This window comes from Leptolyngbya sp. NK1-12 (genome assembly GCF_032598965.1).
Lineage (GTDB): Bacteria > Cyanobacteriota > Cyanobacteriia > Elainellales > Elainellaceae > Elainella.
Map to the genome: position 1 here is coordinate 1,781,445 of NZ_CP053586.1, position 678,556 is coordinate 2,460,000.

Consider the following 678,556-nt stretch of genomic DNA (forward strand, 5'->3'; position numbering starts at 1 on the left):
CTGTGTTGCCTGACAGCGGCGTGACGATGGAATTGTCTTCCTCTAGGCCAAAGGACTCGGCAAATACTTTGACACCATTGGCGTGGGTAACGGCTCCAGCATTCGAGGTGCCCGTGAGCTGATCCTCCATGTGGCCCAAATAGACCCCGGCATTCGACATCTTGTCCCAGTTGAGTCGGCCATCTGGTCCCTGATCAATATTGCGCAAGGCCATGTAGTGGGAGGGACTAGTACCATCCGGGTGAATAAAGATGACATTGCCGGTTTCCTTCGTTGCCGCAGGTGCCGGTGCAGGTGCCGGTACGCGCGAGGGCAGTTCCGTATTGAACAGCGTCTCATACATCAGCTCATACATGCCGGTGTTATCCACCGTGGCGGGTAGTTTATCGGCATTCAACCCATGCGCTTTGGCGACGATAGAGCCACTGAAGTCGGGAGTACCCACCCAGCCAATTGCAAACGGCAGCACATCCCCATTGGCATCGGGAGCTGAGAGAAACGGCAGTGTGTTAGCCCCGGTTTGACCATCGAGCGACACCGAGCGGTCTTCGGTCGTGGGGTTATTATTGACAGTACCAACGGGTTCCCCAGCCTCACGGGGATCGCGGACCTGCAAACCACCCGCATCGCTGTCGGCAGCCGTTAACAGCAGAGTGTTGGGATAACGTTCCACAAAATCCAGCGCCACTCCAATTGCCGCATCAGCTCGCAATGTTCCTTCGATCGTTCCAGCCGCGTTGTTGTTGTTGCCAAAGTTGTCGCTTCCTTCTTCTTCCAGAATTGTCAGCGATCCATTGTCAAAATTAGGATGCTTTTCGGCCAGCTTTTGCGTCACTTCCAGCATTTCTGCTACTGTGGGCGCAGTTGGCAGGTAGAGGGGTCTAGCCTCTGGCGTTCCCAAGCCCAGCACTTCTTCGGGGCGGTCGTTGAAGGTGTGGAAGGCGGCAAACACGCCGAGCACTTTCGTAGGAGGCACCGGCGTTTTGGCGGGATCGAGCAAATCGTAGAGCTGTTCGCGGGTGTAGACTACGGTGTAGCCGTTGCTTTTCGCCAGTTCAATTAAATTCTCGGAAGGGCGACTGAGGGGATCGGTGCTGCGGGCATCGAGTTGCGCGGCGGTTTCATGGAAGCCATCGGTGCCAACGGGCAGCATATGCAGTTCGCCCCCGCCCAAAATGAAATCCACGCCTGATTCAATCACTTCTCTGGTGATATCAGCAACGCGTTGACGCGGCGGAATGCGTTTGCCATCTACAGTGAGTTCTCCCACCTGAGCTACAAAAGCAGCCGTGCCCGGTTCTGCGGCAAATCCAGACTGAATCAAAGCCGTGACTTTCTCAGCCTCAATCGCTTCTTCGACAATCGTTTTGCCCACCTTCCCCGACCGCGACACAACCGGAGAATTGTCATTCTTCAAACCAAAGGATTCAGCATAGACTTTAGTTCCAGTGGCATGGGTAACAGCACCCGCATTGGAGGTACCGCCCAATTGGTCCAGCATATGTCCGAGGTAGACACCGGCATTCGAGAGTTTATCCCAGTTCAATCTGCCGTCGGGTCCCTGGCTAACAAAGCGGGCAGCGCCATAGTGGGATGGGCTAGTACCATCTGGGTGGATGAAAATAACGTGATTACCTGTGGTCATAAAACCTCAAAAGGGAAACTTGGTGAATCAGTGTTCTGCTCAGGAATCGAATCGGTTGATGAATTGACGCAGAAAACCTTCCAACCACAAAAACGCGGTTGGAGGAACGAAAGCGATTAACCAAATTTGGAAAATCCTTAAAGTAGGTTTCTGCTAATTACGCTAAACGAAACGTTTTCAGAACTCCTTACTCCAGATCTGATTGCTACAAATAATCATCAAGATGCACCGCCGTCATCTAGAATTTCACAGCAACGTTAAGAATTTGCAAAGGGAACTTGCTCGCATTGGTTAAGAAATTAACGAAAGCTAACCTACATGAATTGTTTATGTTTCCTAAATACTTGGTTAAACGTTCAGTTAAGCAATGTTTAACCTCGTGTTTCATCCACTTTTGACTATTGAATCAAGAGAGTCAATTCAATAGATCACTGCTTTGAACAGGAGCGCAGATGTAGAAACCGTTGTAGCGTATTCGGTGCGCTTGTAGCGGTAATTGCGGTCGCGGTTCTCCTGCTCGGGTGAGACCACTTCAATCAGCAAGGCAGGCGGCAGCATATGCTCGATCAAAATGTGTCCACTTTGCACTTCGTAAAAGCGCAGCAAAAGTTTGACCAGTGTACTTTTACCTGAGCCGGTTGCACCGACAATCCCGATCGTTGCTCCGACTGGAACATGCAGAGACAAATGTTTGAGAACCGGATTGGGACCTTACTGGCTTTGGTACAGGTGAAATGAAGCAAATAGTCCGATAATTCTGTAGGGCAGACGTTTCCCTGCCCTCTGCCGTCTCTAATTCACCGCTGATTAAATTTTCGTTGATGCGGTTGCATTTATGGCGCAATCTCGGTAATGTATCAGATTAAGATTGTTGCTTCTCTGGGCACAATCCGGCTACCCAAAAATTTAGCCGTCGCCCCTAGCTGTTGACGCAGCACCAGGGCGACTAACCCCTTCGACTGTCGTCAGCAGTCTGGGAGGCTAGTGGAGTATTTTAACACTCCTTAGCCATCCTGCGCTGTGCTTGGCGGGGTGGCTAAATTTTTGGGGTTTCTTCCAACCCTAAAAATCCCAAGGAGTATCTTCATGGCAGATGAGTTTCTGTCCGATTTGCCGTTCCCAACGAATCCACCCACCCCTTCCTCTAGCTCAAATTTTGGTGATCGAGAGCGTTTACGGTTGATTCTGATTGGTTCTACCGAAGGCGTACAAGAAATGATTCACCGTCAGCATCAGGCCGGCATTGCCGATGCGGGGTCCTGGAGTCGCTTACTGCCGGTGCCCAACTCGGATGAGGTGATGAGTATTTTGCTGTTGTATCGGCGGCGGGGGTGAGTGGGGAGCTGCGGCTCGTGAGCCTCGCCGAACGAGAGGGAGATGGGGGAGTAGTTCGGCATGTCTTCGCCCCCTAAATCCCCCAATACTGGGGGACTTCCGATCCCCATTTTTGCTCAGTTCCCTCAGAATTGGGGGGCTAGGGGGCGAATCATACGCCCATTCAGGAACGGCTCGCAGTTCTCTCCCCAGTCCGTTTAGGAAGACTTCTGCTATGGGTCAGGAAATTCATGCCGTAGCAGAGGTGAATTATCTAACTGAATTGTGCTATTGGGGCTTGCGCTAAAATGACTGGTAGCGCTCTTCTTTAGGACAAAGCAAAATGATTGCCACCACTAAGCGATTCACGTTAGCAGAGTACCTAGCCTATGACCCTGGTGTCGAGCGGCGGTATGAGTTAGTGAACGGAGAATTAGTGGAGATGCCTTCAGAGAGTGATTTGAATAATGCCATTGCGATGTATCTGATTGGGGTTTTTATTCAAGTTGTTCCTGTGCTGCTCCTGCGTCGGGGAACGGAGATTGTGGTGAGTGGGGCGCGGGCAACAGCGCGTGTGCCTGATTTGCTGGTACTGTCTGAGGAATTGGCGTCTGCTCTGGCGGGGGCAAACCGCAGCATTGTGACAATGGATATGCCTCCCCCTGTGCTGGCAGTAGAAATCGTATCACCGGGCAAAGAAAATGAGGATCGGGACTATCGTTACAAGCGATCAGAATACGGCGCAAGAGGGATTACTGAATACTGGATTGTCGATCCAGAACGAACTCAAATCGTAATCTTGACATTGGTAGACGGACTGTATGAGGAGGCTGTTTTTCGGGGAGAGAACCGCCTAGTTTCCCAAGTGTTTTCCACGCTGGAGTTGACAGCAGAGCAAGCGCTTCAAGCAGGAGAGAACAGCCAGCAGAAAAAGTTTTAGAATTTTCACCTTGGATTCTATTCAAAATTCAACTGCTCCTAACAGTTTCAGCGTTGCTTTTTGCGCTGCCGTTAAGCCGGTCACATCCGTCAGGTTTAACCCTTCGTAGGGGCGAGCCGCCCGCAGCAGTTTCCATGTGGTGGGTGGATCGATTGTCCAAACTCGAATTGTTTCGTCTTCGCTGCCGGTCGCCAAATATTGCCCGGTGGGGCTGAAGCTGAGGGTTGGAACTGCTTTGCTGTGGCCAGACAGAGTCGCTATGGGTTTACCAGCTTTGATATCCCACAGAACCGCAACTGGATTACTACCGCCAATCGCCAGCAGCGTACTATCAGCACTGAAGGCAATCGTCAGTACCCGGCCTACTTCTGGGTTCAGAGTAACTTGTAACTGGGCTGACCCGTTGCGATCTCGCTGCCACAACCGCACCGTACCGTCATCGCTGCCGCTGGCTAATAGGGTGCCATCGGGGCTATAGGCGACGGCTTCTACTGGTTTGGTATGGCCCGACAATATATCTAAACATGTTCCCGTTGTCATATCCCACAGCCGCACGGTTTGATCTTCGCTACCGGTCGCAAGCTGTTGCGAATCGGGGCTAAAGGCAATCGTAAACACGCGACCTTCATGACCTTCCAATACGGCCAAACACTGGCCTGAGACCCATTCACCGCTGCGTCCTGCCGTGATTCTCCCCATTGTTATCTGCCCTGGTTCGTTGGCATAAACCGAGCTGACATCCCACAGTTTTACAATTCGGTCGCCGCTATTGCTAGCCAAGATCAATCCATCTGGGCTAAACACAACCAAACGCACGGCTCTGGTTTGGCCTCGCAGTGTTTTGATACAGCGTCCCACCTTACTGCCCTTTGCTGAAGCATCATGCGCGTCTACCTGCCAGAATCGAATCGTTTGATCATCACTGCCGCTGGCGAGAAGCTGGCCGCGTGGGCTGTAGCTGACGGACCAAACCCGGCCCGTGTGTCCTTCCAGGGTATGAATACAGCGTCCGGTTGCCAACTGCCAGAGCCGAATCGTATGATCTTCGTTGCCGCTGGCTAGTTGCTGCCCGTCTGGGCTAAAGGCCACCGACCAAACCCAGTTGTTATGGCCTTTCACGGTTTTTAAGCAGCGGCCTGTATCGACTTCCCAGAATTTGATTGTCTGGTCATCGCTACCGCTAACGGCGGTTTTGCCATCCGGACTAAAGGCCACCGTTAGCCCCATGCCCGTATGCCCTTCAAAGCTGCGAATCGGCTCCTCGGTGGAGATTTCCCAAAGGCGAATTCGGTCATCGCTGGCACTGAGAATAAACTGGCTATCGGGACTAAACGCTACCGACCAAGTGCGGCTATTACAGACAAACACCCGCTCACAGTCGCCTGTGCTCAAGTCCCAAAGGCGGATTGTTTGGTCATCGCTGCATGACGCTAACCACTGGCCGTTTGGACTAAACGTCAGAGAGCGAACCGTATCGGTATGGTCTTCTAGTACCTGCTGACAGAGGCCGGTTTGAGTTTGCCAGAGGCGCACGGTTTGGTCGCTGCTGCCACTCGCCAGCCATTCCCCGTCCGGACTAAAGGCAATCGTCCGCACGCCGCCTCGGTGTCCGGTAAAGGTGGCTAAACAGTCGCCGCTGATGCTGTCCCAGAGTTTGATTGTCTGGTCTTCGCTGCTGCTGGCAATCAGGTAGGAGTCGGTATCGTTGAGTTGAGGGGCAAAGGCCACAGCAAACACCCAGTTGGTATGTCCGGCTAATTCCTGCAAACATTCCCCCGTGTTAACATCCCAGAGGCGAATCAGTTTGTCTTCGCTGCTGCTGGCAAGCAGTTGGCTATCGGGGCTAAAGGCCACCGACCAAACCCAGTGATTTTGTTCTTCTTTGCAGGTGAACAACTGTTTGCCATCGGCCACCTGCCAGAGGCAAATTTCGCCGTCCGCGTCGCTCGAAGCCAGAAGCTGCCCATCTGGACTAAAGGCGACCGACAAAATGCTGCCTAGAGTTTGGGCAAACACCGATCGATCGATATGCGTCTGGGAAAAATCCACCTGCAACAGCGGCACATCTGGCAGATAGGCATGCCAGATCGGCAGTTCGGCAAAGCTGTAGCCAGTCAAGTCAGTACCCAACTGGCGAAACAGATTCAGCAAATTGCCACCCGCATATCCGGCGGTATTTTTGTACTCGCGTTGCAAATGCTGCAAGATTTGATTCAACTGAGCTTCAATCGCCGGGTTGCTGCGGTAGACCTCCATCAGCCGATCGATCAAGGGCTGCAAAATCACCCGGATCTGGCTGTCTCGTACATAGTCTTTCACGGGAGCTTTGATTAACGCATGGCGGATAAATAGAAATAAACTATCATCTACAATCTCTTGACACACTCGTTCAATTAAACGTTCTGTCACATATTCCATGATTACCGGCTGTTGCGTATAGTGATTCGCCGTTTTTTCAATTAACGAGCGCCAGCGCAAGATGCCAATTGCTTCGATTAGCTTGGATTTGGAAACCGCCGGAATTAGGTCAGCTTGCAGTTCTGCAATTAACATCGGTTCGCGGTTAATCGCCAGCCAGTACATGATGCCTTGCTCTAGATGCGAGAGGCGGTCAAACTGTTGCCCCAGCAAATAGCGAATGTCATCAAATACAGTGGTGCCTTCGGCTAAAAAGGCGGCAATATCGCCGTCAAACAGTTCCTGAATCGTGGTGGCAACCACCTTGAGCGCCAGGGGATTACCGCCATAGCGCCGCGTCAGTTCCTGCCAGTCGGTTGGAGTACCCGCAAAGCTACCCTTGGCTTGCAGAATTTTCCGCGCTTCCGCCTCGCTGATTCCGCTCAGGCGCATGGCCCGCACCGGCAGAGTTTCTCCCTCCAGCACCATCAACGGCCTGGGACTTTCGCGGCTGGTAAGCAACAAACAGCTCCGGTGGGGCAATTCGGCTAAGCGCTTAAAAATTTCGCCGTATCCTTCGTGTTCTGGACGAAAGTAACCCGAATATTCACCACTGCGTAAAATCGTTTCAGCGTTGTCGAGAATCAGCAAACAGGGAGCGGCCCGCAATTCTTGGATCAGGCGAGTCAAGCGGCCATTCAAATCTTCGGGTAAGTCTAGATCGGTTTCCGGCTGAGGCGACAAATAGCGCAGCCAATCGGCCAGCATTTCTGCGGCAGTAGGGGCGTTGCGCAGCGATCGCCAAATAATGTGTCGAAACGGCTGAGATTGAACTGTGGCTAACTGCTGAGCCAGCTTTACCGACAGCGAAGTTTTGCCAATCCCGCCCATGCCCAACAGCGAAACCACCCGGCAGCGGCTCTCGGTTAACCATTGCGTCAGGGTTTGCAGTTCCTCAGCGCGACCGTAGAAGCTGGAGACATCGATGGCGTCGCCCCAGTCGCAGTGGGTGGGAGGGTGAGGGGGTGAGGGGGTGAGGGGGTGAGGGGGTGGGGTGGGTGGGGAAGATGGGGGTGAGGGGGTTGGGTTGGGGTGGGGGTGGGTTTGTTGGTAGCGGCGCAGGACGGCTTGGATGTTGTTTTTGGTGACTTTTTCGCCAAAGGCGGTGGAGAGGAATTGCCAGAGTTTGGCGCCGACATCTTTGATGTAGCCGGTGTCGTAGCCCACATTTTCGGCAATTTCAGCGTAGGTTTGGCCGACCCAGCACTGCCGGAAGACAATTTCTTGCACATCGCTGAGATGCTCCTGCTGCAAGACTTGATCTAAAATTGCCAGCGCTTCGTCGGCAGTCATCGGTTCACTCCAAGGGCGGTTGTGATTGCAGGTTGGAATCCTTCAACTGCTGCAATCTTATCTGGAACGGTCCCATTTACGCTGCAATTACCGCCGCGGACGCAAATAACCAGAGCTGCCCCAATCGACCACTTCAAATTCACTGCCGGTACCGAGCCGCATCACCGGATTGGTAGTTTCGGGCGGCAGGGAGAGCAGATCCATTTTGCTATCGCCGTTGTAGTCACCGGCCCAGTTGTAGTAAAATCCATCGCCCCACTGGTTGGGTGTGCTGATTGTGGCACTGGTGAATTGGCTGCCGTCTGAGAGGTGCAGAAAGATTTGACCTTCGCGGGCTGAGGCGAGATCGGTGGTGCCGTCGCCATTGAAATCTGCGGCCCAGCTATAGCCATCGCCGCCCCAAGGTGTAGACACCGACCAGGTTTCCTCTCGAAACCCAACCGCATCAAACAGCCGCATTTTCATCTCGCCGCCCGGAAAGGCCGAGGCTAGATCCATAAAGCCATCGCCGTTGAAATCACCGGCCCAGTTAAAGCCATTGTCGCCCCAGCCGGGAGAGTCGATTGTAGAAGTTTTGAAGCCGTTGCCTTCGGAGAGATGAATGTAGAGATTGCTTTCTAGGGCAGAGACTAAATCAGTCAGGCCATCGCCGTTAAAATCTTCGGCCCAGGTGTAGCGACTGCCGCCCCAAGGAGTGGAAACCGACCAGGTATCTAGCTCCAGGCTTTCGCCGTTAAAAAAGCGCATCACCATCGTGCCATCCGGCAGAGCCGAAGCCAGATCGAGCAGGCCGTCGCCGTTGAAATCACCCGCCCAGTTGTAGCCGACCCCACCCCAGCGGGCATCGGTGGCGATTGTTAGCGTCTCGAAATCGCTGGGACCCGACAAATGCATGTACACGGTGGCATCGCGAGCCGTGACCAGATCGGTTTTGCCATCGTTGTTAAAGTCTCTGGCCCAGGTGTATTGCCGTGCGCCCCAAGGGGTAGTGATCGACCGAGCCGAGACCGTGAATCCGCGGCCAGACGAGCGGCGCACAATCAGCGTGCCATCCGGACGGGCCGAGGCCAGATCCGCTTTACCATCGCCATTGTAGTCGCCCACCCAGTTGTAGCCCGTATCGCCCCAGGGAGCCACCACCCGCTGCGCTACTGCGTCGGAGGACGCCATCCACAAACCAGCCGCCAGCGACAAGCTGAGCGTAACCCGAAAAAATTTGCTCGATTTCATAGAGAGTTTTTTATCTTCAATCAGCCAGTGGAGCGAACATTTTCTGACTGTAGCCTATTTAGGCAGCCCACATCGAGGATGCTTAGGTTGTCTTCAGAAAGCACGGTACAGTACCCCTGCACTCGACTCAGGGCCGGAGTTTCTCCTTGCTGCAAGCGGGCAATCGTAGCGTGAATCTGGTCCTGAAACGAGCTGTGGATCAGCCAATCCTGCTGGAGCAAATAATCCGACTGGGCAAACTGGTGATCGATGACCAGAAAGTCAATGCCATAGCGGTTCAACACGGCTTGGGTGGCGCTAAGGTCAGGGCTGTACTGCGCCCGCACTAAATCCACAATTCGCTGCTGCATGAGTTGATAAAAAGCCGGGTGATAGGCCAAGGCCAATTCCCGACTCACCAAAACCGACCGCAAAGTAAAGGCAGGCAGATTGTCGGCTTCGGGGGTGAGGGAGGCAATCAGGCTAGCTTTGGGCTGCTGCTGCAAAAACCGATAAAGCTGGGGATATTCGCCGCTAATCCAGCCTTGCCCAGACAAAAACAGCCGCGGCAGAGCCGGAACGACTGTGATCACAGCAATCCCCAGCAGTGCCAATCCCAGCTTGACCCAATCGCTGACGCGGAACTGCATTTTTCTCCGCCACCAGCACCAACCCGCTTCCAGCATCCGAAACAGCACCATGCCAGCCGCCACAGCCATGACAATCCGCAGACTGTAGAAAGTGTAGCGACTCGGTAAGTAGAGCCTGGGAAACAGCAAATGCGCCAGCAGAAATAACGTCAGCGACACCAGCAGCAGTTCCGCCAAGGGCCGCAGTTTAGGCACGTCAGGCGAATCCCCTTCGGGCCGCCAGCGCAGAAAGGGGAGCGCCACCCCAATCCACAAAATCGGCGGAAACAACGGCAACCGCAGCCCACTCGCGCCTCTGAGGGCAAAACTGAGCGGATCAACGCCGAAATACTCGCGCCGTCCCTGCGGGCCAAATTCCGGCATCTGCTGCATCTCAGCCGCACTCAACAGCGCCCCAAACTCCTGCGCCACCTGCTGCTGGTAGGGCAAAATCACCAGTACCGCAACTCCAACCGCCAGCAGTCCCCAGCCGATTCGACGTTGCAGCAGCACCAGCCCCAATTCCACCAGCACCAACTGCGGATAAACCCATCCAGTCAAGCCGATCAGCATCAGACAGCAGGCAAACCGTCGCCGTACCAGATAGTACAGAAACGCCGCCAGTAGCGGATAAACAAAGGCTCTGGGCGTAGCCGAGATCAGGTCATCCTTGAACCAGATATTTTGATTCAGCAGCAGAGTGGCCAGAAAAGCCACAGCCGGAACTGGCAGCAGAGCCAGGCTGAACTGAAACAGATAGACAGTGGTGATCAGCGCCAGCAGCGTCGGCAGCAGTTTAGCCAACAGCAGCGGTTCAATTCCCAGTTGCGCCATGCTCCAATAGAGGGCTTTAAATCCGCCCGCCTGAATCGTTTGATAGTAATGGGCTATTGCATCCTGCGGAAACAGATCTGGATCCATCCATTGCTGCAACCACACGATATGCAGCCGCGCATCGTCCTGAACTACATAGGCTTGACTCAGGGCAAAGTGAAGGGAAACTAACCCAAAGTAGAGCGGCACCAGCAGGCTGAGCCAAACCCAAAGACGATACGGCCAATTCTGCTTCAGCATGAAATTGATATTACTATGGGCTACCATAGCTGGCGAGAGCAGTTGTCAACATCGAAGCTGTGATTTATTTTGTGATTTATTTACAGTCACAACTTCTAACTTCTAATATCAAATCCGACTGAATGCGCTAATTTCAACGCTGGATTGCACAGGCGTTTTGGCACAATGCTGGATTGCACAGGCGTTTTGGCACAATGCTGGATTGTACAGGCGTTTTGGCACAATGCTGGATTGTACAGGTGTTTTGGCACAATGCTGGATTGTACAGGCGTTTTGGCAAAACGCCTCTACGCTTTTTATTCTTCATGTCTGCCACCCCCCACCCCCACCCCCCACTCCCCACCCCCATGCCCACCATCATCCACTGCCTGCGCCAACAAACCCAGGACCGACCCCAGCACCAAGCCTTTGTGTTTTTGCAAGACGGTGAAACCAAGGCCGTTAGCCTCACCTATCAGGAACTAGATCAGCAAGCCCAATCGGTGGCGAACTGGCTGCAATTGCATATCGCTAAGGGCGAGCGAGCGCTGTTGGTTTATCCCTACGATGCCGGTTTAGAATTTATCGCCGCGTTTTTGGGCTGCCTCTATGCCGGAGTAATTGCCGTTGCTAGCCATCCGCCCCGCAACCGCTCTGGATTAAGCGAACTCTACGGTCGTTTGGTTTCCGCATCGGCCAGCGTGATTCTCACCACGAGTAGTTTGATGCCCAAATTAAAAAACCAGCTCGCTGCCGCTGACTTCTCAACCGATTGCCACTGGTGCGCCACGAACCAACTGCCGGTTGCCCCTTGTGATTGGCAGCCTCCTGCTTCAGACAGCCTCGCCTTTTTGCAGTACACCTCTGGCTCAACGGGTATACCCAAGGGTGTGATGGTGACTCACAGCAATCTGATGCACAATCAACGGCTGCTGCAATTGGCCTTTGGTCATACGAATGAATCGATTGGCGTCGGCTGGCTGCCGTTGTTTCACGATATGGGGCTAATCGGCAATGTCTTGCAGGCGATTTATCTAGGAGCATCCTGTGTGCTGATGTCGCCGCTGGATTTTGTTCAGAAGCCGGTGCGCTGGCTCCAGGCAATTTCCCGCTATCAGGCCACTACCAGCGGTGCGCCCAATTTTGCCTATGAGCTGCTCTGCCGCAAAGTCACAGATGCCCAACTGGAGACGCTCGACCTCAGCCGTTGGCAAGTCGCCTTTACTGGAGCCGAACCTGTGCGGGCCGATACGCTGGAGCGGTTTAGCCAGAAATTTGGCGTCTGTGGATTTCAACGCCAAGCCTTTTATCCCTGTTATGGCATGGCGGAAGCCACGCTGTTTATTAGCGGCGGCAACAAGCAAACCTATCCTACGGTGTTAGGGTTGGAAATAGGCGCGCTAGAACAGCATCAAGTCAGGGTAGCATCGTCTGAATCGATCACGGGAGCAGAACGCTCGATTGTGAGCTGCGGCCACGCCTGGTTAGATACAGAAATTACCATTGTTGATCCAAATACCGGCCAGCGCTGTCAGCCGGATCAAATCGGGGAAATTTGGGTCTCTGGAGCTGGATTGGGTCAAGGCTACTGGAATCAGCCACAGGAAACCGAGCACACCTTTCGAGCACACCTACCCGATGCACCGGAAAGAACCTATTTGCGCACCGGTGATTTAGGCTTTCTTTACCAGAACAAACTATTTATCACCGGACGCTTACATGATGTGCTGGTGTTCTGGGGCTTTAATCACTATCCCCAACTGATTGAGCAAACTGTAGAAGCCTGTCATCCTGGTTTCCGTCCTGGCAGCAATGCTGCTTTCTCGATTAAGGTCAACAACGAAGAGCGATTGGTGATTGCTCAGGAAATTGAACGTAGTTATCGCGATCGCTTAACCATTACAGAAGTGGTTGAGTTGATTCGTTGGCGAGTATTCGAGGAACATTTTGTAGATGTCTACAGCATTCTGTTGTTGAAACCCGGATCTCTGCCCAAAACTTCCAGCGGAAAAGTGCAACGCTCGCTTTGTCGTATCCAATTCCTGAACAATCAACTAGAACTATTAGAGCAGTGGTCTCTACCAGCCGATAGCCCCAGTGACCCCACTTCAGTCATGGAGCGCTATTTCAACCTCGCCACTCATGTCAAGCGCTACACCGACCTGACAAAGGGTAAACTCCAGCGCTGGCTGCAACGGATGCATCAAGGAAAAGATTAACGCATCGAATCAACAGGTATATTCATTGTGACTCCAAAAAGAACGGAAAGAATCCGATTCAGATCGCTAGGAATTGCATAGGTGTTGATGTCTTTTTGAATCTGCTTGACCTGACGGTGTAGCAGCCCAAATTTCCAGGTATCACCGGTTGTAACGGTGCCATAGAGAATGGGAGCCGGTGAATCGGTCCATTGGTCAAGGGCGATCAGTTGGCGTTCGCGTAGCGTACCAGAGGTAGTCGCCCGTGCCGAGCAGTGGGAGATCTGACCGGGATGACAATACTCTGAGCATAAGTGATAATAATTTGCAATAGATTTCGGTGCTGAACTAGGCAGGTAGTGTATGGTCTCCGTCTCGCAACAGGCTTCGCAAGATTCTTCAACAGGGGAGGAATTCGTACAGACTGATCCGTTCGATCCTTTGGATGTAAGTTGGCTCCATCCCAGCGCGATTGGGCAGGGAACGATGCGAGCGATTCAGTTGCGAGAGGGATTGAAGCTGGAGATTTTGGATGTACCGTTGGGGTATGAGCATTCGGCTGCTGAGCCGGAGACGCTGTGTGATGGTTTAGAGTTCCATTTTCACATCCAGGGACACCATGAGGATGGGCTGACGCGGGTGGGCGATCACGAGTTTGGCATTTACGGAAGTGGATTGCACCCAAAGCACTGTCTGTATTCACCGGAGCAGCAATCCTTAGAGATATGGCTGTATGTACAGGCGGAGGTGTTGCGATCGATTTTGGCAGATGAATCGGGAGAGTTGCCTGGAGGGATAGCGCATTGGGTAGGGTCAGAGGATGAGCGGCGCTATGCAAGGGTCGGTAAGGTGACACCGCCGATGGAGCGGGTGCTGTGGGAAATTGTGCGTTGTCCCTGGCAGGGAATACCTAAGCGTCTGTTTCTAGAGGGGAAGGCGCTGGAGTTGTTGGGGTTTATGGTGGAATGGGAACAGTCCATTCAGGGACAAGAGACAGTGCAAAAGCTGCCTACGGGAATACGAGAGCGACTGCATTATGCGCGAGAGTTGCTGTTGCAAAACCTGCATGAGCCGTTGACTTTGGCAGAATTGGCACGGCGATCGCAGCTTAACGAGTGTACGTTGAAGCAGGGATTCAAGCAGGAATTTGGTATGACGGTGTTTGACTATTTGTTGGATTACCGACTAGAGCAGGCACGGGAAATGCTAGAACGGGGCGCGATGCAGGTGGCGGAGGTAATGACGGCGGTGGGACTGAAAAATCGTAGCTATTTTGCAGCGGCGTTTCGACAAAAGTTTGGGCAGAACCCCAAGCAATATCAACAACAGTTTTGGCATTTTCAGGCGAAAAGTTAGCTTTTTTGTGATTGATGATCTGATGAACAAGGCTGGATTTCGGATTGCACCGGAATTGATAGCTCACATTCTGACACAGTAGAGGATTTTTAATCGTTTAGCGTCCAAGAAAAATGCTGTGCCGTCTAGCGTTCAAAAAAACTTCCGTCTAGCGTCCTTTTTGCTTTTCTAAGACACTGCAAACCTGATATACCTCTTGATACTAATTCTCAAAAGTGTCGAGTGGTGTGAAGCAGTTATGCAACGTTGGCAACGGGTCGGATGGGCAGTGGTGGTTGCGGTCGTGGGAAATTCGGCTACGAGTACCACCGCGATCGCTGGGGAAGTTCAGAGCGAAGCAACGCCAGAGGTGCCAGTAGAGGTGCCAGTAGAGGTGCCAATTGAACCTGCTGCTACGACTGTCAGCGAGTGGGTTGCCCAAATCGAAGCTGCGCTGCTACAAATCACTAGAGTGCGCGTCGAGGTAACCGAAACCGGATTGCAGGTGATTCTGGAAACGGCAGATGGTTCTCTGCCAGTGCCGGAGACGCGATCGATCGGTAATGCCCTGATTGCCGATATTCCCAATGCCACTATTGCCGAAGAGTTTTCGCAGGCAGAGCCGATCGAGGGGATTGCGCTGGTGAGTGTGACCCAGTTACCAAATAACCGAGTGCGGGTTGCCATTACTGGAACCGATGTGCCGCCTGTGGCTGAAGTGACATCAGAGGCTCAAGGACTAGCGTTTGCGGTGACACTAGGGGATGCAGAAACAGCCACAGAAGAAGACGCGATTCAGGTGGTGGTAACGGGTGAGCAGGATGAAGGATACAACCCGTCTAACGCAACAACCGCAACGCGAACGGATGCGCCACTGTGGGATATTCCGCAAGCGATTACGGTTATACCACGACAGGTACTCGAAGACCGGAATGTGAGGACTGTAAATGAAGCAATACAAACCGTCCCAAGTGTTGTTGACGGTGGAGATATCTTTGGTTCGCCCGCAGGAGGTAGGCTGATTCGAGGATTTGATAATGGATTTTCAGCGGGAGGAACGGACAACTTACGCGACGGGGTTCCTGATGGGGGTTACATTGACATTGTTCCGATTGGAACGACCGAGCGGGTGGAAGTGCTCAGAGGTCCTGCTTCAATCCTATATGGAAATGTGGAGCCGGGTGGCGTGGTCAACCGGGTGACGAGGCAACCGCTCAGTGAGCCTTATTACCAGGTTGCCCTTGAGGTCGGCAATTATGGATACGTTCAACCCAGCATCGATCTCTCCGGCTCGCTTACTGCCGATGAAAATGTCCTGTATCGCTTGATTGCAGGCTACGAACGTTCAGACTATATTCAACCCTTTGTCGAAGAGGAACTGATCACGATCGCCCCTTCACTGACTGTGAACTTGGGAGATCAAACCAACCTCAATTTTTACTATGAATATGCTCGGTTTTTCTCGGATGCCCCCAAAACCGATGCGGCATTCTTGAGCGATGGTAGCTTGACACCGAGAGATCTGTACCTGGGTTATCCGATTCCGGGCTTGTACGCCATCACGACCCACAGATTGGGTTACAGGCTCAGGCATGAGTTTAGTGAGAACTTACAGTTGCGGCATAATTTCGCCATCTCACTAGCTGAGTTCATCGATAATCGTTCAGGTGCGTTGGATACTATCGAGGACGATCGCTTTTTTACCCTAGGAACTAGCGAAAATGAATCTACCCAAAACAGATATTTTGGACAGATTGACTTGCTGGCAAAGTTTGAGACTGGATCGATTGCCCACCAGCTTTTAATCGGCTTTGATGCTCGTCACATTGATGACCATTACACCGCTCTGTTTGATCCCAATGTACCTGTTTTCGACATCCGCAACCCAAACTACGACTACGCCCCTGACGAAGTGATTCCAGAGTTTGACAGACTTTCTCGGCTTACCGGCTATGCCGTTTATCTTCAAGACCAAATTGAGTTGAGCGATAACTGGAATTTACTCGTTGGCGGTCGCTACGATTGGCTCAGTAACGATACTCAAGGGGGTGAGCCTGGAGAGCTTAGCACTAGAGAAGGTGGGCTGATTCAGAATGACGGAGCCTTTAGCCCGCGCATTGGTATTGTGTATCAGCCCAGCGATGCGGTTTCGCTGTACGCCAGCTACAGCCGATCGTTTGCCCCAACCTTTGGAGTGAGCCGAGATGACAGTTTTTTTGAGCCAAGCCGAGGCACTCAGTATGAAGTTGGGGTTAGAACAGATTGGCTCGATCGTCGGCTTTCGACAACCTTAGCGGCGTACCAAATCACAAAAACGAATGTCACCACCGATGATCCCGACAATCCTGATTTTCAAATTCAGACGGGAGAACAACGCAGTCGTGGGATTGAGTTAGAGATTGGAGGAGAAATTCTGCCCGGTTGGAACATTATTGCATCCTATGCCTACACCGATGCCGAGGTGACGGAAGATACCGTTTTTGCAGGCAATCAAGTTGGGGGAGTACCAGAGCATCAAGCTAGCCTCTGGACGACCTATCAGATTCAGAGCGGCATTCTCGAAGGATTGGGATTTGGACTGGGGCTATTTTACGTGGGTGAACGACCGGGAGATGTGAGTAACACCCAAACGCTCGATAGTTACTTCCGCACCGATGCTGCGCTTTACTATCGACGCGATCGCTTCAATGCGGCAATCAATGTCAGCAATCTATTCGATAATGACTATGCCCTTGCAGGTAGTGGTGTCTTCGCTGTGAGAAACGAGCCATTCACCATCACTGGTTCCGTCAGTTGGAAATTTTAATTTGCCACTGGCATGGTTCTGTGCCTATGATGCGCTCGATCGCCACTGTTTTGACCGTTACGCTAGCACCCGATCAATCCTCAAAAACCATGACTCAATCGACCCTATTCATTTGCAAATCCTGCTGTTTCTCCGAAAACCACCCAGAAGACCAGCCCGCTGACGGTGCTACCCTCCTGCAACAGATCCAAACCGATCGGTCTAATCAGCCCGATCTGCACACCATTCGCATTCAACCCGTTGGTTGCCTCTGGGATTGTGGTCGTGCCTGCGTCGTTACCTACTCCGCCCCTCGCAAACCCGCCTACGTCTTCAGCAGCATCCCCGCAGCATCCCCGCAGCATCCGCCCCAAATCTCCTGCAATTTGCCCAACAATACACCGCAAGTAAAACAGGAAATATTCCCCACGAAAAATTTCCAGCAGTCCTACAAGAAGTTCCCGTTGTAAAAGTTCCTGCCATTACCCACGTAGCGATTGAGAGTGAATTGGAATAGCATGAGTCGCTTAGTCTCTCGTTGGATCAAGCCATTTCTCTTATTTGCTTTTCTGTCTTTTCTGTTAGCAAATTGTGTCAGCCCTGCGATCGAGCAGAACCTGACTACAATTCAACAGCCGGATACAACTTCAGAATGCCGCATGATTCAGCACCAATTTGGCGAAACCTGTGTTCCCCTGAATCCACAGCGGATTGTAGCGTTAGATCCTTTCATGAATCTCGATCCCCTGATTGCGCTCGGTATCAAGCCGATTGGTTATACATCTGACATTGGAGAGGGAAGAGAAATTATTGCTAGTGTATCAATCGATGATGTGAAAGGAGCCACAAATGTTGGCAAGTCAGATCAGCCTTCATTAGAGAAAGTTTTGCTGCTCAAACCGGATTTGATTTTAGCAACAGATCACCATCCGTATCCGTTGTTATCAGCGATCGCTCCCACTGTCCCAGTATCTCCGAACTTTGAGACACCAGCTAATGAAGCATTCTTTAAGGAGAATCTTCGCTATGTAGCCAGAGTACTTGGCAAAGAGACAAAAGCGGAGGAAGTTTTAAACCAATATCAGCAACGAATTAAAGAATTGCGACAACGCCTGAGAAACCAGTTGGAACAAATCGAAGTTTCCTTAATTTACTACAACAATGGTTATGTTTATAAACCTGAGAGAGGCCATGATGCAGGCACTGACGTTTTGATTGATACAGGGCTTCACTATAAACTTCCACCTTCTGGAGTGCCCTTCAGCATTGAAACCATTGAAGAATACGATGCTGATATCTTATTGATTGTGAGTTTTGAACAAAGACCTCTCAGCTTTTTTCTTCAACATCCCATCTTTAGTCACCTGAAAGCAGTCAAAACCAACCGAGCTTATCTGGTGCCTCCAGAAAGATGGGACACACGGGGCATTTTAGGAGCGAATCAAATACTGGATGATTTGTTTAAATACTTGCTCGACGATAGGTAAAGTCTGTATTTTATCAGGAATACGACTCTAGAGTACAGGAACAATTAGCTACTGCATCAAACAACTGCCAAGTTCAGGATATTGATGAAATATGCTATCCACACTCGCTAAAGATGCTTGATATTCCAGGGCTGTGGCGATAATAATGCGATCAAAAGGATCTCTATGAACCGAAGACAAATTAACTGCACGACTACATATCTCAGATGTAAGGGGAAACAACTCTATGCCTGACGGTTCTAAAGCTGCTTGAAACCATTGATTCGTAGAACAAGGTAGTTGCAATCGTCCACGACGTTGAGCCAAGGCTATTTCGTAACATGATACGGGTGAAATGCCAACCTGACTTGCCGTTTCGATTCTCTCTTTCCACTCAGATGGAAAATTCTCAAATGCCAGATTCACAAACCCAATCCACATATGAGTATCCAGAACAATCACCTCAGGCATTCCCAGTCTTGCTCATCAACTATAGGACTAACCAAATCACCTAAGATCTTAGCTTTACCCGCGATTGCAGCCGCAGGAACCCGGCGTGTTACACAAGGCACTGTCTCTTCTAAAACTGTCTCTTCTAAAACTGTCACAATGACACGAGCAGATGTGATGGGTGGTGCGTCAGACAACCACTTAACCTGACCGTTCTCATAGATCGCTTCGTAACTTTTTAGCATTATCCCTCTACCAACAAAAATACGTAAGAATGTCAACAAAATCTTTATTCTTCTCGCCGCAAGCTCTTTCACCTCTATCCCTATCTTTACTTTGCCAACCAACTTTGCACATCATCTAAGCTCGTGAAGTCCAGCAACGCCTCACCCAACTCTTCCACCTGTTCCAAAGACAGAGCCTCAACTTGCGATCGCACTACCTGAGGTAATTCCCCAACTCGTCGAGTCAGTTGGCGTATCACCAGCGATCGCTTCCCTTCTTCCTTTGCTTCCCGAATTGCCCGTGGTTCCTCAAATAAGTTTAATCCCAGCATTGCCCTAATCTCCGTTTGACTGAGTGCTGCAAACTTGTACATCATAATCGAGGTCACAATGTCTATTATGTCGCGCTTTTCCCTTGCCGTAAATTCCTCTTGCTCAGTTCTCGCCAGCAAATACCGTGCTGTTGCTGGAGCTTCCGCTTCATCCACGATCGTTAAGACCACTGCTGCCACAGAAAGCGGTAACGAGCGGACATCTCCCAACTCATTGAGGTAAATGTTCACCATTCAGCAGGGAACGGTGAGGATACACGTTGCTCTGTTCTGCACTGCGCGATGGATAAATCACTACCGCTTGCCAATCACAAAAGCGAGAACAGTTCCGGTAAAAATACAACAACGATTCACCAAATAGTCGCTCGTACAGGGTTTCATCTTTCTGAAACTGTATCTCACAAAAATAAATCACTCCTGGCTCTGGCTCTGGTGGCAAAAACACCCCATCAATTTCAAACTTTGGCTCTTTTACTGCCACCGAATCAAATCGATAGTCCTCAGCGTTACTCGGTCGCTCACCCAGCAGATCGAATAGCCACGCAGGTGAACGTTGAAACATTTGATAAAAGATTGGATCGCGTCGCATACTGCTTCCACTGCTGAACTTGAGCAAGTGTACGACAAAACATCCCTGTCAACACTCCCTAAACACACTTTATAAGCAAAGGAGCGATCGCTAACTCACAACCCACTACCGACGAATTGCATCTCGAAACGCCATCACTGCATCAAACTGTTCTTCAGGCTTCACATACTGCGCCAACAAATTGATATCTAAATCTGGCAGTAGTTCACTGGTTTTAATCAGCTCATATCCCATCGTTCGCAAATGATAGATCAGAAATTGCCCCGCCTGCCACTGCCAAACTTCCGTAACTCCCAAGCCTCGATAGATCTCCAGCTTATCGACCAACCCACTAGTGATAACCACTTCTATTGCCAAGTCAGGAAACTCCTGCTTTTGCCCCAAACAATAGCACTCATCCGGCTCTAACCCCCGCTGTTTCGCCGCCTTACGAAATGTTGTTCCTCATTTAAATCAGGTGATTGAGTTAGGAGAGAAGAATTCATAAAACTACGAAGAGGCTAGAGAAATTTCCTTTGCGTTACCTATATCAAAACCCTTAAACTGATGCAAATTAATGAGGAGTAATAACGTGAGAAATCGCCTCTATGCAATGTCCTATTCCGCCGCTCATACACTCGCTGGAAGCTTCCGCAATCCCATGTCCCGCATGGCTGACTGCATGACCAGCAGTCTGAAGCTCGTCTCCATCTGGAATGATACCCAACTCATAGCAGGTCAAATCTGCGTCCGGTACAGACTTTTCTGCCAATCTGCGCCGATTTCGATAAAAATCTGCACAGAAGTAGCCAACTCCCAACGCGGTAGATGAACCGATCAAGAGGGGAAGCAAAGGCATAGCAGGCACCTCATGACATTGAATACAACCCATTGTAACTTCACGAAGTCAAGCATCTACGACAATTGCGTCTCAGCCACTCCTGCGCCTACTGCAGTACGGTAAACCCTATCAGATCCAGATTGGAGGAGCGATTACCTGCTCCATCCTCAACACCATCTTCATCTTCATTTGTTCTATCCTTATCCCGAACCCACAGTTTTTTACTGTAGAGTGGTCTGGTGGATAATCTTAGCCTCGGCTTGTTTTCATATGGTCCATCGTCGCAAGTTGTATAAATTACTGGTTTTGAGTGCTGCTGTTGTGCTGTTATTGGTGCTTCCAGTACAGGCGGCAGAACGGATCTATTTCAACTATGGATTGCTGGGGCGTTCTGTGACGGTAGAGCAACTTGCGATTTTTGCCGAGACTGGCGAATTAGAAGGCAGTTTAGCTTTGCTGAAATGGTTGAATCCAGAACGACGCGCCCAAATTCAAGCCGTGTTGCAGCTTCGCTATCCAGTTGATCCGATCATGGTGGATCGGTTTGCCTACACTTCATCGGGAGAGCGGTTGTTTCGGGAACTGGGAGAGTTAATTCAGTCCGAGGCATACCAAAATGGTGCGAGAGGGTTGCGCAGTGCTGCGATTTTGGCAACAGCGAACCCTGACGGCGTCAGCATCATCGGCTTTTTGCAGCAGTTTCCCACCGATATGCGGATTGACTTGCAGCGAGTCTTAGCCTTTGCCCAGCGGGTGTCTGGCATCCTGAAGCAAACTCAGCAGGCCGTTGTCAGCCTGAATCAACAAACCGCTCAAGCAGCAAGCCAGGAATCGGGATTGAGCTTTGAGCAATTGCCCGATCTACGCCAATCGGGAAGTTTTGTCTATCAGAAACAATCGCTCGAGTTATACGATACTGAACGGCAGCGGCAAATTTTGGGAGATTTGTATTTACCCATCACGGAAAATACCGCAATTCCCGTAATTGTGATGTCAAATGGATTGGGAGCCGGACGCGATCGATTCGATGAGATTGCCCACCATTTAGCTTCGCATGGTTTCGCGATTGCTACGCTCGATCATCCCGGCAGCGACCGTCAACGACTGCGCGAATTCTACGCCGGACTGCATCGGGAAAACTTTGACGCGAGCGAATATCTGGACCGGCCCAAGGATATCAGCTTTTTGCTGGATCAACTAGAGCAGCTCAACCAAACCCAGTTGGGCCAACGGCTGAATTTAGAACGGGTTGGGATCTTCGGCTATTCGTTTGGCGGCAGTACGGCCCTTTCCTTGGCTGGAGCCGAGATTGATTTCGCCTATTTGCAGCAGGATTGCCAAACCGAAACGGGACTAGTCAACATTTCCTTGATCTACCAGTGCCGTGCTCTAGAACTGCCGCGAGATCCAGTAGCCTTAAAAGACGAACGAATTCAAGCCGCATTTATGTTTGTCCCGTTTGGCAAAAGTTTGTTTGGCACAACTGGTATGGCCGAAGTGACAATTCCCATTTTTTGGGAAGTCACCGATTTAGATATTTTGACGCCGCTAGTGGTGGAACAACTGCCAGCCTTCGCGGCCCTGACTACGACTCCCAGGTACCTGAGTGTGACCCAAGGTTTGCCCCATGCCCGTGTCACCTATGATATCCTCGGCCGGTTCACCGCTGCCAAAACTCCTTGGGAAGATCTCAAAGCGATTGCTCACAACTATCAAAACGCACTCAGTTTAGCATTTTTCAAAGTATATATAGAACAAGACGAGCGGTATCGTTCTTATTTAACTGCGGCTTATGCTAAAGCATTAACTCAAGCCCCCTATTCATTGAGCTTAGTGCAGACAATTGATGAAGAAATAATTCAGCCAGATAACTGACAAACTTTCACTTCGTTGTCATCCGCCCAAAACTTTATTGTTTACCTATCCGCCAGTTACGGTTTAGAAGTAGCTTCAGCCGTTGCCATACCATTAGTCTGATAATACCTATTCATTTCTCCTTCGCAATATGCCGTTGGGTATCCATGCTACTGTGCAGGATGCGGATTACCTCGATGCCTTTGTCTGCATGGCGGTAGAAGATAATATGGCGTCCAGCTGGATCGCTCAGGCAGCCGGGGCGCAGCTCATCGCGTTTTTTGCCAAGGGCAGGACGGTCATACTAAAACTGCTGCACGCAAACCGCATCGAGTAAAATCAGCTTCTCAGAAGCAGCTACCTGGCACTTGGGAATAGTCTGCAACAGCAGAGGTTGACTGCCCTGCTCTAGTTGTTGGGCAACTTGACGCACCAGATCCTGAAACGAACTGTGAATCAACCAATCTTGATTCAGATAGGCTGGCGTGAACGCAGATTGTCCAATCAGGAAAAAATCGACATCGTATTGTTCAACGAACCGAGACAAAACTGACGAATCTAGACTATATTGAGCATGAATTAAATCAATTACACGCTGTTGGAATTGTTGATAATAAATTGGGTGATGAGACAGCGCAAATTCTCGACCCACCAATGTGGAACGCTGCGTGAATGCCGGTAGATTGCTCGCCTCTGGATCTAGAGAAGCCACCAACGTCGATTGAGGTTGAGCCGCCAAATACTGATACAGCGAGGGAGCCTCGCCTATCACCCAACCCTGAAAGCGCAGGAAGAGAAACGGCAGAGCCGGAACCACAATCACCACAGCCGTCAGCAAAGCTGATAAAGTCAATACCCCTCGATCTCGCCTGGTTAACCGCGACTGAATGCGTTGTTTGTAGCGAAGCCAACGCCAGCCCGCATCTAGCAGCACTGTCAGCACAATAGCCGCCGCAATCGCCAGGATAATTCTCAGAGTATGGTAGGTATAGCGACTGGGAAAATGCAGCTTCAGCAGCAGCAAATGGGCCGCACCATACAAAATCAGCGAAGCCAGCAGCACCTGTCCTAGAATCTTCACCTGCTCGCTCACGGTCGCCATCAGAGGCCATTGAGAGCGTCGCAGCAACGGCAGAGCACATCCGGCTAAAATAATCGACGGAAACACCGGCACTCGAACCCCGCTATTGCCCAACAGCCAAAACTGCCAGCCGCTGACACCAAAATACTCATTGCGTCCCTGCAAGCCGTACTCTGGCATCATCCGCATTTGCTCGGCGGTAATCGCTCCACCGAATTTTGTCACGGTCAGCGCATAGGGCAACAGCACCAACCCCGCCGTCAGCAATCCCCAGAAAGCAAATCGGTAATCTGCCTTGGATTCCGACCATTGCCATCCCAATCTAGCCAGCCATCCCAACCGCATCCCCCATCGCTGAGAAGGTTGATCAGACCACCGCCACAACCGCAGCAGCAAAACTCCAAATTGCACCAAGACCAACTGTGGAAAGAACAATCCCTGTAATACAATTGTGACCAAACAAGGTAACAGAGATTGTCGCAGCAAATAGTACAGAAACGCCACAAAAATCGGATAGATAAACGCCCTCGGTGTAGCAGACACCAGATCATCATTCAGCCAAAGCTGCTGATTCAGAATTAAGGAAGCTAGAAACCCAGTCAAGGAAACCGGCAAAAGCTGATTACAAACTCCGAATAGATACACCGTGGTTACTAAACTGAGCACTAACGGCAAAACCTTAGCTAATTCAAGTGGCGCTATTCCCAGCTTCGCCACAACCCCATATAGAACCTTGTAACCAATGGGTGCAACGGTCGTGAAATACTCAGCAATCCAATCATTCGCAAACAGCCCAGCATCCACCAACCGCTGCAAAAACACCACATGCTGCCGCGCATCATCCTGCACAACATAGGGATAGCGCCATATATACTCCAGCGTCACCCCACCAAAATACAGCGCCACCGCCAAACTCAGCCCCAACCACTGCCACTTCCCCACCTCCCTCGTTCGGCGAGGCTCACGAGCCGCCATCTTCCCCACCTCCCCCATCTTCCCCACCTCCATGCAGGCCGATCCAAAATCCGCTCCTACCCCTGCCGCTGCCCAATCACTGCGTAAAACGGATCACTGCCTCCCATGCCCAGCATTTGCAGAAAACTCGACACCTGACTGGGCCGCATAATCACTTCCGCTGGGCCAAAGCCAGGAATCGCGGCAAAATAACCCTTTACCAGCTCGACCCGCTCCGCTTCAGAGCTATCCCGCCACGCCTGAATCGCTTTTTGGTAAAACATCCGATTCGAGAAGCTGACAATACAGATGCCGCCCGGTTTGAGAATCCGGTAGATTTCGGCAAACACTGCCTCTGGCAACTGCAAATACTGCACCGAAACGGCAATCAGCACCGCATCAAAGGATTGATCGGGTAAGGGCAGGAGTTGCTTTTGATTCAGATTTTGCACAAAGTAATGGTTGAGGCGCGGATTGCGAGCCAGTTCCTCTTCGTTGAGGCCATGACCCTCGACATGCTCAAACTCGATTTCCTCTGGCAAATGCGACACCCAGCTACTCATCAGGTCCAGGATGCGGCTGTGAGGCTGCAATCGCTCTCGGTACAGGTCAGTGAGCTGCTGAATAAACCCCTCATCCACATGGGTGACAAAGCGGGGAAAGTCATAGAATAGCCGGTCATCGGATTCATCAAGCTTAGTACGTTGAGCTGGTTGAAGCAGCATTGCAATCGATTTCACTCTACCCTTCTTAGTTTAGAAAAAATTGCGAAATATTAAGCCCTGCGCCCCGTTTTTTGTGACTTCCAGCAGGGAGGAAACCCCAACTGTAGCGGTACAGGTCTCCTCACTGTCGGGGCCAGAGCCGTCGCGGCACAATCAAAGCATGAAGGCAAAACGATTTGATACACACCGTTCACGAGGAAATCAATCTATGCTAGTTCGTTATTGGCAGCCTTGGCGCGAAATGGATTTAATGCGTCGTCAGTTTGATCAGTTGTTTAATGAGTTGACCCAACCGGTAGACAGCCAATCGCAGCAATCCTATCCAATCACCTGGAACCCAGCGATTGAACTGATGGATGCAGGCGATAACATTGTGGTTCGTGCTCAACTGCCTGGAATGGAAGCGAAAGATCTGAACGTTGAAGTCATGAAGGAAGCCGTGTCGATTGCCGGTGAGCGTCGTCATGAGCAAAAAACTGAAGAAAATGGCTTCTTCAAGTCCGAGTTTCGCTATGGTCAATTCCGCCGTGTTGTTCCCCTCCCGGTTGCCGTGCAAAACGACAAGGTCGAGGCTGAATACAAAGATGGCATCTTGACCCTGACGCTGCCGAAAGTTGAGGAAGTTCGCAACAAAGTGGTGAAAGTCGATCTGACAGCTTCAGAGCAAGCGGCTGCTTAGTGGGAGGCTGACGTTAAACGCGACTAAACAACGTCGGATTTTCATGTCGGATTTTCATGTCGGATTTTCATGTCGGATTTTAGGTGAGTGCGCAATCCTTGATTAACTGAGTATGACTTGGAGGTGGGAGTGTCCTGCCTCTTTTTCGTTTTTTAGCGTTGTTCAGTCTCAAATAACAGGAAAGCCTGGTAAGCCCCCCTACCAGGCAAACTTTCAATTACTTTACTCAAAGACTCAATTTCTGTAGATCGAGTTTCTACACAGACTTCCACAAAGATTGCTACACAGGGACACTCGCCATATACAGCGTTTCGACATTAACCCCTAGCTCTACTGGCTCTGCTAGTGTAATCCACCAATCTAGGTTTCGATACAGCACGTAGAGAAAAGGTGGCACCTGTTAGCAAATTGACTATAGACTGCGCAACTCGGCTTCTCCTTTCACTGTCTCCTACACGTCTTGTCTTTTACACGGCGCTATCAGTTCCCTCTATGGTTTTAATGTACAAGATTCGGAGTTCCATGGCTTCATCTGCCTATGTAACCCGATCGGATGATTTGAACCATTCCAAACTGCTATTGCTAAACAAGTCGCTAAACGAGTTGCAAAAGAAAACGGCCAGAGAAAGTAGATGCCTAAACAGAACCCAAGAACCCAAGAACTTGTTGACAACCATTGTTGACGCTGAGTTGTGCTTATCATCCTAAGCTGCATTATCCCAAGTTGCATCAATGGAGATCACAGGTTTCCTATAGCGAGAGGCGGAATTGCTTCATTTTAATGAATGGCTCAGCTCTGATAGCTGTTTCCATCATGATTTTTACCAAAATTCCGATCAATCTGCTAGCAATTTGACGTTTCTCAACGCCATCTGAAGAAATGTTTCTTGATGCGTAATAATGTTTGCATTCGCCTCCATCCCAGGCTGTAGTGAGCAGGAGCGATTCCCTCGCTGTAGGGCCATTTGGTCAGGATGAATCGTAACTTCATAATAAGATGCAGTTTGAGATGCAGTTTGAGCTAGAGAACTTCCGGCAGCTTCGGTTGGCGTGGGGGACAAGGCATCAGGAGAAACGGCGCTGACCGTGCCTGCTAAGGTTCCATAGTCTGGATAGGGGCAGGCTGGAATCCGCAATTGGACGGGTTGTCCAACCGCAATTTTGCTGATATTTTGGGTTGCCACTCTTGCCTTCACGACAAGAGCACCGCTGCGAGGCGCGATTTCCACCAACGTATCTCCAGCCTGCACCACTTGGCCTGGATTCCGCAGAGTTGAACGCAGCACCACACCGTCACTCGTGGCTCGAATTACCTGGCTCTGTAGCTCAGTTTCAACTTGCTTGAGCGCCTGCTGGTCCTCTAGAAGCTGGGTTTGCAGCTCGGCCCGCTGTTGAATTAGGGTCTTTTGTTCGCGTTGCAGAGTTGCCAGGGTCGCTCGTCCGCTAGCAGCAGCTTGGGCGATCCGATCTTGGGCAATCGCGACCGGAGCAGCACTCGGATTCAGAGCGGCTTCAGCACGGGCAACTTGGGCTTCGGCAGTGCGAACGGCGGCCTGTTTTTCCTCCAGCTGGAGTTGGGAAACGGCACCTGACTTAACCAACTGTTGATAGCGGCGCTGTTCGTTTCGGGCAAATTCGAGCGCGGCTCTGGCTGCGGCTAAATCGGCTTGGGTAGTCGCCTGCTGCTGACGATAAACCTGCTGATTCTGCTCCCGTTCTGATTGGGCCACCGCTACTTCCCGGTCGATTGCACTTGACTCGGCAACGATTTGGGTTTGCAGCAGCCGAATCTGGGCATCAATTTGACTGATCTGCACCTGTCGCTGCTGTATATTGCCCTGAAGCTGTTGTTTTCGCGTTGCTAATTCTGTGGGGTCGAGGCGAGCCAGCACGTCTCCCCGCTGTACCGTCTGATTTGGGGCAACCTCAATGCTGCTAATCCGGCCAGCTTGCCCAGCCTGGACCAATCGCACTTCTCCATCAGGACGGACGACTGCCGGAGCTTTGACGGTGACGTTGTATCGCAATAGGGCTGCCAACAGTAAGCCTAGCCCAAGCGAGCCGATTAGCACCGCACCACCCAAGCTCATCCAGCGGCTAACCGGCGGCAGAAATTCATCGGCTTTTACCGGACGCAGATAGGGCGAAGACTGAGAAGTCCGGCTTGTGGTTTGTGGGCTGGGCGGGATGGTGTTCTGCATGGGTTCGTTCTGCCTCGGTTTAAAAACACTGGATCAAATGAAAGTATGAAGGACTAAACATATAAGGTGACAAACAGACTTATGAACTTATGAACAGATAACGATTTTCTGCAAGCTTCTGCGAGCTTCTGCACCTGTAAACTTTGCATCTACAAACTTCTACAAACTTCTACAAACTAGCGCTGCAATCACTACAGCAGCACGGTTCAAGCCGCGATGAAATCTAGATGATCGCCAGCGATAGCCGCCAAATCGGTCAATCTGCCCTGTAGGTTTAGCTTGCCGTCTGCTAAAAACACGATCCAGTCTGCTTGGGTAATCACCTGCGGGCGGTGGCTGATCAAAATCGTGGTTTTCCCCTGCCGGTGCCATAGCAGTTTGTCGAGCAGTTCGGCTTCACTCACCGGATCTAACCCTGCTGTCGATTCATCCAGAATTAAAATTGGCGGCTCATTCACCAGAGCACGGGCAATTGCCAAGCGCTGTTGCTGCCCACCAGAAATATTGGAGCCAAACTCCCCCAGAATGGTTTGATATTTTTCGGGTAAGTGGCTGATAAACTCGTCGGCTCCGGTGATCTGACAGGCTTGCACAATCTGCTCGAACTGAAGCTGCGGATTGCCCATCCGGAAGTTCTCCAGAATCGAGCGGCTCCAGAAGTGGGCCGACTGGGGAACCAGCACCACCTGTTGCCGCAGACAGTCCAGTGCCAGGTCGGCCAAGTTATAGCTGCCGATCCGTACATTTCCCGATTGGGGCGAGTAGAGTCCGGCCAGTACCTTTGCCAGCGTGCTTTTACCGCAGCCTGATTTGCCAATCACAGCAATCACCTGCCCACCTGGAATTTGAATCGAGAAGTCCTTCAGCAACTCCACCCGGCCCGGATAGTGGAAGCACAAGTCGGTGCAGCTTAGATCCGCATCATCCGGCAGCGTCACCCAGGGCTTTTGGTCATCCAATGCTTCGGTTGGGGCTGTGATGACCTCTTGCAGGCGAGCGTTGGCGGTGCGCACTCGCACCCAATCATCAACTAAATCCACCAGTTCATCCATGAGGCCGACTACGTTGCGGTTGAGAGTTGTGAAGGCCAGAAGCTGGCCGATACTCAGCTCTTGATTGATGACGAGCAGGGCACCCAGCCCCAAGAGAATCGTACTGCCAATATCGGAGACTAATCGGCTGAAGCTGCTGTTGATAATACCAATTTGGGTCGTGCTAAACAGTAAATGAGCCAGACGACCAAAGCGGCTTTGCAGTTCATCCCAAAATTGAGGCGCGGCTGTGGTGGTTTTCAGTGTCAGGGCACCTTTGAATGCCTCTACCAACACACCCTGAGTTTCCGTTTCTAGCACCATCGCTCGCCGTGTTTTTTGTTGTAACATCGGCTGAAACACTACCGTTGACAGCACCATTATCAGCGCCACCAGCACCGCCACTAACGCCAATTTCCAGCTATAAAACAGCATTAGTCCCAAAGAGGCAATCGCAATCAACACCGAACTAGGCAAGCTAACAATCACTTGGGAAACTAGCCGGTTGATTTCTTCAATGTCGCGCAACCGACTCACCACTTCTCCACTGCGTCGGGTTTCGTAATAGGTCAGGGGCAATTGCAAAATTCGCTGTCCAAATTCCAGAACTAGCCCCAGTTCAAGGCGCTGAGCAAAATGGGCAATCAGGTGATCGGCCACGAGCGAGAGGCCACTGCGAATTACATACAAAATGATAATGGCGATGACGATACCGGTGAGGAGACGAGTATCTCCCTGAATCAACACATTATCAGTTAGAACCTGAATAAAGAACGGCGATGCTAACGACAGTAAACCAATTAGGGTGACGCAGAGCACTGCTTCTAGCAACATGACTCGATAGGGCCAAACCCGCCGCCACACCTGCTCAATTCCGCCTATCGGATCATCGACCTGAGCATAAAAGCGATTCGGATCGGGCTGCACCAACAGAATCACCCAATCCACCCAGCCGGCCAGCAGTTCATCTTCTGATAAATACCGCACACCGCTAGCTGGATCGGCAATCACGTATTTGGCTTTCCGCTTGCCGTACAGCACTACCCAATGATTGCCCTGCCAGTGAATGATCGCCGGTAGCGGCATCTGACTCAGGTGATGCAAAATTTCTTTTGAAGCCACTGCCGACCGCGCCATGAATCCCAACGCTTCTGAACCGCGCCGCAGCCCCAGCAAGGTTGTGCCCAACTGGCCAGTGCCCACCGCTTCTCGCGTCCGGGTCAGGGTAAAAGTGCGTCCGTAGTGTTTGGCAATTGAAGCTAAACAGGCGGCTCCACAATCGGCTTGGCTATGCTGCAAAACAAGCGAATAGTTCATCTCCTTGGCGTACTCTCGATTTTCGTAAGTCCTAACTCCAGAAATAATGAGTAAATCAGGTTTTTGCTTCCTGTCCATCTAACGCAGTGTAGAGATCCTGCCGCTGCGGGTTGAGATAGGGCCGCTGCCAGTCGATACCGTGCTGAGCAAATTGATGCTGGATCGCCCGCAGTCGGTTTGCTGGCGATTCATCCCCTGCTCGCCAAGCAGCCAACAGCGCCTCGGCCACCCACTGCAACCGATTCAGGCCAAACTCGGCAGGTTCGCTTTCCGGTTCCTCGGCCAATCCCAATCCCGCTGCTAGCGGTTTAGTGAACAGCGGTACGGCGGGCTGCAGCTGAGAGCGCACGCTTGGATAGATCGCTTGCAGCATCGGATACACCATGCCATACTGATGTTGCGCAATCTGTAAAACTGCCGCATCGAGCCGATTATAGGCATCTGGATCAGCCAACACTTTGAAGCTAAATGGAATGGCGAGGTGATTGAGTTGCTCGGTGAAGCAATCCAGCAGTTGAATTGCTCCGGCTGGCGTCACGTTGAAGTAGAGATCTAGAGCAGGTTCCGTCACCCAACCGCCATTGCCTACTGCAATGTAAAATTCGGCCTCGATCCGCCCCGCAGGCAGCCGCAGCGCTACCGCATCCTGTAATTCTGACAGCACATGAGCGCAGTCCTCTGGCTGGAGGTGAATGGTTAGCCCTGCTTTCTGTAACACCCGACTGCCATCTGCTTTCTGCCTTAGTACTTGCCATGCTGGATCAAAATAGCCTTCGCCATGATTGCTGGCCTCTAGCTGCTGATAAAACGGCAAATGCAGTCCCCGCAGCATATTGTTCTCTAGTTTGGTGAAGCTATCTGAAATAGAGACAGCAACCTGTTCGCCACTAAAGTAGAGATCGTACAGGTAATCGCGCAGTTGCATTCTTAAATACTGATGCTGTAGGTTGACAGGAAGCTGATTAAGACAAATCGACGATTCAAATAACTCGGAATTGCCGTAATTGGCATGAACCATCCAGCCATTCGAGTAAATTTGAATATGATTCACCAGATCATCCAAAATAGAGGCTTGCTCGAACGGTAAAGGTGGCTTAAAAGCGATAGGTTCAATCGATGAAATCGCTACAGGGGGGTTAACAGAAGCTAGCATTCGCTCATCGGTTGAAGCATTCGTTTCCAGTTGCTCAACTCGATCAACCCGATCAGTCGCCAGTAGCTCGTCAGCAGTGCAACCAAACACAGTTGGAATCGACTTAGTTGGCGTACACAACAACGTTTTAGCAACCTGAAGCATGCAAATTTCAATATTGCCAAACGGTTCGTGATAGTGCAGTTTAGCCTGGATCGCCTCAATCAGCTCAAATCCTGCGAACCGCATCACTCGCGGCAAGAAATCGGGAAATCGCTCCAGCACCTGAGGAAATTGCGCTAGATAGGCTTGGGTAAGGGCTGATAGGGAAGGATGCAGTTTTTCTAGCGGAGTGGTTGCGAAACGGAGAGCCAAATCCAAATCGATGCCTGCCTTGACGGTCAGACTCTTCAGCCACAGTTTGAGGTAGCTAGCAATCAACGCACCCAAATCAGCGGCAGGATCGCCCCAAACCGACTTTTCCCAATCAATCAAGCGAATTAAGGGCTGACTCAGGTTGAGCGACAGCGGCAGGCTAGTAGCTGGAGCCGCCGTTTCCCAGTCGTGCAACAGCAAAATGTTATTCAGCTTCAGGTCATTGTGAATCAGACAGCACGGCTCATAGGCGTCGTTTAACTCGGCAATTGCCTGAATCAAACTTTCGTAGCGCTGCACTAATTCATAAAATTTGAGCGCATCGGTCGAAGCAGCGGCAAACTGTTGATAGGTTAAGTATTCTAATCCGTACAGCAAATCCGGAACCTGCTCGTTTGCTTCGCCGTCAGAATTCGTGACCGTTGGCTCTAAACAGCGCTGATAGTCCTCCCGATCCAAAGTAGCTTGATGCACGGCTGCTACCGTCGCTCCTAAAGCTGCCGCTGCCACAACTGGAAAACTCTGCCGCCGGTGATAAAAATCGTCCAGATCAGAGTACTCGGTTAGGTAGTCAAAAATAGCAATCGAATCCTCTAGGTTGAAATCAATCATCCTAGAGAGCAGTGGACGAATAGACTGCAAGTCTGATTGCTTCATAAGTTGATGTATTTGCCACTCATGCAGTAGGTCTTTGTGGGTGCTGCCGTTCTGATCAAGTGGCTCTTGTTTAATTAAAAAATGGTGCTTATCAGCCAAATGAACTAGTAAATTAAAGTTCTTACAGCTTTTCGATTCTATTTGACTATCCGACTGTGATTCTCCATCACAAATTCCTCGTACTGTCAAATATTCAAATACGTTTTGGTTACTGAGTAAGAACACCATTTTCCTAAGCAAAATTCTAATTTTTCAATTTAAGCAATAGATCCAACAAAACAGCAAAATTTGACGGTTAACTTGCAACGTTTTTATCCAATTTTTCAGAAGCAGAGACACAGAATCTAAAGCTTTTTTAACCCCATTTCTGTCCTCTGCTTCTTGACAGTCAACCGAATTGACTTAACGTTTTTTGGCTGTGCTTGAGCCAATTCAATTACTAAATTGAATGGATTAACTCAGGCTCTAAGTCCGGCTCACACTCCGAGCGGGACGACGACGACGCGGACGACGACGTGGGCGACGACGACGCGGACGACTACTATTAGAACCTCTACCTCCAGTAATTACCGACTCATCTTCTTCAGAGAGCGCGCTTAAAAAACTCTCTGTCCCAAATAGTAGAGATGAACCGATTGGTTGCAGCTCGGATAAGTTGTTAGCCATTGCTAAAACTCCCTTCCTTTCAATCAACAACTTAAGGACAGTTACGCAAACATTTGTTTAAGCATTTGCTTCAAACATTTGCTTGTTGTCCTTACTTCCTTAGCTTAGTCTCCACTAATTTTATGTTCAATGTTTATGAGACCTTTCTCATCGTCTCCTTAATCTCATCTTAAAGAGTAAGTAATTCAACTTAATTAAAACCAAGATCAGGATGTTGTTGTTGAAGGGCGGCAACACCTCCTTTAGGTTTCATGTTTAATTATGTTGTTCTATTTATCTATATTGCTGAGTGATGGCAGTACCAACGTGGCAGATGAGGCTAGGTGGCGAATGTATTTAGACAGACAATTCTAATTCATACCGTGATGCTCTAATTGCTGTGAGGTTAAGTTCCTATACCTGTTTACCCAAATCCTCATGCAATAGTCGGTAGTGTCAGCCTAATTTAGCAAAATCCTACCAATGGGAGATGTTTTAAAAGTGTCAAATGTATCTGAATCTGAGAGATTGTAGAGAAAATCCCAAGGGACGGTGTAGGTTTGCCCAATCCCTCTTCAATTAGGCTCAATTAGGCGCTTCGTCATAAATTACTGTCCTACCACTGCTGCGAGTCGTTTCAACACCTGAAGCACCCGTTCCAAATCTCCTGGATTTTCCAGCACAAACTCCTGAGAGCGAGCATAGCGAGGATTCGCTTGCCAGACTAGCTTCAAAAAAACAAAGTTGCTGCCATTCGTCACTAGTCCATAGAGCGGGCGATCGTGGACTGGTGTTGTCAGCATATAGGATAAGACTTGGGGGATGCCTACCTTCAGTGAGAATTCTGCCCGTTTAGACTCAATCACCAGGAGCCAAAACTGTTCTTTTAGCACCAGCACATCCATCCGACCCCGAATTGTTAATTCCCCTTCTTGGGCCGTCAGTTCCACCTCATCTTCCGTGCTGACATAGAACGGCGGCAAAAACAAACCAGCCAGATCTAGTAGAGGAGCCACTACAGCCAGTTTGACCGTGTTTTCCAAAACCGATCGCTGGGTTAAGTTAGCAAAGGCTGCTCTAACTCGGTCTAGCCGCTGCTGCTCTGATGACGTCAGGGCTGGCAATTCCTGCTGCCATTCTAGAAACGCAGACGCAGACTCAATCTGCCGCAGACCGAACTCTGCTTCCAGTTGATATAGCGTTACCCGATCGGCTGAAATTGTTTGAACCATCGTTTGTTTCTATTCAGGTTTCAGCTAGCAACAAGCATAGCGCAGCCAGCACTCGACGCGGATTTCAAGAGTTTTCCAGAGTATTAGGCTATTTTTACTTTGTCCTTTGCGAGAGGACACTGCCGGTCTCTCATAAGGCAGGCTTACAACTCAGCCTTCTAAAGCTGCTGAAAAACCAAAAAATTGATGTCTTCCATGTCTTTTGGTCAATGCGGATGAAAGGACTTGAACCTTCACTCCGTGAGGAACTAGAACCTAAATCTAGCGCGTCTACCAATTCCGCCACATCCGCCAGCGTTAGTCATTCATAATAGCAAAGATTTGGAGCAATGAGGCAACCCGTTTTGCTGAATTCACCTGAGTCGTTTCTGCTTGCGGGCGACCTTCGGCTGATCGGGTGTTGAGGGCAAGTAAGTAGAACAACATAATTAAACATGAAACCCAAAGGAGGTGTTGTCGCCGCCCTTCGAGCGGCGACAACACTCTGATCTTGGTTTTAATTCAGTTGAATTACTTATCAGGTGGAGCAGTTTTGCAGCCTGTAATTTGATTTGATAATTGCACCTGCGGCATGTCTAACCTGACGAGCTAGCAGCAAGCCAGATCTTTCCGGTTGGTCGCTAGCAGTTGGACCGATTAGCGCTACAGTTTTGAGTTAATAACTTCAGTTGATCTCCGTATGCGCTCAAAAATTCATGGGGCAATTGCTGCTGGACACAGCAAAACCGTGGAAGCCGGGATGGAAATGTTTCGCTTGGGCGGCAATGCCTTTGATGCAGCCGTAGCTGCCGTGATGGCGGCCTTTGTCGCGGAACCCACGCTTACCTCACCGGCAGGCGGTGGCTTTCTGCTGGCCCATACCCAAACCGGAGACAACATTCTGTTCGATTTTTTTACCCAAACGCCGCAGCACAAACGGGAGTTGGCCACGGTTGATTTCTATCCCGTCGAGGTTAACTTTGGCAGCGTCACGCAAGAATTTCACATCGGGTTAGGCTCAATTGCTGTGCCGGGAACGATTGGTGGTTTGCTGCATGTGCATCGGCGCTTGGGTCAATTGCCGCTCTCGGTGGTGGTGGAACCGGCGATCCACTGTGCCAAAACCGGGGTGGAAATTAGCGCCTTCCAATCCTATTGTTTCAAGATTCTGGCCCCAATTTTGCTGAACACACCCGAATCACAGCGGCTGTTCGCGCCCCAAGGCAGGTTGCCCCAGCCCGGCGACCGCTTTACCCTACCCGACTTGGCCGAAACCTTGCATTACTTTGCTAAAGAAGGGGTGCGTGGCTTCTACGAAGGGGACATCGGCCAGCAACTAGCTAAAGACTGTCAGGAGCAGGGCGGTTATATTACTCGATCGGACCTTCAGCACTACCAGGTAATCGAGCGTCAGCCGTTAGCCACTACCTATCGGAGTCGCACCTTTCTGACCAACCCACCGCCGAGTTCGGGTGGTGCCCTGATTGGCTTTGCGTTAGCCCTCCTAGAAGCAATTGACCTCTCCCACCTGTCATTCGGCTCCTCTGAACATCTCAGCCTGTTGGCCCGCGTTATGCAGTTGACTAATTTGGCACGCCGGGATGGCTTTGATGCCAATCTTTACGAGGCTGAAGTGGCCGCAACGTTTTTGGCTCCCGATCATCTAGCCCAATATCGCCAGCAGCTCTTGCAGCAATGGGATTGGCCGATATCGAGTCTCAACAAATGGGGCAGCACTACCCACTTGAGTGTGATCGATAGCGAAGGCAATGCCGCCAGTGTCACCACTTCGAATGGCGAAGGCTCTTCCTATGTCATTCCCGGCACCGGCATCATGACCAACAACATGCTGGGAGAAGCCGACTTGCATCCGCAGGGGTTTCATGGCTGGCAGCCTGATGTCCGGATCTCATCGATGATGGCTCCAACAATGATTCTGCGGCAGGGTAAACCGGAAATTGTGCTCGGTTCTGGGGGATCTAACCGGATTCGTACCGCCATTTTGCAGGTTATTTCCAATCTGCTGGACTTTGGCATGAACGTCGAGCAGGCGGTCAGCAGCCCGCGCGTCCATTGGGAAGATGGCATCTTCAACTTAGAACCCGGTTTACCGACCGATAGTCAGGCAAATCAGCAGCTCAGCCTGAATCGGAGCCGGTTTCCCTTCAATGGTCAGCTTGAGCTGTGGCAGCAGCAAAACATGTTTTTTGGCGGGGTGCATGCCGTCACCCGTAACCTATCTGGCGAATTTTCTGGTGCGGGCGATCACCGTCGCGATGGAGCCATTTATGCTGGATGAAGCAGGGCTAGAGTAATGCCATGAAGTCCAAACAACTGGGGCGTAGCAACAAATCCATTCTCCGCTGGGTTGGAGGCGCGATTGGGGTGGCCGTTCTGCTCGATGTGCTGACGTTTTTGCTGGCAGAGGGCTTCTGGTTTCAAGAAGTGAATTATGTCCAGGTGTTTGCCACCCGCCTCTTCACGCAGGGCTGCATTGGCCTCGTTGTGTTTGCAGTCAGCTTGGGCGTGTTGTGGTGGAACCTAATCCTGGCTCAACGCTGGGCTTGGGGCAAACCAACAGCCGAGCAAGTGGCAGCCATTGATGCTGAATCCAGGACTCGACTCACCTTTCCCGGCCATATGGAAGTGAGGCAACTGTTGCCGTTGGTTTTACTCGGCAGCTTTATGGTAGCAGCCAGTTTGGCCTATTACGGGCAGGTGGCAATTAGCCATTGGCGGCCCCAGCTCGGTTTGCGTACAGCCAATCTACCCGTACCGCTCAAGTTTGACCATCAGGTGGTGTGGGAGCTGCTGCGCAGTTGGCAAGCCCAGCCCTGGCAGCTGATTGGGGTGGCGGCCATCATGGTGCTGCTGCTGGTCAGTCCCCAACTGATGCTGCGGGCAATTGCCGTTTTGGTCAGCCTCAGCTTTGCCCTGGTGTTGTCAGAACATTGGGACAAAGTGCTGCTGGCCCGGCATCGACTTCCCTGGCAGCAAACCGATCCGATCTTCCAAACGGACATTGGCTTCTTTATCTTTAGCTTGCCGGTTTGGGAGTTACTGGCGTTTTGGTTGGTTGGATTAGCGGTTCTAACCTCCCTATCGGTTGGGTTGGTGTATTTGTTATCGGGGGATAGCTTCAACCAAGGCTACTTCCCAGGGTTTTCGATTCCCCAGTTTCGGCATCTCTGCCGTTTGGGGGGTGGGCTGATGCTGGTAGTTAGCATCAGCTATTGGATCAATCGCTATCTGCTGCTCTATTCGCCCCAAGGCGCAACCTACGGTGCGGGCTACACCAGTGTAACGATTAGCCTACCGGCTTACACGGCCTTGAGTTTGCTGGCGCTACCGATTGCGCTCTGGCTATTGGCTCAAGGATTTGGTCTGGGTGGCCGCATTATCGAACAGCATCGACATCCCGTTGGCAATCGACTTGGCGATGGCCGTAGCTATTCTGCGGCTGGGGCACCTTCTAGCGTTGATTCTAGTCTCAAGCGCCGTTGGCCGAACTGGCGGAGGGATAACAGCTCGGTTCAAGCCTCAGTTCAAGCCAAGTACACCCCAAACAACGCTGGTCCCGATGCTCCACCGCATCACAATCAAGTCAGCCCCTCTTTGAAACGACGCTATCTGCGCCTACCAGAACGCATCTCCTATCCGCCCTCCCTGCGTCGGGTTTTGCTAGTGATTGGATTTTATCTGTTGCTGCTGCTACTGCTGAGTGGGGTTTTGCCGGTAGCGGTGCAGCAAATGGTGGTGCAGCCCAACGAATTGCAATTGGAGATGCCTTATATTCGCCGTACTCTGGCCCTGACGCGGCAGAGCTTTATGCTCGACCAGATGGACGTGCAAACCTTTGCTCCGGACAATAGTCTCAGCCTAGCCACCCTGCAAGAAAATAATTTAACCGTAGACAACATTCGCCTCTGGGATAAGCGCCCGTTGCTGGAAACTAACCGTCAGCTCCAGCGCATCCGACTCTACTACGAATTTGCCGACGCTGATTACGACCGCTATGAGCTGCCCACCGATGATGGTCGTGCCGTTCAGCAGCAGGTCCTGATTGCCGCCCGTGAACTCGATTACAATGCTGTTCCCACTGCCGCTCAAACCTGGATCAACCAGCACTTGATCTACACTCACGGCTATGGGTTTACCCTGAGTGCGGTCAATTCGGTGGGCGAAGGCGGCTTGCCCGATTACCTGATCAGCGGCATCGAATCGGCTGCCTCCGATCCGCGCCTTCGCAATAGTATCCCAGTGGGTAGACCCCGCATTTACTACGGTGAACTCACCAACACCTATGTCATGACCCAGACGCAGGTGCTGGAGCTAGACTATGCCAGCGGCAGTGACAACGTTTATAACACTTACGATGGCTGGGGCGGCGTCAGCATTGGCAATGTGGTGCAGCGACTCCTCTATGCCAAGCACCTGCGGGACTGGCGCATGATGTTCACCGATAACTTCACGCCTCAAACTAAACTGCTGTTTCGCCGCAACATCAGCGAGCGGGTTAAAGCGATTGCGCCGTTTTTACGCTTTGATAGCGATCCTTACCTCGTGGTGATCGATACGGGCAGTAAGCAGTGGCAACACAGCTATCGACCCCAGCCCGGAATCGTGGATGAGAGCCACCTCTATTGGATTATCGATGCCTATACCACCAGCAATCGCTATCCCTACTCGGATCCGCTAGGGAACGATTTCAACTACATTCGCAATTCAGTCAAAGTGGTGATCGACGCCTATCATGGCTCGGTTAACTTTTATATTGCCGATCCGCAAGACCCAATTATTCAAGCTTGGAGCCAGGCATTTCCCGGCATATTTCAACCCCTTGATGCCATGCCCACTGGCCTGCTCCGCCACATTCGCTATCCGCAGGACTTCTATCAGGTGCAGTCGAACCAGTTGATGACCTACCACATGACCGATCCGATTGTGTTTTATAACCGGGAAGACCAGTGGCGGGCACCGAATGAGATCTACGGCAACGAGCAGCAGTTGGTTGACCCCTATTACCTGATCATGAAACTGCCCATCGGTGACAATGAGGAATTCATTTTGCTGCGGCCTTTTACTCCGGCTCAGCGCAATAATTTGATTGCCTGGTTGGCTGCCCGTTCCGACCGCGAGCAGTATGGCAAAACTCTACTGTATGTGTTTCCGAAACAGGAGCTGGTGTTTGGACCAGAACAGATTGAAGCTCGCATCAACCAGGATCCGGTGATTTCAGAGCGCATTTCCCTCTGGAACCGGCAAGGCTCGCGAGTGGTGCAGGGCAATTTGCTGGTGATTCCGATTGAACGCTCGTTGCTGTATGTGGAGCCGATCTACCTGGTGGCGGAACAAACCCAATTGCCCACTCTGGTGCGAGTGATTGTCGCCTATGGCAGCCGCATTGCGATGGCCGAAACTCTGAATGGTGCTCTCAATGCAATCTTTACTGCCCCGCCGACCGAAACCCCGATTCTCCGCACAACCGAAGAGGTTCCCTTACCTTGAACCAACCTGATATCCACGCCGCTGGCTACTTAATTTATCGCGAATTGTAAAGTGGGTCATCCCAGCCATACACCTCATGCTGATGGCTAGATCGCTGGTCAGGCTCCGTTTGGGATTGCCGCAGGTGTGATGGGTTTAGGGGCGGAGACGCCGATCTTTCTGACGGACTGGTTGGGTGATTAGATTGGTAATCGGGAAACGGCGATGAACTTTGCAGTGGCGAGTAGCCCGAGGGAGAGCGAAACGATGGCGGAGGGGTTAATTGGCCCTGACTGGCTTGCTCTAGGGCTTGCTCAACTGCATAGGGCAAAGCTTCCCACTCCAGATAGTCATTGCGCAGCAGAAACCGCAGTTGCGTCAGGATTTCAGGCAGCGGCACGTTGGGCGATTCCAATGGGGTCGAGCTGCGGAGTGGATCGCGCCGAATAGCGGCCAGCGCTCGTTGCACCGCCTGTTTGATTGCAGCTCCGTGTTTTAACCGACCGCACTGAATTTGGTAGTGTAATCCTTTCTCGCTGGTGGCGTAGAGGGGAGGCAGTTGGTTCAGAGCATGGGCAACCCACTCAATCTGATTCACATAAGCCGCCACACGAGGAGAAAGCGAGTTGAACTGACGCACAACTTCTTCTTCAACTAACAACTCCATCACATTCTTATAAATCCCCATGACCATTTACCTCAGAGATTCTGATTAACATTTTTGAGAAGTTGTGCCTAATCGTTGACGCCCCTAATCCTATGCTTAACTTAAGCATAGGGGGCAGCAGTACTGTATCCGTTCTCCTTGGTAAAATTTTAATAAATCGTGGATTCAACGGTAGCCAATCGCTTCTCGATCCGCTAGCGTGCTGCCAGTCAGAACAGCTTCAGTTAAAGCATCAGATGCGGCTATCAAGTCGGTCAGTCACCCCCAACTCCTGTCTCCTGGCTTCTGGCTCCGAACTCCTGCGAACTCGCCGCAATCAATTTGCCAGAAATTTTGGCGAAGGAATGTTATAGATTCTTGTAAACTTGATAGGGACTGGCAACGAACCCGGTTTCCATCCGTAGTAAGGTTCGCAATCCAGGCTCCACTCTCAGGGGATACAAGAATTAATATGCGGATTCTGTTTGTTGCAGCAGAGGCGGCTCCCATTGCTAAGGTTGGCGGCATGGGAGATGTGGTAGGGGCACTGCCCAAAGTTTTGCGGAAAATGGGCCATGACGTCCGAATCTTCATGCCCTACTATGGGTTCCTGCCCGACAAGATGAAAATTCCTGAGAAGCCGGTTTGGAAGGGAACGGCAATGTTTCAGGAGTTTTACGTTTACGAATCGGTGCTGCCTGGAACGGATGTACCGCTTTATTTATTCGGTCACCCTTCCTTCATGCCCCGGCGCATCTACTTTGGCGAAGACGAAGATTGGCGGTTTACGCTATTTGCTAACGGCGCGACTGAGTTTTGCTGGAACTACGAATGGCGGCCTGAGGTAGTGCACTGCCACGACTGGCATGCGGGCATGATCCCGGTTTGGCTGCACGAAACGCCCGACATTAAAACCATTTTCACGATTCATAATCTGGCCTACCAGGGTCCCTGGCGCTGGCGCTTAGAGCAGATTACCTGGTGCCCGTGGTACATGGAAGGCCATAATGTGATGGCTGCAGCAGTGCAGTTTGCCGATATTGTTACCACCGTATCGCCCACCTACGCCGAGCAGATCAAAACCCCAGCCTATGGCGAAGCACTGGACGGGCTGTTGTCCTATATCAGCGGCAAAACCTTGGGCATTCTCAACGGCATCGACCGCGACCTTTACAATCCGGCCACTGACCGGGTAATCACCCAGACCTTTACGGCAGATACGCTCAATCAGCGAGCGGCTAACAAAGTGTCTTTGCAGGACGAGTTAGGGCTAGAAGTCAATTCTGGGGCGTTTTTAGTCGGCATGGTGTCTCGACTGGTGGAGCAAAAAGGCTTGGATCTGGTGCTGCAAATGCTGGATCGGTTCATTGCCTATACGGACGCGCAGTTTATCGTGCTCGGCACCGGAGACCGCTATTACGAAACCCAGCTTTGGCAAATCGCCTCCCGCTATCCCGGACGGGTTTCGGCCTATTTGCTGCACAACGACACGCTGGCTCGCCGCATCTATGCCGGCTCCGATGCCTTTTTGATGCCCTCTCGGTTTGAACCCTGTGGGATCAGCCAAATGCTGGCTCTGCGCTATGGCTGTGTCCCAATCGTGCGGCGCACAGGAGGCTTGGTAGATACGGTTGAGCACCATCAGCCCGCCAAAGGTGCTGGCACCGGCTACTGTTTCGACCGCTATGAGCCTCTAGATTTGTACACCTGCATGGTACGAGCCTGGGAAGGATTTCAGTACAAAGACTATTGGCGAGAGTTGCAAAAGCGCGGCATGGCTCAGGACTTTAGCTGGGAGAATTCCGCCAAAGAATATATCACTGCCTACCGCTGCATCCTCGGCATCTCCGAAGAAGAGCCTGCTGCCACCGCGGCCTCGACCTCAACCCAGCCGAAGGATGAAACACCAGAAGATCGTCGTCCTGAGTTGGTGAGCTAACAGACCCTATGACTGATACTTTCATGGCTCCAGCTTCGATTTCTGCCGATGCTCCCCCTGACCAAGACTGGTCTTTGCTGTTACAGCAGCTTTTAGATCGACAGTCGTTGACCACTCCTCAGGCTGCCACCCTGATGCAAGGCTGGCTGGATGAGACCATCCCATCGATTTTGTCAGGAGCGATTTTGGCGGCGCTGCAAATGAAAGGAGTGGCGGCCTCGGAGTTGGCAGGGATGGCGCAGGTGCTGCAATCCCAATCGCGCTCGAAAGATTTGCCCATCGCTGGGCTGCCCAACCCCCTGATCGATACCTGCGGTACGGGTGGCGATCGAGCCTCTACTTTTAATATCTCTACGGCAACGGCCTTTGTGGCCGCCGCAGCCGGTGTGGCGGTAGCAAAGCATGGCAACCGAGCCGCCTCTAGCAAAGTGGGATCGGCTGATGTGTTGGAAGCGCTGGGTGTCAATCTGGCTGCCGCTCCCGAACGGATCGCTGCTGCCGTGCAGGAAGTGGGAATTACGTTTTTGTTCGCTCCTGGCTGGCATCCGGCCCTCAAGTCGGTGGCTCCATTGCGCAAAACCCTGAAGGTGCGAACCATCTTTAACTTGCTGGGACCTCTGGTCAACCCACTGCCGATTACCGGTCAGGTGATGGGAGTGTTTGATGCTGCCGTGGTGCCAATCGTCGCTGAAGCCTTGCAGCAATTGGGCCGTCAAGAAGCGATTGTGCTGCACGGGCGCGAAAAGCTGGATGAAGTTGGGTTGGCAGATGCCACCGATCTGGCGGTTCTGTCGCAGGGGCAGATCCACTCGATGGCGCTTGATCCGCAGGCTCTGGGGCTAGGGACAGCATCGTTAGATCAACTGCGCGGTGGGGAAGTGGCGGATAATGCTGGTATTTTGCAGGCCGTTCTGCAGGGCAAAGGCACAGCCGCTCAGCAGGATGTGGTTGCGGTTAATGCCGCCCTAGCGCTGAAAGTAGCGGGTGTAGTCACGGCTGATGCGGACGATCCGACCGCTGTTTATCGTCAGGGCGTGTCGTTAGCGAAAGAGATCCTGGCAAGTGGAGCAGCTTGGCGAAAACTCGAAGAGCTAGTTGCTTTTTTACATGGGTAGAGGGTTGGGGCCAACAGCCTAGCTAACTTCTCTCGCGAGAATACTCTAGTCCTGCTTGGCCTCTCCCTTTCGACTACTGCACCGTGACCCAATTGCCTGTATACTTTCCCTGTATAGTTTTGTAAAGATTAATTGTCATTTTCTCTGAGTGAGGAGTGAAGATGTACATCGTGCAGATTGCCTCTGAATGTGCCCCCGTGATCAAGGCTGGAGGCTTAGGCGATGTGGTGTATGGGTTGAGTCGGGAATTAGAACTGCGCGGTCATACGGTTGAAATTATTCTGCCCAAGTATGACTGCATGCGCTATGACCATATCTGGGGACTGCACGAAGCCTATCAAGATTTGTTTGTGCCTTGGTACGATGGCGTGGTTCACTGCACGGTTTACTGCGGCTGGGTGCATGGACGGCTCTGTTTCTTTATTGAACCTCACTCTCAGGATAATTTCTTCAATCGCGGCTGCTACTACGGTGCGCTTGACGACCACCTGCGCTTTGCCTTTTTCAGTAAAGCCGCTCTGGAATTTTTGCAGCGCAGCCACAAAAAGCCGGATGTGATCCACTGCCACGACTGGCAAACCGGATTGGTGCCGGTACTGCTGTTTGAGATCTACAAATATCACGGCATGGAGTACCAGCGCGTCTGCTACACCATCCACAACTTCAAGCATCAAGGCATTGCGGGCGCAAATGTGCTCTGGGCTACTGGGCTAAATAATGAAGCCTACTATTTCCAGTACGACCGCTTGCAGGATAACTTCAATCCCTTTGCCCTCAACTTTATGAAGGGCGGCATTGTCTACTCTAACTTTGTCACTACTGTTTCGCCCCACCATGCCTGGGAAGCCCATTACGGTGAGTTCGGCTATGGCTTAGGGCATACGTTGCATGTGCATCAGCATAAATTTGGCGGCATTCTCAATGGGATTGACTACGATGTCTGGAATCCTGAAATCGACCGCTACATTCCCTATCAGTACGGTCAAGCCAACATTGACGAAAAGCTGAAAAACAAAAAGGCACTGCGCGAACGGCTGTGGTTGGCCCAGGACAATAAGCCATTAATTTGCTACATCGGTCGCTTGGATGATCAAAAGGGTGTGCATTTAGTCCACCATGCCATCTACTATGCCATGCACCGCAATGCTCAGTTTGTGCTGTTGGGGTCGGCTACGGAACCGGGTATCAACAATTGGTTCTGGCATGAGAAAAACTTCTTAAACAATAATCCCGATGTGCATTTGGAGCTTGGCTTCAACGAAGAGCTGTCCCATCTGATCTATGCCGGTGCCGATATGATCGTGGTGCCCAGCAACTTCGAGCCGTGCGGCTTGACGCAGATGATCGGTCTTAAATACGGTACGGTACCCATCGTGCGCGGTGTTGGGGGCTTGGTCAATACCGTATTCGACCGTGACCATGACCAGTTTCACAAACCGGAAGAGCGCAATGGCTATATGTTCTACCAAACCGACCAGCAAGCCCTAGAATCGGCAATGGATCGGGCCATTGGGCTATGGTACCACTATCCGAAGGAATTTCGTCAGCTTGTCAAACAGGGTATGGAATACGACTATTCCTGGAACCATCCCGGCGAAGATTACCTGAAAATCTACGATTTCATTCGCCATCGCTGAAAGAAACCGCGCCCCCGCTGGCTAATTTGCCTTGCATGGCTACACCGTTTTATCAGCCAATGTTTCTCTCGCCTGTTCAATTCAATATTCAGCTAAGCAGGACAAACAGGGGACTTATGCCCCCTGTCTAGTAGCTATTTTTAGAGCATGGTCTCAACTACTGGCAAAAGTGCGAAACTGGTAAAATTAATTGCTCTAATGGATAACTCCAATCATTAGACAATCTGATTCACCGCTCCTGACGTCGTTAAATCGAGAGGAGTTACATTCCTCACAATCGCAACCAAATTCTGGGTTAATATCGACCCATTTGTAAAGAATTGAGTGATGAATGTGTCGCTGACAACGCCATCTCCATCGAAGTCGCCTTGCAGGAAGGTGTAAGAGCCAACGGGATCGATCAGATTCAGCGTGTCACCTTCTCCCAGGTTGAAGTCTTGCAGGATTGCATAGGACTGGTCACCAGTGGAGGTCGGGAGCTGTTTGCCAGCCGTATAGTTAGACTGGAGGTTAAAGACATCGGCACCGACTCCACCAAACAGCGTATCCTTCTCAGGCACCGAAGAAACAACAGCGTCGCTATGGGTGTTGATCGTGTCGTCACCGAATCCACCAGACATGAAGTCGTCACCGAATCCACCTGTGATCTGGTCAGCGCCATCATCACCAAACAGGAAGTCGCCACCATCTTCGCCAAATAGGAAATCATCTCCTAATTGACCGTAGACTGTGTCAGCACCAGTTCCGGCATTGACGGTATCTTGGCCATCACCACCGAACACCCGGTCGTTACCAGCACCACTGGCAATTCCGTCATCGCCTAAACCACCGCGAATCAAGTCGTTGCCATTACCCGTTGTAATCCGGTCGTTGCCGTCACCACCACTAATGTCGTTGAAACCATTACCGGCATTGATAATGTCATCTCCAAGACCACCATTGATCACATCGTTACCAGCACCAGTCGTGATCCGGTCGTTGCCATCGCCACCGTCGATGTTGTTGTTGCCACCTTGGTCGTTAATGACATCATTTCCTGCACCAGCGCGAATCGTGTCGTTGCCTGTGCCGGTTGAAATCGAGTCGTTGCCATCTCCCGCTTCAATCGAGTTGTTCCCGCCCGTCAGATCACGAATGACATCATTTCCCCCATTGCCAATGATTACGTCATCAAACTGGGTGCCTATCAAGGTATCATTGCCGATTGTACCGATGATAGTTCTGCCTGTAGTCATAAAAGTTTCTCCTTTATCTACCTGCTAATGTTCAGGATAAGTGGTTCTACATCCACAAAGATGTAACGAGCGAATTGCCTCAACAACATCAGGAGAGATTCTTTAACCAAGGATGAATCGACAACACTTGGTCAAAGAATCGTACTCGCTGGGTAGCTAGTTATGAGGTGATTTTTGGTTTTGGTATATGCAGCCGGAAATGTATCGACAGCCACCAACTTATTGTTCTACCTAGCTGCTGAGTGGTCCGGAAAAAAATTAGCGCTGTCAATTTTTTTTGTAAATGGCCTTTGCGATATGCTTTTAGAGCCTTGCCTAGCATTACTTCTATCGAGTGGCAAGCGGCTAAATGCGTAAACGTTCTAATAATACTTGTTTTTTGTGAATCATTGCGAACATACAAGATGCAAAAACCGTAAAATTGCGCTGGTAGTTTTCTCGAAATAATCAAAGTTGATTATAGGCTGCATGAAAGTACTGATATAACAACTGCATCTGATATAGCAACTGTATTCGTATACATCCCATTGACGCCGCTTTGAATTTAGAGCGAAATCGAATCTAGATTGGCTACGCGAACTGCTTCAATTCAATTCAATTTGATATCAATTACTCCACTCACTTTTGCCATCACCATCCCCAGGTTCCAGCACCTCCCTTGAACGGTCCCACAATGTTGCTGGTAATCCAACCACCATAAAAATCTCCAGGTTGGGACTGCACGAGTTCCCCATCCACATAGCAGGACTGCATCCGACTGGGGTAGAAGGCAACGTAGTTTCTGATCCCAATAAAATCTGGGGTGGGATTGGGATAAAACCAGGCGGCATTTTCGGCCTGCTGATCGCCAACCTGAATGGTGTAGTAGGCAGCCTGCCCCTTCCATTCACAAAACGTCGAGCGGGTAGTGCGATGAAAATACTCCAGGCGAAGATCTTCCGGTGGGATGTAGTACGACGGCGGATGGCTCGTTTCCAGCACTCGTTTGGCTCGCTGTGTATCGGCGATCATCACATCATTGAATATCACCTGAATATGTTTCGAGGAATCCTCTAACCGAGGCGGACGCGGATAATCCCATACCGATTCCTGTCCAGGGCCAGGGGTAATTCGTTCGCGCACAGCATACTCCTTGCTTTACAACCGACTCTTACTAACCAGGGCAGTTCAACCAAAGCACTTTCACACTAGCAAGTAAAAAGCTACCCATCTATCCATCTACTCACTCCTCCGCCTATTCACTGCTCCCGTCAGATCAGCGATCGCTCCTGACCACTCGACTCTAGCGCATTAATTTGCTGGTTCAGCTCTCGAATCCGCCGTGACAGCAACCGAATAATGTTGACAGCGACACCAGGAGTTTCTTCTATTGCCTCATAGAGTTGCTGTTGGGTCAGCATCAAGCATTCACAGGGTTCTAGGGTTGTTACGGAAGCAGAACGGGGCTCGGCATCCAAAACAGCCATTTCGCCAAAACAATCTTCTTTTTTAAGTTTTACCAGCTCTCGGTCGCCGATGTGAACCCGGACCTGTCCCGAGGCCAGAATATAGAGCGAGCGGCCTTCGTCTCCCTGTTTCACAATCGTGTGTTTTGCTGGAAACGATAGCTCTTCCATGGTGGCAGCCAAGCGCACTAAAAAGTCGTCGCGCAGTTCTTTGAAGATGGGCACTTTCTGAATCAACAATAGCCGCTGAACGCTAGTGAGCATAGCAATGGAAGGACTTCAAATCAGCTCTAAGTCAGAATCGAAATTGGCAAGGATTCGTTCTGTTGCCTGAGGGCGAGGTTTTGGGTTAGGAGGTGGTTCAAGTCCCAATTCTGCCATCATTTGGCTAACTTGAGCGAATACAAGCGGGTCTGGATCGTTGTATAGAGCCGGCAAAACTTGACCCAGCGCCTTGGGCGAGGCTGCCCTCAGGTAGGCTAGCACTGCCTCTCGAACAAAGCCCGTGGGCGATCGCAAACAGGCTAGAGTCTGTTCGCCTGTCAATTTCCAGTGGGCGCGACGAGCCAGATGAAAGCAGCAGGCAATCACCCAGTCCGATAGGAAATGGCGCAGGTCCAGGAGATACCGCAATCGCTGCTGTGGCTTCATGGGCCGATAGGAAATGAATTCTGCCAGATAGCACAGTTTCTCCTGTTTTGACACGCTGTCCAAGATATGCAGTACGGTTTGCTTTTTGGGAATATCTAGCGTGTTGTCTAAAATTTCTAACCCGCGTGCCCGGTCGTCACGAGAGTCAGATTGTAGATTGAAGGCTGCTGCTCGAATTTTGTCAGAGTCGTATAAAAACTGCATCAGCAAAAATAAGCGCTCAATCGCATCGATTTTGCAGCCACGCAAAGCACGGTGCAACAGCTCAATTTCTTTCGCGGTCGATTTGGTAGCTAGGTCGAGGCGGGCGGCATAGATGTGAGCCAAGAACTGCAATTCCTGAATCATCAGGGTCTCAATCCCACTGCGGCCCAGTTCATCGGCCACCGCATCAATCCCTTGTTCTTGCGGCAGTCGCAGCAATACTTGCAGCAGTATTTTCCGGGTTGGTCCCCAGCTCGTCATTAGGCGCGTCACGAGAATATGGATGGCCTCTGGCGTCCCGATCTGCCCGATTGTGCTCCAAGCTTGATTCCGGATCACAGTCGGTTGATAGACATTGTCTGCTAACCGTTGCAGTAGCGGGATCGCATCATTTTCTAAACGGACGAGGGCCTGCTGAGCTGCTTCCCGGGTCGGCTGGTAGTACAGTCCCCGCAGCAGGGCCGGATAATAATCCTCGGCATGGGTGGCAGCAATCGCTTCTAAAACCGCACAGCGCACCGGCAGCGATTCATCTTGCAGCAGAGGTCTAATATACAAGCGCAACGACTGAAGATAAAGGGCATCGGCCAGCGCCAAGCAGCCCATCCGCCGCTCTTGCTCTTGCTTGTGGGTCAACATACGACGCAGAATATCGGTGGCTTCGGCCTTTTGCTGGGGATTGCCGAGGCGCAACATCAACGCCGTTGCCGTGCTGCGAACTACTGGATCAACATCGAGCTGGCAGTAGGGCCGCAACCGCTCTAGATTCGGGACTGGGTCAGTAAGCCAGAAGTAGCGCATTGCGGCAGCCAACACGTCGGGGCGAGACGCCTGTTCCATCAGTGTTTGGATCACCCCAGCATAGGCCGGATCGGGATACTTCAACATCACTTCCAGGCTGCGTCGCTGAAGTTCCGGCGATAGATTCAGCAGTTGAGGAGCCAGAATCGTACTAGCGGTTTTGGGATCGGTGCGAATCAGCAAATCGATATAGGCATCCTTGTCGAATTGGCTATCTGGACGATTCAGCACTTCCCTCAGCTCCCGCTTCAGCCGCTGGGCATCGACCTGAGATAGGCTCAATTTGCCCCAATCGGCGCTGAGTACCAGCACTTCCAGATATTTCGCCCGCATTTTATGTACCGTCAACCACCACAGCCCTGCCAGCAGAGCCGTACAGCCCAGAAACAGGCCACTTTGCCACTGTTGAGCTACAGCAGTTGACCAGGAAAGCTGACCTTGAAACAGCCAAATCACAAACAGCATGCTAACTCCAGTCAAGCCGGTAGCAAGTGGTTCGGCGATTCCCCTGACTTGAGACTGCACTCGACCCCGCTGCACCTCTGGCAACGGCTGAAACAGCACTGGGCTTGTACTAGCGACGAGGGTATAGCGCAACAGTTCATCTACAAACTTCAGCAGGATGACACCCACAAACAACGGCAGCAAGCGAGTCAGCGACAGGCCGCTCAGCAGCAAAATCAGCAGCGGCGGAAACTGAGCCACCCGAAAAATACCAAACCGCTCGATCATCCGCCCTGAGACAAACCATTGAGTAATCAGCTCCAAAATTCCCAAGCAGGCGCTAAACAAGGCAAGAAAATCAGCGATTGTTTCGACGCTGACGTTTTGTTCGAGCTGACTTAGGTACTGAAAATCGAGCAGCAGCGACAGGATTTGCAGCAGCACAAAAAATACAATCACCCAAATGATGTAGCGACGCAATGGCCCCTGCACTTGCCGGTTGGTAAAGTCGGGCGGTTTGTCACTAGTGCGCCGTCGGGATCCATCTGGAAAAAACTGTCGGTATATCTGTGTGAGATACAGCAAAATGGCGGCCCCACCGCACAGCATGGCTCCTGCTAACCAAATCACATTTCCTAAGCCAATCACGCTGCGCAGTAGGGGCAGGGAGAGACCACTCAAAACATCCGCTGCCAAAATACCGCTGCTAATCAACGGGTAGGTGCGCTTAATTTCTCGAATTGTAAAGAGCTGATTGGCCGTAATCGAGGTGTTGATTTCGTTAATCACATAAATTGCTTCCAGCCACAGCCGCATCAAAAAAATCGTATACCCTCCCAACAGGGCAGGATGCAGCTCCAAGCGAAACAAAAACAGCGGCACGGCCATCAACCCAGCGGTAATCACAATCACCTGCCGCAGGGGGAGCCACTTTTGCAGCCAAGCGTAGAGAAACCCAAACCCTGTGCCGATCCCAGCGCTGGCGATGTAGATCCAGGGCAAGGACTCAGCCCCATATTCACCCAAAAACAGCGCTGCCACGCTGACCTCTAGCCAGAGAATTCCGACTGAGCTGAGGGTATAGAAAGCGAACATCAAAAAGGTGCGCTCACTTTCCTCAGGGCGAAGATTCAACCAACTCAGCCATCTTCCCCCAGACCTTTGCCTCTTCTGCTGTGGAACGGGCGTCCGTTCTCGCTTCATGCAGCTCCGTTTCCTTCTTACATCTCTAAAGCACTTCAGTACATCATCCCCAGTAAATCAGATGCCGGTATAAGGGTACACCCCCAGCACCCTGATCTATTGTCTAATCAAAAACCGTTATTCTAACCGCGCCGTTGGGTTTGGTAATAGATTGCCCCTAAATTTTCCAACTCGATTTCTCAAGATTGAGCCGCAATAAAAAATTCTGCCCCAGCGTGCGAATTAGCATGAGGCAGAACTTACAAATTGAGCAAAGCGCCAGTTTGCAGCTTATTTTTGTAACTTGCTGCTGTAATTTACTTTTTAGGAGAGAGCATCATGATCATGTTCTTGCCCTCGCGCTTGGGAGCCTGCTGGATCTCCGCCACATTTTGCAAGTCATTCGCCATGCGCATCAGCAAACTCTCAGCCAGGTCGCTGTGCTGACTCTCCCGACCCCGGAACATGACAGTCGCTTTGACCTTATCGCCGTCACCCAGAAAGCCGGAGGCCCGCTTCACCAGTACCTGATAGTCATGATCCTCAATCTTATAGCGCATTTTTACTTCCTTGACATCGGAAGTATGCTGCTTCTTGCGAGCTTCTCTCGCCTTTTTCTCTTGTTCAAACTTAAATTTACCGTAGTCCATGATCCGACACACGGGCGGATCAGCCTTGTCACTCACGAGCACTAAATCCAGCTCTTTTTCCTCTGCGATCCTGAGGGCTTCGCGAGGAGCCATGATCCCCAACTGGCTCCCATCACTGTCAATCACGCGAATCTTCGGAAAGCGAATCCGTTCGTTGATCGTTGGTAAGTCTCGATTTGGTTTGGTCAGAGCCATGGGCAGTTGATATTTTTGCTGTTCTGTTTCAGTTAAGAATTGCGTTGCAGTTCGTAATTACAAATTGCTGAACGTTACTAAGGTTGAAGTAGATAACAAACATGTTAAGCCCCACCGCTAGAAGTGGAACTATAGATTTGTTACATGCTGTTATTCTAGCCACGTTGCCTGGCTTCCTGTCTAGCTTCGGGGAATGATTTAAGGTTTGGCGGCCAAGATGGGTAGGGGAGGTAGGGGAGATGCGGCTCGTGAGCCTCGCCGAACGAGGGAAGGTGGGGGAGTGAGGGGTGGGAGCTGTCGTTCGGTTAGGGAGATAAAGGGAAGGGTGGAGTAAGGATGCGATGGGTGAGGAACCTGTTTGGATTAGCAGAACTGTGTTTAGAGTCAGTTTGCCCGCTGTGCCAGCGATCTACGGCACGAGTGCTCTGTTGTGACTGTCAACAGCGGCTTTACTGCCTGCGCTTGGCTGGGTCTGAGCAAGGTTGGCAGCCGCCGCTACCAGTTTTAGCTTGGGGAGCCTATGGTGGCGCTCTGAAACGAGCGATTGCCGCCTTGAAATACGAGCAGCAAACCCGGTTGGCCCAACCTCTGGGGCATGAGCTGGCTCAGCTCTGGCTAAATTTTGCCGCGTCGAAGAAAAAATCGCTGATGGTAGTACCAATTCCGCTGCATGCCGCTAAACAGCAGCAGCGTGGGTTTAATCAGGCAGAGTTAATCGCAAAGGCATTCTGTCAACACACGGGCTTACCGCTACAATCCCACGGCCTCATCCGCAGTCGCAGCACCGAGGCTCAGTTTGGGTTGTCTGCCACTGCCCGCGAGCACAATTTGGCCGGAGCCTTTGAGCTGGGTGAACCGTTCAAGACAAAATCGCCACAGGCTGTGCTGCTGCTTGATGACATCTATACGACTGGAGCAACGGCGAGAGCGGCGGCCTACACATTGCGACGCCATCAGATTTCGGTCTACGGCATTGTGGTCGTGGCTAGGGCACTATCGTCTGTCAGGACAGAGGCTTAGAGGGGGTGAGCAATCGAACTAGTGGAAGCTAATTTTGTGGTGCCGAAGATAGGGGCTGGGTCGAGTCCGGCAATCTGCTGAAACTGCTCTGGCGTGATCGTGCTGACAATTGGCTGGTTTTCCCAATCCTTCAACCTACTGTGGGTGCGGATCAAGAACTCCATGCCTCGGGTTAGAGGCACCATCAACCATTGATCGATCAAGGTTTCCACCAATGCCAACTCAATCAACGCATGAGGATAAATTTGCAGCAACTCTTCTAGGTACAGATCAAATCGATGGTCCTCATTGCCGCCAAGCTGATAGCTATTGACGATGTGCTTCACGCGCTGCCGGTTTAGCTGTTCTCGAATTTCCATGCCCGCCAATCCGAACCAGATGTTTTTTTATCCTACCGGAGTCGTTGCCATTCGATGCTGAAAAAATCCCGTTTTTTTGTACAACGTAAAATTGTCGCCTGTGAAAAGATTTCGCCAGTGTAGGAAAGCTAGTCCTCTTGCTTGATGCTGGCTACTTCCTCCTAAATGTACTTCTCAAACATAATGCGTTGAGCTAACGTTTAGAGGGCACAGGTTTGCGGGCGCGGATTGAGAAGGAAAACTATGACCGGAGAAGAGTTGCACCAGCTATTGCTAAGTAAATGGGGCCGTTCGTTTGATGTGCAATTGCGGCGTACCCAGGGCAAGGTGTTTCTGCAAATCATGTGGAAGTATTTGGAGCAGGCGTCTTTTCCGATGACAGAGGCAGAGTACCTGGCTCATCTGGAGGAAGTAGCAACCTACATCAATGCCTGGGGCTGCACCGCGCAAGTGCAAAATTTTGTAACGCGAACTCGAGAACGTCCCCGCTTAGGCAAGGCTGTCAATATTCCTATTGACCTAGGCGAACGCGCTTCTGAGTGGATTGTAGAACAGTAGACGCAGCGAAATTTCAGGCTTACTTACACGATAATTTCACAATTGTATGTAGACAATGGCAGCCAAGAGCATTCTATTGCTCATTCTTCTTGATGACAACGATTAGGAGAGATACAGGTGACTACTGCCGTTTACATGACAATTTTTACAATCGCCGCTTTCAGCCTCGCCGTCTTGCTATTTGGCTGGAATGAAGACTAATTCTGCAGCTATGGAGAATAGCATCATGAAGCAATTGGCACTCTTTCCCGCTCCTGATCCGGCAAATCCTCTGGATCTTCTTCCTCGTCTGCAGGCAGCAGTGGCTCCTGAAGCGGGATTTCGGCAGCGTTGATCATGGCCCCCAAAAAGCGAATTTGGTCGGATTCGACGAATTCTCGCACTGTTTCATTCAACAGCCCTTCTTCGGTGTAGCCGGGACGGGTGACTAGGGCAATGCCGTCTGTATAGGGTTCTAGCAATAAGGCATCATTGCAGCGGTTAAGGGCAGGCGTATCAAGAATCACCAGATCGAAGCGTCCGCGCGCATCCTCTAGCAATCGCCGCATCTCGCTCGACTCTAGAATGGCTGCCGCATGGCGCTGGGGGCCGGCACTGGGCACTACATAGAGGTTCTCAATCTCTGGCACTAACCGAACACAGTCGCTTAGATTGCCGTAATAGCGCAGGGGTTCGACCAAGCTCTCGGGATCGACGGCCAATTTGAATGCCTGAACTTGGGAAGCGGCTCGCAGATTGGCTTCAATCAACAGCGTCCGTTTTCCAGCCCTGGCTGAGGCAATCGCTAGATTGTAGGCCGTTACCGTCTTACCTTCTCCGCCGATGGTGCTGGTCAACAGCATCACCTTCAGCGCTTTGCCGCCGCCGATCCGCCGTACCGTACTGCGCAGCCGTTCGTAGGCTTCTAGATACGGCGATCCCGGTTCAGCCACCACAGGCACCCAATCGGTTTCGTCTGGCAAGAGGGGTAGAATGCCCAGTACAGGGACTTCTTCTTGTTTAAGTGCACCCTGGACATCTTCCACGGTGTAGAAAGTAGAATCGAGCGCGCCCAACAGCAGCACCAATCCGGCCCCAACCAGTACGCCAACACCGCTACCCACCAGCAAAATCACCAGGCTACTCAGCCCGGTTTGAGGAATCAGTTCGGCTTGGGCTGGTTGCACCACCACCAAACTACCGACTGCCTCTTCCTGAGCCAACCGGGCATCGGCAAGGCGTGCCTGAATCTGATCGAAGAAAGTTTGTTTCAGCGCCACTTGCTGCTGCAACCGCTGTTGCTCAAGCTGCTTGTTGGGAATGCTGGAATACTCTTGCCGCAGCTCTTGTTCAGAGCGGGTCAAATTAGCGAGCTTTTGTTGCAGGGCATCTCGCTGGGTTTTCAGGTTGATCAGGTTCGTGGCTAGGGTTTGCCGGGCTGGATCCAGGCTGCTGGCTTGCCGAATTGCTTCACTGGCTCGTAGGGGAGCTGCTACTTTGCCACCGCCAATCACCTCGGTGACGCGCTGTTGTAGTAGGGTTTCATAGGAATCAAGCTGATTTTGCAACTCCACCATTGTCGGGTGGTTGGGGCGGAGGGTTTTGGCGAGAAGCTGCTGCTGCTGCTCAGCCTGGTAGATTTTGACCCGCAGATCGGCAAGGATGGGATCGGCACTGAGGGCCGAAGCAGCATAGGCTTCGTCGGGAGACATCCCGAGGCGTGATTGCAAACTGCGGAGTTGGGCGTCAATCCCGGCAATTTCTAGACGCAACTGGCGCTGCTGTTGCTGGCTGCTAGTCAAGGCTTGCAGGAGATTACCGCTTTCTGCCGATTGAATGGCGGTTCCTTCTCGCTGCACATAGCGCTGCAGATTCTGCTCGGCCTGTCGCAGTTCCCGGTCCACCTTCGGCAGAATTTGATTCAGGTTCTGGATAATCCGGTCGAGCTGCTGCGTATTGAACTGACGACTCTGCTCGACCATTGCCTCCATCAACGCATTGGTGACGCCAACCGCTCGCTCTCGCCTGCCGTCCTGATAGGACACTAAAACCCGCAGCCCCTGCCCTGACGAAGTTTTTTCTTTGGCGGGTGGCGTCGTGCCTTCAGTCATAGGACCATCGATCACTACACGGGCCTTTATCAGAATTTCCTCTGGCTGTACCGGGATTTGCTGGGTTTGTAAGCGTTGGGTCGTGATTGTCAGGACGTTTTCCGACAGCAAAATCTCCTTGGTCACAGCCTGCCCTTGCTGCTGGAGGGCGGCCCCCGTGGCCGAGAAGGTGTCAGGCGGAGCACTGTAGGTTAGCATGCCGCGCGCTTGGTAGCTCTCTGCCGGAGGCGATTGCATCGCTGCAACTACACCCGAAATGCCGCTGACTAACACAAAACCCGCTAAACCGGCCCACTTATGCCGCTCTAGCGCAATCACATATCGTTTAACAAAAGGGGGAATCATGGCTTTTACTCAATCTTTGGATGAACTTCCCGCAGGGGCAAACAGGTTGGATGCACTATCCACAAGCGATTGGAAAAATAGAACGAAACCCAAGATGTCTCGGAAGGGTTGGGTAAAGTTATTCAGCGCGTAGGTGACACGGGCTACGAAATTGCGTCCCACGACAATCACGTCATTGTGCTCTAGCATCGGATTCTGCGACTGATCGCCCATCAGAGCCTTTTTGCCATCTAGCTCCTGGCTCACAGCCTTTCCTTGTTGCACATCGAACCGGACTAGGGCAATGTTGCGCAGGTCGGCACTGCCAAGATCGAGGGAAAGCGTTGATATGGCATCGACAAAACTACTGCCATTTGGTAGCTGGACGCTGCCAATCGAGCCGCCGCCCCGTGCTCCAGTTGCGTAATTGAGGACGCGCACGTTGATTTGGGGCTGGGCCAGGGTTGAACGGGCAATCAGGTTGCGGTCGTAGTCAGCGTTGGCAGTTAAGGTTGGGACGACAATCGTATCGCCATCGGCCAATTGCAGGTCAGGAATCGGTGAGGCCGTTTGCAGCGGCGTAAACAGATCCACGTCTTTCTCGACAATCGACCCATCCACAAGCTGGCGACGCACTCGCACCGTCCGCAAATCGGCTCTTGTGGTGGCGCCTCCTGCCGACACCAGCGCTACCGAAAGTTGGGGAGCCGCCAACGGATACAAACCAGGGCGAACCACCTCACCCAACAACGTTACCTGCACGGGACGCTGAGCAATCAAAATCACATCCACCTGCGGATCAACAATGAACTGATCCAGGGCAATGCGAATTTGCTCCCGCGCTGCGGCGACCGTTAATCCTTCTAGCGTCATGGCTCCCACTAGGGGAATTAGCATGCTTCCTTCCAGATCAATCGTGTTTTGAAACGACAGGTCAGGAAAGCGCAGCACATTCACAAACAGCGTGTCACCCGGACCGAGCCGGTAGGCAGCAAAGGCATCTTGACCAGAATTTTCACCGAGTTCCGCATCAGGTGTATTCTCTAATAAACGCCGTCTGGCATCTTCTAATAGCGCACGAGTTGAGGCAGGTTGGGCGATCACAGGCATCGCTTGAGCAGCGACAGGAGCGTGCCACATCATCCCAAGCAGGATGCTCGGCAAAGCAGCTACAACACTGTATAGCGAGGATAGGGCACAGAGACTGAATCGAGATACAACGGGACGTAACAGGGTAACCATAGGGGCAAGGTCAACAAATTAGAAGCTTGACGGAGTTGTAAAAATTAAAATCGGAACAGCCCTGATCAAATTGGAAAGCTAAAACTAATTAATCAGTGAACTGAAGATAGATAGATCAATATACAAATGTAGACATGGAAATCGAGGTAAAACTGTCTGCCTGCCCAACTGTGTCGTTTCTTCGCAGCGATTTCATCAGCGTTGTTTGCACCAACTGAGCCAAAGCTTTGGCTTCCGCTTCTGCCGTCTCGATGTCCCCCAGCGGCTTAATCGGTATCTGGATGCTCACCGCTACCCAAGGTAAATGCTGGCGATGACGCAATTGCTGAAGTTGATCGGCCCAGAACCAGTGACTGGGAGCAGGATGGCCTCCATCTGGCCAAGCGTACCATTGCATCACCGCATCGGTTCGTCGCTGGGTCCAGCCGCGAAAGAATCGAGTCTTTACGGAGTAGGTTCGGTTGGGCTGAGATTGACTACCAGCGACGGGCAGCATAAATTCGAGTGTCTTGCGTGAATCAGCCGTCCACCGTCGCACTCCATTGATATCCATCCAATCCACCTGCGGCAAATCTCGTGCCCAGGTCTGGGGCCGTAACAATAGCCAAATGGGCTGTGAATCCACCTGCAAATTAACTTGTGAATCCATCTGTGAATCTACTGTGGCTGGAACAATTTCCTGCGCCGACCATTTGTGGCCGCCAATTTCGACGGTTCTTTGGCTGAGAGTTTGCCAACCCGGCAACGACAGACCGTTTTTTTGCATGTCCTTGAGTTGCTTGAGTTGGATGATTTCTGGTACTTTTTGCCAAGGCCATTGACTTGTCAAGTAGCTGGGAACTGCACCCGCTAAAGCAATTGCCAAAATCATTAAAACGACGAGTTGTTTGATCAAGGTTGATCGATAGAAGGAATCAAGTTGAGATGGCAGCATGATTTGTTTCGCTAATAATTTAAGCTTCTGACTCTAATGCATCACCTGATTCCGTTTCCAATGCAGGAATTAATTCATCTGTGACAACCCAATGATTGATTCCTTGCAAAAGAAGAAGTAAAAGCCCTAACATGGCGGTAGAATAAAGATCGCCGCCCCAACCATCGTGTAGCCAATCAAATGCCTGCGCCTGTCCAGTACCGTGAAAGAAGGTTAATAGCGTATTGCGAATAATGTTGGCCGTTACGCTCAGAGCAATCACACCGCTGTAGAACCAGATCACCTTGGTGCGAGACTTCCAGGCTCCAGTCCAGTAGAGTAAGATCAGGCCGACATACAGGCTAGTGAACAACATCTTGAGGCCAGCGCAGTAGGGTGCTACCTCAACAATCCGGTCATTCACAAACAGGTAGATCTGATCTACCCGCACTTCCATACCAATCTGGGACAAAATAAACCCAGCCATTCCAGCAATGAACTGTTGCAGCGGCAGCGTGTAGGGTGCTATCAGGTAGGGAATTTGATTCGGCGTTGCTAACAGAACCAACAGCAGCGAAAACGCTTGAAGCCGCAGACCCGGCACACCCTTGAACCACAGACAGAGACCAGCCAGGATGACAACCAGCGATAGATTCACCAAGTCAGTCAAATTACTCAGATAGCAGCCAACCCCAACCACCAACAGCCCTAATCCGGCCATGTGAGTTTGATTCGGTAACTGCTGCCATTGCTGTCGGTTTTGCCAGACTAGATAGGTCGCAAATGGCAAGCCAATCAACCCGTGGCTGAAATACTCATGCTCGGTGCTGATGCTTTTGTTGAGCCAGCCATCAACCCAGTGCAGTAGCAATGGAACATAGAGCAGCACCAATATTACCCCGATTGCTGTTTCAGGATAATGACGCTGAAAACGCTCAAAAATAAACACCAGCTTGCGGCTAATCTGCATGATTGTTCGGAGGCATTTGGCTTGATTGCAGCTTCCTTAGAATGCCCTAGAAATGCGATTGAGCAACAAGCTGGAGGAGGGTGTTGGGGGGGTCAGTTGGAAATCAACGAAGGTTCAACGCTGGAACTATCGGGTAGGCGCGTGTGGCTGAATTCAGCCTCAACAAGCGAGCCAATAGCGGATACCACTCGATGAATTTGCTCGTCTGTTAAGCCTGGATACATCGGTAAAGAAAGGATGTCTTGACTTAATGCTTCGGCATGGGGAAAATCACCTGCTCGGTGACCCAAGCAATGGAATGCCGGTTGTAAATGGCAGGGAATTGGATAGTGAATACCGGTTTGAATTCCCATTTCGGCCAGAGCTGTTTGCAGTGTCGTCCGCTCGATAGGGCTAGCTTCAGTAACCCGAATCACATAGAGGTGATAGACATGGCCCGCATCACAGTGATTTTCAATCGGAACAATGCCATATTCAGCTAATGGTTTTAGCAAAGCGTCATATTGGCGAGCAATCCGGTTGCGGTCACAGTTCCAGTCATAGAGGTAGGGTAATTTGGTTTTGAGGACAGCGGCCTGAAGAGTATCGAGACGGCTGTTAGTACCAAAGTCAGTATGAAAATATTTGCGAGTTGCGCCGTAATTACGTAGAGAGCGCATGGTTTGGGCAATGATTTCTTCTCGTGTCACCAGCATACCGCCATCCCCAAAACCGCCCAAATTTTTGCTGGGGTAGAAGCTAAATGCAGCAGCGATGCCAATGGAGCCAGCTCGATACCCTTCCCGTTCGGCTAGGTGGGCTTGAGCTGCATCTTCGAAAATCAGCACATCGTAGGTGCTTGCCAGATCCAGCAGTCTTCGCGGTGATACCATCTGGCCATAGAGGTGGACCGGAATAATTGCTCTGGTGCGGGTTGTAATTGCTTTTTCGGCAGCCATCAAATCGATCAAGGCTGTTTTAGGATCGCAGTCTACAAACACAGGTGTGGCTCCAGAGCGCAGTACACCAATCAGCGTCGCGACGAAGGTATTAGCCGGCAGAATTACCTCATCACCTTCGCCAATGCCGCATGCTTGCAGTCCCAGAGCAATGGCATCGGTTCCAGAGGCGACCCCAACCCCGCAGGTTGCGCCACAAGCAAGGGCAAAGGCAGTTTCAAACTCGCTCAAGGCTTGCCCTAAGACATAGTCTCCCTGGCGAATCACATCCTGAACGGCTTGCTCCAGCTTGGCTTGAATCGGCTGATGCTGAGCAGTGAGATCAACGAATGGAATAGTGGAATGGTGCATGGCGAAAACATTAACGCGACGGAGAGTAAAACTTGGAAAGAATTTGCCTAACTGCGGAACTATTTGGCTGGACGTTGGTTCGTTATCCCAGGCTGCATTATGGCAGGCATTGAAGGGAGGCTTACTTTAGTTATGCCGAATTATTTGTAATTTTTAATACTCGATAATAGTAAAGTCTTTGTGAAAATCGACATGGCGTTTGGTCTAGCCAAGATCTAAGCAAAACTGTTAATAGATAACTTCATCAACCTACTGAAAAGTACCTACTCAATCTGACGTCAGGCGCTAGAGTAGGCGGCGGTTTTGTCGTAATTTTGCTGGCAATTACCGTAATTTTTGATACTCTCAGGGATGCTGTGTTGATTGCAATCTACTGATTACAAGCCGTAGGCTGGTTCAACGTTGCTAGACCTGTTTGTGAGATGCGATTGTTAAGTTTCCGCGGTAGACGCTACCTAAAGACCCCCTAACGGCTTTCGAGTTCACTCGTTAGCTTAGGCAGATCCTCCAGCAGAAAAACGGTCATTTGACCGTTGTGGGGCTTGCCTTCTGGTGTTTGCACCGTTTCAACCCAGTAGCCGTAGCGTTCTCCCTGTCGTACTTCTCCCTGAATAAACCGCAGCAACGGCGCATTCTGACTTTCGGCTCGGCTCAGCATTTCAGTGGTCGGGTATTGATACACCACCTCAGCTTGTTGGTAATCCTGATACACCCCATCGCCATAGATAATGCCCAACGCTTCCTCCAGACGCGGCTGACTGACGCCATACACCATATCAAATAAGGTGATGCTTTCACTGCGGATAATGTCTCTGCGATCGCCGGATACAGCTCGACCTGGAGAAGTAATCGACGCTTTAAAGATAAATCGCCGAGAAGGACTGTCCGTTCTGCGGACTAGCAGGGTTTCGCCGGGGGCTGGTTGAATCGTCGGATTGGTTTGCATCCAGGTAGCAACCTCCGTCACCGTCTGGCCCGGTAAGGCTTTAACCGGACTGCTCAACAGCAGAACAATACCAACGGACAAACTTGACCACACTCCAACTTTGCTCATCACAGGCTTCCTTGGATCCGAGAAATTCGATTGCGATAGATACAGCGTTCTTCACTCATGTGAGGTATGAGGGGTGTGGAGGCTTCGCCCCCACGCAGGGGCACTGCCCTTGCACCCCGTTTTTCGTAATTCACCAGCCTGAAAAAGGCTGTAATGAAGTAGACAATAAATCATTGAATTATAGAGGTAGATTGCAGCCTCTCCAAGGGATGCTTTCATTGTTCCCGATTTTTGAGGCTGAATTCGATAGCGTCAGAAATGCTAATGGTTAGAAACCGCGTGTACACAGACAAAACTCGGCTTCGCGGGTTAAGGTAAACTGTTGAGATTGGCTGGTGCGCCTCTCAGTTTATGACTCGGTTCACTAGAGTGGCCGAACCTGTTTTAGCTGTCCAGGAAGCTATCCTTTTCCTCCTTGATTAACTTGATTAAAATTTCACTCTGAAGCTGGTATGGTTACTTTTTTGTTGGAAGTTGGTACTGAAGAACTGCCTGCGAGCTTTGTTAGCAGCGCCCTAGAGCAATGGCGTTCTCGCATTCCTGCCAGCCTATCCGCAGCGTTTTTGACTCCAACGGCGATTGAGTATTACGGCACACCCAGGCGCTTGGCCCTCTTGATTCAAGGACTACCCAACCAGCAGCCCGACCGGGAAGAAGAGGTGAAAGGCCCGTCGGCTCAGGCGGCCTTCAAAGACGGCAAACCCACCAAAGCAGCCGAAGGCTTCGCTCGCTCGCGGGGGGTGGAGGTAACGGCACTAGAAATTCGCTCTACCGATAAGGGCGATTTTGTGTTTGTGCGGCAGCAGATTCCGGGGCGGCCTATAGCCGAGATTTTGACCGAACTGGTTTCCGACTGGATTTTTGGCCTAGAAGGCAAGCGGTTTATGCGCTGGGGGGATGGTGACCTGCGGTTTCCCCGACCGATTCGCTGGCTGGTAGCGCTACTCGATCAAGCCGTGCTGCCGATCACGCTGGTGAATGGCTCCGAAAGCTGTAGCAGCGATCGGGTCTCTCAAGGCCATCGGGTGCTGCATTCCCAGCCTGTGATCATTCCCACCGCCTATGAGTACGCCGCTTGTTTGCGGGCCGCTTCGGTGGAGGTTGACCCGGCAGAACGCCAGCGCCAGATTGTCAGCCAAACTCAAACGGCAGCCCAGTCGGTGGGAGGCATCGCTTCAATCAATCCCGACCTGCTGGCAGAAGTGCGAGATTTAGTAGAATTTCCCACGGCAGTGGTTGGTAAGTTTGATGCTGAATTCTTGGCCTTACCGGCAGAAGTCATCATCACCGAAATGGAAAGCCACCAGCGTTACTTTCCGGTGCTCAAAGCCGCCGGTTCATCAGAGCTATTGCCCTACTTCGTGACGATTTCCAACGGCGATCCGGCCAAGTCTGACCTGATTGCTGCCGGTAACGAACGAGTGATTCGAGCGCGGTTATCAGATGGTAAGTATTTCTTTGACCTGGATCGCAAGCAGTCGCTAGAGAGCTACCTGCCTCGCTTAGAAACCGTGACGTTTCAGGAAGATTTGGGATCGGTGCGGGCCAAGGTAGATCGGATCGGGGCGATTGCAGCCCGAATTGCCGATCAGTTGCAGATCACGCCATCAGAGCGCACAACCATTCAGCGAGCGGCGCTACTCTGTAAGGCTGACCTCGTTACCCAAATGGTGGGAGAGTTCCCAGAGTTGCAGGGCGTGATGGGGCAGAAGTATGCCCTCAGTTCCGGCGAGTCTGCTGATGTAGCCAACGCCATTTTTGAACACTATTTGCCGCGAGGCGCAGGCGATCAGTTGCCCCAGAGCTTGGCCGGTCAGGCGGTGGGGATTGCCGATCGGCTCGATACGCTGGTGAGCATTTTTAGTCTCGGCATGATTCCTAGCGGCTCCTCTGATCCGTTTGCGTTGCGGCGGGCGGCTACTGCGATTATCAATATTGCCTGGGATGCCAATCTAGCTCTGAATCTGGATCAGCTACTGCAAGCCATCGTCACCGAGTTTGTTAGCAGTCATGCCAAGGCCAAGGTCGATGCTGCAACCCTGATCAACCAACTCAAAGAGTTTTTCCTCCAGCGGATTCGCACTCTGCTACAGGAGGACCGGCAGATCGACTACGACCTGGTAAACGCCGTTCTGGGCGAAAACGATGCCGAATACACCGATCGGGCGCTGCAAGATCTGCTTGATGTGCGGGATCGGGCTCAGTTCCTCCAGTCAATTCGGCAAAACAAAAAGCTGGATAGTATTTACGAAACGGTGAATCGGGCATCGAGACTGGCCGCCCAAGGCGAACTCGATACCCGCCAGCTCGATCCCAAATCCTTGATTGACCCCAAACTGTTTCAGCAGCCCTCGGAACAGGCATTTTATGAAGCGCTGGTTCAGCTCGTGCCGCAAACCCAATCCGCCCAAGCCGAGCGCAACTATCAAAAGCTGGTCGATGCCTTAGCTAAAATTGCCCCAGTTGTCAGCAACTTTTTTGACGGCGAGCAGAGCGTGTTGGTGATGGATGAGAACCTCAAAATTCGGCGTAATCGGCTCAATTTGCTGGGACTGTTGCGCAACCACGCCCGGGTGCTGGCTGACTTTGGGGCGATTGTAAAAAGTTGATAGGATTGAAGCTCTATGCCTAGCGCCTACGTGATTGGACTCGGACGTTCGGGAATTGCTGCGGCCCGGTTATTGAAGCGGCATGGATGGCAGGTGACCGTTAGCGATTCTGGTGATTCTGAGGCACTGCGGCAAATTCAGCAGGACTTAGCAGCCGAAGGGATTGTAGTGCAGCTTGGTGATCGCTTTAAGCCAGATCCAGCCCTAATGCAGCAGGTGATTGTCAGCCCTGGGGTCCCCTGGGATTTACCGGCGCTGAACGAAGCACGAGCCTTGGGAATTAAAACTCTTGGCGAAGTGGAACTGGCCTGGCAAACGTTGGCTAACACGCCTTGGGTGGGCATTACCGGCACCAACGGCAAAACCACAACCACGGCGCTAATTGCCGCCATCTTTCAAACTGCTGGATTGCAGGCCCCAGCCTGCGGCAATATTGGCTATGCCATCTGTGAGGTTGCGCTACAGGCGGTTTCAGAGGAATCCCCCAGCCCAGATTGGGTGATTGCCGAGCTAAGCAGTTATCAAATCGAATCTTCGCCTTCTGTAGCACCCCGGATCGGCGTCTGGACAACCTTTACACCCGATCATCTCAGCCGCCACTACACGCTCGAAAACTACTACAGCATCAAAGCTAGACTACTGCGCCAATCCGAGTATCAAATTTTTAATGGAGATGATCCCTATTTACGGCAAGTTGGGTCAAAAGATTGGCCGAATGCCTACTGGACCAGCGTTACCGGCAAAACCGAACTGCTAGCTCCAGGCGAGCGGGGAGCCTATTTAGAAAACGGTTGGGCTATCGTTCAAGGAGAACCGATTGTTCCCGTTGCGTCACTGCGGATGGTGGGCCATCACAACCAGCAGAATTTGCTGATGGCTGTGTTAGCTGCTCGTTTAGCTGGGATTGACCAAGCAGCGATTGTCGAGGCAATTCAAGCTTTTCCAGGCGTTGCCCATCGGTTAGAGCATATCCTGACCTGGAACGGGATTGATTTCATCAACGACAGCAAAGCCACCAACTACGATGCAGCTCAAGTGGGCCTATCAGCAGTGGCAGCCCCAGCCATTTTGATTGCCGGTGGAGAAGCGAAAGCAGGCGATGACAGCGCATGGCTGCAAACAATCCAAACTAACGCCGCTACTGTCCTGCTGATCGGGGATGCGGCTCCCAGCTTTGCCCAACGGTTGAACCAAATTGGCTACAGCGCTTATGAAATTGTGGAAACGATGGAGCGGGCAGTAATTCGCGCTGCCGAACTTGCCAAGGAACTGCAGGCAAAAGTCGTTTTGCTTTCCCCAGCCTGTGCCAGCTTCGACCAATACGCCAACTTCGAGCAGCGAGGCGATCATTTTCGGCAGCTTTGTCAGGAACGGCTGTAAGAGATCTCTGCTAATCTTTCGCCTCTGGAGCTTCACCCTGCTCAGGCGCAATCGGACTTGAAAACACATTATCAACCGCCAGGTTGAGCTGGTACTGGATGGGTTGAGTCGCTGTGTTAACCACCACAATCTCGTAATAGCCAGACTGGGGTAGGGTGCCGGTCCAGGTCAGATCAGCCGAGTCTTCCAGCAGCATTGGTAAATCGGCAGTGGGGCGCGGCAGGTAGATAGAGAGGGCACTGCTCTGGGCAGGAGCCTGCACATTCAGACGCATGATTTGTCCAGCAGACAGATTGGCAATGTAAACCCGGCCACTGCCGACTTCCAAACTATCCTGCTGCTGTTGACTAAAGGCTCCCGGCTCAAATTGAATGCGCGCTAGCGTTTTGCCATCTTGTAAAGCTTGAATCTGATCGGTCGCCATCGCCTGCCATACCTGACCGATCGGCTGATCGATAAACTCCTTGCCGCGCTGCTCCGGAAACAAATGGAAAAATTGAGCATCGGTTAAATCGTAGAGCGAACGGCTACCAACATAGAGCGGATTGATCTGCTGCTTCCATTGCTCGCGGTCGGCGTCGCTGTAGCGGCCTAATTTTTGGCGAGCTTCTGGGCTAAGGATCTGGGGCAACTGGGTGAGCCACTCATCGGCAATGGAGGCCCAAATGCTGCGCCATTTAGCATCTTCGTCTCGATCAGATAGGGGCTGTCCGGCTCGCTCAGGATGGCGTTCGTAGAAGGTGGCATCGGTGAGAGCGATCAAAAACCCATAGTCAACTCCAGCCGCCTCAGCCCGACGCTCCAGGGAATTCTGGGGATTCTGCGGCTCTGGTTGTACAGGGGGCGAATCGGGACGTTGAGACAGTAGGGCTAATAAGTCCTCGCGCCACCACCAGCCCGCTCCAATTAGGGAAACCAACGGCACCAGCCATAGCAGCATCAGCCAGCCGCCCGATTTGGAGCGAGGAGCAGGATTGGCAGGTGTAGGCGCAGCTTGAGTCACCTTGGTCGTAGGCGCACTGGTGGAGTTGGGTACGGAATCAGGACTAGAAGCCGGAGTGGATTCGGGAATGGACAGGATTGGAACCGCAGGGTCAGTTGATGGAGCCAACGCTCGCAGGACAGCTTCAGCCGAAGCAAACCGCTCCTCCGGATGCAGGGACAGCATGCGCGTCAAAATCTCGGTCAGGTCTGGACTAAGGGAAACAAGCGACTGCCAGGGCTGACTACGCCCACTCGGATCGAGAAGTTCGGCTGGCTCTTTACCACTCAGCAGCACTAAGGCAGTAACGGCTACGGCATACAGGTCGCTTTCGGGTGAAACTTGGCCTTGATGAATCTGCTCTGGCGGCGCGTAGCCCACTTTGCCCAGTCGAGTCAAAGGAGCGGCAGTTTCGGCAACGCTAGAGTTCACATAAGCCGAGGTCGCGGCGGCAGCGATTTGCTTCACGCCACCAAAGTCGATGAGCACCGGCAACCGATCGATAGTCCGTAAAATCAGGTTGTCTGGAGCAATATCGCGATGAATGACCCCCGCACTATGCAGGTATTGCAAGACCGGCAGCAGTTGAGCCAGTAATTGCCGAATTTCAAGCTCTGAAAAATAGATGCCTTGCTGACTGCGGGCCTCCAACAGCTGACGATAGGTGCGACCTTCGACATAATCCTGCACCAAAAACAGCCGATCATAGCCCTCGACGGCGGCCCGAAACAGTTCGCGAAAGCGCGGAATTTGGGGATGGTTGAGCCGGTAGAGCACACCCGCTTCTCTGGCAAACAGTTCTTCGGCCTTTGCTAGTGCATAGCTACCTTGCACCTGGGGAGCAAATTCCTTCAAAACACAAGCTTCCTGAAAGCGGTGAACATCCTCCGCCAAATAGGTACGGCCAAACCCGCCATGACCTAATTCCCGGACAATCTGATATCGCCCACCTAAGAGCAGCCCTGGTTGCGCCGCGACCGCTAGCTTCTCCCCACAGCTAGAGCAAAATTTGTTTTCTGGGGGGTTGAGGTGGCCGCGACTGCAATACTGAGGCATCATCGGTTGGGTCTCCTTGAAATAAGAATTCAGCCCTAGAAAACAATAAAAGCCATAATGGGGCTAAAGATCGGATTCAGTAGTTGGTACAACCCACTACTGTTAAAAAATCCATGAACCAGAATGCTCCTACCAGAGCACAAGAGCGTTTTACCAAAAATTTCTTAAGCAGCGAAGCGCTAAGTAGAATTCATCCACCCATCGTCTAGGTTGATAATACAAGGGCAGCAGAACAATCAGAACCCTGTTATTCCTTCAGCAGAATTCGAGTCGGTTCAGCAGGAGCTAGACCACATCAAACGCCGTTTACCAAGCTACAACCGAACTTGACGATCAGCGCATTCTGCAACTGGTCAGCCAGCTACCCGACAGCTATGCTTTCCTGGCAACGGCTCTCCGAACTTGGGTAGAAGAACTGCGTTTAGATATTTTGATTGGCCTACTTCAACCAATTCATGTGCAGTCTCTCGACGATGCCGGAGCGACTCGATAAAGACAGGAGTCCAGCCCAAGTCTACCGATTCCGGTCGCTGCGTGATAGAGTCGAGGAGTTTAGTGGCCCGATGGGTAGATGCCAAACTGAGCTGTAGTAGCGTAGCCTGCTATAAGCAATCGAGATAATCGTCTCGGTAGTTTGGCACTAGTGAACGGTTGCCTGTTAACTATTGCTAGCTGTTTGTTCACCTCCTAGGTTTTACTGTCGAATTCTTGCTGTCTAGTTTTTGCTGTGGTTGTTTATGCCCTTTCCCAGAGCAAGCGGTATTCTGCTGCATCCTACGTCCTTTCCGAGTCCTTATGGTGTGGGCGATCTTGGTTCAGAAGCCTATCAGTTCGTTGATTTTCTTGCCGAAAGCAAACAGCAGATTTGGCAGATTTTACCCCTCGGCCCAACTGGATACGGCGATTCGCCCTACCAGTGTTTCTCCGCGATTGCTGGCAATCCTCTGCTGATCAGCCCAGACCAGCTTCGAGCCGACGGGCTGTTGACGGATGAAGACTTGAGCAATCTGCCGGAACTGCCGCTAAAAATCGACTTTGGTTGGGCGCTGTATTTGAAACTGCCGCTGCTACAAAAAGCCTGCGCTGGCTTTCGCACCCAGGCTTCGGCTGAGCGGCAAGATGCGTTTGCCGAATTCTGTCAGACTAAAGCCGAGTGGCTGGATGACTATGCCCTATTTATGGCCCTCAAGGATGCCCACAATGGTGCGAGCTGGCATACCTGGGAACCAGAACTGCGGCTGCGGAAGCCCGATGCCCTAGAGTCGGCTCGGCAAACCCTGGCCCAGAAAATCTTTTTCCATCAGTTTCTCCAGTTCCAGTTCTTTCAGCAGTGGACAGCGCTAAAAGCCTACGCCAACGAGCGGCAAATCCAGATTTTGGGCGACCTACCCATTTACGTGGCCCACGATAGCGCTGAAGTGTGGGCGCATCCCGAAATTTTCCGGCTGGATGAAGAAACCGGCCTACCTGAACTGATGGCTGGCGTACCACCCGATTATTTCAGTGAGACGGGCCAGCTCTGGGGCAATCCGATCTATGACTGGCAGCGGCTGCAAGAGCAAGACTTTGGCTGGTGGGTGCAGCGGTTCCAAGCCATGCTGGAATGCGTTGATATGATTCGGATCGACCATTTTCGTGGCTTTGAAGCCTATTGGGCCGTACCTCAAGGCGAAACCACTGCCGTGCATGGCGAGTGGTTGCAGGCTCCGGGCCGCACTTTCTTTCGGCATCTCAACAAGGTTTTAGGAGAATTGCCGATCATAGCCGAAGATCTGGGTCTAATTACGCCGGAGGTGGAAGACCTGCGCGATGACTTTGGCTTTCCCGGCATGAAGATCCTGCACTTTGCGTTCGACTCCGGACCAGACAATCCCTATCTGCCGTTCAACTATCTCCGCAACAGCGTTGTCTATACTGGCACCCACGACAACGACACCACCGTTGGCTGGTTCAATAAACGTTCGCCTGAAGAACAGGAACGGGTACGGCAATATCTCGGCTGCACAAGTGGAGACGGCATCCACTGGGATCTGATTCGCTTGGCCATGAGTTCGGTCAGCGATCTGGCGATTATCCAACTTCAGGACTTGCTAGGACTGGATACCGACGCCCGCATGAACTCTCCTAGCCAGGAGTCGGGCAACTGGGGCTGGCGCTACTGGAGCGGTGCCCTCACGCCTGAGATTCGGGACAAACTCAAATTCATGACCGAAATCTATGGACGTGTACCCAAGCCGCCTGAGCAGTAGGGTTAACTCCTGCCGCGATGCAGATACAAAAAGGCTTCTACTTCTGCTGCGGTGGGCTGGGCTGAAATCGCTCCGGCTCTGGTGGTTGTGAGGGCAGCCACGGCGTTGGCATAAGTGACGATGGTGCGGGCCGAGTTGGGATCGTTCAAGGCTCGGATTCCTTGACGGCAAAGTTGATGAATGAATCCGGCCACAAAGCTATCTCCGGCTCCGGTAGTATCTTCTACTTCGACCGGGAAGGCAGGAACAGCACCCTGATACTCACCCAAAAAGTAGGTGCAGCCTTTAGCACCATCTGTTACTAAAACACCTTCTAGATTGCCGGTTTGTTCAGCGATGGCGCTAGGGTCAGCAGTACCAAACAGCCACTCGGCCTCTTCTACCGTCAGCTTCAGGAAGTCGATTTGGCTGATCAGCTGATGAATCCAGGGCTTGGCCAAACTCGGTTCGGTCCAAAACATGGGCCGCCAGTTTACATCGACCAAAATCTTGAGATAGTACTGCTCGGCCAAGTCCAGCGCCCGTTCGATTGCGGCACGGGTATCGGGATAGGACAACTCCAACGTTCCTAAAATCAAAAACTCAGCAGCTTCAAACAGCTCTACGGGCAGTAAGTCGGCTTGCAATTGGGTATCGGCAAACTCGGTGGTGGCACGCCCATGAAATCCAGCAAACTGCCGTTCGCCTCCTGGTAAGCGCAGCACTTCTACTTGCCGGGTTGGGGCGGTGGGGTGGTGCTGGATGCCGATGGTATTAACCCCTAGCATTTGGAGAACATCCACCAGCTTTTGGCCCAGTTCATCAGTGCCGACACAGCCAATGAAGCCAGCGGAAGTGCCCAGTTTCACCAAGGCAGAGGCCACGTTAGCAGGCGCTCCGCCCGGATAGCGTGTCCATGAGTGCACCTGAGCCGTTGATTCAGCCACCTGATTTGCCAAACAATCCCAGAGAATTTCCCCCAAACATAAGACACGCAGGCTCTGCACAATTTCTATCCTATTTTTCCTGAGGTTTTGGCCTCACTATATCATCGAGGCTAGGAGGCAAGTCTAGCAGGTGCTCAACGGCTTTGCTCACCTGCCGCAGGGTACTTAACTAACTGCAAAACCATCATATTGGCGCAGCAAGGGTGAGTGGTAAGCCAGCACAATATCTTTTCTAGGAATTCCACGTTCTACTAACTCATTAGCAACACCAACTTCTGTACCGTCATATTGAATCCAAATTTTTCCATTTTCAATATCAATATGGATCAATGGTCCGTAGATTCGACGTTCTTCAAGCCAACCTGCGCGGAGGAGTTGATAATGATCACGCTCCACATCAAACAGCAATTTCATTTGAATTTCACCGTAGGCAGGTTTGATCTGGCTATGTTCAGTCAGGACCTCTTGAATGATTTGTCGATAATGCTTCAGTTTATCCATCGGATGTTTCTAGTTTTAATGTTATAAATCACCAGCAAAATCTGCTGTTCCTCGATAATTTCTTCTACAAATCTGAGTCTGAAGAATTGATCGTAAATTTGGCTAGGTACAGCTAGATATAGCTTTCTGTCAGCTTCTTGGGCACGTAGGGCATGGCGATAGTTGCAATATTGCCCAACAGCCATATGAAATTCAGAAATAGCTGAAGGGTTAGTAAAACTTTTAACCTCTACAGCGATCTTTTCGGAATCTCGTTGAGCAGCAAGTAAGCGTTCGGCACCGAGATCGATTTGCATTTGCACATCACCGTAATCTATGGGAAAAGGATCATGGGTGATTTGCCATCCTTCTGCAATTAAAGCTTCCTTGACAATATCGTGGAACAGATCTCTTGCCATCACTCATCGCCCCAGGATCAAGCTTCATACAAGATTAGATGTTTGACGTCATAGTTTACTGATGAACTTATGCAAGCGAACTGAATGCAAGACTTGTGATTTTATGGCAAGGGATCAATCGGTCGTTCAGCTCTGGATAGGGGGTTTACAACGCGAGTAACCGCTTCCTGCAAAAAGGCTTTGACAAACTCGTCGCGGCGATTGAGGCGAAACTGTTCTTGCACCACTTCGGTCATGCCACCATCGCCCCATTGCTGATTTTGGCGAAAGTATTCGATGAAGCTTTTTCCGGCAATTCGCGTCAGATAGGCTGCCGTCACGCCCTGGATGGCCCGACCCACGAGAAACGTGGCCACATTGGTTTGCAGCGCCACCGAAAAGATCTCAATCGCACCTCGAACCACCCCCAAACTCACCAGTGTCTTAGCCAGCGACAAGGCCAACTCTCGACCCCGATCCAGATTCATCTCGCAGCCATACACTCGGCCCAGTTCCACCACCATCTGGGCATTGATCGCCGCCGTGGCCAGCAGGTCCACCACCGGCAAAGGCGTAGCCGCCACCACTCCCGCGCCAATCCACTGAAACCGATCAACAATCTTTTCGGCCTGCCGCTGTCGTTCGGCATCAATCAATCGCCGCGCCTCTTCACCCAGCCGCTGGGATTGCAGCAAAATGTTATCGGCAATCAGGTCTTCCCCTTCGGCCCACAGCACCTCTGCCATCCGCTGCAACAAGGATGAGATATCGGGTGCGGGTTGAACTACTGGGCCATCCGGTAGCCGCACTGCTTGGGGATTGGCCGCCACCGCAACTAGGTCCTGCGGCAAAATTAGCCCCTGGAACCGCTGATGCAACCGTTCTAGAATCTGCTGTTGATCCACGGCTGGATACAGATCGGTTTTGTTGAAGACCACGAGCAGTCGTTTGCCGATCTCTGCCAGCATTTGCAAGACCTGGTATTCGGACTGACGCAGATCGTTGTCGAGCACAAACAGCAGTAAATCGGCATCCGTAGCAATTTGCCGCGCTAGCTGCTCGCGTTCGCTGCCTAGCCCTCCGGCTTCCAGAATACCAGGCGTATCGACCAAAACAATTTCCCGTTCCAGTCCTTGCAGATGCAGTCGGTAGGTTTCGCCCAGTGTCGTGGTTCCCATGGCCGCCCCCACCTCACCGACAATCTCGCCGAATATGGCATTGATCAAAGAGGTTTTGCCTGCTGAGCCGGTCCCAAACACCACGACCTGCAAATCTCGCTGTACCAGATCCTGCTGGATCGCCCTGGACCGTTCTTGCAGCGCCTGCCGAGCTACTTCATCCTGAATTTGAGCGATCTGCTGCTGCAATGCATTCAGGGTTTCCTGGGCAACGATAGTTTTGTCTTCTGGTAGGGGAGGCAGGGGGCGCGCAGGTGGTTTGGGGCGTCCGAACAGGTAGAGGTAGTAGATCAATGCTGCAATTGCCGCAATCAGTGCTGCCACCAATAGGGCTAGCAGCAAACTGGCTAAGACTGGAGAAACCACAGCAAGACTCCAGTAAAGCCGCTGCAACGAATCAAATAACCACGCAGCCAAGGCCAGGGTGATTAGAACACTTGCTGCAATGGTGATCAAGCGGACCCGACGCATGGGCAATATTGGTCCCAACTGAAACAGCATAGCAGCGCGGAGTTAACAACTGCCGCAGTCAGCCACTATGCGCTATGATCTACTTTTCAATTCTAAGCGACGCTGAAATCGGAACTTGCTTCCCACTAGCCTCGGAAGTCATTACCATTTCTACGTCCACCACCGCCTTCTCGCGGTTTTGCCTTGTTGACGCGAATCTCCCGACCCAGCCACTCAGCGCCATCCAATTCTGAAATTGCCTGATCTTCCTGAGCTTCATCCTCCATTTCGACAAACGCGAACCCACGCTTCCTGCCAGTTTCCCGATCGGTGGGTAAACTAATGCGGCTGACCTTACCATATTCAGCAAAGACTTCCCGCAAATCTTCCTCAGTAGCCTGAAAAGACAGGTTGCCAATGTAAATAGTCACGATCCTCTCCAAACCATTCGATACAGGGGGCAGTCCGGAGAGAACTTAAGGAACGGTTAACCTAACCCTTATAAGCCTACAGCCGAGAACTGCTTTGCTCGTGATCATATCCGATCTCAAAGTCAATGACAGCAAAATGAAAAACATCTTTTTTTAAGATGTCTACAAAGTTAAATTCGCAGAATTTGCATTTGTAGCGATGGAAACTAGCCGAGGCCAAAGGTTGTAGCGATCTGGACTGTGACTGCTGCGCTCAACTATGGCGCTAAAAAGTGGATATTTGGTGGAGATCTGCACTGTGATCAACCGCCTACTGAGCGACTCGCCGCATATAGTCTCCCCAGAGTTGAGCTGCATCTCCACTGCTCGCCGAGGTCGGCGTATTGTCATCATTTCCAAACCAAATGCCGGTAGTCAAGCCCTGGTTTGGAATGTAGCCGACAAACCACAAATCGACATAATCGTTCGTTGTGCCGGTCTTACCCGCTTCTCCCAAACCGAGGAAGGCACCCCGCCCCGTTCCGGCCTGCACCACCCCTTGGAGAAGAGAAGTCATCGTATCGGCAATGTCGGGCTGCAAAACAGGTAAATTTGTCTCGGCATTTTGCTTGTAGTCGTAGATGACACGGCAGGTGCGATGGTCGTTGAAATCTTCGCAGTCGCTGCTGTCGAGGATGCGATTGATCGTGTGCGGCCGGCTTCGTACCCCCTGATTGGCCAGAACTCCATAGGCTCCGGTTAATTCTAGCAGCGTCACCTCGTTTTGCCCCAGCACCATACCAGGTACGGCCTCTAGGTTAGCGGTGATCCCCATACGCTGGGCAGTTCTCATCACCGTATTTAGCCCAACGTCTTGGGCAATGCGCAAGGCTACCACGTTTTCAGACCGGGCCAAGCCGGTGTACATATCCTGACTGCCTTCGCCCGACCGACAGCCTTCAAAGTATTGTCCTTGCCAGTTGAGCGGGGCACAGGAATAGAGCGTGCCGGGAGAAATACCTTGTTCTAGCGCCGCCGTATAGGCAAAGACTTTGAATGTCGATCCGGGTTGGCGATAGGCTTGCGTAGCGCGATTAAACTGACTTTGACGAAAATCGACACCACCCACCATTGCCAATACTTCGCCGGTTCCCGAATCTAGCGTCACCAATGCTCCTTGGGAAAAGCCCTTAGCAGCTCCGGTCGTAGCCACCGCATTTTGCAGCGAGGCTTCGGCCTCGGCTTGAATTTGCAGATCCAGGCTGCTTTCGACAATGAAATTACCTTCCTGGGCAAGCTGTTCCCCCAGCAGCGACTCCAATTCGGCAAACACCTCGCTATAGAAGTAGGGTGCGATTGTGCTTTCCAGTTCTTTGATTGCCTTGGGGTTGATTTCGATCCGCGAGCGGCGTGCCCGCTGGGCTTCTTCTTGGCTAACCATGCCCAGCACCACCATGCGGTTGAGGACGCGATCGCGCAATTCCACGGCGGTTTCGTAGTCCCGCACCGGGTTAAAGGCATTGGGAGCTGGCAAAATTCCCACCAAGGTGGCCGCTTCTGACAGGGTTAAATCCTTGGCTGATTTGCCGAAATAAAACTGGGCTGCGTCTTCAAAGCCATAGTTGCCGTTGCCGAGATAGACGCGGTTCAGGTAGGTGAGCATGAGGAAATCCTTGCTATAGAAGGTTTCCAGCTTTAAGGCCACCACCGCTTCCCGCAGTTTGCGCCCAGCCGAATCGGCGGTGCCGACGTAATCCCGGAAGATGCTGCGAGCCAACTGTTGCGTTACCGTACTGCCCCCCTCGCGGATCTCACCACCCCGCACGTTGGTGACCAGCGCCCGAGAGATGCCAATCGGATCTACGCCCAAATGCCAGTTGAAGCGGGAATCTTCAGAGGCAATCACCGCATTCGGCAGATAGGGCGAGAAGTCGGAGAGCCGCTTTAGTTCCAGATGGGCGCGGGTTTCGATGGCTCTCAATGGCGTTTCTTCATCGCGGGCATATACCACTACCGGACCCTGCACCGAGGCGGGCAACGGACGTACAGCAAACCGCTGCCATTCGATCCCAATCCACAGTGCCGTCAGGGCTGTCAGGCCGGTAAACCCATACAGCCCATAGCGAGCCGTCTGCACATACCAGGGTGGGGGATTGTGATACTGAATCCGCACGGCGGCGGCCAATTCCGGCGGCCCTAGGGTGAGCACATCGCCATGCCGCAAGGTCAGTTTAGTTAAGCGCCGCTTGCCGCGATAGATGCCGTTGGTAGAATTTTCGTCGCGCAGCACAAACGGGGCATGCCGCTGGCGTTGGTCTCGCGTCAGCGACATGTGTACCTGACTCACCACCGGATTGCGCACCACAATATCGCAGGACTTGGAACTGCGCCCCAGCAGATAGCGTTCGCCTAGCAACGGGTAAACATCGGCCTTCGGAGCATCGGCGTCCTGTACCCACAGTTCCGGCACTCTAGCATTGGGCTTGAGCTGGAGCTTCGAGAAATCCACCTTCGCCTGAACCGTGCGCACGGCCTGTGTAATCGCTCCCAGCAGCGTTTTGGGCGGTTGCGACGGGGGAGGTTGGGGGGTGGGTGGCTTGGGCGGTTGATTAGGCGGCGGTGATGTCATTGCGGCGCAGGAGTTTTGTCGAACAAACAATACACTCCGATCGCTCAGAGTTCCTGAAGAGTTCCCGAAATTTGCTCAAACTGAGCTACGGACTATTGCATCCTTTCAATTGTACTCATTGGAGTCGGAGACAAGCTCATCAGCCGAAGGACAGATTGCCATTCGCTCTCGCTGAGGGGTTGCGACAACAGCTCGACCTGAAAGCAAGCTTGGGCAGCGGCAGTCAAAGCTGCGATTAGGGGCAGAATCGGCTCAGGGGGTAAAGGTAACGCCAAGGGAGCCAGCTCTACACCAAACACATGCCGAAACAGGTCGGGATCAGTAGTTAGACGCATCGAGCCGTGCTGCAAAATCGCCTGCTGGCGTCGGAGTTGGGCACTGCCGATTAGCTTCACTCCATCAGAGGTGACTAAATCGGCTCCGGTCGCCGTGCCAAAGCAGTTGGGATTGTGGATATAGCCGCGCCCCACTGCGCCGTACTCCAGCTCAACGCCTAGGCTGCGCCAGCCCTGAATCAGGAATTCGCAAATCCTCTGGTAGCTCTGCATACGAGTACCCGCCAGCCCTGAGACAATCACCGCGTAGGTCAAGTCGCCTTGATGCAGGACCGCGCGACCCCCGCTAGGACGCTGTACCAGCTCAATCGGCTGATTGTTCCAGGTTAAATCCCGCCAGAAGTTGGGGTAGTGGCGCTGATGATAACCCAGCGAAATTGCAACTGGCTTCCAGGAATAGAAGCGCAGTGTCGGCGGATGCAACCCCAGCCGATGTTGTTCTAGCAACCAAGTATCGATGGCCATCTGAACGGCACCGGAGGCTGGTAGGCAGGGAATCAGCCGCCATTTGCTCAAAAGGGACATTCCTCTGAACCTAATCTCTAAACCTATTGAGCAGGAAACTCGGCTTGCAGCGCCTCATCGTTGTCGTCGGCAATCGTAGCCACGATCGTGATATTGCGCGATACCTCCGCCGGAGACAGTTCAGCCAGAGTGCGCTGAGCCGAAACCACGACCTGATCGCCCACAATGGCAAAGCGAGCTTCAAAGGTGCTAGTCCAGTTCATTTCCAGCAGCTTGCGCATGAGCTGAGCCTCATTTTGCACCGGCAGCTTCAACACCGACGACCAAACCGTCAGCGTGTCTTCATCGCTGGTGCCTGGAAGTTGAACAAACACTTCCACACTGCCGTACTTAAACTTCCACAGGTGGCCTTCCTCGGTATGGCTGACCATCGCGCTTTGGTCTTGTTGCAGGCTGGAAATCACGGTTTCGATCACTTCCACGTAGTTGACGGTGAAGCTTGCATCGTCTGACGTTCCGGCCTCAGTTGTTTCAAGCTCAAGTTCGTAGGCGCTCATAAGTCAGTGTTCCTGTTTCGCTGAATAGTTAGCTCAATCCAATTTGCAGATGGACAACTCGAAGATTGCCTACCCCAACTCTATCTTGGATGCCCTGAATCTGCTTTGGGTCTGGTGATTTTTTTAACCTTTTACAAAGAAATCTGCCCAGCCGCCAGAATCTACCCCAGGTGGAGTGCCTGATTTGAGGCAAGGCCGAGAGAATAGGGCTAAATCTAATCTTTAGACAAGTTATAAGCAGACTATGGCCTTAAAACTATCGGTCCCAACTCTCAACAGCCCCGAAGCCGCCAAAGCGCTGAAAGAAACGATTCTAACGACTGAACCGGATGCACGAGTCGAGGTTGATGCGAACGCAAAGATGGTAACGATCGAGGGCAAAGCGTCGGAAGAAACCTTTAAGCAGCTAATCACCGCCGCAGGGCATAAGATTGCCTAATTAAATAAATTAAATGAATGAATTAGCTGGCGGTTGAAACCGCATCTGTACAGGCAAAACCTGCCTGAGCGAGGTGTTTGGTCTAGTCCGAATTAAATATCCGGGCTAATTGCTCAAGCTCATAAAGGGGTCTGTTCAGAGATTTGGGTCAATCCAGCGTTTGACTTCGCACTTCTCCAGTCGCGAATCAATTGCGAGCTAATCGGGAAGCCTGCTGTAGGGGCAGCCTTCTCGCAGAGTAGCAGACGAAGCACAAGGTTCAGTGCACTGATAGTGCATTCTACAGTGTACTTGCTTCATTAGGCCGCAATTGATTCGCGGGCGGGTCAGGCCACTAAGCGACACAGAACCACTTGAAACATTTACAGATCCGATGGACACGCAATTCTGGACAGCCTCGCAACTTGCCCTCTAGCAATCTTCTTGACCGCTGTCACTTCAGATATTGTGTTGCGCTGTCAAGCGATTGAAGTAAGTAACTCCGGGTTAAAGGTTTTTTCAGACTTCAAGACCCCCTAGACAATGCGCATCAGCTTGTGCATCACCGCTCCCACCACCTGCATCTTGTTCTTGCCCCGCTCACGCAACTGTTCAATCTATCCCTGCATTGCACTACAACATCGAATTGCACTCAGCGCTCGAAAGTACAACGCTCGTCGTCAATGAGCATTACCAATTTTGCATAGTACGAGGTCTACCATGAACGAATGTGCCTGACTGCTTCGCCTGTGGAGCCAATCCTACATAAGCAGCTCATTGTCGAGCTGGACCAAACTCTCGCCAGTTGCTGATTCTCGCTAAGATTTGAGCACCACTAATCGTGGAAATCCCTTTGACATTCTTCAGTAACTTTAGCGGTTGCTTTAATGTTTCGTATTGCTCAATATGCTCTTCCATTTTCTGTTTCAGGCTCTGTTCCTATGTCCGTAAAAGCTTAATATGCAGCTCTATCTCCTCACGTAACTGAGCAATCGCTGTATCTAATCGATCCTGCTCTTGCACAATCATCTGCCGCAACGCTTCGAGCCGTCAGGTCAACTACTGGAGCTGTTCCGCTTCAAGAGCAAGCGATCTCCAAGCCGCAGGTTGCATTGCCTCACAAAAGCGAGCAATCGTTGCTCCATTAGCACTATCTGGTTTGGTGCGGCTCAACTCGCCTTGAGCAAAACCTTGAACCCGGTCAGGGTTGACGACGCTCATCCGATGCCCCTGCTGGTCAAGCTCGACGGCAATGGCTTGGCCGTAGGTATTGGTCGCCTCGAAGCACGCATGGACCTGATCGATGCCGTGGACACTCAACCACTCTCTCAATTGACTAAACCCCGATGGGCTATTGTTGACTACGCTCTTCTAAGGTTGAGTTTCTCCCTGCATCAGAGAAAGATGTAAGGTTGATTTGCTCACATCCATCCCAAGTATCGCCAAGCTAGTCATGGTGGGACTCCTGTTGTTAAATGCCTCTTGCCCGTTCTTCCCTTGCCAATGCGCTGAGTGGCTTCAAGGTTTGAAGTCCCTTTGATACTGGTTCAGCTTGTCTGGGCATCAGGCAGTTGCAAAACCAATTCGGGATCTAAAATCTAAGTTTCAGCATTCGCCGCGTAAGGGCATATCCACGTAAGGGCATATCCAGATTCACCGTTAGGTTCTGCTATCAGCTTGCGCCGATTGCTCTCAATATACAAGGGCTTATTGTTAGCCCATTGCCCCTTCCTTCAACAACACTTGCCCTATCCACAACGACCACACCATACTCAACAACAACACAATTATTCCTAGAGGTGGCACTACGCTAAGAACTCCCACTCCTAAGCCCAGGTAACACAAGCGATTGGATAGCTGCTGGCTCTTGAGTACTGTCCAACTCACCAACAAAAACCACAAACCACCTAAAGCCGATTGCGGGCTTTGAGCTGAAGATAGCGATCGACCAACTGCTCGCTGATTTGATTGGCTGGCGCATCCAAAACCAAGACGCCTTTTTGCTTCAGGGTGCCGAACGCCACCTGCCGCTGGGTTAACAGATCGAGAGCCACCGCGCGGGCATAGCTGCTAGAAATGTCTTGAGTCAGGTGGTTGGCCTGGGTATCGATCTGGGGATCGCGCAGCGTGACGCAGAAGGGCAGATAGCGCGGACTCAGTCGGGCCATTGCCGACAGCAATTCCGCAGAGGCAGTCTTATCTACCAAATCGGTGAGCAAAACAACTAGAGCACGGCGGGTTTGCTGCTGGGTGACAGTCGTAACCGCGCCTAGGTAATCTGGCTCCCGCAGGGTTGGCTGTAGAGGTGTCAGCCGGTCAATCAGCTTGTTGAGCTGGTTTTGTCCCCGCTCTGGCGGCACCCAAGTGTGAAGCTGCCGGTCAAACACCCCCACTCCCACCCGATCGCCTCGGTGCAGCCCAGCCAAAGCCAAAGCCAAAACGGCGTTCATTCCCCAATCAAATCGGGCCAACCCTTGAACCTGAGCCGTCATCAGCCGTCCGCTATCCAGCAAAATAATCAGTGTCTGCTCATGTTCTGGTTCTAGAACCCGCAGCAGCAACCGACTGCGCCGTGCGGTCGCCTTCCAATCAATCAAGCGTGGATCATCCCCGACGCTATATTCCCGCAGTTCGGCAAACTCTGTTCCCATCCCCAACCGCTGTGCCCGCTTCAGGTTACCGGTGGATTGTAGCGTCAGCCGAATCGAAAGCGACCGCAGGCCAATCAGATCGGGATAGACTGCAACCGCCTCTGCTTGTGCTACCGACCACTGATGCCATGCTAATCCCCAAGCTCCGAGCTGCCGCAGTTGGATCATGCCCCAGTTATACTCGCCGCGCTGACTGGGAAACACAGTGTAGGTCAGCTCCTCGTCACGATTTGCCGGTACACGAACATGCAGAACCTCAGGCATGGCTGTAAAAACCGGCGGGTAGTAGTCGCGAATCTGTAGCACTGCCGGACGATTCGCATGCAGCTTCAGGTAAATCGAATTGTGGCGGCCAATCGAGAGGCGGCCAATCGGCAATCGTTCTAGCTGGACTCGATCAGATTTAACTCGCCAACCGTCAATCAGGGCGAGCAGCAAAATCAAACCATCCCAAATGAGCATGAGCAAAATCGCAAATCCAAGCCATCCAGAACCAGTGATAGTACCAACAATGGCAACCACTAGGCCAATAACGGTACCTGACAGCAGCAGCAGATAAACGCGGCGAGAAGGAAACATGGCGAGACCAGAACGCATGATCTGAGATGACATCTAGCTCTGACAGCATCTAGGCCTGACGGCCAGGCTTGAACGAAGCATCCATACCCACCAGTTTTACCCTGCCTGCTGCCGACTTGTCTCTATCGATTCCAGCAAGACTCGGTCAGGTCATACCAATCCAGGCCACCTGTCGAGTAAACTGATCCTGCTGAGTAAATAGGCAAAACAAACGTAACCATAGACATCCAGCCTGCGGGCGGACCAGAAGTTCGCGCTACGGGTTTGACAAATCCCCCGGTTGACCTACTTCATTCTGCAACCCCCCATCTCCCATCTCCCATCCCTCATCCCTATGCCCGTAACCATCACCGTCCCTGCCACCACCGCCAACTTGGGTCCCGGCTTTGATTGCCTTGGTGCCGCCCTGTCGCTTTACAACCGGTTTGAGTTTCAGCCGCTCTATTCCGAAACCGCAACAGATGAGGTGTTGCAGATCGAAGTGACGGGTCTGGAAGCAGAGCGAGTCAAAACCGATGCGAGTAATTTGGCTTATCAAGCGTTTCAGCACTACTACCAGAAAATTGGGCAGCCCGTGCCGCCCGTGCATTTATCGATTGGGCTGGAAATCCCACTGGCTAGGGGGTTGGGCAGTTCAGCCACGGCGATTGTGGCAGGAATTGCGGGGGCCAATGTGCTGGCCGGTTCACCGCTAGAGGAAGCCGAGTTGATGGCAATGGCGATCGAGCTAGAAGGGCATCCAGATAATGTAGTTCCAGCCCTGAGTGGGGGTTGTCGCTTGGCGGCCTCTCGGGCTGACGCTAGCTGGGCAATATGCGAAGTGCCTTGGCATCCAGAGGTAGTGCCGGTGGTAGCCGTGCCTAATTTTGAACTTTCAACGGCTGAAGCTCGCCGCGTCCTGCCTTCCACCTACGACCGCCGCGATGCCATTTTCAATGCGGCCCATCTGGGCTTGCTGTTACGGGGTTTACAAACAGCAGAACCGGATTGGCTAGCGACAGCCCTCCAGGACCGCATTCATCAACCCTATCGGCAGTCCTTAATTCCAGGATACGAAGCGGTACAGATAGCCGCCCTTGAGGCTGGGGCCTATGGCATGGTGATTAGTGGAGCTGGACCCACTCTCTTGGCCCTGACCAATGCCGCTGCAGCTGCAGCCGTCCAAACAGCTATGAAAAAAGCTTGGGAAGATGTAGGTATCACTGCTGATGCCTATATCCTCCCAATTGACACCCAAGGAACCGTGGTAGCAGCCTAGGGGGCGTTTTCTTTTCTCTCTGTCTCTCCGTGCCTACTTGACGGACTATTTGACGGCCTACTGTATGGCTCCTCTACGGCCTACTGTTGATCTTCAACTGGATAGGCTCCTGCCTGCACCGCAATAGTTTGATCGCGCCCGTCGCGTTTCAGATCAATTTGCAGCGTGCTACCTACCTGGGTGGCTTCAACGATATTTTGCAGGTCGTCTGCGGTCGCTACATCCTGACCGTTGACCCGTTTTACCACATCGCCAGATCGAATGCCGGCCCGTTCGGCGGGGGAACCTTCCCTGACTCGGATGACCAGTACGCCCTGCTCGTCGCTAACGGTGAAGCCTGCATTCGGGTTGTTGTTTAGCTCTCGCTTGACTTCTGGAGTCAAGGTTGCCATCTGCACGCCCAAATAAGCATGTTCGGCCTTACCTTTGGTGACGAGCTGGTCAGCAATCCGCTGTACGGTATTCATCGGAATGGCAAAGCCAATCCCTTGAGCATCCGCTCGAATCGCAGTATTCATCCCGATCACTTCTCCCTGCTCGTTCAGCAAGGGACCACCAGAATTACCAGGGTTGATAGCTGCGTCAGTCTGGATGAAATCGACCCGCTTGTCAGGAATTCCGGCATCGCCGCTGGAACGACCCGTAGCACTGATAATCCCAACCGTGACTGTATTGTCGAGACCGAGGGGGTTGCCAATCGCGATCGCCCATTCTCCCGGCTGAATTTGGTCTGAGTCGCTGAGGGGAACGGTCGGTAAGTTGTTGGCGTCGATTTTCACAACCGCTACATCCGTCACCGGATCAACCCCAAGCACTTGGCCCTGCAGTTTGCGACCATCCTTCAGCGTCACCTCAACCGTATCTGCCCCAGCGACGACATGGGAGTTGGTGATGATCCGCCCATCTTGGCTGACGATGAAACCAGAACCGATCCCTTGCTCAACCCGCTCAGAGGGCTGGGATTCCTGTGGAAAACCCTGACCAAAAAAGTCGCGGAAAAACGGATCGTTGAAGCGTTCTGGCAATTGGCGGCTGGAGCTCACGGTACGGGAAGCGTCGATTCGCACCACCGCAGGCCCCACCTGCTTCACCACGTTGGTAATAAAGTTGGGATTGGTGGCGGCAGCTAGGGGAGCAACTCGGCCCGTCGGAGCAGCGGCAGTCGTCTGAGGAGCAGTAGCTGAAACGGGTGTTGCCGTTTGGGACGAGCGAGCCGTATTGGGATGCCAAGCCAAGTAGGAACCAGCCGTTGCGATTCCGGCCCCTACAAAAACTAGTCCTAAAGACCGGCCCAAGTTGGTGCGTGCGAAGCGAGCAAATCCGCGACTGAGGGATTTAGAACCAGAACGAGGTTGATTGGATTGAGGATAATTATCTGCGTTGTGATGATCAATGGTCATAGAAAAATACCTGCCAAAGGGGGAAATGAGTTGCTCAAGTTGATATTTCCTAAACAGTTCTTAGACAGCGTTGAGCAATCCGGATCAGGGCGCTAAAGAGCTAAAGAAAAGATAGGTTGAAAGCTCGACTGGATTGATGATTCCTACTCTAGAGTGGCCGTATGACGCGAGTGTGGCAGTTGGATTGCGCGGGCATGATTTCTGGCTCAGTCTTGTGTTCAGCCTTGCGCTCAGTTCTACACTCAGTTCTGCCCAAGGGTTTGGCCTAGCTAGCGGCCAAACCCGAATCGCTAGAAGGCACTTCTTCTAAACTTCTTCTAAAGGTTTTGCTGCCTCCAGTGAAGCTTCTACCGTTTTCATTTCCAAAATATCAGGTTCTAGCTCTAGGCCGCGCCGCTTCAACTGCGAAAAAATACGATAAACCTCTGTGTCCGCTGCTAGCTCTTGTCGGGAACAAGACTCATTCATATTGACTAGATTGTACTCAATATTCTCAGTATAGATGGCCGTCACAATCCGGAACATTTCGAAGAAATTGACCACCCACTGGCACTCTTCTTCCGAGTAACTAGAGTAATAGCGAATTAAGTCAGCGATGCGAGCTTCCAAGTGGGTACGGGCATAGCGGCAAATCAGGATAATTTTCAGCAAAACAATCACCAGCGTCAGCGAATTGCCCTGCGAAAGCAAAAGCACAAATAGGGCAGACGGCTCTTGATGATTTTCAGTGGTTAGGTATTCCAAGATTCGGTTTGCGGTTCGTAAAATCAAAGCACTAGTCACCGCTTTATCATCGTGATCCGTGTAGAGCGTACTTAATTTTTCAGAGAGCTGTGCTTTTAGAATGACAGCAAATTCGTCCTGCTCCACTGAAAAAATTAGATACTCCAACAAGCTTTGCTTAAACGATCGATAGGTTAAATTCTTAGTCTGGTTGAGAAAGATATGGGCAATATTGGGATAGCTAAAAAATCCTCGTTTTGCAACAATCCGTTTAATTAAACGAACCACTTCATCCCCCAAGCTGGTTGGATTTTGTGGCGGTTGCTCTCTTGGTGCGGCACTTTCCGATAGAGCTGTGTACATTGCCAGCTCAAATTTAAATTGCTCCTTGAGTTTCTTAGATAGATTTCTAGCGGCTTGTCGCTGCTCCAGCGGATTTTCTAAGTTGATATATTGAGGAACTAGCAAATAGGATGTATAGCGCTGACTCCAATGAATTTTTCCTCGGTCTTCATAGCGAGCAGCAAAGAGTTTAAGCTCTTGAAAATCGGCGCTAGCAATGAAGTTTCTTAGCCACTCTCGCAGACGTTTCAGAGTTGGTGAAATGGTGTATTTGTAGAGGATTGGATCCGAAAATAATTGCACCAGCTTTTGAATTGCTTCATGGTTGCGAGTTAAATCCCAATTGTTGATGAGAATATAGCAGCAGCGCTTTAAAGTATTGCGAAACTCGTGCTCCTGATTGGCAAACACGATTTCATATAAATAGGGCAGTGTGCTCGATCCGACGGTATCAGAATGATGGATAAATAGATGCTTGAATTCCTTTAAGACATCATCGGGCGCCCAATTTTTAACAATCTCCAACAGAAACTCATAGATGGCTTCTTGAGCTTTAGGAACATTACGTCGAGACTGATTCAGCTTTCCGAATGGTTGGAGTGACTGATTGGCTGTCAATTTGTCTCCCAATTTGTCTCCCAATTTGTCTCCGAACATAATGGCATTCACACTCATAACGCAGCAGGCGAGAGATACGGCCTGATCTCAAGTTCTGGATCGGGGCCAAGGGCAAGAATGGAATCGTCTGGAAGGGAACATCACAGGAGCATCGACTGAGCCAGGGGCCTCAGTGGATATCTGGTAGCAATTATGGACTGGATGACGGAACGATACGCAAATTCTTCAGGGTTTCAACAGTTCTGGTGAACTTGTTGGCGCTATGGTCCTGAGTGCAGGGCTGAAATGGCTTGCATTCAGGCTTTGGTGCGTACTAGTTCAATCCTGATCAATAGTGAATTGCACCTAGGTTCGTTACGCCAGATCGAGCTGGGCCTCTATGGCAAGAACTCAGTGAGCCAAGCAATCTATAGGCCACAGAAGCAAGTCTGAAGCCGAGTCTCTCTACAGACTAAGGTTGCTATCGTGAAAAACTGGGGGAAAAGGATAATGCGGCATAGGGGTACGCTCGACTCTGAGCAAAATCTGAGTAAAGTCATGGATTCGGTCATACGTGCAGGGGGACTCATCATGCCTAATGCGGGTATGAACTCAAAGTACTCTAACTCTAACTTTTGTGTCACTTTTAATACCTAAAGTTTACAGTCTCTTAATTCCTGCATCATCGTTTAAAGTCGCTCAACTTGATGATTTAACTAGACCTTACGGGGACCAGTTTTGCTAGCAACGACCAAGACAACTGTGCTGCTCAGCCTTACATGGAGGCATTCTAACTGCTTCTAATCAGTCCAATGTTTGCTATCAGGCTCTGTCAAACTATCTGTCAGAGCACCATGAAAGACAGGCTTCTAGCTCTAGTGGCTGTAAAATCTAACTTCCGTATTGCCGCAGAGCAAACACTGAAGTTTTCGTATCAATTATTACGTTAATCTTTCAAGTCTGTCTGCTGAAGTTGGCTGCAGCCAAACGACTGCATAGGTGAATCAGCCCAATTCTTGTTCAGCTCCTGGGCTTCGCGTGGGCATCCAACACAAACGACCTGCTCGCGGCAGGCAGCGTGTTGCACTCCCTCTACTATCACTCTCTATCATTGAATTTTGAATGGGGGCGGAGTGCAACATGCAGAGAAGCAGGCGCGGCTACTGGGAGCTGAGCTAAATCTAGGTCGCTTCAGTTGGTCGAGCTGGTCTGATAATGAATTTGAATCAAAATCTGGAATTCTATCAGCAGAATGGATTCGCCGTTTTGAGGTTGATTATTGGAATCGGCGGGAGAGGAATCAGCAATCCGAAACAACGTGGCGAACTGATTATCGAGTCATCTTCAACAAGTTGCCTGCTGATGAGGTGCTATCCCCAGAACTGCTCTTGAACGTCATCAATGACATACAGCCAGATTCGCGGCAGAGAAAGCGGGCGGTGCAGGTGTGTTCGGCGTTGGCGAAGTTTGCGGGGTTTCAGGCAGACTTCTCGAATCTGATTGGTTCCTATTCTCCTAGGCGTGTGAATCCGCGATTTCTGCCTTCAGATGCGGCGATTGTGGCGGCGAGGGATTCTGTGAGTAACGAGGCGTGGCGTTGGGTGCTGGGGGTGATTGCCTGCTATGGGCTGCGTCCGCATGAGGCGTTTCATATAGAGATGTCGGAGTTCCCTGTTCTCGAAGTTGGGGACATGACTAAAACGGGTGGCCGGATTGTTTACCCACTCTATCCTGAATGGGCTGAGGCATGGGAGTTAGATAAAGTGAAGCTGCCCAACTTTCAGAGAGTTCACAGTAACGCGGTGCTGGGAACGAATGTATCAGATGCGTTTCGGCGGCGTGGGATTCCCTTCCATGCTTATGACCTGCGCCACTGTTATGCGCGTCGCTGCTTTGAGTTCAGTTTGCCTCCTGATTTGGCGGCCGGTTTGATGGGTCATTCGGTGCAGATTCACATCAATACTTACAGGGCATGGATCGATCGGGCCACCTATCGTCGGGCGTATGATGCGCTGATTAATCGGGTTGGTCGTCCTTTGCCTCCGGTGATGTAGGATGCATCTGGGCGTTGACCTGCGCCTTGAGTTCTGCGGCAACTTCTTCCCACTGCTCACTAGGGGTGACGGCTTTGATGAGGTTTGCAATGGCCTCGCCTCATGGCTGATTTTTCTGGCCCCGGAGGGGCAGTGGGTCTTGTCCTTCTGGAACGGTGATGGCTCTCCGAGCCGTGCGGAGCACGATCGTGATTTTGATGGGGTTCATCTGAAAGCGGCTGGCGTTCCGCGAAGCTCCTGGACCGCGGTGAGGTTGATTTTGATGATGCGTCGATCGGAGTCTTGGCGGCGATCGTCGATCCAGTGAATCCCCTCTTGCCACTCACCCGATTTGATTCGGCGAAAGATGCTGCGGCGGGAGTAGCCGCGTCCGAGCATCCGTGCTGCCTCGTCAACGGTCACGAGTTCAGCATTACTCGGAAGGGGTTTAGGTTTGGGGGCGGTCTTCTTGCTCATGGTCTATTTGCGTAGCGTCTCCGTAGGAGAATGGTAGCTGTTTTGGGCATAGGTTCATCCGTTGGTTGTAGATAGGTGTTCCTGCGTTGATGGTTTTCTGACAGTCTGGATAGTAGCCGGCATCTAGACCGGGGAAGCTGTATCGGGTGGGTGCAGGTCATTGCGGAATTTTGCGGCTACTGCCCCTGGAGGGTGCTTGTCCTCATCGATTTCCTTGACTTCCTATCGGTGTGTTTGAGTCTTTGGCTAGCACTGCGAGAATATCCCCCATAGAACAGCGCTGATCAATCATCTGCTGCACGGCTGCTAGTTTGCGGACTGGGATATACTGTTTGCCTCGGTTGGTGCCCTGCTGCCAGCAGTAGTAATAGCTGGTGCTGGGGTTTTGTCGCTTCAGGTTACCCAGCCTCTCTTCAATCCAGCCTGAGGCTTTGCCTTTGGGTGAGTGTCGCCGTTGCTTGGTTGGCTCACGGGGTGGGGGTGGAAGCCGGTTCTGGGGGTAAGTCGCGTGGGTGCTCCTGCACATAGGCAGCGGTGTCAAATAATTCCATCGGCTTGGGCCTCTGATTTACCCTGCTGCTGGAGTCTGATATAGAGGGTGATTGCTTCTGCTATGAGTCGGTCATGGCTGAGGTGCGGGCAGTCTTTCACGGTTTGGGTGGCGAGTTTGTATAGCGGTTCTGGGATTTCGGCGGTGATGGAGATGGTGGTCATGGGTGAGGGTCCTCTAAGTTGATGCCAAGTTGGGCGGCGCGTTTTTTGAGGGCGAGGCTGATTGGCTGTCCTTGTTGCTGTTTGAGTTGCAGCAGTCCAATCAAACTTTTGCGTTCGTCAAAATTTTGGTCTGGGGATGGCGGCGGAATTGGGGTCTGTGCGGCTCGTTGCTGCCATTGCGAGAAGGCGTCTTCCCAGTGCTGTTTGTCGTGTTCCAGGATTTTGAGGGCGTAGGCTCTGGGGTTGCGGATGTGGCCGTTGCCGTTCAATGTCTGGATCACGAAATCGAGTAGCTCTCGCTCTGGGGTGGGGGGTGGGGGGAGTGAGAGCGTTTGATCCGTTTGATCAGTATGAATAGTATGAGGAGCTGTAGAAGCCTTACTGTGTCTGGATTTCGAGCGTCGATTGTTTCCTGTGGGCAACTCAGGTTTCCGACAGGATTCGGATGTTTTCTGTGCGACCTCGAAGTTTCCTGTGGGCAACTCAGGTTTCCTGTAGGAAACTTGTTTCCTCTGAGAAACTGGTTTCAGGCGAACTCTGACCCGGTCAGTTCCAGGTCGATGAAGCCTTTGTTTTTTAGGGATCGCAGTGATTTTGAGACGGTGCCTTTGCTGAGTCCGGTGGTCTGGGCTACGTCTACGATTTTTAGGTCAAGTGGGCGATCGGCGAAGGGGTTGAGGGTTCGCAGATAGTAAAGCAGGGTTAGCTCGGCGTATTTGAGTTGTTTGCAGTTGGATAGCCATTCGGCATGCGTTAGTCTGTAATGCAGGTTGGTGTCTGCATCCGGTTGGTGTTGGGCGTCTGACATCATCGGGTTACGAAGATTTTGTTTGGATTGCCCCGCTCGATTGCCGTCGATTGGGGCATTTTTACGGTTCTGCGGACGTGAACCATCGTGCTCCGCCCGGTACTGAGCACAGCTCAGAAAAATCGGAGAACCATCAGGCCGTCATGAGGGCTGCTCCTGCGGAGACGTTGCACGAGCGAGTTTGGCGGCGACGGTTTGCGCGGTGCGGTTGTCGTGTCGTCGCAGCTCGAACCCTCGGAGGACTTCGGATTTCTCCATGCCGAGCGCGGTGGCAATGATGCCTAGGTTGCGTTTGCTGATGTGGCGGTGATTGCTCCAGGCAGCGAAGTTGCTCGCGTCGATGCCGGTGAGTCGGGCTAGGTCGATCGCTCTAGCGTGGCGGATGTCTTTAGCGGTCAGGATGGGGTTCATGGCAGTTAAAATTTTTCCTGTTATAAGATTTCCGTTCGGATAACAAATTTAACGAACGTAATAAAAATAATACGATCGTGTGATTCCAGGTTTCAAGATGTTGTTATGAATTTCTGTAAGCTGTGATTAGTTAACGGATTATGTAACTCTCGATGCGATTTTCCGAGGCATTCCGGGAAACCTTGTTTAGGTTTGACATCAAGGGAGCTGATCTAGCGGCTAAGGCTGGACTCACGCCCACCCAGATCAGTAAGTTCAGGAATGGGGAGAATTTGCGAATCGATTCAGTGGAGCGAATTCTAGAGGCGTTGCCATTGGAAGCACGGGAATACATGCTGCTGCTGGTGCTTCAGCAACGAGAGGCGGATCACCTGCCGTTGCCGGTGACCGTTCGGCAGAGGCTCACGGCCGAAGCCAAATATCCTCCCCAGTTGAGTGAGGAGGAGGGATAATTCTCAGTGTTGAGTTTTGAGTTTTGAGTTGTTGGCGCAGCCTGTTCTAACTCAACACTCAAAACTCAAAACTCGGTTCGGCTGACTCACCGGAAGCCAACACTCAAAACTCAAAACTCAAAACTCAAAACTCAAAACTCAACTCAAAACTGTTCTAGGCTGAGGATTCCGGTGAGGATTTCTAGGATGGTGTTGAGGTCGTCGAAGAGGGTGTAGATTTGGGTGTCTTCGCTGATGCGGGTTTGGTTGAGGGTGCCGAATACCCAGATGTTTCCGGTGGTGACGGCTCCGTAGAGTTGGGGGAGGTTGGCCCACTGGCTGAATCCGATCATTTCGGTGGCGAGTTGGGTGAAGCCGCGGGTTAGATCGGCTTGTTTGGCTTCGACGACGAGTAGGGTGTGGGTGCCTTTGATGTAGTAGTCTACGAGGCCGCTGAATTGATCGGAGACTTGGATGGGGTATTCGATTCTTAGATCGAGTTCGAGGTGGTCGCAGACTTCGATCAGGATGGGGTAGACGAGGCTTTCTCGCCGGCTGGATTCGTTGGGGAGGCTGGTGCGCTTTAGGTTTTTTTGGAGCTGGCGTTCTAGGTCGGGGGCGTGGATGGGTTGTTTGGGTAGGTTGAGTGGGGTTTGTTCGTAGTGGTAGCCGAGTTCGCTGAGGATTTCTTGGCTGCTGTAGGGGAGGTCGAAGTAATCGCTGAAGGTGTAGCGGGGTTTAGTGAGGATTTTCATAAGAAAACTTACAGTTTTTTCCGAATGTAGAGTTCGAGTTCGATGCCGACTGAGGTGAGCAGCCGCATTAAGGTGGTGAGTTCGCAGGTTTTTTCGTTGAGAATTCGGACGAGCTGGCTGCGGCGTTGCACGGGTTTAATGGCTTTGCCGGTTTCGGTGGATTCGATTTCGCAGTAGGCCCTGACCAGTTCGATCAGATAACGATCGCCCCAGACGGTCTGAGCCTGGGAGATGATCGTATCAATGATGTGGCTGGCCTTTGCTCTGCTATCCATAGCTTCGATTAAATCTACAGATAGCATAGTAGCTTAGTCTTTGTCGTAGAGGTATGAGCCTAATCCAAATCGGGCGGCGGCTCTTCTGAATGCCATTGATTCCGCATTGCTCGATGGGTCGCCGTAGCTGCCGCAGTTGAGGTCTTCGGTTCCAGTGGCGCTTCGGGCCACGATGCCCTCAGAGGTGGGAATGGTGAGGGTTCCGTGGAGAAATAGTTTGCTGTCGGTGCTGTGGATTGAGTCAATCGACCAATGCCAGCCAGGGGCATATTTACTCAAAATCCGGTTTGCTTCGTACCAGGGGATGTAAATAATTTCCTTGTTGCCTTGTTTGCGAGTCGAGAGTAGTTCTTTGGGTAGTGGCCGGGACAGAGCGTATTCAATTTGTGTGATGGTCCATTGTCCTGGTTGTGTGGGTGGAGTTAGTTTCGAGTCGTTCATTTTTCTGTAGCTTATTAATTTGTTTGTTTGAGTTTACAGGTCGTTTTCTGTAGCCTATTGATTTGTTTGTTAGGGGGATTCTCCTGGTGTAAGTCGAAGAATCCCTGCGTTTTTAGAATGGACAGTTACAGTCGGGATCATCGGGGCTGTCTACGATGCCGAATGCAAAGTGCTGTTGGGGTTTGTAGTAGATGATTTCGCCGTTGGCATCAGTGGGTAAGCGGCGGATTGTGTCGAGCCATCCCCTCAGGTAGGCGGTGTCTTGGCGGCGTGGGAGCTGCCCGAAGCCGGCATCAGTGGAACCGTCGAGATAGCGTTCAGTTTTGAATGTTGAGTGTTGAATGTTGAGTGTTGAGTGTTGAGTGTTGAGTGATTGCTTCTAACTCAACCTTCGGTTCGGCTGACTCACCGGAAGCCAACACTCAAAACGCGGTTCGGCTGACTCACCGGAAGCCAACACTCTTTTTCGTTTAGCCAGTTTGGGATCTGAGATAGCCACCGCTGCCGAGGGCCGCTAGATAATGTTGCAGGGAGCTAAAGCCTAAATAGCTTAGGACCGAGTAGCCGTGTTTACAACAGCCTTTACTGAGAAACTGGAGCTGGTTGTGATAATCTTCGCATTCGCAAAACAAACCGCTTGGCGTAGCTTGCACGATATAGCTATAATTCTTTGTTTCATTCCGGACGGTGAATTTGTTTGGGGCTTGAAGCTGCTGTGTAACCTGCAAGGCACGGGCTTGAGCTTTACGCCACTCTACAAAGTGTTTTAGAAAAGCTTGCCGGGACATAAAACAAGCACGACGCCCTTTGAACACAACTAGGCAAACTTTCCACCACTTTTCAATTCGCACGACAGGAAATGTAGTGGCTAACATGCGACGAACAGCGGCGGCGGAATAGACCAAATTTAGGGAGGTGACCATGCCCTTATTCCAAACTCAACTAAACTAATTATAGCTTAAATAGCTTATTTCTAAGCTATAATTAGATTAAGTTTATGGATGGTGAGGCGATGAAAACCCAGATCTATATTTTGGAAACCGATTTTTCTGTCCCCGGAGGGGCAGTGGCCGGGGCGGCGATTCAGCTTTGTTTTCGGCAGTCTTCCACCGCTAGCGCAGTCGAAACTTGGCTATTGAATCGCTGGAATATTGAGACTAAATTTCGCCTTCATGGGGGGTGGTATTCAGCCACGTTTTTGACGGACCAGCCGGATCTGATTTGGGCGATGGCGAAACGAAAGGCGGAGCTGGGCTGTTAGGTTGGGTTCCGCCGCGACTGCGGCGCGGGGGCGTAAGCCCCCATGCACTGACTTCACGATTTGGGAGGGTCTAACCTTGCCACGATTTTGTGCAGATAGTAGCCTGTGGGACCAGAGGGCCTCAACGAACTAGAGCTGCGCCGGCGAAGGCCTCAATATTACCCACACCGGCGACCACCGACACGCGAGGGCCTAAACCACCCGCGACCCCCGCCAAACCGCTCGCAGCGAGCGAACTACAGCCGATGATGATACCCTTACCCCTTTCACTTTTCTCTCTCTAAACCCCCGGCACAGGCCAATTAGCATCCCGCGCAAGCCCCAACATTGCTGTACAGCGCCGCCTTCCCGTGCCAGGGCCTTGGTTCAAGTCAAGCTCCTAACCGATTTCCTCCTTGCCTGTGAGCAAGAGAATAGCTTGACGGCGAGAGGCGCTATAATCTCCGTTCGGCTTGCGCGTTAATCTGTTTACTTCAGTTTTAATAGTCTCGAATCATTTAGTTCAATGTCAATTCATCCATTACCATCGAAATCAACTAATCTGTAAAAAAAGACCCGCTCATGCAGGTCTAACCGTTGAGTTTGGCTTGTGCTAACTGCCCCTATGGGGACAGAAAATCGGTCACGAATGTAGCTTTGGATGCGGTGTCATCTTGGCGAGTTCTGCTTCGAGATCTGGCTCCGGCTGCTCAAACATTACAATGAGTGGGCAGCGATTGCCAGTGAGGCGCATCAGCCTCTGTTTCGTGTGTTCAGCTTCACCACGGGTTCTGTAGCGGCCCATGAGTTGGCTGCGCATATCGGGCATTTTCATGATCACCAGCCAATTGCCCTTGCCTTTACTGCTGCTCATCGCTGCACTCCTCTTCGTTCAAGAAAACCGCATCCCGTACTTCCTTCTCCAGCATTTCGCGTTCACTGCTACTGCCCGACATCTCGTTCACGTGCCATTGCAGCCCGTTGTTGAGCAGGACATATATCGTGCCGGTTTCTCGGTTGGTGATGTACCACGCCTCTCGGTCCATGGCCTGTCGCAGGTGATAGCCCAGGGCGTCGAGGCGGGGGTAAATAATCGTTTGAACTTGATCTTCGTGAGTCATTTTGGGTCCTCAAGATCTAAATTAGTAACCAAACGGTACCGTTTTGGAAACTAATTTATAACCAAACGGTTTAGTTTTGGTCACAAAACGCTGATATTTTGTAGAATGAATCAAGCTGTGTTAGAAGAAGTGGAAACCGTTTGGATACCAAAATGCCACCACGCAGTAAGAGAGATCGTCGTTTTCCGGTAGGTCTACCGATTGTGAAAGAAGTCAGGCTTAGCTTGTGGGCACATACGCGGGGAAAATCTAAAACCCGGATGGCGGAAGATATTTTGATTGACCGCGTCTCGAAGTCGGATAACTGGGATGAGGTTTGCCGTGATCTCAGAGTGGAAGCGGCGATTCGGAAAATTTCGGTTGAGGATCTGATTAAGGAGGTTTTGCGGGCAGACGGGTTTGATGGGGATGTGGATGTGGATGATGTGGATTGGGCCTGTTTGTTGGATGATGAAGCGGAGGAGGACGAGACGGGGGAACCGATGTGATGGGTGGGTTTCGTGTGGGGGCTGGACGGAAGTCGCAGTGGCGTCGGCCGACGAATCATCTTCGTCTGCCTGCGGAGTTTGAGGTGGAGTTGGTTGAGGCGGCTCGTAAGTTGGATGGGTCTGGGTCGCGGCTGGTCAGCTTGGATGACGTGGAGCTGGCGATGAAGCGAGTATTGATGGCTATGCCACCACCTAGGCGTAAAGCGGCGAATCGGTTGTTTAGGACGCTTTTGCGGCAGTTATAGCTACGTGCGGCAGGGAACCCAGAGTTGGATTTCAATTACGGTGTTGGTTTGGCAGTTTCGTCCGTGAGGAAAGACGACTGGGATTTTCATCTGTTCGCAGCGCTGCAAGAGTTCGTTGATGAATGCTTCATAGTCTTCCTGCATTGGTTTGTTTTCTCTCAGTATCTATCCTTAAATAGTTTCGCTTAAGTTCATGCAGAGTTTACCTAAATTTGCTTGAAACTCGGATCTCGTCAGGCTTTGAGTTGGACGAAGATGGAGTTATGAGTTGGGAAAAAGCCATGTTTGGTTTGGATGTTAGTTTGCTGATTGGAATTATTTCATCTGTAACTGGGGCATTAGCTTGGTATCGTTCCTTGACTAGATCGCAGTATGCCCGTGAGCGTGAGTATGCTCATATTCTGAATGCGCTGGAACAGAATCGAGCGAATATGCAGTTAATTCTGAATGAGGCTGATTTTGAATGATAGGTTGAGCCGTTTAGAGATTTTGATTCTCAAGAATTCCCATGCCTCGCAAATTTAACCGAGTGAGAGCGGCTTCTGTACTGGTTGAGGCTACGTTGAAGTCAGATAAGGAGGTCGCTCTAGCTTACGGTGTTAGTGTACGTGCGATTGAATATTGGCGGCAGCGATTGAAGCGGGATGAAGAATTGCAGCAGGAGTATCGGAGAATGGCACAGGTGAAGTTGGCGCAGTGGGTCAGTCAGATCCCCGATTCATTGGAATTGGCGATTGGGTTTATCAGCAGTGCGGCTCGTTCTGGGGATGTGCGTGATCCGAAGATGGTAGTGGCGATGTCGGGGGCAATCTCTGTATTGAGTGAAGTGCTGGTGGTACAGGAAAGTATTGCGGCGAGAAATGAGTCTGCAAGCTAGGGTGGAGCGGAAGTTAAAAGCGATTGATACGTTGTTCCCGCTCAAGGTGAAGGTGGATTGGCAGCCGTTTCCGGGGGCACAATCGTTGGCATATCATTGCCCTGCGGATGAGCTGTTTTATGGTGGAATGCCGTCAGGCGGAAAGACGGATTTGATATTAGGTCTAGCACTGACGGCTCACAAACGATCGTTGATTCTGCGGCGACGGGCGCTTGATTTGGCGGCGATCAAAGTCCGTTTTCAGGAATTAACGGGTCAGGTTCTGGGGAACGAAACTCGAATCAATGATTGTTATATTCAGACGGGTGGCTGTAAGGATGAGGGAAGTAAGTATAAGTATCAAGGTCAGGCGCATGATCTGAAATGTGTTGGGGCAGGCACTCTGGTCTGGATGGCAGATGGGACAAGGAAGCCGATCGAGTTCGTTACCGTTGGCGATCAAGTGATGACATTGGATGGCTCAAGGCGAGTCACGAAGCTGTATCGGCAGACGAAGCCAGCAGTTCTATTAAAGGTGTTTATTGAGGGTCAGCTTGTTGGCTCTCAGGTTCAGAGTTGTTCGCATGAGATATTGTTGTCATCCGGCTTGTGGGCTTCCCACGATACGTTTTTCGCTGCTCACCCTTTCGAGTCTTCTTCACCCACTCCACTCCGTTGCGTTCACAAATTCTCAGAATGGTTGCCGCTGACATCCGAACTGTTTTCATCAAATCTTTCAGTCCGATGTTTGGATCAGGTGCGGCTGCTAGAACAATTTCAATATCTCTTGGATGATCAAGCTTTGTTGGAGTTATTCGCTTGTAAGGATGGAGTAGCTCAGGAAAGCGATTGCGGATTGTCATGTGATGAACACCTAGCTTTCTTGCAGCACCTTTTATTGACCCGCATTCCTCTAGAGCTTTTATCAACTCGTCTCGATCGATTGGGCTTTTCATCGCTTCTGCAACCAGCTTGGCGTGATGGCTCCGATGTGCTTCCCGCGTCATTACCGCTAGGTTTGAGGGATCGTTGTTCGTTCGGTTGTGATCGTGATGGTGAACGACTTCGTTTTTCTGAAGGGGTCGTCCTAGTAGATCCTCGCCAATTAATCGATGTTGAGCGACATATCCCCAGTGATTCGCAAGAGGATGACCAGGGCATAACTCCCAAACATAGCCGCCATATGTGGTCGTATGTCCACCCTTATACGAAGGAAATACGTCAAACTGACCTTGCGGTGCGTGTTTCTTCAAATTGCGAAGATTACTTTCTCGGCTCGAAACCATTATTCGATTTGACTGTAGAGGATTCTAATCATTATATAACAGGGGCAGGCTTTGTGAATCGCAACTGTTTCGACGAAATCACTCAGTTTGTTGAAAGTCAATATCGCTATATCAAAATCTGGAATCGAACGGCTGATCCGAATCAGAAATGTCGCACGGTTTGTACGTTTAATCCACCGACTTCTCAGGAGCAGCGTTGGGTGTTAGATTACTTGGCTCCCTGGCTTGATCCGAAGCATCCCAAGCCGGCTCATAGTGGGGAGCTGCGCTATTACGTTTTGGGGGAAGAAGTGGATTCTGCTGATCCGGCTGAGGTGGTGAACGGTAAGGTGCGGCTGCTGGAGTCGCTCAAGAAATCGAGTAAATCTAAAGCGAACGCTGAGGAAGGCTAAATGGCGACGGATAATGAGTGGTTACGCTTGATTTATCTCACGGTCGCCAACTCTGGTGTGGTCACGCCTCTGGGTCCGAGTTCGGTTCAAGTCCAGGGCACAGCTCCGGACGGGTCCCCAGCAACGGGCAACCCGATTCAGGTGGCGGGTAACGATCCGAGCGGCAATTCTCAGGCTCTCTCGGTCAGTGCCAGTGGCGAGTTAATTCTGGATCAGGATACGTTGGTTTCGGCGCTGGAGAATTCCAATTTGGCGACGAATCTAGGCTCGATTGATTCGTCGCTGGAGGATCTCTATACGGCTCGTTTGACTCAGGCTCAGGTCCAGACGGCGGTTCAGTCGGCCTTGGATTCCAGCAGCGACGTTGAGGCGATTAAAACTGCCGTTCAAGCCCTTCGTCCTGGGAATAGCTCGAATCCATCGGTGGTGGCGGGAAGTTCTGGCTCGCCTTTTTTAACCACCCCAACTCATGAGATTCGCACATTTCCCGGCACGCCGTTTACTATTTCGGCTCAGAATTTCGTCAATTCGGGCTTCGCCTTTTCCTACTCGCGTCCGGTTTCACGGGTCCGGGTGCATTTCATTAATGACAATAATGCCGGGGCACGGTTGCGGATTAATCTCAATGGTGGCCAAGTCTTCACGGTTCTCTCACCGGGTGGTGTCCTGGATCTGGCGGGACCGCTGCCGAGTGGAAGCGTCAATGGCACCCTGACTGGCACCAGTGGGACTTCAGAAATTGGAGTGTTGGTGTTGCTCTATCCGAATGGCTTCGAGTTGTAGTAATCTCCTCATCGTTTCGGTTACAGTTTCGTCCACAATTTCGCAATGGTGGCTCTGAAAGTAACTCATAGCAAGTGATTCAGAATGGGGGCGGAGGGACTTGAACCCTCACGACTTATACAGTCAACGGATTTTCATCCTCTCACAGCTTTCGCTGTAACCCTCTGAGGTCTTGAGGATTGGACCCTCCCTTTACCCTCGCCTTTACGTTAGGGTAGCTCCCGTCGGGCCTCTGCACCTTCCGAACAAAAGAGTTTTGAGTTTTAAGTTTCGAATTTTGAGTTATTGCTTCTAACTCAACACTCGACACTCAAAATTGAGAACTCTTGTAACCGGCTTGGCTCAGGATTGCCATGTCAGATTGCTCTGAGTTAGGTTTCCCTGAATTTGAGAGCATTCACTTGACAGATTTCTCCATCAAGGCTCAGTTTTCCAAGTCCGCAGCGTCTACCATTCCGCCACGCCCCCGTGGCATATCGGCTTACTTGTAGGCAACTTGCAGCCAGACTCCCTATTATAGGACTTCTGTGAACTTCAGCACCAACTTGATCGGTTGAGATTGCTCTAAGATTCGCTGTAAGTCATTATTCTCAAGCACTCGAGAGGTCGGATAAACCCGAATCTACATTTCAACTCATAAACCAACTCAATAACAACTCAATAAAACAGTCATGCCCGCAGACAAAGCTCCTATTCAATCAGCTTGACCTGCTATCGCTAGAGTAATGGAGACAGCGGTGTTAGAAGCGTACACCTACACCGCCCTGGATCGAGGCTGCCGTATCGTTGCTGTTTTTGTAAGCATCGAAAGCAATAATCGCGTTACCAAACAGGACGACATTGCTATACGGGAAGGTGTGATCGATGCCGGGCTGAAGCACAAAGCTGGTTTGGTTCCCGACAGGAGATGCGCTTTCGTTACTGTCTTGAAATGCAGCACCCATGCCGATATAGGCATCGGTATGCCAGTTCAGCGGCACATCGTAGGAAACGGTTGGCACGAAGGCCGTGGTTTCTCCAATCAAGGCTTGAGCACGAATTGAGATTGGTACCTCTAAGAACTTATAGCGGACTGCAATTACGCCGCCACCGCTCCCTCCTTCTCCATTCGGGCCATCGGTGACGCCAAACGAGCCGCCAATACCGATATAGCTACCGTAAGCTGCTTGAGCCGCTGCCGGAGATGATGTAGAAACTATCGAACCGATGCCGATAGCAACACTGCTGAAGGCAACAGCCCCTAGCCAGCCCAATCGACTTTTTAATCGACTTTTCAAAGGTATTCGGTTGGTCATGAATTAAGCCTCCTCAGGAGTAACGAGACCAAGGCTCGATGATCCTCCAAACAATAGCTCAGCAAGCCTTAGAATTCCACTGATTCAGGGGTACAAACAGGTCATTTGAAGCAAAAATATATTAATATTTTTTATGAAAATAAAATTTATCGATAGCCCTGTCTAGCAACGGGTTAAGAAATTAGCCATGGAAGTAGGACTCAGGACGAGACCTGCTCAACTGAATTTTATAATTCATGAGAGAATATTTCTAGTGGTGCAGGGCTGAAATTTTGATTTTTGATTGAGGGGATCAGTTTTGCAGTTGAGTTTAATTCAATGGGAACCCTGAAGTAATTCTGGGTACTTTGCAAGGTAAACCTGCTGCTGGGGAAAACAGCAGGTGAACTCAGAAATTGTGTCAACAATTTTCCCGATGACAGCCAATCCCGATGGTAGCCAATACAGTCTTTGCTTCTGCAGCTTGGGTTTCAACAGAATTTGCTTGTACAAACTTACAGCCTTTTTCAGGCTAGTGAAGTACGAAAAACGGGGTGCAAGGGCAGTGCCCCTGCGTCGGGGCTTCGCCTCCACACCCCCCATGCCTCACATGAGTGAAAAACGCTGTAATTGTAGATGTCACCAGATGCAACTTTAGATTTGTAGATTGATCTAGTTTTAGCGAAGCAGTTTAACAAAGCAGTTTGGGGCCAGTTCGAGACAAGGCAGAAACATCTAAATTATCCTGGAGTTGTGCAGATTTATTGGGGAGGGGCAATGCGTCAGATTTTACTCATCGCTTCGGCAACAGTTTTAGGATTTGCGGCGGCTGGCTGTGATTTGTTTTCTGGATCAGGAGGCGATACTCCAACTGTTGAGGAATCTCCAGTTGTGGTTAGTCCGGCTCCGACAGCCAGTCCATCGCCTGGACAGGCATCTCCCCCAGCATTCAACCAACCAACAGTGCAACAGAAACCGAGGGGCATCTTACCTCCCGATCTGATTAGCTCAACCGACCCTAATCAAAGAGTCCAGCAAGTTCAGGGTGACCGTTCTGATCCGTTTGCGCTGCTGCCAACGACGCCATCAGTGCAACTGGCGGAAGGGGCTGCTCCTCCGACCCAAACTACAGCACCAACCGCGCCTGCTCCTACCGCGACCGGTGGGACTCAACCCCAAACCCGACAGACCGCCCAAGCCCCGCGCCCTGCTAGGACTGGTGGCGGTTCTCAAGCTCGTCCGGCGAATCGTACCCCTGCTAAACCAGCTCCGACTAGCCCAATCGCGGCGGCTCCTCCCCGGCCTCAGCCTGTTCTAGCCAGGGCTGTTGAGGTGACTGGCGTGGTGCAGATTGGCGATCAGGTCTATGCCATTGTTAATGCTCCCAATGAACCGACTAGCCGCTATGTGCAACCCGGACAGCGGTTGGCAGGTGGGCAGGTGTTGGTGCGCCGGATTGAAATGAACCGAGCGGAGCCAGTTGTGATTCTGGAGCAGAACGGCGTAGAAGTGGTACGTGCGGTTGGCGAAGGCGGCGCAGCTCCAGCAGATACACCAGCAGCAGCCACTCCGGCTGTTTCTAGTCCAACGACCTAACAAATCAGCGCTTTGGCCTAGCGTTTTGTTCTAGCGCTTTGGTAACGGTTCGCAATTTCTGGTCACGTCGAGTAACAAAACTTAAGCTGCGGGTAAATCGATCGCCACAACAGTCGTAGTACGCTGAAAAGCGATAGCTTAAACTGTTCCGGTGTTAGCCAACCGCTGAGGCCGGGATGGGAAAACGATTGATACCCCTAAAGGAAAAAACCCATGGTTCAACGTGGTTCTAAAGTCCGAATCCTTCGGAAAGAGTCCTACTGGTACAACCAAGTCGGTACAGTTGCGTCGATCGACCAAAGTGGCATCAAGTACCCCGTGATTGTCCGGTTTGATACGGTTAACTACACTGGCTACAGCGGCAATTCAGGTGGCGTTAACACGAATAACTTTGCGGAAGCTGAGTTAGCAGAAGTGGAAGCGCCCAAAGCGAAAGCTGCTAAGTCCTAACTCCCGTCGCTCCTACGGTAAAAGGGGACATCGAATTTTCTGTTGTGCCTGAACTTCCTGAAGTTGAAACGGTTCGGCAGGGTTTAAATCAAGTAACTCTGCAACAAATGATTCAGGGTGGGGATGTGTTGCTTGATCGCACCGTCGCCTACCCTTTTTCGTCTGCAGATTTTTTAGCCGGTTTGCGCGGCACCGCAATTACTCAGTGGCAGCGGCGGGGGAAGTATTTGTTGGCGGAGCTGGTGAGGAGGGATGGGGGAGATGCGGCTCGTGAGCCTCGCCGAACGAGGGGAGATGGGGAAGTAGGAGCAGCGGGTTGGTTGGGGGTGCATTTGCGGATGACGGGGCAGTTACTGTGGATGCATCAGGATGAGCTGGTGCAGAAGCATTGTCGGGTGCGGCTGTTTTTTCCTGCAGGGCGAGAGCTGCGGTTTGTCGATCAGCGGACATTTGGGCAGATGTGGTGGATTCCGCCAGAGCAGCGTCTGGAAGAGATTATGACCGGATTGGCGTTGCTGGGGCCAGAGCCTTTTTCGCCGGAGTTTTCGGTGGCTTACCTGATAGAGCAACTGCGGGGACGCAAGCGACCGATCAAGAATGCCTTGCTGGATCAGGGATTGGTGGCGGGGGTAGGCAATATCTACGCAGATGAGGCGCTGTTTTTGAGTGGAATTCAGCCGCAGGCGCTTTCAGCGAATTTGACGGTGGACCAAATCGAACGGCTGTACCGGGCCATTCTGAAGGTGTTGCAGGATAGCATCGAGGCTAGAGGCACCACCTTTAGTGATTTTCGTGATGTGTCGGGCATTAACGGTAATTATGGCGGCATTGCTTGGGTGTATGACCGTAAGGGTGAACCCTGTCGCGTTTGTGGCAGCGGGATTGAGCGAATTAAACTGGCGGGGCGCTCGGCCCATTTCTGTCCTCAATGTCAACGATGCTTGGATAACTAATTTGTTCAAACGGAGGTGCGCTCACGCTCTACCTAGGCAATAATAGCCAGCCGGGTGACTACGCCCTTGGGTAGAAGCTGCGAACGTGATAAATGCTATAAGCTATTGCTGGTTTTCGGACCTGTAAAACCTATGTTACATTACTACCAATTAGTTCACGTTTAATTTCATTGTTCACTTTGAGTAAGTCAGCTTAATTCAGACTTATCAGACGCAGACTGGTGAGTCTGGAGCGGGGGAACCAAACATTGGGGCGTATTTCCGTGATGGAAATGGACATCTCTCTGTCCTAGCCCGGCAGCTAACCTCGTAAGCATAGAGAGAAGACTGAGGCGAAGCATTTTCCACAAGAAATGTTTCATCAGTGTTCTTGGCTGGTACTGCTCAGTTCCTTGTACCTGCGAGTCACACTATGGCAATACAACTTAATCTTTCCGCGATTGCAGTCGCGGGGCAGATGGCGTGGCGTAAAGCGAAGCCTGTTCTGATTCGAGATACTATCGTCCTGCCAATGCTAGGGCTGCTGGGAATTCTAGTCCTCTGGTGGCTGATTGCCCTATTTAAGTCCGAGCTGATGCCCACACCCCTCGAGGCATTCGTCGCTAATTTGGACTACATTCTGCATCCTTTTTATCGTCGCGGCCCTGGAGATCTGGGGATTGGTTGGCTCTTGATTGCCAGCTTGCGCCGAGTGCTGCTGGGCTTTTCGTTGGGGGCACTGGTGGCGATTCCGGTTGGATTTTTGATTGGCATGTCTCGTCCGGCCATGTTGGCGATTAATCCGATCATTCAGATTTTCAAGCCCGTTTCGCCACTGGCTTGGCTGCCGATTGCTCTAGCAATTTTTAATTTGGCCGATCCCTCTGCGATCTTCGTGATTTTCATTACCTCACTGTGGCCCACGGTAATCAACACCGCTTTAGGGGTTTCCAGCGTGTCGCAAGACTACATTGATGTGGCGCGAGTGCTGGAAATGCCGCGCTGGAGACAAATATTCAAGATCATTTTGCCAGCCAGCTTGCCCTATATCTTTACCGGCTTGCGGATTAGCTTGGGGATTGCCTGGCTGGTGATTGTGGCAGTCGAGATGCTGACCGGCGGCATTGGCATCGGCTTTTTCCTCTGGGACGAGTGGAACCGGCTGAATTTAAGTTCGGTCTTTCTGGCGATTCTGGTAATTGGCTTGACGGGTCTGGTGTTGGATTACGTCATGAGCCGAATTCAGGCGCTGGTGACTCACCGCTCGGTGGCTCCCAACACGCTGTAGGAGGAGCAACCATGAGCAACATGAACCGACGGGATTTTTTGATCAGTGTGGGTGCGCTGGCCGCTGGCGTGGCAGTGTCCTCGAATGCGATCAATGTGAATCGGGCACCTCAGGTGTTATCGAGCGCTGCGTTGGCAATGGAACCAATCGTGGATCCCAGCACTTTGGAGAAACCGAATCTGAAGGTGGGCTATGTGCCAGTGAACGACTGTGCTCCCTTTGCCGTCGCCTGGGAGAAGGGCTTCTTCCGCAAGTATGGCTTGAACGTTACCCTCAGCCGCGAATCAAGCTGGGCCAACTCACGGGATGGGCTGATTTTTGGTCGTCTGGATGCGGCTCCAGTCGTGTCGGGGGCAGTGACAAATGCGCGCGTTGGAGCAGAAGGGGCACGCCATGCTCCGCTCTGTGCGGCGATGACCATTCACCGCCACGGCAATGCCATGACCATGAACCGCGCCATGTGGGAAGCTGGGATTCGCCCCTGGAAAGAGTACAACGGTGATTTAGAAGCCTTTGGCAAGGATTTTCGCCGCTATTTCGAGAATTTGCCCGGAGAGCAGCGAGTTTGGGCGGTGGTTCTAAGTTCAGCGATCTACGAATATTTTGTCCGCTATCTGGTGGCTGCGACTGGAATCAATCCCTATGAAGAGTTTCGGGTGATTATTATTCCACCGCCCCAGATGGTGACGAACATCCGCATCGGGGCGATGCAGGCTTACATGGTAGCCGAACCCTGGAATACGCGGGCGATTTCCGGGAACGAAGGCGTCGGCTTCACCTTTGCTCAAGGCAAAGAAATCTGGCGTGGTCATCCGGATCGGCTGCTGGGCGTGATGGAATCGTTCATCGACGAGAATCCCAAAACCTATCGCTCGCTGGTGAAGGCGATGATCGAAGCTTGTCAATATTGCAGCGATCCGGCCAACCGGGCGGAGGTGGCGGAGATTATTTCTCAGCGGTCCTTTACCGGCGCGAAACCGAAATTCACTCGTCCGGCAATTGTAGGCGAATACAACTACGGCGGCTTTGACAATCAACCGCGGGTTTCTAAATCCCTCGACACCACCGTGTTCTACGATTTGCCGGCTGATCTGCCCGCACCCGCCGGAGATCATTCCACCTTTTTGTGGCGCTCCCATAGTATTTGGCTGATGACCCAAGCCGCCCGCTGGGGACAAATTCCTGAGGTGCCAAAAAACGCCGAAGAGTTGGCGAGCAAGAGCTGGCGCACCGATTTGTATCGAGAGATTGCGGCAGAAATGGGCATCGAATGTCCAACCGAAGATTACAAAGTCGAACCGCCGGAGCTGTTCATTGACAGCAAGGGATTTGATCCGAGCGATCCGGTGGGCTATCTGAATAGCTTTGAGATTCGCGCCAATCGACCGCAGAAATTCTTCTTGTCTTAAAACATTTTTGTCTTAAAACAGGTTTCAACCTTAACCGCTCGAATGTTCCCAATTGTCCTTCTAGCCTTAGGAGCGAAGCATGATTAAATCACGATCTCAATTTGCTAATACGACTGATCCGCTAGCGCCAAATCGCTCTGAGTTTTTGGTGATCGAGAATTTGGTAAAAGCCTATCCCAAACCCGACGGCAGCGAAGCGGTGATTTTAGATGACGTGAATCTGACGATTGGGGAGGACGAGTATATCTCGATTATTGGTCACTCCGGCTGCGGCAAATCCACCCTGCTGAAAATTGTGGCTGGACTCGACCGAGCAACTGCGGGATCGGTGCAGCTGGAAGGGCGGGAAATCCGCAAGCCCGGTTCGGAACGGATGATGGTGTTTCAGCACTATTCGCTCCTACCTTGGCTGACGGTGCGGGAAAACGTTCGGCTGGCGGTGGATGAGGTGCTGCATAACGCCACGCGGGCAGAAAAAATCAGCATTGTGAATGAACACTTGAATATGGTGAACCTGATGGCGGCAGCGGATAAGTATCCTGATGAGCTGTCGGGGGGGATGAAGCAGCGGGTCGGGATTGCGCGGGCATTGGCGATTCGCCCCAAGGTGCTGCTGATGGATGAACCATTTGGGGCGCTGGATGCCCTGACGCGAGGCAAACTGCAACGCCAAGTGCTCGATATCTGGGAAAGCCACCGCCAAGCCGTGATGATGATTACCCACGATGTAGACGAAGCCTTGTACATGTCTGACCGAATTGTGATGATGACCAACGGTCCGGCAGCCAAAATCGGCGAAATTTTGGAGGTGCCGTTTCCCCATCCGCGCAATATGCAGGAGCTGCGAGAACTACCCGAGTACTACGAGTTGCGCAACCATGCGCTGAATTTTCTGGATCGGCATTTTAGTCAGGATGATTAGCGCAGGATCATCGCCTGGTTGACGATTTCCAGAAACCGCTGAATGCTGGGCGAGTGGTCATTCTGCCTCCAGGCGACAGCAATTTCGGCACAGGGCGCGGGTTCAGCGAGCGGTTTGTAGACCACTCCAGTCCGCTGCATATTTTCTAGCGACACGGGCACAATCGAGACGCCAATCCCGCCTGCCACCAGGCTGACAATTGTTTGCATCTGCATCGCTTCCTGTACCACGTTGGGGCTAAATCCTGCCTGCTGGCACAGGCTAATAATCTGGTCATAGGCGCGGGGCGACAAGGGACGCGGAAACAGGATAAATCCCTCATTCGCCAGTTGGGAGAGGGTGATCTGGGAGGCATCGGTCAGGGGATGGTTTTCCGGCAGGGCAACTACCATCGGCTCGCGCACAATTGTCGTGACTTGCAGGGCTTTGTCTTCCACCGGCGGACGCAAAAAGCCAATGTCGATCTTGCCGTCGCGCAGCCAATCGAGCTGTTCGTTGGTCGGCATTTCGTGTAGCTCTAACCGCACAGCCGGAACCTGACTGCGAAAGCGGCGCAGAATGACCGGCAGCACGTTATAGGCCGCTGAACTAACAAAGCCAATCACAAGCTGTCCCTTTTCGCCCCGACTCACCTGGCGTCCGGTCTGGATGGCCTGTTCAAGTTGATGCAACAGTTTGCGGCTTTCGGCTAAAAATACCTGTCCGGCTTCGGTGAGCTGCACCGATCGTTTGGTGCGGTGAAATAACTGAAATCCTAGCTCTGCCTCAAGCTGTTTAATCTGCTGACTCAGGGGTGGTTGCGCCATGTGCAGCCGTTCGGCAGCACGTCCAAAATGGAGTTCTTCGGCAACGGCAATGAAGTAGCGCAAATGGCGGAGTTCGATCATAAAGCAGCTAGAAGTGAGGCAAACCGTTCAGCCGTAGCCTACATTGGCTCTGCTTCGGAGGTATCGGAGTCGGGTTGGATTGAAAAATCGACACCTGCGTAAAGTTCCGCCATGTTCATTTCTACATCAACTGAAGCAAATCGCAGTGTTTCACTATCGGCTTCATAATCGCGCAACAGCCACAATCCCTGTGGCGTTTTGGTATAATTGCTCAATTTGAATTTCGTATTGATTGATCAAAACATATTCTTGCAGTTCAGGAATCGAACGGTAGTAGCGGAATTTATCGGTCCGGTCATATAGCTTTTTCCACTCTGGTAAGGTACGAGGGGTGTGGGGGCTTCGCCCCCACGCAGGGGCCGTGCCCCTGCACCCCATTTTTTGTACTTCATTAGCCTGGAAAAGGCTGTAGTCTTGGGTTGATTTGGACAACACTTCAACGATCAAGATGGGATTCGTAACCGTGTCGGTGCGGTTGGCATAATAAATTGGCGCTCCTTGGATCACCATGACATCAGGGTAGGTAAAGCGACGGTAGCGAGGAACCCACAGTCGCACATCACTGGAGTAAATGCGATTCCCTTGCGGGTGCAATATTGGTTTGAGCAGAATCAAGAGGTTTGTAATCAGCTCATTGTGGTTGGTTGATCCACCCGTCATGGGAACGATTTCTCCATTGTGGTATTCACTGCGAAACTCGGCGGTTTCCTCTAGCGCCAAATACGCTTCTGGGGTGTAGGTGCGAGCTTGCGTTGGCATGGTGACGCTCCAAATGCTTTTTCTTGATCGTACAGGTGCATGCTTGATTCAGTTTTTGTGCCAGTGGCTAGTTGCTTCCACAAGCTCATCTAGCGTGCAGTTGAGGGTTTCGATCAAAATTTTGACTTGCAGAAAACTAGGGCGGGGTTCTTTGACATTCCGTTCCCAATCGCTGACGGTTCCAACCGTTACGCCTAACTTATCAGCAAGCTGCCGCTGAGTCATCCCCGCGCGCTGCCTGAGCTTTGCTAGCGTAATTTTCTCGTCACCTGTTGCCATCTTAAGCTATTCGAGTTATGCTATGGCTGTAATGCTAGAGCGCTACTTCTACGGCATTACTTCAACTTAAAGAACTATAGGCGAGCCAAAAAGATTCGGCGTCTTCGCCAGAATTTCCTATGTCTAAAGTTTCTCACAACAGCATCCCATTACTGATTAAGGAGCTTCCTATGGCTTACCGTGATCGGCTGTATCCTTGGTGTATCGTGCGCCATCTGCCCAACGCTCAAAACGAAATAGTGGAGCGGTTTCGCCAGCGCGGGGAAGCCGAAGCCTATCTGCGTATCCTGAAGCAACTGTTGCCTGCCTCTGATCACAGTCTGATATTTGATCCGGCTGAAGATTCGCAGACCTCAACCAACAGTACCCATTACCCGCCGCAGGTTCAAGGTCAAGCCAGTACGGGTATTGTCTAGAGTTTGGTGATCGCGCTCCATTCTGTATTTGCTGTTGTAGTGGATGAGGTCGTCGAGTTCTTTGTCGGTGAATGCTCCAAAACCTTTTGGTGGCAGGCTAGGACGCGATCAACTATCATGGTCAGTCTCCTGCTGGGGCAGTAGGGGCAGCACAAACTCCAAAAGTTCAGGAATTCTAGATTGAGTCACTTCCCAAGTCAAATCTAAATCGACCTTGTTATAGTCATGCACTAACTTATCGCGCATTCCAGCAATTTGATTCCACGGTATTTCTGAATGGTCTTGCCGAAATTCTGGAGATAGCCGCTTGACGATTTCTCCGATAACGGTAATTTCATACAGAACAGCAAGATGAGTGCGTTTGTCTGCTGTAAATGATGATTGACTCAACCCTTGGATCAGTTCAGCTATGGTTTGGCAGGTTGTAGCAATGTCAACCAGGTAGGCTTGATCGCGATTCATAAATGACTCTAGCTGTATTTAGAATTTCCTGGCGGCGAATCCAGTTGGGGCTGGTTTCGACTGATTTTCTAGTCAGTAAATCTACTTTTCGATGACATAAATCTTCTAGCTCATACTGCATATCGACCAGATCTAATAGGCTAACTTTGGCATTGGGCTGGAAGGTGACCAGCATATCGATATCGCTGTTGGCATGAAAGTCGTCGCGTAAAACAGAGCCAAAAAGGGCAAGTTCACGGATATGGCGACGCTGACAAAATTCCGAGAGTTTGTCTGGGGTAAGGGCTAATCGTTCTTGTAGTTGAGGATTGAATGGAATAGTGTGCATCAGTCATCACCCTCGGAGTTTCTGTCCATACGGTATTTGCTGTCGTAGTGGATGAGGTCGTCGAGTTCTTTGTCGGTGAATGCCCCCGCAATCTTTTGGTGAACGATTTGTTATCTCACTAAGCAACTACATTTCGTTCACATTTCGTTTACTTTCCAATCATATGCAATGCCTCAATCCAAAATTTGGTTCTTGCTCAGCTAAGTTTTTATCGGTAGGGTGAGCCAAGATATGCGCCAGCCGTTCTTCGGTCAGGCGGACTTCTCGGTTCTGATAGTCGAGAAGGATGGGCACTGGATTATACCTCCACCTCTACAGTAATCGAGGTGTCGCAGCCTAAGGTCTCGACAACTTTGACGCAGGCGGTATATTTGCCCAGTGCGGGGGAGGTGTAACCCGCATCGCTGATGGTCAAATTGAGCTTTTTGAGGAATGGAATAGGCGTGATGGGTAGGGGAATGGGGGCGATTGTCCTGACGGATGCACCAAGGGCGATCGTGGGGATTCTTCACCCTGGATGAAGTACTCAAAGCGCTGCCCCAACCCAGGACCAAAGCGAGATAATAATTCAGATGAACTGCAAATGCCTTCAAAATTAGAAATGCAAACCGGCGGAATATAGCTAATACATCTGCCTAGGTTTCAGCCCGTGCTAACTTCGCCGTATCAATCTTTCGATATACGCTATGCCGTCTTAGCTGAAGTATGGTGATGGCACAACGATCTGGAGTGAAAAATTATGAACATGCTGCTGTACAACCTGCTGTTAGCTCAGGAAACGGTTCAGGTCAGCTTACGGCTGAATGGTTTGATCGCGTTGCTGGCTGGAATTTTGATTTTGTTAGTGCCGCGGCTGCTGAATCTAATTGTGGCAATTTACCTGATTTTGATTGGCTTAATTGAAGTGTTTGGGCTACGGTTCTAGCGGCTAGCCGAAAGAGAGACAGCCGATACAATAGGCTCAGCGAGAGAGCCAGGATATGAGTGCAGAAATTGAACGATCGGCAAGTGAGATGCAGAATCTGTACGAAGCAGACTTTTATGCCTGGACGCAGGAGCAAGTTCGCTTACTGCAACAACATGCCTGGACGCAGCTCGATGTTGCTAACCTGATCGAGGAAATCGAGTCGTTGGGTAGACAGCAGCGGCAGGAGTTGGTGAATCGTTTGGGCGTTTTGTTGGGACATCTACTTAAGTGGGAATTTCAGGCTGAAGCACGCAGCAAAAGTTGGTTCGCCACGATCCGCGAGCAACGTCGGGAGATTTTAGAGCTGCTGCAAGAAAATCCTAGTCTGAAGCCCTATTTGCCCGAAGCAATCAAAAAAGACTACCTGGCAGGAATTGATTTGGTTGTGCGCGAAACGCCGCTGCGCTATCGAGATTTGCCGTCAGATTGTCCCTACAGCTCAGAGCAAATCTTGGCAGAAACCTTCTTTCCAGGAGCATCAAGCGACCTCAGCGAGTGGCAATAGGCTGCCAAGAGGCTGATATTCTGAAAATATTAATTGCTAACTATAAATATATTGGACATCAGCAAAAGCCTCTTCTACTGTAGGAGTCAGTAAGGGCTTGCAGGTTATGAATGCAATCGATGCTCCAGTCCGGAGCTGGGATACCCATCTGTACGAGCAAAACCATGCGTTTGTCTGGCAATGTGGTGAGGATTTAGTTCGACTCCTGGCCTGGATCGCAGACTATCACCGCATTCGCATTGCCTGCTGAGAATACTGACACCGGCAATAAACTTTGCGATTCCATACGGGAATCAATGATGCACAAACCTGATTCGCTAAAATCAAAGATTGGGCTTCAACTGCCGTTCGATATATTTCGATTCTGAGAACACTGAGAACACGACACCTAATTACAGCTATGAGCAAAGGCACTTTATTTGACAAAGTCTGGGACTTACATACGGTTGGCACCCTTCCTTCGGGGCAAACGCAGCTGTTTATTGGTCTACACCTGATTCACGAAGTCACCAGCCCTCAAGCCTTTGCTATGCTGCGCGAGCGGGGGCTGCAAGTAATGTTCCCCGAACGCACCGTGGCGACGGTGGATCATATTGTGCCGACTGACAATCAGGCTCGTCCGTTCAAAGACGAAATGGCCGAAGAAATGATGCAGGCAATTGAGCGCAACACGAAAGAAACCGGCATTACTTTCTACGGGATTGGGTCTGGCAATCAGGGCGTTGTGCATGTGATTGCCCCAGAGCAAGGACTGACCCAACCGGGCATGACGATTGCCTGCGGTGACAGCCACACCTCCACCCACGGAGCCTTTGGCGCGATTGCGTTTGGGATTGGTACTAGCCAAGTGCGGGATGTGCTCGCCTCCCAAACTCTAGCCCTCTCGAAGCTGAAAGTCCGCAAAATCGAAGTGAATGGCACGCTGCCTTCAGGGGTTTATGCCAAAGACGTGATTCTGCACATTATCCGTAAACTGGGCGTCACCGGCGGGGTAGGCTATGCCTACGAGTATGCTGGCACTACCTTCGAGCAGATGAGCATGGAAGAGCGGATGACCGTCTGCAATATGTCGATCGAGGGCGGTGCTCGCTGCGGCTATGTGAATCCGGATCAGGTGACGTTTGACTACCTCAAGGGTCGAGATTTTGCTCCCAAAGGAGCCGATTGGGATAAGGCCGTGGAGTGGTGGACTAGCATTCGCAGCGATGCCGATGCCGAATATGACGATGTAGTGGTATTCGACGCCTCGGAGATCGCGCCAACGGTGACTTGGGGCATCACGCCGGGACAGGGCATTGCAGTCAACGAACCAATTCCGACGCCGGACAGCCTCGCCGAAAGCGATCGGGAAATCGCCGAAGAAGCCTATCGCTATATGGATCTGGCTCCTGGTACCCCGATCCAAGGCACCAAGATCGATGTCTGCTTTATTGGTAGCTGTACAAACGGACGGATTAGCGACCTGCGCGAAGCTGCCAAAATTGCCAAAGGCCGCCATGTGGCAGAAGGGGTGAAAGCCTTTGTGGTACCCGGATCAGAGCGAGTTAAGCAACAAGCCGAAGCCGAAGGGCTGGATCGAGTTTTTGAGGCGGCGGGCTTTGAGTGGCGGGAAGCGGGCTGCTCGATGTGTTTAGCAATGAATCCCGACAAGCTGCAAGGACGCCAGATCAGCGCTTCCTCTTCAAATCGTAACTTTAAAGGTCGGCAAGGCTCGGCGTCGGGACGCACGTTGCTAATGAGTCCGGCTATGGTAGCCGCTGCGGCAATTCAAGGGGCAGTCACCGATGTGCGGGAGTTGCTATGAAGACTGATACAGCCGAAATGACAAAAGAGCAGATCTTGCAAGAGTTAGAGCAATTGCCAAAGCCATTGTTAGCCAAGGTACTGGAGTTTGCTCGCACATTGCAACCAGTCGATCAGCATGCAGAAGCAGACTTAGAGTCAAGAATCTGGCAAGCTTATTTAGCATCTGAACGGGAGCGAAGGGAGGTTTATCAGCGCCTTGCAGACTCCTGAATTCCTCAGTCGAGATTCGGTTTTGAAAATTCACGCTAGACAGATTCAGCAATTTGGTGGCACAGCAGGAGTGCGGGATGAAGGGCTACTGGAGTCAGCATTAGCGCAACCTCAGGCCAGCTTTGGTGGTCAGCTTCTCCATCCCACGATTGCTGAACAGGCGGCAGCTTATCTGTTTCACCTGGCAATGAATCATCCGTTTGTTGATGGCAACAAGCGCACTGCCTTTGCGGTGATGGATACGTTTCTGCGGCTGAATGGCTACTCGCTCAATCTCTCAGATCAGCAAGCCTATGAGCTGGTGATTCAGGTGGTTGAAGGACGCTTGGACAAAACGGCCCTGAGTCAGCGCTTGCAGTCTGGGCTTGTTCGGGTGACTGATGATGAGCCATAAAGGGGAGTTGGGAACAACAGTATGACAACTGAGATTTTTGTCAGCACCGATATTGAGGCCGATGGACCCATTCCGGGCGTTTATTCTATGCTCAGCTTCGGGTCTGCTGCCTATCTGCCGGACAAAACGCTGGTAGACACCTTTTCCGCCAATCTAGAAACGGTGCCAGATGCCATCACCCATCCCAAAACCATGGCTTGGTGGCAAACCCAACCGGAAGCTTGGGCCGCCTGTCGTCAGGATTTGCAACCGCCAGAAATAGCGATGCAAAACTATTCAAAATGGCTGAAAGCCTTACCCGGACAGCCGGTATTTCTGGCCTATCCAGCCACGTTTGATTTCATGTTTATCCAGTGGTACCTGATTCGGTTTACCGGCGAAAGCCCGTTTGCCCAATCGGGATTGGACATCAAAACCTATGCGATGGCAATGCTGAAGACGCCCTATCAGGAGAGCAGCAAGTCGCAGATGCCAGATCACTGGTTCGATCCCGGTCTACCCCATACCCATGTAGCGCTCGACGATGCCAAAGAACATGGGGCGCTGTTTTGCAACATGCTGGCCGAAAACACAAGAGTTCAAACTAATTAAATTTCGAGTTGAGGTGAATTATGCAAAGTCAATCCACGAGTCAAATTCAATTGGTTTCTGGGCGGGCTGTACCGCTGGTGGGTAATGATATCGATACTGACCGGATCATTCCGGCTCGTTTTTTGCGCTGTGTCACGTTCGATGGACTGGGGGCGCAAGTATTTGCCGACGATCGGGCGCAGGCGAATGGTCAGCATCCGTTTGATCAGCCTCAGTATCAGGGAGCCGAGATTTTGGTCGTCAACCGCAACTTTGGCTGCGGCTCCTCGCGGGAACATGCCCCTCAAGCGATTGCCAAATGGGGCATCAAATCGCTGGTAGGCGAGAGTTTTGCCGAAATCTTTTTTGGTAACTGTGTGGCGATGGGCATCCCCTGCGTCACGGCAGCTCCAGCCGATGTTCAAACCCTCCAGGACTGGATCGCGGCTAATCCCCAAACTCCTATCACCCTAGATCTACAAGCAATGCAGGTGCAGTTCGGCGATTCGACCATTCCCGTTTCGATGGGAGAAGGTTCCCGCAACATGTTTCTCAGCGGCACTTGGGATGCCTGTGGACAACTCGTGGCCCAAGCCGAACAAATTCGCACCACAGCCAGCAAACTGCCTTATTTGGGCTGGGGACGGGCAAGTTAGGTGCGTCATACAGTGCGTCATACAGTGGACCCTATCAGCCCTATCAGTATCAGCCCTATCAGTAAGAGACTCGATCGTTTCGGATCAGGAAGCGTCCATCAAAGCGGATTGGCAGCGGATTACCAGACATAGGAGCTGTTGCTGATCCGGGTTGCTGGGCATGGATATGCAAATGTGGCTCATTGCTCACCCCAGAATTACCAACTTCACCCAACCGATCACCAACCTTAACCTGTGCACCGCTCTGCACTGTAAGACTGTTGGGACGGAAATGGGCTAACACCACATCCACATTACCGGTACCACCATTGCTAGTCTTTAAATTGTCACAGCGCAGAATCAAATGATTTCCAGCGAGATTAGAGCGGTCAACCTCAGGAACCGACATATCTGGCAGCCCATCAATCACGGTCACAAGTTTGCCTGAGCAAGGTGCTACGACTGGTTCACCGTAGATATGATATGCACCTGGATCGCGGGGTACGATCCCCTGTGCTCGCAGACCAAAGCGATCAATTTTGACAATATCCAGCCCGTAACTATTGCCTCGATAGGCACGGAAGCGGGGAATGGTTGGATTGAGTAGCTTCAAGTGGGCATTGAGCCGGATATCGCTGCCGCCGTTAACGATCAGATAGTTACCGTTGAGCAGAGGAAAGGCAAGCTCGACAGCAGTTTCTTCCGGTTGAAACCGACCCGCTAAGCTTTGTGCTGCTTCGTTCGCAGCATAAATTCCAAAGGCCACGAAACCAATAATGGCAATCCAAGCTAACCAAGCAGACGGCACGAGGCGGCGCGACTTGTAACGGCGAAGTCCGACAATCAGGGCAGCCACAAACAGTAGACCGTAAAGATAAGGCGTCCACCAGGGTGGAAAAATCCAAAGCCCGGTTCGAGCTAGGGCCAATAACCCAAGCGCTGTTGCAATAGCTTGCATCCAAAAACCAAGTAAACTCTGAGGTGGCACGATGGCAATCCAGCCAATCAGCAAAAGCGGCAGCAGCAACTGTAGCAAGATAATTGCAGCAAGCATACTGGCCGAACTCCTCGATCCTGTCTCCTGACAGAACCAATACAACATGGTATGAAATTCAGTATCGATCGTAGCGAAGCCTCTACTGGATGGGAACCGCCTACTAGTTCCACTAAGATGCATTTACTGAGACCGCGAAACAAAGCGATACCCCAAAGTTTTACTGGTACAGTTTTTGAAGCTAAGGGCAGATTCAGGGCATACTGGAGATCAGCCGGATCACGACTGGTTATCTCGACTCAAATCGGAGCTTATAGGTCTGCATTATACTTTCGTGGTCAGTAAAAAACCTTTACTTTTTTCTGACCTCCTTAATAAATCGATGTTGAAAATATAAGGTGCGTTTAGTTGGCTCCAAGGCCACAAATGTTACCCTATATCGGTAAATCCCAATCTGTCGATATTGTCATTGTCGAGCAGCCGGTTCGACTGAACTACCCCCTTTCACGGATTCTAGGGCTAAACCATGATTGAAATGAGAGTCGCTGGAATTGCCTTGGATGCGGTGTCCCGCCATCCGATTGTGCTCCTGAGAGATGCCTCCGAGCGTCGTCAGTTGCCGATTTACATCGGACAAGATCAAGCCAGAGCAATCATCAGCGCATTAGAAAACCAAACTCCTCCCCGTCCCCTCACCCACGACCTGATGGTAAACCTGATGGAAGAATGGGATATGGTGCTAGAGCGCGTTGTAATTCACTCCCTACAAGACAACACCTTCTACGCCATTTTGATGATTCGCCAAGGCGAAGTGAGAAAGGAAATTGACTCCCGCCCCAGCGATGCAATTGCAATTGCCCTGCGCACCAGAAGCCCAATTTGGGTGATGGAAGAAGTGGTGGCCGATGCCTCGATGCCGGTAGATCGCGATGCCGATGAAGCCGAACGCAAAGCCTTTCGGGATTTCCTCTCGAACCTACGCCCAGAGGATTTCAAACAAGGTGGCCGCTTCAGCAAGCGGGACGAGAGCTAGCAGGCCAGACGCCAATCTCCATGCGCTACCGTCGCTTTGGTCAAACCAATCTCCACCTGTCGGTGTTTTCCTTGGGCACGATGCGCTGTCTAGCATCGGAGGAAACGGCAGTACAGACGATTCGGCGAGCGGTTGAGCTGGGGATTAACCATCTAGAAACAGCCCAAGCCTATGGAAACAGCGAAATCTATTTGGGAACTGCCCTAGCGGATTTACCTGTGTCGCGCCAGCAGATCCACCTCACAACCAAAATTACGCCCACGCCCGATGCTGCTTCGATGGCTCGTGCGATTGATCGCTCACTGGACCGATTGGGAGTTGACCAGATTGATTGCTTGGCGATTCATGGGATTAATACCTGGGAGCATTTGGCTTGGATTGAAGATGAACAAGGCTGTATGCAGGCCGTTAGACAGGCGGTGGCTGATGGGCGAGTCAAGCATGTCGGCTTTTCGACGCACGCGCCTCTAGAAATTATTTTGCGAGCGATTGCTACCGACCAGTTCGAATTTGTCAACCTGCACTATTACTTCTTTAACCAGCGAAATCAGGCGGCGGTGGCGGCAGCGGCAGCGAAAGATATGGGAGTTTTTATTATCTCGCCAGCCGATAAAGGTGGGATGCTGTATCGCCCTCCGCAGAGATTGATCGATCTGTGTCAACCGTTCTCACCCCTAGAGCTCACCTACCGCTTCTTACTCAGCGATCCGCGCATCACCACTTTGAGTGTCGGGGCCGCCCATTCGAGTGAGTTGAATCTGTCGGTAGCGGGTCAGGACGGTGCGTTGACCCAAACAGAAACAGCCACTCTGGAACGGTTGCAAACCCATCTGGAACAAACGCTTGCCACCGAGCGATGCAGCCAGTGCTATCAATGTTTACCTTGTCCTGAAGATATCAATATTCCCGAAGTTCTGCGGCTACGCAATTTGGCTGTAGCTTACGAAATGATTGACTTCAGCCAGTACCGCTATCGCATGTTCGAGAATGCGGGCCACTGGTTTCCCGGAACCAAAGCCAACCGCTGCACCGACTGTGGCGACTGTTTGCCCCGCTGTCCGGAAAACCTGGCGATTCCTGACCTGCTGCGCGACGCCCATGCGCGTTTGAATGGGGAACCTAGGCGCAGACTGTGGCAGTGACTGCGGCAGTTTTCTATCTGCTAATGGATTTCTAAATGGTCTCTGTCCGCTTAGATCAAAAACAAAGAGACTACAAGCAGGTAGGCGCTGATGCATCCAACCCTAGAAGTCCGGTGGTTTTTCCGGGGCAGGTTACCTGAAGAATTCTACCGCTGGTTTCCCGAAGCAGGGGCCGATAAGCCCGAAACCCGAACCGATTGGTATCTCTATTCACCCGATCGCGGGTTAGGCATTAAGCTGCGGGAAGGCGGGTTAGAGATCAAGCAGCGGTTGGCAAATCAGGGTAAATCCAAGCTGGCAAAGCGAGTGCGAGGACGGGTAGAGCAGTGGCTGAAGTGGCACTTTCCGATTGAGCAAACAGCAGATGGCGCAATGGCTGAGTTGGGTGAATCCTGGATGCCGGTCGCTAAAAAAAGATGGTGCCAGCATTATGCCTTCACCCCAGATGGTGCGATTCAACGGGTAGATTCCGAAGATTCCGAAGAGTTGATGCAACAGGGCTGCACGCTAGAGCTATCCGAATTGCAGGTGTGGAATCAGGACTGGCATAGCCTTTGTTTTGAAGCCTTTGGTCCGCCGGAAATGCTGGATCAGATACTGACCAACACCGTTCAGCAGGTGCATCACGAGATCGGGCTGCCGGTTCTGAAGGCGCGTGATTCGTTTGGCTATCCGGCTTGGCTGCATTGGGTGCGACAGAAAGCGCCATAATGGGCAGCAGTATTTTCTGCTGGAGTAGGGCGCTTATTGTCCGGCATTCAGCACTTGGGTCGCTGTTAGCGTCAGCTCTGGGAAGCTAGGAGAAACAATGGCATCGCTATCTCGGAAAGTTCCAACTTCGCTATAGGTGCCGTTTTGCAGTTCTAGAACTGTGACCGCATGCTGCTGCGGATCGATCAGCCAGTATTCGGGAATGCCTCGGTCTTGATATTGTGCTCGTTTGGCGATGTAGTCCCGCTCGTACTGCAATTCACCGGGGCTGACGACTTCCACAACCAAAAGCGGCGGAGCCATCGACAAGCGAATCGTGTTGCGGCGTGCCAACTGCTGGATATGCTCTTCTTGAATAATTGTCAGGTCAGGATAACGATTTTTCGGTTCTCCCCGTACTTCTAGCTCTAGCCCATGCCCTCTTATCCGCCGGTAGCCGACAAACGGCAAAAATACAGTAAACAAAAAATTGGCAATTTCAACATTAAATCCGGCTTCGGGTGGCACTTCAATCAACTCTCCATTGAACAGCTCATACAGATAATCGGTACCATCGTCGTAGGCGAGGTATTCCTCAAAGCTTTGAAAGCGGGGTTTAGTCTGGAGCATGATCAGCTTTTCCTGGTCTATAGGGAAGGGATGCATCAGTAGTTCTCCGGCGTTAACACCTGCTGGGCCGTCAGCGTCAGGTCAGGAAAATTGGGTGAAGTAATGCGGTCCTGACCTCGAAAGGTGCCGACTTCACGATAGCTACCGTTCTGGAGTTCTAACAGGGTAATCATCTGCTGCTCTGGATCGATTAGCCAGTATTCCAGCACGCCCAAGGACATTTTTAAGGTCTTTAAAGCGTTGTTTGGCGCTTGAGTCATATTGCCTCTCAGCATGGCCTTTCTAGCTGTTCTAATCTTCCAGATTGTGGCGCTGGATTAGTTCCCTGGTATCATCATCTTCTAAAAATCAATCGATTGCCGTTCCTACAACTTTGTTCATTGCCGTTTCCTTGACGCCTGCAATCCGCTTCAACAGGCTGTAGACCTCCTGAGACACGGTAACTCTAATTTTTTGATCTGCTTTTCGAGGACTCATGCCGCACTCTAATCCGACTGCTAAAAGTAACGTTAGAGAAATTTTCGCAAATTGCTACCTGAGAACTGCGCTGTGGATCAAGATCTGGTAGGGTTTTAGGACACTGTTGTTTTATACCCGTAATCCAGGATGAGCGTAGCGTCATTAAAAGGTCGAGACCTGCTCAGCATGGCGGATCTGAGTGCCGCAGAAATTCATGAGCTGTTGGAACTGGCCGCCGATTTGAAAGCCGGAAAGGTCAATCTCCGCTGCCAAAACAAAGTGCTGGGGCTGCTGTTTAGCAAAGCCTCTACTCGCACTCGCGTCAGCTTTTCGGTAGCGATGTTTCATTTGGGTGGGCAGGTGCTGGATCTGAATGCCAGCGTCACCCAGGTTGGGCGCGGAGAGCCGACAGTTGATACAGCGCGTGTGCTCGACCGCTATCTGGATGTGTTAGCCATTCGCACCTTTGAGCAAGCCGAGCTAGAAACCTTCGCCAACTACGCCAAAATTCCGGTGATCAATGCCCTCACCGATTTGGAGCACCCTTGTCAGGTGTTGGCCGATCTGCAAACCGTGCAGGAAGAATTTGGCCAGCTAGCTGGCCTCACCCTCACCTACCTGGGCGACGGCAACAATATGGCGAACTCGCTGCTGCTCGGCTGTGCGCTCACGGGGATGAATGTCCACATTGCCTGTCCAGAAAACTTTCAGCCCGATGCGGCGATTGTGGAGAAGGCCAAGTCGATTGCAGGTGGCAAATCCGAAGTGCTGATCACCCGTGATCCAGAGGCTGCCGCCAAAGCAGCGCAGGTATTGTATACCGATGTTTGGGCCAGCATGGGGCAGGAAAGCGAAGCCGCCAGCCGCGTGCCCCTATTCCAACCCTATCAAGTAAACGACAGCCTGCTGAGTTTGGCCGATCCCAAGGCGATTGTGCTGCACTGTCTGCCCGCCCACCGAGGCGAAGAAATCACCGATGCCGTAATCGAAGGCTCCCATTCCCGTGTCTGGGACGAAGCTGAGAACCGAATGCATGCTCAAAAAGCTCTGCTAGCAAGCGTGTTGGGAGCAGAACGGCTTTAATAGAGTTTTGAGTTTTGAGTTTTGAGGTTTAAGTTTTGAGTTTTGAGTTTTGAGGTTTAAGTGTTGAGTTTTGAGTTGCGATATGGGTACCGGCATTGCGGCCAACACCAAAGTAGATGTTTTGAGTTCTAAGTTTTGAGGATTATCAAGCAGTTGATGGCTAATCCCATTTACCTTTGATTGGGCTACAGATCACCAAGCTCAACAGGCTAGATTGTGCAGGGTCCGTAACTCAAGACTACGTGCTCTGGTTCCGCTGATCGTTCGACTGATTTTTCTGGCCCCATAGGCTTTGACCTGAGCTGTGTCGAAGGCTTGACCTGAGCTGTGTCGAAGGCTTAGTGCTCACACCGAAGGCTCACCGAACGCGCACAGGCTACGCCACCAAACCTCAAAACTGGTATAAGTCAAATTGACTCAAGCGAACTTGGGCAGCAGTTAGATGCCTCAGTATTTTCTACCTTTTCTACAGCAGCTCGCAAAGCTTGATAGGGAACTGTCTTCTCAAAACTTGTTCCACCCCTTCACACCAACTCAAAACTCAAAACTCAAAACTCAAAACTGATCCAGCCATCCCCACACATCAATCGCTAGCCGCTGCCCTAACTGCAGGAACTGGCGAATCTGATCCAAACTCCAATCGGGCTTTTGGTTTGAGTTCTGCTGCCAGAGCCGGAGTTGGGGCAAGACGCGACGGTGCAAGCCTTGCAGATAGATTTCCTGCGCTCGGTCCACCGAGAGATGCAGATGGAAGCGGTTGCTCAGCTCCAGCAAGCGGTCGATCCATTGGAGATCGGCTTCGGCAGTGCTGGGATTGAAGTTGTGCAGCAGATGCCAGAGCGCCCGTAGAATCAACCGTTCCAAGGTTTGTTTGATCTGGAGTGGCTTGAGCTGGCAGCGCATGTGATCTGCTTCTGCGGCGATTGCCTCCAGTTCGGCTAAATGGCTGAGACAAAGTTGGGGATTGGTGGGCGGAAAATCGCTGGTTTCCCGATCCAAAGCCTGTAAGGTAACGATCGCGCGGTGGCTGATGGCAATCTCTGCAGCGACCTGCAACTCCTGAGGCACATCCAGCCCATCTCGGTGGAAGGCGGCAATGATGCCGTAGTTGTCGCGGTAGACCTGGGTGTAGAGCTGATCGAGACGAGTCAGGGTTTCCCGGCTGAGTAGGCGCATGATTTTGTGCCGCTCTTCGGCAAATAGGTCGCGCAGACTGTAGGATTGATGGCCCAGATAGCGGGTCATCGCCAAAATCATCTGAGCCGCACTCGCCTGCTTCAGGGTGTCAAACAAGACTTCTTTCATCTGGCTATAGGCGCGGCGTCCGCTGAAGGGCTGGATACAGCAGTGGAAATCCCAGCCGCCCAAATGCAGCACCGCAAACACCAATATCTTACGTTCGCGGGTCATCTCTGAAGTGAGCTGGATCTGGCCAACGGCTAGAGTAAGGGTGCCTAAGCGCTGAAGCTGATAATCAAGCTGCTGCACGGCATAGCAGTACACCCGCTGCTCAGGCGCATAGGCGGTAAACAGGGAAGTCATGGCGTAGTGGGCCGCCACCTGCTCTAGGCTGATTTGGGCCGGGATCACCAACTGGCGATAGACCTCTGCGCCATTCTGAAACAGATCCACATTGCTAGGAGCCGCCCCCAGCCGTTTGATAAACGCTTTCTCTAGCTGGACGCCTGCCACATCGCCGGCTAACTCTAGGGCACGGGCCGCGTAGCGCAAAATCTGGGTGCCTTCCGGACGGGAAATTTCATCGAAAAACCAACCGCAGCTTGTGTACATCAAGAGGGCATGGCGCTGCATTTCCAGCAGCCGCAGGGCATCGACTCGTTCGGCAGCGCTGAGTTTGTGGGATTGGTGCTGAGTCAGAAAACGATTGGTGCAAGTCGGACTGCGATCCAGGATCACCTGAATATAATGATCCCGAGCCTTCCAGGGATCCAGGAACAGCTTTTTGCCGTGCTCCTCATACACTTTGCTCAACTGATCCCGCAGCCAATCCAAGCTATCGCGCAACGGTCTGCGCCACTGCTGATGCCAACTGCCGCCCCCACCACAGCCGCAATCCTCCTGCCAGCGATCAACGCCGTGGGAGCAACTCCAAGCCGTGACGGGTTTTAGTTCTACTTCCCAGGCGGGCGGATTCAGACTCAGATAATGGGCAAAGTTGGTGACGGTCCAGCCGCGACGCGGAAATTCCTCGGTAAAAGCATAGGCCAGCGCCTTTTCGGTGCCGCCCTTGTGATGCCCGAAGGTTTCGCCATCGGTGGCGACCGCAATCAGTTGGGCGGGCTGATCCCCTCGTACCGCTTGGGCAATTCGCCCGATAAAGTGACTGGAGTTACTCAGCACATCGCTGAAGCCCATATCCCGGGAAATCGGACCATCGTAGAAGAAAATGTCGATGTAAGGGCGATCAGAAGAGTTTTGAGTTTTAAGTTTTAAGTTTTGAGTTGAATGAGCAGTAATGTGATCTTTTAACTGAGAACTCAATGCTGTAGAGCTTTGTTCCGAAAGGGTGAATTCAACATTTTTTTTCAAGTAGCAACGGTAGGGGCGAATCGGATCAATTTGGCTGCCGCCGACTTCAGTCCAGTGGGGATCGGGGTGGTCTGCGGTGGGCAGGGGACGACAGCGCTGGGCTTGGGACGGTGCCAGAATGATGAACTTGATGCCTTCAGCGACTAGGGCTTCCAGGGTGGCATAATCAACGGCGGTTTCGGCTAGCCAAATGCCTTCGGGATCGCGGCCAAATCGGGATTTGAAATCGGCTTTGCCCCAGCGAATCTGGGTGTATTTGTCGCGCTCGTTGGCCAGCGGCATGATCATGTGGTTGTAGACCTGCGCGATGGCGTTGCCATGACCGTTGAGGCGTTCGCAGCTTTTGCGGTCGGCTTCCAGGATGCGCTGATAGGTTTCAATGTCGTAGCGTTCTAGCCAGCTCATCAGGGTGGGGCCGATGTTGAAGCTGAGATACTCGAAGTTGTTGACGATCCCCAGCAGCTCTTCTCGGTCGTTCAGCACTCGCGCAAAGGCATTGGGACGGTAGCATTCGTGGTGAATCCGTTCATTCCAATCATGAAAGGGAGCGGCGCTGGGCTGGCGTTCGATCGCGTTGAGATAGGGGTTTTCGCGGGGTGGTTGGTAGAAGTGTCCGTGAACCGTGACATAGACGCCAGTGGCTGCTGTCTGCTCATTTGTCTGCTCATTCCAGACTTGAGATTTCAATGCTGAAGAAACAGAGTCAACAATTTCTACTTGGGGTTCTACTTGGGGATCATGGGTAGCTACAGCATCCACGCCTTGAGGTAGGGGAGCAAGGATATTTGCAAACTCTGAGTTGTGGTGAGAAGTCATGAATGTTTGTCCAAATGCAAAAATGGAAATGATAGGCAGAGCAATGGCAGGCAGAAGGTATTAAGCCTGCAAGGCAAGAATGACAATTCAGGAATTGATCACAAATCAATATTTAAGCAAAATTGATACAGCAATCGATACAGTATATTACAACCCATAGAGAAGAACCGGGGAAACTGCATAAAAGGATGTAGCCCTTGAGCCGATTGATTCTACGCAGCATCTAAAGAGCGCTTTTAATGTTGTAAAACTTTGGCAAATCTTCCAAATCTGGTCAATAGATTTTCTAGCTGGTTCTTCTAACTGGTTCTGAAAATTAGATGGGTGAGAGCCAGAAAATGTTGACTGATGTTTCTTGATGTTTCTTATGGAGAGTGACAAGTTCATCATTCCCAAAGCTGGCTAAAACGCATGTTGCCTTTTCCAGCCTGATGCTTTGCTTATAGTCCTCATTGATCTTAAACTAAACGACCCCTTCTGCTTGCGGATTAACGATTTACAACAAGAAGTATCGAAACTTTATTTTTTGCAATAAGCAATCTTGATTCGCTTATCCGAGCCTTTGAAAGGATCATGCCTCGGCTATCAGCGTTTTGATCTCAGTCTTTGGGGATCAACAGTGAGTACCACAGACCGAATGAATTGAATCTTTCTATAAGTAGGTAGGCTAAATTAATCTTCGCTCCACAATGCCGGGTCTCGACTCCGCTCAACCCTCTGCTTCCCGAAACGTTGCGCATTGAGCGGAGTCGAAATGCGTCTTCTCAATAATTGCGCCCACCTACTTAGACACAATTGATTTACACATAGCCAAATTTCTATAGACGCCATAGCCTAAAATCCGCATTTTGATCCGGATTGGCTGTTCTCTACTTCTTCTTGTGAAGAAGCCGTGAAGAATTCCTTGATTTAATTTCTCAAACAAGAACTCAAACAACTGTTTTTTATGCTGAGCTACAACTCAGTGTTTTAGTCTACAGCGAGTTCGATCGCTACGGCGTCTGTATTGGGTTTATATAAATAATGCTCTTTATAGAAACATAATGAGGTCGTGAGTTTCCATGTCTCAAGTTAGCGCACCATTGAATAACTTAGCAGGATTGATTTCAGCCACCAAAGATCAGGTTTCTTCTGATTTAGTGGGTGAAACAGTGATTCTCAACTTAAAATCTGGCGTCTATTTTGGACTGAATGAAGTTGGTACCACTATTTGGAACCTAATTCAACAACCGCGAACACTTCAGTCTATTCATACATCTCTTCTGGCGGAATATGATGTTGATTCCGAGCAATGTATGCAAGATTTGATCGCCATCCTGCACGATTTACAAGCTGCTGAACTAATTGAAATCACTCATGCAGACGTTGAATAAAGTTCTCCAGCTCAGTTCTGCCGAGCGGTGGCTGCTGTTTGAGACGCTAGTTTTACTGAATCTGATCCGATTGGGACTTGTATTTGTGCCATTTCAACAACTGCGTCGGTTGCTTGCAAGGGGCGTGGTTCGATCAGATCAATTAATGCACCGGGTTTCTCCAGAGCACATCGTTTGGGCGGTGAATGCCGTTTGTTCTCGCATAGCCAATAAGGCAAAGTGCCTAGCGCAGGCATTAACTACTCAGGGGCTGCTGTCTCGCTATGGCTATACCTCTGAGCTTCGGATTGGAGTGGCAAAAGATTGTTTTGGCAAGTTAGCTGCCCATGCCTGGGTTGAATATCAGGGGCGAATTGTCATCGGTGGAATACCCAATCTGCAAACCTTTACACCTCTGCCAGCCCTGGAGTTAGACCCATGAGCGGAATCGCAGGAATTTACTGTCTAGACGGACAGTCTGTCCAGCATAGTGATCTAGCGCGAATGACGGATGTTCTGTCCCATCGAGGACCAGACGGAGCAGAGATTTGGTGTGGCGGGTCAGTCGGGTTGGGGCATCGGATGCTGTGGACCACGCCCGAATCGTTGCTAGAGAAGTTACCGCTAGTGAAAGGAAATCTTACCCTTACTGCAGATGCTCGAATTGACAACCGAGAGGAACTGATTCCGGCATTGGGTTTTGCAAACTATCCAGTAGATAAGGTAACGGACAGCGATCTGATCCTGGCCGCTTACGAGAAATGGGGAGAGCAGTGCCCCGAGAAACTGCTGGGCGACTTTGCCTTTGTGATTTGGGATGGTCGAAACCAGCAGCTTTTTTGCGCTCGGGACCATTTTGGGGTGAAGCCGCTCTACTACTACCATCAGCCGGGCAAACTGTTTGCCTTCGCCTCTGAAATTAAGGCGTTGCTAAGTCTACCGGGCATGCCGTGCCAGATCAACGAAGTCAGGATAGCCGATTACCTCCTGCAACGTTACGAGGACAAAGCCAGCACGTTTTATCAACATATCTATCGTTGTGTGCCGGCTCACAGTCTGCGGGTTACGGCTGAGCAATTGTCGCTTCGTGCCTATTGGCGACTCGATCCGCATCGAGAATTGCGTTTGTCCTCAGATGAAGAGTACGCTGCCGCCTATCGAGAAATCTTTACCGAAGCCGTGCGCTGTCGATTGCGCAGTGCCTTTCCAATTGGCTCGATGCTGAGCGGCGGCTTGGATTCCTCATCTATTGTCTGTACTGCTCACTCTCTGTGGGATGTAACTAGAGGGGATTCTCTCAAAACTTTTTCGGCCATCTTTGATACGGTTCCTGAAAGTGATGAACGGTTCTACATTCAGACTGTGTTGGAGCAAGGGAACTTTGAATCTCACTATATTCATGGCGATCAGCTCAGTTTTCTTGACAGCATTACACTCACTTTACCTTGGCAAGATGAACCGTTTGATGCACCAAATTCTTTAATCAATCTCGAAACTTGGCGCATTGCTCAACAGCAGGGAGTTCGCGTCTTGCTTGATGGATTGATGGGAGACAATGTTATCTCGCACGGATACGCTTATCTGAATGAACTGGCTCGTACAGGACAATGGCTTACACTAGCTACTGAAATCCGAGCATTGGCGAAGCAACGCAACCGCTCACCTTGGGCACCTATACGGCGCTTTATTTGGAATGACGGCGTTAAATCTAATATTCCTCCTGCTCTACGACAACGCTGGCGACAATTGCGGGGATACCAGGAGCCTGTTTGGAAACCAGATCCACTGCTAAATCCTGAATTTACTCGGCAAGTTGGACTGAAAGAGAGAGTTCAAGAATTTGCTGCTGGCGAATGGCGAACTGAGCGTGAAAACCACCACCAAGAACTCAACAGTGGTTTTGTACCGCTGTCTATGGAAATGTTCAACAAAGGAGTTTCCGCTTATGCCATTGAAGCGCGATTGCCGTTTACCGATCGCCGCTTAGTGGAATTTTGTTTAGCCGTTCCAGCGAACCAGAAATTGCATCGCGGTTGGAGCCGGGTGATTGCCCGCCGAGCAATGGAAAACTGCTTGCCAAAGGCGATTCAATGGCGGCATGACAAAGGCGACCTCGGCGTCAATTTGATTCGAAGAATATTAACAGAACAAAGCAAATTTGAAGAGTTCATGCAAAACTATCCGGCGGAACTGGAAGCGTATATCGACATATCCACGCTGCGAAAAATCAGCCAGCAATTTCTAGCTCAAGGTGAACATTACCAGCCCGGTAAAATTCATCAACTCCTTCTAGTGATAACCCTGGCTCATTGGCTAAGATATGTCAAAAGTTCTGCTGGCTTAGTTCATGAAGCAGTATTTTTATCATGATGAGGAGGTGATAACACAACAAATAGGTTAATGACAACCCGTTCATTAAATTGGTCAATTCAGCACATAATTCTGAGGTACTACCATGCAAAAGAAACGCTATGCTAAGCCTGAACTCACTGTTCATGGTGATGTTGAAAAAATTACTCAGGGTGAAGGATCGGGACTTGTAGACCTTTTTGTTTACGGTCTCTCTGATCCAATCGGCAGACCTCCTAAAACAGGTAGCCGATGATGTAAATTTTTGAGTATTGTTAGTAATCTGAGTAATTCCTCTAGTTTATTAACAATTTCTCTGTTTCAATTTGCTCAATTTTCTAATAGTTTTCCAACTAAGTTATCAGTTGGAACGTCATAAATTTCCCTGTTGAATCACTCTAACATTTTGGTTCAACAGGGTTTCTTTAGAGGCTTTTCAACATTCCTAATACCATAAAACCTAATACCATAAAAGCATGTTTTCCTATACCGCTTACGGTTTGAATATTGCGTCCTATCTTCCTTTGCCGGAACTAACAGTACATGGAGGAGAGGCAGATGTTGCGATTCAACCCGGACCTGTGCAACATCCTGCCAATGCGGTTCGATCGGAACAATGTATTTGGGCGTCAAAGACCGAAGCCATCTTCCATTGGCATGACATCGGCACTTTTCTAGTCCGGAAAGGACGGGAAATTATTGTAGATGCCATTCCCGAAGTCAATTCCGATGTCCTGCGCCTGTTTCTGTTGGGGTCAGCCCTGGGAACCTTACTGCATCAGCGGGGCTTATTGGTGCTGCACGGCAGTGTGGTAGCTAAGGCGGGGAGTGCCCTTGCTTTTCTAGGGGAGAGTGGCTGGGGCAAATCCACCATGGTGGCAGCACTGTGCAAGCAGGGATATCATCTAGTTGCCGATGATGTGCTGGCGATCGGGTTTGATGACAGCAATCACCCTATCGTTTTTCCTGGCTCGCCCCAGGTGAAATTGTGGGCAGATGCCGTAACTTCTCTAGGAGACGACCCTGCTGCCCTGCCGAGAATTCGTTCGGAGCTTGAGAAATACGCGCGGCGATTCGAGCAGGGATTCTCGACCGAGCCTCAGCAACTCGCTCGTCTGTACATTCTGGGCGTTGGTGCTGCGCCTGAAATCGAACCAATTGCGGCTCAAATCGCATTTAAGGAGCTGATTTTTCATTCCTACGCCGTGCCGTTTTTGGGCAGCGCTTTCTCTAATTCGAGCCACTTTCAGCAATGCGCTCAATTGATCAACGCTATCCCCATTGCACGTCTGAAGCGGCATCGCTCGCTGCTAGCATTGCCGGAGATTGTGCAGCTAGTTGAAGCCGATGGTGCTGGTTATGCCCAGCGGGTTGCTGTTTAACATCGAAGATCCATGCCCAGAAAACGCCGCTCATCTATTTCATCTAATATTCTCTCTAATATTTCCTCTAAATTTGTCAGCAAACTGGACCGGCTCTCTTACCTGCCGGCAACCTTTCAGCTGATTTGGCAAGCTGCCCGTTATTGGACGCTGGCTTGGGTGATCTTGCTGCTGCTGCAAGGGTTACTACCAGCCGCGACTGTCTATCTGACCCGAATGCTGGTGGACGGTTTAGTTGCCGTAGTCGGGGCAGGCATTTCCTGGCAAGCAGTGCAGCCGGCGCTCCTCCCCATCCTGCTGATGGCGGCCACCCTGCTGTTAACCGAGGTGTTGCAGAATCTGATGGACTGGGTCCGCACGGGGCAAGCAGAACTGGTCCAGGATCACATTAGCGGGCTAGTGCACGAGAAATCCTATACCGTAGACTTCGCCTTTTATGAATCCTCTGACTACTACGACCGCCTCAGTCGCGCCACCAGCGATGCCAGTGGACAATCCCTGTCGTTGATCGAAAATGTCGGGAGTTTGCTGCAAAACAGCATTACTCTAGTGGCAATGGTGGCGATTCTGCTACCCTACGGCATCTGGTTGCCTGGGTTGCTGCTGATCAGCACATCGCCCGCTTTCTATGTCATGCTCCGCCTCAACCGCCGCTATCACCGCTGGTGGGAGCAAACCACAACCGATCGCCGTCGCCTGCAATACTATGAACTGCTGCTGACCAACAATGCTCCAGCGGCAGAAATTCGGGTATTCAATCTGGGACCTTACTTTGAATCTGCCTATCAGCGGTTGCGACGGCGGCTGCGACGGGAGCGGATGCAATTAGCCAAGCAACAAAGCCTAGGACGGATCGGGGCTGCGACACTTGCCCTAGTCCTCTCAGGCGGAGCACTGCTGTGGATGGGGCGGCAGGTTCTGCTAGGGGCTTTAACCTTAGGTGATCTGGCGCTGTTTTATCAAGCATTCAACAAAGGGCAAGGGTTAATGCGCTCGGTACTCAGCCATCTGGGGCAGATCTACAACAACAGCCTCTTTCTCAGCAATCTGTTTGAGTTTCTCAAGCTAGAGTCTCAAACGAACTTGCTTCCTGCAGACCCACCTCCAGTCGAGCTTTCGCCAATCCAAATTCAGCAGAGCGTCCGGTTTCGGAATGTGCGCTTTCGCTATCCGGGCAGCGATCGCCCGGTGTTAGACCAGTTCAACCTCACCCTACCGGTTGGTAAAGTCGTTGCAATTGTGGGTGACAACGGCGCCGGCAAAAGCACGCTCGTGAAGCTGCTCTGTCGCTTCTATGACCCTGAAGCGGGTGCGATTGAACTAGACGGTACCGACATCAGAACCTTTCCGCAGGCTGAACTACAGCGGTTGATTACGGTTCTATTTCAGTTCCCAATTCCCTACTTTGTTACCGCAGCAGAAAATATTGCCCTGGGCGATCAAACCGTTCCTGCCACCGCCGCCGCGATTGAAGCAGCCGCTCGCAGTGCTGGCATTCACGAACGCATCGGATACTTACCCCAAGGCTATGACACCCTTATGGGCAAGTGGTTTCCGGGCGGAGTGGATCTGAGCGGCGGTGAATGGCAACGGCTGGCGCTGGCACGCGCCTTTTTCCGCCGTGCCCCCCTCATCATTCTGGATGAGCCAACAAGCGCAATGGATCCTTGGGCAGAAGCCGACTGGCTAGACCGATTTCGGCAATTGGCGAATGGGCGCACCGCTCTCGTGATTACCCATCGCTTCACCTTGGCCATGCGGGCAGACGTGATCCATGTGATGCGGCAAGGGCAGATTGTGGAATCGGGCAATCATCAGGAGCTACTACAGCAGGGAGGACTGTATGCCCAATCCTGGAAAGCACAAATGGAAGCTTGTCCTCCGGCTCCCATCCGAAATTAACTCTCAATATAGTAAAAATGACACTAGACTCAGGTTTAACAGATTCATCAACGCCAGAAGCTGCAGAGGAGTAGTGGTGACCCGTGCCGTTCTGATGCCCAATGAGGTAGAAAAAGCCAAACGTTGATGACCATGGAAGAATACTCTGAAATCAAGCTTTTGCTGTGCTGTGCTCGTGTGCAAATGGACGCAACCACAGCAGCTCAGATTCCCGCCCTCCTCCAAGCTGGCATTGATTGGGATTTGCTGCTGCAAATAGCAGTGCAGCATGGCGTGGCACCCTTGCTGTATTGGAGTGTTAAGTCTGCCTGCCCAGATGCGGTTCCCCCTGCGATTCTCCAACGACTGCAGCGCCTGTTCCACATCAATGCCCAGCAAAACCTGCTGCTGACCCAGGAACTGCTGCGGCTCCTCAGCCTATTTGAAGCTGAGCAAATTCCGGTTTTGCCGTTTAAAGGTCCAATTCTTGCCCTAACCGTTTACAAAAACCTTTCGCTGCGCCAGATCACCGATCTGGATCTGCTGGTGGATAAGTCGCATCGCTCTCAAGCAATCGAACTGTTGATGGCGCAAGGCTATAACCTCCGGATTGAGGTGCCTTGGGAAACCCATCTGATTCGAGAAAACGAACTGTATAACATCGATTTACACTCAACCCTGGCTCCCAAACACCTCTCCTATCCACTGCAAAATCGAGAGGTGTGGCTGCATCTGGAACCTGGCTTGATTGGTGGAAAGCCTGTGAAGATGCTCACTCCCGAAATGGATCTCTTGATGCTGTGCCTGCATGGCACCAAGGAAGGCTGGCACCATTTGAACCGCATTTGCGATGTAGCGGAACTGGTGCGAACCAAGCCGCTGAACTGGCAGTTGTTGCAGCAGCAGACCGAACAGTGGGGAATGCGCCGACTCATCAGCCTAGGGCTATTGCTGGCTCACGACCTTTTGCAGGTAAGCCTACCGCAACCAGCAGCAGAGTGGATCGCTCGCGATCGGACAATGGGTTGTTTGGCTAGGAGTGTTAAGCAAACGCTGTTCAGTCCTGCCACTGGGCGAATTGGTGAAGTGGAGCGGAGCTTGTTCCACATCCGCACGCGGGAGCGGTTCCAGGATCAGTTTTGGAGCTGGTGGGGGTTGATGGAGCATTCAGGTTGGATTAAACCGACTGCTGAGGATCAAGCTTTCGTGCCATTGCCCCCTGCCCTTTCCTCGCTCTATTACCTGATTCGCCCATTCCGGGTGCTGAGAAAGTATGGAACAACGCTGCTCCGGTGATAGGGCATTCATCACCGCTCATCACCAAAAAGGAGCAAGGGGATAGCAACCACCCTGCTCCTCAAAAAACCTTCTGAGTTTCTAGCAAAACTCAGATTAGCAATCCCAACCTAGCAGTCATAGTAGAGCGCAAACTCGTAGGGGTGAGGCCGCAGCCGCATCGGGTTCACCTCGTTGTCGAGCTTGTACTGAATCCAGGTGTTGATCAGGTCTTCGGTAAAGACGCCGCCGGTGGTCAAGAAGTCATGATCTTTCTCGAGGCACTCCAGCGCATCTTCTAGCGATCCTGGCGTAGAAGGAATCTTCGCCAATTCTTCGGGGCTGAGGTCGTAGATGTCCACATCCAGCGGTTCGCCCGGATCGATCTGGTTCTTGATCCCATCGATACCGGCGCAGAGCATAGCGGCAAAGGCCAGGTAGGGGTTCGAGGTAGCATCCGGACAGCGGAACTCCAGACGTTTTGCCTTCGGGTTCGAGCCAGACAAGGGAATCCGCACCGAAGCTGAACGGTTGCCCTGCGAGTAAGCCAAGTTCACTGGAGCTTCAAAGCCTGGAACGAGGCGCTTGTAGGAGTTGGTGGTGGGGTTGGTGAAGGCGAGCAGAGCTGGAGCATGCTTCAGGATGCCGCCGATGTACCACAGCGCCATCTGGCTCAGGCCGGCATACTTGTCGCCACCGAACAGAGGCTGCCCATCCTTCCAGATTGACTGGTGCGTGTGCATCCCCGAACCGTTGTCGTTGAAGACTGGTTTGGGCATGAAGGTAACGGTTTTGCCGTACTTGCGGGCTACATTCTTGATGCAGTACTTGTAGATCATCAAGTTGTCAGCAGACTTGACCAGCGTATCGAAGCGGATGCCCAATTCGCACTGACCACCTGTTGCTACTTCATGGTGATGCTTTTCAATCGGTACACCGCACTCAGCCATCGTCAGCAGCATCTCACTGCGCATGTCCTGGGAGGTGTCGGTGGGAGCAACAGGGAAGTAGCCCTCCTTGTAGCGAGGCTTGTAGCCCAGGTTGCCGCCCTCTTCCTTGCGGCCCGAATTCCAGCGGCCTTCGACTGAATCGACGTAGTAGTAGCCTTCGTGCTGGTTTTGGTCGAACCGGACATCATCAAAGATGAAGAACTCGGCTTCAGGACCAAAGAAGGCAGTATCGCCAATGCCGCTGGCGGTAAGGTAGTCGAGGGCTTTTTGGGCGATCACGCGCGGGCAGCGAGAATAAGGTTCACCAGTCCGGGGTTCCTTAATGCTGCAAATGAAGCTCATGGTCGGCTCTTTCATGAACGGATCGATCCAAGCTGTGTCCGGATCGAGCACCATCGACATGTCCGACTCGTTGATGGCTTTCCAACCGCGGATACTGGAGCCATCAAACGCCACACCATCGACAAAGCTGCTTTCATCAATTTGGTTTTCGTAGACCGTCAAATGCTGCCAAATTCCCGGCAGGTCAATAAACTTGAGGTCAATCAGCTTGATGCCCTTCTCTTTAATCAAGCTCAAGACTTCTTGGGGGGTTGCCATGACTACTCCTTAAACAATCTCTTAGGCTGTCTCTTGATATGCACGCTTACTCGCAGAGAGTATTTACTCAAAGGGAGTAAAAATATTGGGCTGGCGCTTGGATTTGCACTGAAGCCGATCGTTGAAGCCAATATGATATAGATGCGACTTTACCCCATTGATTCAGCAGCAGCTCTCGACTCAGCGATTACCTTGCTCCAGCAGGAGGAAACATCCTCAACGAACCGGACTTCAATTCACCTGAATCATCCTAGGAACAGGCTTACACAGATTTTGTATTCAAAACTACAAATCAATCTTTTTACTTGATTAAACTTGCTCAATGGGTTATTGACCTAATCTGCCAAGTGGTACTGCCGGATGTGTAGGAGCGGTTGTTTAGCGCCTCAGCTGGTTGTAAATCGAGGTTTTGTGGCTTGCAGAACCGATGGCGCTGCTGTAACTACTCGTGAATCCCCAGGCTTACCAAGACAGTTAAGATAAGAATCTTTACAGTTCTTGGCTTGCTTCTCAGGTTTGGACGCAATTCTGTCAAACGCTGCATGATAAACTAAATGGCGATTGCCAGTCTTCATGTAGCCACATGTAAGGCATTAAAAATTAGGTCAGGGGGCAGGCATCTTGTCTGCGGTGGGCAAGGCGCTCATACTACAGCATCCCCGCTGATTTTTAATTTGTCTATGGCCTACAGGCAATCAAGACATAGTAAACAGACTACTGATAACAAAACTTGGGAGACGAAATCTGATGCGGGATGCGGTGACCAGCCTGATTAAAAACTACGACAGCACCGGTCGATATCTCGATCGCAACGCCCTGGATTCTCTGAAATCTTATTTTGAGAGTGGTACAGCTCGTGTGCAAGCAGCAGCCGTAATCAATGGTAATGCCGCTGCCATCGTCAAGCAGGCAGCGTTACGTCTGTTTGAGGATATTCCAGAGCTAATTCGTCCGGGTGGAAACGCTTATACCACTCGTCGCTATGCGGCCTGCCTACGCGATATGGACTATTACCTGCGCTACGCTAGCTATGCCCTAGTGGCAGGCAATACCGATGTGCTGGATGAGCGGGTGCTCTACGGTCTGAGGGAAACCTACAACTCACTGGGTGTACCGATTGGTCCGACCGTTGTTGGTATCCAGATTATGAAAGATATCGTTAGGGAACGAGTCGCTGAGGCCGGAATTGCCACCGATGCCTATCTGGATGAACCCTTCGACTACCTGACTCGCGAACTGAGCGAAACGGACGTTTAGACGAGCGAGTTGAATTAGCTAAATCAATTCATAACAATTCATGACAGGGATGCCAAAATAGGCCCCTGTTTTTTGTTGATTAAGGTTTTTTATTATGGGTCAGTTGAAACCTGAAACTCGGCATCTCTGCCACGTTATAGGCTTGGGATGATGCCATTAAAGCTGATCGAGCTGTTGTTTCAGTTCCTCCAGTTTCACATCAATTGCAGCACAGCTAAAACGAGGTTTTGAGGAATCAGAATCAGGAAGCTGAGGAGCAAAACCTAGTAACTGTGCTTTTATTGCTGCCAGTTCTGCATCAATATCACTGCCTGACTCTAGCATTGCCTAGACTGACCTAATCATGTGGATGGTTTGCCGAAGCTTAAGTATCCGAAGCTTAAGTATCCAATGCTGTGCGATAGGCGTAATGCAGCCGCTTGATGTAGTTCTCCATGCTAAACCGCTCCGCGTTAAGCCGACCTGCTTCGACGAGACTCTGCCGCAGATCCCTGTCGCCCAACAGAGTTTCGAGCTGCTTCGTAATATCCTTAACGCTGTAGGGATCGGCATAGAGGGCCGCATCTCCGCAGATTTCGGGTAAACAGGAGACGTTGGAGGTAATCACCGGGCAGCCGAAGTTCATCGCTTCTAGAGGCGGCAGACCAAACCCTTCGTAGAGGGAGGGAAAGACCAGACAATAGGCTCCGCTGAACAGATAGCGCAGGCTCTCCATCGTCACATATTCCAGCAGTTTCACCTTTTTCGTCGATTCTTTGTCATCGCTCAAGAATTGGGCCTTGCCCAGCTCATCTTCCCAGAGCCAACCCTTTTTGCCGACGATCACCAGCGGCATATCGGTGTCAATCGAGGCATAGGCGTCAATTAAGCGACCCACATTTTTCTTCGGCTCGATCGCGCCCACAAACAGAATGTAGTTTTGGTACTTTAGGCTGTAGCGACGCAGAAACCGGGCGATCTCAGCGTCGGTGGCTTCTAGCGGCTTGAGAGCAATTGGCTGGTAGGTAACGATGACTTTGGCGGGATCAACATCGTAGTAGGTGAGGATATCTTGCTTGGAGTGCTCGGAAACGGTGATCGTAACGGCAGATTCCTTCAAGGTATCTTTGATTTTGTTGTAGAAGATCTTCTTGCCGTCAAGGGTGGCGTAGGGCAATCGCAGCGGAATCAGATCATGGACAGTGGTAATTTTCTTCGCGCCCCGCACCTGCATGGGCAGCGGATAAGTGGCGTGCCAAATGTTTACTTTTTCCTCAACATTGATGCTAGTCGTCAACCGCAGGCGGTCGTATAGTCCATTCGCGAGGTCATAGCAGTAGGGCATACTGAACGATGTGGCGTACTTGAGGAAATCTTCGGTGTACTGCCCTTTCTTGACCACCAATCCGGCAAAGGACTTTCTACGCTTGGCCCGATAAAACGGAGAGGCTGATTTCAATAGCCATTTGGCTAAGCTTGGCCAGTCCTGTCGCCCGCCTTGATTGTCGAAGAAGAAGATTTCGTCGAGAATTTCGTTGTTTTTGTAGCCGCTGCGGCTGAGCAGAATGTCTACCTTAGCTCCGAGGCGATCCAGCGCTTCGAGCAGACTGAGACCATAGGTTTTGATGCCGGTGCCCTTGGTGAGTTGCAGGTTGAAGGCATCCACCAGAACTTTGACTCCGGCCAGGTTCAAGTCAGTCTCCAACTCTGGAGCAGGTGCTGTAACCCGTTGATTGTCGGTTGATAGTCCCATTCGCCATACTCCTGCAAAATAGCCACAGTGGTATATGATGCCATCTTTGGGGACGGGGGGGAATTGGAGATGGGGGGGTGAGGAGTGAGGAGTGGGGAGTGGGGAGTGGGGGGTGAGGGGCTTCGACGCGAGCGCTCAGCCGAGCGGTGGGGAGTCAGGAGGATTTTTGCTTTTGAATTCTTAATCTAGCTCTGTTATCGCTAGGAATTAGGAACCAAACTTTACCTAGCCTTAACTGATGCGGGAAATTCTGCTTCTGGCTCCTGAATAGGTCAACCGAATTATTTTTAGACTTACTAACCCGAGCGCTTTATAGTCAACACCCTCACCCCCTACCCCTCACCCCCTACCCCTCACCCCCTACCCCTCACCCCTCACCCCTCACTCCTGTCTCCTACAAAAACAACCTAATCACATCGCAATATATCCCGGAAGCTGTTGGATTCTGTTGAGCCAGGTGATGAGGTTGAGATAGGGAGATAAATCAATCTGACTGTCTGCGGCTCGGTAGATGTAGGGATAGCAGGCAATGTCGGCGATGGTGGGATGGTGGCATTCTAGCCACGGTTGATTTTCGAGATGCTGATCCATTACCTGTAATAGCTGCTTGGCTGTGCGCTCGGCTTTAGCTCGGTCGATTGGCACACCGAGTAAGAAGTGGCGTCTAAGAGCTGTGAGGCTATGTTCAATTTCGTTGGCGGCAATTGATAGCCATTGCATTATTTTAGCCATATATTCGGCGTCGATGGGCAGCCAGTTGTTATCGTATTTTCGGGCTAAATAAACTAGAATTGCCTGTGAGTCTCGAATATTCACGTTAACATCTACTAGAACAGGAACTTGTCCCATTGGGTTAAGCTGCAAAAACTCTGGTAAGCGGTGCTCTTTGGCGGCCAGATTAATGCCAATCCATTCGTAGGGCAGATCGAGCAATGATAGCATCAGGCGCACTTTGTAGACATTACCGGATTGGTGGGTACCGTATAGTTTGCGCGAAGATTCAGATCGTGGACTTGGAAGCATGATTGTGCGTGGTTGATTTTCAGCGATGGATCAAAGACTGCTCACCTGCATTATTATCCCTGAATGATGCGGCAACTACTCTGAATTCAGACGGTTCTCCGTCGCTGATAATTTGAGCGAAGTGCGTCACCCTATAAGAGTGAACTGATTTTGATGACACTGTGCTAAATTTAACGACTCAAGCATCGCCTGTTGAAGCATCTATGCGAGTATCGTCGCCAGTCACTTCAGGGGCGCAACCGCGTCTGTGGATGCCGGAGCGGGTTTTGGTGACGCCTGCGGCCCTAGAAGAACCTTGGGGTCAGCAGATTTTGCAGCGTGTAGAGAAGTTGGGTTTACCGATCAAGAAATTATCCCAGAATCGACTTACCGGACTGCGGGGCGAGGACGAGCGCCAGACCTACAGTATTTCTAAGCGCACTCTGGCCGTAGTGACAGCTCCTGCTAGCCAGATGAAGCTGAGTCCGATTCCGCCTTCGGCTGACTGGCAGTTTCATATCGCTGAGGGCTGTCCGGCCCACTGTCAGTATTGCTATTTGGCTGGCAGCCTGCAAGGGCCGCCGGTGATTCGAGTTTATGCCAACTTGCCGCAGATCTTGCAGAACTTAAGCAAGTATGATGCTTCGGGTACCCCGACGAGTTTTGAGGTGAGCTGCTACACCGATCCGCTGGGCATCGAGCATTTGACCGGCAGTTTGGCGGAATGCATTCGCTATTTTGGGACCCGTGAGCAGGGCTATTTGCGCTGGGTGTCGAAGTTTGATGCGGTGGATGAGTTGCTGGATTTGCCCCACAATAGTCATACTCGCTGTCGGGTGAGTGTGAATGCAGCTCCGATTTCCAAGCGGATGGAAGGCGGCACGGCATCGGTTCCAGCGCGCCTTCAGGCACTGCGACGGCTGGCTCAGGCTGGCTATCCGATTGGGCTGGTGATTGCGCCGATCATGCCGATTGAGGATTGGGAGGAGCATTACGACCAGCTCTTTAACCAGATTAGTGAAGCACTCGATTTTGACTGTGACCTGACGTTCGAGCTAATTTCTCACCGCTTTACGCCTGGTTCTAAGCAGGTGCTGCAATCCTGGTATCCCAATAGCCAACTCGACCTCGATGAACAGGGCCGCGTAATCAAGCGCAATAAGTTTGGTGGCATCAAGTATGTCTATGACGGCAACACGATGAAGACACTGAAGCGCTACTTTGAGCAGCAGATCGCTCACCGCTTGCCCAGCGCTGAGATTCTGTACTGGACCTAGGTTTATACGACGCTGTGTTGGATCAACTGCTACAACGTTTATGGCGTTTCCCGTTCCCTTTGGTATTACAAAGCCTCTGGCTTTGGACGGAAGTGCGGCAAAGAAGTGATGCAGAACTATACCCATGCGAAATCGATTTGGATCGATTTGGATCGATTTGGATCGATTTGAGTTAAGCCGAGCGTTACGCCTTGACTTGCTATCGCAATTGATTAAACGCTAGGCAGCAAAACAATGTTCACGCTCCGCAAAACTTAGCAATAAAGCGCAGCAATTTGTAAAGCGAACCTAGCTAATTGGCTAGCATCCTGTCGATCTAAGCGTGTCACAATACGGGTGCATCTACTTGCGTCTCTCGTTCTAGACTAAGCTTGCCTATTGTTCTATCTTGCTTCACCGAAACGGCTATGAACGACTCACCCGTCACGATCGATGTCATCAAGCAAGTCAAACCTGGCTGTGGGTCTGAATTTGAACAGGCACTGACTGACTTAATTACCGTCGCCGAGGGGTTTGATGGGCATCTCGGTGCGAATGTGTTCCGTACCGATTCAGAATATCGGATCGTGTTCAAATTCAATCATCTATCAAGTCTGCAACAGTGGGAAGCTTCAGCAATTCGCCGCAAGTTGCTCGATCGAGCCGAACGCTACACGCTTGGAGACAGTAATGTACCTGCACTGCTACGATCGCTGATCTCAACTGTGCTGCTATGAACCTTGATGACTTATGGAGTGATGCCGCGCCTGACCAAATTATTTGCAGCTTGGCTTTATCCCAAAACCTGAACAATCTTGGAGATCACCAATGACCATTTTAGTATCTGGTGCAACTGGAAACATTGGTGGAGAAGTTATCCGTCATTTATTAGAACGAAAAGCCTCAATCCGAGCACTCGTTCGCGATCGTCAAAAAGCAGCCAACCTCGAAGCACAAGGGGTTGAACTCGCACAGGGTGATTTCAACCAACCAGAGACGCTAGAGGCAGCCTTGCGAGGCGCTGAAACTGCCTTTCTGGTGATGCCGAATGATTCGCATCAAGTTCGACTCGAAGGTAATTTTATTGATGCTGCAACACGGGCTGGCGTTCATCATGTCGTTAAGTTATCCGTGCTGCGATCGGGCGAACTACCGAGCACCTTCCAACAATGGCATCGCCAGATTGAAGAACATCTCGAAGCATCAGGCATGACCTGGACTCATCTACGCCCGAATATGTTGATGCAAAACATGCGCTGGTTCATCGAAACGATGGTGCAGCAGGGTGCGTTTTATCACTCGATCGCAGGCGATACCCCAATCTCTCACATCGATGCCCGTGACGTTGCTGCCGTCGCTGCCCTTTGTTTGACTCAATCCGGACATGAGAATCAGGCGTATGCCCTGACTGGAGCAGAGGCGATTTCCTTTGAGCAAGTCACACAATACTTTGCGAGTGCCTTGAGTCAATCGCTGCAATTCATTCAAGTTGCACCTGCGGATATGAAAGCGGCTCGACTCGCTAATGGTGAACCCGAATGGTATTTAGATGCAGAAGCACAATTGTTTGAGTGTTGGCAATCAGGAGCGGGCGCAATGATCACTCCAACATACTCAGATCTGATGCAGCGATCACCAAATACCTTTGAATCCTATGCAAGAGAATACGTTCAGGCCCGCACGCAAAACTTCCAATCCCCTGCAGGAGCTTAGTCATGCAAACTGCTTTTGGACTCAACATTCCAATGACGCTCGAAGAGGTTTGTCATCCTGAAAGAATGGCGTTGCTAGTCTATGATATGCAGGTCGGGGTCGCGCAACAGTTACCTGGCGCGATTGAGTTTATTCAGCAAGTCAAACAAGTGGTTGAAGTCGCGCGATCGCACAAAATGCGAATCTTCTTCTCTCGTCACACCACACTCCCCAAGGAAATCGCCGGGGTCGCACAACTCAAAGGCGCGATGGCATTGCAGCGAGCAGCAACCGTTGCAGAGGTCGAACCCAATTTCTTACCTGAGTCTGCGGCTCATGCGATCGTGCCTGCTCTCTCTCCCTTACCGTCAGAAGTTGCATTCGACAAACTGATGCTATCGGCGTTTGTTGGATCGTATCTAGATTTGGCACTGAGAGATGCACGGATTGAAGCGATTGCAGTCGTCGGAGCCGTTCTCGAATTCGGAATTGAGCCGACAGTCCGAAATGCCGCAGATCTGGGCTATACAACAGTCTTGATTCAAGATGCCTGCTATTCGTTTTCGGAGCAAAATCGAGCGAGATCGCTGCAAAATCTTCAGTCTGCAAGTTTAATCACCGATAGCCATACCTTCAAGACCACCTTAGACCAAGTGCATGAAGTGCTATGAACCAGAAAGTTTGCGCGATCGGCAGTTCAGCAAGTTCTTCCAGCAATGCGGAGCAATCACAAAGGCATTTGCGGGCGAGAGAAGTACGAAGTCAAAAGCTGGATTGACCCAAAACTCTGAACAGACCCGACCTGGAGTGATGACCACAATTAGGCTGATCAGGAAAACCGTCAGCCAGCCAGCGAAGCATGTCATAAAACTACTCCAAAAGCGCCGCCTTCAAACTGCGACAGTAGGTTTCGATTGCCTGCAACCCATGCTCTGGTGATCCTTCGGCCAGCCGTTTGACAAAGGCGCTGCCGACAATCACCGCATCGGCTCCCCATTCCATCACCTGTTTCGCCTGACTGGGTTGAGAAATTCCGAAGCCGACCCCAATCGGTTTATCAGTCACGCCTCGCAGGTCGGTAATTAGCTCCTGGACGCGAGTTTCAACCTGGGTTCGCATCCCAGTGACGCCGGTGACGCTGACCAGATAGATAAAGCCTTGCGAGCGTGCGGCAATCTGGGCGATCCGTTCTTTTGGCGTCGTGGGGGCAACCAGCAGTGTAACTTCAATCCCGGCATGGCTAGCAGCCTCCAGCACACTCTCAACTTCCTCTAGCGGTAAATCCGGCACCACTAGTCCCCTGGCTCCAGAAGCGGCAATGTCTTTCAGGAAGGTTTCGACGCCGCGATTCAGGATTGGATTGTAGTAGGTGAACAGGATAATGGGCGCTTTGAGTTTGGGGCTGACGGTTTCCAGCATGGCCAGCACCTGCTCTAGGCGCGTACCGCGTTGCAGGGCGCGGGTGGCGGCAGCCTGAATCACCGGACCGTCGGCTAGGGGATCGGAATAGGGCACGCCCAGTTCAATCAAATCGGCTCCGCTGCGGTCGAGCAACTGAAGCGCCTGCGCGGTTGTTTCCAAATCGGGATCGCCGGCTGTAATGAAGGGAATCAACGCGCATTGACCCCGATCGCGTAGCGCGTCCATGCAGCTCGAAACTGAAACCATAGCTATAAAAATGCTGAGATGAGGATTGCACCAAAATCCTTTGGCCGTCCCTCATTGTACAGCGCCAGGGTCAGGACAGGCGAGGATATGCAAGCTATCCCTGCTGCTTTTCGGCTTCAACTTCGGCCTGGAGTTTCTCTAGCTCTTCCGGCGTCATTTCTTCTAAGCGCTTTTGCAGCACCGCATCTTCGTAATCCTTAAGCTGCTGATTGTAGGTCATGCGTTTGGTCAGCACGCGGGTCAGATAGGTGATCACCCAGACCATCAGGCCACCCACCAGCAGCACCTGACTCCAGATACCAGCATTGGTACTGTCTAGCCCCAACCGCTCCAGCAGCAGATAAATACCACCGCCCGCTAGAAAAACGGCCAGGCCGATATAAATTACATCAATTCGACGCATGAATCCCTTAGTTGGCTACTGATTGGCTAGCTCATTTGCCGAGGTTGGGGGCGGAAGTTGAGAAGAGGGCTGAGCAACAGCAAACCGGGGAAAAGCAAAAATACAAAGAAATACATCAGCAGCCGCTCCACCGACCGAGCCGTGTACCAGCGGCGTTGCAGGTAAAGATACAGCAAAGCAGGCAGGACCACAAGGTAAGCGCCACCCACGGCGAGATATAGCAGCGGTACAATCGGCAGAGTCATAGGCGTTTCCCAATTCAGCTCAACAATTCCCTCAAACTTTCTTTATCTTACCGTCTTCCGAAGCACTCGACGGCAGCGTCAAATCGCCAAAAAACTGATGGTATCAGTTAGACCGGCTTATAGGACTTATAGGAGCAGTCACCCTTGGGAATGCAAAGAATAGCTAAGCGGGCTTATCTTTCCCCTAGAGGCGTCTCAATATATAGATATGACTTACCCTCTGCCAGTCCCAACTACGATTGACTCGGAAATTGGCCCGGATGCATGCTGGCACGACCGAGTCCAGATTGCCCTGGCGATCGCCGACGAAGCCTTACTCAAATCGCTGCTCATCGACTGTACGCCGCCGCTCGTCCAAGCCCATCGGTTGGCTGGCGTGCGCTCCACGATTGGCGTGCCGGTCGCCGCAGACCGAGTGGCCGATGGCACGATTGAATTTGAAGAAGTTCACTGTGTGCTAGCCGAGTCGCTGGATCAGCTAGAGCAGGGCGTGGCCGAATACACGCGGCGCAACGGCAACGAACGCGGCTATCTGGATTTGACCCACTACGAGACGGAAACCCAGATCCTGGGGCAGTCGATGTCAATGACCCACGCGATTTCGTTGCTTTCCCATGCGGGCTACGGCGCTTCTCAGGTGAAGCATATTCTCAATTTGCCCTACGATGCTTGGTACAAATCCTGGTGGTACCTGGCCGACGAATGGGGCGAATTCACGATTCCGTTCTTGCGGCTGTTGCGCACCCGGCGCTATACCGACGGCACCTACACGCTGCAATACAAAGACTTCTTTGCCCAGGAGCAACCTCGCTGTTTCAAGAGCCGCAGTCAGCAAGTGCTGGTAGAAATCATGCCAGAGCAGCATCAGTTCTCGGCCACCCTAGCCAAGCTCAACTCGGCTCGTCAGCAAACCGGCATCACTCAAGCCCTGGTAATCTGTGACCGCATTTCGGACTTAGAGGCGCGGGGGTTTATCAGCCAGGGGATTAGCCTCTACGCAGCGCAGGAAATCGCTCTGCCGGTAAGGGCCAAATGTGACAGGTGTGCTACCCAGGATTGCCCAATGCGAGGTAAACCGGATTCGCCGGTGTTGTTGTGCCAGCGGTTTTGCCTAAACCCGGAGTAGCTAATCTCAAATCTGATTGATCCACCTGCGCTACTACGATGCGACAGCAAACTCTGTGTACTGCCTCATCTTGGGTTCATGGAATGCCAACACGATATCTTCTTTCGGAACCCCTTCACGCATTAAATCAGTTGCAATACCATCTTCGGTCCAATCCTCTTCGATCCAAAATTTACCATCCCGAATCCGAACATAGACTGTCATTCCAGTAACACGTTCTCCATGCTGCCAACCAAGATTCATCCAAATGTAATGAGCTTTAGCCTCATCCACAACCAAAAACGTTTCAATGTCTGAGTTGGGATGGCGGTTACTCAGTTCTACATACTCAGTCAAAATGCGCTTAATTAACGTTGGATACTCAGTTAATTTATCCATTGCAAAACCTCCTCTGTCTCTATGTCTACAACAATAATTGGAAGTTGATGCTTATTGAGAATGAATTGAGTTACATCCTGAGTAAGGAAAGTATTATAAGCAACCTTACTGACAGCGATATACAGCTTACGGTCTGGAGCTGTTTCCTCTATAAGATAGCGATAGATGTCATACTGACCAAGAACCTCTTTCAAATCTTTTATTTTTGATGTGCCAATAAAGCTTTTTACTTCCACAACCAGCTTCTGCCCATTCCGTTCAACCGCAATCGGACGTTCAGCACCAAGATCGGCATATAGCACAGTTCTTTGATATCGAATGACGTAAGGGTCATCTGTAATCAACCAGCCATCCTTAATGAGCGCGTTTTTTACGGCGTTATGGATAATATCTAACTTGGGCATAGATACAGTATAAGTCAGCTTAGTTATTGATCAGGATACAACTCCACGTAATGGAACCTGGCTAAACATCCATGAAATGCTGTATAGAAATTGCCCGCAATCTGGTTATGGTTGGGGGTACCGCCGGTTATGGTAATAATTTCACCGTTGATGTATTTGTGGCGCTCCTCTGAGTGCAGCTCCAGCTCTAAATCGTCTTCTGGTGTATAAGCTTGGATTCGCATTGCCATGAAGTCCCACGGTGCTGATGTGGCTGGTAATTGAATTTTGCTGCTTTCAAACCTTCATCTCAGCGACTCTAATGGATTCAGCCAAGCTAGAACCGTTTGCCTTAGTTGATTCAAATCGCGGTAGAACTCTTGTTTGAAAAACTGGCCGATGGCGTCGAAGGGGGTGAATTCCTTGCCAGCCTGCCAATTGATATCTTGACCGAGCGGCGTCAGGTGGTTGCCCCTGAGGATTTGAACGCTAGTGAGGTTAGGAAAACGCTCTAGCAAAACGCCGTGCAGAGAACGAGTTTGGTCAATGTCATCATTGGTGAATTTAATTAAAAGATTACGCGGCACCTGATATTGTTCTAGAATTAGCTGGTTAGTTTCTTCTGGCGAAGGCGTAAACTCAACATCGAATGCGGCGGCGAATTGAGGTGGCAACGGCGAGTTGAACTGAGAAGCCAATTGAGATGTGAATTTAGAAAACTGAGTAAATTGCTCAACTAACGGAATCGAGCGTTTTGCCGGATAGTTGTTAAAAGAAATCAAAATATTACCAGCCCGCTCCTGCGGGAACAAACTGCCGATCAGCAAATGCAGCTTGCAGCCCATACTGTGACCAATGCCGTAAATGGGCAAGTATTGGCGCAACACCTCGGTAGTCAGATAATCCAGCGCCAGGTTGGACATCCGCATCACCCGCTGGGCGATTGTAGTGTGATCCAACGTATTCACAAACGGGGTGGCGACAATCGCATATCCCTGGGCCGCCAATGCTTCGAGTATGGCTCGATAGGTGACTTGGGGAGCCGTTGCCACAAATGCCCCGCCCAAAAAATGAATAATCGCAATCGGACGCGGGGGTACCAACACCCAGTTACCGTAGATTTCCTGCCACTCCATAACCTGACCCAGCTCGGTTTACATATCTTTAATTTTAGAACTTCTGGGCTAGACAGGGGGTCGCTGAGAGTTGTTGAGAAACTCACACTAGAGAATGAGCTAGCCTGTATGGTTGAAAGCAACCAGTTTTTAGCAGCACTCTCACCTACAGAACCACGGGCAATGGAACCTTCAGCCAATTCTGCCGCTCTCTCTCCCACCAAACGAGCCTTACTGGCCTTGCAGCAGCTCCAAGCCAAGCTCGATGCCCTCGAAGCTGCTCAACAGGAACCGATTGCGATTGTCGGGATGGGCTGCCGGTTTCCGGGTCACGTAGAAACCCCAGCCGATTTTTGGCAGCTTTTGCAAACCCAACAGGACGCGATTACCGAAGTCCCCAACGACCGCTGGGATTTGGGCAAATACTATCACCCAGACCCCGACCATCCCGGCACGATGTTCAGCCGCTGCGGCGGATTTTTGCCGCATTTGCTGGAGTTTGATGCCGCCTTTTTTCGGATTGCCCCCCGCGAGGCAGTCAGTCTCGATCCGCAGCAGCGTTTGTTGTTAGAAGTGAGTTGGGAAGCGTTGGAACATGCGGGATTGGCCGCCGATCGGCTGGTGGGCAGCAACACGGGCGTCTTCGTCGGCATTTGCAGTATCGACTATTGGCAGCGGCTGCTGAACCGTCACCCCAGCGAGATCGACGCCTACCTGACAACCGGCAATACCCACAGCTTGGCCGCCGGACGGATTTCCTATGTGTTTGGCTTCACGGGTCCCAGTTTGGCGCTCGATACAGCCTGTTCCTCATCGCTGGTAGCAGTGCATACCGCCTGTCAGAGCTTGCGGCAGCGAGAGTGCGATTTGGCCTTGGCGGGAGGTGTGAATCGAATTTTGGAGCCAGCCAGCAGCATTAATTTTGCTAAAGCGCGGATGATGTCGATCAGCGGGCGCTGTAGAAGCTTTGATGCCGCAGCAGATGGGTTCGTTCGCGCAGAAGGGGCTGGCATCGTGGTGCTGAAACGTTGGCGAGATGCGGTGCGGGATGGCGATCGCGTCTGGGCGGTAATTTTGGGATCGGCGGTAAACCACGATGGGCGAGCAGGCGGCTTAACCGTACCCAATGGCTCAGCGCAGCAAGCGTTATTGCGACAGGCACTTCAGCAAAGTCGAGTTCAGCCAGCTCAGGTGAGCTACATCGAAACCCACGGCACCGGTACTCCGCTGGGCGATCCGATTGAAGTGAATGCAATTGGCGCAGTCTTGGCTGACTCGCGACCCCAGCCTCTCTATTTAGGTGCGGTCAAAACCAACATCGGTCATACCGAAGCGGCGGCTGGAATAGCGGGTTTAATCAAAACTGTGTTGGCACTTCAGGTCGAAGCAATCCCGGCCAATTTGCACTTTCAAACCCCTAACCCTCAGATTTCCTGGGCTGAACTCCCGGTGCAGGTGCCCACTCAACTCGTTCCCTGGACTCAAGGAACCATGCCTCGCATAGCTGGAATTAGCGCCTTTGGCTTCAGTGGGACGAATGCGCATGTCATCATGGCCGATCGACCACCGGATAGCAATTCTGTTTCTCCTGATAGTTCTCGTCAATCGGCAGAACTGGCTAACCCACCTTACTTGTTCACTCTATCGGCTCGAACAGAAACAGCTCTGCAACAGTTAGTAGAACGTTACCGTCAATATCTGCAAACACATTCCTCAATCTCGCTAGCCGACCTCTGCTACACCGCCAATCAGGGACGGGCACAGTTCAATCATCGACTGGCAATTTTGGCCGACTCGCTGCCCGATCTCCAGCAAAAACTGGCGCAAATTGGCACAGGTTCACTTCCAAGCAGCGTGTTTCAAGGTCGAGTCACCCAACCTGTTCTGTCATCAACCGACGATACCGCCTTTCCCGATTTGCAAAGCTTGGCGCAGCATTACGTGGCCGGAGCCTGCATCAACTGGACCGCTCGCGGCCAAACGGTTGTTTTACCCACCTATCCGTTTCAACGACAGCACTATGGGATTGAACCAACTTGATACAACCTGATACAAGAAACCTGATACAAGAAACCCGATACAAGGAACCTGATACACTGGGCAAGGGTCAACTGCTCGAGCCAGTTTTTAACTCGATAAATCCTTAAAATTGCGAAATCGCGCCTATGAGTCTTCTTCCGCCCCGCTTGCGTCTTGTTTACCTGTCTGCGCTGGTTTTGCTGCCCGTCCTGTTGCTACCCCTGAAGCTACTCGCTGAGACTCCTTTATCCCAGGTCGCTCGATCCCCTTCCCAACTAGTGGCGTTGACCAGTCAAGAGCAAGCGGCGCTGCGGCAGGGGCGAGTACTGCTGTCGGGCGATCAGGGCAACTACACGGCGCGAGTTATGGCCAACGGTTCGGTCGAAACAGCTTGGGCGGTCCTGACGGACTACAATAATTTCGCCAACTTTCTGCCCAGCGTCGAGTCGAGCCAACTGCTGGAAAGCAACGGCACCCAAAAAACCTTTGAACAGGTCAACGTGATTCGGATTTTTCCCATCACCCATCGAGAGCGGATTGTGATTGCCGCTTCCGAAACCTATCCGACCAAAATCAGCTTCAGCATGGTGGAGGGCGATCTGGAGAAATTGCAGGGAGCTTGGTACGTGACGGGAGCCGGCAGTCAGGTGATGATTACCCATCAGGTGATCGTGGAACCGGCCTCAAATCGCAGTTTGTTTTTCAATATATATAAGGACAATTTGCAAAAAACAATGGCGGCCCTAAAACAAGAGATCGAGCAACGGGGACGATGAGCTGGCAGCATGTGATTGTCACGGGTGGATCGAGCGGGATTGGCAAGGCAACCGCAGAGCTGTTTGCCAGTCGGGGTGCCCATGTGACGATTATTGGCCGCGATTCCAACAAACTAGCGCAGGCACAGGCTGAAATCGAGGCAAGGCGAACCCAACCTACAACCGTGTTGCCCCTTGCTGCCGATGTCGCGGATCGAGAACAGGCACAACAGGCGATGCAAACCGCAATTGCCCAACTGGGCGCACCCGATGGCTTAGTCACCTGTGCCGGAATGGCCCATCCGGGATACTTTCGGGAACTGCCACTGGAGATTTTTGAACACACAATGGCGGTTAACTATTTTGGTACGCTCTATTGCCTCAAGGCGGTGCTTCCGGCGATGGAGCAGCAGCGGCGCGGCCATGTGGCAATGGTGTCGTCGGGAGCGGGGTTGATCGGGATTTACGGCTACACGCCCTATAGCCCCAGTAAATTTGCCCTACGAGGTTTGGCCGAAGCAGTGCGGGGTGAGCTGAAAGTGTGGGGCATTCATACCTCGATTGTCTATCCGCCGGATACCGATACGCCTCAACTCGCCGCCGAAAATCGCACCAAACCGCCCGAAACCAAGCGCATCACCGCAACCGCAAAAACCTGGAGCGCAGCGGCGGTGGCCCAGCAGATTGTCAGCGGCATGGAGAAACGAGCCTTTGTGATTGCGCCCGGACAGGAGATGGCTGTACTGGCAAGATTACACAGCCTGATTGCCCCCGGACTCAACTGGTACTTTGACCGAATTGTGGCTGAAACCCGCTCCAGTCAGGACTGACAGCCTTTGATGAATTTTTTCCTTAAGAAAGTATAAATCAGCGTCCATTGTACTAAGCCTGTGATACACTGGTGCGTCATGCGGTTTTCCCGGAGCCAACGTTAGTAGACTCACTGAATTCCGTGATCTCCGTCATGGGTTTTCTACCCAGGAGATTTTAGACTCGCTAAACGAATAGACTACGATACCCCATCCATGCAATCCAGCCAGCAACAACGATTAATCGAATTCCTAGAGCGCGATTTGGCGATTCCCACGAGCGCCATTGCCATTGGCTTGCGTCATCAAGAACAATCAGTGCCGTTACCAGACAACCTGCTGCCCATGGTGTTGTGGCAGTACGGGTTATTGACGATCGAGCAGCTTGACCAAGTGTTTGAATGGCTAGAACATGCCTAGGCAAATGCCGCAATTGCTAATTATAGAGACTATTAAAATCCGTATTCACCCGCACGCCTGGTTGTGCGTCTATTCGCAGCTTTTGAGTGTAAATGTACTGTTGAACATTGCAAATTACGGCTTGATGAATTTCAAAGGCGCATAACTTGATGTGATTTTGAATCCTTTTTTGTAAACGCTCAAGACCATACTGTTGCTTTTGAGGATTGATAACTCTAGCAATATCGTTAGTATAAAGCGATGCAACATCGTTGAGTCGGGTCGATTCTGAAGCTGATTGATAGCTGGTTGATAGGTTGATAGCTGGTTGATAACTGGTTGATAAAAGAACGAACATCTTCTTCTAGAGCCGGGGAAAACTGAGACCGAAGGTATCAATGTGCTCCACGATTCCGTTCGACCGCACCATAATTACTTTTTCGTGCTGTCCGTTCAGTTTTAAGCATCCTGACTTAGATAATCTCAGTAGATCGAAAATGAGCCAGATTGCATCGTCATGCTTGGGTCAGTCCCCCTTTCCTGAGAGGCCCGCAGGGCTATAATGCCCCTAAACCCAGCGGGAATGCGCCTTCTGCGTAGAATAAGGGGGACTTCCAACCACGGCTGGCCCGATTTCAGTATGGGCATCGCCAATCTAAATTTCATTTCGGCACACCCACCCCTACTCCTAACTCCTAACTCCTAAGTCAACGGAAATTCCTCAAATTCCGCTAGCATGGACTATTGGCATCGAACGTTGAGCCAAACTGCCCTTCCCTACCTGCTCTATCCCAACCTGAACTATGAACTCAACCATCGCCCAACTCAAGGAACGCTTTGAGCAAGCCCTGGTAGCTGCCTTTGGCGACGAATTGGCTGGAACTGATCCGATCTTAGTGCCCGCCAGCAATCCTAAATTTGGCGACTATCAATCAAATGTGGCGATGTCTTTAACTAAGCGATTGGGGAAACCACCCCGCGCCATTGCTGAAGCAATTGTGCAGAATTTAGAGGTTAGCGATCTGTGTGAACCGCCCACAATTGCCGGTCCTGGTTTCATCAACCTCAACCTTAAGCTGACTTACTTAGAACAGCAACTGCGGCAGATGCAGGCCGATGCGCGGCTGGGGATTCCGCCCCTCAAGCAGCCCAAACGCACTATTGTGGATTTCTCTAGCCCCAATATTGCTAAAGAAATGCATGTCGGCCATTTGCGTTCCACGATTATTGGCGACTCGATTGCTCGGATTCTGGAATTCTTGGGCCATGACGTGCTGCGGATTAACCATTTGGGCGACTGGGGCACCCAGTTTGGCATGTTGATCACCCACCTGAAGCAGGCCTACCCCGATGCCCTTACCACTGCCAACGCCTTAGCCCTGGGCGACCTGACAACGTTCTACAAACAGGCCAAACAGCGGTTCGATGAAGACGAACAGTTTCGGGAGCAATCGCGCTTAGAAGTAGTGGCACTGCAAGCGGGCAATCAAGAGTCGCTCAGGGCGTGGCACCTGCTGTGTGAACAGTCCTTTCTCGCCTTTCAGGAAATTTACGATTTGCTCGATATCTGTATTACCAATCGAGGTGAATCGTTCTATAACCCCTTGCTGCCCGCCGTGGTGGAGGATCTGGAGGCAGCAGGGCTGTTGGTAGAAGATCAGGGAGCCAAGTGCGTGTTTCTGGACGGTTTTACCAACAAAGAAGGCAACCCTCTGCCGTTGATTATTCAAAAATCGGACGGCGGCTACAACTACGCCACAACCGATCTGGCAGCTCTGCGCTATCGCATCCAGCAGGACCACGCCGAACGCATTATCTACGTCACCGATGCAGGTCAGGCGAATCATTTCATGCAGGTGTGGCAGGTAGCCAGACGGGCCAACTGGATTCCCGATTCGGTAGAGCTAGTGCATGTGCCGTTTGGTGTAGTGCAGGGCGAAGATGGCAAGAAATTCAAAACTCGCTCTGGAGACACGGTGCGGTTAAAGGATTTGCTCGATGAAGCGGTGAGCCGTGCCCGCACCGATCTGGAAACCCGGCTGCAGGAGGAAGGGCGGCAAGAGTCGGAGGAGTTCAAGTCTCATGTAGCGGAAGTGGTGGGAATCAGCGCCGTTAAGTATGCCGATCTGAGCCAAAATCGCACCAGTAACTACATCTTCAGCTACGACAAAATGCTGTCGCTCCAGGGTAATACAGCACCCTATCTGCTCTATGCCTATGTGCGCATCCAAGGTATTAGCCGCAAAGGCGGTATTGACTTGAGCCAGTTTGCAACCGATTGTCCGATCGTGCTGCAAGAAGAAACCGAATTGGCTCTCGCTAAGCATCTGCTTAGTTTCGACGAAGTCCTGAGCGCCATCGAGGAGGATTTGATGCCAAATCGGCTCTGCCAATACCTGTTTGAACTGAGCCAAAAATTCAATCAATTCTATGATCGCTGTCCTGTCTTACAGGCCGAAGAGCCACAGCGCACCTCTCGCTTAGTTTTGTCTCACCTAACGGCCCGCACCCTGAAACAAGGACTGGCACTCCTCGGCATTGCCGTTCTAGAACGCATGTAGACCGGCTAGATCTTCTTCTAGATCTCCTTTGTGCTGCGGGCGGCCAGCACCCTGAGGGACGTTGGTTTCAGGAACAACCAGCTGACAAAGAAAAATGAGGCAGTAAACAACTGAACGATATCCAGCGCAGACAGGTAACCATCGGCGAATGAGGCAAAACTGCGGTCAATGATGCCAAAAATCCAGGACGAAATTCCCAGGAGCCAAATGCCGTTTCTCAAACTAGCCAGAAACGAAAGCAATTCAAAGGACGGACCAGTGTTCATAGATTTAGCTCCTTGGAATCGAAGAAATCGAAGTATGGTTGGTCTACAAGGCACGAGTCAACTTCAATCAGTCTTAAGCTCGCCTAGTCTTAAGCTTGCCTAGTCTTAAGCTCAACATCCCAGCGCCCTGCTTCGGCACCCCCTAGATTAAAGTTTAAGAAATATAAAACCTAGTTGACTTTGAACCAAAGTAATACATACTCTCAGCCGCAAGATGTATTCTGACTTACTTTCTCGAAAATAAAAATCGCTGCTCTAGAAATCACTGTCGTCGTACTCCCGCTCTTTATGCTCCCGATGCTCCCGGTGTCGGAAAAGAGTGGCCGGCTTGGTCTAGTACCAATACCCAGTCTTGGCCGCGACCATTCGTGGTTGGAGCAAAGGTTGTACTCGACGCCGACGGCTCATCCACTCTAAATGTATCGATCGATGTTGCTATTCCCTGGCGAGGATCGTACCAGGATGCATTCACCGAATCGCCTTTTAGTTTGGTCAGATCAACTTGAATCGGCTTACCCATCGGCGTATACAAAAATGCAAAACTGCTATCTCTGGCAATCGCCGCCCGGATCATCTCACCGCCTTCTCCTGGCTCTCCAGCGATTAGAGACTGATCCGGCACCAGTTCGGTGTAGGGGCGGGATTCAAACAGCCGGCGCAGATAGCCCATTTGGGTTGCACCCGGGTGGTTCAGTGCCTCTTGCCAGGGAGTTCTCGCCGCCGAGATGGGTCCGCGTCCTGGTTGCCACATTTGCCAGATATTGTGATTGCCGTAGGTGTGTCCACAGGCTCCCGCTAGCATTGACCAATAGGCTGCTCGCCGCACATCAAATTGATCAAACCAGCCATTGTCAGGATTCCAACCAATCGGATGATCTTCGTAGCAAGGCTCGCCGTCCAGGGTCGGTTTGACTGGCTGCAACCCATAGTTGGCTTCGGTCGTCTCATAGTTGGGAGTGTCGGCTTCGCTATGGCCCGACTGAAACATATTGAAAGCGAGCCAGTCATCTTGGTGGAACCAGAGAGCAGAATTACTGCCGCCAACCGGATGGTAGGTGATCAGATGACGACCCTGATCGCCTCGCTGCAACCCTTTAGCCATCGCTCGAATGATCGCGAAGTGCAGCTCGGTTTCTGGATTGCGATCGCCGCCTAAAATCCAAATGATCGGCTTGTCGCGATACCGTTCGCCCAGATACGCTCCGAAGATTTCAGCATTATCCGGGGTGAAAACCTCCGGACCGTTGCCCCATTTTTGGTTCCACTTATCGCCCCAGGTGGGCAGCATGCCAATATACAGCCCCAGAGCTTCTGCCTGATCGACAATGTAATCCACATGCCGAAAGTAGGCCTCGTTGGGCCGGGTAGGATCGTCATTTTGCAGGGGCTGGTGTCCTTCCGGGTTAGGTTGGCGTAACCCATCCAGCTCGGCCAACACCACAGCCTGGATCACCGTAAACCCTTTGCTGGCTCGATCCTGGAGATACAGAGTTGCCTCATCTCGATTCAGGCGGTGAAACAACTCCCAGGCCGTATCGCCCAAGTAGAAAAAAGGCAGCCCGTCAGCAGTGATCAAAAAGCGCTGGTTGGCATGAACTCGCAAGCTGGGGGTTGAATTAGAGGCGGCTGGAGTGCAGGCTTTAGCAAAGGAAGCCAGAAATGCGATGGCTGAAAGGCCAAGAAATTTCCGTCTGGACCAATGAAGGTTGGGTCTATTCATCCTGAATTCTGAAAAGTGGTGGTCAAAATTCTGATGCAGCCCTGTCTACCAAGTAACCTAGGCCAGTGTAGCCTGCTTGAGTGAGCCGCCGCCACCGATCCACTGCTACCCGCCTACCGCCATCTATCCTGACTCATCCGCCCAGAAAATTGAACAGCGTCGCTATCTGATCCACCACCCGACTGGCAAAATTCCACTTCGGTAGGCGAAAGCTAACGGGTTGAGGACGCAGGCGAGCATCAGCAGCAATCTGATAGTCCTGCGCTTCCAGAGCACGGGTAATGGCCAACATACGGCGCTGCTGATCGCGAGTGATGCGTTCGGGGGTGTTGCCTAAACCAGGAGCATTCCAGCGTTGGGTCTGCGGATCAAAAAACGACTGTACCCGCGCCCAGAGAATCGCATCCGCGCCTTGTTTTCCCATCCGGTGAGCTTCTGCCAGCCATTCGATATAGCCGTCCGTATCCAGCACAGCTTTGGGAGCTTGATTCGCTAAATCAATCGCGTTCAGAGTTTCTTCCAAGGTCAACTTCATGCCTCTGGTCGCTGCTTTTTCCTGGATGACCTGCGCCTGCTTTTTCAACCGTTTGAGCTGTTTAGCATCCGCCTCTTGGGGAGAAGCCGCCCCATGCTGATAGGAGAAGGTGCCCAGATTCCAGACGCCGTTTCCTGGATCGGAGTGGCCGTAGAAGCCGTCGGTGGATTTGCCGTCCGGTGTGCGTGTGCCTTCCGCATTGCCGACCGTCACCGCCACTAGGGAATCGGAATCGCCAGTGAACAGGTCGGATAGAGTGAATTCGGCTGGCTGTTTGGTTGAGGGAAGAGGGGGCGATGGGGGCGATGCGGCTCGTGAGCCTCGCCGAACGAGGGGAGATGGGGGCTGAACTGGGTGGGGAGTAAGCGGTTGATACGGCTGGGGAGGGGCTGGTTGAGTTAGGCCAAAATCTACCCCCAGATCGGTTGGGATTGGCGTGGCAAATTGAGTGGGGGAGGGGGCGGAGGGAGCGGATGGCGGCTCATGAGCGTTGCCGAACGAGGGAGGTGGAGGTAGGGGGGCAGCAGAGGATGGAGATGGAAGCGGCGGCGGCGGCAGTTCGACTGGTTTTTGATCAGCAGCGCCCACTGGCACATCTACGGCATGGGCAGGAATTTTGAGCTGATCGGGTTGGAACTCACGAGTAGGGGAGGCAGGGGCGGTAGAAACGGCAGGATTGAATTGGAGATCGGATTGCCGATCCGGAGCCGTTTGATTCACCGCAGCATTCCAGTTGGTAGGGTTGGGGTTGGCTAAGACAGCAGGAGTTTGGCTCAGCATTGCCGCTAGCCCTGCTAAACAGATCAACGCTTTATTCATGACGGGTTCAATAGTTGTTCCAAAATCGACTCAGAGGGTTCAACAATAGTCCAGGTGCCTTCCGGCAATTTCCTCAACGTAGCGAAGTGCAAATACTGTCCTGAACCAATCGCAGTTCCTTGCTTGACTTGACCCAGACGTGGCCGCTGTAGACCACACAGACGAAACAGATAGGCGGGGACATCCGGACTGGAAAACAACACACAATCTCTGACATTCGGCTGTACTCGACCATCGAAGGGAGCGTACACCTTTCCCCCATCCAGCTCAATCGAAATATCGCCCAGCCCTGCCGCAATCTGATAGTTGCCGACGCTATCGCCGGGCTGCAACTGCCAGGTTTGCTGAATTTGAATCGTTCTGGGAGATTCTGTCACCACGGGTCCGGTTGAACAACTCACGCTGGCACAACTCACACTGGCGGCTAGCACAATCGCGGCTCTCCGCCCGCGTCTGCCGACCCAATTCCAGCGTCCCATGCCAGCACTCCCTACCTCAGATTTAACCCTCCATATATAACAATTTTCTAGGGTTAAGGAGCGAGGTCAGTCGGAATGCGGTGAAGTTATCGCATGACTCGAAACTGATAACCAGCGTATTCTTCGCCTTCAAACAAAACCACCAGCCAAGTTTGCGGATCAAAGGCCAAGCGGTAAACGGATCGTTCGGCTGGCACGCCAGCTCGGATCTCTAGGTTAGGAAGCTGGCAGTAGGGCATCTGCAGAATATCGAGAACCGCTGTTTTGGTGCCTCGTTCCGGTATGGTCAAAAAGGATGCCAATTGCTCTCTAGAGATGGTGGCATCGGCATTCACGGTTCCAGCACAGTTTTCTGGACGGCGGTTGGCGCGTTCAAACGAAATACTTTCCCGCACATCCATCGTTAGACCAGCAATCACAGCCAGTGCGCCACCCATGAGAAACAGCCTCATGCCGAGCTGCTGATGGGGTTCAGGTCGTTTTTTCATCTTTCCCTCCGACCTTGGATTTCACGAATGATTTTGTAGATTCTTTTTCTAACGGTTTTGTCAATGGCCCTGAAAATGATTTAGTTGATGGCCTAGTCAATGATTTAGTCGGTGGTTTTGGATCCGCAGTGGGTGCCATCGAAGCAAAGCAGGAAACCACAAATAGCAGCCATGCGGCACCAAGTAGCAACGGGGTCATAATCTTCCTCCAAGTAATAGACCAATCATGATCGCGAACAACCGATAGCCCCAGGCAAATCCGCTCTGAGGCATGACCGTAGAACGGTAGGCAGCTAACAAGGCTGGTGTCACCATCACCAGCAGGCTCGGAACCCAGAGGACGGGATAGGTGGCTACAATCCAGTCCAGAAATACCCGTAGCAATGCTGACCCCACCACTAGGCTGGCCGCTTCTCGCAACGTAAACGGCGTTTCGGTAGCTGTCGCTCGTCGTCCTGAACCGCGGTATCTGGGACGGGCCGTTGAGGCGGGGTGTCCGATAAAAATTTGACCGATTGGTGCCATCACCAAACTTGCCACGCTGCTGATGATGCGGAGCGGCGTTGTGACTAACCACCACAGACTTTTGACTAGACTTTTAGCCAGTCTTTGAGCAAGGGTAAAAATCGGCGAACTTGATTTATGGCGACGTTGACGCAGGGATTGGGCCAAGGATTGAGCATCGCCGTCAGGCGGATGACTTGAAACGACCGGATCAATTGCGCGCGAGGTTAAAACCAGCGTTCCATTATCGTTAACTTCGACATAAGGAACTTCGGTTTCGAAATATTCACAAATTAGCTCATTCGTGGATCTACGTTTGGCCTGATTGGTGGATTCGTTCTGTTCCAGCTGCTCAGAAATTTGAATCAATTCCAGAATCACCATCTCTTGTTGCGAAGCAAGATGATTAATCTGCTTTGCCTTTTCTGCTAATAAATGGCGCATAGCATTCCTTTGGGATTGGGAAGCGGCTTGTGAATATTGAGCCTGTACTTGCTTAAATCGCCGTACCGTTCCCATTGACTGTTGCTGCAACTGCTCGACCGTATTTAATAGCTGGGAGGATAATGCTGGATTCACTGTTCGATTCTGATTAGGCAACGGAAAGCATTCCACTGAACGTCTCTGAGTCGTTTTCTGAGTAGGCTTCTGGGGTTTGCCTGCACTCGGCTGAGGAGTTGGGCGCACAATTGTGGGTGCAATCGTGGGTGCAATTGTGGGTGCAATGGGAGCACTCGGTGCTGCCGTCTCAGAAGATTGATCAGGCTGTAGCAAAGTTACGGATCGAGACGAATCTTGATCAGCTCGAATGGAGCGTAGCTCAGCCTCGATCGCTTTGATTTCTGCGTGCGACTGTCTCATAACTATTCCTGTGAAGGGGGGACTGCAAAACCTGGGATTAGACAAACCCAAATGAATGGTTAACTTGCGGTGACTGGGCCTCACCTGGCCTTTCTACTAAGGCACTCGGTCTGCTAGTACTCAGCACACTATATTTAGTACTTCTGTACTGCTCAATGTCCTAAATCCTATCACAAATAGTTCAACTGTACTAGTACAAAAAAGATTTTTCGCAGATTTTAGCTGACCTCGAATTTCCCACCCTGACTTAGAAGTCCAAGGATCCACCGCTACATTGCAAGCCGCAGCAGGGTTTCTAGCTGCATCGGGTCAATCCAAACATCTTCTGTGCGGGGATTGGGATACAGCAACTGATGCCAGAACACGCCCAATGGTGTACTACCCAGCAGGTAATAGTACTCCAACTGCATTAGATTACTCAGCAGCCAGTAGCAGGGATACACATAGTAGGGCGAGAACAGTTCAACGACCTTGGTTCCTGGTTGACAAAAGACGATATTGGTTAAACCACTACCGTGGATTGCCAGCACAACTTCAGCCTCAGCCAGCAGGGCAGCCTGTTGGGCTACCGATAGCATTTCTAGATGCACCGACTGAAATCCAAACCGCTCCAGAACCGGCCAGCAATCTGCTTCGTTAATCCAGCGGCGGTTCGCTGTACTTTGCCGACTCAGATATAGCCGTTTTCTCGAAGTTGGGCCGCAAGTTGGGCCGTTGGCAGCCGCAGCTCGGTTCGGTAAAAACTCCCGTCGCAGAAACTCACAGGCCCATCGCGGCATCCAGGCTGGAATGCCAGGAAACGACGGCACGATCAGACGGGTAGCTTGCAGGTGCAGCGCTGATTCAAGCGATAAAAGTTTGGCAGCCGGGATCCCCAACTGCTGCAAGGTTTCCTGCTGAAACGGCAGGTGATGACTGACTAGAAAATAATCGATCGCCTCAAAATCCATGCGGCTGCGGCGCAGCAGATCAATGCGCGGCAACACATCCAACATCCAGTGAAAGTACATGTTATCCGTCAGCCCCGACAGTACTGCTACCGTTGCGGTAACCGATTTGACGGGCGGCAGTGGGCAAAATCGAGCCGAATGACGACTGGGATGTTTGTCCGGGTGCCCCGGACTCAGCAGCGGAAACTCGACGGACAGATCGCCCAAGAGGTGACCATCGGCTGTAAACAAAGCCGTACTGCTTTGATCCACCGCAAACCAAACGCGCCCTGCTGGAATTTGGGCCACAAAACTAGCGGGCAGCGGCATAGCTCGGCCAAACCGAAAGCTGAAGTGCACCTCTGGATCGAGGGTATGGGGAGGCAAGAGTGGAATTGTACTAGCCGGATCCAGCGCCTGATAGCAATCAGATGGCTGAGTTGCGGCCCAGTCTTGTGTCGTTGTAAACAGGGGAGTTGGCTCCGCTGGCACAGAGGCTGGCAGGGCTGATGGAGGGGCTGGCCTAGTCTGGATAGCCTGCCGTTGCAGGATTGCCTGCACAGCGGCAGCGAATTGGCAAACTGCCGCTGGTTCATCGGTTGGAAGCAATAGCGTCTGTAACAGTTGGATATGCAGGGCTTGATTTTCATCGATCGTTTCATCGATCCGATCTGCTGGCAAGGATGGGCTCCAGGCGAGGTAAGTGGCGGCAAAATTTGACTGCTGCACAGCGACTCGAAGATGCTGCTGCGCCAGTTCGGGTTGCTTCAGACACAGCCAAGCCCATCCCAGATCGGCATGGAGCATCGGGCAATTGGGGTGCAGTTGGACTGCCTGCTGGAAGTGGGGCAGGGCAGTTTGCCAATCTTGTAAATAGCCGAAACAAATGCCCAAGCAATAATAGCTTTGCCAGTCCGGCGCTAGGTTGACTGCCTGCTGGGCTGCCGCAATCGCCTGCGGATAATCCCCCAGCTTTTGCCACACCTGACTCTGGTAGCGGTAAGGCTCTGCCCAGGTTGATTTTGTCCAGTTTGATTCTGTCCAGCTCGGCGAGACCCGGTTTGCCTCTGCCAAACTTGAGTGCATATCGATCGCCTGCTGCCACCATTGGATCGCTCCATCTAAATCACCCTGTAATGCCACTGCCCGTCCCAATAGCACATACAACTCCGGCTGATCGGACCGGATTTCTAGGGCTTGATGGCAAAGAATTTCGGCTAGATCGGGTCGGCGTCTTAGCTGCTGTAGAGCTTCGGTTTGCAACAAATGCTGTAGAGCAACGAGTTGTTCTGCTTCGTGGTCTGCCTCCAACCTCAGCATGGCCGTCAGCCAGACTGATTGAGCCTCGGCTTCGTTGCCTTGCAGCAAATGCAGTAGCCCTAGCCGCCAATAGGCAGCCAAAACTTCAGGATGGGCTAAAATTGCCTGTTCGCATGCAACAATCTCTTCGAGCCGAGCGGTCTCGTCACAATCTATGGACACATCTGAAAATGGCGATGGATCATTGGACATTGATGGAAGGCAGAGGAACTATTTGCAGGCTATACCATTTTAGATTTTGTCAAATTCTGGATTTTGAATTGATAGCCTTGCGGGCATGGCTGCGCTGAGGATGACAGAAGCTAAACAGCATAGTGATTTCAAGCAAGTGATTTCAAGCAGGCGATGTCAAGCCGCGTCTGTGGTGACGTTTTCTAGTGGTGTCGTTTTCTCAACGAGGGCAGATTAGTAGATACCATCAAAGACGTGATTACAGCAAATGAAAAATCACTCAGGAAAAAATCATGTTTCCCCAAGATGGCTCCGTTACACTACGATCAAGATTTCTGGATGGACTAGCCCCCAATCTGTTCAGATTACAAGCAATACGGACCAATCACAGACCGATCAAACAGCCGCTCAACTGTCACTTTTGCCTCTAGTTTTCTTTAGCCAATGGGTTCTCTAGCATTCTCATGCGGATTCGACACGGTATTTCGCCATCTTTCAAACAAATCGGGCTAGAGCGCACTTCGCTGCAACTGCGGCTGACCGTAGGTATCACCACGATCGCTCTGTTAGGTATTGGCAGCATTGGTACCTGGACAGCTTGGCAAATGCGAAAAATGCTGGTTGTTGATCACAAGGAAACGATGGCGACAGTGGCCACCCATGTGAGTCAACGGCTTGCAAAGACTGACCCTGATGCATGGCAGCCCGTTTTGGATGAGTGGGCGTCTCCGAATCTGTGGCTGGCTGCAAAGCGGTTCGAAGATGGTAAGGTACTGGCACGTTCTGGTCCTTTGGTTGATTTTGCCGCCAAGATGCCTGCTATACCGTGGGCGCAGACTTCCAGCAAACCAACCGTGCAGCGCATTGACGGTCGCCAGATCGTTCTCTGTCGTAAACCTGTGACTCGCACTGGGCAACTCTTAGGAGAACTGTATCTCGCCCGCGATGTCACCCATGATTACAATGTGCTCTCAACCCTGATCAACACCCTGCTGTTTGCCACCCTGCTAGCGCTCGCCGTGATTGCTGGACTGATTGCCATGTATATCCGCCGTTCGCTGCGCCCCCTGCGGCAAATGAACCAGATGGCTAGCGCTCAAGTGGGTAAGCCACAGCCGCTGTCCCTGCCCGCTCAGCCAGTGCCCGTTGAAGTTGAGGGATTTGTGCAGGCCATGAGCAGTCTTTACAATCAGTTGTCGGAAACCGGAGAACGCCAGCGGCAATTTACCAACAGTCTTTCTCACGAGCTGCGGACTTCCCTGAGTTTGATTCAGGGCTATGTGCAAAGCACCTTGCGGCGAGGTGACAATCTCACCCCAGCTCAGCGTGAGGCGCTAGAGATCGCAGCCTCGGAGACGCACCGCATGATTCATCTATTGAAAGATCTGCTCGACCTAGGCCGCATGAACAGCGGCAAGCTGGAATTGTGCCTGAAGCCAATTTCGCTGAACTCGGTTGTTGAGAGTGCAATTGAGCTGGTCGATCCAGAGCAACAGCGTTTAATTGAAGTCGAAGCTCCAGCCCCTGTGGTTGCCCACGCCGATATGGCCCAGATCAGTCGAGTCTTGATGCATCTGCTCAAGAACGCCATGCAGTATTCCAAGCCCGATCAGCCGATTCAACTCAAGCTATATCAAACCTCGGTCTGGGCCGTATTGCAAATTCGCGACTATGGTTGTGGCATTCCAGCCAGCGAACACTCCTCGATTTTCGATCCGTTCTACCGTGTAGAAGCCTCACGTTGCCGCAGTACGGGCGGAATTGGCTTGGGCTTAGCGATTGTTAAAGCCCTTGTGGAAGGTATGGCGGGCAAGGTAGGGGTAGAATCTACTCCCGGTGATGGCAGTACCTTTACTGTGAAACTGCCGCTCGCGCCTGAAGTGAATCAGCCTAAATCCTAACTCCACGATCGGCCATGAGCAAAATCCGGAAATCAGGAAAAAGGTTAACAGAATCGTTGATTGAATCAGCAAACCGCTATGCTTTTTCTCATTAGTCAACCCCTAGTCAACCAGTTATTAAATTCGTCATTAAATTATTTCGCCAAAACAATCCGTTTAGAAATAGCCAACTTATCTAGCTTTAATCCAACGTGATCACATCCGAGGACAACAATGACAGCAACAATTCTATTGGTCGAAGATGAAGAGAGATTGGCTCGGTTTATTGAGTTAGAACTTAGCAGTGAGGGTTACAACATCAACGTAGCCCATGACGGGTTAACTGGATTAACTATGGCCCGCGAAGCTCCGCCTGATTTGCTGATTCTAGACTGGATGATGCCCGGCATGACCGGATTGGAAGTTTGTCGGCGGCTGCGAGCTACTGGCAGCAAGGTACCTGTTATTCTGCTCACTGCCAAAGATGAAGTCAGCGATCGAGTCGCTGGCCTTGATGCCGGAGCAGATGACTATGTGGTTAAACCCTTTAGCATCGAAGAATTACTGGCCCGAATTCGCGCCCATCTACGCCGCAACCAGGAAGACAACCCCGATCTGCTGCAATTTGAGGATTTAACGCTGAATCGCCGCACCCGTGAAGTGTTTCGCAACGGCCGCACCATCGAACTGACAGCCAAAGAGTTCGATTTGCTCGACTATCTGCTCAGCCATCCCAGGCAAGTGATCACCCGCGATCAAATTCTCGAAAAAGTCTGGGGCTACGACTTCATGGGTGACTCCAACATCATCGAGGTCTACGTCCGCTACTTGCGTCTGAAGCTAGAAGAAAAGGGCGAAAAACGCTTAATTCAAACTGTGCGCGGTGTAGGGTATGTGTTGCGTGACTAGCAAACGTGACTAGCAAAACGGCGGTTCAAAATACGGGCGCAATCGCGAGCTGCCACATCCGATAGCCTCTAGCATTGAGATGAATTCCATCAGTCGTGAGCTGGGCTTGGAGATGGCCGTCTTCGTCTGAGAAGGCCGGTTGCAGGTTGACGAAATAGACGCCTTCCTGCTCGGTGAGGGCTTTGATGTTGTAGTTGAGCCGCCGGATCCGGTTAACCGGGATCTCTTCGAGGCGAGTTGGCAAAATGGAATGGATGTAGATTCGCGTATAGGGGTGGGAGGCGCGGATGCGATGAATGATTTGCCGCAGGTTTTTCAGAATTTCTCGGTTGCTAACTCCCTGCCGCAGATCATTGATACCAACCATTAGATAGATCGAGTCTGGATTCGTGCCATCGAGAACCGACAGCCGTTTTAGAACACCGCTGGTGGTGTCACCAGAGATGCCCTGGTTCAGCCAAAACCGATCGCGCGAGAGCTGCTCGGCTGGAAACCATTGGGCAATAGAATCACCCAGCAAAACCGTCAGCCGCTGGGAACCTTGCCCCTGAGTGACCGCTTTAGCTTCGTAGGCCAACAGCTTCAGCCAATCTTCGTAGCTAGGACGATAGGATGCCGTTTGCCAAACGGGTTTGAAACTGTCTGCGGGTAAGCGAGTGTACAGTTGCCCAGACCGGAGCGCGGCCAGACGCTGGGCATAGAGCTGACTGCCGGATGCAGGTTGACTGGGCGTTTGGATGGAAACTGATTTCGTCCCTGGGCTGAACTCGGGTCGATGGGCAGCGGCAACTGGTGTAACGGTGGTTGAAGCGGTGTTAGAACTACAAAGCTGATCTACGGTCGATCGGCGATTCAACAAGGCATCCCAGAACTGCTGGGGCGGTGTTGCTGGTTTCCAGCCGGGAACCTTGCCTTGCATCAGTAGGCTTGCCGTGAGAACACACAAATCACTCATCGCTAGACGCTTCTTGTCGATACGATTATGTGTATATTCACAGAGGCTTAGCTTGGCATCAGGAAGGTTGACAGTAAATTTACGGGTTTGCTCAGAAATATGTCACTTGTGTGAAATTTGGCCAAAGCAGTCGCCGCTCGCAGCACAAACCGCGACAATGATTTGCCTACAGCGTTTTATCACTCATGTGAGGTATAGGGGGGTGTGGGGGCTTCGCTCCCACGCAGAGGCACTGTCCCTGTACACCGTTTTTCGTACTTCACAAGCCTGAAAAAGGCCGCATTAAGAAAACAGGTCAACTCTAATCCAGGCCGAAGAGAGCAAAATACCAAGCAGCATCAGTAGTTGAATCTGCCAGGGTGCTACCACGATGGCAACGACCAAACTCACCAAGGCAACCGCCATGCAGCCAACTGCGACCTCTACAGACCTCGTTTGCACCTTCTCATAGAGAAAAGCAGACCCTAGCATAATCATCAAAGCCGTAATAAATCCCATTTCACCATCTCTCCTTCATCGCGTAGCGCCTCTAAAGCGCCAGGATGTCTGTTGAGAACTCACTGTTGAACTGTTAGGTCGAACTGTTAGGTTGAACTGTCAGGTTGAACGTTTAGGTTGACCGTTAGAACCTACTTCATCATTTGGCTGAAGGTTTGGCATAACTTTGGATCCATCTGAGGTAACCTCCTCTCCGGACTAATCGTTAACGAATCTCGTCAATCACCACTTCAGGTGTTGTGAATCACAACATATCACAAACTCAAACAACCTTGTAGAATCTTTAAGTCCGCCCGAAGAGATTTCATAAAGTTAAAAATCGTTGTCTGGTAGAAACTTAAGCAAAATAAGAAATAGTGCCCCTTAGTCCAGGACGATCATGCTTACCTATCTTTTAGCGATTGTGGTTGGTTTAGGTAGCTTCAGCCTCTACATGGCCGCCTTTTTCTTTCCAGAAGTGCATCGCAAATATGATCTGATCTGGAGTGGCGTGGGCATGTTCTATGCCTTGGTGCTATGGGTTTGTGCCGGGCGGATTACGGGCGGCGTGCTGTTGGGGCAAGTGGCAAGCGTGGCGCTATTGAGCTGGTTCGGCTGGCAGACCCTGAAACTACGACGCGAGCAAACTCCTACAGCCCAGCAAACCCAACTGCCAGAAGCTGCCACCTCTGCCTCAGAGGTGGTTCAACTCATGATTCAGCAATTGCGGGCTAACCTCCAGCAAAGCGCCGACCGCTCGCCTCTAGCTGCTCAGTTAAATCGCACCATTGATCGCCTAGAAGAAGGATGGATTGGGCTGAGTAGCTGGTTCAAAGCCCTCACCATTTCTCTAACGTCACCAGAGTCAAATCCCACCTCCCTAACTTCCAACAGCCAGAAGACGGTTCCATCTCGCGAGCCTTCTGCCGAGTGGGCCGAATTAGAACCCGAATCCTATCCCGATCTCGATACTATTGACGGAACCAGTGCGGAGCCGTCCTATCGGTTGGATGCCAGTAACTCGAAGAATGGCGAGAAGCGATGAGAGGACAGGAGTCGGGAGTCAGCAGGAGCAGGCGTTGGAAGTTAGAAGCGATCGTATTTTGCATGCTATTGCTAGACCTGTAAACATACTTAGCCTGTATGCAGGCTTTATTCATCGTTAAGTAAGACAACCGAATCATTCAGCAAAGTTTTCAACTCCGAAACAGGCAGTTAGGTACAACACCTGATATAACTCGTATCTTGCACCTCGACATATAAATGTTAAATCCTAGGAAATGCATGAGGAACTGGAGACGATATATTTCAAGCAGTAGTAGCAGCGTTGCGAAGCAAGACGAGAAATAATGCGTTGACTGAATTGAGAGATTTAATGGTCTAACGACAAGTTCAGCGGATTTTGAGAGCGGCAAATACTTTCGAGCCTCAACCAGAGTTTACAAATTTGCTCTCAAAATTTCGTTGCAACGACTTATTATGCCGCAATTGTACCTCTCAACTGAGGAATAAATTAAAATTTCCACCCCTTCCTCAGTCACAGCAACGGTGTGTTCAAACTGATGAAATTGCCTGCCAACACCATGTCCAACCATATCTCGAACAACTGAGGACCCATTCGCTTCAGCATATTCCTGGATTGCAGCACCGATATCACCAATTCTTGCACCGGGTTTAATCTCAAAGATTCCCCGCATCATTGATCGGTGAGTGACTTCAACCCATTTCCGGGCTATTGCTGATACCTTACCAACCAGAAATCTTTTAGACGTGTCGCCATGATAACCGTCTAGGATTGGCGTCACATCGATATTGATAATATCCCCGTCTTTAAGAATTTGCTTTGGGCTGGGAATTCCGTGACAAACCACTTCATTAATGCTGGTGCAAATTGCACCGGTGAAAGGGGGATGACATTGCTTCTTATTCTGTTACATAGCCCTTACATAGCCCTACTCGATGGTCGCCTTTGACAGTTCCACCCGTTCCCGGCTGGCGTTCCGCACAGTATCCACGATCTCAGCTAGCTTTTCAGCCGCTTTACCACTGCTAAGAATTGCTTTGGCTGCCCCAAACCCAGATTCTAGATCGGCGCAATAACCACATTGCCAGAGGTAAAAGCCACCGTTCCAGATCGCGGCATCCATCAAGTCACTGGGCTGGCCTTGTAGGACGGTTTGCATCGCGGCCACTAGTTCCGGAGTAGGCAACAGCGGCACTTCTAACCCGGCAAAACCATAATCGCGGGGATGGAGCAACAACCGCTCAAAGTTTGGTTCTGCGTCGGGTTGACTGAGGCCGACAATGCAGGTACGGTCGCGGGGTAGGTCACAGCTTCCTTCCAGTCCTTTCACCGTCATAAATCGCTGGGTACCGCGCAGGGCAAAGGCGGCTCGCGCCATTTCTTCGGTGGGCGGATGGACGAAGCCAGACACAAGCAGGGCTTCTCCGGCATAGGGGCACCAGAACAGCTCCACAGTTGCAAAGGGTGGGCGCTTACCAATTTGTTCCCGATAGGGGACGAGCGCTTCGGCTAGGGGAAAGTGAGTGGGCAGATAAACGAATCCCAGCAGCGTCTGGGCAAATACCTGCTGTACCTGATCGAGCGACAGCACCGTCCAGTCTACGCCCAACTCCTGCCAGATCTCTACCAGCGGCACTCCTTCTTTGGTGGGCATGCGTCGCCCGCCATGCATCACCACCGGGCAGCCCACTGCCGTTAGGATCAAAGCCGTTAGAGGCGATAGGGGCGAGGTCCGTGAGCGTCCATCATAGGGAATGCCCATCACCACCGCTGGGTAATTGGCCTGAATCGCCGTTAGTTTTGGCCCTAGCTGATCGTAGGCATCCAGCATCCCCGCCAGTTCTTCACCGGTGGGGCGTTTAATCCGATGGGCAATCATGAAGGCACCAATTTGGGCGGGTGTGGCCGTTTGCGTCAGCATCCAGTAGGTGGCGTTGGCCGCCTCAGTCCGGGTCAGGTTTTCGCTGGTGTGGGAACCGCTGCCCACTTTACGCAGCAGATCACGAAACGCATCACTCATTGGCAGTTAGGGAGGCAGTTAGGAGAAACAACAGCAGATAGAAAGATGGATAGAGAAAGGTAGTAGGAATTCAACCATTACACATGAAAGCAAAGTCAGAGCCAATCCTTAAACCAATCAAAGCAACGGATTGGTTTCTAGAGAGGCCAGAGGAGGTTGGGGCAGGGATTGATCGGCCAGCAGCTTTTGCACCAGCGAGCGAAAATGCTGAATCGGCGGGATTTCTAAGCGGTCCTGCGTGGTCACGAGCACCACTTCACGGCTCAAGTGGGGTTCTTCGGTGGGACGCACCGCCAGCGTCGGGTCATGGGCCACTTCCATCAGAGCCGAACGGGGCAACAGGGCAATGAATTCTCCCTGCCGCACCATGCCACGAAAGCCATCCAACGTGTTTAGTTCTACCAACGGCTTTAGATCTAGCGCATAGCGTTGAAACTGTTCTTGCACCAAGCGCTGCATGCCATAGCCGTCTTTAAACACCACCTGCGGATACTGGGCCAATTCTGCCCACGGCACCTGCTGATAACGGGTGAGGGGATGGGTAGCCGCCATTAGCACTTCAACTGGTTCTCGATAGAGTGGATCCACGACCATTTCGGGACTCGCAGTGAGAAACCGATTATTCATCACAATCGCCAAATCCACCAGTCCATCTCGCAGCACCTTCAGGGCGCGATCGCTGCCCAAGGACGTGACCCGCAACTGCACGGCTGGATAATCTTGACAGAATTTTTGCAGCACTGGCGGCAGAAACTGAGCCGAAACCGAGTGAATTGCGGCTACGCACAGCTCAGATTGACGGCCTTCTAGCAATTCAGACAACTCGTCGGTGGCCGTTTGCCATTCTTGACAAATCCGCCGGGCACGGGGCAAAAAGCGTTCTCCTGCCAGAGTGAGTTTTGCTTGCGAGGTGCGATGAAACAGCGGCAGGCCCAGTTCGGCTTCCAAACTTTGAATCTGGCGGCTAATTGTGGATTGGGTGACTCGGCATCGCTGCGTTGCCTGCTGAAAACTCCCGGTCTCAGCCACTGCCAAAAAAGCTTGCAACTGTTCCAGGCGCATAGAAAGTCCTCAAGGATAAAGGGGAGGAGAGACGGCTAGACCACTCTGCCCGTAGAGCTAAGGTAAGGGAATTGGAGGTGTCACTTCGTATCACCAATTACATCTTTTCCTCAGAGTAGCGCCTAGGGTCGCAAGAATAGGCGGCTTGTTACTGATCCACGCGAAGCCGATCAATTCGTGAACTAACTTAAATTATTGAGGGAAAAAATAATTTATTTGTAGCATGGGTTGAAATAACGCAATTCGGTTGCTCGCCTCGCTCGATCCAGGTCATTCGTTTGATGGCTCAATTGATGGTTCGATGCGATCAGTAAAGCTAGGGAACCCATCAATCGGCAAGCCCCACTCTGCGATCCGTTGCCGCAACCAGCCAGTCTTGAGCCAGCGTTCGACCGCTTGATTCACCTCTCGCCGCAGTTCATCGTACTGGCGGCCTTTGGGCATTGCAACCGCCAGAGCTTCAGCCGAAATCAAAGGCGAAATCAAATGATAATCAGGATGCTCCTGCACCCAGCCCGTCAGCACCGTGGCATCGGCAGCAAAGGCCGCGACTTGACCACTCTCTAGCAGCTCCTTGGCCGCTTGATAGGACTCGACCCCCTGCAACCGCACTGAGGGTAATAAAAAGCGAACCGCAGGGATGGTATCCGAACCGAACAAAACCGCCACGGTTTGCTGCTGCAAATCTCGCAGACTCTGAATCGCAACATCGCGGCTGACAAAGGCGGTGCCATCAATATAGTAGGGGCGGCTAAAATCCACCAAGCGCGAGCGAGCATCGGTAATCGACATCCGCGCCACTAGTAAATCTACTTCACCATTCAGCAAAACATCCAAGCGATCTTGATTCAACACTGGCTTCAGCACCACCTCGGCCTGATCGCCAATCAACTCAGCCGCCAGCTGACGGGCAATATCAATCTCAAATCCCTGCAACTGATTCTGGCTATCCTGAAAACCCAGCGGACGCAGATTATCCTTAACGCCCACAATCAAATAGCCGCGATCTCGGATCTGATCCAGCTCCGCCGCCTGCACCGCCACCCCGCCGTGTCCAGAGCCGAGCAGCGCCAGCAAAAAACCTACCTGCATCAGTCGTCTTGACGCCGCAAGTAGGTTGAGATTAATCAATCGTCTCAGCAAGTTAAATTCTATCCGGCATTCAAAACTGAGAACTTAAAACTCGGCTAGCCGTCAAGCCTTGCCAGCAATTTCCACCACTTTGCTGAATCCAGCCGGATCGAGCACGGCCATTTGCGCCAGCATTTTGCGATTGATCTGGACATTTGCCTTCTTCAAACCGCCCATCAGCTTGCTGTAACTCATGCCATGCTGACGAGCCGCGGCATTAATTCGAGTAATCCACAGCCGGCGAAAATCGCGCTTACGCTTACGCCGGTCCCGATAGGCGTTGCGCAGTGCCTTCATCACCTGCTGGTTTGCGGTGCGGAACAAACGCGAATGGGATCCCCGAAATCCCTTCGCTAGTTTAAGAATCTTTTTGCGGCGTTTCCGAGCAACATTGCCGCGCTTTACACGAGTCATGCTTCAACTCCAATACTTTAAATAGTTTTAAGTGTTAAGTGTTGAGTTTTGAGTTAAAAGCCAGACTAGCTATCTATTAACTCAAAATTCAAAACTTAGAACTCAAAACTTGATTTACAGTCCAGGTACGGGTGGCGGACAACAACCCGATCCCATAGAAATTAAGCTCTAAGTTTTAAGTGTTGAGTTAATGAGCAATTCCCTAACTCAAAATTCAAAACTTAAAACTCAACACTTTTATTTAGAGGTAGGGCAGCATCAACTGCACATTTTCGGCGTCGCGTTCGTTAACGACCACCAATCCAGTAATCCGACGCTTACGAGTCGCGGATTTGTGCTGCAAAAGGTGATTTTTGAACGCTTTCCGGCGTCTGAGTTTGCCGCTGCCGGTCTTTTCAAACCGCTTAGCAGCCGCCTTGCGAGTCTTGAGCTTGGGCATGGGTTTGCCTACAGTTGTTCAAATTTTGACACAGTCTACTATCTTACAATCGGTTCTGCTGTTACCGCAACGTTCTGAGTCATCTAACATCGCCTACTCCAACTGCTTGAGCAACTGACGAATTTGCCAACCTTGCTGAAGATCAAGCGCTTGGGGAAAGCTCAGCTCGATCGGCATCGCAGCACTGGCTTGCACCGCTCCATTTACCAGGGTCATCTGACGGGTGCCAATCGCGTCGATTTGGGCCAACAACTGAGCCGGATTGGGGTCGCTGGCAGTTTGACTCAAGACTACCCCAACAGGTACCGTCGATCGCCGCAGGGCCGCCAGTTCCGGAGGACAGTCATCGAGTTCAACCTTGAGGCTACGAGAACTCATTTCGGTAGCGATACCGGGATAGTACCGCTCGTTCCAGTAGATCTGCGCCGCGGCTCGGATTTGCTTACGAACCGGCGCACTCTTAGCGGGTTGGACCTCCCGGAAGACTCGACCGAGGCCGCTGATCAGGAACTGGAACGAGTGCAAGGGCCGATCCACCTCCTGCCGCTCTTGGGTATACCACTGATTCACATCAGAATAGAGGACCAGCACCAGCGCATCGTATTGACTGGGTGACACATCAACAAAATCCACAGCCAATAAGGTTTGATTGGCATCAGCAGGAATGCGGCGAATGATTTGACCCGTCAGCCGGACCCGTCGGCCAAAGTCGCCAATCAGCTCTAGCTCGACCACATCCGGCAGGTTGGGGTTGCCCTCGACTAGAATTTGGGCACCGCTTTCACTGACATCGAGGGTGGTGCCGCTGAGGCGGCTATCGTCGGTAGTTTGAATTTCTGCCGTGATCTGGCGGTGCAGACGATGGGCACGACGCAGTTGGGGCTGCTCTAGACCAACCAACAACGCGGTGCCCAGCAGCACCAGGTTAAACAGCGCCCAGAAGGCATTGATCACAGTTGCTTCGGTAAACTCAGGCCGCAGTACCAGCCAAAAGGGCACCGCCAGCAGCGACAGCACCAGCAGCAACACCAGCAAAAACGGGATGCGGGTCGAACTCCAGTCGAAATAGCGCTGAGTCACCGATACACCTTTGTCGGTGACGTTAAACCGCCCTAGCTTGGGGTTAATTACCGCCAGCATTGTCACCATGCCGTCCTGGAAGGCCATCGCGTATTCAAAAATCTCGTTCCAGAAGGAAAAGCGAGCGCCTTTATTAGTGATGTGGTTGGCATTCAGACCCAGCACAATGTGGGGAATCGCATAGGCCAAGGTTTCTACGCCCAAACCGCGCACCAAATTGAGGCCAAACAGCAAAAACAAAATCGGAGCCAGGGCATACATCAAACGGGGAAAGCCGAAGAAAAAATGGCTGGTGGCCGAGAAGTAGCAGAGCCGCTGCGGAATCGTCAGCTTTAGCTTGGGGTTAAACAAGGGATTTTCCAAGCGCAGAATCTGAGCCATGCCGCGTGCCCAGCGCACCTGTTGCCCAACATAGGAGGAAAACCGCTCTGGAGCCAGTCCCGCCACCATGATCTTGTCGTAGTAGACCGAGTCGTAGCCCTGGGAGTGTAGCCGCAGTGAGGTATGGCAATCTTCGGTGACGGTTTCCACCGCAATGCCGCCTACTTCCAGGACATAATCCTTGCGGACCACCGCCGCTGAGCCACAGAAGAAAGCCGCGTTCCAAAAGTCATTGCCCTTTTGAATCACCTTATAAAACAGTTCGTTGAGGGCAGGGATGCGGCCCTGGGTGAGCAAGTTGCGCTCAAACGGATCGGGGTTATAGAACCAGTGGGGCGTTTGCACCAGCGCTACTTTCGGGCTATAGAAAAAGCCCACAGTCTGCTGCAAAAACTGCCGCGACGGAATATGGTCACAGTCCAGAATCAGGATTAGCTCGCCTTGGGTCAGATGCATGGCGTGGTTGATGTTGCCCGCCTTGGCGTGGTCGTTGTTGTCGCGAGTAATCAGGGTGCAGCCCAGTTCCTGGCACATCAGATAGAGCTGCTCGCGCCGTTCCGGGAACTTGCGCCCGTCATCTAGAATGTAAACCCGCTTTTTGTCGGCGGGGTAATCGAGCGCCAGGGCCGCCAGGGCCGTTTTGCGCACAATCGCCACGTCTTCGTTGTAGGTAGGAATGTAGACATCGACGCTGAACAACTGAGCGGCTGGAACCCCACGAATATCAACGGGTTGCCGGTCCCGCAGCCGCAGGGTCTGAAAATAGGACAGCAGCAGGGTGGCAATCGCATACAGCTCCGCCGCAAACAGCAGCAAGCTAAAAAAGCCTTCCAACCAACTGTCTAGGTTCAGCGTGTAGGCCGTGCGGTAGAACAAGTAGCGCAGCGTCGTGACAATACTCAGCCAAGCCAAGATTAAATGCAGGTATTCGCTCACCCGCTGTTGGGGATGACGATGTTCAAACCGCAGCACCAGGGTACTAAACAGAATTAACCCCACTGCTAGCACCAATTGCTGCCAGAGTTGCAGCGGCGTCACGATTAGCGGAATCGACATCACCAGCAGCAGAATCACCAGCCAGAACAGATAGCGTTTGTCAGCCCAGGGCAACAATCGCTCTAGACCGTTCGGTAGAGCTTCCAATCGACGAATTAACCAAGGTGGACGATAGGACGGAGTAGTGGTCATAGCTCAACAGAATGAATGAATGGCTTAGACATCGCCGGAATTGGCAACCCGATTGAGGAAAAGCTGGGACAGAGCATAGAGCAACAGCGCCAAGCTCAGCATGCCGACCAGCAACAAGAACCAATAGTCTTGCAGGAACAGAATCAACTGATTAAACGAATTGCTTTGCTGAATCCGCTGGGGCGGCGCTTCTTCCAGGAATTTCAGGTTGTAGCCACTAGCGTCGTAGGGAGACGGATTCGGCTGGTTGCGGCTGACGAGCACCGTGTCGCCCCGAATTTGGGAGAATAACGGATCTTGCCGCAGTAGGGCTTGCACCTCTTGTAGTCCGGCTTCGGTTTGGGCGGTCAGGGCCAGCAGCACTCGCTCCCGATTCCAGGGCGAATTGTTCGATTTCAACACTCCTTCCTGATCGGGTAAGGCATACACTCGACTGCCGCCCCAAAACCGGCTAAAGGCTGCCGCCAGGTTGAAGCCCTGATCTTCTAGGGCTTCGGCAATCGGAAAGCGGCTACCCAAACCAATGCCAGCAATGTGCTGCTGATCGCGTACTGTTGGCGGTAGTTCGCCCGTATACACGTCGTATTTCACCGAATCGGCCTGACTGAGGCGACCCAAACGTTCGCTCAAGGCTAGCAAAGTTCCCACTTCGGCATCGTTAGGATTCGCAGGCAGCACCACAGCCATGCCAGACAAATCCTGCGGAGCGGTGAAGGGAAAGCCAGTTTTGAACAGCTTCAGGTCGGGTAGATTTACCACCGTGTCCCGCACTAGCTTGAAGCCGGTGTCGCCGTGCAGAGTCCCCCAGAGCTGCTGATCGGTCTCTAGGCCACAGACGCCCAGTTCTCTGGGATTCATGACAAAGTTGACGCTGAGGGTAGAATCGGGCTGGATCAGGTTTTCTGGCAAATTGACACGGAAGGTCTTTGGTCCGCCAACCGTGGAGTCGAGCCGCTTAGAACCAATCGTGACGCCGTCGATTTTTACCTCTACTGCCGAGGTGCGCGAGTTGACTTGGGGACTGTAGCTATAGCGCAGAAGCATGGTGCTGCCGCGCAGAAACCGATCGTCCGGCAGAGCACGGAAGGGAATGTTGATTGGGGGCGCATTGGTGCCCCGCACGGTGACATCCTGAAAGGGCTGGCGGTCGTATAGGCTCAGATCCTTGAGTTGAAACTCGTTTTTGGTCGGCAAATAGCCGGCCCAGTTGCGCGGTTCGGGTGTGGGCACCTCGCTGAGCTGGTCTACGGTCACGGCCTGCCCGGTGCCAATTTGCTGATCGCGGGACTGCACCAAAAACTGCACCGCCTGCCGCACGCCAGTAGCTCCGTTCCCCGTGGCGATCAAAACCGGAGTGCCTTTGTCCTTTAGCGTCGTCAGCATCAGCAACCCGACTTCGTTCGGCACCGGATTCTGATCTCCGTCAAGCAACTGACCGTTCTTCACGGGAAAGGGCAGCGACAGGGTGCTCAAGATTGGCTGCTCGGCGGGTGTGCCGATAACAATCAAGCGATCGTCCCGCTGGAGTTGGGCGGTGTCGTCGGCCAGGGTTGTTTTTAAGGGCCGGTAATCAACTTGACGGGCGGCGGCGGTTTGGAAGCGGGCGGTGGCGGTTAACCAATCGCTACTGTAGGTTTTGGGCCGCAGATAGGTGAGGTGGTTTGGCTCTAGACTGAGCGGATCGAGAAACGGAAACGGATAGCTGCTGAAATTGAGCGCCACTGGCTGAGGCCGGTAATCCAGCACCAGCTTAGAATCGGGCAGGATTTCGGTCCACAGCATTGGGTCGGCTGGGTTCGAGCAGGTTTCCGCGGTCTGCTGTTCGGCCAGCATCGAGATTTCGTTGTAGTCCTGGATCAGATTGGCCGGAATCGTGAAGGTGGCTTCGGCAAGCTGGGCATTTTTCCGGTCCAAATTAATGCTGCCAATGCTGGTATCATTCACCCGCACCAGTAGTTTTGATTTGTCTGGCAGCAGCGAGGGCGAATGCTGATAGCGCAAAATCACCTGGGCGTCTTCGATTTGCCAGTTGCGAGGCCGGGTAAAGCCGATGCGTGTCTCTGGATAGACGCCTTGCAGCCGTAAGCGATTGCCCACCACCGGACTGCGGTTAAACTCCATCACGTATTGGCTCAGCGGCTGGGTGGGTCTACGAGTGGCTCGCGCTCTAGGTTGGCTCGAAGGCTCGGCAGCAGGACTTTGATTAGACGGCTCAGACGAATCAGACGGAACAGACGAATCAGGAGCGACCTGAGCGGTTTGGGCTACTTCTGTCGAAGCTGGAGCGGGCGTAAAGGAAGCGGGTTCGTAGAGTGGATCGACCCTCACCCCCGACTCAGGATAATAAACGGGTGGCTCAGTCGATAGCTTGGGCAGCACGATCTGCGGCTGCGGTTGATTCTGCGGCTGGCTTTGGGATGCAGCGGTGTTTGCATTTACGGTCATCCCATTCAAGCTGACCCCAATAAACCCAATTACCGCCAACAGCGACAGTACTCGGCGAGAATGGCGTCCTGGACGGTTCCATCGTCGCTCTCCAGGCAAATTTGACAATCGATCAAAAAGGAAACGGAACATAGTCTTAGTTAGGATTTGCGTCAGTTTGTTAGCAAACGGTGGACTAGATAGCTGAACGAAAAGCGTGTAGGAGTAAATCGCGAAGAAATCTTGAATGCCCATTTAATGGATGCACCTATTGGATGCACACTCAGGCGCGAACCGGCCTGTTTAAGCACGAAACCAGTCGTCGGGCAGCGTTTCGACCGGAAACAGACCTAGCCAGCTCAGGTTCTGCACGTAATAGGCCGATTCGTTGTCCCAAAACCCGTTACGGTAGACCGGCAGCAGCTTTTGCTGATAGATCGCCTCGGCCAAGGCTGGATCTGTGACTCGAAAGGCGGCATAGAGCATGGCGTATTGGGCGGTGGATTCGTAATCCACCATTGGTTTGCCGGTCAGGTCGATTTGGGCCGGGATAGCCTGATTGGTTTGCCACTGCTGCTGCAAGGGCCGGAGCTGCTGCAAATATTGCTGAGCACGCGGTTCGTTAAACCAGGCAGCATCCAGCGCTACTCGCCACCAAACGCGGTAGGCATCAAACCCATAGCGGCTCGGCAGCTTGTCCGTCGGAGTTGGCGCTACAGTGCCCGTGGTCGGATTCAGCATCAGCCAATCGCTTGGTAGCCCAGAGGCCGACAGCGGGATGGCAGCCTGCAACACCCGATAGCTGCTGTCGATTACGCTACGCCAATCGCGCTCTGAATCGATTTGGGCAAACAGGCGAAAGGCATAGGGTGCAAAGTAGGACGGATTCAGGTACACCCGGTCAGGCTGGGGCTGAAAGGCGGTTTGCGGGCCGGGTAACAAATAGCGGCCAGATGGACTCGCCAGCGTTGACAAGCGCCACAGATCCTTCAGCTTTTGCCGAGCCAGATCGAGGTAGGGGGGATGGTTCCAGCGTTGCGCCGCGAAGATCAGGGCGGTGATGGCGTCAATATCTCCATCGCTGGCGAAGTTGCCGTCGATTAGCCCCCAGTTGCCATCTGGCTGTTTGCCCCACTTCCAGGCCCAGAGCAAATCCGAGCGGCTGCCATCGAGGTTACGGCGCTGGAGGTTGGTTTCAGACCATTGCAACACCCGGTCGAAGGTATCTCGGTCGTCGATCCAAACGGCTCGCAGCAGGGCGTAGGCTTGACCCTCGGAAGTAGAGCGGTCCTCGGCTTCCCGATCGATCACGCGCCCATCGCCCTGAATGAATCGGTCTCGGTAGGCCCACCAGCTCTGCTGAAACAGCTCGTTGTTGAGTTCGATGGTAAAACTGGACGGATTAGAACCAGCAGCAGTGCGCGAATCGGTCCTTCCACCCTGATTAGCGTTGTCTGGCAGCTCAAGCACACAACCAGACACCAATCCACCGATCAACAGCAAAACCGTAAACCTCTGTAAGATTGGCATGGCGTTATACCAATTCCCTAAACGACTACACATCAGATGCCGTAACTGTATGCACTGAATGGGTTTCACAAACGAATTGGCATTCCTCCTAATAGCGCTCCCAAGGCGGCTGAAAGCCGCGCTGCTGCAAGAAACCTTCCTCGATCCGCTGCTGTTGCACGGCCAGACTCGGATCCGGAGGGGTCTGCTGTTGCTGCAACTGTTCCAATTGCCGCAGGGCTGCCAGCCGTCTGCCGTTGACCACCTGCAAATCCACCAGCGCCACTTGGGCAACGCGATTGTTGGGTTCCAAAGCCAGCACTTCGTTGTACAGCCGAGCTGCCGTATCGTACTGCCGCTGCTGAAACCGCACACCCCCCAAGGCCGACAGCGCATCGACGTTGTTGGGATCTCGCTCTAGCAGGGTTTGGTAGGCTCGACCTGCCTGCCGCAAATCCCCCTGCTCCTGCGCCAATTGCCCCTGCACAAAGTAGACATTGGGATTGTCGGGGTCGCTGGCAATCAGCTGATCCACATATGCCTCAGCCGCTGCCGGATCGCGGGCTGCCAACACCTGCACATACCGCACCTGAATGCCGATGTCGTCTGGGTTGGTTTCCAGCAGGCTGACATAAAGCGATTCGCGCTGGGGGCTAGGCGGCAAGGCGGCCACGAGGCTAAAGAGTTCGGGCGGCGTGTCGCTAGCCGGTCGGGTAGTCGTCCACTGGTTCAGCACGGCTTCGGCTTCGGCTTCGGAAATCAAACCAGCCTGGTAGGCTAAACTGGCTCGGCCCAAGGGTTTCGCCGCATCTTGGGAATTGCGGGCAATCAGTTCGTCGTAGATCGCCACTGCTTCGGGCAGACGGCCCTGGGCTTGGCGAATTCCGGCTAACCCCTGTAGGGCGCTGTTGATGATTTCGGCATCGTCTGGATTGCTGGCAATCACAGCTTCATATCGGCTGGCGCTGGCTTCCAGGTTGCCCTGACGGCGATCGGCTTCGGCCCGCAGCAACTCACTCAAGAGGGCAGCATATTCATCGTCGGTGGTGCTGATATAGCGCTCTAGGGATGCTTCTGCGGCAGCATACTCCCCTAGCTGCACCTGCATTTGGGCGATCCGGTAATACAGGCGCGGTTCATTCACTCCTGCCTCTGCCAGAAATTCGTAATAGGGCAACAGCGAGGGATCGGGCGAATCTAGCCGCACCAGTGCGGTCGCGATTACACGCTGTTGAGAGCGGTCAGTAGGTAAGGGTTGGAGGGCGGCTTCTAGGCGGTCGCGTAAGCTGGCGTTCGAGATCAGGCCAAACTCGCGCTCTAGTATGGCCTCAGAAATTTGAAAACTGCGGTCGTTGGGCTGCTGCTGCAACAACTGCCGATAGACCTCTAGGGCATAGAGCCGTGCCTCTATCTGAGGAAACCCACTTAACACATCAGCAATTTCTCGCCCAATGCTGACGGTTAGATAGTCCCGCTCTTGCGACAGAATTTCTTGGAATAGGGGAATCGCCTGATCGGTGTAGGCATCATCGCCGCTGTAGCGCCCAATCGCAATCAGCGAACGGGCCAAAATCATGCGCGAATCCCGCCGACCTCGTAGCGGAGTCAACACCGCAATCGCCTCCTCAAGCTGACCGTTGGCCGCATAGTTGACGCTGAGTTCGGCCCGCTGACGAATCGTGACGCCATTCAGCTCCTGGGTTTGCCCCAGCTCCCGCTCCAGGATGGAAATCGCCGTGGCCGGATTGCCGGTTTCCCTCAGAGCCACCGCATAGGCCGTGGCCGCACTGCCAGTGATGACGCCACCAGTCGCTTGATAGCGCTCGAACAATTCCAGGCTGAGCGAATAGTCGCCGTTATAGGCATAGACCTGCGCCGCTCCCAGAATCACCTCCGGCGTCGGGTTGGCTGCCAGCACAATCTCATAGTCGGCAATCGCTGGCCCAAACCGGCCTTGATAGCCATACAGCAAGGCCCGCTGACTGCGAGCTTCCAAATCATTGGGATTCAGTTCCAGCAGTTGATTCAAAGCTTCGATGCCCCGGTCCTGCCATTCGATCCGATAGCCGCCCAGAATCCCCAGACTCAGCAGCGCCATGCGGTTGTTGGGGTCAAGCTCCAGCACGCGGTTGTAGGCTTGAAAGGCATCGTCGATTCGGCCCTGCCGCTGATAGGCCATCGCCAAACCCAGCCGCGCCTCTACCGATTGGGGATAGTCCCGCACCGCCTGTTCAAATACCGCAATGGCTTGATTCACCAGACCTTGATTCATCAGCCGATAGCCGTCCTGAATCGCCGCCTGGGCCATCGCGGGGGAAATCATCACCACCTGAGTCAGTGCCAGCGGTATGCCCGTTTGCAGCAGCAGGCCCAGCGTGCAGCTCAGACTAGCCCAAGCGCGCTTAGGACGATGTTTACGTCGCTTCATGCTCATCGCGTCCTCCGGGGGGGTACGAGGTCAAAGTCAGTCCGGATGCGGAAGCCAGCAATCGTTTCCGAGAATTCATCCAGCCCCTGGAAGGTGACGCCCAGCCGCAGCCAGGGCAATATCCGAAAATCGTAGAAAGCTTCAAACACGTCAGGATTGTCGCCATCCCGCAAATCGTTGTTCGAGAGCAGGCGGCCATAACCCAGCCCCAGTCGGTCATCCTCCATAAACAGATCCAGCAGGTTGATGCCGAAACTGTAGGTGGTGCCGCCCCGGTCCAGATCGCGGTTTTCGTACCAGCCGTAGCGAGCAAACAGGCCCAGATTAATTTCTGGAATGAAGAACTCGGCATTAAGGCCATAGGCATCTTCCCGGTCGCCATCCCGTGGCCCAAACTCACCGTTACGGCGCTGCAACTGAAAGATTTCTTCAAAGCCGGTATTAGCTCCAGCATCTTCCGCTGTAACATAGGTGCCGCGCACAATCAAGTTGCCCAACCGGGCACCAATTTCGCCGGCAAAGGCATTTAGCTCAAAGTCGCTGATGCTGCGATCCGAAGAAAATACCGCCGCCTTGGCCTCGACTTCATCGATGATCGTCCAGTTCACGACTGCCCCTTGCCGTGAGCCTAGCCCTGCTGCCGATAGGGCCGGGTTGGTAGCAAATACCGGATTAAAGAATTGCTGAGCCGAGTCCTTAGCGAAACTATTGCGATCAAAATAGGAAGTCAGGTCAATTTGACCCACGATTAGGCGCAGATTCGGATAGTTGGGTACTGATGCCGCCAGATACAGCTCGTTTACCTCTAGGCCATCGTCACCCGATTCGCTGAAAATCTCGCCTTCGGTAAAGTCGAGGCTACCGCCCACCTGCAACTCTGGCAAAATCGGATACACGCCCGTCACCCGCAGGCGAGCTGAGTCTTCATCGCCTTGAAACAAATAAACCCCTTGCAGTTGCAATGAAGGGGGAGTCAGCGCACGACGAGATTCTGTATCTGCTAATTCAGCAGCCGTTTGAGATTCAGTGGGTGGGGTCTGAGCAACAGGTGGTACGGCAGGCTCAGGAGTTTCACGGCTAGGGGTTACACCAGGAGTTGCAGGACTAGAGATAGGTGGTGGCGGCGGCACTTCGCCTGCCGTTCCCCTCGGATAGGTAGGGACAGGAAGGGGCGTGCGTGCTACATCGGGACGCGGATAGGCTGAGCGGGGCGGAATTGCAATGTCGGGTACAGGTGGGTTGAAGTCAAACTGCTCGGTGGGGTTGCAGTCTGCCAAACACTCCTCTGAGCTAACCATTATGGGCGCTATGGTTTGGCTCTCAGGCATAGCTTGCCCAACTCGATCAGATGCTTCAGTTGACTGAGCCGCTACCTCCCCCGAGACTGCTCCTGGCTGGTGCGGAAGCGGAGCCTCAGCTGCAGTCTGATTAACAGCGCTGTCAGGAGGTACCGATTCAGATCTGGCTAACCGGTTCAGTTCAGAGGATGAAGCTGGAGTATCTTGGGTGGCTTTAGCATCAGGTGAAATGCTGCTCGCCAATTCAGCAAAACCTGCGGTTTCTACATCGGTTGCAGGGTTAGCGTCTGCTGGCAAGGAGATGGCTACTACAGTAAATCCCAGGTAAACGACCCAGGAACTGATAGTCATCCAACCGTTGCAGAAAACGGTCTTAGACAGACTAGGCATGATTACTTTACAAAGTAGTAAGGTTAGGGCTTTGCGTCGGAATTGCTAGCAAACGTAAATCGGCTTTGCAACCCGAAGGAAAATCAAAAGGCAAACTAAATGCGTTTACACGCAGAGCGCTACTGTCCCGATAACCGAATCTAGTGGCTGAAACAGTGCTTGAGCATTGCATCGCCATTAGCAAAGGGTTCAAGCTAGGCTTAAAGCTGGTGCATGAGCCACCCGACCCCGTCTGCGGGTAGGTGATTAAAAACCATTCAGGTCAACCAACTTGCCATCCGTATAACCCTCAATATCTATGTCGTTCAATCATCTTTTTTCTCAATTCACGCTGCCTTTAACTCAGCTACGGCAGCTAATTTTGCTGATCGGACTGATGCTGACCCTGATGGTTAGTAGCGGCTGCACTGCACTCAACCGCCTCAATCCCAAACTGTCAGCTCCGCCCCTCGAACTATCGATTGTGCAAATTGAACCTAGAGGTGGCGGCAGCTATAGCGTTTCAGGAAACACAACCCTACCCGACCAGACCCGAATCACGGTTTCAGCCATTCGGTTGTTTAAGACCACAGCAGCTGGCAGTTCCAACTATGCGATCCTGGATCGGCAGATTGCAGTAGTAAACCAAGGCAGTTGGGAAACTCGACTTAACCTCTGGCAAGCGTCGCAGAACGGGCAATTTCAAGAAAGCTGGCAGGCCACCCGTGAACTCGACCAACGCAGCGATCCCGAACCTAGCGTGACATTTCTGGCAACTCTAGAGCCAGCCAATCAAGCAGCGACTCTACAGCAACAGGTTGAAGCCCTTGACCCATCGACACAAACCGCCATTGCACGCTTTACCACTGATGGAGAACTATATTTACAGGCCAGCAACACGCTGACCGTACCACCGCCACCAGGAAGGCCAGCAGACTCAGCCACAGAAACTTCATCGAAACCGATCCAGCCTCAGACAGTTAAACCCAACTCAAACTCAGCTGCATCTGAGAGCGGGCGGCAGCGTCAAATCGATACACCCCTTGCATCAGATGCATTTTTGCGCTGAGCCATGCCTCAAGTTGAAGTCTCAAACGCAACTTGAGAATGCTCATTTTTGCCTTCGCCGTTTGCGGAGTGGCCCCGCTGACGCCAGTTTGACCCTTCCGGCAAAAACCGTTCTAGACCAGAAGCTTGCAGGCGAGCCGGTGAAAATTTCAGCGTTTCAATCAACGTTTCTTGCTCATGGAGTTGCTGCTTCAGAGTAGACATCTCACTCTCAGCTAAATTCAGCTTGCGTGATGATTGACACCAACGCATCACGGCAAAGTTGGTGGCTCCAGCTCCAATACTCAGCGCCAACACCAAGCCCATGTAGGGTGCGGCTAGTTCTTTAAATTGTCCAGTAAAAACCGGCTTTCCTTCCAGCTGAATTGCAACCGGCTTAGAGCCAAGGGTAGCTAGGGGAATCGTCGCTGCCGCAAAAATTGTTCCCGCTAGGAGAACAGAGGACAGCAGATGCTTAGAAAAACTCATGGTTTATGCCTTGACGTGAATAGATTCAGACAAACTCAACTCCACATACTCCAGGGGTTCAATGCGACCCTTTACTCCACTATCAACAGCACACACGTTTCTGGCAGACTTTAATCCTTGATTCCGAAAGCATCAAACCCAGTTCTAGATTCCGTGATTTGACGTAAAGATTCTACCAAAGTTAAAGATTTTGTTTAAATATTTGATGAAAATTATTTGGATATTCACAGAGTTTTTTCCCTCCAAACCTCACAAGACTCAAGACTTTTCGGAAATTACGTACCCTGATACAACCGCCACTGAGGGGTCTCACCTCTCTTGCGTGTAATTTCACGGAATTATTCGCTTGATAAAAATTGATGGCAACCAGTTTCTCCGTACTCGTTCTGCACAAAGCCGAGTTGCCATCTCCCCCTATAGAGCTACCCTCACAGCTACCTTTACAGCCGCTACACCGATCCTCTAAAGTCCAAAAGCGAGTCACTTCACAAATCACGTGCTTTAGTGCTACCAATTGCCGCAATTTTTCTGTCGCTGTAGATCGTTAAGGAATTTATGGTGTTTGATTGGCTTGACCTCAGCCATTTCATTATGTTCGGCCTGCTGTTGGGATTTGCCGTTGCCCACAGTGGCCTTGCTGCCTTGCGCCCGCGCGGCGAGAAACTGATGGGAGCGCGGCTCTATCGGGTCCTGTTTGCATTGGTCAGCATTCCATCCGCTGGGGTGTTGATCGTTTTCTTCATTCAGCATCGTTACGATGGGCTGCGGCTGTGGAATCTTCAAGGAATTCCCGGCATGGAGTCTACAGTTTGGATTTTGTCAGCAGTTTCCTTCCTGTTTCTTTATCCAGCCACGTTTAATCTGCTGGAAATCGCCGCGATTCAAAAACCGCAAGTCCATCTCTATGAAACAGGCATTATCCGCATTACTCGCCATCCCCAAATGGTAGGACAGGTAATCTGGTGCCTTGCTCATTTGCTCTGGATTGGTACCAGCTTCATGGTTGTGACTTCAGCTGGTTTGATCCTGCATCACCTGTTTGCCGTTTGGCATGGCGATCGACGCTGGCGCGCCCGTTACGGTGAATCCTTTGAAATCTTGAAATCTCGCACTTCGGTTATTCCTTTTTTAGCGATCTTACAAGGGCGGCAAACCCTTGAGTGGAAAGAGTTTCTGCGTCCTGCTTATCTCGGGATCGCCTTGTTTATCCTGCTATTTTGGTGGGCACATCCAATAATCATTCGTGCGTCAGGCAGCATAGGCTGGTAGCATGATCCCAAAGCGAGCATTAAGAACTCTATAAAATAAACGAGGTGTCATGGCACTAGCAGTTAACGAACTGACCTTTAAACACGAAGTTTTAGCATCATCAACACCTGTTCTAGTTAGCTTCTGGGCACCTTGGTGCGGGGTCTGTCGTCTAGTAAACCCAATGCTGGCCGAGCTTCAGACTGAATGGGGCGGGCAAATTAAGCTCGTGAGTATTAATGCAGATGAGAATCTACGCTTGGCCAGCGCCCACAAACTCACTACCCTACCCACCGTGATGCTGTTTGATCAGGGCAAGGTGCTTTGCCGCTTGGATCAGTTCAAAGGGCGAGAAGATTTTCGCCGGGCTGCCACCGATTTACAGACAGTCTTGCAGCGAGTGATGTTGCGCTACAGCTATTCTGCTTAGCTTGGTTTACTAGAGTTGCTTAAAACACCAGATCCAAACCAAGATCCCGCAGATCGAAGCGGTAGAGAGCGCCATGATCGTGATCCCAGGTAGCAATCAGCAATCTATCTCCTTGCATTGTTGCGATAGCCGTAATCGCAGCCGGACTATGGATTGTGCCAATCTGTCGCCCTTCTTGATCCAGAAATACAATTCGCCCAGCGGCTTCGGCCACAATGTAGCCCCAGTCTGTTACCGCTAAAAAAGCAGGGGTAATTTCTACCCAGAGCCGTTTGACGCGATAGGGTTTGAGATCAATCAGTAGCAAGGCTCCGGCATGATCCGCATCGGCTGCCAGCAATTGATAGGGATTAGCAGTGAGAATTACTGTTTCCAAGCGCACAGCTAGAGGCAGCGAACCGAGCAACGCGCCGCGTCGAGTAAAAACGCGAATCGTGGTTCCGGCAGCTTGCTCCTGCTTGGAAGGGTCGGAGGCAAAAGCTGGAGGGTTAGTCGTAGCAATTGCTAAGTGGCGCAAGTCCAAGGGCAACAAGCTTGCAGATTGCATATCTGGCAGATGTAAGGCCACAGGTTGGGAAGCAACGGCAAAATTGGGGCGTTCTGCGATCCGTTGCCAGTGCAAGTGGCTTTCACCTACAGAAGAAACTATCGCCGCTAGCCAGCTTCCGTCTGAGCTAATCGCAACTCGACTGGGTTGCGGCCAAACGGAAATTGGTTGAAGCGACATGCGACCCTCGCTGGTCGAGGAAAATGGCAGCAGTTGGACTGCTTGTGCTGTCACCACAAAACACCCCTGAGGCCGTACCAATAGTTGCTCAATGGGTTCTCCACTGACCGTAGCAATAGGCTGAAACGGTTGTTCCGACTCAGTTGATGTTGCCGACAAACGGCCCCTTACCTGCTGAAGCTGGTGTCCAGCAGCTTGGTACACCACCCAAGAGGCAGCAGTGCCATCAGTCCAGTTGGCAGGTGGAGCCGCAGGCACCGTGTCTTCTGGCTGGACAACGGCAAGAACCGTAATTTTTTGCTTGAGTGGGGTTTGCTCCTGCGGCTGGAACTGGCACTCAGGGGGTAACTCCACTGTAAAAAACAAAGGCGTTGGCGCGATTGGCCAATCCATCCATGCCTCTGCTGACTCGGTTGAGGCTTCTGGTTTAGCAATTGCGTGGATTGCGGCTAGCATCTCGCTAGCGGAATGAAACCGGCGAGCCGGCAGCTTTTGTAAAGCTTGAGTAATCAATGGCTGCCAAACACTCGGAATCGTATCTGGCAGATGGAGGGGAGTGTTTAGATGGGCCGACATGAGTTGAGCCGGAGTGCCGGAAAATGGCCGATAGCCAGCTAGCAGTTCAAACAGCAAAATCCCGACCGAGTACAGATCCGACGCCACCGAATATTGACCATAAAACCGCTCTGGAGCCATGTAGGCCGGTGAACCCGTGTTGCCATCCTGCCGCACAATTTCACGACTCAGACGCGCAATGCCAAAATCCGAGATCCGAGCCGTCCAACCGCCTGCATGCACATGCAGCAAAATGTTTTCGGGTTTGATGTCGCAATGGACAATGCCGCGACTGTGGGCATGCTCCAACCCTGCTAACACATCTGCCACGATCTTCAAACTGTAGGGCACAGCTAGACGGGATTCTTCAGTCATTAATGTTCGCAAGGTTCCGCCTTCGCAGTAGTCCATTACCAGATAGCGCCCGGTTGCGGTGTGCTCCAGCGCTTGACAAGTAACGATATTGGGATGCTGCAAACTTAATAAAAATCGCAGTTCTCGCAGAAACTTATGGGTTGGGAACCGTTCATGAGCTAAACTTTTTAGCGCCACCAAGCGACCAGTCGGGCGATGCACTGCACAATATACCTGCCCGAACTGTCCCTGCCCAATCAGACCTAGCAGACGATACTTGGAACGCTTTATTTCGGTTTCTGATGGATGTAACACCTGTAGAAGCTATTGATCCAGGGTGAGAGCAGCATGTCCTCTCTACTCTCAAGAACCGACCCGCGCGTGCTTTCTTCTATTGTGCCTCGCTTTGAAGATTCTCGAAATTAGAGGTTTTAAGGCATTAGTTGCAAAGCCTCAAACCCACTCAGCAACTCATAGCCCAGACTGGCATATCTGCTGCATGATGGCATCGTGGTCTAGATGAGTCACCATTGTTTCCACCGGCTCTAGCCGCTGCGGCAGTCCCAGTAAAAAGCGATTACAGTCAGCTCCCATCGACTCACAGCTAGTTTGAACGCAGTGCAGTTCTCTACCCGTAAGGCGACTGAAGAAAGAGGCCAAAGCTCCTGCTTCTAAATAGCAGACCGGTTGATTTTGGCTAGGAGCCAGCCGCGCAAAGGCAGAATTCCAGGTTTTTACAATCAAGAATCCCCGCTGCTGATAGGTCTGATCCAGATCGATCTTGCCCCAACCATGCGCAATCCAGCAGGCTTGCAAGGCTTGCAGAAATTCGATCATGGCAACATCGGCAAGTGGTGTTCCATAGTAGCCGCTGATTTGTTCACAAAACCGGGTATAAAAACTTTTGCCCCACCATTTGCCGCAGTTAAACAAAACCAGTCGAGAGGCTTGGCCAGTCTCTTTGTCTAGCCCCGAATAGATCGCCTGGATTAGGGTTTCTGGCACTGCCAGCAGCCGATCACCCTGCCGGTTTTCCAGTAGACCTACCTCTAGGTCACCTCGGACATAAACATCAGGCGCATAGAAGTTACCCGGAATCCGGTTGTTTGTCAGAAGATCAGCAACAGAAATCATAGCAATTGAAAAAACTAGGAAAAACTATACACTCAAACCTCGACGCCCCGCGTTCAACGTCGCCCACCAGCGGGGTTCATTGATTGGGACAACAACGCTTCTTGCGCTAACGCCAGACCGGGACTAAGGTAGCCCATTTGCTTGGCCGTCAACATTTTCGCCAATTGCTGGTTCAACAAACGATAAAGCTTCGCATCAATTGTCTTTGTATCGTAAGCCTGTGCCAGCGGCCCCACCCAATCTAAAAACCGTTTCTGAATCAAGCTCTCATCGTTGATCAATAAACTCAACGCACAGTAGCGCAACATCAGCAGCGCATGTTTGATACAGCGTTCCAAATTCTCTTCCGACTCCTCAGGTAGAGCGGCTTGCAGTTGGTCAACAACCGCCTGCATAATCTCCAGCTCGCGGTCTCGTAGGTTGCGATAGGTGTCCAACCGCTCTGGCATGGAAGCAACATATTGGCTAATCAGCTTCAGCTCTTCAACTTTGAGATAGCGATTTTCTGCTTGATCAAAAATACTGGCAAGTTGTGGATGCATAAGCGTAGAAGGGCAAAGATGGACTATAGAGAGAAAAGGCTAATGCTAGCCAGTACGAATCTCACTCAAACAGGCTAGAACAAATCGCACTAGAACAAATCGGAAAAATCCTCCAGCGTAAACCCATTCGATTCTGAATTAGGCATTGGCTCGATTAAGGGTTGAGGCGTGGGTCTGGTGCCATCTCCAGCCCAGTTAAAGGCGCTGAAGAACTGGTCTACGGTTAAGAATAAACTGAGGGGCTGAGGGTCGGTTTGGGCATTTACTAGACGCAAATGCTGGATTTCTGGTGGCTGATCTTCCCAGTTGATTGAGCCAAAAAACTGCTGCACCGTTTGTTTCAGCCAAGCCTGCGGAGAGTGGGCAGCCGCACCATTAGTCTGGAGAAGGGCAGCCTGATTCATCGTAAGACCTCACCAGCTCGTAGACGTTTTTCAATATCGCGGGCTGTTGCCCCTTCATTCATCCAAAAAGCGGCAGCATCAATGCGATCCTGTCCGCCCAACAAAAACTTACAGTAGGTTTCGCCCATTGAGTAGCACTGAATCTCAATGCAGCTTAGCTGTTTTCGCACTAACTCAGTAAAGAATCCAGCGAACAAACCAGCATAGAGATAGCAAACTGGTTTACCCACATCACCTAGGGTGCGGGCCACGGCAGAGTCAAAAATGTTGATGAACATAAACCCCTGCTTGCGATCGCCCATATCGACTTCCCAACGCCCCCAGCCTTGAGCGGTGAAGGGCCACCACCAGGTTTCCAATAGAAATAGCAGATTGGTTTGGCGGATGTTTTGATCAAATTCTTTTTCAAACCATTTTTCGAAGAAGAAAGCATCTTTTTGGCCCCATTCGCAACCAATCGTATACATTGTGGCAGCCGAAGCATCTCCTACTTCCTCTTGCAGTCCCTCAACCAAACCCACAATAAAATCTTCAGTTGTGAGAATGTTTTGACTTCCGTTCCAATCGATAATGGTGCCTTTATCGAGATCGAATTGAAAAAAGCTACGAAAGTCGTAATGGTTGTGCTTCTTAGGGTGCTTATGCTTCGTGTCGTCGATAGCCGGTGCGATGCTCATAGGACGGAGTAGGGTGAAGGGGTAAAGAGTAAATCAACCTCAAATCATGGAGTAGCAAGATGGGGAAATAGCACTCAACCACTCTAGGCTCCAAACGTCAGGTTTATACCATCCAGCCAGCTAAGCTGTCGGGCCAAGAATCCGCCGGTTCGATTCCAGCAGAGGACAAACCAAGTTAGCCTGTGGCGGAGTGAGATGTTGTTTGATCACGTCTTGAAGTGCGCTGTACATGATGTCACAGACATGGGACTTGCCCAAGGAGCGCATAATCGTTTGTAGCCAAAGCAATAATTCCTCTTGCAGCGCGTCTGGATCATTCAGTAAGACGGCAAGGGCCGTAGCGCGTAATCCATAAACCAGGTCCCGAACACATTTGCGAGTTAGATCTTCCTGGTTTTTACCCACAAATACGCCAGGGTCAATGGCCCGCATCTTGACACAGGCTTGTTGCACAATTGTAGATTCCAGTTCCTGAAGCTTTTGATAGGTTTGGACACGCAGATTGAAGGAGCGGACATAGTCAATTACAAACGCTAACTCTGCATCGCTGGCGTATCGACCATCAAGCTCACGACTCAGGCGTTCAAGCTGGCTTAACATGAAAAGAATTTCTCAAGGTCAGAATCATTTAGGGGTTTAGTTCCACATCATAGAAGCAGAAACTGCACTCAGTATTCCCTCCGTTATCATTCTCAACGCAGCCGCAGTATTAAGTTTTAGCAGACTGCATTGAGTAGAATTAAGCATCGCTGCTATTGGAGAAGAAATCTCGGACGTTAAAGCTAGTGGTTTTTTCGATCTGCTTCAGCATCGAGCGGGTGATCAATTTACCTTCTTCCACCAGCACTTCCCCGGTAACAGGGTGGAGGAGATTTTGCTCAGCTCGCCGTCCGATCAACGCTTCAATATCCTGAATCGAATTGACATACATACCAGGCGGCAATTCGACCACAACTCCGTTCGATAAAACCCTAGCTTGACAGGCCAAACGGGAATTAGGCTGACAGGAGGTAATAATTTCTAGCGTCCGTTGCTCACGGCGGTTGATCGGCGTTAGGGCTTCCATGCCTTGCCTAACGTAGACATGACAGGTGGCACACATGCCACGTCCGCCACATTCGCGTAATACATCTAGGTCTTTGGAGATTAGAACCGATAGTAAATTGCCGTTGGTTTCCACCACGGTTTCTTGGGCAATCGGCTCTAGCCGGACAGTCTTTACCATGTAATGATGCTCCAGAGATCGAGGGAGATTGGGTCAACGAGGAGAGTCAAAGGGGACGAATAATAGGGCGTTTTGCTGCTCGTCCAGGGATTGCCGCACAATTTTGGCAAAATCGCGAATTACTTTAGAACAGCGTTCAATAAAGGCCGCGACCCAGGCTTGAATCTGGCGATGCTGCTCGCGAGTCAGCAAAGGTAGCCGCTCTGAAGGAGCCTGTACCGAGAAGGTGATTTGGGCTGAGCGCTCAATTTGAAAGTGATTCAGCCAGTCCACTGTCGGTCGAGTGGTCTTCCAATAATTCACAACAACCAGTGTGCCCAGATATTGACTCGTCAGTTGACTGAGGGCATTCATGGCCGCCAAAACATCCTTCAGGCTAGCAGATTGTAAACTAACCGACTGCAAACTAGCCGCCTGTAGACCGTCTTGGGCGCTAGAAGATGGCAAGTCTGGTAGCGCAGCGGCGCGCTCAAGAAATTCGGGTGAGTCTGTTGTTCTGGGTAATGCCAATTCCGGCGGCGTTGAAGGGGTATGCTCGCCTTCTGGCACTGCTGGCACTGCTGGCACTGACGGCACTGCACCTCCTGGGTTGGCGAGGGACTTAGGCGGGTCAATAGCTTCGGGGAAAGTGGAGTCTCCGGATGGGACTAGGGGATAGGAAGAAGGCGTAGCTGGAATCGGAAGTGTAACTATCGAGCTTGTGGCTAAAGCGCGAAATTCGCTAACTAGCTGCTGATTCTGCCCAATCTGCAATTCGAGCAACAACCGCCGTACCGCCTGGGTATAGGTTAGGGACGGCAGGTCAATGCCTGTTATCACCAACAGCGTAATGCCCTGATTCAGTTTGTGTAGATAAACTCGATGCAGGTGAAATTGAAATTCAAACGAATTGAACCCTTCCGGCGTGGTCTCCAGGACTTGCTGAATACTCTGGGCAATCGTGTGCTGCTGAGAGCTATCTAATCCAGCGTCAAACCCATGAAAGTATGGAGGTGCCGCCCCATCAATTAGAGCTACGCCCACAATTCCTGGTACATTCAAAAAATCCTGAATAACCTCCTGGTTCATAGGCGTATTGTCGAGTTTCCCCATCGACCTAAGATCCCCTATTCATTATGATTCTTTATAGCTAGATCTTTTGTCGAGTTCAGACGATTTCAGACTGATCGCAGCGGATCGGCTGCCGTTAAACCCAGGTTCTCCTGCATACTTGGTGTGTACTTCTTAAATTCTGGACAGTCTCCTCATGCTTTATTTGGGAAATGACCAGCGCAAGAGGTACAGTTGACCGAATGTTACGGCTCTCCTTCCATATTGGATTTAACAGCCATGTCTGATCTCCCTTTTACTTTGGATCAGTTACGCATTCTTAAGGCAATTGCTGCCGAAGGAAGCTTTAAGCGTGCGGCTGATAGTCTCTATGTTTCCCAACCTGCTGTCAGCCTACAAGTACAAAACCTGGAGCGGCAGCTTGACGTACCCTTGTTTGATCGCGGCGGGCGACGTGCTCAACTGACCGAAGCTGGCCATCTCTTACTGAGCTATGGCGATCGCATCTTGAGCCTGTGTGAAGAGACCTGTCGCGCTATCGAAGATTTACAAAACCTGCAAGGCGGCACCCTGATCGTAGGGGCGAGCCAAACGACGGGTACCTACCTGTTACCGCGCATGCTGGGTCTATTCCGGCAAAACTATCCGGATGTGGCTGTGCAGCTTCATGTCCACTCCACCCGGCGCACGGCTTGGAGCGTTGCCAATGGGCAGGTCGATTTAGCCATTATTGGCGGTGAGGTGCCGCCTGAGCTTCAGGACTCGCTGGAAGTGATTCCCTATGCGGAGGATGAAATGGCGCTGATTCTGCCCGTTTTCCATCCGTTTGTCCGCCTAGACCAAATTGAAAAAGACGATCTGTATAAACTGCAATTCATTGCGCTCGATTCCCAGTCCACGATTCGGAAGGTGATCGATCAGGTGCTAACTCGGTGCGGCATCGAAACTCGCCGGCTCAAAATCGAAATGGAGCTGAATACGATTGAAGCAATCAAAAATGCGGTGCAGGCCGGACTAGGGGCTGCTTTTGTTTCTATCTCAGCGATTGAAAAAGAACTGCAAATGGGCGTGCTGCATCGTGCTCGCATCGAAGGTGTAGTTGTCAACCGCACCCTCTCGGTCATCTATAATCCCAACCGTTACCGTTCCAAAGCTGCCGAAGCCTTTACTCGCGAGATTCTGCCCCAGTTTGCCACCTATGCCCCGCCGCCCGAAGATAGCCTAGAGCCTAAGCCAATTACAGAGCATCCCCTCCCGCTAGAGGTCACGCCCTCCCACCCAGGCACTAATTAAAGCCATTCCTGCTTTCTAGGCTCAGAATCGGCTAGGGCAATCATGCGCTAGAGACAGAATCCGCTAGGGATACGATCTAAATCTGCAAATGTTTGGTTGCGGTTTAGGCTAGTTTTAAGAAGCATCCAAGCAGACCAAGGCGAGTCGAATCAGAAGAGGCATTAGAAGCAGCACAGCACTCGTCTATTGCTCTGTTCAGGTAGGCTGATTTTGTCTTAGTCCAGGCTTAGTCCAGGCAATATTCATGGAAATTTTCTGCACTCGTCCGAGCTGTTCCCGACCGCTCAATCAGTTCCCTGATCTGGACGATCCCGCTAGGCTCAAAACCGTACCTCACAAATTTTGCACCGCTTGCGGTATGCCGCTGATTTTGGATAATCGGTATCTGCCGCTCAAGCTGTTGGGCAAAGGGGGATTTGGGGCTGCCTTTTTAGCCCGCGATCGACGCACGCCTGGAATGCGCTATTGCGTTGTCAAGCAATTTCAGCCCGCTGGCAATCCCACACCAGAACAACTCCGAGTTGCCCAAACCCTATTTGAACGAGAAGCAGAGGTTCTGGAAGACTTAGGAATTCGCCATCCCCAAATTCCTGATCTGCTGGCCTTCTTTCCGCTGGATGTGACTAGTCCGGGTGGTGGCCAATCCGAGCAGTTTTTCTACATCGTGCAGGAGTTTGTCGATGGGGAAGACATGGAAGCCGAACTGGCGCGACGGGGCCAATTTTCTGAAGCAGAGGTCTTAGAAATTCTGACCGAGATGCTGAAAATTTTGCAGTTTGTGCATGAGAACCATTCGATCCACCGCGACATTAAACCCTCGAACATCATGCGACGACGTGATGGCATGTTGTTCCTGCTCGATTTTGGAGCCGTCAAACAGGTGACTGCTGCTGCCGCCGCCAGTCAACCCGGTCGGGCCTCTACAGGCATTTACTCACTGGGGTTTGCTCCACCGGAACAGATGCGCGGTGATCAGGTTTATCCAGCAACAGATTTGTATGCCCTGGCCGTTACCTGCATTACGCTGCTGACGGGAAAACAACCAAATGAACTGCACGACACCTACAGCGACTCCTGGAACTGGCGCTCCTATGCTCAGGTGAGCGATCGGCTAGAGGCCGTCCTCAATCGCATGCTGTTGCCGACACCCAGCCAGCGGTTTCAATCCGCAAAAGACGTTTTGGCTGCGCTTCAACCCCTGCAATCCGCATCTCCTCCAGCCCAACCCGCTCCAACGGCTCCAACTCCCGGCAAAACGGCCCTGCAATCTCCATCCCCATCTATTCCACCAGCTTCTCAACCAGTGTCCCAACCGATCCAACCGTCCCGATCTGTTCCTAAACCAGCTCCGCCTACAGCCCAATCTCCACCGCCAATTCCAGCTTCACCTCGTTCGACCTTTACGCTGTGGGAGGTATTGTCTGGAGCAGCCTTTACTGGTTTTGAAGGAGGACTATTGGCGATTGCTACGGCCAGCTTATTGGGAACGATTGGTCTATCACCGCTGTTTTGGCTGATTTTGCTGGCGGTGGTTGGCAGTATAGTGTTTGCCCAAACTCGCCGCTGGATCGAAAAAATAGACTTGGTGATTGTTGCAGGTCTGACGCTGCTGCTGGTATGGTTTTTCCCGTTTAATCTGCTGCACCAAATTGTGCTGGTAGCACCACTTAATACCCTTGCTCAAACGTTGGGACTTGGACCACGCCTGATGGTGTTGCTGATCGCCGGCTTTGCTTGCCTAATTGCTGTTGCCGCTACAGCTACATTTCGTTTGGTTTACAATCTTCTGTCTCGACTGCTGTAACCTCTTCGACTAGCCAACTTCAAGCCCAATCTTTCAGATGATTAGGATAGAGTTTGAGCTAAACCTGGACCGAGTTGTATAGATCAAGGCGTCGATAAGCTTCATAAAAATTATAAAAATCGTATTGAATCCGGTTGAACCTATGTCTCGCAAAAACGAAACGCCTGTTCTCGTCCTTTCTCTGTTGATCACCCTGGGACTGATTGGTGGTGTCGCCTGGTGGTTTACACGGGGGCTATTCTCTGGGCAGAACGGCGCTCAATCCAATTCATCGCTCAACTCTCAAACCGGCAATGGTCAGGCATCCTTTACCGACCGATCGAGTACAGGAACCAGGGTGCTTAACCCCCAATCTGCCGCCGCCGAGAAGTTGGCCGGTGCTCAAGCGATGGCCAATCGCAACTACACCCAGGCCGTAACAGACTTTGAAGCGGCGCTGCAAACCAACCGCAACGATCCAGAAGCGCTGATTTATCTAAATAATGCCCGCATTGGTGATCAGAAAGCCTACACCATTGCTGTGTCTGTGCCGATGGCGACTTCTACCAATCCGGCCCTAGAGATCTTGCGTGGAGTAGCCCAAGCCCAAACCCAGATGAATCAAACTGGAGGCATGGGTGGCGTACCGCTCAAGGTAATGATCGTCAGTGATGATAACAACCCAACCGTGGCGCGACAGGTCGCGGATGCCTTGGTTAAAGAAACCGAAGTTCTGGGGGTAATCGGCCATTTTGGCAGCGAAGCTACTCTAGCCGCCGCTCCCATTTATGAACAGGGCAAGCTGGTGATGGTTTCTCCTACCAGCACATCGGTGCAGATTTCCAACGCAGGCAATTTCGTTTTTCGCACCGTACCCAGCGATCGCTTTACCGCAACGGCCCTATCTCGGCACCTCTTGAATAACCTAGGTAAACAAAATGCCGCGATTTACTACAACTCAGCCAGCGACTACAGCCGCTCCCTCAAGGACGAGTTTGTTACTGCGCTAACGAGCGATGGTGGGCAGGTGGTAGCTGAATTCGACCTGAGCAGTTCCGGCTTTAATGCGCTCGACACCGTCAAGCAGGCCAGTCAACAAGGTGCAGAAGCCCTAGTTCTGGCGGCCAATACCGCCACGCTCGATGCCGCCCTGCAAGTGATTGCCGTGAACCGTCGCACCCTGCCTCTACTGGGGGGAGATAGTATCTACAATCCCAAAACACTGCAAGTAGGAGGAGAAAATGCCGTTGATATGGTAGTCGCAGTTCCCTGGGTGCTGCTATCAAACCCCCAATCGGAGTTTGCCCGAACCGCCAAAACCCTCTGGGGTGGAGATGTCAACTGGCGAACTGCAATGGCCTACGATGCTACCCAGGTATTAGCCACAGCAATTGGAGCGAGTCCCGACCGTACAGGTGTGCAGCAGAGCCTCGCTAGTCCTGATTTTTCCTTAGCTGGTGCGACCGGCACAGTCCGATTTTTGCCGTCAGGCGATCGCAATCAGGCGATGCAGCTTGTAGTCGTGAAACCAGGAGAACGATCAGGTTACGGCTATGATTTCGTGCCGCTGCCTTAACGATTTTGTCATTCCTCGGCTCCTCTGCCGGCAGCCAGAACAATTACTCAGACTAGTTTTCGGATTAGTTACTGCGAGAAAGCGATTCAGAGGGCAAGCAAAGCAAGTTGTCACCGTAGGTGCGGATCAGACCCCGCTGCCGCAATTTGCCCATCAGACGGGTTACCGTGACACGAGTAGAGCCAATGGCACTGCCGATCTGAGCATGGGTGAGTGCCCAGGGCAAACAGTAGCCCTCTTCGCAAGGTTCGCCAAATTCTTCGATTAACAGCGTTAAAAAGCCCAATAGACGGTCAATGGTGCGGCGCTGACCAAGCGTACTAAGCCACAGCAGCTTACGCTGATGCTGATAACGAAAAGCATCGAGGACTTCTCGCCGGAAGTGGGGCCAGTTGTCTAAGTCGTGCCAGTACAACCAAATTACCGAGGTTTGATCGACATGGGCAAAGCTTTGAATCGTAAATGGTGATTGCGCCACAATTTCAAAGGGCTGGCCAGCACCCACAAATCCTAAAAACGCTTCTTCTGAATTAATTCTCGGTACTCGAGATGAGCCAGAAGTAGCGCTAACCTGAGCTTCTCCTACTAACCGTACCGCGCCTCGCTGCACTAGATAAAGCAAGCCCGCTCGCGTTGGAATTTTCTCATCCTTGCCGAAGGTGCGACAGCGATAATGCTCCTGTGCCCAGTCCAGAATGCGTTGCCAGGTCAGGAACGGACGAGAGGCTTCAGATGGCGATGGTGATGACACTGAGAACATAGGAGAGAGGGTTTACAACCAGTTGAGATGGGAGGAATCCGCACCAAGGCTAAAAGGCTAACTGGAGCAGCCCACCTCCCTGTTTTCTAATCAATTTTCTAATCAATCAATCAATCAGCGGACCTTAACTCAAGATTAGCTTAACTCTAGAATTTTTTAGAATTAAGACTCTACTAAGCTTAACTCTACAATCAATTAATGAAACAGAAAAACTACGGAGTTAAGAATACCAAATCGTTCCTAATAATTCCTATTATTTCTAAGCTAGCTCTTTCTAGACGGAGTATCCTCCCGTTCTTTGAAAAAGCAACAAACGTTTAGAATTTGGATCCCTGTTCAACTCCAGCCTTCAGCAACTCTCAGGCATTGGTGTGCATTCACGAACTCTACCTATCCTATATCCAGCCCTACGTTGGTTAATAGTTAATAGGCTACAAAAAAGTCTTGATTGGCAAGAATTGCAGTGCCGAGGCCCCAAGGGTTTCGACCAAGCAGCTACTTCTCTATCCCAGTCTCAGACCCAGTCACAGAGCTTGGGGGGCCAGTATTCTGAGTTTCAAGCCATACCACTGAACCGGATCAAACTTACTAATGAGCTAGCCAATGAGCTGGAATATGTTTCGGCCCTAGCCTTCAAGTTGCAATCGCTACAAGCCCAACCGGCTCTGCTTCTGGCTCAGAAAATTGCAGCCAACCTTGCCTTACCCACCTGGTTTGAGCCATCGAGTCCTGCAGCAAACCTCTGGACTGAACGGATTTGGCGGCACGTTGTGATCTCAGTGCGTCCGCCAGGGTGGATTCACCTGCGGTTGAAGCATGCGGGGGTAGCTGAATGGTTGCAGGGTTTGGCGAGTGACCCTGGGGGGGTGGGGAGTCAGGAGTTAGGAGTCAGGAGTCAGGAGTCAGGAGTCAGGAGTCAGGCCAGGAGTCAGGCCAGGAGTCAGGTTTGCCAGAGCGTCAGCCGACGGGAGTTAAGCGCCAGTGGGTTCGACCATCACGCTTCTGAGATTTTTGCGGCTATGCATGCTCATGCTCGTTGCTGCTCTCTATTGCGCTGGGCGGCTCAGGAGGAGTTAATTCAAATCGCCGTGGATGAGGCAAGGAGTGAGGCGGGAACTGAAGCTGTGCTAGAGCTGAAACAGCCGATTCCCTGGTTGGATGCGAATCAGATGCTGCGCGGTCAAGCGTCCGAATGGAACTTGATTCTGCAAATCAGCGACACCTTGGATAATTTGGCACAGCCTCAAACTGCTCGGCAGACATTGAAGGTTCTGGCTAATTTGAGCCAAGCGTTTCAGGTATTTCATGCTCAGAGTCGCATCTGGGGAGATGACAGACGGCGTGATCCAGCACCAGAGTTGGTACAAGTGCGGCTTGGCTTGATGTTGATTACCCAAAAAGTTTTGCATCATCTGCTAACGCAAAGCTTGAGCCTAAAACCGCCTAGCGATCTGTAAACCCCTGAACAAATAAACAAAGGTTATATTTCTGATGCAAAATATTTGTCACATCTATGCAACGTTGGCGTCAAACGGATGACAAAGACAATCAAGGTCTGTTATGCTTAGTGTCGTGTGAGGAGCGAACCAGCAAGGGCACCGAGACGAAACACGGTCAGTCGTCGGTGCCCTTTCTGATTTTTAAATCCTCTATCGAATCCTCCATCGAAGGCTGATATTGCTCTGAACTTAACCCTGAACTTAACCCTGAACTGAAGCCGGATTCAGACAGTGCGATCAGCCTGGGGAATGTAGCTGGCTACGACTCGGCCAGCCCCCCGCAACTGACGATAATAAGCTTGACTGACGGCATCCCCCTGTTCTGACAACACATCAATACCGATGCCGTTCCGTCCCTGATCTTTGCCAGAACTGTGAATGTAGTACCCCTCACCCAGGTAAAGGCCAACATGGGTGGCGCGGTCGGGCCGACCAAAGAACACCAAATCTCCTGGCTCTAGCTGGTCTAATTGAACGGGCCGGACGAAAGCTTCCTGCTGATAGGCATCTCTGGGCAGCCAAATGCCGGCTACCGCAAAGGCCGTTTGCATCAGACCCGAACAATCGTAGTTGGGTCCAACCGTACCGCCCCAGAGGTAGTGATTCGGCTGCATCATCGCTTGGTGCGTATAGGCAATTACCTGCGGTAATCGAGCGCGAATTTCTGCTTCTGTCAATACCAGGGGTTGATAGGTCGCTTCTGCCACCTCCAGTAAATCCAGATCTTCGGTGGCGATCCAACCCGGATAGTCATCTTCACAGAGCTGCACAGGAATGGCCTGAGCTTTGCTGTTCAGTTCTATCCCTGTCGCTAGGCGGAGTTGCCGTCCTGCCACCGCTTGGGTTGCTAAGCTTTGCAAGGCTGGAGCATCGTAGAGGTTGAGATTGCCCAGACAGTGATATTCCAGAAGCTCACCTGCCGCCAGCGCAGTTTGAATTTGCACTAAGGAAACCATCAGCAGCAACCATCCATCTCGCTAAACCAAACTTGAAGCGAAACGCGGCACAGAACTCACCAACGTAGCGCCCACGCTCGATAATAAAACTATTCGATCACACAATTCGGCTATCCATTAGGCTAGCTGCTAAACGAAGCCGCATCTCGGTTACTATGCTTTTTTTTCATCGCGACGAGGCGTTAAACCAACTGGGTGAACAAATTCTAAAAGCAACCTGGGCCACCTTTCCGGACCTGGCGCGCAATCAGATTGCCATGACCTGGATTGTGTACGACGAGCCGGTGCCGGTCAACACAGGCGGCGCACTGAGGCCCGAAGAGTTCTGGCGCTATCCGGTGCGGGGGTTTGCCTATCGCGGCTCTGAGTTGTTCTATCCAGCCAGCATTGTCAAGCTGTTTTACCTGGTGGCCGTGCAGGAATGGTTGGAGCAGGGCATGATTATGCCGTCGGCGGAACTGGACCGGGCGATTCGCGACATGATTGTCGATTCCAGCAATGATGCTACTAGTCTAGTGATGGACATGCTTAGCGGCACGACTAGCGGCCCAGAGCTGCCACCCGGACCGTTTGAAACCTGGCAATACCAGCGCAATATCGTTAATCGCTATTTTCAGTCGCTGAATTGGGTTGAGCTAGAAGGGATTAACGCCAACCAAAAAACCTGGTGTGATGGAGCCTATGGACGCGAGCAGGTCTTTTTGGGCGAACAGCGGCAAAATCGCAACCAGCTCACCACAAACGCCACAGCTCGATTGCTGCACAGCATTGTGGGCGGCGTCGCTGTCTCTTCAGCCCGATCTCAGGCGATGATGGCCTTGCTGAAACGCAGCCTTGACCCCGCCGATCTGGAAGCCAATTCAGAAAATCAAGTCAGTGGTTTTTTAGGCGCAGGCTTACCACAAACGGCGCAGCTTTGGTCGAAGGCGGGCTGGATGAGCCAGGTGCGTCACGATGCGGCCTACATTGAAATTCCCGGATTACGGCCCTATTTGCTGGTGGTGTTCACCGAAGGCAAGACCCAAAGCCAGAACGAGGCGCTGCTGCCCTTTGTGGCGCAACAAATAATGAAAGCGATGGAGACATTGGCTTAGTAACCAGAGGACTGACTTACAGCCTTTTTCAGGCTAGTGAAGTCCGAAAAACGGGGTGCAGGGACAGTGCCCCACACACCTCGTACCTCACATGAGTGAAAAACCCTATAAACCAGTTCTTAGTTTTGAGTTTTGAGTTACGGAACCTGCACAATCTAGCCTGTTGAGCTTGGTGATTTGTAGCTCAATCAAAGGGAAATGGTATTACTGACAAACCAGCGAGTTGAATACTTGATTGGCCTGCTCTGCTGCCCGATCTCCCAAGGCGGAAATCACGACAATGTGGCTTTCGTCGTCTAGCACCCGCTTTGCTTCGTACTTAACGGCAGGTAGAGGCGCAGCATCACTGGCAACCGTCAGGCTGCCCTGCTGGATTTCCACTGGCGTAATCATGCCGCAAACCGGCTTTTCTTCGGTGCGGGCCTCGTTAACCTGAAATGTGGCTGGGTCTTGGAAGGAGAAAGAAAAGCCTGAGAACAACTCGTTTCGCGGTTCGGGGCTGGGATTCGGCTCTTCGGTTGCCGTTTCTGGAGCTACGAGCGGCATCCGAGCTAGGAACAGCTCCACTGTCGGAATAGACTGAGGGGACTGAGGTGACGCCCCCGGAGACGTGGCTGGAGTCACCGTCGCAATGCTCGTCACCACCGCCATTTTGCCGCCGCCAATGTTGGTGCCAAAGAAGCCTCTGGAGCCGCCAGGAATCTCGTAGGTCATCAGACTCTGAGCAATCGCCTCGGCCCGTTCCGCATCAAAGGCATTGCCCAGCGCTTTGATTCCCAATCCGGCTAGACCTGCAATTACCAGCAGCACCGCTCCAGCCGTAATTGCCACCCCTTCCCAAATGCTGACCGGATATTCAACCGGTGTTTCTACAAAATCGTTCATTAGGTTACGTCGCTGAAATGCCACCAACAAGTTACGTTACGAACCTGAATCCCATTTCTTCTCCAGCTTACCCAGCCGCACTCTCTTTCACCCAGACTTGCATATTCAGCAACTGCATGGGGCCAAACTGGGTTGCCAGGGCCACGTCCGCCGCATCTCGCCCGTAGGCAATCGCAATTCGATTTCCGCGGGGCTGGGCTTGGGTGGCGTCGAAGGTATACCAACGGCCTTGAGTTTCATCGGTGGAGTTGAGTCCCACATAGGCTTCAAACCAGGCGTGTAAGTCCATTGGGTCGAGTTCGTGCAGATAGCCTACCACCATGCGAGCTGGAATATTGAGGCTGCGGCAGAGGGCAATTCCCAAATGGGCAAAGTCGCGACAGACACCTACTCGTTTTTCTACCGTATCCAGTGCCCAGGTTGAGGCATCGCTGGTGCCATAGGCATATTCGATGTTCTGCTGAATCCAACTACGGATGGCTTCCACCTGGTCGTAACCCGGAGCGCGATTCCCCACTATCTCTAACGCTAGATCTGCCATGCGATCAGCAGGACAGTAGCGGCTCGGCAGCAAGAATTGCAGCACACTTTCTGGCAGGTATTGCACTGGTACATACAGTGCTCCTGGTGCCACATCGATCGCGTCTGCCGTTTCGACTACAGCGGTGGACTTGACCTGAAACGGACCGGGAGGCACAATCAGCCGCTGACAGAGGTTGCCATAGCCATCGGTGTATTCGATCACGGGCACCATGGGGTTGAGTAGATACTCTTCCCGACTCACCCATTGCCCATAGCCGCTTCTGGGCCGCAGCATCAAAATTACCGGCGTGGGTACGCTAGCTTCAAACGAAATCTGACAGCCTGCTTCTAGCTGCATGGAGTCTCCTGATTCTGCTTCTGATTTGCAGGATAGCGAGTCCAGCGAAGCGGTGCAACGTCTTACTATCCTTGAGCAGCTTTAAGCTTTGCACAGAACAATAATTTTGAGGTTGGATGCAGTGAGCAGATTCGGTGAATCGTATAGTAGACAGGAATACTGAGAATAGCCAGTCAAAATCATAGATGAGCAAGCCTTCTCCTCAACCACCTGCTCAGCCAGATCCCAACCTTCCGGTATTAAAGACAACATCAGGTCGGTTCACTCAGCAAGTTTTAATGCATATTTGGGAACCCCTGGATGTTCTGGGACGAGCTTTGATGGGAGATTTGTGGCGAACCGTTTATCTCTCAGTCCAAGATGCAATTGCGCTTAGCACACTGCTTCAACTTCCTGGACTAGTAGGTCGCATCATTCTTGGTAAGGATTTCGCTAGTCTCGACGTATGCTGGCAAGAGAATGCGCTAGGAGTACTGCGTTATGCTTGTTTTATCATCGTCATTTCTGATTTTTTGCTGTGGACTGTTTTAGCTGGTCGAATCATAGGACGTTTTTGGGCGGATCTGCGAGAGTTATGGCGAGGCAATAGAAATGGCTCCAACCAACCGTAGGGAAGTGACGCTTTACGAAGAAGCCAAGACCGGTCTCAGGTCCTTAGTGCAGCAAACGGCAGTCGTCTTCATTGGCTTTGTTGTGATGTTGCTGCTGACTGGAGGTGCTCCATCTGGCTTTGTTGTTGCTCTGAGTTTTTGTCTCGGTACTGCTTTTGTGGCTTGGAAGGAGCAGAAGCGAATTTCTAGATTGAGATCAACTGAGGATAAGACTGCTGCGGGTTCACAGCCTATAAACATTCTCTCAGTCAATCATCAATCTGTGCGTAGAAGCAGTAAGAACAGCGGTACTAGACCCCGGACCAACTGGAGTACTTCTTCACAGTCAGGAGATACAAATACTCAATCTTCTAATTTCCCTGACAAAAAACGACTTCAGATACTACCTACGGGCGAAATAGTTGTCACTTCTATACAAGTTCAAAATCTTCTGATGCCTGCACCAAAAGAGTCAGTAGTTGAAGTTGCATCTGAGCTTCGGCGTCTACTAGAGCAATTTTCTCAGGCTGCCCCGAATAACACAGTATCTGAGCGGATGGTAGTCTTTACAAAAGTCATAGAAGAAATTGAAAGGCAGCCTCAGTTCAAACAGCAGTTGATCAAAGTGATGAAGTCGGGGGGAATAGAAGGCTTAAGAGAATCGATCGAATATCCTGATGTCAGCGTTTTATTGGCAGCACTAGAGACATACACCAATTCCTCAACGCAAATCGATTCCTAGGAACCGATCGAGAAAACGAGTTCGCCAGGTCAGCCGCAGGATAAAGCACCATTCGATCGCCACTAGGCCGATAAACAAATAGTGAATTGGGTCGAGCGGATAGAGTTCAAAAAAGCGACGCAGCGGCGGCACGGCTACAATCAGCAGATACAGCAGCAGCAGCAGCAGCGCCACGATGGTATAGCGCCAGTCTCCGCTCAGCGGCTCGCCTCCCACCCAAGCCCTTGTCGGCGGCTTCAGGAAAGGAATTAGCAGCAGTTCGCCCATCACCAAAATGGCCACTAGCGCACTGCGAGGAATGGCATGATTGACCTGGGCCAGGGTGGCTCCCGGCGGCAAATCCAACACCGCCACAACCAAGTAGAACAAATACACCAGCAGCGCCACCAGCGTCAGGGTGAGGGTGGCTGGAATCACGAAATGCAGCATCGAGCGGACCATACTGCGGCGCGGCAGCAGGCCCGGTTTGGCCCAGATCGGAATACACATCGTGGGGAAGCCGACCCCAATCAGCGCCACGATGGCGCTCTGTTTGTTTTGCAGCGGAAAGCTGTCCGTCACCAGCGCGATGGCAAAAATCAGCAGCGTCACGCAGAAGGTGCGCACCAGAAACAGCTTCAGCACATCCTGAATGCCGTTGCGAATCCGCTGCCCTTCCAGAAAGGCGCGAGGCAGAGCTGCAAACGAATCCTTCAGCAGCACAATGTCCGCCACGCTGCGAGTTGCCTTACTGCCGCTTTCCATCGCAATCGCCAAATTCGCCTGCTTTAGGGACAGTACATCATTGACGCCATCGCCAATCATGGCCACATAGCTGCCCAACTTGCGCAACTGCCGCACCAGCATCGCCTTTTGCTCTGGGCTAATCCGGCCAAACACAGTACAGGACTGGGCCGCCTGGGCGAATTGAGCACTATCCATCTGGGCGAGCTGCGCGCCAGAAATTACCGTGATATCGCCACTCAAACCAGCTTGTTTCGCCAGAGCCGCCACCGTTTGGGGATTGTCGCCAGAAATAATCTTGACGCGAATCCCAGCCTTGGCAAAGCCAGCCAGCGTTTCATAAGCTTCGGGACGGAGCTGGTCACTGAAGCGCAGAATCCCTAGCGGCACCAACTCCGACGGCAGTTGGGGCAGAAATTCGTCTGCATGCAGCGCGGTTGGATTAGGACTATAGGCAAACAGCACCACCCGCAAACCTTGCTCTACCCCAGACTGAATGTAGTCAGTCATGTCGGCACTCAGCAGGCCGGTGGTGGTCAGCAACACTTCGGGAGCACCCAGCAGATACACCCCCCGCCGATCGGCATCATCAAACGCAACCGCACTCCACTTGCGGGCTGAGGAAAAGGGGACTTCGGCTTTCAAATAGCGCTTTTGGCCCGGACAGGCGGCAGCAATCGCTTCGCTGGTGCGATTACTCGTACCCAGGTTGGCGGCAAAGTCACCCAATCGCTCGCGCAACTCAGCTTCTGAGATCCCAATCGGGTAAACCTCCTGCAAATGAATCTGGTTCGTGGTCAGCGTCCCGGTTTTGTCGAGGCAGAGCGTATCGACATTACTGAGCGATTCCACCGCATTTGCCTGCTGAATCAGCACATCCTGACCTACCATCCGCACTGCTCCTAAGCCATAGGCCAGCGTGATCGCCAGCAGCAGACCCGCCGGAACTAGGCCAGCAATCACCGCAAACCGCTGCACAATTTCGTTCACCGAATAGCTGCTGCTGAGGTAGCTAATGCCCACGAGCGTCCAAAGGAAGCAGGCAATCAGCATGAAAATCCGAATCACTACGTTAATCTCGACCTGCAAGGGCGTCAGCGAGCGGCGGAACATACGTGCCCCGGCCATTAGCTTGTAGGCCACGGTTTCGCTACCCACCTTTTGGGCCTCGTAGCACGCGGTGCCGCTAACGCAAAAACTGCCGGAATAGACCGGATCGCCCGTATGTTTGGGAATCAAATCCGACTCGCCCGTCAGCAGAGATTCATCCACCTCCATACGGCCCTCGCCCACCACCTGCCCATCCACCACAATCTGGTCGCCCGCCCGCACCAGCAGAATGTCACCCCGAACAATTTCACTGGGGTCAATTTGCCGCTCGCGGCCCTGGCGAATTACAGTCGCTTTGGGCCGGTTCAGCAGGGCAATCCGGTCGAGTTGGTGTTTGGCCCAGCTTTCCTGGTAAATATTGACCAAAACGCCGCCAAAAATCACAATGATCACCAAAATGCCATCACTGAATCGCCCCAGCCGAAACATCACCAGACTGATGGCAAAGAAGATGGTATTGATGACCGTGAAGAGATTTTCTTGCAGAATTTGGCGATAGGAACGGCTACTTTGCAGTTTGGCCGTATTCCCTTCTCCAGCGGCACGTCGTTTGATTACTTCACGTTCGCTGAGTCCGCTGAGTTCACTAACGCTAAGTTCATTAATGGTTTTACCTACAGGAGCGGGGCTGTCATCGACTGGGTTAGTCATGCATCACTCGTTGGGAGATCGATTCAGGGTTTGATGCAAGGTGGGAAGCATCAAGGGGATAATACGGAAAAATGCACTGCTCAATCCTTTATACAAGTATGCCCCCTGAAGTCGTTGAGATTCTCTCAGCCGATGAGCTGCGCCGTACCCTGACCCGCCTAGCTTCTCAAATTGTAGAGCGCTCAGGCGACCTGTCGAAGCTAGTGTTACTGGGCATTTACACTCGTGGCGTACCGTTAGCAGAACTGCTCGCGCGGCAAATTGAAACCCTAGAGCGGGTCTCCATTCCGGTTGGCTCGCTGGATATCACGTTCTACCGCGATGACCTTGACCAGATCGATCTGAGAACGCCAGAACGAACCGACATCCCGTTTGATCTGGCTGGCAAAACCGTCGTCCTCGTCGATGACGTGATCTTCAAAGGCCGCACCATCCGCGCTGCCCTCAATGCCATCAACGACTATGGCCGACCCGAACTGATTCGACTCGCCGTACTAGTCGATCGCGGCCACCGAGAAGTTCCCATCCACCCTGACTTCACCGGCAAAACGTTACCTACCGCCAAAGAAGAGAAAGTAAAAGTTTATTTGCAATCCACCGACGGACGAGACGGTGTCGAACTCATTAAGAGAAGGTTTGAGGTTTGAGGTTTAAGTTTTGAGTTTTGAGTTTTGAGTTTTGAGTTGGCTTATGGTGAGAGTTCAGCATGAGTACTGCACCTTTGGCTTAGCTCAGGTCTTAGTTTATTGGCTTGAACTGGGTTCAAATTAAGAAATTGTCCTTGGAGATGAAAGCTAATCTCGGATTTGGGGATGCTACTGAGAAATAAATGAACCTCGAAATCTTGTTTCGCACTAACTACATAACTCAAAACTCGATCCGCCTGACCACCGGAAGCCAAAACTCAAAACTCAAAACTCAAAACTCAAAACTCAAAACTCACTAAAGCTTCCTCCCCCCACAATCGTGACAATCTCTAGCCGATCGCCATCCTGGATTTGGGTTTCGCCCCAAAACTGACGGTGCAGAATTTCGCCATTGTATTCCACCGCCACCAAGCGGGGATCCATACCCAACTGTTCCAACAGGTCAGGCAGGCGAGTTTGAGCCGGACATTGCCGCGACTCGCCATTCACCTGTAACGTCACTAACTCACTCATTGCCTCTCCAGTTTATTTGACCGCCCGAATCGTCTGCACCCGCTGCATTTGCGAGACAAAGAACTGCGTCATCAGGGTGGGCTGCTCCGCCTCCATGATCGCCCGAACGACAGCAATCCGCTCTGCTCCAGCAGACAGCACCTCGGCCAGATTTTCCGCATTGATGCCGCCAATCGCAAACCAGGGCACTGTGGCATGTTTGACGGCATAGCGCACATACTCCAATCCAGCCGCCGCTCGACCGGCTTTGGTAGGCGTTTCGTAAACTGGACCGACACCAATGTAATCTGCCCCTTCTTCGATCGCCCGCTGCATTTCTTCTGGGTTAGTTGTGGAGCGGCCAATGATCCGCTGGGAGCCGAGCAACTGCCGCGCTAAGGCAATCGGCACATCGGTTTGGCCCAAATGCACACCGTCCGCCTCTACGGCAAGGGCCAGATCCACCCGGTCGTTGATGATGAACAGGGCATTATAGCGGTGACAGAGCTGTCTTAGCCTAGTGGCGGTGCTGATGCGGGTCAGGTCGTCTGCCGTTTTGTCCCGATATTGGACCAGCGTTAGCCCACCCTGGAGGGCCGCTTCCACAACGGCCAGCAGATTGTCAACCGGCGAAGTTACCAGGTAGAGATAGGACTGTTTGAGCTTTTGGTGCCGCTGATGGCCCGTCAGATTGCTTTCCAGCGTGTAGACTCGGTAGCGCATCTGCTTGCACGCGGTGGCCATTGGCTCGGAATAGAGTTTGCCGTATTCTTCCAGAACCCTCAGCGCCTCTTGGGTGCGGCAAAAGTTGCTGCGCAGCAGTTCGGTGATATTGGCTCGCTGCTGTTCGTTGGGATGGGTCAACTCGGTGCCCGGATCGTTCGGCGTGTCTCTAGCGGACCGAATCTCTTCTCGATGCCACTGGCCCAGTTCTTGCCGCAGTTGCTTGCATTCCTCAGTGAACTGGGCTTGATTGAGGCCAAAGCGACACCATTCCTCGATAATGCGCAGTCCTTCGCGGGCGCGGTCTAGATTCGCATCCAGAATCCGCAGAACCGTGGGTTGGCCTACCCCGATCGATTGAGGTAAGGAATCGAGTGGATTGGACTGATTGGTGGGTTGATTCACAGGTCCAGAATTTACAGGCAGAGAATTTACAGGAACAGTAGGTGGATAGGTCATTTGCATGACCGGCTTGGGCGAGCGGAAGAGTATATGTTTCATGCTACGTTACGAGCTGCGTGACGGTTGATCCTGACGAAGGTTGATTTTAGAAAAGCCGCTTTCAGGGAAAACAGCTTTAGCCAAAAAAATTTAGCGCAACTTGTTTCTGTCAGAGAAAAATCGTGCAAAATTTAGTAAATCTACTTGTATACGCTACGGAAAGGGTGAGAACAGCAATTTGTTGCAAAGTCACTCCAGGGTTAGCGTCTGCCAGTAGATCTCACATGCGTCACTGGTCAATTCATTCACCGTTGCCGCCGTTTTCTTTAATGGGTCTTAATGGGTCAGGAGCAGGTTCATGTCGTTGAGTTCTCCCCACCGCAATGGTCTACTGGTTTTTCAGCTTTTTTTCCAGCTTTTTGCCGAGTCCAGCTTTTTGCAGAACAACCTGCGCCACAACCTACGCCATACTCTGCACCACAGTCGATTGATGTCTCTTCTAGTCGGAGCGTCAACGGTGCTGCTGGTAGGGAATCGCCCAACCGCCGCTCTAACGCAAGCGCAGACCCATCCCAGCGCTGAGGTGGCCCAGCGAAACAGTAATCAAACTCCCACCACGCCAACCCAGCGAACGATCTGGGTGAATGCTCAAGCCGGCAATGATCACAAAGCCGATGGCAGCGAACAAGCTCCCTTTCGCACCCTGACCCGCGCCCTAGAATCCGCTCGCCCCAACACGGTGATCCAACTGGCGGCTGGCACCTACAGCACCGAGACCGGCGAAGTGTTTCCGATTGTGCTGAAGCCGGGGGTCACTGTTCAAGGCAACCCCGATCATCTAGGACAAGGTATCGTGATTCGTGGCGGTGGTTCCTACAGCAGTCCGACACTGGGCCGCCAAAACGTCACCTTAGTTGGAGACAATCGCGCCACGCTCACGGGCGTTACGGTCACTAACCCCACCATACGAGGACATGGATTGTGGATAGAAGCGGGAAGTCCTACCATCCGCCACAGCACCTTCATCAACAGCCGGAATGCCGGAGTGGTGATCACCGGCAGCAGCACAGCGATTGTCGAACATAATTTGTTTGTTTTGAATCGGGGCAGTGGTCTGGTGATTAGCGGTCATGCCCAGCCAGAGGTACGCCAGAACACCTTGCAGCGAACCGGCTCAGGCATCACGATCACAGAGAACGCCGCGCCCCAAATCGTCAGCAACCGCATTAGCCAAAACCGAGACGGCATCGTGGTCCAAGGCAACGCTCACCCACTCTTGCGCGGCAACACCATTGAGGACAACGACCGAGACGGTTTGATTGTGATCGCTCAGGCCCAACCCAACCTCGGCACCGATAAGGAACCCGGCAACAATTCCTTTATCAACAACCATCAGCACGACATTAATGCTCTGGCTACTAATCAAATTCTGCCAGCCTATGGCAACCAAATTGCCGCTGACCGCCTGACCGGAGAGGTCGATCTAACCGGCAAAGCTCCCTTGATAAGTGTCACAACTATCGCTTCAGCGGCAGACCGTCTTCCCGCCACTCAGGTGCCTCGTTCGCCCCAACCCTCAACCCGCTCACGGCCAACTCCAGCTCCCACTACAGCTAGCCAGACCACTGCTCCATCCCCTAGCCTGATTTCCAGCCTGCCACCCGCTCGGCCTCAACCGCAAACCAGTGATCAGACCAATCCTCAGAGTAGTTCTCCAGCCCAAGCGCAAACGAACCCGCCCATTAGTACTCTCAACAATTTCCTGAACCGTGGGCAGAGCAATCCTCAAACCAATGCTCAGACTAATTCGCGTCCGAATCGCTCGGTTGTTCTAGCGAGTGCAACAACTGCGCCAACCCGTTCAACCAACTCGGTACCGATTCCAGTCCCAGCACCTGAAACTACATCTCCTGCGGCAGTTCATCTTACTGTGCCACCGCCAGAACGCCCCAGCACCCAGTCTTCTATCTCAGCTTCTCGCCCTACCGGGAACCAATCCTTGAATCGAACCCTAGCAGCTTCAACCCAAACGGCCAGGGCAATCGAGATCGCCGTTCCCCCACCTGAGCGCCCGCAAACGGTGCCCACTACCGCCCCTCAAGTCCCACCTCAATTGGAAAATGTAGTCATCACGGCGGCAGCCAGTTTACCGCGTCAGAATTTTGCCGCAACGCGGCCTGCTGCTCCTAGTTTAGGAGGCACTCCCATCAATATTCCAGTGCCGCCGCCAGAACAGCGACAAATCTCGACGCGGACCGCTACCAGTTCTACCGCTACCAGTTCTGCTACTGGTGCAACCCGAATCTTGCCAGTACCGGCTGGAGAAATTCCTTTGGGCAATACGAGTGGGATGGCAAAAATCAGCATTGGCGATTCGAGCCGGAATGGCACGCTGTTGGCTCGGCATAATCTCCAATTTCGTGTGGTGGTTGAAACCGCAGATGATTCAGCCCAATCTTTGGTGCAATCCCTTGTGCCTGGAGCATTTGTCACTTCGTTTAATGGCCAGTCCGTAATCCAAATTGGAGCGTTTAGTAGCCGGGAAAATGCGGAAGCCGCGGTGGAAATGTTGAGTCGCAGTGGATTACGGGGTATTATTCAGCCAATGGAATAAAAGTCTCAGCAATTTGGTCTGAGTGCTCATCCTCGGGCAGACAAGGGAGAGCATTAATCCAATGGCTATTCGTAAACAGCATGATGCGCTCAGCGCTAGTTTCATGGTTCTGAGCTTTGCCACCGCAGCTCTGCTGATTGGCATGCAGATCACGGGTGAGCGAAGCAGAAGTGTGGCGACGAATTCTAGCTCTCGTCCTGCGACTAGCTCGACAGTGGCTCAGCGCACCCCTCCAGCTACGCAAACATCAACAGCCCAGAAACAGTCACAATCTGCCGCCCAGCCTAACTCCGCTCAAAGTGGCCTGGACCAGATTTTATCCGCCTCCCATCCGGTCGCACTGATGCGGCAGTCCCGGCTAGTGGTGGATTTGAGCGAACGCCAGGTTTCTCTCTACCAGGACGGCAGGTTGCAGGTCAGCTATGCCATTGCAGTGGGGCGAGAAGGTTGGGAAACCCCAGCCGGTGAGTTTCGGGTGATCAATATGCAGGAGAATCCGGCTTGGCAAAATCCGATTACCGGCGAAACCTTTGCTGAGGGTATAGACAATCCGCTCGGCTCTCGCTGGATCGGCTTTTGGACCGATGGTACCCATCAAATCGGCTTTCACGGCACCCGCCAGGAAGAGTTTATTGGACAGGCTGTGTCGCATGGCTGTATCCGAATGCGCGAGGCCGATATTCAGTCCCTTTATACCCAAGTGGCGATCGGCACTCCGGTAATTGTCCAACCCTGAAGGTTCGGCTCTCAAAAATCACTCAGCCCAGCCTTGAAACAGAGCGCCATCTAGGCACCATTTGCCGTCCTTGCGGATTACGGTTATCCCTCTCTGGTTCGGTTTTGCCCAGATAGGCGAAACGATAAACTAGAAGAGTAACAAATTTGTAACGTTTGGTTAATTTCAGTGGGTTAGCCATTCCGGGTCACTAACGAGTCACTAAGAAACTGGTTGCGATAGTTTGCCACTGGGGTGACACGGTTCCGGCTGAATGAAGAAATAGCTTACAGTCGCGGTTGACCCCCGAACCCAGCCAAAGCCGGTACGTTTCACATCAGCTTGGATAGGCGAGGGATTATGCTCAAAACATTGTCTAGGTTTATCAAACCGTTTATTAAGCCGGTAATTGCTGCAACGTTGGCGATTGTGCTCGTGTTTGGTCAGGCACAGGGCGCATGGGCTGCCGGTAGCGGTGGCCGGATTGGAGGCGGTGGCTTCCGCATGCCCAGTCGCACGGCACCCCCCAGCCGCACCTACACACCTTCTCCCGGTGGCTATGGCGGCGGTTATGGCGGCGGCTATTACTTTCCGGGCGGCGGATTTGGCTACGGCTATCCGTTTCTTGTGCCTACCTTTGGCATCGGTGGTGCCTTTACCGGGTTGTTTACCCTGTTGATCTTTATTTCTATTGCAGGCTTCCTGGTGAGGGCGTTTCGTTCTACCCAGTCAAGTGACGGCTTAGAGGGTTACAGCTCTAACCCAACCGTGTCTCTGACCAAGCTGCAAGTGGGCCTGCTGTCTCAAGCCCGCAGCTTACAAACCGACCTAAATCGGATTGCCGAAATGGCCGACACGGGTTCTTCCGAAGGCTTGGCCCAAGTGCTGCAAGAAACAACCCTAGCGCTGCTGCGGCATCCCGAATATTGGGTCTACGCGGGTCAGCAAAATCAGCTCACGTCGCTCCAGGCGGCTGAAAATCAGTTCAACCGATTGGCCTTGTCCGAGCGCAGCAAATTTAATGCTGAAACCCTGTCGAACGTCGATAATCTGCTGAAGCAGGCCGATGCGAAAGCAGCTCTGCCATCATCGGGTGAGTTGGCAACCCTGGATCAGGCTCCGGGCGAGTACATTGTGGTGACGCTGCTGGTGGCAACCCAAGGCAAGCTAGAACTGCCGCGGATCAACAGCTCGCAAGAGCTACGCCAAGCCCTCTCTCAACTCGGTTCTGTGCCTAGCGACAAGCTGCTGGCCCTAGAAGTACTCTGGACACCGCAGCAGGAGGGTGACACGCTGTCGTCAGACGAGGTGATTGCCCAATATCCGGATCTGGCCCTGGTGTAGGAGGCTTCTAGACCGATTAATCTAAATCTGAATCAAATTTCTAGATCGGAGTTGACTGGTTCAACTCCGATTTTTTCTATGTTTGGGCTAGCCTTGCCAACTCCCCGGTACCAATGGGCCAGCCGCGCCGGAGAAACGCCTAGAAAATAGGCTGCGATAATCAGTTGATTAATCAGCGTCGTGCGCCAAACGCCTAGAGTTTGCCATCTGCGTCCTGAGGTGATCACGGCTGCGGGAGCAATCGCAATTTTGCCGTAGCGCTGCAACCGTCGCACTAGCTCAAAATCTTCCATAATCGGCAGTTCTATAAATCCGCCTAGCTGCCGAAAGGTTTCTGCCGTCAGGAAAAGCGCCTGATCGCCGTAGGGCAACTGCAACAGTCGAGAACGCCACTTCACGGCCCATTCAATCCAGCGCAATCCCGGTTCCGGTCCAGCAATCTGCAGCTCAAATGCACCAGCAATAATTTCAGGCTGGGCTAAGGTTTGGCGCACGCAGGAAACAAATCCCGCAGGCAGAGAAGTATCGGCATGCAGAAACAGCAGCACCTCACCTGTGGCCGCCTTTGCACCTGCATTCATTTGTACCGCCCGCCCCTGAGCCGAACTAACCACTTTGGCGCCCATTGCCTTGGCTTGTGCAACCGAGTCGTCTTGGCTGCCTCCATCGACCACAATCACTTCCACGTCCTCCTCTTGAAGGGAACGCAGCGCAGTTTGGATGCGATTGGCCTCATTCAGCACCGGAATAATCACGGAAAGAAATAGCCGTTGGTCTGGCAGGATCGGCTCCGACGCTGCTTCTGGTTGTGACTGACTGACCTGCTGAACTACCTGCCAAATCGCTAAGTCTTCAGGCCGGTCCACGTCCGACAACATATCCAGATAAGCCACGGTTAAATTCAGCGACTCCGCGATCTGCACTGTCTGCTGCAAAACCAGTTCGCTACTCCAGGCAATTGTTTTGAATAATTGGGGCACAAATTGGCTCAGCCCAATCAGGTAATAGCCGCCGTCGGTAGCTGGTCCCAGCACCAGATCTCGCTGATACAAGGCACGAAATGCCTGTTCGAGCTTGGCCGCATCGAGTTGCGGACAGTCTGTGCCAATCGCCACCACCCGCTCCATGCCAGCCGCAAAAGCCGCTTGAATTGCATAAATTAATCGTGCGCCCAAGTCCTCGCCCTGCTGTGCTTGATAGTTCCATTCGCTACCTAGCCAGCTTTGCATCAGCAAGCGGTCCTCTGCTTCGGTTTCTGGCGCAGTTCCGGCAAACCAAATCTCGACTGTAACCGGATAGCTAGCCTGCAATTGTCGCACTTGCCCTAAGGTATGCTCGGTCATCTGGCGCTGGAGATCGGCAGCTCCTGTGGCTCCAAGGGCTGGAATTAAGCGCGTTTTGGCTTTGCCCGGTTGGGGATAGCGCGTGAAAATAATCAGACAATCGGGTTTAGTCAAGGTGCTGGTCAAGGTACTAGTCAAGAGAACTTTGGTTGAACGCATCCATCCCCATCATTTCATCTCTAGCTGGATCCTGGCTGGAAACGACATGAGAATTGGCTGAGAGGATTCAAGCTTCTCTACTGAGAACTGGTATAACTCACCTGTTCCAGCACCAACTGCTCGACCTCGCCCCGACGATACACCCAAGTGCCGTCCCGTTTGCGCCCAACAAACCGCGTGGAAGCGCCAGCCGCATCTAGTTTGACTTTGGCCTCCTCTGGTGCACAATTCAGCAGCTTAGCCGCCTCCTTTAACGGAATCACCTGGCGGGCAAACCGCGCTAGCAACACGTCATCCTCTTCGTTCAGCAGTTCGGTGAACAGCCGCTCAGCTAGCATCCAGCAGGCTAGCGTATCCGCCTCAGCCCGGTGGGAGCGACCCACATCAAACTGAAAATGCCTGACCAAATGGGGCAATTTCCGCGAAGGCAGATCCGGCAGCATCAACCGAGCCAGCTTGACCGTACAGAGTTGTTCTGTCTCAGGCCGGACAAATTGAATGCCCAATCGGTCAAACTCAGCTTGCAAAAACGGATAGTCAAACTCTAGATTATGGGCAGTCAACACACCGCGACTGAGCAACGGCAGATAGGGGGGCAACACCTCAGCCGCCGGAGGTGCCGCATCGACCATCGGCTGCTTGATACCCGTGAAGTGAGCCAGCCGCAGCGGAATCTGGGTCAGCGGATTGATTAGATCCGTTTGCTGAATTAACACCCCTTCTGCCAGCGTCGCCTGCAAGACCGACACTTCCATGACTCGATGCTGCCAAGCATGACGGCCCGTCGTTTCCAGATCAACAACGGTAAACATCTGCTGGCTCAGATTGCGGTAATAGGTCAAAAGCTGAGTGGATAGCACAATGCGCGATTATCGTGACAAGTCATCTTGCATCATAATGCAGAGTTAGGAACAGAGTTGACCTTCAACCCGATCACCCAGACCCCATGGTTTCGTTACAAGCAGTGTTTGATCATGTATACGAGCGAGGCCGATATGGTGCCCGAATTGATTATCATCAGCCGGTTCCATCGCCAAACCTATCAGAGGCCGATCAGCGGTGGGTCGATGAATTACTCACATCTGTTCGAGGCAGGTAAGTAGCCATCATGAACTGCGTATATGCTACCAATAAAAATCGGTGTTCGTTATTCGTTGTGCGCGAGGGAGAAGCAATCAACGGGGGACAACTGACGCGCAAATAGCGCGCGCAAATAACAAAGCAGCAGGAAGCGCATTGCATCAACGCCATTCCCACTGCTTTAACTTGTTCTACAGCTTCACTTTGTTTGAAGCTCTGCTGTTAACGGTTACTTTTTACCACTCACTACTGCGATGACACCGGCGCTTTCCGCTTCACGGGTTTCGGCTTCGGTGCTCCTGGCCGGGTTCTGGTTTCGTCTCCAGCTGGATCGTCTGTGTAACCATGCTCCACCCGCATCCAGCTTGGTCGGGTTTGGTCATAGGCCATTTGCAGCGCCGCCGCCGCAATGGTATGAGGTTCAAACTCTTCGCTGAGCTGGGCCACAATCGGCAAGAACGAGGCAATCCGCTCTCCAGCCAGCGCTTCCCGGAGCTGATCTTGCAGCTTTTGCAGATGGCGAGCCTCGATCTGGGCGCGAGTCGGAATGGTGCCGATTTCTAAGCGCTGACGAATATGGCGCTCGATGTCCCGCAGTTTGCGCTTATCGAGCGGGTGAATCAGCGAAATCGCCGTGCCTTCCTTGCCAGCGCGTCCAGTGCGGCCAATCCGATGCACATAGCTCTCCACACTGTCAGGCAAATCGTAGTTGATTACATGGGTCAAATCGTCCACATGCAGACCACGAGCCGCAATGTCGGTTGCTACGACCCAGCGCACCTGCCGTTGCCGGAAGCGCAGCAGTAACCGTTCCCGCTGAGACTGGCTCAAGTCACCGTGGTATTCATCAACGCTGTGTCCTGCCGCCTGAAGCTGACGAGTCAGTTCTGCTGCCGCCTTGCGAGTGCGGACAAAAATCAGGGCCGACTCTGGATCTTCCATTTCCAGGATCGGCTGTAAGGCTCTCGCCTTGGTCCAACCGCGTGGCACGATATAGACCAATTGATTGATTTTGGCCGGTGCCGCCTTGGGCTGCTCGACGTTGATCGTCACTGGCGAACGGAGGAACTTAGCGGCCAGTTCCCGGATCGAGGGTTCCATCGTGGCCGAGAAGAAGGCGGTTTGCCGCTCTGCCGGAGCTTGGGCCAGAATTTTCTCGACATCTTGAATAAAGCCCATATTCAGCATTTCGTCGGCTTCATCCAGCACAATCCAGCTCAGCTTGTTCAGCTTTAGGTCGCCGCGGCTGAGTAGATCCAGCACTCGTCCGGGCGTGCCCACAACGACCTGGACACCCTTCTGCAAGCGGCGAATTTGCAAATCAATCGACTGACCGCCATAGATGGGCAGCACATGCAGCCGCCGATCGTCGCTAAAGGTGCGAATCGACTGATAAACTTGGACCGCTAATTCGCGTGTTGGGGTCAAAATCAGCGCCTGCACAGCATGATTGTTCAGATCAATTTGCTCTAGCATGGGCAGCGAAAAGGCCGCCGTTTTGCCGGTACCCGTCTGCGCCAGACCCACCACATCTCGCCCGGAGAGCAGATGGGGAATGGCCTGTGCCTGAATCGGGGTAGGACTCGTAAAGCCTGCCTTTTCGAGATGACGCACACGCGCTTCTGACAGACCGAGACTATGAAAAGAGAGAGTCATTGAGGCTCCTTAGACAAGGTGAACAGTGGCGCGGAGTGCGCCTTTCAGTTGGGTAGGGGTATCGGCTACACGACCATAGAGGTCGTAAACATCTGCGTCCAAAATTTCGACTGGGACAATCGATCCCAAGCGAGCGTCGCCTTGGACGTAGACTAAACCATCGACTTCAGGAGCAAATCGGGCCGAGCGACCGACTAACTCCCCGGTATCTGGGTTCTCCTGCTCAATCAGAACATCGACCACGCGTCCCACTTCCGCCCGGTTTTTCTGGAGCGAAATGGGTTGCTGTACGGTCATCAGGGCATCGCGGCGTTCGTCCATCACTGCTTGAGGAAGCTGATTTGGCAAGTCATAGGCAGGCGTGCCCTCTTCTGGCGAAAAGGTAAACACGCCGACATGGTCAAACTCATGCCGCTGGACAAATTGCAGCAGATGCTGGAAGTGGTCTTCCGTTTCACCCGGAAAGCCGACGATAAAGGTGGTTCGCAACACGGCATTGGGGATCGCCGTCTTAATGCGTTCGATGATGCCATCGTTGACGCGCCCCTGCCAGGGCCGATTCATTGCCCGCAACACTTCGGGATGGGAATGCTGAAGCGGCAAATCGAGATAGGGCAAAATGTTGGGCGTTGACTGGATCGCGTCTAGCACTTTTGGCGTTAGGCCAGTTGGGTAGGCATAGTGCATCCGAATCCAGGGCACCTCGACCTTACCCAGGGCCAGCAGCAGTTCCGCCAGCTTTGGTTCGCCGTACAGATCCAAGCCATAGTTGGTGGTGATTTGGGAGATCAGAATAATTTCCTGGACCCCTTCCGCCGCCAACTGTTCCGCTTCGGCCACAATCGACTCAATCGAACGGGATCGCTGATTGCCGCGCAGATGGGGAATGATGCAAAACGCACAGCGATAGTCGCAGCCTTCGGCTACTCGCAGATAAGCAACACCTTCGGTGGTTGTGCGATAGCGAGGCGTGGTTTCATCGGCAATGTAAACTGGCTCAGCCGAAACTTCCTGCACCCGTTCGCCGGTTTCCGTTCGCTGAATCACATCCACAATTTTGTGATAGTCCCCTGTGCCGACTACGGCAACCGCTTCCGGAATCGCCTCCAGCAACTCCTGCTGAAAATGCTGCGCCATGCAGCCAGTAATTACCACTTTTTTATTGGCTTCGGCCAGCTCTACCAGGGTACGCACCGACTCTTCCCGTGCCGCCTGGATAAAGCTACAAGTGTTGACAATGACATAATCAGCCAGCTCTTCATTGGAGTCTACTTGATAGCCTGCCTCTACCAGCAGCCCCAGCATATGTTCGGTATCGATTCGATTCTTTTCGCAGCCTAAATGAGAGATGGCAATCGTTGGTTTGTTGCCCATGCAGTTAATCGTGTGATTGGAACAAAGAAGTCTAAGTTAATGAAACTGTAGCGATCGCGCCATCAACGGACTAGACTTTGTCCCTCGCTCACCCCAATTGGACCAATTGGATGAACACCGTTAACTGCAATCGCATCACTTGAGACGATCGTCAATAATCTTAACACAACCGTCAGCTTGAAGATAACATAACTACATAATTTCGATAGGTTTGGCTTGTTCGCATTTAGCGATTGGAGTCTGGCGATTGGAAGCAATTAGCAAGATTGACGATTGAAATCGCGGCATAAGACCAAGTCTATTTTTTGGGGTTGGAGACCACACAGGCAGGGTTTTGTCCGGGTAGATGCGGCTTGAAGTGTCATCAAACTGTCATCAAACTGTCATCGAATAGAGTTTGTCCCTCTATCAGGATAGAAGGGGTATGGATTGCTGTTAGAGTAAGTTTATAGAGGAGAACGGCAGTCGCTGCTTTTTTCCCATTTTGTTCACGCCATTCCTGAGTCCGAAACTGCAATAAACCTGTGGACTTAAAACAGATTTTCAAAACCGCGAATCCCATTGTTGGTGTTGTTCATTTACTGCCACTGCCCACCTCGCCACGCTGGGGAGGCAATCTTAAAGCCGTTATCGATCGAGCTGAGCAAGAAGCAACGGCTCTGGCATCGGGCGGCGTCGATGGCATCATAGTCGAGAATTTTTTTGACGCCCCCTTTCCCAAAGAGGCAGTAGATCCAGCCGTGGTTAGCGCCATGAGTCTAGTGGTGCAGCGGTTAATGCATTTAGTCACCCTGCCGATTGGGATTAATGTCTTGCGCAACGATGCCCATAGTGCAATGGCGATTGCGAGTTGTGTCCAGGCTCAGTTTATCCGCGTTAATGTGCTGTCGGGTGTGATGGCGACCGACCAAGGGCTAATCGAAGGACAGGCGCATCAGCTTCTACGCTATCGACGTGAACTGGGTAGCGATGTCAAGATTTTGGCCGATGTGTTGGTGAAGCACGCTCGTCCGCTGGGTTCGCCCAATTTGACGACAGCCGTACAGGAAACAATCGAACGCGGCTTGGCTGACGGCGTGATTCTGTCGGGTTGGGCTACAGGGAGTCCACCCAGCTTAGAAGATTTAGAGCTAGCCAGTGCTGCCGCGAACGGCACACCCGTATTCATCGGCAGTGGAGCTAGCTGGGAAAATATTCCTCGGTTGATTCAGGCCGCCGATGGCGTGATTGTCTCCAGTTCTCTAAAACGCCGTGGTCAGATCGAGCAGCCGATTGATCCGATTCGCGTTAGTCAATTTGTAGAAGCGATGCGCCGTAGCCTCTCATTGAAGCAACAAGCACCGTCTGTTGCTTCGTCAACCGTTGCCGTTCCTTCCTGAAGCCGTTCCTTCCTGAATTGGAAGCATGAATGGGCAAAACAGACCGTGGGAAAACTGAATAGAGTTGGAACATAGCGTTTGAATAACAGCTCACTTTTAAAAGTTTGAGGCAGAATAGCATCTAGGAATTGGGAAGCCAATTGCCATGTTGATGACGATTACGCTTGAACTTCTAGAAACGCTGAGCCAAAGCCTATGAGTAGCCGCACAAGGACAAGAAGCCGTATGAGTAGCCGTCGCAAATCGATCCCCTGGATTCATCGCTGGTCGCGTCCGATCATTGCGGGAATTGCCACGTTGGGATTGCTCAATACCGGATATCTGACCGCGACCAAATGGTTCGGTGGCGCAGCAGCCTGCCCCACCAGTGGGTGCCAGCAGGTTTTGTCAAGTACCTACGCCGAAGTGTTCGGATTACCGCTTTCCCTGTTTGGGTTTTTGGCCTATGCCGGCATGCTGGCGCTGGCGCTGATTCCCTATGCCGTCAGCCCTGAAAAGGATAAGCCTCTGCGGGTGGAACTGGAAAACTGGACCTGGTTGTTCCTGTTCTTGGGCGCAACGGCCATGCTGGTGTTTAGCGGCTACTTGATGTACATCATGGCAGCCAAGTTTATCGCGGTTTCGGGCTGGGGTGGGGTTTGCTATTACTGCGTAGCCTCGGCGCTGTTTGCCTTAGCGATGTTTGTCTTGACCCTAATTGGGCGAGAGTGGGAAGACTCTGGGCAGTTGGTGTTCAGTGGTTTGATTGTGGCGATGGTAACGCTGGTTGGCACGCTGGGCATCTACAACTTGGGCAACGCCAGTAGCACTGATGGTTCTTCTGAAACCACCTCTGCCTTTGCCACCACCACTACCTCTGGCCCCTCTGAAATCGCATTGGCAAAACACTTAACGGACACCGGAGCCAAGATGTACGGCGCGTACTGGTGCCCCCACTGCATTGACCAGAAAAAGCTGTTTGGCAAGGAAGCCGCTGCTCAAATGCCCTATGTGGAATGCGATCCGGCTGGTCCTAACTCTCAATCAGGCATCTGCCAAAGCAAGGGCATCAAGGGCTATCCGACTTGGGAAATTAATGGCCAAATGGTTTCCGGCACCCAAAGCTTGCAAAAGCTAGCCGAACTTTCGGGCTATCAAGGACCGCAGGATTTCAAAAACTAGAAAGCTTGACATAATTCACTCATATACTCATCCCCGGTTAGCCATTGGTCAATCGGGGATTGTTTTTGAGGAATAGCCAACCGGTGTAACAATCCTTTAGGAATCACCGTGCGAAGGAATACAGACTGGCAGCAGCACAGACCGTACCTTTAACAACATCTTTTGTTTCTTCTGATGCAATTTAGCCAGCATGTATACCACCGAAACATCCCCCCACAACACCGCCTTTACCCTGCCCCGTAACTGCACCTTTACTGAAAGCGATTGGCGCATCTTGGCCCCTTTTTGGTATCCGGTTGCTTTTTCTCACGAGATTACCGACAAACCCTATGCTGCCCGTTTACTCGACGAACGCCTTGTTCTATTCCGCGTCTCGGATGGTACGGTGGTGGCCGCCCGCGATATTTGTCTCCATCGAGGTGTGCCGCTCAGCTTGGGGTGGTTGGAAAACGACGAGCTGGTCTGTGCCTATCATGGCGTGCGCTATAACCAACAGGGCCAGTGCATTTGCATTCCGGCTGAACCCCATGCTGCCATTCCCTCGCGCCTGAAGCTGACTACATTTGCCGTGATGGAGCGCTATGGCTTGGTTTGGGTGCGGTTGGTAGACAATGGCGAGGTGCATTTTCCCGACCTGAGCGCATGGGATGATCCTGACTATATTCAGGTGTTACCCAATAGCGTCAACATCGATGCAGCAGCCGGTCGTCAGATGGAAGGGTTTCTAGATGTCAGCCATTTTGCCTTTGTGCATCAGGAATCCTTTGGTGAGCCTGACAATCCAGTTGTGCCCGATTATCCGGTTGAGCGGACCCCCCACGGGTTTCGGGCCAACTATGTCAGTACAGTCAGCAACTACCCGCATGGCCTCAAGCATCTCGCTCCAGAGGGTTTCCTTTGGCGCAGACTGTTCGAGGTGTGGTTGCCCTTTACTGCCAAACTGACCGTCACCTTCCCGAATGGGCTACTTCATATCCTGAATGCCGCTTCGCCGGTTTCAGCCCGCAAGACGTGCCTGTTTGTGCCGATCTGCCGCAACTTCGACAAGGATGCTCCTCTACAGGACACGCTGGATTTTAATCATCAGGTCTTCGGTGAGGACCAGGCGATGGTCGAGCAGCAGTATCCAGAAGATTTGCCGCTGCGGCTGCAAGACGAGGTTCACATTGCCGGTGACAAAAGCTCGATTACCTATCGCAAAGCGTTGTCTGCGCTGGGCTTGGGGTTAACATTCACGGCCTAACGGTTTGAGTGGCTTGAGTTGGCAGCGGCTTCACTCCAACTGATAGGACCGCCAAGATACTACCGTCACACCCGTCAAGACGAGAGCAATGGCCGGTGCCACACTGGGCAACCAACCGGCATGGGTGAATATGATAAAGGTTGTTCCAACCAGGACAATCAGCATCCCAGCCGTCCCCATAACAAACAGGAACGGATGCCGCACAAACCAGGCTAGACTACCGCCGACCATTGCCCAACCGCCAATCCACAGCAATTCTGCCCAGTCGGGCCAAGCCCAGATCAGAGGCGTACCGTCTAACGCCACACTCAGGATCTGGCTGACCATTTGGGCATGCACCACCACACCGGCCATCAGGTGCTCTTCCGACTTGCCGCTGCTGAAGGGCGTGTAGAACAAATCCTTACCGCTGGCTGCCGTGGTGCCAATCAAGACGACTTTGTCTTTTACCCAAGCGGGGTCTACTTGACCGTTCAAAACCTGCGTGAAAGTAACTTGACGAGCGGGAGGCTTGGGCGAGCGGTAGTTGAGCATCACCTGATATCCGGCGGCATCAAGCTGTTGATAGCCCCCAAAACTGGGGTTGAGCGGCCAAAAGTTTACGTCTCCAAGCTGCATCACCTCCGCAGAACGGTCGCTTCGTTTGGGGATCAAACCGCTTGGCTTCAAATAGCGGGTTGCCAATCGCAGTGAAAACGAGCTAAACCGCTGTCCGGCATTGGTGCCATACAGCAGGCTCCGTCTGAGCACATTATCTGGATCAATAGGAAAATCATTGAACCCCAGCCGTTCTGGAGGTACCCCAGCCGGAGGCGGAATATCAAACTTTGATTGACCGTTGCCCAGCTTCATGATGGTGATCACATCCGCAAACTGCAACTGCTGCATTAGCTCAGCATGACCCGGTTCCTGTGGCAAATCCCGGTGCAGATCCAAGCCAATCACTCGCGGCTGGTACTGACGCAATTTTTGAATCACCTGAGCTACATCCCGGTCGGAAGGCGTGCCTCGCCGCAGCGTTTGCAGGTCAGATTCAGTGATCTCGACAATCAGCAGCCGTGGGTCGATGCCAGCATCCGGACGCCAGCGCACCCATTGGTCGTAGACCGCCAGTTCGGGAGCCTCTAACCAGGCCATCTGCCGCAGTCCAGCCAATAGCCCTGTCACCGCCACAGCCGCTACCGCCACTATCTGGATGCCCTTCCTCAACTGACTGCGCCAATTTTTCACCGGACGCACCGGCGTATCCACAATCGTCCGGTCCATCTGGTCGGCAATCGGATGATGCAGCAAGGCCGTAGGCATCACCAGCGAAGAGGGCATCATCGTTGATTCCAGCGGAGCCTCCGCCAGCCGGTCGAGCGCTTGCAACACCTCCTGAGCCGACTGATAGCGCTGACTGAAGTGATAGCGCACCATTTTTTCCAGAATGCTTCGCAGACCTGAGCTGATCATCGCCTGGGTCTGCCAAAGCGGATCTCCCGTTTCTGGATCGGCCAAGAGCTGAGTCGGTTGGGTACCAGTCAGGGCTTGAATCACCGTCACGCCCAAAGCGTAGATGTCGCTGCAATAGCGCGGGCGTCCTGCCAACTGCTCGCTCGGCGTATAGCCCTGCGTCCCAATGCCGACCGTAAACTTCTGTTCGGTTTCGCTTAGCAATTGGGTACCGATTTCCTTCACCGCCCCAAAATCAATCAACACAAATTGGCCGTCTGCTTTGCGCCGAATCAGATTGCTGGGTTTGATGTCGCGGTGGATCACCTGCTGGGAGTGCACAAAGACCAAAATCCCCAAGACGTCGCGCAACAGCTCAATCGCCTCTGCTTCCGTCAGGCGATGGGCCGGAGATAATTCCTCGCTCAAGGGTTGACCGTCGATAAACTCCTGAACCAGGTAAAACTCGCCATTCTCTTCAAAAAAATTTAAGAAGGTTGGGATCTGGGGATGTTGTCCCAGTTGCTCCAGCATCTTGACTTCGGTATCGAACAAGCGTCGCGCAATGCTGAGAAACTGCTGATCATCTTTGACCGGCTTAAACTGCTTCACCACACAGCGCGGCAGCTCTGGGTTTTCAGTGTCTTCGGCCAGGTAGGTTTGACCAAACCCCCCCGCTCCTAACACTGAAACCAGTTTGTAGCGCTTCCGCAGCAGTGATTCCAGCATGAACCTCCCCTACCCGTTGATCATTGATTGTGGCACAGGGCAGGGGCTGGTGGGGTGAGGGGATAGGGGTAGGGGGTAGGGGGATAGGGGTAGGGGGTAGGGGGTGAGGAGATGGGGGTAATGGGGAATAGGAAGGTTGGTCATAGTAGCAGCAGTCAGGGAACTACTTCTGGGCTGGGTTGCATGGTTGGAACTTCGGTGGGCTGATTGCGCCATATTGCAGCCCGAATCCAGAGGAAGAACAGGATTAGCAGCAGCAGCACCCAAAAGTCTTTCATGCCAGAGCCACTTGGTTGCTCCTGAGCCGTTGGTTCAGACGCTTTGGAGGATTTAGAGGCCGCAGATTTCGCAGATTTCGCAGATTCTGAGGCCGAGGCAGGCACCGGTTCAAATGGCAGGAGAACGGGGGGTTTGGAGGCAGATTTTGAACTAGAAGCAGGAGATTGAGCCGAAGCCACCGCCAGCTCCCAGCGCGGATCTTTATCCAGAAATACGACCTGCACGGTTTCGCTCCGGATATTTTCAGCAATCCGCTGGGCTTCCTGATACCTGCTTTCTGAAGGAGGAGCCAAGCCAATAATCAACAGCTTGGGTTTATTCAGCAGCTTTTGATAGGCTACCCCTTGCCCATGCGCTTGGTACATTGCGCCGCGATTTAGGTATTTTTTAATCTCAATCACCATATCCGGCGTGACCAGATCGGCCCGCACTCCGTTACCACAGACGACTTCCCGCTCAAACGAGATGCCCTGCTGCTTCAGCCAGGTTTCGATGTATTGGCGAATATCTGCCTCTTGCTTTAGTTCCACAAGTCGCTGACCGTTAGTTCGCTATTCACTAGCTACAGCGTTTTTCACTCATGTGAGGTATGGGGGATGTGGGGGCTTCGCGCCCACGCAGGAGCACGGCCCCTGCACCCCGTTTTTCGTACTTCACTAGCCTGAAAAAGGCTGTATATGATTATTCACTCATTACAGCAAATTTCGTGAGCAAGATTTCGTAGTGCTGGTGTTTTACCTGATCTGCCGGGAGAGAGACGCTTGTACTGAGGGGCCTGAACAATCATGAGGTTAATCGACTGAATGGGATAGAGGCAATTTGATTTTTCCTGATCTGGGTGTGCAAAATCTGTAAGTATCCAGTACCACGCTGTATTCGTACCCTCGACCAATGAAAGCCTCTGCTGCACTGTTGTCAATTGGGTTGTTGAGTTCTGCTCTTATGACTGTCACCGTGATTGGCCGTCTAGCCTGGAACAGCCTGACTGAGGTCAGCGAATCAGCTCCGACCACTCCATCACGGTCAACCGTTGCTACAGCTCCGACCGCTGGACAGGTCGTCCAATCGCCTCAGGTGAATCAAGCAGTTAGTCAAGTTTCCCCAGCACCTACTGCTCCAGCTTCTAACGCTTCCAACGCTTCGACTGCCGCATCCAATCCTCTCTCACCTGCGGTCAACTCATCCCAAAACCCAGCACGCATCGCACCCTGGACCCAGCAAGAGAACGACTATTTGTTCGATCTATCTCAAGCCCTACAGCCGGTTGAGCATCATCGTCTCAGCGCGGCAGAGCAGTTGCAAGTAGCCCGCAATATTCAGGCTTGGGTCACGGCTGGAGCAGACTATTGGGGTGTGCGAGAACAGTTTGACCGCACCTACCGCCGTGCTATCGCCGGAGACTATGCCCACAATCGGGATGTATACATTCGCTTTGCCACGGCCTATTTTGCGCCAGAACTATTGGCTCGCGTGATGCAGCCGCCTAGGGTAGTCCGGACTCCTCCAGGGCCGCCCCTGTCAGTTTATCCAGGACCCTACCCAGTCGATCCCTATGCGGATCCCTACCTGTATCCGTACCCTGACCCCTATCTGCACTATTCCGATATACCTGATCTGGGCAGCCCTTACCCAAACGAAATCGCTCCCAATCCTGGCCCTAATCAAGCTCCACAGACTCCTCAATTGCCGAATCTCACCGAAGTGGCGCTGTAGCAAAGCACTAGAACTCCGGTTCAGGCTCAATGGGTTGGGGATAAATCGCCATCCAAGCGGTGGGGTAGGTTCGTGCGCCCAGACTCTCGGCCCGAATCCGGGCATAGTTGCCGCGTACCTCAACCACTTCCCAAATCGCCATCAGCTCGGCTCGCGATAGGTTTGGCTGAGCTTGTAACACGATCCAATTCCCTACCGCCACCGTTGATTGAGCTGATAAATTCAGCGGTTCATGGGCAGTGAGGTCAATTTCTGCCAGCGCATCCAGATCAGATGTTTCATCGCTTGAGTCAAACCAATCCTCTTCCAATTCCGACGAATCGATTAGGCTGAGGCTGGTACTTGCTTCAATTGGTTCACGATTAGGGCGCTGCAACGGTGCTTCATTTGGCTGGGCAGCACCAGCTCGCAATTGCTTCAGGCGCATGCGGGTAGGTTCTGGCGTGGCGTCCCAGACTTGCCGCTTTTGGGCAGGCGTCAAGGTTTCTAATAAGGCCAGTTCTTCTAGCGAATCAATCACCTCTAGCATGGTCAAGACCGTGTGCAAACTAGAGGCATCTAATAGTTCTTCTAATTCTTCGCTGTCTGGACTGGCATCCACTGTCGGGTTTGACCGAGCGTACTCAAGTTCTGACATACTCCTGCTCGGATTGATCCTAAAAAGCTTTGAATAAAGCAAAACCAAGACAGAGTGACGTTAAACACTCCCTTTTCCATCTTGACCGATCAAACCCGAAATGGACAGTCTAAATAGTACTTTTGTATTATTTTTTGAGTCCTTATCTAAATTTTGCTGCCAAACTTGAGCCGGTTTCACCAGTGACTACCCAGAGAGTCGCACGCGCCGCATCCCGCACTACTTTGCTGAGGGGTTCGGGTGAGCGGGCCGAGGGTACTGCGACGGGGCGAAAATCAATGCCGCGACTGCCGAGCACAATCTCGCCAATCACCTGAGCGCGACGCATGTGATAGTCCGAGGTGATTAGGTAAACGCTGCGAATATTGCGAGTTTTGAAATAGTCGGCCAGGGTGGTGAAGTTGGTGACGGTATCAACCGCTTGATAGTCTAGATGAATCCGATTGGGGTCAATGCCTGCCTCGGTAAACACCCACTCTGCATACTCTGGATTACTGCCAGAAGAGACCCAAATCGGCAGATCGGGATGCTGTTTGGCAAACTCAGCCGCAAACCGTTCTCGTTCTGCTGCTCCACCCAAGACCAAGACCGCCTCTGGTTCCCGCCATAAGCCTTCTACCCGCTGGTAGCCAAAGCCAAACAGCAGGAGTAGCGCCAGTCCTGAAACGAATCGACTGACGTGCCGAAAAGCCCGCTTTGGCCAAGCAGTTTTAGTTCGATGTGCGGCTGATCTCGATCGCATGAGTAATCGCTCGATGAACAGAAAGGAACAGATGCAAAAACACAGAAATAGCTTACAGCAACCTTCCAGATTTGAGCGCTCTATTCTTCATAAGAATTTGAATCATCGAAGGCCACGATTACTACGGTAATATTGTCTCGTCCGCCCCGTTCTTTTGCCGCGTTCACGAGGGCTAAGGCGGCCCGGTCACAGGCGCGGATAGTTTTGAGATGGGAGGCAATCAACTGGTCTGAAAGTTCTTCGGTCAGACCGTCGCTACACAGCAATAGCCGATCGTTGGGCTGCAAATCAAACGGCTGCACATCCACTTGCCGCACATCTTCCCGACCCAAACATTTCGACAAAATATGCCGCCAGGGATGAATCCGGGCTTGGTCCGGCGTCAAATCTCCCGACTTCATGGCGCGAGCCACCCAGGTATGGTCTTCGGTAATTTGATGCAGTTTGGCTCCCCGCAATCGATAGAGCCGCGAATCGCCAATATGGGCGCACCAGGGCTGATCATCTCGAAACATCACAGCTACAGCCGTCGTGCCCATATCGGCCCGCTCTGGGTGTTTGCTTTGGTCTTGCAAAATCTCGACGTTGGCCTTCAAAAAGGCGTTCTCTAGCAGCAACTGAGAGGATTCGTCCGAGTCCCAGTGTTCATTGAGATAGGTTTGAATGGCCTGCGTTGCGATGCGGCTGGCTTCCTGACCCCCTGCATGTCCGCCCATGCCGTCCGCCACGATAAAGAATCGACCCTTGGGATCGATAAAATAGTCATCTTGATTTACTGCGCGGAGAAGTCCCGGATCAGTCAGACCCGTGAATAAACGTTTCATAGCATGACCCTGGCATCGCAGATGGGGGTGATGTTAAAACATCCGATCCGCTCGATCAAGGCGAATCAGCAGCCGAATAAAAGCAATCGCTGAGATTAAAGCAGCTATAGCCGCCAGTATAGCTAACCAGATGTATTGATTCACCAATAAGATTGTGGCAGATAAGGTGAATGCCCCGATCAACAGGGTGTAGTTTGTCCCCATGTTGACTCCACTGATTCGGCGCAGAACGCGATCGGTTTCGGTGGACCGCACCCGGACTCGAATGTCGCCTCGCTCCAGCTTATCTAGCGTATCTTCAATTCGACGAGGCAATCCTAGGGCAGTGGTGCTGACCTGCGCCGCCTGCCGGCCAATTTCACCGAGCAATCCTTCCGAAATACTATTGCGTGAGCCATTGCCATTGGTCATAAGCTGCATTGCAAACGGTCTTGCAACCTCCATAAAGTTAAATTCTGGATCTAAGCCTTTGCCGACCCCTTCTAGGGTAGAGAAGGCCCGCATCACAAAGGTGAATGTAGCCGGGAAACGAAACGGCTGATCAAAAGCAATTTCGTAGAGATCATCGCTAATCGCCGCGACGGATTGCTCCTCAAACGGCTTATCCATAAAGTGATCGAGCATGTACTGCACTGAGCGTCGTACCGGCCCCATATCGTTGGCAGGAGCTAAAGCACCCAGATCAACCAGCGAAGCTACCACCTGCTCGGAATCCTTCTGGGCAATGCCGAAAAACAGATCCATCAGCTTTTCTCGTGTCACGGGCTGCACCCGGCCCATCATGCCAAAATCATAGAAAATCAGGGAGCCATCTGGACTGACAGCAATGTTCCCCGGATGCGGATCGGCATGAAAAAAGCCATCGTTTAAAAGCTGCTGCAAATAGGCTTGGGCACCCAGCTTCGCCAGGTTCTTCCGGTCTAGTCCAGCGGCTTCCAGCGCTTCATAATGGCTGATCTTGATTCCTGGCAGATATTCCAGTGTCAGCGCCCGCGGCGAGCTGTAGCGCCAGTAGACTCGCGGCACGCGCACCCAATCTTCGTCTTTAAAGTTGCGGCGAAAGGTATCGGCGTTGCGGCCTTCATTCAGGTATTCAATCTCTTCCCAGAGGATGCGGCAACACTCCTCGTAGATACCTATCCAATCACGGCCCCGGCCCCAACGAGGGTGGTTTTGAAAATAGCGAGCAATGCCTTTGAGAATTTGCAAATCGATTGTAAACAGCTTTTTTAAGCCGGGACGCTGCACCTTCACCACGACCTCAGCACCAGAATGGAGCTGGGCACGATGGACCTGGCCTAAGCTAGCTGCCGCAAGCGGAATCGGGTCAAAACTGCGATAGAGTTCTGGAATGGTTCGACCAAAATCTTGTTCAATAATTCTTTCAACCTGCTCGTAGCTAAAGGCTGGCACCTTATCTTGCAGCTTCGAGAGTTCTTCAACATACTCGATTGGGAACAAATCAGCCCGCGTCGAGAACATCTGCCCCACTTTGATAAAGGTTGGTCCCAAATCCAGTAGCGTCTCCCGAATCCAAACTGCGAGCTTGCGTCGCCGTTGCGCTTGGCTGTCTTCAGTCAGGCCGTTGGGATAGGTCCAGGCTTTGTTGTAGGCCCACTGAGCCGCCATCAGCTTCAGGACAAAGGCCCAGATGTCAATGTAGCGACGTTGGCGTGAGTAGTTCTCACGGTTCCAGCGATAGGATTTATCGCCATAGGATCGGATTCGATACTGTGCTTGGGCGTCGTCCATGTCAGTCAATTCAAGGGTACTCATCTGAGCCGGGGCAGCAGAACCCGTCGGTACTATGTCTGACTCAGATTCGGTCTCAGCTAGAGCAGGTATGGGGCGGTCGGAAAAAGCAGCCACGCAACTCCTTCAAACATCAGGTGAACCAAGCCAATTCGTGTTCGTAACTGTTCTAAAAGTGCCCTTAGGAAGAAAGGCGATTGCGATAGCGCTGTAGCTCCGCCCGCAGTTGGGCTGTTTCAGCCCGCAAATCATCAATCACTGCCTGGAGGTCTTCTGGTTTCCCGGTCGTCGTCAGCCCTGTACTACTGGTCGGTGTGCGTCCTTGCATAGCCAGCTCGGCTTCCCGATTGGCCCGCTCCATCACCTGAGTGGTAAATTGCCGTAACCGTTCGCGTTGCTCGGCGTCGAACTTACCTAATTCACCCAGGGCATTCGTAACTACGTTCTCAACTTCCTCGCCAATGGCTTCTGCGAAAGCTCGACCGACAAAAAAGGCATGAACTAGAGGGTTGTTCATATGAAAGAATTTTGAAGAATCTTATACAAGCTCAGCAAAGATTATAGCTTGCCTGTCCTTATCATGTTTGCTGGGATTGGGATAGACCCGCCCCAAAGCCGGGCAGACTTAAAACCGAATCAGCCAGTTGCTAGATTAAACTGACAGGCGCGGCTATTTCCCTGATCGTGACAATGAAACTCTTGGATCGCTTCACTCGTTGGTTAGAAACCCATTGGGTTAATCCAGCCTACAGCGGTTGGCTGCTGGGCGGGTTGGCCCTCTTCTTTTTTGCTGCCGCAACCAACACGATGGCAGGCTGGCTCTACGTGATCAGCGCGGTTATGGTTGCCCTATTGGCTTTGGCGGCCCTGTTGCCCGTACAAACCTTGCGCGGCATTCGCTGCCAGCGGGCGGCGATTCAACCTGTGAGCGTGGGGGAGGCATTGGTTCTAGAGCTAGTCGTCGAGAATCAAACCGCCCATGTCAAACCGTTGATTCAGGTGCTCGACGAATTGCCTGCACCATTGACGCCGATTCGCACCGCCATCGAACAAATTCCACCCCAAGACAGCTACCGTTGGGTGGTGGAGTTACCGACTCAGCAGCGGGGCATCTATCGCTGGCAAACCGTACAGTTCCGGACGGCTGCTCCTCTGGGATTGTTTTGGTGCCGCCGCAATCAAACCGTCAAGGCCAAGGCAATTGTTTACCCAACCGTGCTGCCGCTGACTCAGTGTCCGCTGATCGATGAGATGGGGCAGGACACCAATCAGCCAATCAGTAGCTACTACCAGTCCCGCTTAGCCACCGAAGGCATCACCCGCACGCTCCGACCATATCGTTGGGGCGACTCAACGCGGTTAATTCATTGGCGCAGCAGTGCCCGCTATGGTGAGCTGCGCGTCCGGGAGCTAGAAACCTATACCGGCGGTCAGGAGCTGGTGATTGGCCTGGATAGCGCTCTGGCATGGGATAGAGACTGGTTTGAGCAGGCGGTAGTAGCAGCCGCGTCTCTTTATTTCTATGCTTTGCGGCGGCAAGTCAACGTAGGATTATGGACAGCTGGCACCGGTTTACTCAGAAACGAACAGGTGGTGCTGGAGGCACTGGCAGCAATTCAGCCCAACGAATCCCGCACCTTTGAGCGCCCCCATTTGCCGCTCTTGTGGTTAACGCCATCTACCGCAGGTCTGTCGAGTTTACCCGCAGGCAGCCGCTGGCTTTGCTGGCAAGACCCCCCTAGCCTCAACCCTAGCGTTTCTTTCCCAGGCAAACTGATTCAACCCCAACAGCCCCTCCAGCCCCAGTTGCAAACCCCACTCACCCGCACCCCTAGGGACAATAACTCAAAACTCAAACCTTAAAACTCAAAACTCTTTCACCTCCCTCCCCCCTCCAGAAACAACCCATGAGCGAAGAGATGCCGCCAGAATTTTGGCAAGGAATCGAGGAATTTAATCAGCAGCAATTCTATGCCTGCCACGATACTTTAGAGGCCATCTGGATGGAAGCCGTAGAGCCTCAAAAAACCTTTTATCAAGGCATCCTGCAAATTGCAGTAGCGCTCTATCATTTAGGCAATCAGAATTTTCGAGGTGCAATCATTTTGCTAGGAGAGGGAATGAATCGCTTGCGACATTACCAGCCCAGCTTTGCCGGAATCGACGTGGTCCAACTGCTAGAGCAAAGCCGAGCGCTCCAAGCTAACTTACAAGCTAACTTACAAGCCAGCCTGCAAGCTCAGGAACAACGGTCGTCCGGTTCCCATCAAGACTTACAGGGAGATCTCCCTAGTCAGACTAGTCAGCCAATTCCGAATCTGCCGCAAATTCAACGAGTTGTTTCAGAAAGCTAGACTCGTAAGAAATTGCACACAGAAGCGCCACATAGACACCTTTACCTGCTCTATGTCAGGATAGAGGCTTAAAATTAATCGATCTGCGATCTGCAACAAGGTTCAATAAAACAAGTTCAATAAACAGGTTCAATAAACAAGTTCAATTGCCTGACTGGTAACGTTCCACCTCCTTCCCTCTGGTTAGCCCACTACTAGGCCACTACTGACACAGCTATGGTGTTATCTCGATTTCTCTCCTTACCCCATCTTCGCCGGATTGGTGCAGTCGGCTCTGTTTCGGCCCTGGTTGGTCTGGTTGCCAGCTCCACCGCACCCCCCTCAGCCATAGCGCAAGTCACCACACCCGGTCAGGCATTGACGTTACGGGCCGATGTGCAGGAGGCCAATGCGATTACCGGCGTGATTACCGCTCGCGGCAATGTGCAAATTAACTACCCAGCCCGTCAGATCCAAGCCACCTCGGTCCAGGCGCAGTACTACAGTCGGGAAAAGCGGATTGTACTGCAAGGCGATGTTTACGTTCTGCAAGCTGGCAACAGCCTCCGCGGTGAAACCGTTACCTACTTGATCGACGAGGGCCGCTTTGTTGCCCTGCCTGATAGCGGCCAGCAGGTTGAATCGATTTACTTAGTGCAAGATGCGCCTCCAGCTCAAGGTGTTTCTCCCCCTGGCGAACCGCCGTTTAATCCCAAACCCGAGTTCAAACCACCGATCAGCCCTCCATAGCGTCGATTAAGCTAACCAAGCTCAACCAAAAGTCCAATTGACGCAAAAGAGGGGTAACTGCCTTTGATACAATCGAAACCAATTCTTGCCTGCACCCGTGCTTTGGGAGTGAGTCCTTGAAGATTGTGCTGGAAAATATTCATAAGTCCTACGGTAAGCGAGTTGTGGTCAATCGGGTCCACCTCTCGATCGCCACAGGCGAAATCGTGGGCTTATTGGGACCCAATGGAGCAGGCAAAACCACCACGTTTTATATTGCCACTGGCCTGGAAAAACCCGACCAAGGGCGAGTCTGGCTGGATGACCGAGACATTACCGCGCTGCCAATGCATGAGCGTGCCCGGATGGGAATTGGCTACTTGGCTCAGGAACCCAGCGTGTTTCGCAACCTCAGCGTTCAGGACAATATTCTGCTGGTCTTGCAGCAAACTCACGTACCGTCCGAACTGCGCCACGAGCGCCTTCAGTTTTTGCTGAAGGAATTTCGCCTGGAAAAGGTAGCTCGCACCTTGGGTGTGCGGGTTTCGGGGGGAGAGCGCCGCCGCACAGAAATTGCCCGTGCTCTGGCCGCTGGCATCAACGGACCGGAATTCCTGTTTCTCGACGAACCCTTTGCCGGAATTGACCCAATTGCTGTGGCCGAAATCCAGCAGATCATTGCCCGCCTGCGGGAACGCCAGATGGGCATCTTGATCACCGATCACAACGTGCGCGAAACCCTGGCAATTATCGACCGAGCCTATATCATGCGGGATGGACAAATTTTGGCATCGGGCAGCGCTGAAGAACTCTACGCCAATCCACTCGTGCGGCAATATTACCTGGGTGACAGCTTTCAAGTTTAGCGGGGATTGGTTAAGGTTCAAGCCAAAGTTTACGTTTCAGCTGGGTGTTTTTGTTGGTAGGTGCTGTCTGTAAATTTTGTTTGGTTCGCTTTTAGTTCGTTCGCTCCTAATTTTGCTGCCTTTATGACGTCCGGCTTTCCGAAAACGCCTCGCCTTTCCTTTCCTCGCTGGCAGGGATTCCCCAATCTGCCGGTAATGGATCGCTACATTGCCACCGAACTAATCCCGCCGTTTCTGTTTGGTGTCGGGGCATTTTCTTCCCTGGGCGTCTCAATTGATGCGCTGTTCGAGCTGATTCGGCGGGTGACAGAGTCGGGTTTGCCGATTTCGGTTGCCGTGCAGGTGCTGCTGCTAAAATTTCCCCAGTTCATCGCCTACGCCTTTCCGATGTCGATTCTGTTGGCTAACTTGATGACCTACAGCCGTCTATCAAGCGATAGTGAGTTGACTGCGCTCAAAGCCTGCGGCGTCAGCGTTTACCGTATGATTTTGCCGGCTCTGCTCGTGTGTTTACTGGTAACGGGGTTGACCTTCGCGTTCAACGAGCTAATCGTGCCGTCGGCTAACTACCAGGCCACCCTGACGCTTGCCAGAGCACTCAACGATGAAAATCCATCCTTTCAGGAGCGCAATATTCTCTATCAGGAATTTAGGCAGGAAGAAGTAGATGGCGAAAAAGAAGATACGCTTTCCCGTTTGTTCTACGCCAAAGAATTTGATGGTGAACGAATGCGCGGCCTGACGATTCTTGACTTTTCTCAGGAAGGCTTAAATCAAATTGTCAGCGCCAAGTCTGCCACCTGGAACGGCAGCGAAAAAGCTTGGGACTTCCGCAATGGCACGATTTATGTCGTTTCACCTGATGGCTCCTTCCGCAATATTGTCAAATTTGAGGAGCAGCAGCTAAAACTACCTCGTGGCCCACTCGATCTGGCGTCCCAACCCCGCGACTACGACGAAATGAATATTGCTCAGTCGCTAGAGTATCTAGAGCTATTGCAGCAAAGCGGCAGTGAGGACAAGATCCAAAAGCTGAAGGTGAGAATTCAGCAGCGCTATGCCTTGCCCTTTGTCTGCGTTGCGTTTGGCCTCGTCGGGGCCGCCCTCGGCTCGCGGCTGGATCGGGGTGGACGCTCAACCAGCTTTGCCATCAGCTTGGTGATTATTTTCACCTATTATCTCTTGACCGTAATTTTCGGCTCTATCGCTCAACTTGGGATGATTACTCCCTTCTTGGGAGCCTGGTTACCCAATATCTTCGGCCTCACTGCCGCCTTTCTCTTACTGGCCCGCTCTTCTCGCTGAGCTGAGAGTACTCTGGAGTTGAGTCCATCGCGTCAGTGAACCGAGATTCAAGATTCCGCAAAGACCTCACACCCCCTGCTAGCTCGTTGTTGCTGCTGTCTACAATAGAGGGAGTCAGCGTTAGAGGCAGGTAGAGCAATGCCAACCCAACGATCATCGGCTACAATTCGTGCTCTGAAGGCGAAATTGCAAGTGCTTAGCAAACCCAGCGTCTGGGCAGCAGCAATGGTTCTAGGGCTACCGCTACTGTTTTTGGCGGACTACTGGCAACATCCAGAAAAATTCAGCCTCGCCACCTCCGGCGCTAATTCAAATACAGCCGGTGATATAGCTACCGATCTGGCCACCGAAACCGATGCGCTTCCAACCATCAGTGATGCCAGCACAATTCTAGACTTGCCGGATGCAACCGACCTTTCAGGAGCCAATGCCTTGCCCTCTGACGCATCCTCCCTGAAGGTGGATCTGCTGACTCGGCTACTATCCAGCCCATCCTCGAGTTCAGCCTCCAAGCCATCTGCTGCTCCCAAATCCAGGTCGAATTCGCAGCCACGCGCTAGCCGCAATCCCTTTACTGCAGGTTCCAGTCAACCTGCCACTGCTGAGTTAGATAATCTCTTTAGCGCCGATACGACTACACCTACCAATTCAGCATTTCCTTCACAATTGGGCACCAGCTCAGCTGCAAATTCAACTGCCGAGAATCCACTCCAGGTTGCGATTCAGCGCATCTTAGGTCAACCTTCAGCGAGCGAGCAAGCAGCCCCAGCTAATACTCAAGCGGATGTTCAGGCTAGTTCCGAGACCGAGGCAACCGCACAGACCGGTTCCAATTCAGCAACACCCGCTCCTACTGGTGGCCAAGGCTATGGGCAAGGCTATGGGCAACCCAGTTTTTCCCAACCCTCCTTCTCCCAACCATCAGGCTTTCAACCCTCCTACGTACCGCAGACCTCGCCTGCACCAGGCACTACTGGCTACACCCTACCGCCTGCCTTTAGAACTCCCACCAATACACCGGGCTTTTACCCCAACACAACTTCACCCAACTTCACTACACCGCAAATTGCCCCTACCGTACGAACTCAACCTATCCCCGGCAGCTACAGCGGCAGCTATGGCAGCACTCCCGGCTATGGTACGACCGCACCCAGCCCGTCCCCTAACTTTTCAGCGCCCAGTTCTTCAAACGCTCAGTCGCAGCAGGCTCCCTTTTCGGTGCCGCGCACACCGCCAGGGCAGTATATTGGCGGCGGCGAAATCAATACCTTCTCGAATCCGTAAAGTCTAGAAAAGTCTAGATGAGAGACCATCTCATTCCCCTGGGTAAGCTACCGTGTACACACAAGTCTCTCAGCCCCCTGAATCCCCCAATTTGGGGGATTTTGAACAGTTTGGTTGCCCCAGAATCTAGCCCTAACAGGCATTCAAGAAAGGGGGCTAGGGGGCGATTCGACAAGTGCCGACCTAGCTTTGATCACTGGTGTGTTAACCCATGTGTGTTACCCATGTGTGTTACCCAGTAGTCTGGGTGAGGGGAGGTGCCGGAAGTGGAGGGGGATCAGCCGTTTATGTTTGTCATCGGCTCAGGTTGAGCCGACCAATCACTCAGACAACCTGCTCAATCCTCGAAGTGTTTGATAATCGCTTCAGCAAATTCAGAACACTTGAGTGGCGGTTCCACTGGGGGTTCCATTAGGCGAGCTAGGTCATAGGTGACTTCCCGGTTCGAGATGGCGGCTCCGATGCCCTGCTTAATTAAATCTGCCGCCTCTTGCCAGCCCAGATACTCCAGCATCATCACACCCGAAAGAATCACTGAACCGGGGTTGATTCGATCCAGTCCCGCATGTTTAGGAGCCGTGCCGTGGGTGGCTTCAAAAATTGCGCAAGAGTCACCGATATTGGCTCCTGGACCCATGCCCAAACCACCAACAATCGCCGCTGCCGCGTCCGAGAGATAATCACCATTCAGGTTCATCGTCGCCAGAATCGAGTATTCATCCGGGCGGGTTTGGATCTGCTGAAAAATACTGTCGGCAATCCGGTCGTTTACCATCACCTTATCTTTCCACTGGCCGTTGCCGTGGGTCTCCCAGATCGAATCTAGAACTGCCTGCACCTCGGCACAGACCTTTTGCTTTTTCTCGTCGGTGAGGGCATCATAGCCCGGTTCAATTTGGCGGGCATTGTCTTCGATGCTGAGGTCGGATTTGCGTTCTTTGTTGCTGAGAATCCAGGATTCCCGTTCTGTGACGCATTCGGCCCGAAATTCGCTCGTCGCCAACTCATAGCCCCAGTCGCGGAACGCCCCTTCGGTGTACTTCATGATGTTGCCTTTGTGCACCAGCGTCACCATTTGCTTGGGTTTGGGCAACCGCAGGGCATGGCGAATGGCTCGCCGCACTAGCCGCTGAGATCCGGTCTTGCTGATCGGCTTAATGCCAATCCCCGCATCGAGGGGAATTTGCTTCTTGCCATGTTCTGGCGTGGCCGGAATCAAATCTTCATTCAGGATTTTGATCAGCCGTTCGCCGATTTCGCTGCCCTGCTTCCATTCAATGCCAAGGTAGATGTCTTCCGTGTTCTCTCGATAGACGATCACATCCAGCTTTTCCGGCGTTTTGTGGGGTGATGGCGTACCCGCATAGTACTTACAGGGACGAATGCAGGCATAGAGGTCAAAAATCTGGCGCAGGGCCACATTCAGCGAGCGGATGCCGCCTCCGATTGGTGTAGTCAACGGCCCTTTGATGGCAACACCATAGTCTCGAATTGCCGTCAGGGTATCTTCGGGCAAATACTGGTAGGTGCCATAGAGTTCACAGGCTTCATCCCCGGCATACACCTTGAACCAAACAATTTTGCGTTGACCGCCGTAGGCTTTTGCCACAGCCGCATCAAACACTCGCTGCGCGGCGGGCCAAATGTCTACCCCCGTCCCATCACCTCGAATAAAGGGAATAATGGGGTCATCCGGCACCACAGGCTCGCCATTGCTGAACGTAATTCGGGTTCCGGTGGTTGGGGGAGTAATCTTCTCGTACATAGCTGCGGCAGCTCCTGTTCAGCAGTGCAATAGTTCAGACAGTAGATTACCGGATCTCTAGCCCTAGAATGATCCGGTTTGAACAAAAGTGAGGTGAATCGCTCAAATCGATCCCATCTGCTAGGCTGAGAGACAACTGGCTCTGCCCTCACTTCCAGGTCTGATTGTCCCTTAACTGCGCCGATTCCTGCCGCTTGGTTCCGCCAAATCTAAAGTTTTGTTGAGATTGATATGATTGAGCAGGAGAAAAACCGAATTTTTCTGAAGATATGCTGCCGAGATCAGCCATGTTCAGCTTTTTTTGAGCAATCGAGCTGGTAAGGCGGGGAAAACCTAGTATTTGACGTTTATAGTCTAGGTTGTCGAGAGTCAGATGAAAAAAGTTTTAATCGTTGATGATGATATTACCTTAAGGACGGCGCTGACCCGCTATCTGCAAAATCGTGGCTACTCGGTGCAGGAAGCTACTTCCGGTGTCGAGGGATTAAATTTGTTTGAGCAAAACCCACCTGATGTCGTTGTCTCCGATGTGCTGATGCCAGAAATGGACGGTCTGGAATTTTGTCGTCGTCTGCGCGCCACCCGCTCCGGTCAGCTCGTGCCGTTTATTTTCCTCTCGACCCGCAAAGACGTAGACGACCGGGTGCAGGGGCATCAAATGGGAGCCGATGATTACCTGGTCAAACCGTTTGATCCAAAAGAACTGGTGGCCAAGATCGAAGCCCAGCTCGAACGCTCACGCCGCATCCACGCCGAAATCATTCGCCTGATGCAGCAATCCCATTTTGCCAATTCGGCCACTCCCCCTACCCCGCCGGAAGTACCACCCTCGCCGCCTCAGCCCCTGCCGCTGACTCCAGCCGAAGAGAAAGTGTTCTGGGAAGTGATTCAGGGCTTCACCAACAAACAGATTGGCGACCGGCTGTTTGTCAGTCCTCGCACGGTGCAAACCCACCTCAGCAACATTCTTAGCAAGCTGCATTTGGAAAGCCGCTCCCAACTGATTCGCTATGCCTTTGAGCGGGGCTACCGTCCGCCAGCCGAAAAATCGGAAGCAGACTGACCGCTGCCAAGGCCAATGCTGGTAAGACTGATTCGCGTCAGAGATTCATAATCCTCGGTAGGGCGGGGCATGCTTCCCTCTACAATGAAGATTGAATTGTTTCTGCTGAGAAACCCAAGCGGCGCTCCTGCCCAGACACTTTGCTGCGGATACCCTGAAGCCAGCTTTTTGTAGTTTCTGAATCATGCCTGACGTGCAGTCTTCTAACCTTACTTCTGCCAATTCTGCGGCTTCTTCTGATCCAGAAGTCACGGAATTTATCGCCAAGTTTCTTGACCGCCTCAAGTCGGAATCTCTGAAAAACCAATTGCAGCTCGTCGAAGAGTTAGCCAGCTCAGGCGAAGCTGGATTAGCGGTGCTGATGCGCTTTTTGCTCGACCGGCAGGAGCATCCCGGCATCATTGAGGGCAAAGTTTACCAAACCCTGGTGGCCGCAGAATCCACGACAGCCCAAACCTTTTTGCAAACTCACTTTCCCCAGGGGATTGTGCCCCTGCGTTCCGACCGGGGAGTGGACTATGCGCCGCTGCAAGCCCTGTTAGCCCAGCAAGATTTTCAGGCTGCCGACCGGCTGACGCTAGAGAAGATGTGCGAACTGGCAGGTCCGCAGGCCGTGCAGCGCAAATGGCTGTATTTCACCGAAGTCGAAAACTTTCCGGTCGTTGACCTTCAGACGATTAATTCACTGTGGCTAGTGCATTCTGAAGGCAAATTTGGTTTTTCGGTGCAGCGGGAGCTGTGGCTGGCCGCCGGCAAAAACTGGGAAAGGCTCTGGTACCAGATCGGCTGGAAAACCGGCAACAACTGGACCCGTTATCCACAAGAGTTTACCTGGAATCTGAGTGCACCCAGAGGCCATCTACCCCTTTCCAATCAACTGCGAGGCGTGCGGGTGATTGCCGCGTTGCTGTCTCATCCAGCTTGGGAGTAGGAAATCCGTCCCATGGCCTGCCCTGCTAACCAGCCGGTGGTCCAAGCACTCTGAAAATTAAACCCGCCAGTCACCCCATCGATATCGAGAATTTCGCCCGCGAAGTAGAGACCCGGACAGAGGCGGCTTTCCATTGTTTTGAAATCCACTTCCTTGAGGCGAACCCCACCGCAGGTAACAAATTCATCCTTAAACACACCTTTGCCTTGCACCGAGTACTGGCCCTGCTGAAGTTCCTGTACCAACTGGTGGATTTCCTGCTTCGACACCTCGGCCCAGCGCTGTTCAGAGGCAATCCCAGCTCGCATCACCAAATACTGCCAAAGGCGACGCGGCAACTCAAATTCGCTGTGGGCTACGACAGTGCGTTTGGGCTGCTGCTGTTTGAACTCGAATAGCTGCTGGCGCAGGGATTCGTACTGGTAGTGGGGCAGCCAGTTGACCTGTAGGGTGACTTGATAGCGCTGGTTGTAGAGTACTCTAGCTCCCCAAGCCGATAGTTTCAAGATGGCCGGGCCGCTGAAGCCCCAATGGGTAATCAAAAGAGCACCCGTTTGCTCTAGTGGCTTTTGATTAGGGAATCGCAACCGCACCTGGACCGACTCCACTGCAACCCCCGCTAAGGCCCGCAGATCTGGATCGGGAATCGTGAAGGTGAACAACGACGGAACGGGCGGTTCAATCGAATGACCCAGTGATTTGGCTAACTCATATCCCTTAGAACTGCTGCCGGTGGCCAACAGCAGCCGATCGGCAGTCAGCATCTGACCCGACTTGAGCTGTACCGCAAAGCCTTTAGCGTTTCGCTCGATGCTTGTGACCGGAGCGCCAGTGTAGATCTGCACTCCTTGCTGACGAGCTGTTTGAATTAGGCAGTCCATAATTGTGCCAGAATCATCGCTGATCGGAAACATGCGGCCATCGGCCTCGGTTTTCAAGACGACGCCATGCTTAGCGAACCAGGCCACAGTGTCCCGAGGCTGGAACCGACTGAAGGCTCCGCGTAACGCTTTTCCGCCTCTGGGATAGTGCTGCACTAAAGTAGCTGGCTCAAAGCAGGCATGGGTGACATTACAGCGTCCCCCGCCAGAGATCCGAACTTTGCTCAGCGGCTGATGGGCTTCCAGCAGCGTGATGTGAGTATGGGGATGGGCTTCAGCACAGGCAATTGCCCCAAAAAAGCCTGCGGCACCACCGCCGATAACAACAATTTGAAGTGATTGCAATCGATAAAAGTCCTAATACGTTCAGTCATTCAACGGAATCTGTTGTGATTCTATTGCTTGATTCTATTTAAATTTGCCGTAAAGATGTATGGCGCGAACTGGTGTAGGGAATACTAGCTATTAAGGTGTTGTTTGAAGGTCCGAATCGTGAGTTCGGCAGCGCCCAATCAATCCCACTGCAAGGCTACAACTAGCAGCAATCCAGGAAGATTTGAGCATGTCTCTAGAGAAACTCCAACCTGCAAATCCTCGTGATGTTAGCGTCTATGCTCCGTACTACCAAGGCCGCAAACGGAGTGCTTTACCCCTAGCAATTAGCCTATATCAAACTGGAAATTTAGAAGGATTTCGCAAAATCGAAGGTGGAGAAAGTATTCCCTTTATTGCAACCTGGAATATCTCTTCAATTCCGGCTGACTTGACTCGCTGCCGCATGCAGTTTGACGGCAACGCCGAGTTGAGCTACGAGGTTACAATGGCAAACTTCGAGTTTGTTGATTTCCTGATCGAAGTGCTGTTTATCTTCAAGAGCACACGAGTGGCTGATTTTTCCCAAGCCTTTTATCGGAAACTACTGCGGCTGGATGATTGAGTAGAAGTCATTCAACCCAATTAAACAATCAAGAAGTGTGGGCATCTTGCCCACCGCAGGCGAGACGCTTGCACTACAAACTGTTCAAATGATTAGATTGGCTTACTAATTGAGTCAAACTCGATACAACCGAGATCAGCCGGGGGTAGGAAGTTCTGTCCCCGGTTTGTTTTGCAAGCCATACTGGTTATTACAGGTATGGAGGGGTGATACTATCAAACGAAACGTTTTCTTGAGCTAGTCGTTAAAAAGCAAACGATTCCATCATCCTTTTCAAGTTACGTTAGTAAGTCAGTTTAAGTTAGGAGCAGAGATGTGCCAAAGTCCCCAAAGTTTCTCTTCGTTGGGTCATCTGAAGCATACAGCGGTAAATCAGCCATTGTTCTAGGGATCGCGCAGCAGTTGCAATCAAAAGGGTTGGACATTGCCTATGGGAAACCGCTGGGCACCTGTTTGACTCGCACCCAAACCGAGGTAATCGAAGAAGATGTGCTGTTTATGGCTAACACGCTCAATCTACCAAAAGAGCGAGTCTTGCCGATGCTGCTTCCCCTCGATGAGATTACCATTGCTGACTACATCAGCAGTGAAGGCCAACTCAGCTATCAGCAGCAGTTGCAATCCTATAGCCAATTCTCCGCCAGCGATTTAGTGGTGCTGGAAGGAGCCGGAACTCTACAAGAAGGCAAACTATTCGATTTAACGCTGCCCCAACTGGCCCAACGGCTAGATGCCTCAGTCGTGCTAGTGGCTCGCTACCATTCAGCGCTGATTCTCGATAGCCTGCTAGCCGCCAAACAGCAGCTTGGCTCTCACCTGATTGGCGTCTTGCTCAACGATGTTTTGCCCGATCAGCTCGAACGAGTCCACAGCCAAATCCAACCCTTTTTACAGCAGCAAGGGATTGAAGTTCTTGGTATCCTGCCCCGCAATGATCTTCTTCGTAGCGTGAGCGTGCGGGAGTTGGTACATCAACTGAATGCCGAAGTGCTCTGCCGCCCCGACCGGCTTGATCTGATGGTTGAGAGCCTCAAGATTGGTGCCATGAATGTCAATTCGGCCCTGGGGTATTTCCGCAAAGGTCGCAACATGGCCGTCGTCACCGGCGGTGACCGCACCGATATCCAGCTTGCCGCTCTAGAAACCTCAACTCAGTGCCTAATCCTAACCGGCCACCTGCCGCCTTCTTCTACCATCCTGACGCGAGCTGAAGACCTAGAGATCCCGATTCTCTCGGTCGATCTCGACACCCTCACAACCGTGGAAATCGTCGATCGCGCTTTTGGCCAAGTTCGTCTGCATGAGCCGATCAAAGTTCAGGCCGTCTATCAAATGATGGAAAAGCACGTCAATTTTGATCAGCTACTGACCAAGCTGGGTTTAACGCCGATTCCAACAGCCTAGTTCAATCAGTTTTGAGTTTTAAGTTTTAAGTTTTGAGTTTTAAGTTTTGAGCTTTAAGTTTTGAGTTGGGATCGGTCATTCAATCAAGTTGATCTCAACTCAAAACTCAAAACTTGATTTAGTCGCTTGTAACATCAGCAGGTTCAGCAGCGCCGGTTGCTTGGGTACCGTTAAAATAGGTTTCTAGAACCTGTCGCACCATTGGGGCTGCTACCTTACCGCCGCCACCACCTGAATTTTCGGCAAAGGCCACAACCACAATCTCTGGTTTATTGGTTGGGCCATAGGCTCCAAACCAGGCATGGGAGCGCCGGGGTGGATCCTCTGCCGTACCGCTCTTACCCGAGATCGGGGGCAGATTGGGCACATTAATCGCCTGACCCGTGCCGCCGGTAATTACCATGCGCAACCCTTCCTTCAAGACATCTAGCGTTACATCGCTGATATTGAGCGTTTCTCGCCAGTTTTTGGCATCTTCGTTGTCATACAACAGATGGGGATGGACGCGATAACCACCATTGGCTGGTACCGCAAACATAACGGCAACTTGAAGTGGACTCGATTGCAAATAACCTTGACCAATCGACATGTTAACCGTGTCGCCGGCGTACCAGGGTTCCTTGAGTTCAGCTTGTTTCCAAGTTTCATCTGGTACTAATCCCGCGGCTTCTTCTTTGGCAATTTCAATGCCAGTTTTTTGCCCGAACCCATAGCGTCTTGTCCACTGAATTAGATTGTTTCCACCCATGCCAAGGGCCGTTTGGTAAAAGAAGGTATCACTACTCCAGGCCATTGCTCCTCGAAAGTCTAGAGGACCAAATCCAGCCCGGTTCCAATCCCAGAATTGAATACCACCCACCTCTAGATAGGGAAAGGTGCTTAGCACTGTGTCTGGCGAGTATTTACCCGACTCAATCGCTGCGGTCGTGGTAACAATTTTGAAGGTGCTAGCGGGTGGATAGCCCTGGAGGGCACGATTCACAAACGGAAATTCTTCGCTTTGCAACTGCTGCCACTGAGCATCGGTAATGTAGGTCGAAAACAGATTGGGGTCAAAGGCCGGACGGCTGACCATTGCCAATACGGCTCCGTTGCGGGGATCCATCGCCACAATTGCACCCTTGCGGTTTCCCAAGGCTCGTTCAGCAGCCCGCTGAATGTCTAAATCAATTGTGAGCTGCACGTCATTACCGGCTCTGGCTTGTTTTTCACCCAAAATCCGTAACACTCGACCGGCACCATCCACCTCGACCTGCTGGCCGCCCCATTCCCCCCGGAGCTGCTTCTCAAAGGCCGCTTCTACGCCCATTTGTCCGATCACATCCCCTAAGCGATAGCCTTCATTCTGCTTTGCCTTCAGATCTTCGTCGGTCATTTCGCCCGTGTAGCCCAGCACATGAGCCGCCAAATCGCCATAGGGATAGTTGCGCACGGCTTCGGCCTGCACCTGAACGCCTTTCAGCTCTTGGCTAAACTCTGCCAATGCCGTCACCTGAGCTGGACTCAATCCCCTAGCTACCCGCACTAGCACTGGAGAACTATAGCCGGCCTGCTCTAACCGATCCTCAATGTTCTGACGGGGAATGTTGAGCAGCTTGGCAAGGCGGGGCAAAATCTGCTGCCATTCTTGCCGTGAGTTGGAGATTGGCCAGAGAAACACCGCATAGGACAAGCGGTTGCCTGCCAAAATCCGACCCTTGCGGTCCAAGATATTGCCTCGTTCTGGCTGGCGAGGAATCAGGCGAACCCGGTTGTTATCCGCTAGCTGACGATTGCGCTCGCCTTGAAATAACTGGAGATAGGCTAAACGGGTACTAATACCGCCCACCATCACCAGCGTCACAGCCAACATGACAAACAGCGACTGATAATGGCGGCCTACTGTGCGAGCGCTCGACTGTTTTGGTTGCTGCGAAAGGGGAGAATTTTGCGTCAGATTCATAAGCTAGCTAAAGCAATCACCAAACTCAGTTTTGGGAATTCAACGACGATGATGGTTGGGATACAAGAGTCAGAAGCCAGGAGTCAGGAGAGGGTCTGACAAGGAGCTATCAACGCTTGATAAGAAATTTGATGACACCGCTGGCGCACCAAATTTCTACTATAGAGTGGTTTCAAACCAATTGGTTCCGTGAATTGCATTTCACGACTGATTCAGCACGGCTTAAGTGCTGCACTCAAGCACTAAATTCAAGCATCAAATGAACGGGCTAGATTCTTCACTCCAGCAGTTTTAATTTCAGGAATTGGCTTAAATTGCCAGCCGAATTTAATCGAGGGTATGCTAAGGGACAAAAAGCAAAGGAGTGAAGCAGTAAGCAGTATGAGTAAGGCATTGATGCCATTGGCTGTGCCACTCCGCGCCACTTAAAACATTTCAGACTGTTTGAGGAGCGCCCTTTGAATCAACTCGTAGAACCAACTCGCAAAACTTAACCGGAACTTAACCTGAAACTTTGAGGGGAACTGGCTACCTATGTCTCAGACCGTTATCCAAAATCAAGATGTTGCTGAAACCGGTACCAAGCTTGATGTTGAACTGCGCAAAGTATTCAAGGTATTCAATGGTGAAACAGCGGTACGCGGCATTGATTTAGAGATTCATCAAGGCGAGTTCTTTAGCATTTTGGGACCATCCGGCTGCGGCAAAACTACCACGCTGCGCATGATTGCCGGCTTCGAGGAACCGACCGGCGGCGAGGTGCTGATTCGCGGCCAATCGATGGCGAACGTGCCGCCCTACAAACGTCCAGTTAACACGGTGTTTCAGAGCTACGCCCTGTTTGGACATATGACCGTCTGGGACAACGTGGCCTTTGGCCTGCGGTTGCAAAAAAGCAGCAAATCTGAACTACAAACGCGAGTCGGGGAAGCACTGCAGCTCGTAAAGATGGAAAACCTGGCACGGCGGTATCCGGCTCAGCTCTCAGGAGGACAACAGCAGCGGGTGGCGTTGGCGCGGGCGCTGGTAAATCGGCCTACGGTCGTTCTGCTAGATGAGCCACTAGGAGCCTTGGACCTGAAACTGCGCAAAGAAATGCAGATGGAGCTATCGAACCTGCATCGAGATTTGGGCGTCACTTTTGTGATGGTGACCCACGACCAGGAAGAAGCCCTCAGCTTATCGGACCGGATTGCCGTGATGAATCAGGGCCGAATCGAACAGATTGGCAGCCCCAGCCAAATCTACGAGTATCCACAAACTCCCTTCGTCGCCGACTTTATTGGCGATACCAACCTGTTTCAGGGGCAAGTTGAAGCTTCCTATCCTTCAAGTTTGCAGGTTGTTACCCCAAACGGGTTAACCATTCAGGTCAAGCCACAGGACAATGGGCAATTATCGCCCGGTGATTCAGTAGTGGTAAGCATTCGGCCTGAGAAAATCCATGTTAGCTCCGGTGCAGCCCCTGAACAGATGAATTACTACGATGGCGCGCTGAAAAACGTGATGTACATGGGCACCCATGTACACTATGTCGTGGAACTCAACAGCGGCGATACAGTAACCGTGTTTCAAACCAATCGAACCGTAACTCTGCCCAGCCTCAACTCCCCCGTGCGGATCTACTGGTCCGCCGCAGATTGTATTGCCCTGCCGGTTTAACTTGCGTGCTCGAAATGAACTAGAGTGAATGTGTACGTTACCCAGTAGGAGTTAGGAGAGAGTAATGCCTCCGACAAATCCCCAGAACTTTTCGGTTTCTGCGACCACCAGACGGCGGTTTCTGCAAGCTTCAGCCGCAGCCGTGTCAGGGATTGTCCTTTCCAACTGTGCCCGTAATCTATCCGGCTCGAATGCGCCAGGGACCGCTAGTCCCGAACAGACCAGTTCTAGCCCTAGCGATTCCACCCTCCGCATCTTCACCTGGGCTAACTACACCGATGATGAACTGCTGAAAAACTTTAAGGACAAAACCGGCATCCAGGCCATTGTCGAAACGTTTGATTCCAACGAAGCCATGCTGACCAAAATGCAGACGGGCGCTGGAAAAGCCTATAGCATCGTCTTTCCATCAGATTACAAGGTGGAAGAAATGATCAAAATGGGGATGCTATTGCCGCTCGACAAATCCCGCTTGAAGGGAACCGAGAACCTGATGCAAAACTGGCAAAACCCTGGCTACGATCCCGACAACACCCACAGTATTCCTGCGGTTTGGGGCACCACCGGCCTGATTTTCGACCCAGAAAAAGTCAGCAGCGAGGTCAAAGGCTGGGATTACGTTTGGGACAACGTGGACCAGCTGAATCGACGCCTCTCGATGATCAACGATGTGCGAGAAGTGTTTGGCGCGACGCTGAGGTATTTAGGCTACTCCTACAACTCCACAAAAGCCTCAGAAATTGAGGCAGCTTACGAGAAACTGCTAGAGCTGAAGCCCGCTATTGCTACCTTTTTGACAAACGGCTGGGAAGATCAGCTAGCGAGCGGTGATTTGGCCCTATCCATGGCCTATTCCCAAGACGCGCTGAATTTAATCCAAGAAAGCCCCAATCTAAAATACATCGTGCCTGAAAGCGGCTCATCGCTCTGGACTGACACAATGGTGATCCCCAAAACCGCTCCCAATCCCGATGCCGCCTACGAATGGATCAACTTTATGCTGGAGCCAGAAAATTCGGCCCGATTGGTAGAACGGCTAAAAATCTCGACCCCGAATCAAGCTGCCTACGAGAAACTGTCCAGTGACCTGCAGCAGAATGAAAATCTGTTTCCTTCCAAAGCAGTCCTTGCCAAATGTGAAGGCATCGTTCCCCTGCCTTCCGAAGTCACCGAACTCTACGACCGCTACTGGACGCAATTAACCAGCACTTAAAACTTTTCTCGCCTCTGCTGTCTATGTCACTGACCACCACACCTTCTGGTGCTGAACCTACTCGAGCGCGCTCAGGATGGCATCCAGCTAAGTTGATTCAGCCATTTGTGCTGCTGGCACCGGCAGGAATTTGGCTGCTGCTTCTGTTGGTGTTTCCGACGCTGTTAATTCTAGAACTAAGCCTGATTCCAGGATTTCGCTTGGGGCAGCCAGCCGGAGCCTATGGCCTGGGCAACTATCTGGAGATTTTTCAACCCGTTTATTTTCAGGTGGTGCTGCGGTCGCTATTCTTTGCGGTTGGCTCCACGCTTCTCTGCCTGCTGCTGGGATTCCCAGTTGCCTATTGGATTGCGATTAAAGCTCCCAGACGCTGGCGCAATTTGCTGCTGGTCAGCTTTATCCTGCCGCTGTGGACCTCTTCGCTACTGCGGGCCTATGCCTGGATCACAATCCTGCGACCGAGCGGATTGCTCAACTCGCTGCTGGGAGTGTTTGGCTTACCAGGGCAGGATTGGCTGAATCGTAGTCCAGCCGTGTTTATTGGCATGGCCTACAGTTTTTTGCCCTACATGGTGCTGATTCTCTATGCCTCGTTGGAGAGGCTGGATCGGCGATTGCTAGAGGCCGCGGCTGATTTGGGAGCTACTCCCCAGCAGTCGTTTTGGAAAATTACCGTACCCCAGACGCTACCTGGTATTGCTGCCGGCGGGTTACTGGTGTTTATTGCCAGCCTGGGCGATTTTGTGGTGCCAGAATTGCTGGGAGGTGCGTCCAGTATGACGGTTTCCCGCTTGATCTACAATCAATTTTTAGGCGCGACTCGCAATTGGGGCTTTGGTTCTAGCCTCAGCATAATCTTGATTTTGGCCGTTAGCATCGCGATCGCACTGTTGCTAAAGTATGGCGATCGCAGCTCGGCTCAACCCTAAAATTACCCCTCTCAATTTCTCCAGTTACCCAAGGAGCGTGATGTGACTTCTCTGCCTTCTCCACCCGGCTCAAAGCGTTCCTTTTCCTGGCAGTTTGTCATCACCCTACTGATGTACAGCTTCATGTACATCCCGATTTTAGTGCTAGCGTTTTACAGCTTTAATGCTTCGCGCTTTAGTTCTACTTGGGGTGGATTTAGCCTGCGCTGGTACAGCAGCCTGCTGAATGATTCTCGCATTCTCTCAGCCTTGGGCGACAGTTTGAGAGTGGCGATTTGCGCCGTGGTGATTTCGGCAGTAGTAGGTACGATGATGGCCGTTGGGCTTGCCAAGTATCGGTTTCCGGGCAAGGGACTGTACCGGGGTGTCTCTTACCTGCCGCTGATCATTCCGGATATTGCGATTGCAGTGGCGACGCTAGTGTTTTTGGTGTCGATTGGGGCCTCCTTGAGCCTCTGGACGATTATCGCCGCTCATATCGTCTTCTGCCTTGCCTATATTGCTGTTGTGGTCTCCACTCGGCTGACCGGACTCAATCCCCATTTAGAAGAAGCGGCTCTCGATTTGGGGGCAACGCCATTTCAAGCCTTTCTGAAGGTGCTGTTGCCCGAACTGATGCCCGCGATCTTTTCCGGCTGTCTGCTGGCCTTTGTCCTCAGTATGGATGATCTGCTGATTGCTAGCTTTACTGCTGGTGGGGGAGCCAACACACTGCCAATGGAAATTTTCAGCCGCGTCCGGACTGGTGTGAAGCCGGATATCAATGCCCTCAGCGTGATTTTGATTCTGTTTTCCGGGTTTTTGGCTTTCCTGTCGGAATACATCCGCTTCAAGAGCGAGCAGCGTCGGCTGAGACAGTAGCCCCATTCAGCAAGTTCATCAGGTATCAATAATAAAAAATAATAAAAATGGCACGATCAGCGAATGATCATGCCGGTGAATTTGGAGTTTTATGTCAGAAGCGTGAGGTGCTCAAACGTTAGCCAACCATATTGCCAAAGGTTTGCAACACGCCCGACTTAAACACCTCATAGATGATGTAGGCAAAAGCTGCACCGCCAATACCGCCAATCAGGAAGCTGCCGGCAAATTCACTCCAGCCTTCGGAGTGCTCTAGGCTAGCTGGAGGATTGGGATTAGTCACTGTGCCGATCGGCTTCTTGGGGTTTGAACCCGCATACAGCGACAAACAGACGGTGAGAATCACTACGAGAATCACCGCTTCAATTAACCCTACAACATCCGAGACGCCGGTATTGCGAAACTGGCTGGTGTAGGCAAAGGGGCCAAACAGTAGATAGCCGTGGGCCATGCCAACTTCCAAGCCGCGCCGCTGTGGGGACAAGCCCTTACGGTAAGCCGGCAGATTGTTGATCAGTGCCTTTGTAAAATCAGACGAATTGATTGGGGTAGCGAGATTCCCTACTTGGGGATCGCCAGCAGCACTCACCACTTCCTTGTTAGCTTGTGCCTGTACGCCTGAAGGCAAGTTTTGCATCTTGATTTATCTCCTCTCCAAAAGCGATTTATCTATGATTGGATGAAATGGCTTGAAATGGGCTTAAATGCCGCTAGGATCTTCCCGCTCGATATAGATGAACAAAAACGCCATGACGACTGCGGGAAATACCCAGCCGATGATAGGAACAAAAATGGAAGGCAAAAAAGAAGCTGCCATTAGTTCGACTCTCCTGGTTGAAACAACGAACCTTAGAGCCAAATTTACTGTGAATTGGCACCAAATACCTGACTGCTAAGAAATTTTAACAACTGTGATCTTTACTCAAGTTGATTAGCGATTAAATCTCCAGCCCGTCGAGGGAAAGCGGCGACAAATCGGGCGGCACAATCGGGCGCGTCAGGGTGACTTTGTCACTTTCTCGCTGGGTGGCGATCTCCACCGCAATCGCTTCGAACTGCACTTTGATGCATCCGGGCGGCACCATTACCTCGGTCCGAGCCATTTGATTGCCAAACCCGTCGGGTAGAAAATCAATAATCCAGCGCGGTGTGCCGATCAGTTCTCGCGTTTGCCGGTCTCGCAGCCAGAGTTTGACATACACCCTAGCCTCCAAACTGGGCAGCTTGACCGTAACGACAAAAGGCCGTCCGGCAATCATGTCTCCGGTAGGCAGCTGTAGACGGGGTGTTGGAATTGGTTCATCCTCAGGCAGCACCGGTCCCAATGGCGTTTCTGGTTCGGGAGTTGCATCCCCTGGGTAGGTTGGTCCCACTCGCTCATCCTCGACCACAATTTCCTGTGCCGCCAGCTCTGCGTCTAATCCCAGCGAGTAGGTAGGAACCGCCATTTCGGTTGGGGATAGGGAGAGGGTACTGGCACTGGCTTCATTCGACTCAAATGCACTCAAGGCAGCCGCAATTTCGGGATTGGTGGCTAACGCTTGCAGACGCTGGAGGAACCGATGTTGCAGATTCAACGCCCGGAACGAAACATCCTCTGGAGCAGTGGATAAATCAGCTGGTCGCGGTTGACGCTGTCGCCAAATCGGTACCCGTCCACCCAGGTCGTCCCAATTGAGGAATAAATCTGAGCCATCTAGCCCTGTCTCTGACGGCACCCTAGACTCCTGATCGGCTCGCTCAACATTCGACTCAGCCGTTGACTGAGCAGAAGCCTGTTCCGAGCCTGACGGTTCTGACGCTAACTGAGAAACCGATTCTGAGCCTGATTGATCCGCTTTCGCTGCATCTGAATCGGCTCGCTCTGAACCAAGCTGTAGCATTGGCTCCCCTTGCAGCAAATCAGCCGCCGACGTGGAAATCGGACTTTCTTCTGGCTTCAGATTTTGCTCAGGCTGAGGTGCAGTCTCAGGGACAGGCGGAGTGGCGTTGGCAGGAGTAAATGCAGGCAGTTGTAACGATGCATGGGTGCGGGTTGGGTCAGTAGGTCGGAGTTGGGGCGGTAACGGCTGTTGGGAAGAGCGCTGAAAGGTTTTGCTGGTCAGACGGTTCAACTCAACGGCAGGCACAGGCTCGGCAATTACTGGCATGGTCCCCGGCGGCAAGGTTTCTACATCCGGGAAGTCGTTGGCGATCGATTCGATCAGCTCATGCAGATCGGTGGTGACATTGAAGGAGTGAATCGCCAGCACCTGTTGGATTCCCTGAGCAGTGCCCCGGAAGATCAGCTCGCCCAGCACCAAATAGGTTTGGTAATGTTCCGGCAACGAAATTTGACCAGAGAAGGGAAAGGGAGGAACCCGGTTGTCAATCGGGTAGGCTTCATCCATTAAAATTGCCGAGGTCTGCGGATCGTAAAGCCGGACGCGCAGTTCGGAAATCGCGATGGATGCTGGAGGCAGATCGGCAAGAAACTCGACTCGACCGGTTAGATTCAGAGATTCACCCCGCTGAATCACAAAGGTTTCCTGCTCCAGAATCACCTGGAGTTGGGGCGCTAATCCGGCGGCCGGAGAGCTGAGTTCTGCCCGCTCGATGGCAGGTTCCGCTGCGCTATGGATTTCGCCAGTCTTGGCCTCATCCGTCAACGAGGTTTCGCTGGTCAAATCGCTGGTTAGATCGGTCAAGTTGCGGAAGATCGAGTCAACGAGCTGTTCTGACACCTGTTCAATCTGCTGTAGCGCTTGCGATAGGTCGGCAGCAGGCACGGCTGGCTGATCGAGGCTGGCTTCTGAACCGACGGTCTCACTAACAGGCTCACTAACAGGCTCACTAACAGGGGTTGGATTAACCTGTTCCTCTGGTGGACTAGCAACTGGTTGGTCAATTGATGGTACCGCTTCGGTTGCTGCCGCCAAGGGAGCCACCTCCGGAACGGGGGGCGACTCGACCTCAGGCATCGGATTGGCTTCAGCGACTGTCTGCACCGTTCCAGCAACGGCCTCATCGGTAGGTTTCTTCATCGTTTCCGTAGCAGTGCCCTGCCAGTCAGGGTTCCACTCATCGGCGGGCTGTTCTTGCGGCACCACATCCAACTGGACGGCATACTGCCAGTTTTCACCCATCATCTCGGCCATCACATCGCCAGTGCAACGCAACTCCCATAGGCCCGGTTGCAAGCGAGTAAAGGGCAAAATCACAATCAGGCCATCGGGATTGGTTTGGCTAGAGCGTTTGCGGACTCGGCGCACAGGGGGAGTTTCGGTCGTTGCATAATGAGTGACGCGAATCTCCGTCGCAGTATTGGCCCGGTGCGAGCGAGCCACGACGCGATATCGTCCTTCTAAGATTTCGACGCTGGGAGATTCCAAAGGTAACCAGGAGCGATCGCCTTCCTTCTGGATCAGAAATTCCCAAAACTCCATCTGAACCTCCGGTGAGTGGGGAGCTAAGCAGTGAATAGATAGCGATATAGCAAATCAAGCCAAACTAAATCAAGCCAAACCAGAACTACGACGCACACTTTATCACGAGACTTTGAAACACAGCCGTTAAATTTTTGCCTAAAACTTTGCCTGAAAGTTTGCCTGAAAGTTTGCTTGAAAATTTGCTTGAAAACCATCCGGCCCATTTCTGGCAATCTTGCATCCCTGACTTTGGGTTACAAGTCTACTGCATCTGCGACATCCCGCATACGGTAATCCATAAGCGGTCAGAAAACGATCAGAAAACGGCCAAAAGTTCTCACCCGATAGTCCTCACTACCCGACCCTGAATCGTTTGCCCCAGCCAGGGAGTGTTGCTAGAGCGCGACTTGAGCGTCTGTGGACTGACTTGCCAAGCTGGCTGCGGATCAAACAGCACCAATTCGGCTCTTGATCCTGGCTGGATCGGCGCGAGTGGCTGCTGTAAACACTGGGCTGGCTGATTGCTGAGCCACCGCCACAACTCCAGGGCCGACCATTCTCCGGTTGCTACAAATCCTTGCCATAACAGAGGCAGCGCCAGCTCTAAACCAATTGCACCGGCAGGCGACTCTGAGAAAGCCACGGTTTTTTCTTCGTAGGTATAGGGGCTGTGGTCGATGGCGATGGCATCTAGCACCCCATCCTTGAGGCCCTGGATTAAGGCCGTCCGGTCTGCTGGATTTCCTAAGGGCGGCTCTAGATGCAGGCTGGGGTCGTAGGAGCGAACTGCCTGAATGTCCAACAGTAGATGCATCCAGGTGGTGCTAGCAGTAATCGGCAATCCGCGCGCTTTAGCGGCGGCTATTAATTCCACGGCCCGCGCCGTCGATACCCGCATCAGGTGCACTGGCGTGCCAATCATCCCTACACATTCCAGCAACGCTGCCAACGGAGCAGTTTCTGCCATCACTGGGATGCCTGGTAGTCCCAGTCGCATCGACTCTCGGCCTTCTCGCACCACGCCATTCCCTGCCAGCGCCCGGTCGCAGCACCACAGGGCAATTGGTTTGCCCAATGCCTGCCCATATTCCAGGATCCGCCGGATCAACGCCCAATTTTGCAGTGGTTGTCCATCGGTAAAGCCAACAATATCAGTCGCAGCCAATTCTCCCAGCTCAACCATCTGGTCGCCCTTTGCCCCAAGGGTCAACGCGCCCCAACAGCGTACCTGAGCCACCTTATTACTAAGTTGAGCACGCACCCACTCCACCGCTGCCGGATTGTCGATTGCCGGTTGGGTGTCGGGGAGTAGATTGAGCCGCGTGAAGCCGCCTGCTGTGGCTGCTTGCAGCAGCGAATCCAGGGTTTCTCGATCTTCAAACCCCGGCTCACCGGAATGGCTATAGAGATCGACAAGGCCGTGACCCAGTATCAAGCCTGTGCAGTCCTGAATTTTGGTGTCAGCTGAGGTTTCGTGGATAGCAGACTCAATGGCGACAACTCCACTAGCCTCAATCAGGACATCAGCAACCCGGTCGGTATGGGTTAGAGGATCGAGCAGTCGAACTTGTCGCAGCAATTCACGAGTCATCAGAGCGCTCCTGCCGCCGTTTTATCCAGCACACCACCACCCAGGTGACTAGTAATGTTCATCGCCTGAATCGCAGGTTTGGCGTTGATGCCATGGGGATAGTCAATCACCGTGACTGCGCCATTGCCCTGCTTAAAGGTCCAGAAATGCTCCGGTCCCTGACCAACGAGAGCACAGAGGAGAGCTTTATTGACAGCATCGTGAGCCACCACCAGCGTGGTTACCGGACGATCGCTGGTCTGCTCAGGCGTGGTTGCCACAATTTGCTGCCAAGCTTCGATGGCTCGCTGCCATACCTGCTGTAGATTTTCGCCTTCAGGCATCTGCACCGTTTCGGGTGCCCGCTGCCACTGTTGCAACTCTCCTGGATAGGCAGCTTCAATTTCCGCTTCTAGCTTGCCTTCCCAGAGGCCATGGCTAATTTCACACAGCAAGGAGTTTAGCTCCAGCTCTACGCCCGGATGGCGTTGCAAAATGATTTCGGCTGTTTCTTTGGGGCGCAGCATCGGGCTGCTCACGGCTCGGTCAATTGGGATAGCAGCCAAAAATTCAGCGGCTTCACGCGCCTGCACCCGACCCTGATCGTTCAGCGGCACATCAATTTGACCTTGAAAGCGTTTGTCGCGGTTCCAGTCGGTTTCACCGTGGCGCACCAGCAAAAAGCGGGGACCTCGCTCACCTTTACGCCGTTTAGGCAAGGGTTGACCCAGATGAGCTGTCAGGTTCAGGGATTCCATTTGCACCGGATCGCCCAAGCCGTCCGCAAAATTTAGCACCGAGATGCCGCAGTTGGATTGATTAAACGATTGGTAATGCTCTGGTCCCAAACCAATCGCCGTGTTCACCAAACTGCGATTAATCCCGCTATGAGCCACAATCAAGATCGTTTCGTTCTGATGCTTGGGTAACACCGCCTGCCAAAACCGCCGCGCCTGTTCATAGAGAGCCGGAACCGGATAAAACTCCTGCACGCCTTCGGGGGTTTCCATCTCCATCTTCAGTTCATGCGGAGCTTCCAACCAGCAGCGGTAGCCCTCTGGAAACTGTGCTGCTACTTCATCAAAGCCGAGTCCTTCCCACTCTAGCAGGTTAATTTCCTTCAAATCGTCCGAAAGATATAGGGCTGGCGGCTGGTGACCATTGGTATTGAAACTGGATAAAATCAGCTCTGCGGTTTCTTTAGCCCGCTGTAACGGACTGCTATAGGCAGCGGCAAAGCGAAGATCCTGCAATGCGGCTCCTACCTGCTGGGCACCCATGCGACCCGCTTCGGTCAAGGTAGACAAATCACAATGACCTTGGACTCTCCGTTCTACGTTGAACGTACTTTCTCCATGTCGAACCAGAATGACGCGAGTAACCAGGGTTCCGTCCTCCGTTGAAGCTAAACATTAGAGCTAAAAAATCAACAAAATTTTACCTCTTTTGGGAGAGGAACGGGGGAGATAGGAGAGAAGGCTCAAGACAGCTTCATGCTTCTGTCCGGTAGATACGAAACGATTGATGCGAAACTATACAAGGAGCGCAGTCCATAACATCTAGGGAAATGGGATGACCGTATCACTGAAACGTCTATTCTTGGTCGCCATTACGCTGTTAGTCATTCCCCTGCTGGGGTTATCGCTTTGGAGCAGCTTAACCGAACCGCAAATCACTGACCGGCTCCAGCTTTACCAAACTGACTTATTGCTGCATGTTAATGAGTTGCAGGTTGATGACCCTCAGGATGCGAATCTGCTAGCCGCTCGCAAGGCCGTTCTGGGTAATGATCCGCTCAAAACTGCGCTAGAGCAATACCAAGACGTGCGCCAGTCAGCTGCTACCAATTTGCAAAAGTTTCAACAGCAGCTTCCTGCACCTGCAGCTTCCGACGACCCGATTGCCGCACCCACGGCTCCCATTCCCTCCACTCAGGATAAACTCCAAAATAGCCAAACCCTGACCAACATTCAAAAACAGTCCGACCTGCTCCAGCAGTTGGACCTGCGGATTGGACTGCTACAGGCAGACCAGGACAATATTCAGCCAGCCCTCGCCACTTGGGCTAAGTTGACTCAATCCGGCAATCCCCCTAGTCAATCTGCTCAACTGGCGAATGTGCTGACCGGTCTCTGGAGCGAACCGCCCCAAATTTTCCCAAACGCCGAAGAGTTATTGCAAAAACAGCTAGAAGGATGGTTTCGCTACAAAGCCCTATCCCGACTGTATCAACTTCAGCAGCGTACCGAAGCCCTGAATACGCTGGAGGATCAGGAGCAGCAGGTCGCCCAACAAACCCTGGTAAAACTCGCCTTGGTGAGCACAGTACCGACTTTGGGAGCGGTTATTGGCGTGGCCTTGATCGTTTGGCTGAGTATCCGCTGGCTGTTAGGAGCCGGGCAATCCCGCGAAACCACCGGCAGTCTGGCGTGGCAAGTGCCCTGGGATTGGGAAGTGATTGCCTGGGTGCTGATCGTCGGGTTCTTCTTTGCCGGACAAATTGCCATTCCGGGACTATTGGGAATCGGCAGCCGCATTCTGAGTCAGGTGGGGATCAGTGCCTCTTTAGCCGCTGTGGGTGGACGAGCGAAGGCTTTCTACACGCTCACGTATTATTTGCTCATGGCTGGCACCGGGCTGTTTGTGCTGTATCGCGCGGTCAAGCCTTTTTCTCCTTTAGCCAATGACTGGTTTCGCCTCACGGGTAAACGGAACTGGTTTCTCTGGGGGCTGGGCGGCTATTTTGTGGCGCTGCCGCTGATGTTTGCAGTGTCGTTGGTGAACCAACAGTTTTGGCAGGGGCAGGGAGGCAGCAATCCACTGCTACAAATTGTTTTAGAAGAAGGCGATCCAGTAGCGCTGCTAATTTTCTTTTTCACAGCTGCTGTGGCCGCTCCAATTTTTGAAGAAACCCTGTTCCGGGGATTTTTGCTGCCGTCATTGACCCGGTATTTGCCGGTCTGGGGAGCGATTGGCGTCAGTAGTCTGATTTTTGCGACAGCCCACCTCAGCCTGTCAGAAGTACTGCCGCTGACTACATTGGGCATTGTACTAGGCACAGTCTACACACGCTCGCGGGGGCTGCTAGCGTCCATGCTGCTGCATAGCCTTTGGAACAGCGTCACAATGATTGGTCTGTTCATTTTGGGCAGCGGCGTTGAGTAGAAAATTCGGCTGAGGCGGCACTAACTGCGCAAAGCGTTTGCTTGAACCACCGCCACGGCTCGTCTGCGGAAAGGTAATTTGGTTTCTCGTGGCTGCGGCTGCGGTTCCTTTGGCTGCACAGCTGTCTGCATCGCTAACAACTGCGGCACGGTGACAAACCGATAGCCCTGCTGCTGCAAGGCGGTAATTAACTGCGGTAAGGCTTGTACCGTAGGCGATTGGTTCGCTGATCCTCGATCGTGCAGCAAAATGATTCGGCCAGAGCGGGTGTTTCGCAGCACATTATCCAGCAACAGCGGCGCAGCCACCAGCGAATCCTGCGAATCAATCGACCAAAGCATGACGGCGTACTGCTTCTCTTGGGCATAGGATACCAGTTCGTTATCAAGGCGTCCGTCGGCTGGGCGAAATAGGCCCGTCTTGGTTCCTGTGATCTCGTGAATTAATTTTGCAGTTCGGTCAATCTCCGCCTTCGGGTCAGCCGCTTTACCGTTCTCGAGGGTGCGGTTCCAGCCCCGATTACCAATCGCATGACCTTCCTCGACCATTCGCCGCGCCAGTTCCGGCTGAGACTTCAAATTAACGCCAGCAACAAAGAACGTGGCTGGAATGTTGTACTCCTTGAGAGTATCCAGAATCTGCGCGGTGGTTCCCGCCTGCGGCCCGTCATCAAAGGTGAGGGCAATTACCTTTTCCGTCTCTGGCAAATCGACGTGAGAGACCACCTGGCCGCGAAATCGCTCCGGTACAACAAAATTGGTGTATCCCGGCGGAGAGGGTAGCCGGAGCATTGGCTCAGAACGAGGCGGATTGGCAGCAGCAATCGCGTTACTGGCACTTCCTGCTAGCATAGGCGCATCTTTAGGGGCTTCTTGAGACCATAACCGTCCCATTTCTCCATAAAACAAGCGATAGCCGATAAAAAAGCCTGCCAAGGTAATGCTGCTCATGAATAGCGAGCGAAAGGTTCTGAACTTAAGCTGATTCATTGCCTGCTGGTGCCGCAGAGTCACTTGCTTAGTCCGCCGCAGTCGCGCCGTTGCCGGAGAATTGATTTGCACCGAAAGCTGCCACAATATTCTGGAATCACCCGCCACGCGCGCCACAATCCGAACCCCGGAAATTACTTCAGAGTTGAGCGTCCACAATCGGTAGCAAATGAATCGTACCAGTCGGTCTCGTAGCCGCAAACAAGCCTCCCGCTGACGCGGCGTGCGGAAATCAACCAAAATTCTCAAAAACCGATCGGTGGCAGGCAATACCTGCACATCCACGCCTTGCGGGCTGAGAAAACTGTTCATCCAGTAGGTCAGGGCGCGACAATTGCCCGCCTGAGCTAACTCAAGTAGGGAAGGGTGACGGGTAGATCCTGAAGTAGTTGCGTGAGCCATGCTGTCCTTAAAATCAAATGCAAAGAGTTCAACTGAACCATGAACCAACGAAAAATTTGATGATCGCAAATTCTACTCATAATCCTCAAAAAGATCTCCAAATCTAGAGTGCAACAAGCAAAAAAATGTTAAAAACATCCTATAAATAGCGCCTACTGAATTTTGGAGTGGAGGCTAAAAATATCGCTAGAACGGTGCTTAAAGGACTGCAAGACAAGGCTCACAGCTTTGCATAACTGGTGAGGGAGTGTAGTTAGCAAGCACTGGGATGAAACATTTCTGTCACGTTTCTTTATTAACCTGTTCATCAATCGTCACCAGGTTGTACCAGTTCTTAGTTTTGAGTTTTGGTGGCGTAGCCTGTGCGTTTGGCGATAGCCTGCTGTTGGGCATAGCGCATAGTTTTAAGTTACGGAACCTGCACAATCTAGCCTGTTGAGCTTGGTGATCTGTAGCCCAGTCAAAGGGAAATGGTTTACTGGCCTAGCTTCCGGCTCTTGTCTCCTGGCAATGCCACGAAGTTACAGCCCAGATAGTGGCACACAGGGTCTAGTCACAGATTGTGATCAACAGCCATAACCGAGACAAGAGCTGGTAGAGAAGTCTCTTACACTCTATTCCTCACCTGACCCACGTTCTCACTCATCAAGTTTTTTCCAAGTCACAGACTCGATCAACGAACAAAGTCACCCGTAGCTGAGTCTCAAATTACTGTCCTGCTACTGTCCTGTAGCCAGAAAAAACTGTCCTACAACCAGAAAAATCAGGAGCATCTCTACTGGCGGTTGCAAACGGTGTGTTAAAGGAGTGGTGCATATGAAGAAAGAGCGGTTTCTCAGTGCTCTATCTTTGACCCTGTTGCTCACCAGTCTCAGTGCTGTAGCTCAGGTTCAACAATCGGTTGATCCGATTGCAGAGGTTACTGCCGCCGGCTGGATGAGTGCGTATCCAGATGGCAAATTTCATGGAGATGTGGTTTTAAGCCGCGCCGAACTGGCTAGCATTTTGGTCAAGGCGTTTCAACTCGATCGGCGTCAAGCGCTAGCTGAGCCAATTCAGCTCCAGGATGTGCCAAAAACCCATTGGGCTTATAACGACATCCAGACTGTTCTGCGCAATGGCATCATGGCGGGCTATCGGGAAGGCCGCTTTTTCCCGGAGCAGCGGGTTACGCGAGCAGAAGCGTTTTCCATCATTGCTCAGGCCCACGGCGTCTTTCAGTTTCCTGAGGACACTGTCAGCCAAATTTTATCGGCCTATCCCGACGCGGCTGAAATTCCCGTTTGGGCCAGAAAATCAATGGCAACGGCGCTTTATGAAGGGTTTGTCAACCTTCAGGCTGACCAGCAAATTGCACCTCTTGCTCCGATGACACGGCAGGATGTTGCCCACGCACTTAGTGTATACTTACGACGGCAACAGGCCCCAGCCGATTTACCCTGGCCCGCCAGTCCTCTCTGAACTCTGAGGCCACAACTCATCAGCCCAGATTTCATCGAACTTTAGCGAAATTTCAGCAGGATTTGCCCTTCCCTTAACCTACAATAGCGATCCCCTGCCTATGCTAGAGGCAACCCAGCTACCCAAAGTGCGACCTTTCGGTCGTTCCGTCTGAAAAGTTAGAAGGTGAAATCATGTCCACCTTGTTCGTATTCCGTTCACTGCTTTCCCAAACCTCTCCCTCCAACCCGTTACAACCCATTCGTCGCTGGATTGATAGCTTAGAAGTCCGCAATGTCAAGACCGCCCGCTGGATCGCTAAATTGATCCCGGCCCAATGCCCCTTCGAGCGAGATGTTAAACTCCTCGGTCGCACAATTGCTCATATTCCCCCTCTGTGCAAGCTCAATCCCCTCTATGAACAGTTTGTAACGCTACGATTTAGAGCACTCTGCTATCTGGCAGATGAATGTGGGGAAGATATCCGTTCCTACTGTTAGTTCTATTAGTCCTAACTGTCCTAACTGTTAGTCAACTCGTCAACCTCCTGGTAGTCAGTCTATTCATTGCCATTCCTTCCATCAAAAAGAGTGGCGATCCGACTTCTAGAACCGTTAAGTTAGGGATGGCAACTGTCTACGCTACCTCTGTAATCGTGAGTGTAGCTGCTGAGAGTTCGCCTCCCTTAGTTTTAGCTGGACAATTGATGAATTTGTTTGTGAAACTCCGCTTTGTCTTGGTGAGTCTGCCGCTGCTAGCAGGCTGTAATGGGCCTCAGCCATCCACGGTCGCCGAATCCCCTACACCGACCCCAACCATCAGCCCCAGCCCCGCTCCAGCCACACCTCAAAGTCAGCCAGACCAATCCCCCGCCACTGTCGCCAGTGAGACTGAAGATCGGCTGATCTCTCCCAGAGGAATTGGCGCAGCCCAATTAGGGATGTCCCTAGGCGAACTGAAGCAAAAACTGGGAACTGAAGCCGAATTTACGGTAGAATCGCCCTTTATTGTGGACTTTGACGCAATTGCCGTGCGTCAGGCTGGCGAAGTGCAGTTTTATATTCTTTACCTAGCAGGTCAGTCGTTTACCGACCAAGATGTCATTCAGGGCATTTTGACCGACAATGCCAAATTTCGTACTGCCGAAGATGTCGGGCCTGGCACTTTGATTGCTGACGCGGAAGAAATCTACGGTAACGTCACATTGTCCTACAACACAGACAACGAATCGCGGGAATATGCTCGCTTTGCCAATCAACCGGCTGGCAATCTGTCCTTCAGTACCGGTAACGGCAACGCTTCCTTAGCTGGGATCTATGCTTCGCCCACCAGTGATTACAATGAAACAGAGCAATTCAAGCCCGATGCTGCAATTCAATCCATTCTGGTGGTGTGCCTAACAGAAGACTGTGTTCAAACTTCCCCTAGCAGTTAACGAAAGAGTTAACTCTGCAGATTATGTCTCAGTTTTTCACTTCACTAGTTCTAGCTATCTGGATTAGTGCGATCGCCTTAATCGCAATCCAGAACGCCACTCCCATTTCTCTCCAATTTTTGAACGTCCAATCGGTTGAAATCCCGCTGGGGCTAATTCTAGCTTTCAGTACCTCGCTCGGTCTGATTGGGTCAGCCTTGGCAATTGGCATTTGGCGCTCTGGAAGCTAGCTCATTGACTACGGCTTTCCACTGCTTGACTACTGCAACGAATAAACCTGACCATCGATCAGCAGGTGGGTGATCCCCTTGGCCTGGAGGTAGGGGGAAACCTTCCGGAAAATGCGACCATCCGGCACTTTGATAATCCGCTGCATTCGTCTCAAAAACCGCTTTGCCACTCGATGATTATCAAAAATCGGCAGCGTTCGCTCCTGAACTTCGGCAGAAGAAATCTGCACCAGCTCCGAAAAATCCTTTAGAGGACGGGTGATCAGTTCCGATGAGCGATCGACCACCACGTAGCAGGTGCGAGGAATCAAGGCTTCAGTCAGGGGCAGAATTTGCAGTTTACCAGCGGGCTGTTTGGTGCCCAGGCTCACCAAGTCATCTTCCCCGTCTAATTCTGCCTCGTCAAACTCGTCATCGTCGAGGTCATCTTCTAGGTCATCGAGGTCGTCTTCTAGATCTTCGTCAAGGTCCTCGTCTAGTTCCCCATCTAATTCATCCTCTAGTTCATCCTCGTCCAGCTCTTCCTCAAATGCCTCAGCCGCAACCAGCGAAGCTTCTTGAACCGGGTCAAGACTTTCGGGCTGTAATTCTAATTCGCTGAGTTTTTTCGCGCCTGGAGCCAGATCGAGTTGGGAAAGATGGGCTGCAGAGGCAGCAAGCTGTTCTGCTGAGATCATGCCGGCTGTAGACCGTTTGCGCTGACGCCGTTGGGGACTGCCCACCACCTGCTCCGGCTCCGCAATCACGGGTTTGGTCCGTATTTCCGGCACTAGCAACTCCTCAGACAGACCGGGCAGCATGTCTTGGTCTGGTGACAGCCTGCCTGTCCCCTGTCGCTTCTTCTGCACCAAGGATTCATACTCCTGTTCCGGTAGACTCTGCTTCAAAATCCGGCTAATCGTACTGGTGCTGACCCCATACTGGGCCGCCAGCGACACGGTCGTCTCATCCGAGTGCCGATAGCGATCAAGAATTTCTTGCTTATCCAAATCAGACAATTTCTTAGCAGCCATGCCGGGAGTTCCAAACAGCGATGTCGTCAGCTCTCAAATTGTAGCAAGCACAACAGCGTGCCTTCCGCTTATTTCCAGCTTGTACTAACAGGTTTTGACAACTTTCTGACTAACTGCTGACAACTTTATGTCAAATTTGGCAATTCAGCGGCATGAATTAGTTTTTATGAGCGTCTACGTCGGGTTTGCCGCCGCGTGGAAAGGTCGTATTCCAGGGCCGCACCAATGGCAAATAGGCAACCGCTGAAAATCCAAAATACTTCCGGCAGAGCACCCGTTTGATAATCAGGAATGTAGTTGGTAGCGTAGTTGAACCAGATATCGGCGATATAGAAAGAGAAAGCCGCCAGAGCGATGAAGCGCCAAGAGAGCGAAAACCGTCCGCCCCAGAAGGCCAACAGCAGCGTTGAAGCCATTACCACCAAGATCACGTCTCCAATGATGTAAAGCCACTTCAAGGGAGCCGCAATCGGAGCGAGTTGTTCTTCCACAAACGTCACCCAGGTGGGAGCACCCGTCCCTGCCTCTGCTGGCACCTCAGGCACTAGTTCAGTAGCAGTGTCAAGAACTGCTATATCGGGCGGAGCCGTGGCCGAGATGATCGCAATCGCAACACCGCCAACGGCAATAATGGCTAGCAAAATCCACTGGAGAGGAGTCAAATTCAACTCTCTGGAAATCACTGCCCGCAACATACCCCAGCCCAGAAAGATGTAGGTGAGGATGAAAAATAAGTCACCCGGCGACACTTCCGGCTCTTGCCCCAGTGCCACCTCCCAGTAGGCCAGCAGCAAATTGCCAATAAAATAAGAAAACATCCCTAGCCCCAGAGCCAGCCAGACCGTACCACCGCTGACAATTTGACTACTGCGCCAATTGCGAAAGCACAAAACACCAGCGCCTAAAAACGCCATGTTTTCCATAATGTAGGTAATTTTTTGATACCATTCCGGACGCTCTGTCCCTGGCGCTGAAACACTAAATGTCAGGAAGAACAACAGAGCCAGCACTGCCCAAGCGGCAGCCGCCAAGACAACACTCTGGACTGATAGTAGGGACGGGCCACGCAAGGAGGTTTTCTTTTTCAAGGGACTGTTCCTCAAAAGGCTTTATATAGAGGGGGCACCAGGAACTGAACCACAAACCGGCCCAGGGACATGTGGCCAAAACTTAGACAGGCCATCAGACCGTTCCCAGCTAGCACCTAAGGCAAGGCAGTCAGTTTATGAAGCGCTCGCTAGCTTCACAGTGACTAGATTCAAAGCGAATAGAGGCTCGACAGTAGTCAATCATGTCTTGAGCATTACCCATTATGCCCAAAGTCGAAAAGCTAAATTCGTTTCCCGATCGGCTTTTGGCGAAAATTTAACCTGGACTGCCGATCGACTGCATCGCAGCCTGTTGACTACTGCCAAAGTTTGCCTGCTCCTGACCGCTTCAACCAAGTCAAAAAAAAGGCCCGTTCCTTTAACGGCATATCCTGTAAACTTTCCATTGCCCGCTCTACAAAATTACTATTGCCGAAATGCTGCTTCCCGAGGCGGTATAGTTCTTGCAGCAACCGATCGAGATGCACTTCTTGCCAAGCCGGAACCTGAACCAGGGCCAGTGGATCGGTCGTCAATAGTTGCTCTAACCCATCGGACGAATCTGCTTGAGGTAAGCGGTATTGCTGAAACACAGCCATCAGCTCTTTACGAAAGGCAGTGCTTTGCCTCGCACCCAGCAAATCCTCAATATCGATATACACAGCTTGCAGCAGTAGCAAACAAGCCTGCACACAGCAGGGCGGAATCACACCAGCCGTCTCCTGCACCTCTGCGGTCTCGGCATTGAGCTGTTCCAGCCGAATCTTACCCCAAACGCTGTATCGTTCTGGCTCTTCGAGTAAAACGCAGGCTTTGCCCCGGTTGTCGGTCAAATCTCGCCAGTAGGCGCGGGCTTCTTCTTCCTGAGCGGCATTGAACACGTTGATCAGACGAAACGTCTGTCCCTGATATTGGAGAATTGGAACCTGCTGATCTTTTTTGGGATGCTGAATGCTGTAGATCTCAACATCCTGCCGTTTCAAGATGAACATGGTGCGGTCAAGCAACTCCTAATCAGGATTGAAATGAGCCAGGAAATAAGCAGTTAATATCGGTGATATAAAGACTTGTTCCAGATGGTATGAGGTATAGATGCTATAGTGGTGCACGAGGGAAGCCAACCACACGGGGATTTGCCTCTAGGTTGCCCAAAATTTAGCCAAATTAGTCAAGTTTAGATTTAGTTGAGTTCAGATTAGTCCAGTTAAGTTAGTCAAATCATAACCGGCTAAACCATCACCAGCCTAGCTAACCTTTGACTGGTCGTCATCCTGATTCTGCTCCAGTAGCTCAGTGGATAGAGCAACCGCCTTCTAAGCGGTCGGCCACAGGTTCGAATCCTGTCTGGAGCGTTTGCATTGGTCTAGTCAAATGATCGAGTCAAACTTGGTCAAACCTCATGCAAAAAAGCGCTGTGATTTAAGCGAAAATACAGAATTGGGCTTCGGCATCAGGAAGCACCAGCGGAAGGAACGGTTGCCATGAAGAAATTAATCAAAGGACTGCGAGAGTTTCGGGCCAATTACGTTTCGACCCATCGGGAATTGCTAGAGCAACTTTCCCACGGGCAGAAACCACGAGTGTTGTTCATCACCTGCTCGGATTCGCGCATTGATCCCAACCTGCTGACCCAGACCGATGTAGGCGAGCTGTTTGTGATTCGCAATGCTGGAAATATTATTCCTCCCTATGGAGCGGCCAACGGCGGCGAAGGCGCTTCGGTCGAGTATGCGATCCATGCCCTTGGGATCGAGCAAATTGTAGTCTGCGGACATTCCCACTGCGGGGCCATGAAGGGGCTGCTGCAGTTGGGGAAACTCGAAGAGCAAATGCCGCTGGTCTATGACTGGCTCAAGCATGCCGAGGCAACCCGCCGTCTTGTTCTCGATAACTACAGCCACTACGACAGCGAAGAACTGCTCGAAGTGACGATTGCGGAAAATGTTTTGACGCAGATCGAGAACCTCAAAACCTATCCGGTGGTGCATTCGCGGCTGTACCAAAACAAGCTCAAAATCTACGGCTGGATCTATCTGATTGAAACCGGCGAAGTGCTGGCCTACGATCCCGAAAGTCACGCCTATCTGCCGCCTCAGAGTCAGCTCCCGGAGTACGAACTCGAAGAAGGACCACCTCGTGGCCAGTACCGCAAAACTCACGCACCTCCAGTAGCCTGCTCATTGCCATTTGCCGAGTCAGCCGAGCCGGTGATTTCGGGACCGGATGCTCTACGAGAATCGGAAGCAGCGTCAGAACCGCTGGAAATTCGTTCTAAGGCCGCAGCCCCTAACGGCAGGAATACAAAACCAGCAAACGCGCCAAACCGCGATCAGGCCGACCTGACACCGCTGTGGCTCTCACCAGAGCAAGCCGAACGCATCTACCGGGGTAGTACCAGTACCGCTAAGCGGTAGGAGTTCCGGTTTAGCATTGTATTCAATCAGCCCTTGAAAATTGCCTCTAGCAGTGGTTCGGCTCCAAATCGAATCGGATCGGTGCAGGGTAAGCCAGTTTCTTCCGCCGTTTGCTCGATTGCCTGTTGAGCTTCGGTGGGGCTGAGGTGGAAGGTGTTGAGCGCAATTCCAGCTACTCTAGCCGGGGCAAAGGCACCTCCAGCAGTAGCAACCGTTTCATACAGATCAATCACCTTCGGCAGCGGCGGAATCGTCACATGGGGAAAGCTCTGGATCTGGGTTTGTCCAGCTCGATGCACCAGGATCAAGTGGGTGGGTTGACTGCCGCGCATCAGCGGTAAGGTGGCCGTCGAGGCCGGATTGATGAACGAGCCTTGGCCTTCGATATGCAGAATGTCGTGATCGGCTCCGTATCGCATCACGATCTGCTCGACGGCTCCAGCCGCAAAGTCAATTCGCACTGCATCGAGGGGAATCCCATCGTGGCCCAGCATTAGTCCGGTTTGCCCAGTTGCCAAAAAGCGAGACTTGAGGCCGCGCCTCAGCGAGACCCGATTCAGCTCCAAACTGGTGGACATTTTGCCGACGCTCATATCGGTGCCCACCGTCAGCACCCGCAAACAAGGCAATAGCCGCGCCTGACCACTCCCCACGGTTAGACCCGCTGGTTCGCACCGCAGATCCCAGATCCAGCGGTTCGGATGCACCAGGGTTGCCAATTCTGGATCGGTCGCCATCAAGGTATGTAAGCCATTTACCACCGAAAGACCTGCGGCCACGGCTTGTTTCACTTCCTGCCACCAAGCGTCTGGTAAGGCACCGCCTGAGGGCGCAATCCCAATCACTAGGGCTGTCGGCTGATAGGCAAGGGCTGCTGCCACTGAAGCTACAATCGGAACTTGGCGCTCAATCCCAGTTATTTCCGGCAACGAACCACCTGCGCACTCGTGGTCAATCACCGCTACAATCGGCAACTCGCTGTAGCGCAACAGGGAGAGTCCGGTTTTGCCGCGAGACCCTTGAGTTCCTTCATGCAGCAAGATGGCAATGCGGTCGTCAGATGTTAGCACGCTGTACCCCCAGTCCTGGTAAATCGTTGGGCATGAGACAACCCGCCTGTAGCGATGCGCCCACGAACGGATCGTCCACTAGGTTAAGATGACTATCTAAATCTAGATGATCGGCATAGGCAGCGAGTTGGGCGGCGGCGGTGTTGGCTAAGGCACTATCGGAATAGCAGCCGAACATAATTTGCAGACCAAAAGCTTGGGCGGTGTGGACCATGCGCAGCGCTTCGCTGAGACCGCCCGATTTCATTAACTTAATGTTGATGCCATGCACCCGATCCGCTAAGGCCGGAATATCGCGGCTGGTAAAACAGCTCTCATCGACAAAAATCGGTAGAGGCGAGCGGGCATAGAGAGTAGGCAAATCGGCTTCCTGGCCGCAGGGCAACGGTTGCTCAATGTAGGTGACGCCCTGATCGGCCAACCAGTGGCTCATAGTCAGCGCATCAGCCAAGCTCCAGCCGCCGTTAGCATCAACGCTAAATTTCGCATTGGCGGGGGCAACGGATTGTACCGCCTTCAGCATGGCTTGATCCGCCTCAATACCTGCCGGACTGCCGAGTTTCACCTTCACGGCTTTTAGATCGGGCACCTGTTGCAGCCAGTTTTGCATCCGCTGTTGGGCGGCCTCTCGGCTGCTAATCCCAATCGTGACCGAGGTTGGACCAATCTGCTGCCGATCCAGTCCCCAAAGCTGCCAGAGGGGTAATTTCGCCTGTTTGCCTAACCAGTCATGCAGGGCTAGATCAATCGCCGTATGAGCCGCCGACAGCCGCAGTTTCGATGACAAGATTTGCTGGATCTTTTGTCGTTCTAGTGGTGAGTAAGGTTCTAATAACGCAGCCAGTGGCTGGAGTTCGGCCAGAATTGCCGCTGTAGATTGGGCTGGAGTAGCAACGGAGAACGGCGATGCCTCGCCCCAACCCTCGATGCCGTCCTGCTCGATCCGGACCCAGATATTTTCAGTTGCAGCCGTGGTGCCTCGGCTAATCGTCAGCGGTACTCGTTTATGCACCGCGAAGGTTTCAACAGCAATGCGCATGGGGTAAATACAGCCTCTGGCTCAGCTTATCAAGCTCAGTACTATAGAGTGATAGCAGCGAACTTGGCAACTCGTTCAGGTATCTGGCAACAATCCATGATATGATTCCCTCTAAACTTTCTGAAGGCGATTTAGACTACTTAAAGCTAGGCTGCTAGTTGAGCTATGTGTCTAGTTGAGCTATACAGCAAACGCTAGGGTTTCGCGAGCGACAGCGGTTGGGACTCGGTTGATAGGGTCAGTCCGCTTTCCAGGTAACGGTGGTGTGAGTGAGTCGGAGCAAATCCATGAAGTTATCAGTTGTTATCCCGTGTTACAACGAGCTGGGCACGATTGGCAGAGTGGTGCAGGCCGTCAAAGCTTCCCCGGTAAAAGATCTGGAAATCATTATCGTGGATGACTGTTCGACCGATGGTACTCGCGATCTACTGCATTCTGCGATCGAAGCCCAGGTGGATCAGGTGATTTATCATCCCAAGAACCGAGGCAAGGGAGCGGCACTACGGACCGGGTTTGCGGCGGCTACCGGAGATATTGTGGTAGTCCAAGATGCCGATCTGGAATATGACCCGCAGGAGTTTCCCGACCTGATCGCGCCGATTCTGGCCGGTAAGGCGGATGTGGTATTTGGTTCGCGGTTTGCCAGCGGGCGTCCGCATCGAGTTGTCTATTATTGGCACATGGTGGGCAACAAGTTTCTCACCACGCTCTCGAACATGTTTACGAACATCAACCTGTCGGATATGGAAACCTGCTACAAGGCATTCCGGCGCGAGGTGATTCAATCGATCCGCATCGAAGAAAACCGCTTTGGGTTTGAGCCAGAAATTACTGCCAAGGTAGCCAAAATGGGGTGCCGCATCTACGAAGTCGGGATTTCCTATTACGGTCGCACCTATAAAGAGGGCAAGAAAATTGGCTGGAAAGATGGATTTCGGGCAATTTACTGTATTTTGAAATACAATCTGTTCAGCAAACCCAGACCGATAGAAATCGATCCCTTTTCGGGTAGAACGCTTTACGACTCCCAAACCCTTTTGAAGTAGATGGGTATCAGTAAGCAGCTCCACCGTTGAGATCGGGCTGCTGAAATTGAGGTGCGCCCGTAAGCTGCAATTTTTGACAGGAGAGCATAGACAAGGTGAAGAAGTTTCCTGAAGCGGTCATTTGTCTATTGCTTTTTGCTGCCTGCGTGTTGGTTTACCAGCTCAACGGGCAGATTGGTCTTGCCTCGAATGACAACATTCCCCACACGCTGCTGGCCTTCAACTGGCTGGAAAACGGGACGCTCAACTTCGATAATTTCAGAGACAGTTATCTGTTTGTCGGAGAAACGAATACGCCTTACTATTTCTCGGAAGCGCCCAACGGTCATCTCACCTCGACCTACCCGATTGGCACCAGCATTGTCACCTTTCCGCTGTATCTGCTGTTTTTTATTTACCTGAAACTGGTCGGCTTGGTGCAGGCTCTGGGCGGTGACAGTTCGGCGCTGGCCCTCAACCTGACGGACGAAAGCTTTAATGAAACCAGGCATTTTTTCGGCAAACTAGCCGGCACTCTTTGTAGCGCGCTTTCAGTCGTTTTGTTCTACCTGAGTCTGCGGCTGAAGTTTAACCAACCCGTTGCCCTGCTCACAAGCTTTACCTACGCCTTTGCCACCACCACCTGGGCGCTGAACTCTCAAGATCTGCGGCAGCATACGGTTTCCAACTTACTGCTGACGGGCCTGATGCTGTGCCTGCTCAAAGCCAACCGTACTACAGGCCAGTCGCGCCATATTCTCCTAGTGGTGGCCGGATGCTTCTGCGGACTCTTGCCCAGCGTGCGGCTGACCAGCGCGATTTTTGCAGCAGCGGCAATTGTGTATAGCGTTTATATCTACCGCCGCGAGAGTATTTATCTGCTGCTGGGGCTGCCCTCGATTCTGCTGAACTGGATGTGGAACAGCTACTACTTTGGTTTGGCCAACTTTGGTCGGGGCGGTTACTCGCAACAGTTTGAGTCGGGAGCATCGTCCTACAATTTTTCGCCGCCGCATATCATCGAAGCCTTTTTTGGTCAGTTGATCAGCCCCAGCGATGGCCTGTTTATTTTCTCGCCAGTGCTGCTGTTAGCGATTCCCGGCTTCTATCTGGCATTTCGGGGCAGGACGGGAGCCGATGAGAAACTAGTGCTCTGTCTCGGCTTTGCCTGTATTGGGCTGTTTTTGCATTACTGCATCTATGCCCCTTGGGACGGCGGGGGAGACTCCTATGGGCCGCGCTTTCTCACTGATATTCTGCCGGTTGTCTGCTTTTTGGTGGGGTATAGCCTGGATGCCATCCTAGCCAAACTACCAGCCCGCTCGTTCCGGATCACTCCCCTACTGGCTGTTTTTTTGCTGACGCTGTTTCTCTCCACCGCCGTTCAATCCGTCGGAGCCTTTACCGATGTCTCTTGGGGCAAAGTGCCGTTGCCGCTAATCAACAACCCCCAGCGTCGCTGGTATCTCACCGATAGCCAAATCGAGCGGCATTCCAGAAATTTGATTGCCCAGATTGCCTCACCAATTCACGACTCAGAACTTTATTTGCAGCAGCTGAACGGCAAACTCGATCAACTCGAAACTATCAGACGCAACGGCACGATTGAAACGATTGGCGACCGCTGGACCGTGCGAACTGGGGCCAAACGAGTTCTGCGAGCCAGCTTGACGAATACGGGACAGTCCACGTGGTTCGGCTACCAGACAGGCTTAGAAGAACAGGGTGAAACCCGACTGTATCTGCGGATGTTTAACGCCGCCGGAAATCCGGTTCGCTTGAAACAAGATAATTTGTTTATCTCTGGCCGCCCCCAGCCCGGAGAGAGCGCTACTGCAATCGGGCAAATCATCGCGCCAACCAAGCCGGGAGACTATCGGGTTGTGCTGTGGCTGATAGCAGAAGGACTGGAAGAAGCCGTGGAAACCAAACCACCACTGCATGAATTCACCCTGACGGTGCTGCCGCGCCAAAAGAAAAACTGAGCCACACAAGTTCTTAGTTTTGAGTTTTGAGTTTTGAGTTTTGAGTTTTGAGTTTTGAGTTTTGAGTTTTGAGTTTTGAGTTTTGAGTTTTGTAAGTCCTTCGGACCGGCTTTACCAACGCGCAGCGTTTCCGTTCGCGCAGCGTTTCAGAAGGAAGAAGGAAGAAGGAAGGGTTTTGGATGGTGTGATCTATAGCTCGATTAGTAGGAAATGGTATTAGCGGTAATTAGAGATTTCTATCAAATTGCCATCCGGATCGCGCAGATAAATCGAATCCATCGGTCCAAGTGCTCCGGTGCGCGGCACAATCCCTGTTTCCAGCATCACCCTACAAGCCTGGATGTGCTCGATCACCTGGGACAACGGAGTTTGGGTGATAAAACACAGATCGGCTGAACCTACCGTAGGGTGGGCTGCCTTCGGCTCAAATTCCTGACCTGCCTGATGCAGATTCAGCTTTTGCTGCCCAAATTGAAGTGCCTTGCGATTCTCGCCAAAGGTGACTACCTCCATGCCTAAAACGGTGACATAGAATGCACAGGTAGCTTGAATGTCGCGTACTGTGAGCACTAGGTGATCAATCCGGTCGATGTTCATACACTCAAACTCAATGGCTCTACCCATTTTGGCTTACAACGAAGATTCTATGCCCCAGTCAACTCAGGCCAATCGGTTCTTAGCCGCTCGGCAGCATGACTTGGCGCTGGAAGTGGCGAATCGAGGGAAGTTAGCGATTGAGTCCTATTGGGCAGAAGTTGCGGTGACAACAGTACAAGCCTATCAAATGCATGAGTTTCATCCGCTGCATCCCGATCTGGAGCACCGGCAGCAAGCGATTCGGCATGGGCAGGAAACGCTAGCGCTAGCCGCCCAGCTCAAAGCACCGCGCATTCTCACCGTTTGTGGGTTCGGACAGGATATTGCCGATTCCCCGTTTGAACGCACGCTCGACTTTTTCGCAGAATTGGGCCAAGCCGCCAGAGAAAAAGGCATCGAAATCCTGATTGAACCCCTCAGCTCCAAACGGGCCGCTGCCATGACCGATCCGCACGAGATTGTCCACCTGATCGAAGCGCTACACCAGCCCGATGTATTTGCCCTCGCCCTCGACACTGGCCATTTACTGGATAGCGGCTTTGAGTTGAATCAGTTTTTTGCTCAGTGGCAATTTCCGATCCGCGAATTACAGCTCAAAGGACCAGCCTCCGCACCGCCGAATCCAACCCTGCCGCTGACGCAATGGCTACAATCGCTGCCCGCTTTGCCCGATGTCCTTTGTGTCGAGCATCGCCAGCCAGTTTCAGTAGCTGATTTTGAGCAAATTGTCGCTTGGCTGCGCCAGAGCATCGAAGTTCTGCTGTAGGTGGGACCGCTGTTGAGCCAAGAGTCGGGTATGGTGAAATGGAATTGCTTCAGTTCTGCTTATGGCTAGTTCCATTGCTTCTCGGTCCGCTCGCCTTCAGGGCTTTGTAGTCACGGCTGAGCAAATGACCCAAATCGAGTCACGGGTGTTTGCTGCCGGGATGCCGGTGGCGGCCTTGATGGAAAAAGTGGGCGGGCTACTAACCAACTGGATTCAGGCTCACTATCCACTCACTGCCATCAATCGGATTGGCGTTTTGGTGGGTCCGGGCCACAATGGTGGCGATGCCTTAGTGGTGGCGCGTGAACTGCACCTCAGGGGCTACGACGTAGTCCGCTACCAGCCCTTCAGTAAACTCAAAGACCTGACCCAAGCGCACGCTCAGTACGCCGATAGTTTAGGAATTGCCGTCACTCCGCTCGAAACCTTGCAGAACTGCGATTTAATCATCGATGGGCTGTTTGGGTTTGGCTTGACTCGCAGCTTAGAAGGTGAAATTGCCGCTGCAATCAATCAAATCAATCAGTGGCAGCGGCCGGTTGTCAGCATCGACTTACCTTCGGGACTGCACACCGACACTGGCGCAGTTATGGGAACCGCGATTCGGGCCAGCCACAGCCTTTGTTTGGGCCTCTGGAAGCGAGCCTTTCTCCAGGAAACCGGATTGGATTCCATTGGTGAGGCCGAACTGATCGACTTTGGTTTGCCGCTGGCTGATATTGAAGCCGTTTTAGGAAAACCAACCCTGCAGCGCATCACAGCCGATTTAGCCCTCAGCGGGCTGCCCTTACCTCGGTCGGCCACAACCCATAAATACAGACAGGGTCATTTGCTGCTGATCTGCGGTTCGCGTCAATATATGGGGGCTGCCATTCTAGCCGGACTTGCGGCTCGTGCCAGTGGTGTTGGCATGCTGACGATTGCCGTTCCCGAAACCCTGCGTCCGCTGCTGATTCCCCAACTGCCCGATGCCCTTGTCGTCGGCTGTCCCGAAACAGACAGTGGTGCGATTGCCGCTCTGCCCGAATCGATTGATCTATCCAACTATCACACGATTGCCTGCGGTCCGGGTCTGACAACTGCTGCCATTGCGGTGATCGAGCAAGTCCTGACCTCCGCTTGTCCATTGCTGCTAGATGCGGATGGCTTGAATGGTTTGGCGAAGCTCGGCCCCTCAGGACTGAAACAGCGATCTGCTCCAGCGATCTTGACACCCCACTTAGGCGAGTTCAAACGTCTGTTTCCCGACTTAGCCGACTCAATCGCGGATCGAATCGCGCTGGTTCAATCCGCCGCCCAGCAAGGCGGAGCCATTGTTTTATTGAAAGGAGCCAGAACCGCTATTGCCAATCCTCAAGGGCAGGTATGGTTAAATCCAGCCAGTACGCCTGCTCTGGCACGGGGCGGCAGTGGCGATGTTTTGACGGGTCTGATGGGTGGCCTCTTAGCCCAAGGTCAACAGCACGGTACTCCACCGGAAGCAAGTGTCTACAGTGCGGCTTGGTGGCACAGTCAGGCGGGATTGCAGGCGGCCCAACAGCGCACGGAGCTGGGAGTGGATGCCTCAACGCTGATTCAGTTTTTGATTCCAACTCTGTCTCAGTTCCAGGGTGATGCCGTCAAATCACCCGGTGAGGTGATCCAGAGAGGCGAAGTTCAGCCCTAGGTCGGCCTTCTAAAGTAAGGAAAGATAAGTGACGTTCATAACTAACCCAGCAGGGGCTGCTGGGTTTTTTGTTGTCAGTATTTGGCGGCAATGCCTTGAGTCACCCAGTCAGGTGAACCCAATAGACGAGCCTTAGTTCAACCAGGCAGATGAAGTACAACTCCAGGTCAGTCTCTTAGAGTAAGGAAAGATAAGTGACGTTCATAACTAACCCAGCGGGGGGCTGCTGGGTTTTTTCTTTTTTAAAATTCTGCCCAAAGCTCACACAATTCATCATCGACACTTTATATTTCTCCCCTCTGATTACACGGAGGCCAAATCAAGAGAATGATAGATTAGGGACGGCATCAAGAAATTCAACTAGAGTAATCCAACTAGGGGAAATAACTGTGGTGGTCACGGGACTGGGTGTTGTGATGAAGTTTGGTTTACTGGTAATTGCTCTCCTGCTATTAATTCCAAGCGCAGTCCTCTGGGTTGAATGTTTCGCTGCTTTGCTCCCAAATCGCCGAGCGGAACAACGGAGCAAGGCAAGACCCACAATCGCGGTTTTGGTACCCGCTCACAACGAGGCATTGGGCATTGCTCCTGTCCTGAAGCAGCTCCTAGCTCAACTGACGCCTACGGATCGGCTGATTGTGATTGCCGACAACTGCTCTGACGACACAGCTACCATTGCTCGCTCGGTAGGAGCTACAGTGATTGAGCGGCAAGATAGCGAGCGACGCGGTAAAGGCTATGCGCTGGATTATGGTCTGCAATTTTTGGCAGCGGCTCCACCCGATGTAGTGATTGTGGTAGACGCCGATTGTCTGGTGCAAACCGGAACGCTGGATCAGATTGCTGAAGCCGCTTTTATGTCTGGGCGTCCGACTCAAGCCGTGTATTTGATGGAACAGCCTGCTCAACCTCGGCCCAAGGATGCGGTTTCGGCCTTGGCGTTTCTGGTGAAGAACTGGGTCCGGCCTCAGGGCTTACATACCCTCGGTTTTCCGGGAATTTTAACCGGCACGGGCATGGCCTTTCCCTGGTCGGTAATTCGCAGCGTCTCGTTGGCTAGCGGCAACATTGTAGAAGACATGCAGCTCTCGATGGATCTGGCGATTGCCGGCTATCCCACTTTGTTTTGTCCAGAGACAAACGTGATTGGGCTGCTGCCTCAGCAAGAACAGGCGGCTAAAAGTCAGCGCACCCGCTGGGAGCACGGCCATCTGCAAACGATTCGCTCCCAGGTGCCCACTTTGCTTAAAGCAGCGATTCAGCAACGGCGTTTAGATCTGTTAGCGATTGCCCTCGATCTGTCAATTCCGCCCTTGTCATTGCTGGTGATGCTGTGGGTTGCTTTTACGGCACTGATCGGATTAGCAGGACTATTGACCGGCTTCTGGTTGCCCACTGGAATATTGCTGCTGGCCGGGCTGATGATTTTCACTGCCGTCTTAGCAGCTTGGTTGAAATATGGTCGCACCAATTTACCTGCTGCGACTCTATTGGCAGCTCCATTCTATATTCTCTGGAAAATTCCACTCTATTTTGCTTATCTCATCAAGCCCCAAACCCGCTGGGTTCGCACTAGCCGTGATCCGGCTGATTTGTCCAAGCCATAATCGTTGGATGTGAAATGACTAAATCACAGTCAATAGATAATTGCCCATAACTAGTAGAAATGAGGCTGCCATTTTTTAGCTCTATTTTAAAAATCCACTTGCCATTGTTCTTTGATTTGGCTGATCTATTCGTCTGTGATTCAACTGTTCCCTATTAATATTCACTTTATGGTCTCTACAACAACCGCAAATCAATTATGAAGACTAGGCAAAGCGGTGATTGGTATTCCTGTAGAATCCCGGAGACATTCGCTAGGATATTCTGGGCTGAAATGGGCTAGAGGAACCAAAAGAATATTCAGAGAGATTAGAAAATCAAGGTTTGAGACTTCGCTTATTAGCTTTTATGTCTTAGCTTCTCAATGATTTCATACAGTCAATAGTCAGCCAGTAACGATCTAATCGAGAGTCAGCAACTAGAGTGATGACAACACCGATGAACGGAAATAGGATAAATTCCATCAAATACCTTTCGTCAATTCTTTTTTATCCGGTTTGAACACAATACAGCAACCGGACTAAAAACGCTAATCAACGCACTGCTAACCATCAATGGTATTGCAATTTACTCAGATCAGGGTTCCACATAGTTAACTCATCAGCGAGGGATTTGATGAAGATTATTCCAACTGAAATTTCTGACGTATTGATCATTGAACCTCGTGTTTTTGGCGACGAACGGGGGTTCTTCTTCGAGAGCTTCAACGAAAAAGGATTTCAGGAAAAAACCGGTCTGGATATTCGCTTCGTGCAAGATAATCACTCGTGTTCTGCTCAGCATGTCTTGCGCGGCTTACACTATCAGATTCAGCAAGCTCAAGGTAAGTTGGTGCGCGTCATCTCCGGAGCCATCTTTGATGTAGCTGTAGATATTCGCAAAGGGTCTCCCACCTTTGGGCAATGGGTGGGCTGCGAGCTGAGTGCCGAAAATAAAAAGCAAATTTGGATTCCCGCCGGATTCGCCCACGGATTTCTTTCCCTAACAGACCGCACCGAAGTGTTGTACAAAGCCACCGATTTCTATGCCCCAGCCCATGAACGCTGTATTGCCTGGAACGATCCAGATCTAGCGATTGCATGGCCCCTGACCGCAGAGCCGGTTGTATCGACCAAAGATCAGGCAGGTTTACCCTTTAGGAGCGCTGAGGTATTTGCATGACGCGAATTTTACTGATTGGGCAGGACGGACAAGTCGGGCAAGAGCTGTTGAAAACGCTGGCTCCCCTCGGCGACGTGATCGGAGTGGGACGACAACAGCTCGATTTGGCCCAGCCAGACCAAATTTCCCAGCTTCTCGAAGCCGCCCAGCCGCAGCTGATCGTCAATGCCGCTGCCTACACCGCCGTCGATAAAGCCGAATCCGAGCCGGAACTAGCCCATACCGTCAATGGCACAGCTGTCAAACAAATGGCCGAGACCGCTCAGCGCCTAGGCAGACCTCTGATTCACATCTCCACCGACTATGTGTTTGACGGCAGCAAGAATACGCCCTATCTCGAAACCGATGCCACCAATCCAATTAGCGTCTACGGCCAGTCCAAGTTAGCCGGAGAAACCGCCATCCTGCAAGTGCGGCAGCAGTACCCCGACTTTCGCTATCTGATTCTCAGAACCGCCTGGGTTTATGGTGCTCTCGGCAAGGGGAATTTCGTCAAAACCATGCTGCGGTTGGGGGCAGAGCGGCAGGAGGTGCGGGTCGTGGCCGATCAGGTTGGAACTCCCACTTGGGCTGCCGATATTGCCAAGGCAATCACGGCCTTCTCACCACGATTGTTAGACCCAGCCCTTGACCTCAGCGGCATCTATCACTTCACCAACAGCGGCGTCACAAGCTGGTACGATTTTGCCCTTGCCATCTTCGAGGAAGCCAAATCCCTCGGTGTGTCGCTTCAGATTCAGCGCGTGGTGCCGATTACCACCCCAGAGTACCCCACTCCGGCCCAGCGTCCGGCCTATTCGGTGTTAGCCAATCAAAAGATTCAGTCCGTTCTCCAGTCCCCGGCCCCCCAATGGCGACAAAGCCTCCGGCAAATGCTCAGCGAACTCTACCTCAGCAATTAGTCCTCTATGAAAGCAATTATTCTCTCTGGCGGTAAAGGCACTCGTTTGCGTCCTCTCACCTACACAGGCGCGAAACAGCTCGTTCCTGTAGCCAACAAACCCATCCTCTGGTACGGCATCGAGTCGATTGTGGCGGCAGGCATCACTGAGATTGGCATCATCATCAGTCCGGAGACCGGCGAAGAAGTCAAGGCCAAAACTGGTAACGGAGAACGGTTTGGAGCCAAGATCACCTACATTCTGCAAGACAAACCGGCAGGACTGGCCCACGCCGTGAAAGTCGCCCAGCCGTTTTTGCAAGATTCCCCCTTTGTGATGTACCTAGGCGACAACTTGGTGCAGAGCGATCTGGGCTTGTTTTTAGAGCAGTTTCGGGCCGCAAATCTGGATGCGCTCACTCTCCTCTGTCCGGTCTCCAATCCCAGCGCCTTCGGGGTTGCCAAAGTAGACGAGCAGGGGCGGCTGCTACAACTGATCGAAAAACCCAAAAATCCGCCTTCCAACCTGGCATTAGTCGGCATTTATATTTTCTCGAACATTATTCACAGTGCCATTGCTTCGATTCAGCCGTCAGCGCGAGGAGAGTTGGAAATCACCGACGCCATCCAAGCGCTGATCGATCAGCAAAAGGCCGTAGAAGCACGGCAAATTCGCGGCTGGTGGCTCGATACTGGGAAGAAAGACGACCTGCTGGAAGCCAATCGGGTGATTTTGGACACCTGTTTGCAGTCCGAAGTGCTGGGTGAGATCGACGAAAAGAGCCAAGTTATCGGACGGGTGCAGGTTGGCCCCGGTTCTAAAGTGATTAACTGCACAATTCGCGGTCCGGTGACAATCGGCAGCAACTGTCATCTAGAAAATTGCTTTATTGGCCCCTACAGCAGCGTTGCGGATCAGGTGACGCTGATCGATGCCGACTTGGAGCACAGTGTAATTTTGCAAGGCGCGAAGGTCGAGGGCATTCACCACCGAATTGTTGATAGCGTGATTGGTCAGCGTGCCCATCTCAAGGAAGCCCCACGCCGTCCCAAAGCTTTGCGATTCATGATTGGCGATGATTGCCAGATCGAGCTGAACTAACCTGAGATTCACCGAGACTGGGTTCCTTGACATTGCTACTAGCTATTTCTACTAACACTGCCAAACACCACTGAAACGACTGAAACCTATGGCTTTTGAAGAAACGCTAACAAGAACTCCCCGGAAGCTGATTGTGACTGGAGGCGCAGGCTTTATTGGCTCCAATTTTGTCCACCACTGGTGCCAGACCTATCCCGGCGATCGAGTCGTGGTGCTGGATGCCCTCACCTATGCCGGCAACCGCAGTAATTTAGCCGGATTAGAAGGCAAAGCTAACTTGCGGTTTGTGGAAGGCGATATTTGCAACCGTTCCTTAGTGGATAATTTGCTTGTAGAAGAAGACATTGACACAATTGTTCACTTTGCTGCTGAGTCTCACGTAGACCGCTCAATTTTAGGACCAGGTGCCTTTGTGCAAACCAATGTCGTCGGCACCTTCACCCTTTTGGAAGCCTTTCGGCAACATTGGCTCAGTGCCGGACAGCCCAGTTACTACCGCTTCCACCATGTTTCAACCGATGAAGTCTACGGTAGCCTCGACCCAACCGATCCGGGCTTCAGCGAAACCACTCCCTATGCGCCCAACAGCCCCTATTCGGCCTCCAAGGCAGGCAGCGATCATCTGGTGCGGGCATACCATCACACCTACGGTTTGCCAACGCTAATCACCAACTGTTCCAACAACTACGGCCCCTACCACTTCCCCGAAAAGCTGATTCCCCTTATGTGTATCAACATTCTGATGGGGAAACCGCTGCCCGTCTATGGGGATGGTCAAAATGTGCGGGACTGGCTGTATGTCGGCGATCATTGCAGTGCTATCGATACGGTAATCCATAAAGCCAAGCCTGGAGAAACCTATAATATCGGTGGTAATAACGAAGTTAAGAACATTGATTTGGTGCATATGCTCTGTGAGTTAATGAACGAGCTAGCCCCCGATCTACCCGTTCGCCCAGCTCAGAATCTGATCACCTTTGTCAAAGATCGCCCTGGCCATGACCGCCGCTATGCCATCGACGCGACCAAAATTCGCACCGAACTGGAATGGACACCAGCCGAAACGCTTGAAACCGGGCTGCGGCGAACCGTTGAGTGGTTCTTGAATCATCAAGGCTGGTGGCAGCCGTTGCTCTCGGAGGAATACCAGGCTTATTATCGCCAGGTATACGCTGAGAGTAAATAAAACAGGTGTTTTATATCATCAATCCCAATGCGATGAGCGGCACCTCTGACAGCATCAAATTAACTTAACTAAGAACTGCTTTAATCATCAGAAAATAGGGCGCGACAAAATAGCCGTTCTATCTAATTGGTTCAAGAGGCAATATACCAGTAGCTTATTAGTAAATCCTGAACATGGAGGGTGAGCATGAACTTCAGGCAGAAGCGATTTGAGCTTAAGAAGGTTGTTTCTCGACCGATTGGTTGGGTGGCGCTATTTATGTTGGTTTTGTCTCTAGTGTTCGCCTGTTCCTCCCCAACAACTTCCGCTAGCTCCTCTGAGGTTTATGACTCCTCGCTGCAGTATGCGGCCACCGATCGGTTAGGGATAGGCACTAACCTGGGTGGCATTGCTGATTGGTCAACCGAAATGCCCTTCATTGATGCATTTAAATCAGCCCGCACCTGGATTACGCAATGCCAGCCCAACACTCCTTGTAGTGATAGCTGGGACACAAACGAATACGACAAGCTCGATCTCGATGAACATGGTTGGGTGAAAAGCTTGCCCAAGCCTGAAGATCCGCCAGAGTATAGCCAGGTTGCCACCCTGCTCCTACACGAAGTTGATCGCTATCCGGGTGGAAAATATGTCGTGCTCTATGAAGGCGAAGGCACGATTGAATATAAATATGATGCCCGGAAAGACGAAGCCGCCTCAAGACCCGGACGAGATGTGATTGATGTGACACCTTCTTCGCAGGGAATTTTATTGGTAGTCACTGCCACCGATCCCAACAAAACTGGTAACTATATTCGAAATATCCACGTTGTTCCCATCGAGTACGAAACCAGCTTTAAAGATGAAATTTTCAATCCGCTGTTTCTGGAACGTATCAAGAAATTTGGTGCAGTTCGCTTCATGGATTGGATGGTAACTACCAATTCTAAGCAACGTGAATGGAAGGATCGACCCCAGGTAGAGGATGCTATCTATTCCCCTGAAGGTGCCCCGATTGAGATCATGATTGAGTTAGCCAATCGGCTGCGGGTTCATCCCTGGTTCAACATGCCGCACCAAGCTACCGATGAGTATATGCGGAATTTCGCCCGACTGGTCAAAGAACGCCTCGATCCAAACCTTAAAGTCTATGTTGAATTTTCCAACGAAGTTTGGAACTGGATGTTTAGTCAGGCCACCTATGCGCTAGAGCAGGGCAAAGCGCGGTGGGGCGAGGATAAAGGTGATGCCTTCATGCAATGGTACGGGATGCGCACGGCTCAAATGGCCGACATCTGGAAGGAAACCTTTGGCGACCAGCGCGATCGGGTAATTGCGGTGATGGGCACCCAGACCGCATGGCTGGGCCTCGAAAATAGCGCCCTAGACTGCTCGCTCTGGGTAGCCGAAGGCAATAAACCCTGCTATCAGCACAACATCGATGCCTATGCCATCACCGGCTACTTTGACGGCAGCCTCACCTCCGACCAACACCAAAAAACTGTGGAATCTTGGCTAGAAACAAGCGATGGCGGCGTCAGCCAAGCCCTAACCCAACTCAAGCAGGGCGGCATCCTCAAGAACCCGCAAAATCCGCAGGAGACCCAACCAGACGGAGTGTTGGCAACGATTGAGCTGTTCAAATACCATCAACAGGTGGCTCAGCAGAAAGGCTTACAGTTGATTGTTTACGAAGGCGGCCAGCATCTGGTGAATTCTAACAGCGAAAAGCTGACCCAATTTTTCATCGAGCTGAATCGGCGTCCGGAAATGTATGACCTCTACACCACGGTGCTAGACGCCTGGAAACAAACCGGCGGCGGTATGTTCATGAACTATACAGATATTACCAAGCCTAGCAAATGGGGCAGTTGGGGCGTACTAGAGCACGTGGACCAAGAACATTCACCCCGCTATGATGCGTTGATTGATTTTATTGACAAGAATGGCTTGAGGTAGGAGTCAGAAGTTATTCTGTAGATATCGTGCTTACACCACAATGGAAAACAGAGTGAGACTAATAAGTAGAACAACATAATTAAACATGAAACCTAAAGGAGGTGTTGTTGCCGCCCTTCGGGCGGCAACAACACCCTGATCTTGGTTTTGATTAAGTTGAATTACTTAGCCTCAAACTGAGCCATCGCATTCCACTAGTTTTGACAAAATCGCTATCGCTAGAGCGCACGGGGTCACGGTAGATCTTTCGTGCCGCAATGCGTTTCCCTCAGCAGCGCTCAACGGTGTCATCGATGCCCATGGCTACGTCGAGCTTAGAAGAAACTTAAATTGAGAAACTATGAGATGATTCTGAGGTGAAATAGTGATGGGGTGAATCTCAACAGGACAACCTGTTTTTTGGGATTGGGCAGTGTGTCAAAGCAAACTCAGCCAGAAAAAGGATTTCCTAGTTCGCCTCAGCAGTATGAAGAGGGAAATGCATGAAGATCTGGCTATCAAGAATAGCAACGGTGACGTTGACAACTATTTTACTCAGTTTCAATGGCTACGGCAAAGCTGAGAGTAGCGATCAGATGGTAACGATTGATACGGGTACACTTAAGGGGACGGTAACCAACAATGTGCTCTCTTTCAAGGGGATTCCCTATGCAGCACCACCCGTAGGTAATCTGCGTTGGCGAGCGCCCCAGCTGGTTCAACCCTGGTCTGGTGTACGCCCAGCTACCGAATATGGGCATGACTGCATCCAACTACCGCTTCCCGGCGATGCAGCCGCTAGCGGTGGCCCCATGTCGGAAGACTGTCTGGTGCTGAATGTTTGGCGACCTGTTGCGATTGAACCGGATCAAAAACTGCCGGTTCTGGTCTGGATTCATGGCGGTGGTTTTCTCAACGGTAGCTCGGCTGCCCCCATCTATGATGGCAGCGCCTTTGCTCAGCAGGGGCTAGTGGTCGTCAGCTTCAACTACCGCTTAGGGCGTTTAGGGTTCTTTGCTCATCCAGCTCTCACCGCAGCAAACGAAGGGTCTCTCGGGAACTACGGCTTGCTGGATCAGTTGGCGGCTCTGCGATGGGTGCAGCGCAATGTGGCCGCCTTTGGTGGCGATCCGAGCCAAGTCACGATCATGGGGGAATCGGCAGGCGGGATTTCAGTAATGCACCACCTAACTTCGCCACAGTCGCAGGGGCTATTTCACCGAGCGATTGTGTTGTCGGGCGGCGGGCGTACCTATCTGGTAGGTTTGCGCAAGCTGAGTCAAAGCACTCCAGAATTGCCGTCTGCGGAGGAAAGCGGCCTTGAGTTTGCTAGAAGCGTTGGGGTTACTGGCACCGGACCCGAGGCATTGGCAGCATTGCGTGCCCTACCCGCCGAACAGGTGAATGGTGATATGAATATGGGCGCGTTACTGTCGAAACCACCGACCTATGCCGGCGGCCCCATCTTCGATGGTGACCTGATCACAACAACCCCAGGAGAAATTTTACAGCGAGGCGAAGGGGCAGACGTCCCCGTCCTGATTGGCACCACTAGCGCCGATCTGCCCGTCACCTTCCCGCCCCTAGAAAACCCGTTTTCCTACTTTGGGCCAGAGGCAGCACAGGCCATCGCTGCCTACAATCCCGATGGTACCTTGCCTCCAGAGGTGATCATTCCGACCATTGCCGTTGATATCACCATGCATGAACCGGCCCGCTTCGTAGCCCGACAGGTGACAGCAGCCGGCAATTCGGCTTGGCTCTATCGGTTTGGCTATGTGGCGGAATCTCTGCGTCCAGAGCAGCTCGGTGCCGAACATGCCAGCGAACAACCCTATTTGTTTAGTACGCTGGACGCTCGCTATGGTGAGGCCGTCACCGAGAACGATCGGGAAATGGCGCGGCTGTTTCACACCTACTTCGCCAATTTTGCCAAGTCCGGCAACCCCAATGGCGCAGGCTTACCTCCCTGGCCCCAGTACGACTCTACCAAACCCGATCTGATGCTGTTCACCCTCGATGCCAATGCCGTGATCCAACCCGATCCCTGGACCGAACGCTTAGATTTAGTTGAACGAGCCGCAGATGCTCAAAGCTCCCCGCCTAATGCTGTCCGTGACCTAGGCGGCACATCCTGGCAACTCGTGCAGTTCCAGAGCGGCGATATATTGTTTGGGAGAGATAGGCTTGGTTCTAGTTGATCTGCTCAACTGTCAAAAGACATGCTCACGTTTTGGGAACGGGCACTGACCGATGCCGCCCAAGCTGAAGGCTGAACCATGAGCCGCTACTGGACTAACTTTACCAAGAACTATCTAGCTTTCTTTTTCTGCAGCTTAGATGTTCCTGTCCCAAATCCTTTAGTGGATGCTGGAGGCAGCTTCGACGCCTTTGACCGTAGCCGTTCTGCATCAACATGATGACGCCGCTCGTAAGCCTCTGCCCGTGAGATCAGGCCCAGGTCTCGCTGCACATCAATCCAATCTCCACAGATAGAAACATCAACCCATTTGGCTGCATAGGCCCGCTCAATTTGGGGAGCTGTATCTTGAGCCTGCAAATCTATCAGGCAAGAGATGATCATCCCGTTGAATTCTCGGCTGTTTTTAGAAAACTGCTCAAGCCGCTCTACCAAAGCCACGATGCAGTCTTGCCGCACCTCTGGGTGAGCCTTACCCAACTTAACCAGGATATTCGCAGCTGTCCAGCGGCAATAGAAAGCATTCTCAGGGTTTGCCAGAAAGTCCTTGACCGGGGCAAGTACTGCCGGACCAATCAGCGCAAAAACCGCAGGCATCTCTTCTCTAAACCAGTCGCTGTCCTCCATTTGATTAAAGACAGACAGCAAGGGGTCGATGGCCGCCTCTGCCTTGAGTTGCCCCAGAGCGCGCCAAGCATGAACCGGAGCCCAAACCTCCAGGCTTTCTGAATTGGCCCAGTTGAGGTCTTGGTCGATTGCCATCTGAATTAGCTCAGGAATATGGTCAGCAGTCAAACCGAAGACTTCGGCATAGTCAGCCCACTTATTGCGCAAGCGCAGGTGTTTTTCTCCAAGCTGGAGCAGGGCGTCAACGAGAGGAGAATAGGTCACAGTTGAAATAGCTTGGCAAGATAGCTTTGCATTATAAATGCTAGCCCTAAGCAATCACAAAACACCCACATTTTGCCCTATAAAGCTGGAGGTGCGGCTCTAGTTGCTCAACCAGTCCCAAGCGACTCTAATCCGAGAGATAGACTTTTCCGTCATACTTCCGCTTAGCTCCACGTGGCCTTTGCGCTCCAGCGTAGAGCGCGCAGAGAGATAAATCTGTCTACTTGGGCACGTTAATAGGGCATGATTAATAGCTGGCACTGATAGCCGTAGTTCCTATGACAAGCGCCCCCTCCCCTCCCACCGCTCTGTACTGGCAGTACCTGAGTGGATTTTACCCCAACCTACCGCCAGAGGTTCTAGCCTCATTCACCACCTGCTGGGAACAAACCGTTTGGGATGATCCGCAAACTCCACTCGACTGCAACAATCTAGCTGTGATTGCCCTGATTGAAGCTGAGCAAGCTGAAGGAGACCTGAGGGCAATGGGGTTGGAAATGGCGCTGGCGGCGTTGATGCAGGGCGTTGAGATGGAACCTGGTCATCCGCTGTGTGTAGCGCATTTGGCTCTAGTGCGCAGTTTGATTGGGGAATCAGAAGCCGCATTTCAAACCGCATTTCCGGCCCTGATCGATCTGCTGCAATTTGCCTACACGGGTGAGGTATTTCCGCTGGGGCTGATCTACTGGCCACAAGGCGATTATCATCTGCTGGCCGACCCAACAACAATTGAGTCCATCTTCGCAGCGGCAACAGGGGCAGATCAGGCCATGCGGCTCTTAGCAGCCGTGCTTTGCCATTGTCAGCTCGTGTTCTATGGGGTGAGCGGCAAGCGGTTTTTGCAGCTGGCGGCCCAACTTATGCCCAACTCAGCCCGATTCAACCTGATGCTGGGATTAGCCCACCTGATGCAGCAGCAGTGGGAAGGGTTGCTCTACCTGCATCAAGCTCGCACCATTGCTCCTGAATTTGCTCCTGCGGTTCAGGCGCTCTATTTGGCCTACCGCCCCCTGCAACCAGAAGTAGCCGACTTTTGGCTACACCATGCACGGGAATTAGCCGAGGCACAACCTCAGTCGCTCGACTGGCGCTGGACCAGTCTCGATGCAAACAGTACCTTCACTTACCTGCCGTTTGAGCGCACGCTGTTAATGGCCGTAGAGCCGAATTTGCGCAGCATCGTCACCAGCGTTTTGTTAGCCGAAGCAGACTGGTTTGAGGCAGAAATGGAGTTTTGGCGCGAGCAGCTCCAGCCAGGGATGGTTGTGATCGATGTCGGAGCAAATGTTGGCGTATACACGTTCAGTGCTGCCCAGAAAGTGGGTTCCAATGGGCGCGTGTTAGCTGTAGAGCCGTTTTCTGGCTGCATTCGCTGTTTGCAGGAAACGCAGCGGCTAAACCAACTAGATTGGGTGACTGTTTGTGCCGGAGCCGCCAGCGATCATCACGGTACCTCCTATTTGGCTCTGCAAGCGGCCAGCGAACTGAATGAAGTTATTAGCGAAATTGATCCTACCCTGGGCGAAGCATTTGAAGCCATCACCTGCTTTCCTCTCGATAGCCTGATCGACTCCGAAGGAATTAATCGCTTGGATTGGCTAAAAATTGATGCGGAAGGCCATGAGATGCAGGTGTTAGCCGGCAGTGATCGCCTCTTAACCGAATTCGCTCCCGGCATTATTTACGAAAATATCGCTGGAGACAAGGGCAGCAACACCGAGGTTGCCGCTTATCTTCAGATCAAAGGTTATCGACTGTTTCGCTATCAACCCTATTTAAAAAATTTGATGCCAATTGAATCGCTAGAGCAATTACAAGGCAGTCTCAATATCATTGCGCTACCCAATCAATCCGGCTAATATCAAGTCGGATGAAACATCCGCACTATCGTAAGGGCGAAACATTTGCAAAATAAATCCAAGGCATAGCTACAGAGCTTCTGACGCAAATGCTTCGCCCCTACGCTGCCACATCTGCTCATAGGCGGCTTCCAGGTCACACGTAAACTGTTTGGCGTTCCAGAGGGGGGCTGTTTGGCGAGATTGCCGCAACTTCCAGGCAATGTTCTGCCGCAGGGCTACATCCGTACCCAAGCGAATTCCCCATTCAATATACTCCGCATCTGTCCAGGCGATTCCCTCAGTAATACCCGCATTCATCATCATGCCGTAGCTGTTGCGAGCTGCAAACTGCTGACCCACTTTGGTGACAATCGGAATGCCCATCCAGAGGGTTTCGAGCGTGGTGGTGGCCCCGTTATAGGGAAAGGTATCCAGCACCACATCAGCAATGCCCAAATTAGCGCGGTGGATTTCTTCGATGGGCACATGGGGCAAAAACCGCAGTCGATTGGCTGCAACCCCCGCTTCCTCAGCTATTTGCTCAAAGATAGCTTGTGTATTTTGCAGATTACCCAAGCCTTTGATTAAAAAATAGCTGTTCGGAACCTGGCTCAGGATCTGCATTTGCAAGCGAATGGTTTCGGGATGGCGTTTGACAATGAACTGGGAGCTAAAATAAACCACAGCATCAGCAGGAATATCCAGATCTTGGCGTCGCAATGTTGGCACTTCAACCTCAAAGCCATCCACCGCAATATAGGTTTGGGGTAATCGCCAGATTTGCTCACTGTAATAGTCTTGGGCATGGTCAGGCAGTACATAGGGGTCGGCTAGAAAATAGTCGATAGTGGGCAAGCCAGAGGCATCTAAGCCGAGCCAAGTCACCTGGATGGGGGCAGGTTTCAACGCCATCACCGCCATCGTCTGGTCGAACGTGAGGCTATCTAGATCAACCAAAATATCGATTTCATCAGCGCGAATCGTTTTAGCCGCTGTCATCTCATCGCTTGTCAAACAGCGCCACTGGTCGGAAGCATCCGCAAACCACTGGCCCGTAAAACCGCTGGCCTCGGTTTGCTGGTTGAAGTAGGTGTAGATCTCAAACCGTTCCCGATCGTGATGCCGAAAGATCCAGCGCGACAGCCAGCCTACCGAGTGGCGACGCAAACAGTTGGAGATGTAGCCAATCCGAAGCTTTTGGCGCTCGGTTCGGATCAGGGGCACCCGCGGATAGGGGCGATAGTCAGGCAGATGTTTCTCAACATAGGCATCGACCAACTGCTGACACGATCGCATGACTTGATTTTGCAGGCGGCGCACAGTCTGGGGATCATCCTGGAAATAGGGGTAAAAGAACAGACAAACGCTCAACAGCACCGATTCTGGCGTTTGATCCGGATCGATTTCGGGTTGCTCCAGCCACGTATGGAGTAAGGCCGTCTGCTGATCGAGCGCTGCTTTTGTCTCTGCCCATGCAGCTCCGGCAAACAGTAGCCCCCGCAGTAACAAGGCTTGGCTGATCAGCTTGTCTCGCAGTGTGGTCGAAACCCTAGACGCCTGTTGGGCAAACTCGATGCCCTGTTCGTATGCTGCTGCAAACTGAGCAATGGTAGCCAGTCGCCACAGAGGGTTGGGTCGATGCGGATCTAATTGCAGACAAAGCTCGGCATAGCGACGGGACAGAACCAGATCGGCAAACAAGGTAAATAACTGATGGGAGGTGGTCAGTAGCCGATCGCTTAACTCCTGGATTTGAGCTGTGGTCTGGGCCTGCGCCAAACTGGCAACGACCAATTCCCACACCTGCGGATGGTCTGGAAACTGGCCAAGGATTGGCTGAAGCACAGCTAACAGCAAATCAAAATCAACCTGAGATGCCTGAAGTTGAGCAACCAGTTCCAGATCAGCAATGCGTTCAGGGGTAAATTGTCCGGCCTGCAACAGTTGCCGCAGCAAGTGTAGTGAATGATTGGCCTGGTGGGGAGCCAACTCGCGAATGTGTTGCCGTAGTGCCCAAGCAACGGTAGGGCGGTCAAATTTTTCCTGCTGGTGGGCTGCTTGCAGAAGTATTTCGACTAGTTCGCAGATCCATGCTGCCTGCTGCTCTGGAGTTTCTGCCTCGGCTATCACCAGCGACCAGGTCAGCTGGGCTTCAGCCTCTTGTCCATCGAGCAGATAGGCTAGCCCCAACTGCCAGTACAGAGACGGTTGACCCGGATACAGTTCGATTAGCTGCTCATAGCAGGCCGCAGCCTGAGCGTACTGTTGTTGCGATAAATAGCTTTCTGCTTGTAACTGGAGTGGAAGATCGGAAGGAAGCATTTGTCACTTAATTCAGCCATCAGCTCGTTTGACCCAATTGAAATCAAGTATGCCCTGAAAGGGAAATCAAGAGTACTTTGACCCAGATCTTGCGCAAGGATCCAGATCTTGCACCAACCTGAGTCAAGCTAGCATCTCAATTTCTATCGCCAGAGTCATGATTTAATGCAGTTCTCGCTGGTATAGTTTAGAGCTGAATTAAAGTAGTTAGAGAGTTGAATAGTAGATACTAAATCAGAGGTAGGTTAGCGATTACAGTTAGTGTACCGTTAGTAATAACATAAAACTTTTCAACATGAATAACAAACAGACCAATAAAACCAAGCCAGATCATATTTCATCAAACGATACTGAGCCACAGGCCAAATCAGATCGTAAGCGGATTCTAACGGCTCCTCTCCCTGATCCAGTCACTAAAAATATTGAAGCTATTATTGCGCTACATACTCAAGAAGCGAGAGAGATTCCGACGCATGAGCGAATTCTGGAAAATATTGCTACCTTCTTTGGAAAACCGATCTTTTTGTACAGTCTATTGTTGGCTCTGGCTATTTGGGTACTAGACACGGTTTTTGAGCAGGCCCTCCCACTGGACTTACCACCCTTTACCTGGGCAGGGCACGGACTAGACGCAGCAGCCTTGCTGATTTCAACCGGAGTGCTAGTGCGGCAAACTCGGCAGGAAAACTTTGCTGAACAGCGTACCCAACTGATGCTACAGATGAACCTGCTTTCGGAACAAAAGATTGCCAAAATTATTTCGCTTCTAGAAGAGCTGCGGGCCGATCTCCCTGATGTTGCCGACCGCTATGATCCAGAAGCTGAAGTAATGCAGGAAGCGGCTGATCCGATTGCCGTTCTAAACGCCCTACAAGAAAACTTAGCGCGAGAACTCACACCAGATGGCTCGACTGAATCTGAATCTGAATCTGAATCTGAAGCACCAAAACTAGGAGAGCTTGAGTTAGATGGGATTGATCCTGTTGATCAGCGTGGGCATGCAGAAGAAGCCATCTAGCAATTCTTCCTCTCATCAAACCTTTAATGTTGTGCATTATACAGTCAAGATATGTCCAGCTATACCAAGCTGTAGAACGATTTAAATTGGAGCTGTAGTGAATTGTCTTGAAAAGCAGCTCGATTAGGTTTTCAGCAGCAAATCGATAGAGCCTAGCCATTTGTCCTCTGTCTTTAGAAGGAGATTGGCTCTGTAGCAGGATAGATGCTCCTGACGACTTATTTCCCGTATTATCACAATCGCAAGTAACAACTTCTACTTTACTCTGGAGTAAGCGAATATGTCCGAAACGAATGGCGTGATGATGCAGTACTTTCACTGGTACTGTCCTGACGATGGTAGCTTGTGGAATCAGCTCGCTGAATCTGCGGAAGAATTAGCAAAAGTTGGGGTTACGTCAGTGTGGTTACCGCCAGCCTACAAAGGCACCGGCGGCGGCAGTGATGTAGGCTATGGTGTCTATGACCTGTTTGACCTGGGCGAATTTGACCAGAAAGGCTCGGTGCGCACCAAATACGGTACTAAAGAAGAGTATTTGCGAGCTATTAAAGCCGCTCAAAAGGCTGGGATTCGCGTCTATGCCGATGTGGTTTTTAACCACAAATTAGGAGCAGATGCGCAGGAAGAAGCTGAGGCCACACCATTCCATCCAGAGAACCGCAACGAAACGATTGGGGAGTACCAAACGATCAAAGCCTGGACTCATTTTACTTTTCCAGGTCGCCAAGGCAAATACTCTACAATGGAATGGCACTGGTGGCATTTTGATGCTATTGACTACAACGTTTACAACGAGTCGGAGAACGCCATTTACTTATTAAAAGGGAAAGACTTTGATAATAACGTTGACCTGGAAAAAGGTAACTTTGATTATCTAATGGGTTGCGATCTGGACATGGATCACCCTGAGGTTTGCGCCGAGCTGAAATACTGGGGTGAATGGTATGTTGATACAACCGGCGTGGATGGGTTCCGATTCGATGCGGTCAAACATGTAGCGGCTGATTTTTTCCGGGAATGGCTGGATCACGTCAGTGACTATGCTAAGCGCGATCTGTTTGCCGTAGGCGAGTACTGGTCCTACGATGTGGAAGCCCTGCACAGCTTCATCGAAACCACCAAAGGCAGGGTGACGCTATTTGACGCCCCACTCCACTACAATTTTCACGTTGCTAGTCAATCGGGCAATGACTACGATATGCGTCAGATTTTCGACAATACGCTGGTACAACAGCAGCCCGCTCTGGCCGTAACGCTGGTAGATAACCACGACTCTCAACCCCTCCAATCACTGGAATCGGTGGTAGAACCCTGGTTTAAACCATTGGCCTATGCTTTGATTCTGTTACGCCGCGAAGGGTATCCCTGCGTCTTTTATCCCGATTACTACGGTGCCCACTACAAAGATATTGGCAATGATGGCAACGAGCATGAGGTTTGGTTAGATCAGCACCAGTTCCTGCTTGACAAGATGCTACACGCTCGCCAGACCTACGCCTACGGCGATCAATACGACTATTTCGACCACGCTAACTGTATTGGCTGGACGCGGTTAGGTACTGAAGCGCATCCCGGCGGCTTGGCTGTGGTGCTGAGCAACGGCGACGCAGGCAGTAAATACATGGAAGTCGGCCAACCCAACCGCACCTACATCGACATCACCGAACATATCGAAGAACCGATCACAACAAACGAAGAAGGCTGGGCTGAATTTCTCTGCCCTCCTGGTTCAGTCTCGATCTGGGTGCCGCAATCCTAGTAGATGCTGCATTCAGAGCAGGGAAGCAGGAAAGTAGGGAAGTAGAGGCGTTGCTGAATCGGCAAATGATGCCCTGCTCACGTTCCTGAGCGAGATGCTCACACTGTCCGGATCGTTGCCTAATAGTGCGAGCATCTTGCGGTTTCATATCGCCATTCAGTAATTCCAAAATAGATTAGGTAAAGGAGCGCCAGATGACACGCTCCTCCCCCTTCTCTACCTTCCCCATATCCCCTATCTTCCTACTCCAATCCGCTTCAACATCGCCAGATGCTTCTCCACCGGAGCAATCGTATTGGCAACAATCATGCCGCTCGCTGCAACTGCAGGTAAACCGATACCAGGAAAGGTAGAGTCACCGCAGCAATAGAATCCAGCTAGAGGTGTTGCGCCGGTCGGGAAAAAGCTTTTAGCTGCCGAAATGGCTGGGCCGTAAGAACCCCGATGGCGACGTAAAAAGCGTTCATGGGTCAAAGGTGTTCCTACCAGCTTCACTTCACAGCGCGACCGAATATCTGGAACAATCCGCTCTAGTGCTTGCCACATCACCTCAGCTCGCTGTTGCTTTTGTTCAGCATAGGCAACGCTGCGCCGATCCAATGTTTGCCACAAATCATAGGGTTCGTTACCAGGAGTGTAGACATGAATCACATGTTTACCAGATGGAGCCAGGGATGGATCGAGAATTGACGGAATCGAGACCAGCACCACATTCTGAGGAGCCGTAATGCCTTGGCTCCAGTCATTCACTACAATGTAGTGACAAGCCAAATCAGGCAGCCCTGCTGCATCAATGCCCAAATGCAGATGCATAAAGCTATCGCAATCAGGTGTAGCTTGGCGTTGGCGACGAAACGAGTCAGGAATGGCTTCGGCTGGTATCAGCTTCAGAGTATCCCAAACAGAGACATTAGAAACTACCGCTTGCCGTGCCCGCAAAATTTCCCCATTGCGCAACTTTACTCCAAGCGCACGTTGACGTTCAACTACAATTTGCTCTACATGGGCATTCAGCAACAGGGTGCCACCATGCCGCTTTAATCCCCGCACTAGAGCATTCACCAATCCCGCACTTCCACCCACCGGATAATCTAATGCAACCTGGGGACGGTACCAGTCAGCAAACATGAACGCTACCTCTGCAGCACTGGTGTCACTCGCCGGCAAACCAGAAAGCAAAAAGCAAAGTAGATTTAGCCAATTTAAGATAAACGGATCAGTGATTTTGTTGTCTATGATTTTAGTAAAGGCTCCGGTTAATTTCGTCATCTGCGGCGCATAACGAACTAGAGCTGGAGCAAACTGCCCTATGGTGCGGACGGCCTGCCAATCCCAGCGGAGAGCGGCAGGTGGAAGGGCAATGGCTGCAGCTTGGAGTGGTTCCATGATCTGCTGCAAATTTCGCCATTCGCTCACAGCCTGCCCGCCTCGCAGTCGCTGTAAAACGTCACAGAACTGATCGGCTCCTACAGAGGTGTCAAAATCTCCTTCGGGTAACCGGCAGCCCCAGGTCTCATAGGTAAGACAGGGCACTTCTTCTCCAATGGCGTCTAACACCTGCCGCAGCGGATTAGGAGACGGACTGGACAATCCAGAATAGAGCGACGGCCCCGAGTCAAACTTAAAGCCATTCCGTTCGAAGCCGTGGGCTGCACCGCCTGCAATCGAATGGCTTTCACACACGGTAACTTGGAAGCCATACTGAGCCAACAGAGCCGCACAGCTCAAGCCACCAATGCCGCTACCAATTACAATCACATCTGTTTGCATCGTTCCTGCCTAACCCTGCACTGAATGGGTTATAGCATGGTTGAGGACTAGGCGGATTGATCATTGGTTATTCGGTTAAGTAACCTTACTCAAACTTTGACAAACTTTGGTTCTGTACTCATCCGAACGAATTGCTTCCCATAATCCAATTGTGGCCGGTTCTGGCTCGGTGGCTAATTCTTGTTTCAGCAGCTTACAGCAGCGGTCATATTGCTGCAATGCCTCAGTACGCCGTCCCTGCTGTGCCAAAATTCGTATCAAGCACCGATGGGCGGCTTCGTTCCAGGGTTCGAATTGAAGCTGCCGCTGCACATGTTGCTGTGCTTTCTGGTAATTCTGCTGGTGTTCATAGTAGGCAACGAGTTTTATATAGGCGTTGCTCACTAACTCATGTAAGCGTTGATGCTTCAAGAGCATCCAGGTCTCAAAGGCTTCGCTGCTCGGTAGATGAATTTGTTCAAGAAATGGTCCACGATATAATGCAACAGCCCGTTCTAAACCAAATACGCTGGGCGGGCAAAGTTCGCTGGCTGGTTGGGAATGATTCAGATATCGATCAATTAACTGGGTAAAGATCGTAACATCCAGGCTATAATCCCCTACCGGATTAAACTGGATAGTATTACGTGTAGTCAGAAACAACGGTGAGGGAGCCGCTCTATCTTCTAACATGTGGCGTAGTGTAGATAAAGCTTTACGCAAATTGCTGCGAGCCTTTGACTCACCCTGTTCGGCCCACAACAACGCAGCGAGCCGCTCTCGGTGATGCGGATAATTTGGCTCGGTTGCTAAATAGGCCAATAGTGCTCGTACTTTCTCATAGGGAAATGTGACAATTGGCTGTTGATTTAGCGTCACCTGCATTGGTCCCAGCAATCCCAATCTCAGATGAGTCATGATGGTGTGTCTCCTGAGGAGCTAATGAGCAAATCATAGTTTAGGTTAAGAGATCTCAGAACTGAAACTGTAGTCGGTTTTTACGGGGAACTATCAGGGGTGCTATTAACTTTCAAACTTAAGATTAAACGATTGTATGAAACATGCAAGCCGGAAAAGGTCAGAAAAGGTCCTACAAATGGCTGCATAAATTGATAAAGTACCCATTTGGGTACCAGGAAAATTTTAGGTGACAGAGATTGCTTGGTTTGTTTAATCTAGGAACGTTAACAGCCCTGCATTCTGCAACAAAGATTTCAAAAGCGAGGCAAAGATTTTGCCAATTCACGCTGCTGTGAACGATGAATTCACGATCGATTGCTACGGTGGGGATAGCTCGAATAACCTATTACAGCAAAAACAAGGAGCGATCGCTCTAAATCAACACTTTGACATATTCAAGGAGAAATTCAAATGACCAGAGAACAACAGAGCGGTGGGGAAATTTCGTCACTCAGCCTGAATTTAGAATCTACACATAATGGTGGAGAAATTCCATCAGCGAATCTGGATTCAGTAACTATACATAACAATGAATACAATGGTGGAGAAATTCCATTAGCGAGTCTGGATTCAGCAGCTCCACAAAGCGGTGGAGAAATTCCATCAGCGAATTCGGATTCAGCACTCAGTAGTGTACCGCTTCAGGAAGTGAATGGCATTGAAACATCAAGTGGGTTGCAGTCAATTCTGGTGGAGTTGAAAGTACCGAGAAACCAAGAAATGGCTGCGATGCAATTAGTTCAAGAGAGAACAATTGCTAGCTTCCAAATGGATACAAATTACGACCCAATCCCGATGAATCCATCTCCAGAAATGGCAGTTCAGTTTGCCGAGGATGAGGAGATTATGATTGTGCGCGGGCAAATTGAAGCGAGCCGGATCCCGGAACTAGAAGCACAACCGAATGTGATTAAGGTCTACCGCGATACTCCGATTGCTCCTTTTATTAGTACATTGCCGGAACGACAGAGTACTCCACTAGTATTGTCAACCGCAGCCGCTGCAACCTGTCCGATTGGGACTTGCGATTGTGCTTCAGGAACTGCGAAGGGAACAATTGCCGATGTCGCGACCTACTTGGGTGTGGATCGGATTTGGGCAACTGGCCACCGGGGTGAAGGGATTGTGGTCGGCGTGGTGGATGGAGGAATTACGGCTGAAGGTCGCCCGGTGCTGGCTGGTGAAACCTCGCGTCGAATTCCACGAGTGATTGGCGGTTGGCCGACTGCGGACTGGGGTACACGGGCATCTGCCTGGAGTGAACATGGCAACATGTGTGCTACTGATGTTTTAGGCATGGCTCCGCAAGCGCGAATCTATGACATCCGAATTTCAGGCGGGTCTACCTCGGCCACTATTTCGGCAGCCTTAGCTGGGTTTCAATGGGCCATCAATCAGCACCGAGTCGATGGTACTCCCCACATTCTTAGCAACAGTTGGGGAATTTTTCAGGAAGCTTGGGACAGCGTCTATGCCCGCGATCCGAATCATCCCTTTACGCGAAAAGTAGTCGAGGCGATTAATCAAGGCATTCTGGTTTTGTTTGCGGCTGGTAACTGTGGTGGTACCTGCCCGGATGGTCGATGTGGTTCTGATTCGGGTCCCGGCAGAAGTATCTGGGGAGCCAATGGACACCCGATGGTGATGACTGTGGGAGCCGTGAACCGCAATGAGCAGTTTGTGGGTTACAGCAGCCAAGGCCCTGCTGCCTTAGATCCCCAAAAACCTGACTTTTGTTCAATTACTCACTTCCGGGGTTATTTTGGCAGTGACAGTGGCACCTCTGCGGCTACACCGATTGCGGCTGGCGTTGTCGCGTTGCTGAAACAGGCCAAGCCTGCTATGACTCAAGATCAAGCCAAGCATGCCCTTCGCAGTACCGCTAAGGATATTGGCGCTGCCGGTTGGGATCAGCATTCTGGCGCTGGCATTATTCAGGCTAAGGCTGCGTTTGACTACAGTCCGGCTCGCTTTAATGCGGTTTGGGTTAAGAGCAATCAGGATCGGGTTGCGGTGTGGGGTTGGGCACGCCAGCACTTTGATGGTCGCGCTAAAGAATTACATGCCCAAGGCTATAAGCTAGTTGACCTCAATGCGTTCATGTTGCCCGAAGGCGATCGCTTCAATGCGATCTGGGTGAAGACCAATGAAGATCGGGTTGCGGTGTGGGGTTGGGCACGCCAGCACTTCGATGGTCGCGCCAAAGAGCTACAGGCGCAAGGCTATCGCCTGGACAAGCTGAACGCCTTTGTGTTGCCGGGACAGGGGGAGCGCTTCAACGCCATTTGGGTTAGAAACAATGAGGATCGAACGGCAGTTTGGGGCTGGGCACGAGAGCACTTTGATGGTCGCGCCAAGGAACTGCATGCTCAAGGTTACAAACTGATCGATCTGAATGCCTTTATGTTGCCCGAAGGTGAGCGCTTCAATGCAATTTGGGTGAAGAACAATGAGGATCGGACAGCCGTGTGGGGTTGGGCACGAGAGCACTTTGATGGTCGCGCCAAAGAATTGCACGCTCAAGGTTATCGCTTGGTGACTCTCAATGCCTTCGTGTTACCGAATCGGCAAGGCGAGCGCTTCAATGCAATTTGGCGGAAAAGCAGCGAAGATCGTCCGGCCATTTGGGGTTGGGCACGAGAGCACTTTGATGGTCGTGCCGCCCAGATGCAGGCGCAAGGCTATCGCCTAGCCGATCTCAACGCCTTCGTGCTTTCCTAAGCTTGAACCAATGCACTGGTGAGGAGTTGTACCGCTGTGTTCCTTTGCTGGATCTCGTAGGAGAGCGACGACAGAGATCCAGACAGTGCAGACTGCATGACTCAGACGGTGTGGAGTTTTTGTCGCTTCCTCCACTTTGTCACCCCCAACGGCAGGCTAAACCCTGCATCAGAGCGGTCAGAGGTGGTGAACGTCTGATCAGACTTTGCAGCAACCGACTTCAATGGAGATAGGAGCATGCAACAAATCGAGAAATTGCAGTTTGGGTATTCTGATTTTCAGGAGCTTGTTAGAACTGGTACCAGTCTTTTTAGTTTAGGACAATCCACCACGCCATTAATCCGAAACAACTCCTCGGAGAGGCTTTTCGCTAACGTAGATTCCATCGGACAACTTACCGTTCGCTTCTCAGATTGAAACCAAGTGGTCGCTTCTTCTAACTGGCGTACTGAGTAGGTCTCGTTGGTCAGCATTCGGATTAGCAGGTTTTCCACAATCAAGGCTTGCGAATCACTTAAAACTAACATTATGTCCTCCTCTATCGTCATAGGAGCTTAGCCCAGATACCACTGTGATTTCTGGACATCTTTGTCGTTGTCAATAACATACGATGAACCGCGTAAAATCGTATGCTTGTTTAATCCTGAGAGAAAATCGAGTAAGCATCAATACTTACTTACTCGTGGCTAAAGGCAAGCGCAAACCAGAGGTTCGAGCCTATGTAGAGGAAGACTTAGATCGCCTGATAAAAACGATCGCAAGTCTAAGGGGTATCTCTGTCTCTGAACTGTTGAATCAGGCCATAGAGGTCTACCTGCAACTCCCAGAAATTCAAAAACTTGTAGAGCGCCATCGATTAGATCAAATCGAGGATGACTAGCCGGTCATGTGCGCCCTAGTTTCAGCAATGCCCATCCACCGCATTTTCTGGCATAGTTGAGTGGGATTGACGAGAGGGAACCGCCATGACCCAGGATGCAATCAATCAACCGCTGGCTATTAGCATTGGAGTTGCCGTACCGGAACAGGTCCAGTCGGTACCGTTGGTGGATTGGCTAAATCGAGCCGCTGCACAACCGACAGGGATCACCTATCTCCTACCTGATCAAACAGTCGTGACCCAGACCTATGCCGAATTGCGGTATCAGGCAGCCTCTGTGCTTCAAGGATTGCGGCGGTTGGGCTTACAGCCTGGAGATGCGGTGATTCTGCATTGTGCAGTCAGTTCCGCTCTGCTAACGGCCTTTTGGGGCTGCGTTTTGGGTGGCTTTGTGCCGGTGCCCTTGGCGGTTGCGCCCGACTACAGTGCTGAATCCAGTCAAATTCACGGAAAAGCAGCCCTTTTGCGCGATGCGATGACTCTGTTAGAAAATCCGCCCATCCTGACCGAGCAGGCGTTACAGCCTCAGCTTCAGTCATTCTGCCAGCGAGTGGATTGCCAACCTCGTGCGATCCTGACTCTGGAAGCCCTGTTAAACGAGACGCCCGCCACTGAATTTCATGCCGCCGATCCTGATAATTTGACCTTGCTGTTGTTCACATCGGGCAGTACCGGAACTCCGAAGGGCGTGATGCTAAGTGGGCGAAATCTGATGGTCAGCGTCTATGGCATGGCAACCGCGAATCGGCTCACATCAGACTCGATCAGCCTCAACTGGATGCCCCTGGAGCATGTCGCGAGTTTGGTGATGTTTCACCTGACGCAGGTGTATCTGGGCTGTGATCAAATTCATGTAGCAAATGAGCTGGTACTGCAACAGCCGCTGCGCTGGTTAGATTGGATCGACCAGTACCGGGTGACGCATACTTGGGCACCTAATTTTGCCTATAGCCTAATCAACGACCGCGCTGAGGAAATGCAGTCACGCGCTTGGGATTTGTCTTGTTTGCGCTGGATGGGCAACGGAGCCGAAGCGGTGGTAGGCAAAACGACGCGGCGATTTTTGCAGTTATTAACTCCCTATGGCTTGAATCAAACTGTAGTCAGTCCTGGCTATGGCATGTCGGAAACCTGCTCTGGAATTGTGCATTCGCATCAGTTTGCGCTCGATGTAACTTCAGATGAAGATACATTTGTGGATGTGGGTCTACCAATTCCAGGAGTGACGCTGCGAATTGTAGATGAAAACAATCAGGTATTACCAGAAGGGACAATAGGACGCTTGCAGGTGCAGGGATTGACGATAATGCAAGGCTACTATCGCCGCCCGGATCTGACCACAGCCGTATTCACACCAGACGGTTGGTTTGATACAGGCGATTTAGCCTTTTTGCGGGCAGGCCGCCTGACGATTACCGGACGCCAAAAAGAGGTGATTATCATCAATGGTGTCAACTACTACAGCCACGAAATCGAAGCGGCAGTAGAACAGTTAGAAGGCGTTGCCGTTTCCTTCACAGCGGCTTGTGCCGTGCGTTCACCGAATGATTCCACTGATCGCTTGGCAATTTTCTTCAGTCCGCTCACCGAATCCGTGGAGCCATTAATCAAAGCAATTCGGCGACAGCTGATGCAGACGATGGGCATCACACCGAGTGTGGTGATTCCGCTGCGGCGGATCGATATTCCCAAAACCAACCTCGGTAAAATTCAGCGACGGCAATTAGTCGAGCGATTCGCGGCAGGTGAGTTTGACTCGCTGGTGTCCTCGCTTGCTGCAACCACGGCTTCTCCACGAGATCAACCTCAGAATCAACTAGAGCGTCAGATTGCCCAAATTTGGCAGGATGTCTTGCGGTTGCCTGCTGTTGGTGTACAGGACAACTTTTTTGAGCTGGGCGGCAATTCGGTATTGCTAATGCAGGTGTTGCAGCGGTTACAGACCGAGCTAGTCCCCTCTCTGACTGCCGTTACCCTGTTTCAGTATCCTACGATTGCGGCATTGGCGCGCCACCTCAGTCGGGTTGAACCGCCGCGAATGAATCCGACAAAGCGGGCTACAGCCGTTGGTAACGCGGATATTGCTGTGATTGGCATGGCCTGTCGGTTTCCAGGGGCGAATTCAATCGAACAGTTTTGGCAAAATCTCTGTGATGGCATCGAGTCGATCACGTTTTTCAGCGATGCCGAGCTGTTGGCTGCTGGCGTCGATGCCAGTTTGGTGCAGCATCCCAATTACGTCAAAGCCAGCCCGATTCTCGATTGCGATATCACTGCCTTTGATGCCGAGTTTTTTGGCTACAGTCCCAACGAAGCTAAACTGCTCGATCCACAGCAGCGATTATTACTGGAATGCGCCTGGGAAAGTTTAGAAGATGCCGGATATAATCCCCTCGCCTATAAGGGTGCAATCGGCCTTTATGCCGGAGCCGCGATGAACACCTATCTGCTGAATCATGTTTATCCGAACCGCGATCAGCTCGATGCCAACGATTCGCTGCGGGTACTCAGTCTCAGCTCGATGGGCGGCTTTCAGCTCACAGTTGCCAACGACAAAGACTATCTCACGACCCGCGTTTCCTACAAGCTCAACCTGACCGGACCCAGCGTCAATCTACAGACAGCCTGCTCGACTTCGTTGGTGGCGATTCACATGGCGCGACAGAGTATATTGAATGGCGAATGTGATATGGCGCTAGCAGGTGGCGTGGCGGTGCATACGCCTCAACAAATGGGCCATCTCTATCAAGACGGCATGATTTTGTCGCCGGATGGTCATTGTCGCGCCTTTGATGCCCAAGCCGCAGGCACGGTTTTTGGCAGCGGAGTCGGAATGGTAGTGCTGAAGCGACTCGAGCAGGCGATTGCAGATGGCGATCGGGTATATGCCGTGATCAAAGGCTCGGCGGTTGGCAACGATGGCGGCCAAAAGGTTGGCTATTTTGCTCCCCAAGCGGAAGGACAAACTAGAGTAACGGCAGAAGCATTGGCGGCTGCTAATATCGATCCGACCACAATTGGTTATGTGGAAGCGCATGGCACAGGAACCGTATTAGGCGATCCAATTGAGATTTCTGGATTAACGCAAGCGTTTCGGCTCAGTACATCAAAGCGGCAATTCTGCACAATTGGTTCGGTGAAAACAAATGTAGGCCATTTGAATACAGCTTCTGGCGTTGTCGGCTTCATCAAATCGGTACTCTGCCTCTACCACAAGCAAATCCCGCCTAGTCTGCATTTTGCTACCGCCAATCCCCAAATCGATTTTGCCAATAGCCCCTTTTATGTCAATACTAAGCTAACACCCTGGAAACCAACCAATCATCCGCGTCGGGCTGGCGTCAACTCCTTGGGAATTGGCGGCACCAATGCCCATGTAATCTTAGAAGAAGCGAATTTAGAAACAAGCAATCAGCCTTCAGGCATTCCAGCCACAGACAAACCTTATGTCTTCACCCTGTCGGCTAAAACTGAAACAGCTTTGCGAGAATTGGCGCAGCGATATGTAGATCACATAGAAAGCAACCCCAATGTATCTTTGGCTAATCTATGTTTTACGACCAATGTAGGCCGAGCACATTTCGAGCACCGTCTTAGCTTTGTTACGACTTCTCTAGCAGAATTGCAGCAAAAATTGGCTCGAAAATTAACTGATTGGGCTACTACAGATATCGATATATTTCAGGCTCAAGTTGCTTCATCCAGTCAACCTAACATCGTCTTTTTATTCACTGGTCAGGGTTCCCAGTATGTTGGTATGGGACGGGAGCTGTATGAAACCTCGCCAGTCTTTCGGGACGCACTGGATCGGTGTGATCAGTTATTGCAGGCGGAGTTGGGTGAGTCGATTTTGGCGGTGATGTGGGGAGATGCGGCTCGTGAGCCTCGCCGAACGAGGGGAGATGCGGCTCATGAGCGTCGCCGAACGAGGGAAGATCGGTTGAGTCAGACGAGGTATACGCAGCCGGCTTTGTTTGTGTTGGAGTATGGGTTGGCGCAGGTGTGGTTGTCTTGGGGGGTGCGGCCTGGTGCAGTGCTGGGGCATAGTGTGGGCGAGTATGTGGCGGCTTGTGTAGCGGGGGTGTTTAGTTTGGAGGATGCGCTGAAGCTGGTGGCAACGAGGGGACGATTGATCCAATCCTTGCCGGCTGGAATTATGTGTGCAGTCATGGCAGATGAGGCGAGGGTAAATCAACTGATTGAGAAATTTAGAGATGAAATTAGTATTGCTGCCGTAAATGGAGCTGAGAATGTAGTGATTTCCGGCTCCGAAAACGCAATGCAGCGAGTTATGGCTGACCTGGAAACCCAGGGCATCAAGACCAAACAGCTCAATGTCTCCCATGCCTTTCACTCGCCGATGCTGCAACCCATCTTGGCGGAATTTGAGCAGGTTGCCCAGCAAGTTACTTATCATCTGCCCCAAATCGATCTAGTCTCTAACTTGACTGGTGAGTTCGCCACTGAAGCGATTGCTACTCCCGCCTATTGGTGTCAGCATCTTTGTCAGTCGGTACGTTTTGCGGACGGCATAGCCACTCTACACAACGCGGGTTATCAAATTTCAATTGAATGCAGCCCCAGTCCAATCCTAACCAGTATGGCCGAATCCCTAATATTCTCTGCTACATCACTGCTTCACCTCTACAGCCTTCACCCCAACCAACTCAACTGGCATTCTCTCTTGTGTAGTCTAGCCCAACTCTATGTACATGGTCTTTCTATTGACTGGGATTCTGTTCACGCGCCCCATCGCCACCAACGCATCTCTCTCCCCTCCTACCCCTTCCAACGCCAATCCCACTGCTTCCCCCTCCCTCTCCTATCTCCCCTCGTTCAGCGAGGCTCACGAGCCGCATCTCCCCACCCCCTCCTGGGCTACCGCATTCCTTCTCCCATCCAAGCTGCTCTATTCCAAGCAACAATTTCCCCCACATCTCCACCTTTTCTGCGCGATCATCAGGTCGATCAACGTATCGTTTTCCCCGCCGCTGCGTTTATTGAAATGGCGTTAGCGGCTGTACGCGCAAATTCAAAGATACAACCAAAATTGTCTTGGATTTGTTTGGAGAACCTGACGATACAACAAGCTTTGATATTAGCTGAAACGAGAACGGAAACACTCCAGTTGATTCTAGAACCTACAACTGACTTTAAGATTTATAGCTTGCAGCCCGATTTAGAGAATTGGCAACTGCACTGTACTGGATGCGGCACTCTCCTAAACGAATCTGAGTTCCCGCAGCCAATTGATCTTGAAACATTGCGATGCTCGTTTTCTGAAACCTATTCGGCAAGTGAACATTACCGCTACTGTCAACAGCAGGGATTGAATTATGGTAAAAGCTTTCAAGCGGTACAGCAGATTTGGTGGCGCGAAGCCGAAGCGCTAGGAAACATCCAGCTTCCTGTCTCAATTGCACCGGAACCCTATTATTTGCATCCGGTATTGCTCGATGCGGCCTTTCAGGTAATTGCGGCTACACTGCCGATAACGGCTCGATCTGCGACCTATTTACCCGTTAGCGTAGCTCGTCTGTCCTGGTTTAATCAGCCTGCTGAGCCTCAGATTTGGAGTCATGTCAAGCTTCTTCCTTGGCAAGCGGATTCCCAAATCACTTCAGAAAGCCCTGCCACTCTAATGGTCGATATTCAGCTTCTGAATGCAGCTGGGGAGCTAGTAGCCCAAGTTGAGGGCCTTACCTTGCAACGAAGCTGTGAAATCCATCAATCTACTCAGGTAATGTCTACATTGATATCCACACCAATGTCTACAACCAGTGCTTGGCAAAACTGGCTCTACCAAATCGAGTGGCGGCCCCAGCCTCAATCCACACAATCAGAATTTACCGATGTCGGCACATGGCTGATTTTTGCCGACCAGCAAGGCGTCGGTGCACAGCTCGCGGCACACTTGGCAAATCAAGCGCAATCATGCTATTTGGTCTATCCGCAGGGTTCTTCATCGACTCTAACTGAAACCACGCCCAGCTATTGCATCGACCTCACAGATCCCACCGCCTTCGAGCAATTGCTGGTCCAGGTCGGACAACCCATGACCCTAAAAGGCGTGATTTACCTCTGGAGTTTAGACGTCCATCCAGACCTCGAAATCGCCGCTGCCGTTGAGCAGAGCTGCCGTGGCGCACTCCACCTGATCCAAGCCCTAGCAACCGTCGTATTTCCCCAACCGCCCCACTGTTGGCTCGTCACCGCTGGAGCGCAGACCGTCGGCACCCGTCCCCTCACTGCTCCCGCCCAAACCTGCCTCTGGGGTCTAGCCAAAACCGCCATGCTAGAACACCCCGAACTTCCTACCATTTGCATCGACCTCGACCCCCAACACCTCAATCAAGCCCCCGTCAAACTCCTAGCCGAACTCCACTCCAGTCAACCCTACGCTCAAATCGCCTACACCCAAACCACCCGCTACACCGCCCACCTAGTCAACCTTGCACCCCCATCCCCCCTCGTTCGGCGAGGCTCACGAGCCGCATCTCCCCCACCCCTCCACCTCACCCTCTCCCAACGCGGCACCCCCGACCACCTCACCTGGCAGCCCACCCAGCGGCAGACGCCCCAACCCGACGAAGTGGAAATTCGCGTCCAGGCGACGGGATTAAATTTCCGCGATTTGCTGAATGCGTTGGACCATTATCCGGGCGAAGCAGGACCATTGGGGCTGGAGTGTGCCGGAGAAGTCGTGGCAGTAGGAACAGCGGTGCAGGACTTCAGGATTGGCGATGCGGTGATAGCAATTGCGCCGGGTAGTTTCAGTCAATATGTGACTGTGAAAGCAGCCTTGGTTGCTCTCAAACCAGACTCACTGGATTTTGCGGCAGCAGCTACCATTCCCACCGCATTTTTGACCGCCTATCATGCACTAATCGAACTAGCCCAACTGCAAGCCGGAGAACGAGTGTTGATTCATGCCGCGGCAGGCGGAGTTGGTCAGGCCGCAATTCAACTCGCGCAGCAAATCGGAGCCACTGTATTAGCCACCGCTGCTCCCAGCAAATGGGAATGGCTGCGCTCCCAAGGCATCCAGCAGGTCTACAGCTCCCGCGATCTAGACTTTGCAGATGCCATAATACACGATACGAATAACGCAGTCGTAGATGTAATTCTGAATAGCTTAACAAATGAATTCATTCCCAAAAGTTTAGCCTTGCTGCGTCCGGGCGGGCGCTTTGTTGAAATCGGCAAAACTGGAGTTTGGCAACCCGAACAAATCGCCGCCATTCGGCCTGATCTAGATTACTTCTTGGTCGATTTAGTCCAACAAACCCAAGACCATCCAGAGCAAATCCAAGCCATGCTGAGGCACCTGTTGCCCCAATTCGCCTCCGGCCAGCTTCACCCCCTCCCCCACACCCTCTTCCCCACCAACCGCACCATCGAAGCCTTCCGCTGCATGCAGCAATCCAAACATATCGGCAAGATCATCATCACCCACCCTCCCCACCCTCCCCATCATCCCCACCTCTCCATTCACCAAACCGGCAGCTACCTAATCACCGGCGGCTACGGCAGTCTCGGCCTCCAAATCGCCCGCTGGCTAATCGACCAAGGTGCCACCCACCTGATTTTAGTCGGACGCCACGCCCCCTCCCCCCCAGCCCAAGCCATTCTGCAAGAACTCCAACAGCGCGCCACGATTCACCTAATCCAAGCCGACATCAGCAACCCTACCGAAGCCAAATCCCTCCTCTCCCCTCGTTCGGCGAGGCTCACGAGCCGCATCTCCCCCATCTCCCCCATCTCCCCCACCTCCCCCACCTCCCCCCTACACGGCATCATCCACGCCGCCGGTCTGCTCGACGACGGGATTTTACTGCAACAAACCTGGGACCGCTTCCAGACGGTCATGGCTGCCAAAGTCCAGGGAGCCTGGAATCTGCACTGCCTGACGCGAGCTTGGCCGCTCGATTTCTTTGTCATGTTTTCGTCTGCCGCGTCGCTAATTGGTTCTGCCGGACAGGCCAACTATGCCGCAGCGAATGCGTTTCTAGATGGGTTAGCGGCAATGCGACAATCGCAAGGACTGCCTGGTTTGAGCATCAACTGGGGCGCGTGGAGTCAGATTGGCATGGCAGCGCAATTATCGTCTGAGCGATCGTTCGATTCGCAGCAGGGCATGGGGGCCATTGCGCCAGAGCAAGGATTAGCCGCGTTTGAGTATCTGCTGAGCCAGCCTGCCGCCCAAGTTGGAGTTTTGCCGATTGATCAGGCCAATTGGAATCCGCCGGCCACACCCCTTTTCGCGGAGTTCTCTGACCTTGCGCTAGTGAAAACGCCATCGGCATCTATGCAGTCACTTTTGATCGACCAACTCCGGGCAGCGCCCGCAGCGGAACGGCAGGTGATACTGATTGACTACCTCACGGCCCAAGCCGCCAAAATTCTGGGTGTCAGTCCGGCAGGAATTGATCCGCAGCAGGGCTTGTCAGAACAGGGCATTGATTCCCTCACCTCAGTTGAGCTACGCAACCAGCTCCAAACCCAGTTAAACTGCCGCCTACCGGCTACGCTCTTGTTTGACTATCCCACCATCGCGGCTCTGAGCGATTATTTGCCTCAAATGATTTTGCCTGCGTCGGGTCACCCAAGCGCTCCAGACAGTAAGCCACCAGCCGTGTTTGCAGTCGAGGCAATTGAGAACCTTTCCGAAGCCGAGGCCGAAGCCTTGTTGCTGCGAGAGCTAGACCGCCTCACGGATTAGGATTGGGCAACGCTAACGCAGTTCTGAGAGCCTCAATTTGGGCGGGTACGAGTTGGTAATAGATCCAATTGCCCCGGCGTTCTCGGCGCAGCAAACCAGCTTCATGCAGCACTTTCAAATGATGGCTGACTGTGGGCTGAGATAATCCCAGCGGTTCGGTCAGTTCGCAAACGCAGGCTTCCGCATTCGGTTGGGCGGCAATCAAACTGAGGAGTTGCAAGCGGGCCGGTTCCCCCAAAACGCGAAACAGCGCAGCAAGCTGTGCGGCTTCATCTGGTTGGATGCCGCTTGACAAGATGGGAGTACAGCAGACGAAAGGAAGGGCGGAGTGTTTGGCGCTTCTATTTTTCATATTTCTATATTGACATCTATCGATATCTTTACCAGAATATCGACATCAATCAATATTGATGTCTATCAATATAGGAGGAACCCCGATGTCTCGTGTACAGCTAGCCCTGAATGTGAGTGATGTCGATGCGGCTGTTGATTTCTACAGCAAGCTCTTTCAAGCCGAACCTGCCAAGCGACGCCCTGGCTATGCTAATTTTGCGATTGCGAACCCGCCGCTGAAGCTAGTGCTAATCGAGAACGCTCAGGCTGCCGGATCGCTGAACCACTTGGGGGTGGAAGTGGAAACTACCTCTGAAGTGACCACGGCAACCAATCGGCTCAAGGCGTTAGAGCTATTGACCGTCAGTGAGAATCAAGTGGACTGTTGCTATGCGCTGCAAAATAAAGTGTGGGTAGAAGATCCAGACGGTGCCCCTTGGGAAATTTATACGGTTTTAGCCGACTCCACGGCACAGAGAGAGATACAGCCAACTCCGGTTAATGTGCAGGAACCCAAAGCGTGCTGTTCTGGGCGCATTGCTTAATTGTTGCTTGATATTGTTGCTTGATTACGAATTCAAGGGGGCAGGTTCTTGCCTGTTCCCCATCCCCCTTTAGAATGGAAGCAGCGAACTCTTCGCAAAAGGTGAACTTACCCATCAACCAAGTTTGATTAATTCTCATCAATAAAATTTGATGCAAAAGCTAAATTCCTATTCCTCTAAATCGATTGCTGCTGGATTTCACGCCCTATCTGAGCCATTGCGCCTGCAAATTCTCGATTTGTTGCGAACCCAAGAGCTTTGTGTTTGTGAGCTGTGTGAAAAGCTAGATGTGCCCCAATCTAAACTGTCGTTTCACCTCAAAACTCTCAAAGAGGCGGGATTAGTACATGCACGTCAGGAAGGACGCTGGATTTACTATGGTTTGAATTTAGCGCAGCTTGTAGCAATGGAGCAGTACCTGGCCGAGTTTCGCCGCTTCAGCGTTTTGGCTCCGGCTCGACCCTGCGACGAGTAGCTGACTAGATAGTTTAGGCAGAATTTTTCAGTAAATTTAAATTTTTGTGTCACTTGCGGAGCGAGTAATCTGCAACACTTGACTCATCAAGTTTAATTGATGTATTAATATCTCAGCTTGCTATATGTAGGGCTTTACTTAGGCATTAGCTTCATTTCACTTCCTCTTCCCCTGCGGAGGCTGTATGGTGTTTCAACGGAATAAAACGTTTAGGATTCCAGTTTCCATAATTGCGGCTGGCCTGTTTTCTGCCTGTTCTACTCCCACTACAACGACACAAGGTACGGCTGAACCGTCGCCTGCTGACCAGGCCAGCGCACCCGCTGAACCTGCCGGACCTGCGGTTTCCACCCCCGATATTGAAGTTGATGGCTCCAGTACGGTCTTTCCAATCACCGATGCGGTTGCCAAAGAATTTCAAAAAGAGAATTCCAATGTAAACGTAAAGGTTGAGTTCTCTGGAACAACGGGTGGATTCAGGAAGTTCTGCGCTGGAGAAACCGATATCAGCAATGCGTCCCGGCCGATTAGCTCTGAAGAAATTGTGGCTTGCCGAGAAGCAGGCGTGCGCTATATCGAAATTCCCGTCGCCTTTGACGCATTGACGGTTGTTGTGCATCCTGAGAACACCTGGGCACAAACCTTAACGGTGTCGGAACTGAAAACGATGTGGGAACCTGTCGCCCAAGGCAAAATCACCAACTGGAACCAGATTCGCCCTGATTTTCCCGATCGTCCCCTCAAGCTCTATGGAGCAGGCACCGATTCGGGCACCTATGATTACTTTGCTGAGGTGATTACCGGCGGGTCGGATTTGCGTCCTGACTTCACCAGCAGTGAAGATGATGATGTTTTGGTGCAGGGTGTAGCCAGCGATCCAAACGCCCTCGGATTTTTCGGTTTCTCCTACTTTGAGCGCAATCAGGACAAACTAAAAGCGGTGGCAATTCTAGACGATACCCAAGGTCAGGCTAATCAAGCCGTTGCTCCCTCTCGCGAAGCTGTGGAGAACGCTACCTATGTGCCGCTATCCCGTCCGCTGTTTATCTATATCAATGGTCGAGCCTCGCAACAGAACGTAAATCTGCGCGATTTTGTCACCTTCTACATGGTCAATGCACCGCAGATTGTCGAGTCGGTTAACTATATTCCGATGCCGGGAGATGCCTATGAGATTGGAGCAGTTCACCTCTATAAAGGCGAGTATGGCACTGCCTATGACGGCAAACCCCAGCCCTATCTGACTATCAAAGAAGTGCTGCAAAAGGAACAGTCACTCTAAAAGACAAATGGGTAATCAATTGGAGAAGACGAAAATCATGTCTGGTTTTACAGACGAAGAAATAGGATGTTTCTTAGATAATTACTGAATCAGGCATAGTTATCTGTATTAGTGAAGCAAATCGGCCAGTAGAAAACCAGCATGAAATTGTTTACATCTCCAGAAGCTATCGCAGAAGGTATCGGTACATTTGTTTTAGTATTTGCTGGAACAGGTGCCGTCATGGTCAATCGAGTCAGCGATGGTGCAGTTACTCATCTGGGTATCAGTTTTGTGTTCGGATCTGTAGTTGCAGCGCTGATTTATGCCCTTGGTCATATTAGTGGAGCGCATTTCAATCCTGCGGTCACATTGGCCTTTTGGAGTAGTGGATTTTTTCCGCGCTATAAGGTAGTCCCGTATATTGTTAGTCAATGCGTGGGCGCAGTTCTAGCCTCGGTCATGTTGCGACTTTCCTTAGGATTGACCGCAAATATGGGAGCCACCCTACCGTTGAACGATAATTGGCTGCAATCATTCGTCCTAGAGCTAATTCTGACGTTTATTTTGATGTTCGTAATTTTTGGCTCCGGCTTAGACCGACGCGCGCCCATCGGCTTTGCCGGATTAGCGATCGGCCTAACAGTAGGACTAGAAGCCGCCTTCATGGGACCAATTACAGGAGCCAGCATGAATCCTGCCCGCTCTCTTGGCCCTGCCTTGGTTGCCTCGCTGTGGAATCATCATTGGCTCTACTGGGTTGCGCCCATTTTGGGTGCGCAGTTGGCTGCTCTCGTCTATGGGCACCTCTCGAATGGATTTCGAGATTTGAAAGATTAACGTTGAAAGAGTGATGTTTCGCTAAAACCACCAAAATCATGAAAAAAGTCATGTTTGTTTGCAAAAAGAACTCGGCTCGCTCCCAAATGGCGGAAGGTTTTGCTAAGACGCTGGGAGCTGGCAAAATTGAAGTCACTAGCTCTGGGCTGGAAGCCAGCCAAGTGCGCCCAGAAGCGGTTGCGGCGATGAAAGAGGTTGGCATTGATATCACCGATCAGTATTCCAAACCGTTGAGCGACTTCAAGGCCGAGGATTTCGATGCTGTGATTTCCCTGTGTGGCTGTGGCGTGAACTTACCGCCGGAATGGGTGACGCAAGAGGTATTTGAAGACTGGCAGTTGGATGATCCTGCTGAGCAACCAGAAATCTTTCCGCGCGTGCGCGATGAAATTAAACAGCGAGTTGAGAAACTGGTTGACACCTTGAGTGCGGCACCTGCAGCTTTCTGAATCCTGCTATGGCACAACCAGGTCAATCAATCGCAGACAACCTCTGGTGGGTGATTTCGGGCAAGCTGGCGGGAGTACGCAAACCTACTCCAGAGGAAATCGCTGAGCTGAAAGCTGCCGGCGTGGGAGCCATTGTTTCTGTGATGGACGATCCTGCTAATCTAGATCTCTATCAGCAGGCAAATCTTCCTTATCTCTGGCTGCCCACCAAGGGCGGGACAGCGCCCAGTCGCGAGCAGCTCCAGAAATTGCAGGATTTCGTCGATCAGCAAAACCAGCTCGGGAACGCTGTGGCAGTTCATTGCACCAGCGGCAGACGCCGGACCGGAACGATGCTGGCTGCCTACCTGATCCAATCTGGCTCCTCCTATGAGGATGCGATGCAGACCATCCTGCTGGTTAACCCCAATGTAGAACTGCGCGAGGCCCAAACTGAGTTTTTGCAAGACTTGGCGGAAAGAAGCTAAATCCATGACGAATTTTGATCACCCACCCAGAATCTTGTTTTTGTATGGTTCCTTGCGGGAACGCTCCTACAGTCGCTTGTTAGCGGAAGAGGCCGCTCGCATCATTGCGGAATTTGGCGCAGAGGTCAAGTTCTTTGATCCGCGCGAACTCCCGATTTATGGTAGCGTGCCCGATACCCATCCAAAAGTGCAAGAACTGCGGGCCTTGAGTCAGTGGTCAGAGGGACAAGTGTGGTCCAGTCCGGAAATGCATGGCAACATCACCGGGATTATGAAAAACCAGATTGACTGGATTCCGCTGAGTATTGGAGCTGTACGACCGACACAGGGAAGAACGCTGGCCGTTATGCAGGTGAGTGGAGGATCACAATCGTTCAATGCAGTGAATACCCTGCGCATATTGGGCCGCTGGATGCGAATGGTGGCGATTCCAAATCAGTCTTCGGTTGCTAAAGCTTATCAAGAATTTAACGAAGATGGAACGATGAAACCATCAAGCTATCGAGATCGGGTAGTTGATGTGATGGAAGAACTCTACAAATTTACCTTACTGTTGCGTGACAAGGTAGATTATTTGACCGATCGCTACAGTGAACGCAAGGAGAAAGGGGTTGAAGAAAGTATGAGCGAGATTGGCAAAGCGATCAATGGTGTTCACCTAGAAAGAATGTAATCTAGGGTGTGCTCGTATCTTGGAACGCTTCCAGTTAGGAAAGTTTCAATCTCTTTGACAATCGCTGCTTTAACCTTCTGACTGAAACTGGGTCAATAACCAGGCTCCTACCTGAGATTGATCGGTTGCTCGACTGCGACGCAGTGCTTCTTCTATAACGGCAATCGTTAACCCTGGTAAAACTTGCGATTCTCGAATTCGCCGACTGCCCTGATCGGCAATAGCATAGGCAAGAACCTGAGCATTCTGCACATCCAAGACCCAATATTCATCCACGCCCAGCTCTTCATACAGTGCTCGTTTCGTACCGACATCGTCCAGTAATGAACTCTTGGCAACCTCAATCACCAGATTTGGAGCAGGATATCGATCCAAATCGACAATTCCTGTACTCGATGGGATGGCTTGAGCGCGCTCACGAAGGTAATAGGACACATCCGGCTGACAGTCTTGCACGCCTGTTTGACGCAATGTTGTGGTATCTAGTCCCGTTGCTGGAATTCCCTTAAGTGTAGTGAACAGATTCACTACAAAAATAATGATCACATGATCCTTGCCATGCTCAAAACTGACCAGTAACATCTCGATTCGCATGTGTCCTTTGTAGTAATACCCCTTGGCCTGTTCATAAATGGGATCTGCAATGAGGCGAATATACTCGTCCCAGGAGGCAACAGTCCAGGTATCGGTGAATGGTCTGGTTTGTAAATTCCTCATTTCACACTACCGCTGCACATCATTTGATTTCATTGTATCCAGGTTGATAGATAGGGTTATTAACCCGAGACCAACTCATCCCCCCAATCAACAAGTTCTACGCCAAGCGTATTGCCTTAAAACACCGTTCCATCACTCACGATGCGAATTGGTGGCTCACCATTGGGTCTCAGGGAAGCGGCGATGCGGCGTCCTGCCGCCCAAGTGCCACCTTCCAACACTTTGGCTAAGGGTAATTCTGCCGCAGTTAAGTTTTGCCTTTGGCGAATGGTTGCGGCAATCTGGTCAAGCAGCACAACGGTTAGCGCCCGCCATTCTACGATTACCTCTGAGCTGGGGACATGGGGTTCACTGAGGACAATGGCCTGTTTGGGTTGCAGTAGGCCGAGATCAAGGCAGAGTCCGCCGTTGCGGTATTCAGCTAAGCCGGTGAGCTGATCCAGATCGGTGATTTCCAACCCTAGATCCTGCAAAGGTTCTAGCAGCGAGTAAGTGAGCCACTGGGACAGCTTGTGAAACGGTACGAGTTGCGAACCCAAGTCCGTATTTGATGAACCAGAATTTGGCAAACCAGAGTGCCGCCAAACATCACCCAGGTTCACTCCTGCAAGCGTGGTTCGTCCCGGCCAAATCTCGCTGAAGCCCAACAGCACCGCCTCGAATACGGTATGAGCAGGAAGCTGGCCCTGTGGCGCTTGGAGCAGCAAGTAGTCCACCAAGCCGCCCGGACGCCCCAGTTCACCAAACAGTTCTGGAGAGCGAGCCAGAACACGACCGAGCTGCTGCATTAACTGCAAGCGGCCCTCCAAGCCGACTAAGGGATTTGCTGCTGTGACCTGAAAGCCGTTTGCTAAGGTTTCTAAGGTCAACTGCTGCAGACCCACTGCATCAACTCGAAGCTGGTCTGGCTGGCTGGCAAAGCCGCCGTTCAAAAACAGACAATAGCTGGCAACCGCCAATCCTTCCGAGCGCTGAAAGGTTTGTCCAGTTTCGGTTTCTGTGTAGGTCCAGGTAGCGCCCGCGCCCGCATCCAGCAGCACACTCGTAACCGCCAAATCAAATTTGGCCCTGGCCTGTTCTAATGGCGGCAGGTGAGCCAGTTTCTGATCCAGTTGGGCCAATCGATCCACTCCCCCCGCCTGAAAATGCCGCCAGCGGCTATGGAACGGCACCTGCCAATCTGGATAGTTAGTCTGAATCTCTTGCGTCACATAATCTGCCACCGCACCCAGCCGCTCTAGATCGCAGCGAAAGTAAGCCAACCGATCCTGTAAGCAGAGTTCAAACAACTGGCCGCACCGCTCCCGAATCGCCTCAGTAGAGCGCAGATAACGAACTGCCGCCTGCTCCAGCGTCAGGTCCGACATCCCAGCCTCAAAATCAGCCATACCTACCCCTTCACTCCTCGTTCAGCGAGGCTCACGAGCTGCATCTCCCCTCGTTCGGCGAGGCTCACGAGCTGCATCTTCCTCATCCCCCTCACCGCGTCCCATACAACCGGTCCCCCGCATCCCCCAATCCAGGCACAATATAGCCGTGGTCATCCAGACGTTCATCGATGGCTGCCGTGTAGATGGGGACATCCGGGTGCTGCTCATGGAAATGCTGAATTCCTTCTGGAGCGGCCAGCAGGCAGACAAACTTGATCGAGGCGGGGTTCGCTTCTTTGAGGCGATCGACAGCTGCGACGGCGGAATTGCCGGTTGCTAGCATCGGGTCCACCACCAACATATCGCGGTGCTCGACATCGAGGGGCAGCTTCAGGTAGTACTCGACCGCCGTCAATGTGGTTGGCTCACGGTAGAGGCCGATATGGCCCACTTTCGCGGTGGGAATCAGCTCGATCATGCCGTCCAGCAAACCCTGCCCCGCCCGTAAAATCGAAACAATCACCATTTTTTTGTCGGCAGCCAGCATCGGAGCTTCCATCTCCGCCAGCGGCGTTTTGATCGTCTGCTTTTTTAGCGGTAAGTCTCGCGTCACCTCATAGGCCAGCAGCATGGCGATTTCTTTTAGCAGGCGGCGAAAATCTTGTGTATGGGTTTCGACCTGCCGCATGATCGTCAGCTTGTGCTGCACTAGGGGATGATTGATCAGGATGACTTTTTCGGATGAGGGATCAGAGGATGACGGATCAGATGACGTGACGGGCGGAGGATCGAATGGCATGGTAGAGCTAGGGGATGAAGGAACAGAAAAAGCGCGACCTGGCAGTCGAGCCAAGCTTAACCTAACCCAGCCGCCAGCCAAGGAATGTTACCAACGATGAAGTTGATAGAAATTAAGTTTAGAATACGATACATCGCTGTAGGGGTTGCACTGCACCATGACTGAAGATCTTGCCAAATCTAACGGGTCTAACGGTAAGCCTACTAAATCCAAGCACATCATCCTCACCTCTCACCAAGCGCGGGGCAGCACGGTGGTGCCGATCCAGTGGGGTGCTGTCGATCCGCAACAGCGAGGCCCGATCCTGGGGTCTCTCCGCAGCCCCAAACACCGGAACGTGATTGGCACCCATGCAGGCGCTTATGGCGTTTATCGGGCATTGGCGGTAGCCAGCGGGGTGCTCGATCCAACCCACAAGGCCGACCTGACGAATACGGCCCCCGTAGTCGAGATTGGTCCCCATCCGAGTTGGGGTGATCCCGATAAAATTGTCTCGCTCGATCCGTTTGGGGCGATGGTCGGCGAGGTGTTTACGGTCTACAGTGGCGAAGATTACGACATTTTCCCGACGATTGCCATCACCAAAGCCCACATCAACATCCCCGAACTGCGGGACGAAATTGCCGCAGGACGACTCCAAGTAGATGGTGCCATTCTTAAACCCGACGGGAGTTTAGTGGTGACAAAAGCGGCGATCGATCCGGTCTGGTATTTGCCGGGAATTGCCAAACGCCTGAACATCGAAGAATGGGAGTTGCGGCGGGTATTGTTTCAGCAAACCGGCAATATGTTCCCAGAACTGGTAACCCGTCCCGATCTGCATGTGTTTCTGCCGCCGATTGGCGGTACCACGGTGTACATTATTGGCGACACCGACGCAATTACCGACCCCAACCGGCCGCTGGCGGTGCGCGTCCATGACGAATGCAACGGCTCAGATGTGTTTGGCTCGGATATTTGCACCTGTCGGCCCTATCTGGTGCACGGCATCGAGGTCTGTATTCAAACCGCGCAGGAAGGCGGAGCCGGGATTATTATCTACTGCCGCAAAGAAGGCCGAGCCTTGGGAGAAGTAACTAAATTCCTGGTCTACAATGCCCGCAAACGTCAAGCAGGCGGCGACCGCGCTGATGCCTATTTCCTGCGAACCGAGTGCGTTGCTGGCGTCCAAGATATGCGCTTCCAGGAGCTAATGCCAGATGTGCTGCACTGGCTGGGCGTCACCCGCATCGATCGCCTGGTTTCGATGAGCAACATGAAGTACAACGCCATCACCAATGCCGGCATCGAAGTGGTCGAACGGATTCCAATCCCGCCGGAACTAGTTCCAGCCGATGCTCAAGTTGAAATCGAAGCCAAAAAAGCCTCCGGCTACTACTCTGACAGCGGCGTGCTGGCCGAGGATGAGTTGGCGCAGGTGAAGGGACGGACATATTGAGGGGTGGAAGTGTAAGAGTGTAGGGGGGTAGGGGGTGGGATACTGAGCAGGGTTGATTGTGAGGCATCTGGTGAGCGTAGTAACTAGTCACCGGCTGCGTTGGGTGGTTGAAGTCGTTTTTGAAACACCAGCGATTGCTTGATCATCCGGTAGCCCATGCGTTCGTAAAAACGGTGGGCCTGCTGACGAACTACATTCGAGCGCACCATTACTTCGGAGCAGCCTTGAGTCATGGCCCAAGCTTCGAGCTGGTGCAGTAACTGCCGTCCAATTCCGGTACCGCGAACAGTTTCATCCACCACGAGTCCCAAAATCACCACCTGAGTTGGTCCAATCAGCAGGGCACATCGCTGCCCATGAATCCAACCCACGACGCGATGCTGCTCAGCTACATAAACCTGATGGTCGGGATGGGACAAAACGGCAGCTAAATGCTGCTGCATCTGCTGAACTGTGACAGTGTAACCGAGTTGAGTGCAGAGTTGCGACAAAGATTCAGCATCGGCTAAACTGGCTACCCGCAGCATTATTGGCGTAGATTGGGAAAACTCTGGCTTCATTACTCGTCTCATGATTTGATTCATGACTTTTGATTCATGACTATAGCAGTCCTTCTATGGCTCCGTTTTTCCAGGTTCTCAACCCCAGACATTTGCTGCGTCAGTTGGCCATACCACTACTGTTGCAGTCCGGTCCACTCCCTTCTCGTACCAAACTTCCGGCTGGTCAAACCTTGACCTGGGGCACCACGTTTAGTCAATTGCAGTGCCGCTATCTGGGCCTCGACTATCGAGACGCCTTCCGGCAAATTTGCGATCTGGGCTTTAAGCAAATTCGCCTATGCAGCTATTGGAACGAGATTGAACCGCAGCAGAACCAGTATGACTTTTCGATCCTCGATTGGCTGCTGGAAGAAAGTGAGCAACGCGGGATTGGTGTAATTTTAGCCGTTGGCATGAAAGTACCACGCTGGCCAGAATTTCATTTTCCAGAATGGTTGAGTCAACGCTACGATATAGGTCCAAGTGAAATTGCTGTGGATCAGCGCAGTCCAGCCATAGCCGAACATACGATTCGCTTTGTGGATGCGGTGGTGAATCACATGCGTCATGCTAGTGCGATTCGATATTGGCAAATTGAGAACGAGCCGTTTACCCGCTTAGAAATTACCGGAGGACGGTTTCTCAGTTCCGAATTTGTCAGGCAAGAAGTGGAGCTGGTTCGATCGTTGGTCCTGCCCCAGCACAAAATTCTGCTCACGGGTTCAATCTCACTGCCCTTAGCCAATGCAGTTGAAGACGAAGTAGCGTTTCAGGATTGCCTCAGTCTGGCTGATGCAGTTGGAATCAATGTCTACAGCAAAGTGCCAATCGGACAAAGCCAGTATTACTTGGAACCCCAGCCGCCCTTTTGGCAAACCCTGCAAACTTGGCAGGCCCAGATCGTTGCGCGGGGCAAAGCAGCTTGGATCGCGGAAGCACAGGCCGAACCCTGGGAACCCAATCAACTCGTTGCCCTCCGGGGTATACACCATCCCAGTTGCTCACCAGCCCAGGCCAGGGCCTTAGTGCAAAGGCTATCGACGCTAGGTTACGGAACAATCCTGCTGTGGGGCTGCGAGTATTGGTATTGGCATGAGCGGCAGGGGCGTTCGTTTTGGTGGCAGGCGATGCGGCGGTTGCTTCAGTCGAATATTGGCGATACCTCTAAGAAAAAAGGGGAAAGGTAGGCTACCCTTTCCCCTGACCCCTTGCTTTCTCTAGGCAAACTTTAGGCAAACTTTAGGCAAACTTCTAGGCAAAGTACCCAGTCACAGGCAGAGCACCTGCCGTAGCATGGGCCGCAGGATTCGCAAGACCCGTGACGTTGACCACCAGATCGCGACTGCCGTTGAAGGCTCGCACGCTATCGTTCACCGACAGGTAGGTACTCTTTTTCCACTGAAACAATACGGCTTCATTGGCTTTCAGGTCCTGCTTACCAGCCGTTTTTTGGTTCTTGTCGGCATAGGCAGATTTGAGAGCCGCACTGAGATTATTCCCGTCCACCTTACCCGCATTAAACAGTCCTCTCGGACGCTGAGTAGTTGCCAGATTGTTGTCGTAATCGAGTTGGAGGCGGTCGCCTTGCAGCACGTTCAAGTCAGTGATGCGATCAAGTGAATTAACCCGCGATCCGGCAAAGGCATCGAGTTGGGTTGGGCCACGGTAAAGCACGCGATCGGCTCCGGTTCCAGTAGTGAGCTGGTCGGCTCCTAATCCGCCCGTGAGCAAATCGTTGCCTGCGCCTGCCAAAATCGTGTCTCTACCAGCGGTGCCTGTAAGCGTATCGTTGCCGGGAGTGCCGTTGATAGGATTGGCCGGACTGCTAGGAGTTCCCGGACCGCTAGGGTTACTGGGAGTACTGCCGACCGCGCCGAATTCAAAGGCGCCAATATCGGGCTGACCGTCGCGGGTAAAACCTCTGGCATCGGTTGAGGGAGCGCCACTGACGCCCGCATTGATTGCAGGACTCCCGGATAACAGGGCATGGGTTAATAAACCACCGCCATTGTCCTGAAGCGGACCGAGTTTGGGATCGATCACCCGCGCATTCGGCGTTACCCGATCGTCATTGGCCAGGGCATTTTGAATGTTGCCGCCTCCGTCGGTCAGCTCGCGGCTGGTATGCTGACGGATGTTCCAGGGGTTGCCGCCATTCAGGGCCGTATTTTTGTCAAAAATCGTGTTTTTTACCGTCACCGGGGCCGAGCTAGCCAAAATGCCACCGCCGACCCAGCCAGCCTGGTTGTTGGCAATTGTACTGTTGACAATCGTAGTCGCAGCATCATACAGCGCCATCCCGCCACCGTTTCGACCTGTATCATTTTGGGCAGGCGTAGTGCTAAATATTGCCTTGTTTCCAGAGAAGGTACTATTCGTGATTGTAGAGGGTGCTCCCATCATCCACAAACCGCCACCCTGATTGGTGGCGCTATTATTCACAAACGAGGTGCGATTTAGTGTTAGACCCTTATTCAAACCATTACTCAGCACCACCAAACCGCCACCATTACCGGCATTGCCGCGCGGCAGACCCTGGACCTGATTATTCCTAAAGCTGGTGGCTTCGATAATCACATTGTCCTGATTGCCGGTATAGAGATAGGCTCCGCCGCCTTCTCCCAAGCCGCGATTGCCTTCAAACACACTATTGACAATCCGAATCGTACCGGAAGCTTCGTTGACCGCGCTGGCTCGATCGGTAAAGAGAGCACCGCCATAGCCGCGCAGAAAACCAGTTGCTGAGCCATCGATAAATTTAGCCGTTGTGGTGCTGTTGTTGATAAATTTCGAGTTTTCAATCGTCAGTTTGCCGTTCAAGCTGTTGATCGCGCCGCCATTGATGCCTTGGTTGTTAGTGAAAGTACTATTGCGGACGATGAAATTGCCGGGACTGACAAAAGCAATTGCGCCTGCGCCTCGCTCGTCGTTGCCCTGAGTCGCCACATTGCCGTCAAATTGGCTGTTGATTACCGTCAGGTTGTTCTCCCATTTGCTAAATACGGCACCACCACCTTTATCAGCTCTGTTGCCCGTGAATTTAACATTTTCAACCGTAATATTCGCTTTGTGTTCTCCCAGAATCGCTCCACCTTGATCCGAAGTTTTACCATTGGCAAGCGACAAGTTTTTGATTGTGACGTTCGTAGGAAAGTCCTGATTGGAGTTGACCAACAGAATCCGAGAGGCATTGTTGCCGCTGATGGTCAAGTTAGCCGCTGTCGCTCCATTGATCGTCAGGTTTTTACCCGGTGAAATTTCGATCTGTCCGCTGGTTAAGCGAATCGTTTGATTGGCGAGGCTGGGAGCAAACTGAATCGTATCGCCAGACCGGGCAGATGCAATTGCCGCTCTCAACGATCCTGCACCACTGTCGGCGGTCGATGTAACCGTGATAATTGCCATGATCTATCCTTCTCAACAACTCGATAGACTTGAGCAAGCTCCGTCTGTACAAATGCAGAAGCTGCTCAAGGTCGTTTCAGATGCAAATCAGATCGGAATCAGCCGAGGGGCCGTTTCTTTGGGCAACCGCAAGGTACTAGAAGCTGATTTAACCCGTGCTGCTGCTGTCGTCTCATGCCACCTCAAACCATTCGCTCCAATCCCGCCTTGTGTGTTGGTTTCTATGATTAGTTTGCATGGGGCTTGTATAGCTTTTTCCACTCTGGTAAGGTACGAGGGGTGTAGGGGCTTCGCCCCCACGCAGGGACACAGCCCCTGCACCCATTTTTTGTACTTCATTAGCCTGGAAAAGGCTGTATACGGGATTTTGATAAGCAGAATGAGCATGATCAGACAAATGGCCCTGCGGTTGCTTCAGCAAACAGGTCTATAGACATGCTTCACTTCAGCTTTTCTGCGATTCAGGATGACAACCGGAAAAATTCTTGTGATGATGTGATGAATATTAAGTGACCTGAATCACTCGCAGTTGCGTCAACAGATCGATTTCCCAAACCTCTGGTGATATAGGTTACAGAATGAATATTTTATGTATAAAAAATTAGACGCATTTGTGATCTACATTACCGACGTTGTATCTGTCTTTTGATGGGATTCTTAAAAATTTCGGAAAAGATAGCATTTGTAAGCTGGATAGCATTCTTTTTCAAATCGAAAGACCTATTTTAAGGAAATCCAGAAAAACCAGGACAGGGAGCCGTATTCAGCCATGCTAGCACCACCCCATCGCACAAAAATTGTTGCTACGATCGGTCCCGCCAGCCGCTCACCAGAGATGCTCAAGCAAATGGTACAGGCTGGAATGAGTGTAGCCCGGTTAAATTTTTCCCACGGTAGTTACACCGATCACGCCCAAACCATCGCGCTGTTGCGTTCGGTGTCGGAAGAGTTGGATGCGCCGATCACGATTCTGCAAGACTTGCAGGGACCCAAAATCCGGGTGGGAGACCTGCCGGATGGCGCTATTAAACTCACCGCAGGCGAACTGCTCACCCTAGTCCCAATTGCCGAATTTACGCAGCGACCCGATACCGTTGGTATTGACTACCCGTTCTTGGCAGAAGAAGCCGAACCGGGCACCCAAATTTTGCTGGATGACGGCTTGCTAGAACTGCAAGTGAAATCGATCGTAGATAATGGCGTGCAGTGTCTAGTGATCAAAGGTGGATTGCTGAAGAGCCACAAAGGCGTCAATTTACCCAGCCTGAATCTAAAGCTGCCTTCCATGACCGAAAAAGACCAGCAGGATCTGGAGTTCGGCTTATCGCAGGGGATCGATTGGGTGTCGCTCAGCTTTGTGCGCCAGGCCGAAGATGTCCAAGCATTGAAACGATTTCTGGCAGAGCGCGGTCATACTGACCTGCCGGTACTGGCGAAGATCGAAAAACCCCAGGCTATCCAAAATCTGGAACCAATTCTGGGCGAATGTAACGCGATCATGGTGGCACGGGGGGATTTGGGCGTCGAAATTCCACCAGAGCGAGTTCCTAACCTGCAAAAGCAAATTATTCACCGCTGCAACCAGCTCGGCATTCCCGTGATCACCGCTACCCAGATGCTGGAAAGCATGATTCAAAATCCGCGTCCCACCCGTGCCGAAGTCAGCGATGTCGCTAACGCGATTTTGGACGGAACCGATGCGGTAATGCTGTCTGGCGAATCCGCCGTAGGAGCCTATCCGATCGAGGCCGTGGCGATGATGTCTCGCATTGCCCATGATGTCGAGAAAGACCTCAAGTTTGAAAACAATCCGGCGATTAAGAGCGAAATTCCCAATGCCCTCAGCGAAGCCCTGAACGCGATTGATGAAGTGTTGCATCTGAAGGCGATTGTCGCCCTCACCAGCAGTGGCGCATCGGCTCTACTGGCCGCATCCGAACGCCCCAAAGCGCCTGTTATTGCCGTCACCTCGAATGAGACTGTCTACCATCGCCTCAATTTGGTCTGGGGCGTCAAGCCACTGCTGATCGAGCAAGAAAAGGAAACCTTTGAGGAAGCACTGCATCAGGTGGAAACCTGTCTGCGTCAACGGCATTTGGCCTCACCCGGCGACCGGATTCTGGTAATGGGTGGCATTCCAATGCGGCAGGCGGGCGGAGCCAACTTCTTGAAAATTCACACAATTTCTGCCTAGATCGGTCAAAAAATAAGCACACAGGACGAATGGCAAATCATGGAAGCGTGCTACAAGGTGAGAAGCAAAATGGATATTCGCGACGCTGATTCATGACGCCGATCCATCAAGGTTAAATCATGGCTAAATTGATTCTAATTCGGCATGGGCAGAGCACCTGGAACGCGGCTAACAAGTTCACAGGCTGGGTCGATGTTCCCCTCAGCCATCAGGGCATGGAAGAAGCTCAGCGGGCTGCTCAAAAGCTGAAAAGCTATCCGATCGATGTCTGCTTTACGAGTCTGCTGATTCGCGCCATTCAAACCGGATTGATTTGCCTCGTCGAATCAGATGCGGTCCGCAAACAGGGCAAAAGTCCAGTGATTCACCACGAGGCGGATGATCCCGATTGGCATGGCTGGGACCAACACACAGGCAATCCAGAGGAAGAAATCCCGGTTTTTACCGCCCAAGCGCTAGACGAACGGTTTTACGGCAATTTACAGGGCTTAAACAAGGCCGAAACTGCCGCCAAGTATGGAGCAGAACAGGTAAGGCTATGGCGACGCTCCTATGCCGTGCGCCCTCCCGGTGGCGAAAGCTTGGCCGATACCGTAGCCCGGACGATTCCTTTCTTCAAACAGCGCATTTTGACCCACCTGAAGCAGGGCGATCACGTTTTGGTCGCCGCCCACGGCAACTCACTGCGGTCGATCATCATGGATCTAGATCAGATTAGCGAAACGGAAATTCCCCTGTTGGAACTGGCCACCGGCATCCCGATCATTTACGAAATCGATCAGAAGGGTAACGTGGTCAGCAAAGAAATTTTGGCGGATGACGCACCAGTTGTCGTGCCAGGGACTGCACCAGCTGTGTAGTTTCGCCTAATCCTTCTGGATTAGCGCCAACCGCAGCCCCAGGCCAATCAAAATCGCCCCCATCAGCCGATCCAACCAATGGGAAATCGAGACAAACCGTCGCTGAATCACTGGCTGAGACATCGTTATCGCAACACAGGCAAACCAGCCAAACTCAATTCCAGCCACCGTAGCACCATAGAGAATCTGCACCCATAAAGGCGTGTTGGGCTGAATAATCTGCGTAAACAGCGCTAGATAAAACAGCGTTGCTTTCGGGTTGAGTAAACAGGTGAACAACCCCATCCGAAATGCTGAACGATTGTTCAGCGCTACTTCCGGCTGTAGGGTTGATGCTTGCTGCGGTTTAGTCCGCAATGATTTGATGCCAATATAAACGAGGTAAATCGCGCCAAGCCATTTCAGTAGCGTGAACACCAAAATTGATTGAGAAATAACCACACCAATCCCAATCAAACAATAGGTCATGTGAATTAAATCGGCGATCGATAAACCCAATGCCGTATACACACCTGCCCGCCTAGAATGAATCAGACTATTCCGCAGCGTAATGAAAAAATTCGGTCCGGGGCTGATGATAACGAGACTAGCAATCACAAAAACAGTAATCCATTCAGTCATAGGTGAAAATACAAAATTAGGAATTAGAAGATCGATGTATAGCCGTCGCTGCAACAGTTAGGACAGAGATTAGGACAGAGATATTGTTGTGGGCGCGCTTTGCGCCCACCAACGTTCTATCTTTTCTGGCAACTACTATAGGTTACACTTTAGAATCCAGCAGTTTTGCAACAGAAAAAGGCTGACGAAACGAAAAGGCATAGGGCGTCGGACCCTGTTGACGCAGATATTCTAATCGTTCCTTGGCCTCCAAAACCGTGGGAATATGGCCCGCCGGAATCCACCAAAGCGCTACGGTAGGCTGGGGGACTGGCTCAAACCACTTGCGTCGGTCACGCATCGCAACCCCATGCTGGCTCCGATACACATACTCAAACAACGCTTCCAATGACTCCCAAACCGAGAGGTTAAACAGGATGCGCTCATTGTCGTAAGCCCGAAGGTCAGTCGCATTTCCAGCGTCGGTTTGCAGTCGCCACACAAACCCTGGACTGGCATCAGCAATCGCATTTACCGCTTCAAGTTGGGCAACAAAATCAGCCATGAGTGGATCGCTCAAGGGAGCACGCATCGTGGCAATATTAACTTGGGCAAGGTGATGGAGAGGCATTTTGTTGGGGGATGAATTTGGGGAGGAGGTGGGAGTCAGGGGTCAGGGGTCAGGGGGTTGCCAGTCCATGTAGGTTGAAAATTTGGCGTTGCTGAATTGGGGTATGAATCGTGGCGTTGCTGTAACGTTGGTAGCCCCCTAAATCCCCCAATGCTGGGGGACTTTGAAAGGTCCGGTTCCCCCCAGAATTGGGGGGCTAGGGCTTCAACGTGAGCTCAGCCGAACGGGGCAATTCATACCTCTATTCAGCAACGCCGAGAATTTAATTTGGTGATCTATAATCTGCAATGTAGGCGTCTCGTCCATGACCAGCAAAATGCTTGCATTCCAATTTCGTTCACAGCGCTGTATGCCGTTCATTCTGGCTCCTGACTCCTGACTCTTGAATTCTCAACTTTCGCCCCAAGCATAACTGAATCAAGTCGCCCGCAGTAGAGCCAATTTGCTCTAATTTGAGCAGTACCATTTTCGTCAGATAGGTTTTATGCTCTGGTTGCCGATTGACCGCAACTCTTCGACACCGCTGATTCGCCAAATTTATCTGGAATTGCGGCAGCAAATTTTGCAGGGAACGCTAACTGCCGGTCAAAAGCTTCCAGCCACGCGAGCTTTGGCAACCCAGTTAGGGGTTTCGCGGAATGTGGTGCTAGAGGCTTACGATCAGTTGATAGCAGAAGGCTATCTGGAGAGTCGAGCCGGATCAGGCACCTATGTAGCGCAGGGAGCCACTTGGTCGGTGTTGCCGTCCCAACCGAGATCAGAACCGGCCTCTGAACCAGATTCAGCCGATTGGATTGATTTTCGTTCTGGGATTCCTGACCTTGAACGGGTTCCTTCCAAGCTGTGGGGGCAGATCACTAAACAGGTTGGGGCAGCAGCAGCGGCTGAGGTGTTTGGCTATGGTTCACCCGAAGGGCGGCTCGAATTGCGTTCAACCCTAGCGGCCTATTTGCAACGAACTCGCGGCGTGATTTGCCAACCGGATCAAATTATTATCACTTCCGGAGCGGCGCAAGCCTTTGGTCTCGTGGCTAAACTGCTGGCGGCTCCAGGCGACACAGTAGTACTGGAAGATCCGACGCCTCCAGAAATTCGCCATATTTTTGCAGCCCAAGGGCTTACGGTACAAGCCGTTTCGGTAGATGAGCGGGGTCTACAAACAGACAAGCTCTCTGCCATACCAGAGCCTCGCTTTGTTTTGGTAACGCCTTCCCATCAATTTCCCCTAGGCAGCGTGTTGCCAATTCAGCGCCGCATCGAACTGCTCGAATTCGCTAGAACGACTGGCTGCACAGTAGTTGAAGACGACTACGACAGTGAATTTCGCTACGAAGGAACGCCCGTAAGTTCGCTACAGGGACTCGATCCAGAACGAGTAATCTATATTGGCACCTTCAGCAAAATTCTCGCACCTGCTCTGCGGTTAGGATATTTGGTTTTGCCGCCGGCCTACGTAGCTGCTTGCCGCGAGCTGAAGCGGTTGAGCGATTTACACACCTCTAGCCTGGAGCAGATCACCTTGGCCCAGTTCATCCAAGCTGGACATCTAGAAAGGCACATCGCCCGGATGCGCAAGCTCTATCGTCAGCGCCGTAATGTCCTGAGACAGAGCCTTTTAGAAAATTTTTCCGATTGCGTCAAGATTTTAGGAGACTCCACAGGTTTGCATCTCGTCGCAGATTTTAAGAATATTGAGTTTACAGCAGAAGTGATGCAGAGAATCAAACAGAAATATGTTAAGGTTTATCCAGTCTTAAACTATGCAATTGATCCAAATCAGCATTCTCAGAAAGTTGTTCTAGGCTATGGAAATTTATCAACTGACGCGATTCAAACTGGCATCGCTCGCCTCAATCAAGCAATCTACAGCACAGCTAGTACAATACAGTGAACTTGAAAGTAAACTTGAGGGTAAACTTGCGCTGATGCATAGCCTGTTCAATGCATATTTTCATTTTGCCTAGAAAGATTGATTTAGCCGGTAGCGATCCGTCAACTTAGACAGCAGCTTCCTAATTAGAAAACCGTAAGCAAGCGGTACAAGCCATCACGAGGCAAAGATTTGCGCCTGATCCTGAAACGCTTTGAACTCCAGCGCATTGCCACTCGGATCTTGAATAAACAGTGTCGCCTGTTCTCCAACTTCGCCCGCAAAGCGAATCTGCGGTTCAATCAAGAACTCGACTTGCCGTGATTTCAACTGCTCTGCCAACTCATGCCATTGCTGCCACTCTAGAATCAGCCCAAAATGGCGAACGGGCACCTGCTCTTTGTCCACCGGATTGGTTGTTGCCCTGCCGCACTCTTCTGGCTTCAAGTGAGCGGTGATTTGATGTCCGTAGAAGTTAAAGTCAATCCAGCGGTCACTAGTGCGGCCAATCGAGCAGCCCAATAGATCGGCATAAAAGGCGCGAGCCTCTGCTAAATTTGCCACTGGAAATGCCAAATGAAAGCGGGGGTAAGTCATAGATCCTAAAGAAGTTGATGTACAAAATTCATTCAAATTATTTCTTACTATTCTCAAAGCCCATCAAAACATTCACCACATTCGTACCAATTTCCTCAACTGCATATCCGCCTTCCATCACAAATAGTGTTGGCCTAGCCAAGCTCGCAATCCCCTCACCGATTTTGCAATAATCTTCACGCTTGAAGCGAAACTTTGAAATTGGGTCTTGTTCAAACGTATCGACTCCCAAAGAAACAACTACCACATCCGGGCCGTAGGCTTGAATATGCTGAATTGCATCCGCAAATGCGGTTTGATAACTAGCCCAGTCCGTTCCCCACCGCAGTGGATAATTTCGGTTATAGCCTTCGCCCGCACCGACGCCAACTTCATCCTCATAGCCTAAAAAGTAAGGATATTCCTGACTGGGATGGCCGTGTAGCGACAGAAAAAACACATCCGAACGGCCGTAAAAAATAGCCTGGGTGCCGTTGCCATGATGATAATCCACATCCAAAATTGCTACCCGCGCCGCACCTGCTTTGCGAAATGCCTCAGTCGCCACAGCCGCATTGTTGAAAAAGCAATAGCCGCCGTAGAAATCCCTGGCCGCATGATGGCCGGGCGGACGGCAAAGGGCAAAGGCAGATCGTGCACCCTGCTGCATCTGCTGTTGAGCCGTTAGGGCCACATTCACGGCGGCAGTAATCGCTCGCCAAGTTCCAGCCGTAATCGGCGTTCCGGCATCAAAGGAATAGTAGCTCAATTTACCATCAATGGTTTCGGGAACTCGGTCATGCCGCATCGTGCGAGTCGCCCAGTTCAGCGGTAGGGCATCATAATCACCGTGAGCCGCCAGCCATTCTGACCACGCGGTTTGCAAAAACGCCACATAGCCCGGATCATGGACCCGCAGAATGGGTTCCAGCCCATACTCTTGAGCTGGCAACACCGCTCCCAGCTTCGCCTGCTGCACCTGCGCCAACACCATCTCCGCCCGACGCGGATTCTCAAACGGCGGTAGCAACTTGCCGTCGATTAGCTCAAATCGAGCATCTTGATAGCGGTGATCCTGGCTGTAAATCGTCAGCATGAACCCTCGATTTTCATCCTTTTTGATTTTGTGACTTAAACCGTCCAGCCTCGAAGCTGCGTCTTTCCAGATGTTTGGTTTTGCGGCCACTGACCCGCTGACACCACATCCGAAAACTCGAGGGCTGCATTTCCCGCCGCATCAAGGCAATCACCTGCGGTTCACTCAAGCCAAACTGATGTTCAATAGCTTCAAATGGAGTGCGGTCCTCCCAGGCCATTTCAATCATCCGGTCAATCGTTTCGCTATCAAGCTGGGGCAACTTCATGGATTTGACTTCTTGCAAGAAATTTTGCTTCCATCCTATTCTAGGAAGGAAGAACGGCATCGTGGGTACGCCTTAGCCTGTATGAAGTCGCAGGAATTAAAACTAGAAGAGTTTTTGCGAGTCACACTAGCCGCAGCCGTGCTGGTGATTGGCAGCCGCTGGCTTTTGAGTAACACCTACCTGGGCAACTGGGTGCAGCAAGCCTGGATTGCCGGACAGCAACAAGTCGAAACCCTGATCCGCCAACGGCGCGCTAGCGGTGGTTACACTCCCCTCGGCACTCCCACCCCGATCATGGAAGCCAATCGCTCAGTAGTGATGCTGTCAGGTCGGCAGTCGATTGGTTCAGGCGTAATTCTCAACTCATCCGGTTTGGTGCTGACGAATAGCCATGTTGTCCGCAATGGAGGTAACCGCTGGGTCGTGCGTCTGTCCGACGAGCGGGAATTACCTGCCTACGTGGTTGCTACAGGTAGCCGCGATGCTGGCATTCATTACGATCTGGCGCTAGTACAAATTGAAGGTGCCAGTAATCTGACACCGGCTCGCTTTGCCGAAGATCGGCCCCAAGAAGGCGAACCCGTTTGGGCCATTGGTGCACCCTACGGACGGGCCGAAGTCATCACCAAAGGTGAACTGAAACGAGTCACCCGCGATGGCATTTTACTCACCAACACAGAAGTACATCCTGGCAATTCAGGCGGACCACTTGTAAATCAGACCGGAGAGGTGATTGGCATCAACACCGAAATTAACCCTTCGATGCCCGCTGATGCCACTACCGCCTCGATTTCAGTTCCTGTTGTTCAGGAGTATTTGCCAAGGTTAATGGAGTAAACGTTAATGGAGTAAACGTTAATGGAGTAAACGTTAATGGAGCAAAGATGCAGAGCTAGGGTGGCTTAAAAGGAAGGCCTCTAAACAACCAGTCAAGCCGTTGCCCAGACTGGAACCACCATTCAGCATCTAGGATCCGGCTTGAATTACCTGAAAGGAGCAACTGTTCAGTCTCTAGCTGAGAAAGCACCCGTTTGCTCCAATGACTATGCTGACAACCATGCCAATAACTTACATCAGCATCAGCACTTCCGTGAGTAGAACAATCAAAACCCGCATCTACTGTGGTATTACCATCATTAATCCCAGAATCTTCTATTTCTTGATCGCTAGAATCCACTAACTGCGCTGAATTACCATCTAGTACAGCTAATAAGTTTGTAGAATCTTGATCGCATGTTTGGACTGGTTCTATTCGGGTGTATTGGTCAGATGGATCTAAAGGGTTGTTAATCAGATCCTGATCCTCTGGAGCAACTAGAAAGTTTGGATGCCATAGATCTTTGTACCGATAGAGTGAAGCTCCTCCGATTCCGTATTGAATTAGTGCTTTAAATCTTGCTGTAGCTTGAGCTGGTAGAATATTCTGATTGAGCAGATCGGCAATAGCCTGTCTGATCCGTTCTTTTGTATTCTCAGATCGTTGTTGATTCCAGGTTAGAGATTGCTGTGATCCAGGTGATTCTGTGCTCTTTTGGTGTTGAGCATTGTTAATACAAGAACTAGTACCATAAGGAAAGTAGTGGCTATTTTCCACACATCTTGCCCACTCTGCGGCTCTATGTTCGATCTGATGTTGATGCTGACACCATTCTTGATATCCAGGAAGTGATCTGGCAACAGCTACGATTTCATCAACGAGCGATTGTCCAATCAAAGGTGTACTGCCTTCCAGGATATGGTGGAAGATGTAAGTTCGCATGGCAATCCGTCCGAGCAAATAGTTAGTCTGCCCGTAGCCGGTCCAACCTAATTCGATCTCCGCATTTAGATCGTTGAGAAACTTAGCAGCCTTGCCGGATATCTGGTACCGCTTGCGTTGGTTCTGCTTGAGAATCCGGCTGAGCAGTCGGGGTGGAATTTCATTGTGTTGTTGGCTGTTCTGCCATTGCTGCACAAAGTTGAAGCGATCCGTCCAAACAGGTTCAAAGTCCTGATTCAGCAAGTATGACCCCATCTGTAGCGGCAGCCGATGGGCATTAAATAAACTCGGTTTTCCTTGGGTGTTTGGGCTTCTGTGATTAGGAAAGACTTCTAGACAACCTGGTTTTACGCTAAAACCAGCATTCTCTAGTAAAACGGTGAGGGTTGCTCCCAGTTCCCAGGTTTTTTGAGCTGACTGAAACGGAAAGTAAATATGTAAACCACCGCTATAGCTAGACGTACAGATTAGAGAGCGAGTCAGGCCCAGCGGTTCGAGCACACCCAGAATCCGCCGCACCGCGAACCCGTCCCGATCTGGGTGATAAGGGCTGCCGGCATCGATATCCAGTAAGCAATACCGCGTTTTTACGCCAAAGCGAACGCCATAGAGATAGCTACTTTGATTTAACAGGCGATTCGTTAGGGGATGGCGGCTTTCGGTTTGCCAATGTGGTTTTGTTCCTGGTTCCGGATGGGGTGCGTAAATGTAATCAAATCGATGTGGAAATAAATCAAAGAAAGCCTGATTGCTCTCTTTGGCCAGACAAGGTTCTGGAGGTGAGGCTAGAAACATCCCACTCCACCTCCAGGTTCTGAAGAGGGGTATGCTGCTCTGCTAAACCCCCTAATTAATCGAAACAAAACGAACGACTCTATACCAGAGCCGAAAAAGTTGCTAGAATTTTCAGACATAACAATCCAAACCTCACTCACTCAAGTGAGGTACAACCAACTCAGAAACCCTTTAGCTAACTGTGGTAGGGAGGCCAGAGGGTTTTTTATTACGTTTCAACAATCTAAAGTCCGCCAATCTTCAATCCAGCAGTTCCAACAATCTCAAGGCAGGACGGACTCAACGAACCCAGAATTAGCGAAATTAACCACCTCCTAGCGCAAGCTTGATTCAGACTTAATCAGAATTGATGAGAGGTTAGCACCGAAAAATTTTGATCTCAACTGTTCCTGACGAACAATACGCCGGAGTAATAGCCTGATTCTTCGCCGGAGTTACAGGTATAAATTATCCGTCGGAGTTACGGGCTGAGGCTGGGTAATCCGCCAAAGTTACAGGTAAGAACGAGGCCAGCTTTCTGTGCAGTGGGGTATGATGAGTTGCCTTCTGCTCTGGATTGAACTTGATCCAAAATCTTGCGTTCCCTGACGCAAAAATCAACGCCGGAGTTACAGGCCGTATCTAAACCATCCGCGCGAGTTATAGGCTAAAACCATCCGCCGGAGTTACAGGATCAAGCGATCAAATCATCCGCCGGAGTTACAGGATCAAACGCTAGATGTAGCGTGTAGGGAAAAATGTTTCTGTTAGACAACTAGATGTGTGGGTTTACAAAAAGTACTGTAGGATCAGAGCACTACAGATAGGGTCAGCTCATCAGCGGTTCGTTGGGGCTGCTCGAAGCGGCTTGATATCTGCTGTAGTAAGTCTTGCCGTCCGGTTTGGTTTCTATGCAAAGTGCCCTAAAGCTCAAAGCCTCTACTCCTGGTGTTGAAAAATCTGCCTTTCCTGTTGATGGTCAGCTTTTAATGGTGTTGCCACGAGCTGCCGCTTCCATCAAAAATCCCGATGTGCATCTGCCCATTCTGCGCTCGGATGAAGAAGGCTATTATCTGGAAATGCAGGTTGAGGCGGATAGCAAGGAAACCAGCGAAGTCGCGGTAATTCGCCGAGTGCCGTTGGAAAACCTTTCGGCGGAGGAGTGGGAAGAGCTGAAGGCGCAGTATGCAAAGCTTGATTTGCAAGCCTGTACCGACCAAGGCATTAGCAAGGGGCTAGAAAAGATTCAGGACCGCAAAATCCAGCGGTTGTTTATGGCACTGCTCACTTTCCTGAATCCGCGTCAAGTGTCGATTGTGCTCTATCTCTACAAACTGGCGGCTCAACAGGGCAACGGTCCGATAGTTTCGTTTCGCTCGAATGATTTGCTGGAACGGCTGGGTTATACCCGCACCAAGGATGGAGGCTTTGCCTCCAAATTGCGTTCCCAGCTCAATCGCGATCTGGTGGCTCTGCACCGCACCGAACTCGTATTGGCCCAATCGCTGCAAAAGGGCAATCAGGTAGGGGCCAAAGTGATGATCAAAAGTGTACTGCGTATCAAGGATTACGAAATTGACAATGTCCCCAGAGATTTTGACCTAGCAAAAGCGGCAGACTATACCTATGAATTAGCCGACGCTTATACGGTCTCTTTGGAATTTTTTGATGGTCCCGGACGTACGGGGGATTACGTGCTGTTTGCCGGTGATATTGATATCAGTCAAAAGCTGGGCAGCAATGCAAAATGTGACTACAAAACTAAATTATTGATTTATCTAGCCAGCCGCATGAAGTGGGATGCGTTACGAGATGGACAGTACCTGATTATTTCTAAACAATATCTGTTCAAAAATCTGGATCTACTGGGCAGTAACTCGTCTCGAAATAATCAAATCTTTTGGCGCACGGTAGAAGAGTTGCGGCAAGATGGCTATATCTTGGGAGCACAGGAATTACCTGGGAAAAAACGTGCGAGCAGTATCCAGTTTCAGGTGAACCCAGAGAAGATTTCTTGTCATTATTAACCTATGCAGGCAGCCTAAGTTGGCTGCTGAACGCCAGTTGCATCGACCAAGGATAGCAATTTGGATTCAATCCTTTGCCTCCAATTACCGTTTTGATATTACTGAATTAACTCAACATTTAGCGTAGAAATAGACCAAGGTTTATTACCCCTAGCGCATATGCGTCTATCCAGGAATCAACGGTAATACTTTAGTTCTATAGTTTTTGGGTTAATTCACCTATAAAATTGCTTTCCCGTGAACATTTAAAAACTCACATTTTTGTTAAAAGAGACTGCAATTTCCGTAAAATTAATATCTAGTGTTGAAATTTTAGCTATAAGAGATGCATTCATCCATTTAATGCGTTTCGAGAGCAGTGGAGTCTCTGTTGGAAATGTTGCCTAGAATGATCGAACTAGGCGGCAGTGTGACTTTTGGAGTGGCTGGAGTATTTGTCGGATATTAGGTTGGACTATGAGTTCCAGTTAGGTGTAACTGTGAACCAGGATGGAGTTCCAGAAGGTAATATTTTATACTGCTTATAATAAGGAGTTAAGCAAAATTCCGGCGTTCGTTCCTGTAAAGTTCGTCAAAGGTCATATGAGCAAGTGTTCCTGTGGGGACTCCTGTAGCGGCAATTGCAGTGCGGGTCCTTGTATCAAGATTAATGATCTGCCAAAGGGAGAGCAGGTTGTTACTACGATCAAGCGTGAAGATATTCCAAAACCTCCGAAGAAGGAAACTACACCTCTGTGGGTGTATATTCTGATGGTTTACCTTGCCCTAATTTTTCTTTGGGCTTTGAAGGATAGCTTCCATTCGCCCTATCCCTATCCGCCTGATTCCCATTTACCGCCACCAAAGCCCTATCCACCTCCTTGCATTCCGCATCAAGATCCGTTCTGTCCATGAGGTCGGGGCGAAGCATTTGCTGATAGATCTATATGCTTGCACTCTAGACTATTTGGCAAATGCTTCGCCCTTACAGGAAGTAGAGGAGTTAGGTTAGCGTCCTGGGTGATGGACGGTTGTACCTTCCAGGGTGATAGTTCAACCATCAAACCCCACGAGCAAGCTAACTTACTCCCTACCCCCTACTCCCTACCCCCTACTCCCTACTCCCTACTACGCCACGATCTGAAACGCCGCTGCTGTCAACGCCGGGGCTGCTGTTGCAGCATTATTGTCACTGTCGATAACGGCCAATACTCCTCCATCACCAAAACCGCCAGCTGAGCGATTAGCGTTAAAGAAGAGGCGACCTGAACTGCGGCTGTAGACAATGCGTTTGCTGCTGGTGCTGGCCAGAGCATCGCGGCTAACGATCCCAATCGAGGTGGGAGAAATGCGGCCAAAGGACGTGCGGTCGAGCACAATTTTGTCCACCCCACGCTCAAAGTCGATGATCCGATCCAAACCAAAATCTTCGGCAGCAAAGGCTTTGCCAGAATCAAACACAAAGGCATCTTTGCCGGTGCCACCGCTGAGGAGATCATTGCCTGCACCGCCGTTTAGCAGATCATCGCCACTACCGCCGTTTAGCGTATCATTGCCACCGTTGCCGAAGATGCGGTCATTGCCGCTTTCACCCGCTAACAGTTCGCCGTCAGCGGTTCCAATTAGTTCATCATCCAGGTTAGGAGTCGGAGAAGGCGCTGGAGCCGGAGCCGGAGAAGGTGTCGGTGATGCAGTGGGTGATGCGGTGGGTAAAAAAGACGCCGGATTCAGATCGCCACTGCCAAACTTCTGAGTCCAGTAGCTGTTGTAGTTGATGGAACCAGTGTCGTTCGCTAAGTAGAAATAACCGACGCCCAGTTCTTTGTATGTACTATTTAACATATTGGCCCGATGTCCGGGACTGTTCTTCCAACCTTCCACTACAGCTTCTGGTGTGGTGTATCCAGCAGCAATGTTCTCCCCCATGCTTTGAGCTTCATAACCAACGGCTTTAGCTCGATCCCAAGGGCGAGAACCATTTTTGCCAGTATGAGAAAAATAATCTTGGTTCGCCATGTCTTCGGAATGGCCCTGAGCGGCAGCATTTAGCTCGGCGTTTAACTTCAATCCAGGTAAACCATTCTCAGCCCGAAATTGGTTGGTGAGTTCGAGTACACGGGTGGTGAAAGCAGTGTTGGTTGTCGCCATTATTTTTACTCCTTCTGATCAAATGAATTCAGCAAATTGATCCTCAAGCTGGTAAATTGCGTTTGCTGAGCTTGCTCTTACCGAGTTCAATCTTGCTGCCTGATCTAGCCGAGAAAATAGTTTGAGCAGAACACTGATTAACAGTACGAATTGCCATTTCACTTTCCGGAGTAAATGGGGGATGATTAATTTCTACAATCAATTCCAATCACAAATTTGTGATTCTCGATGACTTGTCAAAATCCCGTAAAAGTTCTGTAGTAATGCTGTTCTTTATAACTTGATTGTTGATGCTACTCGAAATGCTACAGAGACAATAATCGGTATAAAACTGGATGCAATCAGCGCCTTCATCGTTCCTTAAATATCACTTAAGAGCGAGCGCTTTATTTCATTCCTGTGAGATAGTCAGTGATCTGAAAACCTGCTCAGAAATACTGAGATTGGAGAATTGCTATGGACGTAAAAGCTGCTGTTGCATTGGAGGCTGGCAAGCCGTTGAGTATCGAAACTGTGCAGCTCCAGCCGCCCCAGGCTGGGGAAGTGCTAGTTGAAATCAAGGCAACGGGAGTTTGTCATACAGATGCCTTTACCCTCTCTGGTAGCGACCCAGAGGGCTTGTTTCCCACGATTCTGGGTCACGAGGGCGCTGGAATTGTGGTGGAAGTAGGGCCAGATGTTAAGTCAGTCAAGCCAGGAGACCACGTCATTCCCCTCTACACGCCAGAATGCCGCAACTGTGAGTACTGCCTTAGCGGCAAAACCAATCTATGTCAGGCCATTCGCACCACGCAGGGCAAAGGACTGATGCCCAACGGCACGAGCCGATTTGCGCTAAATGGCCAGATGGTGCACCACTACATGGGCACCTCAACCTTCGCCAACTACACCGTACTACCGGAAATTGCGGTTGCTAAAATTCGCGAAGATGCTCCCTTTGACAAGGTTTGCTACATTGGCTGCGGTGTCACGACCGGAATTGGTGCGGTGATCAACACGGCCAAAGTAGAACCGGGTGCAAATGTGGTGGTATTTGGGCTGGGGGGCATCGGTCTGAATGTGATCCAGGGGGCACGCATGGTGGGCGCAAACATGATTGTGGGTGTGGATATCAATTCCAGTAAACGAGCGCTGGCCGAAAAGCTGGGCATGACTCACTTCGTCAATCCTCAGGAGGTAGAGGGCGACTTGGTGCCCTATCTGGTAGATTTGACCAAGGGCGGTGCCGATTACAGCTTCGAATGTATTGGTAACGTCAATGTGATGCGACAGGCGCTGGAGTGCTGTCACAAGGGTTGGGGCGTCAGCGTCATTATTGGTGTGGCTGGAGCTGGGCAGGAAATTAGCACTCGTCCATTTCAGCTTGTGACGGGTCGAGTCTGGAAGGGGACTGCGTTTGGTGGCGCAAGAGGCCGCACGGATGTACCCAAAATTGTCGATTGGTACATGAATGGCAAGATTAACATTGATGACCTGATCACCCAGGTGATGCCAGTTGAACAAGTCAATGAGGCTTTTGACCTGATGCATCGCGGCGAAGGCATTCGCACCGTGTTGACGTTTTAACAGAATCTGGGCAGAATTCCACTCACTCAACTGAATGGTGATTTCAATGGAGCTTGTTAGTCAATACCGCTGCTTTGGCGGCACGGTGGGTTTTTATCAGCACACTTCGGCTGTCTGCAATAGCGAAATGAAATTTGCGGTCTATTTGCCGCCGCAGGCTGACTCGGAGCCAGTGCCAGTGCTGTATTACCTCTCTGGTCTTACCTGTACCGAAGAGAACTTTACTACCAAGGCAGGAGCGCAGCAGTTTGCGGCAAAGTACGGTCTGATCCTAGTCGTGCCGGATACAAGTCCGCGTAATACGGGCATTGCAGGAGAAAATGACGACTGGGATTTGGGCAGTGGAGCTGGCTTCTATGTCGATGCCACCGAAGCGCCCTGGAGCCGCTACTACAACATGTACAGCTATGTCACCCAAGAGTTACCGGCTCTGATGGCGGCCCACTTTCCGATTCAGGCTGAACGGCAAGGCATCTTTGGCCATTCGATGGGTGGACACGGAGCCTTGATCTGCGCCCTGAAAAATCCGCAGCAGTATGGTTCGGTGTCGGCCTTTGCACCGATTGTGGCTCCGATGCGCTGCCCTTGGGGACAAAAGGCATTCTCGGTCTATCTAGGATCTGACTCGTCAACATGGAAGGCTTACGATGCCAGCGAATTAGTGCTCTCTACTCAACTAGAGCATCCGATTTTGATCGACCAAGGGACTGCTGATTCGTTTCTGGAGAAACAGCTGATGCCAGAGCGATTTGAACAGTCTTGTCGCCAAGCAGGACAAGCGCTGACTTTGCGGATGCAGAGCGGCTATGACCACAGCTACTACTTCATCGCCACCTTTATAGAGGACCACATCCGCCACCATGCCGAACAGCTCTGGGGTTGACCCTTAACCTTCAAAAACCTTGGATTGAAATTTGATCACCTAAATTTGCTGATCGAAATTTGATCCAACTTCATCTGAATTACTAAATTAAAGTAGAACAACATAATTAAACATGAAACCCAAAGGGGGTGTTGTCGCCGCCCTTCGGGCGGCGACAACACCCTGATCTTGGTTTTAATTCAGTTGAATTACTTACTAAGCAGAAAGCCTGAGTACGTTATAGGTATCAATTGCCTCAGCTTGGAGCTGGGTAATCGCGTCGTGCAGGGCTTCTGGAACCGGCAGCCCCATCGTGGTCAGCATGGTTTTGATCCGATAACGCCAATCATGCCTCAGCATGCACTCCTGCTGGTTGCGTCTGGCATTGAGAGCCAGGGTGGTTTCATCGGCTAGTAGGGCCTCAAAGAAGGGAATCCAGTCTGTTGGACTATCTGGAATCTCGATCGTGCTGTTCTCCCAATCCATGAGTTCCTGAACGCCCTGCTCAAACGGTCGTTTGCCTACGATGGTGCAGCCTGCGGCCCAAGCTTCAAACCAGCGATATAGCAGCGGCGAGTGACCGTTGAACCGAGATAAACGGCTCGCTTCAAAGCAAAGGCTGATTTTGGAGCGGCTCAACAGCTTCCGCATTAGGGTGATATGCTCTCGTGGGTTCTCGACTTCTCCCGTTGTAAAGGTAGAGTGGAAGTACATCCGTTCGGTTGAGCCTTGGTTGAAGTGGGCCTGTAGACAGCGGTGAACTGCTTCGTTGCCGCGACCATAACTGATGATGTCAATCCAGCGGTGAGTGCCCGAAGCGTAGGATTTGGTGGTATTGGCTCCTAGGGGCAAAAATGTCGTGCTGATAGAGCTAATTTTGGAAATCTCAGTTGCTAACTCCTGGCTGATTACAAACAGATGATCTAACCAGGCTGCAATGGTGGGATCGAGCCAGGTTGGTTTAAACCCGTCGAGCAGGTAGGCAATCCGCAAATCAAATTGCTTCAGCAGTGGGGCAATCGTCAGCAGTGCTTGCAGAAAATTAGGCGTGAGGCCAATCACCAACAGTACATTCGTGCCTTGAGGTAGCGTCGGCAGATGCTGTAGTTTGTACCAGTGCTTCAGCAACCGATTCAATCGCAGCTCAAAGGGTTCTAGATTGTCTTCAGGAATACCAAGCTGATGCAGCCATTTCAGGGGAAAAATTTTTTCTGGATAAATCAGAGTTGGATTGAGTACTTCTGTCAGGGTTTCCTCAAGGCTGTGGTTAACCGACCAGCCAACATGGCTACCCTTATGCCCTAGTTCTGACAGAACAAATAAATTCATGCTTACCCTCGGTCAAGGCTAGATGCAAAATGGATAGGGAATAGGCAGCCATCAAAAGCAGCGAGAAAAGCAGCTCTGATTGTGAATATTGGCTCAACAGGGATACTCCTGGTTCCAGCGCCTCATATTTGGTTTCCTGCTCGAATTTAGCCTGAAAACTGGTTGAAGTGCTGCTGCCAGAAGAGATATTCGAGGCTGGAGGTTCGAATTTGCTTGCTGAAGAGCAATGGGCGACTTGCTCGAAACCTCGTCAGGTTTGAGAGCAAAATCGAAGTTTGGAACACTTTGGAACACTATTGATTTGTCTACTAATTATCTACGTCTACCCGCTCTTCAGATACGGAAAGTATCTAAAAGTATCAAGAAGGAGTGTATCCAAATCAGAGGAAGAGTTGGCCTAGCACTACCAGCTCCTTGAGTTCAACACACGAGACACCCTGATAATTTCCCACAACATGATTTGCAGAGTTTCAACATTCTAGTGGGGATCACGCAGGAAGAGCGTTTAAGCACTACCTCTTTATTCAAAATTGAAGTGTCAATAAAGAGATCGATTCTCAAATTGACATTTGCTCTAGATTGCTCTATCTGGCTCAGATGGGTGCTCCATTGACGCCGCTCTCCATTGATATAGAGCAGATCAATAGACTGCATAGAAATAGATCTAGCGTTGAGTGGGATTCAGTTGAGGATTGTCTGTATAGTTCACGGCTCGGTGAGCAATATCGCGGCGATAGTACATTCCTTCAAGCTGGAGGCACTCAATCGCGGCATAAACTTGCGTCAAAGCCTCCCGAATTGACGGGCCAACAGCAGTAACGCCCAAAACTCGCCCTCCATCGCTCACCACCTGCTGTTGCTTCAGTTTAGTGCCAGCATGAAATACGGTAGCCCCGGCTGTTTCGGCCTGACTGATGCCGCCGATCACATCCCCTTTGCGATAGCTGCCCGGATAGCCCTGGGCGGCCACCACTACACAAACGGCTGCTCCCGAATTCCAGCTCAAGGGTGGCAGTTGCTCTAGTTTTTGCTGGGCGCAAGCTAACAAAACTGCATCGAGTGGTGTTTCGAGTAAGGGTAAAACAGCCTGGGTCTCTGGATCGCCAAAGCGGCAGTTGAATTCGATCACTTTGGGATTGCCTTCTGGCGTAATCATCAACCCCGCATACAGGACACCCCGATAGTCGATGCCGCGTTTTCGCAGAGCCGCCAGGGTTGGCTCAAGAATTTCCTGTTGGATCCGCTCCATCAGAGCGGGTGAAATAATCGGAGCGGGGGCATAGGCTCCCATGCCGCCCGTATTGGGGCCAGTATCGCCTTCGCCAATTCGCTTGTGGTCTTGAGCAGGCAAAAGGGGCCGAATTGTGATTCCGTCGGTGATCGCTAGAACCGAAACTTCCTGTCCATTCAGGCATTCTTCGATCACAATTTGCTGTCCGGCAGCGCCAAACTGACCACCAAAGGCAGCTTCAATCGCTTCAATCGCTTCCTCAATCGTGGCGGCAACCGTGACGCCTTTTCCGGCGGCTAAGCCATCGGCTTTGATCACAATCGGGGCACCAGTGGTTTTGACATAGGCAATTGCCGGTTCTGCTGTGGTGAATACCTGAGCGGCGGCGGTGGGAATTTTAGCTTCTTGCATCAAGGCTTTTGCCCAAGCTTTGCTGGCCTCAATTTGAGCACCCGCCTGCGTAGGACCAAATACTGTTAGACCCTGACTTTGCAGGTAATCAGTGATCCCGGCGGCTAAAGGTGCTTCCGGACCCACCACAACTAGCCCAATATTATTAACCAAGGCAAATCGGCCAATGCCTTCAAAATCTGTGCTAGACAAGGCCAAATTGCGACAGCGGGGCAGTGTGGCTGTGCCGCCATTTCCTGGAATACAAAATACCTCTTGCACCCGTTCAGACTGCAAAAGCTTCCAAGCAAGGGCATGTTCGCGCCCACCGCTGCCAACTACCAAGACTTTCACGCTCTCACCCTCACTGGAACTGTGCTTGAAGTCGCAACAAAACTGCAACTGATTATGTCATACCATCGAGATGGTTCCCTAGTCAGGGCAATTGATTTTCCGGATTAATCCGGCCTTTTAACTCAGCTTATTCAATCAAAGCCCATTCAAGTTCATTCAAGACAAGCCCAATGCTACAACTTTGCTTTAGGTTCCTGCGCTATCGGCAGTTGAGTGTTCAAACAAGTCTAAAAAACTGGCGGCGGAGTATGGTAACGCTTGGATTCCTGCTGCCTCTGATTGGCTCTGTCAGCTATGCTCAAACGCCTTCTAACCTGGAACCCACCCCCGAAACCGCTCCTGAAAGTACCGAGACTACGCCATCTCCCTCCTCTCCCCCCTCTTCTTCTTCTCCGCCCCTCCCCCCCGCTCCCGTCCCGGATGGCACCGTCCTCAATCCCCTCGAACCCCAGCCCGATCCGCTGCTGCCAGAAATGGTGGTGGATCGGCCCCTCAATCCCCAGGAAAAAAATGTGCTGCGGGCGGCCTTGAATGAATTGCAAGCCCAAGCTGAAGCAAAATTACAGGCGGGTGATTTACCGGGGGCCTTGGAGCTATGGAATCGGGAATTGCGGCTGCGGCGGTATCTAGGCCCCGAAGAAGAAGTGGCTGCCCTGACGCGAGTTGGAGAAGTGGCATGGCGAGAAAGTCAGGCCACCGAATTGCGCTTTATTACCCTGCGGCTAGAGCAAATCGAGCAGGAAGTGTCGACTCAGCCGGAACCTAACTATGACCTGCTGTTGACCCTGGCCCAAGCCTACCAGACCGTGCGAGCGCGGAACCAGTCGGTAGCGCTTTATCAAAAATTGCTAGAGCGGGCTAAACAGCAGCAAAATACGGCTCAGCAGCAGCAAATTTTAACCGCCGTTGCCGAACAGCATCTTGGCTGGTTTGACTACCCCAACGCTGCCCTCGCCTACGAGGAGTTGCTGACCCTGGCCCGCTCAACTGGCGATCGAGCGACTGAAGTGACGGCGCTGGAAAAGTTGGCGTACATCTACAAACAAAACAACCAGCCGGAACTGGCGATTACTGCGCAGCAGCAGTTGGTGGAATCCTATCAAAAGCAAAATAACTTTGTGCCGATTCCGGCGCTTAAAATTGCCATTGCCGATAGCTATGTGCTGCTGAATCGGCCTGACTTTGCCGCTACAAATTACCAGGAAGCGTTTGCGGCGGCTCGCTCGGTGCAGCAATATGCCTATGCCAGTGATGCGCTCTCTAAACTGGCAACCCTCTATCGCTCGCTGAACCGCCTTGATGACGCCCTGATTGTTTACCAGCTCTTGCTGGATGTAGAACGCCAGTCCTACAACTCGTTTGGCATGATGACGACCTATGATCAACTGGGACAGCTCCACCGCGATCGGGGAGACAACCCTCAAGCGCTGGCGGCTTTTCAGCAGGGGTTGCAGATTGCTCAGCAGTTAAACTACAGGGTGGATTATTTCAATCAGCAAATTCAGCAGATCGCCCAGTAGATGATGCTGGTAATGTCGGTAATGTCGGTGATGAATGGACGGTTAAGCTCGGTTTTGAACTGGATCGCGCAGGAAGTCAATCACGACGGCTAAAAAATGTTCAAACTGAGCTACCTTCACTCGCTGTTGCATTTCGATGAACAGTTCAGGCCGCTGAGGCTGACTAACGAGCATGGTCAAGTAGACAGCGGAGGTGATTACAATCGCTTGAACCAGTTTATTCAGCATATTATTCAGCATGACAAACTCTCCTCTACCACAGCCCATATAATGCGCTCTAAAAACAAGTACGGGCATCCGCACTTCAACCCATTTTTAAAGTTGGCGATACTTAACTGCTTGCGGATAGCAGCTCAGAGAATACACGAGTCCTCCTCTTAAGTTTGCGATCATAGCGGATACAACGGGGGATTGACATTTTGATGATTAGGCCAATCGCTAATCAGATGGTCAATCAGAGGACTGAATCCAATTTTAGAATCCTTCAAAACCGAGAGTTCAGATTAGTTCAGACTTGCAGCAGGGGAATTCACCCGATAAGTTGAATAAGTAAGACACACATTTAAAACTTTAAAACCTCTTAGAAGCCTACATGTTTTCAGCCTCCAACCCACCCATTGCTGCCATCAGCGTTACCGAATTAGCAGAGCGGATGACAACCCAGCCTGGTCTCCAATTGATTGATGTACGTGAGCCAGATGAAGTGGCGATTGTCAAAATTGACGGATTTGTTAACTTGCCCTTGAGTCAATTCGCGAATTGGTCGGAACAGATTCAGACCCAGTTTGACCCCCATGCCGAAACTATTGTGCTGTGTCATCACGGAATTCGTTCCGCTCAGATGTGTCAATGGTTACAGCATCAAGGCTTTACCTGTGTCAAAAACGTGACTGGTGGAATTGAGGAATATGCGGCAGTTGTGGATTCCACCCTTGCTCGCTACTGAGGCTGACCCAAGGCTGACCCAAGGCTGAACTGAAGCTCGAAACAAGGCGCATGCTTTGCCGAAACCGAACAAACGGCACCCCAAAACCAGCTCAACCCGATTACAGTAGTGTCATAGGTGCTAGCATCACTGGTTCAGTAGGTTTGGATAGATCAATCTAAATCTGGCTGGATTTGAATTTAGAATCTGCTCGATAAATAAATCTGTTTATTGTTTCTACTATGTCCACGCCATTCAAGCTCAGCGCTCGTCAACAACAGGTGCTTGGAGCCACAGTTCGTCACTATATTGCCACTGCTCGCCCGGTAGGGTCTGAAGCGTTGGTAGACGAGTTTAATCCGCGAGTCAGTCCGGCTACGATTCGCAACGCGATGGGCTATCTGGAAAAATCTGGCCTGCTGTATCAACCCCACACGTCAGCGGGACGGGTGCCTTCAGATTCGGGCTATCGGATTTATGTGGATCAGCTCGTGACACCTTCAGATACGGTGGCGCGACAGGTGGATCAGATTCTGTCGGACCAGCTCAACTGGGAAGAATTGAGCATCGAAGCGCTGCTGCGGGAAGCGGCTCAGATTTTATCTACTTTGAGTGGCTACATTGCGCTGATCACGGTGCCCCAAACCAGTCAGTCCCAACTGCGCCATTTGCAGCTCGTGCAGCTCGATCCGGGGCGCGCCATGCTGATTGTTGTGTTGGATTCCTACCAAACCCAGTCCACGCTGATGTCGTTGCCCCAGCCAGATCCGGATCATGGCTCAGATCAAGCCAGTGATGCTGACCATCTTGACCGGGAACTGCAAATTCTCTCTAATTTCCTCACCGCTCATTTGCAAGGCCGCACGCTGGGCGAAATTGCCATCCTAGATTGGAGTGAGCTGGGCCGCGAGTTTGAACGCTATGGTGAATTATTGCGCACCTCAATGGCCGAACTGAACCGCCGCTGTCAGCTCTCGGTTTCCACCCAAATCCTGATTCGAGGCGTAGCTGAGCTATTGCGACGCCAGCCAGAGTTTTCAGAAGTGCAGCAGGTGCAAACAATCCTGCAGGTGCTAGAGTCGGAAACTGACCAGCTCTGGCCGCTGATTTTTGATACGACTGGGCTGGATGAGTCTGGCAGACGAGTTACGGTGCGGATTGGGGCAGAAAATCCGCTGGAACCGATGCGGACTTGCGCCTTGATTTCGGCCACCTACCAGCGCGGTTCGGTGCCTGTCGGCAGTGTGGGCATGCTGGGGCCGACTCGCATGGTGTATGAGAACGCGATTGCGATTGTGGAAGCAGCAGCCAACTACCTGTCTGAGGCGTTGAGTCAGGAGTAGGGGCAGCAGAGCGGCTGAAGTGCAAACTTGGCTTCAGAGCGGCTCACAATAATGCGGTAGTCTAGTAGATTGGACACGCTGTTTATCCCAGCGACATTACCTTGGTCACCATGTCTGAGCCATTACTAACTCCAGAATCCAACAGTGCTTCGACCAATGCCTCAACCGTGGCGAATGGGGCACCTGACGCAATGGCGGCCGATCGTAACGCCAAAGCCCGCCAGCTTCTGGGCATGAAGGGAGCGCAGCCCGGAGAAACCTCGATTTGGAAGATCCGCTTGCAGTTAATGAAGCCGATTACCTGGATTCCCTTGATCTGGGGTGTGGTTTGTGGCGCTGCTTCTTCTGGCCATTTCACCTGGACAATCGAGAATGTGCTGATTGCGGCGGCCTGTATGCTGCTGTCGGGGCCACTGATGACGGGTTACACCCAAACCCTAAATGACTTCTATGATCGCGAAATTGATGCAATCAACGAACCCTATCGCCCGATTCCCTCAGGGGCAATTTCGGTACCGCAGGTGGTAGCCCAGGTTCTGATCTTACTTGGAGCAGGAATTGTCTTGGCCTATGGGCTGGATGTTTGGGCCGGTCATGAGTTTCCTACCATTACCACAATCGCAATTGGCGGTGCTTTTCTGGCCTACATCTACTCGGCTCCCCCGCTAAAGCTGAAGCAAAACGGCTGGTTAGGGAACTATGCCCTGGGTGCGAGCTATATTGCGCTGCCTTGGTGGACTGGCCACGCCTTGTTTGGCGACTTGAATTGGACGATTGTGCTGCTGACCTTGTTTTATAGCTTGGCTGGCTTGGGCATTGCCGTGGTTAACGATTTCAAGAGCGTCGAGGGCGACCAGCAGCTTGGCTTAAAGTCCTTGCCGGTCATGTTTGGGATTACAACGGCGGCCTGGATCTGCGTTTTGATGATCGATGTGTTCCAATCAGGTATCGCTGCTTACTTAATGGGAATTGGTCAAAATCTTTACGCGGTGCTGTTGATCTTGCTGATTATTCCCCAGATTACGTTCCAGGATATGTACTTCCTGCGGGATCCGCTGAAGAACGATGTTAAATACCAGGCCAGCGCTCAGCCGTTTTTGGTTCTAGGCATGTTGGTAGCTGCTTTGGCGTTAGGACACGCAGGCGTATGATTACCCGATTTTTGCTGAAGCAGCAAGGCGCTGCGGTTGCGTTTTATCTCAAAAGAGACTAACTTTGGATGAAGTTATATCAAGGTTGGTTCATTTTCCGGCTATGATGCCCGATTTTTTGCCTTCCTAGCGGTATGGACAGGCGGTACAGACATCAGGTTTGCCCTATGCGACGTCCTAGGCAGCGAGGATTCCAGTGAGGACAACTCACGTGTAGTGGTTTGTGAGGCATTGCAGTGACAGACTTTCTAACTAAGCTGAGAGCAATCTCAAAATCCAATCGGAATTCTCCTACCCCTTCAGCGACTTCCGACTCGACCGATTCGTCTACTCAACCGAATGGGCATAAGTCCAATGGCCACAAGTCCCAGATGCGAGGAAAAAAGCTGGGGATGGTGTTGCCAGAGCGGGCGAGAACAAGCCTAGATGGGATTTGGCAAACTCTCAAGGAGCCTGGCTCTGACGGAAACCGCCCCCTCTATCAACGCTGGTGGGCTTGGGGAATTGTGGGTTTGGGTTTGGGCCTGGGCGGTTCAGCTATTGCGGCCTGGAGTGCCATTGAGGCAATCAATCGCGATCTCCCCAATACCTCGGATGTGCTGACCTATGTTCGGACTGGCTCCCTCACGATCAAAGCTGCCGACGGCACGATTTTGCAGCAAGTAGGTCCGGCAACCCGTGAGAAAGTCAGCCTGCAACGCATGCCGAAAGATTTAGCGGACGCGTTTATCGCGTCCGAAGATCAAGACTTTTATCAGCATAGCGGAGTAGACTACGATGCGATTGTTCGCGCTTCGTTAAGGAACGTATTGGCGCGGGATGTGGTCGAGGGGGGCAGTACGATCACGCAGCAGTTGGCGCGGATTGTGTTTCTCGATCAGGAGCGCAGCATTGGCCGCAAGCTAAGGGAGGCTTTACTGGCCCAGAAAATGGAGCGGGAGCTGAGTAAGGAGCAGATTCTGGAGCGCTATTTGAACCTGGTCTACCTGGGTTCGGGGGCTTACGGTGTGGCCGATGCCGCCTGGATTTACTTCAGCAAAACCGTCGATCAGCTCACTTTAGGCGAAATGGCGATGATTGCTGGCATGGCTCCTGCTCCGAGTGACTATTCGCCGTTGATTAACCCCGATGTAGCCCGTCGTCGCCGCGACATTGTGCTGGAGCGGATGTTTGATGTCGGGTTTATTACAGCCGCAGAAATGGAGGCAGCTAAAGCCAGCCCGATTGCGGTCAAACCGGGCGAGCAAAAGTATATCAAGAGCGAAGCGCCCTACTTCACCTCCTACATCCAGCAGCAGTTGCCTAACTATGTCTCGGCAGAAGAATTAGAGCTGGGCGGCCTCACGGTAGAAACCACGCTGAATCTAGAATGGCAAAAGCTAGCCCAGGAGACTGTCAATTACGCGATTGAAAATTACGGTCCGGGAGAGGCGTTTGAGCAGGCGGCTCTAGTCTCGATTGACCCGCGCACCGGCGAAATTAAAGCTTTGGTAGGTGGGGATGATTTCGGTAAGAGTCAGTTTAACCGCGCTACCCAAGCCCAACGTCAGCCTGGTTCTACCTTCAAAGCATTTGTCTATTCTGCGGCGATTGCGGCTGGATTCTCGCCTTACCGGGGCTACATCGACGGCAAATATGTGGTGGATGGGTACGAACCGCAAAACTACGGCAAGAACTATCGTGGCTCAGTGTCGATGAAAGACGCCCTCACTGCCTCGATCAATATTGTGGCGGTGAAAGTGTTGGTGGATGTGGGCTTTGATCCTGTAGTCGATCTGGCGACAAAGATGGGCATCAAATCCAATCTGCTGCCTGCCTACTCCTTGGCTTTGGGCACCTCAGAAGTGAACCTGCTGGAGCTGACAAACGCCTACGGTACCTTTGCGAATCAGGGCAATTACGTCGAAGCCCACGGCATTACCCGCGTCTATAACCGCTTTGGCAAGCTGATCTACGAAGCTGAATTCCAACCCCAACGTGCTCTAGATGCGGATAGCGCTTCGATCATGACCTGGATGCTGGAAGGGGTGGTGCAAAGTGGCACGGGACGCAATGCCTATCTGCCCGATCGCTCTGTGGCTGGCAAGACGGGCACATCAGAGAAGCGGCGCGATTTGTGGTTTGTGGGTTATATTCCCCAGCTTGTGACTGGAATTTGGTTAGGCAACGACGACAGCAGCCCTACGTGGGGCCAAAGCAGTACTGCCGCCCTCACCTGGTACGACTTCATGATTGAAGCGACCGAAGACATGCCGGTAGAAGAGTTTCCCGACATTCCCGATATTGAATCCCATGAGGGCAGTATTAAGGCCCAGCCTGTGAAGCCCAAACGGGTTTATGCCAGCGACAATCCTTATCCATCGGGCGGCAGCGGCAACAGTGAGGAATGGAGCGACAACGACAGTAGTAACCAAGGAAGCTGGAGTGATTCGGGCAGTGGTTATTCGTCAGACAGCTATTCGTCAGACTCCTATGATTCCTATTCCGGTGATGACTCCTCCAGCGACAGCTCTGGGTCGTCTAGTGAGCCGGCTCCAGCCGAATCAGCCCCTCCCCCGCCAGCCGAATCAGCTCCTCCGGCAGCCACGGCTCCAGCCGAACCTGCTCCCCCGCTAGCTCCCGTTGAACCTCCGGTTGCCGAACCTGCTCCGGCAGTTGAAGCCCCCATTATTGAGCCACCCCCACCTGCTCCGCCTCCAGTTCCCACCATTCCTGAACCCGCTCCCCCACCCCCGGTGGCTGCTCCGGCGACGAATCCCTAGCCTTCTCTACAATTTGCTGTTGCAGACAAGCTGACTGTGTCTCTACAGGTTTCCTTTACAGGGTCGGTTACGAATTCATCTACATAAGGGTTGAACTAGCAAATACCGATCAGGAGAGAGGTGAGAGCAATAGAGATGCGGTAGAGTGAATGCAGTACAGTATTAAAGAATGTAAAGGGAGCTGGGTTAAACATGACTCTACTTCTGCAAGTTGCAACCGGTGAAGCTTCTTCTTTCCCGTGGGCCTTCACAGCAGTTTACGTCGTTGGTTTCATTGCCGCTGTCACCATTGGTTCGATTGCCTGGTACAACTCAAAGCGTCCGCCGGGTTGGGAAGATAAGCAGCGCCCGGATGTGGTTCCTGAAGTCAACGCAGAAGATCCAAAGGTTTAGCTATCTAGTTCTCTTGGGTTTAAGAAACACATAGGAAACGAGATTAAAAGCTAAGCGCTCCGAGTAGGTTTGGCCATTTGACCCTAGCCACTTAATAAACCAACCTTGATAGTAGAGATGCCGTGAATGTATCTCTACTTTTTCATCGGTTTCTATTTTCTTGTTTTCTGTTCTTCTTGCTAGAACTGAGCGAGTGCTAGAACTGATTAACTAGAACTAATTAACTAGGACTAATTAAGCTAAGTGCATCTTCAGCACTGACTTGGGAGCACGCCGCACATTACAGCGAATCGTTTCATGCCCAAGGCGAGTGCAAGCTTCATAGCGATGGCAGCCTGAAAACCCGTAATACTTGCCATCTACTTCTAGTACATCAATCGGTTCCTGTAGCCCAATCTGCTGAATCGACTCCATCAGCGCCTTCACCTTTTCGGGGTCATTTTGCCGATAAAGCGGACGATTAATTTCGCGAATTGGAATGTCCTGAACTCTCATACCCAACGTTTGTCAACTACTCCTATATCATAATCATAACGAGTACGACTTGCAAGAAGGGCAGGTGTAGGATCCGAGACGCTTGCACTACAGATCGTTCAAATCAATTATTAGATTGACTGATTCAAATCCGACTAAACGCCCTAAATTTACCTAAATTTAAATGCCGCGTTGTACGGGCGTTTCGCCGAAATGCCTCTACGCGAACTCTGGCTGATCAACCGGATTTGATATGACTTAAGCATCTCCCCTCGCCGAACGAGGCTCACGAGCCGCATCTCCCTCACAAATACTCCGCCGGATCCACCGGCTCTCCTCCCAGGCGAACTTCAAAATGCAAATGCGGTCCCGTCGAGAGGCCAGTCGAACCTACCGCTGCGATCGGAGTCCCCCGCTGAATCACTTGCCCTTCTGAGACATAAACTTCACTGGCATGCCCGTATAGAGTTGTGACATTATTGCCGTGATCAAGCACGACGGTCTGACCATAGCCGCCGTACCAGCCCGCAAACAGCACCTTCCCCTGCATAGCAGCCCGAATTGGAGTGCCATAGTCAGCGCCAAAGTCAAGACCGCTATGGAACCGGGCGTAACCCAGAATCGGATGGATGCGATAGCCAAACCCGCTAGTCAAAATGCCATCGCAGGGATAGCTCAACAGTCCTTTGCCGCGCTTGAAGGGAATCCCAGCATTGAATGTGCCCAGCCGCTGCTGAATCAAAATGGCGATGTTATGAGAATCTTTAGCGAGCTGTTCTTCGGCGGCCTCTAGGGCTTTACGGTCTAGGCGCAGGCGGTTGATTAGCGCCTGTTGCTGTTTGGCTTCCTGCTGGTAGTCCAGTTTTTGCACTAGAAGTTGCTGAGTCAGCAGGGCAACCTCGTTTTTCTGGCTCTCTACCTGCTGGCGTTTTTGGTGGATGCTGTCGGTTTGGGCTTTTAATTTGGCGAGAATCTGGCGATCGGCTTCATAAACGCGGCGCAGTTGATAGCGGCGGTCGAGAAAATCGTTCAGGTCCTTACTTTGGAGCAACACGGCCCAGCCGTAGCTACCACGCTGCTGCTGCAAGAAACGCAATCGTCCGACTGTGGCGCGCTGCTGGATGCTGTAGGTTTTTTCAGCCTGCGTGAGTTCCTGTTCTAGGCGTTTGAGCTGCTGGCTTTGGAGCTGAAGCCGCTTTTCGTTTTTGCTGATTTCGGCAGCGGTGGCCTTAATGCTGCTCTGTAAACTGCTTAGCTCCTTTTGGGCCGATTTTTCCTGATGCTGGATGCGATCCTTCTGGTTATCGATATGCGAACGTTCGGTTTCAATTTTGCGCTGCTGCTGCTGGAGTTCTTCTAGCGAGCCGGTCGGTGAGGTTGAGGGAGATGGAGATGGAGATGGAGATGCTGGAGAAGGAGCGCTGGCATGAACCGTAGGACTGAACCAACTGGCGGACACCACCAGCAAACTGGCCAACGCAAAACTACCGATCAGAGTTAGAAGCCGGTTGAAACGAGATTTGAGGATCGGTTTTCTGCTAGCTTTCCAGCTATGAGCTTGGAGAGTGGACCAGATGGAGGTAAAGACTTTTCCAGTGGTAATCATGCTCAGCAATCTGCCCTAGTAGCCTTGATTGAATGGTTCAGGTGAACAGTATCAAGTTGGACTGAATCAAGTTGGACTGAGGGCAATTATGCCAAAGACTAGCAAAATCAAACCGGAAATTCTGTTTAACCATTTCAAGCGATTCGGGTTGAAGTGAGCGCGAAACAGGCTGACGCTACTGCTCAACATCAGCCACCAAAGCGCTGAACCCAAAAACACGCCCATCACCAGCACCGCAGCGCTAGCGTAATCTGCTTGATTGGTCGCTAATCCCAGCCCAGCAAACACGGCTACAAAGGAGATGATTGTCGCTGGATTGGTGAGGGTGAGAAACACGGTGGAACTGTAGGCAGCGAACAACCCCTTACCGCTGCGTTCGACAGTGGCTGCTGCTTTTGTGGGTTTAGACCGCATTGTTTTAATCCCCAAGTAGCAGAGAAACAGCCCGCCGATTAGCCTCAGCCAACCAGCCTGATTGACTAAAAACATAGAAATAAACGTCAGTCCAAATCCGGCGATAGCCCCATAGATCGCGTCGGCAGTGGCGGCTCCTAGTCCGGTCACTAGTCCCACCAGCCAGCCTTCAGCAAGGGCACGGCGGATACACAGGATGCCAATCGGTCCGACGGGCGCGGCGATGGATAAACCGATGATGAGGGCGCGCAGGAAGGAGGGGAGCATGGGTGAAGGGGTGAGGGGTGAGAGGGTGAGGGGCTTCGACGCGAGCGCACTGCCCCCATGGGGCCAGAAAAATCAGCCGAGCGGTGAGGGGCTTCGACGCGAGCGCACTGCCCCCATGGGGCCAGAAAAATCAGCCGAGCGGTGGGGGGTGAGATTTTTGTTTCTTAGCTTTGGGTTTTGTAGATGGGTAGGTTTGAGGTTTCTTTGACGGTGGAGAGGACGATGGTGGTGCGGGTTTTGAGGATGCCGGAGAGTCCTTTGATTTCGTCGCTAATTAGGCGTTCTAGGTCTTTGGTGTTGCGACAGCGGACTTTGAGCCAGTAGTCGTTTTCGCCGGTGACGTGATGGCATTCCTGTACTTCTGGGAGTTGCTGAATTTTTTGCAGAAAGGCGGCGCGATGGCGGGCATGTTCTAGGTCAACTGCGATGAAGGCGGTGAGTTCGCAGCCTACGGCTTCTGGGTTGATCTGGGCGGTGTAGCCCTGAATTACCTGACGCTCTTCTAAGCGTCGGACGCGATCGGCGGCGGCGGGGGCAGAGAGTTCTAATAGCTGCGCTAGTTCAGACCAGGTGATCCGTCCTTGGCTCATCAGGTATTGAATCACTTTTGAATCTATCTCATCTAAGCTCATAAACTTAATAAAATCAAGTTTGAAGTCAATAAACTTTAGTTTAATAGAAAACTTCTGTTTTGAACTTTGGAAGTAAAAGTTCGGCCTCTGTTGGTGGTCTGATGTAAACGGCGATTGGATGAAGTAGATTTACCGATTCGGGCTGTCAGAATAGGGAGAATTCCTTTACCTGCACGCCACGGATCAGGCAATTACGAAAGTGAGCGGCTTCAGGAGCGTTATCTTGCAAGTCAGGTGTTAGTTGTCAGGCGTATCGTTCGGAAGGTGTGGCTTCTCACAGTCGTGGTCTGTTTGGCTTCAGTGTGCAAAAACTTCAAGCAACAGACAGGTTTTGCCAAAATGGTTCGAGATTCCCCCAAAACTGGGGATTTAGGGGGCAAACAATCTGTCTACACACAAATAAAAAACACAGAGACTTATGCCCCTGTGTATTGCGTTTCAATAGTTTGAGAGATAACTTGAAATGCGCTTTTGGAGAGTTTTGTAGAAAACTTACGTAGAGAACTTACACCGACTTGCCGCAGGGCAGATTGCCCATGAATCGTGAGCCAAACCGCTCAGGCACTGCCTGAGCAGCGGAAGAAGCAATTGCGGTCATTGTGCTTACCTGTGAATGTTGAAATGTGAATGTTGAAATGTGAATGTTGCAAAAGAAGGTGAGGAAACCTCCTACAGTAACCGTAGGCAGCGACTGCAAGAGGTCATCGCGATACTGTCTGCGGACAGAAAACCTGTCTACCGACAGAAAAATCGGAAAGTGCCGACTTTCAGGTGGTAACGCTAGAGTTCCCTGGGCCAATTCGGCAATAACAGGCTGGATTTCTCCTGATTAATCTTCAGCTTCTTCACGCACTTCTAAGCTGCAAATCTCTACTAGTTTCTCCTTCTTGGGCAGCTTCACAGCACGGTCGCCCGGACCATCTTTGCCATAAAGCTTGACCTGCTCGACATCGATCCGCACTAGCCGATCCTCATCGGTTAGGACGGTGACGGCTGAATCGGGGAGGGCTGGAGCTGCGCCGATTAGGTGATCAGTTTTAGTCGTGAACTGCATTGCGTAGGTGCCCATATCGCCGCGCTGGCCGGGTCGCAGGCTGCGAATCTTGATGCGTTTGGCATAGCCGAGCGCGGTGACGATCAGCAGCTCATCTTCAGGATTCAGCACCACACAGCTCACCAGTTTTTCCTGTTTGGTTAAGCGCAGGGCTTGTTGACCTTGGGCAGCTCGGCCCATTACCGGCACATTCTCGTCGGTGACGGCCAAGCGCAGGAGTCGTCCGGTCGAGGTGGCGATCAGCAACTGCTCGTCGGTGACGGCCAAATTGGCAAACCGCAGTTCATCGTCGTCCTTCAGCTTCAGGGCAATCAGGCCGCGTCCGCTCAGGTTTTGGAATTCGCTCAAGGGCAGGCGTTTGATCCGGGCTTGGGCCGTCAGCATGATCAAATCCAGCTCGGCGGTTTCCTCAGACAGAATAAACTGGGCGGCAATCGTTTCTGGTGCGCCTTGCAGGGCCGCGGGCAGCAGACTGACGAGCGGCGTGCCCTTCGACTGGCGGGCGGTTACTGGCGGAATCTCGCCAATGCTGATCGTGAAGGCTTTGCCGCTGCGGGTTAGCACAAGCAGCTCCTGATCGCTGGTGGCTTCTTCCACCTGAATCACAAAATCTTGGCTATCGGACTCCTGCTCGGCTCGCTCTTGCCGCTTTTGGAAGGCTTTGGGGGAATAGCGGCGCACATAGCCTTTGTAGGTGAACTCCAGCACCACTTCCTGCTCCGCCGCTTCTTCGGCCACAATTTCGGCCAGCTTGGCGGTTTCCTCAGCCTGTTCTTCCTGGCTCAGCAAGCGAGTCCGACGCGGATCGGCGAATTTTTTCTTGAGGCTGCGCAAGTCTTTCTTCAGGGATTTGAGCAACTCTTTGCGATTGTCGAGCAGGCGCTGTAGCTCCTCCATGCGGGTAATCAGCGTGTCGTATTCGTCTTGCAGCTTTTGCCGTTCCAATCCGGTAAGGCGGCTGAGGGGCATCGACAGAATAGCGCTGGACTGGCGTTCGCTGAAGCCAAACTGCTCTTGCATCGTGATTTTGGCGGTACCACCATCGGGTGAGCGACGCAGAATTTCGATAATCGCATCCAGTTCTTCTAGAGCGTCTAGTAAACCTTCCAGCACATGGGCGCGACTCTCGGCTTTTTCCAGCTCGTGGCTATACTGCCGCGTCAGGGTTTCTTCTCGGAAGGTGAGGAACTGCTGCAACAGCTCCCGTAAAGGCATTTGCCGGGGTTGGCCGTCAGCGATAGCGAGCATGATTACGCCAAAGTTGATTTGCAGTGGCGTTAGCTTGTAGAGTTTGTCGAGGATCAGGGCGGGTTGGGCTTCGCGGCGCAGTTCAATCACCACCCGCATGCCGTCGCGGTCGCTTTCATCGCGGATATCAGCAATCCCTTCGATGCGGCCCTGGTTGACCAGTTCGGCTATTTTTTCAATCCAGCTTGCCTTGTTGACCTGAAAGGGCAATTCGGTCACGACTAGCGCTAGGCGACGATGCCGTCCCCGACCGAGGTAGATTTCCTCTAGCTTCGTGACGCCCCGCACGGTGATGCTGCCCCGCCCTGTGGTGTAGGCTTCCCGGATGCCGCTGGTACTAACAATTTCGCCGCCGGTGGGAAAGTCGGGAGCCGGAATCAGCTTGAACAACTCATCATCAGGCAGATCGGGCCGGTCGATCAGGGCAATTAACCCATCGATCACTTCACTTAAGTTGTGGGGCGGAATATTGGTCGCCATGCCGACGGCAATCCCCGAGCAGCCATTCAGCAGCAAAAACGGCAGTTGGGCTGGGAGGACAATTGGCTCCTGCTGCGAGTTGTCGAAGTTGCCAATGAAATCAACCGTTGCTTCGCCAATTTCGGTCAATAAGCCTTCGTTGCCGATCGGGGCCAGCCGGGTTTCGGTGTAGCGCATGGCGGCAGGCGGATCGTCATCCACGGAGCCAAAGTTACCGTGCCCTTGCAGCAGCGGATAGCGGCTGGAAAAGTCCTGCACCATCCGCACCAAGGCATCGTAAACGGCTTGATCGCCGTGGGGATGGTATTTACCCAGCACATCCCCGACGACGCGGGCGCATTTGCGATAAGGCCGGTCTGGAGTTAGGCCCAACTCATGCATGGCGTACAGAATGCGACGATGCACCGGCTTAAGGCCATCGCGCACATCCGGTAGTGCCCGTCCCACGATTACACTCATGGCATATTCCAGATAAGACCGCTGCACTTCGGCATGGAGGGCGGTGGGAATCACTTGCCCCGGCGAAAGAATGCTCAACTGATCAGCCATGAGTTCCGTTCCTTTTTCGTTACTTGACGCAGAGTTTTCAGGGGTTAGGGGTTGTCATTCCGGACAGGATGTCCTAGCGTGATATCACAAGCGGAGGACGCCAAATACATTTCACAGTAATTTCACAGTATTACTAAATTACCTAGCATCAAAAGAGATAAACCGTGTCCATCCTGAGATTATGAGATTAGGTAGGTAGGGTATAGATGTTATGAAAACGGTTCTGATTGTTGAAGATGACTTGATCAACGCGCGGGTCTTCTCCAAGATTCTGACAAAACGGGGTGGGTTGGAAGTTAAGCATACCGAGAACGTGGACGAGGTGATGAAAATTGCTCAGGCCCGTGAGGCGGATATTATCTTAATGGATGTTTCCCTCTCTCATAGCATCTACCAGGGCAAACCCGTAGACGGAATTAAAATTACCCAGATGCTGAAGGCCGATCCGCAGACCTCCAGCTTACCGATTATTCTGGTGACGGCTCACGCCATGGAGGGTGATCGGGAAAACTTCCTACAGCAAAGCGGGGCTGATGATTACATTTCCAAGCCGGTTGTCGATCATCAGCAGTTCGTTGACCAAATTATGGCACTGCTCCCCAAGGAATAGCTTTAAGGATAGTACATAGATACTATTTTGCCAAACTTTGCCAAACATTTGGGATTCTTGGCCCTCTAAATCCCCCTTCGCGAAGCATGTCCCAGGACGCATCACTGGGGGCTTCCGAACCGTTCTTATACCGTTCTTATTCAGTTGCGGGTGGGAGGACAGATAGACAGGCTGGGTGCGAAGACTCCGTGCAAAAACTCAAAGACTCAGAGACTCAAAGACTCAGAGACTCAAAGTATCAGGGCTTATCAGTCGTTCAAAGTTTCCTGGCCAACGCTAGTAGAATCAAATTGCTCAAAGTCCCCCAAATTGGGGGATTTAGGGGGCAGAAAGACTTTGAACAGGAGCCAAAGATCTGATTCATGTATAGGGCAGCCTTGAATGCCTTAAAGAGGGGATCCGCTTAACGGAGATCCCCTCTTATAGTTGTGAAGTTATAGAGTGTGGGCATCTTGCCCGTATGGCAGGTAAACTGCCGCAACAGCAACCTTTAATTCAGCATGCCCCCAAAGAAATCGAGGGTTTCCTTCAAGGCCACGATAAAGGCGTCGATCTCTTCCCGCGTGTTGTAGAAGTAGAGGCTGGCTCTGGCGGTGGCGGAAACACCCAAGTAGCGGTGTAGAGGTTGAGTGCAGTGGTGCCCAGTGCGGATGGCAATGCCTTCCTGGTCCAGCAGGGTGGACAGATCATTCGGATGGACGGCACCTGTAGTAAAGGCGGCTAGAGCGGCGCGGTTACTGGCGTCGGCGTTGGGTTTGGGGCCATAAAGCTGAACCTCTGGAATCTGCATCAGCTTCTCGAACAGGTAAAGCGTCAGCTCCTGCTCATAGGCGTGAATTTTGTCCATGCCAATGCGGGTGAGGTAATCCACGGCTGCACCCAGGGCAATCGCTTCTCCAATGGCAGGGGTACCGGCCTCAAATTTGTGGGGCAAATCGGCATAGGTCGAGTGATCGAGATATACATCGGCGATCATTTCACCGCCGCCCAGGAAGGGAGGCATCGATCTCAGCAGCTCTAGTTTGCCGTAGAGGAACCCAATGCCGGTCGGAGCGCACATTTTATGTCCGGAAGCGACTAACCAGTCACAGTCCAGCGCCTGCACATCGACGGGTAGATGGGGAACGCTCTGGCAGGCATCCAGCAACACTCTGGCCCCGTGGCGATGGGCGATGGCGGCAATTTCTTGCACCGGGTTGATGCAGCCCAGGGTATTCGAGACGTGAACCGTCGCGACTAGCTTGGTTTTGTCGCTGATGAGCGACTTGAACTGCTCTAGGTCAAACTCCTGGGTGTCAGTTAGCTCCACAAACTTGAGCACGGCTCCGGTCCGCTGAGACACGAGTTGCCAGGGCACCAAATTGCTGTGGTGCTCCATCACCGTCAGGATAATTTCGTCTCCGGGCATCAGCGTGTTCATGCCCCAACTGTAGGCCACCAGGTTAATTGCCTCGCTAGCATTGCGGGTAAAAACAATTTCATTGCGGCTAGCGGCATTGATGAACGCAGCCACCTTGTCGCGGGCCGCTTCGTAGGCGTCGGTGGCTAAAGCGCTGAGGGCATGAACGCCTCGGTGGACGTTGGAGTTATAGCCCTGGTAATAGTCCTGCAACGCTTCTAGCACTGCCGTTGGTTTTTGTGAGGTAGCGGCATTGTCGAGGTAGATCAGGGGCTTACCATATACTTGCTGATCCAGAATGGGGAAATCAGCACGGACTTGAGCAGCGAGTGTTCTTTCTTGAGTGAAGGTCATGGCAACAGCGGGGAGACTTGGGAGTTTTGAGTTTTGAGTTTTGAGTTTTGAGTTTTGAGTTTTGAGTTTTGAGTTAAAGCTGGGAGGTGAGGGTTTGGCGGAGGGATTCTAGGGGAATTTGGCTGAGAATTTCGTAGGCGAAGGCATAGACGAGCAGTTTGCGGGCGCTGCTGGCGTCGATACCGCGACTCTGGAGGTAGAATAGCTCATCGGTTTCGAGTTGGCCGACGGTGGCACCGTGGGTGCATTTGACATTATCGGCTACAATTTCGAGCTGGGGTTTGGTGTCTACTCTGGCTTTAGGCGAGAGCAGCAGGGTGCGGTTAAGCTGGCCAGCATCGGTGAGTTGGGCAGCTTTGGGCACAAACACCTTACCGTTAAAGATGCCATGTGCTCTATCGTCGATGATGCATTTGTGCACCTGGCGACTGGTGCCGTAGGGCTTGCTGAGGGCGATGGAACTGTGGGTGTCGCCAACCTGTTCGCCCTTGAGAACGGTGAGGCCGTTCAGGACCGTCTCGGTTTGTTCGCCGGTCTGGTAAATGTTGAGATTGTGGCGGGAGAGCCGAGCACCGAAACTGACGGCAGTACCGATGTAGCGGGAACTGCGAGCTTGGGAAACGGCGGTTTTACCGATATGAAATGCCGATTGACTATCGCGCTGGATCCGGGTGTGGGTGATCTGCGCGTTATCGGCCAGCCAGATTTCTGCCACTGAGTTGGTGAAGTAAACCGATTCGCCCAAGCTGATGTGGTCTTCGATCACGGTCAGGCTGCTGTTCGGTTCGGCGACCACCAAGCAGCGGGGCTGGATCAGGACTGGTTGACTGGCGGTAGAGACAAACAGCAAGTGAATCGGGCGGTCTACGACCAGATTTTTGGCCGCAAACACGAAGCCAGCATCGCTGAGTCCAGCCGTGTTGAGGGCGGTAAACACTTCCTCCGCACCGGACTGCTGCCCCAGGTAGGTTTGAAGCTGCTGGTCAGAAGCGCTGGACAAATTGCCGACCGTCAGTCTGGCTGGAAGCGCACCGAGATCGGATAACTCTGGGGCATAGAAGCCGTTCACGAACACGAGGCGAGCTGTGTCGGGCAGCACGAATCGGGCAATCGCGTCAGGGGTAACTGCACTGCGCTCGGCTGCCGCTAGCTCAACCGCGAGCAAATCGGATAAATCTGTGAACCGCCACTCTTCATCCCGCGTCGAAGGAAAGGTTTGCTCTTGCACCCGCAAGGCGGCATGGTCCCGCAAGGCTTGCAGTTCTGAAGTTTCGGTGACAGTCGATTGGGCCAGATCGAGCAGCTTGGTCAAATAGGTGGCCCGTGCCTGCGCTGCACTCGATACGGGCTTGCTGAATTCTAAATTGGCGGGAGAAACCTGGATACTCATGATGCCACTGCCTCCGCTTCTAGCACCCAGTCGTAGCCGCGTTCTTCTAGCTCCAAAGCCAACTCCTTGCCGCCAGTACGGATGATGCGTCCGTTGGCCATCACATGCACATAATCCGGCACGATATATTCCAGTAGCCGCTGATAGTGGGTGATGATCAGCATGGCGTTGTCTGGCGTCGAGAGTTGGTTGACGCCGTTTGCCACGATTCGCAGCGCGTCGATATCGAGACCCGAGTCGGTTTCATCTAGGATGGCGAGTTTTGGCTCTAGTACGGCCATTTGCAGAATCTCGTTGCGCTTTTTCTCACCACCCGAAAAGCCTTCGTTGACGCTGCGGTTCAAGAAACTGGCGTCCATTTTGACGATTTCCAGCTTTTGTTCTACTAAATCATCAAAGTCGAAGGCATCAAGTTCTTCGAGTCCGGCATGCTTGCGCTTCGAGTTGTAGGCCACCCGCAGAAAATCGAGATTGCTGACACCGGGAATTTCTAACGGATACTGAAAGGCGAGAAATACACCAGACCGCGCCCGCTCTTCTGGATCTAGCTCTAGCAGATTTTGACCCAGATAGGTGACTTCGCCGCCCGTGACCTCATAGTCGGGATGACCGGCCAGTACTTTCGAGAATGTGCTTTTGCCGGAGCCGTTCGGTCCCATAATGGCGTGAATTTCACCCGCCTTAATCTCCAGGTTCATGCCTTTCAGAATCGGCGTATTGTCTACATTGGCGGTCAGATCCTTGACCGATAGAATTGTCTCGCTGGTTTCAGTAATCACGTGCTTAACCTCTCAAACGACCTCTCAAACTGCGTTCCCTATTCCTGATCCAAATTTTGACTAGAGCATAATTGATTTCTATAACTGTCCGATTCGCTTCAGAATTCTGAATGCATCATACAAACTATTCGTTTGATTCCTGGTTGCAAACTGGTCTGAGGTGGCATACTGCCAGGTTTCGCCTCGGATCAATTTAACAAACATAAAATCACCGCCATTGGTTAAAAGACCGTAACTAGGGCGCTCTGGCTGAAAGCTTGCGATCATATAGGACAGGAGTTGGGCTAACCCTACCTCTAATGAAAATGAAAAGGACAATCGCTTAGATTCGATTATCAGCAACCAAAAGTTGTTCTTCAAAATAACAATATCGAGTGTGCCTCGAATGACAATGCCTTCATCTTGCTCTGAAATTTCGATAGAGCGTTCAGTTTTAACTTGAAAAGGCGGCAAGTAAAAGTCTGCTAAGAACAGCAAGGGAGCAACAATCACCATTTGGACAGGTCTCTCAAGCACAGGCAAAGCGTCTCGCAGATTTAAGTAACCCGCTTTCACCTTATCGAGGTACTGAATTTCAAACTCGGTCAGTTCGGGTAGGTTTTGCTGCCATTCCGCAAAAAACGACCTACTTTGGACCTCTGCCAAGCCAAAGTTATCAATTAAGTCCCGTAAGGTGACTGCCTGTGCTTGAAGAAGTTGAACCATTATCCGACTGAACCCTCTAACTTGAGCGCCAGCAGCTTGTCGGCTTCAACGGCAAACTCCATCGGCAGTTGGTTGAACACATCCCGACAAAAGCCGCTGATCATCATGGCGATCGCATCTTCCATGGAAATGCCGCGCTGAGCAAAGTAAAAGAGCTGGTCTTCGCCAATTTTGGACGTAGACGCTTCATGTTCCACCTTGGCGCTGTTATTTTGCACCTGAATGTAGGGGAAGGTATTCGCGCCTGCATTGTCGCCAATTAGCATTGAGTCGCACTGGGAATAGTTGCGCGCGCCTTCCGCCTTTGGCCCAATCTTGACCAAGCCGCGATAGCTGTTTTCGGAATGGCCTGCCGAGATGCCTTTAGACACAATCGTGCTGCGGGTGTTCTTGCCGATGTGGACCATCTTGGTGCCGGTGTCGGCCTGCTGCCGGTTGTTGGTCAGCGCCACCGAGTAGAATTCACCCACCGAATTGTCGCCCACCAGCACACAGCTCGGATATTTCCAGGTAATCGCCGAACCCGTCTCGACCTGCGTCCAGGAGATTTTTGAGTTAACACCCTGACACAAGCCGCGCTTGGTGACAAAGTTGTAGATGCCGCCCTTACCTTCGGCATCGCCCGCGTACCAGTTCTGCACGGTGGAATATTTGATCTCGGCATTGTCCAGCGCTACGAGTTCAACTACAGCCGCATGCAGCTGATTTGTGTCGTACATGGGAGCTGTGCAGCCTTCCAGATAGCTGACATAGCTGCCTTCTTCGGCCACAATCAGCGTCCGCTCAAACTGACCCGACTCGCCGTTGTTAATCCGGAAGTAGGTAGATAGCTCCATCGGGCACTTGACGCCCTTGGGGATATAGACAAACGAGCCATCGCTGAACACCGCTGAGTTGAGCGCCGCGAAGTAGTTGTCGGCCACGGGCACCACGCTTCCCAGATACTTCTGCACCAGCTCCGGATGCTCTTGCAGCGCCTCCGAGATCGAACAGAAGATGACGCCATGCTCGGCCAGTTTTTCCTTGAACGTAGTGGCAATCGAAACGCTGTCAAAAATCGCATCTACCGCCACGTTCGACAATCGCTTTTGCTCCGAGAGGGAAATCCCCAGCTTCTCGAAGGTTTCCAGCAGGGTTGGATCGACTTCGTCGAGGCTTTTCTTCTTCTCTTGCAGCTTGGGTGCTGAGTAATAGACGATGTTTTGGTAGTCGATTGGCGGATAGCCGACTTCGGCCCATCGAGGTTCTTCCATCTTCAGCCACTGCCGATAGGCTTTGAGACGAAACTCCAGCATAAATTCCGGCTCGTTCTTTTTGGCCGAAATCAGCCGAATTACATCCTCGTTCAGACCGGCAGGAATGGTGTCGGACTCGATCTGAGTGACGAAGCCGTACTTATAGGGTTGGTTAACAAGGGTGTTGACCGTGGTTGACATAGCGTTCTCTCAGCGTCTCAGCAAGGGGGAGTAAAGTTCTAAGTTTTAAGTTTTGAGTTTTAAGTTTTGAATTCTAAATTTTGAGTTTGGCGTTGATGTAGCTCGGTCTACTAACTCAAAACTCAAAACTCAAACCTGATTTCTAGTACTGGTTGGTAACGGCGCGGATTTGTTCGATGGAGATTTCCTGTTTGTCTCCAGCAAAGTCGTTGTCGGGCGTCAGGAACAACATGCAGTGACACTCTTTGCGCTCGCGCATCGGTACACAAGGGCAATTCCAGTAAGCAGCTTCAGCTTCGGCTTTTTTGTCTTCGTAATGACGGCAGGGGCAAAGCGGCGCACCTAGCTCGTCCTTGTGCTTAGCCAAACCTTCGATCACGACAGCGGTCACGCCAGGATCAACACAAAAAAAGGTTCCTGTCCGCTTGGCGTACTGCTCGGAGAAGTTCCGCATTGCTTCTAGGTTTTTATCGGTTGCTTGAGTCGTTTGAGTTGATGTGTTCATGAGAATCGGCGACAGGAGGACCAAATAGCTCGTATAATTAAAACAACTTACTTGTTGCTTTAGTCCATTGTAAAGTACTTTAGCAACAAAAAGGTTGTCAAAGTCAATTTTAGACTTTTCTGGTTCGGTTTTTTTGGCTTAAAGTTTTGTAAAGGCTTTGTTTTATCTTGTATCCGCCAGTCGCCCACGACCGCCTCGTGAATGACGATGACAGCTACTCAAAATCCTTCCACTAAAGACGATATCCTCAACTTTCTGCTCAAGCAGGGGCATGCCACTGCTCAGGAGTTGGCCGAGCACTTTGATATCAGCCCTCAGGCTGTTCGGCGGCACCTTAAGGATCTAGAAGAAGAAGGTTTGATTCAACATCAGGTTGTGCAGGCGGGCATGGGGCGACCGCAGCATACCTATGAGCTGAGCCAGAAAGGACGCGAACGACTGCCAGCCCACTATGATACCTTTGCCCTGTCGCTGTTGGATACGCTGGCTGAAACCGTCGGCAAAGATCAGGTGCGAGACATCCTACGCATGCAGTGGCAGCGCAAAGCCTACGAGTATCGCCAGAAAATTGGTGCGGGTTCCTTGCAAGAGCGGGTCGCCAAACTTGTAGAACTGCGTCAGGCCGAAGGTTATATGGCCGAGTGGCATCCGGTAGACCCCAATCCTCAAGAGGGTGCCTCCAGCTACATCATCACCGAGTACAACTGCGCCATCTCCCAAATTGCCGAAACCTTTCCCAGTGTCTGTGGCAATGAACTGGAAATGTTTGCCCTAGCGCTGCAATGTCAGGTCGAGCGCACCCACTGGTTGGTGAATGGCGAACATCGCTGTGGCTATCTGGTGCAGGAGAATGCGTGATTCCTGCTAATCTTCGACCCCCTAAGAGAGATTACCCAATGGATAAAGTAGCTCAATATCGTCAGCTCATTCAACAGCTTCTGATTCAACGAGCCAAACTGCGGGCACCAGATGATCCGGTTGTCTCCCAACCGATTTTTGATACTGAGCGCGATCACTATCAGTTGGTACATGTCGGTTGGAAAGACAACAATACACGCATTTACGGCTGTGTGCTGCATCTCGATATTATTGATGGCAAAATTTGGGTGCAGTATGACGGTACCGAGGACGCGATTGCAGATGATTTGGTAGCGTTAGGCGTTCCGAAGCAAGACATTGTGCTGGCTTATCATTCGCCTGCTTTGCGGCAGTATACCGAGTTTGCTGTCGGTTGAACAGCACTAGCTCTAGCAGAATTCAGAGCAAAATCGTTTGTAGCTCAATCCTGACTTCGGGAAACGCTAGCGGCGCGATGGCCTCTGTCGCTTCTAAAATTTGCTCGGATTGGTAGCTGTCGCCTTGAGGGTGGCGATAGACAATTACCTGCTGCTGCTTCAGATTGACAACCCAGTATTCGAGAATACCTGCTTGGGCGTAAATTTTGGCCTTACGATTACGATCTTGATTTAGCGTTGGGTCGGCAATTTCGATCGGCAAAAACACATCTTCAGGCGTGGGATGCCGATCGCGGTAGCGGTTTGGGTCGATGCGAACCACGGCAATGTCGGGTTCTGGTTCCGAATCGGGCGCGATTGTCAGCGGCAGTTGGGTTCTGATCCAGGCTTTGCCTGCAAACAACAAAACGAATTCATTGCCGAACGAGGACGTATTGGAAGCATGAGGCGGATCTTGCGGGACCATTTCGACAATTTGCCCATCGAGCAGTTCAACATGATCGTCTGAAGTGAGAATGCCAGCCGCAATCAGGCGATGGTACTCCTCAACGCTCCAACGCTTCAGAGGCAAGTCAAATAGAGATTCGGCAACCATAGTTCAAATTCGCCTACCTCCTTTATTTATAAGGGTAGAAACAGTACAAGCCCTTTCCATTCCTCTTGCTGACTACAATCAATAATTAGCATTAATTCATCAATTGCCTGTCTAATTGGCATCCGATCATTAATCACGAATAATCCAGCCATTTGTTGTCCCTGCAACAAGCGTTCATAAGCAAAATTCGGCATTGTTGCACGATCATGAGTTAAGACAATTCGTCCATTGTGTGCCGCCCAATCTAGAATTGTTGGGTCGTCTACTTCCTGCAAGCCAACATCCTGAACGCGCAACAAATCAAGATTGGGTTGACGAAGAAATAGTCCTCGAACAATATCGCCGTTAAAGTTTTCATCGCTCAGTAACCTTAACATAACAAGACTCAACAAGACTCAAAGCCTTTGTTGCCCTAAGAGTCTTGAGCGAATTAAACTCAGGTCTGGCTGAAGTTCTGATAGTCGTTGGCGAACAGAGTCTGCTAACTGCTCGCGCTCGTTCAAGTAAGATTCTATTTCCTGCTGGTGGCGAAGATAGTATCCAATCGTGGTGTAAACATCAGATAGCGAAAGTGTTGGGTATCGCTGCACAATAGATTCTGGAGATGCACCATCCTGAAATGCTCGGATGACCAACTCAAGTAGAACCCTTGAGGTACCAACTCGAATTGCCCCTGACTCATCAATTCTCAGCGGCGGGGCTTCACGTTCCAGAACAAAACTCACGATAATTCTTCCTGAATAAAGAAAACAGGATCTCAACTAGAACTGTTGCTCTAACTGCTTTAATTGTACCTATTACGCTGGTTTGCTTAAGCTGTTCGCGAGGATGGTGTGGAGCTAGAATAGCAAATTTTTGAGAGCTACAGTAATTTCGGGAAACGCCAGCGGTGCGATGGTATCGGTGGCTTCAAGAGTTTGCTCGGATTGATAAGTATCGCCTTGAGGATGACGGTAGACGATGATCTGTCGCTGGTTGAGATTGACAACCCAGTATTCCAAAATGCCAGCCTTGGCGTAGAGTTTGGCCTTATGGTGGCAGTCGTGGCTCAGCGTCGTGTCGGCAATTTCGATCAGCAAAAACACATCTTCAGGTGTGGGATGCCGGTCGCGGTAACGGTTTGGGTCGATGCGAACCACGGCAATGTCAGGTTCCGGTTCAGAACTAGACGAAAGGGTGATCGGAAGCTGCATCCGTATCTTGGCTCGTCCTGCGAACAGTGCTTTGAGATAGTCTGCCCCTTCATCGGTGGCAGAGGCATGAGGCGGATCTTGCGGGACCATTTCGACAATTTGCCCATCAAGCAGTTCAACATGATCGTCTGAAGTCAGAATCCCAGCCGCGATCAGGTGATGGTACTTGTCCACGCTCCAACGCTTTAGGGGGAGATCGGAGCTTGGCACCGTCCTATGGTCAGAAGAATCAGTGATCATGGCTAGACGCTCTCCATCGATGGAATCAGCCTATAAGCTCTACCTTACAATAGGCGTAACGGCTGGTTTCTTGAAGTTGCAAGCCGCATTTTGTGACTATGACCTCGACTCAAGCATCGCTGCAAGCGCTCTACGATCAAGACTTTGCCGCCTGGATTGAGGCGACTGTTGCCTGTCTGAAAGCACGCGATGTTAACAATCTAGACTGGAATCACTTGATCGAGGAGATAGAAGACTTGGGCAAGTCGCAGCGGCGAGAATTAAAAAGCCGACTTGGGGTTTTGCTGATCCACGTACTGAAACGCTGTTACATTGCTTTCCCAGAAGACCATCGCGGCTGGGGCAACACAATCGATGAGCAGCGTCGAGAGTTAGTTCTGCTGCTGGAGCAGTCTCCTAGTCTAAAGCGCTATCTCGCGGCTGAGTTTGATGAAGTTTGGACCTATGCCCTGCGTCAAGTTCGCAAGGATTATCCTGCCGTTGAGTTTCCTGATGATTGGCCGTTTAGCCGCGAAGTTGAGATGTTGCTGACTCAGGAGTTTTGGCAGAACTAGTGAACTCGCTGGGTCCGGTTTGAACGGGTTCAGAGTTTTCTGGATCAAACATGACATAGAAGGCGCCTTGCTTGACATAGCGCTGAAGAAACCGCACATGGGCCTCTGCGTCGGCTCGATGGTAGGTGCGGCCAAGTTCTTTAGGTTTGTGATCGGGAAAAATAGCGACGATGACCCAGGGGCGATGGGAGGTGTTCATAGCAGTTGAATTCTGTGAAGCGTTAGGACTGCTCTGAACAATAGGAAATTTGTAGGATTGGAGTCAATAGTTTTACTGGAATCTCTCCGGTAATGATCGATTGGCTTTCACCTGCAATAAGTTTTATGAATTTTCAAGTTGCTTGAGTACTTCCAAAAAAATATCGCGTTGAGCCTTGCCGCCCTCTTCCAGCATCCGCTTGATTGTCATAGCGTAGCTGAGGGTGTTTTCGTATTGAGCAGGCATTCCTGGAAACTCGATTCCAGATCCCCAACGCTCTACGGTGTCTTCTTCCAAGCCAATCACACGCGCAAGAAGCTTGACGCACTGTTTGCGATAGCCTCTGGCTCGTTCGTCTTCCTCGGTGGCATTGAACCAGAGACGACAAAACTGTCTAGGTTTCATTTGTTGCGGTAGATCATCGGGAGTGAAGCATAATCTACCTTGACGCTTTAACCGCAAAATTTCACACCTACTCAAGGGGAAGATTTACGGTTAATGTATCACTGATTTGCTAGAAAATAACTGGAAATATTCCGGTAAAAAGTTAAAATTATTGCTGCTTAAGAGATTTATTGTTGTAAGTCAAGCTTGATTCTTTGCTGATTTTATTCTGCATCTGCTCCATTTCCTCAAGCAGCCGCAGCTCTGAGAGCAAGGGAAGAAATCCTCAAAAGAAATTGGATAGCAGTGGTGGCAGAGGCTAAGAATAATGTTAAAAAACTCAAAGGGCGCAAACACTTCACTTGGTCGGTACATTGAGATCGTCGATTGTCTAAGTCGGTTGTCTAACAGGCAATTTGTCATGCCTAAAAAGATTCGAGAGTTAAACAGGAAAGGGAAGTCACACGAACTGGATTCATCCCTTTATGCCGGAAAGTTAACGATTTCTGGAAAAGACGGAGCAGATGCGAAACGATACCAGGAGCAAGCAGTAGAGCAGGCAATCAAACAAGTTAAGCGGAGTCAAGGCGATGAACAAATATAAGTATCAAATGGTAATCCAATGGTCTGATGAAGATGCTTGTTTTCTAGTTGGACTTCCTGATTTTCCAGGGCAGCGTTGGCGCACGCATGGAGATACTTACGAATCAGCCGTTGCTAATGGTATTGAAGCTCTAGAGGCATTAGTCTTAGCTTACAAAGCGACTGGAGAACCCTTGCCAGAACCGAGTCTCGCAGCTTGAGAGTACTGATGTAAAGCACTGATGTAATATTAATCTTTTCCTGAACTGTAACTCTCCTTTTCATACTCTGCTTTTCATACTCTGTGTGAGCTAGCCCTGCTCGGACGAATACAATTTAATTTAATTTAATGCTGATTAAATTCCAGAAGCTAGATTGGCGTTTACTTTAACAATGGCTAAAATCCCATATCTCTAGACTCAGGAGTCCGAATCTTTTGTCTTCAGCCTTCAGGAGGCATTATGAAACTCCACACCGTTGAGTCCAGCATGATTCAAGCATTCGGCTATGATGCCGAAACCAAGACGCTGCTAGTGATCTTCAATAGTGGCAAGACCTATCGCTATTTCAAGGTGCCGCCCAAGATATACAAGCAGCTTCTGGCCGCTGATTCAAAGGGAAGCTACATGCGCGATTTTGTGATCGATCAATACCCCTACGAGCTAGCGAAAAAAACGAGGCGGTGATCCCAATGGAAAAGGTGAACTTAGCGGAAAAGCTGGCGCTGTTTCACGACTACTGGCATCCGCGTGTAGTCGGCGAATTGAACGGGCAGCAAGTGAGGCTGGTCAAATTTCAAGGTGAATTTGTCTGGCACCAGCACGACCACGAAGATGAACTGTTTTTAGTGGTTAATGGTCAGTTTCGCATGGAGTTCCGTGATCAGACAGTGGAACTCCACGAAGGCGAGTTCATCATTGTGCCAAGAGGCGTGGAGCATCGCCCCGTGGCGGAGTCAGAAGTGTCTGTGCTGTTATTTGAGCCAGCGTCGGTGTTAAATACTGGAAATGTCAAGAACGAACGAACTGTTGCCGAACTGGAAACTATTTGATTATCTAAAGTAATAATGTCAGACTCTCAACTGCCGGAATTTCTCACGTTTGAAGAGGTGGCCGAGGTCGATAAAGCCTTGCTGACAGCTCAGGATAAATTTTTGGCGCGAGTAGCCCTCTACTCACTGCGGGTGCTCAAGCAAATTGCCGAGGTGGAGAATCTGCCCGTAGGAGCCGTCACCGATCAGCAGATTGCTGAATGGATTGCTGAAGATGCAACGTTACGGCAAGTGATTGGCAGTGATGCCTCGTTCCAGAATTTCTTCACCCAAATCGTGTTGTCTTCCCTGAAGCAATTGCAGCAGATTTCGCACGATACCGGCGTAATGCTGGACTCCTTGACCATTCCTCAAGTGGTGGGTTGGTTTGAGCAAGACGCCAAACGCCGATTGGAGCAAGGCTGTCTTTAGTAAACCGATTCAGTCCATGGCGGTTGAAACCGCTGCTATACCAACAAAATCGGCCTACGCTGACCAGCTTGGCTGGTTGGTACCCGCGTAGGCCGATTTTGTCTATGTAGAGGTGTTTTGACTGCCGTTGCTAATGAGATGCTAATGGGATTCAAACACTGGTTCAATTGGATCTAGTCGGAAAATTGACTCCAACTCATCTCGGTTGTTGCTGAGCGGATCGGGCATCGATCGATTTAAATAGATGGCGCAGATATCTTCGGGTAGGGCTAGCTCTAGCTGTTGGTAACTGTCGGCTAGTTCCTGCTGCACCTCCTGGGACGAGATGACTTCTCCCTCGGCTTGTAGATAGGCCGAAATCCGGGGTTCGCTCCAGTGAAACGTTTGCGCCATCAATATAATGAACCGCTGACGGGGAGTGAGACGATCCAGAGCTTGCTCAACAAAACACCAGAAGGGCGGTGAAGCCGCGGGCAGGGAGTAGTTAATCTCTTCTACGGCTGGCAGAGCGACCCGATTGATACAGAGAGCCGTAATTTGAATTAACCAGCTTTGCAACGAGAAGGTGGGGCTTTGGACGAGCTTGCCGTTTAAATCTAAGCCACCAAGCTCGTAATATAGGTGCCGCCAAGTCACGGCAAATAAATAGTTTGCTTGGGCCGGAGAGCGCACCGAGTGCTGGATCAGCGAATAGACAATTGGGCTGTAGCGACAAAAGATGGCCGTAAAGTACTTGCCACTCTCTGGATGGCGCTGAAACAGGGTTAACAACTCGCGGTCGCTATGGTGATGCAGCGTTTGCACAAGGGGATGATTACATTCAGGGAAGGAAGGAATCTGCATGGTTCTCGACACAAATCACCACAGAATAAACAGTCAGCCGCTAGACGCGACGAATAGCTCCACATCATACTGACAAGTGCAAAAAGTGACACATTTTTGGTAAAACTTGGTTCACCTCGGCAATTACGGATTTGTAATCGTTTTGGCAGGTAAAGAACTCTGCTTGGCAGCCTCTGATTTTTCTAAGTTCTGCTATAGAACTAACTTGATAGTGATGAGCAACCTCGTCAGAGCTTGACGAAACAATCAGCAGTTCAACCTCGGAGTCTTAAGACAGGCTTATGCTAATTAGCAGATCTTCTTGTCGTCCGGCAGACCATAAGGAAAACCATGCAACGGTATACTAAGGCTGGAGGCTAGCGAAAAAACTTCACAATAACTCAGTACGCCAGCCATACGGTCCACTCAGTTCAGCAAGAAACATGAGTCCAGGAATTGATCTACAAGCCAGCTTTATTGAACTCCTTGAAGGGTTTGGTCTGACGCCCGGTGTGGCCAAAATCGTTTGGATGCCGCTGCCGATGGTGGTGATTGTTGGAGCCGTCACGGTACTTGCGCTCGTCTCGACCTGGTTGGAGCGAAAAATCTCAGCCGCGGCTCAGCAGCGCATCGGTCCAGAATACATGGGACCATTTGGCATGTTGGTTCCGGTGGCGGATGTGCTTAAGCTCCTGTTCAAGGAAAATATGTACCCGGCAAAGACTGACCCGTTGCTGTTTGCCGTCGCGCCACTGTTGGTGTTCATCCCCGTCTTTTTGTCGTTTTTGATCGTGCCGTTTGGGCAAAACCTGGTGATCACCAATCTCAATATCGGGATTTTTCTCTGGGTTTCCCTCTCTAGCATTGCGCCGATCGGTTTGTTGATGGCGGGCTACTCCTCGAATAATAAGTATTCACTCTTGGGCGGTTTGCGGGCAGCGGCTCAGTCGATTAGCTACGAGATTCCGTTGGCGCTGTCGATTTTGGCGGTCGTGATGATGTCCAATTCCCTCAGCACGATTGATATTGTCAATCAGCAGGCAGACTATGGCATTTTGAGCTGGAACGTCTGGCGGCAGCCCGTTGGGTTTGTGATTTTCTGGATCGCGGCCTTGGCCGAGTGTGAACGGTTGCCCTTCGATTTACCTGAAGCGGAAGAAGAGCTAGTAGCGGGCTACCAGACCGAATACAGTGCGGTCAAGTTCATGCTGTTCTATGCCGGTTCCTATGCCAATTTGGTGCTCTCGGCGCTGTTAGTAGCGGTGCTGTATTTGGGCGGCTGGGAGTTTCCGATTCCGGTGAGTATACTCGCTAATTGGATTGGAGTGAGTGAATCTACCCCCTGGCTTCAGGTAATCACGGGCACATTGGGCATTGTGATGACGCTGTTCAAGGCATACCTGCTGCTGTTCCTGGCAATTCTGCTGCGCTGGACGGTGCCCCGCGTTCGGATTGATCAATTGTTAGATTTAGGGTGGAAGTTCTTGCTGCCGGTGTCGCTGGTAAATCTACTGCTGACCGCTGGGCTAAAGCTGGCATTTCCCGTTGCCTTTGGCGGCTAGTTCTAAAAGTTTTGAGTTTTGAGTTCTCAGTTTTAAGTTGAAGTAGCCGACTCCAATTCTGGTAGTTCAAAACTCAGAACTCAAAACTAAACTTCACGTCAGAGTAGGCCGCCTTCAGTTCTGGTAATTCAAAACTCAAAACTTAAAACTCAAAACTGATTCATCTAAAGAGCCTTATGCTGAAATTCCTGAAGCAAGTCGGTGATTACACCAAAGAGGCGGTTCAAGCTGCGAAATACATCGGTCAAGGGTTGTCCGTTACCTTCGACCACATGCACCGTCGCCCGGTTACCGTTCAGTATCCCTATGAAAAGTTGATTCCCTCCGAGCGGTTTCGGGGCCGGATTCACTTTGAATTTGACAAGTGTATTTCCTGTGAAGTCTGCGTGCGGGTTTGTCCGATTAACCTGCCCGTTGTGGATTGGGAATTCAACAAAGAAACCAAGAAGAAAAAGCTGAACCACTACAGCATCGATTTTGGCGTTTGCATCTTCTGCGGCAACTGTGTAGAGTACTGCCCCACCAACTGTCTGTCCATGACCGAAGAATACGAGCTGGCCACCTACGACCGCCATGAGCTGAACTACGACAACGTAGCGCTGGGACGGGTCCCCTACAGCGTGGTTCATTCTGACCCGATGGTGACGCCAATTCGCGAATTTGCCTACCTGCCGAAGGGCGTCCTCAGCGGCCATGATCTACCTGCGGGTGCTCGACGAGCTGGTAGACTGCCAGAAGAAATTCTGGAAGAAATGGAAAACACTAAATAGAAGTAAATAGAAGTAAATAGAAGTTTTGAGTTTTGAATTTTAAGTTTTGAGTTAAGGTTACTGATTCCACTCCTTAAAACTTAAAACTCAAACCTTAAAACTTAGAACTTTTAAAAGGGGAGAGGCAACGTGAGTTTAGCTGAAGGGGTTCAACTGGTTTCGTTTCTAGTGCTGGCAGCCATGATGCTTGGGGCGGCGCTGGGTGTAGTGTTGTTATCCAATATTGTGTATTCGGCATTTCTGCTGGGTTTGGTGTTTGTCTGCATCGCGGGCATGTATATCCTGCTGAATGCGGGATTTGTGGCGGCAGCTCAGGTGCTGATCTATGTGGGTGCCGTCAACGTGCTAATTCTGTTCGGGATCATGCTGGTCAACAAGCGGCAGGATTTTACGCCCGTCAAAAATGCCTGGCTTGGTAAAGCGGCCACCGCAGCGGTTTGCGTCGGTCTGTTTGCGTTGCTGTCTACCATGATTCTGGCGACGCCTTGGGCAATTTCAGGTGCAATGCCGATTGGCGATGAGGCCATTGTTGAAATTGGTAAGCACTTCTTTTCCGATTACCTGCTGCCGTTTGAGCTAGCCTCAGTACTGCTGCTGATGGCTCTGATTGGTGCAATTGTCTTGGCGCGGCGCGACTTCCTGCCCGATGAGCTGTTAGACCGTTTGCCGGAGCAATCCGATGCCCTAACGCTGCCCGAACGTCCGCGTGAGTTAATCTCTGGTAGCAAAAAGTAGTATCTAATCAACATTCCACCTTAGCCCTTAAATCGATTTCATTCCGCTTATGCAACTGCAATATTTTCTGCTGCTGGCTGCTGCTTTGTTCTGTATTGGCATTTACGGATTGGTGACGAGCCGCAACGCGATTCGCGTGTTGATGTCCATCGAGCTACTTCTAAACTCTGTGAACCTGAACCTGATGGCGTTCTCCAACTACCTCGATCCGCAAAACATTCGCGGCCAGGTGTTTGCTGTATTCGTGATCTCGATTGCGGCGGCAGAGGCAGCCGTTGGATTGGCGATTGTCCTCTCTATTTATCGAAACCGCGATACCGTAGATATGGAGCAGTTCAATCTGCTGAAATGGTAGAGGGAGCAGTCAGCAACTGGGAGTGGAGCTAAAGCAGGTTATTATCAGCTACAAGGCAGGCGATAGCTTCAGCCAACGACGCGCTGAGGAATGCGCGAGTCAACTGGAAAAGCGGGGCTGTCGAACTTTGGTGGGACCCAGTGGTGCCAAGGATAATCCCTATCCCGTTTTTTTGGCGTCGGTGCAGCAACCGATTGATTTGGCGATTGTGCTGGGCGGAGATGGTACGGCGTTGGCCGCAGCGCGACACCTAGCTCCGGATGGGATTCGGATTTTGGCCGTCAATATTGGCGGTCATTTGGGCTTTTTGACCGAACCAGCGGAAGTCTTGCAGGACTCGGAAAAGCTGTGGGACCGCTTGTTGGCAGATCAATTTGCGGTGCAGCGACGGATGATGCTGCGGGCCATGACTTTTGAAGGCAACCGCATGGATTCAGAACCAATGAGCGACTGTTTCTATGCCCTCAACGAAATGTGCGTCAAACCGGCTTCAGCCGACCGGATGCTGACCTCATTTCTAGAAATGGAAATTGATGGTGAAGTAATTGACCAGTATCAGGGCGATGGGTTACTGGTGGCAACACCGACTGGTTCTACCTGCTATACCTTAGCGGCAGGGGGGCCAATCATTCACCCCGGTATGGATGCGATTGTGGTGACGCCGATTTGTCCGCTGAGTTTGTCCAGCCGTCCGATTGTGTTGCCCGCAGGGTCTGTCGTTAGTATCTGGCCGCTGGCCGATCGGGAATTAAGTACTAAACTGTGGATGGATGGGGTATTGGCGACCGCCATTTGGCCAGGACAGCGAGTCGATATCCGCATGGCTGAGCGTCCGGCAGAGTTCATTTTGCTGCGCGAAAACTATTCCTACTACCAAACGCTGCGCGAGAAGCTGCAATGGGCCGGTGCCTTGGTGCGCTACAACAATAACCACCGCAACTAAGAGTACTAAGAGTAAGTTGGGTATCTAGGCAGTCAACGATGGGACCAGAATCAAGAAAAAATAGCCCTACTCTTGCCACTTGTCCATAGTCGTATGCTAATGTGGAATACGGTGTGCGAAACGCACCAGACGGGTCGCTAGCTCAGCGGTAGAGCACTCGGCTTTTAACCGATTGGTCCTGGGTTCGAATCCCAGGCGACCCATAAAGCTGGACATTTAGCATCAGGAAGCATAGAGCAGTTCCTCCAATAATCTCTTTAATTTGGGGTTTTAGTAACTCTATCGCGAACTCCTCGACTCGTAATCATTAAATCTTTGCTCACCTCTAAAATTAATGGTCTAATAGAACCTCTACCTTGCAAGCATAGAACCTGCTCATGGAAACCATGCAAGCCTGTTTTTGTAGGTTCGTTTGCGGTTTCCTACACTGAAGATAAAAAGAACCACCACCACTTGTGAAAGGATTAAGGGGACTAAGATGTTGAACTGGATTAAACGAGTTGTTCGGCAACTATTTGGGCGTACTCAAACAAGCAAGACGAATCACTTGATCACCCTGAGCAGTAACTTGGCTGGTGCCTTTGGCTTTGGGTTAAAGATATCGCAGCCTGAGCCGGAAGCCGACACTTGGACTAGCGAGAAGTTGGTGCAGATGAGCGAGAACCTGTCCCACATTCACCCTGGCTTGTAGAGGTAAACTGCCCACGACTAGCTAACAGTTGCTAAAACTCCCAGGTCAGCCAGAATACTTTGAGCGGCAGCTTCGCCCGTTTCGCAGGCCCCGTTCATGTAGCCCTGGGAGCCAAGCGAGCAATGTTCTCCAGCAAACCAGAGATTGCCAGCCCGCTCAGCTTCTACGCCGCCAAATTGGGTCCATTGGCCAGGTAGGTAACAGGAGTAGGACCCCAGGGCATAGGGTTCGGCAGCCCAAATGGCACGCAGTGCTCTGCCTCGTGAAACTCGACTAATGCCCGGAAAAATTGCTTCTAGATCTTGACTCAAGCCTTTAGCCTGATCGTCTGGACTGCCTTCAGCTAATAAAACACCCTGCTGGCCGCCTCGTAGATCCGTCACCCAACCGCCTGGACCGGGATTGTAGCGAGCACTTTCCCAGGTATTTTGAAAATCCATATCGGTATAGACGCTGATCGTGCAGCCGTAGCGCGTCCGCCAGATGCGTTCTCGGAAGGGAACTGCGAGCTTAGAAGCGGTGCCGTAGCCCAATTCGCTGATCGCCTGCCGCTTCACTGGAGGTAGATCAACCGCCAATTCAACTTGCCGCAGAACGCTAAAGGGTACCGTTAGCAACACTCGACTGTAGTTGCGCTCTCGGCTGGTCCCGTCTTGGCGGAGGCTAACACGATAGCCGCCATCGCTGGCCCGAATCGATTCGAGAACGGTTCCGTAGACAATGCAGCTATTTAGTTTTTCCGCCAATTTCTTCGGAATCTGGTCGTTGCCGCCCACTACATGGTAGCGTTCATCACTCAGGCCATAGGTGCTCCATTTGCCCACTTCAGCCCCGATCAGAAACAGCATGTTTAGGCAGGATTGACTGTCTGAATCGCGCCCAAACTCGGTGACATAGGCGACCTGCACGAGTTGCTTGATTAGCGGGCTGATCGGTTCCGCCTCTAAGTACTCGGTCAGCGACATCCGATCTAACTGGATTGCGTGGGGGCTGGGTTCGTGGTAAGTGATGTTTCGGGTGTTTAGAGTCTCCAAGTCTGCGTTGATGCGGTGGGCCAAGGGGGCGAATTCTTCAATTACTTTGGTTTCACTGACTCGCTGCCCTTGAAAGAACAGAATCTCCCGTTCTAAGCCCGCGTCGGCAGCTCGCAGATCGGCCAGTTCTAGTCCCAGTTCTGTTGCTAAGCGGCGGACGTGGGTATGGTGCGAATCAATGAATTCTCCGCCCAATTCTACAGTGCCTAAACTGCCAGGAAAGTTAGTTAAACTTACGAGCCTCCCCCCGATTCGATGGCTGGCTTCAATCACATCGATAGGTACTCCTGCTTGCTGCAACCGATAGGCGGCTGTTAAGCCCGCTATGCCTGCTCCCACAATTAGTACTGGGTCGTCTCCTCTAGGGGCACTAGGTTGTCTGTCGTTAAACTTGGCTGGGAAAGGTTGCTGAGCCAGTGGCTGGAGATCTGATTTTGGCCTTAAACCAGCTATGCCGATGGCTGCAAGGCCACCAAGCACCTGTCTGCGAGAAACTGCACCCTGAAGTGACGCCTCGATTTGAAATGGAGAACATTGGGTTTGAACCGATAGGCGCGAAATTTGATAGGCGCGGCGGACTAGCCGCATTAGTGCTGTGCGAGACATAGGAGCAGAAATAATGGAAACGAAATAATGGAGATATTGATCGAGCTTGATCGCGGCTGAATTACAAGGCTGAATTGACTGTAGGACAACTTTACCGAAGCGCTAAGAGACTGTTTGTAAATGAATTTTAAGAGGCTAGAATCGACTTCACATCTGATCCTCCCTAACCCTCCTACCCTAACGGGAAGGCAAAGCCTATAAAAAGGAGGGAACCGAGTTAAATCTCTGAAGTCCCCCTTTTTAAGGGGGATTTAGGGGGATCTCAATCTTTGTTTACAAACAAGCGCTAAGACTTTAACAGTAAGGAAAAGTCAGGCGGTTTTCTATTGGGAATGCTCCTACAGCATCAATCACCCAACTTATAGCTTTCTCAATCACGAATCGCCCAGACTTTCTGCTAGCAGAAGTTGCTTAGTAGGTATCGAAGATTGCAATGCCTTGCGGCTTCGTTACTCCCCTATCGGGTTGCGGTATCCTGGAATTTTGAGCTGCTGAGGCCAGTCCATGCCGTGGTTTGTCAAAATTGAAACCGGAATTGTTGATAAAACAACATTTGATCGGTTCGTTCCAGCTCATCAAGACTATGTCAAGCGGTTAATTCAGCAAGGACACCAAGCGAAAACGGGATATTGGGCTGAGCGGGGTGGTGGCATGATGCTATTTCAAGCGGCCAACTTAGCCGAAGCAGAGGCAATTGTGGCACAGGATCCGCTAATTCAAAATGGCTGTGTAGATTACCAGGTGCATGAGTGGTGCATTGTGGTGGAATAGCGGATTAACTGAACAATCTTTGCAGGGAAATTAACTTTAACAACGCTTTAGTAACAGCATGAGTGATTCAAGTGACGGCTTCAAAATCGTAGCGGATAATCGACAGGCTCGCTTCCAGTACGAAATTTTGGAAACCTACGAAGCTGGAGTGGAGCTACGTGGCACTGAAGTGAAATCGATCCGGCAGGGTAAGGTGAATTTGCGGGACGGCTATGCGCTGATTCGCAACGGAGAAGCATGGCTGCATAATGTTCACATTTCGCCCCATGAAACTGCCAGCCAGGTATTTAACCACGATCCGCGCCGGACTCGCAAACTGTTGCTGCACGGGCAGGAAATTCGTAAGTTAATTGGTCAGGTTGAGCAGAAAGGACTGACGTTGGTGCCGTTAAAGATGTACTTGAAGCGCGGTTGGGTCAAACTGACGATTGCTCTGGTGCGCGGCAAGAAACTACACGACAAGCGAGAAGATTTGAAACGCAAACAATCCGATCGGGAAATTCAGCGGGCGCTGAAAAACTACTAAAAAGCTACGGAATGCCGGCTGAATTTCCAGGCTGTATTCGGCTGATTGCTTGTAGAGGGGGTTGTTTTCCTGTCATCAAGCACTGCTACTAAATGCCACTGTAAATTTAATGTAACGAATTATTGCGATTTCACTAGAAAATGTGTTAATATTTTGTTACACGATCTTGGGGCATCCAGCGCGGTTCAGGATAGGGAACTGCTCTGAACAGCGTCGTGGAGTATTCCTAGGTATCGGGTTATCTCCTCCCAACACAGCGAGTTTGGCCAGCCATATATGGGCTGGCTTTTATCACAAATTACCCTGTTTTTGTCAATAGCAGCTGTTAAGGCCGTTTGATTTAGGCTTGATTTAAGCGTAAGAGTTTGATTGTAGCGGTCAATCTTTATGCCTTACGATTGAATTCTTAGCAGGTTCACCAAAGTAAAATCTTCAATGAATTCTTGTAGATAAGCTAGCTCCAAGCCCGACACCGTGATACCTTAATGAGTGGCGCAAAGATGTTTAGGCGGTTCAACCAACGTCAACGTTCTATTTTTGCTATTCTTATTATCTTGGTGCCGCGAAAGGCTAGTTCATTCGCTCAGTTATGTAAATTTTGCATCCCATTCGGTGTAATAGCAGATGGGAAAGTGTATACAACGTTGAAAAGTCTCTTTATAAAAGGTGCATTCCTCAGTAGTATTGTCAAAAGCCATACTGTTAGGTTTGACCGAGACATGCCGAGCGAATTGATGCGTTTCGAGAATCTAACGTTAGTCCTCAGCTTGTATCAGAATGACTCTTTGTTTGAAATAGTTTCTTATTGAGCCTCTGGAGGTATTCTTTTCCATGTCCATTCGGTTGTATGTTGGCAACTTGCCTAAAGATCTAGAACGTCAGGAATTGGAATCCGTTTTCACCGAGTTTGATAGTTCTATCTCAACCAAGGTGATTACTGACCGCAAGACTGGTAAATGCCGTGGATTTGGCTTTGTCACTGTCAAAAATGAGGAGCAAGCCAATCAGGTCATTGAAAAATTCAACGGGTTTATGCTCAAGGATAGCCCGCTCAAGATCGAGGTAGCCCAGCCTCGCAGTAAGGGTAAGGAAGAGGGCGAACAAGCTGCTAGTGTTGCTCCGGCTGCGAATGGGTCGAGCAAGCGCAGCAAGGGTGGCAATAAGTCGCGCAAGTCCTCCACCTCTGGTGAACCAGACGCTGTACAGCCCGATCCTCGCTGGGCGCAAGAGTTGGAGAAGCTAAAGCAACTCCTGGCTGCGCAAACGGCTAACTCTTGATTGCTTCGGCAGGATCTGAATATCTACCCATGAGGTGAATAGGGGTAGGGCGGTGTATATTGGCTGATACTCTCGGCAGAGTCTTCGCAATTGTGAGGGTGCGAAGGGTGCAGTCAATATACCTGCTCTACCTCTTCAGTTTGGATCTGTGTCTTTAGATCTGTGTCTCGGTCAGGCGTAAAAGGCTGACGAGGAGAGAGTAAACTAATTGAAAGAAATTGAGATTAATCCCTAAATTGACACCAGCTAGTCCGAATCGGTAAAAAAGGCTCTCACTGTTTGGAGTAAGGCTTCGGGGTGAATGGGATGCTGCAAAACTTCATTGGCGCCGATCGCCTGCCACTGTTGTGCTCTAGTCGCTTCATGATTGCCAGCAGTTATAGAAACAGTCGCGGTAGGAGAGTCTGGAGTGGGTGGGTTGGGAACCAGAGCTAATACTTTAAGATGTTTGGTGCTAGGATTTTGCCGCAAGCTGCGGATCAGATGCGAGCCATCCATGTCCGGCAGGCGCACGTTCAAGATCACGGCGGCAGGTAGAAGAACTTCAAGTTGATTGAGGGCGGCAGCTCCTTCCAGCAACCAGATCACTTGATAGCCCGCTGCTAGCAAAAGATCGCAAACAAAATTGGCGCTATCCTCGTTTGGATCAACTAAAACAATTCGACCTTGGCTGCTGATTGACTGATCGAATTTAGCGGTCTGGCCTGTACCAGCAAGTAAATGGTTCTGCTGGACGGGTAACTTGACCGTAAATACCGAGCCGACACCCACAGTGGATTCAACCTCGATCCAGCCGCCGTGCAGTTCTACAAGCTGTTTGGTGAGTGCCAGCCCTAGCCCTGTCCCCTGATATTCGCGGTGGTAGCTAGAGTCTAACTGCTGAAATTTTTGAAACAGCAGCGGTAACTGAGGTTCGGGAATCCCAATGCCGGTATCTTTAACTTGAAAAATTGCTAGCTCCGGCTGGACAAAGGCCCGTAGCGTCACCTTGCCACCTGGAGACGTAAATTTGATCGCATTACTCAGAAGGTTAAACAGAATTTGCCGCACTCGCCTGGGGTCAGCAACGAAGGAGTCCCGCTGGGGTTCGATGCGTAAATCGAGTTCTAGCTCCACTTCTTGCAGCGATGCTTGCCCTTCGAAGGCTTTCAGGGTTTGTTGGGCAATTCCTGTCAACGAAATCGGCTGTAGATTTAGAATCATCCGTCCAGCTTCTGCTTGGGATAAATCCAAAATGTCATTGATCAATGACAACAGGTGTTCCCCACTTTCATGGATCGTTTTCAAAAAGTTTTGCTGTCGGGGTGTTAAAACATCTTTCGACCATCGTTGTAGTGTGGCTGACATGCCGATGATACAGGCAAGCGGTGTACGTAATTCATGGCTGACTGCTGCTAGGAATTCACTTTTAGTCCGGTTAGCAGACTGGGCTGTTAGCAGAGCATCTCGCAGATCTTGAGTTCGTTCGATCACGCGCTGTTCTAAAGTTTGTTTTTGCTGCTGCACCTCGGCAAAAAGCTGGGCTTGGCTGATGGCAATCGCTAGATTCTCAGCAATTTGTTGGAGAAATCGCCGTTCGCTGTCCTGCCAGCGTCGAGGTTGAGAGCACTCATGGGCAATCAGCAATCCCCATAGCTGATCCTGGAGTCGAATCGGAGCAATCAGCTTGGCGCGGACCTGGGCACGGCGCAAAAACTCTAGCAGACAGGGGATTGAGTTGTAGCTGACTTCCACATCTTCGATGGCGTCGGCAATTTCTAAAAGCCGCCAGTCTTTGTGGCGCAATTCCTGTACGAAACAGTGAGCGTCGGATAAATGCATCACCGACGGAATCTGATCTGAGGCCCGTGCTTCGTAGATCACTGAGCCATATGGAGTAACCTGTCTAGCGCTTTGTTCAGCTCCTTGTCCAAAATTTTGTTCGATGTTTTGTTCAGGGTTTTCAGAGGCATGTATAAATTGCTTGCTCAATTCGATTCCGCCCACTGTTTCGCTTAAGGTTTCGTCCCCAGCGAACGTCTCTCCTGCGACTAAGGCCGGATCGGGCATGGGAAGGTCAAATTCGCTTAAAGGTGTAGCGCTGGGTGCATTAAATTGGTAGATGACCAGCCGATCGGCTTGCAGAAACTGGCGCACTTGCTCTACGGCTGTTCTCAGAATGATTGGCAATTCCAAGCTCTGTCGGATTTGCGACGTAACCTGATTTAAGAGTCGTTCCTGCTGGATTTGCTGCCAAAGTGCGGTTTCGGCAGGTTGGCAATGGGACGGCATCGTCAGGAGTGAAACGAGCTTTAGTGTAAACTGGCTTTGCTGAGTTGGGTGATTGGGGCCGATGGTAGCAAGCTGCTGTTTGAGGGATTCACTCCAATCTACAAGCGGATGCTGCTCAAGCAACTGCTGGGCAAACAGGCGAATGCTGTCGGTAGTGAAAGTTAGTTCGGTTTGATAAATTGTTCCAGTGGCCTGTCCGCAAAGGAGGGCGCTAAACGGTTCTGAAAGCACCAGCACAAATCGATCAACCCGCTCAATGGGATGGGAGGCAACCGCTTCAGTCAAAACCAAAGCCTGATTTTCCTGAGCCATTTGCTCAAGGGCTTGCTGGACTTGATTCAGCGCCTCAACTGAGAGTAGTTGCTTAGAGAATGAAGAGTCAGAAATCTCCATAATTTTGTGTATGCTGGTTCTTGGTATGCTCTCCCAATTGAGGTTGCTGCCTGTTAGGTAAGCCGCAGGCTAAATCGATTGCCTAATTGCTAAGTTGAGCATTCGTTACTTGATCTATTCTAGTGTGGCAGCTTGCTCAAGCTTCTGAGGGGAAATGGATCGGATCACTCGGAATTTTCAAACAATATCACTTCTTTTGGTGTGATTTTGCTAATTTTTGCAGGGATTTAGAATTGGCTGAAACTAGCTTGGGGAATAGGTGGGGAATAGGGCACCTACTCCACAGATGCAGCATTAACCCTCCGATCTGCCCTACAATTTTGAAGGATTCCTTAAAGCACCTACCCCCTGGACTGAGCCAGTTCAGCTTTGTTCCAGGCTGGTTGCCCCACCTCAAGCAACATTATTAAATTGCTGTTAAATTTACCGTTTCATGACCGCTCCATCTATGACTGCTGCAACGACTTCTGCTCCTAATTTTGCCTCCCAGTTAATCAATGGTATTTTGGCCGTAAAGCCCTTGGCCCAGATGGCAAAACACCAGGCTCGCACCATGATGATCAAACGAGCTGAGTCGATAGGGGTTTACTGGCGGCAAGAAGTGCAGGCACTACGGTCTCGCAATGGGCAATGCGAGTTTTCTCCAGCTTGGGAGGCCGAACTGAAGCAAATTGAAACTGCCGATCTGGTTTATCCCGACTATTATTTGACCTCGTTCCATGCTTATGACCAGGGCAACCTCAGTTGGGATGCGGCGCTAGAAGTAGAAGTGGCCGCCCATGCGGTTCACGCTCGGATCTGGCCGGAGGCAGGTGCTCAAGGAGATGCTATGCTGCGGCAGAGCTTTCATCGGGTGTTGCAACAGCAAATTGCTAATCCGCCACAGGATATTGTTGATCTCGGCTGTAGCGTTGGTATGAGTACGTTTGCGCTGCAGGCAGTTTATCCGCAGGCCAGAATCACGGGCGTTGATCTGTCGCCCTATTTTCTGACAGTGGCTCAATATCGCTCAAAGCAGCAGGCAATGCCGGTTACATGGGTACACGCAGCTGCAGAAGCCACCGGCTTACCAAATGCTTCCTTTGATCTGGTTTCAGCTCACTTGGTGTTTCATGAACTGCCCCAAACTGCCGCGATTGCAATTCTGAATGAAGCGAGGCGGTTATTGCGCCCAGGTGGCTATCTCGCGATTATGGACATGAATCCCAATTCAGACATATTTGTCAAAATGCCACCCTATGTTCTAACGCTGCTCAAAAGTACTGAACCCTATCTTGATCAATACTTTGCTTTGGAGTTGGAGCAGGCGATTTACGCAGCAGGCTTTACAAAACCGACGGTAGTCTGTAACAGCCCTCGCCATCGCACGTTGGTAGCTCAAGTCAGATAGAGGCGGGCATTTTGAGATTTGATATTGCCTCTCCATACTGTATTTACTCCTTCAATTACAGATTGTCTCTAATTGATTCGTATTTGCGTTGCTCTTTTTTAGGAAAAACTATTGTAGATATGTTTTAAATTCGATTTACCTGATATGTTATTTCTGTTTGCGATGCTCGCTAGCGTCTGCTTATTTTCAGAAATTGAAATGCTATCGTAGCCCTTTGGGTAAGCGAATAGTAACAGTTGTGCCTACATTTTCAATGCTGTCAATACTGATATCACCACCATGCAGCTTAACGCAGGCTTGGGTGATGGCTAGACCCAAGCCCGTTCCAGCGATAGCCTCGGCATTACTTGCTCGTTGAAACGCTTGGAATAACTTCTCTTGGTCTGCTAGAGGAATCCCAATCCCCTGATCCTGAATAGAGAAAATCAAGTGAGAAGTAGTACCGCTCAAGTGCAGCTCTACTTTGCCGCCGTTTGGTGAATACTTGATCCCGTTAGACAGCAAATTCACCAAGATTTGGCGCAGCAGATCTGAATCACCCCAAAAGCCTTTAGTGTTGCCGCTGACGCGAAAAATAATCTCATACTGTTCGCCAGCCAGCCAGCGTTGCTCCTCTACAACGTCAGCCACTAATTCCAAAATGTTGAGCGGTAGTGGTCTAAAACCCATCTGTCCCAGCTCTAGCTTCTCCAGCACGAGTAGATCCTCAACTAATCGCGTCATGAAGCGAGCTTTGTCTTCAATCGTGGCGAGAAGGTGCTGCTGCTGCGCCAAATCGAATTGTTCGCTGTAGAGTTTGAGGGTAGAAGCCGCGGCTAAAATCGCCGTCAGGGGGTTGCGATACTCGTGAGAAACCGTTGCCACCATTTGCGACTTAAAAGCATTGAGCTGCTGCGCCTGCTCCAACGCTACCTGCATTTGGCTAAACTGTTCAGCTTGCTGCAAAGCACTTCCCAACTGAGTGACCAGCTCTCGCACAATCTCAACTTCATCGCTGTGCCACGGCTTCACAGCACTGTGCTGGGCCACGAGCACACCCCATAATCGCTGTTCCTGAATGGACTGTTCCTGAGTTACCTCGGTAGATGATAGAAAAAGCGGCAGAATTAGTTTGTTTTGCGTCTCCCAACTCCATCCAATTGGGTCAATGGCGGCATTAGCTGGGTCTGCTTGATGGATTGCCGCCTCGATGGTCTCGATCCAGAGATCGCTAGAGGAAGGGGATACAGTTCTAGTGCGTCCGGCTGCTGTGACTTGTTGCCATTTGATGAGGTCGGGTGGTTGAGTTTCGCCATACTGAGCCTGATAGACTGCCACCTGATCACATTCCAAAAGCTGTTGAATTTGAGTAACGGCAGTATGCAGTACCTGTTGGCGATCCAGAGATTGCCGCATATGCAAGGCAATGGTGTTGACGAGCCGCTGCCGCTGTTCAGTTTTATTGAGCTGAATTTGAGACTGCCAGTGCTGAATGGCATTGCGGACCGTGAGCTGGAGTACGTCGGGCTGCAATTGCTGCTTGATCAAATAATCTTGAACACCTTTCTTCATGGCTTCGACGGCCACCTCTTCGGCCCCATAGCCAGTGAGCAAAATTACGGGTACTGGATCGGGTTGGTGCTGCTTCAGGGCATCGAGGAATTCCAATCCGTTCATCGTGGGTAAACAGAAATCTAGCAAGATAGCGTCGCAATTGCGTTCTTGACACAGCGACAAGCCATCTTCTGCCGAATCCGCTTCCAAAATTTGATAAGACTGTTGTGGATCTTTGAGCAAATACCGCCGGCAGACTTCTCTATCTTCTGCACAGTCATCCACAATTAGCAGCGTGCAGGTTTCTACCATAGTTCACCTGGAGAAGGTCACTCTCCTCTATTAAGGATGTCACAACTTGCAGAGTCTGGGAAAAATCTATTCGTAGTAAAAGCAAAATCTAAAATTTCTTCAATTTGAGCAATAGTTGCTTTAGAGGCAAGACAGCGTGGATGCAAGCTAGGGCCATAGGTTAGCTGTCAAGGTTATGAGCGTGGCCTAGGATGGTCACCATTCATGATTGGGATGGCTGAATTGGAGGCATATTGGCCTCTAACCAATAGTCAACAAAGGCTTGAATCGTTCTTTGCAGTTCGCGGGCATCCATGGGTTTGATCAAGTAGCCGTTTGCACCATTCTGGTAGCAAAACTCAATGTCCTTTGGGTTAGACGATGTCGTAAACACAACGATAGGAATTTCCCGCAAGCTTTGGTCCTGCTTGAGTTGGGCCAGGACATCACGGCCATCGGTACCGGGTAGATTTAGGTCTAACAAAATTACCGATGGTAGTGCCCTGTCCGACTCCTCAGATTCACCGACTTGCTGCAAAAAATCCAGCACCGAATCGCCATCGGCACAGCGGTAAATCGGGTTTTGCACCTTCATTCGCTGCATCAAGCGCTGCAACGTTACGAAATCTTCGTCGCTGTCCTCGGCAACTAGTAAAGGCTCGTAAGATTTTACCGTCATGAGATAAATCTAAAGATTTTATTAAAAAGCTTATCCCATTCTAGATCTCGTAAAGTTTTGTAATCATTTGTTAAGTTTAGCAGAGCTATTAAAAAGCTTAATCACTCCAGCGTGAAATAAAACACCGACCCCTCACCATAGTTGGAGTTGACCCACATTTCGCCGCCGTGCCGCTCGACAATCTTTTTGGCAATGGTCAGCCCTGCGCCCGTGCCACCGCCGTACATGGTTTGGGGATGCAGTCGCTTAAACAGCCGAAAAATCGTTTCCAGATGACGTTCCCGAATGCCAATTCCGTTGTCGCGCACGTAAAAGATTGGCTTGGTTAGGGTTAGGGGATCAGCGCTGGGCACTTGCTCGATTGCTTCAGCAGCGTCTAGGTAGCCAATCTCGACCCAGGGCTGAGCCTGATTGTTGTATTTATCAGCATTACTGAGCAGATTGCTGAATACCTCGTTGACCAGAACCGGATCGACGTTGACGGTTGGCAGAAGGCGCGGAATCCGAATGTCAATCCGGGCTTGGGGATGGCTGATCCGAAATACGTTGATCACTTGCGTTAATAATTCATTTAGATCCGTCGGCTGGCGGCTCAGGTCGGTCTGCCCAAGTTGGGAAAATTTCAGCAGCACGTCGATTAAAGATTCCATCCGCTGGGTCAGCCGCACCAAGGTTTGCAGGCGATCGAGGCCAGCCTCGTCTAGCAGTTCCTGATAATCTTCCATCAGGAAGGTGGCGTAGTTATGAATTCCGCGTAATGGCTCCTTCAGATCGTGGGATGCAGCATAGGCAAAGGATTCTAACTCTTGGTTGCTGCGCTCTAGCGCCTGATTCATGCGGGCTAGTTCATCGGCCTTATTCAGCACAATGCCGACGATGGCGTTGCGCAGGTCTAGGGCATTGGCCAGTTCGCTAGGGTGCCAAGGTTGGGAGGTCAGCCGCACGGTTTCTTGCCACTGCTCGAAGGAGCGACGGGGTGACAGAGTGAGATGCCCATCAGCGCCGACTTGGAGGGAGGCGGTTGGATCACCAGCCCAATTCACGGTGCGCAGCACTTCTGGACGAAACCACAGAATGTAGTAGCGCCGCACCTGCGAGATGCGCAGCAATAATAAACCCGTTGCGGTTTCTTTGTAAGCTTCGGCAGCCGAGTACTGTTTGGGTAACGAATCGGTGTGAAACAAAGAGTCGCTGACCTGAGTGGTGGCCCACTGAATCAAATCCTGGACTTGCTCTAGGCTGGGTGTGGCTCCCACCAGGGTAATCTCGTCGTCTAGGCAAACCGCCGCGCCTTTGGCATTCACTAGATCGAGAATCCGAGGGGCGGGATGGACGAGGGCTGTTTTCAAATCCTCGGCTTGGGCAATCGATTCAACAAACTCGGACTGGCGGCGTTTGAGCTTAACAATTGCATCCAGTTCTTCATAATTGACTTTATTGGCCAGCTCTGCGGTAATAAATTGTCCCAGCAATTCACAGACGCTCCGCACGGCACCTGGTATGCGTTTGGGCGTTTGATGATGACAGGAAATAAGGCCCCAGAGCTGTTGGTTATTTAGCAACGCAATCACCATCAGGGCAGATACCCCCATATTGCGGTGATACTCGACGCAGCAAGGATCGGTACCGCGCAGGGTAACAAAACTAAGGTCAGGGGGCTGATGCGTTAGGGGGTTCTCCGTCGGCATCAGGGGCACTTCCGCAGCAGATAAATCAGGAATGTAGCGCAATAACCCCTCGGCATAGAGTCGGCGAGACGGTTCGGGAATGTCGGTAGCCGGGAAATGCAAACCAAGGTATGGGCTTAAATCAGGCCGCTTGGCCTCGGCAACGACTTCACCGGCTCCTTGAGCATCGAATTGATAAACCATGACACGGTCGAATCCGGTTAGCGCTTGAATTTCTGCTGCCCCAAGCTGAAGGAAATCTGACAAACTAGACACCTGTTGCAGTCGGCCAATGGCGCTGCGGAGGCGCAAGTGGCTCACAGCAAGGCTATGAGGGTTGGATTCGGCCTGCAGTGGCTCCAACTCCAAAAGGACAGACTGTTCGTTGTAATGAAAGTTGCCTTCCCAGTCGCGCTGGGGCGTGTGGGAGCGCAAGTACGGCAGATGGGTGGGCTGATTTGTGGGTAGAATCTGCTGAATTAAAGCAATTGAGTCGGGTTCAAGCAGATTGCTTAAGGATTGACCCAACAAATCCTCAGGTAAAAGATTAAAATGATCCGAGAGATTAGCGCTTACCTGCTGAATTATTAAGTCAGGGTAGCTCAAGATGAATAAAACGCCATGAGACTGCACCAAATCTGAACCAATTTCAGATTGATAAAGGTCACATTCATGGTCGGTTATAGAATCCGTCTTGGGATATACAGCCTCAGACCCAGTCATACCCTAGAATCAGCACGATTAATTTTTACAGCTTCCTCTAAACCCTAACGAATATTACGCTTGGTTAAGGGATATTGCTAAAGGTTAAAACTAATAGCGTTTCCTATTTATCATCTTCCATTAAATCTAAAGAAAATGTTAAATTTTTCTGAGCCATCGCATAGAGGTGTAGTTGCATGGATTCCTCCATCCTACGGTTGGTTTGGGACGTGATCGAAGAAACCCAGAGTAGCGAGCTATTGAGCCTGCCAGATACCGCTTTAGTCAAACTGCTATTGCAACGAATTTCACGCAAGGTGCTCCTCACGGGTGAGGAGGTCTGTCATCTCTACGATTACATCAGCTCTAGGATTCGTCTTATTCGAGATATTGCTGAATCCCGGGGTGCTGCTTAATCAATCAAGCTTAATCAATCAAGCTGCCTGATAATCCTTGACCAATAAATAATCAAAATCTGCCAGCCATAAAAGACGAGTGAACTATGATTCAACTAATCCCCCCAAGACCTTTTCAACCCAGTAGTAACGGTCATGCCTACGCTGCTAAACCGTCATCTGCTTCTTCTGGCGAATTTCAAGGAGTTGAACGCACAGATCGCGGTCGAGTTGTCGTGTTCATCGATGGAGCCAGTCTGTTCTATGCGGCGATGCAGATGGAAATCGAGATTGACTATACGCGGCTGCTGAGTTGCTTGGTCTCTGGTGGACGGTTGATTCATGCCCATTTCTATACGGGGGTAGACCCCAGCAACGAAAAACAAAAGGGATTTTTGTACTGGATGCAGTGCAATGGCTATCGTGTTGTGGCAAAAGAGTTGGTTCAGTCCACTACAGGAGCCAAAAAGGTCAACTTAAATGTCGAAATTGCGGTCGATTTGGTTAGATTGGCTCCCTACTGCGACACCATGATTTTGGTTAGCGGTGACGGTGACCTCACCTGTGCCCTTGATTTCGTCAACTATCAGGGCGTGCAAACCGAAGTTGTAGGGTTGCGTTCCATGATCAGCGAGCACTTGATCAATGTGGCTGATTACTACACGGATTTGGCGACAATCAAACAAGAGATTCAAAAGCGCCATTCTAAAGAGTTTCATTAAAGTTTCACTAGTTCAATCTTCAGGAGCCATGCTTCATCCTAGGTAAAGCTCGGCTGGTTCAGAGCAAACATGTCAGAATAATCATTAGAACAAACGTAAAGATTTGTAATGACATGACGGCTTCTGCTCCTTTATCAACCGATGGTTTGGCGGCTCCGCAAGTTTGGAGCTGGCAGGGGTTTCCGATTTGCTATCAAACCCAAGGACAAACCGGACCGGCGATTGTGCTGATTCACGGTTTTGGGGCTTGTTGGGGCCATTGGCGTAAAACGATCCCAGTGTTGGCGCAAACTTGCCGTGTTTATGCGATTGATCTGATTGGCTTCGGCGCATCTGCTAAGCCAGTCCCCGGTCAGCCGATTGCCTACACCTTTGAAACCTGGGGCCAGCAAATTGTCGATTTTTGCCGTGAGGTGGTTGGCTCACCGGCAGTATTGATTGGCAACTCGGTGGGCTGTATTGTGGCGATGCAGGCAGCGGTAGTAGCTCCCGATCAAGTGGTGTCTGTGGCGCTATTGAACTGTTCGCTGCGGTTGCTGCATGACCGGCGACGGGCGGAGCAACCTTGGTATCGTCAGATTGGTGCGCCGTTGCTGCAAAAGCTGCTGTCAATTCGCGGCGTTGGGCATAGCTTCTTTCGGGCCATTGCTAAGCCGAATACGGTACGTAAAATTCTGCTCAAAGCCTATGCTCGTCCGGAAGCGGTTACGGATGAATTAATCGAACTGTTGATGGCTCCTGCCTCTGATCCGGGTGCTGCCGATGTATTCTTAGCCTTCACGGCCTACTCGCAAGGGCCTCTGCCCGAAGATCTGCTGGCCGTATTGCCCTGTCCTGCGTTGGTGATTTGGGGCGAAGCCGATCCCTGGGAGCCGGTCGCACGGGGACGGGAATTTGCTCACTATCCGGCAGTGCGAGAATTCGTTTCATTAGCGGGTGTGGGTCACTGTCCGCAGGATGAAGCCCCGGAACAAATCAATCCGATTTTGCAGCGCTGGATTGAGCAGGAAGTTTGAGCAGGAATACGGTGGACTGTGACCAATCTTTATCGTTTGGTTGAATCACCCGTGTAGGTGAGGTGGGTTTTGTCTGTGTAGCTGCGGTTTCAACCGCCGGATTCATAACCGCCAATCTATAGAGTTTTGCCAGCCAATCAACGTTAAAATCTGTAACCGGACCTGTATTAGCAAAACGTTGTAACAGCAAAAGGACGAAAATCTATGCCTTTATCAGTTGGCGATACTGCCCCTAGCTTTACGGTTAAAGATACCAACGGCAACACGGTTTCTCTGTCAGACTTTGCGGGCAAAACCGTCGTGCTTTATTTCTATCCTAAAGATGACACGCCGGGCTGCACCAAAGAAGCCTGTGGTTTCCGCGATGCCTATACAGACTATCAGGGCAAAGATATTGTCGTGTTAGGCGTCAGCATGGATGACGAGGCTTCTCACCAACAGTTCACTCAGAAGTTCAACTTGCCGTTTCCCTTGTTGGCTGATGTCAATGGCACGATTACCAAAGCCTATGATGTCGATGGTGGTGGTTATGCCAAGCGCGTTACCTATGTAATTGATGGTTCAGGCAAAATTAGCCAGGTCTATACCACTGTTAAAACGGATACCCACGCTAGCGATATTTTGGCTGCTCTGAACGTCTAGCGTTGCCCTAAACTAAAGCAAATTTAAGAATTTGAGCAATCTTTTAGCTGGGTGGGTTTCGTGCCCGCCCATTTTTGATCGGAAATTCTGAAATAATTTTGAAATGGCTTTTGACCCAGCCGCAAGCATGGGAGCAGTCGGTAGCAAGCCCTAGTTGATGGTGCATGATGCAAGTATTGATTACTGGAGTGGCAGGATTTGTTGGCTATCACTTGGCACAACGGCTGCTGAGTGAAGGGGTTCAGGTTTACGGCATCGATAACCTCAACGAGTATTACGATGTCAGCTTGAAAAAGGCTCGCTTGTCGCAGTTGCAGCCGCAAGCAGGCTTTACATTCGAGTATCTGGATTTAAGCGATCGGGCGGGGGTTGCCAATCTGTTTGCTACTCATCAATTCGACTGTGTGGTGAACCTAGCGGCTCAGGCGGGTGTGCGCTATTCGCTGATTAATCCCCACGCTTATGTAGACACCAACCTCAGCGGCTTTGTCAATTTGCTAGAAGGCTGTCGGCATCAGGCGGTAAACCATCTGGTGTTTGCGTCGTCGAGTTCGGTGTATGGGGTGAATCCTAAGGTGCCCTTCGCCACTAGCGATAGCGTAGATCATCCGATTTCCCTCTATGCGGCCACTAAAAAAGCGAATGAGCTAATGGCCTACACCTACAGTCACCTTTACCGCATTCCCACTACTGGCCTGCGCTTCTTTACGGTCTATGGCCCCTGGGGTAGACCGGATATGGCCTACTTCAAATTTGTCAAAGCCATCGAAGCAGGTCAGCCGATCGAGGTTTACAATCACGGCGATATGCAGCGGGATTTTACCTACGTCGATGATGTGATTGAAGGCATGGTGCGGGTGATGCGGCGTCCGCCCACTGAAACTCCTCCTCCAAGCCAGGCCAAACTCCCTGACGCTTCGCTCAATTTAACGGCGGCTCCCTATAAGCTTTACAACATTGGCAACAATCAGCCCGTTGCTCTGTCTCGCTTAATTCAAACCATTGAAACAGCCCTTGGCAAATCGGCTCAGAAGCAATTTCTGCCGATGCAGCCGGGAGATGTACCCATTACCTATGCCGATGTGGATGATTTAATTCGGGATGTAGGTTTTAAGCCTGCTACACCGCTGGAAGTCGGCATTCATCGCTTTGTGGATTGGTATCGGTCCTATTACTAGCTGGGCTATCTGCGGCCTTGAAACTGTCGCCAAGCTTGAATATTTCGTTGCGCTTCGGCATAGGCTGCCGTATTTTCCGGAATTTGCTCCGCAATTGCAATTGCCTCTCGGGGATTGGCTCCTGCCTGAGATTGGGCGATTTGCAGAATTTGGAAGCTCCATTGCTGGATCATGCGGTCGGCCTCGGAGCGGGCTGGATTATTCTCCGGAACCTGACTGGCAATCTCGATCGCGGCCACCAGCATCGCTGGGCTGCCTATATTAGCCGCATTGTAGGCTTGCCGCAGATAGTCTTGCCCCTGAAACTGACTGCGCCACTGCTGAATTTCGGTCTGGGCTTCATCGTACAATGCTCGACCTGAGCTAATCCGTTCGGCAACGGCAATCGCTTCTCCAATGTTGCCCTGACTGGCAAGCTGTCGTGCCTGATCGAGATAGGGCTGATCTTGCAGTTGCTGAAGCTGAGCCGACCAGTTGTTGACTTCAGTCTGGGCTTCATTGTACAGATTCCGTCCATAGCCAATTTGGCGAGCCACATCAATGGCGGCTTCCAGGTCTCCGCCACTGGCTAACTGTCTGGCCCGATCGAGCAGGGGCTGGTCTTGCAACCGTTGCATCTCGGCTGTCCACTCGTCGATGCGGCGGCTGGCCTGGTCATAGAGCGAGCGACCGGGGCGAATTCGACTGGCTTCGTTAATCGCGGCTTGCAGATCTCCGGTACTGGCGAACTGGGTGGCGCGATTTAGATAGGGCTGGTCTTCCGAGGTTTCGATCTGGGCTTGCCACTGGTTGATTTCCTTTTCGGCCTCTTCGCGACGCGGATTGCCAAATGGGATGCGCTGTGCCTCGGCAATGGCGGCACTCAAATCTCCGACAGTGCCCGGTTGGGCCATTTGTTTGGCACGCTCTAGAACATTGACATCCTGAATTTCCAACTGCCAAGTGCTGACGAGCTGCTGTGCTCTGCCGTAAAGGGGCCGATCGCGCTTGATTCGCTGTACGTTGATAATGGCGGCTTCCAGGTCGGCAATCGTACCGCCCCAGGCTTGGGATTGGGCCTCGGCAATCACATCAAAGTCACGAATTTCTTCCTGCAGGTTAGCTTTGTCAGGAATTTGGCGGGTGATTTTCAAGGCTTCGTTATAGTCGCGCCGGTCGAGGGCTGCTTCGGCCAGATTCAGCATGTCCCGGCCAAATTGAGCGATCAAATCCTGCGCTTTGGTGTAGAGGTAGCTTTTAGGCTGGATCGATTCGACGAGTTTAATCGCTTCTAGCAGGTTGGTGAGGCTGCCCTGGTCAGCTAGACTCTTGGCTTTATCAATTTTGCTGCTGTCCTGGCGGGTTTCGACAATTAGATTATTCAGTTCGCGGTATTTGGTATTCTCCCAATACTGATTGCCGATGCCCAAAAGCTGGGTAGCAATTCGGAACGCTTGCCGCAATTCCTGATTTTTCAGGGCTTCTTCAGCCTGACGATAGATGTCTTCTGCCTTTTTCCAAACCGATTCCCAGTGAATGATTGTGTCTTCCACCAGGGCATGGGCAGATGTATTCTCAGGAATCTTTTTAGCCGCTTCGATCGCCTTATCTAGATCGCCATCCTGAAAGGCTTCTTCGCCGAGTTCCAGAATTTCCTTTGCCCAGTCCTCGATATTGCGATCAATTTCGGGCCGTAGCGGATGGTCCTTCGGCAGGGCATTCACCAACGAAATGGCGCGCAGCAAATCTTTGACCGTGCGTTTCTCGGCGGCTAATTGGGCACAGTAGATGCGTAAAGAAGCCGATGCCGTGGGCCAAAAAATGGCAGGGCAGTTGGGCAAGGAAGGTAATCTCAGCAGGGCTGTAGCCGAAAGGATGCCCAACCCGCTAAAGGCTACCATCAGCGTGATTCCCCAGAATTGCCAGCTTCGTGGCAACCGGAATCGTCCTAGTCGTCTTGGATTTGGGGCTGGCGGACTGGGCGGGACCACAGCCTGATCCGATGATGGGTTGAATTGCGACGCCACAACCGACTGGGATGGCGGATTGTTGATGGGATGGTGTCCCTGTTCAGAAGAAGTGGATGAATTGGGGCCAGGTGTGATTGCAGGACGGGCTGGAGAAGAAGGACGGCCTGACGGCGGCACCTTGCGCGAATTGGATTGGATGCGATCGCGATTGGGACGATCGGGTGTTCTGTAATCTCCGGCCATACCTCACCCCAAAAATTCCAGCAGCTTTGCTCACACCCTAATAGATCCTGTCGTTCGGTAATCTAGGCAGTAGCGTATGAACAGGCACATGCCAACCAAAGCTATGCCAATCAACAGCTCTTGACATCCTACCCCTCAATTCCCTAAAACACCAGTGCTTGGGTTGAATTGGGTCATAAAATGCACGGATTTTCGAATTTCAGCATCAAATCACACTGGATAACGATGCACCCAACCAGCCCTGAAAGTTCTGCTGCTGCGTCGCAGAAGGATTTTCTACAGCCGCAAGCTGAAAGTTTTTGGGACGCGGTGCCGCTAACGTGACCGGGTAGGTTCGCAGCTCATCTTGATGAAACAGGGTGAGCTGAATTGTATCGCCAGATCGGTAGTTCTTCAACCGATCGCTGAGCTGATTGGCCCGCACCCGAATCCCGTCAATCGCCAGCAGCTCATCATCGGGGTCAATCCCGGCCTGCTGCGCTGGAGAACCCATTTCGACAAACCGAATCAAATCGCGGCCATTGTCACTATTGACAGTTAAGCCCAAAAAGGGTGGCAGTCCGTCTGTATTCTCAGCCTGAACTCGCAGCCCAAACGGTTCCAGATACTGATCAAACGGTAATTCTTCGGTGGTATCCAGGTAACGGTGGAAAAAGTTGCTTAGTTCAATCCCTGCTACCGATTCGATCACCGCCTGAAGCTGGTCTGGCGTAAAGCCGATCTCTGGTTGACCGAACTGCTGCCAAAGCTGCCGCAGCACATCATCAAGAGAACGCCGATTGCCGTGTCTCGCCCGAATCAGCAGATCCAGCAGCAGCGACACCATTGCGCCTTTCAAATAATAGGAAATTTGATTGTTGTCACTATTGCTATCGCGGCGGTAAAGCTTAATCCAGGCGTCAAAGCTGGATTCGCTCAGGGGCTGCACTTGCCGTCCGGGGATGGTCAAAAAGCGGCTGATGTCCTTACTCAACAGTTTTAGGCAGGTACGGGCATCGTAAACACCGGCTCGCAGGGGCAGCATTGTGTCGTAGTAGCTGGTGGTGCCTTCACTGAACCAAAGCGAAGGAGTGTAGTTTTCGCCATCGTAGTCAAACACCTCCAGGGCTTTGGGCCTTATCCGCTTCACGTTCCACAAGTGGAAAAACTCGTGGGCCACGAGCTGCATAAAGCGGTGATACTGTTCATCCGGCTGGAAACCAAAGCGCGGATAAATCAGCGAGCAAGAATTTTTGTGCTCTAGGCCGCCGAAGTTCTGAGCTGACAGGTGTAACAGAAACAGATAGTGCTCGTAGGGCAAACCGCCAAACAGCTCGGCTTCAGTTTGAACGATTTTTTGGGTATCGCGGATAATCTGCTCTGGGTTGGCGTTACCCTGTCCCCAAATCGCCAGTTGATGCGGCTTGCCCAAGACTTCAAATTCGTAGAGCTGATGTTGACCAATTTCAAACGGTGAATCGACCAGGGTGTCAAAATCTGCCGCCTCGAAGGTATGGACCTGATCGGCCACGGGAGATAGGGCTGTCGTTACCTGCCAGTCAGAATGGGGTGGTTGAATCGTGACGCGGATTGGTTGCTGCCGGAAATTTGGCAGGTAAAAGAACAGGGCAGCACCGTTGAAATAGCCGTGGCTAGCGTCTAAGTGGTTCGTGCGTACTGTCAGTTCGTTGGCAAATACGCGATACCGCACCGTAATCTCTGAAATGCCTGCTGTATCGATTTGCCAGTGATTTTTGCTCAGCTTGCGCCAAGTTAAGGGTTGCTCAGCGGCGGCGCTAAAGTTTTGCACATGGCGAGCATATTCTCGCACGAGGTAGGAACCCGGCGTCCAAACCGGCATCTTTAAGTCGAGGGTTGGGGACTGCCAGCCCTTGACCTGAAGCGTGACTTCAAACAAATGGGATTCAGGTTGCGGCATTGCCACCCAGTAGTGGAGGGTGAGGCGCGTTTGGGTAGCAGCACTAGGACGAATTTGGGTAATTTCGGTCATGCGAACATCTCGGCGATCAGGATCAGGTGAGGCTCAGTCTCTCAACCCTATCAACTAATTGCAAAAACCGACAACCAGTGAATTCAGGCTAGATTCTGCCGGCTAAATGAGCGAGCTGCTTCATATGAACCAGATAGATCGCCTGTCGTCCTGGTGCCATCCGAATCCAGCCTTTACTGTCTAGCTTTTCCAAAATTTTGTTGGTTTCATCGACCGTAATCTCACTGACATTAGCTAGATCTTGGCTAGGGATGTGAAAAATCTCGGTTCCGTAGGGAGTAGGCGTGCCGTAGCTTTCGCCTAAGCCCACCAGGGTATTGGCAAGCTTAATCGCTGGTGGCTGGTGGCGCAACTGAGAGCGGTAGTTGGTTTGGCGTAACCGTCTCACCATCAGTTGCAGCATCCGATGATGCAATTGCGAATCTTTGAAGAGGGTTTGGATAAAGCGTTGGGCTGCAATGCTCAAGAGCCGGACTGAGGAAAGGGCAACCACATCGGTAGAACGCGGCGACTCATCCAGAATCGCCATTTCACCAAAGAAATCACCCCGACCCAGAATGGCCAGCGTAATCACTCCGTCTCCCACATGCCGCCGCACCTTCACCCAGCCCGATTCCACAAAGTAAACGGCATTGCCCCAAGCATCCTCCATCAAAACAGCGCGGTCTGCCGGGTACTCGTGTTCAACCGCAATCGAGAGCAACCACTCAACTGTTTCTGGGCTGGCCGCATTGAACAAAGGAAATAATTCACTAAAAGCAGCAGTTTGCATGAAAAGTGCTTGGGATACAAAAACTAATACTTGTCCGTCGTCAAACGGTTCCGAAAAACTTAAAGATGCAGATTCCTAAGGAAAGCAAACCTCATCATCTGCTAGCAGGATTGAAGAGCAGGGAATAACCACTTAGACTTATGTTACCCAGAAATCTCCGTAAATCTGCAATTATGCCTAGGTTTAGGAGACAAATGACAGCCTAGCCCAAACAGAGTGAGGACTGCGGCACTAATCGTTCAATAATTTGCTTCAGCACAAGGGCAGTCCAGTCAATGTCAGCCTCGGTGGTATCACGCCCTAGCGTCAAGCGAATCCCTGATTTAGCGGCCCGTTCACTGTAGCCCATTGCTAACAGCGTTGGGCTGGGGACCAGTTTGCCGCTACTGCACGCTGAGCCGGAACTGATGGCAATCCCGGCTAGGTTCATTTGCCGCACAAAGGTTTTGCCAGTCAGCTGGTCTCCATCCGCACAGCGGAGATAAAAGCTGACGTGATGGGGCAGCCGCTGCCGCCGATCGCCGGTAGGAACCAGAACATCAACATTTGCCAATTGCTCAAACAGTCGGTCACGCAATTTCGTTAAGCGCTCGGTTTCGACAGTCAGTTCTGCGGCGGCTAGTTCTGCAGCCAGACCAAATCCTGCCAAATTGGGAACGGCCTGGGTACCAGAGCGAATCTGAAATTCTTGTCCGCCTCCGGCCAGTAGCGGCACTAGTTCAATCCCTGGTCGCACATACAGTGCCCCTGCTCCCTGCGGTCCGTAAAACTTGTGGCTAGAAATCGACAGCAGGTCTATGGGTAGGCGCTGTACATCAACAGCAAGCCGTCCGGCCACCTGAACTGCATCGGTATGAAATACAGCCCCATGGGCCTGCACGATTTGGCCCAACGTCTCGATTGGTTGGAGGGTTCCGACTTCGCTGTGCCCATAGATGATCGAGACCAAGACGGTATTGGGCCTCAAGGCCGCCTTCAGGTCTAGCGGGTCAATTCGACCTTGGGCATCGACAGGTAAGCGTGTCACCTGCCAGCCTTGTTGTTCCAAAATTCGTGCCGGTTCGGCTACGGCAGAATGCTCGATGCTGGAAATAATCAAATGCTGCGGCGTGGCATAGCGACGAGTGACGCCGAGAATGGCCAGATTGTCGGATTCGGTGCCGCCAGATGTAAAAACGATTGCGTCGGGTTCTGCGTTCAGAAGGGCTGCGACTTGCACCCTGGCTTGTTCCAGCCTAGTCGCGGCTCGTGCTCCCCATTGGTGCAGGCTGGAAGGATTGCCCCACTCCTCGGTCATCACGGTTTGCATTAGGGCAATGACTTCGGGGCGGGCGGGTGTGGTTGCACTGTAGTCTAAGTAAATTTGCATGGCTAATTGGGTAGCGCCCCAGGGCATTGGCTTGGCATCGAGAACTCTAGGAGGACTTTAGATCGGGGGGGTAGGAGAAAAGCTTGCCTATTGCTGGCTGGCTTCTGGCTCAGCAGGTTCTTCGATCTGGGGAGGATGGCTGGTAATCTCGGTGGGTATCAGGGGCAGGTCTGGCCGATGGTTAGTGAAGCGAGCGGCTGGAATCGTTTCTGTCAATTCTTTTAGCGCTGCTTCTCCCATCCGTACTTGCAGGTTGGGTCCAGACCGGGCTAGCCGCAGAATCGCTCCATCGGTGATGGTGGTTTGGGTAATTCGTTTACCGTTGAGGTAGGTGCCATTAGTGCCTAGATTGACCACTTCCCACTCTAGACCAATCCGCCGCAGCTCGACATGGTGGCGAGAGACAACGGCGCTGTAAAGAATTACCTGATTGTCGGTCGAGCGGCCAATCCGGATCACAGTCTCGTCGGCAAACGTCCAGACTTGAACGGGAATTTGCTTAATCGGATGCAGAAGGGAAAGAATAATCACACAGGCAAGCCAGAGTTAAAGAGAGCAGCAACTGAGCGTGACTGATCAAAAGCGTGACTGATCAAAACAGGTTAAAGCGGTAAACTCTTTTATATCCTATGTTGTCCTGTGGATAACCAGTGCAGCCAGTCAGGAAATTTGGAATAAAAAAGTGACTTTGTCGCCTTTGCCGAGGGCAATCCGATCCCCCGGACGCAGACGGTGACGATTGCCGATGGGTAGCGGGGCGTTGTTGATGTAGGTGCCGTTTGAGCTGCCCACGTCTTCGATGTAGTAGATGTCACCCTCAACTCGGATATCGGCATGAATCCGCGAAACAATCTCGGAATGGGGAAAACCTGATACATCAACGTCTGGCGGAATTCGGTCATTCGGTTTGCCGATGTGAATCACCGCTAGGTTGGTAGGCAGTTCCACGGACGTGTTCGTCTGCACATGCAGCAATCGAGCCACTTGGGTTTGCAGTTGGGTTTGGGATCCAGTAGAAGCAGGAGCCATTGCGGGTTGAACGCTTGGTTGAACGCTGGTTGGTTGAACGCTCGGAGGACTAGAAGAAACCGTTGGGCTGACCAATGCCTCTTCAGGCAACGCTCCACCGTCAGGCACTCCGACCGGCTGGGGCTGGGGCGAACCCATCACGAGAGGATCGGGTTGAACTAGGGGTTCAGGGACCACCAAATCGGGCAGATCAAAATCCGGTGAAATGGTAGCGGGTAGCGGCTCCTCTGCAGAGGCTGGCACCGAAGGTGGAGTGGAGTGGGTCACCTCAGTAGCGGCGTCTTGCAAGTTAAACCCGCACTGTCCACAAAAACTAGCATCGGCCTGGACGGAGGCCCCACAATTTGGACAGGTGGTCATTGCTGGTAAAGGCGTGTAGCAAGCCTCACACTGAACTGCTGCATCCGGATTCTGGTGATTGCAATTCGGACAAACGATCATGCTCTTTCCCCTGGAGCTTCACTGCGGCCTTAAGACGACATTTAGAACACACCCTGAAATACCTAACATTCGCTTCCATCATACACCTTAGGCCAGAGACAAATTTTCACCCGCCGCTTGATCGAGCAGCCACCAAAGTTCTCCCTGTGGTTGAATTAGCCGAGCTGGATAGGTCATTTCATCCGCAACTGGGGCAAAAATCTCCGCCAAGGCTGGCTGTTTGCTGGCTCCTGCCACCAAGAAAATGACACAGTGAGCTTGATTGATAAAGGGAACCGTGAAGGTGAGTCGGGGTTGTCCATCTTTGTTCCCGACGGTGACCAACGAGTGGCGGGCCAACAGGGCTTCAGTGTGGGGAAATAGAGAGGCGGTATGACCGTCATCACCCATACCTAGCAGAATCACATCGAGCCCCGGAAACGAACCAGGCTGGACCTGAAAAAACTGTCGTAACTCCTGCTCATGGGTTTGGGCGGCCACGGCTGGATCCGCAGCGTCAGTTGGCATTGGGTGAATATTGATTGCTGGAATCGGCACCTGATTCAACCAAGCGGCGCGAGCCATGCCTTCGTTACTGTCGGGATGGTCGGGGGGCACATAGCGCTCATCGCCCCAAAACACATGGATTTGGTCCCAGGGTAGATCTTGCTGAGCCATCGCTTCATACAGGGGTTTGGGGGTGCTGCCGCCCGATAGGGCAAGCGTGAATCGACCGCGCTCAGCAATAGCGGCATGCAGCTTCTCTAGAATCAGCTCTAGACAGCGCTGAATCAACGCCGGTTTGTCTGCTAGTACCTCAACTCGCTTAGTCATGCTCTACCTCATGCTATCCGTATCACTCTACTCAACTTCGCTAGGTCGTCTCAAAATCGATCAGGATCACTTAAGATTGCGAGATTGCCAAACGTTCGTTGCGTAAAGTTGAGTAAAATTACAAGCTGGTTTTGTGTTTTTGAACCGTCCCGTAGCCCAAATTGCTATGGTTGCCGCCAAGTGCTCTCTAGGACGCTGTTGCATTTCGCTGACCAAGGGGCACTCTATAGCTTGAATCTGGTTTGAAGCTGTTGACTGTTGGACTCAGGTTTGAATCAATTTGACCAATTTTTTTGGATCGACTTGCATCAACCGATTTGCTCGCAGCGATTTCATGCCTGCTAGTTTTATACCCATCGGCCCGCATGATCAAGGGACCAGCATCGTGTTTAATAAAGCCTGAGACCTGTTTAGCCTGTCCCTGATTCAGGCTGTACGAGCTTGAATCAGGCTCGGCTCAAGCGAATTAATTAGAATAGGCAATTTATTACGCCAGTTTAATCAAGTTCAGAAGTCAAGTTCGGATTTATTCTTGCCATGACCTCCAAGAAAGTATCAAGCAGCCGTTCCGTGCCGTCGCTAGTCGCTCTGATCCTCAAGACTGCTGGCGTGGTGATTACATTGGCTGCCCTGTTGGACATGTTCATCCTGCCGTTACCCTATCAATTTCTGGATCGGTCGTGGCAGATTAGCTTTGTCACGGCATGGGTCGAGCGGGGGATTGTGCCGCTGGTTGGGATTGTGCTGTTCCTGATTGGCTTCGCGGTTGAAGGTAGCTTAGAAAAAGAAAAGAAATCCCTTTGGCAAGATCCTCGCTTTTGGGCCTATGTCTTGGCGAGTCTGCTGGGATTGCTTTATGTGCTGATGTTCCCCTTGCACTTAAACAATGTGCGGCTGGCTAATCAAAGTGCCATTGAGCAGGTGAATCAGCAGGCTACCGAGGCGGAAACAGAACTTAATAACCAAGTCAATACAGAAATTGAGTCACGTCGCCAACAAATTAGCCAACTCCTAACGGCTAGTGACAGCGAAATTTCTCAATTGGTGCAGGCGGGTCAGCTCACCCAGGAACAAGCCACTTTGATCAAAGGCTTCAAGGCAAATCCGAGTTCGGTAGAGCCGTTCCTCAAGAAACAGGAAGGCGAGTTGCGCAACCAGGTGCAAACTGAAATTGGCATCCGGAAGCAGAAAGCGCAAGAGTCTCGCAAAACGGAAGACCTGAAATCGGGACTGCGGATTGGGCTGAGTAGCCTGCTGTTGGCCGTGGGTTTTATTACTGTGGGCTGGACTGGGTTGCGAAATCTGCGCCGGAGTTGATGCTTTGTGCTAAATCTTCTTGGCCTCCTAAATCCTATCTTGACTTCCGATTTCTCGGTGGAGCCGTACCAATTCTTTTCAGGTGAAGATAGAGTCGCCGGTTGTCAAATTGTAGGTTAGAAACCTAGAGAGACTAATGTACTTCAGTTTCTCAAAGTCCTCCAAGATTGGGGGATTCAGGGGGCCGTTCGTCTTCTTACTGCCAATTAGAAGTCATGTTTTCGATTTATATTCTTACTTACAACGAAGAGTTAGATGTTGCCGCCTGCATCGAATCGGCTCTACTTTCCGATGATGTGATTGTGGTTGATTCTTGCAGCAGTGACCGCACGGTTGAAATTGCTAAACGCTATCCGGTGCGGGTCGTGGAGCATGCCTTTGAAAGCCACGGCAAGCAGCGGACTTGGATGCTGGAATCGGTGCCGCCCAAGCACGAGTGGGTTTACATTCTGGAAGCCGACGAGCGAATGACGCCTGAACTATTTCAGGAGTGCTTGCAGGCGATTCAGACTCGGGAGTCGGTTGGCTACTACGTGGCGGAACGAGTCATGTTCATGGGCCACTGGATTCGTCACTGCACGCAGTACCCGCGCTATCAGTTGCGCCTGTTGCGGCATGGCAAGGTTCGGTTCACCGATTACGGCCACACCGAACGCGAAGTTTGTGACGGACCTACCGGAATCCTGCGTGCTACCTATCCGCACTATACCTGTGGCAAGGGCTTCAGCCGCTGGATTGAAAAGCACAACCGCTACTCGACCGATGAAGCGATCGAAACGCTGCGCCAGCTCGAAACAGGTTCGGTCAACTGGCAGGCTCTACTGTTTGGCACGACTGAAGTGGAACGCCGCCGAGCACTAAAGGATCTTTCGTTACGTATCCCGTTTCGGCCCTTGGTACGCTTTTTCTACATGTATATTCTGCTGGGTGGCTGCTTGGATGGGCGAGCGGGCTTTACCTGGTGCGTCCTGCAAGCTTTTTACGAGTATTTGATTCTGCTCAAGGTCTGGGAAATCCGGCACATGCCAGTGCCAACCTTAGAAACCAATTGGGCTCCAGCGAAGGCTCCGGACCTAATAACAACTCGCTGCCCGAACTAACCGCGAGTTGCGTAGGCGCTCATGGGTTCCTTGATGAACCGGATGTATAAATGGCGGAACGTGGATTTGAGCACGCGGGGCAGGGCAAAATCGATCGGCATGAGCTGAGCTGGTAGCTTCCAGTCATCTACTCGCAGTTCGGCAGGTGTTAGCAGCGGAAACTGAATTTCGGCCAGGTCGGGACACAAGCCAAGCCGCTGAGATGCCGCTACGGTGGGGATGATCGCCGGATCGACTGCCAAAACTTCTAGCATGGCTCGATCGAGGGCAAATACATCAGCCGATGCACCCAGCACACCCAAGAGACGCGGTTCGCCGTTACTAGGTCCATTGCCCTCGTGGCCAATAATGCCGTCTAGAATCGTCAGGTCGGGGCTGATTGTCCGCGCCGTTTCAACCAGCATGTTGCCAAAGCGAGCGCTGTCTTTTCCGGCTTCCATATGCCACCAAGCTTTCATCTTGCCAGGAACACAGCCAAACAGATTTTTCACGCCCAATGTCAGGGTGAGCTGCACATGGGATTTCACCTTGGGTAAGTTGATCACTACATCGGCTTCCATGGCTTCTTTCGACAGCAGCAGGTGGTTGAACTCCTGACTCACCGTTTTATAGCGTCGGCCTTGGAAGTCGATAATCGGCAGCTTCAGCTCGTCCAAAATGAACTGATAGCCATTGGCAACCGCTACACCTCTGGCGCTCCCAAAAGCAGGACTATCGCCCAAAAACGGATGCCCGCCTGCTTCCTGCACCAGCCGCGCCACCCAGTAGACGAGTTCTGGACGAGTTGTACAGTCCTTGCCCGGTTTGGCTCCCGTCAGCAAATTGGGCTTCAACAGCACCCGATCGCCTGGTTTCACAAAAGCCGCTATGCCACCCAAGGGATCCAACACTTGTCTAAGAGCTGCTTCCAGCATTGGCTGTTCATAAGACGTAGCTCGCACAAAACTCACGCTAGCTGCCATGCGACCCCCTTGCTCAAATCTTGCTCAAATGTGGAATTGAAGAAAGTGAATCTGGATTCTTTCCTATCTTAAAGTGCTGGTAACCCGTAAAGCCGGGTTTGGTCAGTGTAGGCGCGGTTTGAACCGCCAGCTTCTTAGCGGCTGCGATTTAATGCGGTGATCCGTTCAGCGTTGGAGAAAATGCCTTCGCCTTGCAGTTGGGTCAGAGATGGTTTCACCTCGACTTTGACCACATTGGCGATATTGACCATCACCGTCTGCTCGTCCAGGTTGAGAATCCACCAGTCTTTTTGCAAAATGTGGCGGACTTCAATCCGCATGTCGTGCCGGGTCTCATCTTCCAAAGCTGCCGGAATCATGAAGGATTCGGTTTGGCCATTGAGATAGTAGAACGTAAGCTGAGTATAGTCTGACTGACTGTGCATAGCGTGACTCCAGAATTGCAGCGCCTACCCTAGATTAATAGCTCAAACCCGGATCATTGGCTCGATTGCTGCAATAAACTTCAGGATTTTGGCTCACAGTTGCTGATGTACGGCGAGAAAACCGTCCTACTGGTGGACGCAATTGGGGCGTTGGCAGCGCAAAATTGCCAAAGTTGGGATTGGTGTTGCCTAAGCTGGTTTGCCTCACATTCACCTCCACGAGCAGCCGGATACCAATTTCGACTTTGAACCTTCGTTATAAAGGGGAACCTCGGAACTTATGTCAGCGTCTTCTAAAAACGGAAGTCCTCAAAGTCAAGTTCTGCGCATGAGTAGTGAATCTCTACCCGTATCTTGGTCAGCAGTTGAGGCAATCGCTCCTCACACATCGGTTTCCGCTGAAAAACTCTCGAATTACGATCTGATTTTGCAGTGTCAGGCAGGGTTCCGCCCCGGCAAAGCCTTATTTGCTGAACTGATGCGGCGCTATCATCCCCATGTAGAAAAATTGCTCTACCATCTAGCGCCTGATTGGACCGATCGGGCTGACCTAGCCCAGGAGGTGTGGATTCGCGTCTACCGCAACATCAAACGGCTACAGGAACCAGTGAAGTTTCGCGGCTGGCTGAGCCGCATCACCACTAACCTGTTCTATGACGAGTTACGCAAACGCAAGCGCAACAGTGTGCCCCTCTCGTTAGACGCACCCTTGGCGGTAGAGGACGGAGAGCTGGACTGGGAACTGGCTTCCGATACCCCAGGACCGGCTGAAGAGTTGGCCACTCAGGAATTTTACGAGCAGCTTCGCCACGCGATTGCCGATCTGCCAGAAGTTTTCCGGACTACGATCGTGCTACGCGAAATTGAAGGTATGGCCTATGAGGAGATTGCTGAAATTACCGGAGTTTCGTTGGGAACGGTCAAATCTAGAATTGCCAGGGCGCGTCAGCGGCTTCAGGAACAATTGCAGCAGTATCTCGATGCGTAGCAAATTTATCACAAGCCGTCTAAAGTATGAAGTGGATTTGACCCTACACCCCCATCCTTGTTTACGGGTGTTATAGTTGCGACGGATGGATGATTCCAAGTTCAGTAGCCTTATCTAAGGAGTGATCAGTCATAGACCGTGATTCTGCCTAGTGCAAGATACCCAGAGTTTGGCCGGCTCATTACACTATTTAGAGACTCTAATCGGAGACTTGAGGTAATTCATTAATATCGGCTTCTAATTCCAGAGACTCTCAACATGATCAACCATCTTGATGAATTTGACGAACGCAACAACCCCAAAGAGTCGATCAATACTGAGCAGAGCAACGAATGCCTTATTGCCGAATCCAGTGCTGAAGCTCATCCAGAGCTATGTTCTATAATGCAGCGCGACCGGTTTGAGCTACTTAGCGCTTACCTGGATGGCGAGGTTTCGGCTAACGAGCGGCGGCAAGTTGAACAGTGGCTGGCTACGGATGCCAAAACGCAGCAACTCTACACGCGATTGCTCACCCTGCGACAGCGGCTGCATACGCTACCCATCACTCAGTCCGAGCAAAGCGTTGATCAGCTAGTTGATCGGGTGACAGCGCGGATTGAGCGTCAGCCGAAACGGTTAATCTGGGGTGGTTTGGCGGCAGCGGCTGTCCTGATTGGTGCCCTGTTTAGCGCCCTACCGCAAAACAATTACGCTCCGTCGATAGCCGACTCGCTGACACCCAATGAGGATGTCCCCAGCGATGGCTTAATGATTGCGATCAACCACCCACCCATTGAAATCCCTAAGGCTGCCGTTGCTCCTGGTGTTCTTCAGGACTCTCCCCAAACGATTCGGTAGTTACAGTCTTAGTTGCTGGATTGATTCTTGGTTTGAACTTGTGACGTAACTATAGAATCCTACAGGCGGTACTCTGCTTGGCTACCCGTTGGGCTACCCCAGCGTCCTTGAGGCAGCAGAATGCCGCCAAGTTTGTTTACCAGCGTTTTGTCCATCTGGTACACCCAAGCCTGTCCTAGAGAGCGGTGATTCAAGTCAAATACCTCTGCCGCCACGCGAACATATTCATTCTGCTCCGTAGGCCGATTGGGATCATACTCTTCGAGCTGATCGAGGTGAGTCAGTATCGCTGGATCGGCAAACGAAAGCAGGAAGCCATATACTAGACTATTGCCAACCGTCATAGCTGGGTAGCCAAAGGGTAAATCGTACAGTTGGCCGATCATAATGGCTGCTTGTGCATGCAGAACTCGGCCTTGGCAGTAGTGATCATAGTTAATCTCACCGGGCTTCAGCGTGCCGTAGACGAATACTTTTAGTGGATTAGATTCAGCCTTTTCCATCTCGGTGAAGTCATTGATGCGGTGTGAGGTGGCTAAAGTCGCAAATCAAGTTGCCTGAAGAGGAACCAAATCTCTTTGCTATCCGTCCCCTGCATCTTTCACCCTTCCTTTAGAATGGTGTAGAAACAGCTCACTCATCCATAGGAGATCAGTGCGTGGAGTCCCGTTATAATCCGGCAGCAATTGAGGACAAATGGCAGCAGCATTGGGCCGAGCAGGGTGTGGACCAAACCCCGGAAGCGACCGATAAGCCCAAATTTTATGCGCTGTCGATGTTCCCCTATCCCTCCGGCAACCTGCACATGGGGCATGTCCGTAACTATACCATCACCGATGTGATCGCGCGGGTGCGGCGGATGCAGGGCTATCGAGTACTCCACCCCATGGGTTGGGATGCCTTTGGGCTGCCAGCCGAGAATGCCGCGATTGATCGAGGCGTGCATCCAGCCAAATGGACCTACCAGAATGTTGCGCAGATGCGGGCACAGTTGCAGCGCTTGGGGTTGTCCTATGACTGGCAGCGGGAAGTCACCACCTGCTCGCCCGACTACTACCGCTGGACCCAGTGGATTTTCTTGGAGTTTTTGAAGGCGGGCCTCGCCTATCAGAAAGAGGCGGCTGTGAACTGGGATCCGGTTGACCAAACGGTGTTAGCCAACGAGCAGGTAGACAGCGAAGGGCGTTCCTGGCGATCCGGCGCTATGGTAGAGCGGCGTCTGCTAAAGCAGTGGTTCTTCAAAATTACCGCCTATGCCGACCAGTTGCTCAAGGATCTGGAACAGCTCGATGGCTGGCCGGAACGGGTGCGGTTGATGCAGGAGAACTGGATTGGCAAATCGACCGGAGCCGAAGTGGTATTTACAACCGAAGCCGGAGATGAGCTGCCGATTTTTACCACCCGTCCGGATACGCTTTGGGGCGCAACCTTCATGGTGCTGTCGCCAGAGCATCCCTTAGTCGAGAAATTGACTACAGCTAAGCAGGCAAAGCAGGTCAAAGCCTATCAAGCCGAAGCAGCAAGTAAAAGCGAGATCGACCGTACCGCTGAGGATCGGGAAAAAACCGGCGTCTGGACCGGCAGCTATGCGATTAACCCAGTGAATGACGAGCGAATACCGATCTGGATCGCCGATTATGTGCTGATGGGTTACGGTACCGGCGCAATTATGGCGGTTCCAGCCCATGATCAGCGTGACTTTGAGTTTGCCAAAAAATTCAACCTGCCGATTAAAGTGGTGGTGCAGCCGCCGGATCAGACCATTGATGCGGATACCATGATTGAAGCCTATCCCCATGATGGCGTCATGGTGCATTCTGGTCCCTTAGATGGAGTGCCTGCTGGCAAGGGAGCCGGTCAAAGTGTGGAGGCGGCAGTGCAGTGGTTAGAGCAGCATGGCAAGGGCACGGGTACCGCTAATTATCGCCTGCGGGACTGGTTGATTTCCCGTCAACGCTACTGGGGCTGCCCGATTCCGGTGGTGCATTGTCCGAGCTGTGGGATTGTGCCGGTCCCCGATGATCAGTTGCCGGTTTGCTTGCCTGAAGACGTAGAGTTCTCTGGACGCGGCCCCTCTCCGTTGGCGAAATTGGAATCCTGGATCAATGTCCCCTGCCCGAGCTGCGGAGAACCGGCCCGTCGGGAAACGGACACGATGGATACATTCATTTGTTCGTCCTGGTATTACCTGCGCTATCCGGATGCCTGCAACGAGCAGCAAGTGTTCGACCCGGCCAAAACCAACGACTGGATGCCGGTGGATCAGTATGTAGGCGGCATCGAGCATGCAATTTTGCATTTGCTCTACTCGCGCTTCTTTACCAAGGTGCTGCGGGACCGGGGCTTGCTCAACTTTGATGAACCGTTCAAGCGCTTATTGACCCAGGGCATGGTGCAGGCTGCCGCCTACAAAAACCCGAAAACCGGCAAGTACTTTGCTCCCAGTCAGCTTGATTTGTCGAATCCCACAGATCCGGAAACCGGCGAACCGCTGGAAGTGGTCTTTGAGAAGATGTCGAAGTCGAAGTATAACGGCATTGACCCAGAGCAAGTGCTGGCGAAATATGGAGCCGATACCGCACGCATGTTTATCTTGTTCAAAGCGCCGCCGGAGAAAGATCTGGAATGGGACGATGCCGATGTCGAGGGTCAGTTCCGCTTTTTAAACCGGGTATGGCGTTTGGTGACGGAATTTGCTGAGCGCAACGCAGTTCAACGGGCGGGCCAGAAATCAGGTCAGGGGCAGTTGAGCAAGGCAGAAAAGGATCTGCGCTATGCCATTCACTATGCGATTCAGCAAGTGAGTGAAGACTTGGAGGGCGATTACCAGTTCAATACTGCCGTTTCGGAGCTGATGAAACTGAATAATGCCCTCAGCGATGCGACCTGCAAGGATTCGCCTATCTATGCAGAAGGGATTGAAACCTTGTTGCGCCTATTGGCCCCCTTCGCGCCTCACTTGGCTGAAGAACTGTGGCACAGCTTAGAGCGTGAAGGGTCAGTGCATCAGCAAGCTTGGCCGCAAGCTGATCCGTCTGCTTTGGTGGTGGATGAAATTGCGCTGGTGATTCAAATCATGGGGAAAACTCGCGGCACGATTCAGGTGCCTGCTCAGGCCGACAAGCAGATGCTGGAGCAGTATGCCCGCGAATCGGAATTAGCACAAAAATACATTGCCGGTAAAGATATTAAAAAGGTGATTGTCGTGCCTGGTAAGTTGGTGAATTTTGTGGTGGAATGATGCCGGGAGGGTTGTCATGAAGCCACGTCAGGCCATCTATTTGCTGCTAGGGATCGGGTTGAGTATCAGCGGCTGCACTTCGTTGGGTTCGGCGAAGCAGGCCGCGACTTCAGACACTTCGCTGACTGCCCCTGTGGAATCGCCAGCAGAATCGCCAGTAGAATTGCTTGCGGAAAATGCTGGTCCTAGTTCTGTAACCGAAAAACTTCGCCCTGATACGCGCATCATGCCGATGACGATTGAAGGGGAAGTCGTTGAAATGGAACTGCGCCTGTTCGATCAGTCCGCGCTGCCATTTACCACCTATGTGCCCAAAAAAGATTTTCAGGACAAGGTCGATAGTTCCGATCAGGGTACGGTAGCTCAGTTTATTTTCAGTCCCGGCGGCAAAAAAGACGAGACTGCCTATGTGCAAATCTTCATGCCGTCTCGCCGCACCACTGTGGAAGAGATGCGCGAACTGCTGCTGAGCGAGAATGGCTTGTTGGCAACTAATAACTGGGAATTGGTCGATCGCACCGATATTGTCAGCTATGCTTGGGCACGAGAAAAGCTAATCTATCAGCAGCGGGCTGACAAAACAGATTATTTTGGCTCAATTTATATCGGCGATTACCAAGGGCGTTCCTTCTATGCCTTGACCCACTATCCAGCCGAATACGGAGATGGGTTTGAGCCACGCTCGACGATTATGCTAGAGAACCTGCAATTTCGCGACGAACGCTCTTGATAATGCTCGCCTGAAGTGGTTGGATCTAGTAGACCATTCTCAATCCTTCTGAGTTGCAGCCGCTAGCTCAGCCACTTCCGATTCAGTCAACGACCAGCCGAGCGCTCCGGCGTTTTGCTCAACTTGGTTTGGGTTTTTGGCTCCCGGAATTGGGATCACGTTGCCCTGGGCAATTAACCAGTTCAAGGCCACCTGGGCAGGGGTGCGGCCATGCCGTTCCCCAATCGACTTCAGCAGGTTAATCACCGGCGCTAATTTTTCTAAACCACTGCGGCTGAAGCGCGGATCGAGCTTGCGGGCACCGGTTGGCGGGGTGTAGGTTTCGGGCGTGTATTTGCCAGTCAGCAACCCTTGGGCCAGTGGGCTGTAGGCCAAAATCGTCACACCTAGCTCACGGGCGGTAGACAGAACCCCGTTTCGCTCAATTTGGCGTGCTAGCAGGGAATACTGCACCTGATTTACCGCCAGAGGCACACCCCGATCGGCCAGCAACCGGTGCGCCTGCCGCATTTGTTCGGCTGAATAGTTGCTCACCCCAACTGCTTGAATCCGACCCTGCTTCACTTCATCAGCTAGAGCGTTCATCAATGTGGTCTGTCCCATTAAGAAATCAAACGGCCAATGCACCTGGTAAAGCGTAACCGTAGGTAACTGTAATCGTTTCAGGCTAGCGGTGAGGGCATCGGCTACCGCATCGGCATTAAACCGCCAGGGCAGGGGAAAATACTTGGTGGCAATCGTAACTGGACGATCGGTTTGCTGCATAAACTCGCCCAAGAGCCGCTCTGATTCGCCAAATCCATAAATTTCAGCCGTGTCGAAAAAAAGAATGCCCGAATCGAGAGCGGTTTTAAAGGCCGCCTGCAGATCGGCAGCATCGTATTCCTTACCGTAATTCCAGAACAGCTTATCGCCCCATGCCCAGGTGCCAATACCGAGGGGCGATACTGCAGGACCATTCAAACCAAGGGGTACTTCCATGCGCTTCTAATGACTTAATACAGCTTAATATTTAACATGTCTTAATATTTACCTTAGCGAATTCGAGAAAGTCATGCATCCGATTCGAGTGGGATTAGTCGGCACTGGCTATGCCGCCAAGGTGAGAGCCGAAAGTCTACAAGCCGATGCGCGCGCTCAGCTTGTAGCTGTGGCTGGTCATACAATCGACAAGGCTCGTGCGTTTAGCGAAACCTATGCAGCCCAACCGGCAGCCTCCTGGATGGAACTAGTAAACCGGGCTGAACTGGATCTGCTCGTAATTGCCACCATTAATCGCGATCATGGTCCGATTGCACGGGCAGCCTTGCAGGCAGGCAAGCATGTGGTGGTCGAATATCCCCTGGCGCTAGAGTGGGCTGAGGCCGAAGCGTTAGTGAGTCTGGCGCATCAGCAAAACAAACTGCTGCATGTCGAACATATTGAGCTGCTCAGCGGCATTCATCAGGCGGTACAAACCGCGTTGGCGGAGATCGGCACGCCCCTTTATGTACGCTACACCAACCTCAACGCTCAGCGTCCTGCGCCGCAGAAATGGACCTACTCATTGGACCAGTTTGGCTTTCCATTCATGGGGGCTGTTTCGCGCATCCATCGTCTCACGAATTTGTTTGGACGGGTGGCAACGGTGACTGGGCAGGCGCGGTTTTGGCATGAGTCTGCTGAATCGGATCAGTATACCTCCTGCCTTTGTACAGCTCAACTGCGGTTTGCAAACGGGTTGGTGGCTGAAGTGGTTTATGGCAAGGGTGAAGCGATCTGGCGCAGTGCTCGCACCCTAGAAATTCACGCGGCTGAAGGCGGGATTTTTGTCGATGGTGAGCAAGGCACGTTGGTCCAGGCCAACCAAACCCGTTCGCTAGAAATGGGCAGTCGGCGTGGCCTATTTGCCAAAGATACAGCGATGGTGCTGGATTACTTGACCACCGGAGCACCGCTTTACGTGTCTCTGGATGCCAGTTTGTACGCTCTCAAAGTAGCGGACGCGATTCGCCGCTCGGCAGAAACCGGCAGAACGATCGAACTGGAATAGGAGGAATGAGCGCACGGCTCAACTCTGCTATCTATCTAGCTGTCTATCTAACTGAATCTGTCTGAATCCGCCAGAGCCAATTATTGAATCCTTCTGAAAGGGTCTCAATCTCGTAAGTGGTCTGCTGGTCGAGCTGCTCTAGCCAGGGAGCCAGAGGCCGGGGATTGAATAGGTAAACGTCGCTGAACCCATCGGGAATAGGGGGCAGGTAGGGAGTATTAACTAAATCCCGATCCGAGTTTTGGCAGGCATAGCACTGGGGCCGTACTAGTAGCCGCACGTTTGGCTCTAGGTAGTAGCTGAAGGCCAAGAGATCGCCGACTTCAGCATCGCTGACCACCAAAGGCTGCTCGCTCTGATTCACGATTTCGGCTAATCTGGGCAGGCTGCTGTTGTGCACTTTATGCCACCAAGTGGGTGACTGGATAATCAAGATCGATGACAGGATACCAGCCAGAAGCACCAAAACAGCAACGGCTTGTCCGCATCGGTCTGGCCAGCGGTTTTTTTTCGCTTCTGGAGCTGTTGGAGTCAAATACCGCGATAGCAGAAAGGTCATCGCCAACCCAAACCCCACGTAGACCGGCACTTGATAGCGCGGAATCGTGGAGCGCAGACCGCCTAAGACCAGATCGGGCAGCGTCAGCGCCAAGGCTGGAACGGCAATCAACGTGAAGACAAAGAACCAGGTGCGGAAGGAAGTGCGTCGCCAAAGAATATACAGTGCATAGATCACCGACAGCCGCACAACAACCTGAAACAGCATAAACAGATGCCACAGTCCAGGCGGCAGCGTTAGTTCACCCCGATCCACAAAGGGTATGCGCGAGTGGTAGCTCCAAAGTTTAATTAATTCAAACAAGCTAAACTGATTTTCGACCGTGACCCAACTTGTGACCGTGTCTACCTGCGAGGTTTTGGTGGCCAAGACAAACAGCCACGGCCCGAATGCAATCAGACTGATCAGCAACGCAATCACAAATCGTTCCAAACTAACTGTCCAGCGACGCTGCACTCCCAAGACATAAACCGCATGGGCAATCGCAACAATGGCAGAAAACAGAAACGTATAGAGATTCAGGGTCATGGTGAAGGCATAGAGCAGCCAGCTCGTGGTCGTTTTTACTCGCAGTGCCCGCAGTAATGTGGCGCTAGACACGAGCGTCATCACAACCCAAAGCACGGTAGGACGAGCTTCTTGCGCATAAATAATCTGGAAGGGCGAAACCGCCAGTAGCGCCATGCCCAGCCAACTTGTCCAGGTAGAACGATACAGCTCCCAACACAGCCATGCCATACAAGGAAGGGCCAGAATGCTCAGAGCAATGGAAAACGAGCGAATTGTCGCAACCGAATCACCAAACAGGCTGGCCCAAACTCGCACCAGTACGTAATAGAGTGGTGTGTGCTGCGGTTCTTCCTCGGCTAAGCCGCTGACCGTATCGCTCAGTTCTCTGTTGGGATTAATCTGTCTGTATTTCTCAAACGCGGCGGGGGCAACGGGCGGCTGGGCAGTCAAGGCTTGAACAACTTCAGCTTCGGTATAGCCTGAGATGCGTAGTGAAGTGAACGCTTCGTCATACCAATACACGTGATCGAGCGTGACACAGCGGAAGATTAACCCGGCCACTAGACATAGGCCAATCAACCAGCGCCATTGCCCAAACGGTGCCCACCACCGCAAAGAATCTCGTTTCTGCATAATCTGTCCTTGATTAAGTCTGTCTCAAGCCATACTGGGTTCAGCTCGCTCATTTTTGCGTACCGTTGCCTGGTATTTGAGAAACGGCAGCGGCAACTCTTTTCTGGTTTAGCTTTAATCGCGGCAGAGTGTCAGTAGTCAGCAGCAAATAAGCGTAAGAGCGATTAAGAGCCATTAAGAGACTGTTTGTAAATGAATTTTAAGAGGCTAGAATCGACTTCACATCTGATCCTCCCTAACCCTCCTTAAATAACGTGAGTTCGGGTTAAATAGGCTCAGGCAAAAAGGTATCAGGGATGAGGGATGGTTTCTTGGGCTGATGGCAGTAGGCAATTAATCCACAGACCAGATTGACCAAGCAGTTGACGGGTGAACGATGACGAGAATGCTCAATCTGAGAAATGTTCTTCAACTGGTCAATCACCGATTCAATAATGGCTCGTCGCCGTAGGAGCAGCTTATCTGCCAATGGCATCAAGCGGTTCTTCATATTCCGTTTGAGCTTGGTAATCAGTTGAATTCCCCAATCGTGCCACAGTTGCAGGGCGAGTTTCTGGGAGACATAGCCCCGGTCGCCAAACACTTTGCCGAAAAGCTGTTGCAGCAATTGGGGAACTGGCTGACGGTCATCGACATTGCCAGGGGTGAGGATCGCGTTGAGCAACTCTCCTTGCTCGTTCATCACCAGATGCAGCTTAAAGCCGAAGAACCAGTCCACCGACGTTTTGCCTCTAGCAGCTAGAGGCTTGAATACCTTGTGAGAGGCGATGCGGCGGTTATGGCAAACCTTGATACTGGTCGAATCCATAAAGCTGATGCCCGTACAGCGTCCGAAGCAGTGGCGCAAGTAGGCGCACAGGGGAATGAGGGTCGATGGCATCCACTCCACGAAGCGTTGGTAACTGACTAATCGAGGAAAGGCTTTGCGCCAGTAACGACAGACGAACTGGGTATAAAACCACTTGAAGTTGCGATAGGCCGACTGATGGAAGGCAATCAAGATTGTCATCATCTCGCTTAAGCTGCGGCTGCGGGAGCGGGAACGACGCTGTAGTCCTTCGCCCAATAAGTGCTGCTGCCAGCGCGGTTCAAACCATCGGCAAAAATCATCGACATGGCAAAAAAGGGCTTCTAAACTAAGCATAGGGTGGTCAGATGCGTTGAGAATTAGGTACTTTCAACTGTATCTGTTCCACCCTTCCTTATCCCGAACTCACGTTAAATAAGGAGGGAACCGAGTTAAATCTCTGAAGTCCCCCTTTTTAAGGGGGATTTAGGGGGATCTCAATCTTTGTTTACAAACAAGCTCTAAGTCATTCAACCTTGAATGGAGTGGAGATATCTTGCCCTTTGCAGCGAAAGCCCGCCCTACAGGATTCGCCAGGATTGGGATAATCAGCCTGACCCAGAAGAACCTAAGAAGAACCTAAAAGAAAGTTCTGTCGTCATAGGAGAATGAGGTAGATCGATGCGAAACCTGTAGGTATGAACCCTAGCTCCCTTGGTTTGGCGCAGGGCTGAATTACTCTTGCTGAATTGATTTTGTTGAACCAGCCTGGTTTTGAGACGTAATTCTTCCTATTTTTGATGAATCCATTCCCCATTCGTCCACTGCTAGCTGTTTCGACGGGTAGACTACAAATTCCTGCCGCGGTTGCAGCTCCAGGAAGTTGCCAGTTTTCACTGGTGATTCCCACCTATAACGAAGGGCAAAATATCGCGGCTGTGGTGCACAAGCTCAGTGAATTGCTCGATCCAGTCCTGCTAGGCCGCTATGAGCTGATCGTGGTGGATGATGATAGTCCGGATCGCACTTGGGAAACGGCGCAAGCCTTGACCGCCAGCTACCCTCAACTGCAAGTGATGCGGCGACAAACCGAACGGGGATTGTCTACGGCTGTGATTCGCGGTTGGCAGATGTCTAAGGGCGAAATTCTGGGCGTCATCGATGGCGATTTGCAACATCCACCAGAGGTGCTGCTGAAACTGCTATCGGCAATCGAACAGGGCGCTGATTTGGCCGTGGCCAGCCGTCATATCGAAGGGGGTGGTGTCAGCGAGTGGAGTCCAGTGCGGCGATTTCTGTCGCGGGGAGCGCAGGTGCTGGGGCTGCTGATTTTGCCGAGTGTGGTGGGGCGGGTGTCTGACCCGATGAGCGGTTATTTCCTAGTACATCGCCGTGCCATTGCCGAGCAAGAACTGAATCCGCTGGGCTACAAAATTTTGCTGGAAGTATTGGGGCGGGGAAACGTTCAGCAGGTGGCGGAAGTTGGCTATGTGTTTCAAGAACGGCAGGAAGGCGAGAGCAAAGTAACCTGGCGGCAGTATGTTGACTACCTGCTGCATCTGGCCAAACTGCGCTCTCGTGGACGTATTTCTCGGCTGCGGCAAAAGTATCAGCTTCCTGTGCAGCGCTTTTTGCGGTTTGGCTTGGTGGGCCTGAGCGGTGTGTTTGTAGACATGGCGGTGCTGTATTTGCTGAGCGATCCAGCAACTTTGGGTTGGGGCCTAACCCGGAGCAAAATCATTGCCTCAGAAATTGCAATTATCAATAACTTTCTCTGGAACGATCGCTGGACCTTTGGCGATATTTCTAGGCAGCAGTCGGGCTGGAAGCAGCGGCTAAAGCGGCTGCTCAAGTTCAACCTGATCTGTCTGGCTGGGCTGATTCTGAACGTGCTTTTGCTGAATTTGCTATTCAACGGGTTTGGCCTCAACCGCTACTTGGCCAATTTGATTGCGATTGCTGCCGTTACGCTGTGGAACTTTTGGCTGAATTTGAAACTGAGCTGGCGTGTGACCGATACAGGGGGCGCATAAGCGGCTTGCGCTGTGGCTCTCCGAGGGTAATCACTGAACAGTTGAGCTGTTTCACAATTGGAACGGTAATGCTGCCTAGGGTTAATTCACCAATGCCGCTGCTGCGTCGTCGGGAGGCTCGCAGAATTACTAGATCGTAGGCATGAGCTTGCTGCACAATGGTGCTGACCACATCTTCGGCTTGCAGAATTTGAATTTCAGGTTTAACGGCGGCATTGGCCTGAGCAGATAGCCAATCCAACTGCGACTTGAGCCAGGTCATTCGGTCGGGTGAGCTATGGGGGTCGACCACATGCAGCAGGGTCATCTCGACTTGATTGGCCTTCGCTAAAATTGACGCAAATCGAACTGTTTGTAATGCTTTACGGGCTGGTGTTTCAACCGGAACTAGAATGCGACGAATCGTAGCAGCCGGTTGCAGGAGGCGAGTGACGGCTACTGGACAGTGAGCTGACCAAAGTGTGCGGTCGATTAAACTGCCAAATAGACGAGCACGTAATCCAGCGGTTTGCCCCCATCCCATCACGATCAGACTAGCTTCCTGTTCCCGACTGGCGCGGCTAATGCCCTGGGCCACGTTGTCATCAATTCGTAACAATGGTTCGACGACGGCCCCAAATTCCTGTCCTAGCTCGGTAGCGCGTGCCAATAGGGCGCGACTGCGCTGCAAGGCCTGATCAAGTTCTGGTGCATCCATGTGCGCATGGGCTGGGGCAACGGCGAGTGGTACAATTCGGCCTGCTGCATGTTGGGCAAGTAGGGCAGCCATTTCTAGGAGATTGCGCTCGGTGTTGGGGTTATAGACGGGAACAACAATAGTCAGTTGCTCTGGCTCCAGTGCTACCGATGGGATTTCAGGTTGTTCGATTTCTAAATCCAAAAGGGGTTCGCTTGTCGGTGTTAAACCGGCAGCAGCACGAGCCGTAATTAAAGGCCCCAGGGTCGATGTAACCAGCATCAGCACGATGACGCTATTCAGCACGTCTTCGGTCAACATGCCTTCCCGGTAGCCAACAAACGTAGCTGCTAGGGTGGCTGCAACCTGTGGCATTGAGAGAGACCACATCGTAATACCTTCCCGCCAGCTATAGCGGTAGGCCAACTGGGCCAGCAAAGCAGCGAGAAATTTGCTGCCAATCAACCCGACCAGAATCGTTAGCGTTAGCCCAATTGCACCCATGCTGCGCACAAAAGCAGGTAGGTCAATCAGCAATCCGACATCCACAAAGAAAATCGGAACGAACAGCACTGTGCCGACAAACAGGATTTTTTCTTTAACTGGACCATCACCCACAATGCTGTTAACGGCTAATCCTGCCAAAAACGCCCCGACGATTTTCTCCACCCCAATCAGTTCTGCACCTAAGGCCGAGACGAACACCACCAGCAGCACGAACAAAAACTGATTGCCCTCTTCATCGCCAGACCGCCGAAAGAACTCTTTGCCCAACCAACTGAAGCCAAACAAAATCACAGCCGAATAAATCAAAAGGGCGAGCAGCAAGCTCCCCAAGCTGAGGGCGCTAAAGTTACCTTTGTTGATTCCGACACAGACGGCTAAAACCAGTAAAGCTCCAACATCAGTGAAGATGGTTGCACCGATCGTGACGGTAACAGCTTCGTTGTTTACCACGCCTAGCCGACTGATGATAGGGTAGGCCAACAGTGTGTGGGAGGCGAACAAGGAGCCAATTAAAATCGAAGGATTCCAATCAAACCCGAACAATCGTCCTACAATCGTGCCGGTAATTAGAGGAACAGCAAAGGTAAGAAAGCCAAACCCGGCGGAACGGTACTTGGTAGCGCGGAACTGCGCTAGGTCGATCTCCAGCCCTGCCATGAACAGCAGATACACTAGGCCAATGCCAGAGAGCAGCCGCATGGTTTCGGAGTCGTTGTCCAGTACCTGAAGACCGTTGGGCCCCAACAGGACTCCAGTCAGCAACAACCCTAAAATGCCTGGCAATTTCAAACGCTCAAAAATCAGCGGCACGATCAAAATGATTGCCAGCAGAATCGCAAAGGAGACAATTGGCTCTAGATGCATAGATTCCTAGTTCAGGAAGATAGGTTGATGGCGCAAGCACGGCACAAGTACGGCATGACTGCGGCACAAGAAGAGCTAGGCCGCAAAAGGCTGCTTGCGGTGACACTACCTTAAAAGCATAGAGGCAAAAATCTGTTTAGAGATGTACTTATGGATGGTATTTATTCACAGATGAATTTGGCTCAGAATAGTCCGCAGGCGATCGTAATCATCTTTTAACAGCAAGCTGAGTGTTCGACCGGCTTGCACTAACCAGTCTCGATCGGCCTGCCGCAAGCGATAAATCTCCCGAATTGCAGCCGCGGTCAAACTATCAACTGGAGCGCCGTTGACCTGAAGCAGTGTTCTGAGAAAATCGAGCTGCTGACTGAAGTGAACAATTTCTTCCGGTTCACAGTAGTAAACAGCCTGATGCACCTGGGGTGGCCGGGGAGGCAAGTGCTGGTACACCGTTTCGCTGAGGATGGCCTGATGGCTGAAGCCATTTCGTTCTGTTCGCGGGACGGAGTCCATTCGCGGTTGCGGGACGGAGTCCAAAGGTGGCTGATAGCCCACAATTGCAGCTCGGAATTCGGTTTTGAGCATGGCAAAAATTTGCGGCTGCTGGTCCCTTAACTCTTGCAGAGACAGCCCCAATGCCCTAGCCCGATGGACCGAATCGATTGGGCTTGTCGTGACGTGGTAAACCACCGCATAAATTTGGTTACCTGAATCCTCGTCCCTCGCCTTAACCCAACTGCCAAAAGGTGGCATTATCGCAAAGCTGAGATCGTCTGGCTCTAGACATTGAGCCAAAAATTCAGCCGTCGCGGTTTCAACCACCTCTGCAATATAGTTGGGATGGCGATCTTGGCTACTGAACTGAGGCAGGGGCAACCGCATGGTAAACCGTTAAAAACTACTTTTTGGCTCGTCCGGCGGTCGCGTCTACCAGTTCTAATTCGGAAAGCCGGAACGTCACCAGTTTGTCCCAATTGCCACCCTCAAACAAAACGGCTGCGTTACCGCTGCTGATCCGCTGCACTAATCCTTGATAGCCGTAATAAATATCGTTGGGGTTCTTAATGCGAACCGCAGAACCAGGCAGAATCATTGTGGTTGACCCAATTAGTATAAGCGTTCTTCCTTAGAATACGGCATTTCGTCAGTGGGATTAATCCATCGATTGATAAAAATTTGCGATGGTTATCCCCAGCAAAGCTGTTCAGTTGTAGCGGCTTCTAAAGCTCTGCTGTAACTACTGGGTTAGAACTTTAGCCGATGTCGGTAATTACTCACCGATTCCACGATTCCTAAGGCAATAAAATTGGTCAACAGCGCCGAACGCCCATAGCTCAACCAGGGAAGCGGGATGCCAGTGATCGGTGCCAAGCCAATAGTCATGCCAATGTTGATGAGCACCTGAAAAACAATCATTGATAAAACGCCAATTGCCAGCAGCGAACCAAAGTTGTCCTTCGCGTTTTGGGCAATGATGACTAAGCGTAAACAAATCAACCAAAAGACAAGCAGCACGATAATGCAGCCAACAAAGCCAAATTCCTCACCAATCGCAGAAAAAATAAAATCTGTGTGCTGTTCTGGAATGAAATTGAGCTGTGTCTGAGTCCCTTGATTTAAACCGCGTCCAAACAGTTGCCCTGCTCCGATGGCAATCCGGGACTGAATCAAGTGATAGCCGCCGCCTAAGGGGTCTTTGTCTGGATCTAAGAACAAGGTCAAGCGATCTCGCTGGTATTCTTTCAACACATGCTGCCAGATAAAGCTACCTAAGCCGCCTGCCACTAAGTTGACGACGGCTGCCATAAAGCTCCCCGAAACAGCCCAAGGTAGGGTCCGCCAGCCGATCACAGCTACCAGCCCCACCCAAGCCAGCCAACCGGGCAAAAAGACGCCAAACAAGATAGCGGCAACAATTGGCGAAATCAGTAGCACCAACCAGCCTGGATTCATATTGGCCCAGTAAAGCATCCCCAGGGTAATCGCGCCAAACACTAAGGAGGTACCCAGATCGGGCTGAAGCATAATCAGAATCCAGGGAACAGCGGTGATTGCTAGGGATTTGAGCACCATCCCAAGCGATCTAGCACCATGTTCGTGCAAAACGGCTGCCAGTGTAATAATCACACCAACCTTGGCAAACTCCGACGGTTGCACATGGAAATTGCCGATCGCTACCCAACTTTGGGCACCGTTGGCCGTCGTCCCAATAAAAATCACCAGCAGCAAAGATAGATTAGTGATGCCGTAGATAATCCAACGCCACTGAATCAGGTTCTCGTAACGCCAGCGGGCGATCACTAAAGTAATCAATACCCCCACTAGTCCCGTAACCCAGTGCTGCCACCAAATGGTTGCGCCGAGATGGAGTTGGGTACTGCGGATGGTGATGCCGCCGAACAGGGTTAATCCCACTGGCAGCAACAGCAGCAGCCAATCCAGTTCTTGCCACGGCTGTATCAGTGACTTCCAGCTAATCCGACTAAGAGATTTTTGCAGCATCAGCAGTTGATGAATGAGGACAGAGGGTCGATAACTTCGTTACTCCTTAACTAAGAGCGGCAACTGAAACTCTAGCCGCAATCTGCTGAGCAATGGCCGTCAGAGCACGAGCAGAAGCTGATTCTGGCTGTTCAATCACAATTGGTACGCCTCGGTCGCCGCCTTCGCGGAGCGGCATTTCCAGCGGCACACACCCCAACAGCGGTAAGCCCAATTCCTTGGCTGTTTTTTCGCCACCTCCAGAGCCAAATAGGTCATACTGACGGTCGGGCAGATCGGGCGGAACAAAGTAGCTCATGTTTTCGACGATGCCGAGCACTGGCACCTGCATTTGCTGAAACATCCGCAGCCCCCGCCGCGCATCCTGAAGCGCAACAGTTTGAGGTGTGGTGACAATCACAGCTCCGGCCATCGGTACGGCTTGAGCCATTGTCAGCTGAGCGTCTCCAGTTCCGGGCGGCATGTCTACTATCAGGTAATCCAGTTCACCCCAGCTGACTTGATAAAGAAACTGGCGGATAATCCCATTCAGCATTGGACCCCGCCAAATTACAGGCTGATCCGGATCAATCAAAAAGCCCATTGAGACGAGTTTGACGCCATAGTTAAAGGCTGGCTCCAGCACTTCTCCGGCTGCCCCTTGCTGCACCATCACCTTGGCATCCGACAGACCCAGCATTGTAGGGGCGTTCGGTCCGTAGATATCGGCGTCGATTAACCCCACCTTGGCTCCGCTCTGGGCTAAGGCAACTGCCACATTCACAGCCACCGTACTTTTGCCGACACCACCTTTACCGCTCGAAACGGCCAGAATGTTTTTGACGCCAGCAATACCGGTACGATCGGGCAGGGCTTTTTGCTGCGGAGTTTCTGCGGTGACATCTACCGTGACCGACTCGACACCCGGTAAGGTTTTCACCGCTCGCTCGCAGTCTTCTACAATAAACTGACGCAAAGGGCAGGCCGGAGTCGTCAAAACCAGCGTAAAACGCACATCTCCGTCTTTGACCTCAATATTGCGGATCATATTCAACTCCACCAAACTTTTGCGCAGTTCAGGGTCTTGAACCGGGCGTAAAACCTCCAGAATTCTGCTGGTATCAAGCGTTGTCAACATGGTGTTCTCCACCCTAGTCAGCGATGCTAGGGATATGCGTTAAGTATTAATTCCCAATGCCAATTTTAGCTTTAGCTTAGACCCGACCCAAGCACCGTGGCGCTGAGAATTTTCTCAATGCCTACCATTAACAGAACGGTTCCTAGCCAATCCAAACTAGAGCGCTGTCTAGTCTTGGTTGGATCCTGATTAGGTTGTGCTTGAGCCTGTTCTGCTGCATGGGCTAGCTCGCTGGCCACCTTGGCTGCATAGGGACGAATAATTGACCAAACCAGGGGCGACAACCACCCGCGTAGCGTCACGGAATAGGACACATAAGTGCCACAAACGGTGGATTCAATTCGATAGGTGACACGCTCTTCCAGTCCTGGTAATGCTAACACCCGCACGGTCAACATTTCCCTAGGCAGAACTCGCTCCACAAAGATCTTGATCGGGATGGGAAAAAAGCGGCTCACGGCTTGGTAGATCAAGCCTGGTTTGGGAATTAGCCCATAAGGTACATTGGTTTTGGCGAGTAAGGGATGCCAGGATACATCAGCGAGGTTGACCACTTTGCTCCACAGCTCGTCTACGGAAGCTGAACTCAAAACCTCGTAGGTTCCAGCAAGGGATGGTAGCTGTAACTGCCCTGCGGGCAGAAAGATTGGCTTAAAAAAGTGGATGACTCTCGACCAGAGTTCCAGCATTGGAAAATTTCTCCTAGCGCCAAATTAGGCAGCACAGATATTCAGTAACTCGAAGACCAAAGCGGATAAACAAAACAATAGACAAAACAAGTTTGCTAGGTTTCCAAACAAGCTAATCCAGTCTTGGTCCTCTCGCTTTTGTTTGAGCCCTTCAATTTAAGACTTTCAAGCTGCCTGACTAGACTCTATTTGCTCAACTTCCCATTGTAATTCAGGTAGTCTGAAATACAGTGGGTTAACGTCATTCGACACATTTCATTAATAGACTTTACTATCTCGCCATAGTAGCCTCTATAATGGAGGATTGTGTTTATTCATTTTTTGCAATTGAATTATGGCGCGTAAATGTACACTCACGGGTAAGCAAGCGAACAACGCTTTTGCGATTTCTCACTCGCACCGCCGGACCAAAAAGCTGCAAGAAGCCAATTTGCAGGAAAAGCGGGTTTGGTTTCCACAGGAGAAGCGTTGGGTTAAATTGCGCCTCTCTACTAGAGCCATCAAGACACTGGAACGGAAGGGGTTATATGCGATGGCAAAAGAAGCTGGAATTGATCTTAGTAAGCTGTAGAAGCTGCAGGAGCACAGTTCTTTTGTGCTGTTTGTTCGACTTTAGTTTTATAGGTTTCAAAGGCAGCTGATACAAGGCTGTCTTTTTTTGCATAGCTAGTCTAAAGGATGACTCTGGTATAATTTCTTGCAAGTATTCACTTAATTTTTATATTGCCTCTTTTGAGGCTGGCACTTGCGCGGTTATAGAGGTAATTGAGCTGTATAAGCAACTACAAATGGTTGGGTCGGGGATTGGCCGGTCGCAAGAGTTAGCTCTTAGGCAGGAAGCCCCGCACTGTATCTGAAAAGTCAGCGCGTTGAAAGCTTTTGGAAAGCTAGTAGTCAGGCTTGCAAAAGCTGCTAGAAAATAGCGGTATTTTTTCCAAGCAGGCTGATCGTTTCTCTCCTGCGAGTGGGAATCATGAAGCCTTGAAGGTCGGGGTGTTCTCTAGCTGTTTGTCGATAGTGACTCTTGCACATTCAAATGGCAGATCAAATGGCAGAAACAGCAAAAAGCTGGCGCTACAGAATTAACCAAGCCTTAGGTTGACCTGCCTAGCAGTAGGCTGGAAGCACTTGCCCCGTACTTCTACTATGAGCTAGTTAGCGCTATTGGTAGTTTCAACTTGTTTTAATTATCGTGGATTCTCTGTTGATGTTGGCTAACGGTGCAGCGTTGAATGATTAGGGCAGTGATCGTTCAGGGGAGGGTCAGCCTGTAAACTTTTAGGTGAATTCGCAACCCATGTCTGAGCATCCTGCGTATATCCCTATATTTGGTGTGCAATCAGTTTAAGTCTCTATCGATTCTTGTATTAAATTTCTAACATCAAATCCTGGCATCTGCCGTCTCAGTATCCATTTGACAGAAAACACCTATGGCAACTCGAAAGGTAATCAGGGCCGCCCAAATGCTTCTCCGGCAAATGAATCGCACGACTCATAGGCTGATCAAGGGACTTGTGAGTTGGCTCTTGCGCGGATTACTCATTGCCGGTGGCCGTCCTCGCCGAGCTAAGGCAGGATTTGTGCTGCCAACTACGGTTCTGCTGCTGCTTGTGGTTGTGCTGACGGTTGGGGCGATTAGCTATCGCACCTTCACGCGAACTCAGCAGACGATTTCGGAGCGGCAACAACAGGTGATCTACAATGCTGCTACGCCCGTGATTGATCGAGCCAAGGCAAAAATTGAGTTCTTGCTCGATACGGGCAAAGATAGCCGAGGCAGTACGGTCACGGCTGAGGACCGCCTGTTCAGCATGATGCGAAACGATGGCAAGGAAGTGGTGGCCCTGTCAGTTGACCCCTACACCTTTGATGGCGAAGAGCGGGTAGATATTAATGGGGATGGTGAGACTGACAATGCTTGGCGTTACCGAGTAGACCTGGATGGAGATGGCAACGTCAACTCTCCTGGCGATAGAGATGGTTGGGCCGTTTACTCGATTCTTTTTTCTACACCGAATAATGATGGTGGTGTTAGTCTCCGCGATGCCCGTCGAGAAGCTTGGGAGCGGCGAGCTGGAAACCTAGAAGTTCGGAACGCGCCGTTGAGCAATGCCAGTCCAAATCAGGTCTGTGCCCGTGCGAGTGCTAATGGAGGAGGGACTCCCGATCCGGTAAATGGGGAAGGGTGGTTTCCTGATCCGGGCGGCAGTAGCAAAATTCGTAAAAACTTTCAGGTGACGGCCTATGTGGTGCCTGACAATCCTAGTGGAACGGTTGCTACGCTGGAATTTCAGCAGGACCGAGAGGCCAATCAAGGGTTTAAGTGGGCAGCTTGGTTTCGCAATGATCTAGAGATTTTCCCCGGTGTCAGCTTCAACTGGAATGGAGCGATGCACACCGAAGGCAGCCTGATTGTGGGGACCAACGATCTGTTCCGCAGCTTCCTGGTTAGCTCGCCTCAATCCTGTATCAACAGTCCAGAAGCTTCCGAGATTACCGTTAAGAAGAACGAAGAGAATGAGCCGATTCAAGGCACTCCCAAGTTCACAGGCCGGTTCTTGGCTGGGTCAATTCGGGACAATGAGTTTCGCGGTGCTCCCAAGTTTGATGTGGAGCCAAACCGAACCGTTGGCATGCCTCCCAACAGCGACTCGGTGGCCGAAGGTAGCTTCAGACCAATTGACTTTGCCTTGGAGCCAGTCACGCTTCAAACCCAAGGCTTGTCTGTACCGCGCAATCCTCGCACGCTGGCTCTAGACGATGATCCCAACTGGAAGGCTACGGATCTGAATAAAGAAGATCAGGGACGGCTGCGCACGCTCAAGGAGGTCAGCACGCCCTATGTAGACGACACCTTCCGGGCCGACAACCGCTGGGGTCCTAAACCTACCTGGGGCCGAGAAGGGTTACCGATTGGCGTCACCTCAAAAGAAAATGCAGGTTCGGGCAGTACAGCTCAAATTGGTGACCTGATCACGGGCGCACCCGAATTGACCGGCAGCGATCCGAAGCCTGGTGAAGATACTGCTAGCGTTGGGTTGGATGGCTACTGGGAACGACGGGCCAGAGTGGAAGGTCTGCGGCTGATTGTCGGCCAACGCCTTGAATTGGGCGATCCGGCGGGCTGGGGTGGTCCCGGTGGTGGACCGAGCAGTGAAGTGCCCATCAGGGTCGAGAATGAGCCATTGCGTCCGTGGAATGAAACTTGTTCTGGCAATCGCTGTAACGAGAAGCGGCAGCGCAAAACCCTTTGGGATAACCTGGCGGCAGTGCAGGCTACGGCGGTGTACCACAATGCCACCGACACCAGTGCCGATGCCCGCGACTTTCCCGATGCCTGCTTGGTGACCACCGTTCACCCTGGTACACCCACGACGCTCGACCGCAGCGCCACCTTTGAGAACTTGGCGTTTGGGCTACCAGCTGCTGCGATTCCTGGCTACACCGATCAACCCAATCCGCTGATCATTAGCGACTTTTTCCGCGGACGCGGCACCAATGGCTGGGAATTTCAAACGCCCAGGCTAGCCGATTTCAGAAATCCGAACAGTGCGCTGATGAAGTCCCTGAGAAACTTGGCTTACTTCGCAGGCGATCCGAACGGTGGTGCTCCTTCGTTTAGGCCCAGGGATCAAGCTAGACAAGTCAACCCCTATCCCAGCTATGCCATGTGGGGAGACTTCTCGATGCTGCGCCAGGTGTTCCGAATTCTCGATGGTGGCACCAGCTACGACCGTCTCAGTCCGGCTGACAAAACTACGCTGCACACGGCAGCCTGTACGTTGGGGATGCTGGCCTACAACCTGGACTATCTGGAGAAGCTGAACGTCTACAATGTAAACCCGGCTCTCGATCCAACCAGAGGAGTACCAACTAGTCCCGGCCCCCTGCGGGCGTTAGCAGGCTTTACGGATGCCGAAATTAACCCAGCGGGAGCAACTGCCACCGAACTGACGGTCAACAATGCACTTCTGGCTGACCCCAGGTATAGCGCAGGACTCAGAGGCCGCATCCGGGTGATTGACCATATCGCTGATGGCCTGATTACGGCTGCTGATGTCAATCAAATTCCGGCGGCGACTCGGCCTCCCGCTGCCTTTGTGAATAGCCTGAGGGACTTCAAGGCTAATGCGGTTATGAGTACGGCTGTTTGGGATAAGCGAGGCTCAAACAACCCTGAAACCTATGTGCGGTTGCTAGAGCGCTGGCGCGATAATTTGGCTGATCCGGCTCAGAAAACGGAGATGAATCGGATTATCTCGTTGGCGGAGTTAATCATCACGAAAGAGCAGGTAGCCCGCGATCGCATCTGGGGATTTCAAGGAACTTACGGGACTCAATCTGGCACTGGTATCAACCAGCTTTCGGTCAGCACATTCCCGCTCGGTGACTGTGGTTTCTCGAACCCTGCGGCACCTGCTCCCAATAAAATTGCTGGCTGGTTGACTGACGGTCCGCAGATTACTACCAAAAATGCAACAGGGGCACTACGCTCCCTGGGAGCTTTACCGCCCGATCCGTTGGCTCAGCTTTGTTCCTACCGGCCCCGTTATCCGATCCTCTACTCGCTCTTCCCGGCAAAGATGGCAGATGCGCTCAAACCGCCTGCTAATCTTGCCGCCGGTTATTCTGGTGGGTTCATTAACCATCCGGACATCACCAATGCGACTGAACGCGGCAGAACCCGCGATATTGAAGACAGCACAGCTAGAGTGGGCCGCTATATTCTCACTGAAAACGGCGGTGCTACCTATGCCGTGGTCCGCCCTTCTGATGTAGCCCTGCGTCCGAAGCGGCTGGCCCAAGGCGGAGTGACATTAGGCGGTGCCAATCCCTGGGTACTTCCGGCTAGGGCAGGTGTGCCTGGTGCGGGTCCGACACCTAACAGCAACAGTTTCAATTTGATCAAGGTGTGTCGAGAGCGCTGCTCGGAACCTGACAATATCAACAGCACATTCCAACGACCCAGAAATGGCAGACTGGTGCGAGTGGCCTTTAAGGACAGCGCTTTCTACAACGGTCGAGAGATGATGCCAGTGCGTGCCCTCAATCTCGACTTGCGGCTGATGGCCGATAGTAATCACCGCGGTGACCTCTGGCTGCCTCAAAAGGGGATTATCTACGCCTATCGGGAAGATGCAGTGTCTGAAGCGCACATCGTTCGCCCTCGGACAACGGGCTGGACCTCCTGTGACACTGATACGGAGCTGCAAGGAGGCGGCTGCCCGATGCAAACGGCCGATCGGTCGGCCCTGGATTCTAGAGATCCGCCGCTCAATCCCAAGAACTTCATCACTCCCAAACCGGTTGATTACTTCCCCGATCCCGATCGACGGCCCTATGGCTTCCGGTTAATCCAGGGCGAAAATCTGAAGCGGAATGGGGATGAGGGTCGTGGTCTATCGTTCATCAGCGATAACCCGGTCTACATCCAAGGCAACTTTAACGTGCACCAAACTGCCGGCGGAGAGCCGTTAGAAGAGTTTACGCAGCTCCTGGCTGCCGACTACTCTAACTTCTATCAACGGTCTGAGCGGGATCTCAGCTTTGCCAACCGGGACCGAGACCAGTGGCGGCCCAGTGAAGTGGTGGCAGATGCGGTGACGCTGCTTTCCACCAGTTTCTGCGATGGCAGCATTGAGGACGGTTTGTCGAATATTGGCAATCCTGACTTACCGAACTGGTTGAGGAATCGATACGGCTGCGGCAACAGCACACGCACCTCCTACTTTGCCCAAAACCGTCCCAAGACCAGAATTAACAATGCCGCCACTGGGCGAGGAGTTGTTTGGGCGCGGTCTAACCTAATCGACAGTTTGCCTTATGGTGTCGGTACCAGGTTAGGCTCTGGCCACAATCTGGATCAGGGCGAATCACCCATCTTGATTTCCCGCAATGGCGACCCTGTCAATTGGCGTGATATTGATGGCAATTCGGCCCTCTATTCTGGCGATTATGTAGCCATCAAGGATGGTGGTGGTAAAAACCCCAGAGATGGAAAAGCACTGATTCCAGCAACTGATAACACTCGCATGAACCTGATCATGGTGAGTGGACTAGTGCCATCCCGGACCGGCCAGTCCTATGGAGGGTTGCACAACTTCCCTCGCTTCCTGGAAAACTGGAATCGCAAGAACCTGTACATGTCTGGTGCTTTCCTGCAACTGACCTTTAGCACCTACGCTACGGCTCCCTTTGATCAAGAAGCCTGGCAACCGGGTGCTCCGGCTCCAACTACCGGCAATAACGCCAATAACGAATGGATCACCTACTACGATCCGCCCAACCGTCGTTGGGGTTACGATGTCGGGTTGCAGTATGCCCCGGCTGGCCCTGTAGCCCAACGATTCCAGTTTGCGGAGGATGTGCGCAGTGAGTTCTACAGCGAACCGCCAGCGAATGATCCCTACGTAGCTAACCTCTGTAAAAGCTTGACGTCCGAGAAGCCTGACCTGAATTGTCCTACTTAGTTGCTGCGGAGAACGCGAATCATGTCAGCGTCTAATCCTCTATCTCAAAATTTTTTGCTGCTGTGGCGTCTCTCAAAAGTCTCCCGTCCTGGCAATCGTTCTCCGGAACAGGGCCTGACGATCATGGAATGCTTGGTGGCAATTCTGTTGATTGGGCTAACTGTGGCGATGGTGACACCGCCCTTGCTGATTGCCACGGCTACACGGGTGCAAAATCGTCGAGCCGAGCAGGCCATCCAGCTTGCTCAAGACGAGATCGACCGCATTAATACCCTAGTCCAGCAAGGCAACCATGAGAGCCAGCGGCTTCCGGCTGTGGTGAACGCTGCCAATCTCAAGACTGTCGGCCCTCCAACTGGACTGGCCAACCAGCTCAAAACCACCCGTCGAGATGGAGCGGCTTGTCCCCCTGGGTCGCCGTTCAACGGTGCTTCTCGTTATACCAATCAGCAGATTCCGGTCAATCAGGCCATACCGATCGATGTGGATGGGGATTGTAGACCAGAGTTTTTTATGCAGATTTTTCGGACGAGGGGAACGTTACTCCAGGCTGAACTGGATGAACCGCCTAACGAGCAGCGCCCCGCCAGGTTTGAAGTTGGCATTCGGGTCTATTCCTACCCATTGGCCCAGCCCAACCTCGGTGCGTTGAATCCCCAGCCTGAGCCAGCTCCCCTCCTGATATCTGATCGCCAAAGTAGAAAGCAGTCAGAGAATCCGATGGTTGTGGTTTATAAGCAAATGATTTGGGGTGAGCAGGCTGACGTGGTTTGTGAATCGGTGAGCAAAAGCATTGATACCTGTCCGCAGTAGCTACGGTAAACGCTTTAGCTGGCTTGCTACGGGTTTATTTCTTCTTTGTTCTGCCTGTTATTGCTACATCTGCATCTATCGTTTGGACTACAAAGCTAAACCACTATGGCTAATAGATTCTGGCCTCGCCTAAAAAAGCTGTTCCTAAAATCTGATTGTTTCAATGCTCCTGACAATACTCGCGGGTTCACGCTGCTGGAACTGTTGGTCGTGACTGCCATCGCTGGCGGTATTGTGGCTGGACTCACCTTCATTGTGGTGCAAATGATGACTGCGGATCGGCGCGAATCGGCTCGCTCTGAGACGCAACGAGAAATGCAGCTTGCCTTAGATTACATCGCGGCTGAACTGCGAGAAGCCATCTATGTCTACCCCGGCGAGTATTTAGCCTGTACCCGAAGTCAACAAAAACAGGCTTGTGAACCTCTATCCCAGTTTTTGCCTGCTCCTGCTCCAGGTGAAAATAGGGTTCCGGTGTTGGCTTTTTGGAAGCAGCAGCCGTTTCCACAGGAGATCAAACGACAATGTGCTACTGCTGGACGTCCGCCGGACGGAGTTACTTGCTTAGCTGGGCAATCCTATGCGTTAGTGGTGTATTTCTTGACCAAAAACGATCCGAATAACGACACCTGGAAAGGCAAGGCGCGAGTTACTCGCTATGTTCTCAGCCAATTTAACTCAGACGGAACTCGAAACGCTGGTTATGTCAATCCTGGTCAGTTCAGTAACTTTACAAGCTGGCCCTATGGCAACAACAGCGATGGTCGATTCGTTAACCTCCAATCGGCTCGCCCAAACGGTAGAGCCGATACGTTGGCCGATTTTGTTGGTTTCGATTATTTAGATCCCACTGTAGCTAATGCAGCTGGACAAACTGGGTTCTGTCCCAACTCCCCTACTAGCACCGTCACCTACAGCATTTCTCCCCCAGCGAGCTTGTTGCAGGGAGACTTTGCTAACGTGCGAAGTTTCTACGCTTGCGTTGCTGCTCCGACCCAGTCGGTTAGGTCAGGAGGGCAAACAATTTCACTGCCGGATCCAACCCAATACCGCGATGTTGTTGTGTACCTCAGAGGCAGCGCTACTGGAAGACCGGGAATTCTACCCGATAGAGATGGTCTCTTTCTCAGAAGCAACGATCAGGATATTTTACCGGCGCTACAAACTCGAGTCCTCAATCGTAGCGTTCTGGGCCGCAAACCAACACCGTAACGTTCAAGGCCACTAAACCGACAGAATGAACAAATAGATTCCTATAAGCTTCCTTTCAATCCTTATCGCACTGGAGTTGAACCCTCAATGAGCAAATTAGCCCCATACCGCTCTACTGCTGGCTTTACGCTGGTTGAAATGATTGTGGTGATCATGCTAGCCGTGATTTTGGCGCTGATTGCAGCTCCGGGTTGGTTGAGCTTTGCCAACAGCCGCCGCGCCGAAGCCGGCAGAGAGCAGATCTTTCAACTCCTGCGGCAAGCCCAGACCCAAGCGATTCGCAGCCGCCAAAACCAAGTAGTCAACTTTATTGCGCCTCCAGATCAACTGCCTGTGGTTGAAATTGCAGGCGTTGCTCAACCAGTTGATGGGCAGAATCCCAGCAGCCAAGTTAATTCCAATTTGCTGAAGCTAGAGGTCAGCCCCAACGCTAAGCTGGGTTGTGCACCCGATGCGGTTGGCTGTGTGGTGTTCAACGACCGGGGTAACATTGCGATGGAAGCCAATCAGCTAGGGGAAAACGGCATCGTGATTTCGGTATCTTCTCCGGCGGATAACACCAATATCAACAGTAGGCGCTGTGTAATTGTAAAAACCCTGTTGGGGGCGATGGCGACCAGTAGCGGAGAGGATTGTAAACTATCGTAGACAACGCTCAGCTAACTGAACCAACTCTTGCTAGAGCGATAGCCAAATTAACAACCAGCCAAACGACTAGCCAGGACAAAAAGCTCAGACGAGTCAGGTAAATCGCCTGCCTGATTTTCTCTGCACTGATTGGATTGAGCGGATCCCCCAGCATGGGCTTGGGTTTAATTACGCCTTTGTAGCGGTTGATGCCGCCGACCTGTACTCCTAAGATAGCGGCATAGGCGCACTCACTCCAGCCTGAATTTGGGCTAGGGTCTTTAACAGCATCCCGCTGGCAGAGTTGCCAAACCCGTTGGGGAGAACCAGACCAGAGAGCTAAGGTCAGCACATGCAGTCGGCAGGGCAGCCAGGTCAAAACATCTTCTAAGTGGGCACTGAACCAGCCGATGTGGGTATAGGGAGGGTCACGATAGCCGACCATTGAGTCTAGGGTGCTAGCAGCTTTGTAAGCGAGTGCCATTAGTGCGCTGCCGATTGGTAAACTGGCTCCCAGAATGGCGTAGAACAAGGGAGCCATAACGCCATCGGTGGCATTCTCTGTCACGGTTTCCAAGACGGCTCGCAAAATCTCCGCTTCTGAGAGGTCTGCTGTATCGCGGCCCACATATCGACTCAGCTTGGCTCTGGCGGTAACCAGGTCTCCTACTGCAAGGGGTTGGAGTACATCCTCAGCGGCTTGGCGCAAACTGCGTCCGGCAAAACAACTGGCTAGCAAAATGACAGCTACCGTTAGTCCGAGAAAGGGATGCAAATCGCTTGCGAGTGCAATCATCAACCAGCCTATGAAGCTACTCAAGCTGATGGTGAAAACAGCCAAACCGATGCCAGCCAGTCTCAATAAGTTGGGTGATTGGAATTGTCGTAAGCAAAATTGACTGTATCGCTGAATGCCCCATCCCATCACCTGAACCGGATGTAACCAATTCCAGGGATCGCCGATTCCGTAATCTAGGAGAGCTGCTAATACTAGAACCGCAGGAGTATAAAGACTGCTCAGAGTTGGTCCAGACAATGATTCAATCAGCTTAATCAATGATTCCAGCAAGGGTTCAATCAACCGTTCAATCGACACTCAGACAACGGCTCTTAAAAGCCAAGGTAAAAGGCAAGCACTAATACTAGTTGTAGCGTTGAGATTCTTTAGATCACTTAACAAACCTCTAGGTGTGGAATTTACTTGATCTCTACAAACCAGATCATGGCATAATGATGCGACTGTTTTGTGGCATTGGTGGTCGTTCATGGTTCATGCATTTCACTCCTCGAATCCGATTCATCTTGTCAATCCTACCTTTACAGCAAAGCCAGGTACAGTGAAGCCAGATCGGTCCGCCCTTGCTGAGGATGAGCTAAATCTAGTCGCCCTAAGTGTGCAACTTCCTGACCCTGAAGATGATCAACTGCCGGAGCTAGAATTTTGGCAACAGATTGATTCGGCTTGGCAAGTTTGTGACCGCTTTGATCTCCAAACTGAGATTTGCCGAGGCCGAATTCTCCGAGCGGTGCGGGATCGAGAAAAGCGTGGTGGGGATGGGCGGGGAACTGGATTTCTCAATTGGTTAAAAGACAGAGAGATTAGCAAGACTCAAGCCTACTCGCTGATTGAGCTAGCAAATAGTGCCGACACCCTGTTAGAAGAAGCCGTTTTACAGCCTGAGGAGGTCAATTGTTTTAGCAAACGGGCCTTTATCGAAACCGCGCGGGCTGAACCAGAAGTACAGCAAATGGTGTCAGATTTGCTGAAAGAGCCAATAGATGCCGCCAGCCCAAAACGGCGTATTACTCAGCGGGAAGTGCGGCAGCTCCAGGATGAATGGACTGCGATGTCTTCGGATTTATTGCCCCTCGCCATCAGGGAAAAGGCGGCCAATAGCACGATTCCGGCCCGCTACTTAACTCCGCTGGTGCGAGAAATGGAAAAACTACCCGAACCGCATCAAGCCGTTTTGCAATCAGAAGTGGCTGCTAATCCCGATGTGGATACAGTCAAGCAAGTCACGGCTGAGGCGCGCTATCTGGCGAAATATTTAGCGGCAGCGACTCAGGTTCAGGCGCTGAATCAGTCTTCGCTGGATTTAGAAACTGCCCTAGGGGAAGCGTTGCGAATCGGTTGTCTGAGCAGTACGGCTGACTTGGTGAATCAAGCTGCCCAGCTAGAGCAGACGATTGCCAAGCTCTACACGACCTGGAGACGGCTAAATCGCCTCGCCGAACGGGTTTACCTCGATAGCGGAGCCAGCACGCCCCAGTTGCGATTGCTGCTAGCTCAACTCCAACCCCTTTGCAACGAGCAGTTAGAGCTAAATTTAGGCGATCCCAACAGCAATTTCTCGCGGATGATTCGCCTGCACATTTCCACCGATCACCTAGATGATCCGATTGACGCATAGATCTCTCAACCTGATTACAGTAGGTTAGGAATGAACCATTCTCGTTATCAGGCTGCCCTACCTTGATGATCGCTGCCCTCAATCTACCTTCATTTCTGTGGCTCTGGAAAATTGCCGCCTGGTCAATGGGACTATCGTTGTGCGCCTATGGACTGTTGGCGGCAACTGGCACATGGCTGCTCGTAAGCCGCTCTGCCCATCAACCTCGGCCATGGTGGTTGCGGCCTCTGCATTATGGCATTGGTGGAACTATGGTGGGTTTGGTGCTGCTGTTGCTAGCAATTGGCATAGTGGGTACGCTGGGGCACTTTGGTTCGTTGGGCCATTCGGCTCACCTGCCTGTGGGGTTACTAGTGGTGGGGTTGACCTTGCTTTCGGCCTGGAGCGCAACTCAGATCAGTCCAAAGCGACCTTGGGCGCGATCGCTTCATCTAGGCACCAATTTGGTGTTGCTAGTTGGCTTTATCTGCGTTTCTTTAACCGGATGGACCGTAGTGCAAAAGTATTTGCCTTGAGGTTGCCTGGAGAACTGGCCCTTTCCTTGTTACACTGAACCTTAGATAAGCAATTATTACGATTTGTAAACTAAGCAATCTGTGTCTTCTCCTAAGCTGCCGGTTGATCAAGAAGTTTCGAGGGCAAAAGAATCTGCGCAAAGTGGGTTAGAGCTGTCAGAACAGCGTGTATTTCGGCTCTCTCCGCTGATTCGGCTGACGTTGCTCGCTCTCTACGTGGCATTGACTCTGCCGCTGCCGTTTCTAGCTCAAGCCACAGAAGCGCCTGTCCCTCCTGCGGTTCTGCTAGTGGGGGTGGTAGTTGGTTTGATCGCCCTATATGCTGCTTTGAGCGAACGAGTCATTGTGGATGCACAAGGGATCCAGGTGGCCTATCCTGGCTGGGTGCGTTGGCTTTGGCGGAAAGGTTGGTATTTAGCCTGGAGCGATATCGAAGCTCTAAAGCCCCGCTCAACTGGACAGGGTGGCATTGTTTATTACTTCCTCAACCATGCAGGAGCAGCCTACCTGTTGCCGATGCGGGTTGCTGGTTTCGCAGAATTGGTGCGACTGGTGCAGGCCAAAACCGGAATTGATACGCGGGATGTGCGTCCGCTCGCTCAACCCTGGATGTATTTGTTTTTGCTGGGTTTAACAGTGATGCTGTTGGCGGTTGATGCTTGGACAATTGCGGTGGCTGCCAATCAACTTTAGATCTTCTGCAACTGGAGCTGGACATAACCCCTGAAAACCCAGCTTGCTCAAGCTAAAATGCAAACGTTGCAGCTTAATGGAAGCCGCTTGATTAAATCTAGTTCACATAAAAGTCAGCTTCGGTTGGAACAAGTCAGCCTCAAAGCTCCAATTGGCTCTCACTATCTTCTCAACGATATTTCCTTTGAGGTTTTTCAGGGGGACTTTCTGGGGATTGTGGGCGCATCAGGGGCTGGAAAAACTACTCTACTGCGGCTGTTGAATCGGCTGACTGAGGTAAGCCAGGGCAAAATTCTTTTTGAAGATCGAGAGATTCGTCAGGTACCGGTAGTGCCATTACGTCAACAGATTACGCTGGTTCCTCAAGAATCAAAACTGCTAGGAATGACGGTGCGCCAAGCGCTAGCCTACCCGTTGGTGCTGCGAAAACTGGATCGCAAGACGATTGATCAGCGGTTACAGGCTGGTCTTGAACAGTTTCACATCCCCAGCGAATGGCTGGACCGTACCGAAGTGCAGCTTTCAGTTGGGCAGCGGCAGCTTGTTGCCATTGCTCGCTCGCTGATCCTACAACCAAAAGTGTTGCTGTTGGATGAGCCAACCTCGGCGCTAGATGCCGGACGAGCTGAGTATGTTTTATCAGTGTTGCAAGAATTGACGAAAACCACTGCCCTAACCATTTTGATGGTGAATCATCAGTTAGAGTGGGTCGAGCGATTTTGCAATCGTTTGTTGGGGTTGCATCAGGGACGAGTGACTCAAGATTTACCCACTACGCAGGTGAATTGGTCGGAGGTGAAACAAATCCTAGTTGACGCCGAAGCGGAAGCGGCTGAGGAGTGGGCCTGATCTCCACGGTCCCTACTGATAGGTTGCAGTGAGTTGATATTAATGTCGGCCTAGATTGGAATTGGGCTAACCAGCGCTAAGATTACATTCAATTTCCGCTGAATCATAATTATGACTACTCCTGAGCAGAATCAGGCTGAAGCTTCTCTGCGAACGTATGCAAGGCATTTTATTAAGAACGGTACACAAGATGAACGTGACGCCATAGTCAGCTCCTATCGCGTTCGGAGGCTAAAGTTGCGACCAGAGCAGGTGCAAGCGATTGTGCAAGAAATCATCGAAGAGCGGAAATCAGAAAATCAAATCGGAGAGTCTTTGCCATCTGAGGATCGATCATCCTCCCCCGCTTCCACACCGACCCAGCGGACTGGTCAACCCACGCGATCTGGCCAGAACCAGCCAATAGAGGCAACCGAATCAACTCCAGACCAATCTTCGACCAAAAATTCGGTGACTCAATCTACCAATCGAATTGAGGCAGCATTACAGTCAAAAACAGATCCAGAGCCGTCTGTCAAAAGTGCTGAAGTTGATGTTAGTCAACCTGGCTCTAATACTAGTCAGCCTGCTGCAACAACTCCACCCACAGCATCTAATTCAACAAGTTCCATCTCAACAGCACCCACTAGTATGCCACCCAAGGATGCTGAGTATCTCAAGCACCTCGAGGAATATGAGGATGCGTATTTGGAGGCGATGCAGGCAGACTTAGAGGCGCTACGGAGAGGCAAGTTGCCACCAACTGAGGACTCGAATGCCCGACTGCGAAAGCTGATAGAGGACTATGACCTAAGCAAGAGTGATGTCGCAGATAGTATGGTGCGGGCGAGTCAACGTTTTTTAAACAGTAGCTCATCGAGCAATCCATCTAGCCCAGCAGCGTCTGGATCTGCTGAAGCGAAAGCTCAGGAACCTCCTGCCCCGACGCTCAATTTACCGTATCCAGAGCTGTTTGAGCAGTTGGAGAAGGATCTCAAGAATAAGAACTATAGAAATGCGGATGCTGTTACCTTCGCTATTCTACAGAAGTTGATTAATCCATCTCAAACTTGGCTAAATGCGGCATCACTGGAAGAGTTTTCCAAAACTGTCAAGCAGGAGCAGCAACAGGCTATTCAGAAAATTGACCAACTCTGGACGCAAGCCAGTGCCGGAAATTTTGGCTTTAGTCGTCAACTCGGAATCTTTAGATCCCTTGAGGGACCTGATCGCAACAAGTTAAGCATTGATTATCGGCAGAGGCGAGCACAGGCTTTGGTCTTTAGCCAGCAGGTTGGCTGGTGGATTGAGGAATTGCGCTTCTTTAAATTCTACGACCAGCACTTAAACTTCACCGACGCTGCTCCGGTTGGGCATTTGCCAGCGCTCTGGTTTTGGGAAATGCCTTGGCTAGCTGCCCTAGGACAGGGTGGAATTCATCTATTAGGGCTACGAGGCGGTTATCGAATTGACGCTTCTAGAATTGATGCGTTTATGCATGTGCTGAGTTGCAGTGGTGTTACGCCTGCTAGCCACAGCCAGCTCTCATCAACTAGGCCACCTCGTACAGTCGAAAGGTCCCGAAAGTCTAAAAACGTTTAGAGGCGGTGTGAAGCTCGACTAGTGAATCAGCTGTGCTGTCTGCAATAGACACTCCCTGCCAAAACTCTAGCTGGCGGCCCAAAGCCGTGCCTGTAGGTAATCAACACAGATATCGAGAATTCTCGATTTACAGCGTTTTTCACTCATGTGAGGTATAGGGGCGTGGGGGCACTGCCCCTGCACCCCGTTTTTCGGACTTTACTAGCCTGAAAAAGACTGTAACTAATTCTCTACTATCAGAAATTAGTTAATTATTGAGCCAACTTACTAATTACTAGAAGAAGGGAAATTATTAGTTTGAATGCCTATCAAGGAAAAGTGAAAATCTCGGGGAGAATCTAATATAGATGATTAATTTTAAATGGTCTTCTCTTATTCAATTAAATTTAAATAGATTAATTCATGTCTTAATTATTTCATGATGAATCTATTTATACAAGTTACTGAAATAAGAAAAGTCTGTGTGAGAAGCCAACTGAATGTGCAACAGGATACACCGAATCAGTAAGTAGGTTAGGTAATGCTCAATTCATTTGGCTAATATCCGTCAGAAAAAGGCAGGTCGGCAGCTCCCTGTATTGCTTGCAGTACGCCTCCCGTAGTATTCTGTTGCTTTAGTCGGTAGGATAGAAAGTGATAAGAAATAACCGGTGTTTCTAAGGGATCGCGCTCATTATTCCAATTGGGATTGGGTCTATACTGGTATTCACTGAAACTCTATTGATCAGAATCGGAAAAGCTTAAAGCTAAATAGATTTAAAAGCCTTGTAAAGGCCGATGTAATCCTCATATAGAATTCACAAAAATCCCCTCTTTAAACTAAGCAATAATGATATTTATAAATTACTAGCCCCTTTTAAGAAGTTGCTTCTCAATCAAAAACTCGCCCTTCTCTCATTCAATAAATTGGCGAATTTGAGTAACTTTTAGGGAATGTTAGGTTCAAGTCACATGCCCCACGGTGTGAGTTCTCTTTTTGAAGATCAGTTGGTCTAATGCTGACAACGTCTGTAGTTCCTGAAAGCTACTCGTTAAAGACGGCTTCTCACACATCGTATTCAGCCCGGTTTTTAGCCAATTCTCTAGCTCAACACAATAAGGTGTGATTACCTCAGATGAAACCGAATCCTTTAGAGCAACAACCGCTTAGTTCTGAATTTGCCGTCTACGATTGTGAAATTCGCCTGAAATTTAGACTAATTGAGGAAAAGAAGATTTTAAACAACCGCGAACAGCTGCTAGAGCTGCTGCTGGATGCCTTTTCCTACGGTGCAGATGAATATATGGAGCCAATCCAAGCCCATGTAGAAGCGCATGAAATACCAGAAATGGAATCTTCTCCCCAAATGCGACGTCAGTTGATTCGTTTGCGTAATTCGGGTGGTGATTTGGGCTAATTCCATCCAGTTTGGCCAAACCTAACTCAGTTAGCTCGACGTTAGGTGCTTTGAACGATATCCTGTAATGCCTGCTTCACTGTCGGGTACTGATAGGTAAAACCTATTGCCTGGGTTCGCTTTGGCAGCACCTGTTGGCCTTCCAGAACCACCTTGGCGGCATCGCCTAGCAATAGCTCTAGGGCCGCAGCTGGTACAGGCAGCCAAGAAGGTCGATGGAGGATCTGGCCTAGGGTATGGCAAAGTTCTGCCATCCTGACGGGTTCTGGGGCTGTAGCGTTCAAAACGTCCTCCATGGTTGGCTCAGTCAAAGCTCTCAGAATCAGATTCACCAAATCGTCAATGTGAATCCAGGAAAACCACTGTTTACCACTGCCGAGGGGTCCGCCTGCAAACAGACGAAAGGGCGTCAACATCTTAGCCAGTGCTCCTCCGTCACCTAAGACAATTCCGGTGCGCAAGATGACGAGGCGAGTTCCGGTTTGCTTCACTGCTTCGGCGGCGGCTTCCCAGGCTTGGCAAACTTCAGCCAGAAAATCTTGTCCTGCAGGGCTGGTTTCATCGAATGTGGCGGTTTCGCTGGTGCCGTAATAGCCAATGGCGGACGAGTTGACCAAGACGCTGGGTTTAGGATTGGCTTGAGCAATTGCTTCCACAATCTTCTCGGTGCCAATTTTGCGACTGTCGAGAATTTCTTGTTTGCGTTCTGGGGTCCAACGGCTTTCAGCGATCGGCGCGCCAGCTAAATTCACCACCCCGTCACAGCCGGCAATCTCGGCCTGCCACGATCCAGACGTAAGGGGAGTGTAGGCGATAATTTCTACATTGGGAAAAGCCGATGCTGGAAAGATTTGCTTAGCTCGATCGGCGTTTCTGGTCAGTACCAAAATTTGATGGCCGGACTGCTGGAGCCGTTGCACAAGCCGACTGCCGACAAATCCAGTTGCACCTGTTACTGCTACTTTCATCTGGTTTTCCCCCTGCTAATCTTGGTCAGTCGTTCAAGCCCGGTTTTAAGCCCTAGGTTTCAGCAAGTTGGTTGCAAGCGTCAAACTTGAAGTTTGGATGCGGCTATCATGACTGGGGTTCACCGTAGGCCATACCGTTGACTTCAGCGTAGCGATGCATAAAGCGCATGAACCGTTCCCAATGTTCGGCTTGGTCAATTTCAAAACGGCATTCGACTCGCTGTAGGTCATCGCCTTCCGGTCCGCCAAAAATAAACTTCATTGATGACGGTTCGATGCTAATTTGGCCCTCATCATCGGTTAGCAGCAGCGCTTTGGCAAACCGATTGGTGTAGCTCCTGAACCGTTCAATTGACCGCAGTACCGTAAACGTCATTAGAACTGAGCGCACACCTGTAGCTCGGTTTTGCCGCAGGCTGACATCACTGAGGTCTTCAGGAATGCCCTCAAAAAATTCGATGGAAGGAGTTGAGGCAACCATAGGAAACTTAACAAACCTATAAGCTTCAGTATAAGGCGGTTAGGGAACTCGCCGAAAGGCAATCTGCGGCCTGCAGGTTTTTGCTCAGTCTTGGGTGTGGCTTAGAAAGCGGCAAAATCTTCTAAAGTGAGAAACAGGTAAAGTGAGAAACAGAACGAAGTTCGGGTGGGCGATTCTTGCTAGATGGATTAACACAAGATGGATTGACACAACTGACGGAACCGACCTTGTGGCTTCAAATTGGCATTGCGGCGCTCTGGGTTGGCTTTGTGGTGCTGATAGCCTTTGGGCTGCGGTACTGGAAACTTGTGGATGCGGAAGTGATTCGCAAAGTGGTACATATCGGTGCCGGAAATGTCATCTTGTTTGCTTGGTGGTTGCGGATTCCGGCTGCGGTGGGAATTGGTGCGTCGATTTTGTTTAGCGCGATTACGCTGCTATCGTACCGCTTTCCGTTATTGCCTGGGATTGACAGTGTGGGGCGCAAGAGCCTGGGAACTTTCTTTTACGCCATTAGTATTGGTGTGTTGATTGCCTGCTTTTGGCAAAACAATCCCCACATTGCTGTGCTAGGCGTATTAATCATGACCTGGGGCGATGGCTTAGCCGCCTTGATTGGGCAACACTGGGGCCAGCATCGCTATAAGCTGGGCGGCATGCAAAAAAGCTGGGAAGGCTCGCTGGCCATGCTATTGGTGAGCTGGATAATCAGCAGTTTGATTCTACTTAACGTTTACGGATCAGGCTGGCAAGTTTGGGCTGTTGCTTTGGTTGTGGCAGGGGTTGCCGCAAGTTTGGAGGCGTTTTCAAAACTAGGAATTGATAATCTGACTGTGCCACTGGGAAGCGCTGGAGTTGCGTTTTGGCTCAGTCAGATGCTTTTAGCGGCGTGAACTAACGCTTTAACCCCAGCCATCAATAGCCACTAACCAGTTGGCTGCTCTATCGATTGTGCAAGTGCGGGGGGTGGCTGAGTCAGTTGATCGAGCATTTCCAGCATTTCGCGTTCAAAGGCTAACTGTGCCCGATTAGTTCTGCCGCCGATATAGAAATTGTCTGCTGTGCGCAAGGCCCAAATCTGAGAATGGGACACGTAGCTGAGCACGACACCCAGCATCAGTAGGCCAAAGCCAGCATAGACGATGGGAATCCCTGGATCGGCTTTAATTTGCAGTCCAGTGCTGCCGATGATTTCAACAATTGAAAGGGTCGTGCCGTTTACGTCAGTGGACATGCCTTGACGGACAGTAGCAATCAGTTTGCCCTGCATATCGTAGACCAGCAAAATGCCCTGTAAATCCTTTGCAACCACAGAAACGCCATCGCTCAGATCCGGCTTAGTCGGAATCCAGGTGCCCCATAGCCGACCTGCTCCACCCGTATCGAGTTGGGCCATCGGCAATTGCAGAACCGGACTATTGTTGAGGCGAAACCGCACGGCAGCCACGGCCCAATCAGCCTGATAGAAGGTAACGCCGTTGTGACGCAGAGGCTTGTTGACGTGAATTGTTTGCCGATCGACTTCTTCGCCTGCTTGATTCAGAACCGAAAGGTCGGAATAGAACTGATCGATTGTGCCGTCAGGCGTGTAGTCAATCCAGAAGCGATTGACCTTGACTGACCAATCTTTAGGAATTTGGCCTGCCGCCCACGGACCAGCATCGAAAATATTGCGCACCTGAAAGGTCTCACCGCTGGGCACCATTTCCTGCGCAAAAAAGCCGGTCATTGCCCCCCAAATTGCCCCCAACAGAATTAGCAGCATGCTGGCATGAACAATGATTGGCCCAATCCGTCCCACAATACCTTTGTGGGCATAGAGTTTGTCGCCGTCCTGAAAGATCTTATAGCGACGTTTTTGCAGAATTGGGATGAGTTGATCGAATGAGGCTTGCGGTACTTCAGCGCTGAGGGCAAACTTCTGAAACTGGCGCGGTTGGCTGTAGAAATTCCAGGTGCGAGAAAACCAGCGCAGAGCCGGAAGCTGGCGTTGAAAGGTGCAGGTCGTGAGGCTGGCACCAAATAGAATTAACAGGGCCAGAAACCACCAGGTACGGTAAACGTGATCTAGTCCCAGAGTGAGGATAAAACTCCAGGTGAGAAAACCAAACAGGGCAGGGTGTTCTGGATAGTTGGCTTGGTAGAACGCTAGGGTTTGTCCTTGTTCAATCACCGTGCCGGTGACGCTGAAAGCCGCGATTGCCAACAGTAGCCCGATGGCTAGCCGCAAGTCGGCCAATAGGGGCACCAGTTCACGCTTGAAATAGCGACGAATGGCTCGATTCAGGTTAAACGGCTGGATAGACGCAACACTAGTGGAGTCTGGAGCCGAATTTTGAGCCGAGTTTTGAGCCGCATCAGAAGAAGGATCGACAGTCATGATGATTAAAGGTGATTAAACAGTCCTAAACAGTCCCTGTAGGAAATAACCGAAACAACAGCGAAAAGACGCCAAAGCCAACCAGCAATGCTCCACTTGCTGGCGTAATCCACCCAGACCAGCGGCGTACTTCTAAAATCTTTTTAATTGAAGCCGTGAAGGTGCCTGCCAAAATCAGGGGTGCCACATAGCCCGTCGCATAGGCCAGCAGCAGCACACTGCCCAAGGCCGGATCTTGTGTGGTTGAGATCCAGGCCAGTAGAGTTGCCAGCACCGGAGTACTGCACGGAGAAGCCACCAAGCCAAAGGTCAGCCCAATTAAGTAAGAGCGCACCCCTTCAGGCAAATCGTTAGAAATCCATTCCATCCCACCCCAAGCAGGCAACCTCAGCGGCAGGGCTTCTAGGAGATTCAGCCCCATCAAAATAGCAATGACGCTGACTACAATCGGTAAGCCGATACCCACCTGACCATACACCTTGCCAACAATTGCAGCAGCAATGCCCAACCCAGCCAATGTAGTCGCTAGCCCTAGGGCAAACCAAGTCGATTGAATGGCCGCCTGCCAGCGAGTTTTTGCCTCGTAGCCGCCAATGTAACCAATTGTGATGGGCAACATCGAGAGCATACAGGGAGTCAAACTGGTCAGCAGTCCCGCTCCAAAAATAATCCCAACGCTGAGTGGTGTCAGGTGGGTGAGCTGCGTAGACACTAACCCATCGGCAAAGTGCTCAAGTTGATAGAGTGTAGTTTGTAAGGCATCAAGCATAGGAACTAAGGAAAGTAAATTGGAGCTTAGTCGAGTCGTACAACCGTAGAGACAGGGAACGGGGCGATAAAGACAGTTATGCTAAGGTTTATGAAGCTTTCTCATCTATTCTACCTATGTCTGATCCGCAACCGACGCCTGCACTCACCGCCGAGTTTTGGGAAGGACGCTATCAAGACGGTACCGATCGATGGGATTTGGGTCAGCCCGCACCGCCGTTTGTCAGTTTGCTGCAATCACCCCAAGCACCCGCACCCGGACGAATTGCGGTCTTAGGATCTGGACGTGGACATGATGCTCTCCTGTTTGCCCAACATCGATTTGAAGTGGTGGGATTTGATTTTGCGCCATCTGCGATTGTAGCGGCTAGGGCAGCAGCCCAGGAACGAGGGTTATCAGCTCAGTTTCTACAGCGCGATATTTTTGAACTAGACACTGAATTTGCCCATCAGTTTGACTATGTGCTGGAACACACCTGCTTCTGCGCCATTCTGCCAGAGCAGCGAGGTGACTACGTGCGGTTAGTGCAGAATCTGTTGCGCCCCGCAGGTGAATTGATTGGCTTGTTTTGGACACATGGCCGGGCAGGGGGGCCTCCGTTTGGAGTATCTGTGACAGAGCTATATCAGCAGTTTCAGCCTGAGTTTGAAGTGGTTTTGCTAGAGCGAGCTACCAATTCAGTCGAAGGACGCAGAAATGAGGAGTACTTAGTGCGATTGCGAATGAAAGTTCAGCAAAGTTAATTTGGCCTTTGCGTAATTGGGCACCTGCAATCAGTAGCTACTGACAGAAATCACTGATTGTAAGCTGGAACTTGCTATGAAACTCCTCACAGCTTCTGGACTGCTGGCCGCGTTGCCCATTATGGTTGCTGCTCCCCACGCTGCTTTGGCCGAAACACTACAGAATATTCACACTCAGCCATTCGCTACAGTTGCCTACGCCGAGTATGCTGACTATGCCACGCTGGTGAGCTACGACCCCGCCTCTCCGATTAACGTCCGGGATGGAGCAAGTACGCGGGCCTACATTCGTCACATTGGTTATGCTGGCGATCGGGTAGAAGTGTTGGATCGCGTCGTGAGTGGCGATGGCTACATGTGGTATTTCGTGCGGTTTACTGTTTCCAACGCGGCCGGCTGGATTCGGGGCGACTTTGTTTCCCTCGATAGTGACCGTTATTAAGTGAGCCGCACTACTAGCAAGAATCAATAGCAAAAGAGGACTAGTGAAAATCCAGCCCTCTCTTTCACGGATTGAATTTTGAATTAGCTGCTAGGACATCGTCTGAATAATATAGTCGAAATAGGGAGCGGCTTCGGTGGCATCTTCGTCACTCATTAGCGCCAAGGCCGCATTCTTGAGGCAGCGAATCGATTCCACCATGCCAGGAACTGGCACCCCCAAGGAGTTGTACATCTCTTTGACGCCGATCAGGCCGATTTTTTCGATCGGCTCTTTATCGCCTGCCAAAATGCCGTAGGAGATCAGACGCAAATACCAGCCGTAGTCGCGCAAACAGAGGGCACGTTGCTTATCACCATAGGCATTGCCACCGGGCGCAATAAAGTCAGGCCGCTTTTTCCACAGTTCCTTGCTGGCCTCTTGAACAATTTTCTTTTCGTTGTCTGCCAGGGTTGCCGCGATCCGCATCCGCTGGCTGCCGGTTTGTAAAAAGTTTTGAATGCTCTTCAACTCGCCACTGCTGGGGTAGCGGAGTTCTTCGTCGGCATTGAGAATAACTTGGGTTACTACGCTCATAATTTAAGGAGATGACTATTGCAGTGATTCAGCTATCGGTCGTATTTTAGCGACTTTGGGGGACCGAAAGAAAGGATCAACGCCAGTTGAAATTAGAAGTAACGAAAAATTACTTTAATGTTGCCGATGCTCCTAATCTGGTTTTAGTGCTTCAAATGCAATAGCTCTCGCAGGGCTGCAAGCAATTTAATCCTGGCAGAACGAATTTCTGAGTCGGGGCTAAGCACAAACTGCCACCTCACGCGAACGCTGAACAGAGGTGTTTGCACCTGACCAATCACCTGTACCTCGGTTTCACCAGTCGGCAGGCTTGTTTCGGTACTCTCTTGCGGAATTGCCTTCATTCCTTTTGCTTCGGCGGCTAAATAGCTAGCAATCGCTTCTCGTCCTACAATCGCTGACTCAAATGGCGGCAAGAGCTGACCCTCGACAGCGAAAAGATTGGCGACAGCGGTAAAATTGGCCTGATTGAAATGGTCGAAGTAAGACAAAACTACAGCATTGGTGAGGAGCTGCAACGGTTCTGTTAGGGCTGGTTCTGTTCCCGGTGCCATTCTAATGGAATCTCTCAGTTCCTGATTTGATTCAGTTGGCTCAGTAGTAAGAGGGTCGAGGTCAGCGTGGGTCATTGTAATTCTGAGTAACCTTTTTAAACTTTTCTGAAGCTATCAGTTTGTGCAACGCCAAACCTATTCCTAGAGTCAGAACTTTTGTCTAGTTTGTGGAGAATTTGGCTCAAACCAACAGGTTTAAAGTGGGCAATTCAGGGCATACTATCGTCATCCCTTTCGGATAGGGAGAGCAGCCTCCTGGCAGAAATGCTGGGGGGCTTTATCGTGGGTAAGAGCCAGGAGTTAGGAGCTAGGAGTCAGGAGTTAGGGGGTGGTTGAAGCGGTTGGCAATTTGCGTTTTGCTCCTTAAGCTTTGCCTCAGCGGGTTTGCTCATATTGTCAGTCTTGTTAGTTAGGGTTGGAATCCGGGCACCTTGGTAGCAGCACACCATTCGATCGACGCCCGGTATTTCGCGCCGGGTTTTTTCTTGCGGATCTCTTCGTCTGGTTCTTTCAGGCAACAGAACGCCAATCCAGGCAGACGAGCCGGCTGAAGAATTGGTAGAATCTATAATTCAGGTAACTCCGGTTAGATCTTCAGGTAAGCAAAACTGGCCTGAGTTAGAGCGGCGTCTGCAACAATGCCGTCTGAGTATTAATCTGAGTAGCAAGCATCAATCTATCTCTCATCTTCGCGCTGGGTAAATTATGACTGAGTTTCCCCGTCGGTATCACATCACTACGTTTGGCTGCCAAATGAACAAGGCGGACTCGGAACGGATGGCTGGCATTCTGGAAGACATGGGGTTTCAGTGGTCAGACTCTCCTGAACAAGCGGATTTGGTTCTCTACAACACCTGCACGATCCGCGATAACGCCGAGCAGAAAGTGTATTCCTATCTCGGTAGGCAGGCCAAGCGCAAGCATGAACAACCCAACTTAACTTTGATTGTGGCGGGTTGCGTCGCTCAGCAAGAAGGGGAAGCCTTGTTGCGTCGGGTGCCGGAATTGGATTTAGTCATGGGGCCGCAGCATGCCAATCGGCTGCAAGATCTGCTAGAGCAGGTGTTTAACGGCAATCAGGTAGTGGCTACCGAGCCGGTTCATATCTTTGAAGACATCACCAAACCGCGTCGGGACAGTACTGTAACGGCCTGGGTGAATGTAATTTACGGCTGTAACGAGCGCTGTACCTACTGTGTGGTTCCCAGTGTGCGCGGCGTTGAACAATCGCGTCCACCAGAGGCGATTCGGGCTGAGATGGAGGAGTTAGGGCGGCAGGGCTACAAAGAAGTGACGCTACTGGGACAAAATATCGATGCTTACGGGCGGGATTTGCCCGGTGTGACGCCAGAAGGTCGGCATCAGCATACACTGACGGATCTGCTGTACTACATTCACGATGTAGCGGGAATTGAACGGATTCGGTTTGCTACTAGCCATCCGCGCTACTTCACCGAGCGGTTGATTCGGGCCTGTGCTGAGTTACCCAAGGTTTGCGAACATTTCCATATTCCGTTTCAGTCGGGCGACAATGAGGTGCTGAAGGCAATGGCGCGGGGCTATACCCGCGAAAAGTACTGCCGCATTATCGACACAATCCGCCACTACATGCCCGATGCTGCGATTAGCGCCGATGCGATTGTGGGATTTCCGGGTGAAACCGAAGCCCAGTTTGAAAATACGCTGAAGCTGGTCGATGCCATTGGTTTTGATCAGCTCAATACGGCCGCCTATTCGCCGCGTCCGGGTACACCGGCTGCCCTGTGGCAGAATCAGCTGAGTGAAACGGTCAAAGCGGACCGATTGCAGCGTCTAAACCATTTAGTGGCGATTAAGGCTGCCGAACGCTCCCAGCGCTATGTGGGTCGCATCGAGGCCGTGCTGGTAGAGGATCAAAACCCCAAAGATCCGAGTCAGGTGATGGGTCGCACCCGCAGCAACCGCCTTACTTTCTGCACCGGCAATATTGCTGAACTGAAAGGCCAAACCGTGCGCGTCGAAATCGCCACTGCTAGGGCCTTCAGTTTGACGGGCGAGCGGGTTGATATGCCGGTTGCTGGAGCAACATGCTAGACTGCTGCCAATGTGCTCCGCACGGTTCAGAGGACCAACGAGTTGATTAGCTGAATCGAGTTAGCTGGGTTGGTTCGCATAGAACTGCTCTAGTTGGAATTGCTCAAAACTGCCATGCTAGTTGCATTCTTGATTGTGATTTTGGGCCTGACGCCTTCTCTGCTGTCACTGTGGGTGATGCGCCAAGCCGACGCCCGCTCCCAAGCCCGCTTGCGGCTTGCGATGGAGTCGGTGGCCAATCGTCCGCTAGCTGGACTGCGCTTACCGCCTGATTTCCACTACGTTGAGGGAATTGGCTACATGATTGGCGACTTGTCTTGCCGGTTCAACGCCCGTTCTGGCCATATTCGCTGTGCAGTGAATCCGTGTGGTCCCTGTGAAGGGTGTTCCCACTATCAGGAACTGCCAATCCGGGAGTTGGCCAATAATCAGCAAAACTAGTTGGCAGGGCTAATCAGCAAAGCGAATTGGCAAAGCGAATTAAATAGCAAATACAGGCATCAATTGCCCGCTTGATCAACTACTCGCAGGCGCTGCGTCACAGCTGTAATACCGTCATAGCGCACGATCACGGCAGAAATCCAACGATCGTCTGGGCTTTTAGGGGCTTGCCCTACCTTAAACAAACCACCTGAACTCAGCAACTCCAGCTCAACTGGGGCGGGATTCAGGTAATTCTCGACGCCAATCGGTTCTTCTAGGGCCGCTCCTAGCAACAGCCGCTCACCCAGGGGTTCCATCACAACTGCATCGAAATCAAATTCCTGACCGGGAGTTACCTGCTCCGGTAGATTAAAGCTAACTGTGGGTGGATTGTCGCCAGCAGTGAGTTCGCTGCGTTCGCTCAAAATTTCTTGCTCCACGATTTGATCATTTTGCAGGCGTTGACGCGCGGTAATTGTGGCTGAAAGGTTGAGATCGCGCCGTTCATCGGGATAAACCCCAGTAATAGTGGTAGTAGTGACGGTGGTGATCGCGTCGCCCTGCCGTTCCCAACTCTCTAGTGTGGTTTGGTACTGCAAATCAGGATAGCGTTTCCAGAGATCTTCGAGAGTTTGCTTCAGGGTGTTGTAGGTCAACCCATCGGCGCTAGTAAAGTTTGGGCTGTAAAAGCGCATCACAGCGGCCAAGTCTCCGGCAGAGGCGGCTGTGTCGATTCGGCTCAGCAGATTTGCCAGTTCGGGAGGAGGAGGTTCTGAAGCAGTGCTAGGCACTTGAGCGGCAACCCGATCGGCCCAACTACTAGCCCAACTGAGGGCTAGCCCCAGCGTCAGGGATGTGAACAAAAGGCGCAGCCGCCGAGACCGGCATCGGGATTGGCCCAACGACATGGATGCAGATGGAATTGACTGCAACTGAGAAACAAACTGGGGAATGAAACGGTTCGGCATGGGTAGGGGGTCCGCTCAAAAAACGCTAGAAATTACTTTGGCTTGGGAATCGGCTTGGGAATCGACTGAGTATTTGGCCCAGTATCTCAGGATTCGCAACAACTGAATCAGTAGAGAATAGGTAGATGAGGTAGGAGATTCAGTAATTCAGTCAGTAAAGGTTCACCGGCTCGAATTTAAGGTACATTATTTTAGCCTGCGCTTGAGTAGAGATCTAGGTGATTTAAATCAATAATCTGCTCTAACCTGTTCCGGCTTAAACGCGAGCAATTACGCAAGAATTCAGGCTTGAGATCTATGGAGCGTCCAGTCTTGGTTGCGACTTCAAAGTCGGATGATTTGCCTAATCCCCAACTAAAGCGACCCAAGTTGCTCATTGCGGCTAGTGGAACTGGGGGCCATTTGTTTCCAGCCTTAGCGGTGGCAGAAGCGTTGCCAGAATATCAGATTGAATGGCTAGGAGTGCCCGATCGGCTGGAAACGCAGCTTGTACCGGATCGGTTCCCACTACATACGATTTCGGTGGGCGGCTTTCAGCAGCGGTTGGGCTTGAGCACGCTCCGCACCTTCAGCCGGCTGGTGCTAGCTATTTTCAAAGTGCGGCGACTGCTGCAACGAGGTGGATTTGAAGCCGTGTTTACAACCGGTGGCTACATTGCGGCTCCAGCGGTGGTTGCGGCTCGGACACTGGGCTTACCTGTGGTTCTACATGAGTCGAACGCCTTACCGGGCAAAGTAACCCGCTGGCTGAGCGGTTGGTGTACTGTGGTGGCGTTGGGATTTGAGGTGGCGGCTTGCTATCTGCCCAAGGCAAAAACGGTATGGGTGGGAACGCCAGTCCGAGATCAATTTCAAACGGATCTGAGCCAGCAACCCCTATCGGGCCTCGCTGTTCCCGATGCGGTGCCGCTGATTCTAGTTGTGGGTGGCAGTCAAGGTGCTGTAGCCATGAATCGGCTAGTGCGACAGGCGGCTCCAGCTTGGTTTGGGGCTGGGGCTTGGGTCGTGCATCTGACAGGCGAAAATGACCCTGACGCCAATAGCTTGAGTCATCCTCAGTACATTGCTTTGCCCTTTTATCACGATATGGCCAAGTTGATGCAGCGGGCTACGCTGGCAGTGAGTCGGGCAGGAGCTGGAACGCTGACTGAGCTTGCCATCACAGGTACACCAGCGATTTTAATTCCGTTTCCCTATGCGGCTGAGGATCACCAGACCCACAACGCGAGAGTGTTTGAGTCTGCTGGAGCAGCTTTCCTGTATCAGCAATCTGAGTTGACGCCAGAACTGCTGCAACAACAGGTGCTAAACCTGCTGCACTCTTCGGAGCAACTGCAAAGCATGGCCGAGGCCGCTAAAAAATTGGCCGTAACCGACAGCGCCAAACAGCTCGCTGATCTGATCCGCCAATTCAGTCTAGTAGCCGATTAACTGATTGACTGCCAAAACTCTGATCGCTGGCGGCTCCAAGCCGCACCTACACAGACAAAACCTGCCTGCGTGGGTTACTCAATTCAACAGCAACTAGAGTGCAGGATAAAATGCCTGCACCCGCTAGGGGTTTGTAGGTATTAAAAGAGTTTTGGCAAATGATTCAGATAAGCAACTTAGTATTGCTTAATTTGTGTAATTGTTATTGAATTAATGATTCTTTTTATAAAGATGTTTTACTCAAATTATTTACTCAAATCACGGTAGAGTGCTGAATTTAGTGATTCAAGCGAAATCCGAGCTAAGTGGATGAAGAGCGGGATCTGCTTAATGATGGAAGACTGTAAAGAATGATAGAGTGTGCGTCTGTGTTTCAGACTCGGTCTCGTATGATTGAGATGTAAGCTCAGTTTGAACTAAGTTAACGGTTGGTTCTCATCATTGGTTCTCATCAAATTTTGATCAGTTAGTTCCAGGATTTAACTCCAGGGTTTAACGTTTCCCAAATTGTTCTTCTAGATAGTTCAATCTGAGTGGCGAAAAAACGATTTTCAGCTCAAATCTAAGCTTCAAAGAATGGCTGAATGAATAACTGCTTGTCAATTAGCGAGATGGTTTAAATCGCACTCAAATTGAGCTGTTCAACAGGCTTAGATTGAATTGTTTATTTCTTCTAACCTGAGGTCAGAACTATGAATATCTTCAAAGTTTTTGGTGATACTATTCGCTACCTGTACGAAGGTGCTACGGCACTTTTCAGCCCTGACCATGATCACTATCCCAATATTGGTGTACAACCCTTTACTGGAGAACCTTATTCTGAATGGGTGCCCCCCGCCGATCAAAAACTAAAATAGCAATCTATCGATCAACCTATGCGTATGCGCCTGCTGGGTAGGAAATTACTCTTGCCCAGTTTGTTGGTCAGTCTGTTGTCACTCTATGAATTGGCTTTGATTTATTTGCCCATTCGATTCACTAGAAGCCTTGCTCAAACCAACAGTAAATCTAAAATCAATGTTACGTTTGGGCAATGGTAGCCAAAATTTGATATCGGGGGGAAGTCGTTCGGCTTCCCTTTGTTATTGTTTTGTTATTGTTATGGGGTTATTGTTATGGGCTATCAACTTGCTCTGGGGAACCGAGTATATTTAGCCAAGCGAGCATATTTAGCCGGCCTATTTAAACACCAGGAACAGGTTTGCGTTTTTGGCGATTAGCTTGTCTCCACTTTTGCATCCAAACTACCTTTTTAGGGGCTGTGCTTTTCCAACCGGCCTGTTCTAATTGGTTGGGGCTAGCAGTTGTCACCATCTCATAGCGAGGGCAATAGATGACGACCATGTGCTGATTGCTCATCGTGACATAGCAAGGACCCCAATCCAGTCCTTCGCATTCAACGGTTTGTCCTTCTTCCCAGTTCATTGACCTAGACCTTCAACTTAGCCATCTGCATGGTTGCACTATAGGTTGACAGAAGCAGTCGAGACTTCCTACGCCTATATCAACCAGATGGGTGACATGGAACCACTGCTTCTCCTATCATCGCAAAAACTTCAAACAAATCAGACATTTGTGTTGCTCGATACGATTAATTTCAGGAGATTTTGACATTTAAATCAAATAATTCAAACATTTGACTGTCGGTAGGTCTGGTTTGTCCAAAATGTTGGTCATTCTGCAATCATAGAAAATTCAATGGGGGTTCTTGTTTGGAAATCGTTAGGGAGCGCGACAGGCGGCAAATTGGGTTTTTGCCAGAGACAAGTGAATATCCTTGTTTGTGATTAATTGAGGTTGGTAAATTTGTTGAACCCTAAGTGTTTCTATTTGATGTAATTTTGTTACGAGCTGGGGCGAGGGATTGAACACGAAATAATTCTGGCAGGATGATAATACGGTGCCCATTTGCTCGATCGGCAGAAGTTGGATGTGTACTGTGGGGCTGAGACTGTGGCTCAGCGATAGCAAGTTCATTGTTTGACTGGGTTCCGCCACTAAGATCGGGCTAATAGCCTGATTCACCAGAGCGGCAATTTCAGGATTATGGCGGTTGTGCGCTTTTTGATAGTCCGGCGAGCGGTTTAGGTTCACCCAGGCGGAAATGAGGCTGAGGCCAAGCAGAAAAGCCGTGATTACGAGCCACTGACGCTGTAAGCGAACCGGCGTTTCTGAAGCAGATTTTTGAAGATAGCCAGGTAAACCTGATTCAGCACAGCAGTAGGCAACGGCCAGCAATACTCCCAACTGACTGGGAATCAAATAGCGGGGGGAGGCAGAAGCTTGGCCCTGGAAAATTAAATCGAGCAGGATCAAGGTGAACGGAATCGGTCCACAGAGCGCCGCTAAGAAAAATCCGACTCGATGCGGCAGTTGAGCCATCCGGTAGAGTGCTATTCCCATTACCGTTAGGACCATCGCGGCGATCGTAGCCTGGAGCAGCGCTACCCAACTCCACTGCGCCACCACCGGCACATCAAAAAACAACACGGCAAAGCTATAGAGCCAAATGGCGATCATGGCGAATGGCTGTATGGGCGTGCGCATCCAGGTAGTGTTGGTGGTGAGGGCATCCGACTGATGCCAGATTACCCATACCCAAGGTAGAAAACCCACTAGAGCAACGCCTATGGCCCATTGATAATGCCGGAGGATGGAACGGTGCGGCTGGACTGTGAAGACATACACCGCTTGCCCAACCGCCAGCAAAACCGTCAAGAGCGATGTGTAGAGGCTAGTCAGCAGTGTCAGGGCATAGATCGCCCAGCTCAACCAAGTATTTCGCCGCCCGGCTCGCAACAGGGCACCACTGCAAAGCACGATCGTCAGTAACCAGAAGCTGTAGGGACGTGCCTCTTGGGCGTAGGCCACGAAGAACGGAGAAACGGCCATCAACGCAGCGGCCGTCGAGCCGATTGGGGCAAGGGCTGGTGTTGGACTGCATGGACGAAATACTTCCTGGCAGAGCCAAACCAGACAGGGCAAAACCAGGAAACTGCACAGCACTGAAAAACTGCGAATTGCGCCAACCGTACTGCCAAATGCCTGCATCCAAAAGCGGGTCAGCAGAAAGTAGAGGGGGGCATGTTCTGGGCTGCGCGTCAAAGCATTAAGCGTCTGAGAAAACGATCGGTCGGGGGATAGGCGCTGGTAGGCTAACAGCTCTGCCGGACTGTGGAGTGAACCATCGGTGAGCTGGGCCGTCACCTCGGCTTTGGTGTATCCGCTGGCTCGCATGGCCGTAGCAACCTCATCGACCCAAAAGATTTTCTGATCCAAATTTGCGATGCGAAACACTACTCCTAAACTCAGCAGCAGGGCCAGCAGCATCAGTGACAGAGTGGTCAACGGTCGAGTTCGCGACTTACGGGTTTTTGGCGTCTCTGAGCGATTGTCCATTCCCTTACCGTTTGTGGGGGACAGGAGCGCCCTGCTGTCGTTCGATTTGCTGTTGCCAGAGGTTGAGAAGACGGTCCACGGCAGCGTCCCAGTCATAGTTAGTGGCGTGGGCTTGGGCGGTTTGGCCCATGCGTTGGCGCAATTGGGGATTCTCGACGAGGCGCTGAAGTTTGGCAGCAAAATCCTGCCAGTTGCGGGGCTGATACAAAAAACCAGTTTGTCCTGATTCGATTGTGTCGATGACGCCGCCTGCGGCTGGGGCGAGTACGGGCACACCCGCAGCAAAGGCTTCCAGTACAGTCAATCCTTTGGTTTCCTTTTCGGATGTGGTGATGTGGATGTCGCTGTGGAGCAGTAAGGTGGGAACCGCGTTGGGGGCAATCCGGCCCAGAAAATGAACGGTTAGGGGCAGGGTGCTGAACGCTTGGGCAATTTCGGTCTGCATGGAGCCATCACCGGCAATCACCAAGGCAATTTGCGACAACAGGGTTTGGTACTGGGCAGACCGAGCGATTTGAGAGAATGCTGTCAGCGCAAACGTCCAGCCTTTGTCGGGGGTCAGTCGGCCTAGAAACAGCAGTTTCACCCTGGGGTCGGGCGGGTCAAGGTCTGGAATGTTGTAATGGCGAGCAAAAAAATCAGCGGATTTGAGCTGAGGGTCGAACTGGGCTAGGTTAACGCCCAGCAACTCGGCCTGGATGGCATTTTTGATGCCCATTTGAATGGCCTTCTGGTAGGTAATCGGGCTGCTGATCAGAGTTGCACCGTAGGCGTTGTAGATGCGAGCCACAATCCGTTTAGAAATGAATTGCATGCCACGAATGATCAAGGCTGGCAGGGCAAAGTAGTCTTCTAAGTACTCAATGAAATTGGTGTGCAGGAAACTGACGCAGGCAGTGGAGTAGTGTTTGGCGAAATCCACGGCAGGAATTTTGTCAAAACCTAACTGCAACCGCTCTGGCTCATCGACATGAATGATATCGGGCTGAAACTGGGCTAGCGCATCTAGGAGTTGGGGATAGGCGGTTTTAGTGACGTTACGGTCAAACTCCAGGCCCATAAACGGAGAACTGGCTAAGGGAGTTACCGTCACCCCCGGCAGAATTTCCCCGACATACTTTTGCCAGTCGGGATAAATGGCGGCAGTCGCACTATAGTCCGGACAGAGCAGCAACACCTGATGCCCCCGTTGGCTTAAGCGCTGCACCCGGTTAAAAACCGTGATTGTGACTCCATCAATAACGGGGAAAAAGCCGGATGTGAGAATGGCGACTTTCACAGGCAGCCTCCTGTTTTTTTTATTGAAGCAGATGATGGGGGGATGCGGCTCGTGAGCCTCGCCGAACGAGGGGAGATGGGGGATGAAGAAGTAAATTGGCTTAAAGTGTTGTAAACTTTTGTTAAGATTTTTAGGTAATAGTTTGTGGGGCGACTCGATGACAACTCACTCTGGATTTGGCAAATCTCAATCTCGGCCTCAGGTTTCTAAGCGGGCAACAAAGCGGGCTGAGGCGTCTAAGCAGTTGGATCAGATGCGGGCGGATGGGGTGCCGGAGTTTGAGATTTACTTGCGGATTCGGGGGAAGAAGAATTGGTATCCGGTAGGGGTGATTGCGGTAAAACGGTCGAGCCAAATTAATCAGGCAATTTTTGGCAGTCAGGAAGATTTGCTTCAGGGGGCGTTTCGCCTCTATCCGGTGTTGCGGAAGCATCAGCAGCATCTGGAGTATGGCTACCGGCTGAAGGAATATAAAGATGAACCGATTCAAGTGGCGGTGCCACCTCAGGCAGGTAGCAAGGCCGGTTTGCAGACGGTGTTCAACCCAGTAAAGCATCAAATTGATCAAATTAAGGCCCGGGTGGCGGGTTTGCTGCAGCGGGGGTAGGGACTAATCTTCATCCACACCCTCTCTGGACAAACTTGAAACAATCAAATGAAGAATCAAAACAAACAGTAAAAACAAACAATAAAATTTAAAACTTCGACAATCTACGGAAACTTCTAACAGACAGCCGTGTGACATCCGCGTGAACTAAAATTGGCTGAATTCCATCATTGAATTGGTTCGGTTCAATGCAATCGATTCGAATTCGGCTTTGATGGTGAGGGAGTCTGCTGGAATTGGTCTGGTATGAAGTTAGAACCCATTGCGATTATTGGGATTGGCTGTCGGTTTCCGGGAGGTGTATATAGTCCAAATTCGTTCTGGCAATTGCTGCGGCAGGGGGTAGATGCCATTACGGAGGTGCCTCGGTCGCGCTGGGATCCGGCGAAATTTTACGATCCGGACCCCAATAAACCCAACAAAACCAATACGCGCTGGGGTGGGTTTGTAGAGGCGATCGATGGTTTTGACCCACAGTTTTTTGGGATTGCGCCTCGCGAAGCCGTGACGATGGACCCGCAGCAGCGGCTGTTGCTAGAAGTCACTTGGGAAGCTCTGGAGGATGCTGGGCTGATACCAGAACGGTTGCGTGGCAGTCAGACTGGGGTCTTTATTGGCATCGGCACGCATGACTACTCGATTCGGATGTGGCAGCATCCGGTGAACGATCCCTACGCCACGACTGGGACGGGCAACTGCATTGCGGCCAATCGTATTTCCTATGTATTTGACTTCAAAGGCCCCAGTTTGGCGGTGGATACGGCCTGTTCATCATCGTTGGTGGCGGTGCATCTGGCCTGTCAGAGTTTGTGGTGTGCGGAATCGAGCTTGGCGCTGGCCGGCGGGGTGAATCTGCTGCTGCTGCCAACCGTGACGGTGGGATTCAGCAAGGGCGGGTTCATGTCGGGTATGGGACGTTGCAAAAGCTTCGATGCTTCAGCGGATGGCTATGTCCGCAGTGAAGGGGCCGGCGTGGTGCTGTTGAAGCCTCTGTCCCAGGCGATGACAGATGGAGATTTAATCTACGCCGTGATCCGCGCCACTGCTGTGAACCAAGATGGATTTAGTAACGGACTGGCCGCTCCCAATTCTCAGTCTCAGGCTGCTGTTTTGCGAGAAGCCTATCGTCGAGCTGGGATTGCGCCGAATTTAGTGCAGTATGTGGAAGCCCACGGTACCGGCACCAAACTGGGTGACCCGGTAGAACTAGAAGCGCTAGGAGCTGTGTTAGGAGAGAATCGCACCCGTGATTGTGCGATTGGCTCAGTGAAGACCAACATTGGCCATGCCGAAACGGCGGCTGGAGTGGCAGGGTTAATCAAGGTGGCTTTAGCCCTGAAACACCAGCAAATTCCGCCTAGTCTACATTTTCAAACGCCCAATCCCCAAATTTGCTTCGAGCAGCTAGCTCTGCGGGTGCAGACGCGCTTAACGAAATGGAACGCTCAGCAAGGAATCCGGATTGCTGGCGTCAACTCGTTCGGCTTTGGCGGCACCAATGCCCATGTTGTAATAACGGATGTCAAACCTAAACGCAAAAAGGCGACCAAATCCCAGAGCCAAATCGATCGCCCCTGTCATCTCCTAGCACTATCGGCTAAAACCGAGGCAGCCTTGCGAGACCTAGCCCAGCGGTATCTGGAGTGGGATGCCTCCCAGCTCGCCAATCTCTGCTTTACGGCCAATGCCAAACGTTCGCACTTTTCTCAACGGTTAGCGGTGGTGGCTGAGTCAGCAGAGCAGTTGCAGCAGCAGCTCAGAACGTTTGTGAGTCAAGCTGCAAATCAAGCATGGTTCGGCTCGGTGGCCATGGGCCACGCGACGGGTTCAGTAGAAATTGCCTTTTTGTTCACCGGCCAGGGTTCCCAATACATTGGCATGGGACGGGAGCTGTACGAAACCTCTCCTACCTTTCGAGCGGTACTGGATCAGTGTGATCGGCTGTTGCAGGCGGAGTTGGGTGAGTCGATTTTGGCGGTAATGTGGGGAGATGCGGCTCGTGAGCCTCGCCGAACGAGGGGAGATGGGGAAGGTAAGAATATAAGTGTGCTTCCGACTCCTGATGCCTTGGATCAAACTGGCTATGCGCAGCCAGCATTGTTTGTGTTGGAGTATGGGTTGGCGCAGTTGTGGTTGTCGTGGGGGGTGCGACCGAGTGCGGTGCTAGGGCACAGTGTGGGGGAGTATGTGGCGGCCTGTATTGCGGGGGTGTTTAGTCTGGAGGATGCGCTGAAGCTGGTGGCGGCAAGGGGACGATTGATGCAGAAGTTGCCGCCGGGGGCAATGATGGCGGTGATGGCAAATGAAACATTGGTGAGACGTTGGATTCGGGATGAGCAACAGGTAGCGATTGCGGCAGTGAATGGTCCTGAGAATCTGGTGATTTCGGGTGAACCGGAGGCGATCGCTCGGATGGCAGCGCATCTAACAGCCACAGGCATCAAAATAACTCCGCTGCGGGTTTCCCATGCCTTTCATTCGCCGTTGATGGAGCCGATGCTGGCGGCGTTCGCAGAGGTGGCGGCTCAGGTGTGCTATCGGGTGCCTCAGTTGCTGCTGGTTTCTAACCTTACAGGTGATGTGGTCGGTGCAGAGATTGCGACTCCAGACTATTGGTGTCGGCATGTGCGGCAGGCAGTTCGATTTGCTGATGGTTTGGCAACCTTGCAGCAACACGGGTATGAGGTGTTCCTCGAAATTGGTGCTAGCTCGTCGCTGTGCAGTATGGGTCGTACCTGTCTGCCCCAGCCAGGAAACCTGTGGCTGCCCAGTTTGCGATCTGGTCAATCGGATTGGCAAGTGCTGTTGCAGAGTTTAAGTCAGCTTTATGTGCGAGGGGTAAAGGTCGATTGGGATGAGTTTGATCGGCCCTACGGGCGACAGCAGATTGCGGCTCCAACCTACCCGTTTCAGCGGCAGCGCTATTGGTGGGAACCTGATGTGTGCGTTGAACAAACTGTGTCGGTGTCGGCACCTACTGGAGAAACGTTGCATCCCCTGCTGGGTCAGGCAATGACTTTAGCGAACCAGCCAGAAATCTATTTTCAGGTTGAGATTGATCTACAGGAATTGGTATATCTTCAAGATCACAAAATTCTGAACAGAATCGTGTTTCCTGCTGCGGCTTATGGGGAAATGTTGCTGGCTGCTGTCACAAACCTGAAGCAGAACGAATTTGTGATTCAGAATCTGACTATTGAAAAGCCTCTATTTTTGCAGACTGATCAGATTAAAATTCTACAGCTTAAGCTGACGTCAACCGATTCAGGATATAAAGCTGAGATTTTTGGTTGTGACAGAAATGTAAACATTAAAGCAAATTTTATTCGCTACACGACTGCGATTCTGTCAGCCTCAGCCTCAGGGAATCTTGCGGTGCCGAAGTGGCGTGATTTGAACGCTCTGCAAGCGTCGATGCAGCCTACTGCACCCAGTTCTGATTACTATCAACAGTTGAGGAGAGAAGGATTAAACTATGGCCCGTGCTTTCAGGCAGTGCAGCGGCTTTGGCGCGGTAAAGCACAGGCTCTGGGTCAAATTCAGTTACCATCAGGTTGCTCTCTAAAAGAGGGCTACCGGCTTCATCCGGTTTTGCTCGATGCCTGTTTTCAACTTGTGGCAGCCGTAGTCGATCCAGCTGTATCAACCCCATTTCTGCCGGTTAGCCTTGGAAGTCTGCAGCAGGTTGCGCCTGTGACTGAACAGATTTGGACACTGGTGGAACTGGTTGAGAATGTTGATGCGCAGCAGATTAAGGCCAATCTCTTCCTCATGGATGCAGCAGGCAATCTGATCGCAACAATCAGGGAATTTTGTCTGCAGGCTGTCAGTTCTCGCTCGCTGCAACGTCTGTTTGGAGCAACTGAATCGATTGAAGATCACTTCTATGAAATTCGCTGGCAGTCAAAACCGTTACGTCCGTCAAGTGCAGAACAATATTTGGTAGAACATTTAGTAGAACAGCAAATAGAACATCAATGTCTTCAATCTTGGTTGATTGTTACTAATCATGTTACTAATCATGTAACTGATCAAAAAGTTACGGATGAACCAGAAAAGGACTTAGCAGCCGAGCTGGTCCTGGCCCTACAGCAACAAGGGCATCACTGCACCTGGATATCGGCTGAGGAGGTCGGCCCAATTAATCTGGCAAAACTGGTCCATCCGCCAGATCAGGTGATTTACCTTTGTCAGCCTCAGCTTTTATCTAGCCAGGAGTTGATGTCGATTCAAGAAAAAATTTGTGGTCAGGCGCTGGCTTTGATCCAAGCTCTGGCCCAGAAGCGATGGACTCCCAAACTGTGGTTCGTCACCCAAGGGGCACAGGCTATCGAGGTGGGAGCGCAGGCATCCTTATCTCAGGTGCAGCAAGCGGCATTATGGGGATTGGCACGTGTGGTTCGACTTGAGTATCCAGAATGGCAATGCACCTGTTTGGATCTCGATCCGATGCAGCCTGATGTCACAGCTTTGCTACAGGAATTGCTGCATCCAGCAGCTGACGAGGTCGAAGATCAGATTGCCGTTCGCCAAAATCATCGCTATGTAGCGCGGTTGGTGCGTTGTTCAGATTCATTGCACTCTTCAGCCCTACCCGATCGGGTTTATGCCCATAAACTACCTCTGCCCGATTCCGAAGCATTTCAGCTCAAAATGAATGACTATGGCATGCTGGATCAGCTCCGTCTAGTTCCGGTCGAACGGCAAGCGCCAGCGGCGGCAGAAATAGAAATTCAGGTGCGGGCGGCGGGGCTGAACTTTCGCGATGTGCTGAATGCGCTGGGGGTGCTGCAGCCCTATTTAGAACAAATGGGCGTTGTGGATGCTGCTCAAATACCGTTCGGCTGGGAGTGTGCCGGTATTGTGACGGCGGTAGGGAAAGATGTTCGCCATTTGCAGGTGGGCGATGCCGTGATTGCCGTGGCGGCAGTGGGCAGCTTGGGACAATTTGTGACCGTGCCCGCTGCGTTTGTAAGCGCCAAGCCGGAAGCCCTTAGCTTCAGCGAAGCTGCCACCATTCCCACGCCGTTTCTGACAGCCTACTATGGCCTGCATCATCTGGCTCAGATCAAACCTGGCGAGCGCGTCTTGATCCATGCGGCGGCTGGCGGAGTTGGATTAGCCGCCGTTCGGTTGGCGCAGCAGGCTGGCGCTGAAGTGTTCGCTACTGCTAGCCCTGGCAAGTGGGCTTTCCTGAAATCGATCGGGGTGGCGCATGTGATGAACTCCCGCACGCTCGACTTTGCCGCTCAAATCCGGCAGCTCACCCAAGGCCAGGGTGTGGACGTGGTGCTCAATAGCTTGAACGGCGAATTCATTCCCCAAAATTTAGCCATCCTGGCTCCCCACGGACGGTTTGTAGAGATTGGCAAAGTCGGTATTTGGCAGCCAGAGCAGGTACAGCAAGTTCGCCCCGATGTTGCCTACTACCCCTTCGATTTGCTAGAAATTGCCCAGTGCCGGCCGGCCTTACTGACCTCGATGCTGCACGATCTGATGCCCCAATTTCGGCAAGGTGTTTTGCAGCCGTTGCCCTACACTAGCTTCGCCATCGAGTCTGCTGTTAGCGCCTTTCGCTACATGGCCCAGGCCAAACACATTGGCAAAGTCGTTCTTAGCTTACCGATCCGCCCTCCCCTGCCCGTGCGCTCCAGCGGCAGCTACCTGATTACCGGTGGCTATGGCGGCTTGGGGCTGCAAGTCGCCCGCTGGCTGATCGACCAAGGCGCTACCCACCTGATTTTAGTCGGACGCCGTGCCCCCTCTCCCCCGGCCCAAGCCATTCTTCAGGAACTCCAACAACGCGCCACCCTTGATCTAATCCAAGCCGATATCAGCAACCCGATCGAAGTCAACTCCCTCCTCTCCCCTCGTTCGGCGAGGCTCATGAGCCGCATCTCTCTCGTTCGGCGAGGCTCACGAGCCGCCAACTCCCCGCTACGCGGCATCATCCACGCCGCTGGCCTGCTCGATGACGGCCTTCTGCAGCAGCAGAGTTGGGAGCGCTTCCAAGCCGTAATGGCCGCGAAAGTTCAGGGAGCCTGGAATCTACATCAGCTCAGTCTTGATCAGCCGCTCGACTTCTTTGTCTGCTTTTCTTCCGTCGCGGCGGTGCTGGGTTCGTTGGGACAGGGCAGCTATGCAGCCGCCAATGCGGTTCTGGATCGGCTGATGCACTATCGGCGACAGTTGGGACTACCTGGTCTGAGTGTGAACTGGGGCGCTTGGGCCGGAGTGGGGATGGCGGCGCGGTTGGGGCCAGTGCAGCAGCAGCAGATCATTCAGAGTGGAATGCGGTTGATCGATCCTGTGGAGGGAGTGCGGGCACTGGAACGGTTGCTGCAAAGCAATGTCACGCAGGTGAGTGTACTGCCAATGGACTGGCCTACCTTCCAGATGCAGATGCCTAACCGGACTTTGCCGCTGTTGCGGGACGTTGTGTCAGAAGTACCAATGGCTGCATCGCAGTCGAGTCAGTCACCAACCAGTCAATCACCGCCAGTCCCCATATCACCAAACCCCGTATCACCAAACCCCGTATCATCCAATCCAGTTTCATCCGTGTTGCGGCTCGCTTCAGCGGCTGATCGGGCTGCGACACTGCAACATCAGATTCGGGAGCAGTTGGCGCGAGTGTTGGGCTTTAGTTCAGCAGAAGCAGTTGATCCGCACGAGAATTTTGGCGATCTGGGCATGGATTCGCTGATGGCGGTCGAGTTTAGAAACCGCTTGGAAGCTAGTCTCGGCTGCCCAATTCCGCAAACCCTTGCCTTTGATTATCCCACCGTTTCTCTGTTGGCCGACTACTTGATGCAGTATCTCAACCAGGAGGGAAGCCAACATTCTTCCAGGAATGGGGCGGATGAAATAGAATCGGCCCCAATCGCAGCTAATGCACCAAGCGCTGCGTCACCTGAGGACACACCGAATTCTGAAGTTGAGTCGGCTAATGAACTCAGCACGAAACCAATTTCTGAGTCAACTGCTGAGTCAATTTCTGAGTTAGCAGATTCTCGTTTAATGGAAGCTGAGCTTGATATTCCAGCCGCGTATCATCACTTTGAGCTAACACCCGAATATCTCAATCTGCGCTCGGATCTGGAACGGCTGGAACAGCTCGGCAATCCGTTTTTTGAAACCCACGAAGGCATTGCCAGAGATACAACTCAAATCCACGGTCAGCAACTGCTGAGTTATTCCAGCTACAACTATCTGGGTCTATCGGGCGACCCCTTTGTCACCACTGCGGTAAAGCGAGCTGTAGAGACTTATGGAACATCAGTTTCGGCCAGTCGGGTTGTGGCTGGAGAACGCCCGATTCACCGGGAGCTGGAACAGGAAATTGCCAGCTTTCTAGGAACGGAAGATTGTATTGTTTATATTGGCGGACATACCACTAACGTCACCACAATCGGTCATTTATTTGGTGAAAATGATTTGATTATTTATGATGCCTTGAGCCATAACAGTATTCGGCAGGGCTGTGAACTGGCAACGGCAACGGCAATTGAATTTCCCCACAATGATTGGCAGGCATTGGAGGATTTGCTCGCGCAAAAGCGTCGTTGTTACCAAAAGGTGTTGATTGCAATCGAGGGAATATACAGTACTGATGGCGATTTGGCTCCACTGCCCGAGATCGTAGCGCTCAAGCAAAAGTACAAAACCTTTTTACTGGTGGATGAAGCCCATTCGATTGGTGTTTTGGGGCCGACTGGACGCGGCATTGGTGAGCATTTTGGCATGCTGGCGGCACAGGTGGATCTGTGGATGGGGACGCTGAGTAAATCCTTGGCAAGCTGTGGTGGCTACATTGCCAGCAGTAAGGCAATGGTGGCATACCTAAAATACACAGCTCCTGGATTCGTCTATAGCGTTGGTATGTCTCCGGCCAATACAGCAGCGGCCTTAGCAGCACTCCAACTGCTCCAGCAAGAACCAGAGCGAGTCATCCGGTTGCAGCAGCGCGCTCAGCTTTTTCTGTCGCTGGCCCAACAGCAGGGACTGAATACCGGCAACAGTCAGCAATCGCCAATTATTCCTGTAATTGTAGGAGAACCGCACAGGGCTGTAAAACTCTCCCATGCGCTGCGTCGGCGTGGAATTACTGTTCAGCCAATGGTGTATCCGGCGGTGCCCTACCATGCGGCCAGATTACGATTCTTTATCACTTGCCTTCACAGTGCTGATCAAATTACCTCTACGGTGAAGGTAATAGCAGCAGAACTAGAAGCGCTAAGCAAAAAGGAATAGGGTTTGAATGAGTAAGCGGTATCGTGTGGTTGCCCTGCCAGGTGAAGGAATTGGTCCAGAAATCATGAATGTAGCGCTGTTGGTGCTCGACTGTGCAGCTCGGTTACATCATTTCTCCGTTCAGATTAACTGGGCGCTAATTGGCCCGCCGGCCTTGGCTGCTTGCGGTAATACTTTGCCCCAGGAAACCGTGCAACTCTGTCGCAAATCCGATGGCATTGTGTTTGGGGCTGTTTCCCAAGGGGGATTGCTAGAGCTACGCAAACAGTTTGATCTATTTGCCAATTTGCGCCTGGTTCGCCCTTCTCCTTTTCTATTTCATTGCTCGCCGTTGAAGACGGAACAATTGCAGAGCGTTGACATTCTATTTGTAAGAGAACTGGTGAGCGGAATCTATTTTGGTCCATCGGGGCGAGGAATGGATAGCAATGGAGAGTATGGCTATCATACGATGCAGTACTACGATTGGGAGATTCGCCGGATTGCTAAAGTCGCTCTACGTCAAGCTCACTATCGACAGGGTTTGCTAACAGTCGCCCATAAGGAAAATGCGTTGCCCCATATTCCCTGGAGCCAACTTGTGGCCGAAGAGGCGCTGATGTTTCCCAATGTGGTTGTTGAGTATATGTTAGTTGATAATCTGGCGATGCAGCTAGTGATGCGACCTCAGCATTTTGATGTGATTTTGGCTGGAAATTTGTTTGGCGACATCTTGAGCGATATCGGTGGGGCGTTGGTAGGCTCGGTTGGTCTGTTGGGTTCGGCCAGTTTGAACGAAGATGGATTCGGCCTCTATGAACCGATTCATGGCACTGCTGCTGATCTTGCTGGTAAAGGAATTGCCAACCCACTTGGAATGATCAACAGTATTGTTATGATGTTGCAGCAGTGGGAAGAACATGCCGCCGCCAATTTAATTCTGCAAGCGCAGGACCAGCTTTTATCCCAAGGTTATCGCACGGCAGATCTGTGGTACCAGCAAGCAGGGTCAGCAGAAAAGCTCGTTACCACGCAAGAATGCGTCGAGTATCTGATTGATGCGATGGAGAACATTTTTCAGTCGGTTTGGAGCAGGAATTAGTGGATGAGTGGATAGATCAGTCACGAGCCATGAATACAGCTATGAATTACTATGATGATTTAGGATGATGATTGAGCGAGTTCTAAAACTGGGCGATGACATCAATACGGATGATATTATTCCGGCTAAACGCGGTACAAATTCTGATCCTGATTACTTAAAACACTATGCTCTGGAGCATGTAATCGGTGAGGGCAATCTGCTGAACTACGATATCATCGAGGCTGGAGAAAATTTCGGCTGTGGCTCTAGCCGCGAGTTTGCGCCGATTGCGATCAAAGCAGCTGGTATCAAGAAAGTGCGTGCTCGCTCGTTTGCTGAGATCTTCTACCGCAACAGTATCAATATTGGCTTGCCGGTGGAATGGATTGATCAGTCCCGGTCCCATCCGGTTGAGGAGGCGATTGTGCGGGCGGGTGGACTGCTTGCCTTTAATCAACAGCGTTTGGATGGGTGTGTTGTCCTTCCTAAGGGTGAAACGCCACCGCGACCGATGACGTTAGCAGAAAAATTGTTGGCCCGTGCTGCTGGTCAAGCCTATGTGCAGCCGGGAGACGTGGTGTTCATCCAGGTTGATTTGGCGATGTCCCATGATGCGATTGCTGGCCCGGTGAGTGAGCTGTTCTATCAACAGTTTGGTTCAGCGGCGCGGGTATGGGATGCCAATCGGGTGGTGCTAGTTGCCGATCACTTCATTCAGATCAACGATATTCGTCCGGATGCCCAAGCGATCGACATGCATCAACAAATGGTTCAGTTTGCCCAACAGCAGGGCTGCCATTTGCTGGATGTGGTTTCGCCCGGTGATGCGGCAGGGATTTGTCATGTGCTGCTGCCGGAACAAGGCTTTGTGCAGCCGGGGATGGTGATTGCGGGAACCGACTCCCACAGCTGTACCTATGGCGCGTTTGGCTGCTTCTCGACCGGGATTGGCAGTACCGATATGGCGAACCTGCTGGCAACTGGCGATATGTGGATTCGAGTTCCAGCCACGATCCGAATCGAATTGACCGGCAGTTTGCCGCCATTTATTAGCGCAAAAGACATCATGCTGTTCATCTTGGGGCAGATTGGCTGCGATGGTGCCCTCGGTTGCGTGATCGAATTTGGTGGTAGTGTTATTGAGCAATTGGAAATTGATGAACGGATGACGTTGGCGAATATGGCCGTTGAATGTGGTGCGATCTGTGGTGTGATTGAACCTGATGAAGTGACGTGGAATTATCTCTCCAATCGCATTGCCAGAACAGCAACTCAACTCGATTGTTCGTTAACTAGCGATCCGGATGCGGTCTATCAGCGAGTTTATCAATTTGATCTGAGCCAGCTCCAGCCTCAAGTGGCTTGTCCGCCCAAGCCGGATCAGGTGGTTACGGTGAGTGAACTAGGTCATGTTCCGATTACGCGCGCCTTTATTGGTTCCTGTACCGGCGGCAAACTGTTTGATCTGGCTGAAGCAGCAGCGGTATTGCGCCAGCGGCGGGTGGCTGCCAGCGTCAGTCTGTTTGTTGTGCCCGCGTCCCAGCAAGTGCGACAAAAAGCTGAGGAGTTGGGATACTTACAAATTTTGGAGCAAGCTGGAGCACAAATTCTCAAGACGGGCTGCGGAGCTTGTATCAATGCAGGCTTGGGGGTTCTAGGTAAAGCGGAAGTGGGTATCTACGCTACGAATCGAAATTTTAAGGGCAGAAGCGGTGATCCCAGCGGTCAAAATTATCTGGCGTCGCCACGAATTGTGGCGATCTCGGCGGTGCGCGGCAAAATCAGCGATCGACTAGAGGATGAGTAACTCAGACAACTTGCATCATGAAGTGCAAATTATAGATGAGAATGTATGGTAAATATTGCTGGTGTTGGAGCTAATCAATTACTGCCGTTAAATGTTGTCTTTTCCTGATTTTGTCCGAAACAGCGCTAGCTTATAGTGTAGCCCTTTCACAACAGGGTGTTCCATTCATCCTCTATGCCCCCTAGAGGTTTAAATTAATGAAAAAAATATTGTTCCTTGCTGCCAACCCAAGGGGAACAGCCCCTTTGCGTTTGGATCAAGAGTTGAGGGATATCGATGAAGGGCTGCGCCGCTCTAGACAGCGGGATGCAGTTGTACTAGAGCAGCGTTGGGCTGTCCGTCCCAGAGATATTCTTCAGGCAATGTTAGATATTGATCCCCAGATTGTTCACTTTTCGGGTCACGGTATAGGCCATAATAGAAGCAAAACGCCTGCTGAGTATGGAAGTAGACACAACGCTAGCACTTCAGCCCATCAAGATAGAAGCCTCAGCCCAGTTCTAGAAGTAGCCCCAAGCGGATTGTTTTTCGAAGATGACTCAGGGCAAGCCATTTTAGTGGACGGTGCGGCCTTGAGCGGATTGTTTGAGCTGTTTGCGGCTCAAGTGAAATGTGTGGTGCTGAACGGTTGCTATTCCGAAGTACAGGCAAAGGCGATTGCTCAGCATATTCCCTATGTAATTGGCATGAGCAGTGCGATTAGCGATCAGGCGGCGATTGAGTTTGCAGTGGGTTTTTATAAAGCGCTGGGAGCAGGCCGCACCATCGAGTTTGCCTATAAAGTTGGCTGTAATGCGATTCAAATGATTGGTGTGCCTGAATGCCTGACGCCTGTACTGATGCAAAAAGCCAAGTCGGCTAAAGCTAAAAAACAATCTCGCCCAACCAATTCTTCTCCCCAAGCCTCGCTAGCCGAGTATCCGTCCGGTTCGGTACCGCTGCAATCGTCGCTCTATCTCGAACGCTTTCCCAACGAATCCCATCGTTATCAGTCAATTGAGGCACCGGGACAATTACTCCGGATCATGGCTCCGCATCTCATGGGCAAAACTTCACTGATGTCCAGGATCCTCAACTACGCGACGCAGCAGAAGTATAAGAAGGTCTATCTCAGTTTGGGAGATGTGGAGCAAAAGGTGCTGACAGATTTGGATAGTTTTCTGCCCTGGTTCTGTGAGCGAATTGGCGGCGAATTGGGATTAGAGCAACCTAGCCCAACTGGCCATTCCAAAATCTTGGGATCGATTGCGACCTGTACCGAGTATTTTGAAAAATATGTCTTGGCGCAGCTCAATAAGCCACTAGTGCTTGGCGTCGATGAAGTGGATCGCATCTTTTCTCGGCCAGCAATTGCTTCAGATTTTTTTGGCATGTTGCGCAATTGGTTTGAGAAAGGCAGAGATGATGCAATCTGGAAACAGTTGCGCATGGTTTTAGCCTACTCAACTGAAGATTACAGTCAATTTAGAATTAACCAATCGCCGTTCAACGTGGGTGAACCCCTGAAACTCAAGGAATTTACCCAGCAGCAAACGCAAGAACTGGCAAATCGTTATGATCTGAATTGGGGATTTCATCAGGTTGAGCAACTGATGGCAATGGTAGGTGGTCATCCCTATTTACTGCGTCTAGCCATGTACTACATCAAGCGGCAAGATGTCACTCTGGAGCAATTACTGCGGGAAGCGCCTACCGAAGATGGAATTTACAGCGATCATCTCTATCGCTACTGGAATAGTTTGCAAAAGCATCCACGCTTGGCTGAAGCCGTGAAGCAAGTAATGTCCTCTCCTCAACCGATTGAAATCGAGCGGTCGTTGGCAGACCAGTTGCGCAGTATGGGCTTAGTTCAATATGTCCAGCGGGATAACGCTGTCCTACCAAGCTGTAATTTATATCAGCTTTATTTTAGCCGCTAGATTGACGGCAAAAATATATTCGTTGGAGAAGCGCATTTGTATAGCGTTTAGTATCCTCAGTATTGTTTGAATTTGCTTCAGGTTTATTTCCTATTTGGCGTGCATTTTGTTGCGCATTTTATCGTGCTTTCTCAATCAGTCCGTGTAGAGGTGAGCCAACCTCACAGCCAATCAATTTGATTTGTAATCTACTCAGTCCACTCACTCAACAAAGGGTAAAACATTATGGTGAACCAAGCCAGCTATCGTTATGAAGTGGGAGGCAGTCTTTCCAGTGATGCTCCGACCTACGTGACCCGCCAGGCAGACCACGACCTCTATGATGCTCTGCGACTGGGAGAATTTTGCTATGTATTAAACTCGCGGCAAATGGGAAAGTCCAGCTTGCGAGTACGAACGATGCAGAAACTGAGAGAGGCCGGAGTTGCCTGTGCCGCCGTGGACTTGACTGGAATTGGTGGACAGGCCAACACCGAAGAGCAATGGTATTGCGGTATTGTGAATGAATTGATCAAAGGTTTGCAGCTTCCCGAATCGTTTGACTGGCGCAGTTGGTGGCGTGATCAAGCACCATTGGCCCATGTACAGCGCTGGGGTTTGTTTTTGGAAGAAGTACTGTTAGCTTCGATTGACGAGAATATTGTCATTTTCATTGACGAAATTGATAGTGTTTTGAGTCTTCAGTTTCCCTTCGATGATTTCTTTGCCTGTATCCGCTTTTGTTACAACAAACGAGCTGATGAACCAGACTACGAGCGGTTGACGTTCTGTTTGCTGGGCGTGGCTACTCCTTCCGACCTGATTCAAGACAAGCGCCGCACGCCCTTCAATATTGGTCAGGCAATCGAACTAACTGGCTTTCAGCTTCAGGAAGCCCAACCCCTGATCCGGGGACTGGCGGCCCAATCGAGCAATCCGGAAGTGGTGCTGAAGGCCGTCTTAAACTGGACCGGAGGACAGCCGTTTCTCACCCAAAAAGTCTGCCAATTGATGCTAGACAGCGAGGCTCTAATTCCTGCCGGACAAGAGGCGGAATGGGTAGCATGGTTGGTACAAACCAAAGTGATTGAAAACTGGGAATCACAGGATGAACCCGAACACCTGCGCACGATTCGCAACCGAATTCTCCGCAACGATCGCAGCGCCGTTCATCTGCTGACGCTGTATCAACAAATCCTGGAAGCAGGTGAAATTCCGGCAGACAATAGCCGCGAACAGGCCGAGTTACGCTTGTCCGGAGCGGTCGTAAAACAGCAGAATGTACTCAAAATCTACAACTCGATCTACCAATCTGTATTTGACCAGCAGTGGGTGGCAGGTGAACTAAAGAAACTCCAGCAGCGTCGCGTGATTCGACAACGGTACGAGATTATTGAAAGCTTGGGCAGCAGTGATTGGCTACAGACCTACCTGGTGAAGGATCTGCAACATCCTGGCAAAATCCAATGCATTTTGAAACAAATTACACCGCCCGATGACGATGTTACCCTAACCCGGATGAGTGACCTGTTCACCCAGGTTTATCTTGATCTGCAACAGCTCAACAATCATCCCCAGCGGCAGATTGCTAACCTGATTGCCTGCTTTGAGGAAAAGCAACAGTATTATGTCGTTCAAGAATATGTTGAAGGCTATAACCTGGACCACGACATCAAAGCCGGTAAGCAGTGGGATGAAGCTGAAGTCACCAATCTGTTGATCAGCATTTTGGAAGTTGTGGAATTTGTTCATGCCCAAAATCTGTTTCACCTAAATCTCAAACCTGCCAATATCCGCCGCCGCGAGCAGGATGGCAGGCTAGTGCTGATTGATTTTGGTATTCTTAAGGGCATTGGGGCACTGGCAGATAATTCTAGGCAAATGCTGCAACCGCAGTCGGTGGGTACATTGGGCTACATTCCGTCCCACGATGCCGAGTCTTGGACTGAAGTGGGTCTGGATATCTACGCCGTTGGCATGATTGGGATTCAAGCTTTGACTGGGATTGAACCCAAAGATCTGGCTGTCGATAAACTAACCAATGAGGTGATCTGGCGTTTTCATACCCCAGATCAGCCGATGGCACAGGCCAGTCCCCAGCTCGCCGCCATTTTGGATCGGATGATTCGGCATTCTGCCAACCAGCGCTATCTCACGGCGTCTGAACCGTTGCAAGAACTGCGGGCACTCAAACTGGAGCCTGATGCTAAACCGGGCTGGACTAACAATCGACGGCTGTTGATCGGCTGTGCCTTAGGTTTGCTGTTGACCAATGGCTTAGGCTTCTGGGCTTACCGGCATCAGTTGGCGCATCAACAGGGCAATCAAACGACTCAGAAAATAGCCCAACTCACCCGAGACTGTAAGCAATCACTCCGCTCTGAATCGGCTGGGAATAACCCGGTGAATGCCGAGATCACCAGAATCGCTGGCAATGTAGCCGCGGCTTGCAAACAGTTGGTTCAAGTTAAACCCGACCAGCCGGATGTATTGGAAAATAAGGGGGAAGCCTTACTGCTGCTGAGTCAAAGTTCGCGTTTGATGAACCAAACGGCAGATACTCAGAAGTACTTAACCGAAGCGGCACAGGTATTTAATGCAGCTACTCAGATCAACCCTACAGCCCCTCGCCCTGTGTTCTACTTGGGGCTGACGAAGCAATTGGTCGGTCGGGGCGGCTATGAGCCATACTACGCCAAGGCTTCCCAGCTTTATCTCCAGCTACCTACCAATCAAATTGAACGCAAAGATTACCCAATATTGGCTAAATTGGCTAATTTCGCCGTGAATCAAGCAGCTACATCGACTGCAAAAGCGGCCTACATCAGCCGAGCCGATCATCTCTATGATGACGCGATTCCGGTTGCGCCCGATGCCCATCGCGTTAATTTGCTCTACAACCGGGGGGTTCTTAATGCTAAGGCGAATAATCTCTCCGCAGCCACCATTATCCTCGGCAAAGCTTTTGAACTCGAACCTAATCATCCCTATGCCAAAAAATACATAGCAGCCTGTATTGGCACTAATCGTGGCAACAATCCTACCGTTTGTGATCAGCCTAATGCTGGCCTACCCTCGACGCTGCCAACCTACGCCTGTGCTGAATATCCCACCTTGGCACTGACCAAACTCGGTGCGGCTAGGCCGGATGATTTGTGTCAGTAGGGGCGAGGCATTTGCCAATATAGTCGAAAGCGCAAACAGAAAATGGTATCAGCAAATGCTTCACCCTTACACTTTTGGTGCCGTAGCCTGTGCGTAGCAGGCAGCCGAATTCTAATCATGCTCGTTACTCAAACTCGCTTCGACCTCCAACAGCCCTTGTTCAATCATCTCCACGACTTCTGTGAGCGAAAATGAGCGCTGTTGCTGAATCGATAGCACTTTGATGGTTGAACGCAGTCGCTCATACTGGTCGCGGCTGAGGGGCCGGCGCAGATAGTGCTCAAACAGGTACTGAAAATTGCTGGCTCCGCTGCATTTGCCAAACCAGATCTCGGGTTCAGCGTAGGGAAAGATGACATAACTGTGGCGGTCTCGCAAAATCGAGTTGACGTGGATGCCGGTCTCGCAGCGTTGAGCTGGGCGCGAGTAGGGCGGATGGGCATGCAGGTTGAGCTGATCGAGCAAATCAGTCACATGGACGAGCGCATCGTAGTCGATGCCATCTACCTCCCAACCAAAGCGGAGCCGCAGACCGTTTAATACCTGCTCTAGAGCCACATTCCCGGCTCGCTCACCAATGCCGCCAAAGGTGCCAGAAATGCCCATAGCTCCGGCCTGAACAGCCTGGATCGTATTTTCTAAGGCTAACCCCATGTCGTTGTGAAAATGAACCGATAGTGGTGCATGTTGGGTGTATTCCAGCAAGTCATGCATCCAGATATAGGTTTTTTCAGGTGTGAGGATACCAACCGTATCACAGAGGAGGAACTGCTGTAGGTAAGGTTTAAAGCTGTGAATGCACTCGACTAGGAAATCAAAATCAGCACGGCTAGCATCTTCTGCTGCAAAACAAATCTTTAAGCCTAAACTGGCTGCATAGCGGAGGTGCTTGAGCACAGTTTCAATCATGCTTTGCCGAATTCGATTGATCACAGACTGAGGAATTATATCGTCAATTGTTTTAGTCGCATAGATTGGATGGCAACGAATAGCCGCATCTCGCAAAAAAAGCAGCCGATCGGAGACGGCATTGAACAGAATAATTTGTCCTACGCCACAGGCTTTTGCCTGATCAATCAATGGCCGTGCCATCATGGTTGAAGCCACAAGCTGCTGCCTCAATCCTTCTTGAAGCAGCGTTTTCACCAGATGTTCCTCCGTAGCGTGAATGGCTGGCATTAGGGCAATTTGATGCACACCCGTTGCAGCGATCCGATGGGCTAAGGTTCGCTTGGTTTCGCTCTCAAAAAAAATGCCGACCTGCTGTTCCCCATCGCGCAGTGTTTCATCTGAAATCTGTAGGTGGATTGTCTCCATGATCCAAAGTGCTGTGTTTCAGGCGGTGAAGGCACAATTGTTTTAGCAAAATGGCAGGTTTACAAGCGGTCAAATCTAGATTCTGCTGTATTTTACCGCAACCAGATAAAACAATGGTTGTTTATGGCGGTTGGGGTGTGCAGACTAGGACAGAAAATATGCATTCTCCTTCGCAAAGAGCGCGTAGAATTTTGAATGTGGCGCGGAATTGGGACGACTACTTTCTGACTCCTGCTTCTTGACTTCTGGCTCCTACTTTCTGACTCCTGCTTCTTGACTTCTGGCTCCTGACTCCTGTTATTAAAGTCATCTGCTCCCAGTATGGATACTTCTCTTCTTGCTCAACTCACTGCCGGTTTGGTCGAGTCGGGCAACCGACAGTTGGTTCAGTCAATTCTGGGCACCACCAATCCGCGAAAAATTGCGCAGCTCATCCAAAATTTTTGTCAGGCTCACTGCCATCAGCAGATTGCTGCCTGCGAGTTTTGGGAAGTCAGCGTTAGTTTAACCGTGGGGCTACGGCTGGAAAATGCTCAGCGCATCGTGCTCAAGTTTCGTAGTTGCAACAACATCACGCTCGAAACTCTACAGGCGGTTTGCCGAATTCAGCAGGCATTGGCTGAACAAGGGTTCCCGGCAGCCAGACTGGTGCTGTGGCCCCGTCCCTACGCCAATAGTCTAGTGTCGATTGAACAAATGCTCGATCAAGGCGAGAACAGAGATGCTCATGATCCGTTGATTCGAGAAGCAATGGCAGAGGGATTAGTTCAGCAAATTCAGTTGGCCCAGCCATTCGTTTACCAGGCTGGCCTGCCGCGTAGCCGGTTTCATCCCACCCAGCTTTGGGAAAAACCCCACAATGCTCTGTTTGACTTTGAACGAACTCGCCGAGGGGCCGAATGGATTGATCAAATTGCTAGCCGCGCTCAAGCGATTCTACGAGCCTACGAAGCACCGCTTCAGATCGGTCATATGGATTGGAGCGTCAAAAACATGCGGTTTCAGCAGAGCCAGATCAGCGCGGTGTACGATTGGGACAGTTTACGGTTAGAGCATGAGCCGGTAATTGTGGGTAATGCTGCCAAGGGGTTTCTCGTCACTTGGTATGTTGAGACCGGAACGATGGTACCGACTCCAGAAGAAGTAAACCAGTTTGTGCGTGACTATGAAACGGCCAGAGATCAGCCTTTTACAGATGTTGAACGAAAGGTGGTCACGGCAGCCTTAATTTACTCGATGGCCTATACCGCTCGCTGCGAACATGCTCTTGACTCAACAGGCAAAAAGCTAGACGGCAGTTTTCGAGCTGCTTTACGAAACGCCTCGGCCTATGGGTTTGGATAGTCACTAGCAGCATCCGCAGATGAATCGCGGGCTAGACCAAGCAGTCCACTAAAGTAGACTAGATGACTCAAAAATAGAACAGAGCTAGATTTCAACCCACCATTTGATGAGTTTTCTCCAGTAGCCCGCAGTTGACTTGCGCATGGACTCAAACCACAGTTGAATCTCTCCTGCAATTGGCATACAGCGTTTTTCACTTATGTGAGGTATGGGAGCACTGCCCCTGCACCCCGTTTTTCGTACTTTACTAGCCTGAAAAAGGCTGTAGACTCAGTTACTGTTGCTTTGGTACCCCTACTACAACTCCTGGACACATCCTGCCGTTATGATGACGATGGTGCCAACTAATCGAACCAGTGATGGAGTACGTTATGGAGTATGGGTATGAAGGTCATCTATGATCCAGCCACCGATGTCATGCGGATTGTGTTTCGTGAGGCAATTGCCGAAGACTATAGCGAAGATCGACCGGGTGTAAAGGTTGATTATGACCTCGAAGATAAAATCATTGCGATTGAAATCCAGAATGCCTCCCATTTGGTAGATGATCCGCGCACCCTCAACCACGAAGTGCTGGAGTAATATCAATTCGTATGAATTAGCTTCCTATCCTTCTGCTGATAGCAACGGCTCCACTACGGGCTGCGGTTCATTGCTGGTTTTCTTGACGAACTGTAATTTGTGATCGTCTACGTCAATCACAACCGTATCGCCCTCTACAAAAGCACTTTCCAAAATCTTGGTGGCGAGGGGGTTTTCTACTTCTTTTTGAATCGCGCGCTTCAGCGGACGTGCTCCATACACCGGGTCATATCCCACGTCGGCAATGTAATTTTGGGCAGCGGTGGTAAGTTCCATGCCGATTTTTTGTTCCGCCAACAGACGCCGCACCCGCTGCAGCTGAATGCTGACAATTTGACGCAGCTCCTTGAGGCTGAGCGGATGGAACAGAATAATATCATCCACCCGATTCAGAAATTCAGGCCGGAAGTGGTTGCGTAGAGCAGTCATGACGCGCCGCTGCATTTCTTCGTATTTCTCATCGTCTCCAGCGATATCCAGGATGTATTCACTGCCAATATTGCTGGTCATTACTACAATTGTGTTGCGGCAATCGGCAACTCGGCCTTGAGAATCGGTAATCCGGCCATCATCGAGCAATTGCAACAGAATGTTGAACACATCGGGATGGGCTTTTTCTACTTCATCGAGCAGCAGCACCGAATAGGGATGCCGCCGAATCGCCTCGGAAAGCTGACCGCCTTCTTCATAGCCGATGTAGCCCGGAGGCGCTCCCACCAAGCGAGCCACCGAGTTTTTCTCCATATATTCCGACATGTCCAAGCGTACCAAGGCATCGTCAGTGTCGAACAGGCATTCGGCCAGCGCACGAGCTAGCTCGGTTTTGCCGACTCCGGTGGGTCCCAGGAACATAAATGAACCAATCGGGCGTCCGGGGTCTTTCATCCCAGCACGGGCACGGCGAATCGCGGCGGCGACGGCTTCTACGGCTTCCTGCTGCCCAATTACCCGCTGATGCAAATAACTTTCGAGCTGCAATAGCTTTTGCCGTTCCGATTCCATCAGGCGGTTAACGGGAATGCCGGTCCACTTAGCGACGATTTCGGCAATATCGGCCTCGGTGACTTGTTCCCGCAGCAGGTTGGTGCCCCGCGACTGCATTTCCAGAAGGCTGGCTTCTTTGGCTTCTAGCTCCCGATGCACCGCTTCCAACCGGCCATACTTAAGCTGGGCGGCGGTATTCAGGTCATAGTCGCGTTCGGCTTTTTCGATCTGGCGACGCAACTGTTCTTCTTCTTCTTTGAGGGCGTTAATGGCCGAGATCAGCTCTTTTTCCGATTCCCATTGCGAGCTAAGCTTGGTTTGCTCCTGCTTCAGTTCGGCGATCTCCTGATCGATTTTTTCCAGCCGTTCGCGGGAGCTGCGGTAGAGGGTGAGCGTTACCGAAGACTGGCCTTCGCCTTCAATCGACAGTTTTTCCATTTCCAATTGCAGTAACCGTCGATCGATTGTCTCTAGTTCGACTGGTTTGGAGGTGATCTCCATTTTCAGTTGGGCTGCGGCTTCATCGACCAGATCAATCGCCTTGTCGGGCAAAAACCGATCGCTGATGTAGCGGTCTGACAGAGTCGCGGCTGCCACGAGCGCCGAGTCGGCAATTTTGACGCTGTGATGGACCTCGTAGCGTTCCTTCAAGCCGCGCAAAATCGAGATCGTATCTTCAACGCTGGGCTGACCGACATACACCTGCTGGAACCGCCGCTCTAGGGCCGCATCCTTTTCGATATGCTTGCGGTATTCGTCGAGCGTGGTGGCTCCGATACAGCGCAATTCACCTCGCGACAGCATCGGTTTGAGCAGGTTGCCGGCATCCATCGTGCCCTGCGCCGAGCCAGCCCCGACCACGGTATGCAGCTCGTCGATGAACAGCACAATCTGCCCTTCCGACTGAGTTACTTCCCGCAGCACGGCCCGCAGCCGGTCTTCAAATTCGCCTCGGTATTTGGCTCCGGCAATCAGCGACCCCATATCGAGGCTGATCAAGCGTCGGTTTTTGAGGGATTCGGGCACATCTCCGTTGACAATCCGCTGGGCCAACCCTTCGGCAATCGCGGTTTTGCCGACGCCCGGTTCGCCGATCAAGACCGGATTGTTTTTCATCCGGCGGGACAGCACCTGCACCACGCGGCGAATTTCCTCATCGCGGCCAATCACCGGATCGAGTTTGCCTTGCCGAGCGGCCTCGGTCAGGTCGCGGCCATACTTTTCCAACGCCTGATAGCTCGATTCGGGATTCTGGTCTTTCACTTTCTGGGTGCCGCGCACGGTCTTGATAGCGGTTTCTAACTGCTTGCCGTCTATCTCAAAACCGCGAAACAACCGCCGTCCGATCCGGTCATCGTCGGCCAAAGCTAGCAGCAAATGCTCCACCGAAATATAGTCGTCCTGAAGCGTTTTGCGGACTGTCTCCGCCTTATCGAGCAACACATCCAAGCCCTGTCCCAGGTAGAGCTGCCCGTCTGAAGCGACGCGGGGTTGACGCTGGGCAAAGCCTTCTAGCTGCTGCTTGAACCGAGCCACATCAATACTCGCCTTGGTCAGCATGGTCTGGGCGGTCCCTTCCTGCTCTAGCATCGCCAGGATCACATGCTCCACTTCTAGCTGCTGATGCCGGAAGCGCCGGGCCACATCCTGCGATTTGACGATCGCCTCCCAGGCTTTTTCAGTGAATTTGCTAGGGTCAGTGGGCTGCATAGCTTAAAAATTACTCAATAGTTAATATTCGATGCTTAGCGATTTCAGTATAGCAATCAACCGATCCGAGCCAGACTGAACCAAAGGAACAGAGGAATTGGATCGAGGGGTGCGGTTGCTGATTCATTCCAGCATTATTTCAAATTCAGCTCCAAAAAGCGAAGGGCAACGGATAAAACAGTTGGGATGGGATTGGTTAGCTGCTACTCCCTGAGCGGATGAAACGGATGCGCTTGGAACTTTAATCCGGTTCTAATCGGAAACCCCAGCAAACTTAAGCCTTCTATGTCCTCTGGGTCCTCCGTGTTTCTGTGGTTCTCTTCCTAGGACTAGGATAGGCCCTCAATCCAAACTTTCATCTGGCAGCACTTCTGGTGTTATTACCTCAGTTGGTGTAACTTCAATTGGTTCAGCCACAGGTTCAGCTATGGGCAATTGACGCAGATCGGGCAGTTCGGCCTTTTCGGCTTGGCCCACCAGTTCCTTTTGGGTTTCCTTCAGCTCGATCGGCAGCGAAATTGGCTGAGCTTTCTCGATCCAGCAGCTCGCTGTCGGCAGGGTGTCTTCCAAATCCTCCAGCGGTCGCGGAATCACCATCACGGCATGCAGTTCACCAATGCGGTCGGCTTCGTACATGCCCGCTTCTACCGCCATCGCCACATCTGAGATATTGCCGCGAATCACGACCGTGCAGAGGCCATCGCCAATAATCTCGTAGCCCGACAGGTACACCTCTGCCGATTTCAGCATCGCATCGGCTGCTCCCACCATCGCCGGAAAACCGCGCGTTTCCAGCAGCCCCACCGCCTGATTACTCAAGCGGCTGTAGCCCTGCTCTGCCGCAATCTGCGATAGCCGACCGCTGATCGGCAAGACCATTTCCAGATTGGCGAGCGGACGCGAAATCACGGTTTTGTCTACAAACTGTCCGAATTGTTCGGCAATTTCTGCCCCCGCTTCTACCGCCAAGCGCACATCTGCAATCCGCCCCCGCACCACTGCCGTACAGTAACCACTGCCAATTTTCTCGTAGCCCACTAACCGCACGGCGGCGGCCTTCAACATATTGTCTGCAACGCCGACAATGGCAGGAAAACTGCGGGTAGAGACCAAGCCTAAGGCGCTTTCACTGAGAATGGGTGGGCGTTGTGATGTCATGGTGGATTAGGGCGGCGGCTCAGGAGGAGTTTGATTCAGCGATCGCCGATGGGGAAACATCGTGATCATAATGCGTTCCACATAAGCTTGACCATAAACCTGAGTCAGGGTTTGCTTAGATGTCTCGGTGTCAGCCGTCTTAGCCGCCTCAGCAGATTGATCAGAATTTGACGTTTCGCTGACTGGCTTGGTATCGGTTGGTTCGGCGGGAGGTGGTTCGGGAGTAGGGGGTGGGGCTTCGACGTGAGCGCTCAGCCGAACGGGAGATGGGGGAGGTGGCGGCTCGTGAGCCTCGCCGAACGAGGGAGGTGGGGGAGATGCGGCGGGAGGGAGGGAGACGGAGCGGCCAGTTTCGCCTAGGAGGGAACCGGGCGGCACAATTTGGTTGGGTTCGACTGAGCCATTGATAATTGTGGTCAAGGCTCCGATGCAGGCATTCGCTCCGATCTTGCCCTGCCCTACTATCAGCACACCGCTACCAAGCGTCACTCCAGCTTCGATTTCTAGCCAGCCTTGATGGGCATGCAGCACCGAGCCTTGCCCAATACAGACTCCACCCGCCACGATCAAACGACAGCCCGGATCCGCTTGCAGCAGCACTCCAGGTGCAATCGCCGCACTCGGATGAACGATTACATCACCACTGATATAAATGTGGCAATCATCGATCAATTCTAGAGACGGCAATTGCATGGGAAATTTCCTGACTCAACGCAGGCGAGAAAAAGTCTTGAGTTTCGAATTTTAAGTTTTGAGTTTTGAGTTCTAACATCGAGACCTTTAAGGTGGCGCCGGAGGTGAGTTTCTTTGCTTCCGCACTCTTTAATAAAGCTACTGTGCACCCATCAGTCCTCCTCAACCTTAGTAAGGAGGAAAATTAGGCGTACCCTGTCATCAAGACCCAACTCAAAACTCAAAACTTAAAACTCAAAATTGATTTCTAGGGTCGCTGCACAATCACTTCAGCCACTCGGCGTTTTGATTTGGTGTCTACACCCACTAACCGCACATACTCACCGCTGTTTTCCGCCAGACAGCTTTCCAGCGCGGCGATTACTTCGCTATCGCGGGTTGATTGAATCGGGGCACAGCTCTTCCAGGAGCTAGTTTGGAACCGACGTGCATCGGCATGTTCTGCTGCCACCCGGTAGCCTTGGGCCAAGAGTTGCCGCACCTGGTTCACCACATCTGCATTCAGCCGACCGCTGCCAGTCGCACTAGCCGCACCGTAGCTGCCGTTGCTATGGCTGTAGCTGCTCGATTGGGGCGCAGGGGTATAGCCGTTACTGGGGGCCGAGGCTCCGTTTGCCTTGTCGCCGGGACGCTGCACGATCATTTCCGAGATGCGCCGCTTTGCTTTTGGATCGATGCCAAACAAGCGCACATATTCGCCGGTATGTTCGGCCAAACAGCTCTCTAGGGCGGCAATTGCCTCGGCGGGACGATTGGTTTGAATCGGGGAGCAGCTTTGCCAGGAGCTGGTTTGGAATCGGCGAGCATCGGCATGTTCGGTGCCAATCTTGAAGCCTTGATTGATGAACTGATGCACTTTTTCGATCACCTCTGGGCTGAGCTGCGAGGAACCACTGTAGCTGCCGCCGTAGGAGGGCTGGGAGCTAGGAGCGCTGTAGCTAGAAGAACCATAGCTAGAGGAGCTATAGCTAGTTGGGGCTGCCTTGGATGCGGTTGCTCCTCGCATTCCCGAACCGTCTGGACGCTGCACAATTACTTCTGAAACACGCCGTTTGGCTCTGGGATCAATGCCAAAAACGCGGACATATTCGCCGCTATGCTCAGCGACACATTGCTCTAGCGCATTCAGCACATCCGAATCACGATTGGACTGAATTGAGCCGCAGCTATGCCAGGAGCTGGTTTGGAAGCGGCGCTTGTCAGCGTATTCCACTCCAACGCTTAACCCCTGGGATAGGAGTTGGCGCACGTAATCGACTATTTCCGGAGCTAGACGAGTGTTTTGCATAGAACTAGAAGTAGAACTAGAAGGACTAGAAGGATCGGAAAGACGAGCGGAGGACTCAGCCGCCGGATCGCCGTGGAAGCTTCGCTCTAACTGCTGACGAATGGGCATGATGCGGCTGATCTGATCGGCATTGTGATATCCAGCTCGCATCGCGTCGTTGAGACCCACCATATAGGCGGCAAAGCGTCGGTCATTGTCCTGCACATCGGGCAAGCGGTCTGCTTGTTGCTGAGAGGTAATCACGGCACCCGAAGGTACAAACTTACCCGGTGGAACCGCCACATCCTGGATCAGGGCATGCATCATCACAATGCAACCATCGCCAATCCGGGCATTAAATACGGTTGAGCGAAAGCCAATAAAACAGTTGTTGCCCACATAAGCAGGACCGTGGATCAGTACCATGTGGGTGAGGCAAGTATTTTCGCCAACCCAGACTGAATAGTGCTTTTGGTCATCTCCAACGACCCGGCCCTGCTCCAAGCCATGAATGACAACCCCATCCTGGATCTTGCTACCGGCTCCAATGTAAAAAGGACTCCCTTCATCTGCCCGAATGGAAGTCCCCGGAGCAATTAAAACGTTTGCACCTACCTTGACATCCCCAATCAGATTCGAGAAGGAATGTACATGGGCAGTCTCATCAATCTGAGGTTGAGCCAGACTCTTCGACCCAGGCGTCGGAGCAGCAGCACCACGGACTACCATATCAGTATCTCTCTTGCCTTAAACAGCAGCGAAGCCAGCCGTTGACTATGTAATCAACACACTGGAAATCAACACCGAACGCTCAAATCATGTTTGTACATGAATGTTTGTACATGAGTGCTTGTATAGGGGTATCAGTGCAAGATACCGCCCACCAAACCCAAATTATTCCAAATTATTGCTGCCAATTTTGCCAATTACCCACTGCCAACCGTAATGACCAAGCAGTCAAAATCGCGAGGAAAGCGTCACCTAGTTATGCAGCCAATCAACACCACCAACCTTAACCCTAGACTCACCTCGGAAGCAGTTCTAAGTTCCAAATTTTGAGCACGAATCAACACAATGAATTCAGAACTCAAAACTCAGAACTCAAAACTTTACCTATCGGTCTTGGTCCCGCTTACTGTAGAGCCGTCGATTCTCAACACTTACCGTATCGATAATGCCGACAACCAGCGCATCAATTGGGCGAGACTCACCTCCTTGAATTTGACGGGCAGCACTGCCCCGGCTGACCAAAACCCACTCATCAATTCCAGCCCCCACACTATCGGCAGCGACTTCATAAGCGGGTAACAACTGGCCTTCCGAATCGAGAAACTGCACCAGCAGAAACTTGACTCCCGTGAGACTAGATTCCTTTTGCGTGCTGACAACGGTGCCACAAACCTTAGCAATTTGCATTAGCGTTGGGCCAGCGCTTAGGAGCGGCTAATCGGACGAATACCGCTGACGCTCTCCCGGAACGCTTCCACCGCCTCGGTGTAACGAATCGGCAGTACATACTCCAGGTTCTCATGGGGACGGGCAATGATGTGAGTAGACAGCACCTGTCCGCCATTCACACGCTTAACGTTGTCGATACCAGCCGCAACCGATGCCTGCACTTCCGAGACATCGCCCCGGACAATCACCGTAACGCGACCGCTTCCGATCTTTTCATAACCAACTAGGGTCACGCGAGCTGCCTTGACCATTGCGTCCGCTGCTTCTACAACGGCAGGGAAGCCCAAGGTTTCTACCATTCCAACTGCAATTGCCATGATTTATCTCCCTTCCAGTTTTATGTAATCAAATCACGCTGAAATTAAACCCTCAGCAAGGGTTAAGCACCCAGCCGTACTAGGCACTCAAAGCTAGGAACGAAACTGCTCAACCGCCTCGGTGTAGCGAATCGGCAGTACATATTCCAAATTCTCATGAGGGCGAGCAATGATGTGGGTGGACACAACTTCACCACCATTCACCCGCTTCGCGGACTCAATCCCGGCTGCTACAGAAGCTTGCACCTCAGACACATCACCCCGGACAATCACCGTAACGCGACCGCTACCAATTTTCTCGTAGCCCACCAACGTCACCCGCGCCGCCTTCACCATCGCATCTGCCGCTTCCACCACAGCGGGAAATCCCCGCGTCTCAATCATTCCTACAGCAATCGGCATCGTTTATCTCCAACAAGAGAGGATGAGTAACTTGCAAAACCTGAAAACTTTGACGGAAAGGCCGATCTTGATTTTCAGAAAAGCACCTTATAATTCCCAAGCTTAAGAATACAGGGCTGGCTGAAACCTTGACAATATAACTTAGGATGATTATTTTTATAAGAAATATAATTTCAACTTATCTATCCAGTCTGAGTTTGATTTACCTTTGGGCTGTGGATGGACTTCCTGCTCGTGGAGCCACTGCTCAGCCATTGGCCGCCGCTAAAACGTTCTCGCTGAAGGGTTGCCTAGCGGTTACAACTGTAAGAATTGCCGTTGCTGTCTCACAAGAATAGAGCGCCGAAACTAGTTTCAGCACAAACCAACGAGAGATTAAAACTGCAATCGCCTCCAGTCAAATGGGGCAAAACAATTCAACAAAAATCGCTCAACGAAGTGCATAGCAACTCAGCAATATCGACTGAGTTTATGCTTTGAAATTATACCATCTATAAGGAAGACTTTATATTTCCCTTCGTCTGCAAGCTGGATAAAACTTCTTGCAACGTTTATTCAAGTTAAGCTCGATAAAATTATCAAATGGAAACAATCTAAAACTTTGATTTGCGAAGCGCTAATAATTTTTTAATAATGTTAATTAGGTTTTCCACTGGTTTGCGCCTTGACAAAACTTTTTGCCCTACCTAGCACTGTCTACTGGCTCATTTGTGGTATGGCTAATATCTTGTCTCTTTCAACGACTGGCTTGTAAACCTGTATATCTATATTTCCATGTATAGTCTATTGATAGATGGATGATAGGCGGACAGATGGATGATAGGTGGGTGCCCTGCTGGTGCAGTTAATTTAATCGCAGCAGACTAGCAGCAACGTGAGCTGAACCTGGCAAAGTTTGCCGTCTCATAGTTAGGCAGCCGGTGATTAGCTGGCTTCTAGTCAGTGGCTCCAGTATAAATGTTTAAGGCTTGACAATGGTTAGCACACAGTAACCTTGTCATTCCTGATTTTAGAGCAGCAAGATTTTATAGGAAGCACGGTGTGATGAATCAGCTCCTTTATCAGACAAGCTGGTGGGTTCCGGTCTACGGTTTGTTGGGTGCCATTCTGACCCTGCCTTGGTCGGTTGGGTTGGTGAAGCGAACCGGGCCTCGTCCGGCAGCCTACTTTAACATTCTGATGACGGTTTTAGCGCTCATTCATACTGGGGTACTGCTGTGGGCAGTCTGGGACCTAGAACCGGAGCGGCTGTTGGTACCGTGGCTCAGTTTGCCTGGGTTCGATCTCTGGCTCACCTTTGTCACCTCGCGCATCAGCGTGGGAGCGGCGTTTTTCATCACGGCTCTCAGTTTGCTGGCCCAGGTTTTTGCCCTTGGCTACCTGGAGAAAGATTGGGGACTAGCTCGGTTCTATGCGTTGATGGGCTTTTTCGAAGGTGCCATGTCCGGTATTGCTTTGAGCGACTCCCTCTTCCTCAGCTATGCCCTCCTGGAGATGCTCACCCTTTCCACCTATCTGCTAGTGGGCTTTTGGTATGCTCAGCCGCTGGTGGTTTCCGCTGCACGCGATGCCTTTTTGACGAAACGAGTGGGCGACCTGCTGCTGCTGATGGGCGTGGTGACGCTTTCGGTGATTGCTGGCAGCATGGATTTTACCCATTTAGATCTGTGGGCTAAAGTTGCGAACTTAAGCCCTTTAGTTGCCACGTTGCTTGGATTGGCTTTGCTAGCCGGACCTACAGGTAAATGTGCCCAATTTCCTCTCAACCTCTGGCTGGATGAGGCGATGGAAGGCCCCAACCCGGCGTCGATCTTACGGAACTCAGTGGTGGTGGCCTGCGGAGCCTACGTGTTGATCAAGCTTCAGCCAGTACTAGCTTTGTCGCCAACCGTGCTCGAAGTGCTGATGATTCTGGGTGCCTTGACTGCTGTTGGAGCATCATTGGTGGCAATTGCCCAAATCGACATCAAACGGGCCATGTGTCACTCGACGAGCGCTTATTTAGGGCTGGTCTTTCTGGCGGTAGGTACCCAGCAGGACGAGGTGGCACTGCTGTTTCTGCTGACGCACGGCGTTGCTAAAGCGCTGCTGTTTATGAGCATCGGCTCGGTTATTTTGACTACCAGTACTCAAGACTTGACCGAAATGGGCGGACTAGCTCCTCGGATGCCTGCGACTACAGCCGCCTATGTGGTGGGAGCATTCGCCATGATCGGCTTACTGCCGTTGGGCTGCTTTTGGGCCATGCTTCAGTGGTCTGAAGGGGTCTGGGCTACTGCTCCCTGGTTAATTGGCATTTTGCTGTTGGTGAATGGACTGACCGCTTTTAACCTGGTGCGAGTGTTTGGTCTCGTCTTTTGGGGAGAGACCAAGCCCAAGACTCGTCGGGCACCGGAAGTGATGTGGCTGATGGCCCTACCAATGGTGACCCTGACCATCGCGGTGCTGCTCTTGCCGTTGGTGCTTCAGCAGTGGCAGGTGTTGCCGAGTTGGCAGCAGGTCAATCCTACTTTGGTCGTTTTGCTGGTGCTGTCAGGAGCAGTGGGTACTGGTCTGGGCGGTTGGCTCTATCTCAGTCCACGAGTGGCCAAGCCGGTTGGACTGGTTTGGAAATCGGTGCGTGAGGTGTTGGCCTACGATTTCTGTATTGACCGCCTCTACAAAATCAGCGTTGTTTTGGGTGTGGTGCAGGGAGCACGGCTGACTGCTTGGTTTGATCGCTACATCGTCGATGGTTTGGTAAATTTCGTTGGAGCTGTCTCGATTTTCAGCGGCGAGACTTTGAAGTACACCATTTCTGGCCAGTCGCGCAACTATTTGCTGACGCTGTTTGTCGGCGTGGTTCTGGCCTTCATGGCTCTAGCCTGGTCCTATGGGAACTGGTACTTCTAAGTAATCTCATGAGTCATCTAACCTGGTTAGCAGCGTCTCGCTGGGAGCAAGACATTCACACTCAATGGTTTCTACAGATGGTTTCTACATAGGTAGATCAACCACTAGCCAATCCTAACGGTAAATTCGGCCAATTAAGGAGTGACCGCAGCTATGCTGAGTATTTTGATTTGGGCACCGATTCTAGGCGCAGTGCTGATTGCCTGTTTGCCTGAGGCGATTGTGACGCAACGCGCTCGCTCGATTGCCCTAGCCGTTTCCAGCATGGTCCTCCTCTGGTCGTTCTACATCGCCAGTCAGTTCAACCTGAGTGAGCCGGGATGGCAGTTTCAGGAATTCCTCCCTTGGATCGAGAGCTTGGGCTTAGGCTATCAGCTGGGGATGGACGGTCTTTCAATGCCGCTGGTGATGGTGAACAGTCTGCTGACTTGGCTGGCTATTTTTAGTAGCGACCGGCAGATCAACCGGCCTCGGCTCTATTATGTATTGCTGCTGATTCTGGGCGGTGCGGTCGCGGGTGCATTTCTGTCCCAAAACCTACTGCTGTTTTTCTTGTTCTACGAAGTCGAGCTAATTCCGCTTTACCTGATCATTGCCATCTGGGGTGGTGCAAGACGGGGCTATGCGGCAACCAAGTTTTTGATCTACACGGCGGTTTCGGGTGTGCTGATTTTGGCGGCCTTTTTTGGTCTATCGCTGCTGAGCGGTCACTCTAATTTTGATTACGACCTGTTGCGCTCCCAAACCCTGCCCTTGGCAACCCAGTTGATCTTGCTGATTACGCTGCTGATTGGCTTTGGCATCAAGATCCCGATTGTACCGCTGCATACCTGGCTGCCCGATGCTCACGTAGAGGCTCCGACCCCGGCTTCGGTGTTGCTGGCAGGCGTTTTGCTGAAGTTAGGCACCTATGGTCTGCTCCGATTTGGCTTAGGTTTATTTCCCCAAGCTTGGCAAACCATTGCCCCTGGTTTGGCGGCGTTAGCAGTGGTCAGTGTGCTCTACGGTTCCTTTGCGGCGATTGCCCAAACGGACATGAAGAAAATTGTGGCCTACAGTTCGATTGGCCATATGGGCTACATCATATTAGCGGCAGCAGCTGCAACTCCCTTGAGCCTGATTGGTGCCATTGCTCAAATGATCAGCCACGGCTTGATCTCGGCCCTGCTATTTTTGCTGGTGGGTGTGGTCTACGCCAAAACCGGCACGCGGGATATCAACGTACTGCGGGGATTGCTCACGCCTGAACGCGGTTTGCCTGTGGTTGGCAGCTTGATGATTGCTGGAGCAATGGCGAGTGCAGGCATTCCCGGCATGATGGGCTTTATTGCGGAGTTTATTGTCTATCGCAGCAGTTTTGAGGTGTTTCCAGTGCAGACGCTGCTGTGCATGGTAGGTACTGGCCTGACTGCCGTTTATTTCCTGATCATGATCAACAAGGTCTTCTTTGGTCGCCTGCCCGAAAGTCTGGCCAACCTGCCGCGCGTGCGCTGGCAAGACCGCATTCCTGCCGTAATTGTCACAATGCTGATTATCTTTTTTGGAGTGCAACCGAGCTGGATGGTGCGCTGGAGCGAAACTACTGCAACTACATTGGCAACCAATCAGGGTGGTTTACCAGCCTTTGCCGTTGCGCAGCCACTTCCTAGTCCTGCTTCCCTGGTTACCTTGACTGATGTGGATGGCTAGCTTCCTAGCTCAGTTTGCTGTTCTTGATGCCTGCTTTGTTCCTATCGTTTCTCGTTTCCACGGGTTTCCACTATGGTGATCGCAACTTCTCCCAAAACCCATCCGTTGGCCCACATTATCGAGCGGTTAGAACAGGGGGGTGCCCTGCTGCCGGAGTCGCCAGAAAATCTGGTAGAAGTGGTGGGCATCCTCAAAAGCTATGGCACGGTACTAGATGCCTATCAAATCAACCTGACCTACATTGCAGAACACCAATTTTTGGTACTGTTTCCCTTTTTCAAGTACTTCAATGGCGAAGTCACTCTGCAAAAGCTATTGAAGCATTGGTGGCACGACCGGATCAACTACGAATTTTCCGAATACTGCATGAGAGCCATGTTCTGGCATGGGGCACAAGGCTTAGACACCTACCTGGATAGTCCAGAGTTTCGTCAGCGGGCCACCGCCGCAATCCAGGCCAAGCTACGCGGCAACCTGTGGATGGGCAGCCTCAATCGCCTATTTCCAGAATTTTTGATCGAACAGGTGCGGCTGCTCTGCTACTACAGCGCCCTGGGCCAGTTCTGGAACGTGATGAGCCGCATGTTTCTCATCCTCTCGGATCGCTACGATCGCGGCGAAATTCGGTCGATTGCCGATGTGGTGGACCATATCCGTGAGGGCCTAGTCGAAGCCGCTGCAAAGCCGATTACCTATGCGGTGAACATCAAAGGTCAAACTTACGAAATTATCCCCCAATCCGTAGGGCTGACCTTTTTAATGGATACGGCAGTTCCCTATGTGGAAGCCGTTTTCTTTCGGTCATTCCCCTTCTTTGGCACCGTCTCCTACAACGCTCAGGCGCATCAAATCTCACCCAGTCAGGCCGACTTCAACTATGGGGCGCTCTACGCGGATCCCTTGCCGATTGGTGGAGCCGGTATTCCTCCCACGCTGCTGATGCAGGATATGGTGCACTTTGTGCCGCCCTATTTGCAGGAAGTTTACATGCGCAGCATCCGGGGCCAGGACGATCTGCGCGTGAAGATTTGCGAAAGCTTCCAAAAGTCGATGTTTTGCGTCACGACCGCTGCCATTCAGGGCTTGGCTCCCTATCCCCTCAGCACCACCGATCCGGAGCAACGGCAGGCAAATCGCACCTATCTAGAGCAGTGGATGGATCGATTTGTGGATTCTCGCTTACAGGCTGTAAATTAATCAGACTCAATCAGTAGCTCAATCAGTAGCTCTATCAGTAGCTCTATCCGTCAGAAGAATGAGATGGAGCTATCACTGGTCCTCTAGTTGAACGTTTTGGTTGAGCGCCAGCACCTCAGCGCTGGTGTTTTCTCTGGCAACCCGCACCAGCAGCCCAGCCGCAACCAAGCTGGCAATCATCGAGCTGCCGCCATAGCTAAACAAAGGAAATGGCAAACCCGTAGTTGGTAGTGCCCCGGTTGCCACGCCGATATTCAGCAGCGATTGCCCTACCATCAAGATCATGATGCCAATGGCTACCAAACGATGCACCGGATTATAGGCTCTAATTGCTACCCGCAACGCCAGCGTCGCATAGGTGGCGAGCATTAGGAATAATAACAAGCAGCCGACAAAGCCAAATTCCTCAGCAAACACTGAGAAAATAAAATCTGTGTATTGAATCGGCAGATAAAATAGCTTCTGCTGCGATAGCCCAAACCCCGTTCCCCAAAAGCCACCCGAACCAATCGCCAGCAGGCTCTGTACCAACTGATAGCCATCTTCTTGCGCATCAACCCAAGGATTCAGGAACGAGGTCAACCTACGTCGTTGGTAGGCCTTGATGCTGACACTCACCACCGCTACGAGTACACCCGCCCCAGCCGCCGTTCCTAAATAGCGGTAGGGCATTCCTGACGCTAGAGCCAGCAACCAGATGATGATGCCGCACAATGCCGCCGTGCTCAGGTTCGGCTGAACCAGAATTCCGCCCAGGATGATCATAAAAATGCCGAGCCAAGTCAAGCGCACGGTCCAGGAGAGCCGATCCCACTGCCCAAACACACGCGCCCCCTGCAATACCAAAAACGGCTTGATCATCTCTGAGGGCTGAATCGCCGCAGGTCCAATTACCAGCCAGCGCGTCGCTCCATTCACCGTTGTGCCAATTCCCGGAATCAGCGTCGCCAAGATCAGCCCCAGGAAAATCATGATGCCCCAGTCAGCCAAACCCAGCGCATAGCGCATCGAAGAGTGGACCAGGATGTTGAAGCAAGTCAAGCCCAGAAAAATCCAGACGAGCTGACCTTTGAAGAAATATAGGTTATCCCCCCGCTCGGCACCGGCTGCCACGTAGGACGCCGAAAACATCACCACTAACCCCACTGACAGCCACAAGAAAGTCAACCAGCGCAGGGCACGCGCCTCAAATGACCAGGTTTGAGCCGAGGGATCATAAAACGGCAATAGGAAGCGAACGATTGAAGCCATGCCGGATTGACGATAATGAGATGGATGGAAACTAGATGCAGCAACTCGTAGGATTCTAGGCTGACCAACCAAGACAATAGCTTAGTAAGACAGCCTTTTGCAGAAGATGCCTCCATAGGGTAGCTCAAGTCTAAGGATTTTGATCCAGCCCCGAATTAAAGTTATTCAAACTTACTTGTGGATTCTTACTTGTGGATTTGTCGATAGGAGCCGCCTTCTATGCCTAGAGCAACGATTATTCAACCCGATCAGTCCTACACCTTTGCCGACTACTTCAAACTCGACTTTGCTCCGCAAGATATTTTGGCCTATTTCAACGTTTCTCTCCAACGTCGCTCTCTCGAGTTACCTCGTTACTCTGGCACCCTAGATCGCCTCACCGACTTAACTGCCCGAATCGAAGAAAGCCTTCCTCGTCTGAGCCTGACCAGTGAGATGGCACGACGAGAATTCTTGATCGCACCTGTGTTGATGGATGTACTGCACTATACTCAGGCCACCCTCAACGTGGAGTATCCTGTTGCCGTTAGCAACCAACTTAAAGGCTCACTGGACTACTTGCTCCAAACTCACCAGACATTTCTCGTGATAGAGGCGAAAAATGAAGATCTAGAACGAGGTTTTATTCAGCTTGCCATCGAACTCATCGCCCTCGATCAATGGATAGACTCCGAACAACCGATCTTGCAGGGGGCAATTTCAACCGGAACGATCTGGCAGTTTGGTCAGTTTGATCGGCAATCTCGTGAAGTAACTCAAAACCTCGATCTCTACCGAGTTCCCGCTGATTTAGAAGATCTGTTGCGAGTTCTAGTCAGAATTCTGGAACCCTCTAGAGAGACTTAGCTGTAATGAATGGCACGGCAAGTTGTTAAATGTTGCTGCTTTAACTGTTGCCCTTTCCCAATACAATGTGCGGCGAGGGCAAGTTGGAACCATCGTTGAGATATTGGCAAGTGGCACAGCCTTTGAGGTTGAATCCAGCGATCGCAATGGACGGATCTATGAATCGATTAAGCTACGTTCAGAGCAAATCATCGTCTTGGATTTCAAGCTGGCAACAGCCGAGCAAACCCTTTAACAAAAACTTTAAGAGGATGCCCGAAAAGTGCGTCAAGGCTCACCCCTCCCACTCTTCAAACACCCTCTCAAATTTCTCTCAAACGTTGAGATTTTGCTTATTAGATTTTGCTTGACGCCGCAGCCAGAGCTGAAATTCGTCTAGATAGATCCAACTGGAAGAGAGCTAAATAGAACTACGCCAAGCCCGTATTGACTCCAGGCTTACCCGTTGCCAATTCAACCTTAACAATTTTGCCACCCATCTTCATGATGCGCTGCTGCTCCTTGAACCAGTTATCGTAAGGAACTAGTTTGGTGAAGTAGGTGTTTTGCAGTTCCCGCTGCGTGCGAATCCGGGTTTGGCTAGGAACGCAAGCCGTGATTTTGAACATCCGCATGGGGCCGTCACTCTCCTTGTAAACTGAAAAACTTCTGTTGAATTTAGACTTTTAGACGTTATCTAAAATCACTTCAGCTAATTACGCTAAGCCTGGGAATCTAGGGCCAATCTTAGACTGCCATAGCCGCCTTAAAACAGCCATCGACGATCTAACACTCACACCAGACTTCCCAGACTTCAACAAGTTTTGAGTTTTAAGTTTTGAGGTTTGAATTAGATGGAATTTGCACCATCACTCAAGACTCAAGACCCATAACTCAAGAAATTAGCTCAAGCCAGAGCAGATGTAATCGAGGTAAACGCCCATTTCCTTACCAGCGTCAGCACCCACCAAGCTAGCAGTGACTTCTTTGATCGCCTGGATTGCTTGCACGGTAGCGGCAATAGGTACACCCAGCGAGTTGTAGGTTTCCTTCAAGCCGTTGAGCACGCGCTCATCCAGGATGGAAGGATCGCCAGCCAGCATGGCGTAGGTAGCATAGCGGAGGTAGTAGTCGAGGTCGCGGATGCAGGCTGCATAGCGACGGGTGGTGTACATGTTGCCACCGGGACGGGTAATGTCAGAGTACAGCAGAGACTTAGCCACTGCTTCCTTGACAATAGCAGCCGCGTTAGCGCTGATCGCCGTTGCAGCCCGAACACGCAGCTCACCGCTGGAGAAGTAGCTCTTCAGCTTGTCCATAGCGGTGCTATCCAGGTACTTGCCCTGAACGTCAGCAGAGTTGATAACAGAGGTAATTGCGTCTTGCATGATTTTGATTCCTTAGATCAAGTCGTTGTCCACAGTTAAAAAAGTTTTAAGTTCTAAGTTCTAAGTTTTGAATTGAGCTAACTCAACACTCAAAACTCAACACTCAAAACTTAGCCTTGTATTACTGCATTGCACCGATGACGTAGTCAAAGTAGGTGCCTGCTTCAGCAGCATCATCGCCAGACAACAAGGAGGTTGCAACGCTCTTCATGGCACGAACGCCTTCAGCCACTGCATCGATGGGAGTACCGAGGGACTTGTACATTTCGCGCACGCCAACGATACCGATTTCTTCGATGGGAGTTACGTCGCCAGAAACCACTCCATAGGTGATCAGGCGGAGATAGTAGTCGAGGTCACGCAGGCAGGTAGCAGTCATTTCTTCGCCGTATGCGTTACCACCAGGGGAAACCACATCAGGGCGCTTTTGGAACAACTGATCGCCAGCTTGCTTGACAATCCGCTCGCGGGAATCAGTCAGAACTTGCGCAATCCGAAGACGACGCTCACCAGAGGTGACGAAGCCCTTGATCCGATCCAATTCACCGGGGCTTAGGTAACGGGCCTCGGCATCAGCGTTCACGATTGACTTCGTGACAATACTCATCGATGGATTCCTCCGAAAAGCAAAATGTAACCAGAGATGATTAAACTTGCGTTCACCATTGAGAATGACGGAATCTGAGGCAGTTAGAGCTACACCACAACCCAGGTGAATTCGTTTGGCTGCTAGCTCCGCTCAAATCTGACATCCTTGCCAACTTGACTTTACAGCTTGACATTTCTGCCAAATGTGATAGGAACTTGCAACCTGCCTCGACCCTTCATCCGCGGAATATGGTCTGAACACAGCCATCTTCCGGAAACATTTTCCGGCATTCAGTTCACATTCTTAGGCGGTTCGCAATATTTTGTAACAATATTCCTCAGACAACGCGGCAACGACGTTAATCAAGTTTTCAAATAGTTACAAATACCCATCAAGATTGTTCTGGGACTTTCTAGAGGTTGCCGTCTCCACTCTGGCAATCAACCTTGACCATCAACTTGACCATCAACCCTGCTAATTCACTTTTGTTAACCCAGAGCTAAACCTGGCAGCTTGCGGCTATACCTCTGATTCGGATGCGGCAACAGCGAGAACTGCGGGAATACTAGATGCCAACCCTAGAACTTACTAGAACTTATTCAGTCAGTTTGCTCGATATCTAAACATCAAGCCATTCCTTGTTGAACTCGGCGTAGTTGAACCAATTAGTTGAACCAATTAGTTGAACCAACTAGAAGACTTGTCGAACTTGATTGAATCGACTTGCGGAACCATACAGCCGAACTATCCAAAAGCAGCCAGTAATCAGGACATGATGGACTTCACCGTCGCAATTCCAACCTATAACGGCGAACAACGCTTACCCGATGTTTTGAGGCGATTACAAACCCAAACTGGGCTTGAGGCGGTCAATTGGGAGGTTTTGGTTGTAGACAACAACAGCCAGGATCAGACTGCCGCAATTGTTGAAGCGTTTCAGACGACATTTTCCTGCCCACTCCGCTATTGCATAGAACGCCAGCAGGGTGCTAGCTATGCTCGCCAACGAGCGGTGCGAGAGGCCCACAGCGAGTTGATCGGATTTCTCGACGACGACAATTTGCCCGATCCAGGCTGGGTGTTGGCGGCCTATCAGTTTGCCCAACAGCATCCGCAAGCTGGTGCCTACGGCAGCCGGATTACTGGCGAGTTTGAAGTGGAACCACCGGCTCATTTTCAACGCATTGCCCCCTTTATGGCGATCGTAGAGCGAGGTTCCCAACCCCATCGCTATGAGCCTGAGAAAAAGCTACTGCCCCCTTCGGCTGGGTTAGTAGTGCGCAAACAAGCTTGGCTGGCTCATGTACCAGAGCAAACCCTATTGAACCGTTTGCACTTCAAGCGATCTGACGGCAATGATTGCAGTGAAGATATCGAGGCATTGTCCTACATTCAGCAGTCGGACTGGGAGATTTGGCACAATCCTGAGATGCGCATTGTGCACAAAATTCCGGCTTGGCGATTAGAGCGTCACTATTTGCTGCCGCTATTTCGCAGTATTGGTTTAAGTCGCTGTGCCACGCGCCTAGTGAGTATGAAACCCCAGGAACGCTGGTGGATGACAGCAGCCTATATGGTCAGCGATTTGCGGCGGGTAGTTTTGCATATGCTCAAATATGGCGCTCAGTTCAAGACTGATCTAGTCGCTGCCTGTGAGCTAGAACTTTATTTTGGTATTTTGATTAGTCCGTTCTATTTATTAGCTCAGCGCCTCTCAAAAGAGATTGACTGAAATATCAGCTGCAACTTCATTTCTTTATTTCTGGATTTTTGGCTGCATATCATGAATACACCACTGATTTCCGTTATTATTCCGGTATACAATTCTGCAACAACTATTGAAAGAACGATACGATCTGTTTTAGATCAAACTTATACTCATTTTGAATTGCTGATTATCAACGACGGTTCAACAGATCGAACTTTAGAAGTTGTTTCTAGTATTCAAGATGAGCGGATAAAAATATTTTCCTATCCTAACTCTGGTGTTCATGCCAGCCGTAATCGGGGCATTGCTCAAGCAGCAGGAGACTATATCACTTTTATTGATGCCGATGATCTTTGGACGGCGGACAAGCTGGCAGCTCAGCTCAATGCTTTGCAACAAAATCCTCAAGCGGCTGTTGCCTATAGCTGGACTGACTATATTGACCAGCAGGATCAGTTCTTACGCAAAGGAACCTACATCAAAGCGAATGGCAATGTCTATGCTAAGTTGCTAGTCACAAATTTTTTGGAGAATGGTTCCAATCCGCTAATTTGCAAATGGGCCTTTGCTGAAGTGGGTTTGTTTGATTGTGTCTTAAAAAACGCGGGTGATTGGGATATGTGGCTCCGGCTGGCAGCTCGCTATCCGTTCGTTTGTGTGGCGGCTCCGCAAATTTTATATCGGGTTTCTCCCAAGTCTCTCTCCACCCACCTTTGGAGTATGGAAACTTGTTGTATAGAGATTTTGGAGAAAAATTTTGCTACGGCTCCAGCTGAGCTTCAGCCATTGCGAGGCCAGTGCTTTAGCAACTTTTATCTGTATCTAGCCCTAAAAGCACTTGAAGCGAGTCAATCTCGCTCCAGCAGCCTTAAAGCGATTCACTACTTGTTACAGGCTGTGAAGTATGATCCTTCCCTGCCCCGCCGCCGTCAGTTTTTAACCTTATTAACTTTGGTAAAAGCATTTTTAGGGGTTTTATTTTCACCACAAATTGCTCGACAACAGCTATCGCTCATCAAAAAGCAGCGCCAAGTCATAGCGCAGTAATGATTGCAAAACAAAATTGTAGAATAACGATTGGCTCTATATAGCGATCTGATTTGAGCCATAGAAATTGGAATAAGAAGGCGACTAAAGAACCTGACTAGGCCATGATGCTCTATAGGCTTTGCGCAATTAGTTGATCAATTCAAGGAATAAATTGATAATGTAAAGTCAATTCCATCATCCTCGTTTTGTAACAGAGGAGACACCATTCTTTCAAGGATTTGAATATGCCAAAAACCAAACAGCGGCCCTCTGCCGTCACCATTGTTTCTAAAGATGCGCTCGAACAGGCTGGTATAAGGTTACAAGAGTTGCCGGATAAACCCAAGGAATTTTGGTCTCTACGGGAGGCGGTCGCCATTTTGCAAGAGGATATTACAGACGCGCTCAACCGGGGATACACCTATGACGAAATCGTCAAACTCCTGGCTGGTAAAAACATTTCCATTACCGCTTCTTCGCTCAAACGCTATCTAGCGACCGCAAGGCGCGAAGGGAACGCCAAAACTAGAAAGCCCAGAAAACCTCGCAATCAGGCCCTAGCCGTTACACAACCAATGGCTACGACCCCATCTGCTGCCACGTTTGGGGCGCAATCGGCTCAACCGCAGGTCAGGAAAACTACAACCACTCGATCAGCAGCTAAAGCGGCTCCTGTTAGTAAGAGCCGTGCTGCTGTTGGCAAGAAGGCTTCTTCCTCCACTACGGGTAAGCGAGGGCGTAATCCTGCATAAGTAGTGCGCTCAAGTCTCACAACGGGCATACTGCCTGTGCGTAAATTCGAATTCATCGGTTAGGCAGCGTCAGCCGATCACGGCTTTTGCTTAAATGCCCTACTGAACTTGTTTCTAAATAGTTTGATTTGTATCGTTAGCAGTCATAGCTACGCTCTCATCTACCTCCGCTACAGTTCTGACATTGGTTTGCCAAGGCTTCACGAAAACATTGAGTGTTAAAACCACAGCAAAGGAGCACACCCTGCTTAAGACCTATTAAGACATCAATCCGGCAACTGATGTAGTTTTGATCGCCTGCTTGAGATGATCGGCTAGGCGCAGTGAGAGGGCGACAATGGTCAAGGTTGGATTGGCAGAACCTCCGGTCGGAAAGACAGAGCTACCGGCCACATACAAATTGGCCAGCTGATGCACACGACAGTTTTGATCTACAACTCCCTGCTTGGGGTCTGCATGCATTCGAGTTGTGCCCATATGATGCGCCACACCTGAGGGAGAACATAACGCTGGTGCTTGAGCTGCATCATAGGTCAGTTCACCAATTCCAGCGTTCGCCAGCTCCTCTGCCAGCAGTTTTTGATTATGAGCTGCACTGCTTCGATCTATGCTTCCCCATTGCCAGTGCAGCGCTGCTTTTGGATAACCAAACCGATCCCGTTCCGCACTCAGAAACACCCGATTGCTGGGGTCGGGAGCCTGCTCAGTTTGAAAAAAGAACTGAAACATGCGGAAACGCTGTCGATTGTCAGGCATTTCTGACCAGCCGCCCCGACCAAACCCGTGCAGCAAGGACTGATGTTGGGTCGCCGCAAGATAACCGGCTCGGGCGATATAATCCAAACCACCCAAAATGTGCCACAGATGTTGAGGCAGCTGATCGGGCAATTTACCTCGCACGCCTGCTTCGGCCACGGTTTTAAAGGCAGCGATCGCCTTAAACTGTCTCCAACTCGGTCTAGGAAAGGCGAGAACAGCCAGGTTGAGTAAGTGCTTCTGCTGCATCAGGATTGGACTTGGAGCCAGCTTGCCCAAGATGGGCGTGTTATCAACCCACCGCAGATCGTAAAGCGCTGTTTTGTTGAACAAGTTCGGATCACGGGGCATTAACATCCCTGCATCGACGAGGGGGTGATCCATAAAATACCGCCCCACTACGTCATATTGATTGCCGAGACCAGCAGGCTGTTGACGATTGGAAGCTAGCAACAGGCGGGCATTTTCGATGCCTCCCTGCGCCGAGACAAAGAATTTAGCCGCGATCCAGAACTGCTTTCCGGCAAAGGTAGAAACCTTAACCCGCGTCACTGCCCGCCTGGATTCATGCGCTTCAATTTCCACTACGGTCGAATCAACACAAACTTTAATGTTGTTCGCTTGGGCTAGGGCGTTTCGGTAATCTTGGTAAAAAACCTGGCGTGGTCCGAACTGGAACACAGCCGTTTCGAACCGATCGGGGTTGAGGGGAAGCGGTTGACTGTCTGGTCGTTGCCAAGCTTCAGCATCATAGGCATAGGGACCGGCTTGACAGACCGCCTGTGCCCGCTCATAGAACGGATCGAGATGGGACTTGGGGAAGGGCCAGCCGCTGTAGGGCAGCCAGTCTCGCCGCTCAAAATCAATCGCATCCAAAGGCGCATATCTGACGCCGATGGTTGACCGATCAAGCTTAATTGCCCAGATATTCGAGTTACCTCCGAATTGGCGATGGCGCGTTGCTTGAGGTGAGAGAAATGGCTCGCCATAGGTTTGGCATTCACTCAGGGTTTGAATCGCCGCTTGTGAGGTGGTATCTCCACTCTCTAGTAAGTAAACTTCTGTAGTTTGGCCTAGAAATTCACGCGCCAAGGTAATTCCGGCAGGGCCGGCACCAATAATACAAATCTCGGTGTTAATGACTGCATTCTCAGCAAATTCATTTGCGTTTATCAGCATACTTGCTCCAGCATAATTTTGGCCCAAGCTCATCTCAGACTTATAGCGATAGTCAGTTTGGTTGGGACATTTTTGTGGGGGCGCGGAGCGCCCCCACAAAAATGTCCGTGGCCTAACTTATGTGACTGAAACTGTAGGTTCCAATAATTCGAACGCAAACTTTCACAGCAAAGCTCACTGGGGAAAGTGGAAATTCCCCTAACCGTCAGCTAAGTTTGTGTATTGATGCGAATATCTCTCAAGCGATCTGCTCCGCACCCTAGACCTGATGGTCTAACCTTATTGAGAAATTGCCAGAGAATACTCAAACCCCTGCAATTGGGGAAATCAGGGGTCTCCAGTCAGCCTCAAAGCCCTATTATTGCTCCCCTTTATTGCTCCATAGTACGCCTGCTCTAGGCAGATTTTCAGCAGGGCACTAGTTTTCTGATTTTTCTGGTGCTCTGCCAGAAGGCCAGTAGCCCGCATTGCTCCTGATCCCTCTAGGCTGTAGTTTGCAATTCTCTCAGGACGGGTTCAGTGGGTTGAGACTTGCCGTACTCGTTGGAAGAGGTGCTGCTTTAAGTGGCTCATTTAAAGTATTTCCGTCTGAGTGAAAGCAGGCTCGATGCTCTGCTAGCTGCTTAAATTGACATACCAGATCCTGAACATAGGCTTCGCTGGTATGTTCCTGCAAAATTAGCTCATAGCCTCGCTGGGCTTGGGCTTCTGCCAGCTCCGGGTTGTTGATGAAATTGAGGATGGCCTGCTTCATGGCGGTAGCATCTCCGGGAGCTACACCCGTTACCACACCCAGATCAATCAAACGTTCTGCCAAACCGGGCGTGCGTGTGATGATTACCGGACGACGGCAAGCTAGCGCCTCCATCAGAGTCGTTAAGCCAGCTGAGTAGGTATTGTAGAGTAAGCTGATCACAACCATATTAGAGTTGCGATAAAGCTGACGAAACTGCCGCCATTCTTGAGGATGGGCCGTCATGTTGGATGGCATCACCTCTGGAAAGGCTACCCGGGTTTTGGCTGAAGCGTTGGGAGAAACAGCGCAAATATTCACATCCACATCTAGATCACAGGTGGCCTCGGCCAGAGTTTTATAGTCGCGCTGCTCTAATCCTGCACTCGCAATCAACGGTCTTTGCTTTTCCAGGGTGACAGGACCGGGGCAGAAAAACCGCACGTCGGTTTGTTCACGTACCACATGCACTTTTTCCTGAGGTAGCTGCAGGTACTGCCGCAAATAGTCGGCTTTAAGCTGGGTGTTGGTTAGAAACAGATCAACCGACTGAGCCAAGCGAAATAGTTTCAAAAGGGCGCGCACACGCAGGCGTTTCGGCTCCAGAATGTAAACCACCAGCTTAGGACGGTTGGCTTTAAACCCAGCCAGAATTGCTAGCGGAAATCCGACATCTTCTCCGGTGCAAAAGACCAGATCGTTGGCTGTCAGCTTGTTGATCAAAGAACGGGCCAGCGCCCAATGTTCTGGTTCGCTAGTCAGTTTGGCGAGGCGGCGATCGATCCAAGTAACTGCTTTAGCGTCGGGGTGGTGAACCGTGGCATCTAGCTCCTGACTTAGATCCCACATAGTGTGGCGTGGGCATTGGTCTAGCTGGGCGTCACGGTGAAACTTGCTCAGGTCAACTGAGCGGCTCAAACAAATGTGGTATCTCATGTAACCGATGCTCCAATTGGCTCTCTTTTGGCTCTCTTAAGAATTGTTCGGGAACTGCTCTCGAACAATTGCTAACAAAACAAATGAATTCAATGAATCATGAACTGCCACTAAAGCTAGGTGCGGAAGCCAATGGGGGCTATGCTCCTCAACCTCTGCCTAGCGCAACAGGTAACCTAATCTGAACGCTGTGTGGATCGCTGCTGTGGCTGATCAAAATGCCTTCAGCAATGCAACGATACGCAACCATAACAAGACAATGCGTACAATCTCAGCCATGGCAACCATTCAGTAACAGTTGTCAGGAATGATCCAATCTAGTAAATATTCAGTTATTTAGAATGCTTCTAAACCGGTTTTTGTAAAGCATCTGTGATATGCACCTAAGTCTAAATTACGTTTATCTCCCTAGTCTGGCAATTGGCTGACAAAAAGTTCAAATCGACTTCATCGGAACTTTAATTACCCGTTAACCTTCGTGGTAGTGTCGTGAGGCAATTACCGAGACGGCAATTACCGAGACGGCAATTATCGAGACGTCCGAAAACTTGGCACAGCGATTCCGGCTCCTATTTGCCCCCCTTTCCTTTAAAGCGACCTGTGATTTCAATCTACCGAGAAGGAAATTTGCTACCCTGATCTAGTTCAACCTTACTAGTTCAACCTTCAGTGACAAAACAAGCCCCTGAGAAGCAGCCAAACCAGACTCAGCCATTGCAGCCTCCCACACTGCGACCTTACCAAAGCAAGCTGATCAAAGATCTCTATATTCAATTAGGCCAGGGCTATCGCCGTGTTGCCATCATTGCTGGAACAGGGGCCGGTAAAACCGTGATTGGCGGCAAAATCTGTGCTGATACGGCTGCCCGAGGATTGCGGCTGATGTTTTTGGTGCATCTGGATGTGTTGGTGGGACAAACCTACAAAAAAATGCAGGCGTTTGGGTTGCGCTGTGGATTCATTAAAGCAGGCTGGCACGAAGACCCAGCGGCTCCGATTCAGATTGCCAGTATCCAAACCATGGAAAAACGCTCCTGGTGGCGCGACTGGAAAGCTAATGTCGTGTTTTTTGACGAAGGGCATACCACCGTATTCAGCCGGATTGGACAGGAGATTATTTACGAAACCCATCCCAAGGCTGTGCATCTCGCTATGACCGCGACTCCCTATCGACTGGGGCGGGAACAGTTGGGCGACCACATGCAGACCTTTGTGGCATCCCCCATTCCAGCCGAACTTCAGCGTATGGGCTATCTGGCTCCAATGCAGTATTACGGTGTGCCCAGCGGCTCAGAGATTAACCTATCCGAGGTGCGGACCGTGGCCGGAGACTACGATGAACGGGACCTGAAGAATGCCTGTGACCGACCGGAACTGGTGCAGCGGATCGTGGAAGAGTGGCATCGCCTTACGCCCGGTAAACGCACGATCGCGTTCTGTGTGGATGTGGAACATGCGCGTCACGTTGCCGAAGCCTTCAAAGCATCTGGAGTTGCTGCCGCTGTAGTGGATGGCAGTACGCCCATCAAAGAACGGCACCAGCTCTACCAGGATTTGGGAGCGGGCTGGCTGCTGGTGTTGACCTCCTGTAATGTGATCAGTATCGGGTTTGATGAGCCGAGTGTGGAGGTTGGGCTGCTGCTGCGTCCGACTCAGTCTCGCGCTTTACACTATCAGCAGGTTGGCCGCCTGTTGCGCATCTCGCCTGTCACCGGTAAGACCTGCGGCATTATTCTGGATCAGGCTGGTAATCTGCGCCGCTTGGGCTTCCCAGAAGATATCAAGGCATACCATCTGCCCACCAGCAAAGAACCCGGCACAACAGAAACCACGCCTACCAAGCAGTGCCCCCACTGCAACCGCCTAGTTTGGGGGTTTGTGATGACTTGTCCTAGCTGTCGCTATGTTTGGGAAACCGAGCCACAGATTCGCACCGATGAGTTAGTGGAGGTTTATAGCGAAGAGTTACTGCACCAGATCGAACGCCGCAAAATGTACGAGTTCTTTCGGACCCAGCGACAAAAAACCTTCCGGGAAGGATCCGCCCCCAACTGGACCAAACGGGTATTTTACGAACAGTTCGGCTGTTTACCGGAAACAGACTGGTGCCTTGGCTCCATTTTTGGCGACACACCCAGCCTAGAGGACAAGTACGCCTATCGAGACTATCTGATCCAAACGGCGCAGCGGCATGGCAAATCGATTGCCTGGGTAATCGAAGAGTTTCAGCAGGAGTTTGGCTTTGATAGCTGGCAAGATGTGTTTTTGCCGAACTGAAATCAAGATTTTGGTAGCAACATGAGAAGAGGGAGGCAGAAGCCAGGAGCCAGAAGTAGGAGCCAGAATCGTTCTTGCTTCCAAGCAAGCAGATCTGCCCGTTGATGCTCCGCTGCCGTTACCTTGCTACCAACCCCACTCCTGATATCAACTCCGACTAAACGCCCTAATTTAGACGCTGTATTGTACAGGCGTATTGTACAGGCGTTTTGCCAAAACGCCTCTACGCGAACTCTGGTGGATCAACCGGATTGATATGGCTCCTGGCTCCTGTCTTCTCACAATTTCCCCATTCAGGACTGCTACGTTTTACTGCTATTGCTGCCAGCAGAGAATTTTTTCAGTACACTTTGAACGATCCACTAGTGAGCGTGTGAATCTATGAGAGCTTGCCTTCCCGGCGTTGTTGCCTTGACCTTGCTGGTAGCAGGAGGAGGAATGCCCGCTGCCTATGCGGAAAATCTGGAACACACCCAGCAACTGCTGACTACTAAAGAATGTCCTGGCTGCGATCTCAACCGAGCTGGATTGGTCTACGTCCAGCTGATGGGAGCCAATTTGGCAGCGGCCAACCTGATCCAGGCCAACTTTAGCCATGCTAATCTCAGTGGGGCCGATCTCAGCCAAGCCCAACTCAATGGGGCCGTGTTGTTTGGAGCTGACCTGACGGGAGCTAACCTGAGCGGAGCCAATTTGCAAGGGGCTGACCTGAGGGAGACGATTCTTACCAATGCCAATCTAGAAGGCGCTAATTTGGATGGGGCCAACCTGTTGGGTGCGGTGGGCCTGCCCTCAAACCTGGCAACGGCAGATAATTACTATCGCTGGGGCATGGAAGAAGCCGCTAGAGGTAACTTCCGGGGAGCCGTGAGCTACTATAACCAGGCGCTTGGCATCGAATCGGACTTTGCCCATGCCTATTTGGCTCGTAGTATTGCCCGCTTCCGGTTGGGCGACCGAGCCGGTGCTCTGGAAGACGCCAAATATGCCGAGCAGCTCTACACCGAACAAAATCATGAGCGAGGCCAGCAGATCGCATCTCAGTTTGCCCTCGGCATCGAGGAGGCAGAAGAAGCCTACGCCAAACAACAGCGAGGGGGTGGCGGCGGTGCGGGCGGCAATATCCTGAATGTGCTGAGCGGCTTAGCTGGATTCGCGCTGCAGGCGTTGCAGTACATGTCCTTCTTTTAATCGCTGGGTTGAATGGGTTGCTGCTAAGCGCCTCGTCGAAGTGGAGGACTGCGATAGTGTTGGCTGACCGACCCCGATATCAACTTGATCGGCTTGGTAAATCTGCTGATTTTGCCATCAACGCTGCTGTAAGGATAGACGCTAGCAACGAGATTGATAGAATATTAAAACTTCATGCAAGATGAATGTAATTCAACGTCCTCTCGTGCTGAACCTGCTTTGCTAGCTCTGCTAAACCAAATGCGCGAACTCATTGCCCGCTGGTGGTCGGAGTTTACCCTACAAACCCGACTAATGGCGGCTGCCACGCTGGTGGTCTCCTTGATCATGAGCGGCTTAACTTTTTGGGCGGTCAACACGATCCAGCAGGACGTTCGCCTCAACGACACCCGCTTCGGTCGTGATCTGGGACTGCTGCTGGCGGCCAATGTGGCTCCCCTGATCAGTGAAGATAACCGCACTGAACTGGCCCGGTTTTCCCACAGTTTTTACAGCAGTACGTCGAGCATTCGCTACATTCTCTATGCCGACGAAGAGGGCGATATTTTTCTGGGTATTCCCTTTTCTGAGTCGGAGGTGCAAAATTCGCTGACGATCCGGCGACGCATGCAGCTTCCCGACAACTTCTCGGAGAAATCTGACGTGCCGATGGTCCGCCAGCATTTAGCTCCCGATGGCGAAGTTACCGATGTGTTTGTGCCGATCAACCATGACGGGAAATACTTGGGCGTGCTGGCGATTGGCATCAACCCCAATGCCACGGTCGTCACCTCGTCCCATCTGACGCGAGATGTCACGATTGCGGTATTTATCTCGATTTGGGCCATGGTGATTCTGGGAGCCGTGTTCAATGCCCTGATGATCACCAAACCAATCAAAGAACTGCTGGTGGGTGTGAAAAATATCGCGGCAGGCAACTTCAAGCAACGGATTGATCTACCGCTGGGTGGCGAGTTGGGTGAGCTGATCCTCAACTTCAACGAAATGGCCGAGCGGCTAGAACGCTACGAAGAGCAAAATATCGAAGAGCTGACTGCCGAAAAAGCCAAGCTAGAGACGCTGGTGGCCACCATTGCCGACGGGGCCGTTTTGCTTGACACTAGTATGCGCGTCATCCTGACCAACCCTACTGCCGAGCACATTTTTGGCTGGGATGGTAAGTCAGTCAACGGCGAAAATGTGCTATACATCTTGCCCGACGCGGTGAAAGTCGAGCTGACCCGCCCACTCTATCAGTTGGTTTCTGGCCATCCGCCCGAAGACATCAAAGACGGAGCCGAATTTCGGATCACGATTCCAGAACCGACTAGCCGCACGGTGCGGATTTTGCTCACCACGGTGCTGGACCAGTATCGGGAAACGGTGAAGGGAATTGCGATTACGGTGCAGGACATCACCCGTGAGGTTGAGCTGAATGAAGCCAAAAGCCAGTTCATCAGCAATGTATCCCATGAACTGCGCACGCCCTTGTTTAATATCAAGTCGTTTATTGAGACCCTGCACGAGTACGGCGACAGCCTCAGCGAGCCAGAGAAACGGGAATTTCTAGAAACGGCCAATCGAGAAACCGATCGCCTAACTCGCCTAGTTAATGATGTGCTGGATTTGTCGCGGCTGGAATCGAATAAGCGCTATCAGTTTGATGCAGTTGACATCATTCAGCCGATCGAGCAGACCCTGCGGACCCATCAGCTCAACGCTAAAGATAAAGGCATCGAGCTAATTCAAGAAATCGAGCCAAACTTGCCTCCGGTACGCGGTAACTATGACTTACTGCTGCAAGTCTTTTCTAACTTGGTGGGCAATGGCTTGAAGTTTACGCCTGCGGGTGGCAAAGTGGCGATTCGGGCCTATCGGTTAGAGTCGAGCGAGCTTCTGCCTAGCCATGTGCGGATTGAGGTTTCGGATACGGGGATTGGCATCGACCCAGAAGACCAGAAGGCAATTTTTGATCGGTTTTTCCGAGTTGAGAACCGAGTGCATACCCTGGAAGGGACTGGCCTAGGGCTATCGATTGTGCGCAATATTATCGAGAAGCACCAGAGTCAAGTTCATCTAGTCAGCGAAGTCGGTGTTGGCACTACCTTTTGGTTTGACCTGAGCGTGATCCCAGAGAGTTGTCCCTTAATTGAAGCTAAAACGCAGGAAGTGGGGAAGCTTTGAAGCAGTTTTGAGTTAAGCAGACCAATAGCAAAGTACCAATAGCAAAGTGAGTGGTTGAAGCAAAAGTCAGTCTGTGAAACCGATTCTCGCTACCAACCACTCACTGGATTTAGGCTATGAAATCACTCAATCAAAGGTCGAAATGAACTGCTTACGGCATCGGATGAAAGAGCAGATCGGGGAAGAACCGATTGAACTCAATCAGGATGCCAGCGGTAATGAACATCCAGACTGTAAGCAACACAGGAGCAGTGGATAAATATTTCAGCAGATATTGCATAGCGAACTCCAAAATCAAAGGACTGGGGCTACTTAGCGGGGTGAAACGGGAATTTCACTGTCTTTTGCAGTCAATTCACCGGTAGTAAGCTCTTTCAGCGCTGCCAATGGCCAAGCGAAGCCAGTCAGCATGAACTTGATCGCACGAGGCACGTCGATGATCACTTCCTTTATTTCAGGATCCTTCTCACCGCGTACCGAGATCAGATAGGCACGACCAACCCAGCCGATCCAGCCTGCAATATAGAGGAACAGGATACTAGGAATCAGGAACTCACCGGCATGGCTAAGGCGGCCATCTACAACCAGGTGAGGCAGGCCTTCGGGTCCACAAAGAACTTGTGAGTTAGCGTAATTTTGAAACCGCTCTTTCGCTTGAGGCGTTTTCGCATTTGCCGCACGTTGCAAGAACGCTTTAGATTCGCCACAGGGGGTCAAACCAGCCACATCTGCCGATGCAGGGGCGGTAAACGTAACCCACAGGAAAAGGACGAGCACTAGAGCAAACAATTTTCGCATGGAATTGTTTCCCTTTATTTACAAAAAGCAGAGATTTCGTACAAAACGTTAAGTAATTCGCACAAAAAAATTGGGCTGTGAGAGCAATCATACCCCCAAGGTCTGCCCAGTAAAGTTAAGCTCTTAAAAGAAGTTTACTTAATTGTTGGCAATTGTCGGCGACAGCCCGGAGTTTGCCTATTTACGTCCCTGGTTTATCCCTATGTCAACCGTCTTAGCAATTGAAACAAGCTGCGATGAGACTGCTGTAGCCATTGTGCAAGAGCGGCAAATTTTGAGCAACGTCGTCTCTTCCCAAATTCAGGTGCATCAGCCCTATGGTGGCGTTGTACCAGAAGTGGCGTCGCGACAGCATGTAGAAATGGTGAACTGGGCGATTGAGCAGGCTCTACAGCAAGCCGATTTGGGTTGGTCTGGCATTGATGGCATTGCGGCCACCTGTGCCCCGGGGTTGGTTGGAGCCTTGCTAGTCGGGGTGACAGCGGCTAAAACCCTGGCTCTGCTGCATCAAAAACCGTTTTTGGGCGTGCATCATCTGGAGGGCCACATCTATGCCTCGTACCTGAGCGAGCCGGATTTGCAGCCTCCGTTCCTCTGTCTGCTGGTTTCCGGTGGCCACACTAGCCTGATCCATGTCAAAGACTGCGGCCTCTACCAAACCCTGGGCCAAACCCGTGATGATGCCGCCGGAGAAGCGTTTGACAAGGTGGCTCGCCTGCTGAATCTCGGCTATCCTGGCGGTCCAGTGATCGACCGACTAGCCCAAACCGGCAATCCTGGAGCTTACACCCTTCCCGAAGGTAAAGTTTCCTTACCGCAAGGCGGCTACCATCCCTACGATTCCAGTTTCAGCGGCTTAAAGACGGCGGTTCTGCGGTTGACTCAATCGCTGCCGCCCGCCTCTTTGTCCGTGCCGGATCTGGCGGCTAGCTTTCAGGCGGCGGTGGCTAAAGCCTTAACTAAGCGCACCATTGCTTGTGCCCTCGATCTGGGGCTAACCACGATTGCGGTGGGGGGGGGTGTAGCGGCAAACAGTGGCCTGCGGCAGCATTTGCAAATGGCGGCCACCGAGAAGGGACTGCGCGTCTTGTTCCCACCGCTCAAGTTCTGTACAGACAATGCTGCCATGATTGCCTGTGCCGCTGCCGATCACCTGAATCGGGGGCACCAATCGCCGCTAATGCTGGGAGTCCAGTCGAGAATGTCCCTAGCCGATGTGATGCAGCTTTATCCAACCACGAGGATTGAGCTACTGGAATTGCATCACCCGATTGCATCGGGCAGCTTGAGTTGATATGGTTAGGAGACCGCATATTTACAATCTTTCAAGCTCTGTTTCAAGTCATTAATTTCAATCTACTGATTTCGTTCGGCTTATTTCGTTAGCTTTCATCCAGCTTGTAGCCATTTTTCATTGAGTGAACCATAGAACCCGTGCGTTGCATCTGTGCTTGGATTGATGCTTTCAACCTTGGGTTTATGCTTCACTGAAAAACGCCACAACTGCTGCGAGTCAGAGAGGACTAGAAATCATTCTTGGTTAGATTAACCGTTTAGCAAGCTGTTTCTACGCAGAACTCTCGCCCGCTTCGCCGTATGGTTGTGGATGATATCTATTGGCTGGATCAAATTCAACCGTCCTGCCGCAGTGCGGTCGGAGATAAAGCCTTTTATCTAGGACTGCTGATGCAACGGGGGTATCCGAGTGTCCCCGGACTGGTGGTGTCGGCAACAGTCTTGCAGCAGCTTTTAGCTCACATGGACTGGCAAGAGCGGATGTTTGCCGATCTGCCCAACTCATTTCTTTATGTCGATGCCAATAATCCACGCCAGCTTCAAAGGATTGCGCAGCAAATTCAGCACGCAATTCAAGCTGCGCCCTTACCGGAAACTTTGCTAGATGCTTTGCAGACAAGCATGCAGTCTTGGCAATCACCTGCTGTGATCGTTCGACCTTCCTTTTCGCTACAGCCTGGGCTGGATCCAACCATCAGCTACCGTTCGATTGGGCTATTAAATTCGCATATTTGCAGACCAAATCGAGAGGCGCTAGCCCAAGCGCTGAAGCAAACTTGGTCAGAGTTATTTCGAGCCAGAAGCTTGTTTTACTGGCAGCGGCTGGGCATTCAAATTCAGCATGTGCAGCTTGCCTTGCTGGTACAGCCCATGCAGTCGGTACTGGCCGCCGGAGAGTCGCAAATTATCGGCAGCCAAGTGCAGGTGCAGGCAGTTTGGGGTTTGGGTCAGGCGCTTCTACAAGGCAGTGCCGATCGCTACTCGTTTGATTTGCAGTCCGGCTTGCAAACCCATCATCCAGGACAGCAAACCTATGCCTATCGAGTGGCCGCAGCCGATTCAACTGTTCCCCTAGCCCTCTCAGCTTGGTTGCCCGATGTGCAGACCTGCCTCCAGTTAGAGTTGCTTTCGTCTTCCCAGGCTAGGCAGCCCGTTTTGCCCCCAGTCCAGCTCCAACAGCTCGCTCACTTGGTTCAGCAGGTGCAAACCGAGTTGGGCATGCCCTTGGCGTTGGAGTGGATGCTGGAGGCTGATTCTACCCCAGCTCCGTTTCGTCTCGTTCAGGTGATGCCCCAGTTTGGCTCTCTCCGCCGGTTAGGGACCCAGTTTCGATCCAGTAGTGCCTTATCCTCCCAACATCGCCTGATCGGGTTGGCTGCTGCCCCTGGAAAAACCGTTGGAACGGCCTGGTTAATGCAATCAGATACTGAACAGCCTACTGATTTGGAGACCATATCAGCAGGAAGTATTGTGATCACTGCGATGGTTACACCAGAGCAAGTGAGGCGGCTGCAGCAAGTGGCAGGCATTGTTACAGAACAGGGCGGAATGACCAGCCATGCGGCAATTTTGGCGCGGGAGTTGAGCATCCCGGCAGTGGTTGGGGTTGAGCAGGTCACCCACCTGATCCATTCGGGGGAACGAGTCGCCATCGATGGTGATCAGGGCGAGGTCTATTGGGGTGACTTCAATTTACCGTCTGACTGGCAGAAGCCCTCACATAGTGAACCCCTGGCTGTTTTTGCAACTCCTCGCGCAAATGCCGATCTTTTAACGACTGGGCAAGCAACAAAACTGGCCGCGCCGCGCACCCCTCGAACTCGCCTATTTGTCACCCTCAGCCAGCCAGAGCATCTGGCAACTGTAGCGACTCTGCCAGTTGACGGTGTGGGATTGTTGCGCTCCGAGCTGATGTTGCTCGATCTGTTCGAGCAAAGGCATCCAGAAGTTTGGTTACGCCAGCAGCCAATCAGCGAAATTATTGAGCAGATCAGCCAACGGATCCAGCCATTTGCTGCCGCGTTTATGCCCCGTCCTGTCTTTTATCGCTCTCTAGATTTGCGCTCGCATGAGTTTTCAGCAACCGCTTCAGAAGCCCATCCCCATCCCATGCTCGGCATGCGCGGAGCACTCAGCTATCAGTTCAACCCCGATCTGTTTCGGGTGCAGCTAGCCGCTCTGAAGCAAGTGCAGCAGCAAGGGTATCGCAACCTGTCGCTACTCTTACCGTTTGTGCGCACGGTTGAGGAATTTGTATTTTGTCGGCAGCAAGTCGAGCAGGTAGGATTAACCCAAGAACCACAGTTTCAGCTCTGGATTATGGCTGAAGTGCCTTCAGTGCTGTTTCTGCTGCCCGATTATGTGGCTGCTGGTGTTCAGGGTATGGCAATTGGAACCAATGATTTAACCCAACTGCTGCTGGGCGTCGATCGGGATCATGCTCAGATGGCAGCGGCCTTTGACCCCCATCACCCGGCTGTAGTGCGGGCAATTCAGCAACTCGTGCAAACTGCCCGTCAAGTTGGCATTGCTTGCTCGATCTGCGGCCAAACCTTTCAGCACACCAATCTGCTCTCGGCTCTATTGGAGTGGGGCATTACCGCTATTTCGGTAGATCCAAGTGAGGTGGAGCTGGTTTTTCAGGCCATGCAGCAACTTTATGAAACAAGTGCCGGTTTAGATTCTGATTAAATTCTGATTAAATTCTGATTCACATTCTGGTTAACGGACAAACTAAGCCGGTTTTTGAAAAATCATCAGGTGCTGCTGGGGTAAAAAATTCTGAGTTTCTTGCCAAATCAGTCCTGCCGCCCCCATTTCCTTGCGCACCTGCCGCTGGGTCATCTTGTGCAGGGCTTTGATTGGCACAAACGGGTTTTCGCCACGATATTCCACTAACACGACTCGTCCACCTGGTCTCAGCGCTGCCACAATCTGCTGCATCATTTCCTGCGGATAGGCAAATTCGTGGTAGGCATCCACCATCAGGGCCAAATCAACCCTATTTGCTGGCAGGTGAGGATCGGTTTCACTGCCCAGAATCGGTTCCACATTCTCAGCTCTGTTTTCCTGCTTCAAGAAGTTGAGAATTTCGATCATTTCAGGCTGAACATCAACTGCAAACACCTTGCCCTGCGGCAGATAGGAAATGAGCCGAAAACTAAAGTAGCCGCTGCCCGCACCAATGTCTGCCACCACATCGGTGGGTTGAAGGTTGAGGGCTTTGACCACTTGATCGGGCTGTTCCTCCACCCTTCGACTTGGACGCTCCAACCAAGCTGCTCCCTGATGTCCCATGACTTGAGCGATTTCTCTACCTAGATAGAACTTGCCAATGCCATCCGGATTGTGAACCAATCGTTGCTCATAGGGTGTTGTTTCCGATGACAATAGCCGATTTGCCAGTCCTGGATGGCACCCTGCTAACAGCACGCTGATTATCGCCAGTCCAACAACTCCAATTTTGACTAACAGATGATTCATTGAAAACACATGCATGAGACATACTCTATATACTACGCTCACGACATCAAATGGTTCGCTTTGCTAATGCAAAAAGGTTGGTAGATTCAGAAGTTTCTGCATCATAGGATTGAACCAGAGATGACGTGATGAGATAGAAAGAAGCATAAAAAATATAAAAAACAAATTGTAATGAAAAACACAATAAATCTTTCTTGGCTTAATCTGTAAGCCAGAACTTGTCAAACTGAGCAATAATCGAGTTATGTCTGGCTGTAAATATATAAGCCGTACATGGTCTCCTGCTGGTATCTGCTGCTCTGCTGCTATACTCTAGAGCTTGGTATACTCTAGGGCCTGGGCTTTAAATCCTTCAATCGATGGTCCCTCAACGATTGCTCCGATTTCTTCGCGAGGACAGGCAATGGCACAAATTGAACTCTACATGATTCGTCATGGGCTAGCGGGGGAACGAGGTACCTACGCCAACGATGACGAACGTCCCCTCACCGAAGAAGGAATTCGGCGCACTCGGCGAGTTGCTAAACGGCTCCATGCCTTAAATATTCGCTTTGATCGAATCTTGACTAGTCCCTTAGCTCGCGCTCGTCAAACTGCTGAGATTCTGCAAACCTACAAACTAGGCCAACTAGAAGAGTCTCCCCACTTAGCGCCCGGAGGAGATTTGAGCGTTTGGTTGAGCTGGCTGCAGCAATGGCGGCAGTCGGGTGGTGACTGTTTAGCGATTGTGGGACATGAACCCGATCTGGGCGAATGGGCAGAAATTCTCGTGTGGGGCAAACCGCAGCAGCACCTGATTCTGAAAAAAGCTGGCATCATTGGTCTGATTTTACCCGAAGCGGACTCGCCGATTGGACGCAGCCAGATGTTTTGGCTGACACCGCCACGCTTTTTTGTGGATTGATGTGGATTAATATCAAATCCGACTAAACGCCCTAAATTTAAATGCCGCGTTGTACGGGCGTTTCGCCGAAACGCCTCTACGCGAACTCTGGCTGATCAACCGGATTTGATATAACTAGAGGGATTCTCAAGACGGCTTTCGAGCTACGCGAAGACCAAACGGGAAACTCGTCTTAGCCATGCCACAAATCATCCAACTCGGCATAGTCGGGTAAGGTAGGGGCAATGGGTTTGCCGTCGCGGAGCACAATCCGGTCATGCTGAGAGCGGGCTAACAGTTCACTCCAGTAGCGGGCCTTGAACAGAATTAAATCGGCAGGTAGTCCGACCCCAATTCGTCCACAGCTCGGGAGCTGCATCAGGTCGGCTGGAATTGTTGTTACACTCTGACACCAATTGCTGTAGGGCGCGTCGAGTTGGGCGATTCGCACGGCTTGGGTAAACACCTCCCAGCCATCGTGATCGCCATAGGCATAGAAAGGATCTCGACAATTATCGCTAGCAAAGGCAACCGGAATGCCGAACTGCTTTAGCTCATGAACCAACGTCACACCTCGCCAGCGAGGAGTTTGGGTTTTGAATTGCACGAGGTGTGCCAACTGTTCACCCGATGAAGCTTGGATAAACTGCTGCGAGGCCATCTGGTTTCGGTCTTGCAGATACAAATTGCACATCGGCAGACTGACAATTCCAATCCCAGCTTGTTTCACTAAGGTTAAGGTCTGCAACACCTGCTCCAGCGATTGCACAGCCAAACTACAGCAATGCCCACAGACAATCTGGCCTGCAAATTGATGCCGCAATGCCGCCAATGCTACTCGCTGTAGGGCCATATCGGCTGGATTGCCGCTCTCATCGGTATGAAAATCCAGATCCAGGTTGCGTTCCTTCGCTAAGGTAAACACGCGGTCAAGCTGCTGATCCAAGTCCTGACTCATTGGAGGCAAACCGCCCAATACACCGCCGATCTCGGCGATTTGGTCAGCCAGTTTTTCCCCATCTGGGGTGAGATAGTAGTCGATAAAAACGAGTGGAACGGCCTGCAGCCTCAGTCGGTCGATCCAGTCTTGCTGTAGGGCTGCGAATGCCTCTAAACTGATGCTACCCTGTTGGCCAAAAGCATCAATATGGGTACGAATTGCTCTAGTGCCGTGGGCATAACTGCATTTCAACCCAAACTCCATGCGACGATACACATCCGAGTGCTGCCAGTGTTGACGGTCAGTTTCCGTTTGATTTAGGGCCGAGGCAAATGTACCGTCTAGATTAGCCGTGCGTGGCCAAATATGGCCTTTGTCGAGATGGGTGTGCATATCTACAAAACAGCACCACACCATGCCCAACTGCAAATCCACAGCGGGAACTGCCTCATCTATGTGAAGGTGCCCAGAGGGAATGATTTGGTTGATCACCCCATTTTTGATTTCCAAATCCAGCCGCGCTAACCCATCGGCTAATCCATTAACCGACTGGTTTGCGGTTGGAAAGTCAGTGGTATTACAGTCGGCTAATAACGGCATTGGTATATGGGCATTCTGCAACCAGTAGTGATCGGACGTTGGCAGCAATACCATAGAAGATTAGCCCCGTAATAATCTATCGATTAACAAGCGATTAGCAAGCTGTAGCAAATGTACTTTCCTTTAGTTCTCACGTTTCACAGCACTTTCATGCCAATGGCGCAGCAAGAAATCGGATAACACGGTTAAACAGGCAAAAATCAATATTCCTAATACCGTAGTCATAAACAGAGCTGCGAACATTCGAGGAATTTGTAAGTTGAAACTAGACATCAAAATTTGATAGGCAATTCCTGATTGAGTTCCGCCCGTGCCGGCCACAAATTCTGCCACCACTGCACCAATCAGAGCCAGCCCTCCACTAATCCGCAAACCTCCTAGAAAGTAGGGCAGAGCACTGGGTAGGCGCAAGTAACGCAAGGTTTGCCATCGCGATGCTTTGTAAAGCTGAAATAAATTCACCAGATTATGATCAGCGCTGTTTAATCCCAGCGTAGTATTGGAAAGGATTGGGAAAAAAGCCACGATCCAGGCGCAAATTACCAAGGATACAAAAGTAGAACTCTCTCCTGGAATCACGCGCCGCACCCAGAGAATAATCAGCGGTGCGATTGCTACAATTGGCGTTGTTTGCAGAATCACAGCATAGGGAAAGAAACTGCGCTCAATCCACTTGCTTTGTGTGAACAAGATGGCGATCAGCAACCCTGAAATGACTGCCGCAATAAATGCCACTAACGTAATTTTGAATGTAATCAGTAACGACGGAAACAAAACGCTCCATTCTTGAATCAGCGTTTGCCCAACTAAGAGGGGACCGGGCAGCAAATAGGGAGGGGTATTGGTAACCCGGACTCCTACTTCCCATAAAATCAAGACCAAGCTACCCACTAGCAGCGGCGCGATCACATCCGGCGACAGCAACCTGGCTAGCCAACGAGAAGCAGCAAAACGCCTGCGATTGTCTAGGGAATGAGTCTGCGGCTTAGAAGCACGATCAACAACACTCACAGTTGGAGTCCTTATAGTGGCTGTAGTTTGTCATTCCCTATCCTAACTTTCCTGATGACTGAAGAATGGCTCATCCTGGCCTGCAATGCATCATCAGTTAATTTTACAGGGTTAATCCTCTAGGGTTGATGCCCATCAGCAACCTCTTGCAGCAGCCGTAACGGACCAATCGCCTTCAAGCGCTCGAACTGGTCCTGGTCGCGGACAAACAGAGTGCCAGCAAAGCCTAGCGAATTGACCGGAATCGATGCAAATTGCTCTTGCTTGCGAGGCACCATCAGCATCCACTGCCGCGTAATTAGCAAATTGTAAGCACCTTGCAGGCTGTGGTCAACCGGAGAATACAACTTTAGAGCTGTGAGCAATTTGTAATAAGCCTGTAGCGTGGCCTGAGCCGCCTGCTGGGGGGATGAAGCTGCACCATCTAGCCGGATCACCGCATGGCGAAAGGGAAGATCGGTACTGCTGCCAATCTCGGATGGCCAAGTAGCCGTCATCAAAGCTGGCTCAATCGGAATTCTGTCCCCGTCTGGAATTAATGGTAAGGGCACGAGCTGCAAATGCTTATGGCGCTGGCTAGCTCCCGCTGTTTTGCCAGAGTTGTAAAATCCCATGCCATCGATCTCGGCCAACCCCAGCCACAGGGCTTCAAAATCGGGCTGAGTTAGCAGGGATTCTTGCTCTTCAAACTCGCGGGTGATCAACAACAAATGATGATCAACAACGTTGTACTTATTCAGCAGACACACATGAGTGCTAGACAAATCCGCCACAAATAAATCTGGATCGTAGGGCAGAAATGGGTTGAAGTCTTTTCCGGCTTTGGCCTGTTGCTCTTGCTGTCGGTCTGCCGCTGCCTTACGCGCCAAGTTGTCAAGCACTCTCACCAAAAACCGAATTCTATTTTGATCAATAAAATCAGATCGAGTTGGAATCGGTTGAAGCGCTCCACACGAAAGGGCATGCCGAGTTTGAGCTACAACTTTGGCCCACAGCGTACCAGGCTGTAAACCCGGTTGGTTCCACAACTGCCCTGCCATTTCGCCCATTTCGATTAAACCGAATGAATCATCAACTACTCTCTATATTTCCATTAAACCTGCCCCTCTTTTCAACGGATCACTGAAATCGGATCACTGAAACGAATCACTGAATTGGCTTCATCGATCCGCTTTAATCCTTGACCAAGAAATTGTTAATGACGTAGGCATAGAGTGTAAATGTGGCCAAGTATAGAAAGTACCAAAACAATATAAGAAAAAAATAAGAGCCGGTCTCAGGAGTAGGGTTTTCAGATAGGTTTTGCCTCCCTTGACAAGTGGAATGTCCCACGGCAAACTTGCTTGAGGGGCAGCCCCTATTCAGAACTCCTCTAATTCTTGAATTTGTTGGACTCTGTGCTTTAATTCCTAAAAAGAAAGCTCTGCGACAATTTTTCAGTAAGATAACTGTGCTGAAAAATTGTATAAGACGGTCAAGAGAAGTGTTTCTTTTCAGCTATCTTATATTTAGGCTGAACTAAGTTGTGTGTTTTCAGGTATTTTAGTTGCTTAAACTATAGATTGTCCCGGATCAGGCTTTGAATTGCCTGAAATATCCTGTTGATTCTCTATACTAACCCAATCAATATTCACACTTCATTGCACCTGATGAGTTGCCTATTTGACAGGTGTGAGGTAGATCACATAGAGGCTACTCGAGTGGATTAACTCGGCTTCAATGACTGAAAATTCTCACGTACAGAGACGAAAAAGGGGCGTCATCCTGAGTCCTCAGGGTTGGCAACGGCTACAGCTAGCAGAACAGCAGGCAGCCGAACTTAACAACGCCGGTAAAGCTTACACATTGGAACAGTTGGGCGAACAAACCGGACTTAGCCCCAACACGATCACCAAAGTTCGCCGGCGGCGGTTGGCTGTTGATCGCCAAACCCTAGAATTTTACTTTAATGCTCTCAAGCTGACGCTGCACCCGGACGATTACATCAGCATGGATACTGATGTAGTCACCGGATTGCAGATGAAACCGATCCGGGGGCACCTGCCGCTCGACTCACCAATTTACGTGGAGCGGCCTCCGATTGAACCTCTAGCCTACGAGGAAATTCTTCAGCCAGGTGCGCTAATTCGGGTTAAGGCTCCGCGCCAATTTGGTAAAACCTCCCTGATGGTGAGAATCTTGGCGGCTGCTCAGGAAAAAGGTCTGCAAGGAATTGTGCTGAATATGCAACTGGCCGATGCCACGGTTTTTCAGGACCTGAATCGGTTTCTGCGCTGGTTCTGTGCAGTGGTGACCCGCAGCTTACAACTGCCCCATCGTGTGGATGACCACTGGCATGAGGTGTACGGCGGCAACTACAACTGCACCGATTACTTCGAGAATTATCTGCTCCCGGAGCTAGACGAACCGCTGGTGCTGGCATTAGATGAGGTTGACACCATCTTCGATCATCCCAACATCGCGACGGATTTTTTTGGCATGTTGCGAGCCTGGTACGAAAAATCGCGTTACGGCAATGGCAGCAGCCTGATTTGGCAGCGGCTGCGCCTGATTGTGGTGCATTCTACAGAGGTTTACCTGCCGCTCAACTTGAATCAGTCACCATTTAACGTTGGCTTGCTGTTGGAGTTACCCAATTTCACCTCAGAGCAAGTGCAAGATCTGGTACAGCGCTATGGGATTGAAGCCAAAGATGCCACTCCTAACCTCATGGACTTACTAGACGGTATCCCCCATCTCACCCATCTCGCTCTGCATCATCTCAACCGCAGAGACATTACCCTAGAGCAACTGAGCCAACCTGAAATTGCTGTAAACGGCATTTTTAGCGCCCATCTGCGCCGCAGATTGTCCTATTTACAGCATCACCCCGAACTGCTAGATGCCCTAAAGCAGGTCATGTTGGCTGCCGACCCTGTAGAGCTGCATCCGCTGCAAGCTTTTACATTGCAGAGCCTAGGGCTGATTCGTCTCACTAATCTCAAAGCTAGTCCCACTTGCAGGCTGTATCGAGATTACTTTACGCAAGTGTTACCCATTTTGCTGTAGAGCTGGATCCGCTATGTCAGGATGGAGCAGGTAAGTTAAAGTAGGCATAATGTAGTTTTGTAACGATATCCCTCGGTAACGCCTATGACTTCCGTACTATCAGTCGCGCCTGTAGCCATGGCAACTGCTCCTACGGTAGCTCCTGACCGAGCCAGTCAAGTTACGCAGAAGCCTTACCCAAACTACAAGGTGATTGTGCTCAACGATGACTTCAACACATTTCAGCATGTAGAAGAATGTCTGATGAAGTACATCCCGTCCATGACCATCGACCGGGCCAAGCAGCTTACCAAGCAGGTTCACTATGAGGGGCAGGCAACGGTTTGGGTCGGTCCGCAAGAGCAAGCTGAACTCTATCATCAACAGCTCAGCCGGGCTGGTCTGACGATGGCTCCCCTGGAGCAAGCTTGAGGTTCGCAAGATGGGAGCAGGTATAAGAGTAGAATCGCTTAAAGGACGAGTAGTTTGGAATCATTCCACCCATCTACCGGGGCTGATTCCGGTGCTGGAGCGACTAGCCGAACAGACTGGCATTGGTACAATTACCCCAGCTGTAATCGGTCGCACTAAGGCCAATACGCCCAAATTGCTGCTCAAGGTTTCTGTTCCCATTCGCGGTGGCTTTAAGCTAATTGCCCGCAAGGGTAAAACCTTTCAAGAAGTGTTTGTATTGACGCGCCTGAGCCAGACAGAATTAGAGGCAACAATTGCCCAGGTGCTAAGCCGAGCCGCCTAGGGGTTGACCCGCCCATCGGGGAGGGTAGCACCCTGTAGAATTGCCCCCGCTAGATTTGTGCTGCTCATTTCGGCTCGGGTGAGGTTGGCGTTGGTTAAATCGGCTTTCGTGAGATTGGCCCTAGCCAGATAGGCATCCGTAAGATTTGCTTCCTGCAAAATGGCTTCCCACAAATTAGCGCGGCTTAAATCTGCCCGCCCCAGTCGAGCAAATGCCAAATTGGCGCGAGCTAGATGGGCTTTACTCAACTTAGCGTCGGCCAGCAGCGCCCCCTGCAGATTCACACTGGCGAGGTCGGTTTCTACTAGAACCGCGCGTTCCAGTTTGGCATTAAATAGGTTTGCGCCCCGCAGAATCGCCTGAGTTAAGTTGGCCTCGGTCAATAGCGCCCCTTTGAGGTTGGCTTCGCTCAAATCGGCCCCGCTTAAGTCGGCTCCCCGCAACGTGACTTCGCTCAAGTTGGCACCCCGTAGATCGACTTTTGACAGATCGGCTCCCGTCAGGTTGGCTCCACGCAGATCGGCTTTACGCAGCGTTGCTCCTCGTAAGTTGGCCGTGTAGCGGCGATTTTCTTCTCGTAGATTAGCGCCCCGTAAGCAGGCTCCGGTCAAGTTAGCCCCGCCTAGATCGGCATGACGCAGGTCAGCATCGATTAGATTGGCATCGAGCAGGTTCGCTAGGGTGAGATCGGCACTGCGCAGGTCTGCCCCTTGCAGAACTGCACCATGCAGATCTGCATCTCGCAACAGGGCACCAACCAACTCGGCTTGACTCAAATTGGCACCGCTTAACTTTGTAGCGACTAAATTGGCTTTACTAAGTTTGGCTCGATTCAGGTAGGCCAAAATCAACACAGCGCTGTGCAAATCGGCTTGGTTCAGGTTCACCCCGATCAAATCTGCCTTAGTCAAATTAACGCCCGTTAGATTTTCACCCTGAAAGTTTGTTTCACCAGCTGCGTACCGTTTCAGCAATTCGTTGGCCTGGAGCATAGCAGGATTTTAGTGGCGGTTTTAGTGGCGTTCGGGTAAAGTCACTTCGTTGGTATCGGTTTTCATGCGAGTTACATCTGCCGAGGTGTGGGCTGGCAGCGGTACAGCAGCTGGTAAAACTTCTATATAGAACGGCTCAATCGCTCGGATGATGGCTTCTGCTACCTGGAAATAGTCTTCTGCACCTAAGTGTTGGGCAATTTGTTTCAGTTTGCTAGCCGCTTCCGAAAACAGCTTATAAGACACAAACAGAATGCGCAGCAGATCATCTAGCTCGTGGACTTTCAGCATGGCTTCGTGGTCGGCATTCCACTGAAACGCTTCATGCAGCAAGGAAAACAGCAGGATTTTGGCCTTTAAAGGATTAGTATCCAGCATGATTTCCAAGCGCAGATTAAACCGATCGGCCGCTTTTTGAGATTGAGCAAATGATAAAACCCGCAGTGGTGGCCTAGCAGGGAGGTTTGTTCTAACCTGACTCGATTGCGGTTCCGTGGTTCTAGCGACGGCCGAGCTGTTTGGCACAACCCGCAGCAGACTTCGAGGCGACAGTTCTGCGGTTTGCTGGTCTGCCCGGGCTGTTGCAGGCAAAGGTGAATCGGAAAGGTGCGCTGTACCTTTGGCCTCGGTGCCCTTAATATCAATGCCCTGTCGCAGTTCGGTGATTGTGCTTGGTCCCCAACCAGAAGCCTCACTAGAGGCAGCCGCAGCGCCAGCCGCTTGATAGAGCACTTGGAAGCGGTCGCTCATCAGCTCAGCAATGGCTCTATATTCTTCTGGCTTACTCAGGGCGCTTGCCACTTGGCTCAGGATAGTGCGCAATGTTTCAGCCGTTGGGGCAATTTGATGCAGTTCTTGCACTAGTTCTGCCAAGTTAAGCTGAGCCAGTTTGGTGGCGTTGTTCTCCCAGATGCTGCGGCACGTCAGCAGAAGCAGTTTTTTGATCCGGGTTGCCTCGGCTTCTTGGGCTAACTGTTGGGCTACCGCTTGGTAAGACGCCGGGCTGGTAACTACCGTTCGATGCTGTGGCACTGCTGCGTAAACTGCATGAAACCGGGTGATGATTGTGTTCGCCAAAATGGTATATTCAGCCGCTTTGTTCAAGGTAGCAACGGCTTGATTGATCTGATGCTGAAACTGTTCAAATGTTGGCGCGACTTCAAACAGATGCTGCACTAACCCTCTCAGGGCAAGACGCTCTAGCCGCTCCTGGTTACTTTCCCAAGTTCCAGTGCAGACATACAGCAAAAGCTTTTTGACTCGGATCAAATTTTGATCCTGCGATAGTTCATTCGCAAGCTGATCAAGCAGGAAACTCACAGAAGAATAAACGGGTGGAGAGGCACTGAGAACCATGATGGGCAGCCCGATAGATGGAAGATGCTCTGCCCCAGAATTCCCATTTATCTAACGAAGGCTAACGTGAGAGATTGTGATTTTTTTATCAAGTCATACGGATAAAACTAATGAACCCCTGTTTAGGATAGAAGCCACTATTTAGCTGGGAAGACTGTTCGAGAAGCGGCTTTGTACAGGTTTGGTCAAGATGCAAATCAAACATCGGTTTCGTTCCAAGCGGAGATGGTACGGAGTTGGGGCAGCGGTCCTGGCTGGATGGCATTTGGTCAGCAGTGGTCTGGTAGCCGGTTTGCTTGAGTTAGCTGCTCAGGTATGGGGAATGGCAATGGCCCAACCTTGGCTGTTGGTGTCAGTGATGCTGCTTGTGGCTCCTGGTGCAATTGTCTTGCTGCTGCGACGACACATCTTACGAGCCGATAACGAGCGGATGGCTGGGGTTAGCTGCCGGTATCTTCAAGGATTAAACGGACTGTCCGTTCTGATCTGGTTGGGTTGGATTGGGCTGTCGCTGACGGCAGAAAGCAGACATTTACTCAACTCAGCGTTGGGAAGCGAGCAAAATCTCTGGCGAGCCAGTTTCGAACTGGGATTGGTGGTGGTTCCTCCCGTCGGAGCGATTGCAAGCTGCTATCGTCTGTCTTATCCGGTGTTGGTTCGTATCGGCCAGCCAGTCTGGACTCAAAGTGAATGGGTATGGCAGGTGGTCTGGGAGCAGTTTCGAGCCTTTGTGCCGTTGGTTTTGTTTTTTGGCGGTTCTCGCTTCGTATTTACCCAGCGGTTTGGCTTGGCTGTAGCCTGGTTGGGTGCTGCCTGCCTCAGTCGCATTCTCTTGACCGAATGGGCTGAGCGCACCAGCAGCCCAACGCTGCAAACCTTAACATCCGGTGAATTGCGCGACCGCATCTTTGCCCTAGCCCAGCGAGCTGGCATTCCTCTAAAGCAGATTTATTTGATGCCATCGGCTAAAGCCCAAGGAGCGAACGCGTTTGCCATCCAGGGGAATAGTTTGCTGCTGACTACCGACCTGCTGCGCTATCTCAACAAACGAGAGATCGATGCCATTGTTGCCCATGAGTTAGCCCATTTGCAGTACCGCCATCCGCAAATTTTGCAGGCGATTTTGGTGGCAGTTGTGGTGGCCATCATGATCAGCACCTCGGTGGCGGCGATTGGGGGGACCAGTCTACTGCTGACTCCGGTGGCTGGCATTGTGTTGCTCTGGCTCTATTACGCTTACGCTCGCCGCTTTGAGTATGCCGCAGACCGTCAGGCTGCTTGGTTGACCTGCGATCCAACTCCCCTGATCACTGGATTAGTCAAACTGGCGCACCTCAGTCATACTCCGCTCGATGCGGCCCAGTGGGGAGTACTGACAACCCATCCATCGGTGCAGCAGCGTCTGGCCAACTTAGGGTACTACTACGACATCAGCCCCAATCAGATCCAGCAACTCCTAGCCTGCCTGGATTGGCAGACAAACTGCTACGCCCTACCTGACCAGAAGGGGCTGCTATTTTCAACTTCGTTTAAGCAAAAAGCTGCTTTCTGGTTCACCAGCTGGGTGGTGGGCAGTCTGGTTTTACCGCCAACACTGGCCGCCGTGATTGCTCAGCAACACTGGAGCCTGACAGCGCATGGGCTGCTGCATTTAGCTGGCCTGGTAGGTATGCTTGCCCTTCTGTACATCGGACTCAATTGTGCTCCCTTTTGGGGCTATGCTAAACTCAAGCAACATCTGCGGCAGAAATTGCAACCGAACTGGCGGCAATCGGGAATCGCTTTAGCCGATGGCCTGTTTGTCGGATTGGCTCCGGCTGCCTCTAATCGCCTCTATGAAGGGGCTCCGGCCTGGGATATGGGATTTTTGACATTGTGTGGTGATGTCCTCTGCTATGTTGGGGAACAGGCTCAGTTCGGTCTACAGGCTAATCAAATTACGCAGATCTCTTACGCTAAAAACAGTTTAGGCTGGTGGCCGACTACGGCGCTGGAGTTGACTTGGCAACTGCAAGGGCAACCGTGCAGAAAGTTGAAATTGCAGCCCTATGACGTGTCCTCTAGGCGGCAATTAACTCATCGCGTTCAGCAACTGAAGCAACAAATCGAAAGTTGGCATGCCGAATTTATGCCATTCCCGCAGGAAGCAACGCCGTTATCTCATGTTGCCTTGCCTCCACCCAACTGGGGGGCTGTTACGAGCCAAGCTGTAGATCGTCGTATGGCGGCCCAACAACTCTGCCGCTATCTGGGATTGTTGGTTCCTGTAACTGTCGGGGTCAGCATCGTGCTGCACTTGCCTTGGGGATGGCAGCCGGGGAGTTGGCTTTACATCATGATGGCAGGAGTTTTGGGAGCTATCATTCAGGTTTTGCCGCTGTGTTTAGACTCAGACCCTTGATCAGCTTTTAAAATTACCGGCAAGAGGACTGTCCAAAGTGCCTCTTATGGCACAAGATAGACCGATAAGCGAACAACCGATCAGCCACTAGCGTGTTGGCGGAGGAGACCCAGGATCATGAGCGAGGCCGGAGCACAGGTTTGTCCCATTTGTGGTGTAAAAATTCTCAAACTGATTGGCGGTGACCGAGTCCTGTTTTCCTCTGGGCCGCCGGGTACCCGATCGCTTCTGTGGGCAAAAGTTTGTCAATACACGCAAAAACCCGGCTGCATTAACCAAGATGGAGGCAGCGGCAGCACGGGGCAACGTCTCCCTTAATAGCTCCCCTGATTTGTCCTGAAGCTGTGCCGAACTGCAACAAACATCGCACCCTAGCTGTCAGTCTCCAGCTGTCAGTCTCCAGCTGTCAATCTCCAGCTGTCAATCCATGCTGCTAATCCAAAGATTGGGCTATAGATTGGGCTATACTGACAACCCTTGCAGCAGAGTTTTGTAGCTAGGAGAGCAAGCTGCTGTTTCCCCAACTGATTCCCCAACCGAGAAAAGCAGATCATAATGGAAACATGCAGAAATTGGTTTTCAATCACAAAGATACCGTTGCAGGTCGGGCTATATTTTTGGGGGAACGCCTAGATCTAAAAGCGTTAGAAAAAACCGACTATTTGGCGACATTGCCACTTGCTGTGTCGGCGGGCGAACAAGGATGCGTCGTGCTGTTTCGCTATGGAGCGGTAGTATTGTATGGCTTAAGTCCGGTGGAAGAAGCCTCGTTCTTGACCTATCTCAAGCCCCTCGTTGTTGAACCGTTTGCCTCACCCGAAACCGAAGAAGTAGTGCTGAAGCTAGACAATAGCGGCGGTGGTGGGCGGGTGGAAAATGGCACAATTTGGCTTCAGAGCTTTAGCATTGAATGCTTACAGATTGTGGCCGATGTGCTAGCCAAAAGCGTAGTGTTAGCCCACTATGAAGTGGGAACGGGCAAAATTTTTGACCAAATTGAACCATTCGCAGAAAGCTTGCAGCGCACTACGAAAGACGAGCGCTGGGGCAAGGAACTGCTGCGGCAGTTGGGTCGCACCCTCTCGATTCAGCACAAAATTGTGGGCCGGGTAGAAATTATCGACAAACCTGATTTGTTGTGGGACGCGCCCGATTTAGAGCGGATCTATATCCGACTGGAAAATGAATATGAAATTCGAGAGCGCCATTTAGCCCTGGAGCGTAAATTGGGCCTAATTTCAACGACGGCGGAAACCGTGTTAGACCTCCTGCAACACAACACCGGCCTGCGAGTCGAGTGGTATGTGGTGATTCTGATTGTGGTGGAAATTCTGCTTTCTTTCTACGATGTATTTCTGCAAACCTAGCAGGTTATGAAGCAGTCTATAAACTGGTTGATGAATTGAATTATTTATCTAGCCAATTCGCCTCTAGTTTCTTGACGGCCCACAAAATTACAACCGTGACTGTGGCCGCCACCAAGCTCATGAACCAAAGTCCGCATCCGGCGGCTGTACCTAGTGCGGCTGAGACCCAGATAGCAGAGGCGGAAGTTAATCCCTGGATTCGTACCGTTTCTGAGCGGTCACGAGAAACCGCAAAAATCTCGCCAGCTCCTAAAAAGCCGATGCCGGCCAGCAAACCTTGCATAATGCGGCTAACGGTATTGGGTTCAGCCTGCACAATGCCGGTTTGAATACCAGTGAGAATAAATAGAGCAGCTCCCAAACTAACCAGCATATGGGTGCGTAACCCCGCCGGTTTGCGATCCAGCTCCCGTTCAAACCCAATCATGCCACCGACTAAGAGAGCCAGCCCCAGCCGCAGCAGCACCCCTACCCAATCAGTCGGATTAAGCAACTCAAGGCCAGTGTTGAACATAGAAACTAACTCCAGTCTTCGCGTTGACTACCACGCCCGCGATATACCTGAGCCGTTTGGTGAATTTGGCGGGTCTGCTCGAATAGGGTTGCTTCGGTGAGCTGCCACCGGTTCAGCACTTTATCGAGATCGGCCTGAATATCGCGGGCACCAGGAAAGTTTTGGTAGCGGATGCGGAGCCGCGCCAATTCCGCTAGGTTGTAGTCTGTGGGCTGACTGTCTAGCAGCGTATTCACGATCTGACGGTCGTTACTCCACTGGGGGTGCTGTTGGTCTTTGTTGCGAGAGTCTGAACTAGGAGCCATAGCGAGGGTTCAATGATGCTTCGGTGAAAAATGCGTCATCCCATCCTATCGGGAATTTGGTTTTGTGGAAGTTAATTTTGGAGGAGCTAGAGAATCGGCTTCACCATCCAGACTGATTGGGGCCGATAGCCGAGTTTTTCGTAGAGTTGTAGAGCCGGTTGATTGTGCTGAAACACCTGTAGCCCAATTTGCTGATCGCCTCTGGCTTTGGCCCAAGCTTCGGCATGGTGCATCAAGGCGGAACCAACGCCCCGACGGCGATAGGCCGGAGCAACGTAAAGTAGAAAAATATGCGAGTAGCGATGCCCCGTTACCTGGTCAACCGCAATACCCAGCCAAAGGCAGCCAATCAGAGCCGTAGAATTAGATCGCTGTCTGGTTTCAGAGGAGCTTAATTGGTTCAGGTGGCTAGGAGCAGGAGATGATTCTGCTGGTGCCACTTCAGCCCACCATAGGGGAGTTTCACTGGAAAAATACTGGTCTACGGTTTGGGCCAGGTGTGCAAAGGTTTCACCCGGATAGAGTTCCTCATAGGTTCGCTGCATGAACTTCACGAGTAAGGCTCGATCCAGGCTGGTGCCACGATGCAATATATAGCCTAATTGAGCATCCACTGCTGATACGACTGATTCAGCTAAGCATTTAGTAAATTCGGCTAAACGGCAAAATTTAGCTAAAACGCATCCAGCTCGACATCGAGTGGCAGTCCCTTTACCAGCACCTCCAAGCTCGACGGCACTTCGGCGACGGGAAGCGAGGCGGCTTCAGATAGCTCGGCTGGCTGCTCTAGCTCGGAGATGGGGGCGGGGGCAGCCATGTCGCTGGGTAGGAAAATTCTGGCTCCAACAGCCACCAAAGCTACCAGAAACACCAGCACAATCAGGAGAGGCGCAATATATTGACGAAAAAATGCCATAGCCAGGAATTGATTAAATTTTCAAAGGAGCTGATTTAGATATAGCAACCCAGAAGGGCTGGAACCATCCTTCCAGAGAGCGGGTTCCTCGACTTGAAGGTAAGCCGATCCACACTCGCTAGCCCTTACTTATATCCCGTTAGGATTTGATTGAATTCAAGATATGTAAAGCTCTGTTTTCTATCCTACACTGCCTCAGAGCATCGGCATAGGGGTGATTCAATAGGGTTTTCAATAGGGAGGGTCGTCGTTGTTCCCCAGTCCCAGGCGAGCCATTGGCGGAACTTGGAAGCGGCTGAGCCGACGCAACCATAAACCAGCCAACACTGCAATAATCAAAGCGATCCAACCCAACGTGGGCTGCAGCAAAAGAAAGCCACCTGTGGCAAACATGACACCAAACAGCAGCAAACAGGCCGCCACCACCTTCAGTAGCTCTAGCCCCAAATTTTGAGCCGGAGGCAGTCCTGTGCGCAATTGCTGCCGCTGCCAGCCCGGTCCACCCGGACGAATTTTGCTGTAGAAGGCATCGAGGGTCACATCTGATTCGGGCGGCGTCGCAAACATTACGGTGAGCCAGATCGCTGCCGTCAATAAAGAAGTCACGATTAACCGCCAGCCAAAATCTTCGATTCGCAGCAGCGGCACTACGCTAGTAAACAGGCCAATCAAAAATCCCGCCAGCATCGCCGCCAGTTCCGCTGCTGCATTCACTCGCCACCAAAACCAGCGCAAAATTAGCACCAATCCGGGACCAGTGCCAATCGCAATCACGAGACGAAACACAGTGGTAATGTCTTGCGAATAAAAAGCCGCCACTGCTCCCAAGGCCGTCACCAGCACCGAGGCGATGCGTCCAGCGTTGACTAGCTGGGTTTGGCTGGCACTGGGATTGATGAAACGTCCATACAGATCATTAGTGAGATAGGACGCACCCCAGTTGATCAGCGTCGATACCGTACTCATAAAAGCAGCCAGCAGCGACGCCACCACCAAGCCGAGCAACACCGGCGGCAGAAAGTCGAGCATCAGACGTGGATAGCCTAGCTCCCGGTCCTCTAAATTTGGGTAGAGCGCCACGGCTGCGAGGGCCACCACTACCCAGGGCCAAGTCCGAATCACATAGTTCAGAATATTGAAAAACCAGGCCGCACGTTCGGCTTCCCGTTCATCTTTGGCCGCGGCCAGTCGCTGAATAAATTCACCTCCGCCATCGCTGCGCCGAAACGACCACCACTGGACGAGCATATAGGCCGCAAAGGTGCTGGCGGTAATTCCAGCGGCATCGCTCCATTTGAAGCTGAATCCGGACAACGTCAGCGGCACAAACGCGAGTAGATCGGTAGAAGTCGCCTGCTGAGCCTGTTGCAGTAAATTTGCCATGCCGCCCATTTCGTTGATCGCCGCAACCGCCACAATCACTGCACCAATCAGCGCTAAAAAGAATTGAAAAAAGTCAGTGATGACCACACCCCACAAGCCAGAAAAGCCAGCATAGATCAGCACAAATACACTCACCCCAATCACGCTCCACAGCTTCAAGCTGTCGCTGGCCGGAATTCCCCAACTTTGCCAGATTTGCAGCGCGTCAATCACTTTTACCATCGCCAGCATGGCGTAGCCGATGCCAATGCAGTTGATCGGGACAGCAAACAAAAACGCTTTGGTCGCCCGCAAAATTGCCGCCATGCGTCCGCCGTAGCGCAGTTCGATTAATTCTGCATCGGTGACAATTTCTGAGCGTCGCCATAGCCGCGCGAATACATAGATCATGACGATATGGGCTACGCCAAAGCTCCACCACTCCCAGTTGCCCGCGATCCCGCGATTGCCGACGATTCCAGCCACATAGAGCGGTGTATCGATCGAAAATGTGGTGGCAGCCATACTGGTTCCCGCCAGCCACCAGGGTAGCGCCCGACCTGAGACAAAAAAATCCACCATGCTGCCAGAGGCTTTGCGGGTCAGATACAACCCCAGCGCCATGCTCAACACCAGATACAGCAGCACAATCAGCCAGTCAATCCATTGCATAGAGTTGCTTCATTCCAGGATTCAGCTATCTTCGCACGAAGGGGGAGCAGCATAGAGCAGAGGAGATCAAGCAGTAAGCAGCTAGTTCCAAGCGTTAAATTTCATTGGCGTGCCGCTAGAAATTTCAGGATAAGTTTCAAGGCCAGCTTGCTTTCAAGCAGAATGGAATTTGGTATCATCAAGTCCGCTGTTGCTTGGGACGCTATTCTTGCCGCCAATGCTTAAACCCTCTCAGATTCGTGCCTTGTTTAAGATATCTCAGGCGATTGATTCGGTGACAGAAAAACTGGGTCGGCTCTGTGATTGGATTGTGATTTTGCTGGTTGCGGTGGGTTTCTATAATGTGGCCGCACGCTATATTGGGCGCTTTATCGGCATGAAATTATCCTCTAATGCCCTGATCGAGCTGCAATGGTATCTATTTTCCTTACTATTTTTTCTGGGGTTTGCCTACATTCTCAAACATGGAGCCAATGTCCGAGTTGATTTTCTTTACGCTAACTGGAGTGAACGGCGACGAGCGCTAATCGATTTAATTGGCACGGTGTTATTTTTAATTCCCTTTTGCATCATCGGTATTTGGGTCACCCTCAATCCGGTGATGCAATCTTGGGGCCGGCTGCCTGATGGCTCTTGGGGGCAGTGGGAAATGTCATCCGATGCCGATGGTTTACCGCGTGCGCCGATTAAAACCATGATTATCGTGGCGTTTGTGCTGCTACTGCTGCAAGCGATTTCCCAAACTATCAAATATCTGGCCGTTGTGCTGGGGTATAGGGATGTGGCGCGATCGTTGGCGTCGGAGACTGAACAAATTCCGTTTGAGTAAATGGATAGATGGGTTACAGTAAAACACGTTAGTTGATATAGAAACGAATTTATTAATTAAAGCTATGGGATACGAGTGGCTAGCGATTGCAATGTTTGTCGGCTTCTTCCTCATTTTGATGAGTGGCTATCCGGTAGCATTTTCCTTTGCTGGAACGGCGATTGTGTTTGGCGGAATTGGGTTAGCAGTTGGGGCGTTTGATCTGAATCGATTGCTGCTACTGCCCAACGTGTGGTTTGGCACCATGTCCAACTTTACGCTGCTAGCGATTCCGTTTTTCGTGTTTTTAGGAGCCGTATTTGAGAAATCGGGGCTGGCCGAAGAACTGCTGGAGACTATTGGCATCCTAATGGGACCGCTGCGGGGCGGCATGGCCCTGGCGGTGGTGGTGGTCGGGACGCTGTTAGCAGCAACTACAGGCGTCGTGGCGGCAACGGTGATCATGATGGGTATGCTGTCTCTGCCGGTGATGTTGCGCTATGGCTATGACAAACGGCTGGCGACGGGAATTATTGTCGCGGCAGGCACCCTGGCCCAATTGATTCCGCCTAGCTTAGTCCTGGTTGTCTTGAGCGATCAAATTGGTGTATCGGTTGGCGATCTGTTTTTGGGAGCGCTGATTCCTGGTCTGATGCTGGCAGGGTCTTATGCGCTGTATGTGTTAGTGGTGGCTTTACTTAAACCTGAGACAGCTCCAGCATTGCCCCTAGAAGTACGGCGAATGGACGGCAAAGTGTTGGCCGCTAAGGTTGTAAAGGCGGTTTTGCCACCCTTGCTGTTGATTTTTGCAGTGCTGGGCAGCATTTTCTTTGGCATTGCCACACCAACCGAGGCTGGAGCTGTGGGAGCTGTGGGAGCCTGTGTGTTGGCGGCTTTGAATCGACGGTTGAACTGGAATTTGCTCCGCGATTCGGCGCATGCGACGGCTACGGTTACGTCTCTAGTTGTGATAATTCTATTTTGTTCTGCTTTCTTTAGTGTTGTATTTGATGGACTGGGCGGTAAGACGCTGATTACTAACCTGCTGCTGAGTCTACCAGGTGGCTACATCACCTTTATGATCGTCAGCAACATCGCTATTTTTTTGCTGGGTGTATTTCTAGAATTCGTCGAGATTTGCTTTATTGCCATGCCGCTGTTTGTGCCTGCGGCTCAGCAATTAGGGATTGATATGGTATGGTTTGGCGTAATCATGGCAATTAATTTGCAAACTGCGTTCATTTCACCACCCGTTGGGTTTTCTCTTTTCTATCTACAAAGCGTTGCCCCTAAAGAAATTAAAACTATTGAAATCCATAAAAGCGCAATTCCCTTTATGATTTTGCAGGTAATTGTCTTGATTATTGTGATTTCCTTCCCACAAACGGTGCGTTGGCTAGTTGATCTCTCGTTTCAGTCCTGATTATGTGTTTTTCGCTTACCGCAACTGGGTCTGAGCCAGCATCCAACCAGCTTGCACCAATCGCAGCAAAACGTTCCCTACTTAACAAAAAGAGAAGGGAAAATGTATTCTATAATACTGATTTTTTCCTCTTGATTAAAACTATGCTTTTTCTTCATAGAAGATTTAGCTAAATCTATCGTGACCATGCGGGCGAAGCACCTAACGCCTAGTAAAGATGGGGTAGAAGCTAAATGAACTTGTAGCAGCGTTCAGGGTGTGGTTTGTTCAACTGAACAACAAGCAGTGCTGCGTTCATTTAAAGGCTTATACAACTCAATGGCTGGGTGCAGGTGGAGCCAAAGCCCCTCAGCCTGGAAGCAGAAAGAATCCAAGCAGAAACAAGTTTTTGCGGTGAAAAAGCGTGATCGCATTATTGCGGTCAGGGTGTAGCCTGCCGAATTCTCTGTTGTACTTTCCTAGGAACTTTAGATTATGGCATTTCAACCGATTGGACCTGCCTTTCCCGTCGATGCGGCTAGTGCTGGCACATCTTCTAACACCCCTTCTAATGTGGCAATCGCAGCAAATGGTGATTTTGTTGTGGTTTGGGAAGGAGAGTTAGATTCACAAAAAACCGTCTATGCGCGTCGCTTCAGAGCCGATGGGACCCCAAAAGACACAGGCGATATTCTGGTCAAACAAGGAGCTGAAAAGCCGACGATCGCGATTGCTGCTGACGGTAGCTATGTCGTAGCGTATGTTGAGTCGGAGCAAGTGTTCTTCCAACGCTATAGCGCCGCCGGCACGGCGGTTGGCACTGCCGTAAAAGTTGGTTCGAGCGATGCTCCGCTCCTGACGCCTACTATTGCCACCTTGGGCAATGGTGGTTTTGTAATTGCGGGTCAAACGATCGATGAGTTTGGCGTAGAATCGATTGTGCTATTTTCCTACAATAGTGCGGGTGTGCTGCAAAACACCGCCACTATTACCGAAGCAGATGCTGGACCCGATGTTGTTTATCAATTTAATCCTGCGGTTGCTGTAGCTGGCAACACGATCATCGTCAGTTGGGAAGGTGGAGTGATCACCGAAGGTGGAGTAGATAATGAAGTCTTCTATGCCCGATTTGACGCCAACCTGACAAAGATCGGAGATGAAACTGTAGTCGTTGCCGATCCACTCAAAAACCAGTTTGCTCCGGCAGTGGCTGGTGACGCCAGCGGTAAATTTGTGATTGCTTGGCAAGACGAGATCAGCGATTCCAACTCGGACGTCTATTTTCGTCAATTTAATGCCACAGGAGCACCCCAAGGCACTAGTCAAGCCGTTGCTACTACAGCCGATTTTGAAGGAGATCCGCAAGTTTCAATGACAGGGGATGGGCGGTTTGTAATTGCCTATGAAAAGTTTACTGATGAAGGTCCCCAAGCATTTTATCAAGTCTATTCAGCCACTGGAACTAAAGTTGGCTCAACACAGCCAGTTGTGGGTCTAAGCGGGGATGATCCAGCAGTTGCAATCAATCCAAACGGCGATCGGTTCGTGATTACAGCCCAAACGGTTGAAGAAGGCGCTGAATTCCCCGATGCTCGCGTGTTTAGCGTGGCGACTCCTACGATTCAATTCGACAAGGCGATCTATGAAATTGGCGAAGCGGGGCCAGCCTCGACCCTGATCTTGACGCGCACAGGGGATACTTTCGCCGGTTCCCAGGTAACAGTTACCATCACAGGTGGTACCGCGACCGCAGGAGCTGATTATACCAACACTGGATTTCCGCTGACGGTATCGTTTGCAGCCGGTGAAACGAGCAAAACTGTTTCGTTACCCATCCTGCAAGATACGCTAGTAGAAGGCACAGAAACTGTCACCTTCTCGATCACTGGCGTCACGAATGCAGCGGTTGGCACAACTGGCACCGCCACGCTAAACATTCTCGATGACGAGACTAGCCCGATTCCCGGCCCCAGCCCAGCCCCAGCTCCGACCCCAGCCCCAGCCCCAACTCCCGGCCCTAGTCCAATCCCAACCCCAGCCCCAACCAATCCGTTTATTGGTGGTCCTGGCAATGACACTCTGATCGGCAACAATCAGAGAAACATTATCGTAGGTAATGAGGGTAATGACATTCTGAACGGCAGAGGCGGCAATGATCGTCTCACTGGCGGACCGGGCCGCGATCGATTCGTGTTTGATATTGGCCGACGGTTTAACCAGAAAGCAATGGGCGTGGATGTGATCACCGATTTCACGCGCGGTGAGGATAAGATTGTGCTCGACCGCACCACCTTCACTCAGCTCGAACGCAATCGATTGACTAGTGCCGATTTTGAAACAGTGAAGAATCGCCGCGAAGCCCAAACTAGCGATGCGCTGTTTACCTACATCCGTAAAACCGGCGCACTGTTCTACAACGAAAATCGTGACAATACTGGATTTGGCCGAGGTGGTAAGTTTGCCGATCTCACCAATGGCCTGAACCTGGGCGTGAAAGATTTTGTTGTGGTCGCTTGATCGCAACCTGATTGAGCCATGCTGATGTGGCGTGGCTGAGCGAGTTCCTGATGCAGATTAAAGGGCGATTGTACTCCTGATTTGGCAACAAATCGGAATCATCGCCCTGTTTTTGATTCGCAGAGGAAGGCGAACTAGCTGTGGTCAACCCGTAATTTGATCTGGATCGACACCCAATTCCCGCAATCGTTCTGCAAGTCGTTCAGCCCGTTGCCGCTCCTGCTCAGCCCGTTGCCGCTCCTGCTCAGCCCGTTGCCGTTCCTGTTCGGCCTGTTGAGCAATTTCCACATAGCTCAAGAAGCGCTGACCATCGGGCCGGTAGATTTGCAGTTCTGGGCCAGACAAATCAAACCGAATGCCGAGCCGCGGACTGACCCAGTTCTCGATCGGATCAATCACATCTAGCGCACCATCTACTCTCAACCAGCCGCTCAAATCGCTATGTTCAGGATCGTACAGGTAGTATTCCTCGACGCCGTAACGGTTGTAGAAGACCTGCTTTTTGTTCATCTCCGTTAGCTTGTTGCTGGGAGACAAAATCTCGAAAACTACCTGGGGCGGAATGTTGCCTTCCTGCCACTGTTGATAGGAGCCGCGCTTGCCTTTGGGTCTGCCAAATACCACCAAGACATCGGGAGCGGTGCAGAGGGCGTTGTTGCCTTCAACCGGATACCACAGCAAATCTCCGGCTACAAATACATTCGGGTCATTTGCAAACAGCCAGTCTAGGTTTTGCTGGATGATCACAATCCAACGAAATTGTTCGGTATTATCGGCCATTGGCTTACCGTCGCTTTCGGGATAGATTAGCTTTGAAGAGGATTGCAGTTGAGAAACCATCGCTCAACCTCAAGAACATTTGATCTTGCTCTTAACCGTAGCACAGTTGCAAAAGCAATTGAACTTAGACAAACGTAAAATCCTCGGCAGTAATCAGGCTAGCGGGAACCCCTTCGAGGCGAGCCAACGTCTCGCCCTGAATCTTAATCACCGTGGTTGACGGTCCTTGGGCATTAATGATGAGATTTTCGATGGCAATGGCACCGGCCAAGCCCAAGCGATCGATGCCGTCCTGAAAATCGAGAATCGTAGCAAAGCCGCTACCTCGCTGAAGCACAAAAACATCGCGGCCCTGATCGCCGCGCAGCCGGTCTCGGCCTGTCCCGCCGCGCAGCGTATCATTGCCATCACCACCGACCAATTGGTCAGAGCCATCGCCGCCGACTAAAGAATCCCGACCGGCTTGACCCAGCAATTCATCGGCTCCAGTGCCGCCTTCCAGCGTATCATCGCCTGCTGCTCCAATCAGCCGATCGCGGCCATCACCCCCGCGCAGCAAATCACGGCCCTCTTGTCCATTGAGCTGATCGTTGCCGCTATCGCCATTTAACTCATCGTCACCAGTACCACCCACCAGACTGTCATCACCGTCACCGCCAGAGAGCCGATCCCTGCCTTCGTCGCCAAACAGGGAATCGCGATCGGCTTCGCCCCGCAACTCATCATCGTTTCTGCCGCCGCGCAACGTATCTCTACCGTCACCACCCCGCAGCTCGTCGCTACCATCATCGCCCCTGAGCGTGTCGTTATCGTTATTGCCGTTTATGCGGTCGTCACCCGAATCACCGTTGATGGTGTCTGAACCACTGCCGCCATCGAGCTTGTCATTACCGCTATCACCCCGAATTCGATCATTGCCGCTATCCCCTTTAACGCTATCATTGCCATTACCGCCTCGTATATCATCCGCACCATTATCGCCACGGATCTCATCGTCACCACTATCGCCTCTGATGTTATCCCGATCGCTACCACCGCGGATCTCATCATCGCCACTATCGCCTCTGAGAGTGTCCCGATCGCTACCACCACTAATGTCATCATCACCGCCCTCGCCGCGAATGTTATCATTGCCGCTGCCACCAATCAGCCGGTCTCGCGCCCCGCGGCCTTTGATTTCATCATCACCTCCGCGCCCATCGATGAAATCCCGATTATTGGTGCCAGTCAGCCGTTCATTTCTAGAGGTGCCGATGATGTTTTTACCACCAAAAATATTGTTGGAACTGCTAGAGCGGGTTCTGCTGCCTAACAAATTATCGTTCAAGAAACTAGCAGCAAGGGAAACTTCGACGGAATCATCATCGAAGTCGGAGATAGCAGAGAAGAGAGGGGAACTCATAGTTAAGACACACCTAGTTAAATAGGACGGTTTATCTTATTCTAGGGATTCCAAGAACTTATTTCTAAACAATCACGAAGTTTTTTGGTTTAGTTTGGCTCAATATTGCAGCGTTGTGTGAATCATCGTTCAGACAAACGTAAAATCATCGGCGGTGATGAAGCTAGCGGGAATACCTTCGAGGCGAGCCAGCGTATCGTCCTGAATTTTAATGACGGTTGTTGCCGTGCCTTGGGTAACGATGGTCAAGTTCTCTATGTTAATTGCACCGGCCAAACCCAAACGATCGATGCCGTCCTGAAAATCGAGAACACTGGCGAAGCCGTCGCCTCGTTGCAGCACAAAAATATCGCGGCCCTGATCGCCCTGGAGCCGGTCCCGCCCCTGCTCACCGCGTAGCGTATCATTGCCATTGCCGCCTACGAGCTGATCGGAACCATCGCCGCCGACTAAGGTATCCCGACCGTTTTGGCCCAGCAATTCATCGGCTCCAGTGCCGCCTTCCAGCGTATCATCGCCTGCTGCTCCAATCAGCCGATCGCGGCCATCGCCCCCGCGCAGCAAATCGCGGCCCTCTTGTCCGTTGAGCTGATCGTTGCCGCTATCGCCGTTTAACTCATCGTCACCAGTACCACCCACCAGACTGTCATCACCGTCACCGCCAGAGAGCCGATCCCTGCCTTCGTCGCCAAACAGGGAATCGCGATCGGCTTCGCCCTGCAACTCGTCATCGTTTCTACCGCCTCTGAGCGTATCTCTGCCGTCACCACCCCGCAGCTCGTCGCTACCATCATCGCCCCTGAGCGTGTCGTTATCGTCGTCGCCATCAATCCGGTCGTCACCCGAATCACCGCTGACGGTATCTGAGCCACTGCTGCCATCTATATTGTCATTACCGCTGTCGCCGCGAATCCGGTCATTGCCGCTATCGCCCTCAATGTCATCATCCCCACTACCACCACGAATATCATCCGAGCCGCTGCCGCCGCGAATGTCATCATCCCCACTACCACCCTCGATCTCATCCCGACCGCTATCGCCACGAATGTCATCATCGCCGCCATCGCCTTCGATCTCATCATCCCCACTGCCGCCAATCAGCCGGTCTCGCGCCCCGCGTCCTTCAATTTCATCGTCGCCGCCGCGTCCGTCGAGCAAATCGCGACCGTTGGTGCCAATCAGCAGATCGTCGTCAAAGGTGCCAATGCGGGTTCTGCCGCTAGAGAAATCATCGCTAAAGAAGTCATCAAAAAAGAAAAACCCAAAAAAATCATCGTAGAAGAAGGAATTTGTGAGGAAAGGAGAGGCACTCATGATGTGAAATGCGCCTAATCAGCGTGAAGAGAGTTTTGATTCTATTTTAAAAATAGAAAAGCGCTAGAACAATCGTCCTAGCGGTTGAACCTGGATTTCAATTAGCCCAGCCTAAGAACCAGCTCTAGAGCTTAGACAGGAGCAGTAACCAGTCCTAGGCTACCCAGCAATTGGAAAATTAGACTATTGACGATGGACAGAACAATTGCACCTAAAATAGCGCTAACCAGACCATTCCGCAGCCGAAATCCTTCGACTAACTTAGCAGTGAGGCCAAAGATAATTGCATTGATGATAATCGCAAATAAACCAAAGGTGATGAAGGTAATGGGTGCTCCTAGAAACCGGAGAATTGGGCCAAGAAAGGCGTTTAATAAACCAAACACAACGCCTGAAAGCAGAGCTTTACCGGGGCTGTCAACCTCTACGCCTAGGAAGGGAATGTAGGAAATAATCAACAAACTAATAGCCGTCACAACAGCGAAAATCACAAAACTCAATATGCCACCCATGTTTAACTTTCCTTAATGCAAAAAAGTTTTCAACCATAGTAAAGAGCAGAGACCGTCTGGTGTCAACAAAATCCCCGATCTTTTAATGTTTCCGTTAACGTTTCGAGGCTATTGACCGACGGGTGGCGATGCCACTGGCCTTCAGCAGGTCCACCACAGTGGGACAGTAGGTGGGTAAGCCAAAGCTAGCCGGACTGACCGGATTTTGATAGGTGAAGTGGCGGTAGTTGAGGCAAAACCGATCCCACTCCGCCATTTGAATCCGAAAGACTTTGATGATCAAATTCGCCAACTGAATCGACAGCGGAATGCGAAAATAGATGCGTTTGTGCAAGTAAGCACACACCTCTTCCACAGCCCGATCCACCGTAATCGCCGGATTGCCCAATACCACTTCATGGTCAGGGCCGGGTTCCGGCGGCTCTTCCACCAAGCGCAGCACCACCTGCGCAATGTCCTGGGCATGCAGAAAGTGAAAGCTAGCATCGGCTTTGAGAAAGCGAATCAAATCGATCCAGCGGGTGACATCCTTGATCCCGGCCGACACAGCCGAGTAGGGCTTTTGGGCATCGCCCCCAAATACCAGCGTTGGAAACAAGGTGGTGATCTGCGGCGAAATCGCCAGTTTAGCAAGCTGCTGATGGCAAATATACTTGGACTTGATGTAGTCGGTGCCGAGCGTTCCGGCCTCTGGCAAGGGCTGATTCTGGCGGTCGAGAATACTTGCCGTCGAAAAATACAATACCTGTTCACAGACCAGCGGATCGAGCAGGTTCATCAAGCGAATCGTTTTGGTGACATTGGTATCGTAGGTTTCTTCAGCTCCACCCCAGGCCGTGGCGGTCAGAATCGCGCAGTCAATTGTTTTCAACAGCCGCTCTACCCGTTCAATGTCCTGCATATCGCCTTGGATCAGGGTGATACCAGGGCGAGCATTGTAGTCAAACTTCAGCTTTTGCGGATCTCTCACGAAAAAAAACAGGTCATGCGGCGTTTGCTGAATCAACAAATCCGCGATGTAGTGGCCAATACAGCCACTCGCACCAGTCATAAAGATCCGCTTCATAGAATAAAGTTTTGAGTTTTAAGTTCTAAGTTTTGAGTTTAATCTGCTTACCCAAAACTATGCCTTCTGCGCCAGCCTCGCCAACAAAACTTAAAATTCAAAACTCTACTTAAAAATCCGTTCTTAAAGAAGCTTTGAGTTCTCAGTTCTCAGTTTTGAATTGTTTCACCTGTCCTTCTTGCTTTTACAACACCGCAGGCAAACCAAAATTCAAAACTCAAAACTCAAAACTCAAAACTTTACTAAACCGTTGCCAGCAGGTGATCCACTTGCTTAGCGGTTTCAAAGAAATAGGCGGCATTTTCTTCGGGTGTTTTGGGCAGGATACCGTGGCCCAGATTCAAAATATGGCCCCGATCACCCGCTTTGCGAATTGTATCGAGAATGCGCTCCCGAATAAACGGTTTAGAGCCAAATAGAACGCAGGGGTCAATATTGCCCTGAACGCCAATGTCATAGCCCAACCGCCGCCGCGCGTCCGCCATATCCACGGTCCAATCAACGCTGACGATATCTACACCCGACTCGCCCATTAGCTCCAGCACGCCCGCACTGCCGCTGATGTAGAGGATCAAGGGAGTATCGGGATGGGTTGCCTTCACCTGCTGCACCACCCGCTGCTGATAAGGCAAAGCAAACGTGCGATAGTCTTGTGGGCTGAGCTGACCGGCCCAAGAGTCAAACATCTGCACCACCTGAGCGCCCGAATCAATCTGATACCGGACGTAGGTGGCAATCGAGTCAGCAATGTGGCCCAAGAACTGATGCAGCATCGAGGGTTCGGAGAAGGCCATGCTCTTGATCGTGGCATAGTCTTTCGAGCCTTTGCCCTCGATGGCGTAGGCAGCCAGCGTCCAGGGTGCGCCAACAAAGCCCAATACCGCCGCTTCGTTGCCGACTTCATGCCGCAGGGTTTGCAGAATTTGGCGAATAAAGGGCAGCGACTCCTCCGGATCGAGCGGACGCAGATTATCCACCTGCTCCTGGGTGCGAATCGCCGGTTCGATAATCGGCCCCTTGCTTTCGATAATTTCAAACGGAATGCCCATTCCCGGCAGCGGCGTCAAAATGTCGGAAAACATGATCACACCATCGGGACGAAAGGCGCGCCAGGGTTGCAGCGAAATCTCGACAGCTAGCTCGACATTTTCTGACCGTTCTCGAAATGACGGATACTTATCGCGCAAATCTCGGTAAACCTGCATGTAGCGACCGGCCTGCCGCATCATCCACACCGGCGGGCGGTCCAACTTTTCACCCCGCGCAGCTCTTAGTAAATAAGGAACTTGATTTGATCCGATCATTTCAACCCCGTTACCAAATAAACGAATTCTTAAGCGCATTTGCTAGCTTACCACCCAGCGATCCCCCACCCTCAGCATCGACTCAGCAAACTGTTACAAAATTTCAGACAACCGGCGAACGACAGCCACCAAACGGCAACTATTGTTTACAAAAGTTTTTGTTTTCTAACTATGTATCTCTATTCTGTTACATCTGCTACCCTCAACAGCACCTGAGCTGCTGATAATGAAGCTTCTCGACTCATTTTTTGGTTTTTGGTGCATTTTGCAGGAATTTTGGCTTAAACCTATGGCAATCAACCGTCGATCTCTATTAAAGCTCACTGGCTACTTCGGTGCCGCTACCGCAGCCAGTTTGAGTTGGCCGCAGTTGAAAAAGCTAGAGGCTGCCGAACTGCCGCCAGAAATGCCGCCAATCATCATGCAGCTCGACTGGAAGTTTAATGTTCAGTTTGCTGGCTTGCTGCTGGCCGATTATTTGGGACTCTACCGACAAAAAGGTGTTACTGTCAGCCTTAAACCTTGGGAATCAGACATGATTGTGCCAGACGTGGTGGCAGCCAACCCGATGATGATCGGCTGCTCGGAGCAAAACCTGATCCTGGACGCGCAGGCCAAAGGCGCACCCCTGAAAGCGATTGCCACTATGTTCCAAGCCTCGCCCTATGCGCTGATGACCCTGCCCAACAGCAACCTGACCACCCTCACCGATCTAGTCGGTAAGAAAGTGGGCGTCCATGCCGATGGCGTCAAGGTGATGGAACTGGTCAAAGGCGTGAACGGCCTCAACTCCGAAGCGATCGAAATCATCGAAATTCCCTACGAAAACAAGCTGGATCGGCTGATCAACGGTGAACTCGACGCGCTGCAATGCTATGCCGTAGATGAGCCGATTGGTTTCGCCCAACGAGTCGGAGAAGCGCCAATTTTGCTGCCAATGGACCAGTATGGCTACAAAGCCTATGCTCAGGTGTTCTTCACCACCGATGCTCTGCTGCAACAGCACCCCGAACTGATCCAAGCCTTTTTAGCAGCCAGCTTCGAGGGGTGGCAACGCGCCCTAGCCGACATTCCGGGCACCGCCAAACTAGTAGCCGAAACCTATGCGGAGAAGGGTAGCAAGTATACTGACGTAGATTATCAGCAGAAATCTTTGGAATTAGTTGGCGAATATGTGATGCGCGGCATTCAACCCAGCCAAATTGGCCTGATTGTGCCGGAGCAATGGCAGCAAACTACGGATCTAATGGCACAATATGGGATTATCGCAACCGCACCTGGTCTGGAGGCTTCGCTGGATTTGAGTTTGTGGACAGGAAATGAGTAGGGTGGATCGGTGTGCTGGTTCGGGCAGAGCAGTTGAATGAAACTGAGCCTGAACAACTCGATAAAATAAACGCAAGCCAGCGCCATAGCTCCACCTGCGATGTAACCTGAATAGGAGTAACCGATGCAAGCCACGGAAAAGTCTTTCTACACTCCAGCCGAGTATTTGGCTCTAGAAACGACGGCTGACTACAAAAGTGAATATATCGACGGCTTAATCATTCCAATGGCAGGCGGAACCACGAACCACAATCGAATTGCTTTGAACCTGAGTTCAGCTCTAAATTTTGCATTTAGGGACATCAATTATGAAGTCTTTATCAGCGATGTGCGGCTGTGGATTCCTGAGAAACGCATCTACACTTACCCAGATGTAATGATTGTTGCGGGCGAACCGGCCTATTTTGAGAACCGTACCGATACAATTCTGAATCCCCAGGTGATTGTGGAAGTACTGTCGCAGTCCACTGAAACCTATGACCGCGAACGGAAATTTGCCGCGTATCGGACCATTCCCACGTTTCGAGAATACCTGCTGGTTGACCAAACGAGTATCCTTGTTGAGCAGTTTACCAAAGCAGGCGAGAAGCGGTGGATCATGCAGGAGTACGACGAAACCGACGAGCAGATTAGCCTCGAAACCGTTCCATTTCAAATCAAGCTGACGGACCTCTACCGCAAAGTTCAGTTTGAGGCAATCGAGCCAGCGTTGGAAGAGAACCCCGCCACCAAAACTGGCTAACTTCTGGTATTGTCTGCCGCTTTGTGATACATATCTGGCTGATGCGGTGTGCATGGAAGCCACGACCCAATGACCAAACTGATCATTCAAATCCCCTGCTACAACGAAGAGCGCACGCTGGGAATCACGCTCTCGGCCCTACCGCGTCAAATTCCGGGCATCGACACGGTCGAGTGGCTGATTATCAACGACGGCAGCCGCGACCGCACCGTGGAAGTCGCCAAAGAGTTTGGGGTGGATCACATCGTTCACTTTCCGACCAATCAAGGCTTAGCCAAGGGCTTCATGGCCGGACTGGAAGCCTGTTTGCGAGCCGGAGCCGACATTATTGTCAATACCGATGCCGACAACCAATACTGTGCCGACGACATTCCCAAACTGATTCAGCCGATTCTGCACGGCCAAGCCGATATGGTGATCGGGGCACGCCCGATTTGGGACACGCGCCATTTTTCGCTGACCAAAAAGCTGCTGCAAAACTTTGGCAGTTGGATGGTCCGCCTCGCTAGTAACACCAACGTCCCCGATGCCCCCAGCGGATTTCGGGCCTTTAGCCGTCAGGCCGCGATGCAGCTTAACGTGTTCAACAGCTACACCTACACACTAGAAACCATCATTCAGGCCGGACAAAAAGGTATGGCAATTGCCTCGGTGCCAATCCGCACCAATCCAAACTTGCGCCGTTCCCGCTTGGTTAGAAGCATTCCCTCCTATGTGTTTCGGTCTGCGATGACGATTTTGCGGATTTTCATGCTCTACAAGCCGCTGAGGTTTTTTACCTGGTTGGGAGCCGTTCCCTTCGGTCTTGGTACGCTGCTGGGTATCCGCTGGTTGCTGCTGTTTTTCCTGGTTGACCCGACCCGCTCCCGTGCGCCTAGCTTGATTTTGGCGGCGATTTTGATTTTAATTGGCTTCCAGCTCTGGATGTTTGGCCTGATTGCTGATCTGATGGCTGCCAACCGTCGTTTGCTAGAAGAAAATCGGCTGCGGCTGCGGCGCATCGAGTTTGAGCGAAACCAAGCCGCCTCCAAACATTAATCTCGCTAAAATCAGAGCAATCGCGTTGTGGAGCAGCCATGACTTCCACCCTTCCCAATCGCAAAGCTGAAATTGTCTATCCCAGTTCCGACGGCGAACCCTTGGCAGAAACCTCTGTTCATATCGATGCCATCATTAATGCAGTTGTGGCCCTGCGGCAGTACCTCGCTGGACAGCAGGCGATTGTCCTGACGAATCAGTTTCTCTACTATGCCGAGGGCTTTCCAAAATTGCGGGTCGCTCCCGACATTATGGTCATCTTCAACGTCGCTCCCGGTCCTAGAGACAGCTACAAAACCTGGGAAGAACACCAAATCCCCTCGGTGATTTTTGAGATCACCTCCGCCAGCACCCGCGACCAGGACGAGACGTTTAAGAAAACCCTCTACGAACAAATGGAGGTGCAGGAATACTGGCAATTTGACCCCAAAGGCGAATGGATTCCAGAACAGTTGCGCGGCTATCGGTTGCAGAGAGAAGCTTATCTACCCATTACCAACAGTTGGAGCGAACCCCTGCGGCTGCGGCTCGAAGTAGACGGGCAACTGATCGGCTTCTTTCGAGAGTCGGGTGAAAAGCTGCTGGCTCCCAATGACCTAATCGAAGCCCTCCGCCAAGAAACGCTGGCCCGCCAGTCTGCCGAAGTTCAGCTAGAACAAGAACGCCAACGAGCTGAACAGGAGCGCCAGCGGGCTGAACAAGAACGCCAGCGGGCTGAACGGGCAGAGGCAGAAGTGCAGCGCTTAAAAGAACAACTCCGAGCGTTGGGAATTGAGGAGAGTTAGCTGGATTGAACGTGCTGCTGATATTAGGTGGGGAGATTGATGATGGTTGAGTTGACAAATCCTATAGGGGATAGAATCACAGCCTCTGCTGGTCAGATTGCAGAATTTTGTCAACGTTGGAAAATCATTGAATTTGCTTTCTTCGGTTCTGTTCTACGGGATGACTTTCGCCCCGATAGCGATATTGATGTTCTCGTTACCTTTTCACCTGACTCTAGCTGGAGCTTGTTTGACTGGGTAGATATGAAAGACGAACTTGAAGCTTTATTTGGACGCAAGGTGGATATTGCCGATAAAGAAGGGCTTAAAAATCCCTATCGGCGACAGGAAATTTTACGGACTCAACAGGTGATCTATGCAAACAAACAACCGTGATGCAGGATCGCTTTGGGATATGGCAAATGCCATTCGTCGAATTCAAGAATTTACAGCAAACCTGACCTATGACGCTTATTTAAACGCTTATTTAAACAGCGTACTTATCCAAAGTGCAGTAGAAAGACAGCTATAAATTTTAGGTGAAGCTGCTCGCAGACTATCAGACGAATTTCGACAGGCCCATCCAGAAATTGATTGGCAAGAATCATTGGGTTACGAAACATCTTGATTCATCGTTACGATGAAATCCGTCAACAAACGATTTGGGAAGTAATCATCTCAGAGCTAGAACCGTTACTTACCCAATTGGAATCCTTGTTACCTTTATTACCCGATGAACAATAAGCATTGCTAAGGAAGCTTTGAATATTCTCTCCCATCAGCTTGAGAAGGGTTGGCCGGTTTGGGGATCTAATTCTTCGCAGGCGATCAACATCAGCTCTCGAAACGAGTAGGGTTGACCTGTGGCAGGATTGCGGCAGATTTCTAAGTCGGCTAGTGTCATGATCATTGTGCCATCGGGCTTATCGGTCTTACCGTTCAAGAAGCGAGAAATACTCCATTCATTGCTAATATGTCCTTGCTCAGCCAGCTTTTGCATAAAGGTTTTCTGATCCCAGCCCTGCTCCTCTAGCGCTTTTCTGGTGACATTGCCTAAGTTAATTACACCTAAACGGGTAAAGTTTCGACCCATAGCTCCAGCCTTACTGCTGGCTTTGATCTTAGTAATTCCCCATCACCGTCGAAAATTATTTGCAAAATTGCTTTTGCAGATTGCAAAATTGCAAAAACAGGGTTATGCTGTTTTTGTTGTGATCAAGCGCCTTGTCCGATGAGCTACTACAGTCGCCTACATCCTTGGTGCGTCATTCGCTGTTTACCCGAATCTCAAACCTTGATTATTGCTCGGTTCCGCAAACGCAGTGATGCCGAGGAGCACTTGAAGGCCATGCAAAAACTGATAGCAGATGGAGTGTTCGAGCTTGTATTTGATGTTGAAGTGCAGGAATCAGAAGCTGAGGAGAAACAGATTCAGACACAAAAATCGATTCAACCTTCGTTTTGATTGAACGATACACTGGGCTAAAGAGAAACAGCAAAAAACTCCTATGAGCGATACTGACCAATCAGTACAAGTCACCGTACTAATCCCAAAAGATGTTTACCGTCAAGTCACCGAAACCGCAGCCGGTGAACAACGACAAATTGAGGATTTCCTGGGGATATTGATCGCTGAAGGACTCGCTTCTCATGTGACAGTTCGACAAATTATGGAGACAGTTTCTGCGCAGTATCGTGATCGCTTAAAGCTAACCGGTCACTTGGGTCAGCCACCTAATGAAGTGTTGCAGCACTTGCAAGATCTTCGAGAGCAAATTGCAGATGAACTCTATCCTGACTGAATGGGTAGCTCTGGATACAAATCAATTTATTTTTGCATTGTGTCAAGATCCAGCATATCCAGCTTGTGAAGTGCTTTTATTTGATCAGCTTCACAAATTAAATATTTATATGCCTCTGCAAGTTCTGATTGAGCTGCAACGCAACCTCACTTCCGATGAAATGCGGGGCATTTTTTTGGCTTTGAATCGGGCAAAAGCAATTCGATGGGACTATGTACCTGCTTCGTTGGAAGCAATTGCTCGCTGGAGAAGTCAAGGTGCCAAGAAAGGAGATGCAGTTATCGTCGCTCATTTGGAAGCAGCCAGTATTAAGTATCTGGTTTCCGAGAATCGCCACTTTTTGAAGGAGGTAGCAAATTTACCGTTTCAGGTGCTCTCAAGTGTAGATATTGTGCAAATCTTGCAGTAGACGAGGTTGTAATGGACAGTGAGTGGACATTAAGCATAATCGTCTATCGTAGGAATGTTCTGCTGTTTGCCTCCTAGTCATGACTGGATTTGAACCGCTAATTGGCATAGGTACATCGGCGCTGGCGGCGCTTGTGACTGAAATTGTCAAAACCAGAGGTGGTAAGCTTCTTGACCAACTTGATCGCGATATTCTTAAGCCTAAGCTGCAACAAGCGATCCAGCAGTATGTCCAACAGTACGAACAACGGCACGGTACGTTAAAGGTTGCTTGCGTTCGGATGGATGCTCCGATCAGGCTAGAGGAGCTGTACACTGCCGTTCAGCTTTTGGATCGATCGGAACTGCACTATTTTAAGTCCACCGATCCGCTGCAAGATTGGTTTCGTCAGAGCGGCAAGCGCAGCTTTGGGTTTGGCAAAGAAAATAGAAAATCGGGTCTGGAGGTGGCAAATCAGGAACAGTACCTGATGGTGTTGGGCGGTCCGGGTGTGGGCAAATCGACGTTTTTGCGAAAGATGGGGCTAGAGGCGCTGAGAGGGAAACAGGGCGAATTTCAGCATCACTGTATTCCGGTATTTTCGGCGTTGCAGCGGTTTAAGTCAAACGAGATTAGCATTGAGCAGTTAATTGCCAGAGAGTTTGAGGTGTGTGGATTTCCAGAAGCCGCCGAGTTTGTGCAAGCGGCCTTGGAGAAAGGTAAACTGCTGGTTTTACTAGATGGGTTAGATGAAGTGCCGCTGGACCATCTCGATCGAGCGATTACGCAAATTCAAGATCTGGTCGATCGCTACAGTCAAAATCGCTTTATTGCCTCTTGTCGAGTAGCGGCCTACAAAGGTGGATTTCCCCGCTTCAAAGATGTAGCAATGGCGGCGTTTAAGGATACTCAAATTGAGCAGTTTATTCGCAACTGGTTTCGTTCGGCCAAAGATCAAGAAGCTAACACCGCCGAGCAGTGCTGGGAGTTGCTAAAGCGGTCTGAATATGCGGCGGCCAAAGAGTAGCCCAAACGCCGTTACTGCTGACGCTCCTCTGTGCAGTCTATGATGAGGCGATGAATTTTCCCAAAAATCGGGCAGCCCTCTACGGCGAGGCGTTGGATGTGTTGCTGCGAAAATGGGCCTCTGAAAAGCGAGTTCAGCACAACCCGATTTATCAGGAACTCAGCATCGAACTGGAGCGGGAACTGTTAGCCGATATTGCCTTCGACAGTTTCTCAGCAGATCAGCTATTTTTCAGTAAATCGGATGTGATTGAACGGATTAGGAAATTTTTGGTTAGCAATTTGAATGCACCCCAACATCTGGACAGCGAAAAGGTGCTGGAAGAGATTGAAAAGCAACAGGGCATTTTGGTGGAGCGGGCCAGAGATGCCTATTCGTTTTCCCACCTGACGTTTCAGGAATATTTAACGGCGCAGTATATTGTTGATAACCAGCAGCTTGAGTGGTTGGTGACGAATCATCTTACTGATGAGCGCTGGCAGGAAGTGTTTTTGCTGGTGGCAGGCTTGGGGTCAGGACGGAAAGGCTCAGATTATCTGCTGTTGCTGATGGAAGACCAGACCCGCACTCTGCTAGATTCGCCAGTGGCAGAACCAAAACTGCGACCTTTGCTGCAATGGGCAGAAATTGCAACAGCCAGTTCAAATGGAAATTATAAGCCTGTGGCACGAATGTTGACGGTGAGAGAAGACTGAAGCAACACTTTAATCACACATAGACAAAATCGCCATTCACCGCATCCTTGTCTAACTAAAATATCGTTACCTGTATCGCCATCGAGGACATCAAGTCCTGAACCACCCAGAATAATGACATTACCATCACTATCCAAATAGACATCATTACTAATATCCAGGAATACGTCGCCCAGCTTGTCATTTCCGTTGCCACCGTAGACTGTATCATTTCCTAAACCGCCATTCAGCGTATCATTGCCATCAGTGCCACTGATAGTATCGTTTCCGGCAAATTGAATCAACGAAGCTGTATCTAGCAGCAGCATCAACAGCGAATTCATAATAGATCCTCTCCTGAGAAAAGAGAGTTAAGAATTGCAGTCAAATTGATTGAAATTGGTTATTGGTCCTTGATTCAGTAGGTCAATCGGGTAATTTGGCAAACCCATGATGCGGACCGCTTGTCCGTTAGCAGGTAGGATGCCTGCCCTATGGTGTGCGTTGAATTTTGTTTATTTGCTGAACCAATAACTCTGAACCAATGGCTCTAAACCAATAACTCCCCTGTCCAGTGGTAAAACCGCTCTAGCCGCAACGATTACGCACTGAGGCAGATTGATACATCCCTGAGTGCAAGTTAGCACTAAGTAGGGAAAATTACGGCAGGATCAGTTAATTTTTTCATGAAGCTTGTCGCATTATTGCTAGGCTCATAGGCTCCGAGCGGACCAATTTCAGCAAAAATAAGCCCCCTGACCGCAGCGGCAGGGGACAGTCTGTGAGATTTTTGGTGTTGCTTTGATAACTTACTTCGCCGTCAGGCGAGTCAACACCTGATTCGAGCGTTCTACAAACGCCTTCATGCCGTCTGCATCAAAGCCCTTCTGCGCCATCAGCGCCAAATCGTAAACATGCTGACAGATCAGGTTGGCTAGCTCTGCCGAAGGTGACTGGCCGTCTGCTTGAATAATGCTGCCCTGACTGATGCTGACCAGGTTTTGAATCAGGGGATGGGAGGTGTTCACCAGCAGCGTGTGCTCTTCTGGGAACTCGACCGCTTGCTGAGTCAGCAGGGCATTCATCTCGCGCATCCGGCGCAAAACTTCGGGTAGCAGCACCATTGCGGGTGGGGTAGCTTCGGCATTATCGGCCTTGAGCGCTTCGGTGCGGATGGTCAGCTTCGGCTTGTTCAGCGCTCGCTCAAACAGCTCCTTGATCAGTTCGCTGCGGGTCTTGTTGGTGTTAGGGTCCACAATCTCGCTGGGCTTGTCCTTGTCGATCAGGGCCTCATCCAGATCGGCATCGACGCGCGAGAATTTCACATCCGGATACTCCCGCTCCAGGAAACTGATGAAATGGGAGTCGATAAAGGAATCCATGAATAACACTTCTAAGCCGCGGCTCTTGTGCAACTCGATGTAGGTCGCCTGGGAAGCCTCATCGGTGCAGTAGTAGACCCGGTTTTCGTGGCTGGCTTTGTTGCGCTCTAAATATTCCTTCAGCGTTGTGTAGGACTTGCCATCCAGGACGTTGCTTTGTTCCGGCTGCTCGCTAGGAGCAGACACCTCTTGCCAGACATCGCCTTCCCCAGACTGGACTTCTACCGCTGGCGCGTCTGAAGCGGTGGGTGCGCTCAAGTCGGCCGTGGTGCGGAAAATTAGAATATCCTCGACCTGTTTCTTAAATTTGTCGTCGTTCATTGAGCCGAACTTAACAAAGGTGCCGAGGTCTTGCCAGCAGCGGATATACTGCGCCCGGTCGTCGCGGTAGAGTTCCTTTAGCCGGTCGCCGACCTTTTTAGCGATGTAATCAGCGATCTTGCGAACCGTGCGGTCGTTTTGTAAAAAGCTGCGGGAAACGTTGAGCGGGATGTCAGTACTATCGATTACCCCCCGTAGAGGCAGCAAAAAGCGGGGGATCACCTCTTCGCAGTTGTCGCTGACGAACACCTGATTGCAGAACAGCTTGATTTGGCCCTTAGTGACATCTACGTCTGGCTTCAGCTTGGGGAAGTAGAGAATGCCGTTGACCACGAAGGGATAGTCGGTGTTCAAATGCACCCACAGCAGCGGGTCTTCCTGGAATGGGTAGAGGTAGCGATAGAACTCAAGATAGTCATCCTGGCTGAGGCTGCTGGGCGACTCCTTCCAGGGTGCTTTCTGGCGGTTGATTTGCTCTCCATCTAGCTTGATCGGGAAGGGCATGAAGTCGCAGTATTTCTTCACCAACTGGTTGATCCGGTAAGATTCCAGATACTCCTGCTCTTCTTCCATCAAGGTAAGGGTGACGGTGGTGCCCACGCTGGAGCGTTCCGAGTCGCTTAGTTCAAATTGGGTTGAACCGTCACAGGACCAGTGCACTGCTTGAGCACCTTCTTTATAGGACAAGGTGTCAATTTCAACCCGCGATGCCACCATGAACGACGAGTAGAAGCCCAGACCAAAGTGACCGATAATTTGCTGGTCGCTGCTGTTCTTATACTTTTCGACAAATTCCTCAGCGCTGGAAAAGGCAACTTGGTTGATATACTTCTTCACTTCATCGGCAGTCATGCCAATGCCCGTATCCGAGACCGACAGCTTCTTGTTCTCCTTGTCGATCGTAATCACAATTTCCGGTTCGCCGATCTCGCCATTGTACTCACCCGACCGAGACACCATTCGCAGTTTTTGAATCGCGTCTACGGCGTTAGAAATCAGCTCTCGCAGAAAGATTTCGTGATCGGAATAGAGCCATTTTTTGATAATCGGGAAGATATTTTCAGTATGGATAGAAATATTGCCCTGTTCCAGAATCGTTGTCATACGTCTGTTTCAAGATAGAAGGACAGTTTGCAGTCAATGCTCATCACTCAAGCATCGCTCACCCAAACTTCTGGGTTGGAAAGTATGGGTTGGCCTATGCTCCACCAGCGTTGATTCGCGCCACAAGTACCAGATTGCTATCCATTTTAAGCAGAAAGGCTGAGTCCCACGCGAGATCGGATTTCCCTACAGTTGCTCTTCCGGTAGAGGCGACACGCATAGCCGGCCAGCTAAGCTTATAGCACAACCGAGTGAGGTGGAAGCCCTATGAACTACTACCTGGGGTACGTCATTGAAGCGGTGGAGACAGAGCAAGGCTGGGTTGGGATCTGGCATCACCAGCTCGTGGGTCGAATTGAGATTCAGTTTTTCCCGAATGCCCAGGCGGCCTTAGTCTTACTGATGGAGCTGATTGATCGCGATGTGGCTGCCAGTAGCTTGATGAAGCTGGTGGATGAGTGGTTTGAGGCAGGGCAGCTCGACGAGTTGGAGCACCATCAGGTCACAAACTCTCTGGTTCAATCGGTTTTGGCTTTATTAAATTAGTTTAATTAAGTCGGTCAACCGAATTATTTTTAGATCCTAAGTAGGTAAGCTAAATTAATCTTCGCTTCACAATGCCGGGTCTCGACTCCGCTCAACCCTCTGCTCCCCGAAACGTTGCGCATTGAGCGGAGTCGAAATGCGTCTTCTCAAAAATTGCCCCCACCTACTTACAGTGTGGGCATCTCACCCACCGCGAGCGGGACGCTCGCACTCTACATACTGTTTAATTTGGTTGAATTACTTAGAATTTAGTCAAATCATTAAAAGCGTCCATGTCGTCTGCTCCCCCGCTGGTTCTAACACTAAAGCTAGATGCAATTCTCTTTAGCGGTTTGAACCAACTGCGGCAGCAGCATTTTCCGCCAGAGCGGAATTTTTTGCCGGCTCATGTGACGCTATTCCACCACTTACCAGGTGAGCAAGAAGTTATTATCCAACAAGATCTGCAAACCCTCTGCTCACAGACAGCAACTTTGTCCTTGAGGTTACAGAGATTGCGCTTCTTGGGTAGGGGGGTTGCAGTAGAAATTGACTGCCCTGAGCTGGTGCAGTTACGCAATCGGTTGGCTCAGGCATGGTCTATCTGGTTAACACCTCAGGATCGGCAACCGTACCGGCCCCATATTACGATTCAAAATAAAGTCACTCCAGATGCTGCACGCCAGCTTTATGCTCAGCTTAACCAAACGTGGCAACCCCTGAATGGACAGGGGGAAGGGTTATTGCTGTGGTACTACAGGAATGGCCCCTGGGAGAAAGTCGCTGAGTTCAGCTTCTGATTAATGCAGATGATTAAACTTAAACAATGATTAAGTCATTCAATTGAATTAAAACTAAGATCAGGGCGTTATCGCCGCCCGAAGAGCGACAACAACACCTCCTTTGGGTTTCATATTTAATTATGTTGTTCTACTTAGAACAATGCATGAAATAACTTAACCCTGCGACAGAGTCGTGCTCCCCGGTTTCATTTCTATACTCAAAGAGCAGAACTCTATCGGTTCTGCCATGATGTTCATGATCATGACTCCGTTGCCCCCTACTACTTTTTTAACGGTAGGGGGTGCTTTTCAATGGCCGTATTTCAAAACCCATTCAATTCAAAAGAGCCTCTATAACAGAGGCTCCTTCACAAAATCAGCAGGTAATTGACGGTCGCGTTTAACTTCTTATCTGATAAGTGGCTATGGCATCAATGGCAGCAAAGAAGGCAACAAACAGCCGTCAGCTCCATTAGATAGCACTACGACGTGCCAACGCATAGTAGATGAACAGGGCAATAATTGCACCGATGACAGCAACCACAATACCACCAATACTCAGACCTGTTGCCGTTAGAGCAAGGGTCCCAGTAGTCAACAGGTTGTAAAGGCTACCGCCCACAAACGCACCGATCACGCCCAAAATTAGAGTGCCGAGAATGCCACCGCCCTGATGGCCAGGATAGATGGCTTTGGCAATAGCACCGGCAATAAGTCCCAAAACAATCCAAGCTAAGATGTTCATGACGATTCTCCGTATATCGTTGATGATTCTAGAGTATCGATCATCCTGTTCAGAAGCACCCTTCTAGAGCATGAGCCTGTATCCTACTAAGGTCGTAGTTTTGGCAAGATTGTTTGGCGAAGTGTCTGGCAAAGTGTTTGGCAAAAATGCGGGAGTAGGGCGGGATTAAACGCGATTAAGGATTGGCCGCAGCAGTGTGGAGGGACTGCAACAGATTGGCTTCGATCTGGTTAACTGCTGCCATTACGCCTGTTTCCGAATCGGTCAATAGCGATCGTTTCATATCTTGCAGGTAATCCAACAGGTTGGTTTGCAGGACCGGGCGATCGGTAGCAACCGTGTGGTTGTAGTCCCACAAATCCCAGAGCAAAATCCCCACCCCAACTAGTGGATCAATCAGCGAGGTGCCAAACTCAGCCGCGACGGTAGCTCCGGTTTTGGCCGCCATTTTGGCTGCTGCCTTACTTGCTAATGTGGATGTGATCTTGCTGCCAATTTTGCCGACCGACACGGCCACCAGCGGTTTGGCCAACAGATAGCCGCCTCCGCCCACGAGCAGCTTCAACGATAAATTAGAAATATTGCCTTCAGTGTCGTTGATCGTGGTGGAAATATCGCTAAGGTAACGGTCCCATTGTCCCTGCGGTACTCGATATGCGTTGCGCACCCCCTCGATGTTTTTCCCCAATTCGGTCAAGTAGAGATTGACCGTTTCGTTGGTTAGCAGCTCTAGCCGCAGTTGGGCATTGCGGGGTACCAATACCCGTTTGGCAAATTCTCGCTGAAATTCGGCTGTAAAGCTCTCGGCCACTGCTGCTTGCGGGCCGAGGCTATTGGGTTGCAGGGCATGGTAGATGGCAGATTTGGCCAAGGTGAAGGGAGCCGTGAACTCCAGTCTTTTTTGATTGAAAAAATCAAAATACCAGTCAAGAAAGTTTTCAACTCGCGGTTCTAGTTCAGCTTGCCAGCGATCAAGTTCGGCGGCGGCATAGGCTCTGGCGGTATCATGGGCCGCTCGAACGGCGGCAGCTACAGCTTGGTCCAACTGACTCAGATCGGGTGCAGGTTCCACCCTGACCACCGCAGGTCTATCACCTTGAGCTGGACCCGCAGCGATCCGGGGGGCAATGGCCTGACCTAGGACAAACTTACCAATCAGCGGAATGACCACCACAATGATCACCACGGTCCAAATTATGGGTTTGAGGGCATCGATCAATTGACTAACTGCCCGAATCCGTTCGGTTTTCTCGGCATAGGTGCCCTGGTTGGCTGGAGGTGGTGTTGCGGTGGGGGAAGCAGCGCTGCGCTGGTTGGCTGTAGGATTTTGGGGTGGCGGAGCAGGGGCAATTGGCTCGGTTAGAGCGCTGGATTCGGATGTTGTGGCATTTTGGTCAATTGAATCTTGAATAGAATCTTGAATAATTGACTTCTGGCCAATTGACTTCTGCCTGAGCGAATTCTGCCTGAGCGAATTCTGGCCAATCGAACCTTGACCAACGGCATCGTCGTTCACTGGGGGCAAGGGGGCTGAGGCGTCTTCGGCTGGTATCATAATCTGAGTATTGCTCTGAATATTAATGTGAATATCTGTGAATATCTGTGAATATCTGTGAATATTGGGATATTTAGAGCACTTACAGCATCTCAAGGGCTGTGGGACGAGAAGGCGGTGGAAAAGCGGCATCGAGGGACTTCAGTTCGGCCGCAGTTAGATGCAGATCCAGGGCCGCGTAATTCTGGTTTACATGCTCAATTCGGCTGGATTTGGGAATCACAATTACGTTGTCTTGCTGCAACAGCCAAGCAATCGCAATCTGGGCTGGTGTGACATTTCGCTGTTGGGCAATTGAGCGCAATTGAGGATGGTTGAGCAGCCGACCTTGCTCGACTGGCGAATAGGCCATGATTGGGATTCCCTGCTGCCGGCACCAGGGCAGGAGATCCCACTCGATGCCGCGTCGCCTCAGGTTATACAGGACCTGATTGGTGGCAATGGCTGATCCTCCTGCAAGCTGCACGGCTTCTTGCATATCGGCTACATCGAAGTTGCTGACGCCATAATCGCGAATTTTGCCAGTCTGCTGGAGTTGCTGGAAGGCGGCCAGTGTTTCGGCTAGCGGCACCGAACCGCGCCAATGCAGCAAGTAGAGATCGAGGTAATCGGTTTTGAGCCGATGCAGGCTACGCTCGCAGGCGGCAATCGTTCCCTGGCGGCTGGCATTGTGGGGATACACCTTGCTGACCAGAAACACCTCGTGCCGTCGGTTGGCAATCACTTCGGCAATCACTTCCTCTGCACCGCCCTCCCCGTACATTTCTGCCGTATCGATTAGGGTGAGACCCAGATCTAAGCCATGCCGCAAGGCTGCTATCTCTGCTTGGCGCTGTTGAGCCGTTTCGCCCATTCGCCAAGTGCCAAGGCCAAGAGCTGGAATTGAATGACCGGAGGCTAAACGAAAAGTTTTCACGCAGATCAACCTCCAAACAAAAGGGAGCAAGCGTTTTGTTTTCGTATCACAGCCAGCCGTCGAGCCAGCCAAAACGAAATAGGCCATGCTTTACACCAGCTCTATGATCCAGATTAGATCAGCTTAACCTGCGAATGCAGTAGGCTGCATCTTCACGCCAAAATCGCCGTTCATAGATGTGTGGGCGATAGTTTGCCGTTAGGGATAGTAGTTTCTCGGCAAAGGCCGCCTACGCAAATCAAACCTGCCTCGGTAGTTATAGGCTTTGCCACGACAGATAGGACATTGTCGTGGCGACGGTATAGCTCAGCTAAACAGCCGATCGGGCTAGCTTTGGTTCGTAGCGCAGCAGTTACTCAAACAGGAACCGCTATGCCTATTGGCAGGCTATCGCCTACGCATCTAGAACTAGGTTTGCTGGTGCTTGTTGCTTTAGCGAATTAGCATCGTCATGTACTTATCTCGCCCAAAGGGAGCGGGAATCAGCGGCGTGAAGCGGCTGCGGTCGGTGGCAATCCGCCTGACATAGAACTCGTTGATCTGGTGGATGAGCTGGTCTCTCGTGCCGATAATCCAGATTTGCACGCCAGCATGGTCGCCTGCGTCTAGCAGTTCGTTAAATTCAGTGGTCATAGTAGTGTAGCCTCGTTTGTTTGATTTCGCTCAAGAAATCGCTCAAGGCACCATGCCTGACTACAGGACGCATCAAACGAGGCTGCCTAGACGGTACCGCTGCACAGTACAATCAACACAGCCTTGCTCTCTGCTCCGATCAGAGAGTCAGGTGAGCTGGTCCTTAAGTGTTGCGAGCACTTTTGGATCAGCGCCCGAATCGCCTGCCTTGAGCGGCCCACTAGCCCTCTTCGGGTCCGAGAAAAACTAGTATCGCAAAGCATAAACCAAAGCAGTGAGAAATACAAGCGTGAGATTGTAATTGTTCACAATGCGTGAACGTTGCTTGCAGTAAAACACTCGCTCAGCTCAACCCACTGCTGCACCGCTGCCATCTACCAACTCAAAACTCAAAACTCAAAACTCAAAACTCAAAACTCAAAACTCTCCTACCCATCCAACGGGCTTCTGACACCGCGCCCCCCTCGGTTGAGGACATGAGTGTAAATCATGGTCGTTTTCACGTCCTTGTGCCCCAGCAATTCCTGCACGGTGCGGATGTCGTAGCCGTCTTCTAACAAATGCGTCGCAAAACTGTGACGAAAGGTGTGGCACGTCACTCGTTTCTGGATCTTGGCTTGCCTCACAGCACTTCGCACAGCTCGTTGTATGCCGGTTTCATGTAGGTGATACCGTCTTGTTACCCCACTTCGCGGATCATGGGATAAGCGATCAGCAGGAAATATGTACTGCCAAATCCATTGACGATCGGCATTGGGATACTTTCGCTCCAGAGCAAAGGGCAAGTACACCGAGCCATACCCTCTTTCCAAGTCTTGATTGTGCAGCTGCCGCACTCCCTGCAAATGCACCTGCAGCGGTTCTATCACGCGACTTGGCAGCATTGTCACCCGACTCTCCCTGCCTTTGGTATCGCGAATCAACAATTGACGCTGGGCAAAATCAACATCCTTCACTCGGAGTTGCAATCCCTCGCTGAGACGCAAACCACTGCCATAGAGCAGTTGTATCAACAGCTTATACACCCCATAGAGATGGGAGATGACTTGATGAACTTCCTCCGGCGTTAACACTGTGGGCAAGTAGCGCGATGGCTTTGCCCGCACCGCATTAATCCCAGCTAGCTCCTGCTGCAACACAACTCGGTAAAGGAAGATGATTGCGCTGAGGGCTTGATTCTGCGTGGATGCCGCGACGTGTTCGTTCACTGCCAAGTAGGTTAGGAATTGGGTTACTTCTGGCGTACCCATCTCACTGGGATGCCGTTTGTTGTGAAACAGGATGAAGCGGCGAATCCAGTGAACGTAAGTCTTCTCAGTACTGTAGGAATAATGTTTAACTCGCAGAGCATCGCGCACTTGGTCAAGCAGCTTTCGAGGACGTGGTTCCATCGGTAGAAGAGTACCGTAGTATAAAAAGTGTAGTAACAGTATAGCTGTTCTACTGAGTTGCTAAGATAGATACACAGAATTTTGCTGTATATCCAGCCCATTTGGGGGAGATATCCAGCAAGGCTGCTGTTGATCTACCGGTTTTGGGGAAATATACAGTAGGCAATCTGTTGATTTACCCTATAGGGGGAGATATACTGGTAAAGCTTGTATAATAAATTGTTATACTGCTCCATCTATCGGTAAGGAAGTGGCTCAAAGTTACCTGTTCAGAGTTCGATTACTTTAGAGGTGGTCATCTAGGGAGTGGTGATTTGGATTTGATTGACTCGCAAGGCAAAGAGTTTGGCAATGTAGCCTTCTGAAAAGGAGGGACGCTGCAATGAATAACCCGCAGGCAAAGCCCAGCCAGATTCCTGGTGCGCCTAAACCAAAGTAGAAGGCAAATACATAGCTCAAGGGTAGTGCCAGCAACCAGTAGGAAAATAACGTAACAATTGTTGCCCAACAGCTGTCTAAAATTCCCCGCAAAGCACCTAAACTGACCGACTGAACGCCGTCACAAATCTGCATCATGCCTACAATCAAAAACATGACGCTAGCTAGTTCAGTGACCTGAGTATCTGCTACAAACAACTGCGCGATCGCCTTTCCCGATATGAGCAATCCAATGGTAATGATGACCATCCAAGCGACAACAACACCATTGGCTGCATAACCAATTCGCCACAGTCGCCTATACTGGTTTGCCCCATAAGCTCGTGCCATGCGAATACTGACTGCTGAAGCCATTCCCAGTGGAAGCATATAAAGAATACTAGCGACGCTAAAGACAATTTGATTTGCAGCAAGAGCAGTTGCACCTAGCCAGCCCATAAAAACTCCTGCGATCGACGTAGCTCCACCTTCTAAAAAGTATTGCAACCCCATTGGAAAGCCTTCTCGCACTTGTTTGACAAAAACAGACTTTGACAAGCGCGATCGCTGACTCCGATAGCCTTTCATTCTTCTAGAAGTAGAGACATGGATTGCTAATGCCCCAAAGCAAATGCACATGGCTAAAAAGCTGCCTAGCCCTGCACCTGCAATTCCCAGTGCTGGAAACCCAAAATGACCAAAAATCAATACCCAATTAATCGGTACATTTGCGAGTACCCCTACACCCATTAATCCACAGGCAATCCAAGGGCGATCGGTCGCATCGTAAAATTGTTTGAGAGTCTGAAATAAAGCTGAAGGAATGATTGAAGCTGCCATCCAAATCCAATAAGGACGAGCGACTTCAACGACGGCTACAGGTTGATTCAACAAACGAGTCAGTGGGAAGCACAACATAATTAGAACTGAACTGATTGCAGCAGCAATCAAAGCAATCAATAAAGAATGCTTCAAAATAGAGGCTACATCTGTTTTATCTTGCTTCCCATGTGCTTGAGCAATTAGAATTCCTCCTGGCATTAAAAATCCAAAAGTTGCTGACTGTACTAAAACGAGAAAAGTAGTCGTCAGTGAAACAGCCGCAAGTGAAGTCACACCGAGATGACCAATCATCAAGCTATCGGTGAGACTCAGCATCATTAAGCCCAGTGACCCAGCAACGATCGGGACAGCAAGACTGGTCAACGGTCTAATTTCTTGCCGCAGCAGTTTCCATGTCATAATTTTGCAAAATTTGAGATTGGGAAAAACGGTTAGGCTGGACAGGCATCAACCTACCTGGAAGTCCTTTGTAGACTTAGTTAGCGATTTGAATCTTCAACTCTTCTTGCCATTGAGATACAGGTTTCTCCCACTCTTCTTCCCACTTTTGAGCAATCAATTGCTTGGCGTTTTTGCCCATTTGCCAACCTTGTTCAATGGTTGCAATCAGAATGGGGAGAGCTTCAGGTGATGACACCATAAAGCCAACTAGACCACCGACGAGCGCCACCAGTGCAGAAGGAAGCCGAAACTGTGCTAGATAGAAAGCTTGTAAACCCAGTTCACCCAACGGAGAAGTATCAAAACCCGTCACAACATGCCATAAGTCGTGGGTGATTTGGTAACGATACTCCACGTAACTCACGTCGGAGTCAACACGCTCCCAGGAGAAGAGGCTAGGATCGACGTCAAGGGGTTGCAATCCTGCTGCTTGCAGTGACGTTGCATACGTATAGCCCAGGGAATTGCGCGGCAAATCTAGAAGTAGCTCTAGCGGTGGAATAGGTGCTGAGTAGCGCTCTTGAATAATTGTGCGAGCCGCACTATCATTTTGCTGTAATTCATCTACTGCTAATTGATAAGCAGGGGCTTTGACCAAATAGTTGACTAGCTCCGAAAATCTAGCATTGATCTCATCAAAATTATCGGCATGTTCAAGGTCTGCTTCGCCATCCATCTGAAATGTGTTCAAAATGGCAGTCATCAGATTTGCCTGAAACTCTTCTGATTGAGTCGCTACAGATGTGTTCAGTGTTTCCATATCATGAGCCTCCAAATGGTTAAGAGTGAGTGAACAAAACTATTGAGCAGAGTGAGTTGTCTGGTTTGGTTTCTGTGGGATTGCTAATAATTTCCTCAAAGTGAAATACACCAAGGGAAATAGTAGCCAAGCGAGATCTGACCAAGCAGGTGCGAACAGGGCGATCGCAATGGCTACCATCGCGCAAATTGGCTCAATTAAGGCTTTAACCTTCATTACTGTGATCGTTTGAGCATCAAGACTTTCATCGACTAGGCGATGCTGGTACGTTGCATAGTTCCAACTAGCAAATGAGAGAACGCCAATTAACGAAATATTGACCGCAAAACAAACTTTGGCGATCGAGTTATCTGAAAAAACAAGCGCCAACTCGTTGGAATAAGGCACAAGAAACAGACACATCAAATACAGCGTGTAAATCCATAAATGAGCCTCATTAGTGCGTTTGTAGTAGGAAAACTGTTGAGTGTGAGCAATCCAATACACTGCCACAAGCACAAATGTAATCAGATAAGCTCCTAATGGCTTGAGTTGACTCACCAAAAACTGATTGATTTCCACCTTTGCTAGCATTTCGGCATGTTCCGGTAAATCAAATCGCCAAAACGTTAGAGCCATTGCTAATGCAAAAATGAAATCGCTCAATCGAGCCAAGTGGGTTAGGGCATTTGAGTTTTGTGCGTCCTGATTCGTGTGCATTTGCCTTGACATGGTTTGAGCTTGCTCATTTAATACTAAACCATCCAGACGGTATAGCGTCAAGAGCAAAAATGTACTAACTGGACGGTTTTTGTATTTTGATCGCTAGACGGTCTAGACGGTACAATAGAAGAGCTGGGTCGCTGTGAACTAGAAGCGCTGTGCTGGAACTTGGATGAACCTTATGAAAACTGCTAAAACTGCCAAAACTGCCGAAAAAGCTTCTCCACCTGGCAAAAAACGTTCTGAAACCCGCGATCGGCTGATTCAATGTGCGATCGATATCCTGGTCAGCCAAGGCAATGAAGCTCTAACGCTAGATGCAGTCGCTCACGCAGCCGAGGTGAGCAAGGGTGGTTTACTCTACCACTTCCCCAATAAAGAAGCCCTAATCACAGGAATCATTCAGCATCTCATTGATAATTTCAATGCGGCAATTGAGGCTGAACTGGCAAAGGAAAAGGGAGACGAACCTGGAAAATGGCTACGCGCTTATGTCCGTGCAACCTTCAATAGTAGTCAGCTTCCTCTAGCTCTGGGTTCAAGCCTCTTTGCAGCAGTTTCTATATCACTCAATCCAGAAACCGCAAAACAGATCGATGCCCAGATCAACGAATGGCAACATAAGCTGTACAACTGTGGGCTTGATCCAGTCCAGGCTAGTATTGTGCATCTGGCAGCAGAAGGGCTATGGGCAACAGAGATGTTTGAAATTAATTCCCCCAATCAAGCACTTCGTAAGCAAATTCTTGAAAGATTATTAGACATGACTCGTGAAACTCATTGAGTTTTTTCTTATTGCATGAGACCTTGTGTGGCAACGCAGTATAACAAGTCGATGAAGCGGACGGAACAGAGATCCTGGTCAGGTTGCCAAATTTATTTGCCGCCGCTTATCTTGGTCGTTAGCTGGCTCCGCAAACAGTCTTTCCACTCGTTCACAAAGTCATTCACTAGGAAGGCAAAGCACCGCGCAGTGGGTTGGTGAGGACAGGAGTTCGAGGTTGTCTGTGGTGTCGCAAAGCACCCAGAGTCCGGTAGGTGAGGACGGTGGTTTTGGGATAGCTTGGGAGTGGCAAGGTCAGAGTTAGCCAAGTCAGTTGATGCGTCTCACAGCTAACAACGCTGTTGCAACGGATTGTCGGGTCTGGCTCGTGGAGTAGCAAAGTCAGTTTGCAACCGCTGAACAGCACCGTTGGGCTGCTTAGTCTTTCGGTGATGGAAGTACATCCAATTTTCTTGTCAGTGTCAAAGCCAACGCGATTTTAGAAATGTCACAATGGTAGCGGAGTATCAATTTTGGGCTGCTACTGAATCCTATGTTCATTGAGCGCAAAGTCAATCAAGCAACTAATAAGGTCGAGTTATGGGAGTGCGAGTGGGAATATCCCGAAGGCGCTCCAGCCAAGAAGATTTTTGTCAGTAGGATCGGTGAGGAACAGCCCCTAGCACCGGAAGGCAAAAATTCTTGGAGTCAGGTTAACGCAATTTGTTGGGCATCTGGGCGCACACTTGGAAATATTGCTGTTTTCTCTAAATCCATACTTGGAAATTTCCCTGCACAGGCGGGTGATGATGCGCTCTTACCTTGCGATTTTGTCCACGCTGGAAAGTTCCGGCACGGTGCTGATCGTTGGTGGTGTCGGACTCACCAAACGCATTGGGGAACTAAAGCTGATCAAGAATCATATAAGCAATCGGGAGTAATGCGTTGTGCTAACCACTCCCAACCGATGAACTATACTCTGGCTCCATTGGAAATTAATGTGGCTGATTATGCTGAGGTAGGTATCTGGTGCTCACTTCCAACAGGGCTGTCTACCAAATCAATCGAGTCTCGTGCCCCAAAGATTCTTGTTCATTTGCGTCCCAAAGCACAAGGTAAGAAGTTGATAGACGCTGACTTTGAAGCTATTTCGTTGCTCTACCACGAAGATTTGGGATTGTTTGCCAATGCCGAAATTACTCGTGTTAACATCACGCCACCTGCTGCATTCGAGTTTGTGTGTGCTGTAGAAGAAAATCGAGAGATGACCTGCATCAACTGCTCACAGTGCGGCTATCCACATTTGGATCTAGGCGATTTTGCACGGAAGCCCCATCGAAAACATTTCTGTGGTAATTGCGGCTGTGATAGCACTTGGAGTTCTGGACATATTGTGTCAACGCCTCTCAAGCCTTTGTATGATCAATTTGCAAAGAACACACAGTATAAGGAGTCAGACAGGGCATTAAATCTGGACTTAGATAAATACTCAGGCTGTGATTACGAAATCTGGACATCTACTCCAGCAATCGTGTGGTCAGCAGATCGTCCGCAGGAAAGGGGAATTCATGTTCACGTTAATAATGGCACGAAACGAATTGTTGATGATACGTTTAGTACCGTCATCCTCAATGGTAAAACCCTTGAACGGAAGGATGTGCTTCAAGCAATGTTCGATCGCACAATTACATGAGATAAAACTATAGGTCTGCAATCGTGCAACTAATAGTTTGACTACATGAAGCAAGAGAGCATGGAGAACTATTCATAAAATCTGTATTGAGGCAATTTATGTTGAATGTCACTGTTGATGAAATACAACGCGATCCTCTAAAGTATCTTCGTCAGGTAGAGGCAGGTGAAACGCTTGTTATTGTTCGATCTGACAAGCCGATTGCTGAACTTAGACCTATTGCTAGTAGTAAGCAGTTGCGACCATTTGGCTTATGTGCAGGCGAATTTACCGTTCCAGATGATTTCGACGCTCCTTTGCCGGAAGATCTACTCAACGCATTCGAGGGCAAATGAGGATTTTGCTAGATACGCATATTTTTTTATGGTTCATCAGTGGTGACACCCAATTGTCAACGGACGTTCGGGATGCAATGCGTGATCCAGACAACGAAGTTTATCTAAGTTCAGTTTCAGTTTGGGAAGCAATTGTTAAATACCAGCTAGGTAAGCTACCTCTGCCGGAACCTCCCGAAACATATTTACCTAGACAACGTAACCTTCATCAAATTGCCAGCCTTGCTCTTGATGAAAGCAGTGTAATTCAACTGGCTAAACTGCCACCATTGCATCGTGATCCATTTGACAGGATGCTCATCTGTCAAGCATTACAAAATGGTTTGACCATTGCGACAGTAGATGCAGCAGTTCGTGCCTACTCAGTTAGCGTCTTGTAGCAGCGCAGCCCAACACTTCATGGCAGCGGACGGACGAAAGCTGCTGGTGCTGAGTTCGAGTTTATCTGCCGCCGCTGCATTTTGCCGTTAGCCTGCTTCGTTTCTGGGTTAGGACGGTATATGAAGGTCATCTGCCAGTGTCTAGGTGTGTTTAACTTGCAAGTACTTCTGGGCACTATTTTCTAAGAGTATGAGTTTACGTAACGAATGAAGCCTGGAGCCTGCAAAAATGCTTGGTTGGATTGTTTGGGGATCTGGCGGTGATTCTGTAGATTTAGGAGTTGTTGATCATCGTCACTGTGACACCTGCGAGAGAGTACGTCCTTTCAAAATTCTTCTCCAATATCGATATGCCCACATCTATTGGGTCTTTTCATGGGTCACTGAGAAGAAATATGTACTTGTTTGTGATGTTTGCCATAGAGGTTGGGAACTTAAGGCAAAAGAAATAGAAAAAAACTTTTCTAAGCATCCCATTCCTTTCATGAAGCGTTACGGATGGGCATTTCTTGTAGTTCCCTTTATATCGTTGATTGGATTTGCCGCCATCGCTTCATATTTTGAGTCACCCAATTCGACATCAAGTTTACCTACAACAACTACAAATCCTTCTGTATCAACTTCAGAACAATCACCTCGTTCTGCACCAACTCCGACTTATGTTCGTTCGCTTGTTACAGAAAATGGCTATCCTTTTCCAGCAACATCGGGTTACATTGACGGCTATTCACGTCAAGCTCAAGATGGCTATTCATCCGTAACTGTTGATAACTCGCAGAACGACTCGGATGTATTTGTTAAGCTCTTCTCACTTGACACTGCTCCTCCAGCACCAGTTCAAGTATTTTTTATTCGCGCCCGTGAAAAGTTTACTGTTGAAAACATGAGGGCTGGAAATTATGATATTAGGTATCGTGATCTTGATTCTGGAGCATTAGCCCGTACTGACCCCTTTGATCTTCAAGAACTTAAGGATCAGGAGGGAATTAGATACAGCACAATTACGTTAACTTTGTACCGAGTTAGTGGTGGAAATATGCAGATCCATACCATTTCTGACCAAGATTTCTAGTGCATATGCTGGCTCACACGGACTCTGAGCCGGACAGCTAGCTCAAACTCCCGGTACGTTGGATTTTTGTTAAACTGTGAGTAGAATTTACCATTCTGTACAGGTCTATGCGGTCAATTGAGCAACTGACAGAAGAACTCCTAGCTCTTCCTAGCGTGTCTAGGGCGATCTTAGCGGAAAAGTTAGTCGAAAGCTTAGAGTTCGATACTGACCCAAAAATTCAAGCAGCTTGGACTACTGAAGCAAAGAAACGGCGGGATGAGGTTCGGGACGGCTCTGTGCAACCGATTCTAGGAGAAGAAGCTTTGGCTCAAGTGAGACGGTTGCTGGGGCAATGAAATATGCTTTTCACCCTGAAGCTCTCACAGAATATGCTGAAGCTGTTCAATATTATGCAGAACAACGGGCTGAGGTGGCACAAGCATTCATTGATGCTGTTGAGGATGCAGTTTATCGTATTAGGGAATCTCCTACTCGCTACATTGTTGTTGAGGAAGATGTTCGGCGATGTATGACACGCAGGTTTCCGTATGGAGTTCTCTACACAATTGAGCCGGACTACATTCTTATTCTGGCGGTGATGCATTGCAGCCGAGAACCTAGATATTGGAAAAGCCGTAGATAGTTGCAGGTGCCAGCAGGCTAACACTGCGCTGCAACGGACGGAATAGAAATTTTGGTAGGGATGCAAAGGTTATCTACCGCCGTTGAGCTTCACCGTTAGCCTGCTGAGTTATCGATAGGAACTGTAGCGCAAAGTGAATTTACAAGGCGGTAGTTGGTAATTGCCAAGGCGATAGCTAGGATCATTCTTAGTGAGTTAATGCAACGATTAATCTATGTGGACTGCACAAACATATTTAGGAGCGCATGTAGCCGCTGCAAGGTACTTCATCTATCTCTGATCCGAGGACTACATTCCAGAGCAGCGAGATTTTCAAGAAGCTGTGATTGAGAATCTCAGAATGCTGGGAATTCGTACAGGGAGTGATTCAGCTATTTTTGTCCCTGATGATTGCGCCAAAGACTTTATCAAAATGGAGTTGTTTAATGTCTTTAGAAGAGAGATGATGGAGAAAATCTTCAGGAAGACACCGGGTTTATTGTTTACAGACAAAAATCTAGGGGTTCTTAACCCTGCACGAGATAGATGGGTATATCTGTCATTAGAACCTTATATCGAGGATCGGGCTTCTCAAAGATTGCCTAAGTTCTTTAAACGTATGGAAGAAACCATTAAAGCCTCGGATGACCTCCTCAAGGATATCTCCGGTCCAAGATGGCGTTCAATCTGGGAAGTTATGAAGGACACAGTTATGCTTGAACCAAATTTCTCTGGTGTTGGCGTTGATCTTAAAGCTGCTCGTTCCAGATTTTTGGTGACAGCCAACATCAACTAGAAAGAAAATATAATTGATGAATACTAATAGTGATATGGAGATAGATTTTCACGGATTTCCTGACACTTTAAAGAACAAAGAGGTCACTTATGCAAAACTCGCGTCATGTTTCTTTACTAACAAGTGGACAAGATCAAGTCCTAACCATTCCCCATGAACTTGCCCTGCCGGGTACAGAGGTTTTGTTACGCAAAGAAGGTCATCGCTTAATCATTGAACCCATTCCTTCCAGTTCACTACTTTCTTTACTGACTACGTTGCAAGACATTACGGATGATTTCCTTGATATAGATGAGGGGTTACTTCCCCTTGATGACATCACATTTTAGTGCCACTCAATGACCTATCAGTACCTGCTTGATACCAACATCCTGTCAGATTTGGTCAGACATCCTCAAGGTCGGATTTTCCAGCATATTGTAGATGTCGGGGAAGACAGCGTTTGTACTAGCATCATTGTGGCGTGTGAACTACGATTTGGAGTGGTTAAGAGTGGTTCCTCCCGTCTGGTACAGCAACTAGAACGCATCCTTGAAGTTTTGACAGTTTTGCCGTTGGAATCACCTGTAGATGAACACTATGCTTCAATTCGTACAAATTTGGAGCAAGCAGGAACCCCGATTGGTCCGAATGATTTACTGATTGCTGCTCATTCCCTAGCTCTTGATCTGACTCTTGTTACAGCAAATACTCGTGAATTTGACCGTGTGCCTGCCTTGAAGTTAGATAATTGGTTGCTTTGAAAATACAAGATTTGGCATAGGATGTCTTTAGTTCAAGCGAAGAGAACACTCGGAAGCGGCGCAGGCTAACACTGCGTTGGTGCGGACGGCACAGAAGCTGTTGGTAGGAGTTCAAGGCTGTCTGCCGCCGCACAACTTCACCGTTAGACCGATTAAACTGTCGGTGAGGGCATGCTTGAGAATTGATTGTTATGTACAGTTCAGAGGTCATCTATGAATGTGATCCGAGTTTTGAACTTGTGCGGTGGCTTTCTGTTTGGTTGTGGACTTTTAGTAGGTATAAACGCAATAGCAAGACAGCACGAGCAACTGTCATCTGGTACAATACTTAATGCAGAGAATGTTGGGAATGGAGGAGCACTGATAGATTCTGGAGAAAATGAGCAGCTATTGATAAATCTTATGATAATTCAAACTGGTGTAGGTGCTGCATTAGTTTGTTTGCGAGAAAAAAGTGACAAGTAGTTTTTGTTAGAATCAAGATGAGTAGTGTAATGTAGCTTTTTCCCATTGGAGAGCTTACTCCAGTCACAGCATTTCTAGAGGTGACGGCATTTTCGCAAGCAGTAGCTTGTTACTCAGGTAATTGGCTAGAAGTAGGTTTCTCTTACGTAGCTGCTTCCTATACTGCCAACTGTTTTCTGACTCCATCTGAGGGCGCTAGCTGCACCTCCGCTAGTGGTAGCAGAACCTGTTTGTTGCCAGGGCTAATTGGACTGGGACTTAATCTTTGGCGCAAACGAAGAAGTGAGACACAAAGAAACAGCCGTCGATAGCCCCTTCAAGCTAAAATGGGATAGTCAGCTCGTAAAGAGGCTACTCTATGTCAGTTCGCCAACGACGGTATCCCAAAGAAGAATTGGCTCAACGCGGCAAAGAACTCTATGAGTCTCAGATTCGCCAGCAAGTCGAGCCAAATAACTTTGGCAAAATTGTGGCGATCGATATTGAGACAGGGGCATTTGAGGTTGCTGACGATACCCTAGTTGCCTCCGATCGACTTCTGGAGCGATACCCTGATGCCCAAACTTGGTTTATTCGCATTGGACATCGTGGAGTTCATCGCTTTGGTTGGCGTGGGACGGCAGACAAGGCATGATGACAGGAGTTGTGAATGCAAGTGGCGAAGCAATGCTTCGTGTCGTCGTGGGCGATTTGGCAGCACAACGGATCGTTATTGATGCATTAATTGATACAGGGTATACAGGAAATCTGACTCTACCACCATCTACAATCGCAGCGCTAAATCTACCTTGGCGTGGTAGCGAAGAGGGCGTTCTTGGCGATGGCAGCACCCAAATGTTTGATGTCTACTCAGCAACCATAATTTGGGACGGAGAGTTTAGGACAATCAAAGTGAACGAGTCAGACACAGATCCTCTGCTTGGTGTGGGGCTATTGTACGGCTATGAAGTTTGTATTCTGACAATCAGCGGCGGTACTGTAACAGTCAAAGCGTTGCCCAAGTGATATAGCGAGCAGCGCGGTCTAACAAGTCGTTGGATCGGCGTATAAAGATTTGTTGCTTCTTTTAAGTGTTATCTGTCGCCGCTCAACTTAGCCGTGTGCGATTCGTTCATCCTAAATGGGTAGAGATACTCAGGGACGGATGGCGAGGATAGAACCTCGACAACTGAATCACCGTGAGGGTGAAAGTCCCTCTCTACAGGTGCAAGTAGTAACAGCATCACCCCTACGGTAGCGACTGGTCATCAATCCGTAAAGCGGGGAGAAAAGGCGATAAACTGGAAGCCTCATCTGGTAGCCGCCGAGCATGAATCTATGGATAGCGCAAGCGAAGCTATGTCTGAACTGTCGTGAGTTGAACCCAGCCAAATCAGGCTGACAGGCTGGAGCCAAAAGGCAAAGGATATGGGGCGGGCGTTTACGGTTGCGACCCGTATGCACTCCCACTAAACCCGGCAGAAAGTAGCGTTCTAAGGATTCGATTACGGTGATTTGGAACGAAGTAACCGCTCATTGGCTCTTTAAGCAGGTCGATGCTCAAAGTAGGTGCCAACCGCAAGCCATGAGATGGAGAGATGGTCTAAGAAGCCAATGTCCAGAGTAATATCTGGGATATGCAGACGTAGACCCGATAGTTTGGAATGAATAGGTACAACTAGCAGTTGATAAGTCTAAAGCACAGTTGATGAAACTGATGATGGAATGGAGATTTATCCCCTGGCGAAAGCTGGAGCGACGAGTCTTTAAGCTGCAAACGCGCATATTCAAAGCCTCACGTCGTGGTGATATGAAAGCAGTTCGGCGACTTCAGAAGACACTGATGCGGTCATGGTCAGGCAAGTGTCTGGCAGTGAGGCGGGTGAGTCAAGATAATCAGGGCAAGCAAACGGCAGGGGTAGATGGCATCAAATCCCTCACGCCTGATCAACGGCTAGCGCTGGTGAATCAACTGAGGCTTTCCAGGCGGGCAAAACCAACACGCCGGGTTTGGATTGCCAAACCGGGAGGTGAAGGAGAAAAACGCCCACTTGGAATTCCGACCATTGCCGACCGCGCCCTACAAGCCCTGGTGAAATTGGCGCTGGAACCGGAATGGGAGGCTCGATTCGAGCCAAACTCCTACGGGTTCCGCCCCGGACGCGGATGCCATGATGCGATTGAAGCCATTTACAATGGGATTTTCCTGAAAGCCAAATATGTGCTGGATGCGGACATTTCCCAATGCTTCGACCGCATCAATCAAGAAGCTCTGTTAGCCAAGATCAACACGTTCCCGACATTACATCGCCAGCTTAAGGCATGGCTGAAGTCAGGTGTGATGGATCAAGGACAGTGGTTTGCGACATCTGCCGGAACACCCCAAGGCGGAGTAGTTTCTCCGCTATTGGCAAACATTGCCTTACATGGCATGGAAGAACGAATCAAGCAGGCATTCCCCCGATGGGACAGCCAGCGAGGGGGGCATTGTCAAGTGCCTCATCTGATTCGTTACGCCGATGACCTGGTGGTGCTTCATGCAGACCTGACTATTGTGCAACAATGCCAACAGATGCTCTCGGAATGGCTCACGCAGATGGGGTTAACGCTGCACCCCAGCAAAACTCGAATCACTCATACCCTCCACCCGCATGAAGGGAATCTTGGATTCGACTTCCTCGGCTTCACCGTGCGACAATTTCCGGCAGGAAAATATCGCACGGCTCATGATGCCTATGGAACACCCTTGGGGTTCAAGACCTTGATCCAACCCAGCGCAACGAGCATCAAACGACACCAAGGGAAATTGAAACAGATCATCGAGCGGCATCAAGCGGCAACCCAGTCGCAATTGATTGCTGCGCTCAATCCGGTGATTATCGGATGGTCAAATTATTTCTCCACAGTGGTCAGCTCTCAAGCCTACCAACGGTTGGATCATTGGCTGTATCTTCAGTTAAAAGACTGGGCAACGCATCGTCATCCTCGTAAAAGCCAGCGTTGGATTGCCAACAAATACTGGCACATTGACCGAGGAGAAGGATGGACGTTTGCAACGGTTTCCCCAGATGGCATTCAACGCTTAGCAGTACACAATCACACCGCGATAAAGCGGCATATCAAAGTCCAAAGTACTCGCTCTCCGTTTGATGCCGATTGGCTCTACTGGAGTATCCGCATGGGGCGACATCCTCAAGTCAATGGGCGGGTAGCTTTGCTACTCAAGCGACAAAAAGGAAGCTGTCCACTCTGCCGACTGTTTTTCAAAGATAGAGATTTACTGGAAATCGACCACATCATCCCTCGCTTAAAAGGCGGTAAAGATGAATTGAACAACTTCCAACTTCTCCATCGTCATTGCCATGATGTCAAATCTGCCAACGATGGCAGATGAGGTGTAGATGACAACTACCAAGCTATTGAGGAGCCGGATGAATTGAAACAGTTCATGTCCGGTTTTGAAGACCAGCGAGGCTGTCGCCAGCCTCGTTGAGTTTAATTAGCTGGCTTCCCATCGAGATCTTGCACTTGTCTTTCAAAGTTATCTTTTAGGCAAAATCGTTTAAGGAGTGGTAGTTGAGAGCAGATGAGGTATGGGTGATCTGTGTTCCGAAAATGACCAGGCAAAAACAATTAACTGAATAAAGGAACTTATTCAAAGAGGTTAATCTATGGCTAGCGATAGTATTACTACCCTTGGTCTGATATTGCTCGGTATTTTACTTGCAATTTTAAGTTTCATTGTTATATGGTACTTGCCTTCTTTTTCTCGTAAGGTAGGAAAAGCAAATGCTGATTCTGATAGTCAAACTCTCAACAATTCGAGTAGACGAGTTTCCAAGGCCACCTTGGTCTCCTTGCAACTTGATTCTCCTCCGGCTACCAATGTTGGAGGGGCTGTTCCTAAACTGGCGTTGGTGAATCAACTTAGATTGCAGCTAGGAGAAGTTTCTGCTGCTCGTAGTTTAATGTGCAGTGCCGAAAATGCACCAAGACTGCTAGCCAGCGAAGGGGAAGATCCTCAAGTCAGAGCTTTGAGCATTGATGGTAGCACTAATCAACTATGGGAGAATCTACAAGCGTTTGAAGGTTCACCAATTTCTTCTCAGTTACCAGTGCCGAGCGCATTCGCTAACGTACCAGTCCCAACACTTCAAGCCTTTGGAGAAGCTATTGTAGCCGTTCGCCAGCAGGCGTTAGATCAGCTAAATCAGCAGCAAACTGAAACCACACAGGGTGTTCTCGTCAGGTCGAGTCCAGTTAGCGAGATAGCCGCAGCATTAAATCTTCTAAATGCGGCTACCGTAGCTACTAAAACCTTTGAGAATAATATTAAGGTTACTCCAATTGGTTATCTTCATCTTGAACGGATCGAAATGAAACCAGTAGGTGTCGAACGAGGTGAACTGATTGCAACTATTCCCTTAGCTCCCTTAGAAAAAACAGCCGTCGTTCATAAGGAATGGTCAGTCACCAATAAGGAGTTCACGTCAATTGTGACCGATTCCCTGGAAAACTACAGTGAGACGGGAGTTACAGAAAACACAGAATTAGCACAATCGTCTACTGCACAAGCCACACACAACAACCAATTTAATGTCAATGGCACGGTGACAGGTAATTACGGCATCGTTACTCCCATTTCTGCAAACGTTTCAGCTACAGTCTCAACGGGTTTCATTACTCAGGATCAAAATTCAACATCCACTAGTGAAAGCCGTAAGCACGCGATTGCAACTACTCGAAAAGCTTCTACTCGCGTTAAGCAAGAGCATAAGGTGACAATTTCTACAACGACAGTTACTGGTACATCAGAAACAAGTACGCGCATGATTGAGAATCCTAGTCGAACCAACCCGATTCGGATTGACTATTTCAGCATCATGCGTAAGTGGCACGTGGGACTTTATCGATATGGTTTAAGGCTCACGTATGACATCGCAATTCCTCAACCTGGAGCGGCAATGCGCAAGATCTATGCTGCCATTGACGAGTTGCAAAAGCAGATGAAACCTTTTGATTTTCCTGTCACCCACGCTGAAATTACTCTTGATAACTATCTCGACTTAGCCAATAGATATGATGCGCAAGTACCACTCCCTCCACCTTCTAGAAGTCCCATAAGGGTAAGCCAGACTCCGCCTGTTGGTGAAGGTTGGAATCTAGTCTCTTTGGGATTTGGAGTTGAAGCAGGTTATCAGATATCAAAGGTCCACATATTTGCTGACTTAAAGAGATTTGATACTGATCACGAAGTACCTGCACTAATAGTAGAGGGAACAGCACCTATAGTGAGCTTTAACCAGGGTAGTCCTAACCCTCCAGTGGTTGTCGTGCAACCCGGTACTGATATTGTTGCAATACATGTTGACGACGCAAAAATACCTGGCTTTCTTGAAGGCGCAATGGGATCCCAAAATGTCACTTTTAACATTTTCGAGGCTGAAAAGGCATTCATAGGACTTACTGTTGACATCGAGCCTACTGAGGAAGCTAAACAACGCTGGAAAAATGATGTTTGGAACGCTTTGTACAATGCCGCGCAAACAAAATACTACACCGAGCAGCAAGAAATTCAGGGAAAGATTACGGCATTAGAGGAAAAGATTTTCAATGTTGATACGCTAACTCTTCGTAGAGAAGAGAACGAAGAAATCATGAAATGCGTATTGCGATGGTTGCTCGGACCTAATTTCGATTTCATGCCCAAAGATGTAGTTGATCAATTTGCAGATCCTAACAGTAATATAGACATCTTTCATGGAACAGTAATTGACGCAACTAAAGGTGACGGGCTGAAGGTAACTGCTACGGGTTGGCAACCTATGTTCCTATACCAAGAAATGGTGAAGTTTATTAACCAAGCCATTGAATGGGAAAATGTGCTGTATTTCCTTTACTCCTATTTCTGGGATGTGCAGCCCAGTTGGGACTTTATTAGACAGATACGGCATCCCGATTCGACGCGACAGGCTTTTCTGAGAGCTGGAAGCGCTAGGGTTGTATTAACTGTGAGGCAAGGATGGGAACAAGCTTGGGTGAAATTTGTCGAAGCTGGAAAAATCGGCTTGCCCTCCAACCAAGTTCCCTTGCCCTCTGACCACCCCTATCTGTCTATAGCTACAGAAGTTCAGCTTTATAACCAGACCAATTATCCGGGCATTCCCCCAGCCAATCCTGGTGGTGGACCTCTACCCGACAGTGGTGCTTACGCTGCCAGCGAATCGAGCGAGAAACTCACGTCGAGTGCTGGAAAACCTGTAACTATCGCAGTTAAATCGAGTGCTGGCTTCATTGTCGGCTACACGGCAATCATCGACACATGGGACACAAAGATTGTGAAGGATGGCAAGACTGTCACTGCACAGGAAACTCAAATCATACTAGCAGTGCCTGATGCTACACACATTACTGTTGAGCGAATTGAAAACCCGCATGATGGTTCGCAGAAGCCGTTTCCTATTATGCAAGGTGGTGAGAAGGGTCAGTTGATCGCCGAATGGTTTGAATACACGCCAACCTCTGGAACTGATATTGCTGTGACCAGTAATCTGGCGACGATCGCTTGAACTGAGGAAGTTTAATTATAAAAGCGGATAGAAAAATGGATTTGACAATCTACGTAAGGGATGCCGCATCTGCCCCTATTACCGGAGCAGAGGTTTTGGTCAAAGTGCCAGACATCCAAAGGCAGGGAAAATCCAACGGGCAAGGCAAGTTCCCAGGTGGTACTCTACCTTCTAATCCATTTCATGTAGTCGTCACCCACCCCGATTACCTTTCCGAAGAGGTGGAAGTTACTCCACCCGCCAAAGGTGCCCCCTTTCTTTGGGACAACCCTGTGTGTAGCGTCGCGATGTCTGGTGTAATTACCGTCCACTTGTCAAGGCTACGTGCCTCCCCAACCTTTTCCATTTCGGATTCAGAATTGGAACGTCACGGTCCATTCAACCCCCAAGCCGTCTTCACTTGGACAGACCACGGCGGAAACAAAACTGGGCGCTACCTTGGAATGTCTAATAATCAGGAATCGATTGTGTGCATCAGCCACCCGCTCTTACCAAATAAGCCTGGAGAAGGCTGGGATCGATTTAACCACGATAAAGAACCAGTGAAAATAGACCCTAGCAAAACAGGCAACCTAGTCTGGCTAGAGTGGGGACTCGGTGAAAAACAGCCGCGTTTGCTGGTCGCTGCATGGGTTCCGCGCTTTCGCAGTGCTTCTCCACGCAAACTTGATTTCGTCATTTTCTTTTCGCCAAATACCAGACCTGAAGCGGGATATCCACCTGATCAGTTCCCATGGCTGGCTCCGTATCCCTATTCTGCGCTTAAAGGGGGACCAATCCGCAAAGATGGACCGCCCGCTCTTGCACAACCATATCCGGGGCTAGGGCATCGTTACCTTTTCCGAGAAAAATGGCTGATATATCAAATGCTAGCTGCTCAGCGCCAAGCCATCGTTTTATTTCCAGTCCAACCTTCCAATGATTGGGGGCCGTTTCAGGAGGTGTCTGGACTTGCTCGTCTCGTTGCGGAGGTAACACATTTTCTCCATCGCACAGCGATGACTTCTGGTGGCAACAAAAGTGATGAGGAAGATCTGGCACCTCAACCACGCTATCGCTTCTATCGCAACGCCGTGCATGATCCATTACCGCCAGCTCAACGAATAGTTCTAAGTGGCTTCAGCGCCGGAATGTCTCCAATTGTGCGCATGCTTACCACAAGATACGGACAAAAATTGATTGATGGGCGCTTTAATAACACGTCGCTAAAATCGCTATTTGATGCAGATGTCGCCCCATTCCTTAACACTTGGATGGAGGTGTGGGATCACGATGCGCCTAATCGTGCGCCGGATTACACGCGGACTGCACTCGATAAATTCGCTCCAGGATGGATGAGCCAAAACGAGCAGCGAATATTACGCTGCTACCAGTCAGGCTATACAACTCCCCGCGACTGGATTCAATCAACGCCGCTAGCGAAATTTACACCAGGATCCCTAAAGTCGCCGAGTTCTGTCGGTGGACGAATAGCATTAGAGCGGCACGCTGACACTCGTTGTTCCCTAGTTTATTTCGATTGCGGATACTTACATCATAATGCTACGGTTCCCTCAGTAGCCCCGGCATTTTGGATGGTCGGGGAAAAACCGAACGATCCCTGTGGTGCCGACCACCAGGCTGTGCCGATGGTGACATTCGGTCATGCTGCCAGCTTGAGTGGACTCGGTCGAGTGTAAGTGCGATCTCTGATCGCGTATTGTTCATTCACTTCTGCTACTTAAGCGATCGCCAGCTAACACATCACGGCAGCGGACGGACGAAAGCCGCTGGTGCCTAGTTCAAGGTTATTTGCCGCCGCTGCGTTTTGCCGTTAGCTGGCTTCGCACACAGGTCTTACACTCGTAGATGAGGACGATCGATTGCATCGGAAGAGTCCATTGGCGATCGGTGAGTGGTTTGAGATAGAGTGATTGGTGGCGATTGGTGGCTGGTAGTTCATGGCAATGGAACAACAGCTATTTGCGAGTTTGCAAAGTTCTCTGCCACTGTCACGTTTTGCTGTTATATTGCTCGCTATTACCTGAGATACCCTATATGCCAATAACCAAACACAATCCAACAGGGCTATTTCCGCAGTACCGAAACTATAGCCATGCCGTTGAAGTAAGCGGTGATTCGCGCATCTTATTTATCAGTGGTTTGAATGGATATCTAAGCGATGGAATTACCATGCCAGATTCATTTCAAGAACAAGGTGAGATAATCTGGAATTACATAGGGACAATCTTAAAATCCGCTGGGATGGGTTACGAAAACATAGTTTCTTTACGAACTTATCTATCAAGTCCTGAGTATGATGAGCCAAACGTCCAGTTAAGGATGAAATATCTAGGTAATAATGAACCTGCCTTAACGGTGATCTGTTGTCAACTTTTGGAGTCAAAATGGAAGTTGGAAATTGAAGCTGTTGCTGCAATATAGCAAGTCATTGTTTGAGGTTGGAGATGTCTTAAGGCACTCAAGAGATGACTGACGAGGGCAGTGGTGAGGCGTAATCGCTGAGTGGGGAAGATTGAGAAGGGCGATCGGTGGTGTGAGTCAGCTAACACGTCATGGCAGCGGATTGACGAACGCCTCCCGTGCCCAATTCGAGGTTATCTGCAACCGCTGCATTCTGCCGATAGCATTCCACGTGCTGGCGCACCTTCAGGGTGAAAGAAATTAGATTCGTGGATGAGTATTTATGCTTACTGAAAATCTAATTTCTTAGGAGCGCCTCACTAGGGCAGGTTTGCCCTGTGCACGAATGGAAGAAACAAGTCTGTACTCGATTTATTGTAGAGACAATCCTGAGTTAGGAAACCGAGCGGTCAATAGTATCATCAAGGGTCTGATTAGGAGCGTGGTTGTGGGGCGTACTGGCAATGAGATTGGTGAAGGTGGCAAAGCCTATCCCGTTTGAGAGATTAGCTGTTCAGCCCGCCCCAACTTGGGAGGTTAATCGTAATGAGGAGCGTTATGAAAAATACCTCGTCCATCGCAAAGCGTAAGTTAGCTCAATCTCCAGCCTTGCCTGCCCAGCTGGCTCATCTTGAGCAACTCAATCTGCATGCAGCGGGAATTGATGTGGGTTCTGCTGAGCATTGGGTTTGTGTCCCTGCTGGAAGAGCCGAAGTCAATGTCCGTGCCTTTGGTTGCTTTACCCCAGACTTACAAGCGATGGCAGCATGGTTGCAGGGGTGTGGGGTGACAACAGTCGCAATGGAATCAACAGGAGTCTACTGGATTCCAGTCTTTCAGATTCTGGAGTCCAGCGGGTTGGAGGTCAAACTGGTGAATGCACACCATCTCAAAACGGTGCCTGGACGTAAGAGCGATGTGCTTGATTGTCAATGGCTCCAGAAATTGCACACCTATGGTCTGTTAGCTGGCTCATTCCGTCCTGAGGAGCAAGTATGTGTGCTGCGAAGCTATGTACGTCAACGAGAACGACTGATTCAAAGTGCGGCTGTGCATATTCAACGGATGCAACATGCCTTGATTCAGATGAATCTGCATCTGCACAAGGTGATTAGCGACATTACTGGCTTAACGGGGATGTCCATCATTCGAGCAATTGTTGCAGGAGAGCATGACCCTCAAACCTTAGCTGCCCTCAAGCACTCGCGTATCCGCAGTAGCCATGACGAAATTGCCAAAGCGCTCAGCGGTAATTATCGAGCAGAATTGGTGTTTGTTTTGCAACAGGAGTTAACGCTTTACGATCTGCATCAACAGCAGATTGCTGCTTGTGATGAGCAGATCGAGCAGTGCCTGTTGAAGTTTGATGCAAAAACTGAGCAAGCACCACCAGAGGCAAAGAACAAGCGGCGTAAGACCACTCAAAATGCTCCTGCCTTTGATTTGCGTGGGCAGCTATATCGAATCAGCGGCATCGATTTTACTCAGATTCCTGGGCTTGATGCGTTGAGCGTCCAGACGATTCTCTCTGAGGTGGGCTTAGAGTCCAATCGCTTTGCCAGTGTCAAACACTTTTGTTCCTGGTTGGGATTATGTCCTGGGACGCGCATTACTGGGGGAAAGTCGCTGAGTTCTCAGACACGAGTAGTGGTGAATCGAGCAGCGAATGCTTTTCGTTTAGCGGCTCAAGCTGTTAGCCATAGTCGCTCAGCCTTAGGGGCATTTTATCGACGCCTGCGGTCTCGTTTAGGCGCACCTAAGGCAATCACAGCAACGGCTCACAAGATTGCTCGTCTGTTCTACAAGCTATGGTCTGAGGGCGGAACCTATGCTGACCCTGGAGAAAACTATTATGAGCAGCAATACCGGGAACGCCTGGTTAAACACCTGAAGAAAACAGCTCAGTCTCTCGGTTTTGAAGTTGTGCCCCACTCCTCCACTGAAAGTGTTTCTTGAGAGCTGGCTTTGTTCTGGGCTAGGGCTGGCACAGGGAAATAAGTTGTTAGTGTTCAAAATCACGAAGCAACAACGCGCGTTTGAGCTTGTGCATGAGATTTAGGTTTCACTACAATTTCCACATCGCGCCCCAACGCATTGAGAAAGCGAAACAACCGTGCGGTTGAAAAACCTGATAGTTTTCCATTGATTAATGCCGAGATTTTAGGTTGGTCAATTCCTAATGCCTCTGCTGCCTCAATTTGGGTCATTTGTTGAGTCGTAATGATGATGCTGATCCGCCGAGCAAGTTCTGCTTTAACCAGCAGTTCGTCAGCATTTTCCAAACTCAAATCTGCAAATACGTTGCCACTACTAGCTTGCACTCTAATTTCTTCAGTCATATTTTACTCTCCCTGGTGTTTGCTGTAATTTTGCGAGTAGTGTTCCTTGGCTCGTTTCAGTCTTGCTTCGATCAGGTCAATATCCTGCTTAGGCGTAGCAATACCTTGCTTTGATTTTTTCTGGAAAGCGTGTAAGACGTAGACTACTCCAGCCAGTTTTACGGTGTAGACGGCTCGATAAGTATCTCCGTCAAAATCTTCTACAATTTCCAATACCCCGATTCCCTTAAATCCTTTGAGTGGTTTGGCTGAAGGATGCTTTTCACCACATTGAGCTAAGTACAATGCGTATCCAACGGTTTGCCGCACATCCTCTGGAAACTCCTTCAAATCATCCAGAGAGCTTCCGACCCATTCAACTGGCTTTGGCGATGCATTCATACCTCAAATATGCTAGTTTTGGCATACTATTGTCAATAGCTACGTTACATCTGTTACAGCCATCCAGCTAACACATCACGGCAGCGGACGGACGAAAGCCGCTGGTGCCTAGTTCAAGGTTATTTGCCGCCGCTGCGTTTTGCCGTTATACGACTATGAAGCCGTGAGCCTGTCAACAGGATTTTAGCTTTCGGTCGTTAATCAAATATCAACTTTTTGACAGCATTAAGTTCTCATCTTTTACCAAGATGAATACAGTCAATGTATTTCAAGTTCACAATTAATTGTGTCAGGTTGTTTCTAACCGACTATCCGAATTGTCAATGCTGTTTACATTTTCACATTTGAAGCTGTAATCACTGCATTGTCTCAAGAGTCTTTGCAAAGTGCGTGGCTTATTCGCTTAGTCAACTTCTTGTAAGTTAAGCATAACTGCAAGCTCACGCACTCAAAAATCTCACCTAACCCATCAATCATCAACTTCTTACCCAGTCAGTTTCTTTCCACCAACGCTCAATCACCAAACACTCATCATGCGTTGCTAATGCTTAGATTGTTTATCAGCTCTGGGTTCCAAGGTTGTTTGTCTCTCAGCATTGCCCAACATCTCACCAAAAGCTTTCGAGCTAGCGCCACAATCGCCGTCTTCCTGCGAGTTTTCTGCCCTCCACAGATACGTTCGAAGGTCTGTCGTGCCCAAGAGTTGAAGCGAATCAGCATCCATGCTACCTCGACTAATGCTCCTCGTAGTAACCTGGACCCTCTGCGCGTAATCGCTCCTAATCGATTCGTTTGCCCCGATTGTCGCTGGTCAGGCACTAAGCCTGCGTAGGCAGAAACTTGCCGAGCATTGGCAAAGCGCTCCGGTTTATCCAACGCGGTCACAATCACTTCTGCGGTTCGTCGTCCCACTCCTGGAATTGTCATCAACAGTTGAACCCGTTCTTCTTGTTTGGCAAGTTGATTGAGTTGCTTCTCAACTTGGTCGTGTTGCTCTTCCAACGTATCGAGCAGCGTCAATTCCACATCCAGCTCGCCTTTCCATAACTCGTCAATCTGGCACTCGGCTAACGGTTTGCGGTGTTTGCTCAACTCTGCCAACCCTTCCAGCGTCCAGGCTCTGGCACGAGCAGGCAGGGTTAACCCTTGTGCCATCAAGAGTGCCCGAATGCTGTTCCTGATTTGGTTCATTCGCCAAACCAGAGTTTTGCGGTATTTCACCAAGCGGCGGTACTGGCGGGTTTGGGCGGCTGGAACATACACTGGGCTAATTTGCTCAAGCGCAGCAAGTTTAGCGAGTTTGAGCGCATCATCTTTGTCCGTTTTGCGCTTCACGTTGCGCCATTGCCATGCTTCTTGATTCGGGTTAGCTACCAAAACTTCGTAGCCGTGTTCCTGGCAAATATCATGAACCCAGTTGCTGTTGGTACAGGTTTCAATCACCACCTTCTGCGGCTGTTTCCGTTGCAGCAAGTCTTCAAGCGCAACTTGCTGCATCGCGATCGTCTCATACTCGGCTTGGTTGGTTTCGGTATCGAACAAGCAAGCCACGCTCTTGAATTTTCCCAGGTCAATTGCGAGAATCTTCATATCAGCCTCCGAGGTTTATCGTTGAGTGGAAGTGAAACGTCCTATCCTCAAGGGTATCGGAGGTTTCTTCTTACCTCTCACGGCTTGCATAGATTCTCCTGAAGTGTTGGTTGGGGCAATTATTTGGAAGCGATCTGTTAAAGCCCGAACAGTAAAGTATTGTGAAATCATTGGTGGGATAATCAGCAATAAGCTACGGTCAAGTCGTTCTTTTTTAGGGCAGAGCAAATGGTTATCTCTTCATTACTGCTTGGTCTGTTTGGTGCAGTCGTTTTTCTGACCATTTGCAAAGCGATGTCTGAAAAAGAATCACAAATACTTGCAACCGGACTTGTAATTGCTGCGCTCATCTATCTAGGATTTGCTGTGATTGGAAATGTAAACGCAGCCTGGATAGTAGTAGAAGTGACAGGCATTGAAATATACAGCTTATTAGCTGTGTTGGGATTACAGTACTCAAACTGGTGGCTCATGATTGGTTGGCTGCTACATCCGGTTTGGGACGTATGGCTACATCTTTTTGAGCAGGGTGCAAGCTTTACTCCAGAATGGTACGCTCTGGGCTGTATGAGTTTCGATTTACTTGTAGCAGCGTATATTTGTGGGGTGCAGTTTGGATTATTTCGTTTGAAAACTGCCGAAGTAACAAATCATATTGGGAGAGGTCAATCACCAATGAACTCTGAAATCAAACGCCAACTTTTGCTGAAGCTCCTTCTTATTGCTTGTGTTGTTTCTACAGCGATCCATTTCACAGACAACTATCTTTACATTGAGCAGTATCCTGAACCAGACTGGATTACTCCATCTTCAGTTTATGTGTCGTGGATTATTTGGACAGTGATTGGAATTGCAGGTTATTGGCTATATAAAAATCAGCGATTTTGGTTGTCATACGTCTGTCTATTGTTCTATTCATTTTGTGGGCTAGATAGCTTGGGGCATTATTTGTATGGAGCAATGTCTGAATTTTCGCTAAAAATGCACTTCTTCATTGTGACAGATGGGTTAGCAGGATTAGCAATTTTGGGATTTACGCTGTGGTCAAGTTTGATTCTGCGAGAACAGTTCAAAGAGACCGGTACAAGCGTTTGATTGACATAAAAGCGGCGGCATAACAATAAGCCCTGAGGAGGACGGGGTCAAGCATAAGTAGAAATAGAATTTTCTACTTATGCTGATAGTTTAGTTTTGACACCGTAAACTAATCAATTCCACAAGCAATCGTTTTACTGACTCAGAATTGATTTTTATTCTGGTTATAAGCACTCATTCTTTGATTCTCAGTCTGTTCCTATTTTTGGTTTTTAGATCCTCCCTATTATTGATATCCTCGCTTAACAGACATTGCAATTACAGCGCTAGATTCTGTACCAACGAGGACTTCTTCTTCTTTAGCACGAGAAGATACTTCACCTCATCATACGGTTCATCATCTTGCCAACAGCGAAACAAAATCCGAATCCACTTGAACGCGAGTGCCCGCATTGCCATCGGATGAGTCTTGCCTTTTTTGCGCTGTAATTTGTAGAAGGCATCTGCCCACAACGACTGTTGGCGGGACTGGTCTGCCCACTCAACGAATGTTTGTCGCAAAAAGTCGGGCAACTCCAACGCCAATGTACCCAGCACTTGTTGCCACTGCTTTCGGTCACAGGTGCAATTCCGCTGTAACGCAATAAATCTTGTGCTTGGGGGTATCGAGTTCGGTCTTCTCCAAATGCCACCAGTAAACGCGGAGCAAGATGTGGCCCTGCACCTGGCAAGTTGGCAAAGAACTCGGCATCGGGATGGTCTGCAAACAAGGCAGCAATTTTGTCATTGATCTCATTTAGCGTTTTGAGCAGCCCTTTTAACTGGTGGGTCAAAGCTTGTACCAACCATTGCGAGGGGACGACGATGGCAGCATCTTCAGTCAAAGGACTGCCGTGAGCGATCTGCTCAATTGGCCGTGCGATGGCACGGCGTCTGACAACTTTATGGCTAGTGAAAAACTCGGTTAATTGCTCTGGTGTGGCAGCTTGCGCTGCTTTGAGTGTAGGATAGTGTTCCACAAATAGGCAGAAGACTTGCGTATCTTTATCCTCGAACCAATCCAATACTTGAGGATAGTCGTTTTTGAGAGCGGCTGTGATCCGTTGGTTAAGCGAACTCTCTCACCCACAAGCATTCTCCGCACTTCCGTCCATTGCCGCAGTGCTCGAATCTGGCTGCTCTCTGGCTGCCACGCTTTGAGCTTCTCATCATGTTTGAGCAACAACTCAACCAAAATCTGAGCATCAATCGGGTCAGACTTAGCACGGCTGAGTTTGAAGGCTTTGCGTTCGCGTAGCGGCTGCTTTGCAGCTTAGTTGGCAACGGTGCGCGGATGACCGGATACAACACCAGAAAATCGAACTGACACAGCACATAGATTAACGGTCCGCGCTTGAGTTCGGTAGCGATAGCAATGCGTCGTCCATTAGACCTCCTGCATGAATAGCCAGGAGGTGTGACAGTTTGCAGTCGGAGCAGGTAAAACAAGCTAGATTCTGGATGAGAACGACATCCAGAGGTAGCAATGCGATATCCCGAATTGGAGCATCTCTCGAATGCTGAGTTCAAACGCTTGTGTGGAGTAAGCCGTGAGACGTTTGGCGAGATGGTGGAGGTGTTGCGCCCCCATCTGGATCGGCAAGGGCAACGCGGTGGACAAGCCAAACTCAGGGTCGAAGACCAGTTACTTGTGGCGTTGGAGTACTGGAGAGAGTATCGCAGTCAATTCACATTGGGGTCAGTTGGGGAGTCCACGAAACCACCGTTGGACGCATTGTTAGAAAAGTCGAAGACCTGCTGATTCAATGTGGCCAGTTCCGACTTCCCAGTCAGCGTCAGCTTTATCAACCGGGGTGGGAGTGGAAAGTGATGGTGGTAGACGTGGGGGAGATGGAAAGTGAACGCCCCCAAAAAAACAGCAGGGCTACTACAGTGGCAAGCAGAAATGCCATACGCTGAAAGCCCAACTGTTGGTGGAGTTTGAGACTGGTCAGGTGATTGCAACGGCTGTGAGCAAAGGGAGAACGCATGACTTCAAGCTCCTCAAGCGCAGCCGCTTGCCGTTTGTATCCTCCCAGTTATGTTTAGCTGACCAGAGGCTATCAAGGCTTTGCCAAGCTGCATCCGGGGGCTTGTACTCCTACGAAGAAACTCCGCAAGCAATCTTTGCCCAAAGCAGAGAAACAACATAATCGGGCATTAGCCAGACTGCGGGTACGAGTTGAGCATGTGATTCGTCGCTTCAAGATCTTCCGCATCTTTTCAGGACGCTATCGCAACCGCAGGAGGCGGTTTGGCTTGCGCTTAAACCTAATTGCGGGTCTGCTCAACTATGAACTGGCACATCCCTCCTGATTCGTGCAGGAGGTCTATTGAATTGGTGTCTCTTCCATGATGGTGGGGTTGAATCATTTGAACGTTGAATTGAGCTTGAAGCAAGTTATGCAAGCAAAACTGAGATGCTGTTGTGTATCACACCGGCAACAACATCAAAAACTTTGCTGCGTTACTTCTCATGAGAAGTCAGCAAGATGCGGCTGAGAGCAACATCACTCTCAAACTAAAGCAGCAGAATCTGAACGCAAGAAATAATCAACTGATTAGAAGTCACACATATTGATTATTTAGGTGAAGAATTTAGGTGAAGAAGAGGCACATAGACCAAAAAGATTGCCTTGAACACAGATTGAACCCCACTCACTGGGCAACCTTCGGCAGGAATGCTCAACTTGCCGGTAGGACGAAGCTAGGAGCTAGTGATGTTGGTTCAGCGGGGTGTACCGAGCGTTCAAGCATTCTAAATTGAGAAGAGCTGATGTGGCTGTGGAGGCTGCAACTAGGGCAATCTGAGCAGGCTACTCAATTTGATGCTGGATGACTGAAGTTCTTGACGGTCTTAAATTATACAACAAGCTGTAAACGCAATACTGAGATTAGATGAAGCTTAGATGAAGTTTGATTGGGTCTTGGGGTGCTGCAACTAGCGCAGCGATGCCTCTAACTACCTGGTTGATGGGACTGGTCCGCCGATAGTAGCAGTAGTCGAATTGGGTAAAGCTGATCCTTCGATTTATGCAATGCCGCCCTTTGCCTCACCTAATTCCTGCGTAATTCCTGACACTTGATAGACAAAGCTCAACGTTGCCCAGGCATTGACATCAAGCGCATACATATCGCTGGGCACCTCGCTAATTGGCAGCAACTCACTACTGGCCTGATGCAAATCGTGCAGGATCGCCTGCACCACGTCTAGTGGGTTAAGCAGGACAGCCACTTCTTGAGCCGGAATCTTTCCTGGCATCTCGGCTAGAACCTGATAGGTTTGCGTGAAGGGCGCTCGGCTACAGACCAGATGAGTTTCCGCTATACCAGCCGGAGGTTGAACTAACCAGTTGGCTGCATGGGCTTGGGGCACCGTCACCGTCTCACCCGGCGCAATCGGGTTAATGACGGTTGTCGAGGTTGGAGCAAGATTGGGATAGAAAATCAAAGCATTGCCTTTGGTATCGAGGCCCAACAGCAGAAAGTAAACCGGATGCTCGCTGTAGTTGTAAAGGCGATATTGAATCTGACTGCCGACGGCTAGCGTGGGTGTCCCTTCGGCCATCAGTAGGGTTGCGACTTTGGTGGTGGGCATGGTTCGCTGGGCACGCACCGTTTCCTGTTGCAGGATTAGACGTTCCTGTGGGGCTAGAATTTCTAGCGAAGCTCGGACTCCCAGGCGCGATGAGCCTTGATTTTGGGTCAGCCGCAATAGTTTGATTGCCAACAGGGTTTTGAGCTGGGGGGTGATGCGATTGACCGCGGTTTTGACCGCCTCAGCACCCTGATTCAACGTATTGAAAATGGCCCCTCGACCTGGGTAAAACAAACCGTAACTGCTTTGGCTCGATGGATTGGTCTCCTCGTCTAGGTTAGGGGTGTCATCATTGGCCAGTAGGGCTTGAGACGACAGAGCAGCCGCTAATAAAGGCCTAGATTGGATTTTGCCAAACAGAAAATCGGCGGGCTGTTCACCAGCTAGCACTGAGGACACACGCGGGATCGATGCAAAGGCACTGGTGGCGTCAACCCGCTCAATCCGCTCTAGACCTGTGTCGATTGCCACCGTCAAACCAATGTTGCGCGGTAAGATGCGTACTGCTTCCTGCACGAGCTGGCCTACCTGGAGGGGAGTCTTGCCGTCCCAGGTTCGGGCTTTGGCGATCAGCCCCTCGTGGCTGCGAATCTGTAGCAGTGGAGTGTTATCAGTACCGGCTAGCGAAAACAACGATGCACCCACATTTTCCAGCACCCCTGCCGGCAAACCCGCCAACCAGAGCTGTGCTCTACCATCGTCGTCCAACGCCCGAATCACGCCATCCGCTCCAGCAGAGTTGAAACTGGAGACAACCGGCAGTTTCTGCTTTTGGGCTGCTTGTCCACCAATTGCAGGCTGCTGCTCGATTCCTGCCGTTTGCTTCACAGTACCCATCGCCTGACTGAAACTGATCCAGAGAGTCGTTGCCGGCGAGGCCCACCAGAGCTGCTGGGTCAAGGCATAGGTAAACAAACCAGCGCTGAATCCGTTCCACTGGGCTTCGGTTGCGATGCGATTGGCAGCGGCAGCCTGCAACACAATGCCCGGTAATAACCCTGAGCGCCACTGCTGGTTGATTTGGGCCAAAGAAAAGTGCGTTTGGCGACTCAAGCGTTCCTGTAGCTCTTGCTCAGCTGCAGTCAGCATGCCCGTGGGTGCGTCCGGTCGAGAGCGAATCCGCAGATTGCCTTGCAGCGTGCGGCCCAAGCGGGTGTAGGCCGTATCTAAAACTGTAATCAATTGGTCTGTGGGAACGGTGCGCAGCAATAACCCCAAGGTATCCAGCATCAAATCCTGAATTACCGGATGATCTGCCGTAGGCAGCAAGCCATCAACCGGCACCAAGCTCTGCTGAAAGTCTGCTCCGCCTTCGAGCTGAACTTGGCTACCCAAACCGCTAAAGTGAAACAGCACCACGTCGCCAGCCGTTACCTGTTGGGAGAGCAGCAGCAACGACTCCTCAATTCCTTGCCGGGTAGCCGCCTGATCGGTGAGGGTGAGGATGTCACTCGGCTGAAAGCCAAAGCGGTGGATCAGCAACTCCTGCTGGAGTTCCACATCCGTGACACAGCCATTCAGAGCCGCACCCCGCACTGGTGTGTAGTCACATACGGATTCCGGGTATTGATTGATCCCCACCAAGAGGGCCACCTTACGACGAGCCGGTTGAGCCAGGACCTGCTGACAGCGGTCGGCCCACACTAGTCCGGCCTCACTGAGGCCCAGTGCTGCCAATGCTACCCCTGTCTGCTGTAGAAACGTCCGTCGCTTGACTGCCATGACTTCTATTTGAACACTAAACCGGGTTTCTCGGCGGCAATTTGAGACAGATCAAACCCGAAGCGATCGGGGCATCCGACTCACCTCTAGGTTGGTTCCCTAGGCTCGATCTGTCTAGGCTCCCTCTAAATTCATTTAATCAAAGGACGCTACACACCAACGGTGATTTGCATCGCTCTTGCCAGTTCTGCGGCCACCTCAGGGCGGGAAAACTCTGGCGGTGGTAATTCTCCGCGTCGCAGCATCTCCCGCACTTTGGTTCCCGACAGGTGCACCCGCTCTTCCGGTTCACTCGGACTCGTTTTTGTGGTTGCCATCTGGCCGGTACGTTTGCAGTAAAAGGCATGTTCAAACTTCATGGGCTGAATGCCTAACTCGCCCGGCTCAAATTCATCGAAAATGTACTGAGCATCGTAGGTACCATAGTAGTCGCCTACCCCTGCATGGTCCCGACCAACAATAAAGTGGGTACAGCCGTAGTTTTTGCGCACTAACGCATGGAAGATCGCTTCTCGCGGGCCGGCATAGCGCATCGCCGCTGGGTTAATGGCCAGAATCACCCGCTCGTGGGGAAAGTAGCGTTCCAACAAAATCTCGTAGCAGCGCATCCGCACATCGGCGGGAATGTCGTCTGATTTTGTCGCTCCCACCAGGGGATGCAAAAACAAGCCATCAACCGTTTCTAGCGCACACTTGATAATGTACTCGTGTGCTCGGTGGATTGGGTTGCGCGTCTGAAAGCCGACAATCGTTTTCCAGCCCTTATCGCGGAACAAGGCGCGTGACTCGACCGGGTCAATCTGGTAGGTGGGGAAGTAGGGATGGGGATGGCGCTCCAGTAACCAAACTTCGCCAGCTAGATTGATCTCCCCCTGGTTGTAGAGCACATTGACGCCAGGATGTTTTTCCTCATTGGTGCGGTAGACATGCAGCGCTTCATGCAGCTTGTCGTAGGGATATTTCTCGCTCAGATGCAGCACGCCTACAAACTGCCCGCTGGGATCATCCAGACGAATATTGCTGCCGAGACTGAAGGAAGCAGCCAAGTCAGAGGCCACCGGCAGAGTAATTGGAATCGACCAAGGCAAGCCGTTTGCCAAGTGCATCGTGTTGACTACGCTGTCGTAGTCCGCTTTGGCCATAAAGCCGGTCAGGGGACTAAAGCCGCCAATAGCGATGAGCTGGAGGTCAGACAGGGCGCGCTCATCGAGGGTGACACGGGGCAGGTGGTTGGCTTGGTCAAGAAAGTGGGCCTTCTGTTCCGGTGAACAAATGCGATTAATTAGCATCCCACCATGCGGGGCGATGCTGTCTGGGTGATGGCTCATAAGCTACTGTCCTCCGGCCAGAAAAATCAGAGTTTCTTCAGATTCATGCAAACAGCACAATCCTATCAGAAGCCATGCACCCTCGCAGCCTGTGAGTTCTCAGCTATACAGAATTTCTGGATTCAATCCAGCAGCAAATCATCAAGCGTGGTCGTTCTCAATCACACCGCCGCCGAGCAACAGGTCACCCTGATACCAGACTGCCGCCTGACCAGGCGTCACGCTGAACTGGGGCTGATCAAACACGACCTTAACCCGATTGTCTGCTAGCGGAATGATGGTAGCGGCTTCGGGTCGAGAGCGGTAGCGGATTTGCACCTCGGCTTGAATTGGCGTAGTCGGAGGGGCAATCGACACCCAATTGACCCGCTGCACCGTAAATTCTGGCGTTTGAGCCGCGTCTCGATCGCCCACCACCACCAGATTTTTGCCTGCGTCGATGCCAATCACATAGAGTGGACGGTCTGCTGCAATCCCGATGCCCTTGCGTTGGCCAATGGTGTAGTGATGAATGCCGTCATGCTGGCCCAACACCCGGCCCGACTGATCAACAATGTCGCCTTTTTGCGGTGCCAGATACTTGTCCAAAAAGGTCCGCATCGAGCCATGCGCTTCAATTAAGCACAAATCCTGACTCTCCGGTTTTTCAGCCGTGTGCAGGCCAAATTCAGCCGCCATCTGCCGCGTCTGGGCTTTAGTTTGGTCACCTAGCGGAAAAACGGTATGTCCCAGAATTTCTTGGCTCAGGTCGTAGAGAAAATAGGACTGATCTTTGCTGGGGTCAACCGCTCGCCGCAATTGATATCGTCCACTCGTCGCATCCTGGCTGATGCGGGCATAGTGGCCTGTGGCAATCCTGTCGATCTCCAACTCCTCGCGGGCATACTGCAACATCGGCCCAAACTTCACCGCCTTATTGCACTGAGAACACGGCAATGGCGTAATTCCAGCCCCGTAGCCGCTGACCAGATAATCGATAATATTTTTTTCAAACAGCTCACGGGTATCAACAATATGGTGCGGAATCTCTAGCTCCTCGCACAGGCGGGCCGCATCCAGCATCCCCTCAGAGCAGCACTGTCCCTTCCCCTTCATCAGCCAAAGGGTAAGACCAACCACCTGATAGCCCTGGCGATGCAGCGTCGCGGCTGCCACCGAGCTATCCACCCCGCCAGAAAGTCCGACTACGACCTTGTTCATGGATCCGACTTGAAGAGTTTTTAAAGAAATAAAGTCTTTACAAAATACTTCTTCCAGGCTAGCACTTGCGGGGAGAGGTGGGGGAGGTGCGGCTCGTGAGCCTCGCCGAACGAGGGAAGATGGGAGAGAATTCCTTTTGGCTTCTGGCTTCTGGCTTTTGACTCCTGGCTTCTGGCTTTTGACTCCTCCTCCTACGAAAGTTAGCGACAAAATTGATTCGCCTTTTGATTTCTATGTTACGATTAGCGCCATTTAGGTGAATTTTTCTCTATTGAACTCCATATCTAGCGGAGCTGGTGCGCTATGACTCACGTTTCTCCTCAATTCGACTCTACATATACTCGATATACTCAACCACGGTTCAGGCAGGCAGCTAGGGCAATGCCTTGGGTTTGGGGCAGCTTAATTGGCAGTGGCTTACTTGGGCTGGTTGCAGATTCTACAGCCTGGGCTGGGCCGTTGTTGAACGACTCCAGCCACGTTCTGGTTGCCCAACAGGTTGTAGATGGACTGCCGCCGCCGCCACCGTCTTTTGGCCAAGATGCAGGCAGCGTAAGTCAGGCCCAGCAGTATCTCGTGGTGGTTAACGGCGATAGTCAGGATTTACTGGTCCAGATACAGCAAATTCAGCCAGCAGCCTCGGTGCAGGAATACAACGGGCAGCGCTTTATTCAAGCTGGTTTATTCAACGACGTGACCACGGCGCAACAGCAGGTCTCGACTTTAGCGGCTTCTGGGATTAATGCCCAATTAGTAGCCGTTACCGGAACCAACACCTCGCTTGTGAGTCAGGCTCCTGCTGGCTATGATACTAATCCAGGAACTGGCACCTTACCGCCGCCAGAAGTGTTTCCCACTACCCCCGTAGCGCCTGGAGAAATGCCTCCGCCTTCTGGGGAAGTCGAGTTTGGCTCACCTGCCTCGCCCCCACCAGTGCTTGAAGAAAGGGGATCCGGCAGCAGCCGTTCCTATTACGTGATCATTCCAGGTGGCGGTAAGGATTTAGACGGCATTGTTAGCCAAATCTCTCGCCTGACCAGCGGAATGGGGATTGACAACATGGTTCAGACAAGCACCTCCAAAGGGTCGCATGTCCGAGTCGGGCCATTCAACAGCCGGGGAGCTGCTAGCCGCTGGAGCCGCTATTTCCGTGATTTTGGCTTAGATGCACGGGTCGGCTATGGCCGCTAGGACACTAACCTAAGCGCTGTGCTATGAGCAGGTGCTGATTCCTGACTTCTGGCTCCTAACCCCCACCAACGTTCTGCCCTTTGAGCGAGTGTTGGGCGGTTTGGGTGAGGTGCTGCACCGTGGTCGCGTCGGGAAAAGCATGCGGAGTTTGCATCAACAGCCACAGCAAATACTCAATATTACCTGCCGGACCGGGTAAGGGTGACCAGGTTAACCCACCGAACTGCCAGCCCAGTGACTGAGCTGCTGCACACACCTGCAAAATTGCATCGGTTTGGTCTTTGGCATCGCGCACAACGCCTTTTTTGCCTATCCTTTCCCGGCCCACTTCAAACTGGGGTTTGACCAGCAGCACCACTTCCCGTGGCGGTTGCAGCAGACTCCAGAGGGTGGGCAAGATTTTGGTCAAGGAAATGAACGATACATCTACCACGCCTAAATCAGGATGGGGATGGTCGGGGCCATACAGATCCTCTGCGGTCAAATAGCGGATATTGGTGCGTTCTCGTAAAATCACGCGCGGGTCTTGCCGCAGCTTCCAGGCAACTTGGCCATAGCCCACATCAATGCCGTAAACCAGTTTGGCTCCAGCTTGCAGCAAACAGTCGGTAAACCCTCCAGTTGAGATCCCGCCATCTAATCCTATGCGTCCAGCGACGGTAATGGAGAACTCCTGCAGCGCCTTGGCTAGCTTTTCTCCACCCCGCGACACATAGGGCGACCGCGCCTTCACTTCAATTTCCAACGTCGGGTCCACTTCGGTGCCCGGTTTGTCAATCACTTGTCGATTCACCATCACTTCTCCAGCCCGAATCAGCCGCTGGGCCTGCTGGCGGGACTCACAGAGGTTGCGTTCAACCAGAAGAGCGTCTAGACGTTGTTTCAAAGTCAGCTTCAACCAAAACTTCAACCAAAACTTCAAACAGGCGGAAATTGGAGCAGTCCACCGTTTCTCAGCGGCGCTCTTACTATGGTAAAGGTAAGCGAGGACAGGGAACATGGGTCAGTTCACCGAAGACAAAACGCTAGAAGCAGATGGAGTGTGGCAGCAGGGGCAGCTCCTAGAGGTCACGATTGTTGATTTGAACCACAATGGCGAAGGGGTTGGGCGCTGGCAGGGACGAGTCGTATTTGTGCCAGACACAGTTCCGGGCGAGCGGGTGTTGGTGCGGCTGGTGCGAGTCAAACCCCAATATGCCCAGGGTAAACTGCATGAACTATTAGAACCCTCTCCGCATCGGGTGCGACCCAGCTGCATCGTGGCAGACAAGTGTGGCGGCTGTCAGTGGCAACATGTGGACTATGGGCAGCAGCTCGCCGCTAAACGTAATTTGGTGATTCAAGACCTAGAGCGAATTGGCGGCTTCAGTCAGCCGGTAGTGGAACCCGTTTTAGCCGTGGCGGATCCGTTGGGGTATCGCAACAAGGCAACCTATCCGATTAAAACGACCCAGTCTGTCAAAGCAGCCAGTCAGGTGACAAACTCGAAGACGAACTCTAAACCAGCTAGAGCAGTAGTATCATCGCGGCGCAGCAGTCAGTTACCCCGTCCAGTTCTCAAAGCCCAGTTGCCCCAGCCCAGCCCTAGTGCTCAAGTTCAGGCAGGCTATTACCAAAAGGGCAGCCATCAGTTAATCAATCTGAATCAGTGTCCGATTCAAGATCCGCGACTGAATCCGTTTTTGGCTGAAATTAAACAGGACATTCAGCAGCAGGGATGGTCCGTCTACGATGAAACCACTCACCAAGGCGAGGTGCGCCATTTAGGATTGCGGATTGGTCGACGCACAGGTGAAGTCTTATTGACGCTGGTTGTCCGCAGCGGTGATTTACCCAATCTGGCACACCAGGCTCAAACCTGGATGCAGCGCTATCCAGAACTGGTGGGCGTTTGTCTCAACGTCAATCCGCATCGCACCAACACCATCTTCGGTTCAGAAACCCGCTGCTTAGCTGGTCGCCCTTATTTGCGTGAAATTTTTGCCGAACTGGAATTCCAGATTCAGCCTACAACGTTTTTTCAGGTCAATACAGAACAAGCCGAAGCGCTAGTAGAGGTGATTCAGACAACGCTAGAACTAACCGGCTATGAAATCCTAGTGGATGCTTACTGTGGTGTTGGTACGATGATGTTGCCGTTAGCCAACCGAGTGCGGCGGGCGATTGGAATTGAAATTCAGCCAGAAGCGATTGAACAGGCCAAGCGAAATGCAGAAGTAAACAAAATTAACAACGCCATCTTTTATGTTGGTAAAGCCGAAGAGTTACTGCCTGAGCTGCCGCTCCAGTCAACGATGGCGATACCCGATATTGTACTGCTGGATCCACCTCGAAAAGGATGCGAACCAGCCGTGATCGAAGCTTTGCTGCACCTGCGTCCGAAACAGATTGTTTACATTAGCTGTAATCCAGCAACCCTGGCCCGCGATCTAAAACAGTTAAGCCAAACCTATCAACTGAGGCGAACCCAGCCGGTTGATTTCTTTCCACAAACTGCCCATGTGGAATGTGCTGCATTTCTGTCGCTGCCAAGTTAGAGAAGTCATGTTGGGCAGACCAAACATGATTCCATCTTGAACAGAAACAAGTTTTCTCAAACTTAAAACAATTTTGATTGCGGAATCTTACGATACCAGGATGTTAAGCATGCAAACGTTAATAATCCTTCCAAGTGAGGAACCCTAACGGGTGATGCCAATTGAGGCGAGATTTGTCACGATCGAACTAAATCAGCTACCACCCTGAAATTTACGAGGTCAATCATGCTATCCAACCTGCTTGGAATCCCAGATTCTGCTCTAACCATTGCAGCAATCAGCATCGTTTTGTGTCCAACGCTCTGCGGTGTATTGGCCTATCAGGTCAGCCGCACTTACCAAACGCTACGTAATGCGAACTAGATTAGTTGATCTATAAATGAATCGGAAGCGGACTGCTTGGAACTTAATATCCTTCAGTCCGCTTTTTTCATGCTTTGGAGTATCTTATCCACCCTGCTGCAATTGGAAGAAGTGACCAATCAAATAGAGAGAACCACAGAGTACGAGAGTTCCTCCTTTCGTTTGAGTCTGAATTGCCGCGTCTTCCAGCGCTAGCATCACATCGTCATAAACCGTGCAGCCAGCCAGATTGGAGCACATGGTTGTCGCTAAGGTTTGCAACTGAGACAAATCAACCGGAATGTGATCGGGAACGGGCACCAGGTACAGCCAATCGTTTGGACGCAACAGCGCTTGAAACACATCGGCGTGATCTTTATTGCCAATCATGCCCATGACAAAGTGAATCGGCTGACTCTGAGTTTGATCCAGGTAAGTCCGCAGCATAGCGGCTCCGGCTGGATTGTGCGCTCCGTCAATCAACAGACGATGACCCCGCCACTCGAACCACTGCAATCGTCCGGGCCACTGGGTTTTTGCCATCCCCTGCACAATTTGCTGATGATCGATTTGCCATCCCTGTTGCTGTAGGATTTGCAGCGCCGCGACGGCCAGAGCCGAGTTGATGCGTTGGTGAGCACCCAATAGCGGCAGAGGGTATTGCAAACCTACCAACATCAGACCTGAGCCAGGTTCAGAACCAGTTCCGACGAATTCTGCCCAGCCATTGCCCAAATCACGAGACGGTTCAATCCAAAAGGCCGGACAGTGGAGTTCGGTCAATCGCTGTTGCAGAACCTTCACAGCTTCGGGGGGTTGGGGTGCAATCACGGCTGGACAATTTGGCTTCAGGATACCGGCCTTTTCGCGACTGATGTCAGCTAGGGTGGGGCCGAGCCGCTGCCAGTGTTCCCGACTGAGGGAGGTGATAATACTGACCAACGGACGGTCGCAGACATTAGTAGCATCGAGCCGCCCTCCCAATCCCACTTCGATGACGGCAATATCTACCTGCTGCTGAGCAAAGTAGAGCCAAGCTGCCGCCGTGATCACCTCAAACTGGGTCGGAGACGAATGGTTGGGATCAATCGCGGCTAGAACTTGCAGCAGAATTTGATGGAGCTGCGTGGCAGGAATTTCCTGCTGGTTAAGGCAAATTCGCTCACACCAGCTGACCAGATGAGGAGAGGTGTATCGCCCCACCCGATAGCCTGCCTGATCCAGCACTGCCGATAGATAGGCACAAACCGACCCCTTGCCGTTGCTGCCTGCCACATGCACAATCGGCACCTGCCGTTCTGGATGACCCAATGCCGCCAGCAGCCGTTCAATACGCTCTAACCCCAACTCGACCCCAAAGTGGGTGAAGCGATCCAGCAAGGCGTTGATTTCGAGCAGGGTTTGGTCGTGGGTCATGGGTTAGACAAATTGAGTTAGACAAATTAATTAGGTATTAGGTATAGAGATCAAACAAGATCAACCCATCAGCTTCAGGATCTTAGCGCCGATCGGCATTTTCTACGGAGAAACCGATCGATGCGGGGAGCCGTTAGGTACAGCAGCAGCAGCACATTCAACCCGATCTCGAACTGTTGAAACTCTCTGCCGTAGTAGCGATCATCCCAATAGCTGACGGGACTGGAAAAGCGAGTCGTCCAGTCGAGTGGGAAAAACAGCAGGGGGCCGTCATCTGCATGGGTGAAAATATCGATGGTCGCATGGAGACCGCAGGCCAGCAGAAACCAGAACAGCCAACGCGAGCGCGAGCCAATGTTGCGACGGGTGCGCCAAACCAGCCCAATCCCAGTGAGCAGAATCAGGGGTGCATGCAAAAAGTTGTGAGCCGCGATCCAAATTGGATCATGAAAATAGAGGTGGTCAAACATCCAGTCTGCGGTGGCCGCCGCACTCCAGCCCAGTATGAAGCGGTAGTAGACGATGCCCGCAATCGATAGGAGCCAGAGCGGCAGGTCAGGAGCCACCGAACCCAGCAGAAATGCACTTTTGACGATAGGCACTCTGGGCAGCGCTTTGTCGAGGGCCGCGGTCATCAAGAAATGGGAAGGCGTATTCATACAACAGGTGACAAACTGGGTGGCAAAGTTAGGTAGCAAAATCAGGGAACAAAACTAGGCTGCCAATTGAGGCAGCAAACTGGGACAAAACCGAGCAAAAAAACGATTTCGTTAATCTGCTCTTTAAGTTGAGATTTTAGGTTGGTATACAGGCTTACACGCTAATCCCGATCTTAAAACGAATGAGTGAAAACTTGGTTTCCCTAAAGCGCTCTACCTCCACCCGCTGGCGACCCAAACGATCGCTGAGCAAATGGTTTGAACAAATCGCCAAAGTTGTTTTCGGCAGCTTCGCCCTGATTTCTATTGCCACTACTGCCGGGATCATTCTGTCGCTGATTTTTGAAACCATCGAGTTTTTCAAAGTCGTTCCCATCTGGCAATTTCTGACCGACACCGAATGGACACCGCTGTTCGCCAATCCGCAGTACGGCATTTTGGTCCTGATTAGTGCCACACTGCTAACTGCCGTGATTGCTCTCTCGGTCGCCATTCCGCTAGGATTGATGGCTGCTATTTATTTGAGTGAATATGCACCGACCCGGTTACGTCGTTGGTTAAAGCCCGCCCTGGAAGTTCTGGCTGGTGTTCCCACTGTCGTATATGGCTATTTCGCGCTCTTATTCATCACGCCTACATTGCAAACTTTCATTCCAGGCTTGGAAACCTTTAACGCCCTCAGCGCCGGACTGATTATGGGCATTGCCATTTTGCCCACCATTGCTTCCCTGAGTGAAGACGCTATCTATGCCGTGCCCCAGAGTTTGCGACAGGGAGCCTACGCCTTGGGAGCCATGAAGCGAGAAACGGTACAAAACGTTATCCTCCCGGCTGCTTTGTCAGGTATTGTGGCCTCCTGCATTTTGGCTGTGGCCCGTGCCGTCGGAGAAACCATGATTGTAACGATTGCCGCCGGACAAAACCCCCGCCCAATCACACCCGATCTGAGTTTTCTCGACCCCCGCCTGGCTGTCCAAACCATGACTGCCTTTATTGTGCAAGTCAGTTTGGGAGATGCCCCAGTCAATTCGATTGAGTACCAAACCATCTTTGCTGTGGGAATGACCTTGTTCTTGATCACGCTAGGTTTGAATATTTTCAGCTTCTGGTTCGTCAACCGCTTCCGGGAGAAATACGAATGACGCAGAATCGCCTACCTACCGTGTTGCCCCTGCCATCGGATTCAAACAACTTCCAATCCGATCTATCGGGCCGCTATCGCCTGGATCGCCTGTTTGCGACAGTGGCACTGATTGCTACGGTGACAGCCTTGCTGGTGCTGCTACTGCTGCTGGTCGATGTGCTAATCGATGGCTTACCTCGGCTCGACTGGCAGTTTCTCACCAGCTATCCTTCCCGGCGTCCGGCCCAAGCCGGCATCCTGTCGCCCCTCGTCGGTACGATCTGGTTACTGGTATTAACGGCCCTAATTGCGGTTCCGATCGGTGTCGGTGCCGGCATCTTTCTGGAAGAGTTTGCGGCCGAAACGCAACTCGCCAAGCTAATTGAAATCAACATTGGCAACCTGGCCGCTGTACCGTCAATTATCTACGGACTTTTGGCCCTACAGGTATTTGTGCGGCTAATGGAGCCGATCACCGGTGGGCGCAGTGTTTTGTCTGGCGGGTTGACTCTATCTCTGCTGGTTTTGCCAATCATCATCGTTGCCACTCGCGAAGCCCTGCGAGCCGTACCCAGCAGCATTCGAGAAGCAGGTTACGCCTTGGGAACCACCCGCTGGCAGGTCGTGCGCGATCACGTCTTACCAATGGCGTTTCCCGGTATTCTCACTGGCACGATTCTGGCCCTCTCCCGCGCCATCGGCGAAACCGCTTCCTTGATCACCATCGGCGCACTCACCTTCATTGCCTTTTTACCACCACTAATCCCAATCACTGAAGGACTCCGCTCCCCCTTCACCGCCCTACCGATTCAGACCTACAACTGGATTTCCCGGCCCCAACCCGAATTTCACCAAAATGCGGCGGCGGCCATTATTGTTCTACTGGTCGTGCTGATGCTGATGAATACCACCGCTGTTTATTTGCGTAACCGCAGTCAACAAAATCGCAATTATTAGCCAGGAGTCAGAAGCTAGGAGTCAGGAGTCAAAAGAAACTCTCCCCCATCATCCCTCGTTCGGCGAGGCTCACGAGCCGCATCTTCCCTCGTTCGGCGAGGCTCATGAGCCGCATCTCCCCTATTCCCTTCCTCAACTATGACCTTCACCCTAACCTCTCCCAACACCGCAACTGATATTGTGCTTCAAGTGGAGAACTTGTCAGTTTACTATCGTTCGTTTTTAGCATTACGAGACGTGCATCTCGACATTCCTGCCCAGCAGGTAACGGCATTTATTGGGCCATCGGGCTGTGGTAAAAGTACTTTGCTGCGCTGCTTCAACCGGATGAACGATTTGATTTCGGGAGCGCGAATTGTTGGCAAGATTAACTATCGCGGCTTCGATCTCTATCATCCCAGCGTTGACCCCGTTGATGTGCGACGACAGATTGGCATGGTGTTTCAAAAACCCAATCCGTTTCCTAAATCGGTCTACGAAAATATTGCCTATGCGATTCGGATCAACGGCTATCAAGGTGATGTTGATGAGTTGGTTGAGCAATCGCTGCACGATGCGGCCTTGTGGGATGAGGTGAAAGATAAATTGGCAGAAAATGCCCTTTCCCTCTCTGGCGGTCAGCAGCAGCGACTTTGTATTGCTCGTGCTCTGGCGATTGAACCGGACGTGATTTTAATGGACGAACCCTGCTCAGCCCTCGACCCGATTTCTACGGCCCGCATCGAAGATCTGATCAAAACCCTGCAACAGCGCTACACAATTATCATCGTCACCCACAACATGCAGCAAGCTTCCCGCGTGTCACAAATGACGGCCTTCTTCAATACTGCCATCAGCGACACCGGGGAACGCTCCGGTTACTTAGCCGAATACGGCCCCACCGAGCAGATCTTTTCCCACCCCACCCAGCCAGCGACCCAGGACTATATCAGCGGACGATTTGGTTGAGATTCTGGTATCGTATGCCTGTAGTCAGTTAGTCCATCGCACCCGGAGAAGCAAAGACGCCATGCGCTGGCAGCGGTTCTTTCTACTATTGATTGTGGGATTGGTTCTAAGCGTGGGTCTGGCCTGTGGGCAGTTTGTCCAGGCTCCTCAAGCATCTGAGTTCCCGCCTAGTGTGCCGGTCGCTCCAGCTGCAACAGCATCACCCCTACCGCCCGAAACCCAAGCCATCCTGGCCAGTGCCGGACCAGCGGGCCTCTACAATCCGTCGCGGGGGGATGTGCGCTTGGTGGTGATCAGTGACTTGAATTCGGCCTATGGCTCAACAGACTACGATCCCGAAGTGGACAAAGGCATCAATCTGCTTCCGTTCTGGCAGCCTGATCTGGTGCTGTGCAGTGGCGATATGGTGGCTGGACAAAAGCCTTCGCTGACGCCCGAACAGATCCGAGCCATGTGGGCTGCCTTTGATCAGCATGTGGCCGCGCCGCTGCGGCAAGCCCAGATTCCATTTGGCTTCACGGTTGGCAATCACGATGCCTCCAGTGCCCTCAGCATTAATGGGGAATTTCTGTTTCAGCAAGAGCGAGAGCTGGCTAGCGCCTATTGGAATGACCCCAACCACGATCCGGGCGTGCAGTTTGTCGATCGGTTTCAGTTTCCTTTCTATTACAGCTTTGAGTACAACGACATTTTCTTTCTAGCCTGGGATGGCTCCTCCAACCAGATTCCTCCCGAAAAATTGGCCTGGGTGGAGCAGACCCTGGCTAGCCCCAGAGCGCAACAGGCCAAACTGCGCTTCTTGATTAGTCATTTGCCGCTGTATGGAGTTGCCGTCGGACGCAACGAGCCTTCGGAAATTATGGCAAATGCCGAGCAACTGCGGCTCATGCTGGAGAAATACAACGTTCATACCTACATCAGCGGTCATGCTCACGCCTACTACCCAGCCCACCGGGGCAAACTGCAATTGCTGCATACGGGCATCCTCGGTTCTGGTCCACGACCCTTGCTAGCAGGTGAAGCTGCCCCACGTAAAACCCTCACTGTAATTGATGTCCAGTTTGACTCACCTGAATTTACCACCTACACCACCTACGACATGCAAACGCTTCAAACCGTCGAGTACGAAGAGCTACCCCGCTTTTTGACCGGAGTCACCGGCATGGTGCGGCGACGCGATGTGCAGGAGTTGAATGCGGCAGAGCAACGCCTGTGTGAACAACAGTTGGGGCGTGCTCTATGTGCAGCATAGATTTGTGCAGCTTCAACATGCAGCTTAACGCAATTTAAACTTGAGACTCATTCCCCAATCAGGGAAAGCACGGATAAATTCGTCAAAACTTCATCTTTCTAATTTGGAACTTAATCAGTTTCCCACAGTGTTAACGGTAATGTAGTAGGTGGGATGCATCAATCAGCTTTGCACTTCAACGCTACAACGGCAGTACGACGCGCCCCCAAGGCTGCCTAGTCGAGCAATGAATTTAGCATTGATAAGGTCGAACGAGCTGAATACTGAAAGGATCTGAAGTATTTCCGTAATTGAACGCGGTTTGCTCAGATTCGTCAGCTTCATCAGTGGCGGTCTGTTTACGATTACATGCCGTAGCTTTGCCGTGGCTGTTCTATTTATGGGTCATAAATATTCTCCTATGGATTCGGTCAATAGCCGAGCAGATTCTTCATGAAATCATTTATTTATTCACCTATTTCTTTGTCAAGTATGTAGATCCCAGCTTTCTCCGGAACTTTCTTTTTCTAGTTGTATCCAAATATAGAAATTGTTCCAGTTGACGCTCAAGGTTCGAGATTGATTGCTGGAACAGAGGGTGCGACTCAGGCCACAAGCCCCTGCGAAATTTGTAAATTTGCAAGTTTCAACCCAATTACTTTTATCTAGTTTTTGAGTGGACATCGATGACTATTAGTTTTGTAGGCACTCGCAAACCCCAGTTAACTCGGCTAGAACCTCTTCCCTACCCGGTTTATTTTGTTAATAAAAACGTTAAAAAGTGGCGCAGCTTGATGGAGTCGGACGAGCTGCCCGAAAATCTGGAATCCGTCTATGAGTCCTGCATCGAGGGGTTGGATATCTGGAGTGTGCAAACCTATGTCCACCTGAAGCAGCGCGGTCTGAACGTGCATTTGGTGCCCCACTTTGTTCCAGGCCAGATCTGCGTAGTCAGCTATCACCATCTGATGCTGCGCGACCTTCCCTTCAATAGTTACGTCGTCGCCTGCCGGTTGGATTCGGCCCGCCCAGCCATTTGCGAGCAGCAGACAGTGATGAATCGGCTCTGCGTCGAACAAGCAACCGATCACCTGATGCACCACTGGCCGCAGCCCACGCTGCAACCCCGCGATCCAGCCCGTGGTACCCGACTAGAAACCCTATCGTTCAAGGGCGGTCCGCTCAATCTGGCTGCTCCGTTCCGCGATCCGGCTTTTCTACAGCAGCTCAACGAGCTAGGCATCGAACTACGGTGCAGCACCGGTGATTGGCTGACTCAGTTCCGCGATTGGGGCAACTACACCGAATCAGACGCGGTGATCGCCGTGCGCAACCTGACCCAATATGACTACCGAGTCAAGCCCGCTGTGAAGCTGATCAACGCATGGCATGCCGGTTGCCCAGCCCTATTGGGACCAGAGCCAGCCTACCTCGACATTCAACGCTCTGAACTCGACTTCATCACCGTTTCGACGCCTCAGGATGTGATTGGTGCGCTGCGTCGCCTGCAGGAAAATCCAGGTCTATATCAAGCGATGGTTGAGAACGGCTTGAAGCGAGCCGCAGAATTCAGCACCGATCGGATTGCCCAGCAGTGGCGCGACCTGTTAGCAGGACCGATTACAGAAGGCTATGAGCGCTGGCAACGGCAGTCCACTCTGCAAAAGCTCTGTCGTCCATTGCAGTTTGTCCAACGTGCCCTCCAGCATAAGCGGGAAGTCAAGCACTATCTCTATCACCGCGACAACGGCATTCGTTCCAGCGGTGCGGAGGTCAACCTTAACGGCCTTGACTCCTATCCTGCGAATGGCCTGATCACTGCAGAGGCGTAAACCCAAGCCAGCCAACGATTTGCTGGCCCTGTGGCGAAAGCACCATATCAATAAATTGCTTCACCGCAGGGCTGGTTTGCTGCGGCACAACCAGATAGGCGACCGCAAACTACAGGATCGCCGCAGTGGGGCGATGCTGCACAAGCCGGGGCAATAAGTCCGCTTGGCTGGCTTGCAACTAGTAGTTCTTCGCTATGCTTTTCTCAAGCCTGTTTTCACGCCTATCATCATGATCACCACAGCTAAATGGACGCTTGAGCAATATCACCAGATGATCGAGGCTGGCATTCTAGAGGGTCGATCGGTCGAGCTGTTGAATGGAGAAATTATCGAGATGCCGCCAGAGCGAGAACCCCATGCGAATGGCAGTACTGAAACTCGTGATTATTTGATTGCGCTTTTAGGTGATCGAGCGCAGGTTCGAGAAGGCCATCCAATTACCATTCCCAGCAGCAACTCGGAACCAGAGCCAGATTTGGCGATTGTGCAGCGACGCGTGGGGGGCTATCGTGATCATCATCCCTATCCCGAGAATGTTTATTGGCTGATTGAGTTTGCCAACGCCAGCCTCAGAAAAGATTTAGAAGCCAAAGCCGATGCTTATGCTGCCGCAGGAATTCCGGAATATTGGGTCGTCAACCTCAAGGCGAGGGAATTGGTTGTGATGCGCGATCCGATAGCTGGCAAATATCAATCGCAAATTACTTTGACCAATGGTGACATCAATCCATTGGCGTTTCCCGATCTGTCGGTTTCAGTGCAGCGATTGTTGAATTAACCAGTTCTTGCCATGTTCAATGAATCAGGCATATTTATCGCCTGCATGCGGTTGGCGTGGCCGGAGTCAGCACTTGGCGTCGGATCATGCAACCGGCCCGGATGAAGTGATTAGTCCATTGCTGTGCCCCAAACGCCTACGATAAACTGACATTTATCGTTCGTTATGCTGTTAAAAGCTCACCTTATTATGGCTCAACATTCCTACTTATGACCCAGGCACGGCAATTTACCGGAATTATTGAACGCGAGGAAAGTGGTTATTTTTCCTTCTGTCCTGAACTGGATATTGCCAGTCAAGGCGACACGGTAGAAGAAGCCAGGAACAACTTGATCGAAGCGATTGAATTGTTCTTTGAAACGGCTGATCCTAGCGAAATTACCAACCGATTACGAGGGGAAGTGTTTATCACTCGGCTGGAGGTCGTGATTGGGTAGGCTGCGGGTTTTGTCAGCTCAGGAAGTTTGCCGAATTCTAGAGCAGCATAATTTCGTCAAAGTTCGGCAGCGAGGTAGTCACATCATCATGCAAAAACGAACCGAGACCTCGACCATAACCGTACCAGTTCCCAACTATTCTGAAATTCGCATGGGGACGTTGCAATCAATTATTCGGCAGTCTGGGCTGCCCCGGTCGTTGTTTGAGGTTGCTGAGTAGGTGCAAAGCCGGTTGGCATCCCCCCACCACGTAACGAAATCTTCCATCATCGCAGACCCTGGCATTTCAACTTGAATCAGAGACAGCAAAACGATCGGCTCAATACCAACTAGAATAGTTTGGATTTAGCATAACTCTGGCTCTGAATCTATGCCTCGTCGTACTGACATTCACAAAATCCTGTTAATTGGCTCTGGTCCGATTGTGATCGGGCAAGCCTGCGAGTTTGACTACTCCGGCACCCAAGCCTGTAAAGCGCTACGAGATGAAGGCTTTGAGGTGGTGCTGGTCAACTCCAACCCGGCCACAATTATGACCGATCCGGAAACCGCCGATCGCACTTACATTGAGCCGCTGACACCAGAAATCGTTGAGAAAATTATCGCCAAAGAGCGCCCCGATGCCCTGTTGCCGACGATGGGCGGCCAAACTGCGCTCAACTTAGCCGTGGCTCTAGCCAAGAACGGCACCCTAGAGAAATACGGCGTTGAGCTGATTGGGGCCAAGCTGCCGGCGATTGAAATGGCCGAAGACCGCAAGCTGTTTAAAGAAGCAATGGAGCGGATTGGCGTCGGCGTCTGTCCCTCTGGCTTGGCGGAAACAATGGCAGAAGCCAAAGAAATTGCCCAGCAGATTGGTTCCTACCCGCTGATTATTCGTCCGGCCTTTACCTTGGGAGGCACCGGCGGCGGCATTGCCTACAACCAGGAAGAATTTGAGGAAATTGCCCAGTCGGGTTTGGATGCCAGCCCCGTCTCGCAGATTTTGATCGAAAAGTCGCTGTTGGGCTGGAAAGAGTACGAGTTAGAAGTGATGCGCGACTTGGCCGATAACGTCGTGATCATCTGCTCGATCGAAAACCTGGACCCGATGGGGGTGCATACCGGCGACTCGATTACTGTGGCTCCGGCCCAAACCCTCACCGACAAGGAGTACCAGCGGCTGCGCGACGCCTCGATCAAAATCATCCGTGAAATTGGCGTCGAGACGGGTGGATCCAACATCCAGTTTGCCGTTAACCCCGACAATGGCGAAGTGGTTGTGATCGAGATGAACCCCCGGGTTTCGCGCAGTTCGGCTCTGGCGTCTAAGGCGACCGGCTTCCCGATTGCCAAAATGGCGGCCAAGCTCGCTGTCGGCTACACCCTGGATGAGATTCCCAACGACATCACCAAGAAAACCCCGGCCAGCTTTGAACCGACGATCGACTATGTGGTAACGAAGATTCCCCGCTTTGCCTTTGAGAAGTTTCCCGGTTCCCAGCCGGTGCTGACCACCCAGATGAAGTCGGTGGGCGAGGCGATGGCAATTGGCCGCACATTCCAGGAGTCGTTCCAGAAGGCGCTGCGGTCGCTGGAAACCGGACGGGCGGGCTGGGGCTGCGATCGCAACGAAAAATTGCCCAGCTTGGAACAAATTCGGGCCGGACTGCGGACTCCCAACCCGGAGCGAATCTTCACGGTTCGCCATGCGATGCAGATGGGCATGAGCGTAGATGAAATCTATGAACTCACCGCCATCGACCCCTGGTTCTTGGACAAACTGCAAGAGCTGCTGGAAACCGAAAAGTTCCTCAAGAAAACGCCGCTGCAATCCCTGAGCCGTGACCAGCTCTATGCGATCAAGCAGCAGGGCTTCAGCGATCGGCAGATTGCCTACGCCACCAAAACCAGCGAAGACGAGGTGCGCGCCTACCGCAAGAGTCTGGGCATCCTTCCCGCCTACAAAACTGTGGACACCTGCGCCGCTGAGTTTGAAGCCCTGACGCCCTACTACTACTCCACCTATGAATCCGAACTGCTGGAACTGGGCGAAGACGACGAAGAACGCACCCAGGTCGAATCCGAGGTGCTGCCCTCGACTAGGCGCAAGGTGATGATTTTGGGCGGTGGCCCCAATCGGATCGGGCAGGGCATCGAGTTTGACTACTGCTGCTGCCATGCCTCCTTTGCCCTCCAGGCCGAGGGGTTTGAAACAATCATGGTCAACTCCAACCCGGAAACCGTCTCGACCGACTACGACACCAGTGACCGCCTCTACTTTGAGCCGCTGACCAAAGAAGATGTGCTGAATATCCTGGAAGCCGAGCAGCCGGAAGGCGTAATCATCCAGTTTGGTGGGCAGACGCCGCTGAAGTTAGCCGTGCCGCTCCAAACCTATTTGTCCAACAATCCCGACGTTAAGACCAAAATCTGGGGCACCTCACCCGACTCGATCGACATCGCTGAAGACCGAGAGCGGTTTGAAAAAATCCTGCGCGAACTCGACATCCGCCAGCCCGCCAACGGCATTGCCCGCAGTTTCGAGGAAGCTCTCCAGGTCGCCAAGCGGATCGACTACCCAGTAGTAGTGCGGCCCAGCTATGTGTTGGGCGGTCGAGCGATGGAAATTGTCTATTCCGACGAAGACCTGAATCGCTACATGCGCTACGCGGTCCAGGTGGAACCCGATCACCCGATCCTGATCGACAAATACCTGGAAAACGCCATCGAGGTGGACATTGACGCCCTAACCGATGCTGAAGGAAATGTGGTGATTGGCGGCATCATGGAGCACATCGAACAGGCGGGCATCCACTCCGGCGACTCGGCCTGCTCGATTCCGACCGTCACTCTGGCTCCCGACACCCTCGACACCCTCCGCACCTGGACGAAAAAGCTGGCCAAAGCCCTGAATGTGGTGGGCCTGATGAATATCCAGTACGCGATTCAAGGCACGGTAGACGGCGATGTAGCCTATATCCTGGAAGCTAATCCCCGTGCCTCGCGCACCGTACCCTTTGTCTCAAAAGCGATTGGCGTGCCGTTGGCTAAGATCGCCTCGCGGATAATGGCGGGCAGCACCTTGCCAGAGTTGGGCTTCACTGAGGAAATTGTGCCTCAACACATCTCGGTAAAAGAAGCTGTGCTGCCCTTCTCCAAGTTTCCGGGGACAGACATCATCCTCGGTCCGGAAATGCGTTCGACCGGCGAGGTGATGGGCATCGATACCGATTTTGGCAAATCGTTTGCCAAGGCCGAACTAGCCGCATCTCAGCATTTACCGATGCAGGGTACGGTGTTTGTCTCGATGAATGACCGCGACAAAACGGCGGCGATTCCCGTGGTTAAGGATCTGATCGACTTGGGTCTGAAGGTGGTGGCAACTGCCGGAACTCGGCAAGTGCTGCGAGACCATGGCCTAGAGGTGGATCTGGTGTTCAAACTGCACGAAGGACGGCCTCATGTGCTCGACTGGATCAAAAACGAACAGATCCAGCTGATCGTCAACACGCCCCTCGGTGAAACCGCCCAAGAAGACGACCGCCAGATTCGCCGCGCCGCCCTCGCCTACAAAATCCCCATCGTCACCACGATTGCCGGAGCCAAAGCCACCGCTGCCGCCATTCGCTCGCTTCAATCCCAACCGCTAGAAGTCAAAGCAATTCAAGAATACGTTGGATAAAGTTTTGAGTGTTGAGTGTTGAGTTTTGAGTTAGGGGAGGGGAAGTTTTAAGTTTTGAGTTTTGAGTGTTGAGTTTTGAGTTAGGGGAGGGGAAGTTTTAAGTTTTGAGTGTTGAGTGTTGAGTTAGGGATGAGTAAGGAGTGGAGGGAAGAACGAAATTACATTCTTCTAGCTCAAAGCACTGCTCTACCCAACTCAAAACTTCGAACTCAAAGTTCAAAACTCAAAACTCAAAACTCAAAACTCAAAACTCAAAACTCAAAACTTAATTAACTACACTGTCCATCCGGTAATTGCACTGCATTGTTGCCGACGCCGTTTGGTCCGGTGCGGGAAATCCAGCCGGTGCCGTTGGGGGCGCTCACCTCGGTCCAGATGCGGCCATCGCCCGTCGTTTGCTCGCGGGGTGGGATGGTGGTGGCCTGAATCACGGAACCAGCCCCATAGACGCCTAGGGCCGGAGAGCTGAGGCTTGGGGTGGTGCGAACAGTGAGCTGGGGAGATATCACTCGATAGCAGACTGGTGATCCGGGGGTGGGTGTCGGCGTAGGGGTGGGAGTTGGCGTGGGAGTTGGCGTGGGCGTGGGAGTCGGTGCAGGAGATGGGGTCGGCGTGGGCGTGGTGCAGGGTTCTACTGTGGCCGTGCCGATCCAGCCGAGAACCGGCTCTTTGATTTGTGCTAGTCCGGTACCAACAATACCCGTTAGAAAAACGCCTTGCGTCGGAGCCGTCAAAGTGCGAATTCGGCGTGTCCGTGCGGCATCGGCATAGATGTCTAGACTCTGCTCTGGGCTGTAGCGACAGACTCCAATCAAACGCGGCTGCTCAGAAAGCCCGGAGACGACGGGTGGCTGGGTTGTCTGGGCTTGTAAAGTCTGGGCTTGTAAAGTCTGGGCTTGTAAAGTCTGGGCTTGTAAAGTCTGGGCTTGTAAAGCCTGAGCTTGTACAGTTTGTGGTGTATCCTCCTCTGCTTCAGCGGGCACGCTCACCTCAACTGGCGCTGCATTAGCTGTAGTACTCAAGCTCAGAGTTGTGCTAACTGCCGTACCTGTAACCGCAACCAGCGACAAAGCGGCTCCAATTTGACGAATTCTAAATGGCTTACGATCCATAAACACTCCTCAGCATCACCCAAAATCAATTCTGCTGGAGAGTTTACCACGAGGACGAATCCGGCGATTGAGGGGTGAGGAGCAAGCAGCAACTGGTTTTCTAATCGCTGGCTGAGCAGGAAAAACCGATTGCGCTACAACCTGCTGTAGGCTATAGGATATTTGTACTGATTTGGCCCATGGCATTTGACATCAAATCCGACTAAACGCCCTAAATTTAAATGCTGCGTTGTACAGGCGTTTTGGTAAAACGCCTCTACGCGTAAATACTTGGCAGAAAAGTATCCAGAGCGCTTTGCAGCTTGGCTGCTAGATGAGCCACCGCTCACCGCCGAAGTTCTAAAAACCGAGTTGAGTGTTGAACCGATTCGGGCCGATGCCGTGCTATTGCTCAGCGGTCAACGTATTCTTCACCTGGAATTTCAAGTTCAGGTTGTGACCGAGCCTGCCCTGCTGCTACGCATGTTGGACTATTGGGTGCGGCTGTATCGCCGTTATCGCATACCGATTACGCAGGTGGTCATTTTTCTGAAGGAACCTCCTGCCGCTACTATGATTGAAACTTGTTTCCAAGTCGAAGCAACTTATCACGAGTATCGAATCGTGAAACTCTGGCAAGAAAGCCCAGAACGATTCCTACAAGATCCAGCCCTCTTGCCGTTTGCCCCGTTAGCAGCTACAGAACAACCCGAGCAACTCCTTCAACAGGTAGCAGCGCAGGTGAGTAGAATAGAGCCAGAACGTCAGCGTCGAGAAATCGCAGCTTCTGCCCAAATTTTGGCAGGCTTAAGGTTTCCTAAAACACTCGTTCGTCAACTGCTGCGAGGAGGGTTTATGCGTGAATCTGTGATTTATCAGGATATTTTGGCAGAAGGACTGCAACAAGGACTGCAACAGGGATTGCAACAAGGAGAACTCAACTTAATTCTGCGGCTTTTGCCTCGTCGAGTTGGGATAGTGCCCGTCGAAATCCAAGCTCAAATTCAAAAGCTATCAATTGCTCAGCTAGAAGCGCTGGCAGACGCCTTGCTCGATTTCACTGACCTAGAAGATCTGACCGAATGGCTGCAAACCCACGCTGCTAATTCAACTGGCTCTCCTGAAGCTTGAGGACAGCATCAAATTGCCAAGCTTTTAGAAAATCAGCAATCCAACTATGTCTTATCTGTTGCCATACCCGTGAACTAGAAAGAATCGAGTTGCCCAATTAACTCAATTTGCTCAGGGCTTATTGCTCGCATCACAATAGCTGATCCTGACTGGGGCACAATTGTGCTGATGGCAGTAATATTCACCTGATGTGTCACCATCACAATCACGCCTGCATTATCTCGATTCTCTAAAATAAATTGACGCAGTTGTTCCGTTTGAGCTTGTTCGCTACTGCGATCTTGAAAAAACGAGTTGAGTACTGGAAATGGTTCGACTGGTCCTACACTCATTAGTCTTGCCGTCTCCAAACAGCGACACCACTGGCTAGAAAGAACTCTGGAAACAGGAATGTTTTGTTGCCGCAAGATCTCACCGATGCGAATCGCCTGCTGTTGCCCTTCCGTTGATAAGTTGCGTTGGGTCGAGCAATCATCCAGACGAAAGTTGGCTGGATCGCCGGTTCCCGGTGCCAAAGCATGACGCAAGAGGAGCACGTAGCCTTTACCCTGTCGTAGCTGATTCCAGAGTGTTGCTTCGGAAGTGGTCGGAGAGGAAGAAGGTGTGGGAGATGCGGCTCGTGAGCCTCGCTGAACGACGGCTCGTGAGCCTCGCCGAACGAGGGAAGGCGACGCGATCGCAGTGGGTGTTGTCGATGATTGGGGAATATCTGAGGATGAGTCTTTGCAGCCAGATGCTATTAATAAGGTGATTGCTAGAGTAATAAAAGCAATTGTTTTATGTAACGACTGCATGAAAACAACTTTATTGATAACAGAAGAACGCCAGAAGATCATTAGGCTGCAATAATTCGACGAATTTGGTCGGCCATGGTTTGGCTGGCAGAGTCGGCTGTGACAATCTCAATTTGCTCGTGACTTCCTGCCCCTAGACTCAACTCTACGGCCCGTTGAATCTGCTCCAGTTGCCACACGGAGCCTTGAGCAACATCTGAGGTGGTTCCCAAAGAGCGAAGAATGCCCAGCGCGACTACGTCAACCGCCACCCGATCAGTACCCGCCAAAATCACGCCCGGTTTAGCAATGCTGCCGGATTCTGGTCCACCGTCGGTGAAGGCTTCCACACCGTCTAGCAGCACCAGGACCGGATTATAAACCTTGTTGGCTTCGGCAATCATCAGGCGTTGATGCGGTGAGGAATGTAACTCACCCATGTAGTTGTAAGAATCACCAGGAACATATTTGGCAACTAGTCCAACCACATTCTTGAGCGAGAGGGTGAAGTGGCCACCAAAGCGATGGGTTTTTAGACAGCAGGTGTTGACGACTGCTCCAGCTTGGAGAGCAGGCCGAGCAAAGGCAAATCCTTTAGACCAGTGGGTGCCTTCGGCTGGAAAATATTGCCAGTCTTCGCGCTCTAACTCGTCCAATACAATTGCCTTGAGTCCATAGCGATCGGCTAGCTGGAACACGCCTTTGGTCTGCATAGCCTCGCGGGTGTTTGCCATCCCAGAGCGATCGCCAATCGTAATCGATCCAGCTCCGGCATTTTGCAGTTCCTGCACCAAGGCTTCTAGAAGAGCGGTATCGGTGGCGGCAGGGGCGGGGTCGGCGGTGTTGTAGTTGGGTTTGAGAAATACGGTTTGGCCGCTAATGCCTTCGGGTTGCAGCAGGTCGATCGCTCTGCGAGTCCCCGTAACCCGGTCTTCGCTACGAACCAGAACCACGCGACTGACTTCTGAGCGATTAGCGGCGATGGCGGCAGATGGTTCAGGACTGACTGGATTCGCTGGAGCAATGGAAGCCTGTTCAGGTGAGGTAGTTGCGGCATTGCAGGCTGTAGAAACCGCAGTGCTGCCTAGTGCCAATCCCGCAAGCTGTAAAAGTTTTCGTCGGCTGTAACCTTGATAGGAGTTAGAAAAAATAGACATGGCTAGCACTCACAGCAAACTGCTAATGCTAGCCTATCGAATTTGCTTAGATTTTGGTTGTGCTCCGGGCGTGCTGCCAACTGACCCTTGCGATACCCAACCCAAATTTCCTATTGGCTATCGCGCATGGCTGCGGCTTGGGTCGCCCATTGGGACACCTCAACGCTGACGTTACGACAGGCAGGAGCAGCAACATACTGCCGATTTTCATCACGTCTGACCTGACACACTTCTCGATAGGCAGGCGGAAAATGATTGGGTTCATCAGAGCTAACTGAACCGCGATGCAAACCCACAATGTAATAGTTACCATCATCGAATAGGGCAATTAGGGCACTGCCAGATGCGCCGCCCATTGAATCGCAGTTGTGGAGCTGGATGCCCTGACCAACCTCCTGAATGCTGCATCCCACATGCACACCTGCGGTTTCATTTTCTGCTCCAAATTGGCGGTATTGCTCTGTGGGAAATTCTCCGGAATATCCAGCAAGGCGGAGTTGATTATCGAGCTGGCTCATCACGTTGGGCTGAGTAAAGTCGAGAATACGCCAACCCAGATAGCCATAGATATCTCCGAGGCGCTGATCGAGTTTGAGCAAGGCCCAGTCATCTGCCATATTGGGAGAATTGGATGGACTGGCAGATTTCCAGCCATAGTCGTAGTCAATTACCGTTGCCGTCCGGGTCGATACACCTTCGATCAGGCTGGGTTTGAAGCGGATTTGAATTCGACCATTTTGTTCAGTCCCACGGGGAATAATCGGCTGATAATTGGCTTCTTCCGGTGCAAGGCAATGGGAATTGGTCAGAACTAGATCTGGACCTATTAACGTTCCTGTACATTGTCCGATCTCTTCTCCATCTACGGCCCAATCAATGCGGCCAATCGCTGACCAGGGAAAGCTGCGGTTGAGTACGGGTACACGCTGATCTCTGCCAATAATGGCGCGAGTATCGTCACTAAAGGGCAAGTCGGACTGCTCTCGATCGGGCGGACGATAGGTGGCGGCATCGGTAGCCGGGTTGAAGGCGATGGCGATTGGAATGGGTGCGAAATGCGCTGTGGTTGGACTGGCAGATTGTGCCTGCATGGCTGACCAATGTCCAACAATAAGCACAAGCAGGAAGCTAGACAGTAAAAGGGTTGGGAATCGCTTCTTCATTGACTCTCCTCACAGGTAGACGTTCAAACTTCAAATATATGGGGTGGATGATTGCCAAAGATATGCTAAATCCATCGTGAAGCTAAACCAGCCAAAGATTTGCTGAGTATCAATTTTGGATACGCCATTCACCCTGAATTGTAAAAGCAGCCCAAAGCTCCGGTTTCTTGTAGGTCTCCCACATCTGAATCTGAGCTTTTTGCAGAGCAGCGGTAGGTGATAGGTTCTCTTGCAAAATGCCCTTATAGAAGCGCACCATCAGCTCAGCGGTTTTGGCATCGTTGACATACCACAGTGAATTGACAACCCGTTTTGCTCCTGCATACATGAAGCCTCGTGTTATGCCGATTAGCCCTTCGCCGCGCACATTTTCGCCTTGTCCGGTTTGGCAAGCACTCAGCACCACCATGTCGGCATTCAGCTTCAGGTTGAAAATATCGCGTAGACGCAGCATGCCGTTTTGAGTATTGCCCTGGGGATCAACCAATGACAGAACCAGCATCGATAGTTCAGGGTTTTTCTCATCGGCAAAGCCATGCGTGGCAAGGTGAACGATGCGATACTGATCGAGTTGGGAGCTAGCCTGAGTCATCCAATCGTAGTTAGCGTCAAAGCCAAACACGGCTGATTTCTGGTCTGCATCAGGCACGAGCGAGAGAATACTTTCCGCTTCTAGCTGAGTACAGGGTAGGCGGTCGATATTTGCCAAATTAAAAGACCGCAAGGTGCTAGCAAGTTCAATCGGTAGATTGGGATTAGCTTGACCATGTGCTGAGTCCGAGGGAGAAGCAGAGTTGATGGTAAGCTCACAGATGTCTTCAGCGGTGGCAGGCTGTTGAGTAACGCGAGTTTCATCGGCCCGAAAAACCGGATCGGCAAGCAGGGCAATGGTTTTGGGTGCAGGCTGACGGTTCTTAAACTGTTGTCGCAGTATAGCAATGGTGCTGGCAGAAGGGGTGTTGACGATTTCGTATTGGGTGATCAACGGTGTGTAGCGTTCGGTGTTGGGCAGAGGTAGAGCTGCGAAGGGAATCGTATGGAGAATGCCATCGGCAGCAATCAAAAGTCGCTTTTTGCCCTGAAGTTGGGTCATAATCGACTGCTGAGTCTTGGCGTCCTGAAAAATCAGCGAATAGAGCTGATCACCTGTGAATTTAACCTCTTCAGGTTCACTACCGGGCCGGATTCCAGATCGTTCAACCTCACTCAGAAATTGCTTAGCAGCCTGTTCGATCACCTTACGTCCGGGAAGCGTGTAGGTCGTTATTTCTCCTTCGTGAGGCACGACCCAAAGGTAACTCTGCTGTTCACCAATCGCGTACTGCAGTAGTACAGTCTCATCATCGAGAACGTCTCGCTGGATCTGATCGAGCGTCAAAGGTTCAGGATAACGAATCGCTGCGTAAGCCGGATCTTTCTGCTTGATTTGTGGTTCAACGTTGTCCTTGAGTTCTGCCTCTAGTTGGATATATTCCTGCTGATGTTGTTCTCGAATTTCATCAATTTGAGCAGTTTGAATTAAGTTCTCACGTGCAGAAAGTTGTGCCTCTAGTTCTCGTTTGCGTTCGTATAATGCTTTTAGTTCAGAATCATTAGTTGCTTGGCTTGGCTCAACGTTAGATTCTGCAAGAAGTTCGATTAGAGTGCGAGCGCGGGCACGCTCACTAACATTGAAAGCTTCATAGCTATAAGAAGGATTCTGTTTACTTAAATGTGTCAATATGTCGATGTGAAGATGATAAGAGCTTTGCCTGTTGGAGAAGAAACTAGTGCGAAGATCTGGATTATGTAAGTTTGCAGAGCTTCTCAAAGATTCAATAATTCTAGTAGATTCATTAATATACTCTAGAGCTTTTAAGGAATTGTTCAAAACTAGGTAATGGATTCGAGCCAAGGTATATTGTGCTGATGCCTCTGCTGTTGGATCTCGACTTAACTGTGCTAATGTTAAAAACTCTTCAGCATAGGTAAGATTCTTTTGAGAAGCACTTGTATTCCAATCTTTTCTGGACAAGTAGATTCTTGTCATATTCTCTAAAATAGACATTTGAGAGTTTAAATTTCCTAAGCTTCTGGCAATGTCTAGTGCTTCTTCATAAGTTTTCAAAGCACTCTCATAATTTCCCTGTCTATTTTGCAGTTCACCAACAAATGAAAGCGTCTGTGCTAAATTCGAGCGAGATCTTGACTGCCTTGCTAACCTGATACCCTCCTCTAGAAATTGCGATGCTTGCTGCTCGTCATTCAGCGCAATATAATTATGAGCAATTTGTATTGCAACTACCCCAGCCGCATCTTCTTTATTCTCTAATTTCAAGAAACAGCTTAAGGCTTGTTTATGATGTTTAAGAGACTCTTGAAAATCTCCTAGTCGAACATAAATTTGTCCGAACGTGTGGCTAATAACCCCCTCTAAAAAATTCGCTATCTCATCATTCGATCCTGGTCCAGCACTAGGACGAGAACTTGCCATTTCTTGAGCTAGTGTCAAAGCAGCAATAGCTTGATCCAAATCACCTAGAAGTCCCGCGTAAACTGAGGACTTACTAACAAGGGCAATTGCTCCATTTGCTCTAAAAGACGACAATACGATACAAACACTGTCTATAGCCTCATCCCATCCTAAATCTACTTTTTGACACACCCCCTTCAACAGCACAGTTTGCCAGTCAGTTATTGACTGCAACCGAGTTGATAAATTTGAAAAAATGATTTCCTCAATGCTCTCAATTTGCGCTACTGCCTGATCGTAGAAATCAAGTGCATCTTGGAATCTACCTAGAGCTTCGGATGCACGACCGATCTCCAAAAACAACTCCTGCTTTTTATGTTCCCTCAAGCCTGATGAGAGAGACTCCGATAAAACAAGCGCTTTATGAAAATATGTAAATGACTGCTCTGGATTATTCAGAGACAATGTAAGACTTGAGAAATAGATTTGACCGATGAGTGTATTTATAGACACTTGCCGCTCAAAGTTTTCCAAAAGTTGAAAATGCGTTAGAGCTTGCTTAAGCAATGGAATTGCGTGTTGCAACGACTCAATATTTCCTTGTTGATATAGCCTTTCTCCTTCTCGATATAATCGATCGGCTTCAACCTCAGTATCACTCTGAGCTACGATTGCTCCATCATTTCCCGCAGATCGATCGCCCTGCGCTAGCACGGTTCCCGCTTCAGAAAACAGAATCACCCCCAACAGGAACGCCAGAATTTGCTTCAGCCACTTGTGCCGCTGACTCAGCCTGCGATTGCCCATTACTCCAGCCTCAAAACACCAACTGCCCGCATTCTAAAGCCAGTGATTGGATTAGGAAAGCGGGTTTTCAAAAGCGTAACGATTGAAAGGGTATTCAAGCGAGCAAAAAACCGATCGATCCAGAAATAGTAGCATTCACAGAAATGAGCAGTGAGTATAAAACTATTTTGAACCGATCGATTAGGAAATATTTTGTTTGAACGTTTGCTTAAGCGCATCAAGACAGAAACATCAGCTTTGTTGGCTCATGAGTCTAATAATTTCTTGGGCAAGATTCTTGCTCCACAGACTGTCAAAAGGACAGAGGATTTGGCGGTTTTCAGGAGAGAGCCACATCAAAGCATCCTCTATATCAGATATGCGGTAGGTTTCATTCAGGAGAATGCAGGTCAATAAACGATTGACGACAATCGCCTGTTCATCGGTGAGCACAATCATCCGCGATCTCTCCGCTTAGCTTTGGACAAAATCACCATCGCTTTATCGATATCCCGAATTTTGATACTACGCAAGGCCGTGAGGATCGCTTTCGGGATCGCCACCTCATTATCCGACAAAGTAATCATAAGCATGAACTCCTACGTTTAGTAAATTCGCACTAGAAGGCATTTGGCTTCTGTAGTCACTTGACTTCTGTAGTTTATAGCCTATGGGAAAATTACTCAAGTTTTTAATGATGTTTGTTTAAGCAAAGTGAATGCCTAAGAGGGACGATCAACAGCAATTGAGGTCAACTGTCAATAAGGACGTTTATAACGTCTTGAAACGGCTTGCAGGAGTCAGGGGAGTAACATTAAGCCAGGTAGTATCTGAGGCGATTGACCGATATCTGGAATCAGAAGATATTAGGGAAGAGATTGAATATCACAAGCTAGATGGAAAAGAAGAGGATTGAGACAAGCGAGAGTCTGTCAGAAGTTTTGTGTCAATTCAGCTTCTAGCTTCGTTCTGTCCCACCTGCAACTGGAGTGTGGGCTAATGGAGCAAGTCTGCTCTACGCGCAGTCTTCCCCCAGGGTGGCAGACTCAGGCAGGGGTTCAGTGCGCTTTAGCGTACTTTATCTGTTAGCCCGCGATTGATCTGCGGGTGAGCGAGTCAGGCAGTCGAGCTTTATTCCAATCCTAAAACGTCATTGATCAGCACTTCGGAACCAGCAATCGAATTGAAAACAGGATTTGAGAATTAGTGAACGCGATTGGCTTGTAGCGCTTCAAAAATCGAGTTCGGCAAACAGTTCAGCTGCAGGTATTTCCAAGCCAGGAATCACTTCTTCACCAGACAGCGTATCGGTGATTTTCAATAACTGCTCCGGTTGGGGTTGACGATAGACTAAAACCGACTGTTCATCTGGGTTGATCACCCACGCCAAGCGACAGCCATTCTCAAAATATTCCACTAGCTTGTTGTGAATTTCTTCAAATGTATTGCTGGGGGAAATCACTTCTACGGCGAGATCGGGCGCGCCTTGGAAAAAGCCTTTAGGTAATCGGCGAACACCTTGAAGTCGATCTTTGGACACAAATGAAAAATCTGGAGAGCGCTTATTGCCGGTTTTCATGCCAAAGGCAGTGCTAGAGTCACAGACAACGCCTAGTTTTTGAGATAAAACATAGCCGCCGACCAAAATATTGAGAATACTGGCTATGTAGCCATGCTCCATCCCAGAGTTGTCCATATCAACCACCTCGCCGTCAACCAGTTCGTAACGCCCTCCTTCTGGTAACGCCATGAATTCCTCATCCGTCCAACTTTTCTTCTCTACGGACTTCTCTACAGACTTCTCTACAGAAACAGACATGGCTAGCACTCACAGCAAACTGCTAATGCTAGCCTATCGAATTTGCTTAGATTTTGGCTGTACTCAAAAGCGCGTTAGCGGCACGGCTCGAAGTTACTCGTGGGTGCGCCGGGACTGCTGCCAACCGGACCTTGAGATACCCAACCCAAACGGTCGCCGCCACCTAAGCTGGTGTAGAAGACGCGGACAAAGGTGCGGTTGTTGAAGTTTTGGCTGGGCGTAGCTGGATTGGTAAAGAAGACCTGGGAGCCAGCACCTGGACCATCTTGGTTGCCGTTGGGCGTATTCGGGAAGCGCTGGGGTGCTCCACCAGGGCTTTCGTAGGCAGCTAGTCCGTTGGGGGCTACCGCTCGTCGAATCACATAGCAGGCTCCTTTAGTGGGCGGCGTGGGCGTTGGGGTGGGAGTGGGCTGGGCGTTGCAGTTGGTCAGCAGCGTGGCCGTGGGTACATAGCCGACGACGGGTTGGCTGATCTGCACATACTGCACCTGGCCACTGTTGTTGTAGGCAATCACGCCAGTCAAGGTAATGCGCGTATAGGGCTGAATGGTCGTCGTGTAGCGATTACGGGTCACATCGGCTGAAACATTCAGCGGCTGAGCACCGCTAGACCGACAGGTACCAATAAAGCTGGCTCGTTCGTAGAGCTGCGGTTCGGCCTGATTTGCTTGGGGTGCGGCAGATGGCCTAAAGGGTGCTTCACGAGTTGCCGGAGCCGGAGTGGGTGCCGGAGTGGGTGCCGGAGTGGGTGCCGGAGTCGGGGCTGGGGTTGCCGGAGCCGGGGCTGGACTGGGAGCTGGAGTTGCTGGAGTCGGAGTAGGGGTTTGCGCCACTAGATCCATCGTTCCCTGCGGCTGATCGGCTAAGGGAATGCTTTGGGCGGCGGCCATACTGCCCAACGGGCCTGTAGCAGCGACTAGAGATAATGCGAGACCTAGTCGTTTTAGTGGTTTGCCATCAATAAAATGCATCTTAAATCACTCCTCGATATCACCGAGATCTGCCGGAGAGTTTACCATGATGCAGTAAACTTGCGATGATTTCTTTGACCAGCAAACCAATTCCTGTTATGTCCGATTCTGTTATGTCCCAGCAATATCCCAGAGATTTGATTGGCTATGGCCGCAATACGCCCGATCCCAAATGGCCGCATCAGGCGCGGGTGGCGGTGCAGTTTGTGATCAACTACGAAGAAGGCGGCGAAAACTGCATTTTGCATGGCGATGAGGCGGCAGAGGCGTTTCTCTCTGAGGTGATTGGGGCGGTACCGCTTCAGGGTGTACGCCATATGAACATTGAGTCGATGTATGAATATGGCAGTCGGGCTGGGTTTTGGCGGCTGTATCGTTTATTTACCGAGCGGCAGATTCCAGTCACCATCTACGGGGTGGCAATGGCGCTAGAGCGGAATCCAGAGGCGGTGGCGGCGATGCTAGAGGCCAACTGGGAGATTGCTAGCCACGGCTATCGCTGGATTGATTACAAGTATTTCTCAGAACAAACCGAACGAGAGCATTTGCGCAAGGCGATCGATATTCACACGCGCGTTACTGGCAGTCGGCCTTTGGGTTGGTACACTGGCCGCAACAGTATCAACACGCGCAAACTGGTGGTGGAAGAAGGCGGATTTCTCTATGATGCCGATAGCTATGCTGATGATCTGCCCTATTGGACCTATGACTACGGCAAACCCCATCTGGTGATTCCCTACACCCTCGACAACAACGATATGCGCTTTGCCACGGCTCAGGGCTTCAACTCTGGCGATCAGTTCTTTGCCTATTTGCGCGATGCTTTTGATGTGCTGTATGCCGAAGGCGAAACTGCGCCCAAAATGATGAGCGTCGGTTTGCACTGTCGCTTGGTGGGCCGTCCGGGACGCGCGGCTGCTCTGGCTCGCTTTCTCGACTATGTGCAACAGCATGACCGGGTTTGGTTATGTCGGCGGGTTGATATTGCTCGCCACTGGCATCAGCATCACTCAGCAGAACGTTAGGAGTAGAATTCCTTCCTCCACTAGGAACTCTGATTGTAGAACGCTGTCTTGGCTGTGACAGATTGCGAGTTTGGCGGCTGATGTTAAAAATTCTAATCTGCCAAATTGGCACCGCCGAGCCGATTGAATTTCCGATAATAGCCAGATAAACAAGACAAGAGTGTCATCGTTAGCCTTGGATGACACTTTAGCTTGCTGAACTCTGTATCACTAAACAGGAGATCGGTATGGCTTTTACATATATGACTAATACGCAACGCATTAGCAAGATTGAGTTCACGAGTAACCCGGAACTCTGTAACATTGCTTTTGCCGATCCTGGTCCTAATTTCAGCCCGACTGTGCTGATTTTTGGCATTCCGGCAGCTACGGCTAGCACCATTGCCGTGAACTTCTACTTTACGGGAGTTCAAAGAATGCTAGCGATTGTGACTGAAAATCAGCCCGCTAAAGTGGGTAGCAATAATTATTTTGAGGCAAGGTACGGGGGCAGAGTTGAGATTAGTTGATAATTCCTCGTGAAGACAAACTGAGATACGCAAAAAGGGCGCGAACTGCGCCCCTGAGGATGATGAATTGAGACCATTAAACCGGGAAATTAGGGAAGGTTAGGGAGCAAGCGCGTTCCCTCGGAGCAAACTCCCGATCGTCTTGGCGGTAATTTTGAGCTGCACCAATGGATTGGCGGGCACTACCGTTTTGTACAGGTAGCTGTCAAATGTCAGCCGCTGCACGTCAATATCGGCGCACATTTCCACGAAGGCTTCGCGGGTGGCATCCGAGCGGTAGAACACAGTTTGCAGCAAGTCCAGCACTTTGTAAGTCATGCCGTACTTCTTGTCCCAACGCTTCAGGTAGACCTTCAGGTCATCTTCGCTGGGAATGCGCTGACCGTTTTGCGACAGTTCCACAATCGTTTCAGCGCACATGCGGCCCGACTTAGCAGCAAAATAAATGCCTTCGCCGGAGGACTTGGTGACATAGCCCGCCGCATCGCCCACCAGCGCCACGCGACCAACCACCCGACGCGGTCTGGGGTGTTCGGGAATCGGATGGGCTTCGACTTTGATGATTTTGCCACCTTCTAAGCGATGGGCCGCCCGTGCCCGGATGCCAGCTTGCAGCTTTTTGATGTCGGCTTTGTTCACCTTCATCGTGCCGGTACCAACGGCGACATGGTCGTATTTGGGGAAGACCCAGGCGTAGAAGTCGGTGGAGACATCATCACCCACATACATCTCGGCTAGCTCTTCGTAGTAGGCCATTTTGTCGTCGGGAAGGCGAATCCGCTCTTGGAAGGCAATGGCGTAATTGTAATCTCCGGCGTCAATTGCTTTGGCAACGCGAGAGTTGGCGCCATCGGCTCCGATCACCAAATCTACTTGGAGTGTTCTGGCGACCCCTTCCACGCTGCCATCAGAGTGATCGGCATAGTGAATGGTGTACGCGCCCGTATTGTTGCTCGGTAGATCGAGGGCGTGAACGGTGCCATTGATCAATTTGGCTCCCAACTTGGCAGCCCGGTCACGCAAGAAGCCGTCTAGCACTTCCCGGCGACACATGCCGATATATTCGTCTTCCTTCAGGGTTTGCCCAATGTTCACCTCAATGTTAGAGGGTGAAATCATCTTCATTTTCCGCACGCGACGGTCAATGATTTCGGGCGGGATATCAAACTCGCCAACCATGCAGAGAGGAATTGCTCCACCACAAGGCTTGGCGTTGTCTAACTTTCTTTCAAATAAGTAAGTTTCAATTCCAGCTTTGGCTAATGTCTCGGCAGCAGATGAACCTGCCGGACCGGATCCAACAACAGCAACCCGCAGTGTCAAAGGTTCTCTCCTGATCTCCTAAGGCTACGAAGGGCATCGTATCACGGAGATCGCAGCCCTTTTCGATCCATTAGGGCGAATCTAACCAAATTGATACAGTCCTTAATAGATTGCAACGAAAAGCGCTACAAAACAGGTAAATGGGGCTGTTTGCCTACTCTGTCAAGCGTTCTTAACAAATAGTCTGAATAGAAGAAAATTGATAGGCGGCCTGAGTTTTGGCTAGGGGCGATAGACTGGAGGTGCTGCGTTATCCAGCAGGTGTGAGGTGATAGCGTTAAACCTCAGTAAACTTCATCATGCGATCCAAGAGCAAGTAGCAATATTTCTTCTTCGCCAGAATCTGAATTCTCTACAAACCTAAAAACAATACGATTGCTGTAGTCGATTGAGCAAGCCCACTTTTCAGCTAGATCTCCTTTCAGCTTATGGGTTTGCAAACTGGGGTGAAATGGATCGGTCGATAATTGCTCTAAAGTTTGCTCAATCGGTTGTCGCAGTTGAGGATTACGACGAACCAACCGTTTTAGCTCTCGGCTAAAGCTTGAACTCCAAACAAGCTGCATCAGTCATCCAATTCTCGCATCAGATCCACAACTGAGCCACGGTGAACCTGATCTGCACTGTATGCTTGTTCAGACTCTGCAACTCGCTCTAGCAAAGCTTCTCGTCGCTGTTGCCTGAGCCGCTGCTGAATAATGTTGACCAAAACTGCCTGCTCCTCCAACGGTAAGGCTTCAACGATTTCAAGGACTTGCTGAAATGAAGAGATATTTTGCATGAGCAACAGAAAGCCTAGATATTCTTAATCTTACACAATTGTTCTTCAATCCATTGTTCTTCAATCCATCGATGCCGCCGCAAGGTGGGCCTAGCGTACTGCTAGTCTTCAGGTAGACCTTCGGTATATTGATTGATTGCCTCTACCATACCTTCTGAGTAGGGTTCTAAAATTGTTGCACAGACATGCAGTTCAGCAAGCGCGTCAGAGAAGGCTTCAGATTGGGCATCGGCAGTTTCGAGGATTTTGACCGCAGCTAAAGCCTTAGCGAGATAGGAGTGATAGTCTGCTAGATGGCGTTTAAGGCTGGTCAAAGATTTCTCATCGGTTACGGTCATCGGTCTGGCCTCCAAGATTCAGAAATACTGAGGAACTGCTGAGGAGACACAATGGCGATTTCGCTAAACCGCTCTAATACCAACAAATCTAAGTCGCCTGTGACAATCACCTCGGCATTAGCAGCGACAGCCGTAGCAATGATTTTGATATCTTTTGGATCACGCAATTGTGGAACGTTGACTGTAGCTGTTGAGCAGGATTGAGATAGTTCTTCTGCAATTGCAATTAAATCTGAGACTGTATAACTGCGAGTTTGAAGCCGCTGTTGAAATTTTGCCCGTTCAAGAGTAGTTGCCAGTTCGAGCAGAATGTCTTCGGAAATAAAGATGGTAATTTACCGATTACGAGCAAGCTTTGGCAATTGAGCCGGAACGCCACCCCAGAGTAAGGCTGAAATCCAGACGTTGACATCTAGAACTAGCCTTATTGCTGAGTCCAAAGTTCTTGCCGCACTTCTTTTACAACTTCGCTGATTTCCTGTAGTGTGGGTTGCTCTGGATCGGGTTCGAGATGATCAAGCTCCTGAAGAAACTGGTCTATGTTGATCTCAGTATGCTGTTTCAAAACAATGACTTTCACAGTTTCCCCGTTGGCTAACTGCTGGCGATATTCTTCAGGAACGATGATCGCGCCATTCTCCACTTTGGCTTGAAATTCTACAGGTGTCATGTTGCTAGTGCCTTGAGCAATTGATCTCACTCCATTCTACCAACCTCCATCCAGCGGCATCGCAGCAAAGTGATCCTGCAACAACTTGTGAATGAACCGATAGCGTCCGCCAACTCGTTGAATTGGCAAAATGCGATCAATATGTCTAAATTTAGGAATACCGTTTGCGTTTTCTGGGTTTGAAATTTAAGCTTATGTCAAGTTCAGACAAATCTTGAACTCTCATGGTTTCTTCCTGAGCTTCTAAACCTTGCTGCTCCCAATTGACAGGTGAATTTCTAAATCCAAGAATTTGATTAATTTCGTTAGCTTCTTCCTCATCAATATCAGAGCGATAAGCCACCCTCCAGCCAGCAGAAAGGTCATTACTCTCCAAAACATTATTGAAACGGCTTGTTATCTTACTTATCTCAATCGGCTGATTACCCCATCTAACTTTCACCATTCCATCAGAAACAGAATGATTACGCCATTTGTTGAACTTATTCCAGTCAATTTCTAAAGCTAATTCAACTACTGCTAAATCCTTTGAATTGAAACCGTACAATAAAACTTCGGCTATCCACTGCTTTTCAATGCCTAGTCTAATGGAGTTCAAAGCGTCATCAGAATTTTTAATAATTGCTTTAAGAAGCTTTAGTGACTGCTCTACAAGAAGCTCTATTGCTTTATGTTTTCTGGCTGAATCAAATTCTGTCTTGAACTCGTATTCAAATGGTTTACTATATTCTGTGGCAGCAATCCACTTCAGTAGCTGAAGCACATTGATTAAGGTGCCAATTCTAGATGTATTTATATTGTGTGGGTTGTCAACTATAATCTGCCTTAATTCTTCAAGCAAATCCTCAGCTTGTTCCTGTGAAGGTTTAGAAGCCAAAGTGAATTTGCCAACTAAAGAATTCAATACCGCATTAATCCTTTCATAATCTAATTCCACAGGAGATTTCTCAATTATTTTTAAGAGATCTTGTACTTTACCTAAATCAGGGTCAATTCTTTTTCTTACTTGCCTTAGATTAAGAGAAAGTTGATCTTCTTGCTGTTGTAATATTTCGAGAACTTTGTCAATATCCTGACTCTTATTTTCAGCCCCGCTAGTCAGAATTTCTATAAGTTTTCTCAGTAAGCTAACCTCTAACGCTTGCTTATTTAAGCGGCTATACTCCTGATAGCTAATACTGTTTATCTCTAGATCTTGTTTGGTTAAATTGAGCTTCTCTTTAACCTGCTGCTCAATCTCATGCCAAAGTCTTTCTAAAAGGTTTTTATTTCCTCCAGATGGACTTGGCATAAGAGCAATCGAAGCTATAGGCATCCTAAATAGGATGTGAACAAATGGTAGGCTGAGGACGTGCCCCAAACTTTACCCCCTCAGCCGATGGAAACGCTCGAACAGTTCATTCAAAGTAACCCACCTCCGTTGGAACTCAAGCGTGCACTCGCTGTGCAGATGAGTCAAGGCGGTCACAGCTATCGGGAGATCCGTGACATTCTGCAAGTGTCGGTTGGCTTCATCACAGCTAGCCATCAACGCTACGAATGCTCAGGTGTGGAGGGACTGCGCTCCAACTATTGGGGCACCCAAGGCTATCTCGATTGTGAGCAGAAGCAAGCGTTGTTTCGGTGGCTCGACGGGCAGGATGCTTGGACACTCCAGGAGGTAATTGACCACATTGAGGATGAGTATGGGGTGGTCTACCAATCACTCCAGAGCTACTATGCCCTGCTCAGAGACGCTGGCTTCAGTTGGAAGAAGGCACAACCGGTTCACCCTGACAAGGATGAAACTCTGGTTCAGGAAAAAAAAGAGAACTTGAAGCGCTACTGGCAACGCATCAATCTGAGATCGCCGATGGACAATTAAGAGTTTTATTTCTCGACGAATGCCACCTGTTGTGGGGCGATATCAGTGGCTATGGGTGGAGCCGCCGCAAGCAACGGGTGGATGTGGAAGTCAAGTCTACCAAGCAACGACAGACCTACTATGGGGCATTGGATTATCTCACCAAGCAGTTTGTTGTCAAAGAGTACAGCGCAGGCAACGAAGAGAATACGGTTGCCTTCCTACAGTATCTCCAGTCTTTGTATGTTGAGAACACGCGCCTGGTGATTGTCTGGGATGGGGTGAGCTACCACCGCTCAAAGGTGGTGCAGGAATTTCTGGAGCAGACCAATGGAGGCTTACCGACTGAGGCGTGGAAGATTACCTGTATTCGCTTAGCCCCTAATGCACCTGAGCAGAATCCAGTTGAGGATGTTTGGTTACAAGCGAAGCAGTTTATTCGCAAGTATGCACGAATGTGTAGAAGATTTGGGTCGGTCAAGTTTCTGTTTCAATTGGTCACGCATTGTCAAACCTTTGCTTTCGCCAAGGCGTTTATGTACGGCTACTGTTCATCTCCTATCTAGGATGGCTGTAGGATTAGAGCAAAAATTCGCTTAAATGGGAATGCACATTTTGAGAAAAGATTGAGCAAAAACCACCAGCATAGGGCAGCTACTAGAAAAAGTAATGCTCCAATGTAATTAATCACCTTTCTAGCTGGAGGTATGTCTTGAGACTCTATTGAAGGAAGTTCATTGAATCGAGTTGTGATATTTAAGTAAAAATTTTCAACATTTATTTGATCACGTCCTCGATTGTTATACTGTCGCGTCATGCTTACGAACCACCAATCCTAGGATCACCTTCAATCTTCTCAATATTGATCTGGTCGCGTCCGTAGTTATTGTAAATTCGACTACCATGAATAGCTTGATTCTGGATGTTGATAATCTGCTGCGCCATCTGGCGGATTTCAGTGGCGAAGGTTTTGTCCTCGTCCATTGCATCCTTTAGATAGGTTTCTAGTTCTGCAAGGGCAGGCTGTGAACCGTCTGCTTCAATAGCTTGAATTGCTTTCTCGGCTTTGGCATCACCCTGAAACTTCGCCCTAATTTTGCCCCGCAGATTTTTCACTAGCTCAATTGCCCCACCCACGGAGCGTTTTGCCGCTTCACCTGCCCCTGCTTTCACAAATTCGTCAAACGCCAGCTTTGCGATTGTGCCTGCTGCCAAAGTTGCTAAAGGTCCCATCGGTAGATTTCTAGAAATACTAACTCTGTTCTACTCGGAAAGTTGATGAAATTCCAAATTTCCGGTGATGTTTAAGGCTTTTACGCCCCCTAAATCCCCCATTCTGGGGGACTTTGAGCAGAGATAGCGAATGGGGGGAGAGGGGCAAACTTGTAGAAAATTACCGCCTATTGGCTCTATGGCTTCTCAGCGCATTCGGGGCACAACTCCCAATCTCATTGCTGCGGCTCGACAGCTTCGACTCAATCTTACTCCGGCTGAAAAGATACTTTGGGAAGCGCTGCGGCGGCGACAACTCAGAGGTTGGAAGTTTCGCTGTCAGCATCCTGTGGCGTCTTTTATTGTTGATTTCTATTGCCCTCAGTACCGACTTATCATTGAGTTAGATGGTGCAATCCACGATCAGCAGATCGAGTATGATGCTTCCCGAACTGAGCAACTGCATCATCTGGGCTATCGAGTTATCCGCTTTCGGAATCAAGAAGTGCTGTCAGATTTAAGCGGTGTTCTGCAAACAATAGTCAACGAGATAGAAAAGCTAACTTCTCAAAGTCCCCCACAGGTGGGGGATTTAGGGGGCTGAGAAGGTTTAGTCCTCCAGGTTATAGCGCTCTATCAGTTCTCTTGTGCTTTCCGATTCCAGGTATTGATCAATTGCTTCATTGAGTACCTTGTTAAGGCTGCTTTGCTTTACCCCTGCAAGCGCTTTTAAGAGTCGATAGACTTCTTTATCTACTATCGCTCTTACCTCCTGCTTATCTTTTGCTGTAGGGGCCATCAAAAAAGGAGTAGACAGAACCTAGTCATTATGCCGTATAGTAGACTCTACTACCGTCAATACGACATATGACGGTAAAACAAACATGCTATTCAAAGTTATGCTGATGATTACCCTATCCAATGATGAGGTAGCGCTTTTGAAAGCCATCCTCATCGCCCTGCGCGGCATCAAAACTCAAGATATCGATAAAGCGCTCGTGATCCTGTCTAAAGCCGAAAAGCGAGGTCGCCTATGATTAGGCTCACGGATGAACAGGCGATCATCGTCCATCGTTTGCTGACTTGCATAAGGAACCAGAGTTAAGTGGTCCGTATGTGTTTGATGAAGCGTATGGTATACAAACAATGCCCACGGTAATTACTGTGGGTTTCATCTTTAAGTTTTCTTAGCGTTGTCCCTATTCTCAGTGAATTTCGTTTAAGAAAGAACTGACGCTTTGCCCGGTATCAGCCGTACTGCCATGAAACTAGCAATTTGGTTAGGAGCTTTGTTGGTGGCGCTCCTGCTTTGGCTCAACACACCCGACGCCGTGTGGCCCTATGTGTTTTATCTGAGAGTGCCACTGCTGATGGGGATACTGCTGATGGGTTTGCCAGTGCTGGCCCTAACCTGGCTGCGGGCGATGCTGCGCAATCTGTTTGTGCTGCGCGGACCCTGGCAGATGGCGTTTGTGATCATCAGTGCGGTAATGGCAGGAACGTCAGTGATGATGGTGGCGAATATCATCCTGCGGAATGCGCCTGCCCGTTTTGAGGTGCCTAGCTGGATAACGATACCAGAATTTTGGCAGTATGCTTTGGCAATTCTACTCAGTTTGCCGGTGTGTATAACAGCGATTGTGCTCTCTAAAGAGCGAATGGATATTTCTGCTGATGCCTCGATCGAGCATGAGAAACCGAAGCGGCAATCTCGAATGATGGGTGTGGCAATGGGTGTGGCGATCAGTCTGGGACTGTTGTTTGGCATCAGCCAGATGCGCTATTGGTTAAATAACAGTGTGCCGTTGAATCAATTTTTGGTGAAATTCATTACCCTAGTCACCAAACAAGAAACCCAGGGCTACATCGATCCCCAAACCGGCAAACTGGCAGCTGGCCATCTGACGGCTCTAGCCTTTTGGTTAATCGGCTTTGCGATTTACGGCTTCATCGCTTGGCGGTTTCAGCCCAAACCCAAGGCGCATCGTTCAGAAGCTCCGGCTCTCCTCTATGTGATGGTGTTGCTCTCTGGGGTTACTCTGCTGTTCGGCGGCATGACTTTCTTTTTCGATTTCTATCGTCTGCTGCCAATTGTGCTGTTTTTGGTTGCTTCTGCCGTCAGCTACGGTTTGTTCCGTGTCGATCATTTCTTTAAGCTAAAACCGCTGCCGCAGTCACAATCTGCTGAGGTGCTGTCAGACTTCGCAACGGTGCTGGATCGGCGATTGGCGCATCAGTCGGGTGAAAAAACGCTGGTTTTGGTCTGCGCTAGCGGAGGTGGGATTCAGGCTGCGGGCTGGACAGTGCAGGTATTGACCGGGTTGCAAACCTTGCTGGGTGACTCGTTTACTCAGGCAATTGGGCTGATTAGCTCGGCGTCGGGCGGCTCGGTGGGCACGATGTACTTTCTCGATCGGTTTAATCTAAACCACCACGCGCCCGATTCCAGAGATCTCGCGTCGATTTTTGAGAGCGCCACGAGCGATAGTTTGGATGCAGTGGGTTGGGGCTTGGCCTATCCAGATTTGTGGCGACTAGTGGGCTTGCCATTCCTAATCCCAAAACTCTGCGACCGAGGCACTGCCGTAGAGACCGACTGGCGCGGCGAACTGTACCATCCCACAGCTTCTTTAGCGTCTTGGCGTACCCAGGTGCTGGCAGGCGAGATTCCGATTCCGGTCTTCAATGCCACTTTAGTTGAAGATGGACGCCGGTTTTTGATTTCGCCACTCACATTTGTGGGATCTCTCAGCAAGCAGTTGCCCATGTCAGACATGGCTGCTCACAAATTCAGTGATTTCAACACACTCTACGGCGACTACGACATCAGTGTGGTAACGGCAGCGCGGCTGTCGGCTACGTTTCCCTACATTTCGCCGATTTGCCGCAATAACCTCGACCTCAAGGGCAAGGACTATCACTTAGCGGATGGCGGCTATTTCGATAATTCTGGCGTGTTTACCGTGGTGGAGTGGCTGAATAGTCTGCTGTCGGCGAACCAGATACCCGATATCAAGCGGATTGTGCTGCTGCAAATCAATGCCTTTCCCCAGTCGCTGCCAACGGCGGCTACTAAAGCAGGAGATGTGAGTCGTGGTGGTTGGGCAATGGCACTGTTGGGACCCCTGTTGGCTCTGTTCCGCGTCCGGGATTCGACTCAAACTGCCCGTAACGAGACCGAAATCGAACTGCTGGGTCAGCGTTGGAGTAAACATGGTGTGGAAATCCAGCATTTTCCCATTTCGTTTCCGTCATTTGAAGAGATGCAGCGGATCGAAAAAGAATTTGCCCCACCCATGCAGCGACCTTACTTCTTCAATCGAGATGGACGCTATAATCCACCGCTTTCCTGGAAGTTGACCCATGCTGAAAAAAGGGCGATCAAACGCGCTTGGGAACTGATTGCCTGTGATCCAACCGGCCAAGTGCAGCGATTGCGCCAACAGTGGCAGAAATGGCAGCAGAATTCTCAGTGATATTTCCAGTGACAGAGGGGAGAAATAAGCGATAATTCTAGCTGTGCTTTTGAGTACCGATCCCGCTGTTTTTTCCTGCTCTCTGCTATGCCCCTAAAGCCCTCCCAAGTTCATGAAATCCTCAATGCCAAACGTGAAGAATTTGCCGCCTTCAATCAAGAAACCTGGCAGCAGTTGCAGCAATATCGCTCGGTGCTGGCGAACCTGAGTGCGGCGGGTGAGGCCGATCTCAAAGCGCGGGCGGCGAAGCATCCCGTTGAGTTAGGGGCAAGGCTGCTGGAATCCTTGGATAAGGCAAATAACGGCGTCATTTCAGCCAATCTGGTCTGGCAAAATCGGGAGCAAAGTTTGGCTTGGGTGCGGCAACGCTTGACCGGCATTACCACCTTTGCTGTGGATGGGTCCCAGATTTATCCCGGTAAGGATTTGTCGCTTCCCGTGGCGCTGGTGCAGGTGGGCTGGTTCGAGAATCCCCATTTGCCAACCGGCGAGTACGAAAAAGATGTGGTGCTGGATGTGATGACTCCAGCTGATTTGCAGGTAGGCAACAGCGGCGAGCCGGTGGATCGGCGGGTGAATATGCGCCGCTTTCAGATGGAAATTGAGCGCTTGATTGATTACATCAAAGCCCACGCCAAAGCCAAAGATTGCCTCGTGTTTCTGGATGGCTCTCTCGTTGCTACCTTCGCCGAAGCCTTTGAAGCCAAAAGCCGCCGGTTTTATGTCGAGTGTTTGCTCGATCTGCTGGCAACGAGCCAAACCTATGAGGTGCCCTTGGTCGCCTATATTGACACCTCCTATGCTCAAGATTTGAGCGTAATGCTGCGGACGCTGTACGATTTGCCCGACTCTCAATCGATCCACGATGCCCAGTTGGTGAGTAAATACATGGAGTGGGGCGACCGGACGCCGCTGTTTCTCTGTCAGCGCTCTGGCATCCTGGCCGATTATGGCGATCAATCGAATCAAATTGCCTTCACCTATTTGAAAGCCAATCGCGACAGCTACCCGGCCCGTCTAGAAATTCCCCTCTGGGTCTACCAGGCTGGTTTGCTGGACCGGGTGATCGACTGGGTGCGGGGTGAGATCATCATTGGCAGCGGCTATCCCTATGTAATTGAAACGGCAGATCAAACGGCGGTGCTACAAGCGGCAGATCGGCAAGCCTTTTTCAAGATTCTGCAAGACTGGGCCGAGACGGAGGCGATTAATATGCACTTTTCCCGCAAGATGGTGAGCAAGATTCGGCGACGGTAGGGTGAGGGGAGATGGGGGAGATGCGGCTCGTGAGCCTCGCCGAACGAGGGAAGATGAGGGAGATGGGGAAGATAATGCTTGAGTAGATGTAGAGAGAACGGTTCTATCCATAAACTTTATGCTAATTTATAAAGGCTTCATCCGCATTCTCCAATTGCAGTCTGGCACTACAAATGGTTCGGAAGTCCCCCAGAATTGGGGGATTTAGGGGGCTACCTCCTCCGCACAATCTCCAGCGACACCTGGCCACTGAAGTTGGGAATGGGTGGCTGTAGCTTAGTCAGACGAACTTTGACCTGTTCCACGGCATTCGAGGTTAGCACCAGAGCCGCGATCTCTTCGGCTAGTTTCTCGATCAGCTTGTGCTTGGCGATTTGAATCAATTGTTGGATTGCCGTGACCGCTTGGGAGTAGTCGTAGGTGACGGCTAAATCATCGCTTTTACCGGCTTCAGATAGATCTTTCCAGACGGTTAAACTCACCTCGAACCACTGCCCCAGCACCTGCTCTTCGGGCAAATATCCGATGTAGCCGTAGGCCCGAATTCCTTCGATGTGAATGCAGTCTGTGGCAGACAGACTATCTCTGTCAGAAGCATGAGAAATCATCCGCTTAACCTGTGAATGCGATAGAGTCAATATTAAGCAAAATTAAGCGAGTTTAAATTTCTTCAGTCTATGAATCGCTCAAAAGTTGTTGCGGTAGTCACCGGAGCCATCGCTATTCTGCTCAGTATTGCCTACCTGTTGATTGTGCAGTTTCTCGATTTTCGCGGCGAAATGGTGCCCGCCCCCACCGATCTATCTCAACTAGAGAAACCCTCAATTCCAATCGTGGCCGAAGTAGAACTCGCTCACATGGAGCGTGATTTCGCCATAGTCAGGCACCCAAGCTAACCACTCGTCATCGGATTGTTTGCTCAGCAATAGGGCTTGATCGTAGCTCATAGAGTCGGGGAGCAGAATCAACTGAACCCACTGAGCTAGCCGGTTTCTTGCCAGTTTACTAGCTCGCTGCCCCTGCTTAGATTCAGACGGTTCAATGGGTTGCATTGGCTTGAAGTAGCGTTTCATCGCCCCAACTCCCTGCGGGGAATCCAATGATTTCTGTATTCGATGATACAAAATTCCGTTCTCGCCTGGTCCGCTGGTGGAAAAACTGTCGTATAAATTTACCTTGCACCTAACCCTAGGGTTATTTGGGGCCTTGTGTCCTTTTTCATACTGTGTTTTACACCGTGAATGAGACGCTCATCCTGTTCAACCTCAGAACGAACAGCGTCCTGGGCAGACTTAGGCGTTGGCGCGCCGTCCTTTAGTGCCAGTGCTAGAGTGAGAGATAAGGACTGGATTGTTGGATTAGCGACTAGTAACTAATCGCCACAGACCTAAACAGACCTAAATCGTTGAATCGCTCAGCATTTCCATGAATACAGCTTTAGTTCAAAATCCGCTTCTGATCGGTGAAGGCTTACCGCCCTTCGAGCAAATTCAGCCCGACCATGTTGTGCCAGCCATTACTCAGCTTTTGCAAGAGCTAGAAGCTCAGCTAGCTGAGCTAGAAGCGAACGTGGTACCCACCTGGGAGGGCTTAGTGGTGCCGCTAGAACAAATCGAGGAGCGGCTGTCCTGGAGTTGGGGCGTTGTGGGTCACTTAATGGGCGTGAAGAATAGCCCGGAACTGCGGCAAGCCTATGAAACGATGCAGCCAGAAGTGGTCAAGTTCTGGAATCGCCTCAGCCAGAGCCAGCCGATCTACGCAGGGTTTAAGGCGCTGCGCCAAAGTGAACTCTGGTCTACGCTAGACGAAGCTCAGCAGCGGATTGTGGACGCGGCCTTGCGAGATGCCGAACTATCGGGCGTGGGATTAGAGGGCGAAGCGAAAGAGCGCTTCAATGCGATTCAGCTAGAGCTGGCCGAACTCTCGACTCGCTTCTCAAACAATGTCCTAGATGCCACCAAAGCCTTTAGCCTGACGCTGACCCAACCCGACGAAATTGCTGGCCTGCCGCCGAGTTTGGTGGCTCTCGCGGCCCAAGCGGCTCGTGCGGCTGGAGAAGAAAACGCCACGGCTGAAACTGGTCCCTGGCGAATTACACTCGATCTGCCTAGCTATATGCCGTTTATGCAGCACAGTCGTTGCCGCGATTTGCGCGAGAAGCTGTATCGGGTATTTGTCAGTCGGGCTTCTAGCGGCGAGTGGAATAATAGTCCTTTAATTGAACGCATTCTAGAGCTGCGGCAAGAACAGGCGAAATTGCTGGGATACCAAAGCTATGCCGAAGTCAGTCTGGCGGCCAAGATGGCTTCTAGCGTCGAAGCGGTGGAGAAATTGCTGGAAGAACTGCGGCAGGCTAGCTACGATGCGGCAGTTAATGATCTGAAAACTCTGCAAGAGTACGCCAAATCCAAGGGCGAAACCGAACCCCTCCAGCACTGGGATATTTCCTTCTGGGCCGAGCGGCAGCGCGAAGAAAAGTTTGACTTTAACGCCGAGGAACTGCGCCCCTACTTCCCGCTAGAGCAGGTGCTGTCTGGCTTGTTCGATTTGTCTAAGCGTCTGTTTGGCATCACCATTACTCCGGCAGATGGCGAAGCTTCGGTCTGGCATCCGGATGTGCGCTATTTCCAAGTGGCCGATGAATCGGGAACGTCGATTGCCCACTTCTTCCTCGATCCCTACAGCCGTCCGGCAGAAAAGCGGGGCGGAGCCTGGATGGATGAATGCATTGCTCGTGCCAGAGTCCGGTACAGCAGCGGCACTTCAGTTCGTCTACCTGTGGCCTATCTGGTCTGTAACCAAACGCCGCCGGTGGATGACAAGCCTAGTCTGATGACTTTTGGCGAAGTGGAAACCCTGTTTCACGAATTTGGTCATGGTCTACACCACATGCTGACGCGGGTTGACTATCCGAAGGCATCGGGGATTCGTAACGTTGAGTGGGATGCGGTGGAACTGCCAAGTCAGTTTATGGAGAATTGGTGCTACCATCGCCCTACCCTGCTCAGCCTGGGTAAGCATTACCAAACCGGCGAACCTCTGCCAGAGCACTACTATCAGAAGCTGTTGGCGGCCCGCACCTACATGAGTGGTAGCGCTACGCTGCGGCAAATTCACTTTAGCTGGGTTGATCTGGAACTGCACCATCGCTATCAACCCGGCGGCGAAACGCCCGAACAGGTGCGGCGACGCATTGCAGAAAAAACCACGGTGTTGCCTCCCCTGCCGGAAGATTCTTTTCTCTGCGCCTTTGGCCATATTTTTGCCGGGGGCTATGCGGCGGGCTACTACAGCTACAAGTGGGCAGAAGTGCTGAGTGCTGATGCTTTTGCCGCCTTTGAAGAAGCCGGACTCGATGATGAGCAAAAACTGGCTCAGGTTGGGCATCGCTTCCGTGATACGGTACTGGCCCTAGGTGGCAGCCAGCATCCAATGAAGGTATTCACGGCGTTCCGAGGCCGGGAGCCGAATACGACGGCGTTGCTGCGGCACAATGGGCTAGCGGCATGAGCGCCGGATCAAATAACTGTTTACGGTGTAAACAGCAAAAAGCTAAACAGCAAAAAGCTAAAAGTAAAAAATAAGGGATGGCTGGCTGATTGTGGATATCCGTTCGACTGCATCGGATCGGTTGTCGTTGTCACCAACTCGGGTGGCGATTTTAGGAGCAGGTCAGTGGGGGGCCGCGCTGGCAATGCTGGCTCGGAACCGAGGTCATCAGGTGCAGGTCTGGTCGCGTCGGGGAGAAACCACCTTGGAAGCGGCTTTGGCCTCAGCAGAGATCGTGATCGCGGCGATTTCCATGAAAGGTGTGCCCGAAACCGTTGAGCGGGTACGAGCCTCGATGCTGCCGGATACGGCAATCTTGGTCAGCGCAACCAAAGGATTGGATCCGGCTACGCAGCTCACGGCCTCACCTATCTGGCAGGCAGCTTTGCCTAACCATCCGATTGTGGTTCTCTCCGGCCCCAACCTATCGGAGGAAATTCAGCAGGGCTTGCCTGCGGCCACGGTAGTTGCCAGCCACGATCAAGCCGCGGCGGAACGGGCTCAGGCGATTCTGTCTTCAGATCGGTTTCGAGTGTACACCAATACGGACCCACTTGGTACCGAGATGGGCGGCACGCTAAAGAACGTGATTGCAATTGCTGCTGGTGTCTGTGATGGATTGCATCTAGGCACCAATGCCCGCTCTGGATTGATTACCCGCGCTTTAGCCGAAATTATCCGTGTCGGTACCCATCTAGGAGCCAGACCAGAAACCTTTTTTGGCTTGGCGGGTCTGGGCGATTTGCTAGCGACTTGTACCAGTCCGCTTAGCCGCAACTACCGGGTTGGCTATGGATTGGCACAGGGCAAGCCCCTAGAGCAAATTCTCACCGAACTGCAAAGCACCGCTGAAGGCGTCAGCACCACCAATGTCTTGATTGAATTAGCGGAGCGCAAAAGCATCGCGGTTCCGGTTTCGCGGCAGGTCTATTTGCTGCTCAATGACAAAATTACGCCCAAACAGGCGGTAGAGGCTTTGATGGAGCGAGACCTCAAGGCCGAGATGTATGGATAATCTTCTATTCCAACTATCATGTCAAACTCAAATAAGGCTCCGCCTTAGAGTAAGACGAAGCCTAGCGTTCTGATATACCGCAGTTTGTCACACATATTGAAAAAAGATTCATTTGTTAGGTCCAGCAATCTTGTTTGGATCTAGCAATCCTCAAGTGCCAAGACGCTAACTTGCAATCGCCTTAGTAGTAGCAACCGCTCCGGCATGGACGATAGTACACCGGATAAGCGTAGTAGTGGCGCGGATAGTAGCAAGGACGGACAACCACCCGACGGCAGCAGCCACGACCATAGCCGTAGGCCGAAGCAGAGTTAGTTGTAGCATCGAGAGCAGTAACACCAGCGGTAACGCCTGCGGCAATCAAACCGGTAGTCACCACAGCCTTCAAGCTGCCGAGATTCAACTCTTTCGCTTCCGACTGTTCTAGGTTTTCTGCACCGTGGAGATAGGCAAGGGTTTCCATAGCTTTTCCTCAAAACAACTGATTCAACGATTTGACAATACTCAACTCTCAATCAATTTTTAGTTGATTCAGAATTGAGTTTGCTTGGTGCCTCATAGCGCCAATACAAGTCAATGCATTATGCAAATTCTCTGTAAAGTCCCTATAAGGACCAAGTGAATCCAGGCTTTAATTCCCGGATGCTTCTTTCGGTAAATAGAAGCTTGAATATGACGTAACTTGTAAGACAGAAGCCGATTGTCCCTGATGGTCAAAACTCTATCTAACAGTAAGCAGAACAACTGAATAACTCAAGACAGAACTTTCTTATCGCACTTCTAGTGCTTCTATCGTTAATCACCAAAGTCAGTCAAGTCAATATCAGCGACCACACAACTATGAGCAAAATATAAACGCTCCAGTTGGCTTATCTAACTGAGTTCAAAGGCTTCGCCCCGCCTATCGAAGACGAAGCCTTAAGAGGATCTGATATACCCGCATTAATTGAGGTTTGATCAGGCGAAAGACTCACTCGCCTGGGTAGAAAAATCTACCGTCGAACTAAATCGCCATCCGAGACCTTCAAAGCTTTAAACCAAACTTCTCTAGTGCTCGGGTTGGGGCTTAGTAGTAGTAACCGCGATAGCAGGGACGATAGTAAACAGGATAGGCGTAGTAGTGACGCGGATAGTAAACCGGACGGTAGTAAGCACGGTGACGGTAGGTCACTGGACGGTAGTAGCCGTGGTGACCGCCGTAGTAATGAGCAGAGGCAGAATCTGCTTGTGTCAGTACACCGCCAGCAGCGATGCCCGCAGCAACCAGACCTGTCGTTGCCATTGCCTTCAAACCGCTGAGATCCAGCTGTTTTTGTTCAGACTGTTCGTAGTCTTCAGCACCATAGAGATATGCAAGGGTTTCCATAGCTTTTCCTCAAAGTAAGGATAGGTTGACCTAGACGAACCTCACCTCGACTCGATAGGGACTATCAAAAAGAGATTTGGTTCGCTCTCAGTCCTCGTAGATTCACTACCAGGATTGAGATTCCGGGTGGATTGACCCTGGATGCTTTTGACTTCACACAATCTGAATCCGCGTCAGGAAGAAAATTGATAAATTAAAAATTCTTCCGTTGCTTTTTTATGAGTAGCATAATTAAATCGTCTAGCCTACATATATTTGTACTAATTTTTCTTCTAAAAAGATATTCAAACGGTTGAGAAAACGAAGAAGTTTCTACATGTAGAGTAGAAAGAGATAGAAGTTTTTCGAGCCACTCTATATTTAGAGAAGCTCAAACTATGTAAATCTTGACAACTGTTTTTAAGATTTTTCGAGAGAATTTATGTCCCCAGTTTATTACGGATTTTTCTACCTTGAAAAATATTTCGGTAGAGACCGTTTTTCGCTAAATCATCATGAAACCATTAGTCTCTATGGCTTTGCCGCTCCGGCAGCAGCAGGAAGAGCCAAAAATTCTTTCTATAAAATAAATTATTGGCTCTGATTCAGATGGTGATTTTCTGCTGTTGAATGGCTTTCCATTTGGTTGAATCGAGCTTGATGACTGCGATGTTCGTTTGAGTAGATTGATTGGGTCAGATAAATTTGAAAAGCAATTGCAATTAAAACAATCGCTCATTTTTCAATTTGCGACTAAAACCGCTGTAAATATTAAGAACTCTACTAAATTGTGTCTCTCAATTAGTTGATTTAATAGGCTAAACGAGCGTTTTCTAGGGAGTTTAAGTTGCGGTTTGAGATTAAAAGCGAATCATGCAAAATAGTGACAATTTATTACTGCTGTTTCCGCCCAATTGAAGCGAATTGCATAATTGACTAGCATTCTCCTGGGTAGCAACCGTTACTTGTATCTTTGCGCTCAACTTGTGCTCAACTAACATCAACTGACATCAACTGACATGAAATGGCTGCTGTGCTGAACTTGCGAAGTTGGTTATCACGTCGTCGCTATCTGGTCGGACTGGCAACTCTTTGTTGCACCGCTGTGGTGTTGGGGAATCTAGTGGCTTGGCCTCAGCCGCCAATTCGTTTAACTATGCTGACTTCGGCTTTGGATGCGGAGCAGGGGCGAAGTCTGGTGGCGGCGTTTGAAGCGAAAAATCCCGATATCAAAATCGATGTAATTGAAGGCCCGACCGGCTCGAATGCCATCGAAGACCTCTACACCACGTCGTTTCTGCTGGGTGGCTCGCCCTACGATCTGGTGATGATGGATGTAGTCTGGCTGCCCAAGTTTGCCGCCGCGGGCTGGCTGCTCGACCTGACCGATCAAATTCCTGCTGCCGATCTGGCCGATTTTATGCCCGCAGACTTGGACGGAGGACGCTACAACGGCAGGCTATATCGGTTGCCAATTCGCTCCGATGCGCAGCTTTTGTTTTACCGGCAAGATTGGCTACAACAGGCGGGCATTCAACCCCCCGAAACCTTCGACGATTTGATTGCAGCCTCGCAGCAGCTTCAGCAGGCAGGCACGACTAAATGGGGCTATGTTTGGCAGGGGCGGCAGTTTGAAGGGCTAACCGCCGTTTTTGTCGATGTGTTGGCGGGCTATGGTGGCTTTTGGGTCAATCCCAAGACGTTAGAAGTGGGGTTAGACCGTCCAGAGGCCGTTGAGGCGGTCCAGTTTTTGCGTCGCACCATCGAGCAGGGCGTGTCGCCACCGGGAGTGAGCAACTACCAGCACGAAGATGCCCGCCGTCTGTTTCAGGCTGGTGAAGCCGCGTTTATGCACAACTGGCCCTATGCCTATCCGCTCAGCAATGCCGACGATTCGCCGATTAAAGGCAAGTTTGCGATCAAAACAATGGTGCATGCGCCCGGATTAACGAGCGCGGCCTGTTTGGGCGGTTGGGGGCTGGGTGTGGCGAAATCAACTGCCCATCCGGAAGCGGCCCTGCGAGTGGCCCAGTTCTACGCCAGTCCGGAAGCCCAGCGCTTATCGAGTTTAGAAAATGGCTATCTGCCTACCCGTCGCTCGCTCTATAGCGATCCGGAAATCGTTGCCAAGTATCCCTATTTCCCCAGCATGATGGGTGTGGTCGAAAAGGCCGTGCTGCGTCCGCCGATTGCCCAATACGCCCAAGCGTCAGATATTTTGCAGCGTTATTTGAGTGCGGCGATTACCAACCGCATGGATGCTGAAGCGGCAATGATGGCGGCTGCTACCGAAACGCGAGCGTTACTGGCCCGCAATTAATAGCCCGCAATTAATAGCCCGCAACTGAGACTGATCCCCTGCTACAGGTAACATGAACACTACCCTCCGCGACCAAGAACGACGCACCGGCTGGTGGCTGCTAACTCCAGCCCTGCTGCTGTTGCTGCTGATCTACGCCTATCCGATTGCCCGTTCCCTTGGCCTCAGCTTGGTTACCCAGAATCTGGGCACTGAGCTACAGCCGGTTTTTGCAGGTCTAGACAACTACAGCCGCATGGCTCTAGATGGTCGGTTCTGGCAAACCATTGGCAACACAGTTTTTTTCACAGTTGTTTCGGTGATACTAGAACTGCTGCTGGGACTGGGAATTGCTCTCGTACTCAACCAGGCGTTTCCCAGTCGGGGTGCAGTGCGGACTATCGCCCTCTTGCCCTGGGCCTTGCCGACAGCGCTGATTGCCACCACCTGGACCTGGATTTTTAACGATCAGTTTGGCGTCTGGAATGACATTCTGCTGCGTCTGGGTCTGATTCAAACCGGCGTTAACTGGCTGGGCGATCCTAACTGGGCCATGTGGACCGTGATTGCGGCTGATGTTTGGAAAACCACCCCCTTCATTGCGATTTTGTTGTTGGCGGGCCTCCAGTCGATTCCACCCGATCTGTACGAAGCCCATGCCCTAGATGGCGCGACGCGCTGGCAAAGCTTTTACCGAATTACGCTGCCGCTGCTGCTGCCGCAAATTCTGATTGCCAGTTTGTTTCGGTTCGCCCAGGCGTTTGGCGTTTTTGATTTGGTTCAGGTGATGACTGGCGGTGGCCCAGGTGGGGCGACGGAAACCGTTTCGCTCTATATCTATGCCACAATCATGCGCTATCTCGATTTTGGCTATGGAGCGGCATTGGTAGTAGTGACGTTTGTGATTTTGAGCTTGGCGGTGGCTCTCGCAACCTGGGGTTTGGCAAGATTGCGGGCAGTCCGAGCTATAGGAGACCCGAGATGACACTGGTGCAGAAAGACGCTCCCTTAGACGTAGCTCCTCCGCGCCGATGGGGTTTGGCAGTGGCCGTGGGGCTGCTGGTGATCTTTAGCCTTGCTCCCATCCTTTGGCAAGTGCTAACCTCGCTCAAAACCAATGCCGATATTGCGGCGGTTCCCAATGTCTACTTTCCCCGTCAGCTAACGCTTGAACACTATATCGAACTGTTTCGTCGGCGTCCGTTTCTCCGCTATATGCTGAATAGCGCCTTTGTGGCGAGTGTTTCAACCCTGCTCTGTCTGCTGATTGGCACTCCTGCTGCCTATGTCTTGGCCCGATTGCGCCTACCAGGTGAACGTTTTATCCTAGCTGGAGTTTTAATTGTCACGCTGTTTCCCTATATTCTGCTGTTTCTGGGCCTGCTGGAGTTGGTGCGGGCGTTTGGACTGGCCAATACCTACCTGGCCCTAATCGTGCCCTACACGGCCATGAACCTGCCTCTGACCATTCTGGTGATGCGTAGCTTTTTCCAGCGGCTTCCTCGCGATCTGGAGGACTCAGCCAAAATTGACGGCTACAATACCGGCCAAATGCTGTGGCAAATTCTGCTGCCGCTCACCTTACCTGCCCTGGTCACGACTGGCATCCTCGCCTTTATCGCCGCCTGGAATGAGTTTATTTTTGCATTGACGTTCATTACCCGCGAGTCGATGAAGACGGTGCCCGTGGCCGTGGCCCAACTCAGCGGTACTGCGGTGTTTGAAATTCCCTATGGTGCTCTGGCTGCCGCTACAGTTGTTGGTACCCTACCACTAGTCATCCTGGTGTTACTATTCCAACGTCGGATTGTGCAAGGTCTCACGGCAGGTGCTGTCAAGGGGTGATGTGGCTCTGGTTGGCCTATGGTGCAGTAAGGGCGAAGCAGTTGCTGATAAATTATCTGACTCTGCTATGGACTATTTGGCAACTGCTTCGCCCCTACTGCATCAACCGAATCTGACATAACACCTAAATTGAAATACGCGCGTCGCACAGGTTCCGCCAACAGAACTCAAAACTCAAAACTTAAAACTCAAAACTCTTGAATTTGGTCATGGCTAAACTCGAACTACGAAATCTCAACAAAACTTACACGCCCAGAGTGGTGCCGCTTAAAGAGCTGAGTTTGAATGTGGAGAATGGCGAGTTTTTGACGCTGCTGGGGCCATCCGGATGCGGTAAATCAACGACGCTGCGATTGATTGCTGGATTGGAGCAGCCGACGCGGGGAGAGGTACGGATTGGTGATCGGAATGTGACGCACCAGCCGCCCGGTCAACGCAATATTGCGATGGTGTTTCAAAGCTATGCGCTGTATCCCCACATGACGGTATGTGAAAATATTGCGTCAGGGTTAAAATTGCGCCGTATGGCCTCGGCTGAAATTCAGCAGCGGATTGGTGAGGTGAGTCAGTTTCTGGGCTTGGGTGAATTGATGCAGCGCAAACCGGGCCAGCTTTCGGGCGGGCAGCGGCAGCGGGTGGCTTTAGCGCGGGCGCTAGTGCGGCGTCCGGATGTGTTTCTGCTGGATGAACCGCTGAGTAACCTGGATGCCTTACTGCGGGAACAGGTGCGGGCCGAACTAAAGCAGATTTTTGCCGCTCAACCTACTCCGGTAGTTTATGTAACTCACGACCAAACCGAAGCGATGACGCTTTCAACTCGTGTCGCTGTACTGAATGACGGCTTTTTGCAGCAGCTTGATTCGCCCAAACGCATTTATGTGCGACCGGCAAATCGGTTTGTAGCTGGTTTTATTGGCAGCCCCCAGATGAATCTACTGCACCTGAAGTGTGAGGGCGGATTTGCCCAATTGGGGCGCTGTAAGCTGCCGCTGCCTAGCCAAGTCACGGTTCCTCCCGAAGTGATATTTGGAATTCGGCCTGAGCATGTACGGCTGGTGCGTCCGGGGGATCAGCAGGTGCTTCAAGGACGAGTAGTGCTAGTGGAAAATTTGGGAATGAGCGATTTGCTGACGGTGCAGGTAGAAGGCACTCAAGGAACCCTATTGCGAGCACTGCTGCCTCCGGACCAATCCTGGAGCGGTAAACAAATTAGCCTCGCCTTGCCGCCAGAAGCGCTGCATTGGTTTGATGTCCAGACCGGGGATCGCTTGCCGGATGCACTGCCCTAATCCTTTCGTGAGACAACGTTAAACAATCGGCCACACTGTTCAACCGTGTGCAACCCGTAGCAGCAACCTCCAGAACTTAAAACTATCAGGACTTAAAACTATGCGCTCTGCACAGGTCACACCACCAAAGCTGAAAACTCAAAACTCAAAACTAAGAACTCAAAACTAAGAACTAGTATTACTAGGTTTCAACAGCAGAAGGCTGTTCGTCTCCGGTGCTTTTGGTAGCAGGGAGTTCTAGGCAATAGCCAGCACCATAGACGGTTTTGATGTAGCGAGGATGGCGTGGATCTGGTTCCAGCTTGGTTCTGAGGTGGCGGACATGCACACGGATGGTTTCAATATCATCGTTGGGATCATAGCCCCAAACCTCTTTCAGAATTTCGCTGGGAGAAACAGTCTGGCCGTGGCGTTGCAGCAAACAGTGCAGCAGTTCAAATTCTAGATGGGTCAGCTTCACCGTTTGGTCAAACCAAATAGCTTCGAGCCGCTCTGGTACAAGGGTGAGCGGACCATAGTTGAGGATTTCGGTGTGCTTCGCCGCTTGGGGAATCCGATCGGTGCGTCGCAGCAAGGCCCGCACGCGGGCTAACATTTCTTCGATTTCAAAGGGTTTGGTCAGGTAGTCATCGGCCCCAGCATTGAAACCTTCAACTTTGTCTTGCGTTTGTCCTAGGGCAGTCAACATCAGGACGGGAATGTCGGCAGTGCGCTCATCTCTGCGTAGGCGCTGACATACCGTGAAGCCATCCACCTTGGGTAGCATCAAATCGAGCAGGATCAAATCAGGCAAGAGCTGGAGCGCTAGTGCCTGACCCTTAATGCCATCTGCTGCCTGACTGACATCATATCCAGCCATTTCTAAATTTACGGCAACCAGTTCCGAGATGGCGGGGTCGTCATCAATCACAAGTATACGGGGCATCACTTATAAGGCAAATTAACGACCGCGGTGAGTAGTTCAGAATCTTTATAAAAAAGAAAGATTCCTGTAAAGATTATAAGCAAGGATTCTAAATTCTTTCTAACTATGTCAGATGTATTAAGTTTTGTCTGAGATCTAAAGCTTTTTTAAGAACTACAAACAAAGTTGTCTCGCTGGTTTTGAATTTGAGACGTTTCACTTAAATTGTCTTTCACGATACTCAAATTTAGGACTTATTGGCAATTCAGCCAACTTAGCTCAATTAGGTAGCCTGAATACATGGCCTAAACAGACTCAGCAGATCGCAAATCCTGTTGAGATCCCCCCTAGCCCCCCTTACACAAGGGGGGAACCGGGCCAACCGTGGTTTGAAGTCCCCCTTCTTCTACGCCGAAGGCGCATCCCCGTTGGGGTTTAGGGGGATTATAGTCCTGCGGGCATCGCAGAAAAGGAGGATTGTGCTATGCACACGCTGCGCGAACAAACCCAAGTCTAGTGATTCAACCGAATTCATTTTTGATCTACTGAGTCTCAGTAGCCGCCGCATGGTGAGCAAGCGGATGATTCAAGTCACCTCGACTCACCACCTCCTTGATTGCTAGCGCTACAAAAGCTAAGGCCATCTATGCTTATATAAATGCAGTTAATATATGACTTTTCTTATTGAAACTTTACAAAAACGGGGTATTCAAGCCAATAATTGAAGAACAGGCAGGAAGACAAACCGCCTGAACCTCTGATCACAGCGCTACAGGAGAGTCGGATATGGTGGCACTTGCGGAACGCACTCAGGCCAAGTTGACGCTACAAACCCTGGAGATTGCTCAAGATACGACGACAATTCGTTCCTTGGATTGGGATCGGGACCGGTTTGATATCGAATTTGAGCTACAAAATGGCACAACCTATAACTCTTTCTTAATTCGTGGAGAGAAGACGGCCCTGGTTGACACCTCCCACGAAAAGTTCCGCTCCCTGTACCTGGATCAACTGCTGCGACTGATTAACCCAGCAGAGCTAGACTATCTAGTCATCAGCCATACCGAGCCTGATCACAGTGGTTTGGTGCGGGAGGTGCTGCAACTCGCTCCCCAGGTAACGGTTGTCGGGTCCAAGGTGGCGATTCAGTTTCTTGACGATCTGGTACATCAGCCCTTCAAGCGCTTGCTGGTGAAGAATGGCGACCGGCTAGATCTGGGCAACGGCCATGAGCTGGAGTTTGTTTCTGCGCCGAACCTGCACTGGCCCGACACGATTCTTACCTACGATCACAAGACGCAGATTCTCTACACCTGCGATGTGTTCGGCATGCACTACTGCGATGACAACCTCTACGATGAGGAACTGGAACTGCTGGAGGCCGATTATAAGCTCTACTACGATTGCCTAATGGGTCCCAATGCCCGCTCGGTGCTGGCGGCCCTAAAGCGGATGAAAGATCTGCCGGAAATCGACGTGATTGCCACCGGGCATGGTCCTCTGTTGCGCTACAACATCCCCGATCTGGTTGGCCGCTATCGAGATTGGAGTCAGGCTCAGGCCAAGGCGGAAACCACGGTCGCTTTGTTCTATGCGGCAGACTATGGCTACAGTAACGAACTAGCGCAAGCCATTGCTCACGGCATCAACAAAACCGGCGTTGCGGTGGAGCTGATTGACCTGAAGATGGCCGATCCCCAAGAGGTCCGGGAAATGGTGGATTTGGCGGCGGGGATTGTGATTGGCATGCCGCCCCAGTCGGGTGAATCGGCAGCGACAGCTCAGGCCGCCCTGAGTACGCTTCTGGCAGCCGTGAATTCCAAGCAAGCGATTGGTTTGTTTGAATCAGGCGGTGGTGATGATGAGTCGGTCTATCCGATTCGCAACCGTTTCCAGGAGGTGGGCATGAAGGAAGTCTTTCAACCAATTTTGATCAAGGAAACGCCCAACCAGGCCACCTATCAGCTCTGTGACGAAGCTGGCACCGATTTGGGCCAGTGGCTGACCCGCGACCGCACTGTGAAGCAAATGAAGGCGCTCGACAATGACCTTGATAAAGCCTTGGGACGCCTCAGCGGCGGTCTGTACATTATCACAGCGAAGAAGGAAGAAGCTTCCAGCGCTATGCTTGCCTCCTGGGTGGCTCAAGCCAGTCTGGAACCGCTGGGTATCACGATTGCCGTTGCCAAAGACCGGGCGATCGAGTCGTTCCTGCATGCGGGCGATCGGTTTGTACTGAATATTTTGGAAGAAGGCAACTATCAGCAGTTGATGAAGCACTTCTTGAAGCGATTTGCTCCCGGAGCTGATCGCTTTGCTGGAATCAAGACCTATCCCGCCGCCAATGGGTCACCGATTCTAGCAGATGCGTTGGCCTATCTGGAGTGCGAGGTGATCAGCCGGATGGAGTGCAGCGATCACTGGATTGTTTACAGCACGGTTGATATCGGACGTGTGGCCAAACCCGATGCCTTGACGGCAGTGCATCACCGCAAAGTCGGCAATCATTATTGATGTCTGGCAGTGATGGCCTTCAGATATTCTGGCCCACCGGGATCTCAATCACAAATTCGGCTCCTTGGTTAGGGGCAGAGCGGCAGGTCAACCGTCCACCATGCCGTTCGGTGATGATCTGATAGCTGATCGACATGCCCATTCCTGTGCCCTTACCAATTGGTTTAGTGGTGAAAAAGGGATCAAAGATGCGCGCATGCACGACTGGCGAAATGCCGGGGCCATTATCCAAAATCGAGATTCTTACCCACTGGGGATCGAGCAGCTCGGTGCGGATGTAGATCTGTGGTGCTGGAATCTGGGCTTCTTCCAGAGCATCGATGGCGTTGGACAAAATGTTCATGAACACTTGATTCAACTGCCCTGCATAACATTCGACTAAGGGCAGGTCGTCGTATTCCTTGATTACTAGAATTTCCAGAAAATGGGGCTTGGCCTTGAGGCGGTTTTGCAAAATTAGCAGCGTGCTGTCGATGCCTTCATGGATATTGACCGCTTTCCGTTCGGCTTCATCCATGCGGGAAAAGGTGCGCAGCGAGGTGACGATCTGCTGAATCCGGTCGGCCCCTACCTTCATGGAATTGAGCAGCTTGGGTAGATCTTGCTTGAGGAACTCCAGTTCGATGGCGGTGGCGGTGGTTTCAATCTCCGGATCGGAAGTCGGGTAATGCTGCTGGTAAAGATCTAGGAGTTCCAGCAGATCCTGGATATAGTTAGTGGCGTGGTTGAGGTTGCCGGAGATGAAATTAACCGGATTGTTGATCTCGTGAGCCACGCCGGCCACTAGCTGACCCAAACTCGACATCTTTTCGCTCTGAATCATCTGGGTTTGGGTGCGTTGCAGTTCTTGCAGAGCGTCTTCTAGCGCTTTGGCTTTGATCTGGTTTTGGGTGGCAAATTGTTTCAAGGCATCTTCGGCGGTTTTACGATTGGTAATGTCGTACAGGACGCCGCAGAACACGATTTCGTTGTTCTGGGTTTTGGTCGGTAGGGATTCGCCGCGCCACCAGCGGACTTCTCCATCGGGTTTGATCAACCGCCCTTCGTAAACCCAAGGGATAAGCTGTTCGCCAGACTCAGCAATTGTTTGGAGATAGGAGTCGCGGTCGTCTGGGTGCTGGCAGTTGACAAAGGAATTCATGTCCTGCATGATTTCGGCTGCCGTAATGCCGCTAATGTCATAAAACCGCTCGCTCATGTAGTCTACCGCCCACTGGCCATTGCGGTTGCAGAACTGGAAAATCGCTCCTGGCATGGTAGCGGCAATCGTTCGGAAGCGGGCTTCACTTTCGGCTAGGGCCGTTTCAGCGGCTTTGCGGTCACCAATTTCTCGCCAAACCGTATAAAGAGTCGGGCGTCCTTCTAGCTCAATCACCGTCAGCACCACTTCGACCCAAAAATCTTCGCCATCGGCGCGGCGGTGCATCCACTCAAACCGATGGCTGCCTTTTGCAAAAGCGGTGGCAATCATTTCGTTGGCTTTCTCGAAGGAGGGACGACCATCGGGCTGAACGTCCGGCGACAGTACCGAAGGGTGGAGCTGCAAGACCTGCTCTTTACTCGTGCAACGCAACATTTCGATCGCGGCTTTGTTGCAGTCGATAAACACTTCGCCATCGAGTAACAAAATCGCATCGGCAGAGCGCTCAAACAATTCTCGAAATCGACTTTCTGAAGCTTGCAAGGCTTCTACAGCGACCTTGCGCTCAGTAATGTCGATCAGTACTCCGTCCCAGAGGATTGAACCGTCGGCTTGGCGAGTTGGGCGGGCGATGGTCTGTAACCATTTCAGCTTGCCAGAGGCGGTGAGGATGCGATATTCCTGCTGAAACGGAGCCAGGGTCATGGCTGACTGGTACATCCGCTCTTGCACAATTGCCTCGTCGTCTGGATGGATAGACTGGAACGGCTGTTGATCTAGTTGAGAGGCCAGTAGCTCATAGATGTGACGGTAGCCTTCTGAGATATAGGGAAAGGAAACCACACCGTCGGGACTGAGCTTGCATTGAAAAATCACCCCCGGAATGTTGGAGGCTAACCGCTGGAATTGGGCTTGGCTTTCCAGTAGTGCTTGAGTCCGGTCTTCAACTCGGGTTTCCAAATCATCATTGAGCTGCTTCAGAATCGCTTCCATCTGCTTGCGCTGGCTGATGTCCATCAACTGACCGCTCCAGAGAATGGTCTGATTCGGCTGGCGGACTGGCCGAGACGCGCCCTGTATCCATCTGATTTTCCCGGATGGCAAGATAAAGCGCCCTTCCCACTGCCACGGCTCTAGAGATTGGGCCGAAAGGGCAACCGAGTGATCAAAGCGGGGCCGATCCTCTGGGTGAATGATCTCGATCAGTTGGTTGGCGTTTTCCTGAATGGCTTCGGGTGTGAGTTCAAACAGGTCACGGCAACCTGAACTAACGAAGGTAAAACTAAGTGAGCCGTCGGCAGCCATTTGAAACTGGTAGATCATCCCCGGTACGCTATCGGCCAGTTGACGAAACCAGGCTTCGTTGCGCATGGGCAAGTCTAATTCGGGTTTGCGCTGGGCTGGAAGATCGAATTCTTGCATTATCAAGCAGTTCCAAACGGTCAAAGTTTTATGCAGTAAACTTCTCTGTGATAGCAAAGCAGCTTCGAGTAAGTGCCAAAATTCGAGCTGAAGTGATGGGGCTGAGGTAGATGCTGTAAATGTGATGCAGCTAATTTATATTCTTTATATTCAGCCAGAAATTTGAAGGGTTATCAGCTAAATTTTTCTTGCTGCCTAGTGTGCCCATAGGGCTGCACTACTGATCAACGCTAACAGGTGCGGGGCGAGCTGTAGGAGATATCAGGTTGGAATACTGACGTGTTGACTGGCGAAGCACCAGAAAAATTAGACTTTTTAGACTTTAGAGAATTCGGATTAGGCGTAGTAAGCTAGGGGGCGTCTACCATGTTTGCAGGAACGGCAAGAATTTCAAAGCCATGCAGCCTGATACGGAACAACTCCTCAGTACCATCCAGTCATTGATCACCTCCGAGATGGGTTGGCAGCTCAGCTTTCCTGGCCATGAAGATGGAGGCGAACTGGAACCGTTTATCTGGAATGCTGGCGAGCAAGGTGAATTAACGCCGCTGAATTTGGTGCGCTCGGAGGGTTGGTTGCAGGCAATGGCACCAACTGCCGTGCTCGATTCCTGGCTGGCTCTCGAACGCGCAGGCTCGGTGAATGGTGAAACCTGGCTGGTGCCAGATCGGGATGCGGCGGAACTGTTGTTGGATTCGGCTACCTACGCAGAGCGAGAGCAACTCTACCAAACGCTGCTAGAACAGCTGCAAACCCAGCTTCAAGATCTTCAAGGTTGGCAATTGAGCTATGACGCCGACTATGCCCTGACGCTGTTAACAGGTGAGGCTGAAAAGCAGTGGATTGGCCTAGCGCCGAGCGTGCCCCATGCCACGCAGATTGATGACCATGCTCCCATCCAAATGGCCGTGCTTTCTCCATCTGAACCACAACCGATATTGGCAGCCGCCAATTCTCTAGAATCGCCAATTCAAGCCACTCTCGATCGTCTGGATCCGATTCAGCTGTATGGCTATTATGGCGGCGGTTACAACCAAACCCACAATCATCGATTGCAACTGGTGATAGAACCAACACTGGATCAGGTCATTGAACAAGTGATGCTGAAAACTGGGCTACTGCAAATTGGCTCACTGACCGCTTTTCAGCCAACCGTCCACGATTCGCCAGATCCTTGCTTTGAGCAGTTAACTCAGTTTCTCCACGCTCTATCGGAACAGCGAGTGTATCGCTTCAGCTTCTGGAGCAGCGAGCATTTTTACCTGTTTGGTCAACCCACCATTGACTCATCTGGGACTGCGCCTCTGCAGCCCTCATCCGAGCACGATCCATCTAAACGCTCACCCAAAACGGCTACTTGGGCCGGAGTAGTATTGCGCAGCCGTTTCACCTACAATCCCTAGCTCGGCAGCAGCTCAGCAGAACAAATCTACTCGAAACTCTTTGCTAATTGCAGCCATAGCAGAATTAAATTACCGTTTCCAGTCATTGCGCAACAGAGAGGGTTATTTTAGTACTGAGAGACGCAAAAGGAGACGGGTATGTCTGATTTCTCCGATCAACGGTCAGTACCGAAGCAGCGAGATGTGCAAGTTGCGGAAATTGGGACAGAGACACTAGTGTTCCGGTCGCGGAGCTGGACGCGCCTGCGGTTTGAGCGGGAGTATGCGCGTCAGCGTGGTACTACTGCCAATTCCTATTTGATTCAGGCAGCACAAACGGCGTTGATTGACCCGCCCGGTGAGTCTTTCACAGATATTTTCCTGGAAGAATTACAGCAACATCAATATTACCAGCGGATTAACTACATCATTCTCAGTCATGTCAATCCGAATCGAATTGCCACATTGAAGCAGCTATTAATGCTGGCATCCTATGCGACGGTGATTTGCTCCAAGCCAGCTGCCAATGTGTTGCGAGCTGCTTTTGCCGACGAGCCGCTGGATAATCGGGCTGCCCAAGAAGATGAGGCACTGGAATTTGGTATCCAGTACGATGCCGAACGCACGTTTAATCTGCATATTGTGCGGGATGAGGAAGTGTTGAATCTGGGCAATGGGCATCAGCTGCAGTTTCGCTTTGTGCCAACGCCGCGCCATCCGGATGAGATCTGCACCTATGACCCGGCCAGCGGCATTCTGTTTACCGACAAACTGTTTGGTGCCCATGTCTGCGGTGATGAGCTGTTTGATGCCCATTGGCGCAGCCTCAGCGACGATCGCCGCTACTATTTTGACTGTTTGCACGCTGCTCAAGCCCCTCAGGTAGAAGCGGCGCTGGACAAGTTAGAGCCATTTAAGCCCAAACTCTATGCTCCGGCGCATGGACCCATTGTGCGCCACAGCCTCAGCCGGCTGACGTTGGACTACCGGGATTGGTGTCAGCAGCAGCAAAACAAGGAGCTGAACGTGGCCTTGCTGTATACCTCGGCCTATGGCAACACCGGCCTGCTGGCTAAAGCGATTGCCGATGGCATTACTCAGGCAGGAGTAGCGGTCAAAACGATCAACTGCGAATTTGCCGAGCCGTCCGAAATTGCTCAGGCAGTTGAAACATCTGATGGCTTTGTAATTGGTTCACCAACCTTGGGTGGCCATGCTCCGGTGCAGATCCAGACGGCACTGGGGATTGTGCTATCTACGGCAACGAAGTCAAAACTCGCGGGCGTGTTTGGTTCCTATGGTTGGAGTGGGGAAGCAGTCGATCTGCTGGAAACCAAGCTACAGGATGCGGGCTACCGGTTTGGGTTTGAGCCGATTCGAGTCAAATTTAAACCAACCGAGGAGGTGCTCCAGCACTGTGAAGCCGCCGGCGCAGAATTTGCCCAAACCTTGCGAAAAACAAAAAAGGCCTGGTCGCCACGGCAGCAGATGGCTGATGCCCAAAGTGACCGAACCGAACAGGCTGTGGGTCGGATTGTTGGTTCGCTCTGCGTTATCACCACGCATCAAAACGGGCAGGACCAGTCGATCCTGACTTCCTGGGTCTCCCAGGCCACCTTTAACCCACCTGGCCTCACCATTGCTGTCAGCAAAGAGCAGGCGAATACTCTGGCTGATGCAGGAACCGCCTTTGTGCTCAATGTGCTCAAAGAAGGGCGCAACGTCCGACGGCACTTTATGAAGCCAGCCTCGCCTAGGGAAGACCGCTTTGCTGAGCTGGCGACCCACCCGGCTAGCAATGGTTGTTTGGTCCTAGAGGATGCGTTGGCCTATCTGGAATGTACGGTAGATAACCGGATGGAATGTGGCGATCATTGGTTAATTTACGCCACCGTAGATAACGGCAAGGTGTTAGAAACCGTAGGTGTCACCGCTGTACAGCACCGCAAATCCGCTGGTTACTATTAGGATGTTGTGGCCCATAAGTAGCCTATAAGTGGCCTATAAATTGCAGCCTACCGAATGCTGCTGATTTGTGCTCGATAGGATGCGGTATCTAGACCATCGCCGCTATTGGCAGTGGCCGGATCAATCGTTTGGCTGAGCGCTCGAATTCGATCGGACACGGCTGGGTGAGTGCTGAGAAAGGCAGGAACAGACGGCTGATTTTGCAGCTTTCTCATGAAATCCACCATGGCACCGGGTGCATATCCAGCAGCTGTGAGAGTGGTTAAGCCGCGCTGATCGGCCTCGAATTCATCCCGGCGGCTGTTGGGGCGACGCAAGGCCAATTCTACGCCAAGGTTGACGGCTGTATTGCGATCCAATCCTGCTGCTGATACTAGCCCCTGAGCCAAGGCACTTTCTCGCATTTGCTCGATGGCATGTTGTGAGGCAATATGGCCAATTTCATGGCTGATGACACTAGCCAATTGGGCTTCGTTGTCGGCCGCCCGGATTAACCCGGTGGTTACATAGACATAGCCGCCCATGGTGGCAAAAGCGTTAATTTTACTGTCTTCAACCACTTGGAAAGTATAGGGAATATCGGAACGGTCGCTATAGGGCACTAGCCGCTGGCCGATAGCGTTAATGTAGTTGTTAACATTGCGGTCGGAATTGAGGTTGAGTTCCCGACTCACCAGCTGGTCGTTGATCTGCCGACCTAGTGCCACTTCTTGCCGATCCGACAGGGTGGAAAGCTGAATAATTTGCACGCCGCGCAGAATCAAATCGAAAATCGAAACCGCTTGACCGGGTTGGGGTGTGGTCAAAATCAGCCCGGAGGCTACCAGCAAGGAAATTAAGGCATAGGCCCAGCGACGACGCCACTGACGAAAGCTGTTGGAAAACCAGTTAGACATAATCATGCGTGAAATTAGGCGTGAGGCAAGCAATCAATAAACGAAGAACCGAGAATAAGCTCTTTAAATCCAACTGACGTGATGCCAGTCCGTTTGTTGCTTGTTTGTTGCAATTCGGCGTTCCCGGTTCTGAGATACCCGTAGGACTATTTGGGTAATCCTTCAATTCTTTCGGATACCCCGATCCTAGCGCGGGCGCTTAGCGCAGTTGATTGAGAAGAGCTGAAGTGATAATTCCCAATCGAGCCTGGTTTGATGCTCAGGTATAGCCGTCGCCACAGCAATGTCTAATCTCTTCTGGCATAACGCTATATCTAGCAAACGCTATAAAGGCATCTGCAGTGTAGCCCTTAATCAGCTATGAAATCCATTGAGATGTCACAAGCCAAGAACCATTTTGACTCTTGACTTCTGACTCTCCTTCCCACAGCTGCTATGGGATCGCGATATCAATCTCAGTTCGCTTTCTCAAAAATCTGGTAGAGTGCTATCTGAACTTTCAATTGCTCTTCTGCAATCGCGGAGATGACGCGATATGGCGATTTTAGATTCTAAAGGTCGGTTGTTTGGTAAGTTTAGCCTGCTCGATATTGGAGCAGGGCTGATTATTCTCATGGTCGTAGCGGGATTATTTTTGCTGCCCGGTGGTTCTGGCTCTTCGGTGGCGCAAATTGGTGCCTCTACCAAACCGGTGGAAATTGATGTGATTGTCCGGGGTCTGACGGTGAGTGACCCCAAAGCTTTTGTGACCAGCCTGCAAGAGCAGAAACGCACCAAAATTATTATCCGCAATCAGCCCGCTGGGGAAGTGGACGTGTTAGGCGTCAAGTCCTTGCCGCGTTCGGTAGCGGTGCCGCAGCCAGACGGCTCAGTCAAACCCATGCCCGATCCCCGTCCCGAACTGGAATATACCGTCGATATGATGGTGACACTCAAAGGTGAAGCCCAAGTGCTGGAAGATGGCGCAGTGTTGGCCGGCAGTAAGGTCAAGGTTGGAACACCACTAGAGTTAGAGGGCCAAACCTATCGGTTCAATGCTCCAGTGGTAGGCGTGAGAATTTTGGAACCGGAGAAGCCGAGTTGACCCTCTGGATATTGGTTAGGTTTCAAGCAGGTTTCAAGCAGGATGCCGTTGGGGCGGCAAAATCTTGGCTGTCTTTCAGGCGATACCTGATCATGCAACTTTTTGCCTCCGTAGGCGTCTTTTGGAGCTAGTGATATTTACAACTGTGGTAAATCCATGAAAAAACTCTATAGCTTAGGTGTAATGGCCTTGGTTTTACTGATTGCTGCTCCTGGTTTGGCGCAAGCGGGTAGACCCCAAACTCGGGAAGAGCGTATCCAAATGCTCATTGACCAGGCCATTGCCTTGAATCGGGCTAAGAATCTGGCTCGTATGGCGGCTGAACGAGAGAATGGTGGACTTTCTGTCTATCAGGCTGAGGCGGCGATGCATGGCCCTAGTGCAGAATCTCCCTTTGTAGATAACGGCGATGGCACCTTGACGTTTAATTTTGTGGGTGGGCCTCCGGGCTTTACTACTCCTACGGTAGAGAGCGTTGTCACGGTCAACACTATCGATTGGACGATCACAATGGACTACAACGGACCAATCCGTCGCTAGATCTGTTTGAGTTGACGGATCAATCAACGGATCTGGTCTCACCGTCCCCTGCATGGCTGCCTTCGCCCCTGCCTTTACCAAAGTTATTGAGCGAGGCTTTGGCTTCACCGTAGCCTGAAAGAAAGAGCCGAAGCGGAAGAAAATATTCGGCAAAAAGGGCAGGATGGAGAACACAGAGCGGGTTCAATGGTTGCAGCAACACACGCCGTTAGGGGTTTTGTCTCCAGAGGTGCTAACTGCGCTCGTAGCTGAAATGCAAATCGAGCAGATGCAGGAGAACCGGCGTCTGGTGCTGGAGGATACGCCGCCAACGGCTTTGTATATTTTGTACTCAGGCCGATTAGAGGCTTACCATACCAGTGCCGACAGTGCGGCAAAGGCAAGCAGTCTGCTGCCGGGTTCGCTGCTGCATGTGAAAGAACTGTTGCTGGATCAGCCAGCGGAGCGGACGGTGATTACCCTCAGTGATTGTGAGTTGTGGACTGTACCCCGAGAGGCATTTCTGGCTCTAGTAGCTCAATATCCCGAAATTAACCGGGCGTTTTCCCGCTATTTAGCTGCTGAGCTGGATCTGATGGCGGCTCAGCTAGCTTTTGAGCAAGAGCGACAGGTGGCGCTTCGCCCCTATTTGGTGCCAAAGGTCAAGCAAGGCATTGTCGGTTCTAGCCGCTATGCGGTTCGGTTGCGGCAGGCCATTAAAAAAGCCTCTCTCGATCGCCAGCCGGTGTTGATTTTTGGCGAACCGGGTTTGGGCAAGGATAACATTGCTGCCCTGATTCACTTTGGTTCCAACAACCGCAAGCAGCCCCTGATTAAAATCAATTGCGATACGTTGCAGCCGAACGGAGCGGAACTATTTGGCCGTGTCGGAGGCAAACCTGGACTGCTGGAATGGCTGGGCACAGGCTCGCTGATGCTGAATAACGCCCAGGATTTGCCCAAACCGATCGAACAAAAGCTGCTGCATTTGCTCGAAACCGGAGAATACACACCCGTCGGACGAGACGAAGAATCAGTTCCTCCGCGTCGCTCAGAAGCACGAATTCTGATGAACTCTGAGCGCACCATTCCCGAAATTGAAAGCTGCAAAAAAATTGGGGCACATATCATCAAAGTTCCGCCGCTGCGCGTTACTAAGGCCGATATTGCAGCCCAGGTCAACTACTACATCAGCCTCTACTGTCGTTCGCGGGGGTTGGCTCAGCCCAAAGTTGCCCCAGAAGCAATTCGTCGCCTCCAGGGGTACGATTTTCCGGGCAACCTATCGGAGTTAGAGAGTTTGGTCCAGCGGGCGATTATCCAGTCCAATGGTGCGCCGGTACTGACCGAAGAGGTGTTTTGGTCCGCCAGCAGCAAAACGAAGCGATTTCGCGTCAATTTACTGAATGCCTATCCCCAGTTGCGGCAGTTTTTACGCAGTCCCTGGTGGCCAGACCGGATCAACTACGGCTTCACGCTCTGGTTTTTTGCTGTGATTGTGTTGATTGGCCTATTTGGTCCCCAATCGCGAGACCAGAATTTTGTTCTGAATCTATTCTGGGCCTGGTGGTGGCCGGTGATGCTGCTGCTGTTTCCGCTAGTAGGGCGGGTTTGGTGCGCGGTTTGCCCGTTTATGATCTACGGCGAACTGGTGCAACGTCTTTCGCTTAAGTGGTTTCCCCGCAAGCTAAGGGGCTGGCCGCGTCAACAGGCTGAGCAATGGGGCGGCTGGTTTCTGTTTGGTCTGTTTACCCTGATTTTGCTGTGGGAAGAGCTGTGGAATTTGGAGAACACGGCTTATTTGTCGAGCTGTTTGCTGCTGCTGATTACGGCTGGAGCGGTGACGTTTTCGCTGCTGTTTGAGCGGCGGTTTTGGTGTCGCTATCTCTGCCCGATCGGCGGCATGAACGGCATGTTTGGCAAACTGGCGATGATTGAACTGCGTGCCCAGCAGGGAATTTGTGCTGCCACCTGCACTACCTACCAGTGCTACAAGGGTGGACCGGAAAAAGGCGAAGGCATGGCAACAGACGGCTGTCCGCTCTATTCCCACCCGGCTCAGCTTCAGGACAACCGGGATTGCGTCCTCTGTATGACCTGTCTCAAAGCCTGCCCCCACCGCTCGGTAGAACTGAATTTGCGCCCGCCGGGGATTGAACTCTGGACAACCCATACGGCCACGGCTCACGAAGTGGCGCTGCTGTTGCTGCTGTTTGGGGCGGTGTTTTTGCATCGCTTGCCGGAAATCGGTCAACGCTTGGGTCGGAACCTATCGCTCGATGCGGTCGGCGTCCATGCGGGTGTCTCGGTTGGGGCTTTACTGATTCCGGCTCTGGTCGTGTTGATGGCCGATCTAGCCTTACGCCTGCTCAACCGCAATCTAAAATCACGCTCGTTCATTGAGCTGGCCTATGGCTATTTGCCGCTGGTGCTGGGTGGAAACCTGGCCCACTATCTGCGATTGGGTTTAACTGAGGCCGGTCGCTTGTTGCCTGTAACGTTGGCCACCTTTGGCTATGGTCACATTCCTGCTCCTGTGGTGGTGGCTCATCCGGCGGTAATTGCCTTTTTGCAAGGTGTGACCCTCGTGATAGCGGCTCTGCTCAGCGTAGTTCTCACCCAAAAAATCGCCCGTCAACCTTTAACCAAACTGCTGCCTCAACATCTGGCCATTGTGGGTTTAACCGTACTGATGTGGCAAATTATCGTTTAGTTTGGCTAGTCGATATTCTGAGCGACGAGTTTTGTGAAGCGAGTTTTGTGAAGCTGATTTTGTGAACCTAATCCAGAACCTTGATCAAGCCCATCTGCAGGCGATCAAACAGGCGACGTACCTGGGTAAGGGTTTCGGGTGCCAGAGTCAGATCGCTCAGAATGATGTGATGGAACCAAATCCGTTCGGCGGTAGTAATGCGGCCCGTGCTGAGTACGCGACGCACAATTTGCTGAAGCGATTGTTCCGTTGGGGCCAGGGTTTCTGGATTTAGCGTATTGAAGGAAAGTGTCTGTGGCTGCATGATTTCACCAAAGCGGTTTTTTCACCAAAACGATCGAACAGTCCTAAGAATGGATTCACCTTACCTTCAATGATTTACTGAGAAGCTGAACCTAACCTGAGCGCAGAATAGGTTTTTTCTTAGCGAAGCCCGATCAGTGCAAATGCCTTTGGAGAAATTGCTTAGACAACCATGAGTGATCCATTTAAGCTGCCAAACTTTCAGAATCCGGATCTGTTTCAGCAGGCCATGACCCACCGTTCCTACATCAACGAATCCTCCGATGCTCAACTGCACAATGAGCGTTTGGAATTTTTAGGCGATGCCGTCTTGAACTTCCTCAGCGGTGAGTACCTCTACAAACATTTTGCGACCAAACCGGAAGGAGAACTGACCCCCTTGCGCTCGGCCCTGGTTGATGAGCAGCAGTTGGCTCAATTTGCGCTTTTTCTCGGACTCAATCAGCATCTGAAACTGGGCCGGGGAGCCGAAAAAGATGGTGGGCGTCGGAATGCCAACTTGCTCAGCAGCGCCTTTGAAGCAATGATTGGCGCTTACTTCCTCGATACAGGGTCTGATATCAACTTGGTGCGCGTCTATGTTGAACCGCTGTTTGCTGCGGTTGTCGATACGTTAGTACTGACGGCATCGACAGTTAATTTTAAAAGTCGCCTCCAGCAGTGGGCGTTGGCCCATCAACGCGAAAATCCCCAATACATGATCACCGGACAAACCGGACCGGACCACGCTAGAGAGTTTACGGCAGAAGTGTATGTAGCCGGGATAAAATATGGCACCGGCCAGGGGCGGCGCAAGCAGGATGCCGAGAAAAATGCTGCCAGAGCTGCGTTACAGGCTTTAGGCTTGATTGATAGCGACTAAAGTCGCGGCTACACAGACAAAACCCTCCTTCGCGAGTTAGTCAATTCGATTTGCGGAGAGACTGCACCGTTTCGATAAATCCGGCAGCAACCCGATCAATTTCCTCCAGGGTGTTAAATCGACCGATGCCGAATCGCACCGAAGCAAAGGCCAACTCTGGCTCAATCCCCAATGCATTCAACACATGAGACGGTTCGATCTTAGCCGAGGTACAGGCCGAACCAGAAGAAACCGCCACAAATGGCTGTAACCCCAAAAGTAGAGCCTGTCCATCCACTCCAGCCACGCTGATATTCAGGTTGCCCGCTAATCGTTGGGTCGGATGTCCATTGAGCTGAATTCCATCTAGTGGTTGCAACTGTTGCCACAGGTGATTACGCAGGGTGCTAATGTGTTGAGTCTCGGTCTCCAATTCTGCTAGCCCCAGTTCGACGGCTTTGGCAAAACCAACAATTTGGGGTGTGTAAAGAGTGCCCGACCGCATCCCCCGCTCATGACCACCGCCGTGGAGTTGGGCTGCCAGCTTCACTCTGGGCTGTTTTCGCCGCACATACAGTGCTCCAATTCCTTTCGGCCCGTACACTTTATGAGCCGTGAGTGACATCAGGTCGATCTGCATTGCCTCCACATCCAGCGGAATCTTGCCAATCGCTTGGGCTGCATCAGTGTGAAACAGGACGCCATGCTGGTGGCAAATCGCCCCAATTTCTGCCAGGGGTTGCAGTACGCCGATCTCGTTATTGGCGGCCATTACCGACACCAAAATCGTTTCCGGGCGGAGTGCCTTTTCCAACTGCTCCAGATCCACCAACCCATCCGGTTGGACTGGCAACACCGTTACGTCGAATCCCAGGCTTTGAAGATAGCGACAGGGATCGAGCACGGCCCGGTGTTCAGTTGCTAGGGTAATCAGGTGCCGCCCTTGGCTGAAGTAGGACTCGGCCACGCCTTTGATGGCGAGATTATTGGCCTCGGTGGCTCCGCTGGTAAAGATAATCTCTTCAGGACTAGCCTGGATAGGGGAGGCTAAGCTTTCTCTAGCCTGCTGTACTGCCGCCTCAGCTTCCCAGCCATACAGATGGGTAACGCTGGCCGGATTGCCAAAGTGCTGGCTGAAGTAGGGCAGCATAGCTTCCAGCACCCGTGGATCCACCGGCGTGGTGGCGTGACAGTCTAAATAGATCGGACGGTGGGGCATGGTAGGTGACCGATAGTCAACCAAAACAAAGGACTAGCGAGGGGCTAGCGAGGGGTCAATCTTTGAGCGGTGCGTTCACAGTAGCGGTTGATGGCTGGCACCAGGGTTTCTTCGGCGGCTGTTGCGGTTTGCAGAGCGGTGAAAGCCTGTTCTCCAGCCTCTTGATCTTGCTGATTAGCGGCCTCGACCAGATCTCGAATGGCACGGCTGACGCCTTCATACATCGTGACGAACTGGTCCCGGAATTTCAGCAACTCGCTGTCAGTTAAGCTTAATGCCTGCATTTCTCCAATGGCCCGGTCGGCGATGTTGGCCGTGTCTAGCAAATCTCGGATCGAGTCCGAGGAAGGGTTTTGCGAAAGCTGCTGGGCGGCATCAGTGGCGCGATTGGCAACCTGAATCAGCTGATCACACTGGGAGACCGTGGTAGGAGCAGTGGGCGCAACGGGGGATTGAGCTAAGGCAACGGGCGGCCTGCTGCAAACCAAAATAATCGCAATGATACAAATTCCCACAGCTCGAAAAAGCATTGCCATAGCTAACCTTAGTTACCCAATGATGAAATAGGATGAATTGCTGGAGCGGCACTCATCTAGCTGCAATTTGCTGTCCTAGGTGAGCCGCCTGACTCCATACTACCGGCAGAATGGGCTGAACCGTGGATTGACCAAGCAAAACAGCTGCTGCCGCCGCGTGATCCCAGTGGCTGCTCCTGAACTTGCTGCTCAGATCTCTAATTTGCATCCACATAGTCTGTTCAAGATTATGCTGGATCAGGCTTTGATATGGTGGTGAATAGGTTTTGGTATAGGTTTTTGGGGTACAGGTTTTTAGAGGAGTGGGGGTAGTGCTTCAGAAGGCAGATGGATGGGTTAGCTTGTTGCAACAGCTATGGCAGCAGTCGGTGAAACAATCAGATCTAAAACAATTAGTCCTAAACCGGCTGAGGTCGGCGAAACGAGCAAAAGCTCAAACCATGCTGCTAACTAAGCATCCAACGAGGCATCCAACGAGGCATCCAACTAAACTTCCTATTGTTTGGTTCGTGCTGGCGCTGATAGCTACCCTGCTTTTTGCTAGTTTTACCGCACCTACTGCAGCCGAGACTGTGACTGTGCGGGTGAATCGTTGGTTAGCGATACGGCAGTTAAGTGGCGATGTTACCTACTTGCGGGGTGCAACTTCACGACGGGCGCGAGTGGGAGATCGATTACAGCGAGTGGGAGATGGGCTTTCGACTGGGATGGAGTCTTCAGCCAGCTTAGAGGTAGACACCCGGATTGGGACAGTTGAGGTGGGTGAATCCACTAAACTACAGGTGCAATCCCTCGAAGTGACCGAAACTGATGGCCATATTACGCGGCTGCGAGTCGATCAGGGACGGGTGCGGCTCCAGATCCGTCAGTTTACTAATCCTGACTCGCGCTTAGAAATCGATACCCCTGCCGGAATTAGCGGAGTGCGCGGTACCGAATTTGGCGTTAATGTTTTTCCAGACGGCAAAATGGGAGTTGCTACCCTAGAAGGCAGTGTTCTTACTTCGGCGCAAGCCCAGGATGTGGAAGTGCCAGCCGGGTTTCAAAATATTACAATTCCGGGTGAGCCGCCCTCGCCGCCGGTTCCGTTTACTAACGAACCGCGCTTAGATTATCAAATTGAACGGATCATTCGTCGTGGCATTCGACGGATTCAGTTTACTGGACAAGTCGATCCAACCAGTTCAGTATTGATTCAAGGACAGCCACAACCGATTGATCGCGATGGACGGTTTAACCTGTTTTTTCCTGCCCCATCCAGACTACGACTGACGGTCACCGTCATTACACCGTTAGGTCAAGAGCAAACCTATGAATTGCAACTTATCTAAATGGGGATGGCGATTATTACCGGGAAGCATATCAGCGCTGTCAATGGCACTCCTGCTGAAGCTGGGAGCCTTTCAGCCGCTGGAGCAATTGGGCTATCAAGCATTATTTCAGCTGCGGAGCCAGCGAATGTGGGACGAGCGGTTGGTGTTAGTCGCCATTGATGACGCCAGTGTGGCCCAGCTCGGACGGTTTCCCTGGGCGCGGCAACAGTATACCCAACTGCTGCAATTCCTCTCAGACGCCGGTGCTAACATTGTTGTGTTTGATTTGCTGTTTTCGGAGCCAACTGCAGACGATAGGCCACTGGCCGAGGCAATGGATGAGCATGGGCGAGTGGTGCTATCTACTGCCTGGAATGCAGAAGGCATGTCCTTAGACCCAGTGCCAGTTTTGCAGCAAAAGGCGTTAGGAGTTGGCCATATCTCGGTTCAGCAAGATAGCGATGCGATTGTGCGGCAAGTCTGGCCCCAAATTCAGGGAACGTTAGCTTTGGCAATTGTGGCAGCTCAGGCCTACAGCCTGATGCATCGAGAAGTTGCCTTACCGCAGAAAACGGCTCCTATGTGGCTCAACTGGGTGGGAGATGCCAAATCGATTCAGCAGTATTCCTTTGTGCAGGTGGTGCAGGGAAATGTGCCCAAGGAAAACTTTGTTGACAAGATTGTGCTGGTGGGCGTTACCGCAACTGGAATTGATCCGCTCATTACCCCCTATGACCGCAATCCGCCGGCTAGCAGTGTATTGCTCCATGCCACGCTGCTGCAAAACCTGCTGCGCCAATCCCTATTGCAGCCTCTAGGCAAGCCTTGGTGGCTGCTGCTATTTCTCGCTGGCGGACCGTTGTTGAGCTGGAGCCTGAACGAGCGAACCTGGAACCGACAAGTCGGAACTGTGGCTGGACTTTGGGTGGGTTGGCTGGGACTGAGTCTGCTGCTGCTCAACTTCAATCAACTACCGCCGGTGGTGTTACCGCTGACCCTGTTTGCAATTACTGGCGGAGCGACTGGCATTTGTGACCGCGTGCGAGAATCCTCTGCCCTGCGTCGGCAATTGCGCCACCTGCAGCAAGACGAAGCGCTCAAAGCCGAGTTTTTTAGAACCGCATCCCATGAGTTGCGCACGCCCGTTGCCAATATTCAAACCGCAATTTCGCTGCTGCGGATTGCCCGCTCTCCTGAGGATTGGGAAGAATATCTGCAAATCCTCGAAGAGGAATGCCGCCAAGAAGCGAACTTAATCAATGACTTGCTCGATTTTCAGCGCTTGAGCAGTGTGCAGCCGCCGATTCAGCCAGAAACCTATGAGCTACAGGACTGGTTACAGGAAGTGATGGTGCCCTTCCTTGTGCGAGCTGAGGCCAACCAGCAGCAGATTGAGCTACAGGTGGATGGTGGTTCCACCAAACTCACGTTGGACTGGATGAGCCTGCGGCGGATTCTCTCGGAGTTGTTGAATAATGCCTGCAAATATACACCTGCTCAAGAGCGCATTCAGGTCAGAGCACGCCTGGTTACTAACCAGTTGGAGTTAGTGGTGAGCAATTCAGGTGTGACTATTCCCGCCGCCGAACTAGACAAAATCTTTCAGCCGTTCTACCGTATTCCAGAGCTAGACCAGAATAGGCAGGGAGGAACAGGACTGGGATTAGCAATCATTAAACGGCTGGCAGAATATCTGCATGGAGTGGTGGAGGTGACAAACCCGTCCAACGTTTTAATGTTTACCGTGCGGTTGCCCATCAAAGTCGAGCCTATGGCGGTCGATCTCAACCAATGTTGATTCAGGTTGCTTCAGCCAGAAAGACCGACACCTAGAACTTGAGGAGGAATGGGACCTGGACGACTGGAGATGCTGAGGACTGGAGTGTAGATTCAGCAGGGCGGTAGGCTAAAATACTCTCTAGTGCAAAGCCTCTAGTGCAAAGCTGGTGCCAGCTAGTTGTGACATTGGTTGCAATTAACGCAAATTCAGTACCCATTGCTATTGGCTGCTGTCTACTTCACTCTGGCATTCCTATGCCTGCTGATCCCCTATCACCATGACAAACTCCGATCGCAAGCCCATTCTTCTAGATTTTGAAAAACCCCTGGCCGAATTAGATGCCCGCATTCTCCAAATTCGGGAATTGGCGGAAGAGAATGATGTCGATGTTTCCGATCAAATTCGTCAACTAGAAACCCGAGCGGTGCAATTGCGGCAAGAAATTTTTGCTAGCCTAACGCCATCTCAGCGTTTACAGGTAGCTCGGCATCCCCGGCGGCCCAGCACCCTAGATTACATTCAGGCTATTACCGATGAATGGTTTGAGCTACATGGCGATCGCAGCACCGGAGTAGACGACTTGGCTCTAGTAGGTGGCGTTGCCCGCTTAGCAGGCCGCCCTGTGGTGATTTTGGGCCATCAAAAAGGGCGTGATACCAAAGATAATGTGCGGCGTAATTTTGGTATGGCCTCTCCGGGCGGTTATCGTAAGGCAATGCGGTTGATGGATCACGCCAATCGCTTTGGGATGCCAATCATCACATTTATTGATACTCCCGGAGCCTATGCCGGCGTAGAAGCAGAGCGTTTGGGTCAGGGTGAGGCGATTGCCTATAACCTGCGTGAAATGTTTCGTCTAGAAGTTCCTATCCTTTGCACCGTGATTGGAGAAGGCGGTTCGGGCGGTGCCCTAGGGATTGGCGTAGGAGATCGGCTGATGATGTTTGAGCATTCGGTCTACACCGTTGCTAGCCCAGAAGCGTGTGCCTCTATTCTCTGGCGCGATCAGGCCAAAGCAGCTCAAGCAGCAGAAGCGCTCAAAATTACTGCTACCGATTTGAAGGGCTTGGGTATTCTTGACCAAATTCTGCCAGAACCAGTTGGAGGTGCCCATTCTGATCCACTGCAAGCGGCAGCTACTCTGAAACAAGCCTTACTAGAAAACCTGGCCGAACTGACTCGCATGACACGACAGCAGCTTAAGGATTGGCGCTACCAAAAATTCCGTAAAATGGGCATGTTCAATCAAATTGCCGTATAGTTTCGAGTGGGCCGCATTACTCACCCAATAAGTCGATCTGAGTGCAATCATCTTGCCTGCTACAGGAAGACCGATCAGCACAGTGGCTTCTCAATCCGTAAGCCAGATCAAGGGCGGTCATCTGTCTCGCTGTCAATAAATTGCTAGCACTGTAGGATCTAATAAGCGTTGGATCTAACAAACCAGGTTGACCCGCTGAGTTGAGCTTTGAATTGAACATCCCTAACTAAACAGGAGTCAAATCCTCATCGAGCTGAGCGTAGACTGAACAATTAAGAATTTTCGATTGTAATCAGTGCAAACCTTCAAATTCTACAATTTTTGTAAATGTGAGAGACCCTATCGGCGATGTTATAATCAGTCTAGTTACATTTTTTTACACTTCTCTCATTTTTTGACTTGACGGTTTTGTAGTTTGAAAAAGCGTCCTGATCATTTCCCTGATTGCCGCTTTAACCTGGTTGAATAGCCTGTTTGTACGGCTTTAAGGATTTTTTAACCGCTGATGTTTTTTGAGCCTTGATGAGGCTGCATGGATGCTCTCCAGCTCGATGATGCAAACTTCAGCCCGTCTTTTGTGCTGCTTTCCCCTAATTTTCTACTCCTGCTGAACTTGGCAATTGGAAAGGTCTCATGACTTCTTTAATGCATCACCGTGCCCTGATCACAGGTGCAAGCCGTGGAATCGGCAAAGCTACTGCACTGGCCTTTGCAAAGGCTGGGATCGATCTGGTGTTGGTCAGTCGTTCCCATCAAGCCCTAGCTGAAGTTGCTGCTGAGATTGCCCCGCTTAATGTGGATGTTCAACTATTTGCGGTTGATCTAGCGTTGGTTGAGCAGGTGAGACCGCAAATTGAGTCGATTGTGAGCCAATTTCCAACGGATATCCTGGTCAACAATGCTGGCATGGGCTACACCGGCGATCTGCTCTCTACTTCGCTGACTGATTGGCAACAGGTACTGGCCCTCAACCTTACCAGCGTCTTTCAGTGCATTCAGGCAGTGCTGCCAACCATGCGTCAGCAGCAGCAGGGAACCATTATCAACATTGCCTCGATTGCAGGCTATCAGGCGTTTCCAGGGTGGGGAGCCTACAACGTCAGTAAAGCAGGCTTGATTTCCCTCTCCAAAACCCTGGCGGCGGAAGAACGTGCCCACGGCATTCGTGTGGTTACACTCTGTCCCGGTGCGGTAAATACTCCCATTTGGGATACCGAAACGGTTCAGGCTAATTTCGATCGCACTCGGATGTTAACCCCTGAGACAGTGGCTCAGACTATCTTGCACACTGCATTGTTGCCTCCGGGAGCTGTGATCGAAGAACTGACCGTAATGCCTAGTTCCGGTGCACTTTGAGGCGCACTTTAACGTGCAGCCTGAAGTGCAACTGTTGAGCTGGGCGATGGCCCCTTCTACTCGGTTGCTTACTCTTTCAGTCGTTTCACCCTAGAGATATTATGACTATCGCTTCTTCTAACGGAACCAACGGTACATCCTCTCCTATGACACTTCCTGATGTAACAACTGACTCGTCTAATCTCGGCGCTAAAGTGCCGGTCCGCCCCGACCGCATCACTAAGCAAGGTCGTGAGGCTAAACCTCATCCGGTACCTGAAAATGCCAACGAGGAGCTAACAAATGCGGTTCGCACCATGTTGCTGAATGTAGGAGAAGATCCTGACCGGGAAGGGCTGTTGAAGACTCCTAAGCGAGTTGCAGAAGCGATGCGATTCCTTACTAGCGGCTATAACCAATCCCTAGAGGAATTGATCAACGGTGCGATTTTCGATGAAGGCCATAACGAAATGGTGCTGGTGCGCGATATTGATGTGTTCAGTCTCTGTGAACATCATATGTTGCCCTTCATGGGTAAGGCGCATGTAGCTTACATTCCCAATCAAAAAGTGGTTGGGTTGAGCAAACTGGCTCGAATTGTGGAAATGTACTCCCGTCGTTTGCAGGTGCAGGAGCGGCTTACCCGTCAAGTGGCCGAAGCAATTCAAGAAATCCTCGACCCTCAGGGTGTGGCGGTTGTGATGGAAGCAACCCATATGTGTATGGTGATGCGGGGCGTGCAGAAACCCGGTTCCTGGACCGTAACTAGCGCTATGCTGGGTGTGTTTCAGGAAGACTCAAAAACGCGAGAAGAGTTTCTCAGCTTGATTCGCCATCGTCCAGCATTCTTCTAAGCTCAATTCCTGTTGGGTTAGCAATCAAAATCCAGATTTGTGGTGTTTTGATTGTCAGCTTCATTAACAAATTGTGCTCGATTTAGCGGTAGAGATGTTTTCTGACATTTCTATCGCTTTTATTTGTTTGTATCCTGTAGGTTTTAGATTTTTACAATTTATGCGTTTCTATACAGGTATAGCAATTCGATCTTGCTGGTAAAGGCGAAAATCACTGACTGCTTCAGAGACTGTTTGTAAATGAATTTTAAGAGGCTAGAATCGCGCCGAAGGCGCATCCCCGCAGGGGGTTAGGGGGATTTAGGGGGATCTCAATCTTGGTTTACAAACAAGCTCTAAGTAGATCAACATCATTAATTTGAATTAATTTGAATTAATTTGAAGCTCCGTAGCGCAAGCGTCTGGCTGGTACGAGCCTCTCGCCCGCACTGTATCTTGTTTAATTTGGTTGACCTACTTAGAACTGCCTGATTCTTGCTGATGGCTGCTGACCTCGCAATAAAAATCAGGTAGAAATTGACAAGTCCAAAAGCACAGGTCGGTAAATAGGAAATGCAGGGGCAATCATTCTACTGATAGCGCTGTTTGTAGAATTGCCCCCGCATGGCTCTGGGAAACCGGTTTCGCTGAATTCTAGAATCCGCTTTTTAAGATCGGTTGATAGAGTTGTTAGCGGATTCATCAGCCGGGTTACCAAATTGGTAATAAAACTTGCATAAGGACTTTATCTATGATGGCCATGTCTGTTTTGACGGTCCGTGACCTCGATCAATAATGCACCGAATCAAGAACACTGAATTAGTGACGCTAAATCAATAGCATTGGATCAATCAATGCACCAAAAACGCATCAAACCATCAATGCGCTATCGATGCAACCACTTTTGAAAAAAGAAATGTAGACGTGGAATATAGGGAAATCGTGTCGCAGCCAATTCAAGCGGTCCTATTGCGTTGCTTGATAGTGGTTCTGTTCACTGCTTGACAACGGCTCTGTTGTAATTCCATCTCATTCACTGGGTGGTACGGATTGATCGGGTGATATTCAGTATGGGATTGTTCGTTTCTATACGGTATCAGTCTACCCGTAAATTTACGGTCAAGTTCCTATCGTTCTGATAAATTTTTCAAAAATTTCTTGGTTGGCCAATAGAAAAATTGCTTCACAACCGTGTTTAATCACACTGAGTCAACTCAAGAACCATGCAACTGTAAGATAGCGATTAACGCCGATTTTGCTTTAAGCAGGTTTACCTGATTCTGATAACACTTAGACAAAGTTAGACAAAATCTTTCTAGATCTGGGGCTTTAGGGCAGGGGCATCACTCGATCCAGCGCAATTAGGCGATAATCTTAAGGAAACATTAAGGGAAATTGTTCGCTGGCCCTAATCCTGGCTGGTATTGAGCAATTGGTTCTTGAACTCTAGCTACTGGTTAAGCTTCCTATGTGTGCTACCGCTGCTCCTCACGTCAACAGCTCGCTGAGAGCTTGGCCTGCTGGTACTCCTTCTGATCAACTCAAGGCGTATTACCAAGAAGTTCAGGCGATTATTTTAGCTCGCCAAAACCCAATTACGGGTCTGCTGCCGGCCAGTACCGCAATTACAGCCCACGGTAACTATACCGACGCTTGGGTGCGGGATAACGTCTACAGCATATTAGCTGTTTGGGGATTGGCCTTGGCCTATCGCAAGCTGGATGAAAATCCGGGTCGGGCCTATGAGCTAGAGCACAGCGTGGTCAAACTGATGCGGGGTTTGCTGTTTGCGATGATGCGGCAGGCCAATAAGGTAGAGAAATTCAAGCACACCCAATCGCCGCTAGATGCGCTGCACGCCAAATACGATACCAACACGGGCGATGTCGTCGTCGGAGATGATGGCTGGGGTCATTTGCAGCTCGACGCCACATCGCTTTATCTGCTGATGCTGGCACAAATGACAGCTTCTGGCCTCAAGATTATTTTCACAATCGACGAAGTCAACTTTATCCAAAATCTGGTCTACTACATTGGTCGTGCCTATCGCACGCCAGACTATGGAATTTGGGAGCGGGGCAACAAAATCAACCACGGCAATCCAGAACTGAATGCTAGCTCGGTGGGAATGGCGAAGGCGGCATTAGAGGCAATCAATGGTCTGGATCTGTTTGGAGTTTATGGCAGTCAAGCCTCGGTGATTCATGTGTTGCCGGACGAGATTGCCCGAACCAGTATCACGTTGGAGTCCCTATTGCCGCGCGAATCGGCCTCCAAGGAAGCAGATGCAGCGGTGTTAGCCGTGATTGGCTTTCCGGCGTTTGCCGTCGATAATCCAGCTTTGGTGGAACGCACTCGCAGCAACATTGTCACGAAACTGCAGGGCAATTATGGCTGTAAGCGGTTTTTGCGCGACGGGCACCAGACGGTGATCGAAGATGTGACCCGCCTCCACTATGAGCCACGCGAGCTGAAGCAGTTTGAGCACATCGAGTGCGAATGGCCGCTGTTTTTCACCTACCTGATGCTGGATGCTCTGTTTCGCGGTGATCTGACTCAAGCCGAAGCATACCATCAGCGGCTTCAGCCTTTGCTCGTCGAGCAGAACGGACTACGGCTGTTGCCAGAGCTATATTATGTTCCAGAAGACAAAATTGAGGCCGAGCGGGCCAATCCCCATAGCCAGACTCGCTTGCCGAACGAGAACCTGCCGCTGGTTTGGGCACAGAGCCTGTACGTGCTGGGGCAGCTTTTACGGGACGGATTGCTGTCATTGGGCGATATTGATCCTCTGGGGCGCTACCGACGCTCTCACCATCCGCGGCAGCCGTTAGTCCAAATTGCTCTGCTGGCCGAAGACGAAACCCTGCAAGCCGAACTGGCCACCTACGGTATTGACACCCAAACGCCGACTCAGGTTGCTCCGATTCAGGTGCGTCGAGCCAAGGAGTTAGCCGCTATCTATGCTCAGGTGGGTCGTAACGATAAGCTGCCCATGACTGGACGCCCAATTCGTCGTCTACGTAGCCTCACCACCTCGCGAGTGTTCCGCATTCGTGGCGAGACAATTGTGTTTTTGCCCTCGTTTCTCGATCAGCAGCAGTTCTACCTCACGCTGGACTACCACTTTCTAGTAGCCCAAATCAAAGCAGAACTGGCCTACATTCAGCAGCATTGGGATCAGCTCGGTCGCCCTACCATGACGCTGCTGCTCACCCATGCCATGTTTGAAACAGAGCAAAGTGAGGAAATCGAGCAATCACCCCTACTCAAATTGCTGAAAGAGCTGCGGGATGGCAATTGCAATGAGATTGCGGTAAAGCTGGGCCACTTAAATCAGCTGATGCTGACGGCAGGCACCGAACGGGTGGATTTTGTGCATGATTTTGAGTTCGTTCAAGCCTCGGTTCAAGATGCGGCTCCGGTAGCGTACTATCTCACTTTCTATCCGGATCGCAATGTCCCCCTCAGCAGCACGCAGGAATTTATGCTGTCTTATGAAACCAGCATCCCACGGCTGTTGGAGCGCCTGCGCCATTCCCAAAACCTCTATGAGCAGATTGATTTGCTAGAGACCTTGAGCAATTTGGCTGGGTTGGACCTGGATACTGGCTTAGGACCCCAACCCGTGACGGTGGCTGAGTTGCTAGATGAGGTCTACAGCAAGGCGAGCCAATTGCATCTGTGGGCGATCATTCGCCGCTCGGCGGGGCTACTCAATAAAATCGATATTTGCCTCTCGGATGCGGTTACCGATATTCTGGTGCGCGGCAAACAGATCGCTGTCGGCAAGGCTTACAGCGAGGCTTCTCTGATTACTGCCCCAATGCCGCCGGATGAAATCATGGAAAAAATCCAGATGTTTTGCGGCAATGATGTGCGCGATCGCCCTCTGACGCAGGAAATCCTGGTCTACCTCAGCGTTTTGATCAAAACTGATCCCCAATTGTTTAACGGCTTGTTGACGCTGCGAGTAGGCTACCTAATTTTGCTGATTACTAGCGCACTGGCGCGAGAACTGCACGTGACGCCCGATGAAGCCCATGAGCATCTGGTGCAGCTCAGCCCGTTTGAAGTGAAACTGCGGCTGATGCGGGTGTTGGCTGGTTACGATAGCCTGAATCAAACCCTGTTTCAGCAAGAATCGCTGCATATCCGTCAGCAGCAGCCCATTCAATGGGTGGTTTCCCCCGATGCTACTAACCTCTGGTCAGAAGAATCGGCAGAATCGACCCCAATTAGCTGGTGGCAGCAACGCCAACGAGACGGGGCACTGAACCGCGTTCCGAAGGGGTTTTATCCACAAGTCTGGCGAGTCATGCAGCACTGCAAAGGTTTGGTGATCGGCGACAAACTGGACCGCCGCAACCGATTAGATAGCGAATTGCTGCTGTCGGAAATGACGCCCGGTGAGAAAAATTTTGCTCTGCGGGTTGAACACCTGCTCAACAATATTCAAGCGCCAGAATACCGCCAAGTGAACATCGAGGCACTAATGGAGCTAGCGGCAATTGTGGAGCAAAATCCCGAATTGCAAATCGAGGAATATATCGTGCTGGATGTGCTGATTGGGCATGCGGTTCGTCTGGCTTGGTTGGATCAGCCCTCTCATCAGGCGGCTCTGTACGATCAGCAAAAGGGTATGGCGTGGCGGTCGTTTTATGAAACCTCGCCCTATGTCTGCGCTACCTACATCGCTAAAGCATTACGCTTCCTGTTGGAATTGGGCCAAGGCCAGAGTGTTTCCGACCGTGTTTCCGACCATGCTTCCGATAGTACTTCTGTCGATGCCTCTACCTCTGAGCCGCAAGCCCTGAAGCTAAAGAACTAGGCAATTATACTGTCAACACGTTGCTGCTTCGTTGGATCAGCCGTTGGTTCAGCAACTGGATCAAACGCTCGTCTGCAAAGTCGGGAACCACCAATCCAGCTCCAAGCCGATACAAATCTTCTGGATCGTGAGTTGTAGCAATTCCTACCGTAAAAATATTGGCTGCCACGGCTGAGCGTAATCCCGAAGGCGAATCTTCAAATGCGATGGTTTCTTCTGCGGTTACATTGAGGCGACGCAGCGCTTCTTGATAGGGCAAGGGACTCGGTTTCCCCATTGGCAAATCATCACCCAGCACAACAGTGAGAAATCGATGCTGCAAATGCAGGGCATTCAGCATAAATTGGGCATTTTCGCGCGGAGCATTGGTCACGACCGCAACTTTCAAGTTCTGCTCTGCGGCCCAATTTAAAATCTCTACCACACCCGCTAAAGGTGTCAGGGCATCAGCACTATTTCGAAAGGCAGCCTCTTTGCGCTCAATAAAATCGTTCTGCTCAGCCAAACTCAGCTGCGGCAGCAGATCGGCCATGATGTCCGGATTTAGCCGCCCACTAATCTTGGCTTTATAAAAAGCCCGATCAATTACCAACCCATAGTCAAGCAGAAAGTCCTGCCAGATTTGAAAGTGGAGCGAGTCGGTTTCAGCTAACGTACCGTCTAGATCGAACAATAGAGCGTTCAGCATAATTTCCCTTTCGTTCTAGTCCTATGAACTTGCCGCCGATGTAACGAATCTTAACAGGGATAATTTAAGCGACCAGAGTCCATAGACACAGAAAGGCTCAATCTTTATGTAGAAAAACAAAATCTTTACGGACAATGCTAACCAAACGTAGCTCCGTTCCAGCCCCACATATAGCCTTTGGCATCAGCAAACTCAATATAGGTGCGATTGGTCGGCACTCCGAGGGCTGCATTCACCTGCTGACAAAAATCCTGACTCATGGCTTTCGTCTGAGCTGGACTCATTGTCCCCACGCTTTTAATTTCGATATAGCAAACCGGATCGGTTGTGCCTGCAAAGGTCATCGCCAGACCTGGCTCAAAAGCAGCCATCACATAGGATTCTGGCTTACCTGTATGTTTCGCCAAACTAGCAGATAGACGCTTGAGCAAACTTTCAACCGTAGCCTGGTCCGGTGCAGTAGCAGAGGTTTGGACTTTGATTAGGGGCATAGAACATTACCCTCCATACTGCCAGCCTGTACTCTCTAACAGGAGTGGTTCGCCGTCTCGATGCACGCCTGCGGCGATCACTTCTCCGACAAAGACAGTATGATCGCCATGCTCAACTGTGCCCACAACGCGGCATTCGACATAGCCCAAGGAATCAGAAATGATTGGGCAGCCGGTTTCACCCAGGTAGAACTCGACATCCTCAAACTTGTTGCCGACGCGCCGCTGCGGTTTGAAAAACTTTTGCGCGAGTTCTTTCTGACTTGCCTCTAAAAAACTAAGGGCAAACACCTGACTGGACTGAATCATGGCATGGGAGCCAGAGTTGCGATTGACGCAGTTGACTACCAAGGGCGGTTGAAATGAGGCCTGCATTACCCAACTGGCCGTAAAGCCATTCACTTCATCCCCATCTTTGACGCCACAAACATAAAGCCCGTGGGGAATTTTTCGCAGGATGGTTTTCTTAGCCTGTTCGTCTAGCAAGTGATCGTCCTCCCAATGCTACATCGTTCAGTGTACTGCCTTGTCAGATTCTTATGAAGGGCATGCCTGTTCAATCAAGCCTTATTGATTAAGCCTTATGAGCAGTTAGGCAATTTGTACTAGATCTGAATAATGGGTCAAAAGCTGTTCACGCGAAAGGCTGTCGCTGGCATCCTGCGGCGACCAGATCAACTCGTAAATCATTAGATAGGCAGGTGTGATGCCTCCCAAGCGCTGCAAAACGGCAGCCAGCTCTTCGGTGGAATGAACTGGGTTAGCCAGAGGTCGGTCGTCTGCTGTGCCGACTAGCAGTGTCACGACAATATAGGAGGCTGGGTCCGCATCTTTGTCAACTTGGAGGGCTTGGCGACGAATATTGCCACCTACGTTGACCAGGGTTTCGCTGCTGAGCTTACTGCGCTCTTGAATCGAGAGTTGTTCGAATAATTGGGCAGCCTGCTGACGGCTTTTAACGGTTTGGGAATTGACGCGAGCATGGGTCCAGTTTTCCGGAGAGCGCAACAGGGCCAAAACAGTCTCTCGTAGAAATTCGGCCAAACCTTCCGGAGTATTGAGATTGGCTTGCAGGCTAATTTGGGTCAGTTCGTCCTGAATATATCGAGCTTGGGCCAATAGGGCAACCTGAACCTGGGTAACAGTCACAATATCATTGGCTAACTCACTGGCCCCAATCCCTCTAGAACTGCTGCTAGAACTGCTGCGACTGGCCCGCAGGTAGTTCATTAACACCGGCAGCATTGAGGCTCCCAGCAGTAGCACCAAAATCAAGAACAACCCATCTCCTGAACTGCTTGTGCCATATCCTGTACCATAGCCCGGATCGACTGGGACCGGATAGGACTGGGGCGGGACCACAATTACCCGTGGACGACTGTAAGGAGCTGGGTATGGATAGTAGTCTGGACGCGAGGGATAGGAATAATCATAGGGAACAGAATAGTCGTAGGGTGATGAATATCCACCCCTGTACCCGCCGCTAGATCCGCCGCCTGAGGGGGCTTGCTGCGGCGCGGCTGGTCGGTCAAACGAACCTCCCCTTGCCCGTCCTCCGCTTTGGGCTAAGGCTTGATTCGTGAGCCAATTGGGGCCTAACCCATTTGGTAAACTGATTAAGCCACTTACAACACCAAAGGACAACCCCGCGACGATTAGGTGCTTCGCCAACGAGAAGGGGCGGGTAGAATTCATCAGCGCTTCAACCAAACTCAGCTATAGCACCGACGCTACCACACCGATCGGTCAATGCCCTCCACCAGCGGAATGTTTTAAATTTGCGCCTAAATTTGCGCCTAAGTTTGCGCCTAAGTAGGTGCCTAAATTTGCGCCACCGAAACCGCGCTGACATCCACATGGCGGTCGAAGAGAACGCGTGGCCGCAGCAAAATTCGAAACAACAATAGCAAAGACTGAATTTCCCCTGGCGTGTAGCGCTTCTTCCATTGCCCAGGCCGACAAAACAGCATCTCGATTAACTGCCGCTGTTGCATGGTATCGAGTGGGTCGAACATAATGCGCACGGTAGGAAATTCGCCGTTTAATCCCGTTTGGGTTGCTTGTCCTGAAATTGACAGGTGGTGCTCCAAAATCTCTACCCGCACAGGTATGGTTTCGGCTGTCCCAGAATCAGAAAAATTGGCCTCAAGATGAATCGTGGGAAACCCAGCTTGGGTCAGCGCCACTTCGGTGCCCACCTCCGAAATCATGGTTGTAACGCCCCAAAATACCTGCTCTGGTTCCCCTGCGGGTGTCACAGGCCATAGCTTGACCGTGCGCCTCAGGTCGAACCACTCGTAGGGGCTGGGACGGGGCACATCCAGCAAAATCAGCAGGGCAATTCCCAGCATAATCAGGTTGTAGCTGCTCCAGATCCAGCCCAAGCCAATCCCCTTAAACTGACTGGCTACCTCCGGCGGTACTGTGTCCATCCAAGCACCCTTGATCATGCACATGCCAAAATTAACCCAGAGGCTAATGGCTGTGACAACAAACAACATCAAAAGCGGCCAAGCTAAGTTCCAGTTGAAGGAGTAGCGGTTGCTGGCAGTTCCTTTAGGGGTCACTTTGAAGCCTCTAGCAAACGGATTTAGCATCACCTGAATCACCGTTAGCGCGAGCGGAAAACATAAGACCAGCGAATAGATATCAGACAACAGAGCAGAACGAGAGCGATAGTTCAGCCAGGAAAAAACGGCAAGTTGCACTAAATAGTAAGGCAGGAAAAAGTAGAGCAATTCGGCTGCTGTAGCCCGCAAAGGAATCACCCCCAGGAACGAATAAGCCAGGGGCATGAGCAAAAATCCCACTCGCGAAATGCTGGTAAACCAGTGCAATAAGCCTTCCAAATGAGCCAAGCGTTGGATCGGGTTGAGACCGCGAATCGTCAATGGGTTCGATTTGATAAAAAAGGCTTGCAGCGTGCCTCTTGCCCAGCGCAACCGCTGAATCGCGTGAGCTGCAATATTCTCTGCCGCCAGACCCGCACTCAGCTTTTCGTCGAGATACACCAACCGATAGCCTTGGGCCGACAGCCGGATGCCAGTAAAGTAATCCTCGCTCAAGGAATCCGTCACAAACCCGCCCATTGCTTCTAAGGCACTGCGCCGCACGACAAAGGATGTACCCGAGCAAATGACGCTACCTGCCCCATCGCGGATTGGCTGAATTTGACGATAAAAAACTTCTTCTTCGGGCGTTAGAACATTCTCTAGGCCCAAGTTACGGGCAATTGGATCCGGATTGTAGAAGCTCTGAGGTGTTTGAACTAAGGCCACTTGCGGATCTTGGAAAAACCCAATCGTGCGCGTCAAGAAGTTAGTTGTCGGCACAAAATCGGCATCAAAGACCACAATCAAATCGCTACTGGTTTGATGAATTGCATGGTTGAGGTTACCTGCTTTAGCAAAGCGATTATCAGGCCGCGTTAAATAGTGGCACCCCAGTTCGTCGGCTAGCGCCTTCACCTCAGGCCGACGGGTATCATCCAGCAAATAAATCTGCTTATAGGCATATGTCATGGCCTGACAGCCAACCACCGTGCGTCTTAAGATGAAAACTGGCTCGTTGTAGGTCGGGATCAGCACATCAACGGTTGGAGTATAGCGGCCTTCTTCCACATCCATCGCCAGCCAATCGGCCTCCCGTCGTCGGTCGCGTACCCGCAGCATTAGAAATAGCTGAATCGTGCTGCTAGTCAACATCAACAGCTCTAGCAAAAACAGCCCGATGCTGAATACACCGGCTAGGGGCGTACTCACGTTTAAAGTCGAAAGCGATCGCCACAGCAGATAGCGCACGGTCAACGCTAACAGGATGCCAACCACCACAAACCGAGACCATGTTTGCGGCTGCGGAGAGACTTTCATGACAATCAGCACCAGCAGAAACAGGATGACCGTTGGAAACAGGAGGTACTCTCCTGCTACCATTGGCACCTCTAGCCAGAGGGGTGGTCGATTTTGCAGTTCATTTAATTGCTGAAAAATGCGGCTAA

Annotated in this window: 614 protein-coding genes, 3 tRNA genes, 5 pseudogenes and 1 riboswitch (2 of these 623 only partly in view); of the genes and pseudogenes, 312 read left to right on the forward strand and 310 right to left on the reverse strand. The window is 51.3% G+C overall.

What is annotated here, in order from left to right; all coding sequences use genetic code 11:
• Together HJG54_RS07135 and HJG54_RS07140 are read right to left on the reverse strand one after the other, a co-directional pair.
• Nucleotides 1–1,645: the 5' portion of an alkaline phosphatase gene (locus HJG54_RS07135; RefSeq protein ID WP_316434167.1), read on the reverse strand. The gene continues 1,475 nt to the left of window position 1, outside the view; the window shows 1,645 of its 3,120 coding nt (coding positions 1–1,645); it begins with the start codon at nt 1,643–1,645; its stop codon lies off the left edge, out of view.
• Nucleotides 1,646–2,065: 420 nt separating this feature from the next.
• Nucleotides 2,066–2,332 (reverse strand): ATP-binding cassette domain-containing protein, encoded by a 267-nt coding sequence (locus HJG54_RS07140; protein WP_316434168.1) that lies wholly within the window; start codon nt 2,330–2,332, stop codon nt 2,066–2,068.
• A 399-nt stretch (nt 2,333–2,731) separates the two neighbouring features.
• On the opposite strand from HJG54_RS07140, the gene HJG54_RS07145 reads away from it, so the two are divergent.
• Entirely contained in the window at nt 2,732–2,980 is a 249-nt protein-coding gene (locus HJG54_RS07145) for a hypothetical protein (protein WP_316434169.1), read from the forward strand.
• Nucleotides 2,981–3,302: 322 nt separating this feature from the next.
• A complete protein-coding gene (locus tag HJG54_RS07150) occupies nt 3,303–3,899 on the forward strand; it encodes a Uma2 family endonuclease (RefSeq protein WP_316434170.1) in 597 nt (198 codons plus the stop codon).
• A gap of 21 nt (nt 3,900–3,920) precedes the next feature.
• Here HJG54_RS07150 and HJG54_RS07155 read toward each other — a convergent pair whose 3' ends face one another.
• From HJG54_RS07155 to HJG54_RS07165, 3 genes are all read right to left on the reverse strand, one after another.
• Nucleotides 3,921–7,649: a WD40 repeat domain-containing protein gene (locus HJG54_RS07155; RefSeq protein ID WP_316434171.1), complete on the reverse strand. Its 3,729-nt coding sequence runs from the start codon at nt 7,647–7,649 to the stop codon at nt 3,921–3,923.
• Nucleotides 7,650–7,736: 87 nt separating this feature from the next.
• Complete coding sequence (locus HJG54_RS07160; protein WP_316434172.1) at nt 7,737–8,879, reverse strand: FG-GAP repeat domain-containing protein; 1,143 nt, start codon at nt 8,877–8,879, stop codon at nt 7,737–7,739.
• A 20-nt stretch (nt 8,880–8,899) separates the two neighbouring features.
• Nucleotides 8,900–10,561 carry a hypothetical protein gene (locus HJG54_RS07165; protein WP_316434174.1) on the reverse strand — a complete coding sequence of 554 codons (1,662 nt, stop codon included), beginning with the start codon at nt 10,559–10,561 and terminating at the stop codon, nt 8,900–8,902.
• A gap of 347 nt (nt 10,562–10,908) precedes the next feature.
• On the opposite strand from HJG54_RS07165, the gene HJG54_RS07170 reads away from it, so the two are divergent.
• The 5 genes from HJG54_RS07170 to HJG54_RS07190 all read left to right on the forward strand — a co-directional run bounded on the left by HJG54_RS07170 (nt 10,909) and on the right by HJG54_RS07190 (nt 18,345).
• The gene (locus HJG54_RS07170) at nt 10,909–12,759 is read left to right on the forward strand and encodes a fatty acyl-AMP ligase (RefSeq protein WP_316434175.1); all 1,851 of its coding nucleotides are present in this window, start codon (nt 10,909–10,911) and stop codon (nt 12,757–12,759) included.
• A gap of 342 nt (nt 12,760–13,101) precedes the next feature.
• The gene (locus HJG54_RS07175) at nt 13,102–14,094 is read left to right on the forward strand and encodes an AraC family transcriptional regulator (protein WP_316434176.1); all 993 of its coding nucleotides are present in this window, start codon (nt 13,102–13,104) and stop codon (nt 14,092–14,094) included.
• A gap of 238 nt (nt 14,095–14,332) precedes the next feature.
• Complete coding sequence (locus tag HJG54_RS07180) at nt 14,333–16,879, forward strand: TonB-dependent siderophore receptor (protein WP_316434177.1); 2,547 nt, start codon at nt 14,333–14,335, stop codon at nt 16,877–16,879.
• A 26-nt stretch (nt 16,880–16,905) separates the two neighbouring features.
• On the forward strand, nt 16,906–17,328 hold the full coding sequence (locus tag HJG54_RS07185) for a DUF1636 domain-containing protein (protein ID WP_316434179.1): 423 nt from the start codon (nt 16,906–16,908) through the stop codon (nt 17,326–17,328).
• Between the two features lie 48 nt (nt 17,329–17,376).
• Entirely contained in the window at nt 17,377–18,345 is a 969-nt protein-coding gene (locus HJG54_RS07190) for an iron-siderophore ABC transporter substrate-binding protein (protein ID WP_316434181.1), read from the forward strand.
• 48 nt (nt 18,346–18,393) lie between these two features.
• On the opposite strand, the gene HJG54_RS07195 is transcribed toward HJG54_RS07190, so the two are convergent.
• The 6 genes and pseudogenes from HJG54_RS07195 to HJG54_RS07220 form a co-directional block, all read right to left on the reverse strand.
• Nucleotides 18,394–18,795, reverse strand: a complete 402-nt coding sequence (locus HJG54_RS07195) for a type II toxin-antitoxin system VapC family toxin (protein ID WP_316434182.1) — start codon at nt 18,793–18,795, stop codon at nt 18,394–18,396.
• Nucleotides 18,783–19,121, reverse strand: coding sequence for a hypothetical protein (locus HJG54_RS07200; protein ID WP_316434183.1), 339 nt, complete (start codon nt 19,119–19,121; stop codon nt 18,783–18,785). The genes HJG54_RS07195 and HJG54_RS07200 overlap by 13 nt, the downstream gene beginning before the upstream one ends.
• Nucleotides 19,106–19,375: a DUF4351 domain-containing protein gene (locus HJG54_RS07205; protein ID WP_316435618.1), complete on the reverse strand. Its 270-nt coding sequence runs from the start codon at nt 19,373–19,375 to the stop codon at nt 19,106–19,108. Before HJG54_RS07205 ends, HJG54_RS07200 begins: the two co-directional genes overlap by 16 nt.
• Before the next feature lie 9 nt (nt 19,376–19,384).
• Nucleotides 19,385–19,919: pseudogene (locus HJG54_RS07210) on the reverse strand (Rpn family recombination-promoting nuclease/putative transposase); the annotation flags it as partial.
• Nucleotides 19,920–20,024: 105 nt separating this feature from the next.
• Nucleotides 20,025–20,333: pseudogene (locus HJG54_RS07215) on the reverse strand (Uma2 family endonuclease); the annotation flags it as partial.
• Between the two features lie 139 nt (nt 20,334–20,472).
• Entirely contained in the window at nt 20,473–20,757 is a 285-nt protein-coding gene (locus HJG54_RS07220; protein WP_316434184.1) for a hypothetical protein, read from the reverse strand.
• A gap of 288 nt (nt 20,758–21,045) precedes the next feature.
• On the opposite strand from HJG54_RS07220, the gene HJG54_RS07225 reads away from it, so the two are divergent.
• Nucleotides 21,046–22,614 (forward strand): alpha/beta hydrolase, encoded by a 1,569-nt coding sequence (locus HJG54_RS07225; protein WP_316434185.1) that lies wholly within the window; start codon nt 21,046–21,048, stop codon nt 22,612–22,614.
• Nucleotides 22,615–22,726: 112 nt separating this feature from the next.
• On the opposite strand, the gene HJG54_RS35415 is transcribed toward HJG54_RS07225, so the two are convergent.
• From HJG54_RS35415 to HJG54_RS07240, 3 genes are read right to left on the reverse strand one after another with little or no spacing between them, the layout of a single operon-like run.
• Complete coding sequence (locus tag HJG54_RS35415) at nt 22,727–22,861, reverse strand: type II toxin-antitoxin system RelE/ParE family toxin (protein ID WP_420717384.1); 135 nt, start codon at nt 22,859–22,861, stop codon at nt 22,727–22,729.
• Nucleotides 22,862–22,897: 36 nt separating this feature from the next.
• Nucleotides 22,898–24,649, reverse strand: a complete 1,752-nt coding sequence (locus tag HJG54_RS07235) for a hypothetical protein (protein ID WP_316434188.1) — start codon at nt 24,647–24,649, stop codon at nt 22,898–22,900.
• A gap of 56 nt (nt 24,650–24,705) precedes the next feature.
• Nucleotides 24,706–25,353: a class I SAM-dependent methyltransferase gene (locus HJG54_RS07240; protein WP_316434190.1), complete on the reverse strand. Its 648-nt coding sequence runs from the start codon at nt 25,351–25,353 to the stop codon at nt 24,706–24,708.
• 208 nt (nt 25,354–25,561) lie between these two features.
• Between HJG54_RS07240 and HJG54_RS07245 the strand changes: the two genes are divergently transcribed.
• Nucleotides 25,562–26,032, forward strand: a complete 471-nt coding sequence (locus tag HJG54_RS07245; protein WP_316434191.1) for an Hsp20/alpha crystallin family protein — start codon at nt 25,562–25,564, stop codon at nt 26,030–26,032.
• Nucleotides 26,033–26,868: 836 nt separating this feature from the next.
• Here the strand turns inward: HJG54_RS07245 and HJG54_RS07250 are convergent.
• The 6 genes from HJG54_RS07250 to HJG54_RS07275 form a co-directional block, all read right to left on the reverse strand.
• Complete coding sequence (locus tag HJG54_RS07250; protein WP_316434193.1) at nt 26,869–28,233, reverse strand: HlyD family secretion protein; 1,365 nt, start codon at nt 28,231–28,233, stop codon at nt 26,869–26,871.
• A 206-nt stretch (nt 28,234–28,439) separates the two neighbouring features.
• Nucleotides 28,440–30,581, reverse strand: a complete 2,142-nt coding sequence (locus HJG54_RS07255) for a peptidase domain-containing ABC transporter (RefSeq protein WP_316434194.1) — start codon at nt 30,579–30,581, stop codon at nt 28,440–28,442.
• A gap of 55 nt (nt 30,582–30,636) precedes the next feature.
• Nucleotides 30,637–32,745 (reverse strand): T3SS effector HopA1 family protein, encoded by a 2,109-nt coding sequence (locus tag HJG54_RS07260; RefSeq protein ID WP_316434195.1) that lies wholly within the window; start codon nt 32,743–32,745, stop codon nt 30,637–30,639.
• 465 nt (nt 32,746–33,210) lie between these two features.
• Complete coding sequence (locus HJG54_RS07265; protein WP_316434196.1) at nt 33,211–33,411, reverse strand: hypothetical protein; 201 nt, start codon at nt 33,409–33,411, stop codon at nt 33,211–33,213.
• Nucleotides 33,412–33,998: 587 nt separating this feature from the next.
• Nucleotides 33,999–34,622, reverse strand: a complete 624-nt coding sequence (locus HJG54_RS07270; protein WP_316434197.1) for a restriction endonuclease subunit R — start codon at nt 34,620–34,622, stop codon at nt 33,999–34,001.
• A gap of 210 nt (nt 34,623–34,832) precedes the next feature.
• Nucleotides 34,833–34,914 (reverse strand) — tRNA-Leu (locus HJG54_RS07275).
• 387 nt (nt 34,915–35,301) lie between these two features.
• Between HJG54_RS07275 and ggt the strand changes: the two genes are divergently transcribed.
• Both ggt and HJG54_RS07285 read left to right on the forward strand, forming a co-directional pair.
• Nucleotides 35,302–36,900 carry a gamma-glutamyltransferase gene (ggt, locus tag HJG54_RS07280; RefSeq protein WP_316434198.1) on the forward strand — a complete coding sequence of 533 codons (1,599 nt, stop codon included), beginning with the start codon at nt 35,302–35,304 and terminating at the stop codon, nt 36,898–36,900.
• Nucleotides 36,901–36,920: 20 nt separating this feature from the next.
• On the forward strand, nt 36,921–40,109 hold the full coding sequence (locus HJG54_RS07285; RefSeq protein ID WP_316434199.1) for a UPF0182 family protein: 3,189 nt from the start codon (nt 36,921–36,923) through the stop codon (nt 40,107–40,109).
• A gap of 34 nt (nt 40,110–40,143) precedes the next feature.
• On the opposite strand, the gene HJG54_RS07290 is transcribed toward HJG54_RS07285, so the two are convergent.
• Nucleotides 40,144–40,776, reverse strand: a complete 633-nt coding sequence (locus HJG54_RS07290; RefSeq protein ID WP_316434200.1) for a late competence development ComFB family protein — start codon at nt 40,774–40,776, stop codon at nt 40,144–40,146.
• Between the two features lie 430 nt (nt 40,777–41,206).
• On the opposite strand from HJG54_RS07290, the gene glgA (HJG54_RS07295) reads away from it, so the two are divergent.
• The 3 genes from glgA (HJG54_RS07295) to glgA (HJG54_RS07305) all read left to right on the forward strand — a co-directional run bounded on the left by glgA (HJG54_RS07295) (nt 41,207) and on the right by glgA (HJG54_RS07305) (nt 45,425).
• The gene (glgA, locus tag HJG54_RS07295; RefSeq protein WP_316434201.1) at nt 41,207–42,673 is read left to right on the forward strand and encodes a glycogen synthase GlgA; all 1,467 of its coding nucleotides are present in this window, start codon (nt 41,207–41,209) and stop codon (nt 42,671–42,673) included.
• Nucleotides 42,674–42,681: 8 nt separating this feature from the next.
• The gene (gene trpD, locus HJG54_RS07300) at nt 42,682–43,788 is read left to right on the forward strand and encodes an anthranilate phosphoribosyltransferase (RefSeq protein ID WP_316434203.1); all 1,107 of its coding nucleotides are present in this window, start codon (nt 42,682–42,684) and stop codon (nt 43,786–43,788) included.
• A gap of 161 nt (nt 43,789–43,949) precedes the next feature.
• Entirely contained in the window at nt 43,950–45,425 is a 1,476-nt protein-coding gene (gene glgA, locus HJG54_RS07305; RefSeq protein WP_316434204.1) for a glycogen synthase GlgA, read from the forward strand.
• A gap of 215 nt (nt 45,426–45,640) precedes the next feature.
• Here glgA (HJG54_RS07305) and HJG54_RS07310 read toward each other — a convergent pair whose 3' ends face one another.
• The 5 genes from HJG54_RS07310 to infC all read right to left on the reverse strand — a co-directional run bounded on the left by HJG54_RS07310 (nt 45,641) and on the right by infC (nt 52,232).
• The gene (locus HJG54_RS07310) at nt 45,641–46,660 is read right to left on the reverse strand and encodes a calcium-binding protein (protein WP_316434205.1); all 1,020 of its coding nucleotides are present in this window, start codon (nt 46,658–46,660) and stop codon (nt 45,641–45,643) included.
• 630 nt (nt 46,661–47,290) lie between these two features.
• Nucleotides 47,291–47,782, reverse strand: coding sequence for a DUF427 domain-containing protein (locus HJG54_RS07315; protein ID WP_036005740.1), 492 nt, complete (start codon nt 47,780–47,782; stop codon nt 47,291–47,293).
• Between the two features lie 128 nt (nt 47,783–47,910).
• Nucleotides 47,911–48,369 carry a Crp/Fnr family transcriptional regulator gene (locus HJG54_RS07320; RefSeq protein WP_316434206.1) on the reverse strand — a complete coding sequence of 153 codons (459 nt, stop codon included), beginning with the start codon at nt 48,367–48,369 and terminating at the stop codon, nt 47,911–47,913.
• Between the two features lie 15 nt (nt 48,370–48,384).
• Nucleotides 48,385–51,300, reverse strand: a complete 2,916-nt coding sequence (locus tag HJG54_RS07325) for an MFS transporter (protein WP_316434207.1) — start codon at nt 51,298–51,300, stop codon at nt 48,385–48,387.
• Nucleotides 51,301–51,704: 404 nt separating this feature from the next.
• Entirely contained in the window at nt 51,705–52,232 is a 528-nt protein-coding gene (gene infC / locus HJG54_RS07330; RefSeq protein WP_106406778.1) for a translation initiation factor IF-3, read from the reverse strand.
• Nucleotides 52,233–52,568: 336 nt separating this feature from the next.
• Between infC and HJG54_RS07335 the strand changes: the two genes are divergently transcribed.
• Nucleotides 52,569–53,252, forward strand: coding sequence for a ComF family protein (locus HJG54_RS07335; protein WP_316434208.1), 684 nt, complete (start codon nt 52,569–52,571; stop codon nt 53,250–53,252).
• Here the strand turns inward: HJG54_RS07335 and HJG54_RS07340 are convergent.
• Complete coding sequence (locus HJG54_RS07340; protein ID WP_316434209.1) at nt 53,249–53,611, reverse strand: hypothetical protein; 363 nt, start codon at nt 53,609–53,611, stop codon at nt 53,249–53,251. The genes HJG54_RS07335 and HJG54_RS07340 overlap by 4 nt on opposite strands.
• Nucleotides 53,612–53,854: 243 nt before the next feature.
• Between HJG54_RS07340 and HJG54_RS07345 the strand changes: the two genes are divergently transcribed.
• Complete coding sequence (locus tag HJG54_RS07345; protein ID WP_036005727.1) at nt 53,855–54,169, forward strand: DUF3067 family protein; 315 nt, start codon at nt 53,855–53,857, stop codon at nt 54,167–54,169.
• A 224-nt stretch (nt 54,170–54,393) separates the two neighbouring features.
• Here HJG54_RS07345 and HJG54_RS07350 read toward each other — a convergent pair whose 3' ends face one another.
• From HJG54_RS07350 to HJG54_RS07375, 6 genes are all read right to left on the reverse strand, one after another.
• Nucleotides 54,394–56,604: a polysaccharide biosynthesis tyrosine autokinase gene (locus HJG54_RS07350; RefSeq protein WP_316434210.1), complete on the reverse strand. Its 2,211-nt coding sequence runs from the start codon at nt 56,602–56,604 to the stop codon at nt 54,394–54,396.
• Nucleotides 56,605–56,613: 9 nt separating this feature from the next.
• Complete coding sequence (locus HJG54_RS07355) at nt 56,614–57,825, reverse strand: polysaccharide biosynthesis/export family protein (protein WP_316434211.1); 1,212 nt, start codon at nt 57,823–57,825, stop codon at nt 56,614–56,616.
• Between the two features lie 115 nt (nt 57,826–57,940).
• Complete coding sequence (locus tag HJG54_RS07360; RefSeq protein ID WP_316434212.1) at nt 57,941–58,759, reverse strand: cyanoexosortase B system-associated protein; 819 nt, start codon at nt 58,757–58,759, stop codon at nt 57,941–57,943.
• Nucleotides 58,760–58,778: 19 nt separating this feature from the next.
• Nucleotides 58,779–59,708: a cyanoexosortase B gene (gene crtB, locus HJG54_RS07365; RefSeq protein ID WP_316434214.1), complete on the reverse strand. Its 930-nt coding sequence runs from the start codon at nt 59,706–59,708 to the stop codon at nt 58,779–58,781.
• Nucleotides 59,709–59,800: 92 nt separating this feature from the next.
• Complete coding sequence (locus tag HJG54_RS07370) at nt 59,801–60,997, reverse strand: DegT/DnrJ/EryC1/StrS family aminotransferase (protein ID WP_316434215.1); 1,197 nt, start codon at nt 60,995–60,997, stop codon at nt 59,801–59,803.
• 466 nt (nt 60,998–61,463) lie between these two features.
• Nucleotides 61,464–62,051 (reverse strand): hypothetical protein, encoded by a 588-nt coding sequence (locus HJG54_RS07375; protein WP_316434216.1) that lies wholly within the window; start codon nt 62,049–62,051, stop codon nt 61,464–61,466.
• 452 nt (nt 62,052–62,503) lie between these two features.
• Between HJG54_RS07375 and glyS the strand changes: the two genes are divergently transcribed.
• Both glyS and murD read left to right on the forward strand, forming a co-directional pair.
• Nucleotides 62,504–64,660, forward strand: a complete 2,157-nt coding sequence (gene glyS / locus HJG54_RS07380; protein WP_316434218.1) for a glycine--tRNA ligase subunit beta — start codon at nt 62,504–62,506, stop codon at nt 64,658–64,660.
• A gap of 15 nt (nt 64,661–64,675) precedes the next feature.
• On the forward strand, nt 64,676–66,040 hold the full coding sequence (gene murD / locus HJG54_RS07385; RefSeq protein ID WP_316434220.1) for a UDP-N-acetylmuramoyl-L-alanine--D-glutamate ligase: 1,365 nt from the start codon (nt 64,676–64,678) through the stop codon (nt 66,038–66,040).
• A gap of 10 nt (nt 66,041–66,050) precedes the next feature.
• On the opposite strand, the gene HJG54_RS07390 is transcribed toward murD, so the two are convergent.
• On the reverse strand, nt 66,051–68,081 hold the full coding sequence (locus HJG54_RS07390; RefSeq protein WP_316434221.1) for a serine/threonine-protein kinase: 2,031 nt from the start codon (nt 68,079–68,081) through the stop codon (nt 66,051–66,053).
• 734 nt (nt 68,082–68,815) lie between these two features.
• On the opposite strand from HJG54_RS07390, the gene malQ reads away from it, so the two are divergent.
• A complete protein-coding gene (gene malQ, locus HJG54_RS07395; protein WP_316434222.1) occupies nt 68,816–70,327 on the forward strand; it encodes a 4-alpha-glucanotransferase in 1,512 nt (503 codons plus the stop codon).
• 2 nt (nt 70,328–70,329) lie between these two features.
• Here malQ and HJG54_RS07400 read toward each other — a convergent pair whose 3' ends face one another.
• The 8 genes from HJG54_RS07400 to HJG54_RS07435 all read right to left on the reverse strand — a co-directional run bounded on the left by HJG54_RS07400 (nt 70,330) and on the right by HJG54_RS07435 (nt 78,155).
• The gene (locus HJG54_RS07400; RefSeq protein ID WP_316434223.1) at nt 70,330–71,313 is read right to left on the reverse strand and encodes a carbohydrate kinase family protein; all 984 of its coding nucleotides are present in this window, start codon (nt 71,311–71,313) and stop codon (nt 70,330–70,332) included.
• A gap of 105 nt (nt 71,314–71,418) precedes the next feature.
• Nucleotides 71,419–71,754 (reverse strand): XisI protein, encoded by a 336-nt coding sequence (locus HJG54_RS07405; RefSeq protein WP_316434224.1) that lies wholly within the window; start codon nt 71,752–71,754, stop codon nt 71,419–71,421.
• On the reverse strand, nt 71,742–72,152 hold the full coding sequence (locus HJG54_RS07410; protein ID WP_316434225.1) for an element excision factor XisH family protein: 411 nt from the start codon (nt 72,150–72,152) through the stop codon (nt 71,742–71,744). The genes HJG54_RS07405 and HJG54_RS07410 overlap by 13 nt, the downstream gene beginning before the upstream one ends.
• Before the next feature lie 101 nt (nt 72,153–72,253).
• Nucleotides 72,254–73,810, reverse strand: coding sequence for a GTP-binding protein (locus tag HJG54_RS07415; RefSeq protein ID WP_316434226.1), 1,557 nt, complete (start codon nt 73,808–73,810; stop codon nt 72,254–72,256).
• A gap of 95 nt (nt 73,811–73,905) precedes the next feature.
• Nucleotides 73,906–74,190: an RNA recognition motif domain-containing protein gene (locus HJG54_RS07420; RefSeq protein ID WP_036005697.1), complete on the reverse strand. Its 285-nt coding sequence runs from the start codon at nt 74,188–74,190 to the stop codon at nt 73,906–73,908.
• A 310-nt stretch (nt 74,191–74,500) separates the two neighbouring features.
• Nucleotides 74,501–76,798, reverse strand: coding sequence for a transglycosylase domain-containing protein (locus HJG54_RS07425; RefSeq protein ID WP_316434227.1), 2,298 nt, complete (start codon nt 76,796–76,798; stop codon nt 74,501–74,503).
• Between the two features lie 92 nt (nt 76,799–76,890).
• On the reverse strand, nt 76,891–77,658 hold the full coding sequence (locus tag HJG54_RS07430; RefSeq protein WP_316434228.1) for a lipoate--protein ligase family protein: 768 nt from the start codon (nt 77,656–77,658) through the stop codon (nt 76,891–76,893).
• A 23-nt stretch (nt 77,659–77,681) separates the two neighbouring features.
• Nucleotides 77,682–78,155, reverse strand: a complete 474-nt coding sequence (locus HJG54_RS07435) for a YbjN domain-containing protein (protein ID WP_316434229.1) — start codon at nt 78,153–78,155, stop codon at nt 77,682–77,684.
• A gap of 244 nt (nt 78,156–78,399) precedes the next feature.
• Between HJG54_RS07435 and HJG54_RS07440 the strand changes: the two genes are divergently transcribed.
• Complete coding sequence (locus HJG54_RS07440) at nt 78,400–78,594, forward strand: heavy metal transport/detoxification protein (protein WP_316434230.1); 195 nt, start codon at nt 78,400–78,402, stop codon at nt 78,592–78,594.
• A gap of 1,038 nt (nt 78,595–79,632) precedes the next feature.
• On the opposite strand, the pseudogene HJG54_RS07445 reads toward HJG54_RS07440, so the two are convergent.
• Nucleotides 79,633–79,923 (reverse strand): annotated as a pseudogene (locus tag HJG54_RS07445) (IS110 family transposase); the annotation flags it as partial.
• Nucleotides 79,924–80,480: 557 nt separating this feature from the next.
• Nucleotides 80,481–81,836, reverse strand: coding sequence for a DUF58 domain-containing protein (locus HJG54_RS07450; protein ID WP_316434231.1), 1,356 nt, complete (start codon nt 81,834–81,836; stop codon nt 80,481–80,483).
• A gap of 301 nt (nt 81,837–82,137) precedes the next feature.
• Here HJG54_RS07450 and thrB point away from each other — a divergent pair, with 301 nt between their 5' ends.
• Nucleotides 82,138–83,061, forward strand: a complete 924-nt coding sequence (gene thrB / locus HJG54_RS07455) for a homoserine kinase (RefSeq protein WP_316434232.1) — start codon at nt 82,138–82,140, stop codon at nt 83,059–83,061.
• Nucleotides 83,062–83,141: 80 nt separating this feature from the next.
• Here the strand turns inward: thrB and HJG54_RS07460 are convergent, their stop codons facing one another.
• Both HJG54_RS07460 and HJG54_RS07465 read right to left on the reverse strand, forming a co-directional pair.
• A complete protein-coding gene (locus HJG54_RS07460; protein ID WP_316434233.1) occupies nt 83,142–84,461 on the reverse strand; it encodes an HhoA/HhoB/HtrA family serine endopeptidase in 1,320 nt (439 codons plus the stop codon).
• Between the two features lie 306 nt (nt 84,462–84,767).
• Nucleotides 84,768–86,183, reverse strand: a complete 1,416-nt coding sequence (locus HJG54_RS07465) for a hypothetical protein (RefSeq protein WP_316434234.1) — start codon at nt 86,181–86,183, stop codon at nt 84,768–84,770.
• A 1,073-nt stretch (nt 86,184–87,256) separates the two neighbouring features.
• Here HJG54_RS07465 and HJG54_RS07470 point away from each other — a divergent pair.
• A complete protein-coding gene (locus tag HJG54_RS07470) occupies nt 87,257–88,177 on the forward strand; it encodes a hypothetical protein (protein ID WP_316434235.1) in 921 nt (306 codons plus the stop codon).
• A gap of 204 nt (nt 88,178–88,381) precedes the next feature.
• Here the strand turns inward: HJG54_RS07470 and HJG54_RS07475 are convergent, their stop codons facing one another.
• From HJG54_RS07475 to HJG54_RS07500, 6 genes are all read right to left on the reverse strand, one after another.
• Complete coding sequence (locus HJG54_RS07475) at nt 88,382–88,633, reverse strand: hypothetical protein (RefSeq protein WP_316434236.1); 252 nt, start codon at nt 88,631–88,633, stop codon at nt 88,382–88,384.
• 202 nt (nt 88,634–88,835) lie between these two features.
• Complete coding sequence (locus tag HJG54_RS07480; RefSeq protein ID WP_316434237.1) at nt 88,836–89,159, reverse strand: hypothetical protein; 324 nt, start codon at nt 89,157–89,159, stop codon at nt 88,836–88,838.
• Nucleotides 89,160–89,170: 11 nt separating this feature from the next.
• Nucleotides 89,171–89,347 (reverse strand): hypothetical protein, encoded by a 177-nt coding sequence (locus HJG54_RS07485; RefSeq protein ID WP_316434238.1) that lies wholly within the window; start codon nt 89,345–89,347, stop codon nt 89,171–89,173.
• Complete coding sequence (locus HJG54_RS07490; RefSeq protein WP_316434241.1) at nt 89,344–89,628, reverse strand: hypothetical protein; 285 nt, start codon at nt 89,626–89,628, stop codon at nt 89,344–89,346. Before HJG54_RS07490 ends, HJG54_RS07485 begins: the two co-directional genes overlap by 4 nt.
• Before the next feature lie 245 nt (nt 89,629–89,873).
• On the reverse strand, nt 89,874–90,158 hold the full coding sequence (locus tag HJG54_RS07495; protein WP_316434242.1) for a MarR family transcriptional regulator: 285 nt from the start codon (nt 90,156–90,158) through the stop codon (nt 89,874–89,876).
• A 138-nt stretch (nt 90,159–90,296) separates the two neighbouring features.
• Nucleotides 90,297–90,566: a hypothetical protein gene (locus HJG54_RS07500; RefSeq protein WP_316434243.1), complete on the reverse strand. Its 270-nt coding sequence runs from the start codon at nt 90,564–90,566 to the stop codon at nt 90,297–90,299.
• Nucleotides 90,567–90,718: 152 nt separating this feature from the next.
• Between HJG54_RS07500 and HJG54_RS07505 the strand changes: the two genes are divergently transcribed.
• Nucleotides 90,719–91,018, forward strand: coding sequence for a helix-turn-helix domain-containing protein (locus HJG54_RS07505; RefSeq protein ID WP_316434244.1), 300 nt, complete (start codon nt 90,719–90,721; stop codon nt 91,016–91,018).
• A 143-nt stretch (nt 91,019–91,161) separates the two neighbouring features.
• Here HJG54_RS07505 and HJG54_RS07510 read toward each other — a convergent pair whose 3' ends face one another.
• The 4 genes from HJG54_RS07510 to HJG54_RS07525 all read right to left on the reverse strand — a co-directional run bounded on the left by HJG54_RS07510 (nt 91,162) and on the right by HJG54_RS07525 (nt 93,391).
• Nucleotides 91,162–91,752 (reverse strand): hypothetical protein, encoded by a 591-nt coding sequence (locus HJG54_RS07510; protein WP_316434245.1) that lies wholly within the window; start codon nt 91,750–91,752, stop codon nt 91,162–91,164.
• 8 nt (nt 91,753–91,760) lie between these two features.
• The gene (locus tag HJG54_RS07515) at nt 91,761–92,027 is read right to left on the reverse strand and encodes a hypothetical protein (protein WP_316434247.1); all 267 of its coding nucleotides are present in this window, start codon (nt 92,025–92,027) and stop codon (nt 91,761–91,763) included.
• 33 nt (nt 92,028–92,060) lie between these two features.
• Complete coding sequence (locus HJG54_RS07520) at nt 92,061–92,468, reverse strand: DUF1071 domain-containing protein (RefSeq protein ID WP_316434248.1); 408 nt, start codon at nt 92,466–92,468, stop codon at nt 92,061–92,063.
• A gap of 470 nt (nt 92,469–92,938) precedes the next feature.
• A complete protein-coding gene (locus tag HJG54_RS07525; protein WP_316434249.1) occupies nt 92,939–93,391 on the reverse strand; it encodes a hypothetical protein in 453 nt (150 codons plus the stop codon).
• Between the two features lie 89 nt (nt 93,392–93,480).
• Between HJG54_RS07525 and HJG54_RS07530 the strand changes: the two genes are divergently transcribed.
• Nucleotides 93,481–93,729 (forward strand): hypothetical protein, encoded by a 249-nt coding sequence (locus tag HJG54_RS07530; protein ID WP_316434250.1) that lies wholly within the window; start codon nt 93,481–93,483, stop codon nt 93,727–93,729.
• Between the two features lie 622 nt (nt 93,730–94,351).
• Here the strand turns inward: HJG54_RS07530 and HJG54_RS07535 are convergent.
• Both HJG54_RS07535 and HJG54_RS07540 read right to left on the reverse strand, forming a co-directional pair.
• Nucleotides 94,352–94,582: a hypothetical protein gene (locus tag HJG54_RS07535; protein ID WP_316434251.1), complete on the reverse strand. Its 231-nt coding sequence runs from the start codon at nt 94,580–94,582 to the stop codon at nt 94,352–94,354.
• Nucleotides 94,569–94,829, reverse strand: a complete 261-nt coding sequence (locus HJG54_RS07540) for a hypothetical protein (protein ID WP_316434252.1) — start codon at nt 94,827–94,829, stop codon at nt 94,569–94,571. The genes HJG54_RS07535 and HJG54_RS07540 overlap by 14 nt, the downstream gene beginning before the upstream one ends.
• 152 nt (nt 94,830–94,981) lie before the next feature.
• On the opposite strand from HJG54_RS07540, the gene HJG54_RS07545 reads away from it, so the two are divergent.
• Together HJG54_RS07545 and HJG54_RS07550 are read left to right on the forward strand one after the other, a co-directional pair.
• Entirely contained in the window at nt 94,982–95,317 is a 336-nt protein-coding gene (locus HJG54_RS07545; protein ID WP_316434253.1) for a hypothetical protein, read from the forward strand.
• The gene (locus HJG54_RS07550; protein WP_316434254.1) at nt 95,317–95,562 is read left to right on the forward strand and encodes a hypothetical protein; all 246 of its coding nucleotides are present in this window, start codon (nt 95,317–95,319) and stop codon (nt 95,560–95,562) included. The genes HJG54_RS07545 and HJG54_RS07550 overlap by 1 nt, the downstream gene beginning before the upstream one ends.
• Here HJG54_RS07550 and HJG54_RS07555 read toward each other — a convergent pair whose 3' ends face one another.
• Nucleotides 95,563–95,706: a hypothetical protein gene (locus tag HJG54_RS07555; protein WP_316434255.1), complete on the reverse strand. Its 144-nt coding sequence runs from the start codon at nt 95,704–95,706 to the stop codon at nt 95,563–95,565. It lies immediately after the preceding gene.
• Between the two features lie 119 nt (nt 95,707–95,825).
• On the opposite strand from HJG54_RS07555, the gene HJG54_RS07560 reads away from it, so the two are divergent.
• Nucleotides 95,826–96,029 (forward strand): hypothetical protein, encoded by a 204-nt coding sequence (locus HJG54_RS07560; protein WP_316434256.1) that lies wholly within the window; start codon nt 95,826–95,828, stop codon nt 96,027–96,029.
• A gap of 41 nt (nt 96,030–96,070) precedes the next feature.
• Complete coding sequence (locus HJG54_RS07565) at nt 96,071–96,439, forward strand: hypothetical protein (protein ID WP_316434257.1); 369 nt, start codon at nt 96,071–96,073, stop codon at nt 96,437–96,439.
• A gap of 518 nt (nt 96,440–96,957) precedes the next feature.
• On the opposite strand, the gene HJG54_RS35420 is transcribed toward HJG54_RS07565, so the two are convergent.
• Complete coding sequence (locus HJG54_RS35420; RefSeq protein ID WP_420717344.1) at nt 96,958–97,704, reverse strand: HNH endonuclease; 747 nt, start codon at nt 97,702–97,704, stop codon at nt 96,958–96,960.
• Between the two features lie 53 nt (nt 97,705–97,757).
• Between HJG54_RS35420 and HJG54_RS35425 the strand changes: the two genes are divergently transcribed.
• Both HJG54_RS35425 and HJG54_RS07575 read left to right on the forward strand, forming a co-directional pair.
• Entirely contained in the window at nt 97,758–98,096 is a 339-nt protein-coding gene (locus HJG54_RS35425; RefSeq protein ID WP_420717345.1) for a hypothetical protein, read from the forward strand.
• The gene (locus HJG54_RS07575; RefSeq protein WP_316434259.1) at nt 98,097–98,879 is read left to right on the forward strand and encodes a hypothetical protein; all 783 of its coding nucleotides are present in this window, start codon (nt 98,097–98,099) and stop codon (nt 98,877–98,879) included.
• A gap of 740 nt (nt 98,880–99,619) precedes the next feature.
• Here HJG54_RS07575 and HJG54_RS07580 read toward each other — a convergent pair.
• Nucleotides 99,620–100,174, reverse strand: coding sequence for a hypothetical protein (locus tag HJG54_RS07580; RefSeq protein ID WP_316434260.1), 555 nt, complete (start codon nt 100,172–100,174; stop codon nt 99,620–99,622).
• A gap of 756 nt (nt 100,175–100,930) precedes the next feature.
• On the opposite strand from HJG54_RS07580, the gene HJG54_RS07585 reads away from it, so the two are divergent.
• The 6 genes from HJG54_RS07585 to HJG54_RS07610 all read left to right on the forward strand — a co-directional run bounded on the left by HJG54_RS07585 (nt 100,931) and on the right by HJG54_RS07610 (nt 106,750).
• On the forward strand, nt 100,931–101,749 hold the full coding sequence (locus HJG54_RS07585) for a hypothetical protein (protein ID WP_316434262.1): 819 nt from the start codon (nt 100,931–100,933) through the stop codon (nt 101,747–101,749).
• 213 nt (nt 101,750–101,962) lie between these two features.
• Nucleotides 101,963–102,199 (forward strand): photosystem I reaction center subunit IV, encoded by a 237-nt coding sequence (locus HJG54_RS07590; RefSeq protein ID WP_036000115.1) that lies wholly within the window; start codon nt 101,963–101,965, stop codon nt 102,197–102,199.
• Between the two features lie 44 nt (nt 102,200–102,243).
• The gene (locus HJG54_RS07595; protein WP_316434263.1) at nt 102,244–103,152 is read left to right on the forward strand and encodes a DNA-formamidopyrimidine glycosylase; all 909 of its coding nucleotides are present in this window, start codon (nt 102,244–102,246) and stop codon (nt 103,150–103,152) included.
• Nucleotides 103,153–103,332: 180 nt separating this feature from the next.
• Nucleotides 103,333–103,482, forward strand: a riboswitch (cyclic di-AMP (ydaO/yuaA leader).
• Nucleotides 103,483–103,564: 82 nt separating this feature from the next.
• Nucleotides 103,565–104,419, forward strand: coding sequence for a nitrate ABC transporter permease (ntrB, locus tag HJG54_RS07600; RefSeq protein WP_316434264.1), 855 nt, complete (start codon nt 103,565–103,567; stop codon nt 104,417–104,419).
• A gap of 11 nt (nt 104,420–104,430) precedes the next feature.
• Nucleotides 104,431–105,828 (forward strand): CmpA/NrtA family ABC transporter substrate-binding protein, encoded by a 1,398-nt coding sequence (locus tag HJG54_RS07605; RefSeq protein WP_316434265.1) that lies wholly within the window; start codon nt 104,431–104,433, stop codon nt 105,826–105,828.
• 79 nt (nt 105,829–105,907) lie between these two features.
• Complete coding sequence (locus HJG54_RS07610; RefSeq protein ID WP_316434266.1) at nt 105,908–106,750, forward strand: ABC transporter ATP-binding protein; 843 nt, start codon at nt 105,908–105,910, stop codon at nt 106,748–106,750.
• On the opposite strand, the gene HJG54_RS07615 is transcribed toward HJG54_RS07610, so the two are convergent.
• The 3 genes from HJG54_RS07615 to HJG54_RS07625 all read right to left on the reverse strand — a co-directional run bounded on the left by HJG54_RS07615 (nt 106,747) and on the right by HJG54_RS07625 (nt 108,675).
• A complete protein-coding gene (locus HJG54_RS07615; protein WP_316434267.1) occupies nt 106,747–107,637 on the reverse strand; it encodes a LysR family transcriptional regulator in 891 nt (296 codons plus the stop codon). The genes HJG54_RS07610 and HJG54_RS07615 overlap by 4 nt on opposite strands.
• 162 nt (nt 107,638–107,799) lie before the next feature.
• Nucleotides 107,800–108,396: a Uma2 family endonuclease gene (locus tag HJG54_RS07620; protein WP_316434268.1), complete on the reverse strand. Its 597-nt coding sequence runs from the start codon at nt 108,394–108,396 to the stop codon at nt 107,800–107,802.
• A 48-nt stretch (nt 108,397–108,444) separates the two neighbouring features.
• Nucleotides 108,445–108,675, reverse strand: a complete 231-nt coding sequence (locus HJG54_RS07625) for a helix-turn-helix domain-containing protein (protein ID WP_316434269.1) — start codon at nt 108,673–108,675, stop codon at nt 108,445–108,447.
• 170 nt (nt 108,676–108,845) lie between these two features.
• On the opposite strand from HJG54_RS07625, the gene HJG54_RS07630 reads away from it, so the two are divergent.
• Nucleotides 108,846–109,091: a hypothetical protein gene (locus HJG54_RS07630; RefSeq protein WP_316434271.1), complete on the forward strand. Its 246-nt coding sequence runs from the start codon at nt 108,846–108,848 to the stop codon at nt 109,089–109,091.
• Nucleotides 109,092–109,199: 108 nt separating this feature from the next.
• Here the strand turns inward: HJG54_RS07630 and HJG54_RS07635 are convergent, their stop codons facing one another.
• From HJG54_RS07635 to HJG54_RS07645, 3 genes are all read right to left on the reverse strand, one after another.
• The gene (locus HJG54_RS07635) at nt 109,200–109,553 is read right to left on the reverse strand and encodes a DUF86 domain-containing protein (protein WP_316434272.1); all 354 of its coding nucleotides are present in this window, start codon (nt 109,551–109,553) and stop codon (nt 109,200–109,202) included.
• Nucleotides 109,525–109,881, reverse strand: a complete 357-nt coding sequence (locus HJG54_RS07640) for a nucleotidyltransferase family protein (RefSeq protein ID WP_316434273.1) — start codon at nt 109,879–109,881, stop codon at nt 109,525–109,527. Before HJG54_RS07640 ends, HJG54_RS07635 begins: the two co-directional genes overlap by 29 nt.
• A gap of 159 nt (nt 109,882–110,040) precedes the next feature.
• Complete coding sequence (locus HJG54_RS07645) at nt 110,041–110,175, reverse strand: hypothetical protein (protein ID WP_316434274.1); 135 nt, start codon at nt 110,173–110,175, stop codon at nt 110,041–110,043.
• A 445-nt stretch (nt 110,176–110,620) separates the two neighbouring features.
• Here HJG54_RS07645 and HJG54_RS07650 point away from each other — a divergent pair, with 445 nt between their 5' ends.
• The 8 genes from HJG54_RS07650 (at nt 110,621) to leuD (ending at nt 114,989) form a co-directional block, all read left to right on the forward strand.
• Entirely contained in the window at nt 110,621–110,806 is a 186-nt protein-coding gene (locus HJG54_RS07650; protein WP_036000135.1) for a DUF3096 domain-containing protein, read from the forward strand.
• A 55-nt stretch (nt 110,807–110,861) separates the two neighbouring features.
• Nucleotides 110,862–111,353: a DUF29 domain-containing protein gene (locus tag HJG54_RS07655; RefSeq protein ID WP_316434275.1), complete on the forward strand. Its 492-nt coding sequence runs from the start codon at nt 110,862–110,864 to the stop codon at nt 111,351–111,353.
• Nucleotides 111,354–111,459: 106 nt separating this feature from the next.
• Nucleotides 111,460–111,603, forward strand: a complete 144-nt coding sequence (locus HJG54_RS07660) for a hypothetical protein (protein WP_316434276.1) — start codon at nt 111,460–111,462, stop codon at nt 111,601–111,603.
• A 150-nt stretch (nt 111,604–111,753) separates the two neighbouring features.
• The gene (leuC, locus tag HJG54_RS07665) at nt 111,754–113,157 is read left to right on the forward strand and encodes a 3-isopropylmalate dehydratase large subunit (protein WP_316434278.1); all 1,404 of its coding nucleotides are present in this window, start codon (nt 111,754–111,756) and stop codon (nt 113,155–113,157) included.
• Nucleotides 113,154–113,369, forward strand: a complete 216-nt coding sequence (locus HJG54_RS07670; protein WP_316434280.1) for a hypothetical protein — start codon at nt 113,154–113,156, stop codon at nt 113,367–113,369. Before leuC ends, HJG54_RS07670 begins: the two co-directional genes overlap by 4 nt.
• Nucleotides 113,356–113,763 carry a type II toxin-antitoxin system death-on-curing family toxin gene (locus HJG54_RS07675; RefSeq protein WP_316434281.1) on the forward strand — a complete coding sequence of 136 codons (408 nt, stop codon included), beginning with the start codon at nt 113,356–113,358 and terminating at the stop codon, nt 113,761–113,763. Before HJG54_RS07670 ends, HJG54_RS07675 begins: the two co-directional genes overlap by 14 nt.
• A 21-nt stretch (nt 113,764–113,784) precedes the next feature.
• Nucleotides 113,785–114,354, forward strand: coding sequence for an exonuclease (locus HJG54_RS07680; RefSeq protein ID WP_316434282.1), 570 nt, complete (start codon nt 113,785–113,787; stop codon nt 114,352–114,354).
• Between the two features lie 20 nt (nt 114,355–114,374).
• Entirely contained in the window at nt 114,375–114,989 is a 615-nt protein-coding gene (gene leuD, locus HJG54_RS07685) for a 3-isopropylmalate dehydratase small subunit (protein WP_316434283.1), read from the forward strand.
• Nucleotides 114,990–115,047: 58 nt separating this feature from the next.
• Here the strand turns inward: leuD and HJG54_RS07690 are convergent, their stop codons facing one another.
• Nucleotides 115,048–116,022: a M23 family metallopeptidase gene (locus HJG54_RS07690; protein ID WP_316434284.1), complete on the reverse strand. Its 975-nt coding sequence runs from the start codon at nt 116,020–116,022 to the stop codon at nt 115,048–115,050.
• Between the two features lie 466 nt (nt 116,023–116,488).
• Between HJG54_RS07690 and HJG54_RS07695 the strand changes: the two genes are divergently transcribed.
• The 3 genes from HJG54_RS07695 to HJG54_RS07705 all read left to right on the forward strand — a co-directional run bounded on the left by HJG54_RS07695 (nt 116,489) and on the right by HJG54_RS07705 (nt 118,848).
• A complete protein-coding gene (locus HJG54_RS07695; RefSeq protein WP_036000145.1) occupies nt 116,489–116,995 on the forward strand; it encodes a bifunctional nuclease family protein in 507 nt (168 codons plus the stop codon).
• A 20-nt stretch (nt 116,996–117,015) separates the two neighbouring features.
• Entirely contained in the window at nt 117,016–118,137 is a 1,122-nt protein-coding gene (locus tag HJG54_RS07700) for an aldo/keto reductase (RefSeq protein ID WP_316434285.1), read from the forward strand.
• A 90-nt stretch (nt 118,138–118,227) separates the two neighbouring features.
• On the forward strand, nt 118,228–118,848 hold the full coding sequence (locus HJG54_RS07705) for a hypothetical protein (RefSeq protein WP_316434286.1): 621 nt from the start codon (nt 118,228–118,230) through the stop codon (nt 118,846–118,848).
• Nucleotides 118,849–118,881: 33 nt separating this feature from the next.
• Here the strand turns inward: HJG54_RS07705 and HJG54_RS07710 are convergent, their stop codons facing one another.
• From HJG54_RS07710 to HJG54_RS07720, 3 genes are all read right to left on the reverse strand, one after another.
• Nucleotides 118,882–119,457, reverse strand: a complete 576-nt coding sequence (locus HJG54_RS07710) for a Uma2 family endonuclease (RefSeq protein WP_316434287.1) — start codon at nt 119,455–119,457, stop codon at nt 118,882–118,884.
• A gap of 35 nt (nt 119,458–119,492) precedes the next feature.
• Entirely contained in the window at nt 119,493–119,717 is a 225-nt protein-coding gene (locus HJG54_RS07715) for a Uma2 family endonuclease (protein WP_316434289.1), read from the reverse strand.
• A gap of 88 nt (nt 119,718–119,805) precedes the next feature.
• On the reverse strand, nt 119,806–119,934 hold the full coding sequence (locus tag HJG54_RS07720; protein WP_316434290.1) for a hypothetical protein: 129 nt from the start codon (nt 119,932–119,934) through the stop codon (nt 119,806–119,808).
• Nucleotides 119,935–120,063: 129 nt separating this feature from the next.
• Between HJG54_RS07720 and argF the strand changes: the two genes are divergently transcribed.
• Entirely contained in the window at nt 120,064–120,999 is a 936-nt protein-coding gene (gene argF, locus HJG54_RS07725) for an ornithine carbamoyltransferase (RefSeq protein ID WP_316434292.1), read from the forward strand.
• Nucleotides 121,000–121,554: 555 nt separating this feature from the next.
• Here the strand turns inward: argF and HJG54_RS07730 are convergent.
• Nucleotides 121,555–124,365, reverse strand: a complete 2,811-nt coding sequence (locus HJG54_RS07730) for a DUF3536 domain-containing protein (RefSeq protein WP_316434293.1) — start codon at nt 124,363–124,365, stop codon at nt 121,555–121,557.
• Between the two features lie 1,061 nt (nt 124,366–125,426).
• Here HJG54_RS07730 and HJG54_RS07735 point away from each other — a divergent pair.
• The 7 genes from HJG54_RS07735 (at nt 125,427) to HJG54_RS07765 (ending at nt 132,625) form a co-directional block, all read left to right on the forward strand.
• Complete coding sequence (locus HJG54_RS07735; protein WP_316434294.1) at nt 125,427–125,738, forward strand: PqqD family peptide modification chaperone; 312 nt, start codon at nt 125,427–125,429, stop codon at nt 125,736–125,738.
• Entirely contained in the window at nt 125,722–126,159 is a 438-nt protein-coding gene (locus HJG54_RS07740) for a lasso peptide biosynthesis B2 protein (protein WP_316434295.1), read from the forward strand. Before HJG54_RS07735 ends, HJG54_RS07740 begins: the two co-directional genes overlap by 17 nt.
• Nucleotides 126,156–128,087: a lasso peptide isopeptide bond-forming cyclase gene (locus HJG54_RS07745; protein ID WP_316434296.1), complete on the forward strand. Its 1,932-nt coding sequence runs from the start codon at nt 126,156–126,158 to the stop codon at nt 128,085–128,087. The genes HJG54_RS07740 and HJG54_RS07745 overlap by 4 nt, the downstream gene beginning before the upstream one ends.
• 85 nt (nt 128,088–128,172) lie before the next feature.
• Nucleotides 128,173–128,322 carry a lasso peptide gene (locus tag HJG54_RS07750; protein WP_316434297.1) on the forward strand — a complete coding sequence of 50 codons (150 nt, stop codon included), beginning with the start codon at nt 128,173–128,175 and terminating at the stop codon, nt 128,320–128,322.
• Between the two features lie 220 nt (nt 128,323–128,542).
• A complete protein-coding gene (locus HJG54_RS07755; protein ID WP_316434299.1) occupies nt 128,543–129,448 on the forward strand; it encodes a hypothetical protein in 906 nt (301 codons plus the stop codon).
• A gap of 12 nt (nt 129,449–129,460) precedes the next feature.
• On the forward strand, nt 129,461–131,350 hold the full coding sequence (locus tag HJG54_RS07760) for an ABC transporter ATP-binding protein (protein WP_316434300.1): 1,890 nt from the start codon (nt 129,461–129,463) through the stop codon (nt 131,348–131,350).
• A gap of 132 nt (nt 131,351–131,482) precedes the next feature.
• Complete coding sequence (locus tag HJG54_RS07765; RefSeq protein WP_316434301.1) at nt 131,483–132,625, forward strand: nucleotidyltransferase family protein; 1,143 nt, start codon at nt 131,483–131,485, stop codon at nt 132,623–132,625.
• A gap of 110 nt (nt 132,626–132,735) precedes the next feature.
• Here the strand turns inward: HJG54_RS07765 and glnA are convergent, their stop codons facing one another.
• A complete protein-coding gene (gene glnA, locus HJG54_RS07770) occupies nt 132,736–134,154 on the reverse strand; it encodes a type I glutamate--ammonia ligase (protein WP_036000168.1) in 1,419 nt (472 codons plus the stop codon).
• 747 nt (nt 134,155–134,901) lie between these two features.
• Here glnA and apcB (HJG54_RS07775) point away from each other — a divergent pair.
• On the forward strand, nt 134,902–135,411 hold the full coding sequence (gene apcB / locus HJG54_RS07775) for an allophycocyanin subunit beta (RefSeq protein WP_036000170.1): 510 nt from the start codon (nt 134,902–134,904) through the stop codon (nt 135,409–135,411).
• Between the two features lie 379 nt (nt 135,412–135,790).
• Here the strand turns inward: apcB (HJG54_RS07775) and HJG54_RS07780 are convergent, their stop codons facing one another.
• Together HJG54_RS07780 and HJG54_RS07785 are read right to left on the reverse strand one after the other, a co-directional pair.
• Entirely contained in the window at nt 135,791–137,143 is a 1,353-nt protein-coding gene (locus HJG54_RS07780; RefSeq protein ID WP_316434302.1) for a glycosyltransferase family 1 protein, read from the reverse strand.
• Nucleotides 137,144–137,554: 411 nt separating this feature from the next.
• Nucleotides 137,555–138,166, reverse strand: a complete 612-nt coding sequence (locus HJG54_RS07785; RefSeq protein WP_316434303.1) for a glutathione S-transferase family protein — start codon at nt 138,164–138,166, stop codon at nt 137,555–137,557.
• Between the two features lie 203 nt (nt 138,167–138,369).
• Between HJG54_RS07785 and HJG54_RS07790 the strand changes: the two genes are divergently transcribed.
• From HJG54_RS07790 to HJG54_RS07805, 4 genes are all read left to right on the forward strand, one after another.
• Nucleotides 138,370–139,422 (forward strand): spore photoproduct lyase family protein, encoded by a 1,053-nt coding sequence (locus tag HJG54_RS07790; protein WP_316434304.1) that lies wholly within the window; start codon nt 138,370–138,372, stop codon nt 139,420–139,422.
• 407 nt (nt 139,423–139,829) lie between these two features.
• Nucleotides 139,830–140,138 (forward strand): antibiotic biosynthesis monooxygenase, encoded by a 309-nt coding sequence (locus HJG54_RS07795; protein WP_316434306.1) that lies wholly within the window; start codon nt 139,830–139,832, stop codon nt 140,136–140,138.
• A gap of 91 nt (nt 140,139–140,229) precedes the next feature.
• Nucleotides 140,230–141,114: an SDR family oxidoreductase gene (locus tag HJG54_RS07800; RefSeq protein ID WP_316434307.1), complete on the forward strand. Its 885-nt coding sequence runs from the start codon at nt 140,230–140,232 to the stop codon at nt 141,112–141,114.
• 2 nt (nt 141,115–141,116) lie between these two features.
• Nucleotides 141,117–141,764, forward strand: a complete 648-nt coding sequence (locus HJG54_RS07805) for a cysteine hydrolase family protein (protein ID WP_316434309.1) — start codon at nt 141,117–141,119, stop codon at nt 141,762–141,764.
• Here the strand turns inward: HJG54_RS07805 and HJG54_RS07810 are convergent.
• From HJG54_RS07810 to ndhL, 4 genes are all read right to left on the reverse strand, one after another.
• Nucleotides 141,759–141,959 carry a hypothetical protein gene (locus tag HJG54_RS07810; protein ID WP_316434310.1) on the reverse strand — a complete coding sequence of 67 codons (201 nt, stop codon included), beginning with the start codon at nt 141,957–141,959 and terminating at the stop codon, nt 141,759–141,761. The genes HJG54_RS07805 and HJG54_RS07810 overlap by 6 nt on opposite strands.
• A 4-nt stretch (nt 141,960–141,963) precedes the next feature.
• Complete coding sequence (gene trpA, locus HJG54_RS07815) at nt 141,964–142,761, reverse strand: tryptophan synthase subunit alpha (protein WP_316434312.1); 798 nt, start codon at nt 142,759–142,761, stop codon at nt 141,964–141,966.
• Nucleotides 142,762–142,855: 94 nt separating this feature from the next.
• On the reverse strand, nt 142,856–143,164 hold the full coding sequence (locus HJG54_RS07820; RefSeq protein ID WP_316434314.1) for a DUF3007 family protein: 309 nt from the start codon (nt 143,162–143,164) through the stop codon (nt 142,856–142,858).
• 26 nt (nt 143,165–143,190) lie between these two features.
• On the reverse strand, nt 143,191–143,409 hold the full coding sequence (gene ndhL, locus HJG54_RS07825) for an NAD(P)H-quinone oxidoreductase subunit L (RefSeq protein ID WP_316434315.1): 219 nt from the start codon (nt 143,407–143,409) through the stop codon (nt 143,191–143,193).
• Nucleotides 143,410–143,617: 208 nt separating this feature from the next.
• On the opposite strand from ndhL, the gene HJG54_RS07830 reads away from it, so the two are divergent.
• Nucleotides 143,618–144,535 (forward strand): hypothetical protein, encoded by a 918-nt coding sequence (locus HJG54_RS07830; protein WP_316434316.1) that lies wholly within the window; start codon nt 143,618–143,620, stop codon nt 144,533–144,535.
• Between the two features lie 33 nt (nt 144,536–144,568).
• On the opposite strand, the gene HJG54_RS07835 is transcribed toward HJG54_RS07830, so the two are convergent.
• Genes HJG54_RS07835 through HJG54_RS07850 form a run of 4 tightly spaced genes read right to left on the reverse strand, consistent with a single transcriptional unit; the run spans nt 144,569 to nt 146,432 of the window.
• Nucleotides 144,569–144,913 (reverse strand): XisI protein, encoded by a 345-nt coding sequence (locus HJG54_RS07835; protein WP_316434317.1) that lies wholly within the window; start codon nt 144,911–144,913, stop codon nt 144,569–144,571.
• Nucleotides 144,901–145,317: a XisH family protein gene (locus HJG54_RS07840; protein WP_316434318.1), complete on the reverse strand. Its 417-nt coding sequence runs from the start codon at nt 145,315–145,317 to the stop codon at nt 144,901–144,903. Before HJG54_RS07840 ends, HJG54_RS07835 begins: the two co-directional genes overlap by 13 nt.
• 23 nt (nt 145,318–145,340) lie before the next feature.
• A complete protein-coding gene (locus tag HJG54_RS07845; protein WP_316434320.1) occupies nt 145,341–145,547 on the reverse strand; it encodes a Uma2 family endonuclease in 207 nt (68 codons plus the stop codon).
• Nucleotides 145,548–145,601: 54 nt separating this feature from the next.
• The gene (locus tag HJG54_RS07850; RefSeq protein ID WP_316434321.1) at nt 145,602–146,432 is read right to left on the reverse strand and encodes a DUF1350 family protein; all 831 of its coding nucleotides are present in this window, start codon (nt 146,430–146,432) and stop codon (nt 145,602–145,604) included.
• Nucleotides 146,433–146,540: 108 nt separating this feature from the next.
• On the opposite strand from HJG54_RS07850, the gene HJG54_RS07855 reads away from it, so the two are divergent.
• The 4 genes from HJG54_RS07855 to HJG54_RS07870 all read left to right on the forward strand — a co-directional run bounded on the left by HJG54_RS07855 (nt 146,541) and on the right by HJG54_RS07870 (nt 150,414).
• The gene (locus HJG54_RS07855; protein WP_316434322.1) at nt 146,541–148,451 is read left to right on the forward strand and encodes a polyketide synthase; all 1,911 of its coding nucleotides are present in this window, start codon (nt 146,541–146,543) and stop codon (nt 148,449–148,451) included.
• 125 nt (nt 148,452–148,576) lie between these two features.
• A complete protein-coding gene (locus tag HJG54_RS07860; protein ID WP_316434323.1) occupies nt 148,577–149,206 on the forward strand; it encodes an SRPBCC family protein in 630 nt (209 codons plus the stop codon).
• Entirely contained in the window at nt 149,203–150,015 is an 813-nt protein-coding gene (locus tag HJG54_RS07865) for an SDR family oxidoreductase (protein WP_316434324.1), read from the forward strand. The genes HJG54_RS07860 and HJG54_RS07865 overlap by 4 nt, the downstream gene beginning before the upstream one ends.
• 195 nt (nt 150,016–150,210) lie before the next feature.
• A complete protein-coding gene (locus HJG54_RS07870; protein WP_036003425.1) occupies nt 150,211–150,414 on the forward strand; it encodes a DUF2949 domain-containing protein in 204 nt (67 codons plus the stop codon).
• A gap of 16 nt (nt 150,415–150,430) precedes the next feature.
• Here the strand turns inward: HJG54_RS07870 and HJG54_RS07875 are convergent, their stop codons facing one another.
• A complete protein-coding gene (locus HJG54_RS07875) occupies nt 150,431–150,751 on the reverse strand; it encodes a hypothetical protein (protein WP_316434325.1) in 321 nt (106 codons plus the stop codon).
• 445 nt (nt 150,752–151,196) lie between these two features.
• On the opposite strand from HJG54_RS07875, the gene argS reads away from it, so the two are divergent.
• Nucleotides 151,197–152,954 carry an arginine--tRNA ligase gene (gene argS, locus HJG54_RS07880; protein ID WP_316434326.1) on the forward strand — a complete coding sequence of 586 codons (1,758 nt, stop codon included), beginning with the start codon at nt 151,197–151,199 and terminating at the stop codon, nt 152,952–152,954.
• Nucleotides 152,955–152,971: 17 nt separating this feature from the next.
• Here argS and HJG54_RS07885 read toward each other — a convergent pair whose 3' ends face one another.
• The 8 genes from HJG54_RS07885 to HJG54_RS07920 form a co-directional block, all read right to left on the reverse strand.
• Complete coding sequence (locus HJG54_RS07885; protein WP_316434327.1) at nt 152,972–153,220, reverse strand: hypothetical protein; 249 nt, start codon at nt 153,218–153,220, stop codon at nt 152,972–152,974.
• 286 nt (nt 153,221–153,506) lie between these two features.
• Nucleotides 153,507–154,940: a glycoside hydrolase family 140 protein gene (locus tag HJG54_RS07890; protein WP_316434328.1), complete on the reverse strand. Its 1,434-nt coding sequence runs from the start codon at nt 154,938–154,940 to the stop codon at nt 153,507–153,509.
• Between the two features lie 133 nt (nt 154,941–155,073).
• Complete coding sequence (locus HJG54_RS07895) at nt 155,074–156,294, reverse strand: hypothetical protein (protein WP_316434329.1); 1,221 nt, start codon at nt 156,292–156,294, stop codon at nt 155,074–155,076.
• Nucleotides 156,291–156,773: a hypothetical protein gene (locus HJG54_RS07900; protein ID WP_051925388.1), complete on the reverse strand. Its 483-nt coding sequence runs from the start codon at nt 156,771–156,773 to the stop codon at nt 156,291–156,293. The genes HJG54_RS07895 and HJG54_RS07900 overlap by 4 nt, the downstream gene beginning before the upstream one ends.
• 86 nt (nt 156,774–156,859) lie before the next feature.
• Nucleotides 156,860–157,261: a hypothetical protein gene (locus tag HJG54_RS07905; protein ID WP_316434330.1), complete on the reverse strand. Its 402-nt coding sequence runs from the start codon at nt 157,259–157,261 to the stop codon at nt 156,860–156,862.
• Nucleotides 157,245–157,460: a hypothetical protein gene (locus tag HJG54_RS07910; RefSeq protein WP_316434331.1), complete on the reverse strand. Its 216-nt coding sequence runs from the start codon at nt 157,458–157,460 to the stop codon at nt 157,245–157,247. The genes HJG54_RS07905 and HJG54_RS07910 overlap by 17 nt, the downstream gene beginning before the upstream one ends.
• Nucleotides 157,457–158,626 carry a hypothetical protein gene (locus tag HJG54_RS07915; protein ID WP_316434333.1) on the reverse strand — a complete coding sequence of 390 codons (1,170 nt, stop codon included), beginning with the start codon at nt 158,624–158,626 and terminating at the stop codon, nt 157,457–157,459. Before HJG54_RS07915 ends, HJG54_RS07910 begins: the two co-directional genes overlap by 4 nt.
• Nucleotides 158,627–158,895: 269 nt before the next feature.
• A complete protein-coding gene (locus HJG54_RS07920) occupies nt 158,896–161,067 on the reverse strand; it encodes a glycosyltransferase 61 family protein (protein ID WP_316434334.1) in 2,172 nt (723 codons plus the stop codon).
• Nucleotides 161,068–161,510: 443 nt separating this feature from the next.
• Here HJG54_RS07920 and HJG54_RS07925 point away from each other — a divergent pair, with 443 nt between their 5' ends.
• On the forward strand, nt 161,511–162,947 hold the full coding sequence (locus HJG54_RS07925) for a sensor histidine kinase (RefSeq protein WP_316434335.1): 1,437 nt from the start codon (nt 161,511–161,513) through the stop codon (nt 162,945–162,947).
• Between the two features lie 213 nt (nt 162,948–163,160).
• Nucleotides 163,161–163,835, forward strand: a complete 675-nt coding sequence (locus HJG54_RS07930; RefSeq protein WP_036003445.1) for a response regulator transcription factor — start codon at nt 163,161–163,163, stop codon at nt 163,833–163,835.
• A 25-nt stretch (nt 163,836–163,860) separates the two neighbouring features.
• On the opposite strand, the gene HJG54_RS07935 is transcribed toward HJG54_RS07930, so the two are convergent.
• Both HJG54_RS07935 and HJG54_RS07940 read right to left on the reverse strand, forming a co-directional pair.
• Nucleotides 163,861–164,790 carry a GDSL-type esterase/lipase family protein gene (locus HJG54_RS07935; RefSeq protein WP_316434336.1) on the reverse strand — a complete coding sequence of 310 codons (930 nt, stop codon included), beginning with the start codon at nt 164,788–164,790 and terminating at the stop codon, nt 163,861–163,863.
• Nucleotides 164,791–165,072: 282 nt separating this feature from the next.
• Entirely contained in the window at nt 165,073–165,288 is a 216-nt protein-coding gene (locus tag HJG54_RS07940) for a hypothetical protein (protein ID WP_211622559.1), read from the reverse strand.
• Between the two features lie 379 nt (nt 165,289–165,667).
• Here HJG54_RS07940 and HJG54_RS07945 point away from each other — a divergent pair, with 379 nt between their 5' ends.
• A complete protein-coding gene (locus HJG54_RS07945) occupies nt 165,668–166,312 on the forward strand; it encodes a Ycf66 family protein (protein WP_316434337.1) in 645 nt (214 codons plus the stop codon).
• 394 nt (nt 166,313–166,706) lie between these two features.
• Here the strand turns inward: HJG54_RS07945 and HJG54_RS07950 are convergent.
• The 11 genes and pseudogenes from HJG54_RS07950 to HJG54_RS08000 all read right to left on the reverse strand — a co-directional run.
• Nucleotides 166,707–167,168 (reverse strand): annotated as a pseudogene (locus HJG54_RS07950) (M24 family metallopeptidase); the annotation flags it as partial.
• A 51-nt stretch (nt 167,169–167,219) separates the two neighbouring features.
• The gene (locus HJG54_RS07955; RefSeq protein ID WP_316434338.1) at nt 167,220–168,311 is read right to left on the reverse strand and encodes an anthranilate phosphoribosyltransferase family protein; all 1,092 of its coding nucleotides are present in this window, start codon (nt 168,309–168,311) and stop codon (nt 167,220–167,222) included.
• 117 nt (nt 168,312–168,428) lie between these two features.
• The gene (locus HJG54_RS07960) at nt 168,429–169,373 is read right to left on the reverse strand and encodes a LysR family transcriptional regulator (RefSeq protein WP_316434339.1); all 945 of its coding nucleotides are present in this window, start codon (nt 169,371–169,373) and stop codon (nt 168,429–168,431) included.
• A 270-nt stretch (nt 169,374–169,643) separates the two neighbouring features.
• The gene (locus HJG54_RS07965) at nt 169,644–170,465 is read right to left on the reverse strand and encodes a transporter substrate-binding domain-containing protein (RefSeq protein WP_316434341.1); all 822 of its coding nucleotides are present in this window, start codon (nt 170,463–170,465) and stop codon (nt 169,644–169,646) included.
• Between the two features lie 102 nt (nt 170,466–170,567).
• Entirely contained in the window at nt 170,568–170,918 is a 351-nt protein-coding gene (gene rplT / locus HJG54_RS07970) for a 50S ribosomal protein L20 (RefSeq protein ID WP_036003460.1), read from the reverse strand.
• Between the two features lie 241 nt (nt 170,919–171,159).
• Nucleotides 171,160–171,357, reverse strand: coding sequence for a 50S ribosomal protein L35 (gene rpmI / locus HJG54_RS07975; RefSeq protein ID WP_036003463.1), 198 nt, complete (start codon nt 171,355–171,357; stop codon nt 171,160–171,162).
• Between the two features lie 93 nt (nt 171,358–171,450).
• Complete coding sequence (gene bcsA, locus HJG54_RS07980) at nt 171,451–174,006, reverse strand: UDP-forming cellulose synthase catalytic subunit (protein ID WP_316434343.1); 2,556 nt, start codon at nt 174,004–174,006, stop codon at nt 171,451–171,453.
• 24 nt (nt 174,007–174,030) lie between these two features.
• Nucleotides 174,031–176,583, reverse strand: coding sequence for a cellulose biosynthesis cyclic di-GMP-binding regulatory protein BcsB (locus HJG54_RS07985; protein ID WP_316434344.1), 2,553 nt, complete (start codon nt 176,581–176,583; stop codon nt 174,031–174,033).
• Between the two features lie 150 nt (nt 176,584–176,733).
• A complete protein-coding gene (locus tag HJG54_RS07990) occupies nt 176,734–177,960 on the reverse strand; it encodes a glycosyl hydrolase family 8 (protein WP_316434345.1) in 1,227 nt (408 codons plus the stop codon).
• An 88-nt stretch (nt 177,961–178,048) separates the two neighbouring features.
• Nucleotides 178,049–180,373 (reverse strand): tetratricopeptide repeat protein, encoded by a 2,325-nt coding sequence (locus HJG54_RS07995; protein WP_316434346.1) that lies wholly within the window; start codon nt 180,371–180,373, stop codon nt 178,049–178,051.
• Nucleotides 180,370–182,016, reverse strand: coding sequence for a carbohydrate porin (locus HJG54_RS08000; RefSeq protein ID WP_316434348.1), 1,647 nt, complete (start codon nt 182,014–182,016; stop codon nt 180,370–180,372). Before HJG54_RS08000 ends, HJG54_RS07995 begins: the two co-directional genes overlap by 4 nt.
• A 337-nt stretch (nt 182,017–182,353) precedes the next feature.
• Between HJG54_RS08000 and HJG54_RS08005 the strand changes: the two genes are divergently transcribed.
• Nucleotides 182,354–183,103, forward strand: coding sequence for a hypothetical protein (locus HJG54_RS08005; protein ID WP_316434349.1), 750 nt, complete (start codon nt 182,354–182,356; stop codon nt 183,101–183,103).
• Nucleotides 183,104–183,111: 8 nt separating this feature from the next.
• Here HJG54_RS08005 and HJG54_RS08010 read toward each other — a convergent pair whose 3' ends face one another.
• Nucleotides 183,112–183,570 (reverse strand): hypothetical protein, encoded by a 459-nt coding sequence (locus HJG54_RS08010; protein WP_316434350.1) that lies wholly within the window; start codon nt 183,568–183,570, stop codon nt 183,112–183,114.
• 555 nt (nt 183,571–184,125) lie between these two features.
• Here HJG54_RS08010 and HJG54_RS08015 point away from each other — a divergent pair.
• A complete protein-coding gene (locus HJG54_RS08015) occupies nt 184,126–184,839 on the forward strand; it encodes an NnrU family protein (protein WP_316434351.1) in 714 nt (237 codons plus the stop codon).
• Nucleotides 184,840–184,888: 49 nt separating this feature from the next.
• The gene (locus tag HJG54_RS08020) at nt 184,889–185,248 is read left to right on the forward strand and encodes a thioredoxin family protein (protein WP_316434352.1); all 360 of its coding nucleotides are present in this window, start codon (nt 184,889–184,891) and stop codon (nt 185,246–185,248) included.
• A 19-nt stretch (nt 185,249–185,267) separates the two neighbouring features.
• On the opposite strand, the gene HJG54_RS08025 is transcribed toward HJG54_RS08020, so the two are convergent.
• From HJG54_RS08025 to HJG54_RS08060, 8 genes are all read right to left on the reverse strand, one after another.
• Nucleotides 185,268–187,199, reverse strand: coding sequence for a serine/threonine-protein kinase (locus HJG54_RS08025; protein ID WP_316434353.1), 1,932 nt, complete (start codon nt 187,197–187,199; stop codon nt 185,268–185,270).
• A gap of 156 nt (nt 187,200–187,355) precedes the next feature.
• A complete protein-coding gene (locus HJG54_RS08030) occupies nt 187,356–188,018 on the reverse strand; it encodes a V4R domain-containing protein (protein WP_316434354.1) in 663 nt (220 codons plus the stop codon).
• A gap of 53 nt (nt 188,019–188,071) precedes the next feature.
• Nucleotides 188,072–188,560 (reverse strand): hypothetical protein, encoded by a 489-nt coding sequence (locus HJG54_RS08035; RefSeq protein WP_036003488.1) that lies wholly within the window; start codon nt 188,558–188,560, stop codon nt 188,072–188,074.
• A gap of 89 nt (nt 188,561–188,649) precedes the next feature.
• Nucleotides 188,650–188,964 (reverse strand): hypothetical protein, encoded by a 315-nt coding sequence (locus HJG54_RS08040; protein ID WP_316434355.1) that lies wholly within the window; start codon nt 188,962–188,964, stop codon nt 188,650–188,652.
• Complete coding sequence (locus tag HJG54_RS08045) at nt 188,961–189,641, reverse strand: V4R domain-containing protein (RefSeq protein ID WP_036003494.1); 681 nt, start codon at nt 189,639–189,641, stop codon at nt 188,961–188,963. Before HJG54_RS08045 ends, HJG54_RS08040 begins: the two co-directional genes overlap by 4 nt.
• Before the next feature lie 120 nt (nt 189,642–189,761).
• Entirely contained in the window at nt 189,762–190,241 is a 480-nt protein-coding gene (locus tag HJG54_RS08050; RefSeq protein WP_036003496.1) for a phycobilisome protein, read from the reverse strand.
• A gap of 139 nt (nt 190,242–190,380) precedes the next feature.
• Nucleotides 190,381–190,866 (reverse strand): 2Fe-2S iron-sulfur cluster-binding protein, encoded by a 486-nt coding sequence (locus HJG54_RS08055; protein WP_036003498.1) that lies wholly within the window; start codon nt 190,864–190,866, stop codon nt 190,381–190,383.
• A 33-nt stretch (nt 190,867–190,899) separates the two neighbouring features.
• Nucleotides 190,900–191,934, reverse strand: a complete 1,035-nt coding sequence (locus HJG54_RS08060; RefSeq protein WP_316434356.1) for a hypothetical protein — start codon at nt 191,932–191,934, stop codon at nt 190,900–190,902.
• Between the two features lie 261 nt (nt 191,935–192,195).
• On the opposite strand from HJG54_RS08060, the gene HJG54_RS08065 reads away from it, so the two are divergent.
• From HJG54_RS08065 to HJG54_RS08075, 3 genes are all read left to right on the forward strand, one after another.
• Nucleotides 192,196–193,209 (forward strand): LysR family transcriptional regulator, encoded by a 1,014-nt coding sequence (locus HJG54_RS08065; protein WP_316434357.1) that lies wholly within the window; start codon nt 192,196–192,198, stop codon nt 193,207–193,209.
• 244 nt (nt 193,210–193,453) lie between these two features.
• Nucleotides 193,454–195,013 (forward strand): serine/threonine-protein kinase, encoded by a 1,560-nt coding sequence (locus tag HJG54_RS08070; RefSeq protein WP_316434358.1) that lies wholly within the window; start codon nt 193,454–193,456, stop codon nt 195,011–195,013.
• A gap of 142 nt (nt 195,014–195,155) precedes the next feature.
• The gene (locus tag HJG54_RS08075; protein WP_316434359.1) at nt 195,156–196,568 is read left to right on the forward strand and encodes an ABC transporter substrate-binding protein; all 1,413 of its coding nucleotides are present in this window, start codon (nt 195,156–195,158) and stop codon (nt 196,566–196,568) included.
• 64 nt (nt 196,569–196,632) lie between these two features.
• Here the strand turns inward: HJG54_RS08075 and HJG54_RS08080 are convergent, their stop codons facing one another.
• Nucleotides 196,633–197,328: a Crp/Fnr family transcriptional regulator gene (locus HJG54_RS08080; RefSeq protein ID WP_211624451.1), complete on the reverse strand. Its 696-nt coding sequence runs from the start codon at nt 197,326–197,328 to the stop codon at nt 196,633–196,635.
• 533 nt (nt 197,329–197,861) lie between these two features.
• Between HJG54_RS08080 and HJG54_RS08085 the strand changes: the two genes are divergently transcribed.
• Nucleotides 197,862–198,785, forward strand: coding sequence for a DALR anticodon-binding domain-containing protein (locus HJG54_RS08085; RefSeq protein ID WP_316434360.1), 924 nt, complete (start codon nt 197,862–197,864; stop codon nt 198,783–198,785).
• Nucleotides 198,786–199,051: 266 nt separating this feature from the next.
• Here HJG54_RS08085 and HJG54_RS08090 read toward each other — a convergent pair whose 3' ends face one another.
• Nucleotides 199,052–199,783 (reverse strand): C40 family peptidase, encoded by a 732-nt coding sequence (locus HJG54_RS08090; RefSeq protein ID WP_316434361.1) that lies wholly within the window; start codon nt 199,781–199,783, stop codon nt 199,052–199,054.
• A gap of 155 nt (nt 199,784–199,938) precedes the next feature.
• Between HJG54_RS08090 and HJG54_RS08095 the strand changes: the two genes are divergently transcribed.
• A complete protein-coding gene (locus tag HJG54_RS08095) occupies nt 199,939–200,877 on the forward strand; it encodes a serine hydrolase (protein WP_316434362.1) in 939 nt (312 codons plus the stop codon).
• A 204-nt stretch (nt 200,878–201,081) separates the two neighbouring features.
• On the opposite strand, the gene HJG54_RS08100 is transcribed toward HJG54_RS08095, so the two are convergent.
• Both HJG54_RS08100 and HJG54_RS08105 read right to left on the reverse strand, forming a co-directional pair.
• The gene (locus tag HJG54_RS08100) at nt 201,082–201,762 is read right to left on the reverse strand and encodes a hypothetical protein (RefSeq protein ID WP_316434364.1); all 681 of its coding nucleotides are present in this window, start codon (nt 201,760–201,762) and stop codon (nt 201,082–201,084) included.
• A gap of 67 nt (nt 201,763–201,829) precedes the next feature.
• Nucleotides 201,830–202,642 (reverse strand): transglutaminase family protein, encoded by an 813-nt coding sequence (locus HJG54_RS08105; RefSeq protein WP_316434365.1) that lies wholly within the window; start codon nt 202,640–202,642, stop codon nt 201,830–201,832.
• Nucleotides 202,643–202,827: 185 nt separating this feature from the next.
• Here HJG54_RS08105 and HJG54_RS08110 point away from each other — a divergent pair, with 185 nt between their 5' ends.
• Both HJG54_RS08110 and HJG54_RS08115 read left to right on the forward strand, forming a co-directional pair.
• The gene (locus HJG54_RS08110; protein WP_316434366.1) at nt 202,828–203,253 is read left to right on the forward strand and encodes a hypothetical protein; all 426 of its coding nucleotides are present in this window, start codon (nt 202,828–202,830) and stop codon (nt 203,251–203,253) included.
• Nucleotides 203,234–203,974: a hypothetical protein gene (locus tag HJG54_RS08115; RefSeq protein ID WP_316434367.1), complete on the forward strand. Its 741-nt coding sequence runs from the start codon at nt 203,234–203,236 to the stop codon at nt 203,972–203,974. The genes HJG54_RS08110 and HJG54_RS08115 overlap by 20 nt, the downstream gene beginning before the upstream one ends.
• Here the strand turns inward: HJG54_RS08115 and HJG54_RS08120 are convergent.
• Nucleotides 203,954–206,458, reverse strand: coding sequence for an HAD-IC family P-type ATPase (locus HJG54_RS08120; protein ID WP_316434368.1), 2,505 nt, complete (start codon nt 206,456–206,458; stop codon nt 203,954–203,956). The genes HJG54_RS08115 and HJG54_RS08120 overlap by 21 nt on opposite strands.
• Before the next feature lie 98 nt (nt 206,459–206,556).
• Between HJG54_RS08120 and pyrR the strand changes: the two genes are divergently transcribed.
• Nucleotides 206,557–207,105 carry a bifunctional pyr operon transcriptional regulator/uracil phosphoribosyltransferase PyrR gene (pyrR, locus tag HJG54_RS08125; RefSeq protein WP_316434369.1) on the forward strand — a complete coding sequence of 183 codons (549 nt, stop codon included), beginning with the start codon at nt 206,557–206,559 and terminating at the stop codon, nt 207,103–207,105.
• Nucleotides 207,106–207,390: 285 nt separating this feature from the next.
• Here the strand turns inward: pyrR and thiS are convergent, their stop codons facing one another.
• Nucleotides 207,391–207,618 (reverse strand): sulfur carrier protein ThiS, encoded by a 228-nt coding sequence (gene thiS / locus HJG54_RS08130; protein WP_316434370.1) that lies wholly within the window; start codon nt 207,616–207,618, stop codon nt 207,391–207,393.
• Between the two features lie 12 nt (nt 207,619–207,630).
• Nucleotides 207,631–208,821: a thiamine phosphate synthase gene (locus tag HJG54_RS08135; protein ID WP_316434371.1), complete on the reverse strand. Its 1,191-nt coding sequence runs from the start codon at nt 208,819–208,821 to the stop codon at nt 207,631–207,633.
• 298 nt (nt 208,822–209,119) lie between these two features.
• On the opposite strand from HJG54_RS08135, the gene HJG54_RS08140 reads away from it, so the two are divergent.
• The 3 genes from HJG54_RS08140 (at nt 209,120) to HJG54_RS08150 (ending at nt 213,434) form a co-directional block, all read left to right on the forward strand.
• Entirely contained in the window at nt 209,120–211,375 is a 2,256-nt protein-coding gene (locus HJG54_RS08140; RefSeq protein ID WP_316434373.1) for a DUF1565 domain-containing protein, read from the forward strand.
• A gap of 61 nt (nt 211,376–211,436) precedes the next feature.
• Nucleotides 211,437–212,111, forward strand: a complete 675-nt coding sequence (locus HJG54_RS08145) for a L,D-transpeptidase (protein ID WP_316434375.1) — start codon at nt 211,437–211,439, stop codon at nt 212,109–212,111.
• A 339-nt stretch (nt 212,112–212,450) separates the two neighbouring features.
• A complete protein-coding gene (locus HJG54_RS08150) occupies nt 212,451–213,434 on the forward strand; it encodes a DUF1517 domain-containing protein (protein WP_316434376.1) in 984 nt (327 codons plus the stop codon).
• A 32-nt stretch (nt 213,435–213,466) separates the two neighbouring features.
• Here HJG54_RS08150 and HJG54_RS08155 read toward each other — a convergent pair whose 3' ends face one another.
• Both HJG54_RS08155 and HJG54_RS08160 read right to left on the reverse strand, forming a co-directional pair.
• On the reverse strand, nt 213,467–214,915 hold the full coding sequence (locus HJG54_RS08155; RefSeq protein ID WP_316434377.1) for a TIGR04283 family arsenosugar biosynthesis glycosyltransferase: 1,449 nt from the start codon (nt 214,913–214,915) through the stop codon (nt 213,467–213,469).
• Nucleotides 214,916–215,013: 98 nt separating this feature from the next.
• Nucleotides 215,014–215,796, reverse strand: a complete 783-nt coding sequence (locus tag HJG54_RS08160) for a 3'-5' exonuclease (RefSeq protein ID WP_316434378.1) — start codon at nt 215,794–215,796, stop codon at nt 215,014–215,016.
• 68 nt (nt 215,797–215,864) lie between these two features.
• Here HJG54_RS08160 and HJG54_RS08165 point away from each other — a divergent pair.
• Nucleotides 215,865–216,035: pseudogene (locus HJG54_RS08165) on the forward strand (DUF4058 family protein); the annotation flags it as partial.
• A gap of 227 nt (nt 216,036–216,262) precedes the next feature.
• Here HJG54_RS08165 and HJG54_RS08170 read toward each other — a convergent pair.
• Complete coding sequence (locus HJG54_RS08170; RefSeq protein WP_316434380.1) at nt 216,263–217,672, reverse strand: DEAD/DEAH box helicase; 1,410 nt, start codon at nt 217,670–217,672, stop codon at nt 216,263–216,265.
• A gap of 9 nt (nt 217,673–217,681) precedes the next feature.
• A complete protein-coding gene (gene rimO, locus HJG54_RS08175) occupies nt 217,682–219,046 on the reverse strand; it encodes a 30S ribosomal protein S12 methylthiotransferase RimO (protein ID WP_316434381.1) in 1,365 nt (454 codons plus the stop codon).
• A 524-nt stretch (nt 219,047–219,570) separates the two neighbouring features.
• On the opposite strand from rimO, the gene btpA reads away from it, so the two are divergent.
• The 3 genes from btpA to HJG54_RS08190 all read left to right on the forward strand — a co-directional run bounded on the left by btpA (nt 219,571) and on the right by HJG54_RS08190 (nt 222,829).
• Complete coding sequence (btpA, locus tag HJG54_RS08180; protein WP_316434382.1) at nt 219,571–220,425, forward strand: photosystem I biogenesis protein BtpA; 855 nt, start codon at nt 219,571–219,573, stop codon at nt 220,423–220,425.
• Between the two features lie 225 nt (nt 220,426–220,650).
• Nucleotides 220,651–221,586, forward strand: coding sequence for a vitamin K epoxide reductase family protein (locus HJG54_RS08185; protein WP_316434383.1), 936 nt, complete (start codon nt 220,651–220,653; stop codon nt 221,584–221,586).
• Nucleotides 221,587–221,776: 190 nt separating this feature from the next.
• Entirely contained in the window at nt 221,777–222,829 is a 1,053-nt protein-coding gene (locus tag HJG54_RS08190; protein ID WP_316434384.1) for an aromatic ring-hydroxylating dioxygenase subunit alpha, read from the forward strand.
• Nucleotides 222,830–222,859: 30 nt separating this feature from the next.
• Here the strand turns inward: HJG54_RS08190 and HJG54_RS08195 are convergent, their stop codons facing one another.
• On the reverse strand, nt 222,860–224,992 hold the full coding sequence (locus tag HJG54_RS08195; RefSeq protein WP_316434385.1) for a CHASE2 domain-containing protein: 2,133 nt from the start codon (nt 224,990–224,992) through the stop codon (nt 222,860–222,862).
• A 155-nt stretch (nt 224,993–225,147) separates the two neighbouring features.
• On the reverse strand, nt 225,148–225,801 hold the full coding sequence (locus tag HJG54_RS08200) for a hypothetical protein (RefSeq protein WP_316434386.1): 654 nt from the start codon (nt 225,799–225,801) through the stop codon (nt 225,148–225,150).
• Nucleotides 225,802–226,213: 412 nt separating this feature from the next.
• Between HJG54_RS08200 and HJG54_RS08205 the strand changes: the two genes are divergently transcribed.
• On the forward strand, nt 226,214–226,984 hold the full coding sequence (locus tag HJG54_RS08205) for a hypothetical protein (protein ID WP_316434387.1): 771 nt from the start codon (nt 226,214–226,216) through the stop codon (nt 226,982–226,984).
• Between the two features lie 7 nt (nt 226,985–226,991).
• Here HJG54_RS08205 and HJG54_RS08210 read toward each other — a convergent pair whose 3' ends face one another.
• The 5 genes from HJG54_RS08210 to HJG54_RS08230 form a co-directional block, all read right to left on the reverse strand.
• Nucleotides 226,992–227,621, reverse strand: coding sequence for a hypothetical protein (locus tag HJG54_RS08210; RefSeq protein WP_316434388.1), 630 nt, complete (start codon nt 227,619–227,621; stop codon nt 226,992–226,994).
• A gap of 142 nt (nt 227,622–227,763) precedes the next feature.
• Nucleotides 227,764–228,363, reverse strand: coding sequence for a YdcF family protein (locus tag HJG54_RS08215; RefSeq protein WP_316434389.1), 600 nt, complete (start codon nt 228,361–228,363; stop codon nt 227,764–227,766).
• 80 nt (nt 228,364–228,443) lie between these two features.
• Nucleotides 228,444–229,187, reverse strand: coding sequence for a Stp1/IreP family PP2C-type Ser/Thr phosphatase (locus HJG54_RS08220; RefSeq protein WP_316434391.1), 744 nt, complete (start codon nt 229,185–229,187; stop codon nt 228,444–228,446).
• 33 nt (nt 229,188–229,220) lie between these two features.
• Nucleotides 229,221–231,056 carry an ABC1 kinase family protein gene (locus HJG54_RS08225; protein ID WP_420717349.1) on the reverse strand — a complete coding sequence of 612 codons (1,836 nt, stop codon included), beginning with the start codon at nt 231,054–231,056 and terminating at the stop codon, nt 229,221–229,223.
• A 64-nt stretch (nt 231,057–231,120) separates the two neighbouring features.
• On the reverse strand, nt 231,121–231,456 hold the full coding sequence (locus HJG54_RS08230; RefSeq protein ID WP_036003571.1) for a DUF6825 family protein: 336 nt from the start codon (nt 231,454–231,456) through the stop codon (nt 231,121–231,123).
• 173 nt (nt 231,457–231,629) lie between these two features.
• Between HJG54_RS08230 and HJG54_RS08235 the strand changes: the two genes are divergently transcribed.
• From HJG54_RS08235 to HJG54_RS08260, 6 genes are all read left to right on the forward strand, one after another.
• On the forward strand, nt 231,630–232,802 hold the full coding sequence (locus HJG54_RS08235; protein ID WP_316434393.1) for a DUF58 domain-containing protein: 1,173 nt from the start codon (nt 231,630–231,632) through the stop codon (nt 232,800–232,802).
• A 44-nt stretch (nt 232,803–232,846) separates the two neighbouring features.
• On the forward strand, nt 232,847–233,293 hold the full coding sequence (locus HJG54_RS08240; protein ID WP_316434394.1) for a DUF309 domain-containing protein: 447 nt from the start codon (nt 232,847–232,849) through the stop codon (nt 233,291–233,293).
• 216 nt (nt 233,294–233,509) lie between these two features.
• Entirely contained in the window at nt 233,510–234,022 is a 513-nt protein-coding gene (locus HJG54_RS08245) for an LptA/OstA family protein (RefSeq protein ID WP_036003574.1), read from the forward strand.
• Between the two features lie 116 nt (nt 234,023–234,138).
• Nucleotides 234,139–234,867 carry an LPS export ABC transporter ATP-binding protein gene (lptB, locus tag HJG54_RS08250; RefSeq protein WP_420717351.1) on the forward strand — a complete coding sequence of 243 codons (729 nt, stop codon included), beginning with the start codon at nt 234,139–234,141 and terminating at the stop codon, nt 234,865–234,867.
• Nucleotides 234,868–234,990: 123 nt separating this feature from the next.
• The gene (locus HJG54_RS08255) at nt 234,991–236,172 is read left to right on the forward strand and encodes an LptF/LptG family permease (protein WP_316434396.1); all 1,182 of its coding nucleotides are present in this window, start codon (nt 234,991–234,993) and stop codon (nt 236,170–236,172) included.
• A gap of 138 nt (nt 236,173–236,310) precedes the next feature.
• Nucleotides 236,311–237,456, forward strand: coding sequence for a hypothetical protein (locus HJG54_RS08260; RefSeq protein ID WP_316434397.1), 1,146 nt, complete (start codon nt 236,311–236,313; stop codon nt 237,454–237,456).
• 337 nt (nt 237,457–237,793) lie between these two features.
• Here HJG54_RS08260 and HJG54_RS08265 read toward each other — a convergent pair whose 3' ends face one another.
• Nucleotides 237,794–239,221, reverse strand: a complete 1,428-nt coding sequence (locus HJG54_RS08265) for an NADP-dependent isocitrate dehydrogenase (RefSeq protein WP_316434398.1) — start codon at nt 239,219–239,221, stop codon at nt 237,794–237,796.
• A gap of 373 nt (nt 239,222–239,594) precedes the next feature.
• Here HJG54_RS08265 and HJG54_RS08270 point away from each other — a divergent pair, with 373 nt between their 5' ends.
• Both HJG54_RS08270 and HJG54_RS08275 read left to right on the forward strand, forming a co-directional pair.
• Nucleotides 239,595–240,284, forward strand: coding sequence for a response regulator transcription factor (locus tag HJG54_RS08270; protein WP_316434399.1), 690 nt, complete (start codon nt 239,595–239,597; stop codon nt 240,282–240,284).
• Nucleotides 240,285–240,468: 184 nt separating this feature from the next.
• Complete coding sequence (locus tag HJG54_RS08275) at nt 240,469–241,215, forward strand: GUN4 N-terminal ARM-like repeat domain-containing protein (RefSeq protein ID WP_316434400.1); 747 nt, start codon at nt 240,469–240,471, stop codon at nt 241,213–241,215.
• Here HJG54_RS08275 and HJG54_RS08280 read toward each other — a convergent pair.
• Nucleotides 241,197–242,441, reverse strand: coding sequence for an NAD(P)/FAD-dependent oxidoreductase (locus HJG54_RS08280; protein WP_316434401.1), 1,245 nt, complete (start codon nt 242,439–242,441; stop codon nt 241,197–241,199). The genes HJG54_RS08275 and HJG54_RS08280 overlap by 19 nt on opposite strands.
• Nucleotides 242,442–242,658: 217 nt before the next feature.
• Between HJG54_RS08280 and ebsA the strand changes: the two genes are divergently transcribed.
• A complete protein-coding gene (ebsA, locus tag HJG54_RS08285) occupies nt 242,659–243,033 on the forward strand; it encodes a type IV pilus biogenesis protein EbsA (protein ID WP_036003591.1) in 375 nt (124 codons plus the stop codon).
• Nucleotides 243,034–243,348: 315 nt separating this feature from the next.
• On the forward strand, nt 243,349–244,437 hold the full coding sequence (locus HJG54_RS08290; RefSeq protein WP_316434402.1) for a phosphotransacetylase family protein: 1,089 nt from the start codon (nt 243,349–243,351) through the stop codon (nt 244,435–244,437).
• A 118-nt stretch (nt 244,438–244,555) separates the two neighbouring features.
• Here HJG54_RS08290 and mrdA read toward each other — a convergent pair whose 3' ends face one another.
• Complete coding sequence (mrdA, locus tag HJG54_RS08295; protein WP_316434403.1) at nt 244,556–246,379, reverse strand: penicillin-binding protein 2; 1,824 nt, start codon at nt 246,377–246,379, stop codon at nt 244,556–244,558.
• 534 nt (nt 246,380–246,913) lie between these two features.
• Here mrdA and HJG54_RS08300 point away from each other — a divergent pair.
• The 4 genes from HJG54_RS08300 to HJG54_RS08315 all read left to right on the forward strand — a co-directional run bounded on the left by HJG54_RS08300 (nt 246,914) and on the right by HJG54_RS08315 (nt 251,044).
• Nucleotides 246,914–248,041 (forward strand): ABC transporter ATP-binding protein, encoded by a 1,128-nt coding sequence (locus tag HJG54_RS08300; protein WP_316434404.1) that lies wholly within the window; start codon nt 246,914–246,916, stop codon nt 248,039–248,041.
• A gap of 64 nt (nt 248,042–248,105) precedes the next feature.
• Entirely contained in the window at nt 248,106–249,254 is a 1,149-nt protein-coding gene (locus HJG54_RS08305; RefSeq protein WP_036003602.1) for an ABC transporter substrate-binding protein, read from the forward strand.
• 23 nt (nt 249,255–249,277) lie between these two features.
• Nucleotides 249,278–250,183, forward strand: coding sequence for an ABC transporter permease (locus tag HJG54_RS08310; protein WP_316434405.1), 906 nt, complete (start codon nt 249,278–249,280; stop codon nt 250,181–250,183).
• 42 nt (nt 250,184–250,225) lie between these two features.
• The gene (locus HJG54_RS08315; RefSeq protein ID WP_316434406.1) at nt 250,226–251,044 is read left to right on the forward strand and encodes an ABC transporter permease; all 819 of its coding nucleotides are present in this window, start codon (nt 250,226–250,228) and stop codon (nt 251,042–251,044) included.
• Nucleotides 251,045–251,162: 118 nt separating this feature from the next.
• Here HJG54_RS08315 and HJG54_RS08320 read toward each other — a convergent pair whose 3' ends face one another.
• The 5 genes from HJG54_RS08320 to HJG54_RS08340 all read right to left on the reverse strand — a co-directional run bounded on the left by HJG54_RS08320 (nt 251,163) and on the right by HJG54_RS08340 (nt 257,406).
• On the reverse strand, nt 251,163–251,681 hold the full coding sequence (locus HJG54_RS08320) for a photosystem I reaction center subunit XI (RefSeq protein ID WP_036003610.1): 519 nt from the start codon (nt 251,679–251,681) through the stop codon (nt 251,163–251,165).
• 63 nt (nt 251,682–251,744) lie between these two features.
• Nucleotides 251,745–251,861, reverse strand: coding sequence for a photosystem I reaction center subunit VIII (gene psaI, locus HJG54_RS08325; RefSeq protein ID WP_036003613.1), 117 nt, complete (start codon nt 251,859–251,861; stop codon nt 251,745–251,747).
• 121 nt (nt 251,862–251,982) lie between these two features.
• A complete protein-coding gene (locus HJG54_RS08330) occupies nt 251,983–254,469 on the reverse strand; it encodes a hypothetical protein (protein WP_316434407.1) in 2,487 nt (828 codons plus the stop codon).
• A 319-nt stretch (nt 254,470–254,788) separates the two neighbouring features.
• Complete coding sequence (locus tag HJG54_RS08335; RefSeq protein ID WP_316434409.1) at nt 254,789–256,042, reverse strand: dihydroorotase; 1,254 nt, start codon at nt 256,040–256,042, stop codon at nt 254,789–254,791.
• Complete coding sequence (locus tag HJG54_RS08340; RefSeq protein WP_316435622.1) at nt 256,042–257,406, reverse strand: histidine phosphatase family protein; 1,365 nt, start codon at nt 257,404–257,406, stop codon at nt 256,042–256,044. Before HJG54_RS08340 ends, HJG54_RS08335 begins: the two co-directional genes overlap by 1 nt.
• A gap of 187 nt (nt 257,407–257,593) precedes the next feature.
• On the opposite strand from HJG54_RS08340, the gene HJG54_RS08345 reads away from it, so the two are divergent.
• A complete protein-coding gene (locus HJG54_RS08345) occupies nt 257,594–259,186 on the forward strand; it encodes a CPBP family intramembrane glutamic endopeptidase (RefSeq protein WP_316434411.1) in 1,593 nt (530 codons plus the stop codon).
• A gap of 20 nt (nt 259,187–259,206) precedes the next feature.
• Here HJG54_RS08345 and HJG54_RS08350 read toward each other — a convergent pair whose 3' ends face one another.
• Nucleotides 259,207–260,577, reverse strand: a complete 1,371-nt coding sequence (locus HJG54_RS08350; protein WP_316434412.1) for a polysaccharide deacetylase family protein — start codon at nt 260,575–260,577, stop codon at nt 259,207–259,209.
• 816 nt (nt 260,578–261,393) lie between these two features.
• On the opposite strand from HJG54_RS08350, the gene HJG54_RS08355 reads away from it, so the two are divergent.
• The 4 genes from HJG54_RS08355 to HJG54_RS08370 all read left to right on the forward strand — a co-directional run bounded on the left by HJG54_RS08355 (nt 261,394) and on the right by HJG54_RS08370 (nt 263,682).
• Nucleotides 261,394–262,038, forward strand: coding sequence for an S-layer homology domain-containing protein (locus HJG54_RS08355; RefSeq protein ID WP_316434413.1), 645 nt, complete (start codon nt 261,394–261,396; stop codon nt 262,036–262,038).
• A 173-nt stretch (nt 262,039–262,211) separates the two neighbouring features.
• On the forward strand, nt 262,212–262,517 hold the full coding sequence (locus HJG54_RS08360; protein WP_072009760.1) for a Mo-dependent nitrogenase C-terminal domain-containing protein: 306 nt from the start codon (nt 262,212–262,214) through the stop codon (nt 262,515–262,517).
• Between the two features lie 125 nt (nt 262,518–262,642).
• Nucleotides 262,643–263,452 carry a hypothetical protein gene (locus tag HJG54_RS08365; RefSeq protein ID WP_316434414.1) on the forward strand — a complete coding sequence of 270 codons (810 nt, stop codon included), beginning with the start codon at nt 262,643–262,645 and terminating at the stop codon, nt 263,450–263,452.
• Between the two features lie 23 nt (nt 263,453–263,475).
• Complete coding sequence (locus HJG54_RS08370; RefSeq protein ID WP_316434415.1) at nt 263,476–263,682, forward strand: DUF1049 domain-containing protein; 207 nt, start codon at nt 263,476–263,478, stop codon at nt 263,680–263,682.
• 29 nt (nt 263,683–263,711) lie between these two features.
• Here the strand turns inward: HJG54_RS08370 and HJG54_RS08375 are convergent, their stop codons facing one another.
• The 3 genes from HJG54_RS08375 to HJG54_RS08385 form a co-directional block, all read right to left on the reverse strand.
• Entirely contained in the window at nt 263,712–264,695 is a 984-nt protein-coding gene (locus HJG54_RS08375; protein WP_316434416.1) for a hypothetical protein, read from the reverse strand.
• Nucleotides 264,696–264,859: 164 nt separating this feature from the next.
• Nucleotides 264,860–265,783, reverse strand: coding sequence for a hypothetical protein (locus HJG54_RS08380; RefSeq protein ID WP_316434417.1), 924 nt, complete (start codon nt 265,781–265,783; stop codon nt 264,860–264,862).
• A gap of 317 nt (nt 265,784–266,100) precedes the next feature.
• A complete protein-coding gene (locus HJG54_RS08385; protein WP_036003637.1) occupies nt 266,101–266,775 on the reverse strand; it encodes an Npun_F0813 family protein in 675 nt (224 codons plus the stop codon).
• Nucleotides 266,776–267,062: 287 nt separating this feature from the next.
• Here HJG54_RS08385 and HJG54_RS08390 point away from each other — a divergent pair.
• Both HJG54_RS08390 and HJG54_RS08395 read left to right on the forward strand, forming a co-directional pair.
• A tRNA-Arg gene (locus HJG54_RS08390) sits at nt 267,063–267,135 on the forward strand.
• Nucleotides 267,136–267,264: 129 nt separating this feature from the next.
• On the forward strand, nt 267,265–268,197 hold the full coding sequence (locus HJG54_RS08395) for a carbonic anhydrase (RefSeq protein WP_316434418.1): 933 nt from the start codon (nt 267,265–267,267) through the stop codon (nt 268,195–268,197).
• A 26-nt stretch (nt 268,198–268,223) separates the two neighbouring features.
• Here the strand turns inward: HJG54_RS08395 and HJG54_RS08400 are convergent, their stop codons facing one another.
• Together HJG54_RS08400 and HJG54_RS08405 are read right to left on the reverse strand one after the other, a co-directional pair.
• Entirely contained in the window at nt 268,224–269,267 is a 1,044-nt protein-coding gene (locus HJG54_RS08400; protein ID WP_316434419.1) for a DUF1611 domain-containing protein, read from the reverse strand.
• Nucleotides 269,254–270,306 (reverse strand): dipeptide epimerase, encoded by a 1,053-nt coding sequence (locus tag HJG54_RS08405; RefSeq protein ID WP_316434420.1) that lies wholly within the window; start codon nt 270,304–270,306, stop codon nt 269,254–269,256. The genes HJG54_RS08400 and HJG54_RS08405 overlap by 14 nt, the downstream gene beginning before the upstream one ends.
• Nucleotides 270,307–270,593: 287 nt before the next feature.
• On the opposite strand from HJG54_RS08405, the gene HJG54_RS08410 reads away from it, so the two are divergent.
• Nucleotides 270,594–271,352: a glycosyltransferase family 2 protein gene (locus tag HJG54_RS08410; RefSeq protein ID WP_316434421.1), complete on the forward strand. Its 759-nt coding sequence runs from the start codon at nt 270,594–270,596 to the stop codon at nt 271,350–271,352.
• Nucleotides 271,353–271,447: 95 nt separating this feature from the next.
• The gene (locus tag HJG54_RS08415; protein ID WP_316434423.1) at nt 271,448–273,316 is read left to right on the forward strand and encodes a glycosyltransferase family 39 protein; all 1,869 of its coding nucleotides are present in this window, start codon (nt 271,448–271,450) and stop codon (nt 273,314–273,316) included.
• Nucleotides 273,317–273,532: 216 nt separating this feature from the next.
• On the opposite strand, the gene HJG54_RS08420 is transcribed toward HJG54_RS08415, so the two are convergent.
• A complete protein-coding gene (locus tag HJG54_RS08420) occupies nt 273,533–273,940 on the reverse strand; it encodes a VOC family protein (RefSeq protein WP_316434424.1) in 408 nt (135 codons plus the stop codon).
• 22 nt (nt 273,941–273,962) lie between these two features.
• On the opposite strand from HJG54_RS08420, the gene HJG54_RS08425 reads away from it, so the two are divergent.
• The 9 genes from HJG54_RS08425 (at nt 273,963) to HJG54_RS08465 (ending at nt 286,397) form a co-directional block, all read left to right on the forward strand.
• On the forward strand, nt 273,963–274,679 hold the full coding sequence (locus HJG54_RS08425; RefSeq protein WP_316434425.1) for a TIM barrel protein: 717 nt from the start codon (nt 273,963–273,965) through the stop codon (nt 274,677–274,679).
• Between the two features lie 61 nt (nt 274,680–274,740).
• Nucleotides 274,741–276,345 carry an NAD(P)H-hydrate dehydratase gene (locus tag HJG54_RS08430; protein WP_316434426.1) on the forward strand — a complete coding sequence of 535 codons (1,605 nt, stop codon included), beginning with the start codon at nt 274,741–274,743 and terminating at the stop codon, nt 276,343–276,345.
• 392 nt (nt 276,346–276,737) lie between these two features.
• Nucleotides 276,738–277,952: a glycosyltransferase gene (locus HJG54_RS08435; protein ID WP_316434427.1), complete on the forward strand. Its 1,215-nt coding sequence runs from the start codon at nt 276,738–276,740 to the stop codon at nt 277,950–277,952.
• Between the two features lie 613 nt (nt 277,953–278,565).
• Entirely contained in the window at nt 278,566–279,111 is a 546-nt protein-coding gene (rfbC, locus tag HJG54_RS08440) for a dTDP-4-dehydrorhamnose 3,5-epimerase (RefSeq protein WP_316434428.1), read from the forward strand.
• Nucleotides 279,108–280,013: a dTDP-4-dehydrorhamnose reductase gene (rfbD, locus tag HJG54_RS08445; protein ID WP_316434429.1), complete on the forward strand. Its 906-nt coding sequence runs from the start codon at nt 279,108–279,110 to the stop codon at nt 280,011–280,013. The genes rfbC and rfbD overlap by 4 nt, the downstream gene beginning before the upstream one ends.
• Nucleotides 280,014–280,019: 6 nt before the next feature.
• On the forward strand, nt 280,020–281,093 hold the full coding sequence (locus tag HJG54_RS08450) for a glucose-1-phosphate thymidylyltransferase (protein ID WP_036003670.1): 1,074 nt from the start codon (nt 280,020–280,022) through the stop codon (nt 281,091–281,093).
• A gap of 88 nt (nt 281,094–281,181) precedes the next feature.
• On the forward strand, nt 281,182–282,279 hold the full coding sequence (gene rfbB, locus HJG54_RS08455; RefSeq protein ID WP_316434430.1) for a dTDP-glucose 4,6-dehydratase: 1,098 nt from the start codon (nt 281,182–281,184) through the stop codon (nt 282,277–282,279).
• Between the two features lie 186 nt (nt 282,280–282,465).
• Nucleotides 282,466–284,217: a hypothetical protein gene (locus HJG54_RS08460; RefSeq protein WP_316434431.1), complete on the forward strand. Its 1,752-nt coding sequence runs from the start codon at nt 282,466–282,468 to the stop codon at nt 284,215–284,217.
• Nucleotides 284,218–284,699: 482 nt separating this feature from the next.
• A complete protein-coding gene (locus HJG54_RS08465; RefSeq protein ID WP_316434432.1) occupies nt 284,700–286,397 on the forward strand; it encodes a carboxylesterase/lipase family protein in 1,698 nt (565 codons plus the stop codon).
• Nucleotides 286,398–286,507: 110 nt separating this feature from the next.
• Here the strand turns inward: HJG54_RS08465 and HJG54_RS08470 are convergent, their stop codons facing one another.
• Nucleotides 286,508–287,287, reverse strand: a complete 780-nt coding sequence (locus HJG54_RS08470) for a DUF1186 domain-containing protein (RefSeq protein ID WP_316434433.1) — start codon at nt 287,285–287,287, stop codon at nt 286,508–286,510.
• Between the two features lie 278 nt (nt 287,288–287,565).
• On the opposite strand from HJG54_RS08470, the gene HJG54_RS08475 reads away from it, so the two are divergent.
• The gene (locus HJG54_RS08475; RefSeq protein ID WP_316434434.1) at nt 287,566–289,146 is read left to right on the forward strand and encodes an FkbM family methyltransferase; all 1,581 of its coding nucleotides are present in this window, start codon (nt 287,566–287,568) and stop codon (nt 289,144–289,146) included.
• A 69-nt stretch (nt 289,147–289,215) separates the two neighbouring features.
• Here the strand turns inward: HJG54_RS08475 and HJG54_RS08480 are convergent, their stop codons facing one another.
• On the reverse strand, nt 289,216–291,450 hold the full coding sequence (locus tag HJG54_RS08480) for a tetratricopeptide repeat protein (protein ID WP_316434435.1): 2,235 nt from the start codon (nt 291,448–291,450) through the stop codon (nt 289,216–289,218).
• 295 nt (nt 291,451–291,745) lie between these two features.
• Between HJG54_RS08480 and HJG54_RS08485 the strand changes: the two genes are divergently transcribed.
• Nucleotides 291,746–292,468 (forward strand): DUF1003 domain-containing protein, encoded by a 723-nt coding sequence (locus HJG54_RS08485; RefSeq protein WP_316434436.1) that lies wholly within the window; start codon nt 291,746–291,748, stop codon nt 292,466–292,468.
• A 280-nt stretch (nt 292,469–292,748) separates the two neighbouring features.
• Nucleotides 292,749–294,227, forward strand: coding sequence for an alpha-amylase (locus tag HJG54_RS08490; RefSeq protein ID WP_316434437.1), 1,479 nt, complete (start codon nt 292,749–292,751; stop codon nt 294,225–294,227).
• Nucleotides 294,228–294,461: 234 nt separating this feature from the next.
• Here HJG54_RS08490 and HJG54_RS08495 read toward each other — a convergent pair whose 3' ends face one another.
• Together HJG54_RS08495 and HJG54_RS08500 are read right to left on the reverse strand one after the other, a co-directional pair.
• Complete coding sequence (locus tag HJG54_RS08495) at nt 294,462–295,997, reverse strand: phytoene desaturase family protein (protein WP_316434438.1); 1,536 nt, start codon at nt 295,995–295,997, stop codon at nt 294,462–294,464.
• Nucleotides 295,998–296,072: 75 nt separating this feature from the next.
• Nucleotides 296,073–296,894 carry an AfsR/SARP family transcriptional regulator gene (locus tag HJG54_RS08500; RefSeq protein WP_316434440.1) on the reverse strand — a complete coding sequence of 274 codons (822 nt, stop codon included), beginning with the start codon at nt 296,892–296,894 and terminating at the stop codon, nt 296,073–296,075.
• 453 nt (nt 296,895–297,347) lie between these two features.
• On the opposite strand from HJG54_RS08500, the gene HJG54_RS08505 reads away from it, so the two are divergent.
• Entirely contained in the window at nt 297,348–299,657 is a 2,310-nt protein-coding gene (locus HJG54_RS08505; protein ID WP_316434441.1) for a S8 family serine peptidase, read from the forward strand.
• A 278-nt stretch (nt 299,658–299,935) separates the two neighbouring features.
• Here HJG54_RS08505 and HJG54_RS08510 read toward each other — a convergent pair whose 3' ends face one another.
• Nucleotides 299,936–300,184: a hypothetical protein gene (locus HJG54_RS08510; protein WP_316434442.1), complete on the reverse strand. Its 249-nt coding sequence runs from the start codon at nt 300,182–300,184 to the stop codon at nt 299,936–299,938.
• An 83-nt stretch (nt 300,185–300,267) separates the two neighbouring features.
• Between HJG54_RS08510 and HJG54_RS08515 the strand changes: the two genes are divergently transcribed.
• Together HJG54_RS08515 and HJG54_RS08520 are read left to right on the forward strand one after the other, a co-directional pair.
• Nucleotides 300,268–300,537: a hypothetical protein gene (locus HJG54_RS08515; protein ID WP_316434443.1), complete on the forward strand. Its 270-nt coding sequence runs from the start codon at nt 300,268–300,270 to the stop codon at nt 300,535–300,537.
• 85 nt (nt 300,538–300,622) lie between these two features.
• Nucleotides 300,623–309,259 carry an SDR family NAD(P)-dependent oxidoreductase gene (locus HJG54_RS08520; protein WP_316434444.1) on the forward strand — a complete coding sequence of 2,879 codons (8,637 nt, stop codon included), beginning with the start codon at nt 300,623–300,625 and terminating at the stop codon, nt 309,257–309,259.
• Here HJG54_RS08520 and HJG54_RS08525 read toward each other — a convergent pair.
• Nucleotides 309,249–309,611: an ArsR/SmtB family transcription factor gene (locus tag HJG54_RS08525; RefSeq protein WP_316434445.1), complete on the reverse strand. Its 363-nt coding sequence runs from the start codon at nt 309,609–309,611 to the stop codon at nt 309,249–309,251. The two genes, HJG54_RS08520 and HJG54_RS08525, sit on opposite strands and share 11 nt — an antisense overlap.
• 85 nt (nt 309,612–309,696) lie before the next feature.
• Between HJG54_RS08525 and HJG54_RS08530 the strand changes: the two genes are divergently transcribed.
• From HJG54_RS08530 to arsH, 7 genes are all read left to right on the forward strand, one after another.
• The gene (locus tag HJG54_RS08530; RefSeq protein WP_316434446.1) at nt 309,697–310,137 is read left to right on the forward strand and encodes an ArsI/CadI family heavy metal resistance metalloenzyme; all 441 of its coding nucleotides are present in this window, start codon (nt 309,697–309,699) and stop codon (nt 310,135–310,137) included.
• A 151-nt stretch (nt 310,138–310,288) separates the two neighbouring features.
• A complete protein-coding gene (locus HJG54_RS08535; protein WP_316434447.1) occupies nt 310,289–310,612 on the forward strand; it encodes an ArsR/SmtB family transcription factor in 324 nt (107 codons plus the stop codon).
• Between the two features lie 184 nt (nt 310,613–310,796).
• Nucleotides 310,797–311,894 carry a PstS family phosphate ABC transporter substrate-binding protein gene (locus HJG54_RS08540; RefSeq protein WP_316434448.1) on the forward strand — a complete coding sequence of 366 codons (1,098 nt, stop codon included), beginning with the start codon at nt 310,797–310,799 and terminating at the stop codon, nt 311,892–311,894.
• Between the two features lie 141 nt (nt 311,895–312,035).
• A complete protein-coding gene (locus HJG54_RS08545; RefSeq protein WP_316434449.1) occupies nt 312,036–312,713 on the forward strand; it encodes an MIP/aquaporin family protein in 678 nt (225 codons plus the stop codon).
• A 50-nt stretch (nt 312,714–312,763) separates the two neighbouring features.
• Nucleotides 312,764–313,162 carry an arsenate reductase, glutathione/glutaredoxin type gene (gene arsC, locus HJG54_RS08550; RefSeq protein WP_316434450.1) on the forward strand — a complete coding sequence of 133 codons (399 nt, stop codon included), beginning with the start codon at nt 312,764–312,766 and terminating at the stop codon, nt 313,160–313,162.
• Nucleotides 313,163–313,170: 8 nt separating this feature from the next.
• On the forward strand, nt 313,171–313,629 hold the full coding sequence (locus tag HJG54_RS08555) for a dual specificity protein phosphatase family protein (protein ID WP_316434451.1): 459 nt from the start codon (nt 313,171–313,173) through the stop codon (nt 313,627–313,629).
• A gap of 4 nt (nt 313,630–313,633) precedes the next feature.
• Complete coding sequence (gene arsH / locus HJG54_RS08560) at nt 313,634–314,302, forward strand: arsenical resistance protein ArsH (RefSeq protein ID WP_316434452.1); 669 nt, start codon at nt 313,634–313,636, stop codon at nt 314,300–314,302.
• 69 nt (nt 314,303–314,371) lie between these two features.
• Here arsH and HJG54_RS08565 read toward each other — a convergent pair whose 3' ends face one another.
• The 3 genes from HJG54_RS08565 to upp all read right to left on the reverse strand — a co-directional run bounded on the left by HJG54_RS08565 (nt 314,372) and on the right by upp (nt 317,188).
• Nucleotides 314,372–315,019: a Uma2 family endonuclease gene (locus HJG54_RS08565; RefSeq protein WP_316434453.1), complete on the reverse strand. Its 648-nt coding sequence runs from the start codon at nt 315,017–315,019 to the stop codon at nt 314,372–314,374.
• A gap of 116 nt (nt 315,020–315,135) precedes the next feature.
• Nucleotides 315,136–316,407, reverse strand: a complete 1,272-nt coding sequence (locus tag HJG54_RS08570) for a URC4/urg3 family protein (RefSeq protein ID WP_316434454.1) — start codon at nt 316,405–316,407, stop codon at nt 315,136–315,138.
• A gap of 91 nt (nt 316,408–316,498) precedes the next feature.
• Nucleotides 316,499–317,188 carry a uracil phosphoribosyltransferase gene (gene upp, locus HJG54_RS08575; protein WP_316434455.1) on the reverse strand — a complete coding sequence of 230 codons (690 nt, stop codon included), beginning with the start codon at nt 317,186–317,188 and terminating at the stop codon, nt 316,499–316,501.
• A 157-nt stretch (nt 317,189–317,345) separates the two neighbouring features.
• Between upp and HJG54_RS08580 the strand changes: the two genes are divergently transcribed.
• Nucleotides 317,346–318,626 carry a GTP cyclohydrolase II gene (locus HJG54_RS08580; RefSeq protein WP_316434456.1) on the forward strand — a complete coding sequence of 427 codons (1,281 nt, stop codon included), beginning with the start codon at nt 317,346–317,348 and terminating at the stop codon, nt 318,624–318,626.
• A gap of 83 nt (nt 318,627–318,709) precedes the next feature.
• Here HJG54_RS08580 and HJG54_RS08585 read toward each other — a convergent pair whose 3' ends face one another.
• Nucleotides 318,710–319,198, reverse strand: a complete 489-nt coding sequence (locus tag HJG54_RS08585; RefSeq protein ID WP_316434457.1) for a GNAT family N-acetyltransferase — start codon at nt 319,196–319,198, stop codon at nt 318,710–318,712.
• 44 nt (nt 319,199–319,242) lie between these two features.
• Here HJG54_RS08585 and HJG54_RS08590 point away from each other — a divergent pair, with 44 nt between their 5' ends.
• The gene (locus HJG54_RS08590) at nt 319,243–320,355 is read left to right on the forward strand and encodes a beta-galactosidase (RefSeq protein ID WP_316434458.1); all 1,113 of its coding nucleotides are present in this window, start codon (nt 319,243–319,245) and stop codon (nt 320,353–320,355) included.
• Between the two features lie 64 nt (nt 320,356–320,419).
• Here HJG54_RS08590 and HJG54_RS08595 read toward each other — a convergent pair whose 3' ends face one another.
• Nucleotides 320,420–322,573, reverse strand: a complete 2,154-nt coding sequence (locus tag HJG54_RS08595) for a choice-of-anchor Q domain-containing protein (protein WP_316434460.1) — start codon at nt 322,571–322,573, stop codon at nt 320,420–320,422.
• 769 nt (nt 322,574–323,342) lie between these two features.
• Here HJG54_RS08595 and pyk point away from each other — a divergent pair.
• Complete coding sequence (pyk, locus tag HJG54_RS08600; RefSeq protein ID WP_316434461.1) at nt 323,343–324,767, forward strand: pyruvate kinase; 1,425 nt, start codon at nt 323,343–323,345, stop codon at nt 324,765–324,767.
• Between the two features lie 116 nt (nt 324,768–324,883).
• Nucleotides 324,884–325,627 (forward strand): 2,3-bisphosphoglycerate-dependent phosphoglycerate mutase, encoded by a 744-nt coding sequence (locus HJG54_RS08605; protein WP_420717385.1) that lies wholly within the window; start codon nt 324,884–324,886, stop codon nt 325,625–325,627.
• A 6-nt stretch (nt 325,628–325,633) separates the two neighbouring features.
• Here the strand turns inward: HJG54_RS08605 and HJG54_RS08610 are convergent, their stop codons facing one another.
• Both HJG54_RS08610 and HJG54_RS08615 read right to left on the reverse strand, forming a co-directional pair.
• Nucleotides 325,634–326,248, reverse strand: coding sequence for a LysE family translocator (locus tag HJG54_RS08610; protein WP_316434463.1), 615 nt, complete (start codon nt 326,246–326,248; stop codon nt 325,634–325,636).
• Nucleotides 326,249–326,390: 142 nt separating this feature from the next.
• Nucleotides 326,391–326,858: a DUF3291 domain-containing protein gene (locus tag HJG54_RS08615; protein ID WP_316434464.1), complete on the reverse strand. Its 468-nt coding sequence runs from the start codon at nt 326,856–326,858 to the stop codon at nt 326,391–326,393.
• Between the two features lie 484 nt (nt 326,859–327,342).
• Here HJG54_RS08615 and HJG54_RS08620 point away from each other — a divergent pair, with 484 nt between their 5' ends.
• A complete protein-coding gene (locus HJG54_RS08620) occupies nt 327,343–328,749 on the forward strand; it encodes a PLP-dependent aminotransferase family protein (RefSeq protein WP_316434465.1) in 1,407 nt (468 codons plus the stop codon).
• Between the two features lie 156 nt (nt 328,750–328,905).
• Here the strand turns inward: HJG54_RS08620 and HJG54_RS08625 are convergent, their stop codons facing one another.
• The 3 genes from HJG54_RS08625 to HJG54_RS08635 are packed head-to-tail and all read right to left on the reverse strand — an operon-like array spanning nt 328,906 to nt 330,668.
• The gene (locus tag HJG54_RS08625) at nt 328,906–329,325 is read right to left on the reverse strand and encodes a VOC family protein (protein ID WP_316434466.1); all 420 of its coding nucleotides are present in this window, start codon (nt 329,323–329,325) and stop codon (nt 328,906–328,908) included.
• 37 nt (nt 329,326–329,362) lie between these two features.
• On the reverse strand, nt 329,363–330,400 hold the full coding sequence (locus HJG54_RS08630; protein ID WP_316434467.1) for a histone deacetylase family protein: 1,038 nt from the start codon (nt 330,398–330,400) through the stop codon (nt 329,363–329,365).
• Nucleotides 330,401–330,413: 13 nt separating this feature from the next.
• Nucleotides 330,414–330,668 carry a TIGR03643 family protein gene (locus tag HJG54_RS08635; protein WP_316434468.1) on the reverse strand — a complete coding sequence of 85 codons (255 nt, stop codon included), beginning with the start codon at nt 330,666–330,668 and terminating at the stop codon, nt 330,414–330,416.
• A gap of 81 nt (nt 330,669–330,749) precedes the next feature.
• On the opposite strand from HJG54_RS08635, the gene HJG54_RS08640 reads away from it, so the two are divergent.
• Nucleotides 330,750–331,505: a S1C family serine protease gene (locus HJG54_RS08640; protein ID WP_316434470.1), complete on the forward strand. Its 756-nt coding sequence runs from the start codon at nt 330,750–330,752 to the stop codon at nt 331,503–331,505.
• Between the two features lie 55 nt (nt 331,506–331,560).
• Here the strand turns inward: HJG54_RS08640 and HJG54_RS08645 are convergent, their stop codons facing one another.
• Nucleotides 331,561–333,222 carry a hypothetical protein gene (locus HJG54_RS08645; protein WP_316434471.1) on the reverse strand — a complete coding sequence of 554 codons (1,662 nt, stop codon included), beginning with the start codon at nt 333,220–333,222 and terminating at the stop codon, nt 331,561–331,563.
• An 890-nt stretch (nt 333,223–334,112) separates the two neighbouring features.
• On the opposite strand from HJG54_RS08645, the gene HJG54_RS08650 reads away from it, so the two are divergent.
• Both HJG54_RS08650 and HJG54_RS08655 read left to right on the forward strand, forming a co-directional pair.
• Nucleotides 334,113–335,228, forward strand: a complete 1,116-nt coding sequence (locus tag HJG54_RS08650) for a hypothetical protein (protein ID WP_316434472.1) — start codon at nt 334,113–334,115, stop codon at nt 335,226–335,228.
• Between the two features lie 582 nt (nt 335,229–335,810).
• Nucleotides 335,811–336,122 carry a hypothetical protein gene (locus HJG54_RS08655; protein ID WP_316434473.1) on the forward strand — a complete coding sequence of 104 codons (312 nt, stop codon included), beginning with the start codon at nt 335,811–335,813 and terminating at the stop codon, nt 336,120–336,122.
• A 213-nt stretch (nt 336,123–336,335) separates the two neighbouring features.
• On the opposite strand, the gene HJG54_RS08660 is transcribed toward HJG54_RS08655, so the two are convergent.
• Entirely contained in the window at nt 336,336–337,355 is a 1,020-nt protein-coding gene (locus HJG54_RS08660) for a CAP domain-containing protein (RefSeq protein ID WP_316434474.1), read from the reverse strand.
• 456 nt (nt 337,356–337,811) lie between these two features.
• Between HJG54_RS08660 and HJG54_RS08665 the strand changes: the two genes are divergently transcribed.
• Entirely contained in the window at nt 337,812–338,921 is a 1,110-nt protein-coding gene (locus HJG54_RS08665) for an S-(hydroxymethyl)glutathione dehydrogenase/class III alcohol dehydrogenase (protein WP_316434475.1), read from the forward strand.
• Nucleotides 338,922–338,967: 46 nt separating this feature from the next.
• On the forward strand, nt 338,968–339,804 hold the full coding sequence (fghA, locus tag HJG54_RS08670) for an S-formylglutathione hydrolase (protein ID WP_316434476.1): 837 nt from the start codon (nt 338,968–338,970) through the stop codon (nt 339,802–339,804).
• Between the two features lie 195 nt (nt 339,805–339,999).
• On the opposite strand, the gene HJG54_RS08675 is transcribed toward fghA, so the two are convergent.
• On the reverse strand, nt 340,000–341,112 hold the full coding sequence (locus HJG54_RS08675; RefSeq protein WP_316434477.1) for a glycosyltransferase: 1,113 nt from the start codon (nt 341,110–341,112) through the stop codon (nt 340,000–340,002).
• A 664-nt stretch (nt 341,113–341,776) separates the two neighbouring features.
• Nucleotides 341,777–343,087 (reverse strand): phosphoribosylamine--glycine ligase, encoded by a 1,311-nt coding sequence (gene purD / locus HJG54_RS08680; RefSeq protein ID WP_316434478.1) that lies wholly within the window; start codon nt 343,085–343,087, stop codon nt 341,777–341,779.
• A gap of 248 nt (nt 343,088–343,335) precedes the next feature.
• On the opposite strand from purD, the gene HJG54_RS08685 reads away from it, so the two are divergent.
• Nucleotides 343,336–344,607 (forward strand): tetratricopeptide repeat protein, encoded by a 1,272-nt coding sequence (locus HJG54_RS08685; protein WP_316434479.1) that lies wholly within the window; start codon nt 343,336–343,338, stop codon nt 344,605–344,607.
• Nucleotides 344,608–344,649: 42 nt separating this feature from the next.
• Here the strand turns inward: HJG54_RS08685 and HJG54_RS08690 are convergent, their stop codons facing one another.
• Complete coding sequence (locus tag HJG54_RS08690; RefSeq protein ID WP_036003747.1) at nt 344,650–344,847, reverse strand: hypothetical protein; 198 nt, start codon at nt 344,845–344,847, stop codon at nt 344,650–344,652.
• Nucleotides 344,848–345,199: 352 nt separating this feature from the next.
• Between HJG54_RS08690 and HJG54_RS08695 the strand changes: the two genes are divergently transcribed.
• From HJG54_RS08695 to psb35, 5 genes are all read left to right on the forward strand, one after another.
• The gene (locus tag HJG54_RS08695) at nt 345,200–345,553 is read left to right on the forward strand and encodes a rhodanese-like domain-containing protein (RefSeq protein ID WP_316434480.1); all 354 of its coding nucleotides are present in this window, start codon (nt 345,200–345,202) and stop codon (nt 345,551–345,553) included.
• Nucleotides 345,554–345,774: 221 nt separating this feature from the next.
• Nucleotides 345,775–346,875: a heat-inducible transcriptional repressor HrcA gene (gene hrcA / locus HJG54_RS08700; RefSeq protein ID WP_316434481.1), complete on the forward strand. Its 1,101-nt coding sequence runs from the start codon at nt 345,775–345,777 to the stop codon at nt 346,873–346,875.
• 110 nt (nt 346,876–346,985) lie between these two features.
• A complete protein-coding gene (chlG, locus tag HJG54_RS08705; protein WP_316434482.1) occupies nt 346,986–348,026 on the forward strand; it encodes a chlorophyll synthase ChlG in 1,041 nt (346 codons plus the stop codon).
• A 236-nt stretch (nt 348,027–348,262) separates the two neighbouring features.
• On the forward strand, nt 348,263–350,788 hold the full coding sequence (locus HJG54_RS08710; RefSeq protein WP_316434483.1) for a penicillin-binding protein 1A: 2,526 nt from the start codon (nt 348,263–348,265) through the stop codon (nt 350,786–350,788).
• 192 nt (nt 350,789–350,980) lie between these two features.
• On the forward strand, nt 350,981–351,181 hold the full coding sequence (gene psb35, locus HJG54_RS08715) for a photosystem II assembly protein Psb35 (RefSeq protein ID WP_036003755.1): 201 nt from the start codon (nt 350,981–350,983) through the stop codon (nt 351,179–351,181).
• A 234-nt stretch (nt 351,182–351,415) separates the two neighbouring features.
• Here the strand turns inward: psb35 and HJG54_RS08720 are convergent, their stop codons facing one another.
• The 5 genes from HJG54_RS08720 to gyrA all read right to left on the reverse strand — a co-directional run bounded on the left by HJG54_RS08720 (nt 351,416) and on the right by gyrA (nt 357,905).
• Nucleotides 351,416–351,676, reverse strand: coding sequence for a ParB N-terminal domain-containing protein (locus HJG54_RS08720; RefSeq protein WP_036003757.1), 261 nt, complete (start codon nt 351,674–351,676; stop codon nt 351,416–351,418).
• 283 nt (nt 351,677–351,959) lie between these two features.
• Nucleotides 351,960–353,261: a murein hydrolase activator EnvC family protein gene (locus tag HJG54_RS08725; RefSeq protein WP_316434484.1), complete on the reverse strand. Its 1,302-nt coding sequence runs from the start codon at nt 353,259–353,261 to the stop codon at nt 351,960–351,962.
• A 66-nt stretch (nt 353,262–353,327) separates the two neighbouring features.
• The gene (locus HJG54_RS08730) at nt 353,328–353,942 is read right to left on the reverse strand and encodes a LysE family translocator (protein WP_316434485.1); all 615 of its coding nucleotides are present in this window, start codon (nt 353,940–353,942) and stop codon (nt 353,328–353,330) included.
• Nucleotides 353,943–354,106: 164 nt separating this feature from the next.
• Nucleotides 354,107–354,574 carry an Lrp/AsnC family transcriptional regulator gene (locus HJG54_RS08735; RefSeq protein WP_316434486.1) on the reverse strand — a complete coding sequence of 156 codons (468 nt, stop codon included), beginning with the start codon at nt 354,572–354,574 and terminating at the stop codon, nt 354,107–354,109.
• A gap of 829 nt (nt 354,575–355,403) precedes the next feature.
• A complete protein-coding gene (gene gyrA / locus HJG54_RS08740; protein ID WP_316434487.1) occupies nt 355,404–357,905 on the reverse strand; it encodes a DNA gyrase subunit A in 2,502 nt (833 codons plus the stop codon).
• Nucleotides 357,906–358,116: 211 nt separating this feature from the next.
• Here gyrA and HJG54_RS08745 point away from each other — a divergent pair, with 211 nt between their 5' ends.
• Nucleotides 358,117–358,515 carry a response regulator gene (locus HJG54_RS08745; protein ID WP_036003775.1) on the forward strand — a complete coding sequence of 133 codons (399 nt, stop codon included), beginning with the start codon at nt 358,117–358,119 and terminating at the stop codon, nt 358,513–358,515.
• A 490-nt stretch (nt 358,516–359,005) separates the two neighbouring features.
• Here the strand turns inward: HJG54_RS08745 and HJG54_RS08750 are convergent, their stop codons facing one another.
• The 6 genes from HJG54_RS08750 to HJG54_RS08775 all read right to left on the reverse strand — a co-directional run bounded on the left by HJG54_RS08750 (nt 359,006) and on the right by HJG54_RS08775 (nt 365,083).
• Nucleotides 359,006–360,268 carry a cysteine desulfurase gene (locus tag HJG54_RS08750; protein ID WP_316434488.1) on the reverse strand — a complete coding sequence of 421 codons (1,263 nt, stop codon included), beginning with the start codon at nt 360,266–360,268 and terminating at the stop codon, nt 359,006–359,008.
• Between the two features lie 73 nt (nt 360,269–360,341).
• The gene (gene sufD / locus HJG54_RS08755; protein ID WP_316434489.1) at nt 360,342–361,658 is read right to left on the reverse strand and encodes a Fe-S cluster assembly protein SufD; all 1,317 of its coding nucleotides are present in this window, start codon (nt 361,656–361,658) and stop codon (nt 360,342–360,344) included.
• The gene (gene sufC / locus HJG54_RS08760) at nt 361,655–362,437 is read right to left on the reverse strand and encodes a Fe-S cluster assembly ATPase SufC (protein WP_036003784.1); all 783 of its coding nucleotides are present in this window, start codon (nt 362,435–362,437) and stop codon (nt 361,655–361,657) included. The genes sufD and sufC overlap by 4 nt, the downstream gene beginning before the upstream one ends.
• A gap of 78 nt (nt 362,438–362,515) precedes the next feature.
• Nucleotides 362,516–363,142 (reverse strand): restriction endonuclease subunit R, encoded by a 627-nt coding sequence (locus HJG54_RS08765; RefSeq protein WP_316434490.1) that lies wholly within the window; start codon nt 363,140–363,142, stop codon nt 362,516–362,518.
• Nucleotides 363,142–364,578 carry a Fe-S cluster assembly protein SufB gene (gene sufB / locus HJG54_RS08770; RefSeq protein WP_316434492.1) on the reverse strand — a complete coding sequence of 479 codons (1,437 nt, stop codon included), beginning with the start codon at nt 364,576–364,578 and terminating at the stop codon, nt 363,142–363,144. The genes HJG54_RS08765 and sufB overlap by 1 nt, the downstream gene beginning before the upstream one ends.
• A 142-nt stretch (nt 364,579–364,720) precedes the next feature.
• Nucleotides 364,721–365,083: a ferredoxin thioredoxin reductase catalytic beta subunit gene (locus HJG54_RS08775; protein ID WP_316434494.1), complete on the reverse strand. Its 363-nt coding sequence runs from the start codon at nt 365,081–365,083 to the stop codon at nt 364,721–364,723.
• 207 nt (nt 365,084–365,290) lie between these two features.
• On the opposite strand from HJG54_RS08775, the gene sufR reads away from it, so the two are divergent.
• Both sufR and HJG54_RS08785 read left to right on the forward strand, forming a co-directional pair.
• Nucleotides 365,291–365,941, forward strand: a complete 651-nt coding sequence (gene sufR / locus HJG54_RS08780; RefSeq protein WP_316434495.1) for an iron-sulfur cluster biosynthesis transcriptional regulator SufR — start codon at nt 365,291–365,293, stop codon at nt 365,939–365,941.
• A 38-nt stretch (nt 365,942–365,979) separates the two neighbouring features.
• On the forward strand, nt 365,980–366,318 hold the full coding sequence (locus tag HJG54_RS08785; RefSeq protein WP_316434496.1) for a XisI protein: 339 nt from the start codon (nt 365,980–365,982) through the stop codon (nt 366,316–366,318).
• Between the two features lie 22 nt (nt 366,319–366,340).
• On the opposite strand, the gene HJG54_RS08790 is transcribed toward HJG54_RS08785, so the two are convergent.
• From HJG54_RS08790 to HJG54_RS08805, 4 genes are all read right to left on the reverse strand, one after another.
• Complete coding sequence (locus tag HJG54_RS08790; protein WP_316434498.1) at nt 366,341–366,913, reverse strand: Uma2 family endonuclease; 573 nt, start codon at nt 366,911–366,913, stop codon at nt 366,341–366,343.
• A gap of 26 nt (nt 366,914–366,939) precedes the next feature.
• Nucleotides 366,940–367,290, reverse strand: a complete 351-nt coding sequence (locus HJG54_RS08795; RefSeq protein ID WP_316434500.1) for a DUF5615 family PIN-like protein — start codon at nt 367,288–367,290, stop codon at nt 366,940–366,942.
• Between the two features lie 18 nt (nt 367,291–367,308).
• A complete protein-coding gene (locus tag HJG54_RS08800; RefSeq protein ID WP_316434501.1) occupies nt 367,309–367,638 on the reverse strand; it encodes a DUF433 domain-containing protein in 330 nt (109 codons plus the stop codon).
• Between the two features lie 114 nt (nt 367,639–367,752).
• Nucleotides 367,753–368,346 carry a Uma2 family endonuclease gene (locus HJG54_RS08805; protein WP_316434502.1) on the reverse strand — a complete coding sequence of 198 codons (594 nt, stop codon included), beginning with the start codon at nt 368,344–368,346 and terminating at the stop codon, nt 367,753–367,755.
• 98 nt (nt 368,347–368,444) lie between these two features.
• Between HJG54_RS08805 and HJG54_RS08810 the strand changes: the two genes are divergently transcribed.
• The gene (locus HJG54_RS08810; RefSeq protein ID WP_316434503.1) at nt 368,445–368,900 is read left to right on the forward strand and encodes a DUF29 domain-containing protein; all 456 of its coding nucleotides are present in this window, start codon (nt 368,445–368,447) and stop codon (nt 368,898–368,900) included.
• Here the strand turns inward: HJG54_RS08810 and HJG54_RS08815 are convergent.
• Entirely contained in the window at nt 368,851–369,099 is a 249-nt protein-coding gene (locus tag HJG54_RS08815; RefSeq protein ID WP_316434504.1) for a hypothetical protein, read from the reverse strand. The genes HJG54_RS08810 and HJG54_RS08815 overlap by 50 nt on opposite strands.
• A 123-nt stretch (nt 369,100–369,222) precedes the next feature.
• Complete coding sequence (locus HJG54_RS08820; protein ID WP_316434505.1) at nt 369,223–369,504, reverse strand: hypothetical protein; 282 nt, start codon at nt 369,502–369,504, stop codon at nt 369,223–369,225.
• A gap of 400 nt (nt 369,505–369,904) precedes the next feature.
• Here HJG54_RS08820 and HJG54_RS08825 point away from each other — a divergent pair, with 400 nt between their 5' ends.
• From HJG54_RS08825 to HJG54_RS08845, 5 genes are all read left to right on the forward strand, one after another.
• Nucleotides 369,905–370,087 (forward strand): hypothetical protein, encoded by a 183-nt coding sequence (locus HJG54_RS08825; RefSeq protein WP_316434507.1) that lies wholly within the window; start codon nt 369,905–369,907, stop codon nt 370,085–370,087.
• Entirely contained in the window at nt 370,074–370,286 is a 213-nt protein-coding gene (locus HJG54_RS08830; RefSeq protein WP_316434509.1) for a type II toxin-antitoxin system HicB family antitoxin, read from the forward strand. The genes HJG54_RS08825 and HJG54_RS08830 overlap by 14 nt, the downstream gene beginning before the upstream one ends.
• A 240-nt stretch (nt 370,287–370,526) precedes the next feature.
• On the forward strand, nt 370,527–370,751 hold the full coding sequence (locus tag HJG54_RS08835) for a KTSC domain-containing protein (RefSeq protein WP_316434511.1): 225 nt from the start codon (nt 370,527–370,529) through the stop codon (nt 370,749–370,751).
• A 5-nt stretch (nt 370,752–370,756) separates the two neighbouring features.
• On the forward strand, nt 370,757–371,116 hold the full coding sequence (locus HJG54_RS08840) for a cupin domain-containing protein (RefSeq protein WP_316434512.1): 360 nt from the start codon (nt 370,757–370,759) through the stop codon (nt 371,114–371,116).
• Between the two features lie 15 nt (nt 371,117–371,131).
• Nucleotides 371,132–371,527 (forward strand): hypothetical protein, encoded by a 396-nt coding sequence (locus HJG54_RS08845; protein WP_316434513.1) that lies wholly within the window; start codon nt 371,132–371,134, stop codon nt 371,525–371,527.
• Nucleotides 371,528–371,668: 141 nt separating this feature from the next.
• Here HJG54_RS08845 and HJG54_RS08850 read toward each other — a convergent pair whose 3' ends face one another.
• Nucleotides 371,669–372,370 carry an RNA polymerase sigma factor gene (locus HJG54_RS08850; protein WP_316434514.1) on the reverse strand — a complete coding sequence of 234 codons (702 nt, stop codon included), beginning with the start codon at nt 372,368–372,370 and terminating at the stop codon, nt 371,669–371,671.
• A 422-nt stretch (nt 372,371–372,792) separates the two neighbouring features.
• On the opposite strand from HJG54_RS08850, the gene nuoH reads away from it, so the two are divergent.
• From nuoH to HJG54_RS08885, 7 genes are all read left to right on the forward strand, one after another.
• Nucleotides 372,793–373,911 carry an NADH-quinone oxidoreductase subunit NuoH gene (nuoH, locus tag HJG54_RS08855; RefSeq protein ID WP_316434515.1) on the forward strand — a complete coding sequence of 373 codons (1,119 nt, stop codon included), beginning with the start codon at nt 372,793–372,795 and terminating at the stop codon, nt 373,909–373,911.
• A gap of 179 nt (nt 373,912–374,090) precedes the next feature.
• Nucleotides 374,091–374,681 carry an NAD(P)H-quinone oxidoreductase subunit I gene (ndhI, locus tag HJG54_RS08860; RefSeq protein WP_316435623.1) on the forward strand — a complete coding sequence of 197 codons (591 nt, stop codon included), beginning with the start codon at nt 374,091–374,093 and terminating at the stop codon, nt 374,679–374,681.
• 129 nt (nt 374,682–374,810) lie between these two features.
• A complete protein-coding gene (locus tag HJG54_RS08865; protein WP_316434517.1) occupies nt 374,811–375,416 on the forward strand; it encodes an NADH-quinone oxidoreductase subunit J in 606 nt (201 codons plus the stop codon).
• Nucleotides 375,417–375,465: 49 nt separating this feature from the next.
• Nucleotides 375,466–375,771: an NADH-quinone oxidoreductase subunit NuoK gene (gene nuoK, locus HJG54_RS08870; protein ID WP_036003806.1), complete on the forward strand. Its 306-nt coding sequence runs from the start codon at nt 375,466–375,468 to the stop codon at nt 375,769–375,771.
• A gap of 22 nt (nt 375,772–375,793) precedes the next feature.
• A complete protein-coding gene (locus HJG54_RS08875) occupies nt 375,794–376,714 on the forward strand; it encodes an NAD(+) kinase (RefSeq protein ID WP_316434518.1) in 921 nt (306 codons plus the stop codon).
• 131 nt (nt 376,715–376,845) lie between these two features.
• A tRNA-Lys gene (locus HJG54_RS08880) sits at nt 376,846–376,917 on the forward strand.
• 275 nt (nt 376,918–377,192) lie between these two features.
• Nucleotides 377,193–377,405 carry a hypothetical protein gene (locus HJG54_RS08885; RefSeq protein WP_316434519.1) on the forward strand — a complete coding sequence of 71 codons (213 nt, stop codon included), beginning with the start codon at nt 377,193–377,195 and terminating at the stop codon, nt 377,403–377,405.
• 17 nt (nt 377,406–377,422) lie between these two features.
• On the opposite strand, the gene HJG54_RS08890 is transcribed toward HJG54_RS08885, so the two are convergent.
• Nucleotides 377,423–379,045: a flavin monoamine oxidase family protein gene (locus HJG54_RS08890; RefSeq protein WP_316434520.1), complete on the reverse strand. Its 1,623-nt coding sequence runs from the start codon at nt 379,043–379,045 to the stop codon at nt 377,423–377,425.
• Between the two features lie 504 nt (nt 379,046–379,549).
• Here HJG54_RS08890 and HJG54_RS08895 point away from each other — a divergent pair.
• From HJG54_RS08895 to HJG54_RS08905, 3 genes are all read left to right on the forward strand, one after another.
• A complete protein-coding gene (locus HJG54_RS08895; protein ID WP_036003814.1) occupies nt 379,550–379,816 on the forward strand; it encodes a YciI family protein in 267 nt (88 codons plus the stop codon).
• Nucleotides 379,817–379,874: 58 nt separating this feature from the next.
• On the forward strand, nt 379,875–380,342 hold the full coding sequence (smpB, locus tag HJG54_RS08900) for an SsrA-binding protein SmpB (RefSeq protein ID WP_036003815.1): 468 nt from the start codon (nt 379,875–379,877) through the stop codon (nt 380,340–380,342).
• A gap of 831 nt (nt 380,343–381,173) precedes the next feature.
• On the forward strand, nt 381,174–381,620 hold the full coding sequence (locus HJG54_RS08905; RefSeq protein ID WP_316434522.1) for an RNA recognition motif domain-containing protein: 447 nt from the start codon (nt 381,174–381,176) through the stop codon (nt 381,618–381,620).
• A 246-nt stretch (nt 381,621–381,866) separates the two neighbouring features.
• Here the strand turns inward: HJG54_RS08905 and HJG54_RS08910 are convergent, their stop codons facing one another.
• Entirely contained in the window at nt 381,867–384,284 is a 2,418-nt protein-coding gene (locus HJG54_RS08910) for an ATP-binding protein (protein WP_316434523.1), read from the reverse strand.
• Nucleotides 384,285–384,732: 448 nt separating this feature from the next.
• On the opposite strand from HJG54_RS08910, the gene HJG54_RS08915 reads away from it, so the two are divergent.
• A complete protein-coding gene (locus HJG54_RS08915; protein WP_316434524.1) occupies nt 384,733–385,674 on the forward strand; it encodes a class I SAM-dependent methyltransferase in 942 nt (313 codons plus the stop codon).
• Between the two features lie 201 nt (nt 385,675–385,875).
• Here the strand turns inward: HJG54_RS08915 and HJG54_RS08920 are convergent, their stop codons facing one another.
• From HJG54_RS08920 to HJG54_RS08930, 3 genes are all read right to left on the reverse strand, one after another.
• Nucleotides 385,876–387,519, reverse strand: coding sequence for an ATP-binding protein (locus tag HJG54_RS08920; RefSeq protein ID WP_316434525.1), 1,644 nt, complete (start codon nt 387,517–387,519; stop codon nt 385,876–385,878).
• Between the two features lie 202 nt (nt 387,520–387,721).
• A complete protein-coding gene (locus HJG54_RS08925) occupies nt 387,722–388,177 on the reverse strand; it encodes a response regulator (protein WP_316434526.1) in 456 nt (151 codons plus the stop codon).
• Between the two features lie 101 nt (nt 388,178–388,278).
• On the reverse strand, nt 388,279–390,567 hold the full coding sequence (locus tag HJG54_RS08930) for an ATP-binding protein (protein WP_316434527.1): 2,289 nt from the start codon (nt 390,565–390,567) through the stop codon (nt 388,279–388,281).
• A 176-nt stretch (nt 390,568–390,743) separates the two neighbouring features.
• On the opposite strand from HJG54_RS08930, the gene HJG54_RS08935 reads away from it, so the two are divergent.
• The 5 genes from HJG54_RS08935 to HJG54_RS08955 all read left to right on the forward strand — a co-directional run bounded on the left by HJG54_RS08935 (nt 390,744) and on the right by HJG54_RS08955 (nt 394,499).
• Nucleotides 390,744–390,962: a hypothetical protein gene (locus HJG54_RS08935; RefSeq protein WP_063834748.1), complete on the forward strand. Its 219-nt coding sequence runs from the start codon at nt 390,744–390,746 to the stop codon at nt 390,960–390,962.
• Between the two features lie 86 nt (nt 390,963–391,048).
• Nucleotides 391,049–391,663: an NYN domain-containing protein gene (locus tag HJG54_RS08940; RefSeq protein WP_072009762.1), complete on the forward strand. Its 615-nt coding sequence runs from the start codon at nt 391,049–391,051 to the stop codon at nt 391,661–391,663.
• Between the two features lie 113 nt (nt 391,664–391,776).
• Nucleotides 391,777–392,679: an alpha/beta fold hydrolase gene (locus HJG54_RS08945; RefSeq protein WP_316434530.1), complete on the forward strand. Its 903-nt coding sequence runs from the start codon at nt 391,777–391,779 to the stop codon at nt 392,677–392,679.
• A gap of 204 nt (nt 392,680–392,883) precedes the next feature.
• Complete coding sequence (locus HJG54_RS08950) at nt 392,884–393,321, forward strand: peroxiredoxin (RefSeq protein WP_316434531.1); 438 nt, start codon at nt 392,884–392,886, stop codon at nt 393,319–393,321.
• A gap of 164 nt (nt 393,322–393,485) precedes the next feature.
• Nucleotides 393,486–394,499 (forward strand): NAD-dependent epimerase, encoded by a 1,014-nt coding sequence (locus HJG54_RS08955; RefSeq protein WP_316434532.1) that lies wholly within the window; start codon nt 393,486–393,488, stop codon nt 394,497–394,499.
• 5 nt (nt 394,500–394,504) lie between these two features.
• On the opposite strand, the gene HJG54_RS08960 is transcribed toward HJG54_RS08955, so the two are convergent.
• From HJG54_RS08960 to pgl, 7 genes are all read right to left on the reverse strand, one after another.
• Nucleotides 394,505–396,691 (reverse strand): hypothetical protein, encoded by a 2,187-nt coding sequence (locus HJG54_RS08960; RefSeq protein ID WP_316434533.1) that lies wholly within the window; start codon nt 396,689–396,691, stop codon nt 394,505–394,507.
• Nucleotides 396,692–396,896: 205 nt separating this feature from the next.
• Nucleotides 396,897–398,681: a M61 family metallopeptidase gene (locus HJG54_RS08965; RefSeq protein ID WP_316434535.1), complete on the reverse strand. Its 1,785-nt coding sequence runs from the start codon at nt 398,679–398,681 to the stop codon at nt 396,897–396,899.
• A gap of 88 nt (nt 398,682–398,769) precedes the next feature.
• The gene (locus HJG54_RS08970; RefSeq protein WP_316434537.1) at nt 398,770–399,453 is read right to left on the reverse strand and encodes a Crp/Fnr family transcriptional regulator; all 684 of its coding nucleotides are present in this window, start codon (nt 399,451–399,453) and stop codon (nt 398,770–398,772) included.
• A gap of 202 nt (nt 399,454–399,655) precedes the next feature.
• On the reverse strand, nt 399,656–400,822 hold the full coding sequence (locus tag HJG54_RS08975) for a cysteine desulfurase family protein (RefSeq protein WP_316434539.1): 1,167 nt from the start codon (nt 400,820–400,822) through the stop codon (nt 399,656–399,658).
• 87 nt (nt 400,823–400,909) lie between these two features.
• Nucleotides 400,910–401,353 (reverse strand): FHA domain-containing protein, encoded by a 444-nt coding sequence (locus HJG54_RS08980; RefSeq protein WP_316434540.1) that lies wholly within the window; start codon nt 401,351–401,353, stop codon nt 400,910–400,912.
• Between the two features lie 129 nt (nt 401,354–401,482).
• Complete coding sequence (locus HJG54_RS08985; RefSeq protein WP_316434542.1) at nt 401,483–402,292, reverse strand: FHA domain-containing protein; 810 nt, start codon at nt 402,290–402,292, stop codon at nt 401,483–401,485.
• Between the two features lie 87 nt (nt 402,293–402,379).
• The gene (gene pgl / locus HJG54_RS08990) at nt 402,380–403,105 is read right to left on the reverse strand and encodes a 6-phosphogluconolactonase (RefSeq protein ID WP_316434543.1); all 726 of its coding nucleotides are present in this window, start codon (nt 403,103–403,105) and stop codon (nt 402,380–402,382) included.
• Between the two features lie 537 nt (nt 403,106–403,642).
• On the opposite strand from pgl, the gene HJG54_RS08995 reads away from it, so the two are divergent.
• The gene (locus HJG54_RS08995; RefSeq protein ID WP_316434544.1) at nt 403,643–404,422 is read left to right on the forward strand and encodes an HpsJ family protein; all 780 of its coding nucleotides are present in this window, start codon (nt 403,643–403,645) and stop codon (nt 404,420–404,422) included.
• Nucleotides 404,423–404,637: 215 nt separating this feature from the next.
• A complete protein-coding gene (locus HJG54_RS09000) occupies nt 404,638–405,522 on the forward strand; it encodes a glycosyltransferase family 2 protein (protein WP_316434545.1) in 885 nt (294 codons plus the stop codon).
• On the opposite strand, the gene HJG54_RS09005 is transcribed toward HJG54_RS09000, so the two are convergent.
• The 3 genes from HJG54_RS09005 to HJG54_RS09015 form a co-directional block, all read right to left on the reverse strand.
• Nucleotides 405,519–406,484 (reverse strand): DUF362 domain-containing protein, encoded by a 966-nt coding sequence (locus HJG54_RS09005; protein ID WP_316434546.1) that lies wholly within the window; start codon nt 406,482–406,484, stop codon nt 405,519–405,521. The two genes, HJG54_RS09000 and HJG54_RS09005, sit on opposite strands and share 4 nt — an antisense overlap.
• Before the next feature lie 134 nt (nt 406,485–406,618).
• Nucleotides 406,619–406,909 carry a hypothetical protein gene (locus tag HJG54_RS09010; protein WP_036003855.1) on the reverse strand — a complete coding sequence of 97 codons (291 nt, stop codon included), beginning with the start codon at nt 406,907–406,909 and terminating at the stop codon, nt 406,619–406,621.
• Nucleotides 406,910–406,943: 34 nt separating this feature from the next.
• Complete coding sequence (locus HJG54_RS09015) at nt 406,944–407,117, reverse strand: hypothetical protein (protein ID WP_316434547.1); 174 nt, start codon at nt 407,115–407,117, stop codon at nt 406,944–406,946.
• A 120-nt stretch (nt 407,118–407,237) separates the two neighbouring features.
• Here HJG54_RS09015 and HJG54_RS09020 point away from each other — a divergent pair, with 120 nt between their 5' ends.
• Both HJG54_RS09020 and HJG54_RS09025 read left to right on the forward strand, forming a co-directional pair.
• A complete protein-coding gene (locus tag HJG54_RS09020; RefSeq protein WP_316434548.1) occupies nt 407,238–407,897 on the forward strand; it encodes a sigma-70 family RNA polymerase sigma factor in 660 nt (219 codons plus the stop codon).
• A 258-nt stretch (nt 407,898–408,155) separates the two neighbouring features.
• Entirely contained in the window at nt 408,156–408,737 is a 582-nt protein-coding gene (locus tag HJG54_RS09025; RefSeq protein ID WP_316434549.1) for an anti-sigma factor family protein, read from the forward strand.
• A gap of 59 nt (nt 408,738–408,796) precedes the next feature.
• On the opposite strand, the gene HJG54_RS09030 is transcribed toward HJG54_RS09025, so the two are convergent.
• On the reverse strand, nt 408,797–409,240 hold the full coding sequence (locus HJG54_RS09030; protein ID WP_316434551.1) for a gamma-glutamylcyclotransferase family protein: 444 nt from the start codon (nt 409,238–409,240) through the stop codon (nt 408,797–408,799).
• 155 nt (nt 409,241–409,395) lie between these two features.
• Between HJG54_RS09030 and leuS the strand changes: the two genes are divergently transcribed.
• Both leuS and HJG54_RS09040 read left to right on the forward strand, forming a co-directional pair.
• Complete coding sequence (leuS, locus tag HJG54_RS09035; protein ID WP_316434553.1) at nt 409,396–411,978, forward strand: leucine--tRNA ligase; 2,583 nt, start codon at nt 409,396–409,398, stop codon at nt 411,976–411,978.
• 16 nt (nt 411,979–411,994) lie between these two features.
• Nucleotides 411,995–412,708 (forward strand): hypothetical protein, encoded by a 714-nt coding sequence (locus HJG54_RS09040; protein ID WP_316434554.1) that lies wholly within the window; start codon nt 411,995–411,997, stop codon nt 412,706–412,708.
• A 39-nt stretch (nt 412,709–412,747) separates the two neighbouring features.
• Here the strand turns inward: HJG54_RS09040 and HJG54_RS09045 are convergent, their stop codons facing one another.
• Nucleotides 412,748–413,689, reverse strand: a complete 942-nt coding sequence (locus HJG54_RS09045) for an aldo/keto reductase (protein ID WP_316434555.1) — start codon at nt 413,687–413,689, stop codon at nt 412,748–412,750.
• Between the two features lie 73 nt (nt 413,690–413,762).
• Here HJG54_RS09045 and HJG54_RS09050 point away from each other — a divergent pair, with 73 nt between their 5' ends.
• Nucleotides 413,763–414,740: a Gfo/Idh/MocA family protein gene (locus tag HJG54_RS09050; RefSeq protein ID WP_316434557.1), complete on the forward strand. Its 978-nt coding sequence runs from the start codon at nt 413,763–413,765 to the stop codon at nt 414,738–414,740.
• A 43-nt stretch (nt 414,741–414,783) separates the two neighbouring features.
• Here the strand turns inward: HJG54_RS09050 and HJG54_RS09055 are convergent, their stop codons facing one another.
• Nucleotides 414,784–416,442: a glycosyltransferase family 39 protein gene (locus HJG54_RS09055; protein ID WP_316434558.1), complete on the reverse strand. Its 1,659-nt coding sequence runs from the start codon at nt 416,440–416,442 to the stop codon at nt 414,784–414,786.
• Nucleotides 416,443–416,707: 265 nt separating this feature from the next.
• Complete coding sequence (locus tag HJG54_RS09060; RefSeq protein ID WP_316429998.1) at nt 416,708–417,586, reverse strand: IS982 family transposase; 879 nt, start codon at nt 417,584–417,586, stop codon at nt 416,708–416,710.
• A 443-nt stretch (nt 417,587–418,029) separates the two neighbouring features.
• Between HJG54_RS09060 and HJG54_RS09065 the strand changes: the two genes are divergently transcribed.
• Nucleotides 418,030–419,262, forward strand: a complete 1,233-nt coding sequence (locus tag HJG54_RS09065; protein ID WP_316434559.1) for a glycosyltransferase — start codon at nt 418,030–418,032, stop codon at nt 419,260–419,262.
• On the opposite strand, the gene HJG54_RS09070 is transcribed toward HJG54_RS09065, so the two are convergent.
• The 6 genes from HJG54_RS09070 to HJG54_RS09095 all read right to left on the reverse strand — a co-directional run bounded on the left by HJG54_RS09070 (nt 419,195) and on the right by HJG54_RS09095 (nt 425,617).
• Complete coding sequence (locus HJG54_RS09070) at nt 419,195–421,309, reverse strand: cation:proton antiporter (protein ID WP_316434560.1); 2,115 nt, start codon at nt 421,307–421,309, stop codon at nt 419,195–419,197. The genes HJG54_RS09065 and HJG54_RS09070 overlap by 68 nt on opposite strands.
• Nucleotides 421,310–421,474: 165 nt before the next feature.
• A complete protein-coding gene (locus HJG54_RS09075; protein ID WP_316434561.1) occupies nt 421,475–422,191 on the reverse strand; it encodes an HAS-barrel domain-containing protein in 717 nt (238 codons plus the stop codon).
• Between the two features lie 16 nt (nt 422,192–422,207).
• Nucleotides 422,208–422,402, reverse strand: coding sequence for an NAD(P)H dehydrogenase subunit NdhS (locus tag HJG54_RS09080; protein ID WP_036003882.1), 195 nt, complete (start codon nt 422,400–422,402; stop codon nt 422,208–422,210).
• Between the two features lie 152 nt (nt 422,403–422,554).
• Nucleotides 422,555–423,811 (reverse strand): rod shape-determining protein RodA, encoded by a 1,257-nt coding sequence (gene rodA, locus HJG54_RS09085; protein WP_316434563.1) that lies wholly within the window; start codon nt 423,809–423,811, stop codon nt 422,555–422,557.
• A 46-nt stretch (nt 423,812–423,857) separates the two neighbouring features.
• Complete coding sequence (locus tag HJG54_RS09090) at nt 423,858–424,928, reverse strand: Mrp/NBP35 family ATP-binding protein (RefSeq protein WP_316434564.1); 1,071 nt, start codon at nt 424,926–424,928, stop codon at nt 423,858–423,860.
• A 71-nt stretch (nt 424,929–424,999) separates the two neighbouring features.
• The gene (locus HJG54_RS09095) at nt 425,000–425,617 is read right to left on the reverse strand and encodes an SRPBCC family protein (RefSeq protein ID WP_316434565.1); all 618 of its coding nucleotides are present in this window, start codon (nt 425,615–425,617) and stop codon (nt 425,000–425,002) included.
• A gap of 334 nt (nt 425,618–425,951) precedes the next feature.
• Between HJG54_RS09095 and rpmB the strand changes: the two genes are divergently transcribed.
• From rpmB to HJG54_RS09120, 5 genes are all read left to right on the forward strand, one after another.
• Nucleotides 425,952–426,188 (forward strand): 50S ribosomal protein L28, encoded by a 237-nt coding sequence (gene rpmB, locus HJG54_RS09100; RefSeq protein WP_036003890.1) that lies wholly within the window; start codon nt 425,952–425,954, stop codon nt 426,186–426,188.
• A gap of 859 nt (nt 426,189–427,047) precedes the next feature.
• A complete protein-coding gene (hpsA, locus tag HJG54_RS09105) occupies nt 427,048–432,087 on the forward strand; it encodes a hormogonium polysaccharide biosynthesis protein HpsA (protein WP_316434566.1) in 5,040 nt (1,679 codons plus the stop codon).
• A gap of 21 nt (nt 432,088–432,108) precedes the next feature.
• Complete coding sequence (locus HJG54_RS09110) at nt 432,109–432,900, forward strand: type IV pilus modification PilV family protein (protein ID WP_316434567.1); 792 nt, start codon at nt 432,109–432,111, stop codon at nt 432,898–432,900.
• Between the two features lie 105 nt (nt 432,901–433,005).
• Nucleotides 433,006–434,112: a prepilin-type N-terminal cleavage/methylation domain-containing protein gene (locus tag HJG54_RS09115; RefSeq protein WP_316434568.1), complete on the forward strand. Its 1,107-nt coding sequence runs from the start codon at nt 433,006–433,008 to the stop codon at nt 434,110–434,112.
• Nucleotides 434,113–434,199: 87 nt separating this feature from the next.
• The gene (locus HJG54_RS09120; protein ID WP_316434570.1) at nt 434,200–434,760 is read left to right on the forward strand and encodes a pilus assembly FimT family protein; all 561 of its coding nucleotides are present in this window, start codon (nt 434,200–434,202) and stop codon (nt 434,758–434,760) included.
• A gap of 7 nt (nt 434,761–434,767) precedes the next feature.
• Here HJG54_RS09120 and cbiB read toward each other — a convergent pair whose 3' ends face one another.
• Nucleotides 434,768–435,835: an adenosylcobinamide-phosphate synthase CbiB gene (cbiB, locus tag HJG54_RS09125; protein ID WP_316434571.1), complete on the reverse strand. Its 1,068-nt coding sequence runs from the start codon at nt 435,833–435,835 to the stop codon at nt 434,768–434,770.
• A gap of 169 nt (nt 435,836–436,004) precedes the next feature.
• Here cbiB and HJG54_RS09130 point away from each other — a divergent pair, with 169 nt between their 5' ends.
• From HJG54_RS09130 to HJG54_RS09155, 6 genes are all read left to right on the forward strand, one after another.
• A complete protein-coding gene (locus HJG54_RS09130) occupies nt 436,005–437,153 on the forward strand; it encodes a hypothetical protein (protein ID WP_316434572.1) in 1,149 nt (382 codons plus the stop codon).
• A 65-nt stretch (nt 437,154–437,218) separates the two neighbouring features.
• Nucleotides 437,219–437,668 carry a DUF4079 domain-containing protein gene (locus HJG54_RS09135; RefSeq protein WP_316435624.1) on the forward strand — a complete coding sequence of 150 codons (450 nt, stop codon included), beginning with the start codon at nt 437,219–437,221 and terminating at the stop codon, nt 437,666–437,668.
• Nucleotides 437,669–437,749: 81 nt separating this feature from the next.
• Entirely contained in the window at nt 437,750–438,361 is a 612-nt protein-coding gene (locus HJG54_RS09140) for a hypothetical protein (RefSeq protein WP_316434573.1), read from the forward strand.
• Between the two features lie 57 nt (nt 438,362–438,418).
• The gene (locus HJG54_RS09145) at nt 438,419–439,210 is read left to right on the forward strand and encodes an ABC transporter ATP-binding protein (RefSeq protein ID WP_316434574.1); all 792 of its coding nucleotides are present in this window, start codon (nt 438,419–438,421) and stop codon (nt 439,208–439,210) included.
• A gap of 111 nt (nt 439,211–439,321) precedes the next feature.
• Complete coding sequence (locus HJG54_RS09150; RefSeq protein WP_316434575.1) at nt 439,322–440,791, forward strand: GUN4 domain-containing protein; 1,470 nt, start codon at nt 439,322–439,324, stop codon at nt 440,789–440,791.
• Between the two features lie 1,115 nt (nt 440,792–441,906).
• Nucleotides 441,907–442,188 (forward strand): Npun_R1517 family heterocyst differentiation transcriptional regulator, encoded by a 282-nt coding sequence (locus HJG54_RS09155; protein WP_036003904.1) that lies wholly within the window; start codon nt 441,907–441,909, stop codon nt 442,186–442,188.
• Between the two features lie 41 nt (nt 442,189–442,229).
• Here the strand turns inward: HJG54_RS09155 and HJG54_RS09160 are convergent, their stop codons facing one another.
• On the reverse strand, nt 442,230–443,156 hold the full coding sequence (locus HJG54_RS09160) for a TIGR01777 family oxidoreductase (protein WP_316434576.1): 927 nt from the start codon (nt 443,154–443,156) through the stop codon (nt 442,230–442,232).
• Between the two features lie 106 nt (nt 443,157–443,262).
• Nucleotides 443,263–443,637 (reverse strand): photosystem II reaction center protein Psb28, encoded by a 375-nt coding sequence (psb28, locus tag HJG54_RS09165; protein WP_316434577.1) that lies wholly within the window; start codon nt 443,635–443,637, stop codon nt 443,263–443,265.
• Nucleotides 443,638–443,864: 227 nt separating this feature from the next.
• Between psb28 and HJG54_RS09170 the strand changes: the two genes are divergently transcribed.
• The gene (locus HJG54_RS09170) at nt 443,865–444,530 is read left to right on the forward strand and encodes an SEC59/DGK1/VTE5 family protein (protein ID WP_316434578.1); all 666 of its coding nucleotides are present in this window, start codon (nt 443,865–443,867) and stop codon (nt 444,528–444,530) included.
• 32 nt (nt 444,531–444,562) lie between these two features.
• Here HJG54_RS09170 and HJG54_RS09175 read toward each other — a convergent pair whose 3' ends face one another.
• Both HJG54_RS09175 and HJG54_RS09180 read right to left on the reverse strand, forming a co-directional pair.
• A complete protein-coding gene (locus tag HJG54_RS09175) occupies nt 444,563–446,017 on the reverse strand; it encodes a cytochrome c biogenesis protein (RefSeq protein WP_316434579.1) in 1,455 nt (484 codons plus the stop codon).
• 25 nt (nt 446,018–446,042) lie between these two features.
• A complete protein-coding gene (locus tag HJG54_RS09180) occupies nt 446,043–446,786 on the reverse strand; it encodes a cytochrome c biogenesis protein CcdA (protein WP_316434581.1) in 744 nt (247 codons plus the stop codon).
• A 116-nt stretch (nt 446,787–446,902) separates the two neighbouring features.
• On the opposite strand from HJG54_RS09180, the gene HJG54_RS09185 reads away from it, so the two are divergent.
• On the forward strand, nt 446,903–447,529 hold the full coding sequence (locus HJG54_RS09185; protein ID WP_316434582.1) for a methyltransferase domain-containing protein: 627 nt from the start codon (nt 446,903–446,905) through the stop codon (nt 447,527–447,529).
• Nucleotides 447,530–447,605: 76 nt separating this feature from the next.
• Nucleotides 447,606–447,971, forward strand: coding sequence for an SH3 domain-containing protein (locus HJG54_RS09190; RefSeq protein WP_316434583.1), 366 nt, complete (start codon nt 447,606–447,608; stop codon nt 447,969–447,971).
• 90 nt (nt 447,972–448,061) lie between these two features.
• Here the strand turns inward: HJG54_RS09190 and HJG54_RS09195 are convergent, their stop codons facing one another.
• Complete coding sequence (locus tag HJG54_RS09195; protein WP_316434585.1) at nt 448,062–448,547, reverse strand: allophycocyanin subunit alpha-B; 486 nt, start codon at nt 448,545–448,547, stop codon at nt 448,062–448,064.
• Nucleotides 448,548–448,690: 143 nt separating this feature from the next.
• On the reverse strand, nt 448,691–449,101 hold the full coding sequence (locus HJG54_RS09200; protein ID WP_316434587.1) for a ketosteroid isomerase family protein: 411 nt from the start codon (nt 449,099–449,101) through the stop codon (nt 448,691–448,693).
• A gap of 705 nt (nt 449,102–449,806) precedes the next feature.
• Between HJG54_RS09200 and miaB the strand changes: the two genes are divergently transcribed.
• A complete protein-coding gene (gene miaB / locus HJG54_RS09205; RefSeq protein WP_316434588.1) occupies nt 449,807–451,174 on the forward strand; it encodes a tRNA (N6-isopentenyl adenosine(37)-C2)-methylthiotransferase MiaB in 1,368 nt (455 codons plus the stop codon).
• Between the two features lie 114 nt (nt 451,175–451,288).
• Nucleotides 451,289–451,615, forward strand: coding sequence for a DUF6464 family protein (locus HJG54_RS09210; RefSeq protein ID WP_316434589.1), 327 nt, complete (start codon nt 451,289–451,291; stop codon nt 451,613–451,615).
• Between the two features lie 59 nt (nt 451,616–451,674).
• Here the strand turns inward: HJG54_RS09210 and HJG54_RS09215 are convergent, their stop codons facing one another.
• Nucleotides 451,675–452,565 (reverse strand): nuclear transport factor 2 family protein, encoded by an 891-nt coding sequence (locus tag HJG54_RS09215; RefSeq protein ID WP_316434590.1) that lies wholly within the window; start codon nt 452,563–452,565, stop codon nt 451,675–451,677.
• Nucleotides 452,566–452,862: 297 nt separating this feature from the next.
• On the opposite strand from HJG54_RS09215, the gene murG reads away from it, so the two are divergent.
• Both murG and HJG54_RS09225 read left to right on the forward strand, forming a co-directional pair.
• Nucleotides 452,863–453,996: an undecaprenyldiphospho-muramoylpentapeptide beta-N-acetylglucosaminyltransferase gene (gene murG / locus HJG54_RS09220; RefSeq protein WP_316434592.1), complete on the forward strand. Its 1,134-nt coding sequence runs from the start codon at nt 452,863–452,865 to the stop codon at nt 453,994–453,996.
• Between the two features lie 692 nt (nt 453,997–454,688).
• Entirely contained in the window at nt 454,689–454,853 is a 165-nt protein-coding gene (locus HJG54_RS09225) for an isochorismate synthase (protein ID WP_106406765.1), read from the forward strand.
• A gap of 325 nt (nt 454,854–455,178) precedes the next feature.
• On the opposite strand, the gene HJG54_RS09230 is transcribed toward HJG54_RS09225, so the two are convergent.
• The 3 genes from HJG54_RS09230 to HJG54_RS09240 all read right to left on the reverse strand — a co-directional run bounded on the left by HJG54_RS09230 (nt 455,179) and on the right by HJG54_RS09240 (nt 458,674).
• Nucleotides 455,179–455,421: a hypothetical protein gene (locus tag HJG54_RS09230; protein ID WP_316434593.1), complete on the reverse strand. Its 243-nt coding sequence runs from the start codon at nt 455,419–455,421 to the stop codon at nt 455,179–455,181.
• Between the two features lie 297 nt (nt 455,422–455,718).
• Nucleotides 455,719–457,395: a glycosyltransferase family 39 protein gene (locus tag HJG54_RS09235; protein WP_316434594.1), complete on the reverse strand. Its 1,677-nt coding sequence runs from the start codon at nt 457,393–457,395 to the stop codon at nt 455,719–455,721.
• Between the two features lie 4 nt (nt 457,396–457,399).
• Nucleotides 457,400–458,674 carry a glycosyltransferase gene (locus HJG54_RS09240; protein WP_316434595.1) on the reverse strand — a complete coding sequence of 425 codons (1,275 nt, stop codon included), beginning with the start codon at nt 458,672–458,674 and terminating at the stop codon, nt 457,400–457,402.
• Between the two features lie 157 nt (nt 458,675–458,831).
• Here HJG54_RS09240 and HJG54_RS09245 point away from each other — a divergent pair, with 157 nt between their 5' ends.
• The 6 genes from HJG54_RS09245 to HJG54_RS09270 all read left to right on the forward strand — a co-directional run bounded on the left by HJG54_RS09245 (nt 458,832) and on the right by HJG54_RS09270 (nt 475,467).
• Nucleotides 458,832–459,281, forward strand: coding sequence for an HHL1-like protein (locus HJG54_RS09245; protein WP_316434596.1), 450 nt, complete (start codon nt 458,832–458,834; stop codon nt 459,279–459,281).
• Nucleotides 459,282–459,527: 246 nt separating this feature from the next.
• A complete protein-coding gene (locus tag HJG54_RS09250; protein WP_316434597.1) occupies nt 459,528–467,534 on the forward strand; it encodes an aminotransferase class I/II-fold pyridoxal phosphate-dependent enzyme in 8,007 nt (2,668 codons plus the stop codon).
• A 7-nt stretch (nt 467,535–467,541) separates the two neighbouring features.
• Nucleotides 467,542–468,615, forward strand: coding sequence for a 3-isopropylmalate dehydrogenase (gene leuB / locus HJG54_RS09255; RefSeq protein WP_316434598.1), 1,074 nt, complete (start codon nt 467,542–467,544; stop codon nt 468,613–468,615).
• Nucleotides 468,616–468,679: 64 nt separating this feature from the next.
• Nucleotides 468,680–470,404 carry an aconitase/3-isopropylmalate dehydratase large subunit family protein gene (locus tag HJG54_RS09260; protein ID WP_316434599.1) on the forward strand — a complete coding sequence of 575 codons (1,725 nt, stop codon included), beginning with the start codon at nt 468,680–468,682 and terminating at the stop codon, nt 470,402–470,404.
• Between the two features lie 197 nt (nt 470,405–470,601).
• Entirely contained in the window at nt 470,602–472,323 is a 1,722-nt protein-coding gene (locus HJG54_RS09265; RefSeq protein ID WP_316434600.1) for an AAA-like domain-containing protein, read from the forward strand.
• Nucleotides 472,324–472,548: 225 nt separating this feature from the next.
• On the forward strand, nt 472,549–475,467 hold the full coding sequence (locus HJG54_RS09270; protein ID WP_316434601.1) for an AAA-like domain-containing protein: 2,919 nt from the start codon (nt 472,549–472,551) through the stop codon (nt 475,465–475,467).
• A 111-nt stretch (nt 475,468–475,578) separates the two neighbouring features.
• On the opposite strand, the gene HJG54_RS09275 is transcribed toward HJG54_RS09270, so the two are convergent.
• Nucleotides 475,579–476,784, reverse strand: coding sequence for a 2-isopropylmalate synthase (locus HJG54_RS09275; RefSeq protein WP_316434602.1), 1,206 nt, complete (start codon nt 476,782–476,784; stop codon nt 475,579–475,581).
• Between the two features lie 321 nt (nt 476,785–477,105).
• Here HJG54_RS09275 and HJG54_RS09280 point away from each other — a divergent pair, with 321 nt between their 5' ends.
• Together HJG54_RS09280 and HJG54_RS09285 are read left to right on the forward strand one after the other, a co-directional pair.
• Nucleotides 477,106–478,128, forward strand: a complete 1,023-nt coding sequence (locus HJG54_RS09280) for a hypothetical protein (protein ID WP_316434603.1) — start codon at nt 477,106–477,108, stop codon at nt 478,126–478,128.
• A 384-nt stretch (nt 478,129–478,512) separates the two neighbouring features.
• Complete coding sequence (locus tag HJG54_RS09285) at nt 478,513–478,710, forward strand: DUF2283 domain-containing protein (RefSeq protein ID WP_316434604.1); 198 nt, start codon at nt 478,513–478,515, stop codon at nt 478,708–478,710.
• A 24-nt stretch (nt 478,711–478,734) separates the two neighbouring features.
• On the opposite strand, the gene clpB is transcribed toward HJG54_RS09285, so the two are convergent.
• The 7 genes from clpB to HJG54_RS09320 all read right to left on the reverse strand — a co-directional run bounded on the left by clpB (nt 478,735) and on the right by HJG54_RS09320 (nt 486,699).
• Entirely contained in the window at nt 478,735–481,404 is a 2,670-nt protein-coding gene (gene clpB, locus HJG54_RS09290; RefSeq protein WP_316434605.1) for an ATP-dependent chaperone ClpB, read from the reverse strand.
• A 342-nt stretch (nt 481,405–481,746) separates the two neighbouring features.
• A complete protein-coding gene (locus tag HJG54_RS09295) occupies nt 481,747–482,562 on the reverse strand; it encodes a carbon dioxide-concentrating mechanism protein CcmK (protein WP_316434606.1) in 816 nt (271 codons plus the stop codon).
• Nucleotides 482,563–482,568: 6 nt separating this feature from the next.
• Nucleotides 482,569–483,255, reverse strand: coding sequence for a hypothetical protein (locus tag HJG54_RS09300; RefSeq protein WP_316434607.1), 687 nt, complete (start codon nt 483,253–483,255; stop codon nt 482,569–482,571).
• Nucleotides 483,256–483,502: 247 nt separating this feature from the next.
• Nucleotides 483,503–485,251: a ribulose bisphosphate carboxylase small subunit gene (locus HJG54_RS09305; RefSeq protein ID WP_316434609.1), complete on the reverse strand. Its 1,749-nt coding sequence runs from the start codon at nt 485,249–485,251 to the stop codon at nt 483,503–483,505.
• Between the two features lie 384 nt (nt 485,252–485,635).
• Nucleotides 485,636–485,938 (reverse strand): EutN/CcmL family microcompartment protein, encoded by a 303-nt coding sequence (locus HJG54_RS09310; protein ID WP_036003967.1) that lies wholly within the window; start codon nt 485,936–485,938, stop codon nt 485,636–485,638.
• A 17-nt stretch (nt 485,939–485,955) separates the two neighbouring features.
• On the reverse strand, nt 485,956–486,297 hold the full coding sequence (locus HJG54_RS09315; RefSeq protein ID WP_036003970.1) for a carbon dioxide-concentrating mechanism protein CcmK: 342 nt from the start codon (nt 486,295–486,297) through the stop codon (nt 485,956–485,958).
• Between the two features lie 93 nt (nt 486,298–486,390).
• Complete coding sequence (locus HJG54_RS09320) at nt 486,391–486,699, reverse strand: carbon dioxide-concentrating mechanism protein CcmK (RefSeq protein ID WP_036003973.1); 309 nt, start codon at nt 486,697–486,699, stop codon at nt 486,391–486,393.
• Between the two features lie 1,044 nt (nt 486,700–487,743).
• Here HJG54_RS09320 and HJG54_RS09325 point away from each other — a divergent pair.
• The 3 genes from HJG54_RS09325 to HJG54_RS09335 all read left to right on the forward strand — a co-directional run bounded on the left by HJG54_RS09325 (nt 487,744) and on the right by HJG54_RS09335 (nt 492,477).
• Nucleotides 487,744–489,591: an NAD(P)H-quinone oxidoreductase subunit F gene (locus HJG54_RS09325; protein ID WP_316434611.1), complete on the forward strand. Its 1,848-nt coding sequence runs from the start codon at nt 487,744–487,746 to the stop codon at nt 489,589–489,591.
• A gap of 153 nt (nt 489,592–489,744) precedes the next feature.
• Entirely contained in the window at nt 489,745–491,280 is a 1,536-nt protein-coding gene (locus tag HJG54_RS09330; protein WP_316434612.1) for an NADH-quinone oxidoreductase subunit M, read from the forward strand.
• A gap of 72 nt (nt 491,281–491,352) precedes the next feature.
• Nucleotides 491,353–492,477, forward strand: coding sequence for a CO2 hydration protein (locus HJG54_RS09335; protein ID WP_316434613.1), 1,125 nt, complete (start codon nt 491,353–491,355; stop codon nt 492,475–492,477).
• 72 nt (nt 492,478–492,549) lie between these two features.
• On the opposite strand, the gene HJG54_RS09340 is transcribed toward HJG54_RS09335, so the two are convergent.
• Nucleotides 492,550–493,728, reverse strand: coding sequence for an FtsW/RodA/SpoVE family cell cycle protein (locus HJG54_RS09340; protein WP_316434614.1), 1,179 nt, complete (start codon nt 493,726–493,728; stop codon nt 492,550–492,552).
• A 219-nt stretch (nt 493,729–493,947) separates the two neighbouring features.
• On the opposite strand from HJG54_RS09340, the gene HJG54_RS09345 reads away from it, so the two are divergent.
• Together HJG54_RS09345 and HJG54_RS09350 are read left to right on the forward strand one after the other, a co-directional pair.
• Nucleotides 493,948–494,574 (forward strand): hypothetical protein, encoded by a 627-nt coding sequence (locus HJG54_RS09345; RefSeq protein WP_316434615.1) that lies wholly within the window; start codon nt 493,948–493,950, stop codon nt 494,572–494,574.
• Nucleotides 494,575–494,596: 22 nt separating this feature from the next.
• Complete coding sequence (locus HJG54_RS09350; RefSeq protein WP_316434617.1) at nt 494,597–494,809, forward strand: DUF4926 domain-containing protein; 213 nt, start codon at nt 494,597–494,599, stop codon at nt 494,807–494,809.
• Nucleotides 494,810–494,984: 175 nt separating this feature from the next.
• Here the strand turns inward: HJG54_RS09350 and HJG54_RS09355 are convergent, their stop codons facing one another.
• From HJG54_RS09355 to apcA, 3 genes are all read right to left on the reverse strand, one after another.
• A complete protein-coding gene (locus HJG54_RS09355; protein WP_036003986.1) occupies nt 494,985–495,188 on the reverse strand; it encodes a phycobilisome linker polypeptide in 204 nt (67 codons plus the stop codon).
• Nucleotides 495,189–495,455: 267 nt separating this feature from the next.
• The gene (gene apcB, locus HJG54_RS09360; RefSeq protein WP_036003988.1) at nt 495,456–495,941 is read right to left on the reverse strand and encodes an allophycocyanin subunit beta; all 486 of its coding nucleotides are present in this window, start codon (nt 495,939–495,941) and stop codon (nt 495,456–495,458) included.
• Nucleotides 495,942–496,062: 121 nt separating this feature from the next.
• The gene (gene apcA / locus HJG54_RS09365) at nt 496,063–496,548 is read right to left on the reverse strand and encodes an allophycocyanin subunit alpha (protein WP_036003991.1); all 486 of its coding nucleotides are present in this window, start codon (nt 496,546–496,548) and stop codon (nt 496,063–496,065) included.
• A gap of 682 nt (nt 496,549–497,230) precedes the next feature.
• On the opposite strand from apcA, the gene hpsE reads away from it, so the two are divergent.
• The 3 genes from hpsE (at nt 497,231) to HJG54_RS09380 (ending at nt 500,019) form a co-directional block, all read left to right on the forward strand.
• On the forward strand, nt 497,231–498,262 hold the full coding sequence (hpsE, locus tag HJG54_RS09370; RefSeq protein ID WP_316434618.1) for a hormogonium polysaccharide biosynthesis glycosyltransferase HpsE: 1,032 nt from the start codon (nt 497,231–497,233) through the stop codon (nt 498,260–498,262).
• Between the two features lie 51 nt (nt 498,263–498,313).
• Nucleotides 498,314–499,285, forward strand: a complete 972-nt coding sequence (locus HJG54_RS09375) for a glycosyltransferase (protein ID WP_316434619.1) — start codon at nt 498,314–498,316, stop codon at nt 499,283–499,285.
• A gap of 227 nt (nt 499,286–499,512) precedes the next feature.
• Nucleotides 499,513–500,019 (forward strand): hypothetical protein, encoded by a 507-nt coding sequence (locus HJG54_RS09380; RefSeq protein WP_036003996.1) that lies wholly within the window; start codon nt 499,513–499,515, stop codon nt 500,017–500,019.
• Nucleotides 500,020–500,277: 258 nt separating this feature from the next.
• On the opposite strand, the gene HJG54_RS09385 is transcribed toward HJG54_RS09380, so the two are convergent.
• A complete protein-coding gene (locus tag HJG54_RS09385; RefSeq protein ID WP_316434621.1) occupies nt 500,278–501,954 on the reverse strand; it encodes a GMC family oxidoreductase in 1,677 nt (558 codons plus the stop codon).
• A 505-nt stretch (nt 501,955–502,459) separates the two neighbouring features.
• The gene (locus HJG54_RS09390; protein WP_316434622.1) at nt 502,460–503,623 is read right to left on the reverse strand and encodes a glycosyltransferase family 4 protein; all 1,164 of its coding nucleotides are present in this window, start codon (nt 503,621–503,623) and stop codon (nt 502,460–502,462) included.
• 669 nt (nt 503,624–504,292) lie between these two features.
• Here HJG54_RS09390 and HJG54_RS09395 point away from each other — a divergent pair.
• From HJG54_RS09395 to nblS, 3 genes are all read left to right on the forward strand, one after another.
• Entirely contained in the window at nt 504,293–505,900 is a 1,608-nt protein-coding gene (locus HJG54_RS09395) for a DEAD/DEAH box helicase (RefSeq protein WP_316434623.1), read from the forward strand.
• Nucleotides 505,901–506,281: 381 nt separating this feature from the next.
• Nucleotides 506,282–507,091, forward strand: a complete 810-nt coding sequence (locus HJG54_RS09400; protein WP_316434625.1) for a pentapeptide repeat-containing protein — start codon at nt 506,282–506,284, stop codon at nt 507,089–507,091.
• Nucleotides 507,092–507,331: 240 nt separating this feature from the next.
• The gene (gene nblS, locus HJG54_RS09405; protein ID WP_316434626.1) at nt 507,332–509,254 is read left to right on the forward strand and encodes a two-component system sensor histidine kinase NblS; all 1,923 of its coding nucleotides are present in this window, start codon (nt 507,332–507,334) and stop codon (nt 509,252–509,254) included.
• Nucleotides 509,255–509,405: 151 nt separating this feature from the next.
• On the opposite strand, the gene psaJ is transcribed toward nblS, so the two are convergent.
• Both psaJ and HJG54_RS09415 read right to left on the reverse strand, forming a co-directional pair.
• Entirely contained in the window at nt 509,406–509,534 is a 129-nt protein-coding gene (gene psaJ / locus HJG54_RS09410) for a photosystem I reaction center subunit IX (RefSeq protein ID WP_036004000.1), read from the reverse strand.
• Nucleotides 509,535–509,566: 32 nt separating this feature from the next.
• A complete protein-coding gene (locus HJG54_RS09415; protein WP_316434627.1) occupies nt 509,567–510,052 on the reverse strand; it encodes a Photosystem I reaction center subunit III in 486 nt (161 codons plus the stop codon).
• A 202-nt stretch (nt 510,053–510,254) separates the two neighbouring features.
• Here HJG54_RS09415 and tsaD point away from each other — a divergent pair, with 202 nt between their 5' ends.
• Together tsaD and HJG54_RS09425 are read left to right on the forward strand one after the other, a co-directional pair.
• Complete coding sequence (gene tsaD / locus HJG54_RS09420; protein ID WP_316434628.1) at nt 510,255–511,346, forward strand: tRNA (adenosine(37)-N6)-threonylcarbamoyltransferase complex transferase subunit TsaD; 1,092 nt, start codon at nt 510,255–510,257, stop codon at nt 511,344–511,346.
• Between the two features lie 302 nt (nt 511,347–511,648).
• A complete protein-coding gene (locus HJG54_RS09425) occupies nt 511,649–514,039 on the forward strand; it encodes a putative PEP-binding protein (RefSeq protein WP_316434629.1) in 2,391 nt (796 codons plus the stop codon).
• Nucleotides 514,040–514,081: 42 nt separating this feature from the next.
• On the opposite strand, the gene HJG54_RS09430 is transcribed toward HJG54_RS09425, so the two are convergent.
• On the reverse strand, nt 514,082–514,831 hold the full coding sequence (locus tag HJG54_RS09430) for a class I SAM-dependent methyltransferase (protein WP_316434630.1): 750 nt from the start codon (nt 514,829–514,831) through the stop codon (nt 514,082–514,084).
• Nucleotides 514,832–515,234: 403 nt separating this feature from the next.
• Between HJG54_RS09430 and sixA the strand changes: the two genes are divergently transcribed.
• Nucleotides 515,235–515,735, forward strand: coding sequence for a phosphohistidine phosphatase SixA (gene sixA, locus HJG54_RS09435; RefSeq protein ID WP_316434631.1), 501 nt, complete (start codon nt 515,235–515,237; stop codon nt 515,733–515,735).
• A 172-nt stretch (nt 515,736–515,907) separates the two neighbouring features.
• Here the strand turns inward: sixA and HJG54_RS09440 are convergent, their stop codons facing one another.
• The 3 genes from HJG54_RS09440 to HJG54_RS09450 all read right to left on the reverse strand — a co-directional run bounded on the left by HJG54_RS09440 (nt 515,908) and on the right by HJG54_RS09450 (nt 519,305).
• Complete coding sequence (locus HJG54_RS09440; RefSeq protein WP_316434632.1) at nt 515,908–517,308, reverse strand: cytosine deaminase; 1,401 nt, start codon at nt 517,306–517,308, stop codon at nt 515,908–515,910.
• A 69-nt stretch (nt 517,309–517,377) separates the two neighbouring features.
• A complete protein-coding gene (locus HJG54_RS09445) occupies nt 517,378–518,265 on the reverse strand; it encodes an ABC transporter permease (RefSeq protein WP_316434633.1) in 888 nt (295 codons plus the stop codon).
• A gap of 119 nt (nt 518,266–518,384) precedes the next feature.
• On the reverse strand, nt 518,385–519,305 hold the full coding sequence (locus HJG54_RS09450; protein ID WP_316434634.1) for an ATP adenylyltransferase family protein: 921 nt from the start codon (nt 519,303–519,305) through the stop codon (nt 518,385–518,387).
• 679 nt (nt 519,306–519,984) lie between these two features.
• On the opposite strand from HJG54_RS09450, the gene HJG54_RS09455 reads away from it, so the two are divergent.
• The 3 genes from HJG54_RS09455 (at nt 519,985) to HJG54_RS09465 (ending at nt 522,049) form a co-directional block, all read left to right on the forward strand.
• Nucleotides 519,985–521,313: an AAA-like domain-containing protein gene (locus tag HJG54_RS09455; protein ID WP_316434635.1), complete on the forward strand. Its 1,329-nt coding sequence runs from the start codon at nt 519,985–519,987 to the stop codon at nt 521,311–521,313.
• An 84-nt stretch (nt 521,314–521,397) separates the two neighbouring features.
• Complete coding sequence (clpS, locus tag HJG54_RS09460; RefSeq protein WP_316434636.1) at nt 521,398–521,724, forward strand: ATP-dependent Clp protease adapter ClpS; 327 nt, start codon at nt 521,398–521,400, stop codon at nt 521,722–521,724.
• A 10-nt stretch (nt 521,725–521,734) separates the two neighbouring features.
• Nucleotides 521,735–522,049: a DUF2103 domain-containing protein gene (locus HJG54_RS09465; protein ID WP_316434637.1), complete on the forward strand. Its 315-nt coding sequence runs from the start codon at nt 521,735–521,737 to the stop codon at nt 522,047–522,049.
• Here HJG54_RS09465 and HJG54_RS09470 read toward each other — a convergent pair.
• Both HJG54_RS09470 and HJG54_RS09475 read right to left on the reverse strand, forming a co-directional pair.
• Nucleotides 522,046–523,041 (reverse strand): pentapeptide repeat-containing protein, encoded by a 996-nt coding sequence (locus HJG54_RS09470; protein WP_036004022.1) that lies wholly within the window; start codon nt 523,039–523,041, stop codon nt 522,046–522,048. The genes HJG54_RS09465 and HJG54_RS09470 overlap by 4 nt on opposite strands.
• A 21-nt stretch (nt 523,042–523,062) precedes the next feature.
• Nucleotides 523,063–524,397, reverse strand: a complete 1,335-nt coding sequence (locus HJG54_RS09475; RefSeq protein ID WP_316434639.1) for a hypothetical protein — start codon at nt 524,395–524,397, stop codon at nt 523,063–523,065.
• A gap of 190 nt (nt 524,398–524,587) precedes the next feature.
• On the opposite strand from HJG54_RS09475, the gene HJG54_RS09480 reads away from it, so the two are divergent.
• The 3 genes from HJG54_RS09480 (at nt 524,588) to HJG54_RS09490 (ending at nt 528,165) form a co-directional block, all read left to right on the forward strand.
• Nucleotides 524,588–526,798 (forward strand): M48 family metallopeptidase, encoded by a 2,211-nt coding sequence (locus HJG54_RS09480; RefSeq protein WP_316434640.1) that lies wholly within the window; start codon nt 524,588–524,590, stop codon nt 526,796–526,798.
• 117 nt (nt 526,799–526,915) lie between these two features.
• Nucleotides 526,916–527,116, forward strand: coding sequence for a hypothetical protein (locus HJG54_RS09485; RefSeq protein WP_316434641.1), 201 nt, complete (start codon nt 526,916–526,918; stop codon nt 527,114–527,116).
• Between the two features lie 245 nt (nt 527,117–527,361).
• Nucleotides 527,362–528,165: an RMD1 family protein gene (locus HJG54_RS09490; RefSeq protein ID WP_316434642.1), complete on the forward strand. Its 804-nt coding sequence runs from the start codon at nt 527,362–527,364 to the stop codon at nt 528,163–528,165.
• Between the two features lie 40 nt (nt 528,166–528,205).
• On the opposite strand, the gene HJG54_RS09495 is transcribed toward HJG54_RS09490, so the two are convergent.
• From HJG54_RS09495 to HJG54_RS09515, 5 genes are all read right to left on the reverse strand, one after another.
• Nucleotides 528,206–528,679 carry an MgtC/SapB family protein gene (locus HJG54_RS09495; RefSeq protein WP_316434643.1) on the reverse strand — a complete coding sequence of 158 codons (474 nt, stop codon included), beginning with the start codon at nt 528,677–528,679 and terminating at the stop codon, nt 528,206–528,208.
• Nucleotides 528,680–528,684: 5 nt separating this feature from the next.
• Nucleotides 528,685–528,984 carry a DUF3288 family protein gene (locus HJG54_RS09500; RefSeq protein ID WP_316434644.1) on the reverse strand — a complete coding sequence of 100 codons (300 nt, stop codon included), beginning with the start codon at nt 528,982–528,984 and terminating at the stop codon, nt 528,685–528,687.
• 86 nt (nt 528,985–529,070) lie between these two features.
• Complete coding sequence (locus HJG54_RS09505) at nt 529,071–529,598, reverse strand: GNAT family N-acetyltransferase (RefSeq protein ID WP_316434645.1); 528 nt, start codon at nt 529,596–529,598, stop codon at nt 529,071–529,073.
• Between the two features lie 59 nt (nt 529,599–529,657).
• Nucleotides 529,658–529,900: a hypothetical protein gene (locus tag HJG54_RS09510; protein ID WP_036004049.1), complete on the reverse strand. Its 243-nt coding sequence runs from the start codon at nt 529,898–529,900 to the stop codon at nt 529,658–529,660.
• A 231-nt stretch (nt 529,901–530,131) separates the two neighbouring features.
• Entirely contained in the window at nt 530,132–531,934 is a 1,803-nt protein-coding gene (locus tag HJG54_RS09515) for a sodium:solute symporter family protein (protein WP_316434646.1), read from the reverse strand.
• 217 nt (nt 531,935–532,151) lie between these two features.
• Here HJG54_RS09515 and HJG54_RS09520 point away from each other — a divergent pair, with 217 nt between their 5' ends.
• The 3 genes from HJG54_RS09520 to HJG54_RS09530 all read left to right on the forward strand — a co-directional run bounded on the left by HJG54_RS09520 (nt 532,152) and on the right by HJG54_RS09530 (nt 536,661).
• Entirely contained in the window at nt 532,152–532,763 is a 612-nt protein-coding gene (locus HJG54_RS09520) for a TRAP transporter small permease subunit (RefSeq protein ID WP_316434647.1), read from the forward strand.
• Between the two features lie 64 nt (nt 532,764–532,827).
• Nucleotides 532,828–534,165, forward strand: coding sequence for a TRAP transporter large permease (locus tag HJG54_RS09525; protein ID WP_316434649.1), 1,338 nt, complete (start codon nt 532,828–532,830; stop codon nt 534,163–534,165).
• Between the two features lie 474 nt (nt 534,166–534,639).
• Nucleotides 534,640–536,661 (forward strand): Calx-beta domain-containing protein, encoded by a 2,022-nt coding sequence (locus HJG54_RS09530; RefSeq protein WP_316434650.1) that lies wholly within the window; start codon nt 534,640–534,642, stop codon nt 536,659–536,661.
• Nucleotides 536,662–536,805: 144 nt separating this feature from the next.
• Here HJG54_RS09530 and HJG54_RS09535 read toward each other — a convergent pair whose 3' ends face one another.
• The 6 genes from HJG54_RS09535 to hemE form a co-directional block, all read right to left on the reverse strand.
• Complete coding sequence (locus tag HJG54_RS09535; protein ID WP_316434652.1) at nt 536,806–537,501, reverse strand: Uma2 family endonuclease; 696 nt, start codon at nt 537,499–537,501, stop codon at nt 536,806–536,808.
• A gap of 64 nt (nt 537,502–537,565) precedes the next feature.
• Entirely contained in the window at nt 537,566–538,843 is a 1,278-nt protein-coding gene (locus tag HJG54_RS09540; RefSeq protein ID WP_316434653.1) for a calcium-binding protein, read from the reverse strand.
• Between the two features lie 129 nt (nt 538,844–538,972).
• Nucleotides 538,973–540,157, reverse strand: a complete 1,185-nt coding sequence (locus tag HJG54_RS09545; RefSeq protein WP_316434654.1) for a calcium-binding protein — start codon at nt 540,155–540,157, stop codon at nt 538,973–538,975.
• A gap of 131 nt (nt 540,158–540,288) precedes the next feature.
• A complete protein-coding gene (locus HJG54_RS09550; protein WP_036004067.1) occupies nt 540,289–540,669 on the reverse strand; it encodes a phage holin family protein in 381 nt (126 codons plus the stop codon).
• A gap of 94 nt (nt 540,670–540,763) precedes the next feature.
• Complete coding sequence (locus HJG54_RS09555) at nt 540,764–541,735, reverse strand: NAD-dependent epimerase/dehydratase family protein (protein WP_316434656.1); 972 nt, start codon at nt 541,733–541,735, stop codon at nt 540,764–540,766.
• Nucleotides 541,736–541,977: 242 nt separating this feature from the next.
• The gene (gene hemE / locus HJG54_RS09560; protein ID WP_316434658.1) at nt 541,978–543,039 is read right to left on the reverse strand and encodes a uroporphyrinogen decarboxylase; all 1,062 of its coding nucleotides are present in this window, start codon (nt 543,037–543,039) and stop codon (nt 541,978–541,980) included.
• A 289-nt stretch (nt 543,040–543,328) separates the two neighbouring features.
• On the opposite strand from hemE, the gene HJG54_RS09565 reads away from it, so the two are divergent.
• The 7 genes from HJG54_RS09565 to HJG54_RS09595 all read left to right on the forward strand — a co-directional run bounded on the left by HJG54_RS09565 (nt 543,329) and on the right by HJG54_RS09595 (nt 547,653).
• A complete protein-coding gene (locus tag HJG54_RS09565; RefSeq protein ID WP_316434660.1) occupies nt 543,329–544,366 on the forward strand; it encodes an ABC transporter substrate-binding protein in 1,038 nt (345 codons plus the stop codon).
• A gap of 123 nt (nt 544,367–544,489) precedes the next feature.
• Nucleotides 544,490–545,107 carry a Uma2 family endonuclease gene (locus tag HJG54_RS09570; protein WP_316434661.1) on the forward strand — a complete coding sequence of 206 codons (618 nt, stop codon included), beginning with the start codon at nt 544,490–544,492 and terminating at the stop codon, nt 545,105–545,107.
• 69 nt (nt 545,108–545,176) lie between these two features.
• Complete coding sequence (locus tag HJG54_RS09575; RefSeq protein WP_316434662.1) at nt 545,177–546,145, forward strand: glycosyltransferase family 2 protein; 969 nt, start codon at nt 545,177–545,179, stop codon at nt 546,143–546,145.
• A 38-nt stretch (nt 546,146–546,183) separates the two neighbouring features.
• Nucleotides 546,184–546,930 (forward strand): Uma2 family endonuclease, encoded by a 747-nt coding sequence (locus HJG54_RS09580; RefSeq protein WP_316434663.1) that lies wholly within the window; start codon nt 546,184–546,186, stop codon nt 546,928–546,930.
• A 39-nt stretch (nt 546,931–546,969) separates the two neighbouring features.
• Nucleotides 546,970–547,305 carry a nucleotidyltransferase family protein gene (locus HJG54_RS09585; RefSeq protein WP_316434664.1) on the forward strand — a complete coding sequence of 112 codons (336 nt, stop codon included), beginning with the start codon at nt 546,970–546,972 and terminating at the stop codon, nt 547,303–547,305.
• Nucleotides 547,286–547,441, forward strand: coding sequence for a hypothetical protein (locus HJG54_RS09590; RefSeq protein ID WP_316434665.1), 156 nt, complete (start codon nt 547,286–547,288; stop codon nt 547,439–547,441). Before HJG54_RS09585 ends, HJG54_RS09590 begins: the two co-directional genes overlap by 20 nt.
• A 92-nt stretch (nt 547,442–547,533) precedes the next feature.
• Nucleotides 547,534–547,653: a hypothetical protein gene (locus HJG54_RS09595; RefSeq protein ID WP_316434666.1), complete on the forward strand. Its 120-nt coding sequence runs from the start codon at nt 547,534–547,536 to the stop codon at nt 547,651–547,653.
• A 34-nt stretch (nt 547,654–547,687) separates the two neighbouring features.
• On the opposite strand, the gene HJG54_RS09600 is transcribed toward HJG54_RS09595, so the two are convergent.
• Nucleotides 547,688–548,002 carry a hypothetical protein gene (locus tag HJG54_RS09600; RefSeq protein WP_316434667.1) on the reverse strand — a complete coding sequence of 105 codons (315 nt, stop codon included), beginning with the start codon at nt 548,000–548,002 and terminating at the stop codon, nt 547,688–547,690.
• Between the two features lie 138 nt (nt 548,003–548,140).
• Here HJG54_RS09600 and HJG54_RS09605 point away from each other — a divergent pair, with 138 nt between their 5' ends.
• The 5 genes from HJG54_RS09605 to HJG54_RS09625 all read left to right on the forward strand — a co-directional run bounded on the left by HJG54_RS09605 (nt 548,141) and on the right by HJG54_RS09625 (nt 550,821).
• Entirely contained in the window at nt 548,141–548,374 is a 234-nt protein-coding gene (locus HJG54_RS09605; protein ID WP_316434668.1) for a hypothetical protein, read from the forward strand.
• Nucleotides 548,375–548,417: 43 nt separating this feature from the next.
• On the forward strand, nt 548,418–548,711 hold the full coding sequence (locus HJG54_RS09610; RefSeq protein ID WP_316434670.1) for a hypothetical protein: 294 nt from the start codon (nt 548,418–548,420) through the stop codon (nt 548,709–548,711).
• Nucleotides 548,692–549,120: a type II toxin-antitoxin system VapC family toxin gene (locus HJG54_RS09615; protein WP_316434671.1), complete on the forward strand. Its 429-nt coding sequence runs from the start codon at nt 548,692–548,694 to the stop codon at nt 549,118–549,120. The genes HJG54_RS09610 and HJG54_RS09615 overlap by 20 nt, the downstream gene beginning before the upstream one ends.
• 79 nt (nt 549,121–549,199) lie before the next feature.
• Nucleotides 549,200–550,126, forward strand: coding sequence for an NACHT domain-containing protein (locus HJG54_RS09620; RefSeq protein ID WP_316434672.1), 927 nt, complete (start codon nt 549,200–549,202; stop codon nt 550,124–550,126).
• Nucleotides 550,127–550,176: 50 nt separating this feature from the next.
• A complete protein-coding gene (locus HJG54_RS09625) occupies nt 550,177–550,821 on the forward strand; it encodes an NACHT domain-containing protein (RefSeq protein WP_316434673.1) in 645 nt (214 codons plus the stop codon).
• On the opposite strand, the gene HJG54_RS09630 is transcribed toward HJG54_RS09625, so the two are convergent.
• The gene (locus HJG54_RS09630) at nt 550,779–551,144 is read right to left on the reverse strand and encodes a calcium-binding protein (protein WP_316434674.1); all 366 of its coding nucleotides are present in this window, start codon (nt 551,142–551,144) and stop codon (nt 550,779–550,781) included. The genes HJG54_RS09625 and HJG54_RS09630 overlap by 43 nt on opposite strands.
• A gap of 465 nt (nt 551,145–551,609) precedes the next feature.
• Entirely contained in the window at nt 551,610–553,607 is a 1,998-nt protein-coding gene (gene htpG, locus HJG54_RS09635; protein WP_316434675.1) for a molecular chaperone HtpG, read from the reverse strand.
• A gap of 267 nt (nt 553,608–553,874) precedes the next feature.
• Between htpG and HJG54_RS09640 the strand changes: the two genes are divergently transcribed.
• Entirely contained in the window at nt 553,875–554,153 is a 279-nt protein-coding gene (locus HJG54_RS09640; RefSeq protein ID WP_316434676.1) for a hypothetical protein, read from the forward strand.
• Nucleotides 554,154–554,425: 272 nt separating this feature from the next.
• Nucleotides 554,426–554,932 (forward strand): 2'-5' RNA ligase family protein, encoded by a 507-nt coding sequence (locus HJG54_RS09645; RefSeq protein WP_316434677.1) that lies wholly within the window; start codon nt 554,426–554,428, stop codon nt 554,930–554,932.
• Nucleotides 554,933–555,386: 454 nt separating this feature from the next.
• Here HJG54_RS09645 and HJG54_RS09650 read toward each other — a convergent pair whose 3' ends face one another.
• From HJG54_RS09650 to HJG54_RS09685, 8 genes are all read right to left on the reverse strand, one after another.
• Nucleotides 555,387–555,659 carry a GlsB/YeaQ/YmgE family stress response membrane protein gene (locus tag HJG54_RS09650; protein WP_316434678.1) on the reverse strand — a complete coding sequence of 91 codons (273 nt, stop codon included), beginning with the start codon at nt 555,657–555,659 and terminating at the stop codon, nt 555,387–555,389.
• A 175-nt stretch (nt 555,660–555,834) separates the two neighbouring features.
• Nucleotides 555,835–557,214 (reverse strand): hypothetical protein, encoded by a 1,380-nt coding sequence (locus HJG54_RS09655; protein ID WP_316434679.1) that lies wholly within the window; start codon nt 557,212–557,214, stop codon nt 555,835–555,837.
• Nucleotides 557,215–557,296: 82 nt separating this feature from the next.
• Entirely contained in the window at nt 557,297–558,130 is an 834-nt protein-coding gene (locus tag HJG54_RS09660; protein ID WP_316434681.1) for an aldo/keto reductase, read from the reverse strand.
• A 432-nt stretch (nt 558,131–558,562) separates the two neighbouring features.
• Nucleotides 558,563–558,763, reverse strand: coding sequence for a hypothetical protein (locus HJG54_RS09665; protein ID WP_316431171.1), 201 nt, complete (start codon nt 558,761–558,763; stop codon nt 558,563–558,565).
• A gap of 428 nt (nt 558,764–559,191) precedes the next feature.
• On the reverse strand, nt 559,192–560,154 hold the full coding sequence (locus HJG54_RS09670; protein ID WP_316434682.1) for an integron integrase: 963 nt from the start codon (nt 560,152–560,154) through the stop codon (nt 559,192–559,194).
• A gap of 285 nt (nt 560,155–560,439) precedes the next feature.
• Nucleotides 560,440–561,813: an MATE family efflux transporter gene (locus HJG54_RS09675; protein WP_316434683.1), complete on the reverse strand. Its 1,374-nt coding sequence runs from the start codon at nt 561,811–561,813 to the stop codon at nt 560,440–560,442.
• A 76-nt stretch (nt 561,814–561,889) separates the two neighbouring features.
• Complete coding sequence (locus HJG54_RS09680; RefSeq protein ID WP_316434684.1) at nt 561,890–562,615, reverse strand: Coq4 family protein; 726 nt, start codon at nt 562,613–562,615, stop codon at nt 561,890–561,892.
• 39 nt (nt 562,616–562,654) lie between these two features.
• Nucleotides 562,655–563,326 (reverse strand): TMEM175 family protein, encoded by a 672-nt coding sequence (locus HJG54_RS09685; RefSeq protein WP_316434685.1) that lies wholly within the window; start codon nt 563,324–563,326, stop codon nt 562,655–562,657.
• Nucleotides 563,327–563,498: 172 nt separating this feature from the next.
• Between HJG54_RS09685 and HJG54_RS09690 the strand changes: the two genes are divergently transcribed.
• The 19 genes from HJG54_RS09690 to HJG54_RS09775 all read left to right on the forward strand — a co-directional run bounded on the left by HJG54_RS09690 (nt 563,499) and on the right by HJG54_RS09775 (nt 581,075).
• Nucleotides 563,499–564,101 (forward strand): TetR/AcrR family transcriptional regulator, encoded by a 603-nt coding sequence (locus tag HJG54_RS09690; RefSeq protein ID WP_316434686.1) that lies wholly within the window; start codon nt 563,499–563,501, stop codon nt 564,099–564,101.
• A 532-nt stretch (nt 564,102–564,633) separates the two neighbouring features.
• Nucleotides 564,634–565,773 (forward strand): hypothetical protein, encoded by a 1,140-nt coding sequence (locus tag HJG54_RS09695; protein ID WP_316434687.1) that lies wholly within the window; start codon nt 564,634–564,636, stop codon nt 565,771–565,773.
• Nucleotides 565,774–565,871: 98 nt separating this feature from the next.
• Nucleotides 565,872–566,108 (forward strand): type II toxin-antitoxin system Phd/YefM family antitoxin, encoded by a 237-nt coding sequence (locus HJG54_RS09700; protein WP_316434688.1) that lies wholly within the window; start codon nt 565,872–565,874, stop codon nt 566,106–566,108.
• Nucleotides 566,105–566,488 (forward strand): type II toxin-antitoxin system VapC family toxin, encoded by a 384-nt coding sequence (locus HJG54_RS09705; RefSeq protein WP_316434689.1) that lies wholly within the window; start codon nt 566,105–566,107, stop codon nt 566,486–566,488. The genes HJG54_RS09700 and HJG54_RS09705 overlap by 4 nt, the downstream gene beginning before the upstream one ends.
• A 229-nt stretch (nt 566,489–566,717) precedes the next feature.
• Nucleotides 566,718–567,560, forward strand: a complete 843-nt coding sequence (locus HJG54_RS09710; RefSeq protein ID WP_316434690.1) for a hypothetical protein — start codon at nt 566,718–566,720, stop codon at nt 567,558–567,560.
• A gap of 155 nt (nt 567,561–567,715) precedes the next feature.
• Nucleotides 567,716–567,898 (forward strand): addiction module protein, encoded by a 183-nt coding sequence (locus HJG54_RS09715; protein WP_316434691.1) that lies wholly within the window; start codon nt 567,716–567,718, stop codon nt 567,896–567,898.
• On the forward strand, nt 567,895–568,185 hold the full coding sequence (locus tag HJG54_RS09720) for a type II toxin-antitoxin system RelE/ParE family toxin (protein WP_316434692.1): 291 nt from the start codon (nt 567,895–567,897) through the stop codon (nt 568,183–568,185). The genes HJG54_RS09715 and HJG54_RS09720 overlap by 4 nt, the downstream gene beginning before the upstream one ends.
• Before the next feature lie 340 nt (nt 568,186–568,525).
• A complete protein-coding gene (locus HJG54_RS09725) occupies nt 568,526–568,960 on the forward strand; it encodes a hypothetical protein (RefSeq protein ID WP_316434693.1) in 435 nt (144 codons plus the stop codon).
• An 89-nt stretch (nt 568,961–569,049) separates the two neighbouring features.
• Entirely contained in the window at nt 569,050–569,289 is a 240-nt protein-coding gene (locus HJG54_RS09730) for an antitoxin (protein ID WP_316434694.1), read from the forward strand.
• A 9-nt stretch (nt 569,290–569,298) separates the two neighbouring features.
• Nucleotides 569,299–569,703: a type II toxin-antitoxin system VapC family toxin gene (locus HJG54_RS09735; RefSeq protein WP_316434695.1), complete on the forward strand. Its 405-nt coding sequence runs from the start codon at nt 569,299–569,301 to the stop codon at nt 569,701–569,703.
• Nucleotides 569,704–569,916: 213 nt separating this feature from the next.
• Nucleotides 569,917–570,168, forward strand: a complete 252-nt coding sequence (locus HJG54_RS09740) for a hypothetical protein (RefSeq protein ID WP_316434696.1) — start codon at nt 569,917–569,919, stop codon at nt 570,166–570,168.
• A gap of 80 nt (nt 570,169–570,248) precedes the next feature.
• Nucleotides 570,249–570,479 carry a PTPA-CTERM sorting domain-containing protein gene (locus HJG54_RS35430; protein ID WP_420717354.1) on the forward strand — a complete coding sequence of 77 codons (231 nt, stop codon included), beginning with the start codon at nt 570,249–570,251 and terminating at the stop codon, nt 570,477–570,479.
• Nucleotides 570,480–570,526: 47 nt separating this feature from the next.
• Nucleotides 570,527–570,802, forward strand: coding sequence for a hypothetical protein (locus tag HJG54_RS09745; protein ID WP_316434698.1), 276 nt, complete (start codon nt 570,527–570,529; stop codon nt 570,800–570,802).
• Nucleotides 570,799–571,173, forward strand: a complete 375-nt coding sequence (locus tag HJG54_RS09750) for a clan AA aspartic protease (protein ID WP_316434699.1) — start codon at nt 570,799–570,801, stop codon at nt 571,171–571,173. The genes HJG54_RS09745 and HJG54_RS09750 overlap by 4 nt, the downstream gene beginning before the upstream one ends.
• A gap of 682 nt (nt 571,174–571,855) precedes the next feature.
• Nucleotides 571,856–573,541 (forward strand): group II intron reverse transcriptase/maturase, encoded by a 1,686-nt coding sequence (ltrA, locus tag HJG54_RS09755; RefSeq protein WP_316434700.1) that lies wholly within the window; start codon nt 571,856–571,858, stop codon nt 573,539–573,541.
• Nucleotides 573,542–573,818: 277 nt separating this feature from the next.
• Nucleotides 573,819–576,716, forward strand: coding sequence for a hypothetical protein (locus HJG54_RS09760; protein WP_316434701.1), 2,898 nt, complete (start codon nt 573,819–573,821; stop codon nt 576,714–576,716).
• Between the two features lie 35 nt (nt 576,717–576,751).
• Entirely contained in the window at nt 576,752–578,395 is a 1,644-nt protein-coding gene (locus tag HJG54_RS09765) for a carboxypeptidase-like regulatory domain-containing protein (RefSeq protein WP_316434702.1), read from the forward strand.
• Between the two features lie 358 nt (nt 578,396–578,753).
• A complete protein-coding gene (locus HJG54_RS09770; protein ID WP_316434704.1) occupies nt 578,754–579,140 on the forward strand; it encodes a RidA family protein in 387 nt (128 codons plus the stop codon).
• Between the two features lie 537 nt (nt 579,141–579,677).
• Nucleotides 579,678–581,075, forward strand: a complete 1,398-nt coding sequence (locus tag HJG54_RS09775) for an IS110 family transposase (protein ID WP_316431088.1) — start codon at nt 579,678–579,680, stop codon at nt 581,073–581,075.
• A 59-nt stretch (nt 581,076–581,134) separates the two neighbouring features.
• Here HJG54_RS09775 and HJG54_RS09780 read toward each other — a convergent pair whose 3' ends face one another.
• From HJG54_RS09780 to HJG54_RS09790, 3 genes are all read right to left on the reverse strand, one after another.
• Nucleotides 581,135–581,458 (reverse strand): helix-turn-helix domain-containing protein, encoded by a 324-nt coding sequence (locus HJG54_RS09780; RefSeq protein ID WP_316434705.1) that lies wholly within the window; start codon nt 581,456–581,458, stop codon nt 581,135–581,137.
• 3 nt (nt 581,459–581,461) lie between these two features.
• Nucleotides 581,462–581,839 (reverse strand): type II toxin-antitoxin system RelE/ParE family toxin, encoded by a 378-nt coding sequence (locus HJG54_RS09785; protein WP_316434706.1) that lies wholly within the window; start codon nt 581,837–581,839, stop codon nt 581,462–581,464.
• Between the two features lie 531 nt (nt 581,840–582,370).
• Nucleotides 582,371–583,429, reverse strand: coding sequence for an IS110 family transposase (locus HJG54_RS09790; RefSeq protein WP_316431578.1), 1,059 nt, complete (start codon nt 583,427–583,429; stop codon nt 582,371–582,373).
• A 228-nt stretch (nt 583,430–583,657) separates the two neighbouring features.
• Between HJG54_RS09790 and HJG54_RS09795 the strand changes: the two genes are divergently transcribed.
• Complete coding sequence (locus HJG54_RS09795) at nt 583,658–584,524, forward strand: DUF6010 family protein (protein ID WP_316434707.1); 867 nt, start codon at nt 583,658–583,660, stop codon at nt 584,522–584,524.
• A gap of 317 nt (nt 584,525–584,841) precedes the next feature.
• Here HJG54_RS09795 and HJG54_RS09800 read toward each other — a convergent pair whose 3' ends face one another.
• A complete protein-coding gene (locus tag HJG54_RS09800; RefSeq protein ID WP_316434709.1) occupies nt 584,842–585,528 on the reverse strand; it encodes a transposase in 687 nt (228 codons plus the stop codon).
• Complete coding sequence (locus HJG54_RS35435) at nt 585,429–585,698, reverse strand: hypothetical protein (protein ID WP_420717356.1); 270 nt, start codon at nt 585,696–585,698, stop codon at nt 585,429–585,431. The genes HJG54_RS09800 and HJG54_RS35435 overlap by 100 nt, the downstream gene beginning before the upstream one ends.
• Before the next feature lie 291 nt (nt 585,699–585,989).
• Here HJG54_RS35435 and HJG54_RS09805 point away from each other — a divergent pair, with 291 nt between their 5' ends.
• Genes HJG54_RS09805 through HJG54_RS09815 form a run of 4 tightly spaced genes read left to right on the forward strand, consistent with a single transcriptional unit; the run spans nt 585,990 to nt 586,819 of the window.
• Entirely contained in the window at nt 585,990–586,265 is a 276-nt protein-coding gene (locus HJG54_RS09805) for a hypothetical protein (protein ID WP_316434711.1), read from the forward strand.
• Complete coding sequence (locus HJG54_RS35440; RefSeq protein WP_420717386.1) at nt 586,196–586,423, forward strand: hypothetical protein; 228 nt, start codon at nt 586,196–586,198, stop codon at nt 586,421–586,423. The genes HJG54_RS09805 and HJG54_RS35440 overlap by 70 nt, the downstream gene beginning before the upstream one ends.
• 11 nt (nt 586,424–586,434) lie before the next feature.
• Nucleotides 586,435–586,656, forward strand: coding sequence for a hypothetical protein (locus HJG54_RS35445; protein WP_420717357.1), 222 nt, complete (start codon nt 586,435–586,437; stop codon nt 586,654–586,656).
• Nucleotides 586,583–586,819, forward strand: a complete 237-nt coding sequence (locus tag HJG54_RS09815; protein ID WP_316435625.1) for a transposase family protein — start codon at nt 586,583–586,585, stop codon at nt 586,817–586,819. Before HJG54_RS35445 ends, HJG54_RS09815 begins: the two co-directional genes overlap by 74 nt.
• Nucleotides 586,820–587,534: 715 nt before the next feature.
• On the opposite strand, the gene HJG54_RS09820 is transcribed toward HJG54_RS09815, so the two are convergent.
• The 3 genes from HJG54_RS09820 to mnmA all read right to left on the reverse strand — a co-directional run bounded on the left by HJG54_RS09820 (nt 587,535) and on the right by mnmA (nt 592,561).
• Nucleotides 587,535–589,823, reverse strand: coding sequence for a caspase family protein (locus HJG54_RS09820; RefSeq protein WP_316434713.1), 2,289 nt, complete (start codon nt 589,821–589,823; stop codon nt 587,535–587,537).
• Between the two features lie 149 nt (nt 589,824–589,972).
• Complete coding sequence (gene sat, locus HJG54_RS09825; protein ID WP_316434714.1) at nt 589,973–591,151, reverse strand: sulfate adenylyltransferase; 1,179 nt, start codon at nt 591,149–591,151, stop codon at nt 589,973–589,975.
• Nucleotides 591,152–591,292: 141 nt separating this feature from the next.
• Nucleotides 591,293–592,561 carry a tRNA 2-thiouridine(34) synthase MnmA gene (gene mnmA, locus HJG54_RS09830; protein ID WP_316434716.1) on the reverse strand — a complete coding sequence of 423 codons (1,269 nt, stop codon included), beginning with the start codon at nt 592,559–592,561 and terminating at the stop codon, nt 591,293–591,295.
• 171 nt (nt 592,562–592,732) lie between these two features.
• Here mnmA and HJG54_RS09835 point away from each other — a divergent pair, with 171 nt between their 5' ends.
• The gene (locus HJG54_RS09835) at nt 592,733–593,542 is read left to right on the forward strand and encodes a hypothetical protein (RefSeq protein WP_316434717.1); all 810 of its coding nucleotides are present in this window, start codon (nt 592,733–592,735) and stop codon (nt 593,540–593,542) included.
• Between the two features lie 55 nt (nt 593,543–593,597).
• Here HJG54_RS09835 and HJG54_RS09840 read toward each other — a convergent pair whose 3' ends face one another.
• Nucleotides 593,598–594,428: a TlyA family RNA methyltransferase gene (locus HJG54_RS09840; protein WP_316434718.1), complete on the reverse strand. Its 831-nt coding sequence runs from the start codon at nt 594,426–594,428 to the stop codon at nt 593,598–593,600.
• Between the two features lie 112 nt (nt 594,429–594,540).
• Here HJG54_RS09840 and rlmD point away from each other — a divergent pair, with 112 nt between their 5' ends.
• Both rlmD and HJG54_RS09850 read left to right on the forward strand, forming a co-directional pair.
• A complete protein-coding gene (gene rlmD / locus HJG54_RS09845) occupies nt 594,541–596,079 on the forward strand; it encodes a 23S rRNA (uracil(1939)-C(5))-methyltransferase RlmD (protein ID WP_316434719.1) in 1,539 nt (512 codons plus the stop codon).
• 225 nt (nt 596,080–596,304) lie between these two features.
• The gene (locus HJG54_RS09850; RefSeq protein ID WP_211620145.1) at nt 596,305–596,442 is read left to right on the forward strand and encodes a hypothetical protein; all 138 of its coding nucleotides are present in this window, start codon (nt 596,305–596,307) and stop codon (nt 596,440–596,442) included.
• Between the two features lie 84 nt (nt 596,443–596,526).
• On the opposite strand, the gene HJG54_RS09855 is transcribed toward HJG54_RS09850, so the two are convergent.
• Nucleotides 596,527–597,837, reverse strand: coding sequence for a bifunctional folylpolyglutamate synthase/dihydrofolate synthase (locus HJG54_RS09855; protein ID WP_316434720.1), 1,311 nt, complete (start codon nt 597,835–597,837; stop codon nt 596,527–596,529).
• Nucleotides 597,838–597,911: 74 nt separating this feature from the next.
• The gene (locus HJG54_RS09860; protein ID WP_316434721.1) at nt 597,912–598,496 is read right to left on the reverse strand and encodes a zinc dependent phospholipase C family protein; all 585 of its coding nucleotides are present in this window, start codon (nt 598,494–598,496) and stop codon (nt 597,912–597,914) included.
• A gap of 182 nt (nt 598,497–598,678) precedes the next feature.
• On the opposite strand from HJG54_RS09860, the gene pstC reads away from it, so the two are divergent.
• The 9 genes from pstC to carB all read left to right on the forward strand — a co-directional run bounded on the left by pstC (nt 598,679) and on the right by carB (nt 609,466).
• On the forward strand, nt 598,679–599,638 hold the full coding sequence (gene pstC / locus HJG54_RS09865) for a phosphate ABC transporter permease subunit PstC (RefSeq protein WP_316434722.1): 960 nt from the start codon (nt 598,679–598,681) through the stop codon (nt 599,636–599,638).
• Nucleotides 599,635–600,576: a phosphate ABC transporter permease PstA gene (gene pstA, locus HJG54_RS09870; protein WP_316434724.1), complete on the forward strand. Its 942-nt coding sequence runs from the start codon at nt 599,635–599,637 to the stop codon at nt 600,574–600,576. The genes pstC and pstA overlap by 4 nt, the downstream gene beginning before the upstream one ends.
• Before the next feature lie 138 nt (nt 600,577–600,714).
• Nucleotides 600,715–601,524, forward strand: coding sequence for a phosphate ABC transporter ATP-binding protein PstB (gene pstB, locus HJG54_RS09875; protein WP_316434725.1), 810 nt, complete (start codon nt 600,715–600,717; stop codon nt 601,522–601,524).
• The gene (locus HJG54_RS09880; protein WP_316434727.1) at nt 601,517–602,776 is read left to right on the forward strand and encodes a metallophosphoesterase; all 1,260 of its coding nucleotides are present in this window, start codon (nt 601,517–601,519) and stop codon (nt 602,774–602,776) included. The genes pstB and HJG54_RS09880 overlap by 8 nt, the downstream gene beginning before the upstream one ends.
• A gap of 665 nt (nt 602,777–603,441) precedes the next feature.
• The gene (locus HJG54_RS09885; RefSeq protein WP_316434728.1) at nt 603,442–604,587 is read left to right on the forward strand and encodes a glycosyltransferase; all 1,146 of its coding nucleotides are present in this window, start codon (nt 603,442–603,444) and stop codon (nt 604,585–604,587) included.
• Between the two features lie 229 nt (nt 604,588–604,816).
• Nucleotides 604,817–605,365: a Uma2 family endonuclease gene (locus HJG54_RS09890; RefSeq protein WP_316434729.1), complete on the forward strand. Its 549-nt coding sequence runs from the start codon at nt 604,817–604,819 to the stop codon at nt 605,363–605,365.
• Between the two features lie 209 nt (nt 605,366–605,574).
• Nucleotides 605,575–605,802, forward strand: coding sequence for a type II toxin-antitoxin system HicB family antitoxin (locus tag HJG54_RS09895; protein ID WP_316434730.1), 228 nt, complete (start codon nt 605,575–605,577; stop codon nt 605,800–605,802).
• A 10-nt stretch (nt 605,803–605,812) separates the two neighbouring features.
• Nucleotides 605,813–606,022 carry a type II toxin-antitoxin system HicA family toxin gene (locus HJG54_RS09900; RefSeq protein ID WP_316435626.1) on the forward strand — a complete coding sequence of 70 codons (210 nt, stop codon included), beginning with the start codon at nt 605,813–605,815 and terminating at the stop codon, nt 606,020–606,022.
• A gap of 150 nt (nt 606,023–606,172) precedes the next feature.
• Nucleotides 606,173–609,466: a carbamoyl-phosphate synthase large subunit gene (gene carB, locus HJG54_RS09905; protein ID WP_316434731.1), complete on the forward strand. Its 3,294-nt coding sequence runs from the start codon at nt 606,173–606,175 to the stop codon at nt 609,464–609,466.
• Between the two features lie 269 nt (nt 609,467–609,735).
• On the opposite strand, the gene HJG54_RS09910 is transcribed toward carB, so the two are convergent.
• Complete coding sequence (locus tag HJG54_RS09910; RefSeq protein ID WP_316434732.1) at nt 609,736–610,578, reverse strand: SH3 domain-containing protein; 843 nt, start codon at nt 610,576–610,578, stop codon at nt 609,736–609,738.
• A gap of 270 nt (nt 610,579–610,848) precedes the next feature.
• On the opposite strand from HJG54_RS09910, the gene HJG54_RS09915 reads away from it, so the two are divergent.
• Nucleotides 610,849–611,688 (forward strand): DUF4351 domain-containing protein, encoded by an 840-nt coding sequence (locus HJG54_RS09915; RefSeq protein ID WP_316434733.1) that lies wholly within the window; start codon nt 610,849–610,851, stop codon nt 611,686–611,688.
• Between the two features lie 74 nt (nt 611,689–611,762).
• Here the strand turns inward: HJG54_RS09915 and HJG54_RS09920 are convergent, their stop codons facing one another.
• From HJG54_RS09920 to HJG54_RS09955, 8 genes are all read right to left on the reverse strand, one after another.
• Nucleotides 611,763–612,482: a histidine phosphatase family protein gene (locus tag HJG54_RS09920; protein WP_316434734.1), complete on the reverse strand. Its 720-nt coding sequence runs from the start codon at nt 612,480–612,482 to the stop codon at nt 611,763–611,765.
• Between the two features lie 41 nt (nt 612,483–612,523).
• Nucleotides 612,524–613,618 (reverse strand): DUF362 domain-containing protein, encoded by a 1,095-nt coding sequence (locus HJG54_RS09925; RefSeq protein ID WP_316434735.1) that lies wholly within the window; start codon nt 613,616–613,618, stop codon nt 612,524–612,526.
• Nucleotides 613,619–613,728: 110 nt separating this feature from the next.
• The gene (locus tag HJG54_RS09930; protein WP_316434736.1) at nt 613,729–614,709 is read right to left on the reverse strand and encodes a trypsin-like serine peptidase; all 981 of its coding nucleotides are present in this window, start codon (nt 614,707–614,709) and stop codon (nt 613,729–613,731) included.
• Between the two features lie 181 nt (nt 614,710–614,890).
• Nucleotides 614,891–618,040 carry a CHAT domain-containing protein gene (locus HJG54_RS09935; protein ID WP_316434737.1) on the reverse strand — a complete coding sequence of 1,050 codons (3,150 nt, stop codon included), beginning with the start codon at nt 618,038–618,040 and terminating at the stop codon, nt 614,891–614,893.
• Between the two features lie 231 nt (nt 618,041–618,271).
• A complete protein-coding gene (locus tag HJG54_RS09940; protein ID WP_316434738.1) occupies nt 618,272–618,478 on the reverse strand; it encodes a hypothetical protein in 207 nt (68 codons plus the stop codon).
• A complete protein-coding gene (locus HJG54_RS09945) occupies nt 618,475–618,606 on the reverse strand; it encodes a hypothetical protein (RefSeq protein WP_316434739.1) in 132 nt (43 codons plus the stop codon). The genes HJG54_RS09940 and HJG54_RS09945 overlap by 4 nt, the downstream gene beginning before the upstream one ends.
• A 644-nt stretch (nt 618,607–619,250) precedes the next feature.
• On the reverse strand, nt 619,251–619,838 hold the full coding sequence (locus tag HJG54_RS09950; RefSeq protein ID WP_316434740.1) for a Uma2 family endonuclease: 588 nt from the start codon (nt 619,836–619,838) through the stop codon (nt 619,251–619,253).
• Nucleotides 619,839–619,912: 74 nt separating this feature from the next.
• Nucleotides 619,913–620,809, reverse strand: a complete 897-nt coding sequence (locus tag HJG54_RS09955; protein WP_316434742.1) for a hypothetical protein — start codon at nt 620,807–620,809, stop codon at nt 619,913–619,915.
• 98 nt (nt 620,810–620,907) lie between these two features.
• Here HJG54_RS09955 and puuE point away from each other — a divergent pair, with 98 nt between their 5' ends.
• The gene (gene puuE / locus HJG54_RS09960; protein ID WP_316434743.1) at nt 620,908–621,834 is read left to right on the forward strand and encodes an allantoinase PuuE; all 927 of its coding nucleotides are present in this window, start codon (nt 620,908–620,910) and stop codon (nt 621,832–621,834) included.
• A gap of 227 nt (nt 621,835–622,061) precedes the next feature.
• A complete protein-coding gene (locus HJG54_RS09965; RefSeq protein ID WP_158673054.1) occupies nt 622,062–622,343 on the forward strand; it encodes a hypothetical protein in 282 nt (93 codons plus the stop codon).
• 99 nt (nt 622,344–622,442) lie between these two features.
• Here the strand turns inward: HJG54_RS09965 and chlP are convergent, their stop codons facing one another.
• The 7 genes from chlP to HJG54_RS10000 all read right to left on the reverse strand — a co-directional run bounded on the left by chlP (nt 622,443) and on the right by HJG54_RS10000 (nt 626,770).
• The gene (chlP, locus tag HJG54_RS09970) at nt 622,443–623,666 is read right to left on the reverse strand and encodes a geranylgeranyl reductase (RefSeq protein ID WP_036004272.1); all 1,224 of its coding nucleotides are present in this window, start codon (nt 623,664–623,666) and stop codon (nt 622,443–622,445) included.
• A gap of 284 nt (nt 623,667–623,950) precedes the next feature.
• On the reverse strand, nt 623,951–624,232 hold the full coding sequence (locus HJG54_RS09975) for a type II toxin-antitoxin system YafQ family toxin (RefSeq protein ID WP_316434747.1): 282 nt from the start codon (nt 624,230–624,232) through the stop codon (nt 623,951–623,953).
• Nucleotides 624,232–624,447 carry a hypothetical protein gene (locus HJG54_RS09980; RefSeq protein ID WP_316434748.1) on the reverse strand — a complete coding sequence of 72 codons (216 nt, stop codon included), beginning with the start codon at nt 624,445–624,447 and terminating at the stop codon, nt 624,232–624,234. Before HJG54_RS09980 ends, HJG54_RS09975 begins: the two co-directional genes overlap by 1 nt.
• A gap of 101 nt (nt 624,448–624,548) precedes the next feature.
• Nucleotides 624,549–624,785 (reverse strand): hypothetical protein, encoded by a 237-nt coding sequence (locus HJG54_RS09985; RefSeq protein ID WP_316434750.1) that lies wholly within the window; start codon nt 624,783–624,785, stop codon nt 624,549–624,551.
• Nucleotides 624,782–625,120 (reverse strand): putative toxin-antitoxin system toxin component, PIN family, encoded by a 339-nt coding sequence (locus HJG54_RS09990; RefSeq protein ID WP_316435627.1) that lies wholly within the window; start codon nt 625,118–625,120, stop codon nt 624,782–624,784. The genes HJG54_RS09985 and HJG54_RS09990 overlap by 4 nt, the downstream gene beginning before the upstream one ends.
• An 89-nt stretch (nt 625,121–625,209) precedes the next feature.
• On the reverse strand, nt 625,210–625,455 hold the full coding sequence (locus HJG54_RS09995; protein WP_316434751.1) for a hypothetical protein: 246 nt from the start codon (nt 625,453–625,455) through the stop codon (nt 625,210–625,212).
• A 151-nt stretch (nt 625,456–625,606) separates the two neighbouring features.
• Nucleotides 625,607–626,770 (reverse strand): hypothetical protein, encoded by a 1,164-nt coding sequence (locus HJG54_RS10000; RefSeq protein WP_316434752.1) that lies wholly within the window; start codon nt 626,768–626,770, stop codon nt 625,607–625,609.
• 63 nt (nt 626,771–626,833) lie between these two features.
• Between HJG54_RS10000 and HJG54_RS10005 the strand changes: the two genes are divergently transcribed.
• Nucleotides 626,834–627,319 carry a helix-turn-helix domain-containing protein gene (locus tag HJG54_RS10005; protein WP_316430114.1) on the forward strand — a complete coding sequence of 162 codons (486 nt, stop codon included), beginning with the start codon at nt 626,834–626,836 and terminating at the stop codon, nt 627,317–627,319.
• Complete coding sequence (locus HJG54_RS10010; RefSeq protein WP_316435628.1) at nt 627,301–627,864, forward strand: IS630 family transposase; 564 nt, start codon at nt 627,301–627,303, stop codon at nt 627,862–627,864. Before HJG54_RS10005 ends, HJG54_RS10010 begins: the two co-directional genes overlap by 19 nt.
• Before the next feature lie 253 nt (nt 627,865–628,117).
• Here the strand turns inward: HJG54_RS10010 and HJG54_RS10015 are convergent, their stop codons facing one another.
• Nucleotides 628,118–628,531 carry a hypothetical protein gene (locus tag HJG54_RS10015; protein WP_316434753.1) on the reverse strand — a complete coding sequence of 138 codons (414 nt, stop codon included), beginning with the start codon at nt 628,529–628,531 and terminating at the stop codon, nt 628,118–628,120.
• A 178-nt stretch (nt 628,532–628,709) separates the two neighbouring features.
• Here HJG54_RS10015 and HJG54_RS10020 point away from each other — a divergent pair, with 178 nt between their 5' ends.
• Nucleotides 628,710–629,114, forward strand: coding sequence for an endonuclease domain-containing protein (locus tag HJG54_RS10020; protein WP_316434755.1), 405 nt, complete (start codon nt 628,710–628,712; stop codon nt 629,112–629,114).
• A 6-nt stretch (nt 629,115–629,120) separates the two neighbouring features.
• Here the strand turns inward: HJG54_RS10020 and HJG54_RS10025 are convergent, their stop codons facing one another.
• Nucleotides 629,121–629,309 carry a hypothetical protein gene (locus HJG54_RS10025; RefSeq protein ID WP_316434756.1) on the reverse strand — a complete coding sequence of 63 codons (189 nt, stop codon included), beginning with the start codon at nt 629,307–629,309 and terminating at the stop codon, nt 629,121–629,123.
• Nucleotides 629,310–629,394: 85 nt separating this feature from the next.
• On the opposite strand from HJG54_RS10025, the gene HJG54_RS10030 reads away from it, so the two are divergent.
• The 3 genes from HJG54_RS10030 to HJG54_RS10040 all read left to right on the forward strand — a co-directional run bounded on the left by HJG54_RS10030 (nt 629,395) and on the right by HJG54_RS10040 (nt 633,243).
• Nucleotides 629,395–629,547 (forward strand): hypothetical protein, encoded by a 153-nt coding sequence (locus HJG54_RS10030; RefSeq protein WP_316434757.1) that lies wholly within the window; start codon nt 629,395–629,397, stop codon nt 629,545–629,547.
• A 225-nt stretch (nt 629,548–629,772) separates the two neighbouring features.
• Nucleotides 629,773–631,986: a hypothetical protein gene (locus HJG54_RS10035; protein ID WP_316434758.1), complete on the forward strand. Its 2,214-nt coding sequence runs from the start codon at nt 629,773–629,775 to the stop codon at nt 631,984–631,986.
• An 87-nt stretch (nt 631,987–632,073) separates the two neighbouring features.
• On the forward strand, nt 632,074–633,243 hold the full coding sequence (locus HJG54_RS10040) for a DNA double-strand break repair nuclease NurA (RefSeq protein ID WP_316434760.1): 1,170 nt from the start codon (nt 632,074–632,076) through the stop codon (nt 633,241–633,243).
• Between the two features lie 212 nt (nt 633,244–633,455).
• Here the strand turns inward: HJG54_RS10040 and folB are convergent, their stop codons facing one another.
• Nucleotides 633,456–633,851: a dihydroneopterin aldolase gene (gene folB, locus HJG54_RS10045; protein ID WP_316434761.1), complete on the reverse strand. Its 396-nt coding sequence runs from the start codon at nt 633,849–633,851 to the stop codon at nt 633,456–633,458.
• A 69-nt stretch (nt 633,852–633,920) separates the two neighbouring features.
• Here folB and HJG54_RS10050 point away from each other — a divergent pair, with 69 nt between their 5' ends.
• From HJG54_RS10050 to HJG54_RS10060, 3 genes are all read left to right on the forward strand, one after another.
• Nucleotides 633,921–634,139, forward strand: a complete 219-nt coding sequence (locus HJG54_RS10050) for a hypothetical protein (protein ID WP_316434762.1) — start codon at nt 633,921–633,923, stop codon at nt 634,137–634,139.
• A gap of 529 nt (nt 634,140–634,668) precedes the next feature.
• Complete coding sequence (locus HJG54_RS10055) at nt 634,669–636,753, forward strand: M3 family metallopeptidase (RefSeq protein ID WP_316434763.1); 2,085 nt, start codon at nt 634,669–634,671, stop codon at nt 636,751–636,753.
• Nucleotides 636,754–636,844: 91 nt separating this feature from the next.
• Nucleotides 636,845–637,807, forward strand: a complete 963-nt coding sequence (locus HJG54_RS10060; RefSeq protein ID WP_316434764.1) for an NAD(P)H-dependent glycerol-3-phosphate dehydrogenase — start codon at nt 636,845–636,847, stop codon at nt 637,805–637,807.
• A gap of 181 nt (nt 637,808–637,988) precedes the next feature.
• On the opposite strand, the gene HJG54_RS10065 is transcribed toward HJG54_RS10060, so the two are convergent.
• Nucleotides 637,989–638,270, reverse strand: coding sequence for a hypothetical protein (locus tag HJG54_RS10065; RefSeq protein WP_036004279.1), 282 nt, complete (start codon nt 638,268–638,270; stop codon nt 637,989–637,991).
• A 603-nt stretch (nt 638,271–638,873) separates the two neighbouring features.
• Nucleotides 638,874–639,173 (reverse strand): hypothetical protein, encoded by a 300-nt coding sequence (locus tag HJG54_RS10070; RefSeq protein WP_036004282.1) that lies wholly within the window; start codon nt 639,171–639,173, stop codon nt 638,874–638,876.
• A 421-nt stretch (nt 639,174–639,594) separates the two neighbouring features.
• Between HJG54_RS10070 and HJG54_RS10075 the strand changes: the two genes are divergently transcribed.
• The 5 genes from HJG54_RS10075 (at nt 639,595) to HJG54_RS10095 (ending at nt 644,585) form a co-directional block, all read left to right on the forward strand.
• On the forward strand, nt 639,595–639,756 hold the full coding sequence (locus HJG54_RS10075) for a hypothetical protein (RefSeq protein WP_316434765.1): 162 nt from the start codon (nt 639,595–639,597) through the stop codon (nt 639,754–639,756).
• A 429-nt stretch (nt 639,757–640,185) separates the two neighbouring features.
• Nucleotides 640,186–641,472, forward strand: coding sequence for an ABC transporter substrate-binding protein (locus HJG54_RS10080; protein ID WP_316434766.1), 1,287 nt, complete (start codon nt 640,186–640,188; stop codon nt 641,470–641,472).
• Between the two features lie 52 nt (nt 641,473–641,524).
• Nucleotides 641,525–642,436, forward strand: a complete 912-nt coding sequence (locus HJG54_RS10085) for a carbohydrate ABC transporter permease (RefSeq protein WP_316434767.1) — start codon at nt 641,525–641,527, stop codon at nt 642,434–642,436.
• Complete coding sequence (locus tag HJG54_RS10090) at nt 642,433–643,296, forward strand: carbohydrate ABC transporter permease (protein ID WP_316434768.1); 864 nt, start codon at nt 642,433–642,435, stop codon at nt 643,294–643,296. Before HJG54_RS10085 ends, HJG54_RS10090 begins: the two co-directional genes overlap by 4 nt.
• Before the next feature lie 209 nt (nt 643,297–643,505).
• Nucleotides 643,506–644,585: an ABC transporter ATP-binding protein gene (locus HJG54_RS10095; protein ID WP_316434769.1), complete on the forward strand. Its 1,080-nt coding sequence runs from the start codon at nt 643,506–643,508 to the stop codon at nt 644,583–644,585.
• 181 nt (nt 644,586–644,766) lie between these two features.
• Here the strand turns inward: HJG54_RS10095 and HJG54_RS10100 are convergent, their stop codons facing one another.
• Complete coding sequence (locus HJG54_RS10100) at nt 644,767–645,510, reverse strand: response regulator transcription factor (RefSeq protein ID WP_036004296.1); 744 nt, start codon at nt 645,508–645,510, stop codon at nt 644,767–644,769.
• A 765-nt stretch (nt 645,511–646,275) separates the two neighbouring features.
• Between HJG54_RS10100 and HJG54_RS10105 the strand changes: the two genes are divergently transcribed.
• Nucleotides 646,276–648,003, forward strand: a complete 1,728-nt coding sequence (locus tag HJG54_RS10105; RefSeq protein ID WP_316434771.1) for a diflavin flavoprotein — start codon at nt 646,276–646,278, stop codon at nt 648,001–648,003.
• Between the two features lie 19 nt (nt 648,004–648,022).
• On the opposite strand, the gene HJG54_RS10110 is transcribed toward HJG54_RS10105, so the two are convergent.
• Nucleotides 648,023–650,566 (reverse strand): PAS domain-containing sensor histidine kinase, encoded by a 2,544-nt coding sequence (locus tag HJG54_RS10110; RefSeq protein ID WP_316434772.1) that lies wholly within the window; start codon nt 650,564–650,566, stop codon nt 648,023–648,025.
• Nucleotides 650,567–650,964: 398 nt separating this feature from the next.
• Here HJG54_RS10110 and HJG54_RS10115 point away from each other — a divergent pair, with 398 nt between their 5' ends.
• Nucleotides 650,965–651,969, forward strand: coding sequence for a hypothetical protein (locus HJG54_RS10115; RefSeq protein ID WP_316434773.1), 1,005 nt, complete (start codon nt 650,965–650,967; stop codon nt 651,967–651,969).
• Nucleotides 651,970–652,107: 138 nt separating this feature from the next.
• On the forward strand, nt 652,108–653,916 hold the full coding sequence (locus tag HJG54_RS10120; RefSeq protein ID WP_316434775.1) for a diflavin flavoprotein: 1,809 nt from the start codon (nt 652,108–652,110) through the stop codon (nt 653,914–653,916).
• Between the two features lie 47 nt (nt 653,917–653,963).
• On the opposite strand, the gene HJG54_RS10125 is transcribed toward HJG54_RS10120, so the two are convergent.
• On the reverse strand, nt 653,964–654,812 hold the full coding sequence (locus HJG54_RS10125; RefSeq protein WP_316434776.1) for a M48 family metallopeptidase: 849 nt from the start codon (nt 654,810–654,812) through the stop codon (nt 653,964–653,966).
• A gap of 535 nt (nt 654,813–655,347) precedes the next feature.
• Between HJG54_RS10125 and HJG54_RS10130 the strand changes: the two genes are divergently transcribed.
• From HJG54_RS10130 to HJG54_RS10140, 3 genes are all read left to right on the forward strand, one after another.
• Entirely contained in the window at nt 655,348–655,896 is a 549-nt protein-coding gene (locus tag HJG54_RS10130; protein WP_316434777.1) for a DUF4330 domain-containing protein, read from the forward strand.
• Nucleotides 655,897–656,052: 156 nt separating this feature from the next.
• Complete coding sequence (locus HJG54_RS10135; protein ID WP_036004314.1) at nt 656,053–656,436, forward strand: hypothetical protein; 384 nt, start codon at nt 656,053–656,055, stop codon at nt 656,434–656,436.
• A gap of 163 nt (nt 656,437–656,599) precedes the next feature.
• Nucleotides 656,600–659,128: a sigma 54-interacting transcriptional regulator gene (locus HJG54_RS10140; protein ID WP_316434778.1), complete on the forward strand. Its 2,529-nt coding sequence runs from the start codon at nt 656,600–656,602 to the stop codon at nt 659,126–659,128.
• A gap of 67 nt (nt 659,129–659,195) precedes the next feature.
• Here the strand turns inward: HJG54_RS10140 and HJG54_RS10145 are convergent, their stop codons facing one another.
• A complete protein-coding gene (locus tag HJG54_RS10145; protein ID WP_316434779.1) occupies nt 659,196–659,432 on the reverse strand; it encodes a hypothetical protein in 237 nt (78 codons plus the stop codon).
• A 171-nt stretch (nt 659,433–659,603) separates the two neighbouring features.
• On the opposite strand from HJG54_RS10145, the gene rnc reads away from it, so the two are divergent.
• Nucleotides 659,604–660,293, forward strand: coding sequence for a ribonuclease III (gene rnc, locus HJG54_RS10150; protein ID WP_316434780.1), 690 nt, complete (start codon nt 659,604–659,606; stop codon nt 660,291–660,293).
• Between the two features lie 40 nt (nt 660,294–660,333).
• Here rnc and HJG54_RS10155 read toward each other — a convergent pair whose 3' ends face one another.
• Genes HJG54_RS10155 through HJG54_RS10165 form a run of 3 tightly spaced genes read right to left on the reverse strand, consistent with a single transcriptional unit; the run spans nt 660,334 to nt 662,235 of the window.
• Nucleotides 660,334–661,491, reverse strand: a complete 1,158-nt coding sequence (locus tag HJG54_RS10155) for an IscS subfamily cysteine desulfurase (protein ID WP_316434781.1) — start codon at nt 661,489–661,491, stop codon at nt 660,334–660,336.
• Between the two features lie 44 nt (nt 661,492–661,535).
• Nucleotides 661,536–662,027 (reverse strand): hypothetical protein, encoded by a 492-nt coding sequence (locus HJG54_RS10160; RefSeq protein ID WP_316434782.1) that lies wholly within the window; start codon nt 662,025–662,027, stop codon nt 661,536–661,538.
• A 52-nt stretch (nt 662,028–662,079) separates the two neighbouring features.
• A complete protein-coding gene (locus HJG54_RS10165; RefSeq protein WP_316434783.1) occupies nt 662,080–662,235 on the reverse strand; it encodes a hypothetical protein in 156 nt (51 codons plus the stop codon).
• Nucleotides 662,236–662,467: 232 nt separating this feature from the next.
• On the opposite strand from HJG54_RS10165, the gene HJG54_RS10170 reads away from it, so the two are divergent.
• The 6 genes from HJG54_RS10170 (at nt 662,468) to HJG54_RS10195 (ending at nt 673,380) form a co-directional block, all read left to right on the forward strand.
• Entirely contained in the window at nt 662,468–663,358 is an 891-nt protein-coding gene (locus HJG54_RS10170; protein ID WP_316434784.1) for a FecR family protein, read from the forward strand.
• A gap of 43 nt (nt 663,359–663,401) precedes the next feature.
• Nucleotides 663,402–665,138, forward strand: coding sequence for a CHASE2 domain-containing protein (locus HJG54_RS10175; protein WP_316434785.1), 1,737 nt, complete (start codon nt 663,402–663,404; stop codon nt 665,136–665,138).
• 259 nt (nt 665,139–665,397) lie between these two features.
• Entirely contained in the window at nt 665,398–666,381 is a 984-nt protein-coding gene (locus tag HJG54_RS10180) for an acetyl-CoA carboxylase carboxyltransferase subunit alpha (protein ID WP_316434786.1), read from the forward strand.
• A 633-nt stretch (nt 666,382–667,014) separates the two neighbouring features.
• Nucleotides 667,015–667,737: an SDR family oxidoreductase gene (locus HJG54_RS10185; protein WP_316434787.1), complete on the forward strand. Its 723-nt coding sequence runs from the start codon at nt 667,015–667,017 to the stop codon at nt 667,735–667,737.
• A 146-nt stretch (nt 667,738–667,883) separates the two neighbouring features.
• On the forward strand, nt 667,884–668,570 hold the full coding sequence (folE, locus tag HJG54_RS10190; protein WP_420717387.1) for a GTP cyclohydrolase I FolE: 687 nt from the start codon (nt 667,884–667,886) through the stop codon (nt 668,568–668,570).
• Between the two features lie 1,447 nt (nt 668,571–670,017).
• Nucleotides 670,018–673,380, forward strand: a complete 3,363-nt coding sequence (locus tag HJG54_RS10195; RefSeq protein ID WP_316434789.1) for a glycoside hydrolase family 15 protein — start codon at nt 670,018–670,020, stop codon at nt 673,378–673,380.
• A 4-nt stretch (nt 673,381–673,384) separates the two neighbouring features.
• On the opposite strand, the gene HJG54_RS10200 is transcribed toward HJG54_RS10195, so the two are convergent.
• From HJG54_RS10200 to HJG54_RS10220, 5 genes are all read right to left on the reverse strand, one after another.
• Nucleotides 673,385–674,068, reverse strand: a complete 684-nt coding sequence (locus HJG54_RS10200; protein ID WP_316434790.1) for an HAD family hydrolase — start codon at nt 674,066–674,068, stop codon at nt 673,385–673,387.
• Between the two features lie 137 nt (nt 674,069–674,205).
• Entirely contained in the window at nt 674,206–674,559 is a 354-nt protein-coding gene (locus HJG54_RS10205) for a phenylpyruvate tautomerase MIF-related protein (RefSeq protein WP_316434791.1), read from the reverse strand.
• Between the two features lie 6 nt (nt 674,560–674,565).
• The gene (locus tag HJG54_RS10210) at nt 674,566–675,045 is read right to left on the reverse strand and encodes a flavin reductase family protein (RefSeq protein WP_036004344.1); all 480 of its coding nucleotides are present in this window, start codon (nt 675,043–675,045) and stop codon (nt 674,566–674,568) included.
• Between the two features lie 105 nt (nt 675,046–675,150).
• Nucleotides 675,151–676,254 (reverse strand): DUF1517 domain-containing protein, encoded by a 1,104-nt coding sequence (locus tag HJG54_RS10215; RefSeq protein WP_316434792.1) that lies wholly within the window; start codon nt 676,252–676,254, stop codon nt 675,151–675,153.
• A gap of 125 nt (nt 676,255–676,379) precedes the next feature.
• Nucleotides 676,380–678,556 carry the 3' portion of a glycosyltransferase gene (locus HJG54_RS10220; RefSeq protein ID WP_316434793.1) on the reverse strand. The gene runs 142 nt beyond the window's last position, so the window shows 2,177 of its 2,319 coding nt (coding positions 143–2,319); the start codon falls outside the window, past its right edge; it ends in the stop codon at nt 676,380–676,382.

Bases quoted from the DNA above. Each gene is read 5' to 3' on its own strand.
- HJG54_RS07935 (WP_316434336.1), bottom strand. From the start codon at position 164,790: ATGAGTGATTTGTGTGTTCTCACGGCAAGCCTACTGATGCAAGGCAAG.
- HJG54_RS09740 (WP_316434696.1), top strand. From the start codon at position 569,917: ATGAATGTGATCCGAGTTTTGAACTTGTGCGGTGGCTTTCTGTTTGGT.
- HJG54_RS10185 (WP_316434787.1), top strand. From the start codon at position 667,015: ATGACTTCTTTAATGCATCACCGTGCCCTGATCACAGGTGCAAGCCGT.
- HJG54_RS07270 (WP_316434197.1), bottom strand. From the start codon at position 34,622: ATGGTTCAAACAATTTCAGCCGATCGGGTAACGCTATATCAACTGGAA.
- nuoK (WP_036003806.1), top strand. From the start codon at position 375,466: ATGCAACTGCAATATTTTCTGCTGCTGGCTGCTGCTTTGTTCTGTATT.
- HJG54_RS09020 (WP_316434548.1), top strand. From the start codon at position 407,238: ATGAGTAGTGAATCTCTACCCGTATCTTGGTCAGCAGTTGAGGCAATC.
- HJG54_RS08410 (WP_316434421.1), top strand. From the start codon at position 270,594: ATGAAGTTATCAGTTGTTATCCCGTGTTACAACGAGCTGGGCACGATT.
- HJG54_RS07465 (WP_316434234.1), bottom strand. From the start codon at position 86,183: ATGTTCGGAGACAAATTGGGAGACAAATTGGGAGACAAATTGACAGCC.
- glyS (WP_316434218.1), top strand. From the start codon at position 62,504: ATGGTTACTTTTTTGTTGGAAGTTGGTACTGAAGAACTGCCTGCGAGC.
- HJG54_RS09025 (WP_316434549.1), top strand. From the start codon at position 408,156: ATGATCAACCATCTTGATGAATTTGACGAACGCAACAACCCCAAAGAG.
- HJG54_RS08040 (WP_316434355.1), bottom strand. From the start codon at position 188,964: ATGAATCAGGCTGCCCTTCTCCAGACTAATGGTGCGGCTGCCCACTCT.
- HJG54_RS07840 (WP_316434318.1), bottom strand. From the start codon at position 145,317: ATGCCCAAGTTAGATATTATCCATAACGCCGTAAAAAACGCGCTCATT.
- HJG54_RS07855 (WP_316434322.1), top strand. From the start codon at position 146,541: ATGGTTGAAAGCAACCAGTTTTTAGCAGCACTCTCACCTACAGAACCA.
- leuC (WP_316434278.1), top strand. From the start codon at position 111,754: ATGAGCAAAGGCACTTTATTTGACAAAGTCTGGGACTTACATACGGTT.
- HJG54_RS08055 (WP_036003498.1), bottom strand. From the start codon at position 190,866: ATGGTAAAGACTGTCCGGCTAGAGCCGATTGCCCAAGAAACCGTGGTG.
- HJG54_RS07190 (WP_316434181.1), top strand. From the start codon at position 17,377: ATGAGTCGCTTAGTCTCTCGTTGGATCAAGCCATTTCTCTTATTTGCT.
- HJG54_RS07985 (WP_316434344.1), bottom strand. From the start codon at position 176,583: ATGTTCCGTTTCCTTTTTGATCGATTGTCAAATTTGCCTGGAGAGCGA.
- HJG54_RS07705 (WP_316434286.1), top strand. From the start codon at position 118,228: ATGCATCCAACCCTAGAAGTCCGGTGGTTTTTCCGGGGCAGGTTACCT.
- HJG54_RS08645 (WP_316434471.1), bottom strand. From the start codon at position 333,222: ATGTTTCTAGCCTCACCTCCAGAACCTTGTCTGGCCAAAGAGAGCAAT.
- HJG54_RS10125 (WP_316434776.1), bottom strand. From the start codon at position 654,812: ATGTCTAACTGGTTTTCCAACAGCTTTCGTCAGTGGCGTCGTCGCTGG.
- HJG54_RS08955 (WP_316434532.1), top strand. From the start codon at position 393,486: ATGATGCAAGTATTGATTACTGGAGTGGCAGGATTTGTTGGCTATCAC.
- HJG54_RS10075 (WP_316434765.1), top strand. From the start codon at position 639,595: ATGTCCCCAGTTTATTACGGATTTTTCTACCTTGAAAAATATTTCGGT.
- HJG54_RS09510 (WP_036004049.1), bottom strand. From the start codon at position 529,900: ATGGCATTTTTTCGTCAATATATTGCGCCTCTCCTGATTGTGCTGGTG.
- HJG54_RS09455 (WP_316434635.1), top strand. From the start codon at position 519,985: ATGACTGAAAATTCTCACGTACAGAGACGAAAAAGGGGCGTCATCCTG.
- HJG54_RS08610 (WP_316434463.1), bottom strand. From the start codon at position 326,248: ATGACTGAATGGATTACTGTTTTTGTGATTGCTAGTCTCGTTATCATC.
- HJG54_RS09975 (WP_316434747.1), bottom strand. From the start codon at position 624,232: ATGCAGCTTGTTTGGAGTTCAAGCTTTAGCCGAGAGCTAAAACGGTTG.
- HJG54_RS07790 (WP_316434304.1), top strand. From the start codon at position 138,370: ATGCGAGTATCGTCGCCAGTCACTTCAGGGGCGCAACCGCGTCTGTGG.
- HJG54_RS09185 (WP_316434582.1), top strand. From the start codon at position 446,903: ATGTCTGATCCGCAACCGACGCCTGCACTCACCGCCGAGTTTTGGGAA.
- HJG54_RS10195 (WP_316434789.1), top strand. From the start codon at position 670,018: ATGTGTGCTACCGCTGCTCCTCACGTCAACAGCTCGCTGAGAGCTTGG.
- mrdA (WP_316434403.1), bottom strand. From the start codon at position 246,379: ATGAATCTGACGCAAAATTCTCCCCTTTCGCAGCAACCAAAACAGTCG.
- HJG54_RS08010 (WP_316434350.1), bottom strand. From the start codon at position 183,570: ATGAGTTTTTCTAAGCATCTGCTGTCCTCTGTTCTCCTAGCGGGAACA.
- HJG54_RS09390 (WP_316434622.1), bottom strand. From the start codon at position 503,623: ATGAGATACCACATTTGTTTGAGCCGCTCAGTTGACCTGAGCAAGTTT.
- HJG54_RS08475 (WP_316434434.1), top strand. From the start codon at position 287,566: ATGACAAGCGCCCCCTCCCCTCCCACCGCTCTGTACTGGCAGTACCTG.
- HJG54_RS07415 (WP_316434226.1), bottom strand. From the start codon at position 73,810: ATGCTGTTTCAGTTGGGACCAATATTGCCCATGCGTCGGGTCCGCTTG.
- HJG54_RS09535 (WP_316434652.1), bottom strand. From the start codon at position 537,501: ATGGTTTCTCAACTGCAATCCTCTTCAAAGCTAATCTATCCCGAAAGC.
- HJG54_RS08260 (WP_316434397.1), top strand. From the start codon at position 236,311: ATGCCAACCCAACGATCATCGGCTACAATTCGTGCTCTGAAGGCGAAA.
- HJG54_RS08570 (WP_316434454.1), bottom strand. From the start codon at position 316,407: ATGGCTGATTTTGAGGCTGGGATGTCGGACCTGACGCTGGAGCAGGCG.
- HJG54_RS07325 (WP_316434207.1), bottom strand. From the start codon at position 51,300: ATGTTCGCTTTCTATACCCTCAGCTCAGTCGGAATTCTCTGGCTAGAG.
- HJG54_RS08100 (WP_316434364.1), bottom strand. From the start codon at position 201,762: ATGAACGATTTTGTAGAAACACCGGTTGAATATCCGGTCAGCATTTGG.
- HJG54_RS07695 (WP_036000145.1), top strand. From the start codon at position 116,489: ATGATTGAAATGAGAGTCGCTGGAATTGCCTTGGATGCGGTGTCCCGC.
- HJG54_RS09090 (WP_316434564.1), bottom strand. From the start codon at position 424,928: ATGTTGACAACGCTTGATACCAGCAGAATTCTGGAGGTTTTACGCCCG.
- HJG54_RS07340 (WP_316434209.1), bottom strand. From the start codon at position 53,611: ATGGAAATTCGAGAACAGCTAAACCGGCAGCGCGTGAAGCACATCGTC.
- HJG54_RS09065 (WP_316434559.1), top strand. From the start codon at position 418,030: ATGAATCCATTCCCCATTCGTCCACTGCTAGCTGTTTCGACGGGTAGA.
- HJG54_RS07760 (WP_316434300.1), top strand. From the start codon at position 129,461: ATGCCCAGAAAACGCCGCTCATCTATTTCATCTAATATTCTCTCTAAT.
- HJG54_RS09430 (WP_316434630.1), bottom strand. From the start codon at position 514,831: ATGAATCATCTGTTAGTCAAAATTGGAGTTGTTGGACTGGCGATAATC.
- HJG54_RS07965 (WP_316434341.1), bottom strand. From the start codon at position 170,465: ATGCAGGTAGGTTTTTTGCTGGCGCTGCTCGGCTCTGGACACGGCGGG.
- HJG54_RS09710 (WP_316434690.1), top strand. From the start codon at position 566,718: ATGCTTGGTTGGATTGTTTGGGGATCTGGCGGTGATTCTGTAGATTTA.
- HJG54_RS07960 (WP_316434339.1), bottom strand. From the start codon at position 169,373: ATGCGCCTGGAACAGTTGCAAGCTTTTTTGGCAGTGGCTGAGACCGGG.
- HJG54_RS07540 (WP_316434252.1), bottom strand. From the start codon at position 94,829: ATGACTCACGAAGATCAAGTTCAAACGATTATTTACCCCCGCCTCGAC.
- arsH (WP_316434452.1), top strand. From the start codon at position 313,634: ATGACGAATTTTGATCACCCACCCAGAATCTTGTTTTTGTATGGTTCC.
- HJG54_RS07945 (WP_316434337.1), top strand. From the start codon at position 165,668: ATGCTTACCTATCTTTTAGCGATTGTGGTTGGTTTAGGTAGCTTCAGC.
- HJG54_RS10015 (WP_316434753.1), bottom strand. From the start codon at position 628,531: ATGGGACCTTTAGCAACTTTGGCAGCAGGCACAATCGCAAAGCTGGCG.
- HJG54_RS08665 (WP_316434475.1), top strand. From the start codon at position 337,812: ATGGACGTAAAAGCTGCTGTTGCATTGGAGGCTGGCAAGCCGTTGAGT.
- glgA (WP_316434201.1), top strand. From the start codon at position 41,207: ATGCGGATTCTGTTTGTTGCAGCAGAGGCGGCTCCCATTGCTAAGGTT.
- HJG54_RS10095 (WP_316434769.1), top strand. From the start codon at position 643,506: ATGGCTAAACTCGAACTACGAAATCTCAACAAAACTTACACGCCCAGA.
- HJG54_RS09530 (WP_316434650.1), top strand. From the start codon at position 534,640: ATGGCATTTCAACCGATTGGACCTGCCTTTCCCGTCGATGCGGCTAGT.
- HJG54_RS08930 (WP_316434527.1), bottom strand. From the start codon at position 390,567: ATGACTGGGTCTGAGGCTGTATATCCCAAGACGGATTCTATAACCGAC.
- rfbD (WP_316434429.1), top strand. From the start codon at position 279,108: ATGACGCGAATTTTACTGATTGGGCAGGACGGACAAGTCGGGCAAGAG.
- HJG54_RS08305 (WP_036003602.1), top strand. From the start codon at position 248,106: ATGCCTCCGACAAATCCCCAGAACTTTTCGGTTTCTGCGACCACCAGA.
- rplT (WP_036003460.1), bottom strand. From the start codon at position 170,918: ATGACTCGTGTAAAGCGCGGCAATGTTGCTCGGAAACGCCGCAAAAAG.
- HJG54_RS09620 (WP_316434672.1), top strand. From the start codon at position 549,200: ATGACTGGATTTGAACCGCTAATTGGCATAGGTACATCGGCGCTGGCG.
- HJG54_RS07620 (WP_316434268.1), bottom strand. From the start codon at position 108,396: ATGCCAACGCAAGCTCGCACCTACACCCCAGAAGCGTATTTGGCGCTA.
- HJG54_RS08320 (WP_036003610.1), bottom strand. From the start codon at position 251,681: ATGCAAAACTTGCCTTCAGGCGTACAGGCACAAGCTAACAAGGAAGTG.
- HJG54_RS08245 (WP_036003574.1), top strand. From the start codon at position 233,510: ATGGTGTTATCTCGATTTCTCTCCTTACCCCATCTTCGCCGGATTGGT.
- HJG54_RS09885 (WP_316434728.1), top strand. From the start codon at position 603,442: ATGACTATTAGTTTTGTAGGCACTCGCAAACCCCAGTTAACTCGGCTA.
- HJG54_RS09515 (WP_316434646.1), bottom strand. From the start codon at position 531,934: ATGCAATGGATTGACTGGCTGATTGTGCTGCTGTATCTGGTGTTGAGC.
- HJG54_RS07205 (WP_316435618.1), bottom strand. From the start codon at position 19,375: ATGATGTACAAGTTTGCAGCACTCAGTCAAACGGAGATTAGGGCAATG.
- glgA (WP_316434204.1), top strand. From the start codon at position 43,950: ATGTACATCGTGCAGATTGCCTCTGAATGTGCCCCCGTGATCAAGGCT.
- HJG54_RS08895 (WP_036003814.1), top strand. From the start codon at position 379,550: ATGCCGTGGTTTGTCAAAATTGAAACCGGAATTGTTGATAAAACAACA.
- HJG54_RS07250 (WP_316434193.1), bottom strand. From the start codon at position 28,233: ATGCAGAACACCATCCCGCCCAGCCCACAAACCACAAGCCGGACTTCT.
- HJG54_RS09210 (WP_316434589.1), top strand. From the start codon at position 451,289: ATGCTAGTTGCATTCTTGATTGTGATTTTGGGCCTGACGCCTTCTCTG.
- gyrA (WP_316434487.1), bottom strand. From the start codon at position 357,905: ATGGCTGATCAGTTGAGCATTCTTTCGCCGGGGCAAGTGATTCCCACC.
- HJG54_RS07735 (WP_316434294.1), top strand. From the start codon at position 125,427: ATGTCTCAAGTTAGCGCACCATTGAATAACTTAGCAGGATTGATTTCA.
- HJG54_RS08035 (WP_036003488.1), bottom strand. From the start codon at position 188,560: ATGCATCCACAACTTGCCAGTATTTTTGATCAAGCAGAAAATCGCTAT.
- HJG54_RS08370 (WP_316434415.1), top strand. From the start codon at position 263,476: ATGTCTCAGTTTTTCACTTCACTAGTTCTAGCTATCTGGATTAGTGCG.
- HJG54_RS07820 (WP_316434314.1), bottom strand. From the start codon at position 143,164: ATGCGTCGAATTGATGTAATTTATATCGGCCTGGCCGTTTTTCTAGCG.
- HJG54_RS07165 (WP_316434174.1), bottom strand. From the start codon at position 10,561: ATGCTGAAGCAGAATTGGCCGTATCGTCTTTGGGTTTGGCTCAGCCTG.
- HJG54_RS09470 (WP_036004022.1), bottom strand. From the start codon at position 523,041: ATGCTCCAGGCCAACGAATTGCTGAAACGGTACGCAGCTGGTGAAACA.
- pstB (WP_316434725.1), top strand. From the start codon at position 600,715: ATGACCTTCACCCTAACCTCTCCCAACACCGCAACTGATATTGTGCTT.
- rfbC (WP_316434428.1), top strand. From the start codon at position 278,566: ATGAAGATTATTCCAACTGAAATTTCTGACGTATTGATCATTGAACCT.
- HJG54_RS09580 (WP_316434663.1), top strand. From the start codon at position 546,184: ATGACTTCCACCCTTCCCAATCGCAAAGCTGAAATTGTCTATCCCAGT.
- HJG54_RS09705 (WP_316434689.1), top strand. From the start codon at position 566,105: ATGAGGATTTTGCTAGATACGCATATTTTTTTATGGTTCATCAGTGGT.
- HJG54_RS09685 (WP_316434685.1), bottom strand. From the start codon at position 563,326: ATGTCAAGGCAAATGCACACGAATCAGGACGCACAAAACTCAAATGCC.
- HJG54_RS09215 (WP_316434590.1), bottom strand. From the start codon at position 452,565: ATGCCGAACCGTTTCATTCCCCAGTTTGTTTCTCAGTTGCAGTCAATT.
- HJG54_RS08795 (WP_316434500.1), bottom strand. From the start codon at position 367,290: ATGTTAAGGTTACTGAGCGATGAAAACTTTAACGGCGATATTGTTCGA.
- psb28 (WP_316434577.1), bottom strand. From the start codon at position 443,637: ATGGTTGCCTCAACTCCTTCCATCGAATTTTTTGAGGGCATTCCTGAA.
- HJG54_RS07905 (WP_316434330.1), bottom strand. From the start codon at position 157,261: ATGAAAAAACGACCTGAACCCCATCAGCAGCTCGGCATGAGGCTGTTT.
- HJG54_RS07145 (WP_316434169.1), top strand. From the start codon at position 2,732: ATGGCAGATGAGTTTCTGTCCGATTTGCCGTTCCCAACGAATCCACCC.
- HJG54_RS10085 (WP_316434767.1), top strand. From the start codon at position 641,525: ATGAACACTACCCTCCGCGACCAAGAACGACGCACCGGCTGGTGGCTG.
- rimO (WP_316434381.1), bottom strand. From the start codon at position 219,046: ATGGGCAACAAACCAACGATTGCCATCTCTCATTTAGGCTGCGAAAAG.
- HJG54_RS07565 (WP_316434257.1), top strand. From the start codon at position 96,071: ATGCCTCGCAAATTTAACCGAGTGAGAGCGGCTTCTGTACTGGTTGAG.
- HJG54_RS08450 (WP_036003670.1), top strand. From the start codon at position 280,020: ATGAAAGCAATTATTCTCTCTGGCGGTAAAGGCACTCGTTTGCGTCCT.
- HJG54_RS07615 (WP_316434267.1), bottom strand. From the start codon at position 107,637: ATGATCGAACTCCGCCATTTGCGCTACTTCATTGCCGTTGCCGAAGAA.
- HJG54_RS09670 (WP_316434682.1), bottom strand. From the start codon at position 560,154: ATGGAACCACGTCCTCGAAAGCTGCTTGACCAAGTGCGCGATGCTCTG.
- HJG54_RS08815 (WP_316434504.1), bottom strand. From the start codon at position 369,099: ATGAACACCTCCCATCGCCCCTGGGTCATCGTCGCTATTTTTCCCGAT.
- HJG54_RS09230 (WP_316434593.1), bottom strand. From the start codon at position 455,421: ATGAACTGGGAAGAAGGACAAACCGTTGAATGCGAAGGACTGGATTGG.
- HJG54_RS08210 (WP_316434388.1), bottom strand. From the start codon at position 227,621: ATGTCAGAACTTGAGTACGCTCGGTCAAACCCGACAGTGGATGCCAGT.
- HJG54_RS10035 (WP_316434758.1), top strand. From the start codon at position 629,773: ATGAAACTAGCAATTTGGTTAGGAGCTTTGTTGGTGGCGCTCCTGCTT.
- trpA (WP_316434312.1), bottom strand. From the start codon at position 142,761: ATGGTTTCAGTTTCGAGCTGCATGGACGCGCTACGCGATCGGGGTCAA.
- HJG54_RS07610 (WP_316434266.1), top strand. From the start codon at position 105,908: ATGATTAAATCACGATCTCAATTTGCTAATACGACTGATCCGCTAGCG.
- HJG54_RS07895 (WP_316434329.1), bottom strand. From the start codon at position 156,294: ATGAATAAAGCGTTGATCTGTTTAGCAGGGCTAGCGGCAATGCTGAGC.
- HJG54_RS07680 (WP_316434282.1), top strand. From the start codon at position 113,785: ATGACAACTGAGATTTTTGTCAGCACCGATATTGAGGCCGATGGACCC.
- HJG54_RS09640 (WP_316434676.1), top strand. From the start codon at position 553,875: ATGAACTACTACCTGGGGTACGTCATTGAAGCGGTGGAGACAGAGCAA.
- HJG54_RS09940 (WP_316434738.1), bottom strand. From the start codon at position 618,478: ATGATTGTGCTCACCGATGAACAGGCGATTGTCGTCAATCGTTTATTG.
- HJG54_RS09480 (WP_316434640.1), top strand. From the start codon at position 524,588: ATGCAAATCAAACATCGGTTTCGTTCCAAGCGGAGATGGTACGGAGTT.
- HJG54_RS09585 (WP_316434664.1), top strand. From the start codon at position 546,970: ATGATGGTTGAGTTGACAAATCCTATAGGGGATAGAATCACAGCCTCT.
- HJG54_RS09555 (WP_316434656.1), bottom strand. From the start codon at position 541,735: ATGAAGCGGATCTTTATGACTGGTGCGAGTGGCTGTATTGGCCACTAC.
- HJG54_RS07495 (WP_316434242.1), bottom strand. From the start codon at position 90,158: ATGATGTCAGACGCCCAACACCAACCGGATGCAGACACCAACCTGCAT.
- HJG54_RS07515 (WP_316434247.1), bottom strand. From the start codon at position 92,027: ATGGATAGCAGAGCAAAGGCCAGCCACATCATTGATACGATCATCTCC.
- HJG54_RS09525 (WP_316434649.1), top strand. From the start codon at position 532,828: ATGGGATACGAGTGGCTAGCGATTGCAATGTTTGTCGGCTTCTTCCTC.
- HJG54_RS08170 (WP_316434380.1), bottom strand. From the start codon at position 217,672: ATGACTCTCTCTTTTCATAGTCTCGGTCTGTCAGAAGCGCGTGTGCGT.
- carB (WP_316434731.1), top strand. From the start codon at position 606,173: ATGCCTCGTCGTACTGACATTCACAAAATCCTGTTAATTGGCTCTGGT.
- HJG54_RS08020 (WP_316434352.1), top strand. From the start codon at position 184,889: ATGGCACTAGCAGTTAACGAACTGACCTTTAAACACGAAGTTTTAGCA.
- argF (WP_316434292.1), top strand. From the start codon at position 120,064: ATGAGCGTAGCGTCATTAAAAGGTCGAGACCTGCTCAGCATGGCGGAT.
- HJG54_RS07555 (WP_316434255.1), bottom strand. From the start codon at position 95,706: ATGCAGGAAGACTATGAAGCATTCATCAACGAACTCTTGCAGCGCTGC.
- HJG54_RS07520 (WP_316434248.1), bottom strand. From the start codon at position 92,468: ATGAACGACTCGAAACTAACTCCACCCACACAACCAGGACAATGGACC.
- HJG54_RS07505 (WP_316434244.1), top strand. From the start codon at position 90,719: ATGCGATTTTCCGAGGCATTCCGGGAAACCTTGTTTAGGTTTGACATC.
- HJG54_RS09965 (WP_158673054.1), top strand. From the start codon at position 622,062: ATGGCTTTTACATATATGACTAATACGCAACGCATTAGCAAGATTGAG.
- HJG54_RS09575 (WP_316434662.1), top strand. From the start codon at position 545,177: ATGACCAAACTGATCATTCAAATCCCCTGCTACAACGAAGAGCGCACG.
- HJG54_RS09760 (WP_316434701.1), top strand. From the start codon at position 573,819: ATGGCTAGCGATAGTATTACTACCCTTGGTCTGATATTGCTCGGTATT.
- HJG54_RS07700 (WP_316434285.1), top strand. From the start codon at position 117,016: ATGCGCTACCGTCGCTTTGGTCAAACCAATCTCCACCTGTCGGTGTTT.
- HJG54_RS08480 (WP_316434435.1), bottom strand. From the start codon at position 291,450: ATGCTTCCTTCCGATCTTCCACTCCAGTTACAAGCAGAAAGCTATTTA.
- HJG54_RS09265 (WP_316434600.1), top strand. From the start codon at position 470,602: ATGAAAAAAATATTGTTCCTTGCTGCCAACCCAAGGGGAACAGCCCCT.
- HJG54_RS08625 (WP_316434466.1), bottom strand. From the start codon at position 329,325: ATGACTTACCCCCGCTTTCATTTGGCATTTCCAGTGGCAAATTTAGCA.
- crtB (WP_316434214.1), bottom strand. From the start codon at position 59,708: ATGCAGATTAGCCGCAAGCTGGTGTTTATTTTTGAGCGTTTTCAGCGT.
- HJG54_RS08790 (WP_316434498.1), bottom strand. From the start codon at position 366,913: ATGGTTGCCGAATCTCTATTTGACTTGCCTCTGAAGCGTTGGAGCGTT.
- HJG54_RS09320 (WP_036003973.1), bottom strand. From the start codon at position 486,699: ATGCCGATTGCTGTAGGAATGATTGAGACGCGGGGATTTCCCGCTGTG.
- HJG54_RS07350 (WP_316434210.1), bottom strand. From the start codon at position 56,604: ATGATTCCCCCTTTTGTTAAACGATATGTGATTGCGCTAGAGCGGCAT.
- puuE (WP_316434743.1), top strand. From the start codon at position 620,908: ATGTCCGATTCTGTTATGTCCCAGCAATATCCCAGAGATTTGATTGGC.
- HJG54_RS08735 (WP_316434486.1), bottom strand. From the start codon at position 354,574: ATGAGCTTAGATGAGATAGATTCAAAAGTGATTCAATACCTGATGAGC.
- thiS (WP_316434370.1), bottom strand. From the start codon at position 207,618: ATGAGTGAGTTAGTGACGTTACAGGTGAATGGCGAGTCGCGGCAATGT.
- HJG54_RS07235 (WP_316434188.1), bottom strand. From the start codon at position 24,649: ATGGCGGCTCGTGAGCCTCGCCGAACGAGGGAGGTGGGGAAGTGGCAG.
- HJG54_RS09925 (WP_316434735.1), bottom strand. From the start codon at position 613,618: ATGTCTATTTTTTCTAACTCCTATCAAGGTTACAGCCGACGAAAACTT.
- HJG54_RS07240 (WP_316434190.1), bottom strand. From the start codon at position 25,353: ATGCTGCTTCAACCAGCTCAACGTACTAAGCTTGATGAATCCGATGAC.
- HJG54_RS09650 (WP_316434678.1), bottom strand. From the start codon at position 555,659: ATGAACATCTTAGCTTGGATTGTTTTGGGACTTATTGCCGGTGCTATT.
- HJG54_RS07430 (WP_316434228.1), bottom strand. From the start codon at position 77,658: ATGTCCCTTTTGAGCAAATGGCGGCTGATTCCCTGCCTACCAGCCTCC.
- HJG54_RS08070 (WP_316434358.1), top strand. From the start codon at position 193,454: ATGGAAATTTTCTGCACTCGTCCGAGCTGTTCCCGACCGCTCAATCAG.
- HJG54_RS07475 (WP_316434236.1), bottom strand. From the start codon at position 88,633: ATGAGCAAGAAGACCGCCCCCAAACCTAAACCCCTTCCGAGTAATGCT.
- HJG54_RS09285 (WP_316434604.1), top strand. From the start codon at position 478,513: ATGAAGGTCATCTATGATCCAGCCACCGATGTCATGCGGATTGTGTTT.
- HJG54_RS07550 (WP_316434254.1), top strand. From the start codon at position 95,317: ATGGGTGGGTTTCGTGTGGGGGCTGGACGGAAGTCGCAGTGGCGTCGG.
- HJG54_RS09160 (WP_316434576.1), bottom strand. From the start codon at position 443,156: ATGAAAGTAGCAGTAACAGGTGCAACTGGATTTGTCGGCAGTCGGCTT.
- HJG54_RS08635 (WP_316434468.1), bottom strand. From the start codon at position 330,668: ATGAAGTTGCCCCAGCTTGATAGCGAAACGATTGACCGGATGATTGAA.
- arsC (WP_316434450.1), top strand. From the start codon at position 312,764: ATGTTTGTTTGCAAAAAGAACTCGGCTCGCTCCCAAATGGCGGAAGGT.
- HJG54_RS35420 (WP_420717344.1), bottom strand. From the start codon at position 97,704: ATGGTTTCGAGCCGAGAAAGTAATCTTCGCAATTTGAAGAAACACGCA.
- ebsA (WP_036003591.1), top strand. From the start codon at position 242,659: ATGTCTCTAGAGAAACTCCAACCTGCAAATCCTCGTGATGTTAGCGTC.
- HJG54_RS09490 (WP_316434642.1), top strand. From the start codon at position 527,362: ATGCAGAAATTGGTTTTCAATCACAAAGATACCGTTGCAGGTCGGGCT.
- HJG54_RS07480 (WP_316434237.1), bottom strand. From the start codon at position 89,159: ATGTGCAGGAGCACCCACGCGACTTACCCCCAGAACCGGCTTCCACCC.
- HJG54_RS09570 (WP_316434661.1), top strand. From the start codon at position 544,490: ATGCAAGCCACGGAAAAGTCTTTCTACACTCCAGCCGAGTATTTGGCT.
- HJG54_RS08725 (WP_316434484.1), bottom strand. From the start codon at position 353,261: ATGATTACCACTGGAAAAGTCTTTACCTCCATCTGGTCCACTCTCCAA.
- HJG54_RS09245 (WP_316434596.1), top strand. From the start codon at position 458,832: ATGACAACTCACTCTGGATTTGGCAAATCTCAATCTCGGCCTCAGGTT.
- HJG54_RS09055 (WP_316434558.1), bottom strand. From the start codon at position 416,442: ATGCAGAAACGAGATTCTTTGCGGTGGTGGGCACCGTTTGGGCAATGG.
- HJG54_RS07345 (WP_036005727.1), top strand. From the start codon at position 53,855: ATGACCGGAGAAGAGTTGCACCAGCTATTGCTAAGTAAATGGGGCCGT.
- HJG54_RS08640 (WP_316434470.1), top strand. From the start codon at position 330,750: ATGAAGTCGCAGGAATTAAAACTAGAAGAGTTTTTGCGAGTCACACTA.
- HJG54_RS07940 (WP_211622559.1), bottom strand. From the start codon at position 165,288: ATGGGATTTATTACGGCTTTGATGATTATGCTAGGGTCTGCTTTTCTC.
- HJG54_RS09000 (WP_316434545.1), top strand. From the start codon at position 404,638: ATGTTTTCGATTTATATTCTTACTTACAACGAAGAGTTAGATGTTGCC.
- HJG54_RS07265 (WP_316434196.1), bottom strand. From the start codon at position 33,411: ATGGCTAACAACTTATCCGAGCTGCAACCAATCGGTTCATCTCTACTA.
- HJG54_RS08540 (WP_316434448.1), top strand. From the start codon at position 310,797: ATGGTGTTTCAACGGAATAAAACGTTTAGGATTCCAGTTTCCATAATT.
- HJG54_RS09095 (WP_316434565.1), bottom strand. From the start codon at position 425,617: ATGCTGGAACTCTGGTCGAGAGTCATCCACTTTTTTAAGCCAATCTTT.
- HJG54_RS08910 (WP_316434523.1), bottom strand. From the start codon at position 384,284: ATGGAGATTTCTGACTCTTCATTCTCTAAGCAACTACTCTCAGTTGAG.
- hrcA (WP_316434481.1), top strand. From the start codon at position 345,775: ATGTCCACGCCATTCAAGCTCAGCGCTCGTCAACAACAGGTGCTTGGA.
- HJG54_RS07910 (WP_316434331.1), bottom strand. From the start codon at position 157,460: ATGACCCCGTTGCTACTTGGTGCCGCATGGCTGCTATTTGTGGTTTCC.
- HJG54_RS09520 (WP_316434647.1), top strand. From the start codon at position 532,152: ATGCTTAAACCCTCTCAGATTCGTGCCTTGTTTAAGATATCTCAGGCG.
- HJG54_RS07670 (WP_316434280.1), top strand. From the start codon at position 113,154: ATGAAGACTGATACAGCCGAAATGACAAAAGAGCAGATCTTGCAAGAG.
- rnc (WP_316434780.1), top strand. From the start codon at position 659,604: ATGAGTGATCCATTTAAGCTGCCAAACTTTCAGAATCCGGATCTGTTT.
- HJG54_RS09425 (WP_316434629.1), top strand. From the start codon at position 511,649: ATGGTTGTGGATGATATCTATTGGCTGGATCAAATTCAACCGTCCTGC.
- HJG54_RS09475 (WP_316434639.1), bottom strand. From the start codon at position 524,397: ATGGTTCTCAGTGCCTCTCCACCCGTTTATTCTTCTGTGAGTTTCCTG.
- HJG54_RS08985 (WP_316434542.1), bottom strand. From the start codon at position 402,292: ATGATCGTTTGTCCGAATTGCAATCACCAGAATCCGGATGCAGCAGTT.
- HJG54_RS10040 (WP_316434760.1), top strand. From the start codon at position 632,074: ATGCCCCTAAAGCCCTCCCAAGTTCATGAAATCCTCAATGCCAAACGT.
- HJG54_RS07730 (WP_316434293.1), bottom strand. From the start codon at position 124,365: ATGACTTCTCACCACAACTCAGAGTTTGCAAATATCCTTGCTCCCCTA.
- HJG54_RS08350 (WP_316434412.1), bottom strand. From the start codon at position 260,577: ATGGCTCACGCAACTACTTCAGGATCTACCCGTCACCCTTCCCTACTT.
- smpB (WP_036003815.1), top strand. From the start codon at position 379,875: ATGAGTGATTCAAGTGACGGCTTCAAAATCGTAGCGGATAATCGACAG.
- HJG54_RS07160 (WP_316434172.1), bottom strand. From the start codon at position 8,879: ATGAAATCGAGCAAATTTTTTCGGGTTACGCTCAGCTTGTCGCTGGCG.
- HJG54_RS09675 (WP_316434683.1), bottom strand. From the start codon at position 561,813: ATGACATGGAAACTGCTGCGGCAAGAAATTAGACCGTTGACCAGTCTT.
- leuD (WP_316434283.1), top strand. From the start codon at position 114,375: ATGCAAAGTCAATCCACGAGTCAAATTCAATTGGTTTCTGGGCGGGCT.
- HJG54_RS08835 (WP_316434511.1), top strand. From the start codon at position 370,527: ATGAAACTCCACACCGTTGAGTCCAGCATGATTCAAGCATTCGGCTAT.
- HJG54_RS08105 (WP_316434365.1), bottom strand. From the start codon at position 202,642: ATGCAGCTAGAAGCAGGCTGTCAGATTTCGTTTGAAGCTAGCGTACCC.
- rlmD (WP_316434719.1), top strand. From the start codon at position 594,541: ATGGGTCAGTTCACCGAAGACAAAACGCTAGAAGCAGATGGAGTGTGG.
- HJG54_RS08595 (WP_316434460.1), bottom strand. From the start codon at position 322,573: ATGGCAATTATCACGGTTACATCGACCGCCGACAGTGGTGCAGGATCG.
- apcB (WP_036000170.1), top strand. From the start codon at position 134,902: ATGCGGGATGCGGTGACCAGCCTGATTAAAAACTACGACAGCACCGGT.
- HJG54_RS09250 (WP_316434597.1), top strand. From the start codon at position 459,528: ATGAAGTTAGAACCCATTGCGATTATTGGGATTGGCTGTCGGTTTCCG.
- clpS (WP_316434636.1), top strand. From the start codon at position 521,398: ATGACTTCCGTACTATCAGTCGCGCCTGTAGCCATGGCAACTGCTCCT.
- HJG54_RS08810 (WP_316434503.1), top strand. From the start codon at position 368,445: ATGACCTCGACTCAAGCATCGCTGCAAGCGCTCTACGATCAAGACTTT.
- HJG54_RS07870 (WP_036003425.1), top strand. From the start codon at position 150,211: ATGCAATCCAGCCAGCAACAACGATTAATCGAATTCCTAGAGCGCGAT.
- HJG54_RS10140 (WP_316434778.1), top strand. From the start codon at position 656,600: ATGGAGAACACAGAGCGGGTTCAATGGTTGCAGCAACACACGCCGTTA.
- HJG54_RS09235 (WP_316434594.1), bottom strand. From the start codon at position 457,395: ATGGACAATCGCTCAGAGACGCCAAAAACCCGTAAGTCGCGAACTCGA.
- HJG54_RS09175 (WP_316434579.1), bottom strand. From the start codon at position 446,017: ATGACTGTCGATCCTTCTTCTGATGCGGCTCAAAACTCGGCTCAAAAT.
- HJG54_RS07405 (WP_316434224.1), bottom strand. From the start codon at position 71,754: ATGGATAAACTGAAGCATTATCGACAAATCATTCAAGAGGTCCTGACT.
- HJG54_RS09860 (WP_316434721.1), bottom strand. From the start codon at position 598,496: ATGAATACGCCTTCCCATTTCTTGATGACCGCGGCCCTCGACAAAGCG.
- HJG54_RS08785 (WP_316434496.1), top strand. From the start codon at position 365,980: ATGGATAAAGTAGCTCAATATCGTCAGCTCATTCAACAGCTTCTGATT.
- HJG54_RS08345 (WP_316434411.1), top strand. From the start codon at position 257,594: ATGACCGTATCACTGAAACGTCTATTCTTGGTCGCCATTACGCTGTTA.
- HJG54_RS08830 (WP_316434509.1), top strand. From the start codon at position 370,074: ATGAACAAATATAAGTATCAAATGGTAATCCAATGGTCTGATGAAGAT.
- HJG54_RS07915 (WP_316434333.1), bottom strand. From the start codon at position 158,626: ATGAGACAGTCGCACGCAGAAATCAAAGCGATCGAGGCTGAGCTACGC.
- HJG54_RS09930 (WP_316434736.1), bottom strand. From the start codon at position 614,709: ATGCAGGCACAATCTGCCAGTCCAACCACAGCGCATTTCGCACCCATT.
- hpsA (WP_316434566.1), top strand. From the start codon at position 427,048: ATGGCAACTCGAAAGGTAATCAGGGCCGCCCAAATGCTTCTCCGGCAA.
- HJG54_RS09765 (WP_316434702.1), top strand. From the start codon at position 576,752: ATGGATTTGACAATCTACGTAAGGGATGCCGCATCTGCCCCTATTACC.
- HJG54_RS09615 (WP_316434671.1), top strand. From the start codon at position 548,692: ATGAACTCTATCCTGACTGAATGGGTAGCTCTGGATACAAATCAATTT.
- HJG54_RS09775 (WP_316431088.1), top strand. From the start codon at position 579,678: ATGAAAAATACCTCGTCCATCGCAAAGCGTAAGTTAGCTCAATCTCCA.
- HJG54_RS08405 (WP_316434420.1), bottom strand. From the start codon at position 270,306: ATGCGCATTGCTGTTGAAACCTTCGCGGTGCATAAACGAGTACCGCTG.
- HJG54_RS09050 (WP_316434557.1), top strand. From the start codon at position 413,763: ATGCATCCGATTCGAGTGGGATTAGTCGGCACTGGCTATGCCGCCAAG.
- HJG54_RS07290 (WP_316434200.1), bottom strand. From the start codon at position 40,776: ATGGGGATTTATAAGAATGTGATGGAGTTGTTAGTTGAAGAAGAAGTT.
- HJG54_RS07745 (WP_316434296.1), top strand. From the start codon at position 126,156: ATGAGCGGAATCGCAGGAATTTACTGTCTAGACGGACAGTCTGTCCAG.
- HJG54_RS09835 (WP_316434717.1), top strand. From the start codon at position 592,733: ATGCCTTGGGTTTGGGGCAGCTTAATTGGCAGTGGCTTACTTGGGCTG.
- HJG54_RS08000 (WP_316434348.1), bottom strand. From the start codon at position 182,016: ATGACTATCAGTTCCTGGGTCGTTTACCTGGGATTTACTGTAGTAGCC.
- malQ (WP_316434222.1), top strand. From the start codon at position 68,816: ATGCCCTTTCCCAGAGCAAGCGGTATTCTGCTGCATCCTACGTCCTTT.
- argS (WP_316434326.1), top strand. From the start codon at position 151,197: ATGAACTCAACCATCGCCCAACTCAAGGAACGCTTTGAGCAAGCCCTG.
- HJG54_RS09130 (WP_316434572.1), top strand. From the start codon at position 436,005: ATGGTTCATGCATTTCACTCCTCGAATCCGATTCATCTTGTCAATCCT.
- nblS (WP_316434626.1), top strand. From the start codon at position 507,332: ATGCGCGAACTCATTGCCCGCTGGTGGTCGGAGTTTACCCTACAAACC.
- HJG54_RS07755 (WP_316434299.1), top strand. From the start codon at position 128,543: ATGTTTTCCTATACCGCTTACGGTTTGAATATTGCGTCCTATCTTCCT.
- HJG54_RS09935 (WP_316434737.1), bottom strand. From the start codon at position 618,040: ATGGGCAATCGCAGGCTGAGTCAGCGGCACAAGTGGCTGAAGCAAATT.
- HJG54_RS08995 (WP_316434544.1), top strand. From the start codon at position 403,643: ATGACCTCCAAGAAAGTATCAAGCAGCCGTTCCGTGCCGTCGCTAGTC.
- HJG54_RS09540 (WP_316434653.1), bottom strand. From the start codon at position 538,843: ATGAGTTCCCCTCTCTTCTCTGCTATCTCCGACTTCGATGATGATTCC.
- HJG54_RS09195 (WP_316434585.1), bottom strand. From the start codon at position 448,547: ATGAGCGTAGTAACCCAAGTTATTCTCAATGCCGACGAAGAACTCCGC.
- HJG54_RS09080 (WP_036003882.1), bottom strand. From the start codon at position 422,402: ATGATTCTGCCTGGTTCTGCGGTTCGCATTAAGAACCCCAACGATATT.
- HJG54_RS09910 (WP_316434732.1), bottom strand. From the start codon at position 610,578: ATGGATCGTAAGCCATTTAGAATTCGTCAAATTGGAGCCGCTTTGTCG.
- HJG54_RS10020 (WP_316434755.1), top strand. From the start codon at position 628,710: ATGGCTTCTCAGCGCATTCGGGGCACAACTCCCAATCTCATTGCTGCG.
- HJG54_RS08190 (WP_316434384.1), top strand. From the start codon at position 221,777: ATGTATACCACCGAAACATCCCCCCACAACACCGCCTTTACCCTGCCC.
- leuB (WP_316434598.1), top strand. From the start codon at position 467,542: ATGAGTAAGCGGTATCGTGTGGTTGCCCTGCCAGGTGAAGGAATTGGT.
- HJG54_RS07460 (WP_316434233.1), bottom strand. From the start codon at position 84,461: ATGACCATTGATCATCACAACGCAGATAATTATCCTCAATCCAATCAA.
- HJG54_RS08330 (WP_316434407.1), bottom strand. From the start codon at position 254,469: ATGGAGTTTTGGGAATTTCTGATCCAGAAGGAAGGCGATCGCTCCTGG.
- HJG54_RS10055 (WP_316434763.1), top strand. From the start codon at position 634,669: ATGAATACAGCTTTAGTTCAAAATCCGCTTCTGATCGGTGAAGGCTTA.
- HJG54_RS07955 (WP_316434338.1), bottom strand. From the start codon at position 168,311: ATGAGTGATGCGTTTCGTGATCTGCTGCGTAAAGTGGGCAGCGGTTCC.
- HJG54_RS08840 (WP_316434512.1), top strand. From the start codon at position 370,757: ATGGAAAAGGTGAACTTAGCGGAAAAGCTGGCGCTGTTTCACGACTAC.
- HJG54_RS09005 (WP_316434546.1), bottom strand. From the start codon at position 406,484: ATGGCAGCTAGCGTGAGTTTTGTGCGAGCTACGTCTTATGAACAGCCA.
- HJG54_RS07355 (WP_316434211.1), bottom strand. From the start codon at position 57,825: ATGGTTACCCTGTTACGTCCCGTTGTATCTCGATTCAGTCTCTGTGCC.
- HJG54_RS07545 (WP_316434253.1), top strand. From the start codon at position 94,982: ATGCCACCACGCAGTAAGAGAGATCGTCGTTTTCCGGTAGGTCTACCG.
- HJG54_RS07740 (WP_316434295.1), top strand. From the start codon at position 125,722: ATGCAGACGTTGAATAAAGTTCTCCAGCTCAGTTCTGCCGAGCGGTGG.
- murG (WP_316434592.1), top strand. From the start codon at position 452,863: ATGGAGCGTCCAGTCTTGGTTGCGACTTCAAAGTCGGATGATTTGCCT.
- HJG54_RS07605 (WP_316434265.1), top strand. From the start codon at position 104,431: ATGAGCAACATGAACCGACGGGATTTTTTGATCAGTGTGGGTGCGCTG.
- HJG54_RS09045 (WP_316434555.1), bottom strand. From the start codon at position 413,689: ATGGAAGTACCCCTTGGTTTGAATGGTCCTGCAGTATCGCCCCTCGGT.
- HJG54_RS08430 (WP_316434426.1), top strand. From the start codon at position 274,741: ATGGCTAGTTCCATTGCTTCTCGGTCCGCTCGCCTTCAGGGCTTTGTA.
- HJG54_RS08620 (WP_316434465.1), top strand. From the start codon at position 327,343: ATGCTCTGGTTGCCGATTGACCGCAACTCTTCGACACCGCTGATTCGC.
- apcB (WP_036003988.1), bottom strand. From the start codon at position 495,941: ATGCAAGACGCAATTACCTCTGTTATCAACTCTGCTGACGTTCAGGGC.
- HJG54_RS08975 (WP_316434539.1), bottom strand. From the start codon at position 400,822: ATGCAAATTTACTTAGACTACAGTGCAACCACACCCGCCCGCCCCGAA.
- HJG54_RS07765 (WP_316434301.1), top strand. From the start codon at position 131,483: ATGGAAGAATACTCTGAAATCAAGCTTTTGCTGTGCTGTGCTCGTGTG.
- HJG54_RS09120 (WP_316434570.1), top strand. From the start codon at position 434,200: ATGAGCAAATTAGCCCCATACCGCTCTACTGCTGGCTTTACGCTGGTT.
- HJG54_RS08235 (WP_316434393.1), top strand. From the start codon at position 231,630: ATGAAACTCTTGGATCGCTTCACTCGTTGGTTAGAAACCCATTGGGTT.
- HJG54_RS07285 (WP_316434199.1), top strand. From the start codon at position 36,921: ATGAAGTCCAAACAACTGGGGCGTAGCAACAAATCCATTCTCCGCTGG.
- HJG54_RS09795 (WP_316434707.1), top strand. From the start codon at position 583,658: ATGGTTATCTCTTCATTACTGCTTGGTCTGTTTGGTGCAGTCGTTTTT.
- HJG54_RS07155 (WP_316434171.1), bottom strand. From the start codon at position 7,649: ATGACTGCCGACGAAGCGCTGGCAATTTTAGATCAAGTCTTGCAGCAG.
- HJG54_RS09340 (WP_316434614.1), bottom strand. From the start codon at position 493,728: ATGGCTTCAATCGTTCGCTTCCTATTGCCGTTTTATGATCCCTCGGCT.
- HJG54_RS08135 (WP_316434371.1), bottom strand. From the start codon at position 208,821: ATGAAACATATACTCTTCCGCTCGCCCAAGCCGGTCATGCAAATGACC.
- HJG54_RS09355 (WP_036003986.1), bottom strand. From the start codon at position 495,188: ATGCGGATGTTCAAAATCACGGCTTGCGTTCCTAGCCAAACCCGGATT.
- HJG54_RS07530 (WP_316434250.1), top strand. From the start codon at position 93,481: ATGAAAACCCAGATCTATATTTTGGAAACCGATTTTTCTGTCCCCGGA.
- HJG54_RS08525 (WP_316434445.1), bottom strand. From the start codon at position 309,611: ATGAAAAATAGAAGCGCCAAACACTCCGCCCTTCCTTTCGTCTGCTGT.
- HJG54_RS07655 (WP_316434275.1), top strand. From the start codon at position 110,862: ATGAGTGCAGAAATTGAACGATCGGCAAGTGAGATGCAGAATCTGTAC.
- tsaD (WP_316434628.1), top strand. From the start codon at position 510,255: ATGTCAACCGTCTTAGCAATTGAAACAAGCTGCGATGAGACTGCTGTA.
- HJG54_RS09920 (WP_316434734.1), bottom strand. From the start codon at position 612,482: ATGCAGTCGTTACATAAAACAATTGCTTTTATTACTCTAGCAATCACC.
- HJG54_RS07310 (WP_316434205.1), bottom strand. From the start codon at position 46,660: ATGACTACAGGCAGAACTATCATCGGTACAATCGGCAATGATACCTTG.
- HJG54_RS09135 (WP_316435624.1), top strand. From the start codon at position 437,219: ATGATCGCTGCCCTCAATCTACCTTCATTTCTGTGGCTCTGGAAAATT.
- HJG54_RS08500 (WP_316434440.1), bottom strand. From the start codon at position 296,894: ATGACTCATCTGAGATTGGGATTGCTGGGACCAATGCAGGTGACGCTA.
- trpD (WP_316434203.1), top strand. From the start codon at position 42,682: ATGACTGATACTTTCATGGCTCCAGCTTCGATTTCTGCCGATGCTCCC.
- HJG54_RS09375 (WP_316434619.1), top strand. From the start codon at position 498,314: ATGAATACACCACTGATTTCCGTTATTATTCCGGTATACAATTCTGCA.
- HJG54_RS08510 (WP_316434442.1), bottom strand. From the start codon at position 300,184: ATGTTAGTTTTAAGTGATTCGCAAGCCTTGATTGTGGAAAACCTGCTA.
- HJG54_RS07370 (WP_316434215.1), bottom strand. From the start codon at position 60,997: ATGCACCATTCCACTATTCCATTCGTTGATCTCACTGCTCAGCATCAG.
- HJG54_RS08110 (WP_316434366.1), top strand. From the start codon at position 202,828: ATGAGCAAGCCTTCTCCTCAACCACCTGCTCAGCCAGATCCCAACCTT.
- HJG54_RS07560 (WP_316434256.1), top strand. From the start codon at position 95,826: ATGAGTTGGGAAAAAGCCATGTTTGGTTTGGATGTTAGTTTGCTGATT.
- HJG54_RS08650 (WP_316434472.1), top strand. From the start codon at position 334,113: ATGCAAAGTGCCCTAAAGCTCAAAGCCTCTACTCCTGGTGTTGAAAAA.
- HJG54_RS07640 (WP_316434273.1), bottom strand. From the start codon at position 109,881: ATGCACACTATTCCATTCAATCCTCAACTACAAGAACGATTAGCCCTT.
- HJG54_RS09805 (WP_316434711.1), top strand. From the start codon at position 585,990: ATGCGATATCCCGAATTGGAGCATCTCTCGAATGCTGAGTTCAAACGC.
- HJG54_RS08905 (WP_316434522.1), top strand. From the start codon at position 381,174: ATGTCCATTCGGTTGTATGTTGGCAACTTGCCTAAAGATCTAGAACGT.
- HJG54_RS07220 (WP_316434184.1), bottom strand. From the start codon at position 20,757: ATGCCTTTGCTTCCCCTCTTGATCGGTTCATCTACCGCGTTGGGAGTT.
- clpB (WP_316434605.1), bottom strand. From the start codon at position 481,404: ATGCAGCCCACTGACCCTAGCAAATTCACTGAAAAAGCCTGGGAGGCG.
- HJG54_RS07810 (WP_316434310.1), bottom strand. From the start codon at position 141,959: ATGACATGCTTCGCTGGCTGGCTGACGGTTTTCCTGATCAGCCTAATT.
- HJG54_RS09305 (WP_316434609.1), bottom strand. From the start codon at position 485,251: ATGGTAGTCCGTGGTGCTGCTGCTCCGACGCCTGGGTCGAAGAGTCTG.
- ltrA (WP_316434700.1), top strand. From the start codon at position 571,856: ATGAAACTGATGATGGAATGGAGATTTATCCCCTGGCGAAAGCTGGAG.
- HJG54_RS09665 (WP_316431171.1), bottom strand. From the start codon at position 558,763: ATGACCACTGAATTTAACGAACTGCTAGACGCAGGCGACCATGCTGGC.
- HJG54_RS09770 (WP_316434704.1), top strand. From the start codon at position 578,754: ATGCCAATAACCAAACACAATCCAACAGGGCTATTTCCGCAGTACCGA.
- HJG54_RS08255 (WP_316434396.1), top strand. From the start codon at position 234,991: ATGACGTCCGGCTTTCCGAAAACGCCTCGCCTTTCCTTTCCTCGCTGG.
- HJG54_RS07635 (WP_316434272.1), bottom strand. From the start codon at position 109,553: ATGAATCGCGATCAAGCCTACCTGGTTGACATTGCTACAACCTGCCAA.
- HJG54_RS08580 (WP_316434456.1), top strand. From the start codon at position 317,346: ATGACTGAAGATCTTGCCAAATCTAACGGGTCTAACGGTAAGCCTACT.
- HJG54_RS08660 (WP_316434474.1), bottom strand. From the start codon at position 337,355: ATGGCGACAACCAACACTGCTTTCACCACCCGTGTACTCGAACTCACC.
- HJG54_RS09735 (WP_316434695.1), top strand. From the start codon at position 569,299: ATGACCTATCAGTACCTGCTTGATACCAACATCCTGTCAGATTTGGTC.
- HJG54_RS08535 (WP_316434447.1), top strand. From the start codon at position 310,289: ATGCAAAAGCTAAATTCCTATTCCTCTAAATCGATTGCTGCTGGATTT.
- HJG54_RS09335 (WP_316434613.1), top strand. From the start codon at position 491,353: ATGGTGATCGCAACTTCTCCCAAAACCCATCCGTTGGCCCACATTATC.
- HJG54_RS07715 (WP_316434289.1), bottom strand. From the start codon at position 119,717: ATGACTCAAGCGCCAAACAACGCTTTAAAGACCTTAAAAATGTCCTTG.
- HJG54_RS07185 (WP_316434179.1), top strand. From the start codon at position 16,906: ATGATGCGCTCGATCGCCACTGTTTTGACCGTTACGCTAGCACCCGAT.
- HJG54_RS08145 (WP_316434375.1), top strand. From the start codon at position 211,437: ATGGCTATTCGTAAACAGCATGATGCGCTCAGCGCTAGTTTCATGGTT.
- HJG54_RS08675 (WP_316434477.1), bottom strand. From the start codon at position 341,112: ATGAATTTATTTGTTCTGTCAGAACTAGGGCATAAGGGTAGCCATGTT.
- HJG54_RS07260 (WP_316434195.1), bottom strand. From the start codon at position 32,745: ATGAAGCAATCAGACTTGCAGTCTATTCGTCCACTGCTCTCTAGGATG.
- HJG54_RS09945 (WP_316434739.1), bottom strand. From the start codon at position 618,606: ATGATTACTTTGTCGGATAATGAGGTGGCGATCCCGAAAGCGATCCTC.
- HJG54_RS07580 (WP_316434260.1), bottom strand. From the start codon at position 100,174: ATGACCAACCGAATACCTTTGAAAAGTCGATTAAAAAGTCGATTGGGC.
- HJG54_RS09345 (WP_316434615.1), top strand. From the start codon at position 493,948: ATGCCTAGAGCAACGATTATTCAACCCGATCAGTCCTACACCTTTGCC.
- HJG54_RS09820 (WP_316434713.1), bottom strand. From the start codon at position 589,823: ATGGCAGTCAAGCGACGGACGTTTCTACAGCAGACAGGGGTAGCATTG.
- HJG54_RS09200 (WP_316434587.1), bottom strand. From the start codon at position 449,101: ATGGCACCGGGAACAGAACCAGCCCTAACAGAACCGTTGCAGCTCCTC.
- HJG54_RS08395 (WP_316434418.1), top strand. From the start codon at position 267,265: ATGAAGAAATTAATCAAAGGACTGCGAGAGTTTCGGGCCAATTACGTT.
- HJG54_RS08885 (WP_316434519.1), top strand. From the start codon at position 377,193: ATGTTGAACTGGATTAAACGAGTTGTTCGGCAACTATTTGGGCGTACT.
- HJG54_RS08060 (WP_316434356.1), bottom strand. From the start codon at position 191,934: ATGAACCAGGAGGTTATTCAGGATTTTTTGAATGTACCAGGAATTGTG.
- HJG54_RS08520 (WP_316434444.1), top strand. From the start codon at position 300,623: ATGACCCAGGATGCAATCAATCAACCGCTGGCTATTAGCATTGGAGTT.
- HJG54_RS09750 (WP_316434699.1), top strand. From the start codon at position 570,799: ATGATGACAGGAGTTGTGAATGCAAGTGGCGAAGCAATGCTTCGTGTC.
- murD (WP_316434220.1), top strand. From the start codon at position 64,676: ATGCCTAGCGCCTACGTGATTGGACTCGGACGTTCGGGAATTGCTGCG.
- HJG54_RS08185 (WP_316434383.1), top strand. From the start codon at position 220,651: ATGAGTAGCCGTCGCAAATCGATCCCCTGGATTCATCGCTGGTCGCGT.
- HJG54_RS07255 (WP_316434194.1), bottom strand. From the start codon at position 30,581: ATGAACTATTCGCTTGTTTTGCAGCATAGCCAAGCCGATTGTGGAGCC.
- HJG54_RS08820 (WP_316434505.1), bottom strand. From the start codon at position 369,504: ATGAAACCTAGACAGTTTTGTCGTCTCTGGTTCAATGCCACCGAGGAA.
- fghA (WP_316434476.1), top strand. From the start codon at position 338,968: ATGGAGCTTGTTAGTCAATACCGCTGCTTTGGCGGCACGGTGGGTTTT.
- HJG54_RS09695 (WP_316434687.1), top strand. From the start codon at position 564,634: ATGTTCATTGAGCGCAAAGTCAATCAAGCAACTAATAAGGTCGAGTTA.
- HJG54_RS10180 (WP_316434786.1), top strand. From the start codon at position 665,398: ATGACAAACTCCGATCGCAAGCCCATTCTTCTAGATTTTGAAAAACCC.
- HJG54_RS07995 (WP_316434346.1), bottom strand. From the start codon at position 180,373: ATGAGCATGAAGCGACGTAAACATCGTCCTAAGCGCGCTTGGGCTAGT.
- HJG54_RS07485 (WP_316434238.1), bottom strand. From the start codon at position 89,347: ATGACCACCATCTCCATCACCGCCGAAATCCCAGAACCGCTATACAAA.
- HJG54_RS10065 (WP_036004279.1), bottom strand. From the start codon at position 638,270: ATGGAAACCCTTGCCTATCTCCACGGTGCAGAAAACCTAGAACAGTCG.
- HJG54_RS09190 (WP_316434583.1), top strand. From the start codon at position 447,606: ATGAAACTCCTCACAGCTTCTGGACTGCTGGCCGCGTTGCCCATTATG.
- ndhL (WP_316434315.1), bottom strand. From the start codon at position 143,409: ATGACTCTGCCGATTGTACCGCTGCTATATCTCGCCGTGGGTGGCGCT.
- sufD (WP_316434489.1), bottom strand. From the start codon at position 361,658: ATGAGTATCCAGGTTTCTCCCGCCAATTTAGAATTCAGCAAGCCCGTA.
- HJG54_RS09630 (WP_316434674.1), bottom strand. From the start codon at position 551,144: ATGAATTCGCTGTTGATGCTGCTGCTAGATACAGCTTCGTTGATTCAA.
- HJG54_RS09180 (WP_316434581.1), bottom strand. From the start codon at position 446,786: ATGCTTGATGCCTTACAAACTACACTCTATCAACTTGAGCACTTTGCC.
- HJG54_RS09075 (WP_316434561.1), bottom strand. From the start codon at position 422,191: ATGCGGTTGCCCCTGCCTCAGTTCAGTAGCCAAGATCGCCATCCCAAC.
- HJG54_RS08590 (WP_316434458.1), top strand. From the start codon at position 319,243: ATGGCTCCGTTTTTCCAGGTTCTCAACCCCAGACATTTGCTGCGTCAG.
- HJG54_RS08075 (WP_316434359.1), top strand. From the start codon at position 195,156: ATGTCTCGCAAAAACGAAACGCCTGTTCTCGTCCTTTCTCTGTTGATC.
- HJG54_RS07860 (WP_316434323.1), top strand. From the start codon at position 148,577: ATGAGTCTTCTTCCGCCCCGCTTGCGTCTTGTTTACCTGTCTGCGCTG.
- HJG54_RS09325 (WP_316434611.1), top strand. From the start codon at position 487,744: ATGAATCAGCTCCTTTATCAGACAAGCTGGTGGGTTCCGGTCTACGGT.
- HJG54_RS07390 (WP_316434221.1), bottom strand. From the start codon at position 68,081: ATGATGCCTCAGTATTGCAGTCGCGGCCACCTCAACCCCCCAGAAAAC.
- HJG54_RS07780 (WP_316434302.1), bottom strand. From the start codon at position 137,143: ATGGGACTATCAACCGACAATCAACGGGTTACAGCACCTGCTCCAGAG.
- HJG54_RS10135 (WP_036004314.1), top strand. From the start codon at position 656,053: ATGAAAAAACTCTATAGCTTAGGTGTAATGGCCTTGGTTTTACTGATT.
- psaJ (WP_036004000.1), bottom strand. From the start codon at position 509,534: ATGCAATATCTGCTGAAATATTTATCCACTGCTCCTGTGTTGCTTACA.
- psaI (WP_036003613.1), bottom strand. From the start codon at position 251,861: ATGGCAGCTTCTTTTTTGCCTTCCATTTTTGTTCCTATCATCGGCTGG.
- HJG54_RS09545 (WP_316434654.1), bottom strand. From the start codon at position 540,157: ATGAGTGCCTCTCCTTTCCTCACAAATTCCTTCTTCTACGATGATTTT.
- HJG54_RS07510 (WP_316434245.1), bottom strand. From the start codon at position 91,752: ATGAAAATCCTCACTAAACCCCGCTACACCTTCAGCGATTACTTCGAC.
- HJG54_RS09995 (WP_316434751.1), bottom strand. From the start codon at position 625,455: ATGACACCTGTAGAATTTCAAGCCAAAGTGGAGAATGGCGCGATCATC.
- sixA (WP_316434631.1), top strand. From the start codon at position 515,235: ATGGCACAAATTGAACTCTACATGATTCGTCATGGGCTAGCGGGGGAA.
- HJG54_RS09030 (WP_316434551.1), bottom strand. From the start codon at position 409,240: ATGGAAAAGGCTGAATCTAATCCACTAAAAGTATTCGTCTACGGCACG.
- HJG54_RS09745 (WP_316434698.1), top strand. From the start codon at position 570,527: ATGTCAGTTCGCCAACGACGGTATCCCAAAGAAGAATTGGCTCAACGC.
- HJG54_RS07360 (WP_316434212.1), bottom strand. From the start codon at position 58,759: ATGCTGCCATCTCAACTTGATTCCTTCTATCGATCAACCTTGATCAAA.
- HJG54_RS07180 (WP_316434177.1), top strand. From the start codon at position 14,333: ATGCAACGTTGGCAACGGGTCGGATGGGCAGTGGTGGTTGCGGTCGTG.
- HJG54_RS08825 (WP_316434507.1), top strand. From the start codon at position 369,905: ATGCCTAAAAAGATTCGAGAGTTAAACAGGAAAGGGAAGTCACACGAA.
- HJG54_RS08965 (WP_316434535.1), bottom strand. From the start codon at position 398,681: ATGACCGAAATTACCCAAATTCGTCCTAGTGCTGCTACCCAAACGCGC.
- HJG54_RS09895 (WP_316434730.1), top strand. From the start codon at position 605,575: ATGACCCAGGCACGGCAATTTACCGGAATTATTGAACGCGAGGAAAGT.
- HJG54_RS09850 (WP_211620145.1), top strand. From the start codon at position 596,305: ATGCTATCCAACCTGCTTGGAATCCCAGATTCTGCTCTAACCATTGCA.
- HJG54_RS08765 (WP_316434490.1), bottom strand. From the start codon at position 363,142: ATGGTTCAACTTCTTCAAGCACAGGCAGTCACCTTACGGGACTTAATT.
- HJG54_RS08365 (WP_316434414.1), top strand. From the start codon at position 262,643: ATGGCAACTGTCTACGCTACCTCTGTAATCGTGAGTGTAGCTGCTGAG.
- upp (WP_316434455.1), bottom strand. From the start codon at position 317,188: ATGCCATTCGATCCTCCGCCCGTCACGTCATCTGATCCGTCATCCTCT.
- HJG54_RS08690 (WP_036003747.1), bottom strand. From the start codon at position 344,847: ATGCTGAATAATATGCTGAATAAACTGGTTCAAGCGATTGTAATCACC.
- HJG54_RS08015 (WP_316434351.1), top strand. From the start codon at position 184,126: ATGGTGTTTGATTGGCTTGACCTCAGCCATTTCATTATGTTCGGCCTG.
- HJG54_RS07890 (WP_316434328.1), bottom strand. From the start codon at position 154,940: ATGAATAGACCCAACCTTCATTGGTCCAGACGGAAATTTCTTGGCCTT.
- HJG54_RS09605 (WP_316434668.1), top strand. From the start codon at position 548,141: ATGAGCTACTACAGTCGCCTACATCCTTGGTGCGTCATTCGCTGTTTA.
- HJG54_RS08585 (WP_316434457.1), bottom strand. From the start codon at position 319,198: ATGAGACGAGTAATGAAGCCAGAGTTTTCCCAATCTACGCCAATAATG.
- HJG54_RS07535 (WP_316434251.1), bottom strand. From the start codon at position 94,582: ATGAGCAGCAGTAAAGGCAAGGGCAATTGGCTGGTGATCATGAAAATG.
- HJG54_RS08150 (WP_316434376.1), top strand. From the start codon at position 212,451: ATGCTCAAAACATTGTCTAGGTTTATCAAACCGTTTATTAAGCCGGTA.
- HJG54_RS10205 (WP_316434791.1), bottom strand. From the start codon at position 674,559: ATGCCCCTAATCAAAGTCCAAACCTCTGCTACTGCACCGGACCAGGCT.
- HJG54_RS08750 (WP_316434488.1), bottom strand. From the start codon at position 360,268: ATGACCTTCACTCAAGAAAGAACACTCGCTGCTCAAGTCCGTGCTGAT.
- miaB (WP_316434588.1), top strand. From the start codon at position 449,807: ATGACTGAGTTTCCCCGTCGGTATCACATCACTACGTTTGGCTGCCAA.
- bcsA (WP_316434343.1), bottom strand. From the start codon at position 174,006: ATGACCACTACTCCGTCCTATCGTCCACCTTGGTTAATTCGTCGATTG.
- HJG54_RS08275 (WP_316434400.1), top strand. From the start codon at position 240,469: ATGCCTGACGTGCAGTCTTCTAACCTTACTTCTGCCAATTCTGCGGCT.
- HJG54_RS07590 (WP_036000115.1), top strand. From the start codon at position 101,963: ATGGTTCAACGTGGTTCTAAAGTCCGAATCCTTCGGAAAGAGTCCTAC.
- HJG54_RS08775 (WP_316434494.1), bottom strand. From the start codon at position 365,083: ATGAACACATCAACTCAAACGACTCAAGCAACCGATAAAAACCTAGAA.
- thrB (WP_316434232.1), top strand. From the start codon at position 82,138: ATGCCCGTAACCATCACCGTCCCTGCCACCACCGCCAACTTGGGTCCC.
- HJG54_RS09700 (WP_316434688.1), top strand. From the start codon at position 565,872: ATGTTGAATGTCACTGTTGATGAAATACAACGCGATCCTCTAAAGTAT.
- HJG54_RS08465 (WP_316434432.1), top strand. From the start codon at position 284,700: ATGAAGATCTGGCTATCAAGAATAGCAACGGTGACGTTGACAACTATT.
- HJG54_RS07650 (WP_036000135.1), top strand. From the start codon at position 110,621: ATGAACATGCTGCTGTACAACCTGCTGTTAGCTCAGGAAACGGTTCAG.
- HJG54_RS09115 (WP_316434568.1), top strand. From the start codon at position 433,006: ATGGCTAATAGATTCTGGCCTCGCCTAAAAAAGCTGTTCCTAAAATCT.
- HJG54_RS08655 (WP_316434473.1), top strand. From the start codon at position 335,811: ATGAGCAAGTGTTCCTGTGGGGACTCCTGTAGCGGCAATTGCAGTGCG.
- HJG54_RS08730 (WP_316434485.1), bottom strand. From the start codon at position 353,942: ATGCTCCCCTCCTTCCTGCGCGCCCTCATCATCGGTTTATCCATCGCC.
- HJG54_RS07320 (WP_316434206.1), bottom strand. From the start codon at position 48,369: ATGCTCACTAGCGTTCAGCGGCTATTGTTGATTCAGAAAGTGCCCATC.
- HJG54_RS07625 (WP_316434269.1), bottom strand. From the start codon at position 108,675: ATGGCAACAGGTGACGAGAAAATTACGCTAGCAAAGCTCAGGCAGCGC.
- nuoH (WP_316434515.1), top strand. From the start codon at position 372,793: ATGAGTCCAGGAATTGATCTACAAGCCAGCTTTATTGAACTCCTTGAA.
- HJG54_RS09690 (WP_316434686.1), top strand. From the start codon at position 563,499: ATGAAAACTGCTAAAACTGCCAAAACTGCCGAAAAAGCTTCTCCACCT.
- HJG54_RS08115 (WP_316434367.1), top strand. From the start codon at position 203,234: ATGGCTCCAACCAACCGTAGGGAAGTGACGCTTTACGAAGAAGCCAAG.
- HJG54_RS07850 (WP_316434321.1), bottom strand. From the start codon at position 146,432: ATGGAGTGGCAGGAAATCTACGGTAACTGGGTGTTGGTACCCCCGCGT.
- htpG (WP_316434675.1), bottom strand. From the start codon at position 553,607: ATGACAACGATTCTGGAACAGGGCAATATTTCTATCCATACTGAAAAT.
- HJG54_RS08555 (WP_316434451.1), top strand. From the start codon at position 313,171: ATGGCACAACCAGGTCAATCAATCGCAGACAACCTCTGGTGGGTGATT.
- HJG54_RS08915 (WP_316434524.1), top strand. From the start codon at position 384,733: ATGACTGCTGCAACGACTTCTGCTCCTAATTTTGCCTCCCAGTTAATC.
- HJG54_RS07375 (WP_316434216.1), bottom strand. From the start codon at position 62,051: ATGAGCAAAGTTGGAGTGTGGTCAAGTTTGTCCGTTGGTATTGTTCTG.
- HJG54_RS08970 (WP_316434537.1), bottom strand. From the start codon at position 399,453: ATGCAAACTGCTGCTTTTAGTGAATTATTTCCTTTGTTCAATGCGGCC.
- HJG54_RS08140 (WP_316434373.1), top strand. From the start codon at position 209,120: ATGTCGTTGAGTTCTCCCCACCGCAATGGTCTACTGGTTTTTCAGCTT.
- HJG54_RS07845 (WP_316434320.1), bottom strand. From the start codon at position 145,547: ATGGCAATGCGAATCCAAGCTTATACACCAGAAGACGATTTAGAGCTG.
- HJG54_RS08230 (WP_036003571.1), bottom strand. From the start codon at position 231,456: ATGAACAACCCTCTAGTTCATGCCTTTTTTGTCGGTCGAGCTTTCGCA.
- HJG54_RS10070 (WP_036004282.1), bottom strand. From the start codon at position 639,173: ATGGAAACCCTTGCATATCTCTATGGTGCTGAAGACTACGAACAGTCT.
- HJG54_RS09275 (WP_316434602.1), bottom strand. From the start codon at position 476,784: ATGGAGACAATCCACCTACAGATTTCAGATGAAACACTGCGCGATGGG.
- HJG54_RS10155 (WP_316434781.1), bottom strand. From the start codon at position 661,491: ATGCCCCACCGTCCGATCTATTTAGACTGTCACGCCACCACGCCGGTG.
- HJG54_RS10160 (WP_316434782.1), bottom strand. From the start codon at position 662,027: ATGGCAATGCTTTTTCGAGCTGTGGGAATTTGTATCATTGCGATTATT.
- HJG54_RS07410 (WP_316434225.1), bottom strand. From the start codon at position 72,152: ATGGCAAGAGATCTGTTCCACGATATTGTCAAGGAAGCTTTAATTGCA.
- HJG54_RS08530 (WP_316434446.1), top strand. From the start codon at position 309,697: ATGTCTCGTGTACAGCTAGCCCTGAATGTGAGTGATGTCGATGCGGCT.
- HJG54_RS09280 (WP_316434603.1), top strand. From the start codon at position 477,106: ATGGATACTTCTCTTCTTGCTCAACTCACTGCCGGTTTGGTCGAGTCG.
- pstA (WP_316434724.1), top strand. From the start codon at position 599,635: ATGACGCAGAATCGCCTACCTACCGTGTTGCCCCTGCCATCGGATTCA.
- HJG54_RS08215 (WP_316434389.1), bottom strand. From the start codon at position 228,363: ATGCGATCGAGATCAGCCGCACATCGAACTAAAACTGCTTGGCCAAAG.
- HJG54_RS09295 (WP_316434606.1), bottom strand. From the start codon at position 482,562: ATGACATCACAACGCCCACCCATTCTCAGTGAAAGCGCCTTAGGCTTG.
- folB (WP_316434761.1), bottom strand. From the start codon at position 633,851: ATGATTTCTCATGCTTCTGACAGAGATAGTCTGTCTGCCACAGACTGC.
- HJG54_RS09310 (WP_036003967.1), bottom strand. From the start codon at position 485,938: ATGCAAATTGCTAAGGTTTGTGGCACCGTTGTCAGCACGCAAAAGGAA.
- HJG54_RS07335 (WP_316434208.1), top strand. From the start codon at position 52,569: ATGCGATGGGTGAGGAACCTGTTTGGATTAGCAGAACTGTGTTTAGAG.
- HJG54_RS09450 (WP_316434634.1), bottom strand. From the start codon at position 519,305: ATGGCAGGGCAGTTGTGGAACCAACCGGGTTTACAGCCTGGTACGCTG.
- HJG54_RS08385 (WP_036003637.1), bottom strand. From the start codon at position 266,775: ATGTTCATCTTGAAACGGCAGGATGTTGAGATCTACAGCATTCAGCAT.
- HJG54_RS09145 (WP_316434574.1), top strand. From the start codon at position 438,419: ATGCAAACGTTGCAGCTTAATGGAAGCCGCTTGATTAAATCTAGTTCA.
- HJG54_RS10090 (WP_316434768.1), top strand. From the start codon at position 642,433: ATGACACTGGTGCAGAAAGACGCTCCCTTAGACGTAGCTCCTCCGCGC.
- HJG54_RS09600 (WP_316434667.1), bottom strand. From the start codon at position 548,002: ATGGGTCGAAACTTTACCCGTTTAGGTGTAATTAACTTAGGCAATGTC.
- HJG54_RS08360 (WP_072009760.1), top strand. From the start codon at position 262,212: ATGTCCACCTTGTTCGTATTCCGTTCACTGCTTTCCCAAACCTCTCCC.
- HJG54_RS10115 (WP_316434773.1), top strand. From the start codon at position 650,965: ATGCAGCCTGATACGGAACAACTCCTCAGTACCATCCAGTCATTGATC.
- HJG54_RS07990 (WP_316434345.1), bottom strand. From the start codon at position 177,960: ATGCCAATCTTACAGAGGTTTACGGTTTTGCTGTTGATCGGTGGATTG.
- HJG54_RS09590 (WP_316434665.1), top strand. From the start codon at position 547,286: ATGCAAACAAACAACCGTGATGCAGGATCGCTTTGGGATATGGCAAAT.
- HJG54_RS07930 (WP_036003445.1), top strand. From the start codon at position 163,161: ATGACAGCAACAATTCTATTGGTCGAAGATGAAGAGAGATTGGCTCGG.
- HJG54_RS07750 (WP_316434297.1), top strand. From the start codon at position 128,173: ATGCAAAAGAAACGCTATGCTAAGCCTGAACTCACTGTTCATGGTGAT.
- HJG54_RS09855 (WP_316434720.1), bottom strand. From the start codon at position 597,837: ATGACCCACGACCAAACCCTGCTCGAAATCAACGCCTTGCTGGATCGC.
- HJG54_RS08090 (WP_316434361.1), bottom strand. From the start codon at position 199,783: ATGGTTTCCTTAGTGCAAATTCAAACTGCGCTGGCGGCAGGTGAGCTT.
- HJG54_RS07865 (WP_316434324.1), top strand. From the start codon at position 149,203: ATGAGCTGGCAGCATGTGATTGTCACGGGTGGATCGAGCGGGATTGGC.
- HJG54_RS08945 (WP_316434530.1), top strand. From the start codon at position 391,777: ATGACGGCTTCTGCTCCTTTATCAACCGATGGTTTGGCGGCTCCGCAA.
- HJG54_RS08940 (WP_072009762.1), top strand. From the start codon at position 391,049: ATGATTCAACTAATCCCCCCAAGACCTTTTCAACCCAGTAGTAACGGT.
- HJG54_RS09500 (WP_316434644.1), bottom strand. From the start codon at position 528,984: ATGGCTCCTAGTTCAGACTCTCGCAACAAAGACCAACAGCACCCCCAG.
- HJG54_RS09955 (WP_316434742.1), bottom strand. From the start codon at position 620,809: ATGCATTTTATTGATGGCAAACCACTAAAACGACTAGGTCTCGCATTA.
- HJG54_RS10215 (WP_316434792.1), bottom strand. From the start codon at position 676,254: ATGAATTCTACCCGCCCCTTCTCGTTGGCGAAGCACCTAATCGTCGCG.
- HJG54_RS10120 (WP_316434775.1), top strand. From the start codon at position 652,108: ATGTCTGATTTCTCCGATCAACGGTCAGTACCGAAGCAGCGAGATGTG.
- HJG54_RS09780 (WP_316434705.1), bottom strand. From the start codon at position 581,458: ATGACTGAAGAAATTAGAGTGCAAGCTAGTAGTGGCAACGTATTTGCA.
- HJG54_RS07435 (WP_316434229.1), bottom strand. From the start codon at position 78,155: ATGAGCGCCTACGAACTTGAGCTTGAAACAACTGAGGCCGGAACGTCA.
- pstC (WP_316434722.1), top strand. From the start codon at position 598,679: ATGAGTGAAAACTTGGTTTCCCTAAAGCGCTCTACCTCCACCCGCTGG.
- HJG54_RS08685 (WP_316434479.1), top strand. From the start codon at position 343,336: ATGGTAACGCTTGGATTCCTGCTGCCTCTGATTGGCTCTGTCAGCTAT.
- HJG54_RS09720 (WP_316434692.1), top strand. From the start codon at position 567,895: ATGAAATATGCTTTTCACCCTGAAGCTCTCACAGAATATGCTGAAGCT.
- HJG54_RS10005 (WP_316430114.1), top strand. From the start codon at position 626,834: ATGGAAACGCTCGAACAGTTCATTCAAAGTAACCCACCTCCGTTGGAA.
- HJG54_RS08425 (WP_316434425.1), top strand. From the start codon at position 273,963: ATGCCCCAGTCAACTCAGGCCAATCGGTTCTTAGCCGCTCGGCAGCAT.
- HJG54_RS09385 (WP_316434621.1), bottom strand. From the start codon at position 501,954: ATGCTGATAAACGCAAATGAATTTGCTGAGAATGCAGTCATTAACACC.
- HJG54_RS10175 (WP_316434785.1), top strand. From the start codon at position 663,402: ATGGCACTCCTGCTGAAGCTGGGAGCCTTTCAGCCGCTGGAGCAATTG.
- HJG54_RS08505 (WP_316434441.1), top strand. From the start codon at position 297,348: ATGACCAGAGAACAACAGAGCGGTGGGGAAATTTCGTCACTCAGCCTG.
- HJG54_RS08460 (WP_316434431.1), top strand. From the start codon at position 282,466: ATGAACTTCAGGCAGAAGCGATTTGAGCTTAAGAAGGTTGTTTCTCGA.
- HJG54_RS09610 (WP_316434670.1), top strand. From the start codon at position 548,418: ATGAGCGATACTGACCAATCAGTACAAGTCACCGTACTAATCCCAAAA.
- HJG54_RS08890 (WP_316434520.1), bottom strand. From the start codon at position 379,045: ATGTCTCGCACAGCACTAATGCGGCTAGTCCGCCGCGCCTATCAAATT.
- HJG54_RS07425 (WP_316434227.1), bottom strand. From the start codon at position 76,798: ATGACATCACCGCCGCCTAATCAACCGCCCAAGCCACCCACCCCCCAA.
- HJG54_RS08375 (WP_316434416.1), bottom strand. From the start codon at position 264,695: ATGGCTGCTAAGAAATTGTCTGATTTGGATAAGCAAGAAATTCTTGAT.
- HJG54_RS07660 (WP_316434276.1), top strand. From the start codon at position 111,460: ATGAATGCAATCGATGCTCCAGTCCGGAGCTGGGATACCCATCTGTAC.
- HJG54_RS07805 (WP_316434309.1), top strand. From the start codon at position 141,117: ATGCAAACTGCTTTTGGACTCAACATTCCAATGACGCTCGAAGAGGTT.
- HJG54_RS09655 (WP_316434679.1), bottom strand. From the start codon at position 557,214: ATGATACCAGCCGAAGACGCCTCAGCCCCCTTGCCCCCAGTGAACGAC.
- HJG54_RS08920 (WP_316434525.1), bottom strand. From the start codon at position 387,519: ATGGTAGAAACCTGCACGCTGCTAATTGTGGATGACTGTGCAGAAGAT.
- HJG54_RS08050 (WP_036003496.1), bottom strand. From the start codon at position 190,241: ATGTTAAGCCAGCTTGAACGCCTGAGTCGTGAGCTTGATGGTCGATAC.
- HJG54_RS08745 (WP_036003775.1), top strand. From the start codon at position 358,117: ATGAAAACGGTTCTGATTGTTGAAGATGACTTGATCAACGCGCGGGTC.
- HJG54_RS08720 (WP_036003757.1), bottom strand. From the start codon at position 351,676: ATGAGAGTTCAGGACATTCCAATTCGCGAAATTAATCGTCCGCTTTAT.
- hemE (WP_316434658.1), bottom strand. From the start codon at position 543,039: ATGATCGGATCAAATCAAGTTCCTTATTTACTAAGAGCTGCGCGGGGT.
- HJG54_RS09400 (WP_316434625.1), top strand. From the start codon at position 506,282: ATGAGAGCTTGCCTTCCCGGCGTTGTTGCCTTGACCTTGCTGGTAGCA.
- HJG54_RS10145 (WP_316434779.1), bottom strand. From the start codon at position 659,432: ATGCAGCCACAGACACTTTCCTTCAATACGCTAAATCCAGAAACCCTG.
- HJG54_RS07900 (WP_051925388.1), bottom strand. From the start codon at position 156,773: ATGGGACGCTGGAATTGGGTCGGCAGACGCGGGCGGAGAGCCGCGATT.
- HJG54_RS10170 (WP_316434784.1), top strand. From the start codon at position 662,468: ATGCTGCTAACTAAGCATCCAACGAGGCATCCAACGAGGCATCCAACT.
- HJG54_RS08960 (WP_316434533.1), bottom strand. From the start codon at position 396,691: ATGGCCGGAGATTACAGAACACCCGATCGTCCCAATCGCGATCGCATC.
- rpmI (WP_036003463.1), bottom strand. From the start codon at position 171,357: ATGCCCAAGCTCAAGACTCGCAAGGCGGCTGCTAAGCGGTTTGAAAAG.
- HJG54_RS07245 (WP_316434191.1), top strand. From the start codon at position 25,562: ATGCTAGTTCGTTATTGGCAGCCTTGGCGCGAAATGGATTTAATGCGT.
- HJG54_RS08515 (WP_316434443.1), top strand. From the start codon at position 300,268: ATGAACCGCGTAAAATCGTATGCTTGTTTAATCCTGAGAGAAAATCGA.
- HJG54_RS09415 (WP_316434627.1), bottom strand. From the start codon at position 510,052: ATGCGAAAATTGTTTGCTCTAGTGCTCGTCCTTTTCCTGTGGGTTACG.
- HJG54_RS08220 (WP_316434391.1), bottom strand. From the start codon at position 229,187: ATGAAACGTTTATTCACGGGTCTGACTGATCCGGGACTTCTCCGCGCA.
- HJG54_RS09155 (WP_036003904.1), top strand. From the start codon at position 441,907: ATGAAACCGAATCCTTTAGAGCAACAACCGCTTAGTTCTGAATTTGCC.
- HJG54_RS08120 (WP_316434368.1), bottom strand. From the start codon at position 206,458: ATGACTAACCCAGTCGATGACAGCCCCGCTCCTGTAGGTAAAACCATT.
- apcA (WP_036003991.1), bottom strand. From the start codon at position 496,548: ATGAGTATTGTCACGAAGTCAATCGTGAACGCTGATGCCGAGGCCCGT.
- HJG54_RS09380 (WP_036003996.1), top strand. From the start codon at position 499,513: ATGCCAAAAACCAAACAGCGGCCCTCTGCCGTCACCATTGTTTCTAAA.
- HJG54_RS09040 (WP_316434554.1), top strand. From the start codon at position 411,995: ATGAAGCCACGTCAGGCCATCTATTTGCTGCTAGGGATCGGGTTGAGT.
- HJG54_RS09225 (WP_106406765.1), top strand. From the start codon at position 454,689: ATGAATATCTTCAAAGTTTTTGGTGATACTATTCGCTACCTGTACGAA.
- HJG54_RS08495 (WP_316434438.1), bottom strand. From the start codon at position 295,997: ATGCAAACAGATGTGATTGTAATTGGTAGCGGCATTGGTGGCTTGAGC.
- chlG (WP_316434482.1), top strand. From the start codon at position 346,986: ATGTCTGAGCCATTACTAACTCCAGAATCCAACAGTGCTTCGACCAAT.
- HJG54_RS08485 (WP_316434436.1), top strand. From the start codon at position 291,746: ATGAATAACAAACAGACCAATAAAACCAAGCCAGATCATATTTCATCA.
- psb35 (WP_036003755.1), top strand. From the start codon at position 350,981: ATGACTCTACTTCTGCAAGTTGCAACCGGTGAAGCTTCTTCTTTCCCG.
- HJG54_RS08695 (WP_316434480.1), top strand. From the start codon at position 345,200: ATGTTTTCAGCCTCCAACCCACCCATTGCTGCCATCAGCGTTACCGAA.
- HJG54_RS09985 (WP_316434750.1), bottom strand. From the start codon at position 624,785: ATGACCGTAACCGATGAGAAATCTTTGACCAGCCTTAAACGCCATCTA.
- HJG54_RS09730 (WP_316434694.1), top strand. From the start codon at position 569,050: ATGCAAAACTCGCGTCATGTTTCTTTACTAACAAGTGGACAAGATCAA.
- HJG54_RS08420 (WP_316434424.1), bottom strand. From the start codon at position 273,940: ATGGGTAGAGCCATTGAGTTTGAGTGTATGAACATCGACCGGATTGAT.
- HJG54_RS08630 (WP_316434467.1), bottom strand. From the start codon at position 330,400: ATGCTGACGATTTACAGCCAGGATCACCGCTATCAAGATGCTCGATTT.
- HJG54_RS08065 (WP_316434357.1), top strand. From the start codon at position 192,196: ATGTCTGATCTCCCTTTTACTTTGGATCAGTTACGCATTCTTAAGGCA.
- HJG54_RS07925 (WP_316434335.1), top strand. From the start codon at position 161,511: ATGCGGATTCGACACGGTATTTCGCCATCTTTCAAACAAATCGGGCTA.
- HJG54_RS10110 (WP_316434772.1), bottom strand. From the start codon at position 650,566: ATGCAAGAATTCGATCTTCCAGCCCAGCGCAAACCCGAATTAGACTTG.
- HJG54_RS09725 (WP_316434693.1), top strand. From the start codon at position 568,526: ATGCTGGGAATTCGTACAGGGAGTGATTCAGCTATTTTTGTCCCTGAT.
- HJG54_RS07830 (WP_316434316.1), top strand. From the start codon at position 143,618: ATGACTTACCCTCTGCCAGTCCCAACTACGATTGACTCGGAAATTGGC.
- folE (WP_420717387.1), top strand. From the start codon at position 667,884: ATGACACTTCCTGATGTAACAACTGACTCGTCTAATCTCGGCGCTAAA.
- HJG54_RS10105 (WP_316434771.1), top strand. From the start codon at position 646,276: ATGGTGGCACTTGCGGAACGCACTCAGGCCAAGTTGACGCTACAAACC.
- HJG54_RS10030 (WP_316434757.1), top strand. From the start codon at position 629,395: ATGCTATTCAAAGTTATGCTGATGATTACCCTATCCAATGATGAGGTA.
- HJG54_RS08805 (WP_316434502.1), bottom strand. From the start codon at position 368,346: ATGATCACTGATTCTTCTGACCATAGGACGGTGCCAAGCTCCGATCTC.
- glnA (WP_036000168.1), bottom strand. From the start codon at position 134,154: ATGGCAACCCCCCAAGAAGTCTTGAGCTTGATTAAAGAGAAGGGCATC.
- HJG54_RS08300 (WP_316434404.1), top strand. From the start codon at position 246,914: ATGTCTCAGACCGTTATCCAAAATCAAGATGTTGCTGAAACCGGTACC.
- HJG54_RS07875 (WP_316434325.1), bottom strand. From the start codon at position 150,751: ATGTTCGTTCTTTTATCAACCAGTTATCAACCAGCTATCAACCTATCA.
- HJG54_RS07690 (WP_316434284.1), bottom strand. From the start codon at position 116,022: ATGCTTGCTGCAATTATCTTGCTACAGTTGCTGCTGCCGCTTTTGCTG.
- HJG54_RS09485 (WP_316434641.1), top strand. From the start codon at position 526,916: ATGAGCGAGGCCGGAGCACAGGTTTGTCCCATTTGTGGTGTAAAAATT.
- HJG54_RS08615 (WP_316434464.1), bottom strand. From the start codon at position 326,858: ATGCCTCTCCATCACCTTGCCCAAGTTAATATTGCCACGATGCGTGCT.
- HJG54_RS08205 (WP_316434387.1), top strand. From the start codon at position 226,214: ATGACTGTCACCGTGATTGGCCGTCTAGCCTGGAACAGCCTGACTGAG.
- HJG54_RS07150 (WP_316434170.1), top strand. From the start codon at position 3,303: ATGATTGCCACCACTAAGCGATTCACGTTAGCAGAGTACCTAGCCTAT.
- HJG54_RS07920 (WP_316434334.1), bottom strand. From the start codon at position 161,067: ATGTCCAATGATCCATCGCCATTTTCAGATGTGTCCATAGATTGTGAC.
- HJG54_RS07585 (WP_316434262.1), top strand. From the start codon at position 100,931: ATGCGTCAGATTTTACTCATCGCTTCGGCAACAGTTTTAGGATTTGCG.
- HJG54_RS07785 (WP_316434303.1), bottom strand. From the start codon at position 138,166: ATGCTTCCAAGTCCACGATCTGAATCTTCGCGCAAACTATACGGTACC.
- HJG54_RS08095 (WP_316434362.1), top strand. From the start codon at position 199,939: ATGCTTTTTTTTCATCGCGACGAGGCGTTAAACCAACTGGGTGAACAA.
- HJG54_RS09440 (WP_316434632.1), bottom strand. From the start codon at position 517,308: ATGGTATTGCTGCCAACGTCCGATCACTACTGGTTGCAGAATGCCCAT.
- HJG54_RS07885 (WP_316434327.1), bottom strand. From the start codon at position 153,220: ATGAACACTGGTCCGTCCTTTGAATTGCTTTCGTTTCTGGCTAGTTTG.
- rfbB (WP_316434430.1), top strand. From the start codon at position 281,182: ATGGCTTTTGAAGAAACGCTAACAAGAACTCCCCGGAAGCTGATTGTG.
- HJG54_RS08850 (WP_316434514.1), bottom strand. From the start codon at position 372,370: ATGCAGATTCCTTCCTTCCCTGAATGTAATCATCCCCTTGTGCAAACG.
- infC (WP_106406778.1), bottom strand. From the start codon at position 52,232: ATGGCTCTGACCAAACCAAATCGAGACTTACCAACGATCAACGAACGG.
- HJG54_RS08545 (WP_316434449.1), top strand. From the start codon at position 312,036: ATGAAATTGTTTACATCTCCAGAAGCTATCGCAGAAGGTATCGGTACA.
- HJG54_RS09550 (WP_036004067.1), bottom strand. From the start codon at position 540,669: ATGGGTGGCATATTGAGTTTTGTGATTTTCGCTGTTGTGACGGCTATT.
- HJG54_RS07800 (WP_316434307.1), top strand. From the start codon at position 140,230: ATGACCATTTTAGTATCTGGTGCAACTGGAAACATTGGTGGAGAAGTT.
- HJG54_RS09110 (WP_316434567.1), top strand. From the start codon at position 432,109: ATGTCAGCGTCTAATCCTCTATCTCAAAATTTTTTGCTGCTGTGGCGT.
- HJG54_RS07195 (WP_316434182.1), bottom strand. From the start codon at position 18,795: ATGCCTGAGGTGATTGTTCTGGATACTCATATGTGGATTGGGTTTGTG.
- HJG54_RS08925 (WP_316434526.1), bottom strand. From the start codon at position 388,177: ATGACGGTAAAATCTTACGAGCCTTTACTAGTTGCCGAGGACAGCGAC.
- HJG54_RS09010 (WP_036003855.1), bottom strand. From the start codon at position 406,909: ATGCACAGTCAGTCAGACTATACTCAGCTTACGTTCTACTATCTCAAT.
- rpmB (WP_036003890.1), top strand. From the start codon at position 425,952: ATGGCGCGTAAATGTACACTCACGGGTAAGCAAGCGAACAACGCTTTT.
- HJG54_RS10025 (WP_316434756.1), bottom strand. From the start codon at position 629,309: ATGGCCCCTACAGCAAAAGATAAGCAGGAGGTAAGAGCGATAGTAGAT.
- HJG54_RS09465 (WP_316434637.1), top strand. From the start codon at position 521,735: ATGGGAGCAGGTATAAGAGTAGAATCGCTTAAAGGACGAGTAGTTTGG.
- sufB (WP_316434492.1), bottom strand. From the start codon at position 364,578: ATGTCAACCACGGTCAACACCCTTGTTAACCAACCCTATAAGTACGGC.
- HJG54_RS08845 (WP_316434513.1), top strand. From the start codon at position 371,132: ATGTCAGACTCTCAACTGCCGGAATTTCTCACGTTTGAAGAGGTGGCC.
- sat (WP_316434714.1), bottom strand. From the start codon at position 591,151: ATGAGCCATCACCCAGACAGCATCGCCCCGCATGGTGGGATGCTAATT.
- HJG54_RS09680 (WP_316434684.1), bottom strand. From the start codon at position 562,615: ATGGAAACACTGAACACATCTGTAGCGACTCAATCAGAAGAGTTTCAG.
- HJG54_RS10165 (WP_316434783.1), bottom strand. From the start codon at position 662,235: ATGCAAATTAGAGATCTGAGCAGCAAGTTCAGGAGCAGCCACTGGGAT.
- HJG54_RS09980 (WP_316434748.1), bottom strand. From the start codon at position 624,447: ATGCAAAATATCTCTTCATTTCAGCAAGTCCTTGAAATCGTTGAAGCC.
- sufR (WP_316434495.1), top strand. From the start codon at position 365,291: ATGACAGCTACTCAAAATCCTTCCACTAAAGACGATATCCTCAACTTT.
- HJG54_RS09270 (WP_316434601.1), top strand. From the start codon at position 472,549: ATGGTGAACCAAGCCAGCTATCGTTATGAAGTGGGAGGCAGTCTTTCC.
- ggt (WP_316434198.1), top strand. From the start codon at position 35,302: ATGCGCTCAAAAATTCATGGGGCAATTGCTGCTGGACACAGCAAAACC.
- HJG54_RS08310 (WP_316434405.1), top strand. From the start codon at position 249,278: ATGTCACTGACCACCACACCTTCTGGTGCTGAACCTACTCGAGCGCGC.
- HJG54_RS07440 (WP_316434230.1), top strand. From the start codon at position 78,400: ATGGCCTTAAAACTATCGGTCCCAACTCTCAACAGCCCCGAAGCCGCC.
- HJG54_RS10200 (WP_316434790.1), bottom strand. From the start codon at position 674,068: ATGCTGAACGCTCTATTGTTCGATCTAGACGGTACGTTAGCTGAAACC.
- HJG54_RS08195 (WP_316434385.1), bottom strand. From the start codon at position 224,992: ATGCTGGAATCACTGCTGCGGAAGCGCTACAAACTGGTTTCAGTGTTA.
- HJG54_RS08045 (WP_036003494.1), bottom strand. From the start codon at position 189,641: ATGAGCATCGCACCGGCTATCGACGACACGAAGCATAAGCACCCTAAG.
- HJG54_RS07795 (WP_316434306.1), top strand. From the start codon at position 139,830: ATGAACGACTCACCCGTCACGATCGATGTCATCAAGCAAGTCAAACCT.
- HJG54_RS09070 (WP_316434560.1), bottom strand. From the start codon at position 421,309: ATGCATCTAGAGCCAATTGTCTCCTTTGCGATTCTGCTGGCAATCATT.
- HJG54_RS09890 (WP_316434729.1), top strand. From the start codon at position 604,817: ATGATCACCACAGCTAAATGGACGCTTGAGCAATATCACCAGATGATC.
- ntrB (WP_316434264.1), top strand. From the start codon at position 103,565: ATGGCAATACAACTTAATCTTTCCGCGATTGCAGTCGCGGGGCAGATG.
- HJG54_RS08240 (WP_316434394.1), top strand. From the start codon at position 232,847: ATGAGCGAAGAGATGCCGCCAGAATTTTGGCAAGGAATCGAGGAATTT.
- HJG54_RS08355 (WP_316434413.1), top strand. From the start codon at position 261,394: ATGAAGAAAGAGCGGTTTCTCAGTGCTCTATCTTTGACCCTGTTGCTC.
- HJG54_RS10100 (WP_036004296.1), bottom strand. From the start codon at position 645,510: ATGCCCCGTATACTTGTGATTGATGACGACCCCGCCATCTCGGAACTG.
- HJG54_RS08030 (WP_316434354.1), bottom strand. From the start codon at position 188,018: ATGATTTCTGTTGCTGATCTTCTGACAAACAACCGGATTCCGGGTAAC.
- HJG54_RS09645 (WP_316434677.1), top strand. From the start codon at position 554,426: ATGTCGTCTGCTCCCCCGCTGGTTCTAACACTAAAGCTAGATGCAATT.
- HJG54_RS10050 (WP_316434762.1), top strand. From the start codon at position 633,921: ATGAATCGCTCAAAAGTTGTTGCGGTAGTCACCGGAGCCATCGCTATT.
- HJG54_RS09495 (WP_316434643.1), bottom strand. From the start codon at position 528,679: ATGTTCAACACTGGCCTTGAGTTGCTTAATCCGACTGATTGGGTAGGG.
- HJG54_RS09785 (WP_316434706.1), bottom strand. From the start codon at position 581,839: ATGAATGCATCGCCAAAGCCAGTTGAATGGGTCGGAAGCTCTCTGGAT.
- HJG54_RS10130 (WP_316434777.1), top strand. From the start codon at position 655,348: ATGGCGATTTTAGATTCTAAAGGTCGGTTGTTTGGTAAGTTTAGCCTG.
- HJG54_RS08950 (WP_316434531.1), top strand. From the start codon at position 392,884: ATGCCTTTATCAGTTGGCGATACTGCCCCTAGCTTTACGGTTAAAGAT.
- HJG54_RS08565 (WP_316434453.1), bottom strand. From the start codon at position 315,019: ATGAGGAATTTACAAACCAGACCATTCACCGATACCTGGACTGTTGCC.
- HJG54_RS07710 (WP_316434287.1), bottom strand. From the start codon at position 119,457: ATGCTCCAGACTAAACCCCGCTTTCAAAGCTTTGAGGAATACCTCGCC.
- HJG54_RS09315 (WP_036003970.1), bottom strand. From the start codon at position 486,297: ATGGCAATTGCAGTTGGAATGGTAGAAACCTTGGGCTTCCCTGCCGTT.
- HJG54_RS07575 (WP_316434259.1), top strand. From the start codon at position 98,097: ATGGCGACGGATAATGAGTGGTTACGCTTGATTTATCTCACGGTCGCC.
- HJG54_RS09260 (WP_316434599.1), top strand. From the start codon at position 468,680: ATGATGATTGAGCGAGTTCTAAAACTGGGCGATGACATCAATACGGAT.
- HJG54_RS07720 (WP_316434290.1), bottom strand. From the start codon at position 119,934: ATGAGTCCTCGAAAAGCAGATCAAAAAATTAGAGTTACCGTGTCTCAG.
- HJG54_RS09300 (WP_316434607.1), bottom strand. From the start codon at position 483,255: ATGCAATTGCCGTCTCTAGAATTGATCGATGATTGCCACATTTATATC.
- HJG54_RS09330 (WP_316434612.1), top strand. From the start codon at position 489,745: ATGCTGAGTATTTTGATTTGGGCACCGATTCTAGGCGCAGTGCTGATT.
- HJG54_RS08270 (WP_316434399.1), top strand. From the start codon at position 239,595: ATGAAAAAAGTTTTAATCGTTGATGATGATATTACCTTAAGGACGGCG.
- HJG54_RS09790 (WP_316431578.1), bottom strand. From the start codon at position 583,429: ATGAAGATTCTCGCAATTGACCTGGGAAAATTCAAGAGCGTGGCTTGC.
- HJG54_RS09625 (WP_316434673.1), top strand. From the start codon at position 550,177: ATGAATTTTCCCAAAAATCGGGCAGCCCTCTACGGCGAGGCGTTGGAT.
- rodA (WP_316434563.1), bottom strand. From the start codon at position 423,811: ATGCTGCAAAAATCTCTTAGTCGGATTAGCTGGAAGTCACTGATACAG.
- HJG54_RS07450 (WP_316434231.1), bottom strand. From the start codon at position 81,836: ATGTCATCTCAGATCATGCGTTCTGGTCTCGCCATGTTTCCTTCTCGC.
- HJG54_RS08265 (WP_316434398.1), bottom strand. From the start codon at position 239,221: ATGTACGAGAAGATTACTCCCCCAACCACCGGAACCCGAATTACGTTC.
- HJG54_RS07170 (WP_316434175.1), top strand. From the start codon at position 10,909: ATGCCCACCATCATCCACTGCCTGCGCCAACAAACCCAGGACCGACCC.
- HJG54_RS07630 (WP_316434271.1), top strand. From the start codon at position 108,846: ATGGCTTACCGTGATCGGCTGTATCCTTGGTGTATCGTGCGCCATCTG.
- HJG54_RS08490 (WP_316434437.1), top strand. From the start codon at position 292,749: ATGTCCGAAACGAATGGCGTGATGATGCAGTACTTTCACTGGTACTGT.
- HJG54_RS09950 (WP_316434740.1), bottom strand. From the start codon at position 619,838: ATGTCTGTTTCTGTAGAGAAGTCTGTAGAGAAGTCCGTAGAGAAGAAA.
- pyk (WP_316434461.1), top strand. From the start codon at position 323,343: ATGCTAGCACCACCCCATCGCACAAAAATTGTTGCTACGATCGGTCCC.
- HJG54_RS08080 (WP_211624451.1), bottom strand. From the start codon at position 197,328: ATGTTCTCAGTGTCATCACCATCGCCATCTGAAGCCTCTCGTCCGTTC.
- HJG54_RS07835 (WP_316434317.1), bottom strand. From the start codon at position 144,913: ATGGATAAATTAACTGAGTATCCAACGTTAATTAAGCGCATTTTGACT.
- HJG54_RS10000 (WP_316434752.1), bottom strand. From the start codon at position 626,770: ATGCCTATAGCTTCGATTGCTCTTATGCCAAGTCCATCTGGAGGAAAT.
- HJG54_RS07175 (WP_316434176.1), top strand. From the start codon at position 13,102: ATGGTCTCCGTCTCGCAACAGGCTTCGCAAGATTCTTCAACAGGGGAG.
- pyrR (WP_316434369.1), top strand. From the start codon at position 206,557: ATGCCCCCTGAAGTCGTTGAGATTCTCTCAGCCGATGAGCTGCGCCGT.
- pgl (WP_316434543.1), bottom strand. From the start codon at position 403,105: ATGACTAAGCGAGTTGAGGTACTAGCAGACAAACCGGCGTTGATTCAG.
- HJG54_RS08935 (WP_063834748.1), top strand. From the start codon at position 390,744: ATGGATTCCTCCATCCTACGGTTGGTTTGGGACGTGATCGAAGAAACC.
- HJG54_RS09565 (WP_316434660.1), top strand. From the start codon at position 543,329: ATGGCAATCAACCGTCGATCTCTATTAAAGCTCACTGGCTACTTCGGT.
- HJG54_RS09150 (WP_316434575.1), top strand. From the start codon at position 439,322: ATGACTACTCCTGAGCAGAATCAGGCTGAAGCTTCTCTGCGAACGTAT.
- HJG54_RS07500 (WP_316434243.1), bottom strand. From the start codon at position 90,566: ATGAACCCCATCCTGACCGCTAAAGACATCCGCCACGCTAGAGCGATC.
- HJG54_RS07525 (WP_316434249.1), bottom strand. From the start codon at position 93,391: ATGGTCACCTCCCTAAATTTGGTCTATTCCGCCGCCGCTGTTCGTCGC.
- HJG54_RS08335 (WP_316434409.1), bottom strand. From the start codon at position 256,042: ATGACTCGTGAATTGCTGCGACAAGTTCGACTGCTCGATCCTCTAACC.
- HJG54_RS08005 (WP_316434349.1), top strand. From the start codon at position 182,354: ATGTCGTTCAATCATCTTTTTTCTCAATTCACGCTGCCTTTAACTCAG.
- HJG54_RS09060 (WP_316429998.1), bottom strand. From the start codon at position 417,586: ATGCTTAGTTTAGAAGCCCTTTTTTGCCATGTCGATGATTTTTGCCGA.